General features: G+C 40.1%; 771 protein-coding genes, 12 tRNA genes, 1 other RNA gene, 1 pseudogene and 2 riboswitches (2 of these 787 cut by a window edge). Of the genes and pseudogenes, 464 read left to right on the top strand and 321 right to left on the bottom strand.

The window, feature by feature from the left end; genetic code table 11:
• Nucleotides 1-516 carry the start of an MFS transporter gene (locus JKG64_RS10000; protein ID WP_210354126.1) on the bottom strand. The gene continues 1,209 nt to the left of window position 1, outside the view, so the window shows 516 of its 1,725 coding nt (coding positions 1-516); it begins with the start codon at nt 514-516; its stop codon lies beyond the left edge, outside the window.
• 396 nt (nt 517-912) lie between these two features.
• On the opposite strand from JKG64_RS10000, the gene rho reads away from it, so the two are divergent.
• Both rho and pssA read left to right on the top strand, forming a co-directional pair.
• The gene (gene rho / locus JKG64_RS09995) at nt 913-2,415 is read left to right on the top strand and encodes a transcription termination factor Rho (protein ID WP_210354125.1); all 1,503 of its coding nucleotides are present in this window, start codon (nt 913-915) and stop codon (nt 2,413-2,415) included.
• A gap of 73 nt (nt 2,416-2,488) precedes the next feature.
• Complete coding sequence (gene pssA, locus JKG64_RS09990; protein ID WP_210354124.1) at nt 2,489-3,169, top strand: CDP-diacylglycerol--serine O-phosphatidyltransferase; 681 nt, start codon at nt 2,489-2,491, stop codon at nt 3,167-3,169.
• A gap of 3 nt (nt 3,170-3,172) precedes the next feature.
• On the opposite strand, the gene JKG64_RS09985 is transcribed toward pssA, so the two are convergent.
• A complete protein-coding gene (locus JKG64_RS09985) occupies nt 3,173-3,586 on the bottom strand; it encodes a hypothetical protein (protein WP_210354123.1) in 414 nt (137 codons plus the stop codon).
• A gap of 82 nt (nt 3,587-3,668) precedes the next feature.
• Nucleotides 3,669-6,461, bottom strand: a complete 2,793-nt coding sequence (locus JKG64_RS09980) for a hypothetical protein (protein WP_210354122.1) — start codon at nt 6,459-6,461, stop codon at nt 3,669-3,671.
• A gap of 678 nt (nt 6,462-7,139) precedes the next feature.
• On the opposite strand from JKG64_RS09980, the gene mgtE reads away from it, so the two are divergent.
• Together mgtE and JKG64_RS09970 are read left to right on the top strand one after the other, a co-directional pair.
• Nucleotides 7,140-8,519, top strand: coding sequence for a magnesium transporter (gene mgtE / locus JKG64_RS09975; RefSeq protein ID WP_210354121.1), 1,380 nt, complete (start codon nt 7,140-7,142; stop codon nt 8,517-8,519).
• A 108-nt stretch (nt 8,520-8,627) separates the two neighbouring features.
• A tRNA-Asn gene (locus JKG64_RS09970) sits at nt 8,628-8,704 on the top strand.
• Between the two features lie 43 nt (nt 8,705-8,747).
• On the opposite strand, the gene rlmF is transcribed toward JKG64_RS09970, so the two are convergent.
• Nucleotides 8,748-9,662 (bottom strand): 23S rRNA (adenine(1618)-N(6))-methyltransferase RlmF, encoded by a 915-nt coding sequence (rlmF, locus tag JKG64_RS09965; RefSeq protein ID WP_246512524.1) that lies wholly within the window; start codon nt 9,660-9,662, stop codon nt 8,748-8,750.
• A gap of 237 nt (nt 9,663-9,899) precedes the next feature.
• On the opposite strand from rlmF, the gene thrS reads away from it, so the two are divergent.
• From thrS to JKG64_RS09935, 6 genes are all read left to right on the top strand, one after another.
• Nucleotides 9,900-11,825 (top strand): threonine--tRNA ligase, encoded by a 1,926-nt coding sequence (thrS, locus tag JKG64_RS09960; RefSeq protein WP_021069887.1) that lies wholly within the window; start codon nt 9,900-9,902, stop codon nt 11,823-11,825.
• A gap of 48 nt (nt 11,826-11,873) precedes the next feature.
• Nucleotides 11,874-12,398, top strand: a complete 525-nt coding sequence (infC, locus tag JKG64_RS09955) for a translation initiation factor IF-3 (protein ID WP_380893145.1) — start codon at nt 11,874-11,876, stop codon at nt 12,396-12,398.
• A 36-nt stretch (nt 12,399-12,434) separates the two neighbouring features.
• On the top strand, nt 12,435-12,635 hold the full coding sequence (rpmI, locus tag JKG64_RS09950; RefSeq protein ID WP_021069889.1) for a 50S ribosomal protein L35: 201 nt from the start codon (nt 12,435-12,437) through the stop codon (nt 12,633-12,635).
• A 98-nt stretch (nt 12,636-12,733) separates the two neighbouring features.
• Entirely contained in the window at nt 12,734-13,078 is a 345-nt protein-coding gene (gene rplT, locus JKG64_RS09945) for a 50S ribosomal protein L20 (protein ID WP_021069890.1), read from the top strand.
• A 169-nt stretch (nt 13,079-13,247) separates the two neighbouring features.
• Nucleotides 13,248-14,120 carry a glycerophosphodiester phosphodiesterase family protein gene (locus JKG64_RS09940; protein WP_210354120.1) on the top strand — a complete coding sequence of 291 codons (873 nt, stop codon included), beginning with the start codon at nt 13,248-13,250 and terminating at the stop codon, nt 14,118-14,120.
• 65 nt (nt 14,121-14,185) lie between these two features.
• Nucleotides 14,186-14,773, top strand: a complete 588-nt coding sequence (locus JKG64_RS09935) for a 2'-5' RNA ligase family protein (RefSeq protein ID WP_210354119.1) — start codon at nt 14,186-14,188, stop codon at nt 14,771-14,773.
• Between the two features lie 48 nt (nt 14,774-14,821).
• Here the strand turns inward: JKG64_RS09935 and lon are convergent, their stop codons facing one another.
• Nucleotides 14,822-17,302 carry an endopeptidase La gene (gene lon / locus JKG64_RS09930; RefSeq protein ID WP_210354118.1) on the bottom strand — a complete coding sequence of 827 codons (2,481 nt, stop codon included), beginning with the start codon at nt 17,300-17,302 and terminating at the stop codon, nt 14,822-14,824.
• 312 nt (nt 17,303-17,614) lie between these two features.
• On the opposite strand from lon, the gene JKG64_RS09925 reads away from it, so the two are divergent.
• On the top strand, nt 17,615-18,277 hold the full coding sequence (locus JKG64_RS09925; protein ID WP_210354117.1) for a tetratricopeptide repeat protein: 663 nt from the start codon (nt 17,615-17,617) through the stop codon (nt 18,275-18,277).
• A gap of 50 nt (nt 18,278-18,327) precedes the next feature.
• On the opposite strand, the gene JKG64_RS09920 is transcribed toward JKG64_RS09925, so the two are convergent.
• From JKG64_RS09920 to JKG64_RS09880, 9 genes are all read right to left on the bottom strand, one after another.
• Complete coding sequence (locus tag JKG64_RS09920; RefSeq protein ID WP_210354116.1) at nt 18,328-18,756, bottom strand: DUF1801 domain-containing protein; 429 nt, start codon at nt 18,754-18,756, stop codon at nt 18,328-18,330.
• 12 nt (nt 18,757-18,768) lie between these two features.
• A complete protein-coding gene (locus JKG64_RS09915; RefSeq protein ID WP_210354115.1) occupies nt 18,769-19,701 on the bottom strand; it encodes a DUF1801 domain-containing protein in 933 nt (310 codons plus the stop codon).
• A 118-nt stretch (nt 19,702-19,819) separates the two neighbouring features.
• Nucleotides 19,820-20,278 (bottom strand): SRPBCC domain-containing protein, encoded by a 459-nt coding sequence (locus JKG64_RS09910; RefSeq protein ID WP_246512523.1) that lies wholly within the window; start codon nt 20,276-20,278, stop codon nt 19,820-19,822.
• A gap of 155 nt (nt 20,279-20,433) precedes the next feature.
• The gene (locus JKG64_RS09905; RefSeq protein WP_210354114.1) at nt 20,434-22,668 is read right to left on the bottom strand and encodes a multicopper oxidase domain-containing protein; all 2,235 of its coding nucleotides are present in this window, start codon (nt 22,666-22,668) and stop codon (nt 20,434-20,436) included.
• 8 nt (nt 22,669-22,676) lie between these two features.
• Entirely contained in the window at nt 22,677-23,537 is an 861-nt protein-coding gene (locus JKG64_RS09900) for a DUF3347 domain-containing protein (protein WP_210354113.1), read from the bottom strand.
• A gap of 361 nt (nt 23,538-23,898) precedes the next feature.
• The gene (locus JKG64_RS09895; protein WP_210354112.1) at nt 23,899-24,270 is read right to left on the bottom strand and encodes a hypothetical protein; all 372 of its coding nucleotides are present in this window, start codon (nt 24,268-24,270) and stop codon (nt 23,899-23,901) included.
• An 88-nt stretch (nt 24,271-24,358) separates the two neighbouring features.
• Nucleotides 24,359-25,531 carry a glycosyltransferase family 4 protein gene (locus tag JKG64_RS09890; protein WP_210354111.1) on the bottom strand — a complete coding sequence of 391 codons (1,173 nt, stop codon included), beginning with the start codon at nt 25,529-25,531 and terminating at the stop codon, nt 24,359-24,361.
• Between the two features lie 23 nt (nt 25,532-25,554).
• On the bottom strand, nt 25,555-26,577 hold the full coding sequence (locus JKG64_RS09885; RefSeq protein ID WP_210354110.1) for a lysylphosphatidylglycerol synthase domain-containing protein: 1,023 nt from the start codon (nt 26,575-26,577) through the stop codon (nt 25,555-25,557).
• The gene (locus JKG64_RS09880) at nt 26,565-27,740 is read right to left on the bottom strand and encodes a glycosyltransferase family 4 protein (RefSeq protein ID WP_210354109.1); all 1,176 of its coding nucleotides are present in this window, start codon (nt 27,738-27,740) and stop codon (nt 26,565-26,567) included. Before JKG64_RS09880 ends, JKG64_RS09885 begins: the two co-directional genes overlap by 13 nt.
• Nucleotides 27,741-27,983: 243 nt before the next feature.
• Between JKG64_RS09880 and JKG64_RS09875 the strand changes: the two genes are divergently transcribed.
• Both JKG64_RS09875 and JKG64_RS09870 read left to right on the top strand, forming a co-directional pair.
• Nucleotides 27,984-28,910 (top strand): endonuclease/exonuclease/phosphatase family protein, encoded by a 927-nt coding sequence (locus JKG64_RS09875; protein ID WP_210354108.1) that lies wholly within the window; start codon nt 27,984-27,986, stop codon nt 28,908-28,910.
• 76 nt (nt 28,911-28,986) lie between these two features.
• On the top strand, nt 28,987-29,916 hold the full coding sequence (locus JKG64_RS09870; RefSeq protein ID WP_210354107.1) for an endonuclease/exonuclease/phosphatase family protein: 930 nt from the start codon (nt 28,987-28,989) through the stop codon (nt 29,914-29,916).
• 3 nt (nt 29,917-29,919) lie between these two features.
• On the opposite strand, the gene JKG64_RS09865 is transcribed toward JKG64_RS09870, so the two are convergent.
• Nucleotides 29,920-30,408 (bottom strand): copper resistance protein NlpE, encoded by a 489-nt coding sequence (locus JKG64_RS09865; protein WP_210354106.1) that lies wholly within the window; start codon nt 30,406-30,408, stop codon nt 29,920-29,922.
• A gap of 205 nt (nt 30,409-30,613) precedes the next feature.
• Here JKG64_RS09865 and JKG64_RS09860 point away from each other — a divergent pair, with 205 nt between their 5' ends.
• Nucleotides 30,614-30,949: a HopJ type III effector protein gene (locus JKG64_RS09860; protein WP_210354105.1), complete on the top strand. Its 336-nt coding sequence runs from the start codon at nt 30,614-30,616 to the stop codon at nt 30,947-30,949.
• A gap of 89 nt (nt 30,950-31,038) precedes the next feature.
• Here JKG64_RS09860 and JKG64_RS09855 read toward each other — a convergent pair whose 3' ends face one another.
• From JKG64_RS09855 to JKG64_RS09845, 3 genes are read right to left on the bottom strand one after another with little or no spacing between them, the layout of a single operon-like run.
• A complete protein-coding gene (locus JKG64_RS09855) occupies nt 31,039-31,557 on the bottom strand; it encodes an SRPBCC family protein (protein WP_210354104.1) in 519 nt (172 codons plus the stop codon).
• Between the two features lie 7 nt (nt 31,558-31,564).
• Nucleotides 31,565-32,017, bottom strand: a complete 453-nt coding sequence (locus tag JKG64_RS09850) for a VOC family protein (protein ID WP_210354103.1) — start codon at nt 32,015-32,017, stop codon at nt 31,565-31,567.
• A 56-nt stretch (nt 32,018-32,073) separates the two neighbouring features.
• Nucleotides 32,074-32,445, bottom strand: coding sequence for a DoxX family membrane protein (locus JKG64_RS09845; protein ID WP_210354102.1), 372 nt, complete (start codon nt 32,443-32,445; stop codon nt 32,074-32,076).
• A gap of 126 nt (nt 32,446-32,571) precedes the next feature.
• Here JKG64_RS09845 and rnpB point away from each other — a divergent pair.
• Nucleotides 32,572-32,954, top strand: an RNA gene (rnpB, locus tag JKG64_RS09840) — RNase P RNA component class A.
• 128 nt (nt 32,955-33,082) lie between these two features.
• Nucleotides 33,083-34,435 (top strand): sigma-54-dependent transcriptional regulator, encoded by a 1,353-nt coding sequence (locus JKG64_RS09835; RefSeq protein ID WP_210354101.1) that lies wholly within the window; start codon nt 33,083-33,085, stop codon nt 34,433-34,435.
• Nucleotides 34,436-34,840: 405 nt separating this feature from the next.
• On the opposite strand, the gene JKG64_RS09830 is transcribed toward JKG64_RS09835, so the two are convergent.
• The 6 genes from JKG64_RS09830 to JKG64_RS09805 all read right to left on the bottom strand — a co-directional run bounded on the left by JKG64_RS09830 (nt 34,841) and on the right by JKG64_RS09805 (nt 41,346).
• Entirely contained in the window at nt 34,841-36,022 is a 1,182-nt protein-coding gene (locus JKG64_RS09830) for a homoserine dehydrogenase (RefSeq protein WP_210354100.1), read from the bottom strand.
• 142 nt (nt 36,023-36,164) lie between these two features.
• Complete coding sequence (locus tag JKG64_RS09825; RefSeq protein WP_210354099.1) at nt 36,165-37,472, bottom strand: O-acetylhomoserine aminocarboxypropyltransferase/cysteine synthase family protein; 1,308 nt, start codon at nt 37,470-37,472, stop codon at nt 36,165-36,167.
• Nucleotides 37,473-37,711: 239 nt separating this feature from the next.
• Nucleotides 37,712-37,826, bottom strand: a riboswitch (SAM riboswitch).
• Nucleotides 37,827-37,988: 162 nt separating this feature from the next.
• Nucleotides 37,989-38,804: an AMP nucleosidase gene (locus JKG64_RS09820; protein WP_210354098.1), complete on the bottom strand. Its 816-nt coding sequence runs from the start codon at nt 38,802-38,804 to the stop codon at nt 37,989-37,991.
• Nucleotides 38,805-38,867: 63 nt separating this feature from the next.
• Nucleotides 38,868-40,115, bottom strand: coding sequence for an ATP-dependent Clp protease ATP-binding subunit ClpX (clpX, locus tag JKG64_RS09815; protein WP_210354097.1), 1,248 nt, complete (start codon nt 40,113-40,115; stop codon nt 38,868-38,870).
• Nucleotides 40,116-40,814 (bottom strand): ATP-dependent Clp endopeptidase proteolytic subunit ClpP, encoded by a 699-nt coding sequence (gene clpP / locus JKG64_RS09810; protein ID WP_133584701.1) that lies wholly within the window; start codon nt 40,812-40,814, stop codon nt 40,116-40,118.
• A gap of 70 nt (nt 40,815-40,884) precedes the next feature.
• Nucleotides 40,885-41,346, bottom strand: coding sequence for a type I restriction enzyme HsdR N-terminal domain-containing protein (locus JKG64_RS09805; protein WP_210354096.1), 462 nt, complete (start codon nt 41,344-41,346; stop codon nt 40,885-40,887).
• Nucleotides 41,347-41,488: 142 nt separating this feature from the next.
• Between JKG64_RS09805 and holA the strand changes: the two genes are divergently transcribed.
• From holA to carA, 3 genes are all read left to right on the top strand, one after another.
• Entirely contained in the window at nt 41,489-42,499 is a 1,011-nt protein-coding gene (gene holA, locus JKG64_RS09800) for a DNA polymerase III subunit delta (RefSeq protein ID WP_210354344.1), read from the top strand.
• A 104-nt stretch (nt 42,500-42,603) separates the two neighbouring features.
• Nucleotides 42,604-42,807 (top strand): YwbE family protein, encoded by a 204-nt coding sequence (locus JKG64_RS09795; protein WP_210354095.1) that lies wholly within the window; start codon nt 42,604-42,606, stop codon nt 42,805-42,807.
• Between the two features lie 267 nt (nt 42,808-43,074).
• Complete coding sequence (gene carA, locus JKG64_RS09790; protein WP_210354094.1) at nt 43,075-44,175, top strand: glutamine-hydrolyzing carbamoyl-phosphate synthase small subunit; 1,101 nt, start codon at nt 43,075-43,077, stop codon at nt 44,173-44,175.
• Between the two features lie 48 nt (nt 44,176-44,223).
• Here the strand turns inward: carA and JKG64_RS09785 are convergent, their stop codons facing one another.
• Nucleotides 44,224-44,583, bottom strand: a complete 360-nt coding sequence (locus JKG64_RS09785) for a hypothetical protein (RefSeq protein WP_246512522.1) — start codon at nt 44,581-44,583, stop codon at nt 44,224-44,226.
• Between the two features lie 52 nt (nt 44,584-44,635).
• Nucleotides 44,636-45,016 carry a hypothetical protein gene (locus JKG64_RS09780; protein WP_210354093.1) on the bottom strand — a complete coding sequence of 127 codons (381 nt, stop codon included), beginning with the start codon at nt 45,014-45,016 and terminating at the stop codon, nt 44,636-44,638.
• A 188-nt stretch (nt 45,017-45,204) separates the two neighbouring features.
• Here JKG64_RS09780 and JKG64_RS09775 point away from each other — a divergent pair, with 188 nt between their 5' ends.
• Both JKG64_RS09775 and JKG64_RS09770 read left to right on the top strand, forming a co-directional pair.
• Nucleotides 45,205-45,603 carry a hypothetical protein gene (locus JKG64_RS09775; RefSeq protein WP_210354092.1) on the top strand — a complete coding sequence of 133 codons (399 nt, stop codon included), beginning with the start codon at nt 45,205-45,207 and terminating at the stop codon, nt 45,601-45,603.
• A gap of 102 nt (nt 45,604-45,705) precedes the next feature.
• On the top strand, nt 45,706-46,494 hold the full coding sequence (locus JKG64_RS09770; protein ID WP_210354091.1) for an SDR family oxidoreductase: 789 nt from the start codon (nt 45,706-45,708) through the stop codon (nt 46,492-46,494).
• 54 nt (nt 46,495-46,548) lie between these two features.
• On the opposite strand, the gene JKG64_RS09765 is transcribed toward JKG64_RS09770, so the two are convergent.
• The 6 genes from JKG64_RS09765 to JKG64_RS09740 form a co-directional block, all read right to left on the bottom strand.
• On the bottom strand, nt 46,549-47,988 hold the full coding sequence (locus JKG64_RS09765) for a SusD/RagB family nutrient-binding outer membrane lipoprotein (protein WP_210354090.1): 1,440 nt from the start codon (nt 47,986-47,988) through the stop codon (nt 46,549-46,551).
• Nucleotides 47,989-48,000: 12 nt separating this feature from the next.
• Nucleotides 48,001-49,473, bottom strand: a complete 1,473-nt coding sequence (locus tag JKG64_RS09760) for a TonB-dependent receptor domain-containing protein (RefSeq protein ID WP_246512520.1) — start codon at nt 49,471-49,473, stop codon at nt 48,001-48,003.
• 108 nt (nt 49,474-49,581) lie between these two features.
• Nucleotides 49,582-51,219, bottom strand: coding sequence for a carboxypeptidase-like regulatory domain-containing protein (locus JKG64_RS09755; RefSeq protein WP_210354089.1), 1,638 nt, complete (start codon nt 51,217-51,219; stop codon nt 49,582-49,584).
• Between the two features lie 83 nt (nt 51,220-51,302).
• Nucleotides 51,303-52,358 carry a dipeptide epimerase gene (locus JKG64_RS09750; RefSeq protein WP_210354088.1) on the bottom strand — a complete coding sequence of 352 codons (1,056 nt, stop codon included), beginning with the start codon at nt 52,356-52,358 and terminating at the stop codon, nt 51,303-51,305.
• 41 nt (nt 52,359-52,399) lie between these two features.
• Nucleotides 52,400-53,623 (bottom strand): C40 family peptidase, encoded by a 1,224-nt coding sequence (locus JKG64_RS09745; protein ID WP_210354087.1) that lies wholly within the window; start codon nt 53,621-53,623, stop codon nt 52,400-52,402.
• A 216-nt stretch (nt 53,624-53,839) separates the two neighbouring features.
• On the bottom strand, nt 53,840-56,494 hold the full coding sequence (locus tag JKG64_RS09740) for a DNA gyrase/topoisomerase IV subunit A (protein ID WP_210354086.1): 2,655 nt from the start codon (nt 56,492-56,494) through the stop codon (nt 53,840-53,842).
• Nucleotides 56,495-56,757: 263 nt separating this feature from the next.
• On the opposite strand from JKG64_RS09740, the gene JKG64_RS09735 reads away from it, so the two are divergent.
• On the top strand, nt 56,758-57,396 hold the full coding sequence (locus JKG64_RS09735) for a sterol desaturase family protein (RefSeq protein WP_246512519.1): 639 nt from the start codon (nt 56,758-56,760) through the stop codon (nt 57,394-57,396).
• Between the two features lie 12 nt (nt 57,397-57,408).
• Here the strand turns inward: JKG64_RS09735 and JKG64_RS09730 are convergent, their stop codons facing one another.
• The 4 genes from JKG64_RS09730 to JKG64_RS09715 form a co-directional block, all read right to left on the bottom strand.
• Nucleotides 57,409-60,582, bottom strand: coding sequence for an AsmA family protein (locus JKG64_RS09730; RefSeq protein WP_210354085.1), 3,174 nt, complete (start codon nt 60,580-60,582; stop codon nt 57,409-57,411).
• A gap of 519 nt (nt 60,583-61,101) precedes the next feature.
• Nucleotides 61,102-61,827 (bottom strand): L,D-transpeptidase family protein, encoded by a 726-nt coding sequence (locus JKG64_RS09725; RefSeq protein ID WP_210354084.1) that lies wholly within the window; start codon nt 61,825-61,827, stop codon nt 61,102-61,104.
• A 21-nt stretch (nt 61,828-61,848) separates the two neighbouring features.
• Complete coding sequence (locus JKG64_RS09720) at nt 61,849-62,421, bottom strand: Crp/Fnr family transcriptional regulator (RefSeq protein ID WP_210354083.1); 573 nt, start codon at nt 62,419-62,421, stop codon at nt 61,849-61,851.
• 55 nt (nt 62,422-62,476) lie between these two features.
• Nucleotides 62,477-64,162 (bottom strand): RluA family pseudouridine synthase, encoded by a 1,686-nt coding sequence (locus tag JKG64_RS09715; RefSeq protein WP_210354082.1) that lies wholly within the window; start codon nt 64,160-64,162, stop codon nt 62,477-62,479.
• A gap of 210 nt (nt 64,163-64,372) precedes the next feature.
• Here JKG64_RS09715 and JKG64_RS09710 point away from each other — a divergent pair, with 210 nt between their 5' ends.
• The gene (locus tag JKG64_RS09710; protein ID WP_317195838.1) at nt 64,373-65,329 is read left to right on the top strand and encodes an aldo/keto reductase; all 957 of its coding nucleotides are present in this window, start codon (nt 64,373-64,375) and stop codon (nt 65,327-65,329) included.
• Between the two features lie 47 nt (nt 65,330-65,376).
• Nucleotides 65,377-65,847, top strand: coding sequence for a Dps family protein (locus tag JKG64_RS09705; RefSeq protein ID WP_210354081.1), 471 nt, complete (start codon nt 65,377-65,379; stop codon nt 65,845-65,847).
• 40 nt (nt 65,848-65,887) lie between these two features.
• On the opposite strand, the gene JKG64_RS09700 is transcribed toward JKG64_RS09705, so the two are convergent.
• Nucleotides 65,888-66,427 (bottom strand): outer membrane beta-barrel protein, encoded by a 540-nt coding sequence (locus JKG64_RS09700; protein WP_210354080.1) that lies wholly within the window; start codon nt 66,425-66,427, stop codon nt 65,888-65,890.
• Between the two features lie 225 nt (nt 66,428-66,652).
• On the opposite strand from JKG64_RS09700, the gene fabV reads away from it, so the two are divergent.
• A complete protein-coding gene (gene fabV / locus JKG64_RS09695) occupies nt 66,653-67,855 on the top strand; it encodes an enoyl-ACP reductase FabV (RefSeq protein WP_210354079.1) in 1,203 nt (400 codons plus the stop codon).
• A gap of 65 nt (nt 67,856-67,920) precedes the next feature.
• On the opposite strand, the gene JKG64_RS09690 is transcribed toward fabV, so the two are convergent.
• The 5 genes from JKG64_RS09690 to JKG64_RS09670 all read right to left on the bottom strand — a co-directional run bounded on the left by JKG64_RS09690 (nt 67,921) and on the right by JKG64_RS09670 (nt 73,217).
• Nucleotides 67,921-69,597, bottom strand: coding sequence for a DNA polymerase/3'-5' exonuclease PolX (locus JKG64_RS09690; RefSeq protein WP_210354078.1), 1,677 nt, complete (start codon nt 69,595-69,597; stop codon nt 67,921-67,923).
• Nucleotides 69,598-69,857: 260 nt separating this feature from the next.
• The gene (locus tag JKG64_RS09685) at nt 69,858-71,177 is read right to left on the bottom strand and encodes an NAD(P)/FAD-dependent oxidoreductase (RefSeq protein ID WP_210354077.1); all 1,320 of its coding nucleotides are present in this window, start codon (nt 71,175-71,177) and stop codon (nt 69,858-69,860) included.
• 176 nt (nt 71,178-71,353) lie between these two features.
• A complete protein-coding gene (locus JKG64_RS09680) occupies nt 71,354-71,686 on the bottom strand; it encodes a 2Fe-2S iron-sulfur cluster-binding protein (protein ID WP_210354076.1) in 333 nt (110 codons plus the stop codon).
• A gap of 84 nt (nt 71,687-71,770) precedes the next feature.
• A complete protein-coding gene (locus JKG64_RS09675) occupies nt 71,771-72,775 on the bottom strand; it encodes an NAD(P)/FAD-dependent oxidoreductase (protein WP_210354075.1) in 1,005 nt (334 codons plus the stop codon).
• 4 nt (nt 72,776-72,779) lie between these two features.
• A complete protein-coding gene (locus tag JKG64_RS09670) occupies nt 72,780-73,217 on the bottom strand; it encodes a MarR family winged helix-turn-helix transcriptional regulator (RefSeq protein WP_210354074.1) in 438 nt (145 codons plus the stop codon).
• A 448-nt stretch (nt 73,218-73,665) separates the two neighbouring features.
• Here JKG64_RS09670 and JKG64_RS09665 point away from each other — a divergent pair, with 448 nt between their 5' ends.
• Nucleotides 73,666-74,307 carry a hypothetical protein gene (locus JKG64_RS09665; RefSeq protein WP_210354073.1) on the top strand — a complete coding sequence of 214 codons (642 nt, stop codon included), beginning with the start codon at nt 73,666-73,668 and terminating at the stop codon, nt 74,305-74,307.
• Nucleotides 74,308-74,362: 55 nt separating this feature from the next.
• Here the strand turns inward: JKG64_RS09665 and JKG64_RS09660 are convergent, their stop codons facing one another.
• Nucleotides 74,363-75,358: an acyl-ACP desaturase gene (locus JKG64_RS09660; protein WP_210354072.1), complete on the bottom strand. Its 996-nt coding sequence runs from the start codon at nt 75,356-75,358 to the stop codon at nt 74,363-74,365.
• Between the two features lie 116 nt (nt 75,359-75,474).
• Here JKG64_RS09660 and JKG64_RS09655 point away from each other — a divergent pair, with 116 nt between their 5' ends.
• From JKG64_RS09655 to JKG64_RS09640, 4 genes are all read left to right on the top strand, one after another.
• Nucleotides 75,475-75,816, top strand: coding sequence for a hypothetical protein (locus JKG64_RS09655; protein WP_210354071.1), 342 nt, complete (start codon nt 75,475-75,477; stop codon nt 75,814-75,816).
• A 210-nt stretch (nt 75,817-76,026) separates the two neighbouring features.
• Nucleotides 76,027-77,250, top strand: coding sequence for a cysteine desulfurase (locus JKG64_RS09650; RefSeq protein WP_210354070.1), 1,224 nt, complete (start codon nt 76,027-76,029; stop codon nt 77,248-77,250).
• A 57-nt stretch (nt 77,251-77,307) separates the two neighbouring features.
• Nucleotides 77,308-77,724, top strand: coding sequence for a SufE family protein (locus JKG64_RS09645; RefSeq protein WP_210354069.1), 417 nt, complete (start codon nt 77,308-77,310; stop codon nt 77,722-77,724).
• Between the two features lie 235 nt (nt 77,725-77,959).
• Nucleotides 77,960-80,104, top strand: a complete 2,145-nt coding sequence (locus JKG64_RS09640; RefSeq protein ID WP_210354068.1) for a polysaccharide lyase family 8 super-sandwich domain-containing protein — start codon at nt 77,960-77,962, stop codon at nt 80,102-80,104.
• An 8-nt stretch (nt 80,105-80,112) separates the two neighbouring features.
• Here the strand turns inward: JKG64_RS09640 and murI are convergent, their stop codons facing one another.
• Together murI and JKG64_RS09630 are read right to left on the bottom strand one after the other, a co-directional pair.
• On the bottom strand, nt 80,113-80,925 hold the full coding sequence (murI, locus tag JKG64_RS09635; RefSeq protein WP_210354067.1) for a glutamate racemase: 813 nt from the start codon (nt 80,923-80,925) through the stop codon (nt 80,113-80,115).
• Between the two features lie 80 nt (nt 80,926-81,005).
• Nucleotides 81,006-82,421: a glycoside hydrolase family 125 protein gene (locus JKG64_RS09630; RefSeq protein WP_210354066.1), complete on the bottom strand. Its 1,416-nt coding sequence runs from the start codon at nt 82,419-82,421 to the stop codon at nt 81,006-81,008.
• A gap of 500 nt (nt 82,422-82,921) precedes the next feature.
• Between JKG64_RS09630 and JKG64_RS09625 the strand changes: the two genes are divergently transcribed.
• Nucleotides 82,922-84,553, top strand: a complete 1,632-nt coding sequence (locus JKG64_RS09625; protein WP_210354065.1) for a gliding motility protein RemB — start codon at nt 82,922-82,924, stop codon at nt 84,551-84,553.
• 66 nt (nt 84,554-84,619) lie between these two features.
• Nucleotides 84,620-85,036, top strand: coding sequence for a type II 3-dehydroquinate dehydratase (gene aroQ, locus JKG64_RS09620; RefSeq protein WP_210354064.1), 417 nt, complete (start codon nt 84,620-84,622; stop codon nt 85,034-85,036).
• Here aroQ and JKG64_RS09615 read toward each other — a convergent pair.
• Nucleotides 85,028-86,230 (bottom strand): multidrug effflux MFS transporter, encoded by a 1,203-nt coding sequence (locus JKG64_RS09615; protein WP_210354063.1) that lies wholly within the window; start codon nt 86,228-86,230, stop codon nt 85,028-85,030. The genes aroQ and JKG64_RS09615 overlap by 9 nt on opposite strands.
• Nucleotides 86,231-86,275: 45 nt before the next feature.
• On the bottom strand, nt 86,276-87,139 hold the full coding sequence (gene lgt / locus JKG64_RS09610) for a prolipoprotein diacylglyceryl transferase (RefSeq protein ID WP_210354062.1): 864 nt from the start codon (nt 87,137-87,139) through the stop codon (nt 86,276-86,278).
• A gap of 114 nt (nt 87,140-87,253) precedes the next feature.
• Between lgt and JKG64_RS09605 the strand changes: the two genes are divergently transcribed.
• The 3 genes from JKG64_RS09605 (at nt 87,254) to JKG64_RS09595 (ending at nt 90,452) form a co-directional block, all read left to right on the top strand.
• Nucleotides 87,254-88,369: a M42 family metallopeptidase gene (locus JKG64_RS09605; RefSeq protein WP_210354061.1), complete on the top strand. Its 1,116-nt coding sequence runs from the start codon at nt 87,254-87,256 to the stop codon at nt 88,367-88,369.
• A 97-nt stretch (nt 88,370-88,466) separates the two neighbouring features.
• Nucleotides 88,467-88,790 carry a DUF3467 domain-containing protein gene (locus tag JKG64_RS09600; protein ID WP_210354060.1) on the top strand — a complete coding sequence of 108 codons (324 nt, stop codon included), beginning with the start codon at nt 88,467-88,469 and terminating at the stop codon, nt 88,788-88,790.
• Nucleotides 88,791-88,943: 153 nt separating this feature from the next.
• Nucleotides 88,944-90,452 (top strand): carbon-nitrogen hydrolase family protein, encoded by a 1,509-nt coding sequence (locus tag JKG64_RS09595; protein ID WP_210354339.1) that lies wholly within the window; start codon nt 88,944-88,946, stop codon nt 90,450-90,452.
• A 35-nt stretch (nt 90,453-90,487) separates the two neighbouring features.
• Here JKG64_RS09595 and asnA read toward each other — a convergent pair whose 3' ends face one another.
• The 3 genes from asnA to JKG64_RS09580 form a co-directional block, all read right to left on the bottom strand.
• The gene (gene asnA, locus JKG64_RS09590) at nt 90,488-91,492 is read right to left on the bottom strand and encodes an aspartate--ammonia ligase (protein ID WP_210354059.1); all 1,005 of its coding nucleotides are present in this window, start codon (nt 91,490-91,492) and stop codon (nt 90,488-90,490) included.
• A 280-nt stretch (nt 91,493-91,772) separates the two neighbouring features.
• Nucleotides 91,773-92,099 carry a HesB/IscA family protein gene (locus JKG64_RS09585; RefSeq protein WP_210354058.1) on the bottom strand — a complete coding sequence of 109 codons (327 nt, stop codon included), beginning with the start codon at nt 92,097-92,099 and terminating at the stop codon, nt 91,773-91,775.
• A gap of 78 nt (nt 92,100-92,177) precedes the next feature.
• On the bottom strand, nt 92,178-93,350 hold the full coding sequence (locus JKG64_RS09580) for a cysteine desulfurase family protein (RefSeq protein ID WP_210354057.1): 1,173 nt from the start codon (nt 93,348-93,350) through the stop codon (nt 92,178-92,180).
• A gap of 100 nt (nt 93,351-93,450) precedes the next feature.
• On the opposite strand from JKG64_RS09580, the gene JKG64_RS09575 reads away from it, so the two are divergent.
• Nucleotides 93,451-94,311, top strand: a complete 861-nt coding sequence (locus JKG64_RS09575) for a mechanosensitive ion channel family protein (protein WP_210354056.1) — start codon at nt 93,451-93,453, stop codon at nt 94,309-94,311.
• 314 nt (nt 94,312-94,625) lie between these two features.
• Here JKG64_RS09575 and glpT read toward each other — a convergent pair whose 3' ends face one another.
• The 9 genes from glpT to JKG64_RS09530 all read right to left on the bottom strand — a co-directional run bounded on the left by glpT (nt 94,626) and on the right by JKG64_RS09530 (nt 109,206).
• Nucleotides 94,626-95,966, bottom strand: a complete 1,341-nt coding sequence (gene glpT, locus JKG64_RS09570) for a glycerol-3-phosphate transporter (protein WP_210354055.1) — start codon at nt 95,964-95,966, stop codon at nt 94,626-94,628.
• A gap of 12 nt (nt 95,967-95,978) precedes the next feature.
• Nucleotides 95,979-96,809, bottom strand: coding sequence for a glycerophosphodiester phosphodiesterase family protein (locus JKG64_RS09565; RefSeq protein ID WP_246512518.1), 831 nt, complete (start codon nt 96,807-96,809; stop codon nt 95,979-95,981).
• A 139-nt stretch (nt 96,810-96,948) separates the two neighbouring features.
• Nucleotides 96,949-98,922 (bottom strand): calcineurin-like phosphoesterase C-terminal domain-containing protein, encoded by a 1,974-nt coding sequence (locus tag JKG64_RS09560; protein WP_210354053.1) that lies wholly within the window; start codon nt 98,920-98,922, stop codon nt 96,949-96,951.
• Nucleotides 98,923-98,997: 75 nt separating this feature from the next.
• On the bottom strand, nt 98,998-100,572 hold the full coding sequence (locus JKG64_RS09555; RefSeq protein ID WP_210354052.1) for a DUF5689 domain-containing protein: 1,575 nt from the start codon (nt 100,570-100,572) through the stop codon (nt 98,998-99,000).
• 11 nt (nt 100,573-100,583) lie between these two features.
• Nucleotides 100,584-102,020, bottom strand: a complete 1,437-nt coding sequence (locus tag JKG64_RS09550) for a SusD/RagB family nutrient-binding outer membrane lipoprotein (protein WP_210354051.1) — start codon at nt 102,018-102,020, stop codon at nt 100,584-100,586.
• Nucleotides 102,021-102,039: 19 nt separating this feature from the next.
• Entirely contained in the window at nt 102,040-105,276 is a 3,237-nt protein-coding gene (locus JKG64_RS09545; RefSeq protein ID WP_210354050.1) for a SusC/RagA family TonB-linked outer membrane protein, read from the bottom strand.
• Between the two features lie 78 nt (nt 105,277-105,354).
• Nucleotides 105,355-106,080 carry an MIP/aquaporin family protein gene (locus tag JKG64_RS09540; RefSeq protein ID WP_210354049.1) on the bottom strand — a complete coding sequence of 242 codons (726 nt, stop codon included), beginning with the start codon at nt 106,078-106,080 and terminating at the stop codon, nt 105,355-105,357.
• A 33-nt stretch (nt 106,081-106,113) separates the two neighbouring features.
• Nucleotides 106,114-107,616 (bottom strand): glycerol kinase GlpK, encoded by a 1,503-nt coding sequence (gene glpK / locus JKG64_RS09535; protein ID WP_210354048.1) that lies wholly within the window; start codon nt 107,614-107,616, stop codon nt 106,114-106,116.
• A gap of 24 nt (nt 107,617-107,640) precedes the next feature.
• The gene (locus tag JKG64_RS09530) at nt 107,641-109,206 is read right to left on the bottom strand and encodes a glycerol-3-phosphate dehydrogenase/oxidase (RefSeq protein WP_210354047.1); all 1,566 of its coding nucleotides are present in this window, start codon (nt 109,204-109,206) and stop codon (nt 107,641-107,643) included.
• 203 nt (nt 109,207-109,409) lie between these two features.
• On the opposite strand from JKG64_RS09530, the gene JKG64_RS09525 reads away from it, so the two are divergent.
• A complete protein-coding gene (locus JKG64_RS09525) occupies nt 109,410-110,192 on the top strand; it encodes a DeoR/GlpR family DNA-binding transcription regulator (protein WP_246512517.1) in 783 nt (260 codons plus the stop codon).
• A gap of 500 nt (nt 110,193-110,692) precedes the next feature.
• Here JKG64_RS09525 and JKG64_RS09520 read toward each other — a convergent pair whose 3' ends face one another.
• Together JKG64_RS09520 and JKG64_RS09515 are read right to left on the bottom strand one after the other, a co-directional pair.
• Complete coding sequence (locus tag JKG64_RS09520; RefSeq protein ID WP_210354046.1) at nt 110,693-112,243, bottom strand: OmpP1/FadL family transporter; 1,551 nt, start codon at nt 112,241-112,243, stop codon at nt 110,693-110,695.
• 95 nt (nt 112,244-112,338) lie between these two features.
• Complete coding sequence (locus JKG64_RS09515; RefSeq protein ID WP_246512516.1) at nt 112,339-113,556, bottom strand: hypothetical protein; 1,218 nt, start codon at nt 113,554-113,556, stop codon at nt 112,339-112,341.
• A 268-nt stretch (nt 113,557-113,824) separates the two neighbouring features.
• On the opposite strand from JKG64_RS09515, the gene proS reads away from it, so the two are divergent.
• The 4 genes from proS (at nt 113,825) to JKG64_RS09495 (ending at nt 118,171) form a co-directional block, all read left to right on the top strand.
• The gene (gene proS, locus JKG64_RS09510) at nt 113,825-115,297 is read left to right on the top strand and encodes a proline--tRNA ligase (RefSeq protein WP_210354045.1); all 1,473 of its coding nucleotides are present in this window, start codon (nt 113,825-113,827) and stop codon (nt 115,295-115,297) included.
• 118 nt (nt 115,298-115,415) lie between these two features.
• Complete coding sequence (locus tag JKG64_RS09505; RefSeq protein ID WP_210354044.1) at nt 115,416-116,213, top strand: Rossmann-fold NAD(P)-binding domain-containing protein; 798 nt, start codon at nt 115,416-115,418, stop codon at nt 116,211-116,213.
• Between the two features lie 31 nt (nt 116,214-116,244).
• Nucleotides 116,245-117,390, top strand: a complete 1,146-nt coding sequence (locus JKG64_RS09500; protein WP_210354043.1) for a trans-sulfuration enzyme family protein — start codon at nt 116,245-116,247, stop codon at nt 117,388-117,390.
• A 1-nt stretch (nt 117,391) separates the two neighbouring features.
• Nucleotides 117,392-118,171 carry a TIGR02757 family protein gene (locus JKG64_RS09495; protein ID WP_210354042.1) on the top strand — a complete coding sequence of 260 codons (780 nt, stop codon included), beginning with the start codon at nt 117,392-117,394 and terminating at the stop codon, nt 118,169-118,171.
• Nucleotides 118,172-118,540: 369 nt separating this feature from the next.
• Here JKG64_RS09495 and JKG64_RS09490 read toward each other — a convergent pair whose 3' ends face one another.
• The 5 genes from JKG64_RS09490 to JKG64_RS09470 all read right to left on the bottom strand — a co-directional run bounded on the left by JKG64_RS09490 (nt 118,541) and on the right by JKG64_RS09470 (nt 124,783).
• Nucleotides 118,541-118,972 (bottom strand): GNAT family N-acetyltransferase, encoded by a 432-nt coding sequence (locus tag JKG64_RS09490; RefSeq protein ID WP_210354041.1) that lies wholly within the window; start codon nt 118,970-118,972, stop codon nt 118,541-118,543.
• Nucleotides 118,969-119,967, bottom strand: a complete 999-nt coding sequence (gap, locus tag JKG64_RS09485; protein WP_210354040.1) for a type I glyceraldehyde-3-phosphate dehydrogenase — start codon at nt 119,965-119,967, stop codon at nt 118,969-118,971. The genes JKG64_RS09490 and gap (JKG64_RS09485) overlap by 4 nt, the downstream gene beginning before the upstream one ends.
• A 141-nt stretch (nt 119,968-120,108) precedes the next feature.
• Entirely contained in the window at nt 120,109-120,738 is a 630-nt protein-coding gene (locus JKG64_RS09480) for a peroxiredoxin family protein (RefSeq protein WP_210354039.1), read from the bottom strand.
• A gap of 156 nt (nt 120,739-120,894) precedes the next feature.
• Entirely contained in the window at nt 120,895-123,891 is a 2,997-nt protein-coding gene (gene secDF, locus JKG64_RS09475) for a protein translocase subunit SecDF (RefSeq protein WP_210354038.1), read from the bottom strand.
• A 391-nt stretch (nt 123,892-124,282) separates the two neighbouring features.
• On the bottom strand, nt 124,283-124,783 hold the full coding sequence (locus tag JKG64_RS09470; RefSeq protein WP_210354037.1) for a hypothetical protein: 501 nt from the start codon (nt 124,781-124,783) through the stop codon (nt 124,283-124,285).
• A 449-nt stretch (nt 124,784-125,232) separates the two neighbouring features.
• On the opposite strand from JKG64_RS09470, the gene guaB reads away from it, so the two are divergent.
• From guaB to JKG64_RS09440, 6 genes are all read left to right on the top strand, one after another.
• A complete protein-coding gene (guaB, locus tag JKG64_RS09465; protein ID WP_021069995.1) occupies nt 125,233-126,708 on the top strand; it encodes an IMP dehydrogenase in 1,476 nt (491 codons plus the stop codon).
• Nucleotides 126,709-126,843: 135 nt separating this feature from the next.
• The gene (locus JKG64_RS09460) at nt 126,844-126,966 is read left to right on the top strand and encodes a 30S ribosomal protein THX (protein ID WP_210354036.1); all 123 of its coding nucleotides are present in this window, start codon (nt 126,844-126,846) and stop codon (nt 126,964-126,966) included.
• A gap of 233 nt (nt 126,967-127,199) precedes the next feature.
• Nucleotides 127,200-129,776, top strand: coding sequence for a phosphoenolpyruvate carboxylase (locus JKG64_RS09455; RefSeq protein ID WP_210354035.1), 2,577 nt, complete (start codon nt 127,200-127,202; stop codon nt 129,774-129,776).
• Between the two features lie 71 nt (nt 129,777-129,847).
• Nucleotides 129,848-130,399, top strand: coding sequence for a hypothetical protein (locus tag JKG64_RS09450; RefSeq protein ID WP_210354034.1), 552 nt, complete (start codon nt 129,848-129,850; stop codon nt 130,397-130,399).
• Between the two features lie 132 nt (nt 130,400-130,531).
• Complete coding sequence (locus JKG64_RS09445; protein WP_210354337.1) at nt 130,532-131,422, top strand: Ppx/GppA phosphatase family protein; 891 nt, start codon at nt 130,532-130,534, stop codon at nt 131,420-131,422.
• A 41-nt stretch (nt 131,423-131,463) separates the two neighbouring features.
• A tRNA-Leu gene (locus JKG64_RS09440) sits at nt 131,464-131,547 on the top strand.
• Between the two features lie 54 nt (nt 131,548-131,601).
• Here JKG64_RS09440 and JKG64_RS09435 read toward each other — a convergent pair.
• Both JKG64_RS09435 and JKG64_RS09430 read right to left on the bottom strand, forming a co-directional pair.
• Nucleotides 131,602-132,396 (bottom strand): (Fe-S)-binding protein, encoded by a 795-nt coding sequence (locus JKG64_RS09435; protein ID WP_210354033.1) that lies wholly within the window; start codon nt 132,394-132,396, stop codon nt 131,602-131,604.
• A gap of 12 nt (nt 132,397-132,408) precedes the next feature.
• Nucleotides 132,409-133,701, bottom strand: coding sequence for a (Fe-S)-binding protein (locus JKG64_RS09430; RefSeq protein ID WP_210354032.1), 1,293 nt, complete (start codon nt 133,699-133,701; stop codon nt 132,409-132,411).
• A 323-nt stretch (nt 133,702-134,024) separates the two neighbouring features.
• Here JKG64_RS09430 and JKG64_RS09425 point away from each other — a divergent pair, with 323 nt between their 5' ends.
• The 22 genes from JKG64_RS09425 to JKG64_RS09320 all read left to right on the top strand — a co-directional run bounded on the left by JKG64_RS09425 (nt 134,025) and on the right by JKG64_RS09320 (nt 170,679).
• Nucleotides 134,025-137,135, top strand: coding sequence for a SusC/RagA family TonB-linked outer membrane protein (locus JKG64_RS09425; protein ID WP_210354031.1), 3,111 nt, complete (start codon nt 134,025-134,027; stop codon nt 137,133-137,135).
• 18 nt (nt 137,136-137,153) lie between these two features.
• Complete coding sequence (locus tag JKG64_RS09420) at nt 137,154-138,671, top strand: RagB/SusD family nutrient uptake outer membrane protein (protein ID WP_210354030.1); 1,518 nt, start codon at nt 137,154-137,156, stop codon at nt 138,669-138,671.
• Between the two features lie 138 nt (nt 138,672-138,809).
• Nucleotides 138,810-139,568, top strand: a complete 759-nt coding sequence (locus JKG64_RS09415) for a 6-phosphogluconolactonase (protein WP_210354029.1) — start codon at nt 138,810-138,812, stop codon at nt 139,566-139,568.
• A gap of 37 nt (nt 139,569-139,605) precedes the next feature.
• Entirely contained in the window at nt 139,606-140,664 is a 1,059-nt protein-coding gene (locus JKG64_RS09410; protein WP_210354028.1) for a substrate-binding domain-containing protein, read from the top strand.
• Nucleotides 140,665-140,748: 84 nt separating this feature from the next.
• A complete protein-coding gene (locus tag JKG64_RS09405) occupies nt 140,749-141,744 on the top strand; it encodes a Gfo/Idh/MocA family protein (RefSeq protein WP_210354027.1) in 996 nt (331 codons plus the stop codon).
• An 11-nt stretch (nt 141,745-141,755) separates the two neighbouring features.
• On the top strand, nt 141,756-143,105 hold the full coding sequence (locus JKG64_RS09400) for a Gfo/Idh/MocA family protein (protein ID WP_210354026.1): 1,350 nt from the start codon (nt 141,756-141,758) through the stop codon (nt 143,103-143,105).
• 6 nt (nt 143,106-143,111) lie between these two features.
• Nucleotides 143,112-144,425: a sugar MFS transporter gene (locus tag JKG64_RS09395; RefSeq protein ID WP_210354025.1), complete on the top strand. Its 1,314-nt coding sequence runs from the start codon at nt 143,112-143,114 to the stop codon at nt 144,423-144,425.
• A 1-nt stretch (nt 144,426) separates the two neighbouring features.
• On the top strand, nt 144,427-145,803 hold the full coding sequence (locus JKG64_RS09390; RefSeq protein WP_210354024.1) for a putative oxidoreductase C-terminal domain-containing protein: 1,377 nt from the start codon (nt 144,427-144,429) through the stop codon (nt 145,801-145,803).
• A 37-nt stretch (nt 145,804-145,840) separates the two neighbouring features.
• The gene (locus tag JKG64_RS09385; RefSeq protein ID WP_210354023.1) at nt 145,841-146,923 is read left to right on the top strand and encodes a dienelactone hydrolase family protein; all 1,083 of its coding nucleotides are present in this window, start codon (nt 145,841-145,843) and stop codon (nt 146,921-146,923) included.
• Between the two features lie 100 nt (nt 146,924-147,023).
• Entirely contained in the window at nt 147,024-147,584 is a 561-nt protein-coding gene (locus JKG64_RS09380; RefSeq protein ID WP_210354022.1) for an RNA polymerase sigma factor, read from the top strand.
• A gap of 82 nt (nt 147,585-147,666) precedes the next feature.
• Nucleotides 147,667-148,812, top strand: coding sequence for a FecR family protein (locus tag JKG64_RS09375; RefSeq protein ID WP_210354021.1), 1,146 nt, complete (start codon nt 147,667-147,669; stop codon nt 148,810-148,812).
• Between the two features lie 179 nt (nt 148,813-148,991).
• Nucleotides 148,992-152,435: a TonB-dependent receptor gene (locus JKG64_RS09370; RefSeq protein ID WP_210354020.1), complete on the top strand. Its 3,444-nt coding sequence runs from the start codon at nt 148,992-148,994 to the stop codon at nt 152,433-152,435.
• A gap of 167 nt (nt 152,436-152,602) precedes the next feature.
• The gene (locus JKG64_RS09365) at nt 152,603-154,408 is read left to right on the top strand and encodes a RagB/SusD family nutrient uptake outer membrane protein (protein ID WP_210354019.1); all 1,806 of its coding nucleotides are present in this window, start codon (nt 152,603-152,605) and stop codon (nt 154,406-154,408) included.
• An 18-nt stretch (nt 154,409-154,426) separates the two neighbouring features.
• Nucleotides 154,427-155,305: a DUF5017 domain-containing protein gene (locus JKG64_RS09360; RefSeq protein ID WP_210354018.1), complete on the top strand. Its 879-nt coding sequence runs from the start codon at nt 154,427-154,429 to the stop codon at nt 155,303-155,305.
• A gap of 2 nt (nt 155,306-155,307) precedes the next feature.
• The gene (locus JKG64_RS09355; RefSeq protein ID WP_210354017.1) at nt 155,308-157,287 is read left to right on the top strand and encodes a carbohydrate binding domain-containing protein; all 1,980 of its coding nucleotides are present in this window, start codon (nt 155,308-155,310) and stop codon (nt 157,285-157,287) included.
• Nucleotides 157,288-157,373: 86 nt separating this feature from the next.
• Complete coding sequence (locus JKG64_RS09350; protein ID WP_210354016.1) at nt 157,374-159,827, top strand: hypothetical protein; 2,454 nt, start codon at nt 157,374-157,376, stop codon at nt 159,825-159,827.
• Between the two features lie 437 nt (nt 159,828-160,264).
• Nucleotides 160,265-160,810 carry an RNA polymerase sigma-70 factor gene (locus JKG64_RS09345; RefSeq protein WP_210354015.1) on the top strand — a complete coding sequence of 182 codons (546 nt, stop codon included), beginning with the start codon at nt 160,265-160,267 and terminating at the stop codon, nt 160,808-160,810.
• A gap of 125 nt (nt 160,811-160,935) precedes the next feature.
• The gene (locus tag JKG64_RS09340) at nt 160,936-162,093 is read left to right on the top strand and encodes a FecR family protein (protein ID WP_210354014.1); all 1,158 of its coding nucleotides are present in this window, start codon (nt 160,936-160,938) and stop codon (nt 162,091-162,093) included.
• A gap of 214 nt (nt 162,094-162,307) precedes the next feature.
• A complete protein-coding gene (locus JKG64_RS09335; RefSeq protein ID WP_210354013.1) occupies nt 162,308-165,748 on the top strand; it encodes a TonB-dependent receptor in 3,441 nt (1,146 codons plus the stop codon).
• A 9-nt stretch (nt 165,749-165,757) separates the two neighbouring features.
• On the top strand, nt 165,758-167,464 hold the full coding sequence (locus JKG64_RS09330) for a RagB/SusD family nutrient uptake outer membrane protein (RefSeq protein WP_210354012.1): 1,707 nt from the start codon (nt 165,758-165,760) through the stop codon (nt 167,462-167,464).
• Between the two features lie 15 nt (nt 167,465-167,479).
• A complete protein-coding gene (locus tag JKG64_RS09325) occupies nt 167,480-169,171 on the top strand; it encodes a DUF5018 domain-containing protein (protein WP_210354011.1) in 1,692 nt (563 codons plus the stop codon).
• Between the two features lie 92 nt (nt 169,172-169,263).
• On the top strand, nt 169,264-170,679 hold the full coding sequence (locus JKG64_RS09320; protein WP_210354010.1) for a family 10 glycosylhydrolase: 1,416 nt from the start codon (nt 169,264-169,266) through the stop codon (nt 170,677-170,679).
• A gap of 48 nt (nt 170,680-170,727) precedes the next feature.
• Here JKG64_RS09320 and JKG64_RS09315 read toward each other — a convergent pair whose 3' ends face one another.
• The 8 genes from JKG64_RS09315 to JKG64_RS09280 form a co-directional block, all read right to left on the bottom strand.
• Nucleotides 170,728-172,422: a GMC oxidoreductase gene (locus JKG64_RS09315; RefSeq protein ID WP_210354009.1), complete on the bottom strand. Its 1,695-nt coding sequence runs from the start codon at nt 172,420-172,422 to the stop codon at nt 170,728-170,730.
• 172 nt (nt 172,423-172,594) lie between these two features.
• On the bottom strand, nt 172,595-173,128 hold the full coding sequence (locus JKG64_RS09310; RefSeq protein ID WP_210354008.1) for an OmpH family outer membrane protein: 534 nt from the start codon (nt 173,126-173,128) through the stop codon (nt 172,595-172,597).
• A 78-nt stretch (nt 173,129-173,206) separates the two neighbouring features.
• A complete protein-coding gene (locus tag JKG64_RS09305; RefSeq protein ID WP_210354007.1) occupies nt 173,207-173,749 on the bottom strand; it encodes an OmpH family outer membrane protein in 543 nt (180 codons plus the stop codon).
• A gap of 82 nt (nt 173,750-173,831) precedes the next feature.
• Nucleotides 173,832-176,414 (bottom strand): outer membrane protein assembly factor BamA, encoded by a 2,583-nt coding sequence (gene bamA, locus JKG64_RS09300; RefSeq protein ID WP_210354006.1) that lies wholly within the window; start codon nt 176,412-176,414, stop codon nt 173,832-173,834.
• Between the two features lie 113 nt (nt 176,415-176,527).
• The gene (locus tag JKG64_RS09295; RefSeq protein WP_210354005.1) at nt 176,528-177,265 is read right to left on the bottom strand and encodes an isoprenyl transferase; all 738 of its coding nucleotides are present in this window, start codon (nt 177,263-177,265) and stop codon (nt 176,528-176,530) included.
• A 16-nt stretch (nt 177,266-177,281) separates the two neighbouring features.
• Entirely contained in the window at nt 177,282-178,112 is an 831-nt protein-coding gene (gene porG, locus JKG64_RS09290; RefSeq protein WP_246512514.1) for a type IX secretion system protein PorG, read from the bottom strand.
• Between the two features lie 79 nt (nt 178,113-178,191).
• A complete protein-coding gene (locus tag JKG64_RS09285; RefSeq protein ID WP_210354004.1) occupies nt 178,192-179,085 on the bottom strand; it encodes an NAD kinase in 894 nt (297 codons plus the stop codon).
• Between the two features lie 43 nt (nt 179,086-179,128).
• Nucleotides 179,129-179,788 carry a CBS domain-containing protein gene (locus JKG64_RS09280; RefSeq protein ID WP_210354003.1) on the bottom strand — a complete coding sequence of 220 codons (660 nt, stop codon included), beginning with the start codon at nt 179,786-179,788 and terminating at the stop codon, nt 179,129-179,131.
• Between the two features lie 177 nt (nt 179,789-179,965).
• Between JKG64_RS09280 and JKG64_RS09275 the strand changes: the two genes are divergently transcribed.
• Both JKG64_RS09275 and JKG64_RS09270 read left to right on the top strand, forming a co-directional pair.
• Nucleotides 179,966-180,793, top strand: coding sequence for a 1-acyl-sn-glycerol-3-phosphate acyltransferase (locus tag JKG64_RS09275; protein WP_210354002.1), 828 nt, complete (start codon nt 179,966-179,968; stop codon nt 180,791-180,793).
• A 4-nt stretch (nt 180,794-180,797) separates the two neighbouring features.
• Nucleotides 180,798-181,766: a GNAT family N-acetyltransferase gene (locus JKG64_RS09270; protein WP_210354001.1), complete on the top strand. Its 969-nt coding sequence runs from the start codon at nt 180,798-180,800 to the stop codon at nt 181,764-181,766.
• 46 nt (nt 181,767-181,812) lie between these two features.
• Here JKG64_RS09270 and JKG64_RS09265 read toward each other — a convergent pair whose 3' ends face one another.
• The 4 genes from JKG64_RS09265 to ubiE are packed head-to-tail and all read right to left on the bottom strand — an operon-like array spanning nt 181,813 to nt 184,685.
• Nucleotides 181,813-182,262, bottom strand: a complete 450-nt coding sequence (locus tag JKG64_RS09265) for a GatB/YqeY domain-containing protein (protein WP_210354000.1) — start codon at nt 182,260-182,262, stop codon at nt 181,813-181,815.
• 17 nt (nt 182,263-182,279) lie between these two features.
• Entirely contained in the window at nt 182,280-183,038 is a 759-nt protein-coding gene (locus JKG64_RS09260; protein WP_210353999.1) for an SDR family oxidoreductase, read from the bottom strand.
• Nucleotides 183,039-183,092: 54 nt separating this feature from the next.
• Nucleotides 183,093-183,932 (bottom strand): PorT, encoded by an 840-nt coding sequence (locus JKG64_RS09255; protein ID WP_210353998.1) that lies wholly within the window; start codon nt 183,930-183,932, stop codon nt 183,093-183,095.
• Between the two features lie 12 nt (nt 183,933-183,944).
• Complete coding sequence (gene ubiE / locus JKG64_RS09250; protein WP_210354335.1) at nt 183,945-184,685, bottom strand: bifunctional demethylmenaquinone methyltransferase/2-methoxy-6-polyprenyl-1,4-benzoquinol methylase UbiE; 741 nt, start codon at nt 184,683-184,685, stop codon at nt 183,945-183,947.
• A 437-nt stretch (nt 184,686-185,122) separates the two neighbouring features.
• On the opposite strand from ubiE, the gene dnaB reads away from it, so the two are divergent.
• Nucleotides 185,123-186,718, top strand: coding sequence for a replicative DNA helicase (gene dnaB, locus JKG64_RS09245; RefSeq protein WP_210353997.1), 1,596 nt, complete (start codon nt 185,123-185,125; stop codon nt 186,716-186,718).
• A gap of 8 nt (nt 186,719-186,726) precedes the next feature.
• Here dnaB and JKG64_RS09240 read toward each other — a convergent pair whose 3' ends face one another.
• Complete coding sequence (locus tag JKG64_RS09240; protein ID WP_210353996.1) at nt 186,727-187,410, bottom strand: M15 family metallopeptidase; 684 nt, start codon at nt 187,408-187,410, stop codon at nt 186,727-186,729.
• Between the two features lie 124 nt (nt 187,411-187,534).
• Here JKG64_RS09240 and JKG64_RS09235 point away from each other — a divergent pair, with 124 nt between their 5' ends.
• The 4 genes from JKG64_RS09235 to JKG64_RS09220 all read left to right on the top strand — a co-directional run bounded on the left by JKG64_RS09235 (nt 187,535) and on the right by JKG64_RS09220 (nt 192,943).
• Nucleotides 187,535-189,805 carry an ATP-dependent helicase gene (locus JKG64_RS09235; RefSeq protein ID WP_210353995.1) on the top strand — a complete coding sequence of 757 codons (2,271 nt, stop codon included), beginning with the start codon at nt 187,535-187,537 and terminating at the stop codon, nt 189,803-189,805.
• A 146-nt stretch (nt 189,806-189,951) separates the two neighbouring features.
• A complete protein-coding gene (locus JKG64_RS09230) occupies nt 189,952-190,707 on the top strand; it encodes a DUF4290 domain-containing protein (RefSeq protein WP_210353994.1) in 756 nt (251 codons plus the stop codon).
• 178 nt (nt 190,708-190,885) lie between these two features.
• A complete protein-coding gene (murA, locus tag JKG64_RS09225) occupies nt 190,886-192,211 on the top strand; it encodes a UDP-N-acetylglucosamine 1-carboxyvinyltransferase (RefSeq protein ID WP_210353993.1) in 1,326 nt (441 codons plus the stop codon).
• 102 nt (nt 192,212-192,313) lie between these two features.
• Nucleotides 192,314-192,943, top strand: coding sequence for a YceI family protein (locus JKG64_RS09220; protein WP_210353992.1), 630 nt, complete (start codon nt 192,314-192,316; stop codon nt 192,941-192,943).
• Nucleotides 192,944-193,122: 179 nt separating this feature from the next.
• Here JKG64_RS09220 and JKG64_RS09215 read toward each other — a convergent pair.
• From JKG64_RS09215 to JKG64_RS09205, 3 genes are all read right to left on the bottom strand, one after another.
• Nucleotides 193,123-193,207, bottom strand: a tRNA-Leu gene (locus JKG64_RS09215).
• Between the two features lie 5 nt (nt 193,208-193,212).
• Nucleotides 193,213-193,285 (bottom strand) — tRNA-Gly (locus tag JKG64_RS09210).
• Between the two features lie 68 nt (nt 193,286-193,353).
• Nucleotides 193,354-193,830, bottom strand: a complete 477-nt coding sequence (locus JKG64_RS09205; RefSeq protein WP_210353991.1) for a regulatory protein RecX — start codon at nt 193,828-193,830, stop codon at nt 193,354-193,356.
• 120 nt (nt 193,831-193,950) lie between these two features.
• On the opposite strand from JKG64_RS09205, the gene JKG64_RS09200 reads away from it, so the two are divergent.
• The 4 genes from JKG64_RS09200 (at nt 193,951) to JKG64_RS09185 (ending at nt 197,981) form a co-directional block, all read left to right on the top strand.
• A complete protein-coding gene (locus JKG64_RS09200; RefSeq protein ID WP_210353990.1) occupies nt 193,951-196,383 on the top strand; it encodes a bifunctional UDP-N-acetylmuramoyl-tripeptide:D-alanyl-D-alanine ligase/alanine racemase in 2,433 nt (810 codons plus the stop codon).
• Nucleotides 196,384-196,385: 2 nt separating this feature from the next.
• Nucleotides 196,386-196,982, top strand: a complete 597-nt coding sequence (locus JKG64_RS09195) for a DUF502 domain-containing protein (RefSeq protein ID WP_210353989.1) — start codon at nt 196,386-196,388, stop codon at nt 196,980-196,982.
• 7 nt (nt 196,983-196,989) lie between these two features.
• Nucleotides 196,990-197,592, top strand: a complete 603-nt coding sequence (locus tag JKG64_RS09190) for a sensor histidine kinase (RefSeq protein WP_210353988.1) — start codon at nt 196,990-196,992, stop codon at nt 197,590-197,592.
• Between the two features lie 122 nt (nt 197,593-197,714).
• Complete coding sequence (locus tag JKG64_RS09185; protein ID WP_210353987.1) at nt 197,715-197,981, top strand: hypothetical protein; 267 nt, start codon at nt 197,715-197,717, stop codon at nt 197,979-197,981.
• Between the two features lie 41 nt (nt 197,982-198,022).
• Here JKG64_RS09185 and JKG64_RS09180 read toward each other — a convergent pair whose 3' ends face one another.
• The 4 genes from JKG64_RS09180 to JKG64_RS09165 all read right to left on the bottom strand — a co-directional run bounded on the left by JKG64_RS09180 (nt 198,023) and on the right by JKG64_RS09165 (nt 205,207).
• Nucleotides 198,023-200,575: a DUF5686 and carboxypeptidase-like regulatory domain-containing protein gene (locus JKG64_RS09180; RefSeq protein ID WP_210353986.1), complete on the bottom strand. Its 2,553-nt coding sequence runs from the start codon at nt 200,573-200,575 to the stop codon at nt 198,023-198,025.
• A gap of 200 nt (nt 200,576-200,775) precedes the next feature.
• Nucleotides 200,776-201,525 (bottom strand): isocitrate lyase/PEP mutase family protein, encoded by a 750-nt coding sequence (locus tag JKG64_RS09175; protein WP_210353985.1) that lies wholly within the window; start codon nt 201,523-201,525, stop codon nt 200,776-200,778.
• 62 nt (nt 201,526-201,587) lie between these two features.
• Entirely contained in the window at nt 201,588-202,469 is an 882-nt protein-coding gene (locus JKG64_RS09170; RefSeq protein WP_210353984.1) for a hypothetical protein, read from the bottom strand.
• Between the two features lie 119 nt (nt 202,470-202,588).
• The gene (locus JKG64_RS09165; RefSeq protein ID WP_210353983.1) at nt 202,589-205,207 is read right to left on the bottom strand and encodes a valine--tRNA ligase; all 2,619 of its coding nucleotides are present in this window, start codon (nt 205,205-205,207) and stop codon (nt 202,589-202,591) included.
• A gap of 171 nt (nt 205,208-205,378) precedes the next feature.
• On the opposite strand from JKG64_RS09165, the gene JKG64_RS09160 reads away from it, so the two are divergent.
• The gene (locus tag JKG64_RS09160) at nt 205,379-207,259 is read left to right on the top strand and encodes an LTA synthase family protein (RefSeq protein ID WP_210353982.1); all 1,881 of its coding nucleotides are present in this window, start codon (nt 205,379-205,381) and stop codon (nt 207,257-207,259) included.
• Between the two features lie 14 nt (nt 207,260-207,273).
• The gene (locus JKG64_RS09155) at nt 207,274-209,208 is read left to right on the top strand and encodes an LTA synthase family protein (protein ID WP_210353981.1); all 1,935 of its coding nucleotides are present in this window, start codon (nt 207,274-207,276) and stop codon (nt 209,206-209,208) included.
• A gap of 10 nt (nt 209,209-209,218) precedes the next feature.
• Here JKG64_RS09155 and JKG64_RS09150 read toward each other — a convergent pair whose 3' ends face one another.
• The 5 genes from JKG64_RS09150 to JKG64_RS09130 form a co-directional block, all read right to left on the bottom strand.
• Nucleotides 209,219-210,424, bottom strand: a complete 1,206-nt coding sequence (locus tag JKG64_RS09150; protein WP_210353980.1) for a hypothetical protein — start codon at nt 210,422-210,424, stop codon at nt 209,219-209,221.
• A 69-nt stretch (nt 210,425-210,493) separates the two neighbouring features.
• Nucleotides 210,494-211,513, bottom strand: a complete 1,020-nt coding sequence (locus JKG64_RS09145; RefSeq protein ID WP_246512513.1) for a hypothetical protein — start codon at nt 211,511-211,513, stop codon at nt 210,494-210,496.
• A gap of 72 nt (nt 211,514-211,585) precedes the next feature.
• Nucleotides 211,586-212,818: a 2-oxoglutarate dehydrogenase complex dihydrolipoyllysine-residue succinyltransferase gene (odhB, locus tag JKG64_RS09140; RefSeq protein ID WP_210353979.1), complete on the bottom strand. Its 1,233-nt coding sequence runs from the start codon at nt 212,816-212,818 to the stop codon at nt 211,586-211,588.
• Between the two features lie 66 nt (nt 212,819-212,884).
• Nucleotides 212,885-215,623, bottom strand: coding sequence for a 2-oxoglutarate dehydrogenase E1 component (locus tag JKG64_RS09135; RefSeq protein ID WP_210353978.1), 2,739 nt, complete (start codon nt 215,621-215,623; stop codon nt 212,885-212,887).
• A 152-nt stretch (nt 215,624-215,775) separates the two neighbouring features.
• Nucleotides 215,776-216,957, bottom strand: a complete 1,182-nt coding sequence (locus JKG64_RS09130; protein WP_210353977.1) for a deoxyribodipyrimidine photo-lyase — start codon at nt 216,955-216,957, stop codon at nt 215,776-215,778.
• A 245-nt stretch (nt 216,958-217,202) separates the two neighbouring features.
• On the opposite strand from JKG64_RS09130, the gene JKG64_RS09125 reads away from it, so the two are divergent.
• The 7 genes from JKG64_RS09125 to JKG64_RS09095 all read left to right on the top strand — a co-directional run bounded on the left by JKG64_RS09125 (nt 217,203) and on the right by JKG64_RS09095 (nt 226,245).
• Nucleotides 217,203-218,078, top strand: a complete 876-nt coding sequence (locus JKG64_RS09125; protein ID WP_210353976.1) for a Rossmann-fold NAD(P)-binding domain-containing protein — start codon at nt 217,203-217,205, stop codon at nt 218,076-218,078.
• 55 nt (nt 218,079-218,133) lie between these two features.
• A complete protein-coding gene (locus tag JKG64_RS09120; protein ID WP_210353975.1) occupies nt 218,134-219,972 on the top strand; it encodes a UbiD family decarboxylase in 1,839 nt (612 codons plus the stop codon).
• Nucleotides 219,973-220,302: 330 nt separating this feature from the next.
• Entirely contained in the window at nt 220,303-220,980 is a 678-nt protein-coding gene (locus tag JKG64_RS09115) for an ATP-binding cassette domain-containing protein (protein WP_210353974.1), read from the top strand.
• Between the two features lie 65 nt (nt 220,981-221,045).
• On the top strand, nt 221,046-222,380 hold the full coding sequence (locus JKG64_RS09110) for a dihydroorotase (RefSeq protein ID WP_210353973.1): 1,335 nt from the start codon (nt 221,046-221,048) through the stop codon (nt 222,378-222,380).
• Between the two features lie 126 nt (nt 222,381-222,506).
• On the top strand, nt 222,507-223,553 hold the full coding sequence (locus JKG64_RS09105) for a S66 peptidase family protein (RefSeq protein WP_210353972.1): 1,047 nt from the start codon (nt 222,507-222,509) through the stop codon (nt 223,551-223,553).
• Nucleotides 223,550-225,052: a M14 family zinc carboxypeptidase gene (locus JKG64_RS09100; protein WP_210353971.1), complete on the top strand. Its 1,503-nt coding sequence runs from the start codon at nt 223,550-223,552 to the stop codon at nt 225,050-225,052. The genes JKG64_RS09105 and JKG64_RS09100 overlap by 4 nt, the downstream gene beginning before the upstream one ends.
• 14 nt (nt 225,053-225,066) lie before the next feature.
• Nucleotides 225,067-226,245: a BaiN/RdsA family NAD(P)/FAD-dependent oxidoreductase gene (locus JKG64_RS09095; RefSeq protein ID WP_210353970.1), complete on the top strand. Its 1,179-nt coding sequence runs from the start codon at nt 225,067-225,069 to the stop codon at nt 226,243-226,245.
• A 63-nt stretch (nt 226,246-226,308) separates the two neighbouring features.
• On the opposite strand, the gene JKG64_RS09090 is transcribed toward JKG64_RS09095, so the two are convergent.
• The gene (locus tag JKG64_RS09090) at nt 226,309-227,517 is read right to left on the bottom strand and encodes an MFS transporter (RefSeq protein WP_210353969.1); all 1,209 of its coding nucleotides are present in this window, start codon (nt 227,515-227,517) and stop codon (nt 226,309-226,311) included.
• A 155-nt stretch (nt 227,518-227,672) separates the two neighbouring features.
• Complete coding sequence (locus JKG64_RS09085) at nt 227,673-228,344, bottom strand: DUF937 domain-containing protein (protein WP_210353968.1); 672 nt, start codon at nt 228,342-228,344, stop codon at nt 227,673-227,675.
• Between the two features lie 67 nt (nt 228,345-228,411).
• Here JKG64_RS09085 and JKG64_RS09080 point away from each other — a divergent pair, with 67 nt between their 5' ends.
• Nucleotides 228,412-229,527 carry a DUF2891 domain-containing protein gene (locus JKG64_RS09080; RefSeq protein ID WP_210353967.1) on the top strand — a complete coding sequence of 372 codons (1,116 nt, stop codon included), beginning with the start codon at nt 228,412-228,414 and terminating at the stop codon, nt 229,525-229,527.
• 18 nt (nt 229,528-229,545) lie between these two features.
• Here the strand turns inward: JKG64_RS09080 and JKG64_RS09075 are convergent, their stop codons facing one another.
• Nucleotides 229,546-229,827, bottom strand: coding sequence for a 5-oxoprolinase (locus JKG64_RS09075; RefSeq protein ID WP_210353966.1), 282 nt, complete (start codon nt 229,825-229,827; stop codon nt 229,546-229,548).
• Between the two features lie 68 nt (nt 229,828-229,895).
• Nucleotides 229,896-229,989: riboswitch (SAM-I-IV-variant riboswitch) on the bottom strand.
• A gap of 407 nt (nt 229,990-230,396) precedes the next feature.
• Here JKG64_RS09075 and htpG point away from each other — a divergent pair.
• Both htpG and JKG64_RS09065 read left to right on the top strand, forming a co-directional pair.
• Nucleotides 230,397-232,283 (top strand): molecular chaperone HtpG, encoded by a 1,887-nt coding sequence (htpG, locus tag JKG64_RS09070; protein ID WP_210353965.1) that lies wholly within the window; start codon nt 230,397-230,399, stop codon nt 232,281-232,283.
• Between the two features lie 114 nt (nt 232,284-232,397).
• Nucleotides 232,398-232,471: transfer RNA gene (locus JKG64_RS09065), tRNA-His, on the top strand.
• Between the two features lie 77 nt (nt 232,472-232,548).
• Here the strand turns inward: JKG64_RS09065 and JKG64_RS09060 are convergent.
• Entirely contained in the window at nt 232,549-233,112 is a 564-nt protein-coding gene (locus JKG64_RS09060; protein ID WP_210353964.1) for a YqgE/AlgH family protein, read from the bottom strand.
• Between the two features lie 195 nt (nt 233,113-233,307).
• Between JKG64_RS09060 and pdxH the strand changes: the two genes are divergently transcribed.
• From pdxH to JKG64_RS09040, 4 genes are all read left to right on the top strand, one after another.
• A complete protein-coding gene (gene pdxH, locus JKG64_RS09055) occupies nt 233,308-233,961 on the top strand; it encodes a pyridoxamine 5'-phosphate oxidase (RefSeq protein ID WP_210353963.1) in 654 nt (217 codons plus the stop codon).
• A complete protein-coding gene (locus JKG64_RS09050; RefSeq protein ID WP_210353962.1) occupies nt 233,958-234,449 on the top strand; it encodes an NADH-quinone oxidoreductase subunit C in 492 nt (163 codons plus the stop codon). The genes pdxH and JKG64_RS09050 overlap by 4 nt, the downstream gene beginning before the upstream one ends.
• A gap of 8 nt (nt 234,450-234,457) precedes the next feature.
• Nucleotides 234,458-235,651, top strand: a complete 1,194-nt coding sequence (locus JKG64_RS09045) for an NADH-quinone oxidoreductase subunit D (RefSeq protein WP_380893073.1) — start codon at nt 234,458-234,460, stop codon at nt 235,649-235,651.
• Nucleotides 235,652-235,841: 190 nt separating this feature from the next.
• The gene (locus JKG64_RS09040) at nt 235,842-237,263 is read left to right on the top strand and encodes a PDZ domain-containing protein (RefSeq protein ID WP_210353961.1); all 1,422 of its coding nucleotides are present in this window, start codon (nt 235,842-235,844) and stop codon (nt 237,261-237,263) included.
• A gap of 31 nt (nt 237,264-237,294) precedes the next feature.
• On the opposite strand, the gene dnaJ is transcribed toward JKG64_RS09040, so the two are convergent.
• Genes dnaJ through JKG64_RS09020 form a run of 5 tightly spaced genes read right to left on the bottom strand, consistent with a single transcriptional unit; the run spans nt 237,295 to nt 241,060 of the window.
• On the bottom strand, nt 237,295-238,437 hold the full coding sequence (gene dnaJ / locus JKG64_RS09035) for a molecular chaperone DnaJ (RefSeq protein ID WP_210353960.1): 1,143 nt from the start codon (nt 238,435-238,437) through the stop codon (nt 237,295-237,297).
• Between the two features lie 14 nt (nt 238,438-238,451).
• On the bottom strand, nt 238,452-239,087 hold the full coding sequence (locus tag JKG64_RS09030) for a nucleotide exchange factor GrpE (protein WP_246512512.1): 636 nt from the start codon (nt 239,085-239,087) through the stop codon (nt 238,452-238,454).
• A 37-nt stretch (nt 239,088-239,124) separates the two neighbouring features.
• Nucleotides 239,125-239,805 (bottom strand): cell division ATP-binding protein FtsE, encoded by a 681-nt coding sequence (locus JKG64_RS09025; protein WP_133585103.1) that lies wholly within the window; start codon nt 239,803-239,805, stop codon nt 239,125-239,127.
• Between the two features lie 2 nt (nt 239,806-239,807).
• Complete coding sequence (locus tag JKG64_RS23030; RefSeq protein ID WP_246512511.1) at nt 239,808-240,011, bottom strand: fructose-6-phosphate aldolase; 204 nt, start codon at nt 240,009-240,011, stop codon at nt 239,808-239,810.
• A 35-nt stretch (nt 240,012-240,046) separates the two neighbouring features.
• Nucleotides 240,047-241,060, bottom strand: coding sequence for an acyl-CoA reductase (locus JKG64_RS09020; RefSeq protein ID WP_210353959.1), 1,014 nt, complete (start codon nt 241,058-241,060; stop codon nt 240,047-240,049).
• A gap of 165 nt (nt 241,061-241,225) precedes the next feature.
• On the opposite strand from JKG64_RS09020, the gene JKG64_RS09015 reads away from it, so the two are divergent.
• The 13 genes from JKG64_RS09015 (at nt 241,226) to JKG64_RS08955 (ending at nt 256,384) form a co-directional block, all read left to right on the top strand.
• Nucleotides 241,226-241,576 carry a 4Fe-4S dicluster domain-containing protein gene (locus JKG64_RS09015; RefSeq protein WP_210353958.1) on the top strand — a complete coding sequence of 117 codons (351 nt, stop codon included), beginning with the start codon at nt 241,226-241,228 and terminating at the stop codon, nt 241,574-241,576.
• Between the two features lie 147 nt (nt 241,577-241,723).
• The gene (locus tag JKG64_RS09010; RefSeq protein ID WP_210353957.1) at nt 241,724-243,169 is read left to right on the top strand and encodes a dicarboxylate/amino acid:cation symporter; all 1,446 of its coding nucleotides are present in this window, start codon (nt 241,724-241,726) and stop codon (nt 243,167-243,169) included.
• 149 nt (nt 243,170-243,318) lie between these two features.
• Nucleotides 243,319-244,629 (top strand): D-alanyl-D-alanine carboxypeptidase/D-alanyl-D-alanine-endopeptidase, encoded by a 1,311-nt coding sequence (locus JKG64_RS09005; RefSeq protein ID WP_246512510.1) that lies wholly within the window; start codon nt 243,319-243,321, stop codon nt 244,627-244,629.
• A 42-nt stretch (nt 244,630-244,671) separates the two neighbouring features.
• Nucleotides 244,672-245,994 carry an MFS transporter gene (locus JKG64_RS09000; RefSeq protein WP_210353956.1) on the top strand — a complete coding sequence of 441 codons (1,323 nt, stop codon included), beginning with the start codon at nt 244,672-244,674 and terminating at the stop codon, nt 245,992-245,994.
• Complete coding sequence (locus tag JKG64_RS08995) at nt 245,987-246,721, top strand: (Fe-S)-binding protein (RefSeq protein ID WP_210353955.1); 735 nt, start codon at nt 245,987-245,989, stop codon at nt 246,719-246,721. Before JKG64_RS09000 ends, JKG64_RS08995 begins: the two co-directional genes overlap by 8 nt.
• A gap of 115 nt (nt 246,722-246,836) precedes the next feature.
• Nucleotides 246,837-247,715, top strand: a complete 879-nt coding sequence (locus JKG64_RS08990; RefSeq protein WP_210353954.1) for a sugar phosphate isomerase/epimerase family protein — start codon at nt 246,837-246,839, stop codon at nt 247,713-247,715.
• Between the two features lie 78 nt (nt 247,716-247,793).
• Nucleotides 247,794-248,594 (top strand): hypothetical protein, encoded by an 801-nt coding sequence (locus tag JKG64_RS08985; RefSeq protein ID WP_210353953.1) that lies wholly within the window; start codon nt 247,794-247,796, stop codon nt 248,592-248,594.
• 99 nt (nt 248,595-248,693) lie between these two features.
• Entirely contained in the window at nt 248,694-250,259 is a 1,566-nt protein-coding gene (locus JKG64_RS08980) for a peptide MFS transporter (protein WP_210353952.1), read from the top strand.
• A gap of 128 nt (nt 250,260-250,387) precedes the next feature.
• Complete coding sequence (locus tag JKG64_RS08975) at nt 250,388-252,181, top strand: peptide MFS transporter (RefSeq protein ID WP_210353951.1); 1,794 nt, start codon at nt 250,388-250,390, stop codon at nt 252,179-252,181.
• A 53-nt stretch (nt 252,182-252,234) separates the two neighbouring features.
• Nucleotides 252,235-253,767: a peptide MFS transporter gene (locus tag JKG64_RS08970; protein ID WP_210353950.1), complete on the top strand. Its 1,533-nt coding sequence runs from the start codon at nt 252,235-252,237 to the stop codon at nt 253,765-253,767.
• A gap of 64 nt (nt 253,768-253,831) precedes the next feature.
• On the top strand, nt 253,832-254,557 hold the full coding sequence (locus JKG64_RS08965) for a polyprenol monophosphomannose synthase (protein WP_210353949.1): 726 nt from the start codon (nt 253,832-253,834) through the stop codon (nt 254,555-254,557).
• Complete coding sequence (ruvB, locus tag JKG64_RS08960; protein WP_210353948.1) at nt 254,557-255,579, top strand: Holliday junction branch migration DNA helicase RuvB; 1,023 nt, start codon at nt 254,557-254,559, stop codon at nt 255,577-255,579. The genes JKG64_RS08965 and ruvB overlap by 1 nt, the downstream gene beginning before the upstream one ends.
• 19 nt (nt 255,580-255,598) lie before the next feature.
• Complete coding sequence (locus JKG64_RS08955; protein WP_210353947.1) at nt 255,599-256,384, top strand: hypothetical protein; 786 nt, start codon at nt 255,599-255,601, stop codon at nt 256,382-256,384.
• A gap of 4 nt (nt 256,385-256,388) precedes the next feature.
• On the opposite strand, the gene JKG64_RS08950 is transcribed toward JKG64_RS08955, so the two are convergent.
• The 3 genes from JKG64_RS08950 to JKG64_RS08940 form a co-directional block, all read right to left on the bottom strand.
• Nucleotides 256,389-256,934, bottom strand: coding sequence for a hypothetical protein (locus tag JKG64_RS08950; protein ID WP_210353946.1), 546 nt, complete (start codon nt 256,932-256,934; stop codon nt 256,389-256,391).
• 6 nt (nt 256,935-256,940) lie between these two features.
• Nucleotides 256,941-259,427, bottom strand: coding sequence for a S9 family peptidase (locus tag JKG64_RS08945; RefSeq protein ID WP_210353945.1), 2,487 nt, complete (start codon nt 259,425-259,427; stop codon nt 256,941-256,943).
• Between the two features lie 86 nt (nt 259,428-259,513).
• The gene (locus JKG64_RS08940; RefSeq protein WP_210353944.1) at nt 259,514-260,932 is read right to left on the bottom strand and encodes an ATP-dependent DNA helicase; all 1,419 of its coding nucleotides are present in this window, start codon (nt 260,930-260,932) and stop codon (nt 259,514-259,516) included.
• Nucleotides 260,933-261,020: 88 nt separating this feature from the next.
• On the opposite strand from JKG64_RS08940, the gene JKG64_RS08935 reads away from it, so the two are divergent.
• The 3 genes from JKG64_RS08935 to coaD are packed head-to-tail and all read left to right on the top strand — an operon-like array spanning nt 261,021 to nt 262,867.
• Complete coding sequence (locus JKG64_RS08935) at nt 261,021-261,815, top strand: DUF3822 family protein (protein WP_210353943.1); 795 nt, start codon at nt 261,021-261,023, stop codon at nt 261,813-261,815.
• Complete coding sequence (locus JKG64_RS08930; RefSeq protein ID WP_210353942.1) at nt 261,806-262,378, top strand: RsmD family RNA methyltransferase; 573 nt, start codon at nt 261,806-261,808, stop codon at nt 262,376-262,378. The genes JKG64_RS08935 and JKG64_RS08930 overlap by 10 nt, the downstream gene beginning before the upstream one ends.
• 21 nt (nt 262,379-262,399) lie before the next feature.
• Entirely contained in the window at nt 262,400-262,867 is a 468-nt protein-coding gene (gene coaD, locus JKG64_RS08925; RefSeq protein ID WP_210353941.1) for a pantetheine-phosphate adenylyltransferase, read from the top strand.
• On the opposite strand, the gene JKG64_RS08920 is transcribed toward coaD, so the two are convergent.
• Nucleotides 262,864-264,168, bottom strand: a complete 1,305-nt coding sequence (locus JKG64_RS08920; protein WP_210353940.1) for a DEAD/DEAH box helicase — start codon at nt 264,166-264,168, stop codon at nt 262,864-262,866. The genes coaD and JKG64_RS08920 overlap by 4 nt on opposite strands.
• Before the next feature lie 494 nt (nt 264,169-264,662).
• Here JKG64_RS08920 and eno point away from each other — a divergent pair, with 494 nt between their 5' ends.
• Nucleotides 264,663-265,964, top strand: a complete 1,302-nt coding sequence (gene eno, locus JKG64_RS08915) for a phosphopyruvate hydratase (RefSeq protein WP_210353939.1) — start codon at nt 264,663-264,665, stop codon at nt 265,962-265,964.
• A gap of 161 nt (nt 265,965-266,125) precedes the next feature.
• Nucleotides 266,126-266,422, top strand: coding sequence for an FtsB family cell division protein (locus JKG64_RS08910; RefSeq protein WP_210353938.1), 297 nt, complete (start codon nt 266,126-266,128; stop codon nt 266,420-266,422).
• A 196-nt stretch (nt 266,423-266,618) separates the two neighbouring features.
• Here JKG64_RS08910 and JKG64_RS08905 read toward each other — a convergent pair.
• Both JKG64_RS08905 and JKG64_RS08900 read right to left on the bottom strand, forming a co-directional pair.
• Nucleotides 266,619-266,703 (bottom strand) — tRNA-Leu (locus tag JKG64_RS08905).
• 5 nt (nt 266,704-266,708) lie between these two features.
• Nucleotides 266,709-266,781, bottom strand: a tRNA-Gly gene (locus JKG64_RS08900).
• Nucleotides 266,782-266,966: 185 nt separating this feature from the next.
• Here JKG64_RS08900 and JKG64_RS08895 point away from each other — a divergent pair.
• Both JKG64_RS08895 and JKG64_RS08890 read left to right on the top strand, forming a co-directional pair.
• Nucleotides 266,967-269,174 carry a glucoamylase family protein gene (locus JKG64_RS08895; RefSeq protein WP_210353937.1) on the top strand — a complete coding sequence of 736 codons (2,208 nt, stop codon included), beginning with the start codon at nt 266,967-266,969 and terminating at the stop codon, nt 269,172-269,174.
• Nucleotides 269,175-269,241: 67 nt separating this feature from the next.
• Nucleotides 269,242-269,754, top strand: a complete 513-nt coding sequence (locus JKG64_RS08890; protein WP_210353936.1) for an OmpA family protein — start codon at nt 269,242-269,244, stop codon at nt 269,752-269,754.
• 37 nt (nt 269,755-269,791) lie between these two features.
• Here JKG64_RS08890 and JKG64_RS08885 read toward each other — a convergent pair whose 3' ends face one another.
• Nucleotides 269,792-270,007, bottom strand: coding sequence for a PLDc N-terminal domain-containing protein (locus tag JKG64_RS08885; protein WP_210353935.1), 216 nt, complete (start codon nt 270,005-270,007; stop codon nt 269,792-269,794).
• A 198-nt stretch (nt 270,008-270,205) separates the two neighbouring features.
• On the opposite strand from JKG64_RS08885, the gene dnaE reads away from it, so the two are divergent.
• The 3 genes from dnaE (at nt 270,206) to JKG64_RS08870 (ending at nt 276,035) form a co-directional block, all read left to right on the top strand.
• Nucleotides 270,206-274,621: a DNA polymerase III subunit alpha gene (gene dnaE, locus JKG64_RS08880; protein WP_210353934.1), complete on the top strand. Its 4,416-nt coding sequence runs from the start codon at nt 270,206-270,208 to the stop codon at nt 274,619-274,621.
• Nucleotides 274,622-274,711: 90 nt separating this feature from the next.
• A complete protein-coding gene (trxA, locus tag JKG64_RS08875; protein WP_133584858.1) occupies nt 274,712-275,029 on the top strand; it encodes a thioredoxin in 318 nt (105 codons plus the stop codon).
• A gap of 142 nt (nt 275,030-275,171) precedes the next feature.
• Entirely contained in the window at nt 275,172-276,035 is an 864-nt protein-coding gene (locus tag JKG64_RS08870) for a pirin family protein (RefSeq protein WP_246512508.1), read from the top strand.
• A 35-nt stretch (nt 276,036-276,070) separates the two neighbouring features.
• Here the strand turns inward: JKG64_RS08870 and JKG64_RS08865 are convergent, their stop codons facing one another.
• From JKG64_RS08865 to JKG64_RS08855, 3 genes are all read right to left on the bottom strand, one after another.
• A complete protein-coding gene (locus tag JKG64_RS08865) occupies nt 276,071-277,702 on the bottom strand; it encodes an ABC-F family ATP-binding cassette domain-containing protein (protein WP_210353933.1) in 1,632 nt (543 codons plus the stop codon).
• Between the two features lie 34 nt (nt 277,703-277,736).
• Nucleotides 277,737-278,462, bottom strand: a complete 726-nt coding sequence (locus JKG64_RS08860; protein ID WP_210353932.1) for an SIMPL domain-containing protein — start codon at nt 278,460-278,462, stop codon at nt 277,737-277,739.
• Nucleotides 278,463-278,530: 68 nt separating this feature from the next.
• Complete coding sequence (locus JKG64_RS08855) at nt 278,531-279,898, bottom strand: exonuclease domain-containing protein (RefSeq protein ID WP_210353931.1); 1,368 nt, start codon at nt 279,896-279,898, stop codon at nt 278,531-278,533.
• Nucleotides 279,899-279,958: 60 nt separating this feature from the next.
• Between JKG64_RS08855 and JKG64_RS08850 the strand changes: the two genes are divergently transcribed.
• Nucleotides 279,959-281,035, top strand: a complete 1,077-nt coding sequence (locus tag JKG64_RS08850; RefSeq protein ID WP_210353930.1) for an SGNH/GDSL hydrolase family protein — start codon at nt 279,959-279,961, stop codon at nt 281,033-281,035.
• A gap of 52 nt (nt 281,036-281,087) precedes the next feature.
• On the opposite strand, the gene JKG64_RS08845 is transcribed toward JKG64_RS08850, so the two are convergent.
• The 3 genes from JKG64_RS08845 to JKG64_RS08835 all read right to left on the bottom strand — a co-directional run bounded on the left by JKG64_RS08845 (nt 281,088) and on the right by JKG64_RS08835 (nt 283,892).
• Entirely contained in the window at nt 281,088-282,290 is a 1,203-nt protein-coding gene (locus JKG64_RS08845) for a pyridoxal phosphate-dependent aminotransferase (protein WP_210353929.1), read from the bottom strand.
• A 111-nt stretch (nt 282,291-282,401) separates the two neighbouring features.
• Entirely contained in the window at nt 282,402-282,776 is a 375-nt protein-coding gene (locus JKG64_RS08840; RefSeq protein ID WP_210353928.1) for a DUF1573 domain-containing protein, read from the bottom strand.
• 150 nt (nt 282,777-282,926) lie between these two features.
• Nucleotides 282,927-283,892 carry a KpsF/GutQ family sugar-phosphate isomerase gene (locus JKG64_RS08835; protein ID WP_210353927.1) on the bottom strand — a complete coding sequence of 322 codons (966 nt, stop codon included), beginning with the start codon at nt 283,890-283,892 and terminating at the stop codon, nt 282,927-282,929.
• A gap of 94 nt (nt 283,893-283,986) precedes the next feature.
• On the opposite strand from JKG64_RS08835, the gene recQ reads away from it, so the two are divergent.
• The 4 genes from recQ (at nt 283,987) to JKG64_RS08815 (ending at nt 290,238) form a co-directional block, all read left to right on the top strand.
• On the top strand, nt 283,987-286,176 hold the full coding sequence (gene recQ / locus JKG64_RS08830; RefSeq protein WP_210353926.1) for a DNA helicase RecQ: 2,190 nt from the start codon (nt 283,987-283,989) through the stop codon (nt 286,174-286,176).
• Between the two features lie 9 nt (nt 286,177-286,185).
• On the top strand, nt 286,186-287,001 hold the full coding sequence (kdsA, locus tag JKG64_RS08825) for a 3-deoxy-8-phosphooctulonate synthase (protein ID WP_210353925.1): 816 nt from the start codon (nt 286,186-286,188) through the stop codon (nt 286,999-287,001).
• A 172-nt stretch (nt 287,002-287,173) separates the two neighbouring features.
• Nucleotides 287,174-288,664, top strand: coding sequence for an alanine/glycine:cation symporter family protein (locus JKG64_RS08820; protein ID WP_210353924.1), 1,491 nt, complete (start codon nt 287,174-287,176; stop codon nt 288,662-288,664).
• Between the two features lie 242 nt (nt 288,665-288,906).
• Nucleotides 288,907-290,238, top strand: coding sequence for a Na+/H+ antiporter NhaC family protein (locus JKG64_RS08815; RefSeq protein WP_210353923.1), 1,332 nt, complete (start codon nt 288,907-288,909; stop codon nt 290,236-290,238).
• A gap of 57 nt (nt 290,239-290,295) precedes the next feature.
• Here JKG64_RS08815 and purH read toward each other — a convergent pair whose 3' ends face one another.
• The 6 genes from purH to JKG64_RS08785 form a co-directional block, all read right to left on the bottom strand.
• Nucleotides 290,296-291,822, bottom strand: a complete 1,527-nt coding sequence (purH, locus tag JKG64_RS08810; protein ID WP_210353922.1) for a bifunctional phosphoribosylaminoimidazolecarboxamide formyltransferase/IMP cyclohydrolase — start codon at nt 291,820-291,822, stop codon at nt 290,296-290,298.
• Between the two features lie 240 nt (nt 291,823-292,062).
• On the bottom strand, nt 292,063-292,638 hold the full coding sequence (gene purN / locus JKG64_RS08805; RefSeq protein ID WP_210353921.1) for a phosphoribosylglycinamide formyltransferase: 576 nt from the start codon (nt 292,636-292,638) through the stop codon (nt 292,063-292,065).
• Between the two features lie 131 nt (nt 292,639-292,769).
• Nucleotides 292,770-294,011, bottom strand: coding sequence for a serine hydrolase domain-containing protein (locus JKG64_RS08800; protein WP_210353920.1), 1,242 nt, complete (start codon nt 294,009-294,011; stop codon nt 292,770-292,772).
• 220 nt (nt 294,012-294,231) lie between these two features.
• Nucleotides 294,232-294,969 carry a LytR/AlgR family response regulator transcription factor gene (locus tag JKG64_RS08795; RefSeq protein ID WP_210353919.1) on the bottom strand — a complete coding sequence of 246 codons (738 nt, stop codon included), beginning with the start codon at nt 294,967-294,969 and terminating at the stop codon, nt 294,232-294,234.
• Complete coding sequence (locus JKG64_RS08790; protein WP_210353918.1) at nt 294,962-296,008, bottom strand: sensor histidine kinase; 1,047 nt, start codon at nt 296,006-296,008, stop codon at nt 294,962-294,964. The genes JKG64_RS08795 and JKG64_RS08790 overlap by 8 nt, the downstream gene beginning before the upstream one ends.
• A gap of 9 nt (nt 296,009-296,017) precedes the next feature.
• Complete coding sequence (locus tag JKG64_RS08785) at nt 296,018-296,905, bottom strand: LiaF transmembrane domain-containing protein (RefSeq protein WP_210353917.1); 888 nt, start codon at nt 296,903-296,905, stop codon at nt 296,018-296,020.
• Between the two features lie 252 nt (nt 296,906-297,157).
• Between JKG64_RS08785 and JKG64_RS08780 the strand changes: the two genes are divergently transcribed.
• From JKG64_RS08780 to rseP, 5 genes are all read left to right on the top strand, one after another.
• Nucleotides 297,158-297,496 (top strand): DUF3276 family protein, encoded by a 339-nt coding sequence (locus JKG64_RS08780; protein ID WP_133584876.1) that lies wholly within the window; start codon nt 297,158-297,160, stop codon nt 297,494-297,496.
• A 196-nt stretch (nt 297,497-297,692) separates the two neighbouring features.
• Nucleotides 297,693-299,819: a S9 family peptidase gene (locus JKG64_RS08775; protein ID WP_210353916.1), complete on the top strand. Its 2,127-nt coding sequence runs from the start codon at nt 297,693-297,695 to the stop codon at nt 299,817-299,819.
• A 195-nt stretch (nt 299,820-300,014) separates the two neighbouring features.
• The gene (locus JKG64_RS08770) at nt 300,015-300,806 is read left to right on the top strand and encodes a hypothetical protein (RefSeq protein ID WP_210353915.1); all 792 of its coding nucleotides are present in this window, start codon (nt 300,015-300,017) and stop codon (nt 300,804-300,806) included.
• A gap of 12 nt (nt 300,807-300,818) precedes the next feature.
• Entirely contained in the window at nt 300,819-301,982 is a 1,164-nt protein-coding gene (locus JKG64_RS08765; RefSeq protein ID WP_210353914.1) for a 1-deoxy-D-xylulose-5-phosphate reductoisomerase, read from the top strand.
• 10 nt (nt 301,983-301,992) lie between these two features.
• Nucleotides 301,993-303,300: an RIP metalloprotease RseP gene (rseP, locus tag JKG64_RS08760; RefSeq protein WP_210353913.1), complete on the top strand. Its 1,308-nt coding sequence runs from the start codon at nt 301,993-301,995 to the stop codon at nt 303,298-303,300.
• Nucleotides 303,301-303,352: 52 nt separating this feature from the next.
• Here rseP and JKG64_RS08755 read toward each other — a convergent pair whose 3' ends face one another.
• Nucleotides 303,353-304,240 carry a LysR family transcriptional regulator gene (locus JKG64_RS08755; protein ID WP_210353912.1) on the bottom strand — a complete coding sequence of 296 codons (888 nt, stop codon included), beginning with the start codon at nt 304,238-304,240 and terminating at the stop codon, nt 303,353-303,355.
• Between the two features lie 75 nt (nt 304,241-304,315).
• Between JKG64_RS08755 and JKG64_RS08750 the strand changes: the two genes are divergently transcribed.
• Nucleotides 304,316-305,032: a class I SAM-dependent methyltransferase gene (locus JKG64_RS08750; protein WP_210353911.1), complete on the top strand. Its 717-nt coding sequence runs from the start codon at nt 304,316-304,318 to the stop codon at nt 305,030-305,032.
• A 113-nt stretch (nt 305,033-305,145) separates the two neighbouring features.
• The gene (locus JKG64_RS08745) at nt 305,146-306,396 is read left to right on the top strand and encodes a thioredoxin family protein (protein WP_210353910.1); all 1,251 of its coding nucleotides are present in this window, start codon (nt 305,146-305,148) and stop codon (nt 306,394-306,396) included.
• Nucleotides 306,397-306,444: 48 nt separating this feature from the next.
• Here the strand turns inward: JKG64_RS08745 and JKG64_RS08740 are convergent, their stop codons facing one another.
• Nucleotides 306,445-307,398: an acetyl-CoA carboxylase carboxyltransferase subunit alpha gene (locus JKG64_RS08740; protein ID WP_210353909.1), complete on the bottom strand. Its 954-nt coding sequence runs from the start codon at nt 307,396-307,398 to the stop codon at nt 306,445-306,447.
• 133 nt (nt 307,399-307,531) lie between these two features.
• Between JKG64_RS08740 and JKG64_RS08735 the strand changes: the two genes are divergently transcribed.
• Nucleotides 307,532-308,401 carry a mechanosensitive ion channel family protein gene (locus tag JKG64_RS08735; RefSeq protein ID WP_210353908.1) on the top strand — a complete coding sequence of 290 codons (870 nt, stop codon included), beginning with the start codon at nt 307,532-307,534 and terminating at the stop codon, nt 308,399-308,401.
• On the opposite strand, the gene coaA is transcribed toward JKG64_RS08735, so the two are convergent.
• The 8 genes from coaA to JKG64_RS08695 form a co-directional block, all read right to left on the bottom strand.
• Nucleotides 308,388-309,344, bottom strand: a complete 957-nt coding sequence (coaA, locus tag JKG64_RS08730; protein WP_210353907.1) for a type I pantothenate kinase — start codon at nt 309,342-309,344, stop codon at nt 308,388-308,390. The two genes, JKG64_RS08735 and coaA, sit on opposite strands and share 14 nt — an antisense overlap.
• Before the next feature lie 56 nt (nt 309,345-309,400).
• Entirely contained in the window at nt 309,401-309,805 is a 405-nt protein-coding gene (locus JKG64_RS08725) for an OsmC family protein (protein ID WP_210353906.1), read from the bottom strand.
• On the bottom strand, nt 309,798-310,178 hold the full coding sequence (locus JKG64_RS08720) for a methylglyoxal synthase (RefSeq protein ID WP_210353905.1): 381 nt from the start codon (nt 310,176-310,178) through the stop codon (nt 309,798-309,800). The genes JKG64_RS08725 and JKG64_RS08720 overlap by 8 nt, the downstream gene beginning before the upstream one ends.
• 115 nt (nt 310,179-310,293) lie before the next feature.
• Entirely contained in the window at nt 310,294-311,523 is a 1,230-nt protein-coding gene (locus JKG64_RS08715) for a nucleoside recognition domain-containing protein (protein WP_210353904.1), read from the bottom strand.
• A gap of 103 nt (nt 311,524-311,626) precedes the next feature.
• A complete protein-coding gene (locus JKG64_RS08710; RefSeq protein WP_210353903.1) occupies nt 311,627-312,910 on the bottom strand; it encodes an anthranilate synthase component I family protein in 1,284 nt (427 codons plus the stop codon).
• 3 nt (nt 312,911-312,913) lie between these two features.
• On the bottom strand, nt 312,914-314,188 hold the full coding sequence (locus JKG64_RS08705) for an adenylosuccinate synthase (protein ID WP_210353902.1): 1,275 nt from the start codon (nt 314,186-314,188) through the stop codon (nt 312,914-312,916).
• A 237-nt stretch (nt 314,189-314,425) separates the two neighbouring features.
• Complete coding sequence (locus tag JKG64_RS08700) at nt 314,426-314,920, bottom strand: Fur family transcriptional regulator (RefSeq protein WP_210353901.1); 495 nt, start codon at nt 314,918-314,920, stop codon at nt 314,426-314,428.
• An 86-nt stretch (nt 314,921-315,006) separates the two neighbouring features.
• Complete coding sequence (locus tag JKG64_RS08695; protein ID WP_210353900.1) at nt 315,007-317,214, bottom strand: RelA/SpoT family protein; 2,208 nt, start codon at nt 317,212-317,214, stop codon at nt 315,007-315,009.
• Between the two features lie 147 nt (nt 317,215-317,361).
• Between JKG64_RS08695 and JKG64_RS08690 the strand changes: the two genes are divergently transcribed.
• From JKG64_RS08690 to bshB1, 3 genes are all read left to right on the top strand, one after another.
• A complete protein-coding gene (locus tag JKG64_RS08690) occupies nt 317,362-318,015 on the top strand; it encodes a DUF4294 domain-containing protein (protein WP_210353899.1) in 654 nt (217 codons plus the stop codon).
• Between the two features lie 11 nt (nt 318,016-318,026).
• Entirely contained in the window at nt 318,027-318,524 is a 498-nt protein-coding gene (locus tag JKG64_RS08685) for a glutathione peroxidase (protein ID WP_210353898.1), read from the top strand.
• A 199-nt stretch (nt 318,525-318,723) separates the two neighbouring features.
• Nucleotides 318,724-319,443: a bacillithiol biosynthesis deacetylase BshB1 gene (bshB1, locus tag JKG64_RS08680; protein WP_210353897.1), complete on the top strand. Its 720-nt coding sequence runs from the start codon at nt 318,724-318,726 to the stop codon at nt 319,441-319,443.
• 14 nt (nt 319,444-319,457) lie between these two features.
• Here the strand turns inward: bshB1 and JKG64_RS08675 are convergent, their stop codons facing one another.
• The 5 genes from JKG64_RS08675 to JKG64_RS08655 are packed head-to-tail and all read right to left on the bottom strand — an operon-like array spanning nt 319,458 to nt 323,153.
• Nucleotides 319,458-320,435 carry a bifunctional riboflavin kinase/FAD synthetase gene (locus JKG64_RS08675; RefSeq protein ID WP_210353896.1) on the bottom strand — a complete coding sequence of 326 codons (978 nt, stop codon included), beginning with the start codon at nt 320,433-320,435 and terminating at the stop codon, nt 319,458-319,460.
• Between the two features lie 6 nt (nt 320,436-320,441).
• On the bottom strand, nt 320,442-321,173 hold the full coding sequence (gene truB / locus JKG64_RS08670; protein ID WP_210353895.1) for a tRNA pseudouridine(55) synthase TruB: 732 nt from the start codon (nt 321,171-321,173) through the stop codon (nt 320,442-320,444).
• A complete protein-coding gene (locus tag JKG64_RS08665; protein ID WP_210353894.1) occupies nt 321,173-321,967 on the bottom strand; it encodes an undecaprenyl-diphosphate phosphatase in 795 nt (264 codons plus the stop codon). The genes truB and JKG64_RS08665 overlap by 1 nt, the downstream gene beginning before the upstream one ends.
• A gap of 6 nt (nt 321,968-321,973) precedes the next feature.
• Nucleotides 321,974-322,216, bottom strand: a complete 243-nt coding sequence (locus JKG64_RS08660; protein WP_210353893.1) for a DUF3098 domain-containing protein — start codon at nt 322,214-322,216, stop codon at nt 321,974-321,976.
• 58 nt (nt 322,217-322,274) lie between these two features.
• The gene (locus JKG64_RS08655) at nt 322,275-323,153 is read right to left on the bottom strand and encodes a cell division protein FtsX (RefSeq protein WP_210353892.1); all 879 of its coding nucleotides are present in this window, start codon (nt 323,151-323,153) and stop codon (nt 322,275-322,277) included.
• Nucleotides 323,154-323,394: 241 nt separating this feature from the next.
• On the opposite strand from JKG64_RS08655, the gene leuS reads away from it, so the two are divergent.
• Entirely contained in the window at nt 323,395-326,178 is a 2,784-nt protein-coding gene (gene leuS, locus JKG64_RS08650) for a leucine--tRNA ligase (protein WP_210353891.1), read from the top strand.
• Between the two features lie 168 nt (nt 326,179-326,346).
• Nucleotides 326,347-326,472: a hypothetical protein gene (locus JKG64_RS23185; protein ID WP_262897757.1), complete on the top strand. Its 126-nt coding sequence runs from the start codon at nt 326,347-326,349 to the stop codon at nt 326,470-326,472.
• A 116-nt stretch (nt 326,473-326,588) separates the two neighbouring features.
• Here the strand turns inward: JKG64_RS23185 and JKG64_RS08645 are convergent, their stop codons facing one another.
• Together JKG64_RS08645 and JKG64_RS08640 are read right to left on the bottom strand one after the other, a co-directional pair.
• A complete protein-coding gene (locus tag JKG64_RS08645) occupies nt 326,589-326,993 on the bottom strand; it encodes a DUF5606 family protein (RefSeq protein ID WP_210353890.1) in 405 nt (134 codons plus the stop codon).
• Nucleotides 326,994-327,012: 19 nt separating this feature from the next.
• Entirely contained in the window at nt 327,013-327,471 is a 459-nt protein-coding gene (locus JKG64_RS08640) for a peptidylprolyl isomerase (protein WP_210353889.1), read from the bottom strand.
• A 136-nt stretch (nt 327,472-327,607) separates the two neighbouring features.
• Here JKG64_RS08640 and radC point away from each other — a divergent pair, with 136 nt between their 5' ends.
• A complete protein-coding gene (radC, locus tag JKG64_RS08635; protein ID WP_210353888.1) occupies nt 327,608-328,294 on the top strand; it encodes a RadC family protein in 687 nt (228 codons plus the stop codon).
• A 45-nt stretch (nt 328,295-328,339) separates the two neighbouring features.
• Here the strand turns inward: radC and gap (JKG64_RS08630) are convergent, their stop codons facing one another.
• The 3 genes from gap (JKG64_RS08630) to pfkA are packed head-to-tail and all read right to left on the bottom strand — an operon-like array spanning nt 328,340 to nt 331,182.
• Nucleotides 328,340-329,338, bottom strand: a complete 999-nt coding sequence (gene gap / locus JKG64_RS08630; protein ID WP_210353887.1) for a type I glyceraldehyde-3-phosphate dehydrogenase — start codon at nt 329,336-329,338, stop codon at nt 328,340-328,342.
• Between the two features lie 5 nt (nt 329,339-329,343).
• Nucleotides 329,344-330,192, bottom strand: coding sequence for a hypothetical protein (locus JKG64_RS08625; protein ID WP_210353886.1), 849 nt, complete (start codon nt 330,190-330,192; stop codon nt 329,344-329,346).
• A 6-nt stretch (nt 330,193-330,198) separates the two neighbouring features.
• Nucleotides 330,199-331,182, bottom strand: a complete 984-nt coding sequence (gene pfkA, locus JKG64_RS08620) for a 6-phosphofructokinase (RefSeq protein ID WP_210353885.1) — start codon at nt 331,180-331,182, stop codon at nt 330,199-330,201.
• Nucleotides 331,183-331,325: 143 nt separating this feature from the next.
• Between pfkA and JKG64_RS08615 the strand changes: the two genes are divergently transcribed.
• From JKG64_RS08615 to JKG64_RS08570, 10 genes are all read left to right on the top strand, one after another.
• Nucleotides 331,326-331,982, top strand: coding sequence for an NUDIX hydrolase (locus JKG64_RS08615; RefSeq protein ID WP_210353884.1), 657 nt, complete (start codon nt 331,326-331,328; stop codon nt 331,980-331,982).
• A 130-nt stretch (nt 331,983-332,112) separates the two neighbouring features.
• Nucleotides 332,113-332,721, top strand: coding sequence for a TetR/AcrR family transcriptional regulator (locus JKG64_RS08610; protein ID WP_210353883.1), 609 nt, complete (start codon nt 332,113-332,115; stop codon nt 332,719-332,721).
• Between the two features lie 64 nt (nt 332,722-332,785).
• Complete coding sequence (locus JKG64_RS08605; protein WP_210353882.1) at nt 332,786-334,108, top strand: TolC family protein; 1,323 nt, start codon at nt 332,786-332,788, stop codon at nt 334,106-334,108.
• A gap of 14 nt (nt 334,109-334,122) precedes the next feature.
• On the top strand, nt 334,123-335,178 hold the full coding sequence (locus JKG64_RS08600; protein ID WP_210353881.1) for an efflux RND transporter periplasmic adaptor subunit: 1,056 nt from the start codon (nt 334,123-334,125) through the stop codon (nt 335,176-335,178).
• A 26-nt stretch (nt 335,179-335,204) separates the two neighbouring features.
• A complete protein-coding gene (locus JKG64_RS08595) occupies nt 335,205-338,411 on the top strand; it encodes an efflux RND transporter permease subunit (RefSeq protein WP_210353880.1) in 3,207 nt (1,068 codons plus the stop codon).
• 200 nt (nt 338,412-338,611) lie between these two features.
• Nucleotides 338,612-338,685: transfer RNA gene (locus JKG64_RS08590), tRNA-Arg, on the top strand.
• A 76-nt stretch (nt 338,686-338,761) separates the two neighbouring features.
• The gene (locus JKG64_RS08585; RefSeq protein ID WP_210353879.1) at nt 338,762-339,337 is read left to right on the top strand and encodes an adenylate kinase; all 576 of its coding nucleotides are present in this window, start codon (nt 338,762-338,764) and stop codon (nt 339,335-339,337) included.
• Between the two features lie 20 nt (nt 339,338-339,357).
• Nucleotides 339,358-340,356, top strand: coding sequence for a GTPase ObgE (gene obgE, locus JKG64_RS08580; protein WP_210353878.1), 999 nt, complete (start codon nt 339,358-339,360; stop codon nt 340,354-340,356).
• A 136-nt stretch (nt 340,357-340,492) separates the two neighbouring features.
• Nucleotides 340,493-340,565, top strand: a tRNA-Lys gene (locus JKG64_RS08575).
• A 433-nt stretch (nt 340,566-340,998) separates the two neighbouring features.
• Nucleotides 340,999-341,071, top strand: a tRNA-Lys gene (locus JKG64_RS08570).
• A gap of 67 nt (nt 341,072-341,138) precedes the next feature.
• Here the strand turns inward: JKG64_RS08570 and JKG64_RS08565 are convergent.
• The gene (locus tag JKG64_RS08565; protein WP_210353877.1) at nt 341,139-341,414 is read right to left on the bottom strand and encodes a hypothetical protein; all 276 of its coding nucleotides are present in this window, start codon (nt 341,412-341,414) and stop codon (nt 341,139-341,141) included.
• Between the two features lie 379 nt (nt 341,415-341,793).
• Here JKG64_RS08565 and JKG64_RS08560 point away from each other — a divergent pair, with 379 nt between their 5' ends.
• The 5 genes from JKG64_RS08560 to JKG64_RS08540 all read left to right on the top strand — a co-directional run bounded on the left by JKG64_RS08560 (nt 341,794) and on the right by JKG64_RS08540 (nt 351,380).
• Nucleotides 341,794-342,387, top strand: a complete 594-nt coding sequence (locus tag JKG64_RS08560) for an RNA polymerase sigma factor (protein WP_210353876.1) — start codon at nt 341,794-341,796, stop codon at nt 342,385-342,387.
• A gap of 182 nt (nt 342,388-342,569) precedes the next feature.
• Nucleotides 342,570-343,733, top strand: coding sequence for a FecR family protein (locus JKG64_RS08555; protein WP_210353875.1), 1,164 nt, complete (start codon nt 342,570-342,572; stop codon nt 343,731-343,733).
• A 78-nt stretch (nt 343,734-343,811) separates the two neighbouring features.
• On the top strand, nt 343,812-347,207 hold the full coding sequence (locus tag JKG64_RS08550) for a TonB-dependent receptor (RefSeq protein WP_210353874.1): 3,396 nt from the start codon (nt 343,812-343,814) through the stop codon (nt 347,205-347,207).
• Nucleotides 347,208-347,227: 20 nt separating this feature from the next.
• Entirely contained in the window at nt 347,228-348,859 is a 1,632-nt protein-coding gene (locus JKG64_RS08545; RefSeq protein ID WP_210353873.1) for a RagB/SusD family nutrient uptake outer membrane protein, read from the top strand.
• A 25-nt stretch (nt 348,860-348,884) separates the two neighbouring features.
• Nucleotides 348,885-351,380, top strand: a complete 2,496-nt coding sequence (locus JKG64_RS08540) for a zinc-dependent metalloprotease (protein WP_210353872.1) — start codon at nt 348,885-348,887, stop codon at nt 351,378-351,380.
• Nucleotides 351,381-351,531: 151 nt separating this feature from the next.
• On the opposite strand, the gene pgl is transcribed toward JKG64_RS08540, so the two are convergent.
• The 3 genes from pgl to gndA are packed head-to-tail and all read right to left on the bottom strand — an operon-like array spanning nt 351,532 to nt 355,264.
• Nucleotides 351,532-352,260, bottom strand: a complete 729-nt coding sequence (pgl, locus tag JKG64_RS08535; RefSeq protein WP_210353871.1) for a 6-phosphogluconolactonase — start codon at nt 352,258-352,260, stop codon at nt 351,532-351,534.
• A 59-nt stretch (nt 352,261-352,319) separates the two neighbouring features.
• A complete protein-coding gene (zwf, locus tag JKG64_RS08530) occupies nt 352,320-353,831 on the bottom strand; it encodes a glucose-6-phosphate dehydrogenase (RefSeq protein WP_210353870.1) in 1,512 nt (503 codons plus the stop codon).
• A 29-nt stretch (nt 353,832-353,860) separates the two neighbouring features.
• Nucleotides 353,861-355,264: an NADP-dependent phosphogluconate dehydrogenase gene (gene gndA, locus JKG64_RS08525; RefSeq protein WP_210353869.1), complete on the bottom strand. Its 1,404-nt coding sequence runs from the start codon at nt 355,262-355,264 to the stop codon at nt 353,861-353,863.
• Nucleotides 355,265-355,446: 182 nt separating this feature from the next.
• On the opposite strand from gndA, the gene JKG64_RS08520 reads away from it, so the two are divergent.
• Nucleotides 355,447-356,610 carry a YeiH family protein gene (locus JKG64_RS08520; protein ID WP_246512507.1) on the top strand — a complete coding sequence of 388 codons (1,164 nt, stop codon included), beginning with the start codon at nt 355,447-355,449 and terminating at the stop codon, nt 356,608-356,610.
• Nucleotides 356,611-356,666: 56 nt separating this feature from the next.
• Nucleotides 356,667-357,047: a VOC family protein gene (locus tag JKG64_RS08515; RefSeq protein ID WP_210353868.1), complete on the top strand. Its 381-nt coding sequence runs from the start codon at nt 356,667-356,669 to the stop codon at nt 357,045-357,047.
• Nucleotide 357,048: 1 nt separating this feature from the next.
• Here the strand turns inward: JKG64_RS08515 and JKG64_RS08510 are convergent, their stop codons facing one another.
• The 8 genes from JKG64_RS08510 to JKG64_RS08475 form a co-directional block, all read right to left on the bottom strand.
• On the bottom strand, nt 357,049-358,077 hold the full coding sequence (locus JKG64_RS08510; protein WP_210353867.1) for a threonine aldolase family protein: 1,029 nt from the start codon (nt 358,075-358,077) through the stop codon (nt 357,049-357,051).
• A 79-nt stretch (nt 358,078-358,156) separates the two neighbouring features.
• Nucleotides 358,157-358,687, bottom strand: coding sequence for a hypothetical protein (locus JKG64_RS08505; protein ID WP_210353866.1), 531 nt, complete (start codon nt 358,685-358,687; stop codon nt 358,157-358,159).
• A 135-nt stretch (nt 358,688-358,822) separates the two neighbouring features.
• Entirely contained in the window at nt 358,823-360,046 is a 1,224-nt protein-coding gene (locus tag JKG64_RS08500) for a DUF3999 family protein (protein WP_210353865.1), read from the bottom strand.
• Complete coding sequence (locus JKG64_RS08495) at nt 360,033-362,456, bottom strand: DUF2339 domain-containing protein (RefSeq protein WP_210353864.1); 2,424 nt, start codon at nt 362,454-362,456, stop codon at nt 360,033-360,035. Before JKG64_RS08495 ends, JKG64_RS08500 begins: the two co-directional genes overlap by 14 nt.
• A 68-nt stretch (nt 362,457-362,524) precedes the next feature.
• Entirely contained in the window at nt 362,525-364,210 is a 1,686-nt protein-coding gene (locus JKG64_RS08490) for a tetratricopeptide repeat protein (RefSeq protein ID WP_210353863.1), read from the bottom strand.
• A complete protein-coding gene (locus tag JKG64_RS08485) occupies nt 364,207-364,722 on the bottom strand; it encodes a DMP19 family protein (protein ID WP_210353862.1) in 516 nt (171 codons plus the stop codon). The genes JKG64_RS08490 and JKG64_RS08485 overlap by 4 nt, the downstream gene beginning before the upstream one ends.
• Before the next feature lie 11 nt (nt 364,723-364,733).
• A complete protein-coding gene (locus tag JKG64_RS08480; protein ID WP_210353861.1) occupies nt 364,734-365,738 on the bottom strand; it encodes a hypothetical protein in 1,005 nt (334 codons plus the stop codon).
• Nucleotides 365,739-365,775: 37 nt separating this feature from the next.
• On the bottom strand, nt 365,776-366,264 hold the full coding sequence (locus tag JKG64_RS08475) for a hypothetical protein (RefSeq protein ID WP_210353860.1): 489 nt from the start codon (nt 366,262-366,264) through the stop codon (nt 365,776-365,778).
• Nucleotides 366,265-366,501: 237 nt separating this feature from the next.
• Here JKG64_RS08475 and JKG64_RS08470 point away from each other — a divergent pair, with 237 nt between their 5' ends.
• The 4 genes from JKG64_RS08470 (at nt 366,502) to JKG64_RS08455 (ending at nt 370,594) form a co-directional block, all read left to right on the top strand.
• A complete protein-coding gene (locus JKG64_RS08470) occupies nt 366,502-368,526 on the top strand; it encodes a histidine kinase (RefSeq protein WP_210353859.1) in 2,025 nt (674 codons plus the stop codon).
• A 5-nt stretch (nt 368,527-368,531) separates the two neighbouring features.
• On the top strand, nt 368,532-369,269 hold the full coding sequence (locus JKG64_RS08465; RefSeq protein ID WP_246512506.1) for a LytR/AlgR family response regulator transcription factor: 738 nt from the start codon (nt 368,532-368,534) through the stop codon (nt 369,267-369,269).
• 128 nt (nt 369,270-369,397) lie between these two features.
• Complete coding sequence (locus tag JKG64_RS08460) at nt 369,398-369,727, top strand: DUF4870 domain-containing protein (protein WP_210353858.1); 330 nt, start codon at nt 369,398-369,400, stop codon at nt 369,725-369,727.
• A gap of 132 nt (nt 369,728-369,859) precedes the next feature.
• Nucleotides 369,860-370,594 carry a metallophosphoesterase family protein gene (locus tag JKG64_RS08455; protein ID WP_210353857.1) on the top strand — a complete coding sequence of 245 codons (735 nt, stop codon included), beginning with the start codon at nt 369,860-369,862 and terminating at the stop codon, nt 370,592-370,594.
• Here JKG64_RS08455 and JKG64_RS08450 read toward each other — a convergent pair.
• Nucleotides 370,583-371,692 carry an AI-2E family transporter gene (locus JKG64_RS08450; RefSeq protein WP_210353856.1) on the bottom strand — a complete coding sequence of 370 codons (1,110 nt, stop codon included), beginning with the start codon at nt 371,690-371,692 and terminating at the stop codon, nt 370,583-370,585. The two genes, JKG64_RS08455 and JKG64_RS08450, sit on opposite strands and share 12 nt — an antisense overlap.
• Nucleotides 371,693-371,947: 255 nt before the next feature.
• On the opposite strand from JKG64_RS08450, the gene JKG64_RS08445 reads away from it, so the two are divergent.
• Nucleotides 371,948-372,454 carry a GNAT family N-acetyltransferase gene (locus tag JKG64_RS08445; protein ID WP_210353855.1) on the top strand — a complete coding sequence of 169 codons (507 nt, stop codon included), beginning with the start codon at nt 371,948-371,950 and terminating at the stop codon, nt 372,452-372,454.
• A gap of 94 nt (nt 372,455-372,548) precedes the next feature.
• Entirely contained in the window at nt 372,549-373,082 is a 534-nt protein-coding gene (locus tag JKG64_RS08440) for a hypothetical protein (RefSeq protein ID WP_210353854.1), read from the top strand.
• A gap of 42 nt (nt 373,083-373,124) precedes the next feature.
• Here JKG64_RS08440 and JKG64_RS08435 read toward each other — a convergent pair whose 3' ends face one another.
• The 3 genes from JKG64_RS08435 to JKG64_RS08425 all read right to left on the bottom strand — a co-directional run bounded on the left by JKG64_RS08435 (nt 373,125) and on the right by JKG64_RS08425 (nt 376,008).
• Nucleotides 373,125-373,673, bottom strand: a complete 549-nt coding sequence (locus JKG64_RS08435) for a GNAT family N-acetyltransferase (protein ID WP_210353853.1) — start codon at nt 373,671-373,673, stop codon at nt 373,125-373,127.
• Between the two features lie 53 nt (nt 373,674-373,726).
• Nucleotides 373,727-375,061: a GH1 family beta-glucosidase gene (locus tag JKG64_RS08430; RefSeq protein ID WP_210353852.1), complete on the bottom strand. Its 1,335-nt coding sequence runs from the start codon at nt 375,059-375,061 to the stop codon at nt 373,727-373,729.
• 200 nt (nt 375,062-375,261) lie between these two features.
• Nucleotides 375,262-376,008, bottom strand: coding sequence for a DeoR/GlpR family DNA-binding transcription regulator (locus tag JKG64_RS08425; RefSeq protein ID WP_210353851.1), 747 nt, complete (start codon nt 376,006-376,008; stop codon nt 375,262-375,264).
• A 105-nt stretch (nt 376,009-376,113) separates the two neighbouring features.
• Here JKG64_RS08425 and JKG64_RS08420 point away from each other — a divergent pair, with 105 nt between their 5' ends.
• Together JKG64_RS08420 and JKG64_RS08415 are read left to right on the top strand one after the other, a co-directional pair.
• The gene (locus tag JKG64_RS08420; protein ID WP_210353850.1) at nt 376,114-376,644 is read left to right on the top strand and encodes a 5' nucleotidase, NT5C type; all 531 of its coding nucleotides are present in this window, start codon (nt 376,114-376,116) and stop codon (nt 376,642-376,644) included.
• A gap of 113 nt (nt 376,645-376,757) precedes the next feature.
• The gene (locus JKG64_RS08415) at nt 376,758-377,708 is read left to right on the top strand and encodes a helix-turn-helix domain-containing protein (RefSeq protein ID WP_210353849.1); all 951 of its coding nucleotides are present in this window, start codon (nt 376,758-376,760) and stop codon (nt 377,706-377,708) included.
• 34 nt (nt 377,709-377,742) lie between these two features.
• Here JKG64_RS08415 and JKG64_RS08410 read toward each other — a convergent pair whose 3' ends face one another.
• The 4 genes from JKG64_RS08410 to JKG64_RS08395 are packed head-to-tail and all read right to left on the bottom strand — an operon-like array spanning nt 377,743 to nt 380,404.
• Entirely contained in the window at nt 377,743-378,750 is a 1,008-nt protein-coding gene (locus tag JKG64_RS08410; protein ID WP_210353848.1) for an NAD(P)/FAD-dependent oxidoreductase, read from the bottom strand.
• Between the two features lie 10 nt (nt 378,751-378,760).
• Nucleotides 378,761-379,789 (bottom strand): thioredoxin-disulfide reductase, encoded by a 1,029-nt coding sequence (trxB, locus tag JKG64_RS08405; RefSeq protein ID WP_210353847.1) that lies wholly within the window; start codon nt 379,787-379,789, stop codon nt 378,761-378,763.
• Between the two features lie 2 nt (nt 379,790-379,791).
• Nucleotides 379,792-380,085: a thioredoxin family protein gene (locus tag JKG64_RS08400; protein ID WP_210353846.1), complete on the bottom strand. Its 294-nt coding sequence runs from the start codon at nt 380,083-380,085 to the stop codon at nt 379,792-379,794.
• A 37-nt stretch (nt 380,086-380,122) separates the two neighbouring features.
• Nucleotides 380,123-380,404, bottom strand: coding sequence for a thioredoxin family protein (locus JKG64_RS08395; protein WP_210353845.1), 282 nt, complete (start codon nt 380,402-380,404; stop codon nt 380,123-380,125).
• A gap of 202 nt (nt 380,405-380,606) precedes the next feature.
• On the opposite strand from JKG64_RS08395, the gene JKG64_RS08390 reads away from it, so the two are divergent.
• Nucleotides 380,607-381,095 (top strand): DUF2938 domain-containing protein, encoded by a 489-nt coding sequence (locus tag JKG64_RS08390; protein ID WP_210353844.1) that lies wholly within the window; start codon nt 380,607-380,609, stop codon nt 381,093-381,095.
• Between the two features lie 245 nt (nt 381,096-381,340).
• On the top strand, nt 381,341-383,533 hold the full coding sequence (locus JKG64_RS08385; RefSeq protein ID WP_210353843.1) for a WG repeat-containing protein: 2,193 nt from the start codon (nt 381,341-381,343) through the stop codon (nt 383,531-383,533).
• 37 nt (nt 383,534-383,570) lie between these two features.
• Here the strand turns inward: JKG64_RS08385 and JKG64_RS08380 are convergent, their stop codons facing one another.
• The 5 genes from JKG64_RS08380 to JKG64_RS08360 form a co-directional block, all read right to left on the bottom strand.
• Nucleotides 383,571-384,971: an efflux transporter outer membrane subunit gene (locus JKG64_RS08380; RefSeq protein ID WP_210353842.1), complete on the bottom strand. Its 1,401-nt coding sequence runs from the start codon at nt 384,969-384,971 to the stop codon at nt 383,571-383,573.
• Between the two features lie 14 nt (nt 384,972-384,985).
• Nucleotides 384,986-388,132: an efflux RND transporter permease subunit gene (locus JKG64_RS08375; RefSeq protein WP_210353841.1), complete on the bottom strand. Its 3,147-nt coding sequence runs from the start codon at nt 388,130-388,132 to the stop codon at nt 384,986-384,988.
• A 20-nt stretch (nt 388,133-388,152) separates the two neighbouring features.
• Nucleotides 388,153-389,286, bottom strand: a complete 1,134-nt coding sequence (locus tag JKG64_RS08370) for an efflux RND transporter periplasmic adaptor subunit (protein WP_210353840.1) — start codon at nt 389,284-389,286, stop codon at nt 388,153-388,155.
• A 139-nt stretch (nt 389,287-389,425) separates the two neighbouring features.
• On the bottom strand, nt 389,426-390,175 hold the full coding sequence (locus JKG64_RS08365) for a LytR/AlgR family response regulator transcription factor (RefSeq protein WP_210353839.1): 750 nt from the start codon (nt 390,173-390,175) through the stop codon (nt 389,426-389,428).
• Between the two features lie 5 nt (nt 390,176-390,180).
• Nucleotides 390,181-391,293, bottom strand: coding sequence for a sensor histidine kinase (locus JKG64_RS08360; protein WP_210353838.1), 1,113 nt, complete (start codon nt 391,291-391,293; stop codon nt 390,181-390,183).
• Nucleotides 391,294-391,537: 244 nt separating this feature from the next.
• On the opposite strand from JKG64_RS08360, the gene JKG64_RS08355 reads away from it, so the two are divergent.
• The 15 genes from JKG64_RS08355 to JKG64_RS08285 all read left to right on the top strand — a co-directional run bounded on the left by JKG64_RS08355 (nt 391,538) and on the right by JKG64_RS08285 (nt 417,751).
• On the top strand, nt 391,538-392,707 hold the full coding sequence (locus JKG64_RS08355) for a Pycsar system effector family protein (protein ID WP_210353837.1): 1,170 nt from the start codon (nt 391,538-391,540) through the stop codon (nt 392,705-392,707).
• A gap of 4 nt (nt 392,708-392,711) precedes the next feature.
• Entirely contained in the window at nt 392,712-393,623 is a 912-nt protein-coding gene (locus JKG64_RS08350; protein ID WP_210353836.1) for an SdiA-regulated domain-containing protein, read from the top strand.
• Entirely contained in the window at nt 393,623-395,935 is a 2,313-nt protein-coding gene (locus JKG64_RS08345) for a hypothetical protein (RefSeq protein WP_210353835.1), read from the top strand. The genes JKG64_RS08350 and JKG64_RS08345 overlap by 1 nt, the downstream gene beginning before the upstream one ends.
• A 42-nt stretch (nt 395,936-395,977) precedes the next feature.
• Nucleotides 395,978-398,560, top strand: coding sequence for a BamA/TamA family outer membrane protein (locus JKG64_RS08340; RefSeq protein WP_210353834.1), 2,583 nt, complete (start codon nt 395,978-395,980; stop codon nt 398,558-398,560).
• Nucleotides 398,561-398,577: 17 nt separating this feature from the next.
• The gene (locus JKG64_RS08335) at nt 398,578-400,107 is read left to right on the top strand and encodes a SulP family inorganic anion transporter (protein WP_210353833.1); all 1,530 of its coding nucleotides are present in this window, start codon (nt 398,578-398,580) and stop codon (nt 400,105-400,107) included.
• Between the two features lie 106 nt (nt 400,108-400,213).
• Nucleotides 400,214-400,804: an RNA polymerase sigma-70 factor gene (locus JKG64_RS08330; RefSeq protein ID WP_210353832.1), complete on the top strand. Its 591-nt coding sequence runs from the start codon at nt 400,214-400,216 to the stop codon at nt 400,802-400,804.
• Nucleotides 400,805-400,964: 160 nt separating this feature from the next.
• Nucleotides 400,965-402,176: a FecR family protein gene (locus JKG64_RS08325; RefSeq protein WP_210353831.1), complete on the top strand. Its 1,212-nt coding sequence runs from the start codon at nt 400,965-400,967 to the stop codon at nt 402,174-402,176.
• A 262-nt stretch (nt 402,177-402,438) separates the two neighbouring features.
• Complete coding sequence (locus JKG64_RS08320; protein WP_246512505.1) at nt 402,439-405,888, top strand: TonB-dependent receptor; 3,450 nt, start codon at nt 402,439-402,441, stop codon at nt 405,886-405,888.
• A 67-nt stretch (nt 405,889-405,955) separates the two neighbouring features.
• Entirely contained in the window at nt 405,956-407,659 is a 1,704-nt protein-coding gene (locus tag JKG64_RS08315; protein ID WP_210353830.1) for a DUF4397 domain-containing protein, read from the top strand.
• Nucleotides 407,656-408,864 (top strand): hypothetical protein, encoded by a 1,209-nt coding sequence (locus JKG64_RS08310; protein ID WP_246512504.1) that lies wholly within the window; start codon nt 407,656-407,658, stop codon nt 408,862-408,864. Before JKG64_RS08315 ends, JKG64_RS08310 begins: the two co-directional genes overlap by 4 nt.
• Nucleotides 408,845-409,930 carry a fasciclin domain-containing protein gene (locus JKG64_RS08305; protein WP_210353829.1) on the top strand — a complete coding sequence of 362 codons (1,086 nt, stop codon included), beginning with the start codon at nt 408,845-408,847 and terminating at the stop codon, nt 409,928-409,930. The genes JKG64_RS08310 and JKG64_RS08305 overlap by 20 nt, the downstream gene beginning before the upstream one ends.
• Nucleotides 409,931-409,934: 4 nt before the next feature.
• Nucleotides 409,935-411,275 carry a fasciclin domain-containing protein gene (locus tag JKG64_RS08300; RefSeq protein WP_210353828.1) on the top strand — a complete coding sequence of 447 codons (1,341 nt, stop codon included), beginning with the start codon at nt 409,935-409,937 and terminating at the stop codon, nt 411,273-411,275.
• Between the two features lie 2 nt (nt 411,276-411,277).
• A complete protein-coding gene (locus JKG64_RS08295; RefSeq protein ID WP_210353827.1) occupies nt 411,278-412,276 on the top strand; it encodes a fasciclin domain-containing protein in 999 nt (332 codons plus the stop codon).
• 25 nt (nt 412,277-412,301) lie between these two features.
• Nucleotides 412,302-415,583, top strand: coding sequence for a TonB-dependent receptor (locus JKG64_RS08290; RefSeq protein WP_210353826.1), 3,282 nt, complete (start codon nt 412,302-412,304; stop codon nt 415,581-415,583).
• A 17-nt stretch (nt 415,584-415,600) separates the two neighbouring features.
• Nucleotides 415,601-417,751, top strand: coding sequence for an IPT/TIG domain-containing protein (locus JKG64_RS08285; RefSeq protein ID WP_210353825.1), 2,151 nt, complete (start codon nt 415,601-415,603; stop codon nt 417,749-417,751).
• Between the two features lie 44 nt (nt 417,752-417,795).
• Here JKG64_RS08285 and JKG64_RS08280 read toward each other — a convergent pair whose 3' ends face one another.
• From JKG64_RS08280 to JKG64_RS08270, 3 genes are all read right to left on the bottom strand, one after another.
• A complete protein-coding gene (locus JKG64_RS08280; RefSeq protein WP_210353824.1) occupies nt 417,796-418,137 on the bottom strand; it encodes a hypothetical protein in 342 nt (113 codons plus the stop codon).
• A gap of 111 nt (nt 418,138-418,248) precedes the next feature.
• Nucleotides 418,249-419,142 (bottom strand): SPL family radical SAM protein, encoded by an 894-nt coding sequence (locus JKG64_RS08275; RefSeq protein ID WP_210353823.1) that lies wholly within the window; start codon nt 419,140-419,142, stop codon nt 418,249-418,251.
• Nucleotides 419,105-419,848, bottom strand: a complete 744-nt coding sequence (locus JKG64_RS08270) for a DNA alkylation repair protein (protein WP_210353822.1) — start codon at nt 419,846-419,848, stop codon at nt 419,105-419,107. Before JKG64_RS08270 ends, JKG64_RS08275 begins: the two co-directional genes overlap by 38 nt.
• A gap of 151 nt (nt 419,849-419,999) precedes the next feature.
• On the opposite strand from JKG64_RS08270, the gene JKG64_RS08265 reads away from it, so the two are divergent.
• The 7 genes from JKG64_RS08265 to JKG64_RS08235 all read left to right on the top strand — a co-directional run bounded on the left by JKG64_RS08265 (nt 420,000) and on the right by JKG64_RS08235 (nt 428,792).
• Nucleotides 420,000-420,680, top strand: coding sequence for a response regulator transcription factor (locus JKG64_RS08265; protein ID WP_210353821.1), 681 nt, complete (start codon nt 420,000-420,002; stop codon nt 420,678-420,680).
• Nucleotides 420,680-422,047: an ATP-binding protein gene (locus JKG64_RS08260; RefSeq protein ID WP_210353820.1), complete on the top strand. Its 1,368-nt coding sequence runs from the start codon at nt 420,680-420,682 to the stop codon at nt 422,045-422,047. Before JKG64_RS08265 ends, JKG64_RS08260 begins: the two co-directional genes overlap by 1 nt.
• Nucleotides 422,048-422,159: 112 nt before the next feature.
• The gene (locus JKG64_RS08255) at nt 422,160-422,864 is read left to right on the top strand and encodes an MgtC/SapB family protein (RefSeq protein WP_210353819.1); all 705 of its coding nucleotides are present in this window, start codon (nt 422,160-422,162) and stop codon (nt 422,862-422,864) included.
• A 74-nt stretch (nt 422,865-422,938) separates the two neighbouring features.
• Entirely contained in the window at nt 422,939-425,647 is a 2,709-nt protein-coding gene (mgtA, locus tag JKG64_RS08250) for a magnesium-translocating P-type ATPase (RefSeq protein ID WP_246512503.1), read from the top strand.
• A gap of 21 nt (nt 425,648-425,668) precedes the next feature.
• Nucleotides 425,669-426,223 carry a GNAT family N-acetyltransferase gene (locus tag JKG64_RS08245; RefSeq protein WP_210353818.1) on the top strand — a complete coding sequence of 185 codons (555 nt, stop codon included), beginning with the start codon at nt 425,669-425,671 and terminating at the stop codon, nt 426,221-426,223.
• A gap of 369 nt (nt 426,224-426,592) precedes the next feature.
• On the top strand, nt 426,593-427,510 hold the full coding sequence (locus JKG64_RS08240; RefSeq protein WP_210353817.1) for a helix-turn-helix domain-containing protein: 918 nt from the start codon (nt 426,593-426,595) through the stop codon (nt 427,508-427,510).
• Between the two features lie 88 nt (nt 427,511-427,598).
• Nucleotides 427,599-428,792 (top strand): MFS transporter, encoded by a 1,194-nt coding sequence (locus tag JKG64_RS08235; protein WP_210353816.1) that lies wholly within the window; start codon nt 427,599-427,601, stop codon nt 428,790-428,792.
• 19 nt (nt 428,793-428,811) lie between these two features.
• Here JKG64_RS08235 and JKG64_RS08230 read toward each other — a convergent pair whose 3' ends face one another.
• The 5 genes from JKG64_RS08230 to JKG64_RS08210 are packed head-to-tail and all read right to left on the bottom strand — an operon-like array spanning nt 428,812 to nt 432,007.
• The gene (locus JKG64_RS08230; RefSeq protein WP_210353815.1) at nt 428,812-429,183 is read right to left on the bottom strand and encodes a DUF1801 domain-containing protein; all 372 of its coding nucleotides are present in this window, start codon (nt 429,181-429,183) and stop codon (nt 428,812-428,814) included.
• A gap of 12 nt (nt 429,184-429,195) precedes the next feature.
• Nucleotides 429,196-429,633, bottom strand: a complete 438-nt coding sequence (locus tag JKG64_RS08225) for an N-acetyltransferase (protein WP_210353814.1) — start codon at nt 429,631-429,633, stop codon at nt 429,196-429,198.
• A 4-nt stretch (nt 429,634-429,637) separates the two neighbouring features.
• Entirely contained in the window at nt 429,638-430,474 is an 837-nt protein-coding gene (locus tag JKG64_RS08220; RefSeq protein ID WP_210353813.1) for a GNAT family N-acetyltransferase, read from the bottom strand.
• 16 nt (nt 430,475-430,490) lie between these two features.
• Nucleotides 430,491-431,408: a GNAT family N-acetyltransferase gene (locus JKG64_RS08215; RefSeq protein ID WP_210353812.1), complete on the bottom strand. Its 918-nt coding sequence runs from the start codon at nt 431,406-431,408 to the stop codon at nt 430,491-430,493.
• Nucleotides 431,408-432,007, bottom strand: coding sequence for a GrpB family protein (locus tag JKG64_RS08210; protein WP_210353811.1), 600 nt, complete (start codon nt 432,005-432,007; stop codon nt 431,408-431,410). Before JKG64_RS08210 ends, JKG64_RS08215 begins: the two co-directional genes overlap by 1 nt.
• Before the next feature lie 246 nt (nt 432,008-432,253).
• Between JKG64_RS08210 and JKG64_RS08205 the strand changes: the two genes are divergently transcribed.
• The gene (locus JKG64_RS08205) at nt 432,254-432,655 is read left to right on the top strand and encodes a hypothetical protein (RefSeq protein ID WP_144062811.1); all 402 of its coding nucleotides are present in this window, start codon (nt 432,254-432,256) and stop codon (nt 432,653-432,655) included.
• Between the two features lie 8 nt (nt 432,656-432,663).
• On the opposite strand, the gene JKG64_RS08200 is transcribed toward JKG64_RS08205, so the two are convergent.
• Nucleotides 432,664-433,344 carry a class I SAM-dependent methyltransferase gene (locus tag JKG64_RS08200; RefSeq protein WP_210353810.1) on the bottom strand — a complete coding sequence of 227 codons (681 nt, stop codon included), beginning with the start codon at nt 433,342-433,344 and terminating at the stop codon, nt 432,664-432,666.
• A 163-nt stretch (nt 433,345-433,507) separates the two neighbouring features.
• Between JKG64_RS08200 and JKG64_RS08195 the strand changes: the two genes are divergently transcribed.
• Entirely contained in the window at nt 433,508-434,590 is a 1,083-nt protein-coding gene (locus JKG64_RS08195) for a DKNYY domain-containing protein (protein ID WP_210353809.1), read from the top strand.
• On the opposite strand, the gene JKG64_RS08190 is transcribed toward JKG64_RS08195, so the two are convergent.
• Complete coding sequence (locus JKG64_RS08190; RefSeq protein WP_210353808.1) at nt 434,574-435,227, bottom strand: chloramphenicol acetyltransferase; 654 nt, start codon at nt 435,225-435,227, stop codon at nt 434,574-434,576. The genes JKG64_RS08195 and JKG64_RS08190 overlap by 17 nt on opposite strands.
• 171 nt (nt 435,228-435,398) lie before the next feature.
• On the opposite strand from JKG64_RS08190, the gene JKG64_RS08185 reads away from it, so the two are divergent.
• A complete protein-coding gene (locus JKG64_RS08185; RefSeq protein ID WP_210353807.1) occupies nt 435,399-435,887 on the top strand; it encodes a GNAT family N-acetyltransferase in 489 nt (162 codons plus the stop codon).
• Here JKG64_RS08185 and JKG64_RS08180 read toward each other — a convergent pair.
• Entirely contained in the window at nt 435,874-437,319 is a 1,446-nt protein-coding gene (locus tag JKG64_RS08180) for an MFS transporter (RefSeq protein WP_210353806.1), read from the bottom strand. The genes JKG64_RS08185 and JKG64_RS08180 overlap by 14 nt on opposite strands.
• Before the next feature lie 87 nt (nt 437,320-437,406).
• Nucleotides 437,407-438,219, bottom strand: a complete 813-nt coding sequence (locus tag JKG64_RS08175) for an AraC family transcriptional regulator (RefSeq protein WP_210353805.1) — start codon at nt 438,217-438,219, stop codon at nt 437,407-437,409.
• Nucleotides 438,220-438,306: 87 nt separating this feature from the next.
• Between JKG64_RS08175 and JKG64_RS08170 the strand changes: the two genes are divergently transcribed.
• From JKG64_RS08170 to JKG64_RS08160, 3 genes are all read left to right on the top strand, one after another.
• On the top strand, nt 438,307-438,885 hold the full coding sequence (locus tag JKG64_RS08170) for a Crp/Fnr family transcriptional regulator (protein WP_210353804.1): 579 nt from the start codon (nt 438,307-438,309) through the stop codon (nt 438,883-438,885).
• Nucleotides 438,886-438,946: 61 nt separating this feature from the next.
• Nucleotides 438,947-439,369: a GNAT family N-acetyltransferase gene (locus JKG64_RS08165; RefSeq protein ID WP_210353803.1), complete on the top strand. Its 423-nt coding sequence runs from the start codon at nt 438,947-438,949 to the stop codon at nt 439,367-439,369.
• A gap of 67 nt (nt 439,370-439,436) precedes the next feature.
• A complete protein-coding gene (locus JKG64_RS08160) occupies nt 439,437-439,895 on the top strand; it encodes a GNAT family N-acetyltransferase (RefSeq protein ID WP_210353802.1) in 459 nt (152 codons plus the stop codon).
• A 66-nt stretch (nt 439,896-439,961) separates the two neighbouring features.
• On the opposite strand, the gene JKG64_RS08155 is transcribed toward JKG64_RS08160, so the two are convergent.
• On the bottom strand, nt 439,962-441,137 hold the full coding sequence (locus tag JKG64_RS08155; protein ID WP_210353801.1) for a multidrug effflux MFS transporter: 1,176 nt from the start codon (nt 441,135-441,137) through the stop codon (nt 439,962-439,964).
• 367 nt (nt 441,138-441,504) lie between these two features.
• Between JKG64_RS08155 and JKG64_RS08150 the strand changes: the two genes are divergently transcribed.
• From JKG64_RS08150 to JKG64_RS08140, 3 genes are all read left to right on the top strand, one after another.
• A complete protein-coding gene (locus JKG64_RS08150) occupies nt 441,505-442,164 on the top strand; it encodes a hypothetical protein (protein ID WP_210353800.1) in 660 nt (219 codons plus the stop codon).
• 143 nt (nt 442,165-442,307) lie between these two features.
• A complete protein-coding gene (locus JKG64_RS08145; protein ID WP_210353799.1) occupies nt 442,308-443,387 on the top strand; it encodes an alpha/beta hydrolase family protein in 1,080 nt (359 codons plus the stop codon).
• Nucleotides 443,388-443,484: 97 nt separating this feature from the next.
• The gene (locus tag JKG64_RS08140) at nt 443,485-445,041 is read left to right on the top strand and encodes a M20/M25/M40 family metallo-hydrolase (RefSeq protein WP_210353798.1); all 1,557 of its coding nucleotides are present in this window, start codon (nt 443,485-443,487) and stop codon (nt 445,039-445,041) included.
• A 75-nt stretch (nt 445,042-445,116) separates the two neighbouring features.
• Here the strand turns inward: JKG64_RS08140 and JKG64_RS08135 are convergent, their stop codons facing one another.
• The 5 genes from JKG64_RS08135 to JKG64_RS08115 form a co-directional block, all read right to left on the bottom strand.
• A complete protein-coding gene (locus JKG64_RS08135) occupies nt 445,117-446,136 on the bottom strand; it encodes an alpha/beta fold hydrolase (RefSeq protein ID WP_210353797.1) in 1,020 nt (339 codons plus the stop codon).
• Between the two features lie 68 nt (nt 446,137-446,204).
• A complete protein-coding gene (locus JKG64_RS08130) occupies nt 446,205-446,621 on the bottom strand; it encodes an EamA family transporter (protein ID WP_210353796.1) in 417 nt (138 codons plus the stop codon).
• A 430-nt stretch (nt 446,622-447,051) separates the two neighbouring features.
• Nucleotides 447,052-447,390 (bottom strand): n-acetylglutamate synthase, encoded by a 339-nt coding sequence (locus tag JKG64_RS08125; protein WP_210353795.1) that lies wholly within the window; start codon nt 447,388-447,390, stop codon nt 447,052-447,054.
• A gap of 6 nt (nt 447,391-447,396) precedes the next feature.
• Nucleotides 447,397-447,684, bottom strand: a complete 288-nt coding sequence (locus JKG64_RS08120; protein ID WP_210353794.1) for an antibiotic biosynthesis monooxygenase family protein — start codon at nt 447,682-447,684, stop codon at nt 447,397-447,399.
• Between the two features lie 535 nt (nt 447,685-448,219).
• Complete coding sequence (locus tag JKG64_RS08115) at nt 448,220-448,426, bottom strand: hypothetical protein (RefSeq protein WP_210353793.1); 207 nt, start codon at nt 448,424-448,426, stop codon at nt 448,220-448,222.
• A 237-nt stretch (nt 448,427-448,663) separates the two neighbouring features.
• Here JKG64_RS08115 and JKG64_RS08110 point away from each other — a divergent pair, with 237 nt between their 5' ends.
• Nucleotides 448,664-449,119, top strand: coding sequence for a hypothetical protein (locus JKG64_RS08110; RefSeq protein WP_210353792.1), 456 nt, complete (start codon nt 448,664-448,666; stop codon nt 449,117-449,119).
• A 7-nt stretch (nt 449,120-449,126) separates the two neighbouring features.
• Here JKG64_RS08110 and JKG64_RS08105 read toward each other — a convergent pair whose 3' ends face one another.
• A complete protein-coding gene (locus JKG64_RS08105) occupies nt 449,127-449,312 on the bottom strand; it encodes a hypothetical protein (RefSeq protein ID WP_210353791.1) in 186 nt (61 codons plus the stop codon).
• 275 nt (nt 449,313-449,587) lie between these two features.
• Between JKG64_RS08105 and JKG64_RS08100 the strand changes: the two genes are divergently transcribed.
• The 6 genes from JKG64_RS08100 to JKG64_RS08075 all read left to right on the top strand — a co-directional run bounded on the left by JKG64_RS08100 (nt 449,588) and on the right by JKG64_RS08075 (nt 452,570).
• Nucleotides 449,588-450,349: a hypothetical protein gene (locus JKG64_RS08100; protein ID WP_210353790.1), complete on the top strand. Its 762-nt coding sequence runs from the start codon at nt 449,588-449,590 to the stop codon at nt 450,347-450,349.
• The gene (locus JKG64_RS08095; protein ID WP_210353789.1) at nt 450,349-450,756 is read left to right on the top strand and encodes a DUF5675 family protein; all 408 of its coding nucleotides are present in this window, start codon (nt 450,349-450,351) and stop codon (nt 450,754-450,756) included. The genes JKG64_RS08100 and JKG64_RS08095 overlap by 1 nt, the downstream gene beginning before the upstream one ends.
• Nucleotides 450,753-450,995 (top strand): hypothetical protein, encoded by a 243-nt coding sequence (locus tag JKG64_RS08090; protein ID WP_210353788.1) that lies wholly within the window; start codon nt 450,753-450,755, stop codon nt 450,993-450,995. The genes JKG64_RS08095 and JKG64_RS08090 overlap by 4 nt, the downstream gene beginning before the upstream one ends.
• Nucleotides 450,988-451,158: a hypothetical protein gene (locus JKG64_RS08085; RefSeq protein WP_210354354.1), complete on the top strand. Its 171-nt coding sequence runs from the start codon at nt 450,988-450,990 to the stop codon at nt 451,156-451,158. Before JKG64_RS08090 ends, JKG64_RS08085 begins: the two co-directional genes overlap by 8 nt.
• Before the next feature lie 82 nt (nt 451,159-451,240).
• On the top strand, nt 451,241-451,957 hold the full coding sequence (locus tag JKG64_RS08080) for an FRG domain-containing protein (protein ID WP_210353787.1): 717 nt from the start codon (nt 451,241-451,243) through the stop codon (nt 451,955-451,957).
• Between the two features lie 466 nt (nt 451,958-452,423).
• Entirely contained in the window at nt 452,424-452,570 is a 147-nt protein-coding gene (locus tag JKG64_RS08075) for a hypothetical protein (RefSeq protein ID WP_210353786.1), read from the top strand.
• A gap of 460 nt (nt 452,571-453,030) precedes the next feature.
• Here the strand turns inward: JKG64_RS08075 and JKG64_RS08070 are convergent, their stop codons facing one another.
• Nucleotides 453,031-455,997: a DEAD/DEAH box helicase gene (locus JKG64_RS08070; RefSeq protein ID WP_246512502.1), complete on the bottom strand. Its 2,967-nt coding sequence runs from the start codon at nt 455,995-455,997 to the stop codon at nt 453,031-453,033.
• 195 nt (nt 455,998-456,192) lie between these two features.
• On the opposite strand from JKG64_RS08070, the gene JKG64_RS08065 reads away from it, so the two are divergent.
• Genes JKG64_RS08065 through JKG64_RS08035 form a run of 7 tightly spaced genes read left to right on the top strand, consistent with a single transcriptional unit; the run spans nt 456,193 to nt 468,093 of the window.
• A complete protein-coding gene (locus tag JKG64_RS08065; RefSeq protein WP_210353785.1) occupies nt 456,193-456,993 on the top strand; it encodes a type IV toxin-antitoxin system AbiEi family antitoxin domain-containing protein in 801 nt (266 codons plus the stop codon).
• Nucleotides 456,993-457,850, top strand: a complete 858-nt coding sequence (locus JKG64_RS08060; RefSeq protein WP_210353784.1) for a nucleotidyl transferase AbiEii/AbiGii toxin family protein — start codon at nt 456,993-456,995, stop codon at nt 457,848-457,850. The genes JKG64_RS08065 and JKG64_RS08060 overlap by 1 nt, the downstream gene beginning before the upstream one ends.
• A gap of 8 nt (nt 457,851-457,858) precedes the next feature.
• Entirely contained in the window at nt 457,859-460,927 is a 3,069-nt protein-coding gene (locus JKG64_RS08055) for a type I restriction endonuclease subunit R (RefSeq protein ID WP_210353783.1), read from the top strand.
• Between the two features lie 3 nt (nt 460,928-460,930).
• The gene (locus JKG64_RS08050) at nt 460,931-462,571 is read left to right on the top strand and encodes an HsdM family class I SAM-dependent methyltransferase (RefSeq protein WP_210353782.1); all 1,641 of its coding nucleotides are present in this window, start codon (nt 460,931-460,933) and stop codon (nt 462,569-462,571) included.
• A complete protein-coding gene (locus JKG64_RS08045) occupies nt 462,564-464,489 on the top strand; it encodes a restriction endonuclease subunit S (RefSeq protein WP_210353781.1) in 1,926 nt (641 codons plus the stop codon). The genes JKG64_RS08050 and JKG64_RS08045 overlap by 8 nt, the downstream gene beginning before the upstream one ends.
• Nucleotides 464,486-465,988 carry a hypothetical protein gene (locus JKG64_RS08040; protein ID WP_210353780.1) on the top strand — a complete coding sequence of 501 codons (1,503 nt, stop codon included), beginning with the start codon at nt 464,486-464,488 and terminating at the stop codon, nt 465,986-465,988. Before JKG64_RS08045 ends, JKG64_RS08040 begins: the two co-directional genes overlap by 4 nt.
• Nucleotides 465,989-466,032: 44 nt before the next feature.
• Nucleotides 466,033-468,093: a DUF262 and DUF1524 domain-containing protein gene (locus tag JKG64_RS08035; RefSeq protein WP_210353779.1), complete on the top strand. Its 2,061-nt coding sequence runs from the start codon at nt 466,033-466,035 to the stop codon at nt 468,091-468,093.
• A gap of 8 nt (nt 468,094-468,101) precedes the next feature.
• Here JKG64_RS08035 and JKG64_RS08030 read toward each other — a convergent pair whose 3' ends face one another.
• Both JKG64_RS08030 and JKG64_RS08025 read right to left on the bottom strand, forming a co-directional pair.
• On the bottom strand, nt 468,102-468,896 hold the full coding sequence (locus JKG64_RS08030) for a hypothetical protein (protein WP_210353778.1): 795 nt from the start codon (nt 468,894-468,896) through the stop codon (nt 468,102-468,104).
• Between the two features lie 106 nt (nt 468,897-469,002).
• Nucleotides 469,003-469,386 (bottom strand): helix-turn-helix domain-containing protein, encoded by a 384-nt coding sequence (locus tag JKG64_RS08025; protein ID WP_210353777.1) that lies wholly within the window; start codon nt 469,384-469,386, stop codon nt 469,003-469,005.
• A gap of 168 nt (nt 469,387-469,554) precedes the next feature.
• Between JKG64_RS08025 and JKG64_RS08020 the strand changes: the two genes are divergently transcribed.
• From JKG64_RS08020 to JKG64_RS08010, 3 genes are read left to right on the top strand one after another with little or no spacing between them, the layout of a single operon-like run.
• Nucleotides 469,555-470,481 (top strand): hypothetical protein, encoded by a 927-nt coding sequence (locus JKG64_RS08020; RefSeq protein WP_210353776.1) that lies wholly within the window; start codon nt 469,555-469,557, stop codon nt 470,479-470,481.
• 20 nt (nt 470,482-470,501) lie between these two features.
• A complete protein-coding gene (locus JKG64_RS08015; protein WP_210353775.1) occupies nt 470,502-471,728 on the top strand; it encodes a hypothetical protein in 1,227 nt (408 codons plus the stop codon).
• Between the two features lie 45 nt (nt 471,729-471,773).
• Nucleotides 471,774-472,616: a HEPN domain-containing protein gene (locus JKG64_RS08010; RefSeq protein WP_210353774.1), complete on the top strand. Its 843-nt coding sequence runs from the start codon at nt 471,774-471,776 to the stop codon at nt 472,614-472,616.
• Nucleotides 472,617-472,619: 3 nt separating this feature from the next.
• On the opposite strand, the gene JKG64_RS08005 is transcribed toward JKG64_RS08010, so the two are convergent.
• From JKG64_RS08005 to JKG64_RS07975, 7 genes are all read right to left on the bottom strand, one after another.
• On the bottom strand, nt 472,620-473,294 hold the full coding sequence (locus JKG64_RS08005; RefSeq protein ID WP_210353773.1) for a P-loop NTPase family protein: 675 nt from the start codon (nt 473,292-473,294) through the stop codon (nt 472,620-472,622).
• Complete coding sequence (locus JKG64_RS08000) at nt 473,218-473,985, bottom strand: transcriptional regulator (RefSeq protein ID WP_210353772.1); 768 nt, start codon at nt 473,983-473,985, stop codon at nt 473,218-473,220. Before JKG64_RS08000 ends, JKG64_RS08005 begins: the two co-directional genes overlap by 77 nt.
• 11 nt (nt 473,986-473,996) lie before the next feature.
• Complete coding sequence (locus JKG64_RS07995; protein ID WP_210353771.1) at nt 473,997-474,272, bottom strand: helix-turn-helix domain-containing protein; 276 nt, start codon at nt 474,270-474,272, stop codon at nt 473,997-473,999.
• Nucleotides 474,273-474,355: 83 nt separating this feature from the next.
• The gene (locus tag JKG64_RS07990; RefSeq protein ID WP_210353770.1) at nt 474,356-475,204 is read right to left on the bottom strand and encodes an RteC domain-containing protein; all 849 of its coding nucleotides are present in this window, start codon (nt 475,202-475,204) and stop codon (nt 474,356-474,358) included.
• An 81-nt stretch (nt 475,205-475,285) separates the two neighbouring features.
• On the bottom strand, nt 475,286-476,533 hold the full coding sequence (locus tag JKG64_RS07985) for a site-specific integrase (protein WP_210353769.1): 1,248 nt from the start codon (nt 476,531-476,533) through the stop codon (nt 475,286-475,288).
• 262 nt (nt 476,534-476,795) lie between these two features.
• A tRNA-Ser gene (locus JKG64_RS07980) sits at nt 476,796-476,880 on the bottom strand.
• A gap of 123 nt (nt 476,881-477,003) precedes the next feature.
• Complete coding sequence (locus JKG64_RS07975) at nt 477,004-477,888, bottom strand: bestrophin family protein (RefSeq protein ID WP_210353768.1); 885 nt, start codon at nt 477,886-477,888, stop codon at nt 477,004-477,006.
• A gap of 139 nt (nt 477,889-478,027) precedes the next feature.
• Between JKG64_RS07975 and JKG64_RS07970 the strand changes: the two genes are divergently transcribed.
• Together JKG64_RS07970 and trxA (JKG64_RS07965) are read left to right on the top strand one after the other, a co-directional pair.
• The gene (locus JKG64_RS07970; protein ID WP_210353767.1) at nt 478,028-478,882 is read left to right on the top strand and encodes a glycoside hydrolase family 25 protein; all 855 of its coding nucleotides are present in this window, start codon (nt 478,028-478,030) and stop codon (nt 478,880-478,882) included.
• Nucleotides 478,883-478,927: 45 nt separating this feature from the next.
• Complete coding sequence (trxA, locus tag JKG64_RS07965; RefSeq protein ID WP_317195835.1) at nt 478,928-479,239, top strand: thioredoxin; 312 nt, start codon at nt 478,928-478,930, stop codon at nt 479,237-479,239.
• Here the strand turns inward: trxA (JKG64_RS07965) and JKG64_RS07960 are convergent.
• Nucleotides 479,236-480,561 carry a hemolysin family protein gene (locus JKG64_RS07960; RefSeq protein ID WP_210353765.1) on the bottom strand — a complete coding sequence of 442 codons (1,326 nt, stop codon included), beginning with the start codon at nt 480,559-480,561 and terminating at the stop codon, nt 479,236-479,238. The two genes, trxA (JKG64_RS07965) and JKG64_RS07960, sit on opposite strands and share 4 nt — an antisense overlap.
• Nucleotides 480,562-480,747: 186 nt before the next feature.
• On the opposite strand from JKG64_RS07960, the gene JKG64_RS07955 reads away from it, so the two are divergent.
• Together JKG64_RS07955 and JKG64_RS07950 are read left to right on the top strand one after the other, a co-directional pair.
• Nucleotides 480,748-481,860: a phosphotransferase enzyme family protein gene (locus JKG64_RS07955; RefSeq protein WP_210353764.1), complete on the top strand. Its 1,113-nt coding sequence runs from the start codon at nt 480,748-480,750 to the stop codon at nt 481,858-481,860.
• A gap of 128 nt (nt 481,861-481,988) precedes the next feature.
• Complete coding sequence (locus tag JKG64_RS07950; protein ID WP_210353763.1) at nt 481,989-482,615, top strand: carbohydrate-binding family 9-like protein; 627 nt, start codon at nt 481,989-481,991, stop codon at nt 482,613-482,615.
• Nucleotides 482,616-482,975: 360 nt separating this feature from the next.
• Here the strand turns inward: JKG64_RS07950 and JKG64_RS07945 are convergent, their stop codons facing one another.
• Genes JKG64_RS07945 through JKG64_RS07930 form a run of 4 tightly spaced genes read right to left on the bottom strand, consistent with a single transcriptional unit; the run spans nt 482,976 to nt 486,888 of the window.
• On the bottom strand, nt 482,976-483,881 hold the full coding sequence (locus tag JKG64_RS07945; protein ID WP_210353762.1) for a serine hydrolase: 906 nt from the start codon (nt 483,879-483,881) through the stop codon (nt 482,976-482,978).
• Between the two features lie 9 nt (nt 483,882-483,890).
• Entirely contained in the window at nt 483,891-484,580 is a 690-nt protein-coding gene (locus tag JKG64_RS07940; RefSeq protein WP_210353761.1) for a hypothetical protein, read from the bottom strand.
• Between the two features lie 2 nt (nt 484,581-484,582).
• Nucleotides 484,583-486,538 carry a M1 family metallopeptidase gene (locus JKG64_RS07935; RefSeq protein ID WP_210353760.1) on the bottom strand — a complete coding sequence of 652 codons (1,956 nt, stop codon included), beginning with the start codon at nt 486,536-486,538 and terminating at the stop codon, nt 484,583-484,585.
• Nucleotides 486,535-486,888, bottom strand: coding sequence for an ArsC family reductase (locus tag JKG64_RS07930; protein WP_210353759.1), 354 nt, complete (start codon nt 486,886-486,888; stop codon nt 486,535-486,537). Before JKG64_RS07930 ends, JKG64_RS07935 begins: the two co-directional genes overlap by 4 nt.
• 201 nt (nt 486,889-487,089) lie before the next feature.
• On the opposite strand from JKG64_RS07930, the gene fbaA reads away from it, so the two are divergent.
• The 19 genes from fbaA to JKG64_RS07835 all read left to right on the top strand — a co-directional run bounded on the left by fbaA (nt 487,090) and on the right by JKG64_RS07835 (nt 509,206).
• A complete protein-coding gene (gene fbaA, locus JKG64_RS07925) occupies nt 487,090-488,169 on the top strand; it encodes a class II fructose-bisphosphate aldolase (RefSeq protein ID WP_210353758.1) in 1,080 nt (359 codons plus the stop codon).
• 215 nt (nt 488,170-488,384) lie between these two features.
• Nucleotides 488,385-490,175, top strand: coding sequence for a translation elongation factor 4 (gene lepA, locus JKG64_RS07920; protein WP_210353757.1), 1,791 nt, complete (start codon nt 488,385-488,387; stop codon nt 490,173-490,175).
• Nucleotides 490,176-490,264: 89 nt separating this feature from the next.
• Nucleotides 490,265-491,152, top strand: coding sequence for a bifunctional 5,10-methylenetetrahydrofolate dehydrogenase/5,10-methenyltetrahydrofolate cyclohydrolase (locus JKG64_RS07915; protein ID WP_210353756.1), 888 nt, complete (start codon nt 490,265-490,267; stop codon nt 491,150-491,152).
• 175 nt (nt 491,153-491,327) lie between these two features.
• Nucleotides 491,328-491,846, top strand: coding sequence for a hypothetical protein (locus JKG64_RS07910; RefSeq protein WP_210353755.1), 519 nt, complete (start codon nt 491,328-491,330; stop codon nt 491,844-491,846).
• 73 nt (nt 491,847-491,919) lie between these two features.
• On the top strand, nt 491,920-492,366 hold the full coding sequence (locus tag JKG64_RS07905) for a GreA/GreB family elongation factor (protein WP_210353754.1): 447 nt from the start codon (nt 491,920-491,922) through the stop codon (nt 492,364-492,366).
• A 108-nt stretch (nt 492,367-492,474) separates the two neighbouring features.
• Nucleotides 492,475-493,944 carry an ATP-binding response regulator gene (locus JKG64_RS07900; protein ID WP_210353753.1) on the top strand — a complete coding sequence of 490 codons (1,470 nt, stop codon included), beginning with the start codon at nt 492,475-492,477 and terminating at the stop codon, nt 493,942-493,944.
• 6 nt (nt 493,945-493,950) lie between these two features.
• Complete coding sequence (locus JKG64_RS07895) at nt 493,951-497,547, top strand: response regulator (protein ID WP_210353752.1); 3,597 nt, start codon at nt 493,951-493,953, stop codon at nt 497,545-497,547.
• Nucleotides 497,531-497,929 (top strand): response regulator, encoded by a 399-nt coding sequence (locus JKG64_RS07890; RefSeq protein WP_246512500.1) that lies wholly within the window; start codon nt 497,531-497,533, stop codon nt 497,927-497,929. The genes JKG64_RS07895 and JKG64_RS07890 overlap by 17 nt, the downstream gene beginning before the upstream one ends.
• A complete protein-coding gene (locus JKG64_RS07885) occupies nt 497,929-498,750 on the top strand; it encodes a CheR family methyltransferase (protein ID WP_210354322.1) in 822 nt (273 codons plus the stop codon). The genes JKG64_RS07890 and JKG64_RS07885 overlap by 1 nt, the downstream gene beginning before the upstream one ends.
• On the top strand, nt 498,725-499,330 hold the full coding sequence (locus tag JKG64_RS07880; RefSeq protein WP_246512499.1) for a chemotaxis protein CheB: 606 nt from the start codon (nt 498,725-498,727) through the stop codon (nt 499,328-499,330). The genes JKG64_RS07885 and JKG64_RS07880 overlap by 26 nt, the downstream gene beginning before the upstream one ends.
• A 20-nt stretch (nt 499,331-499,350) precedes the next feature.
• A complete protein-coding gene (locus JKG64_RS07875) occupies nt 499,351-499,707 on the top strand; it encodes a response regulator (RefSeq protein ID WP_202102167.1) in 357 nt (118 codons plus the stop codon).
• A gap of 63 nt (nt 499,708-499,770) precedes the next feature.
• Nucleotides 499,771-500,361 (top strand): sigma-70 family RNA polymerase sigma factor, encoded by a 591-nt coding sequence (locus JKG64_RS07870; protein ID WP_210353751.1) that lies wholly within the window; start codon nt 499,771-499,773, stop codon nt 500,359-500,361.
• Between the two features lie 76 nt (nt 500,362-500,437).
• A complete protein-coding gene (locus JKG64_RS07865; RefSeq protein WP_210353750.1) occupies nt 500,438-501,448 on the top strand; it encodes a FecR family protein in 1,011 nt (336 codons plus the stop codon).
• Between the two features lie 48 nt (nt 501,449-501,496).
• On the top strand, nt 501,497-503,053 hold the full coding sequence (locus tag JKG64_RS23180) for a SusC/RagA family TonB-linked outer membrane protein (protein WP_210353749.1): 1,557 nt from the start codon (nt 501,497-501,499) through the stop codon (nt 503,051-503,053).
• Nucleotides 503,054-503,075: 22 nt separating this feature from the next.
• Complete coding sequence (locus JKG64_RS23175; protein WP_210354320.1) at nt 503,076-504,851, top strand: SusC/RagA family TonB-linked outer membrane protein; 1,776 nt, start codon at nt 503,076-503,078, stop codon at nt 504,849-504,851.
• 37 nt (nt 504,852-504,888) lie between these two features.
• Complete coding sequence (locus JKG64_RS07850; RefSeq protein WP_210353748.1) at nt 504,889-506,406, top strand: RagB/SusD family nutrient uptake outer membrane protein; 1,518 nt, start codon at nt 504,889-504,891, stop codon at nt 506,404-506,406.
• 5 nt (nt 506,407-506,411) lie between these two features.
• Nucleotides 506,412-506,687 (top strand): LysO family transporter, encoded by a 276-nt coding sequence (locus tag JKG64_RS07845; RefSeq protein ID WP_210353747.1) that lies wholly within the window; start codon nt 506,412-506,414, stop codon nt 506,685-506,687.
• Complete coding sequence (locus JKG64_RS07840) at nt 506,677-507,279, top strand: lysine exporter LysO family protein (RefSeq protein WP_210353746.1); 603 nt, start codon at nt 506,677-506,679, stop codon at nt 507,277-507,279. The genes JKG64_RS07845 and JKG64_RS07840 overlap by 11 nt, the downstream gene beginning before the upstream one ends.
• A gap of 10 nt (nt 507,280-507,289) precedes the next feature.
• Nucleotides 507,290-509,206: an MGH1-like glycoside hydrolase domain-containing protein gene (locus JKG64_RS07835; RefSeq protein WP_210353745.1), complete on the top strand. Its 1,917-nt coding sequence runs from the start codon at nt 507,290-507,292 to the stop codon at nt 509,204-509,206.
• A gap of 46 nt (nt 509,207-509,252) precedes the next feature.
• Here JKG64_RS07835 and JKG64_RS07830 read toward each other — a convergent pair whose 3' ends face one another.
• Nucleotides 509,253-509,927 carry a superoxide dismutase gene (locus JKG64_RS07830; RefSeq protein ID WP_210353744.1) on the bottom strand — a complete coding sequence of 225 codons (675 nt, stop codon included), beginning with the start codon at nt 509,925-509,927 and terminating at the stop codon, nt 509,253-509,255.
• 194 nt (nt 509,928-510,121) lie between these two features.
• Between JKG64_RS07830 and JKG64_RS07825 the strand changes: the two genes are divergently transcribed.
• From JKG64_RS07825 to JKG64_RS07810, 4 genes and pseudogenes are all read left to right on the top strand, one after another.
• Nucleotides 510,122-511,018 carry a helix-turn-helix domain-containing protein gene (locus JKG64_RS07825; RefSeq protein WP_210353743.1) on the top strand — a complete coding sequence of 299 codons (897 nt, stop codon included), beginning with the start codon at nt 510,122-510,124 and terminating at the stop codon, nt 511,016-511,018.
• Nucleotides 511,019-511,184: 166 nt separating this feature from the next.
• On the top strand, nt 511,185-512,333 hold the full coding sequence (locus JKG64_RS07820; RefSeq protein ID WP_210353742.1) for an efflux RND transporter periplasmic adaptor subunit: 1,149 nt from the start codon (nt 511,185-511,187) through the stop codon (nt 512,331-512,333).
• A gap of 30 nt (nt 512,334-512,363) precedes the next feature.
• A pseudogene (locus JKG64_RS07815) lies at nt 512,364-515,453 on the top strand (efflux RND transporter permease subunit); the annotation flags it as partial.
• 79 nt (nt 515,454-515,532) lie between these two features.
• The gene (locus JKG64_RS07810; protein ID WP_210353740.1) at nt 515,533-516,966 is read left to right on the top strand and encodes a TolC family protein; all 1,434 of its coding nucleotides are present in this window, start codon (nt 515,533-515,535) and stop codon (nt 516,964-516,966) included.
• A 66-nt stretch (nt 516,967-517,032) separates the two neighbouring features.
• Here JKG64_RS07810 and JKG64_RS07805 read toward each other — a convergent pair whose 3' ends face one another.
• Complete coding sequence (locus JKG64_RS07805; protein WP_210353739.1) at nt 517,033-518,004, bottom strand: hypothetical protein; 972 nt, start codon at nt 518,002-518,004, stop codon at nt 517,033-517,035.
• A 184-nt stretch (nt 518,005-518,188) separates the two neighbouring features.
• Between JKG64_RS07805 and JKG64_RS07800 the strand changes: the two genes are divergently transcribed.
• Nucleotides 518,189-518,836 carry an MgtC/SapB family protein gene (locus JKG64_RS07800; protein WP_133585023.1) on the top strand — a complete coding sequence of 216 codons (648 nt, stop codon included), beginning with the start codon at nt 518,189-518,191 and terminating at the stop codon, nt 518,834-518,836.
• Nucleotides 518,837-519,365: 529 nt separating this feature from the next.
• On the opposite strand, the gene JKG64_RS07795 is transcribed toward JKG64_RS07800, so the two are convergent.
• Nucleotides 519,366-521,918: a TonB-dependent receptor gene (locus JKG64_RS07795; protein WP_210353738.1), complete on the bottom strand. Its 2,553-nt coding sequence runs from the start codon at nt 521,916-521,918 to the stop codon at nt 519,366-519,368.
• Nucleotides 521,919-522,360: 442 nt separating this feature from the next.
• Here JKG64_RS07795 and JKG64_RS07790 point away from each other — a divergent pair, with 442 nt between their 5' ends.
• Nucleotides 522,361-525,735 (top strand): TonB-dependent receptor, encoded by a 3,375-nt coding sequence (locus JKG64_RS07790; RefSeq protein ID WP_210353737.1) that lies wholly within the window; start codon nt 522,361-522,363, stop codon nt 525,733-525,735.
• A 76-nt stretch (nt 525,736-525,811) separates the two neighbouring features.
• Here JKG64_RS07790 and JKG64_RS07785 read toward each other — a convergent pair whose 3' ends face one another.
• Nucleotides 525,812-526,516: an LOG family protein gene (locus JKG64_RS07785; protein ID WP_210353736.1), complete on the bottom strand. Its 705-nt coding sequence runs from the start codon at nt 526,514-526,516 to the stop codon at nt 525,812-525,814.
• Between the two features lie 122 nt (nt 526,517-526,638).
• On the opposite strand from JKG64_RS07785, the gene recR reads away from it, so the two are divergent.
• Nucleotides 526,639-527,253: a recombination mediator RecR gene (recR, locus tag JKG64_RS07780; RefSeq protein ID WP_210353735.1), complete on the top strand. Its 615-nt coding sequence runs from the start codon at nt 526,639-526,641 to the stop codon at nt 527,251-527,253.
• Here the strand turns inward: recR and JKG64_RS07775 are convergent.
• Genes JKG64_RS07775 through JKG64_RS07765 form a run of 3 tightly spaced genes read right to left on the bottom strand, consistent with a single transcriptional unit; the run spans nt 527,250 to nt 530,178 of the window.
• The gene (locus JKG64_RS07775) at nt 527,250-528,470 is read right to left on the bottom strand and encodes an MDR family MFS transporter (protein WP_210353734.1); all 1,221 of its coding nucleotides are present in this window, start codon (nt 528,468-528,470) and stop codon (nt 527,250-527,252) included. The genes recR and JKG64_RS07775 overlap by 4 nt on opposite strands.
• 15 nt (nt 528,471-528,485) lie before the next feature.
• Nucleotides 528,486-529,451, bottom strand: a complete 966-nt coding sequence (locus JKG64_RS07770; RefSeq protein WP_210353733.1) for a bifunctional metallophosphatase/5'-nucleotidase — start codon at nt 529,449-529,451, stop codon at nt 528,486-528,488.
• Nucleotides 529,426-530,178 carry a 5'-nucleotidase C-terminal domain-containing protein gene (locus JKG64_RS07765; protein WP_246512498.1) on the bottom strand — a complete coding sequence of 251 codons (753 nt, stop codon included), beginning with the start codon at nt 530,176-530,178 and terminating at the stop codon, nt 529,426-529,428. The genes JKG64_RS07770 and JKG64_RS07765 overlap by 26 nt, the downstream gene beginning before the upstream one ends.
• 272 nt (nt 530,179-530,450) lie before the next feature.
• On the opposite strand from JKG64_RS07765, the gene JKG64_RS07760 reads away from it, so the two are divergent.
• Genes JKG64_RS07760 through JKG64_RS07750 form a run of 3 tightly spaced genes read left to right on the top strand, consistent with a single transcriptional unit; the run spans nt 530,451 to nt 534,453 of the window.
• Complete coding sequence (locus JKG64_RS07760) at nt 530,451-531,128, top strand: hypothetical protein (protein ID WP_246512497.1); 678 nt, start codon at nt 530,451-530,453, stop codon at nt 531,126-531,128.
• A 26-nt stretch (nt 531,129-531,154) separates the two neighbouring features.
• The gene (locus JKG64_RS07755; protein WP_210353732.1) at nt 531,155-533,143 is read left to right on the top strand and encodes a hypothetical protein; all 1,989 of its coding nucleotides are present in this window, start codon (nt 531,155-531,157) and stop codon (nt 533,141-533,143) included.
• Complete coding sequence (locus tag JKG64_RS07750; protein ID WP_210353731.1) at nt 533,143-534,453, top strand: hypothetical protein; 1,311 nt, start codon at nt 533,143-533,145, stop codon at nt 534,451-534,453. The genes JKG64_RS07755 and JKG64_RS07750 overlap by 1 nt, the downstream gene beginning before the upstream one ends.
• 103 nt (nt 534,454-534,556) lie before the next feature.
• Here JKG64_RS07750 and JKG64_RS07745 read toward each other — a convergent pair whose 3' ends face one another.
• On the bottom strand, nt 534,557-535,345 hold the full coding sequence (locus JKG64_RS07745; protein WP_210353730.1) for a Cof-type HAD-IIB family hydrolase: 789 nt from the start codon (nt 535,343-535,345) through the stop codon (nt 534,557-534,559).
• A gap of 164 nt (nt 535,346-535,509) precedes the next feature.
• Here JKG64_RS07745 and JKG64_RS07740 point away from each other — a divergent pair, with 164 nt between their 5' ends.
• Complete coding sequence (locus tag JKG64_RS07740; protein WP_210353729.1) at nt 535,510-536,688, top strand: class I SAM-dependent methyltransferase; 1,179 nt, start codon at nt 535,510-535,512, stop codon at nt 536,686-536,688.
• Between the two features lie 9 nt (nt 536,689-536,697).
• Here the strand turns inward: JKG64_RS07740 and gloA2 are convergent, their stop codons facing one another.
• The 3 genes from gloA2 to JKG64_RS07725 all read right to left on the bottom strand — a co-directional run bounded on the left by gloA2 (nt 536,698) and on the right by JKG64_RS07725 (nt 541,034).
• On the bottom strand, nt 536,698-537,087 hold the full coding sequence (gene gloA2 / locus JKG64_RS07735; protein WP_210353728.1) for an SMU1112c/YaeR family gloxylase I-like metalloprotein: 390 nt from the start codon (nt 537,085-537,087) through the stop codon (nt 536,698-536,700).
• Between the two features lies 1 nt (nt 537,088).
• Nucleotides 537,089-537,991 carry a DUF72 domain-containing protein gene (locus JKG64_RS07730; protein WP_202102152.1) on the bottom strand — a complete coding sequence of 301 codons (903 nt, stop codon included), beginning with the start codon at nt 537,989-537,991 and terminating at the stop codon, nt 537,089-537,091.
• Nucleotides 537,992-538,388: 397 nt separating this feature from the next.
• Nucleotides 538,389-541,034: a heavy metal translocating P-type ATPase gene (locus tag JKG64_RS07725; RefSeq protein ID WP_210353727.1), complete on the bottom strand. Its 2,646-nt coding sequence runs from the start codon at nt 541,032-541,034 to the stop codon at nt 538,389-538,391.
• Between the two features lie 187 nt (nt 541,035-541,221).
• On the opposite strand from JKG64_RS07725, the gene JKG64_RS07720 reads away from it, so the two are divergent.
• The 7 genes from JKG64_RS07720 (at nt 541,222) to JKG64_RS07690 (ending at nt 549,919) form a co-directional block, all read left to right on the top strand.
• Nucleotides 541,222-542,103 (top strand): tyrosine-type recombinase/integrase, encoded by an 882-nt coding sequence (locus JKG64_RS07720; protein ID WP_202102150.1) that lies wholly within the window; start codon nt 541,222-541,224, stop codon nt 542,101-542,103.
• A gap of 13 nt (nt 542,104-542,116) precedes the next feature.
• On the top strand, nt 542,117-542,461 hold the full coding sequence (gene hpf, locus JKG64_RS07715) for a ribosome hibernation-promoting factor, HPF/YfiA family (protein WP_202102149.1): 345 nt from the start codon (nt 542,117-542,119) through the stop codon (nt 542,459-542,461).
• Nucleotides 542,462-542,623: 162 nt separating this feature from the next.
• On the top strand, nt 542,624-542,986 hold the full coding sequence (locus JKG64_RS07710) for a DUF6686 family protein (protein WP_202102148.1): 363 nt from the start codon (nt 542,624-542,626) through the stop codon (nt 542,984-542,986).
• A 186-nt stretch (nt 542,987-543,172) separates the two neighbouring features.
• Nucleotides 543,173-543,700: a ferritin gene (locus tag JKG64_RS07705; protein ID WP_210353726.1), complete on the top strand. Its 528-nt coding sequence runs from the start codon at nt 543,173-543,175 to the stop codon at nt 543,698-543,700.
• A 167-nt stretch (nt 543,701-543,867) separates the two neighbouring features.
• Nucleotides 543,868-546,591 carry a TonB-dependent receptor gene (locus JKG64_RS23250; RefSeq protein ID WP_210353725.1) on the top strand — a complete coding sequence of 908 codons (2,724 nt, stop codon included), beginning with the start codon at nt 543,868-543,870 and terminating at the stop codon, nt 546,589-546,591.
• A complete protein-coding gene (locus JKG64_RS07695; RefSeq protein WP_317195834.1) occupies nt 546,588-547,559 on the top strand; it encodes an NAD(P)H-quinone oxidoreductase in 972 nt (323 codons plus the stop codon). The genes JKG64_RS23250 and JKG64_RS07695 overlap by 4 nt, the downstream gene beginning before the upstream one ends.
• Nucleotides 547,560-547,633: 74 nt before the next feature.
• A complete protein-coding gene (locus tag JKG64_RS07690; protein ID WP_210353724.1) occupies nt 547,634-549,919 on the top strand; it encodes a GH92 family glycosyl hydrolase in 2,286 nt (761 codons plus the stop codon).
• A 49-nt stretch (nt 549,920-549,968) separates the two neighbouring features.
• Here the strand turns inward: JKG64_RS07690 and JKG64_RS07685 are convergent, their stop codons facing one another.
• Entirely contained in the window at nt 549,969-550,820 is an 852-nt protein-coding gene (locus tag JKG64_RS07685) for a helix-turn-helix domain-containing protein (RefSeq protein WP_210353723.1), read from the bottom strand.
• Nucleotides 550,821-550,959: 139 nt separating this feature from the next.
• Between JKG64_RS07685 and fucP the strand changes: the two genes are divergently transcribed.
• From fucP to JKG64_RS07645, 8 genes are all read left to right on the top strand, one after another.
• Nucleotides 550,960-552,222 (top strand): L-fucose:H+ symporter permease, encoded by a 1,263-nt coding sequence (gene fucP, locus JKG64_RS07680; protein WP_210353722.1) that lies wholly within the window; start codon nt 550,960-550,962, stop codon nt 552,220-552,222.
• A 104-nt stretch (nt 552,223-552,326) separates the two neighbouring features.
• Nucleotides 552,327-552,656, top strand: coding sequence for an L-rhamnose mutarotase (locus JKG64_RS07675; RefSeq protein WP_210353721.1), 330 nt, complete (start codon nt 552,327-552,329; stop codon nt 552,654-552,656).
• 12 nt (nt 552,657-552,668) lie between these two features.
• Nucleotides 552,669-554,324 carry a UxaA family hydrolase gene (locus JKG64_RS07670; RefSeq protein WP_380892993.1) on the top strand — a complete coding sequence of 552 codons (1,656 nt, stop codon included), beginning with the start codon at nt 552,669-552,671 and terminating at the stop codon, nt 554,322-554,324.
• 21 nt (nt 554,325-554,345) lie between these two features.
• Nucleotides 554,346-555,650 carry an alpha-L-fucosidase gene (locus tag JKG64_RS07665; RefSeq protein ID WP_210353719.1) on the top strand — a complete coding sequence of 435 codons (1,305 nt, stop codon included), beginning with the start codon at nt 554,346-554,348 and terminating at the stop codon, nt 555,648-555,650.
• Between the two features lies 1 nt (nt 555,651).
• Complete coding sequence (locus JKG64_RS07660; protein ID WP_210353718.1) at nt 555,652-556,416, top strand: SDR family NAD(P)-dependent oxidoreductase; 765 nt, start codon at nt 555,652-555,654, stop codon at nt 556,414-556,416.
• Between the two features lie 54 nt (nt 556,417-556,470).
• Nucleotides 556,471-557,325 (top strand): fumarylacetoacetate hydrolase family protein, encoded by an 855-nt coding sequence (locus tag JKG64_RS07655; RefSeq protein WP_210353717.1) that lies wholly within the window; start codon nt 556,471-556,473, stop codon nt 557,323-557,325.
• Between the two features lie 45 nt (nt 557,326-557,370).
• A complete protein-coding gene (locus JKG64_RS07650; protein ID WP_210353716.1) occupies nt 557,371-558,201 on the top strand; it encodes an amidohydrolase family protein in 831 nt (276 codons plus the stop codon).
• A 10-nt stretch (nt 558,202-558,211) separates the two neighbouring features.
• A complete protein-coding gene (locus JKG64_RS07645; protein ID WP_210353715.1) occupies nt 558,212-559,000 on the top strand; it encodes an L-fucose dehydrogenase in 789 nt (262 codons plus the stop codon).
• 133 nt (nt 559,001-559,133) lie between these two features.
• On the opposite strand, the gene JKG64_RS07640 is transcribed toward JKG64_RS07645, so the two are convergent.
• The 5 genes from JKG64_RS07640 to panB all read right to left on the bottom strand — a co-directional run bounded on the left by JKG64_RS07640 (nt 559,134) and on the right by panB (nt 563,883).
• Nucleotides 559,134-560,189, bottom strand: a complete 1,056-nt coding sequence (locus JKG64_RS07640; protein WP_210353714.1) for a patatin-like phospholipase family protein — start codon at nt 560,187-560,189, stop codon at nt 559,134-559,136.
• Nucleotides 560,190-560,248: 59 nt separating this feature from the next.
• The gene (locus JKG64_RS07635; RefSeq protein ID WP_210353713.1) at nt 560,249-561,034 is read right to left on the bottom strand and encodes a murein L,D-transpeptidase catalytic domain family protein; all 786 of its coding nucleotides are present in this window, start codon (nt 561,032-561,034) and stop codon (nt 560,249-560,251) included.
• Between the two features lie 84 nt (nt 561,035-561,118).
• Nucleotides 561,119-562,174 (bottom strand): L,D-transpeptidase, encoded by a 1,056-nt coding sequence (locus JKG64_RS07630; protein ID WP_210353712.1) that lies wholly within the window; start codon nt 562,172-562,174, stop codon nt 561,119-561,121.
• Nucleotides 562,175-562,445: 271 nt separating this feature from the next.
• Nucleotides 562,446-563,045 carry a hypothetical protein gene (locus JKG64_RS07625; protein ID WP_210353711.1) on the bottom strand — a complete coding sequence of 200 codons (600 nt, stop codon included), beginning with the start codon at nt 563,043-563,045 and terminating at the stop codon, nt 562,446-562,448.
• A gap of 22 nt (nt 563,046-563,067) precedes the next feature.
• Nucleotides 563,068-563,883 carry a 3-methyl-2-oxobutanoate hydroxymethyltransferase gene (gene panB, locus JKG64_RS07620; protein ID WP_031302085.1) on the bottom strand — a complete coding sequence of 272 codons (816 nt, stop codon included), beginning with the start codon at nt 563,881-563,883 and terminating at the stop codon, nt 563,068-563,070.
• A 108-nt stretch (nt 563,884-563,991) separates the two neighbouring features.
• On the opposite strand from panB, the gene JKG64_RS07615 reads away from it, so the two are divergent.
• From JKG64_RS07615 to pyrF, 3 genes are read left to right on the top strand one after another with little or no spacing between them, the layout of a single operon-like run.
• On the top strand, nt 563,992-564,735 hold the full coding sequence (locus tag JKG64_RS07615; protein ID WP_021072285.1) for an RluA family pseudouridine synthase: 744 nt from the start codon (nt 563,992-563,994) through the stop codon (nt 564,733-564,735).
• A gap of 9 nt (nt 564,736-564,744) precedes the next feature.
• Nucleotides 564,745-565,350 (top strand): TlpA family protein disulfide reductase, encoded by a 606-nt coding sequence (locus tag JKG64_RS07610; protein ID WP_246512496.1) that lies wholly within the window; start codon nt 564,745-564,747, stop codon nt 565,348-565,350.
• Nucleotides 565,351-565,357: 7 nt separating this feature from the next.
• Entirely contained in the window at nt 565,358-566,191 is an 834-nt protein-coding gene (gene pyrF, locus JKG64_RS07605) for an orotidine-5'-phosphate decarboxylase (RefSeq protein ID WP_210353710.1), read from the top strand.
• Nucleotides 566,192-566,258: 67 nt separating this feature from the next.
• Here pyrF and JKG64_RS07600 read toward each other — a convergent pair whose 3' ends face one another.
• Genes JKG64_RS07600 through JKG64_RS07585 form a run of 4 tightly spaced genes read right to left on the bottom strand, consistent with a single transcriptional unit; the run spans nt 566,259 to nt 569,781 of the window.
• Complete coding sequence (locus JKG64_RS07600; RefSeq protein WP_021072282.1) at nt 566,259-567,068, bottom strand: phosphate ABC transporter ATP-binding protein; 810 nt, start codon at nt 567,066-567,068, stop codon at nt 566,259-566,261.
• Nucleotides 567,023-567,877 (bottom strand): PstA family ABC transporter permease, encoded by an 855-nt coding sequence (locus JKG64_RS07595; RefSeq protein WP_210353709.1) that lies wholly within the window; start codon nt 567,875-567,877, stop codon nt 567,023-567,025. The genes JKG64_RS07600 and JKG64_RS07595 overlap by 46 nt, the downstream gene beginning before the upstream one ends.
• Nucleotides 567,877-568,764, bottom strand: a complete 888-nt coding sequence (gene pstC / locus JKG64_RS07590) for a phosphate ABC transporter permease subunit PstC (protein ID WP_210353708.1) — start codon at nt 568,762-568,764, stop codon at nt 567,877-567,879. The genes JKG64_RS07595 and pstC overlap by 1 nt, the downstream gene beginning before the upstream one ends.
• 42 nt (nt 568,765-568,806) lie before the next feature.
• Nucleotides 568,807-569,781, bottom strand: a complete 975-nt coding sequence (locus JKG64_RS07585) for a PstS family phosphate ABC transporter substrate-binding protein (RefSeq protein ID WP_210353707.1) — start codon at nt 569,779-569,781, stop codon at nt 568,807-568,809.
• Between the two features lie 167 nt (nt 569,782-569,948).
• Here JKG64_RS07585 and JKG64_RS07580 point away from each other — a divergent pair, with 167 nt between their 5' ends.
• The 6 genes from JKG64_RS07580 (at nt 569,949) to JKG64_RS07555 (ending at nt 576,371) form a co-directional block, all read left to right on the top strand.
• On the top strand, nt 569,949-572,051 hold the full coding sequence (locus tag JKG64_RS07580; RefSeq protein WP_210353706.1) for a HEPN domain-containing protein: 2,103 nt from the start codon (nt 569,949-569,951) through the stop codon (nt 572,049-572,051).
• 13 nt (nt 572,052-572,064) lie between these two features.
• Nucleotides 572,065-572,832: a uroporphyrinogen-III C-methyltransferase gene (gene cobA / locus JKG64_RS07575; RefSeq protein WP_021072277.1), complete on the top strand. Its 768-nt coding sequence runs from the start codon at nt 572,065-572,067 to the stop codon at nt 572,830-572,832.
• Complete coding sequence (locus JKG64_RS07570) at nt 572,832-573,413, top strand: precorrin-2 dehydrogenase/sirohydrochlorin ferrochelatase family protein (protein ID WP_210353705.1); 582 nt, start codon at nt 572,832-572,834, stop codon at nt 573,411-573,413. The genes cobA and JKG64_RS07570 overlap by 1 nt, the downstream gene beginning before the upstream one ends.
• Nucleotides 573,410-574,105 carry a phosphoadenylyl-sulfate reductase gene (locus tag JKG64_RS07565; RefSeq protein WP_210353704.1) on the top strand — a complete coding sequence of 232 codons (696 nt, stop codon included), beginning with the start codon at nt 573,410-573,412 and terminating at the stop codon, nt 574,103-574,105. The genes JKG64_RS07570 and JKG64_RS07565 overlap by 4 nt, the downstream gene beginning before the upstream one ends.
• Nucleotides 574,106-574,127: 22 nt before the next feature.
• The gene (gene cysD, locus JKG64_RS07560; protein WP_210353703.1) at nt 574,128-575,018 is read left to right on the top strand and encodes a sulfate adenylyltransferase subunit CysD; all 891 of its coding nucleotides are present in this window, start codon (nt 574,128-574,130) and stop codon (nt 575,016-575,018) included.
• Nucleotides 575,019-575,126: 108 nt separating this feature from the next.
• On the top strand, nt 575,127-576,371 hold the full coding sequence (locus tag JKG64_RS07555) for a sulfate adenylyltransferase subunit 1 (protein WP_210353702.1): 1,245 nt from the start codon (nt 575,127-575,129) through the stop codon (nt 576,369-576,371).
• Between the two features lie 47 nt (nt 576,372-576,418).
• Here JKG64_RS07555 and JKG64_RS07550 read toward each other — a convergent pair whose 3' ends face one another.
• Nucleotides 576,419-577,240, bottom strand: coding sequence for an alpha/beta fold hydrolase (locus tag JKG64_RS07550; protein ID WP_210353701.1), 822 nt, complete (start codon nt 577,238-577,240; stop codon nt 576,419-576,421).
• 150 nt (nt 577,241-577,390) lie between these two features.
• Between JKG64_RS07550 and JKG64_RS07545 the strand changes: the two genes are divergently transcribed.
• Nucleotides 577,391-577,464, top strand: a tRNA-Arg gene (locus tag JKG64_RS07545).
• A gap of 533 nt (nt 577,465-577,997) precedes the next feature.
• On the opposite strand, the gene JKG64_RS07540 is transcribed toward JKG64_RS07545, so the two are convergent.
• From JKG64_RS07540 to lysS, 3 genes are all read right to left on the bottom strand, one after another.
• A complete protein-coding gene (locus JKG64_RS07540; RefSeq protein ID WP_210353700.1) occupies nt 577,998-578,708 on the bottom strand; it encodes a DUF4397 domain-containing protein in 711 nt (236 codons plus the stop codon).
• A 135-nt stretch (nt 578,709-578,843) separates the two neighbouring features.
• The gene (locus tag JKG64_RS07535) at nt 578,844-579,410 is read right to left on the bottom strand and encodes a hypothetical protein (RefSeq protein ID WP_210353699.1); all 567 of its coding nucleotides are present in this window, start codon (nt 579,408-579,410) and stop codon (nt 578,844-578,846) included.
• Nucleotides 579,411-579,495: 85 nt separating this feature from the next.
• A complete protein-coding gene (gene lysS, locus JKG64_RS07530; protein ID WP_210353698.1) occupies nt 579,496-581,202 on the bottom strand; it encodes a lysine--tRNA ligase in 1,707 nt (568 codons plus the stop codon).
• 306 nt (nt 581,203-581,508) lie between these two features.
• Between lysS and JKG64_RS07525 the strand changes: the two genes are divergently transcribed.
• The 6 genes from JKG64_RS07525 to JKG64_RS07500 all read left to right on the top strand — a co-directional run bounded on the left by JKG64_RS07525 (nt 581,509) and on the right by JKG64_RS07500 (nt 586,429).
• Complete coding sequence (locus tag JKG64_RS07525) at nt 581,509-581,757, top strand: type B 50S ribosomal protein L31 (protein WP_210353697.1); 249 nt, start codon at nt 581,509-581,511, stop codon at nt 581,755-581,757.
• Between the two features lie 68 nt (nt 581,758-581,825).
• Nucleotides 581,826-583,016, top strand: a complete 1,191-nt coding sequence (locus tag JKG64_RS07520) for a putative sugar nucleotidyl transferase (RefSeq protein ID WP_210353696.1) — start codon at nt 581,826-581,828, stop codon at nt 583,014-583,016.
• A 28-nt stretch (nt 583,017-583,044) separates the two neighbouring features.
• Entirely contained in the window at nt 583,045-583,809 is a 765-nt protein-coding gene (gene tpiA / locus JKG64_RS07515) for a triose-phosphate isomerase (RefSeq protein ID WP_210353695.1), read from the top strand.
• 4 nt (nt 583,810-583,813) lie between these two features.
• Complete coding sequence (prmA, locus tag JKG64_RS07510; RefSeq protein WP_210353694.1) at nt 583,814-584,653, top strand: 50S ribosomal protein L11 methyltransferase; 840 nt, start codon at nt 583,814-583,816, stop codon at nt 584,651-584,653.
• Between the two features lie 2 nt (nt 584,654-584,655).
• Complete coding sequence (locus JKG64_RS07505) at nt 584,656-586,029, top strand: Mur ligase family protein (protein ID WP_202102118.1); 1,374 nt, start codon at nt 584,656-584,658, stop codon at nt 586,027-586,029.
• A 70-nt stretch (nt 586,030-586,099) separates the two neighbouring features.
• Nucleotides 586,100-586,429: a helix-turn-helix domain-containing protein gene (locus JKG64_RS07500; RefSeq protein ID WP_133584026.1), complete on the top strand. Its 330-nt coding sequence runs from the start codon at nt 586,100-586,102 to the stop codon at nt 586,427-586,429.
• A 60-nt stretch (nt 586,430-586,489) separates the two neighbouring features.
• Here the strand turns inward: JKG64_RS07500 and JKG64_RS07495 are convergent, their stop codons facing one another.
• The 8 genes from JKG64_RS07495 to rpsF all read right to left on the bottom strand — a co-directional run bounded on the left by JKG64_RS07495 (nt 586,490) and on the right by rpsF (nt 590,757).
• Nucleotides 586,490-586,654 (bottom strand): hypothetical protein, encoded by a 165-nt coding sequence (locus tag JKG64_RS07495; RefSeq protein WP_021072262.1) that lies wholly within the window; start codon nt 586,652-586,654, stop codon nt 586,490-586,492.
• Nucleotides 586,655-586,779: 125 nt separating this feature from the next.
• On the bottom strand, nt 586,780-587,340 hold the full coding sequence (gene scpB / locus JKG64_RS07490; RefSeq protein WP_202102117.1) for an SMC-Scp complex subunit ScpB: 561 nt from the start codon (nt 587,338-587,340) through the stop codon (nt 586,780-586,782).
• A gap of 21 nt (nt 587,341-587,361) precedes the next feature.
• A complete protein-coding gene (gene mqnC, locus JKG64_RS07485) occupies nt 587,362-588,486 on the bottom strand; it encodes a cyclic dehypoxanthinyl futalosine synthase (protein ID WP_210353693.1) in 1,125 nt (374 codons plus the stop codon).
• A gap of 27 nt (nt 588,487-588,513) precedes the next feature.
• Complete coding sequence (locus JKG64_RS07480) at nt 588,514-589,170, bottom strand: HAD family hydrolase (protein ID WP_210353692.1); 657 nt, start codon at nt 589,168-589,170, stop codon at nt 588,514-588,516.
• A gap of 5 nt (nt 589,171-589,175) precedes the next feature.
• A complete protein-coding gene (locus JKG64_RS07475) occupies nt 589,176-589,523 on the bottom strand; it encodes an LPXTG cell wall anchor domain-containing protein (RefSeq protein ID WP_210353691.1) in 348 nt (115 codons plus the stop codon).
• A 144-nt stretch (nt 589,524-589,667) separates the two neighbouring features.
• Nucleotides 589,668-590,111, bottom strand: coding sequence for a 50S ribosomal protein L9 (gene rplI, locus JKG64_RS07470; RefSeq protein WP_202102113.1), 444 nt, complete (start codon nt 590,109-590,111; stop codon nt 589,668-589,670).
• 14 nt (nt 590,112-590,125) lie between these two features.
• Complete coding sequence (gene rpsR / locus JKG64_RS07465; RefSeq protein ID WP_021072256.1) at nt 590,126-590,389, bottom strand: 30S ribosomal protein S18; 264 nt, start codon at nt 590,387-590,389, stop codon at nt 590,126-590,128.
• Entirely contained in the window at nt 590,389-590,757 is a 369-nt protein-coding gene (gene rpsF, locus JKG64_RS07460; protein WP_021072255.1) for a 30S ribosomal protein S6, read from the bottom strand. Before rpsF ends, rpsR begins: the two co-directional genes overlap by 1 nt.
• Nucleotides 590,758-590,981: 224 nt before the next feature.
• On the opposite strand from rpsF, the gene JKG64_RS07455 reads away from it, so the two are divergent.
• The 5 genes from JKG64_RS07455 to JKG64_RS07435 all read left to right on the top strand — a co-directional run bounded on the left by JKG64_RS07455 (nt 590,982) and on the right by JKG64_RS07435 (nt 595,844).
• On the top strand, nt 590,982-591,542 hold the full coding sequence (locus tag JKG64_RS07455) for a Crp/Fnr family transcriptional regulator (RefSeq protein WP_210353690.1): 561 nt from the start codon (nt 590,982-590,984) through the stop codon (nt 591,540-591,542).
• 84 nt (nt 591,543-591,626) lie between these two features.
• On the top strand, nt 591,627-593,018 hold the full coding sequence (locus JKG64_RS07450; protein ID WP_210353689.1) for a TolC family protein: 1,392 nt from the start codon (nt 591,627-591,629) through the stop codon (nt 593,016-593,018).
• A 151-nt stretch (nt 593,019-593,169) separates the two neighbouring features.
• Nucleotides 593,170-594,138, top strand: a complete 969-nt coding sequence (locus JKG64_RS07445; RefSeq protein ID WP_210353688.1) for an HlyD family secretion protein — start codon at nt 593,170-593,172, stop codon at nt 594,136-594,138.
• A gap of 2 nt (nt 594,139-594,140) precedes the next feature.
• Nucleotides 594,141-595,304, top strand: coding sequence for an ABC transporter permease (locus tag JKG64_RS07440; protein WP_210353687.1), 1,164 nt, complete (start codon nt 594,141-594,143; stop codon nt 595,302-595,304).
• Between the two features lie 15 nt (nt 595,305-595,319).
• Nucleotides 595,320-595,844, top strand: a complete 525-nt coding sequence (locus tag JKG64_RS07435) for a GNAT family N-acetyltransferase (RefSeq protein ID WP_210353686.1) — start codon at nt 595,320-595,322, stop codon at nt 595,842-595,844.
• Here the strand turns inward: JKG64_RS07435 and JKG64_RS07430 are convergent.
• From JKG64_RS07430 to glmS, 3 genes are read right to left on the bottom strand one after another with little or no spacing between them, the layout of a single operon-like run.
• The gene (locus JKG64_RS07430; protein ID WP_210353685.1) at nt 595,827-596,792 is read right to left on the bottom strand and encodes an alpha/beta fold hydrolase; all 966 of its coding nucleotides are present in this window, start codon (nt 596,790-596,792) and stop codon (nt 595,827-595,829) included. The two genes, JKG64_RS07435 and JKG64_RS07430, sit on opposite strands and share 18 nt — an antisense overlap.
• A 37-nt stretch (nt 596,793-596,829) precedes the next feature.
• A complete protein-coding gene (locus tag JKG64_RS07425) occupies nt 596,830-599,004 on the bottom strand; it encodes a DUF4954 family protein (RefSeq protein WP_210353684.1) in 2,175 nt (724 codons plus the stop codon).
• A gap of 3 nt (nt 599,005-599,007) precedes the next feature.
• Nucleotides 599,008-600,849: a glutamine--fructose-6-phosphate transaminase (isomerizing) gene (gene glmS / locus JKG64_RS07420; protein ID WP_210353683.1), complete on the bottom strand. Its 1,842-nt coding sequence runs from the start codon at nt 600,847-600,849 to the stop codon at nt 599,008-599,010.
• Nucleotides 600,850-601,239: 390 nt separating this feature from the next.
• Here glmS and JKG64_RS07415 point away from each other — a divergent pair, with 390 nt between their 5' ends.
• The 5 genes from JKG64_RS07415 (at nt 601,240) to JKG64_RS07395 (ending at nt 607,855) form a co-directional block, all read left to right on the top strand.
• Nucleotides 601,240-601,578: a hypothetical protein gene (locus JKG64_RS07415; protein ID WP_210353682.1), complete on the top strand. Its 339-nt coding sequence runs from the start codon at nt 601,240-601,242 to the stop codon at nt 601,576-601,578.
• Between the two features lie 73 nt (nt 601,579-601,651).
• Complete coding sequence (locus tag JKG64_RS07410) at nt 601,652-603,007, top strand: TolC family protein (protein ID WP_210353681.1); 1,356 nt, start codon at nt 601,652-601,654, stop codon at nt 603,005-603,007.
• A 14-nt stretch (nt 603,008-603,021) separates the two neighbouring features.
• A complete protein-coding gene (locus JKG64_RS07405; protein ID WP_210353680.1) occupies nt 603,022-606,177 on the top strand; it encodes an efflux RND transporter permease subunit in 3,156 nt (1,051 codons plus the stop codon).
• Nucleotides 606,178-606,181: 4 nt separating this feature from the next.
• Nucleotides 606,182-607,270, top strand: a complete 1,089-nt coding sequence (locus JKG64_RS07400; protein ID WP_210353679.1) for an efflux RND transporter periplasmic adaptor subunit — start codon at nt 606,182-606,184, stop codon at nt 607,268-607,270.
• Between the two features lie 21 nt (nt 607,271-607,291).
• On the top strand, nt 607,292-607,855 hold the full coding sequence (locus JKG64_RS07395; protein WP_210353678.1) for a TlpA family protein disulfide reductase: 564 nt from the start codon (nt 607,292-607,294) through the stop codon (nt 607,853-607,855).
• Between the two features lie 130 nt (nt 607,856-607,985).
• On the opposite strand, the gene JKG64_RS07390 is transcribed toward JKG64_RS07395, so the two are convergent.
• Nucleotides 607,986-608,843, bottom strand: coding sequence for a flavin reductase family protein (locus JKG64_RS07390; RefSeq protein WP_210353677.1), 858 nt, complete (start codon nt 608,841-608,843; stop codon nt 607,986-607,988).
• Between the two features lie 21 nt (nt 608,844-608,864).
• The gene (locus JKG64_RS07385) at nt 608,865-609,839 is read right to left on the bottom strand and encodes a fumarylacetoacetate hydrolase family protein (RefSeq protein WP_210353676.1); all 975 of its coding nucleotides are present in this window, start codon (nt 609,837-609,839) and stop codon (nt 608,865-608,867) included.
• A gap of 312 nt (nt 609,840-610,151) precedes the next feature.
• Between JKG64_RS07385 and JKG64_RS07380 the strand changes: the two genes are divergently transcribed.
• Genes JKG64_RS07380 through JKG64_RS07370 form a run of 3 tightly spaced genes read left to right on the top strand, consistent with a single transcriptional unit; the run spans nt 610,152 to nt 613,727 of the window.
• Nucleotides 610,152-611,309: a homogentisate 1,2-dioxygenase gene (locus JKG64_RS07380; RefSeq protein ID WP_210353675.1), complete on the top strand. Its 1,158-nt coding sequence runs from the start codon at nt 610,152-610,154 to the stop codon at nt 611,307-611,309.
• 30 nt (nt 611,310-611,339) lie between these two features.
• Entirely contained in the window at nt 611,340-612,467 is a 1,128-nt protein-coding gene (hppD, locus tag JKG64_RS07375; protein WP_021072238.1) for a 4-hydroxyphenylpyruvate dioxygenase, read from the top strand.
• Nucleotides 612,468-612,500: 33 nt separating this feature from the next.
• Nucleotides 612,501-613,727, top strand: a complete 1,227-nt coding sequence (locus JKG64_RS07370; protein WP_210353674.1) for a Glu/Leu/Phe/Val dehydrogenase dimerization domain-containing protein — start codon at nt 612,501-612,503, stop codon at nt 613,725-613,727.
• A 46-nt stretch (nt 613,728-613,773) separates the two neighbouring features.
• Here the strand turns inward: JKG64_RS07370 and JKG64_RS07365 are convergent, their stop codons facing one another.
• Nucleotides 613,774-614,298: a TlpA family protein disulfide reductase gene (locus JKG64_RS07365; protein ID WP_202102094.1), complete on the bottom strand. Its 525-nt coding sequence runs from the start codon at nt 614,296-614,298 to the stop codon at nt 613,774-613,776.
• A gap of 198 nt (nt 614,299-614,496) precedes the next feature.
• Between JKG64_RS07365 and metA the strand changes: the two genes are divergently transcribed.
• From metA to JKG64_RS07345, 4 genes are all read left to right on the top strand, one after another.
• Complete coding sequence (gene metA, locus JKG64_RS07360) at nt 614,497-615,444, top strand: homoserine O-acetyltransferase MetA (RefSeq protein WP_210353673.1); 948 nt, start codon at nt 614,497-614,499, stop codon at nt 615,442-615,444.
• Between the two features lie 289 nt (nt 615,445-615,733).
• Nucleotides 615,734-616,771, top strand: a complete 1,038-nt coding sequence (locus JKG64_RS07355) for a sensor histidine kinase (RefSeq protein WP_210353672.1) — start codon at nt 615,734-615,736, stop codon at nt 616,769-616,771.
• Complete coding sequence (locus JKG64_RS07350) at nt 616,771-617,550, top strand: LytR/AlgR family response regulator transcription factor (protein WP_210353671.1); 780 nt, start codon at nt 616,771-616,773, stop codon at nt 617,548-617,550. Before JKG64_RS07355 ends, JKG64_RS07350 begins: the two co-directional genes overlap by 1 nt.
• Nucleotides 617,551-617,677: 127 nt before the next feature.
• Entirely contained in the window at nt 617,678-617,938 is a 261-nt protein-coding gene (locus JKG64_RS07345) for a hypothetical protein (protein WP_202102090.1), read from the top strand.
• A gap of 63 nt (nt 617,939-618,001) precedes the next feature.
• Here the strand turns inward: JKG64_RS07345 and JKG64_RS07340 are convergent, their stop codons facing one another.
• Nucleotides 618,002-618,463 (bottom strand): MaoC family dehydratase, encoded by a 462-nt coding sequence (locus JKG64_RS07340; protein ID WP_202102089.1) that lies wholly within the window; start codon nt 618,461-618,463, stop codon nt 618,002-618,004.
• A 273-nt stretch (nt 618,464-618,736) separates the two neighbouring features.
• On the opposite strand from JKG64_RS07340, the gene JKG64_RS07335 reads away from it, so the two are divergent.
• From JKG64_RS07335 to JKG64_RS07275, 13 genes are all read left to right on the top strand, one after another.
• A complete protein-coding gene (locus tag JKG64_RS07335; protein WP_210353670.1) occupies nt 618,737-619,909 on the top strand; it encodes an efflux RND transporter periplasmic adaptor subunit in 1,173 nt (390 codons plus the stop codon).
• A gap of 46 nt (nt 619,910-619,955) precedes the next feature.
• Nucleotides 619,956-623,054, top strand: a complete 3,099-nt coding sequence (locus tag JKG64_RS07330; protein ID WP_210353669.1) for an efflux RND transporter permease subunit — start codon at nt 619,956-619,958, stop codon at nt 623,052-623,054.
• Between the two features lie 11 nt (nt 623,055-623,065).
• Nucleotides 623,066-624,355, top strand: coding sequence for a TolC family protein (locus tag JKG64_RS07325; RefSeq protein ID WP_210353668.1), 1,290 nt, complete (start codon nt 623,066-623,068; stop codon nt 624,353-624,355).
• Nucleotides 624,356-624,368: 13 nt separating this feature from the next.
• Complete coding sequence (locus JKG64_RS07320; protein WP_210353667.1) at nt 624,369-625,124, top strand: porin family protein; 756 nt, start codon at nt 624,369-624,371, stop codon at nt 625,122-625,124.
• Nucleotides 625,125-625,282: 158 nt separating this feature from the next.
• Nucleotides 625,283-625,945, top strand: a complete 663-nt coding sequence (locus JKG64_RS23170) for a CatB-related O-acetyltransferase (protein WP_210353666.1) — start codon at nt 625,283-625,285, stop codon at nt 625,943-625,945.
• A gap of 3 nt (nt 625,946-625,948) precedes the next feature.
• Nucleotides 625,949-626,413 (top strand): GNAT family N-acetyltransferase, encoded by a 465-nt coding sequence (locus JKG64_RS07310; RefSeq protein ID WP_021072225.1) that lies wholly within the window; start codon nt 625,949-625,951, stop codon nt 626,411-626,413.
• A 108-nt stretch (nt 626,414-626,521) separates the two neighbouring features.
• Nucleotides 626,522-627,082, top strand: coding sequence for a Crp/Fnr family transcriptional regulator (locus JKG64_RS07305; RefSeq protein ID WP_210353665.1), 561 nt, complete (start codon nt 626,522-626,524; stop codon nt 627,080-627,082).
• Between the two features lie 75 nt (nt 627,083-627,157).
• Nucleotides 627,158-627,475, top strand: coding sequence for a DMT family transporter (locus tag JKG64_RS07300; protein ID WP_210353664.1), 318 nt, complete (start codon nt 627,158-627,160; stop codon nt 627,473-627,475).
• A 129-nt stretch (nt 627,476-627,604) separates the two neighbouring features.
• On the top strand, nt 627,605-628,165 hold the full coding sequence (locus JKG64_RS07295) for a sigma-70 family RNA polymerase sigma factor (protein ID WP_210353663.1): 561 nt from the start codon (nt 627,605-627,607) through the stop codon (nt 628,163-628,165).
• A gap of 87 nt (nt 628,166-628,252) precedes the next feature.
• On the top strand, nt 628,253-629,422 hold the full coding sequence (locus JKG64_RS07290; RefSeq protein ID WP_210353662.1) for a FecR family protein: 1,170 nt from the start codon (nt 628,253-628,255) through the stop codon (nt 629,420-629,422).
• 227 nt (nt 629,423-629,649) lie between these two features.
• A complete protein-coding gene (locus tag JKG64_RS07285) occupies nt 629,650-633,255 on the top strand; it encodes a SusC/RagA family TonB-linked outer membrane protein (protein ID WP_210353661.1) in 3,606 nt (1,201 codons plus the stop codon).
• Between the two features lie 20 nt (nt 633,256-633,275).
• Nucleotides 633,276-634,820 carry a RagB/SusD family nutrient uptake outer membrane protein gene (locus tag JKG64_RS07280; protein ID WP_210353660.1) on the top strand — a complete coding sequence of 515 codons (1,545 nt, stop codon included), beginning with the start codon at nt 633,276-633,278 and terminating at the stop codon, nt 634,818-634,820.
• Nucleotides 634,821-634,857: 37 nt separating this feature from the next.
• On the top strand, nt 634,858-635,985 hold the full coding sequence (locus JKG64_RS07275; protein WP_210353659.1) for a TlpA disulfide reductase family protein: 1,128 nt from the start codon (nt 634,858-634,860) through the stop codon (nt 635,983-635,985).
• A gap of 215 nt (nt 635,986-636,200) precedes the next feature.
• Here the strand turns inward: JKG64_RS07275 and JKG64_RS07270 are convergent, their stop codons facing one another.
• Complete coding sequence (locus tag JKG64_RS07270) at nt 636,201-636,602, bottom strand: DUF1634 domain-containing protein (RefSeq protein WP_210353658.1); 402 nt, start codon at nt 636,600-636,602, stop codon at nt 636,201-636,203.
• 217 nt (nt 636,603-636,819) lie between these two features.
• Nucleotides 636,820-637,653 (bottom strand): sulfite exporter TauE/SafE family protein, encoded by an 834-nt coding sequence (locus tag JKG64_RS07265; protein WP_210353657.1) that lies wholly within the window; start codon nt 637,651-637,653, stop codon nt 636,820-636,822.
• 481 nt (nt 637,654-638,134) lie between these two features.
• Here JKG64_RS07265 and JKG64_RS07260 point away from each other — a divergent pair, with 481 nt between their 5' ends.
• Complete coding sequence (locus tag JKG64_RS07260) at nt 638,135-640,003, top strand: endonuclease MutS2 (protein WP_210353656.1); 1,869 nt, start codon at nt 638,135-638,137, stop codon at nt 640,001-640,003.
• Nucleotides 640,004-640,091: 88 nt separating this feature from the next.
• Here JKG64_RS07260 and JKG64_RS07255 read toward each other — a convergent pair whose 3' ends face one another.
• Nucleotides 640,092-640,535: a KTSC domain-containing protein gene (locus JKG64_RS07255; RefSeq protein WP_210353655.1), complete on the bottom strand. Its 444-nt coding sequence runs from the start codon at nt 640,533-640,535 to the stop codon at nt 640,092-640,094.
• A 222-nt stretch (nt 640,536-640,757) separates the two neighbouring features.
• Between JKG64_RS07255 and JKG64_RS07250 the strand changes: the two genes are divergently transcribed.
• Nucleotides 640,758-641,558 carry a class I SAM-dependent methyltransferase gene (locus tag JKG64_RS07250; protein ID WP_210353654.1) on the top strand — a complete coding sequence of 267 codons (801 nt, stop codon included), beginning with the start codon at nt 640,758-640,760 and terminating at the stop codon, nt 641,556-641,558.
• Here the strand turns inward: JKG64_RS07250 and dxs are convergent.
• Nucleotides 641,542-643,455 (bottom strand): 1-deoxy-D-xylulose-5-phosphate synthase, encoded by a 1,914-nt coding sequence (gene dxs, locus JKG64_RS07245; protein WP_210353653.1) that lies wholly within the window; start codon nt 643,453-643,455, stop codon nt 641,542-641,544. The two genes, JKG64_RS07250 and dxs, sit on opposite strands and share 17 nt — an antisense overlap.
• A gap of 79 nt (nt 643,456-643,534) precedes the next feature.
• Here dxs and JKG64_RS07240 point away from each other — a divergent pair, with 79 nt between their 5' ends.
• From JKG64_RS07240 to JKG64_RS07230, 3 genes are all read left to right on the top strand, one after another.
• Nucleotides 643,535-644,938 (top strand): aminotransferase-like domain-containing protein, encoded by a 1,404-nt coding sequence (locus tag JKG64_RS07240; RefSeq protein ID WP_210353652.1) that lies wholly within the window; start codon nt 643,535-643,537, stop codon nt 644,936-644,938.
• 87 nt (nt 644,939-645,025) lie between these two features.
• Nucleotides 645,026-645,541, top strand: coding sequence for a GNAT family N-acetyltransferase (locus tag JKG64_RS07235; RefSeq protein WP_210353651.1), 516 nt, complete (start codon nt 645,026-645,028; stop codon nt 645,539-645,541).
• A gap of 118 nt (nt 645,542-645,659) precedes the next feature.
• Nucleotides 645,660-646,448, top strand: a complete 789-nt coding sequence (locus JKG64_RS07230) for a DUF3575 domain-containing protein (RefSeq protein WP_210353650.1) — start codon at nt 645,660-645,662, stop codon at nt 646,446-646,448.
• Between the two features lie 80 nt (nt 646,449-646,528).
• Here the strand turns inward: JKG64_RS07230 and JKG64_RS07225 are convergent, their stop codons facing one another.
• From JKG64_RS07225 to JKG64_RS07205, 5 genes are all read right to left on the bottom strand, one after another.
• Entirely contained in the window at nt 646,529-647,518 is a 990-nt protein-coding gene (locus JKG64_RS07225; RefSeq protein ID WP_210353649.1) for a diaminopimelate dehydrogenase, read from the bottom strand.
• An 82-nt stretch (nt 647,519-647,600) separates the two neighbouring features.
• On the bottom strand, nt 647,601-648,371 hold the full coding sequence (locus tag JKG64_RS07220) for a TIGR03915 family putative DNA repair protein (RefSeq protein ID WP_210353648.1): 771 nt from the start codon (nt 648,369-648,371) through the stop codon (nt 647,601-647,603).
• Nucleotide 648,372: 1 nt separating this feature from the next.
• A complete protein-coding gene (locus tag JKG64_RS07215) occupies nt 648,373-649,620 on the bottom strand; it encodes a putative DNA modification/repair radical SAM protein (RefSeq protein WP_210353647.1) in 1,248 nt (415 codons plus the stop codon).
• A 61-nt stretch (nt 649,621-649,681) separates the two neighbouring features.
• Complete coding sequence (locus JKG64_RS07210) at nt 649,682-650,158, bottom strand: carboxymuconolactone decarboxylase family protein (protein WP_210353646.1); 477 nt, start codon at nt 650,156-650,158, stop codon at nt 649,682-649,684.
• A 62-nt stretch (nt 650,159-650,220) separates the two neighbouring features.
• Nucleotides 650,221-650,796 carry a Crp/Fnr family transcriptional regulator gene (locus tag JKG64_RS07205; protein WP_210353645.1) on the bottom strand — a complete coding sequence of 192 codons (576 nt, stop codon included), beginning with the start codon at nt 650,794-650,796 and terminating at the stop codon, nt 650,221-650,223.
• 106 nt (nt 650,797-650,902) lie between these two features.
• On the opposite strand from JKG64_RS07205, the gene JKG64_RS07200 reads away from it, so the two are divergent.
• The 3 genes from JKG64_RS07200 to pepF all read left to right on the top strand — a co-directional run bounded on the left by JKG64_RS07200 (nt 650,903) and on the right by pepF (nt 654,279).
• Nucleotides 650,903-651,979 (top strand): NAD(P)H-dependent flavin oxidoreductase, encoded by a 1,077-nt coding sequence (locus JKG64_RS07200; protein ID WP_210353644.1) that lies wholly within the window; start codon nt 650,903-650,905, stop codon nt 651,977-651,979.
• Nucleotides 651,980-652,082: 103 nt separating this feature from the next.
• The gene (locus JKG64_RS07195; protein WP_210353643.1) at nt 652,083-652,316 is read left to right on the top strand and encodes a hypothetical protein; all 234 of its coding nucleotides are present in this window, start codon (nt 652,083-652,085) and stop codon (nt 652,314-652,316) included.
• An 88-nt stretch (nt 652,317-652,404) separates the two neighbouring features.
• Nucleotides 652,405-654,279 carry an oligoendopeptidase F gene (pepF, locus tag JKG64_RS07190; RefSeq protein ID WP_210353642.1) on the top strand — a complete coding sequence of 625 codons (1,875 nt, stop codon included), beginning with the start codon at nt 652,405-652,407 and terminating at the stop codon, nt 654,277-654,279.
• A 71-nt stretch (nt 654,280-654,350) separates the two neighbouring features.
• Here pepF and JKG64_RS07185 read toward each other — a convergent pair whose 3' ends face one another.
• Nucleotides 654,351-654,848 carry a hypothetical protein gene (locus JKG64_RS07185; protein WP_210353641.1) on the bottom strand — a complete coding sequence of 166 codons (498 nt, stop codon included), beginning with the start codon at nt 654,846-654,848 and terminating at the stop codon, nt 654,351-654,353.
• Nucleotides 654,849-654,871: 23 nt separating this feature from the next.
• A complete protein-coding gene (locus JKG64_RS07180; protein WP_210353640.1) occupies nt 654,872-655,606 on the bottom strand; it encodes a DUF6882 domain-containing protein in 735 nt (244 codons plus the stop codon).
• 168 nt (nt 655,607-655,774) lie between these two features.
• On the opposite strand from JKG64_RS07180, the gene JKG64_RS07175 reads away from it, so the two are divergent.
• The 4 genes from JKG64_RS07175 to JKG64_RS07160 all read left to right on the top strand — a co-directional run bounded on the left by JKG64_RS07175 (nt 655,775) and on the right by JKG64_RS07160 (nt 659,552).
• A complete protein-coding gene (locus JKG64_RS07175) occupies nt 655,775-657,004 on the top strand; it encodes a BamA/TamA family outer membrane protein (protein WP_210353639.1) in 1,230 nt (409 codons plus the stop codon).
• A 108-nt stretch (nt 657,005-657,112) separates the two neighbouring features.
• Nucleotides 657,113-658,114: a hypothetical protein gene (locus JKG64_RS07170; protein WP_210353638.1), complete on the top strand. Its 1,002-nt coding sequence runs from the start codon at nt 657,113-657,115 to the stop codon at nt 658,112-658,114.
• 91 nt (nt 658,115-658,205) lie between these two features.
• Nucleotides 658,206-658,985, top strand: a complete 780-nt coding sequence (locus tag JKG64_RS07165; protein WP_210353637.1) for a hypothetical protein — start codon at nt 658,206-658,208, stop codon at nt 658,983-658,985.
• Between the two features lie 51 nt (nt 658,986-659,036).
• Nucleotides 659,037-659,552 carry a GNAT family N-acetyltransferase gene (locus tag JKG64_RS07160; RefSeq protein ID WP_210353636.1) on the top strand — a complete coding sequence of 172 codons (516 nt, stop codon included), beginning with the start codon at nt 659,037-659,039 and terminating at the stop codon, nt 659,550-659,552.
• A gap of 70 nt (nt 659,553-659,622) precedes the next feature.
• Here the strand turns inward: JKG64_RS07160 and JKG64_RS07155 are convergent, their stop codons facing one another.
• The 8 genes from JKG64_RS07155 to JKG64_RS07120 all read right to left on the bottom strand — a co-directional run bounded on the left by JKG64_RS07155 (nt 659,623) and on the right by JKG64_RS07120 (nt 667,942).
• Nucleotides 659,623-660,378, bottom strand: a complete 756-nt coding sequence (locus tag JKG64_RS07155) for an SDR family oxidoreductase (protein ID WP_210353635.1) — start codon at nt 660,376-660,378, stop codon at nt 659,623-659,625.
• A 58-nt stretch (nt 660,379-660,436) separates the two neighbouring features.
• Nucleotides 660,437-660,835 (bottom strand): helix-turn-helix domain-containing protein, encoded by a 399-nt coding sequence (locus JKG64_RS07150; protein WP_210353634.1) that lies wholly within the window; start codon nt 660,833-660,835, stop codon nt 660,437-660,439.
• A gap of 85 nt (nt 660,836-660,920) precedes the next feature.
• The gene (locus JKG64_RS07145) at nt 660,921-661,358 is read right to left on the bottom strand and encodes a GNAT family N-acetyltransferase (RefSeq protein WP_210353633.1); all 438 of its coding nucleotides are present in this window, start codon (nt 661,356-661,358) and stop codon (nt 660,921-660,923) included.
• Between the two features lie 2 nt (nt 661,359-661,360).
• Nucleotides 661,361-661,714, bottom strand: a complete 354-nt coding sequence (locus tag JKG64_RS07140; protein ID WP_210353632.1) for a VOC family protein — start codon at nt 661,712-661,714, stop codon at nt 661,361-661,363.
• 27 nt (nt 661,715-661,741) lie between these two features.
• Nucleotides 661,742-662,305, bottom strand: coding sequence for a hypothetical protein (locus JKG64_RS07135; RefSeq protein ID WP_210353631.1), 564 nt, complete (start codon nt 662,303-662,305; stop codon nt 661,742-661,744).
• 211 nt (nt 662,306-662,516) lie between these two features.
• On the bottom strand, nt 662,517-663,335 hold the full coding sequence (locus JKG64_RS07130; protein ID WP_210353630.1) for a glycoside hydrolase family 16 protein: 819 nt from the start codon (nt 663,333-663,335) through the stop codon (nt 662,517-662,519).
• Nucleotides 663,322-664,908, bottom strand: a complete 1,587-nt coding sequence (locus JKG64_RS07125; protein WP_210353629.1) for a RagB/SusD family nutrient uptake outer membrane protein — start codon at nt 664,906-664,908, stop codon at nt 663,322-663,324. The genes JKG64_RS07130 and JKG64_RS07125 overlap by 14 nt, the downstream gene beginning before the upstream one ends.
• A gap of 61 nt (nt 664,909-664,969) precedes the next feature.
• Nucleotides 664,970-667,942 (bottom strand): SusC/RagA family TonB-linked outer membrane protein, encoded by a 2,973-nt coding sequence (locus JKG64_RS07120; protein ID WP_210353628.1) that lies wholly within the window; start codon nt 667,940-667,942, stop codon nt 664,970-664,972.
• Nucleotides 667,943-668,217: 275 nt separating this feature from the next.
• On the opposite strand from JKG64_RS07120, the gene JKG64_RS07115 reads away from it, so the two are divergent.
• Together JKG64_RS07115 and JKG64_RS07110 are read left to right on the top strand one after the other, a co-directional pair.
• Nucleotides 668,218-671,049 (top strand): triple tyrosine motif-containing protein, encoded by a 2,832-nt coding sequence (locus tag JKG64_RS07115; RefSeq protein ID WP_210353627.1) that lies wholly within the window; start codon nt 668,218-668,220, stop codon nt 671,047-671,049.
• 121 nt (nt 671,050-671,170) lie between these two features.
• Nucleotides 671,171-671,683, top strand: a complete 513-nt coding sequence (locus JKG64_RS07110; protein ID WP_210353626.1) for a hypothetical protein — start codon at nt 671,171-671,173, stop codon at nt 671,681-671,683.
• A gap of 10 nt (nt 671,684-671,693) precedes the next feature.
• Here the strand turns inward: JKG64_RS07110 and JKG64_RS07105 are convergent, their stop codons facing one another.
• Nucleotides 671,694-672,080: a (deoxy)nucleoside triphosphate pyrophosphohydrolase gene (locus tag JKG64_RS07105; protein WP_210353625.1), complete on the bottom strand. Its 387-nt coding sequence runs from the start codon at nt 672,078-672,080 to the stop codon at nt 671,694-671,696.
• 210 nt (nt 672,081-672,290) lie between these two features.
• On the opposite strand from JKG64_RS07105, the gene JKG64_RS07100 reads away from it, so the two are divergent.
• The 16 genes from JKG64_RS07100 (at nt 672,291) to JKG64_RS07025 (ending at nt 693,424) form a co-directional block, all read left to right on the top strand.
• Nucleotides 672,291-672,845 (top strand): RNA polymerase sigma-70 factor, encoded by a 555-nt coding sequence (locus JKG64_RS07100; protein WP_210353624.1) that lies wholly within the window; start codon nt 672,291-672,293, stop codon nt 672,843-672,845.
• Between the two features lie 65 nt (nt 672,846-672,910).
• The gene (locus tag JKG64_RS07095) at nt 672,911-673,894 is read left to right on the top strand and encodes a FecR family protein (RefSeq protein ID WP_210353623.1); all 984 of its coding nucleotides are present in this window, start codon (nt 672,911-672,913) and stop codon (nt 673,892-673,894) included.
• 104 nt (nt 673,895-673,998) lie between these two features.
• On the top strand, nt 673,999-677,220 hold the full coding sequence (locus JKG64_RS07090; protein ID WP_210353622.1) for a TonB-dependent receptor: 3,222 nt from the start codon (nt 673,999-674,001) through the stop codon (nt 677,218-677,220).
• Nucleotides 677,221-677,231: 11 nt separating this feature from the next.
• On the top strand, nt 677,232-678,695 hold the full coding sequence (locus tag JKG64_RS07085) for a RagB/SusD family nutrient uptake outer membrane protein (RefSeq protein WP_210353621.1): 1,464 nt from the start codon (nt 677,232-677,234) through the stop codon (nt 678,693-678,695).
• 32 nt (nt 678,696-678,727) lie between these two features.
• Nucleotides 678,728-680,104, top strand: a complete 1,377-nt coding sequence (locus tag JKG64_RS07080; RefSeq protein WP_210353620.1) for a DUF5016 domain-containing protein — start codon at nt 678,728-678,730, stop codon at nt 680,102-680,104.
• A 31-nt stretch (nt 680,105-680,135) separates the two neighbouring features.
• Nucleotides 680,136-681,092, top strand: a complete 957-nt coding sequence (locus JKG64_RS07075) for a TolB family protein (RefSeq protein WP_210353619.1) — start codon at nt 680,136-680,138, stop codon at nt 681,090-681,092.
• A 343-nt stretch (nt 681,093-681,435) separates the two neighbouring features.
• Nucleotides 681,436-682,002 carry an RNA polymerase sigma factor gene (locus tag JKG64_RS07070; protein ID WP_210353618.1) on the top strand — a complete coding sequence of 189 codons (567 nt, stop codon included), beginning with the start codon at nt 681,436-681,438 and terminating at the stop codon, nt 682,000-682,002.
• A 61-nt stretch (nt 682,003-682,063) separates the two neighbouring features.
• Entirely contained in the window at nt 682,064-683,155 is a 1,092-nt protein-coding gene (locus JKG64_RS07065; protein ID WP_210353617.1) for a FecR family protein, read from the top strand.
• A 36-nt stretch (nt 683,156-683,191) separates the two neighbouring features.
• Nucleotides 683,192-686,527, top strand: a complete 3,336-nt coding sequence (locus tag JKG64_RS07060) for a SusC/RagA family TonB-linked outer membrane protein (RefSeq protein WP_210353616.1) — start codon at nt 683,192-683,194, stop codon at nt 686,525-686,527.
• Between the two features lie 4 nt (nt 686,528-686,531).
• Nucleotides 686,532-687,812, top strand: coding sequence for a RagB/SusD family nutrient uptake outer membrane protein (locus JKG64_RS07055; RefSeq protein ID WP_210353615.1), 1,281 nt, complete (start codon nt 686,532-686,534; stop codon nt 687,810-687,812).
• A 1-nt stretch (nt 687,813) separates the two neighbouring features.
• The gene (locus tag JKG64_RS07050; protein WP_246512494.1) at nt 687,814-688,761 is read left to right on the top strand and encodes a phosphodiester glycosidase family protein; all 948 of its coding nucleotides are present in this window, start codon (nt 687,814-687,816) and stop codon (nt 688,759-688,761) included.
• Between the two features lie 8 nt (nt 688,762-688,769).
• Complete coding sequence (locus JKG64_RS07045; protein ID WP_210353614.1) at nt 688,770-690,527, top strand: hypothetical protein; 1,758 nt, start codon at nt 688,770-688,772, stop codon at nt 690,525-690,527.
• Between the two features lie 434 nt (nt 690,528-690,961).
• Nucleotides 690,962-691,348, top strand: a complete 387-nt coding sequence (locus JKG64_RS07040; RefSeq protein WP_210353613.1) for a hypothetical protein — start codon at nt 690,962-690,964, stop codon at nt 691,346-691,348.
• Nucleotides 691,341-691,931, top strand: a complete 591-nt coding sequence (locus tag JKG64_RS07035; protein WP_210353612.1) for a DUF4303 domain-containing protein — start codon at nt 691,341-691,343, stop codon at nt 691,929-691,931. Before JKG64_RS07040 ends, JKG64_RS07035 begins: the two co-directional genes overlap by 8 nt.
• Before the next feature lie 316 nt (nt 691,932-692,247).
• A complete protein-coding gene (locus tag JKG64_RS07030) occupies nt 692,248-692,613 on the top strand; it encodes a helix-turn-helix domain-containing protein (RefSeq protein ID WP_246512493.1) in 366 nt (121 codons plus the stop codon).
• Between the two features lie 46 nt (nt 692,614-692,659).
• Nucleotides 692,660-693,424 carry an SDR family oxidoreductase gene (locus JKG64_RS07025; RefSeq protein WP_246512492.1) on the top strand — a complete coding sequence of 255 codons (765 nt, stop codon included), beginning with the start codon at nt 692,660-692,662 and terminating at the stop codon, nt 693,422-693,424.
• Between the two features lie 496 nt (nt 693,425-693,920).
• Here the strand turns inward: JKG64_RS07025 and JKG64_RS07020 are convergent, their stop codons facing one another.
• A complete protein-coding gene (locus JKG64_RS07020; protein ID WP_210353611.1) occupies nt 693,921-694,409 on the bottom strand; it encodes a hypothetical protein in 489 nt (162 codons plus the stop codon).
• Between the two features lie 247 nt (nt 694,410-694,656).
• Here JKG64_RS07020 and JKG64_RS07015 point away from each other — a divergent pair, with 247 nt between their 5' ends.
• The 6 genes from JKG64_RS07015 (at nt 694,657) to JKG64_RS06990 (ending at nt 704,940) form a co-directional block, all read left to right on the top strand.
• Nucleotides 694,657-696,393 carry a thiamine pyrophosphate-dependent enzyme gene (locus JKG64_RS07015; protein WP_210353610.1) on the top strand — a complete coding sequence of 579 codons (1,737 nt, stop codon included), beginning with the start codon at nt 694,657-694,659 and terminating at the stop codon, nt 696,391-696,393.
• A 432-nt stretch (nt 696,394-696,825) separates the two neighbouring features.
• On the top strand, nt 696,826-697,425 hold the full coding sequence (locus JKG64_RS07010) for an RNA polymerase sigma factor (RefSeq protein ID WP_210353609.1): 600 nt from the start codon (nt 696,826-696,828) through the stop codon (nt 697,423-697,425).
• A gap of 118 nt (nt 697,426-697,543) precedes the next feature.
• Complete coding sequence (locus JKG64_RS07005) at nt 697,544-698,722, top strand: FecR family protein (RefSeq protein WP_210353608.1); 1,179 nt, start codon at nt 697,544-697,546, stop codon at nt 698,720-698,722.
• A gap of 69 nt (nt 698,723-698,791) precedes the next feature.
• The gene (locus JKG64_RS07000; protein ID WP_210353607.1) at nt 698,792-702,334 is read left to right on the top strand and encodes a SusC/RagA family TonB-linked outer membrane protein; all 3,543 of its coding nucleotides are present in this window, start codon (nt 698,792-698,794) and stop codon (nt 702,332-702,334) included.
• Nucleotides 702,335-702,358: 24 nt separating this feature from the next.
• A complete protein-coding gene (locus JKG64_RS06995; RefSeq protein ID WP_210353606.1) occupies nt 702,359-703,807 on the top strand; it encodes a RagB/SusD family nutrient uptake outer membrane protein in 1,449 nt (482 codons plus the stop codon).
• 38 nt (nt 703,808-703,845) lie between these two features.
• Nucleotides 703,846-704,940 carry a TlpA disulfide reductase family protein gene (locus JKG64_RS06990; protein ID WP_210353605.1) on the top strand — a complete coding sequence of 365 codons (1,095 nt, stop codon included), beginning with the start codon at nt 703,846-703,848 and terminating at the stop codon, nt 704,938-704,940.
• 165 nt (nt 704,941-705,105) lie between these two features.
• Here JKG64_RS06990 and JKG64_RS06985 read toward each other — a convergent pair whose 3' ends face one another.
• Nucleotides 705,106-705,651, bottom strand: coding sequence for a hypothetical protein (locus JKG64_RS06985; protein ID WP_210353604.1), 546 nt, complete (start codon nt 705,649-705,651; stop codon nt 705,106-705,108).
• A 374-nt stretch (nt 705,652-706,025) separates the two neighbouring features.
• Between JKG64_RS06985 and JKG64_RS06980 the strand changes: the two genes are divergently transcribed.
• From JKG64_RS06980 to JKG64_RS06965, 4 genes are all read left to right on the top strand, one after another.
• Nucleotides 706,026-706,280, top strand: coding sequence for a hypothetical protein (locus JKG64_RS06980; RefSeq protein ID WP_210353603.1), 255 nt, complete (start codon nt 706,026-706,028; stop codon nt 706,278-706,280).
• A gap of 535 nt (nt 706,281-706,815) precedes the next feature.
• Nucleotides 706,816-707,073: an NAD(P)-dependent oxidoreductase gene (locus JKG64_RS06975; protein ID WP_210353602.1), complete on the top strand. Its 258-nt coding sequence runs from the start codon at nt 706,816-706,818 to the stop codon at nt 707,071-707,073.
• A gap of 635 nt (nt 707,074-707,708) precedes the next feature.
• Complete coding sequence (locus tag JKG64_RS06970) at nt 707,709-709,121, top strand: hypothetical protein (RefSeq protein ID WP_210353601.1); 1,413 nt, start codon at nt 707,709-707,711, stop codon at nt 709,119-709,121.
• Between the two features lie 10 nt (nt 709,122-709,131).
• Nucleotides 709,132-709,560 (top strand): hypothetical protein, encoded by a 429-nt coding sequence (locus tag JKG64_RS06965; RefSeq protein ID WP_210353600.1) that lies wholly within the window; start codon nt 709,132-709,134, stop codon nt 709,558-709,560.
• 225 nt (nt 709,561-709,785) lie between these two features.
• On the opposite strand, the gene JKG64_RS06960 is transcribed toward JKG64_RS06965, so the two are convergent.
• Both JKG64_RS06960 and JKG64_RS06955 read right to left on the bottom strand, forming a co-directional pair.
• The gene (locus JKG64_RS06960; RefSeq protein WP_210353599.1) at nt 709,786-710,430 is read right to left on the bottom strand and encodes a hypothetical protein; all 645 of its coding nucleotides are present in this window, start codon (nt 710,428-710,430) and stop codon (nt 709,786-709,788) included.
• Nucleotides 710,431-710,458: 28 nt separating this feature from the next.
• On the bottom strand, nt 710,459-711,019 hold the full coding sequence (locus JKG64_RS06955; protein WP_210353598.1) for a hypothetical protein: 561 nt from the start codon (nt 711,017-711,019) through the stop codon (nt 710,459-710,461).
• Between the two features lie 621 nt (nt 711,020-711,640).
• On the opposite strand from JKG64_RS06955, the gene JKG64_RS06950 reads away from it, so the two are divergent.
• From JKG64_RS06950 to JKG64_RS06940, 3 genes are read left to right on the top strand one after another with little or no spacing between them, the layout of a single operon-like run.
• Nucleotides 711,641-716,377: a SusC/RagA family TonB-linked outer membrane protein gene (locus JKG64_RS06950; RefSeq protein ID WP_210353597.1), complete on the top strand. Its 4,737-nt coding sequence runs from the start codon at nt 711,641-711,643 to the stop codon at nt 716,375-716,377.
• 20 nt (nt 716,378-716,397) lie between these two features.
• Nucleotides 716,398-717,795: a RagB/SusD family nutrient uptake outer membrane protein gene (locus JKG64_RS06945; protein ID WP_210353596.1), complete on the top strand. Its 1,398-nt coding sequence runs from the start codon at nt 716,398-716,400 to the stop codon at nt 717,793-717,795.
• A gap of 1 nt (nt 717,796) precedes the next feature.
• Complete coding sequence (locus tag JKG64_RS06940) at nt 717,797-719,110, top strand: TlpA family protein disulfide reductase (protein WP_210353595.1); 1,314 nt, start codon at nt 717,797-717,799, stop codon at nt 719,108-719,110.
• A gap of 113 nt (nt 719,111-719,223) precedes the next feature.
• Here the strand turns inward: JKG64_RS06940 and JKG64_RS06935 are convergent, their stop codons facing one another.
• The 4 genes from JKG64_RS06935 to JKG64_RS06920 all read right to left on the bottom strand — a co-directional run bounded on the left by JKG64_RS06935 (nt 719,224) and on the right by JKG64_RS06920 (nt 722,876).
• The gene (locus JKG64_RS06935; protein WP_210353594.1) at nt 719,224-719,550 is read right to left on the bottom strand and encodes a hypothetical protein; all 327 of its coding nucleotides are present in this window, start codon (nt 719,548-719,550) and stop codon (nt 719,224-719,226) included.
• Nucleotides 719,551-719,707: 157 nt separating this feature from the next.
• Nucleotides 719,708-720,301 (bottom strand): MauE/DoxX family redox-associated membrane protein, encoded by a 594-nt coding sequence (locus tag JKG64_RS06930; RefSeq protein ID WP_210353593.1) that lies wholly within the window; start codon nt 720,299-720,301, stop codon nt 719,708-719,710.
• A 482-nt stretch (nt 720,302-720,783) separates the two neighbouring features.
• Nucleotides 720,784-721,896: a hypothetical protein gene (locus tag JKG64_RS06925; RefSeq protein WP_210353592.1), complete on the bottom strand. Its 1,113-nt coding sequence runs from the start codon at nt 721,894-721,896 to the stop codon at nt 720,784-720,786.
• On the bottom strand, nt 721,893-722,876 hold the full coding sequence (locus tag JKG64_RS06920) for a hypothetical protein (RefSeq protein WP_210353591.1): 984 nt from the start codon (nt 722,874-722,876) through the stop codon (nt 721,893-721,895). Before JKG64_RS06920 ends, JKG64_RS06925 begins: the two co-directional genes overlap by 4 nt.
• A 309-nt stretch (nt 722,877-723,185) precedes the next feature.
• On the opposite strand from JKG64_RS06920, the gene JKG64_RS06915 reads away from it, so the two are divergent.
• Nucleotides 723,186-724,295, top strand: coding sequence for a LytTR family DNA-binding domain-containing protein (locus JKG64_RS06915; protein ID WP_210353590.1), 1,110 nt, complete (start codon nt 723,186-723,188; stop codon nt 724,293-724,295).
• Complete coding sequence (locus JKG64_RS06910) at nt 724,285-724,614, top strand: hypothetical protein (RefSeq protein WP_210353589.1); 330 nt, start codon at nt 724,285-724,287, stop codon at nt 724,612-724,614. The genes JKG64_RS06915 and JKG64_RS06910 overlap by 11 nt, the downstream gene beginning before the upstream one ends.
• Nucleotides 724,615-724,903: 289 nt before the next feature.
• Here the strand turns inward: JKG64_RS06910 and JKG64_RS06905 are convergent, their stop codons facing one another.
• Nucleotides 724,904-725,071: a hypothetical protein gene (locus JKG64_RS06905; protein WP_210353588.1), complete on the bottom strand. Its 168-nt coding sequence runs from the start codon at nt 725,069-725,071 to the stop codon at nt 724,904-724,906.
• A gap of 386 nt (nt 725,072-725,457) precedes the next feature.
• Here JKG64_RS06905 and JKG64_RS06900 point away from each other — a divergent pair, with 386 nt between their 5' ends.
• Nucleotides 725,458-725,667 carry a hypothetical protein gene (locus tag JKG64_RS06900; RefSeq protein WP_210353587.1) on the top strand — a complete coding sequence of 70 codons (210 nt, stop codon included), beginning with the start codon at nt 725,458-725,460 and terminating at the stop codon, nt 725,665-725,667.
• Nucleotides 725,668-725,871: 204 nt separating this feature from the next.
• Nucleotides 725,872-726,186: a hypothetical protein gene (locus tag JKG64_RS06895; protein WP_210353586.1), complete on the top strand. Its 315-nt coding sequence runs from the start codon at nt 725,872-725,874 to the stop codon at nt 726,184-726,186.
• A 66-nt stretch (nt 726,187-726,252) separates the two neighbouring features.
• Here the strand turns inward: JKG64_RS06895 and JKG64_RS06890 are convergent, their stop codons facing one another.
• The 7 genes from JKG64_RS06890 to JKG64_RS06860 form a co-directional block, all read right to left on the bottom strand.
• The gene (locus JKG64_RS06890) at nt 726,253-727,965 is read right to left on the bottom strand and encodes a RagB/SusD family nutrient uptake outer membrane protein (RefSeq protein ID WP_210353585.1); all 1,713 of its coding nucleotides are present in this window, start codon (nt 727,963-727,965) and stop codon (nt 726,253-726,255) included.
• A 12-nt stretch (nt 727,966-727,977) separates the two neighbouring features.
• Nucleotides 727,978-731,250, bottom strand: coding sequence for a SusC/RagA family TonB-linked outer membrane protein (locus tag JKG64_RS06885; protein WP_210353584.1), 3,273 nt, complete (start codon nt 731,248-731,250; stop codon nt 727,978-727,980).
• A gap of 427 nt (nt 731,251-731,677) precedes the next feature.
• The gene (msrB, locus tag JKG64_RS23370; protein WP_246512491.1) at nt 731,678-732,772 is read right to left on the bottom strand and encodes a peptide-methionine (R)-S-oxide reductase MsrB; all 1,095 of its coding nucleotides are present in this window, start codon (nt 732,770-732,772) and stop codon (nt 731,678-731,680) included.
• Between the two features lie 191 nt (nt 732,773-732,963).
• On the bottom strand, nt 732,964-734,472 hold the full coding sequence (locus JKG64_RS06875) for a SusD/RagB family nutrient-binding outer membrane lipoprotein (RefSeq protein WP_210353583.1): 1,509 nt from the start codon (nt 734,470-734,472) through the stop codon (nt 732,964-732,966).
• A gap of 20 nt (nt 734,473-734,492) precedes the next feature.
• Nucleotides 734,493-737,843: a SusC/RagA family TonB-linked outer membrane protein gene (locus JKG64_RS06870; protein WP_210353582.1), complete on the bottom strand. Its 3,351-nt coding sequence runs from the start codon at nt 737,841-737,843 to the stop codon at nt 734,493-734,495.
• A 22-nt stretch (nt 737,844-737,865) separates the two neighbouring features.
• On the bottom strand, nt 737,866-738,885 hold the full coding sequence (locus JKG64_RS06865; protein ID WP_210353581.1) for a FecR family protein: 1,020 nt from the start codon (nt 738,883-738,885) through the stop codon (nt 737,866-737,868).
• A gap of 32 nt (nt 738,886-738,917) precedes the next feature.
• Nucleotides 738,918-739,463: a sigma-70 family RNA polymerase sigma factor gene (locus JKG64_RS06860; RefSeq protein ID WP_210353580.1), complete on the bottom strand. Its 546-nt coding sequence runs from the start codon at nt 739,461-739,463 to the stop codon at nt 738,918-738,920.
• Between the two features lie 308 nt (nt 739,464-739,771).
• Between JKG64_RS06860 and JKG64_RS06855 the strand changes: the two genes are divergently transcribed.
• The 5 genes from JKG64_RS06855 (at nt 739,772) to JKG64_RS06835 (ending at nt 747,533) form a co-directional block, all read left to right on the top strand.
• Nucleotides 739,772-740,362 carry an RNA polymerase sigma-70 factor gene (locus JKG64_RS06855; protein ID WP_210353579.1) on the top strand — a complete coding sequence of 197 codons (591 nt, stop codon included), beginning with the start codon at nt 739,772-739,774 and terminating at the stop codon, nt 740,360-740,362.
• Nucleotides 740,363-740,512: 150 nt separating this feature from the next.
• Nucleotides 740,513-741,718, top strand: a complete 1,206-nt coding sequence (locus JKG64_RS06850) for a FecR family protein (RefSeq protein WP_210353578.1) — start codon at nt 740,513-740,515, stop codon at nt 741,716-741,718.
• Between the two features lie 52 nt (nt 741,719-741,770).
• Entirely contained in the window at nt 741,771-745,067 is a 3,297-nt protein-coding gene (locus JKG64_RS06845) for a SusC/RagA family TonB-linked outer membrane protein (RefSeq protein WP_210353577.1), read from the top strand.
• A gap of 11 nt (nt 745,068-745,078) precedes the next feature.
• Entirely contained in the window at nt 745,079-746,419 is a 1,341-nt protein-coding gene (locus JKG64_RS06840; RefSeq protein ID WP_210353576.1) for a RagB/SusD family nutrient uptake outer membrane protein, read from the top strand.
• On the top strand, nt 746,412-747,533 hold the full coding sequence (locus JKG64_RS06835; protein ID WP_210353575.1) for a TlpA disulfide reductase family protein: 1,122 nt from the start codon (nt 746,412-746,414) through the stop codon (nt 747,531-747,533). Before JKG64_RS06840 ends, JKG64_RS06835 begins: the two co-directional genes overlap by 8 nt.
• Nucleotides 747,534-747,630: 97 nt before the next feature.
• Here the strand turns inward: JKG64_RS06835 and JKG64_RS06830 are convergent, their stop codons facing one another.
• A complete protein-coding gene (locus JKG64_RS06830) occupies nt 747,631-748,503 on the bottom strand; it encodes an AraC family transcriptional regulator (protein WP_210353574.1) in 873 nt (290 codons plus the stop codon).
• A gap of 152 nt (nt 748,504-748,655) precedes the next feature.
• On the opposite strand from JKG64_RS06830, the gene JKG64_RS06825 reads away from it, so the two are divergent.
• The 10 genes from JKG64_RS06825 (at nt 748,656) to JKG64_RS06780 (ending at nt 766,584) form a co-directional block, all read left to right on the top strand.
• Nucleotides 748,656-750,266 carry a fucose isomerase gene (locus tag JKG64_RS06825; protein WP_210353573.1) on the top strand — a complete coding sequence of 537 codons (1,611 nt, stop codon included), beginning with the start codon at nt 748,656-748,658 and terminating at the stop codon, nt 750,264-750,266.
• 10 nt (nt 750,267-750,276) lie between these two features.
• Nucleotides 750,277-751,914, top strand: coding sequence for a ribulokinase (locus JKG64_RS06820; protein WP_210353572.1), 1,638 nt, complete (start codon nt 750,277-750,279; stop codon nt 751,912-751,914).
• Complete coding sequence (locus JKG64_RS06815) at nt 751,911-753,461, top strand: sodium:solute symporter (RefSeq protein WP_210353571.1); 1,551 nt, start codon at nt 751,911-751,913, stop codon at nt 753,459-753,461. Before JKG64_RS06820 ends, JKG64_RS06815 begins: the two co-directional genes overlap by 4 nt.
• A gap of 22 nt (nt 753,462-753,483) precedes the next feature.
• Nucleotides 753,484-754,410: a dihydrodipicolinate synthase family protein gene (locus JKG64_RS06810; RefSeq protein ID WP_210353570.1), complete on the top strand. Its 927-nt coding sequence runs from the start codon at nt 753,484-753,486 to the stop codon at nt 754,408-754,410.
• A 29-nt stretch (nt 754,411-754,439) separates the two neighbouring features.
• Nucleotides 754,440-757,487 (top strand): SusC/RagA family TonB-linked outer membrane protein, encoded by a 3,048-nt coding sequence (locus JKG64_RS06805; RefSeq protein WP_210353569.1) that lies wholly within the window; start codon nt 754,440-754,442, stop codon nt 757,485-757,487.
• 2 nt (nt 757,488-757,489) lie between these two features.
• Entirely contained in the window at nt 757,490-758,962 is a 1,473-nt protein-coding gene (locus JKG64_RS06800) for a RagB/SusD family nutrient uptake outer membrane protein (protein ID WP_210353568.1), read from the top strand.
• 78 nt (nt 758,963-759,040) lie between these two features.
• Complete coding sequence (locus JKG64_RS06795; RefSeq protein WP_210353567.1) at nt 759,041-760,216, top strand: sialidase family protein; 1,176 nt, start codon at nt 759,041-759,043, stop codon at nt 760,214-760,216.
• Nucleotides 760,217-760,288: 72 nt separating this feature from the next.
• A complete protein-coding gene (locus JKG64_RS06790) occupies nt 760,289-761,536 on the top strand; it encodes a DUF3748 domain-containing protein (protein ID WP_210353566.1) in 1,248 nt (415 codons plus the stop codon).
• 308 nt (nt 761,537-761,844) lie between these two features.
• Nucleotides 761,845-765,030, top strand: a complete 3,186-nt coding sequence (locus JKG64_RS06785) for a SusC/RagA family TonB-linked outer membrane protein (RefSeq protein WP_210353565.1) — start codon at nt 761,845-761,847, stop codon at nt 765,028-765,030.
• A gap of 6 nt (nt 765,031-765,036) precedes the next feature.
• Complete coding sequence (locus JKG64_RS06780) at nt 765,037-766,584, top strand: SusD/RagB family nutrient-binding outer membrane lipoprotein (RefSeq protein WP_210353564.1); 1,548 nt, start codon at nt 765,037-765,039, stop codon at nt 766,582-766,584.
• Nucleotides 766,585-766,630: 46 nt separating this feature from the next.
• Here JKG64_RS06780 and JKG64_RS06775 read toward each other — a convergent pair whose 3' ends face one another.
• Entirely contained in the window at nt 766,631-766,858 is a 228-nt protein-coding gene (locus JKG64_RS06775; protein ID WP_210353563.1) for a hypothetical protein, read from the bottom strand.
• A gap of 220 nt (nt 766,859-767,078) precedes the next feature.
• Between JKG64_RS06775 and JKG64_RS06770 the strand changes: the two genes are divergently transcribed.
• The 12 genes from JKG64_RS06770 to JKG64_RS06715 all read left to right on the top strand — a co-directional run bounded on the left by JKG64_RS06770 (nt 767,079) and on the right by JKG64_RS06715 (nt 783,844).
• On the top strand, nt 767,079-767,840 hold the full coding sequence (locus JKG64_RS06770) for a hypothetical protein (protein WP_210353562.1): 762 nt from the start codon (nt 767,079-767,081) through the stop codon (nt 767,838-767,840).
• A gap of 330 nt (nt 767,841-768,170) precedes the next feature.
• On the top strand, nt 768,171-769,475 hold the full coding sequence (locus JKG64_RS06765) for a mechanosensitive ion channel family protein (RefSeq protein WP_210353561.1): 1,305 nt from the start codon (nt 768,171-768,173) through the stop codon (nt 769,473-769,475).
• 519 nt (nt 769,476-769,994) lie between these two features.
• On the top strand, nt 769,995-770,918 hold the full coding sequence (locus tag JKG64_RS06760) for a nucleotidyltransferase family protein (RefSeq protein ID WP_210353560.1): 924 nt from the start codon (nt 769,995-769,997) through the stop codon (nt 770,916-770,918).
• A gap of 262 nt (nt 770,919-771,180) precedes the next feature.
• Complete coding sequence (locus JKG64_RS06755; protein WP_210353559.1) at nt 771,181-772,284, top strand: helix-turn-helix transcriptional regulator; 1,104 nt, start codon at nt 771,181-771,183, stop codon at nt 772,282-772,284.
• 584 nt (nt 772,285-772,868) lie between these two features.
• The gene (locus tag JKG64_RS06750) at nt 772,869-774,125 is read left to right on the top strand and encodes a HEAT repeat domain-containing protein (protein WP_210353558.1); all 1,257 of its coding nucleotides are present in this window, start codon (nt 772,869-772,871) and stop codon (nt 774,123-774,125) included.
• A gap of 14 nt (nt 774,126-774,139) precedes the next feature.
• Nucleotides 774,140-775,576 (top strand): glycosyltransferase family 2 protein, encoded by a 1,437-nt coding sequence (locus tag JKG64_RS06745; protein ID WP_210353557.1) that lies wholly within the window; start codon nt 774,140-774,142, stop codon nt 775,574-775,576.
• Complete coding sequence (locus JKG64_RS06740; RefSeq protein WP_210353556.1) at nt 775,569-778,385, top strand: tetratricopeptide repeat protein; 2,817 nt, start codon at nt 775,569-775,571, stop codon at nt 778,383-778,385. Before JKG64_RS06745 ends, JKG64_RS06740 begins: the two co-directional genes overlap by 8 nt.
• Nucleotides 778,372-780,507: a DUF4838 domain-containing protein gene (locus JKG64_RS06735; RefSeq protein ID WP_210353555.1), complete on the top strand. Its 2,136-nt coding sequence runs from the start codon at nt 778,372-778,374 to the stop codon at nt 780,505-780,507. Before JKG64_RS06740 ends, JKG64_RS06735 begins: the two co-directional genes overlap by 14 nt.
• Nucleotides 780,488-781,036, top strand: coding sequence for a DUF1573 domain-containing protein (locus JKG64_RS06730; protein WP_210353554.1), 549 nt, complete (start codon nt 780,488-780,490; stop codon nt 781,034-781,036). The genes JKG64_RS06735 and JKG64_RS06730 overlap by 20 nt, the downstream gene beginning before the upstream one ends.
• A gap of 143 nt (nt 781,037-781,179) precedes the next feature.
• Nucleotides 781,180-781,587 carry a hypothetical protein gene (locus JKG64_RS06725; RefSeq protein ID WP_210353553.1) on the top strand — a complete coding sequence of 136 codons (408 nt, stop codon included), beginning with the start codon at nt 781,180-781,182 and terminating at the stop codon, nt 781,585-781,587.
• A gap of 73 nt (nt 781,588-781,660) precedes the next feature.
• Entirely contained in the window at nt 781,661-783,286 is a 1,626-nt protein-coding gene (locus JKG64_RS06720; RefSeq protein ID WP_210353552.1) for a helix-turn-helix domain-containing protein, read from the top strand.
• A 168-nt stretch (nt 783,287-783,454) separates the two neighbouring features.
• On the top strand, nt 783,455-783,844 hold the full coding sequence (locus JKG64_RS06715; protein WP_210353551.1) for a hypothetical protein: 390 nt from the start codon (nt 783,455-783,457) through the stop codon (nt 783,842-783,844).
• A gap of 112 nt (nt 783,845-783,956) precedes the next feature.
• On the opposite strand, the gene glsA is transcribed toward JKG64_RS06715, so the two are convergent.
• Entirely contained in the window at nt 783,957-784,973 is a 1,017-nt protein-coding gene (glsA, locus tag JKG64_RS06710) for a glutaminase A (RefSeq protein ID WP_210353550.1), read from the bottom strand.
• A 135-nt stretch (nt 784,974-785,108) separates the two neighbouring features.
• Between glsA and JKG64_RS06705 the strand changes: the two genes are divergently transcribed.
• The 4 genes from JKG64_RS06705 to JKG64_RS06690 all read left to right on the top strand — a co-directional run bounded on the left by JKG64_RS06705 (nt 785,109) and on the right by JKG64_RS06690 (nt 787,525).
• Complete coding sequence (locus tag JKG64_RS06705) at nt 785,109-785,375, top strand: hypothetical protein (RefSeq protein WP_210353549.1); 267 nt, start codon at nt 785,109-785,111, stop codon at nt 785,373-785,375.
• Nucleotides 785,376-785,511: 136 nt separating this feature from the next.
• The gene (locus JKG64_RS06700) at nt 785,512-785,703 is read left to right on the top strand and encodes a cold-shock protein (protein ID WP_210353548.1); all 192 of its coding nucleotides are present in this window, start codon (nt 785,512-785,514) and stop codon (nt 785,701-785,703) included.
• 169 nt (nt 785,704-785,872) lie between these two features.
• Nucleotides 785,873-786,937 (top strand): 3-oxoacyl-ACP synthase III family protein, encoded by a 1,065-nt coding sequence (locus JKG64_RS06695; RefSeq protein WP_210353547.1) that lies wholly within the window; start codon nt 785,873-785,875, stop codon nt 786,935-786,937.
• 342 nt (nt 786,938-787,279) lie between these two features.
• Complete coding sequence (locus JKG64_RS06690) at nt 787,280-787,525, top strand: hypothetical protein (RefSeq protein WP_210353546.1); 246 nt, start codon at nt 787,280-787,282, stop codon at nt 787,523-787,525.
• On the opposite strand, the gene JKG64_RS06685 is transcribed toward JKG64_RS06690, so the two are convergent.
• The gene (locus JKG64_RS06685) at nt 787,515-787,925 is read right to left on the bottom strand and encodes an SRPBCC family protein (RefSeq protein WP_210353545.1); all 411 of its coding nucleotides are present in this window, start codon (nt 787,923-787,925) and stop codon (nt 787,515-787,517) included. The genes JKG64_RS06690 and JKG64_RS06685 overlap by 11 nt on opposite strands.
• A 104-nt stretch (nt 787,926-788,029) precedes the next feature.
• A complete protein-coding gene (locus JKG64_RS06680) occupies nt 788,030-788,527 on the bottom strand; it encodes a MepB family protein (RefSeq protein WP_210353544.1) in 498 nt (165 codons plus the stop codon).
• A 225-nt stretch (nt 788,528-788,752) separates the two neighbouring features.
• Between JKG64_RS06680 and JKG64_RS06675 the strand changes: the two genes are divergently transcribed.
• Nucleotides 788,753-789,565 carry an aminoglycoside adenylyltransferase family protein gene (locus JKG64_RS06675; protein ID WP_210353543.1) on the top strand — a complete coding sequence of 271 codons (813 nt, stop codon included), beginning with the start codon at nt 788,753-788,755 and terminating at the stop codon, nt 789,563-789,565.
• 19 nt (nt 789,566-789,584) lie between these two features.
• Here JKG64_RS06675 and JKG64_RS06670 read toward each other — a convergent pair whose 3' ends face one another.
• From JKG64_RS06670 to JKG64_RS06655, 4 genes are all read right to left on the bottom strand, one after another.
• The gene (locus tag JKG64_RS06670) at nt 789,585-790,085 is read right to left on the bottom strand and encodes a GNAT family N-acetyltransferase (RefSeq protein ID WP_210353542.1); all 501 of its coding nucleotides are present in this window, start codon (nt 790,083-790,085) and stop codon (nt 789,585-789,587) included.
• 17 nt (nt 790,086-790,102) lie between these two features.
• On the bottom strand, nt 790,103-790,777 hold the full coding sequence (locus JKG64_RS06665; protein ID WP_210353541.1) for a suppressor of fused domain protein: 675 nt from the start codon (nt 790,775-790,777) through the stop codon (nt 790,103-790,105).
• Between the two features lie 31 nt (nt 790,778-790,808).
• Entirely contained in the window at nt 790,809-791,171 is a 363-nt protein-coding gene (locus JKG64_RS06660) for an MliC family protein (protein ID WP_210353540.1), read from the bottom strand.
• A gap of 206 nt (nt 791,172-791,377) precedes the next feature.
• Nucleotides 791,378-791,701, bottom strand: coding sequence for a MerR family transcriptional regulator (locus JKG64_RS06655; RefSeq protein WP_210353539.1), 324 nt, complete (start codon nt 791,699-791,701; stop codon nt 791,378-791,380).
• A 102-nt stretch (nt 791,702-791,803) separates the two neighbouring features.
• Between JKG64_RS06655 and JKG64_RS06650 the strand changes: the two genes are divergently transcribed.
• Both JKG64_RS06650 and JKG64_RS06645 read left to right on the top strand, forming a co-directional pair.
• On the top strand, nt 791,804-792,358 hold the full coding sequence (locus tag JKG64_RS06650) for a nuclear transport factor 2 family protein (RefSeq protein WP_210353538.1): 555 nt from the start codon (nt 791,804-791,806) through the stop codon (nt 792,356-792,358).
• A gap of 6 nt (nt 792,359-792,364) precedes the next feature.
• Nucleotides 792,365-793,018, top strand: a complete 654-nt coding sequence (locus JKG64_RS06645) for a cysteine hydrolase (protein ID WP_210353537.1) — start codon at nt 792,365-792,367, stop codon at nt 793,016-793,018.
• A 67-nt stretch (nt 793,019-793,085) separates the two neighbouring features.
• Here the strand turns inward: JKG64_RS06645 and JKG64_RS06640 are convergent, their stop codons facing one another.
• A complete protein-coding gene (locus tag JKG64_RS06640; RefSeq protein ID WP_246512490.1) occupies nt 793,086-793,445 on the bottom strand; it encodes an SH3 domain-containing protein in 360 nt (119 codons plus the stop codon).
• Nucleotides 793,446-793,483: 38 nt separating this feature from the next.
• A complete protein-coding gene (locus JKG64_RS06635) occupies nt 793,484-794,338 on the bottom strand; it encodes a helix-turn-helix domain-containing protein (RefSeq protein ID WP_210353536.1) in 855 nt (284 codons plus the stop codon).
• A gap of 122 nt (nt 794,339-794,460) precedes the next feature.
• Here JKG64_RS06635 and map point away from each other — a divergent pair, with 122 nt between their 5' ends.
• The 5 genes from map (at nt 794,461) to JKG64_RS06610 (ending at nt 802,219) form a co-directional block, all read left to right on the top strand.
• On the top strand, nt 794,461-795,225 hold the full coding sequence (gene map / locus JKG64_RS06630) for a type I methionyl aminopeptidase (RefSeq protein ID WP_210353535.1): 765 nt from the start codon (nt 794,461-794,463) through the stop codon (nt 795,223-795,225).
• A gap of 234 nt (nt 795,226-795,459) precedes the next feature.
• Nucleotides 795,460-795,816 (top strand): hypothetical protein, encoded by a 357-nt coding sequence (locus tag JKG64_RS06625; protein WP_210353534.1) that lies wholly within the window; start codon nt 795,460-795,462, stop codon nt 795,814-795,816.
• A gap of 173 nt (nt 795,817-795,989) precedes the next feature.
• A complete protein-coding gene (locus JKG64_RS06620; RefSeq protein WP_210353533.1) occupies nt 795,990-800,318 on the top strand; it encodes a CusA/CzcA family heavy metal efflux RND transporter in 4,329 nt (1,442 codons plus the stop codon).
• Between the two features lie 7 nt (nt 800,319-800,325).
• On the top strand, nt 800,326-801,453 hold the full coding sequence (locus JKG64_RS06615; RefSeq protein ID WP_210353532.1) for an efflux RND transporter periplasmic adaptor subunit: 1,128 nt from the start codon (nt 800,326-800,328) through the stop codon (nt 801,451-801,453).
• A 1-nt stretch (nt 801,454) separates the two neighbouring features.
• Nucleotides 801,455-802,219 (top strand): phosphatase PAP2 family protein, encoded by a 765-nt coding sequence (locus JKG64_RS06610; protein ID WP_210353531.1) that lies wholly within the window; start codon nt 801,455-801,457, stop codon nt 802,217-802,219.
• Nucleotides 802,220-802,303: 84 nt separating this feature from the next.
• Here the strand turns inward: JKG64_RS06610 and JKG64_RS06605 are convergent, their stop codons facing one another.
• Both JKG64_RS06605 and JKG64_RS06600 read right to left on the bottom strand, forming a co-directional pair.
• Complete coding sequence (locus tag JKG64_RS06605; protein WP_210353530.1) at nt 802,304-803,290, bottom strand: lipoate--protein ligase; 987 nt, start codon at nt 803,288-803,290, stop codon at nt 802,304-802,306.
• A 68-nt stretch (nt 803,291-803,358) separates the two neighbouring features.
• Entirely contained in the window at nt 803,359-803,913 is a 555-nt protein-coding gene (locus JKG64_RS06600; protein WP_210353529.1) for an SMI1/KNR4 family protein, read from the bottom strand.
• Nucleotides 803,914-804,295: 382 nt separating this feature from the next.
• Here JKG64_RS06600 and JKG64_RS06595 point away from each other — a divergent pair, with 382 nt between their 5' ends.
• The 3 genes from JKG64_RS06595 to JKG64_RS06585 all read left to right on the top strand — a co-directional run bounded on the left by JKG64_RS06595 (nt 804,296) and on the right by JKG64_RS06585 (nt 808,360).
• The gene (locus tag JKG64_RS06595) at nt 804,296-806,011 is read left to right on the top strand and encodes an amidohydrolase (RefSeq protein ID WP_210353528.1); all 1,716 of its coding nucleotides are present in this window, start codon (nt 804,296-804,298) and stop codon (nt 806,009-806,011) included.
• Nucleotides 806,012-806,161: 150 nt separating this feature from the next.
• Nucleotides 806,162-807,037 (top strand): AraC family transcriptional regulator, encoded by an 876-nt coding sequence (locus JKG64_RS06590; protein ID WP_210353527.1) that lies wholly within the window; start codon nt 806,162-806,164, stop codon nt 807,035-807,037.
• A gap of 111 nt (nt 807,038-807,148) precedes the next feature.
• A complete protein-coding gene (locus tag JKG64_RS06585; RefSeq protein WP_210353526.1) occupies nt 807,149-808,360 on the top strand; it encodes a TCR/Tet family MFS transporter in 1,212 nt (403 codons plus the stop codon).
• Nucleotides 808,361-808,377: 17 nt separating this feature from the next.
• Here JKG64_RS06585 and JKG64_RS06580 read toward each other — a convergent pair whose 3' ends face one another.
• Together JKG64_RS06580 and JKG64_RS06575 are read right to left on the bottom strand one after the other, a co-directional pair.
• On the bottom strand, nt 808,378-808,665 hold the full coding sequence (locus tag JKG64_RS06580) for an Ada metal-binding domain-containing protein (protein ID WP_210353525.1): 288 nt from the start codon (nt 808,663-808,665) through the stop codon (nt 808,378-808,380).
• 3 nt (nt 808,666-808,668) lie between these two features.
• On the bottom strand, nt 808,669-809,382 hold the full coding sequence (locus JKG64_RS06575; RefSeq protein ID WP_210353524.1) for a 2OG-Fe(II) oxygenase: 714 nt from the start codon (nt 809,380-809,382) through the stop codon (nt 808,669-808,671).
• A 239-nt stretch (nt 809,383-809,621) separates the two neighbouring features.
• On the opposite strand from JKG64_RS06575, the gene JKG64_RS06570 reads away from it, so the two are divergent.
• From JKG64_RS06570 to JKG64_RS06520, 11 genes are all read left to right on the top strand, one after another.
• Nucleotides 809,622-809,945: an ArsR/SmtB family transcription factor gene (locus JKG64_RS06570; RefSeq protein ID WP_210353523.1), complete on the top strand. Its 324-nt coding sequence runs from the start codon at nt 809,622-809,624 to the stop codon at nt 809,943-809,945.
• Between the two features lie 75 nt (nt 809,946-810,020).
• Nucleotides 810,021-810,476, top strand: coding sequence for a DUF6428 family protein (locus JKG64_RS06565; protein WP_210353522.1), 456 nt, complete (start codon nt 810,021-810,023; stop codon nt 810,474-810,476).
• A gap of 12 nt (nt 810,477-810,488) precedes the next feature.
• Nucleotides 810,489-811,097 (top strand): low molecular weight phosphatase family protein, encoded by a 609-nt coding sequence (locus JKG64_RS06560; RefSeq protein ID WP_210353521.1) that lies wholly within the window; start codon nt 810,489-810,491, stop codon nt 811,095-811,097.
• A 10-nt stretch (nt 811,098-811,107) separates the two neighbouring features.
• Nucleotides 811,108-812,139, top strand: a complete 1,032-nt coding sequence (gene arsB, locus JKG64_RS06555; RefSeq protein ID WP_210353520.1) for an ACR3 family arsenite efflux transporter — start codon at nt 811,108-811,110, stop codon at nt 812,137-812,139.
• Nucleotides 812,140-812,617: 478 nt separating this feature from the next.
• Complete coding sequence (locus tag JKG64_RS06550) at nt 812,618-813,214, top strand: hypothetical protein (protein WP_210353519.1); 597 nt, start codon at nt 812,618-812,620, stop codon at nt 813,212-813,214.
• Between the two features lie 35 nt (nt 813,215-813,249).
• A complete protein-coding gene (locus tag JKG64_RS06545) occupies nt 813,250-813,777 on the top strand; it encodes a SecDF P1 head subdomain-containing protein (protein WP_210353518.1) in 528 nt (175 codons plus the stop codon).
• A 145-nt stretch (nt 813,778-813,922) separates the two neighbouring features.
• On the top strand, nt 813,923-814,678 hold the full coding sequence (locus JKG64_RS06540) for a hypothetical protein (RefSeq protein WP_210353517.1): 756 nt from the start codon (nt 813,923-813,925) through the stop codon (nt 814,676-814,678).
• A gap of 14 nt (nt 814,679-814,692) precedes the next feature.
• Complete coding sequence (locus JKG64_RS06535; RefSeq protein WP_210353516.1) at nt 814,693-815,448, top strand: helix-turn-helix domain-containing protein; 756 nt, start codon at nt 814,693-814,695, stop codon at nt 815,446-815,448.
• Between the two features lie 21 nt (nt 815,449-815,469).
• Nucleotides 815,470-816,633, top strand: coding sequence for an FAD-dependent oxidoreductase (locus JKG64_RS06530; RefSeq protein ID WP_210353515.1), 1,164 nt, complete (start codon nt 815,470-815,472; stop codon nt 816,631-816,633).
• A 284-nt stretch (nt 816,634-816,917) separates the two neighbouring features.
• On the top strand, nt 816,918-817,463 hold the full coding sequence (locus JKG64_RS06525) for a DUF1697 domain-containing protein (protein ID WP_210353514.1): 546 nt from the start codon (nt 816,918-816,920) through the stop codon (nt 817,461-817,463).
• 260 nt (nt 817,464-817,723) lie between these two features.
• Entirely contained in the window at nt 817,724-818,959 is a 1,236-nt protein-coding gene (locus JKG64_RS06520) for a beta-alanine-activating enzyme beta-propeller domain-containing protein (RefSeq protein ID WP_210353513.1), read from the top strand.
• Nucleotides 818,960-818,966: 7 nt separating this feature from the next.
• On the opposite strand, the gene JKG64_RS06515 is transcribed toward JKG64_RS06520, so the two are convergent.
• Both JKG64_RS06515 and JKG64_RS06510 read right to left on the bottom strand, forming a co-directional pair.
• Nucleotides 818,967-819,380 carry a hypothetical protein gene (locus tag JKG64_RS06515; protein WP_210353512.1) on the bottom strand — a complete coding sequence of 138 codons (414 nt, stop codon included), beginning with the start codon at nt 819,378-819,380 and terminating at the stop codon, nt 818,967-818,969.
• Between the two features lie 22 nt (nt 819,381-819,402).
• Entirely contained in the window at nt 819,403-819,807 is a 405-nt protein-coding gene (locus tag JKG64_RS06510) for an NUDIX hydrolase (RefSeq protein WP_246512489.1), read from the bottom strand.
• Between the two features lie 190 nt (nt 819,808-819,997).
• Between JKG64_RS06510 and JKG64_RS06505 the strand changes: the two genes are divergently transcribed.
• The 10 genes from JKG64_RS06505 to JKG64_RS06460 all read left to right on the top strand — a co-directional run bounded on the left by JKG64_RS06505 (nt 819,998) and on the right by JKG64_RS06460 (nt 834,945).
• Entirely contained in the window at nt 819,998-820,795 is a 798-nt protein-coding gene (locus JKG64_RS06505; RefSeq protein WP_210353511.1) for an ankyrin repeat domain-containing protein, read from the top strand.
• A gap of 172 nt (nt 820,796-820,967) precedes the next feature.
• Complete coding sequence (locus JKG64_RS06500) at nt 820,968-821,381, top strand: VOC family protein (RefSeq protein WP_210353510.1); 414 nt, start codon at nt 820,968-820,970, stop codon at nt 821,379-821,381.
• Between the two features lie 318 nt (nt 821,382-821,699).
• The gene (locus JKG64_RS06495; RefSeq protein ID WP_210353509.1) at nt 821,700-822,698 is read left to right on the top strand and encodes a ligase-associated DNA damage response exonuclease; all 999 of its coding nucleotides are present in this window, start codon (nt 821,700-821,702) and stop codon (nt 822,696-822,698) included.
• A complete protein-coding gene (locus JKG64_RS06490; RefSeq protein ID WP_210353508.1) occupies nt 822,695-824,296 on the top strand; it encodes an ATP-dependent DNA ligase in 1,602 nt (533 codons plus the stop codon). The genes JKG64_RS06495 and JKG64_RS06490 overlap by 4 nt, the downstream gene beginning before the upstream one ends.
• Nucleotides 824,280-826,730, top strand: a complete 2,451-nt coding sequence (locus tag JKG64_RS06485; RefSeq protein ID WP_210353507.1) for a ligase-associated DNA damage response DEXH box helicase — start codon at nt 824,280-824,282, stop codon at nt 826,728-826,730. Before JKG64_RS06490 ends, JKG64_RS06485 begins: the two co-directional genes overlap by 17 nt.
• Nucleotides 826,727-827,374 (top strand): ligase-associated DNA damage response endonuclease PdeM, encoded by a 648-nt coding sequence (gene pdeM / locus JKG64_RS06480; protein WP_210353506.1) that lies wholly within the window; start codon nt 826,727-826,729, stop codon nt 827,372-827,374. Before JKG64_RS06485 ends, pdeM begins: the two co-directional genes overlap by 4 nt.
• A gap of 57 nt (nt 827,375-827,431) precedes the next feature.
• Entirely contained in the window at nt 827,432-828,232 is an 801-nt protein-coding gene (locus JKG64_RS06475) for a helix-turn-helix transcriptional regulator (protein WP_210353505.1), read from the top strand.
• Between the two features lie 78 nt (nt 828,233-828,310).
• Nucleotides 828,311-829,267 (top strand): nitrilase family protein, encoded by a 957-nt coding sequence (locus tag JKG64_RS06470; RefSeq protein ID WP_210353504.1) that lies wholly within the window; start codon nt 828,311-828,313, stop codon nt 829,265-829,267.
• A gap of 771 nt (nt 829,268-830,038) precedes the next feature.
• Nucleotides 830,039-833,965 (top strand): MBG domain-containing protein, encoded by a 3,927-nt coding sequence (locus JKG64_RS06465; protein WP_210353503.1) that lies wholly within the window; start codon nt 830,039-830,041, stop codon nt 833,963-833,965.
• Nucleotides 833,966-834,063: 98 nt separating this feature from the next.
• A complete protein-coding gene (locus tag JKG64_RS06460) occupies nt 834,064-834,945 on the top strand; it encodes a PorP/SprF family type IX secretion system membrane protein (RefSeq protein ID WP_210353502.1) in 882 nt (293 codons plus the stop codon).
• 217 nt (nt 834,946-835,162) lie between these two features.
• Here JKG64_RS06460 and JKG64_RS06455 read toward each other — a convergent pair whose 3' ends face one another.
• The 8 genes from JKG64_RS06455 to JKG64_RS06420 all read right to left on the bottom strand — a co-directional run bounded on the left by JKG64_RS06455 (nt 835,163) and on the right by JKG64_RS06420 (nt 842,356).
• Nucleotides 835,163-835,711, bottom strand: coding sequence for a hypothetical protein (locus tag JKG64_RS06455; RefSeq protein WP_210353501.1), 549 nt, complete (start codon nt 835,709-835,711; stop codon nt 835,163-835,165).
• Nucleotides 835,712-835,719: 8 nt separating this feature from the next.
• Nucleotides 835,720-836,196 carry a hypothetical protein gene (locus JKG64_RS06450; protein WP_210353500.1) on the bottom strand — a complete coding sequence of 159 codons (477 nt, stop codon included), beginning with the start codon at nt 836,194-836,196 and terminating at the stop codon, nt 835,720-835,722.
• Between the two features lie 401 nt (nt 836,197-836,597).
• Complete coding sequence (locus JKG64_RS06445; protein ID WP_210353499.1) at nt 836,598-837,149, bottom strand: hypothetical protein; 552 nt, start codon at nt 837,147-837,149, stop codon at nt 836,598-836,600.
• Nucleotides 837,150-837,284: 135 nt separating this feature from the next.
• On the bottom strand, nt 837,285-837,659 hold the full coding sequence (locus tag JKG64_RS06440; protein ID WP_210353498.1) for a hypothetical protein: 375 nt from the start codon (nt 837,657-837,659) through the stop codon (nt 837,285-837,287).
• A 581-nt stretch (nt 837,660-838,240) separates the two neighbouring features.
• Nucleotides 838,241-839,857, bottom strand: coding sequence for a hypothetical protein (locus JKG64_RS06435; RefSeq protein ID WP_210353497.1), 1,617 nt, complete (start codon nt 839,855-839,857; stop codon nt 838,241-838,243).
• A gap of 25 nt (nt 839,858-839,882) precedes the next feature.
• The gene (locus JKG64_RS06430) at nt 839,883-840,062 is read right to left on the bottom strand and encodes a hypothetical protein (RefSeq protein ID WP_210353496.1); all 180 of its coding nucleotides are present in this window, start codon (nt 840,060-840,062) and stop codon (nt 839,883-839,885) included.
• Nucleotides 840,063-840,176: 114 nt separating this feature from the next.
• Nucleotides 840,177-842,168, bottom strand: coding sequence for a hypothetical protein (locus JKG64_RS06425; RefSeq protein ID WP_210353495.1), 1,992 nt, complete (start codon nt 842,166-842,168; stop codon nt 840,177-840,179).
• Between the two features lie 11 nt (nt 842,169-842,179).
• A complete protein-coding gene (locus tag JKG64_RS06420) occupies nt 842,180-842,356 on the bottom strand; it encodes a hypothetical protein (protein ID WP_210353494.1) in 177 nt (58 codons plus the stop codon).
• Between the two features lie 372 nt (nt 842,357-842,728).
• Here JKG64_RS06420 and JKG64_RS06415 point away from each other — a divergent pair, with 372 nt between their 5' ends.
• Nucleotides 842,729-842,971: a hypothetical protein gene (locus tag JKG64_RS06415; protein WP_210353493.1), complete on the top strand. Its 243-nt coding sequence runs from the start codon at nt 842,729-842,731 to the stop codon at nt 842,969-842,971.
• A gap of 327 nt (nt 842,972-843,298) precedes the next feature.
• Here the strand turns inward: JKG64_RS06415 and JKG64_RS06410 are convergent, their stop codons facing one another.
• On the bottom strand, nt 843,299-843,883 hold the full coding sequence (locus tag JKG64_RS06410; protein ID WP_210353492.1) for a hypothetical protein: 585 nt from the start codon (nt 843,881-843,883) through the stop codon (nt 843,299-843,301).
• Nucleotides 843,884-844,364: 481 nt separating this feature from the next.
• Between JKG64_RS06410 and JKG64_RS06405 the strand changes: the two genes are divergently transcribed.
• Both JKG64_RS06405 and JKG64_RS23165 read left to right on the top strand, forming a co-directional pair.
• On the top strand, nt 844,365-844,904 hold the full coding sequence (locus tag JKG64_RS06405) for a hypothetical protein (RefSeq protein ID WP_210353491.1): 540 nt from the start codon (nt 844,365-844,367) through the stop codon (nt 844,902-844,904).
• Between the two features lie 39 nt (nt 844,905-844,943).
• Complete coding sequence (locus JKG64_RS23165) at nt 844,944-845,066, top strand: hypothetical protein (RefSeq protein ID WP_262897755.1); 123 nt, start codon at nt 844,944-844,946, stop codon at nt 845,064-845,066.
• Between the two features lie 68 nt (nt 845,067-845,134).
• Here the strand turns inward: JKG64_RS23165 and JKG64_RS06400 are convergent, their stop codons facing one another.
• Nucleotides 845,135-845,701: a DUF6624 domain-containing protein gene (locus JKG64_RS06400; protein WP_210353490.1), complete on the bottom strand. Its 567-nt coding sequence runs from the start codon at nt 845,699-845,701 to the stop codon at nt 845,135-845,137.
• Between the two features lie 527 nt (nt 845,702-846,228).
• On the opposite strand from JKG64_RS06400, the gene JKG64_RS23005 reads away from it, so the two are divergent.
• Nucleotides 846,229-846,651, top strand: a complete 423-nt coding sequence (locus JKG64_RS23005; protein ID WP_246512488.1) for a hypothetical protein — start codon at nt 846,229-846,231, stop codon at nt 846,649-846,651.
• Here the strand turns inward: JKG64_RS23005 and JKG64_RS06390 are convergent.
• The 9 genes from JKG64_RS06390 to dinB form a co-directional block, all read right to left on the bottom strand.
• Entirely contained in the window at nt 846,617-847,111 is a 495-nt protein-coding gene (locus JKG64_RS06390; RefSeq protein ID WP_210353488.1) for a GNAT family N-acetyltransferase, read from the bottom strand. The genes JKG64_RS23005 and JKG64_RS06390 overlap by 35 nt on opposite strands.
• 40 nt (nt 847,112-847,151) lie before the next feature.
• On the bottom strand, nt 847,152-847,745 hold the full coding sequence (locus JKG64_RS06385; protein WP_210353487.1) for a hypothetical protein: 594 nt from the start codon (nt 847,743-847,745) through the stop codon (nt 847,152-847,154).
• 36 nt (nt 847,746-847,781) lie between these two features.
• The gene (locus tag JKG64_RS06380; RefSeq protein WP_246512487.1) at nt 847,782-848,369 is read right to left on the bottom strand and encodes an ORF6N domain-containing protein; all 588 of its coding nucleotides are present in this window, start codon (nt 848,367-848,369) and stop codon (nt 847,782-847,784) included.
• A gap of 159 nt (nt 848,370-848,528) precedes the next feature.
• Complete coding sequence (locus JKG64_RS06375; protein WP_210353486.1) at nt 848,529-849,494, bottom strand: arsenic resistance protein; 966 nt, start codon at nt 849,492-849,494, stop codon at nt 848,529-848,531.
• A gap of 105 nt (nt 849,495-849,599) precedes the next feature.
• Nucleotides 849,600-850,610: an ABC transporter permease gene (locus JKG64_RS06370; RefSeq protein WP_210353485.1), complete on the bottom strand. Its 1,011-nt coding sequence runs from the start codon at nt 850,608-850,610 to the stop codon at nt 849,600-849,602.
• A complete protein-coding gene (locus JKG64_RS06365; RefSeq protein WP_210353484.1) occupies nt 850,555-851,571 on the bottom strand; it encodes an ABC transporter ATP-binding protein in 1,017 nt (338 codons plus the stop codon). Before JKG64_RS06365 ends, JKG64_RS06370 begins: the two co-directional genes overlap by 56 nt.
• A gap of 32 nt (nt 851,572-851,603) precedes the next feature.
• Nucleotides 851,604-852,467 carry a COG1470 family protein gene (locus JKG64_RS06360; RefSeq protein WP_210353483.1) on the bottom strand — a complete coding sequence of 288 codons (864 nt, stop codon included), beginning with the start codon at nt 852,465-852,467 and terminating at the stop codon, nt 851,604-851,606.
• A 189-nt stretch (nt 852,468-852,656) separates the two neighbouring features.
• Nucleotides 852,657-855,593 carry a DNA polymerase III subunit alpha gene (locus JKG64_RS06355; RefSeq protein WP_210353482.1) on the bottom strand — a complete coding sequence of 979 codons (2,937 nt, stop codon included), beginning with the start codon at nt 855,591-855,593 and terminating at the stop codon, nt 852,657-852,659.
• Nucleotides 855,574-856,752 (bottom strand): DNA polymerase IV, encoded by a 1,179-nt coding sequence (gene dinB / locus JKG64_RS06350; RefSeq protein WP_164112061.1) that lies wholly within the window; start codon nt 856,750-856,752, stop codon nt 855,574-855,576. The genes JKG64_RS06355 and dinB overlap by 20 nt, the downstream gene beginning before the upstream one ends.
• Nucleotides 856,753-856,845: 93 nt before the next feature.
• On the opposite strand from dinB, the gene JKG64_RS06345 reads away from it, so the two are divergent.
• Nucleotides 856,846-857,112 carry a helix-turn-helix domain-containing protein gene (locus JKG64_RS06345; protein ID WP_210353481.1) on the top strand — a complete coding sequence of 89 codons (267 nt, stop codon included), beginning with the start codon at nt 856,846-856,848 and terminating at the stop codon, nt 857,110-857,112.
• 192 nt (nt 857,113-857,304) lie between these two features.
• The gene (locus tag JKG64_RS06340) at nt 857,305-858,369 is read left to right on the top strand and encodes a PDDEXK nuclease domain-containing protein (protein ID WP_210353480.1); all 1,065 of its coding nucleotides are present in this window, start codon (nt 857,305-857,307) and stop codon (nt 858,367-858,369) included.
• A gap of 345 nt (nt 858,370-858,714) precedes the next feature.
• Here the strand turns inward: JKG64_RS06340 and JKG64_RS06335 are convergent, their stop codons facing one another.
• On the bottom strand, nt 858,715-859,269 hold the full coding sequence (locus tag JKG64_RS06335; protein ID WP_210353479.1) for an HD domain-containing protein: 555 nt from the start codon (nt 859,267-859,269) through the stop codon (nt 858,715-858,717).
• 146 nt (nt 859,270-859,415) lie between these two features.
• Complete coding sequence (locus tag JKG64_RS06330) at nt 859,416-859,781, bottom strand: DUF1016 N-terminal domain-containing protein (protein WP_210353478.1); 366 nt, start codon at nt 859,779-859,781, stop codon at nt 859,416-859,418.
• A 123-nt stretch (nt 859,782-859,904) separates the two neighbouring features.
• Here JKG64_RS06330 and JKG64_RS06325 point away from each other — a divergent pair, with 123 nt between their 5' ends.
• The 34 genes from JKG64_RS06325 to JKG64_RS06160 all read left to right on the top strand — a co-directional run bounded on the left by JKG64_RS06325 (nt 859,905) and on the right by JKG64_RS06160 (nt 911,369).
• The gene (locus tag JKG64_RS06325) at nt 859,905-860,480 is read left to right on the top strand and encodes an RNA polymerase sigma factor (RefSeq protein ID WP_210353477.1); all 576 of its coding nucleotides are present in this window, start codon (nt 859,905-859,907) and stop codon (nt 860,478-860,480) included.
• 89 nt (nt 860,481-860,569) lie between these two features.
• On the top strand, nt 860,570-861,742 hold the full coding sequence (locus tag JKG64_RS06320; RefSeq protein WP_210353476.1) for a FecR family protein: 1,173 nt from the start codon (nt 860,570-860,572) through the stop codon (nt 861,740-861,742).
• Between the two features lie 186 nt (nt 861,743-861,928).
• On the top strand, nt 861,929-865,414 hold the full coding sequence (locus JKG64_RS06315; protein ID WP_210353475.1) for a SusC/RagA family TonB-linked outer membrane protein: 3,486 nt from the start codon (nt 861,929-861,931) through the stop codon (nt 865,412-865,414).
• An 11-nt stretch (nt 865,415-865,425) separates the two neighbouring features.
• On the top strand, nt 865,426-866,844 hold the full coding sequence (locus JKG64_RS06310) for a RagB/SusD family nutrient uptake outer membrane protein (protein WP_210353474.1): 1,419 nt from the start codon (nt 865,426-865,428) through the stop codon (nt 866,842-866,844).
• Nucleotides 866,845-866,881: 37 nt separating this feature from the next.
• Entirely contained in the window at nt 866,882-867,499 is a 618-nt protein-coding gene (locus JKG64_RS06305; protein ID WP_210353473.1) for a peroxiredoxin family protein, read from the top strand.
• Nucleotides 867,500-868,032: 533 nt separating this feature from the next.
• Nucleotides 868,033-868,632 carry an RNA polymerase sigma factor gene (locus tag JKG64_RS06300; protein WP_210353472.1) on the top strand — a complete coding sequence of 200 codons (600 nt, stop codon included), beginning with the start codon at nt 868,033-868,035 and terminating at the stop codon, nt 868,630-868,632.
• A 93-nt stretch (nt 868,633-868,725) separates the two neighbouring features.
• Nucleotides 868,726-869,832, top strand: coding sequence for a FecR family protein (locus JKG64_RS06295; RefSeq protein ID WP_210353471.1), 1,107 nt, complete (start codon nt 868,726-868,728; stop codon nt 869,830-869,832).
• Nucleotides 869,833-870,048: 216 nt separating this feature from the next.
• Nucleotides 870,049-873,600 (top strand): SusC/RagA family TonB-linked outer membrane protein, encoded by a 3,552-nt coding sequence (locus JKG64_RS06290; protein ID WP_210353470.1) that lies wholly within the window; start codon nt 870,049-870,051, stop codon nt 873,598-873,600.
• Between the two features lie 8 nt (nt 873,601-873,608).
• The gene (locus tag JKG64_RS06285; protein WP_210353469.1) at nt 873,609-874,970 is read left to right on the top strand and encodes a RagB/SusD family nutrient uptake outer membrane protein; all 1,362 of its coding nucleotides are present in this window, start codon (nt 873,609-873,611) and stop codon (nt 874,968-874,970) included.
• Between the two features lie 11 nt (nt 874,971-874,981).
• Nucleotides 874,982-876,232, top strand: coding sequence for a TlpA family protein disulfide reductase (locus JKG64_RS06280; protein WP_210353468.1), 1,251 nt, complete (start codon nt 874,982-874,984; stop codon nt 876,230-876,232).
• A 489-nt stretch (nt 876,233-876,721) separates the two neighbouring features.
• A complete protein-coding gene (locus JKG64_RS06275; protein WP_210353467.1) occupies nt 876,722-877,321 on the top strand; it encodes an RNA polymerase sigma factor in 600 nt (199 codons plus the stop codon).
• Between the two features lie 120 nt (nt 877,322-877,441).
• Nucleotides 877,442-878,587 carry a FecR domain-containing protein gene (locus tag JKG64_RS06270; RefSeq protein WP_210353466.1) on the top strand — a complete coding sequence of 382 codons (1,146 nt, stop codon included), beginning with the start codon at nt 877,442-877,444 and terminating at the stop codon, nt 878,585-878,587.
• A 219-nt stretch (nt 878,588-878,806) separates the two neighbouring features.
• Entirely contained in the window at nt 878,807-882,373 is a 3,567-nt protein-coding gene (locus tag JKG64_RS06265; RefSeq protein WP_210353465.1) for a SusC/RagA family TonB-linked outer membrane protein, read from the top strand.
• A gap of 3 nt (nt 882,374-882,376) precedes the next feature.
• Nucleotides 882,377-883,732: a RagB/SusD family nutrient uptake outer membrane protein gene (locus JKG64_RS06260; RefSeq protein WP_210353464.1), complete on the top strand. Its 1,356-nt coding sequence runs from the start codon at nt 882,377-882,379 to the stop codon at nt 883,730-883,732.
• 30 nt (nt 883,733-883,762) lie between these two features.
• Nucleotides 883,763-884,404: a TlpA family protein disulfide reductase gene (locus JKG64_RS06255; protein WP_210353463.1), complete on the top strand. Its 642-nt coding sequence runs from the start codon at nt 883,763-883,765 to the stop codon at nt 884,402-884,404.
• A gap of 255 nt (nt 884,405-884,659) precedes the next feature.
• Nucleotides 884,660-884,950: a hypothetical protein gene (locus JKG64_RS06250; RefSeq protein WP_210353462.1), complete on the top strand. Its 291-nt coding sequence runs from the start codon at nt 884,660-884,662 to the stop codon at nt 884,948-884,950.
• A gap of 403 nt (nt 884,951-885,353) precedes the next feature.
• A complete protein-coding gene (locus JKG64_RS06245; protein ID WP_210353461.1) occupies nt 885,354-885,923 on the top strand; it encodes an RNA polymerase sigma factor in 570 nt (189 codons plus the stop codon).
• Between the two features lie 181 nt (nt 885,924-886,104).
• A complete protein-coding gene (locus JKG64_RS06240) occupies nt 886,105-887,223 on the top strand; it encodes a FecR family protein (RefSeq protein WP_210353460.1) in 1,119 nt (372 codons plus the stop codon).
• 138 nt (nt 887,224-887,361) lie between these two features.
• The gene (locus JKG64_RS06235; RefSeq protein WP_210353459.1) at nt 887,362-887,973 is read left to right on the top strand and encodes an STN and carboxypeptidase regulatory-like domain-containing protein; all 612 of its coding nucleotides are present in this window, start codon (nt 887,362-887,364) and stop codon (nt 887,971-887,973) included.
• A gap of 215 nt (nt 887,974-888,188) precedes the next feature.
• The gene (locus tag JKG64_RS06230; protein WP_210353458.1) at nt 888,189-889,310 is read left to right on the top strand and encodes a TlpA family protein disulfide reductase; all 1,122 of its coding nucleotides are present in this window, start codon (nt 888,189-888,191) and stop codon (nt 889,308-889,310) included.
• Entirely contained in the window at nt 889,307-892,474 is a 3,168-nt protein-coding gene (locus JKG64_RS06225; RefSeq protein WP_210353457.1) for a SusC/RagA family TonB-linked outer membrane protein, read from the top strand. Before JKG64_RS06230 ends, JKG64_RS06225 begins: the two co-directional genes overlap by 4 nt.
• Before the next feature lie 12 nt (nt 892,475-892,486).
• Nucleotides 892,487-893,851 carry a RagB/SusD family nutrient uptake outer membrane protein gene (locus tag JKG64_RS06220; RefSeq protein ID WP_210353456.1) on the top strand — a complete coding sequence of 455 codons (1,365 nt, stop codon included), beginning with the start codon at nt 892,487-892,489 and terminating at the stop codon, nt 893,849-893,851.
• 188 nt (nt 893,852-894,039) lie between these two features.
• Nucleotides 894,040-894,645 (top strand): RNA polymerase sigma factor, encoded by a 606-nt coding sequence (locus tag JKG64_RS06215; RefSeq protein ID WP_210353455.1) that lies wholly within the window; start codon nt 894,040-894,042, stop codon nt 894,643-894,645.
• An 84-nt stretch (nt 894,646-894,729) separates the two neighbouring features.
• On the top strand, nt 894,730-895,872 hold the full coding sequence (locus JKG64_RS06210) for a FecR family protein (RefSeq protein ID WP_210353454.1): 1,143 nt from the start codon (nt 894,730-894,732) through the stop codon (nt 895,870-895,872).
• A gap of 129 nt (nt 895,873-896,001) precedes the next feature.
• Nucleotides 896,002-899,529, top strand: a complete 3,528-nt coding sequence (locus JKG64_RS06205) for a SusC/RagA family TonB-linked outer membrane protein (RefSeq protein ID WP_210353453.1) — start codon at nt 896,002-896,004, stop codon at nt 899,527-899,529.
• An 18-nt stretch (nt 899,530-899,547) separates the two neighbouring features.
• The gene (locus JKG64_RS06200) at nt 899,548-900,945 is read left to right on the top strand and encodes a RagB/SusD family nutrient uptake outer membrane protein (protein ID WP_210353452.1); all 1,398 of its coding nucleotides are present in this window, start codon (nt 899,548-899,550) and stop codon (nt 900,943-900,945) included.
• A gap of 1 nt (nt 900,946) precedes the next feature.
• Nucleotides 900,947-901,564 carry a TlpA family protein disulfide reductase gene (locus JKG64_RS06195; RefSeq protein ID WP_210353451.1) on the top strand — a complete coding sequence of 206 codons (618 nt, stop codon included), beginning with the start codon at nt 900,947-900,949 and terminating at the stop codon, nt 901,562-901,564.
• Nucleotides 901,565-901,640: 76 nt separating this feature from the next.
• On the top strand, nt 901,641-902,270 hold the full coding sequence (locus tag JKG64_RS06190) for a TlpA family protein disulfide reductase (protein WP_210353450.1): 630 nt from the start codon (nt 901,641-901,643) through the stop codon (nt 902,268-902,270).
• A gap of 72 nt (nt 902,271-902,342) precedes the next feature.
• A complete protein-coding gene (locus JKG64_RS06185) occupies nt 902,343-902,957 on the top strand; it encodes a TlpA family protein disulfide reductase (RefSeq protein WP_210353449.1) in 615 nt (204 codons plus the stop codon).
• 122 nt (nt 902,958-903,079) lie between these two features.
• A complete protein-coding gene (locus JKG64_RS06180; protein WP_210353448.1) occupies nt 903,080-903,685 on the top strand; it encodes an RNA polymerase sigma factor in 606 nt (201 codons plus the stop codon).
• A gap of 70 nt (nt 903,686-903,755) precedes the next feature.
• Complete coding sequence (locus tag JKG64_RS23245) at nt 903,756-904,910, top strand: FecR family protein (RefSeq protein ID WP_210353447.1); 1,155 nt, start codon at nt 903,756-903,758, stop codon at nt 904,908-904,910.
• 263 nt (nt 904,911-905,173) lie between these two features.
• Complete coding sequence (locus JKG64_RS06170; protein WP_210353446.1) at nt 905,174-908,674, top strand: SusC/RagA family TonB-linked outer membrane protein; 3,501 nt, start codon at nt 905,174-905,176, stop codon at nt 908,672-908,674.
• Between the two features lie 95 nt (nt 908,675-908,769).
• Nucleotides 908,770-910,128 (top strand): RagB/SusD family nutrient uptake outer membrane protein, encoded by a 1,359-nt coding sequence (locus JKG64_RS06165; RefSeq protein WP_210353445.1) that lies wholly within the window; start codon nt 908,770-908,772, stop codon nt 910,126-910,128.
• Between the two features lie 2 nt (nt 910,129-910,130).
• Nucleotides 910,131-911,369, top strand: coding sequence for a TlpA family protein disulfide reductase (locus tag JKG64_RS06160; RefSeq protein ID WP_210353444.1), 1,239 nt, complete (start codon nt 910,131-910,133; stop codon nt 911,367-911,369).
• 84 nt (nt 911,370-911,453) lie between these two features.
• Here the strand turns inward: JKG64_RS06160 and JKG64_RS06155 are convergent, their stop codons facing one another.
• The 4 genes from JKG64_RS06155 to JKG64_RS06140 all read right to left on the bottom strand — a co-directional run bounded on the left by JKG64_RS06155 (nt 911,454) and on the right by JKG64_RS06140 (nt 913,976).
• On the bottom strand, nt 911,454-911,726 hold the full coding sequence (locus JKG64_RS06155; protein ID WP_210354353.1) for a hypothetical protein: 273 nt from the start codon (nt 911,724-911,726) through the stop codon (nt 911,454-911,456).
• Nucleotides 911,617-911,871 carry an ORF6N domain-containing protein gene (locus JKG64_RS23325; protein WP_380893213.1) on the bottom strand — a complete coding sequence of 85 codons (255 nt, stop codon included), beginning with the start codon at nt 911,869-911,871 and terminating at the stop codon, nt 911,617-911,619. Before JKG64_RS23325 ends, JKG64_RS06155 begins: the two co-directional genes overlap by 110 nt.
• A gap of 357 nt (nt 911,872-912,228) precedes the next feature.
• Entirely contained in the window at nt 912,229-913,248 is a 1,020-nt protein-coding gene (locus tag JKG64_RS06145) for a PDDEXK nuclease domain-containing protein (protein WP_210353442.1), read from the bottom strand.
• A 32-nt stretch (nt 913,249-913,280) separates the two neighbouring features.
• Nucleotides 913,281-913,976, bottom strand: a complete 696-nt coding sequence (locus JKG64_RS06140) for a carboxylesterase family protein (protein ID WP_210353441.1) — start codon at nt 913,974-913,976, stop codon at nt 913,281-913,283.
• Nucleotides 913,977-914,086: 110 nt separating this feature from the next.
• Here JKG64_RS06140 and JKG64_RS23320 point away from each other — a divergent pair, with 110 nt between their 5' ends.
• From JKG64_RS23320 to JKG64_RS23160, 4 genes are all read left to right on the top strand, one after another.
• Entirely contained in the window at nt 914,087-914,407 is a 321-nt protein-coding gene (locus JKG64_RS23320) for a DUF1016 N-terminal domain-containing protein (RefSeq protein ID WP_210354309.1), read from the top strand.
• 102 nt (nt 914,408-914,509) lie between these two features.
• A complete protein-coding gene (locus JKG64_RS06130; protein WP_210353440.1) occupies nt 914,510-915,544 on the top strand; it encodes an acyl carrier protein in 1,035 nt (344 codons plus the stop codon).
• Between the two features lie 72 nt (nt 915,545-915,616).
• Nucleotides 915,617-916,084 (top strand): hypothetical protein, encoded by a 468-nt coding sequence (locus JKG64_RS06125; RefSeq protein ID WP_210353439.1) that lies wholly within the window; start codon nt 915,617-915,619, stop codon nt 916,082-916,084.
• Between the two features lie 39 nt (nt 916,085-916,123).
• The gene (locus tag JKG64_RS23160) at nt 916,124-916,246 is read left to right on the top strand and encodes a hypothetical protein (RefSeq protein WP_262897755.1); all 123 of its coding nucleotides are present in this window, start codon (nt 916,124-916,126) and stop codon (nt 916,244-916,246) included.
• Nucleotides 916,247-916,314: 68 nt separating this feature from the next.
• On the opposite strand, the gene JKG64_RS06120 is transcribed toward JKG64_RS23160, so the two are convergent.
• From JKG64_RS06120 to JKG64_RS23315, 3 genes are all read right to left on the bottom strand, one after another.
• Complete coding sequence (locus JKG64_RS06120) at nt 916,315-916,881, bottom strand: DUF6624 domain-containing protein (protein ID WP_210353437.1); 567 nt, start codon at nt 916,879-916,881, stop codon at nt 916,315-916,317.
• A gap of 249 nt (nt 916,882-917,130) precedes the next feature.
• The gene (locus JKG64_RS06115; RefSeq protein WP_210353435.1) at nt 917,131-917,673 is read right to left on the bottom strand and encodes a CbrC family protein; all 543 of its coding nucleotides are present in this window, start codon (nt 917,671-917,673) and stop codon (nt 917,131-917,133) included.
• 53 nt (nt 917,674-917,726) lie between these two features.
• Nucleotides 917,727-917,948: a helix-turn-helix domain-containing protein gene (locus tag JKG64_RS23315; protein ID WP_380893211.1), complete on the bottom strand. Its 222-nt coding sequence runs from the start codon at nt 917,946-917,948 to the stop codon at nt 917,727-917,729.
• Between the two features lie 654 nt (nt 917,949-918,602).
• Here JKG64_RS23315 and JKG64_RS06105 point away from each other — a divergent pair.
• Together JKG64_RS06105 and JKG64_RS06100 are read left to right on the top strand one after the other, a co-directional pair.
• Nucleotides 918,603-921,926, top strand: a complete 3,324-nt coding sequence (locus JKG64_RS06105; RefSeq protein WP_210353433.1) for a SusC/RagA family TonB-linked outer membrane protein — start codon at nt 918,603-918,605, stop codon at nt 921,924-921,926.
• A 20-nt stretch (nt 921,927-921,946) separates the two neighbouring features.
• On the top strand, nt 921,947-922,746 hold the 5' portion of the coding sequence (locus JKG64_RS06100; protein WP_210353432.1) for a RagB/SusD family nutrient uptake outer membrane protein. 562 nt of this gene lie beyond the right edge of the window; only the first 800 of its 1,362 coding nucleotides appear in the window; it begins with the start codon at nt 921,947-921,949; the stop codon falls past the right edge of the window.

Below are 922,746 nucleotides of genomic sequence, written 5' to 3'. Positions count from 1 at the left end.
TGTACCAAAGAGCGCATAACCGATCACTAAGGGGCCAATAGTAGTCCCAAAAGAATTGACAGCGCCCCCTAAGTTGACCCGAGAAGCTCCAGTCTTAGGGTCGCCTAATAATACAGCAAATGGATTGGCTGCGGTTTGCTGTAGGGAAAAGCCGAGTGCTACAATGAATAAACCGATAAGCATTCCAAAATATAGGTTTACTTCTACTGCAACAATCATTGCCGCTGCCCCCAAAGCTGAAAATAATAAGCCATAGACGATACTTCTTTTGTATCCCCACTTGCCAACGATGTCTCGGCCTGAAAGTGTTCCGAAAATAAAAAGTAGCAATGCTCCTACGTAATACGCGCTATAGAAGGCGAAATCAATAAGTTGCGATTGAAACTGATCTAGGTGGAAATAGTTTTTGCAGAAAGGAATGAAAATGCTGTTTCCGGCAGCGATAAAGCCCCAAAAGAAGAATACAACAATTAAGGTGTATAGGGCAGAATAATTTGTTTCCTTATTATTATTCATATGTATATAATTTGATTTTTAATGGGCATATGGAATATGTAAAGTGTTTTATCTTTTATATTCCTAATTTATCTCATTCCTGTTATTGTAGTGGTGCTTTTGGTTTAAGTTGTACTTACAGAAGCTAAACATACGAAAAAAATAAATATGTTTAAATCAAAATGATATCTATATGGACAATAAGTATTTGTATTCGGATAGATTTTTTATTTTTTTTTTGAAATATCAAATCTTATGGTTTTCTTTGTGCATTCTCAAGTTTATCCTGATTCAAAATAAGAAAGTGATATTTTTTTCGTTTTGATTATAGTAACTTAAAAAGGAAAGCCTATTAAGTTTTAAGGTTAAATTTCAAACTATTAAAAATCCAAAAAGTACAATCATAATTCAACATTAATGAATATTAACGAATTGAATTCAAAGCTCGTGTCAGAATTGCGCGAGATCGCGAAGGTGTTAGGCATTGTCGAGGTTGAAAAGCTTCGTAAACAAGAATTAATTGATAGGATTGCTGAGATTGCTCAGCAACCAATAGCGGAAGTGCCGGCCGTAGCTGGAGGATCAGAAGAGGAAGATGATTCGGCAGAAAAACCTCGTCGTCGTACCCGGACTGTAAAAACAGAAGCTTCTCCTGTTGCGCGTCGCGATAAACCGGAGGATGAGGCTACACCAAATTTGTTTAATTCAGAATCTGTTATTAATGAGCCTGTGCAAGCGGTACAAGAGCAGGGGAGTCCTGTGGAAAGTAAAAAGGCGGAAAGTTCATCTTCAACAAATACAGATTTTGATAATGTAATTGTTAATGAAGGTGTATTAGAAATTATGCCGGATGGTTATGGATTCTTACGCTCTTCGGATTACAACTACCTGACTTCTCCAGATGATATTTATGTATCCCAGTCTCAAATTAAGTTATTTGGACTTAAGACTGGTGATAATGTGAGAGGTAGTATCCGTCCTCCTAAAGAAGGTGAAAAATATTTTCCTTTAGTGAGAATTGAGTCTATCAATGGCCAAAATCCTGCGGAAATGAGAGATCGTGTTCCATTTGATTTCTTAACGCCTTTGTTCCCTGATGAAAAGTTAAATCTGGATTTAGGTACAAACAATTATTCCACTCGTATTATGGACCTTTTTACACCTATCGGTAAAGGACAACGTGGATTAATCGTAGCTCAGCCTAAAACAGGTAAAACCAATTTGTTGAAAGAGGTTGCTAATGCAATTGCGAAAAATCACCCTGAAGTGTACCTTATCATTCTATTGATTGATGAGCGTCCTGAGGAGGTAACTGATATGGCTAGATCCGTACGTGCTGAAGTGGTTTCGTCTACATTTGATGAGCCTGCTGATAGACATGTGAAGATTGCTAATATTGTATTAGAGAAAGCTAAGCGTATGGTAGAATGTGGCCATGATGTGGTTATTTTGTTAGATTCTATTACACGTCTTGCGCGTGCATACAATACAGTAGCTCCTGCTTCCGGTAAGATTTTATCAGGAGGTGTGGATGCAAATGCATTACATAAGCCTAAGCGTTTCTTTGGTGCAGCCCGTAATATAGAAAACGGTGGATCATTGACTATTTTGGCAACTGCGTTGACTGATACGGGGTCTAAAATGGATGATGTTATCTTCGAAGAGTTCAAAGGTACAGGTAATATGGAGCTTCAATTGGATCGTAAGCTTGCTAACAAGCGTCTGTTCCCTGCTATTGATCTTACAGCTTCGAGTACGCGTCGTGATGACTTGTTGATGGATAAAGATGCGTTGCAGCGTCTATGGGTATTGAGAAATCATCTTTCGGATATGAACTCGACTGAAGCAATGGAGTTTTTGCTTCAACAATTAAGAGGAACGCGCTCAAACGAAGAATTTTTGATGAGTATGAATGGATAATCCGTATTAAATTGATATTTTTAAGCCATCTAGTTTTAGATGGCTTTTTTTGTACATATTGTAAATACATACGATGAAAAAATATATTCCGAATACCATAACTTGTCTGAATCTTTTTAGCGGTTGTATTGGTGTTTTGTTTGTTTTGAGAGGTGAATATACGTTGGCATTATACTGTGTCTTGGCGTCTGGTATTTTTGATTTCTTTGACGGGATGGTCGCACGTTTGCTCCATGTAAAGTCGTTAATAGGGAAGGAACTGGATTCGTTGGCAGATATGGTTAGCTTTGGTTTTCTGCCCGGAGCAGTAATGTACAGCTTACTAATGCAAGCTACGGAGAATGTCTATATCCCTTACTTTGGTTTTTTGATTACCGTGTTTTCGGCTTTGCGATTAGCTAAGTTTAATCTTGATGAACGGCAAACGTCTGATTTTATTGGGGTCAATACACCTATGAATACGTTTTTGATTGTTTCTCTTCCCTTTTTAGCGAGTTCGTATCCTTATTTGATTGGGAATCTGTATTTTCTACTGGCGCTGACATTGGTTTGTAGTTTGTTGCTTGTTTCTGAACTTCGGCTATTCTCGATGAAGTTAAGTTCATTAAGTTGGAACGATAATAAATTCAAATACCTGTTTCTGATCGTTTCTTTGGTGATGGTCTTGTTGCTTAAGGTTATGGCAGTTCCTATTATTTTCGTGTTTTATATTATTTTCTCACTTCTTCATTTTAAAAAGCAGGGTAATCTATAGCTATTAACAATAGCTGTGTTCTTGGATCGTAGACTCGATTCTATCTACCCATAGCTTGGCTATGGCTGCAAGTTCATACTTTTCGTCCTGAGCTAGCTTTATCATAATCTGGCTTAAGGTCCGGTGCATTTCCATATATTCGGGAAATTGCCCATGTATGTCTTTAAAGTCAGTGATAATGTCTATTATGTGGCAGTACATCTCATATTCTATGAATTTATTTTGATGAGATGCATTAGCGTTCACCCAGTCCTGCTCGGATTGAAATCCACTTTTGATGTGCTGATCACAGGCAATGTTGAAATCTTTTCTTGTACGGATAAGTTCTTTCTTTACACCTTCTTTTTTGAGAAGAAGGTCTTCAAAAATTGTTGTTAATCCTTCTTGTAGCTCCGTTTCCTTTGGTATCAGTGCCATAAGTTGTTTTTGTCATCGGTGTGCTTGTAGTTAGGTAACAAACTGATTTGGTGATTGTTTTCTTTTTTTATACTTATTGCAGTTAGTAGCTATAGCTGAATCCAAAAGTTGGAAATATTTTTTTTGTCGCTTTTGAGTCGTTGATATAGGTGCCTTTTACTGATGCGGTGAATAGGGGGAAGTTATATTTAAAGAGATTGAAGTCTATATCTATCCCTAGACTGTTTGATTTTGGGGCCAGGTTGGCCTTGTGAATGTTTTGATAGTTGGCAGATAAGCGAGCTCGTATACGTTTTATATAAGCGATCTGACCTATAGATAGGTCGGGATAACTAATAGGTAGCCTGTAGTCAAATAGTAGGGTGTTTTTTACCTTTTCATAAGGGATATAAGAAAACCCCTCGATAGTCGGTATATCTAGAGTGTAGATGTATCTACCCGTTGTAGACTGCATGCCATATCTTACTTGTAGGCTATGATTCAACGCAAAGCCTGGGAAGTAGAAGTTGGTGCGTAAAGACCAGGCTTGTCCCGTTAGTTGATCTTCAAAGGGCAAGTGGCGAAAAGTGAAACTGAAGTTCTGTCCCCATCTTGGTGTGATATCCATTGTTGCTCTGCGTGAGTTGCGGTTGAAGTAGGCTTGATAATTAAGTGGAAACGCAATTTCATCATTGAAGTTAGTTAGGTTGTTTAAGCTTATGTTATATCTCTTGAGATAGGATGTGCCAAAATTGACCCCGTAAGAATATATTGTGTTGCCCCGATATTTGCTAAAGGGTAAACTAATGTCAAGTGAGGTGATGCGTTCTCTCCAGTCAAAGGGAATGCTTGTCGAATTGTTGGTCTGTGCGGCCCCAATCTGTCCTTTGTCGGTGTGGGATAAGGTGATCTTGGGGAAGTATTTTTGGTATGACAATGATGCGGAATAGATACTTTTTTGGATGTCATTGTCATATTCATAGCCTATTCTTAGGTCTGTAGTGTTGAGAAGGTCATTGGAAATCCAGAAGATCCCTGGTTTTAGGTTGTCAAAATTCTCGAAATCATTTCCGCTGAGTGTCAGACTATGAAAATTAAAGCTATTTTTGAGTGTTTTGTAGTCTTTGATTGTGTATTCCGTTGTGATAGAAGTGTCTATTTGGGGGAAGTGTGCGCTATTTAGGCTTTGACTGCTATAGATGGCTTCTATCATATGGGGTTTAATGGACTGTTCTTTAAGCTGGGATAAGGGAATACTGTTTATCTGGTAGCCTCTTGGGGTATAATCATTGTACCATAGGGTGTCTGTATGTAAGGAAGGATTGAAGATGCCAAAACGACTGTCTGTTAATCTGGTTATTTCTCCTTTTTTCCATCTAAACAGATCGTCTTTGTGGCCATAATTTGCTTTGAATATAATATCATCCTGGTCGAAAATAGGTCTTTCAATTTGGATGTTTGACCAATTAAGTAATGGCGCCAAGCTTTTTTTCTGCAGGTCTATCTGCATGAGATTGGTCCCTTTTTCGCTAACTGCTATAGCTATTAAATGTGTTCCGCTGGTATTGAATTGGGGCTGTTGGAGATGTAATCCTACAGGTAAAATGAGAGAGTCTATCTTTTTGGAAGAAGCAATATCTAGCCATACCAAAGAGGTTCTGTTGGTGAGATCGACCTCAACGCAGATGATTTCTTTTTTATTGGGAGCGACTATAGGACTGTAGTATCGGCTGTTTTTGCTAAGTGTTTTTTTCTTTTTGTTAGCCATATCATAGACCATGATTACATTGTAGGTTTGTTTCTCAAACCTCGCATCTTTGCGGTATTCATCCCACGTGATGAGCTGGTCGCGTAAGTGAAAATAGGGCATAAGCTGTATGCCTAAAGTTAAAATGGTCTTGCTATTGTAAGGTGATTTTTGATTCGTTTGGACAATTCTTGATGTTCTTTGCGGTCCCTCTTGCAGTGCAAAAGTAGCGTTTTCGTTCGCTTGTGGTAGGAGGTAATTGGTCGGGTATCGGTCTGTTTGTTTTGAGATACTAGTGTCAAAGAGTGCTGAATCGGTAGCCCATTTTTCTGCTAAATTTGCCATTGTTAACTTGAAAATAGCATTGGCTTTTAGTCCATAATTCTTCTTTAAGCTACGTTGGAAATTAAAAGGACGGAGTAATTTTCCGTTCATCTCCGCTAATATTTTGCCATGAATCAATGGGTCTTTTTGATGAAGTTCGCTATTCATAAAGTAACCGATTGTGTAGAAACTAGGAACTATGTCTTTAAAAGATCCATGAACATATTTGTTGAAATCATAATTTCGTCCGGTTAAAATATCTGTTCGGATAGGCATCTGCCAAGAGGTAAGCCGGCCTCTTCCGCCTTTAGAAAATAAGGTTTCCTGAAGGACGGCATCTCCCTCAAAGTACCAACCTGGTAGGTTCAAGCCGAACAATGCGAGGGCTAACTGTTCGCCAAAAGGAGCTCTTATTTTGCCTGTCAAATTGTCAAATTGGGCGATGTGCCTTGACTCGTGAAGCGCTAGATTGGGAAGCCATTCCTGGTTGTCGGCAATAGCAGAAGGAGTGGAGTAGAGCTCTGATTTACGTGGGGCTAACTGTACAAATCCGTTCTGTTGTATATGGTTTTGTTGGACTATGATGTTGATGAAACGCGATTTTCTCTCTAAATCGGAGGAGGTGTTTTGTATGAATTGGGTGATGTTGTCGGCTAGTTTCGGTGCGCTGGAACTAAACTCGCTAGGGAAAATAAGTCGGAACTGATAGGTTGTGATTTGCTTCCATTTTACTTTGTAGTGCGCTTGACTGTAATCAAAAACTTGACTATAGATTATATAGAAATTTATAGTTAATATAAATGTTAGTAATGATTTGATTTTCATTTAGTAGCAATTGATTAAGAGACTGAATTTCCTTGTTGCTAAAAATAATAGCAATTCAGTTTGTTTGTGTGTTCTGTAATTGTTTAGTTTTTGAAACTTAATATGCTGATTATTATTGATTAAATGTTTTTTTATTTAATCTTTTTTGATTGTTTTTTTGTCTTCAAAAAATGACTTTTTTGATTTTTTGAATAAAATAAAATGCCTTCGTGTATCTTGCTACTAAAGTAGTGTTTTTTTATTAACTCAGTATTAGGTTTGTTGTTTTTGAAGGAGTCGATGGAGGAGGTGCTTTAAGCTGTAAAGGAAGTTCGTTTCCAAAGATGAAGAATATGTTTCCCTTTTTAAGGGTAGCTTCTATTGTTGGGAAAGTCTTGCTTTTAGTGTTACTAGATTTTATGTTTTGTACCATCAGTACTGGCAGCCGTTGTTTATTTTTTTAAGGAGATGAGGGATCGTTTTTGTTTGAATAGAAGGTGACATAATGTCTATTTTTTAATTAGTGCCAGTTTTCAATTTGGAGGTAAATCGAGCAAAAAAAAAGATTATATTTTTTGGTATAAAAAGGCGACTTTTGCAAACGTACTTAAAACCACTGCTTGGTGTTTGATAGGTGCACACTAATTAACATACTCTTTCAAAAGAAGTAAAACATGTAGGATAAATATCGGAGGCAATATGGAAGAATTGGAAATGCAGGTCGTGCATGTAGAACAGCTAATTGAGGAAGGTAATCTGGTCGCGCTAGAGGATTTTCTGAATGAACTTAATATTTCTGACGTCGAGGAATTGATCGACGAACTTCCCGAGCACGGTGCTCTTTTTTTGGAAACCTTAAATCTAAAACGAGCTGTCAACGTATTCCGTATTTTAGACTTTCCGACGCAAGAGCGTATCTTCAAAAAATTACCAGCAACAAAAGTTCGGGAGATTATTAACGAGATGCCTCCCGATGACCGGACTTCGTTTTTTGGAGAGCTGAAGGGAGATGTCGTAAAACGTCTTATCATCATGCTTTCTCCTGAGGAACGAAAGGAAGCACTCTCGCTGCTGGGCTACCCCGAAGATAGTGTGGGTCGACTGATGACGCCGGATTATATTACGGTGAAAGCGCATTGGAGTATTACGCGTATTTTAGATCATATCCGTCGGTATGGGAGTGCATCCGAAACAATCGATGTACTGTACGTAATCGATTCCGAAGGAAAGCTGATTGATGATATTCGGATTAAAGATATTTTACTGGCAGATCCCGAAACCCGAGTTGGGGAGTTGATCGATAACCGCTTGATTTCTTTGAATGCGAACGATCCCCAAGAGGAAGCTGTCACGGTGTTCCGGATGAATAATAGGGTCGCGCTACCTGTGGTGGATGAGCAGGGGATTATGTTGGGGATTGTGACAATCGATGATATACTTTGGGTGGCTAACGAAGAGTATACTGAAGATATGCAACGTTTCGGTGGTACGGAGGCATTGGATGAACCTTACTTGGATGTTTCTATTTTGCATCTGGTAAAAAAACGTGCGGGTTGGTTGATTGTTCTGTTCTTGGGGCAACTATTGACAGCAACAGTTATTGAGCATTTTGAAACTCAAGTTGCATCCGTAGTATTCTTGTTTGCTTTGATGCCGTTGATTATCTCGAGTGGAGGGAATAGCGGGTCGCAGGCTTCTACATTGGTTATTCAGGCGATGGCTTTGGGAGAAGTAACACTCGTTGATTGGTGGCGAGTGATGAAAAGAGAGATAATATCTGGTACGATCCTGGGGGTTATTTTGGGAGTATTGGGTTTTATTAGGATTGCAACTTGGCAGTTCTTTACTGATAATTACGGTGAGCACTGGGCATTGGTAGCGTTAGTTGTGTCTCTATCTCTTGTAGGAGTTGTGTTGTTGGGGTCATTGACAGGATCAATGTTGCCATTTATTCTTAGACGATTGGGAGCAGATCCTGCGAGCTCATCAGCACCTTTTGTATCGACTTTGGTTGATGTGACAGGCTTGTTGATATACTTTACTTTTATTACCCTGATTTTATCTGGAGTGCTGTTGTAAATTATTTTTTTGGCAATGAATGACTTGCGTTTTTTTTGATAGAAATATTTGCAAAGACAAATTAAACTTCCGATAATTGCATCACCGAAAGGGAAAACAATATAAGATTCCTGAATAGCTCAGTTGGTTAGAGCATCTGACTGTTAATCAGAGGGTCGCTGGTTCGAGCCCAGCTTCAGGAGCCATGTTTGTAAAGCCATCAACATATGTTGATGGCTTTTTTTTGTATTACCACTTCCAGGCAAGAATTCTTGAAACTTTTTGACCCTGTTGCATAGGGATGATTTCTACAGCGGTAGCTTTGTGGTATTCTAGTATAGAGACCAATGGTTTTATATGGTCCTTGCTTGAGACAAGAGTTGTTACCCAGTTGAGGTGATCTTTAAACTGCATGCTCTCGTAGATTAATTTTGAGATGAAGGCTTTCTCACCTCCTGGATACCACAGTTCATTGGGGTGGCCCGAAAAGTTTTGAACGGTTGGCTGTTCTTTGTTCTTGTGTAGGTTTTGGAATTTCTTGGAGCTTACGTTCCAGTTATCCTCGCGTGATTTGAAGAATGGTGGATTACAAACTACAGCATCAAACCTGTCTTTTTCAAATATAATACCTTGAAGAATGTGTTCTTTGTCATCTTGGAATCTCAGCTGTATTTTCTTTTTGAGCCAGATGTTTTTGTTGACATTTATTTCGGCGTATTGAATAGATTTTGGATCTATTTCGGTAGCTGTAAAATCCCATAGGTATTCTTGTGCCCCAATAAGTGGGTAGACTATGCTGGAACCAGTGCCAATGTCAAGAACCTTGACTTTTTCGCCTGTTGGTATTTGACCATTATTGTCTTTTGCTAAGATGTCTGCGACATAGTGTATATAATCCGCTCTTCCTGGGATGCCTGGGCAAAGGCTGTTTGGGCTAATTTGCCAGTTTTTAATTTTATACTCCCTGACAAGCAAAGCCTTGTTTAATTCGAAGACAGCTTTGGGGTTGGCAAAGTCGATGCTTTGGGTACCGTAGTCGTTCGTAAATACGAAGGCGAGCAGGGCAGGATTGCTTTTACACAGCTTTTCCATCTGATAGCCATTGCGGTGTTTGTTGCGCGGGTGCAGTTTTGAAGGAGTAGCGCCTTTTGGAATCATGTTCATTTACTATTGTTGAAAGAACAAAGGTACATTTGTAGCGCTATTAAATAGCATTTAAAGGTAAAATTAGTGCCTGTTCGTGGCTTTTTTATGTTAGGGATTCGCTAATGCCAAGCATTTTATCTATGTTTGGACGTTTATTAAATTAACTAGGTGGGTCTGCATGTAGAACAGTGTAATTGTACATACTGTATGTGGATGTGCCTAAAGCATTAACAAATTTTAAAATCATAATTGTAGATGATTAACATTACTCTCCCTGACGGTTCGGTACGTCAGTATGAAAAAGGGACTACCGCTATGCAGGTAGCTCTATCTATCTCCGAAGGTTTAGCACGCAATGTATTAGCAGCAGAAGTAAATGGTGAAGTGTGGGACGCGTCCCGTGCTATCGATTCGGATGCAGCTGTCAAGTTGTTGACCTGGAATGATGATAAGGGCAAGTCTACTTTTTGGCATTCTTCTGCGCACTTGCTGGCAGAAGCATTGGAAGAATTGTATCCAGGTATTAAATTTGGTATTGGCCCTTCTATTGAGACGGGTTTTTACTATGATGTGGATTTTGGCGATCAGGTATTTTCTTCTGACGATTTTAAGCAGATTGAAGATAAAATGCTTGAATTGGCCAAGAAAAAAGAGGTGTTCGATAGAAGAAGTGTTTCTAAAGCGGAAGCACTGGCTTATTTTGAAGATAAAGGAGACGAGTATAAACTGGACCTGATTAAAGATTTAGAGGATGGATCGATTACCTTTTATTCGCAAGGTAACTTTACCGATCTATGTCGAGGTCCACATATCCCGAATACAGGTTTTATCAAAGCTATTAAGCTGACCAATGTTGCCGGAGCCTACTGGCGTGGAGATGAGACAAGAAAACAGTTGACCCGTATCTACGGTGTTACTTTTCCTAAGGCATCGGAGCTTTCGGATTATCTCAAGTTTATTGAAGAGGCTAAAAAGAGAGATCACCGCAAGTTGGGTAAAGAGTTGGAGCTTTTTGCTTTTTCTGAAAAAGTGGGTATGGGATTGCCGTTATGGTTGCCTAAGGGAACTGCTTTAAGACAGAAGTTAACAGACTTCTTGCAAAGAGCACAGCTGAATTCTGGCTATGAACCCGTAATGACTCCACATATTGGGCACAAACAGCTCTATATCACTTCAGGACATTACGAGAAATATGGTGCGGATTCTTTCCAACCGATAAAAACGCCAGTAGAAGGAGAAGAGTTCTTGTTAAAACCAATGAACTGTCCTCACCACTGTGAGATATATAAGACAAAGCCACGTTCGTATAAGGAATTGCCGGTTCGTTTTTCAGAGTTCGGAACAGTATATCGCTATGAACAATCTGGTGAGCTTCATGGTTTAACTCGTGTTCGTGGGTTTACGCAAGATGATGCCCATTTATTCTGTCGTCCTGATCAAGTGAAGGAAGAATTTAAGAAGGTTATCGACTTGGTTCTTTATGTATTTGGAGCGTTGGGCTTTAACGAATATACAGCGCAGGTTTCTTTACGTGATCCGGAGAATAAAACTAAATATATCGGTTCGGATGAAAACTGGGCTTTAGCTGAATCGGCTATTATTGAAGCGGCTGCGGAAAAAGGACTCCCAACTGTCGTTGAATACGGTGAAGCTGCGTTTTATGGTCCTAAGCTAGATTTTATGGTTAAGGATGCACTGGGCCGTAAATGGCAATTGGGTACAATACAAGTTGACTATAACTTACCAGAGCGCTTTGAATTGGAATATACAGGAAGCGATAACCAAAAACATCGTCCAGTGATGATTCACCGCGCGCCGTTTGGTTCTATGGAAAGGTTTGTGGCGGTATTGATTGAACACTGTGGTGGACAGTTTCCGTTATGGCTTGCTCCTGAGCAGTTTATAGTTTTGCCAGTGTCAGAAAAATATGAAGATTATGCGCAAAAACTTTTGGAATCGCTAAATAATTCCGATATTCGCGGTCTAATCGATCTCCGTGACGAGAAAGTAGGACGTAAGATACGTGATGCTGAAGTTAAAAAATTGCCTTATATGCTTATTGTAGGGGAAAAGGAGATGGAAAGTGGCACAGTTTCTGTTCGTAAGCATGGGTCAGTGGACTTGGGTTCAATGACCTCTGATGAGTTTAGAGATTTATTAATAAAAGAAATAACCGTTTAAAAATTTAAACATTTGGCATTAAAAAGACCTAGTGGTCCTAGACCACCAATGAGGAAAAAAGAACCGGAGCATCGTATTAACGAATTCATACGTGTGCCTGAGGTACGTTTAGTTGGGGATAATGTTGAGCCAGGGGTATACCCTACCCGCAAAGCGTTAGAGATGGCCGACGAATTGGAGCTAGATCTAGTCGAGATTTCTCCGAATGCTGTTCCTCCTGTTTGTAAAATTGTAGACTATAGTAAGTTTATCTACGAGCAGAAGAAAAAGCAAAAGGAAATCAAAGCGAATGCCAAACAAACAGTTATTAAGGAGATTCGCTTTGGACCGAATACCAGTGAGCATGATTTTGAATTCAAATTAAAGCATGCTATGCGGTTTTTGGAAGCTGGGGAGAAAGTCCGTGCTTATGTACACTTTAAAGGACGTGCTATTGTCTTTAAGGAGCAAGGAGAGATTTTATTGTTAAAATTTGCTCAGGCTTTAGAGGACTATGGTAAAGTAGAGTTGTTACCTAAATTGGAGGGTAAACGTATGTTCTTGACGTTGGCTCCAAAAGGTGCAAAGAAATAAAAGTATTCTAACAGATTGATATAAATATTAAGTATTATGCCAAAAGTAAAAACCAATTCCAGCGCTAAGAAACGTTTTAAAGTGACTGGGACAGGTAAAATTGCAAGAAAAAGCGCTTACAAAAGCCACATCTTGACTAAAAAGACTACTAAACAAAAACGTAATCTTACGCAAACAGCTTATGTTTCTGATGGAGACTTAGGTAATGTAAAACGTATGTTAGTTCTTGGGAAGTAATCCTTTCTTAACAAAAAAACAATATTTTTTGACCGGGTATAGGGTTGTAAGCTTGCTGAAAAACGTAACACCTTTTACCAAATTAAATTTTAATAATTATGCCACGTTCGGTTAACGCAGTTGCTTCGAGAAGAAGAAGAAAAAGAATTTTGAAATTAGCTAAAGGCTATTTCGGTTCACGTAGCAAAGTATATACTATTGCTAAAAATACAGTAGAAAAAGGTTTACAGTACGCTTACCGCGACCGTAAAACCAAAAAACGCGAGTTCAGAGCTTTATGGATTCAGCGTATCAATGCAGGTGCTCGTCAGCACGGAATTTCTTATTCTAAGTTGATCGGTAAATTGAATGCTAAGAATATCGGATTGAACCGTAAGGTTTTAGCTGACTTAGCTATGAATAACCCTGATGCTTTCAAAGCAGTTATTGACGCTGTAAATTAATTTAGTTTTAAATCGCTGTCAATTTGTTAGATATTGAAAGGAACCCAATCGGGTTCCTTTTTCTTTTTTAAAGGATCCCGTGTGGTCATTGTTGTTGATAATTAAACATTGGGCTAATGGTTAGTTTAAATAGGAATTGTATTTTTACTTCAAGTAAAGACCAATATTAATGAAATATAATCTCTTTTTTAGTTTTCTGCTGTTGACATTCACCTTTGGAGATATACAGGCACAGGAGTTACATACGTTAGACTTTAAAAATCCGGAAGAAATGTATGCCTACTTCACATTTAGCACGGACAAAAAAATCATAGCCGGACATCGCGGTACGATTGAAAATGGTATGCCTGAGAACTCAATAGTCGCGATGGAAGAAGTGTTGCGATGGACGCCAGCGATCTTCGAAGTCGATCCCCGATTGACAAAAGATGGTGTTGCAGTGATGGTGCATGACCCGACCTTGGAGCGTACTACTACAGGGACGGGTAAAGTATCGGATTATACCTGGAAAGAGCTTCAGCAATTGTATTTAAAAGATCATGCCGGCAATGAAACGTCTTATCGGATAAATACATTGGATGAAATGATAATATGGGCAAAAGGGAAGACGATCTTGAATTTGGATAAGAAGGATATGCCTATGGAAATGACCGCTGAGATTATACGTAAACATAACGCCTATGCATGGGTTTGGGTTACAGTACATACCGTAGAACAGGCTAGATTTTATCTAGATAAAAATCCTAAACAATATATGTCTATGCATATTAAAGACCAGAAAGCAATGGATGCTTTTAAGGAGTCGGGTTTGCCTTACGATAGGATGATTGTTTATATAGGGCCTGAAGTGAAAAGTACGAATAAGGCAATGTATGATTTCTTTAAAGCGAAGGGAGTACTGTGCATGATTTCGGCTTCACCTACCTATGATAAGCTTACTAATGCAGAAGAACGTGCAGAAAAATACCGAGCTGTTTTTGCGGATGGAGCAGGGGTGCTTGAATCTGATTTGCCAATAGAAGTGCGTAGCGCGATTGATTAATGAGCAAGGCAGATGATCTGCTTTGTTTTCCTTATCTTTAAGAAAGTTACCTTAAATCGTGTGTGATGGAAAGTGTTAAAATATCTTTGGCATTTATGCCTTGTGAAAAAGTTAATGCCAAAATCAAAGGCATAAAAGATATGCTCAAATCCTTGGTCGGTTGGTATTCTAGTTGTAACGCTGCGGGACATATTACAATCTGTGAATTTGAGACCACCGAGGATCAATTGGAAGGCATAGTGGCGATATTGCGAGAAGAGTTGAACTATGAGCATGCGCAATACGTTTATTTCAACGACTATTCGGTCTTTCAAAATGGGGATAGTTATACCTACTATATTGCACCAACCGTGCAATCTCGATATTATTTTAATCAGCGTTCGGCAGTCGTCATCAATGCGCTGAAAGCAAAGTTCGCTTTACGTTCTATGTCTAAAGAACCGCATCTGTCTATTGGTCGACGCCTTGAGGAAAGTATGCTTCGGGAAGCAAAAAGTAACCTTCAGCAGATTGATCTGGATTTTTTTTGTGATGCTGTATTTATGCGAGTGTTCAATCCTGTCGTGAAACAGTATGATGTATATGCGAAAATTCCATTTGGAGGAAAAGAAAGAAAGGTATACACATCGGGACAATTAAGCTTTAATTTTTAGAAAAAAAAGCATCATTCTTTAGATGATGCTTTTTTGTAAAGTATACTTTTACTTCTCTTTAGCCGGTTCGGTGTTAAACCTATTGATATCTTTGGCTTTTTTTACTTTGCTCTTTAGTAAAGCTAGGTCGATTACTTCAGACATTTCCGATACGTAATGGAACTGCATGTCTTTTATATAATCTTCTTTAATCTCTAGAATATCTTTCTTGTTCGATTTACAAAGAATAATTTCCTTTATATTAGCCCGTTTGGCGGCGAGTATCTTTTCTTTTATACCACCAACAGGGAGAACTTTGCCACGTAATGTGATCTCGCCCGTCATCGCTAACTTTTCTTTGACCTTACGCTGTGTGAACAAAGAGGTCAATGCGGTAAGCATGGTGATACCGGCAGAGGGGCCATCTTTTGGAGTAGCACCTGCAGGTACATGTATGTTGACATCCCAATGGTCAAAAATGCGATAGTCGATTCCAAAATCTTCCGCATGGGAACGTAAGTAAGCCATAGCAATTGCCGCCGATTCTTTCATTACATCACCAAGGTTACCGGTTAGACTTAGTTTGCCTTTTCCTGGGCTGAGACTGGATTCTATAAAAAGAATATCGCCACCAACAGAGGTCCATGCTAATCCCGTAACGACTCCTGCAACTTCATTGTTTTCATAACTATCTTTGTCAAAAATTGGCGCTCCGAGAATCTCTTCAGCAACCTCTGCACTGACATTGGCACTATGGGGTTTCTCCATAACAATCTTAGTCGCGATACCCCGAACCACTGAACCAATCTTTTTCTCTAAGCCACGGACACCAGATTCTCTGGTATATTCTTCGATAATTTTCTCAATGACTTTATTGTTTAATGTGACGTTCTTATTTTGGAGGCCATGCATCTCCCGTTGTTTTGGAAGTAAGTGCTTTTTTGCAATTTCTATTTTTTCCTCTATGGTATAGCCATTTACTTCTATTATCTCCATACGATCGAGTAGCGCCGGTTGAATGGTGCTTAAGGAGTTGGCTGTAGCAATAAACATGACCTTAGACAAATCATATTCCATCTCCACATAGTGGTCGTAGAAATGCGTATTCTGTTCTGGGTCCAGTACTTCTAATAGTGCGGAAGAAGGGTCTCCTTTAAAATCTGAACCTATTTTGTCAATTTCATCGAGTACAAAAACAGGGTTGGAGGTACCGGCTTTTTTTAGGGACTGTATAATCCTTCCTGGCATAGCTCCGATGTAGGTCTTGCGGTGTCCTCTGATTTCTGCTTCATCTCTCACGCCACCTAGAGCCATACGTGTGTATTTTCGTCCTAATGCTTTTGCGATGGATTTTCCTAAGGATGTTTTACCTACTCCTGGAGGGCCTACAAGACAAAGTATAGGCGCTTTCATATCGTTCTTGAGTTTTAATACCGCAAGGTACTCTATGATGCGTTGCTTGACTTTTTCTAGGCCGTAGTGGTCTTTGTCCAGTACTTTTGTGGCACGGTTTAGATCAAATTTATCTTTCGTGTATTCGCCCCAAGGTAAATCTAAAAGAAGTTCGAGGTAATTGAGCTGTACCGAGTAATCCGCCGCAGCTGGATTGATACGAGCCAGTTTTTCGATTTCCTTGTCAAAATGTTGCTTTACGTCCTCTGGCCACTTTTTGCTTTTGGCCCGTTTCTTTAAATCTTCAATCTCCAGATCGGGCGTATTTCCCCCCAGTTCTTCCTGAATTGTCTTGAGCTGTTGGGTCAGAAAGTAGTCGCGTTGTTGTTTATCTAAGTCTACACGTACCTTATTTTGAATCTGATTCTTCAGTTCTAATATCTGTACTTCACTTGTTAAATGCTCCAAAAGCAGTTTAGCCCGCTTGACGAAATCTTTTAGCTCTAACAATTCTTGTTTGGCAGGTAATTCCAGTGCAAGGTTGGAAGAGATGAAGTTGACTAAGAAAGTAGGACTTTCAATATTTTTAATCGCTATCCCTGCTTCTGATGGAAGGTTGGGCGAGAGTTGGATAATCTGTAAGGCCAGCTCTTTGATGGAAGAGATTAAAGCTTTGAATTCTTTGCTGCTGGTTTTTGGTTTTTCCTCAGCAAAGCGCTCGACTTTAGCTTTGATATAGGGTTCAGACTGAACAAGTTCTTGCAGTTTGAAGCGTTGCTTGCCCTGGATAATGACGGTGGTATTACCATCCGGCATTTGCAATATTTTAATAATGTTCGCTACTGTGCCAACTTTATGTAACTGGTCAAAACCAGGGTCTTCGACGGACATATCCTTTTGGGATACAACGCCAATTGTTTTATCTCCTTTATAAGCCTCTTTGACGAGTTTTATGGATTTATCCCGGCCAACTGTGATTGGGATAACGACCCCTGGGAATAAAACGGTGTTACGTAGTGGAAGAATAGATAAAATCTCAGGTATATCTTCATTTCGCATTTCGTCTTCATCCTGCGGACTCAATAAAGGGAAGAATTCGGTATCTTCACTAATAATCGGAATAGCTTGATTGAAGTCGAATGTGTCAAATTTACTCATATATTAATCTGTTTAAAATCCGACAACATGTCAGACTTTAGGTGTACTTTTTCCATTATGGATTATTAATGCTTATAGTACAAGCTAAGTGCCAAGAGTAAAAACTGGTATTATTTATGCTATAGTATTTGTGAAACCTGCTAAATCGTCACGTAATGTGTTGGTTTATGACAGCATTTTGATGTTGTAGGTGTTGGTAAAAATAAAAGAAATTGTAATATTGTGGAAATGTTTATAAATATTTGTTGATGACTTAAACTTATTATGGCATTTTTACTCTAAAACGTGAACTAGAAACATTAAATCAAGGATATGAATATTAAAATTGGAAATAAGCAATTGAGATCACTTAAGTTGGGAATGTCAGCGTTGGCATTGGCTTTGATGACATTGACAGCTCAAGCACAACAACAGGAGCATAGTAATCCAAATGTGAGATTGGGACAGAAAGCATTGCTTGATGGAGATTTCAAAGCGGCTGTTACTCATTTGGAGAAAGCAATGCCTACAGAGTCTAAAGATCCAGATGTAATGTATCTGTTAGGATATTCTCAGTTTCAGTCAGGCGATTTTCAGAAAGCAGCATCTTCTTTTGGTAAAGTAGTAGCATTGGACGTAAAGAATGCAAATGCCTATTATTATAAGGCGAAGGCAAATAACGCTTTGGCGGAAAATAGTAAGCTTTCAAATGCAAAAAAAGAAGAATTGCTACAATCTGTACTAGCTGATTATACAAAGGCTATAGCTATTAATGCGAATGATGCTAAATTGTATCAGAATAGAGCAGTAGCATATCGTGATTTGGGTATTTTGAAAGGAACAACAGGAACTGAAAATTACAATAAGGCAGAAGCTACGGCTGCTTATAATAAAGCAATTGCAGATTACGAAAAAGTACTTTCGTACGATGCTGCCCGTAAGGATATTCAGACTGAGCTGAAGAAAGCAAAGGTCTATCGTGATAATCTGAAATAAGCTATTATAGCCACAAAAAAAGGCTCCCTCTAAGGAGCCTTTTTTTGTGGCTAAGAACGTATCCTTTCGTATTTCTCTTCGATAAAAGCGAGCGTGGTCTGCATCATTACAGATAGTTTTTGTTCGTCAATGTCGGCTAGTTTTTTAATGTAAATACAAGCTTTACCCATGGTAAATTTCCCAAGTCCTTCCAAGAGATGGGCATGTTCTTCAGATCCGGTATAGACATACAGTGAGAACGCCGCTTTTCGTGGTGAAAAACCTAATAAAGGAGCTTGCCCTTCGTGCCCACTGGCATATCGGTACTGATATAAGCCAAATCCAATACTAGAAGGGCCGAACATTTTAGCCTGTTCGCCTGTAATTTCTTGCATTATCTGAATGAGTCGATGGGTGTCTGCCACTTTTTGATGGTCCGTTATCGTATCGATAAAAAGAGTAACACTTTGATCGGTATAGACTGTTTTATTCTGGGGCATGAGGACAGTTTATTAATGTTTATACTTATCATGAAGCCCTTTCCCTTCTAAGATGAGTGGCTTTATTTTATCTAGTCTAGTTGCTTTTGTCTTTTCCTGTTTGGCCTCTGAAATATAGTTTTGATATTCTTTGCGTTTACCCGGTGTCAAGCGATCAAATGCTATTTTGAATGTGGTGTCTTGGTTTAATGCTTCTTTCAGAATACCTTCGGGCGTTTGGGGAGCAACACGCTCTGGCTTTATTTCTTTCCCATCTTTGACTGTCTGTATGCTTTCTTGTATATAAGCAAGGATGTCTTGTTCATTCATTTCCTCCCGACTATTAAAACGCCATTGCCGCAGTGCTTTTGTTTTTCCCTCAGATGCGTTGATCAATACCTTTAATCTATCTTCTAAGAAAACACCGTTATAAAACCATAATGAAAAGAAATGCTTGAAACCTGCCCATCCAATTATATTTTTGCCTTGGTAGGTATACACATCGGTTCCCCATTTAAATTCTTTTTTAAGATTAGTCTTGACAATAAGTTGATTCATGAATTCTTCGCAGTCTCTCCAAGCAGCACGATGATTGTCCCATTGAGGGCCTTTTTTGTCTTGTAACAGAGATATATTAAACTGTATGATATCAATCAGTAAATCTTTGGGCAAGGGTATATTCAACGGGATTTGTATGGCACCTTTGCTGGTTTTGAAGTCCGTTAATCGTTCTCTGAAGGCTTCAATAGCTGTTGGTCCTGGATAGATTCCGATATGGTTCTTGAATTTCGCAAAATGTATGAGGTTGCCATGCCAACGGTAGGTTGGCATACCATAGTTAATCGTTTCCTTTGCATCGTCGGGTGCCGTGGTCCGTATGAGGTGTCTAAGTTTCTGTAGATCCTCTTGTGTATCGGAATCGAAGCTATTGATGTATTCGTCTATAGAAGAAAAAGTGGTCGACATACGGTTTTGTTTATCAATCCCTGAAACTTATGAAAGCTGTGCTTGTATTTCATAATCTAGTTTGTCAGTGGATCGGGGTGCTATTATCTATCGTTTGCTAACTGAAATATCTAGAGGATTAACTGGTTTTTTTCATAAAATCAAAAGCTCCAGTACGCAAGTTGATGCCATATTCTAAATAAGCTTTTAAACAAGCTAAGAAGTTTGCCCAACCTTCGGTCTGTCCTATTGCCTGTTGAATACCACTCTCACTGACCGGCATCTGTTGTTCTGTGATACGGACGACTGTACTATTGTTGGGGTAGGTCTCCAAATGGATCTCCACAAGCATTCCTTCGCTTCCCCCAGACCAATCGAAGGAAATGTATTCATTGCGTCTTATCTGTTTGCCTGTGACTGGAAATTGTTCATCAAATTCGGGAAATTTCCACTGAATGGTGATATCTGTTTCTAATGGTCCAGAGCCGTGTTCGATAAAATAATGATTCATCTGCATGGGATTGATAATAGCTTCAAAAACCTGCTCTATGGGTTTTTGAATTTGAATCGAGGCTTTCGCCGAGAGCATCTTTTCCATTTGGGTTTCTTTTAAAGCAGTGTGTAATGGATTGAACTATTCCAATTGATAAAACAAAAATAGTGAAAATAGGTTTTCGGTTCTCCATATGAATAACATAAAAATCCCCTGCTATTATCCGTATAGGAATAGCAGAGGGTTTTTATACGGAGGGATTAGTAATTAATTGCTAATCCAACACCAAAGCCCATATCACTGTCGTAGTGAGTTCGGATGCCTAGATTTTTATGTACGATGTACCGTAGATCTACCATATATTCCTGGTCCGTATTCACCATAAAGCCACCTCTAAGCCTTCTGGAAATAGGAATGTCGTCTCGCATAAGAGATAATCGGGTGATACCATCGTGGTATACTTCGGCCTGAAAGTTGATTAATAGTGGGAGCGTATACATGAATCCTAAACTGACAGCTGTACGGTTGTCTTTTTTATTGACCTGTCCAAACATGTTTTTTTCGTGGTTATCTTTTCCCATTTTACGGTAGCGCCAGTCGAATCCAATAAAAGGCATAAACCATTGCATTTTGCCAATATAGCGTCCAAGATGGGTTTCTACTTCATAACCGTGCATATCATTGTATCCTAGGCGCCATTCCGTTCCAAGGCTCCAACGGGCGTTTTGTAGCATGGCTTCCCCATCATTACCGTTGGTAGCAAAATCATTCTGTACCATGAAATGAGTCATGTTACTCTCTTTCTGAAGGACCTTGTATGCTTTTTCTTTGTCTGGTAGTAGGGGGTTCTTATAGTTTCCTACCTCAAATACACGATTCATTCCGGCCATCATATGGTATAAGATGTGACAGTGGAAAAACCAGTCTCCCTCCCGATTGGCTTCAAACTCAATGACATTGGTCTCCATAGGCATAATATCCATGACATTCTTCATTGGAGCATAATCGCCCTGCCCATTGATGAGTCTAAAGTCAAAGCCGTGCAGGTGCATGGGGTGACGCATCATCGAATTATTATACAATGTAATTCTTAAAATTTCGCCTTTTTTGACAGGAATTTTATCTGTCTCGGACATGACTCTGTTGTCCATACTCCATACGTAACGGTTCATATTTCCAGTTAGCTCAAACCGGAGTTCCCGTACGGGGGCATTAGTGGTGTCGAGTGTTGTTTTTTCGGTTGCTTTTAACATTGCATAATTCAAGGTGACCCTATCGGTGCTGTTGCCGTGATTACCATGCTCCTGATGTCCGTTCTGCTCAGAGGAAGATTTCATGTTATGTTGCTCTCCAGTCACCTCAGGATACATTACCGCATTCATGTCCATTTTTTGTAGGCTCATCTGCATTCCCATGTCATGCATGTCACCATTCATCTTCATCATGTCATTCATCATTTTCATCCCCTCAAAGTAGTGAAGCCTTGGTAATGGGGTATTTAATTGACGGATACCTTCACCTATAAAAAGGGAGGCCGCTCCAGAGCGATCTTCCGCTGTTGCTGAGAGCTCATATGAAGTGTTCTCGGCGGGTATAGTGACGATGATATCGTATGTTTCGGATACACCGATTATCAAACGGTCGACTTCAACGGGTTGTACATCGTTACCATCATTGGCGACTACTATTATTTTACCACCAGCATAGGTAAGCCAGAAGTAGGACGATGCTCCTCCATTGGCAATCCGCAATCGAACACGGTCCCCGGCTTTGAATTGTGCCAGTTGACTGGATTGCTGTCCATTGATAAGGAAGCTTTCATAATAAACATCGCTGACATCCATGGCTTCCATACGTTTCCACTCATTGGTGACTTTTGTTTTGAAATGACCTTCTTTTATGGCCTCGACATAACTCTGTACTGTGTTTTTCTTTATGCCAGGCCAGTCGTTGCTGGTATGTAGCATCCGCTGGACGACTTCGGGCTTTGTATTCGTCCACTCGCTAAGCATGACAGATACAGTTGGAATGTCGTCTATTCCTTTTCTGAAAGTAGGATCGTCTTTTCTCTTGTTGAATACCATGGATCCATACATGCCGATTTGCTCTTGTAGTCCAGAGTGGCTATGATACCAATAGGTGCCGTTTTGTATAACAGGGAAGCGGTAGGTATAGGTGGTGCCAGGGGGAATAGGCATCTGCGTCAGAAATGGGACACCATCTTCCCTGTTGGGAAGCCATACACCATGCCAATGTAGAGAACTGCTTTCTTTTAACTGGTTGTGCACAATAATCTCTGCGGTGTCTCCCTCCGTAAATGTTAATGTCGGTAAGGGAATTTGTCCGTTGGCTGCAATGGCTCTCTTCGGTATACCTCCGTAGGTGACGACCGTATCTTGCAGGTAGAGATGGTAGGTTACTGTACGCTGCGCCTGTACCGTGCCCAGTAGGCACAGTAACAGGAGTAGTGTTATATTTATTTTTTTTAGCAACATAGTTCAGCTTAGTTTATTTTTTCTTTTACACTCCCACATGTCATCATTTTCGAACCATAGAATGGGTTTTTGATTTCTTCATTTAAACTTAGCCAATTTGCACCTTTGCCATTCTCAAACATAGGACAGTTTTGGTAGTACACTGGGGATGCCAACGGGCTTGCTTTGACCATGGGGTAAAATTTAGTTGATAAGGCCGCAAAATGCTTCCTTTGATCAGCAATGTTTGAACTGTTAACAATATTATTGGTCAATGCCGTGATTTCTTTCACCTGGTCCATCCAAATCTGATGAGCCTTAGTGGAAAGTGTTTCCATTTTTAAACTTTCAATAGCCTGAAGCAATGATTTCGCTTGTGAGGTAGCTACTTTTGAATCTGAACTGACCAATGCATCTTTTAGGGAAAAATAAGTTCCCATGACGGTTTGAAAAGTATTTGATTCCGCTTTCTTTTCGTCGTTACTATGGTGCTGATGCCCCTGTTCATGTGTTTGATGGGAGTTTACCACAGCAATCTCTTTCCCTTTCAAGGTTCTTTCGTATTGGCAGCAACCATGTAATTGGGTATAAGTCTCGTCTGGAGCTAAGTATTTTTCATTATCGTAGCCGGCCAAAGCTATACGTTTTAAAATGGCGTCACTGTTTGTCTTTTCGGCATCGTAAACGATGCTGGCACTTTGAGAGCCGGCATCCCATGTCACCTGTGCTTCTTTTTTCTTGTTTCCAGCTTTCTCGATGGTCGCCTTACACATATCACAATTGCCATTGACATGAAATGTTTCTGTCTTCGCATTTTTAACTTGTGCATATATATTGTGGGGCGTGGTTAGTATGCTACAGATACTAATCCAAAAAATAATCGTTTTCATATGTAAATAATTTGTCTTTTAACGGTCATATGGAATATCCAAAGCATTTTCATTCGTCTTTGTGTAGCCTGTACTACATGGATATTTCATATGTGTACAATTTGTTTTTTATTTGTTATCTGCCAATTGGTGGACATCATTGATATCTGTGGTTTGCTAAACAGGATTATTTCATCCAGAAATGTCTATTAATGGCTATAATACATTCACTGTTGTGAATGCATACCTAATCTCGCTTACTGCTTAACCACTTGTTGGCGGATTTGTTTGAATTTATCGGATTGATTTAGTTCTAAAAGCTAGAACCACAGCAACGTGATACGTTCGGATAAGACATACCTATGGCTGTACAGATACTAAATTAACCTATTTTTGGAAGAAGCCATATCGACAGAAAGCCCGGTGTAATACGGTTGTCGTTGGCATAGAAGGAAACCTTTCCATTGGGATTACTGCTCCATTGGTGGACATTGCTCAAGGTAAAAAACAACTGAAATTTAATACTGCTCTGTTGACAGCTAGCACCTTTACATTGGCCATCGCAGTGTTTTTCATAGTCCTGTTCGGAAGAAGTCTCCGTCTGGCAACAATCGTGCGTTTTGTCCTCATGTCCTTGGTCACAGCAGGAAGGGTGTGTGTGTACAGGATCATGTTGCTCACAAGCAGATACTGATTTGGTCAAGGTGAGTAGACCAAATAGTAAGGTGAAACATATGAACATATACTTTTTCATGCGTAAGGTAAAATTACATATTTCCTTTATAAAAGGAAAATCCTTTTTCGTAACTATACGGTGATATGCAATAACTGTGCCTTGGAGGTTATTTACCAGCTATCTCTAGAAAAGCATTGCCGTAGGTACGGGCCATTATGTCCCAGCTATAAGTTGTGCGTGTATATTCGGCATAAATTTTTGCCTGTTGTTGGTAATGCTCTGGATTTTCTAAAACTTCTGTCAGGACATTGACCCAAACATGCCTGTTTTCTGCAGGAACTAGTATGCCATTTTTTTTGTGCTGTACGGCACTATTTATTCCCTCTAGTGCAGATGCAATAACCAATGATCCTGCCGTAGATGCTTCTAGGCAGACTAACCCAAAGCCTTCCATATCTCCAGGAATAGTGATGTTGGGCATCAAGAAGGCAAGGGACTCATTGAGAATTATCTGCAGGTCTTCGAAAGGTACTTTTCCCAAATGAATAGCTTTAGGATAGTAGAGTGGCAGTATTTTTCGGAGTGCGTTCTGATCGGATGGATATCCCAAAAATAGCATGATCATGGTTTTCAGTTTTGGGGGCAGCAGATTGATTAATTTATCGGTTAACGTCTCTTTGGTGCGGTAAGGACCTAACATCAGCAATTGAAAGTCTGTACCTAAGTGAGGTATGACTTGTTGTAGGAGCCAAGAGAATCCCTTGCGCTTTACGGGACGACCTAGGGTTACGAATATTTTTTTGTCTAACTGTATATCGGGATACTTGTGACTGATGTCAGCTATTTTTTTTTTGACTCGATGCTCAGTGGAGTCTACTCCATTGACTATGACTTGAATCTTTTCTGCCTTAATTCCACGATCGCAAGCGGCTTGAGCAGTGGCGTCACTTACTGCAAAAATTCGGTCGTAGGTATTAAAGCGAGGGATAATTTTCTTTTGAAAATAGGCTAAGGGGTATACTATGTCAAGCCCGTGTATCGTTGCGGTTTTTTTTATCTGTTCGTATCCTTTATGATAAGAAGCGATTGCGGCGATCAGGCCATCGTTAAAGTGTATGATTTTAATCTGCGGATTTGCACTGATCAGTTTCAATATGCGTGTGTTTAGTTTTAGAAAGAATGCCAATAGCGATTCCCTATGGTCATAGACGATGGCATGTGTCTTGAGATACAGCGCCACACCATTGATCAGTTCGTAACTCTGTTTTTCCATTCCGCCTGTAGCAGGAGGGGACTTATGGCTTACAAATAGTATTTCTATAGGGGATGATTGTTGCATGCCTTTGTTTTTTTCTATAGGTATTAATCTGTTGATAGGGGGACTTGTTTGACTCGGGATTGGCCGTGGAGGGCTTTTAGGAAAATTGCTAATAACAGCCCTATAACACACCATATTAATTGTCTGAAGCGACGGAGTATGGAAATAGAAATCCATAAAGTGGCATTTTTGATACCAATCATGTCTAAAGTGATTTTGTTAGCAAGCTCTTCAATACCTATCTGTCCTGGAACTGCAGCACCTATGCTTTTTATAACGATAATGGACATATCCAATACAAGGCCATCCATGATGTGTATGGGGTATCCGATGAACAAGAGTAGAAGATAGAGCTCTATACTGCCGATAACCCAGTGCAAAGCGAAGAATAGGTAGGAATACCAGAAGTTTTTTTTGTCCTGCTGAAAGAAGATCTTACAGTTGTAAAAAGTTATAGATAGCGCTGTTATTGTTTTTTTCCAGATTGAACTATCGTCCTTTATAGGTACATGGTCTACGGAACGGGATAGCGCAATGAATAAAGCTATTTTGATTAGGAGTAGTATGGTGATTGTGGCGCTTATTATCCATGTTAGTTCTTTGGCCTGTGGTCTGTGTCCGGTATCGGCCAATAGCCAAATCATGGCGATGACGAATAACGATATCTGAGACAGGGTTGCCGTTATTCTCGAGGATGTTACGGATTTTAATGCTATTTCTTGGTTAATTCCATAAGGTTTTAGCAATTGAGCCTTCAACAGATCGCCAGCTATGACACTGGTTGGGTTGTATAAGGCCAATGTTTCACCAACTTGTCGAATTGCGAACAGTTGGAGTAGAGATGTATTCTTTCTTTGCCGCCCGAGACATAACCACCAGGCTATGGTTCCAATAAAGTAAGCAGTGAATGTCAATAATAGAATATAGATAAATTGGAAACCTACCTGTTGGAGTTGCCTTTTTAATGTAATAAAGTCGGTGTGCGCAATAAATAGGCCTATGGAAACAATCGCAATCAGTATAATTGCCACTTTGAGGAATTGGCGTCCTGATATTAGTTTGCCCATGCCAAGCCTGAACTGTGTTTTTGTAGTGCCAACTGTTGTATATCCAAGAAATATTGCTGGGATAATCTGTTCCAATCCAAGCGTGATACGAACTGGAGTCCTTCTTTCTTGAATTTTGATCTTAAGGAACTGTCTTCGATTACAGATCTTAGAAAATATACATATTCTAACGGGTTTTGAGGACTACATTTGAATCCAGATATACCATGCTGTACTAAAGATGCTGATCCGCCACCATCGGCAATTACACAGGGAAGTCCAGAGGCCATGGCTTCGACGACGACGTTGCCATAGGTTTCGGAGGTCGAGGTGAATACAAATGCATCTGCCGATGCGTAAAGCCTAGAGAGCTGTTCGTGGTTTTTCTTACCTAGGAAATAGGCGTTGGGCATTTCTTGCATAGCGGTGGCTTGTGCAGTGCCTTCTCCTACAATGATCAAGTTGTAATCCAGTCCCTCCTGAGCTAATCTATGGTAGATCGCAATCAAGGTTTTTATGTTTTTTTCCCAGACTAATCGACTTGCAAATAAAATATTGGGTTTGGTATTACCTGTGATATGCTGGATATAATGGCAATCACGCTTTAACGGTGTGAAGAGTTCACAGTCTATACCTCTGGGCCAGATTTGTATTCTTTCGGTGTCGATTCCTATTGTTGATAGTTCATCTGCAATAGACTGTGTGGGGACATAGGTTACTCCACAGCGGTTGTAAAAGCTGAGCATTGCTTTCTTGATCCAATGCTGTGTGGGTTTTACTAAGGGGGCGAGGTTTCTGAAGTAGTAGTCGATATAGGAGATAAAGTGTGTGTGATATATAGTCAGGACAGGGATTCCTCTTTTCTTGGCGTAATTGAGGGCGAAAAAGCCAAGAAGGGAGGGAGTGGTTATATGAATAACTTCAGGGGCAAAATTGTCCAAGGTAGTCTCTAATTTTGTTTTTATGAGGTGAGGGATGGCTAGGCAGTAATCTTCATTGACAGGAATTCTAAAAGTTGGTACTTTATAGGATTTAAAGTCCCGAAATTGTTCTGGTCCATTTCCATAGACGAATAGATAGTCAAATAGGGTAGGGTCGATCCGTTCTATTAATTGAAACATGGTGCGTGAAGCACCGTCATAATCGGCAATCAGTATTTCTGTAAAGAAGGCTATTTTCTTCATTTTATAAACTTTACCCGTAAAAATATACGATGGACATGATGGTAGGGATAAGAAGGTGTTAAGCTTTTGTAATTGATTTGTAATCAAATTGTTTTCATTTAATACTGTGGATACCGATGGGCTACAGATTGTTAATGTAGAGGTGGGATTGTGTTTATACTGCTACTGTATTTTTGCTGTAGATCAGAATAAAAAGATATGTTATTGTATTTGTCTTATGAGAGGAACAAGAAGCAATGGAACATGAGAATTTTAATTCTATCCATTGTATGTGGTATGGCTTGTTTGCTGTTGGCTTTTAGAAGTAAAGGTACGGTACAGCATAGTTTGGTCCCTGGCGTGTTATCTCTTCCTGAAATGTCTTCTGGTGAAATTGATGTTTTGACTTATAATATTGCAGGATTACCAGAATGGATTTCCAGTGCGAAGACTCCTCGTGAATCTAGTATCGTCAGCATAGGCCAGAAAATAAATAGATTTGATTTGGTTAATATTCAAGAAGATTTCAATTATAATAGGTTCCTCTATAGGGAAAACCGGCATCCGTATCGTACCTCCAATATGGGAGGCGTGCCTTTCGGAGATGGGTTGACGACATTATCTAATTATCCAATTGTTAAGTTTGAGCGAATCGCTTGGGATGATTGTAATGGGGCGGATTGTTTGACTCCGAAGGGGTTTTCGTACGCAAGAGTACAACTGGCTAAGGATGTGTTTTTGGATGTCTATAATGTACATGCTACGGCACAAGATGATATTCAAGCTACTCAGGCAAGAAGAGCAAATTTACAGCAGTTGGCGGCGTTTGTTGAAGCGCATTCTACCTGTCAACCGATATTGCTGATGGGAGATTTTAATGCTCATTATGCTTTTGAGAGGGAGTGGATAAAGGAATTTCAGGAGAAAGTAGATGTGATTGACAGCTGGGTACTTTTGCAGAACGAAGGTGTATTCCCAGGGATAGTTAAAGATTTTAATGCACAACCTGCATTGCATGTTACAGATGGCTGTGAGAGTATCGATAAGATATTCTTTAGGAACAGCGATCGGCTGTTGTTACACCCCAAAGAATATCAGGTAGAACATCAGCTATTCCAGAATGAAGCAGGACAAGCCCTTTCCGATCATTGTGCTATTTCGCTGACACTATGTTGGCAGCGTGTCAAATAGTGAATTTTGCGTTCAAAGAAATTCTTTAAGGAGTACTGATTTTGTGAATGTTTAAATAACTTTACATGTTATCGGAATGTTTTATCTCATTGGCCTCCTCATAGTGTTCTTGTTGTTTTTCCTAAGATTTAGGAAAGCAAGGAATATTTTTATTTCAGTTGTACTGCCTCCTGGAGATGTAGAAGATGCACATCAGGGGACTATACAGGTACTCACGTATAATGTTGCTGGCCTTCCTCAACGGATTTCTAGTGCTGATACTCCTCGAAAGACGAGTATGGAGACCATTGGTAAGTTTCTTAATAACTATGATATCGTCAATGTGCAGGAAGACTTCAACTATAACAGTTACTTGTTTTCTACTGCCCTACATCCTTATAAGACGGTGCATAAGGGAAAGGTCCCTTTTGGTGATGGATTGAGTACTCTTTCCAAATTTCCAATACTGGAATACCGACGTATACCTTGGAGAGCTTGCCATGGATCGGACTGTTTAACCCCTAAAGGATTTAGTTATATACAGGTACAGTTGGCTAAAACGATCACTATAGATCTATATAACTTACATGCTAATGCGCATGATACGAGGCGGTCCGCGCGAGCAAGGCGCGATAATTTGAACCAATTAGCACAGTATATACATGATCATTCGTTGGGTCGTCCTTTGCTGGTCATGGGAGATTTTAATGCACATTATGGCTATGGGGAAGACAATATGTTGGACTTTCTCAAAAAGACTGCTTTGAGAGATGTCTGGGTAGAATTGAAGAATAGAAATGAAATTCCTGCTATTGATCCTTTATTTGTTGCAAAGGATATGCTATCATTGACGAATAAAACGGAAAGTTTAGACAGAATTCTATATCGGAATAATCCCCATTTTAAATTCACTCCTACTTTATATGATATTGATAAGAAGGTATTTCGTAACGAAATTGATCAGCCTTTATCGGATCATCTGGCTGTCATAGTGAATTTAAAATGGGAATATAAGTTCGATCAATAACTGTTATTGGTCTTTTTTCAAAATATACTTATCCGCTAGAGTTCCTGTTATTTCTTTTCCTTCGGTGTCTAATTGTATAAGAATGTTTTCACCGACCTTGTATTTGATGTCAGTGTCTTTCCCTTTCAGTTGTATGGAGCCATCTTTATCAAACCATTCGAACTTTCCAGTATCTGTTACTGTTAAATTACGATCTTGGTAAAGCGCTTTGTAAGAGAATGTTTCGTCTTTATAGATTTTGATTGTGGTTTCTATTCCTGGACAATCAGCACAAGGAGTTGTTCCTTTGTAGGTCCCCATCCAATCCACTGAATTTTTAGAATTGTGAGCATCCCCAATGTAGTCTGCGTGATTTGGGTTCAGCGCATTGGTGTCCAGGGTATTTTGTTTGCTTGAGTCAGCAGTACTGTTCGAATTTTTCGTGTTGTTTGAATTACAAGCTGCTAGTGCTAGGATAGAACATAGCGCGATGGTAGAAATTGTTTTGTTCATGTCTGAATATGTTTTGTATGTCATTATAATGTGAAACCTTTTCTGGTTTCTTTTGTTTTAACTTTTTGCAAAAGTTACTTGTTTGGTTTTATTTTTTCTTAAAAACTAATTAGATGCTATTTTTGAAATAGCAAAAAAAATACCAGTTATTAGAGATACCTCAATAGTTTGTGAACAAATTGAATAGTAGCTTATCTTTGTTCGTATGAAGGAGTTAGAATTAAGGAAACTTTTAGAGACAGAAGTGATTCAATTTAGCGCTGTGCTTGATTTGATACAGCGTGAGTACAACTATATACCTACTGCTTTTAAGAATGGGGATATAGCGAATAGCAAGGATGAGAATCAGGGAAGTGCAAGAGTACTGTTCTTAGGAGCTTTACATGGATTGAGCAAAGAACAGACTTTGCATTTATTTGGAGAGCATTATAGGTCCGTATTGAATAGTCCTATGGGGACAGATCATCAGAATATCCGTCAATTTATAGCTTATGGATGGTCTGCTGTTTTTTTTGAAGGCGATGCGCTTCTTGAAAAATAGCTTAGTTAATATAATATCAAGAGGCGGTCTCTGCATGATATTAGGCATGCTTGAGACCGCCTCTTGATTAGTGTGCTTTAGTAATGTAATTACTTTTCCAGGATTGTTTTTAACGTTTTGAGCCCCTTTTCAAAATCTTTGCTCATATCATAAAAGATGGACATCAGATTAAAAGGATAGGGCATTTTTCCATCAATCTCCCAGTGGACCTCACTCTGATTGGGAGCAATCGAGTCAACCTGTATAAAAGACTTGTTGGCTTGATCCGATCCGTTAAAAAATAGATCCATCTCTAAACGTTTGCCTTCGTCTACTTTTGTGATGACTTGCTTTCCGTCTCCTACTTTTTTGCTAGTCCAGGTGTAGGTAAAACCCACTGTGCCATCTGTACCGCTGTATTGTTTCTGTATCTGAGGGTCTTGTTGTGACCAGCTATCGTAGGTTCCCTGTTTTTTGATTTGCTTTATATAGTCAAATACCTCGGATGAAGGTCTATTGATAACTATTTTGCTTCCGGCGTGAAAATCTTTTGGGAGTATAGCGGCTACAAGTAGAACTAGCGCAATCAAACCGAGTATGGTGAATAGGAAATATTTAATAAATTTCATTTGCTGACTATTGTTGGTTCATCATTTGATTTTTCCCTTCGTAATGGATCATCCACGAAATTCCAAACTGATCGGTAAAAGAAGCATAGAGCTCTGCGAAAAATTGTTCGCCTAAAGGCATCTCTATATTCTGAGCATGGACAATCAATGCGTCATATAATTTTCTTGCTTCTTCTGTAGATTCTACATCCAGCATGATATAGGTATTCGTTCCAGGGGTTGCCTTATGCCCAAAATTCTCAATACAGTCCGACCCCATAAGCATGCTGTCGGCATTGATCATCAGTGCGGTATGCATGATCTTTCTTTTATCTTCGTCATTAAGAGGAAAGTTAGGGTCTGCTGGCATATCTCCAAAACGGTAGGTACCGATAAGGTCTGTATTGAAGACGGTTCTGTAAAAGGTAAATGCATCTTCGCAATTACCATTGAAGTTTAAGTAAGCGTGAATCTTTGGCATAGTCTGTTTTTTTAGTGTTCTCGGAGGTTATTATAGAAGTGTTCTTTTGTGTGATGTTAAGCAATAAGATGCATATACTTTTTTCTGTTATCAATAATTATCCAGGCGTTGATCAGCAGGAGTATGACTGCCATTAATAGTCCTTCCGGAGCGTAGGTGAGATGGTGAAGTGTGATTCCGACCATAATGGGTAAAATCATCAGTGCTGCCAATGCTCTGGTCTTGGGAATGATAAATAGTATTCCGGCAATGATTTCGACCGTTGCAATTAAAGGCATCAGCCATTTAATGGCTGCGAATGCCTCGTTTACCTTACGGAGTTCAGCTGACATTTCAGGAACAGGGATGTACATGAAGAACTTGTTGAGTCCTGCGTTGATAAACATCAATCCGAATAGGGTGCAAATAACGAGTTTTATAATCTTCATGGTATTTTGTTGTTTATAATCTATTCTTCAAAGTTATTATAGGGATATAAAAAACAACTTGACATAGGATAAGTTTTAAAAAAATTAAAATTATTTGTCTCTAAAAAAAACTTACTTTTGTAGCTGAAGCAAACTGGTTCTATCGCTGTTTCGATTATCGGAAGAGAGGAAAGTCCGGGCAACATAGAGCAACACGCTTCCTAACGGGAAGGCTCCGGTTTATCGGAGACAGAAAGTGCCACAGAGAATATACCGCCTCGATTCGTTGGGGTAAGGGTGAAAACGTGAGGTAAGAGCTCACGGTCTTGTATGGTGACATGCATTACGGTAAACCTCGTGTGTTGAAAAACCAAATAGGTTGCGGGAGCTGAGGGCTGCTCGTCTTCTCCTGATTTATCGGGAACCGCAATGGGTAGGTTGATGGACCCTATGAGTGATTGTAGGGCTAGATAAATGATAGAATCCCGATACTTCGGGAACAGAACCCGGCTTACAAGGTTTGCTTCTTTTTTACACTCTCCTTTTTTGTGTTTTTTAGCAATTCTAAGTACTATAGCTACAGTTGGTAGCTGTTTGAGGTTCATTGGAATCCTGAAAGTTTTTTCTTATTTTGCTCGACATTAATTCAAATGTGAATATGGCTACAATTTTAATAATTGATGATGAACGTCCTATCCGTAGTTCGCTACGTGATATTTTGGAATATGAGGATTACAAGGTTCTTGATGTAGATAATGGTGTCGATGGCTTGGAGCTCCTTAAGAAAGAGAAGATTGATTTGACGCTGTGTGATATAAAGATGAACAAAATGGATGGGATGGAGGTTCTGACAGCTGCCAAAGAGTTTTCGGATATTCCATTCATTATGATTTCGGGCCATGGGACGATTGAGACGGCGGTGGAAGCGGCTCGTAAGGGAGCCTATGATTTTTTGGAGAAGCCGTTGGATTTAAATCGTCTGTTGATTACGGTACGTAATGCTCTTGAAAAAGGGTCTTTAGTGAAAGAAACAAAGGTATTGAAACGTAAGGTTTCTAAAACTAAAGAGATATTGGGTGCTTCAGATGGGATATCACTGATCAAAGATAGTATAGAAAAGGTGGCCCCTACGGAAGCAAGAGTTTTAATAACGGGAGCTAATGGATCGGGAAAGGAATTGGTCGCCCGATGGTTGCACGAGAAATCAAATCGTGCGGGTTCCGCTTTAGTAGAAGTCAACTGTGCGGCTATACCTTCTGAATTAATTGAGTCCGAATTGTTTGGACATGAAAAAGGTTCATTTACTTCAGCTATAAAGCAGCGGATAGGTAAATTTGAACAAGCTAGTGGTGGGACTTTATTCTTGGATGAGATCGGTGATATGAGTCTGTCTGCGCAGGCAAAAGTATTACGTGCATTACAAGAAAATAAAATCACACGGGTAGGTGGCGAAAAAGAGATTTCAGTAGATGTACGTGTTGTCGCCGCGACCAATAAGGATCTGTTGAAGGAAATAGATGCCGGTAATTTTAGAATGGACTTGTACCACCGATTGAGTGTGATTTTAATCCATGTTCCTTCATTGGCGGAGCGCCGAGATGATATTCCTACTCTGGCGACATCATTCTGTGAAGAAATCTGTGCAGATTATAATATACCGACCAAAGAGATCACAGCTGATGCCATGAAGGCACTCCAAGAGCTTCCCTGGACCGGAAACATTCGGGAGCTACGTAATATGGTAGAACGACTTATTATTCTGAGTGATCGTAAGATTACAGACAAAGAAGTAAATTCATTTGCTAACCCGTCTGTATCTACACATCATGGTATGGGAAGTACGACCTCCATGATTGATCTGGACAGAATGAATACACTCGAAGATTTCTTAACGTTTGCTGAAGAGAAGTTTCTGACTCATAAGCTGAATAAAAATGGGGGTGATGTCGAAAGAACAGCACGTGCAGTAGGTGTTTCTGAAGAACGGGTGCGAGAGCGGGTAAAGAAATAGAAAATAGATAATAAGAAAAGGGCGTTAGCCCTTTTTTTAATCGTTATACCTTCTTTTTTGTTTATTGTAAAGCATGAATACTACGATAACCAGTAGTACTAGGCCAATTATAATAAATACAGTTGGGGATGTCTTTTCTGAACCACTTCCTGTCTGCGCCCATCCCTTAATAGAAAGCAACATTAGGAAGAATACACTATGCCATTTTCTCATAATACTAATATAAATCGTTAACCTTTAAACTTACTTATTTTTTTTGACAAAAGCAATTGGTTTTAAGTTTTTTAACGGATTTTTAACGTTATTTTTTAGGCTGTTTTGTATCTCTATTTTGCTCCTGTTATCAACGAAAGAAGGTACCTCTGTTTAGATGTACCTTCTTCATAATTTTAGGGGTTAATATGCTTAGGCTATCTCTGCTAGAAAATATCCTGGCTGGTTAATTAGTTCTCGTTTATCAATAATCTCCTGTAGATTGACATGGCCTATTACGTATTTATAGTCTTCACCATAAAATCTTTCTGAGATGTTCTTAAATTCGATATTCTCTAAGATGTTTTCATCTGTATATCTGAAATAGACTTTGATATCAACATTTGTCGTATACCGTAGTTCTTGTGCATCTAAATGTTTTTTATATTCGTATCGATAATCATAGCGTAACGCTGTAATATCGGATAGTACAGCCGAACCTGTAGGGTGTCCACCGGCTCCTTTACCAAAGAAAAACTGTTCGTCAGCAAATGCCGCTTTTACTAAGACTCCGTTATTTTCATTCTCGACATTAAATAAGATGCTGTCTTTTGAGATGAATTTCGGAAGCACATATAAAACGACCTCACTATTGTTTACTTCTTTGGCAAGAGGGATTAACTTGATTTTTAGATTTTTCTCTTTCGCATAGCGAATATCCGCATTCTCTAACTTGTCTATTCCCAAGTTTAGAATCTGATCTGGATTTACAAATAAACCGTAAGCGTGTGATGCTACAATCGTCAACTTAAACTTTGGATCGTATCCACCTACATCTAGAATAGGGTCAGTTTCGGCAAAGCCAAGTTCTTGAGCTTTCTTAAGGGCGGCATCGTAACTCTGGTTTTCGTTAAATATTTTTGATAAGATATAGTTGGATGATCCATTGAATATCCCGCTTACGGAGTGTAAAAGCTCGTTGTCATAGTACTCTTCTAAGTTTCTGATGATGGGTATACTACCGCATACGGCACCTTCATATAAAAGAGAGGTACCATGCTGTTGTTGCAGTGCTGTAAGCTCCTGAAGATGTGTTGCAATCATTTTTTTATTGGCAGATACCACATTCTTACCAGATGATAGTGCTTTTTTCGTTATTTCGAAGGCAGCATCGGCATCATCTATCAGTTCTACGACTGTGTTTATTTCAGGATCATTTAGGATATCATTAGCATCTGTAGAAAAGAGTTCTGCCGGTAGACTTCTTGTTTTACCAGCATTCTTGATTACAAATTTCTTAATTTCTAAGTTGAGTTTTTTCGTTTTTATGATGTCATATAGTCCTTGGCCTACAACGCCAAAACCGAACATGCCAATAGTAAGCTTTTTACTCATTTCGTTTTTTATACTGCTTTTAATTGTTATTATCTAGTGAGTCCATTATTTTGAGTTAAAGAATAATGAAACTTTCTAGTTTTTATATCAATACAGGAGGCAATTTGCTTGTAATCAAATTGCCTCAGTATTTCGGGTTTAGTTATTTTATCTTATCAAAAGCAGCTTGTAAGTCTGCTTTTATATCGTCGATATGTTCGATTCCCACAGATAGGCGTAATGATCCTGCATAGACACCTGCTGCGCGCTGTGCTTCTTCACTCAATTGTTGGTGTGTTGTAGCCGCTGGGTGTATAATTAGCGTTTTAGCATCTCCCACGTTGGCTAGGTGACTGATGAGCTCTAGTGAATCAATAAATTCATCTGCTTTTTTTGCATCACCTTTAATAGTGAATGAAAGCACGGCTCCGTAGCCGTTCTTAAGGTATTTTTGAGCCAAAAGATGGTAGGGGTGACTTTTTAATCCTGGATAGCTTACAGATTCTACCTGAGGATGAGCTTCCAGCCATTGGGCAATCTCTTGTGTATTGTCTACGTGGCGCTGTACACGTAAGGATAGTGTCTCTAAGCCCTGTACTAATAAGAAGGAATTGAAAGGGGAAAGAGCAGGCCCAAAATCACGTAAACCTTCTACACGTGCTCTAATCGCAAACTGTATGTTTCCAAATGGACCATTAACACCAAATACATCCGAAAATACAAGTCCATGGTATCCTTCTGAAGGTTCGGAGAATTGTTTGAATTTTCCATTTCCCCAGTTGTAATTACCTCCATCAATAATTACCCCACCTATGCTCGTGCCATGCCCACCAATCCATTTTGTAGCAGATTCTACGACGACATTGGCCCCATGCTCAATAGGTTTGAATAGGTAACCGCCAGCTCCGAAGGTGTTGTCTACGATAAGTGGTAAGTCATGTTTGCGTGCTACTGCCGCGATTTTTTCAAAATCAGGAATATTATAGCTCGGGTTACCAATTGTCTCTACATATATCGCTTTTGTTTTATCATCGATCAGTTTTTCGATGTTTTCAGCATCGCTGTCCGCCGCAAATCTTGCTTCAATGCCTAGTCTTTTAAAAGATACTTTAAACTGGTTATAGCTTCCGCCGTATAGGTTAGCACCTGCTACAAAGTTTTCACCTGCTTCTAGTATATTCGTCAGAGCGATAAATTGAGCTGCCTGGCCTGAGGCTACTGCGACTGCTGCTACTCCTCCCTCTAACGCTGCTATGCGTTTTTCGAACACGTCTGTTGTTGGGTTCATGATACGGGTATAGATATTGCCGAATTGCTTTAACGCAAAAAGGTTAGCCCCGTGTTCCGCATTGTCAAAAACAAAAGAGGAAGTTTGGTAGATCGGCAACGCACGTGATCCGGTCGTTGGATCAACTTCCTGACCTGCATGTACCTGTAATGTTTCGAAATTTAAAGTTTTATTAGTAGCCATTTTGATTTTTTTTAAAGATAAAATATAAGAAATAAAAGAGGGGTTTGGAGGGGAGGTCGTCGTTTGAAGTACCTGTCCTGTGTTGCCGTCAAGAGCAAGGATAGGAAGGGACAGACGACTAGCGCATTCGCGCAGATGTACAGTTTTGGATAGCTGTAGTAAAGCAGTTTTTGCGAGTAGTTAAACTATTCGCAACAATTGATGATTGTTGTGTGAATTTTGATTTCATTGTCTTCTTTCATTTATATGCTCCAAAGATTTATTTCTTTGGACAGGAATTGGCACCTTTTCAAATATCTTTTGAAGGTTGCCAGCGGGTCATAGAGCCAGTCTCTCGCCACTTCTTTATAAATCAAGACCAATACTAGAAAGGTGTTGATTAGGTGCACTACTGTCTAAGTGCACAGCAAATATATGATATATCTTTTAAATAACAAATGAACTTGTGTTAAGTTTTTAAAATATAGCTTCCATATCCCTTTTAGTACTACTATAATTGATGTTTTTTTGAATATTTTAAAATTTCAGATGCTTTACTGTCAACCCGTTGTTGATGAGTTGTTTTAATGCATCGATTCCGATATTCAAATGTGTTTCGACAAATTTTTCGGTTACAGCGAGGTCACTTTCTATCGTTTTTACGCCCTCTGGTACCATGGGTTGATCGGACACTAATAATAAGGCTCCTGTTGGTATCTTATTGGCAAATCCTACGCTGAATATGGTTGCTGTTTCCATATCAACGGCCATAGCACGAATAGACTTAAGGTACTTCTTGAATGCTTTGTCATGCTCCCAGACACGTCTATTGGTGGTATATACTGTGCCTGTCCAATAATCTCTTGCGTGGTCTCTTATCGTTGTAGAAATTGCTTTTTGCAGGGCAAAAGCTGGAAGTGAAGGAACCTCGGGCGGGAAGTAGTCATTTGATGTACCTTCTCCTCGTATTGCGGCTATCGGTAGAATCAGTTCACCAACAGCGATCTTCTTTTTTAAACCGCCGGTTTTTCCTAAAAAAAGTACCGCTTTGGGCTTGATAGCAGATAGTAGGTCCATTATGGTAGCCGCCATTGGACTTCCCATTCCGAAGTTGATAATTGTGATACCGTTGGCGGTGCATGCTTGCATAGCTTTATCCTGACCATATATAGGTGCATCTTCATGCATGCTCGAAAACATGGTGACATACTTGGAAAAATTTGTAAGAAGGATATATTCTCCGAATTCTTCCAGTGGCTTTCCTGTATAGCGGGGGAGCCAGTTGAACACGATGTCTTCTTTCGATTTGAGTCCCGGTGTAATCGGGGTTTCAACAGATTTTGTTTTCTTCATATCTCATGTGTTTTTGACCTTATACAAGAATCCCCCACCGGAATGGGTGAGGGATTGTATTGCTTAGGCTACTTTTAACTTTTTAATATCCGATTTTGCAAACTTCTTTTTAGCATAATCGAGTGTTATATGTAAGCTCTTTTCCTCACGTTCTTCTTTTGTTGTTGGGATTTCAAACATGGCGTCTAGCATGATGGCCTCACAGATACTTCGTAAACCACGGGCGCCTAATTTAAACTCCCAAGCCTTGTCAACGATGAATTCAAAAACTTCTTTGTCAAACTTTAGCTCTACGTCTTCGTATTCAAATAATTTGATGTACTGTTTTATTAACGCATTTTTTGGCTCGGTAAGTATACTTAAAAGTGTTTCTTTGTCGAGTGGGTTCAAATGTGTCAATACCGGTAGTCGGCCTATCAACTCGGGAATCAAACCAAAACTTTTCAAGTCTTGTGGGGTAATATATTTGTAAAGGTTGTTAAGATCGATGTCTTCTTCATCCTCCATCATTTTGTACCCCACAGTCTGTGTCCGTAGACGGTTGGCTATTTTCTTCTGTATACCGTCAAATGCTCCACCACAGATAAATAGGATATTGCTCGTATTTACTGTTATCATTTTTTGATCTGGGTGCTTACGACCACCTTGAGGAGGTACGTTGACATTGGTTCCTTCTAGAATCTTAAGCAAAGCTTGTTGTACACCTTCACCTGATACATCTCTGGTTATAGAAGGGTTGTCACTTTTACGTGCTACCTTATCAATCTCATCGATGTATATGATTCCTCTTTCTGCCGAGGCTACATCGTAGTCTGCAGCTTGGAGCAACCTAGTGAGTATACTTTCTACGTCTTCACCAACATAACCTGCTTCGGTCAATACTGTAGCATCAACAATGGAGAAAGGTACATTCAATATTTTTGCTACCGTTTTTGCTAATAAAGTTTTTCCGGTCCCTGTTTCTCCAACGATGATTAGATTAGACTTTTCAATCTCGGTTTCGTCAGCGCTTGTTTTTTGATTCAATCGTTTATAGTGATTATAAACAGCTACAGAGATTACTTTTTTAGCTTCATCCTGTCCAATAACGTATTGGTCTAGATGTTGTTTGATTTCTAATGGGCGGATTAGCTTTAGCGTTGTCTGCAACGATTTGTTTTTTCGTTGGTTCAACTCTTCGGCCAAGATTTCGCCTGCCTGCGTTACACAGCGGTCACAGATATGTGCTCCATCTCCTGCAATCAACATTAACGCTTCGTTTTTGCTGATTCCACAAAATGAGCAGTGGATATCTTTGTTGTTCTTGCTCATTTATTTACTTTCTTTTCGGGGTGCTAAGACCTCATCTATCATTCCAAATTCTTTTGCTTCAGCTGCTTTCATCCAGTAGTCACGGTCTGAAGATTTTTCAACCCATTCGTAGCTTTGTCCTGAATGTTCAGCTATTATCGTATAAAGCTCTTCTTTGAGTTTCAACATCTCACGCAAGTTGATTTCCATATCTGCAGCAACTCCTTGTGCACCACCAGAGGGTTGGTGGATCATGACGCGTGAGTGTTTTAGGGCAGCACGTTTCCCTTTTGCACCAGCTACTAATAGTACTGCTCCCATTGAAGCAGCCATACCTGTACAGATCGTCGCTACGTCTGGCGAGATGTACTGCATGGTGTCGTAAATACCAAGACCGGCGTATACACTTCCACCAGGTGAATTAATGTATATTTGAATATCGCGCTGTGCATCAGTAGATTGTAAAAATAATAATTGTGCCTGAATTATATTTGCAACTTGGTCATTGACACCATCTCCCAAGAAGATGATACGGTCCATCATTAATCTAGAGAACACATCCATCTGCGCAACATTCAATTGGCGTTCTTCAACGATGTAAGGCGTCAAGTTTGTTGGCATTTGCGTTTCTACGCGAGAAATAAAGCCGTCTACATGTTGTGATCCGATGCGGTGGTGCTTTACTGCGTATTTTCTGAATTCGTTTTTATCTATATTCATTGTTCTATGATGTTACTATTTTAAAAATATTAGACTAATATAAATCGTTTTTCTTAAATACGAATAATATTTATGTCTCCTTATTGTAAATTGGTAGATCTGAAATAAAATCAACTGTATTGTTTTCAAAGTTTACCTTACAGAAATAATGTTGCAAACCATTGCTTACCAATAAAAGCGGGATTTTGTGTTTGCTATTGTAGCTGCCAATCTGTTCAAAGGTAGCTTGCGATATCTTCACTCCAGGAGCTTTAAACTCGGCCAATAGGATCATTTTTCCGCTATTGTTATATACTACGAGATCACTCCGTTTTTGTAGTTCATTGACGACTAGTCCACCCTCTATTTTCATCAAGGACTTCGGGTATTTCTTATTCACGTGCAAAAAATGTACCCAATGTTGCCGTACCCATTCTTCGGGCGTGAGCAATAGGTTTTTTTTCCTGAGAATATCGAAAACATAAACTTTATCTTGAATACGAGTCAGTTTTAACGGGAAAGGAGGTAAGTTTAATTGTACAGGCTTAAACATAGGCAAATTTACGGAATTTTGGCTGTATAACAAAATATGTGAGCCAGTCCCGAGGTGAGCGACAAAAAGAAACCTTCCATTTCAATAGAGAATAATATTCACTACCCATATATTCCTCCAGATTATGTATTTTCGCAAGGACATGAGCGCACAATCCATTTTAAGTGATATCAAGCAACGGAAGTTTAAACCTTTGTATCTGTTACATGGCGAAGAGTCTTATTATATCGACTTGATTAGTGACTGTATTGAGGGGAGCGTGCTGGATGAGAGTCAGAAGGGGTTCGATCAGACAATTCTGTATGGGAAAGATACTGATTTTTCCACCATTGTTAGTGCGGCAAAGCGGTACCCCATGTTGAGTGAATATCAGGTCATCCTTGTCAAAGAGGCACAGGGGCTGAAGTGGAAGGGGGATGATGACTTCTTAATGAAGTATATTGAACAGCCTACGCCTACGACCATTCTGGTGTTTGCCTTTAAGCACGGCAAGTTTGATAAGCGAACCAAGTTGTACAAAGCCCTCGAAAAGAAAGGAATTGCTTTCGAATCAGAGAAGCTTTATGACAACAAGGTGGCTCCTTGGATTGTCGAAGAATTGCAACGTAATGGACAACGAGTACATCCTCAGGCCGCAGCATTAATGGCGGATTATTTAGGTACTGACCTTTCCAAAATTGCAAACGAAGTACAGAAGCTGGTACTTAACGTGCCTAAGGACCGTGAGATATCAGTACAAGACATCGAACAGAATATAGGGATAAGCAAAGATTTCAATGTATTTGAGCTTAACTCTGCGTTGGGAAAACGTGAAGTTCTAAAGGCGGTTCAGATTGTCGATTATTTTGCTTCCAATCCCAAATCAAATCCCTTCGTTGTTGTGATAGGTTCGCTGGCTGGATATTTTACCAAGTTGCTGAAGTATCATTATCTACCTGATAAGTCTTCCGCTGTCGTGGCAAAAGAGCTTGGTGTACACCCTTTCTTTACGAAAGAGTATGATATGGCAGCTCGCAATTTTAATCGACGCAAGCTATTTGATGTACTATCTGTATTGCGGGAGTATGACCTTAAGTCTAAAGGGTTAAATGCTGGTCCCAATACAAGTGATGGGGATCTGATGCGTGAGATGATATTCAAAATTTTAAATTAATCAGAATCTGATTTAATGTTGACATAATTTGTTCTCGCTTAGGGAGGAATTATTTGACACTGGATAGTAGGAATTAGTTGCTTTAAACTTCTAACTTTGCAAATATGAAAAATGGAAAAACAAGAGCGGATGTCAAGCCTGGTATGTTGGTGAATATTGTGCTGAAGAAAGATCAACGTACTGGAATTCTGACTGAGGGGATTGTGAAAGATTTGTTAACCTCCGCACCGTTTCATCACCGTGGGATCAAGGTGCGTTTGGATGATGGACAGATTGGACGTGTACAGGAGATCATAGAAGAGGATTAAGGATAATATTTTTATTTTTATTTTTGACTTGTTAGTTTTCTTTCTACCTTTGTCCCTCGTGAAAATTGATATTTTTGATTTGATTTCCAAGGACACTTTGTTCAATGTTTACATTGAAATATCACGAGTTTGATACGTATAGCCCATTTGGGCTTTTTTTATGTCCAAAATTTAATCTCGGGATGTCCAGAAAGATTACATATCAATCGAGCAAAGAGAAGGGAGACCTGATCTAAATTTGAAATTATTTAGTATTTAATATATAAAATGACCAGCTACAGTAAATTACCCGCAATTTTAGTTTTAGAAGATGGAACAGTTTTTCACGGAAAGGCCGCCGGAAAAATTGGTACAACTACTGGAGAGATTTGTTTCAATACCGGAACCACGGGATATCAGGAAATATTCACTGATCCGTCGTATTATGGACAGATTATGGTGACGACCAATTCCCATATTGGTAATTATGGTATCGATGAAGACGATGCTGAATCCAATAAAAATCAAATTGCAGGACTGGTCTGTAAGAATTATAATATCAATTACAGTCGTAAAATGGCAGATGAGTCTATACAGACTTATTTTGAAGCGCAGAATTTAGTTGGTATTTCAGATATTGATACGCGTTCATTGGTGCGACACATCCGAGATAAAGGCGCCATGAATGCTATTATTTCTTCAGAGAACATTGATGTAGATTCGCTTAAAGCAGAATTAGCGAAGGTGCCTTCGATGGCGGGATTGGAACTATCTTCATTGGTCACAACAAAGGAGCCTTATTTTTATGGAGATGAGACTGCAAGTACACGTGTTGCTGTTCTGGATTTAGGAATTAAGAAAAATATCCTTCGCAACTTTGATGCAAGACAGGTGTATGCCAAAGTATTTCCTGCCAAAACTAGTTTTGCTGAAATGGAAGCCTGGGGTGCTGACGGATACTTTATTTCAAACGGCCCTGGAGATCCTTCAGCTATGGACTACGCTATTACTACAGTACAGGAGATTTTGGCAGCAAACAAGCCAATGTTTGGTATATGTTTGGGGCATCAGATCTTGGCTTTGGCAAATGGGATACGTACCGAGAAGATGTTTAACGGACACCGCGGTATTAACCATCCAGTAAAGAATATTGTTGCGAATAGATGTGAAATAACATCACAAAACCACGGTTTTGGTGTAGTCCGTGAAGATATTGAGAATTCGGATAATGTAGAGGTGACGCATATCAATCTGAACGATAACTCTATCGAAGGTATCCGTGTAAAAGGTAAAAAAGCCTTTTCTGTTCAGTATCACCCGGAATCGTCTCCAGGTCCACACGATTCTCGCTATTTATTCGATGATTTCATCAGCATGATAAAAGGATAAAAAAAGAGGCTCAGTAAACTGAGCCTCTTTTTTTATGGGGTAAGGCGATTAAAGTACTTGGTTCTTATCTCCAAAAGTAATCATGATCATACCTACTACAATAACAAAGATGCCTAATATTTGCATCCAGGAAATGGAAGTTTTGAAGTATAATGCCATAGCGAGTTGTACGGTAATGAATGTTCCTCCAGAACAGAGTGCTATTACAATAGGCTGAGATACGTTTTTAAATAATTGTATTAAAAACCAACTTGCGGAAAGTAATATCACATTTCCAATTATCAAGGCATGCCAATGGTACTTTGGATTTATCCCGCCCCATTTGAATAGTATACTGGCAACTATCTGGCAGACCCAGAATGCAGCAAAATAGATGTAATTGATCATCATTTTTATTGTTAATATCATTCGAAATTAATAATAAAAAGTGGATGCTGGGCAGTAGAACTCTGTTTTAGATTTAATGTACCTTCGGACTTTCGAGCAGATCCGTGACATAGCCTAAGATTTCAATCTCACTATGTCCATCTTCTAGCATCGAAAAAGTAAGATATGCTGCATATATTTCACCACTGAACACAACATGCTTATCCTCTACAATAGTATCAATGATCTGATCTCTAATCTCTACTCCGATATGTTGGAGCTCATTGTGTAAGTTGGTTGAGATGGCCTCATGACATTCACCACTGGCAAAGCCAACTATAATATGTAAAACCAGTTTGTCAAAAATATCAGGGTCTAAGCTTTTTAATTTGTTGGCATAAAGTTCATAATCAAAGCGTTGTTTTGCGCTGTTGACAATTTTATCCCAAATCAAAAATTCGGTTTTCGTCTGCATAATCGTGATCGTTTATAAAAGTGGTTATGTAAATATAAAGAAAACCAATTGTATTTCAAAGTATATAGTAGGGGGAGTCCGTTAGGAAAAGATGATCTTTCAATTTTTGTAGAAAACCATTATGCGCTAGAAACTGTTTATCTATTAGAATTATGGAGTCTTTTTAACAAGCTAAAAAGGAGGTTATCATGGTGTTTATTAATTATGTCGATCCCGAAAATGATTTTATTGAGGATGACGATCAAGAAGATGGTCTAGAAGTGAATGATTTGACTTACGATGAAGAAAAAGGAAGTTATCGATTTGACGTAGATGATGATGATCCGGATTGGGATCATCCGGCGGATTACGATACCTTGAGCCAAGGAGCTCAAGAGGATTTATCGACTTATGATGTTTCTAATCCTTTCGTAGGATCAGAGTATGCCAATTTAGATAATTTGAAGCAAGAGGATTTGGAAAGATCCGGTATGCGGATTACGGATAAAAAGAATTTTAAGCTATCTAAGTTGGATAAGGAAATATCAAAAGATGAAGAGGATTATAGAGATGACCTTGACGAAGAGGGGTATCCAAAGAGAGATTAAATGGATTATCTTGATTTTTAGTTCGATATTCGGGGTATTTTAGTAGGTTTGGTAGTGATTCTATCGAATGACATATTATTCTTAGATACCTAAACTATATACATGGAAATAATATTAAAAGGAAAGAAGGCCTTAGTAGGCGGTAGTTCTTCAGGAATTGGTCGAGCGATCGCTATGGAGCTTGCAAAGTGTGGGGCGGAGATTACACTAATGGCCCGTTCTGAAGAAAAATTGAGCATTGTATTATCAGAGTTAGATTCCTCTCACGGGCAAGAGCACCGTTATCTGGTTACAGACTTTAATGATTATGAATCCCATAAACGTAACGTGAGTGATTATTTCAAGAGGTATCAAGTAGATATCTTGGTTAATAATACCAATGGCCCTCAGGCGGGAGATGTATTGAATAAGGAAGAATCGGATTATCAACAAGCTTTTGAATTGTTGTTTCAGAATGCTGTATTTACGAGCCGTTTGGCTTTGCCTCATATGCAATCACAGGGATTTGGACGTATCATCAATGTGTCGTCGATGACTGTTAAGGAGCCACAGGACAGCTTGGTACTATCTAATACTATGCGAACGGCTTTGGTGTCTTGGAGTAAGAGCTTATCCAATGCTGTGGCTGCGTACGGGATTACCGTAAACTCGATTATGACGGGCTATTTTGATACCGATCGATTGAATAGTCTAATGGAGAACCAAGCTAAATCTGTAGGTGTAGATGTAGCAGATGTCAAGAAACAACGAGTTTCTTCAGTACCAGTCAATAGGTTGGGAGATCCGAAGGAGTATGGTTATCTGACTGCATTTTTAGCATCTGATTATGCTGCATTTTTGACTGGAGCAGCGATTCCACTTGATGGAGGGATTGCGAAGACTTTGTTCTAGCTTTATTAAAACGGGACGATATTGCTATCGTCCCGTTTACATAGGAATATAGTTTTATGGTTTATCCCACCATACTCTAGTGTTTAATCCATCAGTTCCTCCGTAAGGGAAAGCCTTTACAGCTGCTTCATAATTTATTTTATTATTTGATGCTTCCTGCGTTGGATAACCTTCTCGCCTTGGTACTTGGCCACCGTTGATATCAGATGCAACAGTTAAGTTAGGAAAGCCTGTTCTTCTCCATTCAGCCCAACCTTCGTATCCATATGGAAATAAGTGAATCCAGCGTTGTGTAGCAATCTGCTCTATTGCTTTATTAGCATCATATGTAATGTCTGCATTTGCTAAGTAGGTGGCTACATTAGAAGTTCCTCCAGTCCATTGTGCAATTGATTGTTTAATAGCATCTTCGTAAAAAGTTTTTGCTTGACCGTCACCTCCACTGATCCAACCTAATTTTGCTGCTTCAGCTTGGGCAAATAATAACTGGGGATAAGTTATCAAATGTACAGGTGAATCCTGTTTTCTTATTGTACTTCCGAACAAGGATATTTTCGGTATATCAACATCTGGATTTGGAACCAACTTCCCAAACTCCAATCCAGCATAACTACCTGAGCTGTTTTTGTCTCCATAAACTGAAAGACGAGGGTCATTGTAAGGTAACATATGATTAACTAATACTTCACTTAATGCATACCAATTTCTTTTTTGTACTGTAAATGAATTATACCAAAAGTTTTCATTAGCAGCTTCTGCCAGATGTGGATAGGATAGGTTGTCATTGTTTGATGTCATTATACCGGCATTCATTGCCTTTATAAACTCGGCTTTACCTTTCTCTGGGTTTACTTTAGAGAGCCTTAGGGCCATTAGCATATGTATAGAGTTGCCTAGTTTCTTCCATTGCGCCATGTTACCTTTGTAGATGATGTCGTTTTTGATATTCCCATTAGCTGAAACAACGCTGTTGTTAGCTTCATCGAGAAGGATGAATAGTGCATTATAGATGTCTTCTTGTCTATCGTACTTAGGGTTAGGTAGATCTATGCCTTTAAAAGCTTCACTCATTGGAATATCTCCCCAACGGTCGGTGACATGCCATAGGAAGAAAGCCTTCAGTATTTTTGCTACAGCAATTTGGTTAGCGACAGGACCTTCATTTGCATTTAACTCCTTTTCATTTTGAAGTACACTTTCCAAGTTCATTAGAGGACCAATGTACCACGTAGAAAAATTGAGATTGGTAGCTATGAATCGCGTATTATCAGTATAAGTCGTTAAGCTTAAGTACTGTGGATAATGTACACCATACGCACTAGAGCTCACGCTTGATAAATACATTTGAGCGTTTGCTATGAGTTGAGTTCCTGAAGCTTTGCTTGGCCTGTTTGGATCCTCATAGTATGAATCAGCAAATTTAGTGCAAGATGATAGGATTGCTATCGGACAGATAGCTAACCATAGATACCTAAATATATTATGTTTTCTCATGACTTTCAATTTTTAAAACTTGACACTTAGATTAAAACCATAGGAGCGTACTGTCTGTAGCTCACCTTTTTCTATCCAGCTGATGTTAGCACTCCCTGCAGATAGCTCAGAAGGATCAATACCTTTTGGTGCTTTTTGCCAAATCATCCACGGATTGCGTGCAATTGCAGCTATACGTATCGATTTAAAAGGGGTTTTTCCTAACTGGTCTTGATTGAATGTGTACCCTAGACTTACTTCTCTTAACTTAATGTAGGAAGCATCGTATAGCCATTCTTCATAAATACGAGTTCCTATTTGATTTCTAAAGTAAGTTCTAGCATCGATGAAGGCATTAACTTCTTGACCTGTAGCTTCTGAAATACCATTTATTTCAAAACCACCACCATCAGCTAGTGGATCGCGAACATTTTTTCCATTACTATTAAGTGCGGCCGTTTCTGCTGCTTGACCAGATTTTACGGCTAACATTTTGGACCAACTAAAAAACTTACCGCCGGATTGAAAATCGATCATAGCATTAAAGTCTATATTTTTGTATCTAAAACTGTTTATAAAACCACCTGTAAATTCGGGGATTACTGATCCGAAATCTTTGTTGAGCTCTTGGATCGGTAAATTTGCATTGTCTAATAATATTTTTCCAGTTGCTTCATCTCGCTTGTATCCAGGCCCCACTAAAGAACCAAAAGCAGCACCTTTATTGGCATAAAGGTATACGGTCTGACTTGAATATGTATTGTTGTCTAATTGATACGCATCTATACCAGGGATGAGTTCGTGGATTTTGCTGTTGTTTTTAGCGCCGTTTAAAGTAGTAGTCCAAGAAAAATTGCTTGTCTGTACCGGAATGGCTGTTAAGGATAGTTCAATTCCACTGTTTTCAATATCTCCAGCATTGACTCTAAAGCTTGAGTAACCTGTGGCTACAGAAGACGATAGGCCAATCACTTGGTCTTTATTGCGTTGTTGATAATAAGTAAAATCTAATCCTAATCTACTCTTGAAAAACTTTAAATCTGTACCAATTTCAAATGAATTAGCAAAAGATGGTTTAAGAGCCGGGTTATTTAGTACATCAGGTACAAAGAGGGTGTTTATTGATCCAGTTGCTCCCTTGTATACCGTTCCAATTTCGTAATTCATAAGACTGGAGTAGGGGGGCACCGATGAGCCTGCCACTGCGTATGAAGCTCTTAACTTACCAAAGTTTAATACAGGGGATTCGATTAAATTACTAAATACAAATGACCCTGATATGGAGGAGTAATTGTATGCATTATTATCTTTAGGTAATGTCGACGAAATATCTCTACGAAATGAGCCATCGACAAAATAAGTGTCCTTATAGCCTAAGGATGTCATGATATAAGCTGATCTAGTCTGCTCTTCTGACTTGTAGGATTCCGCAATAGGTCTGTCAATTGAAGCCTCAATGTTATAAAACCCAATCGAACTGAGACCTCCTTGTGTACGTTGGTTCAAATAGTCATACTTTCGAATATATATATTACCGCCAAGATTGGCATTCAGTGTGAAGTCTTCCCAAGCTTTATCATATTGTGCTAAGAATTCGTAATTGCTTTCATCATTTTAGAATTTTGCTACTCTATATCCTTGATCTGAATTGAATGTCCCTACTCCTGTTTGCGATCGACCTCCAATAGCCAGTTTCTGATTCACATTCTGTGTAAATTGATCTTTTCTTATGAAACCAGATAGTTTTAAGTTAGACATTACTTTATAGGTTACACCGATATCTCCAAAAAAACGATCTCTAGAGTCATTGTTTAGATTTTCATACGCATCAAAGAAAGGGTTATTCCAGTCTGAGGGTGTATTATTAACCATTAACTCGGATGTTGTATTAGGGTTTACGTTCCAGTTAAGGATTGTTCCGTCAGCGTATTTATAGTTACGTAATCTATTGATGTCTATATTTCTTTGGAACCATTGTGTGGCACCTGTAAATGACCCTTGATAGCCTTGTGTAGGTCTTTGGCCATTATTGTTGGCATAGTTAATATTAGCTGAAGCGCTAAGTTTTTCTGTGATATCCAAAGAACCATTTATAGCGAAATTATTCCTTTTTAACCAAGTGTTCGGATAAGTCCCCTTTATATATGCATTATTGTACGAGAACCGAATAGCGCTATTTTCGGCACCACCACTTATGGTTAGGCCATTGTTCGTACTGATTCCGGTATTGAAAAAATCCTTGATATTGTTCGGTTGCGGGACAAAAGGAGTTGCTTTTCCATAGTCAGGATCTTGCTGGTAGAAACTGTAATACATACGAACAGGAGTACCGTCCATTTTCGGTCCCCAAGACTCGTCATTACCATTAATATATAACTCTCCCGATGCTAGTTTCAGAAACGTTTGATTATTCCCCACTCCATATGTGTTTTGAAGAGGCATAAAGTTGCCTACTTGTTCAAATGAAGTAGCAGAGTTTAAGTCGATTGCAATCGATTTAGGGCCTTTCTTTCCTTTTTTTGTCGTGATCATGATTACTCCATATTGACCACGGATTCCATAGAGGGCTGATGCTGTTGGTCCTTTTAGGATATTTATACTTTCGATATCCTCTGGATTCACATCTTGACCGACATTGCCTAAATCTACGCCGTTGCCTGTGCTAGAACTAAAATTAGCATTAGAAATAGGAGTGCCATCGATCACCATTAGTGGTTGACCTCCTCCTGTAACCGAATTGATTCCTCTTAATTTAATCTTTTGCGTTCCGCCTAGATTCGCCCCAGAAGAACCTGTGACTTGTGCTCCGGCCACTTTTCCTGCAAGAGAACCTAAAACATTGTTCTCTTTCGTAAAGGTAAGATCATCTCCTCCAATTTTTTGGGTCGAATATCCTAATGATTTCTGAGATCTTTGAATACCTAGTGCTGTCACTACAACTTCTTCAATATCCTTTTCTCCGGATGCTAAGGTTACACTAATTGTCTTACGACCTTTTACTGGGATTTCTTGAGAGACATAACCAACTGCTGAAACGACTAAAGTCGAGTTTTGGTCTGCATTGAGGGTGAAGAGTCCACTGGAATTTGTGGACGCAGCATTAGATGTACCTTTGATCGCGATTGTAACTCCGGATAGCGGAGCTCCATTCTGATCGGTAACCTTCCCAGCAATTGAAACTTGCTGCGCGTTTACGACCTGTAAACCAGCGCTCGCCATCACACATAGTGCGGTGAGTAGATGATTTTTCATGAATAAGGTTTGTTTAGTTTATAATTATTAAGTTTATTTTGGTACTCCGGTCGGTTTGCGACCGGAGATTTTTTTTATGCTATTTAGGAGCTTTTTATCACACCTATCCCCGGTCGATTGGGTAGTATACACTGTCCATCGTGTACCGTCATTCCATCGTAAATATCATTTCCGATGAGTAGTGCTCCATCTAGATCGGCCCAATCCACCAAAGGTGCGAGCTGCGCGGCTGCAGATATTGCACAAGATGTCTCTGTCATACAACCCAGCATCACTTTCATCTCTAGGGCACGGGCTAGTTCGGCCATCTGTTTGGCTTCACGCATCCCCGTACACTTCATCAGTTTGATATTAATACCTGTATACACGTCTTTTAATTTCGGAACATCAACCAGACGTTGGCAACCTTCATCTGCGATAGTAGGGATGGGGGAGTGAGCTGTCAACCAGGCATTTTCATCAATCATCTCTTTGGGCATCGGTTGTTCCAGAAACACAACATTTTGTTCATGTAGCCAATGTGCCATTTCTAGTGCTTCTTCCTTGTTTTTCCAACCCTGATTGACATCCGCACATAACGGTACATCGGTAACTGAGCGAATGGTGTCGATAATCATTTTATCGGTATCCAATCCGAGCTTTACTTTTAAAATTTTAAACTGTTCTGCTTCTTTGACTTTCTTCCGGATCATCTCTTCACTATCTATACCTATAGTATAAGAGGTGGGCGGGATACGGTCTGGATTCAGTCCCCATATTTTGTAGAAGGGCTGCTGCATCAGCTTGCCTAGTAAATCATGGAGGGCAATATCAAGTGCTGCTTTTGCTGCTGTATTCTTCTCTTGAAGTAAATCAATATAGTGAAGAATTTCTTCGGTTTCAAAAGGGGAAGAAAAGTGACTTAAATCCACTTTTCGAAGAAAGTTACATACACTTTCTTGAGATTCACCTAAGTATGGGGGCATACTGGCCTCTCCATATCCAATGATACCTTCATATTCGATTTCGGTCAATACCACCGGCGTGGTGGTTCGGCTGAACGAAGCAACGGTAAAGACATGACGCATTTCTAGGGTGTAAGGCCTAAAGCGTAATGTGAATTTATCCATCTTTTTTATTTCCCAGGGATTGCTGCTCATGGTTGTATCTGTTGTTTATTTACTTATCCGTATTATGGGACTTATTGTTTTTTGTAGAATGAATTATCTTGGATGGCTTGGATGGCATTGTCGTGTGCTCCGATGTAACGTTTTGCAGCAACGACACTTCTAGTCTGGAAGTCATCATAATTGTTTGCATCTTTTAGCATGGAGTTGATACGTACTGTTCCTGCAGAATGGATAAATTCTCCATTGCCTATATAAAGGGCTACGTGTGTAACTCTAGCATTTGCATTTTTCGCCTTACCAGCTGCAAAGAAAAGTAAATCTGCAGGCTTTAAGTTTTTTAAAGCTTTGCTAGCATCAAAATGTCCTTCGCTGTCAAGAATGTCTACTGTTTCGCCAGCTAATACTTGTTGAGAAGCGTCGCGCGGAATCACATAACCATTCATAAAGAATGCAGTTTTAGTGAAACCACTGCAATCTACACCTTTGACAGATGTACCACCCCAAAGGTAAGGTAGGCCCAACATGCTCTTGGCGCTACTTAGTACGTTGTCGGCAGTCAGATTTCTGGACTTTATCCAATGTTCCATTACAATTGCTTCGTCTTTGGGGATGTATCCAATCCGTCCGTCTGGATAAGCGATTTCATAGAATTGTGGGGTTTCTTTTTGTAATGCCAGTATATTTCCATAGACCAAATCCGATATACGGATGCTTTTTGAATCTGGTTTTGAATAGGCCTTACCAAAATCATTGGTGTAGACTACTTTTTTTCTGTTTTTCCATTCCTGTAGATTCGCTTTGGTCATTGGTACCAAAGAAGATGTTGGTACCCATGAAATGTAGCCTTCGGGGGTGCGTACCCTGTATTCTCCATTAGACTTTTGTAATATATCTACCTGTGTGCCTAGTAGTGCCTGAGAAGCCATCTCGGAAGCATGTCCTGGTTTTGTACGTAGATTTGCTACAGATAGGTTGATAATACCGAAAGGAGTAGTGCCAACGGACGTGTCAGGATAAAGTTTCATTTTAAGCTGAGCACCACTTTTTTGTAGTTTTTCCTCCAGGAAAGAGAGTGCGTTGGCTTCTGTGGTCTGTATAGTATAAGTATTAGTTTGTAGGTCCGCATCCGTGAGTTCGATTAATTTCGTTCTTTTATCCGGAGCGAATTTTGATTTAGCATCTTCTATAGCCACCACGATACTTTTGTATTTTGTAGAATCGATTTGTGCAGAGGCTGTGACCGATGAAAAGATTACTAATACCGGAAAGCAAAAATATGTGAGTTTTTTTATCATAATCATAATCTCAATCGTGAGGAGGATCTTATTAAGTAATGTCTAAATTACGATAAAAAGGCAAAGAAGTGCAAATAATAATGAATTAATTAAATGTTTTTGCGTTTTTGTATTAAGAGTTTGATGAAAATCAGAAAATCATTGAATTTTTTAAGATTATGTTTCTTTATTAACTCTACAAAAAAAGGAGCTAAATATTAGCTCCTTTTTCGTGTTTTAAAATAATCCGATCTGACCATCGTCATCGGTTTGTATATCGTCTGGATTGGTGATTTCCAACGTAATGGAATCAGCGCCTGTTGTATCTTGGTCCGAGTCATTGGTCGGAGGTACAGCAAGGTCAATCTCTTCTTTCAGGCTAGTTACTTTTTGTACATTATGGAAAGAAAGTCTATTGCCCTGTGCTTTGATTTTCTTGACGTCAATCAGTTCATTTAACGATTGTTCTATTGTCTCCGCCAATTGGGACTTGCCTTTTAACTGGTCGATCCTGACTACTGGATCTGGGTTGTTTGTCAATAGAATCAATTTGGAACCTGGCTCTTCGTTGATGAAAGAAACACGTTTTCCGATTTGTATGTCGTCAAATAGGAAACGTTTTACATAATAGGCTTCCGATTTTCCGTCTTTATGTACAGCGGTGTAAACGTGGTTCGGGAGGTGTTTCTCTATCCGGATCATTTTCTCGTCAAAATGATTGTTAAGATCAAAGTTTGATAATTCAAATGAACCGTCTTGGAAGACCATTAAGATCTTGTCGTCTCCGTCAAACTCTCCTAAGAATTTGCCGCGTTCATCTGCATTAAGTCGTTTTAGAACTTCGTCATACCATATTTTTCGACCAGCTAGAGTAGATACACCCGCGCTTTTGAACGCTATTTTCTTTACTGGGTATTTGGAAACAATATTTCCCATCGAGCCCTTGCCTTTGATAGCTATTTCGGCGAAATCCTGATCAAAGGTTGTTTTTCTCAGTTTAGTATGTGGCTTGAGCTGTATATTTACGACTTCTGCTTCGCCATTTGGATTGGCTGAGAAGTAGAGGATCTTAGAACCTTTGGTGCCCTTACTAACATCGTAATCCTTGTCTCGGGTCACAGCTGTTACGCAGAACCTTTTAATGTAGGTTGTACCATTTGGACCGTCTTTATATATTGTATTGTATATTGTCCGTTCGTCTCCTTTTTTGAATACCGCTACATGGATAATATCCTTACCTACGAAAACTTTATCCTGTACTTTTACGACACTGTACTTCCCATCCTCGCGGAATACGATGATATCATCAATGTCCGAACAGTCTGAAACAAATTCATCTTTCTTCATGCTCGTACCGATAAACCCTTCTTCGCGGTTGACGTATAGTTTGGCATTGGCCAATGCTACTTGTGCGGCTTCTACTTTGTCAAAAATACGAAGTTCAGTTTTGCGCTCGCGTCCTTTTGAATATTTGGTCTGTAATTTCTCAAACCAACTGATCGTGAATTCAGTGAGTTGACGAAGGTTTTTCTTAACTTCCTTAATTTCATCCTCTAAAGATTTCATTTGCTCGTCGGCTTTTTTGACGTCGAAGCGCGTAATACTACTCATCGGTTTGTCGATAAGCTTTTTGTAATCTTCGGGTGTTATTTCACGATAGAATTGTTCAAAGAAAGGAGTGAATAACTGGGTCAAAACTTGGGTCACCGTATCAAAATCACCAGAGTTTTCATAGTCCGGATGTTTGTACATCCCCTCTTGGATAAAGATTTTGAGTAGATTGCTGAAGAAAATCTTCTCTTGTAGCTCTCGAAGACGAATCTCCAATTCTAATTTTAACAAAGCCTTTGTCTGTTCTGTGTTTTCAATGAGAATATCATTGACACTCATAAAGTAAGGCTTGTTATCCTTGATAACACAGGTATTCGGTGAAATCGAAGACTCGCAGGATGTAAACGCATAGAGTGCATCTATGGTGACATCAGGTGATATACCAGGAGCAAGGTGTACGACGATCTCTACCTCTTTGGCGGTATTATCTTCAATTTTTTTGATTTTGATTTTACCCTTGTCGTTTGCTGAAACAATACTGTCTATCAAGGCGCCTGTTGTCGTTCCGTAAGGTATTTCGGTAATCGCAAGCGTCTTTTTATCCCGTTCTTCGATTTTGGCCCTTACTCTAATTTTACCACCGCGTTGTCCTTCGTTGTAATTCGATACATCGGCTAGGCCTCCTGTTGGGAAATCTGGATATATATCGGGTCTTTCTCCTTTCAATACTTGAATAGAAGCAAGAATTAGTTCAACGAAGTTGTGGGGCATAATTTTGGTCGCTAGACCTACAGCGATTCCTTCAGCTCCCTGGGCAAGTAATAGTGGAAACTTGACAGGAAGTGTGAGTGGTTCTTTATTACGACCATCATAACTCAGCTGCCATTCTGTGGTATCTGGGTTGAATACAACTTCGTTTGCAAATTTAGAAAGCCTTGCTTCGATATAACGTGGGGCAGCAGCAGAGTCTCCTGTAACAGGATCTCCCCAGTTTCCCTGGCACTCAATCAAAAGATCTTTCTGGCCGATCTGTACCATGGCATCACCAATAGAAGCATCACCGTGAGGGTGATATTTCATAGTATTCCCGACGACATTTGCGGCTTTATTGAAGCGCCCATCATCCATCTCTTTTAGCGAGTGAAGGATACGGCGTTGCACGGGTTTGAAGCCATCATTGATATGAGGCACGGCCCGATCTAATATAACATAGGATGCATAGTCTAAGAACCAGTTTTCATAAAGCCCTGATAAGGGTATGGTATTACTGGCCTGTTCAGATTCCTGTTGTTGGTTGTTCTCTAAATTATTGTCCTCAGAACCGTTTATTTCATCAATCATTTATGTTACTTTAATTATGCTAAGGGTGATGTAAGGGCTGTTTCTGCCAGGGTAAAATTACAAAATTCTTTGTAATTTTAGGTATCTGAAATTTGTAATTGGGGTTTGATGGATCTTATTTCTATTTAACTTTATGGGTATAAAAGTCAGTATTGGGACATAAATATGACGAATAGGTCTTTTGAATGTTATTTGTGAACATTAATTTTGTGTTAACCTTTTTTGGAGATTATAGTTAGAGCAGAGATTGAATCAATCGATTTATGGCAAAGAAAAATTACGTTTCAAATTCTACGGAATCGACGCGAATGTTTAAGAATGATTTTTTGGAATCATTGACCAAGGTGCATTTTACCGTTCCCTTAATTTTTTGGATTCCGGTTATTATTTATTTTATACGCAAGTCTTACGTAGTAGGTGAAATGTCGGTGGGTAATATTGTTTTGTATTTTTTATTTGGATTAGCTTTTTGGACGTTCGCAGAATACATCTTACACCGTTGGGTATTTCATTTCGAACCGAAAAGTAAATTTGGACAACGTATACATTTTATCTTCCACGGTGTACATCATGATTATCCGAAGGATCGGTTGCGTTTGGTGATGCCACTTTCTGCGAGTATCCCGATGGCTACGATTATTTATTTTATTTTTTATCTTTTCTTTCCTGAATTTACTTTAGCTTCTTTCTTTGCTGGTTTTTTATTTGGGTATTTGATTTATGATGAGTGTCATTATGCGATGCATCATGCCAACTTTAAGTCAGGGCTTTTCAAGAAGATTAAAGACCATCATATGTTACACCACTATTCGGATCCTGAAAAAGGATTTGGCGTTAGTTCAGCGATATGGGATAAGGTATTCAATTCCGGCTTCCCTAAGCGCGAAAGTAAAAAGAAATAGATATTCTCTTTATTACAATTTATTGGACAAGCTGTCTTGCTGCAACGAAGCATCGTAAGCAGCTTTGTCTTCCTCATCCATTTCTGTATCTAGGTCATCTTCTTTATAGCGTCCCAGCTTGATCTTGAAGTTGTCGGAAGTACCATTGATTCGCATCGGTATTCCCAGTATGCCGAGTGGAGGAAGTCCTAATCTAAACCCGATATTCATTCGTCCATCTAAAGTGACCTGCCCCTCAAAGCGTGGTCTAAAACCTGCCATCTTCATTTTGGTGCGGGGAATGGTCATGACATTATTTTTGATGGAGCTATGGATATTAACTTTTTTAAGGTCTGCATCTAGGAATCCCTCTTTTGAAGTCGCTTGACTGATGCCATTGAGCAATTTGAAATTCTTGAATCGAATCTGGTTCAGGCTTAATACACCCTGCCCCTGTATAGACGGCATGATTGGATCCATATTGGCATCTAATAATCCGGCAAGTTGGTAATCTAGAGAAATGATACCGTGTGCATCTTTTGCACTAGTGACCATCTGTTGAAATAGGGGTATTTCGTGATAAGCACGTTGTATATCGAAGCTATCTGCCTTCACTTTAAAGTCGAATTTGGCTTTATAAGGGGTGATGGGCTGATAGTTCATCTGCATATCGGTCGTGAGGCCTGCAAGCTGGAAGCCAGTGTTTTCGAGTGCGAGCTTACCATCCTTTAGTTTTAAGTTTCCTCTGAATTTTTGAATTAGAAGTTGATCATAAGTCACTTGGTCGGCAGTTCCCAAAACTTCTATATCAAGATTTTTAGGTAATAAGATAACGCCAGAGCTACTACTTGATGCTGATGTGGTCGAGGGAGCACTGAATGCCATGAAATCGTTCAGATTTATTTTACGGCTATGTATGTCAAAATTGCCTTTTAATATATCTGTGTCTAGGGTCAGGTAGTTAATGATGTTGTTGATATATCCTTTTACGCTCAATTCGTTGTTTGCATATTGGGCGACAAATTTGTCAAAATTTAACTTTTCCTGTTTAAAAGAGAACTTGCCACTTTTGATACGTACGGGTTGAGGAAGTAGTTCAGTGTCTATTTTGATGTTGCCAATATCGATGTTACCTTGATTCTTAAGTCGGTTATACCTTCCCTGTAAAGCGTCACTTTGTAATCCGGCAAGATCTAGATCAGTACGGATATAGCCGTCTATATTTGTACCCTCTAACGCGAAGATTTTATAGATAGGACCAAGGTTCAGCTTTCCTTTAGATTTGACAGCATACTTGATGTTGTTGAAGTTTTGAAAATCGGCATGCAGAAAGAATGGTTCGCCACCGAGTTTGAAGGAAATCGGAAGTATCTTTACATTTAAATCACGGAGGGAGCCTTTTTTACTATTGATATAGGTCTCTACCTGTATCTCTTCCAAAGGAACGGGATAATCCGCGGTCATAAAGTAACCGTTTTTCATACTGATGGTCGCACTGGTTTCTGGAATTATGTTTTTCTTCAAATCCATAAATCCTTTGGAGATAATATTAACGAAGACATTACCTGCGAGTTCTATATCCTGAATAGGGTATATTTTCTTAATGTCTGAAAGGTCAATATCCGCCTGTACATTTGCATCGAGATGGAGTTTTTGAAAATCCTTGATGTCTGCATGTCCTTTAATGAAGTTGTTGAGGGCAGCGATATCTATGTCTTTTATTGCGATTTTCGCATTTTTAAGTTGTTTGTCGGTTCCCGAAGCCTCAAGCGTGTAGGCTATCTTCTCGATAGCCATTGGTAGACTACTGAGTTTGAAGTAACCATTCTTCAATACGTTTTTAATATTGAATGTTGGAATAGAAGATATGTATACTTCTTTTTTATTACGAAGACCGTAGGTCAAGGTATCTGTGGCATAAGTTCCGTCTATCGCGCCGTTAAGGTCAAGCTGACCGGCAAAGGTGAAGTCTGGCCATTGTACGGCTTGATAAAGGCTTCCTAGGTCTAGTGAACTGTTGACTGTCGAGCGGATGTTCATCGGGTCTACACCGGCAATATGTCCTTCGGTCTTGAAGAAGCCATTAGCGATCTTGAACTCAAATTGACGCAGGTCGATAGCTAGTGAGTCCATATTCATTTGGGGCAGGTCCACCCTGAATTTTGCATTCCATCCGGAAATCGGTGTTTTGGCATCTTTGTAAGCGAGATAGCCATCATTGATGATCAATCCTAAGCTTAGATCAGGCATTTTGTGTTCATCAGCAATATAATCTCCTATCAGATTCATAAATACTTCTGACGTACCTTTTACATGGGTGTCTTTTAGCCAGTCGGCGTAGGCTTTAGGAACTAGCGATAGTAATTCATTGAGGGTACTTTCCTGTGATTTGAGCTTGAAATCTAAATGATAACCATTGGGAAGAAACGCGAAAGAGCCTTTAAACCGCACAGGGAGTTTATTGATACGGATATCGTTTTTTTCAAATACGAAGGAGAGATCGCCGGTATTGATTTGTGTAATCAGCTGGGCATCGATGCTTTTGTGCTCAATGTATCTCTCGTTGTCAAACATAAAAGAAAACGCTTCGATTTTGGCATTTGTCTTTAGGTCGAAAATAGAGGATGTCAAATCTCCCTTTCCTTCGTAATCGATGTTCTTGGCTTCAATAAGCATCGGTAGTGAAGCATCCGAATAGTGAAGGTCTACATTTTTAAGTTTTAATAATTTGAAGGCGATCTGCCCGTCAGCATTTTTCTCTGGGTCTGAGGTTGTAGTACTGTCGGTACTGGTATAGATGTTATAGTTGGCTGCACCCAGTGAGTCCACCAATACGTTGATGCGCCCATTTGTTAGGATCAGTTTATCTAAAACTATTTTGTCCTTAAATAGGGATAGTAAATCTACTCCTATACTGATTTCTTTGACGGCTATTAATGTGCTGTCTTGAAAAGGTGCTGATCCTTTAAGCTCTACGTCATGTACGGAAGTAGTCAAGGATGGGAAGTGTGTGAAAAAACTGACGTCAACATCTCGATAAGCGAGTGTTCCGTTGATCGTTTTGTTGGTCATCTCCTTGATGGTTGCATTGATTTGATCCTTGAAAAAGTAGGGAATGGCAATCATTGCGATGAGGATAGCAGCTATTAGTCCAGCAAATACATAGGAAATTCTTTTAAGAACGATTATATAACTCTTTTTCAGCACGTCAATCTTATTTTTTTATGTGCTGCAAAACTGCTAAAATTTAAGGAGAATAATGAAAAAATGTATCGGCTTTTAATGAAGGTTTACTTTTGCCACTCAGGCCGTGACTGGCCCATACTTTTTTCCGCAAAAAGTATACAAAAACTCGTCACTGTGCCGGCTTGCCACAACGGATCGCCCTTACTACAATTGGCAACCCGCCAAGGTGACATTTTCCAAAATGTAAGTAATTGCGAACATCTAACACAAACCGAATAAAAAACGACCTTGTAGCATATGGAAACTAAGGCAGTAAAGCTATCGTAGCATTGTTGTACATTTTGCAATAGACAAGGGTTCCAGTCCATGGAGCGGGCAAGCGCAATGGAGACCTAGGGCCCCGCCAAGATAGCTTTACTCGCCGGGTTGAACATAGGCTACACAGTCTTGATTTTTGTTAAACTTTTGATCAAGCAAAAGTTTAATGCCCCGCGCCAGCATAGAGGCGCAAAAAAACTTCATTTAAAATTACACAGCGATCTAATCAAACACATATCTTCCACTCTGTACGGAATAGTGTAGTGCCTTTGAGTTTTTTCGAAACAATGCGTAGCCTTCTTGTAGGTTTTTCCAAAAAGCATAAGTCTTAGCGTCTACTTCGGATTTGAAGTTTCCGATGTTTTCATCGGTCATTTCAAATGGGAAAATGTAGACTGGTATTTGCTGCTGACCAGATTCTTGTGCCCATAAGGCGTAGAGGTATATTTCTTTGATAAGGTCATCCGTCATCGGAAGACAGCCTACGGTCTCACATTTTCCATGGATGAATATATCTGAACCGGTATAACCTAAACTTTTATCAAGTTCATTGGGGTAATTGAGACCTAACGAGAGGTAGTATAGACTTTGGGAGTTGAAACGGTCTATATGGTAGAATCCCTCGGGGACTTGTTTGTCGCCCTCTGCTTTTTTGGGACCTAGTATCCCAGAACGTTTACATATGGCATAGGTCTGGAGCAGGGCATAGTAGTCGTCTGTAGGTGATTTGACATAGAGCTCTAGTTTGTCGGAGTTTTTATAGGCTATAAATAAGATGTTCAAGTTGTCTGGAAGCAAGTTCTTCGATGCCAACTTGGATTTTATCATACTTTCTTTCTCACTTTTCGCTACAGCTACTCGGTCTTCTTGCTCTTGTTGTTTCTTGGATTGGTTTTGGCAAGCGACTGTTATCAATAATATCATTAAGGTGGGTATAATCTTATCCATAGATGCTTTACTTTTGATGTTTTAGATATGTGCTATTTCCTTACGAATGCGACTTAGTGAGGTATCGGTGATACCAAGATAGGTGGCGATGTATTTGAGTGGGGCCTGTTGTATAATCTGAGGTCTTTCCTGCATCAGCTGGAGGTAGCGTTTGGTCGCCGGTTCAGTAATCATTTCAGTGGCTCTTTTCTTGCTCAGGTACAGTTCGAATGCCATCCAGGCACGTCCCCATTCCCGCATTGCAGGGATCTGGTGGAAAAGTTCTTGAAAGTCATCAAACTTGACTTTCCATAGGGTGCAGTCAGTAAGGCATTGTATATATTCTTGCGTAGGTACGCGCTGAAAAAGTGACGCTACCTCGATGGCGACTTCTTTGTCTCCTTTGAAATCGACGGTAATTTCGTTGCCGTCGTAGTCATACAGGTAGGAGCGTGTGAGGCCACTTTCTATAATGTAGTATTCATTTGCAACTTGTCCTTTTTGTAACAGTAAGTCGCCTTTCGAACGTTGTATCTTCTCGTGTACATCGCCGATGAGGTCAAAGTCCTTCGTTTCAAACAAGGGGTGTTGGTATACATATTTTAATGTTTCCATTGTACGGCTTAATTTGACCTAAGTTAAGGAAATGCATTAAAAAAAAATAATTCTATTAAAAGGGATCGATCACTTCAAAAACAATATTTTGCTTAGTGCTGGGATGTATAAACTGAATATAGCCTGCGTGTAGATGGAGGCGGTTGGCGCGTTTGCCATAGAGATCGTCTCCCCAGATCGGAGCATTAAGTCCCTGTTGATGGGCGGAGTGGACACGGAGTTGATGTGTTCGTCCGGTTAGTGGGAAATAATGGATCCGTGTTTTATCACCTTCAATAGCGACAACTTTATATTGGGTGCGTGCATTTTTTCCATGCTCGTAGCAGAGCATCTGGCGCGGCCGGTCTTCGAGGTCAACACGTAGTGGGAAATCTATAATGCCTTCCTGACTGCTTATGATACCATCTAATAAGGCCGTGTATCTTTTTTTTACGGTATGTTTGATGAATTGATCTTGGATAAATTGGTGGGCTTCTTTGTTCTTGGCAAGTACCAAAATGCCCGAAGTCGACATATCGAGCCTATGGATGATCAAGGGACCTATTATCTCCGGATTGCGGGCGAGTATGCGTGTTTGTACAGAATCCTGAACGTGTATCCCTGGAACAGAAAGAAACTCTTCGGGTTTATTTACAACGATAATATCTTCGTCTTCAAATAATATAGGTAGGTCTTTGTCGTTTGCCGGGTTTTCTAATAGTGGATTTGGGTCTACGGAGAGACCTTGTAGCATATGCGTCAGTATCGGTTCGCATTTTCCTTTACATGCGGGATAGAAATACTTATGTTTTCGGATTTCCGACGATGGCGATGCACCCCACCAGAACTCGGCCATACAAATTGGCTTGAGTTCATTTTGATAAGCATATTGCAATAGCTTTGGGGCGGCACATTCTCCTGCCCCTGCGGGAGGGAGGATTTGTAAGGCTTCTTCAAAAATGGGCAGTAAAGATTTTGTATGTCCATGTGCGTCTAAAAATACGTATTGGTCAAAAAGCTGTTGTTGAAGCCCTGCTGAAAGCTGTTTTCGTAGGTCCTTTTTTTCTGTAATCTGAAGACGGTGGCTTTGAAGCTCTTGTTCTATTAAGGCTATACGTTCTTTGGTGCTCTGTCTTAAGACATCGTACTCATGTTGGTCCCTATAGCTCTGTTTGATCAGATCTTGTTCTAAAGCTAGGTATTCTTCTTGTGATAACCGTGTTTTCTGTGCTTCTCGGGTCTCTTTACGTTGATTTTTGTTTTGCTTGTGCGCGCGGCGCATATCGCTGAGTGCCTCTGCTGTCTCGAGTTGTGTTGTACTCAGTTTTTCCTGTAATAAAGGAATGTCGCTTTGACCTTCCAGTGCTTCAATCTCACGATTTAGCTGATTGATGGTTGCCTCTTGTTGTAAGAAAAAGCTTCCTGGAGCGAGCATGTCGAACAGGGGAGGAACCAGGAATTTGTGAACATTTGTGCCGGCTAGTTTACCGGAGCATGCCGCTAGATATCCCAATGTGCCCTGCTTATTTTCAACTACCAGTACGCCGAACATTTTGCCGATTGGACTCCCTTCTTGTGTCTGGGAAAGCCCAAAGTTATGTTGGAAGTCCTGTTGTTCGCTAAGATACTGTTGCAGTTCTTGCGCCGCCTGCAGGCTGAGTGGGTGGGGATCATAACAGAAAGGAAAAGTGAACTTATCGGGTTTTTCCAATTTACTGATGTCGTACTTGAAGGTATGGAAAAAAGGAATGGATTCGTTCATTTTACTGTGCTAATCTTAATAGAATGCAAAAGTAGGAAGAAATAAGTTAAGATGAACAGATTATCAAGTTAACCAGTGAACAAGTTATCCAGTTATCAAGATAACTGGATAACACGATAACAAGCTACTAACTGACTTAAATATTACATACATAAGAATGGAATACGGTTAAAAAAGGGTAACTTGTAATACTTCAAAAACGATAGACTTATGATGGATAAACGACAGTTGGGAAGCTCTTCCCTAGAAATAGTTCCTTTAATTTTTGGTGGAAACGTATTTGGTTGGACATTAGATCAGGATGCTTCTTTTGGCATTTTAGATGCTTTTAAGGACTTAGGATTTAATGCGATTGACACGGCGAATAACTACTCGCATTGGGTTCCTGGCAATAAAGGCGGAGAATCGGAAACAATTATAGGTAACTGGTTGCAGGAACGTGGAGGCCGGGATGGAGTGGTGTTGATGACCAAGGTAGGGGGGAGATTCGGATATGATAGTAAACCGAATGTAAAAGGGGACTATATAAAAGAAGAAGTTGAAAATTCCTTAAAGCGTTTACGTACGGATTATATCGATCTTTATCAGACACACTATGACGATGAAACTACACCTGTGGAAGAAACATTGCGGGCCTATGAAGATTTGATAAAGGAAGGGAAAGTTCGTTTTATCGGCGCTTCTAATATATCGCCAGAGCGGCTCGTGGAAAGTTTGGATACTTCAGCTGAGAAGGGGCTTCCTTCATATGTCTCACTACAGCCTGAATATAACCTTTTTGATCGTGCGAAATTCGAACACTTGTACGAAAAGATAACTTTCGAAAAACAAATTGCCGTAATTCCGTATTATTCATTAGCAAGTGGTTTCCTGACTGGAAAATATACTTCGGAGGCTGATTTTGGTCAGTCAGCCAGAGGGGCAGGAATCAAGGAAAAATATTGGAATGATCGTGGACGGCGTATTGTAGCTGTTCTGAACGAAGTGGCTAATGCGTATTCGGTATCAGCTTCGGCTGTTGCTTTGGCTTGGCTACTGGCACAAAGAACGGTTGCCGCACCGATAGCCAGTGCTACAAAAAGACATCATATGGATGCTTTTGTAGAAGCGGTCAATCTACGGTTGGATGTAGCTAGTCTAGCCAAGTTAGAATTGGCAAGTAGTTAAGAGATTAAAACGTAAAAAGGTTAAATAGGTAAATCAAATTATACATAATGAAAGCAAATATTGGAATTAAAGAAAAGGACACAGCAGCTGTTGCAGCGTTGTTAAACAAATTATTAGCTGATGAAAATGTACTTTATATAAAGGTGCGGAATGCACATTGGAATATAGAGGGAGCAGATTTCCATGCACAGCATGTATTCTTCGAAGGATTATACGACGAATTGGCGGAACTGATCGATGAGGTTGCAGAACGTGTACGTGCTATTGGTCATTATGCTGTCGGTACGATGAAGCAATTCCTGGAGCTTACACAGCTTACAGAAATGAAGTATGGCAAAAATGATAGTCAAGGCTATATCAAAGAGCTACTTGGAGATTACGAAAGTCTGATTATTACCCTTCGTGAATATATAGAGACTGCGGATAAACACGGAGATGCCGGAACAGAGGATTTTCTGGTCGGTATACTCGCAAAACATGAGAAGACCGCTTGGATGCTACGAGCGCATGTAAAATAGCTAAAAAACAACAGGCTTTCGAAAACGAAAGCCTGTTGTTTTAAAAGTGAATTGAAAATCCTAACCCTGCCGAGAACACATTGCGGCTGTTGTCATCTACTCCCAAATTGTATTTGACCGCAGGCTCAAGTGCCATATTATCCCTTATGAACCAAGCGTAGCCCAGCTGACCACCAATAGAGTTCGTTTTTATATCTCCTTGCTTTGCGCCATTGAAGTCGACCTGTACAGGGATACAGTTGATGATGTAATATTTGGCGCCAAATTGGTAGGTGAGTGCATCTGTACTGATATTGGCTGAGGCGAGACCACCAAAGTTGATCTCCAATTCTGTTTTTGTGTATCCGATACCAGCCTTAAAAGCAAGTTTATCCATGACAAAGTATCCTGCAGAGGCACCAACTTGCCAACTTTTAGCCCCATCGGCTTTCGAGTAGCTAAATCCGCTGTTTCCTGTGCCAAAAGGGGTGAAGTTGGTTTCAACCATTATTTTTCCTTTTTGGATGGCAGGATGTGTTTCCTGTGCCTGCGTAACTCCAAAGCCTAATGCTAAGGCTAAACTTAAGTAGATCTTTTTCATAAAAAGCTTGGTTTTTTATATTGTTTATCAATAATTTGATTGCAAATGTAGTCAATAAAATAGTTGGATTAGATATTTCTGGGCATTGCTTTGCTTTTGTAATGAATTAGGGCACATTCCGCTTTGCTTGTATGTTTTAACTTTTTGTATTACCTATTGCGCGAATGCGAAGCATTTTGCATAAGTTTGTACTTTGTTAACATCATTAACATCTAAGTATTAAATATGATTATTCAACCACGTGTAAGAGGTTTTATCTGTTTGACTTCACACCCTGAAGGAACAGCACAAAATGTGAAAAACCAAATTGAATATGTAAAATCAAAAGGCAAGATTGATAACGGTCCTAAAAAAGTATTAGTTATTGGAGCATCTACAGGCTTTGGTCTGGCTTCACGCATTACTGCTGCTTTTGGTTCGGATGCTGCTACTATCGGTGTCTTTTTCGAAAAGCCAGCTGCTGAGGGCAAACCTGGTACTGCTGGATGGTATAATACTGCCGCATTTGAAAAGGAAGCTCAGGCTGCGGGTCTGTATGCTAAGAGCATCAATGGTGATGCATTTTCAGATGATATCAAAAAGCAGACAATTGAACTGATTAAAAAAGATTTAGGTCAAGTGGATTTGGTTGTCTATTCATTAGCCTCTCCAAGACGTACACACCCTAAGACTGGTGTAGCTCATGCTTCTGTTTTAAAACCTATTGCACACCCATTTACAAATAAAACAGTAGATTTTCACGCGGGAGTAGTTTCTGATATCTCTATTCAACCAGTGGAAAATGAAGAAGATGTGGCTAATACTATCGCTGTCATGGGCGGAGAAGACTGGAAGTTTTGGATGGAGGACTTGAAAGCAGCAGGTGTATTAGCTGATGGTGTGAAAACTGTTGCTTATTCTTATATAGGCCCTGAGCTTACATACCCTATCTATAGAAATGGTACAATCGGTAAGGCGAAAGACGATTTAGAGAATACAGTGCCTGTTATCAACGATTTGTTGAAAGACCTTAACGGTATTTCTTATGTGTCGGTCAATAAGGCTTTGGTTACACAGTCGAGTTCGGCTATTCCGGTAGTTCCTCTTTATATTTCGTTACTTTACAAAGTGATGAAAGCTAAAGGTATTCATGAAGGTACAATCGAGCAGATGCAACGTTTGTTTGCTGAGCGTCTTTACAGTACAGACGGTAAACTAGCTTTGGATGAAAAAGGTCGTATCCGTGTTGATGACTGGGAAATGCGTGCTGATGTACAGGCCGAAGTTGCAAAACTTTGGGACGAAGCGACTACTGAAAATCTGGAAGAAATTTCGGATATCAAAGGATACCGCGATGAGTTTTTTAACCTTTTCGGTTTCAACTTCCCTGAGGTGAATTATGAAGCCGAGACAAATGAGCTTGTTACTATTCCTAGTATAGAGGCGTAGTTAACTGATTCAGCATAAAGACATAGGAGCCATCCCGAAGTTAATTCGGGATGGCTCTTGTGTTTTTATTGGATTTTAGCCTTACGATTTTTAAAATAAGTAGAGATCTCGTCGAGCGTAAAAGCATTAAGGCATTTTTCTTTTGTCAGTCCTCCTTTACGGGCTACATGTATACCATAATGCATATCTAGGAGGCCTTCTGTGCGGTGTGCATCTGGATTTATTGACAATAGTACGCCTTTTTCCAAAGCGTAGCGGTGCCAACGCCAGTCCAGATCGAGACGAAGTGGGTTGGCATTGATTTCGATTACAACACCGTTTGCAGCACAGGCATCTATTACCTTTTTGAAGTCTAAAGGATATCCAGCCCTAGATAACAGTAGGCGACCGGTGGGATGACCTAAGATGGTTGTATACGGATTTTCAATAGCTTTTATTAATCGAGCAGTAGCTTTTTCTTCATCCATCTTTAGGTTACTGTGTACTGAAGCGACTGCGAAATCAAACTGCGCTAATATGTCGTCCGAATAGTCTAAAGAGCCATCGGATAGAATATCACTTTCTATCCCTTTAAAAATCTTAAATGGAGCTAGTTCTTGGTTTAGCTTTTCTACTTCTGCCCACTGTTGCTGTAGGCGTTCTTCCGTCAGACCATTGGCGTATACAGCGGTTTTTGAGTGGTCGCAGATTCCGAAGTAGGAAAGCCCTAGTGTGTCCTTGCAATAAAGAGCCATCTGGCTTAGGGTATGTACACCATCTGAGTATGTAGAGTGGTTGTGTACGGTTCCTTTTAAATCTTCAAATTTTATTAATTGGGGTAGGTTATGGGATTGTGCGAGTTTTACCTCATCCATTCCCTCACGTAGCTCAGGGGTGATGTAATCGAGTCCCATAGCTTGATATATATCGGTTTCTGTAGCTGCCGAAGGTATTGTCGGGCTTATCGTTTTTAGAAGTTCTAAATGAGCCTCTGCGCCAGTGCGAATAAGCCAGTCTAGTGCAAAAGTACCTACCGAGGAACTGAAAACGGTAAAAGGATAGCCGTTCTCATCTTTAAAAGACAGGCTGCGGTCATTTTCCTGAATTTCCAGTTCGTGATTCAATGCTGCTACAGCCGTTTGGAGGCTAGGCAGGTCTGCATCCGTAATTAGCGCTACTTGTGCTAATACTTCGCATTTTCTGCGGAAATCCCCAGTGAATTCTACTTGGTTCTTAGGTAATGCTGTGCGTAATTTGGTTAAAATAGTTTCGGCCGAGCTTTCTATTTTGGCATACAGGAACCAGCCTTGGTTTGCAAGCGAGAATTCGATTGCCTTCTTGATGTCTTCCTGTGTTTTTAAACCAAAGCCTTTTGCTTCTATAAGGCGGTTTTCGTTGCAGGCGTAGTATAATTCGCCCACAGTTTCTATCTCGAGATCGTTCCAGATTACCTGTATCTTTTTAGGGCCTAGTCCTTTAATTTTAAGCATTTCTAAGACGCCCTCTGGAGTTTTGGCGAGCAGTTCGTCGAGTTCCGGGAAAGTTCCGGTAGTAACAATTTGTGTTATCTTTTCGGCGGTGCTTTTTCCAATACCAGGTTGTTCGCTAAGTGTTTCAAGGCTGGCTTCTGCCGCTTGGAACGGTAGCTTATCTATCTTGAACGAAGCACTAGCTATAGCTTTACTACGAAAGGGATTCTCATTGTGTAATTCCATCAGTTGGCCACAAAGCTTGAAGGTGCGTGCTATCGTTTTATTGTCCATGTCTCTATAAAATTTGAAGGTTGTCCAAAGTTAACAAACTTAACTTGTGTTCGGAATAGTTGTTGGTTTATAGTTGTGGAGGGACTGAGGTTAAGGCAGGTTGTTTTTGTCGCTCAAGCCGCGACAGGCTCACACATTTTGTCTTGTCAAAAGTGTGCTAAATTTTGTTGTCCTGCGCCGGCAAAGAATCGCAAAAAACTTCCTTATCTTATATCTCACAAAAAATGGGCTACCTTTTTGAAGTAGCCCATTTTCTTGTCTTATTTTACTTTTTCCTCTTTCTCTTCATTACTGACCGGTAGTGGTCTGTTGTAACGATTTACGATCAATCGGATTCCGGAATTCTTTGTTAGGAATTTGATAGACCAGTTCACAAACGTGACGACCTTATTACGGAATCCGAAAATAGATACCAAGTGAACAAACATCCAAGTCAACCAAGCTATAAAGCCTTTCATATGCAGTTTGCCCATATCTACTACGGCTCTGTTGCGTCCTACGGTAGCCATGGAACCTTTGTCGAAGTATTTGAAGTTCTCCTCATTAGGCTTTTCAGAAATAATATTCATGATGTGCTGCGCTACATATTTACCTTGTTGTTGCGCTGCTGGAGCTACACCTGGAAGACCTCTTGGCGTGTCTTCAGTAATCATTGCAGATACGTCTCCAATGGCATATATTCCGTCAAAACCTTCAATTTGACATTGGCCATTCGTACGGATACGGTTACCTCTTTCGATATAGTCTGCGTGGATTCCTTCTGGGAACTGACCTTTTACTCCGGCTCCCCAGATAACTGTTTTTGTAGGAATACTTTCGCCGTTGTTGAATGTAATTGTGTTACCGTCATATCCTGTCACTTGTGTGTTGACCATGACTTTAACACCTAGTTCTTTCAGGTAACGCTCTGCATCACGCGATGATTTTTCGGAAAGTGCTCCCAATATTTTGCCTGTACCTTCGACTAGATATACCTTCATTTCGTGTTCAGAAAGCTCAGGGTAATCTTTTTTCAGCATGTGGAGTTGAATTTCAGCAATAGCTCCAGATAGCTCTACACCTGTAGGTCCACCACCTACTACAACAAAGTTGAGGAAGCGTTCGCGGTCAGAGATGTTTTTACGAAGAACAGCCTCTTCTAGGTTTTGTAGTACATAGCTACGGATATTCAATGCTTCTTTGATGCTTTTCATCGGAAGCGAATATTTCTCTACTTCTGTGTTTCCAAAGAAATTGGATGTTGCACCTGTTGCAATGACTAAGTAATCGTAGTCATAAGTTCCTACTGAGGTATGTACTTCCTTTTTGTCATTGTCAATACGTAAAACCTCTGCCATCCGGAAACGGAAATTCTGCTGCGATTTGAACATCTTCCGGATAGGGAAGGAGATTGCATCTTCAGCCAATGTACCCGTAGCTACTTGATACATCAATGGCTGGAAAGTATGAAAATTGTTTCGATCGATCAATACGACTTCTACCTCTTTGTCCTTAAGCTTACGCGCAACTTCCACACCTCCAAAGCCTCCACCAATAATGATTACTCGAGGGAAAGAACGTTCTGTACGATTCAACAACATATATCGTTAGTTTTTATTGTTTTAAATTAATGCAAATATCTTAAAAAAATATAATATTTCAATAGCAAAATTTTATTGATATCGTCTTAATTTTGCAATTAAAACAGTGTTGTCTACTACATGGAGGCCTTTCTAGTTGTTTAAACAATGGTGTCTTAGTGTTTTTTGTACACTATTTACTGTAGGGCCCCTCTTAACTTGATTGATAGTCCGTTGTTGTCATCTGTTAAATGAATTTGACAAGCCAATCTGCTGTTGTCATCGGCATCTGGTAACGTGTCCAACATGTCAAGTTCTTGATCCTCAGGTTGAGGAAGGTTCTCTCCACCACTTTTGATTTCTACGTGGCAGGTTGCGCATAAGGCCATCCCTCCACAGGTCGCCAACACTTCATATTCGGAAGCCTTGAGGATTTCCATCAGATTTAAGTTAATATCTGTAGGTACTTCGATTGTTGCTATGCTACCATCGTGATCTTCTATTTCTATTTCGATAATGTGTTCTTCCATTGCTTTTTGTTATTGAGTTATCTTGTTAACATGTTATCCCGTCGTCTTGTTAACTCGTTCACTTGATAACATGTTCACTTTTCCCTAAAATGCATTTACTCCGTTGACAGTTGTATATTTAAAGCTCAGCTTTTGATCCGGGTATACATACTTGAATGCGGACTGGACCATTAGTGTTGCTTCATGGTAGCCGCATAGAATTAGTTTTAGCTTGCCGGGATAAGTGTTGATATCGCCTATAGCATAGATTCGCTCGACATTGGTGGAGTAATCGAAGGTGTTTACTTCGATAGCATTTTTGTCAATGTTCAATCCCCAATCAGCGATTGGTCCTAGTTTTGGAGTAAGACCATACAATGGAATCAGATAATCTGCTTCGAGTAACAATTCTTCTTTACTTTTATTCGATAGCTTGACGTGGGATAAGGATCCATTGCCATGTGCACTCAACAAATTATGGGATAGCAATAAGTCGATTTTTCCTTTTTGTGCTAAGTCGTATACTTTATCTGCTGAATCTGGGGCTCCCCGAAAGCTATCGCTGCGGTGTACTAAAGTTACTTTTTTTGCAATGTCGCTCAAGAATATAGTCCAGTCGAGTGCCGAGTCACCTCCGCCTGCAATGACAAGGGTTTTGTCGCGGTATGTTTCCGGATTTTTGACCATATAGTCTATCCCTTTCCGTTCGAAAGTGTCGACACCTTCCAATTCAGGCTTTCTAGGTTCGAAACAGCCTAGGCCTCCAGCTATCGCTATCGCTTGGCAGTGTACATGCGTGTTGTCGGAGGTGATGACAATGTAAGAGCCATCTTCTTGTTTTTCGACTCTCTCTACACGTTCGCCTAGCGTAAATGTTGGGGAGAACGGTTTTATCTGTTCCATCTGATTGTCTATTAGCTCCTGCGCTTTGACAATTGGATATCCAGGTATATCGTAAATGGGTTTGTGGGGGTATATCTCAGAAAGCTGACCACCTACCTGTGGTAATACATCGATCAAATGACAACGCATTTTCAACAAACCGGCTTCAAATACCGCAAATAATCCAACTGGACCGGCACCTATAATGCAAATATCTGTTTGTATCATAATACTATTTGTGAGTTAAGTTATCGTATATAGTGTTTAATATCCTTGTGAAATGGGCAAAGTCTTCTTCGTTTAGATTTTTCCATGCCTGCATACGGAAATCGGCAACTTTGGGTGCGATTTCCTGTATTTTGTCTTCTCCTTTTTGGGTAATATGTAGTCGTAAAGACCTACGATCGGAAGGGTGACTGATTCGCTCAGCAAATTCTTTTTTTATCAGTAGATCGATGATTCTCGTTAAAGTCGGCTGATCTTTGCCACATAGCTCGGCCATTTCCTTGTTGCTGAGAGACGGGTTTTCGTATATGGTACGGAGGACTATCCATTGATCTACGGTAAGGTCGAACTTTTGTTCGGCAAAGGCAGTCTGTGCGTACTGTTTCACCTTTCTCGCTGTTCGGTCGAGAATAAAAGAGTATTGATTGTAACTTTCGTTTAGCATAACAATAATTAGTATGACAAATATATGTTATAATCTTGAAAGTTATATCTCAGGAGCGTCAAAAAAGGTAAATAGTATTGTTATTTATCGCAGCCAAGCGATAGGAAATAGAAATACGTCTATTCTTCCTATTAGAGAATAGACGTATTTTATTTATTTGATAGAATGTTGTTATTTGCTATGTCATAGACAAAGTCGTTGCTTAGATTCGGTTAAGGGAGTAACTGTGTCCGAAGTATCTTTTAGATGGTAGTGATGCTACCGACTAAGATACGCTGTAAACTCGGAGAGAAAACGGAGAGCACGGCCTTTTGGATGGAATATGAGTAAGTGGCCGAGGTCGTATCCTTGATTGTATTTTAGAGTTATAAACATTGCTAAATAAATGAACAACTGAATAAACCAATAGCCTATAAGTTAGTCTACCTTTATAAAGAACCTTATGGGTATGAAGAAACTTATAGTTATCCTAGCATTGGTATTGTCATCTGGTCTACTATTTGCGCAGCGAGGTACTGTGGACACTGATATTTTTGGTAACCTCCAATTTAAATCTGTTGATGGACAGTATAAAGCCAGTTTAGAGAAAAACATTTTTGATGACCTGGTTTTTACGGATAGTAGGAAGAACAAACTGCACTACGAAAAGAAGTATCTTGATAAAATGGAGCCAGGCTTAAGGGGTGATAAGGAGGCACAGGCCCGTATGCTGAGGAGGTTGGTGCGGGAAAATAAACGGAGCTCTGAGTATAAGGCTACTTTTAAGATAGATATCTTTGACAAGACAATTATTGAGGATAATAAGGGCTATAAATTAGAAGAGAGTAAGGATATATTTGGTAATACCAATATTCAGGAGCAGTCGAGTGGAAGGAAGTCGGTATTTAAAAGGAACTTTAAGGGTGGACTTGAATATACGGAAGGTGAAAAGACAGCCTCGCTTGGCAAGGATATCTTTGATCGATGGCTATATAAAGATAGTTTTGGAAATGAGATACAATTCAGTAAAGAAACTTGGAAGCGCGTTTTAGAACAATATGGTACTGATGAAAAGTTCTTTTGGGATCTGCTTGACCGCTGGTTCTATTGATGGAATGGTTTTGTAAAATAAACGCCCTGGCATTCGAAATGTCAGGGCGTTTATTTTATCCATATATCCACTTGAACTTGTATTGCAGATCCGGTATTTTAATCCGGTCAGCTAGCCTCGTCAAGCGATCTGGTAGTTTCATTAAGTAATCTCTGGCTTTTTCACCTTGTTCATTTAATCCTGATACTTGGTCAATTTTCCATTCGGTGATCAATTCTTTCAGGATATCAACATAATCTAAGGCGGTATATACATCTAGACGTTGTGCCGCGTCCGAAAAATGTGCGAAAGCTCCACCTTGTGGACCTCCCGATTCTCTTAAGAAGTGGGCAGGCATGACAATTTTCTTACGCATCATATCTTCAAAAGCCAACATTACTTCGCTTGGATCTACGGCCATTGCTTTTGAGATGAATGACATATAGGCTTTTGCATGTCTTGCTTCGTCGGCCGCAATAACACCACACATTTTTGCTAATAATTTGTCTCCGCTTTTTTTGGAAATTCCTGCTACACGGCGGTGAGAGACGTTAGTGGCAAGTTCCTGGAAAGAGGTGTATATAAAGTTGCGGTAAGGATCTGCTCCTGTACCAATATCAAAACCATCAGCGATTAGATATTGGGTGCTCATCTCAAACTCACGCATGTTGATTCTACCGGAAAGGTAAAGGTATTTGTTAAGCAAGTCTCCGTGTCTGTTCTCTTCTGCAGTCCAGGCACGAACCCATTTCATCCAGCCCCCTTGTTCGTTTTTCTCTACATCTTCTACCATGGTCAGCCATGATTCGTAGGTCGGTAGCGCTTCTTCGGTGATAGTATCACCAATTAGAACAGCTACCAAATCGTAAGGAAGCTCGCGCGCGCTTTCCTGTAGATCACGTACCTCTTCGAAGAATGTACTACGAGAGGAGTCCGGGAGAAAATCTGCAGGTTGCCACATTTGCTCCACAGGCTTAAGGTACTCACTCATTTCATTGAGCATGTAAGGCTCCAAGTAAGCCATTACTTCTTTCCTTGATCCTTCTGGTATATTTAAGGGTTGTTCTTGCATAATTGATACAAAATTAATTAAAATGCTTAGCATTCACGAATGCATACGAAAAAAGCTTTATTTGTTAGTTAAGGTTTTTTGTGCTTATAGTTTGTGTATATGTTTCGATAGCTTAAATGAACCATTGCTTTCGTCACTCAGGCCGTGACTGGCCTGTACTTTTTTTCCGCAAAAAAGTACACAAAAAGCTCGTCACTGTGCCGGCTTGCCACAAAGTCTTCCCATACCTGCAGTTGGCAACCCGCCAAGGTGACATTTTTCTGATAGGGAAGGAAATTGCGAATAATTATTGTAAAGTATACAAAACGGCCTTAGCTTATTTGGTTGTGAAAGTAGGCATAGTGTACGCTGATCCTTACATATTGCACTATATCCAGCAGATCCCTGTCTTTAGCGGGGGGAGCGAAGGAGACCTTGGAGCTGCACTTACAATATGGCGTCACTGGAACAACAAATAAGGTACAGCCTTGACTTTTGGGTTACTTTTGTGTCAAGACAAAAGTAACATGCCTTGCGCCGGCATAGAGGCGCAAAAAAAATGTTCATAAAAAAATGACATACCATTCATCACCTTACTGCATACCATAAAACCAAAAAGAATACACTATCTTGATACTATTTGGTTATATATATAGTAACTTTGTACCTCAAAATTACTTAGAAACGTCTTGAAAACATTTGATATCCATAAAGTACGTGCTGATTTTCCATTGTTGAAGCGGGAGGTGAATGGTAAGCCTTTAGTGTATCTGGACAACGGTGCGACTACGCAAAAACCACAATCGGTAATCGATGCTATTATTCATTATTATTCGGATATGAATTCTAATGTGCATCGTGGGGTGCATTATCTCAGCCAAATCTCTACGGATGCATTTGAAGTGACTCGCCGTAAGGTGAAAGACTTTATTAATGCTGAGGAAGAGGTAGAGGTTATTATTACGAAAGGCACAACAGATAGTATTAACCTTGTAGCGCAATGTTACGGTAAGGCTTTTATCGGTGAGGGTGATGAAATCATTATCTCGGCAATGGAGCACCATTCGAATATTGTGCCTTGGCAGATGTTGTGTGATGAGAAGGGTTGTGTGCTGAAGGTGATTCCTATGAATGAACGGGGGATGTTGGATATGGATGTTTATGCGAAATTGTTTTCGGATAGGACTAAAATTGTATCTGTGACTTATGTTTCCAATGCGCTGGGTACTATTAATCCTGTCGAGGAAATTATTTCCGTAGCTCATAAGCATGATGTTCCGGTATTATTGGATGCTGCACAAGCGGTACAGCATATTGCGGTTGATGTTCAGAAACTGGATGTTGATTTCTTGGTGTTCTCGGGGCATAAGATGTATGCTCCTACTGGAGTGGGGGTGCTGTATGGTAAGGCGAAGTGGTTGAATGTGATGCCTCCTTATCAAGGTGGTGGAGATATGATCAAGGATGTTTCTTTTGAGAAGACCACTTATAATGAATTGCCATTTAAATTCGAGGCTGGTACGCCTAATATTGAGGCGGGAATATGTCTAGCAGCTGCTATTGATTATATCAATGAAATCGGTATTGACAATATCAAGACTTATGAGGATGAATTGTTGGCGTATGCTACAGCAAAGTTGGGCGAGATAGAAGGGGTGCGTATTGTCGGAACAGCTGATAAAAAGTCTTCGGTATTATCTTTCGTTGTGGATGGGGTACACCCTTACGATATTGGTGTTATCCTTGACAAGCAAGGTATAGCAGTACGTACGGGGCATCACTGCGCTCAACCGATCATGGATCAGTTTGAGATACCAGGTACTGTACGTGCGAGTCTAGCGATGTATAATACGAAAGAAGATGTGGATGCTTTTATCGCTGGTCTGGAGCGTGCATTGAATATGTTGCGCTAAGAGATTAGGTAAAAAGGTGAAGTTGTAAATTGTGAAAAGGTAAATTCGAGAATTAAGATGACTATAAACGAAGTACAGGACGAACTGGTAGAAGATTTTGCTTTCTATTCGGATTGGATGGAGAAATATGAATATATCATTCAACTGGGTAAAGAGTTGCCCTTAATAGAGGAGCAATATAAACAGGAGCAATATATCATAAAGGGATGTCAGTCCAAGGTGTGGTTATATCCGGAGTTGAAAGATGGCAAGTTGTATTTTTCTGCGGATAGCGATGCGATCATTACAAAGGGACTGGTGAGTCTGATGGTGAAGGTACTTTCAGGGCATAGTCCAAAGGAAATCTTGGAAACGGATTTATATTTTATTGATCAGATAGGTTTGAAAGATCATTTGTCACCGACGCGTGCGAATGGATTGCTGTCTATGGTCAAGCAGATGAAGCTTTATGCTATGGCTTTGCAAACCAAATAGATATTATAATCTTTAAAAGTAGGAATCTCTGCCATCAGGTGGAGATTTTTTTATGATATGTAATCCTGGCAATATCTTTTTGTGCAAAGTATACTATAACGTTGTCGCAGATAATGCAATCGATTTCGTTGTTTGATTGTTCTTTGCAAAACAAATATTATGGTAGACTTGACTTTGCAAATAAACTAACCTTATGTGTATCGTTCGCTTTTCTCTTCTTTTTATTTTATGTTTATTGAGATATGCAGATGTGTATTCAAATGATTCAACATTATTTAATAGAATCTCTAGACAGTTACATGAACAGCAGCTTAAAGAGCAGATAGATTTACATTTATTAGATAAAAATGTTGGTTCCTATCTTGCCACTTTGGATCTAAGCACTGGAGAATGGCCGGAATTCGATTACAAAGACCATAAACGGATTAATCCAAGCTGGATTCCTGTGTTGGAGCGTATGCGACTGATGACTGTGGCTTATACGCATCCCCAAAGTATTTACTTTGAGAGTGAAATCCTTCAACAGGCTATTAACAAGAGTTTGTACTTCTTTACCAGTCAAGAGCGTCTCCCTTATTGTGATAACTGGTATATTCAGGGAATTACTAGACCACAGTCGCTGACCAAGAGTTTGCTCAATATGCGTTTGGCAAGTAGGGGATTAGATCCTGAGGTGGAGGGGAGTTTGAGGACTGCTATCTGCATCGATACCGCGGTGAATAGCCCTGGGCGTAATAACCCAAACCATAAGTATAACTTTGGAGCGAATAAAGCTCAGATTGCTAAAGGCTGGATTGTTATGGGGGCAGTATTGGAAGATGTCAACATGCTGGAACTGGGAGTGAGGGAGGTTTATTCACCTATACAGCAAACGGTGGGAGAGGGAATTCAATATGATATGTCTTATGATATGCACTATGGTTATCTCTACAATGGGTCGTATGGTGTAGACTTTATGCAGAGTGTGGTGGAGACTGCAATGTATACTAAAGGAACTGCATATGCATTAAAAGGTCAAAAATTAGAGCTTTTTCGTCATTTTGTTATAGAGTCTATTTTTGGATTGATGCGTGGTTCTTATATGGATTGGAATGTGTTGGGAAGAGGTATATCACGGTTCGGTGCGACGAAAAAAGACTTTCGTGTGGTTCTTGACAGACTTGTTCAGATAGATCCACAGGCTAGGGATATTTATGGTACGATTAGAGAACGACTTTATGGTGATTTGCCTGCTTCCTATGGGGTACAATCTTCTCATAGACATTATTGGACTACGGATTATACGGTGCATAAGAGGGCTGGTTATACGTTTTCTATACATGCTGTTTCGGATCGTAATTTTGCTCAGGAGATAGGTAATCAAGAAAATCTACAAGGATACTGGGGTGCTCAAGGCACAACCAATCTACAGCTAAAGGGGGGAGAATATTATAATATATTTCCGCTATGGGACTGGGCAAGACTGCCTGGTACAACTCTGCCTGACACTGTGCCAATTCTTAAGGATAAGGCTCCTGGATCAGGAGATAGGAGGGGGACGGATAGTTTCTCTGGTGGTGTTTCGGATTCATTGTATGGCGTTACTGCATATGTAGTTAATGACGACTTAGAAACCTCTTATAAAAAATCGTGGTTTATGTTTGATGAGGAGATAGTCTGCCTAGGGACAGGGATATCGAGCACAGGTGATGTAGCTGTAAATACGAATCTAAATCAATGTTTGCTAGGGGCTGAGGGGATCTTTTTAAAGGAAAAGGCCAATAGTAGAGCGGTGGCTTTAAAAAGCAATATTTTGAAAGGGAGATTTTTTGGGCTGTGGCATGATGATGTAGGGTATTATTTCCCTACTCTTCCGTCAATCGAACTTAGTATCAATAGAAGGGAAGGTGATTGGAGCGCTATTCGTTCGGCTCAGCAGGTCGAAAAGAAAGAAGTGAAAGATGTATTTCAGCTGTCTATTCCGCACGGTATGAGACCCGAAAATGCGACATATGCATATATACTGTATCCTGGTATCGGTCAGCCTGAGGCCATGCAGAAAATGGGTAAGGATAATAGGGTTAATATTGTTTGTAATACTAATTCTCTGCAAGCGGTATATCACAAGAAATTGAAGATACATCAGATTGCTTTTTATTCCAGTGATGCGGTTTATGAGGATGAAAAGATACGGATTAAAACAGATACCCCAGTGCTGCTGATGTTGAAAAAGACAAGTAATAAGGGATATGAATTATATGTTTCGGACCCAACTCAGAAACACGGACATATAGAGTTGTCTGTTTTCTTTAAAAAGCAGAATAGCCTTAAGCAATTTCCGATTGATTTAGCGGGTAAACCTTACGGGGGGCAATCTAAGGGGATATCTTTTAATTTGTAGGTGTTTCTCTATACTTTAATATGTGCTGCTTTTATCTCACGGCCAAAAAATATTGTTGCTTTCTGTTCAAAATCCTCTGCGCTGTCTGTGGTGTAAAAGCTTAGCTGTCCGCCTTTGCTGGAGGCAGCGGTAACTTCTGGATGCCGTTGGAGGTAATCTTCTAGACTGTTGGCTACAAGTTCGCCCTGCGACAGGAGGGTAATGCCAGGAGGAGTGTATTTTTCAATAATAGGTAGAAGGAGGGGATAGTGGGTACATGCCAAGACTAAGGTGTCGATCCCGTCCGAAAGAGATAGGATGCTTTCTAGGTCCTTCTGTACAAAATAATGTGCCCCCTCGCTATAGATCTCGTTGTTTTCAACCAGAGGTACCCAAAATGGGCAGGCGTGTTGGAAAACTTCTATTTCGGGATGGAACTTATGGATTTCTATTTTATAGGACTCCGATAGAACAGTTCCCTGTGTGGCTAATATGCCTACTTTGTTGGTTTTCGTGTATTGATTAACCGCTTCTGTGGTCGGTCTGATTACGCCTAATACTTTTTTGCCTGGAGGTAGGTCTCGTTGCTGTATGGTGCGTAGGGCTTTGGCGGATGCGGTGTTGCAGGCTAATATGACGAGGTTGCAACCGAGTTCAAATAGCTTGAATACACATTCTTTGGTGAATTCGTAGACGGTGTCGAAAGACCGTGTGCCATAGGGAACACGAGCATTGTCGCCTAAGTATATATAGTCGTACTGTGGTAGGTGCTTTTGAATTTCCTTAAAAACTGTCAAACCGCCGTAACCGGAATCAAAAATACCAATAGGTCCACTTTCCATATGTTCTTTAAAATAAAAAAGGAGATCTGTACTGCTTCCTTTGTACAAATCTCCTTAAAAAATATTAATCTCAAGCTATGTTAAACCAATAAATGTGGCTTTTCTTTGTAGGTTTTCCACAGAAGTTCGCCGAATAGGGTGTTGGCCCAAGCAAACCAATGACGGGTGAACTTTTTGGGATCATCCTTATGGAAGGATTCGTGCATAAAACCTGTGCCACCATGGGTTGCGGCAAGAGTCTTGATACATTCCCGTATTTCGTTATCATTGGTAGATGTGAATGCACGCATAATGATCGCCATAGGCCAGATCATGTCCCGTCCGATATGTGGGCCTCCGACTCCTTCGGCAGCGGTGCCTTTGAAGAAGAAGGGGTTGTTTTTGGAAAGGATGTAGTTACGCGTACGTTGGTATACTTCATCCTTGACGTCTATAGACTCTAGATAGGGAAGAGCTAGAAGTGAAGGTACATTGGCATCATCCATCATCATGTAACTGCCGAATCCGTCTACTTCGAATGCATATACACGGCCATGCTGTGGATGGTCGATAATGCCGTGTTTTTGTACAGCATGTTCTACTTCATTAGCTAGTTTTTCCATCTTGTTCGCTAGTTCTGTATTATTGATTTTACGCAAAATCTCTGCGGACTGACGAAGGCTCTTTATAGCGAATAGGTTGGATGGTATTAAAAACAGGAATATAGTACAGTCATCGGAAGGACGGAAGCTAGAGCATATCAGCCCTACAGGGTTAACTGGATAACCCCAACCATCGACTTGTAGTGTATCTGTACCACGGGAGGTGGTGCGGGAGAAATTATAAGGGCCTAGACTGTCTTTACGTTGTTGCTCGACAAAGGTATTGTAGGTGTTTTCCTGGGCTTTTACCCATTCGGTATCGAATGGTGTGGTGTCTCCGGTTTCTTTCCAATAGCGGTGTGCTAATCGGATGGGGTAGCACAAGGAGTCTATTTCCCATTTACGTTCGTGTATGCCCGGTTTCATTTTTGTGTGATCTGAAAACCATTCTCCTTTTTTAGTAGGATCATTATAGAAGGCATTGGCATAAGGATCGATATTGATACACTGCGACTGTTTATTGATTAAGCCTAAGATCAGGTCCTTAAGCTTGGGATCCTTTTTCATAAAAGGAATGTAGGGCCATACCTGAGCACTGCTGTCGCGGAGCCACATCGCATCGATATCTCCAGTAATGACATAGGTGAGTTTTTTGCTGGAAGTGGACTCATCGTATATGGTCGTATCGAGTGTGTTGGGAAAGCAATTGTTAAATAGCCAGCCTAGTTCCGGGTTTTTAACGTTTTTCTGAAATTCTTTTATAGCGTCTTCAATAATAGAGCTACTGAAGTGTCTCTTGTCGGCAGTGACACGTACGGTCGGGAAGGTGTTGACAGCGTCCGCAAAAGTAAGCTTGCTCGCTAAGGCACCTGCTCCCAAGAGGGCGCTTTGTTGTAGGAATGTTCTACGTTTCATATGTAAATAATTTGTCTTTTAACGGTCATATGGAATATCCAAAGTATTTTCATTGGTCTTTGTGTAGCCTGTACTACATGGATATTTCATATGTGTATAATTTGATTTTCAGTTGCCATATGGAATATCCAAAGTATATTCATTCGTGTTTGTGCAGTCTGTGCTACATGGATATTTCATATATGTTTGTGTTTTGCGAAATAGGAGTATTTCATTATAATTTATGTTGTGTTTATGGTCCAAATTTAGATAGCAATATGCAAATAAAAAATTACAGTCACAATAGTAAAAACGTTTTAGCAATGTTTGGTGTCGTTTGTTTTTGTTTTTTTATTGATGACTTGATTTTAGAAGATCCATTTATTGCGCCGGCAAAGAGGCGCTAATAAGCATTCTTTTAAAATTGACTGTTTTAGTGTGTTTCGGAAAAAACTTACCTTTGCCCGGGAAGAAGGGAATAGATTTTGATAGCAAGAATAAAAAAAATAAAGAAATAGGATATGAATATAAAGATTACTACTGGTTTGTTAGTTGCACTTTTAGCATCAGGTTCAATGGTTACGGTGCAGGCTCAGGTCGATAATCTGCCTTATTCATTTCAACAGACACAAAAGTATAGTGATATCTTGTACAGCCCAGAGTTTCGTTTACATACGGCTTCTAAGCCCTTTTTATATAAAGGGAGGTTGTTGGAACGTAAGGATTCTCTAGAATCAGCAAATAGTACGGGATCCCAAAATTGGTTTATGCGTAAGTTGTTTAATGAGCATCTTGTGCAGGTCGAAAAAGAGGATCATACTTTTTATATGGATTTTTTGCCGGATTTTCAGATTGGTTCGGAATTGATTGGGACGGACAAAAGAACGACTTGGCTGAATGGACGCGGTTTTCAGGCTGGCTTAACAATTGGAGATAAACTGACATTCTATACTAATTTTTTTGAGAATCAAGGGGTATATCCTAAGTATATTGATGATTATGCCTTAGCAAATGGTGTAATGCCCGGGCATGGAACGGTGAAGAACCAATCAAAGAATGTAAAGGATTGGATGTATGCAACTGCTAGTCTTACCTATGATTTTAGCCCGTATTTTCAAACGACCTTAGCTTATGATAAAAATCATATTGGGGATGGTTATCGTTCTATGTTATTATCTGATTTTTCGGGTAACTATACGCACCTGAAGTTAACAGGAACGATAGGTAATGTACAGTATACCTCAATATGGGCATATATGCTCGATCAGAAAAATCCAAGGATAGATCCTGCAAATCCTGCCGCGAGACTTGGCGATGGTATTAAATGGGGAGCTTTTCAATATTTAGACTACAATGCAACGAATAGATTGTCTGTAGGTTTTTTCCAGGCTATCACCTGGGCGAACGAAAATGAGGCTGGACATCGGGGATTTGATTTTAATTACCTGAATCCGGTTATCTTCTTAAGACCTGTAGAATCGAATAATTCTTCTTCTCCGGATAAGATGTTCTTGGGCCTGAACACAAGATATAAATTGTTAAACAACGTATCTGTATACGGTCAGTTTTTGCTTGGAGAGTTTACAGCTAAGGAGTTTTTTGCTAACAACGGCTATGCCCACAATAAATGGGGTGCACAGATTGGTGTGAGAGGATTTGATGCTTTTGGTGTTAAAAATCTAAACTTCCTCGGTGAGTATAATTTGGCCCGTCCTTATACGTATCAGCACTTTTCATCGACATCGAATTATAGTAACCATGGTGAGCCTTTGGCCCACCCTCGAGGTGCTAACTTTAGAGAGGTGGTCGGTATAGCGAACTATTCGTGGAAACGTTTTGACTTCTCTTTGCAGGCATTGTATAGCCTATATGGTACAGATCCTGCGGATGGGACTAATATGGGAGGTGATATATTTCAATCCTATACCACTATTCCTAATATGTATGGGAATAAGATCGGACAAGGGGTGAAGAATAATCTGTATTATGCTGATGCAAAGGCTGCTTATGTGTTGAATCCGAAGTACAACTTACGTTTGGAACTGGGCTATACACAGCGTTACCGTAAAATCGAAGATCAGGCGACTCAAAAATCTGGTGTGATCTCTGTTGGATTACGTTCGTCGTTCCGTAGTTTTTATAACGATTTTTAATATATTTACCTCTTGTCAACTGTAGCAGTTATATTGTTGGCTCAACCGGATAATTATTCTGAAATCATGAAGAAGATATTGATAATGAATGGCCCCAATCTCAATCTGTTGGGAGTTAGGGAGAAAAGCATCTATGGAGATCAATCCTTTGAGGCGTATTTTGAAAGTTTAAAATCAAAGTACCATTCGTTGGATTTGTCTTATTTTCAAAGTAATACGGAAGGTGTCCTGATTGATAAGCTCCATGAGGTAGGGTTTGATTATGATGGCGTGGTACTGAATGCAGGAGCTTATACGCATACTTCGGTGGCTATTGCTGATGCGATAGCGGCGATAACTACGCCCGTCGTTGAGGTACATATTTCTAATGTACATCAACGAGAGGCTTTTAGACATCATTCTTATCTTTCGAAGAACTGTAAAGGTGTGATCCTAGGTTTTGGCCTGGATAGTTATCGCTTGGCGATCGAGAGTTTACTTTAAAATCCTGTTCATTTCTTCTTTTGAAGGTACCGCAAAAAGATGTATCAATAAAGCGATACAGGCACAGCTGCACATGACCAGTAGCATCGGAGTCTCAGTTCCGTTGTGAAAGAAGCTGACAATGCCGGATGATACTGCCCCTAATCCCATTTGTAAACAGCCTAATAGTGCTGAGGCACTGCCGGCGGTACGTTTAAATGGCGAAAGTGCCATAGCTGAGGTATTTGGAAAAATAAAGCCCTGGCATAGCAGGTAGCCGAAGACTAGGGCTATGAGTAGCTGTAGGTTGAGGCTGTGTGTCCATACGCTCACTAGCATAGCTATCCCTACGAGTGCCTGCCCAATGTTTGCAATTCTGCTGATCTCTGACATAGACCATCGCTTCAGTAACTGACGGTTGAGCTGTGTAGCTAGGATAAGTGCGGATGCAACGAAAGCAAATACTAAACCATATTCTTTTTTTGAAAGTCCGTAGAGTTCCTGTATGATAAAAGAAGAACCTGCGAGGTAAGCGTATAGACCTGCAGCGGCTATAGAGCCAATGAGACAGTAGCTAATAAATGTTCTGTTTATAAAAACGCTCCAATACTGTCTGATTATAGCTGGTGGAAGTAATGAAAAATCAGGGTTGCCTTTATAGCTTTCTGGAAGAAAGAAGATGGTACCGATAATGATTAGTACTCCTAATGTGGCTAGGGTGATAAAAATGTAATGCCAATCCAAGTACTCCATTAGGAATGCTCCTGCAGATGGTGCTAATATGGGGGATATTGCTACCACGAGCATTAATAAGCTAAAAGTTCGGGCTGCTTCCCGTGGCTCGTAATAATCCTGTACCATAGCTCTAGATGCTACCATGCCTGCACAGCTACCTAAGGCTTGTAGGAAACGAAGGATGATGAGGCTTTCTATATCTCTAGTAAAGACACAAAGGATGGATGTGCTGATGTAGATAAAGAGGCCGATGATGAGCGGTTTTTTACGGCCGAATCTATCTAAAAGAGGTCCGTAAATGATCTGACCGACAGCGATACCGATAAAAAACGCTGTCAGCGATAGTTGTACTTTGTCAATGGATGTGTCAAAATCTTTGGAAATGGTCTCGAATGCAGGAAGGTACATGTCGATGGAGAAGGGGCCTATTGCGGATAATAGCCCGAGGATCAGCAGAATTAGTGTTTTGTTTTTGTGCATATTAATTATCAAAATAAAAGCCCCTTACTACAAGGGGCTTTATGTTTATTTTTTTACAACGGTCTGTTGTTTGGGTTTTCTAAATATAAAGTATAAACCTATAATTATTAGTGGTATACTGAGCAGTTGTCCCATGTTGAACAGCATGCCTGCCTCGAAGTCTTCTTGGTTTTCTTTGAAGAACTCCATAAAGAAACGTATAGCAAATAGTACTGCAAAAAATAATCCGAATAATAGTCCCGGTTTTGGGCTTTTATTCTTTTGGTACATACTCCAAAGTATAAGGAATAGAATGACATAACCGATGGCTTCATACAGTTGTGCCGGATGTCTAGGGATCATATTTAATTCGGCAGGTCTCAGGCCTGCATTTTCGAATATTACAGCCCAAGGTAAGCTAGGGTCAGCAGGTTTACCGATGATCTCGGAATTAAAAAAATTACCTAAGCGTACGAAGGCACCAGCTATAGGAACTACTAGTACCAGGCGGTCTGCAATCCAGAGGAAGTCTGTTTTTGTTTTTCGCGCATAAAGATATAGGGCTATGAGTGTACCTATCACTGCTCCATGGGACGCTAAGCCTTGAAATCCAGTGAAATGCCATTCGCCTCGGGCGTCGATTTGGAAAGGTAGAAACATCATCCAAGGTTTGGTGATGTATTCGTCAAATTCGTAGAATAGACAATGACCGACACGGGCGCCGAGAAGTATGCCCACGAAAATGTAGATACTGAGTTTGTCCAGGTCTTCCTGTGTTTTATTTTCTCTTTTGAATACCTTGAGCATAAGCACATAGGAAAGCGCGAAGGCCAGTAACCAGCAGAGGGAATAATAACGGATTCCGAAAGAGCCAATTTTGAACAACTCTTGGTCTATATTCCAATGAATAGCATTAAAGATAAAATCCATAGTGTAATTTTTTGCGAAGTAAACTTAGATAAAATGCTTGGCATTCGCCAATTGTTATTGTATAATTTTAGGATTAGCATAATTATTTTTATTTTGTGAGCAAACTAATTAGATATGGCAAAGAAGAGTAGTAAAGAAGTAGAACATCAATCTGTTGTTACGAAAACATCACTGACATTTTTTGAAAAATATATAAATAACCCTTCGCCTACAGGGTTTGAATGGGCAGGGCAGAGATTGTGGCTGGATTATTTAAAGCCTTATGTAGATGAAACTTATATTGATAATTACGGTACTGCAGTAGGTATCATCAACCCAAAAGCGAAGTATAAGGTGGTCATCGAGGCACATGCTGATGAGATCTCTTGGTTCGTCAATTATATCACAAAAGATGGTCTGATCTATGTAATCCGTAATGGTGGTTCTGATCATCAGATCGCTCCCTCAAAACGGGTGAATATTCATACGGACAAAGGAATTGTGAAAGCGGTGTTCGGTTGGCCAGCAATCCACACGCGCTCCGGAGAGAAAGAGGAGGCTCCAAGTTTGAAGAATATCTTTTTGGACTGTGGATGTACGTCTAAAGAGGAAGTGGAGGCACTGGGTATACACGTAGGGTCTGTAGTAACTTATGAAGATGAGTTTATGGTGCTGAATGACCGTTACTATGTAGGACGCGCATTGGATAACCGTGCAGGTGGTTTTATGATTGCAGAGGTCGCACGTCTGTTGAAGGAGAATAAGAAGAAGCTTCCTTTTGGTTTGTACATCGTCAATTCTGTACAGGAAGAGATCGGTTTGAGAGGGGCAGAGATGATTGCTGACTATATCAAGCCTAATGTGGCTATCGTGACGGATGTGACGCATGATACGCAGACTCCGATGATCAATAAGATTACACAGGGTGATCTGGCCTGTGGAAAAGGTCCTGTGGTATCGTACGCACCGGCTGTGCAGATTAACTTGAATCGTTTGTTGATCGATGTTGCAGAGAAAAATGGTATTCCTTTCCAACGTCAGGCTTCATCAAGATATACCGGAACGGATACGGATGCTTTTGCATACTCTAATGGTGGTGTGCCTTCCGCATTAATCTCGTTGCCTCTCCGTTATATGCATACGACTGTGGAGATGATTCACAAAGAGGATGTGGATAATGTGATACGTCTTATCTATGAAATGGTATTGACTATTGAAGACGGACAGGATTTTAGAAGTTTTACGAAATAGGTTTATTAAGTTAACAAGTTATCGTGTTATCGAGCTATCAGGTTAACAAGTTGTCAGGTGATGATGTAACTAGAGATTGAAATAAAAATATACAAAAATGGATAACAATAATAATACGCCAAATGGCGATAATAATGAGATCAGTATCGAACTAAGTGAGGAGATTGCTGAGGGTACGTATTCTAATTTAGCGATAATTACGCATTCGAACACGGAGTTTGTTCTGGATTTTGTCCGTATCATGCCTGGTATTCCTAAAGCGAAGGTGAAGTCTCGGATTATATTGACTCCGGAGCATGCTAAACGTTTATTGGGGGCATTGCAGGATAATGTGAATCGCTTTGAAGGACAGAATGGTTCGATCTCATCTAAGGATGTGCCCTTTCCGTTAAACTTTGGAGGTACTAAAGGGGAAGCTTAAAAATAGGTTCTACTTTTGAGAAAGCGTCTTGTTTGGCTATGTGTTCTGATGTAATGGTAGCTAGACAAGACGTTTTTTGGTATAGATTGGTATCACTTTTGAATGGTTAGTTGAAAAACTATTAACTCTTAAATATATACGCGATAACATATGATGGATATTAAAGTAAGGTTGCTCTCGAAGGAAGATTACAAAGATCTAAAAAAATCCATGTCGGAAGCTTATCAAGGTGTGGGGGAGGTCTGGACCCGTGAAAATATTGTTGACCTGATAGACGTATTTCCTGAAGGGCAACTCTGTGTGGAGGTGAATGGACGGGTGGTAGCCTGTGCACTTTCGATTATACTGGATTCGAAGAAGAGTAATATTTATGACAGTTATTATGAGATTATCGATGATGGGAAGTTTTCCAAGCACGATTACGAAGGCGATACATTGTATGGGATCGAGGTTTTTGTGCATCCAGAATATCGGTCGTTGCGATTGGGGAGACGTCTGTACGATTCCCGAAAGGAATTGTGTGAGGAATTGAATCTAAAGAGTATTGTGGCAGGTGGACGTATTCCCAATTACTTCAATTATGCGGAGGAAATGAGTCCCCGGGTCTATATAGATCGGGTAAAACGCAAGGAGATATTTGATCCGACGTTGACTTTTCAGCTGTCGAATGATTTTCATGTCAAGAAGATACTTAAGAATTATCTTCCAGAAGATAGTGAGTCGATGGAGTTTGCAACGTTGCTAGAATGGAATAATATTTACTATGAACCGGACGCTCGGTCGCACTCGGCTTCTAAGCAGACGATACGCCTGGGATTGATTCAATGGCAGATGCGCCTGTTTACAGATTTGGAGGAGTTTTATGATCAGGTTGAGTTTTTTGTCGATGCGGTGAGTGCATATGGTGCTGATTTTGCTTTGTTTCCAGAGTTTTTTAATACGCCATTGATGCGGTATTATAATGATCTGCCAGAGCGTGAAGCTATGGAGCGCTTGGCGGAGCAGACCAAAGAAATAGCGAATAAGATGAGGCAGTTTGCGGTATCCTATAATGTGAATATTATAGCGGGCTCTATGCCTTTGTATGAACGAAATAAGCTTTATAATGTGTCGTATCTCTGTCATCGGAGTGGGCAGATCGATTCGTTTCGTAAGGTGCATATTACACCAAATGAGTTTAAGCACTACGGTATGGTTGGGGGAAATGAAGTGAAGGTATTTGATACGGATTGTGGTAAGGTGGGACTGTTGATCTGTTATGATGTGGAGTTTCCGGAGTTGGGTAGGATATTGGCAGACCAGGGAATGCAGATCCTCTTCGTCCCATTTATGACGGATACCCAAAATGGTTATATGCGGGTTAGGCATTGTGCACAGGCTAGGGCAATCGAGAATGAATGTTATGTCGCGATAGCCGGATCTGTAGGAAACCTACCTAGGGTCAATAACATGGATATACAGTATTCTCAATCGGCGGTATTCACACCATCGGATTTTGCATTTCCGAACAATGCTATCAAAGCGGAAGCAACGCCGAATACGGAGATGGTATTAATCGCCGATGTGGACCTCTATGCGTTACGGGATCTGCATGAATATGGTACGGTGAAGATTTTGAAAGACAGACGGAAGGACCTCTATGAGGTGAATCTCCTGAAATAATACAAAAGGTCGGATTCAAAATCCGACCTTTTGTATTAGAGTAGAAATATATCTTCGTTGGCTAGCTTCTGTTTTCTCTCCGGATCCCAGATGCTTACCTGTACTTCGCCTATGTGTGCCAGCTTGAGCATAAACATACATACACGAGATTGTCCAATACCTCCTCCGATGGATTCAGGCAAAAGGTCACCCAATAACATTTGATGGAATGATAATGTGCTTCGCTCTGTACAGTTACGGATTTCCAGTTGCTTTACGAGCGCTTCTTTATTGACACGTATTCCCATAGAAGAAAGCTCAAATGCGCTATTGAGTAGCGGGTTCCAGACTAAAATGTCGCCATTTAACCCTTTGTAACCGGCTGTATTATCTGTGCTCCAGTCGTCATAGTCTGCTGCACGTCCATCATGAGGGAAGCCATTGGAAAGTTCTCCACCTATACCATAGATGAAAACGGCACCGTGGGCTTTTGCGATTGCATTTTCCCTTTCTTTGGGTGTATATTCGGGGTATTTGTTCAATAGTTCTTCCGAAGAAATGAAAAAAATCTGCTCGGGAAGTATAGCCTTACGATCAGGATATTGATGTTCAACCGCTTTTTCGGTTTCTACTAGAGCAGCGTAGATTTTTTTTACGGTTTCTTTTAGATAGTCCAGATTGCGGCTTTCGCTGAGAATTGTTTTCTCCCAGTCCCATTGGTCGACATATATGGAATGTATGGGAGAATAGTCTTCATCAGGGCGTAATGCACGCATATCGGTGATTATACCTTCTTCGGGCTCGAGTTCGAGCTCTTTGAGCCGTACCCGTTTCCATTTGGCAAGGGAGTGTACGACGACAGCGCGTTCTTCATTCAACGACTTAATAGGAAAGGAGACTGGACGTTCTATCCCGTTGAGATCGTCGTTTATTCCTGTTCCGTCCAAAACTATCAGAGGAGATGATATCGGTATTAGATTTAAAGCCTGCCTCAAATGAGTCGAAAAAGTTTCCTTAACAAAGGTGATAGCTTGTTCTCTTTTTAATAGGTTGCGTCCCATATATTATTACACTTTTTTTGCTTCATTAGAAGCTTGTATCATCAATTTAGATATTAATATAGCAACATTGCTCTGCAAATGTAATCAAAATGATAATTGTTGCAGGGTTTTTATTGTAATATTTTTAAATAAATAAAGCTTCTTAACGAGGAGGGAGAGATGGTAATAATTAGATCCATTGTATTGGAGTACCTGGGGATCGAGGATTGAGGCGGAAGGAATATAACAGGTAAAACAACAGAGTTGTTTTACCTGTTACGGGGTATTATTCGTTAACTATTTAGACGGAGAAGCTTTCGCCACAAGCACAGGTGCGTGAAGCATTGGGGTTATGGAATTCGAAGCCTTTTCCTGTGAGTCCATCGGAATAATCCAATTCTGTACCTGCTAAATAGAGGTAAGACTTTATATCCAGGCAGATTTTTATGCCCTTGTCTTCAAAGAACTGATCTCCTTTTTTTTCTTCATTATCGAAATTGAGGTGATAGGAAAGTCCAGAACAGCCTCCGCTAGTAACAGCTACCCGAACAAAATAGCTCTCATCATATTGTTCATCCTTTATGACTTGAAGGATACGCTCTTTGGCTTTGTCTGTAATTGTTACCATAGTATTATTAATTAATCTCTTACAAATTTCGTAAAATATTTGCTAAACGCAAGTGCGTCGCGTTAAGGAACTGTCATATTATCCCAAAAGCCCATCCTTGTACATCTGCCATATCGGAGACTGTTGCCGGATGCTATTAATGACGGTTTTTAGAGCCTCTACGGTATGATCTATGTCTCGTTGTGTTGTGTATTTGGATAGACTGAAACGGAGGCTACAAAAGGCCTCGTCGTCGGTGAGTCCCATAGCTTTGAGTACATGTGAGGGATCTCTGCTACCCGATACACAGGCTGATCCCGATGATATTGCGATATCAGGTATTTTTGTCATGAGCTCGTTGCCCCGTACGTGCTTGAACATGATATTGCTGGTATTGCAGATTCGTGGTGCTTCTTTTGCATTGATGGTGCAGTCCTCAATCTCGGTCTGTATGCGGTTTTCAAAGTGATTCCGCAATTGTTCTATGGCAGCGAAGTCTATTTTACTGGCCTGTCGGCTAGCTATCCCCATTCCGACGATGGCGGGTACATTGTAGGTGCCTCCACGAAGAGTCTGTTCCTGATTACCTCCCGTGATCAGGGATTCGACTTGTAGTGGTTTGCTTTTACGACGTATGAATAGGGCACCGATTCCCTTGGGACCATGAAACTTATGCGCGCTGAGACAACAGAAGTCTATGGGGACTGATATGAGATCAAAGGCCTGCTTGCCGATAGATTGTGTGCTATCGCAGAAGAACAAGACATTATTGCTCTGGCATATATCTGCGATCTCTTTAATGGGGTGGATAACACCAGTCTCATTATTGACGGACATTAAACTTACCAAAATGGTTTGTGGAGTGATGGTTGATTTTAGGGTGTCCAAATCTATCGCTCCATTTTTGTCTACAGGTAGATAGCTTACTCTGGCACCTTTTTTTTCTAAGTATTCGCAGGTGGCTAAGGTAGCTTTATGTTCTGTCTGACAGGTTATAATATGATTTCCTTTGGCGTGGTATCGTAGGAATACGCCCCGAAGTACGGTATTGATGCTTTCTGTGGCTCCCGAGGTAAAAAAAAGCTCCTTGGGCTGAACCTGTAATACCTGAGCGAGGGACTTGCGTGATTCTTCAATGGCCTGGTTGGCATGTCTTCCCATTTTGTGCTGTAAGCTGGAAGCATTGGCATAATCTTCCCTGAGGTAGGGGAGCATGCTGTCGAGAACCCTTTCATCCAACCGGCTGGTTGCATTATTGTCCAGATATATCATAAGGTTAAAGATATTCAAAATATGCAGTAGTATTCCTATTCTAATGTGGATATTTTATAGATTTGTATAAACGACAAACTCGAATATAAAATATTTGCTTATGGAAAATGTTGAAACTAGAATTGAAAAACTGATCGACTTGATCGTATTGAAATTGCCGACTATTGCCGCAGCCCTAATTGTGTTGGTGGTAGGACGATATGCTATTAAGTTCTTCCTGAAGTTTTTAAATAGCCGGTTTGAAAAACGAAATGTGGATCGCTCTATCCGAAGCTTTGTTTCAAGTCTATTGAAGTTTGTGCTGTATGCAATGTTGATCTTGACAGTGGCTAATACGATGGGTATACAGACTACATCTTTTATCGCTGTATTGTCTGCGTTTGGTTTGGCTGTAGGTATGGCGTTGCAAGGGAGTCTATCGAATTTTGCGGGAGGTGTATTGATTCTTGTATTTAGGCCGTTTGAAGTAGGGGATTATATCTCCAGTGCGAATGGATCTACGGGGACAGTAGATCGGATAGATATATTGTATACCACATTAACAGACGATAGCGGAATTAAGATTTTTAGTCCAAATGGTACTTTGGCTAACTCAGTGATTAAAAACTATACGAAGATTCTGTCCCGGAGGTTTGAATTTGTAATCGGGATTGCCTACGAAGACAATATTAAAGTTGCAAAGGATACTATTTTAGCTGTTTTGACCAATGAAGCGGAGGTTTTGAAGACTCCTGCACCAGATGTGTTTGTAGGTGAGCTGGCGGATAGTTCGGTCAACCTGACTATAAGGGGATGGGTGAAACGGGAGGTGTTCTGGGCGACTGCTAATGGACTGCGAGAGAAGATAAAGGTGGCCTTGGATGAGAAAGGGATTTCGATCCCGTATCCACAGACCGATATGCATATCAAAAGTGATGATGGTGGGTTGATAGCGAATGCAACTGTGTCGAAGAAATCTTAGTCTAAAGCTCCAATAAGGATATAATATCGGTAAGCTACAACGGCCTGTTGTAGCTTACTTAGTTTTGAAGGGTCCTTGTGGCTATAACGAGGTAAGATAAGTTTGTTTATGCTGTTAAAAAACCGAAATAGTGTCTTTTTCATATGTAAATAATTATTTCATGAGCTCGCAAGCTCGGTTTGTCTTTTATCTGTCACATGGAATATCCAAACTATATTCATTCGTGTTTGTGCAGTTGCTACTACATGGATATTTCATATGTTATTGTGTACAGATATCGCGCCAAACTTAAACTGACCTTATTGTCTCTCCTGTTATTTGAGGCGTAAGAATTCTTTTTCTTTGTTCCAGGTGAAGGCGGTAAATAATATTGCTAATGCGGATGCCAATAGGATAATCTCGAAGGAGGCGTCCCAACCGCTTTTGTCTACTACTGCACCAAGAGCGGCATTGGCAAGAAGGTCACCAATGAAGTAGCCAAATAATCCTGTGAGACCAGCGGCAGTTCCTGCCGCTTTTTTGGGAACTAAATCCAATGCCTGAACACCAATCAACATTACAGGACCGTAGATTAAAAAGCCAATTGACCATAAGGAACTATTGACCATCCATTTATTTTCTCCAGGTGCTAACCAATAAATGGCAACGGCGAGGAAGGTGAGGGCCATATATAGGATGGTAACTGGTGCTCTCCGTCCTTTGAAGAGTCTGTCGCTCATAACACCACAAAGGATGGTGCCTGGAATTGCCGCAAGTTCATAAATAGAAGCAGACCAGGTGGCTTCGGATGCGGTAAAATGCTTTGCTTCCTGAAGGAAGGTGGGTGCCCAGTTAATGATGCCGTTTCGTACCAGATATACAAAGGCATTTGCGATGGCAATGTACCAAAGTAGCTTGTTGTTTAGTACGTATTTGAAGAAGATCTCTTTTGAGCTGAACTCTTTTTCCTGAGAGGCTTCGTAGGTTTTTGGGTAATCATTTTTATACTCTTCGATGGGGGGGAGGCCACAGGATTGTGGGGTATCTCTAACGAGAAAGATAGAGAGAATGGCAACAAGCAATGCTGCTAATCCAGGAAAGTATAAGCGTGCTTGCCAATCTACGAATAGCTCTACACCTAATATGGCTAATGGACCTACTAAAAAGCCTCCTACGTTGTGTGCTAGATTCCATATGGACATGGCGGTGCCACGTTCTTTGATGGAGTACCAATGTACTACAACGCGTCCACAGGCTGGCCAGCCCATCCCTTGTACCCACCCGTTTATAAATAACAAGACGAACATAATGGTGATTGAGGATGTGGCAAAGGACGAGAATCCCATGAAGATCATGGTGAGAGAGGATAGGATAAGTCCAGCGGCTAGAAAATAACGGGCGTTGCTTCGGTCTGAAACATTGCCCATGAAGAACTTGCTCAATCCATAGGCTATCGAAATGGCAGACATGGCAAATCCGAGTTCTGCCTTGCTGTAACCTAGGGTATCTTGTAGATCTTTTACAGCAAAAGAGAAGTTCTTACGTACAAAGTAGTAAGCGGCATAGCCAATAAATATTCCTATAAATACCTGAAGTCTTAGTTTTTTGTATTCGGAGTCAATACGGTCTTCGGGCAGCCTCGCTTTGTGCGAGGCTGGCTTAAATATACTGTACATAGTTAGTGTTTGTTAAAATAGGTTTGGGTAGTCGCTAATGATGCCATCTACTTTTAGGGCTTCGAGCGCGGTAATTTCTTTTTTGCTGTTGACGGTCCATGGCACGATCTTTATACCAAGTTCATGTGCTTCTTTTACGAAGGCCGCGTTAACTAACTTGTAGTTTGGACTTATAATAAATGGTGTGAAACCTAAGTCTGCCACAAGTTCTTTTATCGTTTTTGTGTTTTTGACATCAATCAGATAAGATGTCTTGATCTGTGGATAGGTCTTATTAATGTATTGGATTGTTCGTTTATCAAAAGATTGGATGACTGTTCTGGGTGCTATGCCTTGCTCAATAACGACCTCGAGAATTAGATCTGAAAACTCCTGTGGTGCAGGGTGCCATTCGTGGTCTTTACCGTCTTTGCTTTTTGTTTCAATATTATAGAACATTGGAGCACGCATTTTTTCCTTAGCATAGGCTTCCGATTCCTTGATCAGATCCTTTAATAAGGCTATTGGGGTAGCTATTTTCTTTTGCTCTGGAAAGTCAATGTTCCCTTTTAGCCCCAAGTCAAAATTGCTTAGCTCTTTCCATGTATAACTGTATATTGTACCTTTGATATCTTTCCCTTTAAGCTCACTACCATCTTTATAGGTGACGAATTTTGGATTGAGATAATCGTCATGATAGACTACTACTTTTTTGTCTTTGGTAATATGACAATCCATTTCTAAAGTAGTGACCTTGGGGAGGTCTATGGCAACTTTCATGGCACCTATTGAGTTTTCGGGATATAATCCTCTTGCTCCTCGGTGGCCTTCGTAGGAAAAGGTTGGGAATTCAGGATTTTGCATACGAACTTGCTTTTGAGTGTTGCAGGATGAAGTTAACAGGCCTAATATTACAGCTGTTGTTATGATGTTTGTTTTGTTGTTTGACATTTTCAATAATCTAATAATCTGTAAAATTAAAAAAATAAAGATGTATTCTCTGCTAACGCATACTATATGAAAAAGCTTTGGGTCTTGTCATCGTTTCGTTGTACACTTTTCCGAAGCGATCTGTGACTTTTATTTCCAGAGTGCTGGTTGCTGAACTAGCTTTTACTTTGAACATATGTGATGTATTCGCTGCTGCAAAAGTAGGTTCGGCATTCACATTCAGTCGTTTCATACCGTAGGAGATCAGGTGTAGCGGATCTCGAGAGCTTACACGCTCCACCTGCAAGGAAACGTTATTTTCTGTAACAGATATCGTCCAGTCTGGATCATAGCCCCATATGTTAAGTAATACTTCATTGTTTTTATTCTCCGTAGCGAAGGTATAAGCATACTTGGGTACTAATTTTCTGTATTGATCAGTCGCATTTGGGGTATAGGTATCTGCTGTAATGTGAACCTTGTTCAGGTCATACGCTCTAAATTGGTATGTTGGTTCATACCCGATGGATTTATAGCTCCATTTTATTTGGTCCCCGTTCATATCCCATATGCCATAGCCGCCTGGACTACCATCGGGAGCAATATGATTGTTGGCATACCCCTTATTACCTGTCCACCACCAAGTAGCACATACAGCTGCCGTGTTATGTTCCATAATTTTATTGTCTCGAGGGACACGATAATTAACGTGTGTGTGCCCTGTAAGGATATGAACTTCGTTGAAACGGTTGAATAGATTCATTAGCTTATCTCCATCGCTGATTCTGAAGGATGGAAGTGTGCCTTTTTCCGAAGGAGCATTATGGATCTGAATGTGTGTGGCTACTATAATTGGGGTATTCGAAGAAATCGTTTCTAAGTCTTTCGCTAACCAATTCATTTGTTGATCAGTTATCTTTCCATTGTATTCGCGATCTCCTATGATTCCCGAGGTAGCACCTTTGTTAAGGTACTCTGTGTCATCTAGTATGATATAGTGTATCTTACCTAAATTAAACGAGTAATAAGTTGGCCCTAATGCATTTCTGAAAGGATTTTCTGAGAGCCAGTCATTAGCCACATAAGGGTCATTATCATGGTTACCTATGACGTTGAAAATAGGGGCATTGACCTTTGCTATTTCTTTAACATATTGAGGCATCATAAAGTTGTTACTATACCAGTAGCCATCCCATGTCAGATCACCTAAGGTTAGACCGTACACTTTTTTGCCTTGGCTTTGTAGGCTCTCAATTTGCAGATTGATATCTTTGACAAAACCATTTTGAAATTGGTTTAAGTCATCTGTACGATTTGCCAGATGTAAATCGGCTATACTGAATACAACGTGATTTTCGTTGTTGATAGGTTTTAATTCGAAGTCTTTTATTTCGACTTGTTGATTTGTTGCATTTAAAAAGTGATAAAAAACAGGAAGGTTACCATTATTGTTTACTATCTCGTAGTTGCCGGGAATAGAAACAAATACGTAACCCGTAGACTTGTTTGAAGCTAAATAGTATATTCCGTTTTCATCTGTTTTGGTCACTTCGTTTCCATCTGAGACGACTACATCGGCGAGACCTTTGCCGTTAGCGTGGACGCTACCCTTTATTGTCATCCCTTCTTTGTTTGGAATATTGGGATTGAATACGGCAGAAATGCTAGTCTGTCCAATTTGACGTTGTGAGTTTCCTCTTTTAACTAGGATTCTATATATTCCATTTTTGAATTCATTGGATGAGTTTAATAGGATTCCGTCTGAAAGGATTGTTTTGATCTGTAGGTCTATCGCTGGCGATTGTTGATCTCGTGGCGCAAAAGTGATAATGTCTTCCTTCTGAAAGCCTTTTCCCTTTAGGGTTAGTTCTACATTCGGCCCTATGTAATAAGAGGGCAAAATATCAATGTCGTTAAGATCGAATGATGTAGATGTATTGTTTTCTTCTTTAGTGGGAACAACTACCTTGTCTTTGCACGAGGAGTTGCCAAAGATGACTAATGATAGAAAAATAAAAGTTAATTTGAGAATTTTATTGATTTGCATTTGAATTTTAGGTTTAAGGACTGTTGATGTTGAAAGCAGTTTTGCTGATATCTTCCAGCAAAACTGCTTTTACACTTAGTTTATTTGTTTCGTCATTCCATTCCCTTGCTCTATTTGCTGTATTGTGGACTGTTTGTCTAGTAAAATCAACGTACGTTCTCTAGCACTGTCCCATTTACGGGTTGTGGTATTGAATGTACCTCCTAGTTGGAAGAAATAGCCAATGTCTGTATTGGTTGGTCCGCCATGGTGTTCAAATCTAAAGTCATTAATTTTAGCATCACCTCCCATTGAGAAGAATGGTGTTGCTTCACCAGTTTCTGCTATGTATTGTGAATAATGATCTGTATTTGCAATTCTGTAACCTAGTTTTTTGTCTTCAGAAATAATTGATGCTGTTGCTGTACCACCATAGAAAATAACATCAATTGGAACTGATTCTTCTGAAATATTAGTGCCTATGAATAAGCTGATACCTCCTGCATTGCCACTATTTGGTAGGAAATTGCTGCTCGGATTTCCTAAGCCATCTCCTGATGTGTTTGATGTAGAAATCACTCGTATCCATTTAGCATTACTGATACTTGTGGAATTGGCTCCATTTATTTTCTTTTGATGTCCACCAACATAAAACAGCTCTCCCTTTTTAACACTTCCATCGGTTAAATTGAATTTATATGTTTTGTCACCACCTGTGGCCCAACCAGCTGTATGCAAGATACTTCCTGCATTATTGCTTGTCACCAACGAAAAAGGAACTTCTTTAAAATTGATGTCGACATTTGCCATCAGCTGTATATATTCGTAATTTCCATCTCCTCCTGAAGGGTCATTACAAAATCCTGTTATAATAATAGGAGTGGCCCCGATGTATTCAGGGACGTCTGGATCGGATACGTCTATGATATCTCGTTTGTATCGGGGATAAATAGCTAGTTCTTCTTTGGAATCTATGGTTGTTCCTAGCAACAATCCAGATACCGTGATATTACGAGGGACTTGCATTTGTGCATATTCCGCTGTGGGTAGCGTATTTATGCGAATCGTATTCGCAGCTTGAAGTAAAACTTTCGAGCCTTCAAATACTTCGCCATCCTTTGGCTTTGGCGTCATCTGGCCACCGACAATTTTAATGAAAGTCCCCTCATAATTTTCTGGAGAGGTATTAATATTGATTATTCCAGTGGTTAGTTGTAGGATTGTATTACCAGATGAAACCTTCTCAATATCTGATGTTGTTACATTCTCAATACGTAAAAAACCAGTTTTTGATAAGGTTTTGTTGTTAATGTTAACTACAATTGAGTCGCCGGGCAGGTAATTTGCCGCCTCTTGACCTACGTGTAGGGTTAAACCTCTTAAGCGATTTCTCTTGTATTGTTGTAACACAATGGTGCCTTCTGGAACATTCCCAGATCTATGGTCTGAAATTACCGTTCCGTAGATTTGAGAAGCACCATTGAGGTTGTCTGAGTTGAGTGTCAATGTTTGACCTTTGTATAGGGCTCTAACATCTTCTAAAGCTATATAGGGGCTTAATTCTCCGATGAAATTCTTCTCTTTATCATCGCAACTATGGAATAACCCCATGGTAGTGGCTAGTACTACAAAGCCACTACTTTTTAATATTCTATTTAATATCTTTTTCATTGTATACTGCATTAAGGTTTTTGCCACCATACCAATGTGTTTATATTATCTGGTCCTTGTTGTGAAACTGCTTTTTTATAGTTCTCAGGATTTGCAGCTTGTAGGTATACTGGATAGTTAAGTCTAGCAGGCATAATGCCGCCGTTTAGGTGACCGGATAGAATAGGTAATTCAGGGTGTCCTGTACGTCTAAATTCAAACCATGATTGAAGATCGGTAAAGAATAGAGAGTAATACTTTTGTTGGTGTATCAGTGCCATTTGCTGGTCTAGGCTCGTTGCGTTATCCCAGTTGATATGGACACCAGTTAGATAGTAATCAGGCATGGTTACTCCCCACATTTCAATTGCATTTTTTATGCCTGTCTCATAGTATTCTTTTGCCAGCTTATTGGCGGTCCAATTCTTTGCAGCAGCTTCGGCTAGGATAAATTGCACTTCTGCATAATTGAGGATATTACCTAATAATGGTTCAGACATCAATGATGTCAATAACGTCGATTTAGCAATAGGGTTGGTACCTATTGGGTATCCACTAGGTATACCTTCGTAGTTGCCGTTGTATAAAGTAGCCCATTTTTGGATTCGAGGATCCGACCATTCGTTAAGATTGTCAACGAAGAATGAAGCTAATTTGGGTGTATACCAATCACCAGGACGCCATGTAGCAAAAGGTGATACATATGGAGAGGAACCGGTCCACCGTAGGATTGCAGATTCTGAATTGTTTGCTATTAATGGATAATCGGCAGGTGATGTTTCTACCATCTTTTTGATCTGGTTAGGAGCATCTAAAGATGGTTTATGGGATACGCGCATAAGTAAGCGTAGGTATAAGGAATTTCCAAATTTGCGCCATAAGGCTGTATTACCATTATATATAGGATCTGATCCGCCCTCAATATTTGCAGCCCCCTTTAAATACACATTGGCACTGTCTAATGCTAAAAACAGTCCTTTGTATATATCTTCTTGACTATCAAACTCAGGAGTGATATTTGATTCGCGTCCAAGTAATGAGGTGGAAAAAGGGATATCACCGTAAGTATCTGTTAGAATGGAGTATAACCAGGCTTGACAGATTAAAGAAACCCCCATATAGGATTTGCTTTCTGTCTTTTCAGCAAGATTATAGATGTCTCTAAAATTATATAGTTGAGTGAAGAGATTATTGTACAGATAATCGGCTTCATTAGCCCGGATTTCATATCTGAAAATCTTTCCATCACCATCTCCCATATTGACGGTTACTTGCATCAATTCATTGGTAAGACGTTGTGAACGACTCATATTGTACTCAACGGATTTCTTTAAAGCAGGAGCCAGTAGGTTGGCCGGATTTACTTTGTTTAACCCATTGGGATTGGTGTTGATTTTTTCGAAATTTTTATTGCATGAGCTCAATGCCAACAGAAAAGAAGCTCCAAAAAGTATATATATCTTTTTCATTTTTTTATCTCCCATCATATTAAATACCGATAACTATATTAATACCAAAGGTGCGGGTCGCAGGAAATTGGCCGAGTTCGAATCCTTTGTTAATATCTGTTCCTCCAAGGGTTCCAAATTCGGGGTCAAAAATCGGCCATTTGGTCCACATAAATAAGTCCCGACCAAATACACCTATAGTGGCACGCTGAAGACCAACTCTCGCCAGTTGTTTTGGAGATAAAGAATAGTCAATTCGAGCTTCTCTTAATTTAAGGAAGTCTGTCGAATAAGTAGTTCCTTCAACATTGTCTTTGCCTAAGTGCGCGGTATAGTAAGCCCATACGTTTTCAGCAATCACATCGTTTGGACGGTAGGTGTCATTTCCATTGTCAATAACTCCTTTCCCTATGATACCATTATATCTACCAGGTAATGTGTTTTTGGTTTTGCCTTGTTCTGCTAAATTGGCTGCTGTAAGGGAATAAGCGACCGCTCCGATTTGGGCATCGAATAGGAAGCTCGCTCTAAATTGTTTGTACTTAAATTCATTGTTTATCGAGGCTTTCCAGTCCGGGTTGGTATTACCGATGTATTTCATGTCTTCGTCTAGAGTTGGTAGACCGTTGCGGTAGATAATATCCCCCTGTGGCGAACGGTTGTAACCACGACCATATAAATCCCCCATACTGCCCCCAACTGTAGCGATAATAGCACCACGGCTTCCTGGACCATTTTGTAATACAATCTGTGGAAGAATATCGGTTAGTTCAATGACCTTGTTTCTATTAGCAGTAAATGTTCCGTTGAGTTTCCAATGAAAATCTTTCTTTTTTATAGCTGTTGCTCCTGCTTCAATCTCAATACCTGAGTTTTGGATTTCCCCAGCATTAAATAGAGCCGTTGTAAATCCGGATCCACGATCTACTGTTGCTTTTAAGTGTTGGTTGTGGGTGTTTGCCTTGTAATACGTAAAACCTAGATTAAACCGGTCTTTGAACAAACGCATGTCCGTACCAATCTCAAAACTCTGCGTTCGTAGTGGTTTCAGATTGGCATTGGGTAGTAGGGTAGGGTTGGCAGCTCCACCTGGGAAAGTAAACTGCGGGTCGTATGTATAATCAGTAAGATAGGGCACTGTTCCACCACCACCTACGCCGGCGATCGATGATCTTAATTTTAGGAAGGAGATCTCTTGTGGTAACTCAAATAGCTGATTTAGGATTAAGCTTAAATTTGCTGATGGATAAAAGAACGAAGAGTTGCCTTTTCGTTCAGGAGTTGCTAGCGTACTGTTCCAATCATTTCTTACTGAAAAGTCAAAGAATAGCATTTCTTTATAGGAGAAGGTACCTAGAGCATACAAGCTATTCATCATTAATTGTTCCTGATAAGGTGTAGCAACAACAAGTCCAGAAGCGTTGGCTAGGGTAAAGTTGCCAGGAACCGAAAGTGAATCTGCGGAATTTCTTTCCTGATAACGCTCATTTCGAAGTGTACTTCCTCCACCTGACAAGGAAACTTTTATATCTTGGTTTATTTCCTTGTTGTAGTTGATCATAAAGTCAGCACTAGCTTCCTGATTTTGGATAGATTGTGTCCGGTACATTCCTTTTTTAAACTTCTCAGTATCAAAAGGACGTTGTTGTGAACGTCTCTCAACCCCAAAGTCTAAGTTGGTACGTGCCATTACATTCAGATTTTTTGAAAACTGATAAGTGGCTTCAACGTTACCTGTTACCGTCTGACGTTTAGATTTATTTAACATCTCATAAGCAATGAGGTAAGGGTTGTCAGGATAAGAGCTGAAAGGGTAGCTTTGGACTTCGTTTTCTTTCCCATGTTGCCAATAGTCCTTTAACCAATCTAGTGGTGCATTAGGAAGCCAGAATATGTTCCAGTACATCAAAGATTGATTGTTGTATCCTGTAGACGGCAAATTGTCACTCTTGTTTTGCTTGTAGTTGACTCGGGTCTGTATCTTTAACTTATCAGTGACTTTGTGGGATGCATTAATAGAGACAGTATTGCGGTCATAACCTGTGTTTGGGATTATCCATTTATTGTTTAGATTGGTGTAAGAAAAGCGCATATTGGTCGTTTCATTACCTCCATCTAAGGTAACCGAATTTGTGAATGTTCTGCCTGTATCAAAGAATTCTTTTCTTGCATTGGGGTAAGGAACCCAAGGGGTCGCTTCTTTTGCTCTCGTTTGTGTGATAGGATCGTATTGATAGAACATCTGCCCATCAAATTTTGGGCCCCAGGCTGAACTCGTACTTCGTGTACTGGCTAATCCACCTCCTGCTAGGTAGGAGTAATAGTTTACCCCTTCATCACCTTGTCCATATTCATACTGATAGTCCGGCCAACGGGATATAGATTCTATCGTAGTATTAGAAGTGAGGGTTACACCTATACCCTTTCTATTTCTACCAGCTTTAGTTGTGATAATGATTGCCCCAGAAGCGCCTCGTTCACCATAAAGTGCCGTAGCGTTTGGTCCCTTCAATACGGTGATATTTTCAATATCTTCTGGGTTGATATCTGATAAGCCTGAACCATAATCAGCAGGTGTGTCATCCGATAGATAGGCCCCACTTCCTGTTCCTGTCATTCTTCCACTACTTGTACTAGTGATGATACCATCGATAACAATGAGTGCGTTATTGTCTCCAGTAAGGTTGTTTTCTCCTCTTAGAATGATTTTATTTGTGCCTGCTGGACCTCCACCTGAACGTACTAGATTTACGCCAGCAACCTTTCCAGAAAGTGCATCGGTCCAGTTGTTGGATATTGCGTCTGTAAGCTGCTCACCTTTTAGTTCTGTAGCTGCGTAACCAAGAGCTTTTTGTTCGCGTTTGATTCCTAGGGCGGTGACAATAACCTCTTCAATATTCTCGGAACTTTCTCCTAATTGAATCATAGCGCTGCTTGTCGCAGATTGAAAAGTTTGTATATAGTTGTCGTATCCGATCAGTTGAAAACTAACACTTGTGCCAGCGCTGACTTCGATAGAGAAAGTTCCTTCCAAGTTACTGGAGGCAATTGTTTTTCCATTGACTCGGATAGAGACACCTTGTAAAGGTGATTTAGTGTTTTTGTCTACTACTTTACCCTGGATTTTTATTTTTTCCTGGCTAGTTGTTTTCTCGAAAGAGAAGGAGTGGTTAGCATAAGCTTGCCCTCCAGAATAACAAGCAGTAGCTAAAGCAATCCACAGGAGTTTAGATCCTATACGATGTGGCTTAACTTTTTCTTGATTGTTTGTTAACATAAGTTGTGTGATTAAATTGGTAGCTAAATTGGTGTTTTAATATTAACTCAATGTTAATAGTTGCTTTTTTGTTTCGTTTTATTTCATAAAGACGAATAATAACGCAGCTAGAGAAGCCCCGATCAATGGTCCTATGACAGGTACCCATGCATAAGATAAGTCGAAGTTTGCCTTATTTTTAATAGGCAATAAGGCATGTATGATACGGGGGCCTAAATCTCGAGCAGGATTGATTGCATAACCTGTTGTGCCACCTAAGGATAGTCCAATGGCCCAAACGAGGAATGTAACCGGAATTGCGCCTATGGATCCTAGCCCGATAGGGGAGTGATCTGCTAGACTTGCTTCTTTAAAGTGTAATATGGTAAATATCAGTACGAAGGTTCCTAAGGCTTCGCTGAATAGATTTATGGGAATATTCTTGATCGCTGGGGCTGTGCAGAATACTGCCTGTTTGGCTCCAGAGTCGTCGGTTTGGTCAAAGTGGTCTTTGTACATGATCCATACGAGGGTAGCCCCTGTCATAGCGCCTATAAACTGTGCCGCGATGTAGGATAGTGTAGTCCGAAGATCTATACTTCCTAAAATATAGTTGGCCAGTGTCACGGCGGGGTTAAGATGCGCTCCACTATAAGGACCGGCAATCGTTACGCCGACAAAAACAGCGAATGCCCAGGCGGTTGTAATGACGATCCAACCTGAGTCGTTTCCCTTGGTCTGTTTTAAAACTACATTGGCGACGACTCCCCCTCCCAGGAGTATCATCACAGCAGTTCCTATTAATTCTGCAATAAAAGGTGTCATAATATAGATTTATTGAAAGGTGGTTACCTCTTGTTAGTTCTTGTAATCTGCCCAAAATTTAGCAGTATCGGTTGCTCTTTTCCATTCTGCAAGCTGGGCATCATATTTCTTTGATTTCGTTGCTTCAAATATTCTATCTTCTTCCCACAGCGCTTGAAGTTCCTTGGTGTCTTTCCAGAATCCGACAGCCAAACCTGCAAGAAATGCAGCCCCCATGGCTGTAGTTTCTGTAATAGAAGGGCGGATGACTTTGGTCTTTAGAATGTCAGCCTGAAACTGCATTAAGAAACTATTTTGGGTCGCACCGCCATCTACCCGTAGTTCTTTTATACGGGATGCGGAGTCCGCTTCCATCGCTTTCAATATATCATAGGTCTGATAGGCGATGCTCTCTAATGAAGCTCGGGCAATATGTGCCGCGTTAGAACCGCGGGATAGTCCAACCATAGTGCCTCGGGCCTCAGCATTCCAATGTGGAGCACCTAATCCTGAAAATGCCGGTATGAGATAGACACCATTGGTATCAGGTACACTATTGGCTAGTTTTTCGACTTCATTGGATTTGCGGATAATACCTAGCTCGTCTCTGAGCCATTGTACTACAGCGCCACCTATAAAGATGCTGCCTTCTAAAGCGTAGTTAACTTCTTTGCCGATTTTCCAGGCAACTGTGGTTACCAATTTATTGCTGGATATAACCGGTTTTTTACCAATGTTCATGAGTAGAAAGCAGCCTGTCCCATAGGTGTTTTTAACCATACCCTTTTGGGTACATAGTTGACCAAAAAGAGCGGCTTGTTGATCTCCCGCAATTCCAGCAATCGGGATCTGGACTTTAGCGATATTCTGAGTCGTGTGCCCGTATATCTCGGAGCTACTACATACGATGGGTAACATTGATTCTGGTATTTCGAAAATATCCAGAAGTTCTTTGTCCCATTGTAAAGTGTGGATATTTAAAAGTAAGGTGCGTGAGGCGTTTGAGACATCTGTAATATGTTTTTCGCCGTTTGTAAGGTTATACACTAGCCAGGAGTCTACGGTGCCAAAGGCAAGCTCGCCTTTTTGGGCTAATTGTTTAGCTCCTTTTACATTATTGAGTATCCAATTGATTTTAGAAGCGGAAAAATAGGCGTCGATAAGAAGTCCAGTTTTTTCCTGTATGGTGCGTTCTAGTCCTTTCTCTGCAATTTTTTTACAGTAGTCTGCTGTTCTGCGATCCTGCCATACGATAGCATTATAGATTGGTTTGCCTGTCTTTCTATTCCAAACTATAGTGGTTTCTCTTTGATTAGTTATACCTATGGCTTTGATCGCTTCTAGATTTAATTTTGTCTTAGCGACTACTTCGGTCATAACGGCAAGTTGGGTAGACCATATTTCCTGGGCATCGTGCTCTACCCAGCCTGACTTTGGATATATCTGCGTAAACTCTTTTTGAGCGATCTCGATAATTTCTCCTTTTTGGCTGAAAAGAATCGCTCGGGAGCTGGTGGTACCTTGATCCAGAGCGAGTATATATTCCTTCTTCATCATATATTGGGTTTATTAGGTTAGCTATTATAGGGTGTAGTTTTTAACAAGGGTTGTATAATCTTCGATTTCTTTCGCTATCCAAGCTTCATTTTTACCCAGCTCTTCTGCCATTAGTGATGCGACTTTTGGGGCAGCTTCTAAAGAGGCTTTAGCATCCAATAAAAGAAAACGTACTCGTCGTGCTAAAAAGTCCTCTACTTTGGCAACCATTTCATTACGACATGCCCAAACGACTTCTGCAGCTAGAAATTCATACATCGGATGAAGTTTCTCTCCTAATGCAGGAGATTCTGAAGCCAGTTTCATGAGTGGCTCAATGTCTGAACCATAGACTTGCCAATGACCAGGCTTTTTGTTCAGAGAATAGCCATGGATTGGTAAGTTTTGTGTTTTGCATGTGGTAGGGGAAAGACTAGCTGTTTTTATGGCTAAATCAACTGTTTCTTCTGCCATTTTGCGATAAGTAGTCCATTTTCCCCCAGTAATGGTGATCAATTGAGAGGCGCTCTTGATGAGCTTATGGTCTCTCGATATTTCTTTCGTGCTTTCGGAGTCACCATCGGTGGGTGCCGCTAATGGACGTAAGCCTGCAAATACACTAAGAACGTCTTTTTCAGTAGGCGCATTCTCGAGGTAATCATTTGCTGTTTTCAAGATGAAATCGATTTCCTCATGGAGTGGTCTAGGCTCAATCTGATGTGCATGAAGTGGGGTGTCGGTGGTGCCGAGTAGTACTTTGTCATGCCATGGTACACCAAAAAGTACACGTCCATCACTGGTCTCCGGTATCATTAGTGCATCTTCATTGCCTAAGAATTTTTTGTCGATGACGATATGCGCTCCTTGACTCGGGCGAACAATATCTTTGTGGGTGGGGGTGTCGAGTTTAAGAATATCATCCACAAAGACGCCTGTTGCATTGATCACTGATTTTGCTTGAATGGTAAACGTAGCTCCTGATAAGGTGTCTACTAGGCTTAATCCATTTGTTTTACCTGTTGCATCTTTGGTGATGTTGTTGACTTCGGCATAGTTCAATAGGGTGGCTCCATGAGAAGCTGCTGTTTGTCCCAAATTGATAGCAAGTCTGGAATCATCAAACTGACCATCGTAATATTGTATACCACCTACTAGGCCTTTAGTCTTTATCTTGGGTAATTTTTGAGTGACTTCATCTTTATTCAATAAGGTAGATTTCCCTATTCTCAGTTTTCCAGCCATCCAATCGTATAGTTTTAGACCTATAAGAAATTTCAACTTATTGAAAGTTGAATAGGACGGTATTACAAAGCTCTGCACGAAAGAAACATGAGGTGCATTTTTAAAGAGTAAGCCTCTTTCTTTCAAAGCAGATAGCACAAGTTTTATGTCGCCATTGGCAAGGTAGCGTACTCCACCATGAACTAGCTTCGTACTCTTGCTTGATGTGCCCTTTGCGAAATCGTATTTTTCGACAAGTAGCGTACGGTATCCCCTCGAAGCGGCATCAACGGCAATTCCTAAGCCGGTAGCTCCGCCCCCTATAATGGCAATATCCCAAAGGTCTGTATTCTGAATGCTTTCTAAAGCTTCGTTTCTTGTGAATTTCATTTTGATTCCCTGTGTTTATTTGTGCTTTGTTTTGTAAAAATAATAAAAAACGTAAATAAACGAAAGTTTATGAAGTCTTTTAGATAAATGTCCTAATTTTAGAATAACTTAATTATCTTAGGATTGTGAATGTAGGAGGGATGCTCTTGTTAATGCAGTTCGCTACATCTGCCCAGATATACCAAAGAGGTAACTGGTATCCAATGAAAATTAGTAATATCTGTATGAATAATGTCGAACGGCATCAATATATCATCAAACAAGTAAACCAAAATGGACACGTTTCTGTTTTGGATTTATGTGAAGAATTAAGTGTCTCTTCTGTAACAATCCGTAAAGATTTACAGTTTTTGGAAGATACGGGGCTTGTGTATCGCACACATGGTGGTGCTACAAGGCAGAATCCTTATCAAACAGACAGGTCCGTTGTTGAAAAGCAAAAAATATATGAAGATGAAAAGATAAGTATAGCGCGAGCAGCATCTAGACTGGTTTTGGCTAATGATTCTATTATTATTGGATCGGGGACAACAACGCAGTTTCTGGCGCGAGAAATCATGCCACAGGGAAATCTTACTGTGGTTACATCTGCATTGAACGTGACGCTGGAGTTACTTAAACATCAAAATGTTGAGGTCATCCAATTGGGGGGCTCTGTACGTCGTACATCATCGTCAGTGACTGGGCAATATGCGAATAATATCTTAGATCATTTTTTCTGTTCGAAATTGTTTTTGGGGGTAGATGGTATTGATCTCGACTACGGTATATCCACAACGAATGCTCAAGAGGCGATGTTAAACCAAAAAATGATTACTGTAGCACAACAGGTTATCGTATTGGCCGATTTCAGTAAATTTGGTAGAAAGAGCTTTGGGAAAATTGTAGATTTTTCACAGATCGATATCGTTATCAGTAATGAGATACCTCCCGCTTTTCAAGAGCTGTTTGATTCGTTGGGTATTGAAACCATAATCGCGAAATAGTGAATCCATCATATTAAAAAGGGGCTTAGTTAAGCCACTTTTGTTAAGTATATTAAGCCTCGTGTTCCACTCGAGGCTTTTTTGCTTTTACTTCTTCCGTTGATTTAGATATCTAGGATCATTTAATGATCCTACTTTTCGACGAACAGATTCCATTGGTCCATTTTCTGTTCTCCCCATGCTGTTTTAAGTTTAACTAAATGATCTTAATAACTAGGGAACATGTTATTACTAAGTTATTATTTAAGAAGTAATAAATCAGGATATAGCAGGGAGATAACAGGGACTTTATTCGGTTTGATCCGAATGAAGTCCCTGTTATCTCCGAATAAAGTCCGTATAAAATCCTTATTATATATTAAAATGGGCCCTAATTGGTGTCAAGTTGAACCGGACCTATTTTAGTAAGAAATATGAAGTATCAGTTTTTTACTGTATAAAGAAAAAGGGGCTGTCTCGTATACTCGAGACAGCCCCTTTTTAATAGTATCTGAAACTGTTTAGAATTTTGCGCCTAACGTTAGGATACCACTTGTTCTTTTGTGATCAATCGATGCTACCGGGCTCGGGGCTTTCCAGAAGTCCTCAGCTATAGTGTAAGCGGTTTGATTGTATGAATTGACTTGGTGTACAACAGCTAGATCCATGTAAAGAGAGTTTGTTAATTTTACCCCCAATCCTAAGCTGCCGCTGTAGTTCTCATCTTTAATCCCATCTTTGTAAGGATTGCCAAAATAATTGAAACCAGCACGACCACTTAAGATGTTAGTAAATAAGAATTCTCCGCCGATTCTGAAGTTGACCGCATTTTTATATAAATTTTTTATATCCTTGTTTATATTATCATATGATCCTCCACCTGAATAATTGGCCGAAGAATAGCGCATGGTATTGTATGTGACGTACTCCATGTCTGCTGTCAAGAGTCCTCTACTGAAAAATTTGGAAAGGCCTAAGCCAAATTTCCAAGGGGTAGTCATGTTGTAGTCTAGCTGCCCAGGGTAGTTTTTCGATTCGTAGACCTCAAAAGGATCTTTTGCGGAATCATTATCGTAGAAATGCACGTCGGTGTACGCTTGGCTATCATCTTTAACTGTTGTCCAGGTAGGTGTATTGATTGTAAGGCCAATGTTCCAGTCGGTTGTAGGTTTATAGATCATTCCTAGTTTGAAATCTACTCCAGAACCTTCTGTCACTTGAGCTTGATTGTCAAATAGTTCATAGCTGGCTTCAGTATATTTATACCCTGGCTTTGTCGGGTCAGCATAATCTGAGTTTGGATTGTCTACTAAAATTTCATCTCTGCTTTTGGTCCAGCCATTTTCAATAAACTGGGTGCTTTTTTCATATCTGAATGAGGTAATACCTAATGTAGCACCAATATAAAACTTGTTGTTGTAGTTGGAACCAAAGGCAATAGCGGTCTTGCTACGGTTGCCTCTGGTGATAATGTCGTTATACTGTTTTTTATCCGCCGTTTCTTTAGCTAAGGGGAAGTAGCCTTTTTTAGAATCTCCGAATTGTTCTACGATATTGGATTGAGCAAAGTCTGCACCGAAGTCTCCAGACATGATATCCGAAAGTGCATTTACAATTGTGGTTTGATTGTTTACGCCTTCGTAGGTTAGTCTATTATTAAAATTTTGCGTTTTATTATAACTTATTCCTACATTGAAATTCATCCAGCCTGAATTGGAACGGTAGGCTGAGGTAGGAAAGTGAAAAACAACACCTGCTTGATCTACACCGAAATTGTCCTTCTTACTGTTAGAGTTCATCCCTTGGTAAGAAGTTTTGTTTTTATTTCCTAGGTAATCAAATGTGATAGACATATCTGATCGACTGAAGAAACCTAGACCGGCAGGGTTTCCATTGATCGATGAAATATCACCTCCTAGTGCTGTTTGGGGATTTCCCATTCCTTTCATTCGCGCAGACCCGCCGTTGTCTTCTCTTGAAAATGTTATTGCATCGTCTACGGATTGGGCATGCGATTGTGTCCAAAATATACTCGAGACGAATGCCGAAAGGATAATATGCTTAATTTTCATAAATTACTGTTTGTCCAATTTATAAACAGCCAATTTAATTATTGGCTGTTTATAAGGATAGTGTTTATTTTCGTTTAAAGAACTGTTTATCTAGACTAATGCCTTTTTTTGAGGATTAGCTTACTTTTAGCGTCTTGATGAACCTGATGAACGGGTCGATGAAGCGCCACCTCCGCCTCCGCCTCCGCGAGACATAGAACCACCACCACTAGACATGGATGAACCACTGCTTCTCGAAGGCGGTGTATAAGTGCTTCCGGAATTTCTGGAAGAACTGCCACTATCTGAACGGCGACTTGAGGAAGGAGCAGTAGCCGGTCTAGAAGTGCTAGATCTGTCAGTCGTGTAGGTCTTGCTACCGTACCTTGACCTGTAGATTGTCCACGTCTACTACTTGTTGCACGAGTGTCTGTCCCTCTTCCTGAGTCCATATTTCCTCTATTTACCTCCGTAGAAGTTCCTCTACGTGATGTGTTGGCTGAGCCTCTTAGGCTACCACCGTCTCCGCGAGATGTGCCTACTCGGTTTGATATTGTTCCGTCGGTAGTACCTCTACGACTTGATGTGGTGGATCTAGTGTCAATACGACCGTTAGCATCGCGTACCACTCCTGTGGAACCTCTTCTGCTAGAGGTAGATCCTGCGTCTCTACGGCTAGAACTTGCTGTTCTCGTGTTGAATCGATCTCGATTGGTAGAGCGCACAGAAGAATTAGCAGGACGTCTACTGCCATAATAACCATTGTTATAATAATAGTTATTATTGTATCCGTAGTATGGGTGTCCCCAAGAATTGTAATAAGAGTTGTGTCCCCAATAACCGCCGTATCCGTAGTAAGGTCTTCCCCAGCCATAACCATAATAAGGTGATCCCCAGCCGTAGCTGTAGTAAGGCGATCCCCATCCAAATCCAATGGACCAGCTCGAACCCCATCCACCAGTAGACCAACCTAAGCCGAAGCCACCATATCCGTACCATGGGTCAAACCAAGGATCATAATAGGTCATGCCTGGGGCAGAATAATAGAATCTATTGATACGATTTGCGTATTGTAGGTCTTCGTACTGATCCTCGTAATATTCTTCGTCTGAATATTCATCTGAATAATAGCCACCGTCTGTATTGGAATTCGAATTTTGTTGCTCGGTATAGTAATAATCAGGACTTTGATAAACCGGTGCAGGTCTGCTACCTGCAGCCTGATTGTTATAGACATCGTCTCTATACGTTACTTGTCTACTCGTCGAGCAGGAGCTCAATACGGCAACAAGTGCTAAAGTCCAGCCTCCGATAAGTAATTTATTTGTTTTCATCTGTTTGATTTTTTGTTTAGCTTTCAGATGGAGCCTTTTTAATGAATAACCCACGGTATTCTGTATTATACATGTAGGGCTCTTTATATCTTTATCACTAAAGTGTCTATATAATCTAGTCTCTTTTTACTATCTTAGACGCATATTTTTGCAAAGGTTTAATCCCTGTCTCAAAAATATAAATTAATTTATCGACGGAAAAAGATATTATTACGGATTGTCCGTAACCATAATATATTGTTACAAATTAAATAGTTAAAAAAGAACAATGAGCAAAGGAATAACGAGTAGAAGCGAGGATTATTCTCAATGGTATAATGACCTGGTGATTAAGGCTGATTTAGCAGAGAACTCTGCTGTGCGGGGGTGTATGGTTATTAAACCCTATGGGTATGCAATTTGGGAGCGTATGCAGGCCATTTTGGACAAACGCTTTAAGGAAACAGGACATAGTAATGCCTATTTCCCCTTGTTTATTCCCAAGTCTTTCTTCTCTAAGGAGGCGTCTCATGTGGAAGGTTTTGCAACAGAATGTGCTGTAGTAACACACTATCGGTTGAAAAATGACGGTAATGGGCAGATCATTGTAGATGAGGAAGCGAAGTTGGAGGAAGAGTTAATTGTACGACCTACATCGGAAACCATTATCTGGAACACGTATAAGGGGTGGATTGAGTCTTATCGGGATTTGCCAATTTTGGTCAATCAATGGGCCAATGTAGTGCGTTGGGAGATGAGAACACGCCTGTTTTTGAGAACTGCAGAGTTTTTATGGCAAGAAGGACATACGGCACATGCTACGAGCGAGGAGGCCATTGCTGAGGCAGAGCAAATGTTGGCGGTGTACGCTGATTTTGCTGAAAATACATTAGCGGTTCCAGTAGTGCGTGGCCGAAAAACAGAAAATGAACGTTTTGCGGGTGCATTGGATACTTTTTGTATTGAGGCATTGATGCAAGACGGAAAGGCATTGCAGGCAGGTACGTCCCATTTCTTGGGACAGAATTTTGCAAAGGCTTTTGATGTTAAATTTACGAGTAAAGAAGGTAAGCAGGAGTATGTATGGGCGACATCGTGGGGGGTATCGACCCGTCTGATGGGCGCACTTATCATGGCGCACTCGGATGACCAAGGCTTAGTATTGCCTCCAAAATTAGCACCTATACAAGTCGTTATTGTACCTATCTATAAAACAGAGGAGGAGAAAGCAAACATTGATGGATTTGTTAAGAATCTACAAACGGAGCTGAGAGGTAAGGATATCTCTGTTAAGTATGATGACCGTGATACACAGCGTCCTGGGTTTAAATTTGCGGAATGGGAATTGAAAGGTGTACCCGTTCGTGTAGCGGTAGGGGCACGCGATATGCAGAATGGTACGGTAGAGTTGGCCCGTCGTGATAAGCAAACAAAAGAAACGGTAGCGCAAGAGGGGCTCGCAAATGTTATAGAGGTTCTTTTAGAAGATATACAACAGAACATATATCAGAAAGCATTAGACTTTAAAGCTAGTCATACTACGGAGGCTAATTCCTACGATGAGTTTAAAGATATAATAGAAAACAAAGGCGGATACGTTTCTTGTCATTGGGATGGTACGGTAGAAACGGAGAAGCGGGTGAAGGAAGAGACCAAGGCTACTATACGTTGTATTCCTTTGGATGCGAAGGAAGAAGAAGGGGTGTGTATTTTTACAGGTAAGCCTTCGTCTAAGAGAGTTCTTTTTGCGAAAGCATATTAAATCAGCTAGCTGATTTGTCTTTTTAAATCGTAAAAAAGTGAGATTGTAGTGTTTCTAACAGTTTTACTTTTTTACGATTTTTTGGTTTTTAATAGGTTTGTTTTTTAAGATGAATACGATGTTTTGTACAACTAGGCCAAGAATATTGATATTAGGTGGTGGCTGGGTAGGTCAAGATGTCGCCGCGCTTATGCATGGAGCTGGATACGAGGTGTGGATATCTACGACCTCGTTAGATAAAGTCACTATGTTTGAGAGCTTGGGATATCATGGAGTTCATATTGACTTCGATGGAGAATTGAAAGGGGAGATCGCGTTGCCTGATTCCGTTGATTTTGTTCTGAACTCTGTCCCCGCTACTTCGAGAAATACTGCAGAGGTGCTCGATAGTAGGTTCCGTAATGTTGAATGTCTTTTGCAACGGATTGTTTTTAAAAAACATATTTTTTTGAGTTCTATCGGTGTATATCCAGATAAAGACGGTTTGTATGATGAAGAATGGACGGGTGAATTGGATAAAAGGCTATTGGGAGCGGAACAGATCATGAAAACTCTTCCTGTTACCCTGGTATATCGACTAGGTGGACTATTTGGTAAGGAACGTATATTTGCCAAGTATTTTGGTGGAAGGGTGTGTCAAAGTGGGGAGCAACCTGCTAACTTTATACATTTAGAGGATGTATCTGCGTTGATCAAACTGGGATTTGAATCGTTGCCTCCTCCTGATATTTATAATATTGTAGCTCCAATGCATCCAACGAAAAAGGAGGTCATCCTAGCATCAGCGTCCAAGTACGGATTGCTACTTCCATCTGGTTTTGACCCTTTGGCCAATCATCAAAAGGTCGTATCGGGGCAGAAGATTATCGATAGGCTGAAATATTCGTATAAGTATCCTTCACCACTAGATTTTTAGTAAGTTTATATGAGCAAAATTTTTGAATACTATGGCTTATAAGTTCGCAACCCGCGCTATACACGCGGGACAGCAGGCTGATCCTGCTACCGGTGCTATCATGACTCCGATATATCAGACCTCTACCTATAAACAGCCGTATCCCGGTGAGCATAAAGGGTATGAATACTCTCGTGGAACAAATCCTACACGTAAGGCCTTGGAGGATTGTTTGGCGTCGTTAGAAAACGGGAAGTACGGTTTGGCTTTTGCTTCAGGGATGGCAGCAACTGATTGTGTGTTACGTCTGTTAAAGACTGGCGACGAGGTATTGACCGGCGATGATTTGTATGGTGGGTCTTATCGTATTTTTACGAAAGTATATGCGGATTATGGTATCAAATTCCGTTTTGTCGATACATCGGATGTGGAAGCTGTAGCGGAAGCTATTACTGAAAACACAAAGTTGATATGGATAGAAACTCCTACTAATCCAACGTTACAGTTGGTGGATTTGGAGGCCATTGGCAGGATTGCTAAGGCTGCTTCTGTATGTTATGTGGTCGATAATACCTTTGCGTCACCTTATTTGCAGAATCCATTGGATATGGGAGCGGATATTGTGATGCATTCTGCTACAAAGTATATTAATGGACATTCGGATGTCGTAATGGGAGCTCTGATCATGAATGATGAAGTCCTGTACAAGCGGTTGCGTTTTTATTATAATACCTGTGGTGGGACACCTGGCCCCCAGGACTGCTTTTTAGCCTTGCGTGGCATAAAAACGCTTCATTTGCGTATGCGCGCACATTGTGAAAATGCTAGAAAAGTGGCTGAGTTTCTGAAAGATCATCCTAAGATAGAAACTATTTATTGGCCGGGATTCGAAACGCATAAGGGACATGAGATCGCGAAAAGACAGATGCGGGATTTTGGTGCAGTGGTTTCTATTGTGCTACGGGATGCTGATTTGCAGGAGACATTTCGTATCGCTTCTAGGTTTAAGCTATTTTCGATAGCAGAATCATTAGGAGGAGTGGAGTCGATGGTTAATCATTCGGCGACAATGTCCCATGGTTCGATGACAAAGGAAGAACGTCAGCGTGTAGGTGTGGTTGATAATATGTTGCGTCTCTCGGTTGGAATCGAGGATGGTGACGATTTGGTAGAGGATTTAAGACAGGCTTTGGGGTAATATGAGTGCTTTTAACCTGAAAGAATTTCTTGATAAGAAGGTCGAGGAATATAACCGACCACAGTTTATAGAAAATGATCCGATATTGATTCCTCATCTTTTTGATGATAAGAAAGATGTTGAAATCATGGGCTTTTTTGCCGCTATTTTAGCCTGGGGACAACGGAAAACCATCATCAATAAATGTAAGGAGTTAATCGATAGGATGGATGGTACACCTTATGATTTTATGCGAAATCATAAGGAGACGGATCTAAAAAGTTTACTGAACTTTAAACACCGTACCTTTAATGATACGGATCTACTTTATTTCGTTTCTTTTTTTAAACATCATTATATGAATTCTGATTCGTTGGAAGATGCTTTTTTAATTGGGCAGGAAGTCGATAACTCTCCCATCGATATGGAGGTGTCCTTGAATAGGTTTAAAGCTTATTTCTTTTCTTTGGCAGATTATCCTACACGTACTCGCAAACATGTGAGTTCGCCAATGCAAAAGTCGACTTGTAAACGGCTAAATATGTTTTTGCGTTGGATGGTGCGTCGTGACGATCAGGGGGTAGATTTTGGTATCTGGCAACGATTATTGCCAGCTCAGTTGATTTGCCCGTGTGACGTGCATGTCGAACGCGTAGCGCGTAAATTGGGCCTGATCACACTAGAAAAGGTGAATTGGAAAACCGCTGTGGAATTAACGGAAAACCTTTTGATTTTAGATCCGGATGACCCGGTAAAATATGATTTTGCTTTGTTTGGTCTGGGAGTGGAACGGGAAATGTAGTTTAATCAAAATATTTGAAGATGAAACCTATTTATCGTATTATTCTCGCTGTTGTTTTGCTTATTGTCAATAATCTACTGTTTTCAATGCACACAATTGGCATTGTACATATAATACAGCTCTTTGTTAGCTTTCTACTCTTTGTAGGCTGTCTGATTGAATTTGTGGAAGGAGAACAACGAAAGCAGTATAAAATACCCTTGCTTTTTGCATTTGTTTTCGCAGCGAGGAACTTGGAGGAGATTGTGCGAAAAGGACTTTTAGAATATTTTCCGGAAATATATCAAATCTATAAGCTTTATATTTTTATAGCCGCAGTTGTATTGTTATTAGTCGCGGTGATACTTCTCAACGAGCGATCTAAGCGAACTAAAGCATCTTGAACATTTCACGATGTGGGCCTATTTCTGGGATGTCAAACTCGTCGGACATATATTCGAATCCTAAAGCCTCGTAAAAGGGAAACGCGTTAACACGTGCATTGAACCAGAGGTAGTCGATATGGAGCTGGGATCGGAGATGTTCCATTGCAGCCAATAGTAATTGAGCGGCGTATCCTTTGCGCCTGCCCTCTGGTGCTGTGGCCATACCACGTAATCTATACGCTGATTTGGGAAGTTTACCATGATTTTCCTGCATACAGGTCAGTATGCAGACTAGGTTCTCTCCTTCATAATACCCCATATGAAATGTTGAAGGATATAGGTCGTGGTCAAAGCTACATTTTGCTGGGGCCAACCCATTTCGAAGTACAAGGGATCGGAGCTGTAAGGTTTGCGCTGCTGTTATAAAACGGATCACAGGGAACTGATTCTTTCTAGTATGTCTACTAATCTATTGGAATAACCGAATTCATTGTCGTACCAGCCTACTACTTTGACTAAGCCTCCGACGATAGAGGTCAATTGGGCATCGAAGACGCAGGAGTATGGGTTGTTGATAATATCAACGGATACAATAGGGTCTTCGGTATAATATAAGACCTGCTTGAGACTCCCCATTGCTGCAGCTTTGAATTTTTCATTGATCTCTGCTACGGTAGTTCTTTTCTTGAGCGTACAGGTGAAATCAGTAAGTGAGCCATTCAGTACAGGGACACGAATTCCGGCGCCCCCCAGTTTTCCTTCTAAGTGTGGGAAGACATTGGTTATTGCTTTTGCAGCACCTGTACTGGTGGGGATGATGGAGGATGATGCGGCTCTTGCTCTGCGTAGATCTCTATGGGGCGCATCGTGTAAGTTTTGGTCTCCAGTCATCGAGTGGACAGTGGTAATATAGCCATCTTCTATTTGCCAGTTTTCATCTAATATCTTGACTAAAGGTGCCACATTATTGGTGGTACAGGAAGCGTTGGAGAAAATAGGGGCATGCCAATCAAAATCAGTGTCGTTTATCCCTAATACTACGGTAGGGATGTCCTTATCCGAAGAGGGTGCAGAGATGATTACTTGCTTGGCTCCAGCAGTTAGATGGAGGTTGGCTTTGTCCCGAGAGGTGAAAAATCCAGTAGACTCTACAACCAAATCAATCTGTAAAGATGACCAGGGTAGTTCTGCTGGATTTTTTTTGTTCAATATTGTTATTTTCTTACCATTTACCATTAGAAAATCCTTCCCATGCGATACTTCTCCTGGGAAGGGACCATGTACTGAGTCGTATTTCAGTAAATGTGCTAGCGTAGCGGGGTCTGTAAGGTCATTGATTGCTACAACTTCGATGTTTGGAAGCTGACGTACCATTAGGTTGCGTAAGGTATGTCTACCTATACGACCAAAGCCATTTATTGCTATTTTCATATGTAAATGATATGTTTTTCAAACCCCATTATCTTGTCTGGACTGGTCGGGATGGAATATCCAAACTGTTTTTATTGGTGCCTGTGCATCCAAAGCCACATAGATGTTTCATGGGGGATATTACTTGTTGTTTCGGGCTTGTTATTTTGTGTAGGCTGCTACTATCTCATTAATATTTTTGTCTCCATCCCAATGTGCCTGCAACTTATTGTCTTTGTCGTAGACGTAGTTGGCCGGGAATTGTGTAGGAACGTGGAATTTTTGTATGAATTCCTGGTTTCTGTCATAAAGTACTTCGACGTTTGGTTTATCGACAAGTTCTTTTGCGAATGTTTCTAAGAAAGATGCCATTAATGCCGGATCATTCATAGAAACGAAGTAGATGTTGACACCCTTAATGCGGTCATAATTTTTGCCTAATGCAGCGGCTTCAGTTCTACAGTGCGAGCAACCTGGGTCAAAAAGAATGAAGGCTGTTTTTTTTCCTTTTGGAATGTCTGTATTTGTAAATGAAATACCAGATTTTACTTTATAAAACGTAAAGGCTGGAATTTGCGCAATAGGGTCACCTTGAGCAAGATTGGAAGGGGTGTTTGCCGGAGCTTGTGGCGCTGTGCTATTTGAACTGTTCGCATGTGCACTGTGGTCGTGCCCTTGATGAGCGTCCGCCTCCGTTTTGTTTTGTTCCGTATTACTTGAGGTATTAGAGCAACTGGATAACCCCAACGATACGCTTACAATAAGATAAGCTGGTATAATCATTTTCTTCATACGTTTGTTTTTTATCCCTACAAACTTATATAAAATGCTTTGTATTCACGAATCTCCGTTGGAAAAAACTATGAATCTGACGTTGCTATGTTGAATCTAATGGACATAAAAAAGGCTATCATTCGATAGCCTTTTTTTATAATATCTAGTGACCGATTAAGGAGTCACCACTTTTACTTTTTCCTCAGCTGGCTTAGCAATACTTTTACCTTTACCTAAGTCATATACTGTAGGAGCCGCTAATACGATCGAAGAGTATGTACCTACGATAATACCGATCAGGATCGCAAAAGAGAAACCTCTGATAACCTCTCCACCGAATACGAACAATACTGCAAGTACGAAGATAATTGTTAAAGAAGTAATAATTGTACGACTCAAAGTGGTATTGATCGCTTGATTTACAACATCTCCAAAGTATCTATTCATACCTTTTGACTTGCTTACATCTTCACGGATACGGTCAAATACGACTACTGTATCATTGACCGAATAGGCTAGTACAGTAAGGAATGCCGCTACAAAGTGCTGGTCAATGTCCAATGAGAATGGAACAATACCATCTAATATAGAGAATAGACCTAATAGGATAATACCATCGTGTATCGTTGCGACAGCTGCACCCACTGAATATTGCCATTTGTGGAAACGCACTAAGATATAAGCTGCAATAATCAATACAGAAAGGATACTAGACCAGGCTGCTCTTCCTTTAATGTCGGATGCAATAGATGGCCCTACCTTTTGAGAAGAAAGGATTTCGTATTTATTTCCTTGCTCTTTGGATAGACCTTCATTTAATTTTGCTAATACTTCCGCATCAGCTTCATCCGAAGTTTCGGTGATATGATAAGTTGTTGTTACACGAACTTGGTTCTCACTACCAAATGTTTTTACCTCTGTGGTAGACTGGAATGTTTCATCTAAGTTTTTACGAATAGTTTCTAGATTAACAGCTTTGTCATAACGAACAGTATAGGTACGTCCTCCTTGGAAATCTACTCCTAACGTGAATCCTTTGGTGAAAACGAAACCTAAAGAAATCGCTACAGCGATCAGTGATACGATATAGAATTTCTTACGGTTTTTGATAAACTGATAGTTAGCGTTTTGAAGTGTTTTCTCAGACCAAGGGAATGAAACTGATATTTTCATATCTCTGTCTAACATAAACTCGAAAATCAAACGCGATATAAAAATAGATGTAAATAACGATGTGATAATACCAATCATCAAGGTTGTCGCAAAACCTAAGATAGGTCCTGAACCAAAGAAGAATAATACAACACCAACTAAACCTGTTGTAATCTGGGAGTCTAAGATGGATGGTAATGCATGTTTATAACCATCGGCTATAGCTTGACGAATACTTTTTCCTAGACGAAGTTCTTCACGTATACGTTCGTATATCAGTACGTTGGCATCCACAGCGGTACCCATTGTCAATACGATACCGGCGATACCAGGTAGGGTCAATACAGCATTTAGTGATGCTAAAATACCTAACAAGAAGAATACGTTGAATAATACCGCAATGTTGGCTGCCCAACCTGCTCTATTGTAATATACAACCATGAATATCATTACGACTACAATACCAATTACCGCAGAGTTAACTCCTGAGTCAATTGCAGCCTGTCCTAATGAAGGACCTACAATAGCTTCTTCTACGATTTTAGCCGTTGTAGGAAGGCGACCTGCCTTCAATACGTTAGCTAAATCTTTCGTATCTTCAATAGTGAAGTTTCCTGAGATTGAAGAACTACCTCCTGGAATTTCATTACTTACGGTAGGGGCTGAATATACCACGCCATCTAAGACGATAGCGATCGATGCTTTAGTCTGCGCTGCTTTAGCTGTAATACGTCTCCATTCTTTAGCACCATAAGAATTCATCTGCATGGATACTTCTGGAGCATTGGTTTGTGGGTTGAAAGCATCTCTAGCGTCTGTAATAACTTCACCTGTTAGTACTGCACCATGTTCACCTGGAAGTGGTTTTATAGCATACAGTGATAAGAAGTTAGGACTACGATGTTCCGGCTTTACGGCCCACATCAATTTTAAGTTTGAAGGAATCTGTGATTTAATCTCTGGTCTTGCTAAGTAAGCATTTACTTTCGCAGTATCCTTTAGATTGGCGATACCAACCTGTGCTCCAGGAGCTAGTTGTTGTTGTCCATTTTCAGCTTGGTATATGGATGGCATCAATACACTGAATAACGGGTTTTCTGCAGCCATATTTGCCGCTACTACACTAGAATCCTGTTTGTCGCCTTTGTTGGCAGAAAGATTAGCAAGTAGATTGTCTTCTTTTTTTGTGCTATCTGCTGCTACAGAATCTGTGCTTACAGTAGTTTTTGGAGACTCATTAGATTTCAAAGAGCTCGCTAAAGAACGATTGATGTTATCTAATAAAGGATAGATTTGCATATTGTCATGCGTCTCATAGAACTCTAATTTGGCAGAGCCTTGTAAGAGTTTGCGAACGCGACTTTCATCATTGACACCAGGTAGTTCGATAAGGATACGGTTTGTTCCTTGTTGAATCTGAATGTTTGGAGATGCAACACCAAATTTATCAATACGTGTACGTAATACTTTGTATGAATTTTGGATCGCATTGTCTGCTTCTTTTTGAAGGAAACTTTTTAAATCTGAATCTGAACTCGTTGCTTTGATGAAAGCGGAGTTATCTTTTGTCGCAAAAAATGAAGCTAAACTAGCTGACGCACCGCTAGCTTTGTAATCTCCGATAAAAAGATCGACAACAGATTTGTTTGAAGATTTACTTTTTTGAATTGCTGAGTTTAGAGATGCGTTAAACTTTTCGTCCTTTGGATTATTAGCTAAGTTTTTAATTAACTCATCTAAAGAAATCTCCATAGTGACGTTCATCCCACCTTTAAGATCTAGCCCTAGAGCAAGTTCATAAGATTTACATTCTCTGTACGTGTACTTGGCAAAACCCAAGTTATAAACCGTTTCACCTGCAATGGAATCTAGGTATGCCTTTTCCTTTGCAATATTGCCTCCTGCATATGCCTCAGCTTCACGTTCCACTTTTCTTGTTACAAAAGTGAATGATAAAGAATAGAGACAAGCTAATGCCACTATTATTACCAAAAATTTAATCAGCCCTTTACTCTGCATTTTCTGTATTCGTCTATTAGTTTGATATAGTTTATGTTTTTTAATTGCTTTAAATCTCGTGAAAATATGTCAAAGTATCGTTAATCATTGGGCTAAAAAGGACGATAAAGTCTTTTTTAGAGGCTTGGACTATACTTAATACTTTAACAGAATATATTTTACCAAGAATCGCAAAGGTATAAAAATTTTGTATAATGAAAACAAAATATATGGATAACTATTGAAAAGTTTTTGTTATGGGAATATGAACAAAATATTAGCAGAAGTGGCTAACGGGGAGGGGCCTATGGCGCAATCGGACTTTTTGTTTCCGATTGCGCTATGAAAAGGCTTTTTGTTTCAGCTATGCTTATTTGTTGACTTTGGCATAGGGTTGAAGCGGTTGTGTGTGTTACTTTAAAGTGAATTTGAATCCTAGGGTGAATCTTGACGGTTCGAAACTCGAATTATGGGTTAAGTTCCACCAAGGTTTCCAGTCAAAATGAAAGGCCAAGGGAGCGGAAGGTATTTTGAATTCGAGACCGACGGCTGGACGAATAGCGACATGAGTATGGTTATCACGGTGTTTGTCATCAAACCAGATGCTATTATTGTTAAGAAAGGTCAACTGCGGACCTATGCCAACATACCAGCTGAGTCCGCGAGCACCACGGATCGGCTGGTTGTAGGAGTAGTCTACTCCTATTAATGTAACGTTGTCACCGAATAGTACCTGTGCATTACCAGCGTTTTGATTATCAAAAAAGTGTTTGACCTGTGGGCCGCCTAAGGTGGGGCCATCACCTACATCTATGCCTACCCCTAGGGCAGTTCTATAGGACTGTGCTTTTACAATAGTCGAGGAGCCAAGCAACAAGGCTATCGCAAATACAGATAGAGCCAATTTTTTCATATGCATATAATTTGACTTTAAGTTGTCATATGGAATATCCAAATTAAATTCATTCGTGTTTATGTAGCCTCTGCTACATGGATATTTCATATGTGTTTTTATTCGTTTTTTAATTGTCTTATGGAATACTCATGAGGAATGCTTCGCTAAGCATGAGTATTTCTTCTGAACTTGTATGTATTAATATAATTAAAAGGTGATGAAGCTTTACTGTGGTCGCATACTCTGTCTACTGAAGATAGCGGCAAAGGGGGCTTCGGTCTTTTATAGTTGTGCTTTGTGAGGTTAAGCAAAGAACTTGCCAAAATGTTGCGATTGGCTTTAATTGTTGGTTAAAAAAATGAATATAATCTGAGCGTCATTAAATGGGGGCTGTTATTTTTATTTTGGTTTTTTGATAAAAAATTGTAATTTTGCCTGGCAAATAGAAAACCCACAAGATATTTGCCATGCAATTAGATCCACAAAAATTCGTAGCTGAAGGTCTCACATATGACGATGTATTATTAATACCAGCTTACTCCGAGATTCTACCTAGAGATGTAGATACAAGCACTTTTTTAACGAAGAAGATAAAACTAAATATACCGTTGGTTTCGGCTGCGATGGATACAGTCACGGGATCTGATCTGGCAATCGCGATTGCACAAGCAGGTGGAATAGGGATGTTACATAAGAACATGACTATTGGTGAACAAGCTGCTGAGGTGCGTAAAGTAAAACGATCAGAAAGTGGTATGATTCAGGATCCTGTCACATTGTTGGAGTCAGCTACAGTGGGAGATGCATTCAGTATCATGAAAGAGCATAAAATCGGAGGTATTCCTGTTATAGATTTGGATGGTAAATTGGTTGGTATTGTTACGAATCGGGATTTGCGTTTTCAAAAGAATATGGCTCGTCCTATTAATGAGCTAATGACAAAGGATAATCTTGTTGTTGCCCCTGAAGGAACGGACCTGGTCAGAGCAGAGGAGATTCTTCAAAATCATAAAATAGAGAAGTTGCCTGTGGTCGACAATAACTATATGTTGAAGGGACTGATTACCTTTAAAGATATACAGAAATATAAGCATTACCCTAATGCAGCAAAAGATGAGCATGGACGTTTATTAGTTGGTGCAGCTGTAGGGGTTACGGGAGATACTTTGGAAAGAGTTGATGCATTGGTGAAAGCCGGGGTGGACGTAATCACGATAGATACGGCGCATGGGCATTCTCTAGGTGTAATTAATAAGTTGAAGGAGGTTAAGTCGAAATACCCTGAGTTGCAGGTTATTGTTGGGAATATTGCAACTGGAGCAGCAGCAAAAGATCTTGCGGATGCAGGTGCGGATGCTGTCAAAGTTGGTATTGGTCCAGGTTCAATATGTACGACCCGTATCATTGCAGGTGTTGGGGTTCCTCAGTTGTATGCCATTTATGAAGTCGCTAAAGCGTTGAAAGGTACCGGTGTGCCTTTGATTGCAGATGGAGGAATCAAGCAGACAGGGGATATTGCCAAGGCTATTGCTGCTGGGGCATATACAATTATGGCAGGTTCGCTATTCGCCGGAGTTGAAGAAGCGCCAGGTGAGACCATTTTACTCGAAGGACGAAAATTTAAATCTTATAGGGGTATGGGATCTATCGAGGCAATGGAGAAAGGTTCGAAGGATCGGTATTTCCAGGACGTAGAAGATGACATTAAGAAGTTGGTACCTGAAGGGATTGTTGGTCGAGTGCCTTACAAAGGAACTTTAGCGGAAGTTGTGTATCAATACATAGGTGGTTTGCGTGCTTCGATGGGCTATTGTGGTGCAGCGTCTATAGCGAAATTACAGGAAGCGCAGTTTGTGCGAATTACCGGAGCTGGCTTGAGAGAGTCACATCCTCATAATATACAGATTACAAAAGAGGCACCGAATTATAATAGTAGGGGTTAGTTTGTTTTTTGTAAAAAGGTAAAAAGGAAGGCACCTAGGTAGGTGCCTTCCTTTTTTTGTTTGCTTTTCCATATTTATTACTGTAAATTGTCATTGGTTATCAACTTTATATATCATTTATTTAAAAATATAGTTATGGGAAAAGGAGATAAGAAGACAAGAAGAGGTAAGATTATAATGGGATCTTATGGAAAGCGAAGACCCGGACGGAAAAAAGAGCTTGTAAAAAGCCAGACTGTCCCAAAAGATAGTAAATAGGCAACCGAAAGGTTGCTTTTTTATTGGGTTAGCTTTCTCGTGTTATATGTTGAAAGTTTTTTCTTGTTATTTTTTCATTAAAAACTATATTTAAATATGATTTTAATAAAAAATTACACTCTTTAATATTAAATTGTATATTTGTTTGCTGCTTTTGGAGTTTTTTTGTTTTAACGATACCTCTCTGAGCAGACTAATCAGTGAGACGAAAGGATCATACATAATTTATTGAAATGAAATTAAGTCAAAAACAAGCCGTATTTGAGAATGAAGTGCTCACGCGCTTTGATTTATTTAAAAGTCTGTTCTTAACCCTACCTTTTCAACGTGTAAAGCATACAGGCACATTACTTCCATTTTTTACGACCCACTGTGAGCAAGGCGTTGAAAGGAATTCGACTCCAGAGACTATAATCGATAGTTTTTTTCAGCAGTATGAGCAATATATACAAGATGAAGATCGTGTAGATCTTCTGTTTAGAATTGTACAATATATCGAACGTCAAGTGGTCTTATTCGATGCAATAGAAGACTCTTCTTTTCAGGCTGTTGGAAAAAGTGATGAAATCGGAGGATTAAACTCTTTGTTCAAACTAGCTCAGAATGATGCTAAACTAAAAAAACAACTTGTAGAGAAATTACGTGATTTTTCTGTACGGTTGGTGCTGACAGCTCACCCTACACAGTTTTATCCTGGGCCGGTGCTAGGAATAATCAATGATCTGATCGAGGCTATAAAGGCAAATGACATCTCTAATATTCATCTTTTGCTTCAACAATTAGGTAAAACACCTTTTATAAAACAGCAACGTCCAACTCCTGTGGATGAAGCGGTAAGTTTGGCCTGGTACTTAGAAAATGTTTTTTATAAAGTCACCTCTGGTATTCAATCTAAAATTGATGATGAGCTAGAGGTGCCATCAGAAGATGTAAAGCAGTTGATCGAGTTGGGGTTTTGGCCTGGAGGGGACCGTGATGGTAATCCAAACGTAACTGTCGAGAGTACAAAGCGCGTGGCAGGAATGCTTAGGACCATTCTATTCCGCTGTTATTATCGCGATTTTAGGGTAGTAAAGAGACGGATTACCTTTAAGGGAGTGGAAGGTTACTTGGAGAATCTTCAAGAGTTGTTCTATACCAATAGTTTTCACACTGTAGAAAATCCTAAAGATGATACGGTAGAAATACTCGAAAATCTAAATGCTATCAGAGAGGTCCTTCATTCTTTACACAACGGTTTGTTTGTTGAGCTTGTTGAAGATTTAATTCGTAAAGTAAATACATTTGGTTGCTATTTTACTACGTTGGACATTCGTCAAGATAGTTCTGTATTGCGGCAGACGATTAACTATTTGGTGCAAGAACATGGTGAAAAGCTAGGTGTTGAATTGGAGCGGCTCACCACGAGCGAGGAAAGTAAGCAACAGGCATTACGTTTTACAGAAGATAATTTAGTGTATAAAGATGACGCGGAACCGTTGGTTAAAGATACGATCGGTGTGATACAGCTATTAAAAGATATCCAACGCTCGGGAGGAGAACGGGCCGCGCAGCGTTTTATTATTTCTAATTGCCAACAAGCCTCAGATATATTGGGCTTGATGCAATTGTTTTTGTGGGAAGGATGGCAAGTGGATAAGTTGTTTATTGATTTTGTCCCTTTGTTTGAGACTGTGGATGATCTAGAACGAGCCTCAGATGTGATGCGCACGTTGTATAGTAACCCTTTTTATGGGGCGCATTTAGAAAGGAGAGGGAATAAGCAGACTATTATGCTTGGTTTCTCCGATAGTACAAAAGATGGGGGATACCTTATGGCCAATTGGTCCATTTATAATGCGAAGATGGAGCTGACTGCGTTGGCGAGGGAGTATGAGGTGGATCTGGTATTTTTTGATGGCCGTGGTGGACCTCCGGCCCGTGGAGGTGGGAAGACACAGCGATTTTATGCTTCTATGGGAACCGAGATCGAAAATAAGCATATACAATTGACTATACAGGGGCAGACCATCAGTAGTCAATACGGTTCTTTGGATACCGCACAGTATAATATTGAACAATTATTACATGCGGGGTTGATTTCAGAAATTAGGCAAAATCAAGGCGATACACTTACGGAAAAACAAAAACAGATTATTGAGGATATGGCTGAAGCTAGTCATACGAAATTTTTGTCTTTACGTAATCACCCACTTTTTTTGAAATATTTAGAAGCATTGAGTCCGCTAAAGGAACTCTCTTCTATCAATATCAGTAGCCGTCCTGTGAAACGAAATTCTGATAGGGATCTTCGACTAGAGGATCTTCGGGCCATTTCTTTTGTGACCTCTTGGAGCCAACTCAAGCAAAATATTCCTGGCTTCTTTGGTGTTGGGACAGCTTTGCAATGGGCCGAAGAGAATAATTTATGGTCTTCAGTACGTAATCTATATGAGAATTCAGGTTTTTTCAATACACTTATTGACAATTGTATGATGTCTATGACAAAGTCAAATTTTTCCATTACTTCTTACATGAAGGATGATCCTATTTTTGGCGAATTCTGGTGTACACTTTATGATGAATATGTAAAGACTAAGAATTATTTGTTGAAATTGAGTGGCGCAAATGAACTCATGGAAAACTATCCGGTCGAGCGGGCATCGATTCTAGAACGGGAAAAAATTGTATTGCCCCTGTTGATTATCCAACATTATGCTATTCGGAAATTACGCGAGGAAAACCTCTCTGTGGAGCAGGAAGATGTATATAGAAAGCTTATTGGGCGTACAATATACGGAGTCGTAAATGCAGGTAGGAATCTTGCATAATAGATAATCCGAAAATATGGCGTATTCTGATAGATATTTCATATTTTTGTATTCGAGAAAAAAGAATTAAAATGAAATTAAATACTTTATTTTTTGCCGCAGTATGTGCAGGTACTTTGTTTAACTCTTGTGTAGATAAAACAGCAAAGGAGAATCAGTTGAAATACACGCATACTACTTTGGTAGACGGTGATGCGTTTTCTGCTTTCCAGAAAATTGGAGAAGCAGCACAGGTAGGTGTAATTGTTGCTGAGCACGAAGAGGCTAATGGTGATGCAAAATCGAAAGAAGTTGCTGCAAAACTGAAAGCTTACTACGCAGAATTGATCCCTTCCTTGGATACTATTGCTAGAACGGTGCAAATCGATTTTCCTATCAAAGGTGTGCCTGCTCCAGAACTGACTACTGCTCACGCAGCGGACTCTACTGCTTCAACAAATGTAAAGCATACTGACTATGTGCATGATGCACAACACGAAATAGGGTTGATAAAAGAACAGTTAACACGTTTGACTCGCAATACTAATAAAGATTTGCGTGCTTTTGCTGAAAAGCAAGTGGATATCGTATCTGAAGTATACAAACAGATTGGTGGTAAAGAAGAAGCTCATTCGCACCATTAATAGTTGTTTTGCACAATAAAAAAAGGGAACATGTACATGTTCCCTTTTTTTATATGTTAATTCTAACGTTAATTTAATGAAAAATTAATATTAAAACGTTATTATTGGCAGATTAAAAAAAAAATAATGCCGGTGAGATACGCAGCTATAGATATAGGGTCAAATGCAGTCCGATTGTTGATTGCTGATATTTTAGAAAAGAAAGAGGAAGTGGTGTATACGAAGAATACATTGCTTCGTGTTCCGTTGCGTTTGGGAGATGATGCTTTTATTGATAAGCATATATCTATAGGTAAATTTCAGGATATGGTCAAGACCATGCGGGCCTTTAGAAACCTAATGGATGTCTATAAAGTCACGGATTATATGGCTTGTGCAACATCAGCTATGCGGGATTCGGATAATGGAATGGCGGTTGTTGAAGCTTGCAAGGAGGAGGGGATTGATATACAGATTGTGGATGGAGGAGTAGAAGCTAAAATTATCTACAATTCTTATTTGAGTAATACGATCGATAAGACTAAGGTGTATCTATACATAGATGTAGGAGGAGGTAGTACAGAGATAACGCTGTTTGCGAATGGTGAGCTTGTTGACTCTCAGTCTTTCAACTTGGGGACGATCCGTATATTGGATAATCAGGATCAACCGGAGACATGGGATAAAATGCGCCGTTGGGTTAAGGAAAAGACGAGAGGTTATAAAAATATCTATGGTATAGGCACTGGAGGAAACATCAATAAACTGTCGCGTATCGCAAATGAGAAAGGGGATAAGCCGATGACCTATGCTAAGCTGAAGGCAATATTCGATCATTTGAATTCTTTTTCATTAAAAGATCGTATCCATGAACTGGGCTTGCGTTCGGATCGGGCGGATGTTATTATTCCCGCTTCAGAAATTTTTCTAACTATTATGAAGGTCGGACATCTGAAAAACATTGTGGCTCCGCGAGTTGGCTTAGTCGATGGAATTATTCAAACTCTTATTGATAAGAATTTTAAAAATAATACGCAGATTTAGCTTGTGACTTTAAAAAAAAGCTATATTTTTGTCAGAGTAATACCCAGGTGGCGAAATTGGTAGACGCACCATCTTGAGGGGGTGGCGCTTGCAAGGGCGTGGCAGTTCGAATCTGCTTCTGGGTACAAAAAAGGCGATCATCTTCTGATGATCTCCTTTTTTGTAGTTTTAATTTTTGTTTAAAGATTATTGGCCTTTACGGTGATTTCGGCGATATCGAGTACTTGTATTTCTTCTTCTTTTTCTTTGATTTTGACACCGTCCTGTAGCATAGTCATACAGAAAGGGCACCCTGCTGCCACAATAGATGCCTTTGTTTCTATCACATCCTCTATACGTTCTATATTAATATCTTTGTTGCCCGCTTCAGGCTCTTTGAACATCTGTGCGCCTCCTGCTCCACAGCATAGTCCATTGCTGCGACAGCGTTTGAGTTCTACTAGGTCCGCATCTAATACCTCTAGAGCTTTCCGTGGGGCCTCATAAACTTCATTGGCGCGTCCGAGGTAGCAAGGGTCGTGATAGGTAATACGTTTTCCTTTGAAAGCGTGTCCATCTGCTGGTTTTAATTTTCCTTGCTCGATAAGTGACTGAATCAACTGTGTGTGGTGGATTACTTCATAGTTTCCACCTAGTTCCGGATATTCATTCTTTAAGGTATTAAAACAATGGGGGCAGGCGGTTACTATTTTCTTTATTTCGTAGCCATCAAGTACCTGTATGTTCATCATAGCCTGCATCTGGAATAGGAACTCGTTGCCTGCTCGTTTGGCAGGATCACCGGTACAACTTTCTTCTGTACCTAGAATTGCATATTTTATACCTACATGTTGAAGTATTTTACAGATATCTCTTGTAATACGTTGCGCTCTTTCGTCAAATGAGCCAGCGCAGCCTACCCAAAATAATATATCTGGAGATTCGCCTTTAGCAACTAGTTCGGCGACTGTGGGGACTTGTATTTGATTTTCCATGTTTAAGAATCTTTATTGATTGGCCCAGTTGGCACGATCTGCTTGAGCATATTTCCAGGGAGCTCCATTGTTTTCCATATTTCCCAGCATCCCATTGATGCTTGTGGGAGCCTTGGATTCTTCCATTACCGCGTATTGCCTTAAGCCCATAATAATTTCTAAAGGATTGATGTTTACAGGACATTGCTCTACACAGGCATTACAGCTTGTACATGCCCATATTTCTTCTCTACTGATATAACCGTCCAGTAAGGATTTCCCGTCATCTATAAAGGACTTATTAGCGTCGATATTCTTACCTATTTCCTCTATTCGGTCTCTCGTATCCATCATTATCTTACGAGGAGATAGCAATTTTCCAGTGATATTAGCTGGACAGGAGGAGGTACAGCGGCCACACTCTGTACAGGTATAGGCATCTAGAAGATTTTTCCAAGTTAGGTCTGTAGCGTCTTTTACGCCAAATCTTGAGACTTCTCCACTAGGAGGGGGAAGACTGGGATCGAGCATGGCTTTTACTTCTGCAGTGACGGCAGGCATATTATCAAACTTACCCTTTGGTTCCAATTTTGTAAAGTACGTGTTAGGGAACGCAAGGATGATATGCAAGTGTTTGGATAAAGGAAGGTAGTTGAGAAAGGCCAATACCCCCACAATATGAAACCACCAGCAAAAACGTTCTATAAGTATTAAGCTATCGAATGTACTTGGCAGCAACGCCAGTAAAGAAGTACTAATAGGGAATGCTCCGGCTGTCGTATAGTGTGGATGTCCTAATATCTGTAACTTTTGATCCGCTGCATTCATAATCAAAAACGCGGCCATGAGTAAAATCTCGGTAATCAGAATAATGTTGGCGTCAGTTTTAGGCCAATTGTTTAACTCTGATTGATTTAATCTTTTTAGCTTAAGGATATTCCGTCGGATAAAGAAAATTACGCAGGACGACAGAACGAGCAGAGCAAGTATTTCGAAGCTGTATATTAAAAAATTATAAAATCCCCCCATAAAAGAGAGTACACGGTGGGTGCCAAATATGCCATCAATGACGATTTCTAGCATTTCGATGTTGATGATACAGAACCCTACATATACACAAAGGTGAAGCAGTGCCGGTATAGGACGTTTGAACATCTTCTTCTGTCCAAACGCTACCAGTAACATTATTTTTAAACGTTCAGAAGGATTGTCAAAACGGTTGAGTGTCTTGCCAAGTCTGATGTTTCTGTAAATCTTTCCTGCATTCTTATAAAAAAAGAATCCTGCAGCGAGAAATAGGAATGTAAATATAAATTGACCAATCATAGTTGTATAATCAGGTTCAGAACAAATATAATTAAATATATGTGATATTATGCGTGCATAATATGCATTTAGAAGCATTAAAAATTAGCCCAGTAAAGGTCGTAGACAAAGCTTAAAGCCCTTTATCTTTTTTTTTAAAATATTTTATTCTTTGTTTTAGATAAAAATACTATATTCGTTTACGTACACGATTATATTTTAACGCTTTATAACCAATAGTCAGCTTAAAAACTTTAAAATTATGGTATGTAGGAGTAGAAGTACTTTTATTTGCCTTTGATACAGTAACCAGTTTAAATAATTAGAACTATAAATTTAGTATTATGAGATCAAAAGTATGCATGCTCTGTGTCTTTTTGGGATCACCATTTTTAAATCATTCTTCGGTCTATGCCACTGATGCTGGATTTAAAGTTAGTTTGGTGATGTCTCAAGAGAAACTTTCCGGTAAGGTTGTTGATAATGAAGGGAATGTCCTTAGGGGAGTTAGTGTTAAAGTCAAAAACACGACACAATCTGTGGGAACCAACGCTGATGGTTTTTTTGAACTTTCAGGACAACTTGTTGGAAAGACTCTTGTTTTTTCAAGTGTCGGGTACGTACCAAAAGAAGTTTTGGTAGCTAATTTGAACAATTTGACTATTGTTCTTGAACTTGATGAAAGTAATCTGGAAGAGGTGGTTGTTGTAGGTTATGGTACCCAGAAGAGAAAGGAACTAACAGGATCAATCTCTTCTGTTAAGTCAGCGGATTTAGACAAGGTGGCAAGTAACTCTTTTACAGGGGCTATACAGGGAAAGGTTCCGGGGGTCACTATAACGAACACTAGTGGTGCACCAGGAGGAGCTAGTTCTGTAAGGATTCGGGGAGTTGGAACTACAGGAGGAAATCAGCCACTTTACGTTATAGACGGGTTCCCGGTTGGGGGCAGTAATATGTCTATCAGCGGGAGTTCGGATCAAGTTGATGGAATGTCAATTGTGAATCCCAATGATATAGAGTCTATAGAGGTCCTGAAAGACGCAGCCGCGGCATCTATTTATGGAGCGCGTGCCGCGAATGGGGTTATTTTGATTACCACCAAACGTGGAAAGGACGGTTTGAGTTCAGCTGACCTCAGTACCTATACGGGCTTTCAGGAACTTTGGAAGAAACCTAAGTTTCTTAATGCAGAACAGTTTGCAACCTTAGCCAACGAGTTGTTTAAAAACTCGAATATGACTCCCAATCCCGAATGGGCAAATCCTTCCGCATTAGGAGTAGGTACGAACTGGATTGATGAGGTCTTTCGTACAGCTCCTGTGTATAATGTGGATTTGTCAGTGATGGGCGGAAATCAGAAAGTTAAGAATGCACTGTCAGTAGGTTACCGTGATCAAACTGGTACGCTGATAGAGACGTGGAACAAACGTTATACAGGGCGTGCCAATGTTGATATTCAGGCCAATGAACGGTTGAAGTTTGGCGGTAGTCTGGCCTTTGCTTATACGAATGGAAAAGGACTACAGAATGAAGATTTCAGACTTGGTATCTTTAACCTGGCTCAACAGTTTTACCCAACTTTGGGATTGGAAGATGTTGTCGATGGTTCCTCTGCTTATTATTCTACACAAGGTGACAATCCTTATCTACGTGCTAAGACCGGGGAAAAAAGGCTTCGTAACATGCGGTTATATGGGAATGCATTTGGCGAATTTATTATTGTTCCCGGATTGACATTTAAGTCGAGTATTGGATTAGATTACGTCGCTAACCGTACAAGTAGTTGGGAACCTAAAGTTAAACGGGGATTTTACAGTAATCCTCTTGCAACATTGACGGAAACCCAGACTCAGGGGTTGAATTGGTTAATAGAGAATACCCTAAACTATAGCAAGCAATTTGATAAACATAATGTGTCTGCGGTTGTTGGTCAGACTGCTCAGCGTAATGCAAATGACTGGATTTCTATTACAGCTAGAGATTTTCAAAATGAGACAATCCGTGTAGTCAATACCAGCTCTGATGCGAATCGGAGAGGAACAGGGACGGGATCCGTATATACGCTGGCTTCTTATTTGGGACGTATTAATTACTCATATGCTAATAAATATTTGTTTTCAGCTAGTATCCGCCGTGATGGTTCGTCTAATTTTGGACCTTCTTATAAATGGGGGAACTTTCCTTCAGTATCTGCAGGCTGGAATATTTCGGATGAAGAATTTTTCAACCAGACTGGACCTGTGAATAGTTTGAAATTACGTGCTAGCTGGGGGCAGTTAGGTAATGATGCCATTGGTGCATTCGGTTATTCGAGTACATTCGGCTTGGGTAGGGTAATTGACAATTATATCTTGGGGGCTGAACAGAGTCTGGTTACAGGTGCGAGTATGATTCGCCCAGGAAATATGGATTTGAAGTGGGAGACGAGTGAACAGCTGAATTTCGGAGTAGATGCTACATTTTTGAATAATAAAGGTTATCTGACTGCAGAGTATTACATCAAGGATACGCGGGATATGTTGGTGAGCCTACCAGTCTCGTTAGAAGCGGGTTTCGAGATAGCTCCTTCTGTAAATGGCGGTAAGATCCGTAATTCAGGATTTGAGCTATTGGTCGGATATGCTGGAGGGAGTGCTTTTAAATATGATGTGAGTGTAAACTTGTCAACTTTGAAAAATGAAGTATTGTCTATGGGGGCTGGGAATCCAATATCTGGGCCTTTGGTTGGCTTCACCAGTATGAACAGTTCTTATACGCAGGTCGGTCGGCCTATAGGATATTTTAGAGGTTATATCGTGGATGGCATCTATCAAAATGATGCGGAGGTAGATAAAGTATTTCAACCTAATGCTTCGGCAGGAGATTTTAAATATCGGGATATCAACGGAGACCGGGCGCTCACAGATGACGACCGTGTAATGCTGGGAAATCCATGGCCTAAATTGACTTATGGTATGAATATGGATTTTTCATATAAAGGTTTTGACCTGAACCTACTTGTTCAGGGAGTTTCAGGAAATGATATTTTCCATGTCAACAAGTTCTCGACCTATCCCATCAAGTACTTTGGCGGCAGTGGGGTAATTAATGCCTCTGCAGATGTGCTGGAGCGTTGGACACCAGAAACGGGAGGGAATAGCGTACCGATTTTAAAATACACCGACTTGAATGGTAACTATGCTAATCTGTCTTCGTTCTATATCGAGAACGGTGCTTATCTACGGTTACGTAATATGACATTGGGCTATACTTTACCTTCTACACTATTTGAAAATAGTAAAATGATCAAGCGTATACGTGTTTATAGTTCTATTCAAAATGCATTTACAATTACGAAGTATAGTGGTTTTGATCCAGAGATAGGGGCTACAAATCCATTAGCTTCGGGAGTAGACGATGGCGTTTATCCAGTGCCTAGAACCTATATGTTTGGGTTAAAAGTTGGTTTTTAATTAGTTGAATATAATAATATGAAACAAGTGAAAAATATAGTGCTGTTTGCTTTGTTGAGTACGGCGACAGCGTGTAGTGATAGTTTTTTGTCACTATCACCTACAGATACTTTGGTAGAGGATAAGTTCTTTGTTAATATTTCGGATGCAGAAGCCGCATTGGTGGGGGTGTATGGGACATTACAGAAAGAAGAGGCTTTTTCAAATGTTAGGGACGCGGCTGACATAGAATGGGCAATATCAGGTGATATGTATGAAATGGACCGAAGTGCTAATCGTATTGAATTACATTCGTTAGTATTTCCTTCTACTAATACTATCTTAAAAGATATGTATACCGCGGCGTATATTGGGATAGGTCGAGCTAATATGGTTATAGCAAAAGTATCGGCAATGCATGATGTGGATGAAAAATCCCAAAAGCAAATAATTGCACAAGCTAAGTTTATCCGTGCATTGTTCTATTATCGTCTGGTTACCTATTTTGGTGGTGTCCCGTTGATAGAGACACCTTTAGATGCAAATTCAAATCTTCAGATACCTAGGGCTAAGGCAACGGAGGTCTGGGCATTTATTGAAAAAGATCTTCAGGATGCTAAAGTCGATTTGCCAATTAGATGGGATGCCAAGAATGTCGGGAAAGTGACATCTGGTGCGTGTCGAGCGTTACTTGGAAAGGCTTTTCTATGGCAAAAAAAATATCCTGATGTTATTACTGTTACTGGGGAATTGTTTGATGAAAAACGTTATAAACTATTGGACGACTATCGTTCGATTTTTATGGAGAGCAATGAAAATAATGATGAAATATTATTTTCTACCCAATTTAAAGAAAGTGTAGATGCTGAAGGGAATAATCTAGTCAAGCGTACTGCGCCTCGTGGTGCGCCGGCTGAATTTACAGGAGGGCAAGCTTGGAGTAATTTTGTTCCTCAGCAACACTGGGTCGGTGCCCATGAAAAAGATGGAAACGGGCGTATAAAAGACAAGCGTTATTGGGCATCCATTATAGGCCCTGGAGAGAAGCATCAAGATATGCCAGCTTTTGTGATGCCTACTAATGTACCAGCAGGTTGGTCGCATTCGGGATTTATTATGACCAAATATTGGCAGAAGCCGACTTTAGTCAACTCCGGGGTGAATGCGCCAATAATCCGTTTTGCTGAAGTCCTTCTTAACTATGCAGAAGCACTAAATGAACAAAATCGAGGAGATGACGCTATTCAAGAAGTCAATAGAATACGTACAAGAGCAGGATTGGATGATTTGCCAACTGGTCTAGCCAAGGATAAAGTATTGGATGCTATTTTCAAAGAACGCCGTATGGAATTTATTTGGGAACCTACAGGAGGCTTTTCTGACTTGAATAGGAGTGGACGTTTTCTCGAGTTTATTGCTGCGGAAAGACCTAATTATAGTGAATTGAATGTCACACAAAAGCCTTGGTTAAATACTAAACCTATTGTATTTCCTATACCTAGGGATGCGTGGGATAGAAACAAAGCATTAGAGCAGAATGAACATTATAGTTTTTAAAAACTAAGTTGAAGAATTCTCCTATATGTTCTTTGGGAACTACGGGAGAATTCTTCATTCTTGTAGTTGGACTACAGGAATAAAATATATTGAGGGGCATAGTAAAGGAAGAATCGTAGACCAATTAAATTAATAATTATGAAAAAAAAGGTAGATAATTTGGATGTCAATGTTTATCTGACACGCGAACTAATGGGAGATGCTGTTGCAAAAGATGTGAAAATAGCTATTGATCAATTGTTAGAGACTAAAGATACAGTGAATGTTATTTTCGCGGCGGCTCCTTCTCAAAGAGATTTGTATAAAAGTCTGTTGGCGCAGGATATTCCTTGGGAGAAAGTCAACGCTATGCATATGGATGAATATGTTGGTATCCGTGTGGATGAATCACAAAGTTTTCGTAACTATTTAAAGACGAATCTTTTTGATTTTATTCCGTTAAGATCCATTGCATATATACAAGGTGAATGTGAGGATGTAGCTGATGAGTGTAAAAGATATACTTCTATTCTAGAAAGTAATGCTCCGGATATTGTCTGTATGGGGATTGGAGAGAATACGCATATCGCTTTTAATGATCCTCCGTTGGCAAAGTTTGACGATATAGAGATGGTGAAAGTAGTGGCGTTAGATTTGATCTGTAGGCAACAGCAGGTAAATGATGGTTGCTTTTCAATTCTTGAGAAAGTGCCTACGCATGCTTTGACATTGACGATACCGGTACTACTATCTGCAGAATACATTTTTTGTGTGGTACCAGGCAAAACCAAGGATCAAGCTGTGTACCAGACTCTCTATGAGAAGATTGACGAGTTGTATCCTTCAACAATTTTGAGAAATCATCCACAAGCAAAGTTGTATTTGGATACAGAAAGTAGTAGACTTTTGGAAAGTTAGAAAAAAATTCTTTATTTGAAGCTCAATTGGTACTGATATGCAAAAGAATAATGAATTGTCTGGAGTAAAGGAGATTGCACGAAGAGCAAATGTTTCTATTGCAACAGTGGATCGGGTCATCCATAACCGCACGGGCGTCTCAGCGAAGACAAAAGAAAAAATAGAGGCTATTATAAAGGAGATGGATTATAAACCTAACCTTTTGGCGAGAAGCCTAGCTTCCCGAAAAGTTTTTCGTTTTGCTGTACTGATTCCACGTGAATCGGCAGAGACCGAATATTGGAAAGCCCCCCTTGAAGGTATCAATAAGGCTTGGGCAGAGATTCGGATGTATGGTGTTGAAGTCGTTTTTTTTCATTATGAACTAAATGATAGACAGACCTTTAATAATGAGGCTAATAAAATCCTTAAAGATAGCTTTCACGGAATTCTTTTAGCTCCCTCGTTTATTAGTGAAGCATTAGAGTTTTTTTACAAGTGCGAGGCGAAAAAGATAAAATGTGTATTTATTAATTCGGATATATCCAATGTCAGTCCGCTAAGTTATATTGGGCCAGATTTGTTTCAGTCGGGTAAACTAGCGGGGAATCTTTCAAAATATCTTATTCCTGATGGTGGAAATATTCTTATTTTCAATGTGTCTCGGGAATTGGGGGCAGAGCATCACTTATTGAAGAAAGCGACCGGCTTCAAGAGTTATTTTGAGGAGAATAATTCAAGTTCTACGGTTAATATGCTGACGGTTCATAGAACCGATTATGATTCAGTCATGGCAGAGCTTGCGGCTTATTTAAAAGATAGTACTGTAGACCTCTTGTTTGTCACAAATTCACGTGTTTCTACTGTAGCTAAATATTTTGAAACTAACAATATTACAAATATCAAACTTATTGGCTACGATTATTTGACTCGTAATATTGAGTATTTAGAGAAGGGAATTATCGATTTTCTAATTTGTCAAAAACCTATAGAGCAGGGATATAAGGGATTGTTGACGTTGTATGATTATTTTGTTGAGAGTGAGAAAATAGATAAGGTACAATTGATGCCGATTGATATCCTTACAAAAGAGAATTATAAGTACTATAAGAATTAAGTAGAGCGTAAATTTATTTACGAATATATTTTCGGGTACGTACACTATTTACTATCTTTATAACATAACATAATAAACCGCATTATGAAAAATCTAAGTAGAAGAGACTTTGTCAGCATGGGCTCCTTGGCTTTGGGTGCTGTAATGATGAATCCAGCCTCTGCCTCCCCTATCTTTCAGAGTAAGGGTAAACGTATTGGTATTATCGGTCTAGATACATCTCATGCCGTGGCCTTTACAAAATCATTACACGATAATCCTGAGAAATTTCGTGATTATAGAGTAGTGGCCGCTTATCCCTATGGCACGAAGACGATACCCTCAGCTACGGATCGTATTCCCAAATATGTTGCAGATATTGAAAAGTTAGACGTAAAGATTGTCGATTCCATCCAAGCTTTGTTGAAACAGGTTGATTATGTGTTGCTGGAAACCAATGATGGTCGGTTGCATCTAGACCAATCCCGCGAAGTTTTTAAGGCAAAAAAGCCAGTTTTTATCGATAAACCGATAGCGGCATCTTATAAGGATGCAAAGGAAATCATGCGTTTGTCAACCGAGTATAGAGTGCCTTTCTTCTCTTCTTCTTCATTGCGATACATTACTGGTATGAAAGATATCTTGGATGGGAAGTATGGTAAGGTTTTAGGAGCAGATGTTTATTCCCCCGCGACTATTGAGCCTAGCCATCCTGATTTCTTTTGGTATGGAATACATGCGGTAGAAATGTTGATTACAGCAATGGGGGTAGGATGTAAGTCCCTTAATCGGACGCATACTGACGGAACGGATATTATTGTTGGAGTTTGGGAAGACGGTCGAGTGGGAACAGTAAGAGGAACTAGAACAGGAACATCTGCATTCGGTGGAACGATATATTGTGAGAAGGCAGCTGTCAAATTAGGCGATTTTGTGGGGTACGCACCACTATTGGACGAAATTGTCGAATTTTTTGAGTCAGGGAAGGTTCCTGTCGATGGACAACAAACGTTGGAAATATGTGCTTTTATTGAGGCCGCTGATTTAAGTAAAAATCGGCAGGGACAATTGGTCAATTTAACAGAAATAACCTTAAAGTAAAACCTATTATTATGGATAATAACTCAAGAAGAGATTTTTTAAAGAAAACATTGATAGCCTCTACTGCTGTGGGGCTAGGAGGCATACTTCCTGGATTTAGTGCCAAAAGCTACAATAGGATTGTTGGCGCTAATGAGAAAATGAGAGTTTCTGTTATGGGGGTGAATTCCCGCGGCGCAGCATTGGCACAGAATTTTGCTAGTCAGGCGCAGAGTGAGGTCATCCATATATGTGATGTTGATAGCCGTGCCATTGATAAATGTAAAGAAGGACTTGTCAAATTCCAGAAGGCGACGGTAAATGGATTTAAAGATTTTAGAAAATCTTTGGAAAGTAAAGATGTTGATATTTTTGTGGTCGCAGCACCGGACCATTGGCATGCTCCGGCAGCTATTCTGGCGTCACAAGCTGGTAAAAGTGTGTATTTGGAAAAGCCATGTAGCCATAATCCTAGAGAGGGAGAATTATTAATTGCCGCATCAAACAAGTATAAAAATGTCATCCAGATGGGGAATCAACGAAGATCATGGCCCAATGTGGTGAAAGGTATCGAAGAGGTTCACAATGGTACTATAGGTAAAGTGTTTTATGCTAAAACTTGGTATACGAATAATCGTCCTTCGATCGGGATTGGAAAAAAAACGGCCGTCCCTTCTTGGTTAGATTTTGATCTATGGCAAGGGCCTGCTCCTCGCGCAGCGTATCAGGACAATTTATTGCACTATAATTGGCATTGGTTCTGGAATTGGGGAACTGGAGAAGCGCTAAATAACGGTACACATATGGTCGATCTGGCGCGTTGGGGACTACAGGTTGATTATCCTACTCGTGTGAGCTCTAATGGTGGACGATATGCTTATCAGGACGATTGGGAAACACCAGATACACAAGTTATAAGTCTTGAGTTCGGTCCAGATAAAATGATCACATGGGAGGGGAGAAGCTGTAATGCAATGACTACTGAGGGCTCTAATGTCGGAGTTATGTTCTATGGTTCAAAAGGCTCATTGCAAATCGATGGGGCAAATTCTTATAAATTATTTGACATTCAGGGCAAGTTGGTTAAAGAAGTAAAAGATAGTGGCCCTATCAATACAGCAAGTCTTAGCAGTCCTTCTCAGCAATTGGATGCGTTGCATATGCAGAATATGTTTGCTGCCATAAAGAACAATGAAAATCTGAATTCGGATATCCTTAGTGGACATAAAAGTACTTTATTGGTGCAGCTGGGGAACATCGCACTTAGAACGGGTAAACAATTGGAAATAAATCCTCAAAATGGGCATATACTGAATGATAGCAATGCGATGAAAAATTTATGGTCGAGAGAGTATGCTAAAGGATGGGAGCCTAAAGTTTAAAGCAATATGGGAGTTAGTAACGTTAAAACTGCAGCTAGTCTGACGAAAAGGGAGACTATCGTATCTATAGGAATTATAGGTGTCCTGTTTTTTATGTTTGGTTTTGTCAGTTGGGTTAATGCCATACTGATACCTTACTTTAAAATAGCCTGCGAACTGACCAACTTTCAGTCTTATCTCGTCACATTTGCATTTTATATTTCCTATTTGGTCATTTCTATGCCTTCTTCTTATCTTCTTCGAAATAAGGGGTTTAAGAATGGTATTATGATTGGCTTTTTCATTATGGCATTTGGCGCATTTATGTTTATTCCTGCAGCCTTAACGCGTACTTATGAAGTGTTTTTAGTAGGCTTGTTTTCATTGGGCGCTGGGTTAGCAATTTTACAGACTGCTGCCAATCCTTATGTAACTATATTGGGGCCTAAAGAGCGCGCCGCACAACGGATCTCCATCATGGGGATATGTAATAAGGCCGCCGGGATTTTGGCTCCCTTAATCTTTGCTACAGTGGTGTTGCGTGCTACTGATTCCGATTTGTTCAAGAACCTTGAAATGATGGATGTGGCACAGCGCTCGCAAGAACTCGATGTTTTTATCAGACGAGTGATAGCGCCGTATACGGTTTTGGGCTTTATTCTGGTAGGCTTGGGATTCCTGGTCCGTTTTTCCCCATTGCCAGAGATTGATACCGAACATGAGGATGCAGATGTAGCGGCAGCCAATTCGTCAAAAAATAGTATCTTTCAGTTTCCACATCTGATCTTAGGTGCGCTTGCTATTTTCCTACATGTAGGTACGCAGATTATTTCAATAGACACTATTATAGGATATGCGGGGTCAATGGATATTGATCTCCTAGAGGCTAAGGTGTTTCCTTCCTACACCTTGTTCCTGACTATAGTGGGTTATCTCTGTGGGATCGTTCTGATCCCTAAAGTAATGAGTCAAGTTACTGCTCTGAGAGTATGCACGGTTTTAGGACTTCTACTTTCTTTGGGAATAGTCTATTTGAGTGGAGATGTTACACTATTAGGACATAAAGCAGATATCTCTATTTGGTTTATCGTTTTGTTGGGCTTCGCCAATTCGCTTGTTTGGGCAGGTATATGGCCATTAGCTTTGAGTGATCTTGGAAGGTTTACGAAACAAGGAGGTGCTTTGTTGATTATGGGGTTGTGTGGTAATGCAATCATGCCAATGATATATGGTCACTATGCTGATGTATTTGATCTGAAAACGGCCTATTGGGTATTGGTTCCGTGTTATCTGTATTTGATTTTTTATGCGGTCAAAGGCCATAAAATTCGTAAATGGTAAAATGAGATTAGATAGAAAAATTTATTTATGGAGTGCTCTGTGCCTATCGGGAACAGGCTGTGTCCAGAACCAGTCTTCCAATGGGGATCGGATTAATCTTGTCTTAGTACAACCAGAACATTTCCATGCCGCACTTGTGCAGAAATATAAAAACTCGGAAATAAATTCAGAGGTACATCTTTTTGCAGATACCGTCACCAGTGCAGAAGCTTATCAAAACCTTATACAGCAGTATAACTCAAGATCAGAAGATCCTACAGATTGGAAAGTCACCCCTTATTACGGGAAGGACTTTCTAGATAAGGCATTTAAGAGTAATGTTGGAAATGTTGTGGTATTGGCAGGTGATAATAAAGAGAAGATAGAGTTTATATCTCAATCGGTAAAGAATGGTAAAGATGTTTTTGCAGATAAACCATTGGTGATAAATATGGAAGGTTATAGTAGGCTTGCTGCATTTTTCAATACTTCTTCGTCTCAGGCTCCATTAATATTTGACATTATGACTGAGCGTTATGATGTGAAGAATATTATTGCCAAGACATTATTGAATGATATCGGATTTTCGGGTGGAATTGATAAAAATGGAGGCGAACATGCTGTTAAATTTAATAGTACCCATCATTTTATAAAGGAGGTTTCTGGGAAACCATTGATACGTCCAGCTATGTTTTACAATACATTACAGCAGGGAGAGGGATTGGTTGATGTAACTACTCACTATATTGATTTAGTCTACTGGATGCTTTCTTCGGAACAGACAATAGATCTAAATAAAGATTTAGTATTGGACAGTGCATTTAGATGGCACACAAAGGTGACTAAAAATGACTTTGAAAAATCCACAGGTATGAAACAGTACCCTAATATGTTAAGGCAGTCTCAAACAAACGAAGGAGATCTTGATGTATACAGTAATGGAAAAATGGCTTTTAATTTTAAAGGTGTTCCTGTCTCTATTGCTGTTCAATGGAATGTGGAATCTCTAGACAAAAGAGGTGATCAGTTTTCTGCGGTTTTTAATGCCAAAAGACTCCGTTTAGAGATAAAGCCAGACGAAGCTGGAGTAATATCTGTATTTATAATACCAAAAGAAGATAACGGAAAATTTGAGGCTGATTTGAGACAGGCGCTTCAGGGGCTAAAGGATTTACCAGGATTAGATATTATTAGGAACAAGGGAACTTATAAAGTTATTATACCTCAAAAACTATATTTAAGCCATGAGGATCATTTTGCTAAGGTATTGGAGCAATTTGTTGCTTATCGAAAAGGTAAGGCTTTACCCGAATGGGAAAAATCTTTTATGTTAGCTAAGTATTATTTAACGACCCAAGCTTTGGCGAAGGCGAAGACTATTGAATATGAAGAAAATTAGTTTTTTTATCCTCTCGTTTTTATTTTGCCAAATTTTATTGGGACAAAGAAATCCTTTGCACGATAAGATAAGCCCTTATTTTTATCCTCCGGATTCGTTACGTAATGATTTTGGTAATCTTCGTTCTCCACTTTTATTCAGTAATGGTAAACAAGTGAAATCTGCAAAAGAGTGGAAAGAACGTAAAGCAGAAATAAAGCGGGACTGGGAAGATTATTTGGGGGCCTGGCCCGACCTTTATACCGAACAACAATTTGAGTATATCGATACGGTGTATGAAGATACATATACGCAGTATAGTGTACGTTTTAAATGGACTCCAAATGAATGGACGAAGGGTTATTTGTTGGTTCCTAAGAATAAAGTAGGTAAGATGCCTGCGGTAGTCAGTGTATTTTACGATGCAGAAAGCTCTATAGGGATAGGAAGCAAAAGTAGGCCGTGGCGACCATGGCGGGATTTTGCAAAACAACTGGCAAATAGAGGGTTTGTCACTTTGGCTATTGGTACGAAGGAGGCTTCTGAACGCAATGAATTTTCACTTTATTATCCTTCTATTGATTCAGTGTCAGTTCAGCCGCTATCGATGCTTGCTTACGCAGCAAATAATGCCTATTATGTTCTCGCTAATTGTAAGAACGTAGATAAAAAACGAATCGGTATCGTGGGGCATTCTTTTGGTGGTAAATGGGCTATGTTTGGATCCTGTCTTACTGATAATTTTGCTGCTGCGGCTTGGTCTGATCCAGGAATAGTGATGCAAGAGGATAGGGAATCTATTAATTATTGGGAACCGTGGTATCTCGGTTTTCATCGTAAGCCTTGGCGTAAGAGAGGTTTGATTACCGATCAGAATCCAGCCTATGGAGTGTATAATCGGTTGAGAAAGGATGATAGAAACCTACACGAACTACATGCTTTGATGGCCCCAAGACCCTTTTTAGTTTCGGGAGGAGCGGAGGATCCAGTCACACAATGGAGAGCGTTGAATCATAGCGTTGAAGTGAATAAACTATTGGGACAAAAGGAAAGAGTAGCTATGACGAACAGAGCTACACATGCACTGACTGAAGATGCGACAGAAGTGATATATACATTTTTCGAATATTTTTTAAAATAGTAATGTTACGGTCATATGCTATGGATTGTATGTTTATCATAATAAATCTGGTATTGCAACATAATAAAGTTGTTTTTTAATCGGTTTCTAAAGCCTCTTTATGAAAGATCATGAAGATCAAGTTTTACTGATTCGCCTTTCTGAAGGAGATGAGAAAGCGTTCCTAATGCTGTATGACAGGCATTGGGAACGCTTATTTATTTATGCCGTCCATATAGTAAAAGATCACGATGAAGCTGAAGATGTGATTCAGGAGGTTTTTGCGAAGCTATGGAGGATTAAGGAGAGTTTGCTTGATGTTAAGAACCTAAGTGCGTATCTCATTACAATAACAAAAAATCAGGCGCTGAGAAGTATTTTAAACAGTAAGCGTATGAATGATGGGCTACATTCGTTAGTGGATTATATTGACGCTCATTATCCTTCTATAGAGAAAGAGTACGAAGCCAGGGAATTGGCAACATTAATTGATAAACATATTGACCGCCTGCCCGAAAAGATGAGAGAAATATTTGTGCTAAGTAGAGAGAATGGACTTTCTAATAAGGAAATTGCCGACTCTTTAAATATTTCAGAACATACTGTCAAGAAGCAGATTAATAACTCCCTAAAGCGGATCCGTTCTAGTATCCGTTATATCTTATTGATTTTTATTTCCTAGAAAAGTAATTCTATTTTTTTTCACTTTTATCTAATACCTCTTCTTCTTTTTAGGCTCTATATAAGAAAACCTAAAAATTAAAGTGACTATAGAAGAAGCAAAATCGTTATTGGAAAGATACGTGAAGGAACAATGTAGCGCTCAAGAAAAGCGTATCGTAGAGGCTTGGATTGATAAGCAAATTGATTCCCAGTCCTTCGTATGGTCGAGCGAAGAACAAGCTTTGCTCACCAAAGCTAGAATCAAGAAGCAATTGGAGAGGAAAATAGGCATCCCTGTCAAAAAAAATCGCTTGGTATTACTCAGGTGGGGTGGAGGTTTTGCCGCTGCAGTCCTGTTAGTTTTTTTTGCAATTTGGTCGATTCGTTCATATGAGCCTAAATACGGTCAACTAGAAGTAGCGGTAGGAATAAACAAAGTGGTCCAACCTGGTTTGTATTCAGCCACATTGACGATGGGAGATGGATCGGTTATTGATCTTGATGCATCGGATAGCGGCTTATTGCTAGACAACAGTGTAGTACAGGTCAATAAACTGAACGATGGACAACTTGTTTATAAACGTAGTAGTAACAGCTCGTTGACAAAAGTGGATACCAATGAAGTTGCTGTACCAATAGGAGGAAATTATAAAATAACACTGCCAGATGGCACCAAGGTCTGGTTAAATGCTGCATCCAAATTAAAATATCCAATCCTGTTTACAACTAATACACGTATGGTGCACTTGGAAGGAGAAGCTTACTTTGAGGTTTCCAAGAATATAAAACAACCTTTTATCGTTAAAGCGGGAGATACCGAAACTCTCGTTACTGGCACTAGTTTCAATTTATCTGCATATAAAGAAGACAGGCGTACCGTTACTACTCTAGTAGAAGGTGAGGTGCATGTGTCAAAAGGAAGTGAACGATTTAAATTATCACCAGGACAACAATCTATCAGTACCCCTGATACAAAGCTTACTAAACGCGAGGCGGATATTGATGCAGTCTTGGGGTGGAAAAGTGGATACTTTGTGTTTGATGATCAGGAAATAGAAACTGTATTTAGAGATATAGCGCGTTGGTATGACGTCGATATTTACGTCGATAGAAAGGAAATTGTTGGCAAGCGCATCGGGGGCGCATTTTCGAAGAAACGTGAGATTGAAGAGTTGCTGCATTACTTGGAGAAGCTTAAGGTGCTGTCATTTAAAAAAGAAGGAAGGAGGATAACCGTTATGATATAATCTAAATTATCTGTACGGCAATGCTTTTAAATGAGAAAACCAGAAGTGTTCGCACCACTTCTGGAATCCCTGCTCTGAATGTCATAGCAATGTCGGTTAAATGAAAGTCATCTATTTAATAATCTTTTTATAACCTAACTAATCAAATGTACCAAAAAAAGATGTTAAATCCGTGTGTCATGAAGTACTATGCACGGATGAAGTATTTCCTATTTATGATAAAAATTATTATCTCTATCGTGCTGTTTACAACTTGTAATTTAAGTGCTAGTATAGTTAACGGACAACAAATCCATTTGAATACAACTAATTTACCGTTAAAAGAGGTATTTAGGGAGATTCAGAAACAGGCAAATGTTGATGTTCTTTATATCTCCTCGGATTTGGTTGGATTGACTCCAGTAACTGTCAAATTTCAAAATAAGTCCCTAACAGAAGCGCTGGATTTGATATTAAAATCATCTCCCCTAGATTATGAGATTGATAGCAAAACTATCCTTATCACCAAGAAAAGTAAGAAAGGGATACTAAATCCAATTGAAAAGCAAACCATAGTCATTCGTGGTAAAGTGTCTGATGAACAGGGAAATCCTCTAGCGGGTACTATTATTCAGGTCAAAGGTCAAGACGCTAAGGTTGTGAGTGGAACAAATGGTAGTTACCTGATAAATGTGCCCAATGAAAGTTCCGTATTGGTCTTTTCTTTCATCGGTTTTAGGAGTCTTGAAGTAAATGTTGGTAAACAGAGATCAATCGATGTGAAAATGGCCATTGCAGAAAGAGACCTGGATCAGGTAGTCGTCATAGGTTATGGTAGCGTACAGAAGAAAGATCTGACAGGATCGGTTGGTACTGCAGATGTGTCTGATATGATAAAGGCTCCAGCAGGAAGATTTGATGAGGTAATGGCGGGTAGGGTAGCAGGGGTCAATGTCGCTTCATCGGATGGGCAACCGGGTGAAGCACGTAGTTTTACTATCCGGGGAGGGAATTCCTTGACGCAGTCTACTGCACCTTTATATGTTGTAGATGGCTTTCTTATGGAAGATTTTACAGCAGCAGCTATTAGCAATGAAGATATAGCATCTATCTCTGTGTTAAAAGATGCATCGGCTACGGCTATTTATGGTGCAAGAGGAGCGAATGGAGTAGTTGTCATCGAGACAAAAAAAGGAGTGGTGGGCAAGCCTGTAATCAATTATACAGGATCTTTAGGTATTCAGGAAGTGACGAAAAAAATAAAAATGATGGATCCTTATGAATTTGTCGCTTATCAAAAGGAATTTAATCCTACCCTAGCTGATGAATACTACCTACAGAAACAGGGGATGACTTTGGATGATTATAAAAATATAGAGGGAAATGATTGGCAAAATCAATTGTTTCGTAAGTCGCCCATAAAACAACATGATTTATCTATAAGAGGGGGAACTATCGATACAAGGTATTCTATTAGTGGGTCTTTGTACCAACAAGAAGGCATCATTATAAACTCTGGGTATGATAGGTATTCTGGTCGATTAAGTTTGGATCAGAAGATAACAAAAAAGCTTTCTATAGGAGGAACGGCAGCAATTTCTAGAACTAGTAGCTATGGGAGTCCCATGGCGCAAGGAAGCGGTGGGCAGAGTGCTAGTTCGGGGTACATTCTTGCGCAGACATGGGCCTTTACACCTGTATTGATCAAGAATGGTGAAGTGGATTGGACGGAGCAATTTGTAGACCCAACCGCACCAGCAGGCCATTTTCGGATTAATCCTATACAGAATACGAATGAGACACATTCTTTGCAACGGAATGAAGACGAAAATTTAAAGTTTTATGTTAATTATGAGATATTGAAAGGTTTAACATTAAACGTCAACACTTCCCATTCGAATAGAAATAGTGTTTTTGAGTTCCTTTACAACTCTAAGACACTCTATGGTACGCCGTTGAATCCTTCGAACAGTAGAGGTACATGGGGTGGAATTAGACATAGAAATATCAAGTCTTGGCTAAACGAAAATACACTTCGATACAATAAGAGAATAGCGAAGAAGCATCAACTAAATTCTTTAATAGGCTTTACAATACAGGAAGAGACTTCAGATAGCTATAGATTGGAGGCAGAAAATATACCGAATGAACAACTGGGGATAACAGCGTTAGGTTCAGGAAAAGCTTACCGTAACGAGACTACTGCAGGTGGATATCGTATGCTTTCCTTGTTGGGTAGAGCTGACTATAGCTACAATCAGCGGTATTTAGCCACGTTTACACTGCGTGCGGATGGATCTTCGAAATTTCCTAAGAATAATAAATGGGGATATTTCCCTTCTTTAGGAGTTGCTTGGAAAGTATCGGAAGAGAATTTTCTAAAGAAAAATAAAATAATATCGAATTTGAAGTTGAGAGGTAGTTATGGATTGACTGGTAATAATAGAATTGGTGATTTTGAATACTTTGGTTCTGTAAGCACAGGTGAACACTTTGCGTATTCTTATCAAAATGGAATGTCAACTCCTGGTTCCATGATAGCAAAAATGAACAATTCGGGGTTGAAATGGGAAAGTACCAAACAGTTTGACCTTGGCTTGGATCTTGGCCTTTGGGGCGACCGATTCAGTGTTGAAGCAGATGTCTACCGGAAAGATACTTATGATCTCCTTCTTGATGCTCCACTTCCTTTACATGTCGGCTTCACCTCCAATATGCAGAATATTGGTGAAATCAGAAATCAAGGGCTAGAGTTAACAATAAATGTTAAACCTGTCATCACCAAGCTTTTTACCTGGGAGTCTTCTTTTAATATTGCATTTAATTCGAATGAGATTAGAAAGTTCGTTTTAGGACGTAACGAGATGACATCAGCTGTGACATGGGATTATAATGCTACTAATCCTTTATATCTTGCTAGAGTCGGTGGGCCTGCAGCATTGTTCTATGGTTATATCCATGAAGGTAATTATCAATATGAAGATTTTTATGAAATCAGCCCAGGTAACTTACGTCTTTTAGAGACACTACCTACAAACGGAAATAATAGAAATCTGATACAACCTGGAGATATAAAATATAGAGATATAAATGGAGACGGTTTTATCAATTCCGCAGATATGACCGTTATTGGTAATCCGCTACCCAAGCACTTTGGGGGACTTAGTAACAAATTTTCGTATAAAAACTTTAGTTTAAGTGTTTTTCTGCAGTGGTCTTATGGAAATGATGTGTTTAATGCCAATCGGATGTCATTTGAAGGAAATGCTTTTGGAAGGCCAAATACCAACCAATTCAAGACTGCGGCAAATCGATGGACGGTGGATAACCAGACGAACGATATTCCGAGAGCAGGAGGGCATGGGCCTATCGGCTCTTATGACTCTAGAGTTATTGAAGATGCTTCTTTCATACGCTTGAATAATGTCTATTTAGAATATAGGATGCCTAAAAACTTAATTTCTAAAATCCGTCTCTCTGAACTCTCATTTAATTTGTCAGGTCAGAATTTGGTCACTTGGACAGGATATAAAGGAATAAATCCAGAGGTTTCAACAAGACATAGTGCGTTGACCCCAGGGTTCGATTATGCCGCTTATCCGAGAGCTAGAACTATAACTTTTGGGTTAAGAGCTAACTATTAAAAGAAAAATAATGAATCAGGTGAAATGCCTGTACAAAGGATGCGAAGGTATGATTGTCGTATCAAGATAGATTAACCTCTTAAAAACAAACTGAACTTATGAAATAAAATACAGAATCTTCATAAGTTCCCTTGATAAATAAATAATACACGAATAATTTTTTTCATATGAAAGCAAAATATAATGTTGTCTTTTTCTTATTTCTATTTACTTCATGTAATTTTCTTGAGATAGAACCTAAGACATTTGTTCCATTGGAAAACTTTTATGAAACGGAAGAGCAGATGGAGCAGGCTATCACTGCAGTATATGACGTTTTAGGAAAAAGCCATTTATATCGCTATGGGCAGGTCGTATTGTTTGCAACCGAAGCAGATGAAGGTTTCTATGCTTCTTCTGGTCAGGTAAATGGTCCATCAGTATATAATATTAATCCGAGTACAGCGGATGTCAAAACATTATGGTCTCAACTTTATGAAGGTATTGATAGAGCTAATGTTGTTTTGAAATACATCGATAAACCAAAGATGAATGATGAAAAGCGAGCGAAAATAAAGGGGGAAGCTTTGTTCTTACGAGCGTACTTCTATTTTATGCTCGTACAATACTGGCAAGATGTCCCGGTGAAGCTTACTCCTAGTGATGACTTTGGTGAGTTAGCGTTTGATCGGCCAGCGACACCTATGAAAGATGTTTATACTTTAATCACGACAGACATGGAGGAGTCAGAAAAGATGGTTCCCGGTATCACTGAGCTAGGATACAGTGGTCGAGTGAATAAATCGGCAGTACGTGCGATCCTGGCTCGGGTGTATTTGCATTGGGCAGGGTATCCTTTAAAAAATACTGAAAAATATGAGGATGTCATCTATTGGTCTAAAATGTTGATAGATGACCCTGTACATGTATTAAATCCCTCTTACAGCGATGTGTTTAAAAATATGGCACAGGACCAATATGATATTGCAGAGTCTATTTTTGAAGTTGAGTTTTCAAGCCATGGGGCAGGAAATATCGAACTAGGACTTATTGGTTCCTACATTGGTATTACTAATAATAATCCGACTATTGGGGCAGCCTATGGATTTATAGCCACTCAACCACGATTGTACAAGTTATATGACGAAGGTGATTTAAGAAGAGATCGGGTGATCGCAAACTTTTCTTACCCAAGTGCAGCTAGTACAGCTGTAACATTTCATTCTGCAAGTACTATATACGGTCGTAAAGTTGGGAAGTGGAGACGCTCGGAGGAGACCTCTTTACCAAAATTAGCTCAATTCACACCTACTAATTTTCCGATTATCCGATATTCAGATGTCCTTTTGATGTATGCTGAGGCATTGAATAATACACAGCCAGGAGCAGATGCTCCACAGGACGCGATAGACGCGGTTAATGAAGTACGGATGCGTGCTTGGGCAACTGGAGTGAAAAATATTCAAGTTGTCAATGGAGGTAGTGGATATACTTCAGCGCCTGTCGTTACTATCTCAGGAGGAGGAGGGGTAGGTGCTGTTGCAACTGCGGTAGTTGCCAATGGGATTGTTACTTCGATAAGCTTTCCTCAAGATGAACTCACAGGATATAAAATGGGAACTGGATATGCGTCAATCCCGATTGTAACGCTAAGTGGAGGTGGTGGAAGTGGGGCAAAAGCAATTGCTCAAATCCATAAAAAAGAGGATGGTAAAATAGGTGCTATGAGTAAAGAAAAGTTTAAGGAATTGATTATGGCCGAACGGTCTAGAGAGCTTTGTTTCGAAGGATTGAGAAAGTTTGACCTAATTCGATGGAACATTTTTATCGAAACATTGAAAGATGTCAAAGCTGAAATAGATGCTTTTGCTCCTGCGAATTATAAGTATGCTAGTTTAGCGTTTACGAATGTAGAGGAGAAACATCGTCGACTTCCATATCCAGCTGCAGAGCTAGCTTTGAATAAAGCATTGAAACAGATAACTGGTTATTAATTTAAATCGTTATACATCATGAAAAGGATTATATATATACTTATAGCATTACAATTTATCTCTTGTAAAGATGATTTGGCTGTGAGAGAAATCAAAATGAATATGAGTGTAGAGAAGTCTACGGTCCGTGTTGGAGAGGTGGTCCGTTTTAATATCGCTGGCGACTACGATTATATGACGTTCTATTCTGGAGAAGAGGGGAGCGAATACCAGTACCGAGAAAGAACCCAGATTGAAGGAGGAAAAGGAGAATTAACGTTCAATACAATTACTGCAGGTGCTAGTGCTGGAGAGCGGAATATCAAATTGTTCTGCACCAACGACTTCTATGGTGATTATACTTGGGATGGGATCGAAAAAGCAAATTGGAAAGATATATCCGACAAAGTAATCTGGGCAACGGGGAATGAGATTTCGAGCGGTATAGTTGATATCAGTGAATTTTCCGGAAGAAAGCCTATGTATTTTGCCTTTAAGTATCAAGGGGCAGCAGGCTTAAACCACAATGCATGGATCGTTAGGAGTACTCAGGTAAAGTATGTGCTTGGAGACGTTAGTTATCCTATTATAAATAATATAACGGATGTGGTGTTTAAGTTTGCCTACCCTCAGGGACAAGATGACAGTAAGTTGTGGACTCTGAATGCCCAACAGATTAGAAATGCTGGAAATAGTCAGAATAAATATGAGACATGGGCAGTTTCGAAGGCCTTTTTCCTGAATAAAGTATCTCCAGATGTAGGTGTATCGGTAATAGATATGGAAACTAAGCTAGAGGAGTTTACGCATATATATGATAAGCCAGGGCAGTATAAGGCTACATTTGTCGTGAAGAATGCGACCATTAAGGGAGAACGAGAAGTGGTTAAAGAGTATTTGATTAATGTTGATAATTGATTATGAGAAAATTGTTTTTTGCTTTGTTTGCTTTTTTACTTTTTTTGAAAGGTTTTGGTCAATCTGATTCAAGAGCTCTGTTGGGTAATAATGTATTGCTAAATAGTGGTTTTGAAAATAAAAATGATCATTGGAATCTGTCAAAAAATGCAAAAATCGATACTAGTATAGGATTCAGATCAACGTCATCTCTAGTCGTAGAGAATATGGATCCTGATGGTAAGTTTTCAGGTACTTCCCAACGTTTAGAAATAGCTCCAGGATCTACTATTTATTTTAAAACCAAAGTTAAGGGAGAGCGACTGGCTTCAAAATCAGAAAAGCCTGATTCCGACGGTGCTAGGATTTACATTCAGGCGTATGATGAGTTTGGGAAGATTATAGGAGGGCGCTATCCTAAACTTTCGGGACTAGGGACATTTGACTGGAAGGAAATGTCTGGAGACTTTACTGTTCCTATTGAAGCGGTATCTGTTGTAATTAGTGTTACTTTATTTCCAGGAGTTACAGGTAAAGCTTGGTTTGATGAGGTGGCTATACAGTTGGAAAAACCTCCGTTGATAGAGGCGTTCTTATTGAAACCTCATTATAGAGGTATATTTATTGAAGGAAAGGAACAAGTAATAAAAGAAAGAATCAGAGTAAATAGATCATATTATGATAATATTGCTACCGAGGTACAGGCTAGTTACGAGTTGAAAGATGTGAGAAACAAAACGGTGGATAGGTATGAAGTACGGGTCCCAAAAGATCTAGACGAGATGGTTGTAGCTTTTCCTCTGAAAAATAATCTAAGAGAGGGGGACTATACTTTGTATACCACCTATAAGGAGCAGAACAAGGTACATGAGTTTTCTCGTAGGCATCGTATTGAGGTATTGAAAAATTGGCCTACGGTTTATATCGATGAAGATGGAAATACTGTAAAAGAAGGGCAGAAAATATTTCCCTTCGGTGTTTATATCGGTCATCCAGATGATGAGCATTTGAATCGTATAAGCAAGGCTGGGTTTAATACCGTATTGTCTTATGGATATGGTCATAATAAAAAGCATGAAGAGTATTTAGATAGAGCTGATAAATATGGACTGAACGTAATCTATTCGCTTAAGGACTTTTACTTAGGAAGAGGATTGAAAATCGGTAACGCTGATCCGACAGAGGTAGCAAAGGAATATATCAATGTTTTAAAATATAAACCAGCACTACTGGCCTGGTATACAGTTGATGAACTGTTGCCAGTTTGGATACCGAAAATCCAAACACTATACGAGACAATACTGACCACAGATCCACAGCATCCTACTTTGCAAGTTCATTATTATGATGGATACAGAATGCTAGAAAAGTATTACTATAATGGAGATATTATTGCAACTGATCCTTATCCTGTTGGTAGGTCCGATCTTAGACTTACTTCAACACGGGTAGGAGCTGGTTATAAGGCGACTCACCAGACAAAAGGACATTGGGCTGTGCTACAAATGATGGATTGGGCAGTATATCAAAAGGAAAAACAACCGAATCCTCCTAGCTTGGATGAACTGAGAAATCAATCTTATCAAGCTATAGTACATGGCGCTAAAGGTATATTGCTCTATACTTATTATGATTTGTTTCATGAAAAATATCCGAGGAGCAACACGCTTGATTACGACAACTTTAATAAGCTATGGCCTGACATCGAGAAAATGGCTAAAGAGCTTAATAGTTACATTCCTCTATTTCTAGAAGGAAAAGATCATATAATCAATATGGTCAAGAACGATAAGGTCGAAATAAAGTGTATAACCTACGAAGGTATGTATTATTTGATAACTGCTAATCCATTTTATGCCGAAAAGGAGATTACTATAGAGTTGCCTGTTGGATGCCAAGTTGCTGATCTACAGCAGGGGCAGCTGTCGGCACAGGTAGATGGTCGATTATTGACATTAAAGCTCCCTCCAATCGGGAGTGGGATATTCAAATTGGCTATGTAAAAAAGAAAAAAATATATGATTTCGATGGGTTGGATTTAATAACCAAGAAGGTGTTGATGACATCACTTCTAATAAATTTATGAGTTATGAAAATTAAAATCAAGAACATTAGCTTTTTGCTGATTATATTTTGTTGTGGATTTTCTTTTTCCTGTAAAAAGAAAATCATTGGTGAAACTGGCTCTGACGACACGTTAGTAACAGCGCATCCCAAAGGTAAGTTTGCGTTATATGATGCTATGGCGTACCCAGGAAAGCCTGATCTTACCTCAGATGGATTACTCCCTATTTACCTCATGTATGAAGCCGCATTGACGCAACCGGATCCGGGTAATTCAAAACGTATGGTTTTGGATATGGATAAGATAAATATACAAGCAACGTTGGCCTCAGAATTTCCAGATGTGATGGTATCTACAGACATTGAGTCATGGTATGGGGAGTCTAATCTAGATGAACATGTGATGTTTGATCGATTCAAAGCAATGTTCGATGTCTTCAAAGACAAAAATCCGAGAGTGACCATCGGGAATTATGGAATAGCTCCTTCTGCCCTCTGCGTATATCGTTACTACAATAAAGATAAATGGGCCGATGAGATTATTGTTCAAAACTGGAAGAATAGCAACGCGAATCGATGGAAGTCTATAGAAGCCGCTGATGTAATTATGCCAGTTGTTTATATTGCTGAGCCAAATATTGAGGCTTGGGTCCGAGATTTAGAAATTACTATCCAAGAAATTAGGAAGTATAATACAGAAAAAAAGATAGTCGTTTATATCTGGCCACAGTATTACGATAAGCCAGATAGTCCATACAAACGTCAGATAATCACACCATCTAAATGGAGACAAATATTAGAAGCGGTATACGAACGATGTGATGGTGCAATTATATGGTCGGGAAAAACGGATGGAGGTGACAATACACTACATTGGAAAGATGCCCGTCTACAAGACATTTGGAACGAAACCAAGGATTTCATGAATGTGCACCGGACGAATATGGTCGAACCTTCTCCTGAAAGGGAGCTTCTCAGTATGGACAATCCAAATAAGAAGTTTAAAATATTTGCCTCTTTAAATTATGCAGGAACCCCTGATTTAGCACCATACAAAATACATAGAATAAAGACCATAAACGAAAAAGATTTGAGTACTGGTGCAAAAGTTAATGGAGCATATATACCAGATTTTAATAAGATAAGGACTTTTGCATCAAGTCAGTCTGATCGGAATGTTCCTATCTGTATTATGGGAGGTACGTGGATTAGTGATCGGAATACTGATCAGTCGGCGATGGTAGAACGTTATAGATCTGTAAGCAGTGCTTTTAAAGATGTTCATTCTGATTTTCAATTAGGATTTGCGTTGGTAGGACCCACTAGTTTGAGTGGATTACGGGTGTCAAATTCGTCTTTTTACGTTAATACTGCTGGCTGGATGCAGAGTGCAGTCATTCCGGCTAGAGGACTCAGAACTTATGCAGATTACTTACTCCCTGCTTCCTATATTATTGATGATGATATAGCACTTTGGACTAAAGAATTCTATCTTACGATTAAAGAAGCAAAACTAAGTAATCCAGGGAAACCGATTTACGCATACTTGTACACCGATTATTTTAATCAAGTTGCTAACTTTCAAGAATCCTATAAGCCTATTAGGGAAGAAACGTGGGAGGCTATGTTGGAGGCTGTATATAAAGTATGTGACGGTGTTGTAATGAGTAACATTGGTACAGCAAACTGGAGCGATAATTTGGGATTTTGGAAGGCAACTACTAAATTCATGAATAAGTATGCCTCGAATATAGAATCTCCACCAGTGCAGACGGGATGGAGTATAGCTGGGAATGTCATCCAGAATGGAAGTTTTGAAGAACCAGTAATACCATCTGCAATAACAGAGTCTGTATATGGTGTTACCTATCCTGCACTACTGAACTTTCAAGGTTTTTTTGACCCGATCTCTAGGACAGTCAGTCCATCCTCGCCCGCCACTACCATAGGGAAATATGTTTGGTTCGAGAGAGGAACCTCTCAAAGTGAATGTAGAACCTATGTATACGATGGAAAAGCTAGGTCTGGTACCAACAGTTTGGCGGTTCATAATGTAGGAGGCAATACAACGAATGCAACATCTACTACCTGGATGTATCACAACCTTGCGCAGAAGTTAACACTTGATGATACGAAGAAGTATAAGCTCTCGATTTCAGTGCAACGGGATTTCAAGTATCGGAGTATAGATAATAATGTTAATAAAATATACGTAGGTATTGTATCCGGCACGGGGGCTACTTCCCCTACTAACTATACTTATTATCAGGAAGTACATCTGCAATCTAATGAAAAATGGAATGAATATGTAATATTATTAGATCTTCCAGCGATTCTTAGTAATACTGGTAATGCCGGGAAAAGCTTTGAGAATAGTGCTGTTTTTATAGGATTACAAACAGGGTGGGATACGATAACTGGCAAAACAACACAGTCCATAGTTTATCTAGATGACATCAGTCTTGTCGAAAGCAAATAATAATTATTTCTCTTGTTAACATATTGAGCTGCTCTTATTCAAGAGCAGCTTTTTACTTTTAGATAGTTGCTTAAAAATAAAGTATGGTAGTAGTAGTTCAATAAAAGCCATAAAGGCTCTATTAGATTCAGCAAGCAGGGAAGTTAATGCATGTATGACTCAGAAAAAGTAGAAAGCTAATTGGCTTGAACTAGTGTAACGTGGATTACTTAGGCTCACTCTCTTAACGTAGTAATAGGCCGGAAACCAAAAATCAACTTCGAAGAAAAGAAGTATGAACGAATTAAGATTCATTGTAGGGTGGGGTAAGGGCTATTAACTCAAAATACTGGAAAATTAGGTGCGTTTGCCCTAGAGTCAAGAGGAATAGGTTGCTATTTTATTTTCTATTACTTACATTTGATTCTACTAACCATAGAGATTATAAATTTGAAGTGATGGACAAAACCTTTACAGAATCGCGCGTTAAAGCACTTTTCGTACAGTATTATGTTGCGCTTGTAGAGTTTGCAACGCATTTAATAGACTGTAGGGAGACCGCTTTAGATGTTGTTCAGGATGTCTTTCTCAAATTGTTGGAAAGAGAAAAAGACCTGCCAGAGCAGGAAAACCAACTTAAAAGCTATTTGTATAGTGCCGTAAAGAATGCTTCCTTAAATCATTTAAGACACTTGAAAGTGGTGAATGGTCACCATAACCAAGGGGAGTGGGAAGAGGAGTCTGACATACGGCTTTTGGATGCGTTAATCTATGCGGAGACAATTAATAGTTTGCATAGGGCGATAAAAAAACTCCCCCAATCATGTCAAGAAGTCTGTCGCCTGACCTATTTGGAAGGTAAATCCAATGATGAGGCCGCGGAACTGTGCGGTGTATCTGTGAATACAATCAAAACTCAAAAACGACGCTCCGTAGAACTGTTGCGAGTAAGGCTTGAACCTCTGATTAATACGATTAAACTTTTGCTTATCTGTTTCTTGTAGAGAACTAATTTGAATTTTCTTAAAAATATTTTCATTTCTTTTCATCCTTTATGAAGGCATGCGTGTCTTAGTATTAAGGAGGAGATAGGTGGAAGGAATTATGTCATTTTTACTGGAACTAACCAATGGATCAACAGCAAATAAGAGCAGCTGAACTTGTAACGAAGTATTTGGAAAATACGCTTTCTTCTGAAGAAACGAAGGAGCTGGAATTATTGTCCGAAAAGTTTCCTTATCTGAAGTCTTGGCTAGAGGATCCAGACCGATCTATGAATCGGATCAATAGTAAAATATCCCAATACCAGTCGTTGGATCTAGAAAAGGATTGGCAGGAGATACTAACCCGAAGGCAATCAATGCGGAATACTACAAAAAGTATGAGAAGATGGTGGGCAATAGCGGCTTCTATTTTGGCTATTAGTATAGTAGGGGCAGGACTCTTTGCCGTTAAACATGATGTGGAATCCTTGATATCGGAAAATCACATCGATGCAATACTTCCCGGGACTGATAATGCGGTATTGACACTTTCCGATGGCTCTAAAATCATTTTGGAAGCAGGCGGTAATCATACTGTTGTAGATGGAGAAATTCAAATACAGTCGCTCAATGATATGTTAGACTACAGTGAAGTGAAAAGTACCACCCCTCAACGACATATTTTGCAGATACCTCTAGGAGGAACTTATCATGTGCAGCTTTCTGACGGAACTAAAGTTTGGTTAAATGCGGACTCTGAATTAGAGTATCCGTCCTTTTTTACTGGTAATGAGCGGAGAGTGAAAATTAGAGGAGAAGCTTATTTTGAGATTGCTAAAGATGCATATAAGCCTTTTAAAGTTGATGTTCAAGGTGTAGAGGTTGAAGCATTGGGAACAGCGTTTAATGTTAACACACATTTATACCAAGGCAAAATAAAGACTATCCTTACTGAGGGAAAGATTAAAGTAACCAATGGTGCCGGATCGAAGACTATTAATGCCGGTTATGAGACTGTAAGTAGCCAAGCTGGAATCGAAGTCAGAGTTGCAGATATAGAAGAGGCCTTAGCTTGGAAGGAGGGATACTTCTATTTTAACAGCAAGGCAATCAGAGAGGTATTAGAAGATATAGCCCGTTGGTATCGTTTGGATTTAGATATTCGTACACCTTTGGCCGATAAGAAATATATGGGAGGTATTAAAAAGAGCGCATCGATAGATAAGGTATGTGCCATTTTGAATGATCTGACACCCTACCAAGTGCTGGTTGATAACCGAAAACTGATTATAAAACAGAAATAAATCACTAAAAACCTAACGATATGATATAAGAAAGTATGAAACGAGTGTCGAAAAACTGAGGGTAAGGCAATACCCTCAGTATACAGACAAGGCTATACTAAATGCGTTAATTATTTAATTATTAAACCTTAATCTATACAAAAGTATGCATAATATTTGTATGCGACAACGGTATCGAGACCGTTGTGCCTATCTATTCAAAATCATCTTTGTAATGAAATTGATTATTATAATTATTACCATCACAAGTCTGAATGTGATGTCTAAAGGATTAGCACAGACGCTCTCCCTGAAACTGAAGAATAAAACTATTGAGGAGGCTTTTTCGGCTGTAAAACAGCAAACTGGATATAGATTTGTCTATCCAGAAGAAGTGTTACAGAATGATCGAACGATAAATTTAGACGTAAAGAATGCTTCTTTGACATCTGTATTGGATGTTTTGTTTAAGAATAGCGGACTTAGCTATCAGGTGCATGATGGAACCATTGTCGTAAAAAAGTCCTTTAATACCATGTTAGGAATTAGAGAAGAATCGATAAGTCAACAGATGTTTTCGGGTACGGTAACGGATCAGTCAGGAGCGGCCTTGGCCGGTGTCACGATTCGGAATCAGACAACGGGGACAACATCAGCGACAAAAGAAAATGGACGCTTTGAGCTATCTGGTGTTCAATTGGGGCATGAACTCGTATTTTCATTGATGGGATATAGTTCTCTTAGGTATACCGTCCGTAATTTAGATGGACAGCGTATCGTTTTGACTGTCGAAGACCAATATCTGGACGAAATCGTGGTGGTGGGATATGGTATACAGAAAAGACGAAATGTGGTGGGGTCTGTGAGTCAAATAAATGGGGAAGAGCTGCAAAAGGCTCCAGCTATGAATTTGACTAATGTTTTAGCTGGACGTTTGCCTGGGTTGACAGCCTTGCAACAATCAGGAAGACCAGGAGCAGATAATGCATCTTTTCAGATACGTGGACGAAATTCTTATGCCGGATCGCAAGCACCTTTGATTATTATTGATGGAGTTCAAAGGGCATCATTTGCTTACCTAGATCCTTCGGAAATAGAAAATATTTCTATTCTTAAAGATGCGGTATCAACTGCTGTTTATGGTCTTCAAGCCACAAATGGTATTATCCTAGTTACCACGAAAAAAGGTAATGCCAATGATACTAAGATAAACTACGAAGGATCTTTTCAGATAGGCCAGAATACGCGTTTTCCTAAGTTTCTTAATGCTGTAGATTATATGCTTTGGTATAATAAAGGAGTAGATATGGACAATGATTATTTGTTGCATCAAAATGGAGATCCAGTCCCATATACCTATGGTCCTCAGTTGATCCGGTCCATATATGACGGTACCAATACAAACCCGTTGTTCGGTCAAACGGATTGGGTAGGGGAGTTATTAGAAAATAATAGCAAATCGCAACATCACTCCATTTCTATATCAGGTGGTAATGAGAAATCTAGATATTTTTCATCACTATCTCATTTGGATCAGGGGGGAGTGATTAAAAATACAAATTTCAAACGCTACAATGTCCGTACGAATGTTTCTTCAAAACTTACTAACCTATTGACTGCTGATCTTAATCTTACCTATCGTGCAGAAATAGGAAGGACTCCTGGTATTTCACCCGATAATACATCCTATCTCAATCCTTTTTATCAGGCAGCAATGATGTTGCCTAACTTACCTATGTATGCAGAAAATGGAGTTTATACAGCATACAATAGTTCGCCAGGGTGGATTAACCCACTAGCATCAGTGGAGCATTCGGGTTATCAAAATAGAGATAATCATGTATTTCAAGGCGATGTAAATTTGAAGTTTTCGGTCCCCGGAGTCGATGGATTAGATCTTCAATTATTAACAGCTTATGACAAGAACAGTTTGGAAGCAAAAAGCTGGTTGCAACCTTATAAATTAATGGGAAGGTCCAGAGACCAAAAGACGGGCTCTTTTGTCGAGTTGTCAACGGTTCCTGGGATAACTAAGACTTCGTTAACCCAAGCACATAATCAGAACAATAGAATAACATTTCGACCTTATGTTAACTACTCTAAATCTTTTGGATTACACGATTTGCAATTTTTAGGGTTGTATGAATGGTCTAAATATAAAACAGGAAATCTTTCCGCTGGTGCGCGTAATTTCCCTTTGGAAGGTCTGCATGATATAGATTATGGAAGTACATCATTAGAGGATATTGTGGCATCTAGCGGAAAAAGTTCGGTTGAGGCTAGAGCGGGATATGTAGCTAGATTAAATTATACTTTCAATAATAGATATCTCTTGGAAGCCGCAGCGCGTTGGGATGCCTCTGTCAATTTCGCTAAGAAAAATAGGTGGGATATGTTTCCTGGTATTGGACTTGGATGGATCATGTCTGATGAATCCTTTTTTAAAGAAAAGGTGACTTTTATTAACTTTTTAAAATTGAAGTATTCCCTTGGTAGAACAGGAAATGATAAAGTGAACTCCAATTATCCTTATTTGCAGAGTTATCTTTTATCAACAGATCCTGTATATGTCTTGGGGGGAAATCCAGTATCATCACTTTCAACAAGTGCTCCTCCCAATGAGGATTTGGTTTGGGAAACTTCAACAACACATAATCTTGGGCTTGAGACGCAGTTTTTAGATAATAAATTGGGGGTTGATATAGAGTTTTTCTATAGAAATACGGTAGACATTTTGAATTCAGCATCCGGCTTGTATCCGCCAACTATGGGAGGTTACTACCCATCTACAGTAAATGATGGTGAGATGTTGAATAGAGGTGTGGACTTTCAGATACGGTTTTCGGACAAAATAGATGAGTTCAGGTATGCATTGACTGGAAATTTTAATTGGGCAAAGAATAAAATTATTTCAAGAAGAGAAAGTGAAAATCTCCCTGAGTGGCAACGTACAGTTGGACGTTCTTATGGCGAAAAATTAGGTTTTATAGTAGATGGTATTTATCAGAATTGGGAGGAAACAAAAGATGCTGTTTCTCCTTCAGGTGGTATTATCGCTCCTGGGTTCTACAAATACCGAGATTTGAACAACGATGGTCGGATAACAAGGGCAGATGATATGACATTTATTGGCCGCAGCAATATGCCAGAAATGATGTTTGGGTTAAATTTGGATTTACAGTACAAGGGATTCGATTTTTCTGCACTTTTCCAAGGTGCCGCTTTATCTAGTGTACTTTTGTCAGGCCCATACGAGGGGTCTTCAGGAACGAATGATATCGACGCATTTACGGTGATGTCCCGTACTTTTTATCAAAATGGAAATACGCCCTATTTTTTAGCAGAGAACTCTTGGAGTACAGATAATCCGAATGCTGAATTTCCTCGCCTTACCGCTGGAAAAGCAACGTTGGGAGCTCATAATGCACATGCGAATTCAGGATATCTGCGAAATGGGGCTTACTTGAGACTTAAATCTGCTCAGCTCGGATATTCATTGCCTAAGCACCTTGTAGAAAAAGCGAAGCTAGGTGGAGTGCGATTACATTTCACAGCATCTAATCTCTTCACATGGGACCACTTAAAATATTTTGATCCCGAGATGCCTAATGTTACCAATGGTTTTTATCCTCAACAAAGGTTATTTGCATTTGGTGCTTCGGTTATATTTAAATAAAGAATAGTCATGAAAAAGAATATCATTAAAATTTTAACGGCTACATTATTCTTTGTCAGCTCATGTTCAATTGATCTGGTCCCTACAGATCGTTATACGGAAGAAGTAATTTGGGATAGCAAAGGCAGCATAGAGCTGTACTTAAACGGATTTTATGAAGAATTCCGAAAATTTGAATTTGGTAGATTATCTTTTATTGGAAATGATAATGCAACAGATGCATTGACCGATCTGATGAAGTATACATCTAATTCTGCGGGACGAGGTACCGTAAATATTCTAGCTTCTGATGCCTCACGTTATACTGCTACCAGTCCGGGAATTAGCTATTGGGCTGCAGCTTATACGCGTATACGTCGGATTAATGAGTTTTTGTTCGGGTTGAATAATTATGCTAAAATCACTGATAACGAGCGATTGGCGTATGAGGCTGAAGCTCGGTTCGTACGGGGGTATATTTACTTTTGGTTGGGGCGAATTCATGGTAGTTTTGCTATTATCGATACTATTGAAGCTCATTCTTCTTTAGGTAATGATAGATCTTCGGAAGACGACTGTTGGAATTTTATAGCCTCGGATTTTGCATTTGCATCCGAATATTTACCCAAGAGCTGGAAGACTGTTAGTGGGGGTAATTTTGAGGGGAAAGTAACCCGAGGGGCTGCCTTGTCTATGTTGGCGAGAACATGGCTATACGCGGCATCAATAGCGGAGTTTGATAGAAAACTTTACAACGAGGATTCCAAGACCGGAATCTCGGTGGAAAAGGCAAAAACATATTATGATAATGCTATTGCTGCAGCCAAGGGGGTAGAGCAATTGGCTAATGAGGGGTATTATGATCTTGAAAGTAATTTTGCTAAGATTTTCACTACGTCGGACAATAAAGAGTCTATTTTCAGGATTAATTATGTTACTAAATTTATTACACATCAGTATGATTTAGGCTTTGTACCTCCTGGAGATGCGCTAGGGCAGGCATTAGTTTATGGAGTACCCACGGCCGAGATGGTAGATGAATTTGAAATGGCTGATGGAAGTAAATTTAATTGGTCAAACCCTGTACACGCAGCCAATCCTTATCAGAATCGTGAACCTCGCTTTTATGCTACAATTCTTTATAATGGAGCTACATGGAAAGGAAGAATATTAAACACGACCGAAGGGGGAGGAGATGATGGTTTTGTTCTAGCGGGGACTACGACCGATCCTAGAAATACGATAACAGGTTATTATGCTCGGAAATTTTTAGATCCCAATAATACAAGTTTTGTTCAAAATAGAAGCACACAGAGTTGGCACGAAATAAGGTATGCTGAAGTTCTATTAATACTTAGTGAAGCGCAGATATTGTCTGGGAGGCTATCTGAAGGGAAGAATACGCTCAACATGTTACGTAGAAAACGCGACCTTCCAGAAGTTGTCGCCAATACGAAGGAGCAACTCTTTAAGGCTATAATGCATGAACGTAAGGTAGAGCTCGCATTTGAAGGGCATCGCTATTGGGATTTAAGGAGATGGAGGTTGGCACATCTTGAGCTGAATAAGGTAAGATTTACAGGGCATAAGATTACAAGTGTTGGGAATTTAAAGTCCTATGAAACGGTTTCCTGTGATGAAAAGGATCGAGAGTTTATCCATAGAATGTACTATATACCTATTCCTGTAGCTGAGATACAGCGTAATACTACATTGAAACAAATTTACGGTTGGTAATTAATTGAAGAGATAATGAAAAAGATAACAATATACTTTCTCTTGCTTTTCTGTGTAGTGCTTCATTCCTGTGATAAGGATGTAGACGTAATACGGGGACAAGAAGCATTGATATCCGATATTTTTGCAAATATAGAAGGTTCTGGACCAAAAAGGATGTTTGAGCCTAGATATAGTAATGATACAATTTATTTTGATCTCCCTTATTATTATCCTACAGATAGCGATTATGAAACAGACCTCCAAAAGATATTTTTGAGAGCAACAGTCTCGTCGGATGCAAAGATATCTGTTCCATTTGGACAAGCTATGGATCTTACTAAACCTTTGGTCTTTAGTGTGACTTCAGGGAGTGGAATTGAAAAAAAATATACCATTAGTGCAAAAAAAGTAGGAGATGTAAGCATTTCGGAAGCAAGAATAACCTATATGCAAGGTGGTGAACAACAGGCCATAGATGGGATTTTAGTAAATGATGAAATTCGCTTTTTTGCGCTCCCTGGATTGGATATGTCCAGTTCTATATTTACGTTTAAATTGAACAAACATGCTACCTCATCCATCGAATCAGGAGCTTTAATAAATCTTAATACTCCAACTGTTTTTACCGTTTCGGCTCCAGGTAACACTAAAAAAGATTATAAGCTAGTAGTCATGGAGCCGATAAAATTACCTTATGGTTTTGGAATTAATAGGGGATTATGGCTAAAAGAGGGATCAGAATGGGGATTTGCAGGAGATGCTGAATCCTGTATAGCTGTAAGTGGCGATTACCTTATTATTACGAGGAGCGGTACAGCAGGTAGTACTGAGTATCGCATATTTAATAGGTTTACGGGAGAGTTTGTAAGTAATATGTATATGCCTTTTAATCAAGCAAGCGGGGCGCTCAGTCAATCCAATCAGCTTGTTGCTGATGAGAAAGGAAATCTTTTAGCAATCAATAGAGCCCCGTGGGGTGGAAATATCCGTATTTATAAATATACAGACCCATTTGATACAAATCCTGTACTATTGATAAATGCCACAAATAATAATCCTTTGTTAACTGTGGAAGATAGAAGTACGGGGAGACGTCTTAATATTACTGGAGACTTGAATGGAAACGCAATTATAACCTCTCCTGTGTCTCGTACCAAATCATTTTATAGATGGGAAATAAAAAATGGTGTCCTTACTTCACAAACCCCCACACTGGTGACAATGTCCGGTTTTACAGGAAGTAATATTGGTTATTATCCTGAAGTGCATTATTTGAATCCAACAATAACGTCTAATTATTTATTGGGACAGCAAAATGACTTTTCCTATATGGACGGGCTTACAAACAATCAGCTTAACGCAGTGAGTCTACAGAATAGGACGAATACAACTTTTATGAATGCCATAGCAATAGGAAGGTTTAATAATGCAATTTATACTTTTCTTGGAAGGTATTTCTCTAATTATACACTGAGGAGAATGGGCCTTTCAATGTTTGATATTACTAATCCTGTTATGCTTAGCACAGCTAATTCATCCTCTCAGTATCCGACTTTTAATGTGTTCAATTCAGAAACACTGATTTCCCCACTTTCTACGACAGGACCAGGTACGGGGGATATTGCAGTAGGATATTCACACGGAGGTGATCGCATGCAAGTTTATATGTTACATACGGGATATGGTATATGGGCACACGAATTTACAGTGTATTCAGAAAAATAAAGACAAATTAGATTACAGATAAATAGGGATAAGTTAATAATAGAATGAATTAAACCGATGTTCGATTAGATACGGTAACTAATTATATGGATATGAAAGCAAAAAATAGAATATTGATGATATCAGTTATGATCGTAATAGTTACTCTACTGGGTAATATGTTTCAAAGTTGTAAAGATGTATCTACTACGACTTTACCTCCCATAGAGACTGAATTTGTTGAAAAATGGTCTCCAGGTCATAATGCTTTTGTCTGGGTAGATGCAATGGCAAATGTTTTCCAAAGCCCGGGACGTTTTAGAGATAAGAATGATATTAAATTGATATTGGATAGTTTGAAATACGTTGGAATTAATGGATTGGTAATTGATGTTAAACATAATACAGGTTTTACCCTATATGAGTCTAACTATACAGAAAAACTGTCGTCTTACAATGGGTTGAATATGTTGTCAGATTATGTAGAGTTTATGTTTAATGAAGCGAGGAGTCGACAAATGAAGGTTTATTTAGCAATGAATACCTTTGTCTACGGAAATACTACGACGGGAGTCGGTTATGTCTATAGTAATCCTGGCTTCAAAAAATATGAGTCCATGGTGATGAACGTATCAGGAAGCAGAGTTCCCATATCACAAACTGGAGGTAATGTATTTCTTAATCCAGCAGCTCCAGAGGTTCAGCAATTGACTGTCAATATTATCAAAGAAATGGCAACAAAATTTAACCCCGATGGAATTGTTTTGGATTATTGTAGATATAGAGGTATAGATGCCGATTTTTCGGATTTGAGTAAGGAGCTTTTTATTCAGTTTTTAGAAGAGAAATACAACGATAATCAGGCTAAGTATATGGACTTTCCTAAGGATATTGTTAATTCCTGGAAAGTTGTAGAAGGTAGTGTAGAACCTAATTCCACAGGCAAATATTTCAAGAAATGGTTGCATTTTAGGGCCAACGTGCTTAAAGATTTTTTCGCAAAAGCTAAGCAAGAACTAAAATCAGTTGCTCCTCATGTCGAGTTAGGAGCTTATTCCGGAGCCTGGTATAATACCTATTATAAACAAGGTAATAACTTTGCAAGTGAGACTTATGACCCTTTTAATGATGAAGAATTGACTTTTTCTTCTTTTGCTACACCCGGTTACAAAGAAACGGGATATGCAGAACAGTTAGACCTTTTCTTTTCTGGTAATTATTTCAAACAACTTTATCTAAAAGATAACCCCGCCACAGCACACCTAAAGTATCATTGGTGGAGTATAGAAGGCTCAATGAATGGTATAGAGTATATCACAAGGAATAAAATGAAGGTATACTCAGGTATTGATGTAGGAAATGTAAGCTATGATTCGGAGGAAGATATCAGTAAAGCGATTAATTATATGTACAATCGTTCTAATGGAGGTGTACTTGTCTTTGATGTCTGCCATGTTACTGTGCCTCGGTATAATCCCTTGAAGAAAGGATTGTGGGATGCTGTTAAAAATGGATTGATTAAAAACTAATTTTAAGCCCCGATAACAAATTGGAGTTATTGGGGCTTTATTCATGATTTAGAGTTTCCCCTCCTTTAGTTGTTCAAAAGCATAGTTTGCCGCACGAGCTGAGAGCGCCATAAAGGTTAAGGAAGGATTCTGATTTCCTGCACTTGCCATACACGCACCATCGGTTACAAATACATTTAGACAATCATGTAATTGATTGTACTTGTTGAGTACAGAAGAAGCAGGATCATCTCCCATGCGTGCTCCGCCCATTTCATGTACTTCTAATCCCGGCTGTCTGCCCAGTTCGAGGTGCTGATCTATTATTTTAATATCTGTACATCCCGATTTCTCAAGCATTTCATGGCCAGATTTGAAGAAGTGCTGCATCATATTCACGTCATTATCAGAATAGCCTATAGATGTTATTAATTTTGGTAAGCCATATTTGTCCTTTTCTTCGCTTAGTCGGACATGATTTTCGAAAATTGGAGCTACTTCACCTTGCATCATCATACTGACAGTCCATTCACCCGGTTCGGAGAGACTATCTTTGAATAGCGGACCGACCTGGGTATCTAGAGGACGTTTCCATCCATCGCGGTGAGCACTAAAGGCGATTAGGTAGGAACCCTCAAAGTTTGGGTTTTTAGTTTTGATATTTTCAAATGCGGGGATGAATACCTGAGTAGGACGTTTTCCGTAATAATATTTGTCTTCAAAGCCTGCTATTTTAGCTTGTATTTTACCTCTGTAGTTATGAAATACAATATAACGACCTAATGTTCCACTGTTATTTCCCAATCCATTGGGGAAGCGAGGCGAAGTAGAATTTAGCAATATTAAGTTTGAGTTTAATGTGGAGGCATTAAGGAAAATTATTTTAGCGTTATATTGCTTTTTTTCTCTTGTATGTGCATCGATGACCAGTACACCAGTAGCCTTTTTTAATTGATCATCATAAATGATTTTCTCGACGATACTATCTGTTTTCAGCGTTAAGTTTCCTGTTTTTTTGGCCACAGGAAGAGTCGAGGAATTAGCACTAAAATAGCCTCCGAAAGGACAACCTCTTTCACAGAGTGATCGTGCCATACATTGGCCTCTTCCTTGCTTTTTCTGCGTATCTGTAATCTGCGCTAGATTGGCAGTTCTACCGATAATAGGAAATCGGTTTGGAAAATTTTTGCGTATGGCTTCAGAGATATGACTTTCTACCGAATTCATTTCAAAGGAACCGACGACTTCAGAATCAGGAAGATTTTCAATGCCGTCTTTCTTGCCAGATATACCCACAAATTTTTCTACATGATTATACCATGATGATAGGTCGCTATATCCTATAGGCCAATAGACTGGTGTCTTAAAATCTTTTGGGTTGTCAAATTCGAATTGGCTCCAACGTTGTGTTTGTCTCGCCCAAAGCAAAGATTTACCTCCGACTTGATAGCCTCTTATCCAATCAAAAGGTTTTTCTTGAATGTAAGCTTGTTCATCATCTGTAATATAGAAGTGCGAGGTAGCCTCGCTATAGGCATAGTGTTTACTTATTAAAGGGTTGTTTTTCTTTTTATCGAGACTAACAGAGCCAGCATTAGAGAATTGCCAAGGGTCGAGCATAGCAGTAGGATAGTCCTTAATGTGTTCTACCTGTCGCCCTCTTTCGAGAAGGAGAACTTTGAGGCCCTTTTCACAAAATTCTTTAGTAACCCAGCTTCCTGAAATACCAGAGCCAACCACAATGACATCAAATAATTCTTCCATAATTTAGTGTTCGTGTACGTTAACATAGCTAATTTAATGATTTTTTTATCATAATTGATGCCTAACCATTGTAAAAAAAATATTGTAAACTAGTCTATACAAAGTGAAATTTATAAGGCACAAAAAAGGCGGTTTTATAAAACCGCCTTTTAAAATAGATATAACTATTAAATTATTTTATACCTAGCTTTGCTTTTACGTCAGCAGTAACATCTTCTCCGCCTTGGTAATATACCGCAGCGCCAGAACCAATGTCAAAGATATAAGCGTAACCTTTTTCCTTAGCTACTGCATTGATTGCATTCATCAATTTAGTTTGAATAGGAGCCATCAATTCTTGTTGTTTTTTACCGATGTCTTCTTGGGCTACTTTCTGTACTTCTTGTACACGAGTTTGCATCTGCTGAAACTCTTGACCTATAGTTTGTAATTTTGTCTGTGTTTCTGTTTTATTTGCTTCGCTTTGATTTAACATGAGGTCGTTAGCTTCTTTTTCCTTCTTTTGAAGCTCAGCATACATTCCTTCTAACTCTTTTTGCTTGGCATCACTCAATACTTTCAACTGCTCTTGAGCAGCCTTAAACTCTGTCGTAGCTTGAAATACATCGTCAGCATTGACGTGTCCGATTTTTTGTTGTGCACTCGCTACTTGTACCCCCGCAAATAATCCTACAGCTAAAATTGCTCCTTTTACTAAATTTTTCATTCTTTTCATGTTAAACTCTACAATTACAAAATGTAATTTTTTGATAATTCTCTATTGTTAATAAATTAGTTTTTACTGTTATTGTGCTTTCTCTGCTAAAGCTGGATCTGGTTTAAAACCTAATTTCGTGATTACATCGTTGCTTTTGTCTAGTCTGGGACTCGCAAAAAGAAAAGTCACCTCACTGCCTTTGTCTAAGACAAGATCAAGACCCTGATTCGTTGCGATATCCTGAATAGCTTTGGCGACACGTTCCTGAATCGGTTTTACTAAACGTACTCGGGTTTGGAAAAGTTCTCCTTCGTAACCAAATTTTTGCTTTTGAAAGTCTTTTACTTGCTTCTCTTTATTGACAATTTCATCCTCACGTCTTTTACGCATGTCATCGTTTAATAATACTTGGTCATTTTGATAAGCTTTATAAAGTCGCTCTATCTCCCCGTATTGTTTATCAACTTCACCTTGCCACTGTACAGATAGGTCATCTAACCGTTTTTGTGCTGATACATATTCTGGAATATGTTTTAAGATGTATTCCGAGTCTACATAAGCTACACGTTGCGCAAAGGAAGCGCTAATGCTACAAGTTATAAAAGCTAAAATTGCGAATATCTTTTTCATCTCTGTATTATTTTTCTATTTAATGATTCTTAACCTTTTTATCATATTTCTATGACAACAATTATACTAAAAAGTTTAAATATTAAAAACCTCCCATGTTTTGCATGATACTAAATGTGAAACTTTGTTTCCATTCACTTGAACGCATTCCAGGAATAGGGTCGAACGCGTGGCCGTAATCGATACCTAACATACCAAAGATAGGTAAAAATATACGAGCACCTACACCTGCAGAACGACGCACTTTAAATGGGTTTACTTCTGAGAATTTATTCCAAGTATTACCTGCTTCAGCGAAAGCCAAGGCAAAGACTGTCGCTTGGTCATTCAACATAATCGGGTGTCGTAATTCTATCTGATATTTAGCATAGATAGGGCTACCGGAATTGATTGCAATTCGTTGGTTTCCATTTCCAGTTGATTCTGGAATAATCGTACCATTGGCGTATCCACGCATAGCAATGATCTCAGATCCCTGCAAGAAGTCAAATCCCTGCATACCGTCACCACCTAGTTTAAAGCGCTCAAATGTAGAGGTCTCTGTACGGTTGGTGTAGTTTCCTAAGAAACCGAATTGAGCTTGAGTCTTCACAACGAGTTTACCAGCTACTTTCATATACCACTGAGAATCAAATTTCCATTTATGGTATTCTGTCCATTTGTAGCGCACCTCTTCTGGATCTGTCTTATAATTGATGTTGTTCCAAGAAGAATAAGGAGGCGTCAACTGTACCGATAGTCGAATGTGTGATCCTGATGTCGGGTAGATTGGAGCATCAATTGAGTTACGACTGATCTCTTGCGTAAAGTTAAGGTTATAGGCCGTACCATTTGAGAACAAGAAGTAGTTACCGTAATTCTGTAACTTGTAGCGTTGGAATGATAATGAACTATTGATTTGGAAATAGTTGTCCGGCCATTGTAGACGTTTACCCAAAGAGGCTGTCACACCAGTCATCCAGATACGTTGCAATTCCGAATCTTTTACCATCTGCTCGCCTGTATAGTAGTTGAAACCGCCATAAGAGGAGTTCGAAGTATAAGCACTTAATCCAAAGTAAATAGGTTTTTTACCGCCTAACCAAGGTTCTGAGAATGAAAAACTATACGATTGATACCGCTTACCGGAAGTTTGACCACGTATGCTTAGTTTCTGGCCATCACCACGTGGTAGTGGTTTCCAAGCATCTTTCTTAAAGAAATTGCTTGTCGAAAAGTTGTTAAACGTAAGACCAAGTGTACCGATAATCTGTCCTGCACCATAACCTCCTGATAACTCGACTTGATCTGAAGGTTTTTCTACTACATTGAATACAACATCTGTAGTACCTTCCTCGTGATTCATCGTTGAAGAGGGGATGTCTGGAGTTATTTTTTGTTCGTCAAACATACCCAATTGGGAAATCTCACGTATACTACGCATGATTAATTCCCTAGAGTATTTTTGTCCAGGTTTCGTATATATTGATCGTAATACTACACGGTCATTTGTGACATCATTACCTTTTACGATAACATTATTGATTGTATATTGTTTTCCTTCACTGATCTGTATTTCTAGATCGATTGTATCATTGTATATCTTTTTGATTACCGGATTAATATTAAATGTCAGGTATCCATCATTTTGATAGAGTGCACTAATGTCATCACTGTTGCGGGTAGGTCCAGTAAGTTTAGCATTCAACTTTTCCTCACTGTAGACATCCCCTTTTTGAACACCTAGTAAGATATTTAAGATAGAATCTTTATAGCGCGTATTTCCTGTCCAGTCGATATTTCCTACGTAATATTTGGGACCTTCATAAACGTCCATGTTAATACGTACTTCTTTTTCGCCAAAGCGATATACGCTATCAGACAGTATTTGGGCATCACGATATCCCTTGTCTTGTAGTTTTGCTACTAGTTTTTCTTTAGCTTCTTTATACTTATCATCTTTAAATTTACCTGGGCCAAATATTCTGAACCATTTACGTGGCTTTACACCTTTTAGATATTTAGTCAGCTCCGAATTAGTAAATGTTTCATTTCCAGTGAAAAGAACTTTATTTACTTTAATCTTTTTGTTTTTCTCGACATTTACATTTAAGATTTCATTGTTGGCCTGAGCAGAATCTTTAAGCGTACTTATTTTAATATCAGGATAGAGGTAAGATTTTTCTCTTAAAAAGCGTTGTATGGTGGATCTTGTAGATTGAATAAGATTCTCATTGACGATACGTCCAGAGCTGGAGTTCAAACGCTTGTTTACCTCCTCTGTCTGAGATTTGCTTAATCCTTTGATGTCAATTCGTGTCAATCGTGGTCTCTCTTGTACACGGATTTCAAAAAAGATAGTTTCGCCGTCAATTCGGGTAGCCCACAATTGCACATCTTCAAATAGGTTTTGTGCCATCAAATCTTTAATAACACTAGCAGTAGCTTCGCCAGGTACTTCAATATACTGACCAACGACCAATTTAGAAATCGTAATTAATACATCCGTATCCAAGTATTGCGCCCCTTTTACAGTGATTCCTCCGATGATGTAATCTTTAGGCTGTAGATAAGAAAACTCATCTGGGTCCGAAAGATTGATCGGACCACGATTACCTATTTGAGCAAACGTAGAAGAGATGTTCAACAAAAAAAACGCTGCTGTTAGTATATATAGTTGCTTCATTTACTTGTTATTATGGATGCTAAAGTACATCAAACTCTTGTTAATTTTTGTTAAAAGTATAATTACGATAACTTGTTGTATTTTATGTAGTTATCCTTGTTTTTGGTGTGGTGTTATAGTTGTTCACTGGTTTTTCCAAACCTTCTTTCACGCATCTGGAAATCATAAATAGCTTCAAACAAGTTTTCTCTATCGAATTCTGGCCACATTTTAGGAGAAAAGATTAGTTCGGTATAAGCCAGTTGCCACAATAAAAAATTACTTACACGGTATTCGCCTCCTGTTCTGATCATCAAATCTGGATCAGGGATATCGGCAGTGTATAAGTTCTGCGCAAAAACCTGTTCTGTAATTTCATCTACATTTAAAGTGCTATTATTCACTTGTTGGGCGATGCGTTTAGTAGCTTCTAAAATTTCAGTACGACCTCCATAACTCAACGCCAGGCTCAGCGTACATCTCGTGTTGTCACGCGTAGCTTCCATGGTTTCCATTAGCGTTTTTCTTGCATTACTTGGTAGATCATTGATATTACCTATAGCGTTGAGCTTAACTCCATTCTTTTGAAATGTTTTGAGTTCTTTATTCAACGAATTTATTAGTAACTCCATTAGTGCCTGAACTTCCAACTTTGGTCGGTTCCAGTTCTCCGAAGAAAATGCATACAGTGTTAGGTAGGGAATTCCTAGATTTATACTGCCTTCAAGTACCTCTCGGACAGCGGTAACACCATTCTTGTGGCCAAACACTCTTAATTTACCCAGACCTTTTGCCCAACGTCCATTTCCGTCCATAATGATAGCAATATGGCGAGGTAGGTTTTTAAGGTCTATATTATCTTTAACACTCATTGATTTTACTAAACTATTACTGCCACCAATAGCACTTTTTACTAATTATTGTATAAGTCAGTGTAACTCCTGCAGTCATATAACCATCAAATTTTTTTCCATCTCCACGAGCTCTTCCCGCATTTATCATCAGTTTTCCATCACTAGGGTCTGCTAAAAAAGTTAAATCTTCTTTAGTCAAGCCATTGGGAATTGAAGTGCGTGCCGAAATGTTACCCGGACTTAAGTAATATTGGCTTACAGCATCGATATTATCACTTAGGACCGTGCGATAAATCACTTCAGCTCCGATAGACCATGGGCCTTTTATATTGTATTTGAAGCCAGCTCCAATCGGAATAGATAGTGCAAATTTAGAAAACGTAACAGCATTTCCCTTTTCATCGGCTTCAAGTTCTAGCTCACGTAACCGTATTTTTTTAGAGCCGTAGTTAACATAGGGATCATGCATGATTCCGGCAACTCCGGCTACTATATAAGGTGTGTACCTGTTTAGTTCTCTACCTGCGATATATTTGAAGAAATTAAATTCCGCAGTGAGCGCTAGTTCAGATAGTGTATTATTAAACTGAAAATTTTGTTGTTTTTGATTAGCATTGTTAAAATCCCTATCGCTACCTGATAGATACAAATGATTGTATCCTAATCTAACACCCCAGGTTGGGTTAAAGTTATATTTTGCAAATAATCCCGCCCCTAAGTTTTTGAAATAAAAGGGATTTGTGGTATTAATATCCCCCATATAGCCCGTGCCTACTCCGGACACGCCAAATTCATACTGTTGCGCATGGACACCCGACAGTACGAAAGACAATATGGTTAATATAGCTATACGAATTTTAATCAACTTTACTGATTTTGGTTGTAAAGATAAAGTTTTTGCAATAATAGTGTAACCTTAATTTTTGTTAAATCACTTATATAGTTTAATAATTACGGACATCAATTCCCCAGAGCAATTTTTCTCGCAGTGTTCGGAAGTATCCATCTTTCTCTAGACGGATTAGATTGATGCTGAATGGTGCTTTTCGTATGATTAGTTCTGCAACGGTAGGGAGAGTTTCACTCCTCGAGTCACAGCTCAGTATGAATTTTTCAGTTCGACTTTCTATACGCAGTTTCAGTGTCATGTTCTCAGACACAACAATTGGACGGACATTTAGATTGTGTGGAGAGATTGGTGTGATTACAAAGTTACCGCTTCCTGGCATAATAATCGGCCCGCCACAACTTAGCGAATAAGCTGTTGATCCTGTTGGTGTAGCTATGATAAGACCATCGGCCCAATAGGAGTTGAGAAGTTCGTCATCTATTTTCGCATCGATGGTAATCATCGATGAGCTATCGAAACGAAATACAGTAATATCATTCAATGCAAAGTTTTCTCCGTTAAAAAGTTCCTTGTGGCTACTTTCGACTGACAGCAATGCTCTTTTTTGGATTTTAAATTGTTTGTTTAGTATTTGATCCAGGGCAGCCTCTATCTCGTTTTTCTGGATGTTAGCCAAAAAGCCCAGTCGACCAAAGTTTATTCCTGCTATTGGTATGCCCGAATCTCGAATTATAGAGACCGCAGCTAGCATGGTACCATCGCCTCCTAAACTTAATAAAAAACTAATGTCTTTGGGGAGATCCTCATGATTGGTGAACGTTTCTAGATTTTGTCTGGAGAAGTTGTTTTTTAATAAAAAATCATAAAACTCTACATGTACAGAAATTAGAATATTTCGTTGGGTTAGATAATTAAATAAATGGTCGACATAGGGGATCACCGTCGAATTGAATATTCTACCAAAGATTGCAATTTTCGTCTGCTCCATTGCTATAGTGCTGTTTCTAAATCACAAAGGTGCAAAGAATAGGTTATAAATCTAAATAATTCATCAAAAGGTCATAACGGTCTTGTATGTCAGACTGTTGTCCTCCGTCACGAAATGTTGCCTTAACGACATAATCATTTCGCCATAAGGAAGAAACTACCGCTGCAATATTTGTTTTGTTGACTTTTATGGTCATTTCTAATTTGGAAGACTCGGGCAGACGGTGGATTGCTGTACTGAGAATGTTGGTGTTTTCAGCTTCAATAATCCGGGCGATGTGCGAAAGCGCATTGTCACGCATACCAAGTTCAAGAACAATAATGGCTCCTTCATCATTTCCTAAGGTTTCATTAAGAGCAATTAAGAGATCCTGCTTAGTCAAAACACCAATATATTCATGTTTTTTATTCAAGACCGGAATAAAGCAATAATCGTAGGTTGTTATGACTTGAAGTGCATCGTATATGTGTTGATAATCAAAAAGATAAACAGATTTAAAATGTATCTTTAAATCTTCTATAGGTATTTGTAAATCGGTCTGGTCAAGTAGTGTTTCTTCTGAGACCAAACCATGAAAAACATTCCCTTTGACAACAGCTAGAAACTTAGAGTGACTTTCGCTCATCTTCTCTAATACGAATTCTACAGTGTCTGTATGTAAAACCTCATGATAATCAGTGGATATGTACTGCCCGATAAACATAGTTACTATTTTAGTTATTAAACCTTTAATTATATGGAAACGTTTAATCTTCACTCAAAAATAGCTATAAAACACAAGAAACTTGTTTTAAAATGTATTTTTCTTAACGAGATACAGCTTTATTTTTTTATTTTTACGCTTCACGAAATAGGGGGTGCCCCGTGCTTTCAAAAAACGATGGCGATAGAAAAAGATAAGTTCATACAAGTAAGGGAAGTCATACGAAAAAAAAGTCCAGGACTTGCTAAATGGATACCAGGTCCACTCCTAAGTTATTTGGAACGAACCATACATGAAAGCGAAATAAACGACATCATGTATCGTTTCAGAGATTTACAGGGATTGGACTTTGTGGATGCATTAATTGCTGATTTGGGAGTAGAAGTGGTTTTAGAGGGAGAAGAGAATATTCCAGATTCCGAGGCAGTTATCTTCGCTTCTAATCACCCATTAGGTGGCTTAGATGGCATAGCTTTTATGCATGCTATTGGACGCTATAGGAGGGATGTCAAGTTCTTAGTTAATGATATCTTGATGAATGTTGGAAATTTACAACCCCTGTTCGTAGGTGTGAATAAAATCGGTGGGCAAGATAAAAATGCTATTGCTGCAATCGAGGAAGCTTATGCAGGAGAGCACGCTCTTTTGGTATTCCCGGCTGGACTTGTTTCCCGAAAGATTCATGGTAAGATTGAAGACCTAGAATGGAAAAAGAGCTTTGTTTCAAAAGCTAAGAAATATAAAAAAGATGTTATTCCAGTCTATATTGATGGGAAAAACTCAAGTTTTTTCTATAATCTTTCGAGATGGAGAGCAAAGCTAGGCGTAAAGTTTAATGTTGAAATGTTGTATTTGGCTGATGAATTTTTTGCCCAACGTAATCAACGAGTAGTTATTAAAATTGGGAAGAAAATTCCATATACGTTTTTTGATACTTCAAAAAATGAAAGACAATGGGCTGCTTATACAAGACAGCTGGTATACGAATTGAAGACGGAGAAATAATTGTATGGAAGAAATAATTGCCCCAGTAGATAGGGGATTGATCAAAGCAGAGTTAATCGAAAAGGCTTTTCTACGTTATACCAATAATGGAAATAATGAAGTTTACCTAGTGAATTATCATTCTGCTCCAAATATCATGCGGGAGATAGGAAGATTGCGAGAATTGACATTCCGCGGAGCAGGGGGAGGAACTGGTCTTGCCCTTGATATTGATGAAAATGACACATGTGAGCATAATTACGATCAATTAATAGCCTGGAATCCAGAAGATGAAGAGATTATCGCGGGATATCGTGTGATTCGTTGCGATCATGCTCAGGATGAGGAAGGAAATATTCATCTTTCTACCTTGCATTATTTTGAGTTTTCAGATGATTTTATAAATAATTATCTTCCTTATACAATTGAGTTGGGGCGTTCTTGGGTACAACCTAAATACCAACCCTCAATTGATAACAGAAAAGGACTCTTTTCATTGGACAATCTTTGGGATGGACTCGGGGCATTAGTCGTCATCAATCCAGATATTAAGTATCTATTTGGAAAAGTTACCATGTATGCACATTTCAATGCGCAGGCACGAGACCTGTTATTGTATTTCATGGAATGCTATTTCCCGGACAAGAACAGGATGGTGAGACCCTATGAAGATCTCTTGGTAGGATATAAGACCGATATAACTCCGTTTTTAGGGATTTTTGATGGGCTATCCTATAAAGATGGATACAAGGTGTTGAATAAACATGTTCGGGATTTTGGAGAGAATATTCCACCACTCATTAATACGTATATGAACCTCTCGCCGACGATGATGACTTTCGGTACAGCGATGAATGATGAATTTGGAGAGGTAGAAGAGACCGGGATACTCATCACGTTAGAAGATATTTATCCTCCTAAGAAGGAAAGGCATATTGCTTCTTTTGAGAGAGATAAGATGTACGGAAGTAGAGAAAATAGAAAAGAGAACTAATCAAGTTCTCTTTTCTATTTATAGAATAGGTAAGTATCTCTTTTGTCTAAGAAAGGCAACTTTTTACAAGTTCCGAAATCGTTTTCCCATCCGCTTGTCCGGCTAGTTTTTGATTGGCTAATCCCATGACCTTTCCCATATCTTTCATTCCAGAAGCACCAGTTTCTGTAATAATAGTGCGTATGATAGACTCTACCTCACTACGGTCTAGTTGTTTTGGAAGATATTCTTCAATAACTTGCTGTTCTTCCAATTCAATCTGGAACAAATCTTCACGTCCTTGTTCTTTATAGATCTCGCCAGACTCTTTACGCTGCTTTACTAATTTTTGCAACACTTTGATTTCTGTGTCTTGATCTAGTTCCTCTATTCCGGCTTTTTCTGTTTTAGCTAGCAATACTGCTGCTTTGATCGCTCTAAGGCCTCTCAGACGTACGCTATCTTTAGCGATCATAGCCGATTTGATATCTTGATTTATTTTTAGTTCTAATGACATTATTATAAGGGTTTAATTTATTTTCTAACTACTACTGTGCCTGTTGCCTGTGCTGTCGGCATGATTAACAGATCGTTGATATTGACGTGTGCAGGGCGGGAAAGTACAAAACTAATTGTTTCCGCAATATCTAAGCCCGATAAAGGTACGAGACCGTTGTACACATTTTTAGCCCGCTCTTTGTCTCCTTTAAAGCGAACTTCCGAAAATTCCGTTTCGACCATTCCAGGATTTATTGCAGTAACTTTAATTCCGAAAGGTAGTAAATCTATGCGCATAGCTTTGTTTAGTGCGTCTACGGCATGTTTAGTTGCACAGTACACATTTCCATTAGGATAAACCTCTTTACCAGCAATAGACCCAAGGTTTATAATATGTGCCTGTTGGCTTTCTTTTAATAAAGGAATTACGGCTTTACTGACATAGAGAAGGCCTTTTACGTTTGTATCAATCATGCGATCCCAATCATCAGTATCTCCATCTTGCAATGCGTCAAGTCCTTGACTTAGACCAGCGTTGTTGATTAAAACATCCACCTTCTGCCATTCTGATGGTAGGGAGTTGATCGCTTCTTTGACTCTTTCATTGTCGCGTACGTCCAGCGTAAAAGTATGAATGTCGATATCAGGATACTGTGCGTGGATTTCATTACGGAGTGCTTCCAGTCGGTCAGCCCGGCGCGCGCATAATAGAAGCTTATAACCTTCTCCTGCCAATACCCGTGCACAAGCCGCCCCAATGCCCGAGCTAGCCCCTGTTATTAATACTGTTCTCATCGTCTTATTGTTTTACAAGTTTTTTCTACTCTTCCTTTTCAGACAATGGCGTCCTTATTGGAAAATTAGGCTCACATATATATTACGTATCAATCCTTTGTCGATAGGGGTCATAAAGCTATTGTTGTCTTGCGCTAATTTATGACCTGGGTCGAATACATTTCCAAAGCTTTGGTTGAATTTTATCTCAGGGGACATTTTAAAGTAGGCGAAGAAAATATCCGCTCCTAAGCCTGCTTCCCAAGATAAGTATCCTGGTTTCATAACAAGCGAGGGGGCTATGGATTCAGGATTTTGTTGGAGTATCCCTTTATATTCTCCATTGACTCCAATCCATCTCGTGTATCTGGCACCACCTATGAGGTAAGCTCTGTATCTATTGAATTTGTTCTTTAATATCTTTTCGTCCGAACGGAATTTAACTGAGAGAGGAAATTCAAATGCATTGAAGTTGGATCCCTCAGCAGAGTTAATCACATGTCGCTGTTTTCTCGTGATACTTTTACCTTCCCATTCCGGTTTTGCCCCTGTAGATTGATACTCGATTCCTAGACCGTTAAAAAACAGGAAAGAAGGATTGAAGGTGAAATATAAATTTTCATTTGCTCGTATATCGACAGGTATTCCTACTGAAAAACCAATACTTGGTTTGGACTGTATGCTCTTTAGTTCGCCGAGGCTGTTAAGGTCTGTATCACCATAGTCAATACGATGTTTTTGCCAGTCTTTCTTTAATTGTAGTTGGTAACTCTGTACGACTACATTGTATTGTATACCCAAAAGGATAGTTGCATCTTCGTTATAAGAGGAGGAGAACGGTAACGAGATTTTCCGTTGTCCAAAGCTGTTTATAGAAAAAAGGATCCCTGCTATTATAAAGAAGAAATATTTCATTTCGATTAGTTTTTATTTTATAGCCTCATATATGGTGCAAAAACCAAATGTCTGTGGTCTTACTTTCGTTTCTTTAAAACCAACTTGTGTTGTTATTGTTGCAAATCTTTTGCCATCCGGAAATTTCGCCACAGATTCAGGTAGGTAAGAATAGGCACTAGAATCTTTTGAAATTAGTTTGCCGATTGCAGGAATGAATTTGTGAAAATAAAGGTGATAGAGTTGCTTTATAGGAAAAGCAGTAGGATTTGACAGTTCTAAAATAACCGCTTTTCCTCCTGGTTTCAGTACCCGGTTTATTTCGGATAGACCTTTATCTAGATTTTCAAAATTACGTACGCCAAAAGCAACCGTTACGGCATCAAAGGTATTGTCATCAAAGGGAAGGTTTTCCGAATCGGCTAATTGCACTTCAAGCTGTTGCTCAAGTCCTTTTTTGGAGATTTTTTCTTTAGCAACGTTCAGCATACCTTGCGAAATGTCAATGCCTATTATTTTTTTTGGCTTTAGGATGCGAAGGGATTCGATTGCGAAGTCACCTGTACCTGTTGCTACATCTAACATGAGCTGGGGCTTGATAGATTGCAGAGATCGAATGGCCTTTTTTCGCCAAATCACATCAATACGCATGGTCATGATTCGGTTCAATAAGTCGTATTTGTGGGAAATGTTGTTAAACATGTCTGCGACCTGTTCTTTTTTACCACCTTCTTTCGATTTGTAGGGTTTTAATGTTGAAGCTCCATTTGACATAGAGCAAAGATAATATAATATTTTCATTGCGATATAATATATTTAACGGCTGTCTCAAGTGCTGTTGGGTTCACTTTATTTGGGTGTTGTTTTTGTTTAACGTGTTGAAAATGAAATTCTAAAGAAGCCTTTCTTATTGAAGGGGTCAGTATTGGTTGACTATGTGGATATTAACATTGTTTAAAGTTTTCCACACTTTTGTAAGTTGTTGATATTGAGTTTTTACGGTTTGTTTTTAACATGTTTTCAACAAGCGGTGTGGAAAATAAAGGCTTGTGGGATAGGAGGGATGTGGAGCCTGTCGTTTTTGTTTTTTTTCGATGTGAAGAACTAAAAAAATAGAGAGCAAGTATTTTTAGTACCTTTGTTTAACGGTATTTTTATAGTATCTGTAGGGTATTGTATTTTATATTGTTGGACGGTAATATTAATCAAAAATGGATCAGGAACACACAGGGCAATCATCTAATGCAGGGCGAACAGGTTTTAGTAAGAAACGTACAGGTTTAAATAATCTGGTCAGTGGATTGGGCAAACTTCCTCCTCAAGCTTTAGATTTAGAAGAGGCTGTGTTGGGGGCGCTTATGCTAGAGAAAAACGCCCTGAGTGAAGTTATTGATGTTCTAAAAGCCGAATCTTTTTATAAAGAGGCTCACCAAAAGATATTTGAGGCTATTTTTAGTCTGTTTCAAAAGACCTCACCAATAGATATTTTAACAGTCACCACTGAGTTGAGACAAATGGGGGCCTTGGAGATGGTAGGGGGAGCTTTCTATATCACTCAGCTTACGGATCGTGTTGTCTCTGCTGCTAATATTGAGTATCATGCTCGAATTATTTCGCAGAAATATATTCAGCGAGAACTGATTAAAGTATCTTCCGAAATTATCAATTCCTCTTACGATGAGACCAGTGATATCTTTGATTTACTGGATCATGCAGAAAAGAGTCTTTTTGATATTGCACAAAATAACTTGCGTAGAGACTCCCGTAAGATGGATGATATTATGCGTGAGGCAATCAGTAACCTAGAGGCGTTGCGCGATCGTACTGACGGTCTTACTGGTGTGCCATCGGGATTGACGGCGTTGGATCGAATGACATCAGGTTGGCAACCTTCCGATTTGGTGATTATTGCAGCACGTCCTGCGATGGGAAAGACAGCTTTCGTATTATCTGTAGCGCGTAATGCTGCTGTAGATCACGAGAAGGCTGTGGCTGTGTTCTCGTTAGAGATGTCCTCTGTGCAATTGGTAAATCGTCTCATTGCGGGTGAGACCGAGATTGAGCAGGAAAAACTTAAAAAAGGAAATCTTGCGGATCATGAATGGCAACAATTGCATTCAAGAATTGGCAGGCTGACCGAAGCCCCACTTATTATTGATGACACCCCGGCGCTAAACGTTTTCGAATTTAGAGCCAAATGTAGACGTCTTAAGGCGCAACATGATATACAAATGGTGATTGTCGATTACTTGCAGTTAATGCATGGTAAATCAGAAGGTAAAGGCGGTGGGAATCGTGAACAAGAGATTGGTAGTATTTCCCGTGCATTGAAATCTGTTGCCAAAGAATTGAATATTCCAGTACTAGCGTTATCCCAGTTAAGTCGTGCTGTAGAGTCGCGTCCAGGTAATGCTAAACGTCCGATGCTATCCGATTTACGGGAGTCAGGTTCTATTGAGCAGGATGCGGATATGGTACTATTCTTGTATCGTCCCGAGTATTATGGCTTGACGGAGGATGAAGAAGGTCGTCCTACGGCGGGGGTCGGTGAGGTAATTATTGCTAAGCACCGTAACGGTGAGACTGGTATTGTACCTCTGAAGTTTGTGGGTAAGTTTGTGAAGTTTGTGGATTTAGAAGACGATTTTTCCGGAATGGGTGGAGGTGATTCCTTCGGTGGCGGAGGAGGTGACTCTCCTTTTGGCGCGTCTCCGATGATGCCGTCCTCTTCCTTTGAGGATTTCGGTGGAGGTGGTATTACAATGCCTTCAAGGATGAATGATATGCCCGATGATGCCCCATTCTAATCTAGGGATTATTGAACCGGAAAGTCAAAGTATGTGTCTTTAAAAGGTTCATTGTTCAGGGTATAGTGCCACCACTCTTTTGAGTAGGCTCTGAAACCATATTTTTCCATCACCGATTTGAGTGTTTTTCTGTTTTTCAGCTGTTGGGCAGATAGTTTGGTGTAGGAATGCCCCGATATTTCACCGAGAAAATCAAAAGGGCTTCCCATGTCGATCTCTTTCTTGCTGTCTAGGATGATGATAGTTAGGTCTACAGTACTCCCTCGGCTATGGCCCGATTTTGATGCGATATAACCTCTTTTAAATAAAAAGCGTTTGTCTTCGGTTGGGTAAAATTCGGCCTTGCCTAAAGTATCATTGGGCTCACTTGCCCATTTTACAAAATGGTTGACCGCAGCCTGTGGACGGTAAGCATCGAATATTTTTAACCCCATATTGTTTTTGTTTAGCTCTTTCTCTACCTTTGCCAGCGCTTCCGTTGCTTTCTTTGTAAGAATGGTTTGAGGTTCCAAATAGCCTTGTATAGGTTTTCCAATAAAGTTGTGATGACCGCAATATGGTAAATCCACTTCTAGATGTGGTATGATATCTTTTACATATACAAAACCATTAGGCAGTCGGTTCGAACCTTGTTGTGCATGAGTGGCAAGGAAGATAAAGAAGAAGGAGGCAATAAGTATCGGTTTTATCATAATAACGTCTTGTTGACAAGATAAAGGTAGCTTTTGTTGGAATAAATAGCAACACATACCAGCCGTATTTGACAGTAATTTAGTAACTTTACAATCTATTTCTAACGGAAAAAATCTTTTTAATTTGGATTATTTAGCAGGATTAAATTCCACGCAGCGTGATGCTGTAGAGCAGACCGAAGGTCCAGTAATGATTGTGGCTGGAGCGGGTTCGGGAAAAACCCGTGTTATCACATATCGAGTAGCACATCTTATTCGTAAAGGCGTAGATCCCTTTAAGATTTTGGTTCTTACGTTTACCAATAAAGCGGCTAAAGAAATGCGGGAACGTATTACGAAGGTTGTAGGCGCAGAAGCAAAGAATATATGGATGGGTACTTTTCACTCCATATTTGCTCGTATACTTCGTGTTGAGGCCGAGTTGATCGGTTATCCGAAAAACTTTACGATATATGATACCGATGATACCAAGAGTCTATTGAGGTCTATTTTGAAAGAAATGAACTTAGATGATAAGTTGTATAATGTCAACCAGGTGTATGGACGTATATCTTCCGCTAAAAATAACCTTATCTCACCACAGGAGTATAATAAAAATGAGGCTATACTTGCTGAAGATAGAGAGAATGGGCGTCCACAGATGGGACAGGTTTATTTTACCTATGCCCAACGTTGTTATCGTGCTGGTGCGATGGATTTTGATGACTTATTATTTAAAACAAATGTTTTATTGAATAAACATCCTGAGACTCTACACAAATATCAACATCAGTTCCGTTATCTCATGGTTGATGAGTACCAGGATACGAACTTTTCTCAATACCTTATCGTCAAACGGCTAGCCGCTGTCAACGAGAACATATGTGTTGTAGGAGATGACGCTCAAAGTATTTATGCTTTTAGGGGAGCGAATATTCAGAATATTCTAAATTTTCAAAAGGATTACCCAGAAGTAAAAGTCTTTAAACTAGAACAGAACTATCGTTCGACAAAGATGATTGTTAATGCGGCTAATAGTATTATTGCTAACAATAAGAATCAGCTAGAAAAGAACGTTTTTTCTGAAAACGAGGATGGAGATAAAATTAAAGTAGCCCGTGCTTTCTCTGATAATGAGGAAGGTAAAATTGTAGCTGAGGCAATTTTGCAAGACAAGTCTTTGCATTCTTTACAGTTTAAAAGTTTTGCTATTCTGTATCGTACTAATGCGCAATCGAGAGCGATGGAAGAATCCTTGCGTAAGCTGAATATCCCTTATAAGATTTATGGTGGCACGTCGTTTTACCAACGCAAGGAGATCAAAGATCTTATTGCTTACTTCCGATTGACCTATAATCCCAACGATGAGGAGGCACTTAAAAGAGTGATCAATTATCCGCGAAGAGGAATAGGGGATACCACTATTGATAAAATTATTGTTGCCGCCGATAAAAACCAGTATCGGTTATGGGATATAGTAGCCAATGCGCAAATGTTTTTGGATGGACGCAGCGCGACGGCAGTGTCCAATTTTGGAACTATGATACAGAGCTTTCAGGCAATGGGGAATCAATCCAACGCTTTCGATACAGCCATGCATATCGCACAGCATTCGGGTATATTGAAGGATCTATATGAGGATAAATCGGTAGAGGGATTGAGTCGCTATGAGAACATTCAGGAGTTATTGAATGGTATCAAGGAGTTTTCTGAACGAGAGGATATTGAGGAGAAAAGTCTAGATGTTTTTTTACAGGACGTTGCACTCTTGACGAATGACGACAATGATAAAGATCCAAACGCAGATACGGTATCATTGATGACCATCCACTCGTCTAAGGGACTTGAATTTCCGCATGTATTTATTGTAGGATTAGAAGAAAATTTGTTTCCATCGCAATTATCCGTAAATTCACGAGCAGAATTAGAAGAGGAGCGAAGGTTGTTTTATGTGGCAGTGACTCGTGCAGAGACTAAATTGCACATTTCTTATGCCACTTCGAGGTATCGCTGGGGTACTTTGAATAATTGCGAACCCAGTCGTTTTTTAGATGAATTGAATCCTGCTTGTTTAGATTTAGACTTTAAACCTCGAATGAACAGCGCCTCAGGGGATGGAGATATGAAATCTGATCGAATAGCGTGGCAACAGAAAGATAGCTTCTCCAAACCGAAGCCCAAGATTGTAAAAACTACGTCTATTCTTCCGAAAGCTCACGTTCCTACAGAGGGATTTGCTCCTTCGGATACCAGTGGTCTTCAAGTAGGTATGGAAGTTGAGCATGAGCGCTTTGGTTTCGGAAAAGTCATAAATCTGGAAGGCAATAAACCTGATTTGAAAGCAACTATTTTCTTTAAGGAGTTGGGGCAGAAACAATTGTTGCTTAAATTTGCGAAACTAAGAATTGTCCAATAATAGTTGGATAGAATATTAAATAAAAAATAACGTTATATATTACGTTTAATTTCACTGTATGAAATATCCATGTAGTACAGACTGTACAAACACACATAATATACTTTGGATATTCCGTATGGCCATTAAAAAGCAAATTAATACATATGAATTTTGATTATAACAGTACACGTTCTAAGCTAATTTTGGCCGAATATGGTAGGAATGTGCAAAATATGGTTGACCATATCTGTACAGTTCCTTCTAGAGAAGAACGTAACAGGTTGGCACAAGTCGTCATCGATATGATGGGGGTTTTAAATCCTCATTTAAGAGATGTTTCGGACTTTAAGCACAAGCTTTGGGATCACTTATATATTATTTCAGATTTTAAGATAGATGTGGATTCACCATATCCTATTCCTTCTAAAGAAGAAATACGGCACAAACCAGAACCTTTGCCTTATCCACAGCACAGAATCCGGTTTAAGCATTACGGACATATTGTGGAGTCGATGATCGAGAAAGCTATGGCTGTACCTCATGAAGAGACAAGACAGAAAATGACTTTAGGTATTGCTAATTTTATGAAAATGGCCTACCTCACGTGGAACAAAGATTCTGTCAATGATTTACAAATCATTCAAGATTTGAAGGAACTGTCTGGCTTTGTTTTGGTACTGCCTGAAGATACCGTACTGACTAAGCTTGATTTCCGTACGCCGCCTCCAGGCAACCGTGTTAAATCGCAAACACCAGCGGGCAATCATAATCAGAAGCAAGCTTCTGGATCAAACTATCCGAAGAAGCAATACCAAAATAATAACAATAACAACAATAATAATAACGGGCGAAAAAGACAAAGTAGTAATACTGGTGGATCAGGCAAGCGACCTTATCAGAACAGTAATTATAAGAAGTAAGCTGGTTTATATCAGTTACTTTAGCAAAAGAGGATGTCTACAATTTCAAAATGCAAACAATATCACTTCGATTTGGTCAAGTTTTTGTTTGTATTTCACTCTGAGGACATCCTCTTGTTGTATTATTATTAATCAGCTTGGAAAATAGCTGTACCAATATTTATAATAAAATTAGTATATGAACGCATTTGAAATTCACGGTGGGAAGCCGTTAAAAGGGGAGATTGTACCTCAAGGGGCAAAGAATGAAGCATTACAGATCTTATCTGCGGTCTTACTGACTGAAGATAAGATTACAATAAGCAATATCCCTGATATAAAAGATGTTAATAAATTAATCGATTTGTTACGCTCCCTAGGCGTTTCTGTAAATCAATTGAGTAAAGACACCTATGAGTTTCAGGCCAAAGATATTAATATAGATTATTTTACTTCTGAAGAATTTAAGCAAAAAGGAGGAAGTTTGAGAGGTTCTATTATGATTGTAGGGCCTTTGCTTGCACGCTTCGGTAAGGCTGCAATTCCAAAGCCAGGAGGAGACAAGATTGGACGTAGAAGATTAGATACTCATTTTTTGGGTTTTGAAAAGCTGGGCGCAAAGTTTATCTACGATGCTGAGAATCATTTTTTTAATGTTGATGCTACCGAATTAAAAGGAGCGCATATTTTGTTGGATGAAGCATCGGTAACGGGTACAGCAAATATTGTAATGGCAGCCGTTTTAGCTAAGGGGACAACTACAATTTATAATGCAGCCTGTGAACCTTATTTACAGCAGCTTTGTAAGATGTTGAACCGCATGGGAGCAAAGATTTCAGGTATAGGCTCCAATTTGCTGACGATAGAGGGAGTCGAGTCTTTGGGAGGTACAGAACACCGTATGTTGCCTGATATGATTGAGATTGGATCATTTATCGGTTTGGCAGCAATGACAGGTTCTGAGATAACGATTAAGAATGTAGCTTATAATGAGTTAGGCGTTATTCCTTCTGTATTTGCGCGACTAGGAATCAAGTTGGAACTGAGAGGTGACGATATTTTTATTCCTGCACAGGATAATTATGAGATAGATACATTTATTGACGGATCCATTCTGACAATAGCAGACGCGCCATGGCCTGGATTTACTCCAGATCTTTTGAGTATCGTATTAGTAACAGCTATTCAGGCTAAAGGAAATGTTTTGATTCACCAGAAAATGTTTGAAAGTAGACTTTTCTTCGTAGATAAGCTAATCGATATGGGGGCACAGATTATCTTATGTGACCCACATCGAGCAGTAGTGATGGGGCTGAACAAGCAGACCAAGCTTAGAGGTATACAAATGTCATCACCGGATATTCGTGCAGGAGTCTCTTTATTGATTGCAGCATTGTCGGCTCAAGGTAAATCTACCATCTTTAATATTGAACAGATTGAAAGAGGCTACCAGAATATAGAAGAACGCCTGAAAGCTTTAGGTGCTGATATCAAACGTGTTGAAGCGCAACCCTTGGGACATTAATAAATTGTCTGTGTAGTGTTAATAAATCAAAATATGCTTTGTTATCTAAAAAGCTATTCTATTTTTGTATAAAATAAACGTTTAAACACATATTATTAGAAAATGAAAAAACTAGTTTTATTCTCCGCAGCAGCAGCGATGGTTCTTGCTTCTTGTGCTGGTAATCCAGAAGGTAAAAAAGCGGAAACAAAAGATTCAGTAGCTACAGTTGATCAAGTAGCAGGAGTTGCTTACAAGGTAGATACTGCGGCAACCAAAATCATGTGGAAAGGTACTAAAGTTTCTGGTTTCCATGAAGGAACCATAACTGTAAAATCTGGAGTTATAAATGTTGATAAAGGAGCAATCACAGGTGGCAACTTTGTATTAGACATGAATACAATTTCAGCTACAGATTTAGAGGGTGAGTATAAGGATAAATTGGATGGTCATTTGAAAGCCGACGATTTCTTTGGCGTAGCTACACATCCTGAAGCTTCTTTCACTATTACTGAGGTAAAAGCAGGTGCTACAGCAGGTACAGTTGCGATTTCTGGTAATCTAGTTATTAAAGGTATTTCTAAAAATATTACATTCGATTCGAAGGTAGACGAAATTACAGATACTACGGTAAAAACTTCTGCGGACTTCAATATTTTACGTGAAGACTGGGGAGTAAGTTATGAAGGAAAGAAAGATGATTTAATTTCCAAGGAAATTAACTTCCGTGTTAATATTGTTGCAAATAAGTAATTAATACGCACTAACGAAGGAAAGCGCTGGCAATTTTTTGTCGGCGCTTTTTATTTATAGCTTTTACGGAAGATATAGTAATCACAGCGAATAGAATGCCTTTGCAAAGTGTAGATGAAAAGATTTTTTATGGAAAATAAAGGAAATAAAAAAAGGCTAATCATATGATTAGCCTTTTGTACCTAGGGCGGGAATCGAACCCGCACTCCCTTAACGGGAACAGGATTTTAAGTCCTGCGTGTCTACCAGTTCCACCACCTAGGCAACTGAGCGAAAGACGAGATTCGAACTCGCGACCCCAACCTTGGCAAGGTTGTGCTCTACCAACTGAGCTACTTTCGCTTGACGTGGTGCAAATATAGAGTAATAATGCAACTATGCAAAGAAAAAAATAAAAATAATGATCAAAATTAAATTTTTATTTTTTCAAAAATAAGCCCGTTTTCATAACCTTTACTTTGCAGGTATCGTACCAATTTAGCTTTGTCTTGTAAGCTAAGCTGTTGTATACTTACATTGGATTTTTTCTTAATAATATCTGTCAGTTTCTCTTCGTATTCGTCTAAATCAATTTGCTGTAGAGCGCCTTTTATTAAAGGAGAAGATACTCGTTTTGCCTTCAGGTGTTGTTGTATCTTAATCTTGCCCCAACCTTTGATTCTAAATTTGCCAAGAGCAAAGGCGTTAGCATAACGCTCTTCATTTAGAAAATTAGTCGATATCAGCTCGCTGATTATTTGTTCTACATCTTCCATGTGTAATCCCCAATCGTATAGCTTGTCTCGAACCTCCTGCTGTGACCTTTCTTGATAAGCACAGTAAGCTTCTGCTTTTAACTTCGCTTGATGGGGTGTATAGATTTTTTTATTCGGTCGCTGCTCTTCCATGTTACAAACTTATATAAAAGCCACACATAATCCGCTTTTACTTATTAAAAATAATCGTCAAATTTGTGCTTAATCCAGAAGCTATTTTTTAGCCCCCTCTGTTCGTTTTAATTCTTAGCTATGTATACTTTAGACACTATTCTTCCTTATATTAACCACAGTAAGATTTCTATGCCATTTCCTCAGACCACATTTTCTGTGCTAGCTTACGATACGCGAAAGATTAGGGTGGGAGATCATTGCTTATTTTTTGCATTGGTCCAGCAGCGGGACGGACATCGTTACATTCCAGAAGCATACGAAAAGGGAGTTCGCAGTTTTGTAATATCCGATACAGAATTTGATGTGCGTCTCTATCCGGGAGCTAATTTTGTCTGGGTAGAAAATACGCTTCGTGCGTTGCAAGAGATTGCAGCCTACCATCGTAGTCATTTCTCGATTCCTATTATAGGAATAACAGGCAGTAATGGAAAGACTATTGTCAAAACCTGGTTACATCAATTGATTTCCGCAGAATATAATTGTTACCAGAGTCCCAAAAGCTATAACTCTCAATTAGGCGTAGCGTTGTCTTTGTGGAATCTTACAGCAGAGCATAAAATTGCTCTTATAGAAGCAGGCGTTAGTAAGGCAGGAGAAATGGCTGTGTTGGAAGAGATGATTCAACCTACAATGGGAATTTTTACCAGTATAGGGCCTGCCCATCAAGGGGGATTTGACTCTCTTGAGCAGAAATTCCAAGAGAAGTGGAAACTATTCAAAAGAGCGAAAACAGTTGTTGCACCATCCAGCGTATGGAGTCATTCTTTGGAGGAATATCGAGATTGCATAACTTGGGGGAGAGAAGACTCTGACGATTTACAACTTTTGGAACTACACAGAGACAGAGATAGTACTATCCTAGAGCTACTTTATAAAAAGCAGGTATTTTCATTGTCAGTTCCTTTTATTGATAAGGCATCTATCGACAATGTGTTGACTTGTACATTGGTCATGTTGACTTTGGGCTATGGCATTGATGTAATAAAAATACGTATTTTGGCATTGCGTCCTCTAGAAATGAGATTACAATTAAAAAAAGGGAAATATAATAACAGTATTATTGATGACACCTACTCTAATGACCTCGCATCACTACAGATCGCTTTGGATTTTTTAGCACAGCAGAATCAGTCTTCTATAAAAAGGTTGATATTGAGTGATTTTGAAGGAGAAGAATGGACTAAGTCATCGATTTTGAAGTTGGCCGATATGTTAAATGTCCAACCCCTAGACCAGATTATTCTAGTTGGAAGTCGATTAGAACCGGTTAAGGAGAATTTATCGATTCCCTCTTTGTTATTCGAATCTACAGATGCACTGTTAGAATCATTACAGCATTTAAGCCTAGTAGATAGTGTTTTATTGCTAAAGGGGGGACGTAAGTTCGAATTAGAGCGCGTCAGTCGTTTATTGGTAGAGAAGTCGCATGACACGATCTTGGAGATAAATTTAAAAGCGCTGGAGAATAACCTTTCACAGTATCGTTCATGCCTCAAGAAGGGAGTAAAGATAATGGCTATGGTTAAAGCATTTTCTTACGGTAGCGGTAGTTTTGAAATTGCTAATGTCCTCCAATTTAACAAAGTAGATTACCTTACTGTGGCTTTTGTAGACGAAGGAGCAGAACTTAGACGGGCGGGTATCACATTACCTATTATGGTGCTCAGCCCTCACGAGGGGACCTTTGATGATATTTTGCTATATCGACTAGAACCGGAGATTTATTCACTTCGAATATTGAAGTCGTTTGTTGCTTTTTTGAAAGAACGAAGCATAGAAGCTTACCCTGTACATCTCAAATTAGATACCGGAATGCATAGGCTTGGATTTATGAAAGACGAAATAGAGGATGCCCTGACCATTGTTCGTTCGACCTTATCCATTCGTGTAGCGACCTTATTTTCGCATCTAGTGGGTGCAGGGAGTGATACTCTAAAATCTTTTACTATAGAACAGATCAGTTTGTTTGAACATATGGCGACTGAGATTGAATCTTCATTAGGTTATACAGTTATCAAGCATATCTGTAATACATCCTGTATAGTGCATCATCCAGAGGCTCATTATGACATGGTCCGTTTGGGGATAGGGGCATATGGTTTTGATATGGCCCCAAATGGTTTGCAATTAGAAGAGGTCGGAAGCTTGAAGACCACGATAACACAGATCAAACACCTGTCTAAAACCGAAACAGTAGGATATGATAGGAGAGGGGTGTTACTACGAGACTCAAAGATTGCCACGGTAAAGATTGGCTATGCTGACGGTTATGACAGACGATTGGGCAATGGAGTAGGAACCATGCTTATTAATGGCGAATCGGTGTCTACAATAGGGAATATTTGTATGGATATGTGTATGTTAGATGTTACGGATATAGACGCGAAGGAAGGAGACGAAGTATTAGTATTTCCGGATCTGGACCAGGTAGCACATAATATTGGAACTATTCCTTATGAATTGTTAACAGGTATTTCATCTCGGGTAAAAAGAGTGTATTTTTACGAATAATTATGTTTAAGAAGATTTTTCAAAGGCTGTTATATTACTTAATCAAAGGTACTTTGGTTATGGTTCCTGTTGCTGGTGCGATATTTTTGATCGTTTGGATAGTTGCATCGTTAGACAATGCACTGAACATCACGCAACATTTTTTAGAGGATGAAGAAGGACATCCCCTTTATATTCCGGGGATTGGAATTCTAACGGTAATTATACTTCTGATAATCGTTGGGCTAATCTTTACCACGTTGGTTACGGAGCCGATTAAGCATTGGCTTAACCGAACAGTTAATAGAATTCCACTATTTAATACTTTGTATTCCTCAATTAAGGATTTTACGGAGGCTTTTGTAGGAGATGCTAAAAAGTTCAATGAACCTGTTCTGGTTGAAGTAAATGAGACTGGTTTAAAAAAAATTGGTTTTCTTACACAAAAGGATTTAGGAAAACTGGGGTTAACCGATGAAGTTATTGTATATTTTCCCTATTCTTATTCTTTTGCCGGACAAGTTGTAGTGGTTCATTCGTCTCGTGTCACCAAATTAAATATGAGTGCGACAGATGCTATGAAATTAGTCGTTTCAGGAGGTGTCTCCGGAATTGAATAGCAAATAGATGTCAGTGTTCTTAAAACGTATATTTAATAAAGAGAAAATAAAACTTGATGATCTTCTTGTTGCTGAAGCCAAACTTTCCTTGGAACAAAGCAAGTTAGACAAGCAGTTGTTATTAGCTCATTTTAAAAATGAGCAAAGCATTTCCGCAGATTTAGGGTCTTATCTGCAAGATATTCTGCAGTCAGGAAATGATGGTCCGATTTCATTAACGGAGGAACTCAAAAATCTCGAAAGGTATGTTGGACTATATGGTCATTATAGAAAAAATGAAATCCAGGTTTTGTATGACTTTCCTTTGCAAGAGGAAATAGAAGTAATCGCTCCCTTCATATTGTTTCCTTTGATCCAAAATGCACTCCATTACGGTTATCATGTAGATGCTAAATTCCCTGTACGCGTTCGCGGACGTTTGCTTGGCAAGACGCTTACGTTAGAAGTCAGCAATCGAATCAACCACTATCTAGTAGATCAAAGGACTACAGATATTATATCGTTCTTCAGATCTAGATTAGACTATGAATACCCAAGCAGCTACGATTTAATTTTAAATAGTAACAGCAATATCTTCAAAGCTTCATTGCGTTTAAAACTTGACGATTGAAACCTTTAAATTATGTTAATATTAATGTAATTATTTTATAACAATTGATTTTTAAAAACTCATTTAGTTATATTTATATAAGAGTTTTAAATAAATAATTGTCGGATTTAAATACATAAAAAATGATTGGTACATTAATAGAAAAGGAAGACATCAACAATTATAAAATTATTGCTGCCAAGGAGAGTAAGGTAGAAGAGCTATGTGGAAAATTAAACGATGCTCAGCGTTTAGGTAATGAGTTTAAGTCCAAAGTGACGATTATATTCAATACAGAAGACGGTCCCATGCGTATAGAGACCACGGTGTGGTCACTGACAGATAAGTATATACAAATAAAAAGCGGCGTGTTAATTCCGCTCTCAGCAATTATATCAGTTGAGTATTAAAACATAAAAAAAGTCCAGAATTCTGGACTTTTTTTATGTTTTTAGAAATCAAACTTGATGCGGGCACGAATACCTGATTTTGATACTCCTGGTTGGTCAAGGTAATTTAACCTTTTGACATAGTCCACCCTTAATATTTTGAAGATGTTGGAAAGTCCGATACTAGCCTCCATGTAAGGCTTAGAACCAAATGTAAACGAAGAAATCTCTCCATCGGAATTGGTTTGCCAAGAATAGACTTTGTTGTTAAATGAAGGATTATTCTCATCTCTCAGTCCGCCATATAGTCCTTTGAAACTAAACACCTCTCGAAGTTGCAAGCGCTTTATTAAAGGGATTTTATTTAGTATAAAACCATTCATGTAATACTGTATGTTTAGCCCTACGTGGTGATCAGAAATAAACTCCATAAAGTTCATGAGGTTATAAGACTGTAGTTGGTAGGCATAAGTCTGGTTTGCGCGATGTATGGTAAGTAAAGGGTATGGTATATTTTTTCCCAGTACGTAACCTCCGTCTACAGTCACATCGGCTTGACCTAACTGTGATAGGTAAAACCGTTTAAAGATACTACCTGTAAAGTTGTGATAGTTTTGTTCGCCGTCTAGCAGTCCTTTGATACCTGCAGTATAATTAATTGTGAAAATTGGGTATTGATTGAAGATAGGCGTTCTGTATAGTTTTCCCTGATAATACTGCTCGTTTGGAGCCCAACGTAACCCTAGGCTTACCTCTGTCGTGTTCAGCTCATGTATTAAATAGGGATCCCCCTGCTCAGGTCTCATTTCATAGCGTATTACTCCGGCAGGTTTTTGCTTCCATTTACTTAGGCCTGCTGTTACAGAAAGATGGTTTTCAAATTCAGCCTTATAATCCAGTCGGTAAATATCATTATAGAGGTAGCTTTTGTTTTCCCCGCGTTTGAACGAGAGCAATGCGTTATCTTCCTGTATAAATTCCAGATTTTGCCCCGGGATCTTCGTGTCATGCTGTACTGAAGCCCGAAGATAATGCTGCGGGAAATTATAGACAGATTTATTATTTAGAGAGTACGTCCCACTGACAAAATATTTCCACTTTTTGTCGTTAAATCCATACGCACCATAGGCTTCAGCATAGAAACGCTTGCTTAGACTTTCAGTGGTTCTACCTCCTACGCGTAGTCGTAATCCCTCGACCGGGTTATAGCTATAAAATGTATTTACAGGACCAATTTCTACCGGACCTGCCTGTTTGTAGCCGGACAATACCAAGGCACTGATATCCATAAATCTCCTAAAAGACGACATTAATTGTAGCGTGTCGATATTATGATAGATATTCATCTCTGACTTGTTGAGGGGTTCGTGGCGTAGGGTAGCCCAATAGCTTTCCCTAACTTCCTCCGTCTGTGGAGGAACAGGTACTTTGACAACATCATCACCAGCGTAAATACTATCCGGTTGCTGCCTACCACTGACGTAATCTTTATAAAATACTATTCGATTTCCCCGAATTCCCTTACCTTTTTCCGATAAGGCAAAATCAATTCCAAGGCTACTTTTGTTTAGGAAATACTTATTACGATTATCTTTTTCAAATGCAAGTTCAATATCCAGATCCCTTACAAAGTTAAGGTTGATATCATCACTCACTTTCATTTTGGCTCCCTGGACTGCATAATTCCCATCTAAGGTGACATAAAGCTTTCCCTGAAACAAGAAATCACTCTTGTTACGAGGAAAGAAGCTTAACTCTACGAGCCAGGGTTGATCAGATTTAATGGTATCCGTAATATAGAATCTGTAAAATGTGGGTGAGCTGTTTGCAATAGGGCTCAAGAACTGATTAGTCAATAGACTGATATTACTATCATAAATATCAATCTTTTCATACAGCTTATTGAAGTAAGATGATAACCCTTCATTATCTATAAACTTAGGGTCAAACTCTGCTCTTTGTTCCGCAATAATATACTGTTTCGTTTTTTTAGGGTCTTTTCTGTAATAAAATTTCGAAACTCTCTCCTCTATGAAGGCAGGTAAGATATAGCTTTCTGTGGCTGTTGAATCATCTCTTTGAAAGAGAAATTGATAGTTTTTAAATACCTTCTTTTTTACAAATTTGGGTGAAAGATTACTTAAACCCAGTGATATTTTTTCATACTGTTCATATTCCGCAAATTCTTGCCCAGTCAAACGGTTTTGGTCCCGATGGGCAATTACTTGGCGGATGAGCTCGACCGCAGGATTGTTTTTATTTGAATATTTAAGCTTAGGTCTTTTGACAACAACTTCATCAATTAGGTTTTCAGGATCGAGTACCAAATCAAAACTGGTCTTATCTCCACTCAAATCTAGCATCTGTTCATGATAACCAACATAAGATACACGAACTTTAACCTGCCTGCTAGGTAGTGTCAGATTAAAGTTTCCATTATCATCAGAATATGTTTTTTGTTGTCCACCTACTACTGCAATGGTGGCAAAGGAAATAGGTTCCTTATTTTGTTTGTCCAGAACCCGACCTCGTATCTGAATTTCCTGGCCATTTGCGAGGCTGAAAAAAAGTAAACCAATAATAAGAAATATGCTGTTGTTGATTAGCTCTCTCATGTTTAAACAACTATGTTTTTACTTTTGACTTTAAAACATTTTTATTCAAAAGTTATAGTGCAAATTACGAGCATATTTTCCAAATATAAAAGTGTACGAATTGAGTTTGACTTTTTTGTGATAAAAGTCTAAGTGTCTAACTTTTGATTGCAGATTACTATCCTTTATTTAGGCAGAAATGAGCTGATATTATTATTACTTTACTTTGGTAGTATCGGAGAGTTCAAAAAATCATTGAAAACTTTTTTGTTTTGATTGACTAACCATTCGTATATTTTCGCACCATGGCTCAAGCGTTTTATGCCCCATTCAGCGAGTTGCTGAACAGGAGCAAGATTCGGTGTGAGAAATAGATTAATTGGGAGTTTAGTTGTGTTTACCAAAGATGCAATATCAGATTTTGCTTCTACTAGTGGAATAAAAAGTCCATCTGCCCCTGCTTTTTCATAGGCGTTAGACCGCTTTATAGATTCTTCCAGTAACTTCTCATGTTTGGTTGTGTAAGTGTCTATTCGTGCATTGATGAATATCGGTTTGCCTATTGCTTTGATTGCCTGTATTTTTTTCTCTAGAACTGTTATTTCACTAAGTTTTCGAGTTCCATTTACCACCTTTCCATCTTCCAGGTTGATACCGACTACACCGATCTCCAAAAGACGTTTTACACTATTCGCTACTTCAACAGGATCATCAGAATAGCCTGCTTCAAAATCAACTGATACGGGGATATCGACCGCCTTAACAATGCGTTCAACCATAAATAAAATTTCATCTACGCTTATTCTTTCTCCGTCAGCATATCCCAGTAGATTGGCTATGGCATGGCTCGATGTTCCGAGCGCTTTAAAACCCGCGTCTTCAGCCAATTTTGCCGATTGTGCGTCCCAGACATTTCCAAGGATTAGCACTTGTGGTTGTTCATGTAGTTTTTTAAATGTAGTGTATCCCATTTTTCTATCTATTGTTGTATGGATAGAACATAGATAGGAATATTTTGTTTTGAAAGCTGTTTTTAATTAACAGCTTTCATTTCTATAACTTCAGAAGCGACTTTGCCGTTCCAGATATATTTAACCCGTTTACGGGTCGTTTTATATTGATAGTCTTGGGCATCTTCATCAATGACTTCCCCTTCTTCAATATCCTTGATTATTAGGTTTTTGTCAAGGTTATGTTCAGAAGGGAAGAGAATTTTCTCCTCATGATAATAGATTCCGGCATCACCTACCGTATAACGGTTAAACATTGGGATAATTTCATTGCCATTCCAACTAAAATAGTAGTATTCACTAGGTATACCACATGCCTCACCCAAAAAACCTATACGGATAATGTTTTCCAATCCCTCTAGACCCATGTTGGGTAATAATTTATGTTCTGAGTAGCGTTGTTCGGAAAGACCAGCAGGATAGTAAACTTTGGTCTTGAGATTGTGGTATGTATCAAAGCACTTTACCTCTAGCATATAGGCTTCAGGACTATAAGATGTCTCCTTATCACGACGCAAAAAACCTACACTGAAAATAGTACCATCTTTATGCTGCATACGTCCTATTGCCAAAAGACCGGACCAGATGAATCCATCTTTTTGTTTACCATTCTTAATATAGGATATCTTTCGCCAAGGCGCTTCAAATCCCCGTGCTGTAGAGTTGTTATAGCAGTCTGATTTAATAACAACTAATGTTTCCTGTGGAATGGAGTCTAACAGCTTCCCCTTGGTCCCTGGATAGTCTCTTATGTACGCCATATTAGCAAAGACATAAGCAGTGTCTCCTTTTTCTTTCATCCAGAAGTCGTAACCTTCCTCTAGAATGTAAGCAGCCGGTTCCTCCTGTGCGGATAGGGAACTGGCCCATACCAGTATTAATAAACTGAAAAGTATATTTTTCATGTGTTCTTACAATATAATAATGCGAATTACCGAAAAAAAATGAATCTGTACAATCGCTGAAAATGGGGATAAAAAAAACCTCACTTTTTTGTGAGGTTTTTAATTTATGCCTGGTTTTATTATCCCAGCGATGTTAAGCTCTCTTCTAAGATTTCAATCTTAGCTAGGGCATCTGTTTTTTTATTGCGCTCGTTTTGTATTACTTCAGGTTTAGCATTCTGAACAAAGCGTTCGTTGGATAATTTCTTATCTACCGAAACCAAGAAACCTTTTAAATAATCGATTTCTTTACTGATACGTTCTTTTTCAGCGTCGATATCAATATTTTCTGTATCGAGCCTGACGTAACACTCACTTTTACCTGCCAAGAAGCTTAATGCTCCTGTTACCTTTTCCTGTACAAAAGTCAGGTCCGAAATATTAGCTAATTTGATAATGCTTTCTTGATATTTAGAGAAATCCATATCGGAAGCATTGATGGCTAAAGGCAACGCTGTTTTAGGAGACATCCCTTTCGAATTACGGATATTACGCACCTCAGAAATGATTTGTTGGACAGAAGCAAACTCTTTGATTATCTGCTCATCAAAAGCTTTTATTTTAGGGAATTCGGCAACAATTACACAGTCTTTTGCTTCGCGGTTTCCGAATAGCTCATCGTGCCACAATTCCTCCGTTAGGAACGGCATAAACGGGTGAACTAGGGTCAGCACTTTTTGAAATAATACTTTAACCGTTTCCAATGTTTCTGACTCGATTGGTGTCTGATAAGCTGGCTTAACCAGTTCCAAATACCATGCACAGAAATCATCCCATATTAGTTTATAAGTCGTCATCAGAGCATCCGATAGACGATAATTGTTAAAGTGTTCTTCGATTTCAACTACAGCTTGGTTAAAGCGGTTTTCGAACCATTCTGCAGCTGTTTTTTGCGCTTCCGTTGCTGGCGCCTCTATGCTATCCAAACCTTTTACTAAGCGGAAAGCATTCCATATCTTATTCGCAAAATTACGTCCCTGCTCGCAGTAAGAAACATCAAACATAAGGTCATTTCCCGCAGGAGACGAAAGCAACATACCTACACGTACACCATCGGTTCCGTATTGTGCCATTAGCTCAATAGGATCCGGCGAGTTGCCCAAGGATTTAGACATCTTACGACCTAGCTTGTCGCGTACGATACCTGTTAAGTATACATTGCGAAAAGGAGGCTTTTGGGTATAGTCGTGTCCCATAATGATCATCCGTGCAATCCAAAAGAAAAGAATCTCAGGAGCTGTCACCAGGTCATTCGTAGGGTAATAGTATTTAAACTCTTCATTTTCCGGATTGCGTACACCGTCAAATACAGACATAGGCCATAGCCCTGAAGAAAACCAAGTGTCCAATACATCCTCTTCCTGATGAATTCCTGATGTGGATTTTCCTTTTTCCTCAAACTCCTGTATAGCCTCTGTTTCAGTTTTAGCAACTACCCATTCATTTTTATCATTATACCAAGCAGGAATACGCTGTCCCCACCAAAGTTGACGGGAAATACACCAATCTTTTACATTTTCCATCCAATGCTTGTAGGAAGCAAAGAATTTTTCTGGAATCAGCTTTATTGTGCCATTTTCTACATATTCTAGAGCCGGTTTAGAAAGTTCTTCCATTTTACACCACCATTGCATAGAAAGCTTAGGCTCGATAACAGCATCAGTACGCTCAGAGAAACCAACTTGCGATTTGTAGTCTTCGATTTTCTCAATCTGTTCTGCTTCTTCAAGCAATTTAGCGATCTTCTTACGGGCTATAAAACGGTCTTCACCCACCAATATCTCTGCCTTCTCATTTAATGTACCATCGTCATTCAAGATGTCTATTACAGGTAGATTATGTTTTTGGCCCAGCTCATAGTCATTTAGGTCATGTGCTGGAGTCACTTTAAGACATCCGGTTCCAAATTCGATATCGACATATTCATCTTGGATAATCGGAATTTCCCTATTAAGCAAAGGCACTAATACTGTCTTTCCTTTTAGATGGGCATAGCGCTCGTCATTCGGATTGATACACACTGCAGTATCGGCCATTATAGTTTCAGGACGCGTAGTTGCTATAATAACATACTCATCACTGTCTTTTATCTTATAGCGGATATAATAGAGTTTCTGATTGACTTCTTTACGTATTACTTCTTCATCCGATAGTGCGGTTTTTCCTTGGGGGTCCCAATTTACCATACGCACACCGCGGTATATATAGCCTTCCTTGTAAAATCTGATAAATGTATCGATTACCGATTCTGATAGCTCCGGATCCATCGTAAATTTAGTGCGTTCCCAATCACAGGAAGCTCCCAGTTTCTCTAATTGTTTAAGGATGATTCCTCCATATTTCTCTTTCCATTCCCAGGCATGCGTTAGGAAATCTTCGCGAGTCAGAGATTTTTTGTCAATCCCTTGTTCTTTGAGCATGGCGACGACCTTAGCCTCAGTTGCGATAGATGCGTGGTCCGTACCAGGGACCCAACATGCATTTTTACCTTGCATACGGGCGCGACGAATCAATACATCTTGAATTGTATTGTTCAACATGTGGCCCATGTGTAGCACCCCAGTGACATTTGGCGGAGGCATTACAATAGTGTAGGGTTCGCGTTCATCAGGTGTAGAACGGAAAAAACCATTCTCCATCCAATAGGAATACCATTTGTCTTCTGCTTCTTTTGGATTGTAAGTTTTTGCTATGCTCATTGCTATAAATATGGCGTAAAAAGTGTACAAAAATAAGGATTTAAGCTGTGAAATCCCACTTTCTTCGCTCAAATAAAGAAGAGGTTAGATATAATCTGTTAAAAAAATGTTAATAGGTGATTAAGAGATTGATAATTAAGCGTAAATTTGCTCGTTTTATAATAGAATAGGATGCAGAACTTAGTTAATGAGTTAAAGGCTTTAACTCGTTATTTTTTATTTTGGTTGATTATATGTTTTATTGATCGTTTTATCTTTATAATTTCTTTTTTTGAAAAGATAAAGGGAAGTCCATTCATGGATGTGGTCAAGATTTTTTATCATGGCTTATTTTTGGATTTTTCTGCAGTCGCCTATATCTGTGCAATTCCATTTCTGTTTTATTGTATCTTAAGTTTTCTGCCTAAGGTGAAACTTAAACGTAAAGTGTTAGATGTATATACATTGATTGCATTATTGGTATACTTCGGTGTTTCATTTATCAATATCAATATTTATAGGGAGTGGGGCGACAAGATTTCAAAGCGGGCTATCGATGCCTTTTGGGCATCCCCATCGGGAGCAGTTGCCTCTGCAGAATCTACACCTATTTTCGTACCCATTGTCGGGATAATACTGGGTATAGTATTGGGATATTACCTTTATAGATACCTATTCAAATCGGTTTGGTTTTTTAATATAAAAAAACCGTTACCGAATCTAATGAAGTTCCTGATAGGTATATTTATTCTGTTTACTTTCATCCGTGGAGGCTATGGGAGGGCGCCGTTAAATCCAAGTAAAGCTTATTTTTCGGAGAAGACATTTTACAATCATGCCGCTGTAAATACGCAATGGTCGTTGCTACGTGATTATTTCACACGTAGTACATTATTACGTAATCCTTATCCTTTCTACAGTGATGATGCTTCGATCGCATCTGCCATCAAGCCTGTCTTTGAGCACAATCCAGATTCTGCGGTACAGGTGCTGACTACAACACGTCCCAATGTCGTTCTGATCATGATGGAGAGTTTTGTAGGCGATTTAGTGGCCTCTTTGGGGGGAGAACAGGGAATAACTCCTAATCTGGAGAAGTTGATCCATGAAGGTATTCTTTTTGATCAAATTTATGCAGCTTCCGATCGATCGGACAAAGGGATGATCGGAATTCTGAGTGGATTCCCGGCTCAGGGCCCCGAGAGTATTATCAAATACATTCCCAAGCATGAAAATATTCCAGCTATTGGGGAGGAGTTGGATAGCCTAGGATACAGCAATTCATTCTATCATGGTGGACAGAGCGAGTTCTATAATTTTAAGTCCTATATGTTGACGCATGGTATCGACCGAGTTGTCGATCAAGCTAATTTTGGGTTGCATGAAGAACGCGCTTCTTGGGGAGTGTATGATCATGTTATCTTTAATCAAATGATTAAAGATTTCAAAAAAGAACAACAGCCCTTTTTCTCAACGATGTTTACGCTGATCAATCACGAGCCTTTTGATTTAAAGGGACAGTATAAATTTGGAAACGACAGTAATCCCAATAAATTTAGAAGTACAGCCTACTACACGGATTCCGTGATTTTTGATTTTATAGAAAAAGCCAAACAGGAATCCTGGTATAAGAATACGTTGTTTGTATTGATTGCTGATCATGGACATCGTCTCCCTACAGAGAAGTGGGATTTGTCACAGCCCAATAGATTCCATATTCCATTGGTGTTTTTTGGAGATGTGATTAAGAAAGAATATAGAGGTAAGGTGATTTCTAGAATAGGTAATCAAACCGATTTAGCGACCACTCTGCTGCAGCAATTAGACGCCAGTATCAAGCGCTACCCTTGGAGCCGAGATCTGTTCAATCCTACCACCGCAGAAGTCGCTTTCTACAATTCAAAAGATGCTTTTGGAATTATAACAAAGGGACAGGCTTTGTCTTTCGATAATGTTGGTAAATCGATCAATTTTCAGGCTGATCCTTCATTTCCAAAAGCAAAGTCAGATAGTTTGTTGAATATAGCTAAAGCTTATTATCAAGGTGTTTATAAGCAGTTTTTAGCATATTAGAGTTTTCAATAGCAATGAAGAGTTCATATACTATACGTAACAGTTGGAATTCACTTGGATTACTTGTGATTCTTTTTATCGTCCTACTACTGCTGTACGCCTTATTGCGGATAGGTTTCTATGCTATCAATCATGCTTTGTTTCCACAGGTAGATAGTGGTTCTTTAGTAACAATGCTTATTGGTGGTATTAAGTTTGATACAGTCGCTATTTTGTACGTTAATATACTTTTTATTTTACTGCAGATAGTGCCGTTCCCTTTTAAGTACAATTCACTTTATCAAAAAATATGTAAATGGATTTTTGTAGTTACCAATAGTATTGCAATGGCTTTAAGTTTAGTGGATTATGCTTATTATCCCTTTACATTAAAGCGCACCACTGGCACTGTTTTTAGCCAGTTCTCAAATGAGCAAAATTTAGGACAGTTGACCTTAGATTTTCTGATTGGATATTGGTATTTGGTACTTTTATTTGTGGGACTCATCTTTTTAATAGCTTGGGCCTATGATAAGATTAAGATTCAACGACCAGTGTCGCTATCTTGGCAGTTTTATCTATTTCAGTCTTTATCATTTTTGCTTATTATCTTTTTGTTTATTGGCGGGGTCCGTGGCGGTTGGGCGCATAGTACACGACCGATCACACTGAGTAACGCTGGGGATTATGTTAAAAATCCAGAAGAAATGAGTATTGTACTGAATACGCCTTTCAGCATCTTGAAAACTTTAAAAGCAATACAACTTAAAGAACAACACTACTTTTCGCAGGACGAAGTTAATACCTTATATCCAGTTGTTCATCTTCCTAGTGATTCTGCTTCTTTTCGTAAACTCAATGTTGTATTTTTAATTTTGGAAAGTTTTGGAAAGGAACATATTGGTGCATTGAATAAAGATATCGATCATGGAAATTATAAAGGTTATACGCCTTTCTTAGACTCTTTGATATCGCATTCTTTTACCTTTAATCGCTCTTATGCTAATGGAAGGAAATCCATAGACGCCTTGCCCTCTGTTATTACAGGTGTTCCTTCCGTAGGCGAACCGTTTGTCTTATCTATATATTCTGGCAATAAAACCACAAGTATAGCTAAGTTACTGGGAGATGAGGGCTATGAAACAGCTTTTTTTCATGGCGCACCCAATGGAAGTATGGGATTTTCTGCATACACACAGTTGGCCGGTATCAAACACTATTTTGGCAAGAACGAATACAATAACGATGCTGATTTTGATGGTATATGGGGGATTTGGGATGAGCCTTTTATGCAGTTTATGGCGCATAAAATGGATCATTTAAAGCAACCTTTTTTCGCTGGTTTTTTCTCTCTCTCTTCCCATCATCCATTTAAAGTTCCTGAACACTATCAAGGCGTGTTTCCCAAAGGGCCAGTAGCTTTACAGGAACCAATTGGTTATACCGATAATGCCTTAAGACAGTTTTTTAATCAGGCATCTAAAAGTGATTGGTATAAGAATACCCTTTTTGTAATTTGTGCAGATCATACGAGTCTAAGTGCTTTGCCTGAATATCAGACTTTACCCAATACATTTGCGATTCCTATCGTGTTTTATCATCCAGGTAGCGATTTAAAAGGAGTTTCTGAGAAGTTGGTACAGCAGATTGATATTATGCCTACAGTCCTCAATTACTTAAATTATCCAAAGCCTTATTTCGCTTTTGGCTTTGATGCTTTGGATAAAAGTAAGGATAACTTTGTTGTCAACACCACTGGAGAAGTATTTAACTTCTTCAATGGAGACTATTTTATGACCTATGATGGGCAGAAGGCTAGTTCTTTGTACAACCTAAAGATAGACGGAATGCTTAAAGAAAATCTTGTAGAGCATAATAAAGCTGTAAGTGATAGTTTGACGAAAAAACTGCATGCTTTCATTCAGCAATATAACTATGGAATGATACATAATAAATTGGTCGCCGAATGACGACCAATTCTTACAGAAGTTGTATTTTAAATTGTTCTTTATACTTTATCGGGATAGGTAATTGGAGTGTTTTTCTATTCAATTCCACCGTTAATTCGTTATCATTTTCGTCTTTTAGATACAGCTTGTCGTCGTACCATACTTTTGCTTCTGCAGCTACTGCAGAAAGGTAGGGGATATATTGATCTTCATTAAGATAACTGATCTCGTAAGTATTATCTTTTTGTATTACTTGCCAAAATGGCTTTCTAGCACTACCGGCCATTCCGACAGATGGAGAGAATCCGGCATAGTTCAATCGGACTTCTTTGTCAGGGTTTAAAGATTGAAAGTAGGCCGCTATTGTATCCTTATCATAATACTTTTCTAAGTCCATGGTTGTTATCTTTTTGAAGTTTCCATCCATAACCAGAAGACGACCCGCACTAAAGGTACACGCTATATTGAAGGATGCATCATAATAGAAGTGCCAGGGTTTTAGCTCTGGGTTCCAAGAGCGTTCTGTAGCTAGATAGACCATGTCATTTGTTTTCTCTTTATCTATTTTCTCTAGATTATAAAAGTCAAATATGGCAGTAGGTGTATTGCTTCCGAAAAGTTTGTCCTGATCTACTTCTATTTTTGTAATCAATGGCATTGCCCGTTCATTTTTGAAGATATAGACATAGGTTACCTGTCTAGGCGGATCTAATTTCTCCGGTGGAGCGATAGGAGGAGGTTTTGTGCCTGTTCGTGCTTTTGTCGGTGCTTTCTTTTTGGGTTGAGGAGGGAATATAGTCTCCTGGCCGACAGCGTACAGAAAATCTTTGTTAATCATATAGACCCTCTGAAATACTTGACCTTGCAAAGCTTTTGGAACAGGAAGAATCTCTCCCGTCTTCTGTCCCCAAAGAAAGTTTTTTCCTTCCCTCTCCACATTGGCAAAGTACTGACTATCCACGAAAATACTATTACCATCAAAATAATCAAAGGATTCCTTCTTGCCCGTCTTTAGGTTGATTAAAAATTCCTTTTTTTCCTTGTTTCCAAATAGTGCGTAGTCTTTAATCTGATCATTATGCGTAGTGAAGTTCCCTTCGATGATATTGGTTCCTTCTAGATTTGTCAGTCCGAACTGCTTATTGTATTTAAAAAGAAAGTAGTTGTGCTGTGCACAGAGATAATTGGGTAGTGTTAAAAAGGCTACCAATAAAAGTTGAAATAGTTTATAGTGCATGTATGTGCATTTTTTGGGATACGCACACAAAAGTTATGCCTTAAAATAGTAATTGCCTAAGTTTTTTGTTTATTTGTGCCATAAAGATTGGCCAAAGTTGTAACGCAATGTAAAAGCTTGTTGATTATCTATTTGATCTTTTGAAAAATGGAAAGAAACAACGAGTTTCGCTTCAATGGCTTTCGATGTAAATGGTGCCCAGCTTAGGTCTACTCGGTCATACTTGTCCCTCCGGTAGAAGGGGTCTCCATTAGGTAAGTTTTGAGCTTGTCCGAGGTACAGGGTATTCGTTAGTCCAAATTTTTTATAACCCAGATGTTGTTTACTTATAAAACCTTTTGTAACCTGCATATCATACTTTGTGCGGATACGGTCAAAACCAACGACCGCCCCAGCATCTATAGTAAGAGAGTCTAATGTCGTTTTGTCGCTCAGGTCTAAACCTACATTTGCCGTAATCACGCCATTATCTTGTACATGCTCATCAAGGTCATCATTACTTGTTAGGGCATTATGATAGAGGATACCCGCGTGTTCTACATAGAACAGCCCCTGATGGTAACTTCCTGCAATCCCAGCCATAAACCGTTCGCGATCCGTAAAGGTCTGCTTACTTAGCCAATCAATAAATACACGCTGTTCAAAGCCTTCTTTACGATATTTGAAGAACATACCTTCTAGATTTGGACGGTCATACATAAAGGTATCCGCCAATACTACACGAGGGACATTTTTCAGCCGTTCGTATCGCGGTATAAATCCTATTGCAAAGTCTATATTGGTCGATGTGTAGTTATAGTAAGCTATAGGATTGAATGCACGCTTATCTTGCTGGCGGCTACCAAAATCCTTGTTGTAATGAACCCCACCATATAAGGCGTGGTTATCACTGAGTTTAAAGTACAGTTGAGGTGATATTAAACTGCCAAAGATAGTTTTGTCTTCTGTATAAGTAGTTCCATACTCTCTATTATCAGCATACCCAAAGAAGTCTAATTTTACACCTATTTCTTGCGCTTTTAAGTACCCATTGCCAACAGAAAACAACATGGATATTAAAAAGACAATAAGACGGAGCAAGTGTTTCATAATAGGCTTTTTTTAAAATAAAAGGCCGCTCCTGTTAAAGACGGCCTTTTAAACCTGGTATATGTAGTGATATTATACTTCTAGTAATAAACGAGCAGGGTCTTCTAGCAATTGTTTTACACGAACCAAGAAGCTTACTGACTCGCGACCATCAATAACACGGTGGTCATAAGACAAAGCAATATACATCATTGGACGAATCACAACCTGACCATTTTCCGCAATAGGACGTTGTACAATATTGTGCATACCTAAGATTGCAGATTGAGGAGCATTGATGATCGGAGTAGACATCATAGATCCAAATACCCCACCATTGGTGATTGTAAATGTGCCACCTGTCATTTCTTCTATCGTCAATTTACTATCTCTAGCTTTAGTCGCAAGATTGATAACTTCTTTCTCTACTTGATATAAAGTCATCGACTCCGCGTTTCTGATTACAGGAACGACTAATCCTTTTGGAGCAGAAACAGCAATAGATATATCTGCAAAATCAGAATAAACGATTTCGTTTTCTTCGATACGTGCATTTACTGCAGGCCATTCTTTCAATGCTGTAGTAACAGCTTTAGTGAAGAAAGACATGAAACCAAGACCAACACCATGTTTCTCTTTGAAAATGTCTTTGTATTTGGCTCTTAAGTCCATGATTGGTTGCATGTTTACCTCATTGAAGGTTGTTAACATTGCCGTCTCATTCTTAACGGATACCAAACGTTTAGCTATTGTTTTACGCAGGGAGCTCATTTTTTCACGACGCTCATTACGTGCCCCTGCTACTGTAGGTACTGCTGTAGTAGCTACGGCTGGCTTAGATTCAGCCTTAGGAGCTGCTGGTTTAGCTTGTGCTTTTTCAGCATCTTCCTTCGTGATACGACCATCTTTTCCTGTACCTTTTATGGTAGATGGATCAATTCCTTTTTCTCTTAAAATTTTAGCGGCTGCAGGAGAAGCTGTTCCAGCTGCGTACGAATCTGGATTTTCGGAAGCTTCAGCAGCCTGAGGTGTAGCCGTTGTTGCGGCAGGAGCTGCAGGAGCATCTGCTTTTTTATCTCCAGAAGGTGCATCACCTTCTTCAATAGTACATACTACTGCACCGATTTCTAGAGTATCACCTTCTTGTGCGATGATACGAAGAATACCTGCTTTTTCAGCGGGTAGTTCAAATGTAGCTTTGTCTGATTCCAGTTCGGCAATGTTTTCGTCCATTTCGACGTAGTCGCCATCTTCTTTTAGCCATTGGGCTAAGGTTACTTCGGTAATTGATTCACCAACCGTAGGGACTTTGATTTCTAAGCTCATATGTGTTCTTTTTAAAGCCAGCGTTGTATAGGTTTTATCTATACAACGTTTGACTTTTATAATTTGTTATTCAAATGCTTTATTAATTATTGCTTCTTGTTGAGCGATGTGTTGTTTCATATAGCCTGTTGCCGGACTACCGCTTTCTTTTCTTGCGATTACGTCTGTAAACTCAATTTCGGATCTACGGAACGAACGACAGTAATATGGCCATGCGCCCATGTTTTCGTTTTCTTCCTGTACCCAAATGAAAGCTGTAGCTTTATTGTACTTTTTACGGATCGCTAGTAATTGATCTACTGGCGCAGGGTATAACTGTTCGATACGTACGATAGCGATATCATTACGTTTTTCAGTTTGTTGTTTTTCCAACAAATCGTAGTATACTTTTCCTGTACAGAAGAGCACACGCTTTACTGAAGCTGCTTTTACAGATGTATCGTCGATGACCTCTTGGAAGTTAACCTTTGTGAAGTCTGTTACTTTTGAAACCACTTTAGGGTGGCGAAGCAAGCTCTTTGGTGTGAATACAACAAGTGGTTTACGGAAATCGCGAACCAACTGACGGCGTAACAAATGGAAATAGTTAGCTGGTGTGGTACAGTTCGCAATAATCATATTATCGTTAGCACACAGCTCTAAGAATCTTTCGATACGTCCTGAAGAGTGTTCTGGTCCCTGACCTTCCATACCATGTGGAAGCATCATTACTAAACCGTTAGAACGTTTCCATTTGGTTTCAGCACTGCTCAGGTATTGGTCAACAATAATCTGCGCACCATTATAGAAGTCACCAAATTGTGCTTCCCAGATGGTAAGTGCTTGCGGGTTGGCCGAAGCATAACCATAGTCAAAACCTAGAACACCATACTCTGAAAGTAGAGAGTTGTAGATGTTGAATTTATCACCACCTTTGACATTAGCCAATGGAATGTATTTCTCTTCCGAATCTTCTAATGTCAATACCGCATGACGGTGTGAGAACGTACCACGTTGTACATCCTGCCCTGAAATACGGACACGCTTGCCTTCATTCAATAGGGTAGCATAAGCCATAAGTTCACCCATTGCCCAATCGTACGCGTCTTTTTCAATCATAGAAGCACGATCCTCGAAAAGTTTCGAAATCTTACGGAAGAACTTTTTGTCCTTTGGTAGAGATGTAATCTGTGTCGCTAATTCCTTGAATGTCTTATCCGAAACTTTGGTTTCTACCGTTTTAAATATATCTGCTTTTTTAGCAGGGCGTAACCCTTTCCAGGCACCACCAAACATAGGGACTTCTTCTTCCAGATTCTCCACTGCTTTGGAGGCATCTAGTTGTGTCTGTAGGTAATCTTTGAATTCTTTTTCGACCTCTTTGGCATAAGAAGCGTCGATTGAACCTTCATCGATTAATTTTTTAGCATATACCTCTTTGGGGTTAGAATGCTTTTCAATCAACTTATAAAGTAGTGGCTGCGTAAATTTAGGCTCATCTGCTTCATTATGACCATAACGACGGTAACATAATAAGTCGATGAAAACGTCTGTTTTATATTTTTGACGGTATTCTACCGCAAGATTGATAGCATACACGACCGCTTCAGCATCATCTCCATTGACATGGAATACCGGTGAAGATGTAATTTTAGCAACATCGGTACAATATGTTCCGGAACGGGCATCTTTATAATTGGTAGTAAAGCCAACTTGGTTATTGATAACAATATGAATTGTACCACCAGTTTTGTAACCGTCCAGTTTAGACATTTGTGTAACCTCGTAAACAACACCCTGACCAGCAACTGCTGCATCTCCATGGATCAATATAGGTGCTATCTTAGAAGAATCACCATCATATTTCATGTCGATTTTTGAACGAACCATTCCTTCAACAATTGGACCTACTGTTTCCAAATGCGAGGGGTTAGGTGCTAACGACAAGTGTATGTGTTTGCCTTTGTCGGTTGTTATATCCGAAGAGTAGCCCAAGTGGTACTTTACGTCTCCACCAAATTGTAGTTCAGGATCCTCTTCTTTATACATTTTACCTTCAAATTCAGATAAAATAGTCTTGTATGGCTTGCCCATGATATTGGCCAATACATTTAACCGGCCACGGTGTGCCATACCGATCATAAATTCTTGAAGGCCTAAGTCAGCACCTTTCTCCATAACAGAGTCCAAGGCTGGGATTAAACTTTCAGCACCTTCTAGAGAAAATCTTTTTTGACCCAAGAATTTGGTACCTAAAAAGCTTTCAAAAACAACCGCTCTGTTCAGTTTTTGCAGAATACGTTTTTTCTGCTCTGGGGAGTAGTTCGGCGTATTGCGATCCGCTTCCATACGGTCCTGCAACCATTTTATTTTTTCAGGGTTACGAATGTATTTAAATTCCGCTCCTATAGAACGGCAATAAGTATCTTCGATAAGTTGACGAATGTCGCGTAGTTTGGCAGGGCCTAGGCCGATTTCAATCCCCGCATTGAATACGGTATTCATGTCTGACTCCGATAGACCAAAAGTCTCTAGCTCTTTGCCAGGATAGTACTTCCGGCGCTCACGGACAGGGTTAGTGTGTGTAAACAAGTGTCCACGGTCTCTGTAGCCGTGAATCATGTTTAGCACATTGATTTCTTTCAACGCATGTTCTGAAACATTTTCGGTGTCGATGTTGACACCTGCAGCGCCTTGACCAAAATCAAAACCCTCAAAAAATTTTTGCCATCCAAAATCTACCGAATTCGGATCTTGCTTGTACGCTTGATATAAGCCATCGACGTAGCTCGAATCGGCGTTACTCAAATATGTCAATTTATCCATTTACTTTTGATATAAGTCTAAAGAATTTGCCAAATTTAGGAATTAAATAGGAGTTTCGAGTACTGAAATTGAAGTTTTTGTAGTTAAATAGTGTCAATTTAATAGCTGTAAATTTAAATGGCTCACTTGGATAAGTTGAGTCTTATTTTATCTTAAACGGCTAGCTTTGCATATTCAGATTTAACTTTGTCCCAATCTCCTGTAGATTTATTATTTTTAATACTTGTTCCTTGACCTGCCATATGTGCCCAAAAGCCATATATGGTCGCAGGCGCATAGTCTACGAGCTGTTGCTCGAACCAGGCGGCTCCAGCAAGCCAGCTCTCATTAAGCTCATAAATAAGGTGTAAGGCTACTATTTCCCGTTCTCTGCGCGTCAATCTTCCTGTGGTGTTCAGTTTAGACATCAGGTTATTTACAGTGTCGCAGGAGGTTTGGCCTTCTGTCCATGAAGTTAATGAATTATTGTCCGGTAATCCCTGGTTGCTTTTGAAATAGCAGTTTGGATACTTTTTTAGCATAAAACGAAAATAATCCCTTACCATTAGATTTTCTAAGAAGGCGTTAATTCCTTTCTTGTTCTTGGGCGTAGTATTATTTTTGAGAAAATGATAGGTATAAGCAGGGGAGAGTACTCCTAGTGCAAGGTAGGGTGATAGCTCCGTATAACTTTCCATATTCATTTCTGTTTCCTTTATCAGGTCGTTTAGCTTAGCGTTTGCCGCCAATTCTCCAGTTTGAGGCGTTGCATCCGGGAGATCAAAGGGAAATATAGTCTTCTCTAGATGAGGAGGAAGGTTTACCTGTTCTATATCTGCTATACAACCACGAACAAAGCTCTCTTTTGTTACTTTTTTACGAAATGTATTGAAGTCATTGGGGATGTCTCGAATAGGAAAAGGTAAGTCCTCTTTATGGTACAAAGTGTGGCCGATAAAGTGACGTAAATTCCTTTTCACTTTCCAGAGTTCTTCTTCCACTAGTTCGGAGATATCTGTTTCGCGTTTTGCTACTTCACGATGATGGTACACCTCATCGGCATCGTATTTTTGGACCAGTTGGGGGATGATCTGTTCCGGATATCCCTCATAGGTCAACAGATCTCCTCCCAAAGATTGCAATTTCTCTTTTAAAGAAAAGACAGTCTGCGCGATGTAATCTGCTCGAAATTCTCCGGTGTTCTTAAAACCAAATTTGTTCTCTTGGTAATAACGGGGGTCGAAAATATAAACTGGAATAATAAAATCTGCTTTCTGAATAGCACTTTGCAATACCTCATTGTCATGGGTACGAAGATCATTCCTAAACCAAACTAAAATAACCTTTTTGCTCATTTACCTACCACGTACTTATTTAGATTAAATTCAAGTTTTGTAAAGATATTATATTTACCGGATTGTCGGATGGGCAACCTTGAATATTTACAATATTCAAACAAAGTGAGAGTTTGTCTAGTTGAGGAAGAATTTTTAGCTTTTTTTAACGAACTGATAATGAAGAGTCTCTTATTTTTGCGAAAACAAAAAATTGAAAAGTAAGCTTGTCTCTAATGAGTAGGTTATCTAATATATAGAATACGATGAAGAATTTATTGCTGTGTGGATTGAACTCTTATCTTGGGCGCGCTGGGTTGACCTATCTGCCGGGCGAAGGATATCGTATTCATGGAATAGCTCGGGATCTAAATCTTTTGAAAGGAAGGATGGGGACTTCAATTGATGCGACTTTGCACTCCGTTGATTTGATAAAAAAGGAGCGATCTTTTTATGGTTTTAATGTCGAGGGAATTGAATTGTCAATATATTTTGCGCAGATACCCAATCAAAGGGACGAACTTGGTGTTCAATATGAATTGTTATCTCTCCGAAATTTTATTTTTCTTTCACAGCGTAATGGGTGTAATCGTATTGTTTATGTCAGTAGAACTTCTGATAGAACCTATCTAGAGGCTGTTGAGTCTCTTTTTGTGGAGTTGGGCGTGATGTATACTGTTTTTTTAAAGGATTTGGCTATTGGTTTAGGAAGCTCTTTTGATTTGTTCATGGAAGAAGCGCTGAAGAATAGATACGTGTATCTATATTCCGGTCTAGCAAATAAGAAATTTCGACCGATTATATTGTCTGATGTTTTTTCGTTTATAAAAAAGGTCAACTGGAAAGATAGTTTTGTCAATCAACGCGTGGAGTTTGGAGGCGAACGAATGATGGCGATCAGCGATTTGATACAATGGTATATCAATAACCGAGGAGAAACAGCTAAAATTAAGATTTTTTCGATTCCTAGTAAGAGCGTCTCGATATGGCTGAATAAATTGCTGTACGGGATAGACAGTGAGTTGTATGATGATTATCTGATGGGAATTATGGGAGGGGGAGTTTCGGATAATTCGATATGGCAACAACAAGTCGATTTTAAACCACTGCCCATCAAGGAAAGCCTGGCTTTTACACTGTAACGTGTTTTTTTAGCAGAAATATTCTGCTATTTTTGTTGTTCACTTAAGCAAAGATATGGGATACTCTAGTTTAGCGGCTTGTGTTGCCGATTTGGAACAGCATGGACATTTAGTACGGATAAAGGAAGAAGTTGATCCCTATTTGGAGATGGCCGCTATTCATATGCGTGTTTTCGATGCAGAGGGGCCTGCATTGCTATTTGAGAATGTAAAGAGATCTGAGTTCCCGGCTGTGTCCAATTTGTTTGGCACATTGGATCGATCCAAGTTTATGTTTCGGGACACCTTAATACACATCAAGAAGCTTGTCGATGTGAAGATGGACCCTTCAGCAGTATTGAAAAATCCCTTTCAGTATATTGGTTCTTCTGCTGTGGCTTTAGGTGCCTTACCTTGGAAAAAAAGGTCGAACGCTCCCATTCTCTATGGTAAAACCCAAATCAGTAAGCTTCCCCAAATTGTGAATTGGCCCATGGACGGAGGGGCTTTTGTGACGATGCCTCAAGTATATACTGAGGATGTATCGCTGCCTGGCATTATGAAGGCCAATCTAGGAATGTACCGCATTCAACTTTCAGGAAATGATTATATTCAGGATCAGGAAATCGGGCTTCATTACCAGTTGCATCGCGGTATCGGTGTACATCAGCAAAAGGCCAATGCATTAGGTAAGCCTTTAAAAGTGAGTATATTTGTTGGAGGTCCTCCTTCGCATCCCTTGTCTGCAGTCATGCCATTGCCAGAAGGGCTGTCGGAGATGATTTTTGCCGGAGCTTTAGGTAATCGTAGGTTTAGATATTTCTATGATGATGAAGGGTTTTGTATTTCTGCCGATGCCGATTTCGTGATTACAGGTACCGTCTACCCTAACGAAAACAAGCCCGAAGGTCCTTTTGGCGATCATATCGGTTACTACAGTTTGACCCATCCCTTCCCATTGATGCGTGTACATAATGTGTACCACAAAAAAGATCCTATTTGGTCATTTACTGTAGTAGGACGACCACCACAAGAAGATACTAGTTTTGGTGCATTGATCCACGAAATTACAGGTAGTGCTATCCCTAAAGAAATAGCTGGATTAAAGGCGGTTCATGCGGTCGATCCAGCAGGGGTACACCCCTTGTTATTCGCTATCGGTAGGGAGAGTTATACCCCTTATCAAAAGGTCGATCGTCCCCAAGAGATCTTGACTATCGCCAACCAGATCCTAGGTAAAAACCAATTGAGTCTCGCTAAGTACCTATTTATAACAGCGGATGAAGATAATCCAGATCTGGATATTCACGACATATCCGGTTATCTGGGGCATGTGCTTGAACGAATAGATTTAACACGTGATTTGCATTTTCATACCAATACAACAATAGATACCTTAGACTATTCCGGTGATGGTCTGAATGCGGGATCTAAGGTCGTGTTTGCGGCGGCTGGTTCCCAAAAACGTACACTGGCTACAGCTTTGCCAGTTCATTTAAATCTACCGAGACCCTTCAATAATGCCAAGCTAGCTTTGCCAGGGATACTTATTTTAGATGGTGCTGCATTTACTTCTTACGAAGAAGAACAGGCTGTTTTATCAGCTTGGTGTGATGCCGCTAAAGAGGTTAATTTTGAAGGTATTCCGATGTTGGTTATCGTGGATGATGCAGGATTTACTGCGGAAAGCATCAATAATTTTGTGTGGGTTACATTTACCAAGTCTAATCCTGCTTTCGATATTTATGGCGTACGTTCTTTTACGAAGTTCAAACATTGGGGTTGCGAAGGGCCTGTAATAATTGATGCCCGTCGTAAGCCACACCATGCCCCCGATCTGATTAAAGATGAGACGGTAGAACGTCATATCGATCGATTGGGAGCAAAAGGAGGATCTTTGCATGGGATTATTTAGATTGTGTTAAAAAGATTTAAAAAATAGGACAAGCTGGATGTATTCCCTTATATTGGAGTTGTAAATCCAAATTATGAAGGTGTACTGGTTTTTCTATAAACAAATTCTGCCGGTTAATTTAGCATTAACTACAGCGCTTGGTATAGCGTCAATAGATCTATTCTACTGGGTCTTTGTTTCGTTTGGCTTTTTCCTCAGCGTATGGTTGTATTCTTTTTTTTATAAAAAATCAAAGTATATCTATTGTAATCTTGGGTATTCCAAAGGCCGTTTGGTTTTAGGTTCATTTTTGATTAACACTGTCTTAGGAACAGTTTTTTTACCCCTGCTATGGATATGAAAGAGTTGTATGCGGATTCTATAGAATTTAGTTATAGAAATCAATATAGCTTATTGTCAGGTGTCTTTATTAATTGTAAACCAGGGGAGGTTGTCGCCTTGTTGGGACGTAATGGTTGTGGTAAATCTACACTCCTGAAAATTTTATTTGGGATTCTGAAACCTAAGAATGGGTTAATCCGGCTCGATGGAAAGCGGATTCAGAGCCCTTATCTTTCAAAGGAGGTTTGTTATCTACCTCAGGACCGTTTCCTACCCAGCAGTAAAACTGTTCAGCAAATGATTTTTTTTATGTTGAAGGATGGTGATAAAATAGAAAAGATAATGTCAGACCCAATCCTACAAAAAGTTCTTTTTCAGAAAATAGCCGATTTGTCAGTGGGGGAGCAGCGTTATTTGGAATTATTGCTTTTACTGGCACAAAAGGCTACATATTATCTATTGGACGAGCCGTTTTCGGGAGTGTCTCCGTTTCTTAAAGAACAGATTCAGGAATTGATTCTTCAACACAGAAATAGCAAAGGTTTTGTGATATCCGATCATCATTATAATACGGTATTGGATATAAGTACGCGGATTCTATTGCTTCAAAACGGAGGGTGTAGGTCTATCGAGAATAAAAAAGACCTGGAATATTTTTATGTTCCTGAAGGAACTTTTGATGATTAAAATAGGTGTAGACCGTTTTCTTTAGTAAGTTTGTGTATCATTTTAATCTTACTCACAATCACGATATGTCATCTCTTTTAATAAAAAATGCACAGGTAGTCAACGAAGGAAAAATTGAAGCCCGGGATCTATTTATAAAAAACGGTCGAATCGAAAAGATAGCAAGGCAAATTGATCTGCCGGCAGATCGCGAGATTAACGCCGAAGGGTTGCACCTTTTACCTGGTTTGATTGACGATCAGGTTCATTTCCGCGAACCTGGATTAACCTACAAAGCGAATATTTTTACAGAGAGTCGGGCTGCAGTAGCTGGAGGTACTACATCCTTTATGGAAATGCCCAATACGGTGCCTAATGTTTTAACACAACGTTTGTTGCAGGATAAATATGATATCGGACAAGACAGTTCGTTGGCCAACTATTCTTTTTTTATGGGAGCAGGCAACGATAATCTGAGTGAGGTCTTGAAAACAAATCCTCGCGATGTGTGTGGTATTAAAATATTTATGGGCTCTTCTACTGGTAATATGTTAGTGGATAATGAAGAAGCCCTGGATCAGATATTTAAGAATGCGCCTACACTGATTGCTACACACTGTGAAGATGAGAGTACTGTTAAAGCTAATCTAGCACATTACAAAGAGCTATATGGCGAAGACGTTACGATAGACATGCATCCGTTGATCCGTTCGGAAGAAGCTTGTTACCTGTCCTCCTCCAAAGCCGTTGAACTTGCAAAAAAGAATAATACAAGACTTCATATTTTACACATTTCCACAGGTAAGGAAACAGCTTTATTTACAAATAGCATTCCTTTGGAACAAAAGCGAATCACTGCCGAAGCCTGTATTCATCATCTTTGGTTTTCAGATGCGGATTACAAGACAAAGGGTAACTATATCAAATGGAATCCCGCAGTGAAAACCGCTACGGATAGAGATCAGATTTTAGCTGCAGTTTTGGATGGACATATTGATGTAATCGCTACGGATCATGCGCCACATACGATCGAAGAGAAAGAGCAACCTTATCTTCAGGCACCTTCTGGAGGACCTTTGGTACAGCATGCTTTGCAAGCACTGTTGGACCTTGTGAAACAAGGGAAGATGACACTTGAACAAGTGGTTCAAAAGACAGCACACAATACGGCTATCTGTTTTGAAATTGAGCAGCGTGGGTATATTCGTGAAGGTTATTGGGCAGATTTAGTGTTAGTCGATCTGAATAAAGGATACACAGTCACTAAAGATAATATTCTTTCCAAATGTGGCTGGTCACCTTATGAAGGACATACTTTTTCTTCTAGCATCGTACATACTATTGTTTCCGGAAATTTAGCATACAGTGAAGGCAAGATTATTGAAGTAGGATCAGGACATCGGTTGCTGTTTAATAGGTAAGGGAAGTTATAAGGTTATGTAGTTAACAAGTTATCTAGTTATCCTGTTCAATTGATAGCAGGATAACTAGATAAAAAGGGGGGGCGATAACATGATAACAAGTTCACTCGATAACAGGATAATAGAATGAACAAAAGAGATTTTTTAAAAAGTCTGGGGCTCGGAGCAGGTGCACTTACCTTGTCAAAGTTCGCCAAGGCAGATTCTTACTTTACTAGTGCCAATGCCCTGTTGAAAGGGAATGTACTGAAAGTAGGTGATACCATAGGACTAATTGCTCCTGCAGGGGCAGTAGAAGACGAAGAATCTATCCGTATGGCCAAAGAGGTGTTTGCCTACTTTGGCTTTGCTGTAAAGGAAGGTAAAAATATTCGTGCACGCTATGGTAATCTAGCGGGCACGGATGAGCAGCGTTTGGAAGATCTGCATGCCATGTTTGCAGATAAGTCCGTGCAGGCTATTGTCTGTATTCGAGGAGGTAATGGCGCGTCACGGCTTCTTCATCATATCGATTATAACCTGATTGCAAATAATCCGAAGGTATTGCTCGGCTATAGCGATGTGACGGCATTGCTTCTCGCATTTTACACCAAGGTGGGATTGGTTTCTTTTCATGGTGTGGTAGGAATCAGTACTTGGAGTAACTATGTGGCTCAATTATTTAAAGATCAGTTTTTTGAGAATAAGTTAGCCAGTTTTGAGAACCCCAAAAAATCCGACACACAGATTATACAGTATAAAGACCGGATACAAACAATCACTCCCGGTGTTGTTGAAGGTTCCATTCTGGGAGGAAATTTGACGCTATTAGCGGGATTATGTGGTACGCCTTACTTACCTGATTTCAAGGATAAGATATTGTTTGTAGAGGAGATTGATGAAAAATCGGATCGTTTAGATCGGATGTTTTGTCAATTGATGAATGCGGGTATTCTGTCGCAGATAAAAGGATTTATATTTGGCAAGTGTACCAATTGTGGCCCTTCTGGCGGATACGGGGCACTTACTGTCGAGCAGATGCTCACAGATTATATTAAACCTTTGGGAATTCCAGCGTATTCTGGCGCGATGATTGGACATATATCAGATCAATTCCTAATGCCTGTGGGAGTCCGTGTCCGTATGGACGCCAGTATAGGGAAGATCGAATATTTAGAAAAATCACTACTATGAAGCTACTCGCTATTCTGTTAATTCTTGGTGCAATTACAACATGTGAAAGGGGGGAGACGCCCGTTTCGGATTATTCTTCAGCTATGAATCTGGATACAATTACCTATAATACAGTATATAATACATACAAAGAGCCTTCACTTCAACACCGGCGCTTTAAGCATTCGGATATCGAAGCATTAATACAAGATCGGAAGAATAAGGAGGTTTTGAAGGTCGATCCTATTGGTAAATCATTTGAAGGAAGAACAATTTATGAGCTGACTTATGGTGATGGGGACAAAGTGGTGATGCTTTGGTCTCAGATGCATGGGGATGAACCTACGGCGACGATGGCTCTATTCGATTTGTTTAACTTTTTGGAAGGCAAAGACGATGGACAGGAGGCGGTGCGTAAATTATTGAAAAGTAAGCTGAAGTTGCACTTTATACCGATGTTAAACCCCGATGGCGCCGAACGGTTTACCCGACGTACTGCCCAGAGTATTGATATGAACAGAGATGCCCGCGCAGGGCAAACGGTAGAAGGAGCTTTACTAAAAGAAAGAGCTAAGGTCGTGAAACCACGATATGGGTTTAATCTGCATGACCAAAATATTTATTATAATGTTCCGGAGACAAGCAATCCAGTGCAGATCTCTTTGTTGGCTCCTGCGTATAATTACGAAAGGGAAATCAATACGGTGCGCGGTGATGCGATGAAAATAATTGTCGGAATGAACAGTTTGCTTCAACGATATATACCTGATGCGGTTGCTAAATATGATGATGCACATACTCCAAGAGGCTTTGGAGACAATTTTCAGTCCTGGGGTGCAAGTACTGTCCTGATCGAGTCTGGAGGGCGTAAAGGTGATGCTGAAAAGCAAGAAATACGAAAGTTGAATTTTATCATTATTCTCAATGCCTTAATCCAGATTGCTGAAGGCTCTTATGGACAATATGAAGTCCAAGATTACGAAAAGATACCTTTTAATGCTTCACAACTACATGATGTTGTCATTCGTAATCTGTCTATAAAGACAGACTCTACAGCATTTCAGACAGATATAGCTATCCGTAGAGGAGAGACCTCCGTCGATCGGGATTATTTCGTACGTGGCAGAGTTGAAGATATCGGTGATTTGCAGGAGTCTTTTGGTTATGATGAAGTAGATGCAAAGGGATTACAATTTATTCCTGCTAGGGTATCTAACGTGGTATTGGATAGCGCTTCTGTTCTAAGTCCGAAAGATGCTTTTGATTTGTTGAAAAAAGGAATCATGGCTGTTCCAGTGAAGACGATTGGAGGTTCAAGAGCCAGTAGTCTGCATAGCCTACCGATTCATTTTTTTACACAGAAACAGTTTTTTCCTACGACAAGCATGGATTTAGGTGGTACAGCCAATTTTTATATTGGCGATGCGACAGGAAAGCTACACTATGCCGTATTTAATGGTTACCTGATAGACCTATCCAAGGATATTAAGGACAAACTATTTAAAAGTAGAGTACACTAATCACAGAAGTCTCGATGAGTCGTAATCCCATTGTTATTATCGGGGCTGGGCCCGCAGGACTGATGGCGGCCCAACAGTTAGCTATTCAGGGCTATAAAGTACATGTCTATGAACAGAACAAAGCAGCGGCACGGAAGTTTTTGGTGGCAGGAGATGGCGGTTTTAACCTTACACATAGCGAACCTATAGATGCCTTTGTCGAGAAATATAATGTGGCTTTTGTTCGAGAGATCGTTAGGTCTTTCGATAATCAAGCAACTGTGACATGGCTTTCTAAAATAGGTATTCCTACCTACGTGGGAAGCTCGGGTAAAATATTTCCTGAAAGACACATCAAGCCTATTCAGGTATTACAGGCTTGGCTCGCCTATCTTAAAGAATTGGAAGTATCCATTTTCTACCAATTTCAATTGGTAGATTTTGATGTTAATAATGTATATCTACGTCATAAAGGAGAAATTGTAGCCTGTAGATATGAGAAGCTTATTTTGGGATTAGGAGGTGCTTCCTGGAAAAAGACGGGGTCTGATGCCTCTTGGGCGTCGATATTGGAACAAAAGGGAATTAATGTAACACCTCTCGAATCGGCTAATTCGGGATATAACACGCAAGAAGATTGGAGTGATATCGAAGGGCAGGCACTGAAGAATATACAAATTCGTTATAAAAACTATACTAAGCTCGGTGAAATTGTGTTTACAAGTTATGGAATAGAAGGGAGTCCTCTTTATTACATGAATAGGTTTACCCGAAAGGATACTTTTCCCTTCGATTTGGAGATTGATCTAAAGCCCAATATGTCGGTAGATAGTATCGTGGACAGGCTTAGTAGAGTTGGAAGTGTGGTGTCGCTATTGAAAACCCAATTAAAACTGTCGAAAACAGCTATTGTCCTTTTGAAAAGATTGAACAAAGAGGTGTTTATAGAGTCCAGGTCACTCGCTATGGCGATCAAGAGATACCCGGTTCATGTTACAGGCTTAAGGCCTATTGAAGAAGTAATTTCTACCGCAGGCGGGGTTTCTTTTGAAGAACTTGACGAGAATCTCGCTTTGTATAAATTTCCGAAAGTTCACTGTGTAGGGGAGATGATTGATTGGGAAGCGCCAACGGGAGGCTATTTGTTGCAAGGCTGTTTTAGTACTGGAGCATGGGTTGCCAAATCAATATCCTGCTCTCATGATGCTTCATAGAACATAAATGCAAGATACTAAAAAGCAGGTTGGGATAGCTATTTCCCCTCTTTAATTCTTAGTCTAATCGCCTTTGATTAACTCTTCTAAGTTCTCGAATTTTTTACCTCGAACAGTTTGCTTTTTCTCTACTTTTAGATAGAATAGCAGGGCCAGTATAGCACCAGTCGAAGCCATAACCACACCGATTAAAGAAGGGTAGTTGTAAGTTAGGCCGTAAGCTATGGGGATAGCACCAAAATAGGCTCCTAGTGAGTTACCAATGTTAAATGAAGCCTGCCCACCTGCGGCAGCGAAGGTTTCTGCGCCTTTTGCGTTATTGATTAGCATCATCTGTAGTGGAGAGCCAATACTGAATGCTATCATTCCGGTAATGAAAGCCATCGGGTAAGCTAATACTGTAATATGCGCGATAAAGAAGAGAATCAGTAGACAGCAGGCCATTGCAGAAAAGCTTGCTATAGCGGCTTTGCTAGGCGAGATGCGGTCTGCTAATCTGCCCCCGACAATATTTCCGACAAACATACCTGCACCGATGAGCACCATAATGATAGATACCTGATCCGGAGATAGCCCAGATACGGTAGTAACTAGTTTTGAAATATAGCTGATCCATGCAAAGAGACCTCCTGTCCCAATAGCGATAACAGCTACCATTAGCCATGCATCCCAACGTTTGAAATAGCTTATTTGTTGAATGACGTTATTGTTCTTATTGGCTGGGATAATAGGCATCCAAAAGTAAATGGCTAGAAACGTAATTAGCCCCAAAAGAGATATAACAGCATAGGTTATCCGCCATGAATAATGGTGTCCAATATAGGTGCCTAATGGTACACCTGCAAGATTGGCAATTGTCATGCCTGTAAACATCATAGAGATGGCCTGTGCTTCCTTACCAGGCTTAGCGAGCTTAGCAGCCACAACGGAACCTATCCCAAAAAATGCTCCATGGGGTAGACCTGATATAAAACGTGATATGAAGAGACTCCAATGATTAGGAGCTATGGTAAAAAGTGCATTGAAGACAAAGAAAAGTAACATTAAGAAGAGAAGTACTTTTTTTGCAGGGTACTTGGAGGTGGCGGCTACTAATGTGGGAGCACCGACAACTACCCCCAGGGCGTATAATCCTATCAAATTGCTGGCTGTAGGAATATCGATGTTAATATCTGAAGCGATGTCAGGTAATATACCCATCATCGTAAATTCAGTCATTCCGATGGCGAGACCACCAAAAGCTAAAGCAACTAACCCTTTATTTATAGACATTTAAAACCTGTTTAGGAAAAGAACTCATCTACATGATGAATACTTTGATACCTCCGGAGAGGTTATTTCAAGGCTACAAAATTAAGGTTTTATATCTCATTGGAAAGTAAAAAAGGTTAAGGAATTATAACCTTATAACTCCTTAACCTTTTTACTTACTTTGTAAACATTCCGACGAGGGAATCCAATACTGATCCTTTCTGGTCATTGGCTTTATCCTTATTGAAGAATTCGCCTGCTAGATCACCTAATCCACCGAAGCTTGCAGATTCTTGTTGTGTGTTGTCTTCATTTCCAGCGCCTCCACCAAGTACTGATCCTAAGATACTGCCTAAGATGCCACCACCTGAGGAACTGCTTGATTGACCACCGATCAGCCCTCCCAATAGATCACCGAGGCCTCCTCCAGAGGATTGTTCTTGTTTTTGCTTGCCGAGATAGCCCATGACAATAGGGGCAAGTATAGCTAATGCTCCACCGATTTTGTCAGCGGAGATTCCAGTCTTGGCAGCGAGGTTGTCCTTTACCATTTCAGTATTATTGCCAAACATGTAGTTTACGATTTTATTGTCGTCTTCCGTAGGACCTTGCCCTAGTAATCCGCCTATTTGATCAAGTATACCACCATTGTGCTGGTCTAGTGCTTTGTTTATCCCTGCTTCTTGTTCTGTTCCTTTTTTTGAATTGTAGTTCAGTGCCGCAATCATCAATGGAACTGCCGCTGCTACGAGCCATTTTGCCTTGCTTTCTTCTATGTTTAATAGGTTGGCAATCGCTGATATGGCTTTTGAACCCACTCCTCCTGTAACTAAGTCTGTTATGTTCATGATTTGATAGTTTAGTGTAATTGTGATAATTTTAAAGAATTCTATTAAAGCTAAATAAAAATACGAAATGCAAATCAAACTATGGATCCCCTTGGCACTTGTCTGCAGTATTTCTTTTTCTAATTGTAGTAATAATTCGGCAACAAAAGAATCTGAGATCAGTCAAGACACAGCTATGCGTATTGATCTTACTAAAGAGCAGGCTAGTCAGATTTTTTCTTTACCAATTCATTGTCTTGAAGTGGAATACCCCAATAAACTTGGTCAGGTATTAGGATCGAGTGATGATTTAAAATCACCAAAGCAACTGCGACCTATATTTTATGGTTGCTTTGACTGGCATTCCTCGGTACACGGTTACTGGTCTATCGTGGAGCTTTTGCAGCAATATCCTGATCTAGATAAGGATGGTAAAGTCCGTTCTATATTGAATCAACATATCACTCCCGAAAATGTAGCAATAGAGCTGGCTTTTTTTAAGGACAAGAACAATACAAGTTTTGAACGTACCTATGGGTGGGCCTGGTTGTTTAAACTTCAGGAAAGTCTAAATAATTGGGATGATGTTGATGCACAAAAATGGAAGACAAATTTACAGCCATTGGTGGATCTTTTGGTGACACGTTATAAAGAATACCTTCCTAAATTAGTGTATCCTATTCGTGCTGGCCAACATGATAATTCTGCTTTTGGATTATCTCTGTCCTTAGATTACGCGCAGGCAGTGGGAGATAAGGCTTTCGAAGCCGTATTGAAAGAGCATGGTAAGCGTCTTTTTGTTGGGGATGTCAATTGCGATCTTGCTTATGAGCCGAGTGGTTATGACTTTTTATCTCCATGCTTAGAGGAAGCTTATTTGATGAGCAAGATTCTAGAAGAGAAATCGTATAGCGATTGGCTTAAAAAATTTATGCCTACTCTATTTGATAAGGGATTCAGTATGTCCCCAGCTGTGGTCAAAGATCGTACAGATGGCAAATTAGTTCACCTTGATGGATTAAACTATAGCCGTGGGGCTTGTCTCTATGGTATAGCCAAAGTCGTACCCGAGCTATCTCATTTGAAGAAAATAGCAAACGAACATATCGCATTCTCACTTCCTAATCTGTCTGCACAAGATGACTATATGGGGTCACATTGGCTTGGAACTTTTGCACTTTATGCACTAGATCACGCTCATTAATAGTTTAATGCCTTTGTGTTATTCCTGCTTGTGCTCACAAGTAATAGGGACTAATGTGTTTTCGACGAGTTTTACCGGTACCGATTGGATACTGGTAAAGCCATCGTTTTTTGTGATGATGTGAGACAAGTCAATACCTTTTTTTGAAAAAGTAGCGATGATGGCTGTCCTAAAAGTGGATCTAGAAGAACCCCAGCCTTCCCCTTTTATGGTTTCATTGTTAAGATGAATAAGCTCTTCGGTGGAGTAGTGTGCAAACTTCTCTAGTAAGTGTTGATAGAATGATAATGATGTTGCCATACAATTTAAAAATTTAGCTGTTAAACCATAAATTGTATCCAGAAATCGGTAAGAAAAATAAGCGCTTTTAAGGACGTTTATTTTGGTTGTAAACCCGTATTATTTTACCACCGCGGTGACTACACTCGGTTGGTATTGCTTTTGCAATTCTGAATACGCTACAAAGTTAGTGGACTTTTTGATAAAAGCAAAAAGAACCTTTCATTTTCTGCTTTTGTTGTTACCTGTATATTTCTTCATAGGATATTAGTAGGTACTTTAGGTATACTTATTTCAATTTTAATAGAGATTTTCTAGAGTCATAATAGAGGTTTTATAGAGGGTTCATAGAGGTAAATCTCTATAAATCCTCTATTTCCCCTCAGTTAATTCTCTAATTAGGCAAAATAAGATATATTGTTGTCTTAAATCTATACCTAAGTAGATCGGAATGCGTATTGAAGAAGATAATAATGGCAGAGTTGCAATGCTTTTTCTTAGGTTATTCTGACATTCTGTCTTAAAGTTGATTTTGGAACAAGCCTTGATAAGTTTATTGCAGTAATAAAAAGTTAAATAGTAAAATACATATGCAAGAAAAAGGTAGTATCTCGATCCACACCGAGAATATTTTTCCGGTGATCAAAAAGTTTTTATATTCTGATAACGAGATTTTCTTAAGAGAATTGGTGTCTAATGCTGTGGATGCCTCTCAGAAAATTAAACGGTTATCTTCGCTAGGTCAGTTCAATGGTGAAGTAGGAGAGCTCGTTGTTGATGTGAAATTTGATGAAGCAGCTAAAACCATTACGATATCGGACAACGGTATTGGTATGACAGCAGAAGAGATCAAAAAATACATCAACCAGATTGCTTTTTCCGGTGCTACTGAGTTCATGGAAAAATTTAAAGAAGCAAACGACGCGAATGAGATTATTGGTCGTTTTGGTTTAGGCTTCTACTCGGCATTTATGGTGGCTGACCGTGTCGAGATCGATTCGTTATCTTATCAGGATGGAGCTGAACCAGCGCATTGGACCTGTGATGGTAGTACATCATACGAAATTTCGGAGGGTACACGTACGACACGTGGAACAGATGTCATTCTACATGTTAATGCAGATTCTGAGGAATTCTTAAATAAGTTTAAATTGCAGCAAATCTTGGATAAGTATGCCAAGTTCTTGCCTGTGCCTATTCGTTTCGGTACAAAAACTACATCGGAACCTGATGGCGAAGATGAAGAGGGTAAACCTAAATACAAATCGATCGAAGTTGATAACTTTATTAATAATACGAATCCGGCTTGGACCAAGTCACCTTCGGAGTTAACAGATGAAGATTATCTTGCTTTCTACCGCGAGCTGTATCCACAATCTATGGATGAACCTTTGTTCTGGATTCATCTAAATGTTGACTATCCATTTAATCTGACAGGTATTCTTTACTTCCCGAAAATAAAGAATGAATTAGAGATCCAACGTAATAAGATTAAGCTTTATTCGCGTCAGGTATTTATTACCGATGAGGTGAAGGATATCGTCCCAGAGTTTTTGATGTTGTTGCATGGTGTTATTGATTCACCAGATATTCCTTTAAACGTATCTCGATCGTTTTTACAGGCTGACGGCAATGTGAAGAAAATCAATAACTATATCACTAAGAAAGTCGCGGACAAATTACAGGAAATCTTCAAGTCTGATCGTAAAGGATTTGAAGAGAAATGGAAAGACATTGGTCTTTTTATAAAGTATGGGATGTTGAGTGATGAGAAATTTGCAGAGAAAGCAAATGAGTTCTGTTTGTTGGAAAATACAAATAAGGAAAGCTATACCTTAAAAGAGTATTATGAAAAGGTAAAAGATATTCAAGTCGATAAAGATGGCAATATCGTGTACTTGTATAGCTCAGATGTCGCACAGCAGGACGGTTTCATCACTACGGCGATAGCGAAAGGGTATGATGTCCTGGTTTTAGACGGGCCACTCGATACACATATCACTTCTTATTTAGAGCAAAAAGGAGGAGAGAAGATCCAGTTAAAACGTGTGGATTCGGATGTTATCGATAAGTTGATTCAAAAGGATGAGAAGATTGAGCTAATCCTGACGGAGGAAGAAAGTAAAAAAGCAACTGACTTATTTCAGAAAGCAATCAACCGTACAGATATGAATGTGCAGATCGAAGCTTTGAAGGCTGATGAGTTACCAGTATCTGTAACGTTAGACGAGTTTATGCGTCGCATGAAAGATATGGCAAAGACAGGTGGCGGAATGGGATTCTATGGTAATATTCCGGATAACTATAAAGTCAGCGTAAATGGTAACCATCCTTTGGTAAAACGTATGTTGGAAAGTGGAGAGGAAGAAGGACAGAAATTAGCTAAGCAGGCTTTTGATTTAGCGTTATTATCACGAGGATTACTGACCGGAGCTGATTTAACATCGTTTGTAAAACGAAGTGTAGAGATGATTTAATAATTTGTTAAAAATAATCGCTTAATCCTCATTGTGTTATTGCATAATGAGGATTTTTTGTGAAAAACATTTGGAGTATATGGATTAAAAACCTACTTTTGTATCACAAACACGGTAGGTATAGCTCAGTTGGTTAGAGCACTAGATTGTGGTTCTAGGGGTCGTCGGTTCGAGCCCGATTACTTACCCGCTTCTAAAGGCTTCTCAGAAATGAGAGGCTTTTTTGTTTTACTTGATATTCAAAGATAATTCTTTCTCGCTAGCTTTAATTTAGATAAGGATTCTTTGGGAAGTTGGCAACATGTGCGTACTTTGGCCCCAAACTGATTAAAGCTTGTTTCCAAAGCTCTTCGCCATCTATCAGAAAAGGAAGTTCGTGTTTGAATGAATTATGAATAACCCATGTGTTCTGTTTTATCTCATCCTCTAATTGGCCTGCTGACCAGCCTGAATAACCAAGGAAGAACTTTATCTCTTGAGGCTCGATGATGTTTTCATTGATTAATAGAATCGCCTGCTCTAAGTCCCCGCCCCAAAATAGATCTGTTCCAATAGGTATACTGTCTACTATCTTATCGGGAGCTTGGTGGAGGAAAAATAAAGCGTCGTTTTGTACTGGCCCGCCTATATAGACTGGGAATTTTTCGGATATTACAGTTGTTATTATATCGGATAGTACAAGGTTTGAGCGATGGTTTAAGACCAATCCGACAGTTCCTTCATTGTCGTGTTCACAAAGGACAATAACGGAGCGTTCGAAGTTGGAATCGAGTATAAAGGGTTCTGAAATCAAGAGACTTCCTTGTGTGGGCATGTTTTGATTGAACATCGCTTATTATATTATTTTAGTATAAACTTAGACAAATTTGGTTTTATAAACAATTATGACTTATGCTGTATTCTTGCTCGGATAGAAAATCTACGTAAATGGTCGACTTCTATGGGTATTAGCCTTAAAAAGGGTCAAAAGATGACATTCTTTTGTGTTGCATTTAGTAAGTTTGTCAAACAAAATATACATCCTATGGCAATCGATCATAAAAATATTGCAGCAATTAGAGAGGATTATGCGAAAGACTCTCTTTCGGAACAGCAGGTGCATGCCGATCCTGTTGTGCAGTTTACACATTGGTTTGATCAGGCTTTGCACGCGAAAGTGATAGAGCCTAATGCGATGACACTGGCGACAATTAATGAGGGGGACTTTCCTTCGGCTAGAATTGTATTATTGAAGGATATCAAAGCAGATGGTTTTAGCTTTTTTACGAATTATGAAAGCCAAAAGGGATTGGATATGGCTCGCTGTGCTAAAGTGAGTTTGCTGTTTTTCTGGCCTGAGCTGCAACGACAAGTGCGTATTGAAGGCTTAGTGGAACGCTTATGCCAGGAAGATTCAGATGAGTATTTTGCGTCTAGGCCAAAGGGGAGCCGAATAGGGGCATGGGCCTCACCGCAAAGTCAGATCATTCCAGATCGCGATTTTTTGGAACAACGTGTGGATTTCTATGAACAAAAATTTGGCCTATCTGATGTGGTAGAGCGACCTCCTTTTTGGGGAGGGTATTTGGTTAAGCCTGTTAAGGTAGAATTCTGGCAAGGACGAAGCTCTAGACTACATGATAGAATTGTTTATTTTTTAGAAGAAAATGGCTGGGTAGTTAATCGATTAGCACCATGATCAAACAATTAAAAGAAGAAATAGATAAGGTATTTGGATCAGATGTGGTCAAATTGACTGATGCAGGGCTTCAGGATACGCTGACTGTCGCACCAGCAAGGCTGAGAGAGGTGTGCCTATGGTTGCGGGACCATCCGACATTTTATTTCGATTTTCTAGCTAATATCACTGCGGTGGATTATTTCCCTGAGGCGCGCTTTGCGGTAGTATATAACTTGACTTCTATTCCATTTCAATTACAATTGACACTGCGGGTAGAAATTGAGCAAGAACGCAGTCTGGAACACTTACCAGAAGTACCTTCTGTGAGTATGGTCTGGCGTACCGCAGATTGGCACGAACGGGAGGCATTTGACCTTATGGGGATTTATTTTACAGATCACCCTGATTTAAGGCGCATATTATTACCAGATGATTGGGAAGGATTTCCGTTACGTAAAGATTATGAAGACCCTGATAGTTATCATGGCATTCCTATCAAGAATTAGATCACAATATGCATACAAAGTATAATCAAGGATATCAGCAGTATTTGGAGAGAATGCAGCAAATCGGATCTACGGAGATGATTATTAATATGGGGCCACAGCACCCCTCCACGCACGGAGTATTGCGACTGGAGCTCGTTACTGATGGAGAACTTGTAAAGGATGTCATCCCACATTTGGGGTATTTACATCGTTGTTTTGATAAGCATGCTGAATCAATGAACTACGGTAAGAGTATTCCTTTTACGGATCGGTTGGACTATTTAGCTTCCATGAATAATAGCCATGCATTCGTCATGGGAGTAGAGCGAATGCTGGGAATAGAACAGCATTTGCCTAAACGTGTGGAATACATCCGTGTCTTAGTGTGTGAATTGAATAGGATTGCTTCTCATCTGATTGCTATAGGTACCTATGGGATTGATATTGGAGCATTCACACCTTTTATGTGGTGTTTTAGAGATAGGGAACATATTATGAATATGCTGGAGTGGGCTTCCGGTTCGCGCATGTTATATAATTATATTTGGGTAGGTGGTTTGTTTTATGATTTGCCGGTGGGGTTTGAACAGCGTTGCAAAGAGTTTATTGCTTATTTCAAACCGAAGTTGGCCGAATTGGATGGATTGCTGTCCAGTAATCAGATATTTATCTCCCGTACAGCTAATGTTGGAGTTTTGCCTTCGGACGTTGCGATCAACTACGGATGTTCGGGACCTATGCTACGTGCTAGTGGTATAAAATGGGATCTTCGACGAGTTGATGGGTATTCTGTATATCCTGAATTGGATTTTGAGATACCCGTAGGTAAGGGACTTATGGGGACGGTAGGTGATTCTTGGGACAGGTATAAGGTGAGGGTTGATGAAATTTATGAATCAGTAAAAATCATAGAGCAATGTCTTGCAAGGTTGATGTCAGATTTTGCGCGTTTGCCTGATTTTGATCCTCGTGCGATGGTGCCTAAAAAAGCTACAATGAAGGCGCAAAATTACTATGTACGTGCAGAAAATCCGAAAGGGGAGCTGGGTTTCTATTTTGAAACGAAAGATAAATCAGATATTCCTTTGCGTTTAAAGGCAAGAGGGCCAAGTTTTAATAATCTTTCAGTTTTACCTGAGCTTGGGAAAGGGGTGCTAATCGCAGATTTGATCGCTATTCTAGGCTCTATTGATATTGTGTTAGGAGAAGTGGATAGATAACGAAAGAAAATGCAAAAAAACGCACAAAATATTTGAAGTTTAAACATTAAGTCGTATCTTTGAGTTCTCATAATTTAAGTTTATAATTGGTTAATAGGAAGTCTGCATCCGCCCGGATGCAGGCTTTTTTATTGTTTTAGCTTTTTTCAATGCATCTTTTTATCTAAGTTTAGGTGTAAAATGAGAACCAATGTATGTGAACCCTAATTTTTCCGATTCTTTCGAAACTATAGGTTTGTACAGGAATGTACCCGATAGCGGTGCTCGTTCTCCTATTTTTAGACTTTTTATTACCTTATTCCTCTCGCTTATAGTGCAGTCTTATACAGGGGTAAGGGCGCAGCAGTGGGATTTTAAGGCTAATATGAATAAGGTGGTAATTCCAATTGATATTACCAATCATATCATTATGTTGCCTATTCAACTGAATGGAGAGCCATTGACTTTTATCCTCGATACCGGAGTTAAGGAGACTATGTTATTTGGTGCGGTAGATTCTGCTATTTTAAGAAATGTATCTTCTTATAATTTTCAAGGGCTTGGAGTAGATCAGGGAATTCAAGGATTGCTGTCTTTGGATAATGTATTGGCACTAGGTGATTCGATATTGACTGATCATCATCACGATCTCTATGTAATTACCGATAGTACGATTAATCTTTCGAAGAATATTGGGGTGCCTATACATGGGGTTCTTGGAAGTAATTTTTTTCAGAACCACCTGATACGAATTGACTATGTCCGGAAAAAATTACATGTCTTTAAGTCTTTGGGGGATCTGGACAAAGACTTAAGTAAATATACAGCCGTTAAACTGGATCTTGTGAAAGATCGTCCGTTTGTAGATATTACCATAAGTAGCGGCGGTAAGCTCTTTGAGAATTCAAGAATGTTGGTCGACCTTGGTAATTCCGATCCTTTAATGATTTTCCCGACGACATTGACGGATTATAAGATCTCAAAACCTTATGTTTATGAATTTTTGGGACAGGGATTTAATGGTAATATCTATGGTAAGCGAAATAGGATAGACGGAGTAACAGTCGCTAAATGGAATTTTAAGCGGTTGTTTGTATCTTACCCAGACACCAATTCATATAGCGCTAGAAGATTGGTAGAGCGGAGGGTTGGCTCTATTGGTAATCAAATCATGTCCCGATTTGATGTAATCTTTGATTATGCAGACAGCGTGATGTACCTCCGTAAAAACAAACTATTTGGTGATCCTTTTAATATTGATATGAGTGGATTGGAGGTCCGGCATGTTGGTTTTTCCTGGTTAAAAAGTAGAACTGGGACAAAACCATTGGGAACAACCTCCAACGAAGGTACTACAATCAATCTAAGCAATGATGTGTTGTATCAAATTGAATTAGTGCCTGCTTATGTGATACAGCATGTTCGAATTGGTTCTCCAGCTTATTTGGCAGGAGTAAAGGAAGGAGATAGCATTTATAAGATAAATGGTAAATATGCAGGAAAGATGACGTTGGAAAGTATTAAGGGGAAGTTGCAGGCTCGTGATCAATATGGGGTATCACTTGAAGTAAAACGGGGTGATGAAATCGTTAAGTTTCGGTTTAAATTAGTGGATCCTATACCATTAAATTAAAAGGGACTGTTACAAAACAGTCCCTTTTAATTTACTCAAAATATTCTTTGATTCGTTCGAAGAATGATTTCTCGCTTTTTCCAGGTTGCGGTTTAAAGTTTGCCGAACCTTTAAGTTTTTCTAAAACTTCGCGCTCTTCGGAAGATACGGCCTTAGGTGTCCATATATTGACATATATCAATTGGTCGCCTTTGTGGTAAGAGTTTACCTCTGGGATACCTTTACCTTTAAGTCTTAATATTTTTCCGCCTTGTGTACCTGCGTCGATTTTTATCTTAGCTTTACCATCTATGGTTGGTACCTCGACACTAGTGCCCAGTGCTGCGTCAGCAAAATTAATGTATAAATCGTAGATAACGTTGATGCCGTCGCGTTTGAGCGATTCGTGCTGAACTTCTTCAACTAAGATGATAAGGTCTCCAGCTATTCCTCCTCGAGGAGCTGCGTTACCTTTTCCGGTCATCGATAGTTGCATACCCTCACTGACACCAGCGGGGATATTGATCGTTATTGTTTCTTCGCCTCTTTCTAGACCTTCGCCTTTACAGGTTGTACATTTAGCTGTGATTTCTACGCCTTCGCCATTACAGGTCGGACAGGTGCTGGTCGTTTGCATTTGTCCTAAAATAGTATTAGTGACACGTCTTACAGATCCTGCTCCTCCACATGTTTTACACGTATGGAAAGAAGACTTATCTTTAGCTCCTGAACCGTCACAAGTCTTACATACAATCTGCTTGTTGACTTTGACTTTCTTTTCAGTCCCTTTTGCTATTTCTTCAAGGGTGAGTTTTACTTTTATACGTAAATTGCTGCCTTTCTGAACCCGGCGTCCTCCAGAACGGGAACCTCCTCCAAAAAAGCTTTCAAATGGGTGACCTCCACCAAAGATGTCACCAAATTGGCTGAATATGTCATCCATATTCATACCACCGCCACCAAAACCACCAGAATTTCCAGAATGACCAAATTGGTCGTAGCGTGCTTTTTTCTCTTGATTACTTAAAATCTCATAGGCCTCCGCCGCCTCTTTAAAATTCTCTTCCGCTTCTTTATCCCCAGGATTTTTGTCCGGGTGGAATTTGATTGCTAGTTTGCGATAAGCTGATTTTATCTCTGCTGCATCTGCTTGACGAGATACACCAAGTACATCATAATAATCTCTCTTCGACATTCCTCTTCTATTTCTTATTGTCCTATGACCACTTTAGCAAAACGGATTACTTTATCATTTAAGAAGTAGCCTTTTTCTACAGTGTCTATTACTTTATTCTTAAGGTCTTCAGAAGGTGCGGGGATGCTGGTGATTGCTTCTTGGAAATCAGCATCAAACGGTTGTCCGTTTGTTTCCATCTCTTTAAGCCCTTCGTTCTCAAGAAGTTTTTTGAATTTATTGCTGACGAGTTCTATTCCCTGTTTGATGCCTTCTACATCTTGAGCATTGGCCATTGCGGCAAGTGCTCTGTCAAAGTCGTCTAGGACAGGTAATAATTTTGAAATTACGCCTTGACCTGCAGTTTGTATTAGTTCTACGCGTTCCTTAGAAGTTCTCTTTTTATAATTATCAAACTCAGCAAATAGACGAGCGTATTTATCGTTCGCTTCTGCCAATTGATTTGTTAGAGATTCTTCAATAGATAATTCTTCAGCCTCATTCTGGACTGTGTTGTTGTCCTGAGCTAAGTTTTCTTCGTCTTGAATATGTTCTTGTTCGTTCATCATCCACCTAGTTTTTATGTGCTTCAATAGCTGCCGTAGCGTATTCAAAAAATTTGCCATTATAAAAATATCCGACACCTTGTCAGTATTTTGTAGTAAATACATGCAAAGTGTCGGATTATACTTTGTTTTGTCAGTTGTTTTAAATGCTTACATTGTCATGCATAGCACCATCTTCCGTTTTAATAATGCGTGCAGGCATATTACGAATGATCTGGTAATCATGTGTAGCCATTAGAACGGCTGTGCCAGAAGATGCAATATCACGTAATAAAAGGACAATCTCTTCGGAAGTGGCAGGGTCTAGATTACCTGTAGGCTCATCTGCTAAGATAATTTCTGGATCATTGAGAAGTGCGCGTGCGATTACTACACGTTGCTGCTCCCCTCCGGACAGTTCATGAGGCATTTTTTTGAGTTTAGAGCGAAGTCCAACTTTTTCCAATACATCGAGCATTCTATTTTGTATAAGACCTTTGTCTGTCCAACCTGTTGCTTTTAAGGCAAACTCTAGATTTTTTTCTATGGTTCGGTCATTCAATAAATGGAAGTCCTGAAAAACGATTCCTAATTTACGTCTTAGAAAAGGAACTTCGGATTCACGTAGTTTCTTAAGGTCAAAGCCGGCAACTAATCCTTCTCCATTAGAAATGTAGAGGTCACCATAAATGATTTTTAATAAACTACTTTTACCAGTTCCGGACTGACCAATTAGGTACAGAAATTCTCCTTGTGCAATTTCTAGATTAACATTGGATAAAACCAGATGTTTTTGTTGGTATATATCTACGTTTCTTAGTCTTATTACAGTATTTTGTGCCATCATCAAAGTTCAATTTTCTTAATTTGACCAAAGGGTAGCTCATTGACAATTTTCATGATCTGATCGGCTTTTTCACCCAATCCAATCTTGTCTAAAGATTTGTCTGGTCTATCTACTCGGAAATACGCTAGTAAAGTAAACGAATCGTCTCGCAATTGGACATAGTCTGGGATTTTAGCGACACCTTTTACTTTTATTACATACATAAAACAAAGTTAATTTTTTTTTTCAAATTAAAGAATTATTGGTGTTGAGCTAGGAAATCTAACGTGTTTACACCATCTGCATAGTCATCTAATGCAGGTTGTTGACTCTCACCCAAACCAAAATTAGGAGACTTAATCTGTAACCTTTGTTGAGATACAACACATTGAATATCTTCCTGGTGGCTGTTCAGTATAGATTCCAATCCTTTAATATCAGCATACTCTTCATAGAACACTACTGCTAGCGGTGAAGATAGATTGGAGTCTTCTTTCAGCAATAGAAAACCATTGTCATAATGCTTGTCTTTGTTGATTAGATAAATTGATTTATTATAGTCGTAATTGTTGTTGTATTTGAAATGGTCTCTTATCGGACTAAATTGTTCTATAGCCTCGAAGAAAGTCGCAATAGGGTAGTCTTTCGGAAAATATAGTTTGGATACTGATCGACAGCCTAAACCAAAGTAATTAAAAATATCATTACCAAGCCCCACAAGTTCTTCGGTGCTTTCATCGCCTGTTAGTACTGCAACAGAATTTCGGTTTTTTCGAATGATATGGGGCTTTTGGCCGAAATAGTATTCAAAATAACGAGCTGAGTTGTTGGATCCTGTAGCGATAATGAGATCGAAATCTGCTAGTTTATCTACTAGGGTTATTTTTTCGGCAAATAAAGGTTCAATTTGAATCAAGTGGTTGATCACAAGTTGGGTTAAACCTGCGTCATCGGATGAGGCTTTGATTTTTACGCTGAAGCCCATAATCGCAGAAGACAATATATCATGAAAGCCAACAAGTGGTAGATTGCCTGCTAGCACTAGACCTACTGTTTTTTTGCTTTCTTCAGCAGGATATTGAGCAATCCAGGTACTTAGTTTTTCTAAGGTAAGATTATTACCCAGAGCGTGCATCTGACGAAGGACATTGTCCATCGTATACCAGGGGTTTTTGTGGTGTAATCGCGCTACTAATTGTGTTGTCTCCTCATCTAGTTTAGACAACCATTCTCCTAATTTAGCAAAGGCTGCTATCCGTTCTTGCTTTGTCAAAATATATTATTTAGAATCGTTCTGATAAATTTTTGATTTATCTTTGTAATGTCAAATAATTGGATAAACGACTAAAGTTATATACTTTTTTTGTGCTAGTTATAAATCCAATATTTACCTTTGACGTACAAAATTAGTTTATTTATTATAATTGTGAGGTTATAAATGGCGATAAAAATTACAGATGAATGTATTAATTGCGGCGCATGCGAACCGGAATGCCCCAATAATGCGATATATGATGCAGGTGTGCCTTGGAAATTTGCTGACGGTACGGCTTTAGATGGTGTGATTGACTTTGGTGATGGGGTGACAATTGATGCAGGAGCATCACAGGATGCTATTTCGGATGAGGTGTATTATATCGTGTCTGATAAGTGTACTGAATGTGTTGGTTTTCATGATGAGCCTCAATGTGCCGCTGTATGTCCGGTGGACTGTTGTGTGGAGGATGAAGATGTGGTTGAGTCAGAAGAAGAATTGTTGTCTAAGAAAGCGTGGTTGCACGCCGAATAGAAGCACAGAATATTATAGATTTATAAGAAGCACGACAACATTGTCGTGCTTTTTTGTTTGCTTTCTATTTAAAAGAGTTTGTGAAACCTACCTATTTTTTTATTTTTGCTGTAATCATAAATTATGTAATCTTAAAATAAATAGTAGATGTCGAAAAAGAAAGTAGGTTTTGTGACGCTCGTTACAATTACTATTGCAATAATTATAACCCTTTTCTACGAGTTTGACTTGTTTGGTGTTTCGCCTTCCGTGATGAAGGGGGTGCGTTGGTTGACAGCTGCGGTGTTGGTCTTAAATGCCTTGGTTAGAAAAAACCTGACAACCTGGATAATGACCTGTCTCGTATTAGGTGTTTTTGTCGGATTAGATTTTCCTGATCTGGCCATTGCGATGCACCCATTGAGTCAAGGGTTTATTAAATTGGTAAAGACGATTGTAGGACCTATTTTATTTGCAACGTTGGTCTTTGGTATTGCTGGGCATTCCGACCTGAAGTCTGTTGGGCGTATGGCATGGAAATCCATGTTATACTTTTTCTGCGCTACAACCTGTGCAATCTTTATCGGTTTGGCCGTTATCAATATTACAAAGGCAGGAGTAGGCGTGGATATAGAGCATATGCCACATGAGGAGTTGCCTACAACCTCTGCTGTAAGTGTAGCTGACCAGAAGGTGTTAGATCATATTGCAAAGGAAGTGCATGGAGTTTATAAGTTCAACGCTTTCATTCGAGATACTTTTCCGGAGAATATTGTAAAGTCGGTGTATGAAAATAAAGTTTTACAGATTGTTATCTTCGGTGTTTTGTTTGGGATAGGGTTGGCTATGGTCAATGAAAAGAAACGAAAGCCCTTGGTGGATTTTACGGAGAGTCTCTCAGAGGCTATGTTTAAATTCACAAACCTTGTAATGCTCTTTGCGCCAATTGGTGTTGGAGCTGCTATGGCGTACACGGTGGGTCATTTAGGGGTCGATATCCTAAAGAATCTCTTTATGTTGTTGATGAGCCTTTATATTGCTTTGATCGCGTTCTTGTTGCTCGTGCTATTTCCTGTTGCATTATACCTGAAGGTACCTGTAAAGCAATTTATAAATGCGATCAAAGAGCCTGTGTCTATCGCATTTGCAACAACAAGTTCTGACGCCGCTTTGCCAAAAGCAATGGAAAACATGGAAAAATTTGGTGTTCCACGTAAAATCGTATCTTTTGTTATCCCTACGGGATATAGTTTTAATTTGGATGGCACATCGCTTTACTTGTCCTTGGCTTCGATATTTGTTGCCCAGGCTGCTGGTATAGAGTTAAGTATAGGACAGCAACTGTTGATTGCTTTTACATTGATGATAACATCAAAAGGTGTAGCAGCGGTTCCTCGGGCATCATTGATTGTATTGATAGCTACAGCCGATCAATTTGGTTTACCTACGTTTGTTATTGCTGCTATTCTTGGTATAGACGAGCTGATGGATATGGCACGTACTTCGGTCAATGTAATTGGAAACTGTTTGGCTACGGTTGTCGTGGCTAAATGGGAAGGTGAGTTTGATGAATCTGCCGCAGAAAATCCAAATTTTCTAGAAGTGGAAAAGTAGAAATACGCTATAGATCTTTGCGAAACCGCTAAATTATTCCAAACAGGGAATGTTTAGCGGTTTTTATATTTATGCTGTTTCTGGAGGTTATAATATTGTTTTTTGTCAATTTCCTTTTAATAGAGAACTGTTTTTTATATCTTTCTAAAATGAAAAGATATTTCCCTTATTGCCTAACGCTAATTTTTTTGTTTTCTATAAGGTGGGTTGGAGCACAGGATTTTTCTGCACTGGAGGAACAATTTTCAAAATCTTCCATACTACCTAGGCATCACTTTGGTTTTAGTCTCTATGATTTGGACAGTAGTAAGTTCGTTTTTGGAAAGCAGGAAGATCAGCATTTTATTCCAGCCTCTAATACGAAAGTGTTTACTTTGTTCGCATCATTAAAAATAATTGGGGACTCTATTCCTGGTATTCAATATGTTGAACGTGGAGACTCTCTAATTTTTTGGGGGACTGGAGATCCAACATTCTTACATCCAAAATTAGATAATGGGAGAGTCTATGATTTTCTCTTGTCTTCTTCTAAAAAACTCTTCTATGTTCCTCAGTTCTCTTCTGAGCCTGCGTATAGAGAGGGATGGGCTATCGAAGATTATGCGTATGACTATCAACCTGAAATAAGCAGTTTTCCAATTTACGGTAATCTGGTGCGTTTTAAAGCAAGTGGAAAAGGGATAATAGCGGAGCCAAGTTATTTTGACCGTGAGATTGCTATCAGTGAAAGGTCAAGTAAATATTTTTCGGTCAAAAGGGACTTGAATTCGAATCGATTTGAGATGACTTCTGTGAATGTGCCATCAGGCTATCGTACGAGTAGACCTTTTATCTGGTCGGATAGCTTACTTGTAAAGTTGTTACAGGATACATTACACAGAGAGGTGGGATCCCTGATCGATTATAAAAAGCCAATCGATATCAGGACATTATATTCGGTGCCCCGCAATCATGTTTTACGGGAAATGATGTTGCCGAGTGATAATTTTCTGGCCGAACACCTTACAATGATATCTTCGGATATTCATTATCAGGGATTCTATACGGATTCCTTGCGGTCTGAAATCCATAAGGCCTATTATGGTGGATTCTTGGATACAATCGAACTGCGCGATGGCAGCGGGCTATCCACTTATAATAGAGTGTCTCCACGGAGTCTGATTCAGGTGTTGTTGGAGATAAAGAAATTAATTCCCGATGAGAATCAACGCTACTTGTATTTTCCAGCTGGGGGAGTGGATGGTACACTTAAAAATGCTTATGCGTTGGATCAGGGAGTGCCTTTTGTTTGGGCCAAAACAGGTACAATACATGCGGTTCACTGTCAGTCTGGTTATCTTGTGACCCGAACAGGAAGGCGTTACGCATTTTCTTTTTTAAATAATAATTTTATGAGCAGTACGTCTACTATTCGAAAGGAGATGGTACGGATTATGACGTTTATTCGACAGAATTATTAATTATGTCTTAACAATTGGTATATTCGCTATTCAATTTTTAATATGCAAGATTTTAGAAAGAATGACAAGAGAATAATCCGTTCCTGGGCTATGTTTGATTGGGCGAACTCCGCTTATAACCTTGTCATTACCTCCACCATCTTTCCTATTTATTATATTGCGATTACAAGTTCAAAGTCCGGCGGTGATGATTGGGTTGATTTCTTCGGAATAGAGGTTATAAACACCGTGCTATCTAATTATGCTCTAGCTCTAGCTTATCTGATTATGGTATTAGCATTACCTTTTCTTTCTGCTTATGCGGATGCTAATGGACGGAAAATGCAGGTTATGAAGACCTTTACCTATATTGGTGCTTTGGCTTGTATGGGCTTGTTCTTTTTTAAGCTCGATACCCTTGAACTTGGAATAGTGTGTTTTACACTGGCAGCCATGGGATATATAGGTGGTGTTGCCATTAATAATTCTTACTTGCCGATTATTGCGAGCCCAGACCGGCAGGATGCGGTGAGTGCGAAAGGGTTTGCTTATGGTTATGTAGGTTGTGTGACTATTCAGGTCATTTGTTTTGTGTTTGTCCTGAAGCCCGATTGGTTTGGAATTGTGGACAGATCATTTCCTGCTCGTCTCTCTTTCTTGTTGGTTGGAATATGGTGGTTGGGTTTCTCTATGATTCCCTTTCGTGTATTGCCCAACAATCAGCCATCAGAGCATGCTTCAGGAAAGGGACTTTTTGAAAGAGTGTATACTGAGTTTCGAAGTGTTTGGCAACAAATCAGCCTGAATAAAGCTGTTAAGCGGTTCTTGCCAGCTTATTTCTTTAATTCCGTGGGTGTACAGACCATAATGGTGGTGGCTACGATGTTTGGTCAAAAAGAGCTTGATCTAGAGCAAGAGTCGCTTATTGTCACTATTATTTTAATTCAATTGGTGGCAATTATTGGAGCCTATCTGATGTCTTATCTTGCAAAGCATTATGGTAATATTAAGGTGCTGATGATGGTTACTTTATTGTGGGTAGGAATTTGTGTGTCGGCTTACTATCTAAGTAGCGAAATCCAATTTTATGGATTAGCATTTATGGTGGGATTGTTGATGGGAGGTATACAATCGTTATCGCGGTCTACTTATTCGAAGCTATTGCCTCAGGATCTAGAGGATACAACTTCATTCTTTAGTTTTTATGACATTACGGAGAAGTTGGCCATTGTAGTGGGGCTATTCCTTTTTGGTTTAATAGAGCAGATAACTCATAATATTAGGTACTCTGCACTTTCGCTATCGGTTTTCTTTATTTTGGGTTTCCTGTTGTTGATCAGGGCCTTGAGGTATAATACATATTTAAAACAAGTCTCTAATGGATAAGAAAGTTGAGTTGTTTGTTCCTTGTTTTATAGATCAGTTATATCCTGATACTGCATTTAATACTATACAATTATTAGAACGGGTCGGTTGTGAGGTTATATATAACAGTGAACAGACCTGTTGTGGGCAGCCTGCTTATAATGCAGGGTTTTGGGATGAAGCTAAGGATGTTGGCGCTAATTTCCTGAAGAAATTTACGGAGGAAAACTATATTGTAGCACCATCAGCATCCTGTGTTGGGATGCTTAAAAAAGGCTATAATGATCTATTTACCAATTCTATTGAGCATAATCGGTGCAGAAATATCCAACGTCATGTATACGAAATTTCTGATTTTTTAGTTAATGTAATTAAAAGGGACTATTTTGGTGCTGAATTAGTTGGAACCGCAGTGTATCATGATTCGTGTTCGGCACTAAGGGACTGTGGGATAAAAGAAGAACCTAGAAAATTATTAGCGCAGGTCGGTGGATTAGAATTGGTGGAAATGAAAGGCCAGGAGACCTGTTGTGGTTTCGGCGGTACTTTTGCGGTTAAGTTTGAAGGTATTTCGGCAGCGATGGCCGAGCAAAAGGTTCAAAATGCACAGGCTGTGAATGCAGATTATATTATTTCAACAGATGCATCTTGTTTATTACAGCTTCAGGCGTATATTGACAAACACCATATTCCGATTAAAACGATGCATCTTGTAGATGTATTGACCTCGGGATGGGCAAATATATAGCATATCCATGGTAGTATAGTAGTCTGTAGACATAGGTGGGAATTGAATATGGATATTAATTTAATATGAATATTAAAAGATAAATAATTTATATTTCAATCTAAACAAACTAAAAATGAATTCAAGAAGAGATTTTATTAGAACTTTGGGCCTAGCTACAGCAGGACTAGCTATGGCACCGAATTTGGATGTTTTTGCAGGTAAGAAGAAATGGTTTGATATTTCTCTTGCGGAATGGTCTTTACATCGCACGATTAATAAGGGAGAACTTAAGAATATTGATTTTCCTGAATTTGCAGCTAAGAAGTTTGGTATATATGGAGTGGAGTATGTCAATCAGTTTTTTAAAGATAAAGCTAAGGATATGACGTATTTGAAAGACCTTAACGATAGAGCTAAAAGTAACGGTGTGACGAATGTTTTGATCATGGTGGATGGTGAAGGTGAGTTGGCCGGTGCAGATGAAAGTAAGCGTAAGCAAGCTGTCGAAAATCATTACAAGTGGATTGATGCCGCACATTTCTTAGGTTGTAAATCAATACGTGTCAATGCTGCAGGTAAAGGGTCTAAAGAGGAAATGAAAGATCGCATGGTCGAGAGTTTATCCACACTAGCGGAATACGGTAAAAAGGCTAAAATCAATGTTGTTGTAGAAAATCATGGCGGAACTTCTTCGCTAGGCGACTGGTTGGCTGATGTATTGAAGACGGTGGGCAAGAAGAACTGTGGTTCCTTACCTGATTTTGGAAATTTCTATGAGTATGACCGTTATCAAGGAGTAATTGATTTGATGCCTTATGCAAAGGGGGTGAGTGCTAAATCCAATGTTTTCGATGATAAAGGAAATGAAGCGGTAATTGATTATGCGAGAATGATGGAGATTGTTAAAAAGGCAGGTTATAAAGGTTATGTGGGGATTGAGTATGAAGGAAAAGAACTTAGCGAGATTGATGGTATTTTAGCGACCAAGGCTTTGTTAGAACGTTTTCAATAAGCTATGCTTCGGAATTGCTTTTTATTGTTTAGTCTGTTGATGATTTGTTCATCTGGTTATGGACAGAATAACTCTAAAATGACTGTTTGGCAAGATAGTTTATTGAATCTTGGCTCCCGGATGTTTGGAGAGATTGCAGAAACAGAGCGTATAGAAAGCAATTTTACTTTTGTGAAGACTTTGGTTTCTGCCCTAAAGGAACCAAATTCTTTTTATTTTGCTTTTGAAAAGCTAAAGATGGTTTCCATTCTGAGTGCTCCAGATAAATCGTTTCGAATTATAAGCTGGAACTTGCCTTTACAGGATGGCTCCTACCTGTATTATGGTACCATACAGCATAAATCAGGTACTATCAAGCTGACACCTTTGCTTGATAAAACCTTTCAAATTGACTCTCCGGACCTGACTGTCGTGTCTAACAAAGATTGGTATGGGGCACAATATTTTGATATTGTACCTTTAGCTAAAAACCAATACATTGTTTTAGGTTGGAAAGGACATCACCCAGATTATACAAAGAAGGTAATAGACATCCTGAATTTTGCTCCAAACGGCGATGTGTCTTTTGGTGCACATGTTTTTTCTGATGACCCAAAATTGGCGCGAAAAATCTTTTCTTTTACAAGACAGGCTGCTATGTATTTAAAATATAATGGAGCAGAAGCGAGGATAGAATTTGATCATATCGTAGCAGCCGATCCAAGTATGGAAGGGAATTTTAAATATTATGGACCTGATCTGTCACACGATGCTTATGTAATAGAGCGTGGTAAGTTGGTTTTTAAGGAAAATATTCAACTTCAAAATCCAGTTTCTGGAGATGAGGGAAAGTATATCGATCCACTGAAACCGAGTAAAAAACTAAAGAGTGGTCTGTAGTAGAAATGTAACTATTTTATTGGGGTATGTCGCTTTATTAAGAAATTATGTTTTCTTTGTTACTTATTATAACTAAAATATTGATATTGATCTAAGATTATGATTGAACAGAAAGACAATGTGCTTGCTAATCATTTGACCAGTAGTGGTATGGATAATAAAATGGTCATGGGGCATCCCGCGGGACTATTTGTGTTGTTCTTTACAGAAATGTGGGAACGCTTCAGCTACTACGGTATGCGGGCGCTGTTAACTACATTTTTGATTACAGAGATAGCTAAAGGGGGATGGGGATGGACCAACGAAAGTGCGATGAGTCTGTATGGTTGGTATACCATGCTCGTTTATGCTACTCCAATCATAGGAGGATACATCGCCGATAAGCTTACTGGACAGCGGAAGGCTATCCTTATTGGTGCCTTATTAATGACTTTGGGGCATGCATCTATGGCATTAGAAGGATTTGAGAAGAACTTTTTCTTTTTAGGTCTGGGGTTGATGATTCTTGGTAATGGTATGTTCAAACCAAACATTTCGTCAATGGTTGGTCAGCTTTACCCAAATACGAGCGCGAAGAAAGACGCTGGTTATACCATTTTCTACATGGGAATAAATGCCGGTTCGTTTTTAGGTTCTTTGTTATGTGGTTATCTTGGTGAGAAAATTGGTTGGCACTATGGCTTCGGGTTGGCCGGTATCTTTATGTTCTTCGGAATGTTACAGTTTTTTGTAGCACAACGTGTATTTGGTATTGTAGGAGAACAACCTAAGAAGGAGGAAGTGAAAAGCACAGAAGAAGAAGAAACTCCTAAGCATGTAGTTCGTGACCGTCTGATTGTGGTTGCCGTATTGATGATTGCAAGTATATTCTTCTTTTTAGCATTTGAGCAAGCAGGAGGTTCTATGACCATCTTTGCTAAAAACTATACCCAACGGATACTAGAAGGTACACAAGCTATCACATTTAAATGGCTGGATGCACTTTTAACGATCATACCGATTGCTGCTGTTACTTTTGTTTTATTCAAACTATCCGCAAAAATATTCGATAAATATCCGCTGACTATTATTTTCACACTTATTTCATTTGCTTCAATCGCAATTTTAGGAATATGGAAAGTGTATCGTGAGTTTACCGCTATCGATACGGAAGTGACTGTTGCTTGGTTTCAGATTTTGAATGCATTTTTTATCGTAACTTTTGCTTCTTTATTCAGTAAGTTGTGGGAGAAGATCTGGAACCCATCTGGTCCAGTGAAGTTCGCTTTGGGATTATTGTTGGTTGGAATTGGTTTTATTGTGCTAGCTTATGGTAGTAGTTCAATACCAAAGGGAGCTGAGACTGCCGCAGTGAGTATGGTCTGGTTGGTTTTAGCATACTTTTTCCATACTATGGGTGAATTATGTCTATCTCCTGTAGGGCTATCGTACGTGAGTAAATTGTCGCCTAAAAAATTATTGGGATTAATTTTTGGATTTTGGTTTCTTGCTTCCGCGATTGCCAACAAAATTGGCGCTTCGATGGGGGGAATGATTGATAAGATATCGCAAGAATACTCTATGTCCGTTTTCTTTTTGATTATTGCGGCACTTCCAATTGTCGTGGCATTGATTTTATTATTGTTAAATCCGATGCTGAAAAAGAAAATGCATGGAATAAAATAATGATATGTTGTAGAAGCAAAAGGTTCAGTGAATAGTTATTCTGAACCTTTTGCTTTTTAGTTACGTATTATTAGGCGTGAAATTGTATTTTTGATAGTTTTTAATTTAAATAAAAAATTTTATAACGTATGAGTCAAGTTTCGGACGCTTCTTTTTCGGAAGAATTAGAGAAGCAGGGGATAGACGGTAGTCTAGTGTTGGGGCATCCATCAGGATTGTTTGTTTTGTTTTTTACAGAGATGTGGGAACGTTTCTCCTTCTATGGAATGCGTGTTTTGTTGATTAACTTTCTGACAACAGCTATTATATCAGGTAGCCCTTTCTCTGGATGGGGATGGGATCCTGTGCAAGCGGGGGCATTGTACGGTACTTACGCTATGTTATTGTACATTACACCGATTTTTGGAGGTATATTGGCAGATAAATTCCTAGGATATAGGTTTGCTGTAGTGATTGGAGCCGCTATTATGACGCTGGGCCATTTGTTTATGGCTTTTGATACGCCGCTTTTTCTTTATCTCGGTTTGGGAGCTTTAGTGATTGGTACTGGTTTTTTTAAACCTAATATGACTTCTATACTTTCCGAAATGTACAAGAAATTCCCACAGAAGAAAGACGGTGCTTATACTATTTTCTATATGGGGGTCAATGCTGGAGCATTTTTCGGTATGATGCTTTGTGGTTATCTAGCAGAAAAAGTTGGTTGGCACTGGGGATTTGGCTTAGCGGGTATTTTTATGTTTTTGGGTACTTTACAGTTCTGGTTCGCGAAACCTATATTTGGTAAAGTTGGAGATCCGCCTTCGGCCGAGCAAAAGGAATCTGCTAAACAGACAGCGGCTACTTCTCTAGATCCTGATGATAAACCTAATCCGTTTACTGCATTAGATACAATTTTAATTGTAGCGATGACAGTGTTGGGTTTGGCTTATGCGTTCAATGACCCGCTATCTAAAATTGCGGGATTAGATATTTTATCTGGTTTGCAGTTGGGAGCGGTTGCAGGGCAGAATGTTGCAATTATTGCCGCCTTGGTTTTGTTTTTCTTTGTGGTGATATCACGGTTGACTCGTTATACGAAGGTCGTAAGACAGCGAATGATTGCTGTAATTATATTTGCTTTTTTTGTCATTTTCTTTTGGATGTCGTTTGAGCAGGGCGCGTCATCGTTGGTCATATTTGCCCGCGATAATGTGGATCGAACGCTAGAAGGTAACTCGTTGACGATTTTTAATATCGTTAATATGTTATTGACTATTGTTCCTCTCGCGTTGATTACTTATGTGGTAGCGAAATTGACAAAACAGACTTATGGTAAGGCTCCTCTTTCTAATATTGTACAGGCAGTGTGTTTTGCCGGAATCTGGGGAATCGCTATTTGGATGTTGTACCGTGAGTTTACCGCAGAGGCGTCAGAAATTACGGTGTCTTGGTTCTCTATCATGAACTCCTTCTTTATTATTACATTTGCCAGCTCTATTTCGAAAATATGGGACTCAAAGTTTAACCCACCAGCCGCGGTTAAATATGGAATGGGGTTAATCGTTATGGCTATAGGTTTCGGTTTATTGGCTTTCGGGGCGCATGGTATTCAGGAAGGTGTCAAAGTATCTATGATTTGGTTGGTTTTAGCTTACTTGTTTCATACACTGGGAGAATTGTGTTTATCTCCAGTGGGCCTATCTTACGTATCTAAATTGGTTCCTGCTCGAATGATTGCCTTTATGTTTGGTATGTGGTATCTGGCGATTGCGATAGGTAATAAGCTAGCAGCGATATTAGGTGGAGAAATTGAAAATATTACAAAGGAATACTCGTTGAGTACGTTCTTCCTCATCTTTACTATAGTACCAGTCGTGGCAGGTATACTTGTGATGTTATTACATCCTGTTTTGAAAAGATTAATGCACGGAGTTAAATAAAAATGAAATGCCTTCCTGCCGGAAGGCATTTTTACAATTAGTTATATTAGATTATGTCAACAGAGGCACAAAAATCACTGGAAGAAGTTCAGAGTTTTGAAGGGAAATACCCAAAACAGATATGGAGTTTGTTTTTTTCCGAGATGTGGGAGCGTTTTTGCTTTTATGGAATGCGGGGAATGTTGGTTTTCTTTATGATTACTCAACTCAATTTTGGAGAGAAAGAAGCTAATCTGCAGTATGGGGCAACGCAAGCCTTTGTATATGCCTTTACTTTTATTGGAGGATTGTTCGCTGATAAGATTCTGGGTTTTCGGAAATCTTTATTCTGGGGTGGCTTACTGATGATCGTAGGTAGTGTACTGTTGGCTATTGATACCCATGAGTTTTTCTTTTTTGGTTTAGCATTTATTATAATCGGTACAGGTTTCTTTAAACCTAATATTTCGACTATGGTGGGCGAATTGTACCGCGAAGGTGATCCTCGGAGAGATGCCGGTTTTTCTCTATTCTATGCTGGTATTAACTTAGGTGCTTTTTTGGGAGGATATATCTGCGTGGCTATTGGAAAAGGATATATGTTGAGTTCGGTAATTGATGAAGCACATCGTTGGAATGTGGCGTTTGGGCTTGCCGCTATCGGAATGCTGATCAGTTTGATTAATTTCCACTTTACGCAACGACAGCTTGGACCAATTGGATTGAAACCGGGACATCCTGATGCTATCGTAAAAACAAAAGCGCTCCCGAAAGCGGCCGAGTATGCCGTCTATATCGGTACATTGCTTCTTGTGCCTTTGATTCAAGTGATGGTCTCTAAAACGGAGTATACAGATTACTTTATGTATATAATTGGGCCATTAACTTTGATATATCTGTTTTATGAAATGAGCAAAGTTGGAAAAGAGGAAAGACATAAGTTGATTGCTGCGCTTATCTTTATCTTGTTTTCTATTGTGTTTTGGGGAATCTACGAACAGAGTGGAGGTTCCTTAAGTATATTTGCTGCTAAAAATCTAAATGATTCTGTATTGGGAGGAGCATTCCATTTAGATCCGAACGGTGTTAATAATTCAGGAGGAGCGTTCTTTATTATTCTTTTAGCGCCGTTATTTGGACTACTGTGGATTTGGTTGTCTAAGCGGAAATTAGAACCGAATACCATTATTAAATTTGGATTGGGGTTTGTCTTCTTAGGTTTGGGCTTTTATGTTCTTTATGCTACGCGTTTTTTCGCGATAGAAGGGATTACTTCGTTGGATATCTTTACCATAGCATTATTAGTGATTACTGTAGGCGAATTATGTCTGTCGCCAATAGGCCTGTCTATTATGACCAAATTATCTCCAGCAAGACTGCAAGGGATTATGATGGGGATGTGGTTTTTGGCTAGTGCATACGGACAGTATGTGGCTGGACTAATAGGAGCAAATATGGCAGAAGCTAGAGAAGGCGATTCGCTCATGGATAAATTGATTACGTATACAGAAGGTTATAAGCAGTTGGGATTATATTCGTTAATTGCTGGGGCGATACTGATTGTATTGTCTCCATATATCAAAAAGCTAATGCATGGTGTCAATTAGCGTTTATTCAATCGCAATTTGAAGTTAAATTTGTTATTTTTGTGGCTTATACTTTTATCATATAGTGGCTGATAGTATCGTAATAATTCCTACTTACAATGAAATTGAGAATATTGAGAATATCATCAGGAAGGTATTTTCTCTTGCAGTGAATTTCCATGTTCTAGTAGTTGACGACGGCTCTCCTGACGGCACAGCTGATGTAGTAAAGGCTTTGATGGTAGAGTTTCCTGGAAGGCTTTTTATTGAAGAGCGTCGTGGGAAATTAGGATTGGGTACAGCCTATATACATGGCTTTAGATGGTCTTTGGCGCGTAGTTATACCTATGTTTTTGAAATGGACGCTGATTTTAGTCACAATCCAGAGGATTTGATTAGGCTACGAGAAGCGGCATTGTCAGGAGCAGATATGGTTATTGGGTCTCGCTATGTCCGTGGCGTAAATGTTGTAAACTGGCCAATGAGTAGAGTGCTTATGTCTTATTTCGCTTCGGTATATGTGCGCTTGATAACGCGGATCAATATTCAGGATGCGACAGCAGGATTTGTCTGCTTTAATCGTAAGGTACTTGAAAAAATAGATTTGGATAAGATTAAGTTTGTAGGCTATGCATTCCAGATAGAAATGAAATTTAAAGCCATTCAATATGGTTTTAATGTGGTAGAAGTACCTATTATATTTACAGATAGAACACTAGGTGTGTCGAAAATGAGCACCAAGATTTTTCGTGAAGCTTTTTTTGGTGTTATTCAATTGAAGTTGGAAAGTCTTTTTAAACCTTATAAATAATGAACGAGAATCTAGATCCGAATCCTGAAAAGATGAATCCTACCGATAAGGACATGGAGCGGGTCTTGCGTCCGCAGGCATTTGATGACTTTACAGGACAGGCTAAGATTCTAGAAAACTTATCGATATTCGTTCAGGCTGCCAAATTGAGGGGGGAGGCATTGGATCATGTATTATTACATGGCCCTCCAGGCTTAGGAAAGACTACACTTTCTCATATCATTGCCAATGAAATGGGGGTAGGAATCAAGATTACTTCTGGTCCGGTTTTAGATAAACCGGGAGATTTGGCTGGACTTTTGACCAATCTGGATGAAGGCGATATTTTGTTTATCGATGAGATACATCGCCTATCACCTGTAGTAGAAGAATATCTCTACTCGGCTATGGAAGATTTTAAAATAGATATCATGTTGGAGACTGGCCCGAATGCACGGTCCGTACAGATATCATTAAATCCATTTACGCTGGTAGGAGCAACTACGCGCTCTGGTTTATTGACAGCCCCCTTACGTGCGCGGTTTGGAATCAACTCCCGCCTACAATATTACGATGCTAAGCTCCTGACGACTATCGTACAGCGTTCTGCTGGTATACTAGATGCTGCAATCAGTGAAGAAGGAGCTTATGAAATAGCAAGACGGAGCCGCGGTACGCCACGTATTGCGAATGCATTACTGCGTCGGACGAGAGATTTTGCGCAGATTAAAGGAAACGGTAGTATCGATAAGGCAATCGCACAGTATGCGCTAAATGCACTTAATGTGGATGAACATGGGTTGGATGAAATGGATAATCGGATACTATCAACGATCATAGATAAGTTTAAGGGCGGGCCTGTGGGGTTGAAAACTATCGCTACCGCTGTAGGAGAAGATGAGGGGACGATAGAAGAGGTGTATGAACCATTTTTAATACAGGAAGGGTATATCATGCGGACGTCTCGTGGAAGGGAATGTACAGAAAGTGCTTATAAACATTTGGGTAAAAATCATTTTAATAAAGGAAATACCTTATTTTAGTGTTAAATAGGATTAATATATGCTTAGAACTACACTCGCCGCAATTTTTATTTTAGGAGTTTCAGCTGTTAAAGCGCAAGAAGGTTGTCCCACACCATATGGAATACAGAATGAAACGAAGCGCTATCATGTTGCTGCTGGAGTGGGGCTGACTCATTTATATGGTGATATTGATAAGGCAGGAACGATGGGAAAGGCTTTCTTTTTGAAAGGTGACTATCAGGTAAAAAGAGGCTTCTATGTTGGGGTGGAAGGACAGTTCGGTTCACTGGAAGCCATGTCTTCACTTGTGGATTTCCGTGAAACAAAGAATAACTATATGGCTGGAGGTCTCATGTTAACATTTCATCCCTTTGAGTTCTTCTCTTCGGGAGGTTTTCAGCATTCGGCATTAGATGTGTTGAAAAACTCATTTTATGTGGGGGTAGGTATGCTCGGAATCATGAATAATTATAAGGACAATGTATTTCGGGATGACAATTATTATGAAGCTGACTATAAGGGAACTGTCCCACCAGGAAACTATGGGCCAATAGACCATTATGACGAAAACGGGGTGCCCATTTTTAAAAAGAAAATTAATTCTTACACGATGCCCACTGCCAATGTTGGCCTAGCTGTTCCTATCAATAGACGCTATTCCAAAACAGGTAGTTATTGGAGTGCCTTGGTCAATGCGCAGTTTAATTTTGCTAATAATGACTTGTTAGATGGTTATATGCCATACGATGAGCAATTTAGAAGGATAGGCACTAAGAATGATATGTATACGATGTATTCGTTAGGAGCTAGATATTCCTTTTAAGGGATTACCTTATTTTTTTTAAGATTTTTTGACCTCTGCTGGATAATGCAGGGGTTTTATTTTTTTCTAAATCGAAATGAATCTGTGTGCGTAGTTCCCGTGCTAACCATTCATACTTCATTGTGAAGTTAAATAAGATATCATAGGCATTGCACCGAACAGCTATTGGGCAATCTACTGCCGCCAAGACTTGAAATGTTTTTTCTAATAGCCCTTCTTCCTGCTCGTCACTCAATAATGTTGTGGTTTTACTACTGGTTTTGGTCAGCTCTATAATTAGCTTAGTTATACTTCTTAGTACGCTCCAGTTATTACTTGAAGTATACAGATCTATAATTTGTCCTCGGTACTGATGCAATAAAGCAGGAGAATGAAGGAGAAGGTGTTCTAAAGCCCAGGCAGCTCGGAAGGCCGCGCGTGGCACTTCTGTCGATGCGCTTATGAAGATTAGCTCGTCGACCGAGATGGACTCTAAAACAGCTGTTTTAAAGTCAGAAGCACTGTATATGTACAGTGCTTCTGAAATGGTATTGAATCGTATTTTGTCCATTTATAGTTAGCGTCTTAAAGGACGTTCTTTATTGATCTCTGTCATGTCGACTTCGTTTATTTTAGATGAACCCAATAGGTGTTCACTAAAGTAGTCGGCCATTTTCCAAAAGAAGTATTCTGTCATATCTCCGAATGCATGTCGTTGTCCTGGTAATAACACAAAATCAAATCTTTTGTTTGCTTTGATTAGTGCATCGACCATACGGATGGAGTTGGCTGGGTGGACGTTATTATCAATGTCTCCTGTTACGATCAAGAGTTTTCCTTTTAGGTTTTTCGCTAATTCGGTGTTTTTTTCGATTTGGTAGTTAAAAGATGTGTCTCCTTTTGAAGAAACTTCCTCTTTGACTCCATGGTGACGCTCTGACCACCATCTGTTATAGATGTTGTTTTCATGGTTCCCTGCGCCAGATACAGCGACTTTAAAGAAGTCAGGATATACCAGCATCGCCGCAGTAGACATAAAACCACCTCCAGAATGACCTGTAATACCTACTCTATTGATGTCGATGAAGGAATGTTTATTTGCCAATTGCTCGGCTACAACTTTTTTGTCTTCTAGTCCATAATCTCTCAAATTTCCATAACCGTATGTATGGTACCATTTTGAACGGGAAGGATGTCCGCCCCGGTTTCCTACAGAAATCACGATGAATCCCATTTGCGCTAAGCGGTCAATCCGATCCATGCCCCTGCCGAAGCTTTTGTTGACCGCTTCAGTCTGTGGTCCTGGGTATACGTACTCGATAATTGGGTAGGTCTTTGTCGAATCGAAGTCGAATGGTTTGTACATAACACCATATAGGTCGGTAATACCATCTCCAGCTTTGACTTTGAAAGGCTCCGGAAATTTGTACCCTGTTGCGAAAAGCTGTGACAAATCGGCCTCTTCTAATTTCATAATAAGTTGCCCAGAAGCACTGTATAGATTACTAACAGGTTTGGAATTGACGCGAGAGAAATTGTCTACGATATAGTTACCACTTTCACTAACTTCGACTTGGTGATCAAAGTCTCCCGGAGTCAATAATCTTGGAGTACCTCCGTTTTTGTTCACGGAGTAGTAAAAAGTATAATATGGGTCTATGCCTTTTTCTTTACCGTTAGCTTTGAAAAACAAACTACCTGTTGACTCCTGATAAGCGGTCAACTCATCACAATGGAAATCTCCTTTTGTAATCTGATGTATTAACTTGCCTTGTATGTCATATAGGTAAAAATGTCCCCAGCCATCGCGTTGAGACCAATGTATAAATTGCTTGCCATTATTGACTAGTTTAGGGGCTTTGATATCTAAATAAACATTGGAGCGCTCTTCTACGAGGATACGTGTACTGCCATCGACATTGACTGCAATAACATCTATTTTTTTCAAATCCCGACTGGAGCGAGCCATGTAGAATTCCTGATTGTTGCCCAGCCAATAGTTAATGTAGTGTTTGCCTTTGAAACTAGCTTTCGTTCTTTCCTGTCCCCATAAGTTAAGTGTTTGGTTTTTAAAAGCGGCAATAGTTACTTGTTTAGGTTGGTGATTGTCTGTATTGAAAATGTATAATTCAGCTTCGGTAGAATCTTTTTCACCAGGCATTAAGTATTTGTAGGTCTCTAATGTAGGACGTTTGCCTCCAACATTATTAATTACCCAAAGGTCAGAAATAGCGCGATTGTCTTTTCTGGAGATCGCGAAGTGTTTACCATTAGGCGACCAATTAAGCCAAACTCCTTTGCGTTTTTTTAATTCTTCCTCCTGAGTCTTTTTATCAGCAGTGGTAGTGCTGTATTGATCACCTCCCCAAGCATAGTATTGTACACCATCGGTAGTGATCTGATGCTCGATTATAGTGGAGTCTTTTTCATCTTTAGAGGCTTTGAGATAGTTCGCATAATCCATCCAGTATAAGTTGTAGTTTTTTGCGAAGTAAACTCGAGTTGTATCCGGATTAAAGCTGGCCCAACTTGGTCTTGTCTTTTCTTTTGTCGTATCACTGATTTCTTTTAATTCTCTAGATACAATGTTGTATTCAAAATGAAAGTTTTTCCGTTTGATGGTATCCTTTTTGTTGGTTTGTTTTTCAATCTCTTCTTTGCTTTTTACCGTGTCTTTTGTACTCTGAACTTCGAAACGAATGACATTTTCATTGTCCATAAAACGAAGGTTATCTAAAGTAAGATGTTGCGCATCAAATGGGTTTCGGACGATAGAAGTGACCTTTGCCGCCATTTCTGCATTATCAAAAAGGCTTGTTTTTTTTCGGGCAGCGGGGTCTACCAAATACCAATTCTTGCCAGATGGTGTGGTGTATTCATACCAAAATTTGTCACTATGATTAATCCAATTCGGTTTTACATCAGTTGAAAAGATTAAATTTCTCAACTTACTAGGGGCATACTTCGCCGCTTGGGAGTAATTCGGCTTGACCGGTTTTTCTGCTTCTTGAGCATGCCCAAAGCGCACACATAAGGCTAATAAACCTAATAAATAGTACTTCATGTCAAATGAAAATGTTAATAATTTAGGTAGCTAAAATATCCTTTTATTTAAGGAGAAACGATGGATAGCTGTAATATTTTTGATAGCTAGTAGAACTTTTCATTGAAGTTGACCAAGAAGAGTTCTCTTGTAGCCCGTGTAATACCCGTATAGAGCCATCTTAAAAATTCGGTGTTCAACATTTCATCTGTCATATAGCCTTGGTCTACAAAAACGAGAGGCCATTGCCCTCCTTGTGCTTTGTGACAGGTAATGGCATAGGCAAACTTGATTTGTAAAGCGTTGTAGTAAGGGTCTTTTTTGATCGCTTCTAGTCGATCTCTTTTTTGTGAAATGTCAGCATAGTCTTTAGCAATAGACTCATAAAGCTGTTGCTGTTGTTCGTAAGGTAAGGAAGGCGCATCTACATGAAGGCTGTCTAGGTTGACACGACAGCGGATTGCATCGCCTTCGTTGTTGTCCATAAATTCAAGATAAAGGTCAGCAAATCGAAAACCGTGCATCTCATGGATGTTACCTACTTTTCGAATCACAGCCATATCACCATTAGCGATAAAACCGGTGTGCTGTTCGTCATGTTGTTGCAACCAGTAGTAATTGTTCTTGACAACCATAATACGGTCAGATCCTGTGATCTCTTCCTCTCGGAATAAGATCTGATTACGGATATGTTTGTTGTAAAGATTCGCTGACTTATTCGAACGGCAGATAACCATACAGTTTTCTACGTCAAATTTATCATATGCGTAGTGTAATCCCTCGATGAGTTTGTCTCCATTCATCCTAAAAATATCGGTGAATTGTTTGGTGATAAACTTTGGAAAAGTATATTGGGGAGATTCTTCGTCGAGGCGGATTTCATTTCTGATTTTTGTGGCATTGAATAATATGCCAGAGCCTTTTTCTTGTCGGACGACGTCTGTCAGCTCGTAAGTATGTACATCAAGACCAAATTCTAACTGCATAAATTCGGGATCTAATGCTGGACTATTATCCAATCCGACAGGGGGTAACTGGGCACTGTCTCCTACAAATATCAGGCAACAGTTCTTGCCGGATTGAACATAGGATATTAAATCGCTGAGTAAGCCACTAGAAAATAGGCTGAATCCTTCTGTTGTAATCATGGAAGCTTCATCGACGATAAACAAGGTGTTCTCATGGAGGTTCTCAGCAAGCTCAAAATCCATTTGAAGCGAAGTAACATTACGCTTTCGGTATATTTTTTTATGAATTGTTAAGGCATTTCTGCCTGAATAGGCCCCCATTACTTTGGCAGCACGCCCGGTCGGAGCCAGTAATACACTTTTTTTGCGAATAGTGGGAAGACTGTTAACCAATGCGCTTATTATCGTCGTTTTTCCGGTACCGGCATAACCTTTAAGGATAAAGCATGAGGTATTCGAAAAAGTATGTAGAAATTCGGATAAGAGAAGAAATACTTCCTTCTGCTGCTCTGTTGGAGCCCAAGTGAATTGTTGTAAAAGCAAATTGTTGATGAACACGTTCAAAGTTATCCAAAAAGGTTTGTCATTTCAATTGTAAAAGCTAATTTTGTTTGATTGGGCGATTTATCTTTATCTTATCACACATATGAATTATACAGCAGACGATTTTCATTTTCACTATGTATCGACTTATTCACTCCTTGTTCAGAGTGATTTTCAGAATGATCACCTCGTAGTGGTGGATGAAGATAAGCAGGTTCTGGTCTACATGACCTATGATAACTTGAATCCTTCTGCAGAGGCGATTAAGATATTGAGCTTGCCATTTAAAAAGGTTTGTGTAAATCTTCCCCATCAAGATTTGATTTGGGTACCTTCTGAGGTATATCATGAAACAGAGAAAGGGCTCTATGTAGACTATTTTGCAGAAAGTGATATTAGCCGGATTACTTCTAAGCATATTGAGGCACTTGGAGTCACTGCATTATTTCAGTATGATCAATTGTTGTATAATCGTTGGAAGAAGATTTTTGCTGAGGCAGACTTTGTTCCTTACTTTGAAGTGGTCCTAAATCAGGCACAGAGTTATATTCCTATTCAGGGAGAAGTCCTTGGTGTTCATTTGTACGATGATCAAGCAGATATATTTCTATTTATAAATGGCGAGCTAAGATTGTATAATACCTTTGAGATAGCTACTCCGGATGATCTTAGTTATTTTATATTGAATGTGTTTAAAAACTTTTCGATTAAGGAAAAAGTGCCTAAAATATTACTCAGCGGGACTTCTAGAGAGTCTGAGTGGTTTGTACGATTGAATAGATATGGAGAGTGGGTTGATATGATTCAACCTAAAGAGAAATGGATTACAACTCATAGCGAAGTGTCACTACGCTTGGAAGAATTGAATGTTCTAGCAGATAGTGTATCATGCGTATAATTGGAGGGACATTGAAAGGGATTAGACTTAATCCTCCGACTAATTTGCCGGTTCGGCCTACCACTGACATCGCTAAAGAGGCGTTATTCAATATCCTGCAGCAATATGTCGAATGGGATGAGGTTAAATGTTTGGATTTATTTTGTGGAACAGGGAATATTTCGTTCGAACTCGCCTCGAGAGGGGCAAAGGAAGTTGATGCTGTAGATATTCATAATAAATGCTTATTGTATGTTCGAGAGATTGCTACTAAGCATAATTTAGATGTGATTCGCACACGTAAAGCCGACGTTCTTAAGTTTGTGCAGAGTTGTAAAGATTCATTTGATTTTATTTTTGCTGACCCTCCTTACGATATCGGAGTGTTGCCTCAATTGCCAGAACTGATCCTAACCAATGGTTTGTTGGCTTCTGGTGGTATCCTGGTGGTAGAGCATCCGACGATGCGTAAATTAGCAGCACATGATTATCATTTAGAGACTAGGACGTACGGAAATTCGTCGTTTAGCTTTTATAGGCAACCTGATATAGACATCAATGCTAGTACGGGAAATATTGAATAAAAGATAGTATTTAATGTAGATATGAAAATAGCAGTTTTTCCAGGGTCATTCGATCCTTTTACATACGCTCATAAGGATTTAGTGGATCGTTCATTAACGCTCTTTGATAAGGTTTATATTGCGGTAGGAGTGAACGCTTCAAAAAAGGGTCTTATGGGAAATGAGGAGAGAAAGTCGGCTATTGAAGAGCTGTATCGAGGTCAAGATCGTGTTGTGGTCGATGTCTTTACCGGTTTGACTGTCGATTATTGTAAAAAAATAGGCGCTACTTTTATCCTTAGAGGTCTTCGTAATACTAAAGATTTTGAGTACGAAGATGCTATAGCGCAAAATAACCTTATCATGGCACCATCGATAGAGACTTATTTTTTAATAAGTCGGAGTGGTACGGCGCATATCTCTTCGACTATTGTTCGGGATATTTTAAGCAATGGGGGAAATGTGGATAGATTGGTTCCCCCTGAGATATTAGCCTTTGTCAAAGGTTAAGTTCTGAAGAACTTAATTTTATTGCCTTTTATTTTGCCGTTTCCTCCATTCTTGATGATGTTGATGGCAATCTTTCTTCTTACCGCTATGTAAGATTCTTTATCTTTTACTTCAATCAAGCCTATATCATCTTTTTCTAGACCTTGGATTTGCAGGATGTATCCAACAATGTCTATCTTATTTACTTTGTCTTTTTTGCCAAAGGGAATGTATAGCGTACAGTAGGGCGTGTTGTCTGGCAGGGGATAGTGATCGTTCAGTATAATCTCTTCCGTGTCTTCAGGTAGGTAAGTGAAGTTATCATCCGGTTTTAACATGATGATCACTTCGCCTGAATTGTTCATTCGGGCCGTCCGTCCATTTCGATGCACAAAGGCATCTTCCTTGCTCGGTAGCTGATAATGTATAATAGTATCTATTTCGGGAATATCTAATCCCCTTGCCGCCAAATCTGTGGTAATGAGTATTCTATTACTGTTATTTCTGAATTTAAGAATCGCTAATTCTCTATCTCGTTGTTCTAATCCTCCATGAAACATATCATGAATCAGTTCTCTGTTTTCAAGTAATTCGCTGATGTGATCTACTGCATCACGGTGATTACAAAATATAAGAATTTTCTGCTCTCCCAAGCTACATATTAAATTAAATAGGGTCTTGAGTTTGTGTTGGGCTGGAGATATCGTTTTCTTGAATTGAATTGCAGGTTTGTTTTCAGCATCTGCTAAGAAATCAAGTTTTATTGGGTTATGTAAAGGTAGGATTTCTGGAAACTCATCAAGATCTGTTGCAGATGTTAGGATTTTCCGTTCCAAAGAGTGGGTCGCAGTTGTGATTTTTTCTAACTGGTCTAAGAACCCCAATTCTAAGGATTTATCAAATTCGTCTAGAACTAGGGTGTGGATGCCATCGGTTGAAAAATGAGAACGCTCTAGGTGGTATATGATCCGGCCGGGGGTTCCGATTAGTATTACGGGAGCTTCCTTTAATGCATTCCTTTCTATCTTCGTATCATGACCACCATAGCAACATAATATTTTATGCCCCTTTATAATTGTTTTGACAACGGATTCTATTTGTAATGCAAGCTCCCGGGTAGGGACAATTAATAGGATTTGTACTTCATTTTTTTTGCTTTGGATTAGCTGTTCAATTAAGAGACTAAAAGCTAATGTCTTTCCAGAGCCAGTCGGTGATAGTAGTATAAAGTCTTGCTCTGGGTTGAACTGAGACAATGTCTCTTTTTGCATATTGTTCAGATCATCAATCTGTAGTCTTTTTAAGAGCGATGTTAATTCCATGCAACAAAGATACCTTTTTCTGCGTATTATATAATTTGGCAGAATAAAACTTTCCTGATTCCTTCGGTTCATCAACAGTCATGAGACAGCGCCGATGTTATCGGGGAGCTCTTGAATGCCAATGCGAGAGGAAATTATCATGAAAAAAGTTCTTGATGTCTATTGAAACGAACGAGAGAGCTCATTGATCCCTTGGGATATAGAATCGAATCAATAATACATACACTTTCAGAAAAAAGGATAAAACTAGGATATGATAGTTTTGGCATAAGCTTTGTTTATGCATTAGTATTCATAATTTAGGTTAATAATTGGTTAGTAAAAGGACCTTTAATCTCCCCGGTTAAAGGTTTTTTATTTGTGGCTAGGGGATAAGGGGATGTGGATATTTCATATATAATTTCTATTTTTGAATTATAAAATATGTGTTGTATATTAGTGTTATTAATACACTAAGTGTTAGCTGTGTTTGAGTCATAACCTTATAAAAGAAAATGAGTTTAATTATCGATGTACATGCGCGCCAAATTTTAGATTCGCGCGGGAATCCAACAATTGAAGTTGATGTTACTACACAAAACGGTTTTGTGGGTAGAGCTGCTGTTCCTTCTGGAGCGTCTACAGGTGTTCATGAAGCTGTAGAGTTGCGTGATGGAGACAAATCAAAATATCTTGGTAAAGGTGTTTTGAAGGCAGTAGAAAATGTTAACACGGTTATTGCGCAAGCTTTGGAAGGTGTTGATGTTTTTGAACAAAATGCAATTGACAAGATTATGATTGATCTTGATGGTACGGAGAATAAAGGTAAATTGGGGGCTAATGCTATTCTAGGTGTTTCTTTGGCAGTGGCAAAAGCAGCGGCTCAAGAGTCTCGCCAGCCGTTGTACCGGTATATTGGAGGTGTCAATGCCAATACATTACCTATCCCGATGATGAATATCATCAATGGAGGTTCGCATTCTGATGCTCCTATTGCTTTCCAGGAGTTTATGATTATGCCTGTCGGTGCGCCTTCTTTCTCTGAAGCTTTGCGCTGGGGTACGGAAGTGTTCCATAGTTTGAAAAAGATTTTGCATGATCGTGGTCTGTCTACTGCAGTAGGTGATGAAGGTGGTTTTGCACCGACATTTGAAGGTACAGAGGACGCTATTGAAACTGTATTGAAAGCCATTGAGTCTGCTGGTTATAAGCCAGGAGTAGATATATGTTTAGCTTTAGATTGTGCAGCGTCTGAGTTTTATGTAAATGGTAAGTACGATTATACCAAATTTGAAGGTGAAAAAGGTGCTATCCGTAGCTCTGAAGAACAAGCAGCTTATTTAGCAGAATTGTCCGAGAAGTATCCAATTATTTCTATTGAGGATGGTATGCAGGAAGACGATTGGTCAGGATGGAAGTTGTTGACAGAGAAAATTGGTGGTCGTGTGCAGTTGGTGGGTGATGATTTGTTTGTTACAAATACAAAACGCCTTCAGCAAGGAATCGATACCGATACGGCTAACTCTATTTTAGTGAAGGTAAATCAAATCGGATCATTAACAGAGACAATCAATGCTGTGACACTTGCACAAAATAGTGGTTACACTTCTGTTATGTCTCACCGTTCGGGCGAAACTGAGGATTTTACAATAGCTGATCTAGCTGTTGCATTGAATTGTGGACAGATTAAGACTGGTTCGGCTTCGCGTTCTGATCGTATGGCAAAGTACAATCAATTGTTACGTATCGAAGAAGAACTTGGTGCAAATGCCAGATTCATTGGTAAGGATTTTAAATTTGCAATCAAAAAGAAATAGTTTAATTACTACTATAAAAAGGGGCTTTAGCCCCTTTTTTTATAAGGCTCTGTGAAAAGAGGAGATTTGTAGTGAAGATGCTAATCAAGCTGATCTTGTACTTATCTAAAAGTTTTTTTAAGTTTAAGCATAAAGTCCAATCTTAGTATTATTTTTGTGCCATGGAAAGAATTGTCTCTTTAGTCAAGAATAGATTCCTTATATCGGGAGTAGCATTTTTAGTATGGATGTGTTTTTTTGACAGATATGATATCGCTACTCAGATTGGTTATCAGCAAGAACGGAATAAACTGGAACTAGAAAAGGAGTTTTATTCTAATGAAACTGACAATATCGAACAAGCGATTAAAGATGCGCAGTTCAATCCCAGTGAAATACAGCGTATCGCCCGTGAGAAATATAAGATGAAAAAAACTAACGAAGATGTGTATGTGATTACTGAGGTTGAGCCTGAGTAGTTTGTTCTGTTTGATTATCTCTTGATAATATTCTACATGCTATAGGCTTCTTATATCATAGCCTCTTGTTTCTTTTAAGTTTTCATTATTTACTATTTGATTCCGTTGTGCCTGCTCTTAAATAGGAGTACTGAGCTAGGTTTCGTACTATATGAAGATGATATAAAAAAAGGCTAATCATATGATTAGCCTTTTGTACCTAGGGCGGGAATCGAACCCGCACTCCCTTAACGGGAACAGGATTTTAAGTCCTGCGTGTCTACCAGTTCCACCACCTAGGCAACTGAGCGAAAGACGAGATTCGAACTCGCGACCCCAACCTTGGCAAGGTTGTGCTCTACCAACTGAGCTACTTTCGCTTGACGTGATGCAAAGATAGACAGAAAAATGAAAATGCGAAATTTTTATTTTCTTAATTTTAGGAACGGATTGTAAGATCCTCAATTTGTGTCTATTAATTTTTGTTGTTTTTAACAAATTACCTGTTTTACGTTATTAATGCATGGTTTTTGCTTACTTTTGGGCGGTGAATTGATCGTAAGATATGAAGTACTTAGGTTTTCTGGTTGTTTTCTTTAGTTTTTGTTGTGCGCATGGCTATGCAGATACTTATCCTGAGGTGGTATTTGATAATAGTTTGGTAAAAGGTAGCTATGCGAAAAGTCGAGTCCAATATGCGGGTGCTAGTTGGGTTGAAAATGTAAATGGTCATTTATTGGTATCCGACACTTTATTTTTTACCCCAGGAAACGCGCTGTCTCTCCGTTATTTGTCCAACAACCAAGGCCATTGGGATGTTAGTTTGCGCTATAGTAGGCAGAAATATCTTTACAGGTTTTCTGATAAAGATTTTTTGAGCATACGTATGTATGTAAAGACTGAAAATACGGAGCTTAGTGATTTGCCAAGATTGTATATTAGTCAACGTAATAAGACATCAGACACGCTGAATATTCGTTCTTATATCGAAGATTTCGAAGTTGGGAAATGGGTACAGGTTAAAGTTCCTGCTAAGGATTTTAAAATAGATAATGTAGAAGAGCCTATTAGCGGTGTACATTTTATACAGCATAATGCATCTGATGAAATGCACCATGTCTTTATAGATCAGGTTGAGTTTCTACCTGCCAAGTATTCGGAAGTCAAGTTGAGTACCAATGCTGTACTGACGGAAGCTGTTGGTTACGATCGTATTGTTCACTTAAAGTGGCAATTACCTCTTACACCGAGTATCCGGTACATAAAAATATATAGATCGGAAGATGGACAGGTATTTAGGCCTATTGGCATAAGACCTGTGCAGATGCAGTCGTGTCTAGATATTGTGCCTGTGGTAGGTCAGAAGTATTTCTATAAGATTACCTGGATGGATTTTAATTATGAAGAATCTCTGTTTTCTTCTGTAAAGGAGGCGTCAACAAAAAAAATGGAGAATGATGCCTTGATTACGCTTATTCAGATGACCCATATCAACTATTTTGTAGAGAATTTTGATATAAATAGTGGGATGTATTTGCCTTATCGATCTAAAGACAAAGCGGTCGTTTCGACTAAGGAAACTGCTCCAGCTGTTTTGGCTCTTCTTATAGGAGTGGAGCGGAAGTTTATCAATAGGCAAATTGCGCTGAACAGGATTTCTAAGATGACGTATTTTTTGTTGCGTGCCCAGAATAAGTACGGTGTTTTTCCCGCTTACTTTGATGGCAGGAAGGGAGTGCCAGAATACCGTAGGGGATTTTCTTCTTATGATGTCAATGGGACAGCCTCTCTTATCGAAGCATTATTGATCGCACGGCAATATTTTTCACAAGACAATGAGATAGAGCGGGATTTGCGGAGTAGAATTACAGCACTTTATGATAATGTGAATTGGCAAAAGTTGGTCGCAGATGGAACAACTGGTGTTTTACGCTCAAAATTGAGCTTGATGGAGGGAAATTCTCCTGAGGATATCAGTACAACAACTTTTCTGTCGGGGCCTAATGATGCAATAAATACGTATTTATTGGCAATTGCTGCCCGGAAATATCCATTGCCAGCCTCTGTATACTATAATGGGGTTTATAATAATTTTAACATTAATAAACACGAACATATGGAGGAGTTGGATACGGATATCTATTCCGATAGTTTGATCCATGATTATACCAATCCTGTCCCAGCTCCTAAAATAGCTATAGATACGGTGACTAAGCTCTCCATCATCCAACCGTCCACACAATTTGGAGTGTATCTTCCTCTTGGTGAGATGAGAGGTAGTTTGATTGATCTGTACAAGCCTTTCCTTACTATAGAACCGAAAATCCTAAAGGATAGTTTGATGGAGTGGAGTGAGGTATTGGAGGCGTATACCCACTATGTGAAACGCAGGGATAATGAAGTGGGGGTAGGAACAACAAATAGCGATATTTGGGGTTTCTATCAGCATAAGGATAGTATTGGTAATTATCGGGTGAATCCTGCTATTGCACCATCTTCTATTATTATTGAGCCAGAGCTGGGGATTGCTTCTGTTCTTGCATTGTATACTCAATATGGACATATCTTATTTACGGAATATGGATTCAGATCCTGGCTAGATTTACGTAATGATGATGTGTCAGATGAATATCTTGCATTAAACCAAGGAGCAATAGCAGTTATGTTGGAAAATGCAAAATCAGGGATGATTTGGAAATTATATCAAGAAATTCCCGAGTTACAAAAGGTGCGAAAAGAATTGTTTTTGGGACAGGTAGAAGACATTAATTAAAATTTACATATCTTAGTTAGCGTTTTTGTTAATTGTCCTTTTTTAGATAGATTGTTATAGAAATTATATGAAGAAAATCGTTTTGTTATCAGCGAGTGCTGTTGTGTTATTTTTTACATCTTGTAAGCAACAACAGATTATTGTGAATTCTGGTGCTGTAGTGTCAAAGGATGGTACAGATGATGGTTTGAAAAATGTAAAGAGTGAATTTGAAGATGCTTCTAGAACATCAGAGGGAATTAAGTTTACCTTATCATCGGATTTGTTGTTCCCAACAAACTCCTCCTATTTGACAGATAAAGCTAAGGTTGAACTTACGAAATTAGCGAAGCTGATGAAAGAAGATAAAACAAAGAAGATTCGTGTTGACGGGCATACGGATTCGACCGGTGAGGAAGGATATAATGTGTGGTTGTCTGACAAACGTGCTGCATCAGTGAAAAAGAACTTGGAGGAGGCCGGTGTAGCGGGAAGCCGGATTACAACGAAGGGGTTTGGGCCTTCTAAACCTGTAGGGGATAATAAGACCCCAGAAGGTAGGCAGAAGAATAGAAGAGTGGAAGTGACGATTCTACAATAAATAGAAATTAACTTTTAAAACAAGAGGTTGTATGTAACTATACAACCTCTTGTCTATTTAATGGATAAGCATTCCGCAACCCTACAAAGTATATGATTGATCCTAAGATAGGGAGCAGGAGCACCAGTAGAATCAATAGGATGCGATCGGTTGTTTTTTGAGAAAAATCTCGTTTGAAAATATCGATTAATGCTAGTACGGCAAAAATTAGTGGAGCTAAACCGGCAATGCCAAACACAATGAGAAGTATCATCTCTTGTGTTCCTATGTTTAAAAAAAGTAAATAATTCATTTCGTAAGTTTTTAATTGCTTTATCTAAGTTACATTTTTTTTGAATAAAAATAGCGGATAGTGACTTTTTCTACCTTTCATAAATTTTGACTGTGGAAACAATGTCGATAATATCTTAGCTTATTTGATTATTTTTGTTTTGACTAAGAGGGATGGACTATGTATATTATATTTGATACCGAAACTACGGGTTTACCAAAGCGTTGGGATGCGCCAATTACAGATACTGATAATTGGCCGAGGTGTGTGCAGATTGCATGGCAATTACACGATGAATTAGGAAATATAGTTGAGCATCAGGATTATCTCATTAAACCTGATGGATTTGATATTCCGTTCGATTCGGAGAAAATACATGGAATTTCGACTGCGCTCGCAACGGAGAATGGTGTGCCACTTCAAGATGTCTTAGTTAAGTTTAATGAGGCTCTTTCTAAAGCAAAGTTTGTTGTAGGACAAAATATCGGGTTTGATATCAATATCATGGGCTCGGAGTTTTACAGGTATAATGTAGAATCTCCTATGAGCGGTATGCCAGTCTTAGATACATGTACTGAGGTGACGGCGAATCTGCTTAAGCTTCCCGGTGGACGAGGCGGACGTTTTAAGTTACCTAACCTAACTGAGCTCCATTCTTATCTTTTTGGTGTTCCCTTTGCTGAAGCACATAATGCAACGGCCGATGTGGAGGCAACGACACGCTGTTTCTTCGAGTTGATTCGACAAGATGTATTTACAGCAGAAGACTTGCAAGTTGATACAGGATATTTTGTTGAGTTTAAACGGCATAATCCTACTGCTATTGCTACGGTCGGTCTTAAACATACCAATCTAAAGGCTGCATCGGATGCTATTCGCGCACGGGAAAATGCAGGTAGAGAGGTCGTTGTTGATGAAGAGAGCCTTGAAGCACTAAAACATGCTCCGTTTGCACATTTACATAACCATTCTCAGTTTTCGGTTTTACAATCTACAATTTCTATAGGTGATTTAGTCTCGGCCGCGGCAAAACATAATATGCCTGCGGTAGCAATGACAGATCATGGTAATATGATGGGGGCTTTCCACTTTGTGAGTAAGGTGCTCGGACATAATAAGGACGTCGAAGCGAAGCAGAAAGAAGAAATAGAAGCGGGATTAGAGCCTACAGGGCAGCTTATAAAACCTATAGTCGGATGTGAGTTTTTTGTCTGTGAAGATCGAAAGGATAAATCTAGAAAAGACAATGGCTATCAAATTGTATTTTTAGCTAAGAATAAAAATGGCTATCACAACTTAGCTAAGATGGCTTCTGCAGCTTATACAGAAGGTTTTTATTATGTGCCTAGGATTGATAAGAGTATTGTCGAGAAGTATAAAGAAGATCTGATTGTCTTGTCGGGAAACCTACAGGGGGAGGTGCCGAGTAAAGTATTGAATATTGGTGAGAACCAAGCGGAAGAGGCATTGATCTGGTGGAAGGAGTTATTTGGAGAGGACTTCTATATTGAGGTGATGCGACATGGGCAAGAAGATGAAGATAGGGTTAATGAGACGCTGGTTCGGTTAGCCAATAAACATCAAGTCAAATTGGTGGCGACCAATAATACGTATTACGTAAATAAGGTAGATGCGCACGCGCATGATATTTTATTATGTGTGAAAGATGGAGAGAAACTCTCTACACCAAAGGGAAGAGGGCGAGGATTTCGTTTCGGAATGCCAAATCAGGAATACTATTTTAAGTCTTCTGATGAAATGAAAAAGGCCTTTGCGAATTTGCCTGAGGCAATCCTGACGATTCAGGAAATTTTGGATAAGGTTGAGATTTTCTCATTGAATAGGGATGTACTTCTCCCTAAATTTGATATTCCAGAAGAATTTCAACATGCGGAAGATGAAGAAGATGGCGGAAAACGAGGTGAAAATGCACTTCTAAGACATTTGACTTATGTTGGAGCGAATAAGAGATATAAAGAAATAACGGAAGAGATAACAGAGCGACTAGATTTTGAACTGGCGACGATTGAGCGTACCGGTTATCCTGGTTATTTCTTGATTGTACAGGATTTTATAGCTGAGGCGCGTAGAATGGGGGTTTCTGTTGGACCAGGGCGAGGATCTGCAGCAGGTTCTGCCGTCGCCTATTGTTTAGGTATTACCAATCTAGATCCTATTCAATATGATTTGCTCTTCGAACGGTTTTTAAATCCTGACCGTGTATCCATGCCCGATATTGATATCGACTTTGACGATGAAGGACGGGGAAGGGTTATGCAGTATGTAATTGATAAGTATGGGGCATCTCAGGTTGCGCAGATTATTACTTACGGTACGATGGCTGCAAAGTCTTCTATTAAGGATACTGCACGGGTACTTGATTTGCCTTTGTCCGATGCCAACGAGATCGCTAAATTGATTCCGAATCTAAAACTTAGTAAGATTTTTAATTTGGAGGAAAAGGCATTAAAGGAGGTGTTACGTACGGAGGAATTAGAAGCCGTCAACCGACTGAAGTCCTTAGCGGACGGTGCGGGTTTGGAGGCGGAGACAATCAAACAGGCTCGTGTGTTGGAAGGTTCTATGCGGAATACCGGAATTCACGCCTGTGGTGTTATTATCACACCAGATGATATCACGAATTTCGTTCCGGTATCCCTAGCTAAGGATTCAGACTTGTATGTGACCCAATTTGATAACTCGGTAGTAGAGAGTGCCGGGTTGCTCAAGATGGACTTTTTGGGGCTTAAGACGCTTACGCTGATTAAAGATACCGTGGTCAATGTGCGATTGAGACACGGTATAGAGCTCGATCCGGATGAGTTTCCAATTGACGATGAAATTACTTACGAACTGTTCCAGCGTGGAGAGACAATTGGTGTTTTCCAGTATGAATCTCCTGGGATGCAAAAGTACATGAAGGAATTAAAGCCGACAGTTTTCGCGGATTTAATTGCAATGAACGCGCTCTATAGACCTGGTCCAATGGAGTACATACCTTCGTTTATTAAGCGTAAACATGGTATAGAACCCATTGTGTATGATTTGGATGCCTGTGAAGAGTATCTACAAGAGACCTATGGTATTACGGTCTATCAGGAGCAGGTAATGCTTCTGTCTCAAAAACTTGCTGGGTTCTCAAAAGGTGATGCCGACGTTTTGCGTAAAGCGATGGGTAAGAAGCAGAAGGCTGTACTGGATAAAATGAAGCCTAAGTTTGTTGAGCAAGCGGTGGAAAAAGGGCATAAAGCGAAAGTACTCGAGAAAATCTGGACCGACTGGGAAGCATTTGCGAGTTACGCTTTTAATAAGTCTCACTCGACCTGTTATGCTTGGGTAGCCTATCAAACAGCCTATCTAAAAGCGCATTATCCTGCAGAATATATGGCTGCTGTACTGTCCAATAATATGAATGACATTAAGCAGGTTACTTTCTTTATGGAAGAATGTAAGCGGATGGGACTTCAGGTATTGGGACCAGATGTAAATGAGTCCCACTATAAGTTTACAGTAAACGAGCAGGGGGCTATTCGATTTGGTATCGGAGCAGTAAAAGGAGTCGGGGCCGGAGCTGTAGATACGGTGGTGCAGACCCGTAGTGAGGGATTGTATAAGTCGATATTCGATTTTGCTAAACGAATAGATTTACGGTCTGCCAATAAGAAGGCTTTTGAAAGTCTTGTACACGCAGGTGGTTTTGATAGTTTTACGGATACGCACCGAGCACAGTATTTCTATAAAGATGGTGATAATACAACTGGGATCGAAAAGGCAATTAAGTTTGCTCAACGATTTAAAGAAAATGAACAATCGGCTCAAGCAAGCCTTTTTGGAGGCGGAGCGGCAGCGGAGTTGCCTGAGCCTGTCCTTGCTCCCTGTCCACCATGGGGTCTGATTGAAAAGTTAAAATATGAGAAGGATGTAATCGGAATTTATTTAACGAGCCATCCGCTCGATAATTATAAATTCGAAATAAAGCATTTTTGTGCTAATACGGTGCGCGATTTGCAACTGATTAATAAAGTAAAAGCTTCTGAGGTAGAGGAAGAGGTGCTTTTAGAGTTTAACCGTATTAAGAATAAGGAGGCTGTAGTCGGCGGTATTATTGCCAATGCCGTACATCGGGTCTCTAAAAATGGGAAGCCCTTTGGTGCGTTCGTAATTGAGGATTACTCCGATTCGTATGAAATTGCTGTTTTTGGAGAGGACTATGTCAAATTCAAAGGATACCTCCAAGATGGGTATTTTGTGCAAATTCGGGGGTTGGTACAAGAGCGATTTAAACAGGTTGGAAACTGGGGCTTTGAAATCAAGAACATACAATTGTTGTCCGATTTGAGGGAAAAGCTGGCTAAGAGTTTTACGATACAGATTGCTTTACAACAGCTCAACGAGCAGGTGGTAAAACTTATTGATGACCTGGTAAATTCATCTGTGGAAGAAGGAGAAGTTGCAAGTTGTAGCCTGAAATTTAAAGTGGTGGATGTTCAGGAAAATATCTCTGTCGAAATGCCTGCCAAAACTTTAAAAATTAAGGTAACTAATGAGTTGATTGACGAGTTGGAGAATAAAGGGATTCGATATCAATTAAATTGATAAGGTATAGATATTTATTACAATACGATTAGAGTACAATTGTGGGCAATTGATTATATTTGTATTAAATTATAAAAAGAGGATATTATTATGGCATTAGAAATTACAGATAGCAACTTTGAAGAGTTAGTTTTGAAAGCAGATAAACCTGTACTAATTGATTTTTGGGCAGAATGGTGTGGTCCTTGCCGTATGGTAGGTCCAGTTGTAGATGAAATTGCTACAGAATATGACGGTAAAGCTGTTGTTGGAAAAGTAAACGTGGACAATAATCCAGAGATATCAGTGCGTTTCGGTATTAGAAATATTCCTGCATTGTTATACTTTAAAAATGGCGAAGTAGTAGACAAACAAGTGGGTGCTGTGCCTAAATCTGTGTTAGTCGAAAAATTAGATAAACAATTGTAAGGTTATCTTAAAAATAATTAGAGAAGCATTCAGAAATGGATGCTTTTTTTGTTTTCTGTAGCTGGCTTTTCTTAACCTATATTAAGTTTTGACGGCCTTGATGCAAGTATATTTGTAGTATAAATTTAAGGAGGTCATAAAGATGAAAACAGTAGAGAATATTTTTAATCCGAAGCCAGCGCATTTTGTCGGAGATGGATTTAGAGTCCATAACTTTATACCAAGTTATGCACCTATGGCGCGGATGAGTCCTTTTATTATGTTGGATTATAATTCCACGCATAACTTCCCACCTAGCGCTATCCCCAAAGGAGTAGGAGTACACCCACATCGAGGATTCGAGACAGTGACGATTGCGTATAAAGGTCGGGTCGAGCACGGTGATAGTTCCGGTGGTGGTGGAATAATAGGTGAGGGGGACGTACAGTGGATGACAGCGGCATCAGGTGTATTGCATAAGGAATTTCATGAGACGGAATGGAGTAAGACCGGCGGCGATTTTCAAATGGTACAGTTGTGGGTAAATCTACCTGCTAAAGATAAAATGAGTGCGCCTAAATACCAAGCTTTGGTGCATGCCGATATCCCTAAAGTAGAGCTGGGAAACAACGGCGGTATAATCGAAGTTATCTCGGGCGAGTATAATGGAGTGAAAGGTGGTGCGTCTACCTTTACGCCCTTACATCTGATGAATGCTAAACTTAATAAGGGGGCAGTTGTAACATTTGATTTTCCTGCACATTATAATACAGCGTTGTTGATTATTTCCGGAAATGTAACCGTAAATGATACTTTTAAAGCAGCGACAGATAAAATGGTACTGTTCTATAATGATGGGGATAAGTTTACTGTGGAAGCAGATGATGATGCCATCGTATTGGTATTGAGTGGAGAGCCTATTGATGAGCCTATAGCGTCTTATGGTCCATTTGTGATGAATACAATGGAGGAAATACAGGAAGCGTTTGAGGACTTTAATACGGGCAAATTTGGTAATCTTGTATAAAACAAAAAAGAGCGTTTAAACGCTCTTTTTTGTTACTATTTGACTTTATACATTTCTTCTCGTTGAGCTTGTACAGCCTCTGAGTTGATGTATTCGTCGTAGGTCATTAGCTTGTCGATAATTCCGTTTGGAGTCAACTCAATGATGCGGTTGGCAACTGTCTCCGTCAATTCGTGATCTCGAGAAGTAAACAACATCGAACCCTTGAAGTCTTTCATTCCATTATTTAATGCTGTAATAGATTCTAGATCCAAGTGGTTGGTCGGTTCATCAAAAATCAGGAAGTTAGCACCTTGTAACATCATTTTTGAGAACATACAACGCATTTTTTCTCCTCCGGATAGTACAGATACCTTCTTCATGACTTCTTCTCCAGAGAATAACATCTTTCCTAGGAAACCACGAATAAATTGCTCATCTGCATCTGGATTGGAGGTGTATCCTCTTAACCAGTCTACAAGATTGTCTGATACACCGTCGAAATAAGAAGAGTTGTCCATAGGCATATCTGCAGGAGTAATTGTAACCCCCCATTTGATGTCGCCTTTGTAATCCGTATCACGGCCGGAAATAATATCATAAAATGCCGAAGTAACTAAAGAGTTACTTGCTAGAACAGCGATTTTATCTCCTTTATTGATCATGAAAGTAATGTCTTTGAAGAAGACTTCGCCATTGACTGTCTTGCTCAATCCTTCTACATGTAAGGTTTGATCTCCTGGCTCTCTGTTCATATTATTGAACATGATAGCAGGATACTTACGGTTCGAAGGTTGGATTTCATCGATATTGATTTTATCTAGGGCCTTTTTACGTGATGTCGCTTGTTTTGATTTCGAAGCATTAGCCGAGAAGCGACGAATAAATTCTTGAAGTTCTTTTACCTTCTCTTCTGTTTTCTTATTCTGATCAGCTCGTTGTTTTAAGGCAAGTTGCGAAGATTCATACCAGAAAGAGTAAGCTCCTGTATAGATCGTCATTTTTCCAAAATCAATATCTACAGTGTGTGTACATACTGCATCCAAAAAGTGACGGTCGTGAGAAACTACCAATACAATAGCTTCGTAGGAAGCTAAAAAGTCTTCTAACCAAGCGATGGTCTTAATGTCCAAGTCGTTGGTAGGCTCATCGAGAATTAAAATATCTGGTTTGCCGAAAAGTGCCTGCGCCAATAACACACGTACTTTTTGATTACCATCGATTTCAGAAACTAGTTTATAGTGGAACTCTTCTTTAATACCTAAACTGCTGAGTAGAGTAGCTGCATTGGATTCCGCATTCCATCCATCCATCTCGGCGAATAGACTCTCCAGCTCTCCAGCTCGCTCGCCATCAGCATCCGAAAAATCTTCCTTCATGTAGATGGCATCCTTCTCTTTCATAATCTTGTAGAGCTCCTGATTACCCATCATTACAGTTTCTAATACTGTAAACTCGTCAAAAGCATAGTGATCTTGACTTAAAACAGACATCCTGTCGCCAGGAGTAAATGACACAGAACCTGTGGTCTGATCCACCTCTCCAGAGATGATTTTTAAGAAGGTTGATTTACCCGCACCGTTAGCACCGATAATGCCATAACAGTTTCCAGGAGTGAATTTTAAATTGACATCCTCGAATAGCACACGTTTGCCAAAACGAAGGGATAGATTGGATACATTAATCATGCGGCAAAGATAAGGTTTATTTTATTTACCTACCCTATTTTATGCCAAATTCGGTGGTTATGGTACGTTTGAATTCAATCACTTCAGGAGCGATTTTAAAGCCTTGACCTCCAAAACCTTTGTTATAGGTGTCTATTCTCTCGCCACTACTGTAACCCGTTGCATCGCTTCCTGATCCGTCATTGGATAGGAAAAGGAGTTTGCCTAATTCCACATCTGCTCTTTTGGCAATTTTAGTTGCTGATTTTAAAGCATCATCGTAGGCTATAAGATCAGCTTCTCTGAGAATACTATCTGCTTTGGAGTGGTTAAATTGGATTTGGGCGATACTACTTATTTTCGTATCTAGTAATTTTGCTGTCAATTCGGTGAATTTGTTTAAATCATGTAAGACAAAATCTATCGTTTGTTGTGCCTCAAAACCTACAAACTTGTAGGTGCTACCTATATACTGATAGTCTTTATTGGCAGATATGCTGCTCGTTTTGATATCCTGATCTTTGTTCCCAAAGGACTCCAGTATTCGCATCACTGTATCTACTGTCGCTTGCGTCTCTCGGACTGCATCTACCATTTTAGGTTTAGAGAAGCTAGCGTTTATGGTTAATGTAACTTGATCAGGCATTACTCGTATTTTCCCTTCTCCTCCGACGCGTATACGATTCTGGTTTTCTGAACTCCCATTGCTACAGTTAACAAATGTTGCAACCGCAAAGATAGACATAATGAAAAGAGGCAGTGATTTGATGTGCTTTACCATGGTTTTGTTTTTTAATAAGCTTATTTTAGATAGGATGAAGCTAATTAATTATTTCCATAATTTAATTTTCAAAAATTGACTTTATTGCTTTCATAGTGTACTTTTCCTGGAAATCGCTCGGCGTATTGCAGCACTAGACTGTTCATGTAATAATTACTTAGACATTTGTCTTTTTCAGCAATCATATCTGCAAATTCGCGCGTTGGGTTGTCTACGTGAATAAATCCGAACGCAGTAAGCTGATCATTTTTGAAATAGATGTAAGACTTTTCGTCTAAATTTCTTCCTTGATCTATGATCACAAATGAGTTTCGTAGCGCAATCACATAATCCAGTGCTTGATCTACCTGAGCATTATATTGCTCGAGTGCTGGAATATTCTGGTAATCAATAGGTGCTTTTTGTTCTGGACGTATACTATAAAAAGAACACAGTTTCGGCGATAACTGATAGGTGTTCATTAGTTCTAAAAGTAGTTGGTTGGCTTCCGTCGCCCGTTCAAAATACTGTATTGCTTTTGCCTGCTTGTTGAATGGCGATACTAGTAGGCGTTTGTAACCTTTTTGATCTTCATATTCAAAGAGACCGAATTTAGGCTCGAACTTTTTAAGCGCTTGATTGTGTATTGGCCAATGTTGTTTTATCATCTTACACTCCATCAATAAGGCCATAAGCTCAGTTCCACTCTCCTCAAAGTCGATATGATGTATGTCATTAATAAAAGACTGTCTTTTTTGAGAAGGGTTATTGCCACTAAAATGACTTAAGACTCTTTTTCTTATGTTGACGGCCTTTCCTACATAAATGATGTTACCACTTTTGTTCTTGAAAAGATAAATCCCGGCAGTCTCGGGGAGTTGTAAAAAATCTTCTTGATTAATATGTGTTGGAAGTCTATGTTCCTTTGTTTTTTTTAATGTCGTGTCGATGATCGAATCACTGTCATTTTTTAGAAGTTTTTCGAAGAGGGTGACAGTCGCTTCTACATCTCCCATAGCACGGTGGCGATGATGAATTGTTATACCTAAATTTTGACATAGTTTTCCTAGGCTATAAGATGCCAGATTAGGGAAAATCTTGCGTGAAAGACGGACAGTGCAGAGTTTTGGTGCTTTCCAGTCGTACCCTGCTTTCTTCAGTTCTTGATTGATGAATGAATAATCGAAATTAACATTGTGGGCTATAAATACACGTTTGTGCAGTAGGGAATAAATGGTCTTTGCGATGTTCCTAAATGAAGGAGCATTGGATACCATCTCATTGTCTATTCCTGTTAAGGATTGGATGTGGTAAGGAATTGTAGTGCCAGGATTGACTAAGGTTTCGAATTTTTCTAAGACATGTTCTCCATTATGTATAACGATAGCGATTTCTGTTATTCCATTATCTCCCGCATACGAGCCTGTGGTCTCTATATCCACGATTGCATATTCCATTCTTCAAAAATACTAATTATATTAGTTGCTTGTGCGCGGATTTTTATTAATTTTATTGCAATGAAAAAACTAACTACGTTATTTTTTGGAACGCTCCTGTTGATTAGTAATCTTTTTGCTCAAGAGCAAAGTAAGCGTTTCTATCAATTGCCGATTTACGGTAGATTTTTTGAAACTTCTGAATCCTTTCATCGGGTAGACACCTTGAAGTATAACAATATGCCTGCTAGTGTGAAGAAACTCTACACCAACAGTGCCGGCCTGTTTGTTACTTTTAAATCAAACAGCTCGGAGCTGTATGCCAAATGGTGTGTCACAGATAAGAAGGTTGGACTTAATCTAACTGCAATTGCGAATAAGGGGCTAGATGTATACATCAAAAATAAAGCTGGGAAATGGCAATATGCAGGTTCAAAAGGGACAGTGAAGACTTGTGAGGATGGCTTGTTGTTGGAACATCTCGACGCAACAGAAAAGGAGTTTTTAGTTTATCTTCCTTTGTATGACGAGACTACTTTATTGGAAATAGGGGTGAAGGAAGGTGCAAGCTTTGGGGAATTGCCCAATCCTTTTAAGCGAAATATAGTTATTTATGGATCTAGCATTGTTCATGGTGCTTCTGCTAGCCGTCCAGGAATAGCATACCCGGCATTGTTGTCAAGACGTACAGGGTTTAACTTCCTGAATTTTGGCGTGAGCGGTAATGCGCGCATGGAAAAGGAGGTTGTGCATATGTTGGGGGACATGAATCCAGATGTTTTTATACTAGATTGTGTACCGAATTCTTCACCTGAACAAGTGAGTGAGAGGACAGCTTATTTGGTCTCCTATTTAAGGGAAAAACATCCGAATACGCCAATTATTATGATTCCATCTGTAATTAGGGAGTTAAGTTATTTTAACCAAAATTGGAACAGCCGGAATCATTTACAGAATGCTAATTGGAAAACTGAATATGATAAACTTATAGCGAAAGGGATTAAAGCATTGTATTATCTCGATAGCTCTAGTCTATTAGGGGAGGATCATGAAGCAACTACAGATGGTACACATCCCAGTGATTTAGGCTTTATGCGGATGGTTGAACAGATTGAACCTTTTGTGCTTGATGTGCTGAAAAAGCACAATATACATTAAAGCAAAAGAAAAGGCTAAGTGTTCACTTAGCCTTTTCTTTTGAATGAAAAAATTAGTATTCTTTTCTTCCTGGATATTCTTGAAGTGCTTTTTCTAAACAGATTAACGCTCGTTTTAGGTCGTCTTGATTCAGGACGTAGGCTAAACGGACTTCGTTTAAACCTAAACCTGGTGTACTATAGAATCCAGTAGCTGGAGCCATCATCACTGTTTCGTTTTCGTAGGTGAACTTTTCTAGCATCCATTGACAGAATTTATCGGCATTGTCAATAGGTAACTTGGCTACAACGTAGAATGCGCCTCCAGGATTAGGACAGAATACGCCATCAATTTTGTTTAAGCCCTTAACCAATGTGTCTCGACGCGCTGTATATTCTTTTGAAACGGCCTCAAAATAAGAATCTGGAGTGTCTACAGCCGCTTCACCAGCTATCTGTCCCTCTAGTGACGGACTAAGACGTGCTTGTGCAAATTTTAAAGCTGTTTGATAAAGTCCTTTATTTTTAGTGATGAGACAGCCGATGCGCGCACCACAAGCCGAATAACGCTTAGAAACGGTGTCCAATACGACAACATTGTTTTCAAGCCCTTCTAGGTGCATCGGGGAAATAAATTCGCGACCATCGTAGCAGAACTCTCTATAGGCTTCGTCTGAGAATAGGTATAAATCGTATTTGATACAGATTGCTTTTAACGCCTCAAGTTCATCGCGTGAATAAAGATATCCTGTAGGATTGTTTGGATTACAGATCGCAATTGCTTTGGTCTTTTCCGTAATTACTTTTTCAAAATCTGCGATAGAGGGTAATGCAAAACCGTTCTCGATATGGGAGACGATTGGTTTTATAACAATATCCGAAGAACAAGCGAACCCATTGTAATTTGCATAAAAGGGTTCAGGGATAATTATCTCTTCGCCTGGATTAAGACATGCCTGCATGGCTATGGTGATAGCTTCTGATCCGCCGTTGGTGACTAATATGTCGGTAGGTTGTACGTTGTAGTCTAGCTTATTGTAGTATTCAGCCAATTTATTCCGGTAAGATGCAGTTCCTTCAGAAGGAGTGTAAGCCCATACTTTAAAGTCTATGTTCTTTAAGGCATTTAACATTACTTCTGGTGTTTGGATATCAGGCTGACCGATATTTAAATGGTATATCTTCTTTCCTTCTTTCTTGGCCTGATCAGCAAAAGGAGTTAGTTTTCGTATCGGAGAGGCTGGCATATCCATGCCTTTTTGTGATATTTTTGGCATATAACTAGAGTTTTAATATTAAAATAGTGTACAAAGATAAGAAAAGACAGATTATAAAAAAGCCGCAACAGCTTTAAACTGTTACGGCTTTTTTATACGTATTTTTCTGTTTTATTCGACATTACCTTTAACCGTTAAGGTCTTTACAGGTGTCTTTGTATTTGATTTTACAGTAAACGATTTTGTAAAGGGACCTTTAGTCGCCGCGTTATAGGTAACTTTTATTTTTCCTGAGTCACCAGGTTTGATTGGTGCCTTTGAAAAATCTGCTACCGAACATCCGCAAGATGGTGCTACTTCAGAAACAATGATAGGAGCATCTCCGGTATTTGTAAATCCGAATTCAAAACTGGCCGGCTTGTTAAAAGGTATGGTTCCAAAATCGTGCGTCTCTTTCTCAAATTTGAATTCACCAACTGCTATAGCCATTGCTGTGAATGAAATGAAAGCAACTAATACTGTGGCAATACTTAATAACTTTTTCATATTCGTTTTATATCTAAATTTCTAAATTTTTGTTCAATAGATGTGCCAAATGTAGTTGTTTATCTTAACATATTTTAACGAGTGCATTAAACAACAATATTTTTACAATAAAATCTATTCCTATATTGGACTGTATTAGGTTGCTATGGTTTAAATAATTCCTTCTTTAAGTAGATCCTGTATATGTATAATACCAGCATATTCACCGTTTTTTGTGACCAATAATTGAGAAATGTTGTTTTCTCTCATCTTATGTAAAGCATTGACCGCTAGTTCACCTTCTTCAATTTCTTTCGGTTTTTTTGACATAATGTCAATTGCTTTTAGCTGAGCGATGTCATCGTGTTTTTCCAGCATCCTTCTGATATCACCATCGGTAATGATCCCAATTATTTTCTCATTGTCTAGTACAGCAGTTGCACCTAGTCTATGTTTTGTAATCGTTATGATGAGTTGTTTTATAGTGTCTTTGGGCTGTACGCTTGGTCTTGCGTTGAGGTTCGAGACATCGCCTACTTTGAGGTATAGCTGCTTGCCGAGTGCTCCCCCGGGATGATATTTAGCGAAATCCCTATCTGTAAATTGTCTGGCGGTCTGTAGGCATACCGCTAAAGCGTCACCCATAGCTAATTGAGCTGTTGTACTGGTGGTTGGTGCTAGATTGTTAGGACAAGCCTCTCGTTCTACCGTTGTGTCTAATCTATAATCTGATTGTTCAGCAAGAAAGGAGTTCATGTTTCCTACGATGGCAACCATTTTATTCTTAGTTTGTTTTAAAAACGGGATTAATACTTTTATCTCGGGTGTATTTCCACTCTTCGAAATGGCAATAATTAGGTCGTTTTCTTGGATGATACCCAGATCCCCATGTATGGCATCTGCAGCATGCATAAAGATAGCTGGGGTACCTGTAGAATTTAGTGTAGCTACTATTTTTTGAGCAATAATTGCACTTTTGCCTATTCCAGTCACGATCACCCGGCCCTGAAGGTTTAAGATGAGATGTATTACTTCAACAAAATCATCGTTGATTTTCGATGCTACATTTAGCAGTGCTTTAGCTTCTAGTTCGAGGACTTCAATAGCCTCTTTTTTAATTTCTGAATTGCTTTTCACGGAAAATATGCCTATTTTTATAATACAATTCACAAAAATAGGTTATTTAAATTTTAGATAGGTATGCCACCTATTTAATTTTGTAGCTGCGCAGATGGAAATAGAAAAATCTTTGTACGACAATCTCCAAGAATTCTTCGGGTTTGATGCATTTAAGGGCGACCAAGAGGCCATTATCACTAACATTTTAAACAAGAAAGATACCTTTGTCATCATGCCGACTGGTGGAGGTAAGTCGATCTGTTATCAATTGCCTGCATTGATGAGTGCTGGTACAGCGATAGTTATATCTCCTCTGATTGCTTTGATGAAGAATCAGGTGGATCAGCTTAGGGCTTTTGGAGGAACGGATAGTATAGCACACTTTTTAAATTCCTCACTTACGAAGGGGGAGATTACTAAAGTTAAGGCTGATGTGTCCGCTGGCAAAACAAAGTTATTGTATGTCGCTCCAGAATCCTTATCAAAGGAGGATAATGTACAGTTTTTGAAAAATATCAAAGTCTCCTTCGTAGCAGTAGATGAAGCACACTGTATCTCGGAATGGGGACATGATTTTAGGCCTGAATATCGTAAGATACGATTGATTATAAATGGTATTGGTGAAAACATTCCAATTATTGCATTGACTGCTACAGCGACTCCTAAGGTGCAGTCTGATATCCGCAAGAATCTACAGATGAACGATGCGACTTTATTTAAGTCTTCTTTCAATCGTTCTAATCTATTTTATGAGGTACGAACTAAAAAGAATGTCGTTAAAGAAATTGTTAAGTTTATTAAAGGAAATACCGGTAAGACCGGCATTATATATTGTCTGAGTCGCAAAAAGGTTGAAGAAATAGCTGAAGTTCTCAATATTAATGGAATTAAGGCACTTCCATATCACGCTGGATTGGACGCGAAAACCCGTGCCGATACACAGGATAAGTTTTTAATGGAAGATGTGGAGGTGATTGTAGCGACAATTGCTTTCGGTATGGGGATTGACAAGCCTGATGTACGGTATGTAATTCACCATGATATTCCGAAGTCTATGGAGGGTTATTATCAAGAGACTGGTCGCGCTGGCCGTGATGGGGGAGAAGGAGTCTGTATATCTTTCTATTCGAAGAAGGATGTCGAGAAGCTGACTAAGTTTATGAAAGATAAACCTGTTTCAGAACGCGAGATTGGTACCCAGATACTCAAAGAAGTTATCGATTATTCAGAGTCTTCTGTATGTAGACGTAAGCAGATCTTACATTACTTTGGTGAGAAATTTGATGAAACAGGATGTAATAACATGTGTGATAATTGCCGGGCTCAAAAGACCTATTTTGATGCAGAGGCGGATTTGATTAAAGTGTTGAATTTTATCAAAGAGGAGGGAGACAAATTTGATGATCATCATGTTATAAATATGTTTTTGGGTCAGAATAATCAGCCAATTTCTTCCTATAAACATGATGAACATGCTCTGTTTGGATCAGGAAAAGAACAAGGGGTAAATTATTGGAATTCGCTTATCAGACAAGCCGAGCTAGCTGATTTTATCAAGAAAGATATCGATCATTATGGTCTATTGACATTGACCGAGGATGGTAAACGTTATCTTAATAATCCATATGCTATCAAATTTATCTTGAATAATCCGATGGAGGTTAGCGATGATGATGGGGTGGAGGAACCGAAGCAGTCTTCAGGCGCGTTAGATACTGACTTGTTGGGGATGTTGAAGGATTTGCGCAAAAAAATTGCAAAGCAAAAGTCTCTTCCTCCTTTTGTGGTTTTCCAGGATCCCTCGTTAGAGGAAATGTGTGCCCATTATCCTATTACGATGGAGGAAATGAAACAGATTCATGGGGTGGGGGCCGGTAAAGCGCTTAAGTTCGGTTCGTCTTTCGTGGACTTGATTAAAAATTATGTAGAGGAAAAGGGGATTGATCGACCTCAGGACTTAATCGTGAAAAGTACCGCTAATAAATCAGCATTAAAAGTTAGTATTATTCAAAATATAGATCGAAAGATCGGTTTGGAAGATATCGCATCATCAAAAGGTATTAGCTATGAAGATTTATTAAAGGAGGTTGAATCTATTGTCTATTCAGGAACAAAGTTAAATATAGGGTATTTTGTAGATGAAATGATTGATCAGGACCGTCAGGATGAAGTCTACGATTATTTTAAAATGGCTGAGGTAGATTCGATTAAGAATGCTTTATCTGAATTAGGAGAGCAGGATTATTCATATGAGGATATACAGCTCATGCGAATCAAATTTATATCGGAATTAGGTAATTAAAACAATAAGATGATAAATAAATATTTTCCCGAGATTAAGAATAGCAATTCTAAACAGTTTTTCTTAATGGCTGGACCTTGTGCTATTGAGGGAGAAGAAATAGCGATCCGTATCGCAGAAAAGATTGTTAAAATAACGGATTCGTTAGATATACCTTTTATTTTTAAGGGTTCTTATCGCAAAGCGAACCGATCAAGGATTGACTCCTTTACGGGGATAGGTGACGAGAAAGCACTGAAAATTCTAGAAAAAATAGGACGGGAGTTTGGTGTTCCTACCGTAACGGATATTCATGAAAGTCATGAAGCAGCTATGGCAGCAGCGTATGTTGATGTTTTGCAGATTCCAGCATTCTTGTGTCGACAAACAGAACTTTTGGTGGCAGCAGCAGAAACAGGGAAGGTCGTCAATATCAAGAAAGGACAGTTCTTGTCTGCTGAGTCGATGGGATTTGCGGTTGATAAGGTAAAAGACGCAGGTAATGAGAAGGTTATTTTGACAGAACGCGGTAACTCTTTTGGGTATCAGGATTTGGTAGTCGATTTTAGAGGTATTCCTGCTATGCGCTCCTTTGAGGTTCCCACAGTGATGGATTGTACTCATTCTCTTCAGCAACCGAACCAAACAAGTGGAGTAACAGGAGGAAAACCTGCATTGATAGAGACAATTGCCAAAGCTGCAATTGCTGTTGGAGCAGATGGTCTTTTTATAGAGACGCATCCTGACCCCGCAAATGCCAAGTCTGATGGAGCGAATATGTTGCATTTAGATTTGTTGGAGGGCTTGATGCATAAGCTAACTCGGATACGCGAAGCTATTGGATAGTCCAGAAATAAAGATTAATCATTCAAAAAATAAAGGCGTCTATATTTACAGGCGCCTTTATTTTTTGGATGATTGTTATGTAAAGATTATTTGTAATAAAACTATCGGTTTCTCCTAAAAAATACCTTTATTTACAGAAGTAAATGACAATTATAACGATTAGACCTTATTGATGGAACAGCTTATCTCGACAATCTCTAGCTATGTTTGGAGCGATTTTTTTATATATTCTTGTCTTTTAATTGGACTGTATTTCTCGTTTCGAACAGGTTTTTTACAGGTTCGTTACCTTAAGGATATGCTCAATCTTTTGTTTAAGAAAAAGAAATCCAATGAAGGCATATCGTCGTTTCAAGCTTTTGCCTTAGCTATTTCAGGACGTGTAGGTACCGGTAATATTGTTGGTGTTGCAACGGCTATATATATGGGGGGACCAGGTTCTGTTTTCTGGATGTGGGCAATCGCCTTTTTAGGATCTGCTTCAGCTTTTGTTGAGGCGGCTCTGGCGCAGGTATATAAGCAAAAAGAAGGAGATGAGTTTAGGGGAGGGCCTGCTTATTATATCGAGAAGGGATTGGGAGTGAAATGGTACGCGGTTTTATTTGCCGTGATCACAATAGTTAGCACGGGCTTTTTGCTTCCAGGTGTTCAGAGTAATGCGATCAATAGTACAATAACCAATGCTTTTGATTATTCTAATAGCATGGTTTCTATAGGTGGGATGGATTTAACCATAAGTTGGGTCGGTATTGTAGTTGTCCTCTTGTTGACTGTTATTATTATTGGTGGAGTGAAACGATTGGGGCAGGCTTCTGAGTTTATTGTTCCTTTTATGGCCGGTGCGTATATTCTGATGGCTTTGGTTATTATAGGCATAAACTTTAGCCAGATACCAGAAATGTTCAAACTTATTTTTAGCTCTGCTTTTAGTATGGACGCTACGTTTGGAGGTGTCATAGGGATGGCTATTGCTTGGGGAGTCAAACGTGGAATCTATTCCAATGAAGCTGGACAAGGAACTGCTCCGCATGCCGCCGCCGCCGCTGATGTGAGTCACCCTGCTCAGCAAGGGCTCGTGCAGGCCTTTTCCGTTTATGTAGATACATTGTTTGTGTGTACGGCAACAGCTTTGATGATTTTGTTTACCGGAATGTACAATGTTGCAGAATCATTTGATCAATCAGGGCATGCGGTTTCTCTATTGAAGGAGAATCTACCTGGAGTAGCTGCAGACGGCTTTACACAGGCCGCAGTTTCGCATCATTTCCCTGGATTTGGTAATCAGTTTGTGGCAGTAGCTTTGTTTTTCTTTGCCTTTACAACGATAATGGCTTACTACTATTATGCGGAAACTAATGTGGCTTATATTATTAAAGGAAAGAATAAGAAAATTGTGATTTGGTTATTACGCGTGATTTTTTTGTTTTCAACCTACTTTGGTACAATAAAGACTGCAAAACTGGCTTGGGACCTCGGAGATATTGGGGTAGGATTGATGGCCTGGGTCAACTTAATTGCTATTCTGTTGATGAGCAAAACTGCAATGAAAGTCTGGAAAGACTATGTTGCTAAAAGGAAACAAGGTATCGAAGATCCCGAATTTGACCCAAATGAACTGGGAATAAGGAATGCCGACTTTTGGGACAGTCAGAAAAAAGGATAATTTAATCCATTTTCTGATTTGATAATTATGACCCACCAATACAGGTTGTAGCGAATATCAGGACAAATGCTACAAAAAGCAGCAACAAGAAAGTGGTATAAGATAGCTTTCTCATAATGTTAAGTTTATTTGTAAAGCAGAATAACTATAGCAAACAGTGTGCCATGAGTTTACTTGACTAATTAGATAGGTGAAATGTAATTTACGAATTGTAGTTTTGTAACCGGTTTTACAATAAGAAAATGGTGGACAAAAATAAAAGGGATACTCGGGTATGGGCATTATTGCCTCTGATTGCATTTGTAGTTATTTATTTCTCGGTATCGCTGTATTTAAAAGATTTCTATGCAGTGCCTGTGCTTGTGGTGTTCGTATTATCACTTTTTATAGCATTTATCCAATATCCAAAGAAATCTTTTTCTGATAAACTCAAACACTTCTCTTTGGGATCTGGGGATGAGAATATACTGATAATGATTTTAATCTTTTTATTGGCTGGTGCTTTCGGTAGTTTGTCCAATTCAATTGGTGCTATATCGTCTACAGTCAATTTTGCTTTAACCTATATTTCTCCAAGCTTTATCGTTTCGGGTATTTTTTTGATTTCCTGTTTCATATCTATCTCTTTGGGGACATCGGTCGGGACTATCGTAGCACTTGCACCTATAGCGGTTGGCTTTGAAACTCATATTCCGGGTATTATGCCTTTGGCATTGGCTGCAGTAGTAGGTGGAGCAATGTTTGGGGATAATCTATCCTTTATATCGGACACAACCATTGCTGCTACCCGAACGCAAGATGTTGGAATGCGTGAAAAATTTAAGATGAATTTTGCTATAGTTTTTCCAGTAGCAATTCTAGTTGCTGTAATATATTATTTCCTGGGAGCACAATTTGAACAACGAATGAGTGCTGTGGTTATTCGAGATTATGAGCTGATTAAAATACTACCGTACGTTGTCGTTTTTATCTTAGCACTATCCGGGCTTCATGTGATTTGGACTTTGGGAGTAGGGGTATTGGTTGCGTTGTGTATTGGTTTATGGACAAACGAGGTGACTTTTTTAACGAGTGTTGCTAGTGTCAATGCTGGTTTTGCAAGCATGTTTGAGTTAAGTCTATTGTGTTTGATTATAGGTGGGGTCGTTGGAGTTATACGCTACAATGGAGGGATTGATTATTTATTACATACTATCCTTCGAAGGGTTAAAACACCAAAAAGTGCGGAGTTAGGGATTGCAACACTGACGGCTCTAGTTAATCTGGCACTTGCTAATAACACCATTACGATTGTTATTGTAGGGCCTCTTGCCAAAGAAATTGGAAATAAGTTTTCTTTAGACTCCAGAAGGGTGGCAAGTATTTTAGATACCACTTCGTGCTTTGTGCAGGGAATTATTCCCTATGGGGCACAGATCCTAGCAGCGTTGGCCGCCGCAGCTGTTATATACGATGAGCCCGAAAGGTCTGGATTGCCACCTTTTGAACTTATCCAATATTTATATTATCCCTTTTTGACAGGAATTGCGACATTATTGTTTATACTCTTTTCGAAAAGAAAAAGTATAAATTAAGATTATAAAAAAAGGGAGTTTCTAAAAACTCCCTTTTTTATAATAACTAATATCTTGTTAGTGTTTAAAGTGTCTAACACCTGTTGTTACCATTGCGATGCCTTTTTCGTTGGCCATATCAATGGAAAGTTGATCTTTGATCGATCCTCCAGGTTGTAAGACGGCGGCGATACCAGCTTCTGAAGCTATTTCAACACAATCTGGGAAGGGGAAGAAAGCGTCGGAAGCCATAGAAGAGCCTTTAAGGTCGAAACCGAAGGCATTGGCTTTTTCAATTGCTTGTTTCAATGCGTCTACGCGAGAAGTTTGGCCCACACCTGAAGAAATCAATGTACCGTTTTTGGCAAACACAATTGTATTTGACTTGGTGTGTTTTACAATTTTATTCGCAAAGAAAAGATCCTCTTGTTGTTCTGCTGTAGGTACAATAGTTGTCACTGCTGTCATTTGTGTCGGACCTTCGACAGTATTGTCTTTGTCTTGTAGGATGACACCATTTAGCAATGTTTTAAACTGCTGTGTAGGCAATTTAACATCTTTACGTCGTAAAATGATTCTGTTTTTCTTTTCTGTAAGGATATTGATTGCTTCTTCTGTATAACTTGGTGCAATCAGGACTTCAAAGAATAGATTGTTGATTTCTTTTGCTGTTTCTCCATCTACAGTTCCGTTGGTAATCAATACTCCTCCGAATGCCGATACAGGATCACATGCCAAAGCATCAATCCAGGCTTGTTTTACAGTTGGACGAGAGGCTACACCGCATGCATTGGTGTGTTTTAAAATAGCGAATGTAGGTTCCTGAAACTCGTCAACGATGGCGACAGCAGCGTCTACATCCACCAAATTGTTATAGGACAGCTCTTTCCCATTTAATTTGTCAAACATAGCTTCAAGATTTCCAAAGAAAACTCCTTTTTGGTGTGGGTTTTCTCCGTAACGTAAGACTTGTGCCTGTTGTTCAGATTGCTTGAATACCTCTAACGGTTCAGTTTGATTGAAATAATTAAATATCGCTGTGTCGTAGTGTGATGACGTATTGAAAGCGCGTTTTGCAAACGATTTACGTTGCTCTAATGTTGTAGTTCCTTCCTGTTGAGCCAATAATTCCTCTAACTCTTTGTAGTCGTTTTTAGAAGAAATAATAACTACGTCGTTAAAGTTCTTCGCTGCAGCACGGATTAAAGAAATTCCACCAATATCTATTTTTTCGATAATGTCCTCATCGGAAGCACCAGAAGCGACTGTTTCTTCAAATGGATATAGGTCAACGATAACTAAGTCAATCTCCGGAATCTCGAATTGTTCCAATTGTTTTTTGTCATCTTCCAACGGACGACGTGATAAAATACCACCAAATATCTTTGGATGTAAAGTTTTAACACGGCCTCCCAGAATAGAAGGGTAGCTTGTTAAATCTTCAACACGTTCTACTCCAATTCCTAAGTCACGGATAAAAGCTTCCGTACCGCCTGTAGAGTAGAAAGTAACACCGTATTTGTTTAAAATTTGGATAAGAGGTGCAAGGTTGTCTTTGTAGTAGACCGAAACCAATGCGTTTTTAATCTTAACAGGATGATTCATTGTTTTTTTTCTGAAAGTGTCAGCTTTCAATTGTCTTTAATTTGTTGATTTTAAAAAGACAACAGAAAGATTTAATTTGAAGTGGCAAATGTACAAAATTAAGTATTTATTCCCTATTGCTATTGGTTAATTAAATAGGAAAAGTATTTGTTAGGAAAACCGTGCTAAATTGAGGGGGTGAAAAAAAATAAGAGCTTCTATCTCTTGATTAGAAGCTCTTATGAGCGTATGAGACTAGGCCTAATTGTACTTTTTGATTAGGCCCTCAATGATTTTTGGATAGTGTTGGTGTTCAAGTTGCTGCCCATTGAATTTTAATACTTCCAAAGTATCTCCTTTTTCAACTCGGAAGCGCCCTTGGTAAATAACCTCTCCTTCATCGAAATTTTCGTTTACGAAGTGAATTGTAATTCCATGTTCATCGTCTCCAGCAGCCAATACCGCTTTGTGCACTCGGTCACCGTACATTCCCTTGCCTCCATGTTTTGGCAATAGGCTAGGGTGTATATTGATGATTTTATTCGGAAATGCACTTAATAAGTTCGACGGCACAAGCCAAAGAAAGCCAGCAAGAACGACCAAATCTATTTCTAGCCTTTTTAGCAAAGAAACAACTTCGTCGGTTTGATAAAAGTCATGTCTGTCGAACACATGTGAGGGGATTTCAAAATTGTCAGCCCGTTGCAAAACGTAAGCCTCTGGATTGTTGCTTAATACTAAAGCTACTTCCGCATCATCAGAATATTTAAAGTGCTCCATAATCTTCTGTGCATTGGAACCTGAACCTGAAGCAAAAATTGCTATTCTTTTTTTCATGGAATGAATTATTCTTTAAAGTACTAAAGCAGTTATTGTGTGATACCTCAAACTTAACTAAAAATCTTGGTGTTTTCGAGTCTGCATTGAAAAAATAAACCTTTTACTGAATTTTCTCCTATCTAGATTGCTCACTTCTCTTCAATAACTTTACTTATTATTTGGGTGCTGATTTGGTCGACTGAAATTGCCGAATTTGAGAGTACAATAACAGCTGATTTATGATCAGGTACTAATGCAAGAAAAGAAGAACTTCCTCCTGTTCCTCCATTATGCCAGTATTCTACGACATCTCCTAGCATGTTCATATGCCAGGCTAACCCGATGTCAGTAGAAGGAGGGAGGTAGTATGTAAATTGTTTGGTCAATGCCATGGCATGTTCTAATCTGTTTTCAGGCATTTTGAACTGCGCTTGTACAAATTTCAGCATATCCGTTAAGGTCGATTTTAAACCTCCAGCTCCTACAAAAGCTTGCCATTGCCACATAGGGACCTCTGTTCCACTTTGGCTATATACCTTTGGGATAGTGATAGTCTGGTTTTTGGGATTTATTTTTTCTACGGTATTTAATAATCCTAAAGGACTTGTGATGATTTCGGAGACACACTGGCTATAAGTCTTCTTCGAAATAGATGCTATCAGCTCGCCAAGTAGGGCAAAGCCTGTGTTACTGTATTCGAAATTATTTCCTGGAGTATCCTTAAGTTCAACGTTTTTTAAATAGGAGAATAAGTCTTTACGACTATATTGCGCATAAGGATCGTTTGCTAAAAACTTTGGAATTTTATCTAGATTATCGGGTAGTCTAGGGAGACCAGAAGTGTGATTTGCTAAATCTTTAAAAGTTATTTTTTGCAAATATTGATTTTGAGCAAGAGAGTCGGGAAGGTATTTAGTGATACTGTCTTCCAATGTTATCAACTTTCGCTCGACTAGGTCGGCCAGAAGTGTAGCTGTAAATACCTTGGTGATAGAACCCAGCTCAAATAAAGTGTTCTCTTTCGGAATGGAAAGTGTATCCCCTTTTGTGGTTTCACCATAGTAGAAGGTATTTATTTTTCCTTTGTGAATCAGCCCTATTGCGAGCCCCTGGGCATTCTTTTGTTGTATATATGTTAGTGCCAAAGAGTCAATATACTCGTCCAAGAGGTTGTTTTTTTGTACTACAGATTTTACGTTTTCCTTTTTCTCAGTTAAAATCTCCTGGTCTTTGATCTGAAAAAAATCAAAATGAAATGTACTGTCCGTTTTTAAGAAAATGGCCCCCTTCTTTTTGCCTACTGTAATGTTATAGCCTGCAATTCCATTGTTGAAAGAAGCGGGTACAGCATCTTTTATCCGTCCAAAATTGTAGAAATACTGTAATGCCATCTCCAATTTCTGGAAGGGAACGTTTTGTTGAAACGCGGGCGAAGCCATAGCGTAAATAGAGTCAGTTTGCTGTGTATTGAAAAAAAACTCTATTCTATTGTAAACTTGTCTATTGTTTTTCTCATCGATAGATTGAGAAAAGCTGTTAAAACTATAAAATAATAGTACCAGTGAATATATGGCATATTTAATCATCTCACAAATCTACGAAATCAGTGAGTTATAATCCAATTGTTTGTTTCAGTCTAGCATATCCGGACTTACTAATGTTTACTTTATCTCCATTTAAAAGAATTCCCCTGTAGCTTTCTTTTTCCATCGGTTCAATTTTGGCTAATTGATCTACTTTGATGATAAATGATCGATGCACTCGGACAAATTGTTTTTGATCCAGTTGTTTTTCAAAAGAAGACATGGTTTTGTTCTTCAAAAACATTCCCTCTTTTGTATGGATTTTTACGTAATCATCATATGCCTCTAGGTAAATTACCTGTTGTACCGGAATTAATTTAATTTGGGTCCCATTTTTAACAACTATGCGTTCTAATACCTCTTCTTCGACTTCTTCTTGAAGATTCTTGATTGCCTTATGTGATTGCGACGTCCCATAGGCATTTCTGAACTTTTGAATAGCTAGTTTAAATCGATCTTCAGGTATGGGCTTTAAAAGATAATCGACAGCAGATTTTTCAAATGCTTTTATTGCGAATTCTTCAAAGGCTGTAGTAAATACGATATGTGGCAGTTCGTCAAGAATTTCCAGCATTTCGAAACCAGTGAGTTTGGGCATTTGAATATCTAAGAAAACGAGATCTGGGCGATATTGCTGAATAGCTTTGGCACCTTCGAAGCCATCGCCACATTCTGCGACTACTTCTATGTCTTCTTCATTCGCTAAATATCCTTGGACAATCATGCGTGCTAGTGGTTCGTCATCGATAATAATTGCTTTAATCATGTTGAGGTATTTTGATGGTTGCTGTAAATTGGTTTTCTTTTTTTCTTACACTTAATAAATCTGTCCGGCCATAGATTAAAAAAAGCCTTCGTTGTATACTGGTTAAGCCAAATCCTGTACCATTGGTGTTATAGAACTGGTCCGAATCAAAAGGGTTTGTGATTTCAATAGTCAACATGTGCAGTTCGATGCTTATATTGGTTTCTATAAGTACGTCTCCTGTCACATTGTATAAGCCATGTTTTATTGCATTTTCCATTAAAGGCTGTACAATCATACTAGGGACTTTAGCGGATAGAACCTCTTCCGAATAGTTAAACGTGGTATTTAGACGATGACCAAATCGTACTTTTTCGATTTCTAGATAGAGTTCTAGATGTTTTATCTCATCTGATAGTTGGATAAGTTGTTTATCATCCTTTCGTAAAGTACCTCTTAGAAAATCGGACAATTGAAACGTCATTTTTTTTGCTAAATCGGGTTTCACGGTAATCAATGCTATAATTGAATTCAAACTGTTGAACAAGAAATGGGGCTGTAACTGCTGTCTTAAATTATAAAGCTCTGCGTCACGTACTAGTTTTTCTGATTCCTCCTTTCGCTTTTTGTTCTCCGTGTATTCTTCCTGTATATTCCAGAAGATATTGATAATCATTACACACATTAGAAGGAGGAAGTTTATGATAAATCGATAGGGTAAACGCTGATAAAAATGATTAATTGAAGGAGTATCAAAAAAACGAAACAATGAAAATAATGAAATACCTAAGCTTAATGTTGTTAAGGTAATACAGATTACCGTAATTTTTAGGTATTTGTTCTTTTGAGGCGTGTAGAACTGCATGGAGCTAAATATCAGATAACAACATGCAGTAATAGATAGTGCGCCTATCGCTGGCTCGATAGGATTTACCTTAAGCGGGTGTACCTCCCACCAGAGTAGAAAATAAGAAACTAAAAAATAAACAACGAGGATCGTCAAGGTACTGACGTATATCAACGTTTTTTTTGATTTTAGTTTAAATATGGATGACGCCATTGCTATCTTTTAGCTATTTTTTATTGTTAAACTTCCAAAAATTGAAGTCCCAGTGATGAAGAGTTTTTTGTTTTCATCAAATATATGGTTGATGATTACGCGACGGTCATCACTCTCACTGAGTATGGATGATACAGAAGGAGATACCATCCAATGTGGGGGGACAATTATTTTTGTACTACCAAACAATTGAAAAACATCTATAACAATAGGTTGGTTGAGATCCGCCTGTAAGAGATTGATCTCTGTACTGCCAAAGATATTGGTCATCGTGCCTCCAAGAAAATTTTTAGACAGCACTATTTTTTTTGCACTTCCAAATATGGAGTCAATTTTTAAATAGTTCTCCGAATAATAGAAACCATTGCCTTTTGAACCATCGAATCTATCTTCTGGGCTATGATAGTCAAAATTTTTAGATTCTGTATGTGAAGATTGCCTTTGAGATCCTTGTTCAGGGATATCAATGACCCTTTTGTCCCAATCAAATTCGTTAGCATCTTCTCGGGGGGGATTTTTTGGACCTTGCATCGGAATTTCTGGAGCTTTACGATTTCTGTTGACGATGTATATTCCAAGTATGATAGCTATAGCCGGAATAAGTATCTTTCCAGGATTAAAGTTCATCATTTCTTTTAGTAGAAACACGGCTCCTATAGTTATTAAGACCAGGGACGATTTTTTTTGGAATTTAGAATTAACTCCAATGACGACTCCTATAATGATTAATATCATCTGCCACCCAAATATCCACCGTGGAAATAGGTGACCGAAATCTAAGTTTTTTAATAATAGAAAAAAACCAAACAATATAATTACTGTTCCTACCATAGTAGAACTCTTGTTATTATTTGGTGGAAGTACGGGTTTCTGTTGCATCTTCTCTCTTGTTTCCATTTTGAATTTTATTTATCCTACTCCAAAAGTAATCACTACGCATACTCCAACTGTAGTGATATTAGGTATATGATTTGCTCTATTCGGTAAAAGGCTGTATTTACTCGGTGAAAATAACACACTTCTTACTGGAATTGAAATATTGTGTGAAAAATAAATATTTTTTCAATAAAATTTGGATGTTTAAAATTAATTATTATATATTTATGGAATTAAAAAATAGGATTTAAACTTAAATACTTAACTAGACTAATGGGAGATTTTGAAAACAAAGAGCGTGAAGAAGTATTTTCAAAAAAGGTGAGAGCAGGAAAACGTACTTATTTTTTTGATGTAAAGGCTACGCGATCAAATGATTATTATGTGACTATCACTGAGAGCAAAAAGCGTTTTGAAGATGGTCAGTTTATCAAACACAAAATATTCTTATATAAAGAAGATTTTGAGAAATTTGCAGAAGGACTTACAGATGTGGTAGATTACATCAAATCAAACCAAGAAGTTGTTGAGAAGAGATATGAGCCTAGTCAGGATGAGTCTGCATATGAGAGTAATGAAGAATTGGTAGAAAGAGGCAACTATTCTTTCTAACTAATTGCTTTAAAGGTTAATAATGAGCCACTTTTATCGAAGTGGCTTTTTCCGTAATAAGTTGGCCGTTTTCTGGTGTAGCTTATTTAAGATACTAGGAGATTTAAGATACAAAGAGAGCTGAGGTGCCAATGAGGATAGGCATCTCATTTTACCTGTGTGAACTCATGTTCTTACAAATACAATACTATAATATATGAATAAAGTAATTAGCGGATTTCTTGTAGCATCATTTTTTGTACTTCAGCATTCTGCCAACGGGCAGGACAAAAAAATGAGTTTTGATGAGTCTTGGGGGAGAAGTTATACGGTTACCAAAGCAATAAATGGTTATGGGGGCTGGGCAGATAAAGATCATTATCTAGAAACAGACGCTTCGGACAGAAAAACGTATAAAGTGCATGTCAAATCCGGTAAACGTGAGCTTTATATTCCAATACCTACTAATGATGTTATGGTCTTTGTGAAAGACAAAGATATCTACATTAAATATGGACAAGAAGCGCAAAAAAAGGTAACCGATTCGCCAAATGAGGAAGAGCAAAATCCAACTTTGTCTCCCGATAAAAAGCATATTGCATTCACGAGAAATAGTAACTTATTTAGTGTAAATATAGCAACAGGAAAAGAAGTCCAGTATACAAATGATGGAACAGATGTAATTTATAATGGTTGGTCTTCTTGGGTGTATTACGAGGAGATATTAGGTCGACCTACAAACTATAAGGCATTTTGGTGGTCGCCGGATAGCAAGCAAATTGCTTTTATGCGATTTGATGATACTAAAGTGCCCATGTTTCCTATTTATGTTTCCAAAGGACAAAATGGTTATTTAGAAGAAACGAGGTATCCAAAAGCAGGTCAATATAATCCAGAAGTAAAAGTAGGGTTTGTAAAGGTGGAGGGAGCACCTGTAGTATGGGCTTCATTTAACGAAAAGGATGACCAGTACTTTGGGCAACCATATTGGAGTTTTGATAGTCAGTCTATCATGGTTCAATGGATGAATAGAGATCAGAACAATTTGAAGTTTTATGCTGTAGATCCTGAGACGGGAAGTAAGAAGGAAATCTATAATGAGGTACAACCTACTTGGATTAATCTAGACCACGATGAGCGTATCACTTACCTTGGAGACAACAAGCACTACATCTTAAAATCAGATAAGACTGGTTGGGCACATTATTATTTGTATACCCTAGATGGAAAACTATTGAATCCTATTACACAAGGAGATTGGCAGGTGAATACTTTAGCACATGTGGATGAAAAGGCCCAGATTGTATACTTTACAGCCCGCAAAGAGAATTCTGCTACTATGGATCTATACCGTGTAGACTATTCTGGTAAGAATCTTAAACGGCTTACGTTCGGGGATTTTACGCATAATACCATAATGTCTCCTGATGGAAAGTATTTTATTACGAATTATTCCAATGTTTATACTCCTAATAGGGTCGCTTTGATGGATAATCAAGGGAAGAAAATAAAAGAGTTAGCAGATTCTAAATCGGAAAATTTCAATAGTTATAAAGTTGGGAAAACCGAGTATTTTACCATAAAGTCCGATGATGGGAAGTTTGATCTTCCAATAATTGTTACTTATCCTGTTGATTTTGATGAGCAGAAAGAATATCCAGTTATTATGAGCATTTATGGTGGGCCAGACGCTGGAACTGTCAAAAATACATGGAAAGGGACTTCAAATCAATATTGGGCTAATGCTGGTATTATCCAGATAGCATGTGACCACAGGGCTTCAGGGCATTTTGGAAAACAGGGAGTAGCACTTATGCACCGGAATTTAGGACACTGGGAGTTAATCGACTATATCACTGTAGCCAAATGGCTAAAAGCTAAGTCCTGGGTTGCCAAGAATAAGTTGTTGATTACGGGACACAGCTATGGGGGATATATGACATGTTTAGCATTGACTAAAGGGGCCGATTATTTTGACTATGGTATCTCTGGTGCACCAGTGACCAGTTGGGAACTATATGACACTCATTATACGGAAAGATGGATGGATACCCCACAAGATAATCCGGAAGGGTATAAGAACGGTTCAATTTTGTCTTATGTAGATAAATATAAAGGAGGGCTGAGAATTATGCATGGAGATCTAGACGACAATGTACATATGCAGAATACAATACAATTGATAGATGCATTGACTGACCGTAGTGTGCCGTTCGAGTTTATGATTTATCCAGGTAGTCGACATGGATGGAATAGATCTAAGGTAGCGTACGATTTCAGAGAAAGAGCGCGTTTTTACTATCAATATCTATTGGAGAAACCCTTACCAAAAGAGTTTAACTAAATTTTGTAATACAGCTGGTGACCGTTATTTTAGACTGTCACCAGTTTTTGTATTATAACCATAAAGAAGGAGTAAGTCATTTGAAAAACAGGAACAAGTAGTTCGCCGATTTCTACAATCTTTGTCCTAATAAAGATTTATTTTCAATTGATGTAATCCAAAAAATATATCATCTTTGCAGTATTATCTGTTTGTATGTTAGAATTTTTAAAGGAAAGCACGTTTAAAGCAAATGAAGTGTTTTTCAGGGCCTTAAATATTTTGAAGAAACACTATATATCTGTGGCCGGATTGTGTTTTCTACTTTTTTTAACCAATAATTTGTCCACTTTCTTGGCCATGTATCTTAGTGATATCACTGGTAGTGCGATAAAGGTATTATTACTTATTGTTTTTGTTGTGCTCTTCTTTGGGCTACAATTAGTGCTTATCAAGAGAGCAATACTGTTGGCCAGTAATGTTGAGCACGCAGCGCTAAAAACTTACATTCCCTCACCTAAGCAATTTTTGAATTTTCTATTCGGATTGGTTCTCTATTCTATTTTGACTGGAGTTGTGTATTTGGGATGTTCAATTATATGTATGCCCTTGTTGTATATGGGGGTTCAGATGGAAACGATTCTATCAGAAATAAATCCAGCGTTGACGGGGGTATTTATGATGTTGATCTTGATTCGAATCTCTTTCTTTCCTTTCTTTATATTGGAGAAAAACCATAATATATTTAGGGCCGGCCGTCTGAGTGTGGCTTTTACTAAGGGAAATGTGGTGAATTTGTTCATGCTTATGCTCGTGTTAGCGTCTGCTTACATTTTACAGTTAACCTTCGAGTATTTTGATTACCCGCTTATGGCTAAAGTGTTAAGTGTACTTAATACGTTCATTATTATACCATCTGTAAGTTTGGTGATGGCTATTGCTTATGTCGATATGATGAAGGAATATAAGGGGAGTGATGACCCCGAATTGTTTAAAAATATAATTTAAGAAAGCGATAAGTTGGAGAAAAAGAATATTGCTATATTAGGATCAACAGGAAGTATTGGGACACAGGCCCTAGATGTTGTTCGGTCCTTTCCCGATAGATTCGAAGCTTCTGTGTTGACAGCAGCTAATAGTGTTGATATACTGATTGAGCAGGCTCTAGAGTTTAAACCTAAACTTGTTGTTATTCTAAATGAACAACATTTTAACACCGTGAAGTCGGCTTTAGCTACTATCAATTGTCAGGTTCTGGTAGGAGAAGAAGCGCTTATTGAAGCTGCTGAATTTGCGGATGTAGATATTGTGCTGAATGCGATAGTCGGATCGGCGGGGCTTAAACCAACAGTAGCAGCTATAAAGTCGGCCAAAGATATTGCATTAGCGAATAAAGAAACTCTTGTAATGGCAGGAGAATTGGTTATGGGGCTGGCACGTAAACATAATGTCAAGATATTGCCAGTTGACTCTGAGCATTCTGCTATATTCCAGTGCCTTGTTGGCGAGGATAATGCAATTGAAAAAATATATCTTACTGCCTCGGGAGGTCCTTTTAGAGGAAAGACGATTCAAGACCTCGCTGGAGTGACCCGTGAACAGGCACTTAAACATCCCAATTGGGCAATGGGTGCAAAAATTACAATAGACTCGGCTTCGTTGATGAATAAGGGGTTGGAAGTTATCGAAGCGAAATGGTTATTTGATCTTGATATCTCAAAGATTGATGTTGTTGTACATCCGCAATCGATAATCCACTCTATCGTGCAATTTGAAGACGGCTCTATGAAGGCGCAGATGGGGGCTCCAGATATGAGGGTACCTATTCAATATGCTTTGACATACCCCTCTCGTCTAAAAAATGAATTTAAGCGGTTTAATTTTTTAGAATATCCGGAGTTAACCTTTGAACGGCCTGATATGGATACTTTTAGAAATTTAGCCCTCGCTTATGATGCATTAAAAGTTGGAGGAAATAGATGTTGTATCCTTAATGCAGCTAATGAGGTAGTTGTTGAAGCTTTTTTAAATGATAAGGTGTCATTTTTAGGAATGTCTGATATTTTAGAGGAGACATTATGTCAGCTGAGTAATAGTGAAAGCCTAAGTTTGGACGATTATATCGCTTTTGATCAGGAAAGTCGACTTGTGGCACGGGATTTAATAAGTAAGTTGAGAAACTAATATTTTATAGATGGGAACATTGGTAATGATTGGACAGGTTGTTTTAGCACTGTCAATTTTAATTATATTACACGAACTAGGTCATTTTTTAGCTGCCAGAATGTTTGGTATCAAGGTTGAAAAGTTTTATTTATTTTTTGATGCCTGGGGAGTAAAGCTTTTTAAATTCAATTATAAAGGGTGTGAGTATGGTATTGGCTGGTTGCCGCTAGGAGGATATGTTAAGATTGCCGGGATGATTGATGAGTCGATGGACACGGAGCAGATGAAGGAAGAACCCAAGCCTTGGGAATTTCGTTCGAAACCAGCTTGGCAACGACTTATCGTTATGCTGGGCGGTATTATCGTTAACGTTATAGTAGGTATTGTGGCGTTTTGGATGATTACTTTCAAGTATGGCGAAGCCGATTTAGATAATACGAAATTGTATGGTGTAAAGCCTGGTATCATCGGCGAGAAAATAGGCTTGCAGGAAGGAGATAAGATCATAGGAGTCAATGGTAATAAAGCATACCTTTTTTTCAAGGATTTAATGACGTCTGATGTGCTGATGGGCGATGCTACATTGCAGGTGGAAAGAGCCGGAAAAGCGATGGATATTGTATTGCCAGCAACAATGTTGAATGATATCGCTGAGCATAAAAGAAACGAATTTGTAACCCCTCTATTTAAATTATTTCCAATAGATTCTATAGCTAAGGGGTCACGTGCTGAAAAAATGGGACTTTTGAAAGGGGATAGTATCATTGGTATCAATAGCGTGGCTGTAGCTCGACTGGATATTCTTCAAGAGGAGATTGCTAAGAATAAAGGCAAAGAAATAAAACTAGATATCATCCGCGGAGCGGATTCTTTACAGTTGATCGCCGCGGCTGATACTTCATCCATATTGGGATTTATTTCTTTAGTGCCTGAGGTGAGACGTACTTATGCTTTTGCAGAGTCGTTTCCAATAGGTGTTAACAAAGCTTTTTCTGTAATTACAGATAATATCAAGGGATTTGGTAAGATCTTTAAAGGAGAAGTCCGAGCAGACAAAGCTTTGTCTGGACCTGTAGGAATAGCTAAGATGTTTGGTAAAGAGGTGGATTGGATGCGTTTCTGGACACTCGTAGGTACATTATCTATGGCTCTTGCTTTCATGAATTTATTGCCTATACCGGCACTGGATGGTGGGCACGTGATTTTCTTGCTTGTAGAAATGGTACAGGGAAAGCCTTTAAGCGACAAGTTCTTGGAAACAGCACAGATGATTGGTTTCTTTATCTTAATTGCTCTGATGCTTTTTACATTCGGTAACGATATTTTGAAATGGTAAGTTCGTCTTAACATAACAATAGAAAAGCCTGTATTGATTAATACAGGCTTTTCTATTTAAACAGATTGTATATGAGTTCTGAGATCGTAATCAGTAGTTTGTTAGGATTGTCCGAGAGATAGGTCATTATAATTTGAGTTTTGATGTCTGTGGAAGTAGGGATATCTAAAAAATGTATATCGGATGCTATACCACACTGTTGAGCTGTTTTAGGTACTATGGCTATCCCTACGTCATACGCCACCAGTTCTAATATAGATTGCATCGTATTGCATTCGTGCATAACAATAGGAGTAAAGTTAAGTCTACTGCATATTTCTAGGAATTTTTGATGATATACGGGTGCATATTCACTATTGTAGGATATAAATGAAGACGTACGGAGATTTAAATCTCTTAAGTCATCATTGATTTTTTGTCCTCTAGAATTGGAAAGCGCTAGCACAAAGCCATCCTCATATAACGATTTTTGCGTAAACATGGGGCGGATTATCGGAGCTCTGACAATACCGAGATCAAGTTTGCCTTGCTCTAAGGCTGTTAGCTGTTTTTGAGATGAAGTCTCAAAAAGGTGGACTTGTAATAAGGGATATAGTTCCTTTATCTGTTTTAGCAGTTCTGATAGTCTTTGTTTCGAAATCGAGCTGATGTAGCCCAGATTAAATATACCACTTTCTGCAAGATGTATCTGTTGGCATTGCTGTTTGGCCTTCTCTAATCCGTTCAATAGCTGCTCGCATTCGCTAAGATAATGTTTTCCTGCCTCCGTCAAAGCGACTCTCTTGTTGTTTCTTGTTAAAAGCTTTACGGAGAGTTCTTCCTCCAGCTCTTTAATCTGTCGACTCAAAGGAGGTTGAGATATGAATAACCGCTTTGCGGCTCTGCCAAAGTGCAATTCTTCTGCCAATACTTTGAAATAGCGAAGATGTCTTATTTCCATGATACTTGTCGGGTATTAATAATTAACAAAAATAGTATTTTTAAGGTATTATGTACTTCTGTAGCTTTGAATAATATGAAAGCAAAATCTACACTTAAGGAAATTGAAGAGCGTTTCGACAACGATGTCGAACGTTTTTCCAAATTAGAAACAGGACAGCAGACCACATTGGATGCAACATTTAATATGAAGTTGTTTGGAGAAGGGATAGCAAAGGTTTATCCTGAATTAGGAAGTGTATTAGATATAGGTTGCGGAGCCGGGAATTATGATATCGAATTATTGTCTCACGTACATCCATTGGATATTACATTGGTTGACTTGAGCAAACCGATGCTTGATAAGGCCGAAGAGCGTATAACTGCTGTCAATGCAGGAGGAGAGGTAACGTGTGTGCAAGGAGATTTTAGGACCGTTCATCTAGAAGCTCAAAGTTTTGATGTTATCATCGCTACAGCAGTGTTACATCATCTTCGTGACGATGATGACTGGAAGAATGCTTTTGCTCGACTTTACAGTCTACTGAACGAAGGAGGTAGTATATGGATTTTTGATCTCGTAGAACAGGCAGAGCCTGCATTGCAAGACTTGATTTATCACGAAAAATACGGAGCGTATTTAAAGTCACTAAAAGATGAGGCATATCGAGACCACGTATTTAGATATATAGAAAAGGAGGATAGTCCAAGGTCACTTATGTATCAATTGGATCTGCTGAAAGAGGTTGGTTTTACAAAAGTTGATGTTTTGCATAAAAATCTGTGTTTTGCAAGCTTTGTCGCATTCAAATAAGAGGGAGATGAAGAGTGTTATTTTTTGTTAAGTTATTCGATCTCATTATACTTCCTATTTAAAAATGATTTAAATTGCTCTAAGATTACTTATTTGATAACTAATTAAACATTATGAGAAAATTATTAGCGCTGTTTTTTATCGTCCCCTTTTTAGCGATAGGACAGGAAAAAGGAATTCAATTTGAGCACAATAGCAATTGGGAAAAGATTAAGTCAAAGGCAAAGGCTGAGAATAAGCACATTTTTGTAGATTGTTTTACAACGTGGTGCGGTCCCTGTCGTTGGATGTCTGAAAATGTATTTCCTCAAGAAGGGGTTGGTACATTCTTTAATGCCAACTTTGTAAATTTAAAGCTTCAAATGGACCAAACGAAAGAAGATTCTGAAGATGTAAAATCCTGGTATGAGGAAGCGAAACGTTTTGGAACGGATTATGAAGTGCGGGCTTATCCGACATTCTTAATTTTTTCTCCTGAAGGTGAACTTGTACACCGGATAGTAGGTGGAGGAGAAGCCGATGCTTTTATTGCTCGAGCAAAGGAAGGATTGAATCCAGAAACACAGTATGTTACTTTGATCAAAAAGTTTGAAGCTAACCCGAAGGATGCTCAGATTGCTAAGAGTCTCGCGAAAGCGGCTGAGTCTGCTTATGATGAGGCAACTGCTAGTAAAGCCATAGATGCATTTGTAAATAATGTAGGGGTAGCTGGTGTTTTAACCGCAGAGAATATTGATCTATTGGTACAGGGAGCTACAACAAGTAAAAGCGTATCTTATGGAATAATTCGGGATAATATGAAGAAGGTTGATCAGCTATTGGCCGAAAGTAACAAAACACAACGTAGTAACGAGATTTTGGCTGGTGTATTGTCTAGAGAATTGATTCAACCTAAAATGGGAAGAGGAGCATCTGGAGCTGTAGATTTTGTTTCACTTCAGAAGGAAATAGAGAAGACACATCCTTATGTCGATATGAAAGGATCTATAGCAATGTCTAAAGCCCAATATTTTTCTAGAGAGAAAAATTGGCCAGCTTTTAAAGATGCTGTTAACGATTATTTGGTTTTAAATCCAAAAGGAGCATCGCCTGATATGCTGAATTCGGTTGCATGGACTATTTTTGAGAATTGTGATGATGCCGCTTGTATCAAGTCCGCTTTGAATTGGAGTAAGAAATCATTAGAAGCTGGAGAACAGGCTATGTTTATAGATACTTACGCGAATCTGTTATATAAATCGGGAGATAAAGTAAATGCTATTAAATGGCAAGAGAAGGCTTTAAGTTTAGCTGCTGCAGGTGAAAAAGAAAATTACCAAGGAACGCTGGACAAGATGAAAGCTGGTCAACCGACGTGGAATTAATGATAAAGAAGCAATAAAAAAGCCTCGGTCAGTACCGAGGCTTTTTTGTTATTCATGGACAACGCCCATTTTGCTGAACTTGTCAATTCTTTCTGTGACAAGTGTATCTGGATTTTTAGCTTTTAAAACTGCAAGGTCACTTAAGATTTGTTCCTTTAAGTTGTTAGCTGCTTCTTCTGGATTTTGGTGAGCACCTCCCAATGGCTCAGGTATGATACCATCAATTAGTCCATTAGCAAGCATATCGTTACCCGTTAATTTTAGCGCTTCAGCAGCACGTTCTTTGTGATCCCAACTTCTCCAAAGGATAGAGGAACAGGACTCAGGAGAAATAACCGAGTACCATGTGTTCTCCATCATATATACCCGATCTCCAATTCCAATACCTAATGCCCCACCAGAAGCACCTTCACCTATTACAATACAGATTACAGGAACTTTAAGTACAGACATTTCCAGTAGGTTGCGGGCGATAGCTTCGCCTTGTCCACGTTCTTCAGCTTCTAATCCTGGATAAGCCCCCATTGTATCGATAAGAGTAATTACCGGCTTATTGAATTTTTCGGCCATTTTCATCAGACGAAGGGCCTTTCTATAGCCTTCAGGGTTGGCCATACCAAAATTGCGGTATTGTCTTTCTTTGGTGTTTTTTCCTTTTTGATGACCAATAACCATTACAGATTCTCCCCCAATAGAGGCGAAGCCACCAATAATAGCTTTATCGTCTTTTACTGTACGGTCGCCATGCAACTCAACAAAATCATCACAAATCATATCGACATAGTCAAAAGTTTGTGGTCTTTCGGGATGCCTAGACATCTGTACTTTCTGCCAGCCTGTCATATTTTTGTATACGTCGACAGTAGTCTCCGCCAGCTTTTCTTCTAGTTCACGAATCGTAGCACTCATATCAACTTTCGTTTTCTCTGCGACTTGATGAACCTTCTCTATCTGAGTTTGCAAATCTGCGATTGGCTTTTCAAAATCAAATGTTGTTTCCATATAAAAAAACTTTCGTTTTAGGTGGGCTAAGTTAGTGTATTTTTGGGGGATTCTAAAACGGTTTTGTGCTTTAATAGTATCTGCAATTGTTCAAAAATTAGTAGATTAGACCTCTTTAGAAAACTGATATAAAATGGTGGACAATAATAAGGGCGGCAAGTTTCCTTTTACATTTATTATTAAAATCATTCTTTTAGGGATGACGATAGCTTTTTTTTTCAATACGGATACCCAGGATGAACTTACCTGGTGGTATCAGGGTATAAGAGGGTTTTATTTCTTCTTGGTGCCTAGTATAATTGTTTCTATCATACGGTTTGTTATCATCTCTTTTTATAATGTGCGGCACGCAAAGAAAGCGGTACGTGGTAATTTTGTCTTAGGGATAAATAGAGTTACAGCCATGTTGAACGCTGTTTTTGTAATCATAGCGCTGATGATAGCCTTTGGGATAAAGCCGATTGAGTTTCTAACGAGCCTTACTATTGTTGCTATGGCAATTGCTGTACTTTTTAGGGATTATATTACCAATATGCTTAGCGGCTTGTTTATTATGTTTTCGGAGCAGCTTTCGGTTGGAGATAGAATTAAAGTAGGAGACCAGAAAGGGCGAATTGTTGACATCACCTTTGCTAATATTGAACTACAGAATGACGAGGATGATATCGTGATGATCCCTAATAACTTAGTGTTTACAAACCCTATGGTCAACCTTTCCGCGCACCGTTCGAATCTATTTGCGGTAAAGTTTGAGTTGCCACTAGCCATTAATGTGTCGGTAGACGAGTTGGAAAAGGATATCCGCGATACACTAAGAAACCATCCTAACCTAGCTTCTAACAATGAACTTGATTTAGAAGTTATAGAAATTGGAAAAGATTTTGTACGCTATAAGATCGAATTATACGCTGTGAGTAGCAGCAATAAACTTCATAAAAGCATCGAAAATGAAATACTTAAGTATATCTTGTCATTTAAACACAGGCAGACTAAATCTTCCTGACTTTAATGCTTTCGACAAAGTGATCTGAGCCCTTTTGTAGGATAAGATCCGCCCTATATTTCGTAGGAAGTATATTGTCGTGAAGATTAGGCTTATTGATTTCGTTCCATATTTGGATTGCCATGTCTCTACTTTCTTCTAGGCTCATATCAGCATATTTGTGAAAGTAAGATGTTGGGTCTTGAAATGCTGTCGCTCGCAAAGATTCAAAACGATTAACATACCAAGCGATGATATCTTTTTCTAAAGCATCAACATAGATTGAATAATCAAAAAAATCAGAAACGAATACTTTGTTGTTTTGACCTTTTTGGGAGTTGACTTGTAATACATTAATACCCTCTAATATCAGGATATCTGGTTCGATAATCTTTTGTTCCTCTTCGGGTAATACATCATATTCCAGATGTGAATACATCGGAACAGATACCTGCGGAGAGCCCGATTTTATAGCTGATAGAAAATGAAGAAGCCTTTTTGTGTCATAACTCTCTGGGAATCCTTTTCTATTCATTATATTTTTGTCCGAAAGGACTTTGTTGGGAAACAGAAAGCCATCTGTGGTTACCAGCTCAACTTTGGGTTTATGTGGTAGCAGGGAAAGAACTTTGGTCAGGACGCGGGCTGTTGTACTCTTGCCGACAGCAACGGATCCTGCTATACCGATGATAAAAGGAAGCTTTTGTTGATGTCTTTGAAAAAAGGAATTGCTGTCATCGCGAATAGTATCATAATTTTTGATATGAAGTTCGATAAGGTGAGCTAAGGGGAAATAGATTTCTTCGATCTCTTTCATATTCAAAGGCTCATTAAGTGCATGGAGGGAGTTTATATCTGTTGATTCCAGATTTAGATTAAACTGTCCATTTAAATCCTTCCATTCTTCTCTTTCGAATTGTTGGTAAGGGCTGCTTAATATGAGTTCCTCTTGTGACGATGACATTATTAACTTTATTTATGGCGCAAATATAATATCCTTAAGCCAAATTAACTGTAAATTTATTGTAGCATGTTGCTTTCGATAATGATAGGGTTACTGAGTATTTTTTGTACAGGACATTTATCACCCACTTTTAGAATTCGTTCTTTTTGCATATCATCTAAATCCCCATATAGTTTAATGATACAGCGAATGTAAGTAGTTTGTTGTTGAGTACTTTTTACAACTTCGCTAGATAGGGATATCTCTACAGATTCTAATGGCCATTGTTTTTGATCTGCATACATCCGCATAGTCATCGCTTTACAAGTGCCAAGTGCTGATAATAGGAATGCTGTGGGTTTAGGCCCCAGGTCTGCTCCTCCAACTTCTGTGGGTTCATCAGCTATAAGGTGATGTTGATTAATGCTTACTTCTGTTTTATACTTTTCCTTACCGATGCTTACTTTTACTTCGTCAGTCATTTTCTTTATCGTTTAATAATCCTTCTATAATAAGTGTTCCTGTACCCGGGTTAGTGGCTAATGGGACATCGTATAAGTCGCAGATTCGCATTAACATCTGTATGTCTGGTTCATGGGGATGTTTGCCAAGCGGATCTCTAAAAAAAATTATTCCATCTATTTTTCCTTCGGCAGCAAGTGCCGCTATTTGTGCATCACCGCCTTTGGGTCCGCTTAATTTTAGTTCGACCTGTAGTCCGGTTTGCTTTACATAGGAGCCCGTAGTGCCCGTTGCAATTAAATTAGCTTTTTTCAGACTTTCTATGTGGTCTTTTACGAAGGCTACCATTTCAGCTTTTTTTCCGTCATGTGCAATTAAGGCAATTGTTTTCATAAGGATTGTTGTTCGTTTGTTGTGTGACTTACCGTCTTTAAGTCCTATGTAATAGGACTTAAAGACGGTAAGTCACTATTAGTATGCTTCTACGTTTTGTTTTACAATCTTGTGCTTATCCAAAGAAAACATAAGCCACTATAATAGCTGCTACGACTCCTATAAATTCTGCTATTAAAGCACAAGGAAGTGCATGTCTTGTGTTTTTAATAGCTACAGAGCCAAAATAGACTGCTAAGACATAAAAAGTTGTTTCTGTAGATCCTTGTATGACGCAGGCTACACGCGAAGCAAATTCATCTGGTCCTTTTGCTGCCATGAGGTCTACCATAAGTCCTCTGGCTCCTGAGCCACTAAGGGGCTTCATAAAAGCAACAGGTAAGGCTTCTACAAATGAGGTGTCGAATCCTAATTTAGCTATTAGGTAGGAAATGCCGTCCACAAGATAGTCCATCGTTCCTGAGGCCCTAAACACTGCAATGGCTACGAGTATCGCTACCAAGTAGGGAATAATATTAACCGCTACACCGAAACCTTCTTTTGCTCCTTCAATAAATGCATCATAAACGTTTATCTTTTTATAGAAGGCAAGAGCTATGAAGGATACAAAAAGAGAGAAAAGGGTGAGGTTTCCTACTACAGACGAAATCACTTCTATTTGTTCTTGTTGTAAAGTGGAAAAATAGTAAAGGAGTCCTCCAATAGCTATGGATAAAGATCCCAGATAGAGTAATATAGTTTTGTTAAAGAGATTTATCTTTTGATAGATTGATACCATTATCAAGGCTGCGAGCGTAGAGAAAAATGTTGCAATCAGTATGGGCAGAAAAACATCGGATGGTTGGGCCGCTCCGGCTTCTTGTCTGTAAGCCATAATAGAAATGGGAAGTAAAGTTAAGCTTGATGCATTCAAAACGATAAACATGATCTGTGCATTCGAAGCGGTATCTTTGTTAGGATTTAGTTCTTGCAATTCCTTCATTGCTTTCAATCCTAATGGAGTGGCGGCATTGTCTAGTCCAAGCGCATTAGCCGAAAAGTTCATCAAAATAGAACCTAGTGCTGGATGGTTTTTAGGTATTTCAGGAAATAATTTATTGAAAAAAGGACCTACAATCCGTGCAAATACTGCTATCATTCCTCCTTTTTCTCCAATTTTCATGATTCCTAATGCAAAAGTCATCATCCCGATGAGGCCTAAGGAGATTGTTGCACCATTTGCCGCACTGTCAAATAAAGACTTTACAATGTTTTGGAACACCTCGGTATCCCCACCGATTAGCTTTATTAGGGCGACAACGAAAGTGATCAAAAAAAAGGAAACCCATACGTAATTTAGTGCCATATAATTATTGATTTTAATCGTAAATGTAAGGTTTATGTAAGATTCTTCCAAGAATGATTTTGAGGCTTTTAGATTTGTTTCTGGGTAGAATATGGGAATTTTCTTAACCTTCGTTAAGGACAGCCGTTATGGCACTCGCTTTTAATAGGCATTCATTATACTCATCTTCAGCTAGTGCATTATACGTCAGTGCTCCTCCCGTGTGAAAGGATAAGTACTGTTTCGTATGGTTGTATATAATAGTCCGAATGACGACATTAAAGTCAAAGTCTCCATTAGGAGCAAAGTATCCCATTGTGCCGGCGTAAACACCACGTCTACTGTTTTCATAGCTGTCGCAGAGATGCATCGCACTCACCTTTGGGGCGCCAGTCATAGACCCTGGAGGGAAAAGGTTTTTTATGGCATTGACGTCAGACAGGTCCTCTCTTTGTGTAGCGGTTATCGTAGAGACAAGCTGGTGTACCTGCTTAAAGGACTGTACCTCTAGTATTTTTTCAGCAGTTACAGTTGCTGCTTCTGCAGATTGTGTCATATCGTTACGAACGAGGTCCACAATCATGATGTTTTCTGCGATTTCTTTTGGATTGTTTTTTAATCCAGTTTTGATCTCTTCATCCTCCAACATGCTCTTTCCACGTGGAGCGGTGCCTTTAATAGGTTGCGAGATTAGTGTACGTCCTCTTTTTGCGAGGAAACGTTCAGGAGAAGCACAAATAATATATTTATCCTTTATTTTGAAGAATGCGGAGAATGGGGTAGGTGATAGCTCATTAAGTCGTTCATAGGTGAGGATTGGGTCTATGATTGTATTTTCTGCATAGAATTCCTGGCAGAGGTTTACTTCATAAATATCTCCCCGCTTAATATGCGACATCATTTTCTCAAAGGTCTTGAAGTACTCTTCTTTAGACATTCTGTTTTTGACTTGAACATGTCCCATTTTGTTTTCGTCAGAGCTTTGATCTAAGTCCAAGGTTAAAATGGACTGATAAACCTTTTCGGGGGCGGTAGCTTCAATCTTTACTGTTGTTCCTATAAACCTGATGACAGTTCTGGGTACAAAGAAATATGCATTTGGAAAATCTAAGGCATTAGAAAATGGGGTAGATAAGTTTTCCAGTTCATTTTTTAAGTCATAACTGAAAAAACCAAGTACCCATTGATCTGGGTACTTGGCTCTAAATTGTTCTAGGTCATGGAAGACCTTATTATTTGTAGCTTTAAATTCATCATAGGCACTTACCGCTAGTAGTGCTTCGATTGAACTGTAATCGTCTGTATAATCATTCGATTGAAGATAGCAGAATTGTTCAAATTGCTGCGCCCAACGCAAAGCTTTGGCACCAAATGACAATCTGTCTACTTCAAAGATGGCTGTTGCCATTTTTTATTTTAAAACAATTGTTTGTGTACGATCTGGGCCTACAGAAAGATATTTGATTGGCACTTCAAGTGCCTTCTCTAAATATGCGATATAGTTTGCCAATGCTGTAGGTATTTCTTCTTTTGAACGAATTCCTGTCAAATCTTGGTTCCAACCTTCAATCTCTTCCAAAACCGGGATTGGTTTGATTGAATTGATATCATACGGCATGTAATCAATTACTTCTCCATTGTAGTTGTAATGTGTACATGCATATATTTTTTCAAAAGTATCGAGTACATCCGCTTTCATCATAACGAGTTCAGTTACTCCATTGAGCATGATCGCGTATTTTAATGCAGGAATGTCAATCCAGCCTGTGCGTCTAGCACGACCTGTAGTGGCTCCAAATTCATGTCCCAATTGACGTAATTGTTCGCCCACCTCGTTGTCCAACTCCGTTGGGAAAGGTCCACCGCCTACACGAGTACAGTAAGCTTTAAATATACCTAAGACTTCTCCAATTCTATTTGGTGCGATACCTAGACCTGTACAAGCTCCTGCTGTTGTTGTATTGGAAGAGGTAACGAATGGATAAGAACCAAAATCGATATCTAGCAAGGTACCTTGTGCTCCTTCTGCCAATACTTTTTTTCCTTCTCTCAAGTATTGGTTTACAAGGTGCTCTGAATCCACATGTGGGATCGTTTTTAAGAATTCGATTGCTGCAAGAAATGCTTCTTCACGCTCTTTGAAGTCAGGGACTTCGCCATAGTGTGCTAAGATACTCAGGTGCTTTTCTTTTAATCTTTCATAACGCTCCATAAAATCAGGTAATGTTGTATCGCCTACGCGTAGACCATTTCTACCTGTCTTATCCATATAGGTAGGGCCGATTCCCTTTAACGTAGAACCGATTTTTCCTGCTCCCATTTTGGACTCAGAAGCTGCATCCAAAAGCTGATGCGTTGGAAGGATTAAGTGTGCTTTTCGGGCTAAAACCAGTTTTCCTGTTCCTACAGGATCAAAGCCAGCCGACTTAAGATTGTCAAGCTCTCTTTTTAGGATGATTGGGTCGATTACAACTCCGTTTCCAATTAAGTTTAAGGTCTTAGGGTTAAAAATACCTGAAGGGATAGTGTTTAAAACAAATTTTTTATTGTCAAACTCTAAAGTGTGTCCGGCATTAGGGCCTCCTTGGAAACGAGCGATTAAATCGTACTGTGGACATAATACATCCACTATTTTTCCTTTTCCTTCATCGCCCCATTGTAAGCCCAATAGCACATCAACTTGCATAGCGTATTTATTTTGAGATTAAAATTGAATTTTTTTAAAAAATTAAAATAAAGTACCCAACTCAGACACTGTATAACAACTAGCGTGCACAGTGATTTTAGAGCCATTCCCAAATGCTTATGGAAAATCTATCAATTTATAGCTTTGATTGATAAACGGTAACTGTAAAAACTAAGTTCGGAAAACTGATTGCCAATTTTCCGAACAAAAATACTATTTAAAATAAAGGTTGGAGAATTAATTTGAAATTACTTCCGTATCTACTTTCTTGTTTTCTTTGTCTTTAGATTCTTGACAAGCTTGGCATACACCATAGAGATTTAAAGAGTGATGTTTTATGTCAAATTTAAGAAGCTCTCCAATCATACTTTGTATCTGATGGATTCGAGGATCACAAAATTCAACAACGTTATTGCACTCGATACAAATGACGTGGTCATGTTGTTTGTAGCCATAAGACTTTTCGAATTGCGCCATATTGCGCCCAAATTGATGTTTGGTCACTAAGTCGCAAGAAACCAAAAGCTCTAAGGTATTGTACACCGTAGCTCTACTCACGCGGTATTTTTTGTTTTTCATATGAATGTAGAGAGACTCTACATCGAAATGATCGGTACGCGAATAGATCTCCTCTAGAATAGCATAGCGTTCTGGAGTTTTTCTTAGACTTTTGTTTTCTAAGTAAGCTTCAAATATTTTTTTTACTGTACTGTAGTTCTCAGCTTGATTCATTTTCTTATATAAGGATTAACACCTAAACAAATTTACCAATTTCTACGCTATTTCTAGCATAATAAAAAAAACTGATAATCATATGATTAATTTTCAGATTCATACCGTGTTACACTCGTTATTCCACTAACAAGTTTTAAGTGATTGATCAAATTATCCAATTGACCTAAATTGTTTATGTGGACCATGATATTCCCCTCAAAAATCCCCTCATTACTTGAGATTGACAGCGACCGGATGTTGATTTTAAATTCCTGGGAAATTACAGTTGTAAGTTTGTTCACGAGACCTACATCGTCAATTCCAATAATACGAATCCCGGTGAGGAATGATGTCTCTATTTGAGATGAAGCCCATTGAGCCTTTAGTATCCTATAACCGTAGTTGGCCATGAGCTTTGAAGCATTTGGACAGGAGGTACGGTGTATTTTGATTCCATCATTGACCGTTAAGAACCCAAAAATGTCATCGCCAGGTATAGGATTGCAGCAAGGTGCTAGGGTGTAATCAACTTTTTGTAAGTCATCCCCAATGAGTATCGTGTCACTGTCTTTCTTATTTATCTTTTCGACAAGGCCAGAGATATGCGAAGTAAACTGACTGTTATTGTTGTCATGTATTTTTTCACTCGCTGCATATTCCCTTAGGTTTTTGATATCAATAGTCCCTTTTGCGACATTGTAAAAAAGCTCCTGCGAACTCGGGAATTTAAAGAAATTAGCGATCTTATTGATGTTATCCGTATTGTACGTGATTTTAAGCGATTTGAGCTTGCGTTCAAGTATCTCTTTACCTTCTTCAGCAACCCTTCTTTTTTCTTCCTTCAACGAAGAGCGTATCTTGGACTTAGCTTTAGCAGTAACTACAAAGTTAAGCCAGTCTTCTTTGGGAGATTGTTTGTTTGATGTTATAATCTCAACTTGGTCTCCATTTTGTAAATGATGGCTTAGAGGGACAAGCTTATGGTTTACCTTGGCTCCAATACATGTTGCCCCAATGTCAGAGTGTATTTCGAAAGCAAAGTCTAAGGCCGTAGCTCCGTTTGGTAATTGTATTAAGGTCCCTTTTGGGGTGAAAATGAATATCTCATCGGAAAAGAGGTTCATTTTGAAGTCATCGAGAAAATCTAACGCATTTTGCTCTGGACTGCCAAGGATATCCCTAACTTTTTGTATCCATTGGTCTAGACCATTGTCAGAATTGGATTCTTTATATTTCCAATGTGCCGCAAATCCCTTTTCTGCAATTTCGTTCATTCTTTTTGTACGTATCTGTACCTCAACCCATTGCCCTTTGGGCCCCATTACCGTGGTATGTAGTGATTCGTAACCATTTCCCTTTGGGGTGGATACCCAGTCCCGAAGCCGATCTGGATTCGGTCTATATAGATCCGTGATAATTGAGTAGACCTTCCAACACTCTGTTTTTTCCTTTTCGTATTCAGAGTCTATGATAACCCGAATCGCAAAAAGGTCATACACCTCTTCGAAAGGAATCGATTTCTTGCGCATCTTATTCCAGATAGAGTGTATTGATTTTGGACGGCCATAAATCTCTGCTTTTATCCCTTGTTCGATTAATATTTCATTAATAGGGGCAATGAAATTAGAGATAAAGCGTTCCCGTTCTGCCTTTTTTTCATTGAGCTTTTTTGCAATGAATTTGTAGGTATCCGGGTCTGTATATTTCATCGATAGGTCTTCCAGCTCTGATTTAATAGCGTAGAGACCTAGACGATGGGCTAAAGGTGCGTATAGATAGCTCGTTTCGGATGCTATTTTGAGTTGTTTATGTCTAGCCATAAACTCCATTGTACGCATGTTGTGCAGCCTGTCTGCAAGTTTAATGAGTATTACACGGACGTCATCCGCAAGGGTCAATAACATCTTCCGGAAATTTTCCGCTTGCATTGAACTGTTAGGGTCAAATACCCCTGATATCTTCGTAAGGCCGTCTATAATTTTAGCTACCTTCTTTCCAAATTGAGCTTCGATATCTTCCAATGTAAGACTCGTATCTTCGACTACATCGTGCAATAAGGAACATACGATAGAGGTGGTGCCTAACCCAATTTCTTCCGCTGCTATCTGTGCGACAGCGATAGGATGATAGATATAAGGCTCTCCCGATTTTCTACGCATATCTTTGTGACTTTCTAAAGCGAGGTCGAAAGCCATGCGAATTTGTTGCTTATCCCCTTTTTGTAACGTTGGCTTACAGGCTCTCAGTAAAGCTCTATATCGTTTTCTTATTTCTTTGTTTTCCGCCTCAATATCAATCACATAATCTGCCATAAGAACCTTTTAATTAATTTCGTAGTTTCAATCAAAAATTGTATTTTTATAGTTACGGGATGAACACTATAGTGTTTTTAACCTCTGTATAATATAAATATACGAAAAAATAGAGATTTTTTTACTGAATCTATAATCAAAAAAGTAATGTGTAGCTGGGGCTTTACGCGGGTATTGATTGTTTTATTGGCTTGGAGTAACGTGCTTGTTGCTCAAGAGCAGATGCCCGTTTTGACGTTACCTCACTACGGAGAGGGGACGCCCGAAACGGTAGCTTATTATCTTACCACGAAGTTGGAGTCGGGGGAGATTGTTCCTTGGTTTCCAATAGAAGAGGTTGTGATTAGAGCACAGCGCGTATGGAAGAGTGAGGAAGACCGGAATCGTTACGTCAGACTGAAGAGGAACGTGCTACGAGTTCTCCCTTATGCGATATATGCACAGAGACGGTATGAGCAACTGGACCGTGATTTAGCTCTAGTGAATAATAAAAGAGACGAAAAGACATTAATTAAAGCTTGCGAACAAGAAATCAAAGAGAAGATTAATAATGAAGTCAAAAATCTTTCGGTATCACAGGGCAAGATTTTAATTAAATTGATTGAACGACAGACTGGCAATACAAGTTATGACTTAGTAAAAGATATGAAAGGAAGTATTACTGCTTTTGTATATCAAGGTGTTGCTCGCGTTTTTGGGCATAATCTGAAAAGTACATACAACCCGACGGAAGATTTTGAAATTGAAAATATTATCCGGGAGTATGAGCGTGTAAGACCTATTAATAAACCTTATCAATAATATTAAATTTTATGGAGAACAATATTTACAACTTTAAAGCTCTTGAATTTTCTGGAAAAGAACGATCATTGGAAGATTTCGCAGGTAAGGTTGTTCTTATTGTTAATACAGCAAGTGGTTGTTATTTCCGAAAGCAATTCAAAACCCTAGAACGACTTTATGCAAAGTTTAAAGATGAAGGGTTTGAGATTTTAGCTTTTCCATCGAATGATTTTAACAATCAGGAACCACGTACAGGGCTTAATCTGGAAACGTATTGTAAAATAAAAGAACGGGTTACATTTCCTGTTTTCAAACGGATACATGTCAAGGGGGACTACATACATCCATTATACAACTTCCTTTCTAAAAAAGAACTAAATGGTGTCCTAGATAGTAAGCCGTTGTGGAATTTTCATAAATTCCTCGTTGATAGGAACGGGAAGGTAGTTGATTTTTATTATACTCCAACCAGTCCCATGTCTGGGCGGGTGCAACGGAAGATTCGCGAACTATTGGATACCCAATAACGCCGTTCTTTCACGGCTTTGTCATAAAAGATAGACTAAGTCTACTCCGTTTTATTTATGTAGCCATTGGAAGCATAAAATACCTAATTTTGAGCTCGAAAAGATGATATGAACGGACTAGTAGAGTAGCAGTTCTTGGGTATGAAGAAGCTATTACTACTAATGAGGTTCCAGTTGACAGCTTAATTAAAATAAATAGATGAAATTAGATTTAATGGTTATGACCGTTCATCCAGACGACGCCGAATTAGGAGCTGGAGGTACGATAGCGAAATATGTTGCTGAAGGTAAAGCTGTTGGTATTATAGATTTGACGCGAGGAGAATTAGGGACACGAGGAACAGCGGATACCAGAGCTGCAGAAGCACTGGAAGCAGCACGTGTACTAGGAGTCACTGTACGTGAGAATCTGGGACTTCGGGATGGATTCTTTGCTAATGAGGAAGAAAGTCAACGTGTTATAATCAAAGCCATCCGTAAATATAAACCTGAAATTGTTATTACAAATGCGCTTGATGATCGTCATCCCGATCACGGTAGAGCTAGTAAGCTCGTTAATGATTCACTATTCTTATCAGGACTTAGACGGGTCGAAACAAAGGAAGACGGAAAGGATCAAGAGGCCTTCAGACCAAGGTTACAGCTGCAGTTGATACAGGATCAATATATCCAACCCGATATTATTTTGGACATTAGTGATTATTGGGATTTAAAAGAAGCATCTATTTTAGCCTATAAAACACAGTTTAACTCTTTGACGGAAGATGATGGTCCACAGACCTATATTTCTAGTCCTGATTTTATGGAGTATACAAAGGGGAGGGCAAAAGAGTTTGGGCGTAATATACAAGTAGCCTATGCGGAGGGATTTACTTCCCGTAAGCTGTTAGGAGTACAGGATATTTTTGAACTGATTTAAGGCTGTGTTAGAGCTTATTTTTTAAAATAAGCTCTAATACTTTCCTCATCGATTTTTATCTGTTGTTGCATTTCCTCCAATGAATCAAAACGCTCATCGTGGCGTATAAAATGCATGAATTTTACACGTATTGTCTTTGTATAGAGATTGTCTTTAAAATCCAATAGATTAACCTCTATTTTTCGGTTCATACCATCTACCGTAGGCCTTGTCCCGATATAACACATGCCCTGTGCAGTTTGCTCTGGTTGTGGTACATTATAATCTCCAGATTCAACAGAATGTACTTTGGGATAAACTTCGACTTCTACAGCGTATATTCCATAAGCAGGAATAAGCTTGTGTGCCTCGTGAACATGTATGTTGGCTGTCGGAAAACCTATTTGCCTTCCGATTTGATCCCCCCGGATTACCGTACCGGTTAGTTCGAATGGGTAGCCTAGATATTTGTTTGCTGTGGCAATATCTCCTTTAATAAGAGACTCACGAATACGAGTGGAAGAAACCGCTACATCATCAATGTCTTGCTTGGGAATCTCTTGAACCTGAAAATCGAAAATTGTCGAAAAATGGATCAAATCTTTTATTGAACCCTTTCTGTCTTTGCCAAAGTGATGATCATAGCCTAAGATAATAGATTTTGTTCCTAATTTGTTCACTAATACATTACGGATATACTCTTCGGCACTTTGGTTGGAAAAATCTCTAGTAAAAGGGGTAATAATCAGATGATCAATTCCCGCCAGTGCTAGTTGATGAGTTTTTTCTTCGATATCGTTGATTAAGCGAAGGCCTTCATCATCGGGGTTTATAATAAGCCTCGGGTGTGGAAAAAATGTTAACAAGACCGACTCTCCTCCAAGCTCTTTCGCACAGTTAACAAGTTTCTTTAATATTTTTTGATGACCTATGTGCACACCATCGAAAGTGCCAATAGTAACTATTGCATTTTCAAGGGGAGCGAACTCATCTAGGTTTCTATAAATTTTCATTAGAAATTATACGTCTTTTTGTTTCTCCATTAGAACCTTTTGAGCTCGAATGGCTTGTATTAAATCTTCTAAATTCCACGCGTTGTCCACGTGAAGCTCACCACTCATGGTGCGTCGTAAAGAAGAAAGGTGCGCTCCGTTATTCAGCTTCTTTCCAAAGTCATGAGCGATGGATCTGATATAAGTGCCTTTTGCACATTTGATACGGAAATGTATGAGCGGAAGCTCTATTTTTTCAATATCAAAATCATGTATAAAGACTGTTCTGGCTTTTAGTTCTACTTCTTCTCCACGTCTAGCCTTTTCATAGACTCTTTCTCCATTTATCTTGAGGGCAGAGTGAGCTGGTGGAAATTGGCTGATTTCTCCCAAAAAAGATTGTGCAGTTTCTCTTATCATTTCATCCGAGATACCTGAAATATCAAAAGTCTGATCTATCTCGGTTTCTAAGTCAAAGGATGGGGTTGTTGCCCCTAGCGTAATCGTACCGGTGTATTCTTTGTCTTCAGCTTGGAAAAGATCAATTTTCTTTGTCAGCTTCCCGGTACAGACAATTAAAAGCCCAGTAGCCAAAGGGTCCAGGGTTCCTGCATGTCCGACTTTGAGTTTCAGGGGTTTCATTGTATTTCTCAATTTGCCCACAACATCAAAACTAGTCCATGTAATTGGTTTATCTACCAATAGTACTTCGCCTTCAGCGAATGAAAACTGTCCGTTAAAGTCCTGCACGTCTTTCATTAAATAATCTGTAAACTATGACCACTTAGCAACATCGCGATGATAATGCCCCCTACAATAATCCTGTACCATCCAAATGCTTTAAAGCCATATTTTGTTAAGATATCAATGAAGGTCTTTATAGCGATAATCGCGACCACAAAGCCTACTACATTGCCAATAACTAATAGATTGATCTCTTCTCCGGAAAAAGAATGCCCTTCTTTAAAGAACTTTAGTAGTTTAATAAGAGATGCGCCCAGCATCATTGGAATAGCCAAAAAGAAAGAGAACTCAGCGGCTGCTTTTCTTGTTAAGCTCTGTGTCATCCCACCGACAATAGTACTCGCTGAGCGCGATGTACCAGGTATCAGTGCCAGACATTGATAACAACCAATTATAAACGCTTGCTTAAAACTAATCTTGTCAGAATTTTCTACCGTAGGTTTGTTGAACCAGCGGTCCACAAATAAAAGGATTATACCGCCTACAACAAGCATTATTGCTACGGTTAGCGGGCTTTCCAACAAGGAGTCTATAACGTCGTTAAGCAAGATTCCTAATATGGAAGCGGGTATTGCAGCTACTACCAATTTATAGTAGAAATCCAAAGATTTGAAGAAACGCTTCCAATACAGCACCAGTACAGATAGAATCGTACCAAGTTGTATGACAATCGTAAATAATTTGACAAATGGAGAAGGTTCAAGTCCCATTAGAGCCGAACCAATAATCATGTGGCCTGTAGAAGAGACCGGAAGGAATTCGGTAAGACCTTCAATAATGGCTAAAATAATAGCCTCAAAATAACTCATGTTTTATTAGATGTTTTTATTTTTTGGCTTATATAAGATAGCAATAAAGCCAACTGCAAAACCTAGAATAACAACTAGGGGAGCAAGCGTTATCTTAGCAAAGCTATAGATGTCTTCTGTTCCCATCATCAAAAAAAAGCCAATAGCTACAATAACGATACTAACGATGAAAAGCTGATAGTTTACTTTCTGAAATACAAATAAGCTTGATTTCTTTTCATTACTTATCAAAGGATTTTTTTGTGACATTATCTTTTAGTTATTATAATTAAATGATGACTTGCAAAACTTCTTTATTTTGCGGATACTATTGATAAAGGCTGTGTGACTTAGCTTTGAGATATTTTGTTACGGCAAAGTACGTACTAAGACCCGATATTAATATCCCCAATATAACTACGATCAAGAATATTGCGCCAAATTCGTACCAGTTACGAAGAAAGATCAGTTCTGGGACTTGCTTTTGGGCAAATTGTAAAGTGAATATTAATAATAGTATAGAAATTAAAGATCCGATAAGTCCATGTACAATACCATACATAATATAAGGCTTACGTATGAAGTTCTTTGTCGCGCCGATCAATTGCATACTCTTTATTAAGAAACGCTGCGAGTAGATTGCCAGTCGAATTGTATTGTTGATTAGTGCTACGGCAATCACTAAAAGAATGACAGTGAAAGCTAATACCACCATAGATATGATACGGATGTTTTTATTCACCATATCAATTAAAGATTCTTGATAAACAACCTCCTTAACGCGACTGTTTTTTGTGAGTTTCTGTATAAAAGGCTGTATGCTGTCTGAGTTAGCATACTGTTCCTTTAAATAAACATCGATAGAGGGTAATAATGGATTATGACCTAGATAGGTAACAAAATCTTCCCCCAAGTCTTCTTTTAGACTTTTTGCAGCGAGTTCTTTGCTTACATACTCTGTACGTAGTACATAGTCATCTTTTTCGATATCTTTTTGTAGAGACAGCACATCACCTTCATTTACATTATCATTGACAATGATATTTAAGACAATGTTCTCTTTTACATATTTTGATAGATTTTTAGCGTGAACTAGTATTAAACCTAGTAGTCCCGTCATTAACAAGACGAGAGCAATACTAATAACCGTAGAAATATATACAGATTTAGTTTTTTTACGAGGTGAACCTTGTTCTAATGCTGACATAAACCTTTTTTTAATTTGATGCGAAAGTAAAGAATTAAGATGATTTTAGGAACTATTAATATGATAACCTCTTTAATGTGGATACATTTAACATTTTTTATCGTCTTTTCTTTACTGACTGAAACCAGTGAATAATGCAACTAATATCTGAAATTATTACGTACAATAAAAAACTTTTGTATTAAAAATGAGTTAAAATCGCTATTTTCGCAACTCTTGTAAAATTCTTTTTTGTACAAAAATGGAGTATAATCATAAATCAATAGAAAAGAAGTGGCAAGCCTTTTGGGCGGACAATGCTACCTTCAAAACGTCAGAGTCTACGGAAAAGCCGAAGTATTATGTGTTGGATATGTTTCCTTACCCTTCTGGTGCAGGTCTGCATGTCGGTCATCCGCTAGGGTATATTGCTTCGGATATTTTTTCGCGATATAAGCGTGCGAAAGGTTTCAACGTGTTACACCCAATGGGATACGATTCGTTTGGTCTGCCTGCCGAGCAGTATGCTATACAGACTGGCCAACATCCATCGATTACGACAGAAGCTAATATCAATCGCTACCGCGAGCAGATGGATAATATCGGCTTTTCTTATGATTGGTCCCGGGAGATTCGCACATCTGAGCCAGATTACTATAAGTGGACTCAGTGGATCTTTATGCAGGCATTTGATGCTTGGTATGACAAGAAAGAAAATCGTGCTGTAGCTATTGGGCAATTGATTGTACATTTCGAAACAACTGGATCTCAAGGTATCGATGCCGAGTGTGATGAAGACATATTGCGTTTTACTGCTGATGAATGGAAATCTTTTTCTGTCGAAGAACAGCAAAGAGAGTTGCTGAAATATAGGTTAGCTTATCTAAAAGAGAGTACTGTAAACTGGTGTGCAGCGTTGGGGACAGTATTAGCAAATGATGAAGTAATCAATGGCGTTTCTGAGCGAGGTGGGTTTCCCGTGGAGCAGAAGAAAATGATGCAATGGTCTATGCGGATTACCGCGTATGCAGACCGATTACTTCAAGGGTTGGACACCATTGATTGGCCTGAGCCATTGATTGAAATGCAACGTAATTGGATTGGTAGATCTATAGGAGCGCTTGTTAAGTTTCCAATACCACAGCTAAACACAGCGATCGAGGTGTTTACCACTCGAGTGGACACTATATTCGGAGTCAGTTTCGTTGTGTTGGCGCCAGAACATGAGTTGGTTGCTTCATTGACGACAGATGCATGTCGCAGCCAGGTTGAAAGCTATATTGAGAAGACTGCCAAAAAATCTGAACTAGATCGTATGGCGGATACAAAGACTGTATCAGGAGCATTTACCGGTTCTTATGCGAAGCACCCGATTACAGGAGAAGATGTACAGATCTGGATAGCAGATTACGTTTTGGCGGGATATGGTACAGGAGCCGTGATGGCAGTGCCTTCTGGCGATCAGCGTGATTATGTATTTGCTAAGCATTTCGATCTCCCGATAGTCGCTATATCCGATAGTCAGCAGATTGAAGAAGCAGCTGACCCGAACAAAGACGGTCGTTACATCAATTCCGGTTTTATCAATGGGATGACTTATACTGAAGCGACTGACGCACTTATTGCTAAGCTATCTGAGTTAGGATTGGGAAAAGCAAAGGTGAATTTCCGTATGCGTGATGCTATTTTTGGCCGTCAACGTTATTGGGGAGAACCGGTTCCTGTATTTTTTAAAGATGGATTACCTTATCTTATTAAAGAAGAAGAGTTGCCATTGTTGCTTCCAGAGGTTGATAAATATTTGCCTACGGAGTCTGGGGAGCCTCCATTAGGGCGAGCTGAGAACTGGAAGTATCAAGATCGATATGAATATGAGTTAAGTACCATGCCTGGTTGGGCGGGATCTTCTTGGTATTGGTTCCGTTATATGGATCCTCAAAACAGAGCGGATTTTGCGTCCAAAAAGGCAATAAATTACTGGAAATCTGTCGATTTGTATATTGGTGGGTCCGAACATGCAACAGGACACTTACTCTACTCTCGTTTTTGGAACAAAATATTAAAGGATCTTGGGTTTCATAATGAGGAGGAGCCTTTCAAAAAGCTCATAAATCAAGGTATGATCCAAGGACGTTCTAGTTTCGTATATCGCCTTTTGGATGACGAGGGGAGAGGGACGAATACTTTTGTTTCTTTAGGATTGAAAGAAAATTATAATACAATCCCTCTACACGTAGATGTAAACATTGTGCATAATGATGTTTTAAATACAGAGAAGTTTAAAGCCTCGCGCCCGGATTTCGCAAATGCTGAGTTTATATTGGAGGACGGGAAATATATCTGTGGGACTGAAGTGGAGAAGATGTCTAAATCTAAATTTAACGTAGTTAACCCAGATGATATAATTTCTCAGTTTGGTGCTGATACGCTACGTCTTTATGAGATGTTTTTGGGACCATTGGAGCAAGCCAAACCTTGGAATACAAATGGAATCGAAGGAGTCTATAAATTTTTAAGAAAAGTGTGGCGTCTTTTCCATGATGCAGAGGGCAACCTTAGTATTTCGGACGAGACACCAGCCAAGGCAGAGTATAAGGCATTACACAAGATCATTAAAAAAGTAGAGGAAGATATAGAACGTTTTTCTTTTAATACTTCTGTGTCAGCATTTATGATCTGTGTCAATGAGCTTACTGATCTCAAGTGTAATAAAAGAGAGATCCTTCAAGATTTGATTATCGTATTGTCATCTTATGCACCACATATTGCAGAAGAGTTGTGGTCATTATTAGGAAATCCAGCGGGTACAATATCTTTTGCGAGCTATCCCGTATTCAAGCCAGAGTACTTGGTCGAATCGGAATTTGCTTATCCGGTATCTATCAATGGCAAAATGAAAATGAATCTATCATTAGCTTTAGATTTAGATCAAAAGACAGTAGAAGATATTGTCTTATCTAATGCTGATGTACAGCGTTATATGGATGGAAAAGCATTGAAGAAGTTGATCTTTGTCAAAGGTAAGATTATCAACATAGTGGTATAGCGTATTTTGTACTATAGGAATAAATGGGGCAACTTTATAATAAGTAGCCCCATTTTTGTATGCTTTATATGGTCTGTATGTCATTTTATATTCCTTGAGTCGGTGATTCGACTTGTTTGGCTCGCTTGTTGATAGTTATTTAAGTGAAAACAAAATGAAAGGAAAAATATGATTAAAAAAAAGAAAGACAAAAAGAGTACATTACAGCGAAACCCTCTTGCTTTTTATATGACCAATTGGGGATTTATAGAAAGACCTGTTAAACAAGAACCAGAAAACCCGGAGAAACGTTAATACCGGAGTTGAAATTTTAAAATCAAAAATTAAATGCAATGCTTTCCATACGAAGCATTTTTTTTGTGCCCTATAGTGACAAAAAAAGGCCTGACTTGCATCAGACCTTCTTTTAGTTATTGAAGAGGAGCAGGAGCTTCTTCTTCGAATAAAGGAAATTCCCTCAGAATATTGTACCAGCTAATTATCTTTTTGATATCAGATGTATAAACTCGGGATTCGTCGTGCCCAGGAGCTACATTTCTAAAGAAATCTCTTAATGTATCACCGTTTGATTTTGTGTCGGGAACGCTTATCTCTTCAGACTTGATTTTTTCAAGAACATCCAATAGACGGATTTCTTCTTCCTCGCCATAGATAGTGATATCTTCCAGAGTAGCCATTTTTGTCGTATTCAAGTTGACAACGGATTTAATCTTTGCGCTATCTAAAGATTCTAAGATAAATCCGCCTTTATTTTGTCCAATAAGCTTGAACAATCCCGGTTTACCTGTTACTGATACTAAAGCTCTTAAATTCATGTTATTGCTTTGTTGTTTACTAATCTTCTATTACTTCGATTGATAAAATGCGATCTCCTTGGCGTATATCATCCACAACGTCTACATTTTCTATCACTTTGCCAAAGCAAGTGTGATTACGATCTAGGTGTGCAGTATTGTTACGGCTATGGCAAATGAAAAACTGAGAGCCTCCTGTATTACGTCCAGCGTGCGCCATTGATAATACTCCACGGTCGTGGTATTGGTTTTCTCCAGTTAACTCACAGTCTATTTTGTAGCCCGGGCCACCTGTGCCAGCAACACCAGCAGCACCTTCTCTTGAGTTAGGACATCCTCCCTGAATAACAAAGTCAGGTATTACGCGGTGGAATGCCAGTCCATCATAATAACCCGATTTTGCAAGTTTGATGAAATTTGCAACGGTATTTGGAGCGTCTTCTGTATAAAATTGTACAGTCATATCGCCTTTCTCTGTCTTGATAATTGCTTTACTCATTACTAAATAAATTTGTTTTTCGAGGTACAAATATAGCTTTTTTTTAGGTAAAGTAAGTGGTGATCTGTAGGCAAAGCAAGTTTAAGTTTGATAGTTTATTGATTTTTGTTAACTTTAAGTAAATCAATTATTTACTATGGATAAGCTTGTTATTCGGGAATGGGCGGAAGAAGACCGTCCCAGAGAAAAATTGTTGGAACGTGGGCGTAGAGCTCTGTCCAATGCAGAACTGTTAGCTATTCTCATTGGTTCTGGTTCGCCGGGAGAGACCTCTGTGGAGCTTTGTCGGCGTATTTTGAATGATTCGAAGAATAATCTGAGCGATTTGTCTCGCAAAGATGTCTCGCAGCTATGCCAATATAAGGGGATAGGAGAAGCCAAGGCGATTTCTATTATTGCCGCGCTGGAACTGGGTAGGAGAAGAAAAGAAGAAGGAGAGCAGGATAGCCCAGTATTGAATAGTAGTAAACGGGCTTATGATTACTTTCGCTCCTATTTGCAGGACTTGCCTCATGAAGAGTTTTGGGTGATTTATTTGAATACCGCTTGTAAGGTGGTGCACGAACAGCTAATAGGGAGTGGTGGCAACGACTTTACTCCTGTCGATGTACGCATCATACTGCGTCATGCGTTACAGGCTAATTCTAGTTCCATTATATTGGCTCATAATCATCCTTCAGGAACTTTATCTCCGAGTAAGGCAGATAAGGATTTGACCGATAAAGTTTATGAAGCCGCACGGATTATGGATATCCGAGTGAATGACCATTTGATCTTTACAGATAGCAGTTACTATAGTTTTAGGGATGAGGGCTTGTTGTAAAATAAAAAAGAGAGGGCTTCCCTCTCTTTTTTATTGGTTTTTAAACTAGATGAATTTTGCTACAGCCTGCGCCAAATCAATGATCTTATTGGAGTATCCCCATTCATTGTCATACCAAGACACTACTTTTGCAAAGTTGTCATTTAATGAAATCCCTGCTTTAGCATCAAAAATAGAAGTGCGTGCATCTCCTAAGAAATCTGTAGAAACAACATCGTCTTCAGTGTATCCTAATATACCTTTTAACTCACCTTCAGAAGCCTCTTTCATCGCTTTTTTGATATCTTCATAAGAAGCAGCTTTGTCTAGGCGAACTGTCAAATCGACAACAGATACGTCTGCTGTTGGAACGCGGAAAGACATTCCTGTCAATTTACCTTTAAGTTCTGGTAACACTAAGCCTACTGCTTTTGCTGCTCCTGTAGAAGAAGGAATAATATTTTGGTAAGCACCACGTCCGCCTCTCCAATCTTTGACTGATGGACCGTCTACTGTTTTTTGAGTAGCTGTTACAGCATGTACTGTAGTCATAAGTCCTTCAGTGATGCCAAATTTATCATTTAATACCTTTGCAATAGGAGCTAGACAGTTCGTTGTACAAGAAGCATTAGAAACGATATGTTGTTCAGCTTTTAGTTCTTTGTGATTTACCCCCATTACAAATGTAGGTGTATCATCTTTCGCGGGAGCTGACATAATTACTTTTTTTGCTCCGGCATCAATATGTTTTTGAGCAGTTTCCTGTGTCAAGAATAGGCCAGTTGATTCAATAATAACCTCTGCACCAACTTCATTCCACTTTAGATTAGCTGGATCTTTTTCTGCTGTGACACGTATTGTTTTTCCATTAACAACTAGATTACCATCTTTAACTTCAACTGTTCCATCAAATCTTCCATGTGTTGAATCGTATTTCAGCATATAAGCCATATAGTCAGGTTCTACCAAGTCGTTGATACCAACAATCTCAATATCTTTGCGATTGACAGCAGCTCTGAATGCTAAACGGCCAATACGGCCAAATCCGTTAATTCCAATTTTCATTTTTTTCAATTTTTATTTATGTAGTATTTCGTTAAATTTTGAATGGGTTCCTTGACTATTTTTTCGATATTCAGGTGATATTCATTCCCCAGTTCCATTAACCATTCTTTGTAGTTGTAGGCGACAGATCCTGTGAGACATATTGGCGAGTCAGGGTAGTTGTCGGCCAGAGGTATTAAGTAGGTTTTGAAATAGAGATCAAGGCCCTTCTTAATCACTGACGACATATAGGGGTCATTTCTGTTCTCTAATATAAAATCTGCAAAAGAGGTCAGGAATATATTAGGGTTTGGGGTATTATATATCTTCTCTAGAATTACTTTACGGTCTATATTGTGCTTTTCCAGGAATTTTTCCCGGAATCCATTAGGCATAGCCTCCGTTAGAAAATCTTTTAATATTTGCTTGCTTAACCAGTTGGTCGATCCTTCATCAGCTAGTATATAGCCAAGGCCATAGTTGTTTTCTGTTATTTTTTTTCCTGTAAAGTAGGCCGCATTGGACCCCGATCCAATAATTCCTACAATTCCTTTCTCATCTCCAAATGTCGCTATAGCGGAGGCATCTAGATCATGAGATGCTTTTACCTTTGCGTTCTTAAAAAAAGAAGAGAATACCCGTATGATTTTTTCTTGTCTGTCTTTCGACGACGCTCCTGCTCCGAAGAAAAATATCTTCCTTACCTTTTCCGCGTTATAGAGTAGGTCTGTGTTTTTATTTAAAAGCTGATTGATGAAATTTTCATCCTGAATATAAGAGTTTATTCCGGCGGTTCTGAAACCGTGTAAAACTTTTCCTTTATCTGCCAGACGCCAGTCTGCATATCTTGATCCGGTGAAAATTATTAAAATCATGCTTTTTTATTTGTTCATTATATTTGCTATAGCTAGCAATTCCTCGTCTAGTTTGAATTCTTTTCTGCTTAAAGCTTCTTCAAGAGGAGTAGTTACGATTGCTGTTCCTCTCAGCCCCACTGTGGCTCTAGAGTTGCCAGCCATTAGTTCTTTGACGGCTTTAAATCCCATTCGAGTTGCTAGCACCCTGTCAAAACTACTGGGCGAACCTCCACGTTGAAGATGTCCTAATATACTAACTTTTATGTCAAGATGGTCAAATTTATCTTTGACAATTTTAGCTACATTATATGCTCCGCCATTTTGGTCTCCCTCAGCAATAATAACGATCATCGAACTTTTGTTACGGCTCTCTGCAAGCTCAAGTTCGCCGAATAGTTCCGTGATTCCACTATCTACTTCTGGCATCAATATAGCTTCAGCTCCTCCACCAACACCGGCATTTAACGCAATACAGCCGGAGTCTCGACCCATTACTTCCACAAAAAAGACTCTGCTATGAGAAGAAGCTGTGTCACGGATCTTATCGATAGCTTCAATAACTGTATTATTGGCTGTGTCATATCCTAGGGTGTAATCAGAACCGTAAAGATCATTATCTATGGTTCCGGGAATACACATAACCGGAATGTCAAATTCTTTCGAAAACAGATCCGCACCAGTAAATGTGCCATCCCCGCCGATAGCCACTAATGCGTCTATACCGTGGGTCTTGATATTATTGTAGGCTTGTTGACGACCTTCTTTGGTTTTGAATTCAAGACACCGGGCAGATTTTAATACAGTACCTCCTTTTTGGATAATAGAGCTGACAGAGCGTCTATTCATATCCACAAAATCGGCCTCAATCATCCCTTGATACCCTCTATAGATACCAGTTACTTGTATGTTTTCGTATATTGCGGTTCTTACTACAGCGCGGATTGCTGCGTTCATCCCTGGTGCATCACCACCTGAAGTAAATACACCGATGTTTGTTATTTTTTTCAAATCAAACTAATTTTAGGCAATACGAATATAGTGTGTATTTTCTACACTATTAAATTTTTGACCATATTTTTTTTGTTTCTTGTGTAATTTTTAAGCAATATTGTCTGAGATTTGGTTGATTATTCACTTTAAAACAAAAGTTTGTGCTTTCCTTTTTTACCGTAGACTGTCTAATTCTAACCTTTCATGAAGGGCAATTGAAAGTTCTCCTCACAGAGCGGAATGAGTACCCTTATAAAGATTGGTGGGCTATCCCTGGCTATTTTGTCGATAAAGAAGAAGAAATGGAAGAAGCGGTAAAGCGCATATCTTATGAAAATACGGGATTGAAAGACATTTATCTTGAGCAACTGGCCGCTTTAGCCGGGGTCAAACGTCATCCTGAAGGACGTATTTTGACAGTTGCTTATATGGCGCTTGTTCGTTATGAAGAGGTAAAGAATAAAATAAAACCTATTACCAATTATATGCGTCAGGCCAAATGGTTCGATGTTAATAATGTGCCAGATCTAGCTTTCGATCACAATGAAATTCTAAGGCTTGGATTGAAAAAGCTAAAGACAAATTTAAGTTTTTCCTTTGCGCCATTCGAGCTTTTGCCCGAGAAATTCACGCTGACCCAGCTTCAGCAAATCTATGAGTCTATATTAGGAGAGCCCTTAGATAAACGTAATTTTCGTAAGAAAATGGGAAATCTTGGCTATTTGAAAGAATTAGATGAATATCAGACCGGAGTATCCTATCGAGCTGCACGACTTTATAAAGTAGATAAAAGGAGGTTCGCTAAACTTTTCGCTTAGTTTTTTTTCTTTAATTTAATCACGGTAATTGTCATGGAATTGTTTTTTTTGAACAATTCTTGCTCTTCTGGAGCAGTCTTTCTTTACTTTTGAACAAAGTTTAATAAAAGTCAGAAGGTAAAAGTGGAAAATGGACAAACGTAAAGAAGAAATTGTTGAGGTAGCTCTGAGAAGATTTTGTCATTATGGTTTTAACAAGACCACAATGAATGAGATTGCTGAGGATATGAAAATCACCAAAGCTAATCTCTATTACTATTATCAAGATAAGTCCGCTTTGATAAGAGATGTGATAGCTACGGTTGCTGATGAGTTGTTTGCTAAAGAGGAAACTATTATTGCTAACTATGAGCATGACTTAATGACCACACTTTATGAGATTCTTGAATTGCGCGCTTCTTATCTCAGCAAATATTATATGCTTCATATTGACGAAAATCTAGAGTGGATTAAAGGAGTAGAGATGGCGTCCGTTATTGAGCAGCTTTATAAAAGGGATATTTCTGCGACGAAGGTGTTGTTTTCCAAATCTGTCGATATTGGTGATGTGCGGATTAAAGATGTGGATGAAGCCAGTATTGCGTTCGTTGAGATTATGAAATCGTTGGGTATCATGCATAATGTACAGGATATTGTTTCTGGAATCCCGAACAAAGATAATATAGGTCATATCGTGGATAGTCAAAGGCGGGCCATTAGATTAATTTTTGAAGAACGAATCGTCACACACAATAAATAGTTAAACCGATCCCGATGTACTGGGAGAGTTTTTATTAGCAAAGAAAGAAAAACAAAGACACTAAATGAAAAGGATAAGAATTATTGCAATTTTACTAGCTGGAATCTTTGGAGCTTCCAGTGTCAATGCTCAAGAGGTGTTGACGCTACAGCATGCGATAAGATATGCGTTAGAGAACAAAGCCGAAGCTAAAAAGTCGGCTCTTGATCTTGAAAATGCGCAGTACCAAATTGATGAAATTAGAGGAGCGGCTCTTCCTCAGATTAATGGTGTAGCGTCGATAAAGTCGAATGTCATCATTCCAGAAATGGTTTTTGAAATGGGTGGAAATGTAATTCGTGCGAAAATGGGACAGCCTTGGAATTCAAATGCTGTCGTCTCGCTAAATCAACAGATTTTTAACCAGGCTGTTTTTACCGGATTAAAAGCTGCGAGAACTACAAGGGAGTTTTATCAAGTTAATGCACAGTTAACAGAGGAACAATTAATAGAGAAGGTTGCAACCGCTTATTACGATGTTTTTCAGACGCAATTGCAGTTGGAAACAATACAGACCAATTTAAATAGTACAACCAAGAATAAAAATGTTGTAAATGGTTTGGTGGGTGCTGGATTAGCAAAAAAGATAGATTTAGATCGACTAGTGGTCGCTATTAATAATTTAGAATCGCAAAAACAACAAGTGTACAATGCGCTACAGTTGAAAGAGAACGCCTTGAAATTTGCGATAGGTATGCCTATAGAAAACCCTGTTGTCATGCCTAAAGAGACTTTTGCTGTAGATCCTTCGATTGTGTTGCAAGAAGAAAGTCTGGATAATAGGACTGAAGTTCTTTTGATGCAGAAGCAAATTGAGCTTTATGAGTTTGATAAGAAGTCAAAGGTAGCAGGTTTATACCCGACATTATCTCTTGGAGCAGATTTTGGCTGGAATGGGTTTGGAAAGGGATTTCCGATTGGGGGAGATTTTGCATGGCCTAAATCTTCTGCTATTGGTTTGAATCTTTCAATACCAATTTTTACGGGAGGTGCCACTAAAGCGCGTATCAATCAGGCTGACATACAAATCAGACAGGCGCGAGTTACTTTAGAAGATACTAAGCTAGGGCTATCACTAGCGAATGAGAATGCGAAAGCTCAGATTAAGAATTCGTTATTGACCATAAATACGAATCGCTCCAATGTCGGGTTGGCTAAAGAGGTGTTGTCAGATACGGAGAACAACTATAAGAACGGGTTAGCTACATTAACGGAGTTACTTGACGCAGAGAAAGCGCTCGCTGATGCACAAAATAATCTCAATACCTCTCTTCTTAATTTCAAGGTCGCCGAAGTTCAGTTGATCAAAGCGAAGGGGCAATTAAAAACATTAGTAAACGAAAAATAATCTAAATATATAGTATGAAACGCGTAATAATAACGATAGTAAGTATAGCAGCCGTATTAGCGGGTATTGTTTATTTACTTAACAAAAATAAGAAGCAGAATGAAGAAATCACGGCTGCTGCAGCTGTGACCAATGAGACTGTTGCTGTGCGTGTAGATACTGCACGTACACAGATGGTGGATTTGGCATATATCGCAAACGGAAATTTTATACCTAAGCAAGAAGTAACCGTTTCGGCAGAGACACCCGGACGTGTGGTTAAAGTATTAGTCAGTGAGGGAGCAAGAGTTAGTGCCGGACAAACATTGGCCATTGTGGAAGGGGATAAGTTAAATGTAAATGTAGCGAATGCTCAGGCTAATTATGATAATGCCCTTCAAAATGTACAACGTTTTGAGAGCGCATTCAGCACGGGAGGTGTGACGCAGCAACAATTGGATCAAGCGAAACTTCAATTTGAAAACGCTAAAAATAATCTACGCAGTGCTAAATTAACTGCTGGAGACGTGACTATTAAAACCGCAGTTTCGGGCGTTATAAATGCGCGTAAAATAGAACCTGGAACCTATGTGAATGTTGGTGCTCCAGCTTTCGATATTGTGAATGTGAGTACGCTTAAGCTGCGTGTCAATGTGGATGAGAAAAATGTAGCAACCTTGGCGGTTGGACAAACTGTTAATTTAGGAGTTAGCGTTTACCCAGATAAAACATACAGTGGTAAAATCATATTTATTGCACCAAAATCAGACGGAAGTTTAAACTTCCCAGTCGAGATAGAGGTTGCAAATCCGAATAATGAGTTACGCGCAGGTATGTACGGTACTGCTAGATTTGGAAACGATGCAACAGCTAATGTGCTTGTTGTGCCACGTACAGCGTTTTTAGGATCCGTGAGTGACAACAAGGTCTATACTGTGAAAAGCGGAAAAGCAGTTGCTACGACGGTCAAGTCAGGAAGAAGTTTTGGTGATTATATCGAAGTGCTAGAAGGGTTAAATGCGGGAGATCAAGTGATTATTTCTGGACAGATTAATGTTTTCGATCAAGCACCTATTTCTATTATCAAATAAACAAGTTGAAAAGACAGTAGTATAATATGAAGATTTCTGAAATTTCGATAAAACGGCCGAGTTTAATCATAGTGATGTTTATCATTTTGATTCTCGGCGGTATATTTTCTTATACCCGATTGGGGTATGAGCTTATCCCTAAGTTTGATATCAAAGTTATTTTGATTCAGACTGTATATCCTGGTGCATCGCCTACGGAGGTAGAAAATACGGTTACCAAAAAAATTGAGGATGCTATTTCTTCACTCGAGATGGTGAAGAAAATTGAAGCGACTTCAATGGAGAGTGTGTCCGTAGTTGCGGTGACATTGAATGATGAAGCGGATGTGAATTTTTTGTTGACCGATGCGCAACGGAAAATAAATTCAATTCTGAATGATTTGCCGGATGATGTAGATCCTCCGATTTTGAATAAATTTTCACTGGACGACATGCCAATTATGAGTTTGGCTGTTACCTCTAGCTTGTCTGAAAAGGAGTTGTATGATCTTTTGGATAAAAAGATTCAGCCTGTTTTTGCTCGTATAAACGGGGTTGCAAAGGTCGATATGATTGGTGGTGAAGAGCGTGAGATACAAGTGAAGGTTGATCCTGAGAAGCTCGAGGGATATGGGTTAAATATCAGTCAGATACAGCAGGTTATCGCTTCTTCGAATATGGATTTTCCTACTGGAAGTGTGCAGTCTGCCGAAAAACGTAACACGATCCGTCTTGCTGGAAAAGTTACTTCTGTCGAGGAGTTACGTAATTTACCTATCACTACACCTGCTGGGGTGACTGTATTCTTGCGTGATATAGCCGATATACAGGACGGTGTAGCTGAGATAGAGAAAATTGCAAGGTTGGATCGTAAGAATACAATCTTGATGCAGGTATTTAAGCAGTCTGATGCCAATGCTGTAGCGGTATCTAAGCTTGTGCAAAAGACGATCGCAATCCATGATAAGGATGGAAACGTTATTAGTGGGATAGAGAAAGATTACAAGAAGGAGGGGATACAAGTCCTCGTTGCGAATGACTCTAGTGAGTACACTTTGGATTCTGCGAATCACGTAATGAAAGATTTGGTCGTAGCTGTCATATTGGTAGGGTTTATTATGCTATTTTTCTTGCATAGTTTACGTAATGCGGCAATTACTATGGTGGCGATTCCATTATCTCTTGTAGCGACTTTTATCGGTTTCTATTTTATGGGGTATACGTTAAATCTGATGTCCCTATTAGGTTTGTCGCTAGTGGTGGGTATCTTGGTCGATGATGCTATTGTGGTTATCGAGAACGTGCATCGTCATATGGAGATGGGCAAAAACAAGGTGCGTGCGGCGTACGATGGTGCCGCTGAGATTGGGTTTACCGTAACAGCAATTACTTTAGTAATCGTGGTCGTGTTTTTACCGATAGCGATGTCTACAGGTTTGGTGGCAAATATCTTAGCTCAATTCTGTGTTACCGTTATCATTGCTACAGGCTTGTCGTTACTTGTATCATTTACAGTAGTTCCTTGGTTGTATTCCCGTTTTGGACGATTAGAACATATCAATTCAAGTTCATTTTTTGGAAGGATAATTCTAGGGTTCGAACGTGGCCTTTCCAAATTTACGCATTGGATTTCTGATATTTTGAAATGGTCATTAAAGACTAGAGGAAATAAAGTAGCGACCCTCTTAGTATCGCTTGTTCTATTTTTTGGTTCTTTATCTTTACCGATCCTAGGTTATATCGGTGGTGACTTTTTCCCAGCGAATGATAAGGGTGAGTTTATGATGCAGTTTGAGCTGGAAAAAGATGCTTCGCTAGAGATGACAAATCAGTTGACGCAGCGTGCGGAAAATTGGATAGCATCAAAGCCAGAAGTTAAGCGATTGATTACGACAGTAGGTCAGTCTAGTGACGGTGGTATGGGTGGTGTATCTGGATCAAGATATAAATCAGAAATCCACGTTATATTAAAAGACGAGTATGTCGGTATTTTGAACTCGAAGGTCTATTCTGCAGAATTGAAGCGTGAGCTTGAAAACGAGTTGGTAGGAGCGATTGTACGTACTGTGAATATGGGGCTTATGGGAGCTGAACAAGCACCTGTGCACCTGACTGTCATAGGTACTTCTATGGAAGATGCATTAGAGTTTGCCAATCAAGCGGCGGATATCTTAAAGAAGATCCCAGGGTCTTCGCAGGTAAGATTGTCTTCAGAGGCTGGTAATCCAGAGATCAACGTAAAAGTGGATCGGGATAAAATGACTTCACTTGGCCTGAATGTAGCTACAGTAGGTAGTACGATGCAGGTCGCATTCTCTGGTAATACAGACAATAAATTCCGCGCTGGTGACAATGAGTATGATATCAATATACAATTTGACGACAAAGGAAGAGCGAGTATTGATGATGTGCGCAAGCTGAAATTTATCAATAACCAAGGTACTCCGATTAGTTTAGAACAGTTTGCAGACATTTCTTACGGTTCGGGGCCAACATTGTTGGAGCGAAGAGATAAGACTCCTTCTGTCGCAGTAAAGGCTCAGGTTATTGGTCGTCCTGCAGGAACAGTAGCTCAGGAGTGGAAAGTCGAATTTGATAAGCTACAAAAGAAAACAGGAGTGTCTACAATGTGGGGTGGTAATATGGAAAACCAAGAAGAAGGTTTTGGAACATTAGGAGTAGCACTTTTGGCATCGATTATATTAGTTTACTTAGTAATGGTGGCCTTGTATGATAACTTTGCTACACCATTTGTGGTATTATTCTCTATTCCGTTATCATTTATTGGCGCATTATTGTTGTTGGCATTGACCAACCAGACACTTAATATTTTTACGATTTTAGGTATAATCATGTTGATTGGTTTGGTTGCTAAGAATGCTATTCTACTGGTCGATTTTGCCAATCATAAAAAGGCTGCCGGAGCCAGTACGCACGATGCTTTGGTGGCGGCCAATCATGCCCGTCTTCGTCCGATTCTAATGACTACCATAGCCATGGTGTTTGGTATGATTCCTATCGCTATGGCGACCGGAGGTATTGCCGATACGAATAGAGGACTAGCTATTGTAATTATCGGGGGATTATTGTCTTCGATGTTCCTGACGTTAGTCGTCGTACCTGTGGTATACTCTCTTTTTGATAGTTTACAACGACGTTTTGGTAAAGGAGAGGATGTTAACTACAAAGAGTTGATTGTTGCAGATTATGTGCCGAACGAAGAGTATGTTGACGAAATGGATGTAAAGCATTAATAATTAATAACAATACGATATATTCAGTAAGGACACGGGAAGAGGAAATGAACTCTTCCCGTGTTTTGCTTTTAGGGCAAATAAATAGCGATAATTGGGCGATTATGAATAACATTATAAAAATGTTTGCATAAAGCTTTTAAATAGCTATATTTGCAACACCAAAAACGAAAAGGTTATTCTTTTAAGTTATGGTCGCTGCGCTCCTAGCTCAATTGGATAGAGCATCTGACTACGAATCAGAAGGTTAGGGGTTCGACTCCCTTGGAGCGCACTTTAGTTAACTGAAAAGCCTAATTCTCTTAACCGGATTAGGCTTTTATTTTTGTCATCAAAAATTACTCAATACTATGCTAAACCTTGTATTATTCGGTCCTCCAGGAGCAGGAAAGGGTACACAGTCAGAAAAACTTATCAGTAAATACAATCTTGTGCATATTTCTACTGGAGATATTTTCCGTGCACATATCAAAGGTCAAACCGAATTAGGTAAACAAGTAAGTCAGATTATTGCTGATGGAAATTTGGTGCCAGATTCAATTACTATTGCTATGTTGGAGGAAGAAATCAAGCAAAATCCACAGGCAAAAGGTTTTATTTTTGATGGTTTCCCACGTACTGTGGCACAAGCAGAAGCGTTAGATAAGTTTTTGACTGATAATAATAGTGCTATCACTGGGGTGATTGCACTCGATGTGAATGAAGAAGAATTAACACAGCGTATCGCCAAACGTCAAGAAATCTCTGGACGTGCTGATGATGCAGCGGATAAACTTAAGAAACGTATAGAAGAGTATTTTGGAAAAACTATTCATGTACTTCCTTATTACGAAGCTCAAGGTAAATTATCTAAAGTAAATGGCATAGGCGAGATTGAAACAATTTTTACTGAATTGTCTCAAGTGATTGATAATTACAACGCTTAATTTTATTTTATAAAAAGTATATGGCTCAGGGTTCAAATTTTGTTGATTATGTAAAGGTGTGTTGTCGGTCAGGGCATGGAGGGGCAGGATCTTCGCATTTGCATCGTGACAAATTCACGGCCAAGGGTGGTCCAGACGGTGGAGATGGAGGTAGAGGAGGACATATTATATTAAAAGGTTCGACACAACATTGGACCTTATTACATTTAAAGTATCGCAAGCATATTATTGCGGAGCCGGGTGGACCGGGGGGCTCAGCTTTGAGGACCGGTGCCAATGGTAGGGATGATGTACTAGAAGTTCCTTTAGGTACAGTTGCTAAGGATGCAGAGACGGGTGAGATTCTCTTTGAGATAACCGAAGAGGGGGAGACAAAGATTCTTACTGAAGGAGGAAAGGGTGGTTTAGGAAATTGGCACTTTAAGAGTTCTACACAGCAGACGCCACGTTTTTCACAGCCTGGTCTTCCAGGAAAGGAACAGTGGATTATTCTTGAGCTTAAGGTATTGGCAGACGTTGGTCTTGTTGGTTTTCCGAATGCCGGAAAATCTACTTTACTGTCTGTAGTTTCGGCTGCAAAGCCCGAGATTGCTAATTATCCGTTTACAACCCTTGTCCCGAATCTAGGGATAGTAGGTTACCGTGATAATAAATCGTTTGTGATGGCCGATATTCCAGGGATTATAGAAGGAGCTTCGGAAGGCAAGGGTTTAGGTATTCGGTTTTTGAGACATATTGAGCGCAACTCTGTTCTTCTTTTTATGGTTCCTGCGGATACAGATCGCACGATAGAGGAGGAGTACAATATTTTATTAAATGAGTTGACCTCTTATAATGACGAACTTTTAACAAAACCCCGCTTGTTGGCGATCACTAAATCGGATATGTTGGATGAAGAATTGGAGGAGCAGATGAAGGCCGAATTGCCTAAAGATATTCCTTATATTTTTATTTCATCTGTTGCTAACAAAAATATTCTTCCTTTGAAGGATATGTTGTGGAAGGCCATTAACGATTGATAATTTAATGGTTTAATAATGAGTCTGTTTTAGATTGTACTTCAAAAAATGCAGATAAATGTTTGTAAAAACCATTAAAATGTCTACTTTTGCAACACTTCAAACAAACGAAGTATAATTCGATATAAAGAATTAGGATTCCGTAGCTCAGCTGGTAGAGCAATACACTTTTAATGTATGGGTCCTGGGTTCGAATCCCAGCGGGATCACAAAAAAGCCTCAACGAAAGTTGAGGCTTTTTTGTGCCCTTTAGGGTCGAATCCAGAGGTTCGATCCGAAGGAGGTTCAGGGATGTGTTCGGGGTTGAGGGGCTGAGCCAATCCCAGCGGTCACAAGTAATCTTTGCTGGTAAGTTGGAGCTAGGAGGGAACAGATTCCGAAGGAATTTGAAGGTATGCTGAGGGGAGAGCGTTCTAAGTTGTGCTTTTGGCAAAATGCAGAAACTTTTTTCAGTATGGAGTTGTGGCTTTAATTTTCGTTAAGTTCTTTTAAACCAGCTTGGTGTAGTGTTATATTCGCTTTTTCTAATGTGAAAAGTGATTTTTTTTAATTTATCTATGCCTAGATCTTGCATTTAAAGATATTTTTCCTACCTTTGCAACACTTCAAATAAACGAAGTATAATTCGATATAAAGAATTAGGATTCCGTAGCTCAGCTGGTAGAGCAATACACTTTTAATGTATGGGTCCTGGGTTCGAATCCCAGCGGGATCACAAAAAAAGCCTCAACGAAAGTTGAGGCTTTTTTTGTGCCCTTTGGGGTCGAACCCAGGGGTTCGATTCAAGAAGGTTCAGGGATGCGTTTGGGGTTGAGGGGCTGAACCAATCCCAGCGGGTATAAGTAGCCTGCGTTGGAAAGTCCACCTACTTTTACATTGGTGTAATTCAAGCTTGCACTAATGTAATTCACCTCTAAGTTGATGTCAACTGCTTCTACACTGATGTAAACTACTTTTACAAAGATGTAATTCAAGCTCGCAGTGATGTTAACTGCTTTTACATTGATGTAATTCACTCTTGCACTAATGTAAATCACTTTTACATTGATGTAATTCACTCTTGCACTAATGTAAATCACTTTTACATTGATGTAATTCACTTTTGCATTGATGTATTCACTCTTGCATTGATGTAAATCACTTCTACATCGATGTAAATCACTTTTACATTGATGTAATTCACTCTTGCATTGATGTAATTCACTTTTGCATTGATGCAATTCACCCGTACATGGTTGTAAATTACATCTGATCCTTCTTTCTGTCTTTTTCGTTAAGAGGAGTTTTTCGTTACTTATATTGTGACATCAATATGAATGGGAATCTGGGAGGATAGGTTGATAATTACGTAGAATTGTCTAAATTTGTCCCGCAAGTTTAAAATAGGGTGTTTCTGATTGATATTCAGACCGATTACTTGTTTTAGGAATTAAGTATATGTCTGAATTAATTATCGATGAAGATTGGTTAAAGCAGCTTTCAGAAGGGACAAATGAAGCTTACGAAAAGCTCTTCGCTACGTACTGGCCTCGTATCTATTCCTTAGTACATATGCTGGTCAAGTCCGATATTCAGGCAGAAGACCTCACCCAAGACATTTTCATTAAAATCTGGAACAACAAAGAAGAGCTGCCTCAGATACGTAATCTAGATGCTTATATCTATACCGTCGCACGTAATGCCAGTCTAGACTTCTTAAAGAAACGTGTCCTGGTGACCGATAATCTCGAGAATCTGATTATTAATTTGCGTGATGATGCGTTAGGACCAGAGCAACAGCTGGTTTATAAAGATCTTAAGAATTGTTTACGCGACGGTATTGACGCGCTTCCTGTCAATATACGCGAAGTGTTTATTCTTAGCCGATACGAAGGTTTGTCTCACGAGGAGATTGCTGTGCAATTAGGAATCTCGGTTTATACTTCCAAAACTTATGTCGTTAGAGGACTTAAAGCATTGCGGCTATATATCCGTCACCATGCACAGGTACAGTCCATTTTACTCGCTTTTTTAATTCTGAATCGCATGTAGATATGGGCTTATCCCATAATTTCTTATTGAAAGCATGTGTCTTTAAAAATAATATTTTGTTTACGTAAAATTAACACACTGATTGATAGGTTTTTGTGTTGTTTTTGAAAAAAAGTGTAATTGTTTAGTATTCCCTCCGTCCCCTATTTCGTCATTATACATTGGGGACCTTATACCTGATCATGAAGAAAACAGAAAGAATTATCTTATTGTATAACAAGTATGTTCACGAGTCACTGACCGCCGAAGAGCTTTTGGAGTGGATAGAGATTGTACAGGACCCTACGAACGCAGAATTTCTGGACAGCTTGATGTTGGATACACTTGTAAGCCTAGAGCCTGAAGAACGTGCTAAAGATTGGCAACCAGCCTTTGAACGCTTCTCTGAAACAGTAGGCTTAGCGCGCAATAGCAAAGCTAGCGGCAAAACAGCAAAGGTAAGGTTATTCCCTTACTGGCCTTACGCCGCCGCTGTCGTAGCATTATTCACTTTATTCAGTACCTACTTTATTTGGAAGCAGTCTCCTGACTCGCAGTCCGTGGTGAGCAGTGTTCCCAAGGAAGATGTTGCACCGGGTGGTTATGCCGCCATTTTGCGTTCCTCCGATGGAGAAATACTCAATCTTAGTGAGCAGGGAGAGTTGGTTGTTCGAGACGGTAGCCTTGAGGATGGAACCGGGAGACAATTGAATGGAGATAATTCAGAGACTGTGTGGCGTACGATAGAGGTGCCTAAAAAGGGGCATTATAGGCTCGTCTTATCCGATGGTACACAAGTTTGGTTAAATGCAGCATCTTCGTTGCACTTCCCCCTTCATTTTGATGAGAACAACCGTACCGTACATTTAACCGGAGAAGCCTTCTTTGAGGTAACCGAGAATAAGAAAAGACCTTTTATTGTACAAAGTCAGAATCATTCCGTCACGGTATTAGGGACCAGCTTCAATGTGTCGGCATATCCGAATGAACATACCCAGACTACTTTGCTGACAGGATCTGTGAAGGTTAACGCTGCAAATGGACAGCTGAACCTACAACCGGGTATGCAGAGTGATGCATTTGGCAATCAATTAACAAGGCGTACAGTCGATGTTGAATCTGTGGCGGCCTGGAAAGACAATCGATTTGTGTTTGTTAAAGAGCCCCTTACTGATATCATGAAGAAACTTGAACGTTGGTACGATGTTGAGTTTGTCATTCAGAAGGGATCAGAGGGATTATTGACAAAGACATTTTCGGGTTCTTTGACCCGCTATAGTCAACTATCTGAAACATTGGAATTATTTAGTTATACCGAATCTCTAAACTATTCCATCAAGGGAAGGACAGTCTACCTGAAAAAATAGATGCAAGTATGAGCTTTTTGAACAATTAATTATATAGCGTAAAAAAATATAAAGTAGCCTAAACAATTAACTAATAAAATGAAGTACAACCAAAAGAAGGAAAGATGGAATAGAAATCTTTCAAGCGCACTATGGGCGATGAAAACCAAGGTATTGCCCGTTGCTGTGGCCTTTACCCTTGTGTCTTTTCAGGGAGAAGCCCAGAATGTAAACATTCGTGAGAATCAGATCCGAATGGAAAGCCTAATCAAAGAAATACAAAAACAGACAGGATACAACTTTCTGTACGATGACCAGCTGTTAGAACGGCAAGGAGCTAAGAACATTCGTATCGAGGGACTGTCCGTAGCAAAGGCTTTGGATATGGCTTTGGCAGGGACAGACATCACCTACGTAATCAAAGACAAAAATATCGTTCTGAAGAAGAAAAAAGTCGCTTCGCATACAGCTGTAGTAGATAATGTAGTACAGGACGTTATCGTGAATGGTGTATTGCGAAACGATCAAGGAAATATTATTGCAGGCTCGACTATCCGTAATACAAGAACAGGGACGGTAGTGACCACCAATGCTGAAGGTAAGTTTTCTATTGGAGCAAAACCGGAGGATATTCTAGAGTTCAGTTTTTTAGGTTATCAAAAAGGACAGTACAGAGTTAAAGAGGTAAACAAGCCTATAACGATGACACTTTCTGTAGCAGTAAATGAATTGACAGATGTTGTTGTTGTTGGATACGGTTCACAACAGAAAAAAGTAGTTACAGGTGCTATCAACACAATAAAAGGCGAGGAGCTCGCTAAATCGCCTGCGGTTAATATTTCGAACACCTTAATGGGACGAGCTCCTGGTTTGAGTTCAACGATGATATCCGGTGCGCCGGATCGTGATCGTGCTACCCTAAAGATTCGTGGTATGGGCGAGGCGTTGGTCGTGATTGATGGTGTAGCGCGTGAAGGGCAGGGCCTGATCGGGATGGAGATAGATAAGCTAGATCCCAATGCAATTGAGAGCGTCACAGTGCTGAAGGATGCATCTGCTGCAGTATACGGTACACGCGGTGCTAATGGTGTGATATTGATTACCACCAAGAAAGGATATCGTGATCGTCTGGATATTAATTATTCAGGTCAGTTTGGGGTACAGCAGAGCACGCGGTTGCCCAAGTTCTTAGATTCGTACAATTACGCCTTGTTGAACAACGAGATGTACACTAATGATATCGCTGACCGAGGAAGTTCACCAAGAAGGAAATATACGGACGAAGAATTACAAAAATTCTTAGATGGATCTGATCCGGATCGTTATCCGAATACCGATTGGTATAGCGATGTCTTGGATAAAACGGCTTTATTACATAAACATAATGTTAATATTGGTGGCGGTGGTAAGAATGCCCGTTATTTTCTGTCAGGTTCTTTTACCGATCAGAATGGTTTGATGAAGACGTCTGGCATGAAACGCTATGGTATAGTTAGTAATACAGATTATGATGTAACACCAAATACGAACCTATCGGTTTCATTAAACTATATCACTGAGAATTCAGACAATCCATCCAATCATCCAGAAGATATTTTCGGACGTTTAGCCGCATTGGGGTCTGTAATGCCCTCTCGCTTTACCAATGGGCTGTATGCCTATTCAGGTTATGCCGGTAATCCTATTACGGATGTGATGGCGGATAGTGGGTATAAGAGAAATACACGTAATGTGTTTACAGGAAGTTTTGGGTTAACGCAAAAAATACCTTTTGTACCGGGACTATCAGCAGGCGCGTTTGTAGCTGTCGACCGCAATAGTTCGTTTCAGAAGTCTTTCGCTATTCCGTTTCCACAGTATACATTAGCGGACACCAAAGAGGAGTATACGTTACAAAACGGTACCGAAAAGGCACGGATGGAACAGTCGTACAACCAGAACAACAACGTCAATATACAGCTGAAGTTGAATTATAAACGTCATTTTGGACAGCACAATATTGATGCTATGGCGTTGTATGAGCAAAATGAATTCAAGAGTGATGTATTTTCTGCCGAACGTAGTAATTTCCCTGTTTCTAGTTTAGATCAATTGTTTCTAGGGGATATTAAGACACAAAAGAACTTAGGTTCAGCGTCAGAGAATGCTAGACGCAGTATGGTCGGAAGGGTACAGTATAACTACGATCAGCGCTATATCGTCGAGGGAAGTTTCCGTTATGACAGTTCACCCTACTATCCTAAGGGTAAACGTAATGGCTTTTTCCCTGCAATCTCCGCTGCTTGGAACATCTCCGAAGAGGATTTCTTCAAAGAACGTTTTGCTTTCGTGAATAACCTAAAGCTAAGAAGTTCCTTTGGCCGTTTAGGTAATGACGGTGGCAATTTGTATACCTACTTCTATAATTATGCGTTGATTCCTGCTGGTTACGTATTTGGTACTTCAGACAATATGAGCCCACTTGCTCGTATCTCTAATCTAACCGTTCCAAATACAAATATCACCTGGGAAAAGGTTGATGCTTTTGATATAGGTATTGATGCAACGCTTTGGAATGGTAAATTGGGCTTTGAAGTCGATTACTATAATAAGAATAAATTTGATATCCTACGGTCGAGAAGCTACGACGTACCATTGACATTCGGTATCAATCCAGCTTTGCAAAACTTTGCAAAAGAACGCTATTACGGCTATGAGGCATCCGTATCCCATCGAAATACACTTGGCAACGTGCGGGTCAATGCACGTCTGAATATGACCTATACGAAGAGTACAGCTGTAGATTATGGGGAGAATGATGCGGTATTGCCAGGTTTACGCCAAGAGGGATCTACAATTGGTATGTCGCGTATTTTGAAAGCGGATGGTATATTCCGTAACCAAGACGAAGCAGACAATTGGGCTAAATATCTGAATAGCCCTAATGGTTCACCTATTACACCAAAAGCAGGGGATATCCGCTATGTAGATATGAATGGCGATGGCGTGGTAGAGTTGTACAGTGGTAGTCCAGACCGTGCTTTTGAAGCCATCTATATCTTCCCTCCAACAGTGTATGGTTTGAATTTAGGTGCTTCCTGGAAAGGCTTATCTGTAGATGCATTCTTTCAGGCATCCACAGATGTATTCATCAACTATAAACCGGGCGATGACTTGGCCAACTTTTATGACTTGCATCTCGATAGATGGACACCCGAAAATTTAGACGCTTCTTACCCTCGTCTATTGTCCAATCATGAAAATAACAAGTTGCCATCGACGTTCTACGTGAAAAATGGTAACTATCTCAAACTGCGTACAGCACAAGTTGCTTATGAGTTTCCGAAAGATTGGATCAAACGTGCAGGTATCAAGTCTTTAGGAATCAATTTCCAAGGACAGAACCTGTTTACAATTAGTAAGAGCAAGCGTTTTGACCCAGAATCTACAGGAGCATCGGCTAGTTTGTATCCGCCACAACGAATCTATACGTTGGGCTTACGTGTTGGTATTTAATATATAAAAGAATAAAATCCATGAAAATTAAAAGACATATATTATCCTTGAGTACATTAGCCTTAGCATTGGCTTTAAGCTCTTGTCAAAAGGATTTCTTAGATAGAAAACCTCTCAACTTATTATCCGAAGAGGTCGTATGGAACGATCCTGAACTGATCAAACTATCGGTCAATGAATTTTACACCTTCCTAAAAACGGGCTTTGATACTTACATTCCGGCAGCAAAGACCGATGATATACAATTAGTCGGCAATGAAGAGAAGAAGATTACAAGTTACCTTACTGGTGATTTTCTGAGCACCTCATTTCCGGAGCGTAATCTCTGGAAAGACAGCTACGCACAGATTCGAAAAATGAATGTTTTCATTAACAGGGCTGCAGTAACGAATGTCTTGAATGAAGAAGAACGAAAAGTCTTGTTGGGGCAGGCTCGTTTTATGCGCGCTTATGTCTATTTTAACTTATTTACTTCTTTCAAGGATGCACCGTTATTGCTAAAGCATCAATCTATCGAAGAGGCTGAAGATAAGCCGATGAAGGTTACACATGAAGAGGGGTTACAATTTGTAATACAGGAATTAGATCTTGCAGCCAAAGAATTACCAAGTACCTATGGTAAGGAAGATTGGGGACGTATTACCAGGGAAGCTGCAGCAGCCTTTAAGAGTCGCGTACTATTATGGGGAGCGAGCCCCTTGGTCAATACAGGAGATGTAGCAGCGAAATGGAAAGTGGCTGCCGACGCTGCTCAGGTTGTTATGGAATCCAACGCATTCGAATTAAAGAAGGACTATGCAGGAGTCTTTGTGAATAAGAATATTATGGACAGACCTGAAGTGATTTTGGAGGTTCGTTATAATGGGATAAAGGGAGAGAAGATGCATGCTTATGATCAGAATAATACCCCTGCAGGTTATGGTGGCAAAGGTATTAACTGTCCTACCCAGGATATTGTAGATAGCTATGAAATGGCAAATGGACTTCGTATCGACGAGGCAGGCTCAGGTTACGATCCTGCTATTCCATACAAAAACCGCGACCCTCGTTTTGCAAAATCTATTCTTTTTAATGGGGCAGATTTTAAAGATCGCGCTGTAGAAACTTTTACCGGAGGTAAAGACTTGCCAAGAACGAATCCTACACCTACCGGATATTATATCCGCAAGTTTATGGACGAAAAGTTTGATTTCAATAAGGACAAGAACGTAGGAAGTAATACCAACTGGGTTATCATGCGTTATAGTGAGGTTTTGTTAAACTTTGCTGAAGCGAAGAATGAATCCGATGGCCCAAGTGTAGCGGTATATGATGCGGTCAATGCGATTCGTAAACGTGCTGGTATGCCCGTTATTCCAGCAGGACTCAATAAAGAACAGATGCGTGAACGTATCCATCGAGAGCGTCGTATAGAACTTGCTTTCGAAGATGATATCCGCTATCAGGACTTAAAGCGCTGGAAACAGGCTGCTGCTATCCTCAATAAATCGGTGAGAGGGGTGACTATCACCAAAGCGACTAATGGTACTATTTCTTATAAAGACAAAAATGCGGGATCACGTGTTTTCGAGGATAAGAATTATTGGTTTCCAATTCCTCTAGTAGAAATGGGCGTAAACCCGAATCTGAAGCCACAGAATCCAGGCTGGTAGTTTTTCGATTTGCACATAATTGATAATGAGATATAAAAATAAATTAGGAATCGCGTTGGCGATATTAAGTTTGCAAGCTACTGTAACCGTAGCGCAATCTGGTAAATGGGGAGGCTTGGTTAATCTTCCGGGCAAGGTGGAGTCGGAAAAGAAAGAGCAATCTGACAAGACTAAAAAAGATAAAATAAAGAAGTTCGAAGACCTCATAGGTAATGATGCGAAGAAATCGACTGGACTTTTTAATACTTACAAAGTAGAGGATAAGTATTACATGGAGATTCCGGACACGTTGTTGAATCGAGATATGTTGGTTGTAACACGTTTTACGCAAACACCTGTAGGATTAAAAGAATTCCGCTCCCAATATGGAGGGGAGATGCTGAATGAACAACTTTGGCAATGGCAACGTCGTGAGAATACGGTTTACATTAAGGTGCCAAGTTATGCCTATATTGCTACTGTCAATAGGGATATGGATGCCGCACTAGCGAACTCCAATGCCCTGCCGATATTGGCGGCTTTTGATATCAAAGCATTTAACAATGGTGGTAAGAACGTGGTTATTGACGTTACAGACTTCTATAACGGCGAGATACCAGGTATGCCACTGCCAGAAAAATTAAAGAAAACCTACAAGATAGCAGGAATTGACGGGCAGAAGTCGTACATCGATACGATCAAATCTTTTCCGGAGAATGTTGAGGTTCGTACTGTAAAGACCTTTAAGTCGCCTGTTCTTCCGGCAGACAATTCGGTCGGTACTATGACTTTTGGATTGAATACATCGATGGTCTTGTTGCCTAAGGTACCTATGCAAGCACGTTATGAAAATGAGCGCGTAGGATATTTTTCAAACCGGAAATTAGATTTTGGAGCGAATGATCAGAAGGTAATGCGCAATGCGTTTATCCAACGCTACCGTTTAGAACCATCGGATGCGGATGCGTACGCACGTGGCGAGCTGGTCCAACCCAAGAAACAGATTGTTTTTTATATTGATCCCGCGACTCCTAAAAAATGGGTTCCTTACCTTATTGAAGGAGTGAATGATTGGAACTCGGCATTCGAGGCCGCAGGCTTCAAGAATGCTATTGTTGGTAAAGAAGCCCCTACATTAGAGGAAGATCCAACATTCAGTACGGAAGATGCACGTTATTCGGTGATTCGTTATTTTGCTTCCGAGATTGAGAATGCTTACGGTCCCCGTATTTCTGACCCAAGATCGGGCGAGATAATAGAAAGTCATGTGGGTTGGTACCATAACGTAATGTCCTTATTGCGCAATTGGTTTTTCGTACAGACTGCCGCTATCAATGAGGAAGCACGCGGTGCAAAATTATCTGACGAACAGATGGGACAGTTGATTCGTTTTGTTTCTTCGCATGAATTAGGACATAGTTTAGGTCTGTTGCACAATTTCGGTTCGAGTTATGCATTTGATGTAGATTCTTTACGTTCACCATCTTTTACTGAAAAAAATGGTACAGCTCCTTCTATTATGGATTATGCCCGTTTTAACTACGTGGCGCAACCAGGTGATGGGGTAAAGAATATCTACCCTAAGATCGGAGCATATGATCGCTTTGCTATTGATTTTGGCTATCGTCATCACGGAGGCAGAACTCCTGAGCAAGATCGTGATTGGTGGGAAACAAAAATTCAGGAAAAGGCTGGCGATCCATTGTATTACTATGGTAAGCAAGGGTCTATGGATCCGAGAGCGCAAAGCGAAGACTTGGGTAATGATGCTGTCAAAGCGGGCGAATACGGTATTGCCAATTTGAAATATATCCTTCCTAATTTGGAAAAATGGACTTACGAAGAAAATGGCAGCCTAGAAGATACCAAAGATCTGTACAAAGATTTAATCGGACAATATCGCCGTTACATTAATCATGCTATCGCCTATGTGAGTGCCATGACTGAGGATTACAAAACGAAAAGCGAAAAAGGGGCTGTTTATACTTATGTTAGTAAGGAGAAGCAGCAAGGAGCCGTTGCTTTTGTAAACAAACATGTATTTGAAACCCCGTATTGGTTGTTGGATACAAGCTTAATGAAGCGTATCGATTACGGTACGATGGCGAATAAAGTGCAGGAGATGCAGAATCAAGTATTGACATCGTTGTTAGAGACTTATGGCTTTGCGCGTATGATCGATAATGAATTTAAGAATGGGGATAAAGCCTATACGGTCAACGAATTGTTGGCTGATGTGTCCAATTCGATTTTCCGTGGAGCAAAAGACGATATGTTCAAGCGTGGTCTACAGCGTGCTTATGTCGATCGTCTTGGTGTCATGTTGAAGTTGGATAAACCGGTACAAGAGACTGCTTATGCAGCCGCAGGTTTGACACCTTACAATCCTAACCTTTCTGATATGCGTATTTTGATTTTGGGTGCTTTAAATGACACGGAAGTACGGGTTAAGAAGTTGACAAAAGGTAGTAAAGGTTTCGAGTCTGACCACTATGCTGATTTATTACGTCGTATCGAAGCGATTAGAAAAATCAATTCATAGCGTTTAGAAAATTACTTTAAGTTTTAGAAACTCCTAATAGGCCCTGTGCCGTTAGGAGTTTTTATTTAGTAGCTTAGTTTTTTGGTATTATAAAAAAAGTGGTCACACATGATAAGATGTGTGACCACTTTTTATAAATAAGAAGCTATAATTATTTCGAAGTAGTCAATCTACTCGCAGCGACCTTATCTGTTAAAAATACTAGGGTTCCGTTTGTAGGAGCAAGTAGCTGCGAAGGGTATTCCTGCACATTTCTTGCACCTTCTAATACCTCATACAATGCATTGGTCTTCTTCTCGCCGAAAGTAAGTACAGCAATGTTTTTAGCCTTATTGATGAGCGGAGCCGTTAGCGTGATTCGATACATGCTTTGAGGCTCTAGGTAATACGCATCTACCCATTTCTTTTCTTCATTGAGCACAGCGGTATGCGGGAATAAAGATGCGGTATGACCGTCGTCGCCCATGCCTAATAAAATTAGGTCAAATGCACCATCCTCACCCACGACAGCTTTTATCGTTGCTTCGTATTGTACTGCATATTCCTCTGCTGTTGCTGTTTCACTATACATCGCATAGATCTGTTCTTTTGGTATTGGAACATGGTTTAATAATGTTTCAAATGCCATTGTCGTATTACTACGCTCGTCTTCGAATGGTACCCAGCGCTCATCACCCCAGAAGACAAACACTTTTTGCCAATCTATCAGGTCCCGATATGCTGCAGATGCAAGTAGCTTATGCAAAGCTATAGGTGAAGAACCACCAGTGAGTGCCACGGTGAATTTTCCTCGTTCAGCTATTGCTTTCTTTGCGGTATCTACAAACAGAGCGGCAGCCGCTTCAGTCAATAATTGTGTGTTTTCAAATATCTGTATCAATTTCTCAAACTTTTAATGTATAACTATACTCAACTCATCTAGTTTGGCTAAAAGCCCTTTTATCTGGATTTGTGATGTGCATTTACAGCCCATACATGCCCATTCTGAGCAACCAGAGCCTCTGCGTTTTCTGGTCCCCAGGTTCCCGAAGCATAATTCGGGAAATCAAGCGTACTTCTGCTTTCCCATGCCTCCTGGATTGGAGTGATTACGTCCCAAGCTTCTTCCACTTGGTCCGAGCGCATGAATAACGTAGCATCACCATTAAGGGCATCAAGCAATAGCGTCTCGTAAGCTTCCGGAGATTGCGTAGAGCAGGTGTCGTAATCGAAAACCATTTCCGAAGGATTTAGAGCCATTGTCAAGCCAGGACGTTTTGTCATAAAACGCAGACGGATATCCATCTGAGGCTGTATATTTATAGTTAGCTTGTTAGGCATTAGATTGTCCATCTGTCCATCAGAGAATGTAGAGTGTGGTACAGGCTTAAACTGTATCGTAATCGAAGAGTGTTTCTCTTGCATACGTTTACCAGTTCTCAAATAAAAAGGTACACCTTGCCAGCGCCAGTTGTCTAAAAAGAACTTAACAGCGACAAAAGTTTCCGTATTCGATTCTGGACTGACTCCTTCTTCTTCTCGGTACCCAGGTACCTTTTTGCCTTGTAACCAGCCATCACTGTATTGACCGCGTACCGCATACCGTTGTACTTCTTCGGGTTTAATGCGGCGTATAGCCCGTAACACATCAACCTTACGATTACGTATCTCTTCCGATTTGAAAGAAGCAGGTGCTTCCATAGCCACCATACATAAGATTTGTAACAGGTGGTTCTGTACCATATCTTTCAGTGCTCCTGCACTTTCATAAAATCCTCCGCGGTTTTCTACACCCACTTGTTCTGCCACTGTGATTTGAACGGAATCAATAAAGTTTCTGTTCCAAAGAGGTTCAAAAAGAGCGTTTCCGAAACGAAAGGCTAGAATGTTCTGTACCGTCTCTTTGCCGAGATAGTGGTCTATTCTATAGATTTGTTTTTCCTGAAAAGTCTGTCTTAGGAGCTTGTTAAGTGCAACTGCCGTATCTTTATCATTTCCGAAAGGCTTTTCGATTACAATACGATCTTTTTCAGGTAGACTAGCAAGACCAGAGTCGTTAATGTGTAAGGTAGCCGCTTCAATAAAGCGCGGTGCGACAGAAAGATAAAACAATCTGTTTGCACGTTCACCCCACAGTTCATCCAGCGCATCCAATTGGGCTGCCAGTGCTTTATACGAATCGATATCTTCGATATTCGATTGGAAATAAGAAATGTTAGGGTTGAATTCTTCCCATTTTTGTTGCTCTGGTGCGCCTGTTCTAGAAAATTCAGATAAGCCTTCTGCTAGGTGAGACCTGTACGTCGTATTATCAAGTTCACTACGGCCCAACCCGATAATAGCAAATTTCTCAGGCATCCAATTATCTAAAAACAAATTGTAAAAAGCGGGTATCAATTTACGCTTCGCCAAATCTCCCGTACCTCCAAAAATTACTATAATGGAAGGTCTGGCTTTTTTACTGGTCTTCATTGTATTATAAAAAAGGTAATCAATTTATCTTAGTCCCACTGCGTATGAAACGAACCCTCACGGTCTATGCGTTCGTAAGTGTGTGCGCCAAAATAGTCACGTTGTGCTTGTATGATGTTCGTTGGCATGCGCTCTGAACGGTATGAGTCAAAGTACGCCAAGGCATTCATATATGCGCCAAACGGGATACCATTATCAACAGCGTATTTGATGGTCGCTCTAGCGCCTTCTTGTCTTGCTGACACATTTTGTGCAACAGTATCATCCAATAGGATGTTTCTTAGGGCAGGGTTGCGGCTATAGGCTTGTCTGAAATCTTCTAAAGCTGCTGCACGGATAATGCAGCCACCGCGCCATATTTTAGCTACCTGTTCTAAGTCTAAGCCATAATTATAAGCTTCGGATGCTATGGTAAGCTGCGACAGTCCTTGTGCATAGGTGTTTAGCATAGCAAAGTAGAACGCATCTTTTATTTGTTCGATGACCTTATCTTTGTCGATAGCATCTACAGTAGGAGACCAGGTTAATTTTTCCGAAGCCTGTATACGTTCAGGTTTCAATTTGGACATATCACGCATCGTTACTGCCGCATCTATTACTGGGATTGGAGCCTGTAAGTCCATCGCATTTTGAGAAGTCCATTTACCTGTTCCTTTTGATTTTGCCCAATCAGAGATCACGTGGACAAGGCGTTGACCGTCTTCGTCAAATTTGTTTAGGATTTCTGAGGTAATCTCTACTAAAAATGACTGTAATTCACCTTTATTCCAGTCCGCAAATGTTTGCTGTATTTTATCATCATCAATACCGAAACCACGTTTCATCAAGTCGTAAGTCTCCGCTATCAGTTGCATTACACCGTATTCGATTCCATTGTGAACCATTTTGACATAGTTGCCTGCAGAACCATTACCTAGGTAGGTTACACAAGGTTCACCATTTACTTTAGCCGCGACAGCTTCAAAAATAGGACGCAAGCGTTCGTATGCTCCTTTGTCACCTCCCGGCATCAAGCTGGGACCGAAACGGGCACCTTTCTCACCACCTGATATCCCCATTCCGAAGAAGTGTATATTCTTTTTGGATAGTTCTATAAAACGACGATCGGTATCCGGGAAATAGGAGTTTCCACCATCGATAATAATATCTCCTTCTTCCAGATGAGGAAGTAGGCTGTTTATGGCACTATCGACAGGGTTTCCTGCAGGGACTAGCAACATGATAGCTCTAGGCTTTCGGATTGCCTGTGTAAAATCAGCTACTGATGTAGTCGCTTTTACCTGATGTGTGTCGTTAATTTCGTTTTCTAAAGACTGTACTTTAGCGAGGTCGAGGTCTAATCCCGCTACGGCAAATTTGTTGTCGGCCATGTTTAATAGGAGGTTTCTTCCCATAACACCAAGACCAACTATGCCAAAATCATATAATTCCATAAAATTTTTATCAGTTGATACAGATATTTATCGTTTCGGATACGTATTAATTTATGTGTTAAAACTTGCTTAGGAAAGCTTATTCAAACTAATAATCAAAGATAGGAATCTTTTCGTTGAAAGTCGCTGTTTTTTACTCCTTTCAGGTACACCGCGGATGTTAGAAGAAAGAATCCGGACGAATGTTGCGGAATGAGGAGATCTGCTCTGTTGGTAACGGTAGTACGTTATGGAATGTATGGCATAACCTGAGGTTATGTCGTATAGGGATTTCTCATTTTCTTTCGACAATCATACTGCTGAAATTTGTAGGAAATAAGAACAAAAAAATACTCATGATGTCAGAAAAAGAACATACTTACAGTTTCGATAAGAGAATAGTTAGCAGGCCACAGCATGAAGACGCTATTACGGATAGACGGCTATCTATTCAAGCAGTGGTCTTTGTTGGATTGGGACTGCTATGTTTATTCCCTTTTATTTCAGCTCCTTTGGCACTCTTGCTAGGCGTGATCACAGCCCAGTGTCTGCGTAATCCTTTTCCAAATGCTACGGCAAAATTAACCCATATTTTATTACAGGTATCTGTGGTTGGATTAGGGTTTGGAATGGATGTAGAGTCTACCATTGGAGCGAGCAAGAATGGCTTTTTATTGACGGTATGTTCGTTGTTTGGTATACTGATTTTAGGTTATGTAGCCGGCGTACTCTTTAAGATCGACAAGAAGATATCTTTCCTGATTACAGTAGGGACAGCTATCTGTGGAGGGAGTGCTATCGCCGCGATTTCACCCGTTATAAAAGCAAAGCAAGCACAGATTAGTGTTGCTTTAGGAACAATCTTTATATTGAATGCGGTAGCGTTATTTCTTTTTCCTCCTTTGGGACATCTATTTCATCTATCCGAGAGTCAGTTTGGACTTTGGAGCGCTGTAGCGATACAGGACACCAGTTCTGTAGTCGGTGCTGCTGGTAGATACGGCGAACAGGCCTTACAGATAGCGACTTCTGTCAAATTGACCAGGGCATTATGGATTATTCCTGTGACGTTCGGGAGCGCTATTCTTTTTAAGGAAAAGGGGACGAAGGTCAAAATACCCTATTTTATAGGTCTTTTTGTCTTAGCGGTTTTAGGGAATACTTATGTCCAACCTTTGCACGAGTTGGGGGCTTCAATTGTAGCCTTGTCCAAAGGGGGACTTACTGTCGTTCTTTTTTTAATAGGTTCAGGTTTGTCTTTAAAAGTTCTGAAATCCGTTGGGGCAAAACCTTTTATATTAGGTATACTTCTTTGGATAGGTATAGCTGTGCCTTCGTTGCTCGTGATCGTATACTTCTTTAATTAAGATGTGGAGGAATCTAAGTATATTTATCCTGTACATACTATCAACTTAATAAAACTATGGCTACGACCAATCCTGTGATCTATTTCGAAATTCCGGTAAACGATTTACCTCGGGCCTCCTCTTTTTACAGCTATGTTTTCGGTTTTGTTTTTGAAAATGAGGTTATTGATAATTACGAGATGGCGCTTTTTCCTTTCTCCGAATCCAAGTCGGGTATTTCCGGTGCGCTGGCCAAAGGTGACGTATATATCCCTACGAAAAACGGAGTTATCTTATATTTTAAAACGGCCGATATAGATGATACCCTTCAAAAGGTGATCGAATATGGAGGACGTATTTTATATCCCAAAACCGAAAACAGTCAATATGGTTTTTTCATCGCCGAGTTTGAAGATTCAGAGGGTAATAGAATCGCTTTACACCAACAAGATGTGTAGTCTATTGTAAAGACCTTAAATCTGTAATAAATGCATCGACCACAGATTCTGGTGTTGCCCATGAGGTAATCAACCGTACGGCAGAATTGTCTTTGTCTATAGCTTTCCATTCAAAGAAAAGATACTTTTTATGCAACTCCGTGATGGTGTGACGAGGTAAAATTGGGAAAACCTGATTGGTCGTAGAGTGTGTCAAAAAATCATAACCTATTTCTTCAGCGGCCGCAGCAATTTTCATGGCCATTTTGTTTGCATGGTCCGCAAGTTCAAAATAGAGGTTATCTCTAAACAGTTCTAAAAATTGTATTCCGAGTATTCTGCCCTTGGCCAATAGTGCTCCCTTTTGTTTTAGGGCATAGTCAAAGTCAGGATACAGCAATGGGCTATTGAATACCACTGCCTCGCCCAATAAAGCCCCATTTTTGGTTGCTCCAATATAGAATACATCTGTCAGTTGACTGATGTGCGCAAGTGTAATATCATTATTTGTAGCAGTCAGTGCATTACCTAGCCGTGCGCCATCTAGAAATAATAAGAGACCATGCTGCTTACAACAATCTGATAATGCCTTTAATTCGGACAACTGATATATCGTTCCGATCTCGGTAGAGTTGGAAATATAGACCAATTTGGGCTTTACAACGTGTGGCCTTAAGGTGTGATTCTGTACAACCTGTTCAATATCTGCAACCCTCAACTTACCGTCTTTGGTCTCTACCGTAATAACCCGGTGACCTGTAGCTTCTATGGCTCCAGCTTCATGGGCATAGATATGACCGGACTGCGCACTGATTACAGCCTCGTGGGATTGGAGAAGACAAGAGATAACCAATAGATTAGTTTGCGTTCCTGCAGACAGGAAATATATTTCCACCTCTGGATTAGCTATCTTTTGTCTAAGGATAGATTTTGCCTCCAGACTATACTCATCCTCTCCATACCCCAGCTGTTGTATGAGGTTACTTTCTCTTAACTTATCTAAGATACGCAAATGCGCTCCCTCTGAATAGTCATTCTTAAAGTTGTACATATCTGATTTCCTTTTTATCTATGGAAATGCAAATATAGAAAGTTTGCCCGGTAGTCGGCTAGTCCAGAAGAGGGAATAGTTAAGTAGAAACCAAGAATCTCTCGTAATGTTTCCAATACGTATCAGGGACAGTAGATGTGGTTTTGGACCAGAAATTTTCCCTTATTCTGTCCTTTGCCTGTTCATCTTCCGTTTCTAATTGCCCTTTTAGCAGCAGATACAATTCAAAGAATAACTGTAGGAATTGCCTGTCATTCATAGCACATCTGAAGTGCACACAATCTCCGTGTAAATAGTAACTTACTACTTCGCCAGAAGGGATATGGTAGCCTAGTCGGTCACCGATCGTATCCCATCCGAAAAATAGAAAGTCCTGGTATACCTCTAAGTCATGGTCAAAGGTGATGTCATAGACGTTCAATCGGGATAGATCAAAGTTGTGTAGGAGGTTCAATATTTCGTTTCCATGCTCCTGGTAGTTAGAGTCTGAATCAGAAATATGTGCATCGCTCAAGATGCCATGTAATGTTTCCGTATTTAACCTGTTTTCGAGGTGTATACGCTCGGGTTGATTCGCCCGAATATTAGACACAAATTCTCTTGCAGTCATAGGTCAGGATTATGTTTTTGATTTGGTACTCAGTTTTTTTACGCTAGAAATATCCTTACTATTCTAGGTACAAAGATGCACCATAAATATAGCACTATTTACGGGAAACCGTATCAATCTAAATAAAGGTTTATTTTATTTATTTAAATCTTTTAGGAGGCCCTTGCCAAAATAAAAAACTAAGAGTATTCCGAGGATGGAGCACCCAATCAATATCCAATTTCCGTAGCCCTTTTCTTCTCGTGTCGTATCCGATTTATGGGCTTGAATATCACTTACTTTTGCTACTGGTATATTCGGGGGTAGGTTGAGATCTATTTTAGATAGATCGTAGCTAGGCGTATTCCAATTGCTATCCGCTTGCAAGCTGTATTCTTGCTTGATGTCCAAATCAGCAATTAAATGAATAGGGGTTTGGTAGAAAACGATGCTGTCTATTTCGAGTGGCGGATTATCCTCGTTTTCGACTTCGATAAAGAATGTGTTAGGATATAACTCTTGTAGCGCATACATTCCGCCTGTATTGCTCTGGAGTTGAATATATTCGTTAACGCTATATTTTTGTCTGCTATTATTTTTTGTGGCACCTGTTTTTTGTTGTTCTATATAAGTATGTGCCGTACGGTAGTATTGTTTAGGACTACGGGCATAGACTTGAAAATAGTCAATGGGCGTCCATAAGTCTTTGGTGACCGCTATCGTCGTTGTTTTATTATCACGATTGTTCGTTTGTTGGTAGGATATTTCCTTGACTTTTTCCAGCTTTAGTGTCGCTCCATTATTTTTTATCTCGCCGATATTTAGAATCTTAATCGGAGGGGAGTTCTTATCATCAAGCACAATACGGATATAGCGGTAGTCTACCGGTGGAAAATGGATAGGCTTGCTCGTAAAGGTCTGATTATCGTCCTTTAGATTTGTCAGTAGTGCATTGTTTACAATACCGAACCAACTCTGCATATCATCGCTACCCTCAATACGATATTTTTTATTATTCTCCGAATTGGCAACCTGTAAGATATAGCCACTGTTTTTTTTCCTGTCTTTATGGTCGATCAGGAATACCTCAGTACTATCAGAAGTGTTTTTTTTGCGTTCGTACGATAGTGGTGAAAAAAAAGAAGTATCCACTTCCTGTGGCTTCACGACAAATGGAACTTCATTGCCTTTAGCATCTTTTAAGCGCAGTATGCCTAAGTCATTGCCTACTCTTGCCCTAAATTCTTGAGGGATGAGGATGCTGCTGTAGCCATTTTCAGTGGCCGTTACTTTCGCTTGTATTTGTTGAGCTTTTGCAGTAGGTAAGCAAAAAACAAGCGTAAAAAGTGGCGCGAATAAAAGAGATTTATAGCTTTTCATTGTCATTATCTACGACTAGTTTTTTGATTTTTTGATACACAAAAGATATGGTGAGAATTAAAGCACCCAATAGGATAAATGCGATGATCTTACCTGTTTCTGAAACATCCCGGATATCGTAGATAAATAGCTTAAGTATCGTAATTCCGAGTAGGCTCAGGGCGATGACGCGTGCTGTTTTTAAGTTTTTCTTAATTCCATATATCAAGAATGTGAAAGATAATAATCCCCATAATATCGGGAAGATTACTTTCATCACAAACTCGCGGGTGGTATAATAATCATCAAAATTCGCCGCTTGAAATAGAAAGGCAATATTGACTTCGGCACTGCATAGATAGACAATAAAAAAGGCGACTAGCCAAGCTGTGTATATGTTCTGTTTTCCAGCTGATGGAACCTGTAAAAAATGACGTTTTAGGTACCAAAATATCTGCAGTAAGAGGGCAAAAACAGAAATGTAATGCAGGTTGAAGGCAAAAGGAAAACCTCCATCATTATAAATAAATGTTTCATATTTCTCAATGATTGGAATTCTGTAGGCCACAATGATATAGAATATCGCGTTCATTATGGTCAAGACATCGGACAGTGTCTCTATTAGTTTTGTCCTGCACTTGCCAAAATACAACAGAAGCGTACTAAATACCATATGGTAAAGGTAGATGAAGAAGTAAACCGTACCCGAATTGTCAAAATAATGAGCGGTCTGATAACCAATTTCGATCAGCGGAAGGAGGTAGGCAAAAACTAGCGCCAATACAAAGATGAATTTACGGTAAGCCACCTGATTGAAGCTGACCCCATATAGCGTATAGGCGTAAGGATGTTTTTTTAATAGCTTATAACAAGTAATTAGCGAACCGATTACCATTAATCCTGTAAAGAATACCGTGTTCAATACAAAGACGTGTGATACTTCATCTTCAATATAAGCGGCGATATCCTGTAGTAGACTCAGTATCGCGAGCCATTGTACAATAACAGCACCCAATAAGAAACCTTTTAGTTGAGATTTGTGGGTCAACCATAAGAGAAGTACGGCTTCACAAGCCCAAAAGATAGTTACATAATTACCCTCAAATTGGACGGGGATAGTGATTGTAGCCAAAGTGAGAGCCAATCCAATAAGAACGAAGATAATTGTTTTATCAAAGCGGTATTTTTTGAATATCACATACGCAAAGAGAATGTTGAAAGCCGCAAGTAGTATGGTAAAGAGTCCAACATAGGCTGGAGAATAACTATGGATAATATGATAGCCTATGGCATAGAATGCCGTTGTATTCGAGATTACGGCTCCGACTTCATAGTTCGCAAACTTATTCTTATGGACCATATTATTTATAATGAAGGCCATTGTAAATATAACATACAGCAGGATACAATAACGAAGCGCATGAAGGAGTACGAGTGTCGATGTTGGTTCCAGCGAAATGTACCAGGCAGCGACGATAAGAAAAGTTAAAGCGAATGCCGTAAAGTTTATGATAAACCACCTCTTGAAATAAGAAATGGTTAATATACCTAAGTTCAACAGAGATATATAAGTTAGCAGGACATGATAATTGCCATTCCCTGTACTGACCATAAACGGTACCGCAAATCCACCTATAGCAGACATGACGGCAAGCTCTTGTCGGTTGTAGGCCAGTGATACGAAAATACTAAACGCTGTAATCGCCACCATAATAATAAAGGCGGTAGTCTGGCTAAATAGCTGATAGTCATGGAAAGCGATACCAATAGTAAAATAGAATACAGCGATACCACCAGCGACTAGTACGGAACTAAAAGCTTTGAACTTGGCGCGAAGTCGGTGTGCTACTCCCAAAAGTATACCTCCGGCCAGGATACCAATACCAACGCGTGCCGGTTCGTTGATCCATTCTTTGTCAATAGCATATTTGACAAAGAAGCTGATACCCAATACAAGGATTATAATACCAATCTTGTTAATTAGATTTTCACCGATAAAACGCTCGATATCCGGATTCTTTTGTCTGAACTTTTCAAACCAGGATAACTGCTCTTCTCTAACAACCGGTGGAGCAGAGAACGTTTCTTTGTGTTCTTCTACTGGAGCGACCTCGTTGAATGATTCCTCCAGCACTTCCTGTACAAGAATATCAGGAATCGGTGGCGGTACTGGAATGGTATCTTCCGGTTCCGCTAGGGGAGCCGGAGTGATTACTTCTTGTACCTGCTGTACTTCTTCAGGTGTTGACTCCTCTTTATCAAGAGCATCAATAGGAACATTGTTTTTGATTCCCTCCAATAGAGTTCTTAGCGTATTCAGTTGATCAAAAGTATGAGAAAGTCCTTCTCTCAGCCCCTTGATCTCCTCTCTCTGTCTATTTATTAAATAGACGAGAACTATAATGCCAAGTACAATCAACAATATTTCCATACACAAAGTTTTCGTTTCAGCTTTCGCGCTAAAATCATACCAAAGTACAAAAACTTATGAATGACTTTTTATTTGTTGAATAATTTATGAAAAAAACCTCTTGAGCTTTGTTTTGTAGCCTCAGCGACTTTCAGATTAGCACGCGTAGTTGGCATATCTTGATAGCTTAAAGATTGCTGCAGATGCGTTATCGCATCATCATAACGTTGTAAGTCCAGGAAAGAAGTTCCCATATGTTCATATATCTCGGCAATAATATCATCCGTCACATTCTCCTGTTGCGGTAGTGCTTTTAATGCCCCATCACCGTAATACAGCGTTTTCTCATTGTCGCTGAGATGATAGGTACAGTGTGTTGCCCAGTAGTAGCACCAAAAGTCGGTATTACCTGAGGCTATGCTTTGTTCAAAGTTAACACAAGCCTCCTCGTTATCCTTCAGATAAGCGATGTATAGGTAGCCCATATCATAGAGCGCTACTTGAACAGAGCGTTCCTGCCCTTTCTCTGCCGCAAAATGCAACGCGTATTGGTAACATTCCAAAGCCTTAGCGTAATTCCCTTCGTCGATAAATGTATTGGCACGACTGATTAGTAAACTTGGATTATCAGGCATCTGTTCCAGTAGCCGGTCGGTTTCCTCCGAAGCCACGGTTACTTCGGTTTGTATCCCCAAAGCGCTTTCCGCATTAGACTTATGTATGAAAAAATTAGTGAAGCAACGTACTACCTCACCGTGGTGAGTTATAGGATCCGTGGCCTCTAGTTCATAGTAGGTTTCTAACCCTAGATTTATCCACTGTAGTGCATCGGTATAGCTTTTCAGCTCCATATGGCAATAACAGATCATATCAATTGTAGCTAAGTAGGATATGGTATCCATCTCTTCTCCAAATCTTTCAATCAATTGCTCACCGTCCTGAAGCGCGTTTTTTAGGTCTTCAGCATCAAGATAGGCTCCCATCCTGTTCTGTAGGATAATCATAAAGGAAGACTGTTCGATTCCTTCCGTACAGATAGCAATGGCTCTTGCTTGTTCTCCATGTAATCTTAGCTCCCGTGCAAGATTGTGACAGCACATGGCGAAGGTATGGGGATCGAAGTTAATGATGTCGCCATTATTCTGAACTACTGCACCACGGAACAGACGATAGGCATGTTCATAGCACTGCTGTTTTAATGCGGAAAGTCTTTCGGCTTCATGAGCTGGCATGGCTGGGTATTGATCCAATAGATAATTTATTTCCACACCTGCATTGTAAGCTTCCATTGCCATTTCTGTTTCCAGGTCTATAAGCAATGTAGAGAAATCAGGAGTACTGTAATTTCGATTTTGAATATGGAACAGGCGAATCTGTAAAACAGGGGAAGGGCTTAGCTCAACTGCTTTTTTATAATATGCTGCGGCAGCATTCCAATCATTAAGCCAGTATAGGGCCGAACCAGCGTGCCGGTTGCAGTAATAGCTATTCGGGTCTATTTCTAATCCGCGTTCGCTCCATTTTACACAGCTCTTCAGTGCGCTTTCCCTGTTGGTATCAAATATTTCATTATAGTCGAGCGCTATAATTCCCAATATAGCGAATAGATCGGGGTGAGGGGCGTCTTCAATCCGGATATTGACCTGGCTATATATGTTTTTCAGGACATTGATATCTCCGGGCAAACCATTGGCCTGTACCCATATTTTTGCTGCGGTTGCATAATCTCCTGCAAGGAATGCATTTTCAGCCTGTTGTTGTATATGTCGTCTCATGATAAGATCGCAAAAAGGTGTATGTTGTTGGCGACAAAATTCTTGATGATTTCCAGCTCTTCATCCATTATCTGATAAAATTTATCTTCAAGAGGTTCAAAGTCCGGATAGGCCTTATACATTTTAGAGAACTCTTCAAGTGATCTTTCTTTTTCGAGATCATCTCTGTGGGTATCATATATCACCTTTGCCTGATCAACGATTTCAGCTATAGTAGATGCACCCCAGGCCCTTATGTCTTCTGCAAAAGGATTGTCAAATAGGTATGGCCCATATCCATTTTGGATCAATTGGATAAAGCCTCCATTGGTCACCTGTCCATACAGCACATTAAATTCCATTAGGATATGCTGTTCATCCGTAAACTCATCGAGAACTTCGTCTTCATCTTTTGGCGACGACGAGATGATCTCATCATACTTGTCTAAAAACAGGAATAAATAGTCCCACGTATCTCCTTTTGCTTGGTCGATTTCATTCTGTGTGATTGGGGGTAAAATAGTATTTGACATGATACACTTATTTATAGCGTTGATCTCCAGGTTTTGAATAATTTAAACTTTTCGTCCAGTAAAGAGACTGCTCCCTGATATAGTAGGGCATCAAATGTAATATGATTTAAGAACTGATCAACAGCGTCAAAATGGTTTTCATACAGGCGTTCAAAAGCAACAGTTTGGTCTAAGGTCTCCAGTAGGAGGCTACGAATATAGAAAGAGGTTGGTGTCCCATCGGGTGCTGTGAGTAGTCTATTGGTCGTAATCGTATATAAAAAAGAAGATAAAAGGGGGGCATCCACCAATTGATTCTTCCAGATATGATTATTTAAATAGGCGTCCACAAAATCTAAGATGGCCCCTTCCTCCGGTTTGAGTGGAATTTCATAGGCCTGTTTATCAATATGGAGTAGCCTGTTGTCAAATAACCATTTGATGATTACCGTATGTGCTCTTCGTAAAAAGGGAAAGCTTTCAAAATCGTGATCACGATTGAAAAAATCCCGTCCAATAATTTCAGATTGTTGTTTTATAGCCGCCCAGCTGCTATAGAGAAGTTTTCCTTTTCCGCCATCACTATACTTTACGGTCAGCACCTGATCTGTATTTAAGGCCATTTCATAAGTGCTCTCTACCGCAGTTCTATCTACAGGATTTCCCATGAGTGTTTGTACGTCATTTTGTAGCGCATTAGGTGGCAGAAGTACATCCCAAAAACCGATAGGCTTAGGATCAGGACGTTTGTCCGAGTGGTCCGTATGGGTAAATAGGATACTGGACAAATAGGCAACAAATTTATAGTTGTCGTTTTTAGGACTTACAGGAGGTTGGTATTTATCATTTTTTATATCGTACTTGAACCAAAATGAAATGTTTAGCGATTTAGATACGATACTTTTAGTTCCTTGATTTGGGGTAATAGTCTTTGGAAGTTTCCCCAGATCATATTGCTCAAAGAAGCTAACCATTTGAGGGGCTGTACTAGGAAGTCCCAAAAGGGCGATAAGTTCACTTTGTTTTAGGGTATTCATGCTATAGGTTGAAATATGCTAAAAAAATCCCTTGAAATTAATTCTTTAAGATTATACCATCAACAATTAATTCTTTGCAGCTCAAATTCATAAAGGAGGTTTCACTGTCATTTATGAAATTATCGTTCATTCCATCCATCACCACAGACTTGAGTTCGATTTTTCGTGTAGGCCGCTTACCATACGAATCTGTTACCGTGATTTGGCCGTTTAGTGTTGTGTTTTTCTGTTTAAAGAGGCGTAATAAAGGGAGGTCTAATTGATCAAAGGTGATAACAATATAACATGGGTTATAATCCTCAATGACCAAGTTGTCTACAGAATCTTTAGTTGTAGTAGCGGATGGGTTATTGTAAGAAATAGAAAGCGAGGTGAGGCTGGAGACGGTGGTGTTAGCGCCATTGTTGATGGATAGTTCTATCTTCATTCTATTTCCATCCCATTGTTGGGCACGCGAAGTTGATATAGCGAATAGACTGCTCAAAGAGATAAAAAGAAATGCATGGAGTACGGTTGATATTTTCATAGTTACGACGTTTTAATAAGACAAGAATAAAAATTCAATAGGAAAGAGTCTTACTTCAATTTGTAAATGGACTATTTGGTTTTGTATTCGGTCGGATTGGCTTTTTGTAAGTTTAAGATGCTGTCGCCTTGAAGAGGCAATAAAGCCATTTAGACGGTCTAAAGAAGTGTTACAGATTGGTGCCCTCTCCTGATTTATCAGTTTATTAACTAAATTAGCAGGCTTTTAACAAACTTTATGAAAGGGATTTTCAGTTTTTTTGAAATATTTTTCTCCCAACGTTGGGTAATGCGATGCCTTGTTCCCCTATTGTGCGGTCTCCTTTATGCTAATGGGGTGTCAGCGCAAAAGCAGAGTGATATCGAACAGATGGCTATTGATGGTTATGCATTACGCTTTGCAGATACCACTGCAAGTGTTCGCACGCAAAATCAGGCACTTTTGTTGGCACAACAGAAAAACAGTCCCGCAGATGAAGCTATATGTTATGCCTATTTGGCCATGACGAATAGGCGATTGCTTCATCTAAAGGAGTTTACAGATTATGCCGAGCTGTCTTTTGAAATAGCGGGTAAGATCAATAACCGCCGTGCTACCGCATACGCCAATTGGGCGATGGGCTTGCAGCGTTCTTACATCGATGACAAGGCGGGAGCTATAGCGTATATGTTGAAGGCGTATAACTTATTTACAACATTGGATGAATATGCCTACTGTGCCAAAATAGGGGCAGATGTATCGTATTTATTTAGCCCCAGTTCTAATGCCAATGTTCGTAAATATGCGGATGAAGCACTTCGTTTTGCGGAAAAATCTGCAGATTCAGAGAGCATCCTACATGCCCGGCTTGCGGTGGGTAGTTATCTGCTGGACAGCGCAGCTACAGGAGATCCGGCACAATGGCAGAAAGCCGTTTCCTTTTTTAAAGAAACAATCTGGCAGGCCGAACAGGTAGAAAGGGCCATAGTCAGCAAGAGTAATATCGGAATCGCTCATATCAATCTTGCCGTACTTTATATGAATGGTCCTAAGCCTATAGATGAATCTGCGTTCCTTGCCAACCTTGAAAAAGCCACGCAGATAGGGATGCACTATAACTTACGCAATATCTATCGCAGTTCCTTGGGACTGAGGGGGCAATTCTTTTTTCAAAAAGGGGATTATAGGACTGCCGAAAGTCTCTTTAAAGAAGGGATTGCATATCAACAGACGATGCCTTATAAGGATAATGATTTATTGGCTACATTCTTCGGCTGTCTAAAGGAGCTCGCCGCAGCCGAAAAAGACTATGTTTCCTATCACGAGTATGATACCTATTTCAATAAGTATAATAAGCTAAAATATGACGAAGCGACGCAAAAGATAATGCAGCATGCCGATGCGAGATTCGAGTCCGAAAAAAAGCAAGCGCTGATTGAGCAGTTAGAAAAAGAAAACAGCTTAGAAAAAAAAAATAAATTTCTAGGCTATGGTATCTCATCTGTTCTGTTGATCGGCTTAGTATTCATGTATCGCTCTTATTATTATAGACAGCGGTATTATCAGAACCGGGAAGATATATTGCAACAGCAACAGACCAATAGCGAATTGAAAGTTCAATTGATGGAAAAGGAATCGTTGGAGGCATTGGCGGAAAAACTGTCTCTCGAACGGAGGTTGCTTCAGTCGCAGATGGACCCTCATTTTATCTTCAACCTATTAGGCAATATCCAAAGTATGATTCTCCAAAATGACCGCGTTACCGCAGTGTCTTATCTAGGCAAATTCGCTAAGTTGACCAGACAGGTGCTGGAGCAGTCGCGTATGGAACATATCTTGCTCGAGGAAGAAATACGGACCTTAAAAAACTATATAGACCTGCAACAATTACGTCTTAATGCTAGTTTTGACTATAATATCCATGTAGACGAAACAATTTCAACAGACATCAGTATACCGCCGTTGTTGTTACAGCCCTTTGTCGAAAACGCGATTGAACATGGTTTAAAACCATTGGCAGATATACGCCGGGGACTATTGGAAATACAATTCCATCTGGACACAGCGCATGATATCTTAGAATGCACAATCACCGATAATGGTATAGGCCTTGAAGAGTCAAAAGACAATAAGGTCAAAGCATCACACAACTCTCTATCCACAGGAATAACAAATGAGCGGCTTGCTTTGATGTATCCCAACAATCCGTTCGTTCGCCTGGAAGTTCGTGATCGGGAAGAAGGACTCGGTTGTGTCGTGTATTTAGCAATTCCTATAATCTAATTATAATGTACAGAACTATTATCATAGAAGACGAATACCATTTGCGTGAAGCCTTGTCTATATTATTGGAAATGGTGGCTCCCGAGAAGATTCAGGTTATAGGTTATGCTGAAAATACAGAAGAGGCCGTAAGAATAATAGATCGACTCAAGCCCGATTTGGTGTTTATGGATATCATGTTACAGCGTGGCACGGGCTTCGATGTGCTCCAGCAGATTTCTTATAAAGAGTTTCAACTGATTTTTACCACAGCTTATGAGGAGCACGCCATAAGGGCGTTTAAGTTTAATGCGTTAGATTATTTATTAAAGCCTATTGATACCGAAGAGCTTCAGGAAGCCATTGGTCGACTCCCAGAGTCCCAACCTGCGGCTTCATTACAGACGCAGATACAGGAACTGTCTGCAGGCTATAATAAGATGCCGGATCGAATAATTTTGCCAACCCAAGAAGCCATGCATGTGGTCAAAGTAGACCAAATTGTACGATGTGAGACGTCGGGTTCCTACACGACGTTTATGTTGGTAGACGGAAAGAAGATCATTGTTTCCAAACCCCTGAAACACTACGAGGAAATTCTGGTTTTACCTCATTTTATGCGTATACATCAGTCACATTTAATCAACCTGCAGTATGTTCTTAGCTATTCCAGAGAAGGAATTGTGCAGATGCAAGATAAGACCTCCATTCCGATATCACGAGCTAATAAAGAAGCCTTTTTTAAACAGATGAAACCATCGTAGTGTTTTTTGACTGTGACTGTCTCTACAAAGTCGAAAGTGACAACTGCAAAGCCAAAGCCACCGTATACACATCGACCGTTGCCAAGAAGAGGGGGATGGTTTAGATTTGGTTAAAAATTAATTTAATCATGAGCAACAAAACGCTTTCTATCTTAAGTTATGTAACTATTATCGGTTGGATTATCGCCTATGTCAAAAGCAAGGATATACAGCCTAAAAGTGACCTGGTTAGTTATCATCTTCGACAAGGACTAGGTTTCTTTATCTTGTCTTTAGTGGTCAATGTGGGACTGTCCATCATCGTGACTATTATCCCTACACTTGCCTTCTTGAACTATGTGGGAATTCTCCTTTTTATTCTTTGGGTCTTCGGCATAATCAATGCTGTAAACGAACAGAAGAAGCCTATCCCCGTTATAGGTGCGGCTTTCGAAAACAAGTTCGCCTTTTTGGGATAAAAGAAGGGGCGCCAAGCCAAATACAGTTCGGGCCCTATGCCCGAGCTGTTCAATTATACCACATATTTGTCCAAAAGTACTTTCAATAGGGGAGCAGGATTCGGTATCTTTGTCCGCAACAAATAGAATCGGATGAAATCAGTACAGATCGCCATAATCAGTGATATCCACGCCAATCTTATAGCATTGAAACATGTTTTAGCAGATATTGATCAAAGAGGAATAAGCCAGATTTACTGTTTAGGGGATTTAGTTGACTTCGCACCATGGGGTAATGAGGTGATCTCGCTGGTCAAAAAACGAGGTATTCCCTGCTTATTGGGTAATCATGATGAACGCATCGCTTATGATACAGCAGTTGTTCCTTTGGAGCACCATGATGCAATCGAAACTGCAAATCGACACAAAGCCATCGCCTTTTCAAAACGGACTATCCACTTGGATAATAAACAGTGGCTGGCTGATTTGCCTTTCAATCTTACACTTACGTTTAGGGTAGATGGCGTATCGCAACGCGTTTTGCTGGTGCATGCGACACCTGATAGCAACGAGCAATACGTTTTTGAAAAAGACGATAAAAAAAGGATATCGTCAGATTTAATAGGTAAAGATATTGATGTCCTAGTTATGGGGCATACCCACTACTCCTATATCCAAAAGGAGTCTGATATACTTTTTGTGAATTGTGGTTCTGTGGGCCGGAGCAAAGAAGTCGATAGAAAGGCATCATACACCATTTTAACGATTTCGGCAAGAGGTGTAGAAGCTGAGATAATAAAGGTCGACTACCCCGTAAACGAGGTGGCACAGGCTATATATCAAAGTGAGATTCCGGATTTCTATGCTGATTTCCTATTACAGTCTTGAGTTTCTTTCGCAAATTTCCTTTTTAAGCTTCATGTAGCTATCCTTATCATCATCTTCGCCTAGGAGAAAGCCCCAAGGTTTTAATTCAAAGATGCGGTCAAAGACAATCTTACAGATTGCAAGGATAGGAATGGCCAAAAACATACCGGAGATTCCCCAAAGTAATTCGCCAAAGAAGATAGCCATCATAGCGACCATAGAGTTTACCTGTACCTTAGAACCAACGATTTTAGGTACAACAAAATTGCTGTCTATAAAATGGATCACAACCAATGCTACTAACACTAGGATGACATGCATAAAGGAAGACGTTGCAAAGGTAATCAGTGCAATAATCAACATCGATAAGAAAATCCCAACGTAGGGGAGTACATTAAAGAAACCGGTGAATATGGCTAGCATGAGGCTATATTTTACACCAATAGCTGTAAGTGCGATGAAGGTCATTGTCGCTACGATAATCATCTGTAAGAATAAACCTATAAGGTAACGTTTTACAACATACTGTACTTGGGATACGATATCCAGCACAATATTGTGGTGTTGGTCTTTGTTGAGCAGGAGTAGAAAGCGGACGATATGCCGGCGGTAAACCAAAATGAAAAACGTATATAAAAACGTAAATACGAGTAATATAAAGGTGGATGACATAGAGAGTAGCGCAACCCCCAGTATAGCGGTTCCTCGGCTCACCGACTTTGTCAATGTGTCGGAGAGATATTCCATCTGGTCGGAGTAGTTAATATGCAAATTTTGGGATATCCAATTCTGGAAGACCTCCATACCTTGTACCACTTGTCGTTCAAAGGCCGGCCAATCCTCCTTCAGATTCGTCAATTGAGAACCTAGTAAGACAACGATTCCGATCAGCAGGGTGAAGAAAAGTAACAAGGAAATAAGTGAAGCAAGAATCCTTGGCATTTTTAATTTCCGTTCCATCCAGCCACCCAGCGGAGTCAGCAAAAGCGCAAAAAGACTTCCTAGTATAAAAGGGACAATGATTACCTGGCCAACACGAGCGATGTATACGATAGCGATGATGCTGATTAGAGTACAAGCCAGTTTAATGTAGAAGGGAAGAGCCAAAAATTTCGTCATATCTAGAATTTGATTGTATAGAACAAATATCAAACCATTAAAAATGTTAAAATAAAAGTCGCAAAATAATCTCATATTACAAATCTGAAACTAAAATATAGCCTGTAGTGAGAGTAAGTATCTTAAAAAAAGCAAGGGCGTGTTTTGCAGATTTTTGTTTCTGGTGGATCTGTTTTTTTTTTCTAAAAGCTAAAAAAAAACTATTTTGTCACGATCTATCAGTTAGCTTGATAGATTTATGTAGCATTATAAAAAATGGAAAATACAGAGACATCGTATTCGCTAAAAAGGATGTTGCCATCCGATTGGGAAGACTATAAAGCCATTCGTTTAGAAGCACTTTATACTGATCCCGACAAATTCGGAAGTAATTATCAAAAAGAAGCAGCCTACAGCGATAGCGATTGGTATTCTCTATTAGAGAATAAGAATAGAGCAATTTTTGGACTATATTGCCAGGGTATTTTGGTAGGCTTGACTGGAGTGGCGCTCTATAATGGAGACTATTCAAAGGCGCTATTGTTTTCGTCTTTTATGAAGGAAGAACACCGTGGAAAAGGCTTGTCCAAGTTGTTTTACGAAGAACGAATTGCCTGGGCTAAACAAAATGGATGTACAGCTATTCTTGTGTCCCATCGTGCAGGTAATGAGATTTCAAAAGCTGCAAATCAACGTTTTGGATTTCGATATACACATTCTGAACTGGTAGTTTGGCCAGATGGAACACAGGATGAAGAGTTGATGTATACTTTAATGTTATAATCGGATGCAACAAAAATATTTCTAATTTGTTGCTATTTGATTGTATCTCCGGGATAGAATTGCTTAGTTTTGTAGCTTAAAAATTAATACATCTATGAAGCAGTTCCGTTTTATTATTTTCGCATTAGTAAGTTTATTGTTTGTCGCTTGTCAGTCTGTAAGTCCTGATAAATTTTTTGGACAGGTGGTTCTTAACACCAATTTAATTGCCGATTTTGACCCCGCGACATTTGGGAAACGTCTTGAACAAGAAACTCGCGAATTCCCTGATATCCCTTCTAGTAAGAAGAATGGGGACGAAGCAGAACAGATTGTCAATCTGAAAATCCTAACTGTAGAAAAGGCCATCAAAGATATTAAAGCATTAAATGTATCCGACGAAGATGCCAAAGTACTAAGGGAGCAGTCTATCAAATTATTTGAAGCAGTGCTGCCTGTATACAAAAATGAATATATGGCTTATGCTAAGCTTTGTGATACTAAAGCTACAGCAGAAGAGAAACAGGTTGTACTTCAGAAAATAGAGAAAGACTACGCTCCCAATGTAAATGAATTATTTGATAGCGTGTATACCTTAGGTAAACAATTCGCCGAAAAACATAACTTGAATGTCAAATGGGGCTACTAAAATAAGGCGTTCCAATGAATCGTTAAGCCACTAAATAATCCTTTAGTGGCTTAATTTTTTAGTATTATAGGTCGTGCGGTCTATAGCATACCAATGATGTGGTATTCCGTCGAGGTCAAAAGTTTCGACACAGTGGAGTCCAACTTTCTTTAATATTTTATTAGAACCATCATTCTCACAGTCTACGATAGCATAGACTTGTTCCACGTCCAACTTGTCAAAAGCGTATTTTAGAGATGCCGAAGCTGCTTCTGTTGCGATTCCTTTGCCCCAATACCTTTTAACTAATCTATAACCAAGGTCGTAATAGTTATTATGATTGTTGGTTTCTTCGGTAACGAGTTTCAGGCCTGCCCAACCTATAAAGTCGTTATTAGCTTTGTCAATAATGGCCCATCTACCGATGCCATTATCAATATACTGCTGTCTGATAAGATTGATAACTTCAACGATCTGTTCTTTACTTTTTACGGGAGTATTGCCAAGATAGCGATGCACCTCAGGGTCCGAATCTAGCTCAAAAAATCCCTCTATATCTGTAGGTAATATTTCTCTCAAGATTAGGCGCTCCGTTTCAACGTATATTTTCATGTTTCCTCTTTTTGTAAATCTACCTAAAAACGAGTAGTAATTTCGTAGCCCTGTTAGCGTAGAAAATCAGTATACCAATGTCCCGATGATTTTATAATCCGTTGTTGTGTTTTAAAGTCGATGTGAACCAGTCCAAATCGAGGATGGTAGCCCTCAGCCCATTCAAAGTTGTCCAGAAAGGTCCAGACAAAATAACCTTTTACATTTACCCCTTCACTTTTGGCACGGAATACCTGTTCGATGACCTCGCGTATGTATTTTACCCGTTTAGGGTCATCCACGGTGCCGTCCGTTACCAAATCGTCAAAGGCAGCGCCATTTTCAGTGATAATAAGGGGAGGTATATTTGGATAAGCGTCAAATTTTTTGAGGATATGAAACATCGATTCGGGGTATACTTCCCAATTCATAGCTGTCTGTTCCACTTTGCGCTTTTTGGCACTTACAATCTTAGCCTGCAAAAAAGGCACAAAGAAAGAATGGCGTATGATTTCGCGTGTATAGTTCTGTACGCCGATGAAATCCATGTCAAACTTTAAATCCACTTCGTCATTTTGCTTCATATAACGCTCTATTTTACGGAGTACCTTAATCTCTTTTGTGGGGTACCCCATCCCCAAAAGAGGCTCGATAAATAGACGGTTCAACAGTACATCTGCTTTTTGGGCGGCAAGGTGGTCTCTTTCTTTGGAGGTAAAAGGCTCAACGTGTGAACAGGAAAAGGTCGTACCCACATTGCTTTCTCGCTGTAGAGACTTGATAATTCGTCCCCCATGAGCCTGCGCAAGAGCTGCATGATGAGCAGCGGCCAAGAAGTTGTCTAGTCCCTTTTTGCCAGGAGCATGTACACCGAAAAAATAACCTGCAGCAGTGAATACAGTAGGCTCATTGATGATAATCCAGTTCTTTACGCGGTCGCCAAAATATTGGATACAGATCTCAACATATTGCCCAAACCAATCTTTGACATCCCGATTAGTCCAACCTCCCTTTTTCTCAAGTGCATGTGGTAAATCCCAATGATATAGGGTAATCCAAGGAGTAATACCGAGCGACAGGGATAAGTCAATGAGACGGTTATAGAAATCTATTCCAGCAAGGTTGATCTCACTCATGCCATCAGGTTGTATGCGACTCCAGGAGATCGAAAAACGATAGTTTGGAATATGCATCGCCTGCATCAACTTCAAATCGTCTTCATAGCGATTGTAAAAGTCACAAGCGATATCTCCATTTTGGTTTTTCGCAATTTTGTTTCTCCGCTGTACAAAAATATCCCATATAGAAGGCCCTTTGCCATCATGCTGATGGGCACCCTCTATTTGATAAGCGGCCGTCGATACTCCCCAGCTAAAATCTTTGCCAAAGGACTCTTTAGTAATTCGCATTTATTCTATTGTTCCGATTAGTTCTTATGGGTTCTAAGAGGAGAATAGAAGGAGCTAAACTGTACCAAAAAGAGACGGGAAAACATGTTTTGAAAGAAATAAATAACCTTTTTCATAACCACAGATGTTGATATACAATTTGTTATACGTTAAAATAACAATTTTTTTGTGAATTGTATATTAAGCCCGTGTTAATTCATCTATAATATTTCTATGCCCAATTTGGTGAAGGGTTTACTAGGTGATGCGGATTTGTCTTTTTCAGTGATCAAGATATCCAGTTCTTTGGTTTCTCTTATGAAGTAAGTCGATTCACTATTTACCTTATCCCAGGTGCATAGTCCTACAGTCTTGACGCTATGTTGCATCATGGCTAGCTTTAGCTCGGCATCTTCTAGATCCTTGCAGGATAAGCTGCTGGTCGATATGCTACATATACCGAAAAAATAGATGTCAACCTTAAATTTGGAGATTCCTTTCAGTGTTTCATTGCCAAACGTGGCAAAGGACATTTTATTCAATCGTCCGCCCAGAAAGATAACCTCTGCTAGCGGGTGGTCTTCCAAGGCGTTTGCGACAGGAAAGCTGTTTGTAATAATCGTGACATTCAGATCTGCCGGCAAGATTTTAGCCAGTTCAAGGACAGACGTTCCTCCATCGAAAAATAAAACCTGTTTATTTTTAATGAGAGTCAACGCTTTTTTTGCAATCACTTTCTTCTGTTCAATATCGGTGTGCTCTCGCTCACGATAATGATGGGGGATTCGCGATACACTGACGGCTCCTCCACGTACAGCCTTTAGAAGACCCCGACTGTCCAATTCACGGATGTCACGGCGGATGGTATCTTCCGAAACAGCTAACTTCTTGCAAAGTAACTGAAAGGACGACGAACCATTGGTGCTCGTTTCTTCCAAAATGATGTTGTGGCGGTCTTCTTTTAGCATAAAGGCAAAGATAATAAAAAAGCTTAAATTCTATATTTTGCGATATTTTGCAAAATATTGCTTTTTATTGCAATTGTTTGCTACATTTGATTAAAATTAAATAATATGCAAAGAAGAAAATCAATAGCATTAGATATGGACGGAGTTTTGGCCAATAATCTGGTACACTACCTCCATTACTATTTCGAAGAGACAGGGATACAGATTAAAGAAGATGAGGTCTTAGGTCTGCCAGAAGGAGGGTGTTTGCCAGATAAGGGGGCTGTAAGAAGATACCTGGAGTCGCCTGATTTTTTTAGAACACTACCTGTATCGCCCAATGCGCAGGAAGTAGTCAAAGACTTACAGCAGCAATATGATATCTTCGTGGTTTCTGCAGCGATGGAGTTCCCGTGGAGCCTTCGTGAGAAAAGAGATTGGCTGGCCGAGTATTTTCCGTTTATCCCTTGGCAAAATATTGTTTTCTGTGGCGATAAACATATCATCAAGACAGATTATCTTTTGGATGATCACGTCAAAAATCTAATTACATTCTCTGGTACTCCCTTGTTGTTTAATACCTTTCATAATGTTGATGAGGACCGATTCGAACGACTACAGGATTGGCGTGATGTGCATCGTTATTTTTTAGGATAGTTTTCCTACTTATCTGAAAAATAGCACATAATGCCCAATAATATGCTGGTTACTGCGTATATTTAATAACCTATTTTTGTACACTTAGATAATAACTAAAAGGGTTGTTAGGTATGAAAGAAAATGAGATTAAAGAACTACGTGACGAGCAGGACTTCAAAGATTTCTATCTAAAGGAATCTCCATCCACCTTTTGTGAGGAGTGTAATGCTATTTCCTATAATTATGGAAGTGGATTTTTGGAAATAGCAAAGCTTGAAGAATTAAAGAAGCAACACAAGGAGATCGGGGGAAAGAAGAACCGACGCAAGTTTTATAGTATCGTGCTACTCATTGAGGGCGAGATAGAAGAGACTATTGGCCATCAAAAGCACCTTTTTCAAGCAGGATCTATGTTTTTTATCGCCGAAAATCAATTGCATGCTACCGAACGATGGAGCGATGATGTGCGAGGTATATACTGTATGTTTGATGCTGATTATTTTTTGCTCTGTATCAAACATCAGATTAAACTAAATCAATTTCCATTTTTTCAACTGGACAAAGAACCTTATATCGAGCTTTCTGAGCGTGAAGTTGGGATGATGGAACATCTTTTTTGGAAGTTGAATAGCGAAAAATGCCAAAAGACTTCTTTTAATGATGATCTGTTGACCCGTATGTTTTTGAATGTGATCCTGTTGGAGGCCGAACGTATCTATAACCGGAAAAACAGTAAAGAAAAATTTTCATTATCCCGCAAAGATCAACTCGCAGCCCAGTTTCAGCTTCTAGTGAATGAACATTTCATAGAAAAGAGACTGGTCAGTGATTATGCCGAACTGTTACACGTCCATCCTAATTATCTAAATGATGTAGTTAAAGAAGCTACGGGCTTCCCAGCAAGTCATTTTATACAGAATCAAATGATACAGGAGGCCAAGTCACGTCTTTTGCAGACCAGTAATACCGTTTCAATGATCGCATTGGCATTGAATTTTACCGAGTATTCCTATTTTGGACGCTTTTTTAAAAAACATACCGGAATGACACCTTTGGCCTTTCGAAAAAAACACAAACATTAACACAAGAGCCTCTATTATAATAGAGGCTCTTGTGTTAAAAAGATTCTATTGCCAAATCCATATTTATAGCCGCTCCTGCTGTAGAGCCCGTAGCTACAGCTATAGGTATAGAGCGGAACGCAGAATTATCTCCACAAGCATATATACCACGTACAGTGGTCTGTTGGTTGCTGTTTGTCTTGATTAATCCCTGTTCGGTCAGTTCACATCCCAGTTGGCTAGGGATACTGCAGTGTTGTTCGGATTGCGGTCTGGTAAAGAGCACATCGCGTGCTATTTTTTGACCGTTATCGAGCTCGATGATGTTTAACCAACCGTCTTCATGTTGTATTTTTCTTATGGGATTCGTTATGATTTCAATATTGTTTCGTGTTAACGCTGCTTGTTGAGCCGTATCGAATTTATCTTTTCGCGGGCTGAAAATCTGAATTTCAGTACTATAGTTTTTGACCAGTAGAGCATAATGGAATGCCGTATTGGCATCACCTAGAATTCCAATTTTCTTGCCCTTAAACTCGTATCCATGACAATAGGGACAGTGTAATACTGATTTACCCCAGCAGGCAGAGAAACCTGGCAATTCGGGCATGATATCTCGGATACCGGTAGCAAATAAGACTCTTTTTCCCAGTATTTTTTTGTTATTGGCAGTCTCTATTGTAAATACGTTATTTTGAAATTTACTGACTGTCACACGGTCATCTAGCCAAGACACTGTGGGATACTTCATAACATCCTGTTTGGCCGTATGGGAGATATCGCTGGGACTTCTTCCATCTTGTGTTAGAAAGTTGTGCGAATGAGGTGCTACTTTATTACAGGGATTTCCGCTGTCAATAATCAGAACCTTACGTTGCGAGCGTCCTAAGGTTAGCGCCGCTGCTAAGCCGGAATAACTCCCTCCAACAATAATGACGTCAAATAGGGGAAGTTCTATCTTATGCTGAGCCATGTCAAAGCTTGATAGCGAGCTGCTCAGGGCTAACCCTGATAAGGTGTATGCTGTTTTATGTAAGAAACTCCGTCGATTTATACGATCCATAATTTATAGATTAAAGGGTAATATTATCGAGGCAATTAATGCCATTTCGGGATACTATTGTTGAAATTGTTGATTCCTCTTCAATACAGAATATACCGTTTTTTTCTATTCTGGAGGCCAGATAGCGTTCTACATCCAAAGCAGCCATACAACCCGAACCAGCTGCGGTTATCGCTTGACGATATTCACTATCCTGTACATCGCCGCAGGCAAATACACCTGGGAACCCAGTTTTTGTTGAGCCTTTGATGGTTGTTATATAGCCTCTTTCATCGAGGTTGAGTTTTCCTTTGAAAAGTTCGGCATTAGGCGTGTGTCCTATAGCAACAAATACGCCTTCTACATTCAATATCTGCTCTGTGGCGTTATTGTCCGATTTTTTGATGATAACAGACTTGATTTTCTTTCCATCCCCAATTATATCCTGTAGTTCGGTATTGAAGTGAACGGTGATATGTGGAAATTGTTTTAACCTATTCTGCAAAATCTGCGATGCACGGAAAGTATCTTTACGTACCAAAAGATGAATTTCCTTCGCGAATTTAGCGAGGAAAAAGGCCTCTTCCAATGCTGTATCACCACCACCTACTACCACAACAGATTTATCTCGGTAGAAGAATCCATCGCAGGTAGCACATCCTGATACACCGATACCAAAGTACCGAGACTCATTCTCTAGTCCCAGCCATTTGGCCGATGCTCCAGTAGCAATGATAATAGAATCGGCCAGGGTTATCTCTCCACTATGTCTTATTAATCGGAAAGGGCGGTCCGAAAAATCAATTTCAACGATATCGTCTTGTATGATTTCGGTATCAAATCGAAGAGCCTGCTGTCTGAGATCTTCCATGAGCTGTGGTCCAAATACACCAGTTGGATATCCTGGGAAATTGTCTACCTCCGTTGTCTGCATCAGTTGTCCGCCCACCTGTAATCCTGTAAATAGTACCGGCGATAGAGCTGCTCGGGACGCGTATATAGCAGCCGTATAGCCTGCCGGTCCTGAACCGATGATAGCACATTGTGTTGTATTTCCCATAGTTATAGAATATTTTCGATATGGTTCAGGATTTCTTTTTCAGAAGCTAAGCCCGTATGTCTCCAGCTTATTTTTCCCTCTTTGTCCAGTAAAATCATAGTCGGTACACCACGTATACTGAATTCCTCCGCGATATTACTTTGAGTATCGACATCTATGCGCATAAAATTTACATCTTCAGACTTATGGACCTTGATTTTATCAACGATAGGGTTTAGCATGCGGCAGGGACCACACCATATTGCTGTAAATTGCATAAATATAGGCTTGTCGCTTTTTTGATCTAAGAAACTCATGTTGTATTTTGATTAAATGTGTAAAAATGGAATATGTCTAGCGCAAGGATAATAGTATCTCTTCGAGTTCACTGGCACGCATTGGACCTGTATATCGCCAAACCTCTTCATTGTTTTTTAAAACGACCACTGTAGGGATTGATCGTATGTTATATTTCTGAGACAGGAAGGCCTCTTCGTCCACGTTGTATTGTAATATCTCAAGGAAATCATATTCTTTTTCCTTTATTGATGCTACGATAGGCATCATCATTTGGCAGGGCTGACACCAGTCTGCGTAAAATTGCAGCAGTTTCAGGTTGTGGGTTTCTTTTTGCATTTTGTTATTCTTTAGTACTACAAAGTTAGAGTGAGTATGATTTGTATAATTATACATTTGCTAGCAAAAACGGTACATATCACAGGTGTATCAATCAAGAATATTTAATGCTTTGATTTGTCCTGTTTTTGCTCTGTTTTGTGTTCCTGTACAAAGTCTCATATCGCTTACATTTGCTGTATTAGATTATAATTAAGGAGATATGATAACACTATTTTACGCACTTGTATTAGGTATCGGCGCCACCATCGTGATGGATGTCTTTGCTGTAGTTCTAAAAAAAGTATGGCAGATCCCATCGTTGGATTATGCATTGTTGGGGCGGTGGATTGGACATATTACAAGAGGTACATTCTACCATGAATCTATTTTAAAAGCAATACCTTTCTGGAAAGAAAGACAGATCGGCTGGTTGGCCCATTATTCGATAGGAATAGCGTTTGCTTACCTGTTATTGGTGATATGGGGAATCGATTGGCTCTCTGCGCCTACATTTTGGCCAGCGATGTTGATTGGTTTAGGTACTACATTCGCCCCTTGGTTCATTATGCAACCAGCGTTTGGCTTTGGAGTAGCTGCCTCAAAGACACCAAATCCAAGCTTAGCCCGTGTTCGGAGCTTGCAGGCACATTTTATGTATGGATTGGGATTATATGTAACAGGTTGGGTAATGGCTTTCTTACTTCATTGATGCTTATCTGGTCTTTTGATGGGAGGTTGGAGGGCTAGAACTATACTCAGGTAGGGCTGTTATAAACTATAGATTAACTGTATTCAGGGATTTTATAGTGACAAATAATAGCGATATTTGAGTATATTTTGTTGTATATGAAGTACCTGATCTGCCTTTTTTTATTATTTCAGTTTAGCTTGAGTTACACTCAGGAATATCAAGTTGTAGAATCTATAGAGTTCGGGGACTACCTTTCTCCCCTAATGAAAATTAAGAAATCAGGTAAAACTTATTATTACCATCCATCCAGTGATTTTTGGATCGATGACGTCGAAGAGCATGCTTCAGATTTGTTTGTTGTTGTTAAGGACGGTAAATATGGTATGTTGAGAGAGGATGGAAAAGTACTGTTGCCCTGTGTATACGATCATATCAAGCTCGAGACACGTTATGAAGGACAATGGGAGGAAGGGATAGCTTATGACTATAAATTTGCGGTTTTGAAGCGTAAAGGTAGCGTTGGGGTAGCAGACGAACAAGGAAATATTATTGTTCCCTTTGATTACGAAGACGCTAAAGTCATCAATAAGGCAGTGATAGCAGTATCTCGAAAAGGAGTATGGGGCTGGGTTTCCGCGCAAACAGGACAATTATTACAAGAACCACAATTCGAGTATGTAACAAATTTCTATAATGATGATTTCGTAGAGATTAGGAACGGCGAACAGGCCGGATTGGCAAAAGCGACAGGTGATGTCATTATTCCTATAAAGTACGATGATTATATGCGTATACTTTACGATGGGGAGGAGGTCCGCTTTGAAGCGAATATCTCAACTTGTTCCTATGTCTTTGATACTGCCGGGAATGTGCTGATCTCCGGACATGAGCTCTATCGGGCTATCCAAGGATCTAGTCTATTGGTGTTTAAAGAAAAGGATTATTTAGGCATTATAGACCCTGTGTCCAAGCAGGTGATTGTACCAGCTTCGTTGGAGTATATTGGCGGATTTAATCGTAATCTAGCGAGAGCAAAAAAGAAGGGGCAATATGGTGTGATTGGCGCACAAGGAGAGATAGTGCTTGATTTTAAATACGATGAAGTCAGCTTCTTAAAGGCTGATGGCAGATATACCGATGAATCTGTCCCAACGATTTCTTTGGGCGGACGAGAGAGTGCTTACGATCGTGATCCCAAATGGAAAGCCCGTATGGACTACGAAAGTGAAGTTCATAAAATGCCTTATTTAATAGCAGCAATGAATGACGGACAGAAGGGGATTTATAACTGGGAAGGGGAATCCATTCTTCCTATGGGCAAGTATAGCGGTATAGACGCACATTACTATAATGGAAAGACGGTCTATCGAGTAGAAAATCAAGGTAAAATAGGAGTAGCTGATGAGCTTGGTGAGGAAATTCTTCCTCTGGATTATGTTGTTGAAAACTCCTATCAGTTTTCAAATAGGGGCGTAGAATACCAACCTCAGGTGCTTAAACGGTATTTGGCTTTCTCTAAAGGGAAACGGGAAGGAAGTTACCTCGAGCAAATAGGGCTCTTCGATCTGGAGACGAAGAAGCTAATTATACCAATGGCTGAGCAGTATATCGATATACTAAATGAAGAGTGGATGCTGGTGCGTAAGCGTTTGGAAAACTATGATAATGCTTTTTACAGTTATAATATAAAGCAAAATCGGATGGACACCTTATTACAGCAAATAGCGGAATGTCATTTATTAGATAATCGCTATTGGCTGCTCGAGATGCAGAATAAGGAGTATAAGCTGGTCGATTTACAAGGTAGACTGATCTATAAAAATCCAACATGGAGGACTGATGCAGGGTATAACTTACTTCGTTTTCCGACCTACAATGATAAAAATCATGGCGGATTTTACAGCGGATTGAAGAAAATATACGGTGAAGAAGGAAATCTGTTTATCAATGACCGCGGGGAAGAAAAGCGATTCGAGGGCATAGAGCAGGTCGATGCATTCTATGAAGGAGTGGCATTGGCTGCTAAGCGTGATGTCGGGAGAGAAGGTGAAAGAAGGAAATATAAATATGGGATGATTGATGTAGCAGGTCGCGTGGTATTGCCTTTTGAGTATGATAATGTGTATGCCACAGGGAGCGAAGACGGTATTTTGCAAATACAGAAGGGAACGCACTATGGCTTGGCACGTCGTGACGGTCATATCTTACTGGAACCTATTTTTGATTATGTAGAGCTGAGTGCCAGCTATCCGAATATTATGCTTACGCAGGACGGGAAGTCAGGTATGGCCGATAAAAACGGAAATAGGGTTGTCCCTGCTATTTATGATGACATCCGTAGAAATTATCACGGTAAAGACAAAACATGGCCCATTATCGTGAAAAAGGATGGCTGGTATTATGTAATGGATAAAGATGGTAATAAAGCTCTGGTCAGAGCCAAAGAAAAAGAATAAACAATAAAAAGCGGTCCTAAAGACCGCTTTTTATTGTTTATTCTGCACCGCCTCCCAACGAACGGTACAGGTCAATTATACTATTTAGTTTTTCCTGTTCAAGATTATTGCGCTCCAGATCATTCTGCAGTTTAGCATTCTGCGCACTTATGACTTCGAGATAGGTTGCCATACCGCTTTTATACAACAGCAGGGCATCATTTGTAGCTTTATCCAAAGCTAAACCTCTTTCCAATGTCAAAGCTAACCTATCTGAACTTCCTTTATAGTTGGCCAGGCCGTCAGATACCTCAGCTACCGCTAGCAGGGTCGTCTTTTGAAATTGTATAGCAGCTTTCTCCTGCTCCAATACGGCTGTTTGATAGGCTGTTTGCAGTTCTTTCTTTTGGAATATAGGTTGCGTTAGATTTGCCGCAAGATTTTTTGTAATTGACCCCGGTAAATCGAACCAGTTTTTAAATAAGAAAGAGTTTAATCCAGCTTGAGCCGAAAGACTTAATGAAGGATACATTGCCGTTTTTGCAAGTCCGGTTTTGGCATTAAGTGCTATGACGTCATATTCTGCAGCCTTTAGGTCTGGACGTCGGCTCAACAGATGTGCCGGCACACCCGTATTGAATAGTCCCTGAGGGAGGAGGTTAACCAATTGCACTCCTCGTTGTACACGGTCGGGATACATACCACATAGAATCAATAATGCATTTTCTTGAACGTTAATTGATTGTATTGAAAGCGGTACAATCAGTTCTGCGGTTTTCTTCTGTGCTTCCGATTGTTCAATAGCGAGCGAGTTGACCTGACCTGACTGATATTGCAGATGTGTGATACGTAGTAGCTCCTCACTTAGTTTTACGTTTTCCTGTGCTATTTTCAATTGTTCGTCCAGCGCTATCAAGCGGTAGTAGGCCTGAGCTACCTGAGCAATGATACGGGTACGTAATGCAGCATAATTTTCCTTTTGTCCGAAATAAGAAGCTCTAGCCTGTTCCTTATACAGTTGGGATTTGCCCCAGATATCTGCCTCCCAAGAAACAGTTATTCCAGCGTTATAGTCGTCTATGTATTTGCTGTTTGTAAACTGACTGCTCATAGCTCCATTTAGACTATTGTTCGATGACCAACCTCTACTACCATTAGCATTAAAAGCAGCAGTAGGAAGCAAGGCCAGTTTAGCCTGCTTCATCAGTAAATCGAGTTGATCTATGCTTTTTAGAGCCATCTGCAAGTCATGATTGTTCTCGAGCGCCTTATTGATTAAGGTAATCAACAACGGGTCCTGGAAAAATGATTTCCAGGGTAGTTGTATGCTATCCGCCGTCAGTGTTAAGTCTGTGCGGTAGTTCTCGGGCAAATCGAGCTCAGGGCGTTTGTATTGCTGTGTTACCGAGCAGGAACTCACAAACAGAATGGTTGCGATTGCGCTATATAATATTTTCATGGTGTTCCTTTGTATTATGATTTAGTATTTATCTCATGCTGTGTTTTTTTTCCAGATGCCTTCTCTTGTAAAAATTGGAACAATGCATATAGAACGGGGATAATAAATACCCCAAGTATCACACCGCTCAGCATGCCCAGAGCCGCGCTGATACTGATCGAAATATTTCCAACTGCCATTCCTCCGGATGAAGCCATCAATGGAATCATACCTGCTATAAAGGCGAGAGACGTCATCACAATAGGACGTAGACGCGACTGTGCCCCGGCGATAGCCGATTCTATAATCGATAATCCTGTTTTTCTACGTTGTACTGCATATTCGACAATTAGAATCGCATTCTTGGCAAGTAGTCCGACCAGCATAATCAAACTTACCTGAACAAAGATGTTATTGTCTAGACCGATAGCCCGTATTCCAAGGAAAGCACCGATCACTCCAGTAGGAATCGATAAAATGACAGAAAGCGGAAGAAGGTAACTTTCATACTGTGCTGAAAGAATCAGATAAACAAAGAATATACATAAACTAAGTATGATAATCGTTTGATTACCTGCTGACTTTTCTTCGAGACTAAGCCCTGTCCATTCATAGCTATAGTCCGAAGGTAAGCGGTCAAGTATCGGCTCTATACGACTCATAAGCTCTCCATTACTGATCCCAGGTTGTGGAGATACATTAATCGTCAGTGCATTGTAGAGATTGTACCTATTGACTGCTTCCGGACCATAAACCTTGTTTAATGTTACCAATGTATTGACAGGTACCATTTCTCCCGTTTGACTTCTTACAAATACATTGTTGAAAGCTTGTTCATCCATACGGAATACGCCATCGGACTTTATGCTCACCCGGTAGAATTTTCCAAAGCGGGAAAAATCTGCCGATTGATCACCCGAAAAATAAGTCTGGATCGTATTTAACAGCCCTGCAACACTTACTTGCATTTGTTTTGCCTTGTCTTCATCGACTTCCAGTTCCAATTGTGGATAGTCTGTACGAAACATGGTATAGGCGTAAGCAACACCAGGTGTAGCCATCAATTCCCCAATTAATTCATCAGCTTTAGCTTTTAGAACCTGTGGACTACGCCCCACTCTGTCTTGTAGCGCAATCTCGGCGTCATTTGTAATACCATATCCCTCTACTGGAGGCATTCTAAAAGTAAGAATAGTACCTTCCTTTACCGCTGTTAATTGTTGAGAGATCGCTTCTGTGATGACATTGACATCCTTAACCGCGCCACGTTCCTTTTGAGGCTTGAGTTTGACGAATCCCATACCATATCCTGATCCAGCACTACCACTTAGTAGATTGAAACCGGTGATGGATGTGTTTTCTTGTATAGCTTCGTTGCTTTTCAACATTTCATTGATTTTCTCTGCCACTTCGGTTGTTTTACTTAACCCCGTTCCTGGAGGCATGTTAAGGACATACATCAGTAAACCATCATCTTCCATAGGTACAAAACTCTTTGGGGTACTCATCATGAGAAATCCCGCTAGTCCGATCGTCCCTATAATCATTCCACCCGCAAGCCATTTCTTTCGGAATAAAAGTTGGATACCCGATACATACTTTCCGGTTAGGTTCTCAAATCCAGCGTTGAATGCCGTTGTGAACCGTTTCACAAAACCTTTCTTCCTATTGTCATGTCCTTCTGCATGATCATTTTTCAAGAACAATGCACATAGGGCAGGAGTAAGCGTCAGGGCATTGACTGCCGATATAATAATAGCGATAGCTAGTGTATACGCAAATTGCTTATAGAAGAGACCTGCCGAACCAGACATAAAACCAATCGGTACAAATACCGCAGACATCACTAAGGTGATGGAGATTACAGCTCCGGTGATCTCACCCATAGCGCCATAAGTAGCCTCTCGAGGGCTGAGGTTGGTGCCTTCCATTTTGCCATGCACAGCCTCTACGACGACGATAGCGTCATCGACCACAATTCCGATAGCAAGTACAAGAGCGAATAGGGTCAGCACATTGATTGTAAAGCCAAATACCAATAGGAAAAAGAAAGTCCCTATAATCGCTACCGGAACAGCTATAGCAGGAATGATAGTCGACCGCAAGTCTTGTAAAAACAAGAATACAATGATAAATACCAGTATAAAGGCTTCTATTAAAGTCGCTTTTACCTGACTGGTAGCCTCATCAAGGCGTTCTTTCGAACTGATTACCTTAGAGTATTTAACGCCAGGAGGAAAAGATTTAGACAATTTTTCAACTTCTTTGTTGATACCTATCTCAATCTCATTGGCATTAGAACCTGTAGCCTGCATGATAGCTACGGATACCGCATTTTTGCCATTGGTAGTGTTGTCTCCACTATAGGATATCGACCCAAATTCAATCCGGGCTACATCGCGAAGACGTACTACATTCGACTCCTCATTTTTGACAATGATATCTTCATATTGCTCAGGAAGATTTTTCTTTCCTTTATAGCGAATGACATATTCCAACGCGGCATTTGATTCTACGCCTAGTTTTCCTGGTGCAGCTTCCAAGCTTTGGTCAGCAATTGCTGCCGATATATCCGAAGGCTGAAGCCCATGGGACGCCATTTTTTGTGGATCCAGCCAGATACGCATCGAATAGTCTTTCATACCGTATACCTCTGCCTTTCCAACGCCTTTTACCCTCTTTATCTGTGGCAGTAGGTTGATATTGGCATAGTTCTGTAAGAAAGTCTCATCATAGCGTGAGTTATCTTCCGTGTACAGGTTGAACAGCAAAACCATACTGTTTTGTTGTTTGGATGTGGTGAGTCCCATGCGGACAACTTCCTGAGGTAGGATCGGTGTAGCCTGTTGTACGCGGTTCTGCACGTTGACAGCCGCCTGGTCAGGATTTACCCCTTGTTTGAATACAATAGTGATCGAAAAGGAACCGTCATTGCTGGCTGTGGACCGCATGTATTCCATATCCTCTACACCATTGATCTGTTCCTCAAGCGGTGTGACGACCGAACGGATTACCGTTTCACTATTACCACCAGGGAATGAACCCCAAACGGATACGGTAGGAGGAGCAATATCTGGGAATCGGGTGATAGCCAGTCGGCTAAGGCCCAGTACACCCAGTATTACAATGATTATGGAGATTACCGTCGCGAGTACCGGACGGTCTATAAATTTCTTTAACATGATACTTGTATTAGCTTTGCTTACTGAATCGATAGTGTCGTGTCCTTAGCGGCTACTTTTAAGCCGTCTTGTAACATATCGATTCTGTTAATGGCTATTTTGTCGCCCTGCTGTACACCAGCCTTGACAAAATAGAGGTCTTTTGTTCCACCTTCAATTTCGATGGGAACCATGTTTACGGTACTGCTATCCGATAGCCTGAATACAAAAAACTTATCCTGAATGTCTTTAACGCTCAATTTCGGAAGCTGGATAATATTGTTGACTGTACGGTTGAGCATCACCTTGGCTGCTCCCCCTGAACGCAACAATTTGTGCGGATTGCTAAAGACAGCCTTCATCGTGATACTTCCAGTTGCTTTATCAATATTTCCACTGGCGCTTTCCAAGGTTCCTTGTTGGTCATAAGCCGACCCGTCCGCAAGAATTAATGTGACCTGTTTTCCGCTTTGGGATAGCAGGTTTGACTTTTGATAACTGAGGTAATCGGCTTCGCTCAATGAAAAATAAACCTGTACCGAACTGATATCCGAAAGTGTCGTTAGTGCAATAGGATCTGCAGGAGACACAAGGGCACCTTTACGATTAGGAATGCGCCCGATGTAGCCGCTTACTGGGGCTTTTACTACCGTAAAGTCTACGTTTATTTTTGAAGATCCGAGACTGGCTTTAGCTTGTTCGACCTGAGCAACGGCAGACTCATAAGTAGCTATCGCCGTTTTTAGCTGTATCTCTGTTACTACTTTGCCATCCACCAAAGGTCTTAGTTTCTCGATCTCTAAGCGGGCCGTTTCTTGAGCTGCTATTGCAGCTTTAACTGCCGCCTGTCCATTCTTGACCTGCTCTGTATATACCTCCGGACTGATACGGAATAGTGTCTGTCCTTTCTGCACAAAATCTCCTTCCCGCACCAGTACTTCCGAAAGATAGCCTGTGACCTGAGGTTTGATTTCTATATTCACAATACCTTCTATAGCACCGGGATATTCTTTATGTGTGTTTACATCTTCAACTTCAAGGCGGATAAAATCCGTTTCTACAGCAGGCTGTTCCGCTCCATGGTGTTCTGATGTAGATGGTCCACAAGAGGTCAGGAACAGGGCAATTGCCGATGTGTAGATTAAAGCGATTTTTACATGATTCATTGTCATCATAGATTCTACTTCTTTGTATTTTAAGGATGCAAATAAACGTAGACCTTTGATGTATTATATTTATAATCTTACTGAAACGTAGATATTAACGACTGAATTGACAGAATTACTGATGGATTAATTAGCCTAAAAGGTGTTTTTAATAGCCAAGCCAACTTTTTAGAAGAGGTGCTTTATCTCTGCTCACGATGATCTCGATCGAGGAATTGTTTTTTAGTATGACTTTTAGTTTGGAATTGAAATAATTGAACACTCGGGAAATAGAATCTATGTGTACAATAAACTGCCGATTTGCTCTGAAAAATAAACGAGGGTCTAATTGTTTCTCCAACTCATCTAGCGTCTGTGGAATAATGATCTCACTGCCATCGATAAGGTAAGCTTTGGTAATCCGCATTTCAGAAGAAAAATAATGAATGTCGGAGACGAGTATGGTTTTGAATTCATCTCGAAAAGGTATCAGAAAACGGTTCCTATATTTTTTGGGCTGGAAAGCTGTCAAAAGCTTTTCGAAAGATTGTCGATCGGAAATCTGCGTGATATAATCTAGTTTTTCAAATGCTGCAACCAATTCATCCCTGTCTACAGGTTTTAAGAGGTAGTCAACACTGTATTGTTTAAATGCTTTAATGGCATATTCGTCATAAGCAGTTACGAAGACAATTGGAACCTCTAGTTTGACCTGGTTAAAGATTTCAAAGCTTACGCCATCAGAGAGCTGTATATCCATCATAATGACATCCGGAAAAGGGTTGTTGGATAGCCAATCTACGCTTTCTGAAATACTTTCCAGAACATCTAGGATCACAGCCTGAGGGCGGATCTCCAGTATCAGTCTTTTTAGCCTTTCGGCATTTGGCTGTTCGTCTTCAATTATTAATACATTCATATAGGCTACTTTAATAGGGGAATGGTTACACTAAAAGTTTGTTCGCTTGTGTCTATAGATGGAACTAGGCTTCCTAGAAGGCGGTAGCGTCGGATGATATTAGAGATGCCAATCCCAGAGGATAGCGTTGTGCGCTCCAGAGGATGCCGGGTATTCTCGACCACGATACATTCCTTGTCATCTGATCCTATACGAATCAATAAAGGGTCTGTTCGGAGGGTCTTGTTATGTTTAAGCGCATTCTCAACCAACATTTGCAAGGTCATAGGGGGCAGGGAAAGACCATAATAAGCTTCGTCAATCGCAATTTCAAAACGTACGCCACTCCCGATGCGTTGTTCTAGTAGAAAAATGTAAGCATTTAAAAATTTGATTTCATCTTCCAGCTGTACAAGATCTTTTTTGGAATGTATAAGTAGGTATCGGTATAGCTTGGTGAAGTTTTCAGCATATTCATGCCCCAATTGTTGATTTGTCAGAATAAGCTCTGATAGTACGCTGAGGTTATTAAAAACAAAGTGAGGGTCTAGCTGTAGTTTTAGCGATTGTAGTTCGGCTTCTACAGCAAGCTGATTCAATTCTAAAGCATTTAAAGCTGCATTTTTCCAACTGGCTATGAGATAGTCGCCAGTATTAATGGCCATTATAGCAAAAGAGATAATTAGACTGACAACAAGCCATCGGATAGATTCTACTGTATCCTGTATGGTAGGTGGGGTTTCTTTCCCATTCCCATCTTCAAAAAAAGTGAGAAAGATAAAAGTCTGTATATAGAGTAGGATAAGTACTGTAGCTAGGGTAGTAGTAGATTCAAGCAATAATCGTTTTACGGGACTATCTTTCCAGGATATGAAGTTGTCTAGTTTTCTGCCAATTAATATACTTGCTTCTGAAACCGCAAAACAAAATAAAAAAGAGATAGTACAATCGGCTAGAATATAGCGCCATCCGTGTTGAAAATAGTTTTGCCAGAAATAAGATAAAGGATCCACAATATAGGACACGATATTGTATAAGAAGAATGCCGATGTAGCAATGAGAATCCGTTTGCCCATATCGGTAAAAAAAGCATCCTTCTGTGAAGCTGTGCGATTGATTACTTTAAATTTTTCCTTCAATGTCGTTGTTACCTTTTAATCTTTCATCTACAAAAGTGTATAAAAACCAGTATAAAATCACTTTAAAAGTAAGCAATAAAACGGGGCTTATCGATTGTTACGGGCCAAGACGAGAATAATCGCTACTGAAACGTATATACACCTGTTTGAAACAATTGTTCAAACTGCATAGTATTTTTTGTTCTTTGGACTTTTTGTGCTTATTTTATATCAGATATGTATAATATGCTTAACACAGATACTTATGGAATATGAACATATTATAGCGCAGATACCTTCTTTTATCAAGGAAAACATACGGCAGTCCACGGAAGGTATGACGTATTGTTTTCACGATGAGACTCATGTGCTAGATGTCGTGGCAGCGGTGCGCGAAATGGCCGATTATTATCTCTTGTCGTCTACAGACCGTTTTATTGTTATCTGTGCCGCTTATTTTCACGACGTTGGCTATGCGAATGGTGGTGCAGTGGGGCATGAAGAACGTAGTGCAGAGTTTGCTGAACAGTTTCTGATTAAATATGATGTGGAGGAGGACGTACGCCAGCAGGTCATGGCTTGTATATTGGCAACCAGAATGCCACAGAAACCAGAGGGGTTACTACAGCAGATTGTCTGTGACGCTGATCTCTTTCATTTGGGAGGGGTGAATTTTGCCGAACGTAATAAACTCATGCGTAAGGAGTCGGAATCGGTCACAGGACAAGCGATAGACAAGGAAATGTGGAGGGGGAAGACTATTCGGCTTATGGAAAACCATCACTACCACACACAGTATGCTCAGGAACGACGCGAAAGCATAAAAAAACACAATTTGAATACACTGTTGGAGAAAAATAATAAGGGAAGCGGCGATAAGCTCTCCCGTAAATTAGGTGGTAAGAAGTCTAGACCTGAACGTGGTATTGAAACAATGTTTCGGATTACCTCGTCCAATAATCAACGATTGAGTGATATGGCCGATAATAAAGCCAACATATTGTTGACCGTCAACTCTATTATTCTATCTGTGGTGGCTGCAGGACTCTTGCGAAAACTAGATAGTAACCAACATCTCATTATCCCTACTTTTATTTTGATGACTGCAGTTGTCATTACGATGGTGCTGGCGATTTTAGCAACTATACCGAAAATTCCTGCAGGTTACTTTAAGGACGAAGAGGTCCAGAACAAAACCGTAAATCTTCTGTTCTTTGGTAATTTCTTTAGAATGCCGTTTCATACCTATCAGGATGGGATGCTGCAAGCCATGGAAGATAGCGAATTCTTATACGGTATGATGACCAAGGATGTGTACTCCCAAGGGGTAGTTCTAGGGCGTAAGTATAGACTGCTCCGTTATGCGTATGGCGTGTTTATGTTTGGACTGGTTCTATCTGTAATAGCATTTTTTATAGCCATTATTACCTATTAACGATATGATTGAGCATTATTCTCTACCAAAACAAAGAAAGCTAAAAGTTTTTTTAGGTTTTCTTTTTGTGCTAATTGTGCATAGCTTACTCAGTTGCAATTTCAAAGCGGCTTCTCAACAGGATAGCCAATTGGAAGCAGATACGACTGGTTTTTCATATCCATTAGCCTCTGGAAAAACTTATGTTTTGCCGGATGTATTGGAGGAAATATCGGGTTTGACTTATCTTTCTACAACACCGCATACTGTTTTTGCGATACAAGATGAGGATGGAATTCTCTTTACTTATGACTTGGAAAGGGGAGAGGTTACAGCGCAGTTTCAATTTGCAGGTTCAGGAGACTATGAGGGTATTGCCAATGATGGAAAAGAGTTTTTCATATTGAAGAGTAACGGTTCTATTTATAGCTTTGCCATCGGTACGACGGATCGGTCCAAGGTCAAACATCATACAGGATTGTTGCCGTCAGGAGAATATGAATCTATGGCTTTTGATTCGAAAACTAACCGCTTATATGTATTGTGCAAAAGCTGTAAAATAGATAAAAAGACTGCTACCACAACCGGATACATACTCAGTCACTCTTCCGACGGAGAGCTTGCAGTAGAGAAAACATTTTCTATTAATACAGATGAAATCAGACAGTTGGACAAAAGGATGGCCAAGTCTTTTAAGCCATCGGCTATGGCCAAACATCCTATAAATGATGAATGGTATATTATATCTTCCATAGATAAAGCATTGATTGTGACGGATGAAACATTCCGGTTGAAACAAGTAGTGCGATTCGATAGGAAAATCTTCGAGCAGCCTGAGGGAATGGTGTTTGACGAGAATCTAAATCTCTATATATCTAGTGAAGCCGGGGATAAAGGCCATGCTGAAATTTGTAAAATACAACAGGTGAAAAAGTAATGATAGAGACAAGAAATGTCTATATAAATAAATTAATAGCTGTAACAAGTGCATATAGTGATTTATCTTTCGCTAAGCTATATGAACATTTGCGGACTATAGATGCTGGATCAATCGGACAAAGCATGTCCCAATTGGTACAACAGCGTATTGCAGAAATAGAACAAGAAAGAGGGGAGCTTTCCGTAGACAATGCGCAGGAGTTTTTAGAAGCTTTTGAGTTGATCTTTGGTTGGGCAAATAATTTAGCAACAGATACACCTCTAGCTTGGGGTATGTCTACGCCTATCCCTTCGGTTCTATTTGCTGGAACAGTTCCGATGTACGATCTGCTTGAACAAAGATTATCTCCGGTTATAGATCAGCGTGCGCATCTATTTTGTAAGGATTCAATTCATACTGATAAGATTATGTACGAGTTGGTACTTGACAGACTGTACGGTATCCCAATGACTGCAACTCCTTACATCTTTGAATATATAGGAGAGGAAGAAGTTACCAAATATTTGAAGTTAGAGGTTGATTTCAGTTTTGTCACGGTGCGCCCCAGGACTGTATTACCAACGTTAGATTTTTCATGTGTCAATAATCGGGAAATGCTTGATGAGGCTAATGTGCAGCCTCTTCTCCAAAGTATACACTTGGATAATTTTATATTCGAAGGCTTTTCTATGCTACGGTTTACGGATGCAACCGAGAGCTTTGTCCTGGATAGTATACAGGATATGATATTGAACTTTAATACCTACACACGTAGCGAATTTGTTCATAGTCTTCTGGATAAAATAAAGAGTGTACTTGGCAAGCAGGATGTCAACTGTTCACTTTTTCCTGTTTTGTACCTCAATGGCATGCCTATTCTAAAGGAAGGGGTGGCCAAAAGTTATTTGCTTTTTAACGAATATATCGGAGGAAATATCGATAATATTGAAGAATATGTACTTAAATATTTAGAATCTCCTTTTATTCTATCGTATAATATTCACCCCGATTTTGATACCAAGTTGGATTATTTTCGAGCGAAGATCGAGACGTTGGACGTGAGTAGTTACGTCTGTTTTCCCTTAAAACACCAAGAGGAACTTGTTGGTTTCTTGGAGTTATACACGAAGGAAGAGTCCACGTTGTCACCTTCTATTCTGACTCGTTTATCACCACTTTTTCCTGTATTGATCCAATTGGGATATGATTTACGGCTAAAGTTTAAAAATAGGCTCGATACCGTGATTTTGCAGAATTATACTGCGCTCCAGCCAGCAGTACAGTGGCGTTTCAATCAGGCCGCGGCAAAGTATCTGAGGGATTACGAAAGCACCAATGAGTCACAGCCATTAGAGCGGATCAGTTTTTCAAATGTATATCCGCTGTACGGTGGAGTGGACGTCAAAGATTCTACAGTGCTTCGAAACCTTGCCTTTAGGAAAGATAATAAGCTTCATCTGGACCGATTGAGAAGTCTTATGGAATACTTGCCTGAAGGTTTGTTTCCTGATTTGGCTGCTTTGAAAAGTTTTAAACGCAAAATGGATAAGGTAGAAACTTGGTTGGCAACAGATCGTAAGGTCGAGCGGATGCATGACATTACAGCCTTTTTCCAAGAGGAAGTTGCTACATTTATTCTGACATTATCTTGGTTGGATGATGAATTGGATAGACAGATTAAAATATATGCAGAGTCATTGGGTATAACTTATTACCAGGATGCTTTTGAAGAATCCTTAAAACAGGTAAATACTTTGATAGCGGGCAATATTAACAAGCTGAATGAGTTTGTTCAAGAGCGTTTTCCTTCCTATTTCGAAAAATTCAGAACCGATGGCATTGAATACGATTTTTATATCGGACAGTCGATAACACCGTCTATGGTGTTTAATCCAACTATTTTGAGAACATTCAGAAGGCAACAGTTGGTCTCTATGGCACAAATCAGCCAACAGGTTGATCGATTACAGGATTCATTGCCTATAGCGATGAATACGACCCAGTTGGTTTTTGTACACCCTACTGCAATAGATATTTCGTTTAGGAGAGACGAAAGACGGTTTGATGTCGAAGGCGGTTATAATATCCGCTATCAGATGATCAAAAAGAGGATCGATAAGGTCTTGATCCGTGGTACAGATGAACGACTTGTTCAGCCTGGAAAAATAGCGGTTGTCGTACAGGGAGAAGCGGAGGTTTCCATTTTGATCGAAGATCTACTCTCGGTAGCAGATATGGGATTGATTAAACCTCATATAGAAGAGTTAGAATTGGAGGAATTGCAAGGGGTTAGTGGGTTGCACGCATTACGTGTAGATGTCATTTTATAAAAAAAAACAAAGCACTTATTTATGCAAGTTCACAGGAAAAAGATGTTATCAGCCAGAAATAAATTCCAGTATATCCTGTTTTTAGGTTTGTTGGGCTGTACATTCGGCAGGGAGACATATGCGCAAAAGGCAGATAGTACAACGGCATTGATCGCTCCTGAATATGATAAAGTAGGACCCGTCCGTCGGTTTTGGTTTGGCGATAGTTATCGTAAGTTATATAATACGCCTGTACCGATGCGTGTGATCGATTTGAGGATCGAAAAGGGAGGATTGGAGATTGTCAAGCTAGGGGGAGGGATGCAGACCCAGTCTTTACGTTTGGTAGATCCTAACGGTCGCGAATGGGTACTACGTTCTATCCAAAAGTATCCTGAACGGAGTTTGCCGGAGAGTCTTAGGAGTACGTTTATAAAAGATATCGTCCAGGATCAGATTTCTATTACCCATCCTTTCGGCGCATTGACGGTGCCTCCGTTTAATGAAGCATTGGGCATTCCCCATGCGAAGCCGGAGCTCGTGTATGTCGGAGACGATGAGCGTTTGGGCGAGTTTAGAGAGATATTCAAAAACAGGGCCTATATCTTTGAGCCTCGGATGCCTTTCGAAAATGAAAAAACAGACAATACCCTCAAGGTGATCCGTAAAGTACTCGAAGACAACGATACCCGGGTGGAACAAGACCTGACATTGAGGGCGCGTTTATTGGATATGATTCTTGGGGATTGGGATCGGCACGAAGACAATTGGAGATGGGACCCTGAAAAAGAAAAGGGAAAAAAAAACTATACCCCAGTTCCGAGAGATAGGGATAAAGTGTATTACAAAACATCGGGCGTATTTCCCGTACTGCTTTCCCACCAATGGCTGAAAGCGCATTTGCAACCTTTCAGTCCGCATATCAGAAATATTTCACATTGGAATTTCAATGCCCGTCACTTTGACCGTTTCTTTTTGAACGGATTAAACCAATCAGACTGGGAGTCCGAAATTAAGCTGGTACAAGAGACCCTTACAGATTCCTTGATTGAGAATGCAATGTTGGCGATGCCCGATACAATCGTAAAGTTGAGTGCCGATGAATTAGTTCATAATATCCGTTCCCGAAGAGATGAAATGTCAAATACTGGGATAGAATACTATAAAGCCTTAGCTCGTGTGGTAGATATTCCTTTATCTGCAAAAAATGAGTTTATAAAGCTGAATTACAAAAAAGATGGTGTAATCGGTTTAAAAGTTAATAACAAGAAGAAGGACGGTACAGAAGGCCGTGTGTTGGTAGAGCGTGATTTCTTGCCTCATGAGACCGAGGAAGTCCGTATTTACGGAATCGGCGGAACCGATAGTTATCGTATCGAAGGAGAGGCCAAATCCCCTATAAAAGTACGTTTGATTGGTGGAGATGGAAGCGATGAATATAGCATCGCATCTTCTTTCTCTAATTCTAAAAAGCTGTACCTATACGATGATAAAGATACTTCTTTAAACAAAATACCCCGAAATCTAGGCCTACGGTACAGGCTGAGCAAAGATACCGCTGTTCATGCTTACGATTATGATGCATTTGTCTACGATCGTAAAGGAGTCGTTGTTGATGTCAATTACGGTATTGATCGTGGATTGATTATGGGGCTGGGCTATATTATCGAAAACCAAGGATTCCGAAAATCTCCATTTGCCATCAAGCATATACTCAAGGCAAGTTATCTAACCGGGAGAGAATCTTTTATGTTAAGCTATCAAGGAATCGCTAAATCAGCATGGGGAAAGCAGGATCTATACATCGATATCGAATCCCAAGGGCCATTCAATCTGAGCAACTTCTTTGGCTACGGCAATAATACTGTATATGAAAAAGGAGAAGATAGAGGTATACATTATTACCGAAACCGTTACGATGTAGTGGATGCGGATATAGCCTTGCTATACCCACTCTCCAACAAGTTGCGGTTGGGCTATGGTTCGTCTTCCACCTATTTTAATGCACAAGAAAGTAAAAATAACGGACGGTTCTTGGGCGACTATCAAAACGAACATCCGACAGAAAGTTTTTACGGGAGTAAGTTCTTTACGGGAGCCAAAGTGGGGATAGACTACGATGGACGAGACAATGTTGAAAATACGAAAGAAGGAATGCATGCCTATGCTAAGGTGAGTTGGCAGTCAGAGATAGGAGGTGATAGTAAACAGCATACCTATCTGAATACCGCATTTAGCTTTTATCATACTTTTGGAAAAGATGTGGCTACATTGGCCAACCGGACAGGGCTGGACGCTGTATGGGGTGATCCCTACTTCTTTCAACATGCGCAGCTTGGAGGCGAAGGTAGTCTTCGAGGATTTAATTCCAGGCGGTTTACAGGTAAGACGATGGTCTATAATAATTTAGAGATGCGTGCCAAGCTGTTTAGTTACGATTCCTATCTTGTGCCGGGTACCGTAGGTCTAGTCGGTTTTTATGATGTCGGTCGTGTTTGGATGTCGCAGGAAAAATCGCAGTTATGGCACCATGGTTATGGTGGTGGTGTATATTTTATCCCTGCCGATTTAATGTTGATACAGGCTGCTTGGGGGATTTCTAACGAAGCCGTATTGCCCTATATCCGCATAGGTTTACGTTTTTAATCAAGTCGGATATTTATATGCAAGGAATACGAGGAGTGTTGGGCCTCCATCAACCCATCAACTATAGAAATGAAATTTTAGCGGGTTTCACCGTGGCTATGACTATGATTCCTGAATCCTTGTCATTTGCAATATTAGCCGGGCTTTCACCACTTACCGGCCTTTATGCTGCCTTTTTGATGGGGCTTGTTACCTCTATTTTAGGGGGCAGACCTGGGATGGTTTCGGGAGGTGCGGGCGCTACCGTAGTCGTGTTGATTGCCTTAGCCTCGACACATGGTGTTCAATACCTATTTGCTGCAGTCATTTTGGGAGGCGTTCTCCAACTGCTTGTGGGGGTATTTAAGCTTGGCAAGTTTGTTCGTCTGATACCTCAGCCAGTGATGTACGGTTTTCTCAATGGGTTAGCCGTGATTATATTTATGGCACAGGTCGCTCAGTTTAAAACTGTCGAAAATGGAGTTGCCGTCTGGATGCACGGGATTCCTTTATATTGGATGGGAGGCTTGACGGTACTAACGATAATTATCGTCTTACTATGGCCCAAGGTGACAAAAGTTGTTCCCGCCTCGTTGGTCGCTATACTGATGGTGTTTGCACTCGTATTTCTGTTCCAGATAGATACTAAAAAAGTGATTGATATCGCTTCTGTAAGTGGTTCATTGCCCTCGTTTCATATTCCTATGGTGCCATTTACTATAGAGACCCTTCAGATTATCTTTCCTTATGCTTTGGTTATGGCTGGTGTAGGATTGATAGAGTCACTGCTAACGTTAAATATGGTAGACGAAATTACTAATACCAAAGGTCGGTCCAATAAAGAAGCCGTAGCGCAAGGGGTTGCCAATATTACAAATGGTTTCTTTGGGGGCATGGGCGGATGTGCCATGGTGGCCCAGACTCTAGTCAATATTGGGGCAGGAGCACGGACCCGTTTGTCCGCTTTTATCGGTGCCATTACCATCATGCTTGTCATACTGGTTGGCGCTCCCTTTATTGAACAGATACCTATGGCCGCATTGGTCGGGGTGATGATGATGGTTGCTATCCAGACTTTTCAATGGGTGAGTTTTCGGGTTATCAATAAGTTCCCAAAATCAGATATTTTCGTTGGTATCTTAGTGGCCGGAATAACTGTTGTACTTCACAATTTAGCCTTAGCGGTACTGGTCGGTGTGGTCATATCCGCTTTGGTGTTTGCCTGGGAGAATGCCAAGCGAATCCGCGCACGAAAATATATAGATGAAGCCGGCGTAAAGCATTACGAAATTATGGGGCCTTTATTTTTCGGTTCTACAGCAACATTTTCCGAAAAGTTTGACGTTCTCAGCGACCCGATAGAAGTCATTATAGATTTCAGAGAGAGTAAAGTGGTCGATATGTCAGGAATAGATGCGTTGCATAAACTTACTGAAAAATACCAGCAGCAGGGCAAAACCCTTCGCTTGAGACACCTCAGCGAAGACTGCCGTAGATTGTTGAAAAATGCAGAAGGAGTCATTGATGTAAACATTATCGACGACCCCACCTACAAAGTGATGGTGTAGTTTCGCCAATATTGTGTGCTTATATTCTTTTCATCAAAACTTAATATACGGGTTATGTTAAGCAAATAAAGCCTTGGTAGGTTTGTCTTCGTAAATAACGAACGACGTGGACTATACTAATGCTTCGGATACCCAATTATTGACGCTCACTCGACAAAGTGATATTAGAGCCTATAATGAGTTCTTTCGTAGATATGCCCCTCCATTGTATAGACAGGCATGCCGTTATATTACGAATGAAGAAGTCGCAGAAGAGCTTATGTTGGATGTGCTTTTCGATATTTGGGATAAGCGAAGTACCCGTGATATTACCGGAGAGATTGGAGCGTACCTTTATCGCTGTATGCGCAACAAGATCGTTGACTACCGACGTCAAAATATTCCAGAATTCATAACTATCGACAAGGTAGAACAGATCAAACCCTTGTCTACCCAACAAATGGGGGATTATTTAACGATGACCAAAGATGCGGAACAAGTCTATTTCAATGCACTTCAGGCGATGAGCCCACAGCGTCGCCAGGTATTCCGTCTCAGCCGTGAAGAACAACTGACCTATTCTGAAATAGCCAAGGAAATGAATCTTTCCATCAATACCGTCGAAAACTATATGGCCACAGCGTTAGAAATCTTTAGATCACGGTCGAAGGATTACCTAACCCTAATCAGTCTTTTTATACTGAGCCTCTTCCTTTAACTGTTCGTTCGCTTCATGTTGCAAGGCCTGCTTAGCGCCTGCTTCAACACAGAAATCATCTCCTTTTAAAAAAAATAAAAAAAAGTTACTTTTCCGTAGGTGGTAAGTCCCAGGTTTTTACGAGTACAATAATAGAAGGCATCAAAAGGCCTTAATTATAATGGAAAGTAAACAGTTGTTCATAAAATACCTAGATAATCAATGTACTCCCGAAGAAGAGCGGGAGGTCAATAAACTGTTGGCCCAACCTGAGATGCTTTCATTGCTACATACCTTAATGGAAGAAAGAGACAGCAATGCAACAGGAGAGCTTACAGATGAAGATTATACTGCGCTAGGAAAAACTGAGCATTGGCAAAGAAAGGTAAACCAGAGAATAGCGCAATCCGTTTTAGATGATTTCGAAGCACAAAGTCAACAACGCTCGTCGATACGCTTATGGATACGTTATGCTGCAGTATTTGTAGGTATTCTATTGTTAGGTACAGGAGCTCTTTTGATAACGAATAACGAAGAACAAAATCAGAACAGTCTAGCGGATGCCACCCAAGGTACAACTATAGATGCCGGACAGGCCACTTTGACCCTCGCCGATGGCTCTGTTGTAGCACTTGCAAATCTAAAGCAAGGAACCATAGCCTTAGAGAATGGAGTACAGATCGAGAAAGCTGAAGACGGGTCGATTGTCTATAGCATAAAAGACAAGAGTGCGAGCTATCTAGCCAATAATACCATCTCTACGCCAAGAGGAGCACAGCACCAGATCACCCTTCCTGATGGATCTAAAGCTTGGTTAAATGCTCAGTCTTCTCTGACTTACCCTATTCGGTTCAAAGCAGAAGAAAGACGGGTAAAGATGACGGGCGAAGTCTATTTTGAGATTGCCAAACTTCAAAAGCAAGACAAGAGTGGGCGTGTACCGTTTTTTGTTGAGACGGCAAATCAAGAAATACAGGTGTTAGGAACGGAGTTTAATGTTAATGCCTATACCGATGAACCCGCTATCCGGACGACGCTGATTGAAGGCAGTGTACGTATAGCAACAAATAACGGTGTGGACAATGTATTGTTAAAGCCGGGACAGCAAGCCCTATTGACCGAAGGATTTATAGTGAAGACCTGTGCTGTACAACAGGAGATTGCCTGGAAAAATGGGGATTTTGTCTTTCAGGGAGAATCCCTCGATAACATCCTACGTCAGTTATCCCGATGGTACGATATAGAGATTCAGTGCCCGTCACATCTCGGTAATCTACGTTTCAATGGTATGGTAGCCCGTTCGAAACCCTTGTCGACCGTAGTCGAAATCATTCAATCGACCAATAAAGTGAATATTAAATTAGAAGGAAGGAGGCTTATCGTGACAGACTAGTACCTATGCTACGATGGCTGAAAAAAAACCAAAGGTGCGGTAACACCTTTGGTCTAATAGTTAAGCCTATCACATCACAATGTCGGAATAACATTATTAGTTGGATAATATTAACATCAACAAAAGTATGAAATATTCATTTGAAACCTGCATAGCAGGTTCCATGAGGACTATAAAAAACAAATTATTTCCTCATGAATATTTTCTATGGCTATTAAGGAGTAATAAAATACATAGAAATTTTTATCAAATCATGCGTGTTATGAAAATCACCATGGTCCTATTAACCTGTTTTTTAGTGCAAGTCAGTGCTACAACCTATGCACAACGGGTCACTATGAATAAGCACAACAGCCCTATTCAGGCCGTATTAGAAGAAATCAGAAAACAAACTAAGTATGATTTCTTTTATGACATGAATCTATTTGAAAAAGCCCATCCGGTAGATATACAGGTCAAAGGTGCCTCGATAGAGCAGGTTTTAAGCTTATGTTTTTCTAGTCAGCCCTATACCTATGTCATCAAGGAAGGATCAGTTATCATCACAGAGCGTACAGCTGCATCGGTTACAAGAGGAGCCGGCCAACAGCAGCATACGCGCATCACGGGACGAGTCAATGATGCAGCGAATGGCGTAGGGTTGAAAGGGGTATCAGTCAAGGTTAAAGGTACATCGGTATCGACACTCACAGACGATAAGGGAGCATTTGCCATCAATATCCCCGATGGTGGTGCTGTTTTGGTATTTTCCTATTTGGGATTTCAGGCACAGGAAAGAAAAGTAGATGGCAGTACCTCAAATCTTAGCATATCGCTCCATATGGTCGCCTCCAAATTAGATGAAGTAGAGGTCACGGTACAAGCTCGCCGTAAGGCTAATACAGAAGCCGCTGTACTGGAAGAGCGTCGTAAAGCCTCTATCGTACAGGATGCTATCTCTGCAGAGATGATACAGCGTACCGGAAGTATTACCACCACACAAGCGTTACAACGGGTTACGGGTGTAACCGTGACCGATGACAAATATGTTGCGGTACGCGGGTTAGGTGATCGTTCGGTGATCGGGCAACTCAATGGTGTGCGTCTAGCGTCTTCGGATCCTGATCGGAGTACCATTCCTTTGGATCTGGTACCTGCCTCTTTATTGGATAATATAACCATATACAAAACTGTGACACCGGACAAACCAGCCGATGCAGCTTCAGGTATTGTCGAACTGAAGACCAAATCCGTTCCCGATAAGATGACCTTTGAAGTGATAGCACAGACGGGGATGAACTCCAATATAGGACTAGGCGGAAATTATAATAGTTTTTGGAATAGCGATATGGGCGCATTAGGAACTAAAATCAATGATAAAAATCTATCGACAGATTTTTTGAATCTTTCCAAGCAGTATCCCGATGGGTTGGGGGCTATTCAGCGAATGATAGCCAATAGCAATTACAGCAATACAGGTTATCAGGAAGTAAACCGTATAAATGGAATTATGCAGGGATTCGATCCGGTCATGACTTCATCTTATAAACGCGCTCCAATGAACCAATTGTATTCTGCTACTTTTGGAAATAGCTACGACTTATTTGATAAACATAAATTAGGGGTAATTATAGGTGCAAACTACTACCGCCGGACAACAGATATCAGTCAGGGCGATCTGACCCAGTATAGTATATACCAGGGAGTTGTGACAGGTAATCCGGATGTGTACAGTTTTCGTAATATTCCGAACTATATAACACCAAACAGTCTCTATATGGGTAAATATCAGACCTATAAAGAGAATACAGGTACAGAAACATTAAACTATGGTACACTGTTGGGATTGACCTATCGTTTTAACCCACGCCATGAAATCAGTATGCAATACCTGGGCAGCTGGGGAGGGGAGACGATGGCGACCAATCTTAATGGACGCTACGAGTACACCGGACTACCAGGAGAAGTACACAGTAATACCTATTCCCTAAAGCAGAGTTACCGCACACTAAATACGTTCAATCTTCAGGGCGAACATAAATTCTTGAAAGGAGAGTGGTCTCCACGTTTGAGTTATAACGCAGCACATTCGCAATCCAAACAGAACGATCCTGATTTTAGATTTGTAAGTCTGGCAGACTATACGCCACGTGGCGGTGGTTGGTACCGTAGGCCATTGATCGGTTCAGACAATACGATGGACGAGTGGACCTACAGTGATCACCTGTATGCGCTGACTTCAGGCTATGTCAATGGTTTTGGCCCCTATGGTGTGATGCAGGCAGAACCTAATGGACGTAGATGGCGCAATCTGAACGAAAAGAACTACAATTACAAAGCAGATTTACAGATTCCTTTCAAACTCTTTGGTCAGGAGCAAGAGTTTAAAACGGGATTCAACTATCTCTTTAGAGACCGTAAGTTTACGGAAAACCAGCTTTTTTTACCAGGATCTAATTTCTCCGCCAATAAAGCGGTTACACTATATGATGTACAGGGCAACCTGGACCGCTTGGTAAGCAATGAAATCATCGGAGTAAAATTGCCTGCTCCTGGACAGGGTGAAGGAATGATGCCGGTAGGAGGTTTTCTCTATAATATGCAGAAATCACCGAACAACTACAAAGGGCATTTTGAAACGAATGCCCTGTATGGGATGTTTGACCTAAAGCCCAGTGACAATTTTCGGTTGGCAGGAGGTGTGCGTTTTGAACGGACGAATATTGGTTCAGCAGTAGATACAGCCAATGTTTTCCTAGATCCTTCTTTGACGGCAAAGTCTCCCGATGGAACACGACTCCCATTGAATCCGATAAATCCTAATTCCGTATATAAGACTGGCTACAAGCCCTTTTATTCCGTCAATGCGACTTATATATGGAAGGATAATATGAATTTTAGGGTTGCTTACAACTCGACTTTGGCGAGACCTGAATTACGCGAGATTACCAATGTGTTTGAATTTGATGCTTTTCAGATGGGCCTAGTCGTTGGAAATCCAAATCTGAAAAACCAATATACACAGAATGCCGACTTCAGATGGGAATGGTTTCCTGCCAAAGGAGAAGTTATTGCAGTTTCTGCTTTTGGCAAGCGTATCGAAAACCAATTGGTAAAAGTCTTTAATCTGAGGACAGATGGATTGGCTGCGACCTACCCTGAATTTCCTACCATACAATTTCAAAATGACCCCAATATTGGTAAGGTATGGGGAATAGAGTTAGAGCTGGTCAAAAACCTCGGGTTACTTTGGGATCCTTTAAATAACTTTTTTCTAGGAAGCAATCTCTTGTTGGCGCAGAGTGATATTAGAAAAACCGACGAACGGTACGAAGCAAACCGCTCCCTGGATAGATACACTCCAAAAAATAGTCCGTTATTCGAGCAGGCTCCTTATTCTATTAATGGCTGGCTTAATTACGATAATAAAGCAATTGGAACTGATTTGACCTTAACCTTTAATATGGTTGGAGAGCGCCTGGTGCAGATTAATCTTACCGGTGAACCAGACCTTTACAGCAGCCCTGTACCTTACCTCGATTTTGTATGGTCGCAGCGTATCAACAAACGGATCCTATTTAAGGGTTATGCTAAGAACATACTCAACCCAGCGATAAAGACGGTGTACGCTAATCCGCAGACAGGTGGTAAATGGTACGGAAACGAGTATATCAATCGGAGTTTCAAACGAGGAGCCGAGGTAATGCTAGGCTTTACCTATAATCTTTTTTAACGCTATAAGTTAATATTCATTAAAAGTCAAACCGAGCGCAAAGAGCTCGTGAAATAACAGTACAGATATGAACAAAACGATTTTTAGTATGGCTCTGGTTCTTTTATGCTTTACCTCCTGCAAAAAAGAAAAACTAGAGATGAAGGTCGATAATAGGACGGTAACAGAGCAACGTGCCAACTCCAACGTTAGAATAATTAACCTTTCAGGCTTTAACCAAGTAGTGGCAAATGGAGATAGTCTGACCAATTTTGTTGTGCAGAATCCGAGAGGGAGCGATTGGTATAAATATCCCGGAACTTCCTATTTCCCTAAAGATGGCAGATTGAGTAAAATATGGACGATACCACAGGATATTTTTGACGTGAGTGAGAAGGCCGATCTTCATTTTGCAGGGCGCTATTATACAGGTAACGGACTGAATATGGACCTCGATCTACAGGTCAGCAACAGTTACGATCAGCCTACGGATTACTATCTGATGCCGACCCCCTATATGAACGGTCAGCCCGAAGTAGTCCGTGTACCACGTGGCGTGACCACACCGTCAAAGCCGGATTCTTTTAAAATACGGATTGTCAATCTTTCCGGAGCTATAAAGAATCCTGCATACGGCCCTACCGGAGCACAAGAGAGCCTTACCGGTGCGATGTCCCTGGCCTATGCCGATGGTACACTGGTAGATGCAAAAACAAACAATATCAGCGTCTCTGCAAAAGCTTCTGAGTATGTAGAGGTACCTTATGGAACCTATCAATTTAAAGTGCTCATGCAAGACGGAAGACAGGTGCCCGCCAAAGGGAACGAACTGCATGAGTATGGCCTTCTTGATCCGCCTACTTCTACAATTCCCGAAAGCTATTCAAGAGTAACAAATCTTCCTTATAGTCCTATATATACCTATCAACCCGGGGGAGTGTATACCATTCTGATTGCTCCCCAGCAATTTGATTATATCTCTAACGAGATAGGCGAAACTGTATGGATGTATCAGAACTCCTTTCAGGTGATCACCGATATGAATCCTCCCGTCAATCAGACGTATTATCGTATACAGGGCGGAAATGCTTTCGATAGCCAAAAGATTTCTTTCAAGGTTAATGGACAAGAACTTGCTCAAGGGATTGCCTTCGGAAAAGCCAGTGATTATCGGAATTTGATTCATGGGAATGCTACAATTGAAGCTATAGGTGAGTCTGGTGAAGTATTGGCAAGAGCAGAACAGCTCTTCAGACCCAACCAGAACTATACACTTTGGCTCTACCCAGAGTTGCAAGGAAAAGCTAAGCTATTGGTACTGAATAATGATTTAAGCGGTACGCAAGCATTACCGGTTGAGGACGACGGTACTTATGGACATACCGAGAAACACTTCTTTGGTTTTAATCGCTATTTAAACCTTTCTCTAGGAAATCCATATATCACATTTACCGCCAATAATGGGCAGGCTATTACTACAGCTAAAACCAATATACAGCCTGGACTTCCCGTACTCGAACAACCCTACGTAGGCAGTATGATGCTTTCGAACCCGTATGAAATTATGAGCTATCGTTCGCAACCCAATGTAGTACCGGGTATATGGGCCAAAGACATCCCCGTATTACCAAGTGCAGACTTTATAGCTAATCCCGATCTCTATTTAAAAGCAGGACGTAAACTACCAGCACATGAGGCAGGAATCTATACAGTAGCCCTGATCGGAAGGAGTGGAGACGGAGTCCCAGCAGTTGAAAAAGCGAGAATGATCATTGTTAAACATAATAAATGATGAAGAGAATTAGAGTAATAATAGCTTCGGCCAGTATGCTATTGCTGGTCCTAGGAATAGTAGGCTGTACCAAAGTCGAATATACCCAAATAGAAGAACCTGCTTACTTAAGAGTATTCAATAACCTGAACTATGTACAGACATTGGATAGTAAGGATGACAAAGTTCCCTTCTTCTGTATGCTGATAAATCCTGTTGTGGGCGTAGATGGGACATTATCCGAAGCCGAAATAGTAGGAGATTTTCTGGATAAAAGAGACGCTTATGCGCCTCCTTATCCATCACATATCGGTAGCAATAATTCGGTGAATAATCCAGAATATCCGGGAAAGAACAACGTATTGGTAGGCCCCATTCTCAACGGGTTTGATCTAAGCAGCTGGGCGCAGGTACCTTCAGGAAAGCTCCGCGTTGTATTTGCCTATCGTCCCAAGAATACCATTCCATTTTTTCAACTGGAACCTCATCTGAGGAAGGATATTCTGATTGATACCGTGATTAATCTAGATGGGAGGGAAGTCTATACGCTACATCTCTTACAGACCGATTTTGTGACGAAAGAGCATGGCGTACTATTACGGCAGGAGAATTTTCATAAGCTGTCGTTATCAGACTCCCTCGTCTATGTTAATTTTTATAACATGAGTGCCAAAGGCTTTTGGCAAGCTGATGCGACACTGAAGGACGACGATTATAAGTTAGCAAGTTTTAAGAGCGGAATTAAGGATGACATGAACGTGTTTTTATCCCTTTACGAGGACCAGTCCAAGCCAAGCCATATCGGTGCGACGGTACCGGGATTTAAGGGCAAATACATGACTAGTGTCAAGAGAAATACCAATTTGGCAACGGTTAGCCCATATGTCAGTTTCCCATTATGGGCCGGTAGCACTGCAGATGGTATAATGACACCAATGTGGCAACGCTTCGACTTTTTTGTGCCGGGGATGGATATGACCAATAATCCTTTCTATGCCGGTGAAAAAAATACAGGTGGCAATTGGGCCGCAGTCAATTGCCTGCAGAATGGCAAAGTAGCTGTGACCAGTGGAGATAACGGTACTTTATTGCCCAATCTATTGGTCAATATACACTCGGGTAAGGACAACCCGAAGACATTTGCCACGGTAAATACCCTGGAAGTAGTCAATGGACGAATTTATCTTACTACTATACAACGTAAATATGCACCTCCGATTTACTAATACCAAAGCGATATTTCAGCTACTTGTGTGGTTGCTGGTTTTATCTTTTTCAGGTTGTAAGTACGATGACCTGACGATAGCTGTGCCGAATGAAAATATACGTCCGGCAGCTGATTTTATCAAGAATAATTACGATACCCGATTGTTTTATGCCGCATTAAGGAAAACGGGATTAGACATAGAAATCAACGGAGAAGGACCTTTTACCGTCTTGGTTCCCAATGACCTGGCTTTTAATGAAATCGGAGTTTTTAGAGATGCTGATTTTGATCAGATGAATCTCGATAGCTTGCGAAGGGTAATCGCTTATCATATTTTGCCTAGACGGCTCTATTTGCAAGATGTTCCTACCAATAGTGCAGATGTACGTTATGCCACATTGGAAGGAAGCGAATTGTATGCTTCACTGGGAGGTATGGCACAGGGAGCCGTTGTTCCATCCAATAAGCTGTGTTTTTCGGGAGCCGAAGCATCCCGTATGGATGTGCCCTTAGCCAATGGGGTGCTGCATATTGTTGACAAAGTGATGAAACCACAGTTCGAACTTTCTATACAGGATTGGTTGACTAAGGAACCGCAATATAGTGTATTTGTAGAAGGGCTTAAGAAATTTGGGTTGTGGGATCAGTTTGCAGAGAAAGGGCCTTTTACAGTGTTTGCACCGACCAATAAAGCCTTAGAAGAAGCCGGTATAACCTCTCTGAGGCTCCAGGAAATGGTAGCTGATAATTATTTGGGGGATGTTTTATTTGGAGTTTACATCATGTACCAGAAGCATGTTTTTATTTCCGATAGCGATGTGTTTCAGATTATAAGTGGGAAAGGAACCCTTACCTATAAATTGAAAGATGGGCAGCACGTCATGAGTTTTGGCGCATCAAAAGCATATCCCACGTGGTTGATGACATACAATCTGCGCCTTACAGAAAGTGATTACATTTTTGCCCCTCAGGTTGGACAGGCTTCTTATGAAGTCCGTGCAAAAACAGATTATTTATGCAGCAATGGGGTCGTGCATGACCTGGATAAAGCGATGGTAAAGCCTAATCAGGCACTAAAAAAATAACAAAATGAATACTAAGAATTATATAAGTATTGCCTTGGGATTGTTCAGCATATTGTTTTTTTCGCTGTCTTGTCAAAAAAATGAATTTATGCCAGATCCGATGGGCGAGAAGGTACCCTTCGAGGATACCCTCAAGTCCGATATAAATCAACTCTTGAAAGCAAGCCCAGAACTGAAGACTTTCTATACTGCCTGGGAAAAAAGTACCGTTGAAGAAAAACTTCGTCATCGGGGTACAAAGACTAAGGCAACGATCTTCGCACCTAATGATGCAGCATTGCAAAAATTAGGCGTTACAGTTTCCGCAATAGCCGCTATGACCGTTGCCGATGTCGATAGTCTGGTGCTTTTTTACGTCAGTGTCGGCGATATCAAAGTCAGCGAACTGAAAGAGCGTAGCGACAATTTTATTGCAAAGAGTATGCTGAGCAAGCCAGGGCTGTTTGTCAGATATTTTGAAGGAAATCCAGAGGGGACTTTGGCTTATGATCCCTATTTCTACAGACATTATGTGCGGATTCAGAAAGAACAAGTGATGATAAATGGCAAAAAGGCTGGAAAACTGAATTATAAGCGAGCGGTTGATGGTGGTCTCTATATGCTAGAAACAGCCATAGAGAAACCCACGAAGACGATGTTGGAGGTACTGGAAGCAGATGGACGTTTCAAGATGTTTGTCGAGTCTCAACGTCTTGCCGACGAGATGTTTGTCGAGCGTATGATAGATGAGATCGAGCCTTGGATGGGGTTTAGACCGTCGGTAGAAGACATACAGAATTCCTGGGCAAATTATCGCTTTTACTACCAGCGCGGGTGGATTATTGAGTCTCCGGCTTATGAAGGTTATAAGGGCCCCAATATTGGTATATCTACATTATTTGCACCTACGGACGATGCCTTCCGAAAAGCAGGGTTTAATACCGTACAAGATATTTTAACGTTCAATATCCAGCGTGGCGACGCCCGGTTTGATCCGGATATGTTCGAAATAGCCGGAGGATATCCCATGGATACAGTCTATAGTTACCATCGTAATTGGGGGCGCATCGTACAGCCCGCAACACTAGGTAAAGACAAGGCCATGGGGAATGCTACTGTTTTTTTTAGTAACGACCTGACACCTAGCCTTAATGAATATATGGTCAATGTGGGAGGGAATGTGACGATGGAGTACGCTTACAAGATGCCATTAAGCTTTTCGGCAAATAATGGACAGATACAGATTAAAGTGAAAAATTCAGAACATGCCCCTGTTAATGTCATAGAAGCAGATATCTTAACATTGAACGGGCCTATCCATGTGGTTGACAACCTTATTCTTCCAAAAGGATTTAAACTTAAATAAACATGAGAAAGTATCTTATCAAAAAGCAAAAATATACGTTATTACTGATCGGTTTATTAGCTGTTTCCTGTGAAAAAAAAGAGGAAGTCGGTACCACATTCGATAATAACCGTATCAATATGGTAATAGCGGATAATTTTAACCTTGCTAACCTCAATGCTGTACTACGGGTGAGTGGCCTGGACAAAGAGTTGCAGAAAGAGAATGGCCCCTTTACAATATTAGCTCCTTCGGATGCTGCATTTGCCATAGCAGGGTACAGCAAACCCGAACATATATTGGCCGAGCGCGCTTCCGTGATTTCTAATATCGGAAAATACCATACGATGGATGGGTTTTATGAATTAAATAAACTCCCTTTTCTTTTCAATCAGGAATTAAGTACCCGAGGTGGGAAAGTATTTGCTACGCACTGGGTAAAAGGAGCAGATACCGTATTGACACTGAATGGCTCACGGGTGGTTGCGAATAATATCCCATCTTCGAATGGACTTATACAGGTGTTGGATAGGGTACTGACGCCCTATCAGCACGATAAAATCGCAGATGCCATTACAGCCGATGTCAATATAACATTATTTGCCCAAGCGATACAACGCTCCGGATTAAAGGAGCAGTTGGATGGAGAAGGTCCTTATACTGTATTTGCTCCTAATAATGATGCCATGGCTGAATTGGGTTATAAAACAGTGCAGCAGATTGAAAATGCGGATGTGACGGAGCTACGGAAGGTAGTCAACTACCACATTTTGAGAGACCGTCGATTTATATATGATTACATTCTCAGTGCAGGGCCTAGTAATATTGCTAAGCAGGCAATGTTGGATGGTAATAGTATGACAGTCAAACTGGTACCCAATCCTAATTCGCTAGGGTCTTTTAACGGTATTGTGTTACGTGGTATCGGAAATAGCAAGGATATAAATGTGGTCAAGCAGGATATCCTGACAGGTAATGGTGTGTTGCATATTATTAACGAGACATTGCGAATCACACAATAATCCATGATTTAAAAGGAAAACAATAATGAAATTGATAAGTAAAATATCGAATTACACTTTTTTATTGCTGGTATTTCTGCTAGTGATAAATGTACCTGCTATCTCCTTGGCACAGGAGACTTCAGGAGCATTGACCGGACGTGTGATGGGCGATAAGCAGCAACCGGTCAGTGCCGCGACAATCGAAGCTGTACATATCCCCTCGGGAACTAAGTATACGCTCGCGACCGATAATGATGGACGTTATACCCTCAATAACCTACGGATCGGAGGACCTTATAAAGTGACTGTAAATCGGATTGGAATGCAAGCCGAACACAAAACAGATGTTTTTATCCGTTTAGGAGGAGCACAGCAGTTGGATTTTGTCCTGTTGGAAGATGCAAAAGCATTGGAGGAGGTTGTTGTCTCTGCTCGGTCCATACGTGGGCAACGTGCCGACAGCGACGGGACAGGAAAAAACATATCGGCCGAACAAGTACAGAATATGCCTACTGCCAATCGGTCTATTACGGACGTCACGAGACTTACCCCACAAGGAAGTCGGGATAATAGCTTTGGTGGTACCAATTTTCGATACAATAACGTGACTGTAGATGGAGCTATCAATAATGATGCTATTGGATTTAGCCCTTCTCTGGGCGGGCAGACCGGTACCTCAGGTATGGCGGGAAGTAGTACACGTACTAATCCTATATCCATTGATGCCATTCAGGATATGCAGGTTTATTTAGCACCTTTCGATGTTAAGATAGGTAATTTTACGGGAGGCTCTATCAATGCTGTAACGCGTAGTGGGACCAACACGGTAGAAGGCTCTGTTTATGGCTTTGGACGTAACGCATCTTTGGTCGGTAAGGACAGGGTAGGGACTCTGGGAAAAATGAACAGTGATTTTTATGACTACCAGGCTGGTTTTAGAATTGGTTTTCCTATTATCAAAAACAAACTGTTCTTTTTCAGTAATGAGGAAATCACGAGACGTCAGGATCCTACACAATTGTATATTGGTAGTCCAGAGACCGCACATATCTTGAGTCAGGCCGATGCAACTACCATTACCACTATAGCCAAGGATCGCTATGGCGATGTGTTTGACGTTGGTACGGCCGATGTCTATACCAATTGGTCTAAGTCGACTAAATTCTTCAATCGGATTGACTGGAATATAAATAACCAACATCAGCTAGCTGTCCGTAACAATACGATATTCAGTAAAGCTACGCATATGGACCGCGACCAGCAGGATTTTCGTTTCTCCAGCATGGCCTTTGAGCAGACCAACAATCAGAGCAGTACAGTCGCGGAATTAAAAAGCCGTTTCAGCAATAGTTTATCAGGGAATTTGCTTGTCGGATTTACGCTGGTCAATGATAGGCGTGATCCACTCAGTGATCCTACGCTCCCTCAGGTACAGATACAGGGAAATACGCCCGGAACAACCATTTACTTAGGGACTGATCGGGAGGCTAGTATTTTCGATATGCAACAAAAGACATGGGAGCTTACGGCCAACCTCAATTGGAATGTAGGAAGGCACAAATTTTTATTAGGTACGCATAATGAGTTGTACGCAATCCGTTATGGCTTTGTCAATGCCTGGAACGGACGTGTTGACTATAATACCCTACAGGATTTTATTGATAACAAGCCTTATCGGGTACGTGGTAGTTACAATTATACCAACAATAACAGGGACTATATTTTAGCAAATCCAGCGGCAGATTTTAACGTCAACATGTATAGCTTGTATATACAGGATGAGATACGTGTACATGACAGATTACGTGTCACGCCTGGATTGCGAGCAGATTTGGCCAGCCTTCCACACATGCCTACGCTCAGTGATAAGGTGGCTACTATTAATGCCGATCCTAGCTTTGGAAGTACCTACCATTACACGCCACTCAGTCGTATCGAAAATGATTTTATGAATCGGATCCAGATTTCACCACGTGTTGGGTTTAGATGGGAGGCGACCGAAGATAGAAAACTCGTTGTGCGGGGCGGAGCAGGTCTCTTTACAGGACGTATTCCATTTGCATGGTTGGCCTACGCGTATTATAATACTGGAACAAATTATGGGGCATTCGACCAGCGTGCAGATCAGAAGCCTTTTGTCCCTGGTAGCGATGCTATTAAGCCAGGATCAAATGGTATAGCCGATTTTATAGCGCAGAATGGAGCAGTGATCAATGACCCGAATAGTGGCAAAACACAGGTCGATCTGGTCGACAATGGCTTTGTATTGCCGCAGGTGTTCCGTAGTAGTCTGGGAATTGATTATGAAATGGCCAATGAATGGAAATTTACGCTAGAGGGGATGTATACCAAAAATATCAAAGACGTTCTCTTTCAGCAGTTGAATACGAAAGATAATGCGTTGTGGTTTGGATATGATAAGGAGAAGCAACAACCTATCTATAATGGTAATGTAGACGGACGCTTTTCCAACATCTATTTGCTGAGCAATTCCAGTCAGGGATATCGTTATAGCTTAACAGCTACTGTTAGCAAAACAGTAAACCGACGTCTTTCTGCGACAGCAAGCTATACCTTTGGCGAATCCAAAGACTTGAGTAACGGAGTCCGTAATTCGATGGAAAGTAACTGGCAACTGAACCAGGCATTGGTGCCAAATAATCCAAAGTTGGCCTATAGTAATTTTGATATAAGACATCGCATCGTAAGTAGCATCAATTACAATCAATATTGGAAGACTGCCGGAAAAACAAGTGTTACATTATTTGTAAGTGCACAGTCGGGCAGTCCATTTACCTATGGAATTGTGAACAATACAATACAAGGGATACCGCAGCAGGTATCACTGCTATACATACCTACTGCTTCAGAAGCTGTTCACTATTTCAAGGATATCGAGCAGGGAGCTACCGCCAGTGAACAGGCTACAGCGTTCAATAAGTTTATTGATGGTAATGAATACCTGAGCAGTCGGAGAGGAGCTTTTACGGAGCGTAATATGGGGCGTACACCTTGGAATGTACAGGCTGACCTTCGTCTGGCTCATGATCTGTTTGTCAGCAGTAAGAAAAGCCAGTTTATCACGATATCAGCAGATGTCATAAATCTCACCAACCTATTGAACAGAAGCTGGGGAGTACAGTATTTCTCACCCAATACCTTCAATTCAACAAGCAGCGTAGGGTTGACACCGACATTGTTCCCACCACAACAAAATCAGGGAAGCTGGCCGGTATTCACTTTTGCTGAACCTGGGGAAGCCTATAGTGTGGATTATTTTAACTCACGTACACAAGTACAGCTGGGAGTCAGATATACATTTTAAATGAGACAGTAATGTTGATGATGAAAAAAATAACAGTTTTATTCCTCCTCCTGATAACGGTAATATTGGGATGTGAGAAGAAAGAAAATCTCGGATTACAGCCTGAAATAAAGATAGAAAGTTATTATCCCAATTCGGGGAAAAGCGGAACCTTGGTGACGATAGCAGGCTCCGGACTTTCTGCCTCTATATCTGACTATCAGGTGTCGGTAGGCGATAAATCAGCCGAGATTATCAGTGCGACAGATAAAGCCGTGGTATTTCGTGTGCCACAAGGCGAAAGTACGGCTAACATTATCTTAAAATTCGGAGATAAGACATGGGAGGTCGGGAGCTATTCTTTTCAGGAACTTACGGTATCCCGGATTTTTCCGACGAATGGAAGTGCCGGTACACAAGTTCGAATCGAAGGAGAGGGCTTTGGAAGTACCGATAATCCGGCGGAAGTATTCATGAATGGAAAGAAGGCCTTGGTCGTGAGTGCTTCAGATAAAGTCATCGTGGCTGAAGTGCCTGAAGAGGCCGGATATGGTCCGGTCGAAGTAAAAGTCGATGGAAAGAGAAGTAAGGGACAAAATTTTAAGTACCAATCCGTAAGTAATATCAAACCTCTGACCGGAGGTAAAGGGACGAAGGTAACCATTACAGGGACGGGTTTCGAAGAAAATCTAACAGACAATGTCGTCGACTTTAATGGCAAGAAGGCAATTGTATTAGAAGCTTCTGCAACTCAACTGTTGGTGATTGCCCCTGATGAAGTAAGCACGGGGCCACTTTCTGTCAATATTAACACGCAGAAAATAACAGGACCTGCATTTACGGTGGTAGGTAAACCGATAATAGGTGCAGTCTCTCCGTTGAGTGGCCCTAAAGGAGCAGAAATGACGATTAATGGAGAGCTTTTCAGCACAGTTCTTGACGAAAACAAAGTCTTTATCAATAACGTGTTAGTGCCGTTAAAATCTGCAACAGCAAATCAGATCAAATTAATGTTGCCAGGAGGTACAGGATCGGGAACTATACGCGTTGTAGTGAATGACCAGACGGGTAATGGACCGGAGTTTAAGGACCAGAATCTTGGAATTCTTAAGATGACGCCAGACAACGGGTTGGCCGGAACTACCGTAACAATTACCGGTACGGGATTTAGTACGCAGGCTTCGGACAATAAAGTCTATTTCAACGGAGTATTATCTGCCGTTAAATCTGCTACAGAAACGCAGTTGGTTCTAGACGCTCCTCAAGGGTTTACAACAGGAGAGGTACGGATAGCTGTAAATGGACAGGAAGCTCTTGCGCCGACTAAGTTCCGTAGAGCAGGGGTTGTCACGTTGGCCGGAGGTCCGGGGACTTCGTTGTTCGCAGATTATATGACAGGTATTGCTGTAGATCAGCAGGGGAATGTATATGTTACGGATACGAATAATAAACAGGTGAAAAAGATTTCACCTTCCGGAGCGGTCTCGGTATTACAGGTCAATGGCTCAGATGCCAAGTTTAATCGCCCTTTTGGTATTGTTATCGATAAAAACAATACGATTTATATAGGAGATAGCGGTACGAATGAGGTGATAAAAATCACGGCTTCAGGGCAACGCTCTGTATATGTTAGCGGATTTTCTCCTGCGCATATGGATCTCGATAATCAAGGTAACCTCTATGTCTCGATCAATGCTTTCTCACAGGGAGTGAATAAAGTGATTCCTTCAGGAAGCTTTACAAAAATGACAGGACCAAGTTGGGTCAATACAAGACCAGCAGTAGATGATGTTGGCAATTTCTATTACGGAGACCAGAATACCAATAGCAATAATGGCGTCGGCAGAATTGCCAGTAATGGAACTCGTACAGACCCATGGGTAGGTAACTCAGATGGAGGCTATCAGGATGCTGTTGGTGGAGAAGCCAGATTTAATGGTATTTCGGCTGTGGCATATAATGCGGGTAAACTCTTTGTCGCTGAAGGCTCCACAGTTAATATCCGCCAAGTGGATATCGGAACGCGAATGGTCACGACGCTGTACAAATCTAATGGTAGAGGGTTTGTCGATGGTTCGTTGATTGATGCTAAATTCAATAGTATGACAGATATAGCGACGGATAAGGAAGGGAATGTATATGTCCTGGATGCTTCGAACAGAGCTATACGAAAAATCTTCTTTCAATAAATAGTGAAATGATAAAGGCTGTCTATTTTAGACAGCCTTATCTATTACTCGATTATCTTTTTAGTACAACTGTTGTAGACTTGTTTAATATCGCGGACATCTTGAAAACTACTGAAATCAATCTTTTTTCCCGAGCAGTCGTAACCATATTTAGGAGGCATTACATTACAGTTTATACACATTGTGTTAGCGAAATATACCTGCTGATTTTTATAGATGCCACGGTATAGATTGGTCTCCATGGATCCTTGTTTGGTGCATTTCAACTCCTTCTCATAACGTTTGACCATCTCTCCAATACATTCAGGAATGTCTACGGTCTCTTCTGATTTCTTACAGCCCAATACAAAGGTTACGGCTATCAATAGGATAATAATTTTTCTCATAATAACTTAGTTTCTGATTGTAGAACTATAACGGCTTAAAAAACGTTTCGCTACAGCAAAGCCTGCTATTTAGAAATGCAGATGTTAAGCGTTAAAAGGAAGCAAGTTCTGTTACCTATCGAACAGGGTGTTCGGCAATTGATAGTCCTGACAGAGTTCTTGCATTTTTTTAGCAAAAGCCTTGCGATAATAGGCTGGCATTTGCGAATCAACTGCAAAATAGCGTTGGTACCGGGGGAGTAAATCTGGATAATGTTTAGCGATAGCTCTTAAGACAAGCGTCTTGCTATCGGTTATATCGTTACCATGTAGAGTCAATGTAGCTGGAAAAATATAAGAAATATCCAAGGCCCGGAAGGTTTGGAACATCAGATTGAGATGAACTGTAGTGTCTGAGATAAAAGGCAAAAGAGGCATCAGGCTAACCCCACAATGAAGACCCTGTGCACGCGCCTGAGTGATAGCCGATAGCCGTGCGGATGGTGCTGGGGCTCCAGGTTCGAAAATATGCCCTACAGCATCATCAATGGTAGAAAAAGAAAAACTCAGAAAAGCTTTATGCGTTAATTTGTCCCGTAAGTCTACTGGTAGAATGGCTTGTTTATCTATTGCTTTTAACAGATCAAAATCGCGTACGACGAGGTCAGATTTAGTCAGTACGTGAACGGGAAATCGGTGATGAAGGATGACTTCCAAAAGCTGTCTTGTTAATTTTTCAGAAGCTTCTATGTGTAAATAGGGATCTGTCGCTGATGAGAGTACAATGATTCCATATTGTTGTTTACGGGCTCGTAGGGTCAATTGCTTGTCCAACAATTCTACAGCATTGTCCTTTACACTCAATTTTTCCTCCATATTTATCCCATACTTACTACCTCGCGTGTAGCAGTATAGGCAGTTGAAAGAACAACTGCTATAGGGGTTGAGCGTATAGTCATCCAGAAACCAAGGATCTCTTCGCTTGGTTTTATGGAGTATGCTTTTTGCTGAGATGCGTTGTGTCATGACTTTTGTTGCGGTTAAGGCCGATATTGATTTTAGTACGAAACCATTGCCTCGTCGTGGGAGCCATAATCTGTGCTGTATATTTAGCTACTATGTCCGGATGAAATCGTGCTACCGTCTTGGCCCCCCAGCCGATACCTTTCTTGGTGTGAAAATCAGTGGTATTGGTGCAGTTCAATAGAATCTGAAACACTGTTTCAACAAAACTCTTGTCAAGTCCTTTTTTGACGGCATAATGTGTAGCTACCCCTACGGTTCGGACGATCCATTTATCCTCATGAGATGATAAGCGTTGCAGCACCGGGATTGTTCGTTCTGGATTTGTCAATAAAGCATAACCCAGTACCCGTTCGCCTATAATATCGCACACATACCATTCGTTGCCATATTGAATGTAAGCGCAGGCCTTTGCTATCGAACCTTCAAAGTCTAGATCAAGTCGGGTCTGTAGGATGATTCCTGCGAGGACCTGACTTCCTATTTCCTGCATCTCGATAATACGGTCTGCTAGCTGTATTTGTTTTGAAGAAGGTGTCTGAGCTATAATTTGTCGGGTAGCAAATTCCAATAAAGGAAATCTGATTTTCTTTTTTAACAGATCCTTATGTAGAGTTGCAAAGAATTCATCGGCTCCGCAGCGTTCCAGAACTTCCAACGATTCCTTTATGATATTGCTTACCGCTACTTTAGAGTTGATTTTTTCCATTCCAATCGTTCATGGCTTATCAGCAGTAAATATAAGTGTTTCGGCCAGTACTTGTTTAAGATTTTGTAGGCTCCGCAAAAGCAAAGTGCCAGTTGATAGTCAAATTGAATATATTTACTTAGTTTTGGACTACTATTAATAGTATTTACGTATGAGCATCTTAATAGTCGAAGACGATATTCGTGTAGCAGAGTTGATTCAACGGGGGTTGGACGAACAAGGATTCACATCGATGATTGCCTATGATGGATTGTCTGCTAAAAAATTGGCCCTACAGAACGATTATGAATTAATCATTACGGATATCATCTTGCCGAAAATGGATGGATTGGATTTATGTAAAGAAATCCGACAGATTAAACCGGATGTGCCTATTATAATGCTTACTGCTTTAGGGACAACAGACGATAAAGTTGAAGGCTTTGATGCCGGAGCAGATGATTATTTGGTCAAACCGTTTGAAATGCGCGAGCTCATGGTGCGGGTAAGGGCTTTATTAAAGCGTAATGGAAGACCTGCATCACCAACAGGGTTCATTTTGAAATATGGTGATCTGGAAATGAATCTACATACTAAGGTGGTAAAAAGGGGAGAGGTGGAGATTAACCTGACACCTAAGGAATTTAAGCTTTTAGAGTACATGATGCAGAATCCAGAACGGGTATTGTCTCGCGTAGAGATAGCAGAGAAAGTATGGGATACGCACTTTGATACAGGAACTAATTTTATCAATGTATATATAAATTACCTCCGAAAAAAGGTGGATGAGAATTTTGACACGAAGCTCATTCATACTAAATCGGGAATGGGGTTCATATTAAAGCAGGATTAATGCAGATTCGGACGCGGCTTACTTTGGTTTTTACAGCGATTACAGGAGCTATCCTATTGTTGTTTGCTTTTGCCGTATATCACACTTCAGTCAATAACCGCGAACGGGAATTCTATGCACTTTTAGAGAAAGAGGCTATTACGAAGGCCAACGTTTTTTTGAATGCACGCGTCGATAAGCAGACTCTACAGGATATATACCACAATAACCGTAAGATCCTAAATGAGGTCGAGGTTGCAATCTATGATACCGAGCACAAACTCCTATACCATGATGCGGTTGATATCGATTTTGTGAAGGAAACGCCAGATATGCTGAGTAGGTTGACAAAGGAGCAAAAGCTATATTTCTATCAGGATAAATGGCAGGTGATAGGTCTATTGTATCCGTATGAAGGTAAAGACTATATCGTGACAGCGGCAGCCTATGATGAATACGGGTACCGTAAGCTTGACTACCTCTTAAAGGCGATGTTGGTCGGGTTGGTCGTAGCGCTATTGATTATATATATAGCGGGTAAGTATTTCTCCAGACGCTTCTTCCGGCCGATAAATGCGATGACTGAGCGGGCTCGGAATATATCAGCTACGAATTTAGATTTGCGTATTGAGAGTTCGGCTAATGGCGACGAATTGGCACGCTTGGCTGATACATTCAACGGTATGTTGGATCGTTTAGAGAGTTCTTTTGATGCACAGAAGCATTTCGTGTCTAATATCGCACACGAGCTACGTACCCCCTTGGCTGCTATAATCGCTGAATTGGAACTGTCGACTTCCAAGGACCAGACTATTGCAGATTATAAATTGATTATTGATAGAGCGCTAAATGACGCTAAACGCCTGACCAAATTGTCCAATAGTCTACTGGATCTGGCTAAAGCAAGTTATGATCCAACAGAAATAACATTCAAACCGACACGTATAGACGAAGTATTGATCGATGCGCTTCAACAGGTACAGTCGGCTGAGCCCTCCTATAGAATAGGTGTAGAATTCGATGGCGAGATTGAAGATGATACCTCGATCTCTGTTCAGGGGAATGCATATCTACTCAAAGTGGCTTTTGCCAACCTAATCGACAATGGGTGCAAATTCTCCGACGATCACAAGTGTACCGTGTCCATTGGATTTGATAAAACAGATGTCTTTCTGACATTTGAGGATAATGGCATCGGAATCTCAGCAGAAGATATCGAACGTATCTTTACGCCTTTTTTTAGAGGGGAGAATAAAACTTTTACAGACGGCAATGGTATCGGTCTCTCCCTGACCCATAAAATTGTCTCCTTACATCACGGAAGCATACAGATCGATTCTACCCCGCAGAAAGGAACAACATTTCATCTCAAATTGCCACATTTATAAGCTACCCAATCCTTTTCTAATAAAATTCTAATCTTTTTCTACCAACACTCTAACGGTTGTTTTGTTGTTGTTATAGGATCTTTGTTTTTGTAAACAATAAAAATCTGTGACAATGGGAATTCTTGACTTTGCAACACGACTTGCCGTCGCTTTTTTATTAGGCGCCCTGATTGGAGTAGAGAGACAATGGCGCCAGCGAAGCGCCGGACTCCGCACCAATACATTAGTATCATTGGGTGCAGCCTCTTTCTTGTTGCTCGCTGCCGAAATAGCGGGAGATGCGACTGGTCGGGTAGCGTCCTATATTGTCAGCGGTATAGGTTTCTTAGGAGCAGGTGTCATCATGAAAGATGGGGGGACTGTACAGGGATTGAATACTGCAGCTACCATTTGGTGTTCTGCTGCTGTTGGTGCCCTATGTGGTGTCGGTCTGTACCCACAGGCTACCTTAGTAGCCCTAGCGATTATATTGACCCATTTGTTACTGAGACCGTTAGGTTTGTTTTTAGGACGGATCAACTTCTCTAAGTCTGAGCACGAACAGGTGGATTATATGATTAAGCTCAAATGTAATACAGATGTGGAGAATGCCGTTCGGGTATCCTTGATGCAGATGTTGAGCAATGAGGATAGGGTACTACTAAAGTCATTGTCCAGCGATGATACAGAAGACAAATCTCATGTCATAATTACCGCAATTATTAGAGCGGTAACCCCACAGGATAGCCTAATTGAGAGTGTTGCCAGCCGTCTGACGATACAGGAAAAGGTGGTTAAGGTAAGTTGGGAGATCATAGGCGCACAGTCGGAATTATAACCATACAGACTAGTATGGAAAGAGATCATTAACAGATTTTTGAACCGTTGAAATTACAATAAACAGAGAATTTTATGGCATTAAAGATGAACAACAGGATTAAGGATGCTCTCCAAACAACACTGGGCTCTAGTGGTATGAACCTAGGGACCGTGACCAAATTGCGGAATGCTTCTGCGCAGGATGACAAATGGGTATATGCCATGTTAGAGACCAATGAGGAAGGTATTACTGATCGTATTGCCGAAGACCGCCGTGCAAAGTTTGGCCCTAATGAGGTACAGCATCAAAAAGCGCCCAAGTGGTACGTACAGTTGCTTCAGGCTTTTGCCAATCCCTTTATTTATATATTATTGGCGATAGCCTTAGTGTCTTTTGTTATTGATGTGTGGTTGGCTCCGGCACACGAAAAGGATTATATGACCGTTACAGTCGTATTGGTTATGGTATTCCTAAGCGTATTATTACGTTTTATCCAAGAGTTTAGAAGCAATAGCGCTGCCGAAAAGCTTAAGGGAATGGTGAAAACCACTGCTACCGTATCGCGTAAATCCAAGGTGAAAAAGGAGATTCCAATTGCGGAGTTGGTGCCGGGAGATATCGTCTACCTTTCTGCAGGAGATATGATTCCTGCAGACTGCCGTATTCTTACCAGTAAGGATCTTTTTGTGAGTGAGAGTATGCTCACAGGAGAGGCATTGCCTGTAGAAAAACATCATCTGCCTGTGCGCGATGCAGAAAATATGCAGGTCATAGAATTGCGTAACCTCTGTTTTATGGGAACCAATGTGGTGAGTGGTGCAGCGATGGCTGTAGTCGTAGCTACAGGTAATTACACTTATTTCGGTAGTATCAGTAAATCCATTACCAGTGAAAGACCAGAGACCAGCTTTGATAAGGGGATCAATAATGTTAGTCTGTTGCTGATCCGTTTTATGTTAGTGATGGTTCCGGTCATATTCCTGATCAATGGTTTAGTCAAAGGAGACTGGCTGGAAGCATTGCTATTTGCGATAGCTATAGCCGTAGGGTTGACACCAGAGATGTTACCCATGATTGTCACCGCCAATCTGGCAAAGGGAGCCGTCAATATGAGCAAGCGTAAGGTGATCGTCAAACGCCTGAACTCAATACAGAATATCGGAGCGATGGATGTGTTATGTACAGATAAGACAGGTACATTGACCCTTGATAAAATCGTTCTCGAAAAACACCTTAATGTTTATGGTATTGAAGACGATGAGGTGTTAAAATGGGCTTATTTGAATAGCTTTCATCAGACCGGACTTAAAAACCTAATGGATAAAGCGGTGTTGGAACATGTCGAATTGCATGATTACCTGAAGGTCGAGGAGCAGTATCTGAAAGTAGATGAGATACCTTTTGATTTTGAGCGCCGTCGTATGTCGGTCATCCTGAAAAAACACGATGGCAAACACTTGTTGATCTGTAAAGGTGCAGTAGAGGAAATGTTAGCACTTTGTGATTATGCGTTTGAGCCGGGAGAAGATAGAAGCCTCCATGTCGAGAATGATAAGGCCATTCCAATGGATGATACCATGCGTAGGATTGTATTGCAGACTTCCAAGAAAATGAACGATGAAGGTCTACGTGTACTCCTTGTCGCTATTAAAGAGTTTGATGCATCCCACCCACTGACTTACGGTATTGGGGATGAAAAAGGAATGACTTTAACAGGTTTCATCGGTTTCCTGGATCCCGCCAAGCCATCAGCTCAACCAGCTATCGAGGCATTGCATAAGTTGGGAGTAGAAGTAAAAGTGGTGACAGGAGATAATGAAACAGTGACCCAGAAGATATGCAAAGATATCGGTATTCCTGTACAGCATATTGTTCGTGGTGCCGAATTGGAGCAGATGTCGGATGAGGATTTGAGTAATTGTGTGGAGTCCGTGTCGGTATTCGCTAAGCTTAACCCACTTCAAAAAGTACGTGTTGTCAAAGCATTACGGGATAAAGGACATACCGTTGGCTTTATGGGGGATGGTATCAACGATGCTGCAGCATTAAAAGAAGCTGATGTCGGCATCAGTGTTGATACCGCTGTCGATGTTGCTAAAGAAAGTGCGGATATTATTTTATTAGAGAAGGATCTTATGGTATTGCGTAAAGGTGTCATCTACGGAAGACGGACCTTTGGTAATATTATCAAGTATATCAATATGACGACTAGTAGTAACTTTGGAAACATGTTCAGTATGTTGGGGGCGAGTGCTTTTTTGCCTTTCCTGCCGATGTTGCCCATGCACCTGTTGATCCAAAACCTGTTGTACGATATCTCGCAGATATCTATCCCTTGGGATAAAATGGACGAAGATTTCATCCAAAAGCCACGTAAATGGGATGCGGCAGGTGTATCCAGATTTATGATATATATAGGCCCGATTAGTTCTATATTCGATTTTGCGACGTTTGCCGTATTGTATTTCGTCTTCAAAGCCAATAGCCCAGAGCATGAAACCCTGTTTCAGACGGGTTGGTTTGTAGAAGGATTGTTGTCGCAGACGTTGATTATTCACATGATACGTACCCGTAAGATTCCATTTATACAGAGCTGGGCAGCGGCACCGGTAGTAGCGTTGACTTCACTGATTATGTTGATCGGTATTCTATTGCCATTCTCACCATTTGCAGAAGCATTAAAGATGCAGCCATTGCCACTTAGTTACTTCCCTTGGTTGATCGGAATATTAGTATCGTATTGCTTGCTTACCCAGGTAGTCAAGAATTGGTTTATTAAAAAGTTCAACACTTGGTTGTAATTTTAGGTACTTTTATGGCTTATGAGTTTTGATAAATTTCCACTGTTAAGTACTGAACGCTTACAGTTAAGACAAATACAGCCCTCCGATGCGGAGGCGCTGTATTCCTATTTTTCCAAAGATGAGGTTACAGAGTTTTTCGATCTACCTACATTTCAGGATATTAAGGAAGCACATGATCTCGTTAAGATCTGGGAGGATCGCTATGTACGGAAAGATACCATCCGTTGGGCTATCTGTCTAAAGGAAGAGCCTGAAAAACTGATCGGTACCTGTGGTTTTCATAATTTTGCCACAGAGCATAGCCGGGCAGAGATAGGATATGAATTGCATCCCCGGTTTTGGCAAAAAGGAATGATGACCGAAGCAATTCAATGTATATTGGATTACGGTTTTTCGCAGTTTAAGCTTAACCGGATAGAAGCCTTTATCGATCCTGCAAATATCGCTTCGCGTAGATTATTGGAAAAAGTAGGACTTTCATCCGAAGGCACATTACGGGATTACTTCTTTGAAAAAGGACGTTTTGTCGATGGAGAGATTTTTGCCGTATTGCAAAGAGAATACAAGAAGTAGTAATTAGTACGTCCTTACGAGCTATGCGAAGCAATCTTCTATAGAGACTGCTTCACTGCATTCGCAGTGACGAGTAGGCGGCACGTCTTTGCGAGAGGTAAGTTTTTTTAACAAACGCAGCGGAGTTTTAATGACAGTCAACGTCACCCTGAGCGGAATGCAGTGGAGTCGAATGGGGCTATCAACTGTATAGGGTTAATTATATAGCTTCTAGATACCTCGACTACGCTCGGTATGACGAGATAGTTTACAAACCGAGCTTGCGAGTTCACCGTAATCTGTCATTGCGAGCTATGCGAAGCAATCTTTACATTAGATAGATTTTTGGTTTTAACGATTAATGTTTGATTTTTGTAGTTTTGTATTTGCATGAGTGAACGACTAGAAACATTAGAAGATTACTACAAACGGTTGAGCCATCTACACGATAGCAACGGTGAAATCAATGATTTCGAAATTGGAAAATCACATTTTAATATTTCGCCACGCAAATACTGTGATTTCAAAACTCCTTATAATCGTCGCGATTTTTATAAAATTAGTTTAATCATCGGGAAGGGATGGTTCAAGTATGGTAAGCATGAACTGTATATAGACCGTCCTGTTTTATTCTTGCCGGCACTTAATATTCCCTATTCCTGGGTCTGCGACACCAATCAGCAAGAAGGCTATTTCTGCCTGTTTAACCAAGAATTTTTTTCGGGAAGTCAGGCTTTCGAACCCTTCAAGAAAACATCACTTTTTAAAGAGTGGAGTAAACCGATTATCTTCCTGGATGAAGAGCAGCTGCAGACGGTAACGACGTTTTTTAACAATATGTACCGATTGAACCATTCCAACTACCCATTTCGGTGTAATGCTATAAAAAGCAATCTCGCCGCGATATTGCACTTGGCATTGGAATGGCGTGTTGATGATTTGGAGGTAGAGAATCAGTCGGGAGCTGTGCGTATATACCGTATGTTTGATGAGTTGCTTCATAAACAGTTTCCGTTGGATTCGCCCGCTTATCCACTCGAATTGCGTACAGCAGCAGATTTTGCCACTCGCTTACATGTGCATGTCAACCACCTGAATGCTTCTGTCAAATCAGTTACAAATCTAACGACTACCCAGCTTATCAAAAGAAAGGTATTCGAAGAAGCCAAGAATCTGCTAACCTATACCGACTGGAATGTCGCAGAAATCGGATATACCTTGGGTTTTGAGGAGCCAACACATTTCAATAACTTTTTTAGGAAGAATGCGCAGGTTGCTCCGCTACGGTTTCGTCAGGAAAATAAGTAATCTTTGATTTTTATAATTATTGCTTTGTCAGGTAAAATGTGTGAATAGGAGATAGTCTCTACTTTTGTTTCATAATAAATCAAATGATATGTTGAGACAGGCTTCGCAGGAACGGATTAAATTGGTAACACTGATGGCATTTATATCTATGCCGCTATCAGGTTTTGTAACGGATATTTACTTGCCTTCATTTCCGGCGATGGCCAGAAACCTTGGTGTTGACGAAAGGGATATTCAATTGACATTGACGACATATTTATTGAGTTATGGTATCTCGCAGCTGTTTATCGGCAGTATCTTGGATAGCATTGGTCGTTATCGCCCTAGATTATTAGCCTTGTTCATCCTTTTGTTGAGCAGCATGGCTATCACCTATACCGATAGTGTTTTTATTATCTGTCTATGGAGAGCGATACAGGGAATAGCTGTATCTATACTGGTCGTGGCTACCAGGGCATTATTTGCCGACTTATACCAAGGGGAGCGTCTTAAAAATTACTTAAGTTATTTTACCATTGTATGGTCTTGTGGTCCTATATTGGCGCCGTTTTTAGGAGGCTATTTGGAAAAGATGTTTAATTGGAAAGCCAATTTTTATTTCCTGGCATTTTATGCAGGAGCATTACTCGTTTTTGAACTAGCCTTCAGTGGAGAGAGCATCGCACAGACCAAGAGAGTTAATTTTCGGGATAATATTTTCGTCTATAAAGAGATGCTCCAGAATAAGCTGTTTATACTTGGTATCTTAGTACTCGGGATCAGTTACTCGATTGTGATGCTCTTTAATATCACAGGGCCTTTTATCATTGAAAATACCTTCCACTTTACCTCTGTCACTATTGGTTACTGTACACTGCTACTTGGATTCTCCTGGGGGATAGGGGGATTTATTGCGAAAAAACGCATGGACCTCGAGTTTGATCAAAGGGTATGGAAGCCCTTAGCTGTCCAGCTTCTAGCCATAATAGCACTATTGGCAGTCAGTTCCGTTTATCAGAGTATCTACGTCATGGTTGGCTTTGCCTTTTTAATCCATATTGTTTCTGGCGTTCTGTTTACCAGCTTTTTCACCAGTAGTATGTTGTTCTTTCCTGCCAATGCAGGGACTGCCGGTGGCTTGATGGGAGGTTTGGTTTATATCATCACTTCGGTAGCCAGCTCGTTGGTATCCATCAGTGGAGAGGTGGCCAGCCAGGGAGATTTAGCTTGGCGTTATCTCTTCTTTGCTATCCTGTTGCTACTGGTAGTTTTCAGTATGTCCAGATTACAAAAGAAGGCATAAGGCAGTAAATAGCGTCTTCTTAACTTTTGGTCTTGATGGTTCCGTTGCGGTACAGATCCAAAGCTAGCTGAAGGATTTCGGTGATAGCTTCCAGGTCTAGGTCATCGTTGGGATTTATGCGGAGTATCTTCATCCGCGAACGCTTACCTGTTTCCAATAGCGGATGTTCCAAAAGCTTACCCTCTACCAACAATATATAAGGGTCATTTTCTTTTTTATCCGTCCAGAGATAACAGAATGCCTTGTTTTTATAACAAAAACAAGGCATTCCATATTTAGTTGTTTCCGTGACAATCGAGTCTTGCCCCAAGATAATCGTTCTTAAAGCAAGTAGGCAACCTTTATTTGGCTCCTCTTTATCCAAGTAGAAATGTTGTAGGAACTCGTTCATTGTTATCGGTTTTTATAATAAACTACTATTCCAGTTCATCTTCAGGTCTTTGGCCGAAGTTGCTTCATCTATCAGCTCCTCATCCACCTGAAAACCATGGTGGCGGTAGAAATCTACAGCGGAAGTGTTCTCGGCGTATACATTTAATGTCAATTGCCTTGATTTTGTTTTGACAAATCGTAATAGGCGAGAGCCTAAGCCATTTCCCTGTTGACTCGTAGCCACGAACAAAGCTGCAATATGATTATCCAATAGCGATACAAATCCCTGTACAAGGCCAGTTTCATCTTCATATACCCAAGACCGACTTTGAGGTAGATAGATTTCCTTCATTTCAGAAGCCCCATCTTTCCAATATCCCTCCGGGATAAAGTGATGCGCTTTGATAGAAGCATCCAACCAAATATCGACCATACGGTCATAGTCATTTTCTTCTGCTAATCGTATCATTGGCTTAAATACTTTTGGTCATCTCCAATTGATTAATATCATTTTGAAGCCCCTGTTTTTTTAAGAATAATTCTAGATCAGTAGATGCTTCGTCCACATTGTTTACCTGTATGGTTTCTGCTGGAATCTGCTGTTGTACGGCCATGGTGAGCTGTTGGGCTATGCCTTTATGACGTTGGCTAGGGCTTACTGCGAGTTGGTATATCCTTCTTTTTGTTGTATTAAAAAGAATATAGCCCACCAGTTCATCCGCGATAAAAGCTCCAAGGATAGACGGAGGTACAAGTTGCATACTTCGGATATCACTTTGCCAGCTCGGTGTAATATCCCAAAAATCCGATAGTGCATCCCAAGGGAGCGAAGACAAAGTCTTTAGTAATGCTATGCTGTTCTCATTAACGTTTTCCAGCGTACCCGAGAAGCACAGTAGCTTACGGTTTATCGTAAAGCCTTCTTTTTCATACGCACGGATAGCAGATCGGTTACTTTCTATAACCTCGAGTACCATTTTTTTTACGCCTTGAGCTTGAAGAAATGGGACGATATGAGCGTACATTTGGCCTACGAGTCCCCTTCCTCGGTAATCAGGAAGGACACCTGTTCCGGCATTGTAAACCTTATAGTCATTACCCATAGGGCGTAGGCCATGCATTATGAACGCGACCAATTTTCCATCTTCAAAGACACCAACTGAATAGTCCATTTGAATGTCTTCCGATGTCATTTTAAAATCCAGCTGTTCGCTGTTTAGTTGGAAAGGAACGATATAGTCCGCAAACGAACCATTGATGGCAAGGAGCAAGTCCGGAATATCCTGATTCGTTAGTTTTCGTATTTGCATATATTTTCGGTCTATGTTAGGTGTGTGATAAGAAAGGGATGACAAGTTTGCCTTCTTCGAAAGCCTGTTTCAAATTTGGAGAAACAAAAAGGTGCAAGTCATCATCCTGCCACGGCTCAAAGTCAAAATCCCCTTCAAGCGGTGTAAAGCCTAAGGAAACCTTATCAAACGTCAAGTCCCCTAAAGCAGTAATAACGTCTTGTAGATTAACCTTGTTCGTGCTAAAAAGTTCGATGATACGCAAGGTGCTGTCCGCTAGCTCCACTACTACAGCGCAATCTAGTGCTTCAATAAAGTAGATGGAATCTTTAAAGCCCATTTCTGGATAGGCATAGGTGTAAAAGAAGCTAAGCCCTTTGTTTTTACAGCTCACTGCGCTATTTGTAACATTGCGGTCTACCAAGCCTTCGAATAAGTGTAAGTCCTCGGCAGTATCCAGATTCAGTTTTCGGCTAGACGGCTTCTGGTCAGATATGGTATTGTTCACCTGTTGTACAGCAATAAACTCCGGGGCTGGAACCAAACCGAATTTTGGATAATAATCAAGAACTGTTTCATTGGCAAATAAGAACATGCCATCACTCTTTTGGTTGAAATCAGCCTGTATGCGTTCCATTAGAAAGCGTCCAAGGCCTCTTTTCTGGTAGTGTTCGTCTGTCATTACCGTACCGATTTGCAACAGTTTTTTTGATTCACCGAGCACCTCTGCATCAAAAAGAGTGACCGTAGCATGGGATATAATTTTAGCCCCATCGAAGAGTGAATATAAAATGCAACTATTGTCCCAATAGCCCGACTGATAGTAGTTTTCAAAATCAAAGCCCCAAAAGCTATTGGTCATTCGTTTGAATTCCAAACGTAAGCTTTCTTCCTGTTGATATTGTATATGGAACGTATAATTTGCTCCGTTGATTTGTATGTTTTCCTGTGTCATTAATGTTCAGATTCTTTATACCACTTAAGGGCATTCTGTTCTTCTCTTTTTAAAAATACGTCTTTCCCTGCATTATAGTCGTTGCCATCTTTCCATTCCTGCTGTATTAGTCGCTCTTTCAATATTTGGTATTCTTGTACAACAGCAGGATGTTCACGTAGATAATCCCGGAAAGCAAGATGTCTCAACCAATGTTCCGAGCTGCTGGGCATGACATGGATGTGCGCCATACGTAAAGCGTGGTCATGCATACATTCGGGGATTTCGTCTTTCTCCTGGATAACAAGAGGTAAGCCTAGGTCTACCGCATTGTCTGTCAAACGAACGAAAAATCGGCGGTAAGGCATATCATCGTTATACTTTTCATAGTATACATAACTCCCATTATCCAAAAGAGGAGGTACCTTATCCAATTCTCTATTATCTGCAACACCAATCATAATGTCAATGATAGGTTTGGCAGAAAGCCCCTCTACAGATGTGCTTCCGATATGTTCGATACGTGGAGAAACCTCAGCCAATTTTTGCCCGATTTCTTCTTTGAGGCCTTCAAACGTTGTTTTCCAAGCTGGATTATAAGATTCAAAGGGTAGCTTCATAGTACTTTTTTTTGGTAACCTTGTTCGAGAAGTATACAAAGATAGCCTTTCCTTAGATAAAGGAATGTTCAATTTTTATAGACTAATGTTCGATTTGTAATGGTTTGTTTGACAAGAAATAATCTAAATGATAAATTAAGGCATATATATTGCTGTGCTTTATTCATGAAGAGATATTGCCTGTATCTAATATTAGCTGTTTTTTTCGGTATATCGGGAGCCGTTGCCCAAATTTTCAGTTTAGGAATGAAGCAAGATAAAAGGCCTATGTTTCAGGCCGCACTGAATGTGCCTCTCGTATTTAACACCGATAAGAATTACGACTTTACGGTAGGGGTAGATTACACCAGTAAAAATTCTAAACAGCCTTCAGGCTTAGCCCCACAACTCGGCTTTGTCCGGTATATAGTTGATAATAGATACAAAGACTTCCTGGTCTCAGCCAATGTGCAGACCGGTTACCTATTTGATTTTAATAAAGGAATGGACAATCAGTTTCGTGTGAGTCCACACCTCTACGTAGAGTATCAGGGATTTTTCCACTGTAGAGTAGGCTATGATTATGCTATGCCCCTACAGAAAGGCTATCCTTTTGTTTCTATCGGTATCGGTGGACTGATGATGTTTCGGCACTTTAGTATCATGTAGTCCAGCTATTATCCATTTTCACTTTTCACAGCATGTACCGTTAGGAAAGTACGTTTTACAGGCGTTCCATCTTTACTGATGGTATCATCATGGTACGTCATAGATTGTATCTCTTTAAATCCAATCTCATAGAGGTATTCTGCAAGCTCGTCGTCCGTATACAAAGTAAACCCATGTTGTGTAAAAGGAAGCTTCGATCCAAACTCCTTTTCTACGAATGTGAGTACCAACTGGCCTTCATCTTGTAATGTGCGGTGTATTTCTCGTAGTGAAAGCTCAATATCGGGCCAGAAGTACAAGGTGTTTACCGAAAAAATATGTGTAAAATGATTATCCGGGAAAGGGAGTAAGCCACTGCCATCTACTTTAGTGAAGTGAGCCCTGCCGGTCTCGATGGCAGATTGGTTGTGATGGACAGCGAGATTATGCATGGCCTCCGAGACCTCGATGCCGTAGTATTTTATGCTGGGCGATACATCGAGCAGTTGAGCGATATGCTTACCATTACCGAAACCGATCTCCAGTATCGTGCTCTTATCCGCTAAGGTTAACGTATAGATCGCTTCTTGTATCATGGTATGGTTGGAGATAGACATATTGTCTGCAATGGCTTCGGCCTGATGTCCCGAAGGACAGCGGAGCTGCGATGCCAGTTCCTGCATAGCATCTTTATTTTCCTTATCATTCATACGCTTTATGCATCTTATTTTTTAATACACTGCTAAATATATAATTATTCTAATAAAAAGATGCTGTAGACAGGGGCAGATTATAAATGAAAGTGACGGATCGTAAAAAGCAAAACATTGTTTTGATCGTAATTCCTAGCTTTATGGAAAAATAGAAACCTGCATGCGAAACAAGATTTTTTCTGCTATTCAATTATTGACGATGATGGTGACCTGTGCTTCCTGTGGAAAGGTAATTGACTCTACCAAGTCAGAATCTTACTACATCAAGCGTGGCAGTGTCTATTTTATTCCTGGCGGAAACAGCTTCGAGCGGGGTTCTAAGAAAATGGATGCAGACCCGGCATCCTTTGAACCGATTGCGGAAACCTATGGAAAAGATAGCCGTCATGTTTATTTTCGGGGAAGTAAGCAGGAGGATATAGATGTTGCTTCTTTTAGCGTTGAAAAAGGTGTAATTAAAGACAAATCACATGTATATTGCTACGGTGGTGATGCGATAGATTTCAATCGACAGGGGGAAGATATACTATCGCCAATAGATCAGGCCGATCCCGTTTCATTTCAACGATTAAGTAGTCCTTACAGTTCATTTGCAAAGGATAAGCAGCATTATTATTATCGTAATAGCCTTATTAATGTAGATTACGCCAGCTTTGAGTTCCTCAACGAACGTTTTATGAAGGATAAAGAAGGTATTTATCTAACTAACAGCAATGGTTTTTTGAACGTGAGCAAATCTTTGGATAAAGCAGAGGCTGTCAATAAAGAATACATACTGGTCAACGGGAACAAGTTGTGGTATTATCAGCCCTTCCAAAAAAGAGGGATTATAGAAAATGAAATACCAGGTACGAGTCTCCCCATTGAAGTGATTGACGATGACCTTTTGAAAACCCAAACCACCGTTTTTGTTTTTGGTGAGCCGATTCCGTATGCCGATCCCAAAAGCTTGCAGGTACTGTTTAAGACCAATAACGAGTTGATCGCAAAAGATAAAAATTATGTCTATTACAACCTAAAACGTATACCAGGTGCTGATTCAAAAACCTACCAATTGTTGGAGGGGCGGGTAGGTAAAGATAATAATGCGGTCTATTTTGAAGATCAAAAACTTGACATATCTGATGTTGCCGGATTCAGAAAAGTGACAGGTTCTACAAAGCGCAATATCACATTCGAAGATAGCAGGGGAAATGTATACGACTATACAGGCAGTAAGCAAGAGCCTACATCCACCCGTTGATAGTATTACCCAGTTCTTCGATGTCGTTTATCAACTTGGAGGTATGGTAACCGTCGGCTACAGCATGGTTGACGAATACGGAAACAGGGATGAGGTGTCTGCCATCCCGCTCATAATACTTCCCAAAGCGGATGATAGGAAAAAGGAGGTTGCTCTCCTGATAGGTATCCTGACTAAAGCTTTCAAAACTTAACCAGGGAAGTACGGATAGCGGACAGAAATTCGCGGGTCTACCTTCTCTCGCCTTAATCTTTTTGACGTCTTTGTATTTTTCTATATCACTCGTTACCTCCTGATAAAATTCACGGAAATCAGGTTTGTAATAACTCCATACATCCGAGAATGTCTTGTCATCGTCATGAAAGATGGTATAAGAGGGATTTACATAGTTCCAGATTCCCAGATCTCCATCTTCATTAAAACTCATCCTAAATGCCTCATTTTGATTGATAGCCTTCATGATGACAAAAAGAAATGAAGGGTAAAACTTGAAACCATTACGCTTGATTTCAGAAAGAAAAGCAGTAATGTCTACGTGGTGGGTTATATTGTATTTTGTCTTGATTGTATAGTAGAAATAATCGAAATAAGGCTTTCTTTTCCATTCGCTGGAGACTTTCGTGAAAATTGCTTCCATTCTTTTTTTTTTGACAATATTGATAAAAAATCAACACCAAACAACATGAAAAGTTAAAAAGATATGTTTATTGGTGTTTAAAAAAGGCGCATAGCATAAAGAAATACACGGTGTCTGAATATGTTTAAAGAAAGAATTTATCTTTGCTCTAACGTAAATGGTCATCATATTATGGTTAAGATAGCCCTATATCACGAAAAGTATTTTACCGACCTCAGCTCTTATGAACTGGATGAAGTGCAAGCTCAATTTACAGATTTGCCAAGAAGGATTTTGAAGGATCCTCTGATTTTGAACAAAGAAAATCGCTTCCAGTACTGTATCCTTTATGATGAAAAACCTGCAGGATTTTTTTCTTTAGACCTTTCAGAAGACCGTTTTATGTATACTGATAATCCGAAATCAATTCTGCTAAGAGCGCTTTCCGTTATGCCTCAATTTCAGGGAAAAGGAGTAGCGAAGGAAACAATGTTACTACTGCCTTCTTTTGTTAAGCTTCACTTTACTGAGGTCAATGAAATCGTCTTTGGCGTTAATTTGGACAACGAAGTTGCTTACAATTTATATCTCCGGTCCGGTTATATCGATGCAGGAAAAGTACATGAAGGAATAAAGGGCCCACAGCATGTGATGTCTAAGGATATCGTCAATGTGGGGTAGCGGTAGTTTTCCGCTTGATTTGTCTTAGGGTAAGTATTAAAATAAGAAGTGCCAGTAGCGGAGCGATTGCAAAGGAACCATAGAGAACAATAGAGGCATTAATAGCTCCTAATTGTTTAGAGCTGTCCGCTATCCCGCTTAGGTTCGTTACCAATCCTGCGAGGGATGCACCAAATGAGGTTGCTATAAGTTGTACTGTCGTGACAGAAGCCGACGTCATATTCTCTTGTCCGGTAGGAGCTAATGAAAACACCCTAGTTAATAAATGAGGCCAGCCCATACCTATTCCAGCACCGATGGCTAGTAAAAACAATCCTGTAAAGAAGATGGTCAGAGTTGAAGCCTGTGAGCCTGTCGCTGTAATGTAGGCTAGTCCTAACAGTCCCAAAAACATAAGTGAAGCACCCAATATGATGATTTTGTTTACCGAATTACCTTTGTAGCCTGAAAAAGTAATAGATGATAGTGTCCATCCGAAAGCAATTAGCACGGTAAGATAGCCTGCTCCTAAAGGAGAGAAACCGTTGACGACCTGTGCGAAATAAGGGACGTAGATTTCAATAGAAGTAGCTATGGTCAACAGTACCATGACTGCGTATGTCGAACCTAATGCGGAAGATATAGTATAAGCACCACTAGGAAGCAACCTAGGATTATACCTTTTTTCCGTGAGAATGAGTAACACCAAAAACAATAGCGCGACCAGAACTCCCAAAACGTTTTCAGCACCACTTTTTTGAACACTGCCTATTGAGACAGCAAGAACAGCAAGGATTAGGAGCAAAAGCTTTAGATAAGGAGGGGCTTGCACTCCATCACTGTTTCGGTGCTTAGGGAGTACAATAGAGGCTGTTACAAAAATGAAAAGACAAAAGAATAATAGAAAGGCGAAAGCCCATCTCCAATGCGCATGCTCTGCAAATACTCCTCCTATAAAAGGGCCTGAGAACGCTGAAATGCCCCACATGCCAGAAACTAAGGCCATTGCCCTGGACCAAAGGTTTTCTGTAAAGACCAGCCTAATCATGGCATAAGATAATGCAAATAAAAGCCCTCCTCCGAAGCCCTGTATAAATCGTCCTACCAATAATATGGGCATGCTTGGAGCAAAAGTACAAATCACTGTACCGATAGAAAATATCACAATACCGATTTGATAAGCTCTTTTAGGACCATGACTGGCCATCTGGTTGGCAGATAATACGGAGCCAATAACAGAAGCAACCACAAACAGAGTGGTATTCCATGCATAGTATTCAAGCCCTCCGATTTCTTTTACAATAGAAGGCATTATAGTTGTTGCCAGATATACGTTGGTCGCATGAAGCATTACGCCAAGAGCTAATATAACTGCTTTTAGGGCATTATCCTTCGAAAAAAGGTCTGACCAAGTGGCCTCTTGAATCTTGTTTGATGTTGTCGTATTATTCATTTTTTATCCTCTTAAATCGTAATAGTACAAAGTTGAAAAGGAATGAATGGAATGAAAATATCAGAACTTCGGATTAAAGTTTAAATTTTACGGATTCTCCTTTCTAAATGCAATAGGAGAGGCCGAGGTGTGACTTTTGAAAAAGCGAGAGAAATAAGAGGCACTTTCAAAACCAAGTATATGTGCACATTCTTTGATCGATAAGGTAGTATGCTTTAGAAGATATTGGCTTTCTAGGAGTAGACGTTCGTGAATGATCTGCAAGGCTGTATGTCCGGTTTCTGCTTTTACTACCTCTGTCAGATGTTTGGCCGAAATTCCAAAATGAGAAGCATAGAAACCAATAGTGTTCCAGCTAGAAAATCGTTCATCAACCAATTTTTTGAATTCGTAAGTCAGTTGATAGTTACGGTTCATATTTTTTTCAAAACCTAATAAACAGTATTCACAGGCTCGGTTGTATTCATAGAGAATTTCTATCACCATCAATCGAGCTATGTCCAAGTGATAAGCATATTGAGTGTTCAGCTCTCTCTCTAAGGACAGAAATCTATTGAGTACGATATCAAATCTATTATGTAATTCATAAAATGGAGGGTAATTGCTGTTCAATAATAAGAGCTCCTCCACAATATCTTCTTTGATGAAGATTTTCTGTAAGAAAGGTTTTGTAAAAAAGATCTGTTTTACATTTAAGTCACTGGAAATACGGCTAATTGAAAATATCGTATTGGGGGATAAGATAGCGATCCCATGGGGCTTCAGTTCAAACTCATGGAAGCCTATTTTGATATTAGCGGAGCCAGAATCACAGAGTAATATGGTGTAATAATCGTTTTTTCTTGGATCATCAACACTGAGATTAGCATGGTCTTTGGTGTATTTTATTTCGCTAAACATAACATGTAAATATACATTTTTATGAATTATAGTCTTGATATGTTCTATTTTAGACGTTGTTTTGTGTATTAAAGTAATGGATAGGATATGCTTTTAGAAAAACTGTTTGCAGAGTTTCATGTGGATTCACACATAATCACGCCCCATGAGTCAAGCTTATTCGATTCTTTTTTTGAGGAGATAAGTCTCAAAAAGAATAGTTTTCTCATTGAGGAAGGGGAGATTGAGCCTTATAGTTATTTCATAGCCGAGGGGATAGCACGATGTTGGACACGCAACCACGAGGGGACGGAGCAAATATTTTGGTTCTGCAAAGAAGGAACATTCTCCCTGTCAAATATATCATTTACACTACAGGAAAGATCTGCGTTTAATGTGCAGATGCTGGTCGATAGTACAGTTTATCGTATCAATCGGAAGCAGACACTCCAGCTTTATGAGGCAATTCCAAACCTTAAAGACCTATTTGGAGATTTGACTGCTAAACTATTGGCTAGGTTGTTGAAACGCAATCTGGACCTAATAAAATATTCTCCCGAGCAGTATTATCTGCAGATGATGGAAGAATATGGCAAAGCAATGAATTATATCCCGTTGAAAGATATTGCGTCGTATTTGGGAATAACGCCCCAGGCTTTGAGCAGGATACGGAAGCGTATTTTTTAACCCAGGTTCAGTATATCCTCGACATAAGTAACGAATTTTGCAATTCTTATGATGTAGAACTATGATTAGAAAAATAGAAAAGGCGGATTATCCGCGGATGAAAGAAATATGGACCAGTGCTGTGGAGCATACCCATGATTTTCTAAAAAGAGAAGACTTTGAATATTACCAAGCGCAATTGCCTTTTTATTTTGAACAGGTGACCCTCTGGGGTTTTGAAGAAGAGGGCGTTTTGGTGGGATTTATAGGTACTGCTGGCGATTCTTTGGAAATGCTTTTTATCCATAACGATTGCAGGGGGAAGGGAGTTGGGAGAAAGTTAGTGACCTATGGAATAGCTAATTTGCAGGTGTCTAAGGTGGATGTGAACGAGCAGAATGCGCAGGCTGTAGGTTTCTATAAACATATGGGATTCCGTACGACAGGCCGTTCGGAATGCGATGGTCAAGGTAAGGCATATCCTATTTTGCACATGAGCCTGTAATTTTAATAGAAAATTATAGCTTTTAAATCCTATAGCGGATATTTGTACAACAAACAAAATAGAAGTAATGAAGGTAAGTGTGGTCCTTAAGTCTTTCGATGAACTGACAAATATAGAGCTGTATGAAGTATTGCGTCTACGCAGTGAGGTTTTTGTGGTAGAACAAAACTGTATCTATCTCGACCCCGATGGTAAAGACCTCAAATCCCATCATGTACTGCTCTATGTGGACGGCCACTTGGCCGGATATAGTAGGGTGTTGCCTGCAGGATTATCGTACGAACAGGTTTCTTTGGGAAGGGTTTTAGTGAACCCGGATTTTAGAGGAAAAGGTTTAGGGAATACGATTGTAGACGAGGCTATCAAGGCCTGTTATGCGATTTTTGGGAACGTGGATATTAAGATTGGAGCACAGCATCATCTTTCGAAGATGTACCAGTCGCTGGGCTTTTTCCCAGATGGAGAACCCTATGACGAAGATGGTATCATGCATATTGATATGCTCAAGGTTTATTCCGGAACATAGGAAAATAAAAATCCCGTCTTTCTGTTATAGAATGACGGGATTTCTGTTTAATGGATTGGGATCAATTTATTTGTTGTTCAACCTAATTAATCCTGTATTGATAGTAAACCAGCATAACAGCAATATAGGGAAAACTAGGAGTGAGCTACTGTGAAAATAGCTAGTCACCCAAGTGATTCCTCCGACTATAGCATAGTAATATAAACCAAGGATGGCTCCAGCTATCCCCAAATATGCTTTGTGATGGATTAGTGCATTGCTCAGACAGATGGGAAGCATACAAGTTATGCCAAACATCATGACGAATATGGCGAGCAACAGCAGTATGATAAGGACCAATTTCCAATCTGCACATAAAAGAACAGCAAAAAGATAAATCAGAATCCCCAGTAGAAATGTGAAATTTCCAAAATACAGTACATATTTGGGCGATTTTCGGGCAACGATTCGTTTACAGAATTTAGCTCCACAAAAGCTAGCAAACGCGACTAGAAAACCGATACATCCGTATTCGATCAGTGAAAAGTTCAGTTGCTCGATAAAGACAAATGGGGCTTCTCCATAATAACTGAAAATAACACCGTTGATTGTGCCAATGAGACCGCCAAGAATCCAAAATGAACGGTCTGAAATAATGTTTCTACCGATTTTTTTGAAGTCATATTTTGGCTTTGATTCGAAATCTAAGGTCTCCACCAATCCGGTGATAGACCAAAGTAGGGCGATACCGCCTATTAAAATCAACAGTTTGAACAACATAGAGACATCCCAGATCGAGGCTACAACACTACCTAGTAAAGGGCCTATAGCAGGGGAAAAAGCCAAAACTGCAGATATTTTGCTGAATACAGCAATACGCTCTTTATCACTATAGGTATCACGTAGAATGGTCTGGCTAACATTGGAACCGACTGAGGCACCTACTGCCTGTACGAACCGGGCCAAAAGTAATGCTTGAAAATCAACGGCATGTAGGCATAAAAAAGAACCTGCGATATATATTACAATACCGATAAGCATAGCTGATTTTCGTCCGATAAAATCAGATAGTATCCCCCATAGGAATACGCCAATCGCAAATCCAGCAAAATAGATGCTGAGTGTTTGTTGGATCTGATTGCCTGTGACACCATAGTGTGTCGCAAGTTCGGAAAGGGAAGGGGTGTATATGGTTTCACTGATTTGCGGAAACCCAACAAGAAATATAATAAGCCAAATAAATGACTTTTTTTGATTTTTCATTTTAAAAATATTAGATAATAAAATTCTCCTAGAAACCAGAAGTTGGTTTCTAACAATACATAGGTCTATTATCGTGAGATAACAGGGAAGAATTTATTTAGCTAATTTTTAAATAGAAAAACATGATCTTTTTTTTGCAAAGGTATGAAAAAAAGATTAAGCCGATTCGACTTCCCCCATTACGGAGCTGAATGTCAATATATATAGTTTTTTTTAACCTTGAGGTTAACAATTATCGTGAAGGGGTGTTGAAAACTGATAGTTTTGAACATCAAAACTATATATACATCCAAATGAATATATTTAGAATGATTTTGTTAGCAGACGGAGCAGTGTAAAAGAAACAGATATTAGTTAAGTTATAGTAATGAGCTTAAGAACATTTCAAGAGACCTGTGAAGATTTAGATAGGCTGGTGTGGTATCCAACGGTCTTTATACAAAGTAATATGGGTATTAACTGGAATATGCCTCCGAAAAAGGAGATATGTTCTAGTACCTGGGTGAATTTTTTCGTCGGCATGAATAGCAGTGAGCCGGCAGAACTTGCAAAAAAAATTCTTACCAATGAGTCTCCTAATCAACTATTAGTACTCTTAGAGCACCGCCTTATGCCCATTATCCGGGTTTTGAGATCGAAGAACTTAGAACGGGGAAAGAAGACGATCAAGATAAAAAGAAACGCAAATAACGTAGAGGTAGACAAGAACGGCGTAGCATGGTTGATGGATATGGGGCTGGTGTATGAAAAAGAGGGCAAAGGGGGTAAAGAAGCTGATGGTTATTCTCTTGACATCGATAGAGTCGGACTACGTTCGTACCTGCTGTATACCTTAGAAGATTTGCTTACTACGGTCAGAAGAACAAATTCGCGTAAGATTAGTGTGTTGGAACTGAGGGTTGTAACGATGCAACGGGAGCTGGAGGAGAAAACTGAACTACTGGAAATTGCAAATAAGGAAATAGCTGGTTTGAAAACAGAGCTGAAGGGCTTGGTAAAGAAAACGGCGAAAGCAAAAAGTAAATAAAGAATCTCTATTGTGTCTCTAAGGTTTGTGAACGGTCTGTTTTGTTATCATTCTTTTCGCTAGCTCAGAGACATAAAATGTCTATACATATAAACCATTGGGCTCAAAAGAGCTGAAATCATTCTATTTTTTTATATTAAAGTATGCTTCAGATTATTGGAATCAAAAGAAGAGTAGCGAATACTGCCCATACGTATAGCTCCGTCAAAGTGGTTATATTAATGATACTTTTGATATGTTCATATTCGGTAGGCTTTTCTCAGGATAAGCGCATTATCAATCAGGAGACGACAAGTTTTACACTTGGTAAAGGAGTAGATTCGACGACTTTTTTGGTGATTGATAAAGATGTCAAGGAACGAAAACCTATATTCCTTTGGTGTCAAGGTTCATTGCCTCTTCCTCTGTATATCAACTTCGAAAAAGAGGGACCTTGGATGATGGCTGGCGGTATCTCCAATTTTGATTATCAGGAGATTGTAAAACACTATCATCTGGTGGTTGTTTCTATGCCTCATACTCCGCTAATGGTAAACGAAAATCAAGTCAACAATTCGTATTGGTATTTTGGCAATTCTGAAGATAAGAATATACCAACACAAGAATTTCAAGAAGCAGATTATTTAGAAAATTATACCAATCGGGCGATCGAAGTGCTGGACTTCTTAAAAGAACAAGATTGGGTGGACAACTCGAAACTCGTTGTTGCAGGACACTCTCAGGGTTCAAAGATTGCTTTGGATATCGCCATGAAATATAACCGTATATCCAAGTTAGGACTGTTTGGTTTCAATGCTTTTGGACGGATTGACCAGCTTGTCCGCCAAGCGAGAAAAGATGCTGAGAATAAGATTATATCCTGGGAGCAGGCTAATGAAAAAATAGAGGGGCTTTATCAATTTTATCGGGAGGCAAATGATGCCCAGAAAAGAAAAGAAGATTCTAATCTAGTGGCTTGGCATTCCTTTTCTAAACCTACTATTGATTATTTGGTTAAATTGGAAAAGCCTATTTATCTAGCCTATGGTACAGCAGATATTATCAGCGATCTGTGTGACCTGATTCCTTTGTATTTTATCAGAGAGCATAAGGATAATCTGACTTATAGGAGATATGCTAACCTGGAACATAATTTCTTTGAAGTAAATGAAGGGAAAGCGGATCATAGCAAGCCTCATTGGAAAGAGGTGATGCATTCGTTTGTCGAATGGTCTTTGAACTGATATCCCGCAAAGGCCTAAGCAATCTATATCTTATTGTGTATTTAGTTCATTTTATGTACTATCTTTAGTAGATTTAGAATGAGCTAATTATATACTGATGAGAAAAAATACAATTTTAAAATCTTTGGGACTGGCAGGCATGCTTGTTTGCACAGCCTCTGCTGTTGCACAGGATAAGGATGCTGTTGTCTCTGCTATCGTTCAGGAAGCGAATACTAATTCCTATCTGAAGAACTATGCCTTCGAACTGGTGGATATGATAGGACCACGTTTGGTGGGAAGTCCACAGATGCAACAGGCGCACGACTGGGTGGTGAAAACATATACGGAGCTAGGGGCTGTGGCACGTAATGAAGTTTATGGTGAGTGGCGTTCATGGGATAGGGGTACTTCGCAGGCTACCATGACATTTCCCCGAGTGAAGTCGTTAGAAGGTACCCAACTGGCATTTAGCCCTGCGACGAAAAGTAAGGGAGTAGAAGCCGAAGTGGTAGCGATGCCAGTTTTTAACTCGGCGACCGATTTTCAGGCTTGGTTAAAGACTGTAAAAGGTAAGATTGTTTTGATCGGTATGAATCCTATATCTGGTCGTTCCGATGCAAATTGGAAAGAATCGGCTTCGGATCAAGGCTATGATAAACACCAGAGATTAAAAAATGAACAACAGAAAAAGTGGGACCTCAGTATGTCTTATACGGGGTACACTAGACGTACCCTGCCTTTGGCTCTTGAGGATGCAGGAGCGCTGGCGGTAATGGACTCTTATTGGACTGAATTACCTGGATTGACACGGATATTTGATGCCAAGTCAAAGCGGATTCCTGTGTTCAATATAGCTTTGGAAGACTATGGTACGCTATATCGCATGGCCGAGAGAGGAGTTAAGCCTAGGGTTCTGCTGGAAGGTAATTCGAAGGAGCTCGGTACGGCAAAAACGTATAACAGTATTGCTGAGATAAAAGGTAAAGAAAAGCCGAATGAATATGTGGTGTTGTCGGCGCATTTAGACTCATGGGATGGCGGAACAGGAGCAACCGATAATGCGACAGGAGTAATCACGATGATGGAAGCGGTGCGTATCTTACAGAAGGTATATCCGAATAATAAGCGGACTATCTTGGTGGGAAATTGGGGCAGTGAGGAACAAGGGTTGAATGGATCTTCGGCTTTTGTAGAAGATCATCCTGAGATCGCTAAGAATATTCAGGTGGTATGGAATCAGGACAACGGAACCGGAAGAATTGTGCGCATTGCTGGTAGTGGTTTTGAAAAATCGTATGAATACATTGGCCGTTGGCTTCAATACCTGCCCGAAGAGTTCCGCAAGGAGATTCAGACTACATTCCCGGGAATGCCAGGAACTGGTGGCAGTGACCACTCTTCCTTTGTGCAACGAGGCATACCTGCATTTGGACTATCGTCTACATCATGGGATTATGGTAAACTGACTTGGCATACCAATCGCGACACTTATGATAAGATAGTATTTGATGACGTTCGGCAAAATGCCATTATCGTTGCTATTTTAACATACCTAGCCTGTGAAGAACCAGAGCTGGTATCGCGGGATAGAATTGTACTGCCGATAGATAAGAACGGTAAGCAGATGGAGTGGCCGACGAATCTAAAATCAACAAGAATCAGCGGTAATTAACTCGCGGACTATGAGACTGTCTCAGTATACCTTTTGGGACAGTCCCATGGTACTTATAGTTCAAAAATAGTCGTTTTAAATCTTGGCTAGAAAGCCTGTAATCGCTTTGATGAAGATTTGAGGCTCTGCATAATGAATGTTGTGTGCGACACCTTCCACCACGATATGTGTTATCCATTGAGGATGACTTTCAGCGAGCTTCTTATTCTCTTCGTAAACGGGGATAGGGTCATCCGTAGATACAGGATCGAAAATCAGAACTGGAATCTTTAGGTTTTGAAAGATGACAGGAGGATTGACCTTGATAATAGAGGATGCGTATTTACTCACATTTGGACTATCAAAGATGGCCTCAGCCATATGCAAACTATCCTGCATATGGTAATATTCCGGTTGACCATAATAGGTTATCCATTGTTCTCCCATTGGTCGGATGTAACTGAGAATTTCGAATTGATTGGTTGTATCTGCGGAGTCGTATAGACTGCGATAGGCTTTAAACTTGGAAGGGTACTGTGCAAAATACTGCTCCTTGATTTCATCAGGAGGGGTTACGTCTTTCAGTTTTTGTTGTAGTGCATCTTTGTTTAGCTTGAGGTAGCTGGTGCTGAATGCGACAGAACCACCGTCTTCTAAAATCAGTCCTTTTACATAGCTAGGATATAGTTGGTAAAAATTGGTAGCCAAGAAGCCACCTCTCGAAAAACCACCTAGTACGACTTGGGAAATTTGTAAAGAGTCCAACAGTGTTTTGATATCTTCAGACAGATCGTCAAACGAAGCGTCAAATTCAGGAAGGAGAGTCTTGCCCGAATTATATTGGTCAATTGATAGCACTCGATAGCCCACTTTAACAAACTCTTCGGCGTAGGGGGCGAGTTCATAAGCATTGCTCAAACTTCCATGTAACCATACCAAAACGAATTCTTTATTAGTGCTAGCGCCCCATTCGAGATAGGATAAATCCACGTTTTTAGCTTTGATAGTGCGTCTATGTTTTGCTTCGAATGCATCGTACTTATCTTGAGCTTTATGAAAGGTCTGTTCAAGCTTTATTTTGTCAGCCTCTTGTGTGCGTGCTTTAAAAGATAGCATGAAGAGAAGTATTACAGTAATTATAATCCGTGTTGAGGTCATAGGGGGGGAGGTGTAAAGAAAGTAACTTATTTTGCGATCATAACTAAGGTTCCTGCAATAATAAGCCCGGCACCGATTGCAGTTTTCCAAGTAAGTGACTCGTTAAGAAATAGAACGGCCAATACAATCGTCAGGGCAACGCTAAGTTTGTCGACTAGAGCTACCTGCGAAACATTCCCAATCTGTAAGGCTTTAAAGTAAAATAACCAGGATAGTCCAGTCGCAATTCCCGAAATAATCAGAAAGAAAAGACTTTGTTTGGATATGCTACTGATATCCTTCGCCTCGCCTTTAAAAAATACAATAGACCATACCAAGATTAAAATAATGATGGTACGGATACCTGTGGCAAGGTTGGAACTGATATTGGCGACACTTAGCTTTGCAAAAATGGCTGTTAGGGATGCAAAAAGAGCCGATAGTAAGGCATAAATCCACCACATGTTGTAATGCTTTAGAGTTTTCGATGCTAAAGTAACTAATACTATCGGGAAAATGCTAAAATTAATAACGTCAACGGCCTAGACCAGGGGGCAAGAGTGTGAATTCACCTGATGATGTTTTTCTGATAGGTGGTTATTATGGAGACTATAACAAAGTAATATGTATAGAGGGGTTAAAATAGTGCCAAAATTCGAAAAGTGCCAAAAACTTTTTGGCGGTATTTTACCCCTTTGATTTATTGATTAATAATAAAAATAAATGTAAAATAGGTGTTTGTGCCATTTGAAGCTGGTTTTCGGGATTTAGGCTTGTTTTGTGCTGTTCATGAATGAAAGTAAATTGTTCGTAAAGGATCTGTAACTCTCTTTGGTAAAAATGCTGGACCTTACGGATGAAAGTGAATCGCTTGTAGATTTACCTAATTATAGTTTAGATTTCTTCTACAACAGATTGACCAGAAGATAAGTCACCTGATGTCCACTGCCATTCTTCATGCAATCGTATTTTTCCATTCGTTAGAATTTCTGGTCGAGAAATACATTTTCCTGTCATTAATTTTCCTTCACTGTTTATTTGGTGATACCGCATATCTATAATACCCGCTTCGTCCACAAGCCCAATAAGATGGCCATAAATTATTTTACCACCTTGATAATGTGCAGTAAGTATTGAACCTTCTTGTTTGTAGTTAAATACGGTATCAGCGGATGTTTCTCCATTATCACTGTTGGCAACAGCAACAAATGTTTTGTTATTGTAGTTTATCATGTTTGGTTATATGCTTTCGTAATGTAAAACTTGGGGAAAAGGATTGTAATAATCGTGCAGTAAGGCTTTCCATTGTTGGTATTGCGGTGACTGACGAAATCCTACTTCATGTGCTTCGACTGAAGTCCATTCTACCAATAAGAGGTATTGGTTCTCAAATTCGATGCACTTCTGTAAGGAGTGTTTCAGATAGCCCTCTATGGACGAAATATATTGAGTAGCTATTTGAAAGTCTTTTTCAAAGTCTTGGGTTCTGCCAGACTTTACGTTTAATACTGCTACTTCTAAAATCATGTTTTTAAGCTTTTTGAAATGAGACTAAGACTTATGGTTCCGTTTTTACGATTGACTTATTGCAAAATAAGAAATTAACGCATTAAAATAATTAGCCATTTTGATTATTTGCACTATTCTTTACCAATCGAAGAACGATAAGACTTAATTTTTGGAGCTTATCGTACCACAAAAGGTAATACGTGAAAAAATATTTAAATAGACAATGTGTTCGAATCTAATGGAATAGATGGATGCGCTAAAACGACAGCACGAAGCACTGTGCCGATAAACTCAGATTTTTGCCGTTAAATCGCTGATAAAACCGAATCGTGCCATTGATTGTATCATGGTTAGATATTCGTAGTCGGCGTACAAAACTTGAAGGTATTATTTACAAATCGAGCAAGTCCGATAATAAGAGTGATAGTAATAAGGTGAAAAATGATAATGGATTTAATACTTGATGAATTATGAATAATAAATTTAATAATTATAGAGAACTAGACCGGCTATACACCAGCTATACCGAAGGTAGGACGCACTTGAACGGACTTTAGCGGACTTGTACGGACTTGAGGGGACTTTTAGCGAAGGATTGGCTCAGTCCTACAGGGCGCCTGCACGAAAACCGTAAGCCTTCTGGAATCGAACCCAGTCCATCCCTTCTGGTTCTCATCCCTCTTAAACGCAAAAAACCTTCATCTTTCGATGAAGGTTTCTCTGCGGAGAGCGAGGGATTCGAACCTTGCTCGTAACGCATTGAAATATATCGATTTATAAACTCTTGATTTTGCGGGTCTCGAAAGGGTCTCGCTAAATCCGTTTTATCTATTTCCTACCTCGATTTTCTAATACAAATATACGAAATGAACAGCAGAATTAGGCGAGATTGAGCTAGTATTTGCATACGTAGATGGCTGTTTATTAGTCTTCTTGATATTATTTCACTAGATTTGATTTGGCTCGTTTTTGATTATAACCTAATATTGAATTTTTTATGGCACATAAAAATCTTTTTAGCGAACGTGTGAGTAATGGAGATCGGGAGTATACATTGAATATTGTAGAAGGTACTAATAGTGAATCGCATTTGATTATTTCTACCAGTAATGGTTCTGGCGATAAAACTGACGGAAAAAGAATACGTATACCAGTAAAAGATATTGGTTGTTTGAGAGATGCTCTGAATAGGATTGTTGAGCAAATGGCTGGTATCGATCGTACACAAGAAGACGATACCTTGGTTCCAGATTCTAAAAGTTATACATTGGAAGACAAACGCAAAGAGCATGCTCATGCTTATTTGCCCTGGTCCGCTGAAGATGACGAGAAACTGGAGAAGTTATTCTGTGAAGGTCGGTCCACAAAGGAATTGGCTAAAGTATTTGAGCGTAATATGGGCGCTATAACTTCTCGTATAAAGAAACTTGAGCTTCGCGATAAATACAACTAATCAAGCCTTACACCGTTTCTTTTACTTTATCTGGATTTAGTCCCAGATATTGACATACCTCGTCGAGAGTAACCAATTGATGGGGTTCTTTGTTGTGCTTTCTTTTGATAGCATTGTATATGCGGAGGCTCTGTCTGTAGCTCTTGCCGGTGATCATGGAGATGTCCTTTGGGTAAATGCAAATTCTGTTCATACCAATACTTTATGTATTCTTTATCGCTACTGTTGATACGCTGATTACCTACTGCAGCTGACTAGTTTTTGATGCTACCAAGTTGGTAACAACTTGTGGTTTGAATTGGTGACTTTTCTTTGTTGCAATTTACGTATTCTTTATGGTTTGATTGTGTGTATCTATGGCTATTAACGCCATATGGTATAGGTTGGCTTTGTTCTACGGGCTGTTTTGTCAAGATTTGGTTCTATATCACGATTGCTGCAGCGGTGATGGATTAAATTTTTAAGGAAATGGCAAGACAATCAAGTATTATCAAATTGAAGGGTACTATCGGGGATATTACCTTTTACAAAAGTAAGGATGGGTATCTAGCCCGTCAGAAAGGTGGAGTGGATCGGGACCGCATTATGAACGATCCGAAGTTTCAACGGACGCGCGAGAATGCTCAGGAATTTGGGCGAGCTGGTAAAGCCAGTAAAGCGCTATGTACGGCAATCAGGCCTGTGTTGAACAAGACGCAGGATTCGCGTATGATATCGCGTCTCGTGAAGCGTATGATGGCCGTAATCAAAGCTGATGCGGTGAGTAATCGCGGAAAGCGTAATGTGCTGGACGGTGAGTTGATTTTGTTGCAGAGCTTCGACTTCAATGGCAATGCTGCTCTTTCGGCCACGGTCTATGCTCCGTTTACGGCTACTATCGACCGTCCCACTGGAGTGTTGGATGTTAATCTGGCTGCCTTTACTCCGGAGAGTCAGATTGTAGCTCCTGGGGGAACGACTCACTTCCGAATGATTTCGGCCGGTGTTGAAGTAGACTTTGAGAATGAAATGTTCAAGTTGGCTCAAAGTTCGTCTTCTGAAATTGCTTATGGCAATACGTTGTCTGCAGCAATCCCGTTGAGCAATGATATCGGTGTTACGGATTCGACCAAACCACTGTTCCTGGTGTTCGGCATTGAGTTCCTTCAGCAGGTAAATGGCTCGTTCTATTCGCTGAACAACGGTGCGTTTAACGCATTGAATCTGGTTGCTGTAGATACGGGCGTATAATGGTAGTTCGATTATTGCGGACTTATCATGGTCAAGGTACCAATGCTGAGATTTGGGTTGATGGTGAATTTGTTAGCTATGCTATTGAGCTGCCCTGGCTAGGTAACGTCCGCAATAATTCCTGCATTCCGGAAGGCAGGTATTCACTGGCTAAGCGATACAGTAAAAAGTTTAAATGGCATATTTTGGTGAAGGATGTTGTGGGGCGAAGTGAGATTCTTTTTCATCCGGCCAATAATGCTTTGAGTGAATTGCGAGGTTGTATTGCTCCGGTTAGTCAGCTTTCTGGAATCGGGAAAGGTTTGGAATCTGTAAAAGCCTTTAACAAGTTAATGGAGATAGTTTATGCTTCTATCGATGCAGGAAAATGGGTGTTTTTGGAAATTATTGAGAAAGGAAAATCATGAATGTAGTTGAACGAGCTCAGGCTCCTACTCCGAAGTTTTTTAAGGTGTTGCGGAATATTGGTATTGTGGTTGCAACAATTGGCGGGGCTATTCTGACTGCTCCTGTTGCTTTGCCTGCTGCGATTGTTACTGTTGGAGGTTATCTGGCCGTAGCGGGTGGTGTGATATCGGCGATCAGTCAGGTGACTGTTGATGATAAACAGTTGAAGAAGGATTCGGAAGGTGTGAACGATGAATAGAGCTGCAATTGGCCACGGTACTTTCGGAGGTATTTTATTGGGTGTTTACCCTGCCCTGATCATGGGTGATATCCTGAAAACTATTTTGTTAGCAGCGATTGGTGCGACTGTTAGTTTTTGCGTATCTTTATTGCTAGGGTCTTTGACTAAAAGAAAAAAATAAGGTTGTGGTGACTTTATTCTCAAAAGCTCGACGTTATGTCGGGCTTTTGTTTTAATAATATCAACAATATCTGTAAAAATACATGGCGAATTTTGAGGAAACGGAAATAAATAGTCTGTCAGAATTTATAAAACTTATTGAAAGGCGTGGTCGACCTGACGGAAAGAGAATAATCCTTTATAGAGGTCAAAATGTGGACAAAGCTTTAATCCCTGGCATTGCACGTCATCTTTACCGAAAGAGTAGAGAGGTTAACGAGATAAGAATGTTTAATGAGTTTAAAAGGTCTTCCCTTCCACACTTGCAATCCAAACCAAACAATGATTTAGAATGGTTAACAATTGCACAACATTACGGCATTCCCACTAGGTTACTGGATTGGACAGATAATCCATTGGCTGCTTTGTATTTCGCGGTTAGCAAGGAGTCTATGGAGGAGAGCAGTGCTGTGGTTTGGGTCTTTTCCGCAAGTATGGATAATAAAATCTTTACTGAAGAACAGAATTTTGATATTTTTAAGGAGAAAGAATTGAAAATTTTTAAACCTTCAACAATTATTGACAGAGTTGGATCTCAGTCCGGTTGGTTTAGCTACCATCCATACCGTTCACAGGGCTATTATCAAAGAATAGATCAAGAGTATAGTGACAAAGATATTAGACTACATAAGATCTTAATAAAGAAAGAAAATTCAAAAAACATTAAGCACACCTTGGAAGCATGTGGTATAAACAAGTATTCTATATTCAGAGATTTAGATTCACTCGGCCAATACATCTTCTTGAAAAACAAGTCCTAGAATATTCATTCCAAAAGAAAAAGGAAAAAAAGAAAGTCTTCTGGTTAATGGATGCGGGCCAATAAAGTAAGGTTTTTGGGTAAAATACTATCCGACGAATGGAGGATGGAGATTTTTCTCAAAACCGGAGGCTGGACCTTGCTGTTTGGCCTGCTGCATTTATTTTTGCGGACTTTTTTGTCTTTTCTGTGATTCCGTCATTGTTTAAATCCGTTTATCCTGCAAAAAGCCTGCTAGCGCTCGCTCGCCGTCTGCGAGTTGAGCGAGGGTGACGGACCGAGAGGTACGTAGTACCGGGGGCCGGCATATGTTGGTGAGATTGGCTGGCGGTATTTTTGATGTGGTTGGGATTTCAAGTATATGATTGGCTTTGTGTGTGGGCATGTGGGATAGATTCCGCTCTGTGTGGGTTGGGCTTTTCAAAAATAGTGACAGCCGAAAGCTCACCAACACAAGGTGCCTAGGTATGTATTGGCCAGCTGCTATGGAGGTGATCAGGGGGCGGAAGCGCGTAGCCGAATGGAGTGAAACGGAATGCAGGCGTACAGCGATGATGCGCCATGTGAAGCGGAATAGCAGCGATGAGGTAATGACCGATCGGCAAAAATGGTGACCATCTGCGTAGCACCCGTAGGGATAATAGGCTCTATATTCTTGGGGATTGTGTGTGGCTTCATAGTGCCTATAGGATTGGCGCTATTTTTTGCTGAGGGAAATGAACGATGGTAGCGTCGGCCACCGATGGCACCGCAGCCCGAGCGATCTGCAGGCGAGCCAAACTCGAGGCGACGGTGGATGGAACTGGGCAGAACAGATGGTGATGTAATGTAGCTTGCGAAATGTAATGAACCAGATGTGATGCGCTGTGACAGACAAAGTAGGCGCCTATGATGAGGAGGACTGAACTGCAAGGATGATGACAATCTGCGTAAGCACCTGTAGGGCAAAGAGGCTCTATAGGATGCCTTTGATTTCTATTCTAAATCCTATAGTGCCTCTTTGGATTGGCGGCATTCTTTGCTGAAGGACGACGAGGAATGCCTTATTTCCTTACCATGTAATTTTTGGTTGCTTTATAATAATCGTTCTTCCAACATGGTCTTCCATAATATAAAACCTTTTGCTGGATCTGTATAGTCATGTAATATTCGACTAAAGTTTTGAGGAATATGTCCATCTAAATACACTTGTCTACCTTTTTCTCGAATAATCTGTAGGTCTTTATCAATGATTTCGATTGCTTCTATTAATGAAGATCTATTTTTGTCGATGTGCCAGATGTATGTTGCTTCTTCTGTATCTAGTGTTTCTAGAATGATGTGATATTGTCTATTCCCTGAAAAAAGGAATACAAATGCAAACGGACTAAGTACGAAGCGAATTTTCATAATATCAGTTTGATGCTGGTCGGCTAAAAAACGAATTTGATCAGAATGCTTGTATTGTCGTTGCTTAAGAATGTCGGATATCATATCCTTGGCATTTTTGTATATGTTATGACCTTCCTGTAATTGCTCTGCTGTTAGTATATTTTTCTTTTGAAAGGGACCTTTTCCCAATAAACCTTTGTTGAGAAATTGAAATTTTACTCCTTCTACGATCTCTTTATTGATATGTTCGATATCTTTAGATGTAGCTATTTGTGCTACTAGTTTTCCGTACTCAAATTCTGCATTAATTTCGACAGTTATATTCTTTGACTTTAAGTTTTTGCTGAAATATGCTTTTAATACATCAAATTCAGGTCGCATTTCTTTGTTTTCAATCTGAAATTCTAACGTACTGTGCATCTCATCTACTTTGTAGGTAAATGCCACATGGCCATAATGAAAGGAAAGATTGTCAATTGGTATTTTGATGGATTTTTCTAATATAAATAAGTCTGCTGTATTGGGTTGGTAATCTAAGGTTGGTTCATCAAACAATGTCGCTTGTTTATCTATTTTACGATAATATGTGTTTCGCTTTAAAAATTGTTTGTTAAGATAGTCAACCTGTAGGTCTCGATAGTCGTAAATCGTTGGATTAATTTCGGACCTTTGTACCCTGCCGATGTACTGTATTAATTTCCCCTTAAATGAAAATGGATAAGCTAAAAAAAGTGTGTTAATATGCTTAATGTCTGAGCCTTCACCGAAGTATTGTCCTGTAGTAATTAACACTTGAAAATTTCCTTCTGAAAGTGCTTTCCACTTTGCTTTCTTATTACTGTCTGTATCGTCGCCACTGAGTGTTATGGTTTCATAATTAGATTTTAGAAGCAGGTTTAATGTTTCGATATGTTCTTTTCGCTCGGTAATTATTACAGCTTTCTTCCCTTGATTTAGTTCCTTAGCTACATCATCCCTTATGATATTGTTTCTGGCTGTATCATGGATTAGTATTTGGGAAAGAACCTCGAAATTGTCTGTTTTCGAATTGTATGGTACATTAAGCGTTGTGTTTCTTATAATTATTGTTGCTTTTTTATAGTCTTCAATTTCTTCAGATTTGATTTCGGTTATAATATCACCGAGATATGTGAAAATTAGCTTGTCATCGTTGTGTTTCCTGAAAGGTGTTGCTGTAAGTCCATAACAATACTTGCTTTGTAGAGCATTAATGGTATTACGGTATGACTCTGCAGGAACGTGATGACATTCATCGATGAGAATTGTTCCAAAATTATCATGTAATGTGTCGATATATTTAGGGAGACTTTGGATAGTAGCTATTGTAATGTGATTGCCAATTTTAACTTTTCCTTGACCAATGATACCTATGTCTTTTTTAGGAATGCCTAAAAATCCCTCAATACGTTCTATCCATTGATCTAAAAGTTGTTTACGATGTACAAGGATAAGAGCTGGCTGTTGTTTGTCCGCAATGATTTTTAATCCAATAACGGTTTTTCCTGCACCAGGTGGCGCGACAATTATTCCAAAGTCTTTTTTTGCAACAGCCTCTACTGTGTTATTTTGATGATTTCTTAATGTCGCTTGAAAAACAAAAGGGATAAGAGGAAGAGCTTTCCTTTCATCCACAAATTCATGCTCTAATTTTGTTTCTCTACAGAACCTCAAGAGTCTTCCAATAAATCCTCTAGGGATGTGAAGTTCATTTTTCTTTTCTTCTATTAAATTATAGAACCTAGGTGTTTCAAACGTACTTCTACCGGCTTTTTTCTTTATGATAAAAGCAGAATTTGCAAAGTTCAGGTTTTCTTTTAGAAAATTGATCAGGGTAAATGGGATGGAGAAACGATTTAAGCAAATTGTGTTACTTAGGGTTATTTTAAGTTTTTTATCAATATCAGGGCTAGGGTTATTCTCGTCGATATCAATTTCATTATCTAGTCGGTCCAGTAATTCCAAATTGACCTTGTTGATATTTTTCAAGTAGGTGACTTGATCAGGAAATGCTTCTAATGTTTCAGAATCGATAAAGCAATTATTGCCTTTTATTAGCGCTGGTAAATATAAAGGTAGTGCGATTAAATTCCCTAATCCTTCACCTGAATGATAATCTTGGCTTGGAAACATTCTGTCAAAACTAGAACTCTTGTCAAACATAGAGAACGCGCCACAATTTTCTAAGATACGAAGGAATATCCTACGACTTTTAATGGCGGGATATGGCTGATCAAAGAATATCCACACATGTGCTCCATTGCCTGAACGAGAACGTTCAAGATAAGCGGGAATATTTTTATTAGTGCAAGCTTCCAAATACTTTGCAGCTTGTTCTTGCCAGTTTGATTTGTCAAAGTCAGCTACGATGAACCACGAAGTATTATCCTTTAGCAATGGATAAATGCCAATCTGCTGATCTCCTCTTAAGTGTTTATCAATCTCTATCTCCGATAATGGCAAGTATGTCTTGTGTTGATAGCTTTTAAATGTACCTCCATTTGCCTTATGCAACCTATAATGATACGGGTCGTAACTATAGGCCGGCATATAGGCAGATTTCCCTGCCTTCTCCCAACGAACAGCAAACACATCTTCACGGCCTCTAAAGAGGGAAAGGATAAGTTTTATGTCATTTGGTGTGTAATTCATTACGTATTATACAATTCTGGGTCAAGATATAAAATTGAGTACCAATGTTATGAAGTTTTGTAGAAATTAGTGAAGTTCCAAATTGATTTAGGATATCAATTAGCTGCTTGTTTTTATCTATTTCGTTTCATATCTTTACCAATCGAGGAACGATAAGACCCAATTATTGGGTCTTATCGTTCCGCAAAAGGTAATATGGCAGACAGCGTTTACATATCGGAACACTTAACTAAACCACAGCTTGAATTCTTAAAGTTGTTGGATGATTATGAAATTCAGATTTTTAAATTCACTGAAATCGAACAGTTATTGGGTCAAAAGTTTGATAACTTAAGTGAGATATTGGAAAATCTGGTTGATAAGGAACTTCTCGCTCGGATAGAAAAAGGAAAGTTTTGTCGACAAAATTTTAGGGACGAATATGTGATAGGCACTTTCGTTGCAGAAAACAGTGCTGTTGCGTATTGGTCTGCATTGAATCTGCATGGATTGACAGAACAGTTCTCGAATACGGTTTTTATTCAGACAACCCATAAAAAACTGGATAAATCGATATTAGGCACGTCATATAAATTTGTAAGAATAGCTTCGTATAAGAAAGCAGGTATTACCTACAATGGGTATGGCAGTCTTAAATATGCTATCACTGATGTGGAAAAAACAATTGTTGATTGTTTTGACCTACCTCAATACTCGGGAGGATACGCAGAGTTGATCAGAGCGGTGGGCCAAGCCAAAATGCAAGGTAGCAAATTGATTCGCTATTGTGAATTGGTAAATAATATAGCTGTCACTAAACGATTAGGATATCTAATTGAATTGCTCCGTATAGAAGGTTTAGAAACTTTTATCGACTATGCTAAAAGCCAAGTAAATAACAAGTATAATTTATTTGATCCCCAGGGATTAGAAGAGGGTGAATTTGTCGCGGAATGGCGGTTGCGATTGAATATTAGTCGTGAAGAATTGTTGGACATCTCTAATAAACAATATTGATGATACTGAAAAAGGAAATCGATAAAAAAGCACAGGAACATGACGTTTCTAGAAGTACGATTGATAAAGATTGGGTATTAGGCCATTTTATAGACGCTATATTCTCCAACAAGACTTGTCGAGATTCTTTAATTTTTAAGGGAGGAACTTGCTTGCGCAAGTGTTATTTTCCAGATTATCGTTTTTCAGAGGACTTGGATTTTACTTCTATAAATACGGAGTTTAAGTTGACTGAGCAGTTGATGGAAGAAATAATGACTTCTGTTCAGCAACGGACAGAGATGCCTCTCCATTTAGATAAGTTAACAGAGCTACGTCATAAAGACATGTTGACGGGATATGCGGCGATTGTTAAGTTTTGGGGTGCAGACCATGCTAAAGATCAAGCTCCCCCTGCTCCTGTCAGATGGACAACTTCTATTAAAATCGAAATCATTCTTTATGAACAAATGCTTTTTAGCCCTATTGATAGATCAGTCTACCATGATTATTCGGACGAACTGTCTTCTGCTGTAGCGGCTATCTCATGTTATGATATACGTGAAGTATTGTCTGAAAAGCTGCGTGCATTAATTCAACGTTCTTACACCGCTCCTCGGGATTATTATGATATATGGTATCTATCCAAATATGGAGGAGATATTGACTGGTCTGAAATAAAAGCGGCCTTCTTAAAGAAAATGGAATTTAAAGGACTCGAATTTACCGGTGTAGAACAACTACTCAATGCTAAGAGTGAGAACACTGTGAAAAGAGCTTGGAAAACTAGCCTCGGGCATCAGATTTCACCTAAGAAATTACCTACTTTTGACACCGTAAAAACAGATTTGGAAATATTGTTTAATCAAATCTTCTAACTTATAGAATGGCATTTAACGAAAATTCACGTGTAAAGATTCCAGCGTTATTACATTTAATACGTTTGGGGTATACGTATATTCCTTTACGAGAACAAATTAGAAGATCGGATAGTAATATCTTTGAATCTATATTTTTAGATAGTATACAACGAATCAATCCTGATGTAGCTTTAGAAGATCTCAAACGCTTGCTGGATGAAATAAGTTTAGAGTTAGACTATGAAGATATTGGTGAGAAGTTTTATCAACGTCTGACTGCGACTTCGGGGATTAAGCTGATTGATTTTAAGAATTTCAATAATAACAGCTTTCATGTAACTACGGAGTTAACTTGTAAAAATGGTGATGAAGAATTTCGGCCAGATATTACCGTTTTGATCAATGGAATGCCTCTAGCTTTCGTAGAAGTAAAGAAACCAAATAACAAAGAGGGAGTTTTAGCTGAACGGAAGCGGATTAATAGTCGATTCAAACAGAAACATTTTAGAAAGTTTGCCAATATTACTCAGTTAATGGTGTTTTCTAATAATATGGAGTATGAGGACGGTATTGTTGAACCGGTATTTGGTGCTTTCTATGCTACTTCTGCCTATGCCGATCTGCATTTTAACTACTTCAGGGAAGATGTAGGCTATCCGGTTAAACAGGAATTGATCAACCTTTCTGAAGACCAGGAAAACTTTGTGCTAAAGGATAACAATCTGTTGGTTATAAAGCATAGCCCAGAATTCAAGACGAATAAGAAACCTCACAGTCCTACGCATAAGATATTAACGTCGTTATTCAGTAGAGAACGTTTAGGCTTTATTCTACGATATGCTATAGCTTATGTGCGTGAGGAAAGTACTGTCCAAAAACATATCATGCGTTATCCGCAGGTGTTTGCTAGTGCGGCAATAACTGCAAAGCTAGACGAAGGTAGAAGGAAAGGCATTATCTGGCATACACAGGGGTCGGGAAAAACAGCGTTGGCATATTACAATGTCAAGTATTTGACCGACTACTATCAGAAAAAGCAGATAATACCTAAGTTTTATTTTATTGTTGACCGATTGGATCTCTTGATTCAATCCTCTAATGAATTTGCAAAACGAGGATTGAAAGTCAATAGAGTAAATTCACGACAGGAGTTTGTTGCTGACCTAAAGATAGTAGGTGCCATTCATAATGATAGCGGACAAGCTGAAATAACGGTTGTCAATATTCAAAAATTCAGCGAAGATAGTACTGTTCCTGATGATCTTGACTATGATATCAATACACAGCGAATTTTCTTCTTGGATGAAGCACATCGTAGTTATAATCCGAAAGGAAACTATTTGGCAAACCTGATAAATTCGGATAAAAACGCTATAAAAATAGCCTTGACAGGTACTCCTCTTTTAAAAGAGGTTGCAAAGGAATATGATTCGAAACTGCTGTTTGGTAATTATATTCACAAATATTACTACAATCGCTCCATAGCTGATGGCTATACCTTACGACTCATACGTGAGGAAATTGAAGGTAGCTTCAAGATGGAGATGAAGGAAGTAATGGAACAGATTAAGGTACTTCGAGGAGATATCAAAACCTCGGATGTATATGCTGACCGAAGATTTGCACAAGGTCTACTAGACTATATTAAGAAGGATTTAATTGATTTTAGGGATTACTGGCGGGATGAATCATTGGGCGGAATGGTCGTTTGTGATTCATCTAAGCAGGCGAAGATGTTATTTCAGTTATTTGAAGAACAATATGGTATTCAAGAAACAAGTGTACAAAATCTTGCCATAGCCGCAGAACCATCTGTTCCTTACGGGACCCGTCGCAAAGAAAAACTGACTGCAGCGTTAATACTTCATGACGAGAACGACAAGCAGATCCGTAAAGATTTGATCGAGGCTTTTAAAAGTGGTAAAATAGATGTACTATTTGTCTATAATATGTTACTGACCGGATTTGATGCAAAGCGCTTGAAAAAGCTTTATCTAGCGCGAGTTATCCAGGACCATAACCTACTACAGACCTTGACCCGTGTAAATCGTCCTTATAAAAACTATCAGTATGGTTATGTGGTAGACTTTGCAGATATTTCGGCCGCATTTAATCGAACCAATCAGCTCTACTTTGAGGAATTGCAAGAACAGTTGGGTGATGAGATGGAGATGTATTCGTATCTCTTCAAATCCAAAGAAGAGATTACAAAGGAAATCAACGACATCCAAGAGACACTCTTTCACTATGATACCCAAAATCGGGAAATATTTTCGCAACAAATTTCCCAGTTGCAGGACAAGAAAGAATTGTTACGATTGGTCAAAGCTTTAAGAACGGCAAAAGAACTAAAGAATATCATTGCTATCAATGGCTATGAGGGATTTGGTGAGTTGATCGACTTTGACGTATTGAATCGTTTGCTGTTGGAAGCTCAAAGTCGTTTAGATAATCTGAATTTTGTAGAGAGTTTAGAGAGCGAAGACGAAACTCGTAATTTGCTAGAAACTGCTCTGGAAGATATCGTGTTTCAATTCATTAAAGTCGGGGAAGAGGAATTACGGTTAGCCGATGAATACAAAGATCAATTGCGTAAAACTAGGGAAGCCTTACAGCAAAACTTCGATACAGGAGATCCAGAGTTTATCAGTTTGAAAGAAGAGCTGGAACGTATCTTCCGAAAAAAGAATCTTTCTGAAACTAACCAAGAAGATATGGTTGAAAACATGCAGTTGCTCCGAAAAATATATGATCAGGCTAAAGAACTGAATCGTAAAAATGCCTTGCTAAGAGCTAAGTACGACCATGATGAAAAATACGTACGCATCCATAAGCGTTTAACTGAGAAAAGTAATCTCTCGGCAAAGGAAATTCAATTGCACAGAGCATTGATGCAAGTAAAACAAGAAGTAGATGATAAGTTAGAAGGACAAGAAGATATATTGGAAAACCAGGCTTGGTTTGACCGCTATTTGGTTAAATTGGTCGCTCAACAATTTGTAGTTAAAGAGAAAATAGAATTGGATGCAGTAATGCGTCAAAACATAAGTAATCTGATTGGAAAAGAGTATTTCCAATTACGAGATAGTAAATAAGAAATGACACAAGATATTACATATACTACTAAGACTAAACAGCTAATTGACAGCTTGAAAAGCGTATGTGCCAATTATGGTTTGGGAAATGATGGTAATGAGTTTAAAATTATTACTCAGGTATTTTTATATAAATTTTTGAATGATAAATTTCGTTTTGAAGTCAAAAGACTAAGGCCGGAGTTAGCGGATAATAAAGAGTTCTATCAAAACTTAAAAAACCTATATGAAAATGAAGATGGGCAATATGAGTTATTGATGGATTTGTTGGATGAGAATGTTCCGCAATTGAAACCGCACCAGTTAATTTCTCATTTGTATAACAACCAGAATTCAGAAGATTTTGCAAAGACCTTTGATGATACACTGCGCGATATCAGTACAGAAAATGCGAGTGTTTTTTCAATTAAGTCCTTTTCTGGCGCGAAAGACAAGCTTTTTGATGAGTTAAGTAATTATATCACTGACTCCTCACAGAAAGACGACTTCTGCAAGGCTCTTGTTAATAAACTTTTTGAATTTAGTTTTGAAGAAAGCTTTGAAGATTATTTTACAGAGAAATACGATTTCTTTAAAGATATTTTCGAATATCTGGTTAAGGATTACAACTCTGACTCTGGTGGTAAATATGCAGAGTACTATACCCCGAATGCGGTAGCACGTATCATAGCAGATGTATTGGTGCAAGGCGATGTTAAAAAAGTCCGTTGCTACGACCCTAGTGTAGGATCTGGATCATTGTTAATGTCGTTAGCCCACAATATTGGTGAAGATAGATGTACCATTTATTCAGAAGATATTTCGCAAAAGTCAAGTACGATGCTGCGCTTGAATTTGATCTTAAATAATCTGACGCATAGTATTCCGAACGTGATTAAGACTAATACTATTGCACAACCATATTATTTAGAAAAGCAAAAATTTGATTACATCGTATCTAATCCGCCCTTTAAGTTAGACTTTTCCGATTTTAGAGAAGACCTGGATACAGATCGGTTCAAAGAGCGCTTTTTTGCAGGGATTCCTAATGTCCCTAAAGCAAAAAAAGAATCTATGGCTATTTATTTATTATTCATTCAACATATCATGTACAGTTTGAATGATACGGGGAAAGCAGCTATCGTGGTACCAACAGGATTTATTACCGCACAAAGCGGAATTGAAAAGAAAATACGGGAGCGATTAATTGACAATGGATGGCTTCGTGGTGTGGTGAGTATGCCAAGTAATATTTTTGCGAGTACCGGTACTAACGTTTCTGTGATATTCATTGATAAACAAGCTGGGCAAGAACAAATCGTGTTGATGGATGCCAGCAAGTTGGGAGAAACTGTCAAGGAAGGTAAAAATCAGCGCACAGTGCTTACTAAAGATGAAGAGGAAAAGATTGTTAATACTTTTTCTAATAAAGAATCTGTAGAAGGACTTAGTGTTGTTGTCAATGCTGATGAGATTAAATCGAAGAACTATAGCTTCTCTGCAGGTCAGTATTTTAAGGTTGATATTGAGTATGTGGATATTACAGCAGAAGAGTTTTCGGCTAGAATTAAAGGCTTTGAAACAAAATTAGATAAGCTTTTTAAAGAAAGTAACACGCTGGATGCCGAAATTCAGGAACAATTGAAAGGATTGATGTATGAATAAGATACTGTTGAAAGACATTGCACAGATTACAATGGGACAATCTCCAGATTCAAAATTTGTGTCATTTGAAAAAATTGGATTACCGCTGTTAAACGGCCCTGCTGAGTTTACAGAAAGATATCCAGTTCCATTACAGTACTCATCACAATTCAAAAGGGTGGCAAATCTCAATGATATTTTATTCTGTGTAAGAGGAAGTACTACTGGGAGAATGAATATAGCAGACCAAAAATATGCTATAGGTCGAGGATTGGCATCAATTAGTCATAGAGTAAATCCAAGTTTGACCCCTTACATAAAGGCACTAATTGATGTCAACTTGAAAAAGTTGTTAGGAGGTACATCTGGTTCTGTTTTTCCAAATATTACTAAAGACAACTTACTTGAACTTGAATGCTATGTTCACAAAGATAATGATCAGGAAAAAATTGCATCCTTTTTGTATAAATTAGACCGAAAGATGGAGTTAAACAATAAGATTAACTCGGAACTTGAGCAAATGGCTAAAACGTTATATAATTACTGGTTTGTGCAGTTTGATTTCCCGAATGAAAAAGGTCAGCCGTATAGATCCTCTGGTGGTAAAATGATTTATGATAAAGTTCTTAAAAGAGAGTTGCCAGAAGGATGGGATTTTAGCGTATTTAGTGATTGGATAAAGGATATAAAAGCTGGAGATTGGGGAAAAGAAACAAAAGAAGGCAATTATACAGAGCGTGTTTATTGCGTTAGAGGGGCGGATATTAATGGGCTTAATGGAAAAGGAGAAGTAAAAGCTCCCCAACGTTTTATCTTGAAAAATAATTTGACAAAAGTACTTAAACCTAATGACTTTATCATAGAGATCTCAGGGGGGAGCCCAATTCAGTCTACAGGAAGAATAGCATTATTGACAAATAAAACTTTTGGTAGGTTTGACACGGGGGTCATCTGTTCAAATTTTTGCAAAGCGATTTCATTAAAAAATGAAAAATATATTTTCAATTTTTTGCAAGAGTGGCGACGTCTTTATGATGCAGGTGTGTTATTTGGTTACGAGGGGAAAACAAGTGGGATTAAAAACTTTTTATTTGATTCATTTGTAGATTCTTATAATGTTATATTACCACGAACTGAAATAGTTGAGCAGTATTATGATATTGTCGAGCAATTGGAAAAGAAAAGGCAAATTAATCTTCAACAAAACCAAGAGCTTGCTCAACTTCGCGATTGGTTATTACCAATGTTAATGAATGGACAAATAAAAGTTGGTGATAATTACAATATAGATAATTCTGAAATTTTAGTTGCTGCAGAACCAGACATATGTTATGGTAGCATAGAACCATTAGACATCCCTTCCAACAGAAAAGGATTTGCAAGACAAGTTTTAGCAGGAAAAGTAGTATCGGTATTTAAAGACGATCCAAATTTTTCCAATATCAAATTTCAAAAAGTCCAGTTCCTGGCTGAAAATCTCATCGGGATAGATTTGAATCAGAATTATTACTACCAAGCAGCTGGCCCATATGATAATGCCTTTATGAAATCGATATATAACCACTTCAAGACACAGAAATGGTTTGATTCACAAAATCAGCGATTCGTTCCTTTGACAAAAGCGGAAAAGATAGAAGAATATTATCAAGGATATTTTGGTACAATGCAAGATTCCTTGGATAAGTTATTTGGTCTATTATATCAAACAACCGAAGCTGAAGCTGAAATAATTGCGACTATCTATGCTGTCTGGAATAACAGAATTATAGAAGATACATCGATCTCAGACGGTGAGCTGATCGAGGACTTTTATAAGTGGAGTGATCGAAAGCAGCAATATACCATTGAACAGATAATGATTGGCTTAAAGTGGTTAAGAGATAATAATTTGGAGCCAAAAGGATTTGGGAAGTTAATAAAGAAAGCGAAGGGGAAATGAGTCGTATAGAAATCACACCCTATTCAACAATCACAGATCAAAGCTATGACGAGGATACGGTTGTATCAATTGACGCAGCTTCGTTTGCTGGAGTTCCATTTCAAGGGGGAAGAATAACTTTTACTTTTATTGGCTGTCTATTTCGAAAAGTTTTTATTGAAAATATAGAGGAGATAGATTTTGAAGAGATCAGCATTCAATTCGTCGCTTGTTTTGTTGAAGATTTGCAAGTTGAGAGTATTTTATCTAAAAATATCTCACTGCATTTTTTTAGTTCTATATTGGCAGGTCGAATAAGTAGTCCTAATCTTGAATCGACAAGTATAAATAATTGTGTTGGTCGAAGTGTATTTTTCTTAGATCAGAATAGTGTAGATATCTCATACACAGAAGAAAATGTATTCCCAAAATATTGGCGTAAATTACTGAGAGGCATCAATACAGATTTTTCTACAGCTCTTAAGGAAAAACACTCGTATTTTATATACGACACAAAAAATGTTTCATTTAAAACTAATGAATCAGATGAGGTTAAAAGGGGATTGTATAGAATCAGCTACGCCCAATATGACCCCTACAAAATTGGATACGGCTTAAACAGAGAAGAGAAGGCTCTTTTTGACATTAATTTATTAATTCAATGTTCAAAGTCCATCGAGGAACAGAATACATTAATTTCTGGATCATATCTAAATTCACTATCCCTGTCTGGTACTATAGAAGGTCCATTACTGATTGAAAACACAAGAATTAATAGTTGGTATATTTCTAATTTCCTTCCAAAAGGAGAAGTTAGTTTATACAATATTTATCCAATAGATGATAAGGTTGATAGTAAAATTGGAATACACAAGAGTGATCTTGACGGTGTTTGGTTTGATAACGTAGATTTCGATAAGTATAAGCGAATCTCCCTTTATAGATCCAAGGTTGCAAAGGCAACATTTACTTCTTGCAATTTCCCTGATAATTACTCAAGTTTTGAGAGGTTTATGCCGATTGAGAACGTACATTACCCCGAACGCAAATCTGAAAATCATCATAAAGATCAATACGAGATATTCTTACAGATTAAAAGATCTCTGGAAAGTACTGGTAACTACTACGAAGCACAGAATTTGCAATCAATTGCTCATGATGCATTAAGCAAAATAGATTCAATATCCCTAGGAGATTCTCTCATTCTAAAGGTAAATAGTGTATCAAATAAGCATGGACTTTCGATTGGTAGGCCATTTTGGTGGTTCATAGGAGTTTCTATATTACTTTATATCCTATATTTATTGAGTTTAGGAAGAGTTTTTAACTCTAATTATGTTGATTATAAATTGATTGGTTACTATTTTTCATTTATTGACCTTACTCATCGAAATGACTTTTTGGTCAGTAAAGAAGAATTTACGTCCTGGTCGTTAGCTATCGATTACATATCCAAAGTTATTTTTGGATTTATCATTTATCAGTTTATAGCCTCGTTTAGGAAATATGGAAAAAAATAGTTATTGTATTAATACCGAAATAGTATTGTATTAACCTAAAAATTATGAAGGCAACCTCTACAAACCTTTTGACTGTTCTCAAAGGACCAAAACAATTTGTGATCCCGATTTATCAGCGAACTTATAGTTGGCAATTATCACAATGTAGACAATTATTAAATGATATTTTAAGAGCAGGAAATAACAAAAGCGTGTCGGGCCATTTTGTGGGATCTGTTGTTTATTTTCAGGAGAGTATTTATAATACTACGGATGTGCCACAGTTGCTTATTATCGATGGACAACAGCGAGTAACCACCGTCAGTTTAATTATTTTAGCACTATCGGAGTTTCTAAAGAATAATGTAGTTGAAATAGAAACCAATGCTTCAAAGCTAAAAAACTATTACCTTTTAAATGCAGATGAAGAAAATGAATTAAGGTACAAGCTTTTACTCACAAGAAGGGACAAAGAAACTTATTTGAGTCTTCTGAACGACATTCCATTGCCGGAGAAATATTCGCAAAGGGTTTTTGAAAATTATCAGTTTTTTAGGAAAAATATTAACGGAGAGAACGTCAATGCATTATATAATGGTATCATGAAGTTGTTTGCTGTAGATGTTACGCTTGAAAAAGGTAAAGATAATCCACAGCTTATCTTTGAAAGTATGAATTCAACGGGTTTAGATTTGTCTCAAGCGGATCTTATTCGTAATTATATCTTAATGGGGCAAGAGATCCAAATCCAAACGAGGTTGTATGAAAAGTATTGGTACCCGATGGAACAAAACTATGGAAACGATTATGTAGCATTTTTTGATCGATTTATGCGGGACTATCTATCTACTAAGACGGGAGTGATACCAAACATTAACCTTGTTTACAATGCGTTCAAATCCTATGCGAATGGTTTGTTGATAGAAGATATTGTAGCCGATATCACGGAGTATGCCTCTTATTATGCCAACATGGTATTGCTGAAGGAAAAGGACCTGGATTTATTAAAAGCATTTAGAAACTTGAAAGAACTACGTGTAGATGTGTCTTATCCATTCTTACTAGCTGTGTATAATGATTACAGCAAGCAAGTAATCGACAAAGCGGAATTTTTAGCTGTCTTGCAATTAGTGGAAAATTATGTTTTTCGAAGAGCGATTTGTGGAATTGCTACCAACAGTCTTAATAAGACGTTTCTCACATTGTATAAATCAGTTAATAAGTCGGATTATTTAATTAGCCTATATGCTACGATGCAACTTTTCAACGGTTACAAGAGATTTCCGAACGACAGTGAATTTATACGTGAGATCAAAGTGAAAGATCTATATAATTTCCGATCTAGAATTTATTTTCTCAGCAGATTGGAAAATTATCGGCGAAAAGAATGGGTGTCTATCAGTGATTATACCATAGAACATGTTCTGCCTCAGAATGAAAATCTCAATCTTGAATGGCAGCAGATGCTGGGTGAAAACTGGAAAGAAATACAAAACAGCTGGTTGCATACATTGGGTAATTTGACATTAACAGGCTACAATTCGGAACTGAGTGACCATCCATTTCAAAAGAAGAAAACTATTGAAGGTGGATTTAATCAGTCGCCAATTAGCCTGAACAATTACCTACGTACGGTGGAAGAATGGAATGAAATCCATATTCAGGAAAGAGCTGGTCAATTAGCTGAAATCGCAGCCAACATTTGGAAATATCCGAACCTGTCAGAAGAGGTGTTAACTAGGTATGTTGAACAAGAAAGGCGAGTTGCTAATGAATATACTATAGGGGATTACGAGTATCTGTCTGGGGAAATGCTTATCCTCTTTTACGAATTGAGGAAGCGGATACAGGAGTTGGATGATTCTGTTCGAGAAGAGTTCAAAAAGCTTTACATCGCTTATAAAACTTCTACAAACTTTGTAGATATCGTGCCGCAAAAATCTCGTCTTCGATTATCCTTAAACATGCCATTTAGCGAGTTGATAGATCCTGAAAATATATGTAAGGATGTTACAGATCTTGGACGATGGGGTAATGGGGATGTTGAATTAGGATTAGCGTCAATCGAAGAAATATCTAAGGCTATGGGATTCATCCAGCAGGCGTTAGATTATCAGGAACAATAAAACTTATCTTAAACATCCGTAAGACCTTGATGTCTACGGATGTTTTGAAATGATTCAGACATCCATCCCATTGCGGTTTTCATTTGGATAAAATCAATGAAAACTTCCTTTGAATTTGTATCTTCACCATAACGAAGTGCTGTACCATAAGGATCGAATGTATCAAAAGTGGAAATAATATTTGTAAACCAATCGGGACAATCCTGGTTGTATTTTTCTTTTATACCATTCTTAAATTTTTCAAATAGCGTCTTTAAATTATGAGTTTGCTTAGACGAGCTAAACATAGACTTTAGGTATAGCTCTGTAGCATGGCGATAATTGTATACAGCTGGACAAAATAAATCCCATGGAGCTTCATCCTTGAGTGCAACAGCTATTAATTCATCTCCAGCTAGTTTGTAAGAATTTGCAAGATAAAATATATCACTAAACTCTGATAATCCGCCAAACAATACACCGTGTTTCCATGTTTCATCAATTTCATCGTGATAATCGAAAGCAAATGGACTTATTTTTAAGAGTAGGTCATCTATCAACTCATGATCATAATGGCTATTAATATTCAATCCTATTTTGATATGTTCTAAGTCAGGTTGGTCTTCCCAATAGTAATAAATGTATGCCATTACCCTAATATCATCTAATTCGAAATAGCGTTGTGTACCTTTTGTTGGGTTTGCACTTTTACCCAGGTATTCGGAAAAAGTCTTAGACCATGTTTTGACAATCAAAGTATCTACTTTAAAAAGCTTGGCTATGTAGGAGACTGGAAATTTATTGTTGAATATTATATTATTCATGTGATAATGCTTAATTAGCAATTAGGAGTTCTAATAAAAAGGTGTGTTCAGTAGGAATGAACACACCTTTTTAATGAACGTTTTTTCATATGATAATGAAGGAAGCTTATTTATCTTTCAGTAACCTTTCCAAATACTCCACTTTAGATTTTTCGGCTTCGAGAAGGCGCTCGTAGAGTTCGACAACCTTATCAATAGGATTGAATGCACATTCTTTGGCATAAATAGCTCCGTTATTGGAACTGTTGTCGTTAAAATTGTTAATTATATTAAACACAGATTCTTCATCAAAATTACGTATTGCATCTGGAGTAACGCCAAGTATTTGTGCTACTTGGGATAACAAGTCTTCTTCTATCTCGGCACTACGCTCCATATTTGATACGGTCTGTTGACTTACACCTAATGCATTAGCTAATGCTTCTTGCTTCATGCCGCGCAACTCTCGTAAGCGGCTGATTTTTGGTCCGATCTTGTTTTCCTTGCTCATACTTCAAAGTTAATAATAATCTGTCATTTGTTTATCGAGAATCTTGTGTCTTGGTATTTTACAAGATTGCTTTTGTTTTTTACAACTGGGATTGGTGCGTTACAAGTTGTTTTGGTTCGGTACGTGGATGAATGTTAGGTACTTTGTGTAAACTAAATATAAACAGTTATGATTACAATTAAAAATGATGGGCATCATTCAAAAGCATATGATAATGACCTTTCAACACGAACAACCAACCACATTTACCTACACCCCGGACATCATTCAGGCGAATTTGAAAACTGGATGCGGAAGATTGGAGGATTGTTACAGATTAATAGGGAATATTCACAGCTTAAACCTCTTCTTGATATGATTATTGCGTTGTTGGAACCGAGTCGTTTGTTTTTAATTCCACATCCTAATATAGAAGGATTTGATATCAACCCTACATTAGAAATTATTTTGGTTCTTAATCTTAGACAGGATTCTAATCATGAAAAACTGGTAGAAAAAGTTTTAAATGTTGCATGTATGAAAAAATCATCGGTGGTGATAAATCTTTTTTTTGATGATGAGTGGGACTGTGAAATAGAAGATGAGCATATGTTCCATACATCACATTGTAGATCAAAGTTTCTTATCTTTTCGGGAAGCCCATATCGTATCCAAGAACCCAATCAAGATGGCCTTAAAAGAGTACAAGAAATCATTACTAATCGATTCCAAGACCAAGTTATAAAATCTAAGGCTATGCTAGCTCAAATCGAAGGGCTATATAATGAACAAACATCATCAGATTTATTATATGGAGTTTCTTCAGCCTGTATTAAACAATTCTATAGAATGGTATCTATGCCATTCCTATTGGATTTACCTGTTCTAAATAGATCATATACTGAACTTAAGAAAATGGCGACTCGAATTATTCCCCAAGTGCAAAACCTTACTGACAAATTAATAGAACTGTATCCAATCTGGGATAATGAAGAATTAGACGAAGATACAAAGCGCGATGTATATTTACCAAGTTTTGTTGACCTGCAGAAATATTTTGAGATTTTGAAAACAGCTTTTGAGCAGAAATTGGTAACGTTATTTGATAACGAATAAATCAGAAATAATACGCACATATGGAAACGAAATATCACGTAAAACACTACGACGAAAAAGACAATATTATAGAAAGTCAACAGTCCGAATTAAGAAGATTTTTTGAGAAGAATAAACTTGGTAAGCTTAAATTCGAATTGAATCAGTTCACTATAGAAGTACTTAGCGAAGAACCTCCAAAAAAAGATTATAGTAAATTCGTTAAGAAGTTGAAATTTCTTATTAATTATGGTTGGGAATTAATATTCCAATATCACCGATATCAAATACGGATTGATGTCGAACACACTGATTTTATCGAAAATCCTCTATATCTAGCCGAAAAGTTTCAGTCGCCGCAATTCAGACAAAGAAATTCTGGCTTAAGTGGGTTTTACGGTGATATCACTAATTTATCTATCGTTGATGCGGCTAATATTTATACCGTACTAAACGATTTTTATAACGAAATATCTATTATAAGTTGGCTTGAGCTTATGGATCATTGGCTTTATGTCACTGAAGAAGACGGAAACCTCTGGGACTTTGTCCGTACAGATCAGAACCCATTGAAAACACAGATCTTTTTGGCAAAGCTTATCGAATCACTTTATCTATTTAGTATGCCTGATTTTTTTTTAGCTCAAGCTATAAACACGCCTACAACACATTTACTTTATAATCGGACTTCATATCAAGATATGGACATAGATGATTTGGAACAATATAATCCATACTTCTGGTTGGTAAACCTATTTGACGGAAAGTCCGTGGATCATTATATTTCAAATCTAAATAAGCTATATAAACCTGTACTGGCGGATGAGACAGAGGTACTCACGAACAACGAATATTATGAGCTGGGAAGAGACTTTAGGGTAATGATTCAGACCATGTGGATGACAATTCAATGTCGAATCCTTCCAGTGGAATGGACAAAAGTATTTGAAGTTGATAGAAGTATGGATGCAATAGGTGAACTACAAAATGACATTAAATCATGCCTTAATAACCTACCAGTAAATTCACCCGTTAATCTTGAAGATTTAATCGGTCAACTATTCGGCCGTGAATGGAAAGTACTTGGTTATGAAAAAGCAATTGACATTATGGTTGAACAAAAGGTTTGTGATAAATTTAGATCAATTACTTTTTCCATGTGTAGGATGGAAGATTTAGAGTTAATTATCAAAACTTGCTATCTGATGCTTCTTGAGATGAAGAGAAAAAAGGCAACTGGTCAATTGGTGGATATCGACTATCTATAAAAATTCAATGATACTTACTAAAGCAAAGCTAATAAGTGATTAATTATGGTACATTTTGAAAGCAAAGAATTTGATTCCTTGAATCTAATTACAAATCGTCTTGTATCGTTGGTGGAAATAGATCAAGTGTATTTTTCTAGCTATTGTTTCCAAGGTACTTCGTTTAAGGAGGTGCTTGTGCTGATTCCGAAAATCAACAGGCAGCATATTACGGAAGTTCGTCCAATGGTTGGTATGGTCATGTGTAAGTATAGTCACCTTCGCTATCAAATATATTACGTCGATGAGGTACGTAGAAGTATATTCCGAGGCGGTGGTGCTTTCATTGAAAGATGCCATTTTGATAATCTTATCTATATAAATCCTAAATCTGCTCCTGTGATGAGTAAGATTCCTGATATAAAGGCATACTTGAGAAAGGCTTATGAAAGTTTTGAAATGGAATGTGCTAAAATCAATTCTTTTAAGGATGGGGCAGAATACTTCTTTAAAAAGAGACGCATCCCGTTGTGTGCTTTTATGCTTCACCAGACGTTTGAACTGTTGTATAGAATGGCTGAAATTGTGTTCTTGGGTAGAGAGAAAATTTCTCATCAATTACGTAATCATCACCAACTGTTGTTACCCTATTTGCCTTCATTGAAAACAATTTTTGATACCGATCATGAATATGATATGTTCCTGCTGGAGGTTTTGAATGAAGCCTATCTTGCTGTAAGATATCAAAATAACTATACTGTGGATATGGATGATTTAGATTGTCTATTTGTTAAAAGTTCAGCAATAGAGAGACTCCTAACGGAAAGCTGTTCAGAGATGATTACTTATTATGAAAGGGTAAACGTTGATGTTCAAAATATCAGTTCGGCAGATGTATTGCCGAACTGATATTTACTTTCTCTTATCCTGTACACTCATATCAAAACCAATCAGATTGACCATTTCTCGGAGCCTTGACCGCAGTCTATTTCCGTAAGCCTCTTCAAGCTCGGTAGCGGACAGATTGGTGGTGATGTGCGTCTTCAGCTTTCCGGCTACAAACAGGTCATACCTAGAGAGCAGAATCTCGGCCAGTACGTTACACTCATTGCCAAAGTGCTTCATGTTTTTCTCGGTACCGAGATCGTCAAAACAATAGTTCCTAAACTCGCTGGCGTAAATCTTCCCTCGGCTGTAGCGGTGTATCGTTTCGTAGCCATCTTGTATGAATTCGAATGTGATATCCCTCGCACTCTTAACGACGAATCTGTCTTCCTGGTTACATATTAATCGGAATAGATTCATAAGCGTGGTCTTGCCGCAACCAATCGGACCGGTGAGCATTATTCCTTTTCGAAGGTCTATGCCGTGATCTTCGCATAGTGCTGTGTCCTGAAGAAAGTAACCGGCTAACTTCAAGATGGTCGGAATGTCTTCGTGCTGCAGCTGAAACTTGGGACCATAGAACTCTTTACCTTTCTGATCAAGAAACCGGAGTACACGGTTGTAGTCATAACGGTTCGAAATAGTTTTTGCTTCCGACGGTATGAAGCTGCTGTGCTCGAGTTGTGTTATTGTGTTTTGCATGATTGTTAAATTTCGTTGAGTTTGCGATCCAATTTCTTGCTGAGGCTTCCCAATCGATCATGGGGCTTTTACCTCCGACCAACCATCCATTGGCGGTGTAATGATTAATGAAGCGACGGGCCTCCTGGATGGTGGAGCGTTGACCGAGGAAGAACTCTTCGACCTGGTGCGCGGCAGGTGGAATTTTCTTTTCTTTTTTGGCGGAACTTTTTTCTTTTGTTTCTCCAGAGCTTTGTATTCCAGAGCTGACTAAATTTTGATTTCTATTTTCCTTTTTCTCTCGCGCGGTTGTACTGATATTATCTGTGATAATATTAGTACTAGATAGTTTATTATATGGCTCGTTTAATGCTCTTGTGGTCAAATTTTGAACAGGTTCGTCTGCTGTACTGCTCTGGGGTTCTTCTTTCGGAAAAAAAGAAATCTGACTTCCCTTTAGGGGATTGTAAGATGGCTTGTAATTGATGTAGCGTTGCGCATGGAGATAAGCCATGGCTTTGTGGTAGGTCGCTTTGGAATTAATCTTGCTGAGGCGCATCATGTCATCGCGGATAATCTGTATCTGCTGTGGAAAGCGGGACTGGTTCCATGTCTGGAACAGGGCCATAAAGAGGCTCAGGTGTGTCGGTGTCAGATTTGGATCCGAGGTGGACTTGTTGAAAAATAATGTTAACTGCTTTATGTAGTTCATGTTGAGCGTATTTATGATACTGGGCTGAATGAGTTGTCGTCAAAGGAATCGTTTAAGGCATCTAAACAATAGAAATAGGTGCTGCCGATTTTTCGCCATTTGATGGTACCATTGATCCGGTAGTTCTGTAATGTTCCGGATGATATTTTTAACAATTGCTCTACTTCTTTGGAGCGCAGCCATTTCTTTTTGTTTGGCTCATTACCCTTCATTAATGTTCTGAGTTCTGCGAGTAGCTCGATTTTGAAATTGATAAGGTCTTCTTTGGTTAGAATTTGTAGTGACATAATTTTATGATTTTGATGAATGATAAAGGTGGTCATTATATAAATTCTTTTTTCCCAACTTGTTACCAACTTGGGAAAGATAATTATGGAAACAACTCGTTGTCAGTATCTTTCATTCTCTTAATCAGTGCATCCCGAAGTGAGTCTAAGAACTTGGTCTTGTTGTTTTTGCGTGCCCGTATATCGTAGAATACACGGTTGTACTGCCCTAGGTCGAGATCAAAGATCTCTTCGAAGTATTCGGCTATTTCTTTGAGGTCCGCTTTACCATTATTGAATACACCTGCGGAATGGAGTGCATAAATTGATTCGATAAGATCGGATTTGGAGGAGGTCCATTTTAGCCTGGATTGTTTGGGCTGAATTGTAATCTGGGGTGAGGTCAGGGATTTTATTTTCTTTTTGAGGTAATGCCTGGTCATCTCTAGGGCTTCGACATTCGCAAACATGTACACGGATGGTGTGGTGTATCTTTTGTCTATATCCATGATAATGCCGTCATTGGGCAGAAAGAAATCGTGCTCTAGTCGTGTGAAGAACTGTCTGTCGAGTTTGTTGGAGTTGGTCTTGTAGTAATTGTAAAAGAAATGATTGCCGCCAATCTGCTTCTTGATCTTATAGAGAGCCTTAAGATAATATTTTTTAATCTTGCGGAGCGGAATAGCGGGTTTTTTGATTTCGATTCGCTGCACGGTGTAGTAATACTGAATCAGGGCCAATAGATGGCACTTGATGTTCTTGAAGTAGAAAATCTCGTCCTCAGGGCTGAGGGTGTTTAGGTTTTCAAATTTGTCTTTTACAAATTCGAGTCTTCCGGAGATGAAGTGTATGGCCATCTCGGTAATCTGGGAGCTGTCGTGTCTATACTGTTCTTCTAGTTTTTTGACATAGGTGGTGATGTCTTCATTGATTTTTTGAAAAATTTGATTCATTGTTGTTTATGTTGGCTCGTGAACCTCAATTTTAAAGATTATATCGCTAGGTGTCTTTGGAATCGTGTAACATATATATGGTTAACTTGTTCTTTTGATAGGGTTTGCCTTTTGGCTTTCTATTAATGCTTTCAGATTGTCCATATCGTTAGCGACTTTGCTGTCGGTGATCTTGGCATAATGCTGTGTGGTCCGAATGCTCTTGTGGCCAAGCATCTTGGATACGGATTCAATCGGTACGCCGTTGGATAACGTAACGGTGGTGGCAAAGGTGTGTCGAGCACAGTGGAAGGTGAGCTCTTTCTTGATTCCGCAGATGGTTGCTATTTCTTTGAGGTAGGCATTCATCTTTTGATTACTGGCTACGGGTAAAAGAGTGTTTTCATTGTTGCATTTGGGATGGTCGTGGTACTTCTGGATAATATCCAATGCGGTGCTGAGTAAAGGAATGCGTGATGGTGTATTTGTTTTCTGCCTCTTGGTGTCTATCCATAACTGCCCGTCGATGCCTTTGATGATATTATCGGGTGTGAGCTGCTTGACATCGATATAGGCTAAGCCGGTAAAGCAGGAGAACAGGAAGATGTCGCGAACTGCATCCAAGCGCTCGATGGTAATCTTCTTTTCGATGATGGTCTCTAGTTCTTCTTGGGTGAGGACATTGCGCTCTACTTCCTGAAGCTTGACTTTGTAATTGAGACATGGATCTTGGGTGAGCCAACCATTGGCCAGACATATTCGGATGATTTTCTTAAAGTTCTTGATGTATTTGACGGTGGTGTTATTGCTGCAGTCTTTTTCGGTACGCAGATAGAAGTCGTATCCGGTTACGAAGGCGTGGTCGATTTTGTCGATGGCGATATCGTCGGTGCCGTATTGGTGCTTGATATAGTTTTGGGTGTGCTTGAGTGATGTTTCGTAACGCTCGTAGGTTCCTTCAGAATAGTCTATGCCTATCAGTGCTTTTAGTTTTTTGTTGTGGTCCTGGAAAATGGGTATGAGTGTACGTTCGCGTTTGATGCTCTTGCCTTGATAGGCGTTCATGAAATTGTCCAATGTGATATTGACGGATTGATACTCTAGTATGACTTGGGTCTGAGTGAGTTTGTTTTTGATGCTCTCGAGATAGTTATTTATTGAACGGGCTTCTTCGGTGCTGCCTTTGATTTTCATCGTTTTTTGATCCCACTTGGTTGGGTGGATGAATTTTCTGGTCGAGAACTCGGTGCGCTTGCCCTGAATGGTAATCCGTACATAAATGGGATGTTGGCCTGCTGCATTGGCTTTGGATGCGCGGGCATAGATGTAAACGGTGACTTGACTGCTCATGGTTGTGGTGTTTTATTTCAATAATCAATTTATTCCTTGTGCATGGAACTATCAAGATGTTCAGGCTTTGGTCTTGTGTAGGCCATTTGATGCTGATTCTTGAAGTTCATTTTAGCGAGACCCTAGCAGACTAAATATTAGGGTCTCGCTTGGGTCTCGCTGAAAACGAGAAGTATTGAAAAAAACGGGATTGGTCTATAAACAGAAAACCCTACAAATCTTTGAATTTGTAGGGTTTTGATACATTTTCCTTGTTAGGACGCGGAGAGCGAGGGATTCGAACCCCCGAACCTGTGACAGTTAACGGTTTTCAAGACCGCCGCATTCGACCACTCTGCCAGCTCTCCGCCACAAAAGTAGAAAAACTAACTAATTCTGCAAAACTAAAATTGCCTATATTGTATTAACGATTGAAAATGAGGTTGATTAATTTGTTTTCGAGCCTTGTATTAGCTAGAAAAAAGAAAAAATCAAGGTAAAAGCAACTCTCCGCTATGTTTTTTTATGTTAGAAGTAATCTTGTCGATAGGAAGATCGTCTGAGTCTCTGCCAAAAGGTTCTTCAATAGATTCGCCTATCATCTCGATGCTGATAAGGACATAAAAGATAAAGGGAACAGCAAGTGCAACGAAATAACCAATCGAAAATACATAACCAAAAGGTAGGGTAGCCGTGTAGATAATAATAAATATCTTGATAAAGGAACTGTAAGCAATAGGAATTGGTGTGTTCTTTATTCGTTCACAGGCACCACATACATTGGTCATAGCGGTCAGCTCGTCGTTGATGATCCGTAACTGGTCGCCGGTGATGACTTGCTGTTTGTAAAGGTTGTTGGTTTTTCTGAATATAAGGGAAGCAACTTGATTCGGCCCATGCTTCTTGTCATCCAATCCATTTAACTCTGGATGTAAGGCCTCATCCAGCATAAATTTAGTATAATCGGAACGCAAAAAGTTATAGAGGGTCTCTGCATAAAGAGGAATGGACTTGCGGTAAAAGCTACGGTTTACCTTGTCGTCAAGAGGAAGCATAGCATTGAGCTTGAAGGCGAGGGAGCGACTGACATTGGTCAGTGTGCCCCATTGTTTGCGCGCTTCCCACCAACGGTCATAGGCGGTGTTCGTACGGAAAACTAATATTAAAGAAAGGACAAAACCTAATAGGCTATGGACGATGGTGATGTTCTTTACCCAGCTGCGGTCCGACAGTTTCAGATACTCCAATTCTAAATAGGCAACGCCCCATGAGAATAATGCTGTAAGAACTAATAAAGGAGCTATTTTTTTGAGATAATCGGATTTATAAAAGTATTGGGTAAGATTTAGCCAATCTTTAGGATTGTAAACTTTCATATATAATTTAACTGTTCTTTAAAGGCTATATGGAATATCCAGTGTACAGCTATACTTGGTGGTGTAAGTTGTAGTAAATGGATATTTCATGCACAAAAGTATTGTTTAGAACTAATAAATACATTATTTTCGGTGCAATATGGCAAAATATCAGAAAAGGAGCAAGGAGAAATTAGTGTCAGGTGCTACTGATAGAAGGCCTTATTTGATATGGAGTATTCTGATTCCTATAGGTCTTATTTTCCTTTTTGCAATCTGGCACTACCGTACGGGGATTTTCTATTATTTTAAAGCGCTCGTAGGAAAGGAATCTCGCTTTACAGACTCTGATAAAAATAAACATGATGCCCGGAATATCTTTTTGATGTCCGAACACCGGGATAAGGTGTTTGGTATTGATATCAGTGAATATCAAAGTAAGATAAACTGGCAGGAGGTTGAAAGCATCAATCAGGAGTTTCCCATTGATTTTGTATTTATCCGTGCTACCATGGGGCAAAAGAATAAGGATAAGAAATTCCAGACAAATTGGAAGGGGGCGCAGGATAGGAGTAAACTGCGAGGTGCTTATCATTATTTTAGACCTAATGAAAATTCGGTAAAGCAAGCGGAAAACTTTATACGCACGGTGAAATTATCCCCCGGAGACCTACCGCCGGTATTGGACATAGAGGAAAGGCCAAAGAGCCAACCCATGGATAGTCTCAAAGTGGGTTTGAAGCGTTGGCTGGATCGGGTAGAAGCGCACTATAAGGTCAAACCTATTGTTTATTCGGGTGACAGCTACTTTTCTGACTTCCTGGAAAAGGAGTTTAAGGACTATACCTTATGGATTGCAAATTATAATTTCTGGGTAGAGAAACCGAAAGGGCACTGGGATTTCTGGCAGTTTTCTGAGCGGGGAGCAGTCTCTGGTATAAAAGGGTATGTAGACCTGAATATGTTTCAAGGGGATATCGAAGATTTGGAGAAACTATGTATTCCCTTTAATTGATACGGTGTTGAAAAGGAGCGAAAACAAAAGTTGGTTTTATTCGTTGTGGTATTAATTATGGCAAACTTTAATGAATTGATTAATAAGAATAGACTGGTGCTGATTGACTTTTCAGCAGCCTGGTGTGGTCCATGCCAAACATTGGCGCCTATACTAAAGGAGGTGAAGGATCATTTCGGAGAGCAATTGTCGGTATTGAAGGTAGACGTAGATCGAAATCAGGCCTTATCCAAAAGTTTTTCGATACAAGGAGTCCCTACTATGATTCTTTACAAGGATGGTGCACAGGTATGGAGACAGAGTGGACTATTGACGAAAACTCAAATGTTGGCTATTATCAACCAACATCTGAATTAATCGATATTGGAGACTTCAGCGTTATCGCTGTTGCCTAAGGTAGAAAGGACAATCTTGTCAATGCGGTTGCCATCCATATCGAGGACTTCGAGGCGATACCCTTTATAGTATACGGTTTCGCCTTCGATCGGCATGTGGTCCAGCAATAGAAAGACTAAACCTGCAAGGGTAGTGATGTTGCCTAGCTCATCTTCATCTTCGTCACTGAGGTCGATGCCGAATTTTTCAAAGAAATCGTCCAGCTGATACCTTCCTTCCAATACAAAGGTGCCATCTTCTCGTTGTCTGAATAGTTTTGACCTGCTGCTTACCGAATTGTCATCAAATCCGCCAACTAAGCCGGCCATGATATCTTTTACGGTAATAATTCCCTGCGGACTTCCGTATTCGTCGATTACTACTGCCTGCAATACTTTCCCTGACTTTAGTATCTCGAGAACAGAATAGATGCTACTGTTTTCGTTAACAAAGGGGATGGGTTGGACTAGTTTTTCAAGAATTATCTTTTCTCCACTCAATACCGCTTTCAATAAGCTTTTGGCGTGTATGATACCCTTGATTTGGTCAAAAGTACCGTCACAGACGGGGTACTCGGTATGTTCGTTGTTTACGATATAGTCTTTGATGTCTTCAATGGAATCCTCAAGATCTAAATAAGCAATGTCACTGCGGTGTACCATCATGTTGATTGCTTTTTTATCACCTATATTCAGAATCCTGTCCACCATATCATGTTCAAAATTCTCAATAATACCACTATCTACGCCTTCATCTACGAGGGCTTTGATTTCTTCTTCAGTTACGGTATTACTGGAGACCTTTATGTTGAGCAATTTTACGATAAAATCAGTAGATATCGATAGGGCCCATACAAAGGGCTTAACAATTTTACTGAGTGTATCCATCGGGATAGCGATCAAAGATGCATATTTCTCTGGGATGGCCATACCGATTCGTTTCGGGACCAGCTCACCAATGACCAAAGAAAGGTAGGTGATGGCAATGACGACTAAAAGCACCGAAAGCGTCTGGCTGTAGGGAGCGAGTACGGGGATCTCTTGTAACAATGTAGCAAGGTAGGTGGAGATGGATCCTCCGGAGAAAAAACCAGTTAATATACCGATCAATGTGATACCTATCTGAACGGTAGATAGGAACTGATTGGGTTGTTCCTTTAATTTTAAAGCGCGTTTGGCACCCAGGTTATTGGCTGCTGAGGCTTGTAAACGAGCCTTTCTGCTGGATACAATTGCGATTTCAGAAGCGGAAAGAATGCCATTCAGCAAAATAAGGATAAGGATTATGATTATTTCAGTGATCATGTGAATATACGGGGTATCTTCTACGAATATAATAAATCGTTAAAGTAAAACGTAAATATTTTAGTTTATATTAAGCGAAAATAGTGCAAACGTTTGATTGAAAAAAAAGCTTTACTTAATCTTTCGAATTATAGATATTGCAGTAATTTAAACTGTTTTTGAATAAAATAATTATAAACCCTGTTTATGTCAGTGTACGATTCCGAGGAACTGGAGAAGGTAGTAAGTAGTTTTGAGCTTGATGGTAAAGTAGTAAGTATTGAGCGTTTTGGTTCAGGCCATATTAACGATAGTTTTAGAGTGGCGATGAAAGAGGGAGACAAATCCTATTTGCTCCAGCGAATCAATCATAAGATATTCCCCAACGTAGATGGCTTGATGGATAATATTGACTTGGTGACTACACACCTAAAGTCGGTTTTGACAAATGAGGTTGCCGATGTGGATAAACACACGCTGACAATTATCCCGACAAAAAGCGGAGCTAAGTATCAAAAAGATGCAAATGGTGACTACTGGCGTATTTTTATCCTTTTGGATGGTACGAAGAGCTATGATATCGTCGAAACGACAAAGCAGGCTTTTGCAGGAGGGATGGCTTTTGGACGGTTTCAAAAACAGTTGTCTACACTGGATGCTAACCAGTTGGTCGAGATACTTCCCAATTTCCATAATATTGATTTCCGTTTATCTAATCTGAGAAAGGCTATTGAAGCCGATCGTGTAGGGAGATTGGCAGGGGTGCGCGAAATATTGGACTATATTTTTGAGCGAGAGCAAAAGATGCGTAATATCCTGGTAATGGCACAGAATGGTGAATTGCCATTGCGTATCACACATAATGACACGAAGTTTAATAATGTGCTACTCGATCAAGAAGATAATGTACAGTGTGTGATAGATTTGGATACGGTCATGCCAGGCTATGTTGCCTATGACTTTGGAGATGCTATACGTACCATTATAAATGCCGCTGCGGAAGATGAGAAGGACGTAAATAAAGTGGTTCTCAACATTCCATTGTTTCAGGCCTATACGGAAGGGTACTTTAGTGAAGCTAAGGAGTTTTTGACGGAGAAGGAAATTGAGTCTCTATGGTATGGCGTTCTATTGTTGCCATATATGCAGGTCGTACGCTTTTTGACAGATTATATAGATGGAGATGTGTATTATAAAGTGCACTATGCCGACCATAATCTGGTAAGGACGAATACCCAGTTGAAATTGGTGAAAGAGTTAGAAAGAGCCGAAGCACAATTGAAAGAAATCTTGAGCCAGAGTTTGGTCACGCCATCATAGAAAAAACGTTAATGCTTTTTTTCCTGTAGGTATATTGAATATAAGGCTTTTTAGTTAAGTTTGGTGAATAGCTAAATTATTGGTCTACCTAGTAGATTGACTCAAATTAAAAACAATTAATTCTAATAATGAAGAGACTTACTGTTGAAAAAATAGCAGATATAACGGATGATATCAAAGAGTTGTATGCCACATTCAGTACGCTACCCTGGAATGCTATAGACCAGTCTCCATGGGAATCGGAATTTCCTTATCGACCTGACGCCCGTTTTCAGATGGCACATTCAGAAAGCTATATTTACCTGCGTTATGAGGTGAAAGAAGAGTTTGTAAAAGGTCAGTATATAAGGCCAAATGAAAACGTATGGGAAGATAGCTGTGTGGAATTTTTCTTTTCATTGGATGGGAAAAAGACTTATTATAATTTTGAATTTAATGTTTTAGCAACAGGTTTGATAGGCTACGGCCCAGCTGATAAAGCACAGCGGAATAGGTTGCCTAAAGAAGTTGTAGAGCGTATAGATGCATGGACGCAGGTCGTGAAGAAATCTGGGATTAAGTCTTGGGAAATATACCTCGTCATTCCTAAAGATATATTTGGTGATGCAGCATATTCTGCGAAAACCTTTCACGCCAATTTTTATAAATGTGGCGATGGCTTGCCTAATCCACATTTTATGTCATGGAATGCAATTCAAAATGCTACGCCGAACTTTCATTTACCTGAGTTTTTTGGAGAGGTTTTCTTTGTTTAACATATCTAAAAGAAGTTTTGTTATAAAACTAAAAGAGGCTGTCTAAAAAGTAATAAATCGTCGTCATTGCGAACCAGAGGAACGATGGTGTGGCAATCTAACTTACTTAAAAGACAGATTGGTTTGCTACGCATCTGCCTTCGGCGGTCGTCATACTTTCTACCAATGACAGATTTGTAAACTATCTCGTCATACCGAGCGTAGTCGAGGTATCTAGAAGCTATATAATTAACCCTATACAGTTAATAGACCTCTCCACAAGGTCGAGGTGACGTTGACTGTCATTAAAACTCCGCTGTGTTTGTTAAAAAGACTTACCTCTCGCAAAGACGAGAAATTCAAGCTTTTCGGACACCTCTTTTAGTTTATGGGCTTAAAGCTCTGAAAAGGATGCTTTGGTTCAAAATGGTTCCAGATAATACTCGAGAGCTTTCTCGTGAGTTCTTCTGATTCATTTTTATCTGTCCAGCTGGCATCTTGATTATTCTTTGTCAATATGCAGAATACGTAGTCTCCACTTGGTGCATTGACCAGGACAACTTCTCCTCGTGCACGGTCTACAGAGCCCGTTTTGGCAATGGTGTTGACCCATGCAGGAAGTTGGGATAGTGAACGCCCGTTGTAAAATTGATTTTTAAGGTAACGGTACATTTTATCCGAGTGACGTGCATCAACGACTGCACCGTTTCGTATCAGCGTAAATAGTTTTGCCATTTCCTGGGGTGTTGTCTGTCCCCAGCCATATTCTTCCCAGATTTTCTCCCGTCCAGCCGTTTTAGAATTTACTTTGGTATGTATCAGCCCCAATTGATCCATCAGTGGGTTGATTGCTGCTCCACCGCCAGCTAGTTCTTGTAGCCAAATAGAAGTGACATTGTCACTGTAGGTGAGCATCAGCGAAATCATGGTAGAAAGATCCGTCTGCGCGCTATCTTTGTAAAACTGCATAAGGCCAGATCCACCATAGGCTCTCTTGTCTGAATAGCTAAATGGCTGTTCTAATTTGAGTTCTCCCTGGGCGATCTTCTGAAAAACTCCTACCAGAATAGGGACTTTTACGATACTGGCTGTGGGGAAAATAGTGTCTGCATTGATGGCAACGATTTTATTGCTTTTCAATTGATGGACGTATATACCGATATCGCCCCGGAATCCTACTATTTCCTGTTTTATTTTCTGCTCTAATTTATGATCCACCTTTTGAGCCTGAGCTGTTGTTATCGTTAATAATATAAGTGCGATTATACTGTTAAATCTCAATGTCATGCCGTACGGTTATTGATTTGATTTGAATTTTTTATAAGAGTCGAGAATATACACCTTGAAGTCATCAGTGGAAGCCTTTTTGCTAAATTCAGCACTTGGTCTGAAACGCTCTCTAAACAAAGCAATTTCATCAGGATTGAGAGGTACAGTAGCGGCGATAAGTTGCGTTGTAAATCTCCGGTCGACATCTCTTTTTTCTTGTTCCGCAACTAGTAAGGATAGGTTTCTTCTGGATTCTTTTGCTTTTTTACCAAATAGTCTAGATGGCGATACGCGTAGCCCTCCACGTTCTTGACTTGCGTCTACGGCTTTTCCTTCGTTTTTAGCTTTAGCAATTTCGGCAGCTAGTCTGCTATCTGTCATCCGGCTCACTATAACCTCGTCGATAGAAATTAGACTCTCATCGCGGGTCATATATATCCTCCGGATATTGTTTTCATAATAGAATATAGTATCCTGTTTGTAGCCCGGATTCGTGAATACGAGGTAATCGTTCAGCTGTCCGCCGATTTTAAAACTACCATCACGGTCCGACTGTACGACCTCTTGGGTTCTGATATTTTTAATGGTTGTATTCCATAGAGGTGTACTGCTCACGAGTTCGTAGACATAACCCTTGATGTCTTGTGCTTGCACTGAAGGCAATTGTAGCCCAATGAGCAAACAGGTCGTGAATATTATTTTGTGTATCGATTTCATTATTATTTGGCTCGCCATGTGTTATTATCTGGATTGGTGTCTGGGAAGACGCCTCTCGGGTCTAATTTTACTTCTGTAAGTTTCTCTGTGGACTGTAATTTAAAGGTCCATTTGTTGTTTCGTTCCCAGATGTCTACCGGGAGTTTAACATTTATTTTTTTACCACTAGCTGTAGTTGCTTCTATTTCCACTGGCATAGGCAACTTATCTAGATTTTCTACTGTCACGATAGCTCCTTTTGAAGGATCTAGTTCCACGTAACGCACCTCTGTGATAGCTTGGTCCATCTGCCAGTTGTTCTGGAACAATCCCCGCCAAAACCAGTTGAGATTTTCACCTGTTTCATTCTCTATGGTACGGAAGAAATCATTTGGAGTAGGATGCTTGTAGGCCCAGTGCTGAATATACCGCTGAAAAGCTTTGTCAAATCTCTCCTTGCCGATAATCTCATTTCGAAGTAAGTGTAATGCATAAGCTGGTTTGTAATATACAAGATAACCTATATTGCGTTCTTTCATCGTTTGTGGACTATTTACAACAGGCTCTAAGGCCGGGTTAAATAGCATCATTGTCATGGCATTTTTTCGGCCATATCTCACAGCATATTCGCCTTTGTTGAATGCTTCGGTAGAGATGTCATTGATGAAAGTGTTAAACCCTTCGTCCATCCAGCCGTGGAGGCGTTCGTTGCTTCCTACTATCATAGGGAACCAGTTGTGGCCAAACTCATGATCGGTCACGCCCCAAAGATTTCCTGCTTTAGCATTGTGTCCACAAAAAGAAAGTGCGGGATATTCCATTCCCCCCACATTGGATGCGACATTGACAGCAACTGGATAGGGGTATTCAAACCATTTTTTTGAATAATGTTCTATAGATGCTTTGGTGTATTCTGTCGAGCGTTCCCATGCATTTCCACCGTTACTTTCTTTAGGATATGCGGACATCGCTAGGGCCGATTTTCCAGAAGGTAGGTTTATTTTTGCGGCATCGATAATAAATGCAGGAGACGATGCCCATGCGACATCATGTGCATTTTTTAGGCTGTACTTCCAAGTGAGCTCTTTTTTGTCTGGTCGAGAAGCTTTATCGGTAACTTCTGCTTCACTACGTATCATCAATGTCTTTTCCGAAGTTTTAGCCGCATTATAGCGCTTGAGCTGTTCTGGAGTCCAGACTTCATTTGGATTCAATAACTCACCACCTAATACAACAATATGGTTTGCGGGAGCTGTAATCTCTACGTCATAGTCACCAAATTCGAGATAGAACTCGCCGGGGCCAGTATAAGGATGTGTGTTCCAACCTAAAATATCATCGAACACACAAACGCGAGGGTACCATTGGGCAATGGCGTATATTTTTCCGTTTGTCGTTTTCAAAATACCGGTACGGTCTGCACCGTATTCTGGAATAGAAAATTCGAAATCCATGCTCAACGTTGTCTTTCCGCCCTTAGCTTTGAGAGGAGTAGGAAGGTCAACGCGCATACGTGTGTCGGTAATAGTATAGGAGGGAGCTTGCTGCTGTCCATTTATTTGTAGATTGTTCAGTTTGTAGCCACCTTCAAATTTATTGCTTGAGCTACCGTATCGGCTGTCTGATAGTGGGATGGTGGCTTGACCTCTAGATTCTGAACTAAATAAATTTTGGTCCAATTGGAACCAAATGAAATCTAAATCTTCGGGACTGTTATTGGTATAAACAATCTGTACAGAGCCTGAAATCCGATCCTGCTGTTCATTAAGCTTTGCTTTTATAGTATAGCTTGCGGCATTTTGCCAGTAGGCAGGGCCAGGCTTTCCGCTGGCAGACCGATACTCGGTCCCGTTTGAAGTATAAAAATTAGGGCCAAAGGCGTCCGAGTAATTATAGTTGCTCTTCTGCTGGGCGATTGAGGGCAAAGCGAATGCCGCTAATCCGAGGTAAAGCAGATTTCTGAAGGGTTTGTAAATCATTTCTTTAGTAGTTTTTCTTGGTAAATATGCTCATCAAAACCAAGGATTACACTATCCTTCAATTCAATGACAGGTCTTTTAATCATGCTGTTGTTGGCAAGGAGAACAGTGTTTGCTGAAGACGCGTCGGTGACTTGTGCCTGTTCCTCCGGAGAAAGTTTTTTCCAGGTCGTTCCCTTTTTGTTGACTAGAGATTCCCAGCTGGTGTGTTTTTCCCAAGATTCAAGTTTCTCACGTGTAGCAGGCTCTTTTTTGTAGTCATGAAAGGTGTAAGCGATTTCATTCGCGTTCATCCAATCCAGCGCTTTTTTTACTGTGTTACAATTTTTGATTCCGTATATTTCCAGCATAGTATATTTCTATTGTTTTATTTGTTAAACTTAGCCAATTTTGATTTGATATGCAAAAGGAATATCGGAGTAGAATCGAGTAGAAAAGGCAGAGAAGGGGTGTTGTTACTGTCTTAGTGTATTTTTTACACTAATGTTTTCATTCTCGTTTAAAACACTTAACTTTATCGAATCAAAGAAATAAAACTAAAATATAAAAACATGAGCCTAAAAGATTATAAAGGTGTACTAACCGGTGATCAAGTTCAAGAGTTGTTTGAGATTGCTAAAAAGCACAAATTCGCGCTTCCTGCTGTAAACGTGATAGGTACAAATTCTATCAATGCAGTAATGGAGACAGCGAAGGCGGTGAATTCTCCTGTAATCATTCAATTGTCAAATGGGGGAGCTCAGTTCTATGCGGGCAAGACGTTGAATAATGATGGACTAAAAGCTTGTATATTAGGTGCTGTTTCTGCAGCGCAGCATGTGCATTTATTGGCAGAGCATTACGGTGTTGCTGTTATTTTACATACGGATCACGCTGCAAAGAAATTGTTACCTTGGATCGATGGTCTTATGGATGCTGGTGAGAAGTTTTTTGCTGCAAACGGTAAGCCTTTGTTCTCTTCGCATATGTTGGATCTATCGGAAGAGCCTATCGAAGAAAATATTGAGATTTCTAAACGCTATTTAGAGCGTATGAAACCACTAGGTATGACAATAGAAATCGAATTAGGAGTGACTGGTGGTGAAGAAGACGGAGTAGATAATACAGACGTAGATAGCTCCAAATTATATACACAACCTGAAGAGGTAGCATATGCCTATGAAGTGTTGTCTCAGGTTTCGGACAAGTTTACGGTAGCAGCGGCATTTGGTAATGTACACGGTGTGTACAAACCAGGTAATGTAAAATTACAGCCAGTTATATTGAATAATTCGCAAGAGTATATCCGTGGAAAATATAAGTTAGCCGCAGAGAAACCGGTGAACTTTGTGTTCCATGGTGGTTCCGGCTCTTCTCCAGAAGAAATCGCAGAAGCAATCTCTTACGGTGCTATCAAGATGAATATCGATACTGATATGCAATGGGCATTCTGGGATGGCGTTCGTGGTTATGAAGCGAAGAACCATGATTACCTACAAGGACAGATTGGTAATCCAGAAGGTGCAGATTCTCCAAACAAGAAGTACTATGACCCACGTGTCTGGTTACGTAAAGGTGAAGAAGCTTTCGTTACTCGTTTGAAACAGGCTTTTGAAGAATTGAATGCAATAGATGTGAATAGTAAGTTGTAATTCACACTACGCTATATGATTTTAAATAAGAGGCTGCTCCCTATCTGGGAGCAGCCTCTTTGATGTAAAGGAATATCTTTTCGGTACCTGCTAAGGTCTGTTCTTGATTGGGGACACAGTTAAAAAAGAATCGCTAAAAAAACAAGCGTTTTCGAAAAAAAAATTCACTTAAATACAGTATATTTGCCGTTTATAAAAGAAGGCATAAACCCTATATGAAGCATATACGTAATTTTTGTATAATAGCACATATCGACCATGGTAAAAGTACCTTGGCAGATAGATTATTGGAATACACAAATACCATCTCACAGCGTGAGGCCCAGGCTCAGTTGTTGGATAGTATGGATTTGGAAAGAGAAAGAGGTATCACGATTAAGAGCCATGCTATTCAGATGGAGTATACTCAGGATGGGCAGCAATATATTCTTAACCTTATCGATACCCCCGGACACGTGGATTTTTCCTACGAAGTATCAAGATCTATTGCTGCTTGTGAAGGGGCGCTGTTGATTGTAGATGCATCTCAAGGGATACAGGCACAGACCATTTCTAATCTATATCTAGCCATGGAGCATGACCTGGAAATTATCCCTATCTTAAATAAGATGGATCTTCCGGGAGCGATGCCTGAAGAGGTGAAAGATCAGATTATAGATTTGATAGGTGGTAAAAGGGAAGAAATTATTCCGGCTTCGGGAAAGACAGGTTTAGGTATACCAGATATCTTACGTGCTATTGTAGAGCGCGTGCCTGCTCCGGTAGGAGACCCTGACGCACCATTACAGGCTTTGATTTTTGACTCTGTCTTTAACTCTTTCAGAGGGATTATGGCTTATTTCAAAGTTGAAAACGGAGAAATCAAAAAAGGGGATAAAGTAAAGTTTGTTGCAACAGGAAAAGAGTATTATGCGGATGAAGTAGGTACCCTAAAACTAAATCAAGTCGCTAAAAGCGTTATTAAAACAGGAGATGTAGGTTATATTATCTCAGGTATAAAAGAAGCGCGAGAGGTGAAAGTCGGTGATACGATTACGCATAAAGAACGTCCATGTGAATCGGCTATTCAAGGATTTGAAGAGGTGAAACCTATGGTTTTTGCTGGAATCTATCCTGTGGATACCGAAGACTATGAAGAGCTACGTGAATCGATGCACCGTTTACAGTTGAATGATGCTTCGCTTGTCTTTGAACCCGAGTCTTCTGCTGCATTAGGTTTTGGATTCCGTTGTGGATTCTTAGGTATGCTCCATATGGAGATTATCCAAGAACGTCTAGAGCGTGAATTTGATATGACGGTAATTACTACGGTTCCCAACGTTTCATACAAAGCTTTCTTGAGCAAGGATAATGAAGAGGTGATTGTTCACAATCCGTCGGATCTACCTGATCCAAGTAAACTGGATTCTATCGAAGAGCCTTATATCAAAGCAAATATTATTACCAAAGCAGAGTTTGTAGGGCCGGTAATGTCGTTGTGTATACAAAAAAGAGGAACTATAATCAATCAGTCTTATTTGACTTCGGATCGTGTAGAGCTTGTGTTTGAAATGCCGATGGGAGAGATTGTATTTGATTTTTATGATAAACTGAAAACTATTTCTAAAGGATATGCTTCTTTCGATTATCATCAGATTGGTTATCGTAAGTCAGATTTAGTGAAATTGGATATCCGTCTTAACGACGAACCTGTCGATGCATTGTCGTCCTTGATCCACAGAAGTAATGCGTATGATTTCGGTAAGAAAATCTGTGAGAAATTGAAAGAGTTGTTACCTAGACAACAATTTGAAATCCGTATACAGGCCTCTATCGGTGCTAAGATAATTGCACGTGAGACCATATCTGCCTTACGTAAAGACGTAACCGCAAAATGTTATGGAGGAGATATTTCCCGTAAACGTAAACTGTTGGAAAAACAGAAAAAAGGTAAAAAACGTATGCGTCAGGTAGGTAATGTGGAGATCCCACAATCAGCGTTTATGGCGGTACTAAAATTGGATTAATAACTTAGTAATAAATACAAAAGAAAGAAGATTAAGTATACTATAGTAGCAAGTTCTTTCTAAATACTTAATACTAACTGCTAAATACTATGAACATATTAGACGGGAAAGAAGTATCTGCAAAGATTAAAGAAGATATAAAAGTTGAAGCTGCAGCTTTCACTGCTGCTTCAGGAAGAAAACCTCACCTTGTTGCTATTTTGGTAGGTAATGATGGTGGTAGCGAGACTTATGTGGCGAGCAAGATGAGAAATTGTGAGCTGGTAGGGTTTGAGTCTACTAATATACGTTATGATGTAGAGGTTTCTGAAGAAGAGCTGATTGCTAAGATTCAGGAAATTAACAAAGATCCTAATATTGATGGATTGATTGTGCAATTGCCATTGCCAGCGCATATCGATCCGGATAAAGTAACGGAAGCTATCGATCACCGAAAAGATGTGGATGGTTTTCACCCGATCAATTTGGGACGTATGCAACGTAATTTGCCTTGTTTTATCCCAGCTACGCCTTATGGTATCATGTTGATGCTAGGGCACTATGGTATTGATACCGCTGGAAAACATGCTGTAGTTGTAGGCCGGAGTAATATTGTCGGGTCACCAATGAGTATTTTATTGGCAAGAAATAGCAACCCGGGAAATTGCACCGTTACATTGACACACAGTCGCACCAAGGATTTGAAAACGGAGGTATTACGTGGAGATATCGTTGTGGCAGCTATTGGTAAAAAGAACTTTGTTACTGCTGATATGGTCAAGGAAGGTGCTATTGTAATAGATGTTGGTATTAATAGAGAGAACTCTACAGAAACGAAATCGGGTTTCAAGTTGTACGGTGATGTCGATTTCGATAACGTAGCGCCTAAAGCATCGTGGATTACTCCGGTACCGGGAGGAGTTGGCTTGATGACTATCGTCGGTTTGTTGAAGAATACGTTGGAAGCAGCGAAGGGAACAATCTATCCGAAAGGTTAGGTTTGGGCCAAGGGTGGCAATGATTTGGTAGAGTGCGGTAAATTTGTTTTGGCATACAAATTGATTGGTGTAGAGGGTTAACTAAATCATTTGTATGGACAATCACATGTGGAACGCTTATAAAATTGAAGTCAAATCTGTGTTCTGTTCATCGCTATTTTAAAATTATATTCCAATGAAAAAAATTGCATTATTAGCAGTAGTAGCTGGAGCAATCACATTTGCTTCATGCAACAATTCTCCGTCGAAAGATAAGAATGAGGATGGTAAGGTAACAGCGGGTGAACAAGTGGACCATTCTATCGAAAAGATGGACCAAATAGCGTCGGATGCCGCTTCAAAAGCGGAAGCAGACTATAATAAAGCAAAAGCTGATTTGGATGCGGCTGTAGCAAAAGGCGATAAGCAAGCTGAAGAAACTGCACGTAAGGCTGTTGCTGATGCAGAAGCCGCTTGGAACAAAACCAAAGAGGCTTTAAAAGAAGCAGGAGGCAAAGTAGAGTCTGGTGTTAATGACGCTGTAGATGCTACAAAAGATGCAGCAAAGAAAACAGGTGCTGCAATCGAAAATACTGCTGATAAAGCAGGTGCATCATTGAAGGATGCAGGTGACAAAGCTGAAAATGCAGTTAAAGAAACTGCAAATGAAGCAGAGAAAAAAGCGAAGAACTTAAAGGAAGCTTTGAAGAACTAAGTTCCAGAAACGAATAATTTTGTGAACGCCCGTTAAATACGGGCGTTTACTGTTTAATAGCAAGAAAGAATCTATGACAAGAGAAGAATTGTTGGACGCTTGTTTTGAATATGTCAATAACAGGGTAAAAGAAGTAATACTAGCTATCGACTCGGCCAATAACTCGTTGGTGGAAGATACCAAGAGTAGTGCTGGAGATAAATATGAGACAGGGCGGGAAATGATTCAACAGGATTTAAACCGTTTTCAACAGCAATTGGTATTGGCTGAGGAGGATCTTAAAACTCTGGAATGGATTCGACAAGCCAAGCCAACGTCTACGGTGTCGGTAGGTAGTCTCGTCGCGACAGACAAAAGTAGTTGGTATTTTGTTGCTATAAGCGTGGGAAAATTGGCAGATTATCCCAACGTGTATGTAATCTCTCCAAAATCACCAATAGGAAAGATGTTACTTGGGAAGACGGTAGGTGATAAGATCGACTTTAATAACCAATCTTTTAGTATACAACATATTTTATAGCACGGATGTGCTGTTCTTTTCTGTTTTTTCATTATTTTGGTGGAGGTCGCATCGGAGTATAAGATGTAATAGGCCTAATTATAACATAGGAGACCTAATCATTTATTTATGATTTTGATTGTAGATGACAAACCGGAGAATATATTCTCGTTGAGGAGTTTGTTAGAATCTAAAAAATTTCAGGTAGATACTGCCTTGTCCGGGGAAGAAGCGCTAAAAAAAGTTCTAAAAACCGACTATGCACTGATTATCTTGGATGTGCAAATGCCGGGAATGGATGGCTTTGAGGTCGCCGAGACTTTGGCGGGTTACAGTAAAACGAAAGAAATCCCGATTATTTTTCTATCAGCGGTAAATACTGACAAGAAGTTCATTACGAAAGGGTATGCTTCAGGTGGTATAGACTATATTACAAAACCGGTAGATCCGGATATTTTAATGTTAAAAGTCAAGACCTTCTATCGGCTCTACGAACAGACGTTAGCGCTGAATGAGGTTAAGTGGAAACTGCAACGTGAAGTAGAAAGCCGAAAGCAGGCACAGGAAGAGTTGAAGCTTAAAGTAGATTTTTTACATACAATATTGGAGACTATTCCACAGATCGCTTTCACGGCGGATTCTCTCGGACAGATCACGTTTGTGAATGAAAAGTGGTTTAAATACGCACAATCTCCCGTTGCATTTCCCCAGATCCATCCCGATGATAAACAAGTCCATACCTTTTTTGAAAGGCATATAAAATCAGGCGAACCTTTTGAAGCGGAAGTACGCATAAAAGACGTTGATACGGATGTATATCATTTTCACTTACTCCGTATCATGCCTATCAAAGAAGGTCAAATAGTGAATAGTTGGGTGGGGACTTTTACGGATATCGAGGACCAAAAGCAGATTGAAAATAAGAAGGACGAGTTTCTGAGTATAGCGAGTCACGAACTGAAGACTCCTCTCACGAGCATTAAAGCTTATATACAGCTCTTGGAGCGAATGATCAGTCTAGAAGGTAATACAAGTGCATCTACTTATATTCATCGCGCCCAGGATCAGGTATTAAAGTTGGAAAGTCTAATTGCTGATCTGCTGGATGTCTCTAAGATGGAGAATGGAAAGTTAAAAGTAAATCGTGCGCCTTTTGAATTAGAAACACTAGTGGTAAATGCTATTGATACCATAACACATACGCATCAGCATGTGAATATGAAAATAGATCGAGAAGGCGAACCTTTTGCTGTTGAAGTAAATGCTGATATAATCCGAATAGAGCAGGTGTTGATTAATTTCTTGACCAATGCTATTAAATATTCTCCTGGAGCGGAAAAAGTGGTAGTCAGAACCGAAATAAAGGAAGGACATGCTTACATAGCAGTTCGCGATTTTGGAATCGGGATACCTAAAGACAAACAGGAACATGTTTTTTCTAAATTTTATCGTGTAGAAGAATCGTCTGTCAAGTTTCAAGGACTGGGAATAGGATTGTATATCTGTGCCGAGATAATACGACAGCATAATGGCGGATACGGGGTAGATAGTATCCCGGGAGAAGGAACCACGTTTTATTTTAGTATACCCTTAAATTAATGAAAGATGCCTAAACAAGTCATTAGAAAGCTACAGTTTGGTTTTGGAATTTCATTGCTTGTACTTATTGTAAGTTCTGCGGCCTCTTATATCAGTATAAAGAAACAGATTGATAATCGAAAGCAGGTAATACATACCCAACAATTGATACAGTCTGTTAATCATATACTGATTGATCTCCAAAATGCCGAAACAGGGCAACGTGGTTTTTACCTTACCAATAAAGAAGCTTTTTTAGAACCTTATTTGAAAAGTCGGGTTTCGTTACCTGAATCTTTTAAACAGGCACGAGAGCTCGTGCCTCGAAATTCAAAGCAAACAGCTGTTCTAGATAGTCTCTCGTCGCTGGTAGAAACACGCTTAGGGATTTTAGGAAAGTGGGAAAACCAAAAGCGAGCAGGCAATACCATAGCTGCCGAGCAACTGGAAGAAGGTAAAGTCTATATGGATAGCTGCCGGAACTTAATCAATCGTTTCTTAGCAGATGAGGATGAAGTGTTGGTCAGGCAAAATCAAGAGTTGGATAATTCATCTAATGCGACGTCTATCTTTATAGTCATAGCGGCACTTTTTTCACTAGGTATCACAATATTTTTTTATATGCAGATTCGCGGAGAATTCCGGAAGCGGGAGAGGCTACAGGATATCTTAAAGAAAAAAGATGCTGACATGAGCAATCGGGTACGTGTTATCGAGCAGATTGCCCAGGAAATATCTTCTGGGGATTATTCTGCCCGGATATCGGATACAGAGAAAGACGATCTGGGCAGTTTGGCGAGTTCACTGAACGGAATGACGGCTAATTTGGAAGAGGCATTCCATAAAATACAGGATAATGAATGGAAACAGACTGGATTGGCTTTATTGAATGAGGTACTGGTAGGTAATAAGGATGAACAGGCTATTACGCAAGACGCACTAGCGCATCTGATAAATTATGGGGAATGTATCAATGGAGCATTGTATCTCTTAGATAAAGACCATTTGATCTTAAGGAGTCATTATGGTCTGGAAGGACAGATGGGGGATCGTTTCAGCGTTGGAGAAGGGATGGTCGGTCAGGTGTATGTAGATAAGCGGACACGATTGTTAGAAGATATTGATAGTGCTGATTTTGTCATTAGTTTTACCAATGGACAGCTGAAGCTACGTCATGTTCTATGGTTACCACTGATGTTGGAAGGCCAATGTTATGGTGTGGTGGAACTAGGCGCTATGGACAAGTTTGAACCCTTGGAAATTTCGTTTTTCGAAGAAGCGGGACGCCTTATCGCTCTAGAGTTGTTGTCAGCACGGGGAAGAAGCTATATTCAGAGCCTATTGGAGGAAACACAGGCACAGTCGGAGGAGTTACAGGCACAGCATAGTGAATTAGAAAATCTGAATACGGAATTGGAAGCCCAAGCGCAAAAGCTACAGGCATCTGAAGAGGAGCTGAGGGTACAACAGGAAGAGCTTTTGCAGAGTAATCAGGAGCTGGAAGAGCGGTCTAAGTTATTGGAAGAGAAAAATGAATTGATTGCCAATAGAAATTTAGAAATACAAAAAAAGGCGGAGGAACTGGCGCTTACAACAAAATATAAATCTGAATTTCTGGCTAATATGTCCCATGAGTTGCGCACGCCATTGAATTCTATTCTTTTACTGTCACGTCTGCTTGCAGAGAACGTCGAGGATAACCTGACGGATGAACAGGTCGAATCAGCGAACGTCATACAAAGTTCTGGTACTGGATTATTGACGTTGATTGATGAGATTCTCGATCTATCGAAGATTGAAGCCGGAAAAATGAAACTTGAGTTCGAGCAGGTAAATCTCTCTAATCTTTGCCGGGAGCTGGAAAGCCTATTTCTTCCAGTCGTAACCGATAAAGGTATTGGACTGATTGTAGAGATTGATAAGACTGTACCGGAGGTAATCGAAACAGATAAGTTAAGGTTGGAGCAGGTGCTTAGAAATCTACTGTCTAATGCCATCAAGTTTACTTCGATAGGAAAAGTAACACTACAGGTGAGCCGTAGTACAGAGAAAGAAGGTTTTTTGAAGTTTGCAGTAAAAGACACCGGAATCGGTATAAGCAAGGAGAATCAAAAGTTGATTTTTGAAGCTTTCCAACAGGCGGACGGTTCGACCCGAAGAAAATTTGGAGGAACTGGTTTAGGATTATCCATCAGTCGAGAAATCATGCGCTTGCTCGATGGTGAAATCAGTTTGGAAAGTCAACCGGATGTGGGAAGTACGTTTATAATATTGGTACCTCTCGAAAGGAATCAAAGTACTTCGATAGAAGCGAAATCACCGATTGTAGCACAAACAAAAGTTCTTGCGGTAGAAATTCCTGAGTCGGAAGGAATACCCTCCTACACAGCAATAGCTATTCCAGATGAGGTTGCTGATGATCGGGATAATATCCAGGATGGTGATCAGTTAATTCTGATCGTTGAAGATGATACGAATTTTGCGAAGGCACTCTTAAAGTATACTCGCCAGCAGAAATATAAGGGTATTGTTCTAGTGCGGGGAGATTTGGTGCTGGACATCGCAGAGAAATACCAGCCCCTAGCAATACTATTGGATATACAGCTTCCGGTTAAGGATGGTTGGCAGGTGATGGATGATCTTAAAAACAATCCCAAAACAAGGCATATTCCAGTGCACATGATGTCCTCTTTGAAAATGAAGCGGGAGAGTCTTATGAAAGGAGCGATTGATTTTATCAACAAGCCAATCGCTATCGAGGAGATGGGACGTATTTTCGAGCGTATTGAAGAAGCATTGACCCGTAATCCCAAAAAGGTACTCATCGTAGAGGAGAATGCTAAACATGCAACAGCGCTTTCTTATTTTCTGAGTAATTTTAATATACAGTCGGAGATAAAGGAGAGTGTATCGGAAACTGTAGATGCATTGATGACCGAAGATGTGAATTGTGTGATCTTGGATATGGGTATACCTGATCAGGTCGGTTATCAGACATTGGAAGCTATTAAGGCCAATAAAGGCCTCGAAAACCTGCCAATTATTGTCTTTACAGGTAAACAGCTCTCGCAGATCGAAGAGTTGAAAATAAAACAATTTGCGGATTCTATCGTTGTAAAAACAGCACACTCATTCCAACGTATTTTGGATGAGGTGGGTTTGTTCTTACATCTTGTGGAAGAAAATAATGGGCATGTCGAAAAGAAAAAGACGAACAAATTAGGGTCGTTGAGTGAGGTGCTGGTTGGTAAGACTGTTTTGGTAGCCGATGATGATGTACGGAATATATTCTCGTTGACTAAAACGCTAGAACCGTATCAGATGGAGGTCTTGTCTGCTACCAATGGTAAAGAGGCTTTGGAAGTAGTTAAAAATAACCCGAAGATCGCCGTGGTATTGATGGACATGATGATGCCAGAGATGGATGGGTATGAGACGATACAGGAGATTAGAGCGATACCCGTATTTACACGACTTCCTATTATAGCGGTAACCGCTAAGGCTATGGTCGGGGATCGTGAAAAATGTATACAGGCGGGAGCATCGGATTATATCTCCAAGCCAGTGGACAAAGACCAGTTGCTTTCACTTTTAAGAGTGTGGCTTTATGAATCTAAAGTTTGATGTATTAAGAATGGAAATCAAGGACTTAATATTGATCGTCGATGATGATGCGCGAAATATTTTCGCTTTAGCACTGACTCTTAAGGCTAAAGGATATAAGGTGATCACTTGTCAGGGAGCCAGAGAAGCTTTGGATCTCTTACTATGCAATACGCAGATTGGTTTGGTATTGATGGATATGATGATGCCTGATATGGATGGGTATGAGGCATTGGATGTGATAAGACGGGATGACAAATATCCGAATATCCCTATCATAGCGGTTACTGCCCAAGCAATGAGTGGAGATCGGGAAAAGTGTATCGATTCGGGAGCAAATGACTATGTCTCCAAACCTATACAGGTGGATGTTTTGATGGACGTAATAAAGAAATGGGTGTGATGTTAGAGCCGGATATATTGAGGGATGAAGAAATAGCGATGTTGTTGAACGATGTGGCAACAATCTATGGTTATGATTTTCGACAATATAGTAGAGCCTCTCTCAAAAGGAGGTTAAACCGGATATGCCTTGTAGATCGCTTTTCTAGTTTTGCGGAGCTTCGCTACAGGGTTGTTAATGACGCTTCTTATCTGCAACACTTTATAGAAGAGATTACGGTGAATGTTACTGAAATGTTTCGCGATCCGAGTTTTTATAAGATGTTGAGGCAGGAGGTAATGCCCCGGTTGGGAACCTATCCTTTGATCCGTATTTGGATTGCGGGTTGTTCTACCGGAGAAGAAGCTTATTCTGTAGCGATATTGTTAAAAGAAGCCAATCTCTATCATAAGTCCCTGATGTATGCTACGGATATTAATCCTACCGTGCTTGAGAAGGCGGCTACAGGTATATTTCCGTTGAATCAGATGAAAGCCTATTCGGAGAATTATATACGCTCTGGTGGTAGTAACGATTTTTCAACCTATTATGTCACAGGCTATGATTCTGCAAAGTTTGACTCAGCACTGAGTGAGCGGATGATTTTTTCAACACATAATTTAGTTTCTGACACATCCTTCAACGAATTTCAATTGATTCTATGTCGAAATGTGTTGATTTATTTTGATAAAGATCTACAGGAACGGGTATTCAAAGTATTTGACGAGAGTCTTCATAATCTAGGTTACTTAGCTTTAGGAACAAAAGAAACGCTCCGTTTTTCAACTATTGAAGGTCACTACAGGCAAGTAGGAGATGAAAAAATATGGAGAAAGCATTAATGTTATGTCCAACGGAACGAAAGTTGTAGTAATAGGTGGATCGGCTGGAAGTATCCATGTTCTGATAGAAGTTTTGCCTTATCTTAACCCGGACTCTTTGTCGAGCATCGTGATTGTGCTGCATCGTAAGGCCCATCCCGAAAGTACATTAAGTATGTTGTTAAATGCATATAGTAAGGTGCCGGTGCTGGAGGTTGTTGATAAAATGCCCTTAGAAAAAGGTAAGATATATTTAGCACCAGCAGATTACCATCTATTGTTTGAGAAAGATGGATCTATGTCCTTAGATGTTTCGGAAAAAGTAAACTTTTCCAGACCTTCTATAGATGTAGCTTTTTACGCTGCGGCGCAGGTTTTTGAAGAAAATACGATTGGGATTTTGTTGTCCGGCGCTAATAGTGACGGGGTGGAAGGCTTGGCGCATATCGCGCAATATGGAGGGACCATATGTGTGCAGGATCCCAGTACAGCAGAAGTTGATTTTATGCCAAGGCAAGCCTTGAATAAATTGAAAATTGAGCATGTGTTGGCTCCAAAGGATATTGCACACTACATAAATAAATTGAACGATAAATTATAAAGTCTTATTTTGATCTACGTATGGCTAAAAAAGTAATGATTTTTGACGATGATAAGACAATCTTAAGTATCTTCTCTATTGTCTTGGAGTCTTCTGGTTATATTGTTGAAATTTCTGAAACATCCCACGATATTATAGAACGTCTAGAGGAAGCGATGCCTGACGTTATTATTATGGATAATTGGATTCCAGATATAGGGGGAATAGAAGCGACGAAGCTGGTGAAAAGCAATGCCAAATTTAAGGAAATCCCAGTGGTTTATTGTTCTGCCAATAGCGATATTGCATCCTTAGCAGCCCAAGCTGGAGCTGAAGCTTATTTGCCGAAGCCTTTTGATCTCGAAGATCTGGAAAAGACAATAGAAGCTTTGGTGTAGTAGCAATCAAATCAGAAATTTGTTATTTCATAATTTTTCTTTAGCTTCGTTTAAAGCCAAATTATGAACAAGCAATCCATTCTGAAAGAGTTTTTTCTTAATGAAGAATTGGTAGAAGAGGTCTTCAATCTCTACTTCGATGACTTGTGTCGTTTTTTAGGGTACTATACTCGTGACAGGGAATTAATTGAGGATTGTCTTCAAGACATATTTGTAAAACTGTGGGAAGACCGGGCTACGCTTAGTATATTTCATATCAAGACCTACCTTTATAAATCTTCGCGAAATAGAATGCTGAATGTCTTGCGTTCGCAAAGTAGTAGGCTACTGCGGGAGGAAACATGGGCAACGGAAGAAATGAGCAGAACCTATGCGCAGGAATGTGTTGATATGGAAGAGTTTGCGGTTTTCTATAATGAAGCTGTTGAAGCTCTTCCTGAAAAGTGTAAAATGATCTATCAATACTGTAAAGACGCCCATAAATCTTATAAACAGGTGGCCGAAGAACTTCAACTTTCGGTAAAGACTATTGAAAGCCAGATGTCTATTGCCTACCGAAAAATAAAATCCCATATTATCTATAAATATCAACTCTCTGACCCAGGTTCACTATTATTGTTGTTGACAGTACAGGGAGCAATATGGGCTGTTTAATTTTGTTTCAAAAAAAATAAAGTTCTTTTAGGGGTTTCTCTTATCGTCTGTGTCTATTAATCGTAAACCAAGTACGATGAATAGTAATTATAAACCTTCTTTAGAGCTGTTGGCAGCGTACCTTTCCAATCGATGTAATCAGGAAGATAAGGATAAGATCGATGCGTGGTTGTCTATGGACCCCAAAAATGGTGTTTATATGGATCAACTTAGAACAGAATGGCGATATATTGATGAAGAATCTATTCAATTAGACACCAAATCAAAAAATAAGATATGGGACCATGTTTATGGAAAACTGCGTCCTAGACCTAGAGTTGTTGTTTTTAATCTGAAGCGATTTTGGTATGGAGCTGCCGCGGTGGCCATGATTTTACTTTTCCTGGGAGGGGGAACTGTTTTCTTTATTCAAAAGAATGCAATACAAGAGCAACTGCAGAATCAGCTTACCACGATAAAAACGAATACAGGTCAAAAATCAGAAGTCCTGTTGCCTGATGGGTCTGTTGTGTGGTTGAACGCTGGATCGAAGATTTCGTATCACAATACTTTTAATCAAAATGACCGCAAGGTCATCTTGGAAGGAGAAGCTTTCTTTGATGTTAAAGAAAACGAAAATCTGCTTTTCGTGGTGGAGACGACAAATTTGGATGTAGTGGTTAAGGGAACGGCATTTGATGTGTCGGCCTACCCAGAGGATAGACATACGGAGGTTTCCCTTCTTCGCGGAAAGGTAGATATACAAAATAAGAAAGGTGAATTGGTTCAGAAATTATTACCGAATGATTTGATTCGATATGATAAAGAGAAAAGTGTATATGCTTTCCGTCAGGATAATAATGCCATACAGTATAGTGCCTGGAAGAATGAAGAGCTGATTTTCGAGAATGAATCATTGGATGTGGTCGTTAAAAAGCTAGAGAGGTGGTATGGTGTAGAAATGGATTGGGAGCATGCTAAATCTGCCAAGAGGTACACTTTTAAGGTGAAGACGGAAAGTTTACGTGAAATGTTACAGTTACTCAATGTTATAACCCCTCTCGATTATAGAATCGAAGGAAAATGGGTAACAGTTAAACAGCGTTAAAATAAGACTGAAAAACACAAATTATGTAATCACTTAAATAAACAAATTATGCTAAAAAAACCAATTCTGATGAGCTTTTTGCTCCTCAGCCAGACGCTTTTTGGCCTTAATGCCCAGGAAGTGAGTGGTAAAGACAAGAAGTCGGTAAACCTAAAATCACTGATTGAAGTGGTAGAAAAGAAATATGGATACTCCTTCATGTTTAGTAATTCTGATATTGACGTAAATACCCTGGTCGCTTATGATGAACAGGCTGGCAATCTAGAGGCATTATTAAAGAATGCACTGGGAAATAGTGGGGTATCTTATGAAATATCTGGTAAACGCGTTTTATTAAAGAAGGCTAGAAAGGGAACACAGGAAAATGAAGTAAAAGGACAAATCCGTGATGAACAAGGAAATACATTGGCGGGAGTAAGTATATCTACACTTAAAAGTGGTAAGAATACTGTTACAGATCGAAATGGGACCTTTACTATAGAAGTGGATGGTAACGAACGTTTAAAAATCAGTTATGTGGGGTACTTGGACCAAGAAGTATCGGCTTCAGCAGGAAAATACCTAAATATAACCTTGCTTCCAGGAAATGAGGAATTGGAAGAAGTCATAGTAATCGGTTATGGTACGCTCAGGAAATCCGATGTGACAGGAGCTATTACAACTATTGACGCAAAAGACTTAGCAAAACGGGCAACATCGAATCCTGTTGAAGCGCTACAGGGAATGGCTGCTGGGGTCAACGTACAGAAAAATAGTGGTATTGCAGGCGCAGGAATACAAGTGAAGATTAGAGGGGTTAATACTTTTGGTAGTAACGATCCGCTATATATTATTGATGGATTCCCGGGGTCTATTAGTAATGTGAATCCCAATGATATCGAGAGTATGGAGATTCTTAAGGATGGTGCAGCCGCAGCGATATATGGTTCAGTAGCCGCTAATGGAGTTGTGATTGTAACAACGAAAGCAGGGAAGTCTGGGAAGGTATTAGTCGATATCAATAGTTTTGCCAATATCACTTCTACAGCCAATCGTCTAGAAGTATTGGATGCCAGTGGTTATGTCAAGTTGCATCGCCAAATGTATGAGGAGAATAACAAATACTCATCTACACCGGTGGCTTTACCCGATTACATCAATAATCCAGGGACCACAAATACCGATTGGCAGGATGCCGTCTTTCGGAAAGGAGTAAGTACAGCACATAGCGTCGCGGTGCGGGGCGGATTTGAAGACACTCGATATTCCTTATCTGCTAATCTTGGTAATGATAAAGGCGTGGTCATAGCGAATAACTTTAAAAAGGAAAATGTTCGGATGAAGCTCAGTACACGTAAGAATATATTTACAATAGAAGGAAATATGGCTTATACTAATTCCAAATATCAGGGGCCTAATTTTTCTTTAAAGGAGGCTTATATGATATCACCTCTGGTACCTATTTATGACGATAAACAGGCTGGAGGTTTCGGCTTAACTAATTGGGGTGGTATACCGAATAATGTAAATGTTGTGGCAGATGAGCATTTCAAAACAAGTTGGACCAAGAATCAGGAGTTTGCAGGAAATGCATTCGTAAATGTAGTGGAAAGGTCTTACATTTAAGACGAGTTATGCGTTTAATGGAATAAATAGCCAGAAATATTATCATACTCCAGCATTTACCTCCGATGAAAAGAACCCTTACGAATATCCCTATTATAGCGAGGAAAGAAGTTACTGGCAGGAACAGGTTGTGGACAATTTGTTAAATTATCAAGCTGATTTTGGTAAGCATAGTATCAACGCTTTGTTAGGGACTTCGTTAACACTGCAGGAGTCCAACTGGAATGCGATAGGTGTAGAAGGAAAGAATATTGTATACTCGGTCGAGAATGGTGGATTAGTTACCAAGGAGGCTGCAGAAGGATTTCTGGATCCTTATTTTATGACAATCGACGCTGGGCGAGGAGGAACATACAGTGGCACAGGGTCAAAGTATCAGTACAATCGTTTCTCGGTATTTGGTCGTATTAATTATGCGTATGCTAATCGTTATTTGCTTCAATTTACCTTGCGGAGAGATGGTTCTTCTAAGTTTGGACCGGATAATAGATACGGTAATTTTCCTTCTTTAGCATTGGGATGGAAAATTGATGAAGAAGAATTCTTTCCTAAAGGAGGATTGGTAAATCAACTGAAATTGCGTGGTAGCTGGGGTAAGCTAGGGAATGAAGCGGCTTTGAGATATTATGACCATCAGGCTTTAGTCTACTCCGATAATAGTTTGATAAGAGGGTATGTACGCGGAGGGGGAAATCCTTGGCCAGGAAGTATCGCTACCAATCTGGAGAATAGAGAGATTGGTTGGGAGACTACCGTATCTCAAAATATAGGTGCAGATTTTGGGTTGTTTAATAATACTTTAAAAGGGGCAATAAATTACTATTCCAATACAACGGAAGATCTATTGATTACGAAAAAGATAGCGCCTTCATCTGGTTTGGTAGATCCAGTATTGAATGTAGGTAAAATCCGCAATAGTGGATTTGAGTTGGAATTAAAGTATACCAATCAAAATAATCCGTTTGCCTATAATGTAGGTGTTAATCTCGCGACCTTAAAAAATAAAGTAATCTCTCTAGGTGGAGAGGATCAGACACTATATGGTGTAGGGCTTAAATTTGGATCTGAACACTTCCCCAACCAGACGCGTATTGGATCGCCTATAGGAGGATTCTTCCTGTATCAGACGGATGGTATTTTCCAAAATATGAATGAAGTGAGCGAATATGTCAATGCTGATGGAAAATTATTACAGCCTAATGCCAAACCTGGGGATATTCGTTTTGTCGATATCGACGGCAATGGTACCATAAATGATGATGATAAGCAATACAGTGGTACTGGTCTACCTAAGGTGGAAGTCGGTATTACATTGGGGGCATCTTATAAAGGCTTCGATATGTCTGCATTGTTGGGGAGTGGATGGGGACACAAACTATATAACGGTAACCGTTACTTCTTCGAGGCAATGAGTTCAGGTTCTAATTTTCTAAGCACAACACTTGATGCATGGACTGAAAGCAATAGAAATACGAGCGTACCTAGAGCTGTATTAGGTGACCCTAATGGCAATAGTAGGGAATCTACCCGTTTTCTGGAAGCAGGCGATTTTATCCGTCTACGTCAGGTGCAGTTGGGCTATACATTGCCTAAGCATGTTCTTGGAGCAATCAAATCAGAAAACCTAAGATTCTACATCAGTGGACAGAATCTATTTACATGGACCAAGTATAATGGTGTTGACCCTGAGTTTGGGAGTCCGGCAGTTGTAGGCTCAACAGTATTAAGTACAGGAGTAGACCGTTATATATTTCCATTTACTAAATCTTATACTTTGGGAGTACAGTTTCTATTCTAAGATAATAGATGGGTATATCTAACTAAAAATAATAAAGATGAAAAGAACAACACTTAAATATATAGTTCTCTGCTTGATTTTGTCGTCAGCGACCATGTCCTGCAGTGATAGATTAGAGTTATCTGCACCAGATCAATTGACATCAGGTAATTTCTGGCGTAATGCATCTGATGCGGAGGCTGGATTAGCATCTGCCTATTCCCAATTGGAATCCTCTACGGATGTATGGGAGTTTTCTGAAATTAAGTTTCCTGTTGAAGCCTATAGGGAGGATATCTGTGTTATAGGGAGTGATGCGATGAATTATCAGACTTGGGTGGAGCTGTACAACTTTACTTATACCAATGGAAATAGCCAATTTTCGAGGTATTGGGATATCAACTACACAGGAATAGCTTTTACAAATCAAGTCATCGAGAAAGTGGCAACGATCGATATGGATGTAACGTATCGCGATCAGATCATTGCGGAGGCAAAGTTCTTACGGGCTTACTACCACATGAAGTTGTTACTCAACTGGGAAAAAATAGTTTTGCGGGATGTATATATAACGAATGAAAGTCAGATTAATAAAGAACTTTCATCACGTACAGAAGTATGGGATTTTATTATAAAGGATTTAGAGGAAGCCGTAGGTGGATTGACACCTAAGCATACGGAAGCTAACGTAGGTCGAGCAACTAAAGGTGCTGGCTATGCTTACTTAGGATATTGTTACCTCACCCGGGCCTATGAAGAGGCTCCAAGACGGGACGAAATGCTAGATAAGGCAGAAAAGGCACTAAGAAATGTAACTGGTTATAGTCTGGAGAAGAACTTTCTGTCCATGTTTGATGGCACTAATAAGAATAGTAAAGAATCTATCTTCGAACTTCAGTTTACAGATAATACGGCCAATGGAGCAAGTTATCGTACAGCTATACACAAATGGATTGCTACAGGTGAACTAGGGGGCTGGGACGAGATCACGCCAAGTAATATGTTGCTGGCCGAGTTCAAAAAAGAGGGAAGGGTGGCTACTACGGGAAATTATGATTCGCGCCTCTATCAAACCTTATTCTGTGAAGATTCTTATTTCAACGATGTTAATACGCCGAGAGTCTATGGGTATACCTATGATGAAGTATTTGAAAATGGTTCTGGTCGGATGAGCTTTAGAAAATATCTTCCTGCGACACTTGATGACCTGAATAAATCTAGAACCGCAGTCAATTTGCCTCTAATGCGTTATGCAGATGTACTCTTGCTATTGGCGGAAACGCTAAATGAACAAGGTAAGCCTGGCGATGCTATTCCTCTTATGAATGAAGTACGCAAGCGTGCGGATATGCCAGCACTGTCTTCAGGACTGGATAAGGAACAGGTAAGAAAGCAAATCGAACATGAACGTATTCTTGAATTTGCATTGGAAAATACGCGTTTTTACGATTTGAGAAGATGGGGCAAAACGAAAGAAGCATTGCACGCGATAGGAAGAACGAATTTTGATCCAAATAGACATAATTTTTATCCAATACCCTTGTTGGAAACTAAGTCGAATGATAAGGTAAATTAAAAAATATGTTAATTGTATTTTTTATCATGGTTGTGGGAGTAGGTGTAGGGATTGGCGTTAGGTCAATCCCTCCTTTCCGACATGTTGGGAAGTGGATTTCGGGAGTTATTTACTTTTTACTCTTTTTATTGGGAAGGGAAGTTGGGACGAATGATCAACTGTTGTCCAGCCTCAGTACACTAGGGATACAAGCCTTGTTGATTACTTCTGGTGCATTGGTCGGAAGTATTTTCTGCGCATGGGGGATTTATAAGTTTCTTTTTCAAAAAGATGAAAGGTAGTCTGATTATTGTCGGTTTTTTTGTGCTAGGGGTTCTTTCGGGAATAGGTGATGTATTTCCTCCAGACTTTTTCTCTATGCACGCTAGCCAATATGTGCTGTATGTGCTCATGTTTTTGGTAGGGCTGAGCATAGGCTATGACAAGGAATTGATTCATTCCTTGCGGCAGACCAACTGGAAGATTTTGTTGGTCCCTATAGGTACTATAATAGGGACTTTGCTTGGAACAGCTGTGATAGGAGTATTTATGCCTCAATGGTCAATAACGGAAAGTATGGCGGTGGGATCTGGATTTGGCTATTACTCATTATCAAGCATTTTTATTACAAAATATAAAGGTGCGGCTCTAGGGACGATTGCATTGATGTCTAACATTATGCGGGAGATATTTGCCCTTTTGGCCACTCCGTTATTGGTGCGTTGGTTTGGACGGTTAGCTCCTATATCAGCCGCTGGCGCGACTAGTATGGATACGAGCTTGCCTATTATCACACAATATAGTGGAAGAACGTATGTGGTGATAGCTATTTCGCACGGTATCATCGTGGACCTCACGGTGCCTTTTTTGGTTACTTTCTTTTGTTCTTTTTAAATAATCTAATATGTTGAAATATTTTTCTTGGATAGGGATGTTCGTTTTATTAGCCTTCAGTATGGCTTGTTCTAATTCAGAAACTATGCGGAATAAGACTGCTTTTGAAATGGACGACTATAATAATCTATTTGATATAAGACAGGATCCTCTGGCGGGAAAACGTCTTACCAATCCACTATATACGGATGGAGGGGCATGGTTGGGATATGGTATTCCTTTGGATACGAATATCGCTGCCTTTTGCGGCCCTTATGATTTAGCTTCACGGAATTGGTGGAGTTCTGCAATTGTGGAATTGGTGGGTGCGGAGCCGGTCGTAGAGGGAGAACCTGAGCGGTTGGGACGGGATAGTATCGTCTCTTATGTGGACCGTTTGTGGATGCGGTCTAATTATAAAGGAGGAAAGGTTGAGCAGACGCTTCGAGTATTGTCGGATTCAACGTCTTTGTTGGTAATAGCAAATAGTTCAGCTGATCCTGTTTGGGTTTCTGGGGCACTTTTGAAAGGGGGATGGAAGCAGGACGGAAATCATATCTGGACGGAGAATGAGAAGGGGGAGGTTATTATGTTGTCATTTCCGGAAGGGGTGAGGCTAAACACTAAGTCAGGAAGATATGTGGGCTGTCTGATGGGGAAGCATCATGTCGTTGCGATTACGCATTTCCGTAACGGTTTCCATAGAGAGGATGCTATAAAAGACGGAGCGAGGATTATTCGCGAGGAGCAGGGGCTGGTCGAAGCACAGCGTATAAGGTGGGAGAATTATTTGAAACCAAATTTTAGAGCGGAACTATCTTTTGAAGCTCATCGAGTAATGGTCAAGAGTGTGGCTACATTGATGAGCAATTGGCGTTCAGCACGGGGAGATATAAAGCATGATGGTATTGTACCTTCTCATGTTGCTGATTATTTTGTCGGTTTATGGGCTTGGGACTCTTGGAAGCATGCTGTAGCGGTAGCTCATGTAGATATTAATCTGGCGAAAAATCAGGTACGTGCCATGTTTGATTTTCAGGATAGTGCTGGAATGGTGGTGGATTGTATTTATCCAGATAGTAAGGAAAATAATTATAGAGATTCTAAGCCACCATTGGCAGCTTGGGCTGTAAATGAGATCTATGAAGTCAATAAGGATAAGGATTTTGTTGGGGAGATGTATGATAAGTTGTTGCGCTACCATAACTGGTGGTATGCTAATAGGGATCATGACCATAACGGTATTTGTGAGTATGGTGCAACCGATGGAACATTGGAGGCAGCAAAATGGGAAAGTGGTATGGATAATGCGATCCGTTTTGATGATGCAAAAATGCTTCGGAATAGTCATGGGGCATGGAGTATGGATCAGGAATCGGTTGAACTGAATGCATACTTAAAAATGGAAAAGGGATATCTGAAAAAGTTTGCCACTATTTTGGGACGATCGTTTGAAGATAGTAATGAGGATGTCGTAGCTCCTTTCTTTGATGAGAATAGAGGTTATTTTTTTGATCGTAGGCTAGGAGGAAATTGGATTGAACACTTTGGTCCAGAGGGATGGGCACCACTGTGGACTGGTTTAGCAACACAAACGCAGGCCGATGCCGTGATAAAGGTGATGAGAGATACAACAAGGTTCTCTACATTTATACCTTTTCCTACAGCTGCTATTTCGGAAGAAAAATTTATGGATAGGGGATATTGGAGGGGGCCAATTTGGTTAGATCAGGTTTATTTTGCTGTATCGGGATTGAGACGTTATGGTTATACATCGCTTGCAGACGCTTATACAGAACAGGTATTTGATCGGCTCGATGGATTGAAATATGAAGGTGCAATCCACGAAAATTATGAAGCACGTACAGGTAAGCGTTTGAAAGCTCCACATTTCAGCTGGTCGGCGGCACACCTCTTCTTGCTGTATAAGGAATTTAAAACATTGTAAAAATAAATAAGCATCCCTAGAGATGCTTATTTATTTTGTTGAGTTGTTATTTCTTTAATGCTTGTTCGTATCTGCTGCTTACTTCTTTCCAGTTGATAATGCTCCAGATAGCTGCTAAATAATCAGGACGTTTGTTTTGATATTTTAGGTAATAGGCATGTTCCCAAACGTCAAGACCCAAGATCGGTGTTCCTTTTTCTTCAACCACATCCATTAGTGGGTTGTCTTGGTTAGGTGTCGAACTAACGAACAACTTACCGTTTTTGTCAACAGAAAGCCAAGCCCACCCTGAACCGAAACGAGAAGCTCCGGCAGCATTTACTTTTTCTTTCATAGCATCTACAGAACCGAAAGTCTCGTTGATGGCTTTTGCTAATTTATCTGAAGGTTTTGTGTTTTTCTCTGGAGTCAGAATCGTCCAAAAAAGCTCATGGTTGTAGTGACCACCGCCATTATTTCTAACTGCTGCACTTTGACCTGATATTTTTGATAACAGTTGCTCAATACTTCCTTTTTCAGCTGCAGTTCCTGCAATTGCTTTGTTTAGATTGGCTGTATAGGCAGCGGCATGTTTAGAATAATGTATCTCCATAGTCTTCGCATCGATAGACTCTTCGAATGCATTGTATCCATATGGTAAAGGGGTCTGCTTAAACTGTGCGAATGTAAACTGTGCGGAAAATAATGCCGCTGCAAATAATGCTGTTTTAACTAGTTTCATGAGTTTTTAGTTTTAATTATACCCAATATTAACAATATCCATGTTAAATAGCGATTAAGATTTAAAAATGATCCCACATTTCGACAAAAATATTACATTGCTCTGTCCAAGATATCGGACTAAACAGAGATTTTTGTCATAGTCATCGTTCTCACACGGCATGGACGGGTGAATAACACAGTTTCTATTTTCTAATGAGTTCTACATATTTGTCCGTTGTTACCTTGGATGATCTGCATGCGCATCTGAATTTTAATCTTAAAACCAATGATTATATTGTTTTTGAGGTTAATAAGGCTAATTATCTGATGCAGAGAAATCTGTTATACAGGGCCGATTATTTTGGTGTATTGCTAGTAAAAGAAGGTTTCGTCCGGTATACGGAAGGGGAGTTGCAATATGTATTAAGAGCCGGAGATATTCTGTTTACCAACAATTCCAGACCTTTTAGGATTGATTATATCTCGGAGGACTATGGGGCTTTGTATATGTTCTTCTCGGAAGAGGTTTTGAAAAGTGTAGGATTGAACTTTGTATCGAATGATGTTTCAGCAACCCTATTGAACGAATCTCAGGATATCATCCGAAATGAACCGGACTTGTTTGCTCGTATGGAATTTTATATGCTGGAATTAAAGCGACTCAATACTCCTCATTTGGACGCACCGCTACTCGAAGGTATCATGTTTCATTTTTTCTCGCTTATCGTTCATGAGATTGTAGCCTTTTTAAGCAGGACTGTGTTGGTTACTCCAAAGTCACCAAGGGAAGAGGCTTTGTCATCTGAGTTTTTTCATTTATTGAAGCAGTTCTTCAAGCAACAGCATGATATTCAGTTTTATGCGGACCAGCTTTTTGTGAGTCGCAAATATTTGGGCCGTGTTGTCAAAAAGACAATGCTGAGAACCCCTAAGGAAATTATCAGTCAGATGCTCATCTTGGAGTCTAAGTTACTTTTAAGAACCTCAAAATTGTCTATTCAAGAGGTTGCATATGCGTTAGGATTTGCGGATCAGGCTGCATTTAGTAAGTTTTTTAAAAAGCATACCGATTTCTCTCCAACTTTCTATAAGTCCCGGGGCGTGGTATAGTCTTTTTTCCTAATTATAGCTACGAGTAATTGTCATAGTACTGTCTTGGCGGTTATTTGGAGATGTTATGAAGCGACCTTTGGACAAATATTGGCGCTTAAGCACCATTTTATACTCGCTCTTTTTATACGATTTTTGTCCGGAAAAATAAAAAAGGGTATATATTATGCGTCAAAAATTCGTATCACAATCATTCAAATTATGGTTACTTTCATTTGTTCTGCTGGCTAGCTGTGGGCAAAATGAAAAGGGCGGAGACTTTAATAACGGGCCAATGGAGGTCCCGATTTCGACAATTACGAAATCAAATGTTGAATTAAAAAAAGAATATGCGACTAGTTTGGAAGGAATTTCCAACGTAGAGATCCGCCCACAGGTTTCGGGTTATCTTACCAAAATATATGTGGAGGAAGGAGCTTACGTGCGTCAAGGACAGGTTCTTTTTAAAATTGAGGATCGGATTTATCAAGAGCAATTGCGGAATGCACAAGCTGTGCTGATGAGTGCGCAGGCAAATTTGGTAAATGTAAAAATTGACCTAGATCGCAAAAAGGAACTCGTCAAAAGCAATATTGTGTCCGATTTGCAAGTAAAGGAAGCGGAAGCAGCCTATCAAGCAGCTTTGGGGACAGTTGGTCAGGCAAAGTCGGCAATAGAATCTGCACGAATCAATGTTGATTTTTCGACGATAAAGGCTCCATTAAATGGTTTCGTAGGTCGGTTTAACTACCGTTTAGGAAGTTTGTTGGCTCCTACAAATCCTGAGGCAATAACGGTGTTGTCGGACAATCGCCAGATATTCGCGTATTTCAGTATGGGCGAAAATGAGTTTATCCGTTTCCAACGCCAGTATGCCGGAGATACAATGGACGAAAAGTTAAAGAAAGTGGAAGATGTTGCCTTGAAGTTATCTGACGGAGAAGGATATGAACATACTGGACGTATAGATGCGGTCGAAGGGCAATTCAACAAAGGAACTGGAGCAATCACGCTACGGGCTCGTTTTGACAATCCCAAAGCATTCTTAAGGAGTGGTAATACAGGTAAGATTATTCTTAAAGAACAGCTTACTGATGCGGTATTGGTTCCGATCGCATCAACTAAATCAATTCAGGAAAAACTGTTTGTCTTCGTCGTGGATAAAGAAGGTAAGGCACAACAGACACCTATCACGGCTGTGGGTAAAGTAGGACAGGATTTTATTGTTTCGGATGGTGTAGAGGTTGGCGACAAGTACGTAGTCAGAGGATTTGATAGGTTACAGAGTGGTACTGCTGTAGTTGCTAAAAGCGAAAAGGGCCAAGAACAGAAATAACTAATACGTTATCACTTTCATTTTTTATTTATGCTAAAGAAGATTATAAAAAAGCCAGTTTTGGCTACTGTTATATCTATTTTGTTGGTGATTCTGGGAGTAGTTGGTATGATCAGTCTACCTATTACGAAATTCCCGGATATTGCACCTCCAACTGTCACAGTAATGGCTGTGTATCCGGGAGCGAATGCCGTGACTATCGCTCGTTCGGTGGCGCCGCCATTGGAGAATGCCATCAACGGGGTGGAAAATATGGATTACATTACATCGACCGCGAGTAACGACGGTACGTTGACGATTACTGTAATTTTCAAGTTAGGAACGGATCCCGATCAGGCGGCTATTAACGTTCAAAATAGGGTAGCGCAGGTCACGAATCAGCTTCCTGCAGAGGTTATCCAGGCCGGTATTACAACCTTGAAACGGCAGAATAGTATGATCGCAATGATCAATCTGACTTCTACGGATGGAAAGATGTCTGACTTGTTCTTGGAAAACTATGCCAAAATAAATATTCTCCCAGAAATCAAAAGGATTAAAGGTGTGGGGGATGCAATGGCATACGGAAATAAGGACTACGCTATGCGGGTTTGGTTGGATCCGGTAAAGCTGAATGCTTATGGTCTGACTCCAAATGATATCTCACGTGCTATTCAGTCTCAAAACTTGGAGGCCGCACCAGGTCGATTTGGAGAATTGACAGATGAAGCTAAGGAATATATACTTCGGTATAAAGGAAAATTTACGGAACCGGAGGAATATGAAGGTATAGTCGTACGGGCAAATGCCGATGGGTCGGTGTTACGATTGAAAGATGTTGCTACGGTCGAGTTTGGAGCATATAGTTATAATGTGTCGTCCCGCTATAATAAAAAGGATGCGGTGACTATGGCTATTTTCCAAATGACAGGATCAAACGCGAATGAGGTACAGATCGCTATGCAGCAACGTATGGATGAATTGGCTAAGTCATTCCCTGAAGGGATGGAGTATACGATTCCTTATGCGACTAAAGAATCGTTGGACCAGTCGATAAGTCAGGTAATATGGACATTGATTGAAGCATTTATTCTGGTATTCATCGTTGTTTATATATTCTTGCAGGATTTCCGGTCGACATTGATTCCAGCTATAGCTGTACCTGTATCCATTGTCGGTACATTCTTCTTTATGAGTCTATTTGGGTTTTCTATCAATATATTGACGCTATTTGCGTTAGTGCTCGCTATCGGTATTGTGGTAGATGATGCTATTGTGGTGGTGGAAGCAGTGCATGCGAAGATGGAACATAAAAAGCTGAGTTCTAGAGCTGCGACGGTATCAGCTATGGGAGATATCTCAGGAGCGATAGTTTCGATTACCTTGGTGATGTCTGCTGTATTTATCCCTGTTGCCTTTATGGAGGGATCTACGGGCTTGTTCTATCAACAGTTTGCGTTGACATTAGCGATTGCTATTCTTATTTCGGCGGTCAATGCTCTTACGTTAAGTCCTGCATTGTGTGCGCTGTTCCTACGTTCGGAGCATGGTTCGAGTGGTAGGGCTAAGTTAGGATTCAAACAACGGTTTTTCCACGGCTTTAATGCTTCTTTTAATAAGATGACGAATCGCTATGGAAGGTCTATCCTCTTTATGTTGAAACACAAATGGATTGCATTTTCGCTGATGCTTGTCTTTGGAGGTGCTTTCGTATGGATGTCCATGACTACGCCAAAAGGCTTTATACCGGATGAAGACCAGAGTTTTGTGATTGTTACGGCCAACTTAAGTCCGGGTACATCTAAATCCAATACGGCAACAGTTATGTCAGATACAGAGGATGTCTTGTTGAAGCACCCTGCTGTACTGGAAGTGATGACGGTGGAGGGATTGAGTTTATTTACAGGAGCAATGTCATCATCTGCCGGTAGCTTGTTCGTCAAGTTGAAGCCTCAAGCTGCACGTGATGGTATCGATCAGGTAATTGGAGAGCTACAAGGAACATTGTCTACGGATGACCGAGCGAATTTTTTGGTATTGAACGTACCAACAGTGGATGGATTCGGTAATACCAGTGGAATGGAGTTGGTATTGCAGGATCGTACGAATGGAGAGTTAGAGCAACTTGGGAATGTCTCTTATGGGATGATGGGAGCACTTATGCAACGTCCTGAAGTTGCCTTTGCTTTTACAACATTCGACGTATCTTATCCACAGTTTGAAGTTCTTGTAGATGAAGTGAAATCTGCACAATTTGGCGTTAGCGTCGCTGATGTAATGGGGGTTATGCAGGGGTATTTCGGAAGTATACAGTCTTCTGACTTTAATCGCTTTGGTAAATATTACCGGGTGTTGGTGCAGTCGACTCCTGAGACCAGAAACGACCAGCAAGCGCTTAACGGATTGTTCGTTCGAAATGCTAACAATGAAATGGTACCTATAAATACACTAGTGACCCTACAGTCTACTACAGGTGCCGAGGTGGTCGAACGCTTTAATCTATTTAATGCGTCTAATCTAACAGTAGTTCCTGCTCCAGGCTACAGTACGGGACAGGCTATGCAAGCTGTAGAAGAGGTGAGTGAACAGGTGTTGCCTCCTGGCTATACCTATGATTTCAAAGGGATGAGCCGTGAGGAGAGTCAGGCGACTTCACAAACGACAATGATATTTATTCTTTGTATTGTCTTTGTTTACTTCTTGTTGTCTGCACAGTATGAGAGCTATATGTTGCCATTTGCAGTGCTTTTGAGTATTCCTGTGGGACTGTCTGGTGTGTTCTTTGGTATTGGCCTTGGTGGTTTGTCCAACAATATATATGTACAGATCGCTATGGTCATGCTTATTGGTCTCTTGGCTAAGAATGGTATTTTGATTGTCGAATTTGCGATACAGCGCAGACAGGCTGGAAAGAGTCTGGTAGCATCGGCTGTCGAAGGAGCAAAAGCGCGGTTGCGCCCTATTCTGATGACATCGCTGGCATTTATTGCTGGTCTGACACCTCTTCTGTTTGTTGTCGGTCCATCTGCAATGGGGAACCACTCTATTGGTTATGCCGCGATATTCGGAATGGTGGTTGGAACAATATTGGGACTTTTCATTACCCCTATTCTTTTTGTACTATTTCAGTATTTGCAGGAAAAAATGCAGGGTAAAGAGCTTACAGATGCTGACTGGGAACGCTAATCAAAATGAGGTTATGCATATAGGAATTACAAAAATGAAACAAAATATTATACTTAAAGCTATTCCATTGGCATTATTAGCTGGATTGGGAGCTTGTACAGTACAGAAGTATCAGCGGTCTGAAAATCTGCCGGTTGCAACGAGTTATCGAGATGTATTTGATGGTATCGGTACAGACTCGGCAGAAAATATCGCTAATCTGGATTATCATAGTTTTTTTAGGGACCCGCTGTTGATTCAGCTTATAGATAGTAGCTTAGCTAAGAATAACAATTTGCAGGTTGCTATCAAGCAGATTGAGATCGCCTCATTGGGATATAAGCAATCTAAATGGGCGAATGTACCAGTAGTGCAAGCTACTGTTGTTGGAGCAGGTATAAATAGACCTTCTGATAATAGTTTAAATGGGCAGATGGCACAACAGGGGATGGGTAAAAGTTATACCCCGGATTATAATGCTGCTGTGTTGGGTGTCTCTTGGGAAGCCGATATATGGGGAAAAATAAAGGCACAGAAGCAAGAAGCATTGGTTGATTATTTAAAAACGGAAGAAGCAGTACGGGCTGTCAAATCTGGATTGGTCAGCGAAGTAGCACAAGGTTATTATAATCTTCTGATGTTGGACAAACAACGGGAAGTAAGTCAGCAGAATTTGCTCTTGATGGATAGTACACTTGTCATTCTCCAAAAGCAAATGGAATTAGGGTTGACGAATGCTCTGGCTGTTCAACAGCAAGAAATGACGCGCGATCAGTTAGATCATCAGTTGCGGGATATTGAGAGTGCTGTTCATACGCAAGAAAATGCGTTACAATTGCTCTGTGGACGTGTTCCTGCTGCAATAGTACGGAGCAAAGGGCTTGACGAGATCTTAGTACCTAGGGAAATGGAAACAGGGGTACCTGTTCAGCTTTTAGGAAATAGACCCGACGTGCGCAGCAGTGAATTGGAAATCCGGAAGTTACAGTTGGCAACACATGCCGCTAAAGTAAGTATGTATCCGGCATTGAATATTACGGCGCAGGGTGGACTGAATGCCTTTAAAGCTTCTAATTGGTTTAATCTACCCGGTTCTTTGTTTGGGATGGCAGCAGGGAGTGTTGTGCAACCGGTATTACAGGGTAAGCAACTGAAAACACGATATGAACAGTCTAAGATTATGGTGGAACAGGCTGAATTGAATTTCAAACAATCTCTATTAGTGGCCGCGACAGAAGTATCGGATGCATTGATACGGATACAAAAGCTGGAAGAGCAAGAAGCGATATCGCTACAAATGGTGGATCGAGCTGGAGTTATGGTGAATAATTCCTTAACACTATTCCGTTATAATAATGCCAGTTACCTGGAAGTAATTTTAGCGCAGACTAACAAACTACAGGCTGACTTGGGACTTGCTACGACCAAAACATTAAAGCTTCAGTCTATTGCAAATTTGTATAGAGCACTAGGCGGAGGTTGGAAATAAAAAGCTAATCCTTCGATCGATAAGTCGGACTTCTGGAAATGGAGTCCGACTTATTTGTTTTTGTAACTATAGTCGTTCTATCTCTAAGGAAAGTGCCATCAGTTCTTGTTTTAAGAGGTTGATGTGGGACTCTAGCTGGTCATACATGTCGGCACGATTGTTTAGCTGGTCTGCGTTGTATTTGCCTCCTTTTCCAAAGTAGAGCTTATCCAGTACCTGTTCGTCATCATCTTCATCGATTTGTCCAAAGTTTTTCCATTTTTCAATGATTTGTAATCGGACAGATTTGCCTGCTGAATCGTTAGGGTCTGCATAATTGAGGTAGTACCATATGAAAGGCGGGAAGTTTGAAGAAGTGGTACTCCCTAGCCATACGTCTTCTAATGCGTTGCGTTCGTGGTAAAATTCGATTTTACGTTTGTTGAATAGCATCAAGAGACCTAAAGTAGCCTCCGCAACACCTGTTCCAATACCAATACTGTTACTTACCTTTTGGTTATTGATGGTGCCTCCTGTGGCTATGGCACCAGCAGCACCGATTACAATGGCGCTAATTGTTAACTTCGATTCTAGATTACTTTGCTTTCCTTCTAAAAAATTGGCTATTTGGCTTGTACGTTCTTCTTCACAATCCATTTCTGAAGAAACAGCGGATACAATCAAAGAGGCATTATTTATCTTCTGAAAGATATCCAATCTCAAACTGACCATGTCCAATTTATGCTCTACAGAAGCAGAGCTGATGTCTTCTTTAGCCCTTGCGTAGCGAGTCAATGGATCTAGGATGCCTATGGCATTGGCGATATTGAGGCTTTTTTTTGATATCTTATTCTGTAATAGACTGTCGATAGAGAGTTGGTGCAGTGGAGGCGGAAGCTCGCTTTCTTTATAGCTGTATACATTTTGTTGATTACAGTTGCTATGTCTCAATTGTGAGGAGAAAGCAGAGTTATTGTAGGAAGCACAGGAAGCCAGTAGTGTAGATAGGGACACAATTGCAACACAGAAGGACTGGTATTGGATTCTGTTTTTTTTCATAAGGCACATAAGGTATGGTAACATAAGCTGTCATAAATGTATGATTTACTGGGAGAAGTCACAATAATAACAGGAAAAATAAAATGGATAGGAGAAGTATTCAAATTAGTCATTTTGGGTTTATATTTGCTACTAGATAATTACTGTGGAGTTGTCGATGTAGTTTTAATTTTATTGTATCCTTATGATAGGTGATTTATTCTCTAATGAGAACTTTCAAACAATTGTAGTATCCTTGCTATGCGGTTCTATCGTGGGGATGGAGCGTGAATACCGTAATAAGTCTGCGGGGTTTCGCACTGTTATTTTGATTTGTTTGGGGGCTACTATATTTACGATGGCTTCGCGTCTAGGGAATATGGCTGACGATCGGATTGCGGCAAACATTGTTACTGGGATTGGTTTCTTGGGGGCGGGAGTGATATTTCGCGGTAAGTTCTCTGTTCAGGGCTTGACTACTGCGGCTGTAATATGGACTATGGCAGCAGTGGGGATGTTGGTTGGATTTGGACAGTTTATGCTCGGTATTTCTCTGGCAATATTGATGGTCGTGGTGCTTTCATTATTTCAGAAGATGGAAACGGTGTTGTCTAATATTTATTTCTCAAGAACGATTTATGTTACGTTTATAGATAACAAAGCATCCAGGCTGTATGAGTTCGAGACTTTTCTAAAAGAAAGCGGTATTAACTCGTTGCGGAAAGGGATCGAGAAGAAGGGGGATAAGCTTATGGTAGTATACGAGATATCGAGTCGGAGACAACGGGTGCGAATGATGAACGAACGTATAATTTCTATCGATTATGTGGATTCATTTAGCAATATTTCATAAAATAGAAAAGGGGGAGACTATTTCGTTGTGCTAAAGTTCAAATGAACGATAAAGTCTACTTCAAAGAAAACCCGTTTTAAATACATTAAGCCTTGGGTTCCACTAGAGGCCGTTTTGCTTTTATTTCTTACGTTGATTTTAATATCTAGCATCATTTAAAGGTCTGAGCTTTTCACGAGCAGAGCCCATTGGTCTATTTTCTACTCTTCATGTATTATTTTAAGATTAATTAGCTAATACTAATAGCTAGGAGACATGTTATTACTACGTTATTATTTGACAAGTAATAAATCGGAATACACAAGGGAAATAACAGGGGTTTTATTCGCTTTGGTCCGAATGAAGTCCCTGTTATCTCCGAATAAAGTCCGTATGAAATCCTTATTATATAATAAAATGTACCCTAGTTGGTATCAAGTTGAACCTGTTTTGGTTTAAGAAATGTGAAGTAATAGTTTTTTGCTGTATAAAAAAGGGCTGTCTCGTAATACTCGTGACAGCCCTTTTTTATGATATAATAATAAAATGATTAAAAAGTCATTTTAATTGATCCATTCCAAGTACGTCCCCATCCCATCAATACAAAGTTGGATGTGTTTATACCTTTCCAATTGTCTGTACTAGCAGTAGCTTCTGTATTTGAAGTAGCATCTGTAATATACAACGTGTTGAATAGGTTGTTTACATTTGCTCTTAGACTTAATGTGTTCTTGTGGCTCAATTGTAGTTTGTAAGAGATACCTGCATCTACTAATTCGTAGTTTGGTAAATGTAATGTAGGACCGACTTTAGGAAGGCTACCATATAGTCTTTCATAACGTCTATAATCAGCATCGAAAGATAGTCCTATCGGTAAAGAGTATTTTGCTCCAGCACCAAAGGAAGTTTGTGCAGCATCACCTACATGTACGTTAGTAAGGTCGCGGTTGGTTATTGCCAAGTCAACGCGAGATTCATTACGAACGATTGTCGTAGCATTTCCATCGTATTTCCAGTCACCTAATGAGCCGAAACCTTTTAATCTAAAGCCTTTGAATGGGCGCACTACAAAATCCAGTTCCAAACCTTGGTGTACTTGTTTAACACCATAGTTTGAGAAATATAGGAAATCATTTACTGCAAGAAGAGACGGATCATTATTAGGGTTGTATTTTTTAACGTCATCTGCTGTAGCACGGCTAGAGCTTCCTGTAACACGGTTGTCCCATGTTGTACGGTAAGCATTAAGGTTCAGATCAAAATATTCTGATGCAAATTTATACCCAAGTTCTAAACCAATGATTTCTTCATTCTTAGCATTCTCATTGACGTCATTTCTATTGTTCATAAAAATGTTATTCTGGTAAGGCTGTCTAGAGTAGATACCAGCATTACCGAATAAAGTATGGTTTTCTACCGTGTAGCTTAGACCTCCCTTAGCATTATAGCCAAAGTTGTTAACGTTTTTCGATTTTTGATCCCCCGGTTTGTATTGGAAATAATCCTCACGTACGTTTTGTTGATAAGATGCAGAGCCTTGGAAGAATGCAGTGAAGCCATTTTTTGCATACTCGATCTGTCCGAAACCGCCAGCATAACGTACGGATTGATCGTAATCCCAGCCTATTCTTTCTTCTGAATTTTTAGGACGGTCTCCCCACGTCTTCCACGGGTTGGTTGTATAGGTTGTTGTGATATTGGTGACCCCTGGGAAATTTACATTGCCTTGGTGACCGATACTTGTAGCTCCTAATAGATCTGTTGCCTGTCTGTAGTGTTCGCCTTTATAATCTCTTAGATCAAAACCAAGATTGAAATTCCAGTTTTCATTCAGCTGACGGTTGTAGTTGGAAACTATACCAAACCATTGGTGGTTGTTAACATCGGCTAATAATATGGGATTTAAAAGCGTTTTGCTTGGTTTTTGATAACTCTGTCCACCACCACGCGCCATAGAAGCGTATACTACAGTAGATAAAGAGGCTTTGTCTGAAATCTGCCAATCCCAGTTCAAGTTAGCCACTGGTTTGTGGTAGTAGTTTTTCCGGGGATTCATTTCTACACCATTGATTGTTTCTATGTTGTCGTTGTATTTACGACCCTTCTCTAAGAAGTTACTTAATCTTGAAGTAAAACCTTGATTGTGCCATTGTGGTGCACCTGTCACCATCAAGTTTAGGTTATGCTTTTCGTTGACTTTGTAACCAACAGACAAAAAGTAGTTTTGACCAGCACCTCCAGTTCTGTCCATATAACCATCTCCACGCCAGTCTGTGATCATAGCTGATACCGCAAAACCGCTTTTTAATAAACCTGTATTATATGCTAAAGTAGATTTACGGTACATATCGTTGGCAACAGAGCGACTGAAGAAACCACCCTCTTTCATGTCCGTAGACTTTGTAACGAAGTTTGTAGTACCACCTACAGAAGAGATAGCTAATTTGGAGGAACCTAAACCGCGTTGAATCTGAATAACAGATGCAATATCGGTCAAGCCATTCCAGTTAGACCAAAACACCCGGCCGTTGTCCATACCATTGATCGGTTGGCCATTTAGTAAGAATGCGGTGTTGGATTGATCAAATCCACGGGTTGTCATTGACGATTCTCCAAAGCCACGTGCCTGACTGGTGATATAAACAGAAGGTGTATTTGCTAATGCAGCTGTAATATCCTGAGCACCTACTTTTTCTTCAATTTCGTCACGGCGGATAGTAGATACCGCAATGGGTGTCTGTCTACCCTCTGCAATATCAATCACGCCCTTTCCGACAATAACGATTTCGTCAAGGGATTGGTCTGCTGTAGGAACTAAAATAATCGTTCCGATAGTACTTTTTTCTGAAAAAGTAAGGGACTGTGACGCATGACCAATGTACTTGATTTCTAGTTGTCCTGTGTTGTGTTCTGTTTTTAGCGTAAAATTACCATTGGCATCTGATGATGTTCCAATTTTACTTCCAGAAACTAGAATTGTTGCTCCGGCGATAGGGTGTTTCCCGTCCGTGATTTTACCGGTTATTACTTGTTGGGCTAAAGCAATATTACCAGTAAGCATGCATGCTAAGGTCGCATACAAGAGGGTGGATTTTTTTTGCATTATTAGATTAACTATAAATTTGGCGCAAAGGTAGGTTTTTTTATGTTCCGATAAAGCATTGTTTTGAAGTAAAATACATGTTTTTTAAGTATTTATTATTTTCAGCCATTTTGTTGTTTAGAACGGAAAAATGTTAGTTAGGAAATTGTTTTAAAAAACTAACATTGTTACGTTCGATCGTTCGGTGCTTGAAATAATTTGATGATTTTGTAAATGTTAATTTTTGTTAAAAATATAATTTTTGACATCAAATCAAATTAAGTTTTTAACAAGCTGTCCTTATTTCTAAGATGTTTTGAAATAAGTGTAATTTTTGTTGAAATATGAACCTTAGGTTTTGTGTTACATGTTGATTTACTGTATATTAAATTTATGTTAAGTGTGTCTTTTTGATAACACTCTTGTTAGTTTTGTTGTCGATTTAACTATCTTAAAAATAAATATGAAAAAATCTTTACTTTTTTTCGCTTTGGTTTTGGCCAGTTATGGTACCATTCACGCACAGGTTACTACGAGTAGCATGAATGGAGTTGTAACGGAGTCCTCCGGACATGTTACAGTTGGAGCTACAATTAAAGCAATCCACTTGCCATCAGGAACAGCCTATTCTGGTTCTGCTAATTCAACTGGTCGGTTTAATTTAGCCAATATGCGTGTGGGGGGACCTTACCGTGTAGAGGTGACTTATGTTGGGCAAAGCCCAATTGTTTACGAAGATGTATATCTTCAATTGGGACAAGCTTTTGTGTTAAATCCAATATTTGGTGACACTGCCAAAGCTTTAGACGAAGTCACTGTGACAGGCACAAGAGGGGCATCAGTGCTAAAGTCTGGAGCTTCAACACGTGTTGGACAACGCCAGATTCAGGAATTACCTCAAACTTCTCGTAGTATTACAGAGTTTACTCGTCTTACCCCTCAGGCAAATGGAACATCATTTGCTGGTAGAGATGCACGTTATAATAATCTACAGATTGATGGTGCTAACTTTAATAACGGATTTGGAACGGATACAAATAATCCACTTCCTGGAGGACGTTCCCAACCTATTTCTTTGGATGCAATCGAAGAAATTTCTGTTAACATAGCACCATTTGATATAACACAATCTGGATTTACAGGAGCCGGAATAAATGCCGTAACCAAATCTGGTACAAATACGTTTCATGGAACAGCCTATGGTTATTTTACTAACGAGAATCTCAACGGTTATAAAATCAATGGTGAAAAAGGTCCTGATTTTGTTTTGGGAGCAAAAAAGAATTTTGGTGTTACAGTTGGGGGGCCTATTATAAAAGATAAATTATTCTTCTTTTTATCTGCCGAACGTGAGGCAGCTACGGGAGCTAATGCTTCTGGAGCCAATTTATGGAAGGCTTCAAAAGATGGAACGGCAAATATAGCTCAGAATATTTCACGTGTAAAAGAGGATGACTTAATAGCTGTTCAAAACCATCTTAAGACAGTTTGGGGGTATGATCCAGGTGCATATCAGGGATTTGCAAATACTGCTGAACAATATGGTAACAAGTTCTTAGCACGTATTGATTATAATATTAACGACAAGCATAAATTAGCATTCCGTTATAACGTATTACGTGGAGAATCTAATCAGATTACAAATAATGACTCTGGACCTAGACCTCGTTCGACATCATATAGGATTTCGGAAAATTCAATGGCTTTTCAGAATGCACATTATAGTTTTGAGAATATTGTTCGATCCTTTACTACAGAGTTAAATTCATCCTTTAATTCAATCTTTTCTAATAAGTTCTTATTCACTTATTCAAAGATTCAAGAGCGCCGGAAAACACCTTCGGACCAATTGTTCCCTTTTGTCGATATTTGGGATGGTAACGTTGGATCAAATCCTGCAGTTGGAACTGCTAACTATATGAGTTTTGGTACAGAGCTTTTCTCCTACAAAAATGACGTAGTGAATGATAATTACTCTTTTACCAATAATTTGAATATGAATTTCGGTAAGCATAATATTACTGCTGGAGCTGCTTTTGAAATTCAAAAATTTGGTAATTCTTATACCCGTATGGGGACTGGGTACTATCGTTATGCTTCTGTAGCAGATTTCTTAAAAACAGGGACCCCTCAGGAAGTAGCGCCTATTATGTATGGTATTACTTATCCTTATGAAGGTCAGGATACATATTCTAGAATTAATTTTGGTTTAGCTTCTTTGTATGCCCAAGATCATTTTTCAGTAAATGATCAGTTAGATTTGACTTTTGGTTTACGGGCAGAACTGCCAATTTATATTAATAAACTGGCTGGGAATAAATCTATAGATGCTCTAGAACTTCTAGATATTAATGGGAATCCTAAACATTATTCTTCTAGTACTTGGCCTAAATCTCGTATTATGTTATCTCCTCGTTTAGGATTTAATTATGATGTATTTGGAGATCGTAGTCTGACTCTTCGAGGGGGGACGGGAATTTTCACAGGCCGTATCCCATTTGTGTGGTTGACAAATATGCCAACAGCTTCTGGAGTTCTACAAAACACAATAGAACCAGACGGGTATAATGCTGTCAAAGATTGGATTGGAGGAATTAGATTTCAACCAAATGATCCTTACTATTATGTTAATAATGTTCCTGCCGGAGGTGAGAATGTGTTTATAAAAACACCAAACGAAGGAGCTCCTGCTACTTTTGCCTTAGTGGATGATAATTTTAGAATGCCGATGGTATGGAGATCAAGCTTGGGGGTAGATTATCAAATACCAAATACCCCAGTTACATTAATAACCGACCTATTGTATACTAAGGATGTTTATGCTGTAATGCAGTTTGGTGCAAATCGTAAATCTTCTAAGAATTTCTTAAGTAATGCAGGCGATAATCGTGAGCTTTACACTAATTTGGGCGATTATAGATATAATGATAAAATTGGAGCGAATAGTGCTACTGTCTTAACGAACACAAGTGTTAAAGGATACGCCTTATCTGCTACTTTCGGAGCTTCAGTATCTAGATGGAACGGCTTGTCTGGTTCGGTGTTCTATACTTACTCTAAAGCAAAAGATGTTTCGGCAAATAGTGGATCCAGTGCTGCATCAGCCTGGGGAGCTTCTCCGGTAATCAATTCGCCTAACGACATGATGTTGCATACTTCTAATTTTGCTATTCCACATCGTGTTGTCGCTAATATTAGTTATACTATCAAGAATACTACATTGGGGATATATTATGACGGATCTCATCAAGGCCGTTACTCTTATTACTACCAAAATGACCTTAATGGTGATGGTTTAGCTGTTGATTTAATGTACTTACCTAATAAGGCTTCTGATTTGAGGTTTGAAGAGTACACTGTAAGTTACAAAAATCCAGCAGGACAAACTGTAAGTAAAAAATTCACTGTAGGTGATCAAGAAAAAGCGCTAGAAGCTTTCATTGCCGAAAATAACTTAGAAAGTTATCGTGGCAAATATTTACCAAGAAATGAGTTCTTAATGCCTTGGTTGAATAGGTTTGATGTACGGTGGACACAAGATCTGTTTCGTAATATTGGAATGAAAGGTGATAAATTACAAATGACAGTGGATATTGTCAACTTTGCAAACTTGCTAAATTCAAGTTGGGGAGTTCAAACAAATATATTAAGTGCGGGAAGGAATATTTTGACTACGCGTAGTATTGATAATCAGAACGTACCTACTTTTCGTATGATGAACAATACGGATGCGAATATTGATAATGGGGCACCTTACTTGGTTAATACTCCATTCCGTCCAGCAAGTACAAAAGGTACAACTTGGACAGCAACGTTGGGATTGCGCTACGCTTTCTAGTATTTGAAAATAGTAGTATTTATAAACCCCCTTAACCAATTTAGCTAAGGGGGTTTTCTTTTTGCAGAATTTTTTATTAAAAATTCGGTTTCAATAAATATTTATCATAGAAGCGGAAGATATGTTCTACGGCTTCTTCTGCGGAGTCTACCAAGCGGAATAACTTGAGGTCTTCTGAGGCAATGTAAGCATTGCTAAGCATGGTTTTCTCTACCCATTCCAATAATCCGCCCCAATAATCCGAACCCACTAAAATAATTGGGAAGCGAGCGATTTTGCCAGTCTGGATTAGTGTTATAGCTTCAAATAGTTCGTCCATAGTACCAAAACCTCCGGGCATGACAATATATCCTTGCGAATATTTCATAAACATTACCTTGCGGACAAAGAAGTAGTTGAACTCCATGATCTTGTCCCTGTCGATGTATTTGTTATGGAATTGTTCGAAAGGAAGTTCAATATTCAAACCTACAGATTTACCACCTGCAAGATAAGCACCTTTATTGGCTGCTTCCATAATACCAGGGCCACCACCTGAAATGACACCGTAACCTTTCTCTGCTAAAAGCTTGGCAATCTCTACTGCCATCTCATAATAATGGTGTGTCTCTGGTGTGCGTGCTGAACCAAAAATAGATACACAAGGTCCGATTTTAGCCAACTTCTCAAAACCATCTACAAACTCGGACATGATTTTGAAAATCTGCCATGAGTCCTTAACTTTTATTTCCTGCCAAGTCTTATTGGCAAATGAATTTCTAATTCTAGTCTCTCCTGTCATATATACGTAGATATCGTGAACAATATGCCACAATATAATCAAACAGAAAAGAGTATGCAATACCAGAATTGAAAAGAATCGGTTAATGCTGAAAATAGAAAATTACTTTTTATTTTTGCCAAATGAACTTCTCCTCCAAATTATTGCAAAACGCCGTCGAAGAGTTTGGACGTTTGCCAGGAATTGGTAACAAGACTGCTTTGCGGTTAGTGTTGCACCTCTTGAAACAACCTAATCAGGAGGTAAGTCGCTTTACGCAGTCGATCGAACAGCTCAAAGAGAAGATTCGCTATTGTCAGGTGTGCTATAACATATCGGATGATTCAACCTGTGAAATCTGTCAATCGATAAAGCGCGATAAATCCACGATATGTGTGGTCGAGGATACGCGAGATGTCATGGCTATTGAGAACACGAATCAGTATCAGGGAGTATATCATGTCCTTGGTGGATTAATATCGCCTATGGATGGCATAGGACCGTCTGATTTGAAAATAGAAGGTCTACTAGAACGATTGCGAAAAGGAGAGGTTAAAGAGATTATATTGGCCCTCAGTGCGACTATGGAAGGAGATACGACGATATTCTATCTGTGTCGCAAGCTTCGCGAGTTTGATGTGCAGGTGAGCACAATTGCTCGCGGTATTGCATTTGGTGGAGAGTTGGAGTATGTAGACGAGATTACCTTAGGAAGATCTATCTTGACACGTGTACCTTATGAACGTAATGTAGGTTAATTTTCCTTCATCTTTGATATTATCCAGTAAAAAGCAACACTCACTACCAATAAAACTGTTCCTGTGGTTGTCCATAGTACTTGGTACCCGAAATGTTCGGCTACATAAGTGCCTAGGTAGGGAGAAAAAATATTGGCTGCAGCAAATGCCAGGGAATTAAAACCCATATATGCACCCTGATTGTTTTTTCCGGCCCGTTGTATAGAAATAGTGGCGGTATAAGGAAGTGTTAACATCTCGCCGGTAGAGAGTACCAACATGGCCAGAAAGAGCCATATCATTCCAAAATCAAAGTTGAGCATATAGTAAGAGCCGGCCGCAATAGCTGTACCGATCAGCATAATCTGTCTGACCGTCATACGGTTCTCGATAAGGTGTATCAAAACCATTTCGAATAGAACGATAACAAAGCCACTGAAGCCGAGGAGTAGACCTATCTGACTGGCATCGAGATGATGAACATCCCTGTAGAATAGAGGTAAAGTAGTTATCAACTGAAAAAATGCCATAGAGAAGAGAAAACAGAAAATATTGAATCCTATAAATAAACCATCTCGGTAGGCGTTTTTCTCTGGTAAATTGCTGTTTATTGGAACTTCTTGGGGCTGAGGGTGACTGTATTTGCTATTTCCTTTTTTGTTCCTGAAAAAGTAAATAAAGACGACGGCCGCAATACTGGCGGCAATAGCGTTGCCGTAGAAAATCCAGTTATAGGAAAAAGTTGCCAAGAAACCACCTAAGGCAGGGCCTATGGAAAAACCTAGATTGACAGCCATACGGTTTAAAGAGTAGGCCCGCGTGATGTTCTCAGGTTTAGCGTATCGCGCTACTGACACGGAGTTGGCAGGCCTGAAAGTGTCTGCTACAAGTGTCAGTATAAAAATCATTATTGCTAAAGTCTCAAAGGTCCGAAAAAGAGGAAGTATGAGAAACAGCGGAATCACAAGAATAAGACTCCAGGTCTGTACCTTGAAGTTGCCAAATCTATCTGTAAGCCAGCCTCCAAGCCAAGAACCCGCTACTGAGCCGAGCCCAAAACAGCCCAACACCAAACCAATCTGCGTTTTGGAAAAATTGAGTTCTGACGACATGTATATCCCTAAAAATGGAATAACCATAGAACCGGTACGGTTGATGAGCATTACCAAGGCTAGTAGCCAGGCCGCAGGAGATAATCCTTTATAAGAGTTTATATAGAGACGTACGAGGGCTTTCAATGTTGTTATGAAAATCTAGGCAAGTGATTGTTCTAAACTTTTGTCAATTGTGTAATTACTGCTTAGTAATATCTGTTTGCGTTTTGTCTTAGAGTTGAGGATAAAATCAATTCGTCCAAAGCTTGCCCCTCCAAAACCAACTTGATTTACCAATGTGATTTTGCCATCGAGATTCTTAACCTCTGTAGGCTTTTCTAAGAATGTATGGGTATGTCCACCTATGATTAAATCGATATCCCTGCTATTGGCTGCAAGTTTTAAATCAGAGATGGTATCTTCTTTGTACGAATAGCCCATGTGGGAAAGACATATTACCAGATCGCACTTAAGATCTTTTTTTAACTTAGGAACAATGCGATTGGTTACTTCCATAGGGTCAAGATATTTCATGCCTTTATAACCATTGGGATCAACCAGTCCTTCTACATTGACTCCAAGTGCGAATACACCGATTTTTACGCCATCTCTCTCAAATAAGAGATATTCTTTGGTCTTTCCTGCAAGAATAGTTTCGGAAAAATCATAATTGGAGGTGATAAAGGGGAAATTAGCTTTATCAAAGTGTTTTAAAATACCTTGGAGGCCATTATCAAACTCATGGTTGCCGAATGTCCCTGCATCATATTTCAGTTTTGACATCAACTCTAGTTCAACTTGTCCATCGAATAAATTGAAATAAGGGGTACCCTGGAACATATCTCCAGCATCAAACAACAAGACATTTTTTTCTTCTGATCTTATTTTTTGAATTAATGTACTTCGGCGTGCCACACCTCCTAGCCCTTGCATCCTTGAACCATCCATTGGAAATGGTTCAATACGACTATGTACATCATTACTATGTAATATGGTTATTTTAACATCTTTTGATTTCGACGAACTTTTAGCAAAACTATCGAAAGGGGCTAGAGAAGCTAAAAGACCTAAAGTGGCCGCTCTTTTTAGAAATAATCTTCTATTTAATGACTGTAACTCTTCCATCTAGCTCGGTGTTTATGTTCTTACCTTCTTTAGTTATTTTTTCTACATACTGTATTAATCCCTCACGAACGCGCAAACTGCTATTTGTCCGGTGGATGGGGCTGGTGATTCCTTCTATATAATCTCCTCCATTGGCCAGGTAATCATAGGTAACCAGTTTGTATGATTGTTTGGGTTCGATTTCTTTGCCATTAATACGGATGTCTGAGGCTTTGCCTTCCTTAATTTTTAAGGTGAAGCCTGCTATAGGTTGACCTCCAGTTTTGGCTATAAAATCGGCAAGGACTGTAATGTCTTGGGCCGATAGTTCCAGTATAGTGACTGTGTTCTCAAAAGGCATAAGCTCGAACATGGAACCTACGGTGATGGGGCCTTGTTTTACTTCTGAGCGGATTCCCCCTTTGGTGGCAATAGCCATCTGCGCATCAGGATCTATGTTTTTGCCCATGGCAAGTAGTGCATCAGCGAAGAAGTTGCCCGCAAGACTTTCTGCATCAGCTCTACTTTTATTTAGAAAATGTGTCGAATAACCAATTTGTCTATTCATTTCCTGATCCATCTGTATTTTAAAAGGAGTGTAGTATTGAATAATAGTACTGTCTTCCGGCAAGGATGAGTTTATGGAATATGTAGTCGGCTCGCTTACTCTTGGGACGTAGGTGGTCCTACAACCGGCTAATGTCCATGCAGTTACTATAACTAAAGATAGTGTTTTGAAAGTGCGCATAGCATTAAATTATAATATGCGAAGCTAAGAAGAATGTGGTTAGGAACAAATTAACTTTATGTAATATTTACTATGCGATTGACAGTAGAAGGTGTCAGATAGCAGCGTTAGTGGCAGTTGTGTTATCCCGGAAAACAGTGAATATAGTATTTTTTTTGCTCTAGAATATGATTTGGAATAGCTTTTGTACTTATGCATTCATTATTTTTTGAAGGTACTTGCTACCTTTGTGACATTGTGAAATTTGAAAATTATATATGGTTAATCCAGTCATGAAAATGCATCGATGGTTTGTTGGTCTACTTGTTTTTATCACTACCCTTAGTTTGACAAGTTGTTTTGATGTGGTAGAAGATGTAAATCTAAAATCAAATGGTTCAGGTAGTATAAAAGCAACTGTCAATTTGAGTAAGAGCAAGGTGAAAGTTGCTTCTTTAATGAAGCTTGACAAAGTTGATGGAGTGAAAGTGCCTTCAAAATCAGAGATACAGAGGGAGGTAAATGACGTTGTGAAGCTTTTAAGACAAACACCAGGAATTTCTAATGTACAGCATAGTCTGGATTTCAATAATTTTATAGGTACTCTATCGTGTGACTTTACCAATGTAGGGGCATTGAATGCTTTCACGAAGACTTTGTCTACACATTTTAAAGCTAAAGTATCGAGTTATTCTAGTTATTCGTATGATGCAAAAGCAAAGGTCTTTGCGCGAAGCTATACCTACAGTGATGAAGCCAAGAAAGGATTAGCCAAGTTGAAACCAGAGAACCAGAAATCATTTTCCGATGCTTATTTTACTAGTATCTATAGATTTCAGGATAATGTCCTAAAACAGGATAATAAAGTTGGAAAAATATCGGATAATAAAAAAGCTGTCATGATGCGGGTTGGGGTATTAGACCTTGTGAATGGGGATGTTAGCTTGTCAAACCAAATATCGTTAAAATAAAAAGTTTAAAATTTTATAATTTAAATATGTATCTACACAAATTTGCTGCACTAGCATTGGGCATATTGATGACTTTAACATCAAATGCACAAGATTTAATCCGAAAAGTACCCCACGACGCTAAAGTGGTCGTATCTTTCAATAATAAAGCTGTATTTGACCATTTGAATATCGCTGATCTTAACCTTACATTGACCCGCTTGGGGCTTTTTGATAAAATGAACAGCGATAGTAAACTGAGACCTTCAAAGATAGAAGAGCTGGGAGTCGACCTTAAAGCTAAAGCTTATGCTTATGTGCGTAGTACAGATAGTGTACAGTATATTGGCGCTCTGATCCCATTGTCTAACAAAAGTCAGTTTGAATCTATTATCCCAAAACATAAGAAAGTAGAGATTGTTAATTCTCTTCCTACAATCTATTCTGCTGATCGGTCTCTACGTCTTAGCTGGGATGAGAATACGGTATATGTGTTAGGTGGCCTAGCTATGGACTATTATTTCAGAAAAGAGGATGTTATCAATCGCTATGGTTTGATCGCAAATGCGTACGATGCATATGAAGCAGAGTATGCAGAAGCTGTTGTGGATTCGGCAGCGACGACTTGGGATGCCTATGATTTTGACGCTGCCGCGGACTCAGCTGCAGCGGATGCCGCGCGTGCGGCCACAGCGGTCAGTGAGGAAGAAGAAGAATATGAATTGGCAGCACCGCCAATTCTTGCACCGGTAGATACAACAGATGAAGACGAGTATGCGATCGTCGATTCTATTTTAGCACAGGACGAATATTCCGATGATTATTATAGTCGCTATGATAGTATTACGAGACATAACGATTCGATTAAAAATGACTTGGTGAAACAATGGGTCAATGCGGAGATGGAACTTATGTTGGCCGGTGGGTATAAGTCATTTGATGCTAAAAAATTACCAAAGTTGAGTGCCAATACAATCGCACATATCCATGCTGCAGATGTGTTTTCTTATTACAAGTATCTTTATCCTGAGGAGGCACTTAGCGAGTTATTTGGCGTGAAGCCCAAGTTTGACTATGGTATTGACGGAATCGATGCTAGTATTGTTGTAGATGGCAATAAGCTGAAGTTCGTTGGATCTGCAACATTGGACAAAGAGATGGCTTCTTACTACAAGGAAATCTATAATAAGAAGCTAAATCCAAAGTTCTATCCTTTTTTGGATAAAGATGTGTTGGGCTTTTTCTCTTTTAATGTGAATACGGAAGCCTACTTAAAGAACCTTCCGAAAATCATGGAAAGTTATTATGGTTCGTTTATGCCGAGATATTCTAACATGATTAGCTTGGGAGCGATGTTGTTTGACATTGCTTTGGATCAAAAGGCGATTGCAAAGGTTATAAAAGGAGATAACCTGTTCGTACTAAATGGCGTGACTAAGGTAGATGTAACGTATACTGATTATGAGTACGACGACGATTACAACTATACAGAAGTAGAGAAAACTAAAACGGAGACTATTCCTCAGTTTTTATGGATGTTTTCTTCGGATGACACACGTATTTTCGAAAAGATAATCCAGATCGGTGTACAGGAGAATGAATTGGTTGATCATGATGGTATCTACGAGGTTAAGGAAAATAAGGGATCTGGTATTACTGTTTATTTATTGATCAAGCAGGGGATGGTATTTATTGGTAATGACATGGCTAAAATGGAGATGATAAAATCAAATCATTACTCTGGAAAAGGACATGCTCCTTATGTAGCAATGGCTAAGAAAAATAATTTGAGTTTATTGTTCAATACAAAACGTATACCTGTTTTATTGGAGGAGTTAGATATTCCTGTTGAGCGTTCTATAGAGGAAACCGTTGCTGAATTACAACAGTACGGTGATTTCTATATGACTTCTACAGGGGTCAAAGGAAATAAAGTGACAGGAGAAATTGCTGTGGAATTTCCGAATAGAAAAGGTAACGCATTAGCATTCTTGTTTGATGTTTTGGATCGTTGGTCATTGAAACTAAAAGAATAATGAAGCTATTGAAAAAGATAGTATTTATAGTAGTGGGGCTTATTGCGGTAATCGCAATAGGCCTCTATCTATTCTTGGCGGTACGAGAGTCTCGTTCGAAGGGAGGCTTAGTACATCAAGACAGTGAATATGTGACTAAGGTCGCGGTAGATAAAATACTAACAGATATTGCTTGGAACGCGGTTTCAAATCCTGGGACTTATTTTGGTGGGGATAGTGCCGATACGACAAGTGATAGTAAATCGAGCCGTAACCTAGGGATATCAATTCCAGCTAACGTGTATATGTTTGCGTTGAAAGATGAGGAGGAGACCTGGTATGCATGGCTTAATGTCGAGAATCAAGAACAGTTACAGGCTTTTGTGCAGACCGAGCTCGGTATCGACAGCACCGGGGTAGAAAAAGAAGATGATTTTTGGTGGATTAATGGAAAAGATAATAGAGTAGTACTTCTTGGTGATTCCAGAAATGTCTTAGTAGCTCTTAGCTTTGATAAGAAGGAAAAGAAAGAGGCAATGTTGAAAATTTGGGAAGGGCGAACTACTGCAATGGTGCCGATTAAAACACTAACGGACTTTAGTTTTGAAAATACTGCGGATATCGAATGGAAGCAAAAGGCAAATGATGCGGGCGCAAATCTGTCCTTTAAAAAGGGAATGATAACTGCAAATTGGTCTTTGTCTAATGACATTTTACGATTGCCACTACAGGCTAACGTACGGGAGTTGCCTCCGTCTAATGTGTTAAATGTATATTGTCAAGCGGATATCCGACCTTTTCTGGATCGGTATGAAGGCCGATTGCAACGCTATAATATCCCCGTTGATACCTTAAAAAACTACTATGGTGGTTATATGGATATACAATGGCGGGCCGATGATGTGCTACAGACGGATAGCATCATTGCATACGATTACGATGAGAATTTTAATCCGATAGAGAAAAAAGAAATAAGGGAGGAAGCGGTGCCTAATATTTTATTTACATTTAACGCATCACCCCATTTGGCAAGCTATCTTCCAGAGAAAATGTTCTATAAATTCTATAAGCGGATAGAAGGTAAACAGATCGGACTAAGTACCGATGCGAATGAAAAAAATGAATTTCCTTATGTGTCAACAGATCATGCTTTTCTTTTATCTTATACACGTAATGCGGCGGCTCGAAGACATCTGTCTTGGTTATCTCAATTTGATAGAATTGAAAAAGTAGAAATAAGTGGAAAAGGAGGAGAAGTATCCAATAGCTTTAATGCTGAATTGAAATTGAGTGATTACGGGATACATGCTTTGTATCAATTGCTGAAATGAAGCTAATAAGCTATTTAATAAAAAAGGTAAAGTTTTCACTTTACCTTTTTTTCTGAAAGTGTCTGTTGGTGAGCCGAAGGGATCATGAAAGTTTTTTATGGAATTATAATACACTAAAATGCTTTAAAGCATTCCAAATACCGTCACTATCAACATCGTCTGTGATGTAATCTGCTATTTCTTTTACTTCTGGATTGGCATTTCCCATAGCGACTCCTATGCCTACATGTTGAAGCATAGTGATGTCGTTTCCTCCGTCTCCAAAGGCCATGGTCTTGGTAATGTCTATTCCGTAATGTTTACAAAAAATATCTATACCTACTTTTTTACTCTGTCCTTTAGGATTCACGTCCGCAAATAGAGGAGTCCAGCGTGAAGCTATGGAGTTGGGCATTATTTCTTGCATAAACTGTTCCTCTTCATCCGGTCCTAGGAAAATATTGGTCTGTAGTATTTCGTCCGTATTTACATTATCCATATCTACTAACGGGGGTACAGGAAGGTTAAGGTGAGCGTACATACCTGCAATTTCTGGAGTGACATCGTGTATGGTTACTTCCTTCTCCGACATGAATGAAAAGCTTAAAGGTTTTTCATTTGCATGTTTTAGAAGACTTTCGATATCCTTTGAATCAATAGATTTTTTGAAGAGAATATGGCCTTCTTTAGATACACAGTAGCCTCCATTGAAAGTAATATAGCCGTCAAAATCTAAGTACCTGACGTGGTCTATGCTATTGATAGATCGTCCTGTAGACAGTATGATTTTGATTCCTTTGGCCTGAAGCTGTGCAAGGGCTTCTTCTGTGGATGGAGATACTTCGTGTGTTTTGAAACTTAGTAAAGTGCCGTCAATGTCAAAGAATACGGCTTCGATTTCTGGGTTCTGCATAGTAAATCTGAGTCTATTCCAAACTTAAATAAAATGCTTTGAATTGACGAATATCATGGGTGAAATTTCTGTTAAAGATCTAAATGTTGACAGAGGTAGGATATTAAGTAGAAGGACCAATAATGGATTTTGTATCTTTGTGGCCTAAAATCACTATTTGCAATATGGCACTATCTTCTTTTTTCGAAAAGCTGAATAATAGTATAGAACAGGACCACTTTATAAAGCTGTCACTGGGAGATTATCATGGTCCTGAAAAGGAGCTAAAACAGGTTTATGTTAAGTTGGTATCAATAAAGCGAGAGATCAATCTGTCGTTTACCTTTCGATATCAAACGAGGGATATTACCAAAAATTATGCTATCAAAGAAGGGGTGCAATGCATAGCAGATTTTCTAAATACAGGACAGTTTAAAATCGGTACTTTATTCACTGAAGAGGCTAACTTCATTTGCCAACAAAATAAGAAAGGTGTATGGGCGGAACGGAAGGAGAAGCCAACAGCTAAGAAACCAGAAGAGCGAAATCATGATGTACAAAAGCAACGAAAAATAGGTGAGTCTACCAAGGGTTACCTTCATGCCCTACGTTTGACTGATGAAAAGGGACAAGTGTATAAAGCTGCTCAGGATAAATGGAAGCAGATTAACCATTATATTGAGCTTCTTAGTTCGTCTTTAAATACGCTACCGTCCGATCATGTACTAAAGGTAGTGGATATGGGAGCGGGTAAGGGATACTTGACCTTTGCATTATACGATTACTTAACGAATGAATTAAAGAAAAAAAGTAGCGTTGAAGGTATCGAGTATAGACAGGATTTGGTTGAATTATGTAATGGAATTGCTAAGTATACAGGGTTCGACTCGTTGCATTTTTCACAGGGAACCATTGATGCTTATGCGTCTAACGATGAACTAGATATTTTAATTGCTCTACACGCGTGTGATACGGCGACAGATGATGCGATATTTAAGGGAATACAGCACAATGCAAAGCTTATCGTGGTAGCTCCCTGCTGTCATAAACAAGTGCGAAGGGAACTTGAACGGGTAAAGAAAAAGAATGATCTTGATTTTATGATCAGGCATGGTGTTTTTTTAGAAAGACACGCCGAGATGTTAACCGATAGTATACGAGCATTAATCCTGGAGTATTATGGTTATCAGACTAAGGTAATGCAATTTATCTCTGATGCACATACTCCTAAAAATGTGATGATCGTTGCAGAGAAAAAAGAAATTTCGTCATCAAAGAAGCAAGAAATCTTAAATAAACTCCAAAGCACTAAAGCTTATTTTGGTATTGATAAGCATTATCTGGAAAAGGTTTGTGGCCTTTAGGCGTTTTTTCTATTGATATTCGTACAGCTCTAAGGGGAGCCCATCGGGATCTTGAAAAAAGGTGAATTTTTTACCGGAGTATTCGTCTATGCGGATTGGTTCTACTGGTATTTTGTTGTTTTGCAACTTGTCTATCCATTGTTCAATATTATCTACTGCAAAGGCAAGGTGACGTAGGCCAAGTGCCTCCGGGTAGGATGGACGGGGTACATAAGTTGGAAATGAAAAAAGCTCAATAACGTAATGATTGCCAATAGCGAGATCCAGCTTATATGAATCCCGCTCTTTTCTATAGACTTCATTAAGAATCTCCAGTCCTAGCAATTGGGTGTAAAACTCCTTTGAACGTGTATAGTCGCTTACAATGATAGCGATGTGATGAATACCTTCTAGGCGCATGTTAGAATAATGTAGGTGCAGTATTATTTGAGACGTCTCCAGGTTTTTGGGGAATATTCAGATTGGTGCCGATCGCTTTGTTCAGCTTTTCTATAAAATGTGCTGCTAGTAAGGGAGACTCTACTTCTATGTTTTGATGGATGAAAAAGTAAAGCTGTTGCAAGCCAGCCTCTTTCCATTGTACTATTGTTTTGACCCATTCGTCCAGCCTTGTGTAATCTGATGGATGGTTGGCACCTACATAGCGGATAAAAGCAGTCGGTGTGGTAAAACGCATGTGCATCATGTCTCTTCTTCCTGCTGTATCGACAATGATATTGGTCTTGTTTGTTTCTTCTAACAGGGCATAAAAGCGTTCAGCTACGGATGGGGAGAACCATTCTTCATTGCGGACCTCAACAGCTAACGGATATCCTTTTGGGAAATTCCTTAAAAAAGATTCTAGTCGGTCAAAATCCTTTGGTTTGAAATTGTCGATTAATTGAAGAAAAGCCATACCTAACTTCTCCTCAAATAGTACAGTAGAATCTACAAAGGCATTCACCTTTTCGTCTGTATTTAACAATCTTCCGAAATGACTGATGGACTGTGGGATCTTAGGAAAAAACTTAAACTCTTCCGGAGTTTTGTTCTTCCAGGTTTCTACCTGACTTTTGGAAGGCGAGTTGTAGAATGTAGCATTCAATTCAATAGCGTTGAATTGCGTAGAATAATAGGCTAATTCATCCTTTGTGCCACGGGGATAGAACCCCTTAAGGTCATTTTTATTCCATTTGGCACAGCCTACATATACTTCCAAGGGCTGATCCTGTTTGCTTTTTTGTAATAGATCAAGGGATTGTTGCGGTGTTTGGGGTATTGTGAAGTCAATCGTCGAAGGATCTGCTACCTGTCCAAATTTCATAGATATATAATTATTTCGTGCATTTAATTGTTTTCTTAATGGAACTCATGAATGCTTCGCATTTATTTCGTGATCCGTCAGTTGATGGATCGGTTTGTCTTTTAATGGTTACATGAAATGTTCAAATTACATATGTACTATTTATTGGTATATATGCAACGTTGCAATGACTTGTGTAATGCAACGATTTGTAATAAAATAGTAGATTATCTATAATCTGTGGTAAAAATAGTCAGTTTTGTTGGAGAATCCCAATATGTATTTTATTTCGGGATAGTTTTTTCGGAACTAAATACGCTAACGGTTTCATTGGCGATGGGAGGGGTGCTGTTTTGAGGCCTGACCTCTTGTCGTTGATGTCATAAGTTAACGACAAGAGGTGAAGCTTCAAAGTTGCTTATAGTTTTTTGAGATTGAGACGCAAGGAGTTTAGTATTACTGATACTGAGCTTAAACTCATAGCTGCAGCAGCAATCATTGGTGACATCAATATGCCAAAAGATGGGAATAATAGTCCCGCTGCTATCGGTATTCCGATTACATTATATAAAAAGGCAAAGAGTAGATTCTCTTTGATATTGCGCATCATCATACGGCTTAGGTCTATCGCTTTAGAAACACCTGTCAGCTCACCTTTTAAGAGTGTGATATCTGAGCTTTGTATGGCAACATCAGTTCCTGATCCCATGGCGATACCTACATCGGCTTGTGTCAAAGCTGGGGCATCATTAATTCCGTCACCTGTCATTGCTACGATTTTACTTTCCCCTTGCAATCTGTTGATTTCATTTAACTTGTCCTGGGGAAGGAGTTTGGCCCTGAAGGAGTTTATCCCTGTTTCATTGGCTACAGCTTGTGCTGTCAACTCATTGTCGCCTGTGAGCATCACAACCTGAATACCGAGGCTCTGTACATGGGATATGATTTCTTTGGCATTGACCTTTATTTTATCTTTTACGGCAATAAAGCCGGCATACTGTTGGTCTATAGCTAAATAAGAGACGCTGGATCCACTGGCTTGTAATTGATTCACCTTATCTTTTATAGAGGTTGGAATACTGATGTGATTGTCGTGGAGTAAGGCTTCATTACCTAAGTATGCATGGCGGTCTCCGATACGGGCAGCAACTCCTTTTCCAGTGATGTTGAGGAAATCTTCAATCGTTGATAGGGAGATGGAATTCTCTGCCGCTTTATTGACCATGGCTTCTGCCAATGGGTGGGAGCTTTGTTTGTTGATTGATGCTGCTATCTGGAGGATATTGTTATCATCGATATTGTCCACTCCTTCATAAGTGGTTACCTCGGGTTTACCTTCTGTGATAGTACCTGTCTTGTCGAGAATAAGGTAGTCTATTTTACGAAGTTGTTCGAGAGCTTCGGCTTTTTTTACCAATATTCCGTTTTTTGCCCCTTTACCTATACTCACCATGACAGACATGGGCGTGGCCAGACCTAGCGCACAAGGACAGGCTACGATAAGGATTGCAAGCGCATTGGTGATGGCATAGGCTAGACTATCTTCTACTCCGCTGAGTAGCCAAATGATGAAGGTGGCTATGGCTATGAGTATGACAATAGGGACAAATATTCGTGATATTCGATCAGTTAGTTTTTGTATAGGGGCCTGACTTCGGCTGGCATCGTTGACCAGTTGTATGATTTGGGATAATAGCGTCTCGGATCCAATGTGGGTTGCCTGCATGACGAAGCTCTGATTGCCGTTTATAGTCCCTCCAATAACATTGTCGCCCTTGTTTTTCTCTACAGGAATAGATTCCCCTGTGATCATGGATTCGTCTACAGAAGAACTTCCCTCTTTAATAATGCCATCTATAGGTACTTTGTCGCCTGGACGCACGCGTAACATATAACCTTTGTGTATGTCTGTCACTGCTATCCGCTGTTCATTACCATCATGTAGCCATATCGCTTCTGCAGGGGTGAGTTTGACGAGCGCCTTGATAGCCGAATTGGTTTTGGAATGTGCTTTAGCTTCCATAAGTTGCCCCAGTATGACCAGTGTGATGATTACGACTACAGATTCAAAGTATAGATGTGGATGGGCGTTGTGCTCAAGCATCTCTGCTGGGAGAACCTGAGGGAATAGTAAAGCGACTATACTGAAAATAAAAGCTGCTGCAGTACCCAGGGCAATAAGACTGAACATATTGAGATTCCATGTTTTGAAAGATGTCCAGCCTCGTTGAAAGAAAGTCCAGCCTGTATAAAATATAACCGGTAAAGTAAGGATGAATTGTATCCAACCGTTGATATGGGCCGGAATCAGTTGGCTTACCGGTTTTCCGGGAAGCATATCACCCATAGAGAGAATGAAAACCGGTAAGGTAAAGATGGTGCTGATTATTAGCTTTTTTTTCCAGTCTTGATAGGCGTCATCTTCAGCTTCTGTTTGCTGGTTAGGGACGAGGTCCATACCACAGATAGGACAGGCACCCGGTGTATCCTGTTGGACTTCCGGATGCATCGGGCAGCTGAATGTGACCTTCAGGTTCGTTTCAGGGATTTTTTCGAGATTCATACCGCATACCGGACATGTTCCAGCTTTATCATATATTTTGTCACCTTCACAATGCATAGGACAGTAATATTTCCCCGCATTAGACTTATCACTTTCTGGTGATTTGGCGTACTGTTGAGGTACAGGTGTCTGGTGGACCTGTTCTATTGGTTGTAAGAACATGTTACATACAGGACAGCGACCTTTTTCGGTATATATCTTGTCATGCCCCTCACAAAACATTGGACAGATGTATTGTCCACTTGGCGAATCATTGACTTGTTTTGGGGGATTCTGATGGTGACTGTGTGCATGCTCATGGATTTGATAGCTACTGCCTATTTCGTTGATTTTCTCTTGAAGTGTAGCAAGTTCCAAGTGACTTTCGCTTTCTATTTCTGCTTTTCCTTCTTCTAATGAGATACTAGCATTTATGCCAGGTATTTCATGGAGCTTGTTTTCTATTTGTGTACGGCAACCATCACAGGTCATGCCACTGATATAATAGGTGTGTTTATGCATAATAGATATCGGTATATAATGTTCTTATAATAATGATAACACTAATTTCGGGTTAATGTTAGCCCAGGTGTTATATAATTTCTAAGAAATGATATAGATTTCCAGCGATTTGTTTTTTTCTGATCTGATGTTGGCGAATACAAACCATTTTACTTAAGTTTGAGTAGGAGAGGGGCACTAGAATACTATGTTTAAAGATCGGTTTATTAGTTTTTTGACGTTTGAGAAACGTTATTCACCACATACGATAAAAGCGTATGAAATGGAGGTGAAGGGATTTTTAGACTTTTTAGAAGCTGAAAATACACCTTTTGAGGAGGTCGATCATAAACTGATGCGGTATTACTTTTCTTTACTACGGGAGAAGGGCAAAGAAGCAAGCTCTGTCAATCGGGCAATTTCTACTTTACGTTCTTTTTATAAGTTCTTGCAGCGGGAGCAATTGGTGGAGAAAAATCCAGTGCGTCTGATCCAAGCGTTGAAGACACCTAAGAAATTACCGGTTGTGGTGGAGAAGGATAAGATGAATCAATTGCTGGATCATATGGATGCAGTGGTGGATGACTTTGAGTCATTGCGTGATTTTATTATTATGGAACTGCTTTTTGGAACAGGTATTCGGCTTTCTGAACTTTTACAAATAAAAGAGAGTGATATTGACTTTTACAATAAAAAAATCCTTATATTAGGGAAAAGGAATAAGGAACGTTTTGTTCCACTACATTTAACCTTAATCGAAGAACTAAAAGAGTATTTAGAAAAGAAAAAACTTCAAAATTTAGAAAACATTTCCGAATATTTAGTCGTTACTAAAGAAGGAAAGAGAGCGTATCGACTGTTGATTTATAGAGTAGTGAAAAAATATCTAAGTATGATTACTTCACAGAAAAAAAGAAGCCCACATGTACTTCGGCATAGCTTTGCTACATCTTTATTAGACAATGGTGCGGACCTCAATGCAATCAAAGAGTTACTAGGTCATGCTGGATTGGCGGCCACTCAGGTGTATACGCACAATTCGGCGGAGCGGTTAAAATCAATTTACAAACAAGCACATCCAAAGGCTTAAAAAAGGAGGAAAAATGAACATTAACGTGCAATCAATCAAATTCGATGCAGATCAAAAATTGGTAGACTTTATCAAAAGGAAAACTGGCAAATTGGAGCAGTATTTGGACAATATCATTGAAGGAGTATGTTATCTTCGTTTGGAAAATGTAGAAGGCGAAGAGAATAAGGTGGTAGAATTGAAGTTTAATATTCCAGGTAGTCAGCTTTTTGCAAAAGCACAAGCAAAAAGTTTTGAGGAAGCGACGGATATCGCGGTAGAGTCTTTGAGACGTCAGATTAATAAGCATAAAACGAAAACTAGAACGAATGCTAGTAATCATAAAGAGATAATCTCCACAGAAGAAGAAGAATTTTAATTGGGAGTGAATCTCACAGAATGTATAAAAAGGCGGCTTAATGATTAAGCCGCCTTTTTTTATGTTTCGCTATCTCTTGTTTTATTTGGATTAATTCTTGATTAAGTTTATATTTGCTCATCATTTAAAAATAGCGGTCTAAACAAAATAAGGTAGTAAGAAATGATTTGTCCATTAGCGAGTGTAGAAGAGGTGTTTACAACCTCACAGGGGGCGGTTTACCAGTGCAGTCGAAAAAACTGTTATTGGTTAGAATTTCAGGGTAACACTACAGCGTTTAAGGTCAGTGATTTTTTTGTATTCAAGCGAAGTGTTGATCAAATTGATATCGAAGCTATGCTGAATAACTCCTCCCGCTCTTTTGATTTTGAATTAATTATGCCTTTTCGTACGGAACGCTGTTTTCTACTCTCCGTAGAAGATGTTCTTAACTTACGAGATTTATTGGCCGGAGCGAAATTCATGCTTGAATTAAACGGTCAGATTCGCTCTATCTTAAGACGCGACGCTGTATTAGCAATCTAAGTGTAATTATTTTAAATCATATTGAGTCTAAACAACTTAGCTTTTTTAGGTTGTAATTTAGACTGAATTTGTATTGCATATTTTTTATCAATATCGCTTGCCTAGCCTTTATCTTTGTATTAACAAACAGAGGATTACTATCATTTGTTATGTTTAAATAAAGTGTAAAAAATAAAAAATAACGATATGAAAGATTTATTAAAATTAAGATCATCACTAGCCGAAGAGATAGAAAATATATTAAACGCCCAAGTAAAAATTGAAGCTCATTCATCCGCATTATACCTGGCTATGTCAGCTTGGTGTGATGATCAGGGCTTAGACAATTCTTCTAAGTTTTTTGCAAAGCAGTCCGATGAGGAGCGTGAGCACATGCTGAAGCTTTTTAACTATATCAATGATCGTGGTGGTAGAGCGATCTCTCCTGAGATTACAAATATCCCTGTTGATTTTGAATCATTCCGTGGAGTTTTTGAGCAAACTTTGGAGCAAGAAATGTTCGTTACAGAGCAGTTTAATAATATGGCTGACAAATGTATGAAAGCGAAAGACTATGTTACTTTCAATTTCTTACAATGGTTCTTATCGGAGCAAGTAGAAGAAGAGTATGTAGCTAGACGTATCCTTGAATTGTTTGATGTTATTGGCGAAGAAGGAACTGGTCGTTGGGAAATTGATAAACACTTGGTTAAAGTAGCTTATGACGGCGAGTAATCTCAAACATTAAATATAGAATGAATTTAAAAGGCTATCAATATTGATAGCCTTTTCTTGTATACGATAATCTGAATTTTATCGTTTTATAGTATAATATTTAATGGTTTTTTTTTGAATAGCAATATTTTAGTATATTGAACTAATTAGATTTTGCAGGCCGATTCGTGGAATTCTCATGGTATAAAATAGGGGTTGTCATTTTTGTATTTGCTTGTCAAGTGCTGTTAAACTCTGCCTTTGCCCAAGAGATTGTGTACGGTAGGGTCTTGGATACGGCTGGTAATCCGTTAAAATCTGTCAGTGTACGTCTCACTAGTGAATCAGATACCCTAAGTCAAATGACTGATTTCTTAGGTAATTTCCGTTTTTCAGCTTTTAAGGGGAAAAATATATCGCTTCTCTATACTATGTTGGGATATAAAAGTGAGAGTAGGTCCGTACTTGCACTGGGTGTTGGCGGGGAACTCGAAATCCCGGCTGTCCGGCTTGAACCTTATGCCGTTGAAATCGCCGATGTTAATATTCTAAAGGTACTACCCATTGTGGTGAATGGCGATACGGTACAATTTAACTTTAATGCTTTTGATTTCCGGAAGAACTCATTATTGGAAGATGCTTTAAAAAGCCTTCCTGGTTTTCAAGTGGGGCGTGATGGCTCTGTGACCTATAATGGCCGATCTATAAAAAGAGTAAAAGTCGATAACAAGGATTTTTTTGGAGGGGACTTACTGACGGCGACACGTAATTTACCTGTGGATTTTATAAAAAACGTTCAGGTGATTGATTTTTATGGCGATAAGGAAGAGGCCTTAGGCATAAAGCAAAGTGATCCTGAGAAGATACTTAATATCAGTTTAAAAGATGACCATAAGAAAATCTATTTTGGTCAGGTAACTGGAGGGGCAGGTACTAACTCTCGATACTTGGGTAGTTTCGGTGCCAATAAATTTGACGATGGCCGGGAAATCTCAATTTTAGGGTCTTTTAATAACACGAATACCAATTTGTTTAGTTTCGGTAGCCCGGAAGGGGGGGATCGTAATCGTAGTTCGATGGATATTGGAGATTATGCTGACCCTATTGATGGACTCAATGAGGTAAGTTCTGCAGGTATTAATGTTTCGGACAGGTGGGGTGAGCGTACGTCATTTAATGCAGCGTATAGTTTCGTTAGGCAGAAGAACGAAACCGATGGATTCTCGAAATTAACATCTACTTACGTCGGGAATAAAATCGAGCGAGAAGAGGTATATAAGATGAATAATATAGATCAGAATCATAAACTAAAATTTGGTTTTGATAGTGAGTTTAACAATGCAGATGTATTGCAGATTAAAGGTGATTTAATCTTTAATAAACTAAGAAGTTCTAATAATAAAAGCACAAGATTAACCAACTACGAAAAGAAAAACGTGGGCGCGTATCGGGATTCCTCAAGTCAGATTAGCCCAAATGGTAATCTAGAAGCTATTTATTCCAAAGCTTTTAATAAAAAGGGCCGTAAGTTGGTGGCTAATTTTATACTTAACTCTAATAATGTAGAGAAACGGGAAAGCGTTTTTGAAGAGTATGCAGAGAGTGGGGTAACCACTAAAGACGGAGACTTCCGTCAGGATCAATATATTAAGCAGAATAATTACACGAACTCTACTCGGGCTTCGATTTCTTATGTGGAGCCTTTTCTTGAACATAGCCTATTTGAGTTTAGCTACGAATTTGATGTGACGCGTATCGAAGCTATACGTCTTGTCGAGAATCGGTTGCCTACAATAACTCCTTACTATATTGATTCGTTGACGGTAGACTATGACTATTTCTTTAAGAACAATAAGACGGGAGTGACTTATCAATATGAACCCAATAAGAAGTTCAAAATGCATGCTGGATTTGCCGTCCAGCCCTTGTATATGGAAGGACGGGTCACCAAGGATAATGTGGTGTATAAGTATGAAAACATAAATCTAATGCCAACGGCTAAGCTGACCTATCGCTTTTCGAAGGAAATGGACTGGCAGATGGAGTATAAGGGTAAAAATAATCAGCCATCGTTTAATCAGATTGCTCCAGTATTGGATAATACGAATTCAAGAAATATTATTACCGGAAATCCGGAGCTGAAAGCTGAAACGGCACATCGGATAGGAACGACTTTACGAAAGAGTTTTAGCTCGAGAATGCAGTATTTTGAGACCAATTTTGCATATAATTTCATCCTTAATAAAATCGTAATAGATAAGCATTCAAAAGAGGGATCTACAGTGCAGGAAATGACCTTTAGGAATACATCGGGATATTATGACTATAGGTGGTATTATATGTTTAATACTCCTTTTATTAATGATGACTTTCAGTTAGATCTAACGGGCAATACGGATTATTATAATAATCTATCATTTATTGATGAGAAGAAGCGTACGACTAAGCAGTTGGTGATGACGCAGTCTATGCAGTTGAAATACCAATGGAGCGATTATGTGGAATCTGTGCTGAATGCAAACTATATGTGGAATAATACGCGGTATGATATTCCTTTTAGGACTAGTATTAATGTAGAGACAATGTTTTGGGGCCTGGGAGCTAGAGGATATCTGAACGATAACCTGTCTCTTGGCTTAGAAATGTCGCAGCGTTATAATAACGGTTATGCGAATACTTTTATGAATGAAAACCAGACGATAATGAATGGTTTTGTAGAGTTTACTTTTCTTCGGAATAAGTCTGCTTTACTGCGCCTGCAGGGCTATGATTTGTTCGACCAGAATAAGACGATGGGTATAGTTTCTGAATATATCGGTAATGATGTGTATGAAGCAAAAAATAGCCGGTTAGGCCGTTACTTTATGCTTTCATTAAATGTTCGTTTACAAAAATTTCCAAAAAAGCAATGATGCAAGCAGTTGTGATAACCGAACCTGGAGGACCTGAGGTCTTACAGGTGCAAGAACGGACAATTCCTTTGCTGGGGAAAAAAGAGGTCTTGATTACCGTACATGCCGCCGGAGTAAACAGGCCAGATGTATTTCAACGTCGGGGAAACTACCCCGCACCAGTAGGTACGGTGGCAGATATCCCAGGGTTGGAAGTTGCGGGAGTAGTAGCTGCTGTTGGTGAAGACTGTCGTAATTTTGAAGTAGGAGACCGCGTAATGGCGCTTGTCGCTGGAGGTGGTTATGCACAATATGTTGCGGTAGATCATGGTAGCTGTATCCATATTCCAGACAATTTATCGTTTATAGAAGCCGCTGGGATGCCAGAGACCTTATTTACAGTATGGCACAATGTTTTTGAAAGAGGAAGATTATCAGGTGGTGAACGTTTTTTAGTACATGGTGGTGCTGGAGGAATCGGAAGTACGGCCATACAACTGGCTCATCTATTTGGGGCGGAGGTTTTTACTACAGTGGGAACTTCGGATAAGGAATCCTTCGTACGCGACTTAGGGGCGTCGCATATCGTTAATTATAAAGAGTCGGACTTTGAAAAAAGCTGGGGGGCGAGTTCAATGGATGTGATTCTGGACAGTGTTGGTGGTAGCTATTTTGAAAAGAATATTAATCTGCTGGCAGAAGAGGGGAGACTTGTTGTGATTAATGCCATGCAGGGGGCTAAAGTAGAGTTGAATTTGATTAAGATGATGCAGAAGCGTATTTATTTAACGGGTAGTACCCTACGTAATCGATCACTTGAATTCAAGAGACAATTAACAGAAGCCATATGTCAGAATGTGATTCCATTGATCGAGACAGGAGCTTACAAGACTCCTATTGCGGAGGTCTTTTCTTACAAAGATGCTCGTTATGCTCATGAGTTGATGGAGAGTCGTGCCTTTAGTGGAAAGATAATTTTAGCTTTTTAGCTGTGCTAAAATAATTTAGCAGTTTGCTTTGTTGGAATATTTTTAGATATTTATATTTTCAAAATATAACCAGCATGAAACTGAATTTTGTATTATCAATATTTCTTTTACTATTTATCCAAAGTAGTTTTAGCCAAAAAATTGGTAAAACTGGAGCTCCTCTTGAGTATGTAAGTACTTTGGTCGGTACACAATCAACCTATTTTCTTTCCAGTGGTAACACCTACCCGGCAATTGCAATGCCTTGGGGAATGAACTTTTGGAGTCCTCAGACAGGGAAAATGGGCGATGGATGGATGTATACCTATACTGCTGAAAAAATCAGAGGATTTAAGCAGACACATCAGCCTTCACCCTGGATGAATGATTACGGGCAATTTAGCATTATGGCTATGGTAGGAAAGCCTACTTTTGATGAAAATAAAAGGGCAAGTTATTTTTCTCATAAAGCAGAGGTCGCAAAGCCTCATTATTATTCGGTGTATTTAGCCGATTACGATACACAGGTAGAAATTACTCCTACGGCCCGTGCCGCTTATTTCCGATTTACCTTTCCCAAGACGGATTCTGCATTTATATTGGTCGATGCTTTTGACAAGGGCTCTTTCGTAGAAGTCATCCCGGATCAGCGAAAGATTATTGGCTACTCTACGAAAAACAGTGGTGGAGTGCCGGATAATTTCAAAAATTACTTTGTCCTAGAATTCGACCGCTCATTTGCTAATATCTCTACCTTTGCAGATTCTGTCTTACAAAATGGGCGGATTAAAGTTAAAGCGGAGCATGTTGGTGCTATTATCGGTTTGCAGGCTAAAGGTAGAGCAGATCAGATTTTGGTTAAGGTAGCGTCTTCTTTTATTTCACATGATCAGGCTAGTCTGAATCTGAAAGAATTGGATGGACTTAGCTTTGATGAAGCTGTTGAAAAAGGAGCTTCGGTGTGGAATAAGGAATTAGGAAAGCTGGAGATAGAGGGAGGGACAATCGATCAGATACGGACTTTTTATTCTTGCCTGTATCGCTCTTTGCTTTTTCCAAGAATGTTCTACGAGTACGATGCTACAGGTAAAGTGATGCATTATTCCCCGTATAATGGAGAGGTATTACCCGGTTACCTGTTCACAGATACAGGTTTTTGGGATACTTTCAGAGCTTTATTTCCTTTTCTTAACCTGATGTATCCTGAGATGAGTCTAAAGATGCAGGAAGGGCTCGCAAATGCGTATCGTGAAGGAGGCTGGTTGCCAGAATGGGCTAGTCCAGGTTATCGTGATATTATGGTCGGTAATAATTCCGCTTCTGTGGTGGCAGATGCTTGGATAAAAGGAGTGCGTTCCAAAGATATAGAGGTACTATTTGAGGCGGTAAAGAAAGGTTCGATGCATGCAGGGCCTATGACTGCTGTGGGGCGTGCAGGTGCCAACTATTACAATACCTTGGGCTATGTTCCTTATGATGTAAAGATTCATGAAAATGTAGCACGTAGTTTGGAGTATGCTTACGATGATTTTTCGATTTACCAATTGGCGAAATCGCTAAATAAGGAGAAAGAAGAGGTTGATTTTTATAAGAAACGTTCTTTTAACTACAAACATCTTTTCGATCCTGAATCGGGGTTGATGCGCGGAAAGAATCAGGATGGTAATTTTCAACGTCCTTTTAATCCTTTCAAATGGGGAGATGCCTTTACGGAAGGTAATAGTTGGCATTACAGTTGGTCTGTTTTCCAGGATTTTGAAGGGTTAGCTCGGTTATCAGGTGGACATAAAGCTTTGGAAGCAAAGTTGGACTCTGTTTTTATATTACCCCCTATTTTTGATGATTCCTATTATGGTTTTCCAATTCATGAAATCAGGGAGATGCAGATTGCCAATATGGGACAATACGCACACGGTAACCAGCCGATACAACATATGCCTTATGTGTATAATTACGTTGGAGCTCCCTGGAAAGCACAGTATTGGGTGAGGGAGACGATGAATAGGATGTACACCCCTAATCCGGACGGATATTGTGGAGATGAGGATAATGGACAGACTTCGGCCTGGTATGTATTTTCTGCATTGGGATTCTATCCGGTAACTCCAGCTACGGATGAATATATAGTCGGTACACCACTTTTTGATAAGGTAACATTGCATTTTGACAATGGGAAGAAACTGTATATCCACGCGGAAAACAATAGCTTTACGAATCGGTATATTAAATCGATGACGGTCAATGGTAAAGCTTCTACCAAAAGCTATCTTAGTCATAGTGAGTTGATCAAAGGAGGGAGAATTAACTTTTTGATGGATAGCATGCCGAATAAGAAGCGGGGAATCACAGCTGAAGACTTGCCTTTCTCTTTAAGTAGATAAAAAGTAAAGGAACGCTCGGTTTTTGATAGCAAAAACCGAGCGTTTGCTGTTACTGCTTTCTATATTGGGTAGGAGTTTTATTGAGCTGATCTTTGAAAATTTTGTGAAAGCTTACAAAGTTATTAAAACCACTATCGAAGCAGATTTCTTTTAAACTAAGATCTGTGTATTTGAGTAAGCGACATGCGTGTGCTACTCGGATTTCGCTAACAAACTGTATTGGGGTTTTCCCTGTTTTATTTTTGAAGTACCGACAGAATGAGTTCTTGGTCATCTTGGCTTGGTCGGCTAGTTTGTCAAGCTCCATTTTCGTCTTATAATGTTCACGGATATAATTCATGACATCATTCATGCGTCGCTGGTCATTCGAGTGATTGAGAATGGCGTAGTTGTCGCTGACCAATCTTCTGTGGGGAAATGTAGCATATTGTGCAAGGGCTTGGAGTAAGTAGGTAAATCTCGTAACTCCTTCTGTGTTTAATATTGCCTGCAGTTGTTGTCTTAAGACAGAGAGAAGATTATCTTTTACCAAGAGACCCTTTTCGGCACTTTGTATCAGCTCTTTCAATTGACTCATCTCCGGGATATTAAAAAAGTCAATCCCAGCGAAATCTTTTTTGAAGTGTATGACTATGCAATCAATAGGATCTAACTGTTCATCGCCCCGTAGATCTTCAAAAAGCCAGTAATGAGGGAGGTTAGGCCCTATAAGGACCACGTCCCCTGCAGAAAAGCTTTGGATACAATCGCCAATGAATAGGGTTCCATGTCCTCTATAAATACATATAAACTCTATTTCTTCGTGATAATGCCAGGTGTTATGGTATTTGGGGTAGCTGTCCTGACGAATATGGAAGCTGCTGTAATATGTTCGGTCTAATGAAAGCTGTTTCAGTTTCATGATTCAATAGTAAGGTTTATATTCAAATATAATCTAGTTTTTTATATATGTTGGTAAAATGATTTATTAATGTGGTAAATTGCTTTATGTTTTATTCTAATTATCTCCCGTAATTAGCGATTACCAAATATAATCCAGCATGACACAAGTAAAGAAATATACGTTTGCTATTATTCTGATTACTTCTTTGTTTTTCTTTTGGGGATTCATCCATAATTTGGATCCTATTCTGATTAAGCATCTTCGAAGTGCATTTAGTTTGAGCCACTTTCAGGCATCTCTGGTAGATTCTGCGGTCTTTATTGCGTATTTCTTTTTAGCGATTCCTGCTGGAATTATAATGAAACGTTATGGTTATAAAACCGGCATTTTAGTTGGATTGAGCTTATTCGCCTTAGGTTGTTTTTTGTTTATTCCTGCGGCCAATACGATCAGTTATCCCTTTTTTCTGGGGGCTTTATTTGTACTTTCCTGTGGGTTGACTATTTTGGAGACTGCAGCCAATCCCTATATTACGGTGTTGGGAGATCCAGAGAAGGCAACGCAACGTTTGAACTTTGCGCAGTCTTTTAATGGGCTAGCGGCTTCCATTGCTCCAATCGTGGGTGGGGTATTTATTTTGGCTGAGGAACCTAAAAGCGTAGATGAGTTGGCGAGTATGAGTGAACAAGCTCGGTTGGCTTATATACAGGCCGAGACTTCTTTGGTAAAAGGGCCTTATTTAGTTCTGGGATTACTCATTCTAGTGGTTGCTGTTTTATTCTTTTTTACAAAATTGCCAGAGATAAAAGAAGAGGAAGGTACTTCGTCCAAAGGCTTCTTTGGAGCGTTGTTGCACAAGAATGTACGTTGGGGAGTTTGCGCTCAGTTTTTCTATATCGGGGCTCAGATTTATGTTTTTAGTTTTTTATTGGTGTTTGCTGAGGATGCTTTAGGGATGAGTGGGCAGGAAGGGAAATATTATGCGGGATTGGCGGGCTTTTTATTTATGGTGGGACGTTTCGTCGGTACTTTTTTTATGCGTTACATGAAGCCTTATAAATTGTTGATATTATACAGTATGATGTCTTGTTTGTTATCTCTTGTCGTCATCTATGGAACAGGTCTCGTGACACTCTATGCGCTTGTAGGGATTACGTTTTTCATGTCTATTATGTTTCCAACCATATTTGCTATGGGGATAGCAGGAATAGGAGCAGATACGAAGTCTGCGTCAAGTCTTATCATAATGTCTATTGTTGGGGGAGCAGTAATACCTCCTATTGCTAGTAAAGTAACTGATATAACGGGAAATATTCATCTTTCATACTACGTCGTATTTATCTGTTTTGTTGTTGTGCTGCTTTTTGGGTGGAACAATAGAGAAAAAGTGGCGGTACGAGGAGATAAGGATGAGATATAATGATAAAAGATAGTGTTATGAAATATCCATGTAGCAGTAATTGCACAAACATCGATGAAAATATTTAGGATATTCCATGTGACAACTGAAAACAAATTATTTACATGAAAAGATATGCGCTAGCGTTGGATTTACAGGATAATCCAGATTTGATAAAAGAATACGATGAATATCATCGTGCGGTGTGGCCTGATGTGATTAATTCTATACGGGATTCGGGTATACTTTCTATGGTTATATACCGCTTTAGTAATCGGCTTTTTATGGTTATGGACGTCGGAGATGATTTTAGTTTTGAGAAGAAAGGAGAGATGGATGCAAATAATGAGAAAGTGCAGGAGTGGGAGACACTGATGTGGAAATATCAACGTGCTATGCCAGGAAGCCGTCCTGGCGAGAAGTGGGTAATTATGGATAAAATATTTGAGTTGTAATAAATGGATAAGGTGAAAAAGGTTTTCTTACAGATACATCCGAAAGATAACGTATTGGTGGCTTTAGTAGATCTTGAAAAAGGGCTTACTATTGAATGGAATGGCTATTCTTTTGTTTTAAAGGATGATGTGCCTGCTAAACATAAGTTTACTGTAAGCAATTTGGACGAGAACGAAGAGGTATATATGTATGGTGTACTGGTTGGAAAGGTGAATCAAGCGTTAGAGATCGGGACATTGCTCACGGTGGATAATCTTCGGCATGCTGCAGGGGATTTTGAATTAAGCAATAGGAAATTGGAATGGCATAAACCAGATGTGTCTCGTTTTCTTAATCGTCGCTTCAAAGGCTATCATCGTAGTAATGGAAGTGTAGGTACTGCCAACCACTGGTTGGTTATTCCCCTTGTATTCTGTGAGAATAGAAATGTTTTGACACTTAAAGAAGCATTTGAAGAAAAGTTGGGTTATAAGCTGGATAGTAAAAATTATTCCCTTGAGGTTGACGAGTTGATAACGCGATATAAATCGGGTGCTTCAGTTGATGAACTTTTGAATGTTGATTTTTCTGCAAGCCCGTTGAGTACATCGCAAAAAAGGCTTTTTCCTAATGTTGATGGTGTTAAGTTTTTAAATCATGATATGGGTTGCGGTGGTACCCGGATGGATTCTGATGCCCTGTGTGGCCTGTTGGCCGGTTATATTACCCATCCTAATGTAGCGGGAGCTACGGTGTTGAGCCTAGGTTGTCAACATGCACAGGCGTCGATATTGCGGAATGAGATTGCTAAGCGTGATCCAGACTTTGATAAGCCTCTTTTTGTTTTTGAACAACAACTGGAAGGCACAGAGCAAGGACTGATGGAAAAGGCAATCAAATCGACATTTGCGGGATTGGTTCAGGCGAATCAGCAATCCCGTGAGGAAGCAGGGTTAGACAAATTATGTATCGGTTTAGAATGTGGTGGGTCGGATGGTTTCTCGGGCATTTCTGCAAATCCAGCTTTGGGATATTTGTCAGATATGCTGGTTACGTTGGGAGGTTCTGTCATTCTTGCGGAGTTCCCTGAACTCTGTGGGGTAGAGCAAGAACTGAGTGACCGTTGTGTGAATGAGGAGACAGCCGAGAAGTTTATGTTTCTGATGAAGCGTTACAATGCGAAGGCCGAGGCTGATGGGTCCGGTTTTTATATGAATCCCTCGCCGGGTAATATCCGTGACGGGCTGATTACAGATGCTATTAAGTCTGCTGGAGCCGCTAAGAAAGGGGGAACATCTCCTGTGGTTGCGGTAATCGATTATCCCGGGATTGTCAATGAGCCAGGATTAAATCTATTATGTACACCAGGGAATGATGTTGAGAGTACGACGGCTGAAGTTGCTGCCGGAGCAAATATTGTTCTTTTCACTACGGGATTAGGTACGCCTACAGGGAATCCCATTGCTCCTGTTGTCAAGTTATCCACGAATACGAAGACCTTTCAGAAGATGCCTGATATCATTGATATTAACTGTGGAACCGTTATCGATGGAGAGGAAAGTATTGCTGAGGTGGCCCAGAGAATATTGGAGTATGTTATCGCCGTAGCTAGTGGCGAGCAGATACCGAAGGCGGTTCAGTTGGGACAAGATGATTTTATTCCTTGGAGAAGGGGAGTTTCACTTTAACATAATTAACCACAATAGGATATGAGAAAGATAGTATTGACATGTTTGTTGTTGTTTCACCTTTTGTCCGCGATTGGGCAGACGGGGTATAAACCTAGCTCGGAGAACTTAAATGCTCGCAAATGGTTTGAAGAAGCTCGATTTGGAGTATTTATTCATTGGGGCGTGTATAGCATATTGGGGGACGGAGAATGGGTTATGAATAATCAGAATTTTGGTCTGCAGGAATATGAATTGCTACCTCGTTTTTTTAATCCTATTGATTTTAATGCAAAGCAATGGGCTAAGCTATTCAAGCAGAGTGGAGCTAAATATATCACATTTACGAGTAGGCATCACGATGGTTTTTCGATGTGGCATACCAAACAATCTACCTATAATATAGTTGAGTCTACTCCTTTCAAGCGAGATATTGTACGAGAATTGGTAGATGCCTGTCGTGAAGAAGGTATTAAGATTATGTTTTATTACTCTTTATTAGATTGGCATCGGAATGATTATCTACCTGTTGGAAGTACCGGTAAGGGGATTGTAGGGCGGGATTCGACGAAATCCGATTGGGGCAAGTATATTGCTTTTATGAAAGGACAGTTGACCGAATTGCTGACACAGTATGGTACCATTGATGGTATTTGGTTTGATGGACATTGGGACAAGCCTAATGCGGATTGGCATTATGGGGAGATTTATAGTCTTATACACCGTTTACAGCCACATTGTCTCATAGGTAACAATCATCATATTGCACCGATAGCGGGTGAAGATTTTCAGATGTTCGAGCGGGATCTCCCAGGACATAATACCACTGGGTTTGGTACTAAGACGGAGGATATTGGAGCACTGCCTAAGGAGGTGTGTGGTACTATCGCTGGGTCTTGGGGATTCGATATCAAAGACCGCAAGCGTAAGTCATTTCAGGAAGTAATCAGTTATTTGATAAAAGCCGGGGGATATGGTTCCAATCTGTTGCTGAATGTTGGCCCTATGCCTAACGGCGAAATCCAGGACTATCAACAGGAGCGCCTAAAGGAGATGGGGAGTTGGTTAAATACATATGGAGAGAGTATCTATGGTACCCAGGGAGGTTTTATAAAGCCTACGGATGATTATGCGTTTACCCGAAAGGGAAATACGGTTTACCTACATGTATTGAACACGAAATTAGCGAGTGTGGAGGTTCCTAACTTTGATATCGGTATACAATCCATAACTTCATTTGATAAAAAGCAAAAGGTGAAGTATGACTTGAATAATTCAACCTTACGGGTTAGTTTACCCTTGGTTGGAGAGGATAAACCTTATGTATTAATAATAAAAACAAAATAGTATGTCAAAATTAGTAGGTAAAGTGGCTATTGTAACTGGTGGAGGTAGTGGTATAGGTAAAGCTATCTCATTATTATTTGCGGAGCAGGGAGCTACTGTACATATCTTTGATCTTAATGAGAAAGAGGGAAGTGCTGCTGTAGAAGCGATAGTCGGAGCGGGAGGGAGCGGAATATTGCACCTGTGCGATGTTACAGATCAAGAACAGGTGGACGCGATAATTGGGCAGATTGGAAAAGTGGATATCTTGGTCAATAATGCTGGTATTGCCCATGTCGGGAATGTCGAGAATTGTTCAGGGGTAGATTTTGATAAGGTATTTAATGTGAATGTGAAGGGGGCCTACAATATGTTGCATGCGGTAGTTCCCTGCATGAAGACGTATGGAGGCGGAGCTATTTTAAATGTAGCTTCTATAGCCGCTCTGGTTGGTATTTCTGACCGATTTGCCTATTCAATGAGCAAAGGTGCGATATATGCTATGAGTATGTCTATAGCTAGAGATTACTTACAGGATAATATACGTTCCAATTCGATATCGCCAGCACGGGTACACACACCTTTTGTGGACGGTTTTATCCAGAAAAACTATCCTGGCAAGGAAGCTGAGATGTTTGATAAACTTTCTGCCTCGCAACCTATTGGAAGGATGGCTAAACCGGAAGAAATTGCTAAATTAGCTTTGTTCCTCTGTTCGGATGATGCAGCTTTTATTACAGGCAATGATTATCCAATAGATGGTGGATTTATTAAATTGAATAATTAAGTTTTAGTATTTAGACACCGGCTATAAAATTGGCCATTAAACATTAAAAACAGCATGAAATTAATACGTTACGGCGCATCAGGTAAAGAGAAGATAGGTGTTCAGATTGATGGAATAAACTATGATACCACCGCTTTTGGTGGCGACTACGATGAACGCTTCTTTTCAGAAAATGGTTTGGAGAGGTTGGAGCAGTTTGTTAAAGCTAACCAGGGACAGCTTACGGAGATCCCTAAAGATAGCCGATTTGGTGCACCGTTCGGTCGCCCATCAAAGATTGTTTGTATTGGCCTAAACTATAAAGATCATGCAGAAGAAACGGGAGCTGCTATTCCCGCGGAGCCGATTATATTTATGAAGTCTACAACAGCGCTTATCGGACCCAATGATCAAGTCGTTATTCCTAAAAACTCCGTTAAGACGGATTGGGAAGTAGAGTTTGGAATCGTGATTGGCAAAAAAGCTACGTATGTGGAGGAGTCGGAAGCATTGGATTACGTGGCAGGTTATGTATTGCACAATGATGTTTCTGAACGTGAATTCCAGATTGAGCGTGGCGGAACTTGGGATAAAGGAAAGGGCTGTGATACTTTTGCTCCTATGGGACCGGTAATGACGACTAAGGAGGAGATCCCGGATATTAATAATGTCCGTTTGTGGCTTAAAGTCAATGGCAAGACTTACCAAGAAGGCAATACGAAGAATCTGATTTTTTCGGTGGAGCATGTTGTTTCTTATGTTTCTCAGTTTATGACTTTATTGCCGGGTGATGTTATTTCGACCGGAACACCTGCAGGTGTCGGGCTGGGTTTTAATCCGCCTATTTATTTAAAAGAAGGAGACGTGATTGAGCTTGGCGCTGATCATTTGGGCGAACAGCGCCAAGAGGTTATCGCTTGGCGTGGCTAATTGTGTTTCTAAAGTAAGAGTAAGAGATTTTCAAAAAGATAGGCAATGCGTATAGATTCCCATCAACATTTTTGGTTATTTGACCCTGTAAAGGACGCCTGGATTACGGATGATATGAAAGTAATTCAGCGTAATTTTCTACCGAATGATATTTCAAAGACCCTTAAAGACAATCGTATAGACGGAGCTGTATTAGTGCAGGCTGATCAATCTTTACGGGAGACCGATTTTCTGATTGAGCTGGCGGGTGCTTATAAAATGGTGAAAGCTGTGGTTGGTTGGGTCGATTTACGATCAGAGGATGTTGAAGAGCAACTTCTTAAATTTTCGGTTCATCCCATTGTCAAGGGATTTCGACATATCATAGAAGCCGAAGCAGATACCGGTTTTTTGATGCAACCTGCTTTTCAACGAGGTATTAAGGCGCTGACAGAACATGGTTATACCTATGATCTATTGATACATCCTAGGCATTATACCAGTACACTGGAGTGTGTTGCCGCTCATCCGAAGCAAGCATTTATGTTGGATCATATGGCAAAGCCCGCGGTGGCCACAGGAGAGTTTGAAGAATGGGCTGCTTTTATTGAAGCATTGGCCGCCTTTCCAAATGTATATTGTAAGATTTCGGGACTCACAACACAAGCGGACTGGAACAACTGGTCTATCGCTGATTTTACACGCTATGTGCAACATGTAATTGCCTGTTTTGGAAAGCAACGTATTTGTTTTGGTTCAGACTGGCCAGTTAGTTTGGTAGCTTCTAGTTATGATGAGGTCTTGATGATTGCCAATGCTTATCTGGACGAGTTCAACGAATCCGAACGCGCTGACTTTTGGGGACAGAATGCCGTAAGGTTTTATCATATAACGTAATTTTGATAGGATGGATTTAAATTTGAGAGGTAAGATTTTTCTAGTGACAGGAGGAGCTAAAGGGATAGGACGAGCTATTGTCCTAGCTTTGGCGAAAGAAGGGGGAATACCTATCATTGTGGGGCGCAATGAGGACGATAATCTCTTGGTCAAGAGAGAGGTTGAAGCTCTTGGAGGTGAGGCGCTGACGATACAGGCAGAGCTCTCTAATCCGGATGACTGTGCTCGAGCTGTCGAAGAAGCATTGATTGGTTACGGGCGTATCGATGGATTGGTCAATAATGCCGGACATAATGATGGTGTCGGATTGGCCAATGGAGATTATCACCGTTTCGTAGCATCTTTACACAAGAATTTGATTCATTATTATCTGTTGGCTCATTATGCTTTGGATGCATTGAAGCAGTCTAAAGGAACCATTCTTAATATCAGCTCGAAGACTGCGGAAACGGGGCAAGGTGGTACATCTGCTTATGCCGCCTCCAATGGCGGACGTAATGCCCTGACTCGGGAATGGGCGGTAGAATTATTGCCTTTCGGTATACGTGTGAATGCAATTGTGGTCGCCGAAGCGTCTACGCCACAATATGATTCCTGGATACAGACCCTAGAGAATCCGGCGGAGACTTTGCAGAAAATAAAAAACCGTATACCACTTGGGAATAGAATGACCACAGCGGAGGAAGTAGCAGATACGGCTGTGTTTGTATTATCCGATAAATCAAGTCATACTACAGGTCAGTTACTGTATGTAGATGGGGGATATGTACATCTTGATCGGGCATTAATTAAGGAATAGCATTTTTGGCGGATGGTGGTAAGCCATCCGCTATTTTTTAGATGTCTTATATTGAGATTCAAGAACTCTCCCAACAACATCGGGATCAGTTCATTTCTTTGCGGGATTCGCTAGCTGGCGAATCATGAAAGTCTCATCTGGAAAGAAAATTCCAAACAGATTTTTTTCTCCGTTCCACTTCTTTTCTGTCACGTATGAGCTCATGCGCGAGTTTGTCGATGACCAATTCGTTTTCACTGATCACTTTATCGGATAGGGCTACTATCTTTTGGATATTTGATTTACTGGCAGCATCCATTCCAGGATCAATAGAGGACAGGTTGCTTGGTTCTATGCGGATGTAATTGCCTGCATGGTTTACAGAACGAAATAGTTGTTTAATAAAATAATCATTACTCTCTGAGGAGCTTGAGGTCATAATATCCACTAAAGCGGGGCCAATAGAGATGGCCCATTTTTTCTTAAAATCTTCGTAATTGTAGGCGTTTTTTGTGATTCCTGTGCCTAGTGAAAGAATGTGTATGTCATTTATACTGAAAGTGTTAAAGTTTTTTAATACTTCAATAAGGGCCGATATCGCCGGGTTGTGCGCGAATAGTCCGCCATCGACGAGTACGTAGCGCGTATTGGCGAGGGAGAATATCTCCGCTACTGAAAAAAAAGTTGGTGCAGCGGAGGTGGCCCTACATACGTCTCGCAGGTAAAAGTCTCTTGAATCACCGTGACTTATGGCTTTTTGTTGTCTGAAAAGGTGGTTTTTGCGAAGCTCAATATTGTATGCTGTTATGATACAGGGTTTGATGAGCTCACTCAGTTTGGTGTCCCCAAAATAATCAGCGAGTATTTTTTCGATAACCTCTTCGTTATATATTTCACTGACTAAGCCAAATTTGCTTAAGAATTTTCTCCACTTGCTGGCTGAAAATATACTTTCTCCGTGTTCGAGGTAGATATCTAAAGCTTCTCTCGCAGAGTATTTTGGTTTAGAGGGATCTTGTTCGGAGGGAAATAGCAGAATTGATGTTAATATGCCACCGGTACTGGTCCCTGAGAAAAAGTCGAAGTATTCGGAAATATGGGTTTGGGGATTTCCACTGATTTCTTTTAGTCTGTCTTCAAGGGCGACTATCAGCATACCAGGGATTATTCCCCGTATTCCGCCACCATCAATAGAAAGTATTCGCTTCATTGTTCTTTGTTACCTTGAAGCTAAATTTAGCGAATTAGTTATGGAAAAACAAGGTGGGGTTAATTCATTACCCCTTGACCTGTTTGTGTTTCTGCGATGTCTTTCTGTGCAATCAAAGTCGTTGGTTTCGCTTTTAATACTTTCGATTGGGCTAGATAGGTTTTGTTATCTGCATAAATAAAAAGCATCGTTCCGTCTTTAATTGTGTTTATGATCGGCTTAGCAACATCTCTAGGTAACGCTGGGCACCCATAACTACGTCCCAGTCTTCCTGTAGCGTTGATAATAGACTGGCTGCAGTAGTCAGCTCCGTGTACCACTACGGCTCTAGGTTTTGCTTGGTCGTTGATTCCTTTTTCCAGTCCGTCCAGTACCAAAGAGTATCCGTTTCCTCCTTGATAGGTATTCACGGTTTTGTAAAATCCGAGCGAACTCTGGTGGGAACCATGACTGTTAGAAAAAGATGTGGCATACTTCTCTCCACTGTTTCTTCCGTGAGATACAATGGTATGAAAAAGTATTTTCTTGTTTTTCAAATCTATTACTGCCATCCGCTTTTCGGTAGAGGGTAGCGAAAAATCGATTACGGTAATGATGTCCTTATTTTTAAAGGACATGTTTTGATACCCGTTCATGGCCATTTCGAATGCTTCAAACTTAAGTTTTCCTTCTAAGGCTATTTCCTTGTAGAGTTTTGCAATGGAAGACTCACTTTCATCTTCTTTGAGTGAATCTACATGTTGCGCTGTAGGGATAGTTTGAGGTTTAAGTTGATTAGGTTTGCTGAATATGGCATAAAAGCCTGCCAGTGATGTCAATCCTATAATAGCTATTGTTTTTTTCATATACACACATTTTCCTTCCGCATACAAAGGTCGTTACCAATGTGTTATAAAAATGTTAAGAAATGTTAATTCTTTTCGATAGGATTAATTGATGACAATTACGAGCGATGAAAATGGCTTTATCCAGTCATAAACGAACTTCGCATGGGATGATGCATTTCTTACACACATATGTGAACGAGGGGTTGTGCCTAATGTCCAGCTGTATTCAATAATCTTCGCTTTGGGGTCATTTGTGGGGACACCATGTATATATGCTCCGTTGGTAAACCGACTTGCCCATGGGGCATAGCCTGCTATATTGGTCGTCCCATCTGCATAATAGAACATTTTTGGTTTTTGTTCTTGTAGTAGATAAATGCCCACAGGTGTTTCCATACCATAGGGGGGATTGTGTTTGCCTGTTGTGGAGGGATTCATACTTCGTATGATCCAGCTGTCATTTTTATGTTCCAAGGCACATATATTTTGATTGGTCACGTCTACGACAACAATATGTTTGAAGGAAGCGGTGTCCCCTATGGCTTTTATATAGCGTTTTGGGATATCCCATTCGCCTTCGATGTTCGTAAGACCTTTAATACGGACCATATTTAAGGTGTCGCTTGATAGCAATTTGACCAGTGAACCATCCCGACCGTATATCGTTGGTACTTTGGTCTCACCGATTTTATAAAGAGGGGCAGACTGATAGCGTTCCGTTCCGAGTGTGTCCGACACCCTTTTATAGGCATTTCGCTTGAAATTTGCTACTGTTGGAGCCTCTCCATTTTTATGTTTGTAGTTTGCGACTAAAGCATAATTGTTATGCTCGCGTTGGAAGTTTTCGATGTAGGCCAACTTCTCTTTGATTTTATCCCACTGGAATACGCGGAATGTATCTTTGTATTTGTACTTGTCTTCTAGTGTGTATTTGTCATATATAAGCTCTTTGGTGAGCGTGATGTCTGCCGCTGTGCGTGGACGCATTTTCTCTTTTTCCTCTTCTTCTTTTTTTGCTTGGGCAATGCTATCTATTTTTATTTTTTCCTTATCTACAGTTTGAGGTGATGCCTTGCGGTCACAGGAATAAAATAATGTAAGCGCAATGGTAAAGACCATAAAACTGTTAGCGCGGCTTATGCTACGTAAGTATTTCATATAAGGGTTAAACTTAATAATCAGAAAAAGTATAGCAACGTTTGTACCAAAAATGATTGAACGTCTTTTTATTAGGGTTTTCGTTTGAAAAATCGCTGGTTTCAGCTAGTTAAAAGATTGTGGCATGTATGATAAGTCCGCTCAAGTCCCCATAAGTCCGTTAAAGTCCGCTCAAGTCCGTTATAGGTAGTGTTTAGCTGGTGTGTAGCAAGGAGATTTCTAGAGGCTTTTTGGCAACAATGACGTGTTTTTGATTGGGTATTGGACGATCCTAGATAATAGGGAATAGTTTGGTCTCGATTGACCTATTGAACAGCTGTAACTTGTCGAAAAACGGTTTATTGACCGGGTTTTCCTGTAAAAGGTATGGTAGGTAGATTACCTTGGTGTTTGTTGAAAGTTGGTAATAACCCATATGTAGACCATTGTTTTTTTGTACGGCACGAACTTCTTTTAGTTCTGTTACATCTTTTAGTAAGTTGAATTCGAGAGATTTGCCATTAATCCATTCTATATGTACATCTTGGGTTTCTGAGTCATAATGTATCTGTTGGTCCCGTATTGTTTTGACGTGATTATTGAGTACAAAGAACTGAGCGATTAGGTATATGCTTATAGGTAGCATAATTAATGCAATCTTGAATTTTGCAGCTAGAGCTACTATGAGAATCAATAGTACTAATCCAGAACCTACCGTATATAAGGTGCGTTTTAACCCTCTTTTTAGGAGCTGTGTTGGAGCTGTGACTTCAATAACTCGGGAAGAGTTTATTCGCTGCGATGGTTTATTGAAGTTGAAAAAATTAAGCCGGCGGAGTGTGAAGTATATCAACACCGCCAGCAAAATACCTATGATGATTATTTTTCCCAAAGTATGGTCTTAATATAATGGGTTAATACTGTTCATTCTCATTTGGATAATCTAACGCCTTGACATCAGCTACATATTGTGCTGCTGCATTGGTAATCTCTTGATAGAGGTTGAGGTATTGACGTAAAAATTTAGGTTTAAAATCTTTGGTCATTCCGAGCATATCATTAACAACCAAAACTTGTCCATCACAACCATTGCCAGCCCCGATACCTATTGTAGGGATGTGTAAGGATTTTGAAACCTCTTCTGCCAGTTGCGCTGGTATTTTCTCTAGTACGATAGCAAAACAGCCTGCTTCCTGTAGAGCGAGTGCATCGGTTTTTAGTTTTTCTGCTTCAGCCTCGTCTTTTGCACGGACACCAAATGTTCCAAATTTATTGATGGACTGTGGTGTTAGTCCGAGGTGACCACATACGGGGATACCAGCGTTTATTATTTTTTTGATGTTATCAATTATTTCTTCACCACCTTCTAGTTTAAGTGCATGTGCTCCTGATTCTTTCATCATTCTTACTGCAGCTTCGTATGCTTTGTCAGTCGATCCCTGATACTCACCAAAGGGAAGATCGGCTAAAACGAGTGCGCGTTGGCATCCTCTGGCTACCGCTGATGTATGATAGATCATATTGTCGAGCGTAATTGGGAGAGTGGTTTCGTACCCGGCAAACACATTTGCTGCAGAGTCGCCTACTAGAATAACGTCTACTCCTGATTCATCTAAAGCTCTCGCCATAGTATAGTCATAGCCAGTCAGCATACTTATTTTTTCGCCACGAAGTTTCATTTCCTTGATGCTAGAAGTAGTGACGCGCTTAATGATTTTATTTACGGACATGATATAATTGTTTTGTTGCAAAATTATAAATAATAAAGGTGCTGTCTGCATATTAATGTAAAAACCTTATGTTGCTAAATAGTCGCCTAGTTTTTATATTTTTGCACTATGATTCAAAACGACAACCGTTTATTTAAATTTCCGAAATTCAACGATCTTATCATTTACGAAGATGATAATCTTATTGTTATCAATAAACCACCTTTTATTGCATCTTTAGATGAGCGTGAGGGGGGAGAAGTTAACATCCTTCGTTTAGCAAAACGTTATTATGGTGATGCGCAGATTTGTCACCGATTGGACAAGGATACTTCTGGAGTGCTTCTTATAGCAAAGAATCCAGAGACTTATCGTTTGGTTTCTATTGAATTTGAAAAGAGAAGGGTGAATAAAGTGTATCATGCTATTATACAGGGGACCCATACTTTTGATAACCTTACCGTTGATTTGCCTATCTTGAACCAGGGAAATAAGAATGTGAGTATTGATCGGGCAAATGGTAAGCAGGCAGAAACGATTTTTAACAGTATACGTTATTTTAAACATTTTACACTGGTGGAATGTCGGCCTATTACAGGGCGGATGCACCAGATCCGTATACATTTGGCAACACAACATGCTGCTATTGTAGGGGATTCGATGTATCGGGGTAAGCCTGTTTTTCTATCGCAGATAAAAAGGCGTGGTTTTACGATGTCCAAAGATGAGGAGGAATTGCCAATAATGAAGCGTTTTGCACTTCATTCAAAAAGTGTAGCCTTTACTATTGATGGAAAGAGTTATGCTTTTGATGCGGAGTATCCGAAGGATTTTGCTACTTTACTTAAGCAATTGGAAAAATTTGATACCTAATTTCTGGAAATGATGGCAGAAAAGAAGAAAATTAAAAATATTGTCAGTTGGATTGTTTTCGTGGTGCTCATGGGCTTGGTCCTATGGTCGCCGAGCCGAATTTTTATACAGCAGCAGCTGATGAAAATCGGTTTTTTTAAGCCAAAATTGGAAAAGCCTGTTGAGGCCCAGGCCGGTGATAAGGAGAGTGCTCCCGATTCCATCGGTGACAAAGCATCATTCTCTAGTGCAGATAATATTGTCTATGATACGGAACAGCTCAAAGGTAAGGTGCTGTTTATCAATTTTTGGGCGACATGGTGCCCACCTTGTCGAGCAGAAATGCCGTCAATCCAGAAATTGTATGATAAATTTAAGGGTAACGATAACATCGAGTTTTTGATTGTGGAGATTGAAGGGGATGTAGAAGGAACGGCGAAGTTTTTAACAGACCAAAAATTGAAACTACCTATCGTATATCCTAACGGTGAAATTCCTTCCAATTGGTTGGGAGGAGCCATTCCTACTACTGTGATATTGGATAAGAATGGGAAGATTGCTGCAAAAGAAGAAGGTATGTATGATTACTCGACTAAAGAGGTTGAAGCATTCGTGCAGAATCTTATTGATCAATAAAAGTTAAATGAATAGACAGGAGTTAATAGAACAGATTAAAGAGAAGCAATCTTTTCTTTGTGTTGGTTTAGATACGGACATTACTAAGATACCAGTTCATCTTCTTGATGAAGAGGATCCTATTTTTGCTTTTAATAAAGCTATCATAGAAGCTACTGAAGATCTCTGTGTTGCGTATAAGCCTAATATTGCGTTTTATGAAAGTTATGGTGTTCGTGGCTGGCATTCCTTGCAAAAAACATGGCAAGCAATTCCCAAGAGCTGTTTTAGTATAGCAGATGCCAAACGTGGAGATATCGGTAATACATCTAATATGTATGCGCAGGCTTTTTTTGACGAGGCTGTGTCGGGGATGGGATTCGATTCGATTACTATAGCACCTTATATGGGTAAGGATTCTGTAACGCCGTTTTTAGATTTTGAAGGGAAATGGGCGATAGTGCTTGCGCTGACTTCCAATTCCGGAAGCAAGGATTTCCAGAATTTTTCCAATACAGATGGTAAGCAGTTGTTTGAAGAGGTAATCGATAAAGTCAATACTTGGGGTACTGTAGAGAATCTGATGTATGTGGTGGGAGCTACGCGTGGGGAAGCTTTTTTGAAGATTCGTGAGCATGCGCCAGATCATTTTTTACTTGTTCCCGGAGTGGGAGCTCAGGGAGGATCGCTTCAGGATGTATGTCAGTATGGGATGAACAAGGATTGTGGTTTGTTGGTGAATAGTACCCGCGGTATTATCTATGCTTCGAGTGGTAAGGACTTTGCGGAGCGGGCTAGAGAAGAGGCACAAAAGTTACAGAAAGAAATGGAATTGGAGCTTATCAAGGCTGGAGTCATTTAATTGATTACTGTTGCTATCTTAAGAGCTAAGATATATAAAAGGAGCGACCTGTCTAGGTCGCTCCTTTTTAGCTTATAAATCCCTTGACATACTGTTTGGTGATCTCATTTTGAGGATTCAGGAGAATGTCTTCTGTTTTTCCAAACTCTATTATTTCGCCATTGTATACAAAGATGATGTAGTCAGAGACTCTTCGTGCCTGACGAAGTATATGAGTTACTAATACGATGGTGTATTCGCTTTTCAGGTCTATCAATAGATTTTCGATAGTCTGTGTAGATATAGGATCCAAGGCCGAGGTACTTTCGTCACCAAGTATAATCTCAGGCTGCACAGCTAGGCCGCGGGCTAGACAAAGACGTTGCTGCTGCCCTATAGACAGTGTCGTCGCAGAATGGTGGAGTCTGTCTTTCACTTCCTCCCATAGTCCTACGTTTTTTAATTGGGTTTCTACAATTTCTTTTAAGACTGTTTTGTCCCGTTGACCATGTATGCGCGGTCCATAGGTGATATTTTCAAAAATAGACATAGGTAATGGGAAGGGGCGTTGGGAGAGTAACCCCATTTTTTTTCTGATGTGTGTGACTTCGGCGTCTTTAGCGTAAATGTCTTCCCCATTAACCAGTACGGAGCCATTTATTTTTACGTTTTTGCTGTCATCCATCAATCTATTCAGTGTTTTTAGTAGTGTTGTTTTTCCACAACCTGACGGTCCTATAATGGATGTGATCGAGTTATTGGGGATTGCTAAATTTATGTTTTTAAGAATGTGTTTCCCTTCGATATGTACATTCAGATCCTTGATTTGTATGTGTGGCAGTTGCATCTGCGTTACAGTCTGTGTTTCTTTTGTCGCGAGGCTAGTATATGTGTGCATATGACAATGATTAGAATGATAAATGTTAATATAAGCGCGGAGGCATAAGCTCTTCCCTGTACTTCGGGGATCGGGCTGCTAAGCTGAAAAAAAATGGCTAGTGGCAATGTTGCCGCTGGTTCGTCGAGATATAAGGGAAGATTATCGCTGAACCCTGTAGTTAGCAATACCCCTGCTACATCTCCGATTGCTCTTCCAAAGGCGAGTAGAAGGGCTGTGAATAGACCTGGTTTGATATACTTCAATAGTATCTGGGCGGTCTGCCATCGTGTAGCCCCTAATGAGGTAGTGGTGTTTTTGAGGTCTAAAGGAATGGTTTTTAAAAGTTCATCCAGCGTACGTACCACTATAGGGATGGTGAGGAGTGTGATCGTAATGACACCACCCAATAGGGAAGCACGGATTCCTAATGTAATCATAATACTGAAGGCAATGGCTCCATATACAATTGATGGTATGCCAAATAGTATATCAAACAAGAGTTTTGATACCCGGGCCAGGGTAGAGGTCTGATCGACGTAGGCGTTGAGGTAGATGGCGATAGGTAACCCTATTAAGCAAGCTAGTATTGTAGATAGGCCCGCTAGATAAAAGGAACCCAAAATTGCATTGAGTATCCCTCCTTCTTTACCAATATAGAAACCGCCTTGAGGTGTCTGGCTGATCATGTCCCAAGTGAGGTAGGGGAGCCCTTTGAAAAGGATAATCCCTATAATTAGAAAAAGGGAACCTGTAATTCCTATACCCGCGAGTTGCATTAATATTTTTGCGATTTTTTCCCGTCGCAGTCTTGATTTAATGGTTGACATTATGCTTTTTCCTCCAGTTTATTTAGTATTAGTCGCGAAATAAGATTGAATAGAAAGATGATCGTCAGCAATAGTAGGGCAGCGAACATTAATGCGGCATCATAATGTGGTATGGACATCATCTCTCCAAAGTTATTGGCTATGAGTGCGGGGATAGGATATCCGGCATCGAATAGAGACTTTGGGATTTGGGGTATGTTGCCGCAGACCATGAGTACTGCTATTGTTTCTCCAAAAGCACGTGATGTTGCCAGTACTATGGCAGCGATTATTCCAGGGCGAGCTTTTTTTAAAATGACTTTTTGTATGGTTTCCCATCGTGTAGCGCCGAGTGATAGTGATGCTGCTTTTAGATCCGGAGGTATAGTCTCTAGTACTTCTACCATGATGCTGATCATAATCGGAAATATCATAACAGCGAGTACTATTCCACCGGAGAGAATAGAGTACCCCGCGTTCGGGCTCCCAAAAATAGGCCCTATATAGTTTGATATCAAGGGTACGACAAATAGAATTCCCCACACGCCATAGAGTACGGGGGGGATAGCTGCCAGTACATTTATTAAAGGGAGTACTGTTTTTTTTAAGAGAGCGGATGCATATTCAACCAGGTAAATCGAAGATAGGAGACATAGTGGGGCTGCGATAACCAGGGCTATCAGTGTGACAGATACTGTGCCAGTGATAAAGGGTAGAAAACCAAACTGTCCTTTCAGTGGAGACCAGGTGCTTCCACTTAGGATGGTGAATAGGTTCTGGTCTTTTAATAAGGGCAGTGATTTAATAAACAGTCCAATGCCTATGAAAACTACCATGGACAGCGTCAAGAGGAGTAGGATTCGAAATGTGTGGCGTATCCATAGGTCTTTTAGAATGCGTAGTCTCATTTGCTTAATGTGTTTGTTTTTTACGGAGCGAGGCTCGGCTTTTTAGTTGCTAGGAATAGTGTTTATTTTCTCTCTTTCGACTTTAAGTTGGTCGTCTGTAAGTGGAATATATCCGTTGCTCAATAGGTGCTCTTGTTGTTCTTTTTTTAGGACAAAGTGTATAAACTCTCGTATCAATGCGTTAGTGTTTCCTTTTTTTACTACAAATGCCAAGGGCCTGGAGGGAGGGGAAGGGTACTTTCCTGATGCCACTGCTTCGGTCAATTGATCTAGATTGTTGTAGAAGTCTTCCGCTGTGTCAATTTTTCCATTCTTGTTTTTATCGATTGGTATGACACTTATGTGCGCTGCAGTTTTTTTTAGGTTTAGATCATAGACATAGTTGATGTTGTTAAAACCGATACTATTTGGCTCTTCCTTGATGGCTTGCGCCAAGCCTGGGTCACCGTATATACCAATACCTTTTAAGTCTTCTTGATTTTGGCCTAGGTATTTGGCCCATGTCTCTGCCGCACCTGCAGCATCTGAACGGACATAGGTGATTATGGGAGCGGTTGTAAACCTAGGGTCAATATCGCTCCATTTCTGATAGGATTGTGTGACAAAGATTCCTTCGAGTTCCTGTTGCGTAAGTCCCCTCTTTTTTAGGAGTGTGGCATTGGGGTGGTTGGTATTAAACGTTCCTAGCACAGCGTCTTTTGCAACAAAAATAGGGAATGCTCCTTTTTTTAATTCTTGCTCATGAAAATCTCGGGATACAAGGCCGATATCCATCATATCTGTGAGCACATCTGTTATTCCTTTACCTGCTCCTCCTGCTGAAATATTGAAACGGACATTGGGGTGTATTTTTTTAAAATCCTCACTCCATAAAACCACAATGGGGTAGAGCGCGAATGCACCAGATAGGGATATGTTGCCTGAATATCCTGTCTTTGGGTCATAGCTGTTTTGTGTTTTTGGTGCACAGCTTGATATTATTATGGATGCTAATATGCTAATACGTAGTTGTTTCATCCTTTTGTTTGCTTTATCGAAAAGAGTCGTAAATATATTTTTTACAAATATATACTAATTTGGTAGATTATGTAGTTATTGTTGATTTTGTTTTATACATTTGTTGCGTTCTTGTTTTGTGAACCGTAATTATAAAGCTTGGATTGACACATTTTTAGGTAAAAAATATGCAGAGTTTTCGTACTGAATTAGAGAATCCTGTGGTTGCACAGGAGATTATTGAGCTAGATAAAAAGATTAGGGCTTATCAGGAAGGTTCTTTGCCAGAAGAGAAGTTTAGGTCGCTTCGTTTGGCTCGGGGGGTGTATGGGCAGCGTCAGCCTGGAGTGCAGATGGTTCGTATTAAATTACCTTTTGGAAAGGTAACCTTTAGACAGTTGCTGAAGATTGCTGCTATCTCTGATGAATATGCGAGTCGTAATCTTCACCTTACAACACGTCAGGATATACAGATTCACTATGTGAGTTTGGCAAAGACTCCTGAGCTCTGGGCTAAATTGGCAGCTGATGATATTACTTTGAGAGAGGCTTGTGGGAATACGGTCCGTAATGTGACTGCATCTGCTACAGCAGGGATAGATCCGGATGAGCCATTTGATGTATCTCCTTATGCGCAGCAGACATTTGCTTATTTTCTTCGTAATCCAGTCTGCGCTGAAATGGGACGGAAATTCAAGATCTCCTTTTCGTCTTCGGACAAGGATACCGCATTTTCTTATATTCATGACTTTGGTTTTATTCCTAAAGTAAGATGGAGTGATGGGGTAGAGGAGCGTGGTTTCAAGGTGTTGATGGGAGGTGGTCTGGGGGCTCAGCCTGTTCTTGCTGAGGAAGTGTATGATTTTCTTCCAGAGGATCAGGTTATTCCATATATAGAGGCTACGTTGCGTGTTTTTGATCGTTATGGGGAGCGTAATAATCGGAATAAGGCTCGTTTTAAATATTTGGTCCAGAAGATAGGGCTTTCGGAGGTGTTGCGTCTTATTGAGGAGGAGCGAATAGCAAACAGGAATACTGTTTTTGTGGTCGATCGTAGGCTGGTGGAAGCGCCTGTTCTGCCTGAAACGGCAATCGATGCGGTACCTGTAGTCGACGAAAGAGCTTTTCAGGTATGGCAAAAAACAAATGTATTCGCTCAAAAGCAGTCAGGTTATTACGGGGTGTATGTAAATGTGCAGACAGGAGATTTATCTACTGATAAGGCTAGGCGATTGGTATCGGGTATACAGGGGCATGTGGCAGATGATATCCGTATTACTCAAGGGCAGAATTTGCTTTTTAAGTTTGTCCGTGAGGCTTCTCTTTCGCATTTATTCAATTTATTGGTTGAATTAGGTCTGTCGAAACCGGGTTTTGATAGTACGGCTGATATTACGACTTGTCCGGGGACCGATACTTGTAATCTAGGGATATCTAATTCTACGGAGATGGCCCGTGTATTAGAGGGGTATGTTCATGAATTTTATACAGATTTTGTTTTTGAGCAGGGATTGAAGATTAAGATTTCGGGCTGTATGAATTCTTGTGGTCAGCACGGTTTGGCGCATATAGGTTTTCATGGAAGCTCAGTTAAAGCAGATGGTAAGGTGGTTCCTGCTGCGCAGGTGATGTTGGGAGGAGGTACTGTTGGTGATGGTAAAGGACGCGTTGCCGAACGTGTCATCAAGGTGCCTACGAAACGTGTTCTTCAGGTTGTTGATCTTGTTCTTTCCGATTATAAGATCCATAAATCGGTCGAAGAGAATTTTCATGGGTATTATGATCGTGTTGGAAAGGATTATTTCTATCGGTTGTTGAAGCCGTTGTCTGATCTGACGACATTGACTGCAGATGAGTTTATTGATTGGGGGCATCAGGATACTTTTGCTACGGCAATCGGTGTTGGGGAATGTGCTGGGGTGGTGATTGATCTGGTGGCTACTTTACTTTTTGAGGCTGAGGAAAAGATTGATTGGGCAAAACAGGCTTTGGAACTCGATCAGTATGCTGATGCTATTTATCACAGCTATAGTGCCTTTGTTTGGGGGGCCAAGGCTTTGTTGCTTGATCGTGGTGTCAATGCGAGTACACAGGTTGCTGTTATTGACGGGTTTGATGAGGTGTATGTCGCGAGTGGGGAATTTCGTTTTCTGACTTCTTTTTCGGAACGCGTACTCCAGATTAATAAATACGAGCCTTCTAAGGAATTTGCGGAGGCTTATTTGATACAGGCTACTGCTTTTTACTATGACGCCGCCGAACGTAGGTCGGCGCTAAGGGTTAATTCTTAAAGGATATTTGAAAATGAATAAAATACAACCATTTGTAACATTGGTAGGAGCCGGTCCGGGCGATCCTGACTTGATTACATTGAAAGGAGTGAAAGCTATCGCATGTGCTGATGTTATTCTTTATGATGCTTTGGTGAATGATGCTTTATTGTCTTATGCTAGACCTAACTGTACAAAAGTGTATGTGGGGAAACGGGCAGAGCGGCTGTCCACTTCACAAGATTACATCAATAGACTGATGGTGGATTATGCGTTGACGCATGGGCATGTGGTTCGGTTGAAGGGAGGAGATTCTTTTGTATTTGGTCGTGGTGGTGAAGAGTTGGACTATGTACATGGTTTTGGTATTCCTACTGCAGTCATTCCGGGGATATCTTCAGCGATTGGATTGACAGGGATTCAGAAGATTCCTTTAACTTATAGAGGTGTCAGTGAGAGCTTTTGGGTAATTACGGGGTCTAAGTCTGACGGAAGCCTGTCCTCCGATCTTCAGTTGGCAGTAGGGACAGATGCTACGATAGTGGTATTGATGGGGTATGGTAAGTTGCGGGAGATTGTTTCCTTGTATGAGGCCAGTGGAAAGTCTACTTTGCCGATTGCTGTTATTCAGAATGGCTCTTTGGCTACTGAACGTGTTGTGTTGGGGACGATAAGCTCTATTGTTGAAGCTGTGGAATGCAGTGGTGTTGGTGTGCCCGCTATTATTGTGATTGGAGAGGTGGTCAGCAAGCATGCAGCGTTCAGTAGGATACGGAACGAGATCCATTATTTACAGGTGTGATGAACAGGTTGTTTCCTATATTTCTTAAGCTTGAGCAGTTACAGGTTCTGTTGATTGGAGCTGGCCCGGTGGGTTTGGAAAAGATAAGCGCGTTATTGCAGCAGAGTCCCAAAGCGAAGGTTCGGGTCGTTGCTAAGGATGTTTCTGGGGATTTTAGAGCATTTGTGCAAGGGCAAGAGCATGTTGATCTGTATGAACGTAGTTTTGAAGATGTGGATTTGGATGGGGTGGATCTGGTTGTGGTCGCGAGTAATAACACGCTATTGAATCAACATATACAGGGGTTGGCAAGGAAGCGTAATGTATTACTCAATGTGGCCGATAAACCGGATTTATGTGATTTTTATTTGGGATCTGTCGTGATGAAGGGGGATTTAAAGATTGGTATCTCTACCAACGGAAAGTCGCCGACTATTGCAAAGCGGTTGAAGGAGTTTTTACAAGGATTGTTACCGGAGGAGATTGATGAGACCTTGGGATTGATGTATGAGATGCGTGAGCAGCTTCGGGGCGATTTTGGAGAGAAGGTACGGTTATTAAATGCCCATACACGAGAGTTATTGGAAAGGAGTCAAAAATGATTGATGAACTGAAACGTGTGTTGAATGGTTTGCAGGCGGAGGAAATTATTGCGTATGTGGCGGCGCAGTATGGAAATCGGGTTGTTTTCTCTACTTCATTCGGGGTAGAGGATCAGGTTTTGACCCATATGCTTGCCGCGAAAGCTCGGGATACCTCAGTATTTACCTTAGAGACCGGTCGTTTGTTTCCGGAGACTTATTATATTTGGAATAGAACTTTAGAACGCTATGGTATGCCTATTAGGGCTTTCTATCCTCAGGCCGATGCGTTGGAAGCTATGGTGAGTGATAAGGGGCCAACAAGTTTTTATGAGAGCGTAGAAAATCGTAAGGAATGTTGTTTTATCCGTAAAATAGAGCCTTTGCGGCGTGCTATTAAGGGGTTTGATGTTTGGATTACAGGAATTCGGGCAGAGCAATCTTCGAATAGAGAAGATATGGGGATTGTGGAGTGGGATGAAGGTAATGCTATTATTAAGGTTCACCCTTTGTTTTACTGGACTCAGGCAGAGGTCGAGGGATTCTTGAAGGCATTTAATGTGCCTTATAATCCGCTTCATGATAAAGGGTTTTTAAGTATCGGATGTCAGCCTTGTACGCGGTCTGTAGGTGCTGGCGAGGACTTTCGTGCAGGCAGATGGTGGTGGGAAGACAAGAGTAAAAAAGAGTGTGGTTTACATGGTGAAAGATAAAAGAAAATAAAAATATTTATAAATGGATTATTTAGATCATTTAGAAGCAGAGGCTATTTATATTCTTCGGGAGGTAGCTGGGCAATTTGAAAATCCAGCTTTGTTGTTTTCGGGAGGTAAAGACAGTATTACGTTGGTGCATCTGGCGAAGAAGGCATTTAAGCCAGGTAAATTTCCGTTTCCGCTTGTTCATATTGATACAGGGCATAATTTCCCAGAGACGATTGTATTCCGCGACTGGTTGGTGGAGCAGGTTGGTGAGCGGTTGATTGTAGGGTCAGTACAGGAAAGTATCGATCAGGGGCGGGTGCTGGAGTCTATAGGGAAGAATGCCAGCCGCAATGCTTTACAGACGGTGACATTGTTGGATACGATAGCTGCATACGGTTTCGATGCTTGTATCGGGGGGGCGCGTAGAGATGAAGAGAAGGCTCGTGCCAAAGAGCGTGTTTTTTCTGTGCGTGATGAGTTCGGGCAATGGGATCCCAAACGGCAGCGTCCGGAGTTGTGGAATATTTTTAATGGGAAGATAAATAAAGGAGAGAACGTCCGTGTATTTCCGATTTCGAATTGGACGGAGCTTGATGTTTGGAACTATATCAAGCGGGAAGGGATCGCTTTGCCTTCTATTTACTTTAGCCATAGTCGGGATGTGGTATGGCGTAATGGGCAATGGATGGCGAGTGCGGACTGTTTACAAGTGGATGCAGATGATCGAGTTGAGCGTCGGGCTGTGCGCTTCCGGACAGTAGGTGATATGACCTGTACTGCGGCTGTGGATTCGCACGCGGTGGAGTTGGATGATATCATTGCTGAGATAAAAGCGTCGACAGTCAGTGAACGGGGGGCGCGGATGGATGATAAGGTATCGGAGGCTGCTATGGAGGAACGTAAGAAACAGGGGTATTTTTAGCGTATGGTATTGGGTATTTAGTACATAGTATTGAGATAGGAGATATTAGATAGGAGATTTCAGAAGTGTCTAGTCTCTAGTTTCTTGTCTCTGATTATTAGAAAAGAAATGAATATATTGAAATTTATTACGGCGGGTTCTGTTGACGATGGTAAGAGTACCTTGATCGGCCGGTTGCTATATGATACGAATTCTATACTGGATGATCAGCTTGAGGCGATTCAAAAGGCTAATCGTAAGAATGATGATGGTACGGTTGATCTGGCGATATTAACGGATGGTCTAAAGGCGGAGCGTGAGCAGGGAATTACCATTGATGTGGCCTATAAGTATTTTCAGACGGAAGCACGTAAGTTTATTATTGCCGATGCTCCTGGGCATATACAGTATACGCGTAATATGGTGACAGGAGCTTCGAATTCTGATTTAATCATTGTTCTTATTGATGCGCGAAAAGGGGTGATAGAGCAGACTAAACGACATTCGTTTATTGCGAAGTTGCTATCGTTACGAAAAGTTCTTGTTTGTGTCAATAAGATGGATATGGTGGATTATAGCGCATCTGTTTTTGAAACCATTAAATCGGACTATCAGCTACTGGCAGATAGGCTCGGCATTAAAGATGTTGATTTTGTTCCTGTATCTGCATTGAAAGGAGATAATATTGTGTACAGTTCTGATCGAATGGGGTGGTATAAGGGGCCTACGCTTTTAACGTATCTGGAAACAGTAACCTGGGAAGAGGAGGTGAGCAATGCCTGGCGTCTTCCTGTGCAATGGGTGATTCGTCCGCAGAGTGCAGATTTGCCCGATTATCGGGGATATGCCGGGCGTGTGATTGGAGACGGATTGACGGTCGGAGAAGAAGTTGTGGTGCTGCCGAGCGGCGTTCGCAGTCGGGTGCAAGCTATTGAGTTTGATCAGAAGGACCTATTGTATGCCGTGGATGGACAATCCATTGTTTTGCATCTGACGGATGATGTCGATGTCTCAAGAGGAGACTTTATTAGTAGCGCAACCAAGGTGTCCCGTTCAGAACGAAGTTTTGAAGCAAATGTGAGTTGGTTTGAAAATCGACCATTGGATACCAATCAGGTGTATATTTTGCAAAATCAGACACAGGTGACAAAGGTTAAGGTGTTGGAGGTTCTATATCGGTATGATGTTCATAGTCAGGATAAGGTGTATGACGGTGGTATAGGTCTAAATGATATTGGACGGATTTTGGTAAAAGCTGCCGATGAGGTTGTGTTTGATTTGAACAATGAGCTAGCTGCTAATGCGCGAGCGATATTGATTGATCCCAGGAATAACCTTACGGTGGGTGCGCTGACTATAGAGGGCATTGGTTAGCTGTCCTTAAAGATTTATTGACGTAGTAGGATGTTATTTATCCTAATCTACGTCAATAAAAAAGCATTTATTTCTTTGTTGAAGGCTAAAGGCTGTTCCAGGTTTGGAAGATGCCCAGCTTCTTCAATTTCGATGTACCTTGCTTCTGGAATACATTGATGCATCTCTTCCATCAGGAATTTTGCCGTTATTTTGTCCTCTGTGCCTCGGATCAGCAATGTTGGGACTTTTATGTTTGCCAGGGAATCTGATGTATCCGTTCGAGAGGCGAGTGCGAGCATCGTAGCACATATGGTTTGGATGGGATTGCGTCTTATGCTGCTTTTTATCAATTCTACTGCTTCTGGATTTTCAAGGATTGTTTTTTGAGCAAATAGGCTGTCGATAAACCCGAGCGCAAAGGGTCTCCTGCCGTGTCTTAGAATTGCCTGGATGCTGTCGAATCGCTTTTGTTTAGCTGTGTTGTCGTCTGCTCTGGAATGTGTGTCAGAGAGGATAAGGCCCTCTATGCGATCAGGGATCAGTTGATACATCCGTAAAGCGATGTAGCCGCCCATGGATACTCCACATAATGTTACTTTTTCAATGTCGAGTTTATTGATAAATGAGATAATGTCCTTCGCAAATACATCAATGCTAAAAAAGCCATGTCCGCTGGTAGATAATCCATGTCCCCGAATGTCTATGGCGATACCTGTGATATCATCTTCCAATGATTCCAATTGTGGTCTCCAGGAGTTCTTGTTGAAGGGGAATCCGTGTAGAAATATAATGGTACGTCTTTCTTTTTCGGTTGCTTTTTTGATATAATAGGATAGACTGATGTCTTCTGTCCTGATTTTGTTGCTACGGATAATACGTTCTGTCATAAAAAAGAAAATGTAATTCTATTACTATCAGCAATATATAAAAAAATATGGGTTTTGTTGTTAAAAAAGGTGTTAAAATGTTTGAAATGTTGAAAAAAGTATTGATATTTGCATCACCAAAACGGAAGATAACTGAAGTTTTAGGTTAATGCATTCCTAGCTCAATTGGATAGAGCATCTGACTACGAATCAGAAGGTTAGGGGTTCGACTCCCTTGGAGTGCACAGTGTTAAAAAAAGGATTCTCAAAGCGAGGATCCTTTTTTTTGTTTGAATCAGATTGCTGACTACTTAGTTTATCTTTTTATAACCTCTCTATTGCATAAAAATAGCTTATGGCGTCCATACTTACTTCAATTTGATCGTTCTTTTGATACACTCTAAATAATCAGTCCTTGTTGAGGGGGGGCAAATAGGGAAGATGTATAAATTGTGTAAGAATAAATGAACTATAACATAGGGATCATGTAAGTTCATAGCTTACATGATCCCTACATAATACCTACATAATACTTACATAACAGTACTATCGTTCATGTTGTAAGGTCTGCTATACTTGGTTGGGTACTGCTTTGGACTTTGGTGGCTCCTCGTGCTGGAAATGTTAGATAATATCGAAAATAGATGGGAGGACGAGGAGGAGGAACGGTAGCTCATCGGTCCCTTGGAATATAGAATCGAATCAATAATACAGACATTTTCAAAAAAAGAGGGGATGTGCAATTTGAACATCCCCTCGTGTTAACTAAAATGGAATTTTAATATTGTTTTACTACCCCAAGGTATAGTGGCGTTTTTGTAGAATTCTTGTCTCCGGTTAGTATGATACTGTAGTATCTTCCCGATTCAAGATTCTCTGAGCGTTCGACCAGTGTATTGTTATTTTCATCCGTGATGATGATATTTGTTTTTCCACTGTTTTGTGCTACAAAAGTAGCGTTTTTGAGACTTTCGCCTGTCAATACATCTTCAACGACTCTATCTTTGTATATAGGAGTTTCTTTACTGTTTAAGTATACGTTGACTTTTGAAGTGTTGTTTGCCAGATGAAAGAAGCGTAAACCTGTCTTGTTTGCTAGATCCTCTATGCTTTGATCTTCCGCAATGATTTGTTTCGGTTTTTCTGAAGTTCCAAATACAAAGGAGGTGTAAGCTGACCGGTCCTTGAAGGTGTATACTGTGTCTATTAAAACTTTATTTTCAGAGGAAAAAGTTTTTATTTTTCGGTTTCCCACATAAAGATTTGCTGGTAGTGCACTGTAACTGTTATATACCAATGGGTTGTGTCGATACTGTAAGTAATTGTCATCTGCCATATGGAATATAGAAGGACTAGGCGTGTAAGCGTTGACCATATAGAGGGATGCTCTTGGGATATTATTGATGTCGTCGTTATCTTTAAGACATCCACTTAAGACGGATACACTTAGAAGCGCAATGAAGAATAATTTAATAGTTTGTGTTTTCATCTTTTCTATGCTTTGTTATATCGTTATAACGGTGTCTTTTTAGAAAAAGCTACAGGTGTGAAAAAAAAATGAAAATTATTAGTAGAAAGAGGTGTTATTTTGATTTTTTATTGAGTGGAAGGAACTGTATGCGGGTTATATGCTGTCGATGCGGATGTTATCCGCATAAAAGAAATAATATCGTTGTCCTTTTTTTGAAAAATCTTTAAAGAAAGGATGTGCTCCGTCTTCAGTAGCTTCCGAGACGACAAAGGAATCTGTTTCCGCATTTTTACTATACTTTATATCAAAGGAAACCAATACATTTTGGTTTAGTGGGAGTTTTTTTCCTTCGTTGTCCAGTATATAGCTATTGGGGTAGTCAATATCAATGTATTGGAGGTTGTTTACTTTTTCGGTGTCTTTTATGGTTAGTTTTAAGGAGTTTTTATTGCTCTTCTTTATGATGAGGTATGATAGGTGATTACCTTCTTTGTCTACCAATTGGCAGTGTTGTTCATTTCCTCGTATTCGGAGTTCTTGAAGGCTGATAAATCCCTTTAATGCAATACGCTTTCCGTTGAGTTCGTTTTTTAGGTAAAGATTTTCCCAAACTGAGGTGGCATCTGAGAAAGGTAGTGTTTCTCCTTTTTCCAAAGGAGTGCTACAACCTGATAGAAAGAAAAAAATCGTGGAAAGGCTGTATAAAAGTAGTCTTATCATGGCTTGTAGTTGCTGAGGTTTTCTTAAGGTTGAGCTTTCCATTAAAAAGCCGTGCTTTTTTATGGAAAGCACGGCTTTTGTTAATCTATTTCTTTGTGATGTATTTATTGTCGCCTTCGATGATTATATCTATAAGATCTTTTTGTCTTAAGCTTTTGGTTGCATTATCCCATTTTTTGCCACTTAGACCTGATTGCTCTTTGATTTCACCTAAGGGTTTTTGGTCTTCCGATAGTAGGTTTAGTACCGCTTTTTCGTCAGGGCCTAGTTCTATCGTTGCTTCTTTTTTCTCCGGGCGCATCTGTGGGAAGAAGAGGACTTCTTGTATAGAGGCATTGTTCGTGAGGAACATGATCAGTCTATCCATACCAATACCAAGACCGGAAGTAGGAGGCATACCATACTCTAATGCCCTAAGGAAATCCTGATCGATAAACATCGCTTCGTCATCCCCCTTTTCTGAAAGGCGTAATTGCTCCTCAAAGCGTTCACGTTGATCAATAGGGTCGTTAAGCTCGGAATAGGCATTGGCCACTTCCTTTCCGCAAATCATGAGTTCAAAACGCTCCGTTAGTTCTGGGTTATTGCGGTGTTTTTTTGTGAGCGGAGACATTTCAACAGGGTAGTCCGTAATGAATGTCGGCTGAATGAAGTTGCCTTCACATTTTTCACCAAAGATTTCGTCGATCAATTTGCCTTTGCCCATAGTATCGTTTACATCGATTCCCATTTCTTTGGCGGCTGTACGGATCTCATCTTCGGTTTTTCCGGTGATGTCAAAACCTGTAAACTGTTTGATAGCATCAGTCATTGTGACACGCGGGTATGGAGCTTTGAAGTCAATCTGGTGTTCGCCAAATACGGTTTTCGTGTTACCATTGACCTGTTGAGCACAGTGCTCTAAAAGTCTTTCCGTAAAGTCCATCATCCAATTGTAGTCTTTGTAGGCTACGTAGATTTCCATTACGGTGAATTCCGGATTGTGAGTGCGGTCCATTCCTTCGTTTCTGAAGTTTTTGGAAAACTCATAAACACCATCAAATCCACCAACAATTAGACGTTTTAGGTATAATTCATTAGCTATACGTAGATACAATGGGATATCTAGTGCATTGTGATGTGTGATAAACGGTCTTGCCGCCGCTCCGCCAGGGATCGCTTGTAAGACAGGTGTTTCTACCTCCATATAACCGGCGTCATTGAAGAATTGACGCATAGCGATATATAGTTTTGTTCTTTTGATAAACGTCTCTTTGTTCTGTGCGTTTACAATCAGATCCACATAGCGCATCCTGTAGCGTTGCTCAGGATCTGTAAAAGCATCAAAAGTTTTGCCCTCTGCTTCTTTTACGACAGGAAGTGGACGTAAGGATTTGGTAAGTACAGTTAGTTTTTCTGCGTGCACCGATATTTCACCACTTTGTGTTGTGAATACAAAGCCTTCGATACCGATGATATCACCAATGTCTAAAAGTTTTTTAAATAGTGTATTGTATAAGGATTTGTCTTCTCCAGGGCAAAGGTCATCTCTTTTTACATAGACTTGGATGCGTCCAGTGGTGTCTTGAAGCTCGATGAAAGATGCATTTCCCATAATGCGACGGCTCATGATACGGCCAGCAATTAAAATATGCTTATAGTTGATCTTATCGCGCTCGTAGTTTTCCAATATATCAGCAGCAGTAACATTCACCTTGAATTCATCGGCAGGGAAAGGGTTAATGCCTAAGTCAATAATGCCTTGTAGATTTTGTCTACGCTGTAATTCCTGTTCGGATAATGCAATACTCATTTGTTGTTTTTTTGAAGAAAATATATATGACCTGTTTGGCCCAAAAAGAAGTCAATCGTACGTAATATTACTTCATGTACGGTTGATTCTATTTAAAGAGCAAAAATAGCAAAAACGTGGATAAAAAAGATTTAATAATGTTCTTATATTTTAAAATATTGTTACTTTTGTCCCTTATTAAGGGTTCACCTCATTAATAGGTGAATAATTAATAGGGTGTGGATAAATAATATTTTGCATTTTGATGTTAAATAGATTATCTTTGCACCTCAATTGTTGAATATATAGTAGTAATCATAAGATAAAATGAAAAAAGATTTGCATCCATCAAACTACAGATTAGTTGTTTTTAAAGACATGTCAAATGACTATTCTTTTGTAACTAAATCATGTGTAGATACTAAAGAAACAATCACTTGGGAAGATGGTAATGAGTATCCATTGGTTAAATTGGAGATTTCTCATACATCGCACCCTTTCTATACTGGTAAGATGAAATTGGTTGATACAGCAGGACGTATCGATAAATTCCGTACTCGTTATAACAAGAAATAATTACCATATTTTATTATGGTTCAGGATCCCGATAAGTGCATTATCGGGATTTTTTGTATTTTAGAGCTATGTCTTTTTCGATCTTATTATTTGATGATTGCTCTTCTCGAGAGCGATTGATGCCACTTACTTCGACACGTCCTGCGGGTAATCTACGTGTAGGTATACTTACTTTGGAAGAGAAATGGCGACAGATCTTTAATGTGGGGGTCTCTTATCTGACAAAGGACTATTTGCGTGAAAAATTTCCGGTTTCAGTTTGTGAGGATAAGGATGTTCTGCTTATTGATGGGGCTGTTTTGCCGAATAAGGAGTTGATTCATGAGCTTGGCTTGCTTGAAGTTGGACAAAAGCTGATCTCGGCCACAGGGGATTGGATTGCTGTACGTTTATCTAAGTTGGATGATTTTGGTAGGGGAGGATTGAACGAAGCTTTGGCTGTGGTCTCTGTTCATGAACATCGAAGGTTGGAATATCCTGAGGATATTTACCTGCGTAATGCGGAGCAAATTGTTTTTGATCTATCTTATGTCGGTTGCGCTGTTTCCACAGCATCGGATCACCCTGGTCGTTCTTTTGTCGGTTCAGAATTTTACATAGCGGAATCAGTGATGATGGGGGATTGTGTGCTCGACTCGAGTAAAGGCCCTATTTATATCGGACCAGATGCTGTATTGGAGGCAGGAGTGGTGGTGTATGGACCTGTTTGTATCGGCTCGGGCTGTCGGGTCAAGAGTGGAACAGTGCTTTACCCAAATGTCAGCATTGGACCGTATAGTACTGTGTGTGGCGAAATCAATAATACGGTTATTTGGGGTAATTCTGCTAAAGGGCATCTCGGGTATCTTGGATGTGCTGTGCTGGGAGAGGGGTGTAATATCGGTGCAGGTAGTAGTAACTCTAATCTGCGTAATGATTGGAAGGATGTGCGCCTTTATGATTACTCTACAAGGGAAATGCGCGATACGGGAATGCAAAAATGTGGTGTGATAATGGGGGATCAGGTGATGTTGGGAATTAATTCAAAAATTAATACAGGAACAGTGATTGGAGTGGGCTGTCAGATTGCAATGTCGAATTTTATTCCCAAATTTGTGGAGGATTTTAGTTGGCTGACGGATGAGGCGAAAAGTTCCTATATTTTTGAGGAATTTATTGCCATGATGCGACGTAAATCAGTATTGAAGCAAGAGTTATTTCAGGAAGAGGATGAACGTATTTTTTCTTTTATTTATAAGAGCGGTATAAGATATAATTAAAATTAATCAACACTAAACATATATTATCATGCGTAAAAACATTGTAGCAGGAAATTGGAAAATGAATCTTGGTTACGAAGAAGGGGTTAGCCTTTTTTCGGAGATTGTGAATATGGTTAAGGATGAGGTAATCGGTAATCAAGAGGTTGTGGTTTGCAGCCCATTTATCCATCTTTCTTCTATTGCTAAATTAGGTGCCTCAGTCCCTAATGTGCATATTGGTGCTCAGAATATTCACCAAGCGGAGTCAGGTGCTTATACGGGTGAAGTTTCAGCTTCTCAGGTTAAATCCGTAGGTGCTCAATATGTTATCTTAGGACATTCGGAGCGTAGAGCTTATTTTGGGGAGACAGATGCTCTTCTTGCTGAGAAGTTGAATGCTGCATTGAAACATGGCTTGAAGCCTATTTTTTGTATTGGGGAGACAAAGGAGGAGCGTGAATCCGGTCGTTTCTTTGATGTTATAAAAACGCAGTTGGAAGCTGGCGTTTTCCATTTAGGTCAAGACGACTTTGCATCTGTTGTTCTTGCTTATGAACCCGTTTGGGCTATTGGAACAGGATTGACTGCTTCGCCAGAGCAGGCGCAGGAGGTGCATGCTTTTATTCGTGAGACTATTGCACAACAGTATGGTGCCGAGGTTGCGGATGCGACTACTATTCTTTATGGGGGAAGTGCAAATCCTTCTAATGCATCTACTTTATTTGCTCAAAAGGATATTGATGGAGGATTGATTGGAGGTGCTTCTTTGAAGTCGAGAGATTTCTTGGAAATTGTGAAAGTATTTAACTAAAATAATGAAATATACAGCTGTTAATTTTGTAAGTGCCGACATTGAGGAGTGGCAGAAAGATTTGCTTATTGCAGAGCTTGGAGATATTGGTTTTGATACCTTTGAGGATAACGAAGATGGTTTTGTAGGCTATATTCCGAGTTCGAATTTGGATATCCAAGCGCTAGAGACTTTGCTGTTGGCACAGGTATCGGATTATCAGCTGGATTACACGGTAAACGACATCGAAGAGCAAAATTGGAATACCCTTTGGGAAAGTGATTTTAATCCAATTTTGGTTGATGATGCTTGTTATGTGCGGGCTACTTTTCATGAGGCTAAGCCTGCTTACGATTACGAGATTGTCATTGATCCTAAGATGTCTTTTGGTACAGGGCATCATCAAACTACTTCGATGATGCTTTCTTTTGTTTTGGCCAATGATTTTGAAGGCAAACGAGTATTGGATATGGGCTGTGGTACTGGTATTTTGGCTATTCTGGCTACCAAGCGTGGGGCTGCTTCTTTGGTAGCGGTCGACTATGATTCTATTTGTGTAGACAGTGTAGAAGAGAATAAGCAACTCAACAATATCACAAATTTAGAAAGTCGCTTAGGTTCTAAGGATGTTATTGTAGGTGAAAAGTACGATGTGATATTAGCAAACATTAATAGGAATATTTTGTTAGACCAATTGGATACTTATGCGAGTGTTTTGGAAATGGGAGGGCAGTTGTACCTAAGCGGTTTTTATGAGGGAGACGACCTCAACATCTTAAAGGATAAATGTGATGCTATCGGCTTTTCTTTTCAAGAGATGAAATCAATGGATAGTTGGTGCGCGGCCAAGTTTGTTAAAGGATAATCATGCGGATACATTTTATAGCTATTGGAGGTAGTGTGATGCATAATTTGGCTATTAGTTTAGCTAAGTTAGGACATCAGGTGACTGGTTCTGATGATCAGATTGTGGAACCGTCCAAATCTCGACTTCAAGAGGCTGGTTTATTGCCTACAAAAATTGGTTGGGATGGAGACCGGATTACCTCTGATATTGATGCCGTGATTTTGGGTAAACATGCTTCAGCAGACAATGTTGAATTGGCAAAGGCACAAGAGTTAGGTGTTAAGATTTATTCATTTCCGGAGTTTGTATATGAGCATAGTATCGACAAGACTCGGGTAGTGATTGCCGGTACGTATGGCAAGACTACTATTACGAGTATGGTTATGCATGTGTTAAAGTATCTTAATCGGGACTTTGACTATCTTGTGGGGGCCAAGTTGGAAGGGTTTGATTCTTTGATCAAATTGACGTCTAGTGCCCCTATAATGCTTATTGAGGGCGATGAGTTCTATGCTTCCTCTATTGATCTACATTCTAAATTTCACTATTATCACCCTAATATTGCGCTGATAAGTAACATCCAATGGGATAATTTTAAAATGCTGATGACCGAAGAGGAATATCTTCACCAATTTGAGACTTTTATTGATACGATTGTCCCGAAAGGTACATTAATCTATAATAAGGAGGATAATAATGTGGTAAAGATAGTGGGGGAAACTAAGGATTGTAAGATCAATCGACATGGTTATCGGGTACCGAACTATACGATTAATAAAGGGGTGACTTACCTTCAGGTCGGAGAAGAGGAGATTCCTTTGCAAATCATAGGTAAACAAAATCTATCGAATATCGCCGGAGCATATACCGTTTGTGAGTGGTTGGGTATAAAGAGAGATGAGTTTTATGAAGCGATAAAGGACTTTAAGAGTTCGATTCGTTACCTTGAGTTTGTTGCTAGTGCAGAAGGAAGTGTGGTCTACCAGGATTTTGCCCATACGCCTACTAAGTTGAAATCTAGTATACATGCTATTAAAGAACAGTTCTCTTCTTTTAAATTGTTGACTATTATAGAGTTGAATCCTTATGATGTTATCGAGGGAGGAAAGTTAGAGCAGTATGATAGTAGCATGCTAGAATCGGATACTTCTATTGTTTTCATCAATAAGAGTAGTATAAAAGAAAAAAATGTAGTTTTAGATAATATTGTTGATAAAATTGTGAAGGTGTTTAATCACCCCAATTTATTGGTAATCACGGAACCTGTTGATTTGTATGGTTTTTTAGAAGTATTTGATAGTCAGGGTTATAATATGTTGTTTATGAGTTCTAGTAATTATAGTGGTATTAATATGCTAAAGTTTGCGGACAAATTTTTAACGAAAATAGACTAAACTGTTTTTGATTTTCTTTTTATTTTAACAATTTATTTTTACTTTTGAGGTAAAACATAACATTTACCAAATGAATGCTTTAGGAAAAAAGATTAGATTATTAAGACATCAAAAGGGCTGGAGCCAAGAGGATGTTGCAAAGCGATTGGATATATCCATTCCTGCTTTTTCGAAAATTGAAACTGGTATAACAGATGTGAACTTGTCTCGTTTAAACCAGATTTCTAAATTATTTGGTCTGTCACTGGTTCAATTGTTGTCTACTTCAGATACAGATGATGATAAGGACAGGATGGACGAGATGAATGAATTGGGACGGAAGCTGCAACTCCGAGAGATTGAAGTTATTGACTTGCAAAAGAAAGTCATTGATTTGTACGAACAGCTACACCAAAAATAGAAAAGGCGATTTTAAAAAATCGCTTTTTCTGTATAAGTGGACTATCTTTATAACGGAGATTTAGAAATCATCTTCATCCTCATCATCAAAATCATCAAACCCACCTATAGAGTCAATTTCTAATCCGAAATCATCATCATCAAAGTCATCAGAATCGTCCTCTGGACCATTAAAATTGATTAATTCCTCTTCAATTTCAAACTTTTCGACACTCTCGTTCATCATAGTAAGCTAATTCTTTCTGTTATTAATTCTAGCGTAAAATTAGATAAGAAAATCAAAACTTAAAACTTTTTTTTAAAAATATGCAGCTGATTATCAGTGTTTTGTTTTGTTGTTTTGGTTTTGCCTTATTCTATAATCTCGCCGATGCTATTTTCTTCGTTGATAATATCCTTAAGTTGAGGAAGGTCTTTCACAGAATTTATTCCAAAATGATTCATAAATTGATCACTTGTAGCATAAAGCAAGGGTTTTCCGATACTCTCCGCTTTTCCCACAATTTTTATAAGGTCCTTTTCTAATAAGCGTTGTATGGAATAGTCACAGTTTACGCCTCGAATCTGTTCTACCTCGAGCTTGGTAATAGGCTGTCTATAGGCAATTATGGAGAGTGTCTCTAGTCCAGCCTGACTCAACTTTTTGCGGTCACGATGCGCCTGTAATTGATTTATAGCGTCATGGTATATTACCTTTGTCAAAAACTGGTACTTGTTATTGATGGGAGATAAGGTAAAGACGGAGTCTTCGCCCTGATACTTTACTTTTATTTTGTCAAGAAAGGATAGTACCTCATCTTTATTGATCTCGATTAGTAGTGCGTCTTGAAGTACGTTTTTAATCTCGATAGCGGAAATTCCTTCTTCGGAAGCAAAAATCAATGCTTCTATATTGAGCATAATGTCTTTCATTGGACTGTTTTTAAGGCTTTCTTAATAATTTATGACCTGTTCAACCATTGACTCTGGAATTTCTCTAAATTGATAGGTTTGCGTACGTAGTTGAGGCTCAAAACCAGCTTCTATGATTGCGTCCTGTATTGATTTTGAGGTAAATCTATGCGGTGCACCGGCTGCAGAGACCACATTTTCCTCTATCATGATAGACCCAAAATCATTTGCTCCACTGTGTAAGCACATCTGCGCTATCGGTTTGCCTACGGTTAGCCACGATGCCTGGATGTTCTTGATGTTTGGAAGCATGATTCGACTGAGTGCAATCATGCGTATGTATTCGTCTCCAGTGACATTGTTAGCAATTCCACGTAGTCTTTTCAATAATGTACCATCGTCTTGGAAAGGCCAAGGTATGAAAGCTATAAATCCATGATTGTCGACGGGCTTTTCACTTTGTACTTCACGAATCCAAACGAGGTGTTCGAAGCGTTCTTCAATGGTTTCAATATGACCAAACATCATTGTTGCGGATGTTGGTAAATTTATCTTATGTGCCGCACGCATGACATCCAGCCATTCCTGTCCACCACATTTACCCTTTGAAATCAGTCTTCTGACCCGGTCGTTCAGTATTTCTGCACCTGCTCCAGGTAGAGAGTCTAATCCAGCTTCTTTGAGTGTTGTCAGTACATCAATATGCGACATTCCTTCTAGCTTGGCGATATGCGCAATTTCGGGAGGTCCCAGCGAATGCAATTTGAGCGTAGGATATAGTTCTTTGAGCTGTTTAAAAAGATTTTGATAGAACGCTATACCTAAGTCTGGGTGATGTCCTCCTTGTAATAGGAGTTGGTCACCTCCATATTTGAAGGTTTCCTCTATTTTAGCTTTATAGGTTTCTATATCGGTGATATAACTATCTTCATGGCCTGGGCGTCTGAAGAAATTACAAAATTTGCAATTAGCTATACAGACGTTTGTTGTATTTACATTTCTGTCAATCTGCCAGGTCACTTTGCCATGTGGTACTTGTTTTTTCCGCAGTAGATTAGCTACGTGAGCTAATTGTGTCGTAGCTGCATTATGGTATAAGAACATACCTTCTTCCTTAGAAAGGAAGTCAAATTGGAGCGCACGCGCTAATAAATCTTGAACATTCATCACAGACAAAGATAAGTAGTTTTTTAATTAATCTATAAGATTAAGAACGCTAGTAAGCTGTAGTTCCGAGTAATCGGATATGTATAAATCGCAGGGCGGAAGCTCGTTTTTGTGGTGTGAGCTCAAAACACCGACCACTTTCATATTAGCGTTAATAGCTGCTGAGATCCCAGAGAAGGAATCTTCAAATACGATACAACGGTTGGTGGGAATATTGAGACTGGCTGCTGATTTAAGATAGACCTCGGGATCGGGCTTGTGTTTTATAACGTTTTCGCTGGACATAAAAGATTCCATCATATTACGTATATCGAGTCCGTCGATAATGAGGTCCATATTGGCACGTGGCGCTGAAGTCGCTACTCCCGTTTTTATGCCCTGTTGTTTAGCCTGACTTAGGAAGGAGATATATCCTGGTAAATCTTGGATATGATTGGCATAAATTTCTCGGAAGAGTCCTTCTTTTTCCTCTTCCAGCTGTAGTAGCTCTTCGCCTGTAATAGGTCTTTTGAAGAAGTGGGACATGATGTAGGAGTTGTGTTTCCCATACATGTGTTCTTCAAACTCTGGAAGGCTATAGGAGATGTTATGTCTGTCAAAGAAGGCCTCGAAAGCTTTTGAATGATATGGGTTTGTGTGGGCTATTACGCCATCCATATCGAATAATAAAGCAAGTTCCTGCATGTTATTTAGTCTCTTCTAATAAATTCACGGTCTTCATCTGATAGTGCTGTTGGGGCATATGGAGATGAAGTGGTGCTATCTGTATCTGTAATTACTGTGGTGGGAATATTTGGGTTGGTTATAGCATATTCTTTCGGGTGCTTTTTACGACGCCTGAAGAGGATACCGCCTGTAATCATACCTAATACATAGAACGCTGCGAGCAGAATAAGCTTGGAAGTTCTAATTTCTCCAAAAAACCAGAAGGTGCTTTCTTCTTTATTGTTAAATAATATAATGACAACGATGGCGAGTAGGATTGCAATAATGATTGTTTTTGGCCTCATATCAAATACTTCTTTTGTTTTGGTCAAAAATAGGGAAAACTTTCTTTATCTACTAGCTTTTGGTCGGCTTTGGAGGGGATGGAAGAGGGAGAGGAATGTCTTTGAGAAGCAGGATACAAAAAAGAGGAGATAATTTTCATTATCTCCTCTGTATTTTTCATCGTGTACTGATTACTCAGCTACTACTTCGAAAGGAACTTGAACTTTCACTTCTTTGTGTAAGTTTAAGTTAGCTACGTATTCACCTAGTGTTTTAGGTTCTACTTCGAAAGTAATACGGCGACGATCTACTTCGTAACCTTGTGCTTTCAATGCGTCAGCAATTTGAATGCTGTTTACTTTACCGAAGATTTTTCCTGTTTCACCAGCTTTAGCACCGATAGAAAGCTTAACGTTTTCTAATTTAGTTGCTAATTCTGTTGCATCTTTCTTAATTTTCTCTTGTTTGAACTGAGCTTGTTTGATGTTCTCAGCCAATACTTTTTTTGCTGAAGATGTTGCTAAAATAGCAAATCCTTGAGGAATTAAGTAGTTGCGTCCGAAACCAGGTTTTACTACTACGATATCGTCTTTTTCACCAAGGTGTTTAACATCTTGTTTTAATATAATTTCCATTTATCGTATCCTCCTTATTTTAATGAATCAGCTACGTAAGGCATAAGTCCGATGATACGTGCACGTTTCACCGCTTGCGCTACTTTACGTTGGAATTTCAATGATGTACCAGTAAGACGACGAGGTAAGATTTTACCTTGATCGTTAACAAATTTCATTAAGAAGTTTGCGTCTTTGTAGTCGATGTACTTAATACCGTTTTTCTTGAAACGACAGTATTTTTTACGGTTGTCCTCTACTTTAGGAGCTGTCACGTATTGAATGTTCTCTTTTGACATTAGTTTGCTACCTCCTCAGTTTTAGTTTCAGCTTTCTTGTTGAATGCACCGCTGCGTTTTTTCTCGCTATAAGCAACAGCGTGCTTATCTAAAGCGATAGTTAAAAAGCGCATCACACGCTCATCGCGCTTGTATTCAAGCTCTAATTTTTTAATTAATTCACCTGGAGCCTTGAATTCAGTTAAGTGATAGAATCCAGTTGTTTTTTTCTGGATTGGATACGCTAATTTTTTCAAACCCCAATTATCTTCAGCGATAATTTCGGCTCCGCCTTCTGTAAGGATGCTTTTGAATTTTGCGATAGTTTCTTTCGCAGCATCCTCTGAAAGCAACGGGGTAAGAATGATTACAGATTCGTACTGTTGCATTTTTTAAATAATTATGTTAATTTAAAGTTTCCGTACTTACGGAAGTGCAAAGATATGAATATTTTTCTTTTTATTCTTATGAGGTTTAAAAAAATATCCAGTTGTATTATTTCCGTGTTCTTTGAAGGTCTTTCTTAAATACTTTTTAATCAAGTTTGGATAATTGGCGTTAAAATAGATATATTCAAATTGGATTGGCCGATGGCTATGTTTAAAGATAAACTATGAGAATTATTGACTATTTAAAAAGTCTATACCCTATAAATGATGAAATTGAATTTGTATTTACGGCGATGTCAGAGACGAAAAAATATGATAAAGGAGCGGTTGTTTTTTCTCCAGGGAGTTATTTAAAGCATGTTTATTTTGTAGAGAGTGGTTTTACACGGATTTACTATAATAAGGGGAAGAAAGACATAACACATTATTTTTTCGGTCCTGATACTTTTGGTACCGGTATAGAGAGCCTTTATTATGATAAGCCTTCGGTTTTCGGGTTTCAAGCGCTTAACGAGACCTGTATTACTCGGGTTCCATTTTCGGCGATACAAGATCTAGCGGCAGCAGACATTACGATGAACCGTATTATACAACGGATTCTGTTGGATTCTTTGATCAATTTTTCGAAGCGTTTTTATAATATGCAGTTTGAAACCGCTAGCGAACGTTATCAGTCGCTAATCGCCGAGAATCCGGCTCTTTTTCAGAAGGCTACATTGGGACATATTGCTTCTTTTTTAGGCGTTTCGCAGCAGACTCTTTCGGTTATACGTGGTTTGAAGTGATTTTTTTAAGATATCTTAAATTTTTAATAACAATTTAGACGTAGTTTTGTCTTGTTTATAAAAATAGTATGAAATTAAATTAGTATGAAATATAGGTATTGTTGTCTTTTTTTCTTCTTTTATTTAGGAAGCAGTATCTCCGGGAGTTTGCTGGCACAGGAGCAGTTGACCAGTTTTAAGGCACCTGTTGAACAGGCAGTAAGGCATAATAAGGGGATGCAAAATGCTTATCTGGAAAACCAAAAAGTAGCTTTGGAGCGGGAGGAAGTAAAAGGTAAGTTTCTTCCAACAGTATCCCTGCATGGTGGATATGGTTATCTTAACAGCAGTGTTGATCTAGATTTGCCAACACATCATCTTCCTATTACTGGTTTTAATCTGTTTGAGGGATCGCAAAGATCGAACCTGTCTACACAGGTAGCACTGGCAGGTGTGACTGCTAAGCAGGTTATTTTTAGTGGTTTGCAGATTACGAACGGACAAAAGGCATTAGAACAGAAATTTATCGCCCAGTCGCTGATGCAAGAGGCAGGACGTGATCAAATTGCACAAGAGGTGTTGTTTTCTTTCGATCAATTGATGCTATTGCGTGAGGTAGATGTGCTTATTGCGGATTCTGAAAAGCGATTGAATAAAGAGCATCAGAAGGTTGTCAAGGCCATTGATAATGGATTAGCTATTCCTTATGATCGGGATAAGCTGAAGTTAGCGATGCTGGAATTGGAAAATAAAAAAGCGGAAGTCGAAAGTAATCGCGAGTTGCTGTATTATAAATTGCAAGAACTGACTGGACTGGATAAAGCTGAATTGGAGACTGTTGTATACCCACTATCCGAGATTGTGCTTGCTTTGGATGAAGCTACGGTAATGAACCGTAAAGAGTTGCAGGCTCTTGAGGCTTCACAAAAGGCTTATGACTTTGCATTGAAAAAAGAAAAAGGTGGAAAGTTACCACTAGTCTTTGCTTTTGGTAGTGTTTCTTATCTGAATGCTTTTGATTCTCATTTTACATTGAAGGATATTGGGCAGGTAGGCGATGTAAAAATGAAGACGAACCATTTGCAGTTGGCTCCAAATTACGCTGTAGGGATTGGTATGAAGTGGAATGTTTTCGAAGGTAAGACGCATAAGAGTGCTATCGAACGTGCTAAGCTGGACATTCAGATCAATGAGAACAAATTGGAAGATACAAAGGAAAAGCTAAGCCTATTGCAGCGTAAGACACGTGCTGACTATGAGCTGGGACTTCAGAAAATTGGTGTGAATCAGCAACAGGTAGCAATCGCTAAGAATAACCTGCATTTGGCTTCGCGTCAGTTTGAGGAAGGGTTGAGTGATGTGACCGAGCGCTTGGAGGCAGAGAATGAGTTTTATAAACAATCCTTGGGTTATTATAGTCAGATTCTGAATCAGCGTAATGCGGTAACGGAGTTGTTGAAGGCTAATGGAAACCTTTACGATACGATTACAAGATAGGTACGGATTTCGTGTCTGTCCGTTAGGATCGGCTTTAAGAATATATAGATAGAATAAACAAAAAGAGATGATACAGTCTTATTACGGTTTAGACAAAAGAAGAGCAACCTGTTAATACGATAGTCAGCATCGTTATAAATAATTAATAATAATGAAAAACACATTTTATATAGCTTTTGTCGCATTATTGGTCCAGGGGTGTTCAAACAAAGATGCGAAACAGCAGAAGGCTCTAGAAGGAAAAATCGAGCGGGATCAGATTTCGGTAACCACAAAGATACCCGGTAAAATCCATCGGATTCTAGTCGAAGAGGGGCAATTGGTGCATAAAGGTGATACTCTGATTGTTTTGGAGCTGCCTGAGGTCGATGCAAAATCCGTACAGGCGCAGGGTGCTCTCGAGGCAGCTCAAGCGCAGTATGACATGGCGGTAAAGGGGGCAACGGACGGACAGTTGACACAGCTAAATGCTAAGGTAGCGGGACTGAAAGAGCAATATGATTTTGCGCAGAAGTCTCTTGACCGGATGAAAAATCTACTTCTTGATTCTTTGGTTGCACAGCAAAAATATGACGAGATATACGCTAAATACCAAGGTGCCAAAAATCAATATTTGGCCGCTCAGGCCGAGTTGGCTGATGTGAAGAATGGTGCTCGTATTGAGCAGCAGAAAATGGCATTAGGACAGAAGGAACGCGCGATAGGAGCAGTTTCGGAGGTCAATGTCGCAGCAAAGGAGCGTTATGTGATTGCTCCTCAAGATATGTCTATCGAAACGATCAACCTCAAGGTTGGAGAGTTGGCTTTGGCAGGATATAGTTTAGCTTCTGGCTATGTATCGGATGGCGCTTACTTTAGGGTTACAATTCCAGAAAGCCGTATTAAGGATTTTCAGAAGGGAGCTGTAAAGACATTGGCTATTCCTTACTTAGAAAATAAAACATTGAGTGCACGGGTAGAGACTATCAAATCATTGAGTAATTATGCGAGTATTAGTACAGCATATCCTGACTTTGAACAACAGGAGACTTTATTTGAAGTGCGTTTGCGTCCTACAAATGCTACGGATGATAAAGAATTGTTAACTAAAGCGACATTTATCGTTAAAGACGAGAAGTAATTATGGGTAACTTTTGGAGTTTGATTAAGAGAGAGTTCGCTTTATTCTATCAGAATAAGGTTTTACTCATTCTTTTTTTAGGAGCCCCTGTTATGTATGGTGTTCTTGTAGGAGGGGTGTATAAGAAAGGTAAGGTGACGCATCTGCCGATTATAGTGGTGGACGAGGATCGTAGTCCTTTGTCTAGGCAACTTATTGATATGTTCAATGAGAATGAGGTGATCTATGTTGCCGAACTGATGGCTGATCCTTTTGGCGCCAAAGAGGCTGCATTGGAGAAAGAGGCTACTGTGGTTGTTCATATTCCGAAGAATTTTTCATCAGATGTTAATTATAACCGTAGTACAGAGTTGACGTTATTTGTCAATGCTTCTAATACGTTGACATCAAATTATGCTATGATGGCGGTCAATGTGTGTGCAGGGACCATGAAAGCGGGTATACAAATCAAATCTCAGGAGAAGAAAGGTGTTCCTGCTTACGTCGCCGAACAACAGTATGAGCCTTTTAAGACGACTATTGTCAAACAGAATATACGGAGTGGTAATTACTTGTACTTTATGCTGCCGGGTGTTTTGCTGACTGTTCTGCAGCAGGTGATGATGTTGGGACTGGCCTTGAGCTTTGCGTCTGAATTCGAAAACAATACTTTCCGTGAGCTTGTAGGTAAGACTTCCAATGTCTTTGTGCTGATTCTGGTTAAGATTACTCCCTATGTGCTGATGTCCTTTTTAATTTATGGTTTGTACTACGGTTATTCTGTTTTTTATAGGATGCCTTTACATGTTGAAGGATTTGCGTTTTTTGGGGCTTCTTTTCTGTTTTTGCTTGCTGTTGCTTTCTTGGGGATATTGGTCAGTATTGCTATTCCAAGCCAGTTGAAGGCTACGGAGATATTGATGGTTATTGCTACTCCCTCGTTTATATTAAGTGGTTTTACCTGGCCATTGAGCCAGATGCCGGATTGGATTGTCTGGTTGTCTAAATTGATTCCGCTTACCCATTACCTTCAGATCTTTAGAACGATGATTATAGAGCAGGGAACAGCAGATCTTATAAAAGGGCCTGTATGGGGATTGGTGTGGATCGGAGGTGTTTCTTTGGTCGCTTCCATCATACTTTTACAATTTAAAATTAATAAGGTTAAAAAGGCTGAAAAAGCCTAGCATAGATATAAAGATATGTTCTCAGGTATTATTTTTCGTAAGGCTACCATTTCGGATGTGGATGCTGTCTGGGCAGTACTAGAGGAGGCGATAGCGAAGCGCCGTAACGATGGGTCGGATCAATGGCAGGATGGTTATCCCAATCGGGAAGTCATAATGGAAGATGTTGAAAAGGGGTATGGATTTGTAGCTGAGCGCATAGAAGGGGCGATAGTGGCTTATATCGCAGTAATCGGTGCTATCGAGCCTGCCTACGAGGAGCTGACCGGTAAGTGGCTTACAGAGCGTCCATATACGGTGATACACCGGCTAGCTGTTTCGCAACATGACGTAATAAAGGGACTGGGAACCTGGATGATGCTGGAGGCTGAAAAAGTTAGTTTATCCCAGGATCGATTAAGTATTAAAGTAGACACAAATTACGATAACGCAGGCATGTTACGGGTGTTTGATAAACTGGGGTATGTATATTGTGGTGAGGTGTACTTTCGGGGCGGGGCGCAACGTAAAGCTTTTGAGAAGTTATTGGATCAGGCGTAATTTGGCATGGGACAATAACCATTGTGCGATAGCTTCAAACACCTCTATGCTGTTTTCTTCCTGCAGGATTTCATGTCTTTTCTTTGGGTAAGTAATGATATCTACCTCTTGGAAGCCGCTTTCTTTAAGTTGTTTTTCTGTTTTTTCTATTCCCTTGGAAAAGCCACCAATTGGGTCATCTTGCCCGCTGACTAAGAGAATCGGAAGACTTTTTGGGATGGAATTCTGCCATCCTTTTTTTGTTGCTGTCAACAGTATGGTCAGGAGGGTATAGAAGGCGTTGTTGGTAAAAGGGATGCCACAAAGTGGATCTTCTTGGAAACGCTTCCTATTTGTTTTACTTAGACTCAGCCAACTGGTATCATCAAAGTCGGGTTCATGCCGAAATTTTGTATTGTTCATTTTGCTGAAGATACCATTGATCAGTTTGCTCCGTTTTCTAGGACTTATTTTCTGGAGTAAAGCTAGGAGCGCCCTAAAAGCTTCGGCTCCTGCTGTTTTGGCTCCGGTACCGATCCATATACTTCCATCAAATTCGTTTCCTATCCGTTGTAATACACATCGGGTAATAAAGGAACCCATGGAGTGTCCGATGATAAAATGCGGATGATCGGGGTGTTTGTCCTTTAAATAATGATGTAGCGCTATAGCGTCATTAATTAATCTCTCCTGCGGTCTTTCTTGTTGGAAGTAACCCTTTGCGGTATCATCGGTGGCGGTATTGCCATGACCTATATGGTCATAAAGCAAGACGGCGAATCCAACAGTGACGAGGTGTTCTGCAAATTGTATGTACCTTCCACTATGTTCTTGCATGCCGTGAAGAACTAAGACAGATCCTTTCAGTTCTTTGTCACTCGGGGTGATGTATGTCGTGTACAAGCCATATGGTGCTGCAGTGTCTTGGATGCTTTTAACTTTTATATGGCCTGTACTTGTGTTTGACATGGTAAGCTTAATTTATGATACAACTAAGATACAATATTTATTTTGTTGTTATTTTAGCGATTTTTTCTTCGTAGCAAGTGAACTCTGCTTGTTGCTTGATCAAGAAACTATTTTCTTCTAATTTTCCGACTACTTTTTCCATTTCTTCTTTGGAGTTATAGGTTAACATCCGAAATGGGTTTTCATAATCTTTTCCTCTTGATTTTTTGATTTCGCTGTAAATCCACTTTTTAGTATCAAGGCTCTGCGCTAATGTGTGGTTGATAAAATCGGTGTCCCAGTCTGCCGGTGAGGTCTCCGTAATCTGTGCTAGGGAAGCTAAAGCGTGATCGATTTTACTTTGTGGGTATAATTTACTCCAGGTATGATAACGCTCGTGCACCTCATTCCAGGAATCAATTTTTTGCGTTTTGATATCCTCTATCAGTGTCTTTATATGTTTTTGTGGAATCAATTGGCCTCCCACATTTTCAAAGTACTCCCTTCGTTCCGGAATAGCACTTGGAGCGGATGTTCCACATGTGCCCTTTTCGAGACAATCAACAAGGTGTACTGCCCCATAGTAATGAATCATACGCTTGAAAGTATGATAACATGCTCTCGCTTTCACTACTACAACTTTGCGATTTGAGAATTCTGTATTCGTGAGATATACCTCACGTTGGTTTAAATCAAAATTTGGATCCATTAAGAGTCGACGTCCACGGATTTGAGCTGTGGCTTCGGGTTCTATCTCCGGCCAGGCCTGGCCTACCGCCATTTCTATCTCCTGTAGGGCATCAAACATTTCATTAACGGTATCTGGTGCTAAAACATCATATTCGAGGTATTGATTTTTTAGTGTTCGTTTGTCGCGATCGTTGAATTTGGTTGTATTACGCATCAGCGCATACATATTGTAGAGAAACCAATATCCAGGAACTATCAATAATCGGTTTTTGTCGGCTTCATTGCTGACGAGAGAGAATGGTATTCTGATATCAAGCTCATGTAGAAAGTCGCCTTTTACAAGTAGGGTATAAGAGGCAAATTTTGAATTATGTTTGATACTGACACATAGACCGGGCCAAAACCCTCTTCCTGCTATTATCTCACCATCCGCAGCTCTTGAATTATGATTGGAACCTATTGTGGCTCCAGCAGCCATATTGCTTTGTCCTTTTATCAATGCTGCGCATAGGAAGGAGTTATTGTGATGTTGCTCGTGAGAAGGGAACAGTAACGAGTTGAGCACTTCGCAACAGGATATAGTAGAGTTGTCGCCTAAAAAAGAGTTGATCAGTCTGGCTCCATATTTCAGCTGTGAATGTGAAGATAATATAAACCTAACAGCTTTGACACCATAGAAAACGCGGCAACCGTAACCAATTATTCCATTTACAATTTCACATCCTTCTCCGATTTGTGTGAATGCTTCTTTACTGGAGTTTACCGTTACGTTTTTCAGCTTATTTACTCCTTTTATGTATGCATAAGGACCTATTTTAACATCCTTGATCGTATTTGAGTTCTTCAATACCACATTGTCGGCTAGGGTGCTATAGTATCCCCGTTGTGTGGAGAAATGCCTATCCGTTATTTCTAATAGGCGGTTTTGGAATATGAAATCTTCTCGATGGCGTGACCATAGGTAGACATCTGCCGCTTGCATGCCATCGAAGGGGACGACGGATCGCCCCCCATTTTCATTACATAATTCCATCCAGATCCTTTTGTCTGGAGATTCTCCTTCTTTGAGGATGCCGTTTCCAAATTTGGCGTTATTGCTGGTTTCCATTTCATTGATATTGGAGAGCAGTACCTGTTCTCCAATGATGAAATGTGCCATATAACGCACATGATGTATAGCAGAACATGCTCCGATATCGGAGCTTACTATGGTCGAATTGTATATTCCTGTAGGAAGGCGTAGGTCCCTATAAGAAAGGTAAGTCTGTTCCATAGCACCTATCCTTACCAATCCATAAAATTTGGAATGCTGGATCTGTTCCGGGAAAAAGGGGGCGCTAACCCATACCTTCGACCAGTCCGAACTGTAATTGAGCTGGTTGGTTAGCTGTTGAATCTCTTGGGCTGTGAGCTGTCTGAATTCCTTATCTGTTCCCAACTGTTGATTACGTATATCGTACTCGTTTGTTGGTCCAGACACCTCTTTTTCAGTTATAAAGCCATATCCCAAGGCGTGTAGCGGCTCTTTTGAAATGAATGTCATCGTCTATTCTACCGTTACTGATTTAGCTAAATTTCTAGGTTTGTCCACGTCGCAGCCTCTGGCAATACCGATATAGTAAGCCAATAGCTGTAGAGGAATAGTGGATAGTATAGGCGCTATGATTTCGTGTGCTTCAGGTATTTCGATACTGTCGTCGGCCATGGAAGATACGAAGGTGTCATCGGTTGATACCAGTGCAATGAGCTGTCCCGAACGGGCTTTTATCTCTTGCATATTGCTGATTATCTTTTCCTGTATTTTATCTTTTGTAGCAATGAACAATACCGGTAGATTTTCGTCTACCAATGCAATCGGTCCATGTTTCATTTCAGCCGCTGGATAGCCTTCTGCATGAATGTAAGAGATTTCTTTGAGTTTTAGAGCGCCTTCTAATGCTATCGGAAAGTTATATCCACGACCTAGGTATAGAAAATCTTTTGCGTCCACATATTTATGGGCTATACTCTTTATCTTTTCGAGTTGTGAATTTAAGATCTCCTGTACCTTATCAGGTACAGCCTGTAGTTCGTTGATAAGCGTGTCGCTGGTAGCGGTATCTATTTTTTGTTTGTATTGCGCGAGCTTGATTGCGAATAATAAAAGAGCTGCAAGCTGAGTTGTAAATGCTTTTGTACTGGCTACTCCTATTTCTGGTCCGGCGTGTGTGTAGATGCCCGAATCAGATAGTCTGGCAATGGAGGATCCGACAACATTGACGACCCCGAATATAGTAGCACCATGTTGTTTTGCGTTTTCAAGTGCGACGAGTGTATCCGCGGTTTCTCCACTTTGTGATATGGCTATGATCAGATCATCCGGTCCGACGATTGGATTTCTGTATCTGAATTCAGAGGCATATTCTACTTCAACAGGAACACGACAGAGCTCTTCAATCCAATATTCTGCTAGGAGTGCAGCATGCCAGCTGGTTCCACAGGCGACGATAATGATGCGATGCGCAGCTAGAAGTTTGTCTTTTACTTTTTCTAACCCGCTTAGGGTAATCTGGTGCGTGGTGCTATCTAATCTTCCTCTTAGACAATCCTGAATTGCTTTAGGTTGCTCAAATATCTCTTTCAGCATAAAGTGCGGGTAGCCTGCTTTTTCTATGCTGGCCAATTCCATGTCCAATTTTTGTACGAATGGCGTTACGATATCGTTACCTAGGTTTTTTAGGATCAGCTCATCAGGTTTTATAATTGCCAGCTCATAGTCATTGATATAAACGACTTCTTTGGTATGTCCCAACATAGGGGATGCATCAGAGCCTAAGAAATGTTCGCCATTGCCAATTCCGATGACCAGTGGGCTACCTTTTCTTGCAGCTATAATCGTGTTTGGGCTGTCTTCGTCCAGGACGAGGATGACATAAGCTCCTGTGATACGTTTTAAGGCGATACGTATTGCTTCTTCGAGCGTACAGGCATTATTTGTTTTGATGTCTTCAATGAAATTGAGCAGTACTTCAGAGTCTGTATCACTTTTGAAGGTATAACCTTTTTTGAGTAGCTCTTCTTTTATTGTTGCGTAATTCTCAATAATACCATTGTGTACCAGGGCTAACTTTCCATTCTGCGAACGATGCGGATGGGCATTGTGATCGGATGGTACTCCATGGGTCGCCCATCTGGTATGTCCAATTCCTGTTTTGGCCGAAAGGTCTATTGTTTTCGTCAACTCTTCTAATGCAGCCACCTTACCGGCAGTTTTGGATATTAGTAATTGTTGTTGAGAATGGAGCGCTATTCCTGCGCTATCGTATCCGCGGTATTCTAGTTTACGCAATCCCTCTATTAAATAGGGGTATGCTTGTCGATGGCCTACATAGCCGACAATTCCACACATAGTATCAAGTTTAATCTGTTAATAGGACAACAAAAGTAAATAATTCCTTCTAAACAATCGATTGCATGAGGTGTTTTTTCAAAAAGATATTTTTTAAGCCGTATAGATGGCAAAATGGAAAGTTTTGAAAGTTAATTCTGTCAATATCTTATTGGGTGGGGCGCCTCTGGTATGTCAAATGGAATCTAGAAAAGGTAAAATAGGCGTTACATCTATTTTATTCTGAGGAGGAATAGTCTATATTTCCTCAATTAAAGGTGTTTTTAGGCTGAGGAGAGCTACAGAATTTTATATTCGAAAGCGATTATATTGCGTATAGTGGTAAATTTATGTAGGTTTGTACTGATGAATAATTTATATACTATAAAAAATAGCTCATTTGCATGTATAATGCGAATCATAGGCATTTTTATGGTGTTTATTCTGACCTCTTGTCCTATTAAGGCATCTATTAAGCTTAGCTCTACGTCGCAACCTTCTTCAGGATTGACCATCAAGCATTCTAAATTGATTACGCCTTTAGAAGCACCTTGTGTATTGGAGATTAAAGAAAATTTAGTGAAGGTAGGTCATTCCGATATCGATTTTTCTCCTTCGGTATTGTTATTGGCTTTCTTTTTTGTTCTATTTTTAGGTGTTTCTCAAAAAACTTCTAGAGTTTACCCACCACGGGCCTATTATTATGGCTCCAATAATCTATTTCTTTTTATAAAACGGTTCAATTTATAGGATTTAAACACTGTTAAAGTTAAGCCTATGGGCTCTTTATTCTAATTGTGTTTTTTACTATAAATTTTAATCGATGATCAACAAGTTATGTGCTTGTTTGCTCGTCATTGGGACAGGACTTATCACTAATAATGTGCATGGTCAAGTACTCGAGGACTATTGGCAGCAGACAAAAGCAAATTATAAAGGATTTTCTATAAAAGACCAGGAAATCGGTATTTCCCGATTGGATAGTGCGTCTTCATTGGAGCGTTATAAACCACAGGTATGGCTCCAGTACCAACAGGGATTAAGCTCGTTGAATAATGTTTCGGGGGCCTTTTATCCCATGCCGGGTATTTTTAATATCAGTGGCTCAAATACCTCGGGTGGCTCTTCTAATACGTTTAATCAATATGCTACAAGTAGTCTAAATTGGGATTTGGTCAATTTTGGACGGAAAAATTTAGACAAAGCTCTGGGATCTACAGCGATAAAGCAGTCCACCTGGGAAGCGAATCAATATACGCTATTGGTACAGAATGAACTTTCCCACCGCTATATAAATTACCTGTATTACCAGATTCTTTCGGATTGGTATCATGAGCACCTGAAGAGGTATCAGGATATTTTGGAACTCACTCGGGATCTGGCGACCAGTGGTATTGTCCCAAGTGCGGATACGCTGCTTGTATCTTCTTCATTAAACAATGTGCAGTCTGAGCTATCTCATGTTTCTGGACAGTTGAAAGGTGGCGTGTATGCGCTTTCGGAATTTGTGGGAGGAGCAGTCAATCCAGCAGCTCAGTCTGTGGCTCGTTTTTTTGTTTTGTTGAAAGCGGAAACAGGGGGAGACGTACTCCAGCCCTTATTAGAAATCAAGAAGACTGAAACGGAAAAACTAGACCAATTGGTCAAGAAATCCAGCAAACAAGTATTGCCTCAAATTATAGGGATAGGAGCTCTTTCTAGCCGGAGTTCTGGAGTCTCGTCATCAGGTGTGGCCTCCAATAGTTATGGAGATATGTTTCAGAACTATGCCCATAATTATTTTGTTGGCGTAGGGGTGAACTGGAATTTACAACAGCTATTTACGGCTAAGTCTAATCGTAAGATTTTCGAAGCCAAGCGGAGCAAAGTCGAGGACGAATACCGATTGTTAGATAATGAATTGGAGCAGCGTTTATTGGATCTGTCGACTCAGGAGCGGCAGACTGCTGCCGGTCTGGTGGAGTCGGATCGTAGTAAGCAACAGGCTTCTGAGGCTTATGAGATGTATAAGGTACGCTATGAAGGTGGTCTTATTAATTTGGCCGAACTTTTACAGGTTCAAGCTATCTTACTTCAGAATGAGAAGCAAAATCTATTGCAGTATTATAACTATTGGAATATTGTCCTAAAGCGTGCTTTTCTGGAGGCGAATATTAACCCCGTTATCCAACATTTTTAAATCGTAATACACATATGAATATTATTAGAACAGCGCTTCGGAAGCCTATTGCATTCATTATGGTTATCATAGCGATTGCTTATTTTTCGTGGCCGGTTATTCAAAAGATTAAGGTGGATATCTTTCCAGAGATTGAGTCGCCTGCTATGTATATAGCGATGCCCTATGGTGGGCTTTCGCCTGCCTATATGGACGGTTTTATGGCGAACGAGTTTCAGAAGGTTTTACTTTTTGTCAACGGTGTTAAGGAATTGGATTTTAAAAGCATCCAAGGTCTTTCGCTAATGAAATTGACTTTTTATCCGGGTACGGATATGTCCCAGGCTTCGGCCGAGCTGAGTATGCAGGTATCGCGTGCCATGGGTTTTTTGCCACCAGGTGCCGTGCCACCTATGGTGGTGCGTTTTGACGGGAGCTCTCTTCCCGTAGGACAATTGGTTTTTGATAGTGAAAAACACTCTGTGACAGAGCTTCAGACTATGGCGATTACTAAAGTAAGGCCTATGTTTGTCAATATACCTGGTATTACAGCTCCAGCTCCATTTGGAGGTAATATGCGTAGTTTGGTGGTGAATATTGATCCACAAAAGATGAAGGCCGCAGGCTTGAGCCCAGAAGAGGTCACATTGGCGATTACTAAAAACTCGGTTTCCTCGCCGGCAGGTAATGTGCGATTGGGAGATAAAAATCTTATGGCACCAGTCAATTCTATTGCGGATGGTGTAGAGGAGTTCCTCCAGACACCCATAAAGACAATTGCTGATCGGACATTGTTGGTTGGAGATGTCGCTACGGTGATGGATGCTGCGGATCAAACGGTAGGTTATGCCTTAATCAATGGTAAGCGATCTGTTTACCTTCCTATTATTAAGAAGCCTGATGCATCGACGCTAACAGCAGTGGACAATCTTAAGAAATCGTTGCCCATGCTGGAGAATCTATTGCCTGAAGGGGTTAAAATCAGTTATGCTTTTGACCAGTCGGTGTATATCTCCCGTTCGTTATCTAATCTGATTTTTGAGGGAGCTTTGGGTGCGTTGCTGACAGGCCTGATGGTTTTTCTTTTCCTAGGAGATGTCCGAGGGGCGTTAATTGTGGTTTTGACCATTCCAATCGCTATTATCACAGCTGTGATCACACTTTATTTCTTTGGGCAGAGTGTCAATATTATGACCTTAAGCGGTTTGGCTCTTTCGATTGGTATTCTGGTAGATGAAGCTACGGTTACTATTGAAAATATTCACCAACATATGGAATTGGGTAAGTCTAAAGCCCGAGCTATCCTGGATGCGTTGTTAGAGATTTCAGCACCCAAGTTGTTGATTTTATTAAGTATCCTAGCCGTGCTTACTCCTGCGTTTATGATGAGTGGTATACCTCGGGATATGTTTATGCCTTTGTCGCTTGCTGTTGCATTCGCGATGATCGCTTCTTTTATTGCTTCGCAGACTTTTGTGCCTATTATGGCCAATTGGATTATGAAGTCTAAGGTACATGGGCAGTTCGTTCGTCGTAAGAGGTCATTTATGGAGCGTGTGAATGTGAAGTATGCATTTTTGGTACGTCGCCTGGTGCGTCGTTCGATAGTGCCTACAATAGGTTATTTGATCCTGAGTTTTGGAGCTATCTTTTTGATGTTTTCGCTTTTGGGGACGGATATTTTGCCACGTTCTGAAGGTGGTGACTTTCAGTTGCGTATACGGCTTCCGGAAGGTACACGTCTCGAACATACAGAAGAGACCGTTCGTAAAATTGGAGAATCTATTACAGCAATGCTACCTGAAAATAGTGTGAAAATAAGTTCAGCTTTTGTCGGTATGCACCCTTCTGCAAATCCTATTAACCCTATTTTTCTTTTTAACAGTACGACTGGCGAGGGCGTTTTACAATTGTCTTTGGATAAAAAGAAAATCGGTCTAAAGAATGATGTATTAAAAGAACAGATCCGCGAACGGATTGATAAAGATTTTCCTACGGTAACCATCAACTTCGAACCGATGGAGCTGATGGATAAAATCATAGGCCAAGGTTCGATGACACCAGTTGAAGTGAAGGTGAGTGCACCACAGCTGATGGCTGCCGAATCTTATGCTAAAAAGTTGGTGTCTAAACTGTCAGATTATGACTTTTTGAGGGATGTACAGATTGCAGAACCTTTGCATTATCCCATTATTGATATCAAACTCGATCGTAAGCGTCTCGCACAATATGGTTTGACCGTCCAAGAGGTGTCACGTAACATCTCTGCAACGACTTCTTCGACTCGATTTACAGACAAGAACCTTTGGGTAGATCCCAAATCGGGGCTGGTGTTTCAGGTTCAGGTACAGGTTCCTGAAAATCTAATACAAGCTGTTGAAGATTTGCGTGCGATGCCATTACAAAAAGGAAAGAGTTATCCGATATTGGAGGACGTGGCTACTATTACTCATAGCACTGTAGCGGGACAGGTAAATCGTAGAGGACCGAATCGTTATGTTACGATTTTGGCAGACCTTCACCAGACGGATTTAGGTACTGCGAATAAAGCCGTTGATCAGGCGCTAAGCGAAATAGGTGAGGTTCCGAAGGGGATGCGGGTTTGGAAGGAAGGAACGTTGACGTTATTAGAAGAAACATTGTCCGGGCTTTTGGTAGGGCTTTCGATCGCGATTGTAGTTATTTTCTTTATGATGAGTGCTTACTACCAATCGGTACGTGTCAGTCTTGTTATTCTATCCGTTGTCCCGGCTGTGATTGCAGGTAGTTCTTTTTTCATTTGGATATTTGGAAGTACGTTGAATCTGCAGTCTTATATGGGGATTATCATGTCTATCGGGGTGTCGGTTTCGAATGCGGTTCTTTTGGTGAATCAAGCAGAGCAGAATCGTAAGAAATATTTTATTTCAGCCCGTTTTGCGGCGATAATCGCCGCAAAATCCCGTCTGCGTCCTATTCTGATGACAGCTGCAGCTATGGTAGCGGGGATGATTCCGATGGCATTGGGTATGGGCGACGGAGGCGAGCAGATTGCACCTCTTGGTCAAGCAGTAATTGGAGGTTTGATTAGCTCTACGTTAGTGATTTTATTGATGATTCCTCTTATTTTCTCACTGATGATGAAGAAGGCTACGTATTTGGAACCTTCTCTAGATCCCGATGATGTAAATAGTAAGTTTTATAATAATTAAAAAGATGATAAGATATAGTTTTTTGTTAGTTTTCATGGTATTCCTTGGGTGTAAGCAACAAGGTAGTGATAAACAGGAGCAGACAGACAAGAAAGGGGAGGCGCTGGAGCTAGCAGTCTCTCATCCTCAATCGTTACAACCGCAATATCGTATTAAGTTGACGGGGGAACTACAGCCACAGGAGTCGGTGGCGTTATTTTCAAAGGTCAAGGGGTTCGTTCGGCAGATTCATGTCGATGTAGGCGATTATGTGCAAAAAGGGCAACTCCTCGCTCGAATGGAGGCTCCGGAAATGGATGTACAAAGTACATCCGATCGTGCAAAGCAACATCAGTTAGTAGCGAATTATGAGGTTAGTAAATTACGTTATAAGCGTTTGCATGATGTCGATGGACGCAAAAAAGGGGCGATATCGGCACTGGAACTGGAACGTGCCTATGGTGATATGCTAAGGGATAGCGCCGCGGTTGTAGAGGCAGGAGGTGCTTATCAAAAATCGAAGTATATGGAGGATTATTTATTGATCCGTGCACCTTTTTCCGGTGTTATTACGCAACGTAATTTTTCTACGGGAGCGTTGCTGGGTGACAGTGGTGTACCTATGTTCAATTTGGTGGCCAATGATAAACTGAAGTTGAAAGTTGTCGTACCTGAGGTGCATGGACAGGCAGTGTCAGATAGTACTGTTGCCGAATTTCAGGTGTTGAGTATTCCTAATCGAACGTTTACAACCAAATTGAAGAGAAATGCTAAATTTATAGACCCTACAACGCGTTCATTGAGTTTGGAATTTGAAGTGCCTAATGGAGATAAAAGCCTGATTGGTGGAGATTTTGCTGATGTACAGCTTTCCTTGAAGCGGGCACAGAAGACTATCTTTGTGCCTAAAGAAGCTGTGGTCAATGCACAGTCTGGCGTGTTTGTAATACGGGTAGGAGAAGATGGGAAGACAGAACGAGTTCCGGTACGCTTGGGTATTTCGCACGAAAACCTGGTTGAGGTATTTGGGCCCATAACGACAGAAGATCGGGTTGTAAACCGTGCGTCTGAAGAGCTTACGGATGGAAAGGTTGTCAAGGCTTTAATGAAGTAATACTATTAATATTATACAGATATGGAAAGAAAATTGTTGATGATGATTGCCGGGGCACTACTGGTTGTTGGTTGTGCCAATAACACTAAAGAGACAGGTGATAAAGAAAATACTATTCTAGCAGATTCGATCGCTATGGAAAAAGTAGGAACGGATGTGAAGGAGGTTACAGCTGGCGTGAGTGCAAGTTTTGTAGATATCAATAATCGGGTTACGACCTTGGACTCCCTTCGCGGGAAGGTGGTGGTTATGAATTTTTGGGCGACTTGGTGTCCTCCCTGTATCCGGGAAATGCCTTCATTGAATACGTTATTTTTGGATTTGAAGTCAAATAAGGATATCGTATTCATGGCTATCGATGTAGATGAGGATATTAAGGGGGCTTCTAAGTTTATGGCGAAGAATAAATTTGATCTCCCGTTATATACCTTGCACGGCCCATTACCTTCTGAATTGGAGACGAGCTCCATTCCGATGACTGTGATTTTGGACAAGCGTGGCGAGGTCGCTGTACAGCATACGGGGATGGTGGATTTTGGTAACCCTAATATTAAGGATGGATTGTTGAAGCTGATTGCAGAGTAACTAAAGGTGCACATTGGCGGTCGCTCCTTTTTAAAAAAATGAGCGCTCCATTTACATAAAATGAGCGCTCATTCTTGTTGAATTGAGCGCTCGCTTTTAGAAAGTCAACAGGCTAACTTTTTAAACATTCCTATACACTTCGTAACAGCACTTGCCAGGCTTCTTGTAATTTTCCTTGATCTAGCAATTGCGCGGCAAAGCTATGTATGTGCGTTGAATCACTGTAATCGATATTTACGTCTACTGTATTGTCTAGGGACGGGATGATTTCTACATTGGCCAGTAAGCCTAGATGATTTCCGGTCAGTACCTTAGATAGACGGATGGCTTCGGGTAGGTTGTCTACCCCAATACCTAAATTACGAAGTGGTTTGGGGACGATAAATAGGTTGTCCTGTGTCACCCGACAGTACCAATCGCCTCCAAGTCTAGCTACTAGGTCCAGTTCATGTTGTTTGACATTATTTTTGTCGTCCAACAGATGAGCCTGCACATGCATGGCCAATACTTCAGCAATGACAAGATTTCCAGCGCCAGGAAGATCACTCAGCGGTATGACACGTTGCACCTTGCATTCGAGTTGAATTGGGGACTCGGCTACGCGAGGTGGTTTTATATAAGTCGAAGGGAGTGGAGTGAGGCCTGCTTTTTTGAACTCGTCGACTCCTTCGGCATATTCGGTACTTGCTAAAGATTGTTGTTGTACTAGATCGTAGTTTACGATGTTGATGACGACTTCGTCTACTTCCAAGATATTCTCGAGCGTGTGTTTGGTAGAGCCATCTCGCATACGCCTCAATGGAGAGAATACGCATACGGGAGGTTGGTGCGACATGAGATTGAAATAGCTGAAGGGGCTAAGGTTGACCTGTCCATTTTTTGATATGGTACTGGCGAAACATATAGGCCTAGGTGCAATTGCATATTTGATCAGATTGTCGAATATTGCCTGATCTTTTTTCGGGTCGAAGCTTACTATATTACTCATTTTCGCTACTTATAAGGGTCGTTATTCGTTTGTTAATACTATTTTGTTTTCCAATAGGCCAAGCCCTGTTACTTCAAGCGTAACCGTATCGCCATCCTGTAGCCATTGGTCTGTATGGTTTGGGTTTTCTAGGCGTGCGGTGCCATTGAGCTCGAGAAAGCAACCGGTTCCTACGGTTCCGGATCCTATTACATCGCCTGGAAAAAGTTCGACACCATAGGATGCACGCTCTATGATTTCAGCAAAGGTCCAGTCCATGTCTGCAAAATTGCCTAGAGAAACCTGCTTTCCGTTTACCTTACATGTCATTTCTAGATTGTAAGAGTCACCCGTATGACCTTTGTAGTGAGGTGTTTTATAGGGTAATAATTCGTCTTTAGTGACCAAATAAGGACCTATTACGGTCGCGAAGTCTTTCCCTTTTGCTGGACCTAAATTTAGTTTCATTTCTTCCATCTGTAGCTTACGGGCACTGATGTCGTTCATGATCATATAGCCTGCTATATAGTCGTCAGCCTCCGCTGCTTTAATATTTTTTCCTCTTTTATTAATGACTATTGCTACTTCCAATTCGAAGTCCAATTGTTGCATATGGAGAGGCATACAGGGAATATCTCCAGGGCCATAAATAGCGTTATGGTTTGTGAAATAGAATACGGGAAATTGATCGAACTCCGGAATCATGTCTAAGCCCCGATTACGTCTTGAGGTGGCTACATGCTGTCTAAAAGCATAGGCATCTCTACAGGAAGTCGGGTGGGGCACAGGTGCGATTAATTGAGCTTCTGTTATGTTTGTTCCTTTTATATTGATGGAGCCATTTTTAATTTTCTTTTCTGCCTGCTGCAAAGTAAGTATGTTTGGATGGCCTCCATTTAAGAATTCCTGCATAGAGGTGGGAAGTTGATCGCTGATTTCAGCGCAACGGTAAACTGTTGTATCTATTAAAATAGCGAGATGTTCGGCGTTGTCATGAAGACAGGTTACAATTCTCATAAAAAGAGCGGCATTAAAAAGGGTTCAATTATAGATTTACGGTGCAAATATACATATGATTATAAATATTAAAATTTTTTCGTCGGATTATATTGGAAAATATTTTTATCTTTATACCATATTATAAACCCTGCTATGTACAATCTTTGTGTATATACCCCAAAGTTATCCTTAGGATTGATTGCTTTTATTAAAGCGATGCTAGCAGAGATTGTGTTTGCACAGTATTAAGCCCCTTATTTCACTTAACTCGTAACTAGGCTTATCGAGTATTTCATTTTTTGTTTTTTAACTGTTTTAAACCAGAGGATTATGGCATTTTATCATAAGCTCGGGAAGGTCCCCAACAAGCGACATACCGTATTTAAAAAAGAAAATGGCGATTTATACGCCGAAGAATTGGTTTCAACACATGGTTTTTCTAGTGTTTACTCTCTTGTATATCACTGTCATCCGCCAACTTTGGTTCGACAAATAAGAGAACCTTATGATGTTTCTCCAAAAATTGCACGGGAGAAGCATCTGAAGCATACCAGTCTGAAAGGATTTTCATTGGCCCCTGCCGATGATTATTTGGAGAGTCGTAAGCCCGTATTGGTGAATCAGGATCTTTACATCTCCTTGGCTGCTCCCCGACATTCGATGACAGACTATTTTTATAAGAATAGTCAGGCTGATGAAATCATCTTTATCCATGAGGGAAGAGGTGTTTTAAAAACCGGATATGGACAGATCACATTTTCTTACGGTGATTATCTGGTGATCCCGAGGGGTACAATTTACCAGTTGCACTTTGAGGATACGGCAAATCGTTTATTGATCGTAGAGTCTTTTTCTCCAGTCCGTACGCCAAAGCGTTACCGCAATGAATTTGGACAATTGATGGAGCACGCTCCATTTTATGAACGTGATATCCGTGTTCCTGAAAATCTGGAGACTTTTGATGAAGTAGGCGATTTTGAGGTCAAGATCAAAAAAGAGGGATTGATCTATCCGTATGTGTATGGCAGTCATCCATTTGATTTTGTCGGATGGGATGGCTATCACTATCCTTGGGCATTTTCTATTCATGACTTTATGCCTATTACAGGTATGTTGCACCAACCTCCTCCGGTGCATCAGACTTTCGAAACCGATGCTTTTGTATTGTGTAGTTTTTGCCCTCGCTTATATGATTATCACCCATTAGCGGTTCCGGCTCCTTACAACCATAGTAATGTCGATTCGGATGAACTTTTGTACTACGTGGATGGTGATTTTATGAGCCGTAAGTCGGTGGAGAAAGGGCAGATTACGTTGCATCCCGGAGGGATACCACATGGACCGCATCCAGGTACTGTTGAAAAAAGTATCGGACAAACGCGGACAGATGAATTGGCAGTAATGATTGATCCTTTTAGGCCGTTGATGCTGACGGAGGATGCGTTAGCACTGGAAGACCCTGATTATTACAAATCATGGATGAATTAGTAACTAATTAATAAACAATAATATATTATCATGGCACAAACTTTTGCGGAGAAAATTGCAACAGCACAAGATTTTCTTCCTATTAATGGTACGGATTACATTGAGTTTTATGTGGGGAATGCGAAACAAGCTGCGCATTATTACAAGACCGCTTTTGGTTTTCAGTCGGAGGCTTACGCTGGTCCGGAGACTGGAGTGCGGGATCGTGCATCTTATGTATTGAAGCAGAATAAAATCAGGTTGGTGTTGACATCTGCTCTGCGCTCGGACCATTCTATTTCGGAGCATGTCAAAAAACATGGTGACGGGGTCAAGATATTGGCTTTATGGGTTGATGATGCACGAAAATCTTTTGAAGAAACCACTAAGCGTGGAGCTCGCGTATACCAGGAACCATTATGTACACAGGATGAGCATGGTGAAGTCTGGACCGCAGGTATCTATACCTATGGAGAGACAGTGCATATGTTTGTAGAACGTAAAAACTATAAAGGTGCATTTTTACCTGGATACGAGGCTTGGGTTAGCGACTATAATCCTGAAGAGACTGGTCTTTTGTATGTAGACCACTGTGTGGGTAACGTCGATTGGAATAAAATGAATGAGACTGTTGAGTGGTATCAAAATGTGATGGGATTTGTAAATATCCTTTCGTTTGATGACAAACAGATCAACACGGAATACTCGGCTTTGATGAGTAAGGTAATGAGTAATGGTAATGGTTATGTAAAATTTCCGATCAATGAGCCTGCAGAAGGAAAGAAAAAGTCTCAGATTGAAGAATACCTGGAGTTCTACGAAGGCGAGGGGGTACAACATGCTGCCTTAGCTACTAATGACATTGTTTCTACGGTCAAAGCTTTAAAGGCTCGTGGTGTTGAGTTTTTAGGCGCTCCTCCTGAGGCTTATTACGATATGTTGCCGGACCGTGTGGGGGTAATTGACGAAGAAATTAAAATCATCCAAGATTTAGGGATTTTGGTAGATCGGGATGAGGAAGGGTATCTTCTTCAGATTTTTACAAAACCGGTTCAGGATCGTCCTACCTTATTTTTTGAAATCATCCAACGAAAAGGTGCGCAGAGTTTTGGTGCAGGAAACTTTAAAGCGTTGTTTGAGGCTATAGAACGCGAACAGGAGAGAAGAGGTAATTTATAAGATAAGGTGTCTATTTTAGGATTTTAAAATAATATGAAGGAATTACTTAGGGATTTTGAATACAAAAGACCGGAGATTGTATTTGAATGGAAGGATAGTGAGACGGAGGCTGAAGGATGGGTTGTCATTAATTCTTTACGTGGAGGAGCAGCTGGTGGTGGTACGCGGATGCGTGCGGGGTTGGATAGGAATGAAGTAGAGTCGCTTGCCAAAACAATGGAGGTGAAATTTACGGTATCTGGACCAGCAATAGGGGGTGCCAAATCCGGGATTAATTTTGATCCAAAAGATCCTCGGAAAAAGGACGTTTTGGCTCGTTGGTTTAAAGCGGTGACGCCTTTGTTGAAAAACTATTACGGAACAGGTGGAGACCTCAATATTGATGAAATCCACGATGTAATCCCGATGACCGAGGAGTATGGTCTCTGGCATCCTCAAGAGGGGGTGTTGAATGGACATTTTAATGTCCGTGAGAGTGAACGTATCCGTCAGATCGGACAATTGCGGTATGGTGTCTCTAAAGTGTTGGAGGATGCTTTTTATACGCCAGATTTAAAGCGCAAGTATAAAGTTGCAGATATGATTACGGGTTTTGGTGTCGCGGAATCTGTTCGTCATTTTTATGATCTCTATGAATCAGGATGCCAAGGAAAGAGAGCTATTATCCAAGGTTGGGGGAATGTTGCTGCGGCAGCCGCGTTTTATCTATCTAAGATGGGGGTTCGTGTCGTTGGTATTATAGATCGCATGGGCGGCCTGATTAATACGGATGGATTTGATGAAAAGGCGATAACAGATTTGTTCCTTAATCGTAATGGCAATGAACTGGTATCTCCCGATATGATTCCATCGGATAAATTGCAGGAAGAAGTTTGGGGAATCGGAGCGGAAATCTTTATCCCTGCCGCGGCATCTCGTCTAGTGTCTAAATCTCATGTTCAGCAATTGGTGGATAACGGCTTAGAGCTAATCGCTAGTGGCGCAAATGTGCCTTTTGCGGATAAAGAAATCTTCTATGGTCCTGTGATGGAGTATGCCGATCAACAGGTGTCTGTTATTCCGGATTTTGTGGCTAATTGCGGTATGGCTCGTGTATTTGCTTATTTGATGCAGCCAAATATTGAAATCAGTGACGACGCTTTGTTTTCTGATGTTTCAAAAGTGATACAACAAGCATTGAAAGCGATTTATGATGTTTCGAAAGAGCGCAGACAGCTATCTTCGAAGGCTTATGAGATTGCTTTACGGCAATTGATTTAGTCAAAAAGAAAAGGGACTTTAATATTAAAGTCCCTTTTTTTATTATTTATTTGCTATATTTTTTAATGATTGTTTCAAGAACATCAGCTGTAAGTTCATGATCAGCGAGTGTTGGGAATCCTTCCCAGCGCACAATTCCCTGAGGGTCCAATAGTATACAGTGTGGTATTCCTTTTACTTCAAGCTCTTTTTTTAGTCTTGCCTGCGTATCTATCGCATTGTAATAGTCAATTTTAATGTCTTTGGCATTTTGCACTTTGTCTGCAGTCTCGTCGGATATTCCTACAATCACCAATTGATCTTTATATTTTTCCTGCCATTCGTTTAGTTCTGGAATCACTCTTCGGCATGGACCACACCAGGTTGCCCAAAAGTCAACAAGCACAAATTTTCCTTTGGTGTTTGGAGCATCGGAAAGCCATTGTTCTACCTGTAGTTCAGGTGCCTTCTCATTTAAGATAGATTTTGCCCACAATTTTTTGCCATTATTGCTTTCCTGTGCCTGGCTTAGGGTAAAAGCCAAACATAGTGATAAGATGGCTAATGTGTTAGTTATTGTTCTTTTATACATTTGTTGTTGTTTTATTTATATAATAGGTTATAGTATGCAATTTACAACAGTTTTTGTTTTTCGACAAGAACATAACGAGCTCTTTACATTTGGAACTTAATAATGGTCCCCTGCCACGAAAGGTTTTTAGCATTTTTTTATTCCTGCTTATTTTTGGTACTTTTACGGTTTATTTAAGGTGAAATAAGTGAATATCGTATGCCAGTTAAGATACCCGATAGTTTACCAGCGATAGAGCTGTTAAAAAACGAAAGTATATTTGTAATGAGTGACCTTCGCGCGAGTGAGCAGGATATCCGGCCACTTCGACTCGTCATTCTGAATCTTATGCCATTGAAAATTTCTGCAGAAACGGATTTCGTTCGGTTATTGTCCAACAATCCTTTACAGATTGAGGTGGAGTTTTTGAACTTGGAATCGCATACATCTAAGAATACTCCTGCAGAGCATTTGGAAATGTTTTACAAAGGGTTTTCTGAAATCGCTGATGATTTTTACGACGGGATGATTATTACGGGAGCTCCTGTAGAGATGCTTGCTTTTGAAGAGGTAACTTATTGGGATGAAGTTACGCGGATTTTCGATTGGGCGCGTACTCACGTTACTTCAACGTTGTATATCTGTTGGGCTTCTCAAGCTGCATTGTATCATTTTTATGGTGTTGAGAAGCAACCTTTAGACAAAAAGGTCTTTGGTGTTTTTCAACACACTGCTTTAGATAAAACCAATCCACTTTTTAGAGGGTTTGATGATGAATTCTTTATTCCTCATAGTAGACATACTACGGTTTCAAAAGAGGATCTGTTAAAGAGTGGAGAAATAGATGTTCTTTCGGAGTCGGATGGAGCAGGTATAGCTATCGCGAGCTCAAGAGGGGGGCGGGAGTTCTATTTGACGGGGCATTCAGAGTACGCTCCTTATACACTACATCAGGAATATGTACGGGATGTAGAGAAAGGTTTAGAGATTGATGTTCCTTGTAATTATTATACAAATGATGATCCTGCTTTACCTCCAAAGGTAAGATGGGTTAGCCATGCGAATTTGTTGTTTAATAATTGGCTTAACTATTTTGTATACCAAGAAACTCCGTTTGATTTAAAGAATGTGCCGAATTTAGGAAGTCTTAGGGATCAAAATTCTTAATTGTTATCTAATTAAATCAGAGCAATTGCCATTTTGATATTTTTTGCTGGGTGATTGTAGGTACAGGAATGGTAAGAAAAAACGCCGGAAGCTGGGAGCAACAGGCGTTTCTAACTAACCATTTATTAACCTAAATTATGAATTACAAGTAAAACGATAATGAATTGTTTTTATTGTGTAGTAAGGCAATTTTTTATTGCAATAATTTGTTTTTTTACAATTTCACCTGATTTTGGTGGTTTTCGCCTTTAAGATAAAGGAAAAGCATGAATAGTTTAATACACTGACAATGAGATGTAGCCACATAGATTACCCTTTTGGACTATGGATTAAGCAAAGTTTTGTCTTTGCGCTGACAGCAACGTTACTTATTGCATTGGCTTCTTTCACTGGAGGTTTTATGAGTACGCGTAGCGTTGTGCAGATCTGTATTACGTTTTTAGTTATTCTGATGGTTGCTTTCAATAATATCTGTATCCACGTTTATTTTCGGGTAGAGGATCCTGTTAAGTCGCCATTACACGTGAAGATTATCAGTTTTGTGAGTGCCATTTTAATTATCTGGGGATTTCACTATATCGAACGTTTTTTTGGAGTTCTGGACTATCGGTTACATAGTTTTTTGATTCAGAATCCTGTACGTAATTTTACATTTATTAGTGTGCAGGGTAGCTTACTAAATGTAGTTGTACTGCTATGGCTTTACTTTCTGATGTCAGAACATGCTAAGGCTCATCATAAGTTAGAGCGCTCTCGATTGGAACGTGCTCGTGAAGAGGCTATTAATTTGATGATGCGTCAACAGATTCAACCTCATTTTTTGTTTAATGCCTTAGCTACTTTGAAGACATTGATTCGCAAGGATCCCGATATGGCTCAGAGTTATTTGGTTCAACTTTCTGATTTTTTACGCATTACTATTGCTTCTGTGAAGAACGGTGAGTTGGCTAGTATAGATCAGGAAATTAAACTTTGTGAGGATTATCTCAATATGCAGAAGATCCGTTTTGGTGAGGCTTTGCATTATCAGGTAAATATTTCGGCAGATATACGAATGAAACAACTTCCTATTTTCTCCATCCAACCACTAGTTGATAATGTTTTAAAGCATAACGCTTTTACAGTGGCGGATCCGGTTCGGATTTCTGTCGAGGAACGGGAAGGATGGATATCTGTCCGTAATAATAAAAATATTAAACATCAGAAAGTAGATTCAAACGGCAGTGGATTACGTAATCTCATTGAGCGTTATAAATATTTATTTGTACAGGGGGTGGAAATCGAGGAGTCAGAGGGGTTTTTTGAAGTACGTATTAAAATTGTGTAATGAGAATCGTTTTAGTAGAAGATGAGTGCTTAGCTGCTGAAGATTTGGCTCAAACGTTGAGTTTGGTCCTGCCTCAGATAGAGATTGTAAAGTATATACAGTCTGTACAGGAGGGAATTGCCTTTTTTCGTGATGCTCCCAATGTGGATCTTATTTTCTCTGATATTCAACTAGGGGATGGTTTGAGTTTTGAGATCTTCAAAGAAATATCGATCTCTGCACCTATTGTCTTTTGTACGGCATATGATGATTATCTGTTAGAAGCTTTTAAGACGAACGGTATTGATTATATTTTGAAACCGATTTCGAATGAGGCCGTCGAATCTACTATGCAAAAGTATTTCGGTCTGCAACGACAACTTTCGCAGGGGGCGATAAACCATAATTTGAAGGATGGTCTTTATAATGATTTGCTGGGGCAGGCCCAGTCAAGACAAAATGCCTTAGTTGTCCATCATCATGGACGGATTATTCCATTGGTTGCTGAGGATATAGCTTTGTGTTACATCGAGTACGAGAATGTATTTGTCAAAACTTTTGATGGCAAAGAGTATGCTGTGAACAAGAGTTTGGACGATCTTGAAAAGACGTTGGGAGGTGTGTTTTTTCGAGCGAATCGGCAACATCTTGTTAATAGAGTGGCCTTGCGTCATGCGAGTTATACTTTATCGCGAAAGCTCTCGTTGGATCTTGCTATAGCACATAGTTCCCGTGTGTACGTCAGTAGGGAGAAGGCCTCTACCTTTTTACGCTGGCTTGAGGCTAAAGAATTAGCTTGATAATGGTACGGACGGCTCGTCCCTGATTTTGTCCGTTTGGCACCGAAAGGCGCTTTGTATTTCAGTTATTTTCGTGAATTTTGGATTATAAGTTATTCAAAGTACAGTAACGACAATGATTGCAACTATGTATAAATTTGTAAGTATTTTCAAGACCAACGTTCAGACATTGACCGATAAGATTCATATACTAGAAGGATTACAGTCTCTGAAAACTCCCCTTATCGTGAGCTTGGATTTAGAAGATGAGGATCGGGTTTTGCGTGTGGAGTCGAATGAACACGTGGTACCACAGATTGTTAGTAAGGTGGATGAGTATAATTTTAAATGCGAAGAACTGGATAGTTTTTTAATGGGGATACCATTACGGACTATGTCCTTATCTTAAGTAGATAGTATCCTGTATTATTCCCAGCAAAAGCAGGGCTATCCTACTTTTGCTGGGCTCTTTTTAGTCTTGGAAATGATATAGAAATACAACATCACCCACGTACGCTGGTTTAGGATTGTCTTTGATTACCAATGTCGCTTCTATGGATGCTTTAACAGTACCTCTTAAGTTAAGTATTGATTTTACCTTTGCTTGCAGTTGTACTTCGCTGTCTACTAACACGGCTTGCCCAAATTTTAAATTCTCAATGCCATAGTTGATTTCCATTTTTAGATTTCTTACATCCGCAATTTGCTTCCAAAGGTAAGGAATCAAGGAAAGTGTGAGGTATCCGTGGGCAATCGTTGTTTTGAAAGGGCTATCCGTTTTTGCTTTTTCCTGATCGATATGTATCCATTGGTGATCTAGGGTCGCGTCCGCAAATCTGTTGATCTGCTCTTGATCGATTTTGTGCCAATCGGAAGAGCCTAATTGTTTTCCTTCAAACGATTTGTACTCCTCGTAATTGTTTATTACTACCATTTTAAGAAAGTTGTATTTAATATTTATAGTTGTAAATATTTCTGGTGTAAGTTAGCAAAACTTTCCTTAGCCTTAGTTATTTCTTTTTTAATTTAATCATTCCTCCTTACTGTAGTCCCCGTGGCGTGCCCTTTAGGGGATAGGAAAGGCTTGTTTGTTGGCAGAAAAGTCCAATGCTCGAACGAGTCTAATAAATTTCTAATATTTTTCTATTGCTCCTCTAACAGCCTTACGGTATTAATATGGGCACTTTTGTGCCAGATTAATTTGAATATGAAATCAATTAAAGGCAAAACAATGAAAATTAACAGTAAGGACATCCGTCTAAAGAAGAAAAAGCTATTGTTTTTTATTGGCATTAGTTTCTTTGTACTCTCTTCGTGTAGCAGCACATCAAAAAAAGAGGAAGAAGATAATAAGGCTTATCGTATTGAAGGTGATGCGGTCTTATTGACTGCAGCGTCTCCGATTCATTCTAAGCTAAGTTTTGGAACTGTAGCGGAAGAAGATTTTATTTTGGAGATGACAAGTGCGGGGACTGTCAAGACCATTCCTAATGCCTATGCTGAGATTGCGTCTCCATTTGCAGGTCGGATATTACGGTCATTTGTTCGTTTGGGACAGAAAGTACAACCTGGCTCGCCGATTTTTGAATTGAGTTCTCCAGACTATTTTAATGCGGAGAAAGAATATACTGACGCCCGTCAGGAATTTCGTCAAGCAGAATTGAATTTGAAACGGCAGCAAGATCTCTTAAAAAACGGTGTAGGGATACAACGGGAGTTGGAGGATGCCGAAACCGATTATGAAATTAAAAAATCTGCATTATCAAACTCTTTATCTGCTTTAAAAATATTTAATGTCAACCCAGAGAAGATGTCTCTTGGGAAGCCGATGATTGTAAGATCTCCTATCAAAGGAGAGATTGTCGATAATAATATTGTAATCGGACAATATTTGAAGGAGGATGCCGAACCTATTGCGGTGGTCGCCGAACTTTCTAAGGTATGGATTGTGGGGCAGGTAAAAGAAAAGGATATCCGTTTTATCCACGAATTGGATGAAGTCGAAATAAAAGTCGCTGCCTATCCCGACCATCTCATAAAAGGAAAAGTATACCACGTTAATGAAATTGTCGATGAAGAAACGCGGAGTGTTGAGGTATTGATTGAGTGTGATAATATCAATCATGAGCTTAAACCGGGTATGTATGTAACGGTACTTTTTAGAGATACTCCTCAGAAATCTATTCTTGTACCTAGTAGTGCTGTATTCCAGGCTAATGACAGGCAGTTTGTTTTTGTAAAAGAGGGAGATAATAAGTTTGTGAAAAGAGAAGTGAATATTTCGGGAACTTCTAACGAACGTGTTGTAGTAGCGTCTGGCCTTGAAGCTGGAGAGACTATAGTGACGAGTGGTGGATCGTTGATGTTGAGAAGCTATTAGGCTTGAAGTGTACATAGTGAACAGTTTATAGATTAAGGATTAAGCGATGAATAAATTAATACATAATGGTGTAGCTAAGCGCTGGGTGATGGTGGCTTTGTTTACACTTATTGCTTTTTTTGGATATTATTCGTGGAAGCAACTTGCTGTTGAGGCCTATCCGGATATCGCGGATGTGACGTCTCAAGTGGTAACTCAGGTGCCAGGGCTGGCGGCAGAAGAGATTGAACAACAGATTACTATTCCTGTTGAGCGTGCATTGAATGGTCTTCCAGGAATGCATGTTATGCGTAGTAAAAGTACGTTCGGTCTATCTATTATTACTATTGTTTTTCAGGATGGTGTTGATGATTATTGGGCTAGATTGCGAATTGAGGAACGATTGAATGAGGTCGAGTTGCCTTATGATGCGGTTCCTGGGTTAGATCCGCTTACTTCGCCGACAGGGGAGGTGTATCGGTATATTGTAGAGAGTAAAGGAGGACACGATTTAAGAGCCCTTACAGATTTACAGAATTTTACCATTATGCCTCGTATCAAACAGGTGTCGGGTGTAGCGGATGTGACCAATTTTGGTGGTATTACGACGCAGTTTCAGGTGGAGGTGGATCCTCGTAAGCTGGAGCAGTATTCTATTACCTTAACAGAAGTTATTGAGACTATTGAAAATAATAATATTAATGCTGGAGGGAGTGTGCTTCCTCGTGGTGAGTTGGGATATGTCGTGCGTGGTATCGGATTAGTGCGGGATTTAGAAGATCTGGGAAAGATCGTGGTAAAATCTGAAAAGGGAGTGCCCATCTTTTTACAGGATATCGGAGAACTGAAGTATGGCATGTTGGAACGGAAAGGAGTACTGGGCTATACAGACCGAGAGCGGGATTATTCGGATAGTCTCGAGGGGATTGTACTATTGCTCAAAGGACAGAACCCTTCTTCTGTATTGGAAGGCATACATGAGGCTGTAGAGGAATTGAATAATGGCGGATTGCCGGAAGGAGTGCATATCCATACGTTTATGGATCGTACGGATCTGGTTAATACAACGCTGAATACCGTTTCGCATACCTTATTGGAAGGGATGGCGTTGGTTATTGTGGTTTTGATCGTATTCCTAGGCAGCTGGAGAGGAGCTCTTTTGGTGGCTGTAACGATTCCACTTTCGCTGTTGACGGCCTTTATTCTGATGCACTTTACGGATATCCCTGCCAATCTACTATCGCTAGGGGCTATCGACTTCGGTATTATTGTGGATGGAGCGATTGTAATGCTGGAAACTATTCTTAAGAAGCGTGAGGATAATCCAGATCTTGAATTGGAAGAAAAAAGCATATCGCAGCGCGCAGCAGAGGTAGCTAAACCGGTATTCTTTTCGACGATTATTATTATTACAGCTTACTTGCCATTATTTGCTTTTGAGCGTGTAGAGAAGAAGCTTTTTACGCCTATGGCATTCACTGTGGGATATGCTTTGTTGGGGGCTCTGGCAGTTGCCTTATTGGTCATTCCTGGTATTGCTTATGTTATCTATAAAAAACCACAAAAAATCTATCATAATAAGTGGCTTGAAAAGATTTCGGACTCTTACTCAAAAGGTATAAACCGTATCATGCAGAAGCCAAAGCAGGTTTTTATTCCTTTAGTTTTGATTCTAGCGGCCACTTCCTTTTTGGCTGTACGGGTGGGCAAAGATTTTCTGCCACCTCTTGATGAAGGATCGATATGGTTACAGGTACAGTTGCCTCCCGGTATCTCTGTACAGAAGGCGAGCGAGATGAGTGATAGCCTTCGTGCTAGAACGATGGAATTTGATGAGGTGACTTATATTATGGTGCAGGCAGGACGTAATGATGATGGTACAGATCCATGGACAGCTTCTCATTTCGAGGTTTCTATAGGTATAAAGCCGTATAAAGAATGGCGTAAGGGAAAGACAAAATATGACCTGATCGACGAGTTGGCTGCTGTATATGATAGTATGCCTGGATTTACAGTCGGGTTCTCCCAGCCTATGATCGATGGGGTAATGGATAAGATATCCGGTGCGCACAGTGAGTTAGTAGTCAAAGTCTATGGTGATGATTTTAAAGAAACACGACGTATTGCAGAAGAGGTGTTGGGGACATTGGCTACTATTCCCGGCGCTGTAGATTTGGATATTGATCAAGAACCTCCTTTACCTCAGTTACAGATTCATGCAGATCGTGATAAAATAGCACAGTATGGGCTTAATGTATCTGATGTCGCTGAATTGATTGAGGTTGCCATTGGTGGTAAAGCTGTATCCCAGTTATTTATTGGACATAAGGTCTATGATATTATATGTCGGTATAGCGAAGCAAGTCGTAATACACCAGAAAAAATATCGAACCTGATGTTGACTTCTCAAACTGGCGCTAAGATTCCATTATCCCAGATTGCTGATGTACGTTTAAGTACAGGTGAAAGTACAATTACCCGTGAAATGAATAAACGACACCTTACCGTGAAGTTGAATGTGCGTAACCGAGATCTGAATTCCTTATTAGCGGAAGCACAGCAAGCAATTGATAAGAATGTTACGTATGATCATGATAAATATCATATCAGCTGGGGTGGAAAGTTTGAGAACCAGAACCGGGCTTATGAACGTCTGGCTGTTATAGTGCCGTTGGCATTGGCTATCATGTTTATTTTGCTATACAGCGCCTTCGGTTCGTTCCGTCAGGCAGGCCTTTTGATGAGTATTGTTCCCCTGGCTTTGTTTGGAGGTATGCTGGCCCTGAATGTCCGTGGCATGTCTTTAAATGTTTCGTCGGCTGTTGGTTTCATTGCTTTGTTTGGAGTGGCGATTCAGAATGGGGTGATTATGATATCACATATTAATGAACTGAGACGAAAGGGATATGATCTTTCCCGCTCAGTTATTGAGGGAGCCGCACATCGTTTTAGACCTGTCCTCATGACGGCAACGGTAGCTGTTCTCGGATTGTTTCCTGCATCGTTAGCTACTGGGATTGGTTCTGATGTACAGCGTCCATTGGCTACAGTGATTGTATATGGCTTATTGTTTTCTACGATTATTACTTTGTTTGCTTTGCCCGCATTGTATTATTTGGTGGAGCGTAAATGGGGAAAAAACTATACGGCTTCTAAACAGGATTAAATTATACGGAGATGAATAAATATATAAATATCATACTTGCCCTGGCTTTTCTATCTGTCGGCATGCAACTGTCGGCCCAGGTCTTGGATCCTTCTTTTGCTTATAAAAATATCGATTATGCTACGTTTGTAAGTTTGGTCGGAAAGAATAACCTAGCTTATTCGGCAGAGAAGTTTAATGTCGATATTGCAGAGGCTGAAATTCTACAGGCCCGGGTTTTTCCAGATCCTGAATTGTCGTTTGAAGCTTCTGATAATGGACAACGACGGATGAAGATGGGATATGGTTTTGCTTCTGAGTTATCTTGGACTGTTGAGCTTGGCGGTAAACGCCATGCTCGAATGGATGTCGCCAAAGGACAGGTACAGCTCACGCAATTGCTGTTGGAAGATTATTTTAGGAATCTACGGGCTGACGCCACATTAGCTTATTTAACAGCCCTGCAAAATAAGATGCTATTGGACGTACAGCAAACTTCCTACGAACAGATGAAGAAACTATCCGAGGCGGATAGCATCCGCTATGGGCTGGGGAGTATTTCACAGGTAGATGCACGGCAGTCCAAACTGGAGGCCTCTACAATGTTGAATGAGGTATTTGCTGCAGAAGCGGAATGGAAGAGCTCTCTAGCTGATTTGTCGACACTTCTTGGTGATGACCAAATTGATTTTCTTTGGAATCCTACCGGTGATCTGAAGGGCCTGGGACGTGATTTTGTATTAAGTGAACTAATCGGAGACGCAAAGGTGAATAGAGCAGATTTACAGGCTGCGCTACAGCAGAAGAACCTTTCTTCAAGTTTATTAAAACTGGCTAAAGCAAATAGGGCAATAGATCTGGGACTTTCCTTAGGTATGGATTATGCCTCGTATGTGAATAATGTTATAGCGCCTACTCCTTCAATGACTACTGTAAAGGTTGGTGTCAGTGTACCTCTCAAATTTTCCAATAAGCATCCCGCAGAAGTCCGGTCTGCTCAATGGGGAATTTTGCAGGCAGAGAAAGAACATAAGCAAACTACTTTGGTTATCCAAAGCGAAGTGACACAAGCTTACCACGGTTATCGGGCCGCTCAAAAGCAGGTCGCACAATTTGAAACTGGTCTGTTAACAGATGCACAAGCTATTTTGGGTGGTAAAATCTACAGTTATCAACGTGGCGAGAGTTCTTTGTTGGAATTGCTAGATGCACAGCGGACCTATATTGAAGTACAGCAGAACTATTATGTGACGCGGTATAATTGCGCAGCTGCATTGGTTGAATTGGAGCGTGCAGTGGGAATTTGGGATATTAATTTTTAAAAGATTATTGGTTATGAACGTGACAAGAAATATACTTTTCCTTGGGCTAGTTAGTTTGTTATTGGGCCAGAAGGTGGTGGTTGCACAGGTTGCAACAAGATATGAGGGTGTCGATTCTATTGCGGTTTTTGCGGACGAAATATTGGCTGTAGGTAAGGTGTGGTGGGGCTTGAAAGCTGGCGTAAATTATACTAATCTACATGGTAAGGATATAGATTATTTATTTTCCAATGATGAGTCTGCTTATAAAGTAGGTTTTCAGGCCGGAGTATTTGTTCGGACAACATTGAATAAGCGGTTTGCATTGGGGCATGAGCTTATGTTTAGCCAGCGGAAATTTGGGGTATCTCTTGCTGATGATGGAGGAGACTATAGTTCAAGAATTGCTATGCAGTCTATTGTCCTTACGCCCATTAATTTGAATTATGCGGTCGGTCCGGTACGTGTCTATGCAGGACCTTATGTCAGTACCTTGTTGCATGCGGATATCCAACGTAAAGAGGAAGATGGTACTTGGTTTAAGGATAAGCAGATTTATGGAAGTGCTGGAGATGATGAATCGGAGAATAAGTATTTGCAGAAGATGGAAATGGGGTTTAATGGTGGGATAGCTTGGCAACTGAATCGTCGTTTTTTGTTGGGACTTAATTATATGCAGGGATTATCGAGTATGTTCCAATATGCTAGTAGTTACGATGTTGGTGATTCTAAAGATCGTATACGGATATATAATCGGGGCTTTTCTTTTTCCTTGGCTTATACACTTTAGAAAATGGAATCAACTGCGGTAGGATAGGTCTCTGAAAATATTTAAAAAGGAATGCTTTATCCTACAGAATGCCTATCATGTTGTTTTGGAAATGATGTATTTTTGAAAGTTGTGGTTGATGATGATTTGAAAAGGGATACAGTGCAATGAATAACAATATGAAAGATAAAGCAGAGAAACATTGGTCAAAGGTAGAATATCTACATGAGGTGGTTACAAATTGTAATATCCACGTTAGAGGGACAAAAAGTTACTATAGTAACGCCTGGACAGGTTCGTTTGAAGAAAGTGTGGTACGTTATTTATATGGTGATCAGTACAGTGTCGCCAACTGGGAACCTATCTGGGATATTGATCAATTGTATATTGGCGATTATGTATGCATAGGTGCCGAGGTGCTTATCTTAATGGGAGGGAATAATACCCATCGTACAGATTGGTTCAGTTTGTATCCTTTTGCGGAATCGATTTTGGAATCTTATAAGCAGAAAGGAGATACCCGTATTGATGACGGAGCCTGGCTTGGTATTCGTTCCATTATTATGCCTGGTGTTCATATCGGTGAAGGAGCTGTAGTTGCCGCGGCTGCTGTAGTAACCAAAGATGTGCCTCCGTATGCGATAGTAGGTGGAAATCCGGCGAAGGTTATTGGGTATCGTTTTGAGAAGGATGTCGTTGAGGAACTGCTGGCTCTTCGTATGTATGAATGGTCTAGTGCTAAGTTTGATGCACTTCGCCCTTATCTGACCTCGGCAGATATATCAGAACTGCGTAGACAGGTTCAGGCTTATGAGGCTAGTAGTGTACTTTCTAAAGACTAATATATGAATATCAGAAAAGCAGAATTGACTGATCTTTTTGCACTCGATGCGCTTTACCTTTCGTTGTTCAAGCAGATGGCGGTTTATGAACCGAACTATATGAATGCTGCTAGACAGGATGAAACTTTTATAAAGAAAATTATTGCAGGTGAAGACAATTTTATTGGCTTTGTGTATGAAAAGGAAGGGATTGTGTGTGGCTTGGCTGTCGCTCAGATACAATCCACTGATCCTTATAATTGTTTGAAGCCTCTGAGATCTGTGTATCTTATGGATATTATTGTAGCAGAAGAGATGCAAGGTAAGGGGATTGGGAAGTTGCTTCTTGAACAGGTCAAAGATTGGGGGAAATCTAATCAGGTGGATTATTTTGAACTTACTGTTTTGACAGGCAATATTGCTGCAATAGCTCTTTATCAACGAGAGGGCCTTATTCCGTTCAGTATGTCTATGCGTATGATGCTGTAGTATACTGTTGTCTATCCATCTAAAAAAACTACGTTTGTCTAAACGTAGTTTTTTTATTTCCTGATCTATGATTACTTTTAGGCTTCGTGGAATGTTTAACTATTTTGAATGAATCCCATTATTCAGCAGTTTAAAAGATATGGTTTTCTCAGTTCAGAGGCGGAAACAGCTATTGAGGGGAGAACCAAGCACTTTTTTAAGAAGAAGCATGATCATTTTCTGAAATCAGGACAGGTATTGTCAAGTTATTTTGTTTTGGAAAAGGGCTTGATCCGGGCTTACTTTTATCGTGATGGCAAGGAGGTGAATACTTGGTTTGGTGAAGAGAATCAGATTTTCGGTTCTATACTCCCTGTGTATACGAATCGGCCTTCTTTTGAGAATATACAGTTTTTAGAGGATTCTGAGGTATATGCTATTTCTGTCGAGGATCTAAATGAATTGTATCGGATGTATCCCGAATTAAACCTCATCGGGCGTAAGATAGCTGAAGAGGTTTGCGTGATTTTAGAAGAACGTAGTATTTCGCTCCATATCGAATCTGCTTCCGAACGATACCAGTCATTGATCCGCTTGCAACCTAGACTGCTAAGTCGTATCAACCTCGGACATATTGCTTCTTATCTAGGCATTACTCAGGAGACATTGAGCCGAATCCGAAGATATTAGTTGATTTTGATATACATCAAAAAATGTTGCCGTTTTGGACTCTATTTTTGTGGTGTATAATTTAACTATTTGAAAATGAATTGGATTGCATTGATTGCTGCGGGTGTTTTTGAGATTGGTTGGCCTCTGGGGTTAAAAATGGCTCAAAGTGGAGAAGGTAATAAGGTCGGATGGATACTGTTGGCTATAGTGTCTATGGCGATTAGTGGAAGTTTATTGTTCTATGCTCAAAAAGCTATTCCAATAGGTACTGCTTATGCGGTATGGACAGGATTAGGGGCCGTAGGGACATTATTGGTTGGAATCACATTTTTTGGAGATTCTGCTAGCGTTTTTCGATTGCTTTCTGCGGTGTTGATTGTTGCGGGAATCGTTGGCTTGAAAGTCTTTTAAATCTCTTCCATGCTTCCCCTAAGATATTTAAAGTGGGGAAACATGGTTGTTTTTGATTTTTCGGGATGTCCTAAAGAATTGGTTTTTAATTAAAGATTTCTTTATTTAGCTGTATCGAAATCAAATATAATGGGCAACGAGTATTCAGAGCAAGTGGTAGACGAAGAGGAGATTGGTTCTCTTTTTAGGATGTACTACGCTGTGTTCTGTGTGCAGGCATTGCGTGTTGTGCACGATGTCGATATAGCAAAGGACTTGGTTCAGGATTTCTTTATTAATTACTGGGAGCGTCGGAAACAGGGGATGGGGCGTCCCGAGCAATTTAAGCATTATGGCATGCGTGCTGTTCGGAACCTGGGGATTGACTATTGTCGAAGGTTGGAGGTGAAAGAGCGAAAAAAGGAAGTTTTTTCTAATGTAGATCCTGCTTATAATCCGGTGGGGGAACAGGAGGAAGAGGCTTCTTATTACGACCGATTACAACGGATTTTTGAACTTTTGGAGGAACTTCCCGAGGGACAAAGAAAAATACTAAAGCTCCATGCTTTAGATAAAATGAGCTATCTCCAAATCGCTCATGCACAAGGCGTCAGTATAAACACGGTCCGAACCCAGCTAAGCAGGGCCTATAGTTCATTACGGAAGTCTGCCTCTGGGCTACTTTTACTTGCTTTGTTGACCTATATTTAAAAATAATATATCTGTAAATCAGTATTTTGTATTTTTTATTCTAAAGGCTGTCACATCTTTTGTGTTTTTTTGCGACTTACAGATACGATGGAGTCAAAAAAGTTTTCCCCCGAAGAACCCGATTGGGATAAGTTTCTTGAGCAACTGAATTCAGATTCTCAATTAGAGGGTCAGTTTTCACCTGTGGAGTCAACGCAGTTTAACGAGCTTAAACGGCTAGTGGCAGAAACCGCGGACGCATTATCTGTATATGATAAGTTGGACTGTGAAGGGAGTTGGAATACTTGTATGGATAAGGCTCGGGAGCGTAACTTGGTTGAAGAAGTCGCAAGTAATAGATTTTGGTCCGTTAAGCTTTTTATGCGCTATGCCGCAGCTGTCATCTTTTTGACTTTGACCATTGGGGGCTACTTTCTGATAAAGACTAAGTTTGGACAGGTTGTTGAAGATTCCGTTATAGCAGGCGGTATAGAGCCAGGAGGAAGCAAAGCCCGTTTGACGCTTTCAAATGGCGATACGATGGTATTAGATGCGGATGAAAAAGGAATTCGTATTGATGATAAGGGGATTAGTTATGAGAGTGGAGGTGCCGTATCGTCCTTTTCTCAGGAGGTAACTTATGCAACGTTGAGTGTCCCGCGGGCAGGGCAGTATCAGCTGGTGTTGCCGGACGGGAGTAAAGTTTGGTTAAATTCAGAGTCAGAGCTGACTTATCCTGTTTCTTTTAAGGGCACTTTACGTGTTGTTCATCTGAAAGGTGAAGGCTTTTTTGATGTTCAGCATATGGTGGATAGGCCTTTTGTTGTGAAGAGTAAAGGTCAGGATATTGAAGTTTTGGGCACAGCGTTTAACGTGTCAGCATATGAAAATGATGGGGCAGTGACGACTACGTTGGTAAGAGGGCGTGTGCAGATAGGAGCGACAGGTGTGGACGAACGTTTTCTGCTGAAACCTGGAATGCAGGCCCTGGTCAGGAACGGGCATGTCCACGTTAAGACTGGGGTTAACGTGGAGGAGTATACCGCATGGAAAGATGGGGTTATTGTGCTGGAAAAGCAAAATATACGAGAGGTCTTGAAACAAATAGAGCGATGGTATGATGTTGAGTTTGTTGTTGGAAAGACCGATCTACCGATGGAAACGATGTCTGGGGAAGTGTCGAACAAGCTTCCTATCGATGTGCTTTTGAAAGGCATTGAAGGGCAATTGAACATTAAATTTGAGCAAAATGGAAGGAGGTTTATGATTAAGAATTAGGTACTAAAACGTCTATTCTTTGTCATGAAAGAGGCCGTAGATGCTACCAACATCTACGACCGGGTGTCAGGGAATATCAAAAATTATGCTGAAAGAATTTTTTTACTAACCTAACCTGACAAAAGTAATCAATATCCTCGTGAACATAAAAAGCTAATTTTATGGGTATTGTAGGGTTTTATTGTGTGAATTCACGGTGATTGCTTTTGCAGGGGAAATTTAAATTTATGAATCTTAGAAACCTTGACAAGGTGGGAATATTGCTATGGCAGTGTATCACTCGATTTGTCACATGTAAACCGACAGGTATTGGTGTTATTATGAAGTTAATTATCTTTTTGACATTTGCCTTTTCTCTTCAAGCTTCGGCAAGTTTATTAGCGCAGCGTGTTTCTCTTTCTGTCAAAAACGGCAATTTGAAGTCTGTATTGACAGAGCTTAGAAAACAAAGTGGTTATTCGTTTATCTATAGCGATCACGATTTTAAGGATGCTAAACCTGTAGATTTTGAAGTTAAGGAGAAGGATATCCTAGAGGTGTTACCCGTGCTGTTTTCGGGACAGCCATTGACCTATTCTGTAAATGGAAAGCTGATTAGTCTGAGCCGTCAGGTTGTTAAAACAAAGACTGATATGGCGGGGATGAAAGAAGGAGCGGTATCGGATATGCAGCAACGCATTACAGGAAAGGTAGTGGACGAGAATGGACAGCCATTAGCTGGTGTCACTGTTTCGGTTCAGGGGCAGCGTGCAGGAGCGGTAACTGATGGGAATGGTGTATTTGCTTTGAATGTGACATCTTCTGAGGTGTCTTTGGTAGTGACGTATGTGGGGTATCAATCTCGTACATTACGTGCTAAGGCTAATATGGAAACGATTGTTTTGTCTCCGCAGGAATCTACGCTAGAAGAAGCTACTGTGCAGATCAACACGGGGTATCAAACTGTTTCTAGGGAACGGATGACTGGAGCCTTTGGTTATGTAAGTGGTGAGCAATTGGAACGGAAACTGGCGACTGGAATTAAGAATGCCCTTGAAGGACAGATTTCAGGATTGGTTATAGATCGGACCGGGAATGTGGAGATTAGAGGGGTTTCTACTTTTACCGCACAGATGACTCCGCTTCTTGTTGTTGATGGCTATCCTATAGAAGGACGTCTTGAGGATTTAAATCCGATGAATATTAGTAGTGTTACTGTCTTGAAGGATGGTGTTGCAGCTTCTATTTATGGCTCTAGAGCCGCAAATGGTGTTATTGTGGTAACGACTAAGAATGGGCTTTCGGGCAAACCGAGATTGCATTATTCGGGTTTCTTTCAGGCGGTGCAACGTCCTAATCTTCGACGTTTAAATAAAGCATCTTCGGCAGATTACATCGATGCGGAGATAGAGTTGTTTAATCTTGATCCAGATGCCGCATCTCCTATGGACTCCTATAATATGAGCCGTGTGACGTACCTATTGATGCAGGTACGTGAGGGAAAAATCACAGCGGACGAAGCAAATAGGGAAATTGAATCGCTTAAGAAAGTGGACGGTCTAAAGCAGATTGAACAAGCTTTCTTCCGCCCCGAAATCAACCATCAACATAATATTGGTATTGCTGGAGGTAGTGAAGAATATACTTATAACATTGCTGTAAACTATTTGGGATCTCAACAGAATATGATCAATAATCATAGTAAGCGGTTGACTTTTGACCTAAAGAATGAATGGAAGCCCTTTTCGTTTTTGACAGCTGGTGCATCTGCAAATTTTGTAGTCAATAATTCAGAATCGAGTAGTATGTTGGTCACGAATCAATGGGGGACGAATCCTGTTGGTTATGATTTTTCGGCTTTGACCAGTTGGTCTCTACAGACTATGTTGCAACCGTATACCAATTTATGGGATGAAGCAGGAAATCCTGCTCCAGTCTGGGGATTGAGTCAGTATAAGGAAGATACCTATCGGAATACACCCGGTATGAAGCGTTGGGATTATAACCCCATTGAGGATTTCGATAAAAGCCGTTATACAGGCAAGTCGTTCTCCTCTCGTATTACTGGATTTTTACGGGCTCAGGTATTGGCTGGCCTTACAGCAGAAATTGGCGGAAATTGGGAGAAAGGTAATACGTTGACACAGGGATTTCAGTCAGGCGATGCTTATGATATCCGTATTGCTTACAATGATGCAACTTCTCGGTCTAATCCTGCCTTACACTATTTGCCGGAGGGCGGCGTGATTAATGAGAATAGAAACCTGAACGAATCTTGGACATTGAGGTCGCAGCTAAACTATAATACCATTTTGGGAGAGGGAAAACATCGGATCCATGCTTTATTTGGGAATGAGATTAGGAAACTAACCTTTGATAATAATGAGTTGGCTTCACGTTTTGGATATAATCCTGTAGCGGGAAGTTTTATCCCTGTGAATATTAAAGATTACTTGGGGGGACTCTATGATTCAGATATGTTGTTTGAAGCGACATTCCCAGGTATGACGAATGGAGAGTTTAAATATAGGGATACCCGTTTTGTCTCTTGGTATGGTAACTCGTCATACGAGTATGATAATCGTTTTATTCTGAGTGGTAGTATCCGTATGGATATGACGAACTTCTTTGGTACAAGTAAGAAATATCGTTATAAACCTATGTGGTCATTGGGAGGGACGTATAAGTTAAGTAATGAAAAGTTCTGGGACAGTGAGCTGGTAAACAAGTTATTTGTTCGCGGGTCTTATGGGATCAATGGTAATATTTCTTTGAATAATGGTCCTTCACTGATCTTACGGGCAGGAAGCTATTCGCCAACTACAGGTGGTATTGCTTACAATGTGGCTTCTCCTCCTAACGATCAGCTCCGATGGGAAAAAACGACTATTGCGAATATCGGGATAGATTTCGGTTTATTCAAAAACCGGGTTGAAGGTTCTTTCGACTACTATAATAAAGAGAGTACAGACCTATTGACGGGCGATGCTATTGACCCGACTTTTGGTTATGGTTCTCTAGTTCGCAATGTTGGGTCTATGCGTAATCATGGTATTGAACTTGGTTTGAATGTGCGGGTTGTAGAGGGAACTGATTTTCGGTGGATGATGTCACCTAATGTCTCATTGAATATCAATAAGGTGAATTACTATCGAGTGAACCGTACCTCACCAATACATTTGACGGCTGGTGCCGGAGTACTTGTAGAGGGATATCCTGCCACATCTTTATGGGGGTATCAGTTTGCCGGGTTGAATGATATTGGACAGACACAAGTTTATAACAAAGATGGCCAGGTTATTCTCATTGGTGGGGCAAAGATTCCTGATATGATATATCAAGGTACGCTAAGACCTAAATGGGACATGGCATTGACCAATAATTTTAGTTATAAGGATTTGAATCTTTCCTTTATGATGATTGCTAAGCTTGGTCATAAATATCGTAAGGATGGCTTTGCTGGTTCGAATATTCAGACCAGGACAGTAGGACAACGTTGGAATCCAGAATCACCAAATAACAACACAATCTATCCAGCGTTACAGAGCTGGAATATGGATATGTTTTATTTTCCTTTTATAGACCGTCTTATTGGGAATGCGAGTTACGCCAAATTGCGTGATGTGACCCTGATGTATGATTTGAGCCGGTACACGAAATTATGGCGTATTCCAAATGCGCAAGTGTATGTGCAGGGACGTAATTTGTTTTATGTAACAGCTAAGGGAGTGGACATCGATCCGGAGACAGCGGAGCAGAATATTTCTGGCGGTGCTACTTACGAAAAGGAGCAATCCTTTAGTTCGCTACCTGTACCAAGAGAATTTTTCATTGGTTTAAAAATCGGTTTCTAACAATTAAGATATTATTAGACATGAGAAGAAATATATTAACGATTCTATTGACGAGTCTTTTGATTAATAGTAGTTGTACGAAGTTTTTGGATGTGAAACCTGTCGGTCAACTTATACCTACTAAGGTCGAAGATCTGGAGAACTTATTGAACAGTAATAATACAGTTGAACTGTTTTTTGTGGACAATAATAAAGGCAGTTTTTATGCTCACTTAGGGGATAATTTGAGGATTAGTGATAATCAGGCAAAATACCTTTTCTTGAATACGAACCCTAATGTGGAGCGTTTAGCTGCTTATAAATACTATTATCCTTACTTTGATCCGAATAAATCAGCTCCTACCTGGGATAATGCGATCTATAAAGCTGCGGGCATTTTTAATGTGGTGATCGATGAGGTTACGAAATTGAATGCTCAGGGGTCGGATCTCGGTAGAATGCTTATCGCCCAAGCGAAGGCAGGTCGAGCCTGGAGTTACATGGTGGGTGGCTTAGCCTATGGTCCTATGTTTGATCCCAATGGGAGTAATGATGCTCGAGTATTGCCTTATCGCAAAGCGAGTTCTCCAAATGAACCTCACCCCGGATTATCGACTACAGGTGAAATTATGGATTTGGTTGAGCAAGACCTATTGGAGGCTTTAGATGCTCCCCTGCATGTTGCTAATCCATCCCGAGCGAGTATTTCTACTGTACATGCGCTTTTGGCACAACTGTATATGTATAAGCGGGATTGGGTAAAGATGTCGGAGCATGCAGATCTGGCGTGGACAAAGGCCTTAAGCGCTAAGGGAAATGCCGATAATCTAATCTATAATTACAATGACTTCTTTTATAGGCCGGATGATAATGCGACACCAACTCCAGGGACGGACGTGGAGACGGTATTAGATCTGCAGGGGCCTGATAATTTGCATTTTCAGACCAATAATCGGGAGTTTTTGCTTTTCAGAACGGGACCTGTAGGTACAAATAGTTATCCTTCTGATGAGTTTTTGAGTCTTTTTGATACGAATAGCGATAAGCGCTATAAGTTGTTTGCCCTGAAGAAACTGGGCTATTCGACTACTGTGGGCGGCGTGCGTTATAACGACGGGATACAACGGTATTATATGAAGGATAGTAAGATGATTAGTAACGCAGGGTTGACCTATCCAGAGTTGCTATTGATGCGTTCGGAAGCGAATGCACGAAATGGCCGATTGGGAGCTGCGTTGCAAGACCTTAATTTGTTGCGCAAATATAGGTATAGCGGAAGTGCTACTGATTTGGTGGGAGGCAACTCGTTGGATAAAGATGCCTTATTGTATGAGGTTTTGAAAGAACGTCGAAGAGAATTACCGATGGCTTCGTTTCAGCGTGTATTGGATATAAAGCGTTTGGCCTTGGATACAGGGAAGCCGTGGTGCAAGACTCGTATTGAACATGTCATCGATGGAAAGTCTTATGCCGCGGATGTAAAAAGTAAATACTTTACATTACAGATTAGTAATTCGATTATCTCCTTCAACCCTCAATGGGGTTTACAACCTAATAATGATCCTTATTTGCCGGCTTCATTTTAGGACGAAATAACTATATAAATGATAATAATTTAATTCGATGATAAAAACTATTATAAGTGTTCTGCTGTGTGTGCCAACTCTTCTATTTGCACAAAATGAAAAATATAAAATTGAGGGCACTATAAAAAAATCAACGCCAGGAAATAAGGTGTATTTGTCCTATCGCCTCGATGGAGAGAATGTACGCGACAGCTCCGATATCCGTCAGGGTCGATTTAGCTTTGCAGGTATATTGAATGGTCCAACACGGATATCGCTGACGGTGTCTCCGCAAAAACCTGAAGTTGCAAGTGGAATGGGGGATACCTATATTCTTTATTTGGATAAGGGGAATGTACGTTTGAATGCAGATGATTCTATACGAAATTCTGTATTGGTGGGTCCTAAGTTGTCTACAGAGTTTGTTGCCTATTCTAAACTTATAGAAAAACCTGTAAATGCTATCCGTGCTATTGAGCAACGGTGGTATGATGCTCCTATGGAATTGCGCGATGATGAAGATTTTGTTAATGAACTGACAGCGTTGACCGAACCTATTCGGGCGGAGAAGTATCGTATTCAATGGGAGTATATCAAGACGAATCCTACTTCTTATTTTAGCTTAGTGGCTCTTCAAGAGGTTGCTGGTTTAGAAATGGATGTGCCTTTAGTATCTCGTTTTTTTGAGTCACTCCCTGCCAATTTGCAGAACTCTCCTGAGGGAAAGGTTTTTGCTCAGCGTATCGCTATTGCTAAAACGACAGCAGTGGGCGTGATGGCACCTGATTTTGTTCAGTATGATGTCCATGATAAGGCTGTTAAGCTTTCTGATTTTAGAGGGCAGTATGTACTTTTGGACTTTTGGGCTTCTTGGTGTGGTCCTTGTCGGGCAGAAAATCCTAAGGTGGTAGCTGCTTATCATAAATATAAGTCGCGGAATTTTACCATACTCGGGGTATCTCTGGATAGTCCAGGTAAGAAAGCGAATTGGATCAAAGCGATAGAGGAAGATCAATTGCCTTGGAATCATGTGAGCGATTTGTTGGGATGGAAGAATGCTGCAGCGACTTTGTATGGCGTACGAGGGATTCCACAAAACTATCTTATTGGTCCTGATGGACGAATTTTAGCGTTTAACCTTCACGGTGAGGATCTGGATAATAAGCTTGCGGAGCTTCTGCCATAGCGAGTTTTATATAAAGAAAACGCCTGTAGCGGGGAGCTACAGGCGTTCTTAACTAACCAATTATTAACCTAAATTATGAATACACAAATATAAGACGGAAATCCGATTTGAAATGTTAAGATTTGTTAATATTTGTTTTGTTTCATTGTTGTTACATGGTATTTAATTTGGGTATAATGGTGTTTGTTAAAATTATATTAATCTTTTGCTTAACTTTATCCTTTTAAACCACTGCTTATACTTCCTACTATTACTGCTAGAACAATCAGGGTGATTATGATATACATCGTATCTTTTTCGATAATGAATCCTACGAGCGATCCAATAACGCGAACGATGGGGGTACAGATGAGGAGTAGAACCCCAAGTTGTATAATCTGTGGTACACTGATTTGCATGACGCCTGATATTATCCCTGATATGGTGGTATTCGCATTTGTTTCTCCAATAAATTCGGTATAATTGGGGATCGGGTCTTTGCCATGTACTGTTAAGTAGAGCATGCCGCCTATTATTAGGGTGACGGATGCCAATAAAACTCCAATACGGAGAATCTGCCCTACTAAAAGGGATATATCTTTATCATTCCAGTAATTTTTTGAGAATACTTGTTTCATATATATAATTATCTTCGATGAGCTCGCAAGCTCGGTTTGATTTTCAATTGCTATCCGCCAGCTGGCGGATCCAAACTATGTTATGCACGACTTGTTGCAATTAGTGTGCATGCTGCTTCGCGGTCATTCGTGTTTGTGCAGTTGCTGCTACATGGATATTTCATATGTGTATTACTTATTTATCGTTTTTTAGTTGATCGATGCACGTTTCTATCGGTTAGAATTTGTTTTGGACACCATTATAAATCATCTGTAATGCGACTAGTGTGATAGCTATGGCAAATATCAAACGTAATGTTTTTGGATTCATTTTTTTTAGAAGTTTTGAACCCGTTATAGCTCCGCAGAGTACACCTAGTATGACAGGGAAAGCAATTCCTGGGTCCATATAACCTCTCTGTAGGTATACGACTGCCGATGCTGCTGCGGTCACGCCAATCATAAAGTTACTTGTCGTTGTACTTACTTTAAAGGGGATTTTCATTAGTCCGTCCATTGCCAATACCTTTAGGGATCCTGACCCTATACCGAGTAGTCCGGATAGTACTCCAGCTACACCCATCAGAGAGAACCCTCCGACTATGTTTGTAAGTTTGTAAGGTACTTTTTGACCATCTACAGGATAGGTGCTATTGAGTTTTAGTTTTTCGGCTAGCGGGGAACCTCCCGCTAAAGCGTGTTCGTTTTTCTTACGCAATGTCATGATTGCAGAGAAAATAAGTACTACCCCAAAAATTATAGCGATGGTATTGGTCGGCATGTATATGGCAATCAGTGCGCCTACGACGGCTCCTATGGTAGTCGCTATTTCTAAAAACATTCCCAATCTTATGTTGGTAATTCCCTCTTTTACATAAGCTGTGGCCGCACCTGAGGATGTAGCAATGGAAGCTAGTAAGGCTGCGCCTATGGCATAGCGTATGTCTACATGAAATAGTAAGGTAAGGAGTGGTATAACAACAACGCCTCCGCCCAGTCCCGTGAGCGAGCCAAGTAATCCAGCAATGAAGGTTCCGAGAAATAAAATCAGTGTAAAAGTAAGTATTGTCATATTTATCGTTTTATGGGATTCGATAGCTTTGTGCAATAAAACTAAGTGGTCCTAAAGTCGGGGTAAACTTAGTGGGTTTTTATTATTTTTAAAACAAAGGCAGTGGAATAAATACAATTGTTACAAGGCTAGTGCAGCAGAATTCGATAAGATGGATGATTTCTTTGGTTTTTGGGAATGAGAAGCAACAAGCTCGTTAAATTCAATTTTGCTACTTGGAGAGTTTTGTAAAATAGGTTACCTTTGTCGTTGATTTTTAAGTAATGTCTGTCATGTCGTTTCTTTCCGTATAATTACCATATCGCAATTTTACACGCCACACCTAGGGGTGTCGAGGCTATACTGCTATCTCTTGTCGAGAGATAAGGTATCGGACCTCCGATTCGATATGGGCCCACTCAATTTTTTATAATATATTTTTTTTACTGTCGATCTACAGCACGTCTGTTGTAGAATAGGCTATTTTATACTAGAATTTGAGATGAATATTTATCCGGAAAACTTTGAACAGAAGTTGAGTTTTGACGTAATCCGTGAACATATAGTAGCTAAATGTTTGAGCCCGATGGGGGAAGAGTTGGTTTTTGCTATGTCTTTCTCTTGGGATTATGCCACGGTCACGAGACACCTTACACAAACACATGAATTTGTGCAAATCATCCAATCCAAAATGGATTTTCCTACAGCTTACTTTTTGGATATGCGTCATACACTGCTTGGCGTAGACAGGGATTTGTCTGCCTGGCTATCGGCCGAAGAGGTGGGAGATTTAGTGAATTCTTTAGAAACGATAACATCTATTGTCGACTTTTTTGTTTTACCGACCACAAGTGGTGTTTATCCAGAACTTAAGAAGCTGGCAGAGAAAGTTGCTGTTTTCCCTATTATACTGGAGGAGGGCGGGAAGCTTCTTGATAAAACTGGACAGATTAGGGACAATGCCTCCCGTGAGCTTGCTTCTATCCGCAAGCGGAAAATAGAAGCGGAAAAAGATGTTGCTAGAAGTATGCAGGCAGCACTTCGAAGTGCACAGAGTCAGGGACTCGTGGCTAAAGATGTGCCTATTGATATGCGAGGTGGGCACTTCTTGATCCCAGTCACTGCATCTAATAAACGTAAGATTAAAGGTGTGGTGCGGGATAGCTCCGGTAGTGGGAAGACTTTTTTTATAGAGCCTGAAACTGTTGTAGAAGCTTGTCATAGACTACGCGAATTGGAGAACGACGAAAGACGGGAGATCGCTCGTCTACTAACGGTTTTTACCAATTTGGTACGAGGAGAACTTATGGCATTGATGCATGCCTACAGTTTTATGGGAGATATTGACTTTATTCGAGCCAAAGCGCTTTTTGCTATACGTATAGACGGGACGATGCCATTGATGAAAAATAGACCACACGTTTATTGGCATCAGGCTATACATCCTTTACTGGATATGATGTTGCGGCAAGAAAATAAGAGAGCTGAGCCTTTGGGGATTTATCTTACGGAAGAACACCGTATTTTGATTATTTCGGGTGTTAATGCTGGAGGTAAATCGCTTTGTCTAAAAACTACGGCTTTATTACAGTACATGCTTCAATGTGGGATTTTAGTCCCTGTTGGTAAGAATGCTGAAGGAGGTATCTTCGAACGCCTATTTTTGAATATTGGGGATGGTCAAAGTCTGGAAAGTAGTTTGAGTACTTATACTTCTCATCTCACGCATATGCGTAACATCTTATCGTATCATGATGATCGAAGCCTTATTCTTATCGATGAGTTTGGCGGTGGAACTGAACCACAGGTTGGTGGTGCTATAGCTGAGACCTTATTGGAACGATTTAACTCGGAAAGAAGTTTTGGATTGATTACCACGCACTTTCAGAATTTGAAACGCTATGCCTATCAAACAGAAGGCGTCAGAAATGCAGCGATGCTGTATGACCTTGTCGGTATGCGTCCTCTTTATAAGCTGGCCATCGGTACTGCTGGAAGTGCTTTCGCTTTTGAAGTAGCACGACGTATAGGTCTACCCGAGGATGTATTATTGGAAGCTTCGCATAAGGTGGCTGATGTAGACCTCGTATTGACGGATCCACTGGAAGGCATGGTTACTGAGGTGGTTCAGGATAGTGTTGAAATGCTTGAAGTCGATATTACCGAAGAAGATTTGACTGACGCCATGATTATAGAGAATGTTTTGGAAGATCCAGCGATACGGCCATTAAAGAAAGGAGATAGGGTGCGTGTAAAAGGACAACAGATCGTGGGTATCTTAATGGAAATACAGGGTAGCTTAGGAAAAGTTGCTTTTGGTGAGCTTCTGAGCAATATCAAGATGATTCGTCTTGAACTAGCCTCTGACTAGGGATAAAGAGTGTTAGACGGCTTTTAGACCATTTATATTAACCCCATTATTTCAGTCCGTAGAAGTTGAAATAATGGGGTTTATGGTATTAAGCAGTGGTCTTTAGTATATTTCTGTAGGTGTATTTGGGGTATATGTGACGTTTCGCAAAACGAGCTGGCGAATCTGCATTGACAAATTTAATATACTCGTTTTTCGGCACACTGAAATATTCGTACTTGCTACCGTTTAGAAATGTAATCGTCAATACCTGGCTTTCCCATTCAAAGTCCACTATTGCTGAGTTCGTTATGGTATCTTGATATATAGGAAGCTGATTGCTCAAGGTTTCTGGACAGATACTTACCAAAAAATGGTATGCTTCTATCATTTCTTTACTTTTCTCTTCTGCCGCAGCCAAGCCTTCTTGATCATTAGCAAATCTATCCGGATGACATTCCTTCATGATTTGTCGGTAGCGAGCTTTCAATGTGCTAAGTTCAACTTTGCTATCTACGTCCAATAGTCTTCTGTAATCTGCTATTTTTTTCATGGGGGCAAAGGTAGTTAATCTCTTGTACTATAATGTATGGTTTTATAAAAAATATACGAAATCAGGGTGTTCAGGATGTGCTTTCGAAAGGAAATAAATCTTACTTTTGAAAGGTTACTTTTAAGAGGGGTACTTATGAAAACTTGGTGATTTGTTTCTCTAGTTGTGGAAACTAATTGAAACAAGATCGCTTTATTACCACTAAAAATTAAATCTGAGCAGATGAAAAAGGATATTGATGATAATTTATTTTTGGACCATAATAGGACGTCTTGGAATAAGCAAGCGCAGTCAAATAGTCCATGGTCGCAACCTGTCAGTTCCGAACTGATAGCTGAGGCTAAGAAGGGGAATTGGGAATTGTATCTTACACCTCAGCCCTTGCCTAAGCGTTGGTTAGGTGATGTCAGAGGCAAGAAAATATTGTGTTTGGCGTCAGCGGGAGGGCAGCAGGCACCTTTACTGGCAGCTCTGGGCGCAGAGGTTACCGTCTTTGATATTTCGGCCGAGCAATTGGCGCATGATCGTATGGTTGCTGATCGGGATGGTCTGGATCTGCTTACTGTGGAGGGGGACATGCGGGATTTGGGCGTCTTTGACGATGCCCTGTTTGATCTCATCTTTCATCCTATTTCGAATCATTATGTCCCTCAAGTGATTCCTGTATGGAAGGAGTGTTATCGCGTGCTGAAGAGTGGCGGTGTGCTGTTAGCCAGTTTTTATAATCCAGTTCTTTTTATTGGAGACCGTGATCCATCCTATATGAATCAGGGGGTGATCTGTCCCCGTTATAAAATACCCTATGCAGATATTACAGACCTCGACCCAGGACTTTTGAAAGCCAAAATCAGCAATAACGAGCCTCTGGTTTTTGGACATTCGCTAAGCGATTTGATCGGAGGTCAGTTGGAGGCCGGTTTTGTCATTGCTGATTTTATGGAAGATGAACAACCCAATCCACGGTTTTTGGTGGATCGCTATTTACCTACGTTTATGGCAACTAGAGCTATAAAATGGCCGTAACCGGAGACTGGTTTGTGTAAACTTCTTTTACTGTAGCAACTATTGCATCTTTGTCATATGCGTAGAGTCGGTGCAACTCTGGGATGCTCCCATGTATAGCGAAGCTATCGGGGAGGCCCAATCTTTTGACTGTTGCTTGATAGCCCTGTTCTACCATAAACTCGATTACAGCGCTACCTATACCACCGATAATACACCCATCCTCGACAGTTATTACGGAGGAGAATTGTTGAAATACTTCGTGTAAAAGTTCTATATCCAAGGGCTTGAAGAAACGTAAGTCGTAGTGGGCAGCCTGTATTCCGTCGTCTTGCAGTTGTCTACATGCCTGCTGTACTTCTTGTCCGATAGGTCCTATCGAAAGAATGGCGATACCTTTGCCTGAGCTTATCTTACGTCCTTTTCCTATTGGAATTTGCATAAAAGGAAGACAGGGTTCAATGCGGGAGGTATTACTTTTAGGATAACGTATGGCAAAGGTACCTTTGCAGTCGTGATGCTGTGCTGTATATAAGAGGTTCCGAAAATCTGTTGCATCCATTGGAGATGCTCCGATCATATTGGGGATACATCTCAAATAAGCTATATCAAATGCGCCATGATGCGTAGGTCCATCCGCCCCAACGACACCAGCCCTGTCTATACAGAGTACTACATCTAATTTTTGCAGAGCTACATCATGTATGATCTGATCGTAGGCTCGTTGTAGAAAAGTGGAGTAGATGGTACAGAAAGGACGTAATCCATCAGTTGCAAGTCCTGCGGAGAATGTGACAGCATGTTGTTCCGCTATGCCTACATCAAATACACGATCTGGCATTTCTTTTTTCATTTTTGTAAGGGCACTGCCGGACAACATAGCGGGACTGACTGCTACTATATTAGTATTGGCTTTAGCTAATTCTATAAGGGTGTTTCCAAAGATCTCTTGGAATGTTATGGTATCTTCAGAATGTGGTTTTTGCGAAAGTGTAATTCCCGTTTCCTTATCAAACTTACCTGGAGCATGCCATTTTTCCTTTTCCTGCATGGCCGGTAAATAGCCATTTCCTTTGGTGGTTATACAGTGTAGTATTTTTGGTCCGGGGATATGTTTTAACTTTTCCAGGATATGGACTAGTTTTTGAATATCGTGCCCGTCTATCGGACCAAAATAGCGTATGTTCAGTGCCTCGAACAGATTGCTGTGCTGTAGGACACCTCCTTTTATTGCTTTTTCCAGTTTCCGGAGTACATCAATGGACCATTTTGCTGAGGGGAGAATAGAAAAAACTTTTTTGACTTGCGATTTTAAGGCATTGTACTGTTCTCCTGTAGTGAGTTTAATCAGATAGTTTTGGAGGGCGCCTACATTATTATCTATGGACATGTTGTTGTCATTGAGGATAATAAGTATGTTGGGTTGTTCAAATCCGACATTGTTGAGGGCTTCGAAAGCTAGCCCAGCGGTCATGGCTCCATCTCCAATCACTGCAATATGCTGTCTTTTTGTGTTCTTATTGTGACGTGCAGCCACTGCCATTCCCAAAGCTGCGGATATAGAAGTCGAGGAGTGTCCTGTTCCAAAGGCATCAAATTCACTCTCTTCTCTACAGGGAAAGCCGCTGATGCCTCCCAATTGTCGATTGGAGTAAAAGAAATTCTTTCGTCCTGTTAGGAGCTTATGTACATAGGCCTGATGTCCAACATCCCATACGAGCTTGTCAACGGGTGTATCAAAGACATAGTGTAATGCAATGGTGAGTTCCACCACGCCTAGGCTAGAGCTGAAATGCCCTCCGTTTTCGGCTACATGATCGATTAAAAATGAACGGATTTGTTCACCTAGAACGGTTAATGAGTGAAGTGGCAGCTTACGCAAATCTTCGGGTACTTTAATGGGGAGGTGTTCCTGCATCTCGCTATCTTTTTATTACAAATTTATATTTCTTAGGTTTGTGATACAGGTACAGAAACTGTAAATATAATCGGTACAGATGGGGGCTTATAAATTTGAGGTTTTTACGAAAGCTATAGCGCAGAACATAAAAGATGGAGTTTTTAAGGCAGGTTATAAATTGCCCTCCGTGCGAATGTTAAAAGAACAGTATGGGCTTAGTATCAGTACGGTACAAAGTGGTTATGATTATCTGGTGCTGAGTGGTCTTGTGGACAATGTTCCTAAGTCGGGGTATTATGTACGTAGTCAATCCGTTGTGTCTGTCTCTGAACAAGGTAAAAGACGTCCTGTAATTCGGGATGCTACTTTTAAAAAGCATCTCGGATTAACAACAAGATCGAATGACAGAGGGAGGTTATCCGAGTTTAATGTAGCCGCTCCAGGAGATTTGTTGGTGCCTCAAAAGCTGCTTTTACGGACAATGCAACAGGTTATTCGAGAGCAAGGAACGAATTTGTTGCGTTATTATCCAGCAAGTGGTTCTATGGATTTGAAATCGAATATTGCCCAACGGGCCGCCGCCTACCAGACGATTCTCCATCCAGAAGAGTTGTTCGTTACCGATGGAGGACTACAGGCTTTGTATATTGCGTTGGCTTCAGTATGTGTAGCAGGGGATGTGGTTGCTATTGAGACTCCTTGCGTTTTTTCGGTTCTTGAGATTATCCGCGTGTTAAAGCTGAAGGTTATTGAAATACCGACGCTTGTAGATGTTGGTTTTGATATTGATTTCTTTAATAAGGCATGTGTTAATAGTCCTATTAAAGCGGTCGTCGTAACTCCTAATTTTCATAATCCAACGGGATCGTTGCTGTCTGATGATCAAAAGAAAAGGCTATTGGACATCATCGTGTATTATGGTATTGCTTTAATTGAAAACGATATCTGTGGAGATTTGTATTTTCATGGAAAGCGGCCATCTACTATCAAAGGGATGGATAAGAGTGGGTTGGTTATGAGCTATTCTTCCTATTCCAAGACCTTAGCTCCTGGTATTCGCGTGGGGTGGCTCGCTGCGGGGAAATTTACCCAACGCGCTGAACAGATTCGCTTTGCATTAGGTAGTACGGTTTCTCCAATCTATCAGGAGACGGTAAGCCGTTTATTAAGTAATAGCAGTTATGACCGTCATCTTCGTACATTTCGGATGCAACTGGCGCGCAATGCCTATACTGCGATCCATCTGATAAGCTCGTATCTACCGCAGGGAACAGTTGTGCAGCCCCCTCGTGGTGGCTACAACCTGTGGGTACAGCTACCCCTAAATACGGATATGGAAGCCTTTTATAAACATTGTGAAGAGGTCGCTATTCGGTTTACACCTGGATTTACGTTTTCTTTCTCAGGCAATTTTGATACTTGCTTTAGAATGGTTTTTGCGGATAACTTTTCGGATCAAAAGAAAGAAGCTATACAACGGTTGGGTGAACGGCTAGGTTAAACTGTACTGTTTCTACTTTTATGTTTTGTACTCGATTGTCTGCTCTGTGCATCATAGCTTTGTGGTTTTAATATAATGCTTTTGAAGATGAATATAAATACAAAATTTACCGTTGCCACAGACGAAGGTACACGTGTTCTCGACGTGTTGACAAAGGAGTTAGCGATAGAGAAGTTTACACATTTGTTGGATAAGGAAACTCTTGTTGACTATATTTCTGATAGGTTTAATCTGAAGGTTCTTGTAGATGAGTTGAATAGTATGTCCAATCAATGGTTGGTAGTCTATGTCGATGATATTGCCGCGGGGTATGCGCGAATAACGACACAGGGCAAAAAAATAGCTATTCTCGAAGGAAAGCGTGTAGTGCGTATTGCTGATTTTGGTGTTTTGGAAAAATATCATAGCAACGAAGTGATGAATTCCTTGCTTGACAAATGTATACAGGTATGTCGCTCTTACGAAGGGATTTGGATTAATGAGTATATAGAAAGCCCCTTGATCTCTAGTTTTGAAGCAAAAGGTTTTGTACAGCAGCATGAAGGGGATAATCAGCATGATGATTTGCCGTTGAAATCGCATTATTTTGTCCTATTTCTTTAAATGTTATTTCTAGAAGGTACTCTTCTGATGTACTATTATTTATCTATAAATACCCAATTCTAGGTATGTGTATATGATGTCGTATTACTTATATTTGGCGCAACCAAATAGCAATAATATGAAATTAAAATCTTTACTTTTTATTAGCAGTATTTTTATACTGTTCTGTGGCTCTTCCGTTTTCGGACAGCAAATCGATTCTGAACCTAAAAACATGGTCAAATTGAATGTACTTCCATTGGTCAGCGGAAAATTCGCGTTTGAATATGAACGCATGATCAGGGAGCGAATTACTGTAGGAGGAGCTGTCAGTTTTAGGCCGAGCAAGGGGTTGCCTTTTTTGTCTACAGTACGGGATGTCGTTGATAACGATGACTTAAATGAGTTTTTAGATGGTTTCAAGAGCGGTAATTTTTCTATTACTCCTGAAGCTCGATTTTATACTTCTAAACGTGGACCATTTCGTGGATTCTATGTTGCGCCATATCTAAAGTATACAAATTATTCGTTACGGGCGCCGTTAAACTATGATCTCGAATTGACTGCTGGTGGACAGATATTTAAAGAAAATGGTTCTATACCTGTCAAGGGTAGCCTGAACGCGTATACCGCTGGATTTTCTATAGGGTTTAATTTTCGCTTAACAGATAATTTGCATTTAGACTGGAGGTTGATCGGACCTGGATATGGGTTTGCAAAAGGTAGTCTGGGTGGACAGAAGAAGCTTACAGCAGATGAACAAGAACAAATACGCAAAGAATTGGATGACATCAAGGATGCTTTATCCGATTTGCCAGTATCTGTTAAAATGAAGTATGAGGTGCATGGAGAAGGTGTCGATGTGAAGGTGTCGAATAGTCCATGGGCAGGTATTCGTTCGGGACTATCAGTCGGGTATCGGTTTTAACAGCCTTAATTTAAGAAAATCGAGACTAAGCTTATAGGTCTCGATTTTCTTAATGATAATATTAGGGGAGTATACTACACCTATAGTAATGTACGGCGTAGTTCTTCCTCAGATCTTGGAGATAGATAAGACAGAGGTATATCCAATACGGTACGGGCACCGGTCTGTCCTTGTTTAGCCATTTTGCCTACTGCACGAGCACATGCTACCAATACACTGGCTGTGAATTCAGGATTGCTTTCCAGGGTCAAACTAAATTCAATACGTTGCTTGGCTCCACTGCCGGATACGCCAGAACGGAATACGATTCCTCCATGTGGCATTGTATTGTGGTTTTGTACCAGCTCTTCTTCACTGATAAAATGCACTGTCGTGTCGTAATCGGCGAAGTAATTGGGCATTGTTTTTATCGTTTTTTCAATAGCTTCTTTATCTGCCCCTTCTTCTGCAACTAGATAACATACACGTTTGTGTTTTTCTGCGGTTGACAGGATCGAGTTTTCGCCCGAACGGACCTTTTCCAACGCACTATCAATAGGTATGGTATATTGTACGCCATTTTTGACACCGGCTACTCTTCTTACAGCATCCGAATGCCCTTGACTCAACCCTTTGCCCCAGAAGGTATAGTCCTCACCTTCTGGGAGTACGCTTTGTCCAATCAATCTTGCTAAGGAAAATAAGCCCGGATCCCATCCTGTAGAAATAAGACTTAACGTATTAGATGCTTTGGTACAATCGTTTACTTTGTCGAAGTATTCGGGTATCTTGGCGTGTGTATCAAAACTGTCAACGGTATTAAATAACTTAGAAACTTCCAATACTTGTTCAGGGAGGTCCGTAGACGAACCGCCACAGAGTATCATTACATCTATTTTGTCCTGATAGTCTGTTATGTAGTCCATCGCGATAGCTGGGCCTTCGCAGTGAAGTGTTGCAGGCGGTCTTCTTGTAAATACAGCTATAAGCTCCATATCGGGATTCTGCTTGATTGCTTTTTCTACGCCTTTTCCGAGGTTGCCATACCCCACGATACCTATCCTCAAAATATCTTTAGCTTTATTGTTCATGTTAAGATTTGAAAAATTAGTGTTTAAGTTTGAGGTAGCGAATCTACAAAAAAAAGAAGGGTCAGTGCGGATTTCAGTTGCTTTAATCTTTATCTAATTTTTCGGGCAGATATTTCCAATATCTTTTGGGTACATGTTGTAGGTGTAGTTTTAGATTTTTTCGGGCTTCGATGTTCGTGCTTTTGAAATAGCTTTGCCATAATTTTGTGTATAGGCTATCTGTTGCATCAACTTCAATATGCTGTCCGGGATGTTGTAATGCCTTTGACTGTTCTTTGGTTATGGTCACTTCGGTTACTGTGTGCAGGTCATAAAGTATACCGTATTGGCGTTTGTTGTCATATATTAACCACGGTTGATCGGCATATCGGTTTTTAAAAAAGGATATGATCAAAGGTAAGACATTAAAGTCTGGTTCTACGATGGAGACGTACATTCCGTTGGCGTCTTTTTGGAATCTGACAAAAGCTTTCATGCGATGACGTTCTCGATTGACTTTTCGTAGTGCCTGATGGAATCTTAATACCCTTTCGTCACCATAATTTTGAAGGATGGAAATATCGTTTTTAAAACTTTTTATTATCAATTCGAAGATGGTCTGCCGTATTTCGGGGTCTTCGGAAAGAAAAGCCCTCCAAAAGTCCATAGCCTTGTTTGGGGGAAGTATTTTATATAATCCTTGATATACACGGTTTGATTTGGTAGTGTCGGAGCTGATGTGTTTGATTTGATCAAACAAGGCTCCTTGTAGCTCAGAATCTAGCGCTAGTTTTACATTATACTCTTTGTATTCAAAAGCGGTGAATACAGCTGTAAGAAGTCCTTGATAACTGCCGTCGTAACTATAGATCATACTAAAATAAAGATAGTTGTGTCGCTGAAGACTGGTTATGAAGTGTGCCCTGTAGAATATGCCTGCGCACATTATCCATTTTTATATCGCCCAAAGTGATTAGGGAGTCTGCACATATCATAAAGTGCCGGGCGCGATTGTAGGCTATGCCCATTTTTTTTAACTGGTACTCGCGGAGTTTTCCAAATTTTCGTGCTTGGATTATTTTCATTGCTGATTGTCTTCCTATACCTGGGATGCGTATAATGGTCCAGTAGTCTGCTGTGTTTATATCGATTGGGAACAGATGGGGGTGACGTAATGCCCAGCTTAATTTAGGATCTATCTCTAGATCTAGATTCTGGAATTCGGGATTTAAAATCTCGTGAATCTTAAATCCGTAGAAACGCATTAACCAATCGGTCTGGTACAATCTGTTTTCTCGAACAAGGGGAGGTTTCGTTCCTATTTGCGGGAGTAGACTATCTGTATTTGCAATCGGAATATATCCGGAGTAGTAGACTCTTTTTAAGTTATAGTTGGTGTAAAAATCGTCAGCCACCTGCATAATCTCATAGTCGTTTTCGGGAGTTGCACCAATTACCATCTGTGTACTTTGTCCTGCCGGAACAAAAGAAGGGATATGTTTGAGGCTCTTTTTTTCGTTTTTATATTGTTTTAATTTGTCGTTCACAAAAGCCAACGGTTTTCTAACTGAATCGTGGTCCTTTTCTGGAGCTACTAGTTTTAATCCAGCATCCGTAGGAAGCTCCAAATTAATACTCATCCTGTCTACATATAGTCCAGCTTGTTGTATGAGTTCTTCGCTTGCTCCGGGGATAGTCTTGAGATGTATATATCCATTATAGCGCTCTTCGGTGCGAAGCTTTTTGGCAATACGGAGTAGCCTTTCCATAGTGTAATCAGCATTTTTGAATATACCGGAACTCAAGAACAGCCCTTCAATGTAATTGCGTCGATAGAAGTTCATTGTTAGTTGTACAACTTCTTCGACAGTAAAGGCTGCCCGTTGAATATCGTTTGAACGTCTACTGACACAGAAAGCGCAGTCATAGATACAATGATTGGTCAAAAGTATCTTTAGAAGGGATACACATCGCCCATCTTCTGTGTAGGTGTGACAAATCCCTGAATGGGAGGCGTCACCTATCCCTCCTGTATTTTTCCTTTTGGATCCCGATGAACTGCAACTCACATCATATTTTGCGGCATCAGCAAGAATTTTTAGTTTTTCTTCGAGTCTTTCCATAACATCAAAAATACTAATATTATTAGTATTTTTGATGTATTATTTTATCTTTAATTTTCTTTTATAGCGTTATGCTATCCAATCCCAATACTTTATCCAATGTGCCAGGTTGCGCACGGAATCCTACCCCAAAGCGATTCAACGCATTGATAAGAGTAATAATCATCGTCAATTGAGCCATCTCTGCATCAGAGAAATGTGCTTTTACAGATTGGTATAGGTTGTCGTTTGTGCTTTCTGGGCTAAGGTGCGTCAGAGCTTCTGTCCATAACAGGGCCGCTTTCTCTTTTACTGAAAATAGGTCAGACTCTTGCCAGCCTGTGAGATGTAGTAAACGAAGGCGATTTTCACCATCGCGGACAGCTTGTTTAGCATGGATATCAACACAGAATAAGCACCCATTTATCTGGGATGCCCGCAAACGCACCAAATGTATAAGAAGATTGTCTAATGATGAATTGCCTGCTAGGGTATCTAGTTCTATGAGTTTGCCATAGGTCGCAGGAATGAATGAACTGTAGTTTAATCGTTGTGCCATGATCTATTATTTTTTGATATATCAAAGGTACAGTTATGACATGTTTAAAAACTTGAACAGGTTCAAGAAGTGATTTTACGCCTTAGTTTACTGACATACTCGGCCGAAAGTCCGAGGTAACTCGCGATGAGGTATTGTGGAACGCTGTTTACGAAGTCAGGAAAAGCATCTTTGAACTGAAGATATATATCTTCCTTACTGTAGCTCAATATGTATTTCATGCGAGTTTGATAGGCACCGTAAGCTATCTGATATACTGTTCGAAAGTAAGACTCCATCTTTGGGAAAGCGGCAAGTAATTTTTCTCTTTTTGTTGCGGTAATGCTGTATAATTGGGTGTTTTCTACGGCTTGTATATAAAATTCGGCAGGTTGTTTCCTTTGAAGGGCGAGGTAGTCTGCTATCCACCACTTTTGTAAACCAAATTGAACCGTATGTTCTATTCCCTGTGGATCTATAAAGTACATATGAAGACAACCTGTTATGACAAAATATTCTTTAGGATGGTGTTCACCTAGATGCATCACAAGGTCTTTTTTATGGAAGACTTCCTGCTCAAAATAGGGAATCATCTCTATAAATTCCTCTTCTTCGACTTTTACAAATTGATTGATATGTTGGAATAAATCTTTTGCCATTATGCAAGATACGTTAAAAATGTTTGTTTGGAAGGAATGAAGCTTGAGCGAAATAGTACTATTTTTGTAGGAACACCTTTAGTAGGCGATAAGTAATCTTTTACATATGCATTGGGATAAGGAATTTATACAATTATTAGGAATACAATATCCATTGATACAAGCACCGATGTTTGGGGTTTCTACCGTAGATATGGCTGTAGCAGCGGCACAAGCTGGTTGTTTGGGCTCATTGGCACTGGCTGATATCGATGCAGATATGGCAGTACAAGCGATTCGAGCGATCAGGAAACTTACCGACAAGCCTTTTGCGGTTAATCTATTTGTGCATCGCATACCAGAAGTTACCCCCGAATTAGTAAGGAAATATGGAGAGGTCAAAGCATTTTTAGAGACTTTTGCAGCTCAGCATAGCATTGAAGTTGTTATTCCTGAACTATCCGCATTCAAGATAAACGAATATCATAGCCTAGTGGACGTTGCTATTGAAGAGAAGTGCAAGATTGTCAGTTTCACTTTTGGGAATTTGGACGAAGCCAGTATTGCACGTCTCAAAGCTGTGGGGTGTATATTGATTGGTACATGTACCAGTGTGCGGGAGGCTATGATTTTAGAAAAATCCGGTATCGACCTTATTTGTGTACAGGGAATCGAAGCAGGAGGGCATAGAGGCAGTTTTGCGGACGAGGGGATTCTACAAATCGGAGGATTTTCGCTGTTATCGCAAGTATATGATACGGTAGATGTGCCTTTAATCTATGCAGGAGGTCTATCCAACGGAAGAACAATATTAGCTGCTCAGGTTTTGGGTGCAAAAGGATTTCAGATCGGAAGTTTATTATGTGCTTCTGCTGAAAGCTCCCTGAAATATTTTGAGAAACAACGATTGATCAGTGCTAGAGAAGAAGATGTTATTCTTACGAAGAGTTTCTCCGGTAGATATGCAAGGGGGATAAAAAATACGTTTACAGAAGCAATAGACGATAGTGGTTACATTCTTCCCTATCCCTATCAAAATAAAATTACGGGAGTGCTTCGTGCTGTAGCAAAACGTAATGAAAACGTAGATTTTTTAAATCTATGGACGGGACAGTCATTGCCTCAGTTTAGTGAGCGATCGACAGCAGATATCCTGAAAGAGTTGTTGGCTGATGTCGAACACTATAGGAAATACAGCATCTAAACGTTTCTTAAGCGATTCAAAATCATGTACGTATCAAGTGCATGTTATAATAGCAGAAAAATATTTTTAATCTCCCTATCTTTGCAATCTAACAAGATAGAATATGGCTAGAGAAACAAAGAGAGGACTATATCAAGGAATAGTTGAACGGGATGAAAAAGGAAACTATTATTGCGGTCCTTACTTATTAGATTACAAGCTCACCGAATCAAGTTTTAAGTTGGGAGATAAAGTGAGTATCAAAAAAATAGTAAGCAATACCAGTGGCAAAAGTATTGAAGAGTATCCGCAAAAGGCGATAAAGTTTTCATTAGCTGGTGAAGATAGAAACCTGTAAAAAGTCATCAGTACTTTCTCACTCATCTGATTTAATAATGTCAAATAGATTTTTTGTAAATTAGGAGCATTTTATATAATCATAAATTATGCGTAAAAAAACACAATTAATGACCGCTGTGATGTTATTTTCAACTTCCATAGCCGTCAGCCAAATGAAAGTTCGTGACGAAGTCCCTGCGAAATATAAATGGAATCTGACCGATTTATATTCCACAGATGAAAGTTGGAAAGTCGAGAAAGAGCGTGTACAACAGCAAATGAAACAAGTTGCCTCGTATAAGGGCAAACTTACACAGTCTGCCGCTACGCTTTTGGAGGCTTTAGAGTTGAACAGCGGATTGGCCAAGGAAATGGTTCGACTATCTTCATATGCATCGATGAAATCTGATCAGGATACTCGAGTGACTAAATATGCAGGTATGAAGCAAGAACTGCAGCAACTTTTTGCGGAGTATGGCGCTTTGGTATCTTATATGGAACCGGAGTTGTTGACTTTAGAAGAAAGCAAATTAAACGCATTTTTTGCTGCAGAAAAAGGGTTGGTGACTTACAAATTTTATCTTATGGATTTGTTGCGCAAGCGTGCGCATCGTGGTTCTGAAGAGGTTGAAAAAATAATGGCTTATTCCTCATTGATGTCAGGCAATGCAGCCAATATTTTCAGCACATTTTCTAATGCGGAATTTCCATATCCAGAAATTGAGCTGAATGGAAAAGCGATAACGCTTAATTCCGCTAATTTCGCATTGTATAGAGCTAGCGAGGATAGAGCCATCCGTAGCAAAGTATTTGATGCGTATTTCAATAAATTGAACGAGTTTCAACGTACTTTCGGGGCACAGCTATACGGTAATATTAATGCAGGGCTGTTTGCTACCAAAGCACGAAACTATAACAGTACTCTGGAGCGTGCCTTAGATGATGGTAATATTCCGACTGCGGTTTATCATAATCTCGTGAAGAATGTGAATGGAAACCTGAATACCTTTCACCGTTACCTTAATCTTCGTAAGCGTATGATGGGGATTGATACACTGCACTATTATGACCTTTACGCACCGTTAGTGGAGCAGGTAGATTTGGCTTATACGGTAGACGAGGCTGTGGATAATATTTTAAAATCCCTGAAACCTTTGGGTAAAGATTATGTCGATGTTTCGAATAAGGCATTCAACGAGCGTTGGATTGATATGTATCCTAATGAAGGTAAGCGTTCTGGAGCATACTCCAATGGGTCGGCCTATGATGTGCATCCTTATATCCTGATGAACTATAATGGAAAGTATAATGATATGTCGACATTGACCCACGAATTGGGGCATACTATGCATAGTTATCTGACCAATAAAAAGCAACATTTTGCTAATGCTGATTATTCTATTTTCGTTGCCGAAGTGGCTTCAACATTGAATGAAGAACTGTTGAATGATTATATGTTGAAGCAGATCAAAGACGACAAAGTAAGGTTAGCCATTTTAGGTAATTACCTTGAAGGAGCTAAAGGAACTTTATTCCGTCAGACCCAATTTGCAGAGTTTGAATCTATGATTCATGATCGCGTCGCAAAGGGGGAAGCTTTAACAGGTGAAGACTTTGATAAGATGTATTTGGAACTAACGCGCCGTTATTATGGCCATGATAAGAATGTTTGTATCGTGGATGATAATGTAAAATCAGAATGGTCTTATATTCCACATTTTTACTATAACTTCTACGTATATCAGTACGCAACCTCTTTCACGGCATCAACGGCACTTTCAGAAAAAGTACTACGTGGTACAGATGAGGATCGTAAAAAGTACCTTAACTTTCTTTCATCGGGTAGTACCAAATATCCTGTAGACCTTTTGGTAGACGCTGGAGTAGATATGAATACCTCTGAACCGTTTGATCTAACTATTGCCAAAATCAATAAGGTAATGGCTGAGATGGAAGCGATTTTGACTAGGTTGGGGAAATAAGGGGTATTCTCCTCTATATAACAAAAGCCGTATTAAATAAATACGGCTTTTGTGTTCTATAAGTTTTTTTCTTATATGCTTGAGCTGATCAGGTAGGGATAGTTCTCTTCCAAATCAGGATGTATTTTCTTTAGTGTATTTTTGAAGCTCGTGATTAAGGTAGCTGTTGTTTTTTGTCCACTATCTATATAATCTTCTAGTTGGCGGAAGAGAAAAGACATTTGTAACCATTGCTTCAGCGTAATGTAAAGGGGAATAAAACCTTCATCGAAATCATGGTCATAGTAGAATACCATTTCATCTTCATCAAATAACCATCGGTCTCCAGTTCCACTTCCAGCGAAGCACCAGAGTGTCGTCGTATTAAACTCTTTAGACTCATTAACTGCTTCTGGCGCATTGTATAGTATACTATCTCCTGCAATAACCATGGTTTTAATCGACGTTACTATACTCCTGTACCAATCTGAAAAAGGGAAAACCAACGATTTTGGAAAATTTTGAACAGGAACTGCATCTGTTAAAATTACCTTTTCTAGTGTAGCGATATCTTTAATCTCGAAGTTCATAAGTCCTAAATCTGGAGATTTGTTTACCCCTTGAGATTGGTTAATCTGGACAACTCATCAAATTCTGCCTGGATGGTATCATTGTCTTTTGTTGCCATCAAACTTGTTTTAGTTTCCTGTATAGTGTATCCTTTTATACGGAGATAGGATACCAGTGCATTTTGGTGGTTCATCTCAAATTGACTGATTAACTGAGGAAAGACAAATCGTACTCTATCGTGTATGTCATGGCGCACTTCTTTAATACGGGAGTCTGTTACAGTCAATAGCATAGCTCCTTGTCCATAGTCTGCTATGTAATAGGCATCTGCATGACATAGACCTGTTGCTATAATTCCCATAAGGTGTAACTCATTTGTTGAAAAATCAAATCTTGGATTTCTAAGGAGATCAATTTCATTATCTTCACCATATTTTTTTAACTGTAGGGCGTTCTGTTGGATGGAATCGGGCAGGTCAGACTGTTGATTTGCCCAAGCCCAGAGCCATGTTTCCGAAGAATGGGAGAATGTACCCAGTACCTGTAGTGGGAAACTCAGGCTATCACCAAAACTTATAGTCCCAGCGGTCATATCTACATTCCAATTATTATCACCGATTAATTCTCCAAAATCAAGCTGTTTTTCGAGCGCAATTCCACCATACTGTTCTAGTAGTCCTTCTTCTGTCAAAATAGGGGTTGGTACTTCTTTTGTTGTAGTTGACGCCTCTGCATTTTTGGTGTTGTTTTTTCCAAACAGTTTATCTAAAAATCCCATAATATATTTTTTATAAGAACTAAATTAAGAAAAATACAATAATTCGGAATAGGTCAAAGAAGATGTGAAGCCGTTCATATTTGTAGTCCTTTTAAAAACTGTATAATTTTTGGATTGTCTTTGGTATGGTTAGTGTATCTTAGTGTAGTGTTGCTATATCGTTATTACATGAGTAAGTGCCTGTTTTTGTTTTTGCCATTCACTTTTTTATTTTCGACAGTCTGTTCGGCGCAGAGTCTTGTCAATGAAATTGAGAAAACCTCCTTCGAGTCCGATACTAGCCGACAGCGGGATTTGATAGATATAGGTAGAGAGATCCTTGATATCAGACCGCCCGAAGGGCAAAAGAGCACCGGAAAGAAAATGTATTTTTCATTTTTGCCTTTTTCTACAAGTGTGCCTGGTGGTGGTACTGCTTTAATAACCTCGACTACAGCAGGCTTCTATCTTGGAGATAGGAGCGATACTTATCTGTCTCAAGTGACATTTACCCCCTATACTAATTTTGGTAAGCGTTTTGGCTTTCCTATTCGCTCTTATGTGTGGCTTAAAGAGAATAAATGGGTAATCGATGGCGATATTAGATGGCTTAAGTACCCGCACGAGACCTGGGGGCTAGGCACAGAACATGGCTCTGATGAGAATATCAATCTGGATTATACCTATGTACGGTTTTATCAACATGTATTGAAGCGTATCCGTGGAGGCTTCTTCATGGGGATGGGGTATGATTTGGACTACCGTGTCAATATCCGGAGCAAGAGTGATCAATCGCTGGCCGATTTTACAGATTATTCTTGGGGGACTTCTGAAGCTGGGTCTAGTGTTTCCTCCGGACTTAGCTTGAATTTGATTTTTGATACCCGTTCTAATTCCATCAACACACTGGATGGTAATTATGCTAATCTCCAATTTCGTGTCAACCCGACTTTCATGGGGAGTTCTGACAATTGGAGTTCACTCTATATGGAAGTTCGGAAATATTATAGGCTAACCGATGATTTCAATAAACAAAATATGTTGGCCTTCCGCAATTTCTTTTGGACTGTGTTCAATTCTAAGACTCCTTACCTCGATTTACCAAATTTGAGCTGGGACCCCTATAACAGTTCTGGCCGAGGACTCCCTTTAAGCAGATATAGAGGGAAATCTCTTTACTATCTAGAGGGGGAATATAGACGGGATATCACGACAAATGGACTGTTAGGATTTGTTGTTTTTGCGAATGCGACTACTGTAAGTGGCCCTAAATCCACGTTGTTTGGCAACTGGAACCTCGCTACAGGGGCGGGGGCGCGAATAAAGTTTAATAAGGCTTCAGGTACTAATATTGCCATTGATTATGGTTTTAGCAAGGGATATCGAGGTTTGAGCTTAGGGTTGGGAGAGGTGTTCTAATTCTTTATGATGTAGCGGAGATATTATGGCTTAAAGCACATCGTAAAAGTCATATCGCGAATTGTAAAGGTATCTTATTTTCTTAGCTACAATCATTAATTTTGAAGCATGATTAGACGTTTTATCATGAGCCTATTTTTGGTGCTCGCCTGTAGCTTTGTTGGTGTGCCACAGGCGCAGGAATTTTATCCTATACATTTTAAGGAATTGTTTACTGATGAGGGAGCAGAAGCGGGTCAGGTTGTTAGGTTAAATAGTTGGTATCTTTCTAGAAAAGGATTTGATTATGTGAATGATACATTGCACATTAACCCCCAGACACAGGAACGCATTGAGCTTTCTATTAAGCAGATCGAGGGAATGAACGAAATAGCTGTATGCTACTTTAGTACTAGTAGCCTGGATCAAGTGCGAAAACGTCTGCAGGAGGAGTCATCCTATCTCAAGCAGATAACCCCGGATTGCTATCAAGGTATATTTGGAAAAGTGAGCAATACATTTATTATCGGTGAGGATACCTTGATTCGTAATGTGTTATTACACCCTGTGCAATTTGTATTAAAGTATCCTAAGGATGCTAAGTTTAATTTTTCGACAGAAGATTTTACATTTCCCATGAATGGTGTTTATCCCTTGCACAACACTTCTTGGTATGTCAAAGTCAGCTTCGATGAAGCGACTTCCTATTCTTCTCAAGAAAAAGTAAAATTAATCTTAACGCAAGAAGAGCAACCCTATAAGATTGATTTTATAGATGATGTCCGTTTTAAAGTAAGCTATGTTGGAAAGAACAAAAAGATACAAACTATCGGTGGGACATATAGCTATGGCTACACCAGCATTGGATTTACCTGTGAGGCAGAGAAAGAAAAAATAGAACGTTATGTGAATGGAAAACCTTTGTATGAAGAAATACCTTTGGCCCCCCAGTATTACTCATTAGAGCAGTTGGAGAAAATCAAGGATACACCTGCTTATTTTAAGTTTGTTTTTTCGCGGAACTATGACCTGACCTACTATGGAGGAGACAATGTATTTAACCTCTATGGCGCTATTTATCATGACGATGTTAGGGAAGGTCCGCCAGCTCGAGTGGTGGAGAGCAATTAATCGATCCGCCAACTGGCGGTCATGAAATAAATGCGAAGCATTCATAAGTTCTATCAAGAAAGCATTTAAATGCACGAATAATTATATACATATGAAATATATACTTACTGTTTTTGTTGTTTTGCTCTTACATACCGTTCACGGGCAAGATGTCAATTTTTTTGGAAAAGCAATATGTAAGACTACTATCAAGACATTGTACTATCGGTTTGATGACGAGTCTTTTAGTCCCGAGCAGTCCGTGCAAATTGAAAGGAGTAATAAAGAAGGTGCGAGAATTCTTAATTCTTATGGAATAGAATTTAAAGAAGATAAGCTTAGAGCACATCAATACATTTATTTTTCCCATATGGTGAAAGGTATTAGGGACACTGTGCTTATACGGCAAAACAGAGTAAACCTTATGGCGTTATTTGCATTGATAGATTCTTTGGATAGTGAAGAATCTGTTATTAGTGTCACCAATGATTTATTTTTAGAAGACAATTTCGAGCAACTGACAGGCATTGGCCGAACACCTAGCTCCGAAGAAAAGCAATACATTGGAGAGTACATGGTTTCTTCTAACTTCTCCAAGGGGACGACTACAATTCGACTGGATGATGCGAAGATATACCATGCTCAGCATTCCAATGAACGTGATAGCTATTTTTTTATGAACGAAGAAATTGGCACTTGGGAGTTAGGAAGCTGGCATTACAATAATATTTACGCCGCTCTTAAAGTTAAAAACATTTATAGTTTTAATAGGAACATAGGTCTCCGTATGTTGCCAGCGGATATCGGTAGTGCTTACGATATACGTATTAAAGAAGATAGACTGTTGTATCCAACAGGTTTTGAGTCGATGAAAGAACTGAAGAGAAAATAGACTCAGTTTAGAATTAAAGAAATGTTGTAATAGCTTTAAGAAAGCGTTAGTATGAGGATTACAAACAGTAGCAAAGCAGATATTGGTAGTTTATTTGAAATTTATGATTTAGCTTCCGCCTATAAACTAGAGGTTGGTAATAAAGGGTGGAAAGGATTTGAGGTAGCCCAAGTCGAAAAAGAAATTCAGGAAGGACGACATTATACAATTTGGGAAGGGATGGATATTGCTTGTACGTTTGTGGTGACTTACGAAGATGAGGCCATATGGCATGAACGAGGGAAAGATAGCGCAATCTATTTACATCGTATAGCGACGAATCCCCGATATAGAGGAGGCGCTTATGTTAAGAAAATTTTGGCATGGGTTAAGGACTTGGCTACTTCTCAAAGGCTTCATTTTGTACGTTTAGATACCCATAGCGGTAATGATAAATTAAATCGTTATTATGAAGAATGCGGTTTTGAGTTTAGGGGGATAAGCCATATTGTGTGGAAAGAGGGAATGTCTGAACATTATAAAGAAGGTAGCTTTAGCTTATTTGAAGTCGTAATAACGGGTTCATAATTGTCGTTTTTAAGCTAAGACAGGTAGTTAAGCTACCTGTCTTATATCGTTGATAGTAAAGCGTGATTGCTTATCTAGTCGTATAGCCACCATTCGCAAAGATAGTTTGTCCGGTAACCCACCAACCATCGGTCACCAAAAATTCGACTAATGGGGCAATATCTTTGATGTCCGTCAATCCACCGAGATCAGAAGCTTGTTTATGGTAGGCGACGGCCTCATCAGTTTCCTGTCCATAGAAAAAAGGCGTATCCATAGGTCCCGGTGCGACTGCCGTTACAGAAATTCCTCTGGATCCAAATTCCTTAGATGCCGCGCGAGTAAAATGTTCTACTGGCGCCTTTGCACCGGCATAGGTAGAGTAGTAACCAGTAAATGCGGCGAGTAAAGAAGTCACAATAGTATTGATTTTACCATTGTCATTCAGTTTTTTACCTGCTTCTTGGATAAAGAAGTAGGCAACCTTGGCATTGATATCACTCATGTCATCGTACTCTTCTTCTGTCGTATCTAAGAAAGATTTTTTTAATACTTTACCTACGGTATTGATAGCAATGTCAATGCCTCCAAATTTTTCTATTGTTGCATCAAACAGACGGCTGATATTCTCCACATTAGTGAGATCGGCTTGAAATAAAAATGCTTCGCCACCGGCACTCACGATGTCGTTAAATGTTTGTTCAGCTTCAGCTTTTGTATGCTCACTGTTATAGTGGATTGCCATTTTAGCGCCCTTGGAAGCAAGGTTTCGGCTCAATAGACCGCCTAAGTTTTTCGCGCCACCAGCTATTAAAACCACTTTTCCCTTTAAATCGTTTCTTGCCATTTTTTTGATATTTTAAATGTTGTACAATTGATAGGACAAATTTGGCAAGAGATGACATTTATTTTGTGGTGAACTTTTCGGAACTTTTGTTTTCTTTTTGAAACAATCCGGGAGTCTGTCCCACGAATTTTTTGAAGAATTTGGAAAAGTTAGAAGGGTCGTAGGTTAGTTTTTTTGCCACTTCGGCAACAGATCTGTCGTTTTCTAAAAGCATGCATTTGGCTTGTTCTATGATCTTGAAATCATAGAAATAACAGGGGTGGTGGCCCGTTTCCTTTTGGATTGTATCTGTCAGGTGCTTATGGGAAACAAATAGTCTGGCGGCAATTTCATTTATTTCCATAAAATCCAATAGCTTACCCGAGACGACTTCAGAGATATGTCTATCTAGAAATTGCAGGTAATTCTGTGTTATTTCCTTACTTCTCTTTAGTAACTCTTGCTCTGTTCTTTCCATCACTTAGGTGTAATGATATATACAAATATGCAGTTTTAAATCAGATTGTTTATGGTGATCTTTTCGGTTTTTGTCGATAGGATTATTACATCAGACATTGCATCAGGTACGATGAATCATTCTGTTGTACAATTTTGAAACCGAGTCTTAGGTATAGGTTCTGAGCCTTATTGGTTTTCAGTACACTTAGAGACACCGTTTTATGGGTCGATGTGGCTTCTTTAATAATAGTTCTTATAATAGCCCTCCCTATACCTTTGTTCTGGTATGCGGGGCTTATCTGTATCTGTATTATTTCGATGTTATGAAGGTTCTGTTCAATTTTCAATAGCCCTATAGCGACTCCATGCATTTCTATGATAAGGGCCTCTTCATATTTATAATCTATTCGTTGTAGGTGTGCTTCTTGGGATATTGACATAGAGGAGGCTGTCAGATGTTCGTTCATAGTACTATTTCTCAGCTCCAACAAAAAAGCCTTATCGCTGTCCGTGGCTCTTCTATAATTAATATTTAAAGCCATGTTTATTCGATATGTGATAAAATATTGATTATTTTATCGAAAGGATCTTTTACGAAAAATCTTCGTACCCCCCAAGATTCATTGATAGGTCCATATAAGACTATAAATCCACTTTTAATCATTTTCTGATAAACATAATCAATGTCATCTACTTCGATTGAAATATCAGGAACTGGAGTACCAGCTCCTCCTTCACTCATGAAGCTAATCTGTACTTGCATCTGCTCATCATTACCGTAAGTATGGATCCAGTTCATATCCATTAGTGTTTGTAGATTTAGGATATCCTGGTAGAAGACTTTTGCTCTATCGATTTCTGTAGTAGCCATATTGACTACAATACGTTTTACCTTCATTAGCTTATGGAAACATTTTCTAGATTATTACCAATTACTATCGTTTAGCGAATTTATCTTTTCTTTCAGTGACTGTATAAATTCATTAGTTTTGTCTTCAACTGCCTGAATCATTTTATCATTGGTTGGTTTTCCTTTACGATTGAATAAGCCTGTGGCTCCCGAACCGAAGTATTTGTCTCCAGTCAAAGTAATAACGGTATTAGAATCCCAATCTTTCAGATAATCAAATTTTGGTTCGAAGCGAATTTTACTTTCCTTGAATTGTATGTCATACTTGTAATAGTATTGTAAATCGACACTACCACCTCCTAAAAAACCTGCATTGACTTTTATCAGATCAAAATAGGTTACTACAATCTGCTCTTCAGGCAATAGATTTGTAATCTCTTCTGGACGATCATAATTGGCATTAATGTACTTGATGGTTTCCTTAAAAAGCTCTTCTTTTGAAATATTTGGAAAATCCAGGATTATATATTTCTTGGAACTGTCGTGAAGATCTACAAAACCATTAGGGGTGATTTTTAGAGATTGACCAAATGTAGGTATACTACCGATCATTAATAAAACAAAAAAATATTTCGCCATGCCAATAAGTATCATTTAAACTAACATCTACAAGATAATCAATTTTGGACGCTGTTGCCTGCCCCGATCCTGTAATATTTATGTTTCTTGTTTTTGGCGATAGATTTTTTAAAAAGCTATGCTTATAGGAAGACGTCATTGTACTAGTTCACTTACTTTACTTAAAGTTAGTAGTCACAATGACGTCTTTTGGCATATTGGTAGACTTGTTTTACTTAGATTTTAATGGGTAGTAACGAATATAATCGACTTCAAATGTCGCAGGGAAGGTTTCATTTTGAACTCCCTTTCTACCTCCCCAATCACCTCCAACAGCGAGATTTACAATTAGATAAAACTCTTGGTCAAAAGGCCAGGAGGTGTGACCTTTTCCCGTATTGGGATATTCATACACCTTTTTGTCATTTATGTATCCCGTGATTCCCTCTTCTGTCCAGTCAATACGATAAGTATTGAACTCGGATATCGCTTTTTCAACATACGTGTTACTCCCTTTCTGATTGTTGATCATACCGTTATAATCTAATGTATGAACAGTAATATGCAATTGTTTGGGATCATAGCCAACATGTTCTACAATATCTATTTCTCCAGATCTAGGCCATCCTCCATAGACGTTGTGTACCGGCATCATCCATACCGCAGGCCAAGTTCCCACTTGAGGTGGAACCTTCGCTGATACCTCGATACGTCCATATTTGAATCCATTTTTTCCGAGTGTTTTGATTTTGGACGAAGAATACGCCATACCGTTTGTTGCCTCGTGGATTGCATGAATTTTTAAGGTACCGTTACTGACCATGATATTTTGAGCAGTATTCACATAATATTGTAGCTCATTATTTCCCCATCCATGTTGACCGGTTCCGTAGTCAAATTCCCATTTTAAGCTATCAGGTCTACCTTCATAGTTAAATTCTTCAGACCAGGTAGGCGTGCTTTCAAATTGTTCTTCTTGCGCATAAGAGGTTATAGCTAGTAAAGCTATAATTCCAGTTAGGATATATTTCGTGTTTTTAATAACCATCATTTTGTGGGTATTTGGGGCCTAGTAAATTTATCTCTGCCTGTGGAATAGGCAAGTTGACCATGTGGTTTTTAAACAATGTCCTGGCATTTGCTTGGTATAATCCATTTCTTGAGTTACCAGCATACTTGGTCATTTGTTGTGTCATTACGCCCAAGCGTTTCAAGGTGTACCAGCGCTGTCCTTCAAACCCCAACTCTCTAGCGTCTTCATCCAAAATCGATGTCAATGTCAGTTCTGTTATTGGAGCGGCCTTGGCTCGCGTTCGAATGGCATTGATATACTTGAGTCCTTCCGAATCAAGTCCCAGTTTCCAGGCGGCTTCTGCTGCTATTAAGTAGGTCTCGGCTACTCTATAGACCATGATGTTTTTAGATTGATCTACTTCGTTGGGCAAACCTGTCTCGTTCGCAAATTTGATACATCCAGGGTTTAAACGTGTGTAGAACAGATTCCGGTCAGCTACATTAGAGCTCATTTCATCATAGGTGTCGATTACATCTCCTATTTTTTTTCCAGGGGGCAATGTACTTGGATTGTTAAAATAAAATGTTGAGATGTAGTAACTGCCTTTTGCACGGTCGTCCATAGGATCTTGATTCAATAAATCTCTAAAATAATCATTCAATAACAGAAATCCTGCCCCGCGTCCACCCATGGTGTTGTCATATTGTGCACCCGGAGTTGCTCCGTATTGAGGTAGCAAAAGAAAGTTAAACCGATGGGGCACACCCCCACCAAAGGTCTGCGCTTTATACTGGATGACAAATAGAGATTCTTTATGGTTTAATGTGCCCTTGAACACCTCTGCAGTGCTTGGCAATAATGCATGCTGTACTGATCCGATCACCTCTTTAGCCAAGTCCAGAGCCTTCTGGTTATCCTGTTTCCAAAGTGCAACTTGAGCTAGTACATGGGTAGCGGTTCCTTTGGTTACTCTACCAGGTTGAGAAATCTCCCATTTCAAATGCGTACGTGCGTAATCCAGATCTTCTTCAATCAGTTTGAAAATATCTTCCTTACTACTCTTATCCGTAATGATGTTTGCTGCATTTTGAGGAGTTGTAGGTTCTGTAGTTATATAAATATTATTAAATAATTTATATAGGATAAAGTAGGAGTGAGCTCTGAAAAATCTTGCTTGTGCCAGTAGTTCATTCTTCTTGCTCTCATCCATCTGTACAGCTGCTCCATATTTTATAATGGCGTTGCTTCGATCTATTATTTTGTAGTACGTCTTCCAGAAATGGCTGTAACGGGTAGTTCCGAAGTCACCTAATGTGGCTCCCCAAGCGAGTGTACTATAAAGTGATGCTTCCCCTGTGCGCCCCAGTACCAGATCTGTTTTGGCTTGTAATAAGAAGGGAACTGCAAAATTCCACTCACCGTTCTCGTAGAATGAACGATTGAGGTTGTACAATGCTACAACGCCCATATCCAGTCCTTCGGGGGTATTGTATACAAAGTTCGCAGAAAAGGAAGTCGATGGATCTTCCGTCAGGTATTTCTTACACGAAGAGCTAGCGAGCACTATTGCTGCCACACCGACGATATATAATGATTTAAATCTTTTCATCTTATTGGTTTTTTATTCATGCCTATATGATTGTATCTATTTAACTTGATATCGCTAGCGACTAAAAGTCAAATTTAAGTCCTGCTGTAAACGCTTTTGCATCTGGATAAGAGTCTGGGTTTACTTCTGGACTGTATGATTTATAGTCTGTTATTGTGAATAGGTTATTCGCCATTACGTAAAATCTCAGATTGTTTACTTTGAGTTTTGAGCTCCACATATTGGGTAGAGTATAACCTAGTGTCACTGTACGTAGCCTGATATAGGAGGCATCCTGTACAGCCAACGAGTAGAGGTGACTTTGGGTATCACGGTATGGACGCGGATATTCCGAAGATGGATTTTCAGGAGTCCAATATGGAATTTTTATTCCATTGAGAATACCTTGTAACGATCCTCCTGTTTCATATTGAGCGAGGTAAGGATTTAGTTTTGTCGCTCCATGGACAACATATAGATCGGCATAGAGATCGAAGCTTTTGTATTGTAGAGTCGTTGAAAATGAACCGATCCATTTGGGATCTTGAGCAAATACGAAGTTATCCTGATCATCGATCTTTCCATCTCCATTTTTGTCGATTACGCGGATAGATCCAGGCATAATTACATTTTGTGTCGCTTGTGCTGACGCTTTGATTTCCTCTTCTGACTGGAAGATACCATCAAATTTCTTTTCATAGATAACATTGATAGGTTGTCCTACAAATCGATAGCGGGCAATATCATCCTTTGCTTCCCCATTGATATCATATATTCCTGTTTCGAGTATTTTGTTTCTATTGCGAGAAAACATAGTGGTGATAGACCAATTTAAGCCTTCTTTACGGATCAGGTGACCTGTCAAAGCTAATTCAATTCCCTTGTTTTCGCTTTTTCCTCCATTTGTAATTGTCGAAGAGAATCCCGTTCCTCCAGCCAATGAAATGTCAACGAGCAAGTCTTTGGTTTGGGTGTTGTAGTATTCAAAGGTTCCGGTTATTCTATTGCCCAATAGTGCAAAATCAATACCCGCATTGAATGTCGTAGAGGTTTCCCAGGTGAGAAATGGATTTGGAAGATTTGATCCTGTTATATTGCCTCCTACAATTTCGTTACCGAATATATAGGGGTTCGATCCTACAGTACCTAACGTTTGATAAGGCGCTATAGCCTGATTACCTACGGATCCATAGCTGACTCTGGCTTTTAACTCATCGATTGCTGAAATATTCTGAATGAAGGGTTCGTTGTGTGCCTTCCAAGCAAAAGAAGCCGCAGGAAAGACGCCCCATTTTTCATTTTCTGCAAATACAGACGAACCGTCATATCGTGCTGTAGCGCTGAATAGGTATTTGTCCAAGAGACCGTAGCGTACACGGCCCATAAAAGAGGCTATATTTCGTTTTGTCTCCGTACGAATGGTGTTTTTATTGAGTGCATCCGAAATGCCATGATAACCTAAAATATCATTCGGGAAATTGGTGCCTGTCATATTGGTCGTGGTATAGTTGATTTCATTCACACTTTGTACCGCTGTTAAGTCCAATTGATGGATGTCATTGAAAGTTTTTTCATAGGTCAGAATATTCTCAATCAGATATTCTCGACGTTTGTTGTCTAAGATTGTGGCTGAACCATTGGTATTGGATCCTGCCGAATGTAGCCTCGTAAGGTAAGTCCCTTTTTCTCCAGCATCTCTAGCCAATAAGGTATTTAATCTATATTTTAATCCTGGCGCAATTTGGTAATTCAGTGCTAAGTTGAGATTGAGAAGATTGGTCATCCTTTCATTAGTAGACTCCCTTAGGTTCCACAATGGGTTTATGGTTAGACTATTGGGGCCTAAAGGGTATTTTACCAATTCGCCATTTTCATCAAACGGTTTTGCTAGGGGGGAAAGACTGATGACGTTTAGCCCGCTAGACTCTATGTCTTGTTTGTCGATATTGAAAGTGATATTTGATTCAAATGTCAACTTATCATTTAGAGAATGGCTAAGGTTGTTACGTAGGGATAGCCGTTCATACGCCGAGCCGATGATTAATCCTCTATTTTTGAAGTAGGTAGCATTAGTGTACACCTTAGTTTTGTCTGTTCCTCCAGAAAAACCAACGGAATGATTCTGGATCAGTGCATTGCGTAATACGAGTTTTTCCCAATCTGCATACGTATTGTTCTTGAGTGCCTCTAGTTCAAAATCGTCAAACATTTCGCGGTCTTCAGGATAATCGAAGGTGGGGGTGTTTTTTGCTCTCCAAGCCTCTCTTCGTAGTTGTGCAAACTCCTGAGGAGAATATAGATCGAAGTTTTTAGAGAGCTTCTGTGTGGTTAAATAACCACTATAACTGATACGACTTTGACCAGCTATTCCTTTTTTTGTGGTGATCAAGATTACTCCATTCGAAGCTCTCGCTCCATAGATGGCTTGCGATGATGCATCTTTAAGTACTTCTAGAGATGCGATATCTTCCGGGTTTACTTGGTTGATATCATCTATGGGGTAGCCATCCAATACATATAGTGGTGCATTGCCCCCTTGGATAGATTTTGTACCACGTATGAGAACACTACTATTGCCTCCGGGTCTCGGACTTTGTAGGGTGACCTGAACGCCTGGGGCCTGTCCTCTCAGCATTTCATTGACGTTGGTTGTAGCCATTGCGGTTGCTTTATCGACTTGTATAGTAGATACTGATCCAGTGACATCAGACTTTCGCTGAGTACCATAGCCGACGACCACAATTTCTCCAAGAGAGGTCTCATCGGGTTCCAATTGAAAAAGCAGAGTCTGTTGATTGCCTAGTGTCTCGGTCACTGTTTTCCATCCGACTGATGTGAGCCGTAGAACATCAGTAGAATTAGCTTCGATGCTAAATTGACCATTTCGATCAGAGGAAGTACTTTGACGCTTGCCTACAATCTGAACCGTTGCACCTGCAATAGGGGTACCGGTCGAAGCTTCCTTGACAGTGCCTTGGTAAGTGCGTTGCTGAGCCCATGAATTAAGGCTGATGCAGAGGAAGAGCACTAATAAAGATAGGTGATGTGACCTCATAGATTTGTAATTTGATTTAAAGACATAATTTTTTTGTAATCTGTTTTGCAGGTTACGCATGATCAGGTCAAATAAGACACGGGATCATATACTGCATACGTCGACATCTGCAAAGATGTATTACCTTGGTTATATTCTACAATTTTATAAGTATTTTATTAAATTTGAATCACTACAAAAGCACTACAGTATTGTGTAAAGTGTTGATTATCAATTGTTGTTTCTGAATGATGTTTTTTAGGATAATTATATATAGCGTTGTTGCACTGCTCTTTATGACCAGTACTATTGCTATGGCTCAGGTATTGACGCCCAAAGTCAAGGCCTTTATGAGTTACGATTACCATGCTGGATTACAGAATTGGGAAGTCGAGTTGGATGCCTATGGACGAGTTTATGTCGCGAACAATGAGGGACTATTGGTGTACGATGGTGCCACTTGGAAACTATTTCAGACACCTAATAAAACAATTGTTAGAAGTATACATATCGATTCGAATTTGAATCGAATTTATATCGGAGCTCAGGATGAAATAGGCTATTATGAAATAGGCCGAGACGGAAGCTTAAGCTATGTGTCCCTGCTGAATTATCTTTCCGAAAAGGATCGCTATTTTGAAGATGTATGGTCGATCCATAGTTTCCAAGGGAAATTGTTTTTTCAGACCAATAAAAAAATACTTATATATAGTCGCGAGCATTTTGAAAGCTATGAACCCGAAAGTAAGATCGATTTTTTAAGCCACGAAAATGGGGAATTACTGTTACATGATGTTTCTAGGGGATTGTTACGATACACGGGACAAGGTTGGATTAGTTTTGGTAAACATCCTGATTGGAAAACGAAGGGAATTCGTGGTGTGATTCGACAGAAAAATGAGGAGTACCTTATACTGACCCATAGCGGAGATTGTTATCGATTGCTGGAAGATGGGAATGTTGTTTCGGCGGTAATGTTGGCATCTGGCGCATTACGAGGACTTAAGATCAATATGGTGGGCAGTCTTAGAAAGGGTGTTTGGGCAGTAGGTACAATGGATGGACAGATTATTCTTATTAATGACCAAGGAATCCTCTTAAAGAAACTAAACAAGGACAATGGATTGAAAATGGGGGCTATTCGGAGTGTAACTGCAGATGTAATGAATAATATTTGGGTTGGTACTGACGTCGGAGTAGCCTACATTGGTGTTGATGATCCATTACAGATGATTGCGCCTAATACGCAACAACCCACAAAAATATACGATGCATCTTATTACGGAGGTACTCTTTACTTGGCTACAGCACATGGTCTATTGAGATTGAACAAAGACCAACAGTACATAAAAATGGATAATAGGATGGGAGAAGTGTGGAATCTCCAACAAATTGGTTCTAAACTATTGGTTTTTTATGAAAATGGATTGGCTGAAGTTGATGGAGATCAATTACGTCAAATTGTTCAAGGTAAGGGCACCTGGATGTTATCTTCCGAAGAAGTGAAGCAAAAACCAGGTTTCCATTTGCTTGGGACTTATCAGGGGCTTAGTTGGCTTGGAATCAGTAGTCTAGCTTCTTCTTCTGTAGAATATCCAGTAACCGATCAGGTACAGATGTCTACTCGCTTTTTGTGGTATGATGCATCCCATAATATGGTATGGTTGTCCCACCCTTATCGTGGAGTCACTAAAATTAATTTCGACTCTGAGGGTAATTTTCAATCCACTAGGACCTACCACACAGCTGATGGTCTACCTTCCGATATGAACAATTATGTGTTTCATATTCAGGGTCAGCTAGTGGTATCAACAGCAGATGGGCTTTATACCTATAGCGCAGATAGAGACAGATTTATTAAGTCTGATTTCTATCATAGTATTTTTGGTAATAAGCTTATCCAGTATCTTGAAGAAGATTCTGATGGGAATATTTGGTTTGTTAATGAAAAGAAAGTTGGCGTTGTATATTTCGATGGAAATAGGAGTTTGGAAAATGTAAAAGTTTACTATTTTCCCGAGCTTACTGGCCGTCTGATTGCGGGCTTTGAGAAAATCAATCCTGTTTCCAGTAATAAGATTTTATTCGGAGGCTATGAGGGGTTATTTCAGCTTGATTTTGATAAATTTAGAAAGAGGAATGGTTTGTTTCGAGTATTGGTGTCGTCTGTAAAATCAGTGGGTGCCGTTGAAAAAGTGTGGTACGGTGGATTTATTCAAGCTAACTTACAGCAAGATCACTTAACCATTTTGCACCCTATAGATTACGCTGACAATGCCATTGAAATTGTATATGCAGTACCAGGGCTACAGGAGTATCATGTGACGTATAGCTCATTGTTGGTAGGGGTGGACAAGGATTGGTCTTCTTGGAGTACAGAGGAAAAAAGAAGTTATTTTAATCTCCCTCCGGGTAAATACGAATTTCAGGTGCGTGCCAAAAATAATGTTGATCAGTTGTCGCCTATACAGACTATTAGTTTCGAAATTCTCCCTCCTTGGTATCTGACCGTATTTGCTAAGGCATTCTATGTTATTCTGACAATTGGTTCGCTCTATTATCTTGTTCGATTTTTAAATAAAAGACATGAACAGATCTTAAAAAATCAACAGTATCTGCATAATCTAGAACTTAAAGCGAATCAGCAGCTTATTGGAGAACTTGAAAAAGAAAAGCTTGTCAACGAAATACAGTATAAAAACAAAGAGCTTTCACTCAATACTATGCATCTTCTGCAACGTGGTAAACTCTTGTCTACGTTGAATGAAGAGTTACGACCTGCTTTAAAAAATAGAGATGAGGATCCTTACTTGGTAATGGAGCGTATGTCCAAATTTATTAAGAATGCAGAGCGGTCAGATCAGGATTGGGAGCAGTTTGTCTCGCATTTTGATAAGGTCAATAATAATTTTTTGTCCAGATTAAAAAAGGAGCATCCCAGTCTGACAGCAAATGATTTGCGATTATGTGCTTATCTGATCCTTAACTTTAATAATAAGGAAATTTCGCAACTGTTGAATGTCACTGGAAAAGCTATTGAAGTAAGTCGTTATCGTCTCCGTAAGAAGCTAATGCTAGATACCGAAGAGGGACTTTTCGATTATCTGAGTCGCTTCAATAATCAATAATGGAACCAGATGCACGAGTGGGAAAATGTGTTTTTCACGGATGGACTTTTATGGTTTTGACAACAAAGGACGTAGATTATGCAGTGAATAAAATGAAAAAAAAGCTAATTTAGCAGATGATATGATTGCCAAGAGTACGAATATATTGAGCCCAACCTATTTCGCTTTTTTTTGTGCACGATTTGGGCCGATAGTGCTATTGGTAATTGTACCCACTCTATTCATATATATCCTCTCTGAGGACAGAGACCTTGTGTTACTACTCTGTGTAGTTATCACCTGTGTTATCGCGATCTCCTTTCTTTGGCTCTCGGAGTACTCGCGCCTCCGCAAAAATATCCACTTATCCAAAGTGATATTGGAAGAGAATACGCTACGGATTGATGATGTCACTTATCAGGCGGAGCAGATTGATATGATTTCGAGCATTGGACTTCGCAATGCATTAGACAAATACTACGTATACCTTATTGAAATCAAAATGACTGATGGTAGAAAATTCTATTTTTTGGACAAACGGATGAATTGGAAGTTTGAATCCCCTACCATACGCCTCTTGAAAAAGCACGAATTGCTGTCTTCAAAGACAAGCGACGTACAAATAGAGAAAGATGGATTTGCGAGCTTATTGTAGTAGCATGCTTCTATTTTCTAAGAGTAAGATATTCCTTAACAATAGGAATGTCTGCTTCTGCCCAGTCATAGTTCAATAGGTCACTTGCAGAGACCCATATCGCTTGTGCATGTTCTACAGGATCTGGCACACCCGACGCTATTGTACATATAAAAGGATATAGGTATAGTGCAAAAGTAGGGTAGCAGTGCTCTACAGGGCTCAAGGCATTGTCGACACGGATATCTAAAGCAAGTTCTTTACGTACCTCCCGCTGTAAGCAGGCTTCCTTAGACTCACCCGTTTCTATCTTTCCGCCGGGAAACTCCCATTTTAGTGGTAGCTTCATAGATTTTGAACGTTGACAGATCAAAATTTTATTATGGTGAACAATGATAGCGCAGGTGACGTGTAGCATAATGATTTTAACTTTTAGTTCTTGCTGGTGTTTTAAGAAGATCTATTAGTCCTGCAAATATAGATTATTCATTTAGTAAATGTATTGGATAGGGCTATGGTTCTATATTTTGAAATACATTCTCATCTAGGTTTCTTTTTTTTTGTTTAAAATAATGTACATTCGCTTACGGCAAGTAGGCCAGCAAATTCTACTAGATATCGTGGGATAATGAACAAAGAGCTAGAATATATCAAAAGACTTTCCGAAGGAGATAGACAAGCGTTCGATGCTCTTTTCTTGTTATACTATCCTCGCATTAAAGTATTCATATTAGGTTTTGTTAAGGACGAAGATGATACCTCGGATCTGGCTCAGGATGTATTTGTCAGAGTTTGGAATAACCGCGAAAACTTGATGAGGGTCACGTCTTTCGGTGCCTATTTATTTAAAATATCAAAAAATATAATTTTTGATTTTTTCAGGCGCAAATCTCTTTATGAGAAATACGCACAGGAAGAAGTGCAGATGAAGGTGGATGAAATCTCTTGGCAGCTCAACGAGGTATTGGATGCTAGAGAGCTAGAGATTTTGATTCATGGCCTTGTCGATAAAATGCCCGAAAAACGACAGGTTGTTTTTAAAATGAGCCGAAACCAAAGGCTTAGCAATGAGGAGATCTCCAAAGAATTAGGTTTAAGTAAGCGAACTGTAGAAACACACATCTCCAATGCTTTAAAAGAATTACGGGAGTTCATTTCTTCTATCCAAGCACTTATTTTATAAAAAAAGATTTTTTGCTTACGTGTGTCGTTGACTTTGTACGTCTATAATATTAGATAACCAATAATATGCGTAAGTTTTATAAGTTAGCGAGCTTTTATTTTAAAGAGAAGCATTCGGAGAAAGTCGATACCTTATTCCGACAATGGCTTATCGATGATTCGGATAGCGAGCAAAAAGCTCAAGCCATGAAATTACTGTGGGACGAAGTGGATGGACAGGTAGACGATACTACACTGCGTGATCTGGAGAGATTACATGTTAGGTTGGATCTGTCCGAATCGAACAAGATAAAGCGTCCACTTATTTATCGTTTTGGCAGGGTGGCTGCAGCTATAACCATCCCATTATTGCTTTCATTGGCCACCTATCACTATACCAAAGAGTATTATATTTTCAATTCTACCATGGTCGAATGTGCCACTGCATTGGGTGAGACCAAAGAGGTAACTTTACCCGATGGTACTTTGGTGTGGCTCAGTCCTGGATCGATAATGACCTACCCTAGGCAGTTTCTAGGAAAAGAGCGCAACATATCATTGAATGGAGAGGCTAGCTTCAGCGTTGCTAAGGATCCGAACAAACGTCTAATTGTAAAAGCAAATAATATAGAAATAGAAGCCTTAGGAACCATATTTAGCGTGGTTGGCTATCGGGATCTATCCAAAACGACAGTTACACTAGAAGAAGGAAAAGTGCGGGTCGGTATTCTATCCGATACCCCTAGTTCTTTGTTTCTTACACCTAATGAGCAAATAACATACGATGCTAAGGGAGGGCATATCACGCGACGAAAAGTTAACGTCGAGCGTATAGCCTTACGCAAGGACCGGTACCTGGTTTTTCAGGAAGCTTCGTTTGTCGAAATATTGCATGCAATCGAAAAGAAACATGGAGTTGTATTCAATTACGATTCCTCCAAATATGAAAACCGATTTTTTACTTTAAAATTCACGCCTGATGAAAGTTTAGAAAGCATGCTGGATGTCTTGCAAGAAGTGAACAAAGACTTCCGTTTCAAAATAAAGGACAAAACAGTTTTTGTTTTTTAGTTACACTACGTGTAAACCTACTATGCATTTGCTGTTATAAAAGGAACGCTTTTAACAGTCAGATCGTAACCAATTATTTTAAATTTTAAACCGCAGCTAATGTTATGAAAAAACATCTATTAGTATGTTGTATGTTCTTCCTGATCCTGATGGGACATGCACTGGCGCAATCAGGTATTAGTATTTCCAAAAAGAATATTAGTATCCGGGACGCACTCTATGAAATTGAGAGACAGAGTCAGCACGCTGTTGCTTTTGACGAAGGAATTCTCAATGTAGATCAAAAAATCAATCTATCGGTCAAAAACAAGCCATTGGCGGAAGTGCTGAGCACGGTGCTTCAGAAAACCGATTGTACATTTACAATTAAGAATAAACATATCATCATCACGCTTAAGGAGGCTAAGAGTGATGTGCAAAAAAGAACAGTTACCGGAAATGTCACCGATTCCACGGGGCGTCCTATCATGGGGGCTGTTTTGACAGTGTTGGGGCATGACATCACTACTGTTACGAATGCAGAAGGTAATTTCAAAATAGCTAACATACCAGCTAATGCTACCATTAGAGTTACTTACGTTGGATTTATTAGTCGTAATGTACGGGTTGGGAGCAACGAGAAGCTGACGGTTACATTACAGCAAGATGCCAAGGAGTTGGAAGAAATTGTTGTTGTAGGTTATGCTACCGTACGCAAGAAAGACCTGACTACAGCAGTAGCTGTTGTGTCGACCGAGGATATCAATGAACGTCCCATCACACAAGCTGCTCAGGCTTTACAGGGAAAAGCCGCTGGAGTACAGGTCGTACAACCTTCTGGCGAACCTGGTGGAGGTCTTATGGTTCGTGTACGTGGGACATCATCCTTTCAGGCTGGCAATGAGCCATTATATGTTGTAGATGGATTGCCCATGAATAATATAGCTAATCTGAGTCCGAATGACATAGAGTCCATGCAGGTATTAAAAGATGCTTCCTCTGCAGCTATCTATGGCGCACGTGCAGCCAATGGTGTGGTCGTTATCACAACAAAGCGTGGAAAAGGAGGTATTCGTTCTTTGAGCCTCAGCAGCTATGCAGGTGTTTCAAGGATAGGCAATACCATTGATGCCCTGAATACCGAGCAGTATAAAGAATATTTGAAAGATCTGAAGAAGCAGGTACCGACTACTACCTTAATACCTGATGATGAAAATCGATATACCAATTGGAACGAGGAGTATTTTGGTACGGGGCTCAATCAAAGCCATCAGCTGGCACTGACAGATGGTACCGAAAAACTGCAGTATTATATCTCAGGAGGGTATATGGAGGATAAGGGAATTATCGAAAAGGCCAACTTTAAGCGTTACAATTTCAGGGCAAATGTGAATAACAAACAGACCGATTGGTTGAGCCTTGGCTTTAGCGTTGGTTATACCCGTACCAATGGGCGGACGATACCCCATAATAAGACCGCTATGCGTGGAGGATCCATCCTCTCCGTGATTAATACACCTCCCTACATGCAAAAGTGGGATCCGTTTAATCCAGGCGCCTATGATGAATTTACATACGGATCACAGTTCTTCTCCCCATTTTTGGCATCAGCTTCGGATGATACCTATAAAACATCCCGCATCGTAGGCTTGACTAATCTGGATTTTACAATAATAAAGGGGGTACATTATAAAGTCAATTTTGGCATCGATGAGGATAGCTCTACAGGAGAGAGTTACCTAGCACCTGGTGCAAATGGCGAAAGCCGTTCTTATAATGGTATGTATTCTGTTTCTGCTTCTAAGAACTTTGAGTGGCTCTTAGAAAACTTAGTTACTTATGATACCAAGTTCAATAAAAATAACCTATCTATCCTAGGAGGAGCAACCATGCAGAAGGCCTTTAACGAAGGTAATGGTGGTGGTGGTCATGATGTGTTAGGTCCTTCGTTAGGTCTTGTGAATATCATCAATCCTGACCAGTCCTGGAGCAATAAAGCATCCTGGTCGTTGCTTTCTTATCTAGCGCGTGTGTCGTATGACTATGATGGAAAATACCTGTTGAGCGCCAATATGCGTACTGATGGTTCTTCCAAATTTGCTCCTGGTCACAAATGGGGGGTATTCCCTTCTGCATCTGCGGCCTGGAGGATCTCTGCAGAACCATTTATGAAATCTACTGAAGGTTATCTCGATGATCTAAAGCTTCGTGTAGGTTGGGGTAAGACCGGTAATCAAGGAGGTATTGGCAACTATGACTGGATGGCGACCTATTGGGCCAGCCGTAACATACCTAAACCCGAAGATCAAAATCAGACTCCAGGTATGAACACGGGACTTTCTTCAAAAGGATATAGAGGGCTGACATGGGAAAAAACGACCCAGTACAATGTTGGGTTAGATGCTAGTTTCTTCAATTCCCGGCTCAACTTTATATTTGACGTTTATTATAAATACACCAATGATCTGTTAAAAACTTTCTATCCTCCAGGTACAGCCGGAAGCACCTACAATATATTGACCAATATGGGGGAGATGAGTAATAAGGGACTAGAGATTGCCATAAATTCCAAAAATATTGTTAAACCTAAATTCAAGTGGAATTCAGAGTTTAATATCTCATTCAATAAAAATAGAGCAGAAAATATAGGTATCACTCCTGTAGAATATTATGCAACCATGTATTCAAATAACCAGCCTGCTATTATTTTAAAGAATAAGAGTCGTTTAGGAACCTTTTTTGGCTACCGTACACAGGGAATTGACCCCGAGACCGGCGATGTGATTTATCAGGATCTCGATGGTAATGGTCGTATTACTCCTGAGGATAGAACGATACTTGGCGATGCACAGCCTTTATTTACCGGAGGTATCACCAATACGTTTACCTATTCCAATTTTAGCGTGTCTTTGTTCTTTCAGGGATCCTATGGCAATCATATCTTCAACGCCTCAAAGATGGATATGACGGGGATGCAAGATTTTAGAAACCAGTCTTTGGAGGTATTAGACCGATGGAAACGACCAGGGATGGTTACAGACGTTCCGAGGCCAGGAAATAGAGAGAATATCTGGAACTCCGATCGGTATATTGAGGATGGGTCTTATCTGAGACTCAAGAATCTGAGTTTCACATATGACTTTGATACGAAAGGAAGATTGTCCAAGTTGGGCGTCCGAAAACTACAACCTTACTTTACTGCCCAAAACTTATGGACCTGGACCAAATACTCGGGGTATGATCCTGAGGTAAACGCATATGGTTCTAGTGCTTTAGAGTTAGGGATAGATTATGGTACTTATCCGCAGGCTAAAACCTTCGTATTAGGTATTAATGTAGAATTTTAACTGCAATAGTCATGAAAAATAAGAAGTATATATTATTGAGCATAGGAATCAGTCTGTTAAGTCTTAGTTCCTGTAGTTTTTTGGATACCGAAAGCTTTGCCGCTTTGGTTGGTGAGCCACAGGACCAAGTTGAGCAGGCATCAGCCTACAAGACAGCGACCGACGCACAGCGCGAAGCTGCTGGATTGTATGAAAATTTTAGAAACAATACCTTTCAGTTTGATTTGTTTGGGTACAATGATATTCAATCTGACAACTGTTATCACGGTGGAGATGGTGTTCCGGGGGAAGAAATGGATGCCGTTAAGCTAAACCCGGACAATGATAAAGTCAAAATATTATGGAATGAATATTTCAAGATGGTTGGCGATGCCAATATCGTAATCGATAATACCGAGCTGATGGATTCTAAGTCAATCGATCCGCAGACGCGTAATAAAATTGTTGCTGAAGGGAAGTTTGTTCGTGCCTATGCCTACTTGGATTTGGTCCGTATTTATGGAGATGTTCCTCTATTGCTCAAGATGATACCCGCTATGTCGTCCGAGAATTTAGAACAGATACGCCCGCTATTGTATCCTATGCGTGCCCCAAAGGAGGAAGTTTATGATCAGATTGTCAAAGACCTGAATGAAGCAATCCCCCACTTGGCTAGTGTCTCTAAAGGGAGTAGTAGTGCGACCAAAGGTGCAGCCTACCTACTATTGGCAAAGGCTTATGCGAGCCGCAGTACAAAGAGCAGTCGCGATTATAATCAAGTCGTTGCATACTGTAATAAAGTGATTGGCGAAGGGTATCAGTTGGTCAATGAATTTGACGATTTATGGAAACCTGAGATCAAATTTACCAGCGAGAGTATTTTTGAAGTCAATTATGAAAATGAAAAGCCAAATTGGGCATATTGGGTACTATTCAGTGAGGCTGATGGGCAGATTACCTGGAGACGGTACTGTACACCTACACACGAACTTATAACCAAATATACGGCTAATGATAAGCGTTTTGAGTCATCCATTGTTTATAAGTCGGTCGATTACGATACCCATTATCCAAAGGGTAAGTATCCGATATCCAATAAAATAAGAAATAAAGTTTCCAATATAAAGCTGTTAAGGCTGGCCGATGCGCTACTATTGAAAGCGGAAGCCTTGGTAGAGCTTAATAATGTTAGCGAAGCGATGACTATTGTCAATATGATAAGAAAGCGAGCTGGCCTTTCAGATATTACCGGGGTACCTGCACAAGGTGCCGCCCGAGAGATTGTAGAGCTAGAGCGACAGCTCGAACTGTATATGGAGGGACACCGGTGGTTTGATTTGTTACGTAATGAACGCGTTATACCAGTGATGACCAATCATAAATATAAGGATGGAAAATTGCTCGTACCTGTTTTAGAAGAATTTAGGCTAGTGTGGCCTGTTCCCCAAAATGAGAAAGATTCCAATCCGAATCTAGTTCAGAATACAGGATATTAATAATTTTCATAACAGCCTAAAATTATTTAAGAATGAAAAGGATTATATATATACCCTTGATACTATTGGTGGTGAGCTTTCTTTCCTGTAGTAAAGATCTGCAGGTAGAAAAATCAGTTCCTACCATTAGTCGTGTTGAGACGGTCGGTGCTGTCATTGCAGTAACCGTACCCAGTACTGTCAGTTTTAATGTTACCGTAGAGGATGCTGTCAGGCCATTGTCTACTTTGGATATCGAAGTTCTGATCAATGACCTCGTTGTTGAATCAAGATCCATCCGTACCAAAGGACATCGTGCTACAGTCGAGAATGAAGCGATTGCAATTCCATTTGTAAAAGATATGGATCCAGTCGAAGATGTTGTGGTGCGTTTCACTAGTATCAATGTGGACGGAGATCACGCGACAAAAGATATCATTATCAAAGCTACACGGCCGATATTACCTTCAACCCTTTATTACCTTATTGAAGGGGCTAGCCCTATATTGCTGACTAACTCTATCGCAAATCCCTTTGTTTACAAGTCTGCCGAAGGCATATTTGAGAGCAAGGTTTCGGGCAAGATTGCTACAGAAAGTTCGCTTGTTGATGCTGATTTTATCTGGGGGAAAGGGCGTTACGAGAGTGAGTCCGCTATAGTAGGTAGCACAGGTGATGATATCGAGTTCGATTATACCGGTATGATTGTAAAGCAGATTATTTTTGATGCACAGACATTTCTGATTGATGTACAGGGCGATGTAGCGACCAAGATAACACTCAATCCTAGAAATGATGCGACAGATAGCGAGATGAAATCGGCTATTGTAAGCCTCAAAAAAGGACAGTTCCTAGAGATAGCAGGGGTAAACATGGAAAGTAATCTTAATCCAGATTTTTTCAATCATAGCGCCTCAAGCAAAATTTATGAATTCCTAGGAGAAGACGGTGATTGGGAGATCATATACTCCCCAAAATACAAAGGACTTTGGGTTACTAGGTTACAGGATGAAGCCCCGACCAACTATTGGGTCGTAGGTCATGGATTTACTACGGCTACCAGCTGGCATGCCGATTACAAGGGGATTGGTTGGGATCTAGATGATTTCAAGCAGGTTGCTTATGCCCGGAAAATAGAAGAGAAGGTTTATCAAGCCACTGTTTTTATATCCAACGAACATGACTGGGAGAGTTTTGAGTTTCAGTTCTATAGTAATAGGACCTGGGAGGCGGTACCGGCAGAGTTTTCAGCAGCTTCTATTCTGGGTGATAAGCAAGGGTTTTCTATTGGAGCACCTATCGCTGGTAAACCTGGAAAGTCTATTAGTATTACCAATGCTTCTGGTTTTGTTCCCGGGTATTATAGACTTGTTCTCGATCTAGGACAAGGGGTAGAGAAAGCAACCGTACATATCACTAAGATAAATTAACTATAAAACCGACCATAAATAAATACTTACGATGAAAAATAAACTGATCATTACATTAAGCTTGGGACTGCTTCCTTTTCTGGGATGCAGCGACAACAATGTTGTAGAAATAGAGAAAGCAGAATTGCCTACCCATTTTAAGGGACAGCTTTTATATCACACGTATACCAATTATGGCGCTAATGACTCGGAGATATTCCTATACGATTTTAGCAGTAACAAGATTCAGAGTTTAAGTTCCAGTTGGACAATCAAAAATCCCATGAATGCGCATATTTCACCAGATGGTAACCATATCGTATTTATGGGGATCAGTGAGGATACCGATAGTTGGGATATCTTTATGTATGAGCTGAACTCGGGACATCAACCCGAAAACCTGACCTTGATTGGGCAGACGAGGGATGAGGATCCCAAATTCTCTCCCGATGGCAAGCGGATTGTATTCAAGCAAGATTCCCGCATTGTAGAGATGGATCTCGCCAGTCGCAAAGTCACTCGGTTGTCTCCCAAAGGCTATGGCATCCCTTACTATAACTATGACGGGACCAAGGTCGTCTGTACGCAAGGCGATGCCGCGACCTCTTCAATTGCTATCATTGATGTAAAAACCAAAGAAATTCAAGAGACGGTTTATGACTCCGAAGGAGTTCAGGATTATTATCCCATCAATGCCGATCATAATTCCTTTTATTATTCCGTAGGGTTGTCAAAAGCCAATACAGTGGACCAGGTGTACCGCGGTTACTGGAGCGGTTTACGCAGTTACAAGTTACCTTTTAATGCCAATGATGGAAACTATTCCGATGCTTATCCAATGGATGCAAACTGGGTAATATTGTGCAGTACTCGTCCAGATACAAAAGGAGGTTATGATCTTTACGTTGCCAATGTCAATACTGGAGATATCTATTCTATGGACCAGTACAATTCTGAAATCAATTCTCCCAAGCAACAATTGGGACCCTGTTATTTTGAAAAGAAATAAGGGATTCAAAAAAAGACCTGAAGCGGGGAGCTTCAGGTCTTTTTAACTAACCAATTATTAACCTAAATTATGAATACTGATACAGTTACAAAAGCTGTGCCGATATTTTCACTGCCTGTTATTTTTAAGATAAACATTACATTAAATTAGTTTTGGGAGAGATAATGTTGGTGGGAAATGGAAGTTTGCAAGTCACATTTTAGCATGTAATTGTATACATAAGGTGACTCAATATTGTTTTTCTCGATTTTTATTCAATATTTTTATGGCATAAATTTAAAGGATAGATAACTTAACCTAGATATAATATAAGCTTTATATCAGGTAATCTAAATTTGCCAATGTGAATCCAGATCAATTGAATAGCGCTGACGAGGCAGAACAGTATCTGCTTGATCAACTCGTTTCGGGCAGTCATGACGCTTTCGAGAAGCTATACCGTCTGCATTGGGTATTTGTTTATAATCAAGCCTATAAAAGACTCCATAATCAGGATGATGCAGAGAATATCACTCAGGATATCTTTACAACTTTATGGGAGAATAGAGAAAAAATAGCTATTCAAAATCTTAGGGCTTACTTGTTTGTCCTTGCCAAAAACAAAACGCTTAATTTTATTCTTAAGAATAAGCCATCTCTGATCACAGATTATGAAGAGAGTTTGACCAACGATTCATCCCCATTAAAGGATCTGCTCACTAAGGAAGCTTATCACAGCCTCCAAGAAAAAATTCTTTCGTTACCTCCCCAGCAACGCACAGCTTTTGCTATGCGATATGAAGAAAATAGATCTACCGATGAGATTGCAGCAGTTATGGGGCTATCTGTAAAAACTGTGCGTAACCATCTTGGCAAAGCTATTTCTACCATTAGAAGCATCTTCAAAACCATTATTCTTCTTTTCTTTTAATTTTTTTCTGAAGCGACTGGGCTTTCGTGTTTTTCATCGGTCTTTAGTATAAGAACAGAAGATGAAAAAGAAAAAAGACCTTAAAACCATTATACAGAAATATCTTCAGGGAAGCGCAAGCCAGGAAGAAATAGACCGTGTAGAGCATTACTACAATGAATCACAGTCAGATCTCGATATTACCAAAGAAAAGTCCGACTTACAGCTTCAGGAGCTTGAGTCCCGTATGTGGAATCGTATTCAAAAAGGCGATAATATCAAGCCTTTGCGTCGTCCTGGTCGAGTCTATTTACGCTGGGCAGCGGCAATAGTTTTGCCTTTATTATTCATCGGGGGATATTATCTCAGTAGACATGATGCAGAGGAGATCAATCTAGCCACAGTTGGCCCCGGTAAGATTGGCGCCAGTCTGATTACAGAAAACGGTCAGGTATACTCCCTTACATCACTAGCAGACTTGGCTAAGCTCGAAGGGGAAGGCATTTATCGTGAAGAAAGCGGAGTAGAGACAGCCATGCATGAGATCGTAACTCCTAAAGGAGGTTATTATCAGTTAGTCTTACCCGATGGTACATCTGTATGGCTTAACGCGGCTACTGTTATACGGTTTCCTTCGCATTTTGCGAAAAATAAGCGCGAAGTCTTTTTATCTGGAGAGGCTTATTTTGATGTGACACATGATAAATCAGCCCCTTTTATTGTTCATACTGATCAACAGTCTACAAAGGTCTTAGGGACAAAGTTCAATATCACTTCGTACAAAGGGCAGCAGACCGATGTCGTAACCTTAATAGAAGGTTCTGTAGAAGCCTCCTCACAGCATAATGAAACCATACGGATGACTCCCGGGCATCAGGCTCATATTGGTAAGCATATACGCTATATAGCAGTAGATAATGCCGAAGATGTTGCAGCATGGCGTAATGGCGAGTTCTTCTTTGATAATACCCCAATGGATGAAGTAATCACTTGTATAGGCCGTTGGTACAATATCGAGGTAGATCTAAATAATCTTCCAAATAATAGATTAAATGGATTGATAGATAGAAATGTGCCGTTAAATAAGCTGTTAGACCTGATTGAAACCACATCGAATGTCAAGATCATTGTCAAAAACGGCCGACTGACAGTTGCTACAAATCAAGGAAAATAATATGCGAGTAATCAACCTAATTAAACAATCAAATTCATGAGTTTTTTTAAAAGAAGAAAAGGGGCATTATGGCTGGCTTTGGCATTACAGGTAGGAGTGCTGGTGCCCTCTGTCAGCGCCGCGTCCTTACAACGGGTATCGTTGGATGTTAAAAATGAAAAACTGGTCGATGTATTTAAGAAAATAAAACAGCAGACCAATGTTTCCTATCTATTCGATGGACAGTATGGCAGCGAAGCAAACAGGGTATCTATAAAAGCACAGAATGTAGAACTTTCAGAGCTACTGCCAGAAGTTTTTAAAGGACAACCTTTCGATTATGAATTGAATCAAGGTGTTATTGTTATAAAAGATAAAGCTAGAGCAGTATATACTCCACGTAAGGTAGATGTTATCCAACAGTTTGTGGCTGGCTTCGTCGTTGCAGAAACAGGTGTTCCTCTTATTGGAGCATCTATACAGTTGGTCGACGGTGGAAAAACTACACAAACAGATGAAAAAGGGTATTTTAGCTTACCTACCGTAGCCAGTTCCGCTACAGTACGTGTCAGTTTTACGGGATATGAATCTAAGGTCGTCACCATTAGGATGCATGAAGCACCTCGGATTATATTAAATGTTGAAGAAAAACTATTAGAAGAAACTGTCGTTGTGGGATACGGTACGCAACGGAGATCTTTAGTCACTAGCGCTGTAGGTAGCCTCAAAATAGATGACTCCAATATGCGTCAGGTAGCAAGCCCTACCCGGTTACTTGAAGGTCGTATTGCTGGGGTTAATGTGTCCATGGGGTCCGGCAATTTAGCTTCTGGTGAGAAAATTACGATTCGGGGTAACTCTTCCATTAGCGCTGGGAACAATCCTTTATATGTGGTTGACGGGGTACCGATCAATACATCCGATATGGCTTTGTTTTCATTTGGTGAGTCCTATAGTCCATTGGCGGCGTTCAATCCTGCTGACGTCGAGTCGATCGAAATTCTAAAAGATGCAGCTTCGGCAGCTATTTATGGCTCACGTGCCAGTAATGGAGTCGTTCTCATCACTACAAAATCAGGTAAAGCAGGTAGAAATGATGTCCGGGTGAATGTAACAACTGGTTTTAGCCAATTTGCCAATAAGAATAAAATAAAACTGGCCGATTCAGAGCAGTATATTGCAAGCTTTAATGCAGGAGTAGACAACTATAATAAACAATATGATCGAAAGATAGGAGACAGTGACTATAAAATACGTATACAGAATCCCTATCAGGGACTCCCTGATACCGACTGGCTCGGATTGGTTTTACAGACCGGATATTTCCAGAATTATGATGCCGCACTATCGGGAGGAAATACAAAGACCAATTATTATTTTGGATTGGGGCTTACTGATCAATCTGGGGTGGTGAAGAACAATGCGATCCGAAAGTACAATCTCAATACAAAAGTCAGTCACAAGTTTACAGATTGGTTGGAAGTCGGTGCTAATAATATGGGCAACTTTATTAAGAACAACCAAGTGCCCGGAGCCAATTTAGGCTCCACCATTATCGCTCGGGCTATCGAACAGCGACCGTTTGACCGTCCATTTAAGCCCAATGGTGACTATTATGTGGGTGGTACCGACGAGCTGACGCGTCACAATCCTTTACAGATTCTGAATGAACAGGATGCATATGTAGATAATTATCGATACCTCGGCACCTATTACGGACAGGCCAACTTTCTCGATCACTTTTCGTTCCGTTCGTCTTTTAATGCCGATATAGGTTATACCTATGACTATACATATTATAATCAAAAGCATCCCTATGGTACTGGGGTAGGACGTCTTTTGGATTATAACAGGTTGATTCAGAATGTTGTTTTTGATAATGTGCTGAACTATAATAATTCATTTGGCGATCTGACAGTATCTGCCATGTTGGGGCATTCCTATCAGAAACAAATGAGCCGTTCGTCGTCAATTGATGGACGCGGATTTCCGACCCCGTCCTTACAGGTTATATCTGTTGCCTCCGAGATATTTGCTGCTAGCGGTGGTGTTGGAGAATATGCTTTAGAGTCTTATTTTGGAAGAGGAACTTTCTCTTACAAGGATCGTTATTTGATGACTGCCACGCTACGTGCCGATGGATCGTCTAAATTTCATAGGGACAACCGTTGGGGCTATTTCCCTTCACTTTCTTTTGGTTGGAATATCTCCAATGAAGAGTTTATGGGGGTAAATGAAAACGACCTGAAATTCCGAGCAAGTTACGGAGTCACGGGTAATCAGGAAGGCATCGGACAGTACGCCTATCAGGCACTTATGTCGGGTGGTCAGAACTATGGCAATGAGTCCGGTATATCAGTTTCCTCATTTGGTAATAAAGACTTGCGTTGGGAAAAAGCCAATCAGTACGACGTAGGTTTCGATGTTTCCTTCTTTAAAAGAAAACTGAATATCGTCTTTGATGCCTATTATAAAAAGACCTACGATCTTCTTTACAGTATGCCAATCCACGCGACAACAGGGATGACCAGTATCGTTAGCAATGTTGGCTCGATGATGAACAAAGGTTTAGAGCTGGGAATCAACACGAATATACTATTGGGTCAGGTACAATGGAAATCCACATTCAATATCGCACACAATACGAATCGCATCACGTCATTGCTCGAGGATGAAGCTCCTATAGCTATCGGAGATAACAGAGCTTTGAAAGTAGGGCAGAGCATCGGTGCATTCTATTTGTTTGATTGGGATGGGTTATTTCAATATGATGGAGAAGTTCCACAGGAGCAGTTCGAGTTAGGGGTACGTGCGGGCGATGTGCGCTGGCGCGATATTGATGGTAATAATATTATAAATGACAACGATCGGGTTGTTACCGGAAATGCAAATCCTAAACTCACAGGGGGGTGGAACAATTCATTTTCTTATAAAGGGGTACAGTTAGATTTCTTATTTACCTATGCCTATGGAGCAGATGTCTATGCGCAGTGGAAATCAACAGGGATGGCCAATTTAGGGGCAAACTTCGCTAAAGACTTAAGTTATGTCGAAAATGCATGGACAGGTGCAGGTAGTACAAACGTATACCCACGGGCATTGGTTGGACTAGGGCATAATACCAAGAACTCAACACGTTTTCTTGAAGACGGTTCTTTTATTCGTTTACGATCTATGACATTGGCGTACAATTTTGATAAGCAATTGGTCAGACAGATTAAACTAAATGGTCTGCGGGTGTTCGCTACGGTAGATAATTTATTTCTGTTGACCAATTATTCGGGATGGGATCCAGAGGTAAACAGTAATCTTGACCCAAGGTTCTACGGTGTTGATCTATTTGGTGTTCCCCAGCCTAGGACATTTAGCTTTGGCGTAAACATAAATCTATAAAAACATGAAACTTCAAAACCTTTATATAATAGCCTGTACAGTTGCATTATCAGCGTTTAGCTCCTGTGCAGACAAGCTGGATTTGTATTCTCATTCGGCTATGGCTCCCGATGCGGTGACTGCCAATGATATACCGGCTCTACGCTTAGGGATGTATAACAATATGCAAAATGATCCTGGAGTGCACAATTTTATCATCTTTGACCTTTTAGGAGGAGACTTACAGACAGGCGCCAATAGCTCGCCGATCAACCTGATCAATTCGACCCTTTCTCCACTCAATTCTATCGTTTCCAGAGGTTGGAACGGATATTATAGTTCACTGTATCAGGTCAACAATGTGCTATCCATATGTCAGGCCCAGCCAGAGAGCAGTATCCGCAACCTAACCCTGGGAGAGGCCTATTATTTTAGAGCTCTAAATTATTATAATCTTGTCACCCGTTGGGGCGATGTGCCAGTACTACCCGACAATACGTTAGAAAAACCCTTGCGGGATTCAAAAGAACAGGTTTGGGCCTTTATAGAATCTAATCTGATAGAGGCAACAAAATACCTCGGTGCTTCAAAATCCTATTATTATGTTTCAGCGGATGCGGTCAAAGCTTTGCAGGCAAGAGTATATCTGGCGCAGGGCAAGAAAGTAGAAGCTGCTACCGTCGCGGAGTCGCTTATCTCTTCAGGAAAGTATGCCTTGGATAGCTTTGAAAAGATATTCAGAAAGCAGGCAAATACAGAGGTTATATTTGCATTTGAGAATCTTTCAGAAGAATCTTCTATCAATATATCTGATCTGTTTTACTCTTATGCACACCCGAACAAAGGCCAGGGTAACTATAGGATTACTACAGAGACGGTCAATTTGTTTGCCTCAACAGACAAAAGACGTAATATGACCATCGTAAATATTGCTGGTACTGACTGTGTCAATAAATACCCTAGTGGGCAGACAGGAAGAGATCCGGTTATCATATCCCGTATTTCCGAAATGTACCTAATAGCAGCTGAATCACTTGGCCTGACCAAAGGGTTGGCCTATCTAAATGCCTTACGTCAATTTCGAGGACTACCTATTGTTTCTCCATCTTCAGAGAGTGATTTTCTTGCGGCTTTACTTCGTGAGCGGCAGCTCGAATTCTTGGGTGAAAACTTCAGGTATTATGACCTAATCCGTACCGAAAAAGCTATAAGTACTTTAGGTATTTTACCTTATCAGACGCTTTTACCGATTCCCGGAAGCGAACTACAACGTAACACAAATTTGAAACCTAATCCTGGATATTAAAATGAAGATGATCAAGATACAGCAGACCCTATCTGCTACGGTGCTCGGGCTGGCCCTGACTATACTGTCCTGTAGCAATAAAGAAGAATTTATAAGAGTAGAGGATACTTACTCTCTTGTGCCTACCTCAGAAGTGGCAAAGAAAATAGTTCAACATACAGACCTTATGGTACACATCCATCAGGACAGTGCCTATCAGATTGTAGACGGAGTTACAGCGACAGAAATAAGCTATATATCAAAAACAGGACTGGCCAAAAAGATATTTGTTATCGAAACCGATTTGACCAATCCTCAGGTTGGTATTGAAGTATCTACCCCCAATAATTCCGCGCAGTTCGGTATGCAGCCAATGACCAAACAGGCAACATTTGAAGACTTTGAAGGGCATAAGGTCTGGGCTGGTATAAATGCCGATTTTTATAATATGACCAATGGTACCCCTCAGGGGATTGTGTACAAAGAAGGTGTTGCAATCAAGACAACGGTGACGGATCAAGTAAATACTTTTTTTGCTGTCTTAAAGAATGGAAAGGCATTTGTAGGGGATCAGGCCGATTATGCAAATGTAAAGAATCAGATCCAGGAAGCTGTTGGTGGTCGGGTTACATTGGTCAGTGACGGCGTATTACAACCTCAGACATCCACTGTACTGGAACCGCGTACTGCAATTGGTGTCTCTCAGGATGGAAGCAAGGTCTATATGCTGGTAGTGGACGGGCGTAGATTCCATTATTCCAATGGTATGAGCTACGAAGAGCTGGGGCAGTGCCTCAAGGCACTTGGGGCGTACGATGCGATCAATCTTGATGGTGGAGGTTCCAGTACCTATTTTCAGCGCAGTACACCCGATTTTAATACAGATCGTTTTCAGTTACGCAACTGGCCTTCGGATAATGGCGGAGCAGAGCGTGCTGTAGCCAACGGTTTATTGTTAATAGCAAAATAATACACGTTATGAATCGTATAGTAAAAAGTATTTTTATTGTTATATGCGGACTGTTTAGCCTAGTTTCCTGTAAAGATATCGATCTCGAAAGCTTTACGCCCAACACAGGCGATATTAGTTTTACAGGCACGTCATTGGATGCCCCCAATACACTGGACACCCTGTGGGTGGATGTGAATAGTAACCTTCCGTTTCGGCTGAAGACAGACGCTAGCTGGCTGTCTTTTGTTAAGCCTAACGGGGCATCTTCCGGAAAAGTAGGAATCATTACCGCCCGAAACCGAGAGCTCAACGCCCGCACGGGTACAGTCGTGGCTTACATCACCGATGCAGTACAGGCACAGATACAGATTAAACAATCTGCAGGAGATCCTATACCAGATGTCACACGACATTTTTATGTACGTGTGGATGGGCAGGTCACTGCCGATGGGCTTTCTTGGACTAATGCTACTTCACTGCATAAGGCATTGGATGAAGCGGTAAATGGAGACTATATCCATATCGCGGCAGGAGTATACACCCCGAGTAAAATGTTGACAGGGGGTACCTCTGCTCAGGACGCTACCTTCGAGATAGCAGAGAATGTACACCTGATAGGAGGATATGCTGCTCAGGCTTCTACCGGAGCTACTGCAGATCCTAACTTGTATAAAACGGAGTTCAATGGTAATAGTAAGTCTTTACACGTGGTTACTATCATCGCACCCAAAGCCGAAGGTCAACAGGTTGAATTGAATGGAATTACAATTACTAAAGGTATGGCAGGAGGAACAGGTTCGGTCAGCGCTGCAGGTACTACGGTCAGTAGGCAACATGGTGGAGGATTGTTTATTTCCAAAGCCAAGGTACGATTGACCAATGTCTCTATAATCGATAACGGTTCTGCCAACCATGCTCCAGGGGTTTATTTAACAGCATTAGCTGATGTTACTATGGATCAAGTGTCTGTCAAGAATAATTATACTACAATCGCCGCCTCTAATGGTGGTGGGATTTGGAATGACGGTTCTCGTCTTGTGATGTATGATTCCGAGATTGTCGGAAATAGAATCGGAGGTGTAGGCGCTGGATTATACAGCCTGAATACCGCGGTCGAAAGCGTTAATATCCTTTATAACGTTACCATTGCTAAGAATACCTGTGGTATATTCGGTAATAATTCTGTAGGTGGCGGAATTTATGCCCGTGAAAAATCCTTGTTTTACATTGTCAATTCTACTATCTATGGCAACAAAGCCGGTGGCGCAAGTTTCGGTGGCGGTATAGCATTGTATGGCGCGACTACCTTCCATCTTATTAACTCGACCGTTTCGGGCAATGAAGCAGGTACCACCGCTACAGCTACAGGAGGTGTGGGCATTCACAACTCATCAGCCAATAATAATAACCTATATATTTATAACTCTATTGTGTCAGGCAATCTAGGCGGAAGTTGGCCAGATATGGGAGGGAGTACCTATGCGGGTTATTCCGTTATGTCATCCGTATTGGGTACTCAGGTACTTGATGCTGATGGTAAGCCCACTTCAGTTCAGTTTGACCCAAACACTTCCTTCGCGGCATTTGGACAAAATGGAGGATTTGGCGATACATTTCCACTCAAAGGCGCTTCTGCTGCCACAACCCAAGGTTTGTCAGCTCTTCAGCTCGAAATCCTTGCCAATAACTTACAGGGATTGGAAGGAGCAAAGTTACTTATAGATCAGAACAATGTATCCCGTACCAACAAGAAAGTGATGGGAGCAGACGTTTCTATCAAATAGTAAGCTGATTAGATCAAAAAAGCCAGTTTGTATTAACAGACTGGCTTTTTTTGTCTTAAGGATCGTTAGCCTAAATGATCAATATAATAGCACAACTTAGGTTAGCTATATACTGATTATCCAAAAAAAGACCTGAAGCGGGGAGCTTCAGGTCTTTTTAACTAACCAATTATTAACCTAAATTATGAATACTGATACATTTACAAAAGCTGTGCCAATTGTATGCTAGCATAGTAACTATGTGTAAATGTTACATGATTTTTTTAAATAGTACAATCCGAATTATAGGGAAGGGGGATGGAAGTTGATGGTTTTTTAATATATAGCCGATAATTGGGATTGTCTTTTTCCGAATTAGTGTTTAATATTGCTTTGCATACTGGATCAGATTAGAAGGATTAGTGGCAATAGTAATATTTTGAAGTATAGGAGTAATGAATAAAGAATTAGCAACTCCGCCATCTGGCGAGCGCGACCGTGAGCTTTGGCTGCAACATGGAGCAGGTTATATTATTTTTGAGAATATTCGCAAATATGCCATTGGCAAAATCCCTTCTGATATAGATCAGACACTGCGTGCGGCTCATATCGCGGCCATTGACAACACCCTATATGGTATGATGATGCAGATGGATGGTGTCTTTGGTGATTTAGAAAATGAAAGTTACCGGTTGGTTCTGCAAACGAATATTGTGCTTTATAAAGAGGATAAAGTAGTGGAAGAACTGGATACCCTCCATGGGGATGGGATGTGTATGGGGTTCCACGGGTGGATCGAAAATGATTTTGGAACGGATGAAATTGTAACTGATAATGACTGAAAAAAAGAATTTTGATTTTTATAAACTGGCCATTCAAATAGAAGCTGCCACCCGAAAGGCCTTTCAGGAAATGGTGGCCGATCATGCCGACGAAGGAATATATGCTTTTGCTTTATACAGCGACGAAGGGGCCATGACAGTTTGTCCATCGACCAATACCCAAGAATTTCTAGCGACTGCCCCGGAGCGAGATTTAGTATACTATACCTTTGAGCCTGCCGAATGGCGTTATGAAGCCGATGGGGCAGACAAGGAGTTCAATAAAATCTGTAGTGAACTGTATGATGCCATCGAAGCCGATTTTGAGGAAGACGATGACGAATACAGCGATGAGGATGACGACGACGATGACGAAGAATTCGTGGAATTCCAGCAAACCTTGTATCAAACCTGCATTGATGTATTGTTAAAGTTAAAGCAGGAGGATTTTTTTAGAAAGCTGGCCGGTAGGGATATTTTCCTAATGTTTTCGGTAACAGATTATGAATACGATCGGGAGAAGCTGAAGGATATGATTACCCTACTGAACGACAATCCATATAGACAGCAATATCTGGATTGGATGAAGACATGGCGCAAATAGTTCTTATCTTTAGGGCTTGGTTTCCTCAAATATACAAGTAAGGAGTATTAATACAGGTGGATAGATGTCGCGGAAATCGTTGAAGTAATCAAGGATATTGCTGATACTGAGAAGGTAGTTCTCTATGCTAGTCATGCTACTTGCAAGTGGGGGACTTACCTTATGGTGAAGATCGTATAATGCCGGGTTATATTAGTGGTTACGATTTTCTTGTAGTGTTCTGGAATGATAAAAAATATAAAGAACTATAAATAATTAGTCATACCGAGAACAGATTTGAGATTAGAACTATATTGTTTAATTAACTATAACAATTTTGACCAAGAGCATACCACGACCAGATGAAATAACATCAAGATTTTTGGAGGAACTGGATAAGCATCTCCAAGAGATTGTTTCTGGACAGACAGATATCTATTATGAAATACACGATTTAGCTGAAATCCTACATATTCATCCCACTCATCTGAGCAATACTATTAAACAGACCACAGGTAAATCTCCGTGTGATATTTGTCATGAGAAAACCATTACGGTTGCTAAGAAACTCTTAGAAAACACCGAACTGACGATTTCGGAAGTTGCCTTTAAACTCACCTACGAGCACACTAATTTTACGAAATATTTCAAAAAGCACACAGGTAAAACACCTTCTGCCTATAGAAAGTCAAGGACTGTTTAAAATTCTGAAACTCTCACCATAAACATGTCTCCGTAACACTTTACCTTTGTGTATACACAAAAATAAAGAAATGACAAATTGGAAAAATAAAGTAGCTATCGTGACGGGTTCATCTCGGGGGCTAGGCAAAGCAGTTGTAAAGCTTTTGGCTCGCAATGGAGTAAGCGTAATTGTAAATTATTCGTCTAATAAACAACATGCAGACGAAGTTGTGAATGAAATCATGCTGTCAGGTGGACAAGCATATGCAATTCAAGCGGATGTCAGTAAGCCTGCTGAGATCACTAAATTATTTAACCTGACGATCGAAAAGTATGGAAAAATAGACATTGTAATTAATAATTCCGGCATTATGGTGACAAAGCTTACAAAAGATACATCGGAAGAAGACTTCGATAGGACATTTTCTATCAATGCTAAAAGCGTTTTCTTTTCTATGAAAGAAGCGGCAACAAAACTGGCAGACAACGGACGGATAATCAATATTTCAAGCTCTGTAACAAGAGTGATGTTCCCTACCTATGGCGCTTATTCAGCATCAAAAGCGGCTGTTGAGCAAATGACGAGGGTATTTGCAAAGGAAGTAGGAAGTAGAGGAGTCACCGCCAACACTGTTTCACCAGGGCCCATTAATACCGAGCTCTTTATGCACGGGAAAACAGAAGCAGATATTCAGAGGATCGGAAGTATGACCGCATTCAACAGAATTGGCGAGACGCAGGATATTGCACCTCTCATACTATTTCTAGCAAGTGATGAATCATATTGGATAACCGGACAAAATCTTGGAATAAACGGTGGAATGGTCTAAAAGGTTTATGAACTACATGATATTAAAATTCATTTTAATGATGAGAGCAAAATATGTAAATACCTAATTGCGGAACCAGCAGGCGTGCTGGACTTGGAAATTATAATTAATGTGTGGTTTTAATTTATCCTTAACATTTCTTTTTATGTTTTAGCTTTACTAAAGCATTTTTAGGAGTAGTATCACTTATTTATCCTGATCGTTCGTCAGCGCAAATATCGAACGGCTCACAGATACCTGTGGATCTCTTTGATGGCTAACTTTTTTGATGCTTCTTTGTACAGCCTTATCTGTTCAGCCAGCTGTATGTGAAATGGTAAAGCCCGCTGTTGTGCAAAATGATGTACTCTGAAATAAGCATCATCAATTCAGATTTCTTCAGCAGCAACGGCTAAATTAATAGGCTGTAATATCGTGTCAGCTACTGTATGCGTATTGTATGAAAGGTGTTCGGGCCAATGTCCGAAAGCGGTTATGATTAAAATAAATAAAAATTTTACTGTACCTCATTGGCAACTACATTGCCCGTTACAGATTTGTCTACAATAATAGCTAGACCTGCATGCGAGGTGTACGATTGCTTTTGACCAGTTATCATTTTGTAGGTAAAGAGCACTTCACCATTTGCAGATTTCTTAAGATCTACAGGCTCTAGCTTTGTTTCGACATCTGTGACAGGTGTTGTCACAGCAATAACATATTGTTTCGTGAAATCTATATCTGTAGGTCTGCCATCTTTTCCCATAACAGCTGCGGCGCCGAATATGCTGTCAAATACTTCTTTCGTTTCGATTTTTGGATTTTCTATTCCGTTTGTAACGGTGTTATTCACAAAATAATGTTGTGCAATTGTATAGGGGATAGTAAGATCTTTCGTATTATTATCAACGACTTCATCGTGCATAGCTATAGAATCCGAAGTCCTTGTATCATCCGTGTTTTGCGGAGAGTTGCAAGAAGTGGCAGTTAGAAAAGCTATTACCACTACTTATAAATTTTTTATGTTTATTTTTTTCATAATCCTATGATGAATTTTTTAAAATTGCCAAAATGTATTTGTACAATAATATAAACAACAGTCAGATGGGCCATATTGTTTTATATGGAACAACTTAATAAAAAATGCCGAATCACCAAGTTATAGAATTTTATTTGCTTTTTTATAATTACATGTACTCTAAAAAACAATGTAATAAGGTAGTTGTTCTTTACTATATAAAATTAACGAGACTATGGCAAGAAATGTAGCAGAACAAATCGTCACTATTTTAGAAGATGCTGGCATAAAGAGAATTTATGCAGTTACTGGAGATAGTTTAAATCATCTAAATATAGCCGTTAAGAAAAGCAAGAAGATAGAGTGGATACATGTTAGGCACGAAGAGGTAGGGGCTTATGCTGCGACTGCAGAAGCAGAGTTAAATGGGATTGCCGTTTGTGCGGGTAGTAGCGGTCCGGGGCATGTACATCTAATAAATGGACTTTATGATGCGCATCGTTTACATTTGCCCGTTTTGGCAATTGCTTCAACTATACCCACCATATCAATAGGTCGTAGTTATTTTCAGGAAACCAACACCATCAAACTATTTGATGATTGTAGTCATTATAACGAAATGATCACCCGTGCTGAGCAAGTAGATAAAGTAGTACATACTGCTTTGCAACATGCGATTTCTAAAAAAGGAGTTTCAGTAATTGGAATTCCTGGAGATGTTTTCGAGATGGATGAAATAGAAGGCGCGCCAACTCGTAAAATATTTAGAACTGAGTCTATTTTACGTCCATCCGATGACGAATTGAAGCGTTTGGCCTCCTTGCTTAACTCAACAAGTAAAATGACAGTTTTCTGTGGTATTGGCGCTAGCCATGCAAATCAAGAAGTTGTAGCCTTAGCCAATAAGCGCAAGGCTCCGGTAGGTTATTCCTTCAGGGGTAAGATGGGGATACAACCTAACAATCCCTATGAGATTGGAATGACCGGGCTATTAGGTCAGGCAGCAGCTTATCATGCTATGCATGATGCAGAGGTATTACTACTTCTTGGAACAGATTTTCCCTATGACAATTTTATTCCCGAAAGCAATAAGATCGTACAAGTGGATGAAAAAGCTGAGTTTTTAGGTCGAAGAGCGAGTTTGACTTTAGGTCTTTGTGGAGATGTACAGCATACCTTACAAGCATTACTTCCTCTTTTAGATGAGCACCATGATCGTACTTTTCTTGATGAGCAACTGGAGATTTACGAAAAAGTTAAGACTCGTAATCTGAGTTACGTTGAGGATATGGGCAAAGAAGATGCTATTCATCCTGAATTTGTAGCACATCTACTAGATAAATTTGCTGCGGATGATGCCATCTTTACCTTAGATACGGGAATGACATGCGTCTGGGGGGCTAGATTTATTACGGGTACAGGCTCACGCAAAATGTTGGGATCATTCAATCATGGCTCCATGGCAAATGCTATGCCCATGGCTATCGGTGCGTCACTTGCACAGGCTGGTAGACAAGTTATAGCACTATGCGGTGATGGAGGTATATCCATGTTGCTCGGAGATTTGGCTACTATTAAGCAATATAATCTACCGATTAAAATTATTGTTTTCAATAATAGATCACTCGGAATGGTTAAGCTTGAAATGGAAGTTGCCGGTATGCCAGACAACGAAACTGATATGGTTAATCCTGATTTTGCTTTGGTAGCTCATGCTATGGGTTTTACTGGCGAAAATGTACATAATCCCGAGGAAGTTAGTGATGCAATCCAAGAAGCTATAGCCTCAGATGGACCCTATTTACTTAATATATTTACCGACCCCAATGCACTTGCTATGCCACCGAAGGTAGAAATGGGTTATGTGCTCGGTATGGCTAAGACCATGTCCAAGTTGATGCTTGGTGGTAAGGCTGGAGAAGTAATAGATACCGTCAAGAGCAATTACAAGCATATCAAAGATTTATTTTGAAGCATGCTAGTCAAATTTTATTTTTTCAATAATATAATCTTTCTAAATATTTTTACGTTAAGCACCACCATTTTGCTTAAAAATGATTGAATTGAAGTTGTTTAACGGGAAAGGCTACATTAAGTCTACCATAGGATAATCGTCGCAGATCTTTTTTAAACTACTCTAGGTTGTTTTGATATTCATTTATTCTGTTGAATAGACGTGTGAAATCTTTTGAATTAACTGAACCAGATAATTATGTTTTTATTGTGTAATGATTAGAAAGATATGTCGATTAGTTTCGCTTCCATGTTAACGTATCTAGTTTTTATGGAAATTTGGCAAAATCAACTACGAGTCGTTTATTCATAGATCAATGTAGATTATGCAATCTGTTTATAATTCACTAGTTTTGGTTCTTGGAGTATAAATTTTCGTTAGCCAATAGAAATGAACATTGAGGCAAAAAATAGGGAAGAGCTGATGATTTTTAAAGAACTATCGTTGGGTAGTGAAAAGGCTTTTTCAGTTATTTATACGCACTATAGCCCTAAGATATTTACTTTTGTGGATAGAATACTTGGTTTTCCGGATATTACTGATGACCTCGTGCAAGATATTTTTATCGACCTATGGCAGAAGAGAGATTATCTGAAAGATATAGAAAACCCCAAAGCATATCTCTTTCGGATGGCTTCCAATAAGGTGCTTGATTACCAGAAAAGACTTACGACAAGAAAACCAATACTTGACTTTGTGATTTCCCAACAAGCAACGATGGGTTCATGGAGTGAAGAACGTGTTCTTTACAAAGAAACACTGATATTGCTTGGCCAAGCCCTAAATACCCTATCTCCTCAAAAGAAAGTTATTTACGAACTCAGTAGAAATGAAGGCCTGAGCCATGATGAGATTGCTGAGAAATTAAATATTGCTAAAAGCACTGTGGCCAATCAACTGGTGAGTGCGCTAAAACAAATTCGTCATTACCTGGAAAAACATATGGACTTTTTTTCCTTTGCCATATTTTATCTTCTGACACAATCTTAATTATTCTTAAAAAAAAGCCAACATCCTATAGTAGTTCCTTTCAAGCTAATCGTTTCTATTAATAGAAGGCAATAGTACGTACTATTGATCCATATTACTTTAGACTAACGCGATCTTGATGGAGAATGATAAAATACAGACAGTGGAAAAACTGTTCTATAAGATTTATACCAATACAGCATCTATTGAGGAAAGGTATTCCTACTATGAGATGATCCTCGAAGAACCTTGCGCACAGCATGTGAAAAAATTGATGGAAAAGCTGATGACGGAAGACACGGATGTGAGTTTTTCGGATGAGGACAGGCAAACAAGGGTATATACTTCTATTAAAGAGCAGTTGGCCTTCGGACAAAATGTTAAGCGCCCAGTCTTTAAATTTTATTGGGCAGCAGCAGTCGCACTCTTATTCCTTTTCTTTGGTATTTATCAATATCAACAGGTCGGACCAAAAGATCGTGCTGATGAGATGAAGCAGGATATTGCTCCGGGAAATGAATCTGCAACACTTATTCTAGAAGATGGTCGGGAAATTACATTGTCTAATTTGACCAGTGGCGAGATCGACAATGATGGTGGTATCAAAATATTTAATGATGAACACGGACAGCTTACATTTAATTATTTAGAAAGCGAAATTCCAAAATCGGGGGTAAATACCATCAAAACTAAAAATGGCCAGTCTTATACCATTAAGCTAGCTGATGGAACTAAAGTGTGGTTAAACGCGGCATCGACGCTCCAGTTTACAGCAGCTTTGGAACAAGGAGGGACTCGACAGGTACAGCTACAGGGAGAGGCCTATTTTGAAGTTGCAAAAGATTCAAAACATCCGTTTATAGTTCATACAAGTAGGCAGATGATACGTGTGCTGGGTACCCATTTTAATGTCAGTGACTATCCGAATGACGATGCTGGAGCCACGACCGTATTGGAGGGACGTGTGTCGGTCAAAAACCAGACCGCAGAACATATTCTAAATGCGGGAGAACAGGCCGTCACCAACCGTTCTGGTACGGTGGTTGCCAAGACAGATCCGAAAAATACAGTTGATTGGCAGCAGGGAGATTTTGCACTCAATAATGTCAAAATTGATGATGCCATACAAAAAATTGCCCGTTGGTATGATGTCAGTATTGTTTATGAAGGTGACATTGACAAAGCGATGCTGACTGGCGGCTGGGTGTCTAAAAAGCAACCTCTCTCGGCGGTACTTCGTGCGATAGAAAGTCTTGACTTGGTACGTTTTGAGTTAAAAGATCGCACCTTAATCGTAAGACCGTATAAATCAAAATAAACCCATAACAACTCGTTGATACAACACTAATCACGACTTTTTAGTCAAAATACATTTTAACCTAACAACATGCGAAAACAAAAAATGCCGAATCCCTTTGCCAGTAGGTATAAGTATAGGCCAGCTATTGGGCTCAAAAAGCCGCTTTTAATCGGAGCATTTTCCATTGCTATGGCTTTGCAAACGGCCGCCTATGGTCAGACCATTAATCTTGTAAAAAAGGAGGCTGCTGTCGAATCAATTTTGATGGAAATTCGAAAGCAAAGTGGCTATGATTTTATTTTTGACGGACAGAAAATTCCCCTAAGGAAAAACATTGCGGTCGAATTTAATAACACGAGCGTGCGGGAGGCTTTAGCAGTCTTAGCCACTCAACTGAATCTTGATTATTCCATTAATGGGAATATTGTAACTCTCAAAAGTAGTTCTAATAGCCATCAAAGTACAAACATTCAGGATTATATCGATATCCGTGGCCGGGTTCTTTCCAGTGATAGAGTACTCAGTGGAGCTTCCATAACGGTCGAAGGAACTGCAATTCAAGCTACGACAGATACAGAGGGGCACTTTCGATTGAAACGTGTACCACGCCATGCATCTATTGTAGTTAGTTATGTTGGCCTTGAAAGTACATCATTTCCTGCACTTGAAGAAATGGGGGACATCTATTTGAATGTAAAGAGCCAAGTCCTAGATGAGGTAGCGGTTACATACTCTACCGGTTATCAGCAGATTAGTAAAGAGCGTAGTGCCGGATCATTTGGTAAGCCGGATATGGCTGTTGTTCAGGATCGTACCACATCAATGAATATCCTTGATCGATTGGATGGACTGGTGCCCGGACTTACTGTAAACTCCTCTGGTAGAGGTGAGGAGTTTTCCATACGAGGCGTGACATCGATCAATGCTAATCGTACACCTTTGCTGGTTGTGGATGGGATCATTGTATCGATGAATGAAGTCGCCTTAATAAACCCGAATGATGTGGCAGATGTTTCTGTCCTAAAAGACGCTACAGCCGCATCCATCTGGGGCGCACGAGCATCCAACGGAGTCATCGTGATCACGACAAAAAAAGGTACTAAGTCAGATCGATTAAAAATCTCCTATAGTGGATTTATGAAGATGGAAGGGAAGCCAGATCTCAATTATCTTCCCAAATTAAACAGTAGACAACTCGTTGATGCTGCGCAAGCAATTTTTGATCCTGTTAATGTCACTTGGGGAGCGATCAACACCCCTACATCCAGCAATTTTACGGGTATTTTTGTAGCTCCACATGAGCGACCTTTATATCAAGCTTATTTGGGCAATATGGATGCCGCAACACGCGATCGCCAATTAGACAGTTTAGGTCGTATTGATAATCTTGGCCACCTGGCAGACACATGGTACCGCAATGCCTTTTTGATGAACCATACGCTATCTGTTTCCGGTGGAGGAGACCGCTATGGTTTTTACGGGTCTGCAGCCTATACAGACGATAAAAACCACAGCCCTGGTAACAAGGATAAAACGTATAAAGTGAATCTGCGTCAGGACCTAAAGATTAATAATCGGTTATCGGCATACCTGATTACAGATCTTTCCAATATCGATCGTAAATCAGTACCAACCGTGGCACCGACAAATTCTTTGCTTCCTTACATCAGATATAAAGATCTGGAAGGTAATAGTTTGGATATGGGCTACCTGAACTGGGCAGATTCTATCCGCACGGTTTATGAAAATCGTAGTAAAATACCGTTGGCCTACAATCCCTTGGATGAAATGAACTATGGGAGCACTAATATCAATCAGCTACGTGCACGTATCACAGCAGGACTGCGTCTTGATATTTATAAAGGGTTAAGATTCGAAGGTACCTATGGTTTGACCAGAGGATCTAGTAAGACAGAAACTTTAAGCCAGCAAGAAAGCTATGCTGTGCGTCTTCAACGTGCTCAATTTACGACTACCTCCGGAACCGCTTATCTGCCTAAGACAGACGCACGGTTCTATACCGCTGACCAACAGTCTAAAAACTGGACAGTCAGAAATCAATTGGTATTTGACAATACGTACGACAAGCATGCCGTCACAGCCTTATTCGGGCAAGAGGCACAGGCCTTTTTGACAAAGGGCAATTACAATACCGTATGGGGATATAAGCCGGATTTGCTCACCAATATTCCTGTAGATCTGAATACACTGGCAAATGGAATTACGAGCCCAGTGATCGGCAATTCAGGAACGAATAGGAGTGTCCTTTTTCCATCGACGGTGGCAGGATATAGCGAAGACGAAAACCGCTTCGTTTCTTACTATGCGAATGCAGGCTACACCTACGACAAAAAATATACGATCAATGCAAGCTGGCGTATCGATGAGTCGTCCTTATATGGTAAAGAAAAATCGGCCCAGAATAGACCTGTATGGAGCGTAGGTGCTGCATGGAAAGTGAGTCGTGAGGCATTTTTCAATAGTTCATGGATCAACGATCTGAGCCTCCGTTCGACTGTGGGGGTGACTGGTAATTCGCCGAATATCGGTACGGCCGCATCGCAGGATATTATTGGTACCACCACAAATTCAGTTTTTCCAGGCGGTGTCGGCGTCAATATTGTCACGCCAGCCAATAGATCCTTAACTTGGGAATCCACCTTCAATATCAATGCAGGAGTTGATTTTGCTTTGTTCAACAATCGACTGAATGGTTCCTTTGATTACTACAGTAAGAAAACAGAAAATCTGATTGGCTACATGCCGACCAACTCCTTTACCGGCTATAGCAACATTACCGGCAATCTGGGCGACATGAAAAATACAGGTTTAGAGTTGAGCTTGAACAGTAGAAATATAAGTACCCGCGTATTTACTTGGGGTACCACATTAAATCTGGCCTATAATAAAAATAAAATCACCAAATTAAACCGCGCTACGCCAATTTCTACGGGAGCCGGCATGGTCGGAGAGCAATTTGTCGCTGGATACGATGCGTACGCCCTCTTTGCCTATGCCTATGCAGGCTTGGATGCCCTTGGCGATCCACAGGTACATTTAGCGGATGGTACACTAACGAAAGAACCTAATAAAACGTTGGCCGAAGACATTCGATTTATGGGTACCGTGCAACCCCGTTGGAACGGCGGACTTTCCAATAGGTTTGCGTATAAAAACCTGTCTTTAAATGTCAATGCAATTTTTAATCTGGGGCATTTCATGAGAAGGCCAAATCTGAATACGCTCTGGACTGGCGGTCGGATCACCGAAAATGTGAGCAGCGAGTTTATGCAGCGCTGGCAGCAGGCAGGGGATGAGCAGTACACACAGATACCTGCTTACGTAGATATTTCTTCAGGGCGGACCAATCTGCGCAATACCAATTACTATAGCCAAGGAGATCTCAACGTGATCAGCGCTTCTTACCTCAAGATACGCGATATTTCTTTAGGCTACACATTGCCAACAGCATGGGCCGATAGAGTCTATACAAGACAGATTTCTTTGCGCGCCCAGCTTTCGAATGTCATGGTATGGAAAAATAACAGCTATGGTATAGATCCTGAGATTTTGAACAATGTATACACGGGGCAAAACGCGGTATCTTTCGGTGTTCAGGTGGAGTTTTAAAATATGATTTAATTGAATTTAAAAATGAAAAGTAACTATTTAATATATACAATAAGCCTAGCTTTTTGCTTTGTTTCTTGTAGTAAAAGCTTTTTGGAAATTACCCCCAAAGGCAAATTTATAGCGAGTAAAGTTTCGGAGTATGATCTTTTATTTCAGAACACCACGCTGATCAATACGGGAGCTTCTCCGGCCAATGCACAGGTGCCCATGGGGGATGAGGTTGCGGTGGTAGATCCCTATTTTAACGGAGCTCAGTTGAGAACCCAACGACTTTTTCGGTGGGAAGATAAAGTCTATAATGATGATGAAGACGCTTTTGAAATGCTGGCTATTATGCCTCAGCTTTATACCTATAATAAAATCATAAATGAAGTCATGGATGCGCAGGATGGTAGCCTTGATCAAAAAGAAGCATTGCGTGCCGAGGGTAAGGCAAACCGCGCTTGGACCTTCTTTATGTTGAGCAACTACTATGGGGCTCCTTATTCCGCTGCTACTGCCTCCACCGCTTTATCTATCCCATTATTAACGGAGGCCGATGTGGCCAAGACAAGTTTTCAACGTGCTACGGTAGCTCAGATCTATGACTTTATGGTAAAGGATCTTAACGAATCAATTCCCTATTTGCCTAAAAATCCCGCATTAAGAACACGGATGTCCCGAGCGGCAGCAGAGGCATTGCTGGCGAAGGTTTATCTGTTTATGGGCAAATACGAAGAGTCTCTGGCGATGATGAATCAAGCATTCAGCAATTTGCCTACCACATTTGTAACGCAACTCTACGATCTGAATACGACCATGGCAATAGGAGGTACCTGGGGGTATGATCCCAATTGGGCACTAACTAGCTACCAGAGTCTCTATCCACCGGCATGGAATAATATCGAAAATCTTTTTCCAAAGCAGCATGGTCTGAATGGCTGGAATTCCGAGCTGTCCGATATTTTATTGTCACCGGAGGCATTCGCTTTATTTTCGGCTAATGACCAACGCCTCAAATTTTTTACGCCAGAGCCCAGCGGAGGGGGAAAATTTGCTGTACCGGGACTGAGACGTCGCAATAGTGGTACACAGGCACAGTTCGGTTTGCGTTTGGCCGAAATGTACCTGATACGAGCAGAAGCAAATGCACGATTAGCAAACACAGCCGAAGCGATTAAAGATTTAGAAGCATTGCGTGTCAAGCGGATGCCTATAGAGGAGGCCAAGATAACTATAACCGATAAAAATCTTCTAGTGAAGTTCGTGATCGAAGAGCGTCTTCGTGAATTTGCCTTACAGGGTCAGCGTTGGTTTGATATGCGTAGATTATCCGTAGATCCGATATTTGCCGGTAAGGAATATACCCATATATATTATGATGCCGATGGTAAAGAAAAAGAGCGGATTATACTCCGTCCGGAACGTCTCACGATGCGTTTTCCTGAAAAAGTAATGAGTGAAAATCCAGGAATGATAAATAATCCATAATGATGCATTTGAAGACTATAATTTTAGCTTGCGTCCTTATGGGATCGATACAGGCAGCTGCTGCGCAACAAAAAGTTCATATCAAAGGACAGTTGAGGCATCAGAATGCTGGAGATGTTGTTTATCTCCATTATTTAAAAAAGGATGAATCCATGCAAGACTCTATGGTACTGTCAGCTAATGGAAAGTTTGAATTCCGTGCTGATATTTCCAAAGAGACCATAGCGCGCCTTTTCGTAAGCCATCAGGCAAATCCAGGGTTAAAGAAAAACTCGGACAAGGTGTTTTTCTATCTTGAGAAAGGAAAAACTTCTTTTCAACCCTCCGATTCTTTGCGGACGGCAACAATTGTATCTGGTCCGTTCAATAAAGATTATTCCATACTGAAAGGTGATTTACGACCTTTAGAGCAACGTCGCGAAGCACTATTTGCGACCTTAACGGATGAGAACCGTAAGTCGGAGCAGTTTATAATGCATTACAAAAAGGAAAATGAAGAAATAGCTTTATTGATCAAAGGAGTTTATAGCAGTTTTATACAACAACATCCAACATCCGCAGTTAGTTTTTATGCATTGGAACGTGTGGGCGGAGCCTTCCCAGATTATCAGGAAATGAATAGCCTATATTCATCGTTGTCATCTCCCTTAAAAGATACGGAAGAAGGCTTAAAATGGCGTGCTAAGCTTGACTTGATGAAAAACACCACCATAGGAGCCGAAGCACCTAATTTTACTTCCCATACAGTGGATGGTCAACAACTTCAATTGCATAGTCTACGGGGAAAATATGTGTTACTTGATTTTTGGGCATCCTGGTGTAGCCCCTGTCGGCAGGAAAGTCCTTATCTCATTCAGGCCTTTGACAAATACTCGAATAAAGGCTTTACGATCTTAAACGTCTCATTGGACAGTAAAAATGGTAAAGCAGCATGGATCAAAGCTATCGAAGAAGATAAAGTCGGAAGATGGAACCATGTATCTGATCTGAATGGATTCAATAGTGAAGTGACAAAGCTTTATGGTATACAGGCGATACCACAGAATTTTCTTTTGGATCCAACGGGTAAGATCGTTGCGAAAAATCTGCGCGGAGAAGAATTGCTCCAGTTTTTAGAGAAACAGTTACCTTAATTTTAGTTACAAAGGGTCTTCATCATGATATGAAGACCCTTTGTAATCAAAAGACAGAACCATATATATACCGCCCTAGTATCCGTATAAAGTATATCTTAGTACAAGATACTGTACACTTTCAGAATGGAATCCTCCATTGCTATTCCATATAACTATGCTCATTTATATCAACTGCCATTCCACCATCAGAAAGTTGTCCGTCGTAAATCCGACTTCCAGAGCGGCGGCCAGCCATCTGTTTTGAGTAGATTGTATCGCGTCCTTTTTACTCCTTTTAGATTCTGCAAAGATTATATTATCATCCTTCCATGTCACCACATCCCAACATCCACCAAAATTATTACCGTTTTCTTTGGTTACGAGCTGTAGCAGCATGTTCACCATTTTATGGTCAATAGGTGCGTGTACCTGACTTTTATAATCCTTATCAATCCATTCTGACAGATAGATAGGAGCGAGCCTTGGTTTGCCATAGGTCTCCACCCATCTCCCATCCCAGCCATCATCTTTAAAATTATTCAGGATAGCCATCTCAGCAAACATGGGGATACCTTTATGGTCTACTATCGGCTTACCGCCAAATGTATAGCTTAGTGGCGTGCCGGCCCACTTCATAAAGTCAACTTTACATTTAGGGATCATAACGGGATGACCGTTGACCTCAAACGTTTCAGATGCATTAGGTAACAATTTTTCAGGGTATATCATTTTCTTTAACTCTCAAAGGCAGCAATGAATTTTTCAAGACCTCGATTATTCAGGTATTTAAATACGGTTTTTAATACTACCTAATTACATGTAATACTATCTTCTAAGGTATTCAATGTTTTGTTGCAAAACAAGAGATGATTGTTGCTTTCGATCATATGATCCCAAACATTCCTTGTAACATCGTCCAGCAATGGATGGGCACAGCGTCATTTGTTCCTAGCCCGTCCGAAATCGACCGTCTCAATACGATTTCTGCTTCTCCACATATTGTTCCAGTCCTGAATTCACCGATTGTTTCGAGAATTCAAAATTTAAACGATGCTCATAGTTCAACAGGGCAGTTATGGCAATAGATATGCAAGTACCGGACAATGGTCAGTAATCGAGGAGTAGATCGTCTTACCAGTTGGGATGTCTCCTTTGTGCAGGATATGTTTAATCTACCTTTTGGGCGAGGGGATGCACTATGGAATTCATTTCAAGATAAAATTGTTACATTTGTTAATAACTTGCAAGGAAACACAGTAAAAAATACAGCTCAGATCCATCGTCCGGATTGGGCTATTGTTAAAGACGTACTTGAAGGAAGAAAGCCATTAAGTGTATTATCTACCGATTGTAATTAATGCTATCAATTATGTTAAAACGAATTTTTATAAACTTAGTAGCAGGTTTCGTTGTTTTTCCAATAGTGTACTCTTTACGTTACCTAAGTAATTTTTTAGATCGCGATTATCAGTTGAATTATTTGGTTTATCCTGACTTTGCTAGTTTCTTATTGGCTGCAGTTCAGAAAAGCTTAAATTATCCTTTAGTGCCTTTAATTTTCACTGTTCTTATATTGTTTCCCTTTGAAATTATTAAATATATTGCTATTAGAAAATCGATTGTCTTTAGTTTTTGGAAAAAGTTTCTTGTTTTAACAGGGATATCATTGTTTTGGATGTTTTTGATGGCTATAACTTACACCCCCTTATTTCTCCCTTCCTATAGCCAGATGCTTTTTCAATATACTGTTACCTTCATAGCAATGATGTTTCTAATGAACTTATTCCTCCATTATACAGATACTATCTATAGAAAAAGCAACGAAGAAGAGGCAAGTTAATTAAGAATTTAAGTAAGTAATGTCCATTTTATAATGGAAATCCAGATGAAATTATGGCTGGTGTAAAGTCATTAGCTGATTTCTACACGAATCATTTATTGAATGAGGAAGATATTGATTGTTTTTTTTTCTCGCCTGCAGGTAATTTGGCTCCAGGTGAAAGAACCGGTAATTATCGCTTGGGAATTGATGATTTGATTGTGGATGAAAAAGGAGAAAGCAATATTTCGGTAGAAGATTATGCAAAAGCAATGATAGATGAGTTTGAAGAGCAGAATCACCACAAACAGCGTTTTACAATCGGATATTAATGGTATTAGAGAGTGATTTTCTGTTAATAAAATTGGAGGTAAGTTAGCTTCACCTCTCTATGTTAGCTTTATATCCTCAGAACCGATAAATATCAGGCTCAATTAAAAACTAAGGAGCTATTTAGCATTCCACAATAAAAAACCGAGGCCTCTACCTAATCAAAAGGGTAGGAGCCTCGGTTTTTAAATGCATTGGATAATAGTAATTCAGTCGTTTAATTAGTTGCCTTTTCAATTTTTTGCTTTTTTATTGCATGAATACTCAATTCTTTAAGCGTTCGGTTCGCGTGGGGTTCTTATAATGATACAAACATACCTTTTTCTTTGTTTAATCACTCCTCAATCAGGTTTTTAGATTTGTTCAGAACAGTTTAGCGAAAATGCTATTTTTATCACTAATATTTTCGGAAAACGTTAGGCGTATAACCTCTCAGTCTCAATTGATTATTTATAGTTATAATTTTTAGGATAGGCATTATTGATAATTTATGGTGTAACATATCTATATAAAAAATTCCTTTTTTCAGGACTCATAGTTCTTAAAGAATAATATCATTATTTAGCTAAAAGGTAATTTTAAATTAATTGTTGGGTAATCTATTGTTGGTTAATTTGGTAAACTTAAATAAACAAACATGAGAACAAACAAAACTATCAGATTTATTCCTGCTTGGTTAATTTTACTATTATTATTGATTCAAGCGTCCTGTAAGAACGATGACATAGTTCCAAAGCTAGAAATGCAAACAAATCATTCTATTGGAATAACAGAGTTGCAAAAAATTTATCTAAAAAAGAATATTAAGGAAAAAACAAAAGAAGATTTCAAGGAGGGGAGTTCTATAAATTACGAGCCAGACTGGAGCTCAGTAAAACAAGAAATTATAGATGACTCAACAACTTACTTTTTAGTGAGAGTAAAACCTGTAGTTGACGATGGTAAAGAAAGGAGAGAAGTAACGACGATAAACAGCATACCATTTTTGCTGTTCTCTAATACAGATAGAGTTTTTATTGGAAAATTTCTTGTTATAGACAGTAATATTGAAAGTCAGTTTCTAAAAAATGGAACATTAAAACTCAAAGATTTAATTACAAATCACACCTCTCTGTTTGTCTACAAGGATGGGACTGTGCTATCTGATAAAAATAATCAAGCCAATAGAATAAGTAAACTAACATCTACTTCTAGGTCACAAAGCTGCATTACTATAGTAACCTGCGATTGGTATACGGATTGCCAAGGCACTTTGTACCTCGCAACTAGCCCGTATGGGACGTGCAATGTTCCAGCGTCGTCGAGCCCGTGTGATTATTCAGCCGCATGGAGTCAGCGTGCTTCTATAATTGACATAGTGTGCAATGATGATCCGACACCGCCAGGAGGAGATAATGGTGGGGGAAGCGGTACAGGTACTTGGACGCCAAGCTCTGAATGGGCTGCTGATGTATCGCTCAATTTACTAGAGGAAGCCCCAGGAGATATTATTACTGATATAAAATCATATCTAAGCGTCTTCAACAGAAATCAGGGGATTTATTTAACAATTTATGTTGAACAACCAAAATATAACTCTAGAGATACTTGGTCTGGTTTTCCAACGGACCCAAATGTTGGTCATACATGGGTAGCTTTAAATCAGGGGAACGTTACTAGAGTAGTTGGATTCTACCCGTCAAGTAGTGTAAATCCATTTACCAAAAATACATCTCCTAGTGTATTGGTAGATGACTCAGGGCATGCCGCAAGTGTATCTTTTTCATTTAATGTCCCAGCGACGAATACAGTGAACGTATTGAATACTATAAGTTCATATAATACGTTGTATAACCTAGACTCGTACAATTGTACAACTTTTGCTATAGATGTAGCAAAGGCGGGTGGGCTAAATTTACCTAGCACATCAGGTCGTTGGCCAGGAGGAGGTGGATTTAATCCAGGAGATCTTGGTCAAGATCTTAGAACCTTTAGACCTCCCTCAAGAGGACATTCATTTAGGACCCCGAGATCTGGAAGTACTTTTGTCTCAACTAGTAACTCAAACTAAAATAGTCATCATGAATCGTACAATATTATTTTTACTTTCCATTTTAATTGTGAGTGTTAACTGTTCTTATCAAGGACATAAGGGGCTCATTAAAGGATTTTTGTCTGATGTAAAAGAATGTAATAACTTTGGAGCTATCAGGGATAAATATCAATTAATAACTGGAGATACTCTCATTCAACAACGTAATGAATTTCTCGATATACAGTTGAACTCGCTGCAGCAATATCTAAAGAAAGTACCTCTTAGTGATTTAGTAATCACACGAATCAGTGACACATCAAAATATTTTTATGAAGATGTGAAAGATGGAGAAATCTATACTATATCTCAAAAAGATAAAACCAGAATTGATTTCCATATACTTACTGAGGAAAACAAGATAATATCATTTACAACTATGAATAAAGGCGGAATCCGTGTTTTTATGTCTTATTAAATTTTCAGAAGTACTCATGACGGTAAAATAAACGAACAAAAATAATACAAATACATTCGATAATTATCTATAACAAAGTTTAGTGTATTACATTGAAAGCTACTCTGAATGTACTTTGGGGTAGCTTTTTTTCTGTATCATAGCAATAGTTTGCGAAGGGGCACACAAATATGCTTGGTGGTAAAATAGGTAAGTCTAGTAGTTGTTTGATATATAATTTGGACGTCAACCATTGGTCCAATAAACAAACCTCGCATTGTCATCCTTCTTCTTGTTGATCTTTGGCATTCCTTTCGTGCCGTTGCAGGATTTTAGGGCGTTGACGAGGAATAGGGGACGGATTGGCTGTTCTAGTTCTGCTTCGTAGTCCTTGAGTATTTGGAGGGCTGTTCTGGATGTGTTGAAATAGTCTGTCTGGCATTTTGCTAATACCCACGCCGTGACTTCTTCTTCGGTGACTGTACTTGCCGATGGCAGCAGCAGCTCCTTGTCTTCTGTACCAAATATTGCAATTTCCTCTATAGTGCCGTCGGCAAATACTTTTTCAGATTTGTATGTGATGTGCTCCGTTTCATTCTTGAGTTCAAAGATCTTAATTGTATACCTTGGAGAGATATTGGTATTTGGGACTATGGCTGGAAATCCGCAATTGAAAATCTGCCTTAATATATTTGACTTTTCGATTTTATACTCAAGGGTATGGTTTATATCCTCAATTTTCCGAACATAAAAATCTTCCTGACCTAGTAGAAAAGACAACTCATATTGGCTATAACCTTTGGCTGTTCTAAGTAAAAAGACATTGAGCATTTTCTCAATCTCTACCATTGGCATTTCATGTTTCTCTACTTCACTGAATCTGGATTTCATAATATTGGCAACTGCTTGGGCAAATATACTAATCCTTTTTTTTGTTTTTGGTTAGTGTATAGCTATTAAGACCATCAATAATCGTTAAAGTAAGGCGTTCGCTTTTTACAGCATTTTCCAATGGTTGAGTAAAATTACTACCTTTCCAAGTTTGATTTTGAACTTCGTTTGCTTTTTTAACAATCTCTTTTAGAGTTTTTTTTGTTTTGAAAAAGTCTGTTGATTCGATGAGAGAGTTTAGTGTTCCTGTAGGACCAGATTCGCTGAGGATATGTGGTATATCCTTGATAACTCTGTTGTCACTAAGGATGTCAGTGGGATAGAAGTCGTGAATCGAGAATTCAACTTTGCTTGTAGATTTACGCTCTTTTGCTTTTTGTGTGAAGTACGCTGCAATATCATTTAAGACTGAATCATTATACTTTCCGTTATGTGCGCTACTCTCAATATTCCCAATGTAGTTTTTATTTCTATCTAAGTGGCTAGAAAGCTCTTTTGGAGGAATTCCAAGTTCAAGACGATAAAATTTGACTTTAATTATAATATAAAGATCGAGAGGTGACAAATATTCGATATTAGTTGCATCCATGTTATCAAGTACATGAATATTTCTTTATATCATTTTTCTCGTATATAATTTCATTTATTCAGTGCTAATACTTATCTTTGGTATAGAAAGAAAATAATAGTTGTTTTCTTAAGAATTTTGGTGTTTAAATCCAGAGTCTTGCGCCTACATATTCTGACGCCGTAACGCAAGGCAGTAGTTTAAATACCCATATCTATCCTTATTTAAGGCATTTTACTATATTTGCTTTTTAAGATAGGTGTGGGCCTACTGTTAGTCCGTGTTACGTTAGGCGTCAGAAACTTAAACTGTAGGCACGGCATGTAGTCCCGCACTTATCGATTCTACACGCCCAAGACTCGTTAACCAATAACGAGTATGAGCTTAAAACAAAGAACAAAAAACATTATCAAAGGGCCAGAGTAGCTCCGGAAGCTTAGTCATTTATTATGACTTTCCTATTTCTTGAGGTGTGCATTATAAACCGATTATATTACTTTAACTCTCATTTGGCACATCCTTGATATTCAGTTAACTATTTTATTGAACCGTGTGGCCTAATCAAGGATTGGGTACGGTTGGTTATTGATAGAAGTAGCTCTCAGTCCCGCCCTCATTAGGTCACACTAATGAACTTAAAGAATGAAACATTTTTTTAGGGGTGGAAGAGGACTGTCTAATCGACAGAGTTATCATGTTAACATGTTATCCAGTTATCAAGACCTTTCTGGACGCCCGATAGAACGAAATAATAGATTTCGAGATAGATTGCTTCACTTCGTTCGCAATGACGAAACAGTGCGCAGTGACGGTAGAGAAGACGAAGACAGGGAAAGTCTTCTTACGACGTTCGTACAGGCTTCGCATCTTGTTCGCCCCTTGTTCGGCAAATGTCTACCGATTCCCTACAGATTCTCTATCGATTCCCTCTCGTTTGCCTATGTAAACAGTAGAGAAAAGGTAGAGAAACATAAGGCGGGAGATAGGCGGACGCCGAAGCTGGTACGGAGCAGTCCCGAACAAGATACCGACAGGCTACGGATAAAGCACAGATCCATTAAGGATTTGGCACTGTCTAGCCTATGGCTAAGTAGTCGTCATGTGTTGTCTTGGACTACACTTATAACGCACTGTTACTACTTCAAGACTACTTGGAGACTACTTAGGCAACGCACTAAGAGCGCTTCGGGTGGGGTAGCAGGTTGGTTCGGTGTGGCTCCGGGATTGGGTCGTACCATGTTGCAGACACGTTCGACTGTTGTTCGGCCGTTGTTCGGGTCCTGTTCGGCGGTACGTCGAAGGGTCGTCGAAGCCTTGTCGAAGACCACCCGAAGAAGCCTCGAAGCAGTCCCGAACCAGTCTCGAAGCGGTCTCGAAGAAGAGTCGAAGAGCTCTCGAAGAGTTGTCGAAGCGGAGGGTACCCGAACTAAGGTTGAACTAGCCTTAACACAGCCTATAACTAGGGTTGAACTAGGAATGAACTACCAAACAACTAAGGATGAACTAAGGATGAGCCTACAACGGACTAAGGATGAACTAGCAACGATACAAGAAACACCCAAGCGTGAGACAATAAAGTGGCGTAGTGAGGGAGAGGGAGATTGCTTCGTTGTCGTTCCTCCAATTCGCAATGACGAGGGGGTAGCAAATGATACAGAAAAGGTACTCGAAAGGTACTGTAAAGGTACGGGAAAGGTACTGAATAGTGGGGGTAAAGGTACTGGAGAGGTACTAGAGAGCTACCAAAGAGGTACTAAGGAGGTACTAACTGGTAGTAGGTCTGTGGTAGCTTTGGAGAGGGATGGCCGTATGTCGCAAGTAGCTAGTCATAAGGAGGGTAGAGCATTTTCTGTAGAAGACCTCTGGATGAATCGATCGATTTCAAGGGGGTTTCGGGGGCTCTGTGAGGAGTTTGGGGACAAAGTGGAGTCTGTGGTCGTGAAAGAAAATAGAGGTCGGCAAATCGCTTTAAAACAAGTCAATTCTTTTGCAAAGTTTTTAGATGTCTCTATTCCTCCGCCAACTGGCGGATACAATCGACATGACGGGAGGGAGAAACGAGGTGATGTACGAAGTGTGTGGTGTATGCAATTGGCCAAAGGCTATCAGCTATTAGCTTTAACGATATTGTGTGTGTTGTTTAGTATTCCCGATCTGCTGGGGGTTAGGGCGCTTGCTCAAACCCCTCAGCAACGGGATAAGCTACTAGAGGATTCCGGACTTGTACTTCAGGGAGAGGTACGCTCGGCTACCGATGGGGCGGTCATCGAAGGGGCGACGGTCACAAATGGTAAAAAGACAGTGCGGACAGATGCAAAAGGTACATTTAGTATCGCTGTAGATAAATCTCAGGGAGTTTTAATAATTAAATATATAGGTTTTAAAGAGCAAAGTGTTGCTTATGATAATACAACTACATTTTTAAAGATACAGCTGCAGGGCGGCAGCAAGGAAATTGAAGAGGTCGAGGTGGTCTCTACGGGTTATCAGAATATACCGAAAGAACGAGCTACAGGGAGTTTTGAGTTCGTGAACAACGAAGCACTGAACCAAACGATCAGTGGAAATATCATCGACCGTATAGAGCTACAGGTTCCAGGATTGCTTGTCGACAGAAACGAAGGGGCGCCGGACAAATTCCTGATTAGGGGGCGATCCAGCATTTATGCTGATGTACAACCGCTGATTGTACTGGATGGCTTCCCCTACGATGGTGAGATAGGAAACATCAATCCCAACGATATAGAATCGGTCACTGTGCTCAAGGATGCAGCAGCCGCTTCAATATGGGGGGCACGTGCTGGAAATGGGGTCATCGTTATTACAACGAAACGAGCCAAAGGAAATAAGCCGGCAATAAGTTTTAACAGTACACTGGGAATCCAGGCCAAACCTGATCTTTCGACCGTGTCACAGATATCGAGTGCGGACTATATCGAATTGGAAAAATTTTTGTTTGACAAAGGCCATTACATAAATGATGAGGAGGCCGATGCTCGAAATAATGGTCACCCACCATTCACGCCGGTTATAGAGCTGCTACAGAAGCAGAGGGACGGTATCCTTACAGAAGAGAAGGTAGTTGCCGAACTTGCCAAGTTTAAAACTTACGATATAAGAAAGGATATTCTAAATGAGCTATACAGGCCTGGAACAAAACAGCAGTATGCTGTATCAATAGGAAATAAGTCTCGTAGTGGAAACTATCTTTTTTCTGCAGGTTACGATTTAAATCGGAGCAATTTGATCGCACAAAGTGATCAACGGTTGTCTTTACGGATGAATAGTGAGACTGAGATTGCCACTTGGTTGACATTGGCTAATAGTCTTTCCTATACCAATATGACTTTTCGAGCAGGGAATAACCCTGGCTTGAACCTCAGTGGGCAGGCCCCATTTGCACTTGGAGGTAATAAAGCGATATATCCTTACGCCAGATTAAGAGATGATAACGGTATAGCTCAAGTATTGTATTTGGATAATAATAAGAGGTTTATAGATGAATCGCTAAAGAAGGGGCTGGACTGGTCTTATACGCCATTGGAAGAAATCCATCAACGGCATACCTCAAATAAAATCTCTGATTTTCTTATAAACTCTGCCGTGTTGATGTCGCCATTCAAGGGACTAAATATAGGGGTTAGGTATCAGTTTGAAGATCAGTTAACAGATGGGGGAACCTTCTATAGCCCCGAATCCTACTACGCCAGGAGTTATGTAAATTCATTTGCTCAGCAACAAGCGAATGGACGATTGAGCTTTCCTGTTCCTAGAGGAGGAATTCGAGATGTCTCTTATGCCAAGCGAAAAGTACATCAAGGACGTATACAGGTGGATTGGAATAAAGTGTGGGCGAATAGTCATCAGCTTGTATTGATGGGCGGATGGGAGATTCGAAGTAGTAAAACAGATGTAGAGACGGATAGAAAATATGGGTACAATGAAGAGTTCTACGGAATGGAATCATCAATTGATTTTATTTCAGAATTTACACTGTTTAATAATAGTTTTTTAAAACAACGCATAGCCTCCAATAGATCTATCGCTAAGTATACAGATAATTTTATTTCTTATTTTTCTAACGGATCCTATACTTTTAAAGAGCGGTACACACTGACAGCTAGCGTTCGAAAAGATGAAGCTAATCTATTTGGCTTAAATAGCAACAAGAAAGGAACTCCACTATGGTCATCAGGTCTTCTCTGGAAATTATCGGAAGAACCGTTCTATCATAACGGATTGGTTCCTAAGTTGGGGCTAAGGATCACTTATGGTCAGAGCGGCAATATTGCGCGAGATGCTTCTGCTCTCCCTGTGATTACCGTATCTGGCAGTTCCCGAACCACTCCTTTATCCAGAGCATCATTAGACATGTTGCCTAATGCGAATTTGAGGTGGGAAAAAGTAAACATTCTTAATGTAGGAATTGACTTCGCCTTAAAGGATAATCGGGTCACTGGAAGCTTAGAGTATTTTGACAAAAGATCTAAAGATCTAATGGGAAGCGCTCCGTTAGATCCTACGTTGGGGAGGTCTACCTTTTACGGTAACGTCGGCGAGATGAAAACAACGGGGGTGAATGCTAATCTAAACCTATTGCTGATAGATAGGTGTGTAAAATGGAATTTATCGACTTCTTTAGGTACATCAAATCCCATTGTAACAAAGTACTTTATGCCGGTAAGTCCCAAAGGAAACACCTATCTCTCTATGATGGATAATACCATAAATCCAGTTTTGAACAGCCCAGTATTTGGCATGTATAGTTTTCCTTGGGTGGGACTGGATGTTGCCAAAGGTAATCCTGTACTGTTGTTTGAAGGGGAAGAAAGTCAAAACTATGATGTAGTATATGGTTCTACTGCACTGGAAGATATGGTTTTTCATGGAAGTATACAGCCTACTGTGTATGGTGCAGTACACAATAATGTAAGGTACAAAGCATTGGAGCTGTCGTTTGCTCTCAGTTATAAGACGCGATATTTCTTTAGACGGGCTGCTTTAAGCTATTCTGAATTATTCAGTTCTTGGAACGGTCACGGCGATTTTGCACTGCGATGGAAAAATCCCGGAGATGAAAACTCGACAGATGTACCGTCGATGGTATATCCTGCTAACAGTTACCGTGAGCTTGTATATAGAAATGCGTCTAACCAGGTGTTGAAAGGAGATCATTTAAGAGTTGAGAATGTTAGGCTGAGCGCTTCATTTTCAGGGGTAAGAATCTGTGGTTCCAGATTAGATAGGCTTCAAACTTTTTTACATGTCCAAAACCTGCCTTTGGTAGTATTGAAGAATAGGCAGGGGATAGACCCTTATTTTAAACAAATGGTTAGGACGGGGCCACAGTATGCCCTCGGCGTAAATGTAACATTATAAAGCATTTTTTTATTTTTCTCATGAAAGCAATAAAGTTATTTTATATAAAGCTAATCATCGCGATGTTGGTTTTCTTTATTTCCTGTAATAGGAAAGAATTTTTGGATGTAAAGCCAGATGCCTCCATGACTGTTCCGTCTACGCTCGACGATTATCTGGCATTGATGGACGACGATGTGGCAATGAATGGGGCCGGTAATACACAGCCTTTATATCCGGCAATGTTGGAAATCGGATCAGACAACGTATGGATACCGGACGCCCGGTATCTGAATAATATAGATGAATATGCAAGAGCTGTTTATAATTGGCAGGAGAATCCCTATCCAGCATTGGATATCAAAGATTGGAATAGACCTTATATCACAGTTTTAAACTGTAATATAGTTTTAGAGAACCTGCATAAGATTGAAAAGGGGAATGAAAACAGCGGACAGTGGGACCTCGTGTATGGGATGGCATTATTTCATAGGTCTCATGCTTTTTCAATGCTAACCAGCGTGTTTACGCCTGCGTACGAAAAAGGAAAAGCAGATCAATCAGCCGGTATTCCTTTGCGGATGAGTGCCGATGTCGGAGAAAAGCTTAGTATCTCTTCGCTTGAAAGGACTTACGCAAGGATTATTGAAGATTTATTAAAGGCCAGTGAACTTTTGCCTGAAGAACCAATATATAAGACAAGGCCTTCCAAAAGAGCATGTTGGGCACTTCTGTCAAGAGTTTATCTATGGATGCAGAACTATGAGCGAAGTCATTATTATGCTGATTTATGTCTTGAAGTAAATGACCAATTGTTAGATTATAATACGTATTCGACCACAACCAATTATCCATTTCCAAGATTTAATGACGAAGTGATTTTCAACTGTAACATGATGCTTCTTACGACGCAAGTTCGTATGGATACGAGCTTGTATAAATCTTATGATCAGAACGATCTGCGACGGCTTTTATTCTTCAAAGCGCAGTCCGTCGGGGATGGGCATCGATTTTATGGAAATTACGATGGTACAGGTTATTTTTTTGCAGGGTTGGCCAATGACGAGTTGTACTTTAATCGTGCGGAGACGAGTTTGAGACTGGGATACCCTGATGTGGCTCTAAAAGACTTAAATAAAATATTATTGTCCAGGTGGAAGAAAAATATGGGCATATCAACCTTTATGCCTTATGGAGAAATGGATAGTAAAGCTTTGATGAAACTTATTTTAGCCGAACGGAGAAAGCAGTTGGTATGGAGAGGGTTGCGCTGGCCAGATCTAAAACGGTTAAATCTTGATCCAGAATATGCCACTGTTTTAACCCGTGAAATTAACAGCAAACTCTACCAGATGAATCCTAACGATCGACGTTACGTTTATCCGGTACCGGATCCGGTTGTCGACCTAAATCCTAATCTTTATAATTTATCCAACTGACATGCGTAGTTTTTTATTTTCTCTACTCTGTCTTTTTATGATTGCACAGCTATCTGCACAATCGAATGAAACAATCCGAGATGTCGTATTCGAACATGCGCATAAGCTATTTAAACCTAACAGGGACACCAATTCTATTGATTTACAGCAGTACAAGGGTAAGTTTATTGTCTTTGATTTTTGGAATCGTTTCTGCTCCTCTTGCATTCAGCAGATGCCCAAACTTTATGAGCTACAGCTCGAGTATCCAGATGATATCGTTATAATTCCTGTCACCAAGGATGATTTGAACCAAGTGGCAGGAGCCTCCGCTAAGCAATTAGGAGGACCTTATGAATTTAGGCTTCCATCCATATATGGTGACACAATCTTAAACAATTTATTTGGGGTGATCGCTAATCCAGATGTGGTTTGGTTAGATAGAAACGGGGAGTTTTTGGTGAAAACATCGGGAGAAGCTTTAAATAAAGAGGTTTTAGAACTTGTTCTAAAGGGAGATATGTCTTTACTGAATCGTGTTGCACGTGTGTCTAAAATGCAGTTTTATGAGAGGATCGGCCTTCATAACGTAATAGAAAGCGAGGAGCGAAGAGACTCTACCTTTCTTTCAATAAAGATGACACCGTATGCTAAAGGTCTTTCTTCTAATATACTGACTTATAAGAAACAGGTAAATAGGAAGAATGAAAAGCTAGTTTATATCAATAAGACATTATACGAAATGGTGCAATCGATATATGACGAGGAGAAAAATCTAGCAACGATAAAATGGATTGATGATGATAGGAATAGGTTTATAATTCGATCGGAAAAGGTCAGTGCCCGATTTAAAGATCGGGATAGTCTCAGACGCATTACGGACTTTGCTGAAAGAACTGCATTTAGAGAAAAACAATTGTTTTGTTTGTTTGTAGCAGGACATGACGGTATTTCTCAGAAAGAACTCAAACATGCCGCATTGCAGGTGCTGGAAAGTTCCTTGGATGTGAAAACTGGTATTCGCCCTCAAAAAATGCAATGTTTTCGGATAGAAGCCGTCTCTGGTAGAGTTGAGAGAGGTAAAGAGCAAAACCAATACATTCCTCCGGAACAAAGAAAGTCTATATTGAGCATATCGGAACTTATTAAATATTTTAATAATACCTACACAAATTCTCCAATTTTAACAGCTAAAGGGGATGCTGTTTTAAATGAGCCTTTAAACATGATTTTAGACAAGAGGATGACAGCTGATGAAGCGATAGATTATTTAAAAAATACTGGATTTAAGATTGAAGTTGGATATGAATTGATAGACGTGCTTACTATCGATTAAAGCTGTTAAGACTTTTAATCGGAAGAAGCCCCCAGTTCTTCCAATGGGGAGATTCTGAGGGCTTCTTAACTTATAAACAGCTCTTAATGTTGTCTAATGAATTTTTCCTACTACTAATTGCTGTCCTTATGGACTATTATTGGCTGTCCAAGTTCCAGTGCTTCCGTTCCAGGTCTATAGTCGCTGGAGGAAACCATATTGTAACTGGTATATGCTTTAGCACACTTTTGATCTCCAGTATCACAGCCAAATGGATTTTCTGGAGATAATACAGGCTCTGCTGTCTGGTTTAAAAGGGTTGTACCAGTCGCATCATACTCAAACCAATAGTAACTAGTCTGCAAATATTTTTCAACAGCTTTAAAGCTGGAAAAACTTAGAATAGCGGCTCCTGCTAATAGGAGCATGCTATTTTTTTTGATATATGAAATTGCTTTCATACGAGGGCCTTTTTTGTAATCTTAAAAAAAGTTTACCCGACAAAAAACTCTAATTTATTATTTTTGACAGATACATTGCTTTTACGAGGGGTATCTGTCTTGTTAATACCTCGGGTGTTCTTTTTCAAGTTTTACGCGGAGCCCCACGTATCATAATTTATTGGAGTACCGGCCTGCCCGGGAAAGGGGCAAAGCGTCGCTTAAATACTTTGAAGCGGATAAGTATAAGGATGAAAAGGGCAGCGGCTAATTTCAGGATATAGGGGCTGAACAATTTGATCTGTCTCTTGTATGCTTTAAGTCCTCCTTTTGTGGCGCTTGACTCTGTCATAAGGGCTCCCATAAGCGATACTAGCAATAGTATAAGATTGATCAATAAATGCCATGCCCAGGGCACTCCTGCGAATATCGAAGCGCAGCCACAGGGCTTTTCCGCATATAGGCCTGCTACTCCTAATGCTATGTACATAGTGAATACGATTAACAATAGGCTAGATAGCTGGTATGCTCTGCGTATTAAGATTTTCTCTGTTTTCAAAGGTCTACCCAGGAATAGTATAGAGATCAGTAGCTCAATACCTGGCAGTCCCCATAATAGTACATCTGCCCACCAGTCTGGAAAGGGTTGCTTGACCAGAGCTTGGTGAAATAGTGCCCTGTCCCATAGCTTGTCTATAGCGACGTACAGCCAGAATAGCATCAGGAATATGCGTATGCCGTTTTGAATGTTATGTTTGTCAATCATTTTCATTTTTTTATTGTTATGAAGTTATTCCCGACTATGTCGGGACTTCGTTTCACTGCGCCTGTTATTTAGTTATCTAGCCTGTCCCGATTTTTCATCGGGATTATCTAGCCTTGCTTGTTAATTTGATCACTCGATCACTCGATCACTTGTTAACTCGTTCACTCTCTAACCTCCTTTTGAGATAGGGGGCTACCCCGAACCTTTCTCGGGATAGCTGCCTACCGAAGCACCAATTTGCTACCTCTCGTGTGCCTTCAAAATCAAAGGTAGTACGAATAGGCTTTGCTGATAGGGGCGGTAATTTGGGGTGTCAAATGCGTTTCTGAGTGATAGAGCAGGTTAGGTAGAGCGAAGGGGGGAGATTTTAATGGTTTTACGAAATGATTATTCCCGCAAAAATCAGTGTTGATAGCATCTCCGAGGAGCTTTTTAGGCTAAATCTTGAACGTGCTGTAGGGGGCGATAGGGGGCTAGCCCCTACTATTTTACTTTTTCGTGCTCTCACGGTACTCTTCTTCCAAAATTTTGACTGTATCCTTGAGCTTGCGTATGACAAAGGGGTATTGATCTTCTAGTTTAGCTTTGTCATGTTTCGCAAGACTTTGTACCGTCAGCGGGTTCCCTTCTCGGGTACGTACATTGGGCGCGATATGTTTGGCGGCCTCTTCCTTATTCTCAGCTGCAAATAGGTCAACTTTATAAAATACATGGAACAGCAGCTTGAGCTGATTGCCGTTTGCATTGAATGGAATGAAAGAATAGGCAGAAGCACTCGTGATGTCTTGCGCTTGTTTTAGTTGTTTCCGTTCCAAACGTAGGTATTCTTGCATATAGGCCTTCAAGTCGCGGTCGTGTATATTATATCCGATCTGCGCATGCTGTTGATAGGTGCAGATTTCCTTTTCTAAACTCAGCAGGGCTTCTTTAGATTTTCCATTTGCTGCTGCCTGCTCCAGTAGCTCGTCTTGGTACTGGGCCCATCGGTTGTAAAATCCGAGGTAATTGAAGTTGAACCCCACCAACGTAGCTATCAGCCGGTACTGCCAGTTTTTGGGGCGACAGTCGCTGGCCATCTGTCCCAAAGTCTGGATCAGTCGCGGGATATACTGCCGGTGGTAGTATTGTAGCTGTGGATTCTTGTCGTTTTCAAATAAGCTATCCATAGCATGCTGTATCTCATCGAGAAAAATCGCACGAATACCTTTGTTCTTTAACTGCAGCAGTATAGGTCCCAAGCGATCCTTTACATAACAATGGAGCCGATCTACCTCGCACAGCGCCAGTATATTGTCGGGTTGGATATGCTGTCCGTAGCAGAGTTCAAAGGAGTTCATCAAGTGGGATATTGCCGTAAATAGCTTATCTGCTTTTGGTAAAGCATAGGTCTCGTTTAGTAACTGTGTCAGGAGGCGGTAGCATCGGTCGCTCATTGACTCGGCGATATCTTTATTGGGGGATTGCCTATAGATATGAGCCTGCTCGACCAGTATATTATGGCATAGCTCGGCCAGTGCGTCCTCCTTTACGAAGAAGTCCGCCTCACCGAAATCGTGGTATTGGTCGATGTTACGTTGCAGTATGAGGAGCGTAGACGTCATCGGTATCGGGTATGGATATCATCGTGGTACCAAGGCCAGCCCAGTAGTCCTGGATGTAGATGGATGGATAATGTATTGCCAACCGAAACCTGTTGATAGGCTAATTCATGGACAGGCATTAAAACGCCATATTCTTTGCCCTTATGCATATAAGTCAAAGATAAAAGGTAGCGATTGTTGTAGGGAGCACATTTCTCGTAGACAGTAGCGCTGTATACAACATTTTCGTGGATAGGATCGTATTGGCAGTTGATGGTTTTGAGAGCGACATGAAAGTGTTGAAAAAACAGAATACTGGTGACAACTATTAAGCTGATATGCCACTCCCTGCTGCTACTACCCACTGGTATGCGACGTATCTTGAGCATTACCCACCCTGCTGTAAACAACAGGCTGAGCAAGACAGCGAGTAGAAAGGGCCATCCAGCATTAAAAAGCTCGTACTGTTGCAAAAAGGAAATACGTATCGTGGAGATAAACAGGCAGATCATGACATATATAAATGTGGGTAGCCCGCTATTGGCGTGATGCTGCCAATGGATAAGATAGAAAAATATGAGTAGAACGCCCGAAAGGATGAGCTGCGCACTGATACTGATACGGAATAGGAGGCCAAAAAGTGTGGCTAATGTCGTCAGTAGAATCAGGTAACAGTTGCCGCGACTGCTTGGAGCGTTAAACAAACTGTCTAAGCTAGCAATCTCCCGGTAGCGTTCTAAAAACTCAGGGCGCTTGAAGTTTTCTGGCATAATAACGGAAACTAAGACATACAGCAGACATAGCAATGCAGTTATCAATAATATATTTCCTACAATAAGTAGGAAATTGACAAGTATCCTTGCCCAAGCGCTGTTTTCAAAACCATAAGCTACATGATTTATTAAATGGCTCAAGAACTGAATGCATAGCACGGCCAATAATACCATGACAAGGTACAACAATATACGAACGGTCCAATAGTGATAAGTGTAGTTGCTCATAATGCTTCATGTTTATAGTGTAAAATTACGCATAAGTATCTGTTTTACTGTTGTATATATGGGTTGAGTGCCTGGGTAAAATGGGTGAATATTAATAATGGACAGGTGAACAGTCCTTAAGCGAGGGCGAAGCGGTAAAATGTGGCGTTGAAAGTGTGGATATATTAAGGTTGTCTCTGTTAATGTGTTGAAATATAAATATTTACATTTTTATTCAAAAAGTTATGTGTAAATTGCTGTTACTTGATGCTAGTGGAGTACGCTAATCCAAGTCAATTATAAACAGGAGAGAGTAACAACCGATATGTTATGAAGAGTTCTACGAACAGGTATAGACCATTTCATATCCCAGCATGGCTGAGCGGGATACTCTTTGCTATGCTGATCAGTGTGCATGGGCATCAGGGAAAGTATTTTGAGGCATTAGATCCATTGACTTTCGTTTTTATTGTATGCTTGTATGTATTGTTTGTCATGCTTACCGTGTATTTTATGGTGTGGTGCACAGTGGTGTTAAACAGGGAACATCCTTGGCATCGGTCTTGGGTGCCTCGTCTTTTCTATCAAACGGCTGCTGCTGGGGCTTTACCGCTATTTTTCTTGACAATAGCGCATAGATTAATAGCGCAGGTACTGCCGGTAGCACTCCAACAATCGCTCTATTTACCCACAGATGCATATTTTATAGTATCGTTTTTAATCATATTGAACGGTTGGTTTGGATTTATGTACGTGATCGACCGCGGCAATAGGTTGTCAAAAGTTTATTGGAGGCTAAAAGCGAATCAGATGCAGGTTAGCGATAAGGTCAAGCAGTTCGAATCTAAATATAATTTGCTACAGGAAGAACTTGAAGCAATGAACCAAAAGAACTTGGTCTTGATGCAGACATGTAGCGGCTACGAAGCGGAATCACAGACAAATAGGGTGCAGCAGATAATCTCAGATGTAAAACATAATGAGTTGCAGGATGCTTATAAGTTGTTAAGGGATAATTATCTACAGGAACTGAGTAAGGAAAAGAAAACCCAAGAGCTCCCTCTACATGTGGTAGAGGTCAATTCGCAGCTTACAGGTTATAAGGACGATGATATAGCATATTTCAGGACTGCAGAAGAAATGATATTTATTGGACTGCGTAATGGAGAAGAATACTTTTATCAAAGCGGGGGCTTGAATCGTTTGGAAAAGCAGTTAAAGGAAAGAGACTATATGCGAATAAACCGTAATTATTTGGTCCCGCTAAGCAGTGTCATGTCTGCGACGCAGCATAAAGCTGATCTGTTAGAAATAATACTAGATGATGCGAAGCATACTAAAATGGTGGCTTATAAGACATCAACGCAAATAGCCTCCATTAAAATCTGGCTATTGAGAAAAATCAAAATTAGTATAGGAGGAGTAAATCATGGGGGATAATAAAAATTTCTTAGAATCGTTGTTTCGAAGTTTGCAGGCCAACGATGTGATCGAAAGACGTAAGTGCCGTGCTACGGGCAAGGTGCGATTCAATACCAAATCGGAGGCTCGTCTTTTCATTCAATGGATGAAGTGGAAATATAAAAAATGGTTAAAGACACCGGAACGCCGTAAAAGATCTCATACTAAGGGAGGTGGTAAACCCGAACAGCGGTATGAATATACCTGTGAGCACTGTGGTGGCTACCACGTGACAAAGGAAAGCCCGCACCGCTATCACAAGATGAAGGAGAAATATCAAAAGAAATATTTTGGTTAAAAAACATATATCAACACAATAATATAAAATACCATACGTTATTATATCAAAAAGCAACAGGATGCTCCTGAGATAGGAGAATCTTATAAAATAAACGCTTAAGTACAACATCCGCAAAGAATAGACATAGGGTTTATTCGAAAAAAGAGACACAGAAACGAAAAAAAAGGATGTAAGAAAAAGCTAGAAAGGGTTCAGATAAGTCTGAACCCTTTTGCTTTTATGATTTAGTATTTATTCAACAGGAAAAAGGTCCACACTCCTGCGGGCTTAGGTGTATATAAACTTTTTATGAAGACTCCTTCGGTTTATCTAAGGTATCTGAAGCGTATGGGGATGTTGTGGCGGTTTTGCTTACTTTCCAGCCTTCTTGGGTTTGCTGTATGGTGATGTAGTCTGCACGGTAGATTATCTTGGTTAAAGAGATATGTGTCTGATAATTTTCACTTCCTATCAAGGAGATTGTTTAATTATATCGAAACCGAAGACTATGGTGGATATTATGATTAGTATGAAAGCCTGCTCGCTGGAAGGAATGAATAGAGAAAGAAAGATACAAAGGGAAAGCGGGTATTAGTAAAACAGGTTTTTTTACAATGTATAGAAATTCTATATTTTTATATTTAGTTGTTTGATTTTTATGTTTTTAGTTGTTTTCATGTGTTTTTTTACTTTAATTTTAAAGTGATTCAGATTGTAGATCTAAAGTTGGTTTTGATTGATCTGAGGCCTTAAGGGAAACCTTTCTAAAGGGTTACTAAAATAGAAATAATAAAAGCCTGTACTATTAAAAAAAAGAGGAATAGCAATGAAATTTTCAGTGTTTGGTAGTAATTGAAGGCTGTGGACGAGTTATGTACAGCAGTATCTGCTGTAGGTTGTGTTAATGGAAAGATTCTTATACAAAGGTGGGATATTATTAACGGATATGGAAGGAGAAGAAACAAGAGCGTGCTGTATATACAATGGCTGCTGGTCGTAATGACATTCCTGAACAATGGAGCGGCTATTAGGAAAGGGATACAGTCGGATCTATTGGTAATGATAGCTTGAAAATATTAGCCAAATTAAATTCTGTGTTTGGGTTTTTGTAGTTTTAATTTATTTTATTATCAGAACAATATGATTGTTTATGTAAATAAAATATTTATATGTTTTTTGTGCCTTATAGGCTGCTTTGCTTCCTGCAGAACAAGCAAGGAATCTCGTCAAAACATAGCGCATGACCAGCAGATCGAAAGGCAGGTCGCCGCAAGTATGACCTGGTCGCAGTACGCTGGCAGAGACAGCGCTTCTCGTTATTGGATGTTTTTAAGCGATTCTAGCTTCTATTTTTATCCCAATGAGGGATTATGGGGTCGATCCGGAAAAGTTGCTTATATCGAGCGAAAAGGAGGTGAAATAAGTGCAGGTAGATTGGGTATGGTTTACGATAGCTTAGGTAGGGAGGGTAGCGAGCTGAGGAGTGATACAGAAAGCAAATGGATATCCTACCCGAATATAGCAAGATGGTGGGGCCTGTTGATCCTTCTGGTCGTGGCGGTATACGTCTATGGAAGATGGAAGAGATAAAAATTGAGCCGATCAAAAAAGTGATCGGCTCAAATAGAATTAAATTTAATAGGATGTGACTTTCTCTTAATACTCTTTATGTTGCTTCAACGTCCCTCCGCTGCGGTCAATTTCAGTCTGCGGAATAGGGAAATAAGCATTGTGAGGCTGATAAGTCAACCCACCATAGTATGGTAAAAACTTGGCTTCGAATGCAGAGTAACTTTCAAGTACCTGCTTGGCGATGCCCCAACGTACCAAATCGAAGTAGCGATGGCCTTCTAGCGCAAGCTCTAAACGACGTTCCATACGTACGGCATTGCGTGCGTATGTTTGGTCAGGAAAGCTCGAATACGGCTTGACTAGATAATCTGCAGTGTTGACACCGCCGACTTGCTTACGTGGTAATGTGTTGGCACGCTCACGCACCATGTTGACATATTTGCGGGCTTTTTCCAGGTCGGAAGCTTCTACAGCACATTCTGCGGCCATTAATACGACATCCGCCAGGCGTATGATATTTACATCTAGCCCGGTGATGTAGTTTTCTCCAGCAACAACATTTCCTGGAAACTGACTTTGTTTGATCATGGTCTTGATACCGACAAAAGGACCGGCAAAGGAGGCATCACGTATCCAGGCGTCTCCTGGCATGATTCCGTAGTCAAGATAAGGTACGCCACGGCGACCTACGGTATAGTCGAGACGAGGATCTACACGAAATTTGAGATCAAGTATATAGTTCTTTTTGTCTTCAATGCTTAGCTGCATGTCGGATGTGTTTGGTTTGGTCCGATATTCTCCATTGAGGTAGGGAAGACCATCTGCATCGACCTGGTATACGTTTACGAGATCAATGGTAGGTTGATAAAAACCACAGCAGCCAACTGGTGAAGTCCCATATAATCCGCTAAGCATGTCACCTACGTTGGCATTGTCGCCTGAGCCGTTGGGATTGATCGCATGCTTCGAGACCATGATGGCCTCGGGACCATCTTCCTTGTCGATATCAAAATTGTTCTGGAAAGGCATGCTGAGAAGGTCTTTGCTACCGATTACTTCTTCAAATAGAGGTAAAGCAAGGGCATGTTTACCCTGGTAGAGGTAGAGCTTGCCGAGATAGGCTTTTGCTATGTTTTTATCCATTCTTCCGGATTCTCCCTTGAACTTGGCAACAGGAAGATTGTCGGTCGCAAATTTGACATCTTCTATGATCTTATCATAGATATCGGTATCATTCGGCTTTACCTTGGCTTCATCAAATGTGGTGTTCTCGTCGATGTAAGGTAAGCTTTTGAAGACCCGCCACAGATAGAAATAATAGTGTCCACGTAGCATCTTGCTTTCCGCCTCTATTTCGACAGCCCGTTGGGCTGAGATTTCTTTTTTGCTGCTTTGGTCCTGTTTGAGTAACCTCAAGGTAGCATTACAGCGGTTTACGCCTTCGTAATAGACCTGCCACATTGTGACGAGCTGATCGTTGATAGCGGTAGGTTTCAGTGATTCAAGATTGTTCATTGCCGGCTGATCTTTTTCATCAGACCCTTTGTGTGCATTATCAGAGGTCAGCTCTCCAAATACCCATTGACTGGGGGCTGATGCATAGTTGCCCCATGAACCGCTGACATTGCCGTTCATAATCCCATATGCTCCTAGTAATAGGGCTTCGACACCATCTCCACTAGTAATTTGTTCGCTAATTAATTCGCCTTGGGGTACCTTCGTGAGAAAATCTTTACTACATCCCCCGAATAGAAAAGCGGTAGATATCAGTGCTATATATAATTTTTCTTTTTTCATGATTTGATTTTTTTAAAAGCCTAAACTTAAACCTAACAGATATTGACGTGACTGCGGATATACCCCAAGGTCGACGCCAATGGCCGGATAATCACTCGGTGTTGCAGTTACCTCTGGATCAAAACCATCATACTTGGTTATCGTAAATAGGTTGGTGACACCAGCGTAGATACGTAGCTTGCCAAGATTGCTGTTTTGACCAAAAAGCTCTTTTACAGGTAGTGTATAGCCAATCTGAAGGTTTTTCATCTTCAGGAAACTGCCATCTTTTACATAGTAGCTGGATGTTGCAGATTCATGTTCAGAAGGCTTGTTCGTTAAAGATGGCATCGAAGAATTGGGGTTTTCTGGACTCCATGCGTCAAGAAGACGGACACTTCTGGCTCCATTAAAAGTACCAAAGTCTGTGAAGTAAGCTGTAGCATCAAAAACATCGTTGCCTTGGGATCCATAGAAAAACATGGCTAAATCCCAGTTTTTATACCCTGCGTTGACAGCTAGGGAGTAAATGAAGTCGGGGTGTGGATTACCGATTACGGTGCGATCGGCCCCATTGATTACGTTGTCTCCATTTTGATCAACGTATTTTAAACCTCCTGGACGGGCTTTCCCATCCGCATAATTGGGTGAGTTGGCAACGTCATTTGCATCTTTGTATACACCCGCTACTTGATAACCATAGAAGGCTCCGAAGACTTCACCGGGTTTAAGGATCGTTGTTTCGAGCGCTCTGAACTTACCATAATTCTGTTGCGATACGGAAGGGGCCAGCGCCACGACTTTATTAATGTTCTTGCTAAAGGTACCTGTTAGGTCTAACGTGAAATCCTTTTGCTGTCTACGTCCATAGTGGTAGCCTAGGGAGAACTCGATGCCGTGATTGCGCATATCGCCAATATTGATATAAGGGGCTGTTGCCCGGCCTGCAGCTGTAGCAGGCTGAGGCACTCTGAATAACATGTCTTTAGTCTTCTTATCGTAATAATCGAATGTACCGTCAATATCACCGTTGAGTAAGGTAAAATCTAATCCGATGTTAAAAGCATTGACCTGTTCCCATTTGACATCTTCGTTTGCATGGTTGCTCTGCCATAGCCCGCTCTGTACGGTACCACCTATAGGATAAGAGGAATGGGTAACCGAACTTGCATAGCGTGCAATATAATTGTTTGCTGGGATACGTTGGTTACCTGTCACACCATAACCTGCACGGATTTTTAGGTCGTCGATCCAGTTTACAGACTCCATAAACTGTTCGGAAGAAACACGCCATGCTCCACTGAAACCAGGGAAGGTACCATATTTATTGTTGGGACCAAAGTTAGAGGAACCATCCCTACGTACAGTAGCACTTAATATATAGCGATCGTCGAAACTATAGTCCACCTTTCCGAAGATAGAAAACAAAGAACCTACAGATCCAGTACCAGTATTTCCAAAGCTTTCGGTCCCTGCGTTAAGATAGAAGTAGTCTAAGCTTCCTAAGGTAAAAAAGCTATTTCTACTGCCGGATATATCTCTGCTATTGCTGTTGATTGCTTCTGTACCGGCAAGGATATTTAAACTGTGCTTCTCGAATCTCTTGTTGTACGTTAAGGTGTTGGTCCAGGTCCATTCGGAATTGTAGCCTTGGCTCTCACTCATTGAGTTGTTTGTGGTGGAGCCCTCTGAAAATTCAGGGTTGGGATAGGTGATAGAGATACCGCCCCAATTTTCGTAACGTAAACCAAAACTGGTGCGTGCGGTCAGGCCGTCAATAATATCAACTTCGCCGAAGGCATTGCCAAAAAAGAAATTGCTCTTATTAAAGTTATCTTTACCTCTAAAAGCTTCGGCTACGGGGTTCCGGGCATTTCCGAGATCTTTGCCTTTACTACCCGCAAAATTGCCCCCTTCATCGTAGACTGGGATGATAGTCTGGGCACGGAGTGCCCAGGCAACGATACTGGCATCGCCCATATAACCTCCGGCTGCATTGGGGTTCACGCCCATACCGACACCTTTGGTAAAGCTGTATTGCATATTCTGGCCGAAGCGTAACTTGTCGTCAAAGGCCTTGAATTGCGTGTTGCTACGTACATTGAACCGCTCAAACTGAGAGTGGATAATCGTTCCTTTTTGGTTGAGATACCCTCCTGACATAGCATATGTAGCTTTCTCTCCGCCACCTGTAGCGGACAACTGATAGCTTTGTGTAGGTGCTGATCTGGAAACTTCGCGAAGCCAGTCGGTACCTTCTTTGTTAGCCTTGGTGATCTGATAGAAGGTCGCCGGGTCTCTGGTATAGTTGTAAAGTGACATGTCCACATCAGCAGGAGTAATCTCGTAAGCCGTTTTGGCTCCGGCACGTAAGTAATCTGGTAATTGTAGATTGGTGCCGTTGAGCTTGTTGTCTATGTCGTATACCTGCTGGGGGGTCATCATTTTAGGATAACGGCTATATTGGGGTGCCTGGATTCCGCCATATACATCGAGGTTGATCTGTGGCTTGCCTGCGCTACCTTTTTTGGTCGTGATGATGACAACACCATTGTTGGCGCGCGAGCCATAAATAGATGCAGCAGAAGCATCTTTTAGTACCTGCATGGTTTCAATGTCGCTTGGATTGAACCAACTTAGTTTGCCTTCGTAAGGTACACCATCAATGACATATAGTGGTTCATTGTTGTTGATCGTACTATAACCCCTGATTTTGATCTGAGGAGTGGAACCTGGAGCGCCATCATTGACAATCTGTACACCGGCCGCTTTACCCTGCAATGCTTCCACTGCTGTAGCTGCAGGCTGGGCTTTGATCTGTGCTACATCGACAATAGCGACTGAGCCAGTGAGGTCCTTTTTACGTTGGGTACCATAGCCTGTCACGACGACTTCTTCTAGACTACTGGCATCGGATACCAGTTCGATCTGTAGGTTGGTGGTACCAGACGGAATGGTTCTCCTTGTGGTCTCATAACCAATGTAGCTGATTTCAATGACATCATTTGGGGCCGCCTTGATGCGGAACATACCTTGATCGTTTGTCGAAGTGGCGAGAGCTTTGCCAACAACTTTGATAGTAACTCCTGCCAATGGGGTCTTGGTAGCGCTATCTTTGATGATTCCCTGAATCTCGTTTTCTTGGAAGACGAGGTGTACATTCATAACGAGGTCTGAAGAAAATGTGGGGGCCGCGAGTAGCGGATTCCCGATGAGAAGCAGTGCACCAGACACCAGGAGGCTAACCCTTAATGTCCTTTGCCCCGCAACACCACGACCGGTTTTAAGTTTTGGTTGTTTAATCATGATTGTGTTTTAAGTTTATAAGTATTCGGTTGCAATGATCTAGATCATTGCATTAGTTGTTCATGAAATTAAAATGTAGAGATAGGTCTCAGAGGTAAAACGATTTTGTAACAGGAATGTTTGGAATATTTTTTTAAAACTGATGTAAAAACAAAAGAAATTGTAAAGTTGTTGTGTTAACTTGTTGTATTATAGGTTGTTTTGCTTTTTTTTGAGTAGTATTTTGACATGGAGAAACTCAAATGCTAATATGAAAGTGCAAAACAGAATATTTGCCATCCTGGAGGTGAGGAATATAAGGCTTTTCGGTAATGATCAACCTATAGTTGATAGGTGGAGGGGGCGGGGCTTGGGCGAGAACCTAGATGTATTTTTGGTAGTTTTTATAAAGAAGGCCCAACATTGACTATGCCGGGCCTTCTTTACACTATTTTTTATCCAGTAGCTGGATGTACTTTTCATAACCAGCTGCTTTCATCTGGTCTTTGGGAACAAATTTTAGCGAGGCACTGTTAATGCAATAGCGTAGCCCGCCCTTATCGGCTGGGCCATCATTGAATACATGACCTAGATGTGCATCTCCAGTTTTGCTACGTACCTCTACACGGCGCATACCATGTGAATTATCGGATACCTCTTCGATCAGGCTGTTGTTAATCGGCTTGGAGAATGCCGGCCATCCGCAACCAGCGTCAAATTTATCAGTAGAGATAAATAGTGGTTCGCCAGTAGTAATATCGACATAAATCCCCTCTCTAAATTCATTATCATATTCATTATTGAAAGGGCGTTCGGTTGCATTATTTTGTGTCACCTCATACTGAAGCTGAGTAAGGGTCTTTTTCAACGTCTCTTTGTCCGCTTTCTTGTAGGTTGATGTGGCTGGAGCTGGATTGGCCTGTCTAGCTATTTCAAACAGGTCTGGGCCGATATGGCAGTATCCGCCTGGATTTTTGTCCAGGTATTTCTGGTGATAGGTCTCCGCATCGTAGTAGTTCTTAAGTGGGTCTACCTCCACAACAATCTCAGCATGGTACTGCTTCTTTAATTCTGAAAGACGCTCTTCGATCACTGGTATATCTGCCACATTAGTATAGTAGATCCCCGTACGGTACTGTGTACCTACATCATTGCCCTGTCGGTTGAGGGTGGTAGGATCGATGGTCTTAAAGAATAGGTCTATTAATAGTTTAAGATCGATGACCGTCGGGTCATAGCTTACCTTTACGGCTTCAGCAAATCCGGTATTACCAGTGCAGACATCTTTATAAGAAGGGTTTTCGGTATCACCGTTGGCATAGCCTACCTCTGTCGCTGTCACGCCACGCACCTGCTTAAAGAAGTGCTCGGTGCCCCAAAAGCATCCGCCGGCAAAATATATAACCTGATCATGTGGGTTTGTAGTATCCATAGTATGTTGTTGTTTTGACGATTTTATAGCTGATGTCTTCTGCGAAAAGCCAATTTTAGCAAGCATGAAAATGCCAATAGCAAGCGCAAAAAGTGTTAGTAGCTGTTTCATTTTCTATTTCATTTCTATAAGAACAGGATTGACCTTACTCTTTAAGCTTTACAAAGATAATGCCTTGGACTATGTTTTTTGCTGAAAATGGTTTATAAATAGAGTCACGATACGCTCTTTTTACAATAGGAAGACGGAGAGTTGGATATAAATTAAAAATGGGCTACCGATATCGGTAGCCCATTTTTAATTTATCGTTTATCCCACCATACTTTGGATAGGAAAGAGTCGCCATTGGTCATGCGGCTTACGGCTTCTTTGTAATTTGTTTGGTTCAGCTCGGCTTCTTCACTCGAGTAGATGCCGCGTCTAGGGATCTGACCGTTAGTAGAACCTGGATTCGGACCTGGTGTAAGTTGTGGATAACCAGTGCGGCGCCATTCAGCGAATGCTTCCATATTCCGACCGAAAAGATGTATCCATTTCTGAGTGCCTATCTTTTCCATTTTCTCCGTGTCGCTTAGGTTGGTAAAGCTTAGAGTACCTTGCTCATAGGTTGTAGGTAGGGTCGATAGGTTGTAGGGAGGTAATGCAAAAGCAGCTTTTACACCATCTACGAATAGGCCATGTGCTTGACTATTAGTCGCTCCCCAGCCAAGGAGTGCGGCCTCTGCTTTGTAAAAGCAGATGTCTGAATAGGTCAGGGCGTAGCTCGCAATCGGTGCAAATGTCAGACTGAACCAGGTGTTTCTATTGGCAGTAGAATAGTTAGCTCGAATGAGTTGTGATAGCTGATTGTCGGTAAGGGCGACGCCTATACCTTGGTACGTGGTGGTGCCACCTACGGTGACTGGATGAGCCAGTATTGGAAGGCGCGGATCGTCGTCAGCTTTTAGTTTCTCTACCAGTGTATTGGCTAAATAGCGTAAATCGGCACTGCCCGTGGTAAACTGGCGCAATATCGGATTTTGATTTTCAGCCTGTGCATTGTTAAATGTGGCTACAGCAGCATTGTCCGCATTACTTGAGAGTAACCCATAATTGGACGATAGGGCTGATGTCACGGTTTGCTGAGCGAGGCTTGCATTGGCATAACGCATACGCATGCCTATACGTAACTTGAGTGAGTTGCCGAATTTTTTCCATTTGTCGATATTGCCACCATAGAAAAAATCTGCGGTACCATAGCTTGCGTCACCCGTGGTAAGTTTGGCCAGTGACTGATCTAGACGCTGAACCAATGCGGGATAGATATCTTCCTGCTTGTCGAACTTAGGGGTACGGTTGATGGCTCCGCTACTTTGGGTAACATCGGAAAAAGGAACGTCGCCAAATAGATCGGTTAGGCGTTGATATAGATATACTTCGTAAATCTCTGCAATGGCGAGCTTGCTGCGACCAGCCGGATCATTTTCTAGACCTTTGAGTTCTTGCTTGATCTGACTGATGTTGCGGAGCAGTTGGAAATGCTGACTCCATATCAGATTTTCGGGACCCTCAAAGTATCGGGATACTGGCACTACTGGCCCTCCAGCCCAATGCTGTACCCAAGATCCGAATTTATTGTTTGGGAGTTCGCCTGATTCTTGAAATGTACCGTCACGAAGGATGCGGGATAATAATAGAGCGGGATCTACTGTCGTGACTGATGTTGGCGGTGTATTGATGCGCTCGAAATCTTTAGTACAGGAACTATTAGTCAGCACAGCTGCAGTGCTGAGACCTAAGAAAAGAATATGTTTGATGATAGGTGTTTTCATGTGGATTGTCTTTTGATACATTATAGACCGATGTTAAGATTGATACCGAAATTACGCATCATAGGTAGGGAGGTCGACTCGATACCTATAGATGAGTTATGGACGTTGAATGCGGCAGATTCGGGTGAAAATCCATCTGTCTTGCGCTGGAAATAAAAGAGATTACGACCATATAATCCTACCTTGATAGTACGAACAACCTGATGAGGCATCCATTTCTTTGGCAAGCTGTAGGATAGCGCAATCTCACGCATTGCAATATAGCTCATGTCGTTAATCATCTCCTCTGAAACCATCACTTCTTTGTCACTTGCTACCATATTCCAATAGTCCTGAGCTGTAACCTGCTTGCTGTTTTTGACTCCAGTGCTACTCCATTGGCCATTGCCATCTGCTACCGCTACCATACCATCGGCTACGTATGTGCCGTCGCGTCCTTCAAGGGTTTTCTTACTAGTACCGTAGACAATCTGCTCCCGATTAGACTGTGAAAAGATAATACCGCCCTGACGGATATCGACTAAAGCGTATAGGCTGATACCTTTATAGTTGAACGTATTGCCGAAACCACCTATCCAGTCGGGTTGTGCATTGCCAAGATCGGTCTCCACACGACCCGTGGTACGTAACGGTAACCCTGTATTTGGATCGATTAGACGATTGCCTTGCTCGTCTTTAATCCAAGCAAATTGAGTGCCTTTGAGTTGCCCGAATGGTTTTCCTACCTCAGCTACGACATTAATACCTCTGTCAGTACCTAATAAGAATACGTCTACACCTGGGTACAGGGATTCCACTTTATTGCGGTTGCGATTAAAGTTAAACTGACTGGTCCATTCAAAATTATCCGTTTTAACGGGGGTACCACTAATTACGAATTCAAAACCTTTATTGGAGATTTCACCCGCATTGATCCTATTTTTGACGTATAAACTGGATGGCGAAATTGGCACGTCTAGAATCTGATTTTTGGTGCGTGCTTGGTAGTAGGTGAAGGAGAATGATAATCTATTCTGCAACATACGCAGGTCTAAACCAGCTTCTATAGACGTTGTTAACTCATTTTTTAGATTAGGATCTGGTATAATCTCGGTGTACGAAGCCATAGGGATACCACCATGTGTAAACTGGTTGAGCGAGTAAGCGCCAGTAAGTTGGTAGGGATTGCCAGAGCTACCCGCCTGTGCCCATGAACCGCGGATCTTGGCATAGGAAAGAATCGGTGACTGCCATTTGAAAGCATCAGTAAGAACTAAACTACTGCTTACCGACGGGTAAAAAAATGAATTGTTTTCTTTGGATAATGTTGACGACCAATCGTTGCGTGCAGAAAAGTCTACAAACCAATAGTCGCGGAATCCAAACTGTCCGGAAAAATAGGCAGAGTTAATTTGTGACTCGACAAGATCGAATAGGTAAGAGTTTGTCGTGGTATTATTGATCACAAATAGATTCGGCACGATAAATTGATTACCCGTATTGCCTGTCATGCGGAAATAGCGATTCTGATGACTGGCTCCTAAATTAAAGCTTAGTTTGATGTCGTCCGTAGCGGAAAAATTTGAACTGGCTAAGATATCGTAGTTGTCTTCGCGAGAGCGTAATACTTCTTCACGCATATCACCTTTTTTATTCAAACTTTGGTAAGTGTTGATTGGGCGGTAGCGAAAACGCTGATCGGTGTAGAAATCAGTTCCTCCAGTAGCTGAAAGCTTAAGCCAAGGGTAGAGGTCGTAACTAAGACGCAACATACCGATGACGCGATCTCGGCGGTCTTCGTTATGGTTTTCGTTGATGGTCCAGAAAGGATTGGCTGTCGAACTATTGGTCGCGTAGGTTTTTTCGAGGCCTTCGTATATTCCGGAGAATCCAAGTTGACGAGCTACATCATTGGCAGTCCATTTGTATTGTGAAGCGATATTGTTGCTCAAACTACGGGGTTGACTGATAAATAGATAAGCTGGGTTATCAGATGCATCCGATAGTGTTGGTCTATTTTCAGCCTGCTGCATGATGTAGTTGGCTTTTACATCGATATGAAACTTATCAGTGATTTTGGCTTGAGTACGTAAACCAAAATTATTACGATTCAATGTATTGGTAGGGATGTAACCATCGATATTTGTATTAGCAAAAGAGAACCGGTAGTTTAACTTCTCATTCCCACCATCTACACTGAGATTGTTGATCCGTTGTTTTTCGGTCTGGAAGAATGTTTGATAAGTATCGGGTTCAGGAGTGAGTTGTAGGATATTGCCATACATATCTTCATAGGTCTGCCCTTCCATACGTGCTCCCCAACTCGCCCGGGTCGTGCGATCTCGTCCAGCAGACATCTTAGGCATACCTGCAAAATTATTGGCTAATGCTTGGCTCATTGGTACAATAGTACCGTCGTCTTTGCGAAAATGCGTAAATGTACCATTGAGACCCTGCCCGTATTCATTTTGAAAGTCCGGGAGTACTAAAGCGTTGCCGATTGCGTAGTCACTGTTGAACTGGAAGGAGGTCTTGCCTGCTTTTCCGGATTTCGTGGTGATTAATATGACCCCGTTACTACCCCGTTGTCCATACAGAGCGGCAGCATTGGGGCCCTTTAATACAGACATACTCTCGATATCATCTGGATTGATATTTCCAATACCATCCCCATAATCGGTCCCGCCTGATTGGCTGGGGGCTGAAGTGTTTTGATTATCGATAGGTACTCCATCGACTACGTAAAGTGGTTGACTGTTGCCAATTAAGGAGTTGTTGCCGCGAATTACAACTTTAGCAGAACCTCCCGCGCCCGATGCCGCGCGGCTAACTTGTACACCGGCAACCTTACCTGATAGTGCATTGGCTACGTTACTTTCTTTACCTTTTGTAAGTTCGTCTCCTTTGAGCTCGGCAACGGTGTAACCTAATGCTTTTTTATCCCGTTTGATGCCTAGGGCGGTGACGACCACTTCTTCAAGATCTTCGGCTTCTTGATCCAGTGTGATGGAGATTGCAACCTTGTCTTTTGCACTAATGTTATAATTACTCAATGTTTTTGGTTTGAAACCTAAAGAATTGAGTTTGATATTGTAGCCTTGTCCTTCGGGAATGCGATCAAAGTTGAATGTACCATCTTCTTTGGTTCTAGTCACCTGACGAAAAGAAGTGGATGGATTTTCGATGGTTACAGTGACTGAAGCTACACTAGCTCCCTTACTATCACGCACGACACCACTGACCGTTGCGTTAGATTGAGCCATTACTACCTGACTGCTGACGCAGACTAGTCCTAATAGACCTAACCGAAGTTTCCAATGGATCCCAGGAGATTTCAACTGGAGATGAAGCGCCGTGATAAGTTGCTTCTTGTTGGGTAAATACTTGTTCATATTTAGTTGTTTTTAATATTTATTACTTTTTTGTGTAGGTAATATCTGTATGGTGTAAGTAGTTTATCTCCTTAATAATATCCTGGTATACCTGTGCTGATTCCTGAAAGGTGCCACTGTAGTATTTGTCCTGAAGGTTTTGAGCTGGATAATGTAGGTCTATGCCGTAGTTTTGCTGTAATATGCTAACAACGTCTTGTAGCGCGAGGTTTTTAAAGTACAAACGTTGTGAATGTCGGCTAAAATAGGCCTCACGATTAGCTAATGTATTGTTTATTTTCTTCTCTTCCACAATCTGACCTTGGTGGTGGTTGATGGTGATCTCTTCCATTGGTTTAAAGGTTTTTACAACAGCGCCCGCGTCGACTTTGCGCTGAGAGACGACCTGTATAGATCCTTCTAATAGTCGGACACGGGTCTCAGAAGCTTTGAATTCATCGACGATAAATATAGTCCCCAAAGCAGTTGTCACAATACCTTTTGATACGACACGGAAAGGTTTGGATTTATCTTTGGCTACATCAAATCTAGCTCGTCCTTTAAGATGTAGTATGCGTTCGGAAAGTGGAGCGAAATCTTCAGCGTAGCGGATCTCTGAGTGTGGATAAAGGGTAATTGTAGAGCCATCACTAGTTGTTAGAATCATATTCTCATAACCAGAGTTGATGTAATATAAACTGCTGGCAGATGGCTTTAAACTGTCGCTTACTGTGGCTATTGCAGTACTCGGTTGATTTAAGGGGTGATATTGTTGCCGGTATACGCCAAATAAAAGTAGAAATATAGCTGCTATTGAGGCTGCTATGCGTATATGTCGCATTCGAACCTTTGCCTGTGGATATACCTGCCGTGCTAGACGTCTGTAAGCTTCTTCTTGTCCCTCGTACGGGCGATCGATAGGGCTATTCAACCACTCTTCTTCTGGAAGGAAGTCGTCCAGTGCAGTAGGGTCTTTCTCCAGGAGGGCTTCGATAGCCGAGGCCTCTTTGGTGGAGCATTCACCCTTTAAGTAGCGATCTACGAGTTGTTTGGTTATCTTCATCGTATAGAATACGACGCAAAAACGAAATACCCCTAAAAGAAAATGAAAATAATAGTAATCTGGAGGAGGAAATTATAAAAAGCTCGCTTTAGAGTCTGTAGGGCGAGGCCAATATGGTTTTCGACAGTTTTGGGTGATATAGACAATTGCTGTGCAATCTCTTTGTAACTTAGATTTTCGAAGCGACTCATCCGAAATATTGTTCTTCGAGCTATGGGCATCTTATTAATGATGGATTCCAACTGCTGTTCTAATTCTTTAACGCGGTATATCTCTGATGGAGTTTGGTGGTGTATTACGGGATAATCGTTGTCTAACGTATCGGTCTTTCTACGTCGTTCTTCTTTGATAATATCAAGCAAGACACTTTTTGCGATGCAAAAGAGTTGAGCCTCAATTTTTATGTTTACGTCGTTGTGATGTAGGTTATGCCAAAGCTTTATGAACACACGTTGTACCGTTTCCTCTGCAATATAAGTCGAGGCCGTTTTGGATAAAGCATAGTGATAGATCTTTCTGTTCCAGATCAGAAATAACTCTTGAAAATCGGTGCGTGTTATAGCGTCGTGTTCACTCATGTTTTGGACATCGAATGTTTGCCGAAATTAGCTATTAAAGCTGTTTTAAGATGATGCACATCTGTTAAGTTTATATGAAGTTTTTATGAATTGGTAACTCAAGTTAGCAATTATATGCGAATCAATTAAAATTTTATTTTTCTGTTATAAGATCGGCATATCTCTTACATAGAGAGTGAACGCTTTTTTACTATTGATGTAGGGTTGCAATTAGTCTCGGTGTGGGATTGTATATGTTAGTAGTTCTTATATAATTACACTTCTATTTTTTTAGTTTTTACTTTTTTGTAGTTTTGACAGCAGATCACATGGCTGACGACCTACTAGAAGAAGAAAAGAAACTCCTGTTAAAAATAGCGGATGGTGACAGGCATGCCTTTACATTGCTCTTTAAACAATACCACAACTATGTTTATCTCTCTGGTAAAAAGTTGACGCATTCCGAATACTGGGCAGAAGAGGTTGTGCAGGATATCTTTTTTAAAATCTGGCAAAAACGTGAACGATTGGTCGATGTCGATAACTTTGGAGCCTACCTAAATCGGATCGTTCGGAATCATTCTTTCAATATCCTGCGACAAATGGCACAGGAATCGAAATCTAAAGAACAAATCATCCGCAAGACAGAGGTCAATATCAACTCTACTCAGGATACCATACACTGGAAGGAGGCTACAACGGTATTGGAGAAAGCCTTAGACACCTTAACACCTCAACAAAGGGTAGCTTACGAACTTTGTCATATTCAAGGACTGAAATATCAGGAGGCAGCAGAGCAGATGGGGGTATCTTATGAAACAGTGCACTCGCACATGAAAGAGGCTATCAAGAAAATTCGAAATCACTTTAAAACGATGGGTATTACCTACACTTTATTATTTGCCCTGCTCTTTTCTTAACTTTTTATTCAGAAATTATTTTTTTAATAGTCTTTTATAAAGGCTGTTATTTGTTTTTGTTTCGATTTTTAAAAAAATATTACTTTTCATCTCCCCATTTGTTGTTGTTATAGTGTCAATACAATTAAATAGGGAAAACTAACCTTACATATGAACACAGATCAGGATAGACCATCTCATCAGAGGCTAGAAGATTTAATGGCTCTTTACTTTGCACAGCGTATCAGCTTAGCGGAGCAAGACGAATTATGGGGATATATTAATGATCCTTTTTATCAACAACAGATAAAGGATTTGATTCCCGATAGTACACAGCAGGATTTGTCGGAAGAGGGACTTGAGGAGCAAAGGGCTGATGCAATCTTAGGGTTGATTTTCGCTAAGGCGGATCAGGAGGATAAAAAGATACGTGTGATGGGAAAAGTAATGTGGAAACGGTTATCTGTAGCAGCCGCAGTGGTCGCTATTTTGTGTATCGGAGGTTGGTTCTATTACTCTGGACTGAATGCTCCAGAGTCAGGGGTAGATACCGATTTGGTTCATCATGATATCCCAGCGGGCACAGAGGGAGCGACGTTACGTCTGGCGGATGGACGTACTATTGTGTTGGGAGACGCTGCAAAGGGAGAGATCGCATCGGAAGCTGGAATAATGGTGGAGAAAGGAGTAGATGGTGAGCTTACTTATCGTGTAGGGGCTTCAGAAGGAGATGTGCAACATCCCCATGTATTAGCTACTGATCGGGGACAGACCTATCGTGTATTGCTTCCTGATGGATCCACAGTTTGGTTGAATGCGATGTCTGAACTGACCTATAGGCCTGCATTAGTGGAGGCTGGAAAGCGGGTAGTACAGCTGAAAGGGGAGGCTTATTTTGAGATAGCGAAAGATACGAAACATCCATTTGTTGTCAAGTCCCGCAATCAGGAGGTTCAGGTATTGGGTACGCATTTTAATGTCAACGCTTATAACGACGAACCCTTTGTGACTACCACACTTCTCGAAGGAGCTGTACGTTTACATACTGGAGGAGTGGAGCGGCGGCTTAATCCTGGGCAACAGGCGGTGAATCGGGATGGCGAGCTTAGGATAAGGACGGTAAATCTTGATAATATAACCGATTGGAAGGATGGCGATTTTGCATTTCAACAGGTAGACTTCCGTACAGCATTGCGTAAGATCGAACGTTGGTATGACGTCGAAATGGTTTACGACGAGTCGTTGCCAAAGGATTTGGAGGCTGGAGGCTGGATTTCGAGAAAGAAGAGTCTGGCATCGGTACTCCGATTTATCGAGTCGACCAAGATGGTGCGTTTTAGGATAGAAGGACGAAAGGTATACGTGACGCGTTACTGAGTGTGGTCGCTTAATGAGATTTAATTAACTAACAATAATTTACCATTTTTTAATGAATCAATCAGAGAACAAGAACTGGTCCGGGCGGATGCTAGGAAGTATCCCCTTGACCTGGCGGACCAAGTTGGGGACAGCGGTGCTTACAGCTTGCCTCATGCAAGCGAATGCCATGGCTTTTGGCCAAAGGGTGACCGTGAAGATGAAGGATGTAACGGTAGTTTCCTTACTTAAAGAGATAAGAAAACAGAGCAATGTGGATGTCTTTTATGATGCAAAGACGCTTAGTGATAGCTATAAGGTTTCTGTAGATTTGAAAAATGCAGACATCAAAGAAGTATTGGAGCTAGCGTTGAAAGGTCTTCCGTTGACCTACCAAGTTACTACGGAGGGAATTACCATCCGCAAAGGACAACATGATGTTTTGGTGACCAAAGGAACTGAAGTGCAGGCCACAATAGATATGGAAGGGCGTATTGTTGGGCAGAATGGACAAGCATTGGGCGGTGCTACGGTATCGGTGAAAGGTACGAATAAGAGTATACAGACCAATTCCAATGGTAATTTTGTGCTGAAAAATGTGCAGGATGGTGAAATATTAGTGATTTCATATGTGGGCTATTTGACTAAAGAGCTGATCGGTAGACCTCAGTTGGGAAATATCGTATTGACGATGTTGGACAACCCGTTGGATGCGGTACAGGTGATAGGTTATGGTAAGACGTCAAAACGACTGACAACAGGTGCTGTGGCTACAGTACGTGCCGAAGATCTAGAGAAGCAACCGGTATCGAATCCGCTACAGGCATTGTCAGGAAGAGTGGCTGGGGTGTATATTAGTGAGGGATCAGGTATCGCAGGAAGCCAAGTGAAGGTGGAGATCCGTGGTCAAAATACAATCAACGCTGGTCAAAATCCATTGTATATCGTAGACGGGGTTCCTTTTTCGGCAACACCTACAGAACAAACTTCGGGCAATCCAGTGGTTAATGGGATAGTAGGTGGTGGTTTTAGTCCACTAGACAATATTCCAAGTAGTGATATTGAGAGTATTGATATCTTGAAAGATGCTGATGCAACAGCAATCTATGGTTCGCGTGCAGCAAATGGTGTAGTCATTATTACGACGAAGAAAGGCAAGGCGGGCGAGATGAAGATTGGGGCTAATATATATTCTGGAGTAAGCCAGATGGCAAATAGGTTGAAGATGTTATCTAAAGACGAATATATTGCGGTTCGTAAAAAGGCTTTTGAAAATGATAATTTAAAGCCAACTGCTGCTAACGCGCCAGACTTATTGACTTTTGGTGATGGTGAAACAGATTTTATTGATTACGTATATGGCAATCTAGCAGGTATGATCGATGCTACGGCAACGGTATCAGGAGGGTCTAGCCAATATCAATATTTTGTTAGTGCAAATCACCGTACACAAAATTCGATTTTTCCGTATAGCTTTCAAGATAAGAAAAGTACGGTTCGCTTCAATATGCAGACGCAATCGGCAAATTCTAAGTTTTTTATGAATTTCTCTGGAGGTTATACCAAGAATATCAATAACCTCCCTTCGGCTAGTCTTTCTGCAATATACGCTTTGCCACCAAACTTGCCATTATATAAGGATGATGGATCATTCTATTGGCACAATTCATATGTCAATCCGGCAGCAGCTTTGTTAGGGCCAATGGAATCTGTAACGGATAATATATTGTTGAATAGCTCGCTCAAGTATGTGATTATACCTGGACTGGAGTTTAAAACGGAGTTGGGATTCAATAGAATCAATAATGAAAATTATAGAGCGATGACGAGAAATTCTCGAAATCCGAATACAATGTCTACTGGGCAATTGTCTTATAATAACAACTACAACCAGAATTTCTCGATCGAACCACAGCTGACGTACCAACGTATGTTGGGGCCAGGGCGTATGGAAGCGCTTATAGGGGGAACTTATCTGAACTCTGTGGCAGGACAACCTTTGTTTTTAATCGGTTCTTTTACCAATGATGCGCTATATCGAAATTTGGCTTCTGTTAATAGTCAGGTTTCTTTGAGTGGGTATGCTTCGACGCGTTATATTTCGGCATTTACACGTCTTAACTATGTGATGTCGAATAAATATATCCTAAATGTGAATGCTAGACGCGATGGTTCTTCTCGATTTGGCCCAGGTAATAGGTTTGGAAACTTTGGAAGTATTGGTGCAGCTTGGATTTTTGGAGAAGAGCACTTTATGAAAGAGAATCTACCTTGGCTTAGCTTCGGTAAAGTACGTGGAAGTTACGGTACGATAGGTAATGATCCGAATCAAGACTATGCTTATTTGGCGACTTATGCGGCTAGTTCTTTTGCGACTCATTATAATGGCGTAGCTTCCTTGGTACCCGAAACACTGCCAAATGAACACTTTAAATGGGAAGTAACCCGTAAATTGGATTTTGCATTAGATCTTAACTTCCTGCAGGATAAAGTATCATTTAGTGCAGGGTGGTACAGAAACCGCTCTAATAATTTATTGATTGATATTCCGGTGGCAGCACAAACAGGTTTTGAAACCTATTTGGAGAATCTGCCTGCTTTGGTACAAAATAAAGGTTGGGAATTCAACCTAACAACAAAGAATATTGATAAAGGAAGTTTTTCTTGGAATACCTCAATCAACTTCACTGCCGCAAAGAATACCCTGTTGAATTATCCTGGTCTGGAAAAATCTTCCCTGAATAGTAAGTATGTTGTTGGACAGCCACTATCAGTTGCTTTAGGATACCACTTGTTGGGGTTTGAAAATGGAATAGCCAAATTCCAGGATATGGATGGCAATGGAAGTATCACAACTGGAGTTTATGAAACTACTGGGAAAGGGGATGAGGTTGTATTGGGGAATTCAGATCCTAAGTTCTTTGGAGGTGTAAATAACAGCTTTAATTATAAAGGTTTTGCGTTAGATTTCTTATTCTCCTTTGTAAAGAAAGATGGTTTTAATATCTATCATGACGGGATGCCTTATATACCAGGCAATGCTTACAATGCGGTTGCAGATGTGCTAAATCAACCGTTTAGACTTACAACCCTGCGTGGAGGAGAGGCAGCTACTTCGTATAATAGATGGCGGGCATCGGATGGTACATTTAAAGATGCATCGTATATCCGTTTGAAAAATGTGTCTTTGACTTATCAGTTTGAACCTAAACAGGTGAAATCTTTGGGACTGAAAAATCTAAGTGTTTATCTGCGCGGTCAAAACCTTTGGACTGCAAGTAAATACATCGGTTTCGATCCAGAGACTCAAGGAATGGCAGGAATTCCACCATTGAAGGTATATACTATCGGACTTCATACTACTTTATAATCGATCTTATCATGAAACAGTCTATTATATTTATTTCTATTTTAACCACTTTGCTTTTCTCTAGCTGTGAGAAATGGCTGGACGTGGGTGATCCGAAAAATGCGGTGAAAACGTCACTTATATTTGAAGATGAAGCCAGTCTACAGGCTGCTGTTGCAGGAATGTACAATGGTGGAAATTCAAATGCATTGGGCTTGCTCTCTTTACATACCAGTATGCTGGCCGATGATTTGGATGCAACGATTATGGCATACGATCAATATACAACCAATAGTCTAGAATCTAACGAGTCTACAGTCGGAAACTTGTGGTCTGAGGTGTATGTGGGGATATATCGTGCTAATGCGATATTGGATGGGGTGCCGAAAGCATCTTTTTCGGAGGTAGTCAAAAATCAGGCCTTGGGAGAAGCTTTCTTTTTAAGAAGTTTCTATTACTTCTATATGGTCAATTTATTCGGTGAAGTGCCATTGATAACAGGAATAGATCGGCAGGAGAATGAACTCATGGAACGTACACCTGTAGCAAAGGTATACGACCTGATTGTGGAGGATCTGCAGAAGTCTATTGAGTTGTTGCCCGCGGCTTATCCGGTTGGCAAAATACAGCGCACGCGTGTAAACAAGTGGGCTGCGACTGCGTTGCTGGCCAGAGTGTACTTGTATTTGGAAAAATATAAAGAGGCTGAAGAACTCTCTACGGAGGTGATAAAGCAGACGGGGCTGTACAGCTTAAGTAACGACTTGGGATATATCTTTATCCAAGGGAATAAAGAAGATGTGATTTTTGCTTTCGATGTGTCTCATTTGGGATATACTACTGTAGGAATGAATACAGTTCCTACCTCAGGAAGTGTGCCTAGTTTAGTGATCCACCCTTCGTTGTTGAGCCTGTTTGAAAATGGTGACGCAAGGAAGGCTGCATGGGTTGGCACTTCGGCAGGATATGCATTCCCGTTCAAATATAAAGTAAGAGGGGGTGTTGGAAATGAATTTGATGTGGTGCTGCGCCTTTCTGAACAATATTTGATCCGTGCAGAAGCAAGAGCTTATTTGAAGGATCTTGTTGGTGCAAAGGAGGATTTGAACAAGGTAAGACAGCGTGCAAAGCTCGGAGAGGTAGAGATGCCAAGCCAGGAAGTAGCCCTATCTCTTATTGAGCGAGAACGTAGAGTAGAGTATTTTGCAGAATGGGGACATCGTTGGTTAGACCTGAAGCGTACGAATCGTGTAAATACCGTGATTGGAGCATTAAAGCCGGAATTTTGGCAACAAACAGATGTGCTTTATCCGATTCCGAGTAGAGAAAGGCAGTTGAATCCTAACCTAAGTCAAAACGAAGGTTATGATTAATATTAAAATGTGTGTGTGGTATGGAAGGCTTATTGTGTTTAGTTGCCTATCTCTGCCATTGTTTGTGTGTGCTCAACATACGACCCATATAAAAGGTAAGGTGGGGAGAATAAATGGGGCTAAGGTTCTGTTGAGTTATAATGTAGATGGAGTCATGTTTCGTGACTCCACTCATTTAAAAAATGGGAAATTTGCTTTTAAAGTAGATGTAGACGAGGCTGTGCCAGCTACACTTAGACTGGAACACTTGAATAGGAAACTAACAGGAGTTTTTGATACCAAGGAGTGCTTTTTGGAGCCAGGGATAGTAGAGATTGTGGCTAAAGACTCTTTGTTGAACGCAGATTTTGTAAAAGGAAGCCAAAGTAAGGACTATGTGTTATTTAGGGAATTCGTAGGACTTGAAGAAACTAAACGTTTGGCGGGCAGAGCTAAACTAACGAAGGACGAGGCTGAACTTATTAGGATTCAGGAGAGGCGACGTGCTATTGTCAACAATCTGAACGAACGATACGCAGAATTTGTTACCGCGTATCCCGATTCTTACTTCAGTTTGTATGCTTTGAACTATATAAGCGGAGGGCCGGTAAACGTAGCATTGGTGGAACCACTTTTTGAAAGTCTAACAGAGCGATTGCGAAAGAGCCCGGAAGGTAGGGAGCTCCGTTTTCAGATTGAGGCAATGAAAATACTTAAAATAGGGGAATTGGCCCCCGATTTTGTACAGGCCGATACAGCAGGTGTACCTATAAGGCTGTCAGATTATCGCGGTAAATATGTTTTGCTTGATTTTTGGGCTTCTTGGTGCGGGCCGTGTAGGCAGGATAATCCAAATCTCGTAAAGGCTTATCATAAGTACAAGGACCATAACTTTACCATACTGGGAGTCTCCCTAGATTTTAAAAAGAAGGCGTGGCTGGATGCGATAGAGAAAGATGGCTTGGTGTGGACTAATGTGTCTGATTTAGGATACTTTAAGAATGAAGCAGCAGTGAAGTACGCTATCCGGGCTGTTCCGCAGAACTATCTTATTGATCCCGATGGACGTATTGTGGCTATGGGGTTGCACGGAGAAGAATTGGAAAAAGCATTGGCGAAGTTGATAAATAATTGATTTAAAACGGCTCCGATTTTATCGGAGCCGTTTTACGCTGTAGTAGATCTGCGATTTAGAAAGTGATGTCTACTGTATACTCGGAATTAAGATGTCATTATCCTTTTTCGAAATCGTTTAGGTAATCCTTTTTAAAAGTACTGGGCGTACTGTCTTTAAATCGTTTAAAATGCCTGTAAAAATTAGAGGTGTTTTCAAAACCACTTTCTTCGGCGATGGCTCCTATCTTCATATTGGAGTTAATAAGTAACCTACAGGCGTGATTTATGCGGATTTCCGTTAGAAAATCATAGTACGATTTCTGTGTTAGGTTTTTAAAGAATCGGCAGAAAGATGTTACACTTAGATTACTCAGTTCAGACATCTTTTCTAGCGTTATATTTCTTTTAAAATTATTAAAAGTGTAATTGAATATCTTGTTTATGCGTTCGTCGTCAAAATTATTGGAAGATGAACTGGCATAATTAGGCGAGATGATTTCGTACTCTGCATTATTGCTCAATAGATCAAATATCTTTAATAGATATACGATCTTATTGATACCCGTAGACTCTTTCATTTTATTCATCAATTTCACAACTTTTTGCTTGGAGTTACCTTGGATAATCAAACCTTGGCGAGCTAGTGTAAGCAGTTTTTGAACCTTTAATGTTTCGGGTAGGCTCAGGAAATTGTGACCTAATGACTCAGGGTGAAAGTGTAATACTAGAGCCTCTACATAATATTCGCTATCGGATTTAATATTGCATTTCCAGGTGTGGGGGATGTTGCTGCCCAATAATATAAGTTCGTCTTTTTCAAAGTTAGCGATGTTCTCGCCGATGAAGCGGATTCCCTCTCCTTTGATCAGATAATGCAATTCTATTTCAGGGTGATAGTGCCATATAGTTCCGAAATGAGGCAATAAATCATGTCGGATTTTAAATGTATGGTCGCTCGTTTTAGGAACTTGATGAAACTTCGCTTTCATAATTGGTCTACCTTCTTTTCTCACTAAAGTTGTGAAAATGATGTGAGATAAACAACATTATGATAAAATGTTGGAATAACTAGCTAAATTGTTAAACAAATTTCGTCTGATCTTATCTGATTTTTGTAATACCTATTATAAATTAGTTTACTATGGTATCAGAAAAGAATAAAGAAGCAGTCCTTGTCTGTAGTGGAGATCTAAGACCGGCAGCAAACCTTAATTGCTGGCCAATGCAACAAAAAATGGAAGAAATGTTGCAGACAGCATTTCAGAAATTGGGATGGAAAATTAATCGGGCGCATGGTTACAATGCTGAAAAAGGTCATGGGTTTATCGATTATCAACATGAAGGGATCAAGATTTTTCGAAATATAGATAAGACGGTTCCACTTATTGTAGCAGAAAGTGTATGGCAGTATAGTCACCATGTATTGGCGGGATTGATAGCACATCAAGGGCCAATATTGGTTGTGGCGAACTGGGATGGAACTTATCCAGGATTGGTCGGAGCTATGAACCTGACCGGATCACTGACCAAGGCCGAGGTAGAGTACAGCTTTTTGTGGAGCAAGGACTTTACGGATGATTTTTTTATGGATAAGTTGGCGGAGTGGACAGAAAAGGGAACAATAACACATGACTATTCGCATGTCAAACCTTTTGACGGAAAAGACTTAGCTAAAGCAGATCGCGATGTGGCAGAGAAGCTTGCCCATAAGATACTTGATGACAGAATTGTAATGGGGGTATTTGATGAGGGCTGTATGGGGATGTTTAACGCGATTGTACCCGATGCTCTCATTCATAAGCTGGGAATATTTAAAGAACGGTTAAGTCAATCCACTTTGTATGCTAAAATGTTGACGGTGTCGGATAGTGATGCTGAAAATGTCTTGAGTTGGATGCTGAACAAAGGGATGTCGTTTGATTGGGGACAAGATGGGGCTACGGAATTGACACGTGAGCAGACTATAGAGCAATGTAAAATGTATATCGCCGCCTTGCGGTTGGCAGACGAATTTGGCTGTGATACCATTGGTATTCAGTATCAACAAGGATTAAAGGACCTTGTACCTGCAAGTGACCTTGTAGAGGGGCTTTTGAATAATACGAATAGGCCTCCAGTCTATAGTGAAGCAGGTATAGAGTTGTATCCTGGTAAGGCTTTGCCTCACTTTAATGAAGTAGATGAATGTGCGGGAATCGATGGCTATGTTACGTATCATCTATGGAATGCACTCGGGTTGAATGGGGACAATACCTTGCATGACCTGCGTTACGGAGAGGATTATATAGTCGATGGTGTGAACGAGTTTGTCTGGGTGTTTTTGATTTCTGGTGCAGCTCCAGCTTCGCATTTTATTGGCGGATATGAAGGGGCTGATAGTCTTCGCCAACCGGCGATGTTCTTTAAAAAAGGAGGCGGTACATTGCGGGGAATCAGCCGGCCGGGAAAAATCGTGTGGAGCAGAGTCTATATAGAGAACAATGAACTGTTGTGCGATATAGGTACAGGAAGGGTTGTAGAATTACCTGCAGAGGAAACCAACCGCAGATGGAATCTGACGGATAGACAATGGCCGATTATGCATGGGGTGCTGGATGGGGTAAGCCGGGATCAAATGATGGCCAAACACAAGGCAAATCATATACAGGTAGTCTACGTAGATGGTGACTTTGATGTTGCACGTGCTGCCGCAATAAAAGGTGTCGCTATAGAGGCAATGGGTATCAAGGTCAATTTTTGTGGAATAAACTAAAACTGTCGTAATGGAGGGAAGACTGGTAATAGGAATGGACTTCGGCACGGATTCAGTGCGTGGGTTGTTGGTCAATTCGACTACAGGGAAGGTATTGTCTACAGCGGTGTCTTACTTTAAGCGCTGGAAAGAGGGGCTGTACTGTAATCCTGGAAGAGATCAATATAGACAGCATCCGCTCGATTATATCGAGTGTATTGATCATGTTTTTACCGAATTGTTGAAAGATCTGCCACCAGAAACAATCAGGCAGATAAAAGCAATTGGGACGAATACTACGGGGTCTACACCTGTTGCCGTTGATGAAAGTTGCCATCCAATAGCATTATGTGATGGTTTTGAGGAGAATCCTAATGCGATGTTTATCCTCTGGAAAGACCATACCGCGATAAAGGAGGCTGATGAGATTAATGTCTTGGCAAAAAAATGGGCGATCGACTATACACGGTTTAGTGGAGGAATCTATTCATCTGAATGGTTCTGGTCGAAAATCCTACACATAAATCGTGTCGATCCGGAGGTGGCTAAGGTGGCGTTTACCTGGGTCGAGCAGTCTGATTGGATACCAGCTTATTTATCAGGGACGACTAAGGCTTCGGAAATAAAACGTAATAGATGTGCCGCAGGACATAAAGCGATGTGGAATGAATCGCACGGTGGCCTACCGTCGTCTGAGTTTCTCTGTTCACTGGATTCTACTTTTTATCATCTGATCAATAGGTTCTATACTAATACATATACCTCAGATCAGGAGTTTGGGAAAATAGGAGAGTATTTTGTGAAGAGGTTTGGTTTTGATAAAGATACATTGATCAATGTAGGTGCAATTGATGCTCATCACGGAGCTGTAGGAGCGGGGAGTGAAGCGTACACCTTGATCAAAGTAATCGGTACGTCGACATGTGATATGCTGGTGGTTCCCAAGGAAGATAATCCTCCGTTGGTGGAGGGAATCTGTGGACAGGTGGATGGATCTATTGATCCTGGAATGGTCGGGTTCGAGGCAGGACAATCTGCTTTTGGCGATATCTATAACTGGCTCAAGAAGATGATGCTTAAACCAGTTTTGGAAATGGAAAATCTCAACCTGTCAGATCAGCAACGTAAAGTGTTGGAGGATAATTTCTTTGAGCACGTGACAAAAGAAGCCGCAGCTATCCCTTTGACTGTAGACGATATGCTATTTACTGATTATCATAATGGACGGCGGACTCCAGATGCAGATTTTACTAAAGCGTCTACTGCGTACGGGATTACTCTTGCCACAGAGGCTGGACATATTTTTAAAGCTTTGGTAGAAGGAACAGCCTTTGGTTCTAAGGCTATTATCGACCGTTTTCGTTCCTATAATATTCCTATAAAAACGGTCATCGCAACAGGAGGGATTCCTAATAAGGCGCCGTATGTAGTACAGGTATTGGCAGATGTCTTAGAGTGTGATGTGCAGGTAGTGGACAGCGAACAGACCTGTGCTTTGGGCTCTGTGATTTTTGCTTCTGTGGTAGCAGGAGCATATCCGGATATAGATACGGCGAAAATAAAACTTGCTGCTAAAGTTTCAAAAACGTACCATTGTAATCCTGAACGTGCCGCTATCTATAAAAAATTATATCAAGCTTATAAAGAATTAACACAATTAGAATTATGAAGAATCTTCCCCTACTTGATATTGCCATAATCGTGGTCTATCTATTGGCTATGGTACTCGTTGGAGTTTATTTCTCGAGAAGGAATAAATCGGCCGATGAGTTTACCCGGGCTGCTGGCCGGATCCCTGGATGGGCAATAGGGATATCGATCTATGCGACATTTTTAAGTTCAAATACTTTTTTGGGGGTTCCTGGGAAAGCTTTTGGTGGAAATTGGAATGCATTTGCATTTAGTCTCTCTATGCCATTGGCGGCATGGTTGGCTACCAAGTATTTTGTACCCTTCTACAGAAGTACAGGAGAGGTATCCGCATATACAAACCTAGAAAAACGATTTGGTACTTGGGCCCGGACTTATGCAGTTGTCTGTTTCTTGTTGACTCAATTGGCGCGTATAGGTTCTATTTTCTTCGGGATTTCGTTGACATTACAGGCATTGACGGGCTACAGTATGGTGGTTATTATGGTTGTGACAGGAATCTGTATCGTTATCTATACTGTGATGGGAGGAATTGAAGCGGTAATCTGGACGGAAGTGGTGCAGGGTATATTGAAGACTGTAGGGGCGGTCATCATCATTTATTTGGTGGTGAAGGAGGTACCTGGCGGCTTTAAGGATATTATTGATGTAGGAATAGCTGAAAACAAATTTAGCCTGGGGACATTGGATTTTGATTTTGTAAACTCGTCGTTTTGGGTTGTGTTGCTGTACGGTTTTTTTATCAATTTGAACAATTTTGGTATGGACCAGAACTATGTGCAACGTTATCATACAGCATCGAGCCCTAAAGAAGCAAATAAATCTGTATGGCTATGCGTATGGATTTACGTGCCAGTATCCTTGTTGTTTTTTGTTATTGGGACCTGTCTTTATACTTACTATATGCAGCATCCTGAGCTATTAGCAACGATAAAATTGCAGGCGGCTTCGGAACAACTCGGGCTAGGAGTGCAAACTCCGCAGGTAGCAGCGTTGGCCACTACATTGTCGCCTGCTGATTATGGAGACAAGATCATGCCTCATTTTATGGTTTACATGATCCCAACAGGATTGCTTGGGTTGATTGTATCCGCGATACTGTCGGCGGCGATGAGTACCATTAGTTCGGGTATGAATGCTTCGGCCACGGTATTCACAGAGGATATCTATAAAAGGTATTTCAATAAGGACTCTTCGGATACAAATAGCTTGAAAGTATTATATATAGCAACCGTGATCGTGGGAGTGATCGGTATGATCTGTGGAATTGCTATGATTGGTATTAAGAGCCTTCTGGATGTCTGGTGGACTCTATCCGGTATTTTTGCTGGAGGTATGTTGGGCCTGTTTCTACTAGGTTTAATCAGTAAAAAAGCGACTAATAGTGACGCTATTGTAGGGACCATCGTCGGAATATGTGTGATTCTTTGGATGACTTTCTCCTATCTCATTCCCGAAAATATGGCCTATCTACATAATCCATTACATGCAAACATGATTATAGTGGTAGGTACACTAACTATATTTTTATTTGGAAATATAAGCCGAAAATTAAGAACTAAATAAACTAACAACATATTGAAATATTATGATTAGGAATAATAAAGAATTTATTCCCGTGATGCTTATGCCCTTTTGTGAGGATAAGAGTATAGATTACGGTGCCTTAGAAAAACTTATCGAATTTTATTTAAGTGCTGGTGCACAGGGGTTATTTGCCAATTGTCTTTCGAGCGAAATGTTCCATTTGTCGAAGCAGGAAATGATCGAATCGGTTTCATTTATAGTACAAAAAGTGAACGGAAGAGTGCCTATTGTTGCAACCGGGACCTTTGCAGAATCTATTGAACTACAAGCTGCATTTGTAAAAGAAATCTATGCTACAGGTATACAGGCTGTTATTGTGATAACAAGTCTAATGGCTCAAGAGAAGGATGATGAAGCTACTTTTAGATCTAATATCCATCAGTTGCTGACTTTGACCGATGATGTACCCTTAGGTTTTTATGAATGTCCTGTGCCTTATAAGCGGGTGATTGATCCTGCTTTTCTAGGAGAGTTGGCCAAGACCGGTCGAATCATGTACCATAAAGATACATCTCTTGATATCGGAAATATACGAGCGAAAATTAACGAAACGGATGGTGTAAGCGATTTTGGTCTGTATGATGCGTATATGGTTCATGCGGTGGATAGTCTAGCGTCTGGATCTGCAGGTCTATCGTGTATTCAGGGTAATTATTTTCCAGAACTTATTGTCTGGATATGTAATAATTATAATGATTCTTTCCAGAAGAGTAAGGTCGATAAAGTGCAACAATTCCTAATCGATAATATGGATGTCATGCACTATGCGTATCCTACTGCTGCCAAATACTACCTACAAGGAACGTATAGTTGGATGGGAACAACATGTAGGCGAGATGATATAGAACCGCTTGATGGAGAAACAAAAATTAAATTAAATGAACTAAAGGAAAACTATGACAAATTAAAATCGGAAATTTTTAAATAAAATTATGAACCACTTATAAAAGTACAGTTATGATAGTTAAACTCAAAATTTTGGTGTTGTTTGTGCTGACACTTGCTTCCTATCAAGTGAATGCCCAGCAACAGATTACTGGTACGATCAAAGATCAAATTACGGGTAGTCCTATTATTGGAGCTACTATAGTAGGCGATAAAGCTGGTGTGGCCAATTCAGATGCACAAGGACGTTTTAGTCTTTCTATATCTAATGGCAACACTAGCCTTACAGTCAGCTATGTTGGTTACCAATCGCAGCGTATTCAGTTGGATTCTCGAACACACTATGAAATAGGTCTAATCGCGCAAGAAGGTGCATTGGAAGAAGTTGTAGTAATCGGATATGGTACCTCAAAGAAGTCAGATATAACGGGGAGTGTTAGTAGTCTGAATGAAAAGGATTTTAATAAAGGGGCAAATATCTCAGCGGAGCAATTGATTGCCGGTAAAGTGTCTGGCGTACAGGTTGTACAGAGTAGCGGTGAGCCTGGTGGCGGAATATCGGTGAATGTACGTGGAGTAGGATCTGTAAACGCCGGCAACTCGCCGTTGTATGTAGTGGATGGCTTTCCTATTGATAATTCGGCAACAGTGGGGGGGACTGGGGCCAATTTCACAGGGATGAAGTCCGCTCGTAATCCGCTGAATGCAATAAATCCAAATGATATTGCCTCTATTGAGGTATTGAAAGATGCATCTGCTACTGCAATTTATGGGTCCCGTGGTGCAAATGGTGTGGTGATTATCACAACAAAGAGAGGAAAGACGGGCGGACTGAATGTGAACTATGATGCTTATTATGGGGCACAAAATATACAACGAGATATTAATATACTCTCAACCCAACAATATAAAGATGTTATCAATGGTTTGATCGACGCTGGCGAGGGGACTGAAAGTCAGCGTATCGGTGACATTGTTGAAGGAACGGATTGGTTGTCTAAGATGTATTCTAAAAAAGCTCCTGTACAAAATCATAATCTATCTTTCTCCGGAGGGAATGAAAATACGAGATATCATACTTCACTAAACTACTTTGGGCAGGATGGTTTACTAATCAATTCGGATAATAAACGGTATAGTGCAAGGGTAAATCTAGAGCATACAGCGGGAAATTTTAAATTGGGAACGAATATTACAAGTTCATATATCAAAGATAATTATGTGGCTAATGGTATGGATTTGAATGAGCGTGCGGGCATTATTTATGCCGCTATTGCATACGATCCGACGTTGCCGATCTATAATGCTGATGGAACTTACAAACTGTCTCCAGATATGAATATCGATAATCCTCTAGCTATTGCTAATGGTAAGATGTCACAATCCAACCTGTATCGGACATTAGGAACTATCTACGGAGAAATGAACTTTCTAGAAGATTTTACTGCAAAATTAAATGTAGGAGCTGATATCTCAAATCAGAGACGTGATACATATGTAGATAGACAGACGATTGAAGGACGGGCTAACGGAGGGATAGCTAGTATTTTGCATGGAACTAGCACGAGTTATCTGGCAGAATTTACCGTTGGTTATAAGAAGAAAATTGATATACACGATCTAAACTTCTTAGTTGGTGTAACTGGGCAACAGTTTAATGATATATCTTCTTCTTCTCAAGGGAGTGGTTTTTCATCTGATGCGACAGGAACAAATAATATGGGGCTAGCTGATCCTACAAAATTTATTGTGAGTAGTGGTCGGACGAGGAATAGCCTATTGTCTTATTTAGGACGTGCAAATTATAATCTATATGACAAATATTTGTTTACGGCGTCTTTACGTATTGATGGTTCTTCGCGTTTTGGTACAAATAATCGTTTTGGGGTATTTCCATCTTTTGCTTTTGGATGGAAATTAGAAGAAGAAGAGTTTATCAAAGAGTTAGGCCTTTTTAATACGCTGAAGCTCAGAACTAGCTGGGGGCGGACAGGTAATCAAGAAATAGGTAATTACCAATCTATCTCTACTTATGCGGGTGGACAAAAGGCGGTAATCGGAAGTGGACAGGTTAGTACAACTACTCCTAGTCGTATTGCAAATCCAAATCTGAAATGGGAAACTTCAGAACAGCTCAATTTTGGATTGGATTACGGTTTTATGAGCAATAGAATTTCTGGAAGTGTCGATGTGTTTTACAAAGACACCAAAGATATGTTGTTAAACCTAGCAGTACCCCGTACTACTGGGTTTTCGACAATGATGACCAATGTCGGGGCCGTCCGGAACTCCGGTATTGAGTTTTTAATGAATACACAGAATGTGAAAGGGCCATTTAACTGGGAGACGACATGGAATTTTGCTTGGTTAAAGAATTTGGTCAAAGATCTTGGGTCGAATACCATTATTTATAATGGATCAGCAGGGGGGACATCTAATGTGTCTATTATTAAAGTGGGAGAACCAATATATTCTTTCTTTGGTTATGAAATAGATGGAATCTGGCAGAAAGGCGATGATTTCTCTACAACTAAAGATGCAGTGGTAGCGGGAGATTTTAAATACAGGGATATCAATGGCGATATGATTGTAAATGCCGATGACCGTGTGGTATTGGGCAATTCATTTCCGAAGTATACGGCATCGATGACCAATAACTTCGATTACAAAGGTTTTAATTTAAATATTTTTATCGATGGTGTTTTTGGAGTCAGTATGTTGAATAATAATCTGGTAGATACTTATTTTCCCGCAAATTTGAAACGGAATCGTTTGGCTGATCCTATGCTCAATCGCTGGACCGTAGACAATCCTTCCAATGTATATCCATCTTTTGTAAACCCATTAAAGCAAGGTAAGAAAGAGGTGAATTCGTATACGGTCGAAAATGCAAGTTACGTTAGATTGAATACTGTAAAATTAGGATACACGATTCCGCTTCAAAACACAAAATATGTGAAGGGAGTAAATCTTTATGTAGTAGGCCAGAATCTGGCGATTATAACCGATTATACAGGATATGATCCGTCTATCAACCCTAATGGGAGTGGAGCCAGAATTGACTGGAATGCCTACCCTACGGCGCGTACATTCATGTTAGGTATCAACTTAAATCTATAGTTATGAAGACTTTTAATACATCATTATTATATATATCCCTTTTTGCAACAACACTTACCGTTCAATCTTGTAATGATTTTCTCCAGGAAGAAGTGTACTCGCAATTATCGCCCACGAACTACCTAAAGACTAAAGAGGGACTGACCTCTGTATTGTATGAAGGATATGCTAAAGCGGCTAATATGAATAGTAATAATTCTATTTATGTTTTAGGTCCGCAAGAATTTTCTACAGATATACTTTATCAAAGTGGCGATAACGTCGAGGCTACTATTCGGAATTTCAGAGATTTCAATTGGGATCCAACAATGGATTTTTTGATTCAGAATTGGGATTCTCCTTATCAATGTATTCGCAATAGTAATATTCTTTTGGAGAATATATCGATGTCTAACCTTTCTGATGAGGAGAAAAAACTGTATTCTGCTGAAGCTCGGTTTTTAAGAGCTATATCTTATTATAAGTTGTATTTCTTTTTTGGCCCAGTACCCTTACGCACCTCAACCACAGAGTCGTTGAGTCTGCCAAGAGCTAAGGAAGAAGAGATGAAAAGCTTTATTGAGAGTGAGTTAGGAGCATCTCTTGTTGATTTGCCTAACCCTGGGGCTGAAAAGGAAAAGTATAGAGCTCATAAAGCTGCAGCAAAAGGTTATCTTGCGAAATTTTATTTGAATACACACCAATGGCAAAAAGCAACGGATGTTTTGGCAGAGTTTTTAAAGGATTTTAATTACACATTATACCCAGAATATAAAGATTTGTTTAAAGTAGAAAACGAAAATAATAAGGAGTTTATTTGGGTGCGTCCTGCTATTGCATCTTCTGATCGTGCTACTGCTAATAGTTGGAGTAATGTGGCGTTTCCAGAGAATTTTAAATCAGCACCTCAGATTGGGCTGACCTTTAAATCCAGTTGGCTAAATTGGCCGAATGAATTTAGGATTTACGATGAGTTTTATAATTCATTTGAAACGAATGATAAGCGGAAGAATCTGATGATCACAAGTTATATCAATAACGCTGATCAGACAGTAACCTTATTGGGATCGGATAATGTTCGGTCATTCAAATATTGGCCTGATCAAAATCACGTCGGAGCCGCCCACGGTAATGATATTCCTGAAATTAGATTGCCTGATATTTACTTATCTTATTCGGAGGCACTCAATGAGTTACAATATCCTAGTCAACAGGCCTTTGATTACCTGAATCTGGTTCGGAAGAGAGCTGGATTATCAGATCTGACAAGTATTGAAGTTACCAGTAAAGAGATGTTTAGAGATAAAATTTTGTTGGAACGGGGACATGAGTTTTATAATGAGGGACATCGTCGTATGGATATGATCCGCATGGGTAAATTTATATCTGATGCGGTGAGAAGAGGTAAAAATGCAAAATCTTACCATGTAGTTCACCCTATACCACAAGTGGTAATTGACTCTGATCCACAGATTAAGCAAAATGAAAATTTTTAAAGAATTTTCTGATAAGTTCTGTTTGAGGTAAAGGGAAAATTTTAAATTAGTTACACGGATTATTAAATAAGTTATATTATGCAAAGATTTTTTTTTCTATATGTTGTCCTTTTGTTGGCGCACACAGATGGGCTCGCTCAACGTTTTTCGCATGTACCAGGTACGGTAGTTCACTACCAACCGGCAAGTACACAAAAGTATATAGGTTCTCCTAGTTTGGTTATATTGCCAAATGGTGACTATGTGGCGTCGCATGATTTTTTTGGTCCACAGAGTTCGGAATGGCAGCAGGCGGTTACGACAATTTATCGTTCAAAAGATAAAGGTCGCTCTTGGAAAAAAGCCAGTGAAATCAATGGAGCATTCTGGAGTTCTTTGTTTGTGCATAAGGGTGAACTATTCTTACTAGGACCGGATAGACACCATGGGACTGTGTTGATTCGTAAATCTTTAGATGGAGGTAAGTCTTGGACTAAACCTACGAATAAAGAGAATGGTGTGCTGTTAACAGGCGAATTTCACTGTGCTCCAATGCCGGTTGTAGAGTATAATGGTCGTTTATGGCGACCGATGGAGACGGCACATGGTCCTGTCTTAAAGTGGGGAGAGCGTTACGGAGCTATGGTTATGTCAGCACCAATTGATGCGGATTTGATGAATGCAAAATCTTGGCAGGCCAGTACGCCGTTATTTTTTGATAAAAGTTATCTGAATGGCAATTTTACGGGATGGCTGGAAGGCAATTTCGTTGTAGGACCAGATAAACAGATGTGGAATATGCTACGAGTGGATGATAAAACTACACTAGATGAGAAGGCAGCTATGGTGAAGATCTCGGCAGATGGTAAGGAATTAAGTTTTGATCCTACACAAGGTTTTATACCTTTTGATGGGGGAAGTAAGAAATTTGTGATCAAATATGATCCAGAAAGCGGATATTACTACACGTTGACAAATTCAATCCCCGAACGATATAGGAATGTGGATCCTAAGCGAACTAATCCTGCCAATTATCGAAATGTATTAATGTTACGTAAATCGAAAGATTTACAGAATTGGCAAGATGTGAAAGTTATTTTGGAACATAAAGACGTGGCTAATCATGGTTTCCAATACGTAGATTGGTTATTTGAAGGCAATGATCTAATTGTGTTGTGTAGAACAGCTTACAACGATGGAAAAGTAGACGCAAAAAATAACCATGATGCTAATTTCTTAACATTTCACCGTATTGAAGGATTTAGAAAATTATAAGTTACATAAGTAATGAGTCTGTTAAACCGATCTATATTATTCTGTTTTTTACCCTTTAGTTTCTATAGCTGTATGCATGAATTTAAGGTTACAACCTTAACCCAGTCGGCCAGTGGCCATACCCTACACCATAATGGTGTTTTTTCTCCTGATGATGAATGGATTGTGTTTGACGGTCGTAATGATGATACCAAAATAGGAGAGACATCAACAATCGGCATGGTCAATGTAAATACCGGTGAGGAAAAAATCCTTTACAAAACTGATAATCAAACACAATATGGCCCCGGTGTAGGTGCTGCTTCCTTTAGCCCAAAAGAGAATATGGTGTTGTTTATTCATGGATTGTATGATGCGGATCAAACTAAACCTTATGATATGGCCAGGCGCTTTGGTCTGGCAATAGAGACGGACAGGCCTATGATGGGAATACATATGGATGCCCGTGATGTGGTGCCGCCTTATATCCCTGGATCACTACGTGGTGGGACGCATTCGCATGCTTGGAGTGCAGATGGTAGATTAGTCAGTTTTACTTATAATGATGAGTTTGTAGATCCGGACTTGCGTGTGGTTGGAGTGATGGTGCCTCACGAAAGTGGCGTAACAGTGCCAGAGGAGAAAGGCAATAACAACGGGAAGCTATATGCTGCCGTAGTTACTGATGTCGTACGAGAGCCAAAGTGGGGATCGGATGAGATTTCTAAAGCTTTTGATGAATGCTGGATAGGAGCTAAAGGAAAATATGAAATAGCGTTTCAGGGAAATACACGTAATGATAAAGGAGAGACCATAACGGAGATTTTTACAGTTGAAATAGATCCGCAGGTGATTGTGCAGGATAGAGGGGCAGTGGGCAAGGTTGGTGAGCGCCCTCAGGTACCACAAGGAATCAAACAACGAAGGTTGTCTCGAACCATTAAGGGCCTGTCTGATTTGAGGCATTGGTTACGATCTTCTCCGGATGGTAGTACAGTCTATGCATTAGGGAAGGATGATCAAGGCCGTAATCAGGTGGTGCAATGTAATGTGATGACGGGGGAAACGACCTATGTGTCAGATTTGGACTTTTCTATTTCTTCTCCCATAAATATCAGTACCAAAGGAGATAAGGTTACATTTATAGGTAATAATAATGTGTATGTATTTCATTTAGTATCAAAGAAGCTTGATAAGTTGACCTTAAATACTCCAGAAGATTTAAAAGTGGTTGGAGTTCCGGTTTTCTCAAGAAAAGATGATAAGATAGCGTTTAATCAATTTGCCTTTAGAAATGGAGTAGAGTATATTCAAATTAAATTAGTTGATGTTACCAATTGACCTCCTGCTGGAGTAGAGGCTGTGATTTGATTTCACCTATTTTGTTTAAATATATTAAAAGTGCTAAAATGCAATTTCAGTTGGAGATTGCATTTTTTTATTTACACTGATTTTGAGTTACTTATGTTGTATTTGCACTAAAGTCTACTAATTAGGTGGATTATATGTATATTTGTCTTTTTAATAATGAAATATGATACAACAATTCTTTTTCCGAATGTGTTGAGGGGATAATCGAGGGAGAGGACGGATTATTCCCAAAAACATTAGCCGTTAGTTTTTAACCATTAATTAGTGTTATTTTTAATATGAACAGAGCTTTACATACAAGTCTCGTCTGGGCGGCTATTGCCCTCGGGACAGGAAAAATCTACGCCCAATCTTCCCTCGCTGGAAGAGTTGTTAACCAAGAAGGGCAGGCTATAGCAGGAGCGACAGTTACGGATCTCGCTACACTAGTCAAAACGCAAACCGATTCCGATGGACGTTTTCAATTGAGTATCAAGGCGGATAAGCCACGTGTTAGCGTTAGTTATATCGGATATGAAGAACAAACTTTACAGAGTTTTTCACTTTCAGGAGATCTACTTGTTACCTTAGTCCCGATATCGGAACAGTTGAATGAGGTGGTCGTCACAGCCTTGGGGATATCTCGTGAAAAGAAGGCTTTGGGCTACGCAGTACAAGAAGTGAAAGGCAGCGAATTGCAGACAAGACCGACGAACGCCGTGAGTGCTCTTTCTGGTAAAGTTGCCGGTCTTCAGGTAATTTCTTCTGGAGGTAATATGGGAGGTTCTTCTCGCGTACTCTTACGGGGAATCAACTCTATCGCTGGAAATAATCAACCGCTTTATGTGATCGATGGTACACCTATTGATAACAGCGACCTGAATACAACCTCGACCATCAATGGTAGCGCAGGAAAAGATGTAGGAAACTTGATTCAAGATATAAATCCGGATGATATTGCAAGTGTAACCGTCTTGAAGGGACCGACAGCTGCAGCATTATATGGTTCGAGAGCTGCCAACGGAGTGATTCTGATTACGACTAAAAAAGCGGCTAAAGGTGAGCGGGTGGATATTTCAGTTAATACAGGACTGGAATTTGAAAATGTGGTTCGCCTGCCCAAGAGACAAAAATTATACGGACAGGGCTATTCTAAGGATTTTAAAACACAGGAAATCAACGGAAAGGATTATCAGATCGTAGACTATGCTTCGGACGAAAGCTGGGGACCGCGTCTAGATGGGCAGCAAGTATTGCAGTGGTACGCATTGGATCCTGAAGATGCAGCTGCTTATCTGAAGACTACTCCCTGGGTATACCCGAAGCATGACGTAAATTATTTCTTTAGAACTGGATTGTCAAATACGAACAACCTGGCTATAGCAGGAACTAGTGGAAATACCAATTACAGATTCTCTTATACGAATAAAAATGTGCGTGGTACGGTTCCCAATGCGACGTTGAATAGAAACACGTTGAATTTTTCTGGAGGAACGCAGCTTGGTAAGCTTCGCATTACTTCTAACATAAACTATGTAAGGAACAGCTCTGTCGGTAAGCCCTGGTCGGGCGCATCGAACAGAAATATCATGTTAGAAGCATTTCAATGGGGGGCGGTACAGGTTGATTATAAGTTGTTGGAAGACTATAAGCGGGCAGACGGTACGCCAAAGGCTTGGAATAGGACGGGATGGCAAAATACACCTGCCGGAAAAGCAACACGTTTTATCGATAACCCGTTCTGGTCGGCTTATGAAAGCTATTTGGAAGAACAAAGGGATAGATTTTATGGGAATGTTGGATTACAGTATGAGGTCAATGATTGGTTAACGCTGAATGCCAAAGCACATGGTGACGTGTATAATTTTAGATCACAGGATAGGATCGCTGTATACTCTAGAAGTACTTCGCAATATGAAGAAGCTGCTAATACATTGAATGAGTATAATTATGAGTTTTTGGCAACGGCTAATAAGAGATGGGACAACTGGTCTTTGGTCGCTAATGCTGGGGCCAATCTGAGAGATCAAAAACGTAAAGTAGATTATGCGATTACGCAGGGAGGTCTAGTGGTACCTAATTATTACAACCTGAAAAATGCATCGTCAGTGAAGGTAGATAACTTCCGTTACCATACGCGGACTCCTTCTTTGTATGGAAGTGTATCTTTAGGCTATGCAGATTATCTGTTTTTGGATGCGACATTGCGGAATGATTGGTCTTCGACATTGCCCATTAAGAATAATTCATTTTTATATCCTTCGGTGACCGGAAGTGTTATTCTGAGTCAATTAGAGGCATTAAAACAATTGGACTGGCTTTCTTTCGCAAAAGTGAGATTAGGCTGGGCTCAGGTGGGGAATGCTACTGATCCTTATCAACTGGCCAAAGTCTATGATGTAGAGCAAGCATTTGACGGTAGACCTGCCAATAGCCTGTCCCAAAAACTGAATAACGAGTTCTTAAAGCCAGAGATGACGACTTCTTGGGAGACTGGCGCCCAGTTGCAGTTATTCCGTAATCGCTTGGGACTGGATATAACATACTATAATAATGACTCGCGTAATCAGATACTGGCTGTTCCAGTTTCTTCCTCTTTTGGTTACGAAACGAAGGTCCTCAATGCCGGTAAAATCAATAATAAAGGAATTGAGGTAACACTGACAGGTACACCTATCAAAGGGGCTGACTTGGAGTGGAATACGATGTTCAACTGGTCTAGAAACCAAAATAAAATTGTGGAGATCGATGATATGGTCAATACATTGACGCTAAGTGATGCATTGGTTAATCTAGTGGCCCGCGAAGGCGAAGCTTATGGACAGTTTCTAGGATACGATTTTGTATATACAGACGATGGACGTAAAGTGTTGGATAAAGATGGGCTATATATGAAAACGTCTCAATTGACACCACTTGGCTCCGTGTTGCCAAAATACATTTTTGGCTTTCAAAATCAATTTCGCTACAAACGTTTCAGCCTCGGTTTTCTAATTGATGGTCGGGTGGGAGGAAGCTTCTTCTCGCAAACCTATAAAGTGGGGATGTATGCAGGAATATTGGACAAGACTGCAGCGAATAATATACGGGAGACTGGTGTTGTATTGGACGGGGTGAAGGCTGATGTTGGTTTTAATGCGGATGGAACTTATACCGTCAGTAATGTGAAAGAAAATGATAGTCGGGTTACAGCGCAACAGTGGGCGAGAAATGAATACAATGGGCCTACAGCGTTCTCTATTTTTGACGCTACTTTCGTCAAATTACGCGAGGTGACACTTGGTTATAATTTCAAAATCAATAATACAAAGACGGTTAGAGATATAGGTGTATCCCTGTATGGCCGCAATCTTTGGAACATCTATACGAAAAGTAAGTATATCGATCCAGAGTTTACTTCCAGCGGGGGGAATGTACAGGGGATAGAAGGGGGAAATATTCCTACTCCTGTAACTTATGGTTTTAATGTAAACGTTAAATTTTAGACTGAGATGAAAGCATATAAATATATTATAGGACTGTTGTTGGCTACAGCACAGCTTGTAGGTTGTTCAGATCGTATTTTTGAAGAGATCAATACGGACCCTAATAAGCCGGCTGCCGTAAGTACGTCGAGCTTGTTGGTCGGAGGTGAACGACTTTTGATAAATACGGTTAGGAATCCCGATCTGAATCTTCGCGGAGCGCAGCTGTATGCGCAGTATTTTAGTCAGAATATCTATACCGACCAATCGCGTTATATGATACCAGTAAATTATTCTGATGTATTTTGGACAGGGGTAAACCGGGCATTGAATAATCTCAATGAGATTATTAAGTTGAATGTGGATGAAAAAACGAAAGAGTGGGTGACTACCGGAGGAGTGGGAACTAATACTAATCAGATAGCGATCACCCGAATATTGAAATCCTATGCTTTCCATAATCTGACGGATGTATTCGGAGATATTCCTTATCAATCTTATGGCAGTAAAGATCCTGATTTTGAAGCTTTGCAGCAGAATCCGGATAATCTTACTCCAAAGTATGCTCCGCAGGAAAAAATATATACCGATATTCTAAATGAGTTAAAACAGTCGGCAGATACATTGTTCAAGTATAAAGAACTACAGACTTTTAAGAACTCGGATATTATCTATGATGGCAACAATCTGAAATGGGCCAAATTTGCGAATAGTCTGAGACTGCGATTGGCTAATCGTATTGCACATAAATTACCTGCATTGGCAACAGAGCATATAAACGATGCCCTAGCCAAAGGCGTTTTTGAATCTAATGCAGATAATGCGGTATTTAAATATTCGAACTCTTCGCCAAATGAAGCGCCTCTGTATCAGGCAACAGTCACAGCAAATAGAAAGGATTTTGCCATTTCACATGTTATTGTAGACGTATTGAAGGGAAGTAGAGGACCTTTCGGAATCGCAGATCCACGGCTGAAAGTTTTTGCAAAACCAAATAGTAAAGGCGTATACTTTGGGCAACCATATGGATTACCATTAGCAGCGGCAGATTTATTCCCTGTAGATTCAATATCGCTTCCAGGTGCAGTTATTGATGCTGCCAACTACGGTGAAGTTTTGATGGAATACGCAGAGGTGCAGTTCTTGATTTCAGAAATAAAAGGATGGGATGAGCAGGCGTACAAAAAGGGAGTGCGGGCTTCTTTGGAGAAATGGGGAGGTGATCAGAATGAAATAGATAATTATTTGAATCTGTTGCCTATAGCCAATAAAGAGCATGTATTAAGCCAGAAATATCTAGCGCTATTTAATCAGGGAATCGAGGGCTGGTCAGAGATACGTCGAACAGGCTATCCTCTATTTTTAGTGAAGAAGGGGGATGTTGTCTGGTCTGGTACCGTAAAAGGGTCTCAGGTATCTTATCCGTTCCTGCCGGAGGTAGGAGATGGAATTCCTAGTCGCTTTATTTATCCATTAAAGGAACAGAGTACGAATAGAACAAAGTACAGAGAAGCGCTTGAGCGGCAAGGAGATGATGTTATTGGTACAAAGGTATGGTGGAATAAAGAAAGTTAGCTATTATTTCTCCTTTGAGATTGATGGTTTTATTTTGAGCCGGTTACTAAGGGTAATCGGCTCTTTTGTTTAGAAGAATCTGTGATCTGTTGCTACCGTTTTTACCAACTTTCCAATACACAATCCATCCAAAAAATGTAGTCAGAAGAATAATCAATACCCAGAATAATCGTTCTTCGCTATATAGTTTAGGATTGTTTACAGCATGGTACAGCGTGTAAACAAAAAAAGTAAATAGAAGAACTATTAGAGCGATGAGCTCTATATTCTCCATCAATTGTGGAAGCATATTATTAACCTATTGTTTGATGTGTTTTTCAGTCTTTTGATTTGACAAAAATAAGATTTAAGTACTTCCTAAATTATGGGAAACCGTAAAGGAGGAGGCATGGTTGATTTTAAATCTCACTCTTACTGCTCACAATCTAAATGAGGAATTAAGGGTAACATTTTATGACTCTTGTGGATAGATAAGTAAAATATATACTGAACAGATGAGGCTCAAGATCACACAGATTACTTTACTTTTACTATTTTTTGCTATTTTATTGGGTATGTGGTATATATATCCACAGAGTAGCAATAGGACCTCTTATAAAAGCTATCGCTACCTCTCTCAGATTAGAAAGAGCGGACCATATATCATAAAAAGGCTGACGAATGCCGAATTGGACTATGTACCCTGTCTGTTATTAGGAAATAAAGTAGATGAAGATGCTGTATACCTTGATCCGAATGGGGAGAATATATGGTATTTGTCTATTGACAATGTGAAGGACAGGGAAAGCATTTTTTATAAAGGGCCCTCCTGGATTCAAATGGACTTTGAAGGTCGTATTTTGCAAAGCCTTCCCGAAAATAAGCAACCACCTAGCGGGGGAATATTTCTTAAAGACAAACTTGGGATCAAAGGTTTTGACTGGAATGACTCAAATGGGGTACTTCGGGTAGCTTATTTTAAGCGAAATCATTTTAATTGGAATCTATTAAATCCATTCCAGATTCATGATTTATTAGATGCGAGACATAAGCCAAAATGCTACTGGAACGGTACCGCTTATCTTAGAATGAAAATGCCTCAAGGCGAAATCGATTTTAAAGTCGAAACTAGTAATACGGACGATGGGTATAAGTTTGAAGCAAAGCTTTTTGAAGTCCCCACTACATTTTCCGAAAACCAGACTATGATATTTACTTTAACCAATACCGACACATCGGGGAAGGACAAAGGAATATATTTGATATACAAAAAATAAAACTATTTCTTGACTTGGATGAATGGCATATTTGTGCTTTCTTCCAAATGTATAGCTTTACCGAGGGAGGGTATAGCTTTGGACTTAACAACTAGAATACACAGGATAAATTGGGAAACCATGGTTTATTATGGTTAAAAGAGGGGAGTATTACGTAGATGCCCGCAGATTTGTGTTATCTTAGTCGATTGACAACATGTACTGGAGTGCCTTTTCGGAAATGAATGGCTTTCCTTTGTTCTATCCATGTCTCTATTTTAGGAGAGGCGGATCTGAGCAAAGAAGATTTATAGGCTATATGCTTTGTAAAGGGGACTGAAAAAAGATGATATGGAAGAAACGACAATACTGAATTTTAGCGAACAATCGACTAGTGCAATTTACCAACAGACGTTTGATTGGATTCAGCGATTTGGATTGACGGAACAGATTAATCATATATTAGCTTCTGGAGCACTACTTTTTTTCGCCTGTATACTTTTGGTTATTGTTGATTATATAACGCGGTATGTATTCAATACCCTAGCAAGCAAATTTATAAAAAAGACGAACACCGATTGGGATGATCGTTTGCTCGATAATAGGGTACAGGTTCATTTAAGCCGTTTAATTCTAGTTATTATAGCCCAGCAGGTATTTCCCTTTATATTTATGGGGTTTCCTGTATTCAGTAATGCTTTAAGTACCTTTCTGGCAATTCTGATGATACTTGCTGTCTATGCTTTGGTCAACAGTATATTGCGTACCATGCGAGACATACTTAGGAGTACCAAGGTCTTTAAGGATAAGCCGGTTGATAGTTACCTACAGGTGGTACAGATCTTTTTGATCTTCATTGTTGGAATGTTGGTTGTGTCATTGTTAACGGGTAAATCCCCATGGTCATTTTTAGTGTCTCTAGGTGCAGCATCTGCAATCCTCATGTTAGTGTTTAAAGACACAATTTTGGGATTCGTGGCGAGTATACAAGTCTCGGCCAATGATTCCGTACGGGTAGGGGATTGGATTGAAATGCCTAAGTATGGAGTAGATGGTGATGTCTTGCAGATAAACTTGAATAATGTACGTATTCAAAACTGGGATAAAACCATTGTGACTATTCCGACGTATACGTTACTTAGCGATTCGTTCAAGAATTATAGAGGTATGCAGGATAGCGGTGGTCGACGGATAAAACGGCCGATTAATATTAAGATCTCTTCCATACGCTATGTCACCCTAGATGAAATTCAAGAACTCAAGAAAATTGCCCTATTGAAGCCCTATATTGAAAAGCGAGAAGAAGAGATAGCGGCTTTCAATAAAAGGGAGGGAATAGATGACAGTGTACTGGTTAACGGTCGGCGGATGACTAATATTGGATTATTTCGTGCTTATGCAATGGCCTATGCACGTAAAAATCCTGGGATTCATCAAGAATTAACACTTTTGGTACGTCAATTAGCCCCTACAGAACATGGCTTACCCTTAGAACTCTATATGTTTACAAGGGGAACACAGTGGGCATTTTTTGAAGATACAATGTCCGATTTATTCGATCATCTTTTTGCTGCTATTAAATATTTTCACCTTGAAGTCTTTGAGCTACCCGCTTCTGACGATTTGCGTAACGTAATGGCGGAAAGAGCTTCCTAGTAAATTATATATCCAGAAGATAAGACTTTCTTCTTTTTGTTCCGTTGTCGAAAAACATAACGAGAGTCAACCAGCACAATAATCTTTTTTGAATAGTTGTTTTCGGTAGAAAGTTTTGACGCTGCCCGAAAACTTTTCTTCCTCTTCTTTATTATGATCGGTGTTTGAATAATATCACCTGGTCATAGTCAATTTGAGACAAAGATATAAGACTTTTAGTTTTCAATCATATCGTTACCTTCGTTCTCATTAATAGATACCTGTAGCACTTGTTTAGGCATCAATATTTGACTATAAAACTTTCTATTACCGTTATAAATTTTCATAAATCGTGCATGCAAAAGTGGCCTAAATGGCCACTTCTGCATTGTGGTCAAAAGTGAAAAAAGTACCGGTTGTATGTGCTTAAGTACAACGTAGGAGGTATGTCTCTGATGGAGAGAAGGACAGCATATGGGATAGTTCGGTTAAGACGAACCGATCTGCCAGGTGGTGAATATTAAGAAGTAACTATAATATATGAATTTAAACAGAAGTAAACCGACGTTATTGATTATGGCTGCCGGAATGGGAAGCCGTTACGGTACCCTCAAGCAATTTGATGATTTTGGACCAGCGGGAGAGACTATTCTTGACTATTCGATTTACGATGCGATTGCGGCTGGGTTTGGGAAAGTCGTTTTTGTGATACGGGCAGAGTCGTTACCTACCCTTCGCGCATTATATGAAGAGAAACTAGCCCATAAAATTGAAGTACGCTACGCTATACAGGACTCCGATTTAAGAAAGTTTGGCATTAAGCATGATGTGTTGCGGATTAAGCCATGGGGTACAGGTCATGCTGTACTTAGTGCATTTGAACATGTTAATGAGCCGTTTGCTGTAATCAATGCTGATGATTTCTATGGGCGGGATGCTTTTCAGAAAATGGCTGATTTTCTGCGTACAAAAATTTCAAATATGCATATGGGAATGATTGGCTTTCGTCTGGCTAATACATTGTCGGACCATGGTTCTGTATCTCGTGGAGTGTGTTCGGTTAGCCCTAGAGGAAATCTAGAGGCGATTGTAGAGCGAACCAAAATATACTATAAGGAAAGAGACGGCAATAGAGATATTGCCTACAAGGAAAATGATACCGAACAGTTCTTAGATGCCGATACACAGGTCTCTATGAATTTTTGGGGTTTTACACCCAAAATTTTTAAAGTTGCACTAGATTTGTTTACTGTATTCGTCGAACAGAATCTGGAACACCCCAATGCGGAGTTTTTTATACCATCAGTGGCCGATTATATGATTCGAAATTCTCTGGCGGATTTTGAGGTAGTTGGCACAAGCGCCAAATGGTTTGGGGTCACCTACAAAGAAGATAAGATAATCGTACAGCGATCTATACAGGAGCTTGTAGAGACTGGAGTCTATCCCCGTTATCTTTTTTAAAGTTGATTTTTACACTGTTACAGTAGTTTTTTACTGTAGCAGTGACAATTTTGTAATTATGAGCCTTGATAAACGATAAATGTAGTTGTTATGCTACATATATAATTTATGCTTGATATTTAGATTCTTAAAGTTATTATTTCGGTTATTTTTGATGTTTAGTCAAAACTTATGGAAAAAACTATAGCCGAAGGACGTGAAATCACCACGCCCTCGGAAATTGGTCGTTCTAGAAGTTAGATTACCTAAACACGATATTGAAATGAGTATTTTATTGACCGGATCGACATTTACGGTGTTCATCCTGAGTGCTTTTTTCATTTTTCTAAATATGGGAAAAGAAAAAATTGTATTTAACCGGTATCTATTATTGATGCTTTTATTGGCTGTGTTTTTTCTAATGTTAGAATATATGTCTCAGGTATTGGCATCGCCGTGGTTACATCTGGTCTTAGAGTTTCCGATGGGATTATTATACGGACCCGGATTACTACTTTTGATTCATAATCTACCTCAAAATCACACCCGAACCCGGCCAATTTGGATACACTTCATACCTTTCTTTGTAGCTTTGCTAATTTATTTGTTTATTGTTCAGGATTCTACCCGACATTATCGCTATAGTTTAGATTATACGATGACCATGCAGTTTATTGCTGTGCTTCATTTAGGTTGCTATTTATTATACTTTAGACCGAGTGTGTCGAGAATACTCCGGGGACGTGTCAAGGAGCATAACATCACCAAGGCCGCTTGGTACTTTTCATTTCTGCTTTTAATTACTTGCTCATTACTCTTATTGGTAGATATGATCGAAGAGCCTGCTAATATTCTTATTCATAGGATTTTTTCTGTCTTATTGTACGCGATGTTTTTGTTAGGAGCTTCGTTTGTTTTTTTAATGCAAAGACGATTGAAAAAGCTGTTTTATGCCATTGATACGAGTAAAGAGGAGCAAGAAAGCCCCGTTCCAGAAAAGAGTAAGAAGAGGAATACAATTCCATTGATTCCTCTCACAAGAGAGCAAGAGGTTTCCTATCGAAATAGGATTGAGCTATTCATACAAACATTGGCTTATTTAGATAGCGATCTCAACAAAGATAAATTCAGTAGTCAATTGGAGATTCCAGTACAACATATTGCTCCTTTTTTAAAGCAGGAGTTTGGAAAGGGCTTTAATGCATTTGTCAATCAATTACGGTTGAGTTATGCCATACGGCAGCTCAAAAGTGAAGAATTGATGTACACTATAGAAGATCTGTCTATGGTTTGTGGGTTTAGTTCCCGAGCTTCTTTTTACCGAAACTTCCAAGCTGAATTTGGCTGTTCTCCCCACCAATATCGTTTGGATTACGGGGAAGATTAGATTCATTTTAAAGAAGTCTTATAGTAATCGAGTTCCTACCTACGGAGTTACCGTATTTATGTATTCCATCAAATATTTGCCTTTCTTTGTGACCTTATATTAGGCCACTTTGATTGTTATGTAATTTCCTAAATGGTGTCTCAGCTTATTGCCAATAACTAAACCTAAACCTTAGAATGATGGAAGGTTAGATATCTTTATAATAACATCTATAATGTCGATACCTGCCATACTATATTTATCGTTCCCGCGATAAAGTGCACTTGTGGCTTTCTGTCTACAGTCATTAAAACCTTCTTTTTTATTGTCTTATTTTATTCCATAAAGTGCTTTGTGAAGAGAAGAAATGTTTTCCTTTCAGCGAAAAATAAAGCCTTATTGAATTGTTCTTTTGAGAAACTTTTTGTTTTTGTAATCCGTTCTTTGTCAGTGGTTTTAGTCTTATTTTGGACTGTCTTATTTTCTTGTTTTTGCTTAGTTGTACAGGGTGTCCACTTGGAGGCTTAGACTTTTGAGACGCTATTGTTTAAGGCAATTGCAAACTTTGTTAAACATTGTTTTGTAAGGGGTGAGTTGTTTTAAACATGCATAAACATGCAAAGTCGGCGCCCGAAAGTTGTGTTCATCAATCTAAAGACAAAGTATTAAAAATAGTAAAAACAGACATTATGTATTACGATTACTACCTGTATTATTTGAGCTATTTGAGTTCATTGTACAATGGATATCCATTGATTATTCGTATCACTGTAGTGATGGTTATGGCGCTTGCCGCAATCACCTTGTTCGGCGTATTTCGATTGTTATATATTGGTTATAGAATAAACCGAAAAGAAAAGACCAAGAGAAATACAGAGGGACACTTTGAAGAGAAGTTGACATTCATCATGCGTAGCAAAGTGAATTATGAAGTCGATGAAATACAGGAATTACTCCAGTACGATACAAGCAAAGCAAAGCGATGGAAGTCAGATGTATTGACTGATGTCGTACTAACTGTTAAAAATTCCATTTATAAGGAAGGTGAATTGAACGAGATTAATTACAAGAATTGTATCGAAGCTTTACGTCTTATGGGATTTTGGGAGAAGCGGATTCGTACGTCTGGTCCAGATAGACGTAAGGAAGCATTACAGGTGGTCGGCGCCATGGATAATGGAGTCAACAGTGGTATCCTGTCTAAATCTACCTTTCACAAGAATAAGCACTTGCGGAAGACAGCACGAGACCTACACACCAGTCAGGATAGCTATAATCCATTTCGATTTATGGAGGAGAATTTTGATGAGGCCTTCACGCAGTTGGACAAATTGCGTCTACATTCGACGCTAATCAAACGATCTAAGGAAGGGCGCCTTCCGAATCTATTACGGTGGATCAATAATTCAAAAAATCCGAATTATATCGTTTTTATTTTACGAGAGGTCGGCTTTTTCAGACAGTATGAGGCTGCTCCCACACTAATGGGGATGTTGGATAGGCAGGAGAATAGGGATGTGAGAGCACAAATTATATTGACTTTGGGTGCACTCGAATACAAAGAGAGCGCTTCCACTCTGATCGATCGGTTTCATTTAGAAACAAATGTTGTTAGGGAAGCGATTATAACTACTATGGGACATTTGCAAGGGACTGAAAGTCTACGTTTTCTTGTGGAAGCCTATCGTTCTACTGAAGATGTAAACTCTAAGCTAGTCATCGCTAGAGCAATTAAGAATCATGGTGTACAGGGCAATCAAGAGTTGGTGCGCCTGCAACATGAAGCACATATTCAGTCTAACGAAAATGAAAATACGCTATTGAATCAGGTATTTTCTGAAGCCGCAATCTTACCCGTCTAAACAATCGCACATCAATGATTTATTTTTTTACGTACCTGATTTATTTTTATGCTACTGCTCTAGCCCTTTTCTACTTAGGGTTGATGATTATGAGTTACTATAATACCCTGCGCTACAGGTATAGGTATACCGAAAGAGAGGAAAGTTACCTCAAAGATTTTCCTGAAGAAGCTCCAGGTATCTCTATCGTTGCTCCGGCGTTCAACGAGGAGGTAATTATCTACGATAGTGTCAATTCATTGTTAAACTTAGACTATCCTACTTTTGAGGTAATCATTGTCAACGATGGAAGTAAGGACAAGACATTGGATATTCTTATTGAGGAATTTGAGTTGGAGGAGATGCCTTATTATTATGCGTATAAGGTCTACTGTAGACCAGTACGCCGTGTTTTTCGTTCGAAAAATCCAGCCTATAGTAAATTGAAAGTAGTTGATAAGGAAAATGGAGGTACAAAAGCTGATGCGATGAATGCTGGGGTGAATATTGCTCAGTATGATTATTTTATCAATACAGATGTGGATTGTATTCTCGCTGAAGATACATTGAGTAAAATTATTCTCCCTGTTCTTGATTCGGATAAGCATGTGATTGCTGTAGGAGCGACTATGCGTATGGTAAATGGCTGTACAATAGACAAAGGTCGTATCACTCGTGTAAAGCCGCCTAACCGGTTGATTCCGCTTTTCCAGGAAACTGAGTATTTGCGTTCTTACCTAGTGGCAAAGATGGGCTGGTCCATAGTAAATGCAATTCCCAACGTATCGGGTGGGTTTGGGCTATTTGATCGGAATGTCGTAGTGGCTGCCGGCGGTTTTGACTCGGCTTCGCATGCCGAGGATATGGATATGACTGTTCGTATGGTGGCTTATATGCGTGAGAACAAGAAGGCTTATCGTATTGTACAATGTCCGTATAGTCTTTGTTGGACGGAAGGGCCTCCTAATATAAAAGTTCTCAATAGACAGCGCACGCGTTGGGGGCGGGGAATGCTCCAATTTATTATTGATCACAGAAAATTTTTTCTTAATAAGGACTATGGAAGATTGGGCTTTCTTGTGATGCCTTACATTGTTTTCTTCGAGTTTCTTGCTCCAATTATAGAGTTTACTGGGTTCCTGTTCCTGTTGTTTCTCTTATTTACGAATCAAGTAAATTTTGATACGTTCTGGATGATGATAGCTTATGCTTATTTGATTGGATTATCCGTATCGATCGTGACGGTATCCTATGATTTGGTCCTCGGCAAGCTTTATAAAAACTTTTGGGAATACCTCAAGTTGGTTCTGTTTTCAGCTTTTGAAGCTATTCTATACCATCCTCTCGTGGTCATATTCACTTTAAGGGGATATGTTCAATACTTGACTCGCAAGAATTTCAAATGGGGACAAATGACAAGGCAAGGATTCTCTCCTTCAAAAAATGCTAATACTGTACATAACAATGCTTAAGAAATTTAAATACGCCAAAATACTGATTGTCTTCTTTGGAGCACTATCTTACTATCAACCTGTACAAGCACAACGCGCAGGCACGACGATCGAACGTAATGAAGATGCTAAAGAGATTAATGATTTGTACAACCAAGGGAAATGGGAAGAGGGGAAGAATAAAGCAGAGTCACATCTCAAGAAAAATCCCAAAGACTCGGACATGCGTATGTTGGTCGGTAAATATTATACCCATCGACAACAATATGACAAAGCGCGATACGAGTTGGTCAAATCACTTGAATATGCACCCGCAAATGTAGAATCTAAACATATGCTCGTTACGGTAGAAACCGAAACACAGCGCTATTCCAGTGCAATATGTTATATCAATGAGCTGTTGGAAGTAAATCCCTATTGGAAAGGACTATGGCGTAAGAAAATCGAGCTATATAGAACAATGGGGAATCATGTAGAGGCAGACCGCCTATTGAAACGTATCTCCCAGATTTATCCTGAGGATAGTGAGTTGAAAGGGGATCAGACTTATGTTCAAGAGCAACGTGCGGCAGCGGTTGCTAAGACCGGTCGAATCGATGAAACGATAGAAATCTCCAGAAAGCGGATTGACGAACAGCCTCGTCAGCAGGATAGTTACTTTGCTGTGATAGATAATTACATAAAGGCTGGAGATTATAACAATGCATTGGTATATACGGAACGGGCGTTGAATGAATTCCCGGGCAATGGGGGATTTGTACAGAAGAAAATAGCAATTCTGGAACATCAACAGCGTTATCCCGAAATTCTATCTTTCCTAGAATCTCAGATGAAAAGAGGAGGGGGAAGTTTACGCTCACAATACAATTACTTTTTATTGGAGGCGGCTCGAAATGCGAAAAATAATGATCCTGCCAGCTTATACGGTAAAATATTTGAAGGTTCGCCAGGTAACAAAGAAGCTTTCGATTATGTTTTTAACGATCTGATCGCGAAAGAACAATACGAGGAGGCGATTGCGGCATTACATAAACATAGATGGAGTGCTGGTGCTAGCAAGGAATTAGACATGAAAGAGCTCATGGCGTATAAGCGAATGGGGGACGAGGGAAAGGTGGCCACATTGACGCGGGCTTATTTTGTCAAATACCCATCCGATGTTGAACTGAGGGATTCGTATGTAGCCGTGACCCTAAGACAGGCTAAAGCCAATATGCAGGATGGTAAGATCGATATGGCTATCAACGACTGGAAAGACATCATACAGTACGGAGATGAAGAGTCTGTAGCGATAGCCCAAAGTGGTCTGTATAATGCATATGTAACCGAGAAACGTTACCAGGAGGCAATCATGATATTGGATGATATGTTGTTGGATAGGCCTGGTAATATGGAATTGTTGCTTAAGAAGTCCGATCTGTACAATAAAGGCGACCGTTATGAATATGCGCTTAGTATATATGAGCAGGTTTTAGGAGCCGCTTCTCAGCAGGATAGAGATCGCCTTATGGGCGGCTATAGCGAGATGGTGCAACCTTGGGTCAAGAGTTTAAAAGAACGGTATCAGTTGGCAGAAGCACGGCAGCTATGCGACCGTTGGTTGACTGTGGATGATAAGAATCAAGATGCGTTGTTGTATATGATCAATATCTGCTACCAGGTAAAAGACCAAGGTGCAATGTTACGTTATGCTCAGATTGCAGAAGACCGTTATGGGGATGATGTCGCCTTCAAGATTAAACTTGCTGAAGCGATGAACCATACGACAGAGCGGCGGCCTGATTCCTGGGCAATGTTGCACAGACAGGTGCAATTGAATCCCTATCACGAGCCTTTAGTCAATACATTTAGCCATACGACCGAAGCGTATGCTGGGCAGTTGTTAAAACAGAAGGAACATCTTCAAGCCTTGACGGTGATTGATACTGCTTTATATTATAAGGAGGATAATAAGACACTTAAGTATATGAAGGGATTGGCTTATGAAGGGTTGAAACAGTACGATTCAGCTTACCATTACCAACAGTTTTATGAACCCTCTCTTTTAGAATTTGCGGACTTTAAGGTGCATCTCGATTATCTCGGTCAAAAGTCTTATCGAAATAATGTCGGGATCTCTCATGTTCGAGCACGCTATGGAGATGATTACGCTATTACGTCGATTTCGACAGTGGAATACAGTCGTCTTTTACATAATGGCTCAGCTTATACAGGACGATTAAATTATGCAGGTAGAGAAGAGGGAAAGGGGATACAGGGACAGGTCGAATGGTCCGCTCCTTGGACAGAGAAATTGTCTACACGCATCGACCTCGCATTAGCAAATAAGTTTTTTGCTAAACTGACTGTAAATGGTACGGCTCTTTATACATTCAAGCCTACTTGGGAAGCAGAAGGGGGGCTCGGTTATAGAAGATTGTTTACGGGACAGAACCTGTTCAATCTCAATCTGGGCGTCACCAAGGATATTGAGGATTTTAAACTGTCTGCAAAATGGAGTAATTTCTTACTAAATAGTGCAGGCGAAAGTACTTATCTCTACAGCTTGGGAGGAAAGGCTCAATACAATATGAATAATCCCAAAAACTACCTATTGGCGATAGGAAGTATAGGTAATTCACCTGATATCGATCTATTGAATACCCAATTCTATAACAGTTTCAACGTGTTTAATGCAATGGTGGGTGCAGGGCTAGGTCGCTCCATTACTAAGAATATAGGGGCTAGTGTTATGGGGACATGGTATAATTTCCAAACAGAAAAATCTATAGTTACGGCAAACTATCGAAACCTTTATAACCTATATTTCCAGTTCAATGTTTCGTTTTAAGCAGATCGTATGGTTATGGGGGATATTCTGCCTGCTATCCTCTAGTTGTAAAGCCCGGACCTTTGATTTCGCTACCCCTCGACTGTTGATTCTCTCAAATGGGGATAAGGAGAGTATACAGGCCGCGGACTACCTATTTCAGCATCTAGACAAGCGAAACACAGAGAAAGCAGTTCTCCAGATCAAGCGCTCCGATACCGTTGTCGAGGGATTTGAAGGAGGGATCGTCTACGTGGAGATTGTAGAAGATTTGGGAAATGATTACGAAATAATCAATGAAGAAGGGCGCTTATCGCTATTCGGGAGAGACAGGGCAATATTACGGTGGTTATCTTATATGCTGATCGACCGGCTTGGCGACTATCATCGTTTGAAGGTAGCTGATATTCCACCTGGTTACCTGGATTTTAAAACGGGTAAAGTAGATTTTGCATTCAAATATAGAGATCCTCATCTACAGCCTAATATGAATCAGGATATATCCGGAATCCTTTTAACCCATAATGTAGATCGAGACTGGGGATTATGGGGGCATAATCTAAGAAAGGTATTTGTAGGAGGCATCGATACCGATGTGATGGCTTTGGTAGATGGGAGACGGGATGCCGAACAGTATTGTTTCTCCTCAGAAAAGGCGTATCAGGCCATCAAGACTTTTGTCCTAGAAGAGTATGGGCGTGGACCCCGTGACGCTAGGTGGTTTATGATTGCGCCAAACGACAACGACAAAGTGTGCAGCTGTGCATCTTGTAGAAAGCAAGGTAATACCGCAAAGAGCGCGACGGCGGCAGTTGTTGTTCTCTTAAATAGACTGACGAAGGAATTTCCGCAGGATTACTTTTACACTACAGCCTATCGGACGACCCGCGAAGCTCCCAAGAGTAGATTAGCTGACCATGCGGGAGTGCTCTTGAGCACGATAGATCTTCCCAAGTCGCCTCAACTGGATGTCAATGCTCCGTCGGTCCGCGAGTTCAGTACATTGTTAGAATCCTGGAAACAGCAGACTTCCCAAATTTACCTGTGGGACTATATATCCAATTTCGATGATTACATTACACCTTTTCCTGTGTTGCGTCGAGTGCAGGGACAGTTAGTCTACTTTAGCAAGATAGGTGTCGATGGGGTATTTCTCAATGGGAGTGGTTACGATTATTCACCATTTGATGATGTCAAAACCTATGTGTTGAGTGCTATTATGATTGATCCTTCCTTGTCCGTATCCGATTTGGTCAAGAGATACCATCAACGGTTCTATCCAATCTCGGCAGATGTACTAAGCAGTTATCTCTTGGAGATAGAGGATAACCTAGATGGTAGAAATAGCGATTTGGCGATATATAGCTCATTTCGTGAGTCAATGAAAAGTTACCTAAAGTCTGATCGGTTTAACAAGTTTTATGCGGAGCTGACATCGTTGTCAGCTCATTTGGAAGGTGACGAAGCCCTATGTATTAGAAAACTCCTACATGCATTGAGTTATACTAAGCTACAGGTCGATTATCACGACGGTGATATAGCCAATGGGGTTTTAGCGATTGAAAATAATAGGGTCCAGTTTTCCTCACAAAATGACGTCTTCATAAACAGGTTACATGAATCGATAGAAGATGGTGTCACGAATTATAAAGAAGAAAAGGGAAGCCTAGAGGTATATCTCAATGAGTGGAAGCGATTAAAGAAAACGCTAATGCCGATGAATAGGTTTAAGGTTAGTAAAGGGATTGGGCTATCCTCCAGCGAGCTATTGGATGAGGCATTCCTGTTGAGTGACAATAAAACTGGTTTTGTTTCAGACTTTAATCAAGGCTGGCTTTTGGCGGGAGAAGATGTCAGCATTATTGGACGAAATAGTAACAAAAAGCAAGGAAGTATACGGTTAGAGCTACGTTTTTTATTGAATGCCCGACACCGTATGTATATACCTGATCGGTTAGAGTTATGGGCCGAGGGGACAAGGATGATGGTGTTTTCCGCTTCGGATTTTGTGATATTGGAGAATGTAGCAACTTTAAAAAAGGATATCGATTTGTTAGATCATACAGATTTAGAGATAAAGATTTATAAAAATAAAGAGTTGAAAAACTCAGTAATAGCGTGTGATGAAATACAGTTATATTAATTATTGTTTTATTGTTGGAGTGATTGTCATGTTCACCTCCTGTGTAGACCTTGCCAAGCGCAAGACCATTCTGGAGGTCGAAGATAATGAGCGTCATTATTATCCCATCTTGGCTGGACAGCAAAAAGATCTCTCGTTCAAATTGAAGAATGTAGGAAAGAACCCATTGATGATTACAGATATCATCACTTCGTGTGGATGTCTAAAGGTTGATGAAGGCGCAGGAGCTTTCACTGTGCCTCCTGGTAAAGAGCGCCTATTGACCTTAAGTTACAACAGTGCGAAGAATATTGGTTATGTCAAACACTATATCACCCTCTATGGAAATTTTGAAGATGCCCTCTACAAAGAGTTAGTTTTTGATATCAATGTAGTGCCCAATGCGATGTATACCAAGGATTATGAAGAGCTCTATTCGGACGAAATCAAGGCTCAAGGAGGTTTTAAAGAGTTTGTGGACGGTGATGCGAGCAATAAGGGGTACTATATGGATGAAGACTTTCGTAAAAGCATACACAACAATAAATAGACCTTTCTGTAGGGATTTTATTGCCTTGAGTATTAAATTTTTAATCGTATTAGTAGTTTAATAATTTTTTAAATGAATAGAATTGCGGATATTTAGCACAGTTTGCATCATTTTTGCCAGCGAATGGTGCTAAATATCTACGTATGAATTCAGTATCTTATAATCCAAAAGAAATACTGTCTACCTTGACGGAATTGGAAGGTAGGCTAAAGTGTTCGATCGATAAGCATTGTCCTGATAGGGAATTGGCACTCTCCGAAGATTTGGACAAAGCGCTTGAGGAATTTTTAGAACTTAAAAATGAGACGGACGACGAAGTTGCTTATTTGTCCTCTCAATTGGCCCTGTTGCATCTGCAGAGAGAATTGGAAAAAACTATCGGTGTTGTAGTGGATTCCAATAATCTTCGCGCCTTTCACGACTTTAATACATTTCAGGGAATGAGCGCAAAGGTGGAGCCTGTCAGGGACAAAAGTTGGAATACTAACATAGTTGTTTTGATTGCATTTATAATTGGATTACTCGTTACTGTCACGCTATTCTTTTGGTAATATCCAGAAGAACTTTTCGTCAATTCTATTCCATTCTATCCGGTTGATAGAAAAGAAGCGTTAACAAGTAATTATGAAGTTAATTTGTTGTTTCCTTTTAGGATTGACAGTATTGGTGTCATCTGTCTGCGGACAGAGCATAATCAACAAAGATTCGTTCCATGAGCGATATGTCGAAGTTATCGTATCACTCATTGCTACCGACATATACGCAGCCCATAGGGCTGCAGACTCTCTCTATAGTGTCGCTACGACGGATGAACAGAAGATAAAATCATTGATGTTATTGGCTAAGATATACGAGAATCAAGGTGATATGCGGTCGAGTATTTATAAGGGTATGAAGGCGGATACAATTGCTAATGCGACGATGAATTTTTCTTGGCAAAGTAACACCGCAGGTTTTCTGGCTACGGCTTTTCGGCAGATAGGGTTGTATGGAGTATCGATGAGTTACTTGGAAAGGGCGGTGCGTGCAAACGAAAACCAGGATGATAAGGTAATGCAAAACCTGACACGGGTTAATATTCTTCACGAACGGGTGTTTCATAGTCTAGAAAAGGGACGCCTGGAAGAGGCTCGTCAATATGCTAGAAAGGCAGCAACATCCATTGATATAAACCATAAGGAACATAAAGGTGCCCTCCTTGTTAAAGCGACTAATGATCAGTTGATGGGAGTTTGTGAGTTTCATTTGGGCAATTATAGCGAATCCAGTGTTTTTTTAGAACAGGCGCTAGACAAAATTGGCGAAGTGGAGAGTAATCTTAAGCCCTATATCTATAGAATACAGGCTGAAGTTGCACTAGCTGAAAATCAATTGGAAAAGGCAAAAGAATGTTTAGACAAGATTGGTCCCTATCTTACGTCTGGAGAAGTGGAAGAGTTGACAATGCTAACTTTCAGTAGTTGGTCCAAATATTATGACAAGACCGGAGATTTGGCTAAGTCTGCAGCTCATAGGGTGAAGGCCAGTGAGATAAAAACTAAAAGAGATAAGGTCGCCAAGCAGTTGTCTGACGAAATGATTGTCAGGCTTCATTCCACAAAGCAAGCATATAGAATCAAGTATATCTATGCTATTGCTGGTATACTTTTCATTCTTGTAGGTACCACATTCGCTATACTATATATCTATCGGCGTAAAAATGTATACAAGTTACGGTGTACATCAACGATTTCAAAGTATGTAAGTGCTGAAAACGAAGGTGTCCGTGAACGAGAAAGGTCTAAGGTACACATAACCCCGCTAGGGACAGGCCTATCGAAACCTGCCGACGAAGCCGAGGAATCTGTCGCTCTCAAGGCAAAAGATATAAATATCTCTAAGGATACCGAACAGAGACTCTGCAAGCAATTGGACAAGTTGGATAAGGAACATTTTTACCTCGAAAAGAGTATTACGCTCAATCAATTGGCTAGTAATATGGGAACTAATCCGCGCTACGTGACCTATATTATCCAACGATATAGAGGAAAAGACTTTTACGAATATATACAGAACAAACGTATCGAGTATATAATCGACCAACTCCATAAATCGCCCGAGTTACTTGGTTTTAAACTATCCTATCTTGCTGATTTATGTGGTTTTACTTCGCTTAGTAAATTTTCTACGGCATTTAAGCTTGTGACGGGTACGCCCCCTTCGGCTTATGTACATTTTATAAAAAAAGAGCTGGATGATAAATCTTCATAGAAACCCGATTCTATAGAAAGAAACATTTTCCTTTTGTCGAAAATAAAGAGCTTAGAACTTGGGTTCTAAAGCCCTTCGGGTTGCTATTTCCTATCTGCGGATTTGAGACATTTTTCCTGCGGTCAAAGTATGGAATACTTCTGTTTAATTTGTTGATGGATTATGAATATGGCCATTAAAAAGGAAGCGATGGAAGTTACGAATGTGAAGAAAAGAAATAGGGTACGTAAAGAAGTAAAACTGGAAATAGTATATACGATTCTTTCAGGAGAGCTATTTTTGGAAGAGGCAATGGCCAAGTATGGTATCCGTAACGAAATCAGTATTATAAACTGGATTAAAGAGTATCGTTCAGAGGTTGAGATTGGCTTACATATGACCAATGATTTCTTGGATCACCGCAAGGCTAAAGATGAGAGTCTGCTTGTGACTGAGATATACAAAAAGATACAGGAACTCGAAGAGGCAAACCAAATATTGAAAGAAGAAAAGGCCTATCTCGCAAAGAAAGTTTTGATCTTAGAGAGGGAGATAAGCCAATCTATGGAGTCTAGGTAGCGTAAGATATTAAGCATTGTCCTAGACAATCGGTGATTTTGGCTTCCTTGATAGATATGGTAAATAGTAAATGATCAAATAATGCCCTTGAATGAGTAAGGGCATTACTTGTTTAGAATATACTCAAATCATATTTTTTAGCAAGATCCAAAATCATATGATAGCCTGCTAGCGAGTTGCCGTGGCTGTCTAAAGCAGGACTGAAAACCCCGATTCCCATACCATGTGGTACACTGACCACGATACCTCCGCCGACGCCAGATTTACTAGGTAGTCCTACTGTACGAGCGTATTCTCCGCTGAATTCGTACATGCCAGCAACCAACATCTGCGATAGGATCAGTTTTGCTAATGCATTGTTTTTGTATTTCTTGTCTCCGTCATAGCGGCTACATTCGTTTGCAAAAAAATAGCCAATTTTAGCAAGATCTTCTGCCGTGAGTTCAATGGAGCATTGCCTAAAATAATTATCCAGTTGGTCTTCAGAACCGGTGATTGCTCCTGTATTTTTCATTAGATAGAACATTCCCCGATTGCGATGTCCCGTTTCTTTTTCAGATTGGTATACAGCTTGGCTATAGGTAATCGATGGGTTATTCGTGATATAACGGATCATTTCTAGAATTTTGACAAAAGGCTCATCCTCCTTTCCGGAGATCATACTGGTGGTAAGGATTGCGCCAGCATTCATCATCGGGTTCAGTGGCTTACCCATAGTTTCCAGATTCGCAAAATGATTGAATGGCCGATCCGTCCCGTAATAACCTATTTTTTCAAAAACCGTTTCTTCCCCGTTTTCCATCACAGCCAGCATAAGGGCAATGATTTTAGAAACGCTTTGCATGGTGAACTTATGATTCCGGTCACCTACGCTGATCAGCTTACCATCACTGTTTACGATAGCAAAGGATATGGCGGTCGGATCTACTTTACCTAATTCGGGTATATAATCGGCAACTGTGCCTTCCTTGTGGTAATGTTTGTTTTTTTCGAGAATAGATGCTAGTGTTGTTACATTGATATCTGTAGTATTGTTTTTTTGCGCAAAACTGACTGAGCTCGTAGTGAGGACAATAAGTAAGGTCGTAAGTGCGTTTTTTATGCAGTGTAGTGCTTGCTCTCTATTCATTATTCTTATGTTGAAAGTCTATTTTTTAGCCTATAGGCCATTTCGTGAATTGTAAAAATACAAAAAAATGATGTTCTAAATGGATTTCAAATAAGTCTAAACGTTTTTCGACGTGGCGTGTTGTATTAATAGCATATGGTAAAATTTGAAAAAGTAACCCGAAAGGTGTTAATGTACTTGAAGGGGAGGGGATATAATATTCTAACCTCCAATAATGAATTGATAGATTCGGTAATTTACTGGTTTCCGGAACGTATAGATAATATAAGGGGATATATGAGAGAGTTGAATAATCTCGGATATGAGCCACCTCTAAATCATCCTACCTTGCTTCGGATTGAGGAAGCGTTGGAAAATATGAAAGAGGAGGAATTGGAAGGTTTTGTCTTTATTTCAGTTTGATTTAAGGTGATTCATCTTGTCTCTCAGTGTGTTTTGTGTGTCATATATAAAGCACCTGTTATTTATTTTGAGTAAGAATCAGTTTTTTATTCTATATTTACATAATTAATTATTTTTTTATTTTTTTAAATTCGCCATGAACGAAGGCATTGTAAAATTTTTTAACGAAACTAAAGGTTTCGGATTTATTACTCCAAATGACGGAGGAAATGAGGTATTTGTACACGTATCAGGCCTCACGCAAAATATACGCGAAAACGATCACGTATCTTTTGAGATCCAGGATGGGAAAAAAGGTCCCAACGCAGTAAATGTAAAGTTGATTTAAGATTTTTCTTGCATATATTGTTAAAGCCGTTCTATATACGAACGGCTTTTTCTATTGTATGATTCCCTTTTTTTTGTATTATTGCAAACGATTACCGTTGTTTTTTATTAAATTCAAATTTTTAGAGGCTTTGAGAAGAATTATTTTCAAAGATTAAACAGTTATAGAAATGATTCGATCAAAGATAATTGCTACAGGGGCATATATCCCTACAGAAATAGTTGATAATCAACATTTTTTAGGCAGTAACTTCTTTACAGATGACCAAACCAAAATAGAACAACCTACGGAGACGATAATACGTAAGTTTAAAGCTATTACTGGTATTGAGCAGCGACGTTATGCGCCGTTGGGAATTGCAGCGTCTGATATGGGGGCATTTGCCGCCGAGGAGGCTATCCGGATTTCGGGGATCGACCGTGAGTCTATAGATTTAATTATCGTGGCTCACAACTATGGCGAGATGAAATACCCTGGTGCGCCCCGCGATATGGTTCCTTCTGTCGCATCAAGAATTAAGAACAAATTAGGCATTCAGAATACCTCCTGTATACCCTATGATATCATTTTCGGTTGCCCGGGTTGGGTTCAAGGAATGATTCAGGCCGATATGGCCATTCGATGTGGCGATGCTCGTGTTTGTCTGGTAATTGGATCAGAGACACTCTCTAGAGTATTGGATTCTTCCGATAGGGATAGCATGATTTTTTCTGATGGAGCAGGGGCGTGTATCGTACAGGCCAGTGATGAAGCAGACTCTGGTATCATTAATGTAGCAGTAAGATCTGATACAGGACTTGAGCTGGATTATATCTCTTCTTCAGGAGAGAATAGTGGCGAGGAGAAGGAAGCACGCTTCATCAAGATGAAAGGTCGAAAAGTCTACGAATATGCGCTCAAGTATGTCCCTCAGGCGATGAAAGAATGCTTTGATCGAAGTGGAGAAGATATAAAAGACCTCAAGATGATTTTTCTTCATCAGGCGAATGACAAGATGGATGAAGCGATTGTTAAGCGATTTTTCGAACTATACAATGTTGCCGAACTACCAGCGAATGTCATGCCTATGAATATTTCCTATATGGGAAATAGTTCCGTAGCAACGGTTCCTACATTGCTCCATCAGGTTCTGAATAAAGAGATTGGGTCTTTCGTCCTGAATAAAGGCGACCTGATTATGTTTGCTTCGGTCGGTGCCGGGATGAACATAAATGCCATCACCTATAGATGGTAAGTGTCGTTTTATGACATTCAGATCACTATAATATTCTACGTTATCTAAGCTTTCAAGAGCTTTTCGTATATCAATAATCACGAGTGCTTTCTTGTTTTAAGGAAGCACTCGTTGCTTACAGCTATCCCCCATAGACAAACTGTTTTTTTTAAATAGCAGATTAACTATTCCTTCTTTGAACATTTTTAGCGTTGCGCTGTTCTACTTTGAAAAAATGATTTAGAGCTTATTCAAAGGAGAGATCCTCTACTAACATCGAAAGAAGTAATGGCTTTAAATCGCGTATATAACCATAGTTAAAAGGGGATGATAGGTTTTATAAAATTAGATTTTAATACGTTAATGACGTTAAGAGATAGAGGATATAATATTCTTCGTTCTACTTCTTCTATTTCTGATGCTAATCCTACATGGATTCCAGACTACGTTGATGTTACTCGTTTTTTTGAATTAGACAGTGAGGAAATAGCCAAAATATCCGGACCATTGGTTGGCAAACATTTTTTGTTGATAGACGATGCTTTAGCCAACAATACCAATGAAGAATTAATTGGTGAAGTTTTTATACACGACGAAATCATTGATTGACAGTGGTTTCCTCACAGTAGTTTCTCAACCGTTGTAGAAACATGGCCCAGTTGTAGTTACACCATTTATAGTATTCAGTGACTGCGCGCCAGTCGGTATGGCTCAATACCACCGTGGTTTTATTACCCTGCTCCGACAGTTCAAACGAAACCATCGTTCCAATCCATTCCTTATCCGACTCTATACATTTCCATACGATTTTTCGGTTCTTCTCGAGGGTTATAATTTTCATTTTAGTGAGTTCCGGCTCGTTAAAATCAAATTCATTTATAAAGCCTACCTGAGGTTTGACACGAAGTTTTTTAGTCCATATTTGAGCCAACCCTTCTTCAGTTGTGAGGACTTGATACACCATTGAAATAGGCGCTTTTATGTAATTGACGAGTTCAATGTTTGCCATGTCTTTTAGGATTTATGAAAAGTTCTTAAACGCAAATTTAACAAAGTGATGGATATAGAAACTTTGCAAATGACAAGTTATTCGTTTCCTTAATAGTAATCCTTTTAGGAAGGGAGTATAGCTTTTAACCTAGTTATCATTTTGTCTACAGGTAGATCTGTTTCAAAAAAATAGTTAGATTGCCATTGTTGACTCTTCATCGCTTGACGGTTATTGGTCGTGTCCCATGGCGTATAAAGGCGAAAACCTCGTTTTCCTTCCTTATGATCCGTACTCAGAATATTAGCAAGTACCAAAGCCTGTTTCGGAAATATGAAAAAACCATTTTTTTCGGATTGCTCCGTCATGATAATGTATAGTTCCGTAGGGTGGTTCTGATGAAAAGGAATTGTCTTCCCTTTGGAGTCGCGTTGCCAAAGAGTAACAAATAGACCCGTTTTCTTGGGGGTGATTTTTGCTTTTCGAAATTTCACATGCAATCCTTTAACAAGAAAGTCACAGCCCATATATTCAGTAGCTTCCTTGTCAGGTACGGGATCAGAAACTTTTAAGCCAAGGGGATCCCATATCGTACCCTGTAATAGTTGAAGTTCCAAAGTCATCTATCAAACCTACGTAAATTCGCCTTTATACGCAATATAATTGCAACGGAATACAAAAGCAAGTTTTGTAGCTCTCTCCATCCATTTGGATATTTTTATGGAGGAAATATAATAACTTGCACGTTCTACTTGAGGTCTGCTTTCAATTAATGGGAAAACAGCAATTTAATAGTTATATTGGCGAGAGGATGGTAGCTCGTTATACTTTTTTTAACATTATTTTTAATGCACTCAGATAGCCCGCTTAATGATTTAAATATGAGCTTGTTCGATAGCGAACAGCTTTTCAAAGCCTGTGCCGAGATCAAGACCTATCTTGAAGACTCTTTGTTGGCTATTCATCTGTATGGGTCTGTGTTAGACGGAGGTTTGAAACCTTACAGCGACATTGATTTGTTCGTGACCATAGACAAACAGATGGCAGATAAAATTCGTGTAAAATTAATGCAGGCCCTTTTAGCATGCTCAGCGAGCCCTGGGACAGATCCTAGCATGCGTGCATTGGAGGTTACCGTTGTCAACTATCATGATATCGTACCTTGGAAATATCCACCACGGCGGGAGATGCAATTTGGCGAGTGGCTGAGAGATGATATCCTGGAGGGAGTTGTTGAACCGGCTTTGGTCGATATAGATTTATGTATCTTGATCAAGAAACTTAGAACAGCTAGTATTCCTATTGTTGGTTTACATGCTGTTGCACTTTTTGAACCCGTACCAAATCAAGATTTCTTACGCACCCTTCAGACTACCTTGGATATATGGAATACCGAAGACGATTGGGTGGGGGATGAAAGAAATGTTATATTGACGATTGCGCGAATCTGGTTTAGCGCATCGATGGGCAAGATTACTTCTAAAGAAGAGGCATCGAACTGGTTGATTGATCGAGTTCCGATAGTTTATCAGTCCTTAGTCGCCAAGGCTAGACAGCAATATATAACAGGAGACAAAGAGGAACTGGTCCAAAATCCAAAAGAGATGACCACTTTCGTCAATTTTGCAAAACAGTCTATAAAATTCATCTTGGCGGATTGAGGCTGTTTTTTCTTAGCTCTTATAGTATTGCACGTTTCAGAATTAACTTTTCAGTAGGAAGTTCATCTTCCATACCAATAAAGAAGGACTCAAATCCAAATTTTTCCAAGAGCCTTTTTGAGGCAATATTATCAGGGTCTATAATACCAATGATATCGTGGTTTGGGTAAAAATCATTTGCTAAGGTTAGCATTGCTGTACACAGCTGCGTGCCATACCCTAGGCCCCAGTAATTTTTTTTAAGAATATATCCAACCTCTAGCTTCGACGAATCCTCTTTACAACGTTCTAATTTACAGTCTCCTAAAAAATCACCGTTCGCATCATACACCTTAAAATACCCTAGGTTTTCCTCCTGACCATTAATACTCAGAATTGAGTCAAACTTGTTCCTTGCTTGCTTTTCTGAGAGTGCCTGACCCGAAATATAACGCATGATATCATCGTCGTAAACCAAAGTTTCGAAAATACTGAAATCCGGGGCTGTATATTTAGTATACGTTATCTTACTCTTTTCCATAGCAACTTCCCAAGACCTTAATCGACAATGTTTGGACGTTCGTTATCAAATATTTCTTCTACATCGGCTTCCACTAGTAAATCAAATAGTTTACCGTAGCCATGCTGTATCTTATATTCTAGTTCATTTTTATATAGTGGGAACAAACTATAGAGATTAATAATTCTGTTACCACTTTTTATTTCCATGAAATCTTCGTCAAAAGTAGCTGAGGGGAGGAGTAGGCAACTTGTAAAAGAAGTGGATTCGTCATAGGGTTCCGCAATATCGTACCATGCTTGCAAGGTATGCCCCTCGGTCAAAAAAGTATCCCGGTGGTGAGGAAACCTTGCCATATCTTTCATCATCCCAATTATCCAGTCGTTTTTACTTTCACTAGGAAAGACTTCGCCAAATTTTGTGCTTTTGGGAAGCAGAAGCATCAATTCAGCAAAAGCATAGCTTTCCCTGTTCTCGATACCTTCAGGAACCTGCATTTCCAGTAAACTCATACCAGAGGTAATGAGCAGGTTATATTTTCTATCCTTTGGTTGTATAAAATAGACATCCAGATGGAAATCCAATGATAGCATTTCATGAAATACCGTGATTTCATCACGTTCGAAAAAACGGTCTAGGTGACTTTCCAGTGCCTCGACATTTTCATAATAATGTTTCCTGTCGTGTATTTTTTTGATCAGTTCTTGATCCATTTTTTACCGTATTTATGCTATAGCCCAATCATTATTTACTTTTAAAAAACACTACAGTACCATTTTTTGTGAGTATGGCTTCTGCATGATGCTCGGTAAACGTATAGTTCTCGTTACTGTACTGAACGCCTGAAGCAGTAGTATCTTGTTTGAGGAGTATCGTGTCTTTATGAAAGACAAATGTTGCGGTGCCAGCGACATTATCAAAGGTCATATTCAACGTATTTCCTTTATCATCTGTCAACGAATCGATAACTATATTAGCCTCATCAGAACCAACGGTCTTTTCAATTGTCGTAGATTGATTTTCCGAAGCCTGTTTACTATTACTTTGACAAGCCGTAGTGCTTACTATAGCACCCATGAGCAATATGCTCCAATATCTTCTATTCATGGTACACATTTTATTTCTCGTAAAGTTAGGTAAAAAAGTCTGGAATTACTTTTTGCCTAATCCAATGAGGGGATTATTATATAGAGGATCATTTGGATTGAATGCGCTTTATTTAACATAACATTTTTTATCTTATTACAAGTGCTATTCTGATAACAAAATAGGGAAGAGGAAGAAGTTCATTCTTCGAGCCATGTTACAATGTGCTAGAGTTGTTTGCCTTGGAGCTTATTTAAGGTGTTTTCAATCATCTCCATTCTCTTTTTCACTTTTTCGGCAGCGGAATCTAAGGTATAGCCTTCATCCATCAACTCTTTTATAAGCAACATCTTCTTAATGTTTTCATAGTTATAGCGACGGTTCTTACCTTCTTCTTCCGTTAGACTGTCTATAATTCTTTTTTCCTCCCAATAGCGGATTTGGCGGGTTGGAATACCGGTAATCTGCGACACCTCACCGATTCCGACCACCAATTTATCCAAAAAATCAAAGTCAAATGAGAGATCTTTACTTTCCTTGTTATTTTTCATTTTGTAATTTATTTACAATTAATGTTGTAAATATAAAAACAAAGCCATTAATTTGCAATTGTAAATTATCTACAATTAATGATGATTTAATTCAATTTATGCATGAAAGAAACAATTATGAGTATGGTGGTATTAATAACAATTTTGTCCGGCATGCCAGAGAAAGGAATCGCCGATCCAGCGATAGTTCACCGCGACAATCAAGACTGTCTCAGATCGTTGAATGATAATCTTCTGACGGATAGTACTGAAGACGAGCAAGTACTCCTGAGATTGGTCGAAGAGACCTATGTAAATGGTGCATTAAACCGAATGGATGTAGCCGAAATGAGACGGGGTTTTCATCCCGATTTCGCTATCCTCATAGCCAAAAACCAGGATCTAACGCGGTTAGCCCTTTCAGACTGGATGCAATTGGTAGAAGCCTATAAAAGTAATCCGGAAAAAGTAGGATCCGGTATTAGAAACCTCGATCATAGTATAAGGGTCGTAGCCGTTACGGGAAATACTGCCATTGTAGAATTACAGTTCTTTAGGTCAGGAGAGTTGGTCATTACCGATTACCTATCTTATCTCAAATACCCTGAGGGCTGGCTAGCAGTTGCCAAGGTATCGCACGAACATATTGTAAATCCCTTACAGCTTGATTTTAAATAAAATATAATGAGAACAACTTTTTTAATTATTCTAACTCTTTTGACGATGAATCAGACCCAAGGACAGACGAAGGCAAAATCGGCTTTAATACTTATTGAGACTCAGAATGAATGGATGCACAGCGAGGGCAAGCTGTATCGGGCGCTGGTGACAGACAAAGACATGATGCACAATTCGATTGCAAATATCGAAAAAGCATTAGACTATGCCCGCCAAAATGATATGGAAATTATTCACGTTGGACTGCGTTTCGAAAAAGGGTACCCTGAGCTGGCCAATGGAAAAAGTGGCCTCCGCAAAGCGATACCCAATGCAGGGACGTTTCCCATAAATGGATTTGGAGCTCAATTTTATGAAAGTGTAAAGCCAATAGACGGTGAGTTTGTCGTTACCGGACGGGTAGGAGCAAGTGGCTTTACAGGGTCAAATCTTGATGTATACCTACGCAACAATAAGATTGAGAAGCTGTATTTAGTGGGATATGCTACACATGTATGTGTCGAGAGTACATTGCGTGATGCCCATGAAAGAGGATACGACACCTTTTTAATTTCCGATGGCACATCCGCATTTAATCGCTACCAGCAAGAATATGTATTAAATGATATTGTACATCATTTTGGCGAACATCTTACCACACAGGAATTTATAGGTCAGTAAATAATTTCCTTTAGTCGATGTGAAAAATCAACGGCTTCGCAACAATAGCGGAGCCATTTTTCATGTTCTATGCGTTTATTTCGATGGTTTCGTTTGGGACCCAACCTTCATCGTTGTTGTCTATTTTCCTAACCCAGGACCAACCGTTCATGGACCTTATTTTTTCAAACAGTTCATCTTTGCTGATGTTCAGTTCTTTAGCGCTATAGTCCTCTAAAATAAGGCCTCGTTTATTGTCATCTAATGTTTCAATAAGCTGAATAGGTACCCATCCACCTTGTTGATTGTCATTTTCGGCCCAGATCCAATCTTTCCAGTCCTCTTCAGGCGCTAGCTCACCCAGTTGGACGATTTCTCCCTTTGATAGTCTAATTGGGTTTTCGTATTCGGTGGTATGCGAAGAGATGCTTTTCCAAATTTCCATCATTTCAAAATTTATGTTGTGTTCTATTGACCAACTCACTGTTAGTCCCATTTATATTGAGTGGGGGACGCCCCGATATACTCTTTGAAATCCTTGAGAAAATGGTTGTAGTCATAATATCCTAAATGCAACGCTACATCAAAATAGTCTCTTGCATTATTTTTTTTGCACCGCTCATAGGCATAGATAAAACGCTGTAGGGATATGTACTTTTTAGGAGATATTCCCAGATATTTCACAAAGTTCCGATGAAGCCACTTTGGATTATTGGCTATACCTATCTGTTGGAGCAGGCTGTTTACCGCCACATTTCCCTGTTTCGTATCTATCAGTTCGATTGCCGTGGTTAGTAGCTGTGGAAAATCGTGCCTATTTGTGTTGTTGCTGGGAGAAGGAGAAAACACTTCTGTAACGAAAGAAATTCGACTTTCTACTGTCTTTCTCTCATAAAATCGATCAAAGGTTTTCATCCATCTATCACTTACAAGATCTTTCAGATCGCAAATAGATTTTGAAGCAAAGACAGTCGGTGCTATATCGAAAAAGCTGTAAAAAAAGGCAGGATTAAAACGAATTACTGAAATGTACTCCAGATGGGGAGGTACCTCCCAATGAACATTTTTAATAACACCGCAGCACAACCAGGCCGCACTTAATAGGGTATGCTCTTTAGGCGTTTTTAACAGTACCGTATCCGATTTCTTAGGCATCAGAATAAGCGATGGTATTCCATCGTTAAATAATGGTTGCTTTCCCTCTAGATCCACACATGAGAAGGTGTAGATACCTAAAATAGGACGAGTTTCAATCCTGTTGTCTGACAGAGACCTAATATCCGCCATAGCTGTCGCAGGTAGCGATAATGATTTGATATTTTGTAGAAAATTTATCGGCATATCCGATGCAAAAATACGAAATAAAATTCCCTAAGTTTCTAAATGTCCGATTTTTACTATCTCCGATTTAGAGCTGGCTGTACCTTTGTAAGGTATATTATTAATAGAAACAAATAGAGTCAATGCTGATTAAGAAAGAAGAAGATTTAATAGGGATGCAACGTGTCAGTGACGCGGTCGCCTACACGTTAAAAGCAATGAAGGAACATGTTCAACCGGGCATGACAACCAAAGAGCTCGATGATTTCGGTGCAAAAATCCTAGCAGGATTTGGAGCACGGTCCGCTCCCTATCTGACCTATGGTTTTCCTGGTTGTACCTGTATCAGTGTAGATAATGAGTTTTGTCATGGTGTTCCCTCCGATTTCCGCATCATAGAGGAAGGTAATTTAGTGAATATTGATGTTTCCGCTGAGCTGAATGGATTTTGGGCGGACAATGGCGCTTCTTTCGTTGTCGGGAATGATTTTAACCATCACCAACCGCTGGTCGATGCCTCTGTAGCGATCTTGTTAATAGCGATTAAACATATTAGAGGTGGGGTGAAAATTTCCGATGTTGGACATATTATGGATATCGAAGCTCGTAAAAGAGGCTTTAAAGTCATTAAGAATCTCGGTGGACATGGGATTGGAAATAGTCTACATGAAGATCCAGACGAATTACTCAATTATAGGAATAGATACGATCAGCGACGTTTTAAGAAGAATACAATCGTGGCCATTGAAACATTTATTTCAACGACCTCATCCTATGCAATCGAACAACCAGACCTGTGGACTATGGTTGGTGATAAAGGGGGATATATGGCCCAGCATGAAAATACAATTTTAGTAACGGACAGTTTACCTCTGATTCTAACCGATAAGAATAGTATTTTTATATAGTATCATGGAGCCCACATACGACGTATATAAGCTATGCGGTCTTTTGTCTCTACATTGTATTGGTTTTAAGGTTATTATCGATAGATTCATCCTTGCTTTCATGAGTTGGCTTTTTGATCCATTGATTTAATTTTTAATAATTTCAAATTACTAGTTTAAGTAAAAGCCTTTACATTTTTGACTAGCTTTGTATTCGTGAAGAAAATGTTTGCTATATTGTTTTTAATTACCTACATGCTTTCAACAACAGAGCTTATCCAGTTGTTGAAATTGCCTGTATTGGTAGAGCATTTCGCAGAACATAAAGCGCAGAGTCCTGACATAACGTTTATAGAGTTTATCACTCTTCACTATAAAGGTGACCATTTGGATAATCATCCTGAGGATGACGATTATGATCAAGATAAGAAACTTCCATTTATCACACATAATAATGTGCTGACAGTCTGTTGTACCGGAGTGCCTAGCTTCTTATTTGAGGTAAGGAAAAGAATTCCTCAATCTGGTACGTTAAAGAGACAGGTTCATAACGATCTTTTTAAGAGTAACACCTACTTGTCTGCAATCTGGCAACCGCCGAAATACGCTTAGTTTTTTATTGGATTGAGTTACACTCAAATTTGTTGATATCATCTTGTATAGAGGAGGTGGTAGTCGCATAGTTGATTAAACAAATAATCTACTACATGCTCCCACCTATAGCTATACCTGTACAATATCAGCATCACATTATCCCATTTAATTACTAATAGTATACAGATAATATGTTACATCAGATTATTGAGTTTTCCATACGGAACAAACTCATCATCGGGCTGTTGACACTAGCTTTGGTCGCTATAGGCATATACGAAGCCACCAAGCTACCTATTGATGCGCAGCCCGATATTACGGATAACCAAGTTCAGATCATCACTGTAACGCCCTCATTGGGTGCTACGGATATTGAACGTTTAGTTACATTTCCTATAGAACAGTCCAATAGTAATATCAGCGGTATTAAAGAAATCAGGAGTTTCTCTCGATTCGGACTTTCACTAGTCACTATTGTATTCGATGATAATACCGATGTCTATTGGGCTAGGCAACAGGTATCGGAGCGTTTGCAAGCTGTTCGAAGCGAAATCCCCGAAGAGATCGGAGTTCCTGAATTAGGCCCCATATCTACCGGTTTAGGCGAGATATATCAGTATGTGATACGCGCCAAAGAAGGGTACGAAGATCGTTACGATGTTACGGAATTACGTAGCATCCAGGATTGGATTGTGAGGCGTCAGCTCCTTGGTGTAAAAGGAGTTGCGGAGGTGAGTAGTTTTGGGGGCAAGCTTAAGCAATACGAGGTTGCTGTTAATTCTAACCAGTTGCAGGCCCATGGTCTGACCATCTCTGATATATTCACTGCGTTAGAAAATAACAATCAAAATACTGGTGGTGCTTATATAGAAAAAGGGCCTACCGTATTATACATCCGTAGTGAGGGACTAATTGGAAATAAAGAAGACCTGGCTGATATTGCCATAACCTCTCTAAGTGACGGTACACCTATTTTGCTGAAAGACGTTGCTGAAGTGAAAATAGGCTATGCGACACGGTATGGAGCAATGACTTATAATGATAAAGGCGAAGTATCCGGTGCTGTAGTTATGATGCTCAAAGGAGCGAATAGTAGTGAGGTCATTAAAGATGTAAAAGAACGCATCGAAAACATCAAAAAGACACTGCCGGAGGGTGTGGTGTTGGAACCATTTTTAGATCGGACGAAAATGGTAAATAATGCAATTGGTACGATAGAGACAAATCTTGCCGAGGGAGCTTTGATCGTCGTTTTCGTGTTGGTCCTGTTTCTCGGCAACTTTAGAGCAGGCTTATTGGTTGCTTCGGTTATTCCTTTATCCATGCTCTTTGCTATCATTATGATGAATCTATTTGGCGTCAGTGGCAATTTGATGAGCTTAGGTGCTTTGGATTTTGGACTGATAGTCGATGGAGCTGTCATTATTGTAGAAGCGGCTCTACATCAGCTTCATTATGATAAGAGATTTGTCGGTATCAGAGCCATTTCGCAATCAGAAATGAACAAAGAAGTAGGTACTTCAGCTACTAAGATGATCAGTAGTGCCGTGTTTGGACAGGTGATTATTCTCATCGTATACCTTCCGCTATTTACACTAGATGGTATTGAGGGCAAGATGTTTAAACCCATGGCACAGACTATAGCCTTTGCGCTGATGGGAGCTTTTATTCTTTCCTTGACCTACGTACCTATGATGACCTCCCTGATTTTAAGCAAAAAAATAAAAGGAGAGCCCACCTGGTCTGATAGGTTAATGAGACGTATTGAAGCAGGGCATCAATATTTACTGGATAAGGTGCTACACTTCCCTAAGTTGATTATCAGTGCTGTTCTTCTCCTGTTTACAGGAGCAGTTATTGTCTTATCCAATCTTGGGGGGGAGTTCATTCCTGCGCTTGAAGAGGGGGATTTTGCTGTAGATACCCGGGTGTTGACAGGAAGCAACCTTCAGACTACGATAGCATACACACAGAAAGCTGCTCACCTACTCAAAGAGCAGTACCCAGAAGTAGAAAAAGTCGTTACGAAAATAGGAAGCGGTGAGGTACCTACAGATCCGATGCCGATGGAGGCAAGTGATATGATGGTTATTTTAAAGGATAAGAAAGAATGGACTTCAGCCAGCTCATTTCCAGAATTGGCTGATAAAATGAGCAAATCTCTGGAAGTCATCCCTGGTATCAGTACCGGTTTTCAGTATCCGGTACAGATGCGGTTTAATGAGTTAATGACAGGCGCGCGTCAGGACGTCGTCTGCAAAATATTCGGAGAAGATCTAGATAGTCTTAGCCACTATGCTTCCCGTTTTGGAGAGCTTATCAAGACTGTAGAAGGAGCGCAGGACCTATATATCGAACCCATAACGGGGATGCCACAAGTTATTATTAGGTATGACCGTGGGCGTATAGCCCAATATAACCTAAACATAGCTACGGTTAATAAGATTGTAAACACGGCATTTGCTGGACAGCGTGCCGGAATGATTTATGAAGGCGAGAAGAGATTTGATCTCACCGTCCGTCTAGGGAAAAGTCAACGCGAAAATCTGGAAGACATCCGCAATCTACTGGTTCCTCTGTCTAGTGGCGGGCAGATTCCATTGTACCAGTTGGCCGATGTCACTATAGAAAATGGACCGGCCCAGATTCAGCGTGAAGATGCAAAACGAAGGATCGTTGTCGGATTTAATGTTCGTGGTCGGGATGTACAAGGAATTGTTCAGGAGCTTCAGGCTAAAGTAGATAAACGAATGAAGTTCTCTCCAGGATACTATGTCACCTATGGCGGAGCGTTCGAGAACCTGAATAAAGCAAAGGACCGATTGATGATTGCCGTTCCGATATCGCTGATTTTGATTTTTATCCTTTTGTATTTCGCCTTTCATTCCGTCAAATACAGCCTTCTGATCTATAGCGCCATTCCTTTGTCAGCTATTGGAGGTATTTATTTTTTAGCATTGCGTGGCATGCCTTTTAGTATTAGTGCAGGTGTTGGTTTCATCGCCCTATTTGGTGTAGCCGTACTCAACGGAATTGTGCTAGTGACCGAGTTCAACCGTCTCAAGGAAAATGGCGAAACTGATTTGAGCCGTATCGTTATTCGAGGTACTTGCATCCGCTTGCGTCCTGTATTGATGACTGCATTTGTAGCATCGTTTGGTTTTCTACCCATGGCTATCAGTAATGGAGCAGGGGCTGAGGTACAGCGCCCATTAGCGACAGTAGTTATTGGAGGGTTAATGGTGGCTACATTTTTAACCTTATATGTCCTTCCTGTTCTATACATTTTGTTCGAGCGGTTCGACTTTTCCAAAATAAAATCACGTTTTGGTAAGCGGACATTGGCTGTTTTCTTTCTTGCAGGGATCAGCCTAAGTCTCTATGCCCAGAGTATCTCATTGGATAAAGCATTAGAAATGACCGCGGGCAATAACCTGTCTACCAAAAGCCAATCCTTACTGGCCGAATATCATGCAAAGCGAATCGCTACAGCGAATAGCCTTCCACAGGCGGCTCTGCGTACGACATTTGGAAAAATCAACGGGACGGCTTTCGATAACAATATCGGTCTATCACAATCTATCAGCTTTCCGACCGTATATACGCATCAAAGAAGGGTATTACGTGCAGAGTGGGATTCGGCTGTTATCGGTGTAGACCTTAGTATCCTTGAGGTCAAAAGAAATGTAACGGAGCTATTTTATTACATCCTCGTGTTACGCGAAAAAGAGAACATGTTAAAACAGCTGGATCATGTATATGCCTACTTTTTGAAAAACGCTGATTTACAGTTGGAAAAAGGAGTGAGCAATCAGTTGGAGCGAAACACAGCTGTGGTACAACGCGAGAATATTCTCGTCCAGTGCAAAATGTTATCCGCGACAATTGAAACAGCCAAGATTCAGTTACAGTTATTATTGAATAGTGATACCTGTTATGAACCTTCAGCGTCTGATATAACCTATAAGGTAGCGATAGGTGGCTCTGATCTAGTCTTGGCCGGGCATCCTCAGTTGTTATTGCAAGTCCAAGAGATCGAAAAATCAAAAGCAAATGTAAGATTAGAGAAATCAAGGCTTTTGCCGGAGTTGTCTGTGGGGTATTTTAACCAAAGCTTTAAGGAACTAAATCGTGGTCGATTTAGTTCAGTAGAGGTAGGGATCGGTATTCCTCTATTTTACGGGGGACAAAAAGCGCAGATTAGAGCCGAGGAGCAAAAAGTAAGATATGCCGAAAGCGAGCTTTATACAAAAAAGAAGCAATTGGAGAGTGAATATGCTGGACTGTTGCAACAATTTAAGACTCAACTCGCTGTAGTGACTGTATTTGAGCATACTCAATTGCCTACTGCTAGACAAATAACTGCTCTTTCCCAGGAACAATTTAAAAACGGGGAGATCAATTATCTAGAATGGGTAATGCTCAATAATCAGGCTGTTCAGATACAGAACGACTATTACGATGCTGTACTGCGGTTCAATCAGACTGCGATTCAAATCCAATATATCATTTCAAAATAAACAAACGATGAAATATTTAGCAAGTATTTTAATAACCCTACTATTCTATGGTTGCGTTGGCAAGCAGGTAACAGATGAATCTCCCGAAGCTTCAGAAGCAGAAAATATCCTTGAGCTTTCGGACGCTCAATTGGCATCTTTTACGCTCTCCTCTACCATGATACAGGAAAAGAAAATAACACAGACACTTAGATTAAATGGTAAAATAGAGGTGCCACCACAAAACTTAGTTTCTGTGAGCAGTGCATTGGGTGGCTATGTCAAATCGACCAGGTTATTACCCGGGATGTTTTTTAAAAAGGGAGAAGCTATTGCAGAATTAGAGGACAATCAGTTTATCCAGCTTCAGCAGGATTACCTCGTTGCTAAAAATCAAATAGAAAATGCTGAAGCAGAATATCTTCGTCAGCGTGATTTAAATCAGAGTAAGGCTAGTAGTGATAAAGTATATCTACAGGCTAAAGCCGACTATCAGACACTATTGATCAACCTACAGGCATTAGCTCAAAAACTAAAACTCATTCATATCAATCCAGATCAGTTGACGGTTCATAATATTAAGCAGACGATACCGCTCTATGCGCCATTTGATGGATTCGTGTCGCAAGTATTCGTCAATACTGGTAAATACGTGTCACCATCAGAGGTTCTGTTTGAATTAGTGAACCCCTCCGATTTACATCTCAATCTAAAAGTATTTGAAAAAGACTGGGGCAAGATAAAAGTCGGTCAACAGTTGACTGCATATACCAATAGTGAGCCAGGAAGGACTTATGCGGGACAGGCTATTCTCATTGGAAAAAACATATCGACCGATAGGACTGTCGATGTTCGCGTCCGTCTTAATGGAGGAGGATCAACCCTTATTCCAGGGATGTATATGAATGCTGATGTCGTAATTCCAGAAAGCACGGCTTTTGCGCTTCCAGAAGAAAGCGTAGTTGATTTTGAAGGAGGCAAGTATGTTTTTGAGATAATAGATAAAAATAAGTTCAAAATGAGGAGTGTACAATGTGGAGAGCAAGGCGATGGTTGGATTTCGATTACTAACAGCGAGCAGTTGGACAAAAAGAAAATTGCAGTGCAGGGAGCATACACCTTACTAATGGCACTAAAGAACAAAGGCGAAGAGTAATATGAAGATAGGAATTGTTTTTATCGCTTTATGCAGTACTATCTTACTGCAGGCACAGTCTTATACCGTAATTGATTCGCTTCAGAAAGGTATTGACCTCAATAAGGCTTATCATTTTTCGGTCAAGAAGCTTATTATTCCCTCAGTATTCGTGTCGTATGGGGTAGCGAGTCTTATTAGCCCCGCGCTAAAGGAGCTTAATCAATCCACCCGATACGAGAGTAGTGAACATATTAGACCCGGAGCGAAGATTGATAATTATTCACAATACGCACCGGCAGTGGCTGTCTACGCTCTAAATTTAGCCGGGGTAAAAGGTATGCATGGTTTCAAGGATAGGACTATTATTTATGCGACTTCTCAGCTTCTAGTTGCATCGCTTGTGCTTCCGACCAAGCATTTTGTGGGTGAAGAGCGTCCGGATGGATCCAACAGATTATCTTTTCCTTCGGGACACACAGCCACTGCTTTTTCATCCGCACAGTTTCTTTATAGAGAGTATCGCGATCAGAACTTTTGGTTAAGTATCTCTGGATATCCTATTGCTGCCGCCACTGGAATGTACCGCGTCTTTAACGATAGGCATTGGGTTGGCGATGTAGTGGCAGGCGCAGGTATCGGAATATTATCTACAGAGGCAGCTTATTGGCTTTTCCCAACAATATCAAAGTTATTCTCCTCCAAATCAGAATACCATAGTTCGTTGTTGGTTCTTCCAGTTTATCAGTCTAGGAAGATGGGATTGACTGTATTGAAGACCTTTTGATGGTATAGTCAGCATATGCAGATGATTCAGAAAACAATAGCTTATACTTTAAAGTCACTTGGTATTATCCAGGTGACTTTGTTTTTATTTGAACAATGATATAATCTCATCAACCGTTACCTTGCCAAAATAAGCGGAAAGATCTAATGAACTTAGAAGAGTTCGAATGTCGTCCTCATTGTGGTTCATACCGATCAACTTTTTTTCTAAATCCTCAATCGGTTTCGAAGCAAAGAAGTCCCCAAAGATTTTGACTCCATCAATAGTTCCTCCCTGCAAAACGTCCAGGTGAAGTTCGATGTAGCCAGCCGGAATTTTAATCGCATTATTAAAGTTATACTTCGGAGAGAACCCAAAGTTCCAATCCCATGTGCTGTATTTATCGTTGACCAGTATTTCAACTGCTTTGACGTCTTCTTCTGTTAGTTCGTATAGCGTTGTTCCGGGATTGTCAACTATCATCTGATTGATGAGGGCTTGCTTCAAATCCTCAATAGTAATGGAGCTGGAAACATATTCTTTAAGGTTTACCACCCGAGAACGGTTTGATTTTACAGCCTTATCTTTATATTTTAAAGGATTTATTTTTAAGGCATCCGATAATACACTCATATCTGAATCAAATAATATGGTACCATGCTGAATCATTTTTCCACGCTTTGCTAATTTCGCATTACCACTGAACTTTTTACCATCTACCAATAAATCATTGCGTCCTTGCAGTTGACCGGGAATATTAAATTGCAGTAGAACATTCAGCACCGGTTGTGTAAATGTTGCAAAATCCAAAAACTCATTCTCCTTCCATTTGGTATGGAAGGAGAAGTTTAAATTTCCTAAGTCATGATAGACAGCTCCCCCTCCAGACATACGGCGTACCACCTTAATGTTCTTTTCCTTTAGATAATCCAAATTGACTTCCGCCAAGGTGTTTTGAAACTTTCCGACGATTATCGAAGGAGCGTTAATATAGAGTAAAAATATAGCCTGCGTGGGGTATTTATACAATAAGTATTCTTCTAAAGCAATATTGAAATAAGCATCGTTAGAAGGTGAGTCGATAATAATCATGTCCTTGTCTATTTGGTTCAAATCTACTTAAAATATCTTCTCAATTAACCGTTGGTTTGGATGTCGGTTTATAGTGTCTCTGTTCCCTTTGTTTGAATTGCTTTAATAATCCATTCTTCAAAAGTGCGCCAGGATTTTAACTCATCAGAAGTCGTTGCATATTCTTCAATTGGGTACTCATGACAAAAAACGTCGTAGTTTTTCTCCTTTTTTCTAGTAGTACAAAATCCCATCCAATCCCCCATAGAACAATGTGTTCCAATCATTAGATAATCATCAATTATTGTTTCGCCCGCTTCTTTTATTTCTTGTTGAATGAGTTGATTGTATTCTTTAAGCTCAGCTAAGTTGTATATTTCAAAACCGGGGAAATAGTCATTGATAAAGAATTGGCCACTTCCTATTTCTGCTAAAAAGTGATAATATGCTGGAGGTAGCAAATTATTGGTCAGTACTTTAATCGCTATTAATTCTTCCTCTGATAGGGGATGGATGTTGAACCTTAATTGTTCTGTTTCGATGATTTCTAGCCCATTTGCCCATTTAGAAGTAGATAGAGATACTTCATTTTTAATAATCCATTCTTTCAGAATTTCTAAGGAATTGAATAGTTCCGCTGTCATTAGAGTTGTTTTAAAGTGATAAAGAAGGATCTAAAGAGCTAATTAGTTCATTTTTTTATTATTTCGTTGTCCAGCTTATAATAATCAGTATCCACTATGTTCCAGATTACTACCGATTCCAAATATCAATAAAAGGGATATTAATATATACTTCATAATCATAAAATGCATTTTAAAACATAGCAGTATTGCCTTACACCAGCTTAATGGTAAAAATAGTGAAAAATTCCATGCTTATTTAGAGATCATTGTCGATAGTTCTCATTGCTGGGAGTGTATTGTCCGTATCAGGTTTAGTGAATAGCTTAATTTACAGAGCTCACATAGCGGTCAAACAAATCCCTTCGCAAGATGTTCTTTATAAAGTCAAAACCAAATAATAATGAAACAGTTCTTTACTATTTTATTACCATGCCTTGTCGCAATGTCAAGCTGTAAGCAGGCTAAACAGCATGCTGATGTGATTTATTACGGCGGTACTATATTGACGATGGAAGATAGCCTGCCTTCCGCTCAGGCTCTTGCCGTTGAGAACGGACGTATTATTTTTGTAGGTTCGAAAGAAGGAGTGCAGGATTATATAGGGAAAAATACCCGGAAATTTGATCTTAAAGGACATACGCTGATGCCTGGGTTTATTGATGCTCATGGACATATTACCTCTCGTGCTGGAATGATACAAACGGTAGATCTATCGCCATCACCTTACGGTACAGTAAATAGCATACCTGATCTGCAAAAAGCATTAAAAAGCTATATGGCAGATATTTCTAAGACTGAGAGCCCAATCATGGGGAATGGATACGATGACGCAATAATGGTTGAGCATCGACACCCAACACGTCAAGAGCTTGATGAAGTCAGTACAACGAGGCCTATAATCATTATTCATGCTTCTGGTCATTCCAGTGTAGCCAATAGTGCGATGCTTCGCTTGCTGAATATTTCAGAGGAAATACAAGATCCTATAGGAGGCCACTATGGTAGAGACTCCAACCATCGGTTAAATGGCAAATTGGAAGAGAATGCTAGTTTTGCAGCTCTGATGAAATTACCTCAGCTCATGCCTGTGTCAAAAAATGAAAAAGGAGTTTCGCAGGAGTTGTCCGATTTTTTGAAAGCTCAGGACGAGTGGTTGAGCTATGGACAGACAACCATTTGCGATGGACGTACGATGGGAGTGGGGGTGGATCTATTACAGGAAGTTGCAGAAAGGAAGCTTTTGAAAGCGGATATTGTCTATTTTCCAGATTTTGAAGCTAACAAAAAGCAGTGGCAGACTTTTGTGCCGGACTATATGAAATATAAAAATAGACTGAAATTTGGCGGTTTTAAATTCTCAAATGATGGTTCTCCTCAGGCAAAAACGGCTTGGCTCACTATACCATACTGGATACCTCCAGAGGGCGAGGATAAAACATATAAAGGCTTTCCGATCTTTACAGATGAGCAGCTCTATGAAGACCTCAAAACAATATTTGGAGAAGGTATTACAGCACAGCTTCATGTCAATGGGGACGCGGCCATAGATCAAGCATTGCGTGTTATAGGCAAGCTGAAAGAAGAAGGAGTATATAATGATACCCTAAGGGCCACGTTGATACACGTGCAAAACAGTAGACCCGACCACATCCATAAAATAGTAGAAGTAGGCCTCATACCCTCTTATTTCTCATCACATGTGTACCTCTGGGGCGATTGGCACTATAATAGCGTTTTTGGCCCCCAGCGTGCAGCGTTTCTAAGTCCAGCCCGTGCTGCTCAGGATGCAGACTTACCATTTACTATCCATCACGATGCACCAGTCACTCCACCGGATTTAATGACGGGGGTATTTGCTGCGGTGAATAGAACTACACGTACGGGGAGATTATTAGGGGGTGATCAGCGTATAGTTGTGTTGGAGGCTTTGAAGGCCATAACGATACATGCCGCATATCAATATCACGAAGAAGACGGTAAAGGTTCATTAAAAAAAGGGAAGTTGGCTGATTTAGTCATCTTAGATCAAAATCCGTTGACGATAGACCCTTCCGCATTGCGGTCTATACAGGTATTGGAAACTATTAAAGAAGGAACAACAGTTTATAGAAAGTGACATGTTTATTGATCTATTCCAAGTTTACTTTGGAACGGCTTTTTTGTAGCCTATGTTATGTTTCCACTTGTTTACGTGCAATTTGTAATGAATGCCTTCATATATTTCTGATTTTCTTGTTATACACGTGCATTTTTTAGAAATTTGAATATGGCATTATTGATTACTTTGGAAAACGTTCATAAGCTTTACGATATTGACCGATCTAGTAAAATGGAGGGGTTGGTTATCCTGCGGCAGTCAAATGATTCTGACCAAAACTATACTAACCATAGTCGTTTGTTTGATGGCTTATTGTTGGCATTTATGGTACAGGGTACGATGAAAGCTCGGATACATTTTCTGGAATACACGATTAATGCAGGCGATATTGCTGTGTTGCAACCTCAGTTGATGATCGAGACAGAGGAGTTAAGCGATGATGCCGAGATTATAACAATTGGACTTTCATTAGATTTCCTAACTAATTTTCCGGTTCTGCGTGATTTTGTTATGAATGATCAAGTGAGATGGCAGCCTGTTGTCAGACTTGATTCGGATGAAATTAAGCTACAGATAGAATTAGTAGACTTGTTGCAGGCTTTTTATGATAAAAAGCAGAGTCATCAAAAAACAGCGATGCTACAGCATCTTGTAGCGGTTCTTATGTGCATGATTTCTGAAAAGTATACCCGTTCCAGTGATAAAGACAGCAGAGTAAAAAATCGTACACACCAACTGATTGATGAGTTTTATTCACTCATATCACGATATGCACATCAGGAGCGGAGTGTAACGTTCTATGCCGAAAAGTTAAGTCTTACCCCGCAGTATCTCACTACGTTTTTAAAACAAAATACAGGGCGATCCGTCCTTCAGTGGGTTGATCAAATGACCGTTCTTCATGCTAAAACGTTGCTCAAATCAACAAATTTATCAATTAAGCAAATAAGCAGTGAGCTCAATTTTGGTGATACAAGTTTATTCTGTAGGTTTTTCAAGCGGTTAACCGGCCTGTCTCCCAGAAGCTATAGGAATAATATATAGCAGATAGAGACTCGGTGCATCGGCATGGTGTACGATGCGAACCTTACAAATTGGATGAAAGTCCCAAGATATAGAAAGAAAGAGCTTTCAGATGCTGTTTACTTTTACAGCATGAAAGCAAAATCAACGAAAGCTACAATTGGCTTTATATTTATCACTCTATTAATTGATATTACAGGATGGGGAATTATACTTCCTGTTGTCCCTAAACTCATTAAAGAATTAATTCATGCTGACATTAGTGAGGCAGCTACTTATGGTGGATGGTTAGCGTTTGCATATGCATTCACACAGTTTATCTGTTCACCTATTATTGGTAATCTTAGTGATCAATACGGACGGCGCCCCATTATTCTGATTTCCCTCTTCGGTTTTGCAATAGATTATATCTTTTTGGCCCTGGCCCTTTCCATTGGGTGGCTATTTTTGGGACGGGTCATTGCAGGTGTGACCGGAGCCAGTATGTCGACAGCCAGTGCATACATCGCTGATATATCTACGGATGAAAATAGGACCAAGAATTTTGGAATGATAGGAGCTGCCTTGGGACTGGGCTTTGTAATAGGACCGGTGATAGGGGGAATACTTGGTCATTACGGTGCAAGAGTCCCCTTCTACACAGCGGCAGTGCTTTGCTTTTTAAACTTCCTGTATGGTTACTTTGTTCTGCCCGAAAGCCTGAGTTCAGACCGTCGCCGTTCATTTGATTGGAAGCGGGCGAATCCTATCGGTTCGTTTAAGTTCTTAGCGAGACATCCACAGATCTCGGGGTTGGTGGTAGCACTATTCCTCACTCATATTGGACTACATGCAGTACAAAGCAATTGGCATTTTTTTACCATGTACCAGTTTGGTTGGACAGAACGGACAGTAGGCTTATCTCTGGGGCTTCTCGGCCTATGTTTGGGCCTAGTGCAAGGGATATTGATTCGATGGACAACACCTCGATTGGGCGAAGAGCGAAGCATCTATTATGGATTATTATTTTACGCCATAGGCTTGTTATTGTTCGCGTTTGCAGGACAGGGATGGATGATGTTTGTATTTCTTATTCCGTACAGTCTAGGAGGGATATGCGGACCTGCACTTCAGTCTGTCATTACGAAGAGTGTTCCTGCTAATGAGCAGGGGGAATTACAAGGATCTTTAACAAGTTTGGCAAGTGCTACCTCAATTGTAGGACCACCGATTATGACTCATCTCTTTTACTATTTTACACAGGATAATGCTCCTTTTATATTTGCTGGAGCCCCATTTTTATTGGCTTTTATTCTAATAGCAATAAGTGTGATTATTGTTGTTTATTTATTTCGACGAATATAGCTTTAACCCAAGAGAGTTTAGTTCTTGTCGATATACTGAACGAATGGAAGGACATCAGGATAAAAACTATTGTCCTTCCATTTTTTATATCCATCTTGCATACAGTGTCCACAGGGACGATAATCAGTATTTAATGCTTCCCGTTCCGATGCAAAGAATACTCTGTTTTCCCGTTTCATACGCTTGCCCGATGTACAATTTAATGTACCGTAAATTTTTAGTTTCTTGTTACCTGCCCAGCGAATTTTTCCTTTTCGGATTTTTGCTCTCAGTTTCCAATCTGTGATATCAATATGCCATATCATTTGTTAACTGATTGCATCATGAAAAATAATTCCCAGCGCATACCGTTCACCTGTTTTGATTTCACTTACACCATGTTTCATACTGATGCGATAGTAACCTCTCGTACCTTTTTCCGGCTTAAAGTTCGTCGTAAAGATCACCGCGTCGCCTTTTCTTGGTCTCAAGACGATAGCTTTGGATTGCGCCCTAGGCACTTGTTGCGTCAAAACGAATTCACCCCCTGTAAAGTCTTTATCTGGTTCGTTGAGCATTAAAACCATCTGGATCGGAAAATAAACATCCCCATATAGATCTTGATGTAATGTGTTGAAGCCCCCCTTGCCATACTTCAAGATCAAAACAGTTGCTTTTTGTTGTCCATTCTGATGGCATTGCTCTAATAACTTCGTATGTTCCAGAGGAAATTTGGTCTCCATATTCAATACCCTGAACCAAGTATTGGCAATTGGAGCGAGTTTTGCGTACACCGTTGTTCTCAGGTTATGAATCAGATCAGGAAGTGGATAGTTAAAATATTTATACACCCCCATTCCAAAGCGATGGCGTTCCATTATGACCGTTTTTCTATAGGCATGAGGATTGTCATATTCTGACTTCAGTTTCTCGCAATCTGTGTCAGATATTAAATCCGGGATAATAGCATAGCCATTTTCGTGTATGTGTTCAGTAACAGTCTGCCAGTCTATTTCTTCTATTTTCTGTATAATACTATTCATCTTTTTTGTCGTAATGCAAATTTCAGAAAACATAGATAAGCCTACAATCCGAAACTTGCTATATTTTAAATTTACGGTTAGAATGGTGTAATTTCCGCTATAGAACAGGCCAGTGGCTCCAAAGGTGATAAAAGCAAGAGTACCCGACAATGTTCCATCATTTAGAGCGTTAATCAGTCGGGAAATTTGTTTTTATGAATCGTTTATCGTAATATTGCGATATAATAACTCGTGTTAAAATGGGAACTACTAAAACAAGTCATTTCACCGAGCATCAGAATCGGATTGCTAATATTGCCAAAGCTTTGGGACACCCAGCTCGTGTTGCTATAATAGAGTACCTATTAAAGGTCAATACCTGTATATGTAGTGATATCGTAGACGAATTACCCTTAGCCCAGTCCACTATCTCGCAACATCTCAAAGAGTTAAAGAATGCAGGGCTTATTAAAGGTGAAATAGAAGGAACATCTATATGTTATTGTATTGATGAGAAAACATTCCAAGTACTTAAAAGCTATTTTTCAAATGTCGTGTTAACAGCCAACAACCAGTGCTGTTAAACCAATTGAGTAGATGCTTATTTTTGCGCACAAATACATCGTTATATTACGATTGGTTAAATACACATACATACTATGAAACTATCAGAAATCAAACAGATCTTACCAACATTAGACAATGTTGAGTTCCAATTAGAAGACGGATCATTTGTCCCTGAGCACTTCCATGTTACCGAAGTAGGGCAGGTCAATAAACACTTCATCGATTGTGGAGGTGTGACGCGAACCGAAAATACGATCAACTTCCAGCTATGGAATGCCGATGACTATGAACACAGATTAAAGCCAGGTAAGTTATTGCATATTATCGAGTTGTCAGAAAAGAAACTTAATATAGGAGATTTTGAAATAGAGGTTGAATATCAAAGTACGACAATAGGAAAATATGGATTAGACTTCAATGGAAAAACATTCATTTTGACCAACAAAACTACCGCTTGTCTAGCTGAAGACGCCTGTGGTATCCCTAGCAAGTTGAATGTTGTCGCCTCACAGTCCAGTAGTTGTGCATCAGGTTCCGGTTGCTGTTAATTAAAGATAGCGATGTATCCAAAGTTAGCCGATACCATTTCTTTTATTCAGAAAAGGAATATCAACCAAGGACGTATAGCCATCTTACGTCCCTTGGTTGAATACATACAACAGAAAGTAAATGCCGGGACTGCTATCAATCTCAACTTTATCTGTACACATAATTCTAGACGTAGCCATCTATGCCAGGTTTGGGCCCAGATCGCCGCAGGCTATTATCAGACCGGCCATGTTTACTGTTATTCCGGTGGTACAGAGGAGACGGCACTCTATCCCCAGATTGCAAAAACACTTGAAGATGCAGGGCTCCAAGTAAAACGTATTTCTCAAGGTCCAAACCCCGTCTATATTCTTAAGTATGACAGCAATGCGTTGCCTGTAATAGGTTTTTCCAAAAAATACGATGACCTGTTCAATCCTACTTCTGCCTTTGCAGCCATCATGACCTGTTCACAGGCCGATGGTGGATGCCCATTTATTGCTGGAACAGAAGAAAGGATACCTATTACTTACGAAGACCCTAAAATATCTGACGGTACGGCCCTGCAGACTGACGTTTATAAAAATAGGAGCTTAGAGATTGCGGCAGAAATGTTCTATGTCTTTTCACAAATCAAATAACCAATACGTTATGCAGGTAAAAATGAAATTTCTAGATCGTTATCTCACCTTGTGGATCTTTCTAGCTATGGGAATAGGGATATTGATAGGGAATATATTTCCGGGTATTTCCGAAGTGATGGATGATATGTCCGTCGGCGCCACCAATATCCCCTTAGCTATCGGATTGATAGTGATGATGTATCCCCCATTGGCTAAAGTAAATTACAGTTTACTACCATTAGCATTTAAGGATAAGAAAGTACTTAGTCTCTCGCTTATACTGAACTGGATTGTAGGTCCCATCTTAATGTTCATTCTTGCTTTTCTGTTTTTAAGAGACGAACCTGATTACATGATCGGTCTCATACTGATTGGTTTAGCTCGCTGTATAGCGATGGTTATCGTATGGAATGATCTGGCAAAAGGAAATAGAGAATATGCAGCCCTCCTAATCGCATTAAACAGCATTTTTCAGGTATTATTTTACAGTATATTCGTTTGGCTGTTTATCAATGTATTACCCGCATACTTTGGTTTGGCTGACTATGCAGTATCTATAGAGATGAACGAGGTCATAAAGAGCGTATTGATATACCTAGGGGTTCCTTTCTTTGCAGGATTTTTAAGCTATAAATACTTATCCAAAGTAAAGGGCGAGAATTGGTACAGCCGAAAGTTTATTCCATTTATATCTCCGTTCACTTTATATGCTCTGTTATTCACAATTGTACTGATGTTTAGTTTGAAGGGCGAACAGATTGTGGAGCTTCCTCTGCAGGTGATGAAAGTCGCCATACCCCTAGTTATTTATTTTGTACTTATGTTCTTTGTCAGTTTTTTCATTAACAGATCTATGAATGTAGATTACGAGAAGAATGCGGCAATATCTTTTACTGCCACAGGCAATAATTTTGAATTAGCTATCGCTGTAGCGATAGCGGTCTTCGGAATACATTCTCCGCAGGCGTTTGTTGGTGTTATAGGTCCGTTGATAGAGGTGCCTGTATTGATTCTCTTAGTAAGAGCGAGTCTGTGGCTACGGACGAAATACTATCAATAGAAGTAGAAACTCCTTAGGAATATAATTATTACTGAATTTATTATTCGGGAAATAGGTTTATACAACAGAGTTTATAAAAAATCTATCCTGCAATTTATTTTCTCTCCTTGCAATAAATAGGATAAAGGACAGGGCATATCCATAAGGTTCATTATTACGTTCTTTAAAAAAATATCAAATAGGGATTCCCATTCAATTCTGTCAAAATAAAAAGATACACTCTGTCAGTATTGGCTCGAATGACTTTCATTATACCGGCATGATCGATTTAAATTATTTAAAATACTTGAAATAATTATCTGAAATTGGGGTTAGAAACGTACAATCGTTGAGGAATAGATCGAACTCATTGTATTCTGGCTTAGAAATGCCTATTTGTTTCCTATTGGATTAACAAGTAGAAGCAGATAAAATCAAATTTTTATTATACATTTAAATCGGTTAAAAACGGGCTACTCATTCAAAAGACCTCGCGCAAATGAAAAAAAAGACTTACCTCATCATAGGAATATCGCTATTTGTTATTGTAGCGGCAGCTGGATACTTTATTCTTCTCGGTGCATTAAGTGGTATGGGCAATCCCACGGGGGGACGCGGTCCTGATTATCCTTATTTTATTACCACTGAATCTACAGCTGTTAAAAATATTGTTGTACCAAAAGGCACAAAACTGACTTACGAAGAGCACTTTTGGAAGGAAGGGCAACAAGAGAAGTTAATGAATGAAAAAGAGATTATGTATATAGAATTGCCTGAAGGTCAAACGGTAGATTGGGGTGGTGTTCCTGTATATATGTTTGTGAAATTTGCGAATACCGAAATGTTAGGGTTCTCTGTATATCCCGATTTTGAGCAGTTAAGTGATGATAAAATAACGAAGTTTTCAGAATTATGGCAAAGCTGTCAAAGTGATTTGGGAATTCTGGTGAAAAATACAGACGACTGGGCTTTTAGTCCCCAAAATATAATGGACATCAGCAGTTGTAGTGTAAACTATCAGCGTTTTTTCAAAGATGATATAAAACAACAGCACTTTCTAGATTCATTATACAGCGAACTCAAAGCAAGTAAATAGAATCTTTCACAGCGCCTAGAAAAATAGCTAATACTATGAACATTGAACTAAAAGCAATCTGTAGCATTATACTTCTTTTGATGGGATCTTGTAGTATCTTCAAAAAACAGCAGTCTCAAAAGGACTATGTTGTAGCAAAGGCCACAGATGTTGAGTATCAGAATAGTGTAGATAACACTTGGTCCGAATTTCAACCTTTTACTGTAGATAGAATAGATGGCTTCTATGCAGTTGTTTCGTTTACCGGACCTTATCCTTTTAGAGATGTGGTGCTGGGAGATTATCCATTGATTGCCAGACACGAGATCAAGGAAGCAAAAGCTGATGTAGAAAAATACCAAAGCCATCCTGTAGTACGAATTGAGTTAACCAAGGAGGGAGCAAGCAAATTCGAGAAAGCGACAGAAGAAAATATAGGAAAGCCCATTGCCATTGTCATTGGAGGTCAGGTAATGTCCATGCCTGTCGTACAAGGGATTATTTCAGGCGGTAAAATTGATATTTCAGGATCGTTTTCAATGATAGAAGTTATGCGAATCGCAAAAATTCTAAATACGAAGTAAGTAAAGCCATCTTCTTATAGAGGAATACATACAAAAGATCAGAAGTGAATGAATATTTGCAGGTAAAGAAATAGGAATTTAAAATAAAAATATACCAACTGCTGAAAATTAAATACATTTTCAACTATTTGTAATTCGTGAAAATATGATGGAAGAGATAAAGTCTAATCTAAATATATATCGCCAGTTAATTGAAGATTTTACAGTAAAAACCCAATTGTCATCTGATCAAAAGAGTTTATTGTTCGGTTCTTTAGATGCCACTATTGATATTAATGTCTTAAACCGTTTTGAAAGCGAAAGCAATATTGAGATTCCTAAAGAATATAAGCAGTTTCTAAGCGAAGTGGGCAACGGAACAGGCGATACCTGGGAAAATGCAGGAATTGGCCCCGGTTTAGGTATTTTAAAAGTTTCGTTCGAAGATAACAAGTGTTTCATTTTTGAAGATACCGTAATTGACTTAGTACAGCCATTTGAATTTACTGGAGAATATAATTTAGAAAAATGGGAAGCACTTGCTGACCAATTTACCGAATGGTTTGATCGGTATACGCAGAAATTTAGGAATGAACTTCTTCAATTACGGGAACCTTGCTTTGAGGAGTTTATAAAGCTCAATGGCGAAAATCCTAGAAACGAATATTATGAGAATTTTGATCTGAATGGGATTTTACCCGTAGCAGGAATTGGCTGTGGAGAATACTATTTTTTAGTAGTTACAGGGGAATCTAGAGGAGAGATTTGGATAGACCATCGTGATAATTGGGGAGGTATTTCCCCTTTATTGGATGATCAAGGTAGGCGATATAGATTTGACACCTGGTTTAATGACTGGCTCAAAGAAGAAATTACACATTTGCAACAAAAAATAGGTAATGCAGATTTATCTTATCTTTAATTTGTAAACAAATTTTGTCACACCAACTTCAATATCAGTTCAGAAAGCCAAATACGGATTTGGAGGATTTTGTGTACGCTTTTTCGTGTTTGAGCAATGTTTCTGAAATAGAAGAAGGCATTATTATTCCAAATGGTAGAATCGATCTGGTTTGGTGTAAAGTCCCTGATCAACCGTGGGAAGTCTTATTAATGGGATTGGAAACACAAGCGAAGAAAATGCGACACAGTAACATGCAATATTTTTTTAGTATTAGTTTCAATCCTTTAGCGTTGGAATATATTTTAAAAGAATCCGTCGCCGATGTCTTGAATGGAGCTAAAAAAATGCCAGCCGATTTTTGGAGTTTTGAAATGGATAAAATAGTTGATTTTGATACTTTTTGTACCATAGCATCTGCTAAAGTCAAGGCCTTAATTCCTGCGGAGATCGATGAACGTAAGCGTCAATTGTTCCGGATAATATTCGAAAATGATGGTAATATCAATGTTAAAGAACTTTCTGAAAAGATAGCTTGGAGCGAACGCCAGATCAATCGTTATTTCAACCAAAGTTTAGGTATTTCCTTAAAGACGTATTGTATCATTTTACGCTTTCAGGCGTCTCTGTCATATATTCAAAAAGGTCAATTGGCACCTCAGTTTGATAATTTTACCGATCAATCACATTTCATCAAAGAAATAAAGAAATTATCTGGTGTATCTCCCAAAGAGCTTTCCAAAAATGAAAATGACCGTTTTTTACAATTCTTAGTATACTCAGCGAAATAACTTTGTAGAAAATTAAAACAAATGTTATTAGCAAACAAAAAAGTTGCCATCATTGGTGGTGGCCCAGGAGGATTAACTTTAGCCAGATTACTGGTTTTGAAAGGCGTTGACGTTAGAGTTTACGAGAGAGATGTCAACCAAAATGCACGAGTGCAGGGAGCGCCTTTGGATTTGCACGATGAATCGGGGCTCGCGGCGATTAAAAAAGCTGGATTGTTAGGGGAATTTAAAAATAACTATATGGCTGGTGCTGACCGGATGCAAATTATGAACGGGAAAGCAGAGGTCTTTTACAGCGATCATGATCATAAGGCGTTAGCGAATTTTGAATCCGAACATTTTCGGCCAGAGATTGACCGTGGCGTTCTTCGGAGAATTTTGTTAAACGCTTTAGCAGAAAGTATTGTTATTTGGGATAGTCATTTTATTTCGATGAAAAGAGAGGGTGAGGGTTGGCTAGTCGAATTTAGAAACGGGAAAATTGAATATGCCGATTTGGTGATTGCAGCCGATGGGGCGCACTCCAAAATCCGTTCATATTTGACGGATATTAAAGCTTTTTACTCAGGGATCACCATGTTGGAAGGCACAATATATGACGCTAAAAATAAGGCTCCAAATATTTTTAAACTTTTGAAAGGTGGAAAGATCATGGCTTTTGGTGATAACCAGAATATTTTGATGGGGCAAAAAGGGAATGGTGAGATCGGGTTCTATGCGAGCATTAGAGTTGATGAGAATTGGTCTTCTGAAAATGATTTAGACTATAAAGATAATGCACAATTGCTAAGTTGGTTCCAAGCGACTTATCCTGAATGGGCATCGATTTGGTATGAATTGTTTACTAGTGCCGAATATTTTGTCCCACGTCCGATTAATTGTATGCCACTTGATCAAAACTGGGAAACTCAATCCAATTTAACGTTGATTGGTGATGCTGCCCATGTAATGCCACCTTTTGCAGGCGAAGGTGTTAACATGGCAATGCTAGATGCTTTAGAATTGAGCGAAGTTTTAACTTCTAACGACTTTTCGAGTATTAAAGATGCCTTAGAACACTACGAAATCAAAATGCGGAAAAGAGCTTCAGGAATGGCACAGGAATCTCTAGAAAATGGGGATAGAATGCATGCTACGGATGCTTTGGAGAATATGATTTCATTTTTCCAGAGGCATCTGTCTTAAAAAAAACTGTCTCGGAAGGTCTGTCCGTTTTGATGAACAGAGAGAATTTTTGGGAGTTCCGCTGATGTTGACGAAAGGAAGGCTGGTGCCATTAAATGATCTTGGTCTGGAAAAATAGAAGGGCTTTGCAAATCAAAATCGATAAGTCGCATCGGAGCTTTAAAAAACAGACGAAAGATGAGCGTTAAATAAAGGATTTTATATTACCTTAGGTAATCAAAATTAATAGTTCCAAATGAAGTCGTTGCGAAAGGAAACGGCATACAACTTAAAAAAAGATATACATGACAACGACATACATTTCTATTCTAAGAGGTATAAATGTGAGTGGACAAAGACTGATTAAGATGGAAGCTCTTAAAAAAATGTATGAACAATTGAGCTTTGAAAATGTACAGACCTATGTACAAAGTGGTAATGTTCTATTTTCAGCAAAAAATAGAGACAGTGGCGAACTGGCAAGCATAATATCCTCAAACATTCAAACTGAATTTGGATTTGATGTCCCTGTTATTGTTATGAACTTAGATAGATTAGAGAAAATTATAGCGAATAATCCATTCATTAAAGATACAGATAAAGACGAAGCCTTTTTACACGTTACTTTTTTAACCGAAGTTCTAACTGAATTTGATGAAGGAAGTATCATTGAGAAGAAGCATTCCGATGAAGAAGTCGCATTTACTGCTGATGCAGTTTATTTGTATTGTCCGAATGGATATGGGAAAACCAAAGTCAATAATAATTTTTTAGAAAAGAAACTAAAAATGCCAGCAACAACACGGAATTGGAAAACCGTAAACGAACTCTTAAAGCTCGCAACAAAATAATTCTAAATACAACTAGTTTTTCAACTCTGATAATAGTAATCAAAAAAAGGCAGGCTATGTAGTTTTTGATAACCTATTTCTGATGAGGTTTAAAAACTTACTTCTTAAACCATTTTTATTAATAGTCATAAAATAGTGCTTTATAGCGCTCAAAGTGATATGCTATGGCCGTTGATGCGATAGAGGAGAGGTCAAGGGTTATCGAGTTAGCAAGATAACTGGAATTTCAATATATTTGTGTTAATCAATGCCTTAATTATATGACCTTCAGTTTGTTTATTTCAGCAATATGTCTGGCGATCCTGCCTCAGGCTCTTTCTGCAAGATCGTTGGATTCGATTTGTACCGTATCCCCAAAAAGGGGGGATCAGGAATTACGACTTAAATGGAAGGTGCAGACTAAAGGCAAGGTGTTCTCCACTCCCATAGTGGTAGATGGCATTCTGTATGTGGGCTCTTGTGACAGCTCGCTCTATGCGATAGATACAGCACGAGGTAATGTGCTGTGGCAGTACAGAACAGGGGGCGAGATCAGATCGGCCGTAGCGGTCGATGCTGGTTTAGTCTATGTATTGGCTACAGACGGCCATTTATATGCGCTGAATGCAAAATCAGGTCTGCTTCGCTGGAAGTACCAAACTGAGGGCGAACAGGTTTACGATTCTTGGGACTATTACCTCTCTTCTCCAGTGGTGGATAGAGGGTTTGTTTATTTTGGATCAGGCGATCGACATGTATATGCGCTCCATGCGGATGAGGGTTCGCTACACTGGCGCTACAAAACTAACGGAATTGTACATGCCACTCCGGCTGTGGTAGATGGATCTATTTTTATCGGTAGTTTTGATGGTTTTTTTTATTGCTTAGATCCAGATGGAAAGTTACGCTGGAAGTTTAATACCCTAGGTGAATCGTACTTTCCCAAGGGTGAAATTCAATTCCATGCCATAGTATCGGAAAATAGAGTGTATTTTGGAGCCAGGGACTTTAATCTGTATGCATTGAATACCAAAGACGGAACGGGGCACTGGGTGTATCACCAGCTAGGGAGCTGGATAAGTGTGCCGAACTTGTATAAAGACCGATTGGTAGTGACGATGTCGGACTCTTTCTCCGCTTTATTGGTCGATAAAACGAATGGTAAAGTACTCGCCGAACCACCCGTACCCCTGAATGTGTTTGCTGGTCCCTCCATAAGCGAAGATTTTGCTTACTTTGGTGCGATAGACGGAGTGCTGTATCGGTTTGCTATCGAAGAAGGGACGGTAAAACCTGTTTTTCAGACCGAATCAAGTAAAAAATACCGGTCAGATTTTTTCGATACAAATGGTGCGCAGAAAGATGTACTTTTGTCGGATTACAATGGTGATATCCATCAGTTATTTGATGCCTATCACAAGATGGGAAGTATATTCTCCACAGTATGTATAGAACAAGACATGCTATATTTCGGCACCAGCGATGGTATTATTTATGCATTGCAGAAACCTTACTAACTAAACTTCATTCACTAGCCTTCAAGACCTGTCCCTTAAATGTTACCGTTTCAGCGTCAAAGTAGGGAACTCCCATATAGATATAGCTATTTCCCTTTCCAATTATATAATCATTATTTTTCTTTAATAAAGCAATTGCCTTCCGTCGTTTGTCTCTTCCTTTATAGGGAGTGTAGTAGAGGCTCCCTAATAATGTATCCCCTTTGACTTCACCACTGATATCTCCCGTAACCTTAAAACCGCCAGGTCCATTTTCTCTGTAAGAACCTTCAAATGTTTTGTCGGTCAGGAATAGAGCCACAGAAATGGTATCTCTTCCATTATTATAGACATAAGTCTCATGCTGTTGTTTTTTCTCTTTTTGATTACAGCTAACACTTATTATTGATAAAAGAAGAAGCAATGACTTGTATCTGCTCATGGTAGTAATTATGTTCTTACGATTATTGAATCAAATTTTCTTCTTTCAATTTATCAAGTATAAGCATATCCACAGCCGATGTCCTGTCTCTATCTTTATACTTTATCCACTCAAATGATTCTATTTCACTAGACGCTGTTAGTGTGCCACTGAAGTCAGCAAAGTAACAAAGCATTTGTACCCGAATTCCAGAGGCATGACCATCTGCCTGTGCTTCAAACTTTCCGAAAAATTTTACAGTGTTTTCTAAAATATCAACATTAAGCTCTTCTAAAATCTCTCTTTTAAGGCACTGTAAATCTGATTCATTTTGTTCTCTTTTTCCACCGGGGAAATAGAGCTTCTTTTTTGATTTGGAAAGAGTGCTTAGGACACTGTTATTTGAAATATGAATCAAAGCAACCTTATCTATCATTTTATTATCCATAAAAACTTAAATATTTCTAAATATAAATCTTTTTCATTTAGTTTTTGATCGGTACGTCTTTAATAAGAAATAAACGAAAACCCGATAGAGCTCTTGATGACCATATCATGACTGATCAATATATTTATAGTGTTTTGTGTATCTTAGTTTGGTAAGCTTATTTTTTAGTATAGTGAATCAAAAAAGCCCAATGTTAAAACAGTTAAATACATATTCCGATACCGAAAGAGGAATCCTCGAGATTAAGAAACTTATAGCAGTTGGTTTGAATGGCACCACGCAGGAGAGTGAAGCGAAAAACTATGAACCCTTTCATACGGGAACAACTGCATTGATGATTGCGTCGAATTTTGGTTATTTGGATTTGGTGTCGTTACTGATCGCGTCAGGAGCGGACATCGATCTTTACAACATACAGGGATTTACAGCTTTAAAAGGAGCTCTGAGAGGAGGATATTCAGATATCGTTGATAGTTTGTTAAAAGCAGGTGCGAGGACTGATATCAAAGATATTTACGGAAAGGCAGCTCTACACTACGCTTGTACACAGCCGAATGCCGCTATTCTAAAAATGGTAATCAATGCAGGGGCAGATTTAAAGGTACAGGATAAAGATAAACAAACGGCGTTGTTTTTGCCTTCCTATAATGGGAGAGTAGACTTGATTAGGACCTTGTTAGAGGCGGGCATTGATCCGAATATTAAAGATAAAGGTGGTTTTACAGCATTGACATGGGCCGCACAAAACGGAAAAACAGAAAGCGTGCGTACACTGATCGAAGGCAAAGCGGATGTTAACGTCAGAAGCAAAAAAGGAATTACACCTTTAATGTCAGCAACCATTAAGGGGGATATTGAAAGCGTCAAATTATTGATTTCAGCTGGAGCAGATGTTCGATCCGAGGAAAAAGGAGGTTATAGTGCCCTCACTTTTGCAACAAAAAATAAACAGGAAGACATAGCCAGATTGCTCGAACAATACATCTGATAAGCTCTACTTAAAAGCTTTTTTAACGGACTTTCCTAATTCTATCTCATTTCTTGCCCTAGGGCAATTGAAAGCTGCGGCAATTCAACCATCTTTGTAAAAGCGCGAAGGGCCGAGTGTTCATCTTTGTGAATAAATTATAATCCAAAAAGCAAATTAATACCCGTATAAAATGGCAAAGCAAATTTTTATCAATCTAGCGGTAGCGGATGTGCAGCGATCGATGGATTTCTACAGCGCAATCGGTTTTACAAATAATCCCCAGTTTTCAGATGATTCCGGCAAATGCATGGTTTGGAGCGAAAACATTTATGTCATGCTTTTATCCCATGAAAAATTCTCCACTTTTATCCATAAACCTATTGCCGATACCAAGTCCACTGTGGCAGGTCTTTTTTCTCTTTCAATGGACTCTGTTGAAGAGGTGAATACCATGATGACAAACGGCCTACAGGCGGGTGGGATAGAACCTACAGAAATGAGAGATTATGGCTTCATGCAGCAACGTGCATTAGAAGATTTTGATGGTCATACCTGGGAGGTCTTCTATATGGATATGAGTAAAATCCCTACTACAGGCGGCTAATAGAATAAAAGCTCGCTATGAGATCTTCTGTTCTTCGACCGAACTAGAGTTCGGTCGAAGAACAGAACTTGAATTTATAAACATCTCCTTCTGCTATCCCAAAAAGCAGATTATTCTACAACCTATTTCTAAACAAAGTTTGTTTGGCGTTCAATTCACATATTAAACACCATTATTCTATTTTTTAAGCAGCAAACTGTGATGATAGATAGTGGGTGTTCCATATTTAATTTTTATCAAAAATATCCTGTCATTAAACAATTAGGCTGATCACTTGTTAGCATTAGAAATGATAAGAGAAGAAAAACGTCCGTAAATATGTCCTTACTAACGGTCAATGAAAATGGCTTATATTGCAAACAGGGAGATTTTTACATCGACCCGTGGAGACCAGTTAAAATAGCACTTATTACGCATGGTCACAGCGATCATATGCGATGGGGTATGCAGCATTATATCTGTCATCATCATACAGTGCCGATTCTCAAGTTACGTCTAGGGGGTGAACAATCGGTGCAGGGGGTACACTATCACGAATCATTCGATATTAATGGCGTGTGCATTTCTTTTCATCCTGCGGGACATATAATAGGTTCGGCACAAATTAGACTGGCTTACAATGGTGAAGTATGGGTATTTACGGGCGATTACAAACTTGAATCTGATGGTGTGAGTGAGCCTTTCGAGCTGGTGACATGTGATCATTTTATTTCAGAATGCACTTTTGGATTACCCATCTACCAGTTTCCCGGCCATGCCAAAGTCTATTCCGATATTAATGCTTGGTGGAGATCCAATGCTCAAGAGGGATTTAATACCGTTTTGTACGGCTATTCGCTCGGCAAAGCCCAGAACATACTCGCACATGTGGATCAATCTATTGGAGAGATCTATCTGCATGGGGCTGTAGCTAATGTTAACGAAGTACTTTCGGATGCAGGTTACGATTTCCCAGGGATACGGATGTCGTCCGGAATAGATCGTCCTAAGATGGAAGGAGCTTTAATTATTGCACCTCCATCCGCCAATGATAGTCCTTGGGTGAAAAAGCTGAAGCCTTATCGAGAAGCCATGTGCAGCGGTTGGATGCAGCTGCGCGGGGCCAGAAGGCGCAGGTCTGTGGACAAAGGTTTCCCACTATCCGATCACTGCGACTGGAATCAGCTTAATACAGCGGTTCAAAATACAGGAGCTTCGCATATTTATCTAACACATGGTTATGAAGCTAACTTTGCACGATGGGTGTCGGAAAGATATAATATAAGATCTTCCGTCTTGCAAACCCTTTACAATGATGAAATGGAGGGGGAAGAATGAATTTTGTAGACTTGTTTGAGCGTATTGATGCCACCACACGTACTTCAGAAAAGGTACAGGCTATATATGAATACCTAAAGACTGCCGACGAGACCGAAAAGCTACTTGCGGTATCGGTGCTGATGGGATATAAACCCAAGCGACCCGTCAAGACCACAGATCTGAGATTGTGGATCGCCGAGCGGGTGGGGATCCCACTATGGCTACTGGAAGAGTCCTACTATATAGTAGGTGATCTTGCAGAAACACTGGCGTTAGTCCTGCCTCAAGACAGGTCTTCCGTCCCTTTTAAGCTTCTTCCTATCTTGCAGGATATTATCGCCATGTCGCGAGATACGCCAGAGCTACAGCGTATCACCCTTGATAGGTATTGGACTACCTTTAGTGGTACCAGTCTGTTCTTATTTAATAAACTACTCACTGGTAATTTCCGTGTAGGGGTATCGCGGAAGTTGGTAATCAAAGCACTTTCCAAATACCTGGATATGGACGAACCTGTTGTAGAGCACCGCTTGCTCGGAAAATGGGATCCCTTTCAGGAAAGTTTTGCCACGTTGTTCCATCAGGAAATATTAAAAGATAAGCATTTTTTGCCCTATCCGTTTTTCCTGGCCTATCCGGTAGAATCTCCATTTTTCGATAAAGCAGATATCAACGACTGGATTTTAGAGCCCAAGTTGGATGGTATCCGTGGACAGATTATTATCCGTCAAGACGAAGTTTTTGTCTGGAGCCGCGGTGAAGACTTGATGACAGACAAATTTGTCGAATTTCAGAGGCTTCACACTATTCTCCCTAATGGAACCGTATTCGATGGGGAGATCATACCCTGGAAAGGTGGCCGGCCATTGGATTTTCAATTGATGCAAACCCGTATAGGCCGTAAAAATAGCAGTAAACGTAATCTAGAAGAAGTCCCGTTAGTGATGGTCTGTTACGATATCCTAGAATGGCAAGGAGTGGATCTGCGCGATAGGCCCCTTTTAGAAAGACGCAACTTGTTGGTGGAAATTCTTTCCACTCATCCCGTAGATGGCGTACTTCGACTATCAGAGCTCAAGGAATTTGCAACATGGACTGAAGCGAATTCCTTTAGGGTGTCTGCACGGCGCTATCATGCAGAAGGATTAATGCTCAAGCACAAAAGTAGTAAGTATGAGGTAGGCCGAAAACGGGGCAATTGGTGGAAATGGAAAACAGACCCCATGACCGTAGATGGTGTATTGATCTATGCGCAGTCGGGACATGGACGGAGAGCCAACCTATATACCGACTATACATTTGCTGTTTGGGATGAGGGTATATTAGTGCCTTTTGCAAAAGCATATTCGGGATTGACAGATAAAGAACTGCTACAGATTGACCATTGGATAAAGCGAAATACAATCGAAAAATTCGGCCCAGTGAGGAGTGTCAAACCCGAGTTGGTATTCGAATTAGCGTTTGAGGGAATAAATCTGAGCCCTCGGCACAAGTCCGGTATCGCGCTTCGCTTTCCCCGCATTTTCAGATGGAGGCAGGATAAGACAGCACAAGAAGCGAATACCAAACAGGATCTATTAACATTGATACAGTCTTTACATGAACCCAATAGCTGATGTATGGTTTTTTAATCAGGGCTGGAAGCCCCATGGTTTTCAAGAAAAGACCTGGGCCGCTGTTGCTCGCGGCAAGTCCGGACTACTGAATGCGCCAACTGGGTTTGGCAAAACCTTTGCTTTATGGTTTGGTATATTACAGCATTATTATGGAGATGACCGGTTTCTCAAGAAAAAGGCGAAATTTAAAACTGATAAATTGCATACCCTTTGGATTACCCCCTTACGGGCACTATCAAAAGAGATTTACAAGGCAACATCAGCAGTAAGTGCCGACCTTGAGCTGGACTATACAGTAGAACTGCGTACAGGCGATACCTCTACTTCCGAACGGCAAAAGCAGCGCAGATCTCCACCACAGGCATTAATCACCACGCCTGAAAGTGTGCATCTTATTTTGTCATCAAAAGGAGCAACTGATTATTTCAAACACCTCGAATTTATCATTGTGGACGAATGGCACGAACTGTTAGGCAGCAAGCGTGGGGTACTCGTAGAGCTAGCCCTGAGCCGTCTTAAAGCAATTAATCCCCGGCTCAAGATCTGGGGCGTATCTGCTACCATCGGAAACCTCGAGGAAGCTCAGGAAATCCTTCTGGGAAAACAACATAAAGGAGTGTTGGTACGTGCCGCGATACAAAAAGATATCGCCGTAGAAACAGTCTTGCCCGATAGTTTAGAAAAATTTCCCTGGGCCGGACACCTAGGCATCAGACTTTTGGACAAAGTAGTCGATATTGTCAACCGGTATCAGACGACCTTAATATTTACCAATACCCGTTCCCAATCAGAGATCTGGTATCAACATCTCATCACACATTATCCACAGTTTGCGGGCATATTGGCCATTCACCATGGCTCACTGAGTGACGAGATAAGGCAATGGGTCGAAGAAGCACTGCATGAAGGACGGTTGAAGGCGGTGGTTTGTACCAGTAGCTTGGATTTGGGGGTTGATTTTCGCCCAGTAGACTGCGTCATACAGATTGGATCCCCCAAAGGGGTGGCACGCTTTTTACAACGTGCAGGCCGATCGGGGCATCGTCTTTTTGAGACTTCACATATTTACTATGTACCTACCAATTCCTTAGAGATTATTGAAGGAGATTCCTTGAAATATGCGATATCCAACCATATCGTCGAGCAGCGCATTCCATATGTGCGCAGTTTTGATGTGTTGCTGCAATACCTGACCACATTGGCGGTAGGCGATGGTCTTGATGCGGACGTCATTTTCAAAGAGCTGAAACAGACACATTGCTTTGAAAGTATCACTATGGAAGAGTTTAGACAGTGCATGGCGATGCTCATTCATGGCGGAAAGTCCCTATCTGCTTATCCGGATTTTCACCGATTGGTGTTGGACAATGGGTTGTATAGGGTAGAAAGTCGTAAACTGGCGATGCGGCATCGATTGAGTGTTGGAGCTATTGTCTCCGACCTGATGTTACGCGTCAAGTTTATGTCGGGCAAGTATTTGGGAACTATCGAAGAATCCTTTATTTCCAGACTGAAACCTGGTGATGTATTTTGGTTTTCGGGTCGGCAGCTGGAACTTATTCATGTACGCCATATAGAAGCTGTCGTAAAGCCTAGTGCCGGCAAGAAAGGTATCGTGCCTTCGTGGATGGGGGGACGGTTTTCAATATCACCAGACTTAGGTATTGCTATTCGACATAGCTTTAGCCATATTCACAAAAAATCGGGAAAGAGTCCTGAGATTAATTTTTTGGCACCCTTATTTAAGGAACAGGCACAGCGTTCAGGATTACCTAGAGAAGAAGAACTGCTAGTAGAATACATTCATACCAAATACGGTTATCATCTTTTCGTATATCCGTTTGATGGCAAATTGGTGCACGAAGGGCTTGCTCAAGTGCTAGCGTATCGTTTAGGGAAGGTACAGCCAGCGACATTTAGTATTGCTAGCAATGAGTACGGTTTCGAATTACTCTCAGCGGTACCTTTTTCTATTGATCAGGAATTGATTACCCGCTTATTGTCCCCAAAAGATCTTCACCAGGATATTACCTCTGGCATTAATGTGCAGGAGATGGCCCGACGACGCTTTAGAGATATCGCAGGAATTGCCGGTTTGGTTTTTCAGGGATACCCCGGCAAGCAGATGAAAAGTAAACATCTACAGGCAAATGCAGGATTGTTTTTCTCGGTATTTGAGGATTACGATCCGCACAATTTGTTATTGCGCCAAGCCTATGATGAAGTATTCGATTTTCAACTAGAGGAGGGACGGATGCAACGTGCTTTCGAGCGTATCAGCACGCATAATATTATTTTATCTTTCCCGGACAAGTTGACCCCTTTCGCATTCCCCATATTTTCCGAATCCTTCCGAGAGCGGTACAGCAATGAAGACTGGCAAAGTCGGTTGGATAGTTTAAAATTACAGTTGACAGGAAGGCTAGAACCATGACCGAGCAAATAGAATGGAATGGGATAGATCTGCTTTTGCTTGCGCAAAAGGCGTTATATATCCCATCTTATCAGACTCTCATACTTTCCGACTGGCACCTGGGCAAGTTGGGCCATTTCAGACAGGAGGGACTGTTTGTCCCACCAATGCAGATGCAGGAGGATTTGGAACGCCTGACACATCTACTACGGCAGTTTCCTGTGCAGCGTGTCGTATTTTTAGGTGACCTCTTTCATTCGATCTGGAATAGCGAGTGGGAGGAATTCGCTTCATATCTACAGCAGTTTAACGGGATCGAATTTATCCTGACCAAGGGCAATCACGATATCCTTTCCGATACCATATTGGGCAAGACAAGCCTCCGAGTTGTAGATTTTCTACAGTTGGGAGACTATCTCATCCTATCGCATGAGGCCCTTCCTGGCATTCCTAAGCATATCCTGAATATTGTCGGGCATCTTCATCCCGGTGTGCAGATCCGAGGTCGGGGGCGACAGCTATTTCGGTTCCCCTGTTTCTATCTGCAGCACAATGTATTCACACTCCCTGCTTTTGGTCGGTGGACAGGTTTACATATAATAAAAAATGAAATGCAGAATCAGTTGTATGCTATAGTTGGTAATGATGTAATTGCGGTAATCTAATCGGACAGATTCATAATAGGTGTGACTTGCCTACATATTTTTATTATATTAGTGATTATGCAGATATTACCACCGAAGGAATTATCGCCCTATATCAAACATTATCTTTTTTTAGAAAGTAATAGTTGTCAGTATCAAAAACTACGTTTATTCTCCGACGGTAACACCGGTATGGTGTTTTTGCATAATCAAGGCCATCTATCGACTAATCAAAATCATTACTTACCTACGTCATTTTTGTATGGGCAGATCAGTCATTTTCAGGACGTTTGTCTGATTAAGCAGACTTCCTTTATCGTAGTTGTCTTCCAACCCGATGGACTCTACAAATTACTCGGGCTATCAGCCCATGAACTCAAAGATCAGATTGTCCCTACAAGCGATGCTTTTGGAAGACCTGTCCTAGCGCTGCAGGAGACGCTGATGCTTTGTCAGCTGTTGACGGATAAGGTATACACACTCAATAACTTCTTTTACGAGTTGATGTTTCAACGTAATACTCCTTCTGAGAATTTACTCCCAGTCTTGTTGCAGTACGTAATTCAACATAAGGGTCTATGCACAGTCGAGCAATTGGTTCGCTACAGCGGTTATACCGAACGGCATATCGAGCGGATATTTGGCCAACAGGTGGGGGTGAGCCCTAAAAAATTTGCTAGCATAGTCCAGCTGCACACCTTTTTGAAATTGTTGCGTAGCAGGTCCAGCGATTTGAGTCTGACCAGTATCGCTTATGAAAGCGGCTATTTTGATCAGTCCCATCTTATCAAGATCTTTAAAAAACACACGGGTATTACCCCGACCGAATACCTGAATGGCACCAATAGAATAGCTGTAAATTTTATGGAATTAAAGTAAGGATTAGATCAAATGTCGGGTTTGTACAATTTGTCTTAGCGGATAGAGATTAGTTTTGACCATATAAATAACAAGAATATGGATAAATTAAAAATTGCTACTGCCCAATTTGAGCACAAAAGTGCTGACAAGGTCTACAATCTAGCCGTTATCGAAACTCTTGCTCAGCAAGCTGCTGCTCAGGGAGCAGACGTTATAGCCTTTCACGAATGCTCGATTACAGGCTATACCTTTGCACGAAATTTAGATAGGCAGCAAATGCTCGATGTCGCTGAGTATGTCCCTGACGGGGAGAGTACCAAAAGACTTGTGGAGATAGCGGCTAAATATAATATTGTCATTCTTGCAGGCTTATTTGAAAAGGACGAAAATGATAATTTATACAAGCCTTATATCTGTGTAGATAAAAATGGTTTGATTGCAAAACACCGTAAGCTACATCCCTTTATAAACCCATATTTAACAGCAGGGCAAGACTATACCATTTTTGAAATCAAGGGATGGAAATGTGGTATTCTAATCTGTTATGATAACAATGTCATTGAAAATGTACGTGCGACAAAGCTATTAGGAGCCGATATTATCTTTATGCCACACGTGACAATGTGTACACCATCATCCAGACCTGGTGCAGGTTTTGTTGATCCTCAGCTGTGGCACAATCGGGAGAGCGACCCTACGTCCTTACGGTTTGAGTTTGACGGCATGAAAGGGCGTAGCTGGCTGATGAAATGGCTACCGGCTCGCGCTTATGATAATGCGGTTTATGTTGTTTTTTCCAATCCTATAGGGATGGACGATGATCAGTTAAAAAACGGTTGTTCCATGGTAATAGATCCTTTTGGTGATATTTTAGCCGAGTGTCGCACATTTGAAGATAGTTTTGTTACAGCTACGATTACCCCTCAGAAGCTGTTGGAGGCTGGAGGTCACCGGTATATTAGTGCCCGTAGGCCTGAGCTCTACCGTGACATTATCGGTCGAGAACATGAATCTATCCAAAAAGTAGTTTGGTTGAATACTGGCGAGGAGTGATCTCGTTAGAGGTATCTAGCTTCAATCAGCCTTCGTTTACATTGATTCCTCTTGGTCCGGTATATAATTTATAAGCCCTTAGATCGTTAAGGACTTCACGTACAAAAGCAGATAGACTGAACTATTATTATTTTGTATTTCGAGCTGAATTTAGATAATTTTAGCTAGAACTTATCATCCTATATCACACTTAGATAGAACGTACGATAATTTTCTGTTACCATCTAAAATTACATATCTGGATAAACTAAACAATAATGAACAGGAAGTCTAAATGGATACTTCGTCTGCAATCTTACAGACAGTACAGCTTTCTATGGTGGTAGCCGCGACCGATACAAAAAACTCTGGTACAGACAATCGAGCGATCACTTACAGCTCGATAACGAAAGGTTAAAGATCGATTATCTAAATAAGGATACCATTATTTCAAAATTAGACAGCACATTTATTAAAGTCATTATACATACATTCCTTGATTGATAGGGGTGGCGGTTATCATTACGAACTTAGGTATAGATTAAAAGAAAAATGCTGTTCTCTACTCATTATACCCCATTCATAGCCCCTTAGCGAGCTTTTTTTGACATTTGTCCCCAATTTGTCCCCCCCTTGGATGCCCTTTTAGGCATTTATATTCATTAACTTTGCCGTACTAATATCAAAAAATATGATTATGAAGTTTTATCTGCCTCAATGGCTGACCTGGCCAACTATGCTCAGGTAGTTAGAGTCGATCCCTACTGAACTAAAACTTATTAACGATCAATAATGAAAGAAAAATACGTGTTTTTTATCCTGCTCTTCCTCCTATCGAACAGTGTATTGGGGCAGGCGCCGTCACATATTTATGCATCAGAAGACACCGGAATTATTTATAAGGGTACTGGTGGATCGAAGGCTATGGAAGAGGATGGAAACATCGGCTATCTTGATGTAGGTTATCAAGGCACATTTGGCGTGCCTATGGAAGCTCAAGTCTTATTAAAATACAACTTGCCTGCAATTCCAGAAGGGTACAAGGTAGAATCTGCCAATCTTTATTTTCCGATAATTGGTGGCACCATCCAAAGCGCGGCCAACTTTTCATTGAAGGCTGCACCAAGTTTGAATCACGGTTGGGTTCAAGATGCTGTAAATACTTCTACTTTACCAGCTCCTATTGCAGGATCTACAATAGCTAGATCGGTAGCTACAAATGCTCCAACTGCTAAGCCTGTTATTGGTCCCTTTGATTTTACAAGCTACGTCTCCGGCGAAATATCCAAGTCTGATCCTCGAGCAACATTTATATTATCAGCATTTACTGCGGAACAAGCCACAGCAGCTAATATAACGTCTTTTGATCATTATATTCAATCCACTGAAACACATATAGGGGGTACTGAGCGTCCTTATTTAATTATTACCTATACGGAGATCGTCGAGATTAAGATTACAGGCGTAACGGATGGAGGTCTTTACAACTCAAATGTAACACCTCATTTTAATGTTGGAACTGCAACGCTGAATGGTCATCCTTTCAATAGCGGTACTATTATTAGCACCGAGGGTACATATACGTTAAGCGTAACAGCAGGCAACCAAATAAAAATCATTCAGTTCACCATAGACAAAACACGACCAACCGCGACGGTTATCATTAATAATGGAAGCTACTTCACCAATCATGAATATGTAGATGTAAGGATTACACCAGATCCAGGCGTTACCGATATCGTTAGTATGCGATATTCCGTTAATGATTCTCCCGTATCCACCACGCAAGCCTATCAATCACGTTTTTCAATTGGGGTAGGATCTGAAAATGGAGCTAAATCTGTTAAAGTTCAGTTGATTGATGCAGCTGGTAATATATCGCCACTCTATTTTTGGAATTTTGCATTGAATACAACAATACCTACGGGAAGTTTGATGATTAATAATCGAGCTGCCTATACCACAGCGCAAGAAGTAGATATCCTAATTACTCCCGATGCCAGTGCTAATGAGATTGTGACTATGCAATTTTCAGCAGACAATAATACGTGGTCTCCCATAGAAGATTATAACCCCAGCAAAAGATATACCTTGCCACTTGGTGATGGAGATAAGATCGTTTATGTGCGTCTTGTTGATCGTTTTGGTAATGTCGGTATACTAAAGCAAAGTATTTTGTTGGATATGAATGGTCCAACGATAGCCTCTGTTGTTGGATCTGATAACAGAACATATAAAAAAAATGATGTTTTAGCGTTTACCGTAACATTCGACGAAGAGGTTGAGGTAACAGGTACACCATATCTCGAGGTTAGTATAGGTACTAAAACGGTGCAGGCAGTATATAGTGGTGGGAATGGAACAAAAGAATTAAATTTTAAGTATACCGTACAAGCAACAGATTTAGACCTAGATGGAATAGCAATTTCTAGTTTAAAATTAAATCCTAACGATAAGATCGTAGATGCAGTTGGACATAACTCCACTTTAGCATGGAGTAGCTTTCCACTTACAACAGGTATTATTGTAATAGGTGAACAAGCAGATATATCGATTACGATGACTGCGCAACCAAATCCTACAACATATGGCGGCAGGGTAACCGCTACTATAACCGTAAGCAATAACGGTACAGATGAGGCAACGAATGTAAGAGTAAAAGCTGATATACCAGCAGGATTTCAGTATATAAGTGCTACAAAAGGCGGAGTTTATGAAGCAGGGAAGGTGAATTGGACATTTCCACAGTTAGCAAATGGAGGATCTGAAAAATTAGAAATTGTTTTGGAAGCAAAAAGTGTGGGTGCTCGAACTATAGCTGCAACAGTTGAATCTAGCTCACATGATCCAGATAAGACAAACAATACGAAAGCAGTAGCTATTACAGTCGCTAAAGCGGCACTTCCCGACTTTACATTCGCCGATGCGAGCTATACCTACGATGGTACGGCGAAGTCTTTGCAGGCTACCGATCTGCCTGCAGGCGCTACAGTAAGCAGCTATACCAACAATGGACAGATCGAAGCAGGAGTGTACAGTGTGACAGCGACGATAGACGGCGGTAATAACTATGAGAATGGTTCAAAGACCGCTACATTGACGATCACTAAAGCGGCACTTCCCGACTTCACCTTTGCAAATGCCGGCTATACCTACGATGGTACTACAAAATCATTGGTAGCTACCAATCTGCCAGCTGGCGCTACCGTAAACAGCTATACCAACAATGATCAGACCGAAGCAGGTGTGTATAGCGTCAAAGCGACGATAGACGGCGGTAATAACTATGAGAACGGTTCGAAGACAGCTAAGCTGACGATCAGTAAAGCGGCACAGCCCGACTTCACCTTTGCAGACGCGAGCTATACCTACGATGGTACTACAAAATCATTGGTAGCTATCAATCTACCAGCCAGCGCTACAGTAAGCAGCTATACCAATAATGGACAGACCGAAGTAGGAGTGTACAGCGTCACGGCGACGATAGATGGCGGTAATAACTATGAGAACGGTTCGAAGACCGCTACATTGTCGATCACTAAAGCGATACTGCCCGACTTTACCTTTGCAGATGCTAACTATACCTACGATGGTACCACAAAATCATTGTCAGCTACCGATCTACCATCCGGCGCTACAGTAAGCAGCTATACCAATAATGGACAGACCGAAGTAGGAGTGTATAGCGTCACAGCGACGATAGACGGCGGTAACAATTATGTCAGTGGCTCGAAGAGGGCCAAGTTGACGATCACTAAAGCGGCACTGCCCGACTTCACCTTTGCAGACGCGAGCTATACCTATGACGGTACGGCGAAGTCTCTGCAGGCTACCGATCTGCCTGCCGGCGCTACAGTGAGCGACTATACTAATAATAATCAGACCGAAGGAGGAGTATACAGCGTCACGGCGACGATAGATGGCGGTAACAACTATGCGAGTGGTTCGAAGACGGCCAAGTTGACGATCACTAAAGCGACACTGCCCAACTTCACCTTTGCAGATGCGAACTATACCTACGATGGTACGGCAAAATCATTGTCAGCTACCGATCTACCTGCCGGCGCTACAGTAAGCAGCTATACCAATAATGGGCAGACCGAAGCAGGTGTGTACACTGTAACGGCGACCATAGACGGCGGTAATAACTATGAGAACGGTTCGAAGATGGCTAAGTTGATGATCACAAAAGCGACACAAACAATAAGCTTCAATGATCCAGGTGTACTAAATAGAGATGCAGGTACGGTGGCGTTGGATATTACGTCAAGCTCGGGATTACCAGTGAGCGTAAGCGTAGACGATGCATCTATAGCCACCATATCGGGTACCAACCTACGTGTCTTGCATCTCGGCACGGTCAAAGTTACCGCTATACAGGCGGGCAATGAGAACTACGAAGCTGCTACAGCTGTCACGATGTCTATACGTATCGATGCGGGGGCGACACTGCCTATTATCGTACATCAGGCGGTGTCACCAAATGGCGACGGTATCAATGAGTTTCTAATGATCGAGGGAATCGGCAACTATCCTGAAAATAAGGTCACCATCTTTGATAAAAATGGAGTTGTATTAGCTGAAATACAGGGATATGACAATAGAGATCGCCTATTCTTTGGAAGAGGTCATCGTGATGGCACCTATTACTATTACATCGATTTAAAAGATGGAAATACCTGGAAACGTGAAAGAGGATTTTTTGTGATTAGGAGATGATGAAGTTATCGAGTTATCCAGTGAACAGGTTAACTAGAGTTCAGAATAGCTCGATAACAAGATAACAACATAACTTGATAACAGGTTAACGAGATAACATGAAAACATTAAACATAATTATGAGCCTGTTGTCCTTGCTGCCTTTGTGCAGCCGGGCACAGCATGGGATGAGTTATAATCAATTTGGTCAATTGCGTAACAGTTTCAACTCCTCGCTGAGTACCATGGACGAGCGCGGCAGTTTTGCTGCATTGGGTCGTAGCCAGTGGACAGGAGTTGACGGAGCGCCCAGATCGGTATGGGTTACAGGTCATGGTATGGTCAAGAACCTGGGACTCGCTATAGGGGGGGACTTCAAGCACGCTTCCTTGGGTGTAGTTCGCGAAAATGAGATTACAGCCTATGTCGCTAAGGCAGTACGGCTAGGGGAGGATGAATACCTGAGCCTCTCGATGGGAGGAGGACTATTGTTCTATGAGGGCAACTACCGCCAACTGGACGATCAGGACCCCGCTTTTTGGGAGGATGTACGTGGTACGGCAGGGGTGCTGAGCGTGAGTACTTCGTATTACCAAAAAGATAAATTTTATGTCGGTGTCGCGATGCCAAGATTTTCACTGAAAAGAAATATTGAACGGGAATATGAGTTTCGCGATGTAATCTATGTGACCGGAGGGATGCTGATCCGTCTGGATGACACCTTCAGACTGCGTCCGTCATTCCTAGTGAGCCACATGCAGGAGATGACGCCACGCTACGATGTAAGTGTACTAGCTTTTATGGGACCTAAGATCGGCTTAGGTATGGGCGTGCAAAATCAGGGCGATTTATCAGGACTGCTACAGCTCAACTTTGGCAACTTTGGTGTGGGCTACAGCTATCAGTTTAGCGTCAGTGGACATACGCTCAATCAAAAAATATCTACCAATACCCACGAAATGGGATTTCGTTACCGTGTGGGAGGAATGAGCTTCTTGTAGTTAATGCACTAATTTCTGGACAGAGACGGTATAAGTCAGCTTGCTTTTCTTTAATGAACTAATCATTATCGAATATTCAGGTTCTTCCATAACACTTGAATTATCCTTTTTACAACTGATTAATGTAAGAAAAGATATGGAGCACAATACAAGAGCTAGTTTTCTCATGTTTTAATAATCTGCTTTTTCTATTTATACATTTTTCCAAGTTTCTTTCTCATTGTCCCGGTTTTGAAACCTTTAACGTATTTTCAGTTGTTGAACGTATTATTGGAGTTGGAAAACCTTGTCCCCTTACAGAATATATCATTGGGTATAAGAAAAACTTTCCTTTTAAATGTTTACCTGAAAATAGATAAAGATTATCCATGTCAAATGTTAGAACTTCCGATTTCTTTGAGCCAATAAAAGAATCAAAACGAATAGGGATTAGAATCCACATATCTTGTTGGCTAGCTTCTGGAATATCCTCCAAGAGATAATGGAACTCTATCTCATTTTTCTTTTTATTGACTTCCTCAACAAACTGTGGGAAGGCACTATCCGAAAATAAGATGGAATCAACCGTTCCGGTCTCGTCAAATTTAACTTTCATCATCGTGATTGTCGGAATGACGCGATGAATAAGTTGGGATGGGTATTGGATAGCTTTGTTGAATGAAAGTTGAAACTGTTCATGTCCTTTAAAAGTAGGTGTTACTTGAGGAAATACAACTTTACCCATGCAAAGCATTATAATGGTGAAGTATAATTTTAATATTTTCATACCTAGATTTAATAAAAGTATTGTTGAGAGATCCTTTCATAAAACAAATACGATCCTGTAATGGTCTTTCCCTTGAACAGATACAACTTGTCTAAGACATCTTTCTGGACACTTAAAGGACCTAGAGATGGCTTGTATGCATCCAGTTGTATCGGGACTAATACCTGTATATCGGGATCTGAAATGCGAAGGTCTTTATAGATAGCGTGAAAGTTTACTTTGTCTTTTATTCTATTCATTTCTTCTATAAATTCTTTTGGTGCACTATCTGAAAACTCTAGTTTATCCACCTCACCTTTGTTATTAAACCCTATTTTCATGATTGCGAAAACAGATGTTCCTACATCCTCTAAGCTTTTTGGAAGTCTAAAGTTAATTGCAAAACTTCTTTTGAATAAGGAAAGGTAGTCCTCATTGTCCCCAGATTGACTATAGCCGGTTAGGCTTAGCGTGGTTAGTAAAATTAGCAAAGTAACTCTTTTCATATCAATTGCATTTTGTACCCTTACGTCCCAGTTCATACGCTTCTCTAGTTCGTATTCGATCGTTAAGTGAAGATAAGTTATTTCCTAGTGTGGTAATAATTTTTTGTCTTGTCAAATCCTCTAATTCTTTATGAAAAGTTTTTACAGGCCCTCAAGACCAAGAGAGTGAGCGTCAGTGTTAGGAATATCAAAACAATATCATAGTATTAACAGCTCTAGTGATATTAATATATTTATTTTCGGCAATCGTTCTTAGATTGTGGATCATAAACTCCTCAAAATTCAGTTTTTTCACTTCTCTTTATAAAATAATCTGCTTTTACTATTTATACATTCTTCCAAGTTTCTTTCTCATTGTCCCGGTTTTGAAACCTTTACCATATTTTCGGTTGTCGAGCGTATTATTTTCCTATCCGAAAACCAAATGAAAGTTGACCTACAGGCGTAAATGAAGTCTTTTCCTCTGTAATGCCTATACCAGGCCCCAACGATAGCTGAAAGTTAAACCGCTGTCCATAGTTACGCTGGATACCCCATACTGCACCAAATACACTCGCAAAGTCGACGACACTAATATTTTCCGATTTTACAATTGCCGGTCCATAGAGACTAATTATAGGACCAATGAAGTTCGCTGAGTTTTTGTCAACTCTTTTTCCCTGAGTGTACCTTTTATCCAGGTTATAATAGTATCTAAATTCTCCGTTTACCGAGGGACGCAGATAGGCATAAAGGTCTGAACTGGAGGAGGTCGCTTGCCATACAAATCCAAGTTCAATAGGCCCCGACACACGGATCGTGCTTGTTCGTGCTACCCCCATTTCGGCAGATATACCGGCCAGCATGTGATAAGTAAATTGTTTTTTTTCTACACGTGTTTCAGGAGCTATTTGTGCAAGAACAGAGCTACTGGCAAATAGTGAAGTAAAGAGAATTAAGTAATAATGGTTCATTGGTGTTAATAATTTGTTTCAAATATATGGTTTTTAGTTATTTGTGTTAAAAAAGCTTTATGCATGTATCGATGAAAAGATTGTGATTAAAACCACAATAATCAGTTGTATTTTTATATCGATAATTGGTTTTTATTACTCTTCTAAATTTCTTTGAATTTGTAGAATATCAAATAAGCCTACGGAAACTAGGCAAACAACTATCGCAATCCCCATTTCCCAGCCTATTTTGGTGTCATTTCCAAAAAATAACAGCACAAAGCTAACTACAACAGCAAAAAACAGAGATAAAGTCCCTGTAAATCTTTTAATTCCTCTACTATGCGTATCGGCAATTAGAAAAAAGACATCTGAGCACAGAAGCAAACTGTATATGATAGCAATAATATTCATCTTACTACTTCCTTTAGCATGATTGATCAAAAATATAAATACGGCAATACCGAGTATAACTTTGAGAACGATCCAAACCCAAAATGTTTTCTCGAAGAAAGCTTTTAATTGATTCATAATAAATTGGTTAATGTCCTTTTTGTATTGGCAAAGATAAAAAAACTTGGGATAGTATAATTATTAAAAAAAAATCTTACTTGATGTTATAATTTAAGTATGAATATCGATGCCAATCCTGATCTAAATTGGTGCCATCAATTGCCATTTATTCCTGCAGGCTAGTCAGATCAGCGTTATACCTGCCTGAGAATACACCGGACGTATCCAGTTCCTGTTCCAATCTAAATTTGAATCGTAATATATTAATCTGATAAGAGGAGTGGAGTGACCTTCAGAAAGTTTCTGCACCGATAGTTGCTTACTTTGGATTGCTTAATCGAACACTTAGGGCAATAAAACTTCTAGTTATAAGCCTTGGATCGAAATTTAAAAAAAGCGAACGAAAATCCAAGTATTGGGATTTTGTTGCGTAAAGATAAAGACAGTAAATCTTTCACTTTATCTAAAGTAAAACTCACTGTAAATTTAGATGTGCAGATGACTAAGCACAAAATTTCGCTAACAGAACTGACAAATAGAGCTGCTTGAATTCTTGAGTACATAAGACAGGGGAAAACTATTGCCCCTGTCTTTTTAGTTTAATTTGATCTCACACAGCGAATCTGCATGGCAGATTTCGGATTTATAGAACTAGCGACTTCCGCAGTATTAATGTTATTTCCAAACTGCATCATTTTGTAACCGCCTGGGTAGGTAGGGGAGCTACATAGATAGTAACCAGTAGTACCTCGTTGTGTAACACTTGAAGGATTGTCATTGTATGAACCTCCATATACAAAGAAAAGATACTTTTCATATTCCGTTCCGGGATGCGTGTTTGTATCAAGGAACATTCCGGTATTTGTCCCAGAACCATTATAAGGACCTATATATCGAAGAGGAGGAAATGGCTGACCACTAACCCGTACAATAGATCTATATTCCGCTTCTGTAGGTAATCTCCAGGCACCCAAAGGAAGTACTAGCGTACAAGGATCTCCATTCTCACCATTCACACCTCCTGGCGAATCCGGATTTGGATTTGAAATATCCAATCGCTTAGGGAGAGTATAACCTGGGAACCAATAGTCTCCATAGTCACCACTCGTCGGAGCAAAGCCGTAAAGTCCGGTAGAAGAATTATAGACAAGGTTGGCCAGTGCCCATTTGGCATCACCATAATCAATATCTGTAGGACCATCTGGCGTAAATTGTTTTACATTTAGTGTAAGGGTATAGCGACCACCAGGTATAATTTTAAGACCATTAACTGGCGGAACCTGTGTGCTACTCTCTCCACTGATACTAATATTGGTAATGATCAAGCCCCCCCCACCCGTAGAAGTTTGATCAGCTGCCGTTACAATAGTATTGGCTTCGGCACTTCGGTTATTCGAGGCATTTATAAAATCAACATTTGCACCAGATCCCGACACAGTACCGTTGGTATAGTCAGGAATAGCTCCATCTACGTTTATATTCACCTTGTTAAGATGAGGTTTGATCATTGCCCCAATCGTCTCTAGGTTTCCAGGTACTGCATTGTCCAGTGTGATGACTGTTTTGATCTGACTGAATACATGTTTTAATACAATATTCAGAGTCGTTAATCCTTCCGAATAACTACTGGCGGGTTTGATGTAATACATAAAGTGTTTATTACCATCTACATTGTTAAATCGAGCAGTATTAAAGTTTCCTGAGGGCATAATATCATCGAGATCGCTGATCTCCATAGTGCCTACCGAATAGGCTACGAAGGTATAATTCTGCCCTGCTGGAACCCGAAAGGAATCCTCGCTGGTTAAAGCAGCTCCAACCGTATAATCTTTGTATTCCCTGAACGCTCCACTGGCATCATATGCTATTATTCTGTACTTGGTACCCAATGGAAGGTCTGATTCTACACTACCTTTAGTTTGGGGCTTCTTGTCTTTAGCGTGTATCACACGGTCAGAGGTTAAAGTAGCTACGATTTTGTAGTTCGCGTTTAGAGGTATCTCTATATGCTGGATAGGTTGTGACGATAAGTGTCCAATACTTCCAGAAGAGATATTGGATTGTTTTTCCATCCTGTTGTTTACGTCTATGATCTCAGTACCGCCAAATTTCATATTGATTGTAGCTATTCCATCTCCGGGATTATCTCCTTTTTTTGAACAGGATAATACAATAGTTGTAATTACTGCGAGCAGTAGATAGTTTAGTCGTGTCATGATTATTCTTTTGGTTTGAGATACTTTACCATTCTACATCCTGATATACATCTCCAAGCTCATTCCATTCTTCTTTAACTGCAGTATGGTTATTGTTGGGTTGGACTGATGATACGGCAATACTTTCTTCAAGTTCGATAAAAGTGATACTTATAGAGGGTTTTACATAAGGCTTCTTCGGAAGCTGATTTAATTTTACATTCATTATTTTGTTATCAAATACATGTTTTACTCATTGTATAGTTCCAGTCCAAGCATGAGTCTGTATAAAGAACATGAGATGGATATGCTCTTTCCAATTGATGAAACTAGTACTATATTAGGGTGATCTATCCAATTCCATATAGTGTGCCTGGGCTACGAGATAAGCAAAAACATTTCCGAATATGATTGAGTTATGTACATGCCATCCTCCTGCAGAAGTACCCGCTTCCGGCGAACTCGACTGTGCCGCTCTTCCATATGCAGTATGCGCGACGGGGAAGTTCTGCTGGTTGGTTGCATAGGGCTCAATGGTGGTACTGCTGTATTGGCCCCATTGCTTTTCGTTGGATAGAAATCCGGTATCACCTACATAGAATAAATTAAATGTCTTATGACGGAACATAGATACACTACCTGGCTGTTGATTGTTTCTATTCACCGCTGATTCCGTATAAACAAATATTTTCTGCTTTTCACTCGCTGGTATGTTTTCTATATAGAAAGTCGATGAACCATCCTGCCCCCAGTATTTTCCGCGGGTGTCACCAAATGGCCAACCTAATACATCGGAGTCTACATTATTTAATTTGTAAATAGATCCACTTATATCATATAATTTCATGGTTACCGCGGAAGAGTTGAAGATCCGTTGGAAGAAAGCTTCCGGTCGCCCAGAATTTGCATTTTCTATCATTAAGAATACAACTCCTCCTCGTCGGATGTATTTTTCCAAAGCATCATAATCAGCCACCGTGAATCCCGAAAACATGCCGGCTATAATAATGTCAGGATAGTTTGCCGGATTGGCTAAGGCATCCCGTAGCTTATTTGCCCCAGAGGTCTGTACATCATGAGTAAATCCTTCCACCCGTAAGTATTCACTGACAGAGCTGAAGTTTCTTACATCCCGTAAGAATGCTCCTGATGCTTTGTCGGGGTTGGATGCGGCATAGCTGTATACCGAATTACCTTCGATATGCAGAATAGTCTTTCTAGGTATCACTTTGTAGATATCGATTTTGGCATAGTGTACCTTTCCTTTTCCTCCTGTGCTGAATGCGAAGGTCCGGTTTTGGACACTTAAGTTTTGGACGGGTAGGTTTTCTGTGATCCCGTTGGGTAGTATGACGGAGAGTTGGTCTATATCAAGCGTATAACTACGCGCTGTGAGCTCTGCTGTGTAATACCGAGCTTCTACCTGACGCTGCGAATCATTTTCTACCACAGTAAATGTCAGATTATTAAGCGGTACTGTAGAAAGCGCAGCCCCCATAGTACCGTTTTTTATGTTGAAAGGCCCAGTCTTGATACTCGTATTCTGTGCAAATTTAGCCAATAGGGTAGATATGTTGCCGAATAGCCCACGGGTATCCAATCGCACTTTTACCTGTTGCAATTGGTGCTTAAACACGATTGCTACAGGGGTATTACCCGTAGCGGTAGCAGTTATCGTTCCTCGTGCATATAGAAAAGGCCTGTCTGCTCTCGTCTGTACTTCTGGATTGTTCGAGTTTAAAGGGGAGATGTTTTCTTGGCTGTCGTAAGAATAGGCGTACCATTCATACGATTGGTTCTTTACGACATCCAGTTCGAGCTTAGTACCCGATACGGCTTGTACCGAATGATCAATCTTTTGAGTTGCTGTATTGAAAAGTACAAACCAGTATTTTACCCCTACTTCCATAGGAATATCTACTGCTAGAGGATTGATTCCTGCAACTGCCATCTGTTTGCTAGGTGATGGCTGTTGTTTGACCCTATCAAAGGTTTTTTGGAAGTTGGTTTTTCCAAAAGAAAGATCGTCTCCTACTGCAGCCGTGATATCCATTTCTATATCATCCAATTTGATGGTTTCCTTTTTGAAAATGGTTTCTCCGCTGGATAGTCTGACAGTGCTCGACGAAGCTCTGCCTTTTGTACCAGGAATAAGGTCTTCGCCTGTGACACTTCCTACAGTGATGCTTAGTTTGGTCGAACCATCTGGCAGTACCTTTGTGTCCACCTCTTTTGAACAAGACGAGAATGTTAGAACGACCAAAGTAATTAAAGTTAAAGAACAGGATATCCTAGATACCGTTCTCCTGATATCTAATTGTGTTTTTGTCATATTATTTCTCATTAAAAAAACCAATCTTTTTCTATGGTTTCGACCTCTTCCTCTGTTATCCAGGGTTGATTGTTTGTCCCACCGCCACCTGGACTGATTGTTACCGATGAGGCAGCAATACTTTGTTCTAATTCAATTGTTACAGTGGTAATTTGTGGCGGGATGTAGTGTTTCTTTTTTTTATTCATGTTTTTCGCGGCTAAGAGTTGATATCTTTATTCTAATAAGGAGCTAGATCCATTAGAATAGGTTTTATCGAGTGAAGTGCATATTATATATGTGCAGTTCAAAGTGCTTTTTAAGGTACCTTGCTGCTTTTGAAGAAAGTTTTATTTTTTTATACTTTCAACTCCAGGTGATTCTATACTATGGTTGTTCGTATGGAGCTAATTGTTTATGAGCTAAGATAACGAAGGCTGTTTAATTAACTACCGTTCTTTATATACTCAAAAATACTCAAACGATGTTTAAAGGCCGGGAGGGATGATTTTAGGGGTACTATAGCTTGGTGGTTCATTTGCCGCAGGTATAGACTGATTGCTTCTTATAGTTGTGTTCACATGGGGCACATTCGCAGTGCCAGCTTCATCGGCATCGCCGAGTGTACGCCGTATTTGCGGACCTCTTACGAGCAGGAAGCCACTACGCCACGATCCCGATTGCCACCGATAGAGCTACTGCAGCGTATATCGCGATACTTTCAGGTGTCTATGGATCTACTGGTGGGAATCGATCTGCCACAGTCTCGGATAGAAGAGCTATTGAAGCTACCGGATTATCAGACGGTGCTGCCTGTTAAGTAGAATATTTTAAAGGAGCATAAGACAAAAAGCTTTAATTTTATAAAGATACATAGCCGTTCCGGATTGGAGCGGCTTTTTTTGTATCTGCTGTTTTCTGTTGATTTTTAGCGAGATGAGTACGGAGCGTATATCCATCGTATGGGAGGCTAAAGATTCGAAACGCTAATGTAGATATGAGCGAAGACGCTCGCACCAACGGGTTTATCCATTTTTTTAAATTTCGGTATTATTTTACAGGATTACAGCTTCAATATTTAATCGCGTAGGTATTTTCGAGTATTGATGTCATTGATTTCGGTCAAACCAACGCATTTCTCACAAAATAGGCTAATCCAGACCTCTCAAAAAACTCATAAAAGTCCTGGTATTTTTACCACTTCTGTTCTCAGAAAATAGTAGGCATATGACAAAAGAAATCCCAAAATTCCAAAGCAGATAGAATAATCCTGATGTAGGTTCTCTATCTGGAGACAGGTTCAGTAAATAAGGTGGAGACACAAAAATTGCAGCTAAAATAAAGTATTCAAATTTCAGTTTAACCCTAAAAAACAACTTTAATGTTGCTAAAATCACCCATGCACACCACATTCCTGACATTGAACGTAGTAATCTTACTAACAAGCCATCTTGTCTGAAACCATCGTCTGAAAAGCTGATAAAAGGGGCTAAAAATGCTAAACCACCTATTGTGATGAAGATGATGAAAAATATAATAGGTAATAGCAATAATAAAATCTTGAACCTTAGCCTATCCATAAATATCAATCCCACAAATAGCCCAAATAGTACCGGAATCCAAAAGGGACCCATATCAATAGATCCAGCGATATAACACACCAAAAGTATCGGCAAAAACGTGAATAGCTTGAAAGCAAAGCTGCTCGTCTTTATTGTTTCAATAATTTCTTTCATGTAGTATTCTTTTCTTCACTTCACCAGTATTTTAAGTAGCTCCAAGCACAAATAGTGAAAGAATTAAACTCAGTATACTTTTCATTGTTATGCTTTGTTTCTCCTAATATAGTATATATTATATAATGTTTATTTCAGTTATTACTAGAATTTCTCGTTAGTGAGCAAATAACTGTTGTACTTTGGAAATAAGCTCTAATAATGCTTGAATTAACTGCGTAGCTATCTCCTGGTATAACATAGAATGAAAAATTGAAATGTAGTATAAAGGTATTTAATACGCAATAACTATCCCAAAGGTATTTAGTTAAATATAGCCGTTGCATCAGCAAGGGTTATATTGTATGATGTTTCCTAGTTTTTGGAGAGTATCTCATGTCAGGGGTTTTATTGTGAATATACTGCTCGATGCTTAATTATAAGAACTGTAATGACACGAGCTACAATCTCGCGTCATTATACTAATCCCCTCGATTGCTAGATGAACTACTACTGTTTACATATTTTACTTTCTTTATATTTGGCTTTTGCTCAATACTTACCAAAATCAAGAATGAATTTAGAATCTATATTATTTGATAAGTCCAGTTTGGATGTTTTCAAAAAAAAGCACTTTGTTCATGAAAACTTAACTAAGGATGAGAAGTTTACAAGTGATCACCCGATGTTAATGCTCAATCATAATTGGGCTTTAAAAAACAAAGATATTGACATAAGATTGTATGGTCTTAAAGTTGACGATGTATACCTATATGAAAATATTCAAGGTCAATACTGTATATATATAATATTGGAGCTCAGTCATAGTCAATTTGATGTGTTTTTCAAGAATTTTGGAGATTCGATGAATGTAAGCTATAGTGAATATTTAAATGATGATTTTGCTTTCATAAATTGGATGATTGGGGAGTGGGACATATTTCTGAACACAAAACATATGGTAGATAAATCTCGTAAGATGTATATTTTTCAGATTATGAATATGCCATATGCTGAGATAATGGATTTGAGATATCTATAAGAGTCACGCTTAATTTAATGACATTGCGCTCGCGTCCACATGGGGTACATCGCGGTGTTTTTGGGTTTCTATAAATCTCTGGTAGGCATCGATCTGCAAGGGGCTCGGATAGAAGAGCTACTGAAGCTACCCGATTATCAGATGATGGTGCCTGTCAAGTAATAGGATGGAATGGGTTTTAAAGTGTTGTTTGATAGGTTGTTGCTCTAACTTGTAGAGGTGTAATTATGTTATTTAATCCACCCTGTTTTTTTTCTCCATTCATTATAAGTAGGGTTCTCATTATCTATAGTTTCAATGTTTTGGATAGGTGGTATATTTTTAATTTGAGCTTCACTTAGTGGTGGTAAATCCATTTCTATGCGATACTTATTTAAATTGGCAATATTTTCAACAGGGTAAGGTGTATCTATACTGATCAGTTGGGTTCCGTATTTTTGAGGCTTACTTTGATACATCAAGATCCGGTCATGTAGATAAGCAATGTTTTCATTAGAAATATCATCCTTATTTTCTAACATTACGGTATAGCATTGGATCATAAAATCAGGATCTCCAATGGAATGTTGTATAATAAGCCATGCCGCCTCACTTGCTTCATGCCCGACTTTGCTTATTGTAGGATAACCTATATGTTTAATAATGGTTTTTAATGCTTGACTATTGCTTTTGTGAACTGCTTCCATTTCTGGATTATATCCTTCAGAGAGTTTACCTTGGCTAAGCAGTTGTTCTCTTACGGCTAAATCATTTTCTGCTAATTGAATTAATTGCTTAGCTATCTCCTGATATAACATAGAATGAAAAATTGAAATGTAGTATAAAGGTATTTAATACGCAATAACTATCCTAAAGGTATTTAGTTAATATAGCCGTTCTGTCAGCAAAGCTTAGCTAGTATGGTCTTTACTTGTTTTTTTGTGGGGGGATTCCATGTCAAGGGTTTTATTGGTTGAAAGGCTTTTTTCTTGTCTTATGGAAAGCATTATAAGAGACAAATAGTTTTACCTTGCAGTTTCATTGGAAAAAGATGTTAGAGACTTTACCTATATATATTTCCTTAACGTTCGGGCTGACAACACTTGCAACGCTTTTTTTATTCTCAAGGGTTATTATGACCTCGGAGTCTCCCACTGCACGAAACAAATCAACAATAACCATTATAGGTTTGGTATTATGGTTAATTATTCAAGCTGTTTTGCCACTTAACAATGTTTATAATTCACATCCCGATTCATCTCCGCCCAATATATTGGTGCTCGGGATTTTACCACCGATCCTAACAATTATCGTTTTATTCTTAACGAAAAATGGTCGAAAATTTATGAATGGTCTCTCTATTATAAAAATCACCTATCTGAACATTGTCCGGATCCCAGTCGAGCTCGTGCTGTTTTGGCTTTTTTTAAATGGTGCTATTCCCGAATTGATGACATTTGAAGGAAGAAATTTTGATATTATTGCAGGTATAACTGCACCAATAGTTGCTTACTTTGGATTGGTGAAGGGAAAGGTTAACCGCAAAATTATTTTGGGTTGGAATTTTGTCTGTCTTGGTCTTTTGATGAACATCGTAATCCATGCTTTTTTATCCGCTCCATCTCCAGTGCAAAAAATAGCCTTTGAACAGCCTAATATAGCTATTTTGAATTTTCCGTTTAGTTGGTTGCCGACCTTTATAGTTCCTGTCGTTCTATTCGGACATTTGGTTTCTATAAGACAGTTATTAAATGATGCCTTTGATTGATCATAGGCTGTAGACACTTCTCCATGAGATAATTCGTCAATAGTATACCTTGCCTTTCCACTTCCTGCTCTTTGATGACTTTATACCCTCGTTTTATAAAGAATGGTTTTGCTGTAATGGAAGCATGTGCTTGGATACAATCCATATTTACTTCTTTTTCAAGAACGTTACATATCGCAGTAGCTATTCCTTTACCCTGAAAATCTTTATGCACATACAATCTATCGAGGTAGCCCGTTGCTTCTATATCACCAAAGCCTACGATAACATCGTTTTCCAAAGCCACAAATGTCTGGTTAGACTGAAATGAAATGTCCCATTTCTCCATATCAATGTTGCCTGTTGCCCATACAGATAACTGCTCTTCTGAATAATCCTTCTTATTTATTGTGTGGACAGTTTCATAAAATAGTTCAGCTATTTCTTTAATATCGCTAGATCGATATTTTCTTATTTCCATGATGTGTATTTTTCGTCCGCTGGGAATGTCACGTTGCTTTTTATTTATCCTGTATTGATACTTTAGGGATATCCGTTCCGATCATCTCGTTTATGTATTTTGTCCGCTCGGTTTTCAACGTTTGTAAAAAAGAAGTGATACCCTCACCATAACTTCTTTTCGAGTAAAAATATAGGAGCATTGCCTTCTTCCCGTCGGACAGCTCCACCTGCTTGTAGCGATATACGTTAAACTCGACTACAGTCATTTTATCATTCTTGCTCTCCCCAATCAAGAAGTCAACAATGACCTCATTCGCATCAGGATTCTCTATTACCTGATAGTTGCATATCGGATCTGTTTTTTTTCGATCATTTAGTTCTCTCAGTTTTTGACTCACCACATTGTTAATCGAAATATCAGCCTCCAGTAGCTGTATAGAGAGCATCTGGTTGAAATTTTCTACTTTCTCTCCTTTAGGGAGGTATTCTTGAACGTAATATCCTTTATTCGGATTGCTCGACCAGGCTAGATTGAAGACAGTTTTATCAAATGTCAACGGACCTTTGACACCGATTTTATCAATAGGATCATTTGCTACAGTCGTAAATGACTGGAGTATTATACAGGATAATAGTAGTAGTAGGTTTTTCATATATCTGTTATTATAATAAGTAGGTAGTTCAGTGCTTTATTTTCCACCGACCTTAAATCCGATTTCACCCTTTGGGTTCTGCTTCATCACCGTCTTCTCTTCCTTCTCTTGCAGGCGGTCGATGTATTCAAATAGCAATTCGATATTCTGGTCGTGGCCTTTTTGTTTTTTTGAAAGCTTTTCTATGGCGAGTCGCATTTCTGTTAGTTCATGCTGTATCCTTGAGTTATCGGTAAGGAATTGACGCAGTTTAGTGAATACTCGCATGATCTGTATATTAACTTGTATAGCTTGTGCACTTTTTAGTACACTTGACAGCATGGCTACACCTTGTTCAGTAAATACGTTGGCTAAGTACTTGCTATGACCTCCTCTTTTGTTTAAGGTCACAGTTTGTGACCTTAAAGAACTATATTCTTCCTGTGTTAGTTCAAACATAAAGTCCGGAGGGAATCTAGCTATGTTTCTCTTTACAGCTTGGTTTAATGCTTTAGTTTCTACTCCATAAAGCTCTGCCAAATCCCGATCCAACATCACTTTTTGATCTCTGAAAAGATAAATTCTGCTCATCAGAACATCTTCCGGATGCAAGTTTTTTATTTCTGAATGGTTGCTTTTACTCATAATTCCCCGAGGTTATAGTTGGTTTTTAGTAAGTGAAATCCTACTTCATTACTTCTTTTTTTTGCATATAAGCATCAAACATAATAAAGAATTCTGTTAAAGATATTTTCTTATTTCCATAATCTATGTTTTCTAGTTAGAATACAGGGTAAAATTGTTCTATTTATCATTACCACGGATCATTTTTGGGATTATTTTTATGTACAGCAATTCGAAGAGGATTTCTACTACGGTCTGTGTGACTATAACGACAGCAACCAATTGATTGTCTGGTGCAGGTAGGGCAAGTGCCAATGGAAGGACCACCAATGAATTTCTCGTGCTCGAAGAAAAGGCCACGGCTCTGGCTTGAGCGGTGGACAATTTAAATATCTTCGAAGAAAGGAGACCAGCCAAGGGAGCGACTATCGCAAATAGGATATAAATAGGTAATACATCATAGATAGGCTGTGGATTGGTGCTCAGTGTCCTGATCTGTGATGCTATGACCACGAAAAAGGTCAGCGCCATAAATGGAACCGGGAGCCAGCTGGACAGGTCCATCATCTTACCACCTATACGCGTAGCTTTTGAAGCCCATTGCGTGATCAGCGCTGAAGCGAAAGGTATTACTATCAGGTAGAAGAATGTCTTTACGAATGGCGTGATTTCGAATACCTCAATAGATTCACGTCCAATAAAAAGCCATAAAAATAGCGGTAAGAGCAACATCTGAACAATAAACAGTACAGGTGTAGCCGCGAGTACCGAGTTGGAGTCTCCTTTTCCTAGATGTGTAAATACGATAACATAATCTATACAGGGTGTCAATAGAACCAGTAATACACCTATAGTGGTCAGTGTACTTAATGCGAATACTTGGATGAGTATCCATACTAGCAGCGGAATCAGCACAAAATTACCGAATAGGAGCGCCTTAAAAAAGGAAGGATTTCTAAATGATTTTTTGACTTCTAAAAAAGGAATCTGACAGAACATACTGTATAGCAGAATACCAATTATAGGCTCTATAGTGTCCTGTAGTGTTGCGCTACCACTCCATGTCAACCCAGTCAAAGCTGCAAATAGGAGAGTGACTATGTAAATATGTATTTGCTTTTTCTCTAAGACGTCTTTTGTGATCATGGCCTAAAGATAAATGCTAATTTTTCAAAATGTACAATCCTTTGGAAAATGAATGGGAATTTAAAAATGGCACCATTTATATTGTGGTGCCATTGCATAATTATATCATGACCGAATCTCTCTTCGCATGAAAAGAGCATAGGATACGGCGAATAGAAGTAACGTAAATGCGATCAGGCCGCTCAATTGAGGCCATACTAGCATTAAACTATTTCTTAGCGATATACTACTGGGTATAGCTCCGGCCATTTGTTCCATAGATACGGGACCTAAACTTCTGACCATCGGCATTAGAAGCGTCGTAGAGGCATCGACATAGAGTTGATTTGGAGATATCCGAAGAATATTTAGGATTACCTCATTATAGTAAGCTATTTTATCTGCAGAAAGATAATTAGGATCTGGAATAAAAGCTTTTATCGCAATATTGATAACCACTTGAAAAAATACTGTGAAGAATAGCCATATACCTATTGCTGTCAATGCCGAGGTGGCAGGTTGCCTGAAGCGAATGGATAACAGGACTGCAATACTAAGCCAAAAACCTACGTATAGCACAGTCATCCCGTTAAAAGCTAATATACGGACGACTTCCTGCCATTCGATAGGGATACCACTAATGTACATAGCATAGCCCACAATTAGAAAAGACAGAGAGAAGAATAGTACAGCGACAATCAGTAAGGGGGCGAGAAATTTGGCGAGAATAAGATTGTCTCTATACAACGGCTGAGCCATTAGACGTATTAATGATCCATTATTGTTTTCCGAGTTGACTGCATCGAATCCCAGGCTAATGCCTAATATGGGTGCAAGGAAGCTGAGGAATATATGAAATGCAGGAATGGACTCATCTGTCAATGTCAATAGCTTGAGGTAGAAAAATGAAGTACTGCTGTTATCAGTGGCTACAAATGCGGATTTAATATTGCTTAATGACGAATACATTGATGCGATAAATGTCAATACAATCAATGTTAACAATATGATGAATCTCCAGCTTCTGATATGCTCGGCCACTTCTTTGCGCAACAAGACACGCAGGGGAGATCGGACTTCGTTACCCCCGTTGCTTTCTGAAAAACGTCTTTTTAAAGACTCCTTTAGATTTTTCATTACTAACATTTAGATTTTTTTCGTTTTTGAAATATTCGAGATAGATTTCATCCAATCCATAAGTTTTCTGTTGGACACCTACTAAATCATATCCCTTTTGAACTACATATCGCACCATCTCAGCGGTCTGGTCATGGGTAGACATTATTTCCAGTTCGTTTCCGTGTACAATTACCTCCTGCGCACCAGATAGAGCTTGCATGTCCTTTTCCAATTGATCGGATATAGGGCGGTCGCTTGGGAATCGTAGGACAGTGACATAGCCATTTTTATTAAACAATTGTTTTGATAAACTGGGGATATCACCATTTGCCAACAGCTTACCATCCACAAATATTCCAACACGATCGCAGATCTGCTGTACATGATGGAGGTGGTGCGAGGATAGAAGCACGGTCAACTGCTGTTCTTCGTTCAGTTTTTTGATGAGTGCCAGAAAGTCCTTCACACCGCTCGGATCAATACCGAGCGTAGGTTCGTCCAGGATAATCACTTCAGGCTTTTTGATCAACACATCAGCGAGCCCCAAGCGCTGCTTCATGCCTCTGGAAAATGTAGCAGTTTTTTGGTGCATATTGTTTTTCAGTCCAACGATATCCAGCAATTCGATAGCCTTTATTTCGGCTTCATTTTCAGAAAGACCGTTTAGCCTACCGATAAAAGAAAGATTCTCGAGCGCAGTCATATGTCCATAAAATCCTAAGTTATCGGGTAAGTATCCGACTTTCTGTTTTACGGCAATAGGGTTACGTGTAGCATCATGCCCACATACATGCGCTTGTCCCGATGTAGGTTCGCTAAGCCCCAGCAGCATAAGGATAGTTGTCGTTTTGCCAGCTCCATTTGGCCCCAAAAGGCCATATATTTCACCCTTATTTATATCAAGGGAAAGGTTGTCTACAGCAATTTTATTTTTATAATGCTTGGATAACCCTCTTAGCTTTATAATAGGATTATTCATATCTGTTCGATTTTCAATTGTTTTTAACCCGCTTACCGCCTACCGTATTTTCGAATCAATATATAAATAAAGCCAATAGCCAGAATGATCAATAACATGCCTAGCCAACCGGTCAGGAGCGAAGTTTTGACCTCCATCCGGTATGCCAAAGAAGATTCGAGGTTACTGTTTTTAGCCGATACATTGACCATATAATCACCGGCTATAGTTTTGTCTGGAACTTTAATGTTGACTTTGACATCCTTTGTCTTACCAGGTTCGAGTTTGTCTATTTTATCTATTTCGAAGCTCGATTCCCATTTCGAAGGCAATTGTGTCGTCAGTTCAATATTCTCCAAAGGCATGGACCCGGTATTTTTTATCGTAAGGAATATCTCTTTCTTACTTCCAGTTGTCGTATTACCGCTTAATACCTGGTTTTGAGTAGAGATTTCCATTTTGTAGGTGCCCTTTATAACAGATTCCAGCTTGACCACCGCAGTGTCGCCTTGAGTTATAGCTTTAACTGGGATGATATGTTTTTTTATATCCGCGGTATACGATGGCGTTATTTCTATACTAATCTCTTTACTGGTATGCGGTTCTACATTGATTGAGGTAACCTGCATACCCTCGGTTTTATAGGCAACTGACCATCCCGGGGGCAAGCTAGATTGTAGCTCATATATTTTTTCCTGTCCACTTGGGTTAGTGATAGAACCATTATATCGGAATACCTCTGTAGAAGGGGCCTCCAGATTGATCAATCTCACTTTAAAATTTGGACTTAAAGCATTGTTGGCTTCCTGAGCCGTTACATTTTGGACTGCGAGTGATGCAGGGATACATGCGAGAATTAAAGCTTTTGATACGATTCTCGACTTCAGATGTTCGGTAAAAATGAATCCTTTAAACATGATGTAATAACTAACAATTATATATTAATAGCTTTTAGAAAATGTCTTGAATAAAATTGTACCTTTTTAGGTCTAGAATTCAAAATTAGCTTTTGTAGATATTTGCGTCAAGTGTAATTTAAAAAAAATAGCTTCTCTTGAGAAATGACACTTTTCAATAAATCGTTACGTATTCCAAATTCATCGTTGTTAAACACTCCTCGGATCCGCTTTCAGTGGCATCTTGCCACATCGGGTCACCTCGATGGCAGGGCATCCAAATTCGACGACCACCTTACCCTCGATCAGGTATAGGCCATTGCCCCGCAAGGGGTATTGGGCCAGCGAAGGAGGGAAGTGTACCGTGTCAAAAAAATCCCCGTCTGCATCCAGGAAAGTGCCGAATTTCATCAGCTTCTCGCTTTTCGTACGTACATACTTTTCGACTACAAAATCCCCCACCATACGGATCATTTTTCCTTCCTGCTTCATGAGATCCGCAGCCTTGGCGTCCCCTTTATAATCACTGCGAGCCAGATCGAACAGCGAACCCGACACCCCAAAGCCGATCAGTTCTATTTCATCATAATAATCTTCCAGTACCGAGCTTTGCAGCTTCGGCAGTACCGGTTTACGGCTCGCCATTTCAAAGAGTAGCGGTACCGTTTCCGCCCGCTTATCCTTCGACAGCAGTAGATGCGCTTCCCATAGCAGCTCCTTCTTGCCCAGTTCCATAAAGCGGAAAGCACCCGTCCGGATAAGGATAATCAGCTGATCCAGCTTGGCCCCCGTGCGCAGTACAAAGTTTTCCAGACTCGTATATTCCCCATTCGCCATTCGTTCGGCCGGGATACGCAGTGCCAGCTTATCATTCAGATTCAGCAGCGCGTCAAATCCCAGAAAGATATCATCCCCATAGATCGTTGCCGCAAATACCGACCTGTTCACACAGGGCAGGTTCACTCGGGCACCCGCACGTTTAGCTTCATTGACATACACCTTACGGTTGTAGAAGCCCCCATAGTTGTTCAGCACCGCCACCATAAACTCCTTCGGATAGTACGTCTTCAGAAACAGACTCTGATAGCTTTCCACCGCAAAGGAAGCCGAATGCGCCTTGTTGAAAGAATACCCAGCAAAGCTCTCCATCTGCCGCCATATCTCCCTGCTCGCACTTTCGGGGTAGCCCTGCTTGCGGCAGTGGTCGAAAAACTTACTTTCGATTTCCAGCAGATGCTCTTTGCTACGGTACTTGCCCGACATCATCCTGCGCAGTACATCCGCATCCGACATATCCAGACCACCGTAGGCGTTGCCGATCTTCATTACATCCTCCTGATACACCATCACACCGTATGTCTCTTCCAGCTGCTCCTTGAATACAGGGTGTGGGTACACCACCGCTTCCGGATTATGGTGGCGACGGATAAATTCCGCCATCATCCCCGACGAAGCCACCCCCGGGCGGATAATCGACGAAGCCGCGACCAGAGTCAGGTAATCATCACAGCGGAGTTTGGTGATCAGCTGCCGCATCGCCGGCGACTCCACATAAAAACAACCGATCGTATTGGCCGACCGGAGCTGATCCGCAATCTTCGGATCCTCAAAAAAACGTTTTGGGTTGCCCGTATCGATGCTGATACCCCTGTTCTTTTTTACGATCTCCCGACAGTCCTTGATATGACCGATACCCCGCTGCGATAGGATATCAAACTTCTCAAAGCCGATATCCTCCGATACATACATATCAAACTGCATGGTCGGCAGCCCTTTAGGCGGATAGTCCAGTGCCGAATAGTAGGTGAGGGGCTGTTCCGAGATTAGCACACCACTGGCGTGTATCGTCCGCTGGTTTGGAAAATCCGCCATCCGGTTATACACCGAGAGGATCGTGTTGGTCACCTCATTCTTATTCAGCATATTTTCCGGTTCATGCACCAGTCGGTCTATCTCCGCTTTGGGCAGGCCGTACACCTTACCCAGTTCGCGCAGGATACTCCGCGAGCGGAACGTACTCATTGCACCCATCAGGGCGGTATGCCCCGTTTGGTAGCGGTTGAAAATATAATCATAGATATCGTCCCGCTCATTCCAGCTAAAGTCGATATCAAAGTCCGGTGGCGACTGCCTTTTGGGATTCAGGAAACGCTCAAAGGGCAGCTTCAGATCGATCGGATCCACATCCGTAATCCCCAGGCAGTACGCTACCGCCGAGTTGGCCCCCGAGCCACGTCCCACATAGTGAAAGTCCCGGCTGCGTGCATAGCGGCATATATCATCCGTGATCAGGAAATAGCTCGAGAAGCGTAGATTCTCGATAATCTCCAGTTCCCTTTTGATACGCTCCAGCGCGACCTTATCCGTCGTGCCATACCTGCGCATGGATCCCTCCATCGTATATTTATGCAGCAGCTGCTTATCATTGACAGGGTTGCCCGTAAACGACTCCTTATTCTTCATTTTCTTAAAATCCAGCTCAAAAGAGCAGGAGCCAAGCAGGCGGTTCGTATTACGTATCAGCATCGGAAAGTCCCGGTACATTTCCAGGAGCTGCACCTTCGGTAGCAGCACCTCATTCTTACCCGCTACCATCCGTTTGTCCAATTGCGAGAAGAGAATATTGTGGTCTATCGCCCGCAGCTGGCAGTGCAGTTTATAATCCTCCGGGATGAAAGAGACGGGTGTTAGGATCACATAGCGCTCCCAGTTTGCAGCAGGTTCCAGTCGGATCAGATTACGCTCGTTCGGCTTTATACCGATATACTCATTCTCCCGTAGATCCTTCACCGACCTGCTGCCATAGGGGTAGATCATATACACCTGATCCAGATAAGGAGGCGTGTCCGGTAGCCGCGAAGCCTCCCTGTTGTGCGTCGTCATCAGCTCATTCAGCTGCCTGAATCCCTCGTTATTCCGTGCGATACCGATATACAGCAGCTGGTCCTCATTCCTGAACTCCATGCCCGCGAGAATATTCAATCCCGCCTTCATCCCCAGACGCAGCAAATCCAACGAACCCGACGAATTGTTGATATCCGTCAGCACCGCCGTATCATGTCCCGTAGCCAGCAGGCCCTCCACCAGATCCTCCAGACTCAGCGTACCATAGCGCAGGCTAAAATAACTATGCAGGTTGAGCATCATTCGCACCTCCTTTTTTATCCAACAGACAGATCCCCTTCTTGATCAGCTCCACGCCATAGCGGTTCCTGATCTTGTCGATAGCCTGCATCAGACGTATCTCCTCCAGCGTATCATTGAATAGATCCACCTGATACGAGCCATGTATTAGCTTGCTGAATTTCACACCGATCAGGCGTATCAGCATCCGGCGCGTATACAGCTTTTTGAACAGTTCCAGAATCTTCTCCGTTATCACCCGATCCGAGTTCGTATACGGGATAGCGAGCTGTTGCGTATGCGTATCAAAGTTCGAGTAGCGGATCTTCAATGTTATACAACCCGTTAGTTTCTGCTGATGCCTCAGGTCATAGGCCAGTTCATCCACCATGGCGACCAGTGTCTTGCGCAGGATGTCCATATTTATCGTATCCGCCAGAAACGTATTCTCCTTGCTCATGCTCTTCTGCTCGCGAAAGGGTACCACCGCACTGTGATCCACCCCGTTGGCCTTGTTCCATATCGATACCCCGTTTTCACCCAGCACCCTGCGCATCGTAAATACTTCCATCTGCTGCAGGGTTTCGATCTGCGATATCCCCATATTGCGCAGCGTGAGGTACGACTTTTCGCCCACCATCGGAATCTTACGGATCGAGAGCGGTGCTAGGAACATCTTTTCCATACCACCTACCACCTGTTTCTCGCCGCAGGGTTTTGCCTCGCCCGTAGCTATTTTGGAGACCGTTTTATTGACTGATAGGCCGAAAGAAATCGGTAGCCCCGTCTCCTTGATGATCTTTCCGCGGAGCTCCTGCGTCCATTTCCAGCAGCCAAAGAACTTGTCCATTCCCGTGATATCGAGGTAGTGCTCATCGATAGAAGCCTTCTCCACAATAGGCGTTATCTCCTCGATGATCTCCGTCACCGTGCCCGAATACTTCGAGTACAGGTCATGGTCACCCCGCACTACCACCGCTTCGGGGCACATCCGTAGTGCCAGCTTCATCGGCATCGCCGAGTGTACGCCATATTTGCGGGCCTCGTACGAGCAGGAAGCCACCACACCACGATCCCCATTGCCACCGATCAGCACAGGCTTGCCCGTGAGATCCGAATTTATCAACCGCTCTACCGATACAAAGAAAGTATCCAGGTCACAATGTACGATATGCCTCTCCATCACTAGTTATTTAATTTTGCTAACAAAATTAGTATAAACTATGCTTTAGAATTGTATATTTGTTGCTAATATTTGTAGCAATATAGGAGGGGTATGTCATTACTAGCTGATAATATGCGTTTTCTGCGGGGGCGTCGGGGCCTGTCCCAGCAGCGGGTCGCTGATGATCTCATCATCACCAGGTCGAGGTATGCCAAGTACGAAGAGGGGGCTTCCGAACCGCCGATAGAGCTCCTACAGCGTATATCGCGGTATTTTCAGGTGTCGATCGATCTACTGGTAGGCATCGATCTGCAACGGTCTCGGATAGAGGAGCTGTTGAAGCTACCGGATTATCGGATGGTGCTGCCTGTTAAGTAGGTGAGGAGATGAGAATGTAGAGTGGTAGGTTATAATCGATTCTCACATCAGCAGGTTTAATTAGTGAGGGAGTTGACATCGCTTATGCAAAGGAGAGAATCAGACGAAGTAATCGGTCAATACATGAATTAATCCCAACAAACACACAAGGAGGGATAATAATTTGTAATTTTACAGTATACTCAGAATACAATGGAACCACGTTTTATAGACATTATTCAGTTAATTAAACAATCTCGTAACCAAGCGATAAAAGCCGTAAATACCGAGTTGATTAATTTGTATTGGAATGTTGGTGCATACATCAAGCAAAAATTATCGTTTGCTGAATGGGGGGATAAAACGGTGGAGGAATTGGCAAATTTTATCCAAAAGAACAACCCAGAACTAAAAGGATTTAACCGTTCAGGATTGTATCGGATGATTCAATTCTATGAAACTTATGCAAATTTACCATTTGTCGCACCAGTGGTGAGACAAATGCAAGATCCTGATAAACAATATGATATAATTGTGTCACCAGTGGATACACAATTAGACTTTCAACCTCAAGATATCAAGAATACGATCTTAGTTCAGCTAAGTTGGACAAATCATATGATTATTTTTTCGCGTTGTAAAACAGAAGAAGAGCGTGAGTTTTATATTCGTTTGAGTATTCGTGAGCGATATAGCAAACGTGAATTAGAACGTCAAATATCTGCAGGTTATTTTGAGCGTACAATGATTGGAAATACAAAACGCTCAGCACTGCCGAGAGAAATTCATAATGAAGTTCAAAATATCTTTAAAGACAGCTATGTTTTCGATTTTCTAAATCTTCCGGAACCACATAGCGAAAGCGATTTACAAAAAGGCTTAATCCATCAAATGAAAAATTTCATTTTAGAGTTAGGTAAAGACTTCTTGTTCATTGGCGAAGAATACAAAATACAGGTTGGCAATAGCGATTTCTATGTAGATTTATTGTTTTATCATCGAGGTTTACAATGTTTGGTAGCCTTTGAATTGAAAGCCGATAAATTTAAACCTGAACACTTAGGGCAAGCCTTAGATCGCGATGTGAAAAAAGCGAACGAAAATCCAAGTATTGGGATTTTGTTGTGTAAAGATAAAGACAGTGAAGTAGTAGAATATGCGTTGAGCAGAAGTCTTTCTCCGACAATGGTTGCCGAATATCAAATGCAATTACCTGATAAAAGATTATTGCAACAGAAATTACATGAGTTGTTTTCAGATAATATTTCTGAAGAATAATATACTATTCCAATACTTTAAATTATGCTTACACAAAAAGCTCTCGAGTTTTGGGATGCTAATTGATAGAAGAAGCATTTGCTAGGGCACCACAAGTATTTTGGCGCCAGCTGTTGAATACCTCCGTAGTGCATTTATTTGGTTATCTTATTCTACCCTGCGAGGCATTTTGTATAGCCGATTGGCTGAAACTAATTTGAATGGGGTGATTCTACCTGTGGTAAATCCGAACGAATTGCTGCAATCGAAGATAGCGGAATAGAAATACCAGACGAGCACTTGTCAGATTATTCCGTTGACACAGTTTACGTTACAGTATCGATATAAGAAATATAAAAATATTATTTAAAGCTTGTTTAGTTTTCGCAGTTGAAGCATTAAATGTTCAAATAATTCTTTTGTAATATCAAACTGGGATACATGAGGCAAATATTTCTGCCTAATTAATTCCGCTGTAAAACCGTCGTTCGCTGATTTGGTTTCATCATTGATATTCCGAATACAAGCATCTAAACAGTCAACAGCTTTTGCAAATTCAGCTTCCCGTGTCTTACGTTCTTCATATTCCGAAGTAATTTTGTCAAATCTATTTTGGTTGGGAATAAATGTTTTAATTTTTGCTAATGCCGATGCTTCTTTTTGATACTTTAATTTCATCTCATCGGGATTGTTAAATTTTGCATCACCAGCATAGACTTCAACTATATCATGATAAAGCAAATATTCCATTACTTTGAGCCGGTCCAATGGTTCCTCAACGAAGTCAATAAGGATATCTGCTATCATCATACAGCTCCATGAATGTTCTGCTGTACTTTCCTTTCTCCCCTTTACATTGGTACCGCGTTCTACATACTTTAGCTTTTCTAATTCCGTTAGTGCGGTAATTAATTTCTCCATGTGTACAGTTTTTACCTCTATTTGAATTTGTAGTAACCAAAATTAATCTTTTCGCACCACCTTTTTTTGCTATTTTCTTAGATAAACATTTCCCAGCTAGTTCAATCGTGCTGCCTGTATTACTATCTAAACAGCTAAACTTGATTTTAATGACGTATAAAGTCTCGGTTATCCGGCTTTATATTCTTTGTGTTTTCAACCATTTCATCAACGACAGGCTGTTTATTTGTTGAAGATAATAAACGTTGGTAGTAGAGCGTATTTATATTACGTTCCAATTGCCGTACACCCCAGTTTTGTTCAGCGGATTCTTTCAGATAATACTTTCGTGCATTAGTATCAGTGACCCTTGTAATAGTCCGAATATGAGACCATTCCAATTTGGCACACGCGTGTGCCAAATCTTCCCAAATAGGAAAAGTCAGATAACATTTACGGATATCTCTCAATGTCCGGGTACTGAATCCACTTCCTAGATTCGAAAGTCTAATATGGTACAAGCTCGCGTCCACATGAGGCGAAAGATAGGCGAGAAGGCTTGCACTAAAAGTACTTTTATTCTACAATTTTCTTTTCAGCAAACTATCCATTAACTTTGGTGCCACTCACGATAAATCAAAGCGGGTACTAACCAAATGGATGAAAGAGATTTATTACTTCGATTACAGACCGGTGATCATGAAGCTTTTGAAGAGCTCTACCGTAGTTATGCGGCAAAGCTTACTTCAAAACTCATCACTCTGCTTCGCGATAGTGAGCTCGCTGGTGATATCCTTCAGGATCTCTTTATCAAAGTATGGGAGCTCCGTGCCGACATTAATCCCGAGAAATCATTCGGTGGTTATCTGCATACCATAGCGACCAATATGGCAAAAGACAGATTCCGTAGCGCCTTGCATCAACAGGTCTATCTACAGTCCCGTGCCGATCTGACCGAGGGACACGACAGCGTTTCCCGTTTTATGGATCAGAAAGACATGCGCGCGGCAGTGGATGCTGCACTCGCCAAATTACCGCCACGCCAGCGCGAAGTGTATACGCTTTATAAGATCGACGGATTATCCTACAAAGAGATACAGCAGAGGCTAGGTATTTCCAAACCGGCGGTCAATCGGCTTATCCAGGAAGCCGGAAAGAAGATGCGTGAGCACCTATTGCCGATCGGCTATCTTATGCTCTGTAGCGTGGTGGTCGAGGAACTCATTCGATAATTTGAAAAAAAATAACAATTCACCCTATTACTTTTAATCACACAGACGTATTGTAATAAACCCCTGGAACTAACCACAGGTACAATACAATGGAAAAGAAAGAAATACAGCAGTTATTTAGTAAATATCTAACTGGTCAGGCCAATACCGACGAGATACAAGCTTTATACGACTACTTCGGTTTAGAGGGACAGGATACTAACTTGGAGCAACTCATCCGCGATTATCTGGATGATATGGTCGACATCAGTACCGATTCGGCCCGACTCCAGGCAGAGCGTATCGCATCCGATCGATGGCTTGCTATAGCCGATCATACACTGCCAGGTAGTAAGGTGCCGCGTCTGTCTTGGATCAGGTACGCCGCGGCAATCCTAATCTTTTGTTTTATGGCTATTGGACTTTACACCTACTTACAAAAGGCAGACCCAATACCAGCTGACAGCTTAGCGGAGAATCCGTCAGAATTAATTGTTCCCGGATCCAATAAAGCCACATTAACCTTTGCCGACGGAGCAACCTTTACACTCGATGGTACTAAAGAGGGGATTGTCATTGGTGACGAACTCACTTACAGCGATGGAAGCAAGGTGACAGATATCCAGTCTCCCTTATTAACCTTATCCACACCAAAAGGTGGACAATATCAGGTTACCCTCTCCGACGGGACCAAGGTCTATCTCAATGCAATGACAACCCTGACTTATCCCAAGCAGTTTGCACCTGGCGAGCGTAAGGTACAACTTAGTGGTGAAGCCTACTTTGAGGTCACTCATGATATTCAGCACCCCTTTGTCGTAGCCACCAATAAGCAGGAGGTCAAGGTGCTGGGTACAGTTTTCAATACGCATGCTTATCCAGATGAGCAGACAGTAACTACGACCTTATTAAAGGGTAAAGTACAGTTGTCCAGCATGGGAAAAAACGCGCTGTCAAATCAATCCGTTGTATTGAGTCCCGGAGAGCAGGGGACATCCACGGGCGCATCTGGGGTAAGTGTATCCCAGGTCGACGCCAACGAGGCCATAGCGTGGAAGAACGGCAAATTTGTATTTGATGAGACCAGTATACCGGCCATGATGCGACAGATCGAAAGATGGTATGACATAGAAGCCCTTTATGTAGACGACCTCTCGGGCATTGCATTCAGCGGTTCCATATCCCGGTACGACGATATCAAGGACGTTTTAAGGAAGATCGAATTGACAAATAAAGTGAACATATCAATAGAAGGAAGGAGGGTCAGGATGAGCAGAAGATAGTTTTGTGTGTGTTTGCCTGACCAAAACGAGAAACCGGTGGTGCGCTAACACCGCCGGCTCGTGTCAGGTGATCAATAATAGTTCTGAAGTATTACATTTTTTACCTAACCAAACAAATATATGGATAATAATCATGGTTATAGGTGCAATTTGCACGCTATATACCGCCGTTTAAGATGGAACATCATGCGCATACAGCTAGTCATTTCAATTCTTTTCCTTGTTGTGTTACAACTCCATGCTGATAACAGTTATGCGCAGCATATAACGATTCGAGGGAAAAACCTAGATTTAACGTCTGTACTTAAGACGTTTAAGCAGCAATCTGGATACGACCTGTTGTATAGTGCGGCTGAAGTAAAAAAAGAAGCCGATCCCGTAAATATTGAGTTAGTCAATGTACCTGTCCAGGTCGCACTCCGAGAAATATTTAAGGGACAGAAGGAGTTGGAGTATGCCCTGGACCAGAATGCTGTTATCATACGGAAGAAAAGTGGTCGCGTAGAAAAGCCAGCTATGACGGAAAATAATATGCCACAACAGCAACCTATCCGTGCCCGTGTCACGAATGAAAAAGGAGAACCGCTGGTCGGTGCATCGATCTATGTACTAGATGCAGAGGGAAAACGTACAGCAGTGCAGACCAAGACGGATGAGGAGGGTTATTTCGAGCTGCCAAAGGATCAGGTCGGCGCCAAGTTGGAGTTAGGCTATCTAGGCTATATGGCACAAAAGCTTACAGCCAGAGTAGATATGGGCATTATTGTGCTAAAACCGTTCTCTGCGGAAGTAGAGGAGGTGATGGTGAATACGGGGTACTATGCCATTCCTAAAGAGCGGGCCACGGGAGCTTTTTCACATATTGATAATGAACTGCTCAACAGGACCAACGGTACGAATATTCTCGATAGGCTTGAAGGGGTAGCTGGTAGCATGCTGTTTGACCGGCGTAATCTAGAGGGGGAGAATGTGAACGGCCGTCCCGAAATTCGTGTACGTGGACTGAATAGCATCGATTCGGATAGCTCGCCATTGATCGTGCTTGATAATTTTCCTTATGATGGAGATATCAGTACAATCAATCCGAACGATATTGAAAGTGTCACAGTGCTAAAAGATGCAGCGGCGGCTTCCATTTGGGGAGCAAAGGCGGGTAATGGTGTGATTGTGATCAATACAAAGCAAGGGAAATACAATAAACCAACTGCCATTAATTTTAACACAAATCATACTTTTGGAAATAAACCTGATCTTTTTTATAATCAAAAATACCTGCCCGCTGCTACGGTAATGGCTATTCAAAAAGAATTGTTTGAAAGGGGTACTTATCTTGAACAAAACCAAACCCGTATTCCAGCCTATGTGGAGTTGCTAATCGCCAAAAGGGATGGGAAGGTAACAGACCAAGAGTTTACCGATCAAGAAGCCTTATTTGCTTCCACAGATCTTCGTGAACAGTCGCTCAAATACCTTTATAGAACGCAGTATACAGGTCAATACAGTATAGGGATTAGTGGCGGAACAGGTAAGCATCGCTATTCATTTAACACGGGCTATGATAAAAGCCGTGCAAATATCATCGGAAACGAGGACAGACGGATAAACTTGAGCTTTCAGAATGCTTTTAAAATAGGCGATAATCTGGAATTCAATGGGGGGCTTTGGTACACCTCGCAGTATGCCGCAGCGAATGGGCTTGGCTACAGTAGTGCGCTCAATACGGATATTTATCTGCCTTTAGTGGATATGGAGGGCAATCCAAGCTACCTGACCAAAACGTATCGCTTGCGCTATCAGCAGCAAGCGCCGCAGATTGGTCTGTTGGACTGGTTATATCGCCCTATTCAGGAGGTCAATTTAACCGATAACCAAAACCGTGAAATGGAATGGCGCATCAATACAGGGATTAATTATAATCTTCCATTGGGAATCCAGTTACAGGCATTTTATCAGTATACGCAAGGTACAGGCAAGGAGCAGACTTATCATGATAAAGATTCTTACTTTGCTCGCAACCTGGTGAACAGGTTTACACAGAGTAATGGTACAAGAGTGATACCTTATGGTGGGATCATGGAGTATGAACAGCCCCGTGAGCATCAGACGCACTCGGGAAGATTGCAGTTTAATTTTAACCGTACTATGGCAAGCCTTCATGTGCTTTCCGCTCTGGCAGGGACAGAAATAAGACAGACGGTCTTTCAGACAATACCGGGGCTGACACTGTATAATTTTAATCCCGAAACCTGGAGCGCAGACTTTATGGTCGATTATAAAACCTTAAATCCTACCCGCCCAACCGGAAGCAGTCGTATTCCTTCTAAAACGCTGTCACCAAGTAAAAACAATGGCCGTAATCTTTCTTACTATGGCAATGCAAGCTATGGATATGACAATCGTTACCTATGGAGTGGAAGTATACGATGGGATGGGAGTAATCTGCTCGGAGTCAAATCAAATCAGCGGGGTACCGTGCTATGGTCTACAGGGCTCAGTTGGAATATTGGCAATGAGCAGTTTTTTAAAAATGAGGTAATGAACCAATTGCGGTTGCGTGCTACTTATGGCTGTGCTGGTAATATCGATAAGTCGCAGAGCCATTATCCAACTATTTCTTATACGGTAGATCCTATAACAGGGTTAACTGCTGCTAACTTAAATCATCCGGGTAATCCTGCGCTCAAATGGGAACAGGTGAATACCTTCAATCTAGGTGTGGACGCAGGTTTTATAGCTGACAGGATAATGCTCTCGCTCGATTTGTATCGAAAAAAAGCCAAGGATCTGCTTGGCAACCGCATACTTGACCCTTCAACAGGTGTGACTGGGATTTTCAAATTGAATTATGCAGGTATGGAAACTGAAGGGATTGATGTACAGCTTTCCAGTAAGAATTTCAAAGGTGTGTTTAATTGGAATACGGATCTATTGCTGAATTATACAGCCAATAAAATAACAAATTTTAAAAATATTCCGATTACGAATATTACGGAATATATTAATAACCCGCCTCCGATGGAGGGAAAGTCGTTTGATAATATTTATGCCTATCGGTGGAATGGTCTGAGCAGTAAAACGGGCTATCCTATTGTGTACATCGACGGAAAGGAGACCACTGACTATATTGCCTATGTAAATCAATTGACGTTTGATGATTTGATAGAGGCTGGCTCCACAGTGCCTAAACTATTCGGCTCACTACGTAATACCTGGTCGTGGAAAGGCTGGCAATTGAGTACATTGTTGTCGTTCAAATCTGGGTTTGTATTCCGAAGATCGTCTATGGGGTCGGGCCAAGAGTATGCATCAACACCATATTATCATATGGATTATTTTAAACGTTGGACGCAGCCCGGAGATGAGCTTTTTACGGATGTGCCGGCCTGGTCTAAGACAACATCTTCAAGCACTGGATGGACACTATACCGGGACTCTGAAGCTCTGGTCATCAATGGTGCTTCTATTCGGATGCAGGATATTCAGGCTAGTTACCTGCTACCACTCAGATGGCATAGTACAGCAAAACGCAATATGGACTTAAAAATCTTTGCAGGCATCAAAAATGTGGGGATTCTCTGGCGCGCCAATAAAGAAGGAATAGATCCTGATTATCCGATGGCTTCTTATCCGCCGCCCCGTGTAATCAATGTGGGAATAAATTTGAACTTTTAATTTGAACAAAGATGAAACAACAGTATAAAAGGCAATGGCTATTGGTAACAATAGTAATATTGTTAATGCAGGGTTGCGGTAAGAATTTTTTGGAGTTAAAACCCAATCAGCAACAGAAAGTGCCTACTACGATAGCGGATTTTAGGGCTATACTGGATAATGCTACCGGTTATATCAATCCGGTGAATAATCGGAGCTCGCATACACTTGGGATTATCGGTGCAGATGAATATGAAATACCGCCTGCTGTATACGGTACGTTCCCTGTGGGCCTGACTTTTGATTATCAGAAGAATGCCTATGGTTGGAATGAACGTGTATACCAGGGCGGCGAAGGGGGAATCGTCATTCCAACTGATTTTGATATGGGCTACCAGCGTGTCTTGCTGGCTAATCTGGTATTGGAAGGGTTGGGCAATATAAAACCTAATGTGGCAGAAGAGGAACAGTGGAATGATACAAAGGGTACTGCTCTTTTCCACCGTGCTTGGAATTACTATTGCCTTCTACAGCTCTATGCTCCTGTTTACAATACTGTTACAGCTAGTAGTGACTTGGGGATGCCATTACGGTTGGAATCTGATCCAACGGCAAGAGTACCACGCGCATCAGTCGAAGACTGTTATCAATTCTTGATCAAAGATCTAAAGGAAGCCGTCAGCTTATTGCCGGATAGGACTGTAGTCAAATTTAGGCCGACAAAGCAAGCCGTATGGGCGTTGTTGGCTCGGGTATATTTACAGCTAGAAGACTATGACGCAGCGGCTGAACATGCGACAAATTGCATGAATGTAGGCCGTGAATTGTTGGATTATAATAATCGAACTGTTCATACTTATCCTTTTCCCATTTATGGAACAGAGAATACTGAGGTGATATTTGTGATGACGGCATATGATGCATTAGCTTATACAGGCGAGTATCTAGCCATACCCGTCGATATCTATCGAAGCTATGATGATGCTGATTTGAGAAAAACTTTATTTTTTGAACAGGATAACAATAGCAATATACGTTATCGTGGAAGTTATTACGGTAGTTCATTGTTATTTACTGGTCTAGCTTTGGATGAAGTGTATTTAACGCGGGCCGAAAGTAATGTGAGGTTAGGAAACCTGACTGAGGCCCTTGCAGATCTGAATCTGCTGTTAAGAAATAGATATAGAAAAGATGCATTTGTAAATCTGACAATTCAAAATGAAGACGAGCTTTTAAGTCGGATCTTAAAGGAACGTAAAAAGCAACTACTATTGCGCGGAATTCGTTGGGAAGACTTACGACGTTTAAATAAGAATCCAAAGACAGCAACGATGCTTAAACGGAATATCGCTGGTAGAGGGGTTGAGCTACAGCCGAATAGTCTCCGCTATGTCTGGCCTTTCCCGGAAGAAGCAATCACTGTGGGTGGCTATCCTCAAAATCCGAGATAATGAATAATACGTTTGACGCAAACTAAACAAAAAAAATATGATAATAGTAAGATATTTAGCTTTATTGCTTCTTTTTAATTTACAGATTGTCATTCTGCTAGCGCAGGTTGATAAGGAGCAATCCCTTGTTTTAAGGGTACCGAAAGGAGGTGTTTTGTTGGGACAAGAATTACCTTCAGCGTTTTGGAATCAGACCTTGACAAGTTATAATGAAAGAGGTGTGCCTAAAAAAATTGTGTTGAATGATTTTAAAGAGAAATTTCTAGTTTTAGATTTCTGGGCCACATATTGTTCTCCATGTGTTGCATCACTTGACAAATGGAATAAGTGGCAATATGAGTTTGGGGATAAAGTCCAAGTCTTAGCGATTCATCTTTATGATTACAATCATAAGGCACTACCTTTTGCAAACAAAAGAGATTGGTCAATCCCGCTAGTTTATGGGAACGCTCAGGACACCACCATCAATCAATTATTCTACTATGATAGGAGTTATGGTCAAATATGGATTAAGGATGGTAAATTGTTTGCAATTCCAATATCTTGGGAATTAGGTATTGAAGATATTAGAAGAGCTGTTTTGAAAGGAATACCTCCTCCAAAACAAAATACTTTTCTTACTTACGACGAATTAAGATCTCAATCTATATTGTAATTTTTTTTAATGAATAATAGCACGACAAATTGAGCAGGCTAATCTTTACTTTTAGTTCTCCGTCATTTCAGGCGGAGGACTTTTTCCCATTGTTGAATATCGCAGATTTTGCTAAGTCCGCTGTCCAGAGCCAATAAGCTGCCATTCTCCCAAAAATTTCTTTTGTTCGTACTTTCAGTAACCGTAAACTACATGAAGGTGTTGTCGCTTTCCGAAGAACAGGATCTCCTAAGAAGACTTAAGGCAGAGATCGCGACGCTTTCGAATGTATTTACAAGACCTACCATTATCGGTTGATCGGGGACCTCATCCGTCTGCTCAAATCTACAGACCTTGCGCAGGAGGTGGTATAGGGTATCTTTGTGCCCCCAATATCTTAGCCTAGCTGATTACAAAAAAACTCTCCCTCTCTCTATAACACCCTTCCTTTTCATCCGTCTACTTCCTAAGGGTTGATCTCTTTTAAAATAGAAGGACTTAGCTAGCTAAACTCGCTATATTAGAAGACGTAAAATCCTTAATACCTATTTTTTATGAAGTCAACATACAGCAGTTATACGGATATCGAGCTTGTCGGGCTTATGGAGGAGGAGGATAACACGGCCTTTACCGTCATCTACGATCGATACTTTGGCCCTATCTACGCCTTTGTGCGTAAGATGCTACAGGATGGAGAGCAAGCCGAGGACATCACACAGGAAATTTTTTTAGCGCTGTACGAAAGCCGTCATGCTGCACGCATTGTCTCGTTGCGCTCTTACCTCTATCAGAGCGCACGCTACGCATTGATCGACCATTTCAGACGCCAGAAGACCCGGTACGATTATGTAGCAGGGCTGAAAGAGTATGCCGAAAAAGGCGTCTGGTCTACCGACGAAGCGATCATACAGCGCGATCTGGAGCGACAGATTGAAAAAGAAATCCGTAATCTTCCTACACGCATGCGGACAGTCTTCGAATTGAGCCGAAAGCACTACATGACCAATAAAGAAATAGCGGCAAGTCTCGAGCTTTCCGAGGGTACGGTGCGCCAGCAGATACACAATGCCATTGTAAGGATTCGCGCCCACATCTCCTGTTTATTTTGGCTCTCCCTGATACAGACAATTTATTGGGTTAACCGTTTTTTTTGACCGGCGACTATAACATAGCTCATTGTCATACGTCTGCTTGATTACACCAATACCATATATCATAAATAGGATGCATCAATAAAGAAAATAGATATGGATGATAACGAGAAAAGATACGAAAAAATGATAGACAGGTACCTGAAGGGAGAGGATACCCCGGAGGAGGCCCGTCTGTTGAATGCATATTTTAATCAGAAAGCCGACCAACTATCGGATGGAGGAAAGATATCGGATATCGTGAAGCGTAAGAAGCGCGTTTGGCAACGGGTTGCCCCAAAGCAACATATCGCTTCTCGCTTGGTAACATTAAGGCAGATCAGCCTAGTGGCGGCTTGTGCAGCCTTGTTTTTAGTTGCTGGCTGGTACATTTTCCTACGTACCGAAGGTAGCCATATTGGAGTAGCGCATCTTGCTGAAGCTGATATCAAACCCGGCCAATATGGTGCAACAATTACCCTGGGCGATGGTCGTCCTATTGTGCTGGACAGTACGAAGAAAGGGGCTGTAATCGGCTCTGCATTGACCTATGAAGACGGTACCACTGTACTTGGGGGCGGTAAGGTTCCTGTAACCGCACATGAGCTTTTGACGGCATCGACCGCAAAAGGGCAGATCTATACCTTTGTACTGCCCGACGGAACCAAAGTATGGCTCAATGCTGCATCTAGACTTACTTTTCCATCACAGTTCGGTCACGATCGTAGGGAAGTAACCTTGGAAGGGGAAGGGTACTTCGTCGTTGAGCACGAGCAGGGTAGGCATTTTTACGTTCGAAGCAAAGGACAGGTGGTAGAAGATTTAGGTACTGCATTCAATATACGTACTTATGCTGACGATGTCGCTCCCACTACAACATTGACAGAAGGCGCAGCGCGGGTCAACAACATCCACTTACGTCCGGGACAACAGGTCTTACAACAAAAAGGGGGAAAGATCCATATTCAGGAAGCAGATTTGGATCAGGTACTGGCGTGGCGGGAAGGTAATTTTGTGTTTCGTGGCGAGACATTAGAAGAAGTATTTCGTTCGGTATCCCGCTGGTACAATGTCGATGTGGTATTTGCAAACGAACAGACCCGATATATTACTGTCGGAGGTACCATCTCCCGTTCCCGGCATATCCGTGCCGTGCTGGATCTGATGGAGCGTACCGGAAAAGTAAAATGTACCATCAACGGTAATGTAATCACAGTACACTAAGCTATAACCCATTCGTAAATATAATAACCAACAAAAACTAACCAGATGAACCACTCACAGATACCTTTAAGATTATAGCCGACTATATGGGTACACAAGACAAAGCCGGAAGTGTTGGAAGCACCGCCGGCCGAAGTTTGAGTCACCCTATCCCGAAATACGGGAATAACAATTTTGCGATCATTATCAAGTAATAACTCAAACCAAAGTAAAAGTATGCAAATAATAGCTTTTAACAAAGCGGTATCCCAGTGGCGCGTACCGCTGAAAATACTATTGATTATGAAATTAGTCATTTTAATGATGACGCTGATGCTGGTTCACGTCAAGGCCGATGTCCTGGCACAACGGATCAGCCTTAACGAAAAAAATGCTTCCCTCCAAAAAGTTATGGACAAAATTACTAAGCAGACCGGCTATGATTTTCTGGTGATGGACTACAAGTTGGTCAGCGAAGTGAAAAATATGAATATCAAGGTAGAACAAATACCTTTAAAAGTCGCCTTGGATCAATTGCTGACCTCCCGAAACCTCACTTATAACATTGAAGATAATTCTATCGTAATCCGTGAGTTGCCGCGTGTTCCAGAGCGTGTTCAGCCAATAGCAGTCGTGTTACAGCAAGAGGAATATGTGCTAGAGGGCACTATCTTATCAGCTGTAGACGGTAAACCGATACAAGGCGTATCGGTTCGAATAGAAGATGAAAAGGGGAGAGCATCTACCAAAAGTGATGGTTCTTTCTCTGTGCCAGTAATTGCATCGGCAGGATCGGTGAAGTTTAGCCATGTGGGTTTTAAGCCATTAACTTTACCGTATTCCGCTGGAGTATCATTATCAGTCAAATTGATACCACTGGAGAATCAATTGGATGAGGTGGAGGTGGTTTCTACCGGCTACCAAAAGATTCCCAAGGAAAGAGCAACGGGAAGCTTCGAGTTTGTGGATAACAAGCTGCTCAATCGAAAGGTGTCGACTGATTTTATCACTAGGTTGGAAGATGTGGTGCCAAGTATCACCACAATGAAAACTTACCAGCCTGCAAGAGGAAAACTACTCAATTTTAATATCCGCGGTCAAAGTACTTTACGTTCTAATGTATGGCCATTGATCGTACTGGATGGAATGCCTTATCAGGGAGATTTTAACAACATCAACCCCAATGATATCGAAAATATCACCTTATTGAAGGATGCCGCGGCCTCCTCTATTTGGGGTGCGCAATCGGGTAATGGTGTCATCGTGATTACCACCAAAAAAGGGAAATTTGGTAAACCGATCCAACTGTCGTTTAATAGTAACATCACTGTAGGGGCAAGGCCGGATCTTTACTATCAACCCCAGATGAGTTCGGCGGATTTTATTGAAGCTGAGCGTTATTTTTTCGATAAGGGGGGCTATGATTTCAAGTTTGAGGATATCTTTAATCGCTTGTCTCCAGTATTGCTGCTACTGAAGGAAAATAGGGACGGAACTTTATCAGATGCGGATCTGGAAGTTAAATTGAATGATCTCAAAAAAATAGATTCCCGCGACGATTTTACCAAATACATTTACCGCAAAGCGGTCAAACAGCAGTATAATATTCAACTGTCTGCCGGCTCGGATAAAATGTCCAATTTGTTTTCATTGGGTTATGATCGCAACCTGAATAACGTCGTTACCTCTAGTTATGATCGGCTCAATCTGCGGAATAATTTCCGTGTCAATCCGCTCAAAAACCTATCATTCGGGTTAGATATCCTCTATATCGAAGGGCGAAATAAGGAGTACGGTTATAGCAACCAAAATCAGTACAATATGCTCTTTGGCGGTAACTACCCCTATACAAGGCTGGCCGATGATCAGGGGAATCCTGTAGAGGTGATCGGAAACGGACCACTTCCTATTTATCAGGATACTGCGGGTAACGGAAGACTGCTGAGCTGGAAGTATTTCCCGCTGAAAGAACTTGACCAGAGTTCGGAAATCACTAGTTCGCGCGAGAATGTATTTAACCTTGACGGTAAATGGGAGATGATGCCCGGACTAAATCTATCCGCAATCTACAACTACAGACGATCTTTGACGAAAACCGAAAACTGGCAAGGCGCAGATTCTTATTACATGCGGCAGCTCTTAAATAGCTACGCCGTGTATGATGAAAATGCTATCAAATGGAATATTCCGCTCGGCGATAAGATGACTTTCTTCAATCAGGAGGGTGTAGCACATCAGGGAAGGGTGCAGCTGTCTTATGATCATAAGTGGAACGATAAACACGATCTGCACAGCATAGCCGGCTATGAAATCAGGCAGAATACGGCTTCGCAGAACTCGGCGCTCTATTATGGTTATGATAAAAACCGCTTGACTTATATGCCTGTAGACTTTGTAAACCAATTGCCTTTTGCAAATGGTTACTTGGGCACAAATCGGATTTGGGGTGAGATGCCTTTGCTTGGTACAACGAATCGTTTTACATCATATTTTGCAAATGCGTCGTATGCCTATGATGGCAAGTATATCCTGAGTGCAAGCGCCCGTAAAGATGCCTCTAATCTCTTTGGTGTCAAATCAAATAACAGGGGCAAACCTTTTTGGTCCGTGGGTGCTGCATGGGTGCTGACAAATGAAGGCTTTTTAAAAGACCATCCCATCTTTTCTTCGCTAAAACTGCGTGCAACCTACGGTTTTAATGGTAATGTAAATAATACCACAGCAGCTTTCCCGATTATGACCATCCAAAGTCAGGTGCATGGTATTACGGGATTGCCTTATGCACAGATTATGTCGCCACCCAATCCATCGCTTCGTTGGGAAACGGTGGGCATGCTCAACTTCGGACTTGATTTTGCCCTATTGAACAGCCGTATTTCGGGGACATTGGAGTATTTCAGAAAAACACCACGCGATCTGGTGTCAACGACAAAATTGGATCCGACTACCGGATTCTCAAGTATGAATATGAATAGTGCTGACATCTTGGGAAAAGGTCTTGACCTTTCTATTCAGAGTAGAAATGTGGTCAATCGCTTATTTAGCTGGACAACAAATCTAATTTTCTCATACAACCGTAACACCATCACCAGATCGTACTTGAGTAACACCAAGGGGCTCAATTATATCTCAGGACCTCAGACCAATTTTCGTACGCCTGTAGTCGGTGCAGATTTATTTGGGCAGTATACCTTTAAGTGGGCGGGATTAGATCCTGAAACAGGTGAACCCCGTGGCTACGTGAATGGTGAAATCTCAAAGGACTACCTGGCAATATATAACGGGACACAGGTGGCCGATCTCGATTATTGGGGATCGACAGTGCCGGTGTATTTTGGAGCATTCAGAAATACATTTACGTACAAAAATTGGGAAGCATCATTAAACATCAGCTACCAATTGGGCCATGTGTTCTTGAGAAACTCCTTTAACAATTCCATGTTTTGGGATTACGAAGCAGGGCACAGTGACTATTCACTTCGTTGGCAAAAGCCTGGTGATGAAAATTGGACTGACGTACCAGCTCTTTCTTACCCAGTTAATAGCGGATCCATGTTTTATAGCCTGTCTTCTGCGCTGGTGGAAAAAGCTGATCAGATCAAACTCCGCGATTTTCAACTTGCCTATCGGATCAATAGCAGCAAATTGATCAAAAATCCGCAGCTCTATCTCTATATGCAAAATCTTGGAACGATATGGCGGGCAAATCATTGGGGTATCGATCCCGAATTTGGTAAAAATAGCCCTGATCCATTTAGTGTTTCCCTAGGGATTAACTTTTCACTCTAAAGCCTATTATGATGAAGAAATATTTAATTATTGTAGTCGTATCGACTTTGTTTTTTGGCTGTTCTGACTATTTGGAACTGAAGCCTGACCAAAAAATGGTGATTCCTGAAACCTTAGAAGATTGTGAGCTTCTATTGAACGACTATCCGACCATGAATTCAGGCTTTCCGATCATGGGTGAAGTATCTGCCGACAACTATTATTTGACAACGACAAGCTGGCAATCGGTTTCCCTCATCGATGAGCGTAACGGCTATCTATGGTCGGATGAAATGGTCACTACAGCCACTCCTTGGCAGACGAGTTATAAAGTCATCTATCAGAGCAATCAGGTGCTTGATGTGCTGAAAGGCTTGAAAACTACACCTACTGACTTATATCATTTCAACGAACTTAAAGGGGCGGCTTTATTTTTCAGGGCCTTTGCCTTCCATCAGCTATTGGCAAATTATGCTATGAACTATTCGGTCACTAATGCATCTTCAGTGCCGGGAGTACCCCTCAGACTCAAACCTGATGTGGATGATGCGGTAAATCGCGCTTCCTTAACGGATAGCTACGCACAGGTGATTGCAGATTTCAAGGCTGCAGCTCGTTTATTGCCTGCAAATGGCCCGTTTAAGGCTCGTCCCTACAAGGAGGCGGCCTATGGAGGGTTGGCACGTACTTATTTGGATATGGGCATGTATGAGCAGGCTTATCTATATGCTGATTCTGCACTGAATTTACGTGCGGATCTATTGGACTACAACAGCCTCAATGCAAATGCATCGCTTCCTATTGCTCGTTTTAATAAAGAAGTGCTCTTTCATGCGATTACGCCATCAAGTTACGCCTTGGCGCAAGGTAATGCAAAGATTGACTCAAATCTTTACCGTGCATATGAGCAGAACGATTTACGGAAGAAGGTTTTTTTTAAGGCGAATACAGGGGCGAATCTGGGTACCTACGCTTTTAAGGGATCTTATAATAACTCAGCATCTGGCATGTTTGTCGGACTCACAACAGCAGAGATGTATCTCACTCGTGCGGAGTCTGCCGCCAGATTGGGTAAAATTGCTGCGGCCTTGACTGACCTGAACCATTTGATGAAAAATAGGTGGCTGGTCGGTTTATATACAGATTTTTCGACTACGAATAAAGATGCGCTAATTACTAAAATATTAGCTGAAAGAAGGAAGGAGCTTCTTTTTAGAGGTCTACGGTGGTCTGATCTAAAGCGGCTTAATCTTGACGAAAGATATAAAATACAATTAAAAAGAATAATCGATGGTAAGGAATATCTGTTGGAACCAAATAGCTTAAAATATGCGCTATTGATACCCCAGGATGCTATTGAAGAAGGAAAACTTGAACAAAATAAAAGATAGGAGACAAAATAATGAGAAAATATATTGCTATACTAGCCATGTTATTATTTACCCTGGCAGTGCATGCCCGACAAACGTCCAGCGCTTTAAATGTGGGTGATAAAATTGAATTTCAAAAGACCTTGAAAACAATGGATGGCCGTAGCATCGATTTTGATGCTTCAAAGCCCAAGATCATCGTACTTGAATTTTTCGATACCTATTGTGCCTCTTGTATTGAGAGCATGCCGAAGTTGAAAGCACTGCAAAAAGAGATGGGTGATAAAATAGAAATCTATATGACGACCTGGCAAGACAGTAAGACGATAGGGCAGTTCTATAAAAAGAACAAATACTTAAAGGAGAAAAACGCCATACTTCCTACTATTGTCGGTGACAGCATATTGCATCAGCTGTTCCCACATAAATCTGTACCGCATTCTGTATGGATAATGAATGGTGAGGTCAAAGCCATTACCCATGCCGATTACGTTAAAAAGCAATATCTGAGCGAATTATTGGCATCAGCAAAAATTAGCGTCCCTATCAAAGATGACTTCAAAGAATTGGAATCTGTAGTGGAGGACAATGATCTTAATACTGGAACCAACAACTTACTAGGCTATGTTGAACTATCTAAATATAACGAACAACTTGAACAAAAAGCGAGCGTAAATCTTGATAGGGATACGCAAGGCAGAGCAGTTGCTTACTTCAACAACATGGATGTATTTGGTGCTTATTTATCATTATGGGCTAAGATCAAGAAACCGAGGTTTTTTATGGTCCCGCAACGGGTTGTTTGGAACGTTAGAGACTCAAGTAATTATACCTACAGTGATTCAAACCGGCAGACCTATCAGGAATGGATCAGAACGTATGGAATCTCTTATAAACGTGTGCAAAAGGCCGAAATGGATGAAGGCGCCTGGGCAAAATTGATGTTAGCTGATTTAGATGCAATGCTAGGACTGGAAGTAAACTGGAAGATGAAAACTATGCCTTGTCTGGTATTGAAACGTGTCGGGAAAAATAAGGCTATTGCGCTTAAGGGAGACAAAAAATTGTTAAAAGTCGAAAGTACATCAACACTGACTTTTACGATTGACTATAACGGTGGGTATCCTCCGACTGTCGATGAAGTACAAGAAAAGATATCCTTCGAAATCCCGAAATATAAAAACCTAGAGGAGCTAAACCATGGTTTGGAAAATTATGGTGTCCGGTTTGTTAAAGAATTACGAGAAATAGAGGTACTAGAGTTTAAAGAACGAGGATTATAATTTAAAAAGGGAAGGGCCAGCTTGAAACTGGCCCCTTATCGATCTGGAAATTTGAAAATTTCTTACGACCGTAATTGAACATTTGTTGACGAAGTCCTATTGTGAAGCGCTTCTATCATTTGATCTTTTAATGAGTCAGTGATATCTGGCTGCCCACTTCCATCTGGATCGGCCTGAATAGCACAAATTTTATTTGTACCGGTCGGACAAGATGGTGTACTTGCAGCGTTATAGTCATTTGGAATAGTAGGATTACCACCTGCATTTAATTGGAACCATGCGATAATGCAAAATTCAATTAATCAATTCCAGTTTATTAATCAGCTACATCCAAGATATAGCCGGTTTCACAGATTCTGCCGGGGCTGGTAGATGTTCGTATCACCCCAATAATTCAGCCATTTCAGGATACACACTTGCAACTAAATATTTAACTTGTTAGTTTTAGGAAATTTTTACGCGACAACGTGTAGCGTGTAACACCCTAAAATGAGCATTCACTCCGACATAGATGAAAAAGAGCTGCTGCTGAGATTACGTAGTAGCGATAAGAAAGCTTTTGAGCAGTTGTATGGTCTATACAAAGTACGGCTCACGGGCAATCTTCGGCGTATGCTCAAATCTGCCGAGCTGGTCGAAGATGTTATACACGACATCTTTCTCGGTATCTGGGCGAACCGTCGGAATATAGATCCTGATCAATCCCTTAAACCCTATATTTTCACAAGTGCAGCCAACCGTGCAAAAAATATTTTCCGCAAGGCAGCCCACGAACAGCAATTCAGAGACTACCTGTTGCCTAGATGGGAAGAAAACTATAAGCACGTGGAAGAAGCGTTGTTCTCTAAAGAAAATAAAAACTTGCTAGACGAGCTATTGAATCATCTTTCCCCACAGCAGCGTATCGTTTACACCATGTGCCGGCTAGAGGGAAAATCTTATAAAGAAGTCGCCCAAGCGCTGGATATTAGCGAAGCTACCGTCAATGCGCATATCAGCAACGCCAATAAGTTCCTCAAGCAACTGGTACAGAACAATCCCCAATACTTAGGATTAGCTTTTGCCGCATTGCTGCTCTTTTCGATCTAGCCAAGTGATCTGTAACGCAATCTGAAAAATAACTTACTCATATTTAGTTGTTTATTGCTTTTTTTCTTTTTTGCATAAATGCTTTTCTTCCTATAGGTGTATTAGCTAATAAAGAAGGTCATGAACAAAGAGATTTATACACTATTCTTAAAATACCTGAATGGGGAACACACCGCCGCTGAGCTTGATGTGCTATTGGCATATTTTGAACAGGAAGAGAAGGATCCCGACCTTGACCGACTTATACTTGAAGAAGTACAGGCAGATGTATCTCCCGATCCAGATAGCGGGGTGGAGTCGCTGGCAGATGAAATCGGCCAGCGGCTCTTTGATAAAATCCAACGGTCGAGTAGAGTGAAATCTCTTGGCCTTTGGCGGCAGGTTGCTGCAGCAGTCCTGGTCGTGGGACTGCTGACCGTAGGACTGTTTTATTACCGTAGCGATAACAAGGCCTCTCAAGATATAGCATCTTCTACCCAGTATGGCACCGATATATTGCCCGGTGGTACACAGGCTACCCTTATTATCGATGATGGTAGCGAGATCCCCTTGGAGGATAAGCAAGATGGAATTGCCATATCCGAGACGGTACATTATAGCGATGGTACAGCGTTAGCTGTCAAACCGACAACCTATGCTACCCTCAAGACGCCGCGTGGAGGGCAGTACCAGGTAACACTTGGGGATGGGACTGTCGTCTGGCTCAATGCAGCCTCTTCGTTGCGTTACCCCATCGCATTCAACGGTCAGCAGCGTGATGTGGAGCTACAGGGAGAAGCCTATTTTGAGGTGAGCCATCAGCCCGACAAGCCGTTTGTAGTCCATAGCCGTGGGCAACGGGTGAAAGTATTGGGCACAAAATTCAACATCAGCGATTATACCGGAGTGGCATCTAGTATCACGACCCTTCTGGAGGGAAAGGTGGAGATTGAACATGCGACAACACAGCAGAAACAGGTATTGGTTCCTGGTAAGCAGGCGGTGGTTTCAAAAGAGACTATACGCGTACAGACCGTTTCGGACGTCAGTGATTTTGCCGCATGGAAAGACGGATATTTCATACGGACCAGCACCACCTTAGCAGAAATATTGCCCGAGCTGGAACGCTGGTACGATGTTACTTTTGAAATAAAAGAGCAGCCGACCACACGGGCCTATATCGCGTTAAACCGTGATGCTAAACTCTCTACCGTGTTGGATGCGCTGACGCTGAATTATGGAATATCGTTTAAGATAGAAGGAAGGAGGGTTGTCGCCATGAAATAGACCTATTATTGAAGAAAGGGATTTGGCGATTACAGGATGATCCACTCAAAAAAATGCCGGAAAAGCTAGCAACAATTCCGGCGGTGCCAGACCCAAATCAGCATGTTTCGTTATCTAATTTTTAACCTAGCAATACAAACTTAGTCAAAAATCCCAATATCATGAAGGGCTTTTTTACTAACCGTGAGGAAGGATCTGTATTGCTATAATGATCCTATTATGAATAAAAACAATGGAGCCTATGACCTGTTGCGGAACCTTTTGTCAGGTATCCATCAGTATAGACGGCCTTTAACACAAACTATTGTCATTATGAAGATGATCTGTTTCCTGACATTCGTACTATCGTTAGGTGCCTGGGGGAGTACCGTAGCGCAGAAAGTCAGTCTACGTGCCCAAGGGGTTGCATTTAAATCTGTTATCCAGCAGATCCAGAAGCAATCGGGTTATTCGTTCATGATCAAAGAAGAATTTTTTAAGCAAGCAAAAGCACTACACCTCGTTGCAGAAGACAAGGAGATACTAGAAGTACTTCCCTTGCTTTTTAGGAATCAACCATTTGGTTATACCGTTCAGGGCAATATTGTCTCTGCTGTAGCATTACAGCGAGCCACAAATCAATCATCATCTTTAGCGAGCGAACAGCAGCAGTCCATCCGTGGCCGAGTCACCAATGAAAAAGGCGAACCATTGGCAGGCGGATCTATCTATGTCTTGGACGAACAGGGAAAACGTACAGCAGTGCAGACCAAGACCGATGAACAGGGGTATTTTGAGCTACAGAAAGATCAGAACGGTGCCAAGCTGGAAGTAGTGTACCTAGGCTATACGGCACAAAGGCTTACGGCCCGAGCGGATATGGGCGTGATTTCTTTGAAGCCTTTCTCGGCAGAAGTAGAGGAGGTGATGGTGAATACGGGGTATCAGAGTGTTCCGAAGGAACGGGCGACAGGTAGTTTTGAGTTTATTGATAGCACAAAATTGGCAACACGGATATCCAATAATATTCTGCAGAAACTGGAATATTTGGCTCCTGGACTTCAGTTTGACAATCGCACAGGTAAATCGGTCATCAACATCCGTGGAATAAATACTTTTTCGGAGAATCTGATGCAACCACTGATTATTGTTGATAATTTCCCTTATTCGGGAGATATTGCCAATATCAATCCCAATGATGTGGAGTCCGTAACCTTATTAAAAGATGCCTCTGCAACATCTATCTGGGGGGCACGTGCAGGAAATGGCGTAATTGTGATTAATCTGAAAAAGAATAGCAAAGGGTACAATAAAGTGGAGTTTACCCACAATCTGACTTTCGGCGAAAAACAGGATCTGTTTTACCTGCGGAATATTTCTTCAACGGATTTTATCGACGTCGAGCGTATGTTGTTTGACAAGGGCTTTTACAAGGCATCATTGAATAGTGTCAATAGCAGACTTCTTGTATTTTCGCCTGTGGTGCAGTTGCTCGATCAGCAATCCAAAGGCTTGATCCCAAAAGAAGAGGTAGAGCGACAGATCAATTCTTTTCGAAATCATGATTACAGGAGAGAGGTAATGGACAACCTATACCGCAATCCGGTGCGGGAGCAGTACCATCTATCTAATGATTTGGCAAGGGATAAATTTACGAATCGTATTGCCGTTGGGTATGATCGTAACAGCGAACAGCAGGCGAGTAATAGCCAGCGTCTGACATTGCAGACTTCGAATCGATACGATTTTTCGGATCAGCTGCAGTTACAAGTAGGCATGGCTTGGTCCAACCAAAAGTCGACGTCAAGTCCTACTTTTCCTTCTTTTCCGATCAATCCGTTAGGAGGTAAGGCTGCGCTGTATCCGTATGCACAATTAAAAAGTGATGATGGAAGTTCGCTGGCTATCCCATACAACTACAACCTTTCTTTTGTGCAAAATATCCCTGATCCACAGTTGCTCGATTGGACGTATAAGCCTCTGGAAGACTATAAGGAAAGTCAGACAAACAGCAATACAAAGGATATCGTACTGAATGGAACTCTGACCTACAAACCTTTTCCGTTTTTGACGCTGAGTGGTCTGTACAATTATGAGAATCAGTCTGTCGATACAGAAAAGCGCAATGGTGTGAACTCCTTCTACTCGCGTGATCTAATTAATCGGTTCAGTCAGGTTAAAAATGGCGCTATTACACGGATTGTACCACTGGGAGATATTATGCAGAATAATACCAGCCGGATGCTGTCACATAAGGCACGTTTTCAGGCGAGCTCGGACTTCAGCTTACAGGAGGATTGGAAGTTTAACCTATTTTCGGGTGCAGAAATTAGTCACGCAAGTACGGATACAAGATTGAATACTGCCTATGGTTACGATGAAAATACAATGACCAGCATCAACGTTGATCCCATTAACACTTATCCCATCTATAGTAACCTTTCAGGCAATTCGCGGATTCCATTTTATAATGGATTTGGACGGACCAGTAATCGCTTTGTATCCTTATTTGGAAATGCTGCAGTGACCTATAAAAATCGGTATATCGCCAATTTTTCTGCTCGCCGTGATGCATCGAATTTATTTGGCGTAAAAACCAATGATAGATGGAATCCACTCTGGTCTGCAGGTCTAGCCTGGGTCATCACAAATGAGAAGTTTATGGATAAGTTGAACTGGATAGATCTGTTGAAATTTAGAACGACGGTCGGGCATTCGGGTAACTTAGGCGGGGTATCAACTACACTGCCGATTATCTATTATGACAATCCGAGAAATGATCTGGAGACCGAGCGAAAGGCCAGTGTAGGTGCACTCCCTAATCCCAACTTAAAGTGGGAAGATGTGCGGATGACCAACTTCGCCATAGACTTTGCATTTCTGAACAATACCTTGTCGGGAAGTTTTGATTATTACCTCAAAAAGTCTACTGACCTATTGGCGTCAGAAGCCATCGATCCGACGTTAGGACTTTATAATATGCGACGTAATGTTGGCGAATTAACTGGTAAGGGGCTCGATCTGAACCTCGGCTATCGCAAATCATTGAATAGCTCTTTGCGTGTAGGGATAGACGCCTTATTTAGCTATACGACCGATAAAGTGTCAAAATATAATGGCATATTATCCAATACTACGTATTATGCCTCGGCTGGAGGAAGAACCTTGCTGCCTGTTGAGGGAAAAGCACTCTACCCGATTTTCTCCTATCAATTTAAAGGCCTCGATCCGGATACCGGCGATCCGCTGGGCTGGTATCGGGGTGAAGTCAGCAAGAATTATTCCGGCATACTGTATGATTCTGTCCAGAACCTGAACTATCATGGTAGAGGGCTGCCGACGTATCAGGGAAGCTTGAGGCCAAGTGTTCAATGGAAAGGATTCCAAGCTTCAGTCAATCTGGTGTACAAATTTGGTTACTTCTTCCAAAAGGAGACGATCAATTACGCAGCGCTCTTCAAATCATGGAAAGGAAATGCAGACTTTGCTGATAGATGGCAGCAGCCTGGCGACGAGACCAGGACTTCAGTGCCATCAATGATTTATCCAGCTAACGCCAGTAGGGATGACTTTTATGCCAATTCGTCGATGAATGTGCTAAAAGGTGACCATATACGAATCTCTGATATTCGCCTAGGTTATTCGTTTGCTGCCAAGACAGCACATAAACCGATAGCAATAGCTGTGAATGGCTATGTAAACAATGTGGGGATTATCTGGAGGAAGAACAAATATGGGCTTGATCCGGATAGTTATGGTATTCCCGCTATACGTACTTATGGTTTAAATATCAACGTAAAATATTAAATAATGAAAAACTGTATTTTATTAATTATAGGGTGCGCGTTCTTCACCTTAGTCTCCTGTAAGAAGTATCTTGATCTAAAACCGGATGCTTCAATTGCAGTACCCGAAACGATGGCGGATATCAGGGGCTTGCTCAATGATGTCAGTAATCTGAATGTGTTCGCCTCTTCGTTATTGGAAAATGGCACTGACGACTATTACCTCGATGATAATACTCTTAGAAATATGAGTGAAACTGATCAGGGGATGTACCTATGGAAGAAGAACTATCCTGCAATTGATCTATCAGGAGATTGGTACAAGGGCTATCGGGCTGTAATGACGGCAAATGTAGCATTGGAGGCGCTAGATCGTATAAAAATGGGTGCTGAATCAGAGAAGAAGACAATGCGAGGTGAAGCACTGTTTACCAGAGCGCTGGCACATTATTGTGAAGCGCAAGTGTACACAGAAATAGGCCAGCCGGGTTCGGACACAAAACCGGGTATCCCGATACGACTGACTTCGGATTATGCGGTCGTCTCACAACGTGGTACTGTTGCTGAAAATGTTTCCGCCATATTAAAGGATCTCAACGAAGCGCTAGATCTTCTCCCTGAAACCGCTGTATCAAAAGTAAAACCGACGAAGGCTGCAGCCTATGCCCTTTTGTCCCGTATTTATCTGTCGTTCAATCAATATGAGCTGGCAGAAAAATACGCTGATGCATCCCTAAAACTTTATCGTAAAGTAACGGATCTCAATACGCTGGATTTAGAAAGCATGAGTCCCTTTCCGATCAACCATAATGAGATTATCTATGCGGTTTATGGTGTAACAGGAAATCTGCTTTTACAGAACAGTGCCAATGTAAATCGCGAACTGTATGAACAATATGCCGATCATGATCTTCGTAAAAGTGCTTATTTCTATGACAAAGGAAATGGGCACATTGGCTTGAAAGGGAACTATCCGGGTACATTTTCAACTTTATTCTTTGGACTGACAACGGACGAAGTGCTACTGATCTCAGCAGAATGTGCCGCACGCAATGGGAATCTGAATAAAGCAGCGGAGCAACTAAATAACTTGTTAACCTATAAATGGAGGTTAGGAACCTATATTCCGATTTCATTTTCGGATAAAGAACAGGCAATTAATCTAATCTTGAATGAGCGCCGTAAGGAGTTGATCTTTAGAGGAGTAAGGTGGAGCGATATAAAACGTTTAAATCGTGAGCAGGGACGGGATATTGTTTTGCAAAGGAAGGACGATTCTGGAAATGTGATAGCCGAGCTACCGCCAAATGATAGCCGTTACTACTACCTGATACCTGAAGAAGTGATCCGGCAGACGGTTATGCAACAGAATGTAAGATAATTATTATTTAAAAATCTAAAACGACAAACAATGAAAAAAAATATATTAGGAAGATGTTTTTTTAGCCCCCTTTGTAATGCATTATTTATTTTAAGTTTGCTATTATTAAACTGTATATGGAGCACGGCTATTGGCCAAGAAAACGGTAAAACTCCTTTCAAAGAAACCACAGGAATATTTAATATTTCGTCTATTGGTGTTAATGATTACCTCCCCGACAACTTTTGGGATCAACAAGTGAAACTATATGTTAAAGGTGATACATCGAGTGTTCCCTTGGAAAAATTTAGAGGTAAGGCTATAATAATAGACTTTTGGAGTAATGATTGTGCATCTTGTATTACTAAGTTCCCTAAACTATTTGCATTTCAGCAAAAGTTTGAGCCTTATTTCAATGTTTTGCTTGTTAATAAAGCCGGAAGTGAACATATTCACAGATTGAGAAACGACTTTTTGCGAAATCATGATCTGTCAACAGTTTTTAAAGACGAATACTTAAATGCGCTATTTCCTCACAAAGGAGTTCCGCACTATGTATGGATTACTCCGATAGGGCGTGTAGCAGCTATTACCAGCGCGGAGTTTGCAGATGAAATGCGCGTGAAAGCTTTTGTAGACAGCTGTGTAAAGTATGAAATGCCACACCTTCGGACGAGAGGCGTTAATAAGTGAATGTAAACTGTAAAACAACATTGTCAGAGGTACAGCCCCTCCGCAAGAGGAGCTAGACAATGCCAATATAGTGCATAGCAATAAGCAGTCTCGGATTTACTTCGGAATAGCTTATTGCTATTACTTATTTTAAGCTGCCACATTTTGTACAACGGCTTTAGTTTAATGGTCGCTTTTATTCCTCCATTTACTTTTCCATAAACTATCCATTAATTTTGGAGACACATACGATAAATCAAAGTGGGTGCTAAGCACATGGATGAAAAGAGATTTGTTAGTACGGTTGCAGACGACACATTGTTGTCTAGCGACTTCCCTCATGGCTGTCTTCCTCATTATGTCTGGATATATCAGCGGGATAAAGTGGTCGCCTTTACAAGGGCAGAAGAAATTTCTCACGAGAATATTACCCAAGTGCTGGAAAAGGGCAACGATACTACGTTTAAACGAAAGCGCGATTACAAGATAGCATATGATTATTCGGAGCTCTTTTTATTGGGGGTAATGGTGTTATCCCTACTATTCTCAGTTTTTATTCAGTGCTGACGGGATATCAAAGTGGTCTGAGTTCTATTTTCACCAGTAAACCTCTTAAAGATGGCACACTAATACGCTTGATATTCACATATGACATTATTCCACTTTCTTCAGAATGAATTAGCGAGCTCTCATTGATTGGGAAATATATGCTATGGTTTTTCATTTTTTTTGAATATTTCTATCTGGTTAATAGAGTTTAAGTGGTGAGAATATATCATTGAATCCCAATGATAGTCGTTAAATACTTCCTATGGCTCATGACGCACTACTTAATTTAAAAGTAAGTCAGATTCCTCGATAAATCTAAATTAGACCCTAAAATTTCTGTGGGACCTTTCTTTTGCGCGCAAAATGGAAATTTGCCATTACCCCATTTTTTTCTTTACTTAGCTGGGACTAACCGGAGCGAATGACCATATCGAATGCTATATCTGAAAGAGAATTACTGCATCGCCTTAGAGAGGGGGATCACGACGCTTTTTCTTCGTTGTACGCGACGCACCATGACGCACTATATCTTTATGCTTATCGATTGGTAGATGATGAAGATCTCGCGGCTGATTTTGTGCAAGAGGCCTTTGTATATATCTGGGAGAAAAAAGCCTTGTTGCATATTGAAACGTCGCTTATTGCTTATTTGTTCCGCACAGTACGGCATAAATTTCTTAATCTAAAGGCGCACTATAAGGTGCGGACGGATTTTGCTGATCATTTCCAACATTATCTGGATGAGGGGGCTTATGTGGTCGATCGGAATATCGAAGAGAAAGAACTGTTTGCACAATTGCAGACGGAATTGGCCAAGCTGCCCCAAAAGATGTCCCAGGTATTTAACCTACGTCAGCAGAATATCCCCGATAGTGCGATTGCAGAGCAACTGGGCATTTCCGAAAAAACGGTCAAGAACCTGATGAGCCAGACCCTCAAGAAGCTCGGGCATACCTTCAAACGCTTTGTTTTTTTTCTTTTTGCATACTAACGACCTTTCGTTTAATCTAGATCGTTTCATCCAGACCGAAGTAGAAACCTAGCTCTGAGTATCGGAGGAACTATCAACTATTAAGGACTATTCTTTCTTGTCAAAATAAAAAAAACTTTTTTCGGGAAATATTGAGCCCTAAACTGCCATACCTATAAATACCCCTATAGAATACGATGGTATGGAAAAAAATGCAAAGCAATTAATCGAAAAATATAAAGCGGGCAACTGCATGGAAGAGGAGCGGAAGTTGGTCGAGCAATATTTCAACGTCCTTGTGCAGGGGAGTACGGAATGGCCAAAGCTATCCAAGATGCGAGAGTCTTTTGAGAGCGGAAAAGATATTCCGCAGCAGTATCCATTGCGACGTAATACTTTCTGGTTCTGGAAAAAGTATGGTATAGCCGTGGCTTGTCTCCTATTGATCGGGGGATGGTTAGGCTACACCTATCTCGAAAAAGAAGAGCCAGCAGCTTCTATACCAATGGTGGAGAACGATGCGCTTCCTGCAAGCAACCAAGCTATATTGGTGTTGGGAGATGGACGGCGGATAGATGTCGACGCTATGGGATCTGATAGTCTGATCCGCGAGATGGGGGTGAACATACAAAAGAACAGCGATGGAACCATCAGTTATCAGGAGGTGGATGACGATATGCCTGTAAGTTACAATCAGATTATCACACCGAAAGGAGGTATGTACAGAGTGTCACTGCCCGATGGAACCAAGGTCAAACTGAATGCGGGCACCAGTCTTCGCTATCCGAACCGTTTTGTAGGAGGCACTCGTGAAGTAGAACTGGTGGGGGAAGCCTACTTTGAAGTAAAAACTAATCCGTCGCAGCCCTTTGTTGTGAAAAGCAGGGGCCAGGAAGTGCAGGTATTAGGGACCAAATTCAATATAACCGCCTATGCAGAGGATGCCAAGGTGAGGACAACACTCGCTGAAGGGAAGATCAATCTTAAGAATCTCAGTACTGGTGCGGTGAAGCCTCTGATTCCAGGTCAACAGGCTGAAGTGCAAGGCGGGCGTCTGACTGTACAGGAGGCGGATCTGACACAGGTCATGGCTTGGCTGGACAATACTTTTGTATTCAAAGGTACCGATATCAGGGATATCATGCTGGAGCTGAGCCGTTGGTATGATGTAGAGGTAGATCCACGAAACCTGCCGAATGAGACATTCTATGCTACGTTGCCACGAACGCTACGGCTGTCGCAGGTACTCGCTGCATTGGAACATACAAGTACGCTGAAGTTTACTATTCAAGGAAGGAGGGTCACGGTGCAATATAGATAATAGTGTGACAGATAGACGCTATTGGCCTAGGTAAGACAAAAAACCGAAGGTACTGGATATACCCTCGGTCGATGTCGGTCAGTACGTCCCAGTACTCGTGCAAGTAATAGAATTTTTTTAACCTAACATAACAAATGTATGAATTTCAAATTTCATATCAAGCAGGATTTTGGGTGGCCTTGTGCTATGCGGATATCCTGGTTTGATCAACCCGTGCTATTCAAAATTTTGATGACCATGAAACTAACCGTCCTCTTACTGACGATTTTTACGCTGACTGTACAGGCCAGTGTCCATGCCCAGCGTGTCGATATCCATGTGCAAAACGAACGTCTGGATAAGGTGTTCGACGCACTTTACAAGCAAAGTGGCTATGCCTTTGTTTTTAACGCCAAACAGCTGCAATCCGCTAAACGCGTCACCGTACATCTTAAGGATATACCTGTCGAGCAGGCTGTAAAAACCATCCTATCCGACCAGCCTTTTGACTATGCTATAGATGAAAAGGTAATTACCATTAAGGCGAAGAAGGTAGGTCCACCTAAGAGCAAAATCGAGATCAACCAATACGAAGATCCCGATACCAAGGAGTGGGTTATTGAGGGGAGAGTGATTGATGCAGAGACAAAACAACCTATAGAAGGAGTAACTATAAGAGTGAGGAGAGATGGTATCAGTACAGAGTCGGACAAGAATGGAGATTTTAGAATCGTAATTTCCAAGAATGGCGATTCGGAATTTTACAAGTAATGGATATGGAAAATATGAAATGGAGGAACTTTGTATATAGCTTTTTGGCTATGCAAACCAAAAAGGGATTTATTTTGTTAATTTATTTTTTTTGTATTTTTTCAATTGGGGAATTAACATGTTTGCATGCACAGAACCAGCCTAGCAAAAACGTTAGAAATTTATTTATTTCCCCTCTTGAAATAGGAGATACCATACCTGAAGAGCTGTGGAATATGCCGCTCGAAATTATAAATCCGAGCACGCAAAATAAGACTGGTACATTAGCAGACTATAAAAATCAGAAGCTATTAATCCTAGACTTTTGGAATACTTGGTGTAAAAGCTGTATCAAATTATTTCCGAAAGTTGATTCTTTGAATGCTGAATATAATGGTAGACTATCCATCGTACCAGTAAGTAACGATCCCTCCAAAAAGGTAATTCCCTGGATGCACGATAAAGAGATCGTATTAAAATCTACGAATGTGCTCGGAGACAATGATACGACTGGAATTGGCGCATATTTCCCTAGAAAGATTCTACCTCATGTCGTCATCATAGCTGATAATAAGGTAAAAGCAATCACTTTTCCGGAATATATCAATAGGAAAAATTTAAATGATATGCTAAATGGTCGCGACGTGCTGATAAAAATGAAATACGACGACCTTAATTTTAACCCGAGGTATCCACTATTTGTCAATGATCTTAATGGTCCTGAGAACAACTTTATAAGTAGGTCCATCTTTTCTGGATTATTAGATGGGATACCTTCCATGTACTTATTATCGCACGATAGCTTGAGAAACCGGATTATCCTAAAGATGATAAATAATGTTTTTATGAATAGTTGGGTGGCTGTGTATCCGGAAGCAGCGATGTATGCCAATAACCAGATTATCTATCCTTCTGATCAACAAAAATTGATGGATTCGGTGCTTACTTATGAACTGATCTTTCCTGCCGATGCAAAGGACAGGCTTCGTGCCAAGGTAAAGTCTGACCTAGAGTCTTATTTCGGCTGGACTGCAGATACAGCCACTAGCGATATACCCACACTTGTATTTGGTAAGACAATTGATGCTAGGAAAAATGCGACCCAAGATCTCGCATTTGATCATCCTGTGGTACTGGACAAGCAACGTATGTCACTTCGGGGATTGATCTATACCATCAATATGGATCGGGAAAGAGGTATCTATGCAATGCCTGCCCAGGCAAATGTTCTTTTTGATGAAAAAAAGGAATGTCAATTTAAATCGCTTAAAGAAATGAACCGCTGGCTTAAAAGGTATGGTATCATTGCCACCATCGAAAGGAATAGGGTGAAACAATTAATTATCAGAAAATTATGAGTATTTCCAAATTTATCATAAATCTTCTCTTACCGGTTGCTATTTTAATAATTTCATTTTCATATACTTATGGACAACGCAAATACAAGTCTTTTAAAAATGAAATAATAGATAGCGTAGATAAACAAGATAGAGTTAAAGAGGTTGAATTTAGTGTTATTGGTTATTCAAGCAGGATAATAGAAGTTGGTCCAAATATTAAGTATCTATCTATTGAATTAACACCCAAGCAATATGAGATTGAAGAAACGCCTGTTTCCACTGGCTATCAGATCAAACCACGGGAGCGTGTGACTGGTTCGTTTGAACTTGTTGGGCGAAGTCAGATAGATCGCAGGATCCATCAGAACGTATTGGAGCAGCTGAACGGTCGTGTGGCGTCGATACGTTTTGATCAGCCTAATGTCTCATCAAACGTGACGCCGAAAATGAATATACGTGGACGTAATACGATCTTTTCCAACGATCAGCCCTTGTATATTTTGGATAATATGGCTTATGATGGTGATATTACCTTGATCAATTCGAATGATATTGAAAGTATTACAGTGTTAAAAGATGCGGCGGCCTCTTCGATATGGGGGGCTAGGGCGGGGAATGGTGTTGTGGTTATTCGAACCAAAGCAGGGAAAGTAAATGATCGTCCTACTGTCAGTTTCAATAGCTCTTTAGCCTATGCACCAAAGCCAGACCTTTCTCGGTTAAAACGGGTGCCAAGCTCAGATTTTATTGATTTTGAAACGATGCTATTCAACAAAGGATACTACGATAGTCAATTGACTCGACCATATCCTGTTGCACAGACGCCTGTTGTTGAAACATTGGTTCTCCTGCGCAATGGCCTAATTGATGCCCAGACTGCGTCCTCCCGGATAGATAGGTTAAGGACAATAGATGTGCGTGATGATGTCGAAAGGTTTCTTTATACCAATAAATTGGTTCAGCAATATGGTATAAATATTAGGGGTGGCAATAACGCCCTCCGCTATTTCCTTTCGGCCAATTATGACCATAACAAGGAGGATAAGGTCAAGAATTCCAACAATCGCTTTTCCATTCGTTCTAATACGAGCTACCAATTGGGTAAACGGTTGGAATTGACGAGTAATATTGTGTTTAGCCAAAAGACCATGAGCAATTTATACCCATCGATATTAAATGACTTAACGAGTTTCTCTCTGGGATCTGGTAAATTCTTATATCCCTATGCCGAGTTGACTGCTGATGATGGTTCTTATTTACCATTACCGAATGGTCTGCGCGATACATTTAAGCAAAGTGCGATGGAGAAAGGGCTCTTGGATTGGACGTTTACACCTTTGGATGAGATTTATCACAATTCAAGCAATGCTACAAATAAGTCTACCGAGTATTTGTTTAATCCTTCGCTGCTGTATCGTCCCATCGAGGGAGTGTCTCTTATTGCCAACTACCAGTATCAAAAACAGGTTGGTGATCAGCGGACGCTACGGGATCGAAATTCATACGATGTACGCAATTTGACCAACCGTTTTGCGCAGGTAAGTGCAACTGGTGTGGTCTCATCCCCAGTTCCTGTGGGAGATATTTTGCAGACCGAGGCAGCTGAACAAAGGAGCCAGCAGGGGCGCATACAGGCTAACTTTGAACGTAGTTTTGCTACAGACCATCATCTCGATGCGATGTTGGGGATGGAAGTGCGGGAGAATAAAATTGTCGGCCATAGTAATATCGCCTATGGCTATGCAGAGCGCGGATTAGTTATTGTGCCTGTGGATTATGTGACGCGTTATAAATATTACGATGCAAGCGGGAGTGGCAATATTCCTTATGGTGGCAGTATGACCTCCACTACGACTCGATTTTTTTCATATTTTGGTAATCTAGCGTATACTTTTAAAGGGAGGTATAGCCTTTCCGGTAGTGCTCGTGTCGATCAATCCAACTTATTTGGTGTTAAGACGAATAATCGAAAGATACCGTTATGGTCAGTGGGTGGGTTATGGCATATTCATCAGGAGGACTGGTTCAAAACGGATTGGATAAATAAATTGAGTGTAAGGTCCACCTTCGGTTATAGTGGTAATGTCGGCGATGCGGTTGGAATCACAACCATTACGCTTTCGAATGCTTACCTCACCAATGCGCCACGGGCGGATGTGCAGAATCCGCCCAATGAATCACTTCGTTGGGAAAAAAATAGACTGCTCAATTTTGGATTGGACTTTGGATTTTTCAAAAATCGACTTTCGGGATCGCTGGAGTATTATACAAAACGGAATACCGATCTATTAAGTAATAGCGATATCGACCCCACCACAGGGCTGGGAAACCTGTCGGGCAAAAGTGTCTTTCTTGGCAATGTTGCCACTACTACCGGTGATGGCGTGGATTTGACCTTAAATACGGTCAATATCCGGCAACCGAAATTTAGTTGGGAAAGTACAATTGTCTTTAGTGTCAACCATTCCAAAGTGAAAGAATATTATAGCCAGTCTACAACCGCGCAGAGTTACATCAACTCCAATAACTCCGTAACGCCATTGATCGGGTATCCGGTATATACGGTGTTCGGTTATCAATGGGCGGGATTGGATGCTGAAAATGGAATGCCAAGGGGATATCTTAACGGAGAAATTTCTAACGAGTATAGCAAAATAATGAATGCACCTGTCGGGACATTAGCCTATCGTGGACCAGCAAAAGCGACGGTATTTGGCGCATTGTCAAACACATTGCGCTATGGCGATCTGTCACTGACTTTTAATCTTGACTATCGGTTTGGAAGTTATTTCAAACGTTCAAGTATATCTTATGGTATGATGGCAACAAGTTGGACCGGGCATGCTGACTATGCCGATCGGTGGCAGCAACCTGGTGATGAAAAACGGACGGATGTACCGGCATTGGTATATCCATTCAATGGAAATGCAACTTCTTTTTATATTGGTAGCTCAGCTTTGGTAGAGAAAGCAGATTATATCGCTTTACATGATGTATATCTAGACTACAGCGTACGACCTGAACTCCTGAAAAGATATGGGATAAAGTCGCTAGTGTTGAAAGGCTATGTTTCTAATCTGGGATATCTATGGCTGGCCAATTCGAGAGGCTTGGATCCCTTTTATGAAAATACGATCAGACCTCAAAAAAGCTTTACGCTGGGACTAAATCTAACTTTTTAACTTAATTAAAGAATGATGAAAAAATATTCTATTAACTTCATGATCCTATTGATCTCTTTGCTTTTAGCATTGGGGGGCTGTAGCAAAGGTTTCTTTGAAGAAATCAATAATAACGGGCTTGTTGTACCTGAAACAATCGAAGATATGCAGGCATTAATGGATAATACCGTGGTGATGAATGGGGCAACGGTAAGTGGCGGTGCACCGCTGCCCGTTCTCGGAGAATCTTCAACCGATGATTTTTATTTTCCAGATGCTCGGGTGAGCGCGTTCCAACAGGTCCTTCGGGATCTATACTTTTGGACACCTGAATATATGGACGACGAACAGACAGTACTGAACTGGATGTTGCCCTATAAGACAGTCATGTATAGTAATATTGTATTGGATAACCTTAAGAAAATTGGGTCGCAACATTCAGTTGCGGCCGATAATGTCGAGGGAACCGCACTTTTCTTTCGAGCATACATCTATTTTCATCTTGCACAGATCTATGCTGTTCCGTATGGCCCAAATGCAACATCCGATTTGGGACTGCCCATGCGTTTGACGAGTGATATCAGCTTACCTTTTATACGACCTAGTTTAGCGGAAACGTACAAAATGATCATTGAGGATGCGGAAAAAGCATCGGAACTATTGCCTGATATACCCTTATACAAAACACGGCCATCCAAAGGGGCTGCATACGCGTTGTTGGCCAAGATACACCTGGTGATGGGAGCGTACGAAAATGCAGGAGAGAATGCACGCAGATCAATAACACTGAATAACAAAATATTGGACTTTAATGCCGTCGATAAGAAAGCGGAATATCCTATGCCGGTGCTAAATGATGAAGTTATTTTTCACATTAACATGATCAACAGCGTTGTCAACTGGGAGGGGATTGTTAGTGAAGATCTTTATGGATTATATGAGGATAACGATCACCGAAAACAATTATACTTTTCGCCAAAGGGAACTTTTATCGGAAGCTATAGTGCTGGGACTGGGCTATTCGGTGGTTTGACTACCGCGGAAAATCTGTTGATCGATGCAGAATGCAGTGCGAGAGAAGGTGACTATGTACAGGCACGGCAGAGTTTGGAAAGATTGCGGATGAATCGATTTGTAAAAGATCAATATAAAGCACTGGACATAGCGGACAATCAGCTGTTGCCAGAAATTATAACCGAAAGGAGGCGGGAACTCGTCCTAAGAGGCGTCACCTGGTCTGATCTAAGAAGGTTGAATCAAGATACTAAATATGCTCGAACGATGTACCGTGATTTTGGCGGTAAGAGCTATGAACTCAAACCCAACAGCTCCTGCTACACATTTCTGATCCCAACAGAAACACAATATCCTACGGGCACTCCGCAGAATAAACGATAAAAGAAGAAGATGTGTTTTCGACTACCTCCAAAATAGTATATACTTTTTTGGAGGTGTTTTATATCTAGAGAGAGGATGAAATCTAGATGAGGAGCTCCTATTTTATTTTCCCTTTCCGTCATTAGCGATTACAAGGCTTTTTGTGTAAGTTTGGACAGGCGTAAGCCTAAAGCACTATTCCAATCTTAATGAAACCTGTCGTAGCAGATACTGTAAGTGAAGAGAACGAACTGTTGGCACAGTTGCGTCATGGAGATTACGGCGCTTACCATCAGCTGTACAATAGCTATGCACCGATGATCATGGCGCGAATCCGTAGACTGGTGCTGGACAGGGAGATTGCCGAAGAACTGCACCAGGAGGTCTTCCTGCAAATATGGAACGAGCGAGAAAAGTTACCGACGGATGTCCCCTTTAAAGCTATACTCCTGCACCGGGCCAAATTACAAGCGTATAAATATTACCATAAGGCATCGCAGGACCGTGAGATGCGGGCACATCTGATGGCCATTGCTACCGAACTCTACGAAGAGCTGGAAGAACAGATAAACTTTAAAGAAACCAATGCCGCATTGATGACTGCCATAACCAAATTACCCGAGCAACGCCGCAAGATATTTGTTCGGATCAAGCTGGACGGGAGATCGTACGAGGAGGTCGCCGAAGAGTTTGGCGTATCCCTATCCACCATAAAGGATCATATGACCCGAGCACTGAAATTTTTACGTACAGAATTGGCCCAAGACAACCCAACCCTTCTTTTTGTCCTGTTGGCGGCTACACTTTTCCGCTAGCGAAAAATAAATCAAAAATAATTTTAGTGTGAGCCGTACTTTTTTCTTTTTACAGACACTGTATAGATAAAAGAGAAAAAGTCGATGTCCGATATAAATGAGATATACCAACGATTTCTGAACCGTGAATGCACGCCTGCGGAAGTGGATCTATTGATGGAACACTTCCGCCAGCAGGAAAATGCTACGGATATCCTAAACCTGATCCAGACCCAGCTCGATCATGAGGAGGCGGTCATTGATGAACAGGATCGTGTATCAGCAGCGCATAACTGGAGTCGAATAGAAAGTCACATCCACAGCAAAAGTAGGGTTCGGAAGTTAAAGAATTTCTGGTGGTCGGCGGTTGCTTGTCTGTTCCTATTGGCTATCGGTGTTATGTTTTATTTTTATAAGACGAATAGTTTTTCGGCGGTGGATAATGTCGCAAAGCTGACTGAGCCGATTAAACCTGGCAGCAATCGGGCTACACTGACCTTTGCCGACGGCAGTACGGTAGCCCTTAGCCCAACACAGGGCGGAGTGGTAGTCGGCGAGACGATGACATATGATGATGGATCGACGATTTCATCGAAAAAAGTAACCTATGCAACCTTAGCTACGCCCCGGGGAGGGCAGTACCGTGTTACTTTACCCGACGGTACAAAAGTGTGGCTCAATGCGGCATCTTCCTTACAGTATCCGACACTGTTTGATGGCGATGAACGAAAGGTCAGGTTGACAGGTGAAGCTTATTTTGAAGTGGCTCACAAAGAAGACCAGCCATTTGTCGTGGAGACCGCACAACAAAGTTTGAAAGTTTTGGGTACCGTATTCAATATCAATGCCTATGAAGAGGAAGGGAAGACATCCACTACCTTGCTGGAAGGTAAGGTCGCAGTTCGTTCAAATGATCTGCAAGGTACCAAGTCCGCCACGTTGGCTCCGGGGCAGCAGAGTATCTTAGAAGAGACGGGACTGAGGGTGGTGCCTGTAGATGTGCAGGACGCTATTGCCTGGCGGGAAGGGAAGTTTCTGTTCAGCCATTCCGATATCTATAGCGTGATGCGACAGATCGCGCGGTGGTACGATGTAGAGATCATTTATGAAGGAGATCTGTCTGCTGTACTGTTCACAGGATCAATGTCCCGGTTTGCCGATATACATACCGTTGTCCAAAATTTAGAATTGACGCGGGAAATAGAACTTAACATACAAGGAAGGAGGGTTGTCGTGAAAAAGAGGTAAAGGAAGAATGTGTTTAGTTGCCTGATAGACAAAAGAGCCGGAGGTGTTGGAAGCACCACCGGCCAGGTCAGGTAAACCATAAGAATAGTTTCGAAGTATTAATATTTTTTAACCTAACGAACCAAATATATGAATAATTATTGTGGCAAGGGAGTACTTTACTCTGTCCGCTACTATAAAAAATACTGGATAATGCGTATACAATTGATTACTTTGTTTAGCATACTTTTATTGGGGCAGTTAAACGCTTCATCCAGCTTTGCACAACGTATTACGATACATGCCAGCCAGAAATCACTGGAAATTGTACTCAAAGACATCAAGAAGCAATCAGGCTATGACCTGCTGTACAATCCCTCGATGATGTCCAGGCTTGCTACATCCGTGACCATAGCAGAAAGTAATAGCAGCCTGAGGAAGACTCTTGACGCGGTATTCCGTCAGCAAAGCCAGCTGGAATATATCATCAATGAAAAAATTATTATCGTCCGACCGAAGGAAAAGTCGACCAAGGACAATGTTAATGATATTATCATCCAGCAACAACCGATCCGCGGCCGTGTGCTTAACGAAAAAGGCGAACCTTTGGCGGGAGCCTCCATCTATGTGCTGGACGAGCAAGGGCATCGGACAAATGTACAGACCAAGACGGATGAGGAGGGTTATTTTGAGCTGCCACAAGATCTGGTCAATGCCAAGCTGGAAGTGATGTACCTGGGCTATACGGCACAAAAACTTACTGCCCGAGCGGATATGGGGGTGATTTCTTTGAAACCTTTCTCGGCGGAGGTGGAAGAGGTGGAGGTAGTGAGTACAGGTTATCAGCGTATGTCAAAAGAAAGGATGGTCGGTAGTGTGGATGTATTGGACCAAAAGCTGATTGATAGATCGGTTTCCTCCAACATACTGTCGCGAATAAATGGGCTTACAACGGGGCTGCAACTGCCCAAGATCAATAGCAACGAAGGGGGTAATCAGCCTGAATTTACCATCCGTGGTAAGAGTACATTATTTGCGAACGCGGAGCCTCTGATCGTTGTAGATGGCTTTCCCTATGACGGTGGGTTAAGTAGCCTCAATCCTGCAGATATCGCTTCGATCTCTATCTTAAAGGATGCCGCAGCGGCTTCCATATGGGGTGCTCGCTCGGGCAATGGTGTTGTCGTCATTAGTACCAAACGGGGGAGTAAAGACCGACTTTCCTTATCTGCCGAAGTGATCCAGAGCATCGCCGATAAACCCGACCTTTATTATAGCAAATCGATATCAAGTAGTGACTTTATCGACGTGGAGAAGTTCCTCTATGAAAAGGGTGCTTACAATGCTCGATTGAAGACAGGCTACCAGCCGGTGTCACCGGTGGTGGAGATATTGGATAAAATGAGTAAAGGTCAGTTATCAAACGAAGATGGTAATGAATTGATAGATGCTTATCGTGTAAAAGACAGTCGTATACAGCGATTGAAATACTTCTATCAGATACCACTCGAACAACAGTATAATCTATCAATATCAAGGCCTTTTAAAGATGGTAGCTTCTATATTTCAGGTGGCCTCAATCGACTGGATCAGGCCACGAAATATACCCAAAATGAGCGCAAGACACTTTTGGTGAAATACGATCAGCGATTCCTGAATGATCGGCTCAACTTTTCCTTTCAGACCAATCTGACAGATAGAAAAACGCAGAATGCACAGAACAGCACAGCAATGTATCCTTATGAAGAATTGGTCTCGGTCGATGGTAAACCGACTGCGATTACGGGAAGTTTGCGCAATAGCTATGTGGATACGGTAGGCAATGGGAATCTACTCAATTGGCACTATAATCCACTGACAGATCTCGGTAAAGGTATGTCTACGAGTTCGCTGTTCAATCTGCGGCTAAATGGCGGTATAGATGCTAAGATCTTTCCTTTTCTTACAGCAAGTGTAAAATATCAATATAGCAAATCCTTTGGGGATGACCTGATGCGTTATGCAGAAGACTCTTACTACGTACGCAATATGGTCAATACGTTTACGCGATATGATAAGGCTACTGCCAAATACATACAGCAGATACCGGTTGGTGAAAGCCGGACAATCAGTCACTTACGTGGCACTTCGTATCTATGGCGTGGGCAGCTGGCTGTGGATAAGAGGATCAATAAAGACCATCATATAACGGCGCTAATGGCGATGGAATTGTCGGATGCGAGGAGCGAAGTCGATAAAAAGCAGCTGATAGGTTATGATCCGTCCACAGCAACGTCAGCGACAATAGACCACATCAATGCCTTGTCGCGCATCTATGGGGGTAGTCAGGTCATCAATGACGGAAATTATCAGAACTGGCATGTAGATCGCTATCGCTCTTATCTATTGAATGCGGCCTATAGTTACAAAAATATCTATGATGTATATGGAAGCATCCGTAGGGATGAATCTAATCTCTTTGGTGTAGCAACCAACCAAAAGGGGGTACCTCTTTGGTCGGTTGGCGCTGCCTACAATGCAAAGCGGGGCTTGCTGACTTCAGTGCTGTGGCTGTCCGAGTTGAGGCTTCGCTCTTCCTATGGTGTACAGGGGAATGTGGATAAAACAATGTCGGCATGGCTAACAGCCAGGTATGAAAATTTTAAAAATAGTTACCAAAACATATTCGCGACCATTGTTAATCCACCAAATCCATCGCTACGCTGGGAGAAGACTAAGGTCATTAATATCGGATTTGATCTCGGGGTCTTGGATCAGCGTGTTGTCATGCATATTGACCGTTATTGGAAAAATGGAAATGACTTGATCGGTAATGGCGAGATTGCTCCGCAGACTGGATTGATACAGTTTAGAGGGAATGTAGCTGATACCCAAATCGAGGGATTCGATCTGTCGGTGACAAGCAAGAATCTGATGGGTAGATTTCAGTGGCAGTCGGTGTTCAATTTCTCCAAGGCAAAGGATAAGGTGGTTCGTTATCTGATCAAGCAGGCGAACAATTTTAGCTATATGGCCACCAATTACCTCAATCCCTACGAGGGGTTTCCGCAGACTGCACTTTTCAGCTTTCCTTATGCAGGATTGGATAATGAGGGAAATCCAATTGGGTATTTCGACGGGGTTGAGAGCAAGGACTATAGCGCCATACTCAATAGTGAGGACATGTGGAATATGCAATATCATGGCCCTCGGGTACCGTCTTACTTTGGCTCTTTCAGAAATGACTTTAGCTACGGTCGGTTTTATGCCAGTTTTAATATGCTATATCAATTTGGCGGTTATTTTAGACGGATATCGTTGAGCAATACAGCACTTTACAGTGCGACTACATCTGGAAATGCAATATATGACTATGAGAAACGCTGGCAACTGCCAGGGGATGAAGCAAGGACAGATGTACCCAGTCTAATGTATCCCGCGAACTCTTCACGCAGTAACCTGTATGCCTATAGTAGCGCACTTGTGGGGAAATCTGACGTCATACGGTTGCAGGATGTTCAAATCGGCCTCAGGCTCATGGATCGGTACAAGTGGGTGAAATCCTTGGACATGACCTTTGTCATAGACAATGTCTGTATCCTATGGCGCGCAAATAAGTACAGACTAGATCCAAACGTATTTCAGTCTGCTTATCCTGTGCCAAGGCAATTCAGCCTAAGGCTAAAAGCAAATTTTTAACGATTAAAAGATATTGAGATGAAAAAGCAATTTTTTATATATGCATTGTCCTTGTTATTCTGCATGGGCTGTGCGAAGTCTTTTTTGGAAGAGAAGCCCGACGCGAGTATAGTGAATCCAAAGACATTGGCGGACTGTAGAAGTCTGTTGGAGAATGATGGCAGGCTAGGGGTAGGACTTAACTTTTCCTTTCCTTCTTTGGGGCAGTTAGCTTCGGATGAATATTATTACGATCAGGCGACTTGGCAGTCCACTGTATTTGTGCAGGAACGCAATGCTTATATTTGGGCAGACGATATCTACGAGGGGAATCCGCAGATTGCAGAGTGGAACAATTGCTATTATGCTATTTATATCTGCAATGTGGTATTGGATGTATTGAAGGATATCGACGTAACGGTTGCCAATAAAGCCGAATATAACGATATCAAAGGAACGGCATTGTTTTTTCGTGCGATATGGAATTTTGCACTGGCAGAAACCTTCTGTCTACCTTATGATAAGAGAACGGCCACCAATGAATTGGGTATTCCATTGCGATATTCGCCAAACATCGATCAACTGCTGCAACGCGCGTCGCTCGAGCAGACTTACGCAGCTATTTTAGATGATTTACAGCAATCACTCGGATTATTACAGTCCCATACGCCTTCTAGCTTTAGGAATCGCCCCAATCTCGCGGCCGCTAATGGGATGCTGGCTCGTATCTATCTGGTGATGGCTAATTACGAGCAAGCGCTAAAGTTTGCTAATGCATCTGAGGAGACTTATCATGCGCTATTGGACTACAATCAATTATCACGGGAAGAGGATGCTGTATTTGATAGAAATAATGCAGAGGTATTATTTATGTCTACACAAAGGGGCTATCTTTCAACTGCCACTGGTCGGTCAGCTCCAAATACTTTTGTTGATTCTGCGCTCATCGAATTATATCACCCGAAAGATCTTCGACTACAGGCTTTTTTTACTTTCAATAAGGCTCGAGAAGCGAATCGAAAAAGTTTATATGCGAGTGGTTTGAGTACATCCAATTGTTTCAATGGTTTGGCAACTGACGAAGTGCTATTGATTTTGGCGGAATGTCATGCAAGAAAAGGGAATCTCGATGAAGCTAAACAGCTGCTTGAAAATCTCTTTCGTAACCGTTTCCCTAAAACAGACATTCCGATCGTTAACTTCAGAAATGCAGATGATGCTGTTCAACAGGTATTGGATGAGCGACGCAAGGAGCTTTTATTCAGGGGAATGCGCTGGTCGGATGTCCGTCGCCTGAACGTCGAGGGACGGAATATTATTTTTAGAAGAAAGTTGGGCGATAAAGAGTATTTTCTCGAACCAAACAGCTTGAAATACGCCTTTTTGTTACCGATACAGGAAATACAATTCAGTTCATTAACACAAAACAAACGATAATATGAAAACGATTAAAATAAAGCTAAGCATATTGATCTGCTTATGGGTTTTCGCAATACAGCATGTATATGCAATGTATGGGACTGTTGTAAAGGAAGATAGCATTCAGATGGCATATCCTTTTGAGCTTAAGGATAAGGATGGCAAACTGGTGCGGATGGAAGATTTTAGAGGAAAAGTGGTCGTGCTGGATTTTTGGTTCAAGGGCTGTGTCCCATGTATGTTATTAGGAGAGCCTTTAGGCCAGATTAGAAAGTATTATGAATCAAATCCAGATGTTGTCTTTATCGATATCAATTTGGATGATAATGTGGATGTTTGGTTAAATAGCTTGAAAAATGGTGGAACAGTGCAAAAAAAGCAACGTCATTATACGGATTCATTATCGATTTCGATATCAACAGCACCAGCGGGATTTGATCATGAAATAACAAAATATTACAAATTTAATAGTGTCCCTACATTGATCATTATTAACAAAGAGGGGGAGATATTAGAAAGAAAACCTCCTCGTCCATTGTCTGAAAAGAATGGAATTGAATCCGCAGGTTCCCTGCGGTTTAAGGCATTGATCAACGAATATTTGCTATCCATTTCAAAAAAAACTAGGGTCCAATAACAACCTAAGGTGTAAATTCTTAATTCAAACAGAAGAAATACAATTTAGTGGATTAATACATAATTAAAGATAGCATATGAAAACAAGTAAAATGAAATTAAAATTATTGGGACTAGTGGTTTACCTCACGATTTTTACCTCATATACTGCTCGCGGTGAGACAAAATCTCACAGCCCAAGAACGGATAGTTTAAAGATGGCTTACCCTTTTGAGTTAAAGGATAATAATGGCATGATGGTGCGAATGGAAGATTTTAGAGGAAAAGTAGTTGTATTAGACTTCTGGTATACGAGATGTGTTCCATGTATGGTCATGGCTAAGCCTCTTGCCGATATGCGCGAATATTATAGGGATAATCCCGATGTCGTTTTTATTGATGTCAATTTAGACAAGGAAGTAGAGAAATGGAAAAATAGCCTTGTTAATGGCTCCAAACTTGGGAAGGAAACTTTCTTCTATACGGACTCACTTTCGATTTCCCTATCAACAGCACCTGTGGGTTTCTTTAATGATATAACGAAATATTATGAAATGACGGGAGTACCTACTTGGATAATAATAGGAGCAAAGGGGGAAATCCTGGAAAGAAAACCTCCTCGACCTTTGCCCAGCATGAACGGGATAGAATCCGCTGGTTCCCTAAGATTTAAAGCGATCATCAACGAATATTTGCTATCCAATTCAAAAGAAGCTAAGGCCCAATAACAATCTAAAGTATGAATTGCTAATTTAAACAGAAGAAATGTTCCGTGAATTAATGTAAATAGAAAATAATATATGAAAACAAGCAAATGGAGATTATTTATGCTAAGCATACTGATCTTTTTAACAGGGTTTACAGTTAAAAGCGTATCAGCAACCGTCAAATTGGGTATTGCACAGCTTGATAGCTCGATGGCCTATCCTTTCGAACTAAAAGACCGGAATGGAAAGCTTATACGCATGGCGGACTTCAAAGGTAAGGTGGTGGTGATCGACTTTTGGGTTAATCGCTGTGCACCATGTTTGGCCTTATCGGAACCATTGGGAAAGATCAGAAAATACTACGAACCTAACAAAGATGTCGTTTTCATTGACATCAATCTAGACGATAATGCCGATGTATGGAAAAATTGTTTAGATAATGGTGATGTTCTAACGAATCGAAGATATTACTATACCGACTCTCTATCCATTTCTTTGAGCACAGCTCCAGAGGGGTTTTATCATCCGATGACAGGTTATTATAACATGAAAGGCGTTCCCCGATGGATCATAATCGGTAAAAAGGGGGAAATTCTGGAAAGAAATCCCCCTAGGCCGTTGCCTGAAAAGAATGGAATAGAATCTGCTGGCTCGCTAAGATTTAAAGCACTCATCAACGAATATTTATGGTCAACACTCAAAAAATAAGACTAAAATAAGGATATTTTTGACCCGTTGCTGGATTAAAGCAACGGGTTATTGCTTTCTGTGCCAGTTGCCATTCTCCCAAATATTTCTTTTCTTCGTACTTTCACTAACCGTAAATAGACATGAACGTGTTGTCGCTTTCCGAAGAACAGGATCTCCTAAGAAGACTTAGGGAAGGGGATCGCGACGCTTTCGAATGTATTTACAAGGCTTACCATTACCGCTTGATCGGACACCTCATCCGCTTGCTCAAGTCCACAGACCTCGCGCAGGAGGTGGTGCAGGATACCTTTGTTGCCCTTTGGGACAGCAGAAGCAAGCTACAGGTTGAAAATTCCATTCTGCCCTATCTCTATCGGGTAGCGAGTAATAAAGCCTTCAATCTGTTCCGCAAAGCTGCCCACGACCAAAAATATAGAGCTTACCTCTATCCCATACTCGAGGAAGGCTACGAACAGATCGAGACCCGCTTATTTCACAAGGAGCAGCGCGAGATCCTGCAAAACATCATCTATAAGATGCCCGAGCGGCAACGGCAGATTTTTATCCGCTGCAAGCTGGACGGTAAGACCTATGAAGAAGTCGCTACCGAGCTTCAGCTTTCAATCCATACGGTCCATACCCAGATCAAGCGTGCCAACCAGCTGATCAAGGAAACGCTGATCCAGTATCCGGATTTTCTGGCTGCAGTATTATTGTCCACGTCGCTGGCCGTCAGTCTAAACTAAAAAAATAAATTTCATTTTCTTGTACCCGATCATGCTTGCTGGATTGTAATCCCTACAAAGACCCTATATCGTGGAGGACAGAAAACAACGAAGAGCATTATTTGAACGCTATCTCGATGGCAACTACAGCCAGGCTGACGTGGATGAATTGTTGACTTATTTTGGTGCAGTGGAGACGGAGCTTGAACTGCGTACGCTGATTGATAACGCTTTGCAGGAGGACGTCGACTTCAGTCCCTTGGACCATCAAATAAAACAGGTAGACGAGGCGGCGTTTGAGCGTCTGCAGGCGCATATAGCCCCAGTGAAAGTCCGCTACTGGCCTGTAGTACGGGTAGCTGCAAGTATCTTGATAGTCTTGGGGCTGGGCTGGGCTATTTACCAATACACCTATAGTCCTGCGCAGGAGGAACTTGTTCCTGTCATTGCTATAGACAAGGATATCGCTCCGGGAACAGATAGGGCTACGCTTTTTTTGGATGATGGACAATCCTTTGTGTTGGATCGCCATGGGGAGGGCATTGTTAACAGCGAGGGAGAGGTGCGCTATCAGGACGGGCAGTTACTGGTCAGTACGGCGGTTCCCAGACAGGTTACGCTAAGGACGCCTATCGGTGGGCAGTACCAAGCCACACTACCGGATGGAACCAAGGTATGGCTCAATGCTGCCTCCGAGATCCGCTATCCATCTACCTTCGATAGCAAATACCGTCATGTTTCGATCAAAGGGGAGGTATACCTGGAAGTGGCCAAAGATGCGGCAAGGCCGTTTACCGTAGAGACAGAGGGTCAGCGTGTAGCGGTATTGGGGACACATTTCAATATCAACGCCTACGGAGACAACGGGGCGATATGGACGACACTGAGCGAAGGACATGTCCGTGTCACTCAGGCTGCTACTGGGCAGGAAATTGTTCTGAGCCCCGGACAGCAGGTGCAGAACCATGCGGGTGCCGGAATGAAGGTGCGCGAGGTGGATCTGGAGCAAGTGCTGGCCTGGAAAGAGGGGATGTATATCCTTCGCAATCAGGAGATAGGGCTATTTGGTAAGCAGATCGAACGCTGGTACGATGTGGAGGTAGACATGGGCGCCTATGCGGACCGTAAGGTGTCCGCTATCGTACCGCGAAGTGCTAAACTATCAGCAGTACTGGAAGCGATCACGCTCGAAAGCGGAATTCAATTTAAACGAGAAGGAAGGAGGGTGACGGCTATAGGAAAGTAAAATTTTTTAGCGCTTGTTCCGATAGAGAACTGCCGCCGTGGGGAAACACGGACGGCAGGATGCCGGAACAATAATAGGAGCGTAATCCATTTATAAATAACCGGGCAATGCAAACTTAAACATTCCCTGCCAATGCAGCAAGTCTTCTTGTACGGCAGCGGGGAAGCAAGGCTGTATTGTTCATGAATAACTGACGAATTAAAATTATGAACAATAAACAACAGATTACTAGGAGATTAAGTATACCTAAATACGTTTATTACATGAAGCTAACTTTATTCTTGCTCGTTGTATCGATGACCTTGGTTTTCGCCGATGCAAGCGCCCAACGGATCAACCTGCGGGTACAGCATATGCCTTTGCAGAAAGTACTGGTCGAGCTGAGCAAGCAAAGCACCTATACCTTTGTCTACAATGACGACCTTATCGGCGATAAGAAAGCGGTCAGTATAGATCTGGTTAATAGCACGCTCGAAGAGAGCCTTGATAGGCTATTAAAACCGCTGGCACTGACCTATCAGATCAAAGGACAGTCTATTGCCATCAAGCCCCGTTACGTTGTAGCCAAAAAGGATCGCGAGGATGGCGAGTCTGCCGTTCAGCAAGAACCCATCCGCGGCCGGGTGACCAATGAAAAAGGAGAATCATTGGCAGGTGCATCGGTGTATGTGCTGGATGGGCAAGGTAAACGTACAGCAGTGCAGACCAAGACGGACGAGGAGGGATATTTTGAACTCGGACAGGTTCAAGAAGGAGCAAAACTAGAGGTGGTCTATTTAGGTTATACCAGTCAAAAGCTTAGTGCAAATGCGGATATCGGAACGGTATCTTTAAAGCCATTTTCGGCCGAGGTGGAAGAGGTCGAAGTGGTCTCTACAGGTTACCAGCAGATCCCCAAAGAGCGTGCAACAGGCAGCTTTGAACTGATAGATAGTGAAAAGTTCAATATCAATAAATCAACAAACATTCTGTCTCGTCTGGAGGGGCTTTCCCCGTCATTTATTTTTGATAAAAGATCTACAGCAAGCACGCTGATGCAGCAGATGCGCCTGCGAGGACGCACGACTTTCTATGGCAAGGCGAGCCCATTGATCGTATTGGACAATTTTCCTTACGAAGGGGATATCATGAACATCAACCCCAACGATATCGAAAGTGTCACGATCCTCAAAGATGCTGCGGCAGCTTCCATATGGGGATCAATGGCCGGAAATGGTGTCATTGTCCTGACAACAAAGAAGGGTGCGGCAAATGGAACAACAAAGGTCGATGCTAATATTAACCTGCAAATGACAGAAAAACCAGACCTGTTCTATAGGCCTGATGCGAGCAGCCGCTCGTTTATTGAAATGGAAGAGTTTCTTTTTGATAAAGGGTTTTACGACTGGCAGCTGAATGCTCCCGAGCGAACCTTATCTCCAATTGTGCAGCTCCGGAACCAGCTGAAAAGGAACATTATTGATCAGGATACTTATGACAGTCAGAAAGTTGTTTTTTCGGCACAGGATGTCCGAAAAGATTACCTGAAATACATCTACCGAAAGGGATTCAATCAGCAGTACAATGTTAATTTTTCAGGTGGGAATCGTCTCATGGATTTTGTAGCTTCTGGAGGATATAACAAAAATCTCAATTCTTTGAAGTCCTCTTTCAATGACCGCTATAACGTTCGTGCCGCCATTAATGCACGGCCGACAGATCGCCTGCAGCTAAATTTGAGTACCGTAATGAGCCGTAGCAGCGCAAGGAACCTGGGTAGCGAGTCTTCAATAGCATATGGTGCCTTGTATTCCGGCGATGGGAGGTCCAATTACCCTTATATCAGCTTAGTGGATGACGGCGGAAATTTTAGAGACCTGGAAACAGTGACGTTTAAAGGTTCTTTTATCGATACGCTTTTTAATGGTCAGCTGCTGCCGGCAAAGTACAACCTTGGGAACGAATTGCAGTCGAGTGAAAATGTGAATACCACAACCGATATCATGCTCAATCTGGGCGGGCAGTTTAAAATCAATGAATATCTGCAGCTTATGCTGAACTACCAATATCAGGAGTCAACAAATAAAGTTACAAACTGGCAGGGTCTGCAGTCGTATTTTACACAGAACTATATTAATCTATTCTCCCAATATTCACCTGCTGCGGGAATAAAACACATTATCCCGATCGGTGATATTTATACCATGCAGGATGGAAGGGTTCATGCCAATAATCTGCGTGTGAATGCGCAGCTCGATAGACCGTTTGGCAAAGGAGATCTTTTTCGTATCAGCGGCATCCTCGGTGCTGAACTAAAAGATTTGCAGAACAGGATCGATGGCAGTAGATTGTATGGATACGATAGGAAGACACTCAACTATCAGCCTGTCGACTTTCTTAGTACATTTCCTTTGCTAGGTGGACTCGCCGGATCGGGTGTTATCCCAAATGGGATCATGCTCGAGGAATATAGGCAACGGTTTTTATCTGTGTTTTCCAATGCTTCGCTGACCTACAAAAATAGATATGTGCTGAGTGCCAGTGCCCGGCAGGATGCTTCTAATCTTTTTGGTGTATCGACAAATGACAAATGGCAGCCGCTATGGTCGTCCGGACTGAGCTGGGATATCTCGCAGGAGCCATTCTATAAAATTTCTTTTCTGCCATACCTCAAGCTAAGGATGACATACGGCTATAATGGTAAGGCTGTAAATGATTATTCTGCTTATCCGACGATGGAATATGGCGGTACAAACAGTATCACAGGCTTACCATTTGGATATATGGTCAATCCGCCTAATCCCAGATACCGGGCGGAACGTGTAGGGATACTGAATTTTGGGATTGACTTTGCCTCCCGCAATCAGCGTATTTCTGGGGCTATAGATCTATACCACAAAGAGGGTAAAGATATCGTGGCAAGGGCAAATGTTGACCCCACTGTCGGATTTGATAATCAGGTGCTCAATGTTGCCAGCTTTGTCAGTAGGGGATTGGAGGCTTCCATCAGATCGGTAAATATAAAAACCAGAGGCTTCCAATGGTCAACCGACTGGATCATTAATTTCAATAGGAACTTTACAAAAAAATACAACTATAGGTCCACGTCCGTATCAAGCTACATGGACAACGGTATTGTGCCCAATCCTATTGTGGGAAATGATCTGTATGCTATCTACGCTTATCGCTTTGCCGGCCTTGATCCCGAAACAGGTGCGCCGCAAGGATACCTCAATGGTGAGGTAAGCAAGGATTACTCCAAGCTCAACTCGGTGTCGATAGAGGATGTGCGGTTTATGGGGTCAGCTATACCGCTCTATAATGGTTTTTTGAGAAATACTGTCCAGATAGCTGATTTTAAGCTGTCATTTACCCTACAGTATAAGTTCAAATTTTTCTTTAGGCGCACAGGGATGAGTGCGCTGGCATTTGCAAACTATTGGATATCGCATGAGGATTATGATAGACGCTGGCAAAAGCCGGGTGATGAACGCATGACGGATGTGCCGGCTTTTATCTATCCGCTTAACCTGGCGATGGAGAATTTTTATAAGGCCTCGGATGCCCTGGTTGAGCGTGGGGACGCCGTCAAGCTGAAAGATATCAATCTTGAATACAGCCTTAAAGGTAAAATACCGGGAGTGAGGCAAGCATCCTTGTTTTTAAATGCAGACAATATAGGTCTGATGCTGTGGAAGAAAACAAAATATCGTATAGATTCCGATTATGGTACGGCAATTCCTTTACCGGCTATCTATACCTTGGGCTTAAATTTTTCACTTTAACGAAGCTATCATGAAGCTATCACGACTTATTCAAATACGTTGGTGAATGAATAAATCTGATAGCTTCATCACAATTGAAAAATAAATTTATACAGATGAAAAAAATAAATCTATTGAAGGCAGCAGTATGGATCTTGTCCTTTACAGCATTCTTCGGCTGTAAGGAGTATCTCGATATGAAACCCGATCTGCGCAAGGCTGTTCCTACGACTTTAGAAGACTGCAATGCTCTTTTGAATAATTACAGTGTACTTAATCAGGGCTATCCCTATATAGGCGAACTGGCATCGGACAATTTTATGATGACTACTGCCAATTGGCTGTCTGTTTCCATCCTTGAGGATAAGGAACTGTTTATTTGGAACACCGACATTACTCCTCCAGCCACGCAGTGGTCCGCACAGTATAAAAAAGTATATGTGGCCAACCAGGTGCTGGACGTGCTGAAAAACCTGGATGAAACTCAGCAATCCAAAACATTAAAAGGTGAAGCTCTTTTCTTTCGTGCCTATGCGCATTTTGCGCTGGCTGAATTATTTGTGCCGATACCGTTAGCCAATGGTACAAATATAAACAAAGAAGCTATTCCGTACCGGAAAACTCCGAATATTGAGGATCGGGTAGAACGGTCGACTATAAGCGAATTCTATAAGCAGCTATTGCAGGATGCGAATGACGCGGCAATCTTGTTGCCAGCTACTGGAAATGTGCTTTCTACTCCCACCAAGATTGCCGCCAATGCTTTGTTGGCGCGCATCTATCTTTACTTGCAGGATTATCCAAGAGCTGTACAATATGCCAGCGCTTGTCTGCTTGAAAAATCTGACCTGCTGGATTTTGAAACGCTCAACGCGGCAAGCAATAGTCCCATAGCAAGATTCAATAAGGAGGTGATTTTCCAGGCTATCGCTGTAGGGAGTGCAACGTATACCCGGACACGATGGAAACTGGACAGTACGCTGATGGAAAAATATGACGATTCCGATCTGCGGAAAGCGGTTTTCTTTATTAAAAATGCCGACGGAACCTATTCCTACAAAGGAAATTATGACGGTCAGCTCAATCAGGCGCCGTTCAGTGGTCTGGCCGTAGATGAGATTTTGATCTCGCGTGCAGAAGGTTACGTAAGGACAGGGAAGGTCGATTCCGCTTTAATGGATCTCAATAGGCTGCGCAGGTCTCGCTGGGTCAAGTCTCAGTTTAACCTCATCACTGAGAAAGACCCTCAAAAATTGTTGGAAATCATTTTAATGGAGCGTCGGAAAGAGCTGATTATGAGACAGCGTCGCTGGTCGGATCTGAAGCGGCTCAATCTGGATACGTCGACCGCACAGACTCTCTATCGAAATATAGAGAATAAGGAATATGTATTGCCGCCAAATGACCTGAGGTATACGATGCTAATTCCGCTAGCTGTTTTAGAAAACTCAACTCTACAACAAACAAAAAGATAGTTATGAAAGATATATATAAATTAATAGTGATAGTAATAGGCATCCATTGTTCTGTGGAGATAGCGGTGGCCCAACCGATATCCGTGCAGGAAGTCAATCTGCCCAAAATTGGTCAGGCTGTTGAGGACCTGCCTATAGGGACACTGCTGAATGGTAAGCAGGGTAAGAAATTGTCCTCTTATCAAAGAGACCTTATTGTACTGGATTTTATGACAAGTACCTGTACGAATTGCCTGGCGTCCATCCCTAAGATTAAAAAGCTCCAGGAGTTATATTCTGGGCAATTGAAAATTATTCCCGTTGCTTATGAAAGCGGGCAGATTATGATAGAAGCATTAAAACGTTCTGGAAACTTTGATAATTTATCATTGGATTTTGTTGTGAACGATACGGTTTTCAACCGGTTGTTCCCGCACCGTACAGTGCCTCATCTGGTCTGGTTGTATAAGGGGAAAGTAGCTGCGGTCACCTATGGCGAATATCTTAATCAAAAAGTTATTGAAGAACTGCTAGGTAATAAGACGATTGACCTGCCCATAAAAGATGATTATCGGGAATTTGATTATAAGATACCGCTTTTGCCCAGATATACGGACAGTACCAGATCATATTCAGGTATAATGGGATATCTGGAGGATGCTGATACAAAATTTGGCGTGCAGGTGGACTCTTTGGATGCGACTATCCGTGATTATGCAGTAAATGTTACAGCACTTCCGTTTTATTTCTATTGCTACGGAAAAATACACGAAATTCCCTTTATGAAACCTTCGCGGATAAAACTCATAGTCCGCGATAAGGATCGCTTTATTCACAATCCGGAGGTTGAACTTTTCGAAGAGGACTGGAAAATCCAAAATAGTATTTCTTATGAGCGGACGAGCCGATTAGCTGACAAACCTGCCGATCGCATGGTGGCCATTATAGAAGATCTGGACAATTGGTACAATGTGCGGACAAGTTTTGTCAAGCAAAAGATACCGGTATGGGTCATCAAAGAAGGCAGGGCTGCCACCGAACAGCCTGAGCAGATGCGTTCATTTGTGTCTGATTTTGCTTTTATGGCAGATTTAAACGTAGATTTTCCGCCGCTTATTAATGAGGTGGATAAAAATAGGAAGATGTATGCTGGAAAATGGGATTCATTCGAGTCTCTAAATACGCTGCTGAGACGGAGTGGTCTTCAACTGATTGCTGAGGATAGAGAGACCGCTGTTTTTTTGATGGAGGAAAGGTTATAGTCAAAAAGAAGGTGTCGCATTTTGCGACACCTTAATTATTTTTTAGGGCAAATCTTATTTCTATTATCTTTTCGTCAGATTGTTTTAAGATCCACCGACCTTAAATCCGATTTCACTCTTTGGGTTCTGCTTCATCACCATCTTCTCTTCCTTCTCTTGCAGGCGGTTGATGTATTCAAATAGCAATTGGATGTTCTGGTCGTGACCTTTTTGTTTTTTGACGATTTGCTCTATATTGTATTTGATTTCAGATATCTCTAGTTGCATTTGTGTGTTGTAATACAGCATGTTTCGTAGCTTGACAAATACATCTATGATACGGATGCTCATGGTTATAGCTTGTTCGCTCTTTAGCATATTCGAAAGCATCAGCAATCCATAATTCGGTAAAGGCAAAGGGTAGGTACTTTGAGTATCTCCCTTGTTCGAAGGTCACATTTTGCGATCTTAGAATTACCTCATACTCTGATTTTGTCAACTCGAACATAAATTCCGTAGGAATCCATTTTTCCTTTTTTGAACAACAAATTAAAATGAACTCCGGAGGGAATCTAGGTATGTTTCTCTTTTGGTGTATCTCGGGCTTTCGACAATAATACTGTATTGTGGACGGACAAATACATCGATCCAGTATACTGTCGCAGAGCCGACAAAATATAGACCTTCAGGATTCTGAAATTAATACTTCCGGCTCGTTGTACCATTCGTTTTATTCTATTGATATATTTAAAGTCATTTATCGAGGGCACACGCGAAACGCGTGAGCTAGCGTGGGGTTCTATATTTATAAGGATCATATAGGATAAAAGTATGGATAAACTAGCTGTCAAGATCCACCAAACGAATAGTAAACAGTTTTTTATTCCTCCCAGCCATAAACTACCCCCTGCTCTCTGAGTACATTTTTCTCCCGTTCTATTTCGGCCGCTAGTTCTTCCTCTGATGGGAGATAGGCTAGATATTTGCTTGCAAATAGTTGCTTATTCTCGTTCAATACAGAATATTTAGCAATAGTACGATCTGTTTCCGTGCAGAGCAGGAGACCTATGGTCGGATTGTCATCTTCTTTTCTCTCCAGATCGTCAAACATACGGACATACATATCCAACTGTCCGACATCCTGATGTGTGATTTTCTCTGTTTTTAACTCAACGATCACAAAACACTTCAATATATAATTGTAGAACACTAGATCGATAAAAAAGTCTGATGTCTCGGTACGGATGTGTTTTTGACGTGCTATAAAAGCAAACCCCTTACCTAGTTCTAATAGAAACTGCTGGAGATTGTCTATTAGTGATTGTTCAAGTTGTCTCTCCGTATAGGCACGATTACTAGGAATGTTCAGGAACTCCAGTACTGTGGGATTACGTATAAAGTCTCGGTTATCCGGCTTTATGTCCTTTGTGTTTTCAACCATTTCATCAACGACAGGCTGTTTATTTGTTGAAGATACTAAACGTTGGTAGTAGAGCGTATTTATATTACGTTCCAATTGCCGTACACCCCAGTTTTGTTCAGCGGCTTCTTTCAGATAATACTTTCGTGCTTTAGTATCAGTGACCCTTGTAATAGTCCGAATATGAGACCATTCCAATTTGGCACACGCGTGTGCCAAATCTTCCCAAATAGGAAAAGTCAGATAACATTTACGAATATCTCTCAATGTCCGGGTACTGAATCCACTTCCTAGGGCATTTGATAGATTCTGCAGTATTTCCGTACCATAAGTAGCTCGATCTTGTCCCCGCTGTTCTTTTTCTACGATACTTTTCCCTATTTCCCAATAGCATTCTATCATTGTGTAGGAAGTCGCGGCATAGACTTTTTCTCTTGCCTTATCCAGTAGAAGCTTTATTTCTTGAACAAATTCTTTCATGATTAGTTAGATGGCTACCTAGTCTTCGTTTGTTATTTCTTTTGCTTCAGCAGCCACTGATAGATCTCAGGATTATTCTCGTAGAGGTATTGGATACCATGGCCTTCATCTTTGAGTCGATTAAATATAATATTCCCCCTGCATTTTTTTAGCGCCTTAGCTATCCTTTCCGTTTCTTGTATGGATATATCTTCATCAGCGGTTCCGTGATATGTAAGGATAGGAATATCTTTGAGTGCACAAATTCGAGAGGTGTCACTGTCATTTACCCCACCACATAATGGCACGATAGCAGCAATCTTCTCGGGATGGTCCAGCGCGGCACTATATGTTCCGTAGCCCCCCATACTTATTCCAGTCACATATACCCGGCTTTTATCGACACGGTATTTTGATATTACTTCATTGTATAGCGGATCAAACCAATTTTCTGTAGACCAATATTTCCCATCAGGGCATTGCGGAGCCACCATGATAAAGTCGAATTCTCTACCTTGATCCACTAAATAGGGGAGACCATATACCTTTAGTTTTTCCAGATCATTTCCTTTCTGTGAGCCGCCGTGTAGATAGATCACGAGGGGATATTTGGAGGTATCCTTTTTGTAACCTTTAGGTAGATAGGTTAGGTGTTTATAATTGACTTTTTGTTTTTCTTGGGCAATTGAAAGCGAAGTGCAAAAGGAGAAAACGATAATTGAAAAAATACTAATTGTTGGACAGTTCATGGAACTGAAGATTTTGATGAATGATTTAATTCCTATTTTGACGACCTTATTTTATTGTGTAAAATAGCTTATTTAATTAAAACGTCCACATCTTAGTCTAGCTAAAGTTTATTTTATGTTCGGGTATTCTAAACATTGACGCGTCAACAGAGGGGACACAATTAGACTTTCAACCTCAAGATATCAAGAATACTATCTTAGTTCAGCTAAGTTGGACTCATCATCGTACCATTTTTTCGTGTTGTAAAACCGAAGAAGAGTGTGAGTTTTATCTTCGGTTGAATATTCGTGAGCGATATGGCAAACGCGAATTAGAACGTCAAATATCTGCAGGCTATTTTGAACTTCCAATGATTGGTAATACAGAACTCTCAACATTACCCATAGAAATTCATAATGAAATTCAGAATATGTTTAATGTATTTTGTTGATTTTTAGCATTTTATGTGTTTTTTTTAGAGTATGGGACTTTATTATACTTTTTTAATTACATATTGAAAATATTGTTTAATTTTGAGGATAAATATTGTTTTATGAGATATATATTATTGTTTTTTGTTTTTATTTTGTTTTCTTGTGAAAAAGAAAATAGTTTATCATTGGATCTTGAAAAATCAAGTACTCAAAAAAAAAGTGGGGGGTATCTTAAATTAGCAGAAGTATATGGCACTTCTTCCAAGCTTGGTGGAAATAGCTCTGTTTCAGTGTTAATAGAGAGTTATGTTTCAGAAAATAAAGGAATTGATGAGTCAGCAATTAAAGGAGAATCTAATTTATTCGATGATTTAGGATTTGATGAATTAGATTTTATTGAATTTATAATCTTTCTAGAAAAAGAATTTGATATAGAAATCTCAGATGAATTAGCTGAGGAAATACGTACAATACAAAATGCTATAGATGCAGTTAACGGAAGATTAATAGAACCAGTAACGATAGTTGGTGGAGGTTCTGGAGGTAGTGGAGGTCCTGGAGGTAGTGGGGGAAGTGGGGGAACTGGAGGTTCTGGAGGTAGTGGAGGAAATGGGGGGACTGGAGGTTCTGTGGGCGGTCCTCCAGATGATGGAGACGATGATGTTTTCTTTGATTTGACAGAAGAGGAGGCTGAAAGAGTTCTTGATACAGATTGTGAAAGTTTTTCTTTTACACAAACGACCAGCGCAAATTGGCAAGAAGCAGGTCTTAATAGAGCGTATTTAAGAGTTGTTTGGGTGTCGAGCGTAGGTAATCATGTGATTGCTGCCAAAACTATTTATGTGGATAATATTGTATTTGGATTGCCGTTATATTATACTAATGCGAATGGGACAACAACTCTACTATCTGCAGGAAAAGCAGCCACTATTGCCGCTAAGGCTACAGAATTTGGGAGGAATATGGTATATTCGAATTTTAGACATGCAGTAACAATGGTAAATGACGAGACCATCATTCAATATTTTAGAGCACAAATATCAATTTACATGGCTGGGCACAAAGGTACGGCAGGTTATAGTGGCTCGAAAAGCCCTAATATTATTTTTAAAAACGAAATAAGAAGTCATTATACTAATCCCCTCGATTGCTAAATGACCTGCTACTGTTTACATATTTTACTTTCTGTATATTTAGCTTTTGCTCAATACTTACCAAAATCAAGAATGAATTTAGAATCCGTACTATTTGATAAATCCAGTTTAACTGATTTCAAAGAAAAATACTTTGTTTATGAGGATTTAACTAAGTATGAAAAGTTTATAAGTAACCACCATCTGGAGTTACTGAATCATAACTGGACTTTGAAAAATAAAGATATTGACATAAGATTATATGATCTTAAAGTTGACGATGTATACATATACGAAAACATTCACGGTCAATACTGCCTATATATAATATTGGAGCTCAGTCATAGTCAGTTTGATGTGTTTTTCAAAAAATTTGGTGATTCAATGAATGTAAGCTATAGTGAATATTTGAATGATGATTTTGCTTTTATAAATTGGATGATTGGGGAATGGGACATCTATTTAAACACATTACATATGTTAGATAAATCTCGTAAGATGTATATTTTTCAGATTATGAATATGCCCTATGGTGAGATAATGGATTTTAGGCCTATATAAGAGCTAAGTTTGATTTAAGGACATTGCGCTCGCGTGCACATGGGGTACATCGCGGTGTTTTTGGGTTTCTATAAATCTCTGGTAGGCATCGATCTGCAAGGGGCTCGGATAGAAGAGCTACTGAAGCTACCCGATTATCAGATGATGGTGCCTGTCAAGTAATAGGAGAGAGTAGGGTTTAAAGTGTTGTTTGATAGGCTGTTGTCCTACCTTGTGGAGGTGTAATTATGTTATTTAATCCACCCTGTTTTTTTTCTCCATTCATTATAAATAGGGTTTTCGTTATCTATAGTTTCAATGTCTTGGATAGGGGGGATGTTTTTAATTTGAGCTTCACTTAGTGGTGGTAAACCTATTTCTATGCGATACTTATTTAAATTGGCAATATTTTCAACAGGGTAAGGTGTATCTATACTGATCATTTGGGTTCCGTATTTTTGAGGCTTACTTTGATACATTAAGATTCGGTCATGTAGATAAGCTATGTTTTCGTAAGAAATATCATCCTTATTTTCTAACATTACGATATAGCAATGGATCATAAAATCAGGATCTCCGATAGAATGTTGTATAATAAGCCATGCCGCCTCACTTGCTTCATGCCCGACTTTACTTATTGTGGGATAACCTATATGTTTAATAATCGTTTTTAATGCTTGAGTATTGCTTTTGTGAACTGCTTCCATTTCTGGATTATATCCTTCAGAGAGTTTACCTTGACTAAGCAGTTGTTCTCTTACGGCTAAATCATTTTTAGCTAATTGAATTAATTGCGTAGCTATCTCCTGGTATAACATAGAATGAAAAATTGAAATGTAATATAAAGGTATTTAATACGCAATAACTATCCCAAAGGTATTTAGTTAAATATAACCGTTGCGTCAGGAAGGGTTTATTGTATGATGTTTCCTAGTTTTTGGGGAGAATCTCATGTCAGGGGGTTTATTGTGAATATACTGCTCCATGCTTAATTATAAGAACTGTATAGACACGAGCTACAATCTCGCGCCATCAAGGGGGAAATACCTTCTTAGCGGCAGTATTTTTTACGTAAAGTCAACGTGAAGTCTATGTTTTCCGCATTCTAAACATTGAAATAAGTAAGCCCCTAAGTCGCTGTCTTTTGTAAGTCCTTTTGTTATGTACTCTGTTGGAATGCCCGAATTTTCAATATCATCTTTAAGTTCGTCTAAAAATGGTTCGATTAATTTACTGTCCGCATATCCAATAAAAGCACAAGGCTCATTACAATGAGTCAACCATACTTCTTGCTGCCAAGAAGTATAACTTGGTGTTCTGTTTGTAATTTCAATTAAGTGTTCTTTTTTAATACTTGGTTCAGGGTCGTTTGGGTCAGGCGAAACACCTTCAATTCCACAATAATCGTTAAAATCTCCATTGTGTTTTTCAGATGCTTTCCCATTTGCTATACACCAAGGGCAAATGTATTCAGGGCTTTCCATACTATAGAATGAACCAGTATATTTAATTTGTCTCTTTTCGTTACATATAGAGCAAACACCTTCAACATTTTCAAAAAGGTCAAGTCTATATGCGTTTGGGCTATATTTAAATTTTGGTAGTTCCATCTTTATATTTTGTGAAGTGCGTTCGTGTCTTTATATCAAACTATAAAGATCTTTTATTCTGAAAAATCTAGCAGCTCGCAGGTGGTCACCTTTAAAGCTTTCGCTAGTTTTACTAAGGTGAATGCAGTAGGATTGGCTCCATGAACTTCATATCTGTTTATGAATTGTTTGTCTTTTCCGATTGAATGGGCTAACTGTTCTTGGGACAAATCAAGTGAACTTCTCAATTTAAGAATTCTTTCACCTAATTTTATTTTAAACTCAGAACTCGACATTTCTTCCATTGTGTCAATTTCGAAAAAAAGGCAATCAGAAAAGTCAACATATATGTTGACTTTTCTGATTATTGTTCTTATATTTGATTTATTAAGTTTTATTATTTGGTATGATTAGATAAATTTGATGCACCATATAGATTATATTTAGGTGCTCACTTTAAAGTTGCCTCATAAAAGCCGAACGAACGTAGGAATTCAGTTAGAAGCTAAGAGGACAAGTGAGCGTCTGGTAAAGATACCCCATGATTTTAATCGTGGGTACCAGACCTTCTTGTTTTTGCTTCTGAGAATTAAACCTTGTTTAGTTCTCCCCGGATTCCTACCCGGGCTCGTTTGGCTTAACAAGATAGGTCTGGCCCTTTAGGGGGACAATTCTCTTCGATGAGGCTTTGGTAAACAAAGCTAAAAATGGAAACAAAAAAACAATTACAACAAAACATTATTTCGGCCCCGGAGTAGCTTCGGATGCTTAGTCATTTAGGATGACTTAGATCGTTGTATTTGCCAATTAAAACCTAAGATCCCAATTATAGACCGCAAAGGCATTTCCGCGATTTCATTCAGTTAATTTTTTATTGAACCAGTGACTAGTGACTAGTAACGATGACCGGAACTGGTGTATCATCTAGGTTGCTAAAATTTACTTTAAAAATGAGAGATTTTTTAGGGGTGGGAGAGAACTGCCCAAAGTGGTGGGACTATTCCTGCTCGAAAATGCAAAATAATAGATATAGACTGCTTCTCCCGCTTGGGCGGTCTCGCAGTGACGTGGTGTTTATGATTTTCTGTGTGTTGTGTATTGGCTTTTTGGTTTCTCCTGCTTACGGGCAGGAGGCCAATGGCCTAATTCAATTTGTACTTCGTGGCGAGGTGCGCTCGGCTAACGATGGGCAAGCTATCGAAGGGGTATCCGTCACAATAGAGAAGAAGCATGCGCGCACGGATAAGGAGGGGAGGTTTACGATCAGCGTAGACAAGCCTACAGGGGTATTAACTATAAAACATATCGGATACAAGGAGCAACGGGTTGCCTATGAGAATACAGCTACATTATTGAATATCGCCCTACAGACTGGTGAAAAACAGATTGAAGAAGTCGAAGTCGTATCAACCGGATATCAAAAGCTAGCAAAGGAGCGAGCTACGGGAAGCTTTGTACATATTGACAGCGCTCTGATAAACTCTAGAGTAGTAACAAATATCCTAAATAGATTGGATGGTGTTGCGCCAGGTCTATTGTTTGATAATAGAGGAAGTTCTCCCCAATTGCACATTAGAGGGATCAATACAATGAGCTCAGCTTCTTCTCCTTTAATTGTATTGGATAATTTTCCGTTTGAAGGAGATATTAATAATATAAATCCGGATGATATAGCTTCCGTTACATTACTTCGGGACGCTGCGGCAACTTCGATCTGGGGTGCGCGGGCCGGAAACGGTGTGATTGTGATCACATCAAAGGGAGGGAAGTATGGACGACCACAGCTATCTTTTTCGACAAGTAGTTCGTTGTCTGAAAGAGTGAATCTGTTTCGCTACCCCACTATTTCCTCTTCTGATTTCATAGATATTGAAAGGATGCTTTTTGAAAAAAGGCATTACGATAATACATATAACAATGCAAATTCGCGATTGTATGTCTTTTCGCCCGTTGTTGAGTTGTTATATGCTGTGGAGAAAGGATCCTTAAGCTCCGAAATCGGAGAACAGAAAATAAACCTATTGCGTACTTATGACTACCGAAATGATCTTGAAAAGTATGTATATCAGACAAAGAAAAACCAGCAGTATAATCTATCCATGGCAGGTGGTTCTGATAAGTACAGATACAGTTTGTCTGGAGGTATAAACAAAGAGGATGGAGAAATAAAAGGAGCGTCTGCAGATCGTTATAGCTTAAAATGGACAAATAATATCCGCCCATTTTCGAAATTAAACATCGGACTTAACGTGTTATTAGCAAATAGTGAGCGAAAACAAGTCAGATCTGCATCATTGTATCCGTTGAATCCAATGGGAGGCAAATCTTCAATGTATCCCTATGCTAGATTGGTTAGTGATAGCGGCGAAAGTCTAGCCATACCGAGAGATTATAATATCCATTTTGTGGATAGCGTTGGGAACGGAGCTTTGATGGACTGGCATTTTAGACCCGTAGATGATATAAAAGAGGCTATTAGCAATACCAAGTCACGATATACCAATCTTGGTTTTCAAATGGATTATGATATTTTTGACTGGTCTAAACTAACTGTACAGTACGGTTACGAGCAGGAACTGTCCGATCTAGAAGACCTTTATACCGAAAACTCTTACTTTACCCGTAGTCTAGTTAATAGATTTACACAGATTTCTAATGGGGTTATGAATTATCCGATCCCTAAGGGGGCGATTATGGATCGGAATAGCAGTCGTATGCATAGTCATAGATTGCGGGGACAATTGGCTATCGATAGACAGTTTTTTGAGGACCATTATCTCCATCTCTTTGCAGGGGCAGAGTTTTCCAATAAACAGAGTGAAAGTGCCTCTTTTCGGACATACGGCTATAATACTGATATATTAACGCATCAACAGGTTGACTATGTCAATACCTACCCGATGTTTGCAGGGATTGGTGGTAGGGCACGCATACCAGCATATGGAGGTTTCGGAGGCATGACGACCCGATTTATATCCATGTATCTCAATGCAGGATACGATATAGGTCGGCAATTTACCATTACAGCATCGATGCGTAAAGATGCATCGAATCTATTTGGAGTACGTACCAATGACCGATGGAATCCGCTCTGGTCAACAGGAGCAATGTGGACGATTTCTGAAAATAAGCTGTTTAAAGAAATACCCTGGTTGGATTTGCTCAAATTTCGCTTGACTTACGGCCACAGTGGCAATATAGCAGGTGGTGCTCATACAGAAACTACGTTGACCTATTTGCCTAATGCACAATATACAGGCGCCCCTTATGCATTGATCGCTAACCTACCCAACCTAGAGCTGAAATGGGAAGATGTACGTATGACAAATATGTCGTTAGAGTTTTCATTGTGGAATAGAAAGCTGTCCGGTTCTTTGGAATACTTCAATAAACTATCAACAGATTTGATTTCGGGCAATCCGATAGATCCTACGACTGGGTTTATAACTGTAAATAGAAACGTAGCGGAGCTAAAAGGCCGCGGAATAGACCTTTCTTTAAGTAGTCAGGTGAAAAAAGCTAATTGGTCTTGGATCGGATCATTTTCACTTTCCTATGTAAAAGATATCGTAACGAAGTTTTACGGTAATGTTGGCGCGACGAGTACCTATGTGACGGGTTCCGGATCAAAACTTACTCCTTTAAAAGACAAGACATTTTATCCTGTTTTTAGTTATCGATACGCAGGTTTAGATCCTACAAATGGTGATCCTCAGGGATATTATAAAGGCGATATTTCTAAGAACTACAGTCAGATGATGCGAGATTCGTTACAATACTTAAAATATCACGGCTCAGGTCTATCCCCATATCACGGTATGTTACGAAATACGCTGTCTTATAAAAGTCTAGAGTTGTCATTCAATTTAGCATTCAAGTTTGGGCATTATTTTCAGAAACAGAGCATAGGATACAGTGGTCTTTTTAACAACTGGGCTTCCCATTCTGATTATTATGATCGATGGCAAAAAGCGGGAGATGAATCGAACACTACTGTGCCTTCAATGGTATATCCTGCCGATGCAAATAGAGATACCTTCTACGCACGTTCAGAGGCTAATATCGAGCCTGCGGATTGCGTTCGGTTTACAGATCTGCGGTTAGGCTATAGTTTTTCATCTGGCTTTTCGCAACGGAAAATCCGTTGGCAGGTATTCGCTTTGGCCAATAATCTAGGGATATTATGGGCAAAGACTAGTACAGGAATTGATCCTGAGTATGAATACAGTCCACCTGTTAGAACATTCAGTTTGGGATTGAAAGTAAATTTATAAATCATTAAAAGAATACTGATATGAAAAAAGTCTTATGCTATTGTCATGTTATCGTAGCCGTTATGATGATATCTTGTGAACGCTTTTTGGATGAAAAAATGCTTAAATCACTCACCGTACCTACTACCATACAGGATTTAGAAGCATTAATGAAAGCAACTGGTAAAATAAATATTTCAGTTATGCCTAGTCTGTTAGAAATGGGGGCAGATGATTATGTGTTAAGTGAGTCTGGGTTTAATAGCTTAACAGAGTTTGAGCGTCTCAATTATGGTTGGAAAGCTGATATGGACTATCAGTTGATCAATGTGGCAAATGAGTGGTCCAAGAGTTATGAGATTGTGCTTATTGCAAATACGGTATTAGAGTATTTGCCAAAAGTAGAGGGAACAGAGAACGACAAGAATCGATTACGAGGTGAAGCCCTGTTTTTGCGATCCTGGTGTTTTTATAATCTGGCTCAGGTATACTGTCCCATATATATACCTGATTCGGATAATTCAAGTTTGGGTATTCCATTACGGGTGCATTCGGACTTGAATGTTGGGAGTGTGCGTGCTACAGTGGGAGAAACTTACGCACAGATAGTCTCGGATTTGACTGAAGCTACAGAGCTATTGTCTAAGTCAGAGATTCATGTTACCAGACCCAATCGAACTGCAGGTTTAGCTCTTTTAGCTCGAGTTTATCTAGCAATGTCAGATTATGATAATGCATTGCGATTTTCTAGAGAAGCATTGCAAACTAAAGACGACCTCATGGATTATAACACCATTAAGGTTGATGATCGGATGCCTTTTGAGCGGTTCAATAAAGAAGT

The sequence above is a fragment of the Sphingobacterium tabacisoli genome (assembly GCF_017908035.1).
Taxonomy (GTDB): Bacteria; Bacteroidota; Bacteroidia; order Sphingobacteriales; family Sphingobacteriaceae; genus Sphingobacterium; species Sphingobacterium tabacisoli.
This window is presented reverse-complemented; position numbering and strand designations above follow the sequence as displayed.

Bases quoted from the DNA above. Each gene is read 5' to 3' on its own strand.
- rho (WP_210354125.1), top strand. From the start codon at position 913: ATGAATATTAACGAATTGAATTCAAAGCTCGTGTCAGAATTGCGCGAG.
- pssA (WP_210354124.1), top strand. From the start codon at position 2,489: ATGAAAAAATATATTCCGAATACCATAACTTGTCTGAATCTTTTTAGC.
- JKG64_RS09985 (WP_210354123.1), bottom strand. From the start codon at position 3,586: ATGGCACTGATACCAAAGGAAACGGAGCTACAAGAAGGATTAACAACA.
- JKG64_RS09980 (WP_210354122.1), bottom strand. From the start codon at position 6,461: ATGAAAATCAAATCATTACTAACATTTATATTAACTATAAATTTCTAT.
- mgtE (WP_210354121.1), top strand. From the start codon at position 7,140: ATGGAAGAATTGGAAATGCAGGTCGTGCATGTAGAACAGCTAATTGAG.
- rlmF (WP_246512524.1), bottom strand. From the start codon at position 9,662: ATGAACATGATTCCAAAAGGCGCTACTCCTTCAAAACTGCACCCGCGC.
- thrS (WP_021069887.1), top strand. From the start codon at position 9,900: ATGATTAACATTACTCTCCCTGACGGTTCGGTACGTCAGTATGAAAAA.
- infC (WP_380893145.1), top strand. From the start codon at position 11,874: ATGAGGAAAAAAGAACCGGAGCATCGTATTAACGAATTCATACGTGTG.
- rpmI (WP_021069889.1), top strand. From the start codon at position 12,435: ATGCCAAAAGTAAAAACCAATTCCAGCGCTAAGAAACGTTTTAAAGTG.
- rplT (WP_021069890.1), top strand. From the start codon at position 12,734: ATGCCACGTTCGGTTAACGCAGTTGCTTCGAGAAGAAGAAGAAAAAGA.
- JKG64_RS09940 (WP_210354120.1), top strand. From the start codon at position 13,248: ATGAAATATAATCTCTTTTTTAGTTTTCTGCTGTTGACATTCACCTTT.
- JKG64_RS09935 (WP_210354119.1), top strand. From the start codon at position 14,186: ATGGAAAGTGTTAAAATATCTTTGGCATTTATGCCTTGTGAAAAAGTT.
- lon (WP_210354118.1), bottom strand. From the start codon at position 17,302: ATGAGTAAATTTGACACATTCGACTTCAATCAAGCTATTCCGATTATT.
- JKG64_RS09925 (WP_210354117.1), top strand. From the start codon at position 17,615: ATGAATATTAAAATTGGAAATAAGCAATTGAGATCACTTAAGTTGGGA.
- JKG64_RS09920 (WP_210354116.1), bottom strand. From the start codon at position 18,756: ATGCCCCAGAATAAAACAGTCTATACCGATCAAAGTGTTACTCTTTTT.
- JKG64_RS09915 (WP_210354115.1), bottom strand. From the start codon at position 19,701: ATGTCGACCACTTTTTCTTCTATAGACGAATACATCAATAGCTTCGAT.
- JKG64_RS09910 (WP_246512523.1), bottom strand. From the start codon at position 20,278: ATGGAAAAGATGCTCTCGGCGAAAGCCTCGATTCAAATTCAAAAACCC.
- JKG64_RS09905 (WP_210354114.1), bottom strand. From the start codon at position 22,668: ATGTTGCTAAAAAAAATAAATATAACACTACTCCTGTTACTGTGCCTA.
- JKG64_RS09900 (WP_210354113.1), bottom strand. From the start codon at position 23,537: ATGAAAACGATTATTTTTTGGATTAGTATCTGTAGCATACTAACCACG.
- JKG64_RS09895 (WP_210354112.1), bottom strand. From the start codon at position 24,270: ATGAAAAAGTATATGTTCATATGTTTCACCTTACTATTTGGTCTACTC.
- JKG64_RS09890 (WP_210354111.1), bottom strand. From the start codon at position 25,531: ATGCAACAATCATCCCCTATAGAAATACTATTTGTAAGCCATAAGTCC.
- JKG64_RS09885 (WP_210354110.1), bottom strand. From the start codon at position 26,577: ATGGGCAAACTAATATCAGGACGCCAATTCCTCAAAGTGGCAATTATA.
- JKG64_RS09880 (WP_210354109.1), bottom strand. From the start codon at position 27,740: ATGAAGAAAATAGCCTTCTTTACAGAAATACTGATTGCCGATTATGAC.
- JKG64_RS09875 (WP_210354108.1), top strand. From the start codon at position 27,984: ATGAGAATTTTAATTCTATCCATTGTATGTGGTATGGCTTGTTTGCTG.
- JKG64_RS09870 (WP_210354107.1), top strand. From the start codon at position 28,987: ATGTTTTATCTCATTGGCCTCCTCATAGTGTTCTTGTTGTTTTTCCTA.
- JKG64_RS09865 (WP_210354106.1), bottom strand. From the start codon at position 30,408: ATGAACAAAACAATTTCTACCATCGCGCTATGTTCTATCCTAGCACTA.
- JKG64_RS09860 (WP_210354105.1), top strand. From the start codon at position 30,614: ATGAAGGAGTTAGAATTAAGGAAACTTTTAGAGACAGAAGTGATTCAA.
- JKG64_RS09855 (WP_210354104.1), bottom strand. From the start codon at position 31,557: ATGAAATTTATTAAATATTTCCTATTCACCATACTCGGTTTGATTGCG.
- JKG64_RS09850 (WP_210354103.1), bottom strand. From the start codon at position 32,017: ATGCCAAAGATTCACGCTTACTTAAACTTCAATGGTAATTGCGAAGAT.
- JKG64_RS09845 (WP_210354102.1), bottom strand. From the start codon at position 32,445: ATGAAGATTATAAAACTCGTTATTTGCACCCTATTCGGATTGATGTTT.
- JKG64_RS09835 (WP_210354101.1), top strand. From the start codon at position 33,083: ATGGCTACAATTTTAATAATTGATGATGAACGTCCTATCCGTAGTTCG.
- JKG64_RS09830 (WP_210354100.1), bottom strand. From the start codon at position 36,022: ATGAGTAAAAAGCTTACTATTGGCATGTTCGGTTTTGGCGTTGTAGGC.
- JKG64_RS09825 (WP_210354099.1), bottom strand. From the start codon at position 37,472: ATGGCTACTAATAAAACTTTAAATTTCGAAACATTACAGGTACATGCA.
- JKG64_RS09820 (WP_210354098.1), bottom strand. From the start codon at position 38,804: ATGAAGAAAACAAAATCTGTTGAAACCCCGATTACACCGGGACTCAAA.
- clpX (WP_210354097.1), bottom strand. From the start codon at position 40,115: ATGAGCAAGAACAACAAAGATATCCACTGCTCATTTTGTGGAATCAGC.
- clpP (WP_133584701.1), bottom strand. From the start codon at position 40,814: ATGAATATAGATAAAAACGAATTCAGAAAATACGCAGTAAAGCACCAC.
- JKG64_RS09805 (WP_210354096.1), bottom strand. From the start codon at position 41,346: ATGTTTAAGCCTGTACAATTAAACTTACCTCCTTTCCCGTTAAAACTG.
- holA (WP_210354344.1), top strand. From the start codon at position 41,489: ATGAGCGCACAATCCATTTTAAGTGATATCAAGCAACGGAAGTTTAAA.
- JKG64_RS09795 (WP_210354095.1), top strand. From the start codon at position 42,604: ATGAAAAATGGAAAAACAAGAGCGGATGTCAAGCCTGGTATGTTGGTG.
- carA (WP_210354094.1), top strand. From the start codon at position 43,075: ATGACCAGCTACAGTAAATTACCCGCAATTTTAGTTTTAGAAGATGGA.
- JKG64_RS09785 (WP_246512522.1), bottom strand. From the start codon at position 44,583: ATGATATTAACAATAAAAATGATGATCAATTACATCTATTTTGCTGCA.
- JKG64_RS09780 (WP_210354093.1), bottom strand. From the start codon at position 45,016: ATGCAGACGAAAACCGAATTTTTGATTTGGGATAAAATTGTCAACAGC.
- JKG64_RS09775 (WP_210354092.1), top strand. From the start codon at position 45,205: ATGGTGTTTATTAATTATGTCGATCCCGAAAATGATTTTATTGAGGAT.
- JKG64_RS09770 (WP_210354091.1), top strand. From the start codon at position 45,706: ATGGAAATAATATTAAAAGGAAAGAAGGCCTTAGTAGGCGGTAGTTCT.
- JKG64_RS09765 (WP_210354090.1), bottom strand. From the start codon at position 47,988: ATGAGAAAACATAATATATTTAGGTATCTATGGTTAGCTATCTGTCCG.
- JKG64_RS09755 (WP_210354089.1), bottom strand. From the start codon at position 51,219: ATGAAAAATCATCTACTCACCGCACTATGTGTGATGGCGAGCGCTGGT.
- JKG64_RS09750 (WP_210354088.1), bottom strand. From the start codon at position 52,358: ATGAGCAGCAATCCCTGGGAAATAAAAAAGATGGATAAATTCACATTA.
- JKG64_RS09745 (WP_210354087.1), bottom strand. From the start codon at position 53,623: ATGATAAAAAAACTCACATATTTTTGCTTTCCGGTATTAGTAATCTTT.
- JKG64_RS09740 (WP_210354086.1), bottom strand. From the start codon at position 56,494: ATGATTGATGAAATAAACGGTTCTGAGGACAATAATTTAGAGAACAAC.
- JKG64_RS09735 (WP_246512519.1), top strand. From the start codon at position 56,758: ATGGCAAAGAAAAATTACGTTTCAAATTCTACGGAATCGACGCGAATG.
- JKG64_RS09725 (WP_210354084.1), bottom strand. From the start codon at position 61,827: ATGGATAAGATTATACCCACCTTAATGATATTATTGATAACAGTCGCT.
- JKG64_RS09720 (WP_210354083.1), bottom strand. From the start codon at position 62,421: ATGGAAACATTAAAATATGTATACCAACACCCCTTGTTTGAAACGAAG.
- JKG64_RS09715 (WP_210354082.1), bottom strand. From the start codon at position 64,162: ATGAACGAATCCATTCCTTTTTTCCATACCTTCAAGTACGACATCAGT.
- JKG64_RS09710 (WP_317195838.1), top strand. From the start codon at position 64,373: ATGATGGATAAACGACAGTTGGGAAGCTCTTCCCTAGAAATAGTTCCT.
- JKG64_RS09705 (WP_210354081.1), top strand. From the start codon at position 65,377: ATGAAAGCAAATATTGGAATTAAAGAAAAGGACACAGCAGCTGTTGCA.
- JKG64_RS09700 (WP_210354080.1), bottom strand. From the start codon at position 66,427: ATGAAAAAGATCTACTTAAGTTTAGCCTTAGCATTAGGCTTTGGAGTT.
- fabV (WP_210354079.1), top strand. From the start codon at position 66,653: ATGATTATTCAACCACGTGTAAGAGGTTTTATCTGTTTGACTTCACAC.
- JKG64_RS09690 (WP_210354078.1), bottom strand. From the start codon at position 69,597: ATGGACAATAAAACGATAGCACGCACCTTCAAGCTTTGTGGCCAACTG.
- JKG64_RS09685 (WP_210354077.1), bottom strand. From the start codon at position 71,177: ATGTTGTTGAATCGTACAGAACGTTCTTTCCCTCGAGTAATCATTATT.
- JKG64_RS09680 (WP_210354076.1), bottom strand. From the start codon at position 71,686: ATGGAAGAACACATTATCGAAATAGAAATAGAAGATCACGATGGTAGC.
- JKG64_RS09675 (WP_210354075.1), bottom strand. From the start codon at position 72,775: ATGATACAAACAGATATTTGCATTATAGGTGCCGGTCCAGTTGGATTA.
- JKG64_RS09670 (WP_210354074.1), bottom strand. From the start codon at position 73,217: ATGCTAAACGAAAGTTACAATCAATACTCTTTTATTCTCGACCGAACA.
- JKG64_RS09665 (WP_210354073.1), top strand. From the start codon at position 73,666: ATGAAGAAACTTATAGTTATCCTAGCATTGGTATTGTCATCTGGTCTA.
- JKG64_RS09660 (WP_210354072.1), bottom strand. From the start codon at position 75,358: ATGCAAGAACAACCCTTAAATATACCAGAAGGATCAAGGAAAGAAGTA.
- JKG64_RS09655 (WP_210354071.1), top strand. From the start codon at position 75,475: ATGAACCATTGCTTTCGTCACTCAGGCCGTGACTGGCCTGTACTTTTT.
- JKG64_RS09645 (WP_210354069.1), top strand. From the start codon at position 77,308: ATGACTATAAACGAAGTACAGGACGAACTGGTAGAAGATTTTGCTTTC.
- murI (WP_210354067.1), bottom strand. From the start codon at position 80,925: ATGGAAAGTGGACCTATTGGTATTTTTGATTCCGGTTACGGCGGTTTG.
- JKG64_RS09630 (WP_210354066.1), bottom strand. From the start codon at position 82,421: ATGAAACGTAGAACATTCCTACAACAAAGCGCCCTCTTGGGAGCAGGT.
- JKG64_RS09625 (WP_210354065.1), top strand. From the start codon at position 82,922: ATGAATATAAAGATTACTACTGGTTTGTTAGTTGCACTTTTAGCATCA.
- aroQ (WP_210354064.1), top strand. From the start codon at position 84,620: ATGAAGAAGATATTGATAATGAATGGCCCCAATCTCAATCTGTTGGGA.
- JKG64_RS09615 (WP_210354063.1), bottom strand. From the start codon at position 86,230: ATGCACAAAAACAAAACACTAATTCTGCTGATCCTCGGGCTATTATCC.
- lgt (WP_210354062.1), bottom strand. From the start codon at position 87,139: ATGGATTTTATCTTTAATGCTATTCATTGGAATATAGACCAAGAGTTG.
- JKG64_RS09605 (WP_210354061.1), top strand. From the start codon at position 87,254: ATGGCAAAGAAGAGTAGTAAAGAAGTAGAACATCAATCTGTTGTTACG.
- JKG64_RS09600 (WP_210354060.1), top strand. From the start codon at position 88,467: ATGGATAACAATAATAATACGCCAAATGGCGATAATAATGAGATCAGT.
- JKG64_RS09595 (WP_210354339.1), top strand. From the start codon at position 88,944: ATGGATATTAAAGTAAGGTTGCTCTCGAAGGAAGATTACAAAGATCTA.
- asnA (WP_210354059.1), bottom strand. From the start codon at position 91,492: ATGGGACGCAACCTATTAAAAAGAGAACAAGCTATCACCTTTGTTAAG.
- JKG64_RS09585 (WP_210354058.1), bottom strand. From the start codon at position 92,099: ATGGTAACAATTACAGACAAAGCCAAAGAGCGTATCCTTCAAGTCATA.
- JKG64_RS09580 (WP_210354057.1), bottom strand. From the start codon at position 93,350: ATGATATATCTGGACAATAATGCAACCAGCCGGTTGGATGAAAGGGTT.
- JKG64_RS09575 (WP_210354056.1), top strand. From the start codon at position 93,451: ATGGAAAATGTTGAAACTAGAATTGAAAAACTGATCGACTTGATCGTA.
- glpT (WP_210354055.1), bottom strand. From the start codon at position 95,966: ATGTACAGTATATTTAAGCCAGCCTCGCACAAAGCGAGGCTGCCCGAA.
- JKG64_RS09565 (WP_246512518.1), bottom strand. From the start codon at position 96,809: ATGCAAAATCCTGAATTCCCAACCTTTTCCTACGAAGGCCACCGAGGA.
- JKG64_RS09560 (WP_210354053.1), bottom strand. From the start codon at position 98,922: ATGCAAATCAATAAAATTCTCAAATTAACTTTTATTTTTCTATCATTA.
- JKG64_RS09555 (WP_210354052.1), bottom strand. From the start codon at position 100,572: ATGAAAAAGATATTAAATAGAATATTAAAAAGTAGTGGCTTTGTAGTA.
- JKG64_RS09550 (WP_210354051.1), bottom strand. From the start codon at position 102,020: ATGAAAAAGATATATATACTTTTTGGAGCTTCTTTTCTGTTGGCATTG.
- JKG64_RS09545 (WP_210354050.1), bottom strand. From the start codon at position 105,276: ATGTTAACAAACAATCAAGAAAAAGTTAAGCCACATCGTATAGGATCT.
- JKG64_RS09540 (WP_210354049.1), bottom strand. From the start codon at position 106,080: ATGACACCTTTTATTGCAGAATTAATAGGAACTGCTGTGATGATACTC.
- glpK (WP_210354048.1), bottom strand. From the start codon at position 107,616: ATGATGAAGAAGGAATATATACTCGCTCTGGATCAAGGTACCACCAGC.
- JKG64_RS09530 (WP_210354047.1), bottom strand. From the start codon at position 109,206: ATGAAATTCACAAGAAACGAAGCTTTAGAAAGCATTCAGAATACAGAC.
- JKG64_RS09525 (WP_246512517.1), top strand. From the start codon at position 109,410: ATGAAAATTAGTAATATCTGTATGAATAATGTCGAACGGCATCAATAT.
- JKG64_RS09520 (WP_210354046.1), bottom strand. From the start codon at position 112,243: ATGAAAATTAAGCATATTATCCTTTCGGCATTCGTCTCGAGTATATTT.
- JKG64_RS09515 (WP_246512516.1), bottom strand. From the start codon at position 113,556: ATGAAAACAAATAAATTACTTATCGGAGGCTGGACTTTAGCACTTGTT.
- proS (WP_210354045.1), top strand. From the start codon at position 113,825: ATGAGCAAAGGAATAACGAGTAGAAGCGAGGATTATTCTCAATGGTAT.
- JKG64_RS09505 (WP_210354044.1), top strand. From the start codon at position 115,416: ATGTTTTGTACAACTAGGCCAAGAATATTGATATTAGGTGGTGGCTGG.
- JKG64_RS09500 (WP_210354043.1), top strand. From the start codon at position 116,245: ATGGCTTATAAGTTCGCAACCCGCGCTATACACGCGGGACAGCAGGCT.
- JKG64_RS09495 (WP_210354042.1), top strand. From the start codon at position 117,392: ATGAGTGCTTTTAACCTGAAAGAATTTCTTGATAAGAAGGTCGAGGAA.
- gap (WP_210354040.1), bottom strand. From the start codon at position 119,967: ATGAAAATAGCAATAAATGGCTTTGGTCGTATAGGTAGACATACCTTA.
- JKG64_RS09480 (WP_210354039.1), bottom strand. From the start codon at position 120,738: ATGAAGAAAATGATTATACCAGCTTATCTTATTGTAAGCGTATCGTTG.
- secDF (WP_210354038.1), bottom strand. From the start codon at position 123,891: ATGCAGAGTAAAGGGCTGATTAAATTTTTGGTAATAATAGTGGCATTA.
- JKG64_RS09470 (WP_210354037.1), bottom strand. From the start codon at position 124,783: ATGAAAAAATTGGCTCTATCTGTATTTGCGATAGCCTTGTTGCTTGGC.
- guaB (WP_021069995.1), top strand. From the start codon at position 125,233: ATGCAATTAGATCCACAAAAATTCGTAGCTGAAGGTCTCACATATGAC.
- JKG64_RS09460 (WP_210354036.1), top strand. From the start codon at position 126,844: ATGGGAAAAGGAGATAAGAAGACAAGAAGAGGTAAGATTATAATGGGA.
- JKG64_RS09455 (WP_210354035.1), top strand. From the start codon at position 127,200: ATGAAATTAAGTCAAAAACAAGCCGTATTTGAGAATGAAGTGCTCACG.
- JKG64_RS09450 (WP_210354034.1), top strand. From the start codon at position 129,848: ATGAAATTAAATACTTTATTTTTTGCCGCAGTATGTGCAGGTACTTTG.
- JKG64_RS09435 (WP_210354033.1), bottom strand. From the start codon at position 132,396: ATGGAAAATCAAATACAAGTCCCCACAGTCGCCGAACTAGTTGCTAAA.
- JKG64_RS09430 (WP_210354032.1), bottom strand. From the start codon at position 133,701: ATGATTGGTCAATTTATATTTACATTCCTATTTCTCGCTGCAGGATTC.
- JKG64_RS09425 (WP_210354031.1), top strand. From the start codon at position 134,025: ATGAGATCAAAAGTATGCATGCTCTGTGTCTTTTTGGGATCACCATTT.
- JKG64_RS09420 (WP_210354030.1), top strand. From the start codon at position 137,154: ATGAAACAAGTGAAAAATATAGTGCTGTTTGCTTTGTTGAGTACGGCG.
- JKG64_RS09415 (WP_210354029.1), top strand. From the start codon at position 138,810: ATGAAAAAAAAGGTAGATAATTTGGATGTCAATGTTTATCTGACACGC.
- JKG64_RS09410 (WP_210354028.1), top strand. From the start codon at position 139,606: ATGCAAAAGAATAATGAATTGTCTGGAGTAAAGGAGATTGCACGAAGA.
- JKG64_RS09405 (WP_210354027.1), top strand. From the start codon at position 140,749: ATGAAAAATCTAAGTAGAAGAGACTTTGTCAGCATGGGCTCCTTGGCT.
- JKG64_RS09400 (WP_210354026.1), top strand. From the start codon at position 141,756: ATGGATAATAACTCAAGAAGAGATTTTTTAAAGAAAACATTGATAGCC.
- JKG64_RS09395 (WP_210354025.1), top strand. From the start codon at position 143,112: ATGGGAGTTAGTAACGTTAAAACTGCAGCTAGTCTGACGAAAAGGGAG.
- JKG64_RS09390 (WP_210354024.1), top strand. From the start codon at position 144,427: ATGAGATTAGATAGAAAAATTTATTTATGGAGTGCTCTGTGCCTATCG.
- JKG64_RS09380 (WP_210354022.1), top strand. From the start codon at position 147,024: ATGAAAGATCATGAAGATCAAGTTTTACTGATTCGCCTTTCTGAAGGA.
- JKG64_RS09370 (WP_210354020.1), top strand. From the start codon at position 148,992: ATGAAGTACTATGCACGGATGAAGTATTTCCTATTTATGATAAAAATT.
- JKG64_RS09365 (WP_210354019.1), top strand. From the start codon at position 152,603: ATGAAAGCAAAATATAATGTTGTCTTTTTCTTATTTCTATTTACTTCA.
- JKG64_RS09360 (WP_210354018.1), top strand. From the start codon at position 154,427: ATGAAAAGGATTATATATATACTTATAGCATTACAATTTATCTCTTGT.
- JKG64_RS09355 (WP_210354017.1), top strand. From the start codon at position 155,308: ATGAGAAAATTGTTTTTTGCTTTGTTTGCTTTTTTACTTTTTTTGAAA.
- JKG64_RS09350 (WP_210354016.1), top strand. From the start codon at position 157,374: ATGAAAATTAAAATCAAGAACATTAGCTTTTTGCTGATTATATTTTGT.
- JKG64_RS09345 (WP_210354015.1), top strand. From the start codon at position 160,265: ATGGACAAAACCTTTACAGAATCGCGCGTTAAAGCACTTTTCGTACAG.
- JKG64_RS09340 (WP_210354014.1), top strand. From the start codon at position 160,936: ATGGATCAACAGCAAATAAGAGCAGCTGAACTTGTAACGAAGTATTTG.
- JKG64_RS09335 (WP_210354013.1), top strand. From the start codon at position 162,308: ATGAAATTGATTATTATAATTATTACCATCACAAGTCTGAATGTGATG.
- JKG64_RS09330 (WP_210354012.1), top strand. From the start codon at position 165,758: ATGAAAAAGAATATCATTAAAATTTTAACGGCTACATTATTCTTTGTC.
- JKG64_RS09325 (WP_210354011.1), top strand. From the start codon at position 167,480: ATGAAAAAGATAACAATATACTTTCTCTTGCTTTTCTGTGTAGTGCTT.
- JKG64_RS09320 (WP_210354010.1), top strand. From the start codon at position 169,264: ATGAAAGCAAAAAATAGAATATTGATGATATCAGTTATGATCGTAATA.
- JKG64_RS09315 (WP_210354009.1), bottom strand. From the start codon at position 172,422: ATGGAAGAATTATTTGATGTCATTGTGGTTGGCTCTGGTATTTCAGGA.
- JKG64_RS09310 (WP_210354008.1), bottom strand. From the start codon at position 173,128: ATGAAAAATTTAGTAAAAGGAGCAATTTTAGCTGTAGGATTATTTGCG.
- JKG64_RS09305 (WP_210354007.1), bottom strand. From the start codon at position 173,749: ATGAAAAAGATATTCGCAATTTTAGCTTTTATAACTTGTAGCATTAGC.
- bamA (WP_210354006.1), bottom strand. From the start codon at position 176,414: ATGAAGCAACTATATATACTAACAGCAGCGTTTTTTTTGTTGAACATC.
- JKG64_RS09295 (WP_210354005.1), bottom strand. From the start codon at position 177,265: ATGAGTGTTAAAGATAATATAGACCTTAAAAACCTACCTCGCCATATT.
- JKG64_RS09285 (WP_210354004.1), bottom strand. From the start codon at position 179,085: ATGGAGCAGACGAAAATTGCAATCTTTGGTAGAATATTCAATTCGACG.
- JKG64_RS09280 (WP_210354003.1), bottom strand. From the start codon at position 179,788: ATGTTTATCGGGCAGTACATATCCACTGATTATCATGAGGTTTTACAT.
- JKG64_RS09275 (WP_210354002.1), top strand. From the start codon at position 179,966: ATGGCGATAGAAAAAGATAAGTTCATACAAGTAAGGGAAGTCATACGA.
- JKG64_RS09270 (WP_210354001.1), top strand. From the start codon at position 180,798: ATGGAAGAAATAATTGCCCCAGTAGATAGGGGATTGATCAAAGCAGAG.
- JKG64_RS09265 (WP_210354000.1), bottom strand. From the start codon at position 182,262: ATGTCATTAGAACTAAAAATAAATCAAGATATCAAATCGGCTATGATC.
- JKG64_RS09260 (WP_210353999.1), bottom strand. From the start codon at position 183,038: ATGAGAACAGTATTAATAACAGGGGCTAGCTCGGGCATTGGGGCGGCT.
- JKG64_RS09255 (WP_210353998.1), bottom strand. From the start codon at position 183,932: ATGAAATATTTCTTCTTTATAATAGCAGGGATCCTTTTTTCTATAAAC.
- ubiE (WP_210354335.1), bottom strand. From the start codon at position 184,685: ATGTCAAATGGAGCTTCAACATTAAAACCCTACAAATCGAAAGAAGGT.
- dnaB (WP_210353997.1), top strand. From the start codon at position 185,123: ATGGATCAGGAACACACAGGGCAATCATCTAATGCAGGGCGAACAGGT.
- JKG64_RS09240 (WP_210353996.1), bottom strand. From the start codon at position 187,410: ATGATAAAACCGATACTTATTGCCTCCTTCTTCTTTATCTTCCTTGCC.
- JKG64_RS09230 (WP_210353994.1), top strand. From the start codon at position 189,952: ATGAATTTTGATTATAACAGTACACGTTCTAAGCTAATTTTGGCCGAA.
- murA (WP_210353993.1), top strand. From the start codon at position 190,886: ATGAACGCATTTGAAATTCACGGTGGGAAGCCGTTAAAAGGGGAGATT.
- JKG64_RS09220 (WP_210353992.1), top strand. From the start codon at position 192,314: ATGAAAAAACTAGTTTTATTCTCCGCAGCAGCAGCGATGGTTCTTGCT.
- JKG64_RS09205 (WP_210353991.1), bottom strand. From the start codon at position 193,830: ATGGAAGAGCAGCGACCGAATAAAAAAATCTATACACCCCATCAAGCG.
- JKG64_RS09200 (WP_210353990.1), top strand. From the start codon at position 193,951: ATGTATACTTTAGACACTATTCTTCCTTATATTAACCACAGTAAGATT.
- JKG64_RS09195 (WP_210353989.1), top strand. From the start codon at position 196,386: ATGTTTAAGAAGATTTTTCAAAGGCTGTTATATTACTTAATCAAAGGT.
- JKG64_RS09190 (WP_210353988.1), top strand. From the start codon at position 196,990: ATGTCAGTGTTCTTAAAACGTATATTTAATAAAGAGAAAATAAAACTT.
- JKG64_RS09185 (WP_210353987.1), top strand. From the start codon at position 197,715: ATGATTGGTACATTAATAGAAAAGGAAGACATCAACAATTATAAAATT.
- JKG64_RS09180 (WP_210353986.1), bottom strand. From the start codon at position 200,575: ATGAGAGAGCTAATCAACAACAGCATATTTCTTATTATTGGTTTACTT.
- JKG64_RS09175 (WP_210353985.1), bottom strand. From the start codon at position 201,525: ATGGGATACACTACATTTAAAAAACTACATGAACAACCACAAGTGCTA.
- JKG64_RS09170 (WP_210353984.1), bottom strand. From the start codon at position 202,469: ATGAAAAATATACTTTTCAGTTTATTAATACTGGTATGGGCCAGTTCC.
- JKG64_RS09165 (WP_210353983.1), bottom strand. From the start codon at position 205,207: ATGAGCATAGCAAAAACTTACAATCCAAAAGAAGCAGAAGACAAATGG.
- JKG64_RS09160 (WP_210353982.1), top strand. From the start codon at position 205,379: ATGCAGAACTTAGTTAATGAGTTAAAGGCTTTAACTCGTTATTTTTTA.
- JKG64_RS09155 (WP_210353981.1), top strand. From the start codon at position 207,274: ATGAAGAGTTCATATACTATACGTAACAGTTGGAATTCACTTGGATTA.
- JKG64_RS09150 (WP_210353980.1), bottom strand. From the start codon at position 210,424: ATGCACTATAAACTATTTCAACTTTTATTGGTAGCCTTTTTAACACTA.
- JKG64_RS09145 (WP_246512513.1), bottom strand. From the start codon at position 211,513: ATGAAACACTTGCTCCGTCTTATTGTCTTTTTAATATCCATGTTGTTT.
- odhB (WP_210353979.1), bottom strand. From the start codon at position 212,818: ATGAGCTTAGAAATCAAAGTCCCTACGGTTGGTGAATCAATTACCGAA.
- JKG64_RS09135 (WP_210353978.1), bottom strand. From the start codon at position 215,623: ATGGATAAATTGACATATTTGAGTAACGCCGATTCGAGCTACGTCGAT.
- JKG64_RS09130 (WP_210353977.1), bottom strand. From the start codon at position 216,957: ATGAGCAAAAAGGTTATTTTAGTTTGGTTTAGGAATGATCTTCGTACC.
- JKG64_RS09125 (WP_210353976.1), top strand. From the start codon at position 217,203: ATGAAGAATTTATTGCTGTGTGGATTGAACTCTTATCTTGGGCGCGCT.
- JKG64_RS09120 (WP_210353975.1), top strand. From the start codon at position 218,134: ATGGGATACTCTAGTTTAGCGGCTTGTGTTGCCGATTTGGAACAGCAT.
- JKG64_RS09115 (WP_210353974.1), top strand. From the start codon at position 220,303: ATGGATATGAAAGAGTTGTATGCGGATTCTATAGAATTTAGTTATAGA.
- JKG64_RS09110 (WP_210353973.1), top strand. From the start codon at position 221,046: ATGTCATCTCTTTTAATAAAAAATGCACAGGTAGTCAACGAAGGAAAA.
- JKG64_RS09105 (WP_210353972.1), top strand. From the start codon at position 222,507: ATGAACAAAAGAGATTTTTTAAAAAGTCTGGGGCTCGGAGCAGGTGCA.
- JKG64_RS09100 (WP_210353971.1), top strand. From the start codon at position 223,550: ATGAAGCTACTCGCTATTCTGTTAATTCTTGGTGCAATTACAACATGT.
- JKG64_RS09095 (WP_210353970.1), top strand. From the start codon at position 225,067: ATGAGTCGTAATCCCATTGTTATTATCGGGGCTGGGCCCGCAGGACTG.
- JKG64_RS09090 (WP_210353969.1), bottom strand. From the start codon at position 227,517: ATGTCTATAAATAAAGGGTTAGTTGCTTTAGCTTTTGGTGGTCTCGCC.
- JKG64_RS09085 (WP_210353968.1), bottom strand. From the start codon at position 228,344: ATGAACATAACAGACTTAGTTACAGGAGGAGTGGGTTCAAAAGCCATA.
- JKG64_RS09080 (WP_210353967.1), top strand. From the start codon at position 228,412: ATGCAAATCAAACTATGGATCCCCTTGGCACTTGTCTGCAGTATTTCT.
- JKG64_RS09075 (WP_210353966.1), bottom strand. From the start codon at position 229,827: ATGGCAACATCATTATCATTCTATCAACACTTACTAGAGAAGTTTGCA.
- htpG (WP_210353965.1), top strand. From the start codon at position 230,397: ATGCAAGAAAAAGGTAGTATCTCGATCCACACCGAGAATATTTTTCCG.
- JKG64_RS09060 (WP_210353964.1), bottom strand. From the start codon at position 233,112: ATGTTCAATCAAAACATGCCCACACAAGGAAGTCTCTTGATTTCAGAA.
- pdxH (WP_210353963.1), top strand. From the start codon at position 233,308: ATGGCAATCGATCATAAAAATATTGCAGCAATTAGAGAGGATTATGCG.
- JKG64_RS09050 (WP_210353962.1), top strand. From the start codon at position 233,958: ATGATCAAACAATTAAAAGAAGAAATAGATAAGGTATTTGGATCAGAT.
- JKG64_RS09045 (WP_380893073.1), top strand. From the start codon at position 234,458: ATGCATACAAAGTATAATCAAGGATATCAGCAGTATTTGGAGAGAATG.
- JKG64_RS09040 (WP_210353961.1), top strand. From the start codon at position 235,842: ATGTATGTGAACCCTAATTTTTCCGATTCTTTCGAAACTATAGGTTTG.
- dnaJ (WP_210353960.1), bottom strand. From the start codon at position 238,437: ATGTCGAAGAGAGATTATTATGATGTACTTGGTGTATCTCGTCAAGCA.
- JKG64_RS09030 (WP_246512512.1), bottom strand. From the start codon at position 239,087: ATGTATTTACTACAAAATACTGACAAGGTGTCGGATATTTTTATAATG.
- JKG64_RS09025 (WP_133585103.1), bottom strand. From the start codon at position 239,805: ATGGCACAAAATACTGTAATAAGACTAAGAAACGTAGATATATACCAA.
- JKG64_RS23030 (WP_246512511.1), bottom strand. From the start codon at position 240,011: ATGTATGTAATAAAAGTAAAAGGTGTCGCTAAAATCCCAGACTATGTC.
- JKG64_RS09015 (WP_210353958.1), top strand. From the start codon at position 241,226: ATGGCGATAAAAATTACAGATGAATGTATTAATTGCGGCGCATGCGAA.
- JKG64_RS09010 (WP_210353957.1), top strand. From the start codon at position 241,724: ATGTCGAAAAAGAAAGTAGGTTTTGTGACGCTCGTTACAATTACTATT.
- JKG64_RS09005 (WP_246512510.1), top strand. From the start codon at position 243,319: ATGAAAAGATATTTCCCTTATTGCCTAACGCTAATTTTTTTGTTTTCT.
- JKG64_RS09000 (WP_210353956.1), top strand. From the start codon at position 244,672: ATGCAAGATTTTAGAAAGAATGACAAGAGAATAATCCGTTCCTGGGCT.
- JKG64_RS08995 (WP_210353955.1), top strand. From the start codon at position 245,987: ATGGATAAGAAAGTTGAGTTGTTTGTTCCTTGTTTTATAGATCAGTTA.
- JKG64_RS08990 (WP_210353954.1), top strand. From the start codon at position 246,837: ATGAATTCAAGAAGAGATTTTATTAGAACTTTGGGCCTAGCTACAGCA.
- JKG64_RS08985 (WP_210353953.1), top strand. From the start codon at position 247,794: ATGACTGTTTGGCAAGATAGTTTATTGAATCTTGGCTCCCGGATGTTT.
- JKG64_RS08980 (WP_210353952.1), top strand. From the start codon at position 248,694: ATGATTGAACAGAAAGACAATGTGCTTGCTAATCATTTGACCAGTAGT.
- JKG64_RS08975 (WP_210353951.1), top strand. From the start codon at position 250,388: ATGAGTCAAGTTTCGGACGCTTCTTTTTCGGAAGAATTAGAGAAGCAG.
- JKG64_RS08970 (WP_210353950.1), top strand. From the start codon at position 252,235: ATGTCAACAGAGGCACAAAAATCACTGGAAGAAGTTCAGAGTTTTGAA.
- ruvB (WP_210353948.1), top strand. From the start codon at position 254,557: ATGAACGAGAATCTAGATCCGAATCCTGAAAAGATGAATCCTACCGAT.
- JKG64_RS08955 (WP_210353947.1), top strand. From the start codon at position 255,599: ATGCTTAGAACTACACTCGCCGCAATTTTTATTTTAGGAGTTTCAGCT.
- JKG64_RS08950 (WP_210353946.1), bottom strand. From the start codon at position 256,934: ATGGACAAAATACGATTCAATACCATTTCAGAAGCACTGTACATATAC.
- JKG64_RS08945 (WP_210353945.1), bottom strand. From the start codon at position 259,427: ATGAAGTACTATTTATTAGGTTTATTAGCCTTATGTGTGCGCTTTGGG.
- JKG64_RS08935 (WP_210353943.1), top strand. From the start codon at position 261,021: ATGAATTATACAGCAGACGATTTTCATTTTCACTATGTATCGACTTAT.
- JKG64_RS08930 (WP_210353942.1), top strand. From the start codon at position 261,806: ATGCGTATAATTGGAGGGACATTGAAAGGGATTAGACTTAATCCTCCG.
- coaD (WP_210353941.1), top strand. From the start codon at position 262,400: ATGAAAATAGCAGTTTTTCCAGGGTCATTCGATCCTTTTACATACGCT.
- JKG64_RS08920 (WP_210353940.1), bottom strand. From the start codon at position 264,168: ATGGAATTAACATCGCTCTTAAAAAGACTACAGATTGATGATCTGAAC.
- eno (WP_210353939.1), top strand. From the start codon at position 264,663: ATGAGTTTAATTATCGATGTACATGCGCGCCAAATTTTAGATTCGCGC.
- JKG64_RS08910 (WP_210353938.1), top strand. From the start codon at position 266,126: ATGGAAAGAATTGTCTCTTTAGTCAAGAATAGATTCCTTATATCGGGA.
- JKG64_RS08895 (WP_210353937.1), top strand. From the start codon at position 266,967: ATGAAGTACTTAGGTTTTCTGGTTGTTTTCTTTAGTTTTTGTTGTGCG.
- JKG64_RS08890 (WP_210353936.1), top strand. From the start codon at position 269,242: ATGAAGAAAATCGTTTTGTTATCAGCGAGTGCTGTTGTGTTATTTTTT.
- JKG64_RS08885 (WP_210353935.1), bottom strand. From the start codon at position 270,007: ATGATACTTCTCATTGTGTTTGGCATTGCCGGTTTAGCTCCACTAATT.
- dnaE (WP_210353934.1), top strand. From the start codon at position 270,206: ATGTATATTATATTTGATACCGAAACTACGGGTTTACCAAAGCGTTGG.
- trxA (WP_133584858.1), top strand. From the start codon at position 274,712: ATGGCATTAGAAATTACAGATAGCAACTTTGAAGAGTTAGTTTTGAAA.
- JKG64_RS08870 (WP_246512508.1), top strand. From the start codon at position 275,172: ATGAAAACAGTAGAGAATATTTTTAATCCGAAGCCAGCGCATTTTGTC.
- JKG64_RS08865 (WP_210353933.1), bottom strand. From the start codon at position 277,702: ATGATTAATGTATCCAATCTATCCCTTCGTTTTGGCAAACGTGTGCTA.
- JKG64_RS08860 (WP_210353932.1), bottom strand. From the start codon at position 278,462: ATGGTAAAGCACATCAAATCACTGCCTCTTTTCATTATGTCTATCTTT.
- JKG64_RS08855 (WP_210353931.1), bottom strand. From the start codon at position 279,898: ATGGAATATGCAATCGTGGATATAGAGACCACAGGCTCGTATGCGGGA.
- JKG64_RS08850 (WP_210353930.1), top strand. From the start codon at position 279,959: ATGAAAAAACTAACTACGTTATTTTTTGGAACGCTCCTGTTGATTAGT.
- JKG64_RS08845 (WP_210353929.1), bottom strand. From the start codon at position 282,290: ATGCCAAAAATATCACAAAAAGGCATGGATATGCCAGCCTCTCCGATA.
- JKG64_RS08840 (WP_210353928.1), bottom strand. From the start codon at position 282,776: ATGAAAAAGTTATTAAGTATTGCCACAGTATTAGTTGCTTTCATTTCA.
- recQ (WP_210353926.1), top strand. From the start codon at position 283,987: ATGGAAATAGAAAAATCTTTGTACGACAATCTCCAAGAATTCTTCGGG.
- kdsA (WP_210353925.1), top strand. From the start codon at position 286,186: ATGATAAATAAATATTTTCCCGAGATTAAGAATAGCAATTCTAAACAG.
- JKG64_RS08820 (WP_210353924.1), top strand. From the start codon at position 287,174: ATGGAACAGCTTATCTCGACAATCTCTAGCTATGTTTGGAGCGATTTT.
- JKG64_RS08815 (WP_210353923.1), top strand. From the start codon at position 288,907: ATGGTGGACAAAAATAAAAGGGATACTCGGGTATGGGCATTATTGCCT.
- purH (WP_210353922.1), bottom strand. From the start codon at position 291,822: ATGAATCATCCTGTTAAGATTAAAAACGCATTGGTTTCGGTCTACTAC.
- purN (WP_210353921.1), bottom strand. From the start codon at position 292,638: ATGAAAAAAAGAATAGCAATTTTTGCTTCAGGTTCAGGTTCCAATGCA.
- JKG64_RS08800 (WP_210353920.1), bottom strand. From the start codon at position 294,011: ATGGCATTACAGTATTTCTACAATTTTGGACGGATAAAAGATGCTGTA.
- JKG64_RS08795 (WP_210353919.1), bottom strand. From the start codon at position 294,969: ATGATTAAAGCAATTATTATCGATGACGAACCACTAGCACGCATGATT.
- JKG64_RS08790 (WP_210353918.1), bottom strand. From the start codon at position 296,008: ATGGCGTCATCCATATTTAAACTAAAATCAAAAAAAACGTTGATATAC.
- JKG64_RS08785 (WP_210353917.1), bottom strand. From the start codon at position 296,905: ATGGAAACAAGAGAGAAGATGCAACAGAAACCCGTACTTCCACCAAAT.
- JKG64_RS08780 (WP_133584876.1), top strand. From the start codon at position 297,158: ATGGGAGATTTTGAAAACAAAGAGCGTGAAGAAGTATTTTCAAAAAAG.
- JKG64_RS08775 (WP_210353916.1), top strand. From the start codon at position 297,693: ATGAATAAAGTAATTAGCGGATTTCTTGTAGCATCATTTTTTGTACTT.
- JKG64_RS08770 (WP_210353915.1), top strand. From the start codon at position 300,015: ATGTTAGAATTTTTAAAGGAAAGCACGTTTAAAGCAAATGAAGTGTTT.
- rseP (WP_210353913.1), top strand. From the start codon at position 301,993: ATGGGAACATTGGTAATGATTGGACAGGTTGTTTTAGCACTGTCAATT.
- JKG64_RS08755 (WP_210353912.1), bottom strand. From the start codon at position 304,240: ATGGAAATAAGACATCTTCGCTATTTCAAAGTATTGGCAGAAGAATTG.
- JKG64_RS08750 (WP_210353911.1), top strand. From the start codon at position 304,316: ATGAAAGCAAAATCTACACTTAAGGAAATTGAAGAGCGTTTCGACAAC.
- JKG64_RS08745 (WP_210353910.1), top strand. From the start codon at position 305,146: ATGAGAAAATTATTAGCGCTGTTTTTTATCGTCCCCTTTTTAGCGATA.
- JKG64_RS08740 (WP_210353909.1), bottom strand. From the start codon at position 307,398: ATGGAAACAACATTTGATTTTGAAAAGCCAATCGCAGATTTGCAAACT.
- JKG64_RS08735 (WP_210353908.1), top strand. From the start codon at position 307,532: ATGGTGGACAATAATAAGGGCGGCAAGTTTCCTTTTACATTTATTATT.
- coaA (WP_210353907.1), bottom strand. From the start codon at position 309,344: ATGTCATCGTCACAAGAGGAACTCATATTAAGCAGCCCTTACCAACAA.
- JKG64_RS08725 (WP_210353906.1), bottom strand. From the start codon at position 309,805: ATGACTGACGAAGTAAAAGTAAGCATCGGTAAGGAAAAGTATAAAACA.
- JKG64_RS08720 (WP_210353905.1), bottom strand. From the start codon at position 310,178: ATGAAAACAATTGCCTTAATTGCACATGACGGAAAAAAAGCTGAAATG.
- JKG64_RS08715 (WP_210353904.1), bottom strand. From the start codon at position 311,523: ATGGCACTAAATTACGTATGGGTTTCCTTTTTTTTGATCACTTTCGTT.
- JKG64_RS08710 (WP_210353903.1), bottom strand. From the start codon at position 312,910: ATGGCAACAGCCATCTTTGAAGTAGACAGATTGTCATTTGGTGCCAAA.
- JKG64_RS08705 (WP_210353902.1), bottom strand. From the start codon at position 314,188: ATGCAAGTTGATGTGCTATTGGGCTTACAATGGGGCGATGAAGGAAAA.
- JKG64_RS08700 (WP_210353901.1), bottom strand. From the start codon at position 314,920: ATGAATCAAGCTGAGAACTACAGTACAGTAAAAAAAATATTTGAAGCT.
- JKG64_RS08695 (WP_210353900.1), bottom strand. From the start codon at position 317,214: ATGGCAGATTATGTGATTGATATTGAGGCGGAAAACAAAGAAATAAGA.
- JKG64_RS08690 (WP_210353899.1), top strand. From the start codon at position 317,362: ATGTGTAGCTGGGGCTTTACGCGGGTATTGATTGTTTTATTGGCTTGG.
- JKG64_RS08685 (WP_210353898.1), top strand. From the start codon at position 318,027: ATGGAGAACAATATTTACAACTTTAAAGCTCTTGAATTTTCTGGAAAA.
- bshB1 (WP_210353897.1), top strand. From the start codon at position 318,724: ATGAAATTAGATTTAATGGTTATGACCGTTCATCCAGACGACGCCGAA.
- JKG64_RS08675 (WP_210353896.1), bottom strand. From the start codon at position 320,435: ATGAAAATTTATAGAAACCTAGATGAGTTCGCTCCCCTTGAAAATGCA.
- truB (WP_210353895.1), bottom strand. From the start codon at position 321,173: ATGAAAGACGTGCAGGACTTTAACGGACAGTTTTCATTCGCTGAAGGC.
- JKG64_RS08665 (WP_210353894.1), bottom strand. From the start codon at position 321,967: ATGAGTTATTTTGAGGCTATTATTTTAGCCATTATTGAAGGTCTTACC.
- JKG64_RS08660 (WP_210353893.1), bottom strand. From the start codon at position 322,216: ATGTCACAAAAAAATCCTTTGATAAGTAATGAAAAGAAATCAAGCTTA.
- JKG64_RS08655 (WP_210353892.1), bottom strand. From the start codon at position 323,153: ATGTCAGCATTAGAACAAGGTTCACCTCGTAAAAAAACTAAATCTGTA.
- leuS (WP_210353891.1), top strand. From the start codon at position 323,395: ATGGAGTATAATCATAAATCAATAGAAAAGAAGTGGCAAGCCTTTTGG.
- JKG64_RS23185 (WP_262897757.1), top strand. From the start codon at position 326,347: ATGATTAAAAAAAAGAAAGACAAAAAGAGTACATTACAGCGAAACCCT.
- JKG64_RS08645 (WP_210353890.1), bottom strand. From the start codon at position 326,993: ATGAATTTAAGAGCTTTAGTATCAGTAACAGGTAAACCGGGATTGTTC.
- JKG64_RS08640 (WP_210353889.1), bottom strand. From the start codon at position 327,471: ATGAGTAAAGCAATTATCAAGACAGAGAAAGGCGATATGACTGTACAA.
- radC (WP_210353888.1), top strand. From the start codon at position 327,608: ATGGATAAGCTTGTTATTCGGGAATGGGCGGAAGAAGACCGTCCCAGA.
- gap (WP_210353887.1), bottom strand. From the start codon at position 329,338: ATGAAAATTGGAATTAACGGATTTGGCCGTATTGGCCGTTTAGCATTC.
- JKG64_RS08625 (WP_210353886.1), bottom strand. From the start codon at position 330,192: ATGATTTTAATAATTTTCACCGGATCAAGATATGCAGACTGGCGTCTG.
- JKG64_RS08610 (WP_210353883.1), top strand. From the start codon at position 332,113: ATGGACAAACGTAAAGAAGAAATTGTTGAGGTAGCTCTGAGAAGATTT.
- JKG64_RS08605 (WP_210353882.1), top strand. From the start codon at position 332,786: ATGAAAAGGATAAGAATTATTGCAATTTTACTAGCTGGAATCTTTGGA.
- JKG64_RS08600 (WP_210353881.1), top strand. From the start codon at position 334,123: ATGAAACGCGTAATAATAACGATAGTAAGTATAGCAGCCGTATTAGCG.
- JKG64_RS08595 (WP_210353880.1), top strand. From the start codon at position 335,205: ATGAAGATTTCTGAAATTTCGATAAAACGGCCGAGTTTAATCATAGTG.
- JKG64_RS08585 (WP_210353879.1), top strand. From the start codon at position 338,762: ATGCTAAACCTTGTATTATTCGGTCCTCCAGGAGCAGGAAAGGGTACA.
- obgE (WP_210353878.1), top strand. From the start codon at position 339,358: ATGGCTCAGGGTTCAAATTTTGTTGATTATGTAAAGGTGTGTTGTCGG.
- JKG64_RS08560 (WP_210353876.1), top strand. From the start codon at position 341,794: ATGTCTGAATTAATTATCGATGAAGATTGGTTAAAGCAGCTTTCAGAA.
- JKG64_RS08555 (WP_210353875.1), top strand. From the start codon at position 342,570: ATGAAGAAAACAGAAAGAATTATCTTATTGTATAACAAGTATGTTCAC.
- JKG64_RS08550 (WP_210353874.1), top strand. From the start codon at position 343,812: ATGAAGTACAACCAAAAGAAGGAAAGATGGAATAGAAATCTTTCAAGC.
- JKG64_RS08545 (WP_210353873.1), top strand. From the start codon at position 347,228: ATGAAAATTAAAAGACATATATTATCCTTGAGTACATTAGCCTTAGCA.
- JKG64_RS08540 (WP_210353872.1), top strand. From the start codon at position 348,885: ATGAGATATAAAAATAAATTAGGAATCGCGTTGGCGATATTAAGTTTG.
- zwf (WP_210353870.1), bottom strand. From the start codon at position 353,831: ATGAAGACCAGTAAAAAAGCCAGACCTTCCATTATAGTAATTTTTGGA.
- gndA (WP_210353869.1), bottom strand. From the start codon at position 355,264: ATGGAATTATATGATTTTGGCATAGTTGGTCTTGGTGTTATGGGAAGA.
- JKG64_RS08520 (WP_246512507.1), top strand. From the start codon at position 355,447: ATGTTGCGGAATGAGGAGATCTGCTCTGTTGGTAACGGTAGTACGTTA.
- JKG64_RS08515 (WP_210353868.1), top strand. From the start codon at position 356,667: ATGGCTACGACCAATCCTGTGATCTATTTCGAAATTCCGGTAAACGAT.
- JKG64_RS08510 (WP_210353867.1), bottom strand. From the start codon at position 358,077: ATGTACAACTTTAAGAATGACTATTCAGAGGGAGCGCATTTGCGTATC.
- JKG64_RS08505 (WP_210353866.1), bottom strand. From the start codon at position 358,687: ATGACTGCAAGAGAATTTGTGTCTAATATTCGGGCGAATCAACCCGAG.
- JKG64_RS08500 (WP_210353865.1), bottom strand. From the start codon at position 360,046: ATGAAAAGCTATAAATCTCTTTTATTCGCGCCACTTTTTACGCTTGTT.
- JKG64_RS08495 (WP_210353864.1), bottom strand. From the start codon at position 362,456: ATGGAAATATTGTTGATTGTACTTGGCATTATAGTTCTCGTCTATTTA.
- JKG64_RS08490 (WP_210353863.1), bottom strand. From the start codon at position 364,210: ATGAGACGACATATACAACAACAGGCTGAAAATGCATTCCTTGCAGGA.
- JKG64_RS08485 (WP_210353862.1), bottom strand. From the start codon at position 364,722: ATGTCAAATACTATTTTACCCCCAATCACACAGAATGAAATCGACCAA.
- JKG64_RS08480 (WP_210353861.1), bottom strand. From the start codon at position 365,738: ATGAATACCCTAAAACAAAGTGAACTTATCGCCCTTTTGGGACTTCCT.
- JKG64_RS08475 (WP_210353860.1), bottom strand. From the start codon at position 366,264: ATGAAAATATCAACCGTACTCCATGCATTTCTTTTTATCTCTTTGAGC.
- JKG64_RS08470 (WP_210353859.1), top strand. From the start codon at position 366,502: ATGAAAGGGATTTTCAGTTTTTTTGAAATATTTTTCTCCCAACGTTGG.
- JKG64_RS08465 (WP_246512506.1), top strand. From the start codon at position 368,532: ATGTACAGAACTATTATCATAGAAGACGAATACCATTTGCGTGAAGCC.
- JKG64_RS08460 (WP_210353858.1), top strand. From the start codon at position 369,398: ATGAGCAACAAAACGCTTTCTATCTTAAGTTATGTAACTATTATCGGT.
- JKG64_RS08455 (WP_210353857.1), top strand. From the start codon at position 369,860: ATGAAATCAGTACAGATCGCCATAATCAGTGATATCCACGCCAATCTT.
- JKG64_RS08450 (WP_210353856.1), bottom strand. From the start codon at position 371,692: ATGACGAAATTTTTGGCTCTTCCCTTCTACATTAAACTGGCTTGTACT.
- JKG64_RS08445 (WP_210353855.1), top strand. From the start codon at position 371,948: ATGGAAAATACAGAGACATCGTATTCGCTAAAAAGGATGTTGCCATCC.
- JKG64_RS08440 (WP_210353854.1), top strand. From the start codon at position 372,549: ATGAAGCAGTTCCGTTTTATTATTTTCGCATTAGTAAGTTTATTGTTT.
- JKG64_RS08435 (WP_210353853.1), bottom strand. From the start codon at position 373,673: ATGAAAATATACGTTGAAACGGAGCGCCTAATCTTGAGAGAAATATTA.
- JKG64_RS08430 (WP_210353852.1), bottom strand. From the start codon at position 375,061: ATGCGAATTACTAAAGAGTCCTTTGGCAAAGATTTTAGCTGGGGAGTA.
- JKG64_RS08425 (WP_210353851.1), bottom strand. From the start codon at position 376,008: ATGCTAAAAGAAGACCGCCACAACATCATTTTGGAAGAAACGAGCACC.
- JKG64_RS08420 (WP_210353850.1), top strand. From the start codon at position 376,114: ATGCAAAGAAGAAAATCAATAGCATTAGATATGGACGGAGTTTTGGCC.
- JKG64_RS08415 (WP_210353849.1), top strand. From the start codon at position 376,758: ATGAAAGAAAATGAGATTAAAGAACTACGTGACGAGCAGGACTTCAAA.
- JKG64_RS08410 (WP_210353848.1), bottom strand. From the start codon at position 378,750: ATGGATCGTATAAATCGACGGAGTTTCTTACATAAAACAGCATACACC.
- trxB (WP_210353847.1), bottom strand. From the start codon at position 379,789: ATGGGAAATACAACACAATGTGCTATCATCGGTTCAGGACCGGCAGGC.
- JKG64_RS08400 (WP_210353846.1), bottom strand. From the start codon at position 380,085: ATGAGTTTCTTAGATCAAAAAAGCGACAAGCCTATATTTATGCAATTT.
- JKG64_RS08395 (WP_210353845.1), bottom strand. From the start codon at position 380,404: ATGCAAAAAGAAACCCACAACCTGAAACTGCTGCAATTTTACGCAGAC.
- JKG64_RS08390 (WP_210353844.1), top strand. From the start codon at position 380,607: ATGATAACACTATTTTACGCACTTGTATTAGGTATCGGCGCCACCATC.
- JKG64_RS08385 (WP_210353843.1), top strand. From the start codon at position 381,341: ATGAAAATTAAGAAATCAGGTAAAACTTATTATTACCATCCATCCAGT.
- JKG64_RS08380 (WP_210353842.1), bottom strand. From the start codon at position 384,971: ATGAAAATATTATATAGCGCAATCGCAACCATTCTGTTTGTGAGTTCC.
- JKG64_RS08375 (WP_210353841.1), bottom strand. From the start codon at position 388,132: ATGTTAAAGAAATTTATAGACCGTCCGGTACTCGCGACGGTAATCTCC.
- JKG64_RS08370 (WP_210353840.1), bottom strand. From the start codon at position 389,286: ATGATGACAATGAATCATGTAAAAATCGCTTTAATCTACACATCGGCA.
- JKG64_RS08365 (WP_210353839.1), bottom strand. From the start codon at position 390,175: ATGAATGTATTAATAATTGAAGACGAACAGCCAAATGCCGAAAGGCTA.
- JKG64_RS08355 (WP_210353837.1), top strand. From the start codon at position 391,538: ATGGAATATGAACATATTATAGCGCAGATACCTTCTTTTATCAAGGAA.
- JKG64_RS08350 (WP_210353836.1), top strand. From the start codon at position 392,712: ATGATTGAGCATTATTCTCTACCAAAACAAAGAAAGCTAAAAGTTTTT.
- JKG64_RS08345 (WP_210353835.1), top strand. From the start codon at position 393,623: ATGATAGAGACAAGAAATGTCTATATAAATAAATTAATAGCTGTAACA.
- JKG64_RS08340 (WP_210353834.1), top strand. From the start codon at position 395,978: ATGTTATCAGCCAGAAATAAATTCCAGTATATCCTGTTTTTAGGTTTG.
- JKG64_RS08335 (WP_210353833.1), top strand. From the start codon at position 398,578: ATGCAAGGAATACGAGGAGTGTTGGGCCTCCATCAACCCATCAACTAT.
- JKG64_RS08325 (WP_210353831.1), top strand. From the start codon at position 400,965: ATGGAAAGTAAACAGTTGTTCATAAAATACCTAGATAATCAATGTACT.
- JKG64_RS08320 (WP_246512505.1), top strand. From the start codon at position 402,439: ATGAAAATCACCATGGTCCTATTAACCTGTTTTTTAGTGCAAGTCAGT.
- JKG64_RS08315 (WP_210353830.1), top strand. From the start codon at position 405,956: ATGAACAAAACGATTTTTAGTATGGCTCTGGTTCTTTTATGCTTTACC.
- JKG64_RS08310 (WP_246512504.1), top strand. From the start codon at position 407,656: ATGATGAAGAGAATTAGAGTAATAATAGCTTCGGCCAGTATGCTATTG.
- JKG64_RS08305 (WP_210353829.1), top strand. From the start codon at position 408,845: ATGCACCTCCGATTTACTAATACCAAAGCGATATTTCAGCTACTTGTG.
- JKG64_RS08300 (WP_210353828.1), top strand. From the start codon at position 409,935: ATGAATACTAAGAATTATATAAGTATTGCCTTGGGATTGTTCAGCATA.
- JKG64_RS08295 (WP_210353827.1), top strand. From the start codon at position 411,278: ATGAGAAAGTATCTTATCAAAAAGCAAAAATATACGTTATTACTGATC.
- JKG64_RS08290 (WP_210353826.1), top strand. From the start codon at position 412,302: ATGAAATTGATAAGTAAAATATCGAATTACACTTTTTTATTGCTGGTA.
- JKG64_RS08285 (WP_210353825.1), top strand. From the start codon at position 415,601: ATGATGAAAAAAATAACAGTTTTATTCCTCCTCCTGATAACGGTAATA.
- JKG64_RS08280 (WP_210353824.1), bottom strand. From the start codon at position 418,137: ATGAGAAAAATTATTATCCTATTGATAGCCGTAACCTTTGTATTGGGC.
- JKG64_RS08275 (WP_210353823.1), bottom strand. From the start codon at position 419,142: ATGACACAACGCATCTCAGCAAAAAGCATACTCCATAAAACCAAGCGA.
- JKG64_RS08270 (WP_210353822.1), bottom strand. From the start codon at position 419,848: ATGGAAAAAATCAACTCTAAAGTAGCGGTAAGCAATATCATAAAGGAA.
- JKG64_RS08265 (WP_210353821.1), top strand. From the start codon at position 420,000: ATGAGCATCTTAATAGTCGAAGACGATATTCGTGTAGCAGAGTTGATT.
- JKG64_RS08260 (WP_210353820.1), top strand. From the start codon at position 420,680: ATGCAGATTCGGACGCGGCTTACTTTGGTTTTTACAGCGATTACAGGA.
- JKG64_RS08255 (WP_210353819.1), top strand. From the start codon at position 422,160: ATGGGAATTCTTGACTTTGCAACACGACTTGCCGTCGCTTTTTTATTA.
- mgtA (WP_246512503.1), top strand. From the start codon at position 422,939: ATGGCATTAAAGATGAACAACAGGATTAAGGATGCTCTCCAAACAACA.
- JKG64_RS08245 (WP_210353818.1), top strand. From the start codon at position 425,669: ATGAGTTTTGATAAATTTCCACTGTTAAGTACTGAACGCTTACAGTTA.
- JKG64_RS08240 (WP_210353817.1), top strand. From the start codon at position 426,593: ATGAGTGAACGACTAGAAACATTAGAAGATTACTACAAACGGTTGAGC.
- JKG64_RS08235 (WP_210353816.1), top strand. From the start codon at position 427,599: ATGTTGAGACAGGCTTCGCAGGAACGGATTAAATTGGTAACACTGATG.
- JKG64_RS08230 (WP_210353815.1), bottom strand. From the start codon at position 429,183: ATGAACGAGTTCCTACAACATTTCTACTTGGATAAAGAGGAGCCAAAT.
- JKG64_RS08225 (WP_210353814.1), bottom strand. From the start codon at position 429,633: ATGATACGATTAGCAGAAGAAAATGACTATGACCGTATGGTCGATATT.
- JKG64_RS08220 (WP_210353813.1), bottom strand. From the start codon at position 430,474: ATGCAAATACGAAAACTAACGAATCAGGATATTCCGGACTTGCTCCTT.
- JKG64_RS08215 (WP_210353812.1), bottom strand. From the start codon at position 431,408: ATGACACAGGAAAACATACAAATCAACGGAGCAAATTATACGTTCCAT.
- JKG64_RS08210 (WP_210353811.1), bottom strand. From the start codon at position 432,007: ATGAAGCTACCCTTTGAATCTTATAATCCAGCTTGGAAAACAACGTTT.
- JKG64_RS08205 (WP_144062811.1), top strand. From the start codon at position 432,254: ATGAAGCAAGATAAAAGGCCTATGTTTCAGGCCGCACTGAATGTGCCT.
- JKG64_RS08200 (WP_210353810.1), bottom strand. From the start codon at position 433,344: ATGAATGATAAGGAAAATAAAGATGCTATGCAGGAACTGGCATCGCAG.
- JKG64_RS08195 (WP_210353809.1), top strand. From the start codon at position 433,508: ATGCGAAACAAGATTTTTTCTGCTATTCAATTATTGACGATGATGGTG.
- JKG64_RS08190 (WP_210353808.1), bottom strand. From the start codon at position 435,227: ATGGAAGCAATTTTCACGAAAGTCTCCAGCGAATGGAAAAGAAAGCCT.
- JKG64_RS08185 (WP_210353807.1), top strand. From the start codon at position 435,399: ATGGTTAAGATAGCCCTATATCACGAAAAGTATTTTACCGACCTCAGC.
- JKG64_RS08180 (WP_210353806.1), bottom strand. From the start codon at position 437,319: ATGAATAATACGACAACATCAAACAAGATTCAAGAGGCCACTTGGTCA.
- JKG64_RS08175 (WP_210353805.1), bottom strand. From the start codon at position 438,219: ATGTTTAGCGAAATAAAATACACCAAAGACCATGCTAATCTCAGTGTT.
- JKG64_RS08170 (WP_210353804.1), top strand. From the start codon at position 438,307: ATGCTTTTAGAAAAACTGTTTGCAGAGTTTCATGTGGATTCACACATA.
- JKG64_RS08165 (WP_210353803.1), top strand. From the start codon at position 438,947: ATGATTAGAAAAATAGAAAAGGCGGATTATCCGCGGATGAAAGAAATA.
- JKG64_RS08160 (WP_210353802.1), top strand. From the start codon at position 439,437: ATGAAGGTAAGTGTGGTCCTTAAGTCTTTCGATGAACTGACAAATATA.
- JKG64_RS08155 (WP_210353801.1), bottom strand. From the start codon at position 441,137: ATGAAAAATCAAAAAAAGTCATTTATTTGGCTTATTATATTTCTTGTT.
- JKG64_RS08150 (WP_210353800.1), top strand. From the start codon at position 441,505: ATGAGCTTAAGAACATTTCAAGAGACCTGTGAAGATTTAGATAGGCTG.
- JKG64_RS08145 (WP_210353799.1), top strand. From the start codon at position 442,308: ATGCTTCAGATTATTGGAATCAAAAGAAGAGTAGCGAATACTGCCCAT.
- JKG64_RS08140 (WP_210353798.1), top strand. From the start codon at position 443,485: ATGAGAAAAAATACAATTTTAAAATCTTTGGGACTGGCAGGCATGCTT.
- JKG64_RS08135 (WP_210353797.1), bottom strand. From the start codon at position 446,136: ATGCTATCTTTTAAAGCACGCACACAAGAGGCTGACAAAATAAAGCTT.
- JKG64_RS08130 (WP_210353796.1), bottom strand. From the start codon at position 446,621: ATGTGGTGGATTTATGCCTTACTATCGGCTCTTTTTGCATCCCTAACA.
- JKG64_RS08125 (WP_210353795.1), bottom strand. From the start codon at position 447,390: ATGATAAACTACAATAACAAAACATTTGTTGCTGTTGCCAACAGTGAT.
- JKG64_RS08120 (WP_210353794.1), bottom strand. From the start codon at position 447,684: ATGATTTTAGAAGTAGCAGTATTAAACGTAAAGTCTGGCAGAACCCAA.
- JKG64_RS08115 (WP_210353793.1), bottom strand. From the start codon at position 448,426: ATGCGTTACGAGCAAGGTTCGAATCCCTCGCTCTCCGCAGAGAAACCT.
- JKG64_RS08110 (WP_210353792.1), top strand. From the start codon at position 448,664: ATGGCACATAAAAATCTTTTTAGCGAACGTGTGAGTAATGGAGATCGG.
- JKG64_RS08105 (WP_210353791.1), bottom strand. From the start codon at position 449,312: ATGAACAGAATTTGCATTTACCCAAAGGACATCTCCATGATCACCGGC.
- JKG64_RS08100 (WP_210353790.1), top strand. From the start codon at position 449,588: ATGGCAAGACAATCAAGTATTATCAAATTGAAGGGTACTATCGGGGAT.
- JKG64_RS08095 (WP_210353789.1), top strand. From the start codon at position 450,349: ATGGTAGTTCGATTATTGCGGACTTATCATGGTCAAGGTACCAATGCT.
- JKG64_RS08090 (WP_210353788.1), top strand. From the start codon at position 450,753: ATGAATGTAGTTGAACGAGCTCAGGCTCCTACTCCGAAGTTTTTTAAG.
- JKG64_RS08085 (WP_210354354.1), top strand. From the start codon at position 450,988: ATGAATAGAGCTGCAATTGGCCACGGTACTTTCGGAGGTATTTTATTG.
- JKG64_RS08080 (WP_210353787.1), top strand. From the start codon at position 451,241: ATGGCGAATTTTGAGGAAACGGAAATAAATAGTCTGTCAGAATTTATA.
- JKG64_RS08075 (WP_210353786.1), top strand. From the start codon at position 452,424: ATGTATTGGCCAGCTGCTATGGAGGTGATCAGGGGGCGGAAGCGCGTA.
- JKG64_RS08070 (WP_246512502.1), bottom strand. From the start codon at position 455,997: ATGAATTACACACCAAATGACATAAAACTTATCCTTTCCCTCTTTAGA.
- JKG64_RS08065 (WP_210353785.1), top strand. From the start codon at position 456,193: ATGGCAGACAGCGTTTACATATCGGAACACTTAACTAAACCACAGCTT.
- JKG64_RS08060 (WP_210353784.1), top strand. From the start codon at position 456,993: ATGATACTGAAAAAGGAAATCGATAAAAAAGCACAGGAACATGACGTT.
- JKG64_RS08055 (WP_210353783.1), top strand. From the start codon at position 457,859: ATGGCATTTAACGAAAATTCACGTGTAAAGATTCCAGCGTTATTACAT.
- JKG64_RS08050 (WP_210353782.1), top strand. From the start codon at position 460,931: ATGACACAAGATATTACATATACTACTAAGACTAAACAGCTAATTGAC.
- JKG64_RS08045 (WP_210353781.1), top strand. From the start codon at position 462,564: ATGAATAAGATACTGTTGAAAGACATTGCACAGATTACAATGGGACAA.
- JKG64_RS08040 (WP_210353780.1), top strand. From the start codon at position 464,486: ATGAGTCGTATAGAAATCACACCCTATTCAACAATCACAGATCAAAGC.
- JKG64_RS08035 (WP_210353779.1), top strand. From the start codon at position 466,033: ATGAAGGCAACCTCTACAAACCTTTTGACTGTTCTCAAAGGACCAAAA.
- JKG64_RS08030 (WP_210353778.1), bottom strand. From the start codon at position 468,896: ATGAATAATATAATATTCAACAATAAATTTCCAGTCTCCTACATAGCC.
- JKG64_RS08025 (WP_210353777.1), bottom strand. From the start codon at position 469,386: ATGAGCAAGGAAAACAAGATCGGACCAAAAATCAGCCGCTTACGAGAG.
- JKG64_RS08020 (WP_210353776.1), top strand. From the start codon at position 469,555: ATGATTACAATTAAAAATGATGGGCATCATTCAAAAGCATATGATAAT.
- JKG64_RS08015 (WP_210353775.1), top strand. From the start codon at position 470,502: ATGGAAACGAAATATCACGTAAAACACTACGACGAAAAAGACAATATT.
- JKG64_RS08010 (WP_210353774.1), top strand. From the start codon at position 471,774: ATGGTACATTTTGAAAGCAAAGAATTTGATTCCTTGAATCTAATTACA.
- JKG64_RS08005 (WP_210353773.1), bottom strand. From the start codon at position 473,294: ATGCAAAACACAATAACACAACTCGAGCACAGCAGCTTCATACCGTCG.
- JKG64_RS08000 (WP_210353772.1), bottom strand. From the start codon at position 473,985: ATGAACTACATAAAGCAGTTAACATTATTTTTCAACAAGTCCACCTCG.
- JKG64_RS07995 (WP_210353771.1), bottom strand. From the start codon at position 474,272: ATGTCACTACAAATTCTAACCAAAGAAGACCTTATCAATTTCAAAATC.
- JKG64_RS07990 (WP_210353770.1), bottom strand. From the start codon at position 475,204: ATGAATCAAATTTTTCAAAAAATCAATGAAGACATCACCACCTATGTC.
- JKG64_RS07985 (WP_210353769.1), bottom strand. From the start codon at position 476,533: ATGAGCAGTCAAGTCACCGTTTACATCTATGCCCGCGCATCCAAAGCC.
- JKG64_RS07975 (WP_210353768.1), bottom strand. From the start codon at position 477,888: ATGAAAGTTTACAATCCTAAAGATTGGCTAAATCTTACCCAATACTTT.
- JKG64_RS07970 (WP_210353767.1), top strand. From the start codon at position 478,028: ATGGCAAAATATCAGAAAAGGAGCAAGGAGAAATTAGTGTCAGGTGCT.
- JKG64_RS07960 (WP_210353765.1), bottom strand. From the start codon at position 480,561: ATGATCACTGAAATAATCATAATCCTTATCCTTATTTTGCTGAATGGC.
- JKG64_RS07955 (WP_210353764.1), top strand. From the start codon at position 480,748: ATGTCAGTGTACGATTCCGAGGAACTGGAGAAGGTAGTAAGTAGTTTT.
- JKG64_RS07950 (WP_210353763.1), top strand. From the start codon at position 481,989: ATGAAGAGACTTACTGTTGAAAAAATAGCAGATATAACGGATGATATC.
- JKG64_RS07945 (WP_210353762.1), bottom strand. From the start codon at position 483,881: ATGACATTGAGATTTAACAGTATAATCGCACTTATATTATTAACGATA.
- JKG64_RS07940 (WP_210353761.1), bottom strand. From the start codon at position 484,580: ATGAAATCGATACACAAAATAATATTCACGACCTGTTTGCTCATTGGG.
- JKG64_RS07935 (WP_210353760.1), bottom strand. From the start codon at position 486,538: ATGATTTACAAACCCTTCAGAAATCTGCTTTACCTCGGATTAGCGGCA.
- JKG64_RS07930 (WP_210353759.1), bottom strand. From the start codon at position 486,888: ATGCTGGAAATATACGGAATCAAAAATTGTAACACAGTAAAAAAAGCG.
- fbaA (WP_210353758.1), top strand. From the start codon at position 487,090: ATGAGCCTAAAAGATTATAAAGGTGTACTAACCGGTGATCAAGTTCAA.
- lepA (WP_210353757.1), top strand. From the start codon at position 488,385: ATGAAGCATATACGTAATTTTTGTATAATAGCACATATCGACCATGGT.
- JKG64_RS07915 (WP_210353756.1), top strand. From the start codon at position 490,265: ATGAACATATTAGACGGGAAAGAAGTATCTGCAAAGATTAAAGAAGAT.
- JKG64_RS07910 (WP_210353755.1), top strand. From the start codon at position 491,328: ATGAAAAAAATTGCATTATTAGCAGTAGTAGCTGGAGCAATCACATTT.
- JKG64_RS07905 (WP_210353754.1), top strand. From the start codon at position 491,920: ATGACAAGAGAAGAATTGTTGGACGCTTGTTTTGAATATGTCAATAAC.
- JKG64_RS07900 (WP_210353753.1), top strand. From the start codon at position 492,475: ATGATTTTGATTGTAGATGACAAACCGGAGAATATATTCTCGTTGAGG.
- JKG64_RS07895 (WP_210353752.1), top strand. From the start codon at position 493,951: ATGCCTAAACAAGTCATTAGAAAGCTACAGTTTGGTTTTGGAATTTCA.
- JKG64_RS07890 (WP_246512500.1), top strand. From the start codon at position 497,531: ATGAATCTAAAGTTTGATGTATTAAGAATGGAAATCAAGGACTTAATA.
- JKG64_RS07885 (WP_210354322.1), top strand. From the start codon at position 497,929: ATGTTAGAGCCGGATATATTGAGGGATGAAGAAATAGCGATGTTGTTG.
- JKG64_RS07880 (WP_246512499.1), top strand. From the start codon at position 498,725: ATGAAAAAATATGGAGAAAGCATTAATGTTATGTCCAACGGAACGAAA.
- JKG64_RS07875 (WP_202102167.1), top strand. From the start codon at position 499,351: ATGGCTAAAAAAGTAATGATTTTTGACGATGATAAGACAATCTTAAGT.
- JKG64_RS07870 (WP_210353751.1), top strand. From the start codon at position 499,771: ATGAACAAGCAATCCATTCTGAAAGAGTTTTTTCTTAATGAAGAATTG.
- JKG64_RS07865 (WP_210353750.1), top strand. From the start codon at position 500,438: ATGAATAGTAATTATAAACCTTCTTTAGAGCTGTTGGCAGCGTACCTT.
- JKG64_RS23180 (WP_210353749.1), top strand. From the start codon at position 501,497: ATGCTAAAAAAACCAATTCTGATGAGCTTTTTGCTCCTCAGCCAGACG.
- JKG64_RS07850 (WP_210353748.1), top strand. From the start codon at position 504,889: ATGAAAAGAACAACACTTAAATATATAGTTCTCTGCTTGATTTTGTCG.
- JKG64_RS07845 (WP_210353747.1), top strand. From the start codon at position 506,412: ATGTTAATTGTATTTTTTATCATGGTTGTGGGAGTAGGTGTAGGGATT.
- JKG64_RS07840 (WP_210353746.1), top strand. From the start codon at position 506,677: ATGAAAGGTAGTCTGATTATTGTCGGTTTTTTTGTGCTAGGGGTTCTT.
- JKG64_RS07835 (WP_210353745.1), top strand. From the start codon at position 507,290: ATGTTGAAATATTTTTCTTGGATAGGGATGTTCGTTTTATTAGCCTTC.
- JKG64_RS07830 (WP_210353744.1), bottom strand. From the start codon at position 509,927: ATGAAACTAGTTAAAACAGCATTATTTGCAGCGGCATTATTTTCCGCA.
- JKG64_RS07825 (WP_210353743.1), top strand. From the start codon at position 510,122: ATGAGTTCTACATATTTGTCCGTTGTTACCTTGGATGATCTGCATGCG.
- JKG64_RS07820 (WP_210353742.1), top strand. From the start codon at position 511,185: ATGCGTCAAAAATTCGTATCACAATCATTCAAATTATGGTTACTTTCA.
- JKG64_RS07810 (WP_210353740.1), top strand. From the start codon at position 515,533: ATGAAACAAAATATTATACTTAAAGCTATTCCATTGGCATTATTAGCT.
- JKG64_RS07805 (WP_210353739.1), bottom strand. From the start codon at position 518,004: ATGAAAAAAAACAGAATCCAATACCAGTCCTTCTGTGTTGCAATTGTG.
- JKG64_RS07800 (WP_133585023.1), top strand. From the start codon at position 518,189: ATGATAGGTGATTTATTCTCTAATGAGAACTTTCAAACAATTGTAGTA.
- JKG64_RS07795 (WP_210353738.1), bottom strand. From the start codon at position 521,918: ATGCAAAAAAAATCCACCCTCTTGTATGCGACCTTAGCATGCATGCTT.
- JKG64_RS07790 (WP_210353737.1), top strand. From the start codon at position 522,361: ATGAAAAAATCTTTACTTTTTTTCGCTTTGGTTTTGGCCAGTTATGGT.
- JKG64_RS07785 (WP_210353736.1), bottom strand. From the start codon at position 526,516: ATGACAGGAGAGACTAGAATTAGAAATTCATTTGCCAATAAGACTTGG.
- recR (WP_210353735.1), top strand. From the start codon at position 526,639: ATGAACTTCTCCTCCAAATTATTGCAAAACGCCGTCGAAGAGTTTGGA.
- JKG64_RS07770 (WP_210353733.1), bottom strand. From the start codon at position 529,451: ATGGAAGAGTTACAGTCATTAAATAGAAGATTATTTCTAAAAAGAGCG.
- JKG64_RS07765 (WP_246512498.1), bottom strand. From the start codon at position 530,178: ATGCGCACTTTCAAAACACTATCTTTAGTTATAGTAACTGCATGGACA.
- JKG64_RS07760 (WP_246512497.1), top strand. From the start codon at position 530,451: ATGAAAATGCATCGATGGTTTGTTGGTCTACTTGTTTTTATCACTACC.
- JKG64_RS07755 (WP_210353732.1), top strand. From the start codon at position 531,155: ATGTATCTACACAAATTTGCTGCACTAGCATTGGGCATATTGATGACT.
- JKG64_RS07750 (WP_210353731.1), top strand. From the start codon at position 533,143: ATGAAGCTATTGAAAAAGATAGTATTTATAGTAGTGGGGCTTATTGCG.
- JKG64_RS07745 (WP_210353730.1), bottom strand. From the start codon at position 535,345: ATGCAGAACCCAGAAATCGAAGCCGTATTCTTTGACATTGACGGCACT.
- JKG64_RS07740 (WP_210353729.1), top strand. From the start codon at position 535,510: ATGGCACTATCTTCTTTTTTCGAAAAGCTGAATAATAGTATAGAACAG.
- gloA2 (WP_210353728.1), bottom strand. From the start codon at position 537,087: ATGCGCCTAGAAGGTATTCATCACATCGCTATCATTGTAAGCGACTAT.
- JKG64_RS07730 (WP_202102152.1), bottom strand. From the start codon at position 537,991: ATGAAATTTGGACAGGTAGCAGATCCTTCGACGATTGACTTCACAATA.
- JKG64_RS07725 (WP_210353727.1), bottom strand. From the start codon at position 541,034: ATGCATAAACACACCTATTATATCAGTGGCATGACCTGTGATGGTTGC.
- JKG64_RS07720 (WP_202102150.1), top strand. From the start codon at position 541,222: ATGTTTAAAGATCGGTTTATTAGTTTTTTGACGTTTGAGAAACGTTAT.
- hpf (WP_202102149.1), top strand. From the start codon at position 542,117: ATGAACATTAACGTGCAATCAATCAAATTCGATGCAGATCAAAAATTG.
- JKG64_RS07710 (WP_202102148.1), top strand. From the start codon at position 542,624: ATGATTTGTCCATTAGCGAGTGTAGAAGAGGTGTTTACAACCTCACAG.
- JKG64_RS07705 (WP_210353726.1), top strand. From the start codon at position 543,173: ATGAAAGATTTATTAAAATTAAGATCATCACTAGCCGAAGAGATAGAA.
- JKG64_RS07695 (WP_317195834.1), top strand. From the start codon at position 546,588: ATGATGCAAGCAGTTGTGATAACCGAACCTGGAGGACCTGAGGTCTTA.
- JKG64_RS07690 (WP_210353724.1), top strand. From the start codon at position 547,634: ATGAAACTGAATTTTGTATTATCAATATTTCTTTTACTATTTATCCAA.
- JKG64_RS07685 (WP_210353723.1), bottom strand. From the start codon at position 550,820: ATGAAACTGAAACAGCTTTCATTAGACCGAACATATTACAGCAGCTTC.
- fucP (WP_210353722.1), top strand. From the start codon at position 550,960: ATGACACAAGTAAAGAAATATACGTTTGCTATTATTCTGATTACTTCT.
- JKG64_RS07675 (WP_210353721.1), top strand. From the start codon at position 552,327: ATGAAAAGATATGCGCTAGCGTTGGATTTACAGGATAATCCAGATTTG.
- JKG64_RS07665 (WP_210353719.1), top strand. From the start codon at position 554,346: ATGAGAAAGATAGTATTGACATGTTTGTTGTTGTTTCACCTTTTGTCC.
- JKG64_RS07660 (WP_210353718.1), top strand. From the start codon at position 555,652: ATGTCAAAATTAGTAGGTAAAGTGGCTATTGTAACTGGTGGAGGTAGT.
- JKG64_RS07655 (WP_210353717.1), top strand. From the start codon at position 556,471: ATGAAATTAATACGTTACGGCGCATCAGGTAAAGAGAAGATAGGTGTT.
- JKG64_RS07650 (WP_210353716.1), top strand. From the start codon at position 557,371: ATGCGTATAGATTCCCATCAACATTTTTGGTTATTTGACCCTGTAAAG.
- JKG64_RS07645 (WP_210353715.1), top strand. From the start codon at position 558,212: ATGGATTTAAATTTGAGAGGTAAGATTTTTCTAGTGACAGGAGGAGCT.
- JKG64_RS07640 (WP_210353714.1), bottom strand. From the start codon at position 560,189: ATGAAGCGAATACTTTCTATTGATGGTGGCGGAATACGGGGAATAATC.
- JKG64_RS07635 (WP_210353713.1), bottom strand. From the start codon at position 561,034: ATGAAAAAAACAATAGCTATTATAGGATTGACATCACTGGCAGGCTTT.
- JKG64_RS07630 (WP_210353712.1), bottom strand. From the start codon at position 562,174: ATGAAATACTTACGTAGCATAAGCCGCGCTAACAGTTTTATGGTCTTT.
- panB (WP_031302085.1), bottom strand. From the start codon at position 563,883: ATGTCCGTAAATAAAATCATTAAGCGCGTCACTACTTCTAGCATCAAG.
- JKG64_RS07615 (WP_021072285.1), top strand. From the start codon at position 563,992: ATGATTCAAAACGACAACCGTTTATTTAAATTTCCGAAATTCAACGAT.
- JKG64_RS07610 (WP_246512496.1), top strand. From the start codon at position 564,745: ATGATGGCAGAAAAGAAGAAAATTAAAAATATTGTCAGTTGGATTGTT.
- pyrF (WP_210353710.1), top strand. From the start codon at position 565,358: ATGAATAGACAGGAGTTAATAGAACAGATTAAAGAGAAGCAATCTTTT.
- JKG64_RS07600 (WP_021072282.1), bottom strand. From the start codon at position 567,068: ATGCACACATATACTAGCCTCGCGACAAAAGAAACACAGACTGTAACG.
- JKG64_RS07595 (WP_210353709.1), bottom strand. From the start codon at position 567,877: ATGTCAACCATTAAATCAAGACTGCGACGGGAAAAAATCGCAAAAATA.
- pstC (WP_210353708.1), bottom strand. From the start codon at position 568,764: ATGAGACTACGCATTCTAAAAGACCTATGGATACGCCACACATTTCGA.
- JKG64_RS07585 (WP_210353707.1), bottom strand. From the start codon at position 569,781: ATGAAACAACTACGTATTAGCATATTAGCATCCATAATAATATCAAGC.
- JKG64_RS07580 (WP_210353706.1), top strand. From the start codon at position 569,949: ATGCAGAGTTTTCGTACTGAATTAGAGAATCCTGTGGTTGCACAGGAG.
- cobA (WP_021072277.1), top strand. From the start codon at position 572,065: ATGAATAAAATACAACCATTTGTAACATTGGTAGGAGCCGGTCCGGGC.
- JKG64_RS07570 (WP_210353705.1), top strand. From the start codon at position 572,832: ATGAACAGGTTGTTTCCTATATTTCTTAAGCTTGAGCAGTTACAGGTT.
- JKG64_RS07565 (WP_210353704.1), top strand. From the start codon at position 573,410: ATGATTGATGAACTGAAACGTGTGTTGAATGGTTTGCAGGCGGAGGAA.
- cysD (WP_210353703.1), top strand. From the start codon at position 574,128: ATGGATTATTTAGATCATTTAGAAGCAGAGGCTATTTATATTCTTCGG.
- JKG64_RS07555 (WP_210353702.1), top strand. From the start codon at position 575,127: ATGAATATATTGAAATTTATTACGGCGGGTTCTGTTGACGATGGTAAG.
- JKG64_RS07550 (WP_210353701.1), bottom strand. From the start codon at position 577,240: ATGACAGAACGTATTATCCGTAGCAACAAAATCAGGACAGAAGACATC.
- JKG64_RS07540 (WP_210353700.1), bottom strand. From the start codon at position 578,708: ATGAAAACACAAACTATTAAATTATTCTTCATTGCGCTTCTAAGTGTA.
- JKG64_RS07535 (WP_210353699.1), bottom strand. From the start codon at position 579,410: ATGATAAGACTACTTTTATACAGCCTTTCCACGATTTTTTTCTTTCTA.
- lysS (WP_210353698.1), bottom strand. From the start codon at position 581,202: ATGAGTATTGCATTATCCGAACAGGAATTACAGCGTAGACAAAATCTA.
- JKG64_RS07525 (WP_210353697.1), top strand. From the start codon at position 581,509: ATGAAAAAAGATTTGCATCCATCAAACTACAGATTAGTTGTTTTTAAA.
- JKG64_RS07520 (WP_210353696.1), top strand. From the start codon at position 581,826: ATGTCTTTTTCGATCTTATTATTTGATGATTGCTCTTCTCGAGAGCGA.
- tpiA (WP_210353695.1), top strand. From the start codon at position 583,045: ATGCGTAAAAACATTGTAGCAGGAAATTGGAAAATGAATCTTGGTTAC.
- prmA (WP_210353694.1), top strand. From the start codon at position 583,814: ATGAAATATACAGCTGTTAATTTTGTAAGTGCCGACATTGAGGAGTGG.
- JKG64_RS07505 (WP_202102118.1), top strand. From the start codon at position 584,656: ATGCGGATACATTTTATAGCTATTGGAGGTAGTGTGATGCATAATTTG.
- JKG64_RS07500 (WP_133584026.1), top strand. From the start codon at position 586,100: ATGAATGCTTTAGGAAAAAAGATTAGATTATTAAGACATCAAAAGGGC.
- JKG64_RS07495 (WP_021072262.1), bottom strand. From the start codon at position 586,654: ATGATGAACGAGAGTGTCGAAAAGTTTGAAATTGAAGAGGAATTAATC.
- scpB (WP_202102117.1), bottom strand. From the start codon at position 587,340: ATGAAAGACATTATGCTCAATATAGAAGCATTGATTTTTGCTTCCGAA.
- mqnC (WP_210353693.1), bottom strand. From the start codon at position 588,486: ATGAATGTTCAAGATTTATTAGCGCGTGCGCTCCAATTTGACTTCCTT.
- JKG64_RS07480 (WP_210353692.1), bottom strand. From the start codon at position 589,170: ATGCAGGAACTTGCTTTATTATTCGATATGGATGGCGTAATAGCCCAC.
- rplI (WP_202102113.1), bottom strand. From the start codon at position 590,111: ATGGAAATTATATTAAAACAAGATGTTAAACACCTTGGTGAAAAAGAC.
- rpsR (WP_021072256.1), bottom strand. From the start codon at position 590,389: ATGTCAAAAGAGAACATTCAATACGTGACAGCTCCTAAAGTAGAGGAC.
- rpsF (WP_021072255.1), bottom strand. From the start codon at position 590,757: ATGCAACAGTACGAATCTGTAATCATTCTTACCCCGTTGCTTTCAGAG.
- JKG64_RS07455 (WP_210353690.1), top strand. From the start codon at position 590,982: ATGAGAATTATTGACTATTTAAAAAGTCTATACCCTATAAATGATGAA.
- JKG64_RS07450 (WP_210353689.1), top strand. From the start codon at position 591,627: ATGAAATATAGGTATTGTTGTCTTTTTTTCTTCTTTTATTTAGGAAGC.
- JKG64_RS07445 (WP_210353688.1), top strand. From the start codon at position 593,170: ATGAAAAACACATTTTATATAGCTTTTGTCGCATTATTGGTCCAGGGG.
- JKG64_RS07440 (WP_210353687.1), top strand. From the start codon at position 594,141: ATGGGTAACTTTTGGAGTTTGATTAAGAGAGAGTTCGCTTTATTCTAT.
- JKG64_RS07435 (WP_210353686.1), top strand. From the start codon at position 595,320: ATGTTCTCAGGTATTATTTTTCGTAAGGCTACCATTTCGGATGTGGAT.
- JKG64_RS07430 (WP_210353685.1), bottom strand. From the start codon at position 596,792: ATGTCAAACACAAGTACAGGCCATATAAAAGTTAAAAGCATCCAAGAC.
- JKG64_RS07425 (WP_210353684.1), bottom strand. From the start codon at position 599,004: ATGACATTCATTTCAAAAGAGCCGCTACACGCCTTGGGATATGGCTTT.
- glmS (WP_210353683.1), bottom strand. From the start codon at position 600,849: ATGTGTGGAATTGTCGGCTATGTAGGCCATCGACAAGCATACCCCTAT.
- JKG64_RS07415 (WP_210353682.1), top strand. From the start codon at position 601,240: ATGCGAATCATAGGCATTTTTATGGTGTTTATTCTGACCTCTTGTCCT.
- JKG64_RS07410 (WP_210353681.1), top strand. From the start codon at position 601,652: ATGATCAACAAGTTATGTGCTTGTTTGCTCGTCATTGGGACAGGACTT.
- JKG64_RS07405 (WP_210353680.1), top strand. From the start codon at position 603,022: ATGAATATTATTAGAACAGCGCTTCGGAAGCCTATTGCATTCATTATG.
- JKG64_RS07400 (WP_210353679.1), top strand. From the start codon at position 606,182: ATGATAAGATATAGTTTTTTGTTAGTTTTCATGGTATTCCTTGGGTGT.
- JKG64_RS07395 (WP_210353678.1), top strand. From the start codon at position 607,292: ATGGAAAGAAAATTGTTGATGATGATTGCCGGGGCACTACTGGTTGTT.
- JKG64_RS07390 (WP_210353677.1), bottom strand. From the start codon at position 608,843: ATGAGTAATATAGTAAGCTTCGACCCGAAAAAAGATCAGGCAATATTC.
- JKG64_RS07385 (WP_210353676.1), bottom strand. From the start codon at position 609,839: ATGAGAATTGTAACCTGTCTTCATGACAACGCCGAACATCTCGCTATT.
- JKG64_RS07380 (WP_210353675.1), top strand. From the start codon at position 610,152: ATGGCATTTTATCATAAGCTCGGGAAGGTCCCCAACAAGCGACATACC.
- hppD (WP_021072238.1), top strand. From the start codon at position 611,340: ATGGCACAAACTTTTGCGGAGAAAATTGCAACAGCACAAGATTTTCTT.
- JKG64_RS07370 (WP_210353674.1), top strand. From the start codon at position 612,501: ATGAAGGAATTACTTAGGGATTTTGAATACAAAAGACCGGAGATTGTA.
- JKG64_RS07365 (WP_202102094.1), bottom strand. From the start codon at position 614,298: ATGTATAAAAGAACAATAACTAACACATTAGCCATCTTATCACTATGT.
- metA (WP_210353673.1), top strand. From the start codon at position 614,497: ATGCCAGTTAAGATACCCGATAGTTTACCAGCGATAGAGCTGTTAAAA.
- JKG64_RS07355 (WP_210353672.1), top strand. From the start codon at position 615,734: ATGAGATGTAGCCACATAGATTACCCTTTTGGACTATGGATTAAGCAA.
- JKG64_RS07350 (WP_210353671.1), top strand. From the start codon at position 616,771: ATGAGAATCGTTTTAGTAGAAGATGAGTGCTTAGCTGCTGAAGATTTG.
- JKG64_RS07345 (WP_202102090.1), top strand. From the start codon at position 617,678: ATGTATAAATTTGTAAGTATTTTCAAGACCAACGTTCAGACATTGACC.
- JKG64_RS07340 (WP_202102089.1), bottom strand. From the start codon at position 618,463: ATGGTAGTAATAAACAATTACGAGGAGTACAAATCGTTTGAAGGAAAA.
- JKG64_RS07335 (WP_210353670.1), top strand. From the start codon at position 618,737: ATGAAATCAATTAAAGGCAAAACAATGAAAATTAACAGTAAGGACATC.
- JKG64_RS07330 (WP_210353669.1), top strand. From the start codon at position 619,956: ATGAATAAATTAATACATAATGGTGTAGCTAAGCGCTGGGTGATGGTG.
- JKG64_RS07325 (WP_210353668.1), top strand. From the start codon at position 623,066: ATGAATAAATATATAAATATCATACTTGCCCTGGCTTTTCTATCTGTC.
- JKG64_RS07320 (WP_210353667.1), top strand. From the start codon at position 624,369: ATGAACGTGACAAGAAATATACTTTTCCTTGGGCTAGTTAGTTTGTTA.
- JKG64_RS23170 (WP_210353666.1), top strand. From the start codon at position 625,283: ATGAAAGATAAAGCAGAGAAACATTGGTCAAAGGTAGAATATCTACAT.
- JKG64_RS07310 (WP_021072225.1), top strand. From the start codon at position 625,949: ATGAATATCAGAAAAGCAGAATTGACTGATCTTTTTGCACTCGATGCG.
- JKG64_RS07305 (WP_210353665.1), top strand. From the start codon at position 626,522: ATGAATCCCATTATTCAGCAGTTTAAAAGATATGGTTTTCTCAGTTCA.
- JKG64_RS07300 (WP_210353664.1), top strand. From the start codon at position 627,158: ATGAATTGGATTGCATTGATTGCTGCGGGTGTTTTTGAGATTGGTTGG.
- JKG64_RS07295 (WP_210353663.1), top strand. From the start codon at position 627,605: ATGGGCAACGAGTATTCAGAGCAAGTGGTAGACGAAGAGGAGATTGGT.
- JKG64_RS07290 (WP_210353662.1), top strand. From the start codon at position 628,253: ATGGAGTCAAAAAAGTTTTCCCCCGAAGAACCCGATTGGGATAAGTTT.
- JKG64_RS07285 (WP_210353661.1), top strand. From the start codon at position 629,650: ATGAATCTTAGAAACCTTGACAAGGTGGGAATATTGCTATGGCAGTGT.
- JKG64_RS07280 (WP_210353660.1), top strand. From the start codon at position 633,276: ATGAGAAGAAATATATTAACGATTCTATTGACGAGTCTTTTGATTAAT.
- JKG64_RS07275 (WP_210353659.1), top strand. From the start codon at position 634,858: ATGATAAAAACTATTATAAGTGTTCTGCTGTGTGTGCCAACTCTTCTA.
- JKG64_RS07270 (WP_210353658.1), bottom strand. From the start codon at position 636,602: ATGAAACAAGTATTCTCAAAAAATTACTGGAATGATAAAGATATATCC.
- JKG64_RS07265 (WP_210353657.1), bottom strand. From the start codon at position 637,653: ATGACAATACTTACTTTTACACTGATTTTATTTCTCGGAACCTTCATT.
- JKG64_RS07260 (WP_210353656.1), top strand. From the start codon at position 638,135: ATGAATATTTATCCGGAAAACTTTGAACAGAAGTTGAGTTTTGACGTA.
- JKG64_RS07255 (WP_210353655.1), bottom strand. From the start codon at position 640,535: ATGAAAAAAATAGCAGATTACAGAAGACTATTGGACGTAGATAGCAAA.
- JKG64_RS07250 (WP_210353654.1), top strand. From the start codon at position 640,758: ATGAAAAAGGATATTGATGATAATTTATTTTTGGACCATAATAGGACG.
- dxs (WP_210353653.1), bottom strand. From the start codon at position 643,455: ATGCAGGAACACCTCCCCATTAAAGTACCCGAAGATTTGCGTAAGCTG.
- JKG64_RS07240 (WP_210353652.1), top strand. From the start codon at position 643,535: ATGGGGGCTTATAAATTTGAGGTTTTTACGAAAGCTATAGCGCAGAAC.
- JKG64_RS07235 (WP_210353651.1), top strand. From the start codon at position 645,026: ATGAATATAAATACAAAATTTACCGTTGCCACAGACGAAGGTACACGT.
- JKG64_RS07230 (WP_210353650.1), top strand. From the start codon at position 645,660: ATGAAATTAAAATCTTTACTTTTTATTAGCAGTATTTTTATACTGTTC.
- JKG64_RS07225 (WP_210353649.1), bottom strand. From the start codon at position 647,518: ATGAACAATAAAGCTAAAGATATTTTGAGGATAGGTATCGTGGGGTAT.
- JKG64_RS07220 (WP_210353648.1), bottom strand. From the start codon at position 648,371: ATGATCTATAGTTACGACGGCAGTTATCAAGGACTTCTTACAGCTGTA.
- JKG64_RS07215 (WP_210353647.1), bottom strand. From the start codon at position 649,620: ATGGAAAGACTCGAAGAAAAACTAAAAATTCTTGCTGATGCCGCAAAA.
- JKG64_RS07210 (WP_210353646.1), bottom strand. From the start codon at position 650,158: ATGGCACAACGATTAAACTACAGTTCATTCATTCCTGCGACCTATGGC.
- JKG64_RS07205 (WP_210353645.1), bottom strand. From the start codon at position 650,796: ATGGCAAAAGATTTATTCCAACATATCAATCAATTTGTAAAAGTCGAA.
- JKG64_RS07200 (WP_210353644.1), top strand. From the start codon at position 650,903: ATGCATTGGGATAAGGAATTTATACAATTATTAGGAATACAATATCCA.
- JKG64_RS07195 (WP_210353643.1), top strand. From the start codon at position 652,083: ATGGCTAGAGAAACAAAGAGAGGACTATATCAAGGAATAGTTGAACGG.
- pepF (WP_210353642.1), top strand. From the start codon at position 652,405: ATGCGTAAAAAAACACAATTAATGACCGCTGTGATGTTATTTTCAACT.
- JKG64_RS07185 (WP_210353641.1), bottom strand. From the start codon at position 654,848: ATGAACTTCGAGATTAAAGATATCGCTACACTAGAAAAGGTAATTTTA.
- JKG64_RS07180 (WP_210353640.1), bottom strand. From the start codon at position 655,606: ATGGGATTTTTAGATAAACTGTTTGGAAAAAACAACACCAAAAATGCA.
- JKG64_RS07175 (WP_210353639.1), top strand. From the start codon at position 655,775: ATGAGTAAGTGCCTGTTTTTGTTTTTGCCATTCACTTTTTTATTTTCG.
- JKG64_RS07170 (WP_210353638.1), top strand. From the start codon at position 657,113: ATGATTAGACGTTTTATCATGAGCCTATTTTTGGTGCTCGCCTGTAGC.
- JKG64_RS07165 (WP_210353637.1), top strand. From the start codon at position 658,206: ATGAAATATATACTTACTGTTTTTGTTGTTTTGCTCTTACATACCGTT.
- JKG64_RS07160 (WP_210353636.1), top strand. From the start codon at position 659,037: ATGAGGATTACAAACAGTAGCAAAGCAGATATTGGTAGTTTATTTGAA.
- JKG64_RS07155 (WP_210353635.1), bottom strand. From the start codon at position 660,378: ATGGCAAGAAACGATTTAAAGGGAAAAGTGGTTTTAATAGCTGGTGGC.
- JKG64_RS07150 (WP_210353634.1), bottom strand. From the start codon at position 660,835: ATGGAAAGAACAGAGCAAGAGTTACTAAAGAGAAGTAAGGAAATAACA.
- JKG64_RS07145 (WP_210353633.1), bottom strand. From the start codon at position 661,358: ATGGCTTTAAATATTAATTATAGAAGAGCCACGGACAGCGATAAGGCT.
- JKG64_RS07140 (WP_210353632.1), bottom strand. From the start codon at position 661,714: ATGAAGGTAAAACGTATTGTAGTCAATATGGCTACTACAGAAATCGAT.
- JKG64_RS07135 (WP_210353631.1), bottom strand. From the start codon at position 662,305: ATGGCGAAATATTTTTTTGTTTTATTAATGATCGGTAGTATACCTACA.
- JKG64_RS07130 (WP_210353630.1), bottom strand. From the start codon at position 663,335: ATGATGGTTATTAAAAACACGAAATATATCCTAACTGGAATTATAGCT.
- JKG64_RS07125 (WP_210353629.1), bottom strand. From the start codon at position 664,908: ATGAAAAGATTTAAATCATTATATATCGTCGGTGTGGCAGCAATAGTG.
- JKG64_RS07120 (WP_210353628.1), bottom strand. From the start codon at position 667,942: ATGAGGTCACATCACCTATCTTTATTAGTGCTCTTCCTCTGCATCAGC.
- JKG64_RS07115 (WP_210353627.1), top strand. From the start codon at position 668,218: ATGACCAGTACTATTGCTATGGCTCAGGTATTGACGCCCAAAGTCAAG.
- JKG64_RS07110 (WP_210353626.1), top strand. From the start codon at position 671,171: ATGATTGCCAAGAGTACGAATATATTGAGCCCAACCTATTTCGCTTTT.
- JKG64_RS07105 (WP_210353625.1), bottom strand. From the start codon at position 672,080: ATGCTACACGTCACCTGCGCTATCATTGTTCACCATAATAAAATTTTG.
- JKG64_RS07100 (WP_210353624.1), top strand. From the start codon at position 672,291: ATGAACAAAGAGCTAGAATATATCAAAAGACTTTCCGAAGGAGATAGA.
- JKG64_RS07095 (WP_210353623.1), top strand. From the start codon at position 672,911: ATGCGTAAGTTTTATAAGTTAGCGAGCTTTTATTTTAAAGAGAAGCAT.
- JKG64_RS07090 (WP_210353622.1), top strand. From the start codon at position 673,999: ATGAAAAAACATCTATTAGTATGTTGTATGTTCTTCCTGATCCTGATG.
- JKG64_RS07085 (WP_210353621.1), top strand. From the start codon at position 677,232: ATGAAAAATAAGAAGTATATATTATTGAGCATAGGAATCAGTCTGTTA.
- JKG64_RS07080 (WP_210353620.1), top strand. From the start codon at position 678,728: ATGAAAAGGATTATATATATACCCTTGATACTATTGGTGGTGAGCTTT.
- JKG64_RS07075 (WP_210353619.1), top strand. From the start codon at position 680,136: ATGAAAAATAAACTGATCATTACATTAAGCTTGGGACTGCTTCCTTTT.
- JKG64_RS07065 (WP_210353617.1), top strand. From the start codon at position 682,064: ATGAAAAAGAAAAAAGACCTTAAAACCATTATACAGAAATATCTTCAG.
- JKG64_RS07060 (WP_210353616.1), top strand. From the start codon at position 683,192: ATGAGTTTTTTTAAAAGAAGAAAAGGGGCATTATGGCTGGCTTTGGCA.
- JKG64_RS07055 (WP_210353615.1), top strand. From the start codon at position 686,532: ATGAAACTTCAAAACCTTTATATAATAGCCTGTACAGTTGCATTATCA.
- JKG64_RS07050 (WP_246512494.1), top strand. From the start codon at position 687,814: ATGAAGATGATCAAGATACAGCAGACCCTATCTGCTACGGTGCTCGGG.
- JKG64_RS07045 (WP_210353614.1), top strand. From the start codon at position 688,770: ATGAATCGTATAGTAAAAAGTATTTTTATTGTTATATGCGGACTGTTT.
- JKG64_RS07040 (WP_210353613.1), top strand. From the start codon at position 690,962: ATGAATAAAGAATTAGCAACTCCGCCATCTGGCGAGCGCGACCGTGAG.
- JKG64_RS07035 (WP_210353612.1), top strand. From the start codon at position 691,341: ATGACTGAAAAAAAGAATTTTGATTTTTATAAACTGGCCATTCAAATA.
- JKG64_RS07015 (WP_210353610.1), top strand. From the start codon at position 694,657: ATGGCAAGAAATGTAGCAGAACAAATCGTCACTATTTTAGAAGATGCT.
- JKG64_RS07010 (WP_210353609.1), top strand. From the start codon at position 696,826: ATGAACATTGAGGCAAAAAATAGGGAAGAGCTGATGATTTTTAAAGAA.
- JKG64_RS07005 (WP_210353608.1), top strand. From the start codon at position 697,544: ATGGAGAATGATAAAATACAGACAGTGGAAAAACTGTTCTATAAGATT.
- JKG64_RS07000 (WP_210353607.1), top strand. From the start codon at position 698,792: ATGCGAAAACAAAAAATGCCGAATCCCTTTGCCAGTAGGTATAAGTAT.
- JKG64_RS06995 (WP_210353606.1), top strand. From the start codon at position 702,359: ATGAAAAGTAACTATTTAATATATACAATAAGCCTAGCTTTTTGCTTT.
- JKG64_RS06990 (WP_210353605.1), top strand. From the start codon at position 703,846: ATGGGATCGATACAGGCAGCTGCTGCGCAACAAAAAGTTCATATCAAA.
- JKG64_RS06985 (WP_210353604.1), bottom strand. From the start codon at position 705,651: ATGATATACCCTGAAAAATTGTTACCTAATGCATCTGAAACGTTTGAG.
- JKG64_RS06980 (WP_210353603.1), top strand. From the start codon at position 706,026: ATGGTCAGTAATCGAGGAGTAGATCGTCTTACCAGTTGGGATGTCTCC.
- JKG64_RS06975 (WP_210353602.1), top strand. From the start codon at position 706,816: ATGGCTGGTGTAAAGTCATTAGCTGATTTCTACACGAATCATTTATTG.
- JKG64_RS06970 (WP_210353601.1), top strand. From the start codon at position 707,709: ATGAGAACAAACAAAACTATCAGATTTATTCCTGCTTGGTTAATTTTA.
- JKG64_RS06965 (WP_210353600.1), top strand. From the start codon at position 709,132: ATGAATCGTACAATATTATTTTTACTTTCCATTTTAATTGTGAGTGTT.
- JKG64_RS06960 (WP_210353599.1), bottom strand. From the start codon at position 710,430: ATGAAATCCAGATTCAGTGAAGTAGAGAAACATGAAATGCCAATGGTA.
- JKG64_RS06955 (WP_210353598.1), bottom strand. From the start codon at position 711,019: ATGGATGCAACTAATATCGAATATTTGTCACCTCTCGATCTTTATATT.
- JKG64_RS06950 (WP_210353597.1), top strand. From the start codon at position 711,641: ATGAAACATTTTTTTAGGGGTGGAAGAGGACTGTCTAATCGACAGAGT.
- JKG64_RS06945 (WP_210353596.1), top strand. From the start codon at position 716,398: ATGAAAGCAATAAAGTTATTTTATATAAAGCTAATCATCGCGATGTTG.
- JKG64_RS06940 (WP_210353595.1), top strand. From the start codon at position 717,797: ATGCGTAGTTTTTTATTTTCTCTACTCTGTCTTTTTATGATTGCACAG.
- JKG64_RS06935 (WP_210353594.1), bottom strand. From the start codon at position 719,550: ATGAAAGCAATTTCATATATCAAAAAAAATAGCATGCTCCTATTAGCA.
- JKG64_RS06930 (WP_210353593.1), bottom strand. From the start codon at position 720,301: ATGAAAATGATTGACAAACATAACATTCAAAACGGCATACGCATATTC.
- JKG64_RS06925 (WP_210353592.1), bottom strand. From the start codon at position 721,896: ATGACGTCTACGCTCCTCATACTGCAACGTAACATCGACCAATACCAC.
- JKG64_RS06920 (WP_210353591.1), bottom strand. From the start codon at position 722,876: ATGAGCAACTACACTTATCACTATTGGACCGTTCGTATATTGTTGTAC.
- JKG64_RS06915 (WP_210353590.1), top strand. From the start codon at position 723,186: ATGAAGAGTTCTACGAACAGGTATAGACCATTTCATATCCCAGCATGG.
- JKG64_RS06910 (WP_210353589.1), top strand. From the start codon at position 724,285: ATGGGGGATAATAAAAATTTCTTAGAATCGTTGTTTCGAAGTTTGCAG.
- JKG64_RS06895 (WP_210353586.1), top strand. From the start codon at position 725,872: ATGACCTGGTCGCAGTACGCTGGCAGAGACAGCGCTTCTCGTTATTGG.
- JKG64_RS06890 (WP_210353585.1), bottom strand. From the start codon at position 727,965: ATGAAAAAAGAAAAATTATATATAGCACTGATATCTACCGCTTTTCTA.
- JKG64_RS06885 (WP_210353584.1), bottom strand. From the start codon at position 731,250: ATGATTAAACAACCAAAACTTAAAACCGGTCGTGGTGTTGCGGGGCAA.
- msrB (WP_246512491.1), bottom strand. From the start codon at position 732,772: ATGAAACAGCTACTAACACTTTTTGCGCTTGCTATTGGCATTTTCATG.
- JKG64_RS06875 (WP_210353583.1), bottom strand. From the start codon at position 734,472: ATGAAAACACCTATCATCAAACATATTCTTTTCTTAGGTCTCAGCACT.
- JKG64_RS06870 (WP_210353582.1), bottom strand. From the start codon at position 737,843: ATGAACAAGTATTTACCCAACAAGAAGCAACTTATCACGGCGCTTCAT.
- JKG64_RS06865 (WP_210353581.1), bottom strand. From the start codon at position 738,885: ATGAAGATAACCAAACAACTCGTAGATCGCTACTTAAAGGGTGAATGC.
- JKG64_RS06860 (WP_210353580.1), bottom strand. From the start codon at position 739,463: ATGAGTGAACACGACGCTATAACACGCACCGATTTTCAAGAGTTATTT.
- JKG64_RS06855 (WP_210353579.1), top strand. From the start codon at position 739,772: ATGGCTGACGACCTACTAGAAGAAGAAAAGAAACTCCTGTTAAAAATA.
- JKG64_RS06850 (WP_210353578.1), top strand. From the start codon at position 740,513: ATGAACACAGATCAGGATAGACCATCTCATCAGAGGCTAGAAGATTTA.
- JKG64_RS06845 (WP_210353577.1), top strand. From the start codon at position 741,771: ATGAATCAATCAGAGAACAAGAACTGGTCCGGGCGGATGCTAGGAAGT.
- JKG64_RS06840 (WP_210353576.1), top strand. From the start codon at position 745,079: ATGAAACAGTCTATTATATTTATTTCTATTTTAACCACTTTGCTTTTC.
- JKG64_RS06835 (WP_210353575.1), top strand. From the start codon at position 746,412: ATGATTAATATTAAAATGTGTGTGTGGTATGGAAGGCTTATTGTGTTT.
- JKG64_RS06830 (WP_210353574.1), bottom strand. From the start codon at position 748,503: ATGAAAGCGAAGTTTCATCAAGTTCCTAAAACGAGCGACCATACATTT.
- JKG64_RS06825 (WP_210353573.1), top strand. From the start codon at position 748,656: ATGGTATCAGAAAAGAATAAAGAAGCAGTCCTTGTCTGTAGTGGAGAT.
- JKG64_RS06820 (WP_210353572.1), top strand. From the start codon at position 750,277: ATGGAGGGAAGACTGGTAATAGGAATGGACTTCGGCACGGATTCAGTG.
- JKG64_RS06815 (WP_210353571.1), top strand. From the start codon at position 751,911: ATGAAGAATCTTCCCCTACTTGATATTGCCATAATCGTGGTCTATCTA.
- JKG64_RS06810 (WP_210353570.1), top strand. From the start codon at position 753,484: ATGATTAGGAATAATAAAGAATTTATTCCCGTGATGCTTATGCCCTTT.
- JKG64_RS06805 (WP_210353569.1), top strand. From the start codon at position 754,440: ATGATAGTTAAACTCAAAATTTTGGTGTTGTTTGTGCTGACACTTGCT.
- JKG64_RS06800 (WP_210353568.1), top strand. From the start codon at position 757,490: ATGAAGACTTTTAATACATCATTATTATATATATCCCTTTTTGCAACA.
- JKG64_RS06795 (WP_210353567.1), top strand. From the start codon at position 759,041: ATGCAAAGATTTTTTTTTCTATATGTTGTCCTTTTGTTGGCGCACACA.
- JKG64_RS06790 (WP_210353566.1), top strand. From the start codon at position 760,289: ATGCATGAATTTAAGGTTACAACCTTAACCCAGTCGGCCAGTGGCCAT.
- JKG64_RS06785 (WP_210353565.1), top strand. From the start codon at position 761,845: ATGAACAGAGCTTTACATACAAGTCTCGTCTGGGCGGCTATTGCCCTC.
- JKG64_RS06780 (WP_210353564.1), top strand. From the start codon at position 765,037: ATGAAAGCATATAAATATATTATAGGACTGTTGTTGGCTACAGCACAG.
- JKG64_RS06775 (WP_210353563.1), bottom strand. From the start codon at position 766,858: ATGGAGAATATAGAGCTCATCGCTCTAATAGTTCTTCTATTTACTTTT.
- JKG64_RS06770 (WP_210353562.1), top strand. From the start codon at position 767,079: ATGAGGCTCAAGATCACACAGATTACTTTACTTTTACTATTTTTTGCT.
- JKG64_RS06765 (WP_210353561.1), top strand. From the start codon at position 768,171: ATGGAAGAAACGACAATACTGAATTTTAGCGAACAATCGACTAGTGCA.
- JKG64_RS06760 (WP_210353560.1), top strand. From the start codon at position 769,995: ATGAATTTAAACAGAAGTAAACCGACGTTATTGATTATGGCTGCCGGA.
- JKG64_RS06755 (WP_210353559.1), top strand. From the start codon at position 771,181: ATGAGTATTTTATTGACCGGATCGACATTTACGGTGTTCATCCTGAGT.
- JKG64_RS06750 (WP_210353558.1), top strand. From the start codon at position 772,869: ATGCATAAACATGCAAAGTCGGCGCCCGAAAGTTGTGTTCATCAATCT.
- JKG64_RS06745 (WP_210353557.1), top strand. From the start codon at position 774,140: ATGATTTATTTTTTTACGTACCTGATTTATTTTTATGCTACTGCTCTA.
- JKG64_RS06740 (WP_210353556.1), top strand. From the start codon at position 775,569: ATGCTTAAGAAATTTAAATACGCCAAAATACTGATTGTCTTCTTTGGA.
- JKG64_RS06735 (WP_210353555.1), top strand. From the start codon at position 778,372: ATGTTTCGTTTTAAGCAGATCGTATGGTTATGGGGGATATTCTGCCTG.
- JKG64_RS06730 (WP_210353554.1), top strand. From the start codon at position 780,488: ATGAAATACAGTTATATTAATTATTGTTTTATTGTTGGAGTGATTGTC.
- JKG64_RS06725 (WP_210353553.1), top strand. From the start codon at position 781,180: ATGAATTCAGTATCTTATAATCCAAAAGAAATACTGTCTACCTTGACG.
- JKG64_RS06720 (WP_210353552.1), top strand. From the start codon at position 781,661: ATGAAGTTAATTTGTTGTTTCCTTTTAGGATTGACAGTATTGGTGTCA.
- JKG64_RS06715 (WP_210353551.1), top strand. From the start codon at position 783,455: ATGGCCATTAAAAAGGAAGCGATGGAAGTTACGAATGTGAAGAAAAGA.
- glsA (WP_210353550.1), bottom strand. From the start codon at position 784,973: ATGAATAGAGAGCAAGCACTACACTGCATAAAAAACGCACTTACGACC.
- JKG64_RS06705 (WP_210353549.1), top strand. From the start codon at position 785,109: ATGGTAAAATTTGAAAAAGTAACCCGAAAGGTGTTAATGTACTTGAAG.
- JKG64_RS06700 (WP_210353548.1), top strand. From the start codon at position 785,512: ATGAACGAAGGCATTGTAAAATTTTTTAACGAAACTAAAGGTTTCGGA.
- JKG64_RS06695 (WP_210353547.1), top strand. From the start codon at position 785,873: ATGATTCGATCAAAGATAATTGCTACAGGGGCATATATCCCTACAGAA.
- JKG64_RS06690 (WP_210353546.1), top strand. From the start codon at position 787,280: ATGACGTTAAGAGATAGAGGATATAATATTCTTCGTTCTACTTCTTCT.
- JKG64_RS06685 (WP_210353545.1), bottom strand. From the start codon at position 787,925: ATGGCAAACATTGAACTCGTCAATTACATAAAAGCGCCTATTTCAATG.
- JKG64_RS06680 (WP_210353544.1), bottom strand. From the start codon at position 788,527: ATGACTTTGGAACTTCAACTATTACAGGGTACGATATGGGATCCCCTT.
- JKG64_RS06675 (WP_210353543.1), top strand. From the start codon at position 788,753: ATGCACTCAGATAGCCCGCTTAATGATTTAAATATGAGCTTGTTCGAT.
- JKG64_RS06670 (WP_210353542.1), bottom strand. From the start codon at position 790,085: ATGGAAAAGAGTAAGATAACGTATACTAAATATACAGCCCCGGATTTC.
- JKG64_RS06665 (WP_210353541.1), bottom strand. From the start codon at position 790,777: ATGGATCAAGAACTGATCAAAAAAATACACGACAGGAAACATTATTAT.
- JKG64_RS06660 (WP_210353540.1), bottom strand. From the start codon at position 791,171: ATGAATAGAAGATATTGGAGCATATTGCTCATGGGTGCTATAGTAAGC.
- JKG64_RS06655 (WP_210353539.1), bottom strand. From the start codon at position 791,701: ATGAAAAATAACAAGGAAAGTAAAGATCTCTCATTTGACTTTGATTTT.
- JKG64_RS06650 (WP_210353538.1), top strand. From the start codon at position 791,804: ATGAAAGAAACAATTATGAGTATGGTGGTATTAATAACAATTTTGTCC.
- JKG64_RS06645 (WP_210353537.1), top strand. From the start codon at position 792,365: ATGAGAACAACTTTTTTAATTATTCTAACTCTTTTGACGATGAATCAG.
- JKG64_RS06640 (WP_246512490.1), bottom strand. From the start codon at position 793,445: ATGATGGAAATTTGGAAAAGCATCTCTTCGCATACCACCGAATACGAA.
- JKG64_RS06635 (WP_210353536.1), bottom strand. From the start codon at position 794,338: ATGCCGATAAATTTTCTACAAAATATCAAATCATTATCGCTACCTGCG.
- map (WP_210353535.1), top strand. From the start codon at position 794,461: ATGCTGATTAAGAAAGAAGAAGATTTAATAGGGATGCAACGTGTCAGT.
- JKG64_RS06625 (WP_210353534.1), top strand. From the start codon at position 795,460: ATGCTTTCAACAACAGAGCTTATCCAGTTGTTGAAATTGCCTGTATTG.
- JKG64_RS06620 (WP_210353533.1), top strand. From the start codon at position 795,990: ATGTTACATCAGATTATTGAGTTTTCCATACGGAACAAACTCATCATC.
- JKG64_RS06615 (WP_210353532.1), top strand. From the start codon at position 800,326: ATGAAATATTTAGCAAGTATTTTAATAACCCTACTATTCTATGGTTGC.
- JKG64_RS06610 (WP_210353531.1), top strand. From the start codon at position 801,455: ATGAAGATAGGAATTGTTTTTATCGCTTTATGCAGTACTATCTTACTG.
- JKG64_RS06605 (WP_210353530.1), bottom strand. From the start codon at position 803,290: ATGATTATTATCGACTCACCTTCTAACGATGCTTATTTCAATATTGCT.
- JKG64_RS06600 (WP_210353529.1), bottom strand. From the start codon at position 803,913: ATGACAGCGGAACTATTCAATTCCTTAGAAATTCTGAAAGAATGGATT.
- JKG64_RS06595 (WP_210353528.1), top strand. From the start codon at position 804,296: ATGAAACAGTTCTTTACTATTTTATTACCATGCCTTGTCGCAATGTCA.
- JKG64_RS06590 (WP_210353527.1), top strand. From the start codon at position 806,162: ATGGCATTATTGATTACTTTGGAAAACGTTCATAAGCTTTACGATATT.
- JKG64_RS06585 (WP_210353526.1), top strand. From the start codon at position 807,149: ATGAAAGCAAAATCAACGAAAGCTACAATTGGCTTTATATTTATCACT.
- JKG64_RS06580 (WP_210353525.1), bottom strand. From the start codon at position 808,665: ATGATATGGCATATTGATATCACAGATTGGAAACTGAGAGCAAAAATC.
- JKG64_RS06575 (WP_210353524.1), bottom strand. From the start codon at position 809,382: ATGAATAGTATTATACAGAAAATAGAAGAAATAGACTGGCAGACTGTT.
- JKG64_RS06570 (WP_210353523.1), top strand. From the start codon at position 809,622: ATGGGAACTACTAAAACAAGTCATTTCACCGAGCATCAGAATCGGATT.
- JKG64_RS06565 (WP_210353522.1), top strand. From the start codon at position 810,021: ATGAAACTATCAGAAATCAAACAGATCTTACCAACATTAGACAATGTT.
- JKG64_RS06560 (WP_210353521.1), top strand. From the start codon at position 810,489: ATGTATCCAAAGTTAGCCGATACCATTTCTTTTATTCAGAAAAGGAAT.
- arsB (WP_210353520.1), top strand. From the start codon at position 811,108: ATGCAGGTAAAAATGAAATTTCTAGATCGTTATCTCACCTTGTGGATC.
- JKG64_RS06550 (WP_210353519.1), top strand. From the start codon at position 812,618: ATGAAAAAAAAGACTTACCTCATCATAGGAATATCGCTATTTGTTATT.
- JKG64_RS06545 (WP_210353518.1), top strand. From the start codon at position 813,250: ATGAACATTGAACTAAAAGCAATCTGTAGCATTATACTTCTTTTGATG.
- JKG64_RS06540 (WP_210353517.1), top strand. From the start codon at position 813,923: ATGATGGAAGAGATAAAGTCTAATCTAAATATATATCGCCAGTTAATT.
- JKG64_RS06530 (WP_210353515.1), top strand. From the start codon at position 815,470: ATGTTATTAGCAAACAAAAAAGTTGCCATCATTGGTGGTGGCCCAGGA.
- JKG64_RS06525 (WP_210353514.1), top strand. From the start codon at position 816,918: ATGACAACGACATACATTTCTATTCTAAGAGGTATAAATGTGAGTGGA.
- JKG64_RS06520 (WP_210353513.1), top strand. From the start codon at position 817,724: ATGACCTTCAGTTTGTTTATTTCAGCAATATGTCTGGCGATCCTGCCT.
- JKG64_RS06515 (WP_210353512.1), bottom strand. From the start codon at position 819,380: ATGAGCAGATACAAGTCATTGCTTCTTCTTTTATCAATAATAAGTGTT.
- JKG64_RS06510 (WP_246512489.1), bottom strand. From the start codon at position 819,807: ATGGATAATAAAATGATAGATAAGGTTGCTTTGATTCATATTTCAAAT.
- JKG64_RS06505 (WP_210353511.1), top strand. From the start codon at position 819,998: ATGTTAAAACAGTTAAATACATATTCCGATACCGAAAGAGGAATCCTC.
- JKG64_RS06500 (WP_210353510.1), top strand. From the start codon at position 820,968: ATGGCAAAGCAAATTTTTATCAATCTAGCGGTAGCGGATGTGCAGCGA.
- JKG64_RS06495 (WP_210353509.1), top strand. From the start codon at position 821,700: ATGTCCTTACTAACGGTCAATGAAAATGGCTTATATTGCAAACAGGGA.
- JKG64_RS06490 (WP_210353508.1), top strand. From the start codon at position 822,695: ATGAATTTTGTAGACTTGTTTGAGCGTATTGATGCCACCACACGTACT.
- JKG64_RS06485 (WP_210353507.1), top strand. From the start codon at position 824,280: ATGAACCCAATAGCTGATGTATGGTTTTTTAATCAGGGCTGGAAGCCC.
- pdeM (WP_210353506.1), top strand. From the start codon at position 826,727: ATGACCGAGCAAATAGAATGGAATGGGATAGATCTGCTTTTGCTTGCG.
- JKG64_RS06475 (WP_210353505.1), top strand. From the start codon at position 827,432: ATGCAGATATTACCACCGAAGGAATTATCGCCCTATATCAAACATTAT.
- JKG64_RS06470 (WP_210353504.1), top strand. From the start codon at position 828,311: ATGGATAAATTAAAAATTGCTACTGCCCAATTTGAGCACAAAAGTGCT.
- JKG64_RS06465 (WP_210353503.1), top strand. From the start codon at position 830,039: ATGAAAGAAAAATACGTGTTTTTTATCCTGCTCTTCCTCCTATCGAAC.
- JKG64_RS06460 (WP_210353502.1), top strand. From the start codon at position 834,064: ATGAAAACATTAAACATAATTATGAGCCTGTTGTCCTTGCTGCCTTTG.
- JKG64_RS06455 (WP_210353501.1), bottom strand. From the start codon at position 835,711: ATGAAAATATTAAAATTATACTTCACCATTATAATGCTTTGCATGGGT.
- JKG64_RS06450 (WP_210353500.1), bottom strand. From the start codon at position 836,196: ATGAAAAGAGTTACTTTGCTAATTTTACTAACCACGCTAAGCCTAACC.
- JKG64_RS06445 (WP_210353499.1), bottom strand. From the start codon at position 837,149: ATGAACCATTATTACTTAATTCTCTTTACTTCACTATTTGCCAGTAGC.
- JKG64_RS06440 (WP_210353498.1), bottom strand. From the start codon at position 837,659: ATGAATCAATTAAAAGCTTTCTTCGAGAAAACATTTTGGGTTTGGATC.
- JKG64_RS06435 (WP_210353497.1), bottom strand. From the start codon at position 839,857: ATGACACGACTAAACTATCTACTGCTCGCAGTAATTACAACTATTGTA.
- JKG64_RS06430 (WP_210353496.1), bottom strand. From the start codon at position 840,062: ATGAATGTAAAATTAAATCAGCTTCCGAAGAAGCCTTATGTAAAACCC.
- JKG64_RS06425 (WP_210353495.1), bottom strand. From the start codon at position 842,168: ATGACAAAAACACAATTAGATATCAGGAGAACGGTATCTAGGATATCC.
- JKG64_RS06420 (WP_210353494.1), bottom strand. From the start codon at position 842,356: ATGAATAAAAAAAAGAAACACTACATCCCGCCACAAATTACCACTGTA.
- JKG64_RS06415 (WP_210353493.1), top strand. From the start codon at position 842,729: ATGGGGCACATTCGCAGTGCCAGCTTCATCGGCATCGCCGAGTGTACG.
- JKG64_RS06410 (WP_210353492.1), bottom strand. From the start codon at position 843,883: ATGAAAGAAATTATTGAAACAATAAAGACGAGCAGCTTTGCTTTCAAG.
- JKG64_RS06405 (WP_210353491.1), top strand. From the start codon at position 844,365: ATGAACTACTACTGTTTACATATTTTACTTTCTTTATATTTGGCTTTT.
- JKG64_RS23165 (WP_262897755.1), top strand. From the start codon at position 844,944: ATGGGGTACATCGCGGTGTTTTTGGGTTTCTATAAATCTCTGGTAGGC.
- JKG64_RS06400 (WP_210353490.1), bottom strand. From the start codon at position 845,701: ATGTTATATCAGGAGATAGCTAAGCAATTAATTCAATTAGCAGAAAAT.
- JKG64_RS23005 (WP_246512488.1), top strand. From the start codon at position 846,229: ATGAATGGTCTCTCTATTATAAAAATCACCTATCTGAACATTGTCCGG.
- JKG64_RS06390 (WP_210353488.1), bottom strand. From the start codon at position 847,111: ATGGAAATAAGAAAATATCGATCTAGCGATATTAAAGAAATAGCTGAA.
- JKG64_RS06385 (WP_210353487.1), bottom strand. From the start codon at position 847,745: ATGAAAAACCTACTACTACTATTATCCTGTATAATACTCCAGTCATTT.
- JKG64_RS06380 (WP_246512487.1), bottom strand. From the start codon at position 848,369: ATGAGTAAAAGCAACCATTCAGAAATAAAAAACTTGCATCCGGAAGAT.
- JKG64_RS06375 (WP_210353486.1), bottom strand. From the start codon at position 849,494: ATGATCACAAAAGACGTCTTAGAGAAAAAGCAAATACATATTTACATA.
- JKG64_RS06370 (WP_210353485.1), bottom strand. From the start codon at position 850,610: ATGAAAAATCTAAAGGAGTCTTTAAAAAGACGTTTTTCAGAAAGCAAC.
- JKG64_RS06365 (WP_210353484.1), bottom strand. From the start codon at position 851,571: ATGAATAATCCTATTATAAAGCTAAGAGGGTTATCCAAGCATTATAAA.
- JKG64_RS06360 (WP_210353483.1), bottom strand. From the start codon at position 852,467: ATGTTTAAAGGATTCATTTTTACCGAACATCTGAAGTCGAGAATCGTA.
- JKG64_RS06355 (WP_210353482.1), bottom strand. From the start codon at position 855,593: ATGATGCTCAACCTGCATAGTTATTTTAGCCTGCGCTATGGTACGCTG.
- dinB (WP_164112061.1), bottom strand. From the start codon at position 856,752: ATGGAGAGGCATATCGTACATTGTGACCTGGATACTTTCTTTGTATCG.
- JKG64_RS06345 (WP_210353481.1), top strand. From the start codon at position 856,846: ATGTCATTACTAGCTGATAATATGCGTTTTCTGCGGGGGCGTCGGGGC.
- JKG64_RS06340 (WP_210353480.1), top strand. From the start codon at position 857,305: ATGGAACCACGTTTTATAGACATTATTCAGTTAATTAAACAATCTCGT.
- JKG64_RS06335 (WP_210353479.1), bottom strand. From the start codon at position 859,269: ATGGAGAAATTAATTACCGCACTAACGGAATTAGAAAAGCTAAAGTAT.
- JKG64_RS06325 (WP_210353477.1), top strand. From the start codon at position 859,905: ATGGATGAAAGAGATTTATTACTTCGATTACAGACCGGTGATCATGAA.
- JKG64_RS06320 (WP_210353476.1), top strand. From the start codon at position 860,570: ATGGAAAAGAAAGAAATACAGCAGTTATTTAGTAAATATCTAACTGGT.
- JKG64_RS06315 (WP_210353475.1), top strand. From the start codon at position 861,929: ATGCGCATACAGCTAGTCATTTCAATTCTTTTCCTTGTTGTGTTACAA.
- JKG64_RS06310 (WP_210353474.1), top strand. From the start codon at position 865,426: ATGAAACAACAGTATAAAAGGCAATGGCTATTGGTAACAATAGTAATA.
- JKG64_RS06305 (WP_210353473.1), top strand. From the start codon at position 866,882: ATGATAATAGTAAGATATTTAGCTTTATTGCTTCTTTTTAATTTACAG.
- JKG64_RS06300 (WP_210353472.1), top strand. From the start codon at position 868,033: ATGAAGTCAACATACAGCAGTTATACGGATATCGAGCTTGTCGGGCTT.
- JKG64_RS06295 (WP_210353471.1), top strand. From the start codon at position 868,726: ATGGATGATAACGAGAAAAGATACGAAAAAATGATAGACAGGTACCTG.
- JKG64_RS06290 (WP_210353470.1), top strand. From the start codon at position 870,049: ATGCAAATAATAGCTTTTAACAAAGCGGTATCCCAGTGGCGCGTACCG.
- JKG64_RS06285 (WP_210353469.1), top strand. From the start codon at position 873,609: ATGATGAAGAAATATTTAATTATTGTAGTCGTATCGACTTTGTTTTTT.
- JKG64_RS06280 (WP_210353468.1), top strand. From the start codon at position 874,982: ATGAGAAAATATATTGCTATACTAGCCATGTTATTATTTACCCTGGCA.
- JKG64_RS06275 (WP_210353467.1), top strand. From the start codon at position 876,722: ATGAGCATTCACTCCGACATAGATGAAAAAGAGCTGCTGCTGAGATTA.
- JKG64_RS06270 (WP_210353466.1), top strand. From the start codon at position 877,442: ATGAACAAAGAGATTTATACACTATTCTTAAAATACCTGAATGGGGAA.
- JKG64_RS06265 (WP_210353465.1), top strand. From the start codon at position 878,807: ATGAATAAAAACAATGGAGCCTATGACCTGTTGCGGAACCTTTTGTCA.
- JKG64_RS06260 (WP_210353464.1), top strand. From the start codon at position 882,377: ATGAAAAACTGTATTTTATTAATTATAGGGTGCGCGTTCTTCACCTTA.
- JKG64_RS06255 (WP_210353463.1), top strand. From the start codon at position 883,763: ATGAAAAAAAATATATTAGGAAGATGTTTTTTTAGCCCCCTTTGTAAT.
- JKG64_RS06250 (WP_210353462.1), top strand. From the start codon at position 884,660: ATGGATGAAAAGAGATTTGTTAGTACGGTTGCAGACGACACATTGTTG.
- JKG64_RS06245 (WP_210353461.1), top strand. From the start codon at position 885,354: ATGACCATATCGAATGCTATATCTGAAAGAGAATTACTGCATCGCCTT.
- JKG64_RS06240 (WP_210353460.1), top strand. From the start codon at position 886,105: ATGGAAAAAAATGCAAAGCAATTAATCGAAAAATATAAAGCGGGCAAC.
- JKG64_RS06235 (WP_210353459.1), top strand. From the start codon at position 887,362: ATGAATTTCAAATTTCATATCAAGCAGGATTTTGGGTGGCCTTGTGCT.
- JKG64_RS06230 (WP_210353458.1), top strand. From the start codon at position 888,189: ATGCCGCTCGAAATTATAAATCCGAGCACGCAAAATAAGACTGGTACA.
- JKG64_RS06225 (WP_210353457.1), top strand. From the start codon at position 889,307: ATGAGTATTTCCAAATTTATCATAAATCTTCTCTTACCGGTTGCTATT.
- JKG64_RS06220 (WP_210353456.1), top strand. From the start codon at position 892,487: ATGATGAAAAAATATTCTATTAACTTCATGATCCTATTGATCTCTTTG.
- JKG64_RS06215 (WP_210353455.1), top strand. From the start codon at position 894,040: ATGAAACCTGTCGTAGCAGATACTGTAAGTGAAGAGAACGAACTGTTG.
- JKG64_RS06210 (WP_210353454.1), top strand. From the start codon at position 894,730: ATGTCCGATATAAATGAGATATACCAACGATTTCTGAACCGTGAATGC.
- JKG64_RS06205 (WP_210353453.1), top strand. From the start codon at position 896,002: ATGAATAATTATTGTGGCAAGGGAGTACTTTACTCTGTCCGCTACTAT.
- JKG64_RS06200 (WP_210353452.1), top strand. From the start codon at position 899,548: ATGAAAAAGCAATTTTTTATATATGCATTGTCCTTGTTATTCTGCATG.
- JKG64_RS06195 (WP_210353451.1), top strand. From the start codon at position 900,947: ATGAAAACGATTAAAATAAAGCTAAGCATATTGATCTGCTTATGGGTT.
- JKG64_RS06190 (WP_210353450.1), top strand. From the start codon at position 901,641: ATGAAAACAAGTAAAATGAAATTAAAATTATTGGGACTAGTGGTTTAC.
- JKG64_RS06185 (WP_210353449.1), top strand. From the start codon at position 902,343: ATGAAAACAAGCAAATGGAGATTATTTATGCTAAGCATACTGATCTTT.
- JKG64_RS06180 (WP_210353448.1), top strand. From the start codon at position 903,080: ATGAACGTGTTGTCGCTTTCCGAAGAACAGGATCTCCTAAGAAGACTT.
- JKG64_RS06170 (WP_210353446.1), top strand. From the start codon at position 905,174: ATGAAGCTAACTTTATTCTTGCTCGTTGTATCGATGACCTTGGTTTTC.
- JKG64_RS06165 (WP_210353445.1), top strand. From the start codon at position 908,770: ATGAAAAAAATAAATCTATTGAAGGCAGCAGTATGGATCTTGTCCTTT.
- JKG64_RS06160 (WP_210353444.1), top strand. From the start codon at position 910,131: ATGAAAGATATATATAAATTAATAGTGATAGTAATAGGCATCCATTGT.
- JKG64_RS06155 (WP_210354353.1), bottom strand. From the start codon at position 911,726: ATGCTAAAGAGCGAACAAGCTATAACCATGAGCATCCGTATCATAGAT.
- JKG64_RS06145 (WP_210353442.1), bottom strand. From the start codon at position 913,248: ATGAAAGAATTTGTTCAAGAAATAAAGCTTCTACTGGATAAGGCAAGA.
- JKG64_RS06140 (WP_210353441.1), bottom strand. From the start codon at position 913,976: ATGAACTGTCCAACAATTAGTATTTTTTCAATTATCGTTTTCTCCTTT.
- JKG64_RS06130 (WP_210353440.1), top strand. From the start codon at position 914,510: ATGAGATATATATTATTGTTTTTTGTTTTTATTTTGTTTTCTTGTGAA.
- JKG64_RS06125 (WP_210353439.1), top strand. From the start codon at position 915,617: ATGAATTTAGAATCCGTACTATTTGATAAATCCAGTTTAACTGATTTC.
- JKG64_RS23160 (WP_262897755.1), top strand. From the start codon at position 916,124: ATGGGGTACATCGCGGTGTTTTTGGGTTTCTATAAATCTCTGGTAGGC.
- JKG64_RS06120 (WP_210353437.1), bottom strand. From the start codon at position 916,881: ATGTTATACCAGGAGATAGCTACGCAATTAATTCAATTAGCTAAAAAT.
- JKG64_RS06115 (WP_210353435.1), bottom strand. From the start codon at position 917,673: ATGGAACTACCAAAATTTAAATATAGCCCAAACGCATATAGACTTGAC.
- JKG64_RS23315 (WP_380893211.1), bottom strand. From the start codon at position 917,948: ATGTCGAGTTCTGAGTTTAAAATAAAATTAGGTGAAAGAATTCTTAAA.
- JKG64_RS06105 (WP_210353433.1), top strand. From the start codon at position 918,603: ATGAGAGATTTTTTAGGGGTGGGAGAGAACTGCCCAAAGTGGTGGGAC.